The sequence below is a fragment of the Krasilnikovia sp. MM14-A1259 genome, assembly GCF_047159535.1.
GTDB lineage: Bacteria > Actinomycetota > Actinomycetes > Mycobacteriales > Micromonosporaceae > Actinoplanes.
This window is the reverse complement of the sequence record NZ_BAAGAJ010000002.1, coordinates 2,920,448-3,821,458: the sequence shown is the minus strand read 5'-3', so window position 1 is coordinate 3,821,458 and position 901,011 is coordinate 2,920,448. Positions and strand designations below refer to the sequence as shown.

833 protein-coding genes, 4 tRNA genes and 10 pseudogenes (2 of these 847 only partly in view) are annotated in these 901,011 nt (G+C 71.8%); 525 read left to right on the top strand and 322 right to left on the bottom strand.

All coding sequences use genetic code 11. The features are described 5' to 3' along the window. From ACMCNK_RS17065 to ACMCNK_RS17005, 13 genes are all read left to right on the top strand, one after another. On the top strand, positions 1 to 511 hold the end of the coding sequence (locus tag ACMCNK_RS17065) for a polysaccharide biosynthesis protein (RefSeq protein WP_412737393.1). It extends 536 nt beyond the left edge of the window; the window shows 511 of its 1,047 coding nt (coding positions 537–1,047); its start codon lies off the left edge, out of view; it ends in the stop codon at positions 509 to 511. Then, positions 511 to 1,602, top strand: a complete 1,092-nt coding sequence (locus tag ACMCNK_RS17060; RefSeq protein ID WP_412737392.1) for an NAD-dependent epimerase/dehydratase family protein — start codon at positions 511 to 513, stop codon at positions 1,600 to 1,602. Before ACMCNK_RS17065 ends, ACMCNK_RS17060 begins: the two co-directional genes overlap by 1 nt. Then, positions 1,602 to 2,840: a glycosyltransferase family 4 protein gene (locus ACMCNK_RS17055; RefSeq protein WP_412737391.1), complete on the top strand. Its 1,239-nt coding sequence runs from the start codon at positions 1,602 to 1,604 to the stop codon at positions 2,838 to 2,840. The genes ACMCNK_RS17060 and ACMCNK_RS17055 overlap by 1 nt, the downstream gene beginning before the upstream one ends. Continuing rightward, positions 2,837 to 3,967 carry a non-hydrolyzing UDP-N-acetylglucosamine 2-epimerase gene (wecB, locus tag ACMCNK_RS17050; RefSeq protein WP_412737390.1) on the top strand — a complete coding sequence of 377 codons (1,131 nt, stop codon included), beginning with the start codon at positions 2,837 to 2,839 and terminating at the stop codon, positions 3,965 to 3,967. The genes ACMCNK_RS17055 and wecB (ACMCNK_RS17050) overlap by 4 nt, the downstream gene beginning before the upstream one ends. A 28-nt stretch (positions 3,968 to 3,995) precedes the next feature. Continuing rightward, on the top strand, positions 3,996 to 4,850 hold the full coding sequence (locus ACMCNK_RS17045) for a polysaccharide deacetylase family protein (protein WP_412737389.1): 855 nt from the start codon (positions 3,996 to 3,998) through the stop codon (positions 4,848 to 4,850). Next, positions 4,814 to 6,019 carry a glycosyltransferase family 4 protein gene (locus ACMCNK_RS17040; protein ID WP_412737388.1) on the top strand — a complete coding sequence of 402 codons (1,206 nt, stop codon included), beginning with the start codon at positions 4,814 to 4,816 and terminating at the stop codon, positions 6,017 to 6,019. Before ACMCNK_RS17045 ends, ACMCNK_RS17040 begins: the two co-directional genes overlap by 37 nt. Further along, positions 6,016 to 7,437, top strand: a complete 1,422-nt coding sequence (locus ACMCNK_RS17035; protein WP_412737387.1) for an O-antigen polymerase — start codon at positions 6,016 to 6,018, stop codon at positions 7,435 to 7,437. Before ACMCNK_RS17040 ends, ACMCNK_RS17035 begins: the two co-directional genes overlap by 4 nt. Then, positions 7,415 to 8,929, top strand: a complete 1,515-nt coding sequence (locus ACMCNK_RS17030) for an oligosaccharide flippase family protein (RefSeq protein ID WP_412737386.1) — start codon at positions 7,415 to 7,417, stop codon at positions 8,927 to 8,929. The genes ACMCNK_RS17035 and ACMCNK_RS17030 overlap by 23 nt, the downstream gene beginning before the upstream one ends. A gap of 20 nt (positions 8,930 to 8,949) precedes the next feature. Beyond that, positions 8,950 to 10,224 carry a glycosyltransferase gene (locus tag ACMCNK_RS17025; protein WP_412737385.1) on the top strand — a complete coding sequence of 425 codons (1,275 nt, stop codon included), beginning with the start codon at positions 8,950 to 8,952 and terminating at the stop codon, positions 10,222 to 10,224. A 19-nt stretch (positions 10,225 to 10,243) separates the two neighbouring features. Continuing rightward, positions 10,244 to 11,230, top strand: a complete 987-nt coding sequence (locus tag ACMCNK_RS17020) for a GNAT family N-acetyltransferase (RefSeq protein ID WP_412737384.1) — start codon at positions 10,244 to 10,246, stop codon at positions 11,228 to 11,230. 592 nt (positions 11,231 to 11,822) lie between these two features. Next, positions 11,823 to 16,004: a polymorphic toxin-type HINT domain-containing protein gene (locus ACMCNK_RS17015; protein ID WP_412740890.1), complete on the top strand. Its 4,182-nt coding sequence runs from the start codon at positions 11,823 to 11,825 to the stop codon at positions 16,002 to 16,004. Then, positions 15,998 to 16,381, top strand: a complete 384-nt coding sequence (locus ACMCNK_RS17010; protein WP_412737383.1) for a hypothetical protein — start codon at positions 15,998 to 16,000, stop codon at positions 16,379 to 16,381. The genes ACMCNK_RS17015 and ACMCNK_RS17010 overlap by 7 nt, the downstream gene beginning before the upstream one ends. 207 nt (positions 16,382 to 16,588) lie before the next feature. After that, on the top strand, positions 16,589 to 17,026 hold the full coding sequence (locus ACMCNK_RS17005; protein ID WP_412737382.1) for a DUF6193 family natural product biosynthesis protein: 438 nt from the start codon (positions 16,589 to 16,591) through the stop codon (positions 17,024 to 17,026). A gap of 60 nt (positions 17,027 to 17,086) precedes the next feature. Here ACMCNK_RS17005 and ACMCNK_RS17000 read toward each other — a convergent pair whose 3' ends face one another. Genes ACMCNK_RS17000 through ACMCNK_RS16980 form a run of 5 tightly spaced genes read right to left on the bottom strand, consistent with a single transcriptional unit; the run spans position 17,087 to position 21,712 of the window. After that, positions 17,087 to 18,028 carry an NAD-dependent epimerase/dehydratase family protein gene (locus ACMCNK_RS17000; protein ID WP_412737381.1) on the bottom strand — a complete coding sequence of 314 codons (942 nt, stop codon included), beginning with the start codon at positions 18,026 to 18,028 and terminating at the stop codon, positions 17,087 to 17,089. Between the two features lie 59 nt (positions 18,029 to 18,087). Further along, positions 18,088 to 18,840: a GNAT family N-acetyltransferase gene (locus ACMCNK_RS16995; protein WP_412737380.1), complete on the bottom strand. Its 753-nt coding sequence runs from the start codon at positions 18,838 to 18,840 to the stop codon at positions 18,088 to 18,090. After that, the gene (locus ACMCNK_RS16990) at positions 18,837 to 19,466 is read right to left on the bottom strand and encodes a sugar transferase (protein WP_412737379.1); all 630 of its coding nucleotides are present in this window, start codon (positions 19,464 to 19,466) and stop codon (positions 18,837 to 18,839) included. The genes ACMCNK_RS16995 and ACMCNK_RS16990 overlap by 4 nt, the downstream gene beginning before the upstream one ends. Beyond that, complete coding sequence (locus ACMCNK_RS16985; protein ID WP_412737378.1) at positions 19,447 to 20,529, bottom strand: GNAT family N-acetyltransferase; 1,083 nt, start codon at positions 20,527 to 20,529, stop codon at positions 19,447 to 19,449. The genes ACMCNK_RS16990 and ACMCNK_RS16985 overlap by 20 nt, the downstream gene beginning before the upstream one ends. Before the next feature lie 43 nt (positions 20,530 to 20,572). Continuing rightward, positions 20,573 to 21,712, bottom strand: coding sequence for a DegT/DnrJ/EryC1/StrS family aminotransferase (locus ACMCNK_RS16980; protein WP_412737377.1), 1,140 nt, complete (start codon positions 21,710 to 21,712; stop codon positions 20,573 to 20,575). A gap of 105 nt (positions 21,713 to 21,817) precedes the next feature. Here ACMCNK_RS16980 and ACMCNK_RS16975 point away from each other — a divergent pair, with 105 nt between their 5' ends. Continuing rightward, a complete protein-coding gene (locus ACMCNK_RS16975; RefSeq protein WP_412737376.1) occupies positions 21,818 to 22,408 on the top strand; it encodes a low molecular weight phosphatase family protein in 591 nt (196 codons plus the stop codon). Positions 22,409 to 22,424: 16 nt separating this feature from the next. On the opposite strand, the gene ACMCNK_RS16970 is transcribed toward ACMCNK_RS16975, so the two are convergent. Continuing rightward, positions 22,425 to 24,032, bottom strand: a complete 1,608-nt coding sequence (locus ACMCNK_RS16970; RefSeq protein WP_412737375.1) for a polysaccharide biosynthesis tyrosine autokinase — start codon at positions 24,030 to 24,032, stop codon at positions 22,425 to 22,427. A 482-nt stretch (positions 24,033 to 24,514) separates the two neighbouring features. Between ACMCNK_RS16970 and ACMCNK_RS16965 the strand changes: the two genes are divergently transcribed. From ACMCNK_RS16965 to ACMCNK_RS16935, 7 genes are all read left to right on the top strand, one after another. Continuing rightward, positions 24,515 to 26,152, top strand: a complete 1,638-nt coding sequence (locus ACMCNK_RS16965) for a polysaccharide biosynthesis protein (protein ID WP_412737374.1) — start codon at positions 24,515 to 24,517, stop codon at positions 26,150 to 26,152. A 164-nt stretch (positions 26,153 to 26,316) separates the two neighbouring features. Further along, a complete protein-coding gene (locus ACMCNK_RS16960) occupies positions 26,317 to 28,941 on the top strand; it encodes an AMP-binding protein (RefSeq protein ID WP_412737373.1) in 2,625 nt (874 codons plus the stop codon). Between the two features lie 140 nt (positions 28,942 to 29,081). Beyond that, the gene (locus ACMCNK_RS16955; protein WP_412737372.1) at positions 29,082 to 29,510 is read left to right on the top strand and encodes an SAM-dependent methyltransferase; all 429 of its coding nucleotides are present in this window, start codon (positions 29,082 to 29,084) and stop codon (positions 29,508 to 29,510) included. 85 nt (positions 29,511 to 29,595) lie between these two features. Beyond that, positions 29,596 to 30,126 (top strand): TIGR03086 family metal-binding protein, encoded by a 531-nt coding sequence (locus ACMCNK_RS16950; protein WP_412737371.1) that lies wholly within the window; start codon positions 29,596 to 29,598, stop codon positions 30,124 to 30,126. Between the two features lie 109 nt (positions 30,127 to 30,235). Then, the gene (locus ACMCNK_RS16945) at positions 30,236 to 30,388 is read left to right on the top strand and encodes a hypothetical protein (protein WP_412737370.1); all 153 of its coding nucleotides are present in this window, start codon (positions 30,236 to 30,238) and stop codon (positions 30,386 to 30,388) included. A 105-nt stretch (positions 30,389 to 30,493) separates the two neighbouring features. Further along, on the top strand, positions 30,494 to 31,054 hold the full coding sequence (locus ACMCNK_RS16940; protein WP_412737369.1) for a G5 domain-containing protein: 561 nt from the start codon (positions 30,494 to 30,496) through the stop codon (positions 31,052 to 31,054). Continuing rightward, the gene (locus ACMCNK_RS16935; RefSeq protein ID WP_412737368.1) at positions 31,051 to 31,788 is read left to right on the top strand and encodes a class I SAM-dependent methyltransferase; all 738 of its coding nucleotides are present in this window, start codon (positions 31,051 to 31,053) and stop codon (positions 31,786 to 31,788) included. The genes ACMCNK_RS16940 and ACMCNK_RS16935 overlap by 4 nt, the downstream gene beginning before the upstream one ends. 7 nt (positions 31,789 to 31,795) lie before the next feature. Here the strand turns inward: ACMCNK_RS16935 and ACMCNK_RS16930 are convergent, their stop codons facing one another. The 5 genes from ACMCNK_RS16930 to ACMCNK_RS16910 form a co-directional block, all read right to left on the bottom strand. Further along, the gene (locus ACMCNK_RS16930; RefSeq protein WP_412737367.1) at positions 31,796 to 32,116 is read right to left on the bottom strand and encodes a hypothetical protein; all 321 of its coding nucleotides are present in this window, start codon (positions 32,114 to 32,116) and stop codon (positions 31,796 to 31,798) included. 191 nt (positions 32,117 to 32,307) lie between these two features. Continuing rightward, positions 32,308 to 32,691, bottom strand: coding sequence for an SRPBCC family protein (locus tag ACMCNK_RS16925; RefSeq protein ID WP_412737366.1), 384 nt, complete (start codon positions 32,689 to 32,691; stop codon positions 32,308 to 32,310). Next, positions 32,688 to 33,002, bottom strand: coding sequence for an ArsR/SmtB family transcription factor (locus ACMCNK_RS16920; protein WP_412737365.1), 315 nt, complete (start codon positions 33,000 to 33,002; stop codon positions 32,688 to 32,690). Before ACMCNK_RS16920 ends, ACMCNK_RS16925 begins: the two co-directional genes overlap by 4 nt. Positions 33,003 to 33,046: 44 nt before the next feature. Beyond that, positions 33,047 to 33,898, bottom strand: coding sequence for an oxidoreductase (locus tag ACMCNK_RS16915; RefSeq protein ID WP_412737364.1), 852 nt, complete (start codon positions 33,896 to 33,898; stop codon positions 33,047 to 33,049). 102 nt (positions 33,899 to 34,000) lie between these two features. Continuing rightward, positions 34,001 to 34,213 carry a hypothetical protein gene (locus ACMCNK_RS16910; protein ID WP_412737363.1) on the bottom strand — a complete coding sequence of 71 codons (213 nt, stop codon included), beginning with the start codon at positions 34,211 to 34,213 and terminating at the stop codon, positions 34,001 to 34,003. Between the two features lie 171 nt (positions 34,214 to 34,384). Here ACMCNK_RS16910 and ACMCNK_RS16905 point away from each other — a divergent pair, with 171 nt between their 5' ends. The 3 genes from ACMCNK_RS16905 to ACMCNK_RS16895 all read left to right on the top strand — a co-directional run bounded on the left by ACMCNK_RS16905 (position 34,385) and on the right by ACMCNK_RS16895 (position 37,483). Further along, the gene (locus ACMCNK_RS16905) at positions 34,385 to 34,627 is read left to right on the top strand and encodes a hypothetical protein (RefSeq protein ID WP_412737362.1); all 243 of its coding nucleotides are present in this window, start codon (positions 34,385 to 34,387) and stop codon (positions 34,625 to 34,627) included. A gap of 35 nt (positions 34,628 to 34,662) precedes the next feature. Further along, the gene (locus ACMCNK_RS16900; protein WP_412737361.1) at positions 34,663 to 35,190 is read left to right on the top strand and encodes an AAA family ATPase; all 528 of its coding nucleotides are present in this window, start codon (positions 34,663 to 34,665) and stop codon (positions 35,188 to 35,190) included. A gap of 82 nt (positions 35,191 to 35,272) precedes the next feature. Beyond that, positions 35,273 to 37,483, top strand: coding sequence for a S8 family serine peptidase (locus ACMCNK_RS16895; RefSeq protein WP_412737360.1), 2,211 nt, complete (start codon positions 35,273 to 35,275; stop codon positions 37,481 to 37,483). A 47-nt stretch (positions 37,484 to 37,530) separates the two neighbouring features. Here the strand turns inward: ACMCNK_RS16895 and ACMCNK_RS16890 are convergent, their stop codons facing one another. Together ACMCNK_RS16890 and ACMCNK_RS16885 are read right to left on the bottom strand one after the other, a co-directional pair. Next, on the bottom strand, positions 37,531 to 40,137 hold the full coding sequence (locus ACMCNK_RS16890) for a hypothetical protein (protein ID WP_412737359.1): 2,607 nt from the start codon (positions 40,135 to 40,137) through the stop codon (positions 37,531 to 37,533). A 223-nt stretch (positions 40,138 to 40,360) separates the two neighbouring features. Beyond that, a complete protein-coding gene (locus tag ACMCNK_RS16885) occupies positions 40,361 to 40,954 on the bottom strand; it encodes a LysE/ArgO family amino acid transporter (RefSeq protein ID WP_412737358.1) in 594 nt (197 codons plus the stop codon). Between the two features lie 69 nt (positions 40,955 to 41,023). Between ACMCNK_RS16885 and ACMCNK_RS16880 the strand changes: the two genes are divergently transcribed. Then, entirely contained in the window at positions 41,024 to 41,875 is an 852-nt protein-coding gene (locus ACMCNK_RS16880) for a LysR family transcriptional regulator ArgP (protein ID WP_412737357.1), read from the top strand. On the opposite strand, the gene dapD is transcribed toward ACMCNK_RS16880, so the two are convergent. Beyond that, entirely contained in the window at positions 41,876 to 42,823 is a 948-nt protein-coding gene (gene dapD, locus ACMCNK_RS16875) for a 2,3,4,5-tetrahydropyridine-2,6-dicarboxylate N-succinyltransferase (protein WP_412737356.1), read from the bottom strand. Positions 42,824 to 42,899: 76 nt separating this feature from the next. Here dapD and dapE point away from each other — a divergent pair, with 76 nt between their 5' ends. Beyond that, positions 42,900 to 43,973: a succinyl-diaminopimelate desuccinylase gene (gene dapE / locus ACMCNK_RS16870; RefSeq protein WP_412737355.1), complete on the top strand. Its 1,074-nt coding sequence runs from the start codon at positions 42,900 to 42,902 to the stop codon at positions 43,971 to 43,973. Between the two features lie 3 nt (positions 43,974 to 43,976). On the opposite strand, the gene ACMCNK_RS16865 is transcribed toward dapE, so the two are convergent. After that, positions 43,977 to 44,144, bottom strand: a complete 168-nt coding sequence (locus ACMCNK_RS16865) for a hypothetical protein (protein ID WP_412737354.1) — start codon at positions 44,142 to 44,144, stop codon at positions 43,977 to 43,979. Positions 44,145 to 44,330: 186 nt separating this feature from the next. Between ACMCNK_RS16865 and ACMCNK_RS16860 the strand changes: the two genes are divergently transcribed. From ACMCNK_RS16860 to ACMCNK_RS16840, 5 genes are all read left to right on the top strand, one after another. After that, positions 44,331 to 45,101, top strand: a complete 771-nt coding sequence (locus ACMCNK_RS16860) for a TIGR00730 family Rossman fold protein (protein ID WP_412737353.1) — start codon at positions 44,331 to 44,333, stop codon at positions 45,099 to 45,101. Position 45,102: 1 nt separating this feature from the next. After that, positions 45,103 to 45,651 carry a TIGR00730 family Rossman fold protein gene (locus ACMCNK_RS16855; RefSeq protein WP_412737352.1) on the top strand — a complete coding sequence of 183 codons (549 nt, stop codon included), beginning with the start codon at positions 45,103 to 45,105 and terminating at the stop codon, positions 45,649 to 45,651. A gap of 154 nt (positions 45,652 to 45,805) precedes the next feature. Further along, the gene (locus ACMCNK_RS16850) at positions 45,806 to 49,450 is read left to right on the top strand and encodes an ATP-dependent helicase (protein ID WP_412737351.1); all 3,645 of its coding nucleotides are present in this window, start codon (positions 45,806 to 45,808) and stop codon (positions 49,448 to 49,450) included. After that, positions 49,447 to 52,758 (top strand): UvrD-helicase domain-containing protein, encoded by a 3,312-nt coding sequence (locus tag ACMCNK_RS16845; protein ID WP_412737350.1) that lies wholly within the window; start codon positions 49,447 to 49,449, stop codon positions 52,756 to 52,758. The genes ACMCNK_RS16850 and ACMCNK_RS16845 overlap by 4 nt, the downstream gene beginning before the upstream one ends. A 286-nt stretch (positions 52,759 to 53,044) precedes the next feature. Next, positions 53,045 to 53,248, top strand: a complete 204-nt coding sequence (locus tag ACMCNK_RS16840; protein ID WP_130509091.1) for a cold-shock protein — start codon at positions 53,045 to 53,047, stop codon at positions 53,246 to 53,248. Positions 53,249 to 53,372: 124 nt separating this feature from the next. Here the strand turns inward: ACMCNK_RS16840 and ACMCNK_RS16835 are convergent, their stop codons facing one another. Continuing rightward, positions 53,373 to 54,083 (bottom strand): lysophospholipid acyltransferase family protein, encoded by a 711-nt coding sequence (locus ACMCNK_RS16835; RefSeq protein WP_412737349.1) that lies wholly within the window; start codon positions 54,081 to 54,083, stop codon positions 53,373 to 53,375. Between the two features lie 103 nt (positions 54,084 to 54,186). On the opposite strand from ACMCNK_RS16835, the gene ACMCNK_RS16830 reads away from it, so the two are divergent. Genes ACMCNK_RS16830 through nudC form a run of 5 tightly spaced genes read left to right on the top strand, consistent with a single transcriptional unit; the run spans position 54,187 to position 58,910 of the window. After that, positions 54,187 to 54,327, top strand: coding sequence for a hypothetical protein (locus tag ACMCNK_RS16830; protein WP_412737348.1), 141 nt, complete (start codon positions 54,187 to 54,189; stop codon positions 54,325 to 54,327). A gap of 60 nt (positions 54,328 to 54,387) precedes the next feature. Further along, complete coding sequence (locus ACMCNK_RS16825; protein ID WP_412737347.1) at positions 54,388 to 55,269, top strand: hypothetical protein; 882 nt, start codon at positions 54,388 to 54,390, stop codon at positions 55,267 to 55,269. Between the two features lie 34 nt (positions 55,270 to 55,303). Next, positions 55,304 to 56,611, top strand: a complete 1,308-nt coding sequence (locus ACMCNK_RS16820; protein ID WP_412737346.1) for a M16 family metallopeptidase — start codon at positions 55,304 to 55,306, stop codon at positions 56,609 to 56,611. Beyond that, complete coding sequence (locus tag ACMCNK_RS16815) at positions 56,608 to 57,927, top strand: M16 family metallopeptidase (RefSeq protein ID WP_412737345.1); 1,320 nt, start codon at positions 56,608 to 56,610, stop codon at positions 57,925 to 57,927. Before ACMCNK_RS16820 ends, ACMCNK_RS16815 begins: the two co-directional genes overlap by 4 nt. Continuing rightward, on the top strand, positions 57,924 to 58,910 hold the full coding sequence (gene nudC, locus ACMCNK_RS16810) for an NAD(+) diphosphatase (protein WP_412737344.1): 987 nt from the start codon (positions 57,924 to 57,926) through the stop codon (positions 58,908 to 58,910). The genes ACMCNK_RS16815 and nudC overlap by 4 nt, the downstream gene beginning before the upstream one ends. A gap of 64 nt (positions 58,911 to 58,974) precedes the next feature. Here the strand turns inward: nudC and ACMCNK_RS16805 are convergent, their stop codons facing one another. Then, entirely contained in the window at positions 58,975 to 59,238 is a 264-nt protein-coding gene (locus ACMCNK_RS16805; RefSeq protein ID WP_412737343.1) for a mycoredoxin, read from the bottom strand. Between the two features lie 83 nt (positions 59,239 to 59,321). Between ACMCNK_RS16805 and ACMCNK_RS16800 the strand changes: the two genes are divergently transcribed. The 3 genes from ACMCNK_RS16800 to ACMCNK_RS16790 all read left to right on the top strand — a co-directional run bounded on the left by ACMCNK_RS16800 (position 59,322) and on the right by ACMCNK_RS16790 (position 62,373). After that, positions 59,322 to 61,460 (top strand): ATP-dependent DNA helicase UvrD2, encoded by a 2,139-nt coding sequence (locus ACMCNK_RS16800; RefSeq protein WP_412737342.1) that lies wholly within the window; start codon positions 59,322 to 59,324, stop codon positions 61,458 to 61,460. A 140-nt stretch (positions 61,461 to 61,600) separates the two neighbouring features. Next, positions 61,601 to 61,876, top strand: a complete 276-nt coding sequence (locus ACMCNK_RS16795) for a hypothetical protein (protein ID WP_412737341.1) — start codon at positions 61,601 to 61,603, stop codon at positions 61,874 to 61,876. A gap of 137 nt (positions 61,877 to 62,013) precedes the next feature. Next, positions 62,014 to 62,373, top strand: a complete 360-nt coding sequence (locus ACMCNK_RS16790; protein WP_412737340.1) for a WhiB family transcriptional regulator — start codon at positions 62,014 to 62,016, stop codon at positions 62,371 to 62,373. 293 nt (positions 62,374 to 62,666) lie between these two features. On the opposite strand, the gene ACMCNK_RS16785 is transcribed toward ACMCNK_RS16790, so the two are convergent. From ACMCNK_RS16785 to ACMCNK_RS16775, 3 genes are all read right to left on the bottom strand, one after another. Continuing rightward, entirely contained in the window at positions 62,667 to 64,013 is a 1,347-nt protein-coding gene (locus ACMCNK_RS16785) for an ABC1 kinase family protein (protein ID WP_412737339.1), read from the bottom strand. Positions 64,014 to 64,017: 4 nt separating this feature from the next. Further along, a complete protein-coding gene (locus tag ACMCNK_RS16780; protein ID WP_412737338.1) occupies positions 64,018 to 65,235 on the bottom strand; it encodes a hypothetical protein in 1,218 nt (405 codons plus the stop codon). 214 nt (positions 65,236 to 65,449) lie between these two features. Beyond that, positions 65,450 to 65,611, bottom strand: coding sequence for a DUF5679 domain-containing protein (locus tag ACMCNK_RS16775; protein WP_015625326.1), 162 nt, complete (start codon positions 65,609 to 65,611; stop codon positions 65,450 to 65,452). Positions 65,612 to 66,082: 471 nt separating this feature from the next. Between ACMCNK_RS16775 and ACMCNK_RS16770 the strand changes: the two genes are divergently transcribed. Both ACMCNK_RS16770 and ACMCNK_RS16765 read left to right on the top strand, forming a co-directional pair. Beyond that, the gene (locus ACMCNK_RS16770) at positions 66,083 to 66,616 is read left to right on the top strand and encodes a M48 family metallopeptidase (RefSeq protein WP_412737337.1); all 534 of its coding nucleotides are present in this window, start codon (positions 66,083 to 66,085) and stop codon (positions 66,614 to 66,616) included. Between the two features lie 41 nt (positions 66,617 to 66,657). Beyond that, on the top strand, positions 66,658 to 67,254 hold the full coding sequence (locus ACMCNK_RS16765) for a hypothetical protein (RefSeq protein ID WP_412737336.1): 597 nt from the start codon (positions 66,658 to 66,660) through the stop codon (positions 67,252 to 67,254). A 7-nt stretch (positions 67,255 to 67,261) separates the two neighbouring features. Here the strand turns inward: ACMCNK_RS16765 and ACMCNK_RS16760 are convergent, their stop codons facing one another. Beyond that, entirely contained in the window at positions 67,262 to 68,524 is a 1,263-nt protein-coding gene (locus ACMCNK_RS16760) for a zinc-dependent metalloprotease (protein WP_412737335.1), read from the bottom strand. Between the two features lie 145 nt (positions 68,525 to 68,669). Between ACMCNK_RS16760 and ACMCNK_RS16755 the strand changes: the two genes are divergently transcribed. The 3 genes from ACMCNK_RS16755 to ACMCNK_RS16745 all read left to right on the top strand — a co-directional run bounded on the left by ACMCNK_RS16755 (position 68,670) and on the right by ACMCNK_RS16745 (position 73,039). Then, positions 68,670 to 69,698, top strand: coding sequence for a PDZ domain-containing protein (locus ACMCNK_RS16755; RefSeq protein WP_412737334.1), 1,029 nt, complete (start codon positions 68,670 to 68,672; stop codon positions 69,696 to 69,698). Between the two features lie 179 nt (positions 69,699 to 69,877). Further along, entirely contained in the window at positions 69,878 to 72,832 is a 2,955-nt protein-coding gene (locus tag ACMCNK_RS16750; protein WP_412740889.1) for a UPF0182 family protein, read from the top strand. A 130-nt stretch (positions 72,833 to 72,962) separates the two neighbouring features. Beyond that, positions 72,963 to 73,039, top strand: a tRNA-Met gene (locus ACMCNK_RS16745). On the opposite strand, the gene ACMCNK_RS16740 is transcribed toward ACMCNK_RS16745, so the two are convergent. Continuing rightward, entirely contained in the window at positions 72,996 to 73,514 is a 519-nt protein-coding gene (locus ACMCNK_RS16740; RefSeq protein WP_412740888.1) for a tyrosine-type recombinase/integrase, read from the bottom strand. The two genes, ACMCNK_RS16745 and ACMCNK_RS16740, sit on opposite strands and share 44 nt — an antisense overlap. Before the next feature lie 160 nt (positions 73,515 to 73,674). Continuing rightward, positions 73,675 to 74,280, bottom strand: a complete 606-nt coding sequence (locus ACMCNK_RS16735; protein WP_412737333.1) for a hypothetical protein — start codon at positions 74,278 to 74,280, stop codon at positions 73,675 to 73,677. Positions 74,281 to 74,332: 52 nt separating this feature from the next. Here ACMCNK_RS16735 and ACMCNK_RS16730 point away from each other — a divergent pair, with 52 nt between their 5' ends. Then, positions 74,333 to 74,713 (top strand): hypothetical protein, encoded by a 381-nt coding sequence (locus ACMCNK_RS16730; RefSeq protein ID WP_412737332.1) that lies wholly within the window; start codon positions 74,333 to 74,335, stop codon positions 74,711 to 74,713. An 883-nt stretch (positions 74,714 to 75,596) separates the two neighbouring features. Here ACMCNK_RS16730 and ACMCNK_RS16725 read toward each other — a convergent pair. Then, the gene (locus ACMCNK_RS16725) at positions 75,597 to 75,944 is read right to left on the bottom strand and encodes a hypothetical protein (RefSeq protein ID WP_412737331.1); all 348 of its coding nucleotides are present in this window, start codon (positions 75,942 to 75,944) and stop codon (positions 75,597 to 75,599) included. Continuing rightward, positions 75,941 to 76,729 carry an amidohydrolase family protein gene (locus ACMCNK_RS16720; RefSeq protein WP_412737330.1) on the bottom strand — a complete coding sequence of 263 codons (789 nt, stop codon included), beginning with the start codon at positions 76,727 to 76,729 and terminating at the stop codon, positions 75,941 to 75,943. The genes ACMCNK_RS16725 and ACMCNK_RS16720 overlap by 4 nt, the downstream gene beginning before the upstream one ends. 90 nt (positions 76,730 to 76,819) lie before the next feature. Between ACMCNK_RS16720 and ACMCNK_RS16715 the strand changes: the two genes are divergently transcribed. Together ACMCNK_RS16715 and ACMCNK_RS16710 are read left to right on the top strand one after the other, a co-directional pair. After that, positions 76,820 to 77,260, top strand: a complete 441-nt coding sequence (locus tag ACMCNK_RS16715; protein ID WP_412737329.1) for a MerR family transcriptional regulator — start codon at positions 76,820 to 76,822, stop codon at positions 77,258 to 77,260. Between the two features lie 83 nt (positions 77,261 to 77,343). After that, entirely contained in the window at positions 77,344 to 77,661 is a 318-nt protein-coding gene (locus ACMCNK_RS16710; RefSeq protein WP_412737328.1) for an SCO4225 family membrane protein, read from the top strand. Between the two features lie 68 nt (positions 77,662 to 77,729). Here ACMCNK_RS16710 and ACMCNK_RS16705 read toward each other — a convergent pair whose 3' ends face one another. The 4 genes from ACMCNK_RS16705 to ACMCNK_RS16690 form a co-directional block, all read right to left on the bottom strand. Continuing rightward, positions 77,730 to 78,503, bottom strand: a complete 774-nt coding sequence (locus ACMCNK_RS16705) for a DUF2786 domain-containing protein (RefSeq protein ID WP_412737327.1) — start codon at positions 78,501 to 78,503, stop codon at positions 77,730 to 77,732. Between the two features lie 291 nt (positions 78,504 to 78,794). Beyond that, positions 78,795 to 79,709, bottom strand: a complete 915-nt coding sequence (locus ACMCNK_RS16700) for a hypothetical protein (RefSeq protein ID WP_412737326.1) — start codon at positions 79,707 to 79,709, stop codon at positions 78,795 to 78,797. 75 nt (positions 79,710 to 79,784) lie between these two features. Then, positions 79,785 to 80,237: a peptidase inhibitor family I36 protein gene (locus tag ACMCNK_RS16695; protein WP_412737325.1), complete on the bottom strand. Its 453-nt coding sequence runs from the start codon at positions 80,235 to 80,237 to the stop codon at positions 79,785 to 79,787. Between the two features lie 83 nt (positions 80,238 to 80,320). Then, positions 80,321 to 81,316: an ArsR/SmtB family transcription factor gene (locus tag ACMCNK_RS16690; RefSeq protein WP_412737324.1), complete on the bottom strand. Its 996-nt coding sequence runs from the start codon at positions 81,314 to 81,316 to the stop codon at positions 80,321 to 80,323. Positions 81,317 to 81,599: 283 nt separating this feature from the next. On the opposite strand from ACMCNK_RS16690, the gene ACMCNK_RS16685 reads away from it, so the two are divergent. Continuing rightward, positions 81,600 to 82,685, top strand: coding sequence for a hypothetical protein (locus tag ACMCNK_RS16685; RefSeq protein ID WP_412737323.1), 1,086 nt, complete (start codon positions 81,600 to 81,602; stop codon positions 82,683 to 82,685). A 33-nt stretch (positions 82,686 to 82,718) separates the two neighbouring features. Here the strand turns inward: ACMCNK_RS16685 and ACMCNK_RS16680 are convergent, their stop codons facing one another. After that, entirely contained in the window at positions 82,719 to 83,702 is a 984-nt protein-coding gene (locus tag ACMCNK_RS16680) for a glycosyltransferase (RefSeq protein WP_412737322.1), read from the bottom strand. Next, positions 83,702 to 84,547 carry a glycosyltransferase family 2 protein gene (locus ACMCNK_RS16675; protein ID WP_412737321.1) on the bottom strand — a complete coding sequence of 282 codons (846 nt, stop codon included), beginning with the start codon at positions 84,545 to 84,547 and terminating at the stop codon, positions 83,702 to 83,704. Before ACMCNK_RS16675 ends, ACMCNK_RS16680 begins: the two co-directional genes overlap by 1 nt. 347 nt (positions 84,548 to 84,894) lie before the next feature. Here ACMCNK_RS16675 and ACMCNK_RS16670 point away from each other — a divergent pair, with 347 nt between their 5' ends. Next, a complete protein-coding gene (locus ACMCNK_RS16670) occupies positions 84,895 to 85,104 on the top strand; it encodes a hypothetical protein (protein ID WP_412737320.1) in 210 nt (69 codons plus the stop codon). Between the two features lie 87 nt (positions 85,105 to 85,191). Here the strand turns inward: ACMCNK_RS16670 and ACMCNK_RS16665 are convergent, their stop codons facing one another. Both ACMCNK_RS16665 and ACMCNK_RS16660 read right to left on the bottom strand, forming a co-directional pair. Further along, entirely contained in the window at positions 85,192 to 85,629 is a 438-nt protein-coding gene (locus ACMCNK_RS16665) for a hypothetical protein (protein WP_412737319.1), read from the bottom strand. Between the two features lie 434 nt (positions 85,630 to 86,063). After that, positions 86,064 to 86,456, bottom strand: coding sequence for a hypothetical protein (locus ACMCNK_RS16660; protein ID WP_412737318.1), 393 nt, complete (start codon positions 86,454 to 86,456; stop codon positions 86,064 to 86,066). A gap of 25 nt (positions 86,457 to 86,481) precedes the next feature. On the opposite strand from ACMCNK_RS16660, the gene ACMCNK_RS16655 reads away from it, so the two are divergent. From ACMCNK_RS16655 to ACMCNK_RS16645, 3 genes are all read left to right on the top strand, one after another. Next, positions 86,482 to 86,856, top strand: coding sequence for a hypothetical protein (locus ACMCNK_RS16655; RefSeq protein WP_412737317.1), 375 nt, complete (start codon positions 86,482 to 86,484; stop codon positions 86,854 to 86,856). A 364-nt stretch (positions 86,857 to 87,220) separates the two neighbouring features. Beyond that, positions 87,221 to 87,619: an ArsR/SmtB family transcription factor gene (locus ACMCNK_RS16650; RefSeq protein WP_412737316.1), complete on the top strand. Its 399-nt coding sequence runs from the start codon at positions 87,221 to 87,223 to the stop codon at positions 87,617 to 87,619. After that, positions 87,612 to 88,244 (top strand): SRPBCC family protein, encoded by a 633-nt coding sequence (locus ACMCNK_RS16645; RefSeq protein WP_412740887.1) that lies wholly within the window; start codon positions 87,612 to 87,614, stop codon positions 88,242 to 88,244. The genes ACMCNK_RS16650 and ACMCNK_RS16645 overlap by 8 nt, the downstream gene beginning before the upstream one ends. Here ACMCNK_RS16645 and ACMCNK_RS16640 read toward each other — a convergent pair. Beyond that, positions 88,229 to 89,773, bottom strand: coding sequence for a diguanylate cyclase domain-containing protein (locus tag ACMCNK_RS16640; RefSeq protein WP_412737315.1), 1,545 nt, complete (start codon positions 89,771 to 89,773; stop codon positions 88,229 to 88,231). The two genes, ACMCNK_RS16645 and ACMCNK_RS16640, sit on opposite strands and share 16 nt — an antisense overlap. A 141-nt stretch (positions 89,774 to 89,914) precedes the next feature. After that, positions 89,915 to 91,189 (bottom strand): lamin tail domain-containing protein, encoded by a 1,275-nt coding sequence (locus ACMCNK_RS16635; RefSeq protein ID WP_412737314.1) that lies wholly within the window; start codon positions 91,187 to 91,189, stop codon positions 89,915 to 89,917. 297 nt (positions 91,190 to 91,486) lie between these two features. Between ACMCNK_RS16635 and ACMCNK_RS16630 the strand changes: the two genes are divergently transcribed. Continuing rightward, positions 91,487 to 92,374, top strand: a complete 888-nt coding sequence (locus ACMCNK_RS16630; RefSeq protein ID WP_412737313.1) for a pentapeptide repeat-containing protein — start codon at positions 91,487 to 91,489, stop codon at positions 92,372 to 92,374. Here the strand turns inward: ACMCNK_RS16630 and ACMCNK_RS16625 are convergent. Both ACMCNK_RS16625 and ACMCNK_RS16620 read right to left on the bottom strand, forming a co-directional pair. Beyond that, positions 92,256 to 93,038, bottom strand: coding sequence for a hypothetical protein (locus ACMCNK_RS16625; protein ID WP_412737312.1), 783 nt, complete (start codon positions 93,036 to 93,038; stop codon positions 92,256 to 92,258). The genes ACMCNK_RS16630 and ACMCNK_RS16625 overlap by 119 nt on opposite strands. Positions 93,039 to 93,183: 145 nt before the next feature. Then, complete coding sequence (locus ACMCNK_RS16620) at positions 93,184 to 94,035, bottom strand: spermidine synthase (RefSeq protein ID WP_412737311.1); 852 nt, start codon at positions 94,033 to 94,035, stop codon at positions 93,184 to 93,186. 226 nt (positions 94,036 to 94,261) lie between these two features. Here ACMCNK_RS16620 and ACMCNK_RS16615 point away from each other — a divergent pair, with 226 nt between their 5' ends. After that, positions 94,262 to 94,615 carry a hypothetical protein gene (locus tag ACMCNK_RS16615; RefSeq protein WP_412737310.1) on the top strand — a complete coding sequence of 118 codons (354 nt, stop codon included), beginning with the start codon at positions 94,262 to 94,264 and terminating at the stop codon, positions 94,613 to 94,615. Positions 94,616 to 94,618: 3 nt separating this feature from the next. On the opposite strand, the gene malQ (ACMCNK_RS16610) is transcribed toward ACMCNK_RS16615, so the two are convergent. Then, positions 94,619 to 96,589, bottom strand: coding sequence for a 4-alpha-glucanotransferase (malQ, locus tag ACMCNK_RS16610; RefSeq protein WP_412737309.1), 1,971 nt, complete (start codon positions 96,587 to 96,589; stop codon positions 94,619 to 94,621). A gap of 94 nt (positions 96,590 to 96,683) precedes the next feature. Between malQ (ACMCNK_RS16610) and ACMCNK_RS16605 the strand changes: the two genes are divergently transcribed. Next, entirely contained in the window at positions 96,684 to 96,938 is a 255-nt protein-coding gene (locus ACMCNK_RS16605) for a hypothetical protein (RefSeq protein WP_412737308.1), read from the top strand. A gap of 38 nt (positions 96,939 to 96,976) precedes the next feature. On the opposite strand, the gene glpK is transcribed toward ACMCNK_RS16605, so the two are convergent. The 3 genes from glpK to ACMCNK_RS16590 form a co-directional block, all read right to left on the bottom strand. Continuing rightward, entirely contained in the window at positions 96,977 to 98,461 is a 1,485-nt protein-coding gene (glpK, locus tag ACMCNK_RS16600) for a glycerol kinase GlpK (protein WP_412737307.1), read from the bottom strand. 57 nt (positions 98,462 to 98,518) lie between these two features. Next, complete coding sequence (locus tag ACMCNK_RS16595; protein WP_412737306.1) at positions 98,519 to 99,748, bottom strand: family 16 glycosylhydrolase; 1,230 nt, start codon at positions 99,746 to 99,748, stop codon at positions 98,519 to 98,521. Positions 99,749 to 99,874: 126 nt separating this feature from the next. Continuing rightward, on the bottom strand, positions 99,875 to 100,558 hold the full coding sequence (locus ACMCNK_RS16590; RefSeq protein ID WP_412737305.1) for a carbohydrate-binding protein: 684 nt from the start codon (positions 100,556 to 100,558) through the stop codon (positions 99,875 to 99,877). A gap of 193 nt (positions 100,559 to 100,751) precedes the next feature. Between ACMCNK_RS16590 and macS the strand changes: the two genes are divergently transcribed. Then, positions 100,752 to 101,894, top strand: a complete 1,143-nt coding sequence (gene macS, locus ACMCNK_RS16585) for a MacS family sensor histidine kinase (RefSeq protein WP_412737304.1) — start codon at positions 100,752 to 100,754, stop codon at positions 101,892 to 101,894. A 34-nt stretch (positions 101,895 to 101,928) separates the two neighbouring features. Next, positions 101,929 to 102,558, top strand: coding sequence for a response regulator (locus ACMCNK_RS16580; protein WP_412740886.1), 630 nt, complete (start codon positions 101,929 to 101,931; stop codon positions 102,556 to 102,558). A 2-nt stretch (positions 102,559 to 102,560) separates the two neighbouring features. Here the strand turns inward: ACMCNK_RS16580 and ACMCNK_RS16575 are convergent, their stop codons facing one another. The 6 genes from ACMCNK_RS16575 to aroA all read right to left on the bottom strand — a co-directional run bounded on the left by ACMCNK_RS16575 (position 102,561) and on the right by aroA (position 108,438). Further along, positions 102,561 to 103,124: a DUF5709 domain-containing protein gene (locus tag ACMCNK_RS16575; protein WP_412737303.1), complete on the bottom strand. Its 564-nt coding sequence runs from the start codon at positions 103,122 to 103,124 to the stop codon at positions 102,561 to 102,563. A gap of 9 nt (positions 103,125 to 103,133) precedes the next feature. Beyond that, positions 103,134 to 103,907 carry an ATP-binding protein gene (locus ACMCNK_RS16570; RefSeq protein ID WP_412737302.1) on the bottom strand — a complete coding sequence of 258 codons (774 nt, stop codon included), beginning with the start codon at positions 103,905 to 103,907 and terminating at the stop codon, positions 103,134 to 103,136. A 271-nt stretch (positions 103,908 to 104,178) separates the two neighbouring features. Further along, positions 104,179 to 105,054 carry a hypothetical protein gene (locus ACMCNK_RS16565; protein WP_412740885.1) on the bottom strand — a complete coding sequence of 292 codons (876 nt, stop codon included), beginning with the start codon at positions 105,052 to 105,054 and terminating at the stop codon, positions 104,179 to 104,181. 61 nt (positions 105,055 to 105,115) lie between these two features. After that, positions 105,116 to 105,919, bottom strand: coding sequence for a histidinol-phosphatase (hisN, locus tag ACMCNK_RS16560; RefSeq protein ID WP_412737301.1), 804 nt, complete (start codon positions 105,917 to 105,919; stop codon positions 105,116 to 105,118). A 123-nt stretch (positions 105,920 to 106,042) separates the two neighbouring features. Next, positions 106,043 to 107,101, bottom strand: coding sequence for a ribosome small subunit-dependent GTPase A (gene rsgA, locus ACMCNK_RS16555; protein WP_412740884.1), 1,059 nt, complete (start codon positions 107,099 to 107,101; stop codon positions 106,043 to 106,045). A gap of 2 nt (positions 107,102 to 107,103) precedes the next feature. Beyond that, complete coding sequence (gene aroA, locus ACMCNK_RS16550; RefSeq protein ID WP_412737300.1) at positions 107,104 to 108,438, bottom strand: 3-phosphoshikimate 1-carboxyvinyltransferase; 1,335 nt, start codon at positions 108,436 to 108,438, stop codon at positions 107,104 to 107,106. Positions 108,439 to 108,523: 85 nt separating this feature from the next. Here aroA and ACMCNK_RS16545 point away from each other — a divergent pair, with 85 nt between their 5' ends. The 5 genes from ACMCNK_RS16545 (at position 108,524) to rsrA (ending at position 111,841) form a co-directional block, all read left to right on the top strand. After that, a complete protein-coding gene (locus ACMCNK_RS16545) occupies positions 108,524 to 109,204 on the top strand; it encodes an SOS response-associated peptidase (RefSeq protein ID WP_412737299.1) in 681 nt (226 codons plus the stop codon). Positions 109,205 to 109,486: 282 nt separating this feature from the next. Beyond that, positions 109,487 to 109,882 (top strand): WhiB family transcriptional regulator, encoded by a 396-nt coding sequence (locus ACMCNK_RS16540; protein ID WP_412737298.1) that lies wholly within the window; start codon positions 109,487 to 109,489, stop codon positions 109,880 to 109,882. Between the two features lie 73 nt (positions 109,883 to 109,955). Next, entirely contained in the window at positions 109,956 to 110,576 is a 621-nt protein-coding gene (locus tag ACMCNK_RS16535) for an alpha/beta family hydrolase (protein ID WP_412737297.1), read from the top strand. Between the two features lie 162 nt (positions 110,577 to 110,738). Further along, a complete protein-coding gene (locus ACMCNK_RS16530) occupies positions 110,739 to 111,557 on the top strand; it encodes a sigma-70 family RNA polymerase sigma factor (RefSeq protein WP_412737296.1) in 819 nt (272 codons plus the stop codon). After that, complete coding sequence (gene rsrA, locus ACMCNK_RS16525; protein ID WP_412737295.1) at positions 111,554 to 111,841, top strand: mycothiol system anti-sigma-R factor; 288 nt, start codon at positions 111,554 to 111,556, stop codon at positions 111,839 to 111,841. Before ACMCNK_RS16530 ends, rsrA begins: the two co-directional genes overlap by 4 nt. A gap of 73 nt (positions 111,842 to 111,914) precedes the next feature. On the opposite strand, the gene ACMCNK_RS16520 is transcribed toward rsrA, so the two are convergent. Then, positions 111,915 to 111,989, bottom strand: a complete 75-nt coding sequence (locus tag ACMCNK_RS16520; protein ID WP_369752275.1) for a 50S ribosomal protein bL37 — start codon at positions 111,987 to 111,989, stop codon at positions 111,915 to 111,917. Between the two features lie 124 nt (positions 111,990 to 112,113). Between ACMCNK_RS16520 and ACMCNK_RS16515 the strand changes: the two genes are divergently transcribed. Next, positions 112,114 to 112,335: a biotin/lipoyl-binding carrier protein gene (locus ACMCNK_RS16515; RefSeq protein ID WP_412740883.1), complete on the top strand. Its 222-nt coding sequence runs from the start codon at positions 112,114 to 112,116 to the stop codon at positions 112,333 to 112,335. Here the strand turns inward: ACMCNK_RS16515 and ACMCNK_RS16510 are convergent. Then, on the bottom strand, positions 112,316 to 114,064 hold the full coding sequence (locus ACMCNK_RS16510) for a tetratricopeptide repeat protein (RefSeq protein ID WP_412737294.1): 1,749 nt from the start codon (positions 114,062 to 114,064) through the stop codon (positions 112,316 to 112,318). The genes ACMCNK_RS16515 and ACMCNK_RS16510 overlap by 20 nt on opposite strands. Before the next feature lie 202 nt (positions 114,065 to 114,266). On the opposite strand from ACMCNK_RS16510, the gene ACMCNK_RS16505 reads away from it, so the two are divergent. Together ACMCNK_RS16505 and ACMCNK_RS16500 are read left to right on the top strand one after the other, a co-directional pair. Further along, positions 114,267 to 115,301, top strand: coding sequence for an SIS domain-containing protein (locus ACMCNK_RS16505; RefSeq protein WP_412740882.1), 1,035 nt, complete (start codon positions 114,267 to 114,269; stop codon positions 115,299 to 115,301). 34 nt (positions 115,302 to 115,335) lie between these two features. Further along, positions 115,336 to 116,868, top strand: coding sequence for a sensor histidine kinase (locus tag ACMCNK_RS16500; protein ID WP_412737293.1), 1,533 nt, complete (start codon positions 115,336 to 115,338; stop codon positions 116,866 to 116,868). Positions 116,869 to 116,880: 12 nt separating this feature from the next. Here the strand turns inward: ACMCNK_RS16500 and ACMCNK_RS16495 are convergent, their stop codons facing one another. After that, entirely contained in the window at positions 116,881 to 118,434 is a 1,554-nt protein-coding gene (locus ACMCNK_RS16495) for a glycosyltransferase family 39 protein (RefSeq protein ID WP_412737292.1), read from the bottom strand. A gap of 568 nt (positions 118,435 to 119,002) precedes the next feature. On the opposite strand from ACMCNK_RS16495, the gene ACMCNK_RS16490 reads away from it, so the two are divergent. Genes ACMCNK_RS16490 through ACMCNK_RS16475 form a run of 4 tightly spaced genes read left to right on the top strand, consistent with a single transcriptional unit; the run spans position 119,003 to position 122,458 of the window. Then, positions 119,003 to 120,700: a nitrite/sulfite reductase gene (locus ACMCNK_RS16490; protein ID WP_412737291.1), complete on the top strand. Its 1,698-nt coding sequence runs from the start codon at positions 119,003 to 119,005 to the stop codon at positions 120,698 to 120,700. Then, positions 120,697 to 120,894, top strand: a complete 198-nt coding sequence (locus ACMCNK_RS16485; RefSeq protein WP_412741089.1) for a hypothetical protein — start codon at positions 120,697 to 120,699, stop codon at positions 120,892 to 120,894. Before ACMCNK_RS16490 ends, ACMCNK_RS16485 begins: the two co-directional genes overlap by 4 nt. Continuing rightward, complete coding sequence (locus ACMCNK_RS16480; RefSeq protein ID WP_412737290.1) at positions 120,891 to 121,652, top strand: phosphoadenylyl-sulfate reductase; 762 nt, start codon at positions 120,891 to 120,893, stop codon at positions 121,650 to 121,652. The genes ACMCNK_RS16485 and ACMCNK_RS16480 overlap by 4 nt, the downstream gene beginning before the upstream one ends. 53 nt (positions 121,653 to 121,705) lie before the next feature. Beyond that, a complete protein-coding gene (locus tag ACMCNK_RS16475; protein ID WP_412737289.1) occupies positions 121,706 to 122,458 on the top strand; it encodes a sirohydrochlorin chelatase in 753 nt (250 codons plus the stop codon). Between the two features lie 281 nt (positions 122,459 to 122,739). Here the strand turns inward: ACMCNK_RS16475 and ACMCNK_RS16470 are convergent, their stop codons facing one another. Both ACMCNK_RS16470 and ACMCNK_RS16465 read right to left on the bottom strand, forming a co-directional pair. Further along, positions 122,740 to 122,994, bottom strand: a complete 255-nt coding sequence (locus ACMCNK_RS16470) for a WhiB family transcriptional regulator (protein ID WP_020513708.1) — start codon at positions 122,992 to 122,994, stop codon at positions 122,740 to 122,742. A gap of 417 nt (positions 122,995 to 123,411) precedes the next feature. After that, positions 123,412 to 124,362 (bottom strand): diacylglycerol/lipid kinase family protein, encoded by a 951-nt coding sequence (locus tag ACMCNK_RS16465; RefSeq protein WP_412737288.1) that lies wholly within the window; start codon positions 124,360 to 124,362, stop codon positions 123,412 to 123,414. A 68-nt stretch (positions 124,363 to 124,430) separates the two neighbouring features. On the opposite strand from ACMCNK_RS16465, the gene ACMCNK_RS16460 reads away from it, so the two are divergent. Beyond that, positions 124,431 to 124,829 carry a hypothetical protein gene (locus tag ACMCNK_RS16460; RefSeq protein WP_412737287.1) on the top strand — a complete coding sequence of 133 codons (399 nt, stop codon included), beginning with the start codon at positions 124,431 to 124,433 and terminating at the stop codon, positions 124,827 to 124,829. A gap of 100 nt (positions 124,830 to 124,929) precedes the next feature. Further along, positions 124,930 to 125,709 carry a FadR/GntR family transcriptional regulator gene (locus tag ACMCNK_RS16455; RefSeq protein ID WP_412737286.1) on the top strand — a complete coding sequence of 260 codons (780 nt, stop codon included), beginning with the start codon at positions 124,930 to 124,932 and terminating at the stop codon, positions 125,707 to 125,709. A 4-nt stretch (positions 125,710 to 125,713) separates the two neighbouring features. Here the strand turns inward: ACMCNK_RS16455 and ACMCNK_RS16450 are convergent, their stop codons facing one another. The 3 genes from ACMCNK_RS16450 to sodN are packed head-to-tail and all read right to left on the bottom strand — an operon-like array spanning position 125,714 to position 127,070. After that, positions 125,714 to 126,127, bottom strand: a complete 414-nt coding sequence (locus ACMCNK_RS16450; RefSeq protein WP_412737285.1) for an anti-sigma regulatory factor — start codon at positions 126,125 to 126,127, stop codon at positions 125,714 to 125,716. A gap of 29 nt (positions 126,128 to 126,156) precedes the next feature. After that, positions 126,157 to 126,609 (bottom strand): N-acetyltransferase family protein, encoded by a 453-nt coding sequence (locus ACMCNK_RS16445; protein WP_412740881.1) that lies wholly within the window; start codon positions 126,607 to 126,609, stop codon positions 126,157 to 126,159. A 56-nt stretch (positions 126,610 to 126,665) separates the two neighbouring features. Further along, positions 126,666 to 127,070: a superoxide dismutase, Ni gene (gene sodN / locus ACMCNK_RS16440; RefSeq protein ID WP_412737284.1), complete on the bottom strand. Its 405-nt coding sequence runs from the start codon at positions 127,068 to 127,070 to the stop codon at positions 126,666 to 126,668. Between the two features lie 85 nt (positions 127,071 to 127,155). Here sodN and ACMCNK_RS16435 point away from each other — a divergent pair, with 85 nt between their 5' ends. The 3 genes from ACMCNK_RS16435 (at position 127,156) to ACMCNK_RS16425 (ending at position 129,914) form a co-directional block, all read left to right on the top strand. Beyond that, complete coding sequence (locus tag ACMCNK_RS16435) at positions 127,156 to 127,464, top strand: S26 family signal peptidase (RefSeq protein WP_412737283.1); 309 nt, start codon at positions 127,156 to 127,158, stop codon at positions 127,462 to 127,464. Between the two features lie 169 nt (positions 127,465 to 127,633). Continuing rightward, the gene (locus ACMCNK_RS16430; RefSeq protein WP_412737282.1) at positions 127,634 to 128,866 is read left to right on the top strand and encodes an NADP-dependent malic enzyme; all 1,233 of its coding nucleotides are present in this window, start codon (positions 127,634 to 127,636) and stop codon (positions 128,864 to 128,866) included. Between the two features lie 97 nt (positions 128,867 to 128,963). Next, positions 128,964 to 129,914: a zinc-binding dehydrogenase gene (locus ACMCNK_RS16425; RefSeq protein WP_412737281.1), complete on the top strand. Its 951-nt coding sequence runs from the start codon at positions 128,964 to 128,966 to the stop codon at positions 129,912 to 129,914. Between the two features lie 81 nt (positions 129,915 to 129,995). Here ACMCNK_RS16425 and ACMCNK_RS16420 read toward each other — a convergent pair whose 3' ends face one another. Then, positions 129,996 to 131,408: a hypothetical protein gene (locus ACMCNK_RS16420; RefSeq protein WP_412737280.1), complete on the bottom strand. Its 1,413-nt coding sequence runs from the start codon at positions 131,406 to 131,408 to the stop codon at positions 129,996 to 129,998. A gap of 172 nt (positions 131,409 to 131,580) precedes the next feature. Here ACMCNK_RS16420 and ACMCNK_RS16415 point away from each other — a divergent pair, with 172 nt between their 5' ends. After that, positions 131,581 to 131,739 (top strand): hypothetical protein, encoded by a 159-nt coding sequence (locus tag ACMCNK_RS16415; RefSeq protein ID WP_412737279.1) that lies wholly within the window; start codon positions 131,581 to 131,583, stop codon positions 131,737 to 131,739. Positions 131,740 to 131,749: 10 nt separating this feature from the next. Here the strand turns inward: ACMCNK_RS16415 and ACMCNK_RS16410 are convergent, their stop codons facing one another. The 7 genes from ACMCNK_RS16410 to ACMCNK_RS16380 all read right to left on the bottom strand — a co-directional run bounded on the left by ACMCNK_RS16410 (position 131,750) and on the right by ACMCNK_RS16380 (position 141,573). Next, a complete protein-coding gene (locus ACMCNK_RS16410; RefSeq protein ID WP_412737278.1) occupies positions 131,750 to 132,877 on the bottom strand; it encodes an acetate/propionate family kinase in 1,128 nt (375 codons plus the stop codon). After that, positions 132,874 to 134,937, bottom strand: coding sequence for a phosphate acetyltransferase (gene pta, locus ACMCNK_RS16405; RefSeq protein WP_412737277.1), 2,064 nt, complete (start codon positions 134,935 to 134,937; stop codon positions 132,874 to 132,876). Before pta ends, ACMCNK_RS16410 begins: the two co-directional genes overlap by 4 nt. Before the next feature lie 60 nt (positions 134,938 to 134,997). Continuing rightward, entirely contained in the window at positions 134,998 to 135,177 is a 180-nt protein-coding gene (locus ACMCNK_RS16400) for a DUF6104 family protein (protein ID WP_130509022.1), read from the bottom strand. A 72-nt stretch (positions 135,178 to 135,249) separates the two neighbouring features. Further along, positions 135,250 to 138,951: a multifunctional oxoglutarate decarboxylase/oxoglutarate dehydrogenase thiamine pyrophosphate-binding subunit/dihydrolipoyllysine-residue succinyltransferase subunit gene (locus tag ACMCNK_RS16395; protein ID WP_412740880.1), complete on the bottom strand. Its 3,702-nt coding sequence runs from the start codon at positions 138,949 to 138,951 to the stop codon at positions 135,250 to 135,252. A 145-nt stretch (positions 138,952 to 139,096) separates the two neighbouring features. Continuing rightward, complete coding sequence (locus tag ACMCNK_RS16390) at positions 139,097 to 139,927, bottom strand: ABC transporter permease (protein WP_412737276.1); 831 nt, start codon at positions 139,925 to 139,927, stop codon at positions 139,097 to 139,099. After that, positions 139,924 to 140,856 (bottom strand): ABC transporter ATP-binding protein, encoded by a 933-nt coding sequence (locus ACMCNK_RS16385; RefSeq protein ID WP_412737275.1) that lies wholly within the window; start codon positions 140,854 to 140,856, stop codon positions 139,924 to 139,926. The genes ACMCNK_RS16390 and ACMCNK_RS16385 overlap by 4 nt, the downstream gene beginning before the upstream one ends. A 51-nt stretch (positions 140,857 to 140,907) precedes the next feature. Continuing rightward, the gene (locus ACMCNK_RS16380) at positions 140,908 to 141,573 is read right to left on the bottom strand and encodes a hypothetical protein (protein WP_412737274.1); all 666 of its coding nucleotides are present in this window, start codon (positions 141,571 to 141,573) and stop codon (positions 140,908 to 140,910) included. A gap of 75 nt (positions 141,574 to 141,648) precedes the next feature. Here ACMCNK_RS16380 and ACMCNK_RS16375 point away from each other — a divergent pair, with 75 nt between their 5' ends. From ACMCNK_RS16375 to ACMCNK_RS16305, 15 genes are all read left to right on the top strand, one after another. After that, complete coding sequence (locus ACMCNK_RS16375; RefSeq protein WP_412737273.1) at positions 141,649 to 141,939, top strand: DUF1778 domain-containing protein; 291 nt, start codon at positions 141,649 to 141,651, stop codon at positions 141,937 to 141,939. Then, positions 141,936 to 142,442, top strand: a complete 507-nt coding sequence (locus tag ACMCNK_RS16370) for an N-acetyltransferase (RefSeq protein ID WP_412737272.1) — start codon at positions 141,936 to 141,938, stop codon at positions 142,440 to 142,442. The genes ACMCNK_RS16375 and ACMCNK_RS16370 overlap by 4 nt, the downstream gene beginning before the upstream one ends. Before the next feature lie 75 nt (positions 142,443 to 142,517). Further along, entirely contained in the window at positions 142,518 to 143,279 is a 762-nt protein-coding gene (locus tag ACMCNK_RS16365; RefSeq protein WP_412737271.1) for a GNAT family N-acetyltransferase, read from the top strand. Next, the gene (locus tag ACMCNK_RS16360) at positions 143,276 to 144,040 is read left to right on the top strand and encodes a lysophospholipid acyltransferase family protein (protein ID WP_412737270.1); all 765 of its coding nucleotides are present in this window, start codon (positions 143,276 to 143,278) and stop codon (positions 144,038 to 144,040) included. The genes ACMCNK_RS16365 and ACMCNK_RS16360 overlap by 4 nt, the downstream gene beginning before the upstream one ends. Before the next feature lie 61 nt (positions 144,041 to 144,101). After that, positions 144,102 to 144,827, top strand: coding sequence for a response regulator transcription factor (locus tag ACMCNK_RS16355; protein WP_412737269.1), 726 nt, complete (start codon positions 144,102 to 144,104; stop codon positions 144,825 to 144,827). Positions 144,828 to 144,882: 55 nt separating this feature from the next. After that, the gene (locus ACMCNK_RS16350; protein ID WP_412737268.1) at positions 144,883 to 146,421 is read left to right on the top strand and encodes a sensor histidine kinase; all 1,539 of its coding nucleotides are present in this window, start codon (positions 144,883 to 144,885) and stop codon (positions 146,419 to 146,421) included. Between the two features lie 70 nt (positions 146,422 to 146,491). Beyond that, positions 146,492 to 148,123: a trypsin-like peptidase domain-containing protein gene (locus tag ACMCNK_RS16345; RefSeq protein ID WP_412737267.1), complete on the top strand. Its 1,632-nt coding sequence runs from the start codon at positions 146,492 to 146,494 to the stop codon at positions 148,121 to 148,123. 238 nt (positions 148,124 to 148,361) lie between these two features. Beyond that, positions 148,362 to 151,517, top strand: a complete 3,156-nt coding sequence (locus ACMCNK_RS16340; protein WP_412737266.1) for a cyclic nucleotide-binding protein — start codon at positions 148,362 to 148,364, stop codon at positions 151,515 to 151,517. A 60-nt stretch (positions 151,518 to 151,577) separates the two neighbouring features. After that, positions 151,578 to 151,793, top strand: a complete 216-nt coding sequence (locus ACMCNK_RS16335) for a hypothetical protein (RefSeq protein WP_412737265.1) — start codon at positions 151,578 to 151,580, stop codon at positions 151,791 to 151,793. Positions 151,794 to 151,839: 46 nt separating this feature from the next. Further along, positions 151,840 to 152,721, top strand: a complete 882-nt coding sequence (locus ACMCNK_RS16330) for a hypothetical protein (protein WP_412737264.1) — start codon at positions 151,840 to 151,842, stop codon at positions 152,719 to 152,721. A gap of 45 nt (positions 152,722 to 152,766) precedes the next feature. After that, the gene (locus tag ACMCNK_RS16325; RefSeq protein ID WP_412737263.1) at positions 152,767 to 153,993 is read left to right on the top strand and encodes an ABC transporter ATP-binding protein; all 1,227 of its coding nucleotides are present in this window, start codon (positions 152,767 to 152,769) and stop codon (positions 153,991 to 153,993) included. A 51-nt stretch (positions 153,994 to 154,044) separates the two neighbouring features. Next, positions 154,045 to 155,577: a chitinase gene (locus ACMCNK_RS16320; RefSeq protein WP_412737262.1), complete on the top strand. Its 1,533-nt coding sequence runs from the start codon at positions 154,045 to 154,047 to the stop codon at positions 155,575 to 155,577. Positions 155,578 to 155,642: 65 nt separating this feature from the next. Then, positions 155,643 to 156,569, top strand: a complete 927-nt coding sequence (locus ACMCNK_RS16315; protein ID WP_412737261.1) for a DMT family transporter — start codon at positions 155,643 to 155,645, stop codon at positions 156,567 to 156,569. Positions 156,570 to 156,582: 13 nt separating this feature from the next. Beyond that, positions 156,583 to 157,440 carry a patatin-like phospholipase family protein gene (locus ACMCNK_RS16310; RefSeq protein ID WP_412737260.1) on the top strand — a complete coding sequence of 286 codons (858 nt, stop codon included), beginning with the start codon at positions 156,583 to 156,585 and terminating at the stop codon, positions 157,438 to 157,440. Further along, positions 157,440 to 158,489 (top strand): 1-acyl-sn-glycerol-3-phosphate acyltransferase, encoded by a 1,050-nt coding sequence (locus ACMCNK_RS16305; protein WP_412737259.1) that lies wholly within the window; start codon positions 157,440 to 157,442, stop codon positions 158,487 to 158,489. Before ACMCNK_RS16310 ends, ACMCNK_RS16305 begins: the two co-directional genes overlap by 1 nt. 54 nt (positions 158,490 to 158,543) lie before the next feature. Here ACMCNK_RS16305 and ACMCNK_RS16300 read toward each other — a convergent pair whose 3' ends face one another. Next, positions 158,544 to 159,329, bottom strand: coding sequence for a hypothetical protein (locus ACMCNK_RS16300; protein ID WP_412737258.1), 786 nt, complete (start codon positions 159,327 to 159,329; stop codon positions 158,544 to 158,546). A 169-nt stretch (positions 159,330 to 159,498) separates the two neighbouring features. Here ACMCNK_RS16300 and ACMCNK_RS16295 point away from each other — a divergent pair, with 169 nt between their 5' ends. Continuing rightward, on the top strand, positions 159,499 to 159,792 hold the full coding sequence (locus ACMCNK_RS16295) for a 4a-hydroxytetrahydrobiopterin dehydratase (RefSeq protein ID WP_412737257.1): 294 nt from the start codon (positions 159,499 to 159,501) through the stop codon (positions 159,790 to 159,792). Between the two features lie 80 nt (positions 159,793 to 159,872). Then, positions 159,873 to 161,015: an FHA domain-containing protein gene (locus tag ACMCNK_RS16290; RefSeq protein WP_412737256.1), complete on the top strand. Its 1,143-nt coding sequence runs from the start codon at positions 159,873 to 159,875 to the stop codon at positions 161,013 to 161,015. A 102-nt stretch (positions 161,016 to 161,117) separates the two neighbouring features. On the opposite strand, the gene rocD is transcribed toward ACMCNK_RS16290, so the two are convergent. The 5 genes from rocD to ACMCNK_RS16265 form a co-directional block, all read right to left on the bottom strand. After that, entirely contained in the window at positions 161,118 to 162,341 is a 1,224-nt protein-coding gene (gene rocD, locus ACMCNK_RS16285) for an ornithine--oxo-acid transaminase (RefSeq protein WP_412737255.1), read from the bottom strand. Continuing rightward, entirely contained in the window at positions 162,338 to 163,144 is an 807-nt protein-coding gene (gene ddaH, locus ACMCNK_RS16280; RefSeq protein WP_412737254.1) for a dimethylargininase, read from the bottom strand. The genes rocD and ddaH overlap by 4 nt, the downstream gene beginning before the upstream one ends. Positions 163,145 to 163,343: 199 nt before the next feature. After that, positions 163,344 to 163,907, bottom strand: a complete 564-nt coding sequence (locus ACMCNK_RS16275) for a hypothetical protein (protein ID WP_412737253.1) — start codon at positions 163,905 to 163,907, stop codon at positions 163,344 to 163,346. A 120-nt stretch (positions 163,908 to 164,027) separates the two neighbouring features. Next, complete coding sequence (locus ACMCNK_RS16270; protein WP_412737252.1) at positions 164,028 to 164,639, bottom strand: ATP-dependent Clp protease proteolytic subunit; 612 nt, start codon at positions 164,637 to 164,639, stop codon at positions 164,028 to 164,030. Between the two features lie 150 nt (positions 164,640 to 164,789). Beyond that, complete coding sequence (locus tag ACMCNK_RS16265; protein WP_412737251.1) at positions 164,790 to 165,032, bottom strand: GntR family transcriptional regulator; 243 nt, start codon at positions 165,030 to 165,032, stop codon at positions 164,790 to 164,792. 362 nt (positions 165,033 to 165,394) lie between these two features. On the opposite strand from ACMCNK_RS16265, the gene ACMCNK_RS16260 reads away from it, so the two are divergent. After that, positions 165,395 to 166,318: an Fpg/Nei family DNA glycosylase gene (locus ACMCNK_RS16260; protein WP_412737250.1), complete on the top strand. Its 924-nt coding sequence runs from the start codon at positions 165,395 to 165,397 to the stop codon at positions 166,316 to 166,318. Here ACMCNK_RS16260 and ACMCNK_RS16255 read toward each other — a convergent pair. Next, the gene (locus ACMCNK_RS16255) at positions 166,203 to 167,954 is read right to left on the bottom strand and encodes a polysaccharide deacetylase family protein (RefSeq protein WP_412737249.1); all 1,752 of its coding nucleotides are present in this window, start codon (positions 167,952 to 167,954) and stop codon (positions 166,203 to 166,205) included. The genes ACMCNK_RS16260 and ACMCNK_RS16255 overlap by 116 nt on opposite strands. Before the next feature lie 286 nt (positions 167,955 to 168,240). Between ACMCNK_RS16255 and ACMCNK_RS16250 the strand changes: the two genes are divergently transcribed. From ACMCNK_RS16250 to ACMCNK_RS16225, 6 genes are all read left to right on the top strand, one after another. Further along, positions 168,241 to 169,671, top strand: a complete 1,431-nt coding sequence (locus tag ACMCNK_RS16250; RefSeq protein WP_412737248.1) for a carbohydrate-binding protein — start codon at positions 168,241 to 168,243, stop codon at positions 169,669 to 169,671. Between the two features lie 173 nt (positions 169,672 to 169,844). After that, positions 169,845 to 171,122: a chitinase gene (locus tag ACMCNK_RS16245; protein WP_412737247.1), complete on the top strand. Its 1,278-nt coding sequence runs from the start codon at positions 169,845 to 169,847 to the stop codon at positions 171,120 to 171,122. 108 nt (positions 171,123 to 171,230) lie between these two features. Then, positions 171,231 to 172,340: a chitinase gene (locus ACMCNK_RS16240; RefSeq protein WP_412740879.1), complete on the top strand. Its 1,110-nt coding sequence runs from the start codon at positions 171,231 to 171,233 to the stop codon at positions 172,338 to 172,340. Between the two features lie 188 nt (positions 172,341 to 172,528). Beyond that, positions 172,529 to 173,296, top strand: coding sequence for a 3-oxoacyl-ACP reductase FabG (fabG, locus tag ACMCNK_RS16235; protein WP_412737246.1), 768 nt, complete (start codon positions 172,529 to 172,531; stop codon positions 173,294 to 173,296). 81 nt (positions 173,297 to 173,377) lie between these two features. Then, positions 173,378 to 173,782, top strand: a complete 405-nt coding sequence (locus tag ACMCNK_RS16230) for a hypothetical protein (protein WP_412737245.1) — start codon at positions 173,378 to 173,380, stop codon at positions 173,780 to 173,782. A gap of 4 nt (positions 173,783 to 173,786) precedes the next feature. Further along, the gene (locus tag ACMCNK_RS16225; protein ID WP_412737244.1) at positions 173,787 to 175,247 is read left to right on the top strand and encodes a glutathionylspermidine synthase family protein; all 1,461 of its coding nucleotides are present in this window, start codon (positions 173,787 to 173,789) and stop codon (positions 175,245 to 175,247) included. Positions 175,248 to 175,271: 24 nt separating this feature from the next. On the opposite strand, the gene ACMCNK_RS16220 is transcribed toward ACMCNK_RS16225, so the two are convergent. Beyond that, positions 175,272 to 175,724, bottom strand: a complete 453-nt coding sequence (locus tag ACMCNK_RS16220; RefSeq protein WP_412740878.1) for a hypothetical protein — start codon at positions 175,722 to 175,724, stop codon at positions 175,272 to 175,274. Between the two features lie 43 nt (positions 175,725 to 175,767). Next, positions 175,768 to 176,133: a hypothetical protein gene (locus ACMCNK_RS16215; protein WP_412737243.1), complete on the bottom strand. Its 366-nt coding sequence runs from the start codon at positions 176,131 to 176,133 to the stop codon at positions 175,768 to 175,770. A gap of 76 nt (positions 176,134 to 176,209) precedes the next feature. Between ACMCNK_RS16215 and ACMCNK_RS16210 the strand changes: the two genes are divergently transcribed. Beyond that, on the top strand, positions 176,210 to 177,115 hold the full coding sequence (locus tag ACMCNK_RS16210; RefSeq protein ID WP_412737242.1) for a Gfo/Idh/MocA family protein: 906 nt from the start codon (positions 176,210 to 176,212) through the stop codon (positions 177,113 to 177,115). A gap of 221 nt (positions 177,116 to 177,336) precedes the next feature. Here ACMCNK_RS16210 and ACMCNK_RS16205 read toward each other — a convergent pair whose 3' ends face one another. Then, positions 177,337 to 177,540 (bottom strand): hypothetical protein, encoded by a 204-nt coding sequence (locus ACMCNK_RS16205; RefSeq protein ID WP_412737241.1) that lies wholly within the window; start codon positions 177,538 to 177,540, stop codon positions 177,337 to 177,339. 319 nt (positions 177,541 to 177,859) lie between these two features. Here ACMCNK_RS16205 and ACMCNK_RS16200 point away from each other — a divergent pair, with 319 nt between their 5' ends. After that, entirely contained in the window at positions 177,860 to 178,198 is a 339-nt protein-coding gene (locus ACMCNK_RS16200; protein ID WP_412737240.1) for a hypothetical protein, read from the top strand. 20 nt (positions 178,199 to 178,218) lie between these two features. Here ACMCNK_RS16200 and ACMCNK_RS16195 read toward each other — a convergent pair whose 3' ends face one another. Next, positions 178,219 to 179,217 carry an AraC family transcriptional regulator gene (locus ACMCNK_RS16195; RefSeq protein WP_412737239.1) on the bottom strand — a complete coding sequence of 333 codons (999 nt, stop codon included), beginning with the start codon at positions 179,215 to 179,217 and terminating at the stop codon, positions 178,219 to 178,221. Between the two features lie 272 nt (positions 179,218 to 179,489). Here ACMCNK_RS16195 and ACMCNK_RS16190 point away from each other — a divergent pair, with 272 nt between their 5' ends. Continuing rightward, positions 179,490 to 179,846 carry an STAS domain-containing protein gene (locus ACMCNK_RS16190; protein WP_412737238.1) on the top strand — a complete coding sequence of 119 codons (357 nt, stop codon included), beginning with the start codon at positions 179,490 to 179,492 and terminating at the stop codon, positions 179,844 to 179,846. Positions 179,847 to 179,921: 75 nt separating this feature from the next. Here ACMCNK_RS16190 and ACMCNK_RS16185 read toward each other — a convergent pair whose 3' ends face one another. From ACMCNK_RS16185 to ACMCNK_RS16175, 3 genes are all read right to left on the bottom strand, one after another. Continuing rightward, entirely contained in the window at positions 179,922 to 180,794 is an 873-nt protein-coding gene (locus ACMCNK_RS16185; RefSeq protein WP_412737237.1) for an alpha/beta hydrolase, read from the bottom strand. A 58-nt stretch (positions 180,795 to 180,852) separates the two neighbouring features. After that, positions 180,853 to 181,335 (bottom strand): VOC family protein, encoded by a 483-nt coding sequence (locus ACMCNK_RS16180; RefSeq protein WP_412737236.1) that lies wholly within the window; start codon positions 181,333 to 181,335, stop codon positions 180,853 to 180,855. Positions 181,336 to 181,465: 130 nt separating this feature from the next. Beyond that, positions 181,466 to 183,208 carry a CocE/NonD family hydrolase gene (locus tag ACMCNK_RS16175; RefSeq protein WP_412737235.1) on the bottom strand — a complete coding sequence of 581 codons (1,743 nt, stop codon included), beginning with the start codon at positions 183,206 to 183,208 and terminating at the stop codon, positions 181,466 to 181,468. Between the two features lie 293 nt (positions 183,209 to 183,501). Here ACMCNK_RS16175 and ACMCNK_RS16170 point away from each other — a divergent pair, with 293 nt between their 5' ends. Further along, a complete protein-coding gene (locus tag ACMCNK_RS16170) occupies positions 183,502 to 185,289 on the top strand; it encodes a serine/threonine-protein kinase (protein WP_412737234.1) in 1,788 nt (595 codons plus the stop codon). A gap of 51 nt (positions 185,290 to 185,340) precedes the next feature. After that, the gene (locus ACMCNK_RS16165) at positions 185,341 to 186,963 is read left to right on the top strand and encodes a protein kinase domain-containing protein (RefSeq protein ID WP_412737233.1); all 1,623 of its coding nucleotides are present in this window, start codon (positions 185,341 to 185,343) and stop codon (positions 186,961 to 186,963) included. Between the two features lie 7 nt (positions 186,964 to 186,970). On the opposite strand, the gene ACMCNK_RS16160 is transcribed toward ACMCNK_RS16165, so the two are convergent. Further along, positions 186,971 to 188,494: a diguanylate cyclase domain-containing protein gene (locus ACMCNK_RS16160; RefSeq protein WP_412737232.1), complete on the bottom strand. Its 1,524-nt coding sequence runs from the start codon at positions 188,492 to 188,494 to the stop codon at positions 186,971 to 186,973. Positions 188,495 to 188,626: 132 nt separating this feature from the next. Here ACMCNK_RS16160 and ACMCNK_RS16155 point away from each other — a divergent pair, with 132 nt between their 5' ends. The 4 genes from ACMCNK_RS16155 to adhE all read left to right on the top strand — a co-directional run bounded on the left by ACMCNK_RS16155 (position 188,627) and on the right by adhE (position 194,344). Then, on the top strand, positions 188,627 to 189,997 hold the full coding sequence (locus ACMCNK_RS16155; protein WP_412737231.1) for a hypothetical protein: 1,371 nt from the start codon (positions 188,627 to 188,629) through the stop codon (positions 189,995 to 189,997). Beyond that, positions 189,994 to 190,851 carry a hypothetical protein gene (locus ACMCNK_RS16150; RefSeq protein ID WP_412737230.1) on the top strand — a complete coding sequence of 286 codons (858 nt, stop codon included), beginning with the start codon at positions 189,994 to 189,996 and terminating at the stop codon, positions 190,849 to 190,851. The genes ACMCNK_RS16155 and ACMCNK_RS16150 overlap by 4 nt, the downstream gene beginning before the upstream one ends. Beyond that, positions 190,848 to 191,546 carry a CPBP family intramembrane glutamic endopeptidase gene (locus tag ACMCNK_RS16145; RefSeq protein WP_412737229.1) on the top strand — a complete coding sequence of 233 codons (699 nt, stop codon included), beginning with the start codon at positions 190,848 to 190,850 and terminating at the stop codon, positions 191,544 to 191,546. Before ACMCNK_RS16150 ends, ACMCNK_RS16145 begins: the two co-directional genes overlap by 4 nt. A gap of 158 nt (positions 191,547 to 191,704) precedes the next feature. Then, positions 191,705 to 194,344, top strand: a complete 2,640-nt coding sequence (adhE, locus tag ACMCNK_RS16140) for a bifunctional acetaldehyde-CoA/alcohol dehydrogenase (RefSeq protein WP_412737228.1) — start codon at positions 191,705 to 191,707, stop codon at positions 194,342 to 194,344. 4 nt (positions 194,345 to 194,348) lie between these two features. Here the strand turns inward: adhE and ACMCNK_RS16135 are convergent, their stop codons facing one another. Both ACMCNK_RS16135 and ACMCNK_RS16130 read right to left on the bottom strand, forming a co-directional pair. Then, positions 194,349 to 195,671: a hypothetical protein gene (locus tag ACMCNK_RS16135; RefSeq protein WP_412737227.1), complete on the bottom strand. Its 1,323-nt coding sequence runs from the start codon at positions 195,669 to 195,671 to the stop codon at positions 194,349 to 194,351. A 29-nt stretch (positions 195,672 to 195,700) separates the two neighbouring features. Beyond that, the gene (locus tag ACMCNK_RS16130; protein ID WP_412737226.1) at positions 195,701 to 196,699 is read right to left on the bottom strand and encodes a hypothetical protein; all 999 of its coding nucleotides are present in this window, start codon (positions 196,697 to 196,699) and stop codon (positions 195,701 to 195,703) included. A gap of 395 nt (positions 196,700 to 197,094) precedes the next feature. Between ACMCNK_RS16130 and ACMCNK_RS16125 the strand changes: the two genes are divergently transcribed. From ACMCNK_RS16125 to ACMCNK_RS16095, 7 genes are read left to right on the top strand one after another with little or no spacing between them, the layout of a single operon-like run. Further along, positions 197,095 to 198,357 (top strand): extracellular solute-binding protein, encoded by a 1,263-nt coding sequence (locus tag ACMCNK_RS16125; RefSeq protein WP_412737225.1) that lies wholly within the window; start codon positions 197,095 to 197,097, stop codon positions 198,355 to 198,357. Positions 198,358 to 198,394: 37 nt separating this feature from the next. After that, positions 198,395 to 199,327, top strand: a complete 933-nt coding sequence (locus ACMCNK_RS16120) for a carbohydrate ABC transporter permease (protein WP_412737224.1) — start codon at positions 198,395 to 198,397, stop codon at positions 199,325 to 199,327. Next, positions 199,327 to 200,160 carry a carbohydrate ABC transporter permease gene (locus ACMCNK_RS16115; protein WP_412737223.1) on the top strand — a complete coding sequence of 278 codons (834 nt, stop codon included), beginning with the start codon at positions 199,327 to 199,329 and terminating at the stop codon, positions 200,158 to 200,160. Before ACMCNK_RS16120 ends, ACMCNK_RS16115 begins: the two co-directional genes overlap by 1 nt. Before the next feature lie 17 nt (positions 200,161 to 200,177). Continuing rightward, positions 200,178 to 201,383 carry an ABC transporter ATP-binding protein gene (locus ACMCNK_RS16110; RefSeq protein WP_412737222.1) on the top strand — a complete coding sequence of 402 codons (1,206 nt, stop codon included), beginning with the start codon at positions 200,178 to 200,180 and terminating at the stop codon, positions 201,381 to 201,383. 44 nt (positions 201,384 to 201,427) lie between these two features. Then, complete coding sequence (locus ACMCNK_RS16105; protein ID WP_412737221.1) at positions 201,428 to 202,174, top strand: hypothetical protein; 747 nt, start codon at positions 201,428 to 201,430, stop codon at positions 202,172 to 202,174. Further along, entirely contained in the window at positions 202,171 to 202,470 is a 300-nt protein-coding gene (locus ACMCNK_RS16100; RefSeq protein WP_412737220.1) for a hypothetical protein, read from the top strand. The genes ACMCNK_RS16105 and ACMCNK_RS16100 overlap by 4 nt, the downstream gene beginning before the upstream one ends. Next, a complete protein-coding gene (locus ACMCNK_RS16095) occupies positions 202,467 to 202,898 on the top strand; it encodes a hypothetical protein (RefSeq protein WP_412737219.1) in 432 nt (143 codons plus the stop codon). The genes ACMCNK_RS16100 and ACMCNK_RS16095 overlap by 4 nt, the downstream gene beginning before the upstream one ends. Before the next feature lie 15 nt (positions 202,899 to 202,913). Here the strand turns inward: ACMCNK_RS16095 and ACMCNK_RS16090 are convergent, their stop codons facing one another. Continuing rightward, positions 202,914 to 203,522: a hypothetical protein gene (locus tag ACMCNK_RS16090; RefSeq protein WP_412737218.1), complete on the bottom strand. Its 609-nt coding sequence runs from the start codon at positions 203,520 to 203,522 to the stop codon at positions 202,914 to 202,916. A gap of 129 nt (positions 203,523 to 203,651) precedes the next feature. Here ACMCNK_RS16090 and ACMCNK_RS16085 point away from each other — a divergent pair, with 129 nt between their 5' ends. Next, entirely contained in the window at positions 203,652 to 204,854 is a 1,203-nt protein-coding gene (locus ACMCNK_RS16085; RefSeq protein ID WP_412737217.1) for a hypothetical protein, read from the top strand. A 46-nt stretch (positions 204,855 to 204,900) separates the two neighbouring features. Here the strand turns inward: ACMCNK_RS16085 and ACMCNK_RS16080 are convergent, their stop codons facing one another. The 4 genes from ACMCNK_RS16080 to ACMCNK_RS16065 all read right to left on the bottom strand — a co-directional run bounded on the left by ACMCNK_RS16080 (position 204,901) and on the right by ACMCNK_RS16065 (position 210,875). After that, positions 204,901 to 208,020: an amidohydrolase family protein gene (locus ACMCNK_RS16080; RefSeq protein WP_412737216.1), complete on the bottom strand. Its 3,120-nt coding sequence runs from the start codon at positions 208,018 to 208,020 to the stop codon at positions 204,901 to 204,903. Positions 208,021 to 208,165: 145 nt separating this feature from the next. Next, a complete protein-coding gene (locus ACMCNK_RS16075; protein WP_412737215.1) occupies positions 208,166 to 209,305 on the bottom strand; it encodes a glycosyltransferase family 4 protein in 1,140 nt (379 codons plus the stop codon). After that, complete coding sequence (locus ACMCNK_RS16070; protein ID WP_412737214.1) at positions 209,302 to 210,174, bottom strand: glycosyltransferase family 2 protein; 873 nt, start codon at positions 210,172 to 210,174, stop codon at positions 209,302 to 209,304. The genes ACMCNK_RS16075 and ACMCNK_RS16070 overlap by 4 nt, the downstream gene beginning before the upstream one ends. 104 nt (positions 210,175 to 210,278) lie before the next feature. Further along, positions 210,279 to 210,875, bottom strand: coding sequence for a helix-turn-helix domain-containing protein (locus ACMCNK_RS16065; protein WP_412737213.1), 597 nt, complete (start codon positions 210,873 to 210,875; stop codon positions 210,279 to 210,281). A 94-nt stretch (positions 210,876 to 210,969) separates the two neighbouring features. Here ACMCNK_RS16065 and ACMCNK_RS16060 point away from each other — a divergent pair, with 94 nt between their 5' ends. Next, positions 210,970 to 211,599, top strand: a complete 630-nt coding sequence (locus ACMCNK_RS16060; protein WP_412737212.1) for a class I SAM-dependent methyltransferase — start codon at positions 210,970 to 210,972, stop codon at positions 211,597 to 211,599. Positions 211,600 to 211,647: 48 nt separating this feature from the next. Here ACMCNK_RS16060 and ACMCNK_RS16055 read toward each other — a convergent pair whose 3' ends face one another. Next, the gene (locus ACMCNK_RS16055) at positions 211,648 to 212,253 is read right to left on the bottom strand and encodes a TetR/AcrR family transcriptional regulator (protein WP_412737211.1); all 606 of its coding nucleotides are present in this window, start codon (positions 212,251 to 212,253) and stop codon (positions 211,648 to 211,650) included. Positions 212,254 to 212,312: 59 nt separating this feature from the next. On the opposite strand from ACMCNK_RS16055, the gene ACMCNK_RS16050 reads away from it, so the two are divergent. Both ACMCNK_RS16050 and ACMCNK_RS16045 read left to right on the top strand, forming a co-directional pair. Continuing rightward, the gene (locus ACMCNK_RS16050; RefSeq protein ID WP_412737210.1) at positions 212,313 to 213,902 is read left to right on the top strand and encodes a carboxylesterase/lipase family protein; all 1,590 of its coding nucleotides are present in this window, start codon (positions 212,313 to 212,315) and stop codon (positions 213,900 to 213,902) included. A 266-nt stretch (positions 213,903 to 214,168) separates the two neighbouring features. Further along, positions 214,169 to 214,672, top strand: a complete 504-nt coding sequence (locus ACMCNK_RS16045; protein ID WP_412736698.1) for a CAP domain-containing protein — start codon at positions 214,169 to 214,171, stop codon at positions 214,670 to 214,672. 91 nt (positions 214,673 to 214,763) lie between these two features. Here ACMCNK_RS16045 and ACMCNK_RS16040 read toward each other — a convergent pair whose 3' ends face one another. Both ACMCNK_RS16040 and ACMCNK_RS16035 read right to left on the bottom strand, forming a co-directional pair. After that, a complete protein-coding gene (locus ACMCNK_RS16040; protein ID WP_412737209.1) occupies positions 214,764 to 215,522 on the bottom strand; it encodes a PilZ domain-containing protein in 759 nt (252 codons plus the stop codon). Between the two features lie 425 nt (positions 215,523 to 215,947). Further along, a tRNA-Arg gene (locus tag ACMCNK_RS16035) sits at positions 215,948 to 216,019 on the bottom strand. 241 nt (positions 216,020 to 216,260) lie between these two features. Between ACMCNK_RS16035 and ACMCNK_RS16030 the strand changes: the two genes are divergently transcribed. Then, positions 216,261 to 216,641: a hypothetical protein gene (locus tag ACMCNK_RS16030; RefSeq protein ID WP_412737208.1), complete on the top strand. Its 381-nt coding sequence runs from the start codon at positions 216,261 to 216,263 to the stop codon at positions 216,639 to 216,641. A gap of 46 nt (positions 216,642 to 216,687) precedes the next feature. Here ACMCNK_RS16030 and ACMCNK_RS16025 read toward each other — a convergent pair whose 3' ends face one another. Together ACMCNK_RS16025 and ACMCNK_RS16020 are read right to left on the bottom strand one after the other, a co-directional pair. Then, complete coding sequence (locus ACMCNK_RS16025; protein ID WP_412740877.1) at positions 216,688 to 217,365, bottom strand: DUF305 domain-containing protein; 678 nt, start codon at positions 217,363 to 217,365, stop codon at positions 216,688 to 216,690. After that, positions 217,365 to 218,195 carry a DUF3105 domain-containing protein gene (locus tag ACMCNK_RS16020; protein WP_412737207.1) on the bottom strand — a complete coding sequence of 277 codons (831 nt, stop codon included), beginning with the start codon at positions 218,193 to 218,195 and terminating at the stop codon, positions 217,365 to 217,367. The genes ACMCNK_RS16025 and ACMCNK_RS16020 overlap by 1 nt, the downstream gene beginning before the upstream one ends. Before the next feature lie 97 nt (positions 218,196 to 218,292). Between ACMCNK_RS16020 and argS the strand changes: the two genes are divergently transcribed. From argS to ACMCNK_RS15990, 6 genes are all read left to right on the top strand, one after another. After that, on the top strand, positions 218,293 to 219,957 hold the full coding sequence (gene argS, locus ACMCNK_RS16015; protein ID WP_412737206.1) for an arginine--tRNA ligase: 1,665 nt from the start codon (positions 218,293 to 218,295) through the stop codon (positions 219,955 to 219,957). Positions 219,958 to 219,960: 3 nt separating this feature from the next. Next, a complete protein-coding gene (lysA, locus tag ACMCNK_RS16010; protein ID WP_412737205.1) occupies positions 219,961 to 221,346 on the top strand; it encodes a diaminopimelate decarboxylase in 1,386 nt (461 codons plus the stop codon). Positions 221,347 to 221,387: 41 nt separating this feature from the next. Next, on the top strand, positions 221,388 to 222,680 hold the full coding sequence (locus ACMCNK_RS16005; protein ID WP_412737204.1) for a homoserine dehydrogenase: 1,293 nt from the start codon (positions 221,388 to 221,390) through the stop codon (positions 222,678 to 222,680). Between the two features lie 84 nt (positions 222,681 to 222,764). Continuing rightward, positions 222,765 to 223,817 (top strand): threonine synthase, encoded by a 1,053-nt coding sequence (thrC, locus tag ACMCNK_RS16000; protein ID WP_412737203.1) that lies wholly within the window; start codon positions 222,765 to 222,767, stop codon positions 223,815 to 223,817. Positions 223,818 to 223,956: 139 nt separating this feature from the next. Further along, positions 223,957 to 227,244 carry an efflux RND transporter permease subunit gene (locus ACMCNK_RS15995; protein WP_412737202.1) on the top strand — a complete coding sequence of 1,096 codons (3,288 nt, stop codon included), beginning with the start codon at positions 223,957 to 223,959 and terminating at the stop codon, positions 227,242 to 227,244. Between the two features lie 79 nt (positions 227,245 to 227,323). Beyond that, complete coding sequence (locus ACMCNK_RS15990) at positions 227,324 to 228,547, top strand: MFS transporter (protein WP_412737201.1); 1,224 nt, start codon at positions 227,324 to 227,326, stop codon at positions 228,545 to 228,547. A gap of 42 nt (positions 228,548 to 228,589) precedes the next feature. On the opposite strand, the gene ACMCNK_RS15985 is transcribed toward ACMCNK_RS15990, so the two are convergent. Further along, positions 228,590 to 229,033, bottom strand: a complete 444-nt coding sequence (locus ACMCNK_RS15985; RefSeq protein WP_412737200.1) for a hypothetical protein — start codon at positions 229,031 to 229,033, stop codon at positions 228,590 to 228,592. A 13-nt stretch (positions 229,034 to 229,046) separates the two neighbouring features. Here ACMCNK_RS15985 and thrB point away from each other — a divergent pair, with 13 nt between their 5' ends. From thrB to ACMCNK_RS15970, 3 genes are all read left to right on the top strand, one after another. Continuing rightward, a complete protein-coding gene (gene thrB, locus ACMCNK_RS15980; RefSeq protein WP_412737199.1) occupies positions 229,047 to 229,991 on the top strand; it encodes a homoserine kinase in 945 nt (314 codons plus the stop codon). A 293-nt stretch (positions 229,992 to 230,284) separates the two neighbouring features. Further along, entirely contained in the window at positions 230,285 to 232,291 is a 2,007-nt protein-coding gene (rho, locus tag ACMCNK_RS15975) for a transcription termination factor Rho (protein WP_412737198.1), read from the top strand. 221 nt (positions 232,292 to 232,512) lie between these two features. After that, the gene (locus ACMCNK_RS15970; protein WP_412737197.1) at positions 232,513 to 233,715 is read left to right on the top strand and encodes a nitric oxide synthase oxygenase; all 1,203 of its coding nucleotides are present in this window, start codon (positions 232,513 to 232,515) and stop codon (positions 233,713 to 233,715) included. A 24-nt stretch (positions 233,716 to 233,739) separates the two neighbouring features. Here ACMCNK_RS15970 and ACMCNK_RS15965 read toward each other — a convergent pair whose 3' ends face one another. From ACMCNK_RS15965 to ACMCNK_RS15955, 3 genes are read right to left on the bottom strand one after another with little or no spacing between them, the layout of a single operon-like run. Beyond that, positions 233,740 to 234,357 carry an RNA ligase family protein gene (locus tag ACMCNK_RS15965; protein ID WP_412737196.1) on the bottom strand — a complete coding sequence of 206 codons (618 nt, stop codon included), beginning with the start codon at positions 234,355 to 234,357 and terminating at the stop codon, positions 233,740 to 233,742. Further along, the gene (locus ACMCNK_RS15960; protein ID WP_412737195.1) at positions 234,358 to 235,254 is read right to left on the bottom strand and encodes an AAA family ATPase; all 897 of its coding nucleotides are present in this window, start codon (positions 235,252 to 235,254) and stop codon (positions 234,358 to 234,360) included. It abuts the gene before it with no gap. After that, positions 235,251 to 236,321 carry an RNA ligase gene (locus tag ACMCNK_RS15955; protein ID WP_412737194.1) on the bottom strand — a complete coding sequence of 357 codons (1,071 nt, stop codon included), beginning with the start codon at positions 236,319 to 236,321 and terminating at the stop codon, positions 235,251 to 235,253. The genes ACMCNK_RS15960 and ACMCNK_RS15955 overlap by 4 nt, the downstream gene beginning before the upstream one ends. A 378-nt stretch (positions 236,322 to 236,699) precedes the next feature. Between ACMCNK_RS15955 and rpmE the strand changes: the two genes are divergently transcribed. Continuing rightward, positions 236,700 to 236,924 carry a 50S ribosomal protein L31 gene (gene rpmE / locus ACMCNK_RS15950; protein WP_412737193.1) on the top strand — a complete coding sequence of 75 codons (225 nt, stop codon included), beginning with the start codon at positions 236,700 to 236,702 and terminating at the stop codon, positions 236,922 to 236,924. Between the two features lie 82 nt (positions 236,925 to 237,006). Further along, positions 237,007 to 238,098 carry a peptide chain release factor 1 gene (gene prfA, locus ACMCNK_RS15945; RefSeq protein ID WP_412737192.1) on the top strand — a complete coding sequence of 364 codons (1,092 nt, stop codon included), beginning with the start codon at positions 237,007 to 237,009 and terminating at the stop codon, positions 238,096 to 238,098. On the opposite strand, the gene ACMCNK_RS15940 is transcribed toward prfA, so the two are convergent. From ACMCNK_RS15940 to ACMCNK_RS15930, 3 genes are all read right to left on the bottom strand, one after another. Then, positions 238,082 to 239,434, bottom strand: a complete 1,353-nt coding sequence (locus ACMCNK_RS15940; protein WP_412737191.1) for a hypothetical protein — start codon at positions 239,432 to 239,434, stop codon at positions 238,082 to 238,084. The genes prfA and ACMCNK_RS15940 overlap by 17 nt on opposite strands. A gap of 164 nt (positions 239,435 to 239,598) precedes the next feature. Beyond that, positions 239,599 to 240,957, bottom strand: a complete 1,359-nt coding sequence (locus ACMCNK_RS15935) for a PQQ-binding-like beta-propeller repeat protein (RefSeq protein ID WP_412737190.1) — start codon at positions 240,955 to 240,957, stop codon at positions 239,599 to 239,601. 7 nt (positions 240,958 to 240,964) lie between these two features. Next, complete coding sequence (locus ACMCNK_RS15930) at positions 240,965 to 242,470, bottom strand: diguanylate cyclase domain-containing protein (RefSeq protein ID WP_412737189.1); 1,506 nt, start codon at positions 242,468 to 242,470, stop codon at positions 240,965 to 240,967. A 79-nt stretch (positions 242,471 to 242,549) separates the two neighbouring features. On the opposite strand from ACMCNK_RS15930, the gene prmC reads away from it, so the two are divergent. The 4 genes from prmC to ACMCNK_RS15910 all read left to right on the top strand — a co-directional run bounded on the left by prmC (position 242,550) and on the right by ACMCNK_RS15910 (position 245,765). Next, positions 242,550 to 243,452, top strand: a complete 903-nt coding sequence (gene prmC, locus ACMCNK_RS15925; RefSeq protein ID WP_412737188.1) for a peptide chain release factor N(5)-glutamine methyltransferase — start codon at positions 242,550 to 242,552, stop codon at positions 243,450 to 243,452. Next, entirely contained in the window at positions 243,452 to 244,108 is a 657-nt protein-coding gene (locus ACMCNK_RS15920) for an L-threonylcarbamoyladenylate synthase (protein ID WP_412740876.1), read from the top strand. Before prmC ends, ACMCNK_RS15920 begins: the two co-directional genes overlap by 1 nt. Then, a complete protein-coding gene (locus ACMCNK_RS15915) occupies positions 244,105 to 245,049 on the top strand; it encodes an L-threonylcarbamoyladenylate synthase (protein WP_412737187.1) in 945 nt (314 codons plus the stop codon). The genes ACMCNK_RS15920 and ACMCNK_RS15915 overlap by 4 nt, the downstream gene beginning before the upstream one ends. A 92-nt stretch (positions 245,050 to 245,141) precedes the next feature. Further along, the gene (locus ACMCNK_RS15910) at positions 245,142 to 245,765 is read left to right on the top strand and encodes a phosphotyrosine protein phosphatase (protein WP_412737186.1); all 624 of its coding nucleotides are present in this window, start codon (positions 245,142 to 245,144) and stop codon (positions 245,763 to 245,765) included. Positions 245,766 to 246,400: 635 nt separating this feature from the next. On the opposite strand, the gene ACMCNK_RS15905 is transcribed toward ACMCNK_RS15910, so the two are convergent. Next, a complete protein-coding gene (locus ACMCNK_RS15905) occupies positions 246,401 to 247,984 on the bottom strand; it encodes an SDR family oxidoreductase (RefSeq protein WP_412737185.1) in 1,584 nt (527 codons plus the stop codon). 128 nt (positions 247,985 to 248,112) lie between these two features. Here ACMCNK_RS15905 and glyA point away from each other — a divergent pair, with 128 nt between their 5' ends. The 14 genes from glyA (at position 248,113) to ACMCNK_RS15835 (ending at position 259,375) form a co-directional block, all read left to right on the top strand. Next, positions 248,113 to 249,426, top strand: a complete 1,314-nt coding sequence (gene glyA, locus ACMCNK_RS15900) for a serine hydroxymethyltransferase (protein WP_412737184.1) — start codon at positions 248,113 to 248,115, stop codon at positions 249,424 to 249,426. After that, the gene (locus ACMCNK_RS15895; protein WP_412737183.1) at positions 249,423 to 249,656 is read left to right on the top strand and encodes a hypothetical protein; all 234 of its coding nucleotides are present in this window, start codon (positions 249,423 to 249,425) and stop codon (positions 249,654 to 249,656) included. Before glyA ends, ACMCNK_RS15895 begins: the two co-directional genes overlap by 4 nt. Before the next feature lie 71 nt (positions 249,657 to 249,727). Next, positions 249,728 to 250,129, top strand: a complete 402-nt coding sequence (locus tag ACMCNK_RS15890; protein ID WP_412740875.1) for a hypothetical protein — start codon at positions 249,728 to 249,730, stop codon at positions 250,127 to 250,129. A gap of 207 nt (positions 250,130 to 250,336) precedes the next feature. Further along, complete coding sequence (locus tag ACMCNK_RS15885) at positions 250,337 to 250,570, top strand: hypothetical protein (RefSeq protein ID WP_412737182.1); 234 nt, start codon at positions 250,337 to 250,339, stop codon at positions 250,568 to 250,570. A 15-nt stretch (positions 250,571 to 250,585) separates the two neighbouring features. Continuing rightward, positions 250,586 to 251,380, top strand: coding sequence for a F0F1 ATP synthase subunit A (atpB, locus tag ACMCNK_RS15880; RefSeq protein WP_412737181.1), 795 nt, complete (start codon positions 250,586 to 250,588; stop codon positions 251,378 to 251,380). A gap of 69 nt (positions 251,381 to 251,449) precedes the next feature. Beyond that, positions 251,450 to 251,686, top strand: a complete 237-nt coding sequence (locus tag ACMCNK_RS15875; protein ID WP_412737180.1) for a F0F1 ATP synthase subunit C — start codon at positions 251,450 to 251,452, stop codon at positions 251,684 to 251,686. A 43-nt stretch (positions 251,687 to 251,729) separates the two neighbouring features. Next, a complete protein-coding gene (locus tag ACMCNK_RS15870) occupies positions 251,730 to 252,263 on the top strand; it encodes a F0F1 ATP synthase subunit B (RefSeq protein WP_412740874.1) in 534 nt (177 codons plus the stop codon). After that, positions 252,260 to 253,081, top strand: coding sequence for a F0F1 ATP synthase subunit delta (locus ACMCNK_RS15865; protein ID WP_412740873.1), 822 nt, complete (start codon positions 252,260 to 252,262; stop codon positions 253,079 to 253,081). The genes ACMCNK_RS15870 and ACMCNK_RS15865 overlap by 4 nt, the downstream gene beginning before the upstream one ends. A gap of 88 nt (positions 253,082 to 253,169) precedes the next feature. Further along, positions 253,170 to 254,819, top strand: a complete 1,650-nt coding sequence (gene atpA, locus ACMCNK_RS15860; protein WP_412737179.1) for a F0F1 ATP synthase subunit alpha — start codon at positions 253,170 to 253,172, stop codon at positions 254,817 to 254,819. Positions 254,820 to 254,821: 2 nt separating this feature from the next. After that, positions 254,822 to 255,751, top strand: coding sequence for a F0F1 ATP synthase subunit gamma (locus ACMCNK_RS15855; protein ID WP_412737178.1), 930 nt, complete (start codon positions 254,822 to 254,824; stop codon positions 255,749 to 255,751). Beyond that, positions 255,751 to 257,193, top strand: a complete 1,443-nt coding sequence (gene atpD, locus ACMCNK_RS15850) for a F0F1 ATP synthase subunit beta (protein ID WP_412737177.1) — start codon at positions 255,751 to 255,753, stop codon at positions 257,191 to 257,193. Before ACMCNK_RS15855 ends, atpD begins: the two co-directional genes overlap by 1 nt. Before the next feature lie 189 nt (positions 257,194 to 257,382). After that, positions 257,383 to 258,531, top strand: a complete 1,149-nt coding sequence (locus ACMCNK_RS15845) for an LCP family protein (RefSeq protein ID WP_412737176.1) — start codon at positions 257,383 to 257,385, stop codon at positions 258,529 to 258,531. 96 nt (positions 258,532 to 258,627) lie between these two features. Continuing rightward, a complete protein-coding gene (locus ACMCNK_RS15840) occupies positions 258,628 to 258,909 on the top strand; it encodes a F0F1 ATP synthase subunit epsilon (RefSeq protein ID WP_412737175.1) in 282 nt (93 codons plus the stop codon). 7 nt (positions 258,910 to 258,916) lie between these two features. After that, complete coding sequence (locus ACMCNK_RS15835) at positions 258,917 to 259,375, top strand: DUF2550 domain-containing protein (RefSeq protein ID WP_412737174.1); 459 nt, start codon at positions 258,917 to 258,919, stop codon at positions 259,373 to 259,375. Between the two features lie 140 nt (positions 259,376 to 259,515). On the opposite strand, the gene ACMCNK_RS15830 is transcribed toward ACMCNK_RS15835, so the two are convergent. Next, entirely contained in the window at positions 259,516 to 260,091 is a 576-nt protein-coding gene (locus ACMCNK_RS15830; protein ID WP_412737173.1) for a cob(I)yrinic acid a,c-diamide adenosyltransferase, read from the bottom strand. 49 nt (positions 260,092 to 260,140) lie between these two features. Between ACMCNK_RS15830 and murA the strand changes: the two genes are divergently transcribed. Beyond that, a complete protein-coding gene (gene murA, locus ACMCNK_RS15825) occupies positions 260,141 to 261,427 on the top strand; it encodes a UDP-N-acetylglucosamine 1-carboxyvinyltransferase (protein WP_412737172.1) in 1,287 nt (428 codons plus the stop codon). Positions 261,428 to 261,443: 16 nt separating this feature from the next. Here the strand turns inward: murA and ACMCNK_RS15820 are convergent, their stop codons facing one another. Continuing rightward, positions 261,444 to 261,803, bottom strand: a complete 360-nt coding sequence (locus tag ACMCNK_RS15820) for a hypothetical protein (RefSeq protein ID WP_412737171.1) — start codon at positions 261,801 to 261,803, stop codon at positions 261,444 to 261,446. 132 nt (positions 261,804 to 261,935) lie between these two features. On the opposite strand from ACMCNK_RS15820, the gene ACMCNK_RS15815 reads away from it, so the two are divergent. Next, positions 261,936 to 262,784: a 3-hydroxyacyl-CoA dehydrogenase family protein gene (locus tag ACMCNK_RS15815; protein WP_412737170.1), complete on the top strand. Its 849-nt coding sequence runs from the start codon at positions 261,936 to 261,938 to the stop codon at positions 262,782 to 262,784. Positions 262,785 to 262,818: 34 nt separating this feature from the next. On the opposite strand, the gene ACMCNK_RS15810 is transcribed toward ACMCNK_RS15815, so the two are convergent. The 6 genes from ACMCNK_RS15810 to ACMCNK_RS15785 are packed head-to-tail and all read right to left on the bottom strand — an operon-like array spanning position 262,819 to position 270,107. Continuing rightward, on the bottom strand, positions 262,819 to 263,610 hold the full coding sequence (locus ACMCNK_RS15810; protein WP_412740872.1) for an ABC transporter permease: 792 nt from the start codon (positions 263,608 to 263,610) through the stop codon (positions 262,819 to 262,821). Further along, positions 263,610 to 264,491: an ABC transporter ATP-binding protein gene (locus ACMCNK_RS15805; protein WP_412737169.1), complete on the bottom strand. Its 882-nt coding sequence runs from the start codon at positions 264,489 to 264,491 to the stop codon at positions 263,610 to 263,612. Before ACMCNK_RS15805 ends, ACMCNK_RS15810 begins: the two co-directional genes overlap by 1 nt. 36 nt (positions 264,492 to 264,527) lie before the next feature. Then, the gene (locus ACMCNK_RS15800) at positions 264,528 to 265,358 is read right to left on the bottom strand and encodes a hypothetical protein (protein ID WP_412737168.1); all 831 of its coding nucleotides are present in this window, start codon (positions 265,356 to 265,358) and stop codon (positions 264,528 to 264,530) included. Then, positions 265,345 to 268,077, bottom strand: coding sequence for an FtsK/SpoIIIE domain-containing protein (locus ACMCNK_RS15795; RefSeq protein WP_412737167.1), 2,733 nt, complete (start codon positions 268,075 to 268,077; stop codon positions 265,345 to 265,347). The genes ACMCNK_RS15800 and ACMCNK_RS15795 overlap by 14 nt, the downstream gene beginning before the upstream one ends. A gap of 57 nt (positions 268,078 to 268,134) precedes the next feature. Further along, positions 268,135 to 269,487, bottom strand: coding sequence for a hypothetical protein (locus ACMCNK_RS15790; protein ID WP_412737166.1), 1,353 nt, complete (start codon positions 269,485 to 269,487; stop codon positions 268,135 to 268,137). Next, on the bottom strand, positions 269,484 to 270,107 hold the full coding sequence (locus tag ACMCNK_RS15785; RefSeq protein ID WP_412737165.1) for a DUF4126 domain-containing protein: 624 nt from the start codon (positions 270,105 to 270,107) through the stop codon (positions 269,484 to 269,486). The genes ACMCNK_RS15790 and ACMCNK_RS15785 overlap by 4 nt, the downstream gene beginning before the upstream one ends. Before the next feature lie 95 nt (positions 270,108 to 270,202). On the opposite strand from ACMCNK_RS15785, the gene nucS reads away from it, so the two are divergent. Next, positions 270,203 to 270,862 (top strand): endonuclease NucS, encoded by a 660-nt coding sequence (gene nucS / locus ACMCNK_RS15780; RefSeq protein ID WP_412737164.1) that lies wholly within the window; start codon positions 270,203 to 270,205, stop codon positions 270,860 to 270,862. 203 nt (positions 270,863 to 271,065) lie between these two features. After that, positions 271,066 to 272,349 carry a methyl-accepting chemotaxis protein gene (locus ACMCNK_RS15775; RefSeq protein WP_412737163.1) on the top strand — a complete coding sequence of 428 codons (1,284 nt, stop codon included), beginning with the start codon at positions 271,066 to 271,068 and terminating at the stop codon, positions 272,347 to 272,349. A gap of 9 nt (positions 272,350 to 272,358) precedes the next feature. Here ACMCNK_RS15775 and ACMCNK_RS15770 read toward each other — a convergent pair whose 3' ends face one another. The 3 genes from ACMCNK_RS15770 to ACMCNK_RS15760 are packed head-to-tail and all read right to left on the bottom strand — an operon-like array spanning position 272,359 to position 276,030. Continuing rightward, the gene (locus ACMCNK_RS15770; protein WP_412737162.1) at positions 272,359 to 273,873 is read right to left on the bottom strand and encodes a DUF6297 family protein; all 1,515 of its coding nucleotides are present in this window, start codon (positions 273,871 to 273,873) and stop codon (positions 272,359 to 272,361) included. After that, positions 273,870 to 274,514, bottom strand: a complete 645-nt coding sequence (locus ACMCNK_RS15765; RefSeq protein WP_412737161.1) for an ATP-binding cassette domain-containing protein — start codon at positions 274,512 to 274,514, stop codon at positions 273,870 to 273,872. The genes ACMCNK_RS15770 and ACMCNK_RS15765 overlap by 4 nt, the downstream gene beginning before the upstream one ends. Positions 274,515 to 274,536: 22 nt before the next feature. Beyond that, positions 274,537 to 276,030 (bottom strand): aldehyde dehydrogenase family protein, encoded by a 1,494-nt coding sequence (locus ACMCNK_RS15760; RefSeq protein ID WP_412737160.1) that lies wholly within the window; start codon positions 276,028 to 276,030, stop codon positions 274,537 to 274,539. 196 nt (positions 276,031 to 276,226) lie between these two features. On the opposite strand from ACMCNK_RS15760, the gene ACMCNK_RS15755 reads away from it, so the two are divergent. After that, a complete protein-coding gene (locus tag ACMCNK_RS15755; protein ID WP_412740871.1) occupies positions 276,227 to 276,508 on the top strand; it encodes a hypothetical protein in 282 nt (93 codons plus the stop codon). 18 nt (positions 276,509 to 276,526) lie between these two features. Beyond that, positions 276,527 to 277,336: an alpha/beta hydrolase gene (locus ACMCNK_RS15750; protein WP_412737159.1), complete on the top strand. Its 810-nt coding sequence runs from the start codon at positions 276,527 to 276,529 to the stop codon at positions 277,334 to 277,336. Between the two features lie 18 nt (positions 277,337 to 277,354). On the opposite strand, the gene ACMCNK_RS15745 is transcribed toward ACMCNK_RS15750, so the two are convergent. The 4 genes from ACMCNK_RS15745 to mce all read right to left on the bottom strand — a co-directional run bounded on the left by ACMCNK_RS15745 (position 277,355) and on the right by mce (position 282,395). Then, positions 277,355 to 278,548, bottom strand: a complete 1,194-nt coding sequence (locus tag ACMCNK_RS15745) for an AI-2E family transporter (RefSeq protein WP_412737158.1) — start codon at positions 278,546 to 278,548, stop codon at positions 277,355 to 277,357. A gap of 151 nt (positions 278,549 to 278,699) precedes the next feature. Continuing rightward, complete coding sequence (locus ACMCNK_RS15740; protein WP_412737157.1) at positions 278,700 to 280,130, bottom strand: Laminin subunit beta-1; 1,431 nt, start codon at positions 280,128 to 280,130, stop codon at positions 278,700 to 278,702. Between the two features lie 244 nt (positions 280,131 to 280,374). Further along, positions 280,375 to 281,667, bottom strand: a complete 1,293-nt coding sequence (locus ACMCNK_RS15735) for a DivIVA domain-containing protein (RefSeq protein WP_412737156.1) — start codon at positions 281,665 to 281,667, stop codon at positions 280,375 to 280,377. A gap of 281 nt (positions 281,668 to 281,948) precedes the next feature. Further along, on the bottom strand, positions 281,949 to 282,395 hold the full coding sequence (gene mce / locus ACMCNK_RS15730; protein ID WP_412737155.1) for a methylmalonyl-CoA epimerase: 447 nt from the start codon (positions 282,393 to 282,395) through the stop codon (positions 281,949 to 281,951). 147 nt (positions 282,396 to 282,542) lie between these two features. On the opposite strand from mce, the gene ACMCNK_RS15725 reads away from it, so the two are divergent. The 3 genes from ACMCNK_RS15725 to ACMCNK_RS15715 all read left to right on the top strand — a co-directional run bounded on the left by ACMCNK_RS15725 (position 282,543) and on the right by ACMCNK_RS15715 (position 286,115). After that, positions 282,543 to 283,727, top strand: a complete 1,185-nt coding sequence (locus ACMCNK_RS15725) for an acetyl-CoA C-acetyltransferase (RefSeq protein WP_412737154.1) — start codon at positions 282,543 to 282,545, stop codon at positions 283,725 to 283,727. A 34-nt stretch (positions 283,728 to 283,761) separates the two neighbouring features. Next, complete coding sequence (gene meaB, locus ACMCNK_RS15720; RefSeq protein WP_412737153.1) at positions 283,762 to 284,727, top strand: methylmalonyl Co-A mutase-associated GTPase MeaB; 966 nt, start codon at positions 283,762 to 283,764, stop codon at positions 284,725 to 284,727. 257 nt (positions 284,728 to 284,984) lie between these two features. Continuing rightward, complete coding sequence (locus ACMCNK_RS15715) at positions 284,985 to 286,115, top strand: sugar ABC transporter substrate-binding protein (RefSeq protein WP_412737152.1); 1,131 nt, start codon at positions 284,985 to 284,987, stop codon at positions 286,113 to 286,115. Positions 286,116 to 286,165: 50 nt separating this feature from the next. Here the strand turns inward: ACMCNK_RS15715 and ACMCNK_RS15710 are convergent, their stop codons facing one another. Further along, a complete protein-coding gene (locus ACMCNK_RS15710; RefSeq protein WP_412737151.1) occupies positions 286,166 to 286,825 on the bottom strand; it encodes a Pr6Pr family membrane protein in 660 nt (219 codons plus the stop codon). A 119-nt stretch (positions 286,826 to 286,944) separates the two neighbouring features. Between ACMCNK_RS15710 and ACMCNK_RS15705 the strand changes: the two genes are divergently transcribed. The 5 genes and pseudogenes from ACMCNK_RS15705 to ACMCNK_RS15685 form a co-directional block, all read left to right on the top strand. Next, the gene (locus tag ACMCNK_RS15705) at positions 286,945 to 288,630 is read left to right on the top strand and encodes a methylmalonyl-CoA mutase (RefSeq protein WP_412737150.1); all 1,686 of its coding nucleotides are present in this window, start codon (positions 286,945 to 286,947) and stop codon (positions 288,628 to 288,630) included. A gap of 286 nt (positions 288,631 to 288,916) precedes the next feature. Beyond that, entirely contained in the window at positions 288,917 to 289,771 is an 855-nt protein-coding gene (locus ACMCNK_RS15700; protein ID WP_412737149.1) for a helix-turn-helix domain-containing protein, read from the top strand. Between the two features lie 23 nt (positions 289,772 to 289,794). Further along, complete coding sequence (locus tag ACMCNK_RS15695; RefSeq protein ID WP_412737148.1) at positions 289,795 to 289,995, top strand: DUF397 domain-containing protein; 201 nt, start codon at positions 289,795 to 289,797, stop codon at positions 289,993 to 289,995. A gap of 152 nt (positions 289,996 to 290,147) precedes the next feature. Continuing rightward, complete coding sequence (locus ACMCNK_RS15690; protein ID WP_412737147.1) at positions 290,148 to 291,074, top strand: tetratricopeptide repeat protein; 927 nt, start codon at positions 290,148 to 290,150, stop codon at positions 291,072 to 291,074. Positions 291,075 to 291,134: 60 nt separating this feature from the next. Further along, positions 291,135 to 292,038, top strand: a pseudogene (locus tag ACMCNK_RS15685) (arginase family protein); the annotation flags it as partial. Positions 292,039 to 292,636: 598 nt separating this feature from the next. Here ACMCNK_RS15685 and ACMCNK_RS15680 read toward each other — a convergent pair. Further along, positions 292,637 to 293,167, bottom strand: a complete 531-nt coding sequence (locus ACMCNK_RS15680; protein WP_412737146.1) for an NUDIX domain-containing protein — start codon at positions 293,165 to 293,167, stop codon at positions 292,637 to 292,639. Then, positions 293,167 to 294,495 carry a hypothetical protein gene (locus ACMCNK_RS15675; RefSeq protein WP_412737145.1) on the bottom strand — a complete coding sequence of 443 codons (1,329 nt, stop codon included), beginning with the start codon at positions 294,493 to 294,495 and terminating at the stop codon, positions 293,167 to 293,169. The genes ACMCNK_RS15680 and ACMCNK_RS15675 overlap by 1 nt, the downstream gene beginning before the upstream one ends. 166 nt (positions 294,496 to 294,661) lie before the next feature. Here ACMCNK_RS15675 and ACMCNK_RS15670 point away from each other — a divergent pair, with 166 nt between their 5' ends. The 3 genes from ACMCNK_RS15670 to ACMCNK_RS15660 are packed head-to-tail and all read left to right on the top strand — an operon-like array spanning position 294,662 to position 297,299. Next, the gene (locus ACMCNK_RS15670; protein ID WP_412737144.1) at positions 294,662 to 295,705 is read left to right on the top strand and encodes a Gfo/Idh/MocA family protein; all 1,044 of its coding nucleotides are present in this window, start codon (positions 294,662 to 294,664) and stop codon (positions 295,703 to 295,705) included. Further along, the gene (locus ACMCNK_RS15665; protein ID WP_412737143.1) at positions 295,702 to 296,802 is read left to right on the top strand and encodes a DegT/DnrJ/EryC1/StrS family aminotransferase; all 1,101 of its coding nucleotides are present in this window, start codon (positions 295,702 to 295,704) and stop codon (positions 296,800 to 296,802) included. Before ACMCNK_RS15670 ends, ACMCNK_RS15665 begins: the two co-directional genes overlap by 4 nt. Next, on the top strand, positions 296,799 to 297,299 hold the full coding sequence (locus ACMCNK_RS15660; RefSeq protein WP_412737142.1) for an NUDIX hydrolase: 501 nt from the start codon (positions 296,799 to 296,801) through the stop codon (positions 297,297 to 297,299). The genes ACMCNK_RS15665 and ACMCNK_RS15660 overlap by 4 nt, the downstream gene beginning before the upstream one ends. 16 nt (positions 297,300 to 297,315) lie before the next feature. On the opposite strand, the gene ACMCNK_RS15655 is transcribed toward ACMCNK_RS15660, so the two are convergent. After that, positions 297,316 to 299,268, bottom strand: a complete 1,953-nt coding sequence (locus ACMCNK_RS15655) for a penicillin-binding transpeptidase domain-containing protein (RefSeq protein WP_412737141.1) — start codon at positions 299,266 to 299,268, stop codon at positions 297,316 to 297,318. Positions 299,269 to 299,480: 212 nt separating this feature from the next. Here ACMCNK_RS15655 and ACMCNK_RS15650 point away from each other — a divergent pair, with 212 nt between their 5' ends. Continuing rightward, positions 299,481 to 304,448, top strand: coding sequence for an NAD-glutamate dehydrogenase (locus tag ACMCNK_RS15650; RefSeq protein ID WP_412737140.1), 4,968 nt, complete (start codon positions 299,481 to 299,483; stop codon positions 304,446 to 304,448). 105 nt (positions 304,449 to 304,553) lie between these two features. Further along, the gene (locus ACMCNK_RS15645) at positions 304,554 to 306,728 is read left to right on the top strand and encodes a heavy metal translocating P-type ATPase (RefSeq protein WP_412737139.1); all 2,175 of its coding nucleotides are present in this window, start codon (positions 304,554 to 304,556) and stop codon (positions 306,726 to 306,728) included. Positions 306,729 to 307,056: 328 nt separating this feature from the next. On the opposite strand, the gene ACMCNK_RS15640 is transcribed toward ACMCNK_RS15645, so the two are convergent. The 3 genes from ACMCNK_RS15640 to ACMCNK_RS15630 are packed head-to-tail and all read right to left on the bottom strand — an operon-like array spanning position 307,057 to position 308,844. Then, complete coding sequence (locus tag ACMCNK_RS15640; RefSeq protein ID WP_412737138.1) at positions 307,057 to 307,863, bottom strand: TetR/AcrR family transcriptional regulator; 807 nt, start codon at positions 307,861 to 307,863, stop codon at positions 307,057 to 307,059. Continuing rightward, positions 307,844 to 308,275, bottom strand: a complete 432-nt coding sequence (locus tag ACMCNK_RS15635; RefSeq protein ID WP_412737137.1) for a thiol-disulfide oxidoreductase DCC family protein — start codon at positions 308,273 to 308,275, stop codon at positions 307,844 to 307,846. The genes ACMCNK_RS15640 and ACMCNK_RS15635 overlap by 20 nt, the downstream gene beginning before the upstream one ends. Next, the gene (locus tag ACMCNK_RS15630) at positions 308,272 to 308,844 is read right to left on the bottom strand and encodes a hypothetical protein (RefSeq protein ID WP_412737136.1); all 573 of its coding nucleotides are present in this window, start codon (positions 308,842 to 308,844) and stop codon (positions 308,272 to 308,274) included. Before ACMCNK_RS15630 ends, ACMCNK_RS15635 begins: the two co-directional genes overlap by 4 nt. A gap of 149 nt (positions 308,845 to 308,993) precedes the next feature. Between ACMCNK_RS15630 and ACMCNK_RS15625 the strand changes: the two genes are divergently transcribed. After that, on the top strand, positions 308,994 to 310,607 hold the full coding sequence (locus tag ACMCNK_RS15625; RefSeq protein ID WP_412737135.1) for an ATP-binding protein: 1,614 nt from the start codon (positions 308,994 to 308,996) through the stop codon (positions 310,605 to 310,607). Here the strand turns inward: ACMCNK_RS15625 and ACMCNK_RS15620 are convergent. Beyond that, the gene (locus ACMCNK_RS15620; RefSeq protein WP_412737134.1) at positions 310,604 to 312,058 is read right to left on the bottom strand and encodes a glycoside hydrolase family 3 N-terminal domain-containing protein; all 1,455 of its coding nucleotides are present in this window, start codon (positions 312,056 to 312,058) and stop codon (positions 310,604 to 310,606) included. The genes ACMCNK_RS15625 and ACMCNK_RS15620 overlap by 4 nt on opposite strands. A 213-nt stretch (positions 312,059 to 312,271) precedes the next feature. On the opposite strand from ACMCNK_RS15620, the gene ACMCNK_RS15615 reads away from it, so the two are divergent. From ACMCNK_RS15615 to ACMCNK_RS15605, 3 genes are read left to right on the top strand one after another with little or no spacing between them, the layout of a single operon-like run. Further along, positions 312,272 to 313,450 carry an ROK family transcriptional regulator gene (locus tag ACMCNK_RS15615; RefSeq protein WP_412737133.1) on the top strand — a complete coding sequence of 393 codons (1,179 nt, stop codon included), beginning with the start codon at positions 312,272 to 312,274 and terminating at the stop codon, positions 313,448 to 313,450. After that, positions 313,447 to 314,325, top strand: a complete 879-nt coding sequence (locus ACMCNK_RS15610) for an ABC transporter ATP-binding protein (RefSeq protein ID WP_412737132.1) — start codon at positions 313,447 to 313,449, stop codon at positions 314,323 to 314,325. Before ACMCNK_RS15615 ends, ACMCNK_RS15610 begins: the two co-directional genes overlap by 4 nt. Before the next feature lie 39 nt (positions 314,326 to 314,364). Then, entirely contained in the window at positions 314,365 to 315,270 is a 906-nt protein-coding gene (locus tag ACMCNK_RS15605; RefSeq protein WP_412737131.1) for a ribokinase, read from the top strand. 2 nt (positions 315,271 to 315,272) lie between these two features. On the opposite strand, the gene ACMCNK_RS15600 is transcribed toward ACMCNK_RS15605, so the two are convergent. The 4 genes from ACMCNK_RS15600 to ACMCNK_RS15585 form a co-directional block, all read right to left on the bottom strand. Beyond that, positions 315,273 to 316,226, bottom strand: coding sequence for a methyl-accepting chemotaxis protein (locus ACMCNK_RS15600; protein WP_412737130.1), 954 nt, complete (start codon positions 316,224 to 316,226; stop codon positions 315,273 to 315,275). Then, positions 316,223 to 316,765: a PAS domain-containing protein gene (locus ACMCNK_RS15595; RefSeq protein WP_412737129.1), complete on the bottom strand. Its 543-nt coding sequence runs from the start codon at positions 316,763 to 316,765 to the stop codon at positions 316,223 to 316,225. The genes ACMCNK_RS15600 and ACMCNK_RS15595 overlap by 4 nt, the downstream gene beginning before the upstream one ends. An 81-nt stretch (positions 316,766 to 316,846) precedes the next feature. After that, entirely contained in the window at positions 316,847 to 317,218 is a 372-nt protein-coding gene (locus ACMCNK_RS15590) for a MauE/DoxX family redox-associated membrane protein (RefSeq protein ID WP_412737128.1), read from the bottom strand. Beyond that, the gene (locus ACMCNK_RS15585; protein WP_412737127.1) at positions 317,215 to 317,679 is read right to left on the bottom strand and encodes a DUF6232 family protein; all 465 of its coding nucleotides are present in this window, start codon (positions 317,677 to 317,679) and stop codon (positions 317,215 to 317,217) included. The genes ACMCNK_RS15590 and ACMCNK_RS15585 overlap by 4 nt, the downstream gene beginning before the upstream one ends. Positions 317,680 to 317,758: 79 nt before the next feature. Between ACMCNK_RS15585 and ACMCNK_RS15580 the strand changes: the two genes are divergently transcribed. From ACMCNK_RS15580 to ACMCNK_RS15570, 3 genes are all read left to right on the top strand, one after another. Continuing rightward, the gene (locus ACMCNK_RS15580) at positions 317,759 to 318,532 is read left to right on the top strand and encodes an enoyl-CoA hydratase/isomerase family protein (RefSeq protein ID WP_412737126.1); all 774 of its coding nucleotides are present in this window, start codon (positions 317,759 to 317,761) and stop codon (positions 318,530 to 318,532) included. A gap of 69 nt (positions 318,533 to 318,601) precedes the next feature. Continuing rightward, positions 318,602 to 320,641 (top strand): Hsp70 family protein, encoded by a 2,040-nt coding sequence (locus ACMCNK_RS15575; protein ID WP_412737125.1) that lies wholly within the window; start codon positions 318,602 to 318,604, stop codon positions 320,639 to 320,641. A gap of 100 nt (positions 320,642 to 320,741) precedes the next feature. Beyond that, a complete protein-coding gene (locus tag ACMCNK_RS15570; protein ID WP_412737124.1) occupies positions 320,742 to 322,364 on the top strand; it encodes an acetolactate synthase in 1,623 nt (540 codons plus the stop codon). A gap of 4 nt (positions 322,365 to 322,368) precedes the next feature. Here ACMCNK_RS15570 and ACMCNK_RS15565 read toward each other — a convergent pair whose 3' ends face one another. The 3 genes from ACMCNK_RS15565 to ACMCNK_RS15555 are packed head-to-tail and all read right to left on the bottom strand — an operon-like array spanning position 322,369 to position 323,508. Further along, complete coding sequence (locus ACMCNK_RS15565; protein WP_412737123.1) at positions 322,369 to 322,710, bottom strand: PLD nuclease N-terminal domain-containing protein; 342 nt, start codon at positions 322,708 to 322,710, stop codon at positions 322,369 to 322,371. A 38-nt stretch (positions 322,711 to 322,748) separates the two neighbouring features. Further along, complete coding sequence (locus ACMCNK_RS15560) at positions 322,749 to 323,066, bottom strand: DUF202 domain-containing protein (protein ID WP_412737122.1); 318 nt, start codon at positions 323,064 to 323,066, stop codon at positions 322,749 to 322,751. Positions 323,067 to 323,121: 55 nt separating this feature from the next. Then, entirely contained in the window at positions 323,122 to 323,508 is a 387-nt protein-coding gene (locus ACMCNK_RS15555) for a YidH family protein (protein WP_412737121.1), read from the bottom strand. 210 nt (positions 323,509 to 323,718) lie between these two features. On the opposite strand from ACMCNK_RS15555, the gene ACMCNK_RS15550 reads away from it, so the two are divergent. From ACMCNK_RS15550 to gatA, 9 genes are all read left to right on the top strand, one after another. After that, on the top strand, positions 323,719 to 324,498 hold the full coding sequence (locus ACMCNK_RS15550) for an electron transfer flavoprotein subunit beta/FixA family protein (protein ID WP_412737120.1): 780 nt from the start codon (positions 323,719 to 323,721) through the stop codon (positions 324,496 to 324,498). 13 nt (positions 324,499 to 324,511) lie between these two features. Next, positions 324,512 to 325,471, top strand: coding sequence for an electron transfer flavoprotein subunit alpha/FixB family protein (locus tag ACMCNK_RS15545; RefSeq protein ID WP_412737119.1), 960 nt, complete (start codon positions 324,512 to 324,514; stop codon positions 325,469 to 325,471). 161 nt (positions 325,472 to 325,632) lie between these two features. Beyond that, positions 325,633 to 326,808 (top strand): cysteine desulfurase family protein, encoded by a 1,176-nt coding sequence (locus tag ACMCNK_RS15540; protein WP_412737118.1) that lies wholly within the window; start codon positions 325,633 to 325,635, stop codon positions 326,806 to 326,808. 63 nt (positions 326,809 to 326,871) lie between these two features. Then, a complete protein-coding gene (gene mnmA, locus ACMCNK_RS15535) occupies positions 326,872 to 327,996 on the top strand; it encodes a tRNA 2-thiouridine(34) synthase MnmA (protein WP_412737117.1) in 1,125 nt (374 codons plus the stop codon). After that, complete coding sequence (locus ACMCNK_RS15530) at positions 327,989 to 328,984, top strand: methionine synthase (RefSeq protein WP_412737116.1); 996 nt, start codon at positions 327,989 to 327,991, stop codon at positions 328,982 to 328,984. The genes mnmA and ACMCNK_RS15530 overlap by 8 nt, the downstream gene beginning before the upstream one ends. A gap of 146 nt (positions 328,985 to 329,130) precedes the next feature. Continuing rightward, on the top strand, positions 329,131 to 331,284 hold the full coding sequence (gene ligA / locus ACMCNK_RS15525) for an NAD-dependent DNA ligase LigA (RefSeq protein ID WP_412740870.1): 2,154 nt from the start codon (positions 329,131 to 329,133) through the stop codon (positions 331,282 to 331,284). Between the two features lie 127 nt (positions 331,285 to 331,411). After that, positions 331,412 to 333,565: a putative bifunctional diguanylate cyclase/phosphodiesterase gene (locus ACMCNK_RS15520; protein WP_412737115.1), complete on the top strand. Its 2,154-nt coding sequence runs from the start codon at positions 331,412 to 331,414 to the stop codon at positions 333,563 to 333,565. 122 nt (positions 333,566 to 333,687) lie between these two features. Beyond that, positions 333,688 to 333,987, top strand: a complete 300-nt coding sequence (gene gatC, locus ACMCNK_RS15515) for an Asp-tRNA(Asn)/Glu-tRNA(Gln) amidotransferase subunit GatC (protein ID WP_412737114.1) — start codon at positions 333,688 to 333,690, stop codon at positions 333,985 to 333,987. Between the two features lie 22 nt (positions 333,988 to 334,009). Beyond that, positions 334,010 to 335,467: an Asp-tRNA(Asn)/Glu-tRNA(Gln) amidotransferase subunit GatA gene (gene gatA, locus ACMCNK_RS15510; RefSeq protein WP_412740869.1), complete on the top strand. Its 1,458-nt coding sequence runs from the start codon at positions 334,010 to 334,012 to the stop codon at positions 335,465 to 335,467. A 36-nt stretch (positions 335,468 to 335,503) separates the two neighbouring features. Here the strand turns inward: gatA and ACMCNK_RS15505 are convergent, their stop codons facing one another. Next, the gene (locus ACMCNK_RS15505; RefSeq protein WP_412737113.1) at positions 335,504 to 336,958 is read right to left on the bottom strand and encodes a M1 family metallopeptidase; all 1,455 of its coding nucleotides are present in this window, start codon (positions 336,956 to 336,958) and stop codon (positions 335,504 to 335,506) included. Positions 336,959 to 337,084: 126 nt separating this feature from the next. Between ACMCNK_RS15505 and gatB the strand changes: the two genes are divergently transcribed. Next, positions 337,085 to 338,587: an Asp-tRNA(Asn)/Glu-tRNA(Gln) amidotransferase subunit GatB gene (gene gatB / locus ACMCNK_RS15500; protein WP_412737112.1), complete on the top strand. Its 1,503-nt coding sequence runs from the start codon at positions 337,085 to 337,087 to the stop codon at positions 338,585 to 338,587. 33 nt (positions 338,588 to 338,620) lie between these two features. Here the strand turns inward: gatB and ACMCNK_RS15495 are convergent, their stop codons facing one another. The 3 genes from ACMCNK_RS15495 to ACMCNK_RS15485 all read right to left on the bottom strand — a co-directional run bounded on the left by ACMCNK_RS15495 (position 338,621) and on the right by ACMCNK_RS15485 (position 341,922). Continuing rightward, the gene (locus ACMCNK_RS15495) at positions 338,621 to 340,231 is read right to left on the bottom strand and encodes a metallophosphoesterase family protein (RefSeq protein WP_412737111.1); all 1,611 of its coding nucleotides are present in this window, start codon (positions 340,229 to 340,231) and stop codon (positions 338,621 to 338,623) included. 49 nt (positions 340,232 to 340,280) lie between these two features. Then, positions 340,281 to 341,396, bottom strand: coding sequence for a PQQ-dependent sugar dehydrogenase (locus ACMCNK_RS15490; protein WP_412740868.1), 1,116 nt, complete (start codon positions 341,394 to 341,396; stop codon positions 340,281 to 340,283). A gap of 142 nt (positions 341,397 to 341,538) precedes the next feature. Then, complete coding sequence (locus tag ACMCNK_RS15485) at positions 341,539 to 341,922, bottom strand: PH domain-containing protein (protein ID WP_412737110.1); 384 nt, start codon at positions 341,920 to 341,922, stop codon at positions 341,539 to 341,541. Between the two features lie 160 nt (positions 341,923 to 342,082). On the opposite strand from ACMCNK_RS15485, the gene ACMCNK_RS15480 reads away from it, so the two are divergent. From ACMCNK_RS15480 to ACMCNK_RS15470, 3 genes are all read left to right on the top strand, one after another. After that, entirely contained in the window at positions 342,083 to 343,165 is a 1,083-nt protein-coding gene (locus ACMCNK_RS15480; protein ID WP_412737109.1) for a WD40/YVTN/BNR-like repeat-containing protein, read from the top strand. Then, positions 343,165 to 343,497, top strand: a complete 333-nt coding sequence (locus ACMCNK_RS15475) for a MoaD/ThiS family protein (protein ID WP_412737108.1) — start codon at positions 343,165 to 343,167, stop codon at positions 343,495 to 343,497. Before ACMCNK_RS15480 ends, ACMCNK_RS15475 begins: the two co-directional genes overlap by 1 nt. Before the next feature lie 226 nt (positions 343,498 to 343,723). Next, positions 343,724 to 346,384, top strand: a complete 2,661-nt coding sequence (locus tag ACMCNK_RS15470) for a putative bifunctional diguanylate cyclase/phosphodiesterase (RefSeq protein WP_412737107.1) — start codon at positions 343,724 to 343,726, stop codon at positions 346,382 to 346,384. A gap of 22 nt (positions 346,385 to 346,406) precedes the next feature. Here ACMCNK_RS15470 and ACMCNK_RS15465 read toward each other — a convergent pair whose 3' ends face one another. Continuing rightward, positions 346,407 to 347,426, bottom strand: coding sequence for a LacI family DNA-binding transcriptional regulator (locus ACMCNK_RS15465; protein ID WP_412737106.1), 1,020 nt, complete (start codon positions 347,424 to 347,426; stop codon positions 346,407 to 346,409). 445 nt (positions 347,427 to 347,871) lie between these two features. Here ACMCNK_RS15465 and ACMCNK_RS15460 point away from each other — a divergent pair, with 445 nt between their 5' ends. The 4 genes from ACMCNK_RS15460 to ACMCNK_RS15445 are packed head-to-tail and all read left to right on the top strand — an operon-like array spanning position 347,872 to position 353,457. Further along, positions 347,872 to 349,155 carry an extracellular solute-binding protein gene (locus ACMCNK_RS15460; RefSeq protein ID WP_412737105.1) on the top strand — a complete coding sequence of 428 codons (1,284 nt, stop codon included), beginning with the start codon at positions 347,872 to 347,874 and terminating at the stop codon, positions 349,153 to 349,155. Next, positions 349,152 to 350,081 carry a carbohydrate ABC transporter permease gene (locus tag ACMCNK_RS15455; RefSeq protein ID WP_412737104.1) on the top strand — a complete coding sequence of 310 codons (930 nt, stop codon included), beginning with the start codon at positions 349,152 to 349,154 and terminating at the stop codon, positions 350,079 to 350,081. Before ACMCNK_RS15460 ends, ACMCNK_RS15455 begins: the two co-directional genes overlap by 4 nt. After that, the gene (locus ACMCNK_RS15450) at positions 350,078 to 350,920 is read left to right on the top strand and encodes a carbohydrate ABC transporter permease (RefSeq protein WP_412737103.1); all 843 of its coding nucleotides are present in this window, start codon (positions 350,078 to 350,080) and stop codon (positions 350,918 to 350,920) included. Before ACMCNK_RS15455 ends, ACMCNK_RS15450 begins: the two co-directional genes overlap by 4 nt. Beyond that, the gene (locus ACMCNK_RS15445) at positions 350,917 to 353,457 is read left to right on the top strand and encodes a glycoside hydrolase family 2 protein (protein WP_412737102.1); all 2,541 of its coding nucleotides are present in this window, start codon (positions 350,917 to 350,919) and stop codon (positions 353,455 to 353,457) included. The genes ACMCNK_RS15450 and ACMCNK_RS15445 overlap by 4 nt, the downstream gene beginning before the upstream one ends. A 286-nt stretch (positions 353,458 to 353,743) precedes the next feature. On the opposite strand, the gene ilvD is transcribed toward ACMCNK_RS15445, so the two are convergent. Then, positions 353,744 to 355,591 carry a dihydroxy-acid dehydratase gene (gene ilvD, locus ACMCNK_RS15440; protein ID WP_412737101.1) on the bottom strand — a complete coding sequence of 616 codons (1,848 nt, stop codon included), beginning with the start codon at positions 355,589 to 355,591 and terminating at the stop codon, positions 353,744 to 353,746. Positions 355,592 to 355,736: 145 nt separating this feature from the next. Here ilvD and ACMCNK_RS15435 point away from each other — a divergent pair, with 145 nt between their 5' ends. The 5 genes from ACMCNK_RS15435 to serA all read left to right on the top strand — a co-directional run bounded on the left by ACMCNK_RS15435 (position 355,737) and on the right by serA (position 363,545). Beyond that, complete coding sequence (locus ACMCNK_RS15435; protein ID WP_412737100.1) at positions 355,737 to 358,121, top strand: putative bifunctional diguanylate cyclase/phosphodiesterase; 2,385 nt, start codon at positions 355,737 to 355,739, stop codon at positions 358,119 to 358,121. Positions 358,122 to 358,320: 199 nt separating this feature from the next. Continuing rightward, entirely contained in the window at positions 358,321 to 360,162 is a 1,842-nt protein-coding gene (locus tag ACMCNK_RS15430; RefSeq protein WP_412737099.1) for an acetolactate synthase large subunit, read from the top strand. An 8-nt stretch (positions 360,163 to 360,170) separates the two neighbouring features. Continuing rightward, a complete protein-coding gene (gene ilvN / locus ACMCNK_RS15425; protein ID WP_412737098.1) occupies positions 360,171 to 360,686 on the top strand; it encodes an acetolactate synthase small subunit in 516 nt (171 codons plus the stop codon). Positions 360,687 to 360,762: 76 nt separating this feature from the next. Next, on the top strand, positions 360,763 to 361,776 hold the full coding sequence (gene ilvC / locus ACMCNK_RS15420) for a ketol-acid reductoisomerase (RefSeq protein ID WP_412737097.1): 1,014 nt from the start codon (positions 360,763 to 360,765) through the stop codon (positions 361,774 to 361,776). A gap of 170 nt (positions 361,777 to 361,946) precedes the next feature. Next, complete coding sequence (gene serA / locus ACMCNK_RS15415; RefSeq protein WP_412737096.1) at positions 361,947 to 363,545, top strand: phosphoglycerate dehydrogenase; 1,599 nt, start codon at positions 361,947 to 361,949, stop codon at positions 363,543 to 363,545. A 59-nt stretch (positions 363,546 to 363,604) separates the two neighbouring features. Here the strand turns inward: serA and ACMCNK_RS15410 are convergent, their stop codons facing one another. After that, positions 363,605 to 363,967 carry a hypothetical protein gene (locus tag ACMCNK_RS15410; RefSeq protein WP_412737095.1) on the bottom strand — a complete coding sequence of 121 codons (363 nt, stop codon included), beginning with the start codon at positions 363,965 to 363,967 and terminating at the stop codon, positions 363,605 to 363,607. Positions 363,968 to 364,323: 356 nt separating this feature from the next. Between ACMCNK_RS15410 and ACMCNK_RS15405 the strand changes: the two genes are divergently transcribed. Continuing rightward, positions 364,324 to 365,355, top strand: a complete 1,032-nt coding sequence (locus tag ACMCNK_RS15405; protein ID WP_412740867.1) for a 3-isopropylmalate dehydrogenase — start codon at positions 364,324 to 364,326, stop codon at positions 365,353 to 365,355. Between the two features lie 167 nt (positions 365,356 to 365,522). Next, a complete protein-coding gene (locus ACMCNK_RS15400; protein WP_412737094.1) occupies positions 365,523 to 366,620 on the top strand; it encodes a branched-chain amino acid aminotransferase in 1,098 nt (365 codons plus the stop codon). 42 nt (positions 366,621 to 366,662) lie between these two features. On the opposite strand, the gene ACMCNK_RS15395 is transcribed toward ACMCNK_RS15400, so the two are convergent. After that, positions 366,663 to 367,412, bottom strand: coding sequence for a tyrosine-protein phosphatase (locus ACMCNK_RS15395; RefSeq protein WP_412737093.1), 750 nt, complete (start codon positions 367,410 to 367,412; stop codon positions 366,663 to 366,665). Between the two features lie 201 nt (positions 367,413 to 367,613). Here ACMCNK_RS15395 and cimA point away from each other — a divergent pair, with 201 nt between their 5' ends. Then, positions 367,614 to 369,200: a citramalate synthase gene (cimA, locus tag ACMCNK_RS15390; protein WP_412737092.1), complete on the top strand. Its 1,587-nt coding sequence runs from the start codon at positions 367,614 to 367,616 to the stop codon at positions 369,198 to 369,200. A gap of 64 nt (positions 369,201 to 369,264) precedes the next feature. Here the strand turns inward: cimA and ACMCNK_RS15385 are convergent, their stop codons facing one another. Together ACMCNK_RS15385 and ACMCNK_RS15380 are read right to left on the bottom strand one after the other, a co-directional pair. Beyond that, a complete protein-coding gene (locus ACMCNK_RS15385) occupies positions 369,265 to 370,272 on the bottom strand; it encodes an endonuclease/exonuclease/phosphatase family protein (RefSeq protein WP_412737091.1) in 1,008 nt (335 codons plus the stop codon). Between the two features lie 141 nt (positions 370,273 to 370,413). Beyond that, on the bottom strand, positions 370,414 to 371,898 hold the full coding sequence (locus tag ACMCNK_RS15380) for a hypothetical protein (RefSeq protein ID WP_412737090.1): 1,485 nt from the start codon (positions 371,896 to 371,898) through the stop codon (positions 370,414 to 370,416). Positions 371,899 to 372,148: 250 nt separating this feature from the next. Between ACMCNK_RS15380 and ACMCNK_RS15375 the strand changes: the two genes are divergently transcribed. Beyond that, complete coding sequence (locus ACMCNK_RS15375; protein WP_412737089.1) at positions 372,149 to 373,132, top strand: phosphotransferase family protein; 984 nt, start codon at positions 372,149 to 372,151, stop codon at positions 373,130 to 373,132. 54 nt (positions 373,133 to 373,186) lie between these two features. Here ACMCNK_RS15375 and ACMCNK_RS15370 read toward each other — a convergent pair whose 3' ends face one another. Both ACMCNK_RS15370 and ACMCNK_RS15365 read right to left on the bottom strand, forming a co-directional pair. Next, entirely contained in the window at positions 373,187 to 374,533 is a 1,347-nt protein-coding gene (locus ACMCNK_RS15370; protein ID WP_412737088.1) for a M16 family metallopeptidase, read from the bottom strand. Beyond that, positions 374,530 to 375,843, bottom strand: a complete 1,314-nt coding sequence (locus ACMCNK_RS15365) for a M16 family metallopeptidase (RefSeq protein WP_412737087.1) — start codon at positions 375,841 to 375,843, stop codon at positions 374,530 to 374,532. The genes ACMCNK_RS15370 and ACMCNK_RS15365 overlap by 4 nt, the downstream gene beginning before the upstream one ends. Positions 375,844 to 375,995: 152 nt before the next feature. On the opposite strand from ACMCNK_RS15365, the gene arfB reads away from it, so the two are divergent. After that, positions 375,996 to 376,421 (top strand): alternative ribosome rescue aminoacyl-tRNA hydrolase ArfB, encoded by a 426-nt coding sequence (gene arfB, locus ACMCNK_RS15360; protein ID WP_412737086.1) that lies wholly within the window; start codon positions 375,996 to 375,998, stop codon positions 376,419 to 376,421. A 63-nt stretch (positions 376,422 to 376,484) separates the two neighbouring features. On the opposite strand, the gene ACMCNK_RS15355 is transcribed toward arfB, so the two are convergent. Beyond that, positions 376,485 to 376,679: a DUF397 domain-containing protein gene (locus ACMCNK_RS15355; RefSeq protein ID WP_412737085.1), complete on the bottom strand. Its 195-nt coding sequence runs from the start codon at positions 376,677 to 376,679 to the stop codon at positions 376,485 to 376,487. Between the two features lie 490 nt (positions 376,680 to 377,169). On the opposite strand from ACMCNK_RS15355, the gene ACMCNK_RS15350 reads away from it, so the two are divergent. From ACMCNK_RS15350 to ACMCNK_RS15340, 3 genes are all read left to right on the top strand, one after another. After that, entirely contained in the window at positions 377,170 to 378,183 is a 1,014-nt protein-coding gene (locus ACMCNK_RS15350) for an aldo/keto reductase (protein WP_412737084.1), read from the top strand. Positions 378,184 to 378,214: 31 nt separating this feature from the next. Further along, positions 378,215 to 379,180, top strand: a complete 966-nt coding sequence (locus ACMCNK_RS15345) for a quinone oxidoreductase family protein (protein ID WP_412737083.1) — start codon at positions 378,215 to 378,217, stop codon at positions 379,178 to 379,180. Between the two features lie 106 nt (positions 379,181 to 379,286). Further along, positions 379,287 to 382,298, top strand: a complete 3,012-nt coding sequence (locus ACMCNK_RS15340; protein WP_412737082.1) for a BTAD domain-containing putative transcriptional regulator — start codon at positions 379,287 to 379,289, stop codon at positions 382,296 to 382,298. 6 nt (positions 382,299 to 382,304) lie between these two features. Here ACMCNK_RS15340 and ACMCNK_RS15335 read toward each other — a convergent pair whose 3' ends face one another. Beyond that, on the bottom strand, positions 382,305 to 383,303 hold the full coding sequence (locus tag ACMCNK_RS15335) for a 3-methyladenine DNA glycosylase (RefSeq protein WP_412737081.1): 999 nt from the start codon (positions 383,301 to 383,303) through the stop codon (positions 382,305 to 382,307). A gap of 121 nt (positions 383,304 to 383,424) precedes the next feature. On the opposite strand from ACMCNK_RS15335, the gene ACMCNK_RS15330 reads away from it, so the two are divergent. The 3 genes from ACMCNK_RS15330 to ACMCNK_RS15320 all read left to right on the top strand — a co-directional run bounded on the left by ACMCNK_RS15330 (position 383,425) and on the right by ACMCNK_RS15320 (position 384,557). Next, positions 383,425 to 384,228 (top strand): fumarylacetoacetate hydrolase family protein, encoded by an 804-nt coding sequence (locus ACMCNK_RS15330; RefSeq protein WP_412737080.1) that lies wholly within the window; start codon positions 383,425 to 383,427, stop codon positions 384,226 to 384,228. 97 nt (positions 384,229 to 384,325) lie between these two features. Further along, positions 384,326 to 384,397 (top strand) — tRNA-Gln (locus tag ACMCNK_RS15325). 87 nt (positions 384,398 to 384,484) lie between these two features. Next, positions 384,485 to 384,557: transfer RNA gene (locus tag ACMCNK_RS15320), tRNA-Glu, on the top strand. A 220-nt stretch (positions 384,558 to 384,777) separates the two neighbouring features. Here ACMCNK_RS15320 and ACMCNK_RS15315 read toward each other — a convergent pair. Then, positions 384,778 to 385,464, bottom strand: coding sequence for an IclR family transcriptional regulator (locus ACMCNK_RS15315; RefSeq protein ID WP_130508838.1), 687 nt, complete (start codon positions 385,462 to 385,464; stop codon positions 384,778 to 384,780). Between the two features lie 49 nt (positions 385,465 to 385,513). Between ACMCNK_RS15315 and leuC the strand changes: the two genes are divergently transcribed. The 4 genes from leuC (at position 385,514) to ACMCNK_RS15295 (ending at position 389,000) form a co-directional block, all read left to right on the top strand. Beyond that, positions 385,514 to 386,956, top strand: a complete 1,443-nt coding sequence (gene leuC, locus ACMCNK_RS15310; RefSeq protein ID WP_412737079.1) for a 3-isopropylmalate dehydratase large subunit — start codon at positions 385,514 to 385,516, stop codon at positions 386,954 to 386,956. Between the two features lie 16 nt (positions 386,957 to 386,972). Further along, the gene (gene leuD, locus ACMCNK_RS15305) at positions 386,973 to 387,560 is read left to right on the top strand and encodes a 3-isopropylmalate dehydratase small subunit (protein WP_412737078.1); all 588 of its coding nucleotides are present in this window, start codon (positions 386,973 to 386,975) and stop codon (positions 387,558 to 387,560) included. 177 nt (positions 387,561 to 387,737) lie between these two features. Next, positions 387,738 to 388,436 carry an HU family DNA-binding protein gene (locus tag ACMCNK_RS15300; protein WP_412737077.1) on the top strand — a complete coding sequence of 233 codons (699 nt, stop codon included), beginning with the start codon at positions 387,738 to 387,740 and terminating at the stop codon, positions 388,434 to 388,436. A 105-nt stretch (positions 388,437 to 388,541) separates the two neighbouring features. After that, complete coding sequence (locus ACMCNK_RS15295; protein ID WP_412737076.1) at positions 388,542 to 389,000, top strand: hypothetical protein; 459 nt, start codon at positions 388,542 to 388,544, stop codon at positions 388,998 to 389,000. Here the strand turns inward: ACMCNK_RS15295 and ACMCNK_RS15290 are convergent. From ACMCNK_RS15290 to cofC, 4 genes are read right to left on the bottom strand one after another with little or no spacing between them, the layout of a single operon-like run. Then, complete coding sequence (locus tag ACMCNK_RS15290; protein WP_412737075.1) at positions 388,957 to 389,838, bottom strand: NUDIX hydrolase; 882 nt, start codon at positions 389,836 to 389,838, stop codon at positions 388,957 to 388,959. The two genes, ACMCNK_RS15295 and ACMCNK_RS15290, sit on opposite strands and share 44 nt — an antisense overlap. Further along, positions 389,839 to 392,220, bottom strand: a complete 2,382-nt coding sequence (locus ACMCNK_RS15285) for an RNA degradosome polyphosphate kinase (RefSeq protein ID WP_412737074.1) — start codon at positions 392,218 to 392,220, stop codon at positions 389,839 to 389,841. Between the two features lie 54 nt (positions 392,221 to 392,274). Beyond that, entirely contained in the window at positions 392,275 to 392,472 is a 198-nt protein-coding gene (locus ACMCNK_RS15280; protein WP_412737073.1) for a cold-shock protein, read from the bottom strand. 9 nt (positions 392,473 to 392,481) lie between these two features. Then, complete coding sequence (cofC, locus tag ACMCNK_RS15275) at positions 392,482 to 393,174, bottom strand: 2-phospho-L-lactate guanylyltransferase (RefSeq protein WP_412737072.1); 693 nt, start codon at positions 393,172 to 393,174, stop codon at positions 392,482 to 392,484. A gap of 182 nt (positions 393,175 to 393,356) precedes the next feature. Between cofC and ACMCNK_RS15270 the strand changes: the two genes are divergently transcribed. The 5 genes from ACMCNK_RS15270 (at position 393,357) to ACMCNK_RS15250 (ending at position 397,859) form a co-directional block, all read left to right on the top strand. Beyond that, positions 393,357 to 394,037 carry a lysophospholipid acyltransferase family protein gene (locus tag ACMCNK_RS15270; RefSeq protein ID WP_412740866.1) on the top strand — a complete coding sequence of 227 codons (681 nt, stop codon included), beginning with the start codon at positions 393,357 to 393,359 and terminating at the stop codon, positions 394,035 to 394,037. After that, positions 394,034 to 395,026 (top strand): NAD(P)H-dependent glycerol-3-phosphate dehydrogenase, encoded by a 993-nt coding sequence (locus ACMCNK_RS15265; protein WP_412737071.1) that lies wholly within the window; start codon positions 394,034 to 394,036, stop codon positions 395,024 to 395,026. Before ACMCNK_RS15270 ends, ACMCNK_RS15265 begins: the two co-directional genes overlap by 4 nt. Continuing rightward, a complete protein-coding gene (locus tag ACMCNK_RS15260; protein WP_412737070.1) occupies positions 395,023 to 396,123 on the top strand; it encodes a cystathionine gamma-lyase in 1,101 nt (366 codons plus the stop codon). The genes ACMCNK_RS15265 and ACMCNK_RS15260 overlap by 4 nt, the downstream gene beginning before the upstream one ends. A gap of 25 nt (positions 396,124 to 396,148) precedes the next feature. Next, positions 396,149 to 396,562, top strand: a complete 414-nt coding sequence (locus ACMCNK_RS15255) for a hypothetical protein (RefSeq protein ID WP_412737069.1) — start codon at positions 396,149 to 396,151, stop codon at positions 396,560 to 396,562. Between the two features lie 199 nt (positions 396,563 to 396,761). Next, positions 396,762 to 397,859: a D-alanine--D-alanine ligase family protein gene (locus ACMCNK_RS15250; protein ID WP_412737068.1), complete on the top strand. Its 1,098-nt coding sequence runs from the start codon at positions 396,762 to 396,764 to the stop codon at positions 397,857 to 397,859. Between the two features lie 57 nt (positions 397,860 to 397,916). Here the strand turns inward: ACMCNK_RS15250 and ACMCNK_RS15245 are convergent, their stop codons facing one another. Beyond that, positions 397,917 to 398,558, bottom strand: a complete 642-nt coding sequence (locus tag ACMCNK_RS15245; RefSeq protein ID WP_412737067.1) for a DUF3515 family protein — start codon at positions 398,556 to 398,558, stop codon at positions 397,917 to 397,919. 2 nt (positions 398,559 to 398,560) lie between these two features. After that, positions 398,561 to 398,794: an Lrp/AsnC family transcriptional regulator gene (locus ACMCNK_RS15240; RefSeq protein ID WP_412737066.1), complete on the bottom strand. Its 234-nt coding sequence runs from the start codon at positions 398,792 to 398,794 to the stop codon at positions 398,561 to 398,563. Between the two features lie 97 nt (positions 398,795 to 398,891). Between ACMCNK_RS15240 and ACMCNK_RS15235 the strand changes: the two genes are divergently transcribed. Together ACMCNK_RS15235 and ACMCNK_RS15230 are read left to right on the top strand one after the other, a co-directional pair. Beyond that, on the top strand, positions 398,892 to 399,830 hold the full coding sequence (locus ACMCNK_RS15235) for a thiamine-phosphate kinase (protein ID WP_412737065.1): 939 nt from the start codon (positions 398,892 to 398,894) through the stop codon (positions 399,828 to 399,830). 18 nt (positions 399,831 to 399,848) lie between these two features. Further along, on the top strand, positions 399,849 to 400,307 hold the full coding sequence (locus tag ACMCNK_RS15230; RefSeq protein ID WP_412737064.1) for a GNAT family N-acetyltransferase: 459 nt from the start codon (positions 399,849 to 399,851) through the stop codon (positions 400,305 to 400,307). Positions 400,308 to 400,383: 76 nt separating this feature from the next. On the opposite strand, the gene rpmB is transcribed toward ACMCNK_RS15230, so the two are convergent. After that, positions 400,384 to 400,575 (bottom strand): 50S ribosomal protein L28, encoded by a 192-nt coding sequence (rpmB, locus tag ACMCNK_RS15225; protein WP_026207002.1) that lies wholly within the window; start codon positions 400,573 to 400,575, stop codon positions 400,384 to 400,386. A 204-nt stretch (positions 400,576 to 400,779) separates the two neighbouring features. Between rpmB and ACMCNK_RS15220 the strand changes: the two genes are divergently transcribed. Genes ACMCNK_RS15220 through ACMCNK_RS15210 form a run of 3 tightly spaced genes read left to right on the top strand, consistent with a single transcriptional unit; the run spans position 400,780 to position 405,076 of the window. Then, positions 400,780 to 402,531, top strand: a complete 1,752-nt coding sequence (locus ACMCNK_RS15220; protein WP_412737063.1) for a DAK2 domain-containing protein — start codon at positions 400,780 to 400,782, stop codon at positions 402,529 to 402,531. Continuing rightward, on the top strand, positions 402,528 to 404,732 hold the full coding sequence (gene recG, locus ACMCNK_RS15215) for an ATP-dependent DNA helicase RecG (protein ID WP_412737062.1): 2,205 nt from the start codon (positions 402,528 to 402,530) through the stop codon (positions 404,730 to 404,732). Before ACMCNK_RS15220 ends, recG begins: the two co-directional genes overlap by 4 nt. A 2-nt stretch (positions 404,733 to 404,734) precedes the next feature. Further along, positions 404,735 to 405,076 carry a DUF952 domain-containing protein gene (locus tag ACMCNK_RS15210; protein WP_412737061.1) on the top strand — a complete coding sequence of 114 codons (342 nt, stop codon included), beginning with the start codon at positions 404,735 to 404,737 and terminating at the stop codon, positions 405,074 to 405,076. An 82-nt stretch (positions 405,077 to 405,158) separates the two neighbouring features. On the opposite strand, the gene ACMCNK_RS15205 is transcribed toward ACMCNK_RS15210, so the two are convergent. The 4 genes and pseudogenes from ACMCNK_RS15205 to ACMCNK_RS15190 all read right to left on the bottom strand — a co-directional run bounded on the left by ACMCNK_RS15205 (position 405,159) and on the right by ACMCNK_RS15190 (position 409,647). After that, positions 405,159 to 406,637: a cell wall anchor protein gene (locus ACMCNK_RS15205; RefSeq protein ID WP_412737060.1), complete on the bottom strand. Its 1,479-nt coding sequence runs from the start codon at positions 406,635 to 406,637 to the stop codon at positions 405,159 to 405,161. Positions 406,638 to 406,960: 323 nt separating this feature from the next. Further along, positions 406,961 to 407,086: pseudogene (locus ACMCNK_RS15200) on the bottom strand (LPXTG cell wall anchor domain-containing protein); the annotation flags it as partial. Positions 407,087 to 408,173: 1,087 nt separating this feature from the next. Beyond that, on the bottom strand, positions 408,174 to 409,208 hold the full coding sequence (locus ACMCNK_RS15195; protein ID WP_412737059.1) for an LPXTG cell wall anchor domain-containing protein: 1,035 nt from the start codon (positions 409,206 to 409,208) through the stop codon (positions 408,174 to 408,176). Positions 409,209 to 409,458: 250 nt separating this feature from the next. Beyond that, positions 409,459 to 409,647 (bottom strand): hypothetical protein, encoded by a 189-nt coding sequence (locus ACMCNK_RS15190; RefSeq protein ID WP_412737058.1) that lies wholly within the window; start codon positions 409,645 to 409,647, stop codon positions 409,459 to 409,461. On the opposite strand from ACMCNK_RS15190, the gene rsmD reads away from it, so the two are divergent. The 9 genes and pseudogenes from rsmD (at position 409,646) to mutM (ending at position 416,435) form a co-directional block, all read left to right on the top strand. Continuing rightward, positions 409,646 to 410,221, top strand: coding sequence for a 16S rRNA (guanine(966)-N(2))-methyltransferase RsmD (gene rsmD, locus ACMCNK_RS15185; RefSeq protein WP_412737057.1), 576 nt, complete (start codon positions 409,646 to 409,648; stop codon positions 410,219 to 410,221). The two genes, ACMCNK_RS15190 and rsmD, sit on opposite strands and share 2 nt — an antisense overlap. Then, entirely contained in the window at positions 410,218 to 410,697 is a 480-nt protein-coding gene (gene coaD, locus ACMCNK_RS15180) for a pantetheine-phosphate adenylyltransferase (RefSeq protein ID WP_412737056.1), read from the top strand. Before rsmD ends, coaD begins: the two co-directional genes overlap by 4 nt. Positions 410,698 to 410,816: 119 nt before the next feature. Beyond that, on the top strand, positions 410,817 to 411,314 hold the full coding sequence (locus ACMCNK_RS15175; protein WP_412737055.1) for a hypothetical protein: 498 nt from the start codon (positions 410,817 to 410,819) through the stop codon (positions 411,312 to 411,314). A 130-nt stretch (positions 411,315 to 411,444) separates the two neighbouring features. Then, the gene (locus ACMCNK_RS15170) at positions 411,445 to 412,008 is read left to right on the top strand and encodes a YceD family protein (RefSeq protein ID WP_412737054.1); all 564 of its coding nucleotides are present in this window, start codon (positions 411,445 to 411,447) and stop codon (positions 412,006 to 412,008) included. A gap of 5 nt (positions 412,009 to 412,013) precedes the next feature. Next, entirely contained in the window at positions 412,014 to 412,187 is a 174-nt protein-coding gene (gene rpmF, locus ACMCNK_RS15165; protein ID WP_412737053.1) for a 50S ribosomal protein L32, read from the top strand. A gap of 133 nt (positions 412,188 to 412,320) precedes the next feature. Then, on the top strand, positions 412,321 to 413,391 hold the full coding sequence (locus ACMCNK_RS15160; RefSeq protein ID WP_412740865.1) for a phosphate acyltransferase PlsX: 1,071 nt from the start codon (positions 412,321 to 412,323) through the stop codon (positions 413,389 to 413,391). Continuing rightward, positions 413,381 to 414,145, top strand: a pseudogene (gene rnc, locus ACMCNK_RS15155) (ribonuclease III); the annotation flags it as partial. The gene ACMCNK_RS15160 and the pseudogene rnc, both read left to right, overlap by 11 nt. A 185-nt stretch (positions 414,146 to 414,330) precedes the next feature. Beyond that, a complete protein-coding gene (locus ACMCNK_RS15150) occupies positions 414,331 to 415,563 on the top strand; it encodes a mannosyltransferase family protein (protein WP_412737052.1) in 1,233 nt (410 codons plus the stop codon). A 17-nt stretch (positions 415,564 to 415,580) separates the two neighbouring features. After that, positions 415,581 to 416,435 (top strand): bifunctional DNA-formamidopyrimidine glycosylase/DNA-(apurinic or apyrimidinic site) lyase, encoded by an 855-nt coding sequence (gene mutM, locus ACMCNK_RS15145; protein ID WP_412737051.1) that lies wholly within the window; start codon positions 415,581 to 415,583, stop codon positions 416,433 to 416,435. Here mutM and ACMCNK_RS15140 read toward each other — a convergent pair. After that, positions 416,371 to 416,958, bottom strand: a complete 588-nt coding sequence (locus tag ACMCNK_RS15140) for a Spherulin-4 (RefSeq protein ID WP_412737050.1) — start codon at positions 416,956 to 416,958, stop codon at positions 416,371 to 416,373. The genes mutM and ACMCNK_RS15140 overlap by 65 nt on opposite strands. A 34-nt stretch (positions 416,959 to 416,992) precedes the next feature. After that, complete coding sequence (locus ACMCNK_RS15135) at positions 416,993 to 418,552, bottom strand: glycosyltransferase (RefSeq protein WP_412737049.1); 1,560 nt, start codon at positions 418,550 to 418,552, stop codon at positions 416,993 to 416,995. 613 nt (positions 418,553 to 419,165) lie between these two features. On the opposite strand from ACMCNK_RS15135, the gene ACMCNK_RS15130 reads away from it, so the two are divergent. The 3 genes from ACMCNK_RS15130 to ACMCNK_RS15120 all read left to right on the top strand — a co-directional run bounded on the left by ACMCNK_RS15130 (position 419,166) and on the right by ACMCNK_RS15120 (position 423,821). Continuing rightward, a complete protein-coding gene (locus ACMCNK_RS15130) occupies positions 419,166 to 419,360 on the top strand; it encodes a hypothetical protein (RefSeq protein ID WP_412737048.1) in 195 nt (64 codons plus the stop codon). Between the two features lie 232 nt (positions 419,361 to 419,592). Further along, the gene (smc, locus tag ACMCNK_RS15125; protein ID WP_412737047.1) at positions 419,593 to 423,174 is read left to right on the top strand and encodes a chromosome segregation protein SMC; all 3,582 of its coding nucleotides are present in this window, start codon (positions 419,593 to 419,595) and stop codon (positions 423,172 to 423,174) included. Between the two features lie 23 nt (positions 423,175 to 423,197). Further along, on the top strand, positions 423,198 to 423,821 hold the full coding sequence (locus tag ACMCNK_RS15120) for an HAD family hydrolase (protein WP_412737046.1): 624 nt from the start codon (positions 423,198 to 423,200) through the stop codon (positions 423,819 to 423,821). Between the two features lie 4 nt (positions 423,822 to 423,825). Here the strand turns inward: ACMCNK_RS15120 and ACMCNK_RS15115 are convergent, their stop codons facing one another. The 5 genes from ACMCNK_RS15115 to ACMCNK_RS15095 form a co-directional block, all read right to left on the bottom strand. Next, entirely contained in the window at positions 423,826 to 424,467 is a 642-nt protein-coding gene (locus tag ACMCNK_RS15115) for a heme oxygenase (biliverdin-producing) (RefSeq protein WP_412737045.1), read from the bottom strand. A gap of 219 nt (positions 424,468 to 424,686) precedes the next feature. Next, entirely contained in the window at positions 424,687 to 425,208 is a 522-nt protein-coding gene (locus ACMCNK_RS15110; RefSeq protein ID WP_412737044.1) for a DinB family protein, read from the bottom strand. Between the two features lie 40 nt (positions 425,209 to 425,248). Beyond that, positions 425,249 to 425,392, bottom strand: coding sequence for a hypothetical protein (locus ACMCNK_RS15105; protein WP_412737043.1), 144 nt, complete (start codon positions 425,390 to 425,392; stop codon positions 425,249 to 425,251). Next, positions 425,392 to 425,664 carry a hypothetical protein gene (locus ACMCNK_RS15100; protein WP_412737042.1) on the bottom strand — a complete coding sequence of 91 codons (273 nt, stop codon included), beginning with the start codon at positions 425,662 to 425,664 and terminating at the stop codon, positions 425,392 to 425,394. The genes ACMCNK_RS15105 and ACMCNK_RS15100 overlap by 1 nt, the downstream gene beginning before the upstream one ends. 116 nt (positions 425,665 to 425,780) lie before the next feature. Then, the gene (locus ACMCNK_RS15095) at positions 425,781 to 427,508 is read right to left on the bottom strand and encodes an alkaline phosphatase D family protein (RefSeq protein ID WP_412737041.1); all 1,728 of its coding nucleotides are present in this window, start codon (positions 427,506 to 427,508) and stop codon (positions 425,781 to 425,783) included. Positions 427,509 to 427,657: 149 nt separating this feature from the next. On the opposite strand from ACMCNK_RS15095, the gene ftsY reads away from it, so the two are divergent. The 7 genes from ftsY (at position 427,658) to ACMCNK_RS15060 (ending at position 437,720) form a co-directional block, all read left to right on the top strand. Next, complete coding sequence (ftsY, locus tag ACMCNK_RS15090; RefSeq protein ID WP_412737040.1) at positions 427,658 to 428,848, top strand: signal recognition particle-docking protein FtsY; 1,191 nt, start codon at positions 427,658 to 427,660, stop codon at positions 428,846 to 428,848. Between the two features lie 50 nt (positions 428,849 to 428,898). After that, positions 428,899 to 429,696: an aminoglycoside phosphotransferase family protein gene (locus ACMCNK_RS15085; RefSeq protein ID WP_130508798.1), complete on the top strand. Its 798-nt coding sequence runs from the start codon at positions 428,899 to 428,901 to the stop codon at positions 429,694 to 429,696. Positions 429,697 to 429,923: 227 nt separating this feature from the next. Then, positions 429,924 to 431,318 (top strand): ammonium transporter, encoded by a 1,395-nt coding sequence (locus ACMCNK_RS15080; RefSeq protein ID WP_412737039.1) that lies wholly within the window; start codon positions 429,924 to 429,926, stop codon positions 431,316 to 431,318. Between the two features lie 36 nt (positions 431,319 to 431,354). Then, positions 431,355 to 431,693, top strand: coding sequence for a P-II family nitrogen regulator (locus ACMCNK_RS15075; protein ID WP_165449693.1), 339 nt, complete (start codon positions 431,355 to 431,357; stop codon positions 431,691 to 431,693). After that, positions 431,693 to 434,002: a [protein-PII] uridylyltransferase gene (locus ACMCNK_RS15070; protein ID WP_412737038.1), complete on the top strand. Its 2,310-nt coding sequence runs from the start codon at positions 431,693 to 431,695 to the stop codon at positions 434,000 to 434,002. The genes ACMCNK_RS15075 and ACMCNK_RS15070 overlap by 1 nt, the downstream gene beginning before the upstream one ends. Before the next feature lie 90 nt (positions 434,003 to 434,092). Then, positions 434,093 to 436,615 carry a glycosyltransferase gene (locus ACMCNK_RS15065; protein WP_412737037.1) on the top strand — a complete coding sequence of 841 codons (2,523 nt, stop codon included), beginning with the start codon at positions 434,093 to 434,095 and terminating at the stop codon, positions 436,613 to 436,615. A 73-nt stretch (positions 436,616 to 436,688) separates the two neighbouring features. Beyond that, entirely contained in the window at positions 436,689 to 437,720 is a 1,032-nt protein-coding gene (locus tag ACMCNK_RS15060) for a class I SAM-dependent methyltransferase (protein ID WP_412737036.1), read from the top strand. A gap of 13 nt (positions 437,721 to 437,733) precedes the next feature. On the opposite strand, the gene wecB (ACMCNK_RS15055) is transcribed toward ACMCNK_RS15060, so the two are convergent. Next, positions 437,734 to 438,813, bottom strand: coding sequence for a non-hydrolyzing UDP-N-acetylglucosamine 2-epimerase (wecB, locus tag ACMCNK_RS15055; protein ID WP_412737035.1), 1,080 nt, complete (start codon positions 438,811 to 438,813; stop codon positions 437,734 to 437,736). Between the two features lie 161 nt (positions 438,814 to 438,974). Here wecB (ACMCNK_RS15055) and ACMCNK_RS15050 point away from each other — a divergent pair, with 161 nt between their 5' ends. From ACMCNK_RS15050 to ACMCNK_RS15035, 4 genes are read left to right on the top strand one after another with little or no spacing between them, the layout of a single operon-like run. After that, entirely contained in the window at positions 438,975 to 440,852 is a 1,878-nt protein-coding gene (locus ACMCNK_RS15050; protein WP_412737034.1) for a glycosyltransferase, read from the top strand. Positions 440,853 to 440,907: 55 nt separating this feature from the next. Further along, the gene (locus tag ACMCNK_RS15045) at positions 440,908 to 442,515 is read left to right on the top strand and encodes a hypothetical protein (protein ID WP_412737033.1); all 1,608 of its coding nucleotides are present in this window, start codon (positions 440,908 to 440,910) and stop codon (positions 442,513 to 442,515) included. A gap of 8 nt (positions 442,516 to 442,523) precedes the next feature. Continuing rightward, positions 442,524 to 443,510, top strand: coding sequence for a glycosyltransferase family 2 protein (locus ACMCNK_RS15040; protein WP_412737032.1), 987 nt, complete (start codon positions 442,524 to 442,526; stop codon positions 443,508 to 443,510). Then, positions 443,497 to 443,931, top strand: coding sequence for a GtrA family protein (locus ACMCNK_RS15035; RefSeq protein WP_412737031.1), 435 nt, complete (start codon positions 443,497 to 443,499; stop codon positions 443,929 to 443,931). The genes ACMCNK_RS15040 and ACMCNK_RS15035 overlap by 14 nt, the downstream gene beginning before the upstream one ends. Here the strand turns inward: ACMCNK_RS15035 and ACMCNK_RS15030 are convergent. From ACMCNK_RS15030 to ACMCNK_RS15020, 3 genes are read right to left on the bottom strand one after another with little or no spacing between them, the layout of a single operon-like run. Further along, positions 443,880 to 446,057 carry an acyltransferase family protein gene (locus tag ACMCNK_RS15030; protein WP_412737030.1) on the bottom strand — a complete coding sequence of 726 codons (2,178 nt, stop codon included), beginning with the start codon at positions 446,055 to 446,057 and terminating at the stop codon, positions 443,880 to 443,882. The genes ACMCNK_RS15035 and ACMCNK_RS15030 overlap by 52 nt on opposite strands. After that, a complete protein-coding gene (locus tag ACMCNK_RS15025; RefSeq protein ID WP_412737029.1) occupies positions 446,054 to 447,316 on the bottom strand; it encodes a nucleotide sugar dehydrogenase in 1,263 nt (420 codons plus the stop codon). The genes ACMCNK_RS15030 and ACMCNK_RS15025 overlap by 4 nt, the downstream gene beginning before the upstream one ends. Positions 447,317 to 447,344: 28 nt before the next feature. Then, the gene (locus ACMCNK_RS15020; RefSeq protein ID WP_412737028.1) at positions 447,345 to 449,225 is read right to left on the bottom strand and encodes a stealth family protein; all 1,881 of its coding nucleotides are present in this window, start codon (positions 449,223 to 449,225) and stop codon (positions 447,345 to 447,347) included. Between the two features lie 321 nt (positions 449,226 to 449,546). Between ACMCNK_RS15020 and ACMCNK_RS15015 the strand changes: the two genes are divergently transcribed. From ACMCNK_RS15015 to ACMCNK_RS14935, 17 genes and pseudogenes are all read left to right on the top strand, one after another. Then, positions 449,547 to 449,786 carry a hypothetical protein gene (locus tag ACMCNK_RS15015; protein WP_412737027.1) on the top strand — a complete coding sequence of 80 codons (240 nt, stop codon included), beginning with the start codon at positions 449,547 to 449,549 and terminating at the stop codon, positions 449,784 to 449,786. Between the two features lie 187 nt (positions 449,787 to 449,973). Then, positions 449,974 to 451,536 carry a signal recognition particle protein gene (gene ffh, locus ACMCNK_RS15010; RefSeq protein WP_412737026.1) on the top strand — a complete coding sequence of 521 codons (1,563 nt, stop codon included), beginning with the start codon at positions 449,974 to 449,976 and terminating at the stop codon, positions 451,534 to 451,536. Between the two features lie 75 nt (positions 451,537 to 451,611). After that, positions 451,612 to 452,076, top strand: a complete 465-nt coding sequence (locus ACMCNK_RS15005) for a Uma2 family endonuclease (protein WP_412740864.1) — start codon at positions 451,612 to 451,614, stop codon at positions 452,074 to 452,076. A 26-nt stretch (positions 452,077 to 452,102) separates the two neighbouring features. After that, positions 452,103 to 453,179, top strand: a complete 1,077-nt coding sequence (locus ACMCNK_RS15000) for an amidohydrolase family protein (RefSeq protein ID WP_412737025.1) — start codon at positions 452,103 to 452,105, stop codon at positions 453,177 to 453,179. Positions 453,180 to 453,237: 58 nt separating this feature from the next. After that, complete coding sequence (gene proS, locus ACMCNK_RS14995; protein WP_412737024.1) at positions 453,238 to 454,644, top strand: proline--tRNA ligase; 1,407 nt, start codon at positions 453,238 to 453,240, stop codon at positions 454,642 to 454,644. Between the two features lie 16 nt (positions 454,645 to 454,660). Beyond that, positions 454,661 to 455,308, top strand: a complete 648-nt coding sequence (locus ACMCNK_RS14990) for a DUF402 domain-containing protein (RefSeq protein ID WP_412740863.1) — start codon at positions 454,661 to 454,663, stop codon at positions 455,306 to 455,308. Between the two features lie 173 nt (positions 455,309 to 455,481). After that, complete coding sequence (gene rpsP / locus ACMCNK_RS14985; RefSeq protein ID WP_412737023.1) at positions 455,482 to 455,988, top strand: 30S ribosomal protein S16; 507 nt, start codon at positions 455,482 to 455,484, stop codon at positions 455,986 to 455,988. Beyond that, complete coding sequence (locus ACMCNK_RS14980; protein ID WP_130508779.1) at positions 455,963 to 456,223, top strand: RNA-binding protein; 261 nt, start codon at positions 455,963 to 455,965, stop codon at positions 456,221 to 456,223. The genes rpsP and ACMCNK_RS14980 overlap by 26 nt, the downstream gene beginning before the upstream one ends. A 14-nt stretch (positions 456,224 to 456,237) precedes the next feature. Next, positions 456,238 to 456,810, top strand: a complete 573-nt coding sequence (gene rimM, locus ACMCNK_RS14975) for a ribosome maturation factor RimM (protein ID WP_412740862.1) — start codon at positions 456,238 to 456,240, stop codon at positions 456,808 to 456,810. 72 nt (positions 456,811 to 456,882) lie between these two features. Next, entirely contained in the window at positions 456,883 to 457,647 is a 765-nt protein-coding gene (gene trmD, locus ACMCNK_RS14970) for a tRNA (guanosine(37)-N1)-methyltransferase TrmD (protein WP_412737022.1), read from the top strand. Between the two features lie 131 nt (positions 457,648 to 457,778). Continuing rightward, positions 457,779 to 458,138 carry a 50S ribosomal protein L19 gene (gene rplS, locus ACMCNK_RS14965; protein WP_412737021.1) on the top strand — a complete coding sequence of 120 codons (360 nt, stop codon included), beginning with the start codon at positions 457,779 to 457,781 and terminating at the stop codon, positions 458,136 to 458,138. Positions 458,139 to 458,366: 228 nt separating this feature from the next. Continuing rightward, positions 458,367 to 459,242 carry a signal peptidase I gene (gene lepB, locus ACMCNK_RS14960; protein ID WP_412737020.1) on the top strand — a complete coding sequence of 292 codons (876 nt, stop codon included), beginning with the start codon at positions 458,367 to 458,369 and terminating at the stop codon, positions 459,240 to 459,242. Beyond that, positions 459,239 to 459,895: a signal peptidase I gene (gene lepB / locus ACMCNK_RS14955; protein ID WP_412737019.1), complete on the top strand. Its 657-nt coding sequence runs from the start codon at positions 459,239 to 459,241 to the stop codon at positions 459,893 to 459,895. Before lepB (ACMCNK_RS14960) ends, lepB (ACMCNK_RS14955) begins: the two co-directional genes overlap by 4 nt. Before the next feature lie 45 nt (positions 459,896 to 459,940). Continuing rightward, positions 459,941 to 460,408, top strand: a complete 468-nt coding sequence (locus ACMCNK_RS14950; RefSeq protein ID WP_412740861.1) for an NUDIX hydrolase — start codon at positions 459,941 to 459,943, stop codon at positions 460,406 to 460,408. Then, on the top strand, positions 460,408 to 461,238 hold the full coding sequence (locus tag ACMCNK_RS14945) for a ribonuclease HII (RefSeq protein WP_412737018.1): 831 nt from the start codon (positions 460,408 to 460,410) through the stop codon (positions 461,236 to 461,238). The genes ACMCNK_RS14950 and ACMCNK_RS14945 overlap by 1 nt, the downstream gene beginning before the upstream one ends. Then, a complete protein-coding gene (locus ACMCNK_RS14940; protein WP_130508772.1) occupies positions 461,235 to 461,558 on the top strand; it encodes a DUF2469 domain-containing protein in 324 nt (107 codons plus the stop codon). The genes ACMCNK_RS14945 and ACMCNK_RS14940 overlap by 4 nt, the downstream gene beginning before the upstream one ends. Positions 461,559 to 461,630: 72 nt before the next feature. Further along, positions 461,631 to 462,170 (top strand): annotated as a pseudogene (locus ACMCNK_RS14935) (M23 family metallopeptidase); the annotation flags it as partial. Here ACMCNK_RS14935 and ACMCNK_RS14930 read toward each other — a convergent pair. Both ACMCNK_RS14930 and ACMCNK_RS14925 read right to left on the bottom strand, forming a co-directional pair. Then, the gene (locus ACMCNK_RS14930; RefSeq protein ID WP_412737017.1) at positions 462,159 to 463,346 is read right to left on the bottom strand and encodes an aminotransferase class V-fold PLP-dependent enzyme; all 1,188 of its coding nucleotides are present in this window, start codon (positions 463,344 to 463,346) and stop codon (positions 462,159 to 462,161) included. The pseudogene ACMCNK_RS14935 and the gene ACMCNK_RS14930 overlap by 12 nt on opposite strands. 53 nt (positions 463,347 to 463,399) lie before the next feature. Continuing rightward, entirely contained in the window at positions 463,400 to 464,350 is a 951-nt protein-coding gene (locus tag ACMCNK_RS14925) for a tyrosine recombinase XerC (protein WP_412737016.1), read from the bottom strand. 202 nt (positions 464,351 to 464,552) lie between these two features. Here ACMCNK_RS14925 and ACMCNK_RS14920 point away from each other — a divergent pair, with 202 nt between their 5' ends. Then, complete coding sequence (locus tag ACMCNK_RS14920) at positions 464,553 to 465,122, top strand: DUF6636 domain-containing protein (protein ID WP_412737015.1); 570 nt, start codon at positions 464,553 to 464,555, stop codon at positions 465,120 to 465,122. A 364-nt stretch (positions 465,123 to 465,486) separates the two neighbouring features. Here the strand turns inward: ACMCNK_RS14920 and ACMCNK_RS14915 are convergent, their stop codons facing one another. Both ACMCNK_RS14915 and ACMCNK_RS14910 read right to left on the bottom strand, forming a co-directional pair. After that, a complete protein-coding gene (locus tag ACMCNK_RS14915) occupies positions 465,487 to 465,891 on the bottom strand; it encodes a GntR family transcriptional regulator (RefSeq protein ID WP_412737014.1) in 405 nt (134 codons plus the stop codon). Positions 465,892 to 466,178: 287 nt separating this feature from the next. Beyond that, positions 466,179 to 466,322 (bottom strand): hypothetical protein, encoded by a 144-nt coding sequence (locus ACMCNK_RS14910; RefSeq protein ID WP_412737013.1) that lies wholly within the window; start codon positions 466,320 to 466,322, stop codon positions 466,179 to 466,181. 783 nt (positions 466,323 to 467,105) lie between these two features. Between ACMCNK_RS14910 and ACMCNK_RS14905 the strand changes: the two genes are divergently transcribed. Beyond that, the gene (locus ACMCNK_RS14905) at positions 467,106 to 467,291 is read left to right on the top strand and encodes a DNA-binding protein (protein WP_412740860.1); all 186 of its coding nucleotides are present in this window, start codon (positions 467,106 to 467,108) and stop codon (positions 467,289 to 467,291) included. A gap of 15 nt (positions 467,292 to 467,306) precedes the next feature. On the opposite strand, the gene dprA is transcribed toward ACMCNK_RS14905, so the two are convergent. After that, positions 467,307 to 468,641: a DNA-processing protein DprA gene (gene dprA / locus ACMCNK_RS14900; protein ID WP_412737012.1), complete on the bottom strand. Its 1,335-nt coding sequence runs from the start codon at positions 468,639 to 468,641 to the stop codon at positions 467,307 to 467,309. Then, positions 468,622 to 469,914, bottom strand: a pseudogene (locus ACMCNK_RS14895) (YifB family Mg chelatase-like AAA ATPase); the annotation flags it as partial. The gene dprA and the pseudogene ACMCNK_RS14895, both read right to left, overlap by 20 nt. A gap of 34 nt (positions 469,915 to 469,948) precedes the next feature. Between ACMCNK_RS14895 and ACMCNK_RS14890 the strand changes: the two are divergent. Beyond that, entirely contained in the window at positions 469,949 to 471,340 is a 1,392-nt protein-coding gene (locus ACMCNK_RS14890; protein WP_412737011.1) for a recombinase family protein, read from the top strand. Between the two features lies 1 nt (position 471,341). Here ACMCNK_RS14890 and ACMCNK_RS14885 read toward each other — a convergent pair whose 3' ends face one another. Then, positions 471,342 to 471,863 (bottom strand): hypothetical protein, encoded by a 522-nt coding sequence (locus ACMCNK_RS14885; protein WP_412737010.1) that lies wholly within the window; start codon positions 471,861 to 471,863, stop codon positions 471,342 to 471,344. Positions 471,864 to 472,004: 141 nt separating this feature from the next. Between ACMCNK_RS14885 and ACMCNK_RS14880 the strand changes: the two genes are divergently transcribed. From ACMCNK_RS14880 to ACMCNK_RS14760, 25 genes are all read left to right on the top strand, one after another. Further along, positions 472,005 to 472,250, top strand: a complete 246-nt coding sequence (locus ACMCNK_RS14880) for a helix-turn-helix domain-containing protein (RefSeq protein ID WP_412737009.1) — start codon at positions 472,005 to 472,007, stop codon at positions 472,248 to 472,250. Continuing rightward, positions 472,247 to 472,402, top strand: a complete 156-nt coding sequence (locus ACMCNK_RS14875) for a hypothetical protein (RefSeq protein ID WP_412737008.1) — start codon at positions 472,247 to 472,249, stop codon at positions 472,400 to 472,402. Before ACMCNK_RS14880 ends, ACMCNK_RS14875 begins: the two co-directional genes overlap by 4 nt. Before the next feature lie 127 nt (positions 472,403 to 472,529). After that, the gene (locus ACMCNK_RS14870; protein ID WP_412737007.1) at positions 472,530 to 473,117 is read left to right on the top strand and encodes a hypothetical protein; all 588 of its coding nucleotides are present in this window, start codon (positions 472,530 to 472,532) and stop codon (positions 473,115 to 473,117) included. Continuing rightward, positions 473,114 to 473,434 (top strand): DUF4031 domain-containing protein, encoded by a 321-nt coding sequence (locus ACMCNK_RS14865; protein WP_412737006.1) that lies wholly within the window; start codon positions 473,114 to 473,116, stop codon positions 473,432 to 473,434. The genes ACMCNK_RS14870 and ACMCNK_RS14865 overlap by 4 nt, the downstream gene beginning before the upstream one ends. Continuing rightward, positions 473,431 to 473,715: a hypothetical protein gene (locus ACMCNK_RS14860; RefSeq protein ID WP_412737005.1), complete on the top strand. Its 285-nt coding sequence runs from the start codon at positions 473,431 to 473,433 to the stop codon at positions 473,713 to 473,715. Before ACMCNK_RS14865 ends, ACMCNK_RS14860 begins: the two co-directional genes overlap by 4 nt. Continuing rightward, positions 473,712 to 473,858, top strand: a complete 147-nt coding sequence (locus tag ACMCNK_RS14855) for a hypothetical protein (RefSeq protein WP_412737004.1) — start codon at positions 473,712 to 473,714, stop codon at positions 473,856 to 473,858. The genes ACMCNK_RS14860 and ACMCNK_RS14855 overlap by 4 nt, the downstream gene beginning before the upstream one ends. Continuing rightward, positions 473,855 to 474,124 (top strand): hypothetical protein, encoded by a 270-nt coding sequence (locus tag ACMCNK_RS14850; protein ID WP_412737003.1) that lies wholly within the window; start codon positions 473,855 to 473,857, stop codon positions 474,122 to 474,124. Before ACMCNK_RS14855 ends, ACMCNK_RS14850 begins: the two co-directional genes overlap by 4 nt. Beyond that, a complete protein-coding gene (locus ACMCNK_RS14845) occupies positions 474,121 to 475,023 on the top strand; it encodes a hypothetical protein (RefSeq protein ID WP_412737002.1) in 903 nt (300 codons plus the stop codon). The genes ACMCNK_RS14850 and ACMCNK_RS14845 overlap by 4 nt, the downstream gene beginning before the upstream one ends. After that, positions 475,020 to 475,334, top strand: coding sequence for a hypothetical protein (locus tag ACMCNK_RS14840; RefSeq protein WP_412737001.1), 315 nt, complete (start codon positions 475,020 to 475,022; stop codon positions 475,332 to 475,334). Before ACMCNK_RS14845 ends, ACMCNK_RS14840 begins: the two co-directional genes overlap by 4 nt. A 308-nt stretch (positions 475,335 to 475,642) precedes the next feature. Further along, positions 475,643 to 476,062 carry a hypothetical protein gene (locus ACMCNK_RS14835; protein WP_412737000.1) on the top strand — a complete coding sequence of 140 codons (420 nt, stop codon included), beginning with the start codon at positions 475,643 to 475,645 and terminating at the stop codon, positions 476,060 to 476,062. Then, complete coding sequence (locus tag ACMCNK_RS14830) at positions 476,059 to 477,108, top strand: hypothetical protein (protein WP_412736999.1); 1,050 nt, start codon at positions 476,059 to 476,061, stop codon at positions 477,106 to 477,108. The genes ACMCNK_RS14835 and ACMCNK_RS14830 overlap by 4 nt, the downstream gene beginning before the upstream one ends. 26 nt (positions 477,109 to 477,134) lie before the next feature. Then, positions 477,135 to 477,812 (top strand): hypothetical protein, encoded by a 678-nt coding sequence (locus ACMCNK_RS14825; protein ID WP_412736998.1) that lies wholly within the window; start codon positions 477,135 to 477,137, stop codon positions 477,810 to 477,812. A gap of 93 nt (positions 477,813 to 477,905) precedes the next feature. After that, the gene (locus ACMCNK_RS14820; protein ID WP_412736997.1) at positions 477,906 to 478,229 is read left to right on the top strand and encodes a hypothetical protein; all 324 of its coding nucleotides are present in this window, start codon (positions 477,906 to 477,908) and stop codon (positions 478,227 to 478,229) included. Next, on the top strand, positions 478,226 to 479,644 hold the full coding sequence (locus tag ACMCNK_RS14815) for a hypothetical protein (protein WP_412736996.1): 1,419 nt from the start codon (positions 478,226 to 478,228) through the stop codon (positions 479,642 to 479,644). The genes ACMCNK_RS14820 and ACMCNK_RS14815 overlap by 4 nt, the downstream gene beginning before the upstream one ends. Continuing rightward, positions 479,644 to 479,871: a helix-turn-helix domain-containing protein gene (locus tag ACMCNK_RS14810; RefSeq protein WP_412736995.1), complete on the top strand. Its 228-nt coding sequence runs from the start codon at positions 479,644 to 479,646 to the stop codon at positions 479,869 to 479,871. Before ACMCNK_RS14815 ends, ACMCNK_RS14810 begins: the two co-directional genes overlap by 1 nt. Then, complete coding sequence (locus ACMCNK_RS14805; RefSeq protein WP_412736994.1) at positions 479,868 to 480,155, top strand: hypothetical protein; 288 nt, start codon at positions 479,868 to 479,870, stop codon at positions 480,153 to 480,155. Before ACMCNK_RS14810 ends, ACMCNK_RS14805 begins: the two co-directional genes overlap by 4 nt. Positions 480,156 to 480,160: 5 nt before the next feature. After that, positions 480,161 to 480,574, top strand: a complete 414-nt coding sequence (locus ACMCNK_RS14800; protein WP_412740859.1) for a hypothetical protein — start codon at positions 480,161 to 480,163, stop codon at positions 480,572 to 480,574. Further along, positions 480,574 to 480,816: a hypothetical protein gene (locus tag ACMCNK_RS14795; RefSeq protein WP_412736993.1), complete on the top strand. Its 243-nt coding sequence runs from the start codon at positions 480,574 to 480,576 to the stop codon at positions 480,814 to 480,816. Before ACMCNK_RS14800 ends, ACMCNK_RS14795 begins: the two co-directional genes overlap by 1 nt. Further along, the gene (locus ACMCNK_RS14790) at positions 480,813 to 481,034 is read left to right on the top strand and encodes a helix-turn-helix domain-containing protein (RefSeq protein ID WP_412736992.1); all 222 of its coding nucleotides are present in this window, start codon (positions 480,813 to 480,815) and stop codon (positions 481,032 to 481,034) included. The genes ACMCNK_RS14795 and ACMCNK_RS14790 overlap by 4 nt, the downstream gene beginning before the upstream one ends. Continuing rightward, positions 481,031 to 481,585 (top strand): hypothetical protein, encoded by a 555-nt coding sequence (locus ACMCNK_RS14785; protein ID WP_412736991.1) that lies wholly within the window; start codon positions 481,031 to 481,033, stop codon positions 481,583 to 481,585. The genes ACMCNK_RS14790 and ACMCNK_RS14785 overlap by 4 nt, the downstream gene beginning before the upstream one ends. Continuing rightward, positions 481,582 to 481,779, top strand: a complete 198-nt coding sequence (locus tag ACMCNK_RS14780; RefSeq protein ID WP_412736990.1) for a hypothetical protein — start codon at positions 481,582 to 481,584, stop codon at positions 481,777 to 481,779. Before ACMCNK_RS14785 ends, ACMCNK_RS14780 begins: the two co-directional genes overlap by 4 nt. Continuing rightward, positions 481,776 to 481,997: a hypothetical protein gene (locus ACMCNK_RS14775; protein ID WP_412736989.1), complete on the top strand. Its 222-nt coding sequence runs from the start codon at positions 481,776 to 481,778 to the stop codon at positions 481,995 to 481,997. Before ACMCNK_RS14780 ends, ACMCNK_RS14775 begins: the two co-directional genes overlap by 4 nt. Next, positions 481,994 to 482,170: a hypothetical protein gene (locus ACMCNK_RS14770; protein ID WP_412736988.1), complete on the top strand. Its 177-nt coding sequence runs from the start codon at positions 481,994 to 481,996 to the stop codon at positions 482,168 to 482,170. The genes ACMCNK_RS14775 and ACMCNK_RS14770 overlap by 4 nt, the downstream gene beginning before the upstream one ends. A 293-nt stretch (positions 482,171 to 482,463) precedes the next feature. Then, positions 482,464 to 483,057, top strand: coding sequence for a hypothetical protein (locus ACMCNK_RS14765; protein WP_412736987.1), 594 nt, complete (start codon positions 482,464 to 482,466; stop codon positions 483,055 to 483,057). Further along, on the top strand, positions 483,054 to 483,272 hold the full coding sequence (locus ACMCNK_RS14760; protein ID WP_412736986.1) for a hypothetical protein: 219 nt from the start codon (positions 483,054 to 483,056) through the stop codon (positions 483,270 to 483,272). The genes ACMCNK_RS14765 and ACMCNK_RS14760 overlap by 4 nt, the downstream gene beginning before the upstream one ends. Positions 483,273 to 483,396: 124 nt before the next feature. Here the strand turns inward: ACMCNK_RS14760 and ACMCNK_RS14755 are convergent, their stop codons facing one another. Further along, a complete protein-coding gene (locus ACMCNK_RS14755) occupies positions 483,397 to 483,549 on the bottom strand; it encodes a hypothetical protein (protein ID WP_412736985.1) in 153 nt (50 codons plus the stop codon). A 62-nt stretch (positions 483,550 to 483,611) separates the two neighbouring features. On the opposite strand from ACMCNK_RS14755, the gene ACMCNK_RS14750 reads away from it, so the two are divergent. The 12 genes from ACMCNK_RS14750 (at position 483,612) to ACMCNK_RS14695 (ending at position 493,403) form a co-directional block, all read left to right on the top strand. Beyond that, positions 483,612 to 483,896, top strand: coding sequence for an endonuclease domain-containing protein (locus tag ACMCNK_RS14750; protein WP_412736984.1), 285 nt, complete (start codon positions 483,612 to 483,614; stop codon positions 483,894 to 483,896). A gap of 115 nt (positions 483,897 to 484,011) precedes the next feature. Next, on the top strand, positions 484,012 to 484,224 hold the full coding sequence (locus tag ACMCNK_RS14745; protein ID WP_412736983.1) for a hypothetical protein: 213 nt from the start codon (positions 484,012 to 484,014) through the stop codon (positions 484,222 to 484,224). Next, positions 484,221 to 485,690, top strand: coding sequence for a terminase large subunit domain-containing protein (locus ACMCNK_RS14740; protein WP_412736982.1), 1,470 nt, complete (start codon positions 484,221 to 484,223; stop codon positions 485,688 to 485,690). Before ACMCNK_RS14745 ends, ACMCNK_RS14740 begins: the two co-directional genes overlap by 4 nt. A 13-nt stretch (positions 485,691 to 485,703) precedes the next feature. Then, a complete protein-coding gene (locus ACMCNK_RS14735) occupies positions 485,704 to 487,143 on the top strand; it encodes a phage portal protein (protein WP_412736981.1) in 1,440 nt (479 codons plus the stop codon). Between the two features lies 1 nt (position 487,144). Continuing rightward, positions 487,145 to 488,002, top strand: a complete 858-nt coding sequence (locus ACMCNK_RS14730) for an HK97 family phage prohead protease (RefSeq protein WP_412736980.1) — start codon at positions 487,145 to 487,147, stop codon at positions 488,000 to 488,002. Positions 488,003 to 488,004: 2 nt separating this feature from the next. Further along, complete coding sequence (locus ACMCNK_RS14725; RefSeq protein WP_412736979.1) at positions 488,005 to 489,477, top strand: phage major capsid protein; 1,473 nt, start codon at positions 488,005 to 488,007, stop codon at positions 489,475 to 489,477. 76 nt (positions 489,478 to 489,553) lie between these two features. Further along, on the top strand, positions 489,554 to 490,219 hold the full coding sequence (locus ACMCNK_RS14720) for an HNH endonuclease signature motif containing protein (protein ID WP_412736978.1): 666 nt from the start codon (positions 489,554 to 489,556) through the stop codon (positions 490,217 to 490,219). 64 nt (positions 490,220 to 490,283) lie between these two features. Continuing rightward, complete coding sequence (locus ACMCNK_RS14715) at positions 490,284 to 491,045, top strand: glycosyltransferase family 2 protein (RefSeq protein WP_412736977.1); 762 nt, start codon at positions 490,284 to 490,286, stop codon at positions 491,043 to 491,045. Continuing rightward, positions 491,042 to 491,233, top strand: a complete 192-nt coding sequence (locus tag ACMCNK_RS14710) for a hypothetical protein (RefSeq protein WP_412736976.1) — start codon at positions 491,042 to 491,044, stop codon at positions 491,231 to 491,233. Before ACMCNK_RS14715 ends, ACMCNK_RS14710 begins: the two co-directional genes overlap by 4 nt. Further along, complete coding sequence (locus tag ACMCNK_RS14705) at positions 491,226 to 491,924, top strand: hypothetical protein (protein ID WP_412736975.1); 699 nt, start codon at positions 491,226 to 491,228, stop codon at positions 491,922 to 491,924. The genes ACMCNK_RS14710 and ACMCNK_RS14705 overlap by 8 nt, the downstream gene beginning before the upstream one ends. Then, entirely contained in the window at positions 491,917 to 492,501 is a 585-nt protein-coding gene (locus tag ACMCNK_RS14700) for a class I SAM-dependent methyltransferase (RefSeq protein WP_412736974.1), read from the top strand. The genes ACMCNK_RS14705 and ACMCNK_RS14700 overlap by 8 nt, the downstream gene beginning before the upstream one ends. Then, entirely contained in the window at positions 492,498 to 493,403 is a 906-nt protein-coding gene (locus ACMCNK_RS14695; RefSeq protein WP_412736973.1) for an NAD-dependent epimerase/dehydratase family protein, read from the top strand. The genes ACMCNK_RS14700 and ACMCNK_RS14695 overlap by 4 nt, the downstream gene beginning before the upstream one ends. 1,051 nt (positions 493,404 to 494,454) lie before the next feature. Here the strand turns inward: ACMCNK_RS14695 and ACMCNK_RS14690 are convergent. Beyond that, positions 494,455 to 494,730 (bottom strand): PEP-CTERM sorting domain-containing protein, encoded by a 276-nt coding sequence (locus tag ACMCNK_RS14690; protein WP_412740858.1) that lies wholly within the window; start codon positions 494,728 to 494,730, stop codon positions 494,455 to 494,457. Between ACMCNK_RS14690 and ACMCNK_RS14685 the strand changes: the two genes are divergently transcribed. The 15 genes from ACMCNK_RS14685 to ACMCNK_RS14615 all read left to right on the top strand — a co-directional run bounded on the left by ACMCNK_RS14685 (position 494,666) and on the right by ACMCNK_RS14615 (position 509,066). After that, positions 494,666 to 497,110 carry a glycine-rich domain-containing protein gene (locus tag ACMCNK_RS14685; protein WP_412740857.1) on the top strand — a complete coding sequence of 815 codons (2,445 nt, stop codon included), beginning with the start codon at positions 494,666 to 494,668 and terminating at the stop codon, positions 497,108 to 497,110. The two genes, ACMCNK_RS14690 and ACMCNK_RS14685, sit on opposite strands and share 65 nt — an antisense overlap. Before the next feature lie 16 nt (positions 497,111 to 497,126). Then, positions 497,127 to 497,750: a phage gp6-like head-tail connector protein gene (locus ACMCNK_RS14680; RefSeq protein WP_412736972.1), complete on the top strand. Its 624-nt coding sequence runs from the start codon at positions 497,127 to 497,129 to the stop codon at positions 497,748 to 497,750. A 14-nt stretch (positions 497,751 to 497,764) separates the two neighbouring features. Beyond that, positions 497,765 to 498,118: a hypothetical protein gene (locus ACMCNK_RS14675; protein WP_412736971.1), complete on the top strand. Its 354-nt coding sequence runs from the start codon at positions 497,765 to 497,767 to the stop codon at positions 498,116 to 498,118. Continuing rightward, complete coding sequence (locus ACMCNK_RS14670) at positions 498,118 to 498,528, top strand: hypothetical protein (RefSeq protein ID WP_412736970.1); 411 nt, start codon at positions 498,118 to 498,120, stop codon at positions 498,526 to 498,528. Before ACMCNK_RS14675 ends, ACMCNK_RS14670 begins: the two co-directional genes overlap by 1 nt. A gap of 3 nt (positions 498,529 to 498,531) precedes the next feature. Beyond that, entirely contained in the window at positions 498,532 to 499,305 is a 774-nt protein-coding gene (locus ACMCNK_RS14665; protein WP_412736969.1) for a hypothetical protein, read from the top strand. A gap of 33 nt (positions 499,306 to 499,338) precedes the next feature. Next, on the top strand, positions 499,339 to 499,749 hold the full coding sequence (locus ACMCNK_RS14660; RefSeq protein ID WP_412736968.1) for a hypothetical protein: 411 nt from the start codon (positions 499,339 to 499,341) through the stop codon (positions 499,747 to 499,749). Position 499,750: 1 nt separating this feature from the next. Continuing rightward, positions 499,751 to 500,233 carry a hypothetical protein gene (locus ACMCNK_RS14655; RefSeq protein ID WP_412736967.1) on the top strand — a complete coding sequence of 161 codons (483 nt, stop codon included), beginning with the start codon at positions 499,751 to 499,753 and terminating at the stop codon, positions 500,231 to 500,233. A gap of 15 nt (positions 500,234 to 500,248) precedes the next feature. Next, positions 500,249 to 500,776, top strand: coding sequence for a hypothetical protein (locus tag ACMCNK_RS14650; RefSeq protein ID WP_412736966.1), 528 nt, complete (start codon positions 500,249 to 500,251; stop codon positions 500,774 to 500,776). A gap of 175 nt (positions 500,777 to 500,951) precedes the next feature. Continuing rightward, positions 500,952 to 503,639 (top strand): hypothetical protein, encoded by a 2,688-nt coding sequence (locus tag ACMCNK_RS14645; RefSeq protein WP_412736965.1) that lies wholly within the window; start codon positions 500,952 to 500,954, stop codon positions 503,637 to 503,639. A gap of 10 nt (positions 503,640 to 503,649) precedes the next feature. After that, the gene (locus tag ACMCNK_RS14640) at positions 503,650 to 506,820 is read left to right on the top strand and encodes a carbohydrate binding domain-containing protein (protein WP_412736964.1); all 3,171 of its coding nucleotides are present in this window, start codon (positions 503,650 to 503,652) and stop codon (positions 506,818 to 506,820) included. A 10-nt stretch (positions 506,821 to 506,830) separates the two neighbouring features. Then, the gene (locus ACMCNK_RS14635; protein ID WP_412736963.1) at positions 506,831 to 507,331 is read left to right on the top strand and encodes a hypothetical protein; all 501 of its coding nucleotides are present in this window, start codon (positions 506,831 to 506,833) and stop codon (positions 507,329 to 507,331) included. 46 nt (positions 507,332 to 507,377) lie between these two features. Next, a complete protein-coding gene (locus ACMCNK_RS14630; RefSeq protein WP_412736962.1) occupies positions 507,378 to 507,545 on the top strand; it encodes a hypothetical protein in 168 nt (55 codons plus the stop codon). Next, positions 507,542 to 508,369, top strand: a complete 828-nt coding sequence (locus ACMCNK_RS14625) for a M15 family metallopeptidase (RefSeq protein ID WP_412736961.1) — start codon at positions 507,542 to 507,544, stop codon at positions 508,367 to 508,369. The genes ACMCNK_RS14630 and ACMCNK_RS14625 overlap by 4 nt, the downstream gene beginning before the upstream one ends. Then, positions 508,366 to 508,800 (top strand): hypothetical protein, encoded by a 435-nt coding sequence (locus ACMCNK_RS14620; RefSeq protein ID WP_412736960.1) that lies wholly within the window; start codon positions 508,366 to 508,368, stop codon positions 508,798 to 508,800. The genes ACMCNK_RS14625 and ACMCNK_RS14620 overlap by 4 nt, the downstream gene beginning before the upstream one ends. Next, on the top strand, positions 508,785 to 509,066 hold the full coding sequence (locus tag ACMCNK_RS14615) for a hypothetical protein (protein ID WP_412736959.1): 282 nt from the start codon (positions 508,785 to 508,787) through the stop codon (positions 509,064 to 509,066). The genes ACMCNK_RS14620 and ACMCNK_RS14615 overlap by 16 nt, the downstream gene beginning before the upstream one ends. A gap of 6 nt (positions 509,067 to 509,072) precedes the next feature. Here the strand turns inward: ACMCNK_RS14615 and ACMCNK_RS14610 are convergent, their stop codons facing one another. Then, entirely contained in the window at positions 509,073 to 509,285 is a 213-nt protein-coding gene (locus tag ACMCNK_RS14610) for a hypothetical protein (protein ID WP_412736958.1), read from the bottom strand. Between the two features lie 30 nt (positions 509,286 to 509,315). On the opposite strand from ACMCNK_RS14610, the gene ACMCNK_RS14605 reads away from it, so the two are divergent. Then, complete coding sequence (locus tag ACMCNK_RS14605; RefSeq protein ID WP_412736957.1) at positions 509,316 to 509,534, top strand: hypothetical protein; 219 nt, start codon at positions 509,316 to 509,318, stop codon at positions 509,532 to 509,534. 3 nt (positions 509,535 to 509,537) lie between these two features. Continuing rightward, complete coding sequence (locus tag ACMCNK_RS14600) at positions 509,538 to 509,723, top strand: hypothetical protein (protein WP_412736956.1); 186 nt, start codon at positions 509,538 to 509,540, stop codon at positions 509,721 to 509,723. A 285-nt stretch (positions 509,724 to 510,008) separates the two neighbouring features. On the opposite strand, the gene ACMCNK_RS14595 is transcribed toward ACMCNK_RS14600, so the two are convergent. From ACMCNK_RS14595 to ACMCNK_RS14555, 9 genes are all read right to left on the bottom strand, one after another. Next, positions 510,009 to 510,413 carry a hypothetical protein gene (locus tag ACMCNK_RS14595; RefSeq protein ID WP_412736955.1) on the bottom strand — a complete coding sequence of 135 codons (405 nt, stop codon included), beginning with the start codon at positions 510,411 to 510,413 and terminating at the stop codon, positions 510,009 to 510,011. A 12-nt stretch (positions 510,414 to 510,425) separates the two neighbouring features. Then, on the bottom strand, positions 510,426 to 510,578 hold the full coding sequence (locus ACMCNK_RS14590; protein WP_412736954.1) for a hypothetical protein: 153 nt from the start codon (positions 510,576 to 510,578) through the stop codon (positions 510,426 to 510,428). Further along, positions 510,575 to 512,320 (bottom strand): helicase HerA domain-containing protein, encoded by a 1,746-nt coding sequence (locus ACMCNK_RS14585; protein WP_412736953.1) that lies wholly within the window; start codon positions 512,318 to 512,320, stop codon positions 510,575 to 510,577. The genes ACMCNK_RS14590 and ACMCNK_RS14585 overlap by 4 nt, the downstream gene beginning before the upstream one ends. Before the next feature lie 63 nt (positions 512,321 to 512,383). Next, on the bottom strand, positions 512,384 to 512,572 hold the full coding sequence (locus ACMCNK_RS14580; RefSeq protein WP_412736952.1) for a hypothetical protein: 189 nt from the start codon (positions 512,570 to 512,572) through the stop codon (positions 512,384 to 512,386). Next, on the bottom strand, positions 512,569 to 512,736 hold the full coding sequence (locus ACMCNK_RS14575; RefSeq protein ID WP_412736951.1) for a hypothetical protein: 168 nt from the start codon (positions 512,734 to 512,736) through the stop codon (positions 512,569 to 512,571). Before ACMCNK_RS14575 ends, ACMCNK_RS14580 begins: the two co-directional genes overlap by 4 nt. Continuing rightward, positions 512,733 to 513,482 carry a DUF2637 domain-containing protein gene (locus ACMCNK_RS14570; RefSeq protein WP_412736950.1) on the bottom strand — a complete coding sequence of 250 codons (750 nt, stop codon included), beginning with the start codon at positions 513,480 to 513,482 and terminating at the stop codon, positions 512,733 to 512,735. The genes ACMCNK_RS14575 and ACMCNK_RS14570 overlap by 4 nt, the downstream gene beginning before the upstream one ends. Beyond that, positions 513,479 to 513,919 (bottom strand): HNH endonuclease signature motif containing protein, encoded by a 441-nt coding sequence (locus tag ACMCNK_RS14565; RefSeq protein ID WP_412736949.1) that lies wholly within the window; start codon positions 513,917 to 513,919, stop codon positions 513,479 to 513,481. The genes ACMCNK_RS14570 and ACMCNK_RS14565 overlap by 4 nt, the downstream gene beginning before the upstream one ends. Further along, positions 513,916 to 514,167, bottom strand: coding sequence for a hypothetical protein (locus ACMCNK_RS14560; RefSeq protein ID WP_412736948.1), 252 nt, complete (start codon positions 514,165 to 514,167; stop codon positions 513,916 to 513,918). The genes ACMCNK_RS14565 and ACMCNK_RS14560 overlap by 4 nt, the downstream gene beginning before the upstream one ends. Then, positions 514,164 to 514,331, bottom strand: coding sequence for a hypothetical protein (locus ACMCNK_RS14555; RefSeq protein WP_412736947.1), 168 nt, complete (start codon positions 514,329 to 514,331; stop codon positions 514,164 to 514,166). Before ACMCNK_RS14555 ends, ACMCNK_RS14560 begins: the two co-directional genes overlap by 4 nt. Positions 514,332 to 514,534: 203 nt before the next feature. Between ACMCNK_RS14555 and ACMCNK_RS14550 the strand changes: the two genes are divergently transcribed. Both ACMCNK_RS14550 and ACMCNK_RS14545 read left to right on the top strand, forming a co-directional pair. Further along, positions 514,535 to 514,762, top strand: coding sequence for a hypothetical protein (locus tag ACMCNK_RS14550; RefSeq protein WP_412736946.1), 228 nt, complete (start codon positions 514,535 to 514,537; stop codon positions 514,760 to 514,762). Positions 514,763 to 514,893: 131 nt separating this feature from the next. After that, positions 514,894 to 515,595, top strand: a complete 702-nt coding sequence (locus ACMCNK_RS14545) for a helix-turn-helix transcriptional regulator (RefSeq protein WP_412736945.1) — start codon at positions 514,894 to 514,896, stop codon at positions 515,593 to 515,595. Here ACMCNK_RS14545 and ACMCNK_RS14540 read toward each other — a convergent pair whose 3' ends face one another. Beyond that, positions 515,596 to 516,846: a hypothetical protein gene (locus ACMCNK_RS14540; protein ID WP_412736944.1), complete on the bottom strand. Its 1,251-nt coding sequence runs from the start codon at positions 516,844 to 516,846 to the stop codon at positions 515,596 to 515,598. It abuts the gene before it with no gap. Positions 516,847 to 517,224: 378 nt separating this feature from the next. Between ACMCNK_RS14540 and ACMCNK_RS14535 the strand changes: the two genes are divergently transcribed. Further along, on the top strand, positions 517,225 to 517,572 hold the full coding sequence (locus ACMCNK_RS14535; protein ID WP_412736943.1) for a hypothetical protein: 348 nt from the start codon (positions 517,225 to 517,227) through the stop codon (positions 517,570 to 517,572). Positions 517,573 to 517,594: 22 nt separating this feature from the next. On the opposite strand, the pseudogene ACMCNK_RS14530 reads toward ACMCNK_RS14535, so the two are convergent. Further along, positions 517,595 to 517,852, bottom strand: a pseudogene (locus ACMCNK_RS14530) (magnesium chelatase domain-containing protein); the annotation flags it as partial. 54 nt (positions 517,853 to 517,906) lie between these two features. Then, on the bottom strand, positions 517,907 to 518,266 hold the full coding sequence (locus ACMCNK_RS14525; RefSeq protein ID WP_412736942.1) for a YraN family protein: 360 nt from the start codon (positions 518,264 to 518,266) through the stop codon (positions 517,907 to 517,909). 146 nt (positions 518,267 to 518,412) lie between these two features. Between ACMCNK_RS14525 and ACMCNK_RS14520 the strand changes: the two genes are divergently transcribed. The 8 genes from ACMCNK_RS14520 to ACMCNK_RS14485 all read left to right on the top strand — a co-directional run bounded on the left by ACMCNK_RS14520 (position 518,413) and on the right by ACMCNK_RS14485 (position 526,253). Beyond that, the gene (locus ACMCNK_RS14520) at positions 518,413 to 519,276 is read left to right on the top strand and encodes a hypothetical protein (protein ID WP_412736941.1); all 864 of its coding nucleotides are present in this window, start codon (positions 518,413 to 518,415) and stop codon (positions 519,274 to 519,276) included. Positions 519,277 to 519,574: 298 nt separating this feature from the next. Next, on the top strand, positions 519,575 to 520,420 hold the full coding sequence (gene rpsB, locus ACMCNK_RS14515) for a 30S ribosomal protein S2 (protein ID WP_412736940.1): 846 nt from the start codon (positions 519,575 to 519,577) through the stop codon (positions 520,418 to 520,420). Positions 520,421 to 520,485: 65 nt separating this feature from the next. Further along, a complete protein-coding gene (tsf, locus tag ACMCNK_RS14510) occupies positions 520,486 to 521,316 on the top strand; it encodes a translation elongation factor Ts (protein ID WP_412736939.1) in 831 nt (276 codons plus the stop codon). A gap of 104 nt (positions 521,317 to 521,420) precedes the next feature. After that, positions 521,421 to 522,185 (top strand): UMP kinase, encoded by a 765-nt coding sequence (pyrH, locus tag ACMCNK_RS14505; RefSeq protein ID WP_412736938.1) that lies wholly within the window; start codon positions 521,421 to 521,423, stop codon positions 522,183 to 522,185. A gap of 61 nt (positions 522,186 to 522,246) precedes the next feature. After that, on the top strand, positions 522,247 to 522,804 hold the full coding sequence (gene frr, locus ACMCNK_RS14500; RefSeq protein WP_412736937.1) for a ribosome recycling factor: 558 nt from the start codon (positions 522,247 to 522,249) through the stop codon (positions 522,802 to 522,804). Beyond that, on the top strand, positions 522,804 to 523,967 hold the full coding sequence (locus tag ACMCNK_RS14495) for a phosphatidate cytidylyltransferase (RefSeq protein WP_412736936.1): 1,164 nt from the start codon (positions 522,804 to 522,806) through the stop codon (positions 523,965 to 523,967). Before frr ends, ACMCNK_RS14495 begins: the two co-directional genes overlap by 1 nt. A 44-nt stretch (positions 523,968 to 524,011) precedes the next feature. Then, the gene (gene rlmN, locus ACMCNK_RS14490; RefSeq protein ID WP_412736935.1) at positions 524,012 to 525,190 is read left to right on the top strand and encodes a 23S rRNA (adenine(2503)-C(2))-methyltransferase RlmN; all 1,179 of its coding nucleotides are present in this window, start codon (positions 524,012 to 524,014) and stop codon (positions 525,188 to 525,190) included. Between the two features lie 37 nt (positions 525,191 to 525,227). After that, positions 525,228 to 526,253: a DivIVA domain-containing protein gene (locus ACMCNK_RS14485; RefSeq protein ID WP_412736934.1), complete on the top strand. Its 1,026-nt coding sequence runs from the start codon at positions 525,228 to 525,230 to the stop codon at positions 526,251 to 526,253. An 83-nt stretch (positions 526,254 to 526,336) separates the two neighbouring features. Here the strand turns inward: ACMCNK_RS14485 and ACMCNK_RS14480 are convergent, their stop codons facing one another. Continuing rightward, complete coding sequence (locus tag ACMCNK_RS14480; RefSeq protein ID WP_412736933.1) at positions 526,337 to 526,585, bottom strand: DUF2631 domain-containing protein; 249 nt, start codon at positions 526,583 to 526,585, stop codon at positions 526,337 to 526,339. Between the two features lie 222 nt (positions 526,586 to 526,807). On the opposite strand from ACMCNK_RS14480, the gene ACMCNK_RS14475 reads away from it, so the two are divergent. After that, the gene (locus tag ACMCNK_RS14475) at positions 526,808 to 528,349 is read left to right on the top strand and encodes a Rieske 2Fe-2S domain-containing protein (RefSeq protein WP_412740856.1); all 1,542 of its coding nucleotides are present in this window, start codon (positions 526,808 to 526,810) and stop codon (positions 528,347 to 528,349) included. A 96-nt stretch (positions 528,350 to 528,445) separates the two neighbouring features. Here ACMCNK_RS14475 and ACMCNK_RS14470 read toward each other — a convergent pair whose 3' ends face one another. Next, positions 528,446 to 530,056 (bottom strand): phytoene desaturase family protein, encoded by a 1,611-nt coding sequence (locus tag ACMCNK_RS14470; RefSeq protein WP_412736932.1) that lies wholly within the window; start codon positions 530,054 to 530,056, stop codon positions 528,446 to 528,448. An 11-nt stretch (positions 530,057 to 530,067) separates the two neighbouring features. Then, entirely contained in the window at positions 530,068 to 530,775 is a 708-nt protein-coding gene (locus ACMCNK_RS14465; protein WP_412736931.1) for a TetR/AcrR family transcriptional regulator, read from the bottom strand. A 107-nt stretch (positions 530,776 to 530,882) separates the two neighbouring features. Here ACMCNK_RS14465 and ACMCNK_RS14460 point away from each other — a divergent pair, with 107 nt between their 5' ends. From ACMCNK_RS14460 to ispG, 4 genes are read left to right on the top strand one after another with little or no spacing between them, the layout of a single operon-like run. Next, a complete protein-coding gene (locus ACMCNK_RS14460) occupies positions 530,883 to 533,114 on the top strand; it encodes an MMPL family transporter (RefSeq protein WP_412736930.1) in 2,232 nt (743 codons plus the stop codon). Between the two features lie 56 nt (positions 533,115 to 533,170). Beyond that, positions 533,171 to 534,373 (top strand): 1-deoxy-D-xylulose-5-phosphate reductoisomerase, encoded by a 1,203-nt coding sequence (dxr, locus tag ACMCNK_RS14455; protein ID WP_412736929.1) that lies wholly within the window; start codon positions 533,171 to 533,173, stop codon positions 534,371 to 534,373. Next, positions 534,373 to 535,632 (top strand): M50 family metallopeptidase, encoded by a 1,260-nt coding sequence (locus ACMCNK_RS14450; RefSeq protein WP_412736928.1) that lies wholly within the window; start codon positions 534,373 to 534,375, stop codon positions 535,630 to 535,632. The genes dxr and ACMCNK_RS14450 overlap by 1 nt, the downstream gene beginning before the upstream one ends. Positions 535,633 to 535,640: 8 nt before the next feature. Beyond that, on the top strand, positions 535,641 to 536,813 hold the full coding sequence (ispG, locus tag ACMCNK_RS14445; RefSeq protein ID WP_412736927.1) for a flavodoxin-dependent (E)-4-hydroxy-3-methylbut-2-enyl-diphosphate synthase: 1,173 nt from the start codon (positions 535,641 to 535,643) through the stop codon (positions 536,811 to 536,813). A gap of 54 nt (positions 536,814 to 536,867) precedes the next feature. Here ispG and ACMCNK_RS14440 read toward each other — a convergent pair whose 3' ends face one another. After that, positions 536,868 to 537,431 (bottom strand): PadR family transcriptional regulator, encoded by a 564-nt coding sequence (locus ACMCNK_RS14440; protein WP_412736926.1) that lies wholly within the window; start codon positions 537,429 to 537,431, stop codon positions 536,868 to 536,870. A gap of 122 nt (positions 537,432 to 537,553) precedes the next feature. Here ACMCNK_RS14440 and ACMCNK_RS14435 point away from each other — a divergent pair, with 122 nt between their 5' ends. Next, a complete protein-coding gene (locus ACMCNK_RS14435; protein WP_412736925.1) occupies positions 537,554 to 538,393 on the top strand; it encodes a GNAT family N-acetyltransferase in 840 nt (279 codons plus the stop codon). 15 nt (positions 538,394 to 538,408) lie between these two features. Here the strand turns inward: ACMCNK_RS14435 and ACMCNK_RS14430 are convergent, their stop codons facing one another. Then, positions 538,409 to 539,368, bottom strand: a complete 960-nt coding sequence (locus ACMCNK_RS14430) for an LLM class F420-dependent oxidoreductase (protein WP_412740855.1) — start codon at positions 539,366 to 539,368, stop codon at positions 538,409 to 538,411. Positions 539,369 to 539,638: 270 nt separating this feature from the next. Between ACMCNK_RS14430 and ACMCNK_RS14425 the strand changes: the two genes are divergently transcribed. Genes ACMCNK_RS14425 through ACMCNK_RS14415 form a run of 3 tightly spaced genes read left to right on the top strand, consistent with a single transcriptional unit; the run spans position 539,639 to position 543,168 of the window. Next, entirely contained in the window at positions 539,639 to 540,418 is a 780-nt protein-coding gene (locus ACMCNK_RS14425; protein WP_412736924.1) for an ATP-binding cassette domain-containing protein, read from the top strand. Continuing rightward, positions 540,415 to 542,559 carry a YhgE/Pip family protein gene (locus ACMCNK_RS14420; RefSeq protein ID WP_412736923.1) on the top strand — a complete coding sequence of 715 codons (2,145 nt, stop codon included), beginning with the start codon at positions 540,415 to 540,417 and terminating at the stop codon, positions 542,557 to 542,559. Before ACMCNK_RS14425 ends, ACMCNK_RS14420 begins: the two co-directional genes overlap by 4 nt. A gap of 6 nt (positions 542,560 to 542,565) precedes the next feature. Next, complete coding sequence (locus ACMCNK_RS14415; RefSeq protein WP_412736922.1) at positions 542,566 to 543,168, top strand: TetR/AcrR family transcriptional regulator; 603 nt, start codon at positions 542,566 to 542,568, stop codon at positions 543,166 to 543,168. A gap of 6 nt (positions 543,169 to 543,174) precedes the next feature. Here ACMCNK_RS14415 and ACMCNK_RS14410 read toward each other — a convergent pair whose 3' ends face one another. After that, complete coding sequence (locus tag ACMCNK_RS14410) at positions 543,175 to 543,555, bottom strand: MerR family transcriptional regulator (protein WP_412736921.1); 381 nt, start codon at positions 543,553 to 543,555, stop codon at positions 543,175 to 543,177. Positions 543,556 to 544,183: 628 nt separating this feature from the next. On the opposite strand from ACMCNK_RS14410, the gene ACMCNK_RS14405 reads away from it, so the two are divergent. From ACMCNK_RS14405 to ACMCNK_RS14370, 8 genes are all read left to right on the top strand, one after another. Then, complete coding sequence (locus tag ACMCNK_RS14405) at positions 544,184 to 545,707, top strand: amino acid permease (protein WP_412736920.1); 1,524 nt, start codon at positions 544,184 to 544,186, stop codon at positions 545,705 to 545,707. Positions 545,708 to 545,781: 74 nt separating this feature from the next. Then, positions 545,782 to 547,128, top strand: a complete 1,347-nt coding sequence (locus ACMCNK_RS14400; protein WP_412736919.1) for a glutamine synthetase family protein — start codon at positions 545,782 to 545,784, stop codon at positions 547,126 to 547,128. 48 nt (positions 547,129 to 547,176) lie between these two features. Then, complete coding sequence (locus tag ACMCNK_RS14395; RefSeq protein ID WP_412736918.1) at positions 547,177 to 548,529, top strand: aldehyde dehydrogenase family protein; 1,353 nt, start codon at positions 547,177 to 547,179, stop codon at positions 548,527 to 548,529. Between the two features lie 15 nt (positions 548,530 to 548,544). Further along, on the top strand, positions 548,545 to 549,330 hold the full coding sequence (locus tag ACMCNK_RS14390; protein WP_412736917.1) for a 3-oxoacyl-ACP reductase: 786 nt from the start codon (positions 548,545 to 548,547) through the stop codon (positions 549,328 to 549,330). Between the two features lie 54 nt (positions 549,331 to 549,384). Further along, positions 549,385 to 550,071: a gamma-glutamyl-gamma-aminobutyrate hydrolase family protein gene (locus tag ACMCNK_RS14385; RefSeq protein ID WP_412736916.1), complete on the top strand. Its 687-nt coding sequence runs from the start codon at positions 549,385 to 549,387 to the stop codon at positions 550,069 to 550,071. 57 nt (positions 550,072 to 550,128) lie between these two features. Continuing rightward, complete coding sequence (locus ACMCNK_RS14380) at positions 550,129 to 550,884, top strand: gamma-glutamyl-gamma-aminobutyrate hydrolase family protein (protein WP_412736915.1); 756 nt, start codon at positions 550,129 to 550,131, stop codon at positions 550,882 to 550,884. Between the two features lie 59 nt (positions 550,885 to 550,943). Further along, complete coding sequence (gene map, locus ACMCNK_RS14375; protein ID WP_412736914.1) at positions 550,944 to 551,801, top strand: type I methionyl aminopeptidase; 858 nt, start codon at positions 550,944 to 550,946, stop codon at positions 551,799 to 551,801. After that, positions 551,798 to 552,502: a VIT1/CCC1 transporter family protein gene (locus ACMCNK_RS14370; protein WP_412736913.1), complete on the top strand. Its 705-nt coding sequence runs from the start codon at positions 551,798 to 551,800 to the stop codon at positions 552,500 to 552,502. Before map ends, ACMCNK_RS14370 begins: the two co-directional genes overlap by 4 nt. Before the next feature lie 141 nt (positions 552,503 to 552,643). Here ACMCNK_RS14370 and ACMCNK_RS14365 read toward each other — a convergent pair whose 3' ends face one another. The 3 genes from ACMCNK_RS14365 to ACMCNK_RS14355 all read right to left on the bottom strand — a co-directional run bounded on the left by ACMCNK_RS14365 (position 552,644) and on the right by ACMCNK_RS14355 (position 554,356). After that, the gene (locus ACMCNK_RS14365) at positions 552,644 to 553,354 is read right to left on the bottom strand and encodes a nucleotidyltransferase domain-containing protein (RefSeq protein WP_412736912.1); all 711 of its coding nucleotides are present in this window, start codon (positions 553,352 to 553,354) and stop codon (positions 552,644 to 552,646) included. An 87-nt stretch (positions 553,355 to 553,441) separates the two neighbouring features. After that, complete coding sequence (locus tag ACMCNK_RS14360) at positions 553,442 to 553,870, bottom strand: ferritin-like domain-containing protein (protein ID WP_412736911.1); 429 nt, start codon at positions 553,868 to 553,870, stop codon at positions 553,442 to 553,444. Positions 553,871 to 553,888: 18 nt separating this feature from the next. Continuing rightward, positions 553,889 to 554,356, bottom strand: a complete 468-nt coding sequence (locus ACMCNK_RS14355; RefSeq protein ID WP_412736910.1) for a hypothetical protein — start codon at positions 554,354 to 554,356, stop codon at positions 553,889 to 553,891. Positions 554,357 to 554,572: 216 nt separating this feature from the next. Between ACMCNK_RS14355 and rimP the strand changes: the two genes are divergently transcribed. The 16 genes from rimP to dapB all read left to right on the top strand — a co-directional run bounded on the left by rimP (position 554,573) and on the right by dapB (position 573,623). Next, positions 554,573 to 555,238 (top strand): ribosome maturation factor RimP, encoded by a 666-nt coding sequence (rimP, locus tag ACMCNK_RS14350; RefSeq protein ID WP_412736909.1) that lies wholly within the window; start codon positions 554,573 to 554,575, stop codon positions 555,236 to 555,238. Then, positions 555,235 to 556,251 (top strand): transcription termination factor NusA, encoded by a 1,017-nt coding sequence (gene nusA / locus ACMCNK_RS14345; RefSeq protein WP_412736908.1) that lies wholly within the window; start codon positions 555,235 to 555,237, stop codon positions 556,249 to 556,251. The genes rimP and nusA overlap by 4 nt, the downstream gene beginning before the upstream one ends. Next, positions 556,229 to 556,669 carry a YlxR family protein gene (locus tag ACMCNK_RS14340; RefSeq protein ID WP_412736907.1) on the top strand — a complete coding sequence of 147 codons (441 nt, stop codon included), beginning with the start codon at positions 556,229 to 556,231 and terminating at the stop codon, positions 556,667 to 556,669. Before nusA ends, ACMCNK_RS14340 begins: the two co-directional genes overlap by 23 nt. Positions 556,670 to 556,753: 84 nt before the next feature. Next, a complete protein-coding gene (gene infB / locus ACMCNK_RS14335) occupies positions 556,754 to 559,801 on the top strand; it encodes a translation initiation factor IF-2 (protein WP_412736906.1) in 3,048 nt (1,015 codons plus the stop codon). A gap of 65 nt (positions 559,802 to 559,866) precedes the next feature. Beyond that, positions 559,867 to 560,892 carry a TRM11 family SAM-dependent methyltransferase gene (locus ACMCNK_RS14330; protein WP_412736905.1) on the top strand — a complete coding sequence of 342 codons (1,026 nt, stop codon included), beginning with the start codon at positions 559,867 to 559,869 and terminating at the stop codon, positions 560,890 to 560,892. Between the two features lie 62 nt (positions 560,893 to 560,954). Next, entirely contained in the window at positions 560,955 to 561,248 is a 294-nt protein-coding gene (locus ACMCNK_RS14325; protein ID WP_412736904.1) for a DUF503 domain-containing protein, read from the top strand. A gap of 189 nt (positions 561,249 to 561,437) precedes the next feature. Then, on the top strand, positions 561,438 to 561,890 hold the full coding sequence (gene rbfA / locus ACMCNK_RS14320; protein WP_412736903.1) for a 30S ribosome-binding factor RbfA: 453 nt from the start codon (positions 561,438 to 561,440) through the stop codon (positions 561,888 to 561,890). Positions 561,891 to 561,919: 29 nt separating this feature from the next. Beyond that, positions 561,920 to 562,936, top strand: coding sequence for a DHH family phosphoesterase (locus tag ACMCNK_RS14315; protein WP_412740854.1), 1,017 nt, complete (start codon positions 561,920 to 561,922; stop codon positions 562,934 to 562,936). A 1,295-nt stretch (positions 562,937 to 564,231) separates the two neighbouring features. Then, on the top strand, positions 564,232 to 565,515 hold the full coding sequence (locus ACMCNK_RS14310; RefSeq protein WP_412740853.1) for an MATE family efflux transporter: 1,284 nt from the start codon (positions 564,232 to 564,234) through the stop codon (positions 565,513 to 565,515). An 86-nt stretch (positions 565,516 to 565,601) separates the two neighbouring features. Further along, a complete protein-coding gene (truB, locus tag ACMCNK_RS14305) occupies positions 565,602 to 566,447 on the top strand; it encodes a tRNA pseudouridine(55) synthase TruB (RefSeq protein WP_412740852.1) in 846 nt (281 codons plus the stop codon). 157 nt (positions 566,448 to 566,604) lie between these two features. Beyond that, positions 566,605 to 567,552, top strand: a complete 948-nt coding sequence (locus ACMCNK_RS14300; protein WP_412736902.1) for a bifunctional riboflavin kinase/FAD synthetase — start codon at positions 566,605 to 566,607, stop codon at positions 567,550 to 567,552. A 146-nt stretch (positions 567,553 to 567,698) separates the two neighbouring features. After that, on the top strand, positions 567,699 to 567,968 hold the full coding sequence (gene rpsO, locus ACMCNK_RS14295) for a 30S ribosomal protein S15 (RefSeq protein ID WP_412736901.1): 270 nt from the start codon (positions 567,699 to 567,701) through the stop codon (positions 567,966 to 567,968). A 212-nt stretch (positions 567,969 to 568,180) separates the two neighbouring features. Then, a complete protein-coding gene (locus ACMCNK_RS14290; RefSeq protein ID WP_412736900.1) occupies positions 568,181 to 570,520 on the top strand; it encodes a polyribonucleotide nucleotidyltransferase in 2,340 nt (779 codons plus the stop codon). 7 nt (positions 570,521 to 570,527) lie between these two features. Further along, entirely contained in the window at positions 570,528 to 571,865 is a 1,338-nt protein-coding gene (locus ACMCNK_RS14285; RefSeq protein ID WP_412736899.1) for a M16 family metallopeptidase, read from the top strand. An 11-nt stretch (positions 571,866 to 571,876) separates the two neighbouring features. Continuing rightward, positions 571,877 to 572,839 carry a phosphatase PAP2 family protein gene (locus tag ACMCNK_RS14280; RefSeq protein ID WP_412736898.1) on the top strand — a complete coding sequence of 321 codons (963 nt, stop codon included), beginning with the start codon at positions 571,877 to 571,879 and terminating at the stop codon, positions 572,837 to 572,839. Positions 572,840 to 572,864: 25 nt separating this feature from the next. Further along, a complete protein-coding gene (gene dapB, locus ACMCNK_RS14275; protein ID WP_412736897.1) occupies positions 572,865 to 573,623 on the top strand; it encodes a 4-hydroxy-tetrahydrodipicolinate reductase in 759 nt (252 codons plus the stop codon). Between the two features lie 13 nt (positions 573,624 to 573,636). Here the strand turns inward: dapB and ACMCNK_RS14270 are convergent, their stop codons facing one another. After that, positions 573,637 to 574,194: an N-acetyltransferase family protein gene (locus tag ACMCNK_RS14270; RefSeq protein ID WP_412736896.1), complete on the bottom strand. Its 558-nt coding sequence runs from the start codon at positions 574,192 to 574,194 to the stop codon at positions 573,637 to 573,639. A 17-nt stretch (positions 574,195 to 574,211) separates the two neighbouring features. Next, the gene (locus tag ACMCNK_RS14265) at positions 574,212 to 574,736 is read right to left on the bottom strand and encodes an N-acetyltransferase family protein (protein ID WP_412736895.1); all 525 of its coding nucleotides are present in this window, start codon (positions 574,734 to 574,736) and stop codon (positions 574,212 to 574,214) included. 72 nt (positions 574,737 to 574,808) lie between these two features. On the opposite strand from ACMCNK_RS14265, the gene ACMCNK_RS14260 reads away from it, so the two are divergent. From ACMCNK_RS14260 to ACMCNK_RS14225, 8 genes are all read left to right on the top strand, one after another. After that, a complete protein-coding gene (locus ACMCNK_RS14260; RefSeq protein ID WP_412736894.1) occupies positions 574,809 to 576,077 on the top strand; it encodes a winged helix-turn-helix domain-containing protein in 1,269 nt (422 codons plus the stop codon). Continuing rightward, complete coding sequence (locus ACMCNK_RS14255; protein WP_412736893.1) at positions 576,074 to 576,613, top strand: DUF2752 domain-containing protein; 540 nt, start codon at positions 576,074 to 576,076, stop codon at positions 576,611 to 576,613. Before ACMCNK_RS14260 ends, ACMCNK_RS14255 begins: the two co-directional genes overlap by 4 nt. A 142-nt stretch (positions 576,614 to 576,755) precedes the next feature. Beyond that, on the top strand, positions 576,756 to 577,499 hold the full coding sequence (gene thyX, locus ACMCNK_RS14250; RefSeq protein WP_412740851.1) for an FAD-dependent thymidylate synthase: 744 nt from the start codon (positions 576,756 to 576,758) through the stop codon (positions 577,497 to 577,499). Positions 577,500 to 577,589: 90 nt separating this feature from the next. Next, positions 577,590 to 578,513 carry a 4-hydroxy-tetrahydrodipicolinate synthase gene (gene dapA, locus ACMCNK_RS14245; protein ID WP_412736892.1) on the top strand — a complete coding sequence of 308 codons (924 nt, stop codon included), beginning with the start codon at positions 577,590 to 577,592 and terminating at the stop codon, positions 578,511 to 578,513. Further along, on the top strand, positions 578,510 to 580,198 hold the full coding sequence (locus tag ACMCNK_RS14240; protein ID WP_412736891.1) for a ribonuclease J: 1,689 nt from the start codon (positions 578,510 to 578,512) through the stop codon (positions 580,196 to 580,198). The genes dapA and ACMCNK_RS14240 overlap by 4 nt, the downstream gene beginning before the upstream one ends. A gap of 113 nt (positions 580,199 to 580,311) precedes the next feature. Continuing rightward, positions 580,312 to 581,736, top strand: a complete 1,425-nt coding sequence (locus ACMCNK_RS14235; RefSeq protein WP_412736890.1) for a S1 family peptidase — start codon at positions 580,312 to 580,314, stop codon at positions 581,734 to 581,736. Between the two features lie 230 nt (positions 581,737 to 581,966). Further along, complete coding sequence (locus ACMCNK_RS14230; protein WP_412736889.1) at positions 581,967 to 582,611, top strand: DUF2784 domain-containing protein; 645 nt, start codon at positions 581,967 to 581,969, stop codon at positions 582,609 to 582,611. A 300-nt stretch (positions 582,612 to 582,911) separates the two neighbouring features. Continuing rightward, positions 582,912 to 585,500, top strand: coding sequence for a DNA translocase FtsK 4TM domain-containing protein (locus tag ACMCNK_RS14225; protein ID WP_412736888.1), 2,589 nt, complete (start codon positions 582,912 to 582,914; stop codon positions 585,498 to 585,500). Here ACMCNK_RS14225 and ACMCNK_RS14220 read toward each other — a convergent pair. Further along, on the bottom strand, positions 585,486 to 586,694 hold the full coding sequence (locus ACMCNK_RS14220; RefSeq protein WP_412736887.1) for a hypothetical protein: 1,209 nt from the start codon (positions 586,692 to 586,694) through the stop codon (positions 585,486 to 585,488). The genes ACMCNK_RS14225 and ACMCNK_RS14220 overlap by 15 nt on opposite strands. Before the next feature lie 136 nt (positions 586,695 to 586,830). On the opposite strand from ACMCNK_RS14220, the gene rimO reads away from it, so the two are divergent. From rimO to pspM, 6 genes are all read left to right on the top strand, one after another. Next, positions 586,831 to 588,300, top strand: coding sequence for a 30S ribosomal protein S12 methylthiotransferase RimO (rimO, locus tag ACMCNK_RS14215; protein ID WP_412736886.1), 1,470 nt, complete (start codon positions 586,831 to 586,833; stop codon positions 588,298 to 588,300). Further along, on the top strand, positions 588,297 to 588,908 hold the full coding sequence (gene pgsA / locus ACMCNK_RS14210; protein ID WP_412736885.1) for a CDP-diacylglycerol--glycerol-3-phosphate 3-phosphatidyltransferase: 612 nt from the start codon (positions 588,297 to 588,299) through the stop codon (positions 588,906 to 588,908). The genes rimO and pgsA overlap by 4 nt, the downstream gene beginning before the upstream one ends. Positions 588,909 to 588,918: 10 nt before the next feature. Beyond that, complete coding sequence (locus ACMCNK_RS14205; RefSeq protein WP_412736884.1) at positions 588,919 to 589,416, top strand: CinA family protein; 498 nt, start codon at positions 588,919 to 588,921, stop codon at positions 589,414 to 589,416. A 146-nt stretch (positions 589,417 to 589,562) separates the two neighbouring features. Then, positions 589,563 to 590,072, top strand: coding sequence for a helix-turn-helix domain-containing protein (locus tag ACMCNK_RS14200; protein WP_412736883.1), 510 nt, complete (start codon positions 589,563 to 589,565; stop codon positions 590,070 to 590,072). Between the two features lie 229 nt (positions 590,073 to 590,301). After that, complete coding sequence (locus ACMCNK_RS14195) at positions 590,302 to 591,159, top strand: PspA/IM30 family protein (RefSeq protein WP_412736882.1); 858 nt, start codon at positions 590,302 to 590,304, stop codon at positions 591,157 to 591,159. 38 nt (positions 591,160 to 591,197) lie between these two features. Next, entirely contained in the window at positions 591,198 to 591,959 is a 762-nt protein-coding gene (gene pspM / locus ACMCNK_RS14190; RefSeq protein ID WP_412736881.1) for a phage shock envelope stress response protein PspM, read from the top strand. Positions 591,960 to 591,965: 6 nt separating this feature from the next. Here pspM and ACMCNK_RS14185 read toward each other — a convergent pair whose 3' ends face one another. Both ACMCNK_RS14185 and ACMCNK_RS14180 read right to left on the bottom strand, forming a co-directional pair. Then, positions 591,966 to 592,778, bottom strand: coding sequence for a DNA-formamidopyrimidine glycosylase family protein (locus ACMCNK_RS14185; protein ID WP_412736880.1), 813 nt, complete (start codon positions 592,776 to 592,778; stop codon positions 591,966 to 591,968). Between the two features lie 143 nt (positions 592,779 to 592,921). Further along, positions 592,922 to 593,707, bottom strand: coding sequence for an S-adenosyl-l-methionine hydroxide adenosyltransferase family protein (locus ACMCNK_RS14180; protein WP_412736879.1), 786 nt, complete (start codon positions 593,705 to 593,707; stop codon positions 592,922 to 592,924). A gap of 198 nt (positions 593,708 to 593,905) precedes the next feature. On the opposite strand from ACMCNK_RS14180, the gene ACMCNK_RS14175 reads away from it, so the two are divergent. After that, positions 593,906 to 594,175, top strand: coding sequence for a hypothetical protein (locus tag ACMCNK_RS14175; protein ID WP_412736878.1), 270 nt, complete (start codon positions 593,906 to 593,908; stop codon positions 594,173 to 594,175). 13 nt (positions 594,176 to 594,188) lie between these two features. On the opposite strand, the gene ACMCNK_RS14170 is transcribed toward ACMCNK_RS14175, so the two are convergent. Then, entirely contained in the window at positions 594,189 to 598,754 is a 4,566-nt protein-coding gene (locus ACMCNK_RS14170; protein WP_412740850.1) for an ATP-dependent helicase, read from the bottom strand. Between the two features lie 174 nt (positions 598,755 to 598,928). On the opposite strand from ACMCNK_RS14170, the gene ACMCNK_RS14165 reads away from it, so the two are divergent. Both ACMCNK_RS14165 and ACMCNK_RS14160 read left to right on the top strand, forming a co-directional pair. Further along, entirely contained in the window at positions 598,929 to 601,145 is a 2,217-nt protein-coding gene (locus ACMCNK_RS14165) for a protein kinase domain-containing protein (RefSeq protein WP_412736877.1), read from the top strand. 175 nt (positions 601,146 to 601,320) lie between these two features. After that, complete coding sequence (locus tag ACMCNK_RS14160; protein WP_412736876.1) at positions 601,321 to 602,865, top strand: M28 family peptidase; 1,545 nt, start codon at positions 601,321 to 601,323, stop codon at positions 602,863 to 602,865. Between the two features lie 56 nt (positions 602,866 to 602,921). Here ACMCNK_RS14160 and ACMCNK_RS14155 read toward each other — a convergent pair whose 3' ends face one another. Beyond that, positions 602,922 to 604,103: a bifunctional pyridoxamine 5'-phosphate oxidase family protein/GNAT family N-acetyltransferase gene (locus ACMCNK_RS14155; RefSeq protein ID WP_412740849.1), complete on the bottom strand. Its 1,182-nt coding sequence runs from the start codon at positions 604,101 to 604,103 to the stop codon at positions 602,922 to 602,924. A 133-nt stretch (positions 604,104 to 604,236) separates the two neighbouring features. On the opposite strand from ACMCNK_RS14155, the gene ACMCNK_RS14150 reads away from it, so the two are divergent. From ACMCNK_RS14150 to rny, 7 genes are all read left to right on the top strand, one after another. Then, a complete protein-coding gene (locus ACMCNK_RS14150) occupies positions 604,237 to 605,583 on the top strand; it encodes an aminotransferase class I/II-fold pyridoxal phosphate-dependent enzyme (protein WP_412736875.1) in 1,347 nt (448 codons plus the stop codon). A 43-nt stretch (positions 605,584 to 605,626) separates the two neighbouring features. Continuing rightward, positions 605,627 to 606,307, top strand: coding sequence for a UdgX family uracil-DNA binding protein (locus ACMCNK_RS14145; RefSeq protein ID WP_412736874.1), 681 nt, complete (start codon positions 605,627 to 605,629; stop codon positions 606,305 to 606,307). Between the two features lie 218 nt (positions 606,308 to 606,525). Then, a complete protein-coding gene (locus ACMCNK_RS14140) occupies positions 606,526 to 606,726 on the top strand; it encodes a DUF3046 domain-containing protein (protein ID WP_412736873.1) in 201 nt (66 codons plus the stop codon). Positions 606,727 to 606,943: 217 nt separating this feature from the next. Beyond that, on the top strand, positions 606,944 to 607,990 hold the full coding sequence (recA, locus tag ACMCNK_RS14135) for a recombinase RecA (protein WP_412736872.1): 1,047 nt from the start codon (positions 606,944 to 606,946) through the stop codon (positions 607,988 to 607,990). A gap of 195 nt (positions 607,991 to 608,185) precedes the next feature. Continuing rightward, positions 608,186 to 608,842 (top strand): regulatory protein RecX, encoded by a 657-nt coding sequence (locus ACMCNK_RS14130; protein WP_412740848.1) that lies wholly within the window; start codon positions 608,186 to 608,188, stop codon positions 608,840 to 608,842. Positions 608,843 to 609,561: 719 nt separating this feature from the next. Then, the gene (locus ACMCNK_RS14125) at positions 609,562 to 610,425 is read left to right on the top strand and encodes a hypothetical protein (protein ID WP_412736871.1); all 864 of its coding nucleotides are present in this window, start codon (positions 609,562 to 609,564) and stop codon (positions 610,423 to 610,425) included. Between the two features lie 579 nt (positions 610,426 to 611,004). Beyond that, entirely contained in the window at positions 611,005 to 612,765 is a 1,761-nt protein-coding gene (rny, locus tag ACMCNK_RS14120) for a ribonuclease Y (protein WP_412736870.1), read from the top strand. Between the two features lie 4 nt (positions 612,766 to 612,769). Here rny and ACMCNK_RS14115 read toward each other — a convergent pair whose 3' ends face one another. The 4 genes from ACMCNK_RS14115 to ACMCNK_RS14100 form a co-directional block, all read right to left on the bottom strand. Further along, positions 612,770 to 613,657, bottom strand: a complete 888-nt coding sequence (locus ACMCNK_RS14115; protein WP_412736869.1) for an amino acid ABC transporter permease — start codon at positions 613,655 to 613,657, stop codon at positions 612,770 to 612,772. Beyond that, positions 613,654 to 614,328, bottom strand: coding sequence for an amino acid ABC transporter permease (locus ACMCNK_RS14110; RefSeq protein ID WP_412736868.1), 675 nt, complete (start codon positions 614,326 to 614,328; stop codon positions 613,654 to 613,656). The genes ACMCNK_RS14115 and ACMCNK_RS14110 overlap by 4 nt, the downstream gene beginning before the upstream one ends. A 69-nt stretch (positions 614,329 to 614,397) precedes the next feature. Then, the gene (locus ACMCNK_RS14105) at positions 614,398 to 615,246 is read right to left on the bottom strand and encodes a glutamate ABC transporter substrate-binding protein (protein ID WP_412736867.1); all 849 of its coding nucleotides are present in this window, start codon (positions 615,244 to 615,246) and stop codon (positions 614,398 to 614,400) included. Between the two features lie 63 nt (positions 615,247 to 615,309). Then, complete coding sequence (locus ACMCNK_RS14100; protein ID WP_412736866.1) at positions 615,310 to 616,053, bottom strand: amino acid ABC transporter ATP-binding protein; 744 nt, start codon at positions 616,051 to 616,053, stop codon at positions 615,310 to 615,312. Positions 616,054 to 616,340: 287 nt separating this feature from the next. Between ACMCNK_RS14100 and ACMCNK_RS14095 the strand changes: the two genes are divergently transcribed. The 3 genes from ACMCNK_RS14095 (at position 616,341) to ACMCNK_RS14085 (ending at position 619,915) form a co-directional block, all read left to right on the top strand. Next, complete coding sequence (locus ACMCNK_RS14095; protein WP_412736865.1) at positions 616,341 to 616,829, top strand: hypothetical protein; 489 nt, start codon at positions 616,341 to 616,343, stop codon at positions 616,827 to 616,829. 95 nt (positions 616,830 to 616,924) lie between these two features. Beyond that, positions 616,925 to 618,418 (top strand): tRNA (N6-isopentenyl adenosine(37)-C2)-methylthiotransferase MiaB, encoded by a 1,494-nt coding sequence (miaB, locus tag ACMCNK_RS14090; protein ID WP_412736864.1) that lies wholly within the window; start codon positions 616,925 to 616,927, stop codon positions 618,416 to 618,418. 51 nt (positions 618,419 to 618,469) lie between these two features. Further along, the gene (locus ACMCNK_RS14085; protein WP_412736863.1) at positions 618,470 to 619,915 is read left to right on the top strand and encodes a diguanylate cyclase domain-containing protein; all 1,446 of its coding nucleotides are present in this window, start codon (positions 618,470 to 618,472) and stop codon (positions 619,913 to 619,915) included. A 14-nt stretch (positions 619,916 to 619,929) separates the two neighbouring features. Here the strand turns inward: ACMCNK_RS14085 and ACMCNK_RS14080 are convergent, their stop codons facing one another. Continuing rightward, positions 619,930 to 621,138: a DUF349 domain-containing protein gene (locus ACMCNK_RS14080; RefSeq protein ID WP_412736862.1), complete on the bottom strand. Its 1,209-nt coding sequence runs from the start codon at positions 621,136 to 621,138 to the stop codon at positions 619,930 to 619,932. A gap of 157 nt (positions 621,139 to 621,295) precedes the next feature. Here ACMCNK_RS14080 and miaA point away from each other — a divergent pair, with 157 nt between their 5' ends. The 3 genes from miaA to ACMCNK_RS14065 are packed head-to-tail and all read left to right on the top strand — an operon-like array spanning position 621,296 to position 623,855. Then, positions 621,296 to 622,240, top strand: coding sequence for a tRNA (adenosine(37)-N6)-dimethylallyltransferase MiaA (gene miaA / locus ACMCNK_RS14075; protein WP_412736861.1), 945 nt, complete (start codon positions 621,296 to 621,298; stop codon positions 622,238 to 622,240). Next, entirely contained in the window at positions 622,240 to 623,112 is an 873-nt protein-coding gene (gene dapF, locus ACMCNK_RS14070; protein WP_412736860.1) for a diaminopimelate epimerase, read from the top strand. Before miaA ends, dapF begins: the two co-directional genes overlap by 1 nt. Next, positions 623,112 to 623,855: a glycerophosphodiester phosphodiesterase gene (locus ACMCNK_RS14065; protein WP_412736859.1), complete on the top strand. Its 744-nt coding sequence runs from the start codon at positions 623,112 to 623,114 to the stop codon at positions 623,853 to 623,855. The genes dapF and ACMCNK_RS14065 overlap by 1 nt, the downstream gene beginning before the upstream one ends. Positions 623,856 to 623,906: 51 nt before the next feature. Here the strand turns inward: ACMCNK_RS14065 and ACMCNK_RS14060 are convergent, their stop codons facing one another. Then, on the bottom strand, positions 623,907 to 625,367 hold the full coding sequence (locus tag ACMCNK_RS14060) for an NAD-dependent malic enzyme (RefSeq protein ID WP_412736858.1): 1,461 nt from the start codon (positions 625,365 to 625,367) through the stop codon (positions 623,907 to 623,909). 173 nt (positions 625,368 to 625,540) lie between these two features. Between ACMCNK_RS14060 and hflX the strand changes: the two genes are divergently transcribed. Together hflX and ACMCNK_RS14050 are read left to right on the top strand one after the other, a co-directional pair. Further along, positions 625,541 to 626,941 carry a GTPase HflX gene (hflX, locus tag ACMCNK_RS14055; RefSeq protein ID WP_412736857.1) on the top strand — a complete coding sequence of 467 codons (1,401 nt, stop codon included), beginning with the start codon at positions 625,541 to 625,543 and terminating at the stop codon, positions 626,939 to 626,941. Positions 626,942 to 627,032: 91 nt separating this feature from the next. Then, a complete protein-coding gene (locus tag ACMCNK_RS14050) occupies positions 627,033 to 628,619 on the top strand; it encodes a hypothetical protein (protein WP_412736856.1) in 1,587 nt (528 codons plus the stop codon). Between the two features lie 245 nt (positions 628,620 to 628,864). Here the strand turns inward: ACMCNK_RS14050 and lexA are convergent, their stop codons facing one another. Beyond that, a complete protein-coding gene (lexA, locus tag ACMCNK_RS14045; RefSeq protein WP_412736855.1) occupies positions 628,865 to 629,659 on the bottom strand; it encodes a transcriptional repressor LexA in 795 nt (264 codons plus the stop codon). 255 nt (positions 629,660 to 629,914) lie between these two features. Between lexA and ACMCNK_RS14040 the strand changes: the two genes are divergently transcribed. The 4 genes from ACMCNK_RS14040 (at position 629,915) to ACMCNK_RS14025 (ending at position 635,323) form a co-directional block, all read left to right on the top strand. Then, on the top strand, positions 629,915 to 630,127 hold the full coding sequence (locus ACMCNK_RS14040) for a hypothetical protein (RefSeq protein ID WP_412736854.1): 213 nt from the start codon (positions 629,915 to 629,917) through the stop codon (positions 630,125 to 630,127). A gap of 309 nt (positions 630,128 to 630,436) precedes the next feature. Continuing rightward, positions 630,437 to 630,976 (top strand): transcriptional regulator NrdR, encoded by a 540-nt coding sequence (gene nrdR, locus ACMCNK_RS14035; RefSeq protein WP_412736853.1) that lies wholly within the window; start codon positions 630,437 to 630,439, stop codon positions 630,974 to 630,976. A 72-nt stretch (positions 630,977 to 631,048) separates the two neighbouring features. Then, positions 631,049 to 633,919 (top strand): vitamin B12-dependent ribonucleotide reductase, encoded by a 2,871-nt coding sequence (locus ACMCNK_RS14030; protein WP_412736852.1) that lies wholly within the window; start codon positions 631,049 to 631,051, stop codon positions 633,917 to 633,919. 204 nt (positions 633,920 to 634,123) lie between these two features. Then, positions 634,124 to 635,323 (top strand): MFS transporter, encoded by a 1,200-nt coding sequence (locus tag ACMCNK_RS14025; protein ID WP_412736851.1) that lies wholly within the window; start codon positions 634,124 to 634,126, stop codon positions 635,321 to 635,323. A gap of 5 nt (positions 635,324 to 635,328) precedes the next feature. Here the strand turns inward: ACMCNK_RS14025 and ACMCNK_RS14020 are convergent, their stop codons facing one another. Both ACMCNK_RS14020 and ACMCNK_RS14015 read right to left on the bottom strand, forming a co-directional pair. After that, positions 635,329 to 636,243, bottom strand: coding sequence for an alpha/beta fold hydrolase (locus ACMCNK_RS14020; protein WP_412736850.1), 915 nt, complete (start codon positions 636,241 to 636,243; stop codon positions 635,329 to 635,331). Next, on the bottom strand, positions 636,233 to 636,718 hold the full coding sequence (locus ACMCNK_RS14015) for a hypothetical protein (protein WP_412736849.1): 486 nt from the start codon (positions 636,716 to 636,718) through the stop codon (positions 636,233 to 636,235). Before ACMCNK_RS14015 ends, ACMCNK_RS14020 begins: the two co-directional genes overlap by 11 nt. A gap of 53 nt (positions 636,719 to 636,771) precedes the next feature. Between ACMCNK_RS14015 and ACMCNK_RS14010 the strand changes: the two genes are divergently transcribed. Together ACMCNK_RS14010 and ACMCNK_RS14005 are read left to right on the top strand one after the other, a co-directional pair. Continuing rightward, positions 636,772 to 637,017, top strand: coding sequence for a DUF5522 domain-containing protein (locus ACMCNK_RS14010; RefSeq protein ID WP_412736848.1), 246 nt, complete (start codon positions 636,772 to 636,774; stop codon positions 637,015 to 637,017). Positions 637,018 to 637,079: 62 nt separating this feature from the next. Then, on the top strand, positions 637,080 to 637,631 hold the full coding sequence (locus ACMCNK_RS14005; protein ID WP_412736847.1) for a hypothetical protein: 552 nt from the start codon (positions 637,080 to 637,082) through the stop codon (positions 637,629 to 637,631). A 21-nt stretch (positions 637,632 to 637,652) separates the two neighbouring features. Here the strand turns inward: ACMCNK_RS14005 and ACMCNK_RS14000 are convergent, their stop codons facing one another. Then, positions 637,653 to 638,318: a metal-dependent transcriptional regulator gene (locus tag ACMCNK_RS14000; protein ID WP_412740847.1), complete on the bottom strand. Its 666-nt coding sequence runs from the start codon at positions 638,316 to 638,318 to the stop codon at positions 637,653 to 637,655. Positions 638,319 to 638,469: 151 nt separating this feature from the next. Here ACMCNK_RS14000 and ACMCNK_RS13995 point away from each other — a divergent pair, with 151 nt between their 5' ends. Both ACMCNK_RS13995 and ACMCNK_RS13990 read left to right on the top strand, forming a co-directional pair. Further along, the gene (locus tag ACMCNK_RS13995; protein ID WP_412740846.1) at positions 638,470 to 639,657 is read left to right on the top strand and encodes an acetoin utilization protein AcuC; all 1,188 of its coding nucleotides are present in this window, start codon (positions 638,470 to 638,472) and stop codon (positions 639,655 to 639,657) included. 6 nt (positions 639,658 to 639,663) lie between these two features. Next, positions 639,664 to 642,207 (top strand): GNAT family N-acetyltransferase, encoded by a 2,544-nt coding sequence (locus ACMCNK_RS13990; protein WP_412736846.1) that lies wholly within the window; start codon positions 639,664 to 639,666, stop codon positions 642,205 to 642,207. Positions 642,208 to 642,259: 52 nt separating this feature from the next. On the opposite strand, the gene sigB is transcribed toward ACMCNK_RS13990, so the two are convergent. Beyond that, a complete protein-coding gene (gene sigB / locus ACMCNK_RS13985) occupies positions 642,260 to 643,243 on the bottom strand; it encodes an RNA polymerase sigma factor SigB (RefSeq protein ID WP_412740845.1) in 984 nt (327 codons plus the stop codon). 284 nt (positions 643,244 to 643,527) lie between these two features. Here sigB and ACMCNK_RS13980 point away from each other — a divergent pair, with 284 nt between their 5' ends. Further along, positions 643,528 to 644,316 carry a sporulation protein gene (locus ACMCNK_RS13980; RefSeq protein ID WP_412736845.1) on the top strand — a complete coding sequence of 263 codons (789 nt, stop codon included), beginning with the start codon at positions 643,528 to 643,530 and terminating at the stop codon, positions 644,314 to 644,316. Positions 644,317 to 644,338: 22 nt separating this feature from the next. Here ACMCNK_RS13980 and dtd read toward each other — a convergent pair whose 3' ends face one another. Next, entirely contained in the window at positions 644,339 to 644,761 is a 423-nt protein-coding gene (gene dtd, locus ACMCNK_RS13975) for a D-aminoacyl-tRNA deacylase (protein ID WP_412736844.1), read from the bottom strand. Between the two features lie 364 nt (positions 644,762 to 645,125). Here dtd and ACMCNK_RS13970 point away from each other — a divergent pair, with 364 nt between their 5' ends. Together ACMCNK_RS13970 and ACMCNK_RS13965 are read left to right on the top strand one after the other, a co-directional pair. After that, on the top strand, positions 645,126 to 645,698 hold the full coding sequence (locus tag ACMCNK_RS13970; protein ID WP_412736843.1) for an HhH-GPD-type base excision DNA repair protein: 573 nt from the start codon (positions 645,126 to 645,128) through the stop codon (positions 645,696 to 645,698). A 69-nt stretch (positions 645,699 to 645,767) separates the two neighbouring features. Next, positions 645,768 to 646,124: a DUF3099 domain-containing protein gene (locus tag ACMCNK_RS13965; RefSeq protein ID WP_412736842.1), complete on the top strand. Its 357-nt coding sequence runs from the start codon at positions 645,768 to 645,770 to the stop codon at positions 646,122 to 646,124. Between the two features lie 36 nt (positions 646,125 to 646,160). On the opposite strand, the gene ACMCNK_RS13960 is transcribed toward ACMCNK_RS13965, so the two are convergent. Together ACMCNK_RS13960 and ACMCNK_RS13955 are read right to left on the bottom strand one after the other, a co-directional pair. After that, the gene (locus ACMCNK_RS13960; protein WP_412736841.1) at positions 646,161 to 647,051 is read right to left on the bottom strand and encodes a carbohydrate kinase family protein; all 891 of its coding nucleotides are present in this window, start codon (positions 647,049 to 647,051) and stop codon (positions 646,161 to 646,163) included. Between the two features lie 167 nt (positions 647,052 to 647,218). Continuing rightward, the gene (locus ACMCNK_RS13955; RefSeq protein WP_412736840.1) at positions 647,219 to 648,166 is read right to left on the bottom strand and encodes a pseudouridine-5'-phosphate glycosidase; all 948 of its coding nucleotides are present in this window, start codon (positions 648,164 to 648,166) and stop codon (positions 647,219 to 647,221) included. A 146-nt stretch (positions 648,167 to 648,312) separates the two neighbouring features. Between ACMCNK_RS13955 and ACMCNK_RS13950 the strand changes: the two genes are divergently transcribed. From ACMCNK_RS13950 to ACMCNK_RS13940, 3 genes are all read left to right on the top strand, one after another. Next, complete coding sequence (locus ACMCNK_RS13950) at positions 648,313 to 648,531, top strand: DUF3039 domain-containing protein (RefSeq protein ID WP_412736839.1); 219 nt, start codon at positions 648,313 to 648,315, stop codon at positions 648,529 to 648,531. A gap of 25 nt (positions 648,532 to 648,556) precedes the next feature. Further along, positions 648,557 to 649,177: a trimeric intracellular cation channel family protein gene (locus ACMCNK_RS13945; RefSeq protein WP_412736838.1), complete on the top strand. Its 621-nt coding sequence runs from the start codon at positions 648,557 to 648,559 to the stop codon at positions 649,175 to 649,177. Between the two features lie 151 nt (positions 649,178 to 649,328). Then, the gene (locus ACMCNK_RS13940) at positions 649,329 to 651,050 is read left to right on the top strand and encodes a DEAD/DEAH box helicase (protein WP_412736837.1); all 1,722 of its coding nucleotides are present in this window, start codon (positions 649,329 to 649,331) and stop codon (positions 651,048 to 651,050) included. Between the two features lie 76 nt (positions 651,051 to 651,126). Here ACMCNK_RS13940 and ACMCNK_RS13935 read toward each other — a convergent pair whose 3' ends face one another. After that, positions 651,127 to 651,366 (bottom strand): hypothetical protein, encoded by a 240-nt coding sequence (locus ACMCNK_RS13935; protein ID WP_412736836.1) that lies wholly within the window; start codon positions 651,364 to 651,366, stop codon positions 651,127 to 651,129. Between the two features lie 240 nt (positions 651,367 to 651,606). Next, on the bottom strand, positions 651,607 to 653,232 hold the full coding sequence (locus ACMCNK_RS13930) for an RNA polymerase sigma factor (RefSeq protein WP_412740844.1): 1,626 nt from the start codon (positions 653,230 to 653,232) through the stop codon (positions 651,607 to 651,609). 264 nt (positions 653,233 to 653,496) lie between these two features. Between ACMCNK_RS13930 and ACMCNK_RS13925 the strand changes: the two genes are divergently transcribed. Further along, the gene (locus ACMCNK_RS13925; protein ID WP_412736835.1) at positions 653,497 to 654,318 is read left to right on the top strand and encodes an inositol monophosphatase family protein; all 822 of its coding nucleotides are present in this window, start codon (positions 653,497 to 653,499) and stop codon (positions 654,316 to 654,318) included. Positions 654,319 to 654,328: 10 nt separating this feature from the next. Here ACMCNK_RS13925 and ACMCNK_RS13920 read toward each other — a convergent pair whose 3' ends face one another. Beyond that, positions 654,329 to 654,868 carry a LytR C-terminal domain-containing protein gene (locus ACMCNK_RS13920; RefSeq protein ID WP_412736834.1) on the bottom strand — a complete coding sequence of 180 codons (540 nt, stop codon included), beginning with the start codon at positions 654,866 to 654,868 and terminating at the stop codon, positions 654,329 to 654,331. 384 nt (positions 654,869 to 655,252) lie between these two features. On the opposite strand from ACMCNK_RS13920, the gene ACMCNK_RS13915 reads away from it, so the two are divergent. Together ACMCNK_RS13915 and ACMCNK_RS13910 are read left to right on the top strand one after the other, a co-directional pair. Then, positions 655,253 to 655,549, top strand: a complete 297-nt coding sequence (locus ACMCNK_RS13915; RefSeq protein WP_412736833.1) for a DUF4193 domain-containing protein — start codon at positions 655,253 to 655,255, stop codon at positions 655,547 to 655,549. 73 nt (positions 655,550 to 655,622) lie between these two features. After that, positions 655,623 to 656,462: a hypothetical protein gene (locus ACMCNK_RS13910; RefSeq protein ID WP_412736832.1), complete on the top strand. Its 840-nt coding sequence runs from the start codon at positions 655,623 to 655,625 to the stop codon at positions 656,460 to 656,462. Here the strand turns inward: ACMCNK_RS13910 and ACMCNK_RS13905 are convergent. After that, positions 656,443 to 656,937 carry a DUF3093 domain-containing protein gene (locus ACMCNK_RS13905; RefSeq protein ID WP_412736831.1) on the bottom strand — a complete coding sequence of 165 codons (495 nt, stop codon included), beginning with the start codon at positions 656,935 to 656,937 and terminating at the stop codon, positions 656,443 to 656,445. The two genes, ACMCNK_RS13910 and ACMCNK_RS13905, sit on opposite strands and share 20 nt — an antisense overlap. Before the next feature lie 124 nt (positions 656,938 to 657,061). Here ACMCNK_RS13905 and dut point away from each other — a divergent pair, with 124 nt between their 5' ends. The 4 genes from dut to ACMCNK_RS13885 all read left to right on the top strand — a co-directional run bounded on the left by dut (position 657,062) and on the right by ACMCNK_RS13885 (position 659,632). Then, complete coding sequence (gene dut / locus ACMCNK_RS13900) at positions 657,062 to 657,535, top strand: dUTP diphosphatase (RefSeq protein ID WP_412736830.1); 474 nt, start codon at positions 657,062 to 657,064, stop codon at positions 657,533 to 657,535. 52 nt (positions 657,536 to 657,587) lie between these two features. Next, on the top strand, positions 657,588 to 658,262 hold the full coding sequence (locus ACMCNK_RS13895; protein WP_412740843.1) for a DUF3710 domain-containing protein: 675 nt from the start codon (positions 657,588 to 657,590) through the stop codon (positions 658,260 to 658,262). Positions 658,263 to 658,394: 132 nt separating this feature from the next. Then, complete coding sequence (locus ACMCNK_RS13890; RefSeq protein ID WP_412736829.1) at positions 658,395 to 658,775, top strand: OB-fold nucleic acid binding domain-containing protein; 381 nt, start codon at positions 658,395 to 658,397, stop codon at positions 658,773 to 658,775. A 122-nt stretch (positions 658,776 to 658,897) separates the two neighbouring features. Continuing rightward, a complete protein-coding gene (locus tag ACMCNK_RS13885; RefSeq protein WP_412740842.1) occupies positions 658,898 to 659,632 on the top strand; it encodes a DUF3159 domain-containing protein in 735 nt (244 codons plus the stop codon). A gap of 4 nt (positions 659,633 to 659,636) precedes the next feature. On the opposite strand, the gene ACMCNK_RS13880 is transcribed toward ACMCNK_RS13885, so the two are convergent. Together ACMCNK_RS13880 and ACMCNK_RS13875 are read right to left on the bottom strand one after the other, a co-directional pair. Further along, complete coding sequence (locus tag ACMCNK_RS13880) at positions 659,637 to 660,317, bottom strand: potassium channel family protein (RefSeq protein ID WP_412736828.1); 681 nt, start codon at positions 660,315 to 660,317, stop codon at positions 659,637 to 659,639. Then, the gene (locus ACMCNK_RS13875) at positions 660,317 to 660,982 is read right to left on the bottom strand and encodes a potassium channel family protein (protein WP_412736827.1); all 666 of its coding nucleotides are present in this window, start codon (positions 660,980 to 660,982) and stop codon (positions 660,317 to 660,319) included. Before ACMCNK_RS13875 ends, ACMCNK_RS13880 begins: the two co-directional genes overlap by 1 nt. Positions 660,983 to 661,094: 112 nt before the next feature. On the opposite strand from ACMCNK_RS13875, the gene ACMCNK_RS13870 reads away from it, so the two are divergent. The 7 genes from ACMCNK_RS13870 (at position 661,095) to ACMCNK_RS13840 (ending at position 671,217) form a co-directional block, all read left to right on the top strand. Beyond that, a complete protein-coding gene (locus ACMCNK_RS13870; protein WP_412736826.1) occupies positions 661,095 to 663,173 on the top strand; it encodes an APC family permease in 2,079 nt (692 codons plus the stop codon). Then, positions 663,166 to 664,410: a class I SAM-dependent RNA methyltransferase gene (locus ACMCNK_RS13865; protein WP_412736825.1), complete on the top strand. Its 1,245-nt coding sequence runs from the start codon at positions 663,166 to 663,168 to the stop codon at positions 664,408 to 664,410. Before ACMCNK_RS13870 ends, ACMCNK_RS13865 begins: the two co-directional genes overlap by 8 nt. Positions 664,411 to 664,475: 65 nt before the next feature. Next, the gene (gene dxs / locus ACMCNK_RS13860; RefSeq protein WP_412736824.1) at positions 664,476 to 666,410 is read left to right on the top strand and encodes a 1-deoxy-D-xylulose-5-phosphate synthase; all 1,935 of its coding nucleotides are present in this window, start codon (positions 664,476 to 664,478) and stop codon (positions 666,408 to 666,410) included. An 80-nt stretch (positions 666,411 to 666,490) separates the two neighbouring features. Continuing rightward, the gene (locus tag ACMCNK_RS13855) at positions 666,491 to 667,816 is read left to right on the top strand and encodes a PQQ-binding-like beta-propeller repeat protein (protein ID WP_412736823.1); all 1,326 of its coding nucleotides are present in this window, start codon (positions 666,491 to 666,493) and stop codon (positions 667,814 to 667,816) included. A gap of 2 nt (positions 667,817 to 667,818) precedes the next feature. After that, on the top strand, positions 667,819 to 669,162 hold the full coding sequence (locus ACMCNK_RS13850; protein ID WP_412736822.1) for a PQQ-binding-like beta-propeller repeat protein: 1,344 nt from the start codon (positions 667,819 to 667,821) through the stop codon (positions 669,160 to 669,162). Between the two features lie 142 nt (positions 669,163 to 669,304). After that, complete coding sequence (locus ACMCNK_RS13845) at positions 669,305 to 669,997, top strand: response regulator transcription factor (RefSeq protein WP_412736821.1); 693 nt, start codon at positions 669,305 to 669,307, stop codon at positions 669,995 to 669,997. Positions 669,998 to 670,026: 29 nt separating this feature from the next. Continuing rightward, positions 670,027 to 671,217 carry a sensor histidine kinase gene (locus tag ACMCNK_RS13840; RefSeq protein ID WP_412736820.1) on the top strand — a complete coding sequence of 397 codons (1,191 nt, stop codon included), beginning with the start codon at positions 670,027 to 670,029 and terminating at the stop codon, positions 671,215 to 671,217. Between the two features lie 6 nt (positions 671,218 to 671,223). Here the strand turns inward: ACMCNK_RS13840 and ACMCNK_RS13835 are convergent, their stop codons facing one another. The 6 genes from ACMCNK_RS13835 to ACMCNK_RS13810 all read right to left on the bottom strand — a co-directional run bounded on the left by ACMCNK_RS13835 (position 671,224) and on the right by ACMCNK_RS13810 (position 679,703). Beyond that, positions 671,224 to 672,492, bottom strand: coding sequence for a DUF2637 domain-containing protein (locus ACMCNK_RS13835; protein WP_412736819.1), 1,269 nt, complete (start codon positions 672,490 to 672,492; stop codon positions 671,224 to 671,226). A 157-nt stretch (positions 672,493 to 672,649) separates the two neighbouring features. Further along, entirely contained in the window at positions 672,650 to 673,660 is a 1,011-nt protein-coding gene (locus tag ACMCNK_RS13830) for a hypothetical protein (RefSeq protein WP_412736818.1), read from the bottom strand. Positions 673,661 to 673,832: 172 nt separating this feature from the next. Beyond that, positions 673,833 to 674,843, bottom strand: a complete 1,011-nt coding sequence (locus ACMCNK_RS13825; protein ID WP_412736817.1) for a hypothetical protein — start codon at positions 674,841 to 674,843, stop codon at positions 673,833 to 673,835. Positions 674,844 to 674,955: 112 nt separating this feature from the next. Next, positions 674,956 to 677,016 carry a 3-hydroxyacyl-CoA dehydrogenase NAD-binding domain-containing protein gene (locus ACMCNK_RS13820; protein ID WP_412740841.1) on the bottom strand — a complete coding sequence of 687 codons (2,061 nt, stop codon included), beginning with the start codon at positions 677,014 to 677,016 and terminating at the stop codon, positions 674,956 to 674,958. Between the two features lie 5 nt (positions 677,017 to 677,021). Then, on the bottom strand, positions 677,022 to 678,215 hold the full coding sequence (locus tag ACMCNK_RS13815) for a thiolase family protein (RefSeq protein ID WP_412736816.1): 1,194 nt from the start codon (positions 678,213 to 678,215) through the stop codon (positions 677,022 to 677,024). A 99-nt stretch (positions 678,216 to 678,314) separates the two neighbouring features. Next, on the bottom strand, positions 678,315 to 679,703 hold the full coding sequence (locus ACMCNK_RS13810) for an HRDC domain-containing protein (RefSeq protein WP_412736815.1): 1,389 nt from the start codon (positions 679,701 to 679,703) through the stop codon (positions 678,315 to 678,317). Between the two features lie 161 nt (positions 679,704 to 679,864). Here ACMCNK_RS13810 and ACMCNK_RS13805 point away from each other — a divergent pair, with 161 nt between their 5' ends. Continuing rightward, positions 679,865 to 680,965: a S1C family serine protease gene (locus ACMCNK_RS13805; protein ID WP_412736814.1), complete on the top strand. Its 1,101-nt coding sequence runs from the start codon at positions 679,865 to 679,867 to the stop codon at positions 680,963 to 680,965. 19 nt (positions 680,966 to 680,984) lie between these two features. Here ACMCNK_RS13805 and ACMCNK_RS13800 read toward each other — a convergent pair whose 3' ends face one another. Beyond that, positions 680,985 to 681,557, bottom strand: a complete 573-nt coding sequence (locus ACMCNK_RS13800; protein WP_412736813.1) for a DUF3000 domain-containing protein — start codon at positions 681,555 to 681,557, stop codon at positions 680,985 to 680,987. Positions 681,558 to 681,685: 128 nt separating this feature from the next. Here ACMCNK_RS13800 and hemE point away from each other — a divergent pair, with 128 nt between their 5' ends. From hemE to hemQ, 3 genes are all read left to right on the top strand, one after another. After that, positions 681,686 to 682,741 (top strand): uroporphyrinogen decarboxylase, encoded by a 1,056-nt coding sequence (hemE, locus tag ACMCNK_RS13795; RefSeq protein WP_412736812.1) that lies wholly within the window; start codon positions 681,686 to 681,688, stop codon positions 682,739 to 682,741. Between the two features lie 64 nt (positions 682,742 to 682,805). Then, entirely contained in the window at positions 682,806 to 684,197 is a 1,392-nt protein-coding gene (hemG, locus tag ACMCNK_RS13790; RefSeq protein ID WP_412736811.1) for a protoporphyrinogen oxidase, read from the top strand. Further along, a complete protein-coding gene (gene hemQ, locus ACMCNK_RS13785) occupies positions 684,194 to 684,895 on the top strand; it encodes a hydrogen peroxide-dependent heme synthase (RefSeq protein ID WP_412736810.1) in 702 nt (233 codons plus the stop codon). The genes hemG and hemQ overlap by 4 nt, the downstream gene beginning before the upstream one ends. 18 nt (positions 684,896 to 684,913) lie before the next feature. Here hemQ and ACMCNK_RS13780 read toward each other — a convergent pair whose 3' ends face one another. Next, a complete protein-coding gene (locus tag ACMCNK_RS13780) occupies positions 684,914 to 685,360 on the bottom strand; it encodes a GNAT family N-acetyltransferase (protein WP_412736809.1) in 447 nt (148 codons plus the stop codon). An 88-nt stretch (positions 685,361 to 685,448) separates the two neighbouring features. Here ACMCNK_RS13780 and ACMCNK_RS13775 point away from each other — a divergent pair, with 88 nt between their 5' ends. From ACMCNK_RS13775 to ACMCNK_RS13760, 4 genes are all read left to right on the top strand, one after another. Beyond that, positions 685,449 to 685,724: an isoamylase early set domain-containing protein gene (locus ACMCNK_RS13775; RefSeq protein ID WP_412740840.1), complete on the top strand. Its 276-nt coding sequence runs from the start codon at positions 685,449 to 685,451 to the stop codon at positions 685,722 to 685,724. 70 nt (positions 685,725 to 685,794) lie between these two features. After that, positions 685,795 to 686,400, top strand: a complete 606-nt coding sequence (wrbA, locus tag ACMCNK_RS13770) for an NAD(P)H:quinone oxidoreductase (RefSeq protein WP_412736808.1) — start codon at positions 685,795 to 685,797, stop codon at positions 686,398 to 686,400. Between the two features lie 74 nt (positions 686,401 to 686,474). Further along, a complete protein-coding gene (locus tag ACMCNK_RS13765) occupies positions 686,475 to 686,738 on the top strand; it encodes a hypothetical protein (protein WP_412736807.1) in 264 nt (87 codons plus the stop codon). A 360-nt stretch (positions 686,739 to 687,098) separates the two neighbouring features. Continuing rightward, entirely contained in the window at positions 687,099 to 688,205 is a 1,107-nt protein-coding gene (locus ACMCNK_RS13760; protein WP_412736806.1) for a hypothetical protein, read from the top strand. 84 nt (positions 688,206 to 688,289) lie between these two features. Here the strand turns inward: ACMCNK_RS13760 and msrB are convergent, their stop codons facing one another. Continuing rightward, positions 688,290 to 688,706 (bottom strand): peptide-methionine (R)-S-oxide reductase MsrB, encoded by a 417-nt coding sequence (msrB, locus tag ACMCNK_RS13755; protein ID WP_412736805.1) that lies wholly within the window; start codon positions 688,704 to 688,706, stop codon positions 688,290 to 688,292. A 77-nt stretch (positions 688,707 to 688,783) separates the two neighbouring features. Between msrB and ACMCNK_RS13750 the strand changes: the two genes are divergently transcribed. The 3 genes from ACMCNK_RS13750 (at position 688,784) to ligD (ACMCNK_RS13740) (ending at position 690,962) form a co-directional block, all read left to right on the top strand. Beyond that, positions 688,784 to 689,290: a hypothetical protein gene (locus ACMCNK_RS13750; RefSeq protein ID WP_412736804.1), complete on the top strand. Its 507-nt coding sequence runs from the start codon at positions 688,784 to 688,786 to the stop codon at positions 689,288 to 689,290. Positions 689,291 to 689,388: 98 nt separating this feature from the next. Then, positions 689,389 to 689,835, top strand: coding sequence for an LPXTG cell wall anchor domain-containing protein (locus ACMCNK_RS13745; protein ID WP_412736803.1), 447 nt, complete (start codon positions 689,389 to 689,391; stop codon positions 689,833 to 689,835). A gap of 95 nt (positions 689,836 to 689,930) precedes the next feature. Continuing rightward, positions 689,931 to 690,962 carry a non-homologous end-joining DNA ligase gene (gene ligD, locus ACMCNK_RS13740; protein ID WP_412736802.1) on the top strand — a complete coding sequence of 344 codons (1,032 nt, stop codon included), beginning with the start codon at positions 689,931 to 689,933 and terminating at the stop codon, positions 690,960 to 690,962. A gap of 6 nt (positions 690,963 to 690,968) precedes the next feature. Here ligD (ACMCNK_RS13740) and ACMCNK_RS13735 read toward each other — a convergent pair whose 3' ends face one another. Continuing rightward, the gene (locus tag ACMCNK_RS13735; protein ID WP_412736801.1) at positions 690,969 to 691,430 is read right to left on the bottom strand and encodes a GNAT family N-acetyltransferase; all 462 of its coding nucleotides are present in this window, start codon (positions 691,428 to 691,430) and stop codon (positions 690,969 to 690,971) included. A gap of 64 nt (positions 691,431 to 691,494) precedes the next feature. On the opposite strand from ACMCNK_RS13735, the gene ACMCNK_RS13730 reads away from it, so the two are divergent. Continuing rightward, positions 691,495 to 691,968, top strand: a complete 474-nt coding sequence (locus ACMCNK_RS13730) for a potassium channel family protein (protein WP_412736800.1) — start codon at positions 691,495 to 691,497, stop codon at positions 691,966 to 691,968. On the opposite strand, the gene ACMCNK_RS13725 is transcribed toward ACMCNK_RS13730, so the two are convergent. After that, positions 691,919 to 693,475 (bottom strand): alpha/beta hydrolase, encoded by a 1,557-nt coding sequence (locus ACMCNK_RS13725; RefSeq protein WP_412736799.1) that lies wholly within the window; start codon positions 693,473 to 693,475, stop codon positions 691,919 to 691,921. The genes ACMCNK_RS13730 and ACMCNK_RS13725 overlap by 50 nt on opposite strands. Positions 693,476 to 693,721: 246 nt before the next feature. Between ACMCNK_RS13725 and ACMCNK_RS13720 the strand changes: the two genes are divergently transcribed. Further along, positions 693,722 to 694,906, top strand: a complete 1,185-nt coding sequence (locus tag ACMCNK_RS13720; protein ID WP_412736798.1) for a hypothetical protein — start codon at positions 693,722 to 693,724, stop codon at positions 694,904 to 694,906. A 17-nt stretch (positions 694,907 to 694,923) separates the two neighbouring features. After that, complete coding sequence (locus ACMCNK_RS13715) at positions 694,924 to 695,991, top strand: ATP-dependent DNA ligase (RefSeq protein ID WP_412736797.1); 1,068 nt, start codon at positions 694,924 to 694,926, stop codon at positions 695,989 to 695,991. An 8-nt stretch (positions 695,992 to 695,999) separates the two neighbouring features. Here the strand turns inward: ACMCNK_RS13715 and ACMCNK_RS13710 are convergent, their stop codons facing one another. From ACMCNK_RS13710 to ACMCNK_RS13695, 4 genes are all read right to left on the bottom strand, one after another. Continuing rightward, on the bottom strand, positions 696,000 to 696,368 hold the full coding sequence (locus ACMCNK_RS13710; RefSeq protein ID WP_412736796.1) for a DUF3037 domain-containing protein: 369 nt from the start codon (positions 696,366 to 696,368) through the stop codon (positions 696,000 to 696,002). Next, positions 696,365 to 697,123, bottom strand: a complete 759-nt coding sequence (locus ACMCNK_RS13705; protein WP_412736795.1) for a HipA family kinase — start codon at positions 697,121 to 697,123, stop codon at positions 696,365 to 696,367. Before ACMCNK_RS13705 ends, ACMCNK_RS13710 begins: the two co-directional genes overlap by 4 nt. 39 nt (positions 697,124 to 697,162) lie before the next feature. Then, on the bottom strand, positions 697,163 to 697,717 hold the full coding sequence (locus ACMCNK_RS13700) for a hypothetical protein (RefSeq protein WP_412736794.1): 555 nt from the start codon (positions 697,715 to 697,717) through the stop codon (positions 697,163 to 697,165). A 95-nt stretch (positions 697,718 to 697,812) separates the two neighbouring features. Next, a complete protein-coding gene (locus tag ACMCNK_RS13695) occupies positions 697,813 to 699,303 on the bottom strand; it encodes a deoxyguanosinetriphosphate triphosphohydrolase family protein (protein ID WP_412736793.1) in 1,491 nt (496 codons plus the stop codon). Positions 699,304 to 699,474: 171 nt separating this feature from the next. On the opposite strand from ACMCNK_RS13695, the gene ACMCNK_RS13690 reads away from it, so the two are divergent. Continuing rightward, the gene (locus ACMCNK_RS13690) at positions 699,475 to 700,593 is read left to right on the top strand and encodes an MBL fold metallo-hydrolase (RefSeq protein ID WP_412736792.1); all 1,119 of its coding nucleotides are present in this window, start codon (positions 699,475 to 699,477) and stop codon (positions 700,591 to 700,593) included. Positions 700,594 to 700,646: 53 nt separating this feature from the next. Here ACMCNK_RS13690 and ACMCNK_RS13685 read toward each other — a convergent pair whose 3' ends face one another. From ACMCNK_RS13685 to ACMCNK_RS13665, 5 genes are all read right to left on the bottom strand, one after another. Further along, positions 700,647 to 700,883 (bottom strand): hypothetical protein, encoded by a 237-nt coding sequence (locus ACMCNK_RS13685; RefSeq protein WP_412736791.1) that lies wholly within the window; start codon positions 700,881 to 700,883, stop codon positions 700,647 to 700,649. Between the two features lie 242 nt (positions 700,884 to 701,125). Next, entirely contained in the window at positions 701,126 to 701,407 is a 282-nt protein-coding gene (locus ACMCNK_RS13680; RefSeq protein ID WP_412736790.1) for a hypothetical protein, read from the bottom strand. Positions 701,408 to 701,877: 470 nt separating this feature from the next. Then, positions 701,878 to 702,444: a GAF domain-containing protein gene (locus ACMCNK_RS13675; RefSeq protein ID WP_412736789.1), complete on the bottom strand. Its 567-nt coding sequence runs from the start codon at positions 702,442 to 702,444 to the stop codon at positions 701,878 to 701,880. Positions 702,445 to 702,538: 94 nt separating this feature from the next. Continuing rightward, entirely contained in the window at positions 702,539 to 703,831 is a 1,293-nt protein-coding gene (locus tag ACMCNK_RS13670) for a hemolysin family protein (protein WP_412736788.1), read from the bottom strand. A 78-nt stretch (positions 703,832 to 703,909) separates the two neighbouring features. Beyond that, positions 703,910 to 704,806 carry a DNA-3-methyladenine glycosylase family protein gene (locus ACMCNK_RS13665; RefSeq protein WP_412740839.1) on the bottom strand — a complete coding sequence of 299 codons (897 nt, stop codon included), beginning with the start codon at positions 704,804 to 704,806 and terminating at the stop codon, positions 703,910 to 703,912. Positions 704,807 to 704,917: 111 nt separating this feature from the next. Here ACMCNK_RS13665 and ACMCNK_RS13660 point away from each other — a divergent pair, with 111 nt between their 5' ends. The 10 genes and pseudogenes from ACMCNK_RS13660 (at position 704,918) to ACMCNK_RS13615 (ending at position 716,903) form a co-directional block, all read left to right on the top strand. Then, complete coding sequence (locus ACMCNK_RS13660) at positions 704,918 to 706,687, top strand: ATP-binding protein (protein WP_412736787.1); 1,770 nt, start codon at positions 704,918 to 704,920, stop codon at positions 706,685 to 706,687. Positions 706,688 to 706,696: 9 nt separating this feature from the next. Continuing rightward, positions 706,697 to 707,848: an exonuclease SbcCD subunit D gene (locus tag ACMCNK_RS13655; protein ID WP_412736786.1), complete on the top strand. Its 1,152-nt coding sequence runs from the start codon at positions 706,697 to 706,699 to the stop codon at positions 707,846 to 707,848. After that, a pseudogene (locus ACMCNK_RS13650) lies at positions 707,845 to 708,474 on the top strand (AAA family ATPase); the annotation flags it as partial. The gene ACMCNK_RS13655 and the pseudogene ACMCNK_RS13650, both read left to right, overlap by 4 nt. A 1,383-nt stretch (positions 708,475 to 709,857) precedes the next feature. Beyond that, positions 709,858 to 710,475 (top strand): annotated as a pseudogene (locus ACMCNK_RS13645) (SbcC/MukB-like Walker B domain-containing protein); the annotation flags it as partial. Next, positions 710,472 to 711,440 (top strand): hypothetical protein, encoded by a 969-nt coding sequence (locus tag ACMCNK_RS13640; RefSeq protein ID WP_412736785.1) that lies wholly within the window; start codon positions 710,472 to 710,474, stop codon positions 711,438 to 711,440. The pseudogene ACMCNK_RS13645 and the gene ACMCNK_RS13640, both read left to right, overlap by 4 nt. A gap of 430 nt (positions 711,441 to 711,870) precedes the next feature. Further along, positions 711,871 to 712,551, top strand: a complete 681-nt coding sequence (locus tag ACMCNK_RS13635) for a sigma-70 family RNA polymerase sigma factor (protein ID WP_412736784.1) — start codon at positions 711,871 to 711,873, stop codon at positions 712,549 to 712,551. Further along, on the top strand, positions 712,548 to 713,324 hold the full coding sequence (locus ACMCNK_RS13630; protein ID WP_412736783.1) for a zf-HC2 domain-containing protein: 777 nt from the start codon (positions 712,548 to 712,550) through the stop codon (positions 713,322 to 713,324). Before ACMCNK_RS13635 ends, ACMCNK_RS13630 begins: the two co-directional genes overlap by 4 nt. 250 nt (positions 713,325 to 713,574) lie before the next feature. Continuing rightward, a complete protein-coding gene (locus ACMCNK_RS13625) occupies positions 713,575 to 714,255 on the top strand; it encodes a hypothetical protein (RefSeq protein ID WP_412736782.1) in 681 nt (226 codons plus the stop codon). A gap of 295 nt (positions 714,256 to 714,550) precedes the next feature. Next, positions 714,551 to 715,288 (top strand): DUF4142 domain-containing protein, encoded by a 738-nt coding sequence (locus ACMCNK_RS13620; protein WP_412736781.1) that lies wholly within the window; start codon positions 714,551 to 714,553, stop codon positions 715,286 to 715,288. A gap of 94 nt (positions 715,289 to 715,382) precedes the next feature. After that, positions 715,383 to 716,903 (top strand): Pecanex-like protein 1, encoded by a 1,521-nt coding sequence (locus tag ACMCNK_RS13615; protein WP_412736780.1) that lies wholly within the window; start codon positions 715,383 to 715,385, stop codon positions 716,901 to 716,903. Positions 716,904 to 717,247: 344 nt separating this feature from the next. Here ACMCNK_RS13615 and ACMCNK_RS13610 read toward each other — a convergent pair whose 3' ends face one another. Beyond that, entirely contained in the window at positions 717,248 to 718,060 is an 813-nt protein-coding gene (locus ACMCNK_RS13610; RefSeq protein ID WP_412736779.1) for a pyrimidine reductase family protein, read from the bottom strand. 297 nt (positions 718,061 to 718,357) lie between these two features. Here ACMCNK_RS13610 and ACMCNK_RS13605 point away from each other — a divergent pair, with 297 nt between their 5' ends. Both ACMCNK_RS13605 and ACMCNK_RS13600 read left to right on the top strand, forming a co-directional pair. Further along, positions 718,358 to 719,071 (top strand): amino acid-binding protein, encoded by a 714-nt coding sequence (locus ACMCNK_RS13605; RefSeq protein WP_412740838.1) that lies wholly within the window; start codon positions 718,358 to 718,360, stop codon positions 719,069 to 719,071. Positions 719,072 to 719,162: 91 nt separating this feature from the next. Beyond that, the gene (locus ACMCNK_RS13600; RefSeq protein WP_412736778.1) at positions 719,163 to 720,212 is read left to right on the top strand and encodes a GNAT family N-acetyltransferase; all 1,050 of its coding nucleotides are present in this window, start codon (positions 719,163 to 719,165) and stop codon (positions 720,210 to 720,212) included. A gap of 7 nt (positions 720,213 to 720,219) precedes the next feature. On the opposite strand, the gene ACMCNK_RS13595 is transcribed toward ACMCNK_RS13600, so the two are convergent. Both ACMCNK_RS13595 and bioB read right to left on the bottom strand, forming a co-directional pair. After that, the gene (locus ACMCNK_RS13595; RefSeq protein WP_412736777.1) at positions 720,220 to 720,417 is read right to left on the bottom strand and encodes a hypothetical protein; all 198 of its coding nucleotides are present in this window, start codon (positions 720,415 to 720,417) and stop codon (positions 720,220 to 720,222) included. Next, positions 720,414 to 721,409: a biotin synthase BioB gene (gene bioB, locus ACMCNK_RS13590; protein ID WP_412736776.1), complete on the bottom strand. Its 996-nt coding sequence runs from the start codon at positions 721,407 to 721,409 to the stop codon at positions 720,414 to 720,416. Before bioB ends, ACMCNK_RS13595 begins: the two co-directional genes overlap by 4 nt. 79 nt (positions 721,410 to 721,488) lie before the next feature. On the opposite strand from bioB, the gene ACMCNK_RS13585 reads away from it, so the two are divergent. The 3 genes from ACMCNK_RS13585 (at position 721,489) to ACMCNK_RS13575 (ending at position 724,336) form a co-directional block, all read left to right on the top strand. Next, positions 721,489 to 722,625, top strand: coding sequence for an 8-amino-7-oxononanoate synthase (locus ACMCNK_RS13585; protein WP_412736775.1), 1,137 nt, complete (start codon positions 721,489 to 721,491; stop codon positions 722,623 to 722,625). Between the two features lie 167 nt (positions 722,626 to 722,792). Then, positions 722,793 to 723,542 (top strand): dethiobiotin synthase, encoded by a 750-nt coding sequence (gene bioD / locus ACMCNK_RS13580; RefSeq protein WP_412740837.1) that lies wholly within the window; start codon positions 722,793 to 722,795, stop codon positions 723,540 to 723,542. Between the two features lie 41 nt (positions 723,543 to 723,583). Next, positions 723,584 to 724,336, top strand: coding sequence for an ROK family protein (locus ACMCNK_RS13575; RefSeq protein WP_412736774.1), 753 nt, complete (start codon positions 723,584 to 723,586; stop codon positions 724,334 to 724,336). A gap of 25 nt (positions 724,337 to 724,361) precedes the next feature. On the opposite strand, the gene ACMCNK_RS13570 is transcribed toward ACMCNK_RS13575, so the two are convergent. Further along, entirely contained in the window at positions 724,362 to 725,006 is a 645-nt protein-coding gene (locus ACMCNK_RS13570; RefSeq protein ID WP_412736773.1) for a class I SAM-dependent methyltransferase, read from the bottom strand. An 84-nt stretch (positions 725,007 to 725,090) separates the two neighbouring features. Here ACMCNK_RS13570 and ACMCNK_RS13565 point away from each other — a divergent pair, with 84 nt between their 5' ends. Beyond that, positions 725,091 to 728,159, top strand: coding sequence for a putative bifunctional diguanylate cyclase/phosphodiesterase (locus tag ACMCNK_RS13565; RefSeq protein ID WP_412736772.1), 3,069 nt, complete (start codon positions 725,091 to 725,093; stop codon positions 728,157 to 728,159). A 7-nt stretch (positions 728,160 to 728,166) separates the two neighbouring features. Here the strand turns inward: ACMCNK_RS13565 and ACMCNK_RS13560 are convergent, their stop codons facing one another. The 6 genes from ACMCNK_RS13560 to ACMCNK_RS13535 form a co-directional block, all read right to left on the bottom strand. Beyond that, positions 728,167 to 728,919: an SDR family NAD(P)-dependent oxidoreductase gene (locus ACMCNK_RS13560; protein ID WP_412736771.1), complete on the bottom strand. Its 753-nt coding sequence runs from the start codon at positions 728,917 to 728,919 to the stop codon at positions 728,167 to 728,169. A 104-nt stretch (positions 728,920 to 729,023) separates the two neighbouring features. Next, on the bottom strand, positions 729,024 to 729,374 hold the full coding sequence (locus ACMCNK_RS13555; protein WP_412736770.1) for a histone-like nucleoid-structuring protein Lsr2: 351 nt from the start codon (positions 729,372 to 729,374) through the stop codon (positions 729,024 to 729,026). A 502-nt stretch (positions 729,375 to 729,876) separates the two neighbouring features. After that, entirely contained in the window at positions 729,877 to 730,773 is an 897-nt protein-coding gene (locus ACMCNK_RS13550) for a hypothetical protein (RefSeq protein WP_412736769.1), read from the bottom strand. Further along, on the bottom strand, positions 730,770 to 731,123 hold the full coding sequence (locus ACMCNK_RS13545; RefSeq protein WP_412736768.1) for a PadR family transcriptional regulator: 354 nt from the start codon (positions 731,121 to 731,123) through the stop codon (positions 730,770 to 730,772). The genes ACMCNK_RS13550 and ACMCNK_RS13545 overlap by 4 nt, the downstream gene beginning before the upstream one ends. A 25-nt stretch (positions 731,124 to 731,148) precedes the next feature. Next, positions 731,149 to 732,828 carry an FAD-dependent oxidoreductase gene (locus ACMCNK_RS13540; protein WP_412736767.1) on the bottom strand — a complete coding sequence of 560 codons (1,680 nt, stop codon included), beginning with the start codon at positions 732,826 to 732,828 and terminating at the stop codon, positions 731,149 to 731,151. Positions 732,829 to 732,944: 116 nt separating this feature from the next. Then, positions 732,945 to 733,862 (bottom strand): CDP-alcohol phosphatidyltransferase family protein, encoded by a 918-nt coding sequence (locus tag ACMCNK_RS13535; RefSeq protein WP_412736766.1) that lies wholly within the window; start codon positions 733,860 to 733,862, stop codon positions 732,945 to 732,947. Positions 733,863 to 734,192: 330 nt separating this feature from the next. Here ACMCNK_RS13535 and ACMCNK_RS13530 point away from each other — a divergent pair, with 330 nt between their 5' ends. From ACMCNK_RS13530 to ACMCNK_RS13510, 5 genes are all read left to right on the top strand, one after another. Then, the gene (locus ACMCNK_RS13530) at positions 734,193 to 734,780 is read left to right on the top strand and encodes an antibiotic biosynthesis monooxygenase (RefSeq protein ID WP_412736765.1); all 588 of its coding nucleotides are present in this window, start codon (positions 734,193 to 734,195) and stop codon (positions 734,778 to 734,780) included. 75 nt (positions 734,781 to 734,855) lie between these two features. Continuing rightward, positions 734,856 to 736,655, top strand: a complete 1,800-nt coding sequence (locus tag ACMCNK_RS13525) for a diguanylate cyclase domain-containing protein (RefSeq protein ID WP_412736764.1) — start codon at positions 734,856 to 734,858, stop codon at positions 736,653 to 736,655. 107 nt (positions 736,656 to 736,762) lie between these two features. Beyond that, positions 736,763 to 738,880: an MMPL family transporter gene (locus ACMCNK_RS13520; protein WP_412736763.1), complete on the top strand. Its 2,118-nt coding sequence runs from the start codon at positions 736,763 to 736,765 to the stop codon at positions 738,878 to 738,880. Between the two features lie 27 nt (positions 738,881 to 738,907). Then, entirely contained in the window at positions 738,908 to 739,876 is a 969-nt protein-coding gene (ligD, locus tag ACMCNK_RS13515) for a non-homologous end-joining DNA ligase (protein ID WP_412736762.1), read from the top strand. A 162-nt stretch (positions 739,877 to 740,038) separates the two neighbouring features. Beyond that, positions 740,039 to 740,743 (top strand): SemiSWEET transporter, encoded by a 705-nt coding sequence (locus ACMCNK_RS13510; RefSeq protein ID WP_412736761.1) that lies wholly within the window; start codon positions 740,039 to 740,041, stop codon positions 740,741 to 740,743. A 4-nt stretch (positions 740,744 to 740,747) separates the two neighbouring features. Here ACMCNK_RS13510 and ACMCNK_RS13505 read toward each other — a convergent pair whose 3' ends face one another. From ACMCNK_RS13505 to ACMCNK_RS13495, 3 genes are all read right to left on the bottom strand, one after another. Then, the gene (locus ACMCNK_RS13505) at positions 740,748 to 740,870 is read right to left on the bottom strand and encodes a hypothetical protein (RefSeq protein ID WP_412736760.1); all 123 of its coding nucleotides are present in this window, start codon (positions 740,868 to 740,870) and stop codon (positions 740,748 to 740,750) included. 232 nt (positions 740,871 to 741,102) lie between these two features. Continuing rightward, positions 741,103 to 742,551, bottom strand: coding sequence for a diguanylate cyclase domain-containing protein (locus ACMCNK_RS13500; protein WP_412736759.1), 1,449 nt, complete (start codon positions 742,549 to 742,551; stop codon positions 741,103 to 741,105). A gap of 60 nt (positions 742,552 to 742,611) precedes the next feature. Then, entirely contained in the window at positions 742,612 to 742,875 is a 264-nt protein-coding gene (locus tag ACMCNK_RS13495; protein WP_412736758.1) for a hypothetical protein, read from the bottom strand. Positions 742,876 to 743,002: 127 nt separating this feature from the next. Here ACMCNK_RS13495 and ACMCNK_RS13490 point away from each other — a divergent pair, with 127 nt between their 5' ends. From ACMCNK_RS13490 to ACMCNK_RS13480, 3 genes are all read left to right on the top strand, one after another. Then, positions 743,003 to 744,235: a hypothetical protein gene (locus tag ACMCNK_RS13490; protein ID WP_412736757.1), complete on the top strand. Its 1,233-nt coding sequence runs from the start codon at positions 743,003 to 743,005 to the stop codon at positions 744,233 to 744,235. Positions 744,236 to 744,606: 371 nt separating this feature from the next. Continuing rightward, positions 744,607 to 746,550 (top strand): hypothetical protein, encoded by a 1,944-nt coding sequence (locus ACMCNK_RS13485; protein WP_412736756.1) that lies wholly within the window; start codon positions 744,607 to 744,609, stop codon positions 746,548 to 746,550. A 271-nt stretch (positions 746,551 to 746,821) separates the two neighbouring features. Continuing rightward, complete coding sequence (locus ACMCNK_RS13480) at positions 746,822 to 747,259, top strand: CBS domain-containing protein (protein WP_412736755.1); 438 nt, start codon at positions 746,822 to 746,824, stop codon at positions 747,257 to 747,259. An 11-nt stretch (positions 747,260 to 747,270) separates the two neighbouring features. Here ACMCNK_RS13480 and ACMCNK_RS13475 read toward each other — a convergent pair whose 3' ends face one another. Then, entirely contained in the window at positions 747,271 to 748,521 is a 1,251-nt protein-coding gene (locus tag ACMCNK_RS13475; RefSeq protein WP_412736754.1) for a saccharopine dehydrogenase family protein, read from the bottom strand. 139 nt (positions 748,522 to 748,660) lie between these two features. Here ACMCNK_RS13475 and ACMCNK_RS13470 point away from each other — a divergent pair, with 139 nt between their 5' ends. After that, positions 748,661 to 750,226, top strand: a complete 1,566-nt coding sequence (locus ACMCNK_RS13470; RefSeq protein WP_412736753.1) for a methyl-accepting chemotaxis protein — start codon at positions 748,661 to 748,663, stop codon at positions 750,224 to 750,226. A 142-nt stretch (positions 750,227 to 750,368) separates the two neighbouring features. Then, complete coding sequence (locus ACMCNK_RS13465) at positions 750,369 to 750,794, top strand: PRC-barrel domain-containing protein (RefSeq protein ID WP_412736752.1); 426 nt, start codon at positions 750,369 to 750,371, stop codon at positions 750,792 to 750,794. 54 nt (positions 750,795 to 750,848) lie between these two features. Here the strand turns inward: ACMCNK_RS13465 and ppk2 (ACMCNK_RS13460) are convergent, their stop codons facing one another. Continuing rightward, positions 750,849 to 751,745 (bottom strand): polyphosphate kinase 2, encoded by an 897-nt coding sequence (gene ppk2, locus ACMCNK_RS13460; RefSeq protein ID WP_412736751.1) that lies wholly within the window; start codon positions 751,743 to 751,745, stop codon positions 750,849 to 750,851. A gap of 115 nt (positions 751,746 to 751,860) precedes the next feature. On the opposite strand from ppk2 (ACMCNK_RS13460), the gene ACMCNK_RS13455 reads away from it, so the two are divergent. Beyond that, on the top strand, positions 751,861 to 753,198 hold the full coding sequence (locus ACMCNK_RS13455; RefSeq protein WP_412736750.1) for a TIGR04013 family B12-binding domain/radical SAM domain-containing protein: 1,338 nt from the start codon (positions 751,861 to 751,863) through the stop codon (positions 753,196 to 753,198). Positions 753,199 to 753,202: 4 nt separating this feature from the next. On the opposite strand, the gene ACMCNK_RS13450 is transcribed toward ACMCNK_RS13455, so the two are convergent. From ACMCNK_RS13450 to ACMCNK_RS13435, 4 genes are all read right to left on the bottom strand, one after another. Further along, entirely contained in the window at positions 753,203 to 753,505 is a 303-nt protein-coding gene (locus ACMCNK_RS13450) for a DUF1905 domain-containing protein (RefSeq protein ID WP_412736749.1), read from the bottom strand. 23 nt (positions 753,506 to 753,528) lie between these two features. After that, the gene (locus ACMCNK_RS13445; protein ID WP_412736748.1) at positions 753,529 to 755,457 is read right to left on the bottom strand and encodes a hypothetical protein; all 1,929 of its coding nucleotides are present in this window, start codon (positions 755,455 to 755,457) and stop codon (positions 753,529 to 753,531) included. A gap of 200 nt (positions 755,458 to 755,657) precedes the next feature. After that, positions 755,658 to 757,580: a M4 family metallopeptidase gene (locus tag ACMCNK_RS13440; RefSeq protein WP_412736747.1), complete on the bottom strand. Its 1,923-nt coding sequence runs from the start codon at positions 757,578 to 757,580 to the stop codon at positions 755,658 to 755,660. 174 nt (positions 757,581 to 757,754) lie between these two features. After that, entirely contained in the window at positions 757,755 to 758,267 is a 513-nt protein-coding gene (locus ACMCNK_RS13435; RefSeq protein ID WP_412736746.1) for a 2'-5' RNA ligase family protein, read from the bottom strand. A gap of 61 nt (positions 758,268 to 758,328) precedes the next feature. Here ACMCNK_RS13435 and ACMCNK_RS13430 point away from each other — a divergent pair, with 61 nt between their 5' ends. After that, positions 758,329 to 758,919, top strand: a complete 591-nt coding sequence (locus ACMCNK_RS13430) for a hypothetical protein (RefSeq protein WP_412736745.1) — start codon at positions 758,329 to 758,331, stop codon at positions 758,917 to 758,919. 3 nt (positions 758,920 to 758,922) lie between these two features. Here the strand turns inward: ACMCNK_RS13430 and ACMCNK_RS13425 are convergent, their stop codons facing one another. The 4 genes from ACMCNK_RS13425 to ACMCNK_RS13410 are packed head-to-tail and all read right to left on the bottom strand — an operon-like array spanning position 758,923 to position 764,578. Continuing rightward, on the bottom strand, positions 758,923 to 760,335 hold the full coding sequence (locus tag ACMCNK_RS13425; RefSeq protein ID WP_412736744.1) for a hypothetical protein: 1,413 nt from the start codon (positions 760,333 to 760,335) through the stop codon (positions 758,923 to 758,925). Continuing rightward, positions 760,332 to 761,744 carry a CHAT domain-containing protein gene (locus tag ACMCNK_RS13420; RefSeq protein WP_412736743.1) on the bottom strand — a complete coding sequence of 471 codons (1,413 nt, stop codon included), beginning with the start codon at positions 761,742 to 761,744 and terminating at the stop codon, positions 760,332 to 760,334. The genes ACMCNK_RS13425 and ACMCNK_RS13420 overlap by 4 nt, the downstream gene beginning before the upstream one ends. After that, complete coding sequence (locus ACMCNK_RS13415; RefSeq protein ID WP_412736742.1) at positions 761,741 to 763,234, bottom strand: hypothetical protein; 1,494 nt, start codon at positions 763,232 to 763,234, stop codon at positions 761,741 to 761,743. Before ACMCNK_RS13415 ends, ACMCNK_RS13420 begins: the two co-directional genes overlap by 4 nt. Before the next feature lie 9 nt (positions 763,235 to 763,243). Beyond that, positions 763,244 to 764,578 carry a hypothetical protein gene (locus ACMCNK_RS13410; RefSeq protein WP_412736741.1) on the bottom strand — a complete coding sequence of 445 codons (1,335 nt, stop codon included), beginning with the start codon at positions 764,576 to 764,578 and terminating at the stop codon, positions 763,244 to 763,246. Between the two features lie 200 nt (positions 764,579 to 764,778). Here ACMCNK_RS13410 and malQ (ACMCNK_RS13405) point away from each other — a divergent pair, with 200 nt between their 5' ends. Next, positions 764,779 to 766,692, top strand: coding sequence for a 4-alpha-glucanotransferase (gene malQ / locus ACMCNK_RS13405; protein ID WP_412736740.1), 1,914 nt, complete (start codon positions 764,779 to 764,781; stop codon positions 766,690 to 766,692). A gap of 49 nt (positions 766,693 to 766,741) precedes the next feature. After that, positions 766,742 to 768,001, top strand: coding sequence for a methyl-accepting chemotaxis protein (locus ACMCNK_RS13400; protein WP_412736739.1), 1,260 nt, complete (start codon positions 766,742 to 766,744; stop codon positions 767,999 to 768,001). Positions 768,002 to 768,091: 90 nt separating this feature from the next. Here ACMCNK_RS13400 and ACMCNK_RS13395 read toward each other — a convergent pair whose 3' ends face one another. Beyond that, a complete protein-coding gene (locus ACMCNK_RS13395) occupies positions 768,092 to 770,335 on the bottom strand; it encodes an MMPL family transporter (protein WP_412736738.1) in 2,244 nt (747 codons plus the stop codon). 270 nt (positions 770,336 to 770,605) lie between these two features. After that, positions 770,606 to 771,397, bottom strand: a complete 792-nt coding sequence (locus ACMCNK_RS13390; protein WP_412736737.1) for a hypothetical protein — start codon at positions 771,395 to 771,397, stop codon at positions 770,606 to 770,608. Between the two features lie 291 nt (positions 771,398 to 771,688). On the opposite strand from ACMCNK_RS13390, the gene ACMCNK_RS13385 reads away from it, so the two are divergent. Together ACMCNK_RS13385 and ACMCNK_RS13380 are read left to right on the top strand one after the other, a co-directional pair. After that, positions 771,689 to 772,549 carry a P1 family peptidase gene (locus ACMCNK_RS13385; protein ID WP_412736736.1) on the top strand — a complete coding sequence of 287 codons (861 nt, stop codon included), beginning with the start codon at positions 771,689 to 771,691 and terminating at the stop codon, positions 772,547 to 772,549. 74 nt (positions 772,550 to 772,623) lie between these two features. Further along, the gene (locus ACMCNK_RS13380) at positions 772,624 to 773,589 is read left to right on the top strand and encodes a hypothetical protein (protein WP_412736735.1); all 966 of its coding nucleotides are present in this window, start codon (positions 772,624 to 772,626) and stop codon (positions 773,587 to 773,589) included. Positions 773,590 to 773,603: 14 nt separating this feature from the next. Here the strand turns inward: ACMCNK_RS13380 and ACMCNK_RS13375 are convergent, their stop codons facing one another. Then, on the bottom strand, positions 773,604 to 774,458 hold the full coding sequence (locus ACMCNK_RS13375) for a helix-turn-helix domain-containing protein (RefSeq protein ID WP_412736734.1): 855 nt from the start codon (positions 774,456 to 774,458) through the stop codon (positions 773,604 to 773,606). Beyond that, on the bottom strand, positions 774,439 to 774,960 hold the full coding sequence (locus ACMCNK_RS13370) for a DUF6879 family protein (protein ID WP_412736733.1): 522 nt from the start codon (positions 774,958 to 774,960) through the stop codon (positions 774,439 to 774,441). The genes ACMCNK_RS13375 and ACMCNK_RS13370 overlap by 20 nt, the downstream gene beginning before the upstream one ends. An 888-nt stretch (positions 774,961 to 775,848) precedes the next feature. Between ACMCNK_RS13370 and ACMCNK_RS13365 the strand changes: the two genes are divergently transcribed. Then, positions 775,849 to 776,802, top strand: a complete 954-nt coding sequence (locus tag ACMCNK_RS13365; RefSeq protein ID WP_412736732.1) for an NAD(P)-dependent alcohol dehydrogenase — start codon at positions 775,849 to 775,851, stop codon at positions 776,800 to 776,802. Between the two features lie 48 nt (positions 776,803 to 776,850). Here ACMCNK_RS13365 and ACMCNK_RS13360 read toward each other — a convergent pair whose 3' ends face one another. From ACMCNK_RS13360 to ACMCNK_RS13350, 3 genes are all read right to left on the bottom strand, one after another. Next, positions 776,851 to 777,630, bottom strand: coding sequence for a hypothetical protein (locus ACMCNK_RS13360; RefSeq protein ID WP_412736731.1), 780 nt, complete (start codon positions 777,628 to 777,630; stop codon positions 776,851 to 776,853). A gap of 64 nt (positions 777,631 to 777,694) precedes the next feature. Beyond that, complete coding sequence (locus tag ACMCNK_RS13355) at positions 777,695 to 778,684, bottom strand: Acg family FMN-binding oxidoreductase (RefSeq protein ID WP_412736730.1); 990 nt, start codon at positions 778,682 to 778,684, stop codon at positions 777,695 to 777,697. After that, positions 778,684 to 780,621 (bottom strand): glycoside hydrolase family 15 protein, encoded by a 1,938-nt coding sequence (locus tag ACMCNK_RS13350; RefSeq protein WP_412736729.1) that lies wholly within the window; start codon positions 780,619 to 780,621, stop codon positions 778,684 to 778,686. Before ACMCNK_RS13350 ends, ACMCNK_RS13355 begins: the two co-directional genes overlap by 1 nt. A gap of 157 nt (positions 780,622 to 780,778) precedes the next feature. Here ACMCNK_RS13350 and ACMCNK_RS13345 point away from each other — a divergent pair, with 157 nt between their 5' ends. From ACMCNK_RS13345 to ACMCNK_RS13295, 11 genes and pseudogenes are all read left to right on the top strand, one after another. Next, on the top strand, positions 780,779 to 781,111 hold the full coding sequence (locus ACMCNK_RS13345) for a PadR family transcriptional regulator (protein ID WP_412736728.1): 333 nt from the start codon (positions 780,779 to 780,781) through the stop codon (positions 781,109 to 781,111). Further along, entirely contained in the window at positions 781,108 to 781,869 is a 762-nt protein-coding gene (lepB, locus tag ACMCNK_RS13340) for a signal peptidase I (RefSeq protein ID WP_412736727.1), read from the top strand. Before ACMCNK_RS13345 ends, lepB (ACMCNK_RS13340) begins: the two co-directional genes overlap by 4 nt. A gap of 134 nt (positions 781,870 to 782,003) precedes the next feature. Continuing rightward, positions 782,004 to 782,780: an ABC transporter ATP-binding protein gene (locus tag ACMCNK_RS13335; protein ID WP_412736726.1), complete on the top strand. Its 777-nt coding sequence runs from the start codon at positions 782,004 to 782,006 to the stop codon at positions 782,778 to 782,780. Then, positions 782,767 to 783,462 carry an ABC transporter ATP-binding protein gene (locus ACMCNK_RS13330; protein WP_412736725.1) on the top strand — a complete coding sequence of 232 codons (696 nt, stop codon included), beginning with the start codon at positions 782,767 to 782,769 and terminating at the stop codon, positions 783,460 to 783,462. The genes ACMCNK_RS13335 and ACMCNK_RS13330 overlap by 14 nt, the downstream gene beginning before the upstream one ends. 23 nt (positions 783,463 to 783,485) lie before the next feature. Continuing rightward, on the top strand, positions 783,486 to 784,739 hold the full coding sequence (locus ACMCNK_RS13325; RefSeq protein WP_412736724.1) for an ABC transporter substrate-binding protein: 1,254 nt from the start codon (positions 783,486 to 783,488) through the stop codon (positions 784,737 to 784,739). Positions 784,740 to 784,750: 11 nt separating this feature from the next. Continuing rightward, positions 784,751 to 785,614: a branched-chain amino acid ABC transporter permease gene (locus ACMCNK_RS13320; protein ID WP_412736723.1), complete on the top strand. Its 864-nt coding sequence runs from the start codon at positions 784,751 to 784,753 to the stop codon at positions 785,612 to 785,614. Continuing rightward, positions 785,611 to 786,549 (top strand): annotated as a pseudogene (locus ACMCNK_RS13315) (branched-chain amino acid ABC transporter permease); the annotation flags it as partial. The gene ACMCNK_RS13320 and the pseudogene ACMCNK_RS13315, both read left to right, overlap by 4 nt. A gap of 145 nt (positions 786,550 to 786,694) precedes the next feature. After that, positions 786,695 to 787,483, top strand: a complete 789-nt coding sequence (locus ACMCNK_RS13310; protein WP_412736722.1) for a 3-hydroxybutyrate dehydrogenase — start codon at positions 786,695 to 786,697, stop codon at positions 787,481 to 787,483. Next, complete coding sequence (locus ACMCNK_RS13305) at positions 787,468 to 789,399, top strand: helix-turn-helix domain-containing protein (RefSeq protein ID WP_412736721.1); 1,932 nt, start codon at positions 787,468 to 787,470, stop codon at positions 789,397 to 789,399. The genes ACMCNK_RS13310 and ACMCNK_RS13305 overlap by 16 nt, the downstream gene beginning before the upstream one ends. 11 nt (positions 789,400 to 789,410) lie before the next feature. Continuing rightward, positions 789,411 to 790,772: a tannase/feruloyl esterase family alpha/beta hydrolase gene (locus tag ACMCNK_RS13300; protein WP_412736720.1), complete on the top strand. Its 1,362-nt coding sequence runs from the start codon at positions 789,411 to 789,413 to the stop codon at positions 790,770 to 790,772. Positions 790,773 to 790,927: 155 nt separating this feature from the next. Then, complete coding sequence (locus ACMCNK_RS13295; protein ID WP_412740836.1) at positions 790,928 to 792,202, top strand: glycosyltransferase family 4 protein; 1,275 nt, start codon at positions 790,928 to 790,930, stop codon at positions 792,200 to 792,202. Positions 792,203 to 792,277: 75 nt separating this feature from the next. On the opposite strand, the gene ACMCNK_RS13290 is transcribed toward ACMCNK_RS13295, so the two are convergent. Together ACMCNK_RS13290 and ACMCNK_RS13285 are read right to left on the bottom strand one after the other, a co-directional pair. Further along, the gene (locus ACMCNK_RS13290) at positions 792,278 to 793,810 is read right to left on the bottom strand and encodes a glycerol-3-phosphate dehydrogenase/oxidase (protein ID WP_412736719.1); all 1,533 of its coding nucleotides are present in this window, start codon (positions 793,808 to 793,810) and stop codon (positions 792,278 to 792,280) included. Then, positions 793,807 to 794,451 (bottom strand): TetR/AcrR family transcriptional regulator, encoded by a 645-nt coding sequence (locus ACMCNK_RS13285; RefSeq protein WP_412736718.1) that lies wholly within the window; start codon positions 794,449 to 794,451, stop codon positions 793,807 to 793,809. The genes ACMCNK_RS13290 and ACMCNK_RS13285 overlap by 4 nt, the downstream gene beginning before the upstream one ends. 17 nt (positions 794,452 to 794,468) lie before the next feature. On the opposite strand from ACMCNK_RS13285, the gene ACMCNK_RS13280 reads away from it, so the two are divergent. The 5 genes from ACMCNK_RS13280 (at position 794,469) to ACMCNK_RS13260 (ending at position 801,650) form a co-directional block, all read left to right on the top strand. Further along, entirely contained in the window at positions 794,469 to 796,037 is a 1,569-nt protein-coding gene (locus tag ACMCNK_RS13280) for an FAD-binding oxidoreductase (protein WP_412736717.1), read from the top strand. Further along, positions 796,034 to 796,930, top strand: coding sequence for a diacylglycerol/lipid kinase family protein (locus ACMCNK_RS13275; protein WP_412736716.1), 897 nt, complete (start codon positions 796,034 to 796,036; stop codon positions 796,928 to 796,930). Before ACMCNK_RS13280 ends, ACMCNK_RS13275 begins: the two co-directional genes overlap by 4 nt. Positions 796,931 to 796,998: 68 nt before the next feature. Beyond that, on the top strand, positions 796,999 to 798,342 hold the full coding sequence (locus ACMCNK_RS13270; RefSeq protein ID WP_412736715.1) for an L-serine ammonia-lyase: 1,344 nt from the start codon (positions 796,999 to 797,001) through the stop codon (positions 798,340 to 798,342). A 181-nt stretch (positions 798,343 to 798,523) separates the two neighbouring features. Beyond that, entirely contained in the window at positions 798,524 to 800,584 is a 2,061-nt protein-coding gene (locus ACMCNK_RS13265) for a GGDEF domain-containing protein (RefSeq protein WP_412736714.1), read from the top strand. A gap of 94 nt (positions 800,585 to 800,678) precedes the next feature. Further along, a complete protein-coding gene (locus ACMCNK_RS13260) occupies positions 800,679 to 801,650 on the top strand; it encodes a PHB depolymerase family esterase (protein WP_412736713.1) in 972 nt (323 codons plus the stop codon). A gap of 28 nt (positions 801,651 to 801,678) precedes the next feature. On the opposite strand, the gene ACMCNK_RS13255 is transcribed toward ACMCNK_RS13260, so the two are convergent. Continuing rightward, positions 801,679 to 802,761: a DUF3616 domain-containing protein gene (locus tag ACMCNK_RS13255; protein ID WP_412736712.1), complete on the bottom strand. Its 1,083-nt coding sequence runs from the start codon at positions 802,759 to 802,761 to the stop codon at positions 801,679 to 801,681. A gap of 171 nt (positions 802,762 to 802,932) precedes the next feature. On the opposite strand from ACMCNK_RS13255, the gene ACMCNK_RS13250 reads away from it, so the two are divergent. After that, on the top strand, positions 802,933 to 803,952 hold the full coding sequence (locus ACMCNK_RS13250) for an acyl-CoA dehydrogenase family protein (RefSeq protein WP_412736711.1): 1,020 nt from the start codon (positions 802,933 to 802,935) through the stop codon (positions 803,950 to 803,952). Positions 803,953 to 803,956: 4 nt separating this feature from the next. Here ACMCNK_RS13250 and ACMCNK_RS13245 read toward each other — a convergent pair whose 3' ends face one another. Then, complete coding sequence (locus ACMCNK_RS13245) at positions 803,957 to 804,385, bottom strand: glycosyltransferase (RefSeq protein WP_412736710.1); 429 nt, start codon at positions 804,383 to 804,385, stop codon at positions 803,957 to 803,959. Positions 804,386 to 804,736: 351 nt separating this feature from the next. Here ACMCNK_RS13245 and ACMCNK_RS13240 point away from each other — a divergent pair, with 351 nt between their 5' ends. Next, the gene (locus tag ACMCNK_RS13240; protein ID WP_412736709.1) at positions 804,737 to 807,514 is read left to right on the top strand and encodes a S8 family serine peptidase; all 2,778 of its coding nucleotides are present in this window, start codon (positions 804,737 to 804,739) and stop codon (positions 807,512 to 807,514) included. 47 nt (positions 807,515 to 807,561) lie between these two features. Here the strand turns inward: ACMCNK_RS13240 and ACMCNK_RS13235 are convergent, their stop codons facing one another. Next, positions 807,562 to 810,459 (bottom strand): glycosyl hydrolase, encoded by a 2,898-nt coding sequence (locus ACMCNK_RS13235; RefSeq protein WP_412736708.1) that lies wholly within the window; start codon positions 810,457 to 810,459, stop codon positions 807,562 to 807,564. A gap of 518 nt (positions 810,460 to 810,977) precedes the next feature. On the opposite strand from ACMCNK_RS13235, the gene ACMCNK_RS13230 reads away from it, so the two are divergent. Beyond that, positions 810,978 to 812,435, top strand: a complete 1,458-nt coding sequence (locus tag ACMCNK_RS13230; protein WP_412736707.1) for a PepSY-associated TM helix domain-containing protein — start codon at positions 810,978 to 810,980, stop codon at positions 812,433 to 812,435. A gap of 319 nt (positions 812,436 to 812,754) precedes the next feature. On the opposite strand, the gene ACMCNK_RS13225 is transcribed toward ACMCNK_RS13230, so the two are convergent. Further along, complete coding sequence (locus ACMCNK_RS13225) at positions 812,755 to 812,976, bottom strand: hypothetical protein (RefSeq protein ID WP_412736706.1); 222 nt, start codon at positions 812,974 to 812,976, stop codon at positions 812,755 to 812,757. A gap of 258 nt (positions 812,977 to 813,234) precedes the next feature. On the opposite strand from ACMCNK_RS13225, the gene ACMCNK_RS13220 reads away from it, so the two are divergent. Both ACMCNK_RS13220 and ACMCNK_RS13215 read left to right on the top strand, forming a co-directional pair. Further along, positions 813,235 to 814,089, top strand: a complete 855-nt coding sequence (locus tag ACMCNK_RS13220; protein ID WP_412736705.1) for a helix-turn-helix domain-containing protein — start codon at positions 813,235 to 813,237, stop codon at positions 814,087 to 814,089. Next, a complete protein-coding gene (locus tag ACMCNK_RS13215) occupies positions 814,086 to 814,295 on the top strand; it encodes a DUF397 domain-containing protein (RefSeq protein ID WP_412736704.1) in 210 nt (69 codons plus the stop codon). The genes ACMCNK_RS13220 and ACMCNK_RS13215 overlap by 4 nt, the downstream gene beginning before the upstream one ends. 90 nt (positions 814,296 to 814,385) lie before the next feature. On the opposite strand, the gene ACMCNK_RS13210 is transcribed toward ACMCNK_RS13215, so the two are convergent. From ACMCNK_RS13210 to ACMCNK_RS13200, 3 genes are all read right to left on the bottom strand, one after another. Then, on the bottom strand, positions 814,386 to 814,931 hold the full coding sequence (locus ACMCNK_RS13210; protein ID WP_412736703.1) for a hypothetical protein: 546 nt from the start codon (positions 814,929 to 814,931) through the stop codon (positions 814,386 to 814,388). Between the two features lie 114 nt (positions 814,932 to 815,045). After that, positions 815,046 to 816,485, bottom strand: coding sequence for an ATP-binding protein (locus tag ACMCNK_RS13205; protein WP_412736702.1), 1,440 nt, complete (start codon positions 816,483 to 816,485; stop codon positions 815,046 to 815,048). Beyond that, positions 816,482 to 817,186, bottom strand: coding sequence for a response regulator transcription factor (locus tag ACMCNK_RS13200; protein WP_412740835.1), 705 nt, complete (start codon positions 817,184 to 817,186; stop codon positions 816,482 to 816,484). The genes ACMCNK_RS13205 and ACMCNK_RS13200 overlap by 4 nt, the downstream gene beginning before the upstream one ends. Before the next feature lie 500 nt (positions 817,187 to 817,686). Here ACMCNK_RS13200 and ACMCNK_RS13195 point away from each other — a divergent pair, with 500 nt between their 5' ends. Then, positions 817,687 to 818,790, top strand: a complete 1,104-nt coding sequence (locus ACMCNK_RS13195; RefSeq protein ID WP_412736701.1) for a HesA/MoeB/ThiF family protein — start codon at positions 817,687 to 817,689, stop codon at positions 818,788 to 818,790. Next, entirely contained in the window at positions 818,787 to 820,028 is a 1,242-nt protein-coding gene (locus ACMCNK_RS13190) for a hypothetical protein (protein ID WP_412736700.1), read from the top strand. The genes ACMCNK_RS13195 and ACMCNK_RS13190 overlap by 4 nt, the downstream gene beginning before the upstream one ends. Positions 820,029 to 820,071: 43 nt before the next feature. On the opposite strand, the gene ACMCNK_RS13185 is transcribed toward ACMCNK_RS13190, so the two are convergent. After that, positions 820,072 to 821,166 carry a HEAT repeat domain-containing protein gene (locus ACMCNK_RS13185; RefSeq protein ID WP_412736699.1) on the bottom strand — a complete coding sequence of 365 codons (1,095 nt, stop codon included), beginning with the start codon at positions 821,164 to 821,166 and terminating at the stop codon, positions 820,072 to 820,074. Between the two features lie 235 nt (positions 821,167 to 821,401). Between ACMCNK_RS13185 and ACMCNK_RS13180 the strand changes: the two genes are divergently transcribed. Further along, positions 821,402 to 821,905 (top strand): CAP domain-containing protein, encoded by a 504-nt coding sequence (locus ACMCNK_RS13180; RefSeq protein ID WP_412736698.1) that lies wholly within the window; start codon positions 821,402 to 821,404, stop codon positions 821,903 to 821,905. Positions 821,906 to 821,978: 73 nt separating this feature from the next. Here ACMCNK_RS13180 and ACMCNK_RS13175 read toward each other — a convergent pair whose 3' ends face one another. The 5 genes from ACMCNK_RS13175 to ACMCNK_RS13155 all read right to left on the bottom strand — a co-directional run bounded on the left by ACMCNK_RS13175 (position 821,979) and on the right by ACMCNK_RS13155 (position 829,401). Continuing rightward, entirely contained in the window at positions 821,979 to 822,320 is a 342-nt protein-coding gene (locus ACMCNK_RS13175) for a hypothetical protein (RefSeq protein WP_412736697.1), read from the bottom strand. Positions 822,321 to 822,373: 53 nt separating this feature from the next. Next, complete coding sequence (locus ACMCNK_RS13170; RefSeq protein WP_412736696.1) at positions 822,374 to 823,402, bottom strand: SMP-30/gluconolactonase/LRE family protein; 1,029 nt, start codon at positions 823,400 to 823,402, stop codon at positions 822,374 to 822,376. A gap of 106 nt (positions 823,403 to 823,508) precedes the next feature. After that, the gene (locus tag ACMCNK_RS13165; protein ID WP_412736695.1) at positions 823,509 to 823,955 is read right to left on the bottom strand and encodes a hypothetical protein; all 447 of its coding nucleotides are present in this window, start codon (positions 823,953 to 823,955) and stop codon (positions 823,509 to 823,511) included. After that, positions 823,952 to 828,298, bottom strand: a complete 4,347-nt coding sequence (locus ACMCNK_RS13160) for a DUF4157 domain-containing protein (RefSeq protein WP_412736694.1) — start codon at positions 828,296 to 828,298, stop codon at positions 823,952 to 823,954. The genes ACMCNK_RS13165 and ACMCNK_RS13160 overlap by 4 nt, the downstream gene beginning before the upstream one ends. Positions 828,299 to 828,474: 176 nt before the next feature. Beyond that, on the bottom strand, positions 828,475 to 829,401 hold the full coding sequence (locus ACMCNK_RS13155) for a hypothetical protein (protein WP_412736693.1): 927 nt from the start codon (positions 829,399 to 829,401) through the stop codon (positions 828,475 to 828,477). A 504-nt stretch (positions 829,402 to 829,905) separates the two neighbouring features. Here ACMCNK_RS13155 and ACMCNK_RS13150 point away from each other — a divergent pair. After that, positions 829,906 to 830,730: a DUF4190 domain-containing protein gene (locus ACMCNK_RS13150; RefSeq protein ID WP_412736692.1), complete on the top strand. Its 825-nt coding sequence runs from the start codon at positions 829,906 to 829,908 to the stop codon at positions 830,728 to 830,730. Positions 830,731 to 830,831: 101 nt separating this feature from the next. Next, positions 830,832 to 831,971, top strand: coding sequence for a M24 family metallopeptidase (locus ACMCNK_RS13145; protein ID WP_412736691.1), 1,140 nt, complete (start codon positions 830,832 to 830,834; stop codon positions 831,969 to 831,971). On the opposite strand, the gene ACMCNK_RS13140 is transcribed toward ACMCNK_RS13145, so the two are convergent. Next, on the bottom strand, positions 831,964 to 833,208 hold the full coding sequence (locus ACMCNK_RS13140; protein WP_412736690.1) for a threonine/serine ThrE exporter family protein: 1,245 nt from the start codon (positions 833,206 to 833,208) through the stop codon (positions 831,964 to 831,966). The two genes, ACMCNK_RS13145 and ACMCNK_RS13140, sit on opposite strands and share 8 nt — an antisense overlap. Before the next feature lie 213 nt (positions 833,209 to 833,421). Here ACMCNK_RS13140 and ACMCNK_RS13135 point away from each other — a divergent pair, with 213 nt between their 5' ends. Beyond that, positions 833,422 to 833,910: a DUF1269 domain-containing protein gene (locus tag ACMCNK_RS13135; RefSeq protein WP_412736689.1), complete on the top strand. Its 489-nt coding sequence runs from the start codon at positions 833,422 to 833,424 to the stop codon at positions 833,908 to 833,910. Between the two features lie 3 nt (positions 833,911 to 833,913). Here the strand turns inward: ACMCNK_RS13135 and ppk2 (ACMCNK_RS13130) are convergent, their stop codons facing one another. The 6 genes from ppk2 (ACMCNK_RS13130) to ACMCNK_RS13105 form a co-directional block, all read right to left on the bottom strand. Further along, a complete protein-coding gene (gene ppk2 / locus ACMCNK_RS13130; protein ID WP_412736688.1) occupies positions 833,914 to 834,795 on the bottom strand; it encodes a polyphosphate kinase 2 in 882 nt (293 codons plus the stop codon). A 14-nt stretch (positions 834,796 to 834,809) separates the two neighbouring features. Beyond that, positions 834,810 to 837,617 carry a cation-translocating P-type ATPase gene (locus ACMCNK_RS13125; protein ID WP_412736687.1) on the bottom strand — a complete coding sequence of 936 codons (2,808 nt, stop codon included), beginning with the start codon at positions 837,615 to 837,617 and terminating at the stop codon, positions 834,810 to 834,812. A gap of 102 nt (positions 837,618 to 837,719) precedes the next feature. Further along, positions 837,720 to 838,292, bottom strand: a complete 573-nt coding sequence (locus ACMCNK_RS13120; protein ID WP_412736686.1) for an HdeD family acid-resistance protein — start codon at positions 838,290 to 838,292, stop codon at positions 837,720 to 837,722. A 175-nt stretch (positions 838,293 to 838,467) separates the two neighbouring features. Next, positions 838,468 to 839,370 (bottom strand): YhjD/YihY/BrkB family envelope integrity protein, encoded by a 903-nt coding sequence (locus tag ACMCNK_RS13115; RefSeq protein WP_412736685.1) that lies wholly within the window; start codon positions 839,368 to 839,370, stop codon positions 838,468 to 838,470. Then, positions 839,367 to 840,548 carry an AI-2E family transporter gene (locus ACMCNK_RS13110; RefSeq protein ID WP_412736684.1) on the bottom strand — a complete coding sequence of 394 codons (1,182 nt, stop codon included), beginning with the start codon at positions 840,546 to 840,548 and terminating at the stop codon, positions 839,367 to 839,369. Before ACMCNK_RS13110 ends, ACMCNK_RS13115 begins: the two co-directional genes overlap by 4 nt. Positions 840,549 to 840,589: 41 nt before the next feature. Then, on the bottom strand, positions 840,590 to 841,039 hold the full coding sequence (locus tag ACMCNK_RS13105) for a hypothetical protein (protein ID WP_412736683.1): 450 nt from the start codon (positions 841,037 to 841,039) through the stop codon (positions 840,590 to 840,592). 242 nt (positions 841,040 to 841,281) lie between these two features. On the opposite strand from ACMCNK_RS13105, the gene ACMCNK_RS13100 reads away from it, so the two are divergent. Together ACMCNK_RS13100 and ACMCNK_RS13095 are read left to right on the top strand one after the other, a co-directional pair. Further along, positions 841,282 to 842,550 carry a cation:proton antiporter gene (locus ACMCNK_RS13100; protein ID WP_412736682.1) on the top strand — a complete coding sequence of 423 codons (1,269 nt, stop codon included), beginning with the start codon at positions 841,282 to 841,284 and terminating at the stop codon, positions 842,548 to 842,550. Between the two features lie 8 nt (positions 842,551 to 842,558). Next, complete coding sequence (locus tag ACMCNK_RS13095; RefSeq protein ID WP_412736681.1) at positions 842,559 to 844,538, top strand: phage holin family protein; 1,980 nt, start codon at positions 842,559 to 842,561, stop codon at positions 844,536 to 844,538. Between the two features lie 7 nt (positions 844,539 to 844,545). Here the strand turns inward: ACMCNK_RS13095 and ACMCNK_RS13090 are convergent, their stop codons facing one another. The 4 genes from ACMCNK_RS13090 to ACMCNK_RS13075 form a co-directional block, all read right to left on the bottom strand. Continuing rightward, positions 844,546 to 845,289, bottom strand: coding sequence for a potassium channel family protein (locus ACMCNK_RS13090; RefSeq protein WP_412736680.1), 744 nt, complete (start codon positions 845,287 to 845,289; stop codon positions 844,546 to 844,548). Positions 845,290 to 845,307: 18 nt separating this feature from the next. Next, complete coding sequence (locus ACMCNK_RS13085) at positions 845,308 to 845,550, bottom strand: hypothetical protein (protein WP_412736679.1); 243 nt, start codon at positions 845,548 to 845,550, stop codon at positions 845,308 to 845,310. Positions 845,551 to 845,582: 32 nt separating this feature from the next. After that, entirely contained in the window at positions 845,583 to 846,464 is an 882-nt protein-coding gene (ppk2, locus tag ACMCNK_RS13080; RefSeq protein ID WP_412736678.1) for a polyphosphate kinase 2, read from the bottom strand. 99 nt (positions 846,465 to 846,563) lie between these two features. After that, positions 846,564 to 849,251 (bottom strand): LuxR C-terminal-related transcriptional regulator, encoded by a 2,688-nt coding sequence (locus tag ACMCNK_RS13075; RefSeq protein WP_412736677.1) that lies wholly within the window; start codon positions 849,249 to 849,251, stop codon positions 846,564 to 846,566. 281 nt (positions 849,252 to 849,532) lie between these two features. On the opposite strand from ACMCNK_RS13075, the gene ACMCNK_RS13070 reads away from it, so the two are divergent. Together ACMCNK_RS13070 and ACMCNK_RS13065 are read left to right on the top strand one after the other, a co-directional pair. Then, a complete protein-coding gene (locus tag ACMCNK_RS13070) occupies positions 849,533 to 851,104 on the top strand; it encodes a DUF2252 domain-containing protein (protein WP_412736676.1) in 1,572 nt (523 codons plus the stop codon). A gap of 23 nt (positions 851,105 to 851,127) precedes the next feature. Beyond that, positions 851,128 to 851,964, top strand: a complete 837-nt coding sequence (locus ACMCNK_RS13065) for a class II glutamine amidotransferase (protein WP_412736675.1) — start codon at positions 851,128 to 851,130, stop codon at positions 851,962 to 851,964. Between the two features lie 72 nt (positions 851,965 to 852,036). Here ACMCNK_RS13065 and ACMCNK_RS13060 read toward each other — a convergent pair whose 3' ends face one another. After that, positions 852,037 to 852,894: a M48 family metallopeptidase gene (locus tag ACMCNK_RS13060; RefSeq protein WP_412736674.1), complete on the bottom strand. Its 858-nt coding sequence runs from the start codon at positions 852,892 to 852,894 to the stop codon at positions 852,037 to 852,039. 170 nt (positions 852,895 to 853,064) lie between these two features. On the opposite strand from ACMCNK_RS13060, the gene ACMCNK_RS13055 reads away from it, so the two are divergent. Together ACMCNK_RS13055 and ACMCNK_RS13050 are read left to right on the top strand one after the other, a co-directional pair. Continuing rightward, positions 853,065 to 854,408: a diacylglycerol/lipid kinase family protein gene (locus ACMCNK_RS13055; protein ID WP_412736673.1), complete on the top strand. Its 1,344-nt coding sequence runs from the start codon at positions 853,065 to 853,067 to the stop codon at positions 854,406 to 854,408. Further along, positions 854,405 to 855,187: a metallophosphoesterase family protein gene (locus ACMCNK_RS13050; RefSeq protein ID WP_412736672.1), complete on the top strand. Its 783-nt coding sequence runs from the start codon at positions 854,405 to 854,407 to the stop codon at positions 855,185 to 855,187. The genes ACMCNK_RS13055 and ACMCNK_RS13050 overlap by 4 nt, the downstream gene beginning before the upstream one ends. Before the next feature lie 4 nt (positions 855,188 to 855,191). On the opposite strand, the gene ACMCNK_RS13045 is transcribed toward ACMCNK_RS13050, so the two are convergent. The 4 genes from ACMCNK_RS13045 to ACMCNK_RS13030 form a co-directional block, all read right to left on the bottom strand. Then, on the bottom strand, positions 855,192 to 855,683 hold the full coding sequence (locus ACMCNK_RS13045) for an RDD family protein (protein ID WP_412736671.1): 492 nt from the start codon (positions 855,681 to 855,683) through the stop codon (positions 855,192 to 855,194). After that, entirely contained in the window at positions 855,680 to 856,378 is a 699-nt protein-coding gene (locus ACMCNK_RS13040) for a hypothetical protein (RefSeq protein WP_412736670.1), read from the bottom strand. Before ACMCNK_RS13040 ends, ACMCNK_RS13045 begins: the two co-directional genes overlap by 4 nt. A gap of 195 nt (positions 856,379 to 856,573) precedes the next feature. Beyond that, positions 856,574 to 857,122, bottom strand: a complete 549-nt coding sequence (locus tag ACMCNK_RS13035) for a hypothetical protein (RefSeq protein ID WP_412736669.1) — start codon at positions 857,120 to 857,122, stop codon at positions 856,574 to 856,576. A gap of 151 nt (positions 857,123 to 857,273) precedes the next feature. Continuing rightward, on the bottom strand, positions 857,274 to 857,546 hold the full coding sequence (locus ACMCNK_RS13030) for a hypothetical protein (RefSeq protein WP_412736668.1): 273 nt from the start codon (positions 857,544 to 857,546) through the stop codon (positions 857,274 to 857,276). 463 nt (positions 857,547 to 858,009) lie between these two features. Here ACMCNK_RS13030 and ACMCNK_RS13025 point away from each other — a divergent pair, with 463 nt between their 5' ends. Beyond that, complete coding sequence (locus tag ACMCNK_RS13025) at positions 858,010 to 860,649, top strand: LuxR C-terminal-related transcriptional regulator (protein WP_412736667.1); 2,640 nt, start codon at positions 858,010 to 858,012, stop codon at positions 860,647 to 860,649. A 24-nt stretch (positions 860,650 to 860,673) separates the two neighbouring features. Here the strand turns inward: ACMCNK_RS13025 and ACMCNK_RS13020 are convergent, their stop codons facing one another. From ACMCNK_RS13020 to ACMCNK_RS13005, 4 genes are read right to left on the bottom strand one after another with little or no spacing between them, the layout of a single operon-like run. Further along, positions 860,674 to 861,204: a hypothetical protein gene (locus ACMCNK_RS13020; RefSeq protein WP_412736666.1), complete on the bottom strand. Its 531-nt coding sequence runs from the start codon at positions 861,202 to 861,204 to the stop codon at positions 860,674 to 860,676. Then, a complete protein-coding gene (locus tag ACMCNK_RS13015) occupies positions 861,201 to 862,664 on the bottom strand; it encodes a hypothetical protein (RefSeq protein ID WP_412736665.1) in 1,464 nt (487 codons plus the stop codon). Before ACMCNK_RS13015 ends, ACMCNK_RS13020 begins: the two co-directional genes overlap by 4 nt. After that, positions 862,661 to 863,110, bottom strand: a complete 450-nt coding sequence (locus ACMCNK_RS13010) for a hypothetical protein (protein ID WP_412736664.1) — start codon at positions 863,108 to 863,110, stop codon at positions 862,661 to 862,663. The genes ACMCNK_RS13015 and ACMCNK_RS13010 overlap by 4 nt, the downstream gene beginning before the upstream one ends. Before the next feature lie 18 nt (positions 863,111 to 863,128). Continuing rightward, positions 863,129 to 863,617 (bottom strand): DUF6069 family protein, encoded by a 489-nt coding sequence (locus tag ACMCNK_RS13005; RefSeq protein ID WP_412736663.1) that lies wholly within the window; start codon positions 863,615 to 863,617, stop codon positions 863,129 to 863,131. A 312-nt stretch (positions 863,618 to 863,929) separates the two neighbouring features. Between ACMCNK_RS13005 and ACMCNK_RS13000 the strand changes: the two genes are divergently transcribed. The 7 genes from ACMCNK_RS13000 to ACMCNK_RS12970 all read left to right on the top strand — a co-directional run bounded on the left by ACMCNK_RS13000 (position 863,930) and on the right by ACMCNK_RS12970 (position 872,476). Beyond that, positions 863,930 to 864,478: a DUF1269 domain-containing protein gene (locus ACMCNK_RS13000; protein WP_412736662.1), complete on the top strand. Its 549-nt coding sequence runs from the start codon at positions 863,930 to 863,932 to the stop codon at positions 864,476 to 864,478. A 160-nt stretch (positions 864,479 to 864,638) separates the two neighbouring features. Then, positions 864,639 to 865,040 (top strand): hypothetical protein, encoded by a 402-nt coding sequence (locus tag ACMCNK_RS12995; RefSeq protein ID WP_412736661.1) that lies wholly within the window; start codon positions 864,639 to 864,641, stop codon positions 865,038 to 865,040. Next, positions 865,040 to 865,522: a hypothetical protein gene (locus ACMCNK_RS12990; protein ID WP_412736660.1), complete on the top strand. Its 483-nt coding sequence runs from the start codon at positions 865,040 to 865,042 to the stop codon at positions 865,520 to 865,522. Before ACMCNK_RS12995 ends, ACMCNK_RS12990 begins: the two co-directional genes overlap by 1 nt. Positions 865,523 to 865,534: 12 nt before the next feature. Then, positions 865,535 to 867,265 (top strand): SulP family inorganic anion transporter, encoded by a 1,731-nt coding sequence (locus ACMCNK_RS12985; RefSeq protein WP_412736659.1) that lies wholly within the window; start codon positions 865,535 to 865,537, stop codon positions 867,263 to 867,265. A 57-nt stretch (positions 867,266 to 867,322) separates the two neighbouring features. Next, positions 867,323 to 870,049 carry an MGH1-like glycoside hydrolase domain-containing protein gene (locus ACMCNK_RS12980; protein WP_412736658.1) on the top strand — a complete coding sequence of 909 codons (2,727 nt, stop codon included), beginning with the start codon at positions 867,323 to 867,325 and terminating at the stop codon, positions 870,047 to 870,049. Next, on the top strand, positions 870,046 to 871,518 hold the full coding sequence (locus ACMCNK_RS12975) for an alpha-amylase family glycosyl hydrolase (RefSeq protein ID WP_412736657.1): 1,473 nt from the start codon (positions 870,046 to 870,048) through the stop codon (positions 871,516 to 871,518). Before ACMCNK_RS12980 ends, ACMCNK_RS12975 begins: the two co-directional genes overlap by 4 nt. Positions 871,519 to 871,522: 4 nt before the next feature. Further along, the gene (locus ACMCNK_RS12970) at positions 871,523 to 872,476 is read left to right on the top strand and encodes a YihY/virulence factor BrkB family protein (protein WP_412736656.1); all 954 of its coding nucleotides are present in this window, start codon (positions 871,523 to 871,525) and stop codon (positions 872,474 to 872,476) included. A 4-nt stretch (positions 872,477 to 872,480) separates the two neighbouring features. Here ACMCNK_RS12970 and ACMCNK_RS12965 read toward each other — a convergent pair whose 3' ends face one another. Then, the gene (locus ACMCNK_RS12965; RefSeq protein WP_412740834.1) at positions 872,481 to 873,491 is read right to left on the bottom strand and encodes an acyltransferase family protein; all 1,011 of its coding nucleotides are present in this window, start codon (positions 873,489 to 873,491) and stop codon (positions 872,481 to 872,483) included. 66 nt (positions 873,492 to 873,557) lie between these two features. Beyond that, a pseudogene (locus ACMCNK_RS12960) lies at positions 873,558 to 873,800 on the bottom strand (PadR family transcriptional regulator); the annotation flags it as partial. 87 nt (positions 873,801 to 873,887) lie between these two features. On the opposite strand from ACMCNK_RS12960, the gene ACMCNK_RS12955 reads away from it, so the two are divergent. From ACMCNK_RS12955 to ACMCNK_RS12940, 4 genes are all read left to right on the top strand, one after another. Next, the gene (locus ACMCNK_RS12955; protein ID WP_412736655.1) at positions 873,888 to 874,238 is read left to right on the top strand and encodes a PadR family transcriptional regulator; all 351 of its coding nucleotides are present in this window, start codon (positions 873,888 to 873,890) and stop codon (positions 874,236 to 874,238) included. Further along, positions 874,235 to 875,356 (top strand): hypothetical protein, encoded by a 1,122-nt coding sequence (locus tag ACMCNK_RS12950; protein WP_412736654.1) that lies wholly within the window; start codon positions 874,235 to 874,237, stop codon positions 875,354 to 875,356. Before ACMCNK_RS12955 ends, ACMCNK_RS12950 begins: the two co-directional genes overlap by 4 nt. Before the next feature lie 311 nt (positions 875,357 to 875,667). Beyond that, complete coding sequence (locus ACMCNK_RS12945) at positions 875,668 to 877,713, top strand: ATP-binding protein (protein ID WP_412736653.1); 2,046 nt, start codon at positions 875,668 to 875,670, stop codon at positions 877,711 to 877,713. 233 nt (positions 877,714 to 877,946) lie between these two features. Next, a complete protein-coding gene (locus ACMCNK_RS12940) occupies positions 877,947 to 879,017 on the top strand; it encodes a glycoside hydrolase family 26 protein (RefSeq protein ID WP_412736652.1) in 1,071 nt (356 codons plus the stop codon). A gap of 103 nt (positions 879,018 to 879,120) precedes the next feature. Here the strand turns inward: ACMCNK_RS12940 and ACMCNK_RS12935 are convergent, their stop codons facing one another. Further along, entirely contained in the window at positions 879,121 to 879,810 is a 690-nt protein-coding gene (locus ACMCNK_RS12935) for a hypothetical protein (RefSeq protein WP_412736651.1), read from the bottom strand. 31 nt (positions 879,811 to 879,841) lie between these two features. Then, a complete protein-coding gene (locus ACMCNK_RS12930) occupies positions 879,842 to 880,564 on the bottom strand; it encodes a hypothetical protein (RefSeq protein ID WP_412736650.1) in 723 nt (240 codons plus the stop codon). A gap of 241 nt (positions 880,565 to 880,805) precedes the next feature. On the opposite strand from ACMCNK_RS12930, the gene cutA reads away from it, so the two are divergent. Then, positions 880,806 to 881,108 (top strand): divalent cation tolerance protein CutA, encoded by a 303-nt coding sequence (gene cutA / locus ACMCNK_RS12925; protein WP_412736649.1) that lies wholly within the window; start codon positions 880,806 to 880,808, stop codon positions 881,106 to 881,108. Here the strand turns inward: cutA and ACMCNK_RS12920 are convergent, their stop codons facing one another. After that, complete coding sequence (locus tag ACMCNK_RS12920; protein WP_412736648.1) at positions 881,109 to 881,432, bottom strand: hypothetical protein; 324 nt, start codon at positions 881,430 to 881,432, stop codon at positions 881,109 to 881,111. It lies immediately after the preceding gene. Positions 881,433 to 882,050: 618 nt separating this feature from the next. Further along, positions 882,051 to 882,236: a helix-turn-helix domain-containing protein gene (locus tag ACMCNK_RS12915; RefSeq protein WP_412736647.1), complete on the bottom strand. Its 186-nt coding sequence runs from the start codon at positions 882,234 to 882,236 to the stop codon at positions 882,051 to 882,053. Positions 882,237 to 882,449: 213 nt separating this feature from the next. Between ACMCNK_RS12915 and ACMCNK_RS12910 the strand changes: the two genes are divergently transcribed. Continuing rightward, complete coding sequence (locus ACMCNK_RS12910; protein WP_412736646.1) at positions 882,450 to 882,725, top strand: hypothetical protein; 276 nt, start codon at positions 882,450 to 882,452, stop codon at positions 882,723 to 882,725. Here ACMCNK_RS12910 and ACMCNK_RS12905 read toward each other — a convergent pair. Then, positions 882,707 to 883,390 (bottom strand): maltokinase N-terminal cap-like domain-containing protein, encoded by a 684-nt coding sequence (locus ACMCNK_RS12905; RefSeq protein WP_412736645.1) that lies wholly within the window; start codon positions 883,388 to 883,390, stop codon positions 882,707 to 882,709. The two genes, ACMCNK_RS12910 and ACMCNK_RS12905, sit on opposite strands and share 19 nt — an antisense overlap. A gap of 29 nt (positions 883,391 to 883,419) precedes the next feature. Next, positions 883,420 to 884,940, bottom strand: a complete 1,521-nt coding sequence (locus tag ACMCNK_RS12900) for an MFS transporter (RefSeq protein ID WP_412736644.1) — start codon at positions 884,938 to 884,940, stop codon at positions 883,420 to 883,422. A gap of 163 nt (positions 884,941 to 885,103) precedes the next feature. Between ACMCNK_RS12900 and ACMCNK_RS12895 the strand changes: the two genes are divergently transcribed. After that, positions 885,104 to 886,975: a glycoside hydrolase family 15 protein gene (locus ACMCNK_RS12895; RefSeq protein ID WP_412736643.1), complete on the top strand. Its 1,872-nt coding sequence runs from the start codon at positions 885,104 to 885,106 to the stop codon at positions 886,973 to 886,975. 53 nt (positions 886,976 to 887,028) lie between these two features. On the opposite strand, the gene ACMCNK_RS12890 is transcribed toward ACMCNK_RS12895, so the two are convergent. The 3 genes from ACMCNK_RS12890 to ACMCNK_RS12880 are packed head-to-tail and all read right to left on the bottom strand — an operon-like array spanning position 887,029 to position 889,866. Further along, positions 887,029 to 889,119: a glycogen debranching N-terminal domain-containing protein gene (locus tag ACMCNK_RS12890; protein ID WP_412736642.1), complete on the bottom strand. Its 2,091-nt coding sequence runs from the start codon at positions 889,117 to 889,119 to the stop codon at positions 887,029 to 887,031. Further along, complete coding sequence (locus tag ACMCNK_RS12885; RefSeq protein ID WP_412736641.1) at positions 889,116 to 889,493, bottom strand: SCP2 sterol-binding domain-containing protein; 378 nt, start codon at positions 889,491 to 889,493, stop codon at positions 889,116 to 889,118. Before ACMCNK_RS12885 ends, ACMCNK_RS12890 begins: the two co-directional genes overlap by 4 nt. Positions 889,494 to 889,533: 40 nt before the next feature. Then, positions 889,534 to 889,866, bottom strand: coding sequence for a carboxymuconolactone decarboxylase family protein (locus ACMCNK_RS12880; protein WP_412736640.1), 333 nt, complete (start codon positions 889,864 to 889,866; stop codon positions 889,534 to 889,536). A 238-nt stretch (positions 889,867 to 890,104) separates the two neighbouring features. On the opposite strand from ACMCNK_RS12880, the gene ACMCNK_RS12875 reads away from it, so the two are divergent. The 3 genes from ACMCNK_RS12875 to ACMCNK_RS12865 all read left to right on the top strand — a co-directional run bounded on the left by ACMCNK_RS12875 (position 890,105) and on the right by ACMCNK_RS12865 (position 893,596). Beyond that, positions 890,105 to 891,700: a CocE/NonD family hydrolase gene (locus ACMCNK_RS12875; protein ID WP_412736639.1), complete on the top strand. Its 1,596-nt coding sequence runs from the start codon at positions 890,105 to 890,107 to the stop codon at positions 891,698 to 891,700. 131 nt (positions 891,701 to 891,831) lie between these two features. Continuing rightward, positions 891,832 to 892,776, top strand: a complete 945-nt coding sequence (locus ACMCNK_RS12870; protein WP_412736638.1) for a DUF5995 family protein — start codon at positions 891,832 to 891,834, stop codon at positions 892,774 to 892,776. A 124-nt stretch (positions 892,777 to 892,900) separates the two neighbouring features. Then, positions 892,901 to 893,596, top strand: a complete 696-nt coding sequence (locus ACMCNK_RS12865; RefSeq protein ID WP_412740833.1) for a peptidylprolyl isomerase — start codon at positions 892,901 to 892,903, stop codon at positions 893,594 to 893,596. Positions 893,597 to 893,605: 9 nt separating this feature from the next. Here ACMCNK_RS12865 and helR read toward each other — a convergent pair whose 3' ends face one another. Further along, positions 893,606 to 895,753 carry an RNA polymerase recycling motor ATPase HelR gene (gene helR / locus ACMCNK_RS12860; protein WP_412740832.1) on the bottom strand — a complete coding sequence of 716 codons (2,148 nt, stop codon included), beginning with the start codon at positions 895,751 to 895,753 and terminating at the stop codon, positions 893,606 to 893,608. 511 nt (positions 895,754 to 896,264) lie between these two features. Between helR and ACMCNK_RS12855 the strand changes: the two genes are divergently transcribed. Next, positions 896,265 to 896,627 carry a YciI family protein gene (locus ACMCNK_RS12855; RefSeq protein ID WP_412736637.1) on the top strand — a complete coding sequence of 121 codons (363 nt, stop codon included), beginning with the start codon at positions 896,265 to 896,267 and terminating at the stop codon, positions 896,625 to 896,627. A gap of 93 nt (positions 896,628 to 896,720) precedes the next feature. On the opposite strand, the gene ACMCNK_RS12850 is transcribed toward ACMCNK_RS12855, so the two are convergent. Further along, positions 896,721 to 897,554 carry a class I SAM-dependent methyltransferase gene (locus ACMCNK_RS12850; RefSeq protein ID WP_412736636.1) on the bottom strand — a complete coding sequence of 278 codons (834 nt, stop codon included), beginning with the start codon at positions 897,552 to 897,554 and terminating at the stop codon, positions 896,721 to 896,723. Positions 897,555 to 897,676: 122 nt separating this feature from the next. Here ACMCNK_RS12850 and ACMCNK_RS12845 point away from each other — a divergent pair, with 122 nt between their 5' ends. Next, complete coding sequence (locus ACMCNK_RS12845; RefSeq protein WP_412736635.1) at positions 897,677 to 898,348, top strand: winged helix-turn-helix transcriptional regulator; 672 nt, start codon at positions 897,677 to 897,679, stop codon at positions 898,346 to 898,348. Between the two features lie 17 nt (positions 898,349 to 898,365). On the opposite strand, the gene ACMCNK_RS12840 is transcribed toward ACMCNK_RS12845, so the two are convergent. Next, entirely contained in the window at positions 898,366 to 900,276 is a 1,911-nt protein-coding gene (locus ACMCNK_RS12840) for a response regulator (RefSeq protein WP_412736634.1), read from the bottom strand. A 279-nt stretch (positions 900,277 to 900,555) separates the two neighbouring features. On the opposite strand from ACMCNK_RS12840, the gene ACMCNK_RS12835 reads away from it, so the two are divergent. Next, positions 900,556 to 901,011, top strand: partial view of a PKD domain-containing protein gene (locus ACMCNK_RS12835; RefSeq protein WP_412736633.1) — the start only. 1,671 nt of this gene lie beyond the right edge of the window; only the first 456 of its 2,127 coding nucleotides appear in the window; it begins with the start codon at positions 900,556 to 900,558; its stop codon lies off the right edge, out of view.

Sequence of the window (901,011 nt, the reverse complement as noted above, 5' to 3'; positions counted from 1 at the left end):
GTTCATCGAGCAGATCCGCGCCGGACAGCCGATCACGGTGACCGAACCCGCGATGACCCGGTTCCTCATGTCGCTCGACGAATCCGTGGAACTGGTCGAGCACGCGTTCACCCATGCGCAGCCGGGCGACGTCTTCATCCGCAAGGCGTCCGCATGCACCGTCGCCGACCTCGGCACGGCCCTGTGCAACCTGTTCGGGGTGTCCGCCAAGATGAACATCCTCGGAATTCGGCACGGTGAAAAGATGGCCGAAACCCTGGCCAGCCGCGAGGAACTCGAACACGCGGAGGACTTCGGCGAGTTCTTCCGGGTCCCGGTCGACAGCCGCGACCTCAACTATTCGCTCTACGTCGAGCAGGGCGAGACCGACCGCGAGACCATCTTCGACTTCAACTCCGCCAACGCCCCCCGGCTCTCCGTACCCGAGGTTGAGCGCGTGCTGCTGACCCTGCCCGAGGTGCGGGTCCAGCTCGCCGCCGCCGGGCGTACCGCCGACCTGGTGGACGCCTGATGCCGGGCACACTCGCCGTCACCGGGGCCGGTGGGTTCCTCGGCTGGCACCTGCGCGTCCTGGCCCGTTCGCTGGGCCTGCCCGAGCCGATCCTCGTCAGTCGCGCCGACCTGGCCAGCGCGCAACGGCTCGCCGGACTGATCAAAGGCGTCGACCGGGTCATCCACGTGGCCGGCGTCAACCGCGGCGAGCCCAGCGAGGTGGCCGAGGGCAACGTGGCACTCGCCCGGCAACTCTGCGCCGGCCTGCGCGCCTGCACCACTCCGCCGAAGCGGGTCGTGTTCGCCAACTCCGTGCAGGCCGGCAACGGCACCCCGTACGGCGACGGCAAGGCGGCCGCCGCGGTACTGCTGGCCGAGACCACCCGCTGGTTCGGTTCGCAGTTCGACGATGTGCTGCTGCCCAACCTGTTCGGCGAACACGGCCGCCCCCGCTACAACTCCGTGGTCGCCACGTTCTGCCGGCTCCTGGCGGACGGCGGCGCACCACAGGTCGACGCGGACCGGGAACTGGACCTGCTGCACGCCACCGACGCCGCGGCCCTGCTGCTCGGCGAACCCGCACCCGGCGGCGAATGCGACACCACGCGGCGTACCGTGCGGCAGCTCGCCGACCAGCTCACCGGGTTCGCCGCAACCTACCGGCGCGGCGAGATCCCGGCGCTGACGGACCGTTTCGACGTGCGGCTGTTCAACACGTACCGGTCGCATCTGGCGCCCGCCGCGGTGCCGCTGTCGCGGCACGCCGATGCGCGCGGCGCCCTGGTCGAAGCGGTCAAGGTGCATGCCGGGGGCGGGCAGACGTTCTGCTCGTCAACGGTTCCCGGGGTCACCCGCGGGCAGCACTACCACCTGGCCAAGGTGGAACGGTTCGTCGTGGTGCGCGGCGAGGCCGAGATCCGGATGCGCCGAGTCCTGCACGACGACGTGGTGTTGTTCCGGGTCAGCGGGGAGCAGCCCGCCCTGGTCGACATGCCCACCATGTGGGCGCACGACATCACCAACGTCGGCGGTGGCGAACTCACCACCCTGTTCTGGGCCAACGACCTGTTCGATCCCGCGCGCCCGGACACGTATCCCGAGGCGGTCTGATGAAGATCGGAATCATCTCGCAGTGGTTCCATCCGGAACCCTCACCCATCCCCAGCAACCTCGCCGAGGACCTCGCGGCCCGCGGGCACGAGATCCGGGTCCTCACCGGCTACCCCAACTACCCGGACGGCAAGCTGTATCCCGGCTTCCGCCAACGCTGGGGGCACGTCTCCCGGACCGCCGGAATCACCACCCGCCGAGTGCCGCTGTACGCCAGCCACGACTCGTCCGGGCTGCGGCGGGCCGCGAACTACCTGTCCTTCGCCACGACTAGTGCGCTGGCCGCGCCGCGCTACCTCAGCGGCGTGGACGTCGTGTACGTCTACCTCACCCCGGCCACGGTCTTCGCCGCCCCCGCGCTGCTGCGCCTGCTGTGCCGGGTGCCCGCGGTCATCCACGTCCAGGACATCTGGCCGGAATCCGTGACCTCGTCCACGATGGCCCCGCAAGGGTTCGCCGGGCGGATGATGGAGCGGACCCTGCACACGGTGATGCGCCGCGTCTACCGGATGTCCGCGGGCATCGCGGTCATCGCGCCGTCCATGCGCGACCTGGTGATCGCCCGGGGCGCTCATCCGGAGCGGGTCCGCACGATCCTCAACTGGGCGGACGAGTCGTTGTTCCACCCCGTACCGGATGCGGCGGCGGCCCGGCGCGAGATCGGCCACCGCGGCAAATGCACCATCATGTACGCGGGCACGATGGGCCCGTTCCAGAACATCGAGGCGTCCGTGCGCGCCGCCGCGGCCACCGCACCCGACGTCGACCTCGTCCTGGTCGGCTCCGGCATCTCCGAGGAGCCCGCACGGCGGCTCGCCGACGAACTCGGCGCGACCAACATCCGGTTCCTCGGCCGCCGCCCGCCGACCGACATGGCCGCGCTCACCGGCGCCGCCGACTACCAGCTCGTGACGCTGCGCGACCTGCCGATCTTCCGCGGCACCATCCCGTCCAAGCTGCAGGCCGCCCTCGCCTGCGGCAGCCCGGTGCTGGTGTCCGTACCCGGCGACTGCGCCGCCCTGGTCGAGGAGAACGGGGTCGGCCTGGCCAGCCCGCCGGACGACTGGCGGCTGCTCGCCGACCGGTTCCGGCAGGCCGCCAAGGTGCCCGCCGAGGAACGCCGGGAGATGGCCCGCCGCGCCCAGCACCTCTACCACGCCCGGATGTCCCGGACCGCAGGCATCGACCGGCTTGAGGACCTGCTCATCGCGGCCACCACCCGAGGAGGAGACCGATGACCAAGGTCATGACGGTCGTGGGCACGCGGCCGGAGATCATCCGGCTGTCCCGCGTCATCAGCCGCCTCGACCGCACCGTCGCGCACGTCCTGGTGCACACCGGCCAGAACTGGGATCCGATGCTCAGCGACGTCTTCTTCGACGAGCTGGAGCTGCGCCGCCCGGACCGCTTCCTCGGCGTGGACACGTCCAGCCTGGGCACGGTGCTGGGCGGGGTCCTCGCGGGAATCGAGCAGGCCATCACCGAGGAACGGCCCGACGCGCTGCTCGTGCTGGGCGACACGAACAGCTGTATCGCCGCGCTGATGGCCCGCCGGATGAAGGTCCCCGTCTACCACATGGAGGCCGGCAACCGGTGCTTCGACCTCAACGTGCCGGAGGAGACCAACCGGCGCATGGTCGACCACGTCAGCGACTTCAACCTGGTCTACACCGAGCACGCCCGCCGTAACCTGCTCGCCGAGGGCCTGCACCCGCGCCGCATCATGCACACCGGCTCACCGATGCGTGAGGTCCTGGAGCACTACCGCCCGAAGATCGACGCCAGTACGGTGCTGCGCCGCCTCGAACTGGAACCCGCCGGCTATTTCCTGGTCAGCGCACACCGCGAGGAGAACGTCGACGACCCGGTACGCCTCGGCAGGCTGCTGTCCTGCCTGCGGGCGGTACGCGACGAGTGGGACCTGCCCGTGCTCGTGTCCACCCATCCGCGCACGCGTAAGCGGCTGGAACAGCGTGCCGACGACCCGTCGACGCTGGAAGGCATCGTCTTCCACGAGCCGTTCGGCTTCATCGACTACGTACACCTGCAGATGCAGGCCCGGTGCACGCTGTCGGACAGCGGCACGATCAGCGAGGAGTCCTCGATCCTCGGATTCCCGGCCGTGACGTTGCGCGACTCGATCGAACGACCCGAAGCGCTGGAGACCGGGACCATGGTCATGACCGGCCTGCACCCCGACGGCCTGCGCGAAGCCGTCACCACGATCCTGTCGCGGCCCGGCTTCCAGCCCGGCGTCTGCCCCGCCGACTATCTCGTCGCCGACACGTCGCGGCGGGTGGCGCATTTCCTCCTCTCGACCGTCCATCGTCATCACGACTGGGCCGGAGTCCGCACCGATCGCTAGGACGCCGGCCAGACCTGGGAATCGCGACATGAGCCTTCAGGGCACCTGCAAGACTGCGCTGCGCACCGCGCTGAAAACTGCGTGGAGCCTGCGTCCCCCGTCGTTTCGCAACCGCATCATCTACTACCACAGCGTGCATCCCACGCTGTCCATCAGCACCCGCCCCGAGGTCTTCGAAGCGCAGATCCTGGCGGCGAAGGCACTCGACTACCGGTTCATCACCCACCGGGAGATCCCGGAGGCCCTGCGCCAGGGTGGCACCTCGCCGTGGATCGCGCTCGGGTTCGACGACGGCTACGAGGACAACCACGACGTCGCCGCACCGATCCTGGAACGGCACGGCGTACCCGCCACGTTCTTCGCGGTCGCGGGCCAGATCCGCGCGGAGAATCAGTGCCCGGACGCGGGATATCAGCTCTACCCGGACCGGCGCATGATGTCGCGGGCCCAGTTGCGCAACCTCGCCGCCGCAGGGCACGAGATCGCCAGCCACGGCCTGCAGCACGAACTGGCGACCGCGGTCCTCACGGCCGGACGCGACCTGGCCGCCGAGTACGCGACCAGCCGGGAACAGCTCTCGGAGTGGGCCGGGCAGGAGGTCGTCTCGTACTCGTACCCGAACGGGCAGCACGGCGCGTACTCCGAGCGGACCCGGGCCGCGACCATCGCCGCCGGGTTCCGGACGGCAGCCGTGACGGTCTGGGGAAGTGTCGGCCCCGAAGCGGACCTGTTCACCCTGCCCCGGTGCGAGGTGGCTGCCGAGGACACCCCCGAGACCCTGGTCCGCAAACTCACGGGCAAGGACGACTACCTGTACGTGGCGCACCGGATCCGCCGGAGCCCGACGTGGCAGCCGTCCGAATCCCCCGTGGCCGCATCGTGACCGCGAACCGTGTGCCGCACCTCGTCTGGGTGACCAACATCCCCACCCCGTACCGCAACCACCGGTACCGCGTCTTCTCCCGGCTGCTGCCCGCGATGGGGCTGACGTTCGAGGTGGCCTTCATGGCGCGCACCGAACCGGAGCGCCACTGGCAGTTCACCGCTGAGGAGATGAACTACCCGCACCGGTTCTTCCGCGGTGCACACCCCCAGATCCGCGAGGTGAGCGTGCACGCCAACCCGGGCCTGGTCAGCTACGTCCGGCGACGCAAGCCGGATCTGCTGGTCCTGGGCGGCTACTCGGCGCCCACCCTGGTCGCATTGGCGCTCGCCCCGCCACGGCAGAGCCGCGTGCTGCTCGCGACCGAGAGCCCGGCGGGGGCGCCGTTCCGGCGTACGGGGGGGCCGGTGGTGGCGGTCAAACGCCGCGTGGTGGGCAGGTGCGCGGGCTACATCGTGCCCGGCCCGCGGTCCCGGTCCTACCTGGAGGAGATCGATCCCGGCGTCACCGGCAAACCGGTGCTTCAGCTGCCCAACATCGTCGACCAGGCGCTGTACCGCGACGGCGTCGACCGGCTGCGCCCGCAGCGCGACCAGTTGCGCGCCGAACTGGGGATCGCCGAGCAGGAAGTGGTGTGGCTGATCCCCGCGCGCCTGCACCCGATCAAGGGTCTCGATCGTTTCCTGCCGCTGTTCGCGGGCATGCGCGACACGCGGGTGATGCTGGCCGGCGATGGCCCGGAACGGCGGCGGCTCGAGGAGATCTGCCGCTCGTCGGACGTACCGGCCACGTTCCTGGGCACCGCCGACGAGCAGCAGTTGGTCCGCCTGTACGCCATCGCGGACGTGTTCGCTCTGCCCAGCCTCCAGGACGCGTCACCGCTGTCCGCGGTCGAAGCGCTGGCCGCCGGGCTGCCCGTGCTGTTGAGCGAACGCGCCGGAAACGTCGACGAGGTCGTGCAGCCGTCCAACGGCTGGCGGTACGACCCGGACCGCCCCGACGACATGGCGCCGCTCGTACGGTCCATCAGCGCGATGCCGCGATCGGAGCTGGCCGCGATGGGCCGCGAGTCGCTGCGGGTACACACGGAGAACTTCGACTCGGAACGGTGGGTCACCAAGCTCGGTACCGGCCTGCTGGCGATGGCGGAGGCCGGGCCGCCCCGATGACGGCCGTCCAGGCACGGGACAACCGGAGCGACACGCCGCGGCGGCACCGGCTGCAACAGTTCGCCTACTGGGTCGTACTGATTCTCTGGATCGCCCCGATCCCACCGGCCGCGCTGGCCACCACCACGGTCGTGGTGACCGCGGTGTCGGTGGTCAACCGCGTCGTGGATCTCGCGACCGGGCGGCGGCTGTACCCGCTCATCGCGTGGGAGGTCGGCTTCCTCACGATCATCGCGCCCGAGATGTTCGACGTGCTGCGGGCGCCGATGGAGGTGCCGACGACCGTACGCGGTGCGACTCTCGCCGCGCAGTTGCTGTGCAGCTGTCACGCGCTCGTGGTTCTCGTCGCCGAGGCGGTGGCCCGCAGCGCGCCGCGCCGCGCCCGGATCCGCACGCGACCGTCGCCGCCGTTCTGGCACGGGCGCAACGTTCTGGTGGTGCTCACCGCGGTCGCGTCCGCGGGCGTGTTCTGGGTGCCGCTCGCGGTCTCCCGCGGCCTGAACGGGCGGGTCGGCACGGAGGGCGTCGACGAAGGTCCGGTACAGGCGCTGGGCCTGGCGGCCGCGCTGCTGCTGCCGGGCGTGGCCACGGTGCGGCTCATCTCGTCCGGTATCTCGCCGCTGCTGCGCGCGTACCTGTGGGCGCTGCCGGTGCTGGCGATCGCGTTCCTGTCCGGGTCACGCAACGTCCTGCTGTTCGCCGGGACCGTGCCGGCCGCGATCGTGCTGATTCTGCGGGGCAGCCACAAGGTGCACGTGGCCCGCCTGGTCGTTCTGGTCGGCCTGCTGATTCCGGCCACGGCCGTGATGAGCGCGGTGCGGACCACCGGATTGAACAATGCGCAACTGAGCGACGTCCTCCATGCCGGGGAGAACGTCAGCCTCGACCAGAACGAGGGCGTCACACACATGACCGCCCGGATGGTCGACCTGTTCGACCACGAGCAGTTCCGGGAAGGGGCGTCCGCGTTCGCGGTCACCTTCTTCTGGATTCCCCGATCGGTCTGGCCGGGCAAGCCGCCCCTGCTCGGCTGGTGGCTGCCCCGCGAGATGGGCGACGGCGGCTTCAGCGCCGGGCACAGCGCCTCCGTCGGCTATCCCGGCGAGGGGTACGCCGACTTCGGCGTCATCGGTGCGTTCGCCTGGTCCGCCCTGGTCGGGTCGGGTGCGGGTGCCCTGTGCCGGCTGGTCGCCAGGGCTCAGGTGACTCCGGACAAGTGGGTCCTGGTGGCCGGCATGGCGTACCCCGCCATGTATTTCGCGGTGCGTTCCCCGGTCACCACCAGCATCACCGTCGCCGGTGTCGCCGCGTGGGTCGCCCTGCTCCGCTCAGGCACGATCTCGCCGCCGGACGCGACAGCGGACACCGTCGGCACGGACGAGAGGAGCCTCACCGATGGGAACGAGCGCAGCCCGTAGCTCGCTGTACCTGGCGATCGGGAATGTCGCCTCGAAGGTCATCGCCGGCGTCGGGCAGGCCATGTTCGGTGTGCTGCTGGGCCCCGACGCCTTCGGCACGTACGCCTTCGTCATCGGCATCGTCACGATCGCCAACATCTTCCGCGACGGCGGCATCTCCGACCACCTGGTCCGGCTCGGCCCGCGCGTCGACACGCGCGTGACCAACGAGGCGCTCGCCGGTGCGATCGCGACCAACTCGCTCGCCGCACTGGCCCTCGCGGGCGTGGCCCAGTTGGTGGGACTGCGGCCGGAACACGCCGAGGTGGGGACGCTGCTCGTGGTCGCCGCGGCGGCGATGCCCCTGGGATCGCACTTCGGGGTCGCGGTCGGGGTCCTGCAGTCGCGCTGCGAGTTCAAGAAGGCCGCGCTGTTGTTCTTCGTCCAGGCGGCGGTCCAGGTGCTGAGCGCGCTGGCGCTGGCCGCGCTGTGGCACTCCGCGATGGCGCTGGTGCTGGGCCTGGTCATCTCGGCGGCGGCCAGTTCCCTCGTAGGGGTACGGCTGGCGCGGATCAACGTGTGGCCCGGCACGAACGGCTGGGCCCGCGGCATGACGATGATCCACCAGTCGAAGTGGCTGATGGCGGGCTCGCTGGGTACCGCGCTGGTCACCGGCGGCGACTATCTCGGTCTCGGTCTGAGCTGGACGAACGCGCTGCTCGGCATCTACTTCTTCGGATACCAGATCCCCGCGCAGCTCGGCGGCGTCGCCTCCAGCGTCGGCCAGGTGCTGCTGGCTTCCCTGCCGCGGGCCACGACCGCGGAGGCGCGGCAACAGCTCCTGATGTCGGGCACCTCGGCCCTCGGGTACATCGTGGCGCCGCTGTGCTTCTGCGTCGTACTCGTCCTGCCGCTCGCGGAACGGCTGATCTGGGGTGACCGGTGGCACGACGCGGTGGTGGTCGGCCAGATCCTGGCCGCGCTGTTCCCGCTGCGCCTGCTGCTTGCCGTGGCCCGCAGCACCCGGATCGCGGCGGGCGAGTACCGGCGCTGGACGGTCCACATCGGCGTGGCCGGCGCGGGCCTTTTTGCGGTGAGCTCCGCGTCCGGACGGTTGACGACCGACCCGGCCGTCGTCGCCGGGATCATCGGCGGGTTCCTCGCCTGCACGGTCGCGGCCATGACCTGTTCCGCGCTGCGGACCCAGGGCATCTCGTACGTCCGGGCGCTGCGCGTCGTGCTGGAGCCGTACGCGCTCTGTGCGCTGCTGGCGATCCCGCCGCTCGCGCTGACCCAACTGGTCACCGGCGACGTCATCGCTCCGTCGATCGTCGCGGCGCTCGCCGGCCTCGCGATCTACGGGGCGCTGGTGGGCGTCACGGTGCGGTCGCTGAACCCTCAGGTGTGGCACCGGATCCGGGCTGTGGCTTCTGCCCCGTTCGCGCAGAAGTCCGCGGCCGCCGACGTGGACGGCGCGGTGACGCCGAGGGTGAACGAGGCGCTCCGCAAATGACGCACACAGGGAGCGAAGACATGCATGTCCTGCTGATCGCGGACGGCCGGAGCCCACACACGCGGGGCTGGATCCGCGGCCTGTGCAGCATCGGCGTCGAGACCACACTGCTGTCCAGCCGGCGCCTGCTCGACGACGACCGGGACGCGCTCGCCGCGCTGCTCCCGGCGCACGCGGTGCACGAACCGGCCGACCTGTGGAACACGATCCGCCCGGCACTGGCCGCCCTGCGGCCACCCGCGCGTGCGGGCGCGGCGCCGGGACTCGGCGGCGGTGAAGCCGGTGCCGGCGGCACAGGTGGTGCCGAAACGCGCTGCGGCCCGCCGCCCCCACCCGGGCTCGGGCAGCGGCTCAAGGAGGCGGCGGACCTGCGGGCCGCGCGCAGCCTGGGCAGGTCGATGACCCGGCTGGTGGCCTCCGCGGCGCCCGACGTCGTACACGCGCTGCGCATCCAGTACGAGGCGATCGCCGCGTCGTCGGCCGGCGCCGGGATCCCGCTGGCGGTCTCCACCTGGGGATCCGACCTGATCACCAACGCGCACGTGAGCCGTACGGTGCACGCCCGCACGCGCCGGGCGCTGGAACGTGCCGACGCCTTCTTCGGCGACTGCGCCCGCGACGCCGCCCTGGCCGACGACTTCGGCCTGCGGCCGGGGACGCCAAAACATGTCGTGCCCGGCAACTTCGGCCTGGACTTCGACACCTTCCCGGCGGCGGATCCCGGGTACCTCACCACGTACGGCCTGACGGCGGGCCGCCTGGTCACGTATCCGCGCGGCGTCCGTTCATGCATCGATCACGAGGCGCTGGTGCAGGCGTTCGGGATGCTGATGGCGCGCGGGGTGGACGCGCGTTTTCTCGCGGCCGGGCTGCACGGCGTGATCGACGACGCCCGCCAGGTGCCCGGCGTGTTCGCGTGCACCCCGGCGCTGGATCACGCGGACATGCTCCGGATCGCCGCGCTGTCGACCGTGACCGTGTCGCCGTCCACATCGGACGGCACGCCGAACTCGATCCTCGAAGGACTCGCGGGCGGGTCCGTTCCGGTCTGCGGGGACCTCGCCTCGCTGCGGGAGATCGAGAGCAGGGGCGCGGTGATGGTCTGGTGCGATCCCGCGGACCCGCGATCGATCGCCGAGGGCGTCGAGGCTGCGCTGCGGCTGGCCGACGACCCCGACGTGCCGGCGTGCAACCGGGCGGTGGCACGCCGCCACTTCGGCTTCACCGCCACCCAGGAGACGGTCCGGCAGGCGTACGCCGCGCTGGTCACGACGGAAACCACCGTCGAGTCGTGACCCCGAGGAAGGAAAGCTCTTGACCATCACAGAAACCGTCGAGATGCGCGGGTTCGGCTCCCGTGACCTCGACCGTGTCGTCGACCTGTTCGACGTGGTCTGGCCGACGGCGGAAGGCCACCGCGAGCGGACCCACTGGGCGTTCGGCGCGAATCCGGTGGGCACGGTTCCACTCGTCGGCGCGTTCGACACGGAGACCGGCGCGATGGTCGGGGTACGCGGAGGGATCCGCTGGCCCCTGGCCGGTGGGGTCCCGGGTGACGCGCTCACCGCGATCCAGTTGCACGGCACGTGCGTGCACCCGGAGTACCGCCGGATGCGGTTGTTCACCCGCATGTGCGAGGAGTTCGTGCGGCAGGCCCGGGATTCCGGGTTCGACGTCATCTTCAACGTGTCCGTGGCCGCCTCCCGGGCCGGGTACGAGCGGCTCGGGTGGCGTTACCTGCCCGGGTTCCGGGCGTACCACCGGATCGAACGTCTCGGAAGCGTGGTGCGGAGACTGGCGCGGCGCGGATCGCCGGGCGCGCAGGCGGGCAGCCGGGTACCGGAGTCGTCGCGCCCGGCGTTCGGCGAGGTGCGCGAGTTCATCGACCGCAGAGACTCCCTGCTGGGCGAGCTGGCACACACCGCGTACCCGGAGGACTTCTTCGGCTGGCGGTTCTCGCACAGCACCCACCGCATCGCCGGGTCGGCGGACGTCGGGTACTGCGCGTACCGGGTGCGTACCGTCGGTGGCCTTCGCGACGTGCTGTTCGGCGACCTGTGGCCGGCGCCGCGCCGGGCCGCCGCGCTGATCGCCGCGGTCGTGGACGCCGAGCGGGCCGACACGTCCACGATCTGGATGAGCGGCACCCATCCGTTGCGGGGCACCCTGCTGCGCCACGGCTTCATCCCGGACCTGCGGCGGAGCCTGCACTTCGGGGTCAAGACGCTGTCGGGACGGGCGGAGGCGCTGGTCGCGCCGTCCCGCTGGGGTTGCGTCTCGGCGGACATCGACACGTTCTAGCCGCGCATACGGCCGAGGTCGTGGGAGGCGACCTCGATCCTCCTGTCGTGCCCGGCTTGCGCGAGGGCCGGGCGCGATGCTGCCTGGTGAGTTCAGCGGCAGCCATGTGATCTATCCCGCGATTTCGCCACAGGCTTCCGAGCAAACCGGGTCAGAAGGCTTCCAAAGCGGTTCCCCGTCTCGGACGGCGGCTATGAGGTAGCTGGTAAGACTATGATCTTCGATCTGTTGCCGGACCGCCCACCGCGGTGCTTCCGGGACCAGTCACATCGCCGGCCGGTGCCGGTACGGGGGATCACGGGGGTATCTGGCAGTGGGTGCATTGTGGCGTGATCGTCCGGCGGCCGCCGTTGGCGCAGCTCAGCCAGGTCGGAGGTGGCGGCCGCGCCTGTTCGCTGGTGTGGCGGCGGGTTTGGCGATGGCGGTTGCCGCGCCGCAGGGTGCGGTCGTAGCCGCGCCACGAACGGCTGTGGTCGCGACGAGGCAGCAGGCGCCGGTGACGGTCGTGCAGGCGTTGGAGCAGCTGCTGGGCGCGGACGCCAAGGACCCGTCCCCGACCAGCACGCCGATCGACGACGCTGGGCTCGATCGGATGTTGTGCCAGGACCTGGCCGACTACGACGAGGATCTGGACGTGCGCGCGGCTGCGAAGGCGGTGCTGGCGACCGACGACCCGGCGAAGATCAAGGACTTCCTGGACAACGGTCTGCCGGTGTATCGCAAGGCCGGCGAGCAGCGCAAGAGGGACCAGGCCGCGCACAACCGGTACCAGGTCGAGCAGTGGGTCGAGACCGGCAGCCCCACGGTGCAGGCACAGGCCAAGGCCGTGCTCGCCGGCAACGACGACGCGAAGATCGCGCAGTTCGTGTCCACCGGTGAACTCATGGCGGAGACCGCGGACAAGCAGGACGCGCAGAACGCGACGGAGAAGGCCAACACGATCCGCGCCCGGGTGGAGCAGATCGTCGCGAGCGGCGGCTACGAGGTGCAATCCCTCGGCCAGGCTGCGTTGGACAGCGACGACCCGGCGGTCATCGAGGAGTTCTACACCACCGGTTACAAGGCTGCCAGCCAGCACGACGCGGACACGCAGAAGGAGATCACCGACGCGCTCGCGGCGCGGACGAAGGCGGTCAACGACCTGACCGACCTTGCCCAGCGTGCCACCCAGGCGGCCGAGGCCCAGAAGAAGATCATCAACGAGAGCGTCACCGCGACGAAGGCGTTGACCGATGCCTCCGGATCGCTGGGCGTGGCGAACAAGGGCGCCAAGCAGGCTGATGCCGTCTACGCCGAGGACCTCGGTATCCGTAAGAACGGCGGCCCGACGCGTACCGGCCAGCTGAGCACGCTGCGTGCCCAGACGTGTCAGGCCGCCGGGTGGACCGCAGACAAGGCCAAGCAGGTGAGCGCGCACACCGGTGTCGCGACCGAGCAGGCGCGGGTCCTGCAGGACACCGGCCTGTCGCACGGTATCGCCTGGGTCGATGTGATGCAGGCACAGGCCGACGCCGGCGCCGCAGCGTCGCAGGCCGCCGAGACCGCCTGCCACGCTGCGGAGGCCACCGAGGCCGCCAGTCGTGCATTGGACGCCGACCGCAACGCGACCGTGGATGCGAACAACGCGGTCAAGTACCGGCAGGCCGCCGAGCGTGAGCAGGCCGCCGCGGAGAAGCTCGCCGACCGGGCGGAGAAGCTGGCCGCAGCCGCGCAGGCCGCCGCCGCGGACGCTCGCACCCAGCGGCAACGCGCGGAGAAGGACGCCGCCGACGCGCAGCAGCACGCCGACAACGCCGCCGCCGACTACGAAGCCGCGCGACGTCAGCGGGGTATCGCCCGGGAAGCCACCGCGAGGGCGATCAGCCAGTCGGTCAACGCTTATCAGGCGGCCGGCCGGGCGATCGACCAACAGAACATCGTGGTCGCCAAGGGCGGCGAGGCGAAGCGGAAGCAGGAAGACGCGCTCGCTGCCGGAGCCCGCTTCGCCGACAAGGCTCAACGGGCCAAGACGCTGGTGGACAAGGCCCGGACGGACGACCAGAACACCAGCTCCAAGGAGTTCGCGGCGCAGGCGGCCGAGGCACGCCAGCTCGCTGCTGAGACCAACTGCAAGCACCCTGACAGCCCGTCGGGCAACGGGTGTCCCGGAACCGCGGACATGCAGAAGCTCCGCGACGATGCGGCCCGGCTGCGGACCCTGGCCGGCGAGGCGAAGACGGCCTCAGACCGGTCGAAGAACGCCGCGAACGCCGCCTCCGCCGATGCCGGCGCCTCGGCAGCCGAAGCCCGCCAGGCGGCGGCTGCGGCGGCCGCGGCCGCCGCGGATGCGCGCGCGGCCGGGGTCCAGGCCGCCAAGGCCCGCCAGGACGCCACCGATGCCCGGACCGCTGCCGCCACGGCGATCAAGGATGCGAGCAAGGCGAACGCCGACGCCCGCGCCTCGGTGCAGGCGGCCCGCGCGTCGATCAACCGGGCGGTCGCGGCGCGCACCGACGCGGACCTGACCGCGAAGTCGGCGCAGGACGCGGTCCGGCAGTCCGCGATCGCTTCGTTCTGGTCGCGGGTGTCCGGCCGGGCCGCGCTGGACGCCCGCACCTCCGCGGCCGGGATCGCCGATCCCGCCGCGAGCGCGATCGATATCGCGTCCGCGTACGCCGACTCGGACAACGACGCCGCGATGGCCATCGACATCGCCAACAACGCGATGCAGATCGGTGACGCCCAAGCTGCCGCCGCGCAGAAGCACGCCGATGACGCCGCCGCCGCGGCTGTGCACGCGCAGGAGATGGCCGACAAGGCCGTCGCCCAGGTCAAGCCCGCCTATGTGGCGGCGCAGAAGGCCGCCGCCGCCGCTACTCGCGCCGTCAAGGCGAGCAACGTCGCGATCCACGCCGCCCAGGACGCGGCCAACGATGCCAACGGCGCCGTCGATGCGGCTGATGATGCCGCTGACGGGGCCATGCAGGCGGGGCAGTGGGCCGACGGTGCGGAGGAGATGGCCGCTCAGGCGGGCAATGACGCCGGTTCGGCGCAGCAGGCGGCGAACAATGCGAGCGGCTACGCCACGAAGGCCCAGAAGGCCGCCACGAACGCCGGGAACCTGTCCGGGAAGATCACCACCGTCAGTAACAACATCACGTCGCTGTCCAACAGCATGTGGGGCATCGCCCAGGGCATGTCCAAGATGGCGAACGACCTCAAGAACGCCGCCTGGGCGAAGTACGGCGCCGAACAGCAGGCCGCCGAGAACAAGGTGAACTCCTGGATCGACGAGCAGGCCAATTGGATCAACGATCACTTCTACTTCGGTTCCAAGATCGGTAAAGGCATCACTGACAGCGCTGCCGGCACGGTCAAGGGTCTTCTCGTCACCAGCAGCTGCGTCGGCGGCTGGTTCCTCGGCACCGACAGCGCAGCCGGCGACGAGTGGAGCGTCCCGGACGTTACCTACCTCCCCAAATCGGACCCGTCCTGCAATGCACTTGTCGACGGCGTCAAGAAGCTCATGCAGGACCCCAAGCAGCTGTTGCACTGGGACGACTGGAAATCGAAGGGGTGGCAGTACACGCTCGGTGAGGTCGTCTTCGACGTCGCCACGATCGGCGGGACCGACGGCATCGGGATCCTCGGCAAACTCGCCAAAGTCGGCGCGGGGCAGGTGACGAAGGATCTTGTCAAGGACATCGCCGCGATGTCCGCGAAGGACATCATGGCCGCCGTCACCAAGTTCGGCACCGAGAAGATGGTCAACGCGATCAAAGAACTCGGCACCGTCAACGCCGCCCGCCTCGTCGAGCTCGCCGACAAACTCGGCTCCAAAGTCACCTTCGCGGCCGACGAACTCACCGCCCTGTCCAAGGCCATCCGCGCCAAAGGCATCGACGCGGTTGAAGACACCCTCCGTGATCTCAAAGACACCCCGGTCGTCAAGGGCCTGACCGACCTCGCCGAGAGATGCTTCACCCCTAACAGCTTCACTGCCGATACCCCTGTCCTGCTGGCTGACGGGAGCACCAGGCGCATTGCGGACGTCGCCATTGGTGACCGCGTCCGTGCCGCTGATCCGATCACTCACACCAGCAAGGCCGAGAGCGTTACGGAACTGCATCGCACCATCGACACGAAGTTCGCGGATGTGGTAATCCGGCGCCAATATGGTGGAATCGCCATCATCCATACCACCCGAGATCATCTTTTTTGGGACCAGGAGAATCGTCGCTGGACTGAAGCCGGGCGGTTGAAGCCGGGCACACTGCTGCTCGGCTCGAGAGAGACCGATCGGGTAAAGGTCATCGCCGTAACAACCTTCGCCGGTTACCGGACGATGTACGATCTCACGGTCGACGAGCTCCACACGTTCTACGTGTCGGCGGGCCGGACAGCCGTTCTCGTCCACAACGAAAAAATAGCGCCCGTACCTCAGGTTGACAGCGAATATCTACAGAAGATCGTGAACGCCCTCTATCATTCCCTGGACCTGCCGCCCGGTGCGAAAATCTACGGTGACGGCTCCGCCATGAATTCGGCCAGCCTCGAGGTCAACGGTCACCCGCCCATCTACGACAGGGACCACATCGGGTCGACTAGACAGTGGAGGAGTGCTCTTAACACCTACCTCACCAAGGAACGAGTCAAGCGGAAGAGCAAATATATCTACTTCACCCGCACAGAAAGGGACATCGAAGTGGCGAAGAGCCTCATCGAGGCGATCGATGATGCCCAGCGGGGCGCGTACAAAGGCTTTGAGGCATACAAAGGTCTGGGCGGATGCTGACGGAAGATTCACGGGAATCGCTGAGGCGGGCCGCGGCAAAGGTGGCCGACGACTTGATATCAGCCGTTCCGGGGTTTCGCGTTCTGCACTCAGACAACGTAGAAAACTACGGCGAGTTCCTCTTCGCACCGTTCTACTGGGATGTCGTCGAGTCAACGGTCCTTTCCTACCTGGGAGACGAGGACGAGCCCGATTGGCGCTCTACACTCGAATTCATGGAGGCGAAGATACGGTCTGACGACGATGCGGAAAAGAGCATAGTCGTCAGCGAGTTTCTCTATAACCTGCCGAACCGCGGCCAGCCGGGCCATGAACTGATTCGGCATCTGGGTCCGGAACTGACGAAGAATTTCGCCAGAATGACGCAAGGTCGCTAGTACTGCAGTCGGGGATTGTGATCAGGGCTCGATGAGGGCTTGCCTGGCGTAGTGGCTGCGTATGGCTCGGGCTGGGTGGCGGCGTCGGCGGATCGACCAGAGCAGGGGGCCGTTGTGGCGGCAGCGCGGAAGGCGTGGGCCACCGGTGAGCGGTGAATCAGGTTCTTCCATGTGCAGATTCATCGTTCGCGGCCGCGGACCCGGTGGGTGAGCGGCGCCTCTCCGGACCTCGATGCCGTTGTCGGCGTCGTCGTCGCTTGGCTGCAGGGAGAGAGTGCGTCGGACGTGAGCACCAAATTCCCCTTCGTCAAGGCCGGGGAATTGGCCGACATCAACGATGATGAGGGTCTCATCAACGCACAGTGGCAGTCGTTGCTGGTTGATGAGTACGCGCTCGATGAGCGAGCTCTGGTCGAGGCCGCGTACGGGAATGAGCACGCCCGCAGCCTCTTCCCGATGCTGAGTCACGGCGCGCTGCGCCTCAGCACCGACCTGGGATGCCCCGGCGGTCGGGTGATGCGAATCGTTCCCCTCCGGCATGGCGGTTGCCGGATCGAGGATGAGGACGGCCCCGTGCTGGCCACCCTCGATTCCCTGGACGGCCTCAGTTCCCTGTCCGTCATCGCGGACTGGTTGAACGACTGACAAGGGGCCATTCGACTCTCCGAGGGCCGGTGGTTGGCCCCTCGGCCCTCGGAGAGTGCGTCAGACCGCGGACAGCGCGGCCCGCTTGAACCAGTCGACCGTCTCGCCGAGGCCGAGCTCCAGCGGGATCGGCGACGCTGCAGGGAACAGCCGCATCAGCTGGGTCGCGTCGGCCTGGGAATGCGGGATGTCGCCTTGCCGGGGCGGCCGGAACTCCAGGTCGAGTTCGCGCCCCACGAGTTTCGAAAGCATGTCGACCAGATCCAGAATGGACACCCGGCTGCCGAACGCCAGATTGACCGGCGTGGGTGACGAGGCGCGCCGGACCGCCGCGTCGGCGAGCACCCGTGCGACGGAACCGACGTACGTGAAGTCCCGCGTCTGCGTGCCGTCACCCTCGATGGTCAGCGGCCGGCCCTTGAGCGCCGCGTCGACGAACGCCGGGATCACCGCAGCGTACGCATGGTCCGGCGCCTGCAGCGGACCGTAGACGTTGAAGAACCGGAACGCCACGGCCGGGATGCCGAACGTGATGGCGTACGACAACGTGAACGCCTCGGCAGCCAGTTTGCTCGCCGCGTACGGGCTGACCGGCCTGGTCGGCAGCGACTCGTGCGTGGGCACCGGGGCGGCCGGGCCGTACACCGACGCGGACGACGCGAAGACGATCGGGACGGAGTTCGTCCGGCACGCCTCCAGAACGGTCATCGTGCCCGTGGTGTTGGCCTCGTAGCTGCGGACCGGATCGGCGATGGACCGCGGAACCGAGGGCAGCGCGGCGAGATGCACCACGGCGTCGGCCCCGGTCACCGCCCGGTTCATCACGTCGGAGTCCGTCACGCTGCCGACGACCAGCTCAACGTCGAGGTCCTCGACGTTGCCGGCGTTGCCGGTGCTGAGGTCGTCGACGACGACGATGCGGGAGACTCCCGGGTACGTGGTGAGCACGCGGCAGAGGTTCGCGCCGATGAATCCGGCTCCGCCGGTGACGACTATCTTCAACCTGGTCCCCTTCCGTGGGGCATCGTTGGAGAACGGTGCACATGTGTGGTGGCGCGCGCTCAGAGCTTGCGGAGCATGCGTACGGACTCACAGAGAAAACTGAAATCGCCGGGCGGCGGAACGGCGGCGGTGCAAGTGATTCGCTCGACGCCGATCAGGCGCGCGCACGCCCGCACGCCCGGAGCGGGCTCGGGTTGTTCGCTGCGCAGTGTGCGTCCGACCAGCCTGACCTTCGACGTGTCGCCGGTGCTCAGACGCAGGGTCAGGTCACCGAAGCCGTACGCGTCGTGGTGCGCGCGGAACGAGGGCCAGTCGGTCGCCCGGGCCGGTCCGCTGTCGCTGCCGGCGCCCGCGGGCAGTTCGTACCAGCCGGTCGTGGTGGTCAGCGTGAAGCCCATGCGCCCGTACAGCGACAGCGCGGCCGAGTTGTCGGCTATCACGTCCAGGCCGAGCTCGGTGAGGCCCAGGGAGTCGGCGATGCGCAGTCCGTCCGCGACCAGTTCGCGTCCGACCCCGGTGCCGCGGTGGCGCTCCGACACGGTCAGCCCGTTGAGGAACAGCCGGTCCGGCAGGATGCGCCAGTCCGCCGCCCCGACCAGGTGCGAGTCGCGCACCGCCATGCGGACCAGCAGCGTACGCATCGGCGCGGGTGGCCGCGTCGCGGCCCGCAGGAAACCGGCGTACTTCGGCGACGAGTACGGGACGAGCCCGACGATGGACTTGTGCACCGAGTCGGCGAGGAACCGTGCGGCTGCCTCCGTGCGCGCAGTGTCGTCCGGGTCGAGGTCGATGATGGTGGTGTGGTTGGTCAACGTCCCTGACGCTCCATGTCGAGATCGGCGAGAACAGCGTTGGTGTCGACGGAGACGCCGGAGCCCAGGAATGCCCGCCAGCCGGTGGAGATGAGAATGGCGAGGTCCATCCGGAACGACCAGTCGCGGACGTACCGGACGTCCATGTTCAGCCGTGCGTCCCATCCGAGGTTGTTGCGGCCGCTGACCTGCGCCAGGCCGGTGATTCCCGGGCGTGCTGCGAACCGGAGCCGTTCCGTGTCCGTGTACCAGGGGTCATAGCGGGGTAGCAGCGGCCGTGGTCCGACGAGGCTCATCTCCCCGCGAATGACGTTGATCATCTGCGGGAGTTCGTCGAGGCTCGTCTTGCGCAGAATGCGCCCGACGGCGGTGAGCCGTTCGGCGTCGGTCAGCGGGATGCCGTGGGCGTCGTGGGATGACCCCATGGTGCGCAGCTTCAGCAATCGGAACTTCCGCTCCGACAGGCCGGTCCGTTCCTGCGTGAACAGGATCGGGCGTCCCATGGTCAGCAGCACGGCGGCCATGGCGAGCAGGACGAGTGGGCTGGTGAGAACGATCAGGATCGAGGCGATGCCGATATCGGTCAGCCGCTTCGCGAGCGACTTGTCAACCTTCCGTGCTAGCAACTGTCAGCTCCGTGGAACGAGTGGGATTGGTGCCGGGCGCACTCTCGACGGGTGCCCGGTAAGCGGGGAAGAAGCCGCCGTTCGGTGCTGAGCCCGAACGCCGGGAGTGTTCGTCGACCAGCGCGTCGTACCGGTCGCGGCGGCCGATCATCCGGGCGGCGCGGAAGCTTCGGACGCCACGCGGATCGAACGAGCGCTTGTACCGGAAGATCCCGTCACCGCGCTGGTAGCCGCCGCCGAGCACGAAACCGGTCCGGCCGGTGCGTTGCCCGTGCAGCGACACCTCGTGCTTCAGCAGGTCGTTCGGCGACATGGGGAACGCGTCCTCGTGCGTGCCGCCGAGGAACGAGTACAGGTAGTCGTCGCTTTCCAGGACGAGTTCGACGCTGACCACGCGCCCGTCGCCGTCGTGCACCCAGAAGACGCTGTAGTTGCCGGTCAGGGACTCGGCCAGCTGCGCGAAGAAGTCCCGGTCGAAGTGGTACCAGGCCGCGGCGTCACGCCGGTGCATCGTCGCGGCGTACACCTCGACGAACGCGTCGACGTCCGGCATCCGGTCGTCGCGCCGTACGGTGCAGCCGGCGCGCAGCGCCTTCTTGACGTTCTTGCGGACCTTGTGTTCGTAGCCGCGCCAGATCTCCTCCTCGTCGCGGCGCAGGTCGACGACCACGTTGTCGGCGACATCCGCCACGGTGGTTCCGGGCGCGCCGGACACCTCCACGTCCAGGGAGAGCCGCAGGAACGCGGAACACAGGCCCTCGCGGGCGAGCCACGCTTCGACGTCGGCGAGAACGGAGTCGGCGCAGACGTCGCCGCGGCGGAACGGGCCGCCGTAGCCGTACGGTGAAACGGCGTCGTAGAGGGAGGTCGCGGCCGGTATCGGCCGGAGGATGACCGGCACCAGGGCGAACCCGTTGTCGCGTTCGGTCACGAGTGCCACCGGGCGTTCGCCGGGCTGGGCGAACAGCTCGCCGTACGCGGGATGCGCGAACGGCTCCCGCCCACACTCCTGCCACAGTCGCAGCCACCGGTGCCGGTCGGCCACGGATTCCAAGACCTGCATGCGCTCACTTCCGGGGGGTCGGGAGGGTCTGCTTGCTCGTCGCTCAGCGGGACGCCGGCCGGGCCAGGAAGCCCGCCACCGCGTCGAAGATCCGGTGCACCTGGACGTCGCGGATCGCGGAGCCGCTGGGCAGGCTCAGCCCGTGCTCGAACAGCCGCTGCGCGACCCCGCTGAGGACGGTGTGCGCGCCGGAGAACACGGGCTGCAGGTGCATGGGCTTGAAGAGCGGCCGCGTCTCGATGTCCGCGGCAGTGAGGTGGGCGGCCAGGTCCGCCGCGGTCCACCCGGTTCGGTACGGGTCGACGACGATGCTGGTGAGCCAGCAGTTCGCGTCGGGGTCGTCCGCCCCGAGCAGCCGCACGCCGTCGGTGGCGGCGAACAGCTTGGCGTACCCGTCGCGCAGGATGCGGCGCCGGGCGATCATGTCGTCGAGCCGGTGCAGCTGCGCACGTCCGAGCGCGGCGAGCAGGTTGCTCAGCCGGTAGTTGTAGCCGACGTCGAGATGCTCGTAGTGGGCGACCGGTTGCCGCGCCTGAGTGGACAGATACCGGCACCGGTCGGCCAGGTCCTGGTCGTCGGACAGCAGCATGCCGCCACCCGACGTAGTCATGATCTTGTTGCCGTTGAACGACAACACCGCAGCGCGCCCGAATGAACCGGCCGGGCGACCACGATAGGTGGAACCGAGCGCTTCGGCAGCGTCCTCGATGACCTGCACCCCGTACCGGTCGCACAATGGCAGCAGCTCGTCGTAGTCGGCGCAGCGGCCGTACAGATCGACGGGAAGGACGGCGGCCGGCCGGCGCCCGGTGCGGGAAAGTTCGGTGCACAGGTTCGCGAACAGCTCCGGGTCCAGGTTGCCGGTGTTCGGGTCGACGTCCACGAACACGGCTTCCGCCCCGGTGTACGAGACGGCGTTGGCGGTGGCGGCGAAGGTCAGGGTGGGCACTGCGACGAGGTCACCGGGGCCGACCCCGAGTGTCATCAGCGCGAGATGCAGTGCCGCCGTACCCGAACTGGTCGCGACCGCGTGGGCCCTCCCGCAGCGTTCGGCGATCTCCCGCTCGAACGCGGTCACCGCCGGGCCGGTCGGGGCCACCCAGCCGGAACGCAACGCCTCGACGAGGTACGTCTCCTCCAGGGCGCCGACATCGGGAGGGGACAGCGAGATCTGATCGGTCAACGTGACGCATCCTTTCGGGGCGCGTTGGCCCGGTGTCCGGGGCCGCGGTGCGGGGCGGCCGACCAAGGGGCGTGCAACAGCACGCCGGAGTAGAGGGAGACCAAGTTGGACGAATCCGAGTTCACGGTTCTGTTCGTCTGCCACGCCAACCTGTGCCGGTCTCCGCTGGCGGAACGCCTGGCCCGGCGTGCGCTGGACGACGCGTTCGGTGCGGCGGGCGGGGAGGTGCGGGTGGCCAGCGCGGGCACCCACGCGTACGCGGGGTCCGCGATGCACCGGGGCAGCGCCACGGTGCTGGCCGAGTGCGGCATCGACGCGGGCGGCTTCGCCAGCCGGCCGTTGCAGTCCTCGATGGTGACCGAGGCGGATCTGGTCCTGACCGCCGCACGGGAGCAGCGCGCGGCGTGTGTGTCGCTGGCCCCGGGCGCGCTGGGCCGCACGTTCACGTTCCGGCAGTTCGCGCGCCTGGTCGCTGCGGTGCCGCCGGCCGACGACCTGATGTCCGGCCCGCTGCCGAAGCGGCTGCGGACGCTGGTGGACCGGGTGCAGGCCACACGGCATCTCGTGCCCGCCGTACCGGCCGCCGACGATGATCTGCCCGACCCGGTCAACCGGCCGGTCGAGGCGTTCCGCGACTGCGCGGCGGAGATCTGGCAGTCGTTCGGCACGATCGTGGCCGCCGTCGCCGAGCCCTGACGTCGAAGGTCCGACGTCACCGTTTGATCCGGAGAGTGGACATCGACATCGGGCCGTCGAAGCGACCCGCCTGCGACGGGTGGTTGTGGGGCAGCCGGATCTCGGTGGTGGGTGCGTCCGCGGCGGATCGGCTGTGCCGGGCCGGGCGGGCCGGTGCCCGTCCTGTCACCGGGATGGCCGCGGGCAGCGCCTGCTGCGGCGGCGCGGGCAGTTTGCCGAGATTGCGCTTGGCCGGGGTGACCGGTCCGAGCTGCGGGACCGCGGCGGCCAGGTCGTCGTCGGACGCGCCGTAGCCGTAGTACGCGTACGCGCCGCCGCCCTTCTTTGGCGCCATGTTGAGGACGCAGCCGAGCAGCCGGGCGCCGACCGCGGTGAGCGCGCCGGCCGCGGATCCCGCCTGCGCCACGGTCGTCTTGGCGTGCCGGGTGACCAGAATGCACCCGTCGGCAAGCGTGGCCATGACCGCGGCGTCGGTCACCGGCAACAGCGGCGGCGTGTCGATGATGACGACGTCGAACGCGCTGCCGAGGCTGGTCAGCAGATCTGCCATGTTGCCGGAGCCGAGCAGCTCGCTCGGGTTCGGCGGGACGTACCCGCTGGGCAGTACCCACAGACCGCTGCCGCCCCACGCCTGGACCACGTCGCGGACGTTCGCCTGACCGGCCAGCACGTTGGTGAGGCCGACCGCCCCTTCGAGGTCGAGGTACTGGGCGAGCCGGGGGCGACGCAGGTCCGCGTCGATCAGCAGGACCCGTTTGCCCGCCTCGGCGAAGGCGATGCCGAGGTTGCATACCGTGCTGGACTTGCCCTCGCCCGGCAGTGCACTGCTGACCACCAGGCTGCGTAGCGGGCGGTCCACGTTGACGAACTGCAGATTCGTCCGGAGCTGCCGCAGCGCCTCGGCCCGCGTGGACTGGGCACTGCCCTCTGTGATGAGCGGGGACTTCTCCGCCTTGCCGTCGAACGGGACGACGCTGAGCATCGGTGCGGATGCCGCCTTGTTCAGTACCTCCGGAGTGCGGATCGTCGTGTCGAGCGACTCCCGCAACGCGGCGATCCCGACGCCGACGAGGACACCGAGCGCGATCGCGAGGAGGACATTGCGCTGGGGCTGCGGGGAGACCGGACTGTCGGCCAGCTTGGGCTCCGCGATGATCCGTACGCCGACCGTTGCGATCTTGGCGCCCGGCGGGGTCTCCAGCCCTTCGATCAGCAGGGGAAACTGCACCGCAAGTGTCTGGGCGAGCTGCAGGGCGCGTACCCGGTCCTCGTCGGTGACCGTCGCCGCGACCAGAACGGTGTCAGGCACGACCTGTGCGCTGATCTCCCCCTGCACGGCTTCCGCGGACAGGTTCGTCGCGCCGGAATCCACGATGGCCTGTGCGAGCCGATTGCTGGTCAGTACGTCGACGTACGATTTGACGCGCTGCTGGGCGAACTGGCCACCTTGGAAGGCCTGGGTCACCTCTTCGCCGCGGGTGCTGACGAAGAACGTGACCGACGCCGCATACTTGGGCGGCGTGAGCATCGTGACCGTGATGGCGACACCGACGGCGACGGCGGTCGTCCCCACCACCAGCCACCAACGCTTGCGGATCGCGCGCAGATAGTCGCGCAGGTCCATTAAGGTCCTCCTCGTTATGTACGTCCCCGCATCCGCCATTCGGTCAGCCCGGACTGACCGAACTGCGCATGTGTGTCGCTTGGCTTTGCGCGTTGTCCCTGTCGAGCCCGTCGCGCAGCAGGGCTCAGCGGGTTCAACGCCCCATAGCGCTTTTAATGATGGTCTGTGGCGCAAAAACTCCGATGGATGTCTGAAAATCACCCAGAAGAGGACGCATGAAATTCCCGGCGATCTTTCAGGGGTACAAAAACCCAGCTCAAAAGCTTCGTACCATTGGTCCTTGCTTGATCGATGCGAGTGCTTGGGGTTTTGGACTGCTGGCCGCAATCCTCGCGCGATACGACCTAGATCCTTCGGCGTCACCCATGTTGGCCATCTCGGTCGCTATCGCCTGCGCCATTACTTTGCAAACCGCAATCGGACACCAGCAGTACCTTTATCGCGGCCGTTATGGCTTCGGCACCTTCGAAGAGGTGCGTGCGGTGTCCACGACCGTTCTCTCGGTGGTCGTGGTCCTTTCCTTGGTCGACCTTCTGGTGCCCGGCCGGCCTTTGCCGCTGAGCGCCCCGTTGCTCGGTGGCCCGGTCGCGCTCGTGATGATGCTCGGCGTGCGCTACCTGCGCCGCCTGCAGAACGAGCGGCGGCTGCGGCCCGACGCCACGCAGGCCGCCCCGGTCCTGTTGTTCGGTGCCGGATCCGCCGGGCAGCGCCTGCTGCGTTCCCTGCTGCAGGACCCCAGTAGCCAGTACGTCCCGGTCGGACTGCTCGACGACGACCCGGCGAAACGCCACCTGCACGTCAGTGGCGTGCCCGTCCTCGGCGCCCGGGAGAACATCCCGGACGCACTGACCAGGACGGGCGCCCGGACACTCATCTTCGCGGTGGCCAACGCCGACGCGTCGCTCATCCGGCACATCCGCGGCCTCACGCTGGGCGCCGGGGCCATGTTCAAGGTCGTACCGTCGGTCAGCGAACTGCTGGACGGGCGGGTCCGCGCGTCCGACGTGCGGGACGTGAAGGTGAGCGACCTGCTGGGCCGCCACCAGATCGACACCGACCTGGAGGCGATCGCGGGCTACCTCAAGGGCAAGCGGGTACTGGTCACCGGCGCGGGCGGCTCGATCGGCTCGGAACTGTGCCGGCAACTCGACCGCTTCGAACCGGCCCAGCTCATGATGCTGGACCGCGACGAGTCCGCGTTGCACGCGGTGCAGTTGTCGCTGCACGGCCGGGCGCTGCTGGACAGCCCCGACCTGATCCTCGCGGATCTACGCGACACCGAACGGATCAAAACCCTGTTCGCCGAGCGCCGCCCCGAGGTCGTCTTCCACGCCGCGGCCCTCAAACACCTGCCGCTGCTGGAATCCCATCCGGGCGAGGCGGTCAAGAGCAACGTCTGGGGCACCCAGACCGTGCTGGAGGCCGCCGCCGCGGCGGGCGTCGACCGGTTCGTCAACATCTCCACCGACAAGGCCGCGAACCCGAGCAGCGTGCTGGGCTATTCGAAACGCATCACGGAACGGCTGACCGCCCACGCCAGCACCACCGCCGACGGCACGTTCCTCAGTGTCCGGTTCGGCAACGTGCTGGGCAGTCGCGGATCCGTGCTGACCGCGTTCGCGGCGCAGATCGCCGCGGGCGGGCCGATCACCGTCACCGACCCGGACGTCACCCGCTACTTCATGACCGTTCAGGAAGCGGTGCAGCTCGTCATCCAGGCTGCCGCCATCGGTCGCGACGGCGAAGCGCTCGTCCTCGAAATGGGCCAGCCGGTCCGCATCGCCCAGGTCGCCAAGCAGATGGCCGAACAGGCCGACGGGCCGGTGGAGATCGTGTTCACCGGTCTGCGGCCGGGCGAGAAGCTGCACGAGGAACTGTTCGGCGAGGGTGAGGCGGACGCCCGCCCGCTGCACCCGCTGATCTCGCACGTCGCGGTGCCACCGCTCGATCCCGCCGACGTACGGGTGCTCACCCCGCACGCGGAGGCCGACCAGATCGTCAAGGAACTTGCGGTGCTGTGTGACGCCGACGAAGCCCTGGCCGAGGCGGCCGCGGGAGCGGGGCAGCACATCGCCCGTCAGACGTCCCGTCCACCGACCGAACTGGCCCGATCGTCATGAGAACCGCACGACCCCCCGCCTAGAGGTTCGACTCCCTGTACCACAGCTCGTTCTCCTCGTCGCCGATCCGGGATCGTCCCGCGGACGCCGAGGACCCCCCGTGCGTCCCGCACTTCGCGACCACGCAGCGCGCCGTGTGGGCTCTCCCCGGATATGGCGGTCCCATGCTTCAGTTCCTGGACGGCGAAGTGCCGTCGCCGGCCGATCCGGTTCCCGCCATCGCGTGCCCGCTGCCGGGCACCAGCCTGGCCGCGTTCGGCGAACGGACCGCCCTGGTCACCGAGGACGGGGAGATCACGTACCGGAAGCTCGCCGAGCGGGTCGAACGGGCCGCCGCCGAACTGGGCGACCGCCGCCGTCTGGTGCTGGTCACGGGCACGAACTCCGTCGACGCGGTGGTGGGCTACCTGGGAGCCCTGGTGGGGGGCCACGCCGTGATGCTGACCGCGGACCACGACGCGGTGATCGGCTCGCTGACCGACGCGTACGACCCCGATGTGGTCTGCCGCCCGCAGCACGGCCGGTGGAGCTGCGTCGAGCGCCGGACCGGCTCGGTCCACGACCTGCACCCGGATCTGGCGCTGCTGCTCACCACGTCCGGCTCCACCGGCTCACCGAAACTGGTCCGGCTGTCCCACGACAATCTGCGCGCCAACGCCCAGTCGATCGCGGACTACCTGGACATCCGGCCGACCGATCGGGCCGCCACCAGCCTGCCGCTGCACTACTGCTACGGCCTGTCCGTGCTGCACAGCCACCTGGTGCGCGGCGCCGGACTCATCCTGACCGGCCGGTCCGTTGCGGACCTCGCCTTCTGGGAGCTGTTCCGCCGGGCGCGGGGGACCAGCCTGGCCGGAGTGCCGTACACGTTCACCCTGCTGGACCGGGTCGGCTTCGACACCATGGACCTGCCGGACCTGCGATATGTCACGCAGGCGGGCGGGCGGATGGCGCCGGACCAGGTCCGGCGCTTCGCCGAGCTCGGCCGCCGTCGTGGCTTCCAGCTCTTCATCATGTACGGGCAGACCGAGGCGACCGCGCGGATGGCGTACCTCCCGCCGGAGCGGGCGCTGACCAGCCCGGGAGCCATCGGCGTACCGGTGCCGGGCGGCGCGCTGCGGCTCGCCCCGGTCGACGACGCCCCCACCGGCGTCGGCGAGCTGGTCTACAACGGTCTCAACGTGATGCTCGGGTACGCCGAAACCCCCGCCGACCTGAGCCTGGGCCGTACCGTCGGCGAGCTGTTCACCGGCGACCTGGCCCGGCAGAACGAGGACGGCCTGTTCGAGATCGTCGGACGCCGCAACCGGTTCGCGAAGGTGTTCGGGCTGCGTATCGGCCTGCAGCGGGTGGAGGCCGGCCTGGAGGCGCACGGCGTGCAGGCGTGCTGCGTGGCCATCGACGACGCGCTGGTCGTCGCGGTCGAGGGCGCCGAGGACCGGGAGGACCTGCCGCGGTTGATCGCGGCCAGGTGCGGCCTGCCGGTCCGGGCCGTGCGCGTGGTGCCGATGCCCGAGCTGCCGCGGCAGGCGCCGGGAAAGGTCGACGTTCAGGCCGTCGCGGCCGCCGCCGCGGTCGCGGTGGAAGCGACAGAGCCCCCCGCTGACACATCCACCATGGACCTGCGTGCCTTATTCGCCGAGGTGCTGGACCGCGCGGACGTCACGGACGACGACTCGTTCGTGAGCCTGGGCGGCGATTCCCTGTCGTACGTCGAGATGTCCGTGCGCCTGGAGCAACTGCTGGGCCCGCTGCCGCAGGACTGGCAGGACAAGCCGATCCGGTGGCTTCGGGCGAGGACGGCGCCCGTACGTCGGCGCCGGGTGCGCACCCTCGACAGCAGCGTCGCCGTACGCGCGGTGGCGATCGTCCTGGTCGTCATTTCGCACATCGGCATCTCGTCGTTCCACGGCAGCGCCCACCTGCTGCTCGTGGTGGCGGGCTTCAACTTCGGCCGGTTCCATGTCACCAACGCCCCGCGGCGGCTCCGGATACGCCACATCGCGGCGTCTGTGGCCCGGATCGCCATTCCCTCGTCGATCTTCCTGGCCTTCGTCGTGCCGAACGACTCGCGCTACAACTGGTACCACGTCGTCCTGCTCGACGAGGCGTTCGGACCGCGCACCGGCCAGGGCGGGGAGTATTGGTTCGTCGAGACCCTGGTCTACACGATGTTGGCGATGCTGGCGCTGCTGTCGGTCCCGCTCGTCGACCGGTGGGAACGGCGGTTGCCGTTCCTGCTGCCGATCGGCCTGCTCGCGGTCGCGCTGACGACCCGGTTCCACCTGGTCGAAATCTCGCTCGTGACCCACTTCTCCACCCCGACACTGCTGTTCTGGTATTTCGCGCTGGGCTGGGTGGTGGCGAAGGCCCGCGCGCCGTGGCAGCGGGTGGTCGTGACCGCGCTCGGCATCGTGCCGATCTGTGGATTCTTCGACCCGTCACGGCACAACATGATCATTCTGGTGGGCTTCCTGCTGCTGATCTGGCTCCCGAACCTGCCGAGCCTGCCGGTGCTGAACCGCCTCGCGGCGACGCTGGCGAGCGCGTCGCTCTACATCTACCTGACCCACTGGGTGGTCTATCCGCACCTGCGGATCTACTCCCCGTGGCTCGCCCTCGTGGTAGCTCTGGTGGCCGGGGTTCTGTATCACCACGGGGTGGACTGGACCACGCGTACGGTCCGGGAGCAGGTGTCTCTGCGTCTGCCATCCGTGCGTGCGCGGTGGCAGGCCTTGGCGACGCGCTTTCCCCGCAGAATGCCGGCCGACCAGGTCGGCATGGGCTGATACAGGCGTCCTGGGCGGATCCGGGCGGTTACCGAGTCCAGCCACTCCGATCAGGCCGGACCCGTCAGGTTGCGGCAACGATTCGCGGAACCTTTTCGCCGCTCCGCGGGCGCCGCATTCGACTCATCGACGACGTCGACGTGAGGGCTGCGAGCTATTGGGGAGGAACGCGCTCGATCATCAGGATCGACGGTGAAGGATTCACGCCGGATTCCACAAAGGGTCTTGACGAATTCTCCCACCTCGAGATCATTTTCCGGTTCCATCTCACCGACCCGAACGACCTCAACCTCGGTGCCCGACGCCCCCGGGACAATCCGGACTGGCCAGAAGTCGGGATCTTCGGTCACCGCAACATGCGCCGCATCAACTGGCTCGGTGTTTCCCGTTGCCGCCTGTTGCGAGTCGACGGCCTGGATCTTCATGTGGAGGAACTGGACGCGGTCGACGGCACGCCTGTGCTGGACATCAAGCCGTGGTTCGCGGAGTTCGGCCCCCGCGGCGACCTTCATCAGCCGGCATGGACGACGGAGATGCTGCCGGAGTACTTCTCCTATCCGGGGCAGTAGCAAGCTGAGGTGTGGCGAGCGTCATCGCCGGCCGAGCCGGAACGCCGACCTATGCTCCGAAGACGTCCATTAGGGAGGTACGAGCATGAGCGGACCCACCGTCGAGCAGCTCGCCGATGTCGCCGAGCGGACCGGCAGGCTGATCGCCGGCATCACGCCGGATCAGTGGCGCGACCCGACCCCGTGCGTCGAGTGGGACGTCCGCGCCCTGGTCGCCCACGTCGTCGGCGGCAACGCGGTCTTCGCCGCTGCTCTGTCCGGCGAGACCGTCCAGCCGGACGGCTACCCCGACAGTGTCGCTCCGCTGCTCGCCGCGTTCGGTGCCGCGGGGGCGCTGGAGCGGGTCGTCGACGTCCCGTTCGGCACCGTGCCGGCCACGGTGGCGCTGCATCTGCGGCTGGCCGACCTGATGGTGCACGGCTGGGATCTGGCTCGCGCCACCGGGCAGCACGCTGAGTATCCCGATGACGTCGTGGAACAGGCGCTGGAGTTCAGCCGTTCCGCGCTGCCCCTGGTGCGCTCGGACCGAAGCCCGTTCGCGCCGTCGCAGGCGGTCGACGACGACGCCCCCGCCCTGGACCGGCTCGCTGCCTTCCTGGGCCGCAAGGTCAGCTGAGTGGCAGTGCCGCGCGGCGAAAGAGGCTTGAATGAATAGCCTCTTTCGCCGCGGCGCGCGCCCGAAGGGCTGACCACCCACCCGGCGATGCCCCGGAAGACTGGGCGGCGTGACGAACCCATCGGGTCCGAACTGGAGCAGGCCGCCCGGGAACAACGGCTGGTCCCAGCTCGCCACCAGTCAGAAGGTCGGCGTGGTGGCGGCCGTCGTGCTGCTGATCCTGTTCTGTGGCCTGCTGGCCGCGGGCACGTTGCGATACTGAGCGGCGTTCCGATGCGAAAGAGGCTTAAGGCAGTCGAATCTTTCGCAGGCGGGCTCCGCCCGATCGGCCGATCTCCGGGCGCAAGCGGGCGCTCAAACTGACTCAGTGACGAACCAGACGCTCCCGCACCCAGGCCGCCAATCGGGCACGGCGCCCAGCCGCTGGGCCGAGCTGACGCCGCGGCAGCGGGCCGGGCTGGTCGTCACCGTGGTGCTGCTGCCCTGCCTCGGCGGTGCCGGGGTCTTCGGCGCGGTGGCCGGTCTCTCCACGGTGAGCAGCGGCGAGCCGGCCCCGTCGGCGCGGCGCTTCGCCGAGGCGCCACCCGCCGACGAGGCGGCCGTACCGGAAGCACGGGCCAGCCGGACACCCGCGCCCGTGCAACGCACCCGGACGGTCACGGTGACCCGACGGATCCCGTACGCCACGCGGGTTGTCCGCGACAAGTCGCTGCCGAAAGGCAAGCGGGTGGTCCGGGCCCGCGGTGTGCCCGGGGTGCGCGCGCTGACGTTCCAAGTGACTGTCGGCCGTCCGGGTAAACGGAAGCTGATCCGCAGTGCCGTGATCCGCCGCCCGGTGACCCGCGTGATCGTCGTCGGCGCCGGGACGCCGTGCGATCTGACAAAGGTGCGGATCACCGGCTTCGTCATGCCTAAGGTGTTCCGATGACAACGGTCTTCGGCGAGGTCGCTGCGCTCTACGACGACATCCGGCCGGGATATCCCGGCGCACTGCTCGACACGATCGTCGCCTGTCACGGCGGCGTTCCCGCCTCCGTCGTGGACCTCGGCGCGGGCACGGGCAAGGCGACCGAGCTGCTGTTGCGCCTGGGCGCGCCGATCACCTGCGTCGAACCGGATCCACGCATGGCCACCGTGCTGGCGGCCAGGTTCCCGCAGGTCCGCGTCGAGACGACCGCATTCGAGTGCTGGACGCCACCGCCCGGAGGGGTCGACCTGCTCGCGTGCGCGACCGCATGGCACTGGATGGATCCGCAGACCCGCGCCCGGTCGGCGCGCGACGCGCTCGCTCCGGGCGGCACGGTGGCGATCTTCCACAACCGTTTCGAGTATGCGGACCCGGCCGCCCGCCAGGCGATCGACGACGTGTACCGGGCCGTGGAGGGTCGATCCGCGCCCGGGCGGCCGGTGCGTTTCGCCCACGACGACCTCGTGAGCAGTGGACTGTTCGACGACGTGCGGGCCGCGGAGTGGCACCGGTATCCGGAGTTCACCACGGCGCAGTATCTGCAGCTCACTCAGACGTTCGCGCCGTTCCGGCAGCATCCGGAGCCGCGGCGCGAGGCGATCCTGAGCGGGCTGAGCGTCGCGCTCGACGGGCTGGGCGGACGGATCACGATGGACATCCGGACCGCGCTGGCGATCGGCCGCCGCCCGCGCTGAATTCCCGTCAGCGCGGGGACTGGGCCCGGACCCGCTGGGCGGGCCCCAGCTTGTACGTCTTGCTGTAGAGCAGCTCGTCGGGCACGAAGTGGCGGCCGGACTGCCCCGGCGACGGCTGGTCCTCGGGGTCCGATACCAGTGCGGGCTGCGCGGAGCGGTACAGGCGCGCGACCGGCGCGGCACGGTGCGGCGGGCGTGCGGGTGAGGCGGCCGGCCGCCGTACTGCCCGGCCGCCGGCGCGCAGGCGCGCGTACGCGGCGGTGGCGATGCAGGTGGCCGAGGCGATGAAACCCAGTCCGATCAGGAGGTCGGAGGTGGAGAGATCCATGACCTCCAACGTAACGGAACACGCTCGGTGAATGACCCTCCGTGCCGACCGGGGTCCGCGGCGGCCGTCCGGGATACCGTGCACCTTCGGGCGACCCGCTTCGGAGGATGCATTCTGCCGGGCAGGCCTGTCCGGCGCCGCGCCGCGCGGGCGTACGCCCACGCCGTGACGGGTAACGCCCGTCCTGTGCGTCACTCCGGGAAGTTGCCGGCGAGATTCGCCAGGATGCCGGGCCAGCCGTTGCCCATGCCCTTGAGCGCGGTGGAGTCGGGGGCGAACCCGGCGTGCTCCAGGAACAGCCGGGTCCCCGCACCCTCCGGCTCCAGCCGCCACGTGATCGTGGTGTCGAGGACGCCCTCGGCGAACGTATACCGCAGCATCCGCTCCGGATCCACCGTGACGATCTCGCACTGCTGCATGCCCCACGCGCCCATGTCGAGCGTGAACCGGTGGCCGACCACGGGCTTGATGTCGCCCTGGGCCCACCAGCGGGCCAGCAGCTCCGGCTCGGTCAGTGCCCGCCACACGGCGGCAGGCGGCCGGGCGATGAACTGGTCACACTCGATGCTGGTCACGGATTCTCCTCTTCGACGACGTCGCGCAGGGCGGCCAGGCGGTCCCGCCAGTACCGCTCGAACGGGTGCAGCCAGTCGCGGACGCCCGCGAGCGGTTCTGCGGCCAGGTGGTAAAACCGGTGCCGCCCGCGGGGCTCCTCGCGGACCAGTCCCGCGTGGCGCAGCACGGCAAGATGCTCCGAGACCGCGGGGCGGCTCAGCGCGAACCGCCCGGCCAGTTCGCCCGCCGGCCGCGGGCCCTCGCGCAGGGCGTCGAGCAACTGCCGGCGTACGGGATTGGCCAGCGCGGCGAACACGTCGGGATCGGGCACGCCCACCATGATGCGTCGGGAATCTCCGACACGTCAAGGGCGGGTCACAGTGGTACGGCGTCCAGCACCTTGCGCGCCTCGTCGTCCAGGCGCACCCCGGTCACCGCCATGTTCTCCTCCAGGTGCGTCTGCGACGACGTACCCGGAATCAGCAGCACGTTGGGCGCCAGGTCGAGCAGCCACGCGAGCGCCACCTGCGACGGCGTCGCGCCCAGCCGCTCCGCGGTGTCCTCCACCCCCGGATGCGTGAGCAGCCGGTTCGCCTCGCCGAACGCCGACCCGAGCGGGAAGAACGGCACGAACGCGATGCCCAGCTGCTCACACTCGCGCAGCACCGGCACCGACCCGCGCTCCAGCAGATTGAGCGGGTTCTGCACACAGACGATCTCGGTGCGCTGCACCGCATGCACCAACTGCTCGACGGAGACGTTGCTGAGCCCGATCCCCGAGATCAGGCCGTCGTCCCGGATCGCGATCATCGCTTCCAGCTGCTCGTCGAACTCCTGCCCGTCGTCCATCAGCCGCAGATTCACCACGTCCAGCCGGTCCACCCGCAGCGTGCGCAGGTTGTCCTGCACCCCGGCCCGGAGCTGATCCGGCGCCAGCGCCGGCAGCCACCGGCCCTCGGTATCGCGGACCGCGCCGACCTTGGACACCAGAGCCAGTCCCTCCGGGTACGGGTACAGCGCCTCCCGGATCAGTTCGTTGACCACCTGCGGGCCGTAGTACTGCGCCGTGTCGATGTGATCGGCGCCCAGCTCGACGGCGCGGCGCAGGACGGCCACCGCCGCATCCCGGTCACGAGGCGGCCCGAACGCGCCCGGACCCGCAAGCTGCATCGCCCCGTACCCGACGCGGTGAACCGACCGGGCACCCAGTGGGAATGAATCCGTCATGCCGGTAACCCTACGGCGATTCCGGGCATCGCGACCCTTCCTCCGACGACCCTGCCGGTGTGATGCCGGGGGGTTCGGGCTCGTGCGAGGAGCCGTTCGGGCTCACCCGGTCCAGCGGAGAAAGCGATCGAACAGTTCCCCGGCCGGCTCGGGCGGGAGGTCCCCGATGGCTACTTCCATGCGGGTCCACATGTTGATCCGCAGAGCAGTCGGGGACAGCTCGGCGGCTAGTCGCTCTCGGGCCGGGTTGCACGGCCACGGATCACCGCAGACGCGGCAATCCCAGGTCGGCCGTTCCTCGATGTGTTCGGCCATCGTTGCCTCCTCCGCCGCCGACCCCACCGGGCGCCCGGGGATCAGTTCCGGCCGAGCGCCCGAGGGATGCCAAATGATTATCAGACTACTTGGCCGAATATCGGTCAATAAGGTTGGCCAAAGTGACGGATGTCAAGGTGGGCCTATCGACTGACCAGGCACGATGGCCAAATGGCGGACCTGGAGGCGGCGGTACGAAAGCTCCGTGTGGCGCAGGCGGGAGTGCCCCGTGCGGAGGAACGGGCCGCCCGGATCGTCGCGGAAGCCCGAGGCCGGGTCGAACAGGCGCGCGCCGATCTGGCCGAGGCCATCCGGGCCGCCGACCGGGACGGGATGCGCCAGGTCGACATCGTGGTGGCGACCGGTTACTCGCGGGAGCGTATTCGTCAGATCGTCCGCGACGACCAGAGCTGATCCATCCATCTCGTCAGGAGTGGCAGTCTCTGGACATGGCACGTGACGTGGTGCTGTTGAACGGTCTGCCCGGCTCCGGCAAGAGCACGCTGGGACCGGAACTGGCGGCCGGGCTGGGCGCGGAGTTCCTCGGCAAGGACCGGATCAAAGAGGCGCTGGCCGACGCGATCACGGTGGTGCCGCCCGCACTCGGCGCGGTGGCGATGGAAACCGTGTGGGCGCTGTCCGCATGCATTCCTGGCCCGGTGGTCGTGGACTCGTGGTGGTTCCGGCCGCGCGACCTGGACCACGCTCGCGCCGGGCTGCTCCGCGCCCAGGCAACGACCGCCGTCGAGGTCTGGTGCGACGTGCCCCCCGACGTCGCCCGCGCCCGGTACGCGGCCCGCCGCCGGGCGGCCGTACACGGCGACGCCGATCGGATCGCGACGGACTGGGCCGACTGGGCCGCGCGGGCCGAGCCGCTCGCGCTCGGTCCGGTGGTCCAGGTGGACACCAGCCGCCCCGTCGACGTGCTCGCGCTGTGCGCGCAGGTCCGGGACGCGATCGGAAGCCGCGGCCGCTGAACCCGCCACGTAGGTCTTCATGGAAGTCGATGCAATGCCGTAGCATGCGGCAGATTCGCGGACCTTGTTCGGGGGATGACTCGTGCGTGCTGCAACCTCCATCCTGGCCACTGTCGTACTCGTCGGGGGCCTGACCACGCCGGCCGTAGCGGCCGATGCGGACCCGGTGCGGCTGGACGTCGGCCTCGCCGCAGGCGCTGATCCGCACGAGGTGGTTGCGACGCTGGGCGGACGCGTGGTTGCCACCCACGCGGTTCCCGGCCTCGATGCCATCACCGTCGATGTTGCCGCGGACCAGGCTGACGCGGCAGTCGACCAGCTCCGCGCCGCCACCGGCGTGCGCTACGCCGAACGCGGCGCCCGCGTCGGGGCGGACACCGTCGACCACGTGGAGTACGGACTGGTGCGGATGGAGATTCCGCAGGCGTGGACGTGGACTTTCGGCGGCGCCGGGGTCACCGTGGCGGTCGTCGACACCGGCGTCAGCCCGAACGCGGACCTCGGCGCCGACCGGCTGGCTCCCGGGTACGACTTCGTCGACATGGACAACGATCCGGTGGACCGCGACGGGCACGGCACGATGGTTGCCAACGTCATCGGCGCCGACCCGACCAACGGCGTCGGATTCGCCGGTGTCTGCGGCCGCTGCCGGGTGATGCCGGTCCGCGCGGTGAGCGGCCGCGAGGGCACGAGCGCCGATGTTGCCGCGGGCATCGCCTGGGCGGCCGATCACGGTGCTCAGGTGATCAACGTCTCGCTGAGCGCCCCGGCGGAGAGCCACCTGCTGAGCGATGCGGTCGAGCACGCGGCGGGCAAGGGCTCGCTCGTCGTGGCCTCGGCGGGCAACGAGGACTCGACCGCGCGGCGGTATCCGGCCGCGTTCGGGCCGGTCCTCGCGGTCGGCGAGGACGGGACGGCGGCGAAGAACACCGCAGCGGATCAGTGGGTCGACGTCACGGCCCCCAGCGGCTACCAGCCGCTGGGCCGCAACGGCGGTCCGTCCCTCATCCGCGGCGCCTCCGGCGCCACCGCCGCCGCGGCCGGGGTCGCGGCCCTGGCTTTCGCGATGAAGCCGACGGCCTCCGCCGACGAGGTACGCCAGGTTATCCAGCGCGACGCGGAGCGGCCCCGCCAGTACGGGTACGACGCACCGATGATCAACGCGGCCCACGTGGTGTACGACCTCGGGGGCACCGACACCGTCGCACCGACCGTCACCAGGACGGGCCTGGCCGAGAACGAGTTCGTCCCGATCCGCGGTGTGGGCGTGATCCCGGCGGCAACCGACGATCACGGGGTCGAACGCCTTGAGGTGCTCGTCGACGGGCATCCCCCGCGGGTGGTGCCCCACCCCGGCACGCAGATCACCATTCCTCCCCCGCCCGGCCGCAGCGGCCCGTTCTCCGTGACCGTCCGGGCGTACGACTATGCGGGGAACGTCGGGGAGCAGACCACGATCGCGCGGGCGGACACGGTCGCGCCCAGCGGCACGATCGTCTCGCCGCCGCTCGGTACGGTGGTGCATGACCCGACGATCGATGTGACCGTCGAATCGCCGGACAACGATCTGCAGTACGTCGGGACCTACTCCGACGGCGGTGCCTTCACGCGGGTCGCCGGCACGAACCGGTGGCAGGCCAGAATCCCGGTCGACCCGCACACCGGCGAAATCCGGCTGTTGCTCGAGGACAATGCCGGGAACCGGACGAACCTCACCCGCCAGGTGGCGTTCGACAACGATCCACCGGCCGGAGGCACTGTCACTCCGGCGGCCGGGGCGACGGTGCACGGAACGTTCACCAGCACGCTGACCGGCGTCACCGACGCGAGTGGGATGGTCAAGGCCGAACTGTGGGCCAACGGCACCTACGTGGGCAACCTGACGAGCGCACCGTACGCGCCGTACGCCCTGGACGTCAGGACCGGCTCGTATTCCGGGAATCTCAACCTGACCTGGCGGGTCACCGACGGTTTCGGTCAGTCGCGGACGCTGGCGGGGCAGACCGTGGTCGCGGACAATACGGGGCCGTCGGTGTCGATCACGAAGGCGCCGAAGAACAAGGCGAAGGTGAAGGGCACGGTCACGGTCACCGCGAAGGCGTCGGACCCCAGTGGTGTCGCCCGGGTCGAGCTCCTGGTCAACGGAAAGGTGGTCGTGAAGGACACCACCTCCGGGTACGTGCTGCGGCTCAACACGGCCAAGGTGGCGAGGACGATGAAGGTGCAGGTCCGGGCGTACGACAAGCTCGGCAACGTGAAGTCGACCGGCACTCTCACCTGGTACCGCAAGTAGCGCCGGGGTGAGGCGGCGGGCAGCATCGCGCCCGCCGCCTCACTCTGCTACGGCGTGACCGTGCCGGTCAGCGCCGCCACCGGGACCGGGTCACCGAGCCCGCGGGGCAGCAGCCCCGCCGTGAACGCGACGTGCTCGTCCGACTCGTGCGCGCCGTCCTTCACGGTCGGCACGGTGAACTCGCTCGTCGTCGTGCCGGGTTCGAGCACCACGTACGGCAGGAGCTGCGTGCCGGACAGCGGTCGTGACGGCGCCGGCTCCTCACCCGAGTTGGCCGTGAACCATTCCGCGGCCACGTCCGTGGTGGACAGTTCCGCCCCGCCCGCCGGGGGCTTCGGCACGAACTGCAGGTACAGGGCGCTGTCGGCCGGGGCGGACGACGTGACCTTCCAGGACAGCGTGCCGCCCTCGGCCACCTTGTCGACCTTCGGCGCCACCGTGATCTTCGGCTGCGGGTCGTCGTCGCGGACCGTCAGGGTGCCCGCGTACCCGCCGACCACCAGCCCGTGCACGGCCTTGGCGTTCAGGGCGTACTCGTGGTCCTCGCCGTACCGGGTGTTGCCGTCGACCTTGACCGGCACCCGGAGGCCGTGGGTGGCGGGGTTGATCTTCGCCACCCACGACGTCGGCTGGAACGTCCGCATGTCGGTGAGGAACAGGCGCACCGAGCCCGGCCCGTGCCCGGATACCCGCACCGGGATCGTGTACGTCCGCGAACCCTTGTCACCCTCCTTCACCGTCAGCGACCCGAGGTCGATGCGCGGCAGCGCCGCCGGACGCGGCGCGGGCGAACCCGGCCGCCACGCCCACGCGTCCACCAGCCACGCCGCGCCGGAACCCCGCGCCGGCGTCAGGTGCAGCGCGGCGACGTCGTGCACTCCCGCCGGGACCGCGACCCGGACCTCCCGGCCCCAGTACGCGGCCGAGTAGTCAGAGCCGGGCAGCCCGTCCACGGTGACCGTGCCCAGTTCCGTACGCTTGCCGGCCCGGTCGGTCACCGCCACCGCGAACGGTGCGCCCGTGGTGTTCGGCGGCACGACCAGCCGCAGCGCGAGTTGCGTGGCGGCGTCGAGCGCGACCGGGCGGGCGGGCCGGACGGTCGCCTCCCGGCCCGGCGCGGGCCAGTCCAGCCGCACCGCGTACCGGCCGGCTTCGGGCACCACGAACGGCACGAAGTGCGGTGACGTGGACGTGACGGTCTGCGGGTCGAGGCAGGCGTCCGCGGCGACGTCGGTCGACTCCGCGCACACGCGGGCGGCGCCGCTGACCTTCGCCGACTCGTCCGGCACCAGCACCGGCGTGCGGGCGCCGCCGAGCGCGTGGCTGAGCACCCGGGCAGGGTCGGCCGAGGGTGCCCGTACGCCGGTGCCGTCGAGCAGCGGCCGGGCCCGGTCGTCGCCGGCCAGGAACAGGCGTGCCGCGGCGGCGAGGTAGGTCGCCCCGACGGTCTGCTCCTGCGCCGAGGTCAGCCGGGTCGGCTTGCCCGCCGAGCACAACGGGTCGTCCTCGTTGGCGTAGTCGTCCCAGGCGGGGGCGACTGCCTGACCCGGGGTCCACTCCGTGTTGAAGAAGTTGTGGTTGGCGCCGACGACGTACAGGGCGCTGTGCAGGGCCTGGCCGTTGCCCACCCCGCGGGTGGCGTCCACGTACATCTGGCCCTGCAGGTCGGAGACGTCGCCGTCGCAGCCGGGCAGGATCGTGGCCGACGGCACGTCCGGTGCCGGGTTGTGGCCGAAGATGGTCGGGCCGATGAGCAGCGTCCCGCGGATCGTCCAGCGCACCTTGCCGTGGTATCCGTCGCGGTCGGCCGGGGGCGGGCTGAGGCTGTCCATCGCGGCCCGGTTCACGCCCTCGCCGCCGCGGGAGTGACCCATCAGCAGCACCTTGGACAGGTCGGCGGGCGGCGCGGACCGCACGATCGCCGGGGCATGACCGCGGCCGCTACCCGCCCAGTCGGCCCAGTGCGCCAGGTGCAGCCGGACCAGGGATGATCGGGCCTGCGCGCCACCGTCGGCGGCCGCGTAGTCCTGGCCGTTGATGCCGTTGGCGGAGATGGACACGGTCACGTACCCCTGCGAGGCGAGCAACTGCTGTGCCTGCAGGTAGCCGCGGTGGCTGGGGATCGGTTCGGTGCCCGGCGGGCACGGCCAGTCGCCGCTGACCAGGTCCGGGTCCGCGCCGTGGAAGCAGGTGGAGTGCCGCCCGTGCAGCAGCAGCGCGAGCGGACGGCGGCCGGGGGCGCTGCGCGGCGCCACCACCACCGCCCGCATCTCCACCTTCTCCTTGAAGTCGGGCAGCTTCACGCCGGGCAGGTCGTACTCGCCGGTGACTGTCGCGTACGGACCCGGGCGGCCCGGGTCCACCGCGGCGGCCGGGTCCAGGGGCACCTGCCGCGGGGGCGGGGCGCCGCGCTCGCGCAACCGGGCCGCGGGCGCGCCCGGATCCAGCCGGCGGCCTCCCGCTCGGGCCTGCAAGCCGTCCAGGCGTGGCACGGCACCGACGTCGAGGGAGAACGTACGGTCGTCCTTCCCCGCCCGGGGCCGCCCCAGCAGCCGGTCACCGGAGTAGAACTCGACGGCGGCGTCGCCCATCGGCACCCGTTGCGGTGCCTGCCAGGTCAGCCTGCCGTCCTCGAAGGACCATCCGGTGGGCATTCGTGTTGCCGCCGCAGGCGGGGCGGCCGGATCCGCCCATGCCTGCGCCCCCGTGCCGAGTACCAGCCCTGCCGCCAAACCGGCAGCTACGATCGATTTCCGCATCATCGCCTCTCTTCTCGACACACGCCCACGTGTGTACCCGAGGCGGGCAAACCGGTCGACGCCGCCCCTCTCGGGGCGCTCCCCCCAGGACGTCAGCGGGGCTGAGCGCCGCGGAAGGTCACCGGAGGAGGGTGATGGACAACCCGAGCATCAGCACGGCCACGGACCCGTCGAGTACGCGCCACGCGGTACGCCGCGACAGGACGGGCGCCAGGCGGTGGGCGCCCGCACCGAGCGCCGTGAACCACACCGCGCTGGCCGCCGCGGCGCCGATGCCGAACGACCAGCGGTGCGGGTGCTGCTGCGCCACGGTGCCCAGCAGCAGCACGGTGTCCAGGTAGACGTGCGGGTTCAGATAGGTCAGCGCGAGACACGTCAGCAGGGTGGCCCGCAGCGTGGCCGGAGCCCGGTCGGCCGGGGTCAGCGCGCCCGGCCGCAGCGCCCGCCGGGCCGCCACCACGGCGTACGCGAGCAGGAACGCCGCACCCACCCACCGGGTCACCGTGACCACCTCGGGCCGGGCCACCACCAGCGCCCCGAGCCCGCCGATCCCCGCGGCGATGAGCAGCAGGTCGGAGGCGGCACACGTGACCACGACCGCGAGAACGTGCTCGCGTCGCAGCCCCTGGCGCAGCACGAACGCGTTCTGCGCGCCGATGGCGACGATGAGCACAGCGGAGGCGACGAAACCGGCGAGCACGGAGGTGAGCACGACTCGACGGTACGGCGAGCGTTGGCACCACTCCAGCTAAAGATTTTGACGTACCGTTAGCATTTCTTCATGGACTCGGTGCAGCTGGCGACGTTCCAGGCGGTGGTGGAGGAAGGCAGCTTCGACGCCGCCGCGGGGGCGCTGCACGTCACTCCGTCCGCGGTCAGCCAGCGGGTCAAGGCGCTGGAGCAGACCGTCGGCCAGGTGCTGGTCCGGCGGGCCAAGCCGTGCGAGCCCACCGAGGCCGGGCGCGCGATCCTACGGCTGGCCGGGCAGGTGGCGTTGCTGGAACGCGAGGCGCTGGACGCGGCCCGCGGCGCCCTGGCCGGCGACCGCGCCCGTACCCGGATCTCGATCGTGGTCAACGCCGACTCGTTGCACTCATGGTTCCTGCCCGCGCTCGCGGCGCTGCCCGGCGACCTGGCGCTCAGCTTCGACCTGCACCAGGACGACCAGGACCACACCGCTGAGCTGCTGCGCGCGGGTACGGCGATGGCCGCGGTCACCGCCCAGCACGAGGCGGTCCAGGGCTGCCGGGTCGAACGCCTCGGCGCGATGCGTTACCTCGCGGTCGGCGCCCGTGACGTGGATCTCGCCACCACGCCGATGATCGTGTTCAACCGCAAGGACCGGCTGCAGCACCGCTTCCTGGCCACGCTCACCCGGCGCCGTCTCGATCCGCCGATCCACTACGTCCCGGCGGCCGTCGCCTTCGTCGAGGCGGTTCGGCTCGGGCTCGGGTGGGGCATGGTGCCGGAGTCCATCGCCCGCGCCGACCTCGCGGCCGGGCGGTACACGGAGCTGGCCCCGGGCAAGTGGCTCGACGTGCCGCTGTACTGGCAGTACTGGCGGCTGGAGTCCGCCGTGCTCGGCGCGCTCACCGCCGCGGTGCGGACCGCGGCGGCGAACGCGCTGCGCTGATCAGTCGTTGGCGTGCAGGGCGGTGTTCAGCTCGATGCCGGTGCCCTTGCGCGGGCGGGCCTCCAGCGCACCGGACTGCGAATTGCGCCAGAACAGCAGGTTGTCCACCCCGGACAGCTCGCGGGCCTTCACGATCCGTCCGTCCGGCAGCAGGATCTTCGACGCCGCGGTGATGTAGCAACCGGCCTCGACCACGCAGTCGTCGCCCAGCGAGATGCCCACCCCGGCGTTCGCGCCGAGCAGGCTCCGCTCACCGATGCGGATCTTGTCCTTGCCGCCTCCGGACAGCGTGCCCATGATCGAGCTGCCGCCGCCGATGTCGGAGCCGTCGCCCACCACCACGCCCTGCACGATGCGACCCTCCACCATCGAGGTGCCCAGCGTGCCCGCGTTGAAGTTCACGAACCCCTCGTGCATCACGGTCGTGCCGGTGGCCAGGTGTGCGCCGAGCCGCACCCGGTCGGCATCGGCGATGCGCACGCCCGACGGCACCACGTAGTCGGTCATCCGCGGGAACTTGTCGACCCCGTACACGGTCAGGTGGCGGCCAGCGGCGCGCTCGATGAGGCGCAGCTCCTCGACCCGGTCCGCCGGGCACGGTCCGGCGGTGGTCCAGGCCACGTTCGCCAGGGCGCCGAAGATGCCGTCCAGGTTCTGCTCGTTGGGCCGCACCAGGCGGTGCGACAGCAGATGCAACCTCAGGTACGCGTCGGAAGCGCCCTTGATCGGGTCGGCCAGCGAGCCGATCGTGACCCGTACCTCGACGGTCGCCAGACCCGGCAGCAGCCGCGGGCCGGTCAGCCCCGCGGGCAGGGTGGGCGGCTCGGCGGGCTCGGCGCCCAGGCCGAGGAATCCGGGCGGGAACCAGGTGTCCAGCACCTGGCCCTCGGCGGTGACGGTGGCGAGGCCGATGCCCCAGGCAGGCGAGGTGGAGATGTCCGTGTGCACGAGGCGCACCCTACTAAAGGTCAGCTCCGACTTGGCGCGGCCCGGCGATTCACCACCGGCCGGTATCGTGCCGCGTATGGCGAATCCGCTCAGCCCTGACGTCCTCGTCGACCCAGTCGAACTCACCCGGGCCCTGGTCGACATCGAGTCGGTCTCCCGCAACGAGAAGGTGATCGCCGACTGTGTCGAGGAGGTGCTGCGGCAGGCGCCGCACCTGCACACCGAGCGGCACGGCCATACCCTGATGGCGCGCACCGACCTCGGTCGCAAGCGGCGGGTCGTGCTCGCCGGGCATCTCGACACGGTCCCGCTGAACAACAACTTCCCGTCGACTGTGGTCGACGATCTCATCTACGGCTGCGGCACGTCGGACATGAAGTCCGGTGTCGCGCTGGCCCTGCATCTGGCCGCCACGCTGCCCGATCCGTGCTACGACGTCACCTACCTCTTCTACGAGGCGGAGGAGATCGAGGCGAAGTACAACGGCCTCAACCTGGTCTCCGAGGCCCACCCGGATTGGCTGACCGCCGATTTCGCGGTGCTGCTGGAACCGACGTACGGGGTGGTGGAGGCCGGGTGTCAGGGCACGCTGCGGGCGGCGATCCGTACCACCGGGCGGCGCGCGCACACCGCACGCTCGTGGCGCGGGGTCAACGCGATCCACGCCGCGGGTGAGGTTCTGCGTCGGCTGGAGGACTACCGGCCGCGGACGGTCACCATCGACGGATGTACGTACCGTGAAGGCTTGAACGCGGTTCGGATCGCGGGCGGGGTAGCCGGGAACGTCGTCCCGGACGAATGCGTCGTCGAGGTGAATCTGCGCTTCGCTCCCGACCGTACGGAAAAGCAGGCCCTGGAGCACGTGCTGGACGTGTTCGACGGCTTCGACGTCGAGCAGACCGACTCCGCCCCGGGCGCGCTGCCCGGCCTGGCCGCCGCCCCGGCCCGCGAGTTCCTCGCCGCGGTCGGCGCCGAACCGGCCGCCAAGCTGGGCTGGACGGACGTGGCGCGCTTCGCCGCGCTCGGCGTGCCCGCGCTCAACTACGGCCCGGGCGACCCGCTGCTCGCGCACGCCCCGGACGAGCACGTGGAGATCGGCAAGATTCGCGACGGGGCCGCGACCCTGCACCGCTGGCTGGCCTCCCGGTAGAGCTCAGGGGCCCTCGACGCGCACCCGCCCGATCGCGCGCTGCGGTATCTCCAACGTGGCGTCCGGATCATCCGGGGGCCGCGTGGCGAACGCCATCCGCCGCTCCTCGACCACCAGCCGGATGCGCCGCTGCATGCGGCGCTGCATCTTCGCGTGCGCGTAACGGATCACGGTGGCTCCTCTGCCCGGATGCCCGACCGCGGTCGGGCGCCTGCCGTGGGGTTCGTGACTGTACAGACGCTGCAGAGCTACCGTCCGTTGCTTCAATCTGGCAAAAAGCCCCCGACGTCGCAATCCTCTTGTCGAAACCCGCCCGGTTATTCACCGGTACTGACCGTCCGAACTACGGTGGGTGCCATGACGGACAGCACAAACGGGCGGCGGGGGTCGCCTCCGGAGCGTCACCGGGGGGCCGTGACCCTGCGGCGCGAGTCGATCCCGCCGAGCACCGCCGACGAGAAACTGCTCGACTCACACCATCGCAGCGAATGGAAGACCAAGGACGCCTGGCGCGCGCTGCGGATCCTGTCCGAGTTCGTCGAGGGCTTCGACACCCTGGCCGACCTGCCGCCCGCGGTCAGCGTGTTCGGCTCCGCCCGCAGCAAACCCGACAGCCCCGAGTGTGAGCTCGCCGCCGACCTGGGCGCGGCACTCGCCGAAGCCGGATACGCGGTGATCACCGGCGGCGGCCCCGGCGTGATGGAGGCCGCCAACCGCGGCGCCACCGAAGCCGGCGGGATGTCCGTGGGCCTCGGCATCGAGCTGCCGTTCGAGCAGGGCCTCAACGACTGGGTCGACATCGGCATCGACTTCCGCTACTTCTTCGTCCGCAAGACCATGTTCGTCAAGTACGCGCAGGCGTTCGTCGTGCTGCCCGGCGGGTTCGGCACCCTGGACGAGGTCTTCGAAGCGATCACGCTCGTGCAGACCGGCAAGATCACCCGGTTCCCGGTGGTCCTTCTCGGCACCGAATACTGGAGTGGCCTGATCGACTGGCTGCGGAACGTGCCGCAGGCAGAGGGCAAGCTGGGCCCCGCCGACCTCGACCTACTCAAGATCACTGACGATGTCGACGAGGCGGTCCAGTTCATCGTGGAGGCCGACGCCGCCCTGACCGGGACGCAGTGACGTGGCCGCGATCTGCGTCTTCTGCGCCTCCTCGACCAGGCTCGACCAGCGCTGGCTCGACCTCGCCCGCGACACCGGGCGGGAGCTGGCCCGCCGCGGGCACACCCTGGTCTCCGGCGGCGGCTGCGTCGGCATGATGGGCGCGGTCGCGGACGGGGCCCGCGACGGCGGCGCGCACACCGTCGGTGTGATCCCGCAGGCCCTGATGGACCTGGAGGTCGCCGACACCGCCGCGGACGAGCTGATCGTCACCGGCGACATGGGCGCCCGCAAGAACCTGATGATCGAGCGGTCGGACGCGTTCGTCACCCTGCCCGGCGGGCTCGGCACCCTCGACGAACTCTTCGAGGTGTGGACCACCGCCACCCTCGGCCTGCACCGCAAGCCGATCGTGCTGCTCGACCCGGACGGCTTCTACGCCGGGCTGATGAGCTGGCTGTCCGGGCTCGCCGACACCGAGTTCGTGCGCCGGACGGCGCTGAACCGGATCACGGTGGTCGACTCGATACCCGCCGCCCTCGACGTCATCGACGCGGCCCACGTCGGCTGAGCGGCGGCCCGGTGCCGCTTGCGGCGTGATCGGCGTCCGGGGCCGGCGTGGGCGTCGTCGTGCCGCCGCGGCGTGCCGGCCTTGACGTGATCGACGCGGGGGCGGCGCGGGCTGAGCGGGGGTGGCGTCGTACCGGCATGGTCTGATTGACGCCGTGAGCACACCGGCGACGTACCCGGCGGCGCGCCTCGCGGCGTACCGCCTGGTCCGGCGTCCCGCCGCGGCCCCGCCGCCGCTGCGCGACGACCCGCTGCAGCGGCACGTCGTCGCGCACACCCGCGGGCCGCTGCTCGTCGTCGGCGGCCCCGGCACCGGCAAGACCACCACGCTCGTCGAGGCGGTCGCCGCCCGCGTCGCCGACGGCGTGGACCCGGAGCGGATCCTCGTGCTGACGTTCGGCCGCCGTGGCTCGGCGGCGCTGCGCGACCGCATCGAGGCGCGCATCGCGCAGGCTCCCGGCCGTATCGTGCACGAGCCGCTGGTGCGCACCTTCCATGCGTACGCGTTCGGCCTGCTGCGCCGCGCCGCCGCCGAGCGGGGCGAGCCGTCCCCCCGCCTGCTCACCGGCCCCGAGCAGGACCTCATCATCCGCGAGCTGCTCGCCGCGGTCGGCGACGAGGAGGCGCCCGACGAGGTCCGCTGGCCCGAGGCGCTGCGCCCGGCGCTGGCCACCCGCGCGTTCGCCCAGCAGCTGCGCGACCTGCTGCAACGCGCCGCCGAGCGAGGCGTCGGCCCGGTCGAACTGGCCCGGCTCGGCGAGCGCCTGGCCCGCGACGACTGGCAGGCGGCCGCCCGCTTCCTGCGGGAGTACGTGGCGGTCCTCGCGTTGCGCGACGTCACCACCCGAGGCTCCACCGCGTACGACCCGGCCGAGCTGGTGCGGGCCGCGTCGGGCCTGCTCGCCGACGACCCGGAGCTTCTGGCAGCGGAGCGGCGCCGCCTCGCGTACGTGTACGTCGACGAGCTGGCCGACACCGACCCGGCGCAGATCGACCTGCTCGCCCAGGTCGCGGGCGGGGGCACACCACTGGTCGCGTTCGGGGACCCCGACTCGTCCGTGTACGGCTTCCGCGGCGCGGACCCCGGAGTGGTCGGTGGGTTCGCGGAGCGCTTCCGTACCGCCGCGGGCGTTCCGGCCGGGACGGTGTCGCTGCATACCAGCTACCGGGCCACGCCTCAGTTGCTGACCGCCACCGGGCGGGTGGCCCGTCGATTGCGCGGCCCGACCCGCCACCGCCCGCTGCATCCACCCGCCGCCGAGCCCGCCCAGTCCGAGCCCGCACAGTCCTCGCCCGGCCCGGTCGCGCCGTCGCCCGGGACCGTCGCGCTGTCGCCCGGGTCGGCCGGTTCGGCCCCACGGGCGGCCGAACCGTTGCCGGGGGGCGGCCCGTCGCCGGCCGATCTTGCCGGCGCGGTGGTGCGTACCTTCCGGTCGCCGACCGGGGAGAGTGCGTACGTCGCCCATGTGCTGCGCGAAGCTCACCTGCTGCACGGCGTCCCGTGGTCGCGCATGGCCGTGATCCTGCGCTCCACCTCGCTGCAGCTGCCGTCGTTGCAGCGCGCCCTCACCACGGCGGGCGTGCCCACGGTCACGTACGCCGAGGATCTGCCCCTGCACCTGCAGCCCGCGGTCGCCCCGTTCCTGCTCCTGTTGCGCTGTGCCCTGGAGCCCGACGCGCTGGACGAGGAGGCCGCGATCGCGTTGCTGCATTCCCCGCTGGGCGGCGCCGACCCGCTCGCCGAGCGCCGCCTGCGCCAGGGGCTACGGGCACTCGCGCTGGCCGCCGGCGATCGGCGACCGTCCGGTGAACTGCTGCTGGACGCGGTGCGTGACCCGGCCGCACTGGACGTGGTCGAGCGGCGCTGGGCCATTCCGGCGCAGAACGTCGCCCGCCTTCTCGCCACCGCCCGGGCGGCCGCCGCCGCGCCCGGTGCCAGTGCGGAACACGTGCTGTGGTCGGTGTGGCAGGCCAGCGGCCTCGCCGAGCGCTGGTCCGCGCTGAGCTCCCGGGCAACTCTCACCGGCGGCACCACCGTCTCCGACGGTGGAAACGTCACCGGCGGCCCAACGGTCTCCGGCGGCCTCGACGTCGCGGGCGACGCCGCCGCCGGCGGCAGCGTCACCTCGGGCGGGGTGGGGCACCACGCTGAGCCGCGCGAAGGCCCGGGGGAGCGGGCGCGGCTGTGGCGGGCTGCGGCAGCCGACCGGGATCTCGACGCGATGGTCGTGCTGTTCGATGCGGCCGCCCGGTTCTCCGACCGGCTGCCGGGTGCGCGTACCGAAATCTTTCTCGATCACGTGCTCGGCCAGGATCTGCCGGCCGACTCGATCGCCCCGAGCGCCGACCGTGGCGAGGCGGTCCGCCTGCTCACCGCGCACGCGGCCAAGGGTCTGGAGTGGGACGTCGTGGTCCTGGCCGGCGTGCAGGAGGGAATCTGGCCGGATTTGCGGCTGCGCGGCAGTCTGCTCGGCTCGGAACGGTTGGTGGACGTCCTCGCGGGCCGGGCCGCGCCGGGTGCCGCAGCAGTGGCGGGACAGACCTCGGCGCTGCTGGACGAGGAACGACGGCTGTTCTACGTGGCCACGACCCGGGCGCGGCACCGGCTCGTGGTGACCGCGGTGGCCTCGGCGGGCGTGGGCGGCTCCGACGGCGAGGAGCAGCCCAGCCGCTTCCTGACCGAGCTGGCGTTGCCCGACGACGGCACCGACCAGCCGTCCCCACCCGACAGGCCCGCAGGTGACGCGGCCCAGCCCCGTGGAGAAGCCACGGGCGCGGGGGACGGGGCGGCGGCGATTCCGGTGGGGCGGGCGCCGCGCGGGCTCACGTTGGCCGCGCTCGTGGCGGAGCTGCGTACCGTGGTCGTGGCGGCCGAGTCGACCCCGGCCCGGCGGCAGGCCGCCGCCGCCGAGCTGGCCCGCCTGGCGGTTGCGGGGGTGCCCGGCGCGCATCCCGACCAGTGGTGGGGGTTGCGCCCGCTCTCGGACGACCGGCCGCTGGCCGCGCCGGGCGAGGCGGTGAAGGTCACGCCGTCCGCGATGGACAGTGCGTTGCGTTGCAGCCTGCGCTGGTTGCTGGAACGCCACGGCGGGGCGGCCCCGCCCGGCCCGGCGCAGGGGGTCGGCAACCTGGTGCACGCGGCGGCGATGCTGGCCGAGGACGCCCACGCGGACCGGGAGAAACTCGTCGAGTACGTGGCCGCCCGCTTCGACACGATCGAGCTGGCCGCGCGCTGGCTGGCCGGGCCGGAGCAGGACCGCGCCCAGGCGATGGTCGACAAGTTGCTGCGCTGGCTGGCCCGCAACCCGCGCCGCCTGCTGGCGATCGAGCACGAGTTCACGGTCCGGCTGGACGATCCGACCCGGCCGATCCAGCTCACCGGGCGGGTCGATCGCCTCGAGGTGGACGAGCAGGGCCGGCTGGTCGTCATCGACCTCAAGACCGGCAAGTCGACCGCGGTCACCACGTCCGACGTGGACGAGCACGCACAGCTCGCCGGGTATCAGGCGGCGGTGGACGCGGGGGCGTTCGCCGACTACGGCACGGAGAGCGGCGGCGCGGCGCTGGTCCAGCTCGGGCCCAGCAAAGAGGCCCGCGAGCAGATGCAGGTGCCGCTGGGCGAGGCCGACGACCCGGGTTGGGCGTACGCGATGGTCCGGCGCACCGCGGACACGATGGCGGCGGCCACGTTCTCGGCCGTGGTCAACGCCAAGTGCCGGGTGTGCCCGGTGCGCACCGCCTGCCCGGTCTCGGGCAAGGGCCGCCAGGTCGTGGAGCCGCCCCCGGAGGCCGGCCCGTGACCCAGCCGAGCCTGTTCGCCGAGGCGCCGCGGCGGCGCCCCCGCCGCCCCGACTCCGGCCCGCGCTACACGCCGGTGGAGCTCGCCAAACTGCTGCGGCTGCATCCGCCGACCCCGGAGCAGGCCGCGATCATCGCGGCTCCGGTCGAGCCGGTGCTGGTGGTCGCGGGCGCCGGGTCCGGCAAGACCGAGACGATGGCGTCGCGGGTGGTCTGGCTCGTCGCCAACGGGTACGCCCACCCCGACGAGATTCTGGGTCTGACGTTCACCCGCAAGGCCGCGGGGGAACTGGCGCACCGGGTCCGCACGCGGCTCGGGCAACTGGTCCGGCGGTTGGGCCGTGACGAGGCGTTCAGCGGCGAGGCGACCGTCGCCACGTACCACTCGTATGCGGCCCGCGTGGTCACGGAGCACGGGCTGCGCGCCGGGTACGAGCCGTCCGCCCGGTTGCTCACCGAGGCCGCCCGCTGGCAGATCGTCGACTCGCTGGTGCGCTCGTACACCGGGGAGATGACCGGCCTCAACCGGGCGCCCGGCACGGTCACCGACGACGTGCTCGCGCTCGCCGGTGAGCTGGCCGAGCACCTGGTCACCCCGGACGAGCTGGCCGAGTGGACGCAGCGGTTCGCCGCCGAGGTGCAGGAACGGCCGGGCCGGGTGTACGCCGACGTCACGGAGATGCTGCGCCGCCAGCAGCAGCGGCTCACCCTGTTGCCGCTGGTCCGGGCGTACGACCGGCGCAAGCTCGACGCCGAGGCGATGGACTTCGGCGACCAGATGGCCCGCGCCGCCCGGGTCGCCCGGGACCATCCGGAGGTCGGGGAGATCGAGCGCGGCCGGTTCCGGATCGTGCTGCTGGACGAGTACCAGGACACCAGCCACGCCCAGGTGGTGATGCTGAACGCCCTGTTCGGCGGCGGCCACCCGGTCACCGCGGTCGGCGACCCGTGCCAGTCCATCTACGGCTGGCGGGGCGCCTCCGCGGGGACGCTGGAGCGCTTCCCGGACGAGTTCACCGCGCCCGGCGGCCGCCCCGCCTGGGTGCTGAACCTGACTCGCAGCTTCCGCAACCGGCCGGAGATCCTGCGCGTGGCCAACACCCTGTCTGCCCCGTTGCGGGCGGCCGGTGCGCAGGTCGCCGAGCTCGTTCCGGCGCCCCGGGTGGCGCAGCGCGTCGGCGCCCGTACGGTGGCGTGCGCGCTGCTGCCCACGTACGCGGACGAGGCCGCCTGGATCGCCGACGGGATGCTGGCCGCGTGGCGGTCCGCGGCCGGGCTGCCGGACGCGCCCCCCGCCGAGATCCCGGTCGAGTCCCGTCCGACCAGCGCGGTGCTCGTGCGGGTGCGCAGCCAGATCCCGGTCGTCGAGGAGGCGCTGCGGGCCCGCGGCCTGCCGGTCGAGGTGGTCGGCCTCGGTGGCCTGCTGGACACCCCCGAGGTCCGGGACGTGGTCTGCACGCTGCGGATTCTCGCGGACCCGACCGACGGTGCCTCCCTGCTGCGGCTGCTCACCGGGGCGCGATGGCGGATCGGGCCGCGCGACCTCGTCGCGCTGCACCGGCGTTCCCGGGCCATCGCCGCCGCCCGCCGGGTGACGTCCGGCGCGGCGGGGAGGGAGCCCGAGGAGGTGATGGCCGACCGGCTCGACGACGCCACCCTGGTCGAGGCGATGGCCGACCTGGGGTCACCGCCGCAGTATTCGCCGGACGGATATGCGCGGCTGCGCGCGTACAGCGGGGAGCTGGGCGAGCTGCGGCACCGGCTCGACCAGCCGCTGCCCGACCTGGTCGCGGACATCGAGCGCACGATCGGCCTGGACGTGGAGGTCGCGGTGCGCGGCTGGGCCGCCGGGGACGCCGGGCTGGCGCGCGGGCACCTGGACGCGCTCGGCGACGTGGCTGCCCGGTACGCCGCCGAGACCGACGGCGGCACGATCGCCGGGTTCCTGGCGTTCCTGGCGGCCGCCGAGGAGGAGGAGCGTGGGCTGACCCCGGGCCAGGTCGACGTGGTCGAGGGGGCGGTGCAGGTGCTCACCGCCCACGCCGCGAAGGGCCTGGAGTGGGATGTCGTCTCCGTCGCCGGGCTGACCCGCGACGTGTGGCCGGGCGCGGCCCGCGGCTCCGACCACTACCTGCGGGGCGTGGGGGTGCTGCCGTTCCCGCTGCGCGGTGACTCCGGCGGCCTGCCGCGGCTGGACCTGGCGGCGGCAGAGGAGCAGAAGGAGGTGATGGCGGCGCTGACCGCGTTCGGGCGGGCGTGGCGGGAGCACGACGAGCGGGAGGAACGCCGGCTGGCGTACGTGGCGATCACCCGCCCGCGCCGCCTGCTGCTGTGTTCCGGCTACTGGTGGGGCGACGGGGTGAAGCGCCCGCGCGGGCCGTCGGTGTTCCTGGAGGAGGTCCGGGATGCCTGCGAGCGGGGTGCCGGCGTCGTGGACGTGTGGGCCCCGCAGCCGGTCGGCGACGCGGAGAATCCCGGCAACCGCCTCGTGGCCACCGCGGAGTGGCCCGCCGACCCGTTGGGCACCCGCCGTCCCGCCATGGCCGCCGCGGCAGACCTGATCCGCCGCATGATCGAGGAGCAGGCGGAGCCCGCCGCGCCCCACGGGGACGCGGACCCGGAGATCGCGCGGTGGCGGCGCGAGGTGAGCCTGCTGCTCGCCGAGCGCGCCGGACGGGACCACCGGGGTGGCCCGCTCGACGTGGCACTACCCGCCCATTTGTCGGTTTCCCAGCTCGTCGTGCTGCGCCGCGACCCGCAGGCGCTGGCCCGTGCTCTGCGCCGCCCGCTGCCCCCGCGCCCCGAGCCGTTCGCGCGGCGGGGCACCGCGTTCCACGCGTGGCTGGAGCAGCGCTTCGGTGCGGTACGCCTGCTCGACCTGGACGAACTGCCGGGCGCGGCCGACGACGACGCGGCGGCCGACGAGGAGCTGGCCGAGTTGCAGGCGGCGTTCCTGGCGTCCGAGTGGGCGCAGCGTACGCCGGTCGAGGTGGAGGTCCCGTTCGCCACGACCGTCGCCGGGGTGGTCGTGCGGGGGCGGATGGACGCGGTGTTCGCCGAGCCGGGCGGCCGGTTCGACGTGATCGACTGGAAGACCGGCCGCCGCCCGTCCGGCCGGGTGGCGTCCGCCGCGGCGGTGCAGCTGGCCGCGTACCGGATCGCCTGGGCCGCGCTGGCCGGCGTGCCGGTGTCCCGGGTCCGCGCGGGTTTCCACTACGTCCGCGACGGGGTGACCGTGCGTCCGGCCGATCTGCCGGACGCCGCCGACCTGGCCGCGCTGATCGCCGAGCTCCCTGAGGCAGTGCGCTGACCTGCTCCGACGGCGTTCCCGGGCGGCCATGTCGAGTTCTTTGGCAAGTCGCACGTCGATCGCCAGACGACCCCGTTTGCCGTGCTAGGCTGCGAACGTTGTCAGTTTTGGTTTGCCAGGTACTCAGGAGCGCCTGTGGGGTCCTGCCCCAGGCGCTTTTTGTCGTAACCCGGGTTTCTCCGGTACGGGCGATCAGCACGACGACACGAGATCCGCGAAACGCGGCTCTTATCACTTCGCTCCTCTCCATCCTGGCGCGGAGCGATCGACCGTCGAGGAGACGAACATGGTTACCGGCGTTGTGAAGTGGTTCAACGCGGACAAGGGCTTCGGGTTCATCACCCCGGACGATGGCGGCGCTGACGTCTTCGCCCACTTCTCCGCTATCCAGACCTCGGGGTACCGCACCCTGGACGAGAACCAGCGGGTCGAGTTCGAGGTGACCCAGGGCCAGAAGGGCCCGCAGGCCGCCAACATCCGGCCGCTCTGATCTCAGCTCTGCTCTGATCTCAGCTATGCGCTGACGCACCGGCGCCGGTCCCGTCCGGGGTCGGCGCCGGTGCCGTCTCATCCGAGGTCAACGCCGATGCGGCGCCCCCGCAGACGGGGGCGCGTCAATGCGTGGGCGCGTGCGGCGGCTGCGGTGCGGTGCCGCCCAGGTGGGCGGGCAGCCACCAGCGGTCGTCCGGGCCGGACGGCTGCTCCGGGTACGCCCGCTGCACCCCGTCCAGCAGCGCGCTGAGGCGTGTCCGCAGCTCCGCCGTGGTCGCGTCGGTGTCCGCCCGGGTGGGGACCGGCTCACCCACCGCGATGAGCACGGGCACGTGCCGCTTCGTCAACTGCCGAGGCCGCCCCTTGGTCCACAGCCGGTGCGGACCCCAGACCGCCATCGGGATCAGCGGCACCCCGGCGTCGTGGGCCAGCCGTGCCGCGCCGGACTTCAGGCCCTTGACCGTGAACGACTCGCTGATGGTCGCTTCGGGGAACACCCCGATCACCTCGCCGTCGGCCAGCGCCTGCGTCGCCGCCTTGAACGCGCCGCCGCCCGCACCCCGATCGACCGGGATGTGGTGCATCCCGCGCATGAGCGGCCCGCTGATCCGATGATCGAAGACGGACTTCTTCGCCATGAACCGCACCAGCCGCCGGGCCGGCTGTGCGGCCAGCCCGCAGAAGATGAAGTCCAGATAGCTGACGTGGGCGCTGGCCAGGACCGCCCCGCCGGCCGCCGGGATGTGGTGCGCGCCGTCGACAACGATCTGCAGGTCCAGCGCGCGGAACATCGTCCTCGCGAGTCCGATGACCGGGGGGTACACGATCTCCATGCCGCCACGGTAGCGGCGACGGGTGAACGTTTGCACCGAACGTGCAACCGGACGGACCGTACTCGCGTCTTATGGACGACAGCCCACGTCCGGGAGGCATCGGATGGACCGCAGGTACACCCGAGCGGCACGCCGCGAAATGGCGCTCGTGTTCGGCTTGGCCGTGGCGGGCATCGCTCTCGTGCTCGCGGTGGTGTTCGTGCCCTGGTACGACCCTGGCATGACCGGCGCGCTGACCCGGTGAGCCGGGCCCGGGCGTGCTGACGCTGGGACCCACCCGTACTCGTGGTGTTCACTGGATTTCATGTCCGACCCCGCGTCGCCGTCCGGCTGGCATCGCCCGGCCGGCTCCTGGGGTTCCGGTACGGTCACCGCGCTCGGCGTGCCCCCGCCGAAGCCGCCGCCCCCGGCCGCGCCGCCCGAATCCCCCGACCCGGACGGCCCCGGCCGTCGGCGGCGTCAACTGGTGTTGTTCGGCGGTGTCGCCGCGGGGATCCTCGCGGTCGGCCTGACGGTCATTCTGGTGCTGGCGCTGTCCTCCGACGGCGACCCGTTCGGGCGGCGGGCCGCCAAGCCGACCGACGTACGCCCGCCGCTGGCCCAGGCGTGCCCCGCGCCGACCGCCCCGCCCAGCGCGGGACCGGCGCCCGCCCCGGCCACGCCGGTGTCGGGTCCCCGCACGGTGGACAAGGACGCGGGCATCTCGTACCGGGCGTACGGCGCGCCGTGGCAGCGGTGGGACGAGGTGTGGCGGGCCGGGACGCTGCAGGTGCCGTACCGGGTGGGGCAGCATTTCGTCACCGAGGACTACCCGGGCGGGCAGTACCACGCGTCGATCCTGTCGGCGGCGGTGCCGGCGGCGGACAACGACGCTGTCACGCTGAACCTGGAGTGCGTCGGCCGGCAGGTTGCGGCGGACGTGCGGGCCGGGTACTACCCGCAGCCCAACACGAAGGATCTGCTGCGCGACGAGCTCACCACACTGGGCGGGCGTCCCGCCTGGGTCAGCGAGTTCCGGCTGCATTTCCACCAGGCGGGGTTGTCGGCCACCGACGAGCTGTCCGCGGTGGCGATCATCGACGTGGGCCGCCCCGCCGCCGCCGTGCTGTACGTGTCCATTCCCGGCACCCACCGGCAGTACGACCACGTGATCGACGAAGTGCTCGCGTCGGTCCGCCCGCTGTGACAGCGGTGTCAGCCCCGCGCGCTACTGTCACTTCGTGGCGCGCACACTGAAGATCCCCGCGACGAAGTACCCGATCGAACGGCTCACTCTCGACAACGGTCTGCGCGTGGTCCTTTCCCCGGACCGCAGCGCGCCGGTGGTCGGGGTTGCGGTCGTCTACGACGTGGGCATCCGCTCGGAGCCACAGGGCAGAACCGGCTTCGCCCACCTTTTCGAGCACCTGATGTTCCAGGGCTCGGAGAATTTGGAGAAGCTCGCCCACTTCCGCCACGTGCAGGGCTCCGGCGGCAGCTTCAACGGCTCCACCCACCTGGATTACACCGACTACTTCGAGGTGCTTCCGGCGGGCGCTCTGGAACGGGCGCTGTTCCTGGAAGCCGATCGCATGCGCGGTCCCCGGCTCACCGAGGAGAACCTGCGCAACCAGGTGGACGTGGTCAAGGAGGAGATCCGGGTCAACGTCCTCAACCGACCGTACGGCGGCTTCCCGTGGCTGAAGTTGCCCCCGGTGATGTTCTCGACGTTCCCGAACGAGCACGACGGCTACGGCTCGTTCGAGGACCTGGAGAGTGCCACGGTCGAGGATGCGCAGGAGTTCTTCCAGCGCTACTACGCCTGCGGCAACGCGGTGCTGTCGGTCGCCGGTGACTTCGACGTCGCGCAGGCGACCACCCTGATCGAGCGGCACTTCGGGGACGTGCCGGGCCGCCCCGCGCCGCCGCGCCCCGACTTCGACGAGCCCGACCTGGACGGCGAGCGCCGCGAGGCGTACACGGACCGGCTGGCGCCGCTGCCCGCCGTGGCCGCCGGCTGGCGGGTGCCCGACCCGATCGGTGACTTCGCCGCCTACCTGCCGTATGTGGTGCTGGCCGAGGTGCTCACGGACGGCGACGCGTCCCGGCTGGTGGAGCGGCTGGTGCAGCGAGACCGGACGGCCACGAACGTGGGCGGCTATCTGGGCTTCATGGGCGACGAGTACCAGGTGCGCAACCCGACCGCGCTGCTGCTGCAGGCGCACCTGCCCCCGGGCGGCGACGCGGAGAAGGTGCTGCGCACGGTCGACGAGGAGCTGGACCGGCTGGCTTCCGCGGGGCTGCAGCCCGGCGAGCTGGCCCGTACCCAGGCCCGGATGGCCACGCACCTGCTGCGCGACACCGACGCGGTGCTCGGCCGGGCGCTGCCGATGGCCGTGCTCGAACAGCAGCGGGACCGACCCGAGCTGCTCAACGAACTGCCCCGCCTGGTCGGGCAGGTCACCGAGGCCCAGGTCGTCGCGGCCGCCGCCACATTGCGGCCGCAGCGCCGCGCCACCGTCGAGGTCGTACCGGGAGCCGCCCAGTGAGCGCGAAGACGTTGCCCGACCTGGTGCCGGACGCCCAGCTCAAGCTGCCCAAGCAGGCCGAGCGGACGCTGCACTCGGGGCTCACGGTGATCGCGATCCGGCGGCCTGCGGTGCCGCTGGTCGAGGTGCGGCTGCGGGTGCCGTTCGGGCGGGCGCCGCTGGCCCGCGCGACGCTGCTGTCGCAGGCGATGTTCACCGGCACCGGCACGATGTCCAGCATCGAGATCGCCGCCGAGTTGCAGGCGGTCGGCGGCGGGCTGGCCGCCGGCCTGGACCCGGACAGGTTGCTGATCACCGGTAACGCGCTGGCCGGGGGCCTGGAACGCACGCTGGAGATCCTGGCGGCGGTGCTCACCGACCCCGCGTACCCGGCGGAGGAGGTGGCAACCGAGCGGGAACGGCTGGTCGACCACATCCAGGTGGCTCAGAGTCAACCCGCCCACCTGGCCCGCACGGCCCTTCTCAAGCGGATGTACGGCCGCCACCCGTACGCGGTGCAGACGCCCGAGCCGGAGCAGGTCCGCGGGGTGCGCCCGGCGCAGCTCCGCGCGCTGCACGCCGACCGGGTCCGCCCGGACGGGGCCACGCTCGTGCTGGTCGGCGACATCAACCCGGAGAAGGCGATCGACGCCGCCGAGAAGGCGCTGGGCGGCTGGATCGGCCCGGGGCGTGACGCCACCATCGCGGCGGTCCCGCCGCTGGAGCCGGGCCCCCTGGTCCTGGTGGACCGGCCGGGGTCGGTGCAGTCGTCGCTGCGAATGGCGCTGCCCGCGGTGTCGCGTACGCATCCGGACTGCGCGCCGCTGCAGCTCGCCAACCTGATCTTCGGCGGTTACTTCTCCTCCCGGTGGGTGGAGAACATCCGCGAGGACAAGGGCTACACGTACGGGCCGCACACCGCGATCGAGCATTTCGTGGCCGGTTCCGCGCTGGTCGTGGCCGCCGACGTGGCCACGGAGGTGACCGGCCCCGCGATGCTGGAAACCCTGTACGAGCTGGGCCGCCTCGCCAGCCTCCCGCCCGGCGAGGAGGAGCTGGAGCAGGCCCGGCGCTACGCCCTGGGCACGCTGCGCCTGGGCATGTCCACCCAGGCCGGGCTCGCGGGCCTGGCCAGCATGTACGCGAGTTTCGGCCTGCGCCTGGACTACCTGCGTGAGCATTCGGCGGCGCTGGCCGCGGCGACCCGAGAGCAGGTGGCGGACGTGGCCACCCGCTACCTGGCCCCGTCGCTCGCGGTGTCCGTGGTGCTCGGCGACGCCGACCAGGTGCAGGCGCCACTGGCCGCGCTGACCGCGGTGGAGCGCAGCGACCGATGAGCATCGCCCCCGACACCGGTGAGCAGCCCGACGTCGGTGAGCAGCCCGGTGCGGGCGGGCCGCCACTGGCCCGTACGGTGCTGGACCGGGCCGCGCACCGGCGCCGCGACGCCGACTGGCTGACGCAGGCGTGGCCGCGCAGCCTGGTGCTCGTCGTGGACATCGCCGACGGCGGCCGGGCCCGGGTGCGCGACACCGGCGACAGCGTCGAACTGGTGCTGGTCGAGGCCGACCAGGCGCCGGAGGGCGAGCGCATGTTCCTCGGCGTGGACCCGGACGGCACCCCGCTGTTCATGATCGATGCGGCGTTGCCGGAGCTGCCCGGGGCGCGTCCGGCGACCCTGCGCGACATCGGGCATCTGCTCGGCGCCCGCGACGCCGGGGTGTTCACCGCGGCCGCCGCGTTGGGCAACTGGCACGCCACGCACCGGTACTCGCCCCGTTCCGGGGAGCCGACCGAGGTGATCGAGGCCGGTTGGTCGCGCGTGGACGCCGCCGGCGGCCAGATGTGGCCGCGGACCGACCCGGCGATGATCGTGCTGGTACACGACGGCGTGCCCGGCCCCGAGGGCCGGTGCCTGCTCGGCCACAACGCGGCCTGGCCGCAGACCGGCGCGACGCGCCGGTTCTCCTGCCTGGCCGGCTTCGTCGAGCCGGGCGAGTCGGCGGAGGCCGCCGTCGTGCGCGAGGTCGTCGAGGAGGTCGGGGTACGGCTGCGCAGCATGCGCTACGAGGGCAGCCAGTCGTGGCCGTACCCGGGGTCGCTGATGCTCGGTTTCACCGCGGTCGCCGACCGCGACCAGCCGTTCGTGCTGGATCCCGCGGAGATCGACGAGGCGCGCTGGTTCACCCGCGCCGAGGTGACGCAGATGATCGCGGGCACGTACGTGGACCAGGCCAGCGGCGCGTCGATGGGCCTGCCGATGCGTTCCTCGATCGCGTTCTTCCTGATCGAGCGCTGGCTGGGCGATTCCCGGCCCTGAGCGGGATCAACGCGAAGACCCCGGCTCCCGGCCGGGGTCTTCGGTGTTTCGGAGTGCTGGCGGGTCAGCTCGCCACGCCGGAACCGGCGAGGGCGTTCTTGACCTGGACGATCGACGGGTTCGTCATGACGATCTCCGCGCCGCCGTCGGCGGGCACGATCCGCACGGTCGGCACGGTCTGGTTGCCGCCGTTGACGCTCATCACGAAGTCGGCCGCCGCCGGGTCCTGCTCGATGTCGACCACGTCGTATGCGATGCCCTCGCGGTCGAGCTGCGTCTTCAGCCGGTGGCAGTAACCGCACCAGGGCGTCGAGTACATGGTCAACATCGGTGGGACTTCCCTTCGGAGAGGATCACATGGCACAGCGCCAACCGTGGAAACGTCGGACGGGGGTGCCATGATTCCCGGTTGTGACAGCGGAGCGCGTACTGGCCGGGCTCGACCCGGAGCAGCGTACGGCGGTGACCGCGCCCGCCGGGCCGGTGTGCATCCTGGCCGGCGCGGGGACGGGCAAGACCCGCGCGGTCACGCACCGGATCGCGTACCGGTCCGCGACCGGTGAGATCAGTCCCCGGCAGGTGCTGGCGGTCACGTTCACCGCGCGGGCGGCCGCCGAGATGCGGGCGCGGCTCGCCGGGCTGGGCGCCGCGGGCGTGCAGGCCCGTACGTTCCATGCGGCGGCGCTGCGCCAGGTGCGCTACTTCGCGGCCCGGCTGCTGGACGGCCGGGCGATGCCGGAGTTGGTGGAGAGCAAGGCCCGGCTGGTCGGCCTCGCCGCCGCGCGCGCCGGGCTCCGGGTGGACCGCACCGGCGCCCGGGATCTCGCGGGCGAGATCGAGTGGGCGAAGTCGTCCCTGGTCGAGCCGGGGGAGTATGCGGTCGCCGCGGCCAAGGCACTGCGCGAGCCGCCCCACGAGCCCGCCAAGGTGGCGGAGGTCTTCGCGGCGTACGAGGCGCTCAAGCGGCGCCAGGGTGTGATCGACTTCGAGGACATGCTGCGCGCCGCGGTGTGGGGCATCGAGGAGCACCCGGATGTCGCCGAGCAGATCCGCGCCCAGTACCGGCATTTCGTGGTCGACGAGTACCAGGACGTCAACCCGTTGCAGCAGCGGCTGCTGGAGGCGTGGCTGGGCGGCCGGGACGACCTGACCGTGGTCGGCGACGCCAGCCAGACGATCTACTCGTTCACCGGCGCCACCGCGGGGTATCTGATCGACTTCCCGCGGCAACGCCGGGGCGCGGTCGTCGTGCGCCTGGTGCGCGACTACCGCTCCACCCCCCAGGTGGTCGGCCTGGCGAACGCGGTGATCCGCCAGGCGCGCGGCAGCGAGGCCCGGCTGCGGCTGGAGCTGGAGGGTCAGCGCCCGCCGGGTCCCGAGCCCGACCTCAAGATCTTCCCGGACGAGCCGGCCGAGGCCGTGGCCGTGGCGCGTCGCTGCCGCGACCTGCTCGCGGCCGGCACCCCGGCCAGCGAGATCGCGGTGCTGTTCCGGACGAACGCCCAGTCGGAGGCGTACGAGGAGGCGCTGGCCGAGGCCGGGGTCCCGTACGTGGTGCGGGGTGCGGAGCGGTTCTTCGAGCGGACCGAGGTGCGCCAGGCGATGGTGGCGCTGCGCGCCGCGGTGCGGTCCACGCCGGGGGAGACACCACTGGTCCAGGCTGTGGTGGAGGCGTTGTCCGCGACCGGCTGGGTCCGGGAACGCCCGCCGTCCGGCGGGGCGCAGCGCGAGCAGTGGGAGGCGCTGGCCGCCCTGGTCACCCTTGCCGAGGAGTACGCGGCCCAGCCGCAGCTCGTACCGGTCGGCGAGGCCGCCGCGGTGCAGCGCGACGTGTCGCTGGCCGCGTTCTGCGACGAGCTTGCCCGGCGCGCCGAGCAGCAGCACGCCCCCACGGTCGAGGGGGTCACGCTGGCCTCCCTGCACTCGGCGAAGGGCCTGGAGTGGGACGCGGTGTTCCTGGTCGGGCTGGCCGACGGCACGCTGCCCACGACGTACGCGAAAACCCCTGACCAGATGGAGGAGGAGCGCCGCCTGCTGTATGTCGGAGTGACCCGGGCCCGTCAGTGGCTCTGGCTGTCGTACGGGCAGTCCCGCGCGGCGGGGGGCCGGGCCCGGCGGCCGTGCCGTTTCCTGCCCCAGCTGGACGGCTCGGGCGGCCCCGAGCGCGCCCGGCCGCCGGGCAGTCGTCAACGCGACCGCCGCCCCGCCCGGGTGGTGTCCTGCCGGGTCTGCGGCACGACACTGCTGGCCGGTGCGGACCGCAAGCTCGGCCGATGCCCCACCTGCCCCTCGGACCTCGACGAGGATCTGTTCGAGCGGCTCAAGCAGTGGCGTGCGACCGCCGCCGCGGAGCAGAAAATTCCTGCGTACGTGGTGTTCACGGACGCCACACTCGTGGCTTTGGCGGAGCGTCGGCCGGGCACCCCGGCGGAGCTGCTGGCGATCGGCGGGATCGGCCCCCGCAAGCTGGGCCAGTACGGCGAGGCCGTGTTCGCTCTCGTGGCCGGCGCGACCCCCGAGGACGTGCCCGGAAAAAACTTTGCGAAGTAGTCCGTTAAATCGTTTGCCCTCCCCGTGGGGGTAGGCATAGCCTCATGGCACACCTCGACGAGCGCGGGTATCAACCCTGCTCATCGGGGGTCTTGTAAGAGACCAGCATCGAGCGCAAGGCATTGGAGGAGGTGGCAACGATGAAGATCTTCACGATTCAGCGACCGTCGCTGCTGCCTGTTGCTGCCTGCGCTCCGTCCGCTTCCTGGCTGCCGTCCACCGCGCGCGTCGCGGTGCTCGCGGCCGAGCGGGCTCCGTTCTCGCAGGCGCACCAGGTCCAGAGCCAGGCCGAGCTGGCTCTGCTCGCGGGCGACGTCGATGGGAACTACGGCACTGGGTTCGTGGGCAGCAATGGCACCAAGAAGCGCATGACGGATGGTGCCAGCGGTGTCCCGCCTCGAGGAAGGCCGGTCTGATCAATCAGACCCAGCCGGCTCACCTCGAGGCCGCGGAACCCGTAACCGGGATCCGCGGCCTAATTTTTTGCCGGTCCACCGGCCGGTGCATGACCGATCCAGAAGATCGAGAGAGAAGAGAGAGGTGACCGGGCTTTATGAGTCTGGCGCTGGCTTCACTCGACGTGAGCGTCGAGCTTGAGGCAAACCTGCCCTGTCGGAAGTTCGACCCGGACCTGTGGTTCTCGGACTCCCCGGCCCAGCTGGAGCTGGCCAAGTCGCTCTGCGGGGACTGCCCGCTGCGCGTCGAGTGCCTCGCCGGTGCGGTCGAGCGGAACGAGCCCTGGGGTGTCTGGGGCGGCGAGATCTTCGAGCGGGGTGCCGTGGTTCCGCGCAAGCGGCCGCGGGGCCGGCCCCGGAAGGTCGACGTCGCGCGCGACGCCGAGCTCAAGGTCGAGGTCGAGGAGCGGCTCGCCGCTAGCGGTCTCGAGCGCAACGCCGTGCGACTGGCGGCCTGACATGACCATCGCGACCCCTTACCGAAAGACGAGCACCGTAACCGTGAACACGACTGGAGCCCCGAAGATGAGACTCATCCAAGAAGCGTTGTCCCGTGCCCGAATGCGTCGGCCTCAGGCGTACCGCACTGAGGCGCACCGTCCCGCTCGTCAGATCGCCACCGAGGCGCGCTACCGCGCTGCTGGCGAGCTGGGCAGCATCCGTTACTGATCGATCGAGCACCTGACCCGCTCACATGACAGGGGCCCGTCCGCGATTCGCGGACGGGCCCCTTCGCGATGTCTGCCGGGCGTCAGCTCACCGGGGTGAACCCGGGCAGCCATTTCTCCACGATCGACCGGTACGGCGCCTGTGCCTCCAGTTGGCACAGCACCCCGATGGAGCCCAGCGTCACCCGGTGGATCAGCAGGTAGGACGGCGGCAGGTTGAGTTTGCGGCTGAGCTGGTACGCGGGCGAGCGTGGGCTGGACAGCCGGGTGGCCTCGGAACGCAGCCACGACCGGGTGAACCGGAACTCCGCACTGGCCAGCGGCTCGATCATCGGGCGCAGGAAGTTGAGCACGGCGACCGCGTCGAGCTCGTCGTCCGGCTTGATGAAGCCCTCGTCGCGCAGCCCGTCGGCGACCGCCTCGGCGTCCCCGTCCAGGGCGAGCCGGACGAGTCGGCCGATCGGCTCCGGATGGCCGCCGGGCAGCCGTGCAACTGCGCCGAAGTCGATGACGCCGAGCCGTCCGTCCGCCAGGACGCGGAAGTTGCCCGGGTGGGGGTCGGCGTGCAGCAGGCCCGCCCGGGATGGGGCGGAGAAGTGCAGGATGGCCATGAGCCGTCCGGCCTCGTCGCGCTGCGCCTGGTCGCCGTCGCTGATCACCCGGGCCAGCGGGGTGCCCTCGACCCATTCGGTGACCAGTACGCGCGGCGCTGCCGTGATCACCTGCGGCACGAAGATCTCGGGGTCGTCCGCGTACGCGGCGGCGAAGGCGCGCTGGGTATCGGCCTCCATGGCGTAGTCGAGTTCCTCGGTGATGCGCTCGCGAAGTTCGGCCAGGAGCGGCTTGATGTCCATCCCGGGGTGGATGATCTTGAACATCCCGGCGAGCCGGGACAGCTGCTTGAGGTCCGCGAGCAGGGCGTCTCCCGCACCTGGGTACTGCACCTTGACCGCGACCGGCAGGGTCTTGGGCTTCGCGTTGCGGCGGGCCGGTGGCACCTTCCACACCGCACGGTGCACCTGGCCGATGGAGGCCGCCGCGGCCGGGCTGTCGTCGAATTCCACGAAGTGCTCGCGCCAGTCTGCGCCCAGTTGCTCGGCGAGTGCCTTGTGCACCGAGGCGACCGGCATCGGCGGCGCCGCCTCCTGCAGTTTGGTCAGCGCTTGCCGGTACGGCCCGGCCATCTCCTCGGGCAGCGCCGCCTCGAACACCGAAAGGGCCTGGCCGAACTTCATCGCGCCGCCCTTGAGCTGGCCGAGCACGCTGAACAGTTGCTCGGCCGTGCGCTGCTGGATGTCGGCGGAGATGACTTCGGATGCCATGCCGACGGCCCGCTTGCCGAGCCCGAGCGCCGTGCGTCCGGCGAAGCCGAGGGGCAGGGCGGCAAGCCGGGCGGTCCGGGAGGCCGCGCGACGCGGGATGTCGCTCACCAGATCATTGTGACTGACGCTGCCGAGGCGCACGGACCGGGATGAATGCGTTTGGGACCGCTTGTGCCCCAAGTCCGGTTGTCCCGCGGCCTCCGGACGGCGTCGGTCCCATCGCTTGCCGTCGGCGGACGCTCCGAACCCGGGTGCAGCCGCAGTCCGGGTGCGGCGGCCAGGTGCGCCGCCGGAACCGGCCCGGTGCGGCGATCTCGACGGCGGCGCCCAGCGTTTCGGGTGCGCCACCGTCGATGAAGGTGAGCGCTTCGGCCGTGGCGTACGCCGTGGCGGCCAGCAGTGTCGCCACGGTGCAGGGTTCGGCCGCCCGCGGGCCGGGTACGCCGCCCGGCCACGTGGTGTCGCGGTCGCGTCGGTGCAGGTCGAGGCAGTTCAGGCAGGGGCCGCCGGCGGGCGGCACGAGAGGCCCCACGACCGGTACGCCGTGGTGCACCGCCACGGCGAGGTGGGCCTGGCGACGCGCCGCGTGCGCTGCGGCGAGCAGCGCGGCAGGCTGGTCCTGCCCGAGCTGGACGACGAGCCCGGCCTGGCCCCGCCGGATGGGCCCGGTCCGGGTCCCGGGTGCCGCGCGATGGATCGCGGCGGCGACCGCATCGCGGCTCGGCACTCCGACGTCGTCGCCGGTCAGCGGCCCGCCGGGGAGATCGGCGCGGCTGACCCGGCCCGGGAGGTCCGGGTCGACGTGGCCGACCCCGGCTGAGGCGAGAGCCACCGCGACCGGCGCGCCGAGCCGCCCACGCCCGGCCACGACGACCTGGGCCGCGGCTCTGCGGCGCAGGGTCCGGGCGGGGACTCCGCCCGGCGTGGGCGACGTCGCGCTCGCACCTGGCGCGCCCGGGTGACGCTGCGGCGGGCCGGTACGTCGTAGGGCCAGTGCGGCGGCCTCGCCGGTGAGCCGGTCTCGGGTTTCGGGTGGCAGGGCCGGGGGCAGCAGGTGGCGCCCGGCCAGCACATACCCGGTGGTGTGCAGGGCGTCCAGCAGGGCCCGCGCCTCGTCCGGCGGGACGCCCATCGTGGCGGCGCGGGCGAGAATCACCCGCTCGGGCCGGGTGCCGTCGAGCAGGTCGAGCAGCCCGGCAGCGCGAGGGTCGGGCAGGTCGACCAGGACGGCCCGGGACGGATCGAGCCCTAGCTGCAGCGTGTGAGACCCTCGCCAGAGTCGGGGTGTCCCGGGCAGCAGTACCGGGCGCAGCAGTGGAGTGCGCGTCATGAGTGACAGAATGTCACCGCCCGGTGCGCCACCGTGACTGTTATCCACAGGCCTCGACGCGCCTGCGCAGGGTTGTCCACAGGCGTACGCCAGTTATCCACAGCCCCTGACGGGCTGCGTGGAACGCCGCCAATCACCTAACGTGGTGCGGCGGCTACAGGTTATGGCCGGACGGGGCGACTTCGCCGCCGCCCCCGTCCGGCCTGAAGAGCGATCAGGCCTTGGCCTTGCCCAGGATGCGGTTCACGGTGGTGCCGCAGACCGGGCACTTGCCTTTGGCCATGTTCATCCCGGTCTTCGAGACCTCCACGGTGCCCTGGAAGTCGCGCTTCTCCTTGCACTTCACGCAGTAGCCGTTGTACGTGTTGTCGGCCACGGTTCCTCCTCGTCTCGTTGTCGGCCGGGTCGGCCCGGCGCCTGGGCGGCGGTGGGCCGCTTCCCTGTTCGGCGCTGGACCGCTCCGCGACCACGTGGATGTGGCCACCCGCTCGGGGCGCTCACTACCCAGGTCGGGCCGTTTCCATGTCAGCGCAGACGTCGACGGTGTCGCCGACGTCGTGAGTGTGCGATGCGAGATGTCCGAATAGGGGCAGATATGCCGGGACACGCCGAGGAATACGCTCAGAAGCTCCCAAACAGTACAGAAAGGCGCTGCCGCTCAGCCGATCCTGGTGGTTATCGTCATCCGGGTTCGACGCGCCGTGTTGCAGCACGGAAAATTCTTCCGGGCGCATCGGTACAAAGCTCAAATTTCTGCCGCGTGTCGCCCGTCATGGTCTTGCGGTGACCAGGGTCTCACGGATTAGCGTCTCAACGTGAACCCGAAACTGGGCCGCGCGAGCCGGTAATGGCCCGCACGCGGAAGCCTGTGGTCGAAGTGCGGCGCAGCCAGCGCCGACGCCGAACGGTGTCCGCATACCGCGACGGTGAGCGCGTTGTCGTGCTCATCCCGGACCGGTTCTCCCGCGCCGAGGAGAGCGAGTGGGTCGCCCGGATGCTCGCGCGCCTCGCCGCCCGCGAGGAACGCATCCAGCGCACCGACGACGAGCTGCAACTCCGCGCCGGGCGCCTGATCAACCGCTACCTCGCCGACCACGCGCTGAACGCCTCGCCCAACAGCGTCCGGTGGGTGACGAATCAGAACGGCCGCTGGGGCTCCTGTACGCCGGATGACGGCACGATCCGCATCTCCCACCGGATCCAGGAGATGCCCGACTGGGTCATCGACTACGTGCTGCTGCACGAGCTCGCCCACCTGGTCGTCCCCAGCCACAGCGCCCGCTTCTGGGACCTGGTCAACCGCTACCCCCGGGCGGAACGCGCCCGCGGCTACCTGGAGGGCATCTCCGCCGCCACCGGTCTCGTCCTGCCCGAGGACTGACCCGCCGTTCCTTGCCGGGCCGTTGTCGCTAGCCTCGGGCCGTGGTGAAGCGGATCGTCGTCGCGATGCTCGTGCCCGTGCCCTGGTGTCCGCCCGGCACGGAGGCCGCCGCGTGGCGGGCGGCGCTCGCCGAGGACGTCGTCGACCTGCTCGCCCGGCTGGCCCAGGCGGAGCCGGCGATCGCCGCGACCGGCCCCGACCGGCCGCTGGCCGAGGAGATCGCCTGGCCCGGCATGCGGATCTACGACATACCCACCGCGACCGTACGGCCGGTGCTCACGGCGGCCACCGCGGACGGCTTCGACGAGGCGGCGATCATCGCGGCCGACGCCCCCGACGTACCCGGCATGATCCTCGGCAAGCTGTTGCGTCCGCTGTCCGGCAAGCCCGTGGCCGTGTCTCCCGCCGCTCCCGGGCCCGGACTTCTGGGCGTGGCGGCGCGGCTGCCCGCCCCGGACTGGCTGCCCGACCACGACCTGGACGACGCGTCACCGATGTCGCTTCGCCGGTGCGCGCCGCAGCCAAGCCTGGTGGAGTCGACGCCCGACTGGCACCGCCTTCGCGGCCCGGCCGAGCTGGCCGCGCTCGACCCGGCCCTCGAAGGGTGGGACGCCACCCGCGCGCTGCTCGGCGGGTGAACGGCCGCTACGGCTGCTTGTCGTCCCCCTGCTGATCGCCGGACTGGTCCTCCTGCCCGAGCTTCTCCAGGTCGGCGATGTCCCAGTCCGTCCGGGCCCGGGCGAACGCCTGTGGGTCGGCGAAATCGTCGTCGGTGGGCAGCAGGTCGGGGTGCTCCCAGAGCGCGTCGCGGCCCTGGATGCCGCGCTGCTCGGCGAGCGCCCCCCACAGCGCACCCGCCTCGCGCAGCCGCCGAGGCCGCAGCTCCAGACCGACCAGCGCCGCGAACGTCTGCTCCGCCGGACCGCCCGCGCCGCGCCGCCGCCGGAACGCCTCGCCGAGCGCGGCCACGGACGGCAGCCGGTCGCCCGCCGCGCTGTCGACGACGGTGCCGACCCAGCCCTCGATGAGCGCCAGCGCGGTCTCCAGCCGGGCCAGGCTCGCCTTCTGCTGCGGGGTGTCCTCGGGCGTGAAGATGCCCTCCAACGCCATCGCCTGCATCGACTCCGGGTCGGACGGGTCGACGCGGCTCATCGCCTCCTCGATCGCGTCCCGGTTGACCGTGATCCCGTTCGCGTACGTCTCCACCGCGCTGAGCACGTGTGCCCGCAGCCACGGGACGTGCTGGAACAGCCGCTGGTGGGCGGCCTCGCGCAGGGCCACGTAGAGCCGGACCTGGTCCTCCGGCAGCTCCAGGCCCTCGCCGTACGCCTTGATGTTGACCGGGATGAGCGCGGCCGTGCCGGCCGGGCCGAGCGGCAGGCCGATGTCGCCGGCCGAGAGCACCTCGGCCGCGAGCTGGCCCAGCGCCTGACCGAGCTGACCGCCGAAGAGCGCGCCGCCCAGGGTCGCCACCATGGACTGCATCGGCCCGAGCTGGGCCCGCGCCTCCTCGGGCACCAGGTCGCTCATCGCGCCGACCATGCGCCCGGCGATCGGGTCGCACAGCTTTTGCCACACGTCGAGCGTGTTGTAGATCCATTCGTTGCGGTTCCACGCGGCGGCCGAGCGGATGCCCGACGGCAGCGCCGACACCGGGTCGAGCCAGAGGTCGGCGAGCCGCAGCGACTCCTCGACCTGGGTGCGCTCGACGATGGTCACCGCGGGGTCACCCGCCGCGGCAAGCTGGCTGGCCGCCACCTGCCGGGCCAGGTCCCAGTTCACCGGGCCGTTGCCGGGGGCGGCGAACATCTGCTGCAGCTGGGCCATGAACTGCTGCATCTGCTGGGGGTCGGACGGGTCGGGCGGCTGGGCGCCGGGCAGCGAGAAGCCGAACGGGATATCAGGCACGAGGTCCACGGTACGCGTGAACCGCCCGCCCGGAACCGACGCAGGCGTCCGCTCAGAGAGAACTCAGCAGGTTGCCAGGAGCGGTACAGGATGACGCAAGTCCCAGCTCAGGGAGAACTCAGGAAGGTTGGATACGCTTCCGCGCATGAGACGTCGCGGTGTCACCGTCATCCTCGGCGCCCTGTTCACCGCGTTGCTGGCAATCGGTGTCATGGCCACGCCCCTGCCGTATGTGGTGCTCAAGCCGGGGCCGACGGTGAACACGCTCGGCTCGGACAATGGCAAAGAAGTCATTCAGGTGACGAAGGCCGCAACCTCGACGTCCACCGGTCAGTTGCGGATGACCACGGTCGGCGTGCAGCCCGACGTCGAGCTGATCTGGGCCATCCGTGGCTGGTTCAGCAAGGAGCAGGCGGTCGTGCCGCGCGAGCTGATCTACCCGCCGGACCGCAGCGAGAAGCAGGTCGAGCAGGACAACAAGGAGGAGTTCCAGTCGTCGCAGTCGTCCGCCGAGACGGTGGCGCTGCGCAAGCTGGGTTACCCCGTCCAGACGTACGTGAAGAACGTCACCGCGGGTGGCCCCTCGGAGGGCAAGCTCCGCGCGGGTGACGTCGTCACGGCGGTCGACGGCACCTCGGTCACCAGCCCGGAGAAGCTGACCGAGCTGATTCGGGCCAAACCGGCCGGCACCGGGCTGAGCGTGACCTACACGCGGGACGGCAAGCCGGGCACGGTCACGATCAGCTCCAAGGCTGACAAGGACGGCAAAACCCCCCGGATCGGGGTGGAGATCGAGAAGCGCCAGCCGCACCCCTTCACGGTCAAGATCGCCCTGGACGAGATCGGCGGGCCCAGCGCGGGCCTCATGTTCACCCTGGGCATCATCGACAAGCTGAGCCCCGAGGACCTCACCGGCGGCAAGATCATCGCCGGTACGGGCACCATCGACGACGACGGCGACGTCGGGCCGATCGGCGGGATTCCCCAGAAACTGGTCGGCGCCAAGAACGCCGGAGCGCAGATCTTCCTCGTGCCCGCGGACAACTGTGCCGAAGCTGTGCGCAACTCCGTCCCCGGCCTGCCGATGGCGAAGGTGGCCACCGTCGACGACGCGCTGACGGCGGTCAAGACGTTCACCAGCGGCGGGACGCCGACCCCCTGCCCGGCCGCCTGAACGGGGTCGTCGTGTGGTCTCGCCGCCCGGCGCCGGCCGCGCAAGAATCGGTCCAGGTGTACGGGGTGCACCGGGACGGCATCGTAGTGTGAGTCACCAGCCGGCCGCCGCGGCCGGCGAACGGCGAGACCGAGTGTGTGGAGCCAACGTTGGTCATGCGTAACAGCCCGCTGCCGAGGATGAGCCGTCGTGGTCGCGTGACCGTGGGCGTCCTCGTCGGGGTATTCCTTCTTTTCACGCTGCTCGGCTGGGGCATCGACGCGTACACCGACTGGCTGTGGTTCAAAGAGGTCGACTTCACGAACGTCTTCAAAGGGGTCTTGGAGACCCGGTTGCTGCTGTTCGTCACGGTCGGCTTCGCGATGGCCCTGATCATCGGGGCGAACCTGTACCTCGCGTACCGGCTGCGGCCGCTGCTGCGCCCGCACTCCGCCGAGCAGGCCACGCTCGAGCGGTACCGAATGATCATCGCCCCGCGGATCGGCACGTGGATCACGGTGGTCTGTGCCGTTATCGGCTTCTTTGCCGGGCTGAGCGCGCAGAGCCGGTGGAAGGACTGGATGTTGTTCCGCAACGCCCAGCCCTTCGGCATCCGTGACCCGCAGTTCAAGGTGGACATCGGGTTCTACGTCTTCGACTACCCGCTGTGGCGCTACCTGCTCGGGGTCGGCTTCACCGCGATCGTGCTGTCCGTGATCGGTGCGCTGACGGTGCACTACATCTTCGGCGGGGTCCGGCTGCAGGGCGTCGGGGACCGGATGACCTCGGCCGCGCGCGCCCATTTGACCACGCTCGTGGCGTTCTTTGTCCTGCTCAAGGCGGTCGCCTACATCCTCGACCGGCGGGCGCTGCTGATGGAGCAGCACGTTTCCCCGGGCCTGTTCGGCGCCGGCTACACCGACGTCAACGCGCTGCTGCCCGCCAAGGAGATCCTCGCGTACATCTCGATCGTGGTGGCAATCGCGATCATCGTGTTCTCCAACGCGGTCATGCGCAACCTGGTCTGGCCCGGCGTCGCCCTCGGCCTGCTGGCCATCTCCGCGGTCGCGATCGGCGGCATCTACCCCCTCGCGGTGCAGAACTTCCAGGTCCAGCCGAGCCTGCAGGACAAGGAATCGCCGTACATCGCGCGCTCCATCGCCGCGACCAGGCAGGCGTTCGGCCTCGACCAGACCGACGTACGCGCCTACAACGCGTCGAACACCACGCCGCCGTCGACGCTGCCCGCCAACACCAGCGCCCAGAATGTCCGGCTGATCGACCCGCAGCTGGTCTCCGAGGCGTTCACCCAGTCCCAGCAGGTGCGCGGCTTCTACGACTTCGGCCAGAAGCTCGACGTCGACCGGTACGACGTCGACGGCACCACCCGCGACTACGTCGTCGGCGTCCGCGAGATCAACGACCGCCAGCTCACCCCGCAGCAGCGGAACTGGCTCAACCGGCACACCGTCTTCACCCACGGGTACGGGCTCGTCGCCGCCCCCGCCAACCAGGTCTGCGGCGGCGGGCTGCCGTACTTCGTCTCCGGCTTCCTCGGCGCGGGCCAGCAGGCCAACTGCTCCTCGCCGACCGAGGAGATCAAGGTCGACCAGCCCCGGATCTACTACGGCGAGCAGGCCAGCGAGTACGCCATCGTCGGGCAGGCCGACAAGAGCAAGAACGTCGAGTTCGACCGGCCCCAGCCCGGCGACAACAACGCCGGGGAGCGGTACACGTACGAGGGCACCGGCGGCGTGCCGATCGGGTCGACGTTCCGCCGGTTCGTCTTCGCCATCAAGAACGCGGAGAGCAACTTCCTGCTCTCCGACGCGGTCAACAAAAACTCCCGCCTCATGTACGTGCGTGACCCCCGCTCCCGCGTCGAGAAGGTGGCGCCGTTCCTGACCATCGACGGCGACCCGTACCCCGCCGTGGTGAACGGGCGGATCAAGTGGATCCTGGATGGCTACACGACCGCGTCGACGTACCCGTACGCCCAGCGGATCAACCTGCAGCAGCAGACCCGCGACGAGCTCACCAACCAGGGCACGTTCGAGCTGGCGCGCGACAACGTCAACTACATGCGCAACTCGGTCAAAGCCACGGTCGATGCGTACGACGGCACGGTGACCCTGTACGAGTTCGACGAGCACGACCCGGTGCTCAAGGCGTGGAACCAGGCGTTCGGCGGCCACCTGATCACCCCGAAGGCAGAGACCCCGAAGGCCCTGTCCGCGCACTTCCGGTACCCGGCCGACCTGTTCAAGGTGCAGCGCAACCTGCTGGCCCGCTTCCACGTCACCAACCCGGCCGAGTACTTCAGCGGGCAGGACTTCTGGCAGGTCCCGAACGCCCCGGACAACCCCGATCGGCAGGTCCAGCAGCCGCCGTACTACCTCAACGTGCAACTGCCCGGCCAGGACGACACCCGCTTCCAGCTCACCTCCGCGGTGACCCCGAACAACCGGGAGAACCTGGCGGCGCTGATCTCCGGCTCGTACGTCGACGACCAGCCCCGCCTGGAAGTGCTGGAGTTGCCGGATCAGACGGTCATCCCCGGTCCCGTGCAGGTGCACCAGAAGATGACCAACAACGCAGCCGTACGTTCCGAGCTCACGCTGCTGTCCAATAGCAACCAGAGCCAGGTCCTGTTCGGCAACCTCATCTCTCTGCCCGTCGGCGACGGCATGTTGTACGTCGAGCCGGTATACGTCAAGAGCGGCCAGGAGAACGCCGTACCCCTGCTTCAGAAGGTCCTCATGTCCTACGGCGACGGTGGCGAGTACGTCGTGCTCGCCGACAGCCTGAAACAGGGCCTCGACGCGCTCGTCACCCAGGCCAAGAACAGAGCAGGGTCCAGCGGCAGTAACGACGGCAAGCCGCCGACGTCCGGTACCCAGCCGCCCGCGCTCACCGGACAGCTCGCCCAGGCCGCGGCGGATCTGGACCAGGCCATCGCCAACGTCAAGGCCGCGCAGCAGTCGGGCGACTTCACCCGCTGGGGCCAGGCGATGCAGGCACTGGATCAGGCGATGACCAACTTCCAGAACGCGCAGAAAGCGGCCGGCGTAAGCGTCCCGAACACGGGTCCGTCCGCTCCCGCCTCGGCAGCCCCAACAACACCACCGTCCGCGAACCCGAAGCCAAGCAGCTGACCTGCAGATATGACAGCGAAGGCCCCGTCGCGTGCGCGGCGGGGCCTTCGCTGTCACGAGGAATGTGGCGGGGGTCTCGGGGGGTGGTTTTGCAGGCAGCCGTGGGGTTGCGCTAGTGTTAACGAGCCGACGCGGGGTGGAGCAGCTCGGTAGCTCGCTGGGCTCATAACCCAGAGGTCGCAGGTTCAAATCCTGTCCCCGCTACCACGGGAAACGGGCCCTCAGAGATTCTCTGAGGGCCCGTTTTCATGTCCCGGTGACCAACTCTGTGACCAGCGGGCCCCCTGTGACTACCCGGGCGGTCACGTCGTGGGGCGGTCCGGGTCTTGCCGAAGATCAGACCGGCGACCGTGACGGCGGTGTGGGCATCCCGCACCTGATCGCCTGAGCGGTGCACGTAGGTCTGCATCGTGAAGGCCGCGCTGCTGTGCCCGATCCGTTCGCTGAGCGCGTTGACGTTGATTCCGGCGTTGATGGACACGGTGGCGTAGCTATGCCGGACTCCGTGCAGGGTGATCCGGGGCAGGCCGGTGCGGTCGACCAGGCGGTTGAATCGCCGGGTGATCGTGTCCGGGTGGATCTGGCGGCCATCCTCGAAGCAGAACAGCTTGCCGTGATCCGGGTAGCTGCCTCCCCACGCCCTCCGTTCCTCGTCCAGTATGGCGAGATGCCCCCGCAGCACGGCGACGGTCTGCGGATCGAGCGAGACGGTCCGGCGGCCGTCCTCCGTCTTGCCGTCCTCGTCAATCGCCTTGCCGTCGACCACCACCCGGGTCGGCGCAGGTTGTTTTGTCTATTGTCAATTGATGTTTGGCGTTCTATCCAAGAAGATGGTGGACGGCCTAGATTTCCAGTGCCAGCGAAAGCAGCTCCGCCAAGGTCTGCCGCACCTGCCGCGCATTGCGGCAGCGAGCGACCCGATGGGTCGCCGGGCGAAGGAAAGCCTCAAGCGTGTGAGCGCCGTTGGCGCTGTCGCGTTCCCGCAACTGCTTGACGGTCGCAGCCGGGCGTGTGCTGTAACTGCGCGTTCCGCGCGCCACCCGAAGCACGGAGCGGATGTCCCAGTCACGGCCGCCACGCCAGCGGTGCGCGACGGCTCGCTTGATCACCCGCCATGTGGTCACCCGCGGAGGCAGGTCGAGCCAAATGATGATGTCAGCCGCATCGCGCAGGGGGGCGGTCCAGCCTGCATACAGACCGTCTGCCACCCAGCGGCCACTGGCGGCGAGGGCAATCGCACGCTCCTGGCGTACCCCGTCCGGGACTCTCGCCCACTGCCAAAAGGGGGCATCCGGCTTACCGTCCGGAGGGTCGTATGCCACCCGGTCGAGCTCGTGATGCGGCATGGGCAGCCGAGACCCCAAGGCGCGAGCAAGCGTCGTCTTGCCACTACCGGGACCGCCCAGGATCAGGACGCGACTCAGACCAGTCGCGTCGTCCTTAGGCATGGTCGGCACCATACCGGGGCTCCTCACGCGGTGGACCTGGGAACCTGTAGGCATGGCGTACCTGTCGCATCATCGGTGGATCCACGACGGTGTGCAGTACGAGGTCAACAACTTCCACCACGCCGAATTCGATGCCTGGTGCTACGAGCTGTATGCCGTGGATAACGACCCTAACCGCAACGACTACATCGAGTTCCGTATCCCGGACCTGACTCCTGACGGCTCCTTCACCCCAGCACCCGCAACGGAGGCCGTCTTCCTCGCCCATGGAGAGCCGAAGATTCCCTGGCCCCTGCTGCGCCGTCTCATCGACCTGATGCACGAGTACGGAGATCTCGTAGGTGACGGGCAGCCAGCGGTGGAAGCCCACGACGGCGAGGCCGAAGTGTCCCAGTTCCCGACCCCCGGCCGTGACGATCGCCAGCCGGGCTGAGCCGCGTCGAGCGCCGGGCGATCGGCTGCCGCGCCAGCAAGCTGGCTTGCCCCTCGGATGCCTCGGGTCGCGCTGCGCACCGTTCGGGCGCTGGTGGCCAAGATCGGGGTCGAACCGCCGACCTTCCGATTTCAGGCAGGTGGGCGCGGGGCGCTCCGCCAACCCTTGGGCTCCGTCAAAACGATGAGAAGCGTCCCGATCGGTCCCCACCAACTGGGCGTGAACCAGGGGCGAGGGTCGATGCCCTTCCGCTCGACGATCAACTGATTGAGGAGAAACCATGCCCACCATCAGGTGAGAGTGGCCAGGAACCCAATAGCTTCGAGCACAGAACCCTCCCAACCGTCCACACGTCCCGTGGCTAATCGCCGGCACGAGCATCGACCTGAGGAAAACTGGGCTTTACCCGGATCGACGAACAGCGCCAGGCCCACTGACGGCAGCAGTTGACGGCACCGATGGCAGCCTCGGGGGCGGTAGTGCGGCAGACGGGAATCGATTCACCGCAGGTTTCCATCCCTGGTGCACCTGCCGGACGGCCGTGCTCCGCGCTGGCAGTATGGTCGTACCCGAGCGGGTTCCGATGGGAACCAGCTTGGGAACGGGACCCGGTGGCAGTAGGCAGGAACCGGTGGGACAACCCGGGGCAACCACGGGGTGAGGCAGACCGATGACCAGGACGTCAGCCATCCCACGAGAACCACGAGACGCCGCTTGATCACCTCATAACCCAGAGGTCGCAGGTTCAAATCCTGTCCGCGCTACCGCGGAAACGGCCCCTCGGAGAATCTCTGGGGGGCCGTTTTCATGCCTCTCGCCGCCGGGTCGGCCGGATCAGGCCGCGGGCTGATGCCGATGGGGCGGCCCGCTGCCACCGACTTCTTCACGTGCTCTCGCTGGTGATAGCGCGGACGTTGAACGCCAGCGCGAGCCCAAGGGCAACGAGCCCGAGCAGGAGGAGCGCGGCCATTGCTTCTTTCATGACTGCTGTCCTCCGGAGGTCGATGCCCATGAACGAGTGCCCGGCCACCTGACTCAAACCCAAGGCCAGATGTCGGCGTACGGGTTCGCAATGCAGAGCCGCGTACGCCACCGAATGCACCGAAGTCATCGCAATCCGCAAGCTCGGGGGTGAGCTGACGGCCGAACCGGCCCAAATCATCGACTGTACGGAGCGACGTTTGCCGAGTCCCCGCGTCAGGATCTCGCCGATGAGTGCGCGGTCGATCAAGTGATTTTCCATAGCTTTGCCGCGTTGTCGTGCAGGACTGCGGCCAGTAGTTGAGCGTCGTCGATGACGCTGTGGAGGGTGGCCAACGAAGCGGCTGGTACTCCGTATGGGGTGTTGGAACCGAACATGCACCTGTGGGGGATCTCCTGCACAGCGGCCTTGAGGACAAATGCTTGCAGGACGCTGGACAGGTCCAGATGAAGGTTGCCAACGTCACGGGCGAGTTCGACGGCGAGCATGGCATTCAGGCCACCGAAGGCGCCGATGATGATCGGCACACGGGGATGCCGGCGCGCGATGTCGGCATAGACACGCAGGTCGGTGTCGGTGTTGGGCGCGAAACCGTGGGTGAGCACGGGAATGCCCCCATGATCATCGGCCAGTCGGACGACGGGAAGAATGCTCTGCGCCGCACCGGGTGCGGGCGTGAGCTCACCGATGCCCACCATGGCGGCGTGGCGCAGCTGTTCGTCGACGAAGCCGACCAAGATCTGTTCGTCGAGGGCCAATGGCGCCGCAGCCATCCCCACAACCCGTCCGGCATGCACGTCGAGCGCTTCGCGTAGTTCGTCTGCGGGGCCGGTGAAGGCAGACGGGTCGACTGCGGTGCCGGCGACCACCCTTTGCAGGGCTGCGAATTCCATCTTCACCTCCTCGAGGGTGCCGGCGCGTTCGGGGTGCACTCTGGTGGAGAGCAGGACAGTCAGGTCGATCCCCAAACGCGCGTCATCGACCAACCGCCGTTCGAGGTCCGCGGTCACGTGGGCGTGAATGTCGATCGTCACAAGCTTGTCTTCCTTGGCTGGTGGGTCATGTCGAAACGGTAGGGTTTGACATTGGTGTCAAGGTCAAGCCTGCGGGGAGCGGGGTCGCACGTGTTGATCGGAGAGCTGGCCGAGCATGCCGGCGTGACGCCGCGCATGGTGCGCCACTATGCGAACGCCGGGCTCGTGTCCAGCACCCGAGACGTCAATGGCTACCGCGATTTCGAGCATCAGCAGGTCGTCCGTGTCCGGCAAGTCCAATCGCTGATCGGACTCGGCCTGACCATCGCGCAGATCGTCGATCTGCTTCCGTGCCTCGGCGAGAAGCCCGAAACACCCACCTGCCCGGCAGCCCGTGACGCGTTGCGGCAACGCCTGAGTGTCATCGATGGGCAGATGAGCGTCCTGACAGGACTTCGCGAGCGTATCGCCGCGACCTTGGACCTGTCGGTTGAGCACTCCCGGACCGATGCCGTCCCACTGCCGGGCGCACCTGCCCAACCGGTGGAACGATCGGTTCCGGCTCAGGCGCCGGGCCCTCACCCATCGTGAATGGTGGACGTGGGTCGACGCGCCGACCGCCGTCGTAGTGTCCCGAGTATTCCTCAGGTCAGCGCAACGGTCAGGATGTGAGCGTGAGGGTCGTCCGGTGGTTCGTCGGTAGCTGGCTCTCGCGGATCTACCTGGGTGCCGTCGCGGTGGCGACCGTGTGGGCGATGCTGTCGATCGGGGCGTGGGATCAGCCGGACGCCAACGTTGCCGCCGTATTTCCGTTGCTCATGACCGCGCCCGTGTCGCTTCCGCTGTTGGCGGCGGTCGAGGACTGGGCCATCAACGACGGGGTGTTCCTGGGTTGCGTGGTGGTGGGTGCACTCGTCAACGCCGCCGCCATCAACGGTGTGGTGGCACTGGTGCGCCGCATTCGGGCCAGAGCCGGCCGGTACGACGCGTGAAGGTGTGTGCCTTCCCGTCCACCCAGCACCACGCCGATGTGCGACGACCGGACCCGGCCGCGGGCGCCTCATCGGACCGCCTTGCGTTCGGAGCGGCCGACCCGGCTGGTGCCCAGGTCGGCGCGCTGCCCTGCCGAGTAGCCGTCGCGGCTGCCCGATCCGGACAACCGGCGGGCACGTCCGCTGCCGAGCTTCGGGTAGGCGGTGGCCCGGGCCGCGTCGACCAGGGCGCCGCGGTCGGCGAGGACCAACGCCACCGAACGGCCCGCCGTGTGCTGGGCGGCCCGCGCGGTCTCGGCGTCGGACGAGGCGCGGGCCTCGGCATCCCGCAAACGGCGGTGGATCGCACTGGCGTAGCCGGCGTACCAGGAACGGCGGTAGGACGCGGGGTGCTCGCCCCACGGCACGTGGGTGGCGGCGAGCGCGTGTGCGGCCTGCACCAACAGCGAGGTGTACAGCAGTTCGACGCGGTCGAGGTCGGCGCCGAACCCGAACAGGTGCATCGAGGTCCGCCGGCTGCCCGGGGTGGGATCGGTGCGGCGTACCGACTTGCAGCGCAGCGCCAGAGCAATCCCGGCGAGTAGTCCGGCCTTGTCGAGGGCGTAGGGGGCGTCCATGTCGATCACCCGGTCGCCGACCGCATCCGCGCCGGGCGTGATGTCGGCGAGTAAGGCCTGGTCGATGCCGTATTTGGCGATCAGGGCGGCGGCCTTGACAGTGAACGCCTCGGCTTCGGCCGGAGTGCAGGCCTCGTCTTCGGCCTTGGCGAGCAGCTTGCGAACCTTGTCGAGCATCCCTGGATCCGGAGCCGCCGGGCCGGGCGTCGCAGGATCGGGGGTCATCGGTACTCCTTCGGGGCGCAGATCAGGCACTCTCCCAGAAGCGCGGGATGCAGTGATGACGGACCCCCGCGTTCCTGCATTGGGAAGGATGCGCGCCACGAGTGGTGGCTCAACCTGGGCTGACCCATGCGGCAAGACCCGGCGCACCGGCGGGCAAATCCCATTCCGGGCCGCGTTTGTGTTCGTCGGGCACGGTGGCTGGCTTCGGTGGACAACCTGTCCCCGCCACCACGGGTAACGGCCCCTCAGAGAATGTCTGAGGGGCCGTTTCATGTCAGCTACCCCCGTCGGTTAGTTGTCATGCCCGGCGGCGGGTTTGGAGAGCGTCCGGCTGCGCTGCTCAGCCGCGTCGAACGACGTGGAAACGCGCGTCATCTCCGCGCGGTCGGCGGGATCGAGGCGCTGCGCGTACTCGCGGCGCAGGTCCAGGGCGGTCGCCGACAATCGGACCTTGAAGTCGCACAGTACGTCCTGGGCCGCCAGCTTGATCTCCGATGCCCGGCGCTGCTGGAGCGGCCGGCGGTCGGTGCGGTACGCGGCCGTGAGCTGTTCGACAAGGGCGTTGGGCGACTCGTACGAGTAGTGCTTCGTGTCCAGGCAGCTGCTCCACTCCCGAAGTTTCGCCGTGTAGCGCGGGTCGGCTCTCGCCTCCGACTGCAACCGCAGGTTGAATTCCTGCGGCAGGTATGCGATTCGCGCCCAGGTGTCGAGATTGCCGTACACCGCGGTGTGGGACCGGGCCGCGCAGCCCTGCCTCGGGAAGGTGTACACGACGCCCTGGGGTGCGTCGAACGTGGCAAGGTCGTTGGGCGGGCCGAGCAAGGCCGTACGCAGTGCGTCGTCGGCCTCCGAGCCGGCCGATTCCGGCCCGGTGGCGGCTGGGCCGTCCGACAGCCCGTACCCGTGCTCCCGGGCGTAGGCGAGTCGCACCGCGCGGTTGCCGCTCGCGTCGGGTTGCGGCCGGTCGGCGACGCCCGCCCAGGTGAAGCCGGCGTTGCTCATGCACTGCCGGGTGAGCGACACGTCGACCTCGTCGACCCGATATCGCCGCTCGGCGTAGTCGCCCGTATTCGTGATCATGTCGATGGTCGCCTCGTCGAGGCGGGCCGGGGCCGGAGCCGCCGCGGGTGCGGGGTGGTGCCCGCATCCGGCGAGAGCCCCGGCCGCCAGCACCGAGATCAGAAGTGCCCGGTACGCAGGACGCATCGTTCCGCCTCGTTCCGAAGTCGCGTTGTCCGTGCGGGTGCCCCCGGCTTTCGAGGGCGCCCGCGTATCGGCTGATCAGCACCAGTTCATCGAGGAGATGACGTCGGCCCAGTTGCCGCCGCCGGGACGGCTGTTCTGGCGCAGGTCCGCGCGCCGGCTGCCGATGCCCTCGTTGAGAGCTACGCCGGTGTAGCCCGGTCCCTCCCAGAAATGCACCGTGCAGTTGACGCCGTGGTTGAAGGAGGACCACGAGTCGTTGTCGATGAAGGAGGGCAAGGTCGAGTTCGCGTTCTGACCCTGCCAGCGCCTACCCGTGAAGTCGTTCAGCACCCAGAGGCACGCGTACCCGCTGGGGCAGTCTCCGAGACCGTCCAACGACGCGCTGCCCGTGGGAGCCGGGGTCTTGCCGTTTGCGGGGGCGGCCTGCGCGGGCGCGGCGAAAGCCCCGACGGCCATGGTGAGTGCAGCGAGGACGGTCGCTGCGCGCCGGGCGTTGTACTTCATGATGTTCCCCTTCTCGCCGATCATTCCGGGTCGTTGCCCAGTTTCCCCAGGAATCGGCAAGGGATCGGAACGTTTCGATGTGGGTCGAATCGTGTACCGACGGCCCCCTACGCGCCGGACAGGCGGCGGCCCAGATCCGTGGTCCGGTGCAGGATCTGCTTGCCCACCCGGTGACTGGTCAGCAGGCCCGCGTTGCGCAGGATGGCGGTGTGATGGCTGGCGGTCGCCGGTGACGTGCCGGTGCACCGGGCCAACTCGGTGGTCGAGGTCCCGAGCGACGCGGCGCGCAGGATCGCGGCGCGGGTGCGGCCGAGCAGCACGTCCACGCTGTCCGGGGACGGCTCGGCGTCGATCGTGGAGGAGTCCTCCCGCGGCGCCGGGTAGACGAGGATCGGCTCGAGCGCCGGGTTGGCGAGGGCGACCGGGCTGCCCTGGCAGAAGTAGGACGGGATCAGGGTGATGCCCCGGCCCCGGAGCACGAGCCGCTGATCGCGCGGATAACCATGTACCTGCAGCACCGGCGGGTGCCACCGCGTCGACGGGGACAGCTCGGTCAGGAGCGAGCTCATCCCGTCCTGCAGCACTCCGGTTTGGCGTACCAGGCGGTGCTCGGCGACGCGCCGCCCGATCGTCGGCCAGTGCGGGCGTACGGCGACGTCGAAGTAGCGCTGCAGCCCCTCGCTCAGGTGCCGCCGGGCGGCCGGTTGGCCGGCGGCGAGATCGGCGGTCCAGGCGGGCAGTGACGTACCTTCGGCGATCATCGTCTCCATTTGCCGTCGTATCTGGACGCGTGGCGTGTCGGAAATGGTGTCGATCATCTCCTCGATCTCCCCGGGACCGGTCGAGGGCGTGAGGAAATCGGGGAAGTAGAACGACAACGGCATCAAGGGCAGCAAGGTCGACCGGAGCAGTGGTGCGAGTCCGGCAGCGCGAATGTCGTGCCGCACCTGCCGGTGCCAGTCGAGATGGTTGAGGTAGCCGACCTTGGTCTGCAGGCGGTGAACGCTGAAGACCAGCTCCCACATGGGATCGGCCGACTCCTGGATCTTGGTCCGGGCCATGTCTTGTGCGTTGAAGACGATACTCAGGACACCTTCCCCCATGACTCTATTGTGGTGCTTTCGGTCAGGGAGGCCAGTGCCAGCCTGGGGCGGGTTGACGACCTGATGCCGCCCTTGATCGCGTCCGCTGTGATGCCGCCCACATCTGTGCCCTTGTTCCGGGACCTTGCCGGTCGGCTCCCCGGCCGAACCGCAGTGATCTCGACATTCGCCGACCGGATGATCTCCGGCCCGATCCGTGGCGGCGGGACCGGGCATTCTGATCGTGCCCCGGCTTCCCCGGGCAGATTCTCATCATCGTGGGCTGGAAGCCGATGAGACTACGGTGAACCGGCTGGGAGAGCAGGAGGTGAACGGCAGCTTGGCTGGCGCCGAGGAACTGTCGGCTGCGCTGCTCGCGCTGGAGGACCGGATCATCGTGGACGCCGCCGCGGGGTACTCGGCCGCGGTGGAACTCGAACGGCAGGCCGAGGCTCTGGGCGACGAGGCCCTGCTCATGCGTGCCCGGCTGTGCTGGATCGACATGCTCAGGCGCACCGGTGACTTCCGGGAAGCCGCCCGGCACATCAAAGGGATCCAGGCTTGGGCCCGTAGGAATGGCGACCGCCGGCTGCAGGCGCGTAGCCACCTGGTGTGGGCGAACATCGAATGGCTGTCCGGCAACCGGGCCAAGACCTTGAGGCACGCGCTGAGCGCGGTCGAGTTGCTCGATGAGACGGCCACCCCGCACATGCAGATCTGGCACCGTCTCAGGCTGGCAAGTGCGCTGGCCGAGACCGGCGACATGGATGCGGCACGGTCGTGTTACCGCCAGGCCGAGCAACTGGCCCGCGAGCTGCACGAGTGGGAACGGCTCACCGTGGGGCTGAACAACTGGGCCTACGCCGAGTACAAGTCCGGGGACTTCCAGCGGGCCGGGGAGGTCGCACGGCGCATGCAGGACCACGCCGTGGTGCGCGGCTACCACCTTGACGCGGGCGCGCTGGACACCATCGGGGCGATCCAGATCGCCAACGGCGAGTACGCCGAGGCGGAGCAGACGATGCAGGTATGCCTCGCCCGGTACAAGAGCGCGGGGGTCAACGACGCCGACGAGATGGCCGAGTACCTGTTGACCTTGGCCCGGGCTCAGCGCGGGCTCGGCGCCACCGGCCGGGCTTTGGTGAGTCTCGACGCGGCCCACCTGCAGTGCACCGAGGGTGACCTGCGCGAAATCTCGGTCCGGGTGTATCAGGAGAAGGCCGAGTTGCACGCCGCCCGCGGTGAGCACGCCGAGGCGCTCGCCGCGCAGGAGGCGTACCTCGCCGCCCGGGAACGCCTGTCCTCCCCGCAGCGAACGCCCATGCGCGCTGTTCTGCACGCGATAGTGCGGACCCACCGAGGCCTGCGAGGAACCCGGGCCGCTGGGTGAGCAGGCACTCCCGCTCACCCACGCGCAGCCGTCTTACGAGGTGCGCAGGTCGGCGATCGCATCCGTCGTGGTCGTACGGCGTTCCCGGGCCGTGCTGAGGGTCTCGACCGCACCCCCGACCGCGGCGGCGGCCACCGCCGCGATCACGGTCCCGGCCCGGGAGGCGTGCCGGGCCCGACCGGCCCCGACGGCGCGCACCACGCCGGATGCCTCGCGCAGTACCGCGTTCGGCAGGGTGCGGGTCAGGTACGACCGTTCGGCGCCGAGGGTGCGCGAGCCGTGGAGCAGCCGTGCCATCTGCACCTTGCCCCGGCCCTCGGCGTAGCAGCGGCGCATCAGGAAACGGAACGTGGACCGCTCGTGGGGCACCTCGTGCTCGACCACGGCGCCCGGCACGTACATCCAACGGCCGCCGCCCTCGCTCATCCGCAGGCAGAGGTCGGTGTCCTCCGGCCGGTTCCGCTTGCCGATCTTGCCGAAGCCGTCGCGGAACCCGCCGACCGAGGTGAACACGTCCCGGCGTACGGCCATGCTGGCCGACCAGACGTTGCGCACGGGCGCGGTGGTGGTGGGCATGCCGGTGTACGACGCGCCGAACGCCCACAGCAGCTCGTCGGGCAGCCAGCTCGGACGCGAGCGGCTCCAGGCGGCCGCGATGGCGCCGCCGGTACCGACCACGTCCGGATCGGTGAACGGGCCGACGAGCTGCGAGAGCCAGTCCGGGCCCGCCGCGATGTCGCCGTCCAGGAACGCGATCAGCGGGGTGGTGGTGTGCCAGGCGCCGGTGTTGCGGTTACCCGAAGCGCCCTGGTCGAAGCGGTTCTCCAGCACGGTGACGCCGGTCAGCTCGCGGCGGGCGCGCGCGAAGAGGGCCGGGTTGTGGTCCACCACCACGACCACCTCGGCCGGCGCGACCGGGTGCTGACCGAGCGCCGCCGAGACGGTACGGACCAGGGTGTCCCAGCTGCGCTCGGTGTGACACGGGATGACGATGCTGACCTCGGCGGTCTCGGCCATCAGGCAGACTCCGCCTTCTCCGCGGTCAGCAGCGCGTCCACCCGCCCGTACCATGTGCCGCCCGGGACGGCGAGCACCGGTACGGTCTTGCTGCGCGTCCGGAGCTTCGACGGCGCGGCGGCCTTCGCGGCGGCCCGGCGCTGCACCGCCCGGCGGTGGAACTCGCTGAGAATGGTGCGCAGCACCCGCGTCCCGTCGCGGAACGTGTTGAGGTTGCTGGTCCCGTGGATGCGCAGGTGCTCGATGCTGGAGACCTCCTTGACCCGCGCGCCGCTGGCGGCCACCCGGATGTTGATCAGGGTCTCGATCTCGAAGCCGTCACCCCACAGCTTCTTGCCGTCGGGTCGGGCCGCCAGCTCGGTCGAGGGCAGGTCCATCACCGGCACGACCCGCCGCCAGAAGGCGTTGTAGCCGTAGCAGAGGTCGCTGAACCTGGTGCGGAACAGCGTGTTGACGATCAGGTTCAGCCCCTCGTTGCCCACCCGGCGCAACGGAGTGATGTCCTTGCTGTGGCCGCCCTTGGAGAACCGCGAACCCTTGGCGAACTCGGCGCCGCCGGTCAGTGCCTCGACGAACTTGGTGATCTCGGCCGGGTCGGTCGACCCGTCCGCGTCGATCATCACGATCGCGTCGCCGGTGCACGCGCCGAACCCGCTGGCCAGCGCGTTTCCCTTTCCCGTACGGGTCTGCTGCACGACCACCACGTCGGGCCGCAGCCGGCGGGCGACCTCGACGGTGTCGTCCGTCGAACCACCGTCGACCAGGACGACCTCGTGCAGCCCTTCCGGCAGCGCGCCGAACACGTGCGGCAGGTTCCGGGCCTCGTTCAGCGTCGGGATGACCACGCTGACTCGCGGAGCGCGGCGGGGCGCACCTCGCGGCGTGCTGCGGCGGTCGCGCGGGCCGTCCTGCGGCGCCGTGCGGCGTTCCCGGCGGGGTGCACCGGGCGGCGTGCTGCGGCGGTCTTCCATCCTCGCTGAGGCCTTTCGTCGAGTCGGGCTGGAATCCTGCTGTCGGCAACTCCGCGGCGAATTCGAGACGAATCGCGTTGTTTCTTCGTTGCATTTGTCAGCACCAGCAAACGGTCATCACAGAGTGACCCGCCGACCTCATCGCTGCCTCAGGTCACGGTCAGGATTTCCGGTGTGACCTCGGGATGTGCAAGCTTGTCAAGCGCTGCCATGATCTGCTCATGGAGCATTACGTCCGCCCGGCAGACGCCGGCAGTCCGGAGCCGTTGGCGTCCGGGAAAAGGGAGCCGCTGCACCAAAGGCTCGCGCGTTGGCTGTCGGCCGTGGTTGCCGATCGGCCGCATTCCGGGCAATCGCCGAACCTGATACGGAACTGGGACGGGACCGGCACGGTCATTTCCGGCAGTCACGGTGGCGGCGGCGGCGCCTGAGACACCTCGGAACGAGAAACCGCCGAGCCGGCCTGGGCGCAGAACCTCTGCGGCCCGGGCCGGCTCGGCGGTTTCCGCCATCCGATGTCAGTTGGCGGCGGGCATGTACGTGTCGCAGGCGGTGCCGCGTTCGGCCTTCTTCACGGTCGTGCCCTTGCACAGCCGCACCGCGGGCTGGAAGCCACCGAACAGCAGGTTCGAGGTGGTGGTGTAGTTGGTCTTTCCCTTGCCGCAGAGCGTGCCGAACGTGCGCCACTCGATGCCGTCCGTGGGCCCGTTGTAGGCGACCTGCACGACGCCGCAGGCCGTGGCGGAGTTGACCGCCAGCGTGCCGCTGATGCGGATCGGCGGAACCGGGTGCTCCGGGATGCTCATCATGCGGTCGTAGGTGCCGTAGGCGGACACGCTTCCGGTGGCAAGCTCGAACGTGTTGTCGAGCGCCGCGGCCGCGGGGGCGGCGGCAACCCCGACGGCGATGCCGGCCATCGCGACGATGCCGAGAGTACGGGCGGCGAGAGACTTCATGTGTCGGTCCTTCGGTGTGATCCCTACCGGTCGGGCAGGGGGTGGACGGTGCTCGTCACCGTCGGCGAAACGTCTCCCCGGCGCGGACTTCGTGGCGGGGCCACGGCGGACAGTCCACTGAGGACGCTTGCGGTGAGTTGTGCTCACTCGACGGTGCGTCATGATGAGATGCCATCGATGCGTGACAGTCAAGTTGACGTGAGGGGGTCGAGGTGTCACACGCGCCATTGACGCTCAGTAAGGCCCAGCTCACGTGCGTGCCGCATCGCCCGTGCTGGGTGCGCCTGTGAAATCATTCACGCGACACGGGACCGGCTACGTTCCGTCCGCCGGCCAGGCCATGATGTCGTGGCCCGGCCCGCAAACGGCCCCTCAGAGCTTCTCTGGGGGCCGTCTGCCAAGCCGAGTGAAAGGCGTCAGGGAGCCGAGGTCACTCACTCCTTCGCTTCCGGATGCCGCTCGTCGATGTACCGCTTGGGGTAGGGGACGAGTGCGTCCTTGGAACTCTTGATCGCCTCGAAGTCCTCCACCACCTGGCGTAGCGCGGTGTCGTCGGCGACGTTGGCCGCACTCCAGACCTGGGCGTCCGTCAGCCGGCCTTTGATCGTGCCGTACTGCGTCGCGAGTTGGCGCGCCTTGCCGGCCGCCTCGGAGTAGTTCTTGACCCTCGGGATGATCGCCGCTGCGGCCGCCGCGAACGCCGCGGCAGAGGCAATGGTCTGCGCCCACCACGAGTTGGCGACGTTCAGGAATCCCCAGAAGGTCAGGCTCGTGACGGTGCTGAGAAATGCGGCCGCGATGGCGTAGCCGTCGGCGCGGCGTTGCATTTCATTCGCGTACCGGGGGAGGCGGATGGCCCAATACTTCGAGCTGTCCAGGCATTCGTCGATCCGGTCCCTGCTGATCGGCGCTGCGGTCACCGGCCGTAGCTGGTACATCGCAGCCGGTTGTGCGCCTGCTGGATTCGCTGCCTGCGCCGGTGGTGCGCCGGCAGGCATCGACGGCATCGGAGGGTTTCCGCCGGTCGGGATTGTCGGCGACGGAGGCGCGGACGCCCCTGGTGTCGGGATCGTCGGTGAGGAATTGTTCGTGGTCCCCGACGCCGGGATCAGTGGCGACGAATTGTTGTTGGTTCCCGACGCCATGGCGGCCGGCGAGGGTCCGGCGCTGCCTCCGGCCGTCATGATCGATGACGGTGGAGGAATGGTTGTTTCTTCTGCTGTTTGAGGACCCTTGGTCATGAAGACTCCCTTCGCCAGAAAATCGCATGCTGCGCGATGTGGGCAGCGATGCCAGATCCAGGGGGAGTGGACACAGGTACTGTAGCCACCGGATGGGGTCTGGGTTTGGGTTTCTGCCTACTTGGTCTGCTCGGACCCGTGTGGCCACCGGTGTCGGCCTCCGCTCATCATCCGATATGGACATTGGTGGCCCGGCGCGTGTAATCGGCGCTTCTGGTCGGCGACTGTCGATGACAGCTATGCCGACCGGAATAGGCTGCTCGGTGCCCATTTGGTGCGCAACGTCCGGTCGGCGGCGCGTCGTTGCTTAAGCCTCGACTTATATATTGCCAGCCTGATACGGTCGGCGGGTGCACGCGTTCGACGTGCTGGGCGACCCGATCCGCCGGCGCATCCTGGAGCTGCTCGCCGAGGGCGAGCAGACGTCCGGCGCCGTCACGGAGGCCATCCGCGCCGAGTTCGGTGTCTCCCAGCCCGCGGTCTCCCAGCATCTCAGAGTGCTGCGCGACAACGGGTTCGCCACCGTCCGCGCGGCCGGTGCCCGCCGGCTGTACGCGGTGGACGACACCGGCCTGCGACAGGTGGACGCCTGGCTGGGGCCGTTCCGCAGATTCTGGACGCCGCACCTCGCCGCGATGGCCACCGAGGTGTCCCGCGGCAAGCGCATGCGCCGCCTCGCCGCCGACGGGGCAACCGGCGCCGTCGGCGAGACCGGACCCGACCTTCCTGGAGCCACACATGATGATTGACGTGAAAGAGCAGATCAACGCGGTACGCCGCACGTTGGGCAGCCGGGTGCTGGAGGCCGGCGAGGCCCGCGTCCTCACGATCAGCCAGGTGTACGACACCGACATCGACGACCTGTGGGACGTGGTCAGCACCGCCGACCGGATCGCGCGCTGGTTCCTGCCGGTATCCGGGGATCTCCGCGAGGGCGGCCACTACCAGTTCGAGGGCAACGCCGGCGGCACCATCACCCGCTGCGACCGGCCGAACTCGTACGCGGCCACGTGGGAGTTCGGCGACACCGTGAGCTGGATCGAGGTCCGGCTCGTGCCGGAGGGCGACGACCGGACCCGGTTCGAGCTGGAACACGTCGCGCATGTCGGGGACGAATTCGCGGAGAAGTTCGGCCCCGGCGCGGTCGGCATCGGCTGGGACGGGGCCCTGTACGGGCTGGCCAATCACCTGGCCGATCGGGCCGCGCCGAAGGACCCGCAGGCCGTGGCGGCCTGGATGGGCTCGTCCGAGGGGCACGAGTTCATGCGGCTCAGCAGCGACTCCTGGGCGGAGGCCGACATCGCCGCGGGCACGGACCCGCAGCGGGCCCGCAGGCAGGCCGACGAGTCGTACGCCGCCTACACGGCCGGCTGATCCTGCGCGGCGGCGGGCAACGGGGGTTGCTGGCGGGGCAGGACATGCGCCGCGTGGCGGCGGACCACTCCCTTACCCGCCGCCTTGGCGGTGTACAGCGCGTGGTCCGCCTCCCGCAGCAGGCGGTCGATGGCATGCCCCGGGCCGCGTGCGGTGGTCAGGCCGACACTCGCGCCGACCTGTACCCAGGTGCCCGCGGTGGGCACGGGCACAGCGAGCTCGGCGAGGACCCGCGCGGCGATCATCTCGGCCTCGGCCGGGTCCGCCAGGCCGGGCAGCAGTACCGCGAACTCGTCGCCGCCGAAGCGGGCCGGGGTGTCGCCGACGCGCAGCGCGCCCGGCAGGCGCCGCCCCACCGCGACCAGTACGGCGTCCCCCGCGGCGTGGCCGAGGCGGTCGTTGACCGGCTTGAACCCGTCCAGATCGAGCAGCAGTACCCCGGTGTGCTGGTCCGGGCCGGCAGCGGCGAGCGCCTCGTCGGCGCGCCCGTGGAACGCGGCACGGTTCGGCAGCCCGGTCAGCGTGTCGTGGTGCGCGGCGTGACGTAGCCGTTCCTGCTGCTCGTCGAGGTCACTCAGCAGCCGCTTGATGGTGACCAGGCTGAGGAACTGGCGCAGCATCGCCAGCCCGGTGGTGCACAGCAGTGCCCAGACCAGTACCGGGCTGAGCGTGCCGGACCGCAGGTACAGGCCGCTGACGGCGCAGATGGCCAGCGCGACGGGCACGTACGGCAGCGCGGTCCAGAAGCCGGCGTGCGCCCGCCGGCCGGAGGCGTCCGCCGGTCCCACGGTGTCTCGGCTCGCGAGCGCGACGAGCAGGCCCCCGGCGAGGTACAGCGCACCGACACCCAGGGCGTACCAGGGCTGGCGCTCGGTGGTGTTGTGGGTGGAGCCCACGGCGGCCAGGGCGAACATGCCCATCCCGGCGGCGAGCAGCTGCAACGCGCGTCCGTCCCGGCTGGCGCGCGTACGCGACATCAGGGTGAGGGCCAGCGCGGCGGCGATGATCTCCGGTAACAGGGTCAGGACGTACGTCAGCTGGCTGCCGCGCGCCAGGGTGGCCGTAGCGGGCGCGATGACGAACTGCCAGACCAGCGCGAACATCGACCCGGCAACCGTGGCGGTGTCGATCGCGTGGGTGGTGCTCGCCATGGCGCCGGGCAACGGCGGTGCGGCCAGGGCGATCCCGATCACGGCCAGCGTGGCCGAGCTCACCGACAGCAGATCGGCCAGGTTGGGCTTGCCGGGCTGGAGATCCAGTACGGCGTACGCGGTGTAGAGGGTGTAGGAGACGCCGAGCATGCCGGACGCGACCACGCCCAGGCTCCACCCGGCCCGCTCCCGGCCCCGCTGCACCCGGGCCTGCCGGAGGAAACCGGCCGGGGCGACGAATCCGGCGACCGCGATCGGGAGGCTGGCGACGACGAGGCCGGACCGGGTCGACAGCAGCGGCAGCACGAGCTGGAGCGCGATCGCCGCCAGCGCGATGGCGACGACCGGGGTCATGATGCGGTGCCGCAGCTCGCGCACGTGGCCCCCTGACGTCACCGGTTGCCGCTGCCCATCGACGCGGGACCGCGGGACTTGAGGGTACGCAGTGTGACGTGAACCGGCACAGATGCACCGGCGGCTCGGTACTCAGGAAGTACCGAGCCGCCAGTGATCAAGGATTCAGCAGGACGTGACCTTCTTGTCACCGGTCCACTTGCACGTGTCGATGGTCTTCGTGCCGAATCGCAGGTAGGCGGTGTCCCCGCCGTTGTTCCAGACGTAGGCCTTCTTGCCCCAGTACCGGTCCCCGGCGTTCGGCTTGCCGTTGGTGCCCTTCCCGGTGTGCACGTAGACGTTCTTGCCCGCACCCAGCGAGTACGAACTGGTGAACGTGTACGTGTTCCCGGACGCGTCCCGGACGCTCCACCCCTTCAGGTTGATCGTCTTCGACGTCTTGTTGGTGAGGCGGACCCACTCGTTGTTCAGCCCCGCCGGGCCGTGGTACTGGATCCTGGTGAACTGAACGTCGCCCGCCTTGGGCCCGGCCGGCGGCTTGGGGGCGGGCGGCTTCGGCGCTGGAGGCTGGGTCGTGGGCGCCGGCTCGGTCGGCGTGGCCGTGACGGCGGGCGGCGCGACCGTGACGGTGGGCGCCGGGGCCGTGGTGGTGGGTGCCGGAGCGGTGGTGGTGGGCACCGGCGTGGTCGGTACCGGAGTGGTGGGTGCCGGCGGCGTGACCGTCACGGTCGGCGCCGGGGGCGTGGGTGTCGCAGCACCGGCGACCGTGATCGTCTGGTTCGGCGAGTAGTTCGCGAGGACCGCATTCTCCGGGTCGGCACCGATGAACGCCCGGTAGGTCTGCGACGTGCCGGGACCCTGGTTGAGCAGATCGGCGCTGAACGTGCCGGTGAGGCCGGTGTAACCGCCGGACAGGGTCGTCCAGGTCGCCCCGGACAGCCGCTGCACCTCGACGGGCAGCCACGGCTGGTTCGGGTTCGCGGCGACGTCTGCCGTGACCGTCCCGCTGGCCGTCGAGGTCAGCGTCAGGGTCGGGACGACCTTCATCTCGACGGTGACGGTCCGCGACCGTACGCCGTCGGCCTCGACCGCGAACAGGAAGCCGCTGTCGACGAACCGGTGGATCGTGTACGCCCCGGCGTCGTTCGCCGTGGCGGTGACCGACGAGCCGGTATCCCAGTCCGTGGCGACCCGCAGGTCGTTCCAGATGTACGCGGACTCGTACAGGGTCACCGCGGCGTGCGGGGCGACCGTGCCGGTGATGGTGATCTCGGAGAAGCCGGTGGCCGTGTCCGGTGCCGAGATGGTCGGCGTGACGGCGGCGAGCGCGGGCGTCGCGAGCGCGGTGGAGGCGGCGAGGCCGAGTGCGGCCGTCAGCACGGTGATGGTGGTACGGCGGGCGCGTCGGCCGAGGACGGCCGACGTGTCGCGATGAAGCATGTGAATTGTCTCCTTCGGCGGTGCGCGGCCGGCACCCGGAGGCGCGCGCCAGCGACCGCCGTCGTCGGCGGTTGATCGCGGCAGCGTATGTCTATGACTCTGTGTAGTCATACATCTCGGTGGTTCTGGTTCTTGGCCGCTTGGCCCCCGAGCCTCGTCCGTACGGTTTCACCTGGGCAAAGGTCACTCCGAAGGGTTCGGGGGCGGCCACGGCGCGTGGGGGCAAATGGTGACAAAAGATGACCCTGGGTAATTGTCATTAGCTGCGCTGAGCGACTTGTTACGGTGGAGCCCGCCATGTCCCACGACCTTGTGCCCGTACCCGAGGACCGGATCCTGCGCGCCGACTGCACGCGCTGCGCCGGCCTCTGCTGTGTCGCACCCGCGTTCGCGAAATCGTCCGACTTCGCCATCGACAAGCCCGCCGGGCGGCCCTGCCCGAACCTGGGCCGCGACTTCCGCTGCGACATCCACCCGCACCTGCGGGAACGCGGCTTCGGCGGCTGCGTGGTCTTCGACTGCTTCGGCGCGGGCCAGCAGGTCACCCAGGTCACGTTCGGCGGGCGGGACTGGCGCAGCGAGCCCGACCTGGCCGGGCCGATGTTCGCCGCCCTGCCCGTGATGCGTCAGCTGCACGAACTGCTCTGGCTGGTGACCGAGGCGAGGCGACTGCCCGCCGTGGCCGAGGCGCGGACCGGCCCGTCGGCGAAGGCCCGGCTGGCCGACCGGCTTCGGACCGCCCATGACGAGACCCGGCGCCTCACCGAGCTGGGCGCGGACGAGCTGCGCGCGCTCGACGTGGACGCCCACCGCCGCCGGGTCAACACGCTGCTGCAGAAGGCCAGCGAGCTGGCCCGGGCCGGGGTACGGCGGCGGCCGGACCATCGGGGCGCCGTCCTCATGGGCCGCCGGCTGGCCGGGGCCGACCTGCGCGGGGCCAACCTGCGCGGAGCGTTGCTGATCGGGGCCGATCTGCGCGGCGCCGACCTGCGGCTCGCCGACCTCACCGGCGCGGACCTGCGCGGCGCCGACCTGCGCGGTGCCGATCTGGCGGGCGCGCTGTTCGTCACCCCGGCACAGCTCGCCGCGGCCCGGACCGACGAGACGACCACGCTCCCGAATTCGCCGCGATCCGCGCCGCCCGCCGAGCCGCCTCGCTCGCCGGACGAGATCCGGCCGGGTTGACCGCGGACCCAGGTCCGTCGTCCCGCTCTCCTGAAGCGTCCGGCCCCGGCCGGGGGACCGGGATCGGCGAGCCGGGGCTGCTCACCGGCAGGGCGCCGTGCAGCGACACGGTCTGTCCCTCGCCACCGTCGTGATTGCGGAACTCCGGGCCGATCAACAGCCGGGACAGCATCCGCGCCTGCGGCGTCGACAATCCCAGCTTCTGCGCGTTGTCGATGCGGAACCGCGCGACGGCCTGCCGGACGACGTTCGCAAGCCGGTCGGCGTCTCGTACGGTCCGCAGGTCACCGCCCGCGAGCACCAGCGCGGGCCAGGTGCCGTCCGGCCCGGCGCAGACGAGCTGGAGCTGGCTGGCGGACCCGGCCCGCCCGGTGCCCGGAGCGCCGGGCTGCACCCGCAAGTGCCGCGGCCACTGCCAGCGCAGCTCGCCCGAGGTGACCTCCAGGTCGTCCGGCGAGTCCGACGACGCGTACGCGTACCGCAGGCGCTGATCGGTCACCAGAACCTCGGTCGGCTCCGGCAGGGCCCAGCGGGGCAGCGACGCCACCTGCTCGAACGCGTACTCGGCGACGGCGGCCCGGCCCCGCCACAGCGGACGCTCGCCGCCGCGCAGTGGGGTGAAGACGTCGGCCGGGTACGCCGTGACGGATACGTCGTCGTGCATGGCGGCCCCCTCGGCGTCGTGCCTCGATTACATCGACGCCCCGGAGCCCCCACAACCCGCGGGCCGTGACTTTTGCCGGATCACGGAACCTCGGCGCGGGAGCGCTCGGAAGGTTGAACTTTCGGACTACCCCGGCCGTACCCTGTCAGGCGCGCGAGCGGAACAGACCGTCGGGCGGAGCCGGGGACGGCACGGCCGCGCTGTCGAGCACGGGTGTGGCGCCCCCGGCGAACCGGTCCAGATCCGTCTCGACCCGGCCCGGGAACCAGTCGCCCGCGACGCGCCGGGCCAGCTCCGCGACCGGCGGTGGCGTACGCCCGGCCAGCAGCACCAGGTTGCCGAAGCGGCGGCCCCGCAGCACCGACGCGTCCGCCGCGAGGCACGCCTGCGGCAGCGCCGCCCGGACCGTGGCGACCTGGGCGCGGGCGTGGCGCAGCGGCGGGCCGTCGGCGATGTTCGCGACCAGGAAACCGGTGGGTGCCAGCACCCGGGCGATCTCGCGGATGAACTCCACCGACGCCAGGTGCGCCGGGGTACGGGCGCCGGCGAACACGTCCAGCACCACCACGTCGTACCCGCCGGGCCGCATCCCGGCCAGTTCCGCGCGGGCGTCGCCGACCCGGACCCGGATGCGGGCCGACGGTGGCCACGGCAGGTGGGCGCGCACCAGGTCCACCAGCGGGCCGTCGATCTCGATCACGCGCTGCGCGGACCCCGGGCGGGTGGCCGCGACGTACCGGGGCACGGTCAGTGCGCCGCCGCCGAGGTGCAGCACCCGCAGCGGCCGGCCCGCCGGGGCCAGCAGATCGAGGGCGGCGCCGATGCGGCGTACGTACTCGAATTCCAGGTATGTGGGGTCGGCCAGGTCGACGTGCGACTGCGGGGAGCCGTCCAGCAACAGGGTCCAGCCGGTCCGGCGGTCCGGGTCAGGTACGAGCTCGGCCGTGCCCGACCCGACGGCCGCGGCCTGCCGCTCCGACCGCCTGCGCTGTGCCACGCGATGCAGTATGCCGGGTGGGCCCGGCCGGGCTTCGCGAGCATGCGGGTCTGCGACGCGGCCGTCGGGCGTTCCGTGGTGGCGGTGCTGCCCGATGACGCACGCGGCACCGCTGCGGGTGAAATGCGAACCGGCTTTGCGCGAAACGGTCATCGGACGCGGATGCCGCGTTCCACACTTGCGGCAGCGGACCCGTCCGGGGTGGACGGGCGGGCAGGAGTGAGCGATGTCGGGCAACGCACCGGCCGAGGTCATCGGCGACTGGCCGGAACTGTCCCTGGCCACGGACCTGCCCATCGGCCCCGGACGGGGCCTGCCGCCGCTGCGGATCCGCCGGTACGAGTCGGACGAGGGGCCCGCCTACTGGCGCTGGGACTGCGCCGACTGCGGCGAGTACGGCGGCGGACGGCACCACGACGACGCCGTCACGCGGGCGATGCGCCACTGCGAGGAGCACCCGGACCACCGGTCGTCGTTGCTGCCGCCGACCCGCTGCCGCCGGGCGGAACCGGACCCGGCGGTGCACCCGATGCTGTTCGCCGTCGACGACGAGATGCCGCCCCCGCCGTTGAACACCTGACCCCTACGACGTCGCCAGGTCGTCGGCGGGCCGCGGTGCACCGAGCACGTCGGCGACGCGCCGGATGCGGGGGTCGGCGCCGATCTGCTCCAGGCCGGCGGCGAGCGGCATCCGCCAGTTCGGGTACTCCCGCGTCGTCCCGGGCAGGTTCGGCTGACGCAGTTCGCCGAGCACGTCGTACAGGGAGGCGGTGACCAGCCGGCACGGGGTCCGGGCCAGGAACGCGTGCAACGCGACGACGATCTCGTCGGGATCGCTGTCCGCGGTGATGAGGCCCTCGGCGCGCAACGCGGCGAACAACTGCGCGCGGTCCTGCGCGGCCCGGCGTTCCTCCTGCGCGACAGGCCCGGTGAGCAGGCCCAGCTCGGCGCGGACCTGGACCTGTGCGCCGCGCAGGAACCCGGCCGCGGTCGGCAGGTCGTGAGTGGACACGCTGGCCAGCGCGTTGCGTGGATACCCGGCGGGCATCCGGTAACCACCGGCCGGGTCATCGGGATTGCGGGTGAACCACAGGACGGCCGAGCCCAGCATGTTCATCCGGGCCAGGCCGGCGGTGACCTCCGGCAGCACCGTACCCAGGTCCTCGCCGATCACGACGGCACCCGCCCGGTACGCCTCCAGCGCCAGGATGCCGAGCATGGCGTCCGGGTCATACCGGACGTACGTGCCCTCGGCGGGTCCCATGCCCGGCGGCACCCACCACAACCGCCACAGACCCGCGACGTGGTCCACCCGCAGGCCCCCGGCGTGCCGGAACGTCCGGCGCAGCAGGTCCCGGTACGCCGCGTACCCGGTCTCGACGAGCCGGTCCGGGCGCCACGCGGCCAGCCCCCAGTCCTGCCCGAGCTGGTTGAACGCGTCCGGCGGGGCGCCCGCGTGCACCCCGTCCGCCAGCACGTCGTGCAGCAGCCAGGCGTCCGCGCCGCGCGGGTCGATCCCGACCGCGAGGTCGTGCACGATCCCGACCGGCATCCCGGCCGCCCGTGCCGCCTCGGTCGCGGCGTCGAGCTGCGCGTCCAGCAGCAGCTGCAACCAGACGTGGAACGCGACCCGGTCGTGCAGCTCGGCGCGGGCCGCGGCGACCGCCGGGGCGTCCGGGCGGCGCAGGCCGGCGGGCCACGCGTGCCAGTCCGGCCCGTGGTGCTCGGCCAGGGCACAGAACGTGGCGAAGTCCGCGAGGCCGGGGTCCGCGTCCACGTCGACCGGGCCGGCGAGCGGCCACAGCAGTTCCAGGGCGGACCGCTTGGCGCGCCACACCGCGCTGTAGTCGATCAGGCCGTCCGCGGGCGGGGCGGGGCGCAGCGCATCAACCCGGGCGCGCAGGGCGGCGTCCGCCTGCCGGTACTGCGGTGTGTCGGCCACCCGCAGGTACAGCGGGTTGGCGAAGCGGCGGCTCGACGGAAAGTACGGCGACTCCGGCACCGGCAGCGTCGGGGTGGGCGCGTGCAACGGGTTGAGCAGCACCAGCCCGGCGTCCGGCGCCACGTCACGGACGAAGCTCACCAGGTCGCCGAGGTCGCCCATGCCCCAGGATTCGGCCGAGTGCAGCGCGTACAGCTGGAGCATCCAGCCCCACGTCCGGGGCGGCTCGGGCAGCGCCGCCGGCACCACGACCAGGGTGACGTCCTGGCCCGCGCTGTGCATCCGGTGCCAGCCCAGCGGAAGGTCGGCGGGGATCGCGCCGGTGACGGTCCGTTGCCCGCCGTCCTCGGTGACGATCGTGGCGGGCGCCGCCAGCGGGTGTGTACGCCCGAGCCGTACCACCACCGTGCCGGGCAGCCGGCGCCGGCGCCGGGCGCGGCGCACCGCGGCCAGCTCACGCGCGACATCCTGCGGGGTACGGGCGTCGACGCCGAGCAGGCCCAGCACGCCGATCACGGTGGCCGAGGAGACGTCGCGTCGCTCGCTGTGCCAGTCCTCGTACCAGGTCGCCACGCCGTGCGCCGCGGCCAGTGCCGCCAGGTCAGCGTCCATTCCGCCCCCTCTGTGGTCGGTCCGCTCCCCCTACCCTGCCGGACCGGCGGCGGTTCCGCGCGCATCGGTTGCGGCCCTGCGCCACCATGGACCCATGTCTGCTGCAGTGACGTGGTGGTCGCGGCTGACCGCGGCGGTGACCGGCGCGGTTCTCACGCTGGTGGTCCCGGTGCACGCCTGGGCCGCGAGCAACGGGGTCGCCGACGTGGCGATCGAGGCGGCCAAGTACCGCCGGCGCCGTTCCGGCTTCGGCTTCTTCGGTTTCTCGATGTTGTGCTGCCTGCTCGTGGTCGGCGCGATCGTCCTGATCGTGGTGCTGATCATGCGCGGCCGCAAGCGTCGCCGCTGATCTGCCACCGCGATCGGTGCCCGCCTGCGCGGCGACGGTCACGTCCAGCCGAGCGTGCGCTCGACCGCCTTGCGCCACTGGGCGAAGTCGTGCTCCACGCCGGCCCGGTCGCGTTCGGGCCGCCAGCTTCCGGCCTGCTGCCAGTTGGCCCGCAACGTGTCCGTGTCCGGCCAGAAGCCGACCGCCAGCCCCGCCGCGTACGCCGCGCCGAGGCACGTCGTCTCCGCCACCACCGGACGGACCACGGGAACGCCGAGCACGTCCGCGAGAAACTGCATCAGCAATTCGTTCCCGGTCATGCCACCGTCCACTTTGAGCGTGGTCAGCGCGGTGCCGCTGTCGGCGTTCATCGCATCGACGACCTCGCGGGTCTGCCAGCCGCTGGCCTCCAGGGCGGCGCGAGCGAGGTGGCCACGGTTGACGAAACCGGTGAGCCCGACCAGCACGCCCCGGGCGTCGGAACGCCAGTGCGGGGCGAACAGGCCGGAGAACGCGGGCACGAGGTAGCAGCCGCCGTTGTCCGGTACGGTGCGGGCCAGTTCCTCCACCTCGGGCGCGGACCGGATGAGGCCGAGGTTGTCGCGCAGCCACTGGATCAGTGAGCCGGTGACGGCGATCGCGCCTTCCAGCGCGTACACCGCGGGCTGCTCGCCGATGCGGTAGCCGACCGTCGTGAGCAGACCGTGCCCGGACCACACCGGGTCGGTGCCGGTGTTGAGCAGCAGGAAGCTGCCCGTGCCGTACGTGCATTTCGCCTCGCCGGGGGCGAAGCAGGTCTGGCCGAACAGGGCGGCCTGCTGGTCGCCGAGCGCGGCGGCGAGCGGCACCCCGGCCAGCGGGCCGGTGGTGATCGGGCCGTACACCTCGCTGGAGGAACGGATCTCGGGCAGCATCGCCGCGGGGATGCCGGTCGCGGCCAGGATCTGCGGGTCCCAGTCCAGGGTGTGCAGGTTCATCAGCAGGGTACGGCCGGCGTTGGTGACGTCGGTCAGGTGGCGGCCGGTCAGTTTCCAGATCAGCCAGCTGTCCATCGTGCCGAACAGGACCTCGCCGGACTCCGCGCGCGCCCGCAGGCCGGGAACGTTCTCCAGCAGCCAGGCGAGCTTCGAACCGGAGAAGTACGGCGCCAGCGGCAGCCCCGTACGCTGCCGGAACTCGTCCTCCCCGAGCGCGTCGGCGAAGCGGCGTAGTTGCTCGTCCGTACGGGTGTCCTGCCAGACGATCGCGTGGTGCACGGGCTTGCCGCTGTCGCGGTCCCACACCAGCGTGGTCTCCCGCTGGTTGGTGATGCCGACCGCGGCGAGCTGGTCGGCGGTGATCGACTCGACGGCGAGGGCCTCGCGGACGACGAACTCGACGCACTCCCAGATCTCGTCGGCGTCGTGCTCGACCCAGCCGGGCTGGGGGAAGATCTGCCGGTGCTCGCGCTGGGCGACGGAGACGACCGTGCCGTCGGCGTCGAAGACGATGCAGCGCGAGGACGTGGTGCCCTGATCGATGGCGGCGACGTATTCCTTGGTCACGCGTAAACCGTATGGGAAAGACCGGCGGCGCGGGGCCGCCGGTCGTTCGCGTTTTCGTCAGGCCCTGCTCCATTTCTGGTTGGCCGTGCCGGCGCAGTCCCACAGTTGGAGCTGGGCGCCGTTGGCGGTGTTGAGATCCTTGATGTCCACACACCGGTTCGCGGAGACGTTCACCAGGTCGCCCGCGGCCGACAGCGTGAAGCGTTGCACCGGGTTGCCGTTGCAGGTGACGAGCTGGATGGGGGTGCCGTTGGCGGTGCCGGCGCCGGCCGGGTCCATGCATTTACCCATGGCGCGCAGGGTGCCGTCGCTGCTGAACGTCCACTGTTGGGCGGCGGTGCCGTTGCAGTCCCACATCTGCAGCCGGGCGCCGTCGGCCGGGTTGGCGCCGGGGATGTCGATGCACCGGTGGTTCACCGCGGACTCCAGGGCGTTGCCGCCGGTGTCGTTCCACGCCGACACCCGGACATAGTCGACGAGCATGGTCTGCGGGAACGCCGTACCGGCGTCGGGGTTGCCCGGCCAGCTGCCGCCGACCGCCACGTTCATGATCATGAAGAACGGGTGGTCGAAGACCCAGGTGTTGCCGTTGATGTTGGCCGGGGTGACCCGGAAGTACTCCTGGCCGTCGAGGAACCACACGACGAGGTTCGGCGACCATTCGATCGCGTACGTGTGGAAGGCGTCGCCCAGCGGCGCGCCGATCGTGCGGTTGCCGCCGATGCCGCTCGCACCGGAGTAACCGGGGCCGTGCACCGTGCCGTACACGGTGTTGGGGGTGCTGCCGACGTTCTCCATGATGTCGATCTCGCCCGAGTTGGGCCAGCCGACGCTGCCGAGGTTGTCGCCGAGCATCCAGAACGCGGGCCAGATGCCCTGTCCCTTGGGGATCTTGATGCTGGCCTCGAACCGGCCGTACTTCTGGGTGAACTTGCCCGAGGTCAGGATCCGGCCGGACGTGTACGTGCAGGTGCCGTACCAGCACTGGTAGCCGGACGGGTTTTCCTTGCGGGCGGTGATGGCGAGATGGCCCTGGCCGTCGCGGGAGACGTTACGGGTGGAGTTGGTGTAGAACTCCAGTTCGTTGTTGCCCCAGCCGCTGCCGCCGGTGTCGAAGTTCCATCGGCTGGAGTCGATCGCGGAGCCGGCCGCGCCGTCGAACTCGTCCTGCCAGGTGATGGCGCCGACGGCAGCGTCGGCCCGGTCGTTGCGGGAGACGGCGCTCAGGGCGCCGGCGAGGGTGGTCGCGACCACGGCGGCCGCGAGCAGGAACCTGGTTGTCCGCATGGGGGGATTCCTCCGGGGAAAGAGGGGACATGCGTTAACAACCCTTTTATAAGTTGTGTTAACAAGTCAACCCGTTGCCGGTTCCGGAACCGGCAACGGGTTGCGAGATCGGGTGGTGTGGGTGCGTCAGCCAACCAGCTCGAAGAGGTTCGGCAGGGCCGTGGGCTCCCACCCGGGCAGCGCGGTGTGCGCCTCCTTCACCCGGTAAACCTTGTCCTTGAACGAGACGAGGTCGCCGGCCTTGTAGGCCGTGTGCACCTTCCACTTCGGCGCATTGACCTTGGTCGGGGTCGGGGTCGGGGTCGCGGATTGCTTGACCGGCTCCAGCGTGGTGGCCGTGGGCTCGGGCGCGGGCGGCGTCCGGGTCGGCTCGGTGGCGAGGGGCGCGGTCTCGGTGGGCGTCGGGTCAGCGGTCGGGGTCTCGGTCACCGACGGCGACGGGGCCGGCGGCTCCGAGGTGGGCGGCGTGGGGTCGGTCGGGGGCGCCGTGGGGTCCGTCGGGGTCGCTGTGGGATCCGTCGGGGTCGCCGTGGGGTACCCGATGGTGCCCTCGGCCGGGCGGGCCTCCCAGGTGCGCCGGCACTCACGGTCGCGGAAGTGACGGTCGGTGCTCCAGCGCCAGGTGTAGCCGCGGCCGTCGCGCCGCTCGCAGACCGTGATCCGGCCGTCGCGGTTCTCGTGGGCCGAGGCGGTGTCGTTGCGGCTGGGCAGGTAAAGGGCGGTCGCCAGGCCCGCGCCGACGACGGCGAGCGCGAGCAGGACGCGGGGGCGACGCAGGAACGTACGACCGGCGGGGGCGGCGCGGTGCATGGGGATGAAACCTCCGTGGGCGGCGGACGTTTGTTCGGCAGGGAAACTTTTGAAGATCAGTGCTCCGTGCGCAAGTGCGGGAGCACGAGACTTAAGGAACGCTTAAACCTTTGGCCAGGAGAGCGTTTTCAGCGTGATCGTTTCGTGATGGGTGCGCTCCCGGTCCCGGCCACCGTGTGGGATCGTCGGCCCCATGACCTACTCCGGGGCGGGCGCGGGCGGGCTGCAGGCGCCGCTGTGGCGGGCCATAGCGGTCTACCGGATCGCCGCGCTCGTGTACGTGGCCATCCTCGTCGTACGCAACGTCTCCGAGTACGACTGGCCCGTACTGGCCTGGCCGGTGCTCGCGGTGACCGCCGGCTGGACCGTCTTCACCACGTACGCGTACGCCGACCCGGCCCGCCGCCGGGCCCCGCTGCTCGTCGCCGACCTGCTGGTCACCATGGCCGTGATGGCCTCCAGCGCCTGGATCGTCGGCTCCGGCCCGCTGAACACCGGCACACCCACCCTCGCGGTGGCCTGGCACGTCGCACCCGTCATCTGCTGGGCCGTGGCCTGGGGCCGGCGCGGCGGCGTGATCGCGGCGCTCGCCATGGGCGCCACCGACCTGCTCGTACGCGCCAAGTTCGACCAGGCCGCGTTCACCGGAACGGTGCTGCTGCTGCTCGCCGCGTTCGCGGTCGGCAGTCTGGTCCGGCTCGCCGAGGTGTCCCAGGTACGCCTGCAACGGGCCATCGAGCTCGAAGCCGCCACCCGCGAACGGGAACGGCTGGCCCGCGACATCCACGACTCCGTGCTGCAGGTGCTGGCGCTGGTGAAACGCCGCGGCGCCGAGCTGGACGGTGAGGCAGGCGAGCTGGCCCGGCTGGCCGGGGAGCAGGAAGCCGCGCTGCGGGCCCTGGTCACCACTCCCACCGCGGCGACCGTCGACGACCACGCCGACATCGACCTGATGACGCTGCTCGGGCCGTACGCGTCGACGACCGTCTCGATCGCCGCCCCCGCCGACGCGGTCCGCCTGCCCGGGCACGCCGCCCGTGAGCTCGCCGCGGCCGTCGCCGCGGCCCTGGACAACGTGACCCGGCACTGCCCGGCCGGCACGAAGGTGTGGATCCTGGTCGAGGACGAGCCCGGCGAGGTGCTCGTCAGCGTCCGTGACGAAGGACCCGGCATCGCCCCGGACCGCCTCGCCGAGGCCGCGGCACAGGGGCGCCTCGGCGTGGCCCAGTCCATCCGGGGCCGGGTCGCCGAGCTCGGCGGCACCGTCACGATCACCGCGGCGCCCGGCCAGGGCACCGAGGTCGAGCTCGCGGTCCCGCACCAGCCGATATCGTGACCCGGTGGAGCAGGAGAGCACCCCGGTCCGGGTCATGGTGGTCGACGACCACCCCATGTGGCGCGAAGGCGTCGGCCGCGACCTCGCCGCGGCCGGATACGCCATCGTCGCCACGTCCGGGGAGGGCCGCCAGGCGGTACGCATCGCCGCCGCCGCCCGCCCCGACGTCGTGGTCCTGGATCTCCAGCTCCCCGACATCTCCGGGGTCGAGGTCATCCGTGGCCTGCTGGAGGCCGTGCCCGGAGTGCGGGTGCTCATGCTGTCGGCCAGCGGGGAACAGCACGACGTGCTGGCGGCGGTCAAGGCCGGGGCCACCGGCTACCTGCTGAAGTCGGCCGGGCCCGCGGAGTTCCTGGACGCGGTCGCGCGGACCGCCGCCGGTGACGCGGTGTTCACCCCGGGGCTGGCCGGGCTCGTGCTCGGTGAGTTCCGCCGGATGGCCGTGGAGCCCGCCCCCGCCGACGGGCCCGCACCCAAGCTCACCGAACGCGAGACCGAGGTGCTGCGGCTGGTGGCCAAAGGGCTGTCGTACCGGCAGATCGCCGAGCGCCTCGTGCTGTCGCACCGCACGGTGCAGAACCACGTCCAGAACACCCTCGGCAAACTCCAGCTCCACAACCGGGTGGAACTCACCCGGTACGCGATCGAGCAGGGCCTGGACTAGGGCTACCCGTACTCGGGAGCGCGGGTCTCGTGCATCGCCAGCTCCTCGGCCGAGGCGCCGCCGCCCGCCGACCCGGCGTCGTACGCGACGCTGTCCGGCTCGTCGTCGAGGCCGGAGCCCTCGTCCGGCTCGACCAGGCGACCGACCGGCCGCGGCGAGTCGCCGTCGAGCTGGCCGTCGTCGTAGAGCGAGATCGCCGAGTTCGGGTCGGAGGTCGGGCCGGGACCCCACACGTCCGCCACGAACGCGGAGTCCGCGGTGTCCACGTCGTCGATCGTGTCGTCGTACCCGTCCCGTTCGCGCGGATCGGGGTCCTCCAGCCGCAGGTCCGGTTCCTCCTGGCGCAGCCGGTACGCGAGCGGCTCCCCCCGACGGGCCTCCTCGGCCGTGTCGCCGTACCGATTCGAGCCGCCCGGACCGACCCCCGCGAGTGCGGCGGGGTTCGGGCCGTCCGCCCACCGGCCGCTGCGCACCTCGTCGTTGGCGCTCGAATCGTCGTCGGCGGTGTCCGGTAACCCGGATGACTCCGGGTCCATCACCTCGGTCGGGTAGTCGTTGTCGCGCATACCCGGGGATTACCCGCGACCGTGGTTCGCCATACCTGCCGGAAGGCCCGATCGGGAGGAGCCGGACGACTCTTCCCCGTTCAGGATCGCCCACACCACCTTGCCGTCGCTCAGCGGCAGACTGCCCCAGTCCCGGGTGACCGCGTCGATGAGCAGCAGCCCGCGGCCCCCGTACGCGGTGGGGGGAACCGGGCCCTCGAAATGGGGCTGCGCCGCCGAGCGGTCCCGGACCGCGACCGCGATCGTGTCCGCGTACCGGGACAGCATGACCGTCATCGACGTACGGGCGTGCGCCACCGCATTGTTGGCCAGCTCCGTGACCACGATGCTGCCCGAACCGGCCAGCTCCGGCAGATCCCAGCGGGCGCACGCCTCGGTGACCAGCTCGCGGGCCCGCCGAGCCGCCCCGACCACCGGCTCCAGGACCAACTCCAGGCGCGCCCCGGGCGTGGGCGCGGACAGCGTCGCGAGCGCCGCCGGGACGCTGGGACACACCGGCAGGCCGGGGCGCTGCCAGGGTGTCGCGTCCGGCGCGGTGAGCAGGAGCTGCGCGGCGGGCCAGACGGTCGTCTCCCGGGCCACCCGGCGGAACACGTCCGCGGCGGCGCCGTCCGCGGGCATCAGCCCGGACACGTCCACGACGAGCGCCTCGGGTGCGTCGGCGAGCGTGTCGAGCAGAGCCTGCCGGACGTCCGCCGTGGTGTCGGCGGCCAGCACCCCCGTGATCCGGAGCACCGGATGGGCCCGCCCGCGGTCCACCACGTGTCCAACCTCGCTCGTCATGATCGCTCCATTGTGCCGACGGCTCCCGACGCCGGACTCGCCCCGGCCGCGGGGCTGCCCGGCGCGTGCCCTCCTCGCGGCTTGGGCTCGGTTTACCCCGTCGTCCGGCGGTCATGCGTGATCCGCCGCTCTGACCGGCTCCTGACGCAAAGTCTGCATCGCGGGGCGACCGCGGTTCGCGCGCGGGCGCTCCTGCCACCCGCACGGGCGGAACCGGGTCCGGGTCCGCGGTGCCGGCGCAGGCGACCGGGCGGCAGCGTTCCGCGTCCGGTCAGAGACCGGCCGCGCGCAACCCGGCACTCTGCGGGGTACGCCCGCCCGGGTGGGCGCCGCCCGGCGCGGTGGCGTGGTGGTGCTGCGGCTCCGCGTACTGGGACAGGCCCAGCACCGCTGCCAACGTGACCACGAAGCCGGTCGCCGCCATCCACTCACGGCCCGGCTGGATCTGGTCGCCCAGAAACAGCAGCCCGACGACCGCCGCGGGCACCGCACCCGCCGCGTCCATCGCGGCCACCGCCGCCGTCGTCGAGCCGCGCTGCATCGCCAGCCCCAGCAGCAACTGCCCCACCAGCGAGTGCCCCACCAGCAGGTACAGCAGCGCGTTGCCGAGGAAGCCGCCGAGCGTGTGCTCCGCCGCCAGCGGCCGGGCCGCGATCGCCGCCGCGGAGAAGCCGATTCCGGCCAGCGAACCCAGCACCACGGAGCCGAGCGCGCCGTGCAGCCGCGCCGCGAAGATGCCCGCCACCCCGAGCCCCACCAGCGTGACCGCCAGTGCGAGCACACCGCCCGCACCCAGCGGACGGGAGTGTGCCGGATGTGCCGCCAGCACGAGGCCCGTGATCCCCAGGAGCAGCAGGGCCAGCAGCGCGATCTCGGCGGGCGGCAGCACCCACTTCAGCACCAGGACCCCGAGCAGGGCGGTCACGCCCAGACCGGCCGCGACGCTCGCCTGCACCAGGAACAGCGGCAGATCACGCCGGGCCACGAAGGCCAGCAGGAAGCCCAGCACCTGACAGGCCAGACCCAGCACGTACGTACGCTGGCTCGCCAGGCGCACCAGCAGGCCCGGATCGAACGTGTGGTGCGCCGTCGTGCGTGCCGCAGCGACCGACTGCAACAGGTTGGCCACGCCGTATGCCACGATCATCGCCGCGAGACAGACCCAGCCTGTGGACACCACAGCGAGGATAGACCAGCCCCGGTCCTGCTCAGGCCGGATCGGGCGCCAGCCGGGCCAGCACCTCGTCGTGCAGTGGCCCGTTCGTGGCGATCGCGCTGCCCGAGCCCGGCCCCGGCCGGCCCTGCAGATCCGTGAACGTGCCCCCGGCCTCCCGCACGATCGGGATCAGGGCCGCCACGTCCCACAGCGACAGCTCCGGCTCCACCATCACGTCCAGCGCGCCCTCGGCCAGCAGCATGTAGCCGTAGAAGTCGCCGTACGCCCGGCTGCGCCACGACTGCCGCAGCAGGTCCAGCATCGGCGCCAGGCGTCCGGTCTCCTCCCAGCCGTCCAGGCTGGCGTAGCAGCAGGACGCGTCCGCGAGCCGGTTCACGGCCGACACCCGGATCCGGGTGGCACCGGCCTGGTGTCGGCCCGCGTACGCGCCGTGGCCGGTCGCGCCCCACCAGCGGCGGCCCAGAGCGGGCGCCGACACCAGACCCGCGACCGGGGTGTCGTCCTCCATCAGCGCGATCAGGGTGCCCCAGATCGGCACGCCACGGATGAAGTTCTTCGTACCGTCGATCGGGTCGATCACCCAATGACGGGTGCCGGCACCCGCGGTGGGCATGGACATGCCGTACTCCTCGCCGAGCACGCCGTCGCGCGGGCGGGCCCGTGCCAGGGTCGCGCGGATCGCCTTCTCCACCGCGGTGTCCGCATCGGAGACCGGGGTCAGGTCCGGCTTCGACTCGACGTGCAGGTCGAGCGCGCGGAACCGGGCCATCGAGATCGAATCGGCGGTGTCGGCGAGCAGGTGGGCGAGGGAGAGATCGTCGGAGTACCCGGCCATGCCGGAAACCTAGCCGATGACCGCGGCCCCGCCGGGACGGCCCGCTTCCGCGCGTCGCCCGTCCCCGCCGCGCCGAACGGCTGACCCCGCCTCGCGGTCCGCCCCGCGCAACCGCCCGGGCGGTCAGGCTTCTGGGCGCTCCTCGTGTGGGTCCTCGCCGGCACGGGAGGCGAGCAGGCGGCGGTAGCTGGCCAGCCGGCGCTGGTCGGCGTGCCCGTCGGCCACCCACTGGTCCAGCGCACAGTCCACGTCGGTGGTGGTGTGCCCGCAGTTCGGTGGACAGTCCACCGTGCCGTCGACCAGGTCGGGGAAGCCGTGCAGCAGGCTTTCGGCGCTCACGTGCGCCAAGCCGAAACTGCGGATTCCCGGGGTGTCGATGATCCAGCCCGGGTCCGCGCCGTCCCCGGCGGTCGGCGGCAGCCGCAAAGCGACCGCACTCGTGGAGGTGTGCCGCCCCTTGCCGACCGCGCTGACCACCCCCACCGCGCGCAACGCGTCCGGGACGAGGCGATTGACCAGGGTGGACTTGCCGACGCCGGAATGGCCGACCAGCACGGAGATCCGCCCGGCGAGCCGCTCCCGCAGCGGGCCGAGGTCGCTGTCCGGCCGGACCAGCACGTACGGCAGGTCCAGCTCGGCGTAGTAGTTCAGCACCGCCTCGGGACCCGCGAGATCGGCCTTGGTGAGGCAGAGCAGCGGCTCGACGTCCGCGTCGTACGCCGCGACCAGGCACCGGTCCACGAACCCGGTCCGCGGCGGCGGGTCCGCCAGCGCGCTGACGATCACGAGCTGGTCGGCGTTGGCCACGACGACCCGTTCGAGCCGCCCCTCGGGAGTGGTGTCGTCGTCGTCCGCGGTGCGGCGCAGCACCGAGGTGCGCTGCGCGATCCGTACGATCCGGGCGAGGGCCCCGGGTGCACCGGACGTGTCGCCGACCAGGGCCACCCGGTCGCCCACGACCACCGACTTGCGGCCCAGTTCGCGGGCGCGCATCGCGGTGATGATGTCGTCCTCGGTGGCGGCGTCGGGGCGCACGCAGCCGTACCGGCCGCGGTCCACGCTGATGACCAGGCCGTCGATCGCGTCCGAATGCTGCGGCCGGGTCCGGGTACGCGGTCGGGAGGACCGGCCCGGTCGGATCCGGACGTCGTCCTCGTCGTACTCCCGCTTGCGCCCCGGCAGGTTCAGCTCCTCGCCACGAGTCCCGCCCAGAGTTCGGGGAACTCGGGCAGCGTCTTCGACGTACACGCTACGTCGCTGAGGTGAACGCCCTCGACCGCCAGGCCGACAACCGCCGCGGCGTGCGCCATCCGATGGTCCGCGTACGTCTCGAAGACGGCCGCGCGCAGTGGCCCGGGCGTGATCTCCAGCCCGTCGGGGTACTCGACGATCCCGGCGCCGACCTTGGCGAGCTCCCGGGCGAGCGCCGCGATCCGGTCGGTCTCGTGACCGCGGATGTGTGCGACGCCGCGCAGCTCGGAGCGCCCGTCCGCGAGCGCCGCCAGCGCGGCGATCACCGGTGTCAGCTCGCTCACCTCGGACAGGTCGGCCGTGATGCCGCGCAGCGTGCCCGTGCCGCGCACGGTGAGCCCGTCGGCATCGTGCCCGACCTCCGCACCCAGCGCGGTCAGCAGTTCGGTGAGCCGGCCGACCGGCTGCCAGCTCTCCCGCGGCCAGCCGGCCAGGGTGACCGCGCCCCCGGTCACCATGGCGGCCGCGAAGAACGGCGCCGCGCCGGACAGGTCGGGCTCGATGACCCAGTCCCGGCCGTGCAGCGGGCCCGGCTCGACCACCCAGACGTCCGGCACGGTGTCGTCCACGGCCGCGCCGGCGGCCCGCAGCATGTGGGTGGTCATCCGCAGGTGGGGCGCGGAGGGCACCGGCGGGCCCGCGTGGCGCAGCACCAGCCCCTTGCCGAAACGGGGTGCGGACAGCAGCAGGCCGGAGACGAACTGGCTGGAGGCGGAGGCGTCGATGACCGCCTCGCCGCCGTCGACCAGTCCACGGCCGCGGATGGCCAGCGGCAGCCCGCCGGTGGGCGACGCGTCGAGGTCGACGCCCAGCGCGCGCAGCGCCGCCACGATGGGGCGCAGCGGGCGGTTGCGCGCGTGCGGGTCGCCGTCGAACGTGACCGTGCCGTCGGCCAGCGCGGCGACCGGGGGAGCGAACCGCATCACCGTGCCGGCCAGCCCCACGTCGATCCGGGCCGGTCCGCGCAGCGGGCCCGGCTCGACCACCCAGGACTCGTCGGCCCCGGTGTCCACGGTGGTGCCGAGTGCGCGCAGCGCCGCCGCCATCAGCGTGGTGTCGCGGGCACGCAGCGGCCGCTCGATCCGCGACGGCCCGGCCGCCAGGGCGCTGAGCACCAGGGCGCGGGCGGTCATCGACTTGGAACCGGGCAGCTGCACGGTCGCGTGCACCGCGCCGGCGGCGGTCGGGGCGACCCACGGGCGCGGTGTGCCCCCGGGGCCTGCGGATGGCGGGTGGGTGGCGGCCGACGGGCCGGGGTCATCAGTCACGGCCCCATTCTGCCGGGGGCGCCCGACAATCTCCCGGCGCGTTCCCGCCCCCCGGGACGGCGCACGGCGGCGTACTGTCTGCCGCATGTGCGGCAGGTACGCGACGACACGCAGCGAAGCGGATCTCACCGTGCTGTTCGACGCCGCGAGCGTGGCCGAGGAGCTCGGCCCGAGTTGGAACGTCGCGCCCACCGACCCCGTGCCCGTGGTGCGGATGTCGCGGCGCCACGGCGGCCGGGTGCTCGACACCGCCCGGTGGGGCCTCGTGCCCCCGTGGGCGCAGGATCTGCGCGGCGGCGCCCGCATGATCAACGCGCGTGCGGAGACGGTGGCGTCCTCGCCCGCGTTCGCCCCGTCCTTCGCCCGGCGGCGCTGCCTGGTCCCCGCCGACGGCTGGTACGAGTGGGTCCGCTCCGGCCGCCAGCGGCAGGCGTACTACATGACCCCCGCCGACGGCGCCCCGCTCGCGTTCGCCGGGCTGTGGTCGGCGTGGGGTCCCGACTCGGTCCTGACCTGCAGCGTGCTGACCACCACGGCGCTCGGTGACCTGGCGCGGGTGCACGACCGGATGCCGCTGATCCTGCCGCCCGACCGCTGGGCCGACTGGCTCGCGGGCGGGGACGGGGCCGCGCTGTTGCCGCCGGATCCGGCGTTGCCGGCCGGGATCGAGGTCCGTGCGGTCCGGCCGGATGTCGGAAACGTCCGCAACAACGGGCCCGAACTGATCACCCCGCCGTCCACCCCGGCCGAGGCGACTCTGTTCTGACCGCGCCGGCGCGTCCGGGCGAACATGAAGCCTGCTCAGGTGCCTACCCGAACGTTCTCGACGGCCTGCCCGATCGGGCCGACGTGGGGTGACAGGGCCCGTCGAATTGTGAAGATCACCCAGATTTGACGCCGGTTGCGTCGGCCAACTTAGTAGCACGGCGCACAAGCCTCTTGTTCTGATCTTCATTCCTGCGATACAAACCACCGCCGGTGTGGTTGCCGGCTCGCAGGGTGCGGGCGGCGCGACCACGGTCACCGGTCCCACGGGGGAGGTGGGCAGATGACTCGGGCACGAATGCCGCGTCCGCATGAGGTCGCCATCGCACGGCGCGACCAGAGACTGCTTCGGGCAATCGACCAACGACGGTCGGACGAGGCCTGGCGTGTTCGCGGCGCGTGCCGCAGCGTCGACCCGGAGACGTTTTTCCCGGCTCCGAACGAGCCGTCGGACCGCGCGGTCACGCTCTGCGGCGCTTGCGACGTGCAGGGGCCGTGCCTGGCCCGGGCGCTGCAGGTGGGGGACTGCCACGGCGTCTGGGGCGGTACGACGCCGCGCGAGCGCCGCGCCATGCTGATCGCCTGGCGTGAGCGGGTCGGTCCCGACGGGGAGGCCGTCGACGACGGACCCGACGCCGAGGACCGCCGCCTTCTCAGTCTCGTACCGGTCAGCCGCTGATCCCGCCTGTGCAGTCCAGCGGGTCGGTCGGCGCGCTGGCTGGCGGCCGGAGGGGCCGCGCGACAATGAGGTCGTGACCAGCGACATCACCGCAAGCGACTACACCGTCGATACCCCGCGTGGGCCGGCCGGGATCCGGGTGACCGATCCCGCGGGCCCGCCGCGCGCCCTGCTCGTGCTGGGCCACGGCGCGGGCGGCGGGGTGGAGGCGCCGGACCTGACGCGCGTGCACGACGCCGCGGTCGGGGCCGGGGTCCGGGTCGCACTGGTGACCCAGCCGTACCGGATGGCGGGCCGGCGCGCGCCCGCGCCCGCCGGGCATCTCGACGAGGCGTGGATCGCGGCGGTCGGGCCGCTTGCCGCGCCCGGGGTGCCGTTGATCTGTGGCGGCCGGTCCAGCGGTGCGCGGGTCGCCTGCCGTACGGCGGCCGAGCTCGGCGCGGTGGGCGTACTGGCGCTGGCCTTCCCGTTGCACCCACCGGGGCGGCCGGAGCGCAGCCGGGCCGAGGAGCTGCCCGCCGACATCCCCACGCTGGTCGTGAACGGCGACCGCGACCCGTTCGGGGTGCCCGAGCCAGGTGGTGCGGTGCAGGTGGTCGTGCGCCCGGGGGCCACCCACGACCTGCGCAAGGACCTGGCCGGTACGGCCGATGCCGTGCTCGCCTGGTTGCGCCGCCACCACTGGGCCGACTGAGCCCGAACCCCGACAAATCTCCAGGGTTTCCGCGTACTTTTGTCCCATCCTGTACGGATCAGCGTCATGATCGGGCACGTCGGGCCGTCGCGCGACGGGAATGCTTGCAAGATGCAGGCCGTTGCATTTCCCGGATGGTCGTACGTCGGAAGGGGTCCAGCGGTGCGTGCCGAATCCGGATGCGTCGAGCGCGACGGGGCGAAGCAGCGGCAGGTGCGGGGGCTGTTGACCGCCCCGGACTGGCCCGCGGTTCAGCCGCCGCTGCAGACATCGTCATCGGTGAGTGTCAGCACACCCGCGGTTTTGGGAACGGCAGAGCGGGCACTACCCGTATCCTCGGCGGGGCGGCCGAGGGGAGACGTACGGGTGACGCCAGCAGAGCGGACGGAACGGACGGAGCAGCGCCGCGCGCGATTCGAGCGCGACGCGCTGCCCTTCGTCGATCAGTTGTATGCGGCGGCGCTGCGGATGACCCGCAATCCGGCCGACGCCGAGGACCTGGTGCAGGAGACCTACCTCAAGGCGTTCTCCGCCTTCCACCAGTTCGAGGAAGGCACGAACCTCAAGGCGTGGCTGTACCGCATCCTCACCAACACCTACATCAACTCGTACCGGCGCAAGCAGCGGCAGCCCGTGCAGGCGCCGACGGACGAGATCACCGACTGGCAGCTGGCCGCGAGTGAGTCGCACACCTCCGCGGGCCTGCGTTCCGCCGAGACCGAGGCGCTGGACAGGCTGCCGGACAGCGACATCAAGGACGCTCTGCAGGCGCTGCCGGAGGACTTCCGTCTCGCTGTCTACCTGGCCGATGTCGAGGGCTTCTCGTACAAGGAGATCGCCGACATCATGGGCACGCCGATCGGGACCGTGATGTCCCGCCTGCATCGCGGCCGTCGCAACCTGCGCAAGCTGCTGGAGCGGTACGCCGCGGACCGGGGCATCACGCGCGGCACCGATGCGCCGGCCCGGCAGGAGGCGTGAGCGACGTGAACAGCGAGGAACACAAGCCCGACTGCGGTGCCGTCATCAGCGAGGTCTACCTCTACCTCGACCTGGAGTGCAGCGAGGAACGCCGGATCCTGATCAAGAAGCACCTCGACGACTGCACCCACTGCCTGCACGAGTACGGCATCGAGCACGAGGTGAAGGCGCTGGTCGCCCGGTGCTGCGGCGACGAGGTGGCGCCGCGGGAGCTGCGGGAGCGGCTCCGGGTGAAGCTCAACGAACTGGTCGTCGAGGTGGAGACCCGCGAGTACCTGCCCTGACGTACGACCCCCGGTGCGAACGCGGGAGGGCCGGCAGCGGTGCGCTGCCGGCCCTCCCGTCGTATGTGCTGGCTCAGGAGTTGGGCCGCTTGCCGTGGTTGGCGGAGCTCTTCTTCCGGGCCTTCTTCTTGCGGGCCTTCTTGGCCATCTCGGCCTCCTATCCGTGGCAGGTCGTCGCGCCCGATCGTAGTCGTCAGGCGCGGCGGCCCCGGATTCCCCCATCAAGTGCCCATGATTGGATAACCTCCACCCGAAAGCGCCGACTAGGAGGAATCACCATGGCCGACGAGATCCGAGCCGAGATGGTGGCCAATGTCTGGAAGGTCGTGGCCGCCGCCGGCGATGAGGTCGCCGAGGGTGACACCCTGGTGATTCTCGAATCGATGAAGATGGAGATCCCGGTGCTCGCCGAGTCCGACGGCACCGTGGCTCAGATGGCGGTCAACGAGGGCGACGTCGTTCAGGAAGGTGACCTCATCGCCGTGATCGAGTGACCCGCCCGGTCAGCCAGCCCCACAGCCGGCCACCCAGCAGCGGGTGGGGCAGCAGCCGCCGTCCCGGACGGCGGCTGCGCTGGCGCGGGATCGTGGCCGTCGTGCTGCCCTCCTCGTCGGCCCGGATGACCGCCGCGGCCAGTTCGCGGGCCTGCGGGGCGAGCCCCGGGGTCGCCAGCGCGAGCTGAGCCACCGACCAGGCGATGTCTGCCGATTGGGCCGAGGCGGTCGTCACCACGTCGGCCAGCGCCCGGGCCACCACATCGGCCACGTCCGCCCGCGCGGCCGGCTCCACCCATGCGTACGTGACGAGCGCGAACAGCGCGGCCTCGGTGATTGCGTCCGTGCCGCCCGCGGCCAACTCGACGAGCAGCCGGCGGCGCCGGGAGCCGGACCACGGCTCGTCCGCACCGTGATGCAGCAAGCCCAGGCAGGCCCACACGTACACGCAGCGCGTCCACCGCGCGGGATCGTGCGCGGCCAGGGCCCGGCCGACCTCGGTGTCCGGTGTGGCCGGCGGATGCGCGAGCAGGCCGAGCAATTCCTGCGGCTCGACCAGCAGCAGCCCGACCGCGGCGTCGTACGCGGCGGGCGGGTGCGGCCACACCGGGTGCGCCACGCGCTGCAGCCGCTGCACCGCCGCGGCCGAGGGCCGGGCGACGGCGGCGCGGGCGACCGTGGGGTACGCGACCGACGGGCGGGGGGCCGGAGGGCGCGACGCCACGGGGAACCGGCGCCGCGGATCGGGCGATGCGTCCGGCGCGGACGGCACCCGGCCCAGCCACGGCACGTCCTGGCAGCACTCGGCGAGGTCGGTGTGCTCGTGGGTGTCGTCCGGGTGGTAGCGCTGGAAGTCGGCCAGCCGGACGAGGTGCTCCACGTCGCCGTCGGAGCGGAACCGCAGCCGGTGCCCGGTGTGCACCGCGCAGTCGAAATCGGGATCGCGGGCCAGTGCCCGGTCGATCCACTCCAGCGCCTCGTCCAGGAGGCCCTGGGCGGCGAGGGTGCCGGCGATGTCGGCGTACACGGACAGGTCGTCGGGGTCGTGCGTGACCGCGCGCCGCAGCGCGTCGAGCGCCTCGGGCAGCCGGCCGGCGCTGCGGTACGCGTACCCGAGCCAGATCTCGCCCAGCTTGGAGGGCCGGACCCGGACCCCGCGGGTGGCCCAGTCCACGGCGATCGCCGCGTCGCCGACGCGGCGCGCGAGCGCCGACCCGGCGCCGAGCAGCAGGTGATGAGCGGGATGCGCGGCCACCGCGTGCCGGACCACGGTCAGATACGGCTGCAGGGCCTCGCGGCCCGCCTCGGGGGCCGGGTCACCGATCGCGGTGCACAGCCGCATGACCATGCGGGCCAGCATGTCCGGATCCATCCGGGCGCCGAGGGAGGGCTCGCTCACCCAGGGCACGCCCGCCCAGTCCATGCCGGGCGTGTGCCCGCTGGCCGCGGCGAGCAGGGGCAGGCCGTCCTCGGGGCGCCCGGCGGCGGCGAGCAGGTGGGCGCGGGCCACGACGGTGCCGACGAACGCGTGCTGGCCCACCGGGAACAACTCCAGGCCGCCATCCGCCCGGGCCGCCAGGCGGCTGAGCAGCTCGTGGGTTTCCGGCAGGGTGGGTGCGTGCGCGATGGCTCCGGCCAGATGGTCGGCGGCGTGGTGCATCTCGCCCCGGTCGAGGGCCGCGCGGGCCTGCTCCAGGTCGTGGTCGGCGGAGAGTCGGGGGTCTTCCATGGGGCTGCGCCAACCTTTCGACGTCGCGCGGGATGCGCCACGACGCGAGCCTAGGCGACGGCGATCGATATGTCAGGCCGGGTCCTGCGCATTGTTGCGTGAAACATTGTGTTTCCTCGCTCTTTCGTGCAAGACTGCGCACGAAACGCGCGGGTACCGTGCATAGAGGAGGGGTTTTCCAGTGACGCAGCGAGGCCAGGGCATGGCGGCCGACATCGCGGAGCAGCCGGCGGGCATGGCGCGCCTGCTCGACCGCGAGCACACCGCCGCGATCGCGGCCGTGGCGGCCCACGTGGCGCAACGCCGCCCCCGCCACGTCATCTTCGTGGGCCGCGGCACGTCCGACCACGCCGCCCTGTACGGCGCGTATCTCACCGAGATCCGGCTCGGCCTGCCGGTCGGCCTGGCCTCGCCGAGCGCCATCACCCTCTACGGCGCCCGGCCGGACCTCTCCGACGCGCTGGTCGTCGGCGTCAGCCAGAGCGGCGGCTCACCCGACCTCGCCGGCGTGCTCACCGTGGCCCGTCAGAGCGGCGCACTGACGCTCGCGGTCACCAACAACCCCGGCTCGCCGCTGGTCGCAGCCGCCGAGCTCGCCATCGACATCGCCGCCGGGCACGAACGCGCGGTGGCCGCCACCAAGACGTACACCGCCGAACTGCTCGCGCTGCTCCTGCTGATCGAGGGCATCCGCGCGGGCGACGGCGTTCTGCCGGCCGACGAGCGCGCGGCGCTGGACAAGCTGCCCCAGCTCGCCGAGGAGGTGCTCGCGGACGCGGACGCCGAGGCGCTGGCCCAGCGCTACCGCTTCGCCTCCCGCATGGTCACCACCGGCCGGGGGTACGCGTACCCGACCGCGCGGGAGGCCGCGCTGAAGCTGATGGAGACCTCGTACCTGCCCGCGCTGGCGTTCTCCGGGGCCGACCTGCTGCACGGCCCGCTCGCCATGGCCGACCCGGACGTGCCCGTGCTCGCGGTCGTCGGTGGCGGCCCGGGAGGTCAGTCGATGAAGGACGTGGTCAACCGGCTCGGCGAGCGCCGCGCCGACGTGGTCACGGTCGGCCCCGCCGATGTGCCCGGCGCCGCCGGGCGGCTCGCGGTCCCCGGCGTCGACGAGCGGTACGCCCCGCTGCTCGACATCCTGCCCCTGCAGCAGCTGGCCCTGGCCCTGGCCCTGGCCCGCGGCGAGGACCCGGACGCCCCCCGCGGGCTGAAGAAGGTCACCACGACGCTGTAGGAGACGCCGCCGGTGGGCATGGCAGGCTTGAGCCGTGTCCACCCTGCGCGACCTGGCCGAGGAACACACCGACCTCGGCCCCGCCGACATCGACCACCTGCACCGCCTGGCCGGCGACTGGCAGCTGCTGTCCGACCTGTCCTTCGCGGACCTGCTGCTCTGGGTGCCCGTCCGGCCCGCGGACGTCCGGCCGCGCGAGTTCCTGTGCGTCGCCCAGGTCCGGCCGACCACCGCGCCCACGGCGTACCAGGACGACCAGGTCGGCAAGATCTTCGGCGGGCCGGAGGTGGCGCACCTGGACATCGCGTACGCCCAGGCGCGGATCTGGCGCGAGGGCGACCCGGTCTGGTACGGCGACACCCCCGCCCGCCACGAGGCCATCCCGGTCCGTATCCGCGGCGTCGAGGAGCACGGCGAGGTCGTCGCGGTCATCGGGCGCGACACCAACCTGTCCACCGCGCGCACCCCGAGTCAGCTGGAGCTGAACTACCTGACCACGGCGGACGACCTGGCGCAGATGGTCGCCGACGGGACGTTCCCGCCGCCCCGGCGCACCGGGGAGACCACGTCCGCGCCGCGGGTCGGTGACGGGCTGATCCGGCTCGACGCGTCCGGCAAGGTCACGTACGCCAGCCCGAACGCGCAGTCCGCGTACCGGCGGCTCGGATTCAACGCGCACCTGGTCGGCGAGGAACTGGCGGTGCTGACCGGCCGGCTCGCCGCCGACCCGCTGGAGGGCACGGACACCGGCGAACGGATGCTCGCGGCACTGCGTGGCGAGTCACCACCACGCAAGGAGGTCGAGGCGCGCGGCGCCACGGTGCTCATGCGGGCCCTGCCGCTGATGCCCGCCGGGGTGCCGATCGGCGCACTCGTGCTGGTCCGCGACGTCACCGAGGTACGCCGCCGCGACCGCGCCCTGATGACCAAGGACGCCACCATCCGGGAGATCCATCACCGGGTCAAGAACAACCTGCAGACCGTCGCCGCGCTGCTGCGCCTGCAGGCCCGCCGGGTCGACAACTCCGAGGCACGGATGGCGTTGCAGGAGTCCGTGCGCCGGGTCGCCTCGATCGCGCTGGTGCACGAGACGCTGTCGATGTCGAGCGACGAGGCGGTCGAGTTCGACGGGATCGTGGACCGGGTGGCCAGCGCCGCGACCGAGGTGGCGGCCATGGTGAGCGCGGTGAAGATGCGCCGCGAGGGCACGTTCGGCGTGCTGCCCGCAGAGATCGCCACGTCCCTGGTGATGGTGCTCAACGAGCTGCTCATCAACGCGGTCGAACACGGTTTCCCGGGCGGGGATGAGGCCGGGGCCCCGGTGCTGGCCGAGGGGCCCGGCGAGGTGATCGTGTCGGCGCACCGGTTCCGCAAGCAGCTGCACGTCACCGTGGCCGACAACGGCCGTGGCCTGCCCGAGGGCTTCCAGGCGGACGCGGGGGGGCGGCTGGGCCTGCAGATCGTCCGGGCGCTGGCCACCGGGGAGCTTCGCGGCACCATCGAGCTGCGCAACCGGGCCGGGGGCGGCACCGAGGCCGTACTGGTGGTGCCGCTCGGCAAACGCTGAGCGGCCCGCGGCTCAGCGCCTCGCGAGGAACAGCGCCACCGTGAAGCCGTCGAAGCGCCAGCGCTCGGCCTGCCGGTACCTGGCCCGCAGTGCGTCGCGCACCGACTCGGAGAGCTGGTCCGTGGTGCCCGCGCGGCGGCCCGTGGCGAGATCGTCCCCGCTGACCACCCACACCCGGGGCGTGCCCACCAGGCAGGCGGCCGGGTCGTCGCACTCGGTGGGCCACAGCGATGCGTTGTGCACAGCGTCGGACTGCAGCAGCACGTCGCGCGGCCCGGCGCCGTGCAGGTAGTAGCGCATCGCCACGTCGGTGAAATGCCAGCCCTGCCGGGGCGCGTACACGACCCCGTCGCCCGGCACCGACCAGTTCCGCAACAGGTCCGCGACGGCCAGGTAGTCCAGCCCCGAGTGCCGCTGCCGCAGCTCGTTCTGGGCGGGCAGCCCGACCAGCGCGAGCACCAGCACGACCGCCAGCGCCGTGTGCAGCCGCAGCCCCGCCAGCGCCCGGCCGGCCAGCACGCACAGCAGCGGCACCACGAAGACCAGGTACCGGCCGACGAACATCGGCGCGACCAGCTGATCGGCGGCGAACAGCAACCCGTACGGCAGCAGCACGGACAGCCAGAGCAACCGGCTCCAGACGTCGGCGGGCGCCGACGCTCCCCGCCGCGGCAACGCGAACACCGCGATGGCGCACAACGCGCCGCCCACCAGGCTGGAGATGAAGATCGTGGTGGGCAGTTCGGCGAGGGCGTCCGGCGTAGCCCGGGACAACCAGTTCAGCTGGGAGCCGCGCTGCGGCGCCCCCAGCAGCGCGAGGGGCAGCACGCCTGCGCACCCGGCCGCCGCGGCCCCGGCCCACCACAGCACCGACGTGCGGCGGGCCGCCGCCACCGCAGCCCCCAGCCGCGGGCCGGACGGGTCGCCGCGGGCGGTCAGCACCGGCACGGCGACCGCGTGCCCCGCCAGCAGCAGCAGCCCCACCTGGTGCGACCAGCCCAACAGCAGCACACACCCCGCGTACGCCACCCAGCGCCACCATCGGGGCCGGGCCAGCGCCGCGACCAGGGCGAGCGTGGCGAGCGTGGCGAACAGCGCGGCGAGCGCGTACCCGCGGGCCTCCTGGCCGTACCGGGAGACCACGGGCAGCGTGGCCACGAGCAGGCCCGCGAGCAGGGCGGCCCGGTTGCCGTACAGGCGGCGGGCCAGCAGCGCGGTGGCCGCGGCCGTGGCGGTCATGGCGAGCATCGAGGGCATCCGCAGCGCGGTCACCGAGTCGCCGAACCAGCCGACCCAGACGTGCAGGAACAGGTAGTACGGCAGCATCACCGCGTCGATCGTGTGCCCCAGCGCGACGATCTGCGGCGCGGTACGCATCGCGGCGTCCCAGCTCGCGAATTCGTCGCGCCACGGCGGCGCCGCTGCGGCCCGGAACCACACCACGAGCCCGGTGACCACGGTCGGCACGACCCAGCTCAACGTACGGGCCAACGGGCCCGGCGCAGTGGCGCCGCGGACGCGGGTGATCGCACCCGCGACCGTCTGCGGCACCGGGTGGCCGAGCATCCCGCTCTTCGTGGCCCTGGCTGTGCCCCCGGCCGTTGGACGGGCTGCCTCCCCGGGTGCGGCTGCCTCCCCGGGCGCGGCTGCGTCCGAGTCCGCGGCTGGGTCCCCGGGTGCCGTCCCGGCCGCGGGGCCGGCCGACGGGTCGCGCCCGGATGCGCGCGCGGGGTTTCGCGTCGGCGGCGTCCGGGCCTCGGCGGGCCGGCCGCCGGACGTGGTCGTCATCACGTCAGGATTCCAAACTGCTGACTCCCCGTGGGGCTGCGCTCGACATTCGGTACCCGTGGTGTGCCAAACCACCCTCCCGGATTCTGGACCGGACTGGCCGACAAAGGGCATGCGTGAGAGGCTGTCGGCATGACCGCTGCAGTCGACCGCCGCTTCGTGGCCCGCCGCCACGTTGACTACGGGCGCGTCCGCAGCGCGATGTGTCCGGCTTCCTGACGCCGCCCGATCGCTGATTTTTCGGGCGCGACCGACGCGCCGGCCTTCTCCAGACACCGATGTCGCGAGCCCTTCGGGGTGGCCGTCCGCCATCGGCGCGCCCTCGATGACCCGGAGGACCGCCGACATGGCGATCGACAGCATCACGGCCGCCAAGCCCGCCGCGGCCCGTCCCCGTAAGGCGCGCGGCGAGGGCCAGTGGGCGCTCGGACACCGTGAGCCGCTGAACCCGAACGAGCGGATGAAGAAGGACGACAATCCGCTCCACGTGCGTGCGCGTATCGAGAACATCTATGCGCACCAGGGCTTCGCCTCGATCGACCCGCAGGATCTGCGCGGCCGGTTCCGCTGGTGGGGCCTCTACACCCAGCGCAAGGCCGGCATCGACGGCGGGCGCACCGCCGTGCTGGAGCCGCACGAGCTGGAGGACGAGTACTTCATGCTGCGGGTGCGCATCGACGGCGGCCAGCTCAACCTGGCCCAGCTGCGCACGATCGCCGGGATCGCGACGGAGTTCGCCCGCGACTCGGCCGACATCACCGACCGGCAGAATATCCAGCTCCACTGGATCCGGGTCGAGGACGTGCCGGAGATCTGGCGCCGCCTCGAAGCCGTCGGGCTGCAGACCACCGAGGCGTGCGGCGACTGCCCCCGCGTCGTGCTGGGCAGCCCCGTCGCGGGTGTCTCCACCGGAGAGGTCATCGACCCCACTCCGGCGATCGACACGATCGTCGAGCGTTACCTGGGCGACCCGAAGTACTCGAACCTGCCGCGCAAGTTCAAGACGTCGATCTCCTGGCTGGTGGACACGCCGTACGAGACGAACGACATCGCGTTCATCGGCGTGCAGCACCCGGTGTACGGGCCCGGCTTCGACCTGTGGGTCGGTGGGGGACTGTCCACCAACCCGCGGCTGGCCGAGCGACTGGGCGCCTGGGTGCCGTTGGAGGAGGTTCCGGACGTCTGGGAGGGCGTGGTCGGCATCTTCCGCGACTACGGCTACCGGCGGCTGCGCAACCGCGCCCGGCTGAAGTTCCTGCTCGCCGACTGGGGTGTGGCGAAGTTCCGCGAGGTACTGGAGAAGGAGTACCTGGGCCGGGCCCTTGTGGACGGACCGGAGCCGGACCTGCCCGCCAAGCCGGTCGACCACATCGGGGTGCACAAGCAGGTCGACGGCCGCAACTACGTGGGTGCGGCCCCGGTCGTCGGGCGCTCTTCGGGGACGCAGCTCGCCGCGCTGGCCGATGTCGCGCAGGCACACGGGTCCGGCCGGGTGCGGCTCACCCCGTACCAGAAGCTGTTGGTCCTGGATGTTGCGGACGACCAGGTCGAGTCGCTGGTCGCGGGCCTGCGTGGGATCGGTTTGGAAGCCCGGCCGTCGGCCTGGCGGCGCGGCACGATGGCCTGCACCGGCATCGAGTACTGCAAACTCGCCATCGTCGAGACCAAGGCCCGCGGCGAGGAGCTGGTGGCCCGGCTGGAGGAGCGGCTGCGCGAGTTCGACGCGGACATCTCCATCCACATCAACGGTTGCCCCAACGCCTGCGCCCGCACCCAGGTCGCCGACATCGGCCTCAAGGGGCAGCTCGTCATGAACGAGCGCGGCGAGCAGGTCGAGGGCTTCCAGATCCACCTCGGCGGCGGCCTCGGCATGGCCCAGGGCCAGACCGCGGGCTTCGGCCGCAAGCTGCGCGGCCTCAAGGCCACGGCCGAGGAACTTCCCGGGTACGTGGAACGCGTCGCCCGCCACTACCTGGCCGGGCGAGCCGAGGGCGAGACGTTCGCGAACTGGGTCGTGCGCGCGGACGAGGAGCTGCTCAAATGAGCGACGCCCGGTCGACGCCGCTCTACTGCCCTTACTGCGGGGACGAGGACCTGTACCCGCACGAGGCATCGCACGGCGCGTGGGAGTGCCACTCCTGCGCGCGAGTTTTCACGGTCAAGTTCAACGGGCTGCTGGCCGCGCGTCTGAAGGGCGTGGCCGGCGATGACGGCGCTGTCGAGGGAGCTAACCGATGACTGTCGTGACCGCTACCGGCCTGGGCCTGGTGTCCCTCGGGGGATCCGCCCCGGCCGATCCGACCCGCCGCACCGCCGCCGAGCTGGAGGCGCTGGCCCGCGACGCGGCGTCCGCGCTGGAAGGCAAGCCGGCCGAGGAGATCGCCCGGTGGGCGACCGACACGTTCGGCGCGCGGTTCTGTGTGACCAGCTCGATGGCGGACGCGGTCGTGGCGCACCTGTTCTCCCGGGTCACGCCCGGGGTGGACGTGGTGTTCCTGGACACCGGCCTGCACTTCCCGGAGACGCTGAAGGTGCGCGACACGGTCGCCCGCACGATGAACGTCAACGTGCGCTCGATCCGGCCACGGATGACCGTCGGGCAGCAGGACGGCGAGCGCGGACCCCGGCTGTTCGCCCGCGACCCGGACGAGTGCTGCTTCCTGCGCAAGGTCGAGCCGCTGGAGCGGGCCCTGGTGGACTACGACGCGTGGGCCACCGGCCTGCGCCGCGACGAGTCCCCGACGCGGGCCAACACGCCGGTCGTGACGTTCGACGCCCGCAAGGGCAAGGTCAAGGTCAACCCGATCGCGGCGTGGCGCCAGGCCGACGTGGACCGGTACATCGCCCGTTGGAACGTGCCGGTCAACGAACTCTTCAAGAAGGGGTACGGCTCGATCGGCTGCTGGCCGTGCACCCGCCGGACGAAGGCCGGGGAGGACCCGCGCGCGGGCCGCTGGGCGATGTTCGAGAAGACCGAATGCGGCCTGCACCAGTAACCCGGCGCCCGGCGGTGCCGCGGCCGGCCGGGCGCGGTGCGGCGAACCCCCGCGTGGGTGTCGTGCTCGCCGCGCATGGCAGTGGTGACCCGCGGGCGGCCGCCGCGACGCAGGCGCTCGCCCGCGCGGTGGCCCGGGTGCGTCCCGACTGGGAGGTGCGTGCGGCGTACCTCGACCACAGCCTGCCCCGGCCCGCCGCGGCGCTCGGCGCGCTGGAGGCGGCCGGGCACGGGCGGGCGGTGCTGGTGCCGCTGCTGCTCACGGCGGCGTACCACGGGCGGGTCGACGTGCCTGCCGAGCTGACCGCTGCCCGGGCAGACGGACTGAGCCTGGAGGTGGCCGTCGCCGACGTGCTGGGGCCGGTCGCCGGGAAGATCCCACCGTTGCTGCTGGACGGCTTGGTGCGACGCCTGCCGATGGCCGGTGGTCGGGCGGCCGGGCTGGACGCGGTGGTGCTCGCTGCGGCGGGTACCCGCGACGCCGCGGCGCGCGGAACCGTGGAGCACGTTGCGGCGGCGCTGGGGGAGCGGCTGGGCCTGCCGTGCGGGGTGGCGTACGCGTCGGCCGCCCCGCCGACCGCGGCCGAGGCCGTGGCGCGCCTGCGGGCGGCCGGGGCGCGCCGGGTCGGGGTGGCGTCGTACTTCCTGGCGCCCGGGCGGCTCTACGACGCCGCGATGCGGTCGGCACGGTCGGCCGGGGCGGTGGCGGTCGCGGAGCCGCTTTCGGATGCTTCGGAGCTGGCGGAACTCGTGGTCGGTCGAGTCGTCCAGGCCGGGGCCGGGCTCGCGGTGGCGGACGCCGCGTAGGTGCCGCCGCCGATTCGTGGCGGCGCGCTGTCCGATCGCGGCTGCCCGTGGTCTTGGTCTCGGTGGAGCTCCGGCAGCCTCGGAGAGATCGAAGACACACAGTGGGTGGGCGTGCTAATCGTCTCAGTAACGATTGCCGGTAATTTCGAGATCATTTCGCGAACCGCGTGTGACCCGATTTCCCGGCGGCCCCGTCATTGCGTGCGGTAATCGGCTCGAAACAGCACGACGCCCCGGGCCGAACGGCTCGGGGCGTGAAATGCGGTGGTGCGGGGGATGGCTCAGGCGGTGGGAGCGCCGACCCGGAGGCCGCCGCGACGCTTGACGGCGCGCCGCTCGTCTTCGCTCATACCGCCCCATACGCCGGCGTCCTGACCGGACTCGAGTGCCCAGGAGAGGCATTCCGAGGTCACGGGGCACCGCCGGCACACGGCCTTGGCCTGCTCGACCTGCAGGAGCGCCGGGCCGGAAGTCCCGATCGGGAAGAACAGCTCCGGGTCCTCGTCGCGGCAGATCGCATCGTGGCGCCAGTCCATGGCGGCAACACTCCTTGTTTCCGGATGGGGTAGTAAACGCAGTGCTGACTTACCTATTTGCATACGCGTGGCGAACCGACGGGCTGCATCCGTTCGATCACCACTGCGTGAGCAAGCTATTTCGTTACGCAGAGCCGTTCCGGGCTTCTCGATTAGGAACGTGCACGGGCGGCATCCGGTTACTTCTTATCGCTTGTGAATGCTTTCACGAACTAGCGCGATGTCAAGGGTAGCGCTCAGAAAATCTCCGAGCGGGTGAGCTAGCTCACGACCCCTTTGTCCGGTTCTGGGGGTTGATCCAGTCCCGGCTGACGACCGCTCCCATCAATGTAGTACGGTGCTGCCCCGCCCGCGGACGTTTTGCATGTGTTTCTGAATACGGATCGTGAGGCTTCCTCTTTGGCGCCTACCCGGTCCTCAGCAGATCACACGCAGCGCTTCGGGGACGGACACGAAGTGCACCTTCTGGCGCTCGCCCAGGTAGTCGCCGTCCAGATGGAACGGCTGGGGGCGGTTGGCCACGACCGTCATCTCCGCCTGGTCGTGCAGGCGCAGCACCTGACGCCCGTGCGGGCTGCCCGTACGGCGGGCCAGTTGCGTCACTGTCCGTGTTGTGCTGGAGACGTGTAGCTGCCGTAGGGCAAGTACGTCAAGTCCCAGATCGAAGGATGCGTCCGGATTGGGGTCCACTGGGCGGTCGCCGACGTATGTCCACGGCGCGGTGTTCTGCACGATGACAGTGGCCAGTCCCGATTCCGTCTCTTCCCCAGGACGCTCCACGGACAGGGGCGGATTCTTTCGATCCTCACCGAGGAAGAACTGCCCGATCGTCGCGCGCACGTACAACGCCGGCGTCGAAGTGCGGCCGCGCAACCGCGCCTGTTCCACCGAGCGCACCACCGCCGCATCCAGTCCCATTCCGGCGCAGAACGTGAAGTAGCGGTCGTCGGCGCGGCCCAGCCCGACCACCCGGTGCCGGCCGTCGCGCAGGCCGTCCAGGATGACGCTGGTCGCATCGACCCAGTCGCGTGGCAGCCCGAGCGCGCGGGCGAAGACGTTCGTCGAACCGCCGGGCACGACCGCCAGCGCCGGCAGCCGGTACGCCGGGGGCCCGGCCGGCGCCGCGTCGTCGGCATCCGCGCCGAGCAGGCCGTTGACCACCTCGTTCACGGTGCCGTCGCCGCCCAGGGTGACCACCACGTCGACGCCGCTGCCGACCGCGCCGCGGGCGAGATCCATCGCGTGACCACGGCGCGTCGTGTACTCGACGGTCAGGTCAACCTCGCTGCGCAGCGCGTGGACGAGCACGTCCCGGCTGCGCTCACTGGTCGTGGTGGCCTTGGGGTTAACCACCAGTAGGGCACGCATGCGCGGCACTGTACCTGCCGATCGGCGCGCAGTCAGTCGTCGATCAGCGCGGCCGGTAGGGTGCAGCCGTGACCGCGCCGCCGCCCCTGCGTACCCCCCTGCCCGCCACACTCGCCGGGGCCGTCGGGCTGCTCGGCCTGGAAGCGGCCGGGCTGGCCGCGCTCACGGCGTACCTCATCGTGCTGGACTTCACCGCGGACAAGCACAGCGTGACGGTCGCGCTCGCCCTGACCGGGTGTGCCGCGCTCGGCGCGGCCGTGCTCGGGCTGCTCGCCCGTGCCCTGGCCCGGCGCTCGGCCCGGGCCCGCGGGCCGGTCGTCGTCGTGCAACTGCTGGTGCTCGCGACCGGCGGATTCCTGATCCAGACCGGACCGTCCTGGCTGGGTGTCGTCCTGCTGGTGCTCGCCGCGGCCACCGTGATCCTCGTCGTGTCGCCCCCGAGCACCCGGGCGCTCGGACTGGATTGATAGTCGTCCCGGCGGATCCAGGGGTCCCCGCCGGGCGGAAAGGCCTACGCTGGGACGGGCTGAGGCAATCGAAGCGGCAGCGCTTCGGGGGTGAGGATCAGTGACCGGATCGACGGTACGCCCACCGGCGTACCAGATGCTGGCCGATGAGCTCCGGACCGAGATCACCTCGGGCCGCCTGCGACCGGGTCAGCGGCTGCCACCTGAGCCGGAACTGTGCATCCGTTCCGGGGTCAGCCGCAGCACGGTGCGCGAAGCGCTGCGGCTGCTGGCCAGCCAGCATCTCATCGTCACCACCCGTGGCGTGACCGGCGGCAGTTTCGTGGCGCACCCGGACGCCGCGCAGATCTGCGAGGGCCTCACCACCGGGCTCACCCTGCTCACCAACTCCGCGGCCGTGGGCGTCGCGGACGTGCTGGAGTTGCGCATCGCGCTGGAGGTGCCCGCCGCCTCGATGGCGGCACACCGCCGGACCGACACCGACGTGGCGCTCCTGCACGCCGCGATGTTCGACGCGACCGGCGACGACGACGCCAGCATGTGCGCCGCGGCCGCCGCGTTCCATGCCGCGGTCTGCAAGGCCACCCGGAACCCGCTGTTCGAGCTGGTCACCCGGCCGGTGTACGACGCCTCCTGCGGCGACGAGGTGATCCACCACCTGCCCGAGGGCTACTGGGCGGAGGTCGACCGGGACCACCGGGAGCTGCTGGCCCGGATCCTGGCGCGCGACGCGGAGGGTGCGGCCACGGCCGCCCGTACTCATCTGGATCACGTGATCGAGGCGAACCGCCTCTCGCTCGAGCTGAACGGAGACCATCAACGACCGGCGGCCGCCGGCGTGCCCGGTTCCGAGCATCCGAGCCGTCAGCTCGCCGGATAGATCCTCAGCCCTCCGACCGGCGGGTGACCAGGCGAATCATGGCGCGCCGCCCGTCCGCCTCGGCCGCGGCCGCGGTGGTGAGCGCGGTCAGCACCTTCCACGCGAAGGAGGACTCGGCCGGCAGCCGGGCACCCCGCACGGTCGACACCGACACCTCCACGGTCAATGCATCCTCGGTCACCGCGAAACGGCAGGCCAGCTCGGCGCCGCGGGTCGCGATGGCCAGCAGCATCGCGCACGCCTCGTCCACCGCGATGCGTAGGTCCTCGATCTCGTCCAGCGCGAAATGCAGCCGCGCCGCGAGCCCTGCGGTGGCCGTCCGGAGCACGCTCAGATACCCGCCGTCGGCGGGCACCGTGAGCAGCACGACGTCGTCCTCCGTCGCCGGTTCGGGCTGTGTCGTCGTCGCGTGAGTCACCGCACCCCATCCTCCCAATGGAGGAGACTCTAGCCGCTGCCGGTGGAGGCCCGGGAGGCCCGTTCAGCGAGCCGGTGCAGCGGCTCGCCCGCGAGGCGGTACGGCAACCAGTCGGTCCTGACCGTGGCGCCGACCGCGGCGTAGAACCCGGCGGCCGGGTTCCAGTCGAGCATCATCCATTCCAGGCGGCGCCAGCCGCGATCCACGCAGGTCGCGGCAAGTGCGGCCAGCAGCGCGGTGCCGGCCCCGGTGCCGCGGGCGCCCGGGCGGACGTACAGGTCCTCCAGGTGGATCCCGTGGGTGCCTTCCCACGTGGAGTACGTGAGGAACCACAGTGCGAAGCCGACCGGGAGGTCGTCCGCGTCGACCGCCACGTGGCCGAACAGGGCGGGGGCCGGGGCGAACAGGGCGGCGCTCAACTGCTCCACGGTCAGGTGGCACTGGTCGGCGGCACGCTCGAAATCGGCCAGCTCGTGCACCATCGCGACAACGGCCGGCACGTCATCGGGACGCGCCGGCCGTACGGTGACGTCGTGGGTCACGCCTGCTTGGTCTCCCAGAAGATCTTGGAGATCTCCTCGATCTTGCCCAGCAGCTGCTCGGCGACGGCCGGGTCCATCGAACCCTTGGTCCCGGAGGCGCCGGCGAGCTTGGTCGCTTCGTTGAACAGCTGGTGCAGGTGCGGGTATTTCTCGAAATGCGGGGCCTTGAAGTAGTCGGTCCACAGCACCCACAGGTGGTGCTTGACCAGCTCGGAACGCTGCTCCTTGATGCCGATGGCACGGGTGCGGAACTCCGGGTCGGTGTTGGCCTGGTACTTCTCGGCGATCGCCTTGATCGACTCGGCCTCGATGCGGGCCTGTGCCGGGTCGTAGACGCCACACGGCAGGTCGCAGTGCGCGCTGACCAGGGTGCGCGGCGTGAGAATGCGCGGAAGTCGCATCAGGACCCCTCCATACGTTTGCGATGATCCGTGTCTGACCCTACCCCTTACACCTTCGGCCACACGCGACGCGGGACTTGATGCCATGAGCTTGCAACTGCCGCTGTTCGCCGTACTTGTCCGGGGTCCGTCCATGGCGCCCACCCTGCGCGACGGCGACGCCCTGCTGGTGCGGCGCGGCGGCCGCGTGCGCCCCGGCGACGTCGTGGTCGCGTCCTTCCGGGCGCGGCCCGGCCTGCTGGTCGTCAAGCGCGCGGTCGAGGCCCGCGAGCAGGGCTGGTGGATACACGGGGACAACGAGTTCGGTACGGACGACTCGCGGACCTACGGAGTGGCGGATGTCATCGGACGAGTCGTGTTTCGTTACTGGCCGCGGCCGGTGTGGCTAAGTTAATCTTCGGTAACCGCAGCACACCGTAGTCTTGCGGCCCTTGAGAGCATTACCGCTCAGTGTTGTCTAGCGACCTCGTTCCGGGTGACCCCCGCATCGCAGGTCGGCCGGGCGCCCACTCGCGCTCCGGCCGGCTGGCAATCGACCTTCCGATGCGCCCTGTGGAGTCCCCGTGTCTTTTTTCAGCTTTGAAACCGACCCTGCCCTCGCCGCCGACCCGGTCTTCGACCTGCACCGGCACGGCAAGATGGCGATCTCCTGCACCGTCCCGCTGAACAGCCGCGACGACCTGTCGAAGGCCTACACGCCCGGCGTCGCCCGGGTGTGCGAGGCGATCGCCGAGACGCCCGAGCTCGCCGCGGACTACACCTGGTCCGGCAACGTCGTCGCCGTGGTCACCGACGGCTCCGCCGTCCTGGGCCTGGGCAACATCGGCCCGAAGGCCGCGATGCCGGTCATGGAGGGCAAGGCGGTGCTGTTCAAGCAGTTCGGCGGCGTCGACGCGGTCCCGATCTGCCTGGACACCCAGGACACCGAGGCCATCATCGCCACAGTCAAGGCGCTCGGGCCGTCGTTCGGCGGCATCAACCTGGAGGACATCAGCGCCCCCCGGTGCTTCGAGATCGAGCGACGGCTCGACGAGGCGTTGGACATCCCGGTCTTCCACGACGACCAGCACGGCACCGCGGTCGTCGTGCTCGCCGCGTTGCGCAACGCGGTCACGGTGCTCGGGCGCCGCTTCGCGGATCTGCGTGTCGTCATCAGCGGCGCGGGCGCGGCCGGAGTCGCGATCACCAACACGCTCATCGCGGCCGGGGTGCCCGGGGCCAACATGATCATCTGCGATTCGCGGGGCATCATCCACGCCGACCGCCCAGGCCTCACCGCCGAGAAGGCCGAGCTGGCCGCGAACACCAACGTCTCCATGCGTACGGGCGGGATCCGCGAGGCGCTCATCGGCGCGGACGTGCTGATCGGGGTGTCCGGCGGGGCGATCGAGGAGGCCGCGCTGGCCGGCATGGCGCCGGGCGGCATCATCTTCGCCCTCGCCAACCCCACGCCCGAGGTGCACCCGTCGATCGCCGCCAAGTACGCGGCCATCGTCGCGACCGGGCGCAGCGACTTCCCCAACCAGATCAACAACGTGCTCGCGTTCCCGGGGATCTTCCGCGGTGCCTTGGACGCCCGCGCCAGCAAGATCACGGACAGGATGAAGGTGGCCGCCGCCGAGGCGATCGCCGACGTGGTCGGGGCGGACCTGCGCGCCGACACGATCGTGCCGTCCCCGCTCGACCCGCGGGTCGCCCCGGCCGTGGCGGCCGCCGTGGCCCGCGCCGCCGAGCTGGAGGGCGTGGCCCGGCGCATCGCGGGCCCGGTCAACCCCGCCGCGCCGGTCCCCGCCTGACGTGCTGTGTTCTTGATTCGCCGCGCTCCCGCCCGGGGCGCGGCGAATCGGCCACTGGGGACACCGTGGGCGGCGCCGGGGACAGTAGGCTCGCGTCATGCGTGCCGCCTACGCCCCCGTGACCAAGCCCGACGACCCGCTGGCCGCTCTCGCGGTCGGCGACCGCCCCGAGCCGTCGCCGCCCGACGGCTGGGCGATCGTGGAGGTGCGGGCCAGTTCGCTCAACCATCACGACCTGTGGTCACTGCGCGGCGTCGGCCTGCCGGCCGACCGGCTGCCGATGATCCTGGGCTGCGACGCGTCCGGGGTCGACCCGGACGGCAACGAGGTCGTGGTCTACCCCGTGGTGCCGGACCCGGCGGACCCGCGCGGGTTCTCGCTGCTGTCCGAGCGTCACCCCGGCACGCTGGCCGAGCGGGTCGCCGTACCGGTGGAGAATCTGGTGCCCAAACCGGCCGGGCTGTCGTTCCTGGACGCGGCGTGCCTGCCGACCGCGTGGCTCACGGCGTACCACATGCTGGTGACGCGGGGCCGGGTGGCGGACACCGAGGCGGTGCTGGTGCAGGGCGCGGGCGGAGGCGTCGCCACGGCCGCGGTGATGCTGGCCGCGGCGCTCGGCAAACGGGTGTACGCGACCAGCCGCGACTCCGCGAAACGGGAGCGGATCGCCGCGCTCGGCGCCACCGCGGTCGAACCGGGTGCCCGCCTGCCCGAGCGGGTCGGTGTGGTCATCGAGTCCGTGGGCGCACCGACGTTCGAGCACTCGCTCAAGTGCGCCGCGCCGCAGGCACGGATCGTGGTCTGCGGTGCGACCGGCGGGCATCTCGCCACGGTGGACCTGCGCCGGGTCTTCGCGATGCAGTTGGAGATCCTCGGCAGCACGATGGGCACCCGCGACGAGCTGGCCGCGCTGCTCGACCTGGCGGTGCAGCACAACGTCCGTCCCGTGATCGACTCGACGTACGGCTTCAGCGCGGTGGCGGACGCCTTCGCCCGCCTGCACTCCGGTGACGTGTTCGGCAAGGTCGCCGTCGACCACCTGCACTGACGACCCCCGGCCTGCACCGAACCCGGCCTGCACCGAACCCGGCCTGCACTGGCCCCCGGCGGCCTGCACTGGCCCCCGGCGTCACGGCCGGTCGGTGAAGGGCCTTCGGAACGTGCCGGAGCCGCCGCCCGGTGTCCCCGTGCCGCTGCCCCGTGTCCCCGTTCCGGGTCGCGGTGTCCCCGTGGCGGGTCGCTCGGCCTCGGACGTGGGGGGAGCCGGCCCGTCCGGGATCAGGTCCGCGGCGGGGAAGCCCCCGGCGGGCGGTCGCCACCGGGCGCCCTGGTCGCCGCCCAGCGTCCGGTGCAGGAAGTCCGTGACGATCGCGTTCATCTGCGCCCAGCCGTAGCGGCCCGGCAGCATGTACCCGGCGTGGTGGGCGCGGGGAAGCAGGACGTACGACTTGGGCCACGGCACCGCGTCGAACGCCGCACGCCCGAGCGCGAGCGGGACCACGTGGTCGGACTCGCCCTGCAGGAACAACATCGTGGCCGCGGGCCCGGCGAACGAACCGGGCGCCTGCCACCCCGCGATGACCACTCCGGACCGTAACCACCGGGGATGTCCCGCGGTGAACAGGCCGGTCGTGGTGTACCCGCCGGCCGAGTGCCCCACCGCGGCCACCCGATCGCGGTCGATCCGGCCGTACAGCGGGTCGTCGCGCCGGCGTTCGAGGCGGCGGATCTGCTGGATGACGTACTCCGCGTCGGCGGGCTGGTGGACGATGTCGGATCGGCGGAAGCGTGGCGCGCCCGCGCAGGTGTGCGGGTACGCGGGCACCGCGACCACGAATCCGGTCGCGGCCCAGGTCGCGGCGAGGGGCGCGTACCGCTCGGGGGTTCCGGACAGCCCGTGACTGAACAGTACGAGCGGGAAGCGTCCGGCCGCCGGGGCGGCACCGGGCCGGGCGGGGGTGACCGTTCCGTAGTCGAGTGGTGTTTCCGGGCACGGCGTCCGCCTCGATGCGTCGCGGCTGGTCGAGCCGGCACCGTTGGCCGATCCGGACCGGCTGGAAACGGTCGGATCGATCGCAGCCACGTCGACCGGCGTTGCCGGGCGCGTCGGGTCGGCCGGGCCTGCGGACCCACCGGGACGGGTCGGACCCGGCCACATCCTGGAGCCGGTCGTGGATGCCGGGCTGAGCTGGTCGATCGGTGTGTGCGGGGTGGGTGGGCCTGCGGGGACGATGTCGGGCGGGGGCGGCGGGATCGGGCTGGGCATTCCCACGGTGGTGGAGCCGGGCCGGTCCGGCGCGCTGGCCGGGACGAGGCTCTGTACGGCCGACGCGGGGTAGAACAGCAGCGTACGCAGTGGCCGGTCGTCGCCTCGGGACAACATCAACGTCCGCATGCCGACCGGGTAGCGGGGTTCGGCCGCACTCGACGCGCCCGGCGTCCCGGCGTGGGGCGCGGGGTCGCGGACAGCGGCGGGAGGCCGGAGCGGACGGGACAATGACCACTCGGCGGCCCAGGCGGCGGCCGGCACGGTGAGCACCATCGCGATCACTGTCCGGAAAATCCGTTTTGTTCCCACGTCCCGACCGTAGGCGTGACTCCTCCCACGCAGGAGTGATTTCCGGCGATGTGGGGCGTTCGAGCTGGTCGGTGGCGCGGCGATGACCAGGCGGCGGGGTGTCCGCCGGGTGCGGCGTTTCGCTATTGTCCTGCGCATGCCTGACAACTCCGTCGACCCCAGCGGCAACACCGAGGCCTTCCGGGCCTTCACCCACAACGCTCCGGAGGAGCCCGCGCCCTCGAAGCTCCCGCTCATCGTCGGCGCCGCCGTCGTGGCGGCCGTCCTGATCGCGCTGGTCGTCTGGCTGGTCTGACCGCTTTCGCTCAGCCCCGTCCCGCGCCGGACGCGGCCAGCGTCGCGCGGGTCTGCTCGGCGATCTCCAGCTCCTCGTCGGTCGGCACCACGCAGACCGCGACCGGTGCGCCGTCCGGCGAGATCACCGGCGCATTGCGCTCATTGCGCTCCGTGTCGACCTCGATACCCAGGGCCGACAGCCCGGCCAGCGTGCGGCCCCGGACGATCGGCGAGTGCTCGCCGACCCCCGCGGTGAACGAGATGGCGTCGACCCGCCCCAGCACCGCCAGGTACGCCCCGACATACTCGCGAATCCGCCGGCAGTAGACGTCGATCGCCAGCGTGGCGACCGGGTCACCGTCCTCCATGCGCTGCTCCACCACGCGCATGTCGTTCTCGCCGGTCAGGCCGCGCATCCCGGCATCGCGGGTCAGCATGTTCTCGACCTCGTCGAACGACAATCCGGCCACCCGATGCAGGTGGAACACGATCGCCGGATCGATGTCGCCGCTGCGCGTACCCATGACCAGGCCGCCCTGGGGTGACATCCCCATCGAGGTGGCAACGCTGCGGCCGCCCTGCACCGCGCAGGCACTCGCGCCGTTGCCGAGGTGCACGGTGATCACGTTGGCCTGCTGCACGGGTACGCCGAGCAGCTCCGCAGTGCGCCGGGCCACGTACGCATGGGATGTCCCGTGGAAGCCGTAGCGCCGCACCCCCCAGCGCTGGGCCAGGGCCGCGTCGATCGCGTACGTGACCCCCTCGGGCGGGATCGTGGCGTGGAACGCCGTGTCGAACACCGCGACCTGCGGCACGTCCGGCAGCAGCTTGCGGGCCACGTCGATGCCGCTGAGCGCGGGCGGATTGTGCAGCGGCGCCAGCGGCACCAGCCGCGCGACAGCGGCCACCACCGTGTCGTCGATGATCGTGGCACGGGTGAACTCGCTGCCGCCGTGCACCACCCGGTGCCCCACCGCGGCCAGCCCGGTCAGGTCGATCTGGTCCATGATCCGCTGCAGGGCGGTCTCGTGATCCCGTGCTTCGCCGCCGGGCTCGCCGATGCGCTCCACCAGCCCCTTGGCCACGGTCTCGGTGCCGTCGAACAGCCGGTACTTCACCGAGGACGAGCCGGTGTTGAGGACGAGGATTCGGGTCATGTCGCCGCCTGGATCGCCGTGATCGCCACCGTGTTGACGATGTCCTTGACCGTTGCGCCGCGGGACAGGTCGTTGACCGGCCGCCGCAGCCCCTGCATCACCGGGCCGACCGCGACCGCGTTCGCCGAACGCTGCACCGCCTTGTACGTGTTGTTGCCGGTGTTCAGGTCCGGGAACACGAAGACCGTGGCCTTGCCCGCAACCGCGCTGTCGGGCAGCTTCGCGGCGGCCACGGCCGGGTCGATCGCGGCGTCGTACTGGATCGGGCCCTCCACGGGCAGGTCCGGGCGGCGCTCGCGGACCAGCGCGGTCGCCGCGGCCACCTTCTCCACGTCGGCGCCCGCGCCGGAACTGCCGGTCGAGTACGACAGCATCGCCACCCGCGGCTCGATGCCGAACGCCGCCGCGGTCTGCGCGGACGACACCGCGATGTCGGCCAGCGCCACCGCGTCCGGGTCGGGGTTGACCGCGCAGTCGCCGTACACCAGGACGCGGTCGGCGAGCAGCATGAAGAACACGCTGGACGCCACGGTCACCTCGGGCACGGTCTTGATGATCTCGAACGCGGGGCGGATCGTGGCGGCGGTCGTGTGCGTCGCCCCGGAGATCATGCCGTCGGCGAGCCCGGCGTCGACCATCAGCGTGCCGAAGTAGTTGACGTCGCGGACCACGTCGTGCGCCAGATCCAGGGAAACACCGCGATGCGTACGCAGCTCCGCGTACCGGCGGGCGAAGCGGTCGCGCCACTCGCTGGTGGCCGGGTCGACCAGCCGGGCGCCGCCGATCTCGACGCCCAGCTCCCGCGCCCGGCGAGCGATCTCGGCCGGGTCGCCGAGCAGGGTCAGGTCGGCGACACCCCGGCGCAACAGCGTCTCGGTGGCACGCAGGATCCGCTCGTCCGTGCCCTCCGGCAGCACCAGGTGGCGCCGGTCGGCGCGGGCGCGGTCGATGAGGTCGTACTCGAACATCAGCGGCGTCACCCGGCTCGACCGGGTGACGTCGAGCAGCCCGACAAGCTCCGCGGTGTCCACATTGGCCTCGAACGCCCCGAGTGCGGCGTCCACCTTGCGCGGGGTGGCCGGGCTCAGCCTGGCCTCGATCCGGTCGGCCGCCGCGATCGTGTCGTAGCTGTCCGTCTTCACCAGCAGCATCGCGAGGCCGGTGTTCAGCCGTTCGATCACCGTCACGGCCCGCGGGTCCGGTGCCTCGCCGATCGTCAGCATCAGCCCGGCCAACGTCACGATGCCCGCCGCGTGCGTGGCGCTCGCGGCGACCAGCAGGTCCGCGCGGTCCCCGGGGGTGATCAGCAGGGCCCCGTCGGTGAGGTGATCCAGCACGGCGGGCACGTGCGCGGCACCGACCAGGTAGGCGAGGACGTCGCGGTCCAGCGCCGCCGCGCCGCCGCTGACCACCGTGGCGCCCAGCGCGGTCGCCACCTCGGCCACCGTGGGGGCGGACAGCGCTGCCAGCTCCGGGATGACGTACACCGGGTAGGGCAGGCCGACCGGGGCGCTCGCGCCGGGCTGCGCGCGGTTCGCGACCACGGCGACCACGGTCGCGTGCAGATCCACCAGCGAGTGGTACGCCGAGCGCACCACCGCGTCCAGGTCGCTCCGCCCCTGCCCGCTCACCACCGGGATGACGACGCTGCCGAACTCCGTCGCCAGCCGGGCGTTCAGGGCCAGCTCGCGCGGCATCTCGTCACGCCCGTCCTGGTGACTCTCGGTGAAGTCGGTACCGACCACGACCACCGAGGCGCACCGCCGCTCCATGTCGCGGTACCGCTCGATGATCCGGGAGATCAGCTCCTCCCGCCGGCCGTCGGCCAGCATCGCCGCCGCCTCGGCCGCGGTCATCCCGAACGACTCCGCGTACGGCGCGAGCGCCGGATACCGGTCGATCAGCAGTGTCAGGATCGGGTCCGGGCCGTGGTCGCCGATCAGCGGCCGGAACACGCCGATGCGAGCCACCTGCCGGGACAGCAGCTCGACCACGCCGAGCGCCACGATCCCCTTGCCGACGCCGGGGCCGAGCCCCGCGATGTACACGCTGCGCGCCACACCCTCAACGTACCGGGCGGGCGATCGGCGTGGACACGCTCCCCGCGGACTTCCGGCCCGCTACTCGTCGTCGTCCTCGTCCGCGCGGGCCAGCCACGTCGCGAAACGCTCGATCGCGGTCTCGAACTCGGGGTGCACATCGACGAACGTGCGTAGCTGATCGCCCAGCCACTCCAGCGTGACGGTCTCCTCGCCGCGCCGGTCGACCAGTTCCTCGATGCCACGGTCGGTGAAGTACACAGGCTCTCCCAGGTGGACAGGGGCGCCCCGCCGACCGGCAGGGCGCCCCAGGTTGTTCAGCTCAGTACGTGGTCACGGCCGCGGCAGGGCCGCCTCGACCAGCGCCGACTGCTCCGCGTCGTGCATCTTGGCCGAACCCACCGCGGGCGCGGCGGCCGCGGGCCGGGAGATCCGGCGCAGCCGGACACCCTCGAGGTGCTCCAGCAGGTTGAGCGCCACGAACGACCAGGCGCCCTGGTTGGCCGGTTCCTCCTGCACCCACGCGAAGTCCTCCGCGTTCGGGTACTGGCCGAGCACCGCCTTCAGCTCCTCGACCGGCAGCGGGTAGATCTGCTCCATCCGGATCAGCGCGGTGTCGGTGATGCCGCGCTCGGCACGCGCCGCGTACAGGTCGTAGTAGACCTTGCCGGAGCAGAGCAGCACCCGCTTGACCGCCTCGGGCTGCAGCGGGGTGCCGTTGACTCCGGTGTCACCGAGCACCGGCTGGAACCGGCCGCTGGTGAACTCGGCGACCGAGGAGATCGCCAGCTTGTGCCGCAGCAACGACTTCGGCGAGAACACCACGAGCGGCTTGCGCTTGGACGACAGGGCCTGGCGGCGCAACAGGTGGAAGTAGTTCGCGGGGGTGGTCGGGTTCGCCACCCGCATGTTGTCCTGCGCGCAGAGCTGCAGGAAGCGCTCCGGGCGGCCGGACGAGTGGTCCGGGCCCTGACCCTCCTGGCCGTGCGGGAGGAGCAGCACCACCGAGGAGCGCTGACCCCACTTGACCTCGCCGGACGAGATGAACTCGTCGACGATCGACTGGGCGCCGTTGACGAAGTCGCCGAACTGGGCCTCCCACAGCACCAGCGCGTCCGTGTTCTCCACGGAGTAGCCGTACTCGAAGCCCATGGCCGCGTACTCGCTGAGCAGCGAGTCGTGCACGAAGAACCGGGCCGTGCCGGTGGCCAGCGTGGACAGCGGCAGAAAGTCCTTGCCGGTGCGGTGATCGACGATCGCCGCGTGCCGCGAGACGAACGTTCCGCGCCGCGAGTCCTGGCCCGCCAGCCGCACGGTCACGCCCTCGGACAGCAGGGAGCCGAACGCGATCAGCTCGCCGAAGCCCCAGTCGATGCCGCCGTCCGCGGCCATCTTGGCCCGCCGGTCGAGAAGCTGCTGGACCCGCTTGTGCGGGGTGAAGCCCTCGGGAAGCTCCACATGGGACTGACCGATCGCCCGCACCACGGCCGCGTCGATCGCGGTGTCCACCTGGGGCTCCGGCTCCTGCACGACGCTGCGCGGCCGCGGCGGGGAACCGGCCGCGTCCCGGGTCGCCTTGAACACCTGCTCAAGCTGCTGCTGGTAGTCGCGCAGCTGCTCCTGGGCGTCGTCCACGGTGATGTCACCGCGGCCGATCAGCTCCTCGGTGTACAGCTTGCGGACGCTGCGCTTGGTGTCGATGATCTCGTACATCCGCGGGTTGGTCATCGACGGGTCGTCGCCCTCGTTGTGGCCGCGGCGGCGGTAGCAGACCAGGTCGATGACGACGTCCTTGTTGAACGCCTGCCGGTACTCGAACGCCAGCCGCGCCACCCGCACGACCGCTTCGGGGTCGTCGCCGTTGACGTGGAAGATCGGCGCCTGGATCATCCGGGCCACGTCCGTCGAGTAGAGCGACGAGCGGCTGTACTCCGGGGCGGTGGTGAAGCCGACCTGGTTGTTGACCACCACGTGCAACGTGCCGCCGGTGCGGTAGCCGCGCAGCTGCGACAGGTTCAGCGTTTCGGCGACCACACCCTGCCCGGCGAACGCGGCGTCACCGTGCACCAGCACGGGCAGCACGGTGAACCCGTGCAGGCCCAGGTCGAGGCGGTCCTGCTTGGCGCGGACGATGCCCTCCAGCACCGGGTCGACCGCTTCGAGGTGCGACGGGTTGGCGACCACGCTGACCGTGGTGGAGTGCTCGCCGTCCGGGGTGGTGAACTTGCCGGTCTGGCCCAGGTGGTACTTCACGTCGCCCGAGCCGTGCGCCGACTTCGGGTCCATCTGACCCTCGAACTCGTTGAAGATCTTCTCGTACGGCTTGCCGACGATGTTGGCCAGCACGTTGAGCCGGCCCCGGTGGGCCATGCCGATGACCATCTCGTCGAGCCCGCTCTCGGCGGAGGCCTGCAGCACCTCGTCGAGCAGCGGGATCAGCGACTCGCCGCCCTCCAGCGAGAAGCGCTTCTGGCCGACGTACTTGGTCTGCAGGAACGTCTCGAACGCCTCGGCCGCGTTGAGCCGGTTGAGGATGTGCTTCTGCTCATCCGTGTCCGGCTTGGTGTACTTGATCTCGATGCGTTCCTGGATCCAGCGGCGCTCCTCCGGGCCCTGGATGTGCATGTACTCCACGCCGACCCGGCGGCAGTACGTGTCGCGCAGCACGCCGAGCACGTCGCGCAGCTTCATCATCTGCTTGCCGCCGAAGCCGCCCACCGGGAACGTACGGTCCAGGTCCCACAGCGTCAGTCCGTGCTGGAGCACGTCGAGGTCGGGGTGGCGGCGGATCTTGAACTCCAGCGGGTCCGTGTCCGCCATCAGGTGCCCGCGCACCCGGTACGCGTGGATCAGCTCGGGGACCCGGGCCGCCTTGCCGATCTGGCCCTCGGACGTGTGCGCCACGTCGCGCACCCAGCGCACCGGCTCGTACGGGATGCGCAGCGAGGTGAAGATGTCGTCGTAGAAGGCGTGCTCGCCGAGCAGCAGCTCATGCATCGACTTGAGGAACTCGCCGGACTGCGCGCCCTGAATGACCCGGTGGTCGTACGTGCTGGTCAGGCTCGTGACCTTGCTCACCGCGTTGGCGGTGAGGGTCTCGTCGGACATCCCCTGGTACGGCGCCGGATACTCCATGGCGCCGACGCCGATGATCGCGCTCTGGCCCGCCATGAGGCGCGGGATCGAGTGCACCGTGCCGATGCCGCCCGGGTTGGTCAGCGAGATCGTGGTGCCCGAGTAGTCGTCCATGGTCAGCTCGTTGCGCCGCGCTCGCCGGACCACGTCCTCGTACGCCTGCCAGAACTTGCGGAAGTCCATCTGCTCGCAGTTCTTGATCGACGGGACGACCAGGGTGCGGGAGCCGTCCTTCTTCGCGAGGTCGATGGCGATGCCGAGGTTGATGTGCTCGGGCTGCACGAGGGACGGCTTGCCGTCGACCTCGGCGTACGAGTTGTTCATCTCGGGGTGCGCGATGATCGAGCGGACCATCGCCCAGCCGATCAGGTGGGTGAAGCTGACCTTGCCGCCGCGGCCCCGGGCGAGGTGGTTGTTGATCACGATGCGGTTGTCGACCAGCAGCTTGGCCGGGACGGCGCGCACGCTCGTCGCGGTGGGCACCTCCAGCGAGGTTTCCATGTTCTGCACGATCTTGCCCGCCACGCCACGCAACGTGGTGACCTTGGCGCCCGCGGGGACCGCGGTGGTCTCCTTCGGCGGGGTGGCGGGCTTCGCGGCGGGCGCGGCAGGCTTCGGCGTGGCCGGGACGGTCGGCTTGACCGGGGCGACCGTCGCGGCGGCCGGGGCGTCCGTGCCCGCGCGTGCCGCGGTGGCGGTCGCGTTCGCGGCGGTCGCCTCGTCGGGCGTCGCGATGGACCCGGCCGCCATGGCCGGCTTGTAGTCGGCGAAGAAATCGTGCCAGGCGGGGTCGACACTGGCCGGGTCAGCCAGGTAGCGCTGGTACATTTCGTCGACGATCCACTCATTGGGACCGAAATCGGCGAGTGGATTGTCCTGCGAGGTCTGCTGGGTCGACACTTCCGTGTTCGCCTCTTTCACCATTGTCAACACGCGACGCGATCGTCACAGGGGACGGAACGGATTCCCGTCAAGGCTACGCCGTGCGCTGCGCGCGCCCGCCCGGACGTCCGGCCTGTGACGAACGCCTATGCCTGCCTCTCGATCACGACACGTCGCGGCGCTTGATGATGGCCGTCCCGATGAGGCCCATCAACACTGTGTAGCCGATCAGCACCGCCGCCCCGACCCAGCGCGGCGGGCTGCCGGGCAGATCCGTGCCCGAGATCATCAGTTGCGACGCCGTGGTCGGCATGATCACCTGCAGGTACGTGAACCAGTCGGCCACATACGTGCTGAGCAGGAAGAACACGGCGGCGAACGCCTGTGAGCCGACCACGTAGACCGCGGTCAGCGTGACCGTGGCCCCGATCTGACTGCGGATCAGCACCCCGGCGCCCACACCGAGGATCGCCCAGAGCCCGAACGCGAGCCCGTTCAGCCCGATGGCGCGCCAGACGGCCGGGTCACCGAGGTGTGGCCCGATCTTCACCGAGTGCAGGATGAACGGCACCACGATCAGGTTCAGCACGGTCAGAACCAGCCAGAACACGAGCGCGAGCAGCGCCGACGCGGCGAACTTGGCCAGCACGACCCGCTCCCGGCGGGGGGTACCGAGGAACGTGGTGGTCGCGGTCTGGTGGAAGAACTCGTTGGTCACCAGGATCGCGCCCAGCAACAGCACCATGAGCACGCCCATGAACTGGCCGCTGGTGTAGAGGTTGGTCGCCACGTTCACGGACTCGCCGGCCACCCGGATCTGCTCCGCCTGCTGCGCGGTCACATCACCGCCGCCCTGCTCGGTCGACGTGACGGCCGCGGCGCTGACCCAGTTGATCAGAACGCTGATCACGTACAGCGGGAGCAGGATGAGACCGAAGATCCACCAGGTCGGCGTGGTGCGGATCTTGAGGAGTTCGGCGTTGACCAGCTTCATCGGATCCCCGCCTTTCCCGCGGTCAGCTCCAGGAACACGCGCTCCAGGTCGGCGCGCTCACCGGCCAGCTCGTGCAACTCCACCCCCGCGACGAACGCCGCGTGCCCCACGGCCGCCGCGTCCAGGCCGGTGACCAGCAACGCGCCGTCCTGCTGGGCGGTCACGGTCGCGCCCTGGGTCTGCAGCGCAGCCGTCAGCTCTGCCGCCTGCGGGCTGCGGACCCGGGTCTGCGCGGCGCCCGCCATCGAGCCCAGCACGTCGTCGACCGGGCCCTGCCGGACCAGCCGCCCCGCCGCGATGATCACCACGTCGTCGGCGAGCTGCTGCATCTCCCCCAGCAGGTGGCTGGAGACCAGCACCGTGCGGCCCTCGGACGCGAGCGCCTTGAGCAGGTCGCGCATCCAGCGGATGCCCTCCGGGTCGAGCCCGTTCGCCGGCTCGTCCAGGATCAGTACCCGGGGGTCGCCGAGCATCGCCGCCGCGATCCCGAGGCGCTGCTTCATGCCCAGCGAATAGCCCTTGAACTTGCGTTTGGCCGCGGGCGTCAGCCCCACCAGCTCCAGCACCTGATCGGCGCGCTCGCGAGGCAGCCCCGCGGCGGCGCAGATGACCCGGAGATGGTTGAGTCCCGTCCGGCTCTTGTGCGCGCTGGACGCCTCCAGCACCGCACCCACGTGCCGCAGCGGGTCGGCCAGCTCCGTGTACCGGTGGCCGTTGATCGTGGCCGTGCCCGCGGTGGGACGCACCAGGCCGACGAGCATGCGCAGCGTCGTGGTCTTGCCCGCGCCGTTCGGGCCGAGGAAGCCGGTGACCCGGCCGGAACGGACCGAGAACGACAGGTCGTCCACGGCCCGCAGTTTCTTGTACTGCTTGGTGAGACTCCGGACCACGATCGCCTCGGAGCCCGGACCCTGCTGCCCGCCGCTCAACCGCCGCTCCTTTTCCGTAGACGCAGGGGGATCACGGTAACGGACACGCGCTCATTGATCGGGCAGGGCGATCCAGGTGGCGTGCGCCGTGGCGAGACGGGCGCCGTCCGGGCCGTACACGGTCGAATCGACCATCGCCTTGCGGCCCTGCAGCGCGCTCGCCCGGCCGACCACGACGCACGTCGCGCCCGGCTCCGGCAGCGTCTCGACCGCGACCGCGATGCGGCCCAGCACATACGTCCGGCCGATGTGCAGCGCCGACCAGCCGCCGGGGCAGTCCAGCGCGGCCCACATCGTCTCGACCCCCACCTCGGAAGGCACGACCCAGGGCGCGGCGGTCCGCTCGTCGGCGAGCAGGCCGGGGAAGATGCGCAGGCCGTCGCTGCGCTGCGGCCCGCACACGTAGCAGGTGGGGAACGGGTGGGCGGTGAAGCCCGGATACGCCTTGGCCGCGACCTCCGCCTCGGCGAGCGAGGCCGCCGGGACGCCGGGGCCCGCGTCCGTGGTCGCGGCGACCTCCGCGACCAGGGTGCCGTCGGGGGCGGTCACCGCGCCGTGCCCCACCGCGAGATCCGTTTCGAGCGGGGGCGGGATCCGCAGGGTCACCTGGAACGCCCGCCCGTCCGCCGCGGCACCGCACGCCGTCGCGAACGCACCCGCCGACCAGCCGCCGTTGCCCGAGGCCGGGGGACCGTTGAACTTCGCCGGAATCCGCATGCCCGACACCGTCTCATACGCCTACGACAGACACCGGCGATTGTCGGCGGCGTACATTGTGCGTACGATCGGCTCATGAGCGCGAAAGCGGAACGTCTGCATCTGCGCCTCGACGCCGAGCAGCGCGCACTGCTCGAGGCAGCCAGCGAGGCCGCTGGGTCGAGCATGTCCGCCTTCGTTCTGCGGGCGGCGACCGACGCGGCGGCGGGCGTACTCGCCGATCGTCGCGCGTTTCTCCTGGACGAAGAGGCGTGGCGGGCGTTCGACGAGGCGCTCGAGCGGCCCGCCCAGGACGTCGCCGGTCTGCGTGAGCTGCTCAGCCGGCCGACGGTTCTTGACGACGGCCGCGGCGGCGACCAGGCATGACGCCGCGCTTCTCGGCCGTGGAGGCGCTCGCCCCCGGGCACGTGCTGACCGGCTTCGACTGTGGTTCGCCCGCACAGTCGGCCTGGCTGGCGGAACACGCGATGCAGGCGCACCGGGCCGGACTATCCCGGGTCTACGTGGCCACCGGCCCCGAACGGGTGGTCGCCTACTACGCCCTGTCGGCGGGCAGTGTGGCGCCCGCCGATGCCTCACCCCGCCTGATGCAGGGAGCCGGGCGCTACCACCAACCCGTCGTGATCCTTACCCGGCTCGGCGTCGACGTCTGCGCTCAAGGAGCCGGGCTGGGACGCGCGCTCGTCGTGGACGCGCTGCGCCGCATCGCCGGTGCATCCGAAGTCATCGGGGTCCGCGCCGTCCTCATCCACTGCGAGTCGGACGCCGCGCGTGAGTTCTACCTACGACTGGCCAAGTTCGAGGCGAGTCCGACCGACCCGATGCACCTTCTGCTCCTCATGAAGGACCTGCGCCGCGCCCTCGCGTAAGGCGTTCATGTGCTGGTCATCCGGCACCACCACGGTGGATACGCCAGCGGTGGATGTGGACCTTACACAGATCTCATGGCCGTACTCATGACCGCCGCCGCACCCACCGGGACCAGCGGCTACTCGCTCCTCATCGCCGACGACGCCGACCAGGTGGCCGCGGCGCAGCGACTGCGCCACGACGTCTTCGCCACCGAGCTCGGTGCCCGGCTCCCGCACGCCGTCGACGGGCGCGACATCGACGACTTCGACGAGCATTGCGACCACCTCATCGTCCGCGACGACGCCACCGGCACCGCCGTCGGCACGTACCGGATGCTGCGCCCGGCCGCCGCCGAACGGGCCGGGCGGCGCTACGGCGACGGCGAATTCGACCTCAGCCGCCTCGCGCCGCTGCGTGACCAGCTCGTCGAGACCGGACGCTCCTGTGTGCACCCTGACCACCGCTCCGGAGCCGTGGTCAACCTCATGTGGGCCGGCATCGCCCGCTACCTGCACCTGAACAACCTGCGCTGGCTCGGCGGCTGCGCCTCGGTCGGGCTCGACGACGGCGGCCACACCGCCGCCGGGGTGTGGGCGCGGGCGCAGGCCAAGCATCTGTCGCCGCCCACCCTGCGGGTCCGGCCCCGCCGCCCCTGGCTCTCCGAGACCGCCCCCGCCGGCGACCCGAAAGCCGCGGTGCCCCCGCTGCTGCGCGGCTACCTGCGGCTGGGCAGCTGGGTGTGCGGCGAACCCGCGTACGACCCGGACTTCCGCACCGCCGACTTCTACGTGCTGCTGTCCATGGACCGGATGGACCCGCGCTACCGGCGGCACTTCCTCGGGGCGACGCGATGATGTGGCTGCCCGAATCCGGCTGCGGGCCGGGGTGCCGCACCGGCGGCGACGACCCGGCGCGCCACGGGACGGCGACGCTGCGGATGGCGGGGGTGTGCACCGTACTGTTGCTGAGCCTGGTGGTCCTGCCGCTGCTGCGCCGCGCGGCCGTGCGGGCCGGTGCGCGCGCCCTGCTCGCGCTGCTCGGAGTGCGGCTGGTCTGGCGCGGCCCACTGCCCCGCCCCGGCAGCCTGCTGGTCGCCAATCACGTCTCGTGGCTCGACATCGTCGCGCTGGTCGCGGTGGTGCCGGTCCGGCTCGTCGCCAAGAGTGAGGTCCGCACCTGGCCGGCGGTGGGCGCGCTCGCGGCCGCGACCGGCGCGATCTTCCTGGACCGGACCCGGCCGCGGACGCTGCCGCGGACCGTGGCCGAGGTCGCCGCGGCGCTGCGGGCCGGGCGGACGGTCGCGGTCTTCCCGGAAGGTACGACGTTCTGCGGCGCCCGTCAGGGCCGGTTCCGGCCGGCGGTGTTCCAGGCCGCGGTCGACGCGGGCGCGCCCGTGGTGCCGGTCTCGATCAGGTACGACTCGACCGCCGCCGCGTTCGTCGGCGACGACACGCTGTGGTCGTCGGTCCGCCGCGTCGCCGGGCTGCGCGGCATGACTGCGACCCTCGTGGCGGCCCCGGCGTTACGGCCCACCGAGGGTACGGACCGGCGGGCGCTGGCCCGCGCCGCGCAGGCGTGCGTCGGCGTGACCTCGGGCTTCGGCCTCGCCGCGTAGGCGCCGCTCACAGAGACCTTTCAGCCGCTGCGCAGGCGCGACGCAGGTGCCGCGGAGAATAATGGCAGCTATGGCCGCCACCCAGACCGCGCAGAAGCAGACCGAGGCGAAGCTGCTCGTCGTCGAGGACGACGCGAACATCCTTGAGCTGCTCTCCGCGAGCCTCCGGTTCGCCGGGTTCGACGTCAGCACGGCCACCAGCGGCAGCGCGGCGGTGACCGCGGCCAAGAACGCGAGCCCGGATCTGGTCGTCCTCGACGTCATGCTGCCGGACCTGGACGGGTTCGAGGTCATCCGGCTGATGCGGGAGGGCGGGGCGCGTACCCCGGTCGTCTTCCTCACCGCCCGGGACAACACGGACGACAAGATCCGCGGGCTGACCCTGGGCGGCGACGACTACGTCACCAAGCCGTTCAGCCTGGAGGAGCTGACCGCCCGGATCCGGGCCGTGCTGCGGCGCACCTCGTCGACCGACGAGCAGCCGTCCCGGCTGGTCTTCGCGGACCTGGAGCTCGACGAGGAGACCCACGAGGTGTATCGGGCGGGCCAGCGGGTGCAGCTGTCGCCGACCGAGTTCAAGCTGCTGCGCTACCTCATGCTCAACGCGAACCGGGTGCTGTCCAAGGCGCAGATCCTCGACCACGTGTGGAAGTACGACTTCCGCGGCGACGACAACATCGTGGAGTCGTACATCTCGTACCTGCGGCGCAAGGTCGACAACGTCGAGCCGCGGCTGATCCACACTCTGCGCGGCGTCGGGTACGTCCTGCGCAAGCCCGCCGTCTGAGCCCGCGGTGGCTCTCCGCGGACCGGCTCGCTTCGGCGCTCACGCGGCGGCGAAGATGCGGGCCACGCCCCTGCGCGTCAAGTTGCTGGCCGCGGTCCTCGCGCTCGTCTTCGCGGCCCTGACCCTGATCAGCGTGGCCAGCACGCTCGCGTTGCGCAGCTATCTGCTCAGCCGGATGGACGACGAGTTGAAGGCGACGACCGCGAATCTCGCCACCAACCTGCGCGGCATCGCGGTGCGGCAGCTCGACCCCACGGTGTACATCCCGAGCGAGTACATGTTCGCGATCTGCGACACCCACGGGGTGGGTGATCCGTACAAGAGCGATCGCCGGTTGCGGGCCGACGACCTGCCGACCTGCATAAACGGACTGTCCGAGATCGAGGAGCGGCAGGCCGACCAGCCGTTCACGGTGGTGTCGCGGAGCAAGCAGTACCACTGGCGCATGGTGATCGCCGACCTGCCCAACGGCGACTATCTCTACGTCGGCCGGAACATGACCGAGATCGAGTACGCGATGTCCCGGCTGGTCTGGATCGACTTCCTGCTGGGCACCGGTGTCCTCCTGGCGCTCGCCGTGGTCGGCGCCGCGATCGTACGGACGAGCCTGCGCCCGCTGACCGACATCGAGCAGACCGCGGGGGCGATCGCCGCGGGCGACCTGACCCGGCGGGTGCCCGACCCCGAGCCGGACAGCGAGGAACCGCAGACCGAGCTCGGCCGGCTGTCCCGCGCGCTGAACGCCATGCTGGCCCAGATCGAGACCGCGTTCACCGCGCGCGCACAGTCCGAGACGGCCGCCCGGGCGGCGGAGTCGGTGGCCCGGGACGCGGCCGACGCCGCGCAGCTCTCCGAGGCCCGTGCGGTGCGCTCCGAGGAGAAGATGCGGCAGTTCGTGGCGGACGCCTCGCACGAGCTGCGGACGCCGCTGACCACGATCCGCGGCTTCGCCGAGCTGTACCGCCAGGGCGCGGTCGCCGACCCGGCGGACGTCGCCCGGCTGGTGCGCCGCATCGAGGACGAGGCCGCCCGGATGGGCCTGCTCGTCGAGGACCTGCTGCTGCTGGCCCGGCTGGACCGGGAACGGCCGCTCACCCTGGCCCCGGTCGAACTGCCGGTGCTCGCGGTGGACGCGGTCCACGCCGCCCAGGCCACCGCCCCGGAACGCAGCATCGAACTGGACGTCCGTGACGACGCGGACAAACTGGTGGCGTACGGCGACGACGCCCGGCTGCGGCAGGTCATCGGCAACCTGATGACCAACGCCCTGACCCACACGCCGCCGGACGCCGCGGTGACGCTGCGCGTGTTCCGCGAGGACGGCAACAGGGTCGCGGTGGAGGTCAGTGACACCGGGCCGGGCCTGTCGGCGGAGCAGCGCGACCGGGTCTTCGAGCGGTTCTACCGCGCCGACCAGGCGCGTACCCGCAACACCGACCGGGAGGCCACCGGCACCGGCCTGGGGCTGGCCATCGTGGCGGCCATCGTGCGGGCCCACCACGGGTCCGTGGAGGTGGTCAGCGAGGACGGGAAGGGCGCCACGTTCCGGGTGACGCTGCCCGCGCTGGATGCTGACGTACCGGCTGAACGCTGACGAAACCCTTCACAGAAAACATTCAGGGCAAACACAGGCCCACCCGAGTGCGGACCGGCACTGTAGAGACATGACCGAGTTCGAGACCGACCCGCAGCGGCGCGAGACCTCCCCCTCTGGGGAGCCGTCGCACCGGCCCGCGGACGCCTCCCACGAGAGCAGCAACGCGCAGCGGGGAGAGTCCGACCCTACCGTCGTCCAGCCCACGGTCGCCCCGGCGGCTGACACCCAGCCCGAGGGCAGCCTGCCCGAGGTTGCCGAGCCGGCCACCCCGGCCGCCGGCACCCCGGTGGTCGGTCCCGCGGTCCCGGCGTCGGCACCCCAGTCGGGTGCCCCCGCCGGTCACCCCGCACAGGCGGGCGGCTGGGCTTCGCCGTGGCAGCCGCACCAGCAGCACCCGGCGTTCGCGGGCCAGCCGTACGGCGGTCCGCACCCGGGCCAGCCGTACCCGGGGTACGCGGCGCAGCCGCAGTTCCACGCGCCCGGCACGCCGGGCGCCCCGGGCCTGCACGGCAGCGCCCCGCACGGTGCCCCTGGCGCCCCGGGCGGGTGGAACGGCGCGCAGACCGAGTCCGTGCCCGCCTGGGCCGCCCCGGTCGGCGCGGGCGGCCCCCGTGACCCGGGCAGTCCCGGCCGCGGCCGCAAGATCCTCATCGCCGGGGCGGCCGCCGCGGTCATCGCGATCGGCGCCGGCGGCGTCGGCGCGGCCGCGGCGCTCGCGCTCAGTGACAGCCACAGCTCGGCCACGGTGCAGACCAGCAACTCGTCCGTGACCCGGGTGGTGGACCGTTCGTCGCTGGCCCAGATCGCCGCGGCGGTCCAGGACAGCGTCGTCTCGATCACCACGGGGTCCGGCGAGGGCTCCGGCGTGATCACCAGTGACGACGGGTTCATCGTCACGAACAACCACGTGGTCGCGACCGCGCGGGGCGACACGGTGCAGGTGATCTTCGCGAACGGCAAGAAGGCGGACGCGAAGATCGTGGGCACGGACCCGCGTACGGACCTGGCCGTGGTCAAGGCGTCCGGGGTCTCCGACCTCAAGGCCGCGAAGTTCGGTGACAGTTCCAAGATGCAGGTCGGCGACACCGTACTGGCCATCGGCAGCCCGCTCGGGCTGGAGGGTTCGGTGACCGCGGGCATCATCAGCGCGAAGGACCGCACGATCCGGTCCGGCGGGGAGGCCCCGCAGAGCCCGTTCGACAGCAACCAGCAGCAGTCGACCACCACGACGATGTCGGGTCTGCTGCAGACCGACGCCCCGATCAATCCGGGCAACTCGGGCGGTGCGCTGGTCAACACGAACGGCGAGGTCATCGGCATCAACTCCGCGATCGCCACGTCGGGTCAGAACTCGGGCAACATCGGCCTGGGCTTCGCGATCCCGAGCAACAAGGTCACCCAGGTCGCCAATGCACTGATGTCGGGCAAGAAGGTCAGCCACCCGGCACTGGGCGTGAGCGTCACCGAGGCGCAGGGTGGCGGCGCGCTGGTCAGCACCGTGACGCCGAACAGCGCGGCGGCCAAGGCGGGCCTGCAGCAGGGTGACGTCATCACCTCGGTGAACGGCAAGGCGGTCAACGATTCCGACGACCTCGTCGGGATCATCCAGAGTGCCAACGTCGGGGACAAGGTGACCATCGTGTACACCCGCGACGGTGCCCAGAAGACCGTGACGGCCGAGCTGCAGGAGTCTTCCTGACGGCGGGACGCAGGCAGGTCCATCCGGGCCATTCCCCCTCCCCGTAGCGGTGGGCGGATGCGATCACCAAGGTTGATCGCATCCGCCCACCGCTCTTTTTCTGTCTGTCGCACGGGATGATTTGCCCGCTTCGGTCGGAAAAATGGCGCAGGAAACCGGAGTGGAGGGCTCGCCTTCGAGCGGCCCCACCGCCTAGTCTCCATTCGCCATTGGCGCGGCGAGTGGAAGGCCGACCCGAGTGACCTACGTCGAGACCCGGATGAACGTCTGGGAGGCGCTGGCCGGGCGTGCGCCGGGAGAGCCCGTCGGACCAGCGGACCCCGGCCTGTGGGGCGCGGTCGTCGACCGGCTCAACCCGGCCCGCGCGGTGCCGGTCCTGCGGGCGGGCATCGAGGCCGTGGAACTGACCAGCGCGCGCGGCTCCGCGTACGTGATGCTGCGCTCGCCCGACGACGGCGGCCGCGCCTGCTACCTGCGGCTGACCCCGCAGGAGTACCAGCTCGCGCTCATCATGGACGGCACACACACCGTCGCGCGGCTGGTCGCCGAGTTCGCCCGCATCGCCGGCCGGCTCGCCCCCGACCAGGTCCGCCGCGTCGTCGCCGACCTCGCCGGCAACCGGATGCTGGAGGAGCTGCCGGTCGACGCGTTCGCGCCGCTGGCGCAGATCCAGCGCAAGCCGCTGCCCGAACGCCTCGGCAGCACCCTGCTCGCCGCGATGCGCGGGCGGCGGATGCTGGCGGTCGACATCGACGGATTCGTCTCGGCGATGTACCGCAACGGCGGCAAGATGCTGTTCACCCGCGGGGCCGCCATCGCGATGACGATCATCGCGGTGCTCGGGCTCGCGCTGTTCACCGGTACGTGGTTCCGCGGCAGCCAGACCGTCTTCCTGACCGGCGGGTCGTACCTGCTCGGGGCGATCGTGCTGCTGGTGCTCAACGTGTTCGCGCTGGCCTGTCACGAACTGGGGCATGCGCTGGCCACCAAGCACGCCGGACGGGAGGTGCCCGCGGCCGGTCTGCTGGTCTACTTCGGTATCCCGTCGGTGTTCGTGGACACCACGGACGTGTGGATGGCCGGGCGGCGGGCCCGCATCCTCACCACGGCCGCCGGGCCCGCCTCCGGGCTGGTGCTGGCCGGGGGCATGCAACTTGTCGGGTTCGCGATCCCGGCGCTCGGGCCGCTGGCGTTCAAGCTCGCGTTCGCCTGGTACCTGAACGTGCTGTTCAACCTGAACCCGTTCATCGCGCTCGACGGCTACTACCTGCTGATGGACTGGCTGGAGATCCCGAACCTGCGGGCCCGCGGGCTCGCCTGGGTCGGCGGCCGGCTGCGTGGGCGCCCGACGAAGTGGTCCGGACTGGACCAGGAGGGCCGGCTGGTCGCCCTGTACGGGGTGCTGGCCGTGCTCTGGCTTGCGGTCGCGGCGAACCTGGCGTACCGGGTGTGGTCCGACCGCGTCTCCGGGGTGATCACCGGGTTGTGGCACGGCGGCATCGCCAGTCAGCTGCTGCTCCTGCTCATCATCGGCGGCCTGAGCGCCCCGCTGATCTACCTGGCTGCCGGGCGGCTGGCCCGCTGGTGGCGTACCGCCCGCGAGCGTTCCGCCGAGCGGGAACGCGAGGCCGACGCGCCCCGGCGTCTCGCCGCGTTGCTCGGTTCCGAGCTGGCCGGTCTGCCCGACCCGGTGCTGGCCAACCTGGCCGCCCGGTCTCGCTGGGAGCGCCCGGGCTCGGGCCGCCAGCTCGTTGCGGCGGGCAGCGCCCCGCAGGCCGTGTACGTGGTGGTCGACGGCGCGCTGCAGGCCCGCAAGCCGGGCGACCCGGGCGGCACGATCCGCCAGCACGTCGGACCGGGCGGTGTCGTCGGCCTGGTCAGCGCGCTGACCGGGCGGGCCACCGCGCTGGACTGGCACACGTCGGACACCACGCTGCTCGCCGTACCGACCGCCACGGTGGCCACCGCGGTCGGGCCGTTGCCCGGCCCGCCGCCGAAGGACCGGGCGGAGGCGGAGGCGCTGTTCGCCGACACGCCGGCGTTGGCCGGGCTCGCGGTCGACGAGCGGCTGGCCCTGATCGCGTCCGCGCACCCGGTGGATCTGGGGCCGGGCGCGCCGGTGATGCTGGCCGGGCCCACCCATGCGGTCGTGGTCGAATCCGGCGTCATCGCCATGCCCGACGGCGTCGAGCTGCGCCGCGGCACACTGGTCGGGCCGGTCGGTGACGGCAATCCGGGGGCGGTCGCGCAGACGCGTACGCCGGTGCGGTTGTGGGTCATCCCGGACGCCTCGCACCTGCCGCCGCTGGTCGGCTCCGCCCGCCGTGCCGCGCCGCCACCGGCGCTGCGGGAGGGCACCACCGCGCCCACCGCCGGGGTGCACCCGTCGGTGTACCCGCCGCTGGCAGTGCCGCCGGGCCCGCCGTCGGAGTCCGACGACCCCGACGTGGACCGGCATTTCGAGCGGCGGATGTGGTGGCTCGTGCTGCTCGTCCTGCTGCTGGCCCTGCTGCTGACCGGCGCGAACCTCGCGCCCGGGCCGGCGTGGGCCGAGATGCCCCGCGACCGGGTGCTGCTGACCGCCGAACGCGGCCGGGTCACCGCCCTGGTCGACGGGACCACGGTGATCCTGGACGAGGGCGACCGCCGCTACGTCGGCAACGGCACCCGCATCGAGGTGCCGGACCAGGCCACCGGACGCCTGACGTTCGTGGGCGGTGCGGCGGCCATGCTCTGCCCCGGCTCCCGTGCCGTGGTGGGCAACCTCTGGACGGACACCGCGCGCCACCGGGAGCCGCACGGCGAGCTCGCGCTCGACAACGGCCGCCTGCTCGCCGACACGACCAGCACGAGCGGGGCGTTCCGGCCGCTCGCGCTCGTCGTGCAGCGCCCGCTCGGCAACGTGACCAACAGCGGCCCGTCGTGGTTCGCGGTCGACCCGGGTGCGGTGACCGTCTCGACCGGCGTCGCGACCGTCAACGGCGCCGCGAACCCGGCCACGGGCAAGGATCTGACCTGCGGGGACGGGGTGCCGGTGGCCCCGCCCGCGGCGGGCCCGAGCGAGACACCGAGCGAGGTGCCGCCGTCGGACCTGCCGAGCTTGCCGCTGCCGACGACCGAGACCACGGTCCCGCCCACGACGACGGTGGCACCGGCGCCCACGGCGACGCCGACCACACGTACGCCGACCACCCGGCCCCCGGTGACGCCGCCCCCGGCGACGACGACGGTCCCGCCGACGACCACGCGCCCGCCGACGACCCGGCCGACCACGGTTCCGCCGACGACCCGGCCGACCACGACGCCGCCGTCGACGACGCCGACTACCACGCCGCCGTCGACGACCCCCACCACGGTGCCGACCAGCGACCCAACCCTGCCGCCGATCAGTTGACGGCGCCGGTGGAGATACGGTGTGCCGTCGGCGGAGATGAACGAAAAAGGAGAAAAGTCGGTGTTGTGCTGGTTCTGTGCCAAGGCGGCGCGCGGATCGTGCCGCTTCTGCGGCCGTGGAGTGTGCGAGGACCACGCGCGGTTCGGGCCGTACCTGTTGCAGGTGAACCGGTCGGAGAGCCGGCGCCGCGCGGAGGCGCTGGTGGTGGAGGACGCGGTGCAGTGCGGTACGTGCCGGCCCCGCCCCCAGCCGGTCCCGATGCCGGAACTGGACTGAGCCGGGCGATACCCCGGCTGGACCGGGTGGACTAGCTTTGTTGGGTATGAGCGACTTCGACGTCGTGCTGGAACGCCTGCTCAACGAGCCGTCGTTCGCCGCCGAGCTGGCCCGGGACGCGGACGCCGCGCTGTCCGGCTACGTGCTGGACGACGGCGAGGCCGAGCTGTTGCGCCGCCAGGTGGCGGCCGACGCCGGTGCCGCCCACGCGGTCGTCGAGACCCGGACGAGCAAGTCGAGCACGTTCGGGCTGCTGTCCGCGTTCTCGGAGCTGGGCGGAGGGGACGCGCACTCCGGGCTGGGATCCGCGGCGCCCGCCCGGTCCGGTCTCGGGTCCGCGCCCGCCGAGCTCGGCCCGTGGTCGGAGTTCGGCACGGCCGCGGGAGTGGCCGCCCAGCACGCCGCGGACGTGTCCGGCGGCCACGGCGTCACCCAGGGCCTCGGCTCGGCCCCCGCGTGGGGCACCGGCGGCGGCACCGGGGAGATGATGCCGCAGGCGCACGCCGGGTTCGGTCCGGCCCCCGCCATGGACGGCGCCCCCGACGCCGACTCGGCCCCCGACCTGGACGGCCTGCCCCCGGTGTCCCGCATCGGCGACGCCCCGCACAGCGGCCTGGGGGAGCCGTCGCGGTTCGCCGGCGAGGCGGAGCACCTGGCGGCGCCCAAGGGCTACCACCCCCGGGTCGATGTGGACGGCGACGGCCGGTGGGACCATGCCACCTACCGCGGTCGCGCCGACGGTGGGGCGGACATCCTGGTGGACCTCAACCACGACGGGAAGGCCGACTTCATCGGCCACGACGTGGACGCGGACGGCAAGGTCGACTACGCCGACTACGACAAGAACCACGACGGAGTGTTCGAGAAGCGGATGTACGACGACAACGGCGACGGCTGGCTCGACCGTACGGTCTGGCAGGAGCACTGAGCCCAGGCTCTGGCCCCCGGCGTCGTCGCCGTACAGGATGGACGGATGGTGGCGATCGCCGTCCGGGCGGTCTCGAAGGTCTTCGGCGACGGCGCGGTGGCGGTCGATGACGTCGACCTCGACGTGGCGCCCGGCGAGTTCCTCGTGCTGCTCGGCCCCAGCGGCTGCGGGAAATCCACGCTGCTGCGCCTGATCGGCGGCCTGGAGGCGCCGACCCGCGGCGAGGTCCTGCTGGACGGCGTACCGGCGGTCGCGATGGCGCCGCACGAGCGCAACATCGCCCTGGTGGTGCAGACGTTCGCGCTGTACCCGCATCTCACGGTCGCGCAGAACATCGGCTTCCCGCTGCGCGCCGCGGGCGGCTCGGCCACGGACGTGGCCGCCCGGATCGCCGAGATGGCCCGCCACCTCGGCATCGCGGACCTGCTCGGGCGCCGCCCCGAGCACCTGTCGGGCGGCCAGCGGCAGCGGGTGGCACTGGCCCGCGCGCTGGTGCGCCGCCCGGCGTTGCTGCTGCTCGACGAGCCGCTGTCGCAGGTGGACGCGGGCGTCCGGGCGGATCTGCGCGGCGAGATCACCGCGCTGGCCCGCCGCGTCGGGGTGACGACCGTGTACGTGACGCACGACCAGCACGAGGCGCTGAGCATGGCGGACCGGGTGGCGGTGCTGCGCCGCGGCACGTTGCAGCAGGTGGGCCCGCCCGCCCAGGTGTACGCCGACCCGCGCACGCTGTTCGTGGCCGCTTTCCTCGGCACGCCGCCGACCAGTTTGCTGGAGGCCGCCGTGTACGCCGTGGACGGCCGGGTGGTGCTGGACCTGGGCTCGCAGGAGATCGAGCTGCCGCCCGGCGACCCGCGTACGGCGGTCCTCGCGCGGCGGCACACCGAGCGGGTGACCGTGGCCCTGCGCGCCCTGCGCCTCGCCGCGGGCGAGCCGCTGCAGATCACCGGCACGGTACGGGCGGTGCAGCACCTGGGGCACGAGGTGCTCGCGTACCTGGACGCGGGGGCGGTACCGACACCGCCGCAGGTGGTCGACGCGCCGGATCCGGGTGGCCTGTCCGCTGCCCGGCGACCGGACCGCACGGCGTACGGGTTCTATCCGTCGTACGACCTTCCCGGCGATCCGGCGCCCGGGGGTGAGGTCGTGGTCCGGGTCCCGGCGCCGGGTGCGGTGGCCGTGGGCGCGCGCCTGACGGCGGGACTGGACCTGGGGGAGTTGCTGTTGTTCGACCGGTCGGGGCGCAGGATCGGGCTGGACAGAATCAGTTAACAGTCTTAATAATTGGCCAACTGTCGATGTCCCGACGTGGAGGCCACCCCCATGCGCCCATCCCGTTCCGTCATCCTCGCCGTCGTGACCGCGCTCGCGGCCGGCGGCGTAGCCCTCCGGACCGCCCCGTCCGCCGAGGCCGCCGGCATCCCCACGGCGACCGTCACGAAGACCTCCGACTGGGGCTCCGGCTGGCAGGCCCAGGCCACGGTCACCAACGGCGGTGCGGCCGGACTCACCACGTGGAAGGTCGAGTTCGACCTGCCCGCGGGCACGTCGGTCGGGTCCTACTGGGACGCGTTGCTGACCACCAGCGGCCAGCACTTCACGTTCACCAACCGGGAGTACAACGGCACGGTCGCGCCCGGCGCCTCAGTGTCGTTCGGCTTCCTCGGCAACGGCCCGGGCTCCCCGGCCAACTGCCTGCTCAACGGCGCCCCGTGCGGCGGCGGCACCCCGCCGACGACGAGCCCGACCACGACGCCGCCCACCACGACGCCGCCGCCCACCACCCCGCCCACCACGACGCCGCCCGTCACGGAACCGCCGATCACCGGGCTGCCGAAGCACGCCCTCATCGGCTACCTGCACGCCAGCTTCGCCAACGGCTCCGGGTACCTGCGGATGGCCGACGTCCCCGCCGACTGGGACATCATCGACCTCGCGTTCGGCGAGCCCACCTCGCCGACCTCCGGCGACATCCGGTTCACGCTCTGCCCCGCCACGGAATGCCCGGGGGTCGAGGCCGAAGCCGACTTCATCGCGGCCATCCGCGCCAAACGGGCCGCGGGCAAGAAGGTGCTGCTCTCCATCGGCGGCGAGAAGGGCCAGGTGCAACTGACCACCACCGCCGCCCGCGACGCGTTCGTCCGCTCCGTGGGCGCCATCATCGACAAGTACGGTCTCGACGGCGTCGACATCGACTTCGAGGGCCACTCTCTGTCGCTGAACAGCGGCGACACCGACTTCAAGAACCCGACCACCCCGGTCGTGGTCAACCTGATCGCGGCCCTCAGGTCCCTCAAGGCCCGGTACGGCAACGGCTTCGTGCTCACCATGGCCCCGGAGACGTTCTTCGTGCAGCTCGGCTACCAGTACTACGGCTCCGGCCCGTGGGGCGGGCAGGACCCGCGCTCCGGGGCGTACCTGCCGGTCATCTACGCCATGCGGGACGACCTGACCGTGCTGCACGTCCAGGACTACAACTCCGGGCCGATCATGGGGTTGGACAACCAGTACCACACCATGGGCGGGGCGGACTTCCACATCGCCATGACCGACATGCTGCTGGCCGGCTTCCCGGTCGCGGGCAACACCGCCAACGCGTTCCCGGCGCTGCGCGCGGACCAGGTCGCGTTCGGCGCGCCCGCCGCGGTCAGCGCCGGCAACGGGTACGTGGCCCCCGCCGGCGTCCAGTCCGCGGTGACCTGCCTCGTGAAGGGCACCGGTTGCGGCGGATACACCCCGCGCAGCGGCACCAGCCCGGCGTTGCGCGGCCTCATGACCTGGTCGATCAACTGGGACCGGTACTACGGCTGGGAGTTCCGCAACGCCCACGAGCCGTTCCTCGACGCCCTCGGTTAACTCGAGAGCCGCCCGTCCCTCCACCTTCTACGCTCTCGGCATGAGCGGTGGTGGGCGTGGCGGGTGTGAGCCGGACAGTGGGTGAGCAGCGGCGCGCCCGCGTCGGGCTGCTGCAGGTGTGCGCTGCCGGCGTTCTCTGGGGTACCGGTGGGCTGGTGGTCACGGTGCTGCACGAGCGGGACGGGCTCGGGGCGATGACGGTCAGCGCGTGGCGGATGGTGCTCGCGGCCGTCGCGTTGCTCGTGTTCGCGGTGGCGGCGCGCCGGTGGGGGGCCGTACGGGCGACCATGCGCGCCCACCCCGTACCGGCGGTCGTGGTCGGCTGCGGCACCGCCGTCTATCAAGGGCTGTACTTCGTGTCGGTGCTGCTGGTCGGGGTGAGCGTGGCCACCGTGGTGTCGCTGGGAATCGCGCCGATCCTGGCGGCCGTCTGGGAGCATCTGCGGGCCCGTACCCGGCCGTCATTACGCGAAGCCGGTGTCCTGGTGGCCGCGCTGGCCGGCCTGGTGCTGATCAGCGCGACCGCCGGGGACGCATCGGTGGCACCCGGTGATGCGCCGGGCCTCGGTCTGACTCTGGCCGTCGCGGCCGGCGTCACGTACGCGGCGACGACCGTGCTGGGCCACACCGTCGCCCGGCGGGTCGATCCGGTGGCGCTGACCACCTGCGCCACCGCGGCGGGAGCCGTTCTTCTTGCCCCCTTCCTCTTCGTGGCCGCGGCACGGCGCGAGCCCGTGATCAGTACCAGCCCGGAGTCGATCGCCCTGCTGGCGTACCTCGGGATCGCGACGATGGCATTGGCCTACGGGCTGCTCTACGCCGGTCTGCGGACCACGTCCGGGTCCGCGGCGACCGTGGCGACGTTGCTGGAACCGGTGTCCGCGGCGCTGCTCGCGGTTCTGCTGCTGGATGAGCATCTGCCGTGGCAAGCCTGGCTCGGGGCGGTGCTCATCCTCGCGGCCGTGGCCGCCCTGCGCCCGACCGGGCCGTGACACGATGAGGGGCATGGTCGACACTCCGGTCGCGTTCGTGCTCGGCGGCGGCGGTGTGCTCGGCGCCGTCGAGGTGGGCATGCTGCGCGCGCTGTTCCGGGCCGGGTTCACGCCCGACACCGTGGTCGGCACGTCGATCGGCGCGGTCAACGGGGCCCTGCTCGCCACGGACCCCAACGAGGCGGTCACCGACCGGCTGGTCCAGCTCTGGTCGTCACCCGAGGCGGCCGACGTGTACGGCGACTCCATCGCCCGGCAGCTGCGGCGCTTCGCCGCCCGTACCCATCTGCACTCGCCGCTGCCGCTGCGCCGGCTGCTGGAGAGCGAGCTGGGGGAGCACGCCACGTTCGCCGACCTGAAGGTGCCGTTCCGGTGCTGCGCGGCCAGCATCGAGCGGGCCGCGGAGCACTGGTTCGACAGCGGGCCGCTGGTCGACGCGGTGCTCGCCTCGTCGTCCGTGCCGGGGCTGCTGCCGCCGATGCAGATCGAGGGGGAGCATTTCGTCGACGGCGGGATCGTCAACTCGATCCCGGTCGGGGAGGCGGTCCGGGTCGGGGCGAAGCTGATCTTCGTCCTGCAGGTGGGCCGGATCGAACGGCCCCTGGCCGTGCCGCGGCGGCCGTGGGAGGTGGCTCAGGTGGCGTTCGAGATCGCCCGGCGGCACCGGTTCGCGCACGACCTCGCGTCGCTGCCCGACGACGTACGGGTGCACGTCCTGCCGACCGGGGGCGGGGAGAGCCGCGACGACTCGCCGTGGGCGTACCGGGACATGGCCGCGATCGGGCGGCGCATCAGCCGGGCGTACACGGCGTCGCGCCGCTACCTGGACGCGAACGTGGAGCCGCCCCCGGGCCGGGGCGGCCACGGCTGATGCCGATGCCGCCCGCGTGGGTCCGCCGGTGTGTGTTCGTGCCGCTGGTGGTGCTGCTGGCGGGTGTCCTGGTGACCACGCTGCCGCTGTGGCTGATCGCGGCGGTTGCGGCGTCGCCGCTGCTGCCGGGCCATCTGCGGGTGCCCCGCGTGGTCTGGCTGGCCATCGTGTACGTCGTCTGGGACGCCGCGGCCCTCGTCGCGCTGGCCGCACTCTGGGTGGTGTCCGGCTTCGGATGGCGGATCCGCTCGCCCGGCTTCCAGCGCGCCCACTATGTCCTCACCGGCCGGTTCCTCGCCGCGCTGTTCTGGGTCGCGCGCTGGTCGTTGCACCTCGACGTGGACGTGGTCGGCACCGACCCGGACACGGCGGTGCCGGGCCGGCCGGAGATCGTGGTGAGCCGGCACGCCGGGCCGGGCGACTCGTTCATCCTCATCCATGCGCTGGTGAACTGGTTCGCCCGGGAGCCGCGGATCGTGCTCAAGGCCGCCCTGCAGTGGGATCCGGCCGTGGACGTCCTGCTCAACCGGCTGCCCAACCGCTTCATCTCGCCGGGCCGCACCGGCACGCACACACTGGAACAGCAGATCGGTGAGCTGGCGACCGGGCTGGACGACAACGACGCGTTCGTGATCTTCCCCGAGGGTGGGAACTTCACCCCGCGGCGCCGGCTGACCGCCATCGCCCGGTTGCGCGACCGGGGCCTGCACGACATGGCGGTCCGCGCGCAGTCATTGCGCAACGTGCTGCCGCCCAAACCGGGCGGGCTGCTGGCGGCGCTGGACGCGGCCCCGGACGCCGGGGTCATCTTCGTGGCGCACACCGGACTGGACCGGATGCTCACGGTCGGCGACGTCTGGCGGGAGCTGCCGATGGACAAGCGGCTCGTGATGAAGTTCTGGAGCGTCGCGCCGGAGGACGTGCCGCGCGGCGAGAAGGACCGGGTCGCCTGGCTGTACGACTGGTGGGCCCGCATCGATGAGTGGATCGAACAGAACCGGCCGGAGCCGCGCCCGCTGCGCCCGGTCTGGCCTTCGCGCAGCCGGTGAACCGCGCCGCCGCACCCGCCCGTGAACCGGGCCGATGCGGCGGCGAGCGCCGGATCAGGACTTGAAGATGCCCTTGAGCTGGCTGGGCAGCTCGGTGACCTCCGACTTCGGCGGGCGGCTCACCGAGACCGCGGTGCCGAAGTCCGAGTACGTCGACTTCAGCTGCCCGGCTCCGGCCGCGACGCGTTCCATGTCGACGGTCAGCTCGGTCAGCCGGCCCTGGTCGTCCACCCGCGCGGTGAACGGCACCGTGGTGGCCTTGCCGCCCAGCGCCTTGAGCTTGTCCGAGTTGTACTGCGGCGACTTGGACAGGTCCAGCGTCCCGGTGTAGGTGTCGCCCGATCGCTTGACCTCGGTCACCGCCTTCATCAGCGTCTTCGCGCCGGCCGGGTCGTCACCGGACATCATGCCGACGCTGCTGCCCGCGGGCAGCTTCGTGGCGTCGAGGTGCATCCACTTGTCGCCACTGCCCGTGACCTTGCCGAGCTCCCCGCCGATCTTCAGGTAGATGTCCGTGCCGACCTTGCGCAGCTGCATCTTGGTGCCCTGCCCGATGTCGCCCATGTCCATGGTCAGCTCGGCGGTCTGCGCCTTCGGGTCCGCCACGCCGCCGCCGTGCACCGACCCGGCCATCGTCATCGACACCCGCATGGTGTCCTGGTTCAGCTTGGCGACCGCCGCGGCCAGCTCGGTGGTGGGGTCGGCCTGCGTGGCGGCCTGCTTCGTGGCAGTGCCGGCGGGTGCGCCCGCGGACGTGGCGTTGTCCTTGGGCCCGCAGCCGGTCAGCGTGATCGCCGTGGCGAGCGCGAGACCCGCGAACGCCAGCCGTCGATTCCTCATCATTTCCCTCCCCGTGGCGGCCGTGCCCCGGAGCGGGCGACGGCTCGTTGTTCCGCGGCAACGGTAGCGAAGCCGGGCGACACGTTCCGGCGCGGACGGTAGCGAAGCCGGGCGACATCCGCGTCCGGCGGCCATGGCCGGACCGCCTCCGGGCACTATGGTGATGGGCATGGAAGAGCTGCTCGACGCCGAGTCCGTGCGCAGTGCCGTGGCCGTCCTCGACGGCTGGGAGGGCGGGCCGGATGCGATCGTGCGGACCGTCGGCCTGCGCAGTTTTCCCGCCGCGATCGCGGTCGTCGACCGGGTCGCGGTGGTCGCCGAGGAGATGGACCACCACCCGGACATCGACATCCGCTGGCGGACGCTGACGTTCCGTTGTTCGACGCATGCCGCGGGTGGCGTCACCACGCGTGACATCGCCCTCGCGAACCGTATCGATCGGATTCTCGCCGACGCCTCCTGACCGCCCGGGTGTCCCGCGCTGACCGCTCAGGCGGCATGATGACCGTCAGGTAGCGGCCCGCGCACGTAGAGGGAGTGCCCGTGAGATTCGAGGTCAGCAAGGTCCTCGACGCCATCGAGGCTCGGCTCACCACCGACCCCGCCCTGGCCCGGGCGGTGGTGGACCTGTCCGAGGTCGTCCGCTACGCCGACCTCGACGGCGGCCGCCCGGCCAGCATGCTGCGGCTCGGTCTGGTCATCGACGCGCTGGGCCGGCACGTCTCCGAGGAGAACGTGCCCGTGTACGCGGTCGTGCCCCGTGGCCTGCTTTCCGACGCCGACCTCACCTCCAACGAGCGGATGGTCGTGCGGCGCTGGGCGGACGACGGCGTCGTCGAGGTGGTGCCGCAGCTCGACGACCGCGTGCTGGAGGTGGCGGAGCTGCTGGGCCTGCCCGTGCTGACCCGCTCGCACCCGGAGCAGCTCCGCAGCCGGCGCGCATGGGTGGACGAGCCCGGCCGGCTGCTCGCCGCGGTGCCCGGCGCGGGTGGCCCGGTGCTGGTCGCCCGGGTGGGGCGCGGCGAGGTGCCGCCGGTGGGCGTGCCGTCCCCGATGGGCGCCAAGCTGCTCGCCCGGGTCTGGCGCTGCCCCGAGTCGAACTGCAGCAGCTTCGGCGCGGCGGTCGACTCCGACAGCCCGTTCGCGGACATGCGGAACTTCACCAGCCCGGTCGCCCAGCCGCCGCCCACGATGCGAGCGGGCGCCCCGACCTGTCCCCGGCACGGGACCCGGCTCACGGACGCGGGCCCGCGCCCGGCGGTCGAGCTGCTGTCCGTACGCATCGACGGGGTTGTCCGGCAGCGCTTCGTCGTCGCCGAGGATCAGCCGGTCGTGGTGGGCCGGGCCCCGGAGAACGGCATCATGCTCGGTCAGTGGCTCAGCGAGGACGCCCGCAAATGGATCAGCCGCGGGCACGTACGGCTGGCGTTGACCGGCGGCGAGCTGACCGTGCGTGACATCAGCACGAACGGTACGGGCATCCGCCCCGGCGGCTCCGCCGACGACGACGAGCGGATCACCCTGGCCCGCGACGAGACCCGTCCGCTGGCCCCCAGCGACATCGTCGAGCTGTACGCGGGCGTGCACGTGGGACGGGCCCGCATGTGGTCGACCGGCGGGGTGAGCCAGCCCGCCTCCGTGATGGCCGAGGCGCCGACGATGGCGATCCGCAAGTTCGAGCGCTGACCGGCCCCGGGCCGCGCGCCGCCTGAGCGTGCGGACCGGGCCCGAAACGCAGCCGGCGGGCCACCGGATCACTCCGGTGGCCCGCCGCGCGTGTGCGAGACGTCAGGCGGTCTCGGTGAGCACCGCCTCGAGCTGGGCCAGCACGTGGTCCAGGTCCGCCTCCGTGACCACCAGCGGCGGGGCCAGCCGGATCGTCGAGCCGTGGGTGTCCTTGGCCAGCACACCGCGGGCCATGAGGCGCTCGGACACCTGGCGCCCGCTCATCAGCGCCGGGTCGATGTCGACCCCGGCCCACAGGCCGCGCCCGCGGACCGCCACGACGCCGTGCCCGATCAGCTTGTTCAGCCCGGCGTGCAGCCGCTCGCCCAGCTCGGCGGAACGCTGCTGGAACTCACCGGTGCGCAGCAGTTTGACGACCTCGGCGCCGACCGCGCAGGCCAGCGGGTTGCCCCCGAACGTCGAGCCGTGCTCGCCCGGGCGCAGCACACCGAGCACGTCGCGGTTGGCGGCGACCGCGGAGACGGGCACGATGCCGCCGCCGAGCGCCTTGCCGAGCAGGTACATGTCCGGCACGACACCCTCGTGCTCGATCGCGAACGTGCGGCCGGTACGGCCCAGCCCGGACTGGATCTCGTCCGCGGCGAACAGCACGTTGTTCTGGTCGCACAGGGCCCGCACCCCGGCCAGGTAACCCGCCGGGGGCACGAGCACGCCGGCCTCGCCCTGGATCGGCTCGAGCAGCACCATGACGGTGTTCTCGTCGATCGCGGACGCGATCGCGTCCAGGTCGCCGTACGGAACGATTGTGAAGCCCGGGGTGTACGGCCCGAAGTCGTTACGGGCGTCCGGGTCGGTGGAGAAACTGATGATGGTGGTGGTGCGGCCGTGGAAGTTGTTCTCCGCGACCACGATGTTGGCCTGCTCGGGAGCGACCCCCTTGACCCGGTAACCCCAGGCCCGGCTCACCTTGATCGCGGTCTCCACGGCCTCGGCGCCGGTGTTCATCGGCAGGACCATGTCCTTGCCGCACAGCTCGGCCAGCGACTGGCAGAACTCGGCGAACTGGTCGTGCACGAACGCGCGGCTGGTCAGCGTGAGCTTGTCCAACTGGGCGTGCGCGGCGGCGATCAGGGCGGCGTTCTTGTGGCCGAAGTTCAGCGCCGAGTAGCCGGAGAGGAAGTCCAGGTACCGGCGCCCGTCGACGTCGGTCACCCAGGCACCCTCGGCCTCGGCGATCACCACGGGCAGCGGGTGGTAGTTGTGCGCGGTCCAACGCTCGGCCGCTTCCAGCGCGGCGGGCGTACGGTCGGTCACGGCACTCGTCATCCTCGGACCTCCAGGGTGCAGCACTTCGGGCCGCCGCCCGCCTTGCGGAGCTCGGACACATCGACGCCCACGGTCTCGTAGCCGCGCTCACGCAGGGCGGCGTTCAGGGCGGTGGCCTGCACGGGCAACACCACGGTACGACCGTCGCTGACCGCGTTGAGGCCCAACACGGCAGCATCTTCCGGGGTCGCGATGACCGCGTTCGGGAACAGCTGGCGCAGCACCGCCTGGGAGCCGGGGGAGAAGGCCGACGGCAGGTACGCGACGTTGGTCTTGTCGAGCACGCACAGCGCCGTGTCGAGGTGGTAGTACGCCGGGTCGACGAGCTGCAGAGTGATCACCGGGCGGCCGAAGACCTCCTGGGTCTGGGCGTGCGCGGCGTGCGAGGTCCGGAAGCCGGTCCCGGCCAGGAGCACGTCCCCGGCGAGCAGGATGTCGCCTTCGCCCTCGTTGGTGTACTTCGACTCGTGTACGTCGAAGCCGTTGGCCGCAAACCACGCCGCGTACGCCGGGCCCTCGTCGGCCCGCTCCGCGTCCCGGAACTGCACCGCGAGCACCTTGCCGTCGACCACGGTGGCGCCGTTGGCCGCGAACACCATGTCGGGCAGTCCGGGCAGCGGGTCGATCAGATCGACCGTGTGGCCCAGGTCCAGGAACGTCTGCCGCAGCGTCTCCCACTGGCTGACCGCGAGAGCGTTGTCGTACGGCGCGCTCGGGTCCATCCAGGGATTGATGCGGTAGGTCACAGCAAAGTGCGTAGGCCGGCACATCAGGTACCGACGCGGGGTGGCAGTGGGGGTCATGTGGGCAACGGTATGCGTGAAGTGCCTGCGTATGCCCTTGTGCAACCATGCGTGCGGTGGCGGATCGTTGCGTCATCCGGGCGGGATGCGGTGATTCGTTGCGCGGGCTGACCCACCGTCTCCGGGGCGGCGCCCTGACGCTGCCCCGGAGCGGTGCACCGGCCGCGAACCGCGGCCGGCGTACCGGTTACCTACCCGGTCAGAAGTGGATCGCAAACCTCGCGTCGAGCCATTCGCGAAGACTCGACGCGGGCTGCATGTCGGTGCCGAGCCAGGACAGCGAGCCGGACAGCGCGAGCACCCCGACGACGATCGCGCCCAGCGCAACCGCCATCGCGATCAGGGCGTCGGTCCGCCCGGCGACGTGCCGCTTGCCGGTGGCGGAGAATCCGGCGAGCGCCAGCACCAGCCCGAGGACGGCCACCGCGATGCCGTAGCCGATCAGCGGGCCGGACAGCACGAGCAGCGCGGACGCCACCCCGGCGATGAGCGCCAGCGTCGCCAGCAGGCTGGCGCGCGGCTTCGGGCCGAGGGCGGCGCGGTCGCGGGGAGCCAGGTTCTCGGTGTCCCGGGTCGCGATGCCGCGGTCCGGGATCGTGTCGTCGATGGCAGCGCGCTCAGCAACCGGTCGCGTGTGGCGCCCGGTGGGCACCGGGCCGGCGGCGGGCTTGCGGTCCTCCCGGGGCGGGGCGGCCACGGCGCCGCGGGGCTCGCCGTCGGTGGGGGGATCAGCCTGTCGGTGGGAGAAGGTCGGGATCTTCACGGGGCACCTCCCTGTCTGTGGGGATGCCTGCGCTACTACCCCGATGCCGCGTGGCGCACACGCGACGGGCGCGCGGGCAGGTGCCCCGCGCGCCCGTCGACGCAGCTCAGACCGGTCTGCTCAGACCAGGGACGGCAAGGACGAGGGAACGTCCGAAGCCTTGGTGATCACGTGGTCGATGATCCCGTACGCCTTCGCCTCCGGCGCGGTGAACCAGCGGTCACGGTCGGAGTCGCGCTCGATCTCCTCCGGGGTGTGCCCGGTGTGGAAGGCGATCCGCTCATTCATGACCTGCTTGATGTGCAGCATGCTCTCGGCCTGGATGGCGATGTCGGCCGCGGTGCCCCCGATGCCGCCGGACAACTGGTGCATCATGATCCGCGAGTGCGGCAGCGAGTACCGCTTGCCGGCCGTGCCCGCGCAGAGCAGGAACTGGCCCATCGAGGCCGCCATGCCCATGGAGATCGTGGCGACGTCGTTCTTGATGTACTGCATCGTGTCGTAGACGGCCATGCCCGCGCTGATCGACCCGCCGGGCGAGTTGATGTACAGGGCGATGTCCTTCTCGCTGTCGTCCGACGCGAGCAGCAGCAACTGGGCGCAGATGCGGTTGGTCACCTCATCGTTGACCTCGCTGCCGAGGAAGATGATCCGCTCACGGAGCAGTCGCTCGAAGACCTGGTCGTCGAAGGATGCGCCACCCGCCCGCATCGCGATCTCGTCAACACTCATGGGGCAACCCTCTCACTTCGCGTACGGATGTGTCCCAGCGTCCCCCGTACCGGCGCGGCGGCCCAGCGATTCCCCTGACGGCGAATCCGCTGTGGGCATAATCGCGAGCTCGATGTACGGGGGACACCGTCCACTGCCGAGACGCCTCGCTCAGCGGGTTGCGACGTACGTTCCTTTGCCGCGCACCGTGACAACCAGGCCGGCCTCGCGGAGCAATTGGAACGAGTGACGGACGGTCACCCGGCTCACGCCATGCTCCTGCTGGAGTGTTAATTCTGACGGCAAAGGCCGGTCTGGCTGAATTCGCCCCGATTCGATGTCGGCGCGCAACAGATCGGCGAGCTGTTGATACAGCGGCACCGCGCTTTCCGGGTCGAGCGTCTGACCTGCCACAACACGACGCTAAACGATCTATCTCAGGCCCACGCGTGCGACGTCAGGATGACCTGTCCTAGAACAAGACAATACAAGTGACGTAAGCCGCCCTCGCCCGCTGCGGGGCTCGGAGACATCCGGGTCCCGGGCCTCGCGGCGGCCGACACGCGCAGCGCTGGCTTCCGAAACCGGCGGCGGCACAACCCTTGCAATGCTGATGTGGGTCTATTTGGAGCAGTTCGCGCTTGATGCCCCGCCCGGGCCGCTCAACGGAGCCTTTCCACGCTTCATCGGCTGGACGCGGCCGCGCGCCGACGAGTGAGCAGTGCGACCAATCTCCAATGGCGAAGATCTTCGGCGTCTGAGTACCGTTGCTCCTCGTGCCAGAGGGACACACTATCCACCGCCTTGCCGCCCGCCACCGTGAGCTGTTCGCGGGCCGTGCCGTCACCGTCGAGAGCCCGCAGGGCCGGTTCGCCGCCGGGGCCGCCCTGCTGACCGGCCACACCCTGGTCGACACCGAGGCGCACGGAAAGCACCTGCTGCACCACTACGAGCACGACCGCAGCCTGCACGTCCACCTGGGACTTTACGGCCGGTTCAGCGACGGCGAACCGCCCCTGCCCCCGCCCGTCGGGCAGGTGCGGATGCGGATGGCCACGGCCACGCACTGGTTGGATCTGCGTGGCCCGGCCGCGTGCGAGGTGCTGGACCCGGAGCGGGTGGCGGCTCTGCGCGCGCGGCTGGGCCAGGACCCGCTGCGGGCCGACGCCGACCCGGACATTGCGTACGGGCGGATCCGCACCAGCACCAAGCCGATCTTCGCGTTGCTGCTCGACCAGGGGATCGTGGCGGGCTGCGGCCTGATCTACGCCAACGAGGTGCTGTTCCGGGCGGGCCTGTCGCCCACCACGCCGGGCATCGCCGTCGACGCCGCGACCTGGGCAGCCCTCTGGGCGGACCTACGGGACCTGATGACCGAAGGTGTTGCCAAGGGCCGGATCGACACCGTGCACACCGTGCACACCCCGGAGGCGATGCGGCGACCGCCGCGGATCGATCGGCACGGCGGCGAGGTGTACGTCTACCGCCGCCCCGGCCAGCCCTGCCTGGTCTGCGGCACCGAGGTGGCCCGCGGGCCGCTGGCCGGGCGCAATCTCTACTGGTGCCCGACCTGCCAGCCGGAGGCTACGGCTGGACCGGCTGCCCGTCCGTCGCGGCGTCCGGCGCGGCAACCGCGGGCGGCGCGGACGGCGTCGGCTCGGACGGGGTGGACTGCGTCGGAGTCGGCTCCGGCGGGGTAGTTTCGGCCGGTTCGGGCTGCGGACCGGTCGGCAGGCCCAGCCGGAAGTTCTTGGTCAGCCACGGCAGCAGCCGCGCATAGGCCTCGATCGTGTCGGGCTGGTTGAAGTCGTGCGAGAGCACGATGGACCCCGGCTGCACGGCCTTCTGGACGCCGTCGACGACCCGGTCGATGTGCGCCGCGTCGTCCTCGCCCGCCGGGTGATCCCAGTCGGTCGGGTCGACCTCCCAGTACAGCGACGTCATGTCCGCGCCCGCTGCGACGCGGACCAGCCGTTCCGTGAAGTTGCCGCCGGGGGCCCGGAAGTACGGGATCTGCGCACCGGGCACCGCGGCGCGAATGGCCTCGTTGGTGCGTTCCAGGTCGGCCTGGATCTGCGCGGGCTTGGCCTTGCCGATGGTCAGGCTGTGCTCCCAGGTGTGGTTGCACAGCGTGTGCCCGGCGGCCGCGATCTGGCGCACGATGTCCGGGTGCTTCTGCACCTGCGTGCCGACGAGGCAGAACGTGGCCTTGACGTGGTACTTGGCCAGCAGATCGAGCAGTTTCGGGGTCTGCACCGGGTCCGGCCCGTCGTCGAACGTGAGCGCGACCGCGGTGCTGCCGGTGGTGCGCAGCGAATGCGCCGGGCCGTTGCCGTGCGGCAGGGCGGCGGGCACGTCGGTCCCCGCGTCTTCTGCGGGCTGGGCCGGTGCGGAGGTGGTGGGCGCCGGTGTGCCCTGCCCGCTCGCGGTCTGCGAGGTCGCCGGGGTGCCGGATCCGGAGGTGGTGCCGTTCTGGCCGCCGGACTTGCCGGAGTGCCGTGCGGGCTTGCTCGCGGGCTTAGCGGAACGGTGCTGCGTGGTGGCCACCGCGTGCTCGGCCGCGTTGATCGCGTCGACCCGGTTCTGGTGCTGCTGGACCGGGATGGCGACGAGCATCAGCCCGGCCGCCACGAGCGAGGCCAGCAGCACCTGCTGACGGTGCCGCCCGACCAGCAGCCACGACTCGATCGGCAGCGTGCCCGGTGCCCGGTGGCTGCCCATAACCGGCGGCTTGTCGCCGGAGTCCAATGCCCAGTCCCGGACTGCCCCGGCCGCCCGCAGCGCGGCAGGCAGCCGCTCCGTGACGGCGTCCCGGACGCTGGGCAGCGGCCGTACGGTGATGGCGAGTGGCCGCGCCTCGACGGGCGCCGCATGCCGTCCCCCGGCCTGTGCGGCGGGGGTGCGCCGTGCACGGCGCTGGGCGCGCGGCTGCCTCTCGGCGCGATGCCCGGCCCGCGGGGTGTCGGCCCGGCGGCGCCCACTGCCGTCCGTGGACATCCAGGGGCGCTCGGCCGGCAGCGCCGGGTCCCCGGTCCAGTGGCGCTCGGCCCGGTCGGTGGCCTCGTCGGCCCAGGAGCGGTCGGCCGGTGCCGCGCCGCTGCGACGGCGTCCGGCCTGGTCGACGGCGTCGTCGGTCCAGTGGCGTTCGGCCAGGTCAAGTGGTGTGGCAAAGGCGGCGAACCCGTCGGCCGCCGGGGGCGCGGACGTGGGTCGCAAGTGTGCCGGATCGGCCAGCGACTCCGGGCGGCGGTGCCGTCCACGACCCGCGGACGACAAGGCTCCGCGCACGCCCGGCCCATCGACCGGCGTCTGCTCGTCAGGGGTCTGCCACGACACCCGTAATGCCTACCGCGTGATGATCGCGAGCGCGATACCAAGTGAGTGATCGATTGCTCACCGACAGTTGATCTCTGCAGGTCACGCGGTTGCGTGGCTGCTGCGGCGTTCCCCTGGAAGGTCGGCGTGCCGCGTTCGTGTCGTGCATTGGGGGCCGAAAGGGACGGTGGCCCCGCGATCAATCGGCCCTGATGCATATTGACAACTTCCTGTAACAGGCCCTTAACTTCTGCAGAGAGCGCTCTCACGGCGCCTCGTCCCTGCCGTTCCCCGAAAGGTCATCCCCATGAACCGATCAGCGCACCGCAGATCCCGGCCACGCGGCCGACGGCTGTTCGCCGTGGCCGCCACGGTGGTGGCGGTCGCCGCCTCCACCACGTTCGTGCTGGACGCCGAGGCGGCGGTGCCCGGGGCGCCGTCCGGCATGAGCCTGGTGTTCAGCGACGACTTCACCGGCGCGGCCGGCACCGGCCTCAACCGCTCGGACTGGCTCTACGACGTCGGTACGTCGTATCCCGGTGGCGCCGCGAACTGGGGCACCGGCGAGATCGAGACGATGACCGACTCCACGCAGAACGTCTACCACGACGGCAACGGCAACCTGGCCATCAAGCCGATCCGCGACAGTGGTGGCAAGTGGACCTCCGGGCGGGTGGAGACCCAGCGAACGGACTTCGCGGCCCCGGCCGGGGGCAAGGTCCGCATCGAGGCGCGCATCCAGCAGCCGAACGTCAGTGGCGCCGCGGCCGCGGGCTACTGGCCTGCGTTCTGGACGATGGGGGAGGGTGCGCGGCCGGTGGGCGCGACGAACTGGCCCAGCATCGGCGAGTGGGACGTCATGGAGGACATCAACGGGCGTTCCAGCGTCTTCGGCGCCCTCCACTGTGGTGTCAACCCGGGCGGCCCGTGCAACGAGACCGTCGGCCTGAGCAGCGGCGAGCACGCCTGCGCCGGCTGCCAGACCGGCTTCCACACGTACGCGGTCGAGTACGACCGCAGCACCTCCCCCGAGACGCTGAGCTGGTATCTCGACGGGCAGCAGTACTTCACCGTCAACTCCGGCCAGATGGACGCGACGAGCTGGAACAACGCCACGCACCACGGCGTGTTCGTGATTCTCAACGTGGCGGTCGGCGGCGGTTTCCCGGACGCGTTCGGCGGCGGTCCGACCGCGTCGACCCAGTCCGGCGCCGCGATGCTGGTCGACTACGTCGCGGTGTGGCAGTCCGGTGGCTCGACGACACCGCCGACGACCACGCCCACCACGTCGCCGACCACGACCCCGCCGACCACGACTCCGCCCGGTGACACCCGGGACGCGTACGCGGTGACCGAGGCGGAGTCGTCCAACGCCTCGTCCGGCGTGCAGGCGGAGGCGTGCGCCGAGGGTGGCCAGGACGTCGCGGCCCTCGGCAACGGCGACTGGCTCCAGTTCGACAACGTCGACTTCGGCACCGGCGGGGTACGCGACTTCGTCGCGCGGGTCGCCTCGGGTGCCCCGGCCGGCGTCAGCGGCCTCGTGGAGGTCCGGCTGGACAGCCGCAGCAACGCACCGATCGGCAGCTTCGCGGTCGCCAACACCGGCGGCTGGCAGAGTTGGCGGTCGGTCCCCGGCAACGTTGCGAACGTGACCGGCAAGCACACCGTGTTCCTGACGTTCGCCAGCGGTCAGCCGGCCGACTTCGTGAACGTCAATTGGTTCCAATTCCGCAGGTAGTGACTTCGTTCAATGCTTGAAACGGAGGGCCGGGAGCGCTACCAGCGCTTCCGGCCCTCCGATTTGTTCACATCGGTCTTAAGTCAAAGTTAAGTAACGACCTATGGACGGGGACTGTTAACAGTCCTAATAATTTGGCCGTCCCCCCACGACATCCCCATGGAGAGTCGGCCATGCAGCGCTCCAGGTCCGTCATCCTCGCCACGATCGCCGCGGTGGCCGCGGCGGCCACCACATATCTCGCCGGGACCGCCTCCGCCGCGGCCGCCTGCGCCCCGCAATGGAACCCGGCCACGGTCTACGTCAACGGCGACAGCGCCTCGGCGGCCGGGCACAACTACACCGCCAAATGGTGGACGCTCAACGAGAGCCCGCAGACCCACAGCGGACAGTGGGACGTCTGGGCCGACAAAGGCGCCTGCGACGGCGGCCCGGCCACGCCGCCCACCAGCACGCCGCCCACCACCGTGCCGACCACCGGCCCGGCCACCACGCCGCCGACGACGCCGCCGACCACGGGCCCGACCACCACGCCGCCCACCGGCACCGGCGCGCTCCCGGCCCACCTGCTCACCGGGTACTGGCAGAACTTCGACAACCCGGCCAACGAGATCAAGCTCGCCGCAGTGCCGTCCACGTACGACCTCGTCGCGGTGGCCTTCGCGGACGCGACCGGCACTCCCGGCGCGGTGTCGTTCAGCATCGACCCGGGCCTGTCCGCCAGCGTCGGCGGCTACACCAACGAGCAGTTCAAGGCGGACGTCGCGACGCTGCACGCGCGCGGCAAGAAGGTCGTCATCTCGGTCGGCGGCGAGAAGGGCTCCGTCAGCGTCGGCGACGCGGCGGCCGCCACCAACTTCGCCAACTCCGTGTACGGGCTCATCCAGACGTACGGCTTCGACGGCGTCGACATCGACCTGGAGAACGGGCTCAACCCGACGTACATGGCCAGCGCGCTGCGCAGCCTGCACGCCAAGGTCGGCGCCGGCCTGATCATCACGATGGCACCGCAGACCATCGACATGCAGAGCCCGCAGAGCTCGTACTTCAAGCTGGCGCTGGACATCAAGGACATCCTCACGGTCGTCCACACCCAGTACTACAACTCCGGCGCGATGCTCGGGTGCGACCAGAACGCGGCGTACTCGCAGGGCACGGTGAACTTCCTCGTCGCCCTCGCCTGCATCCAGCTCCAGAACGGCCTGCGCCCCGATCAGGTGGCGCTCGGGCTGCCCGCGACCACCAGCGCGGCCGGCGGCGGCTACGTCTCGCCGTCGGTGGTCAACCAGGCCCTCGACTGCCTGGCCCGCGGCACGAACTGCGGAACGTTCCGGCCCCCGGCCACGTATCCCGGCATCCGGGGCGCGATGACCTGGTCGGTCAACTGGGACGTCACCGCGGGCGGCGGCTTCGCCAATGCCGTCAAGCCGCACCTGTCCACCCTCCCCTGATCCACCCGCCCCCACCCCAACCCCACAGGAGAACCCGTGAAACCCACCAAGAGGTTCGTGGCCATCGGCGGCGTGCTGCTCGCCGGCCTGGCCGCCGCCATCCTGCCGATGGCAGCGTCGAACGCGGCCGTGGCGTGCACCCCGGCATGGTCCTCGACCGCGGTCTACGTGAAGGACAACCAGGCTTCGCAGAACAACCACAACTACACCGCGAAGTGGTGGACCCAGAACGAGAGCCCGGCCACCCACAGCGGCCAGTGGGACGTGTGGATCGACAACGGCGCCTGCGGCGGCGGCACCCCCGATCCGACCGACCCGACGCCCAGCGACCCGCCGCCCGGCGGCACCAAGATGGCGGCCGCGCCGTACATCTTCCCCGGCTGGGGTGACCCGCCGGCGCCGTCCACGGTCGTGAACGCGACCGGCATCAAGTCGTTCACCATGGCCTTCGTCCTGGCCAACGGCTGCAACCCGGCGTGGGACGGTGAGAGCGGTCTCACCGGCGGCGTGCACGAGAGCTTCATCAACTCGATCAAGGCGGCGGGCGCGACGGTCGTCCCGTCGATCGGCGGCTGGCAGGGCAACAAGCTGGGCCCGAACTGCCCCACCGCGGACGCTCTGGCGGGCGCGTACCAGAAGGTGATCAACACGTTCGGGCTCAAGGCGATCGACATCGACATCGAGAACACCGACGAGTTCGAGAACACGATCGTCCAGGACCGCATCCTCGACGCACTGAAGATCATCAAGGCGAACAACCCGTCCGTGAAGACGATCCTCACGTTCGGCACCTCGCCGACCGGGCCGAACTACTACGGCACGCGGCTGGTCCAGCAGGCCAAGGCGAAGAACGCAGGCATCGACATCTTCACCCAGATGCCGTTCGACTTCGGCGGCGGCGCGGACATGTACGGCGCCACCGTCGGCGCCTCCGAGGGCCTGAAGAACCTGCTCAAGACGACGTTCGGCTACAGCGATGCCCAGGCGTACGCGCACCTGGGGATCTCCGGCATGAACGGCCTGTCCGACCAGCAGGAGGTCACCTCGCCCGACACCTGGACCAGGATCCGCGACTACGCCAAGAGCAAGGGGCTCGCCCGGTTCAGCTTCTGGGGCGTCAACCGCGACCGCGGCTGCCCCGGCGGCGGCGTGGTCTCCAACTGCAGCGGCATCTCGCAGGCCGACTGGGCGTTCACCAAGATCAGCGCCGGGTTCTGACCCACGACCGCGCGCGTCCACGGTCCGCCCTCCCGGCGGGCCGTGGACGCGCGCCGAGTCTGCCCAGCGCCGGTGGGTCAGGGCCGGGTGACCGCACCGGCCCGCCACGGGCGGACAGGGCCGGAACGGGGCGCCGGTGGCCCGGGTTAGGCTCGGCCGTCGACCTGAGACCACCGCCGGAGGCCGCAATGACGCAGTCCGACACGCCCACCCGCGTAGCCATCGTCACGGGCGCCGCCCGCGGCATCGGCGAGGCCACCGCTCGCCGGCTCGCTGCGGACGGTATGGCCGTCGCGGTCGTCGACCTCGACGAAGCCGCCTGCTCGACCACGGTCACCGCCATCCACGACGCGGGCGGCACCGCGCTCGCTGTCGGCGCCGACGTCTCCGACCCGACCGCGGTCGCGGCGGCCGTCAACCGGGTGGTCGCCGAGCTGGGGGCACCGACCGTCCTGGTCAACAACGCCGGGGTGCTGCGCGACAACCTGCTGTTCAAGATGTCCGAGGACGACTGGGAGACCGTCATGGCGGTCCACCTGCGCGGCGCGTTCCTGTTCAGCCGGGCCGTCCAGAAGCACATGGTCGACGCCGGGTGGGGCCGCATCATCAGCCTCTCCAGCACCTCCGCCCTCGGCAACCGCGGCCAGGCCAACTACTCCGCCGCCAAGGCCGGCATCCAGGGCCTGATGAAGACGCTCGCGATCGAGCTGGGCCGCTTCGGGATCACCGCGAACGCGGTCGCGCCCGGCTTCATCGTCACCGACATGACCGCGGCCACGGCCGCCCGGGTCGGGATGAGCTTCGGCGACTTCGAGCAGGCGGCGATCAGTCAGATTCCCGTCGGCCGGGCGGGCCGCCCCGAGGACGTCGCGCACACCGTATCCTTCCTGGCCAGTGAGGGCGCGGGCTTCGTGTCCGGGCAGGTCGTGTACGTCGCAGGCGGGCCGCGCTGCTAAACAACCGGTTGCTCACGACCGTTACAAAGAACTGAAGCCGGCCGTGGACCCAGGGTGGAGCAGCAGACGGTGAATCGACGGATGACCTCCCGTAGCGTGTCGCTGACCAGCACGTTCCTGATGCTGGCGGCGGGGGGCGTGGCCGCGTGCGACAGCGGCGACGACTACCACGACGAGGGCTTCTACTGCGCCGACGCCAACGGGGTCGTCGTCGACGAGGACTACTGCGACGACGACAACCACTACCACCCGGGCGCGGGCTTCTTCATCTGGCACTCGGCCGGGTACCGGTCCGGCTACCCGGTCGGATACCGGCTGCCCGCGGGCGGCACCAAGTTCGCGTACAACGATGCGTCGGCCCGGCGGGCGTACGGCCTGCCGTCCACCGGCCGCATCGGCAACGGGACGATCAAGACCAGCGTGGTCGGCAAGGGCGGCAGCGCCAGCGGGAGCGGCAGCCACTCGTCCAGCAAGTCGGGCGGCTGAGCGGGTGCGGCGGATTCCGTACGGGCCGGTCCGCGACGGCTGGCGGCTCACCAACTACAGCCTGGGGCTGACGTACAACGACACCGAGCTGCCCGACGGCACGATGCAGTCGTACTGGCAGGAGGGGCCGTACTACGACTTCACCGAGGCCGAGATCGAGGAGCTGGAGACCGCCACCACGGTCCTGCACCAGATGTGCATGGACGCGGGGGACTGGATGGTCAAGCAGTGCCCCCGGCACACCCGTCAGGGCCGCCGGGACGGCTTCCTCGCACCGGTCTGCACGCCGCAGACGTGCTTCCTCGCCAAGATCGGCATCCCGGAGTTCGCGCACGAGCAGATCATCCGGACGTGGTTCGACGGTGACGCCGAGACCTGGACCCACGAGGACAAGGATCTCGACGGGCGGTTCCCGCCGCAGACGCCGGACTTCTCGCCGAGCGTCTACGGCCGCCTCGACCTGTGGTACCACGGGGCCGGGTCGATCCCGAGGCTGCTGGAGTTCAACGCGCAGACCCCGACCTCGCTGGTCGAGGGCGCGGTCATCCAGTGGCACTGGGCCGACCAGACCAACCTGACCCGGCACCCGTGGCGGCAGTGGAACTCGATCCACGACCGCCTGATCGGCTGGGAGGCCGCCGACGGCGAGCCCGCCAACCCGGGCGCGTGGCGGCGCAACATCGGCAAGCTGCGCGAGGCGCGGCCCTGGCTTCCGGAAAAACCCAAGATCTTCTTTGCGTACGAGACGTCCGAGACCTCCGGCGAGGACCGGATGAACGTGGCGTATCTGATGGCCACCGCCGAGGAGGCGGGATACCCGGTCGAGCTGATCGCGATGAGCCAGATCGGCTGGGACGTCGCGGGCGACCGGGTGCTGTTCGTGCCCGCCCCCGGCCAGGAGCACAAGGCCGAGCCCATCGACGTGATCTTCATGCTGTACCCGTGGGAGTGGTTCTGGAACGAGGAGGGCGGCAAGGCCTTCTTCCGGAACATGGCCGACCCGGGCAAACGGGGCACGGTGTGGATCGAGCCGCCGTACAAGGCCGCGCTGCTGGGCAACAAGGCGCTGCTGCCGGTGCTGTGGAAGCTGTTCGGTGACGACCCGGAGCGCGGGAAGTACCTGCTGCCCGCGTACTTCGCCGAGTCGTCGTCGGCGGCCAAGCTCACCTCGTACGCGAAAAAGCCGGTCTGGGGCCGCGAGGGCGGCTCGGTGACCCTGGTCAAGAACGGCGCGGTCCTCACCGACAACCCGTCCGAGTACGGCGCGGACGGCCGCTATGTGGTGCAGGAGCTGTGTGAGCTGCCGTCGTTCGACGGCCTGGAGGGCACGGTGCACCCGGTGATCGGCTCGTGGCTGATCGACGGCGAACCGGCCGGCATGGGCATCCGCGAAGGGCTCGGCGTGGAGGGCCTGGTCACGCGCGACCAGTGCAACTTCGTGCCGCACACCGTCGGCGCGCCCTGACCGGGCACCTCAGGGCCGGGCCGCTCAGGGCCGGGCCGGCTCCTTGCTGGGCCGGTTGTGCCACAGCCAGTAGAGGCCGGCGACCGGGAGCACCAGCGGGACGAAACCGTAGCCGCTGCCGAACCCGGACCAGACGGTCGCGTCGGGGAACGCAGCCTGGTCCGCCAGGCTCAGCGCGCCTACCACGAGCACCCCGACCATCTCGACGGAGCAACTGCACCACGCGATGATCCGGCCCCGGTGCCCGCCGATGGCCAGCCCGACCGTGGCCGCGATGTACACCGCTGCGGCGAGCGCGGACAGCAGGTACGCGAGCGGCGCCTCGGAGAACTTCGTGGCGATCTGCACCCCGGCGCGGGCGCTCGCGGACACCGCGAAGATCCCGTAGATCGTCAGCAGGACGCGGCCGGGCCCGCTGCCCAGCGCCGCGTCCCGGGGGCGGGTCCGTTCCGCCGGTCGTTGCGTGTCCTGTTCCACCGGATGACCCTCCTGTGCGGGCTTCTGCTCGGGCTGCGTCGGCTCAGCCACCGGTCACCGCCGAGAGCTGTTCCAGCCGCAGCACCAGGACCGGAAGCACCAGCGCGATCACCGCGAGGATCCCGCTCCCGGCCCGGGTCGGCTCCATGCGGGCCAGTACCACCCCGGTCGGTGCGAACGCGATCGTGGTGATCAGATACCCGATGAAGGTCGCGGTCTCCTTCGGCCGGCTCCCGTCGAACAGGCCCACCACGGCAACCACGACCAGGGCCGCCACCAGTACGCCGAGCGCCGCCATCGCGTACAGATCGAGGCGGCTGGGCGCCCGGTTGAGCGCGACGCGGGCCAGATACCAGAGCGCCAGTACGAGTGAGACGACGATCGTCGCCACCGACAGAGGACCGTTCACGCGGCACAGCGTACTGATCAGCCTGGGCGTGTTAGCTTCGGCCAGGGCGAGCATTCCCGGCGAAAGGGGCGCTGCGGTGAGGTTCGGACTCTGTGGTACGGGCCCGTGGGCGCATCTCGCGCACGCACCGGCGCTCGCGACGCACGACAATGTCGAATTCGTCGGCGTGTGGGGTCGCAACGAGACCAAGGCCACCGCGCTGGCCGAGGCGTACGGGGCACTGGCGTACGGCACCGTCGACGAACTGATCGCCGACGTGGATGCGATCGCGGTGGCCCTGCCGCCCGACGTGCAGGCGCCGATCGCGCTCACCGCCGCCCAGGCGGGCCGGCATCTGCTGCTGGACAAGCCGGTGGCGTTCAGCCCCGCGGTGGCCGACGAGATCGCGGCCGTGGTGACCGAGCGAAAGCTCGCCTCCGCGGTCTTCTTCACCCGGCGGTTCATGCCGCAGCTTGCCGAGTTCGTCGAGCGGGCGGTCGCCACGGGTGGCTGGCTCGCGGCCCGGGTCGACCACCTCGGGTCCATCTACGGCGAGGGCAACCCGTTCGGTGACTCGCCGTGGCGCCGGGAGAGCGGCGGGCTGTGGGACGTCGGCCCGCACGCGGTCGCGCTGGTGCTGCCGGTGCTCGGCCCGGTCACCGAGGTCACCGCGATGGTCGGCGCCCGCGACATGAGCCATGTACTGCTCCGGCACTCCGGCGGCGGGATCAGCACCCTCGCGCTGTCCGTCGATGCGCCGCCCGCGGCGGCCCGGGAGGAAGCGGTGTTCACCGGGGAAGCGGGCGTCGCCAGCGTGCCCGAGCTGCCGTGGGAGCCGGTCACCGCGTTGAAGATCGCCCTGGACGGGCTGCTCGGGGCGGCGGTCGGCGGACCTCCGCTCGGCCTGGACGTCCGGTTCGGGGCCGCCGTGACTGCGATCCTTGCCGCGGCCGAGGAGTCAGCCCGGACCGGCCGGACGGTTGCCCTGCCCCCGGCCATCTGAGCCGCGTGGCGGCACGACCTACCCGACCCTCACGCCGGGCGCACGATCAACCCATCCGCGGTGCCGGGCGCGCCGAATCGCTCGGTCAGCCGTTGATCGGACGTGAGGACGAAGGGGGCGCACCCCATGACCGACCGCGCAGCGGCCTGCCGGGCCGACCAACCGTCACCCGTGTCGGCGCGGGCGGGCGCACCGGCGCGCGGCGGCCCGCCCGTACCCGATCAGGGGACCGTGCGCTCGATGGCGGCCGCGCCGTCGCGCTCCAGCTCGCGGCGGGCCCGCTCGATGTTCTCCGGCGTCGGGTCGCGGCCCTGCGCCGTGGCCAGGTCCACCGGATCCCAAGGCTGGTCCGCGCCGGTGCGGATGCGCGGCTCCGGGGAGACCTGCTCCGATTCCTCCAGGGGTGGCCGATTCGATTCGGTCATGGCTCCTCCATGCGGATCTCTCGTGCTTCGTTCTCCGCCGCGTTACCCACCGCCCGGGTGGACACTACGACACCAGGGGCCCGGCCGGTGCGGAAACGGACGATCGATCAGCAGCGAAGCGAAGTGAGCGCGATTCGGACAACGCTTACGCGTGCATCGGATGGACGGTTAGTAGCCGGGCGAATACATTTTCCGCTTGTCACGTGTGACGTGCTCCGGCGGGGATCGCTCGGATGCCGTCGGCCGGGCGCCGGCGGCGACGGGGCCGGCACGTGCGGCGAGGGGAACGACACATGAGCGCATGCAGGGATGTGCCGCAGTGAGCAGCCTGCCCGATGCGGAACGCGACGCCAGCGAGGTCGTGCGGGCGCTGGCCGGTCTCGCCGCCCTGATCAGGCGGTATGGGGGCGATCCCGGCGACGAGGCCGGGGTGCTCATGACGCTGGCCGAGGACGGCGGGGCGGCCGCCGAACGCGTCCTGGCGTACCTGCGTGCGCTGCGCGGGCCGGGCGACGGGGTGGCCGCCGCGGTGCCCCCGCGGATCGGCCCGTGGCGTGAGTGGGTGCCCCCGCGCGGTCACCTGTTCGGCGAGCGGGACGGGATGACCCGGCCGGACGGGGTGCCGAATCAGCCCCGCCGCAGCGACCCCGGCGAGTAGCCCGTCCGGGTGAAATCCGGTCAGCCCGCCGCCCGCAAGGTCACCGACGGCGGCTCGCCGAAACGCGCCCGGTAGGCGGACGCGAACCGCCCCAGATGCGCGAACCCCCACCGATGCGCCACCGCGGCCACGGTCACCCGGGAGTAGTCGGCCACGCGCAACGCGTCGCGGGCCCGGTCCAGCCGGACCCGCTGCAGGTAGGCCATGGGCGCGCACCCGACGTGCCGCCGAAACCCCTCCTGCAGCGACCGGACGCTCACCTGCGCCACGGCCGCGAGATCGCCGACGCTGAACGGCTGCTGCGGATCGTTGTGGATGGCGTCCAGCGCTCGCCGGATGGCGCGGGGCGGCCCGGCCGGGGCGGGCGCGGTCAGCTCCGCGAGGTAACGGTGCGGGGCCGACAGGAGCAGGCCGCTGAGCAGGCTGTGCCGCAACTGCTCGGCGATCAGCGGCTGCAACAGCAGGCTCCCGGGGTGCGCCAGCTCGTCGCGCAGCAGGTGGACGATCCGGCGCCAGGTCAGGCGCGGTCCGTCGGACAGGTCCAGGGTCGGCGGCAGGTCGACCGGTCCCTCGATCGACCGGCCGAGCAGGGTGGACAGTTCGTCCTCCAGTGCGGCCCGCTCGATCTTGATGTTCAGCTCCTCCATCGGGGGGCCGTCGCGCAGCACGACCGCCCGGCCGGTCGGCCCGAACACCGCGGCGGTGGACGGCCCGGCGAGGTACTCGCGGCCCGCGTGGCGGATCAGTACGCGGCCCCGGGCCGGCAGGGTGACGTGGTACGCGTCCACGTCGGCCGCGGCCACCAGCGGTGCCGCGAGCCGGAACTGCCCGACCGTGATCGGTCCGAGTTGGATCATCTCGGCCGACGCCTGGAACCGTTTCGCTCCGCCGGGCACCTCCATCGCGGCCGAGTAGAAGAACCGGCGCAGTACCGAGCGGAAGTCGTCGAGGTCGTGGCTGCTGAAGCGGACGACGTCGAGGGTTGCGGGGGAACTCGGCCTAGGCCGCGCATCAGTCATCGTGTCGAGTGCCTAGCCGCATACTGTGAGTATTCGGCGCTGATGTGTCCAACGTCAACGTCCGCGCCACGCCCTGCTCGTTCCCGCACATTCAGGCCATATGAACTACTCTGGCGTTCCGCGCCTACGAGGCGTAACTTGCAGTCCAGCGGATTGTTGTTGGTACGCGGTCTGGACTCGGCGCCCGGTGCGGCGCCGTATTGCGCAGCTGGTCAGCGCAGCACCCGCGGTAAGGTCGGCGTCGGCCGCACGACGCCAGGAAGAGGGCAGCCGTGTATCTGCCGATCACCACTCGTCAGCTGGCCGACGGGACCGTCGAAATTGCCCCGAGCGGTGAGATCGACCTCGACAACGCGCACATGATGCGCGACGCCGTCAACGACGTGCTCACCGCCACGGCGCCCGGCAAGATCTGTCTCGACCTCCAGCGGGTCATGCTGATCGACAGCATCGGCATCGGCATCCTGGTCGCCTGCTTCCACGCGGCCGCGGCCAGCGGGGTCAAACTGGTGGTCACCCACCCCAGCCCGACGGTGTACCGGCAGTTGTGGGTCTCCGGGCTGGTGGGCCTGCTCGGCTGTGCCGAGCCGCCCTCCCCGCGGACCTCGGTCGGGCTGCGCCCGGCCTGACCCCGGCCCGCCGGATATCCCACTCCCGAGGGACACCCGGCAGGGTTCTGCGCACCATCGTGGACGGTGACCGGGTCACAGCGTCCGATGCAGGAACTCCGACGTCATCGCCGCCGCCCGGCTCACGTGCGGCTCCACGTCGTACAGGTCGACGTGCTGGTGGCAGTCGAGCCACACGATCTCGGTGTCGCCCGGGGTCTCCGCGTGCAGGGCCTTCGCAAGTTCGGGGGAGCAGTACGCGTCCTCACTCCCGTGCACGACCAGCAGCGGCACGGACGCCAGCAGCGGGGCCGCGCCCAGCGCGTCGAACGTCATCAGCGAGTGCAGCGAGCCGCGGGTGACCCGATTCTCCCAGCCGGGCGCGCGGGAGCGGTCCGTGCCGTAGTAGGACCACGGCTCGTCGCCACCCATCGCGGCCTCCCCGCCGTCGGGCGCCACGGCCGGCACGAACTCGTCGTACCGGTCCAGGAAGCCGCGCAGCGCCCCGCGGTACGCCTCGTCGCCGAGCTGGCGGGCGAACCAGGCCGGGCTGTTGTACCCGCCCGCGATCCCGGCCACCGCCCGGATGCGCGGATCGGTCGCGGCGGCGCGGACCGCGTACCCGCCGCCCAGGCACACCCCGACCACGCCGATCCGGTCCGCGTCCACCTCGGGGTGTCCGGCCAGGGTGGACACCGCGGAACGCAGGTCGGCCAGTTTGCCCTGACTGTCCTCATGCGCACGGCGGCCCTCACTGGCGCCGAAACCGCGGTGGTCGAACGCCAGCGTGATGATCCCGGCGGCGGCCAGGCGCTCGGCGTAGCCGCCGGTGACCTGCTCCTTGACGCCGGTGAACGGCCCGGTCAGCGCGACCGCCCGGCCGGTCGCGTCCGGCGGGACGCGCAGCACCCCCGCGAGGCGCAGCCCGTCGGCGGTGAACATGATGTCCTCGGTACGGATCTGAGTCACTCCCCGACGGTAAGCGGTGCGCACCCCGATGCCCAGCGGGCCAGGTGTCCGTGCGGGCTCAGATGAGGCGGTCGGGCTCGCGCTGGGTGATCCGTACCAGCAGGCCGTCCGGGCTCTGCACCTGGAGCTGCGGTCCGAAGTCGCGGTGATGCACGACGCCCGAGACGGTCACCCGCCGCTCGCGCAGCAACCGTTCGAGGTCGTCGAGCGGCAGGGTCGCGGCGAAGTTCAACTCGACCGCGCCGTCGCCCCGCGACCAGATCGGAGTCCGGGCCACCAGCGCGATCTGGACGTTGCCGAGCTGCATCAACACCCAGTCGGTGTCCCGGCCGCCGTGGATCACCTCGGCGCCGAGATGCTGGAAGAACTCGATCGACGCCGCCATCTCGGCGACGTGGACCAGCGGCTGCAGGTACAGGCCCGGTGTGGGCGCCGACCGGGGCGCGGGCGCCACGCCCTTCGCAACCTTGCCCTTCGGCGTCCGGTCGGCGGTCACCGCGGCCCTCGCGGCGTTCCGGCTCCCGTGTTTGTCCTTGGCCATGGCGGCTCCTGTCGGGCTGACGTCCGTACCGGCGGTAGCACCGGCACTGTCGGATTCAACGAGTCAGTTCCCGTCCGCGACGCAGCTCAGCGTCGGCGACCTCGCCCGGAGCAGGCGAAACGCGGCCGGGTCACGACACGACCGGCAGGATCAGCCGGGACTCGCCGCAGGAGACCGTGTGCCGTGCCGGGGTCAGCGCGGAGCCGCCGCCGATGGTGCCCGGGGTGCCGAGATTGCGGGCGTACCGGGGGTGGGCGCCACCGCACACCAGCAACCGGAGCCGGTGCCCGGCCACGAACCGGTGGAAACACGCGTCCAGCGTGAGACGCAACCGGCGCTTCTCGCCCGCCGGGACAGCCGGGTCGAGGCGCCGGAACACATCCGCGACGTTGCGGGAACGGCCGCGGGCGTCCACGTCGCACACCCGGGCGAACACGTCCGCGTACGGGTTGTCCACGGCGACCGTCAGCTCCAGCACCGGGGTGCCCGCCACGTCGAGGTCCACGTCGAGCGGCGCGGTCGTGAACGTCACCACGTCCGCCCGTGACTCCAGCGGCCGGTTGTCGCGGACCCCGGCCGTACCGGCCAGCACTGCGCCGCCGACCGACGGCGTCGGATCGGCCGGGTCGTACCGGAAGGTCACGGTGGCGTCCGCCGGCCCGGCGGCTTCGAGCCGCCCATCCGGGTACGGGTGGAAGCCGGCCGCAACGGTCGCCGGGGGCCAGAACGGCAGGTCGTGCCACGCCCGCTCGCCGGTACGGAACATCCGGACCGGCGGCCGGACCCGGCCCGTGCTGCCCGTGCTGGCCGTGCCGGCGGGGCGGGCCGCGCTGTTCGGGCCACCCGCGTCGCCCGCGCCGTTCGTGCCGGCCGTGCCGCCCGCCACGTGCTCGTCCAGCCATGCCAGCGTGTCGCGCCCGACCATCCCCGCGCCGCGCGTGGCCGCGCCGACGTGGGTCCACGGGCCGACGGTCAGCGCCACGTCGACCCCCCGGCCGCGCAGCACCCGGTACTGCTCCAGCGTCTGGTCGAGGAACATGTCCTGCCAGCCACCGACCAGCAGCACCGGAACGTCGACCCGGCCCAGCGCGGCCGTCGCCCGGTACGGCGCCCAGAACTCCTCGCCCCGCTCCGCATTGCCGAGCCATTCGCCGTACCACGGGGCGTGGCCGGCGAGGACGCTCCGGGCGGCGTCCGCGAGCGGCAGCCCGTGCAGGCCCGGCGCGAGCCGTCGGCGGGCGGCCGGCCCGCCGGCGAATCGGCGCAGCAGACCGGGCTCCTGCGGGCGGGCGACCTGGGCGCTCCAGGTGAAGAAATCCGCGAGGGTGAACGAGCCGGTGCCGAACACCGCCCGGTGGAAGTCGTGCGGCGCGACGTAGACCAGGGCAGCCCGCATCTCGGGCGGCGGGTCCTGCAGCAGCGTCCACTGCGCCCAGCCCAGGTACGAGCCGCCGAGCGTGGCCAGCCGCCCGTCGAACCAGACCCGGGTACGCAGCCAGCGGACCGTGTCCTGCCCGTCGTCGGTCTCCTGCGCCATCGCCCGGAACGTCCCGCCCGATCCGGCGGTGCCGCGCACGCTGACGACCACGACGTGGTAGCCGCGGGCCGCGTACGTGCGCGCGTGCACCCAGCCGTCCGGGAAGTCCCGCCCGTACGGGGTGCGGATCAGCACCGTGCCGCGGGGCGCGGCCCCGACCGGCGCGTAGTGGTCGGCGAGCAGGGTGACGCCGTCGCGCATCGGGACTCCGACGGCACGGTCCACCCGGTACGTGTTGCGGGCCGGGACGTGGCCGAGCGCCCGCCCCAGCGCCGCGTCGGCGAGCCGCTGCAGCCGGCCCGGCTCCCGGCCGGCGCCCGTTCCGGTGACGCTCATCGATCACCCTTCCACCGGCGATCCCGCGAGGCCATGCCACTGGTCGGCGAGATGCTGTCCGATCGTCCCGATCGCATCGTAGGGCGGCCCGGGGCGATTACGCTGCGTACGCGCGACGGGTCGCCGTCCGTTCTGTGCCCCGGGCGTGGTGACCGCGGCTGATGCCCGCCGGGCACCGAAGTTACGGGTTCGGGCGTCTTTGTGGATGATCTTCCGGGGCGGGCATGTCACGCTGCTCACCCTTGGCGCATCGTGGTGTGCGAATCCGTCGGTCCCGCGGCAGACTCGCACGCGTGGTGGGCGAGCAGCAGGTTCTCGGTGGCAGGTACACCCTGCTCGACGAGCTGGGCCGCGGTGGTACGGCGGTGGTGTGGCGGGCGCGTGACGAGGTGCTGGGGCGTCCGGTCGCCGTGAAGGTGCTCGCCGGGGGTCATGCCGCGGACCCGCACTCCCGGGCCCGGATCCGTACGGAGGCGAGGGCGGCAGCAGCCTTGTCGCATCCGAACATCGCGCAGATCCACGACTACGGTGAGTCGACACGCGACGGGCAGTGTGTGCCGTACGTGGTGATGGAGCTGGTCGAGGGCGAGACGCTGCAGCAGCGGGTCAGCGTGCGGATGCTGGCGCCGCGCGAGGTGTTCCGGGTCTGCGGTCAGGTGGCTGCGGCGCTGGCCGCCGCGCACGCGGAGGGCCTGGTGCACCGCGACATCAAGCCGGCGAACGTGATGGTGGCCGGTGGCTCCGCGAAGGTGGTCGACTTCGGGATCGCCGCCACGGCCGGGCCGGAGGAGCCGGAGTCGGAGCTGCTGGGTACCCCGGCGTACCTGGCCCCGGAACGGCTCACCGGTGACACCGTCGAGCCCGCCTCGGACGTGTACGCGCTCGGGGTGCTGCTGTACCGGCTGCTCGCCGGGGACTCGCCGTGGGCCGTGGAGAGCACGACGCAGCTGCTGACCGCGCACGTCCACGTCGCACCGAGCCCGTTGCCGGACATTCCCGGTGTGCCGGCCGCGGTGTCCGCGCTGGTCGACCGGTGTCTGCGCAAGGATCCGTCCGAACGGCCGACCGCCGCGGAGGCGGCCGCCGTCCTGGTCCGCGCGGAAATCCCGGTGCTGCGTGCCGCCGTTCAGGCGGCCCCCACCGGCCGTGCCGCGGTCGCCGCGCCGCAGCCGCCGGCGCCGCCGGTGCCATCCCACGCTGCGGTTTCGCAGGTGACGCCGGCTCCGGCCGCAGCCGCGTCGGCGCCTCGGCCGAAGTCGGCCGGGCCGGACCGGTCTTCGCGGGTACGCCGGCGCCGGCTGCGCCACGTGCTCGGCGGAGTGCTCGCCGGTGCCGCGCTCATGGGATTGCTCTCGGTGTGGCAGACCAGCCAGGCCAGTACGGGCGACGCCGGGAACCGGGCGGCCGCACCGCCGGTGATGCCGGGTGCCTCCGGGTCGCACCGCCCGAGCTCCGTGACCACCCGCGAGAACCCGCACAAGACCGATCCGGCCCCGGGTCGCGGCGGCGCCCAGCAGGTCACGGCGGTCGCCGGAGTCCCGGTCGGCGAGGTCGGCGACAGGGGGAACGGCGACGCCGGTGTGGTCCGCGACGCCGGGCCTCCCCCCGTACCGTCGAGCCCGCCTGCGCCGCGACACACCACGAGCACGTCGTGGCAGCCGACGACGCCGGATCACCCGCCGACCACCACACCGGTGACGGACCCGACCACCGAGCCGACGACCGAACCGACCACGCAGCCACCCCAGCCCCCGCGCACCTTCGAGTCGGAGGGCGGCACCGTGGAGGTGCTCTGCACCGCGCCGCGGAAGGCCCGGCTGCTGTCCTGGAACGCCGTCGCGCCGTACCGGGTGCTCAAGGTGGAACCCGGCCCGGCAGGCATCGCCCGCGTCGTGTTCCGGAACGGCCCCCGCCGGATCCGGATGACCGCGACGTGCACCGCTGGCAGCCCCGCGGTGGACGTCACGGTGCTCACCGCGCCGGTCGCCCCGGCGACCTCTCCGGTGCTCGCGCGCGACCCGCGCCCACAGACCCGCCCGCTGACGTCGGTCGTACCGGACGGACCGACGACACGCGGGTGACGCACCCATCGGGATGTGCGAATCGGTCTCGGTCAGGGCAGACTGCGACGGGTGGAGGCTGAGCAGATCCTGGGCGGTCGGTACACCCTGCTCGACGAGCTGGGCCGCGGCGGCATGGCGGTCGTGTGGCGCGCGCACGACCAGGTGCTGGGGCGGGCCGTGGCGGTCAAGGTGCTCGCCGGGCGCCACGCGCCGGATCCGCAGTCACGCGCCCGAATCCGTACGGAGGCGCGGGCCGCCGCGACACTGTCGCATCCCAACATCGCCCAGATCCACGACTACGGCGAGTCCGTGCGCGACGGCCAGTGTGTGCCGTACGTGGTGATGGAACTGATCGAGGGTGAGACGCTGCAGCAGCGGGTGACCGCCGGGATGCTGTCGCCCCGGGAGGTGTTCCGGATCTGCGGCCAGGTGGCCGCGGGCCTGGCCGCCGCACACGCCGACGGCCTGGTGCACCGCGACATCAAACCGGCCAACGTGATCGTGACCGCGTCCGGGGCGAAGGTGGTCGACTTCGGCATCGCCGCCACGGCCGGGCCCGCCGGGGAACCGGAGGGCGAACTGCTGGGCACCCCGGCGTACCTGGCCCCGGAACGGCTCACCGGTGACACCGTCGAGCCCGCCTCGGACGTGTACGCGCTCGGGGTGCTGCTGTACCGGCTGCTCGCCGGGGCGTCACCGTGGAGCGTGGAGAGCACGACGCAGCTGCTGAGCGCACACATCTACGTGGAGCCGAGTCCGCTGCCGGAGCTTCCGCGCGTACCCGAGTTCGTGGTCGACCTGGTCAATCGCTGCCTGCGCAAGGACCCGACCGAGCGGCCCACCGCCGCGGATGCTGCGGCGATCCTGGCCCGCGCCGAACGCCTGACCGCACCGGCGGGGCTGCCGGACCGTGCGGCCTCCCTTGCGGCCATCCCCGTCGTACGGACCCCCGCGGTACCACCACGGTCGTCCTCGGCACCCGTCACGGGGCCGCCTGTGGAAACGCCCGGGGCGGACGCCGCACCGCCCCCGACGCCCGGGGCAGGAGTCGCGCCCGGCCGGGACCGTACGCGCGACCGGCGGGGACGCTCGTGGTACCTGCTCGCCGGCGCCGGGGCGGGTGCCACGGCCGTCGCGGCCCTCGCCTTGTGGCAGTCCGGTCGCCTCGGCGCGGAGCGCACCGTGGAACGGGCCGCCCCGCCGTGGGTGTCGCCCGGCGGTTCCGTCGCCCCCGGGCAGCGCCCCGGCACGGTCCCGCCCGGGACGGCCCGGCCGACGCCGGGAGGTTCACGGGCCACCGTGATCGGTGCGGTGCCGGTCGGCGAGCTGGGGCGGATGACCGCCGTTCCGCCCGGCGCGCCCGGGACGCACGCCACCACGACCACGCCGGGCCACCCGCGGACTGCGCCGCCCGGCACGACCCCACCGCAGGTCCCGCCGACCACCCCGGTGACCGAGCCGACCACCGGCCCACCGGTGCGTACGCTGTCGTCGGACGGCGGCTCCGTCGAGGCGTCGTGCGCCGACGGCCAGGCCCGGTTGGTGTCCTGGAGCCCGGTCAAGCCGTACAAGGTGGACGGGGTCGACGCGGGGCCGGCCGATGCCGCCACGATCGTGTTCAAGCACGGCAATCAGCGGATCACGATGACGGTCACCTGCCGCAACGGGAGTCCGTCGGCCGCGGTGTCCTGACCCGTACTCAGGTCTTGGCCGCTTGGCGGCTCTCGGTGCGCGGTTCCTGAGGGGGCAGGGGCCGGGGCGCCTCGGCCCGTTCCACGCGGTCGCGGCCGGTGGCCTTGGCGTGGTAGAGCGCACGGTCCGCCCGGCTCAGCAGGGCCTCGCCGTTCTCCCGGCCGTCCCAGGTGGCCAGCCCGGCGGAGAAAGTGCAGCCCATCGGGGTCCGGCCGCGGAGCCGGTCCAGCACGTCGCCCGCCTCCACCTCGTCGGTGTCGGGCAGCAGCGCCACGAACTCCTCGCCGCCGTAGCGGGCCAGCAGGTCGCCGGCGCGCAGGCCGTCCGCCCACGCGGCGGCGGCTTCCTTGAGCAGGCGGTCGCCCATCTGGTGGCCGTGGAGGTCGTTGAACGCCTTGAAGTGGTCCAGGTCGACGATCGCGACGCTGACCGGGGCGCCGTCACGGGTCGCCCGCGCCAGTGCGGCGGGCAGCGCCACGTCCCAGATACGCCGGTTGGGCAGCCCGGTCAGCGGGTCCTGCTCGGCCAGTTCACGCAGCCGTTCGGCCTGCTGCTGCATCACCCGTGCCTGCTGGTGCAACCGGCGGATCAGCATGGTCATCCGGGTCAGGCCGAGCAGGAACATGGCCGCGCTGGCCACGGCGATGGGCAGGGCGTCGCGTACGGTGCCGTTGCCGGTCAGGGCCTGCCAGGCGAGCAGGACCGGCGCGATGAGGACCGCACAGGCCATGAGGCCCACCCGCGCCCAGGGCATCGCGCGGGTGGCCGGGGTCGGCGTGGGCTGCCCCACCTCCACCATGCCGGGGTGGGTGATCGCCATCGCCTGCAGCAGGAAGGCCAGCAGGAAGGACGCGCTGACGAACCGCCCCACCGACAGCGCGGGGTCGTACGACGTCATGTCGATGAACGCCCACAGGTAGTCGGCGATCAGGGCCGCGACCATGGCGGCGACCAGCAGCTGGAAGGCGGCCCGGCGGGCGCCGTCCGTGGTGAGCAGCCAGGTCACCAGGGCGAGCACGACCAGGTCGAGACTGGGGTACGCCAGTGTGACCGCGTGCCCGAGGGTGCCCATCGTCTCGCCCGCGGCGATGTACCGGATGAGGAACACCCAGCTCAGCAACGAGCAGGCGACCCCGATGAGCAGCGAGTCGACCAGACCCGCGTACCCGCTTCCGCGGTTGCGCCGCAGCAGCAGCACGCACAGCCCGGACGCGGTGAAGAGGTAGCCGAGCAGGTAGGCCACGTCCCACGGCCCCGGCCACGAGTCGTCGTGCAGGGCGAGGGCGTACACGTCGAACATCGCGTCGGCGACCGCGCTGGCGAACGAGCCCGCGATCAGCAGCGACCAGCCGACGATCGCGGCGGGCCGGTTGCGGAGCACGCCGACCACCATCGCGCCGACCAGCGCGAACTCCACGACGTCGTAGTAGATGGCGGAGGCGTTGCCGTCCGGCAGGATCAGGAACCCGACGATGGCGAGCAGCCCGACCCAGGCCCATGCCCGGCCGGCGTGAACCGCCCTGTTCCGCACATCGATTCCCATCGGCGGCGCGGTCCGGGCGTTGAGGACTTCGGTCGCACGAGCGAACACCGAATGCGGGCCTTTAGTCTGACTTATACTTTTTGAACCGTACGGCCGAGCGCGCTGGAGGGGGATGGCCGCGTGTACCTGGCGCACGCGTTCGGCGAGCGGTACGAGCTGCCACTGCCGCTGTCGGTCTTCCTGCTCGGCGGCACGCTCGTCGTCGTCTTCTCGTTCCTGCTGGTGGCGCGGCGTGGCGGTGAGCCGGACGCGGTTCCCGTACCAGGGTCGGCCGACGGCCAGGCCCCGCCCGCGCCGGTCCGGTGGCCCGGCTGGGTGAGCATCGCGGTGTTCGCGGCACTGGCCGCCTGCGGCCTGTGGGGCGCCCAGGAGCCCGCGGAGAACGTGCTGCCGACCGTGTTCTGGCTGATCGGGTGGATCGCGGTGCCGCTGTCGTGCGGACTGGCCGGCGACTGGACCCGCCCCGTGAACCCGTTCGCGGTGCTGGCCCGGCTCACCGACCGTCCCGGCCTGCGGCGGCGCCTGCTCGGGACCGCGGACCCGGTGCCCTGGCCGGGGTGGCTGGGGTGGTGGCCCGCGGCGGTCGGGTTCTTCGTGGTCGCGTGGGCCGAACTCGTCGTCAACCAGACCGCGGTCGTGCCCGCCAACACGGCGTTCGGACTGCTCGCGTACGCGCTGATGTGTGCGGCCGGCGGGCTGGTGTTCGGCGCGGAGTTCGGGCGCCGCGGCGAGCTGTTCACGGTCCTGTTCGCCACATGGGGCCGGCTCGGGTACGCGCGCTTCGGGGCGCCCGGGCGCCCCGGCCTCGGCGGCGGGCTGCCGGTGCCGTTCGACCGCCACCCGTCCCGGATCGCGTTCGTGCTCCTGCTGCTCGTCAGCGTCACGTTCGACGGGCTGCTGGCCACCCCTGGCTGGGCCCGGTGGGAGCGGCAGATACCGGGCAACCTCGTCCTGCACCCGGGCTGGCTCGCGGCCTGGCGTACGGTCGCGTTCCTGCTCGTGGCGGCGCTGCTGGCGCTGGTGTTCGGGGTGTTCGCCGGGCTCGCCCGGCGGCTGGCCACGGGCGGCGGCGCCCGCGGCGGGCTCGCCGACCTGCTGCCCTCGCTGCTGCCGATCGCCTACGGCTACCTGCTCGCCCACAACCTGCAGTACCTGCTGGTCAACGGCCAGTTGCTGATGCCGCTCCTGGGCAACCCGCCCGGCCTGCCCGGGTGGCCGGTACGGCTGCCGTACCCGTTCGACGACGACTTCCAGCCGCGGGTGCAGCTGCTGCCCAGCGCCGTGTACTGGTACGTCAGCATGGCGGCGGTCGTGGTCGTGCACGTGATCGCGGTCGTGGTGGCCAGCGCCCAGCTGCGCCGCGTGGCACCGTCGGCGAGCCGGGCCCGCCTCGGCGAGTACCCGTGGCTGGCGGTGATGGTGGGGTACACCGCGATGTCGCTGTGGCTGCTGGCTCAGCCGCTGGTCACCGAGGCAGCTCACACGTCATGAGCGGGAGCCGCCGGGTGCGCGCCCTGCTGTCCGTTCTGCTCCTGGGTGGGGCGTGGGTGTTCGCCCCGGCCAGGATCCCGCTCTACGACGGCCTGGGTTTCCCGGACGAGCCGTACCGGTACGTCCAGCCGCCCCCGGGGTCGGCGGCCACGGCCGCACCGACCACCGCCACCGGCAGCGCCCCCGCCTCCGGCGGCGCCAACCGGGAACCGATGCGCATCGCCAGCGCCGAGGTGGGCCCGCAGGTGGTGGTTTCCGTGCCCGCCGGTGACCTGCTCGGGCCGCCCGCCACCACCCGGCTCACGCTGACCGCCCGGCCCGTCGCCCCGGACCGCGCCCCGCCGGCCGGGGTCATCGACGGCAACGTCTACCGGGTGGGCGCCACCGCGGACGCGTCCGGGCCGGTGCGGCTGCGCGTCACCGACCCGAACTACCTGCCCGGCATCGACCTGCGCGCCACGGTCGCCACCCCGGCGAAGGTCACGGCGGTCTACCGCGATCGCCCCGCCGCGCCGTGGAGCGTGCTGATCCCCGTCCAGGTCGGCAACGACATCTACGAGATGGTCATGCCGGGGCTCGGCGACTTCGCCCTGGTCCTGCCGTCCGCTGCGCCCCCGGCGACCGTCGCGCCGCGCCCGGGTTCGGGTCCTGCGAGCGTCGGTCCGGCAGCGTCCGGCCCGGGCGGGATCGGGCCCGGAAGTGCCCCGCCGCCGTCGGTGTTCGTCCCGCCGGCCGCCCCTGCCGCTGGCGGGCATCCGCTACGCCAGTTGATCGGCCTGGCGGTCGTGCTGCTGGTGCTCGGTGCCTGCATCGTCGGCATCCGCGTGATCCGATCCCGGGATCGGGACCGGTGACCGGCCAGCCCCACGCGGCCACCGCGGCCACCGCGGCGACTGCGGCAACCAGGGAGCCGGTCCGGTACCGGCCGGGTCTGCTGCCGCTGTTGCTGGCCGGGCTCGGCGCCGCGGTTGGCCTGCGGGCCCTGATCGCCGGTACGGCCACCGCCGCCTCGGCCCCCGCCGGTCTGGCGTTCGCCCTCGCACTCGGTACGCTCGCGGCCGCCTCCGGAACGCGCCCGACGTTCCGGGACGTCGGGTGCAGGCACTCCCGGTCGGCGTATGCGGCAATCAGTATCCGATCGCTGCCCGGCACGACCCGCCGCGTCCTGCTTCCGGGGCTCGCGCTGGCCGCGGTGCTGTGCCTGCCCGCCGCGCTGAACCGCCTGACCGCGGACACCGGCGGGCACCGGCCCGGCGGCAGCTACCTGACCTGGGCCGCGGTCGTGGCCGCGGTCGCCGTGGCCGAGGAGGCATTCCTGCGCGGCGCCCTGTACGACGCGTCCCTCGCCCGGTACGGCCCGGCGACGGCAACGGTGATCAGCGCGCTGGCGTTCGCCGGATTGCACGTGCCGTTCTACGGCTGGCACACCGCGGTGCTGAACACGGCGGTCGGCGTGTGCCTGGGCGTCCTGCGGGAGATCACCGGCCGTTGGGAAGCCCCGGCGGTCGCGCACACCGCCGCGGACCTGGCCGCGTGGTGGCTGCGCTGAGGTGGCGGCTGGGCTGACGTGGCGGCTGGGCTGACGTGGCGGCCGCGCTGAATCGTCGCGATCCGCGGACACGCGGGGTGACGCACGGCGAGAATCGGGAGGTCAGCCACCACCGGACGCGCTGGGCGCCCGAACCGTACCTGCCGAGGTGTTGTGCGATGACCACCGATACCCGTCCCGCTGCCGCGCCGGATCTGCACGGCGCCATCGACACCCTGGTGGGTCACGGTCTCAAGGCCCTGACCGCCTACGAGGACTTCGACCAGGAGCAGATCAACCACATCGTCGGCAAGTCGTCCGTGGCGGCGCTCGACCGGCATGCCGAACTGGCCCAGCTCGCGATCGACGAGACCGGCCGAGGCGTCTTCGAGGACAAGGCCGTCAAGAACATCTTCGCCTGCGAGCACGTCACGCACAGCATGGCGGAGCTGCGTACCGTGGGTGTGATCAGCCGCGACGAGATCAACGGCATCATCGAGATCGCCGACCCGGTCGGGGTGGTCGCGGGCATCACCCCGGTCACCAACCCCACGTCCACCGCGATCTTCAAGTCGCTGCTGGCGTTGAAGACCCGCAACCCGATCGTCTTCGCGTTCCACCCGGCCGCGCAGCAGTGCAGCGTCGCCGCGGCCCGTACGGTGCGCGACGCGGCGATCGCCGCCGGGGCGCCGGAGCACTGCATCCAGTGGATCGAGACGCCGTCGGTGGAGGCGACGAACGCGTTGATGCGCCACCCCGGGATCTCCACGATCCTCGCCACGGGCGGCAACAACATGGTGCAGGCGGCGTATTCGGCGGGCAAACCGGCGCTCGGGGTGGGTGCGGGCAACGTACCGGCGTACATCGAGGCGGGGGCGAAGCTGGCCCGTGCGGTCAACGACATCGTGCTGTCCAAGTCGTTCGACAACGGCATGATCTGCGCATCCGAGCAGGCGGCCATCATCGACGACGAGATCTACGAGGCCGCTCTCGACCAGTTCCGGACGCTGCACGCGCATCTGGTGTCCGGTGACGACAAACGCAAGCTGGAGGAGTTCATCTTCGGCGCCACCGCGTACGGCACGAACTGCGGCGGCGCGAAACTCAACGCCCAGGTGGTCGGCAAGTCCGCGGCGTGGATCGCCGAGAAGGCGGGCTTCAGCGTGCCTCCGGAGACGTCCATCCTGCTGGTGGAGGTGACCGAGGTCGGCCCGAACGAGCCGCTGACCCGGGAGAAGCTGTGCCCGGTGCTGGCCGTGCTGCGGTCGCGTTCGCGGGCCGACGGGCTGCGCTACGCCACCGAGATGGTCGAGTTCGACGGGCTCGGGCACAGCGCGGTGATCCACACCGAGGACCAGGCGCTGGTGGAGGAGTTCGGCCAGCGGGTCAAGGCGGTCCGGGTGATCTGGAACTCCCCGGCCTCGCAGGGCGGCATCGGCGACATGTACAACGCGTTCCTGCCGTCGCTGACGCTCGGGTGCGGCAGCTACGGCCGCAACTCGGTGTCCAACAACGTGTCCGCGGTCAACCTGATCAACATCAAGCGGATCGGCCGGCGCACCAACAACCTGCAGTGGTTCAAGGTCCCTTCGAAGATCTACTTCGAGCCGAACGCGATCCGCTACCTCGCCGACATGCCGGACCTGCACCGGGTCACCGTGGTCACGGACGAGACGATGACCCGTCTCGGCTTCGTCGACCGGGTCAACCGGGTGCTGCAGCGCCGCCCCGAGGCGGTGTCGTTGCAGATCATCGACGACGTGGAGCCCGAGCCGCGGATGACCACCGTGGACCGCGGCGCCGACCTGATGCGCTCGTTCCGCCCGGACACGATCATCGCGCTGGGCGGTGGCTCGGCGATGGACGCCGCCAAGGTGATGTGGCTCAAGTACGAGCACCCCGAGGTCGTCTTCGACGACATGCGGGAGAAGTTCTTCGACATCCGCAAGCGGGCGTTCGCGTTCCCCACGCTGGGGGAGAAGGCCCGGCTCGTCTGCATCCCGACCACGTCGGGTACGGGCGCCGAGGTCACTCCGTTCGCGGTGATCACGGACCACCGCACCGGCAAGAAGTACCCGCTCGCCGACTACGCGCTCACCCCGACCGTGGCGATCGTCGACCCGGTGCTGACCGCGAGCCTGCCCAAGGCGATCGCGGCGGACAGCGGCTTCGACGCGCTGACCCACGCCATCGAGGCGTACGTGTCGGTGTACGCCAACGACTTCACCGACGGGCTGGCGCTGCACGCGATCCGGCTCATCTTCGGCAACCTGACCAAGTCGGTGGTCGACGGCGACACCGAGTCGCGGGAGCGGATGCACAACGCGGGAACCATCGCGGGCATGGCGTTCGGCAGCGCGTTCCTGGGCATCGTGCACGCCATGTCGCACACGCTGGGTGCCACGTTCCACGTCGCGCACGGGCGTACCAACGCGGTGCTGCTGCCGCACGTGATCCGCTACAACGGCACCGTGCCGTCGAAGCTGACCGGCTGGCCCAAGTACGAGAACTACCGGGCGCCGCAACGCTTCGCCGAGATCGCGGCCATGCTCGGACTTCCCGCCGGTTCACCGGAGGAGGGGGTCGCCGCGCTGGCCGACGCGGTGGAGAAGCTGCGGGACGCGGTCGGCATCGAGGCGTCGTTCGCGGCGCTGGGCGTCGAGGAGCACACGTTCATGGCGTCGCTGCCGCAGCAGGCGGTCAACGCGTACGAGGACCAGTGCGCCCCGGCTAACCCGCGCATGCCGATGCTGCAGGACATGCAGCAGCTCATGCGCGCCGCGTACCACGGCGTCCGGGAGCCGGTCGCCGTCGGCTGAGGAGTCAGGGGAGCGCGGGTTGCGGCGCGGGGTCGCCCTCGCTCCACTCGCGTGGTGCGCCGCCGCGACCGGACGGCAGGGCCGCGGCGGCCGGGTCGACGGGCAGCACGGCCGCGTCGGGGGTCAGGCTCCACGCGGCCGGGAACCCGTACGGCTGGGTCGTCCCGGTGGGCAGCACCAGTTGCAGGTGGCGCAGCTCGTTCGCGGGCAGCCCGTCGAGCAGCCACCGCACCGCGGGCCACACCGCCGCGGCGGGCGGGGCGGACGGCCCGCCGACCAGCAGCAGGAGCCGGTCCGGGTGCGCAGGCATCCGGCGTACCCGGTCGTCGTCCTCGTTCTCGGGGCGTACCCACAGGCCGCACCGGACGACCTCGACCAGCCAGCCTTCGCCGAGCCGCTGGGTGCCCACGTCCACGGCGGGCTCCTCCGGCATGGGTGCGCGCCACTCCAACAGCCGGGGTGCGCCGCCACCGTGGTAGCGCAGCCGCTGCGCCGGGGGGCGCCAGGCCGGCTGTCCCGCGTCGTCGACCACGGTACGTACGGTCACGCCGTCCGGCTGGACGCCGGGCAGGCCCGCGTCGACGCGGACGGCAGCGACCGCGTCACCCGGCAGCCGCGAGGCCAGTTCGTCGACGAACCGGCCCCCCGGCCCGTACGGGACGAGGACCAGCTCGTCGCCGACGGCGGGCGCCAGGCCGCGTACGTACTCGATCAAAGCTTGGGGGTCGGGGTCTGCGCTGCCGGGCCGCCCGACCACCAGCGTGACCCGCGCCGGGTCGGGCGGTACCGCGAAAGCGGGATCGTCCGCGGCGATGGGTTCGTCCCCGGCGTGCAGCCAGAGCCCGGCCGGGATGGGTGTCACCCGCAGCGGTGAGCCCGCGGGCAGCGGCCGGGTCACCGCCTGCTGCCATGCGGGTGCCGGCTGCCGGGGGCCTTCGGCCAGCGCGCCCGCCCCGGGGCGGAACGTCCACCAGCCGCCGTCGACCACGAACAGCGTTCCCGGCAGGGCGATCACCGGCCCGTCCGGGGCGATCACGGGCAGGCCGAGCGAGTCGGCAAGCTGCCGGGCCGGGCACCACCCGTCCGGATCGGTGGCGCCGGCGCCCGCCAGCACCAGCCGGACCGCCGCGCACCCGGGCGCCAGGGCGGCGTTGAGCAGCGCCCGCAGCACGAGGGTCTGCGGCGTTTGCGAGGTGGCCACCACGACCGTGGTCACCTGCGGGTCGCTGGGCACGTCGGGCAGGTTCGTCCCGGCGCTGTCGTCGTCGACGACCAGCAGCACCGAGCCGCGCTGGCGGATCGTCGGGGCGGGGGTGTGCTCGTACACCGGGTCTGTTCCTTTCTGTGCGAGCCGGCTCAGGCGGCGCGGCAGTCCACTCGTAGCGCGGAGGCGCCGAGGTGGTCGCCGTCGCGGCCGCTGCCGAAGTCGACGCCGCGGGTGACCATCTGGACGGAGATCTCGCCGGTGGTCACGCCGTACTGCCCGGCGTCGACCCACCGCCCCCGGTTCCCGGCCTGGTCCACGTCGAACTGGCCGATCACGGTGCCGCCGGTGTCGTCACTGCCGTGCACGAGGTAGTGCGCCGGCTTGCCCGCGGAGTCCTTCGCGTTGCCGGTGTCGGGGACGTGGACCAGCACCGAGCAACGGCCGTTGCGCACGGCTCCGGTGTGGAACCACCACAGGACGATGTTGTCCGGGTCGTCGCGGGTGGCCGACCCGCTCATCGGTACGGCCAGCATGCGCCCGCCGCAGCCGTCGCCGTCCCACCCGCCGGAGGACCGCGAGTACCAGTCGCTGGCCCGGCCGGAGACGTAGTAGCCGCGGTCGGCGGACTGGGGGCAGCTCTCGCCGCTCAGCGCCAGGAACGTCGCGACCGGCAGGGCTGTGCTCGTGGGCCGGGTCGCGCTCGGCGTGGCCGGGTGGCTCAGCGCGGCCGGGACGGTGGACACGCTGGGGGAGGGTCCGTGCCCGCTGGGCGCGGCGTCGGCACTGGGCTGGGCCGAGGAGCCGGTCGGGGCGGGCGCCACGGGCACGCCCGGGTATCCGGCCAGCGCCGGATCGGCGGGGGGACCGGCGGGGCCGGCGGTGGCGGCGGCGTCGTTGGTGGTCGTGTCTCCCGCGGTGGTGAGGGCGCCCAGGCCCGCCCCGCTGACCACGGCCGCCACGACCGCGGCAGCGGCGGCCAGGGCCACCCGGCGCCGGCGGATCCGGTCCGCGGCGGGACCTCGGCGCGTCCGCGTGGCTGTTGCGGAGGCGTCGCCGGGCGCGTGCCACCGGCCATCGGCGGCGTACGGCCCGGCCGCGTGCGCCCCCGACCGGCCGGTGCCGCGGGGCGCGGCCTGGGGCGTCGACACGACTACGGGGCGTGCCAGCCTCACTTCGATGAGTGGCTGCGAGCCTGGTCCACCCCCATCGTTACGGTCCGTCACGCCGGCCATCCACCACTCGACCCGTCGATCACGAGAGCGCATGTTACGGGCCGATGACTGATCTGGGCACCCACCTGTCATGGCTTTCGTGGCGCCCGGACCGGAGATTTCCTCCCGCGCAACCGAACGACTACGTAGCGTAATGCCGATTCGAGTCCGGTAATCGGAGTGCCTGCGAGGTTCGGCCCAAGATTTCCGCAACGCGCATGGTGTGGCCCGCCGACGGGTATGAGAATTAACAGTGCGCAAAGCCGAGGAAGGCAGGTGTGAACGAAATGTTTACAGCGGGCCCCCGGCGCGGTCGCGTCATCGGCGCGACTGTGGCACTGGCACTGTGCGCCACCACGGTGGTCGCCGGTTGCGGCGGCGAGAGCGGCCCCCCGGTGCTCACCTGGTACGTCAACCCCGACAACGGCGGCCAGAAACGCTTGGCCCAGCGGTGCGCCGACGCGTCGAACGGCGCGTACTCGGTCGACGTGCAGACCCTGCCCAACGACGCGTCGCAGCAGCGCGAGCAGCTCGTACGCCGCCTCGCGGCGCAGGACAGCTCCATCGACCTGATGAGTCTCGACCCCCCGTTCGTGGCGGAGTTCGCCAACGCCGGGTTCCTGCGGCCGTTCGACGCGGCCGACGCCACCGCCTTCACCGACGGCGTGCTGGACGGTCCACGCAAGACCGCGTACTGGAAGGACCGCCTCGTGGCGGCGCCGTTCTGGGCGAACACCCAGCTGCTGTGGTTCCGCAAGTCCGTGGTGCAGGCGGCCGGGGTCGATCCGACCGCGCCCGGCTTCACCTGGGACGAGATGATCAAGGCGGCCGAGGGTCAGCACAAGGTCATCGGCGTCCAGGCCAACCGGTACGAGGGCTACATGGTCTGGATCAATGCTTTAGTGGTCTCCGCGGGCGGCCAGATCATCGGCAACGTCGAGGCGGGCAAGAACGCCACCCCGGAGATCGCCTCCCCCGCCGGTGACGCGGCGGCCCGCATCGTCGGCGGGCTGGCCCGCTCCCCGGCGGCCCCGCCCGCGATGTCCACCGCGGGCGAGGAGGAGTCGCGCTCGGCGTTCCAGGGCAAGTCCGGCAGCTTCATGGTCAACTGGCCGTACGTCTACAGTGCCGCGAAGGGCGACGTCGCAAGCGGCGCGACCGCGCAGTCGGTGGTCGACGACATCGGCTGGGCCCGCTACCCACGGGTGACGCCCGACCAGCCGAGCAAGCCGCCGCTGGGCGGCATCGACCTGGCCGTCGGCGCGTACACGAAGCACCCGCAGCAGGCCGTGGACCTGGTCCGGTGCGCCACCTCGCTGCGCAGCAACATCGACTACATGCTCGACTCGGGCAACCCGGCCGCCAAGGGTGCCGCGTACGACGACCCCAAGGTGCGCGCGGCGTTCCCGATGGCGGACCTGATCCGGCAGTCGATCAACGACGCGGGGCCGCGCCCGATCACGCCGTATTACAACGACGTCTCCACGTCGGTGCAGCTCACCTGGCACCCCGCGGACGAGGTCCGGGCGCCCGAGACCCCCAAGGAGACCGCCACGTTCATGAGCGAGGTCCTCCAGGGCAAGCGGCTGCTGTGAGAAGGCCGCCGGGCGGCCGGCCGGAAAGGAGCATCGCGTGACGCTGACCGAGACGCCGGTGAAGACGCCGGCGAAGGCACCGGCCGAGGTGTCCGAGCGGACCCGGCACGAGCGGCGGCTCGGGCTGATGCTGTCCGCTCCGGCGTTCCTCGTCATGGTGTTCGTGACCGCGTATCCGCTGGTCTACGCGGTGGTGCTGTCGCTGTACAACTACCGGCTCACCGACCCGGCGGGCAAGGAGTTCGTGGGGCTGGGCAACTACGTCACCGTGCTCACCGACCCGGTGTGGTGGACCGACTTCTCCACCACCCTGATCATCACGGTGGCCAGCGTCGTGGTCGAGCTGGTGCTCGGCTTCGCGTTCGCGTTCGTCATGTACCGGATCCTGGCGGGCCGCTCGCTGGTCCGCACCGGCATCCTCATCCCGTACGGGATCATCACCGTGGTCTCGGCCTACATCTGGCGGTACGCGTTCCAGCTCGACTCGGGGTTCGTCAACCAGTGGCTGGGCCTGGGCGACTTCAACTGGTTCGGCGACCGCTGGTCCTCGCTGGTCGTCATCATCGGGTCCGAGATCTGGAAGACCACCCCGTTCATCTCGCTGCTGCTGCTGGCCGGGCTCGTGCAGGTGCCCGAGGAACTGCAGGAGGCGGCCCGGGTCGACGGCGCCACCGCCTGGCAGCGGCTGACCCGGGTGACACTGCCGAACATGAAGGCCGCGATCATGGTGGCGTTGCTGTTCCGGACGCTCGACGCGTGGCGCATCTTCGACAACCCGTTCATCATGACCGCGGGTGCGAACAAGACCGAGACGCTGTCGTTCCTCGCGTACCGGCAGAACGTGACGCTGGTGAATCTCGGCGCCGGTTCGGCCATCTCGGTGCTGCTGTTCCTCACGGTCGTGGTGATCGCGTTCATCTTCGTCAAGGGATTCCGTACGGATCTGTCGCAGGTGCGGGGTGATCGGTGATGGGTGACCGGCGGGTGAGCCACTGGTGGACCGCGGGCGGGCTGCTGATCCTGGTGTGGGCGCTGTTCCCGCTGCTGTGGATGGTGTCGCTGTCCTTCAAGGACCCGAACACGTTCCGCAGCGAGTCGCCAACGTTCTTCCCGAAGCAGTGGGTGTGGACCAACTACAAGACCGTCTTCAGCGACTCGCTGTTCACCAGCGCGCTGCGCAACTCGATCATCGTCGCGCTGGTCGCCACGCTGCTGTCGGTCATCATCGCGATGTTCGCGGCGTACGCGATCGCCCGGATGGACTTCCCGGGCAAGAAGTTCCTGCTGTCGATGGCGCTGGCGATCGCCATGTTTCCGCAGGCTGCGCTGGTCGGGCCGCTGTTCAACATGTGGCGCAACCTGGGCATCTACGACACGTTGCTGGGCCTGATCATCCCGTACCTGACGTTCGCGCTGCCGCTGTCGATCTGGACGATGTCGGCGTTCTTCCGGCAGATCCCCTGGGAGATGGAACAGGCCGCCCAGGTCGACGGCGCGACCGCGTGGCAGGCGTTCCGGAAGGTGATCGTCCCGCTCGCCGCGCCCGGTTTGTTCACCACGGCGATCCTGACGTTCTTCTTCTGCTGGAACGAGTTCCTGCTGGCCATCTCGCTGACCTCGACCGACCGGGCCCGTACGGTGCCCGCGGCGCTGTCGTTCTTCACCGGCGCCTCGCAGTTCCAGTCGCCGATCACCGCCATCATGGCCGCCTCGGTGGTCGTCACCATTCCCGTGGTGATCCTGGTGCTGATCTTCCAGCGCCGGATCATGGCCGGTCTCACCGCCGGCGCCGTCAAGGGCTGAGCAGAGGAGAAACGGCCGTGGCCACGATCAGCATGCGCAACATCGTCAAGCGGTACGCGGACGGATTCCAGGCGGTCGACGACGTCAGCCTGGACATCGCGGACGGCGAGTTCATGATCCTCGTGGGCCCGTCCGGCTGCGGGAAATCCACGCTGCTCCGCATGATCGTCGGCCTGGAGGACATCACCTCCGGCGACATGCTCATCGGCGGTACCCGGGTGAACCAGAAGGCGCCCCGCGACCGCAACCTCGCGATGGTGTTCCAGAACTACGCCCTGTACCCGCACCTGACCGTCTTCGAGAACATCGCGTTCCCGCTGCGCCTGAAGAAGATCCCCGACGACCAGGTGCGCGCGCAGGTCACCGAGGTGGCGGACACGCTTCAGCTCACCGAGCACCTGGAACGCAAACCCGCCCACCTGTCCGGCGGCCAGCGCCAGCGCGTCGCCATGGGCCGCGCCATCATCCGCAAGGCCGACGCGTTCCTGTTCGACGAACCGCTGTCCAACCTCGACGCCAAGCTGCGCGGCCAGATGCGCACCGAGATCGCCCGCATGCAACGCCGCCTCGGTACCACCACGGTCTACGTCACACACGACCAGACCGAGGCGATGACGCTCGGGGACCGCATCGCGGTGCTGCGCAAAGGAGTGCTGCAGCAGGTCGGCACCGCGCCGGAACTGTACGAGGAGCCGGTCAACCTGTTCGTGGCCGGATTCATCGGCTCCCCGCCGATGAACTTCGTGCCCGGCCGGATCGCGGGCGGCAGCATCGAGACACCGTTCGGCGCGGTGCACCCGTCGGGCGAACGGATCACCCGGGTCGGCGACCGCGACCTGGTGATCCTGGGCTTGCGGCCCGAGCTTTTCCAGGACGCCACGCTCGTGCCGCAGGACAAGCGGGCCCGCGGGCAGACGTTCACCGCGGAGGTCGACGTCACCGAGTGGCTCGGCAACGAGCTCTACGCGTACGTGCCGTACGAGGCACCGGAGGAGATCACCCGGGCGTTGCAGGAGCTGGAGCGCGACCTCGACAGCGAGCAGATGCGTACGCAGCTCGTGGTCACGCTGGACCCGGCCAGCGGGATCCGCTCGGGCGCGAAGGCCGAGCTGTGGTTCGACCCGGAGCGGATGCACATCTTCGACGCGCGTACCGGCGAGAACCTGACCCGGACCCCACGCGCCGAGTCGGCCGCCGTAGCGGCGGTCGACGCAGAAGGCTGATCGCTCTGTAACACAATCCTAGAAGTTCTGATAGGGTTCTGTTCGTGAGGCAGATCAGCGTCGCCGAGGCCGCCGACCGACTGGGCGTCGGGGTGGCTCGCGTTCATCAGCGAATCGCTGATGGTTCGCTGCCCGCCGAGCGGATCGGCTCGCAATGGGTCATCGGCGAAGCGGCTTTGGTGCCGGTTGCCGAGTCGCGCCCTGGGCGGCCGTTGTCGCGGCGTTCCGCATGGGCGGTCGTGGCCCTCAGCGAAGACAATCGGGGCATCCTCGAATCCCTGGCCGCCGCGGAACGGGCACGCGCTCGAGCGCGGCTGCACCGTCTGCTGGCATCCTTCTCGTCACCGGCGGCCGGATCATCCGAGGCTCAGGTCCAGGAGTGCGCCGAATTGCTGCGCGCCCTGCTGCGTAACCGTGCGGAGCGGCGCCTGTATCGCGCCTCACCCCGGGATCTCCCCGACCTTCGCGAGGACGGCCGGGTGAGGCTGTCCGGACTCAGTCATTCCCGTAGCGGCATCGCCTCCGGCGATCTTGTCGAGGGCTACCTCGATGCGGATGACGTGGACGCCCTTGCTGATGATCATCTGCTCTCTCCGGTCGCTGCCGGCCAGCAGGCCAACGTGGTGCTGCACGTGGTGTCCGGAAACTCTTTGGGCGTCATGGGGGGCATTGCCCCGTTGCTGCTGGCCGCGGATCTTGCCGAACACCGCGGGCCTCGCGAGGAGTTCCGCGCGGCCGAGATCCTTCGCGAAATCGTCGACCGCCAGTCATTTCGGGGCGTGTCCGCATGATCATCCTGCCCGCGATGTCGGGAGCCCAGGCTGCCTCCTGGCACGGCGTCATGGACCTCCACGACCGGCTTGCCCACGGCTGGACCATGATCGGCGGTCAGATGGTCCACCTGCATTGCGCTGAGCACGAATACGCGCCACCGCGTCCGACCAATGACGTCGACGCCGTCATCGACGTTCGCGCCGACCGCGACATACTCCAGCTCTTCACCGGAGCACTCGTGGAACTGGGTTCGCGTCCGGCGGCATTTCCGCTGAAGGCATCCAGCACAGGTGGGTCCGCGGCGACGCGGTGATCGACGTTCTGCTGCCCGACGGCGTCGGGGAACGGGCAGCATCTCGCAGAGGCGCCACCGGCAGCCCGACGATTCCCACACCTGGCGGCACCCAGGCGCTGCAACGTACGGAACGTGTGGCCGTCAGCGTCGAGGGGCGAACCGGATTTGTCCGACGGCCGGACATCGTCGGGGCGCTCATCATGAAGGCCGCCGCGCACACGGCGGCCGGGGATGCCGCCGAGGGTCGGCATCGCCATGACTTCACCACGCTGGCGGCGTTGGTGGCGGCCCGTGATTTCCGTGGCGCGGTACTGAACCGGAAGGATCGCAAACGCCTGCGCGACATGTTGGCGGCAACTCGTGCTGATCCCACCGTGATGAATCAACTGGATGACGCGGAGGAATCGTTGAACCGCGTGGAGCGCGCCGCAGGACTCGCCGAGTGACACGCCATCCCGGGGTCAGGGGGTGTAGTGGCCGTCGATGCAGAGGTCCGGGTCGACGTTGACCATGGAGCCGTCCGGCGCCTCGCACGCGACGACGATGTCGGGTCCTGAGTCTTCGCCCGAGTCGTCTCCGGGGCCGGCGCTGAATGACGTGGCCGGGGCGCTGTCGCCGCCCTCGCCGAAGGCGTTCGACATGACGGCACCGACGCTGGCCATCATGAACGTCACGTATGCGGCGGGCAGGACCAGCAGCACGATCAGGCCGGTGGCGAACAGGGAGTAGCCCATGTCGCGGCGGCGGTTGACCGACACCGCGGCCAGGTGCAAGCAGACCGCTGCCAGGACCCCCACGGCCGAGAACACGATCACGAGGATGCGTCCGGTGTCGCCCTTGAGGTGCGGGAACACCATCGCCGAGACCGCGAGCGTGAGGATGCACAGCCAGGCCAGCCCGTACGCAACGCGGCCCGGTGCGGACGGCACGAATACCGCGCGCAGGTACCGGCGCGCCCGCTGGGTCTGCGGGGCCGGCGGCGGCGCCGAGAGGTCGATCAGCGCGGGCTCGGGCGTCGACGTGAACACGCTGGGCGGACCGGGCTCGGGCAGGGGGGCGTCGGAGGACATGTCCGGTCTGTTCGGCAGCCACGCCGCCAGGTTGAGTGTTGCGGCCGGTCAGACGTATGAACTAGCCCATTAGGGGGTATATCACACGTTCGATACTTATGGAGATTTAATTAACTTACGTTCACATTCATGCGTTTTGCTGCGATTGCGCGCCGCGTTCACCCGCGGCGACGCCACCTGGGACTGTTGCTCGCCGCCGTACTGGCCGGGACCGGGATGCCCGCCCCGGCCGCCGCGGCCGTGCCACTGGTCTCCCTCACTCCGGCCCCCGCGGTCACGTTCGACGGGCTCGTCTACACCAGCGCGTACGTCGGCACGACGATCTTCGTGGGCGGCAGCTTCCGGAATGCGATCGTCAACGGCCGCCTCGTCGTCCGCAAGCGCCTCGCCGCGCTGGACGCCCGTACCGGCGACCTGCTGCCCTGGGCGCCGGTGGCCGACGGCACCGTCTTCGGGCTGACCGGCGCGGGGACGTCCGTGTACGTCACCGGGAAGTTCAAGACCATCGGTGGGCAGGCCCGCCCCGGCCTGGCCGCCATCAACGCCAAGACCGGCGCCGTCGGCACACTCAAGCACACCGTGACCGGGACCGGGAACGTCCTGACCGCCGGGGGCGGACGGCTGTTCCTCGGCGGCGCGTTCAGCGCGATCGACGGTCGCGCGGAGAAGAACCTCGCGGCGTTCCGGCTGACCGACGGCGCCCTGGACACCACGTTCCGCGGTGACGCGGACGGGCAGGTGAAGGCGCTGAACGTGGCCGGCTCCCGGCTGTACGTCGGCGGCGGGTTCAAACGACTCAACGGCGTGAGCCTGGCCCGCTTCGGCGCGCTGGCGCTGGCCGACGGTCAGGTGGATGCGGGGTTCCGGCCCGGCACGCCGTACCCGGTCGGCGCGATCAGCGTCACGCCGGACCGGGTGTTCGCGGGCCAGGGCGGCCCCGGTGGCCGGGTGGCCGCGTACAAGCCGGACGGCGGCTTCCTGTGGAGCAGCGTCACGGACGGCGACGTGCAGGCGATGACGTACCTGCGCGGCGTCGTGTACGCCGGCGGGCACTGGGACGTCGCCTGCCCGAAACCGTCGGCCACCGCGACCTCGTGGTGCCCGGCAACGCTGCGCAGCCAGCCGAAACTGATCGCGCTGGACGCCGCCACCGGCGTCCTGCAGGACTGGAACCCGCGCAGCAACGGCAAGTGGGGCGTACTGACGATGGACGCCAACGCCCTGCTCGGCAGCATCGCGGTCGGCGGCGAGTTCACCGCGTTCGCCGGGAAGAGCACCCCGCACTTCGCCCAGTTCTGCTTCTACGCCTGCAGCGGCCTGTCCGGCCGGTAGCCGACCGGGGTGGTGCCGTCACCGACGGCACCACCCCGCCACGCGGTCAGGCGCCGCAGCAGGCGTGCACCGCCCACTCCGGTTCGTGCCACCAGTGATCAGCGCTGCCCGCTGCGGCGGCATGCCTGAGCTGAGGGGCCGCGGCGGTTTCGGGGAACGCCGCCATCAGGTCGTCGACCCGGTGCAACACCCCACCGGCCAGCACACCTCGCACCGCTGCCGCGGCGGCGATGTCGGTCAGCGGGTCACCGTCCACGATGGCGAGATCCGCGAAGCCGCCGGGCGCTACCACGCCCAGCTTTCCGGCCAGGCCCAGCCACCGGGCCGGATTGGCGGTCGCCGTGGTCAGCGCCTCCTGCGGGGTGAACCCGAAGCGCACCATCGCCCGCAGGTTCATGTGCAAGGAGATCGCGACGTGGTCGATCGGCGCGTCCGTCCCGGCGATGATGAACCCACCCGCCCGGTGGATCCGCAGCAGCATATCCACATTGGAGCGGAGCATGTCGCGTGCCACCTGGCCCGCGGGCGACCCGGCGTCCGCGATCCGCTGAAGCAGCCGGGTGTACTCCCAGGACGGGAACAACCGGCGGGTACGGACGTCGTCGACCAGCGACCGGTCCTCGGCGTACAGGCCCGCCGAATTGAACAGGGTCGGCGTCACGGACATGCCCGACGCGGCGAAGAGCTGCACCACGTCTGCGTACGCCCGCGCCGTCCGGCTGACCGTGTGCGAGTAGCCGAGCCGGTTCGTGGCGCCGACGTGCTCCATCCCGTCCAGCCCGAACGCCGCCGCCGGGTACAGGTAGTGCGACGTCACCTTCCGGCCGGTCCGGTGCGCCCGCTCGGCGACCCGGCGCTGCGCGGCGAGCGGCAGCCGCACGTACGTCTTGATCAGGTCGTATCCGAGATCCTCGGCACGCTGCATCTCCCGATCGACCTGCGCCGGATCGCGGGTCGGGCGCATGAAGTTGTAGTACACGCGGGTGCCGTCGATCGCCTCGCCGGTGGCGAAGTAGCGGGGGCCGGTCCGTGCGCCGGAGTCCAGCGCCTCCCGGGTCTCCAGCATCTGGTAGACCGGGTCGCCCGGCGAACGGGTGCTGGTCACCCCGTAGCTGAGCCACACCCGGCCCTGCCGGTCGCCCCACTGCCGGCCGCGCAGATGCCAATGGTTGTGCGCGTCGATCAGGCCCGGCATCACCGTGGACGAACGGGCGTCGATCACCCGGGTGCCGGGGCGGGAACGGGCCGGCTCGACCGCCACGATGCGATCACCGGCCAATACCACGTCGACGTCGTGGCGCAGCCTGGTGTCCACGCCGTCCCACAGCGCCCCGGCCTGGACCACCACGTGCTCGGTGGCCCGGGCCCGCCGCCACGACAACTGCAGCGGGATCGTCCGCGGTGCGCCGCCGTCCGTAGGGACCTCCCGCAGGCGGCCGGCGTGCAGATACATCAGGTGGTCGCCGCGCCACGACAGCGAGTCGGCGTACTCCTCGGTGACCTGCCGCGGCGGCCCGGTGATCCGTCCGGTGCCGTCCACCGGCGCCACCCAAGCCACCGAGTCCACCACGAACGCCAGCCACCGACCGTCGGGCGACCACACCGGCCCGTCGTCGCCGCGGGTGGACAGCGACGCGCCCGGCATCGGCTCGGCGTAGCTGACCGCGTTCGTCGCCACGTCCACCGTGAGGATCTGGCTGGTGCCCTCCCGGAATCGCTTGCTGTACGGCTTGACCGCGGCGAGTGCCAGCGTGCGCCCGTCCGGTGACCAGCTGGCCCGGCCCGGCTGGAACAACGCCGTCACGACCTTTCGGGTCTGCCCGGAGGCCAGGTCGAGGACCCAGGTGGCGCCGTCGTCGTCCGCGAACGCGATCTGGTCACCGCGCGGCGACCAGCGCGGCGCGATCTGGCTGCCGGGCAGCGTGGTGAGCTGCTGCTCGGCGCCGGTGGTCAGGTCGCGGCGCCACAGGTCAGCGCTGCCGGCCCGGTCCGAGCTGTAGACCAGGTACCGGCCGTCGGGGGAGAAGTCCGGATCGGAGGCGAAATACCCGTCGGCCACGATGCGTTCGGGGCGCGGTGTCCCGACCGTCAGCAGCCACAGCGCGTTGAGCGCACGGAACGCGACGCGGGTGCCGTCCGGGGACGCCACCGGGCTGGCGATCCCCCGTACGGGCTGGGCGCCGGTGCCGGTCAGGTCGCGGACCATCCGTGGCGGCCGGACGCGCGCCGGCACCGCCACGGTCGCGGTGAACGGGATCTCCGTGCGTGGCCCGTCGAGCCCGCGCTGCCACACCCGCCCGTCCGCGGTGTAGACCAGCCGGTCGCCGCCGAGCCACGTCAGCGGCAGGGCGAAGACGTCCTCATCGGTGCTCACCCGGGTCTGGCCGACCATCAGGTCGGACGTGGTGCCGGCCAGGCGTACGTACGCCAGTGAGCGGCCGTCCGGCGTGAACGCCGGGGCGAACACCGAGGTGCCCGACACCGGCTCGACCGCCCGGGTCACCGCGCCGGTCGCCACATCGATCACGTCGATCGCGGTGCCGTCCACGGTGTACGCCACCCGCCGCCCGTCCGGGGACCAGGTCGGGGCGCCCTGTTCGGCGTCGGTGTCCGAGATCGTGCTGATCGCACCCGAGGCCAGATCGCACACGAAGATGCCGTAGCTGGAGCCCCCACGATCCGAGGCGAACACCACGGAACGGCCGTCCGGCGCGAACCGGGGCTCCCGGTGGTCGAAGCCGCCCGAGGTGAGCCGCCGGTGGCTGCCGTCCAGATTGATCTGCCAGAGGTGGTAGTTGCCGTCCGCGTAGGCCTGCACCACGACCGACGTCGAGTCGGGTGACCAGTGCGGCAGCGTCGCGTCGAGCAGCTCGTCGGTCAGCCGCCGGGCCGCGCCGCCGGATGCGGGCAGGACCCACACCATGGTCAGCAGGTCCAGGGCAACCCACCGGCCGTCCGGCGAGGCCGCGGCGGCGACGTTGGTGCCCTCGCTCAACGTCACGCTGGTGGCGTCCCGGGCGATGGCGCCGCCGCGTGCGGCAATGATCGGCCGCGCTGCCGCGGCCGGGTCGGCGGAGACACCGGCCACGGTGGCGGCGCCGGCTGCCGCGGCCGCCTGCCCGCCGAGCTGGAGCAGGCGACGACGGCTGATTCGGGAATCAGACAAGGCGTTCCCCCATGAACTGTCTGCGATGGACACATCGCGATGAATGCCCACCATATCGACATGTCCTGATGAGGGGGGCAGGCATTCAGGTACGGCCGCCGGCCGCGTCTGCGCCGACCGGTGGCCTCGTATCGCCGGGATTTCCTTACGGGCGCAGCACCGCGGCGTACGCCTCCGCGGTCGTCTCCGCGACCCGCTGCCAGCCCATCCGCTGGGTCGCCGACTCCAGACCGGCCTTCGCGTACCGCTGCCACGCCTGTTCGTCGCTCAGCAGGGTGATCAGTGCGTTGGCCAGCGCCCCGGTGTCGGCCGGCGGCACCGACAGGCCGTTCACGCGGTGGTCCAGGACCGCGCGCACACAGGCGACGTCCGTACCGACGACCGGGAGGCCGACGGCCATCGCCTCGACCAGCGCCATCGCCGGTGGCGAGGTGGTGTAGTCGAACTTGAACGGCCACGTGCCCACCTGCGCCGCGGCCAGCTCGGCCAGCAGGTCCGGGACGGGCTCGGTGACCACGTCGATGGCCTCGCCGGCCGCACCGGCCCGGGCCAGGATCTGCGGCAGCTCCGGCCGCGGGATGAGCAGCAGCCGCAGCCGTACGCCGGGTACCGCCGCCCGGACCCGCGGGAACGCGTCCAGCAGCGTGTCCAGGCCGCGGACGGACTCGGCCCGGCCGGCGAACACGATGGTCGGATGGTCGGCGTCGAACCGGGCCCGGCGCGGGTCGACCGGTGCCCCGGAACTGAACCGGACGACGTTGAGCCCGCGATGCCGGCCGAGCCGGTCGGCGACCCGGGGGTCGGGGGTGAGCACGGTGGTCATCCCGGCGCGGCGCAGCGCCGCGGCGGCGAGCGGGACCGGCAGGACCGTGGTCACCAGGACGCGGGCGCGCAACACGTTGGAGGTACGCATCTCCGCCACGGTGGCCCGCCGCCAGGCGCTCGGGCCGGGCAGGGTCGGCCACGCGTACGCGGTGAGCAGCTTGCGGTGCGGTCGCAGCGTCGGCAGCAGCGCCAGGAACGGGCCGAGCGCGCCCGCGTGCAGGTGCACGAGGTCCGGCTGGATCTTGTCGAGCGCGTCCCGCAGCGCATCCGAGCGGCCCAGCGGGAACGTCTCCAGCGCGCCGCCGATCTCGTGGACGCCGGCGAACGCGTCCTGCCCGTCGAGCGCATGCGTGGTGATGAGGTGGTGTTCGCTGGGGACCCGTTGGGCCATCTCGGTGACCGTGCGGCCCATCGCCTCCTTGGCGGAGAACTCGGAGATCACGTGCGCGACTTTGGTCATGTGGTCCCCCCGCGGACGCCGCTGTGCGGTTTGCGGACTGCCATCCGGTGCCGCACCTGGCCGACCGCGCCGTAGCCGAATTCGCCGGCCTTCATCACCCACAGGCCTCCGTAGAGCAGCGGGTGGGAGAACGCGTACGGGAAGTTTTTCAGGTACAGGCCGAAGCGGTGGAAGATGTTGGTCTGCCACCGGTACGCCTCGGGATGCTCGCTGGCGAACAGGTCGGCGGTGCCGGAGTAGCCCAGCTTTTTACGCATGGTCTTCTGCAACCGCAGGTCGCCCTCGTTGTGGTAGAGGAAGTTGCGGGTCCGGCCGATCCGGTAGCCGGCCTTGCGTACGCGCAGGTCGAAGTCCTTGTCCTCGGAGAAGACCATCCGCTCGTCGTGGCCGCCGAGCTTGTCGTAGATGTCGCGCCGTACGCAGCGAAGCGACTCGATCTGCTCCACCCCGTCGTAGATCTTCTTCTCCAGCCATTTGCACCGCGCCCAGAACGTGGTGCCGAACGACTCCTCCGGGATGACCAGCGCGTCGTACGGGCCGTTGATCAGGTCGGCGCACTCGCCGATCAGGCCGGGGGTGACCGTCATGTCGGAGTCGAGGTGCATCAGGACCGATCCGCGCGCCTCGGCCGCGCCGCGCTTGCGGCCCTGGGCCATCGAGCGGTTCTCCTGCAGGTACCGCACGTCCAGCCCGTCGGCCCGGGACTGTTCGACCAGTGTGCGGGTGCCGTCCGTGGAGCGCAGGTCGTCGTTGATGATCACCTCGAAGTCCCGGTACTCCGAGGCCCGGCACGCGCCCAGGAAGTCCCGAAGCAGCGGCGCGCTGTTGTAGGCCGGAACGATCACCGACACCACGGGGTGGCTTGTCATCGGGCAGTCTCCAACGCCGGGGCGGTCATTTATTCATACTATGAGATGCTTTCACCATTTCAGGCCCGATATTACCCAGCCCACACCCTCCGCCAATCCGGCGTTCACTCGGAGTGACCTGGCCGGGGGCCCACCCGGACGTGCGCGCGCTCACCCTGCCGGCCGATGAGGCTCAGGTACTCGACCGGACCGGCGCTGGTGGCGCCGAACCAATGCGGGGTGCGGGTGTCGAACTCGGCGGCCTCGCCGGGCTGCAGGAGCAGATCGTGCTCGCCCAGGACCAGGCGCAGCGTGCCGTTGAGCACGTAGACCCAGTCGTAGCCCTCGTGGGTGCGCAGGTCGGGTTCACGGTTGTCGTCGCCGGCCGGGAGCACGAACTTGTACGCCTGAATGCCCCCGGGCCTGCGGGTCAGCGGCAGGATGATCGCCCCGTGGCCGCCCGCGATGGGCCGCAGGTTGATGCGGGGATCGCCGGTCGGTGGCGCGTCCACCAGCTCGTCCAGCGTGACGCCGTACGCGCGGGCGAGCGGGAGCAGCTGTTCGAGCGTGGGGCGGCGCAGGCCGGCTTCCAGCCGGGACAGTGTGCTGGCAGAGATGCCGGTCTCCTCCGCCAGGGCGGTGAGCGTGATGTCGCGGCGCGACCTGAGCTGCTTCAGCCTCGGGCCGACGGCGTCGAGCGTGCGGTCCAGTTCCCGTTCCATGCACCCACTTTGCCATTCGGCAACGTGCTTTGCCGCAGGGCGGGTGCCGGGTCAGGATCGTGGTGACCGGCAAGACGGATGTGGCGGGGGTCCGATGACGCACGGATTCGACAAGGACTACTGGGAGCAGCACTGGCACGGCAGGCATGGCGACGGGCCCGCCGCGATGGCCGGCAGCCCGCCGAACCCGTACCTTGCGCGGGAGGTCGGCGGCCTGGTGCCCGGGACGGCACTGGACGCCGGGTGCGGCGCCGGCGCCGAGGCGATCTGGCTCGCCGCGCACGGGTGGGACGTCGTCGCCGCCGACATCTCCGTCGAAGCCCTCGCCCGCGCGGCCGAGCGCGCCACCGGGTCGGACGTGCGTGTGCACTGGGTCGAGGCGGATCTGACCGCCTGGGCCCCGCAGGCGCAGTTCGACCTGGTCACCACGCACTACGCGCACCCGGCCATGCCGCAGCCGGCGTTCTACGGGCGAATCTCCGAGTGGGTGGCGCCCGGCGGGACCCTGCTGATCGTCGGGCACCTGCACACCTCCGCCGCCGCGGGCCACGACCATCACCCGCCCGCCGAGGCCTCGGTCACCCTCGCGGACATCGCCGCTGTCCTGGACCGTACGCGGTGGGACATCGCCACCGCCGACCAGCATCACCGCACGGTCACCGGCCCGGGCGGCCGGGCGCATGACCTGCACGACGTCGTCGTACGCGCCACGCGGCACCCCTGATCCGCAACGGCGAGGTCAGCCCGCGGAGGGGCCGGTTCGCCTGCGGGCTCAGCCGCCGGGGAACAGCCGGTCCACGTGGTAGTTGACCAGCGCGATGGCGTCCTGCGCGGAACGGCCGCCGACCAGCATGGTCGAGGACAGCCCGGCCGCGAGCGCGGCCAGCCCGCGCGCCTCCAGCGTCGGGTCGATCCCGCTCGGCACGTCGCCGGTCGCCTGTCCGGCCTGCAACTGGGTGGCGATCACCGACTCCAGCTGGTGTTGCGGGTTCTCTGCGTCGGCGTTCGCCAGTGACTCGTCGGTGAGGGCGGCCGCGTAGTACGCGGCGTGCACCCGAGCCAGTCGCAGACTGTCCTCATCGGTCGGCAGCAGCTCCAGCAGGCAGATCCGTACGACGTCGACCGGGCCGGGTGGCCGTCCGAGCGCGGCGAACCGGGCCCGCATGCGTTCCCCGGCCGCCAGTGCCCCGTGCTCGAAGGCGTAGATGAGCATGCGCTCCTTGGTCGTGAAGTAGTACTGCACGAGTCGCATCGACACCCCGGCCTCCGCGGCGACCTCGCGGAGGGTTGCCGCGGGCAGGCCACGGGTGGCGGCGATGCGCCACACGGCTTCCGCGATCTGGCGCCGCCGCTCCTCATGATCAACTCTTTTCGGCATCCACAAGAGACTTCCGTCCGGTTATGATGCAGTCGCACCATAAAAAACGAGGGGGTGTCATGAAGGTTCTACTCCTGGCCGCCATGCTTCTGCCCGCGCCACCGGTCGCCGGGCCACCGGCCGCACCCGCGAGTGCGGTCGTGCACACCGACCACGGCCTGGTCCGCGGGACGGTGACCGGTCGGCACCGCACGTTCCAGGGCATTCCGTACGCGGCGCCGCCGGTGCGGTCCCTGCGCTGGAGGGCACCGCAGCCGGTGGTGCCGTGGAGCGGCGTACGCGACGCGACCAAGCCGGGTGCGCCGTGCGCGCAGCAGCCGAGCGCCGACCCGACGGTCGTCGACCCGCGCGAGGACTGCCTGTATCTGAACGTGACCACGCCCGTCGCGCGCGGCGTCCGCCGGCCGGTGATCGTGTGGCTGCACGGCGGCGCATTCCAGACCGGCACCGGCAGCGCCTACGACGCCCATCGGCTCGCCGAGCAGGGCGGCGCGGTGGTGGTCACGATCAACTACCGGCTCGGTGTCTTCGGCTATTTCGGGCTGCCCGGCCTGCCCGGCACCGGCACGTTCGGACTGCAGGACCAGCAGGCGGCCCTGCGCTGGGTGCGAGCCAACGCCGCGGCGTTCGGCGGCGATCCGCACAACGTCACGCTCGCCGGACAGTCCGCGGGCGGACTCAGCGTCTGCGCCCAGCTCACCTCCCCGGGCGCGGCCGGGCTGTTCGACAAGGCGATCATCCAGTCCGGATCGTGCCTGACGAGCTGGCCCGCCGGCCTGTTCTTCGGCATGCCCGCCGGGTCGCAGTGGTCGAACCGGCCCGCCGTGGAGGACGCCGGCACCCGCCTGGCCGGCAAACTGGGCTGCGGGGTCACCTCGTATGCCGCGACGTCGGACGGCGGCGTCGGCGCGTCCGCCGACCCACTCGGCTGCCTGCGGGCCACGCCCGCGGCGGACCTGACCGCGGCCACCGCCGGAGCCGGACAGGCGGCGTTCACGCTGCCCGCGTACGGCACGCCGGTGCTGCCGCGGAACCCGGCCGACGCGTTGCGGGCCGGTGTCTTTCACCGGCTGCCGGTGCTGTCCGGCAGCACCCGTGACGAGTTCCGCGGCTTCCTCGGCGCCGTCGACGAATGGGCACCGTACTCGGCGCAGCAGTACACCGACGCGCTCACCGCGGCGTTCGGGGACCAGGCCGGGCGGGTCGCGGCGCGGTACCCGGTCAGCGCGTACGGCAACCGGCCCGGTCTGGCCTGGGCCGCGGTGGCCACGGACCGGATGTGGGCCTGCCCGACGCTCGCCGGTGATCGCCTCCTCGCGCGGCACACCGCGGTGTACGGCTACGAGTTCGCGGAGCAGCACGGTCCGGCCCTCGACGCCACCTACCCGTGGGGTGCCAGCCACGGCTACGAGCTCCCGTACCTGTTCGACGGCATCCGCTGGCTGACCGGAACCGCGCAGCCGGGTCTCGCGGACGAGATGGTCCGCGTGTGGGCCGGATTTGCCGCGACCGGCACGCCGAGCTGGCCCCGGATGAGCGCGCGCGCCCGCACGCCGTACGTGCGTGGCCTCGCCTCGGGCGCGACCGGCAGCGTCGACCTCGCTGCCGAACACCGCTGCGACTTCTGGGCCACCGTGCCCGACGCATGAGTGGATCAAGGCCCCGGGTGGTGGTCTCGCCGAGCCCTGCAGCGGGGGCGCAGGGCGGCGCGTTCCCGGGGCCTTGATTCTCGCGGCGAACTCGGGTGCCGGCCGGTCGGACAGGTCCGGCTGGCCATATCGCCCGTGGCGATCACCGAAAGTATGAGTCGCAACCGGTAGGCAACCGTCGCGGACCCGGGCCCGCTCCGGACGACCCCGAATCTTCTTCATGTGACCGGCTGACAGGGGCCGGGCCGGAGCGGGGGAGATTCGGAATGGGTCGCAAGACGCTGCGCAAGATGGTCACGACGGTCGGTGTGCTGCTGGCCGGTGCCGGGGCCTCGGTTGCTGCTCTGTCGGTGTCCGCGGCTCCCGCGTCGGCGGCGGCGGTGTCGACCTCGACGTTGCAGACGCAGTTGGTGACCTACACGAACAACACCCGGGTCCGGGCGGGTTGCAAGGCCATCCGGGTGGACAGCCGGTTGTTGCTGGCGGCGCGGGGGCACAGTGCATACCAGGCGCAGACCAACCGGATGAGTCACATCGGGTCGCATGGTTCGTCGTTCGTGGACCGGGCGCACGCGGCGGGGTACCGGTACCCGCAGAGTGAGAACGTGGCGTACGGGTACCGGACCGCGTCGGAGACGATGAAGGCGTGGATGGCCAGCCCGGGGCACCGGGCGAACATTCTCAACTGCCAGGCGAAGTCGTTCGCGGTCGGTGTGATCTACGCGAGCAACGGCACCCCGTACTACACCCAGATGTTCGGCTGGACCTGATCCCCAGCCCCCTCACCATCTGACGGCCCGGCCGGCACGCACAAAGCGTGCCGGCCGGGCCGCTTTGGTGCGCTACGCACGCCGGGTCGGGTCATTCCAGCCAGGCGAGCCGGACCACCCCGCCGGCGACCGTGACCACCCGCGCCCGGAGCAGCGCGTCGTTGATCTTCAGGACCACGTGTTCCTTGCGGGCTGGGCAGTGCTCGGCGCCGGACACCACGCAGGCTATCCGGGTCGGCTTGGCGGTGACCGGCTGGGCGCCGACGCTGGACCACAGAACCGCGTCGGTGCTGGTGCCGTCCCAGGTGCGGGCGGGGCGAGTGAGAACCAGGTGCCGGGCCATTTCCGACTCTTGCGCGCCGATGTCGGTGTAGGCGAAGTGGGCCTGCCGGTCATGCACGGCGATACACCGGGCGACAGCCAGCAGCGGCTGGTAGGAGCCGTCTATCCGCACCACCACGTCAACACCCTCCGGTGGCGGATGGTCGAGCGCAGCGGCGAAGCCGCCGACCGACACGTCAAGGGTGCGACCGACGGTCTCCACCGAGGTGCCGGGCCACCACACCGTCACCGGAAGTTCCAGCTCCCGTCGCGGGTACTGGCGCCGGTCGGTCTCATCATGCGTGGGGCGGCCCAGTTGGACCCATCCGTCCCCGACCGTCCGCACCGCCGCCCACGATCGGCTTATCGGCGGCGAGTGGATCAGCTGTACCACATCAAACGGACCCACCCCGAGATCATCTTCGACCTCGACGTCCAGGGTGCCGGTTGTCGGATCCGTCGCGATCAGCAGGGCGGAAACGCCGTTGACGGTGACCGTCGCACCGATCCGCTCCACCCAGCTGTCCACCCGATCAGCGTAGGACCGGGCAGAATCTCTCGCGAGCGCCATGTGATCTCCTCCAACCGCCGGAGGGATCGGGGGGCCAACCGTAATCGTTCTCCGTACCCTGCGATTCACCTGTTCAACCCGCGATCTTGACGACCGTCACCGGCCTCGGGCACGACGACCTCGGGTGTGCACGACGACCTCGGGTGTGAAGGTGCGGCCCTGGGAGACGGGAGCGGGCCGCGAAACGTCTCGCCGCCCTGATCCGCGACAACCCCGTCCCGCTGCGCGACTCACCGCGTCGACGCCTGCTCCCGTGGCGTACAGGAATCCGAGTGTCCGTGTGGCAGCGGGATCTGTGCCGGCCGGACATGGCCGGTCGAACGAGTAAGGCCACCGACCGCGTTTGCGCTGGCCGGTGGCCTGAAAGTCTTGGTGAGCGGTTGTGCCCCCGGCAGGATTCGAACCTGCGCTTTCGCCTCCGGAGGGCGACGCTCTATCCCCTGAGCTACGGGGGCTCAGTGCTGACAGCCTAGCAGGGTGGATGACCAAGGTGCGACGAGGGGGTTGCGTGCCTGTTTGAGTCGTCCAAGCGGTTTGACACCCACCGGCCTCAAAGCCATAGTCTTCGATATGTTCGGCGATCTATGAGGTTGTCGAACGTTGACACGGGGGTTATGGCGGTCTGCGCAGGCATGTCTCGTATGTGCGATGAGCGGTGCCGTGCCCCTCTTCGCTGATCCGCGAGGGGAGAGAATCATGAAGGTTGGACTGAGGACCCGCGTCGGCGCGGGCGTCGCTGCGCTGCTCGGCATCGGGTCCGTCCTGGTCGGGGCGTCGCCGGCGATGGCGCACGGGAGCTGCCAGTACGTACCGAACTACGACCACCGGATCGGGTGGGGTTGCGTCCTGGACGGGCACGTTCAGGCGTACGTGCACGATGCCAACGCGGACGGGAAGGGCCTGCGGATCCACCTGTGGACCTCGACGCCCGGCACCAAGTACGTGGTGGGCGACGGCAACGGCAGCGCGCAGGGTGACGGCTGGAAGACCGTCTCGGGTGAGCACTTCACGTACTACAAGGTCTGCGCCGGCGCGGGCGGCGTGGACGAGATCTGCAGCCCCCAGGTCGCTGCCTGACGACTGATCGAGTGGGGCGGGCGGCTGTTGACCGTCCGCCCCACTCTCATGCCTGCTGAAGTTGGGCCAGCATCTGGTTGATCAGCGCCAGCTCTGACTGCTGGCCGCTGACCATCGTCTTGGCGAGCCAGACGACGTCGTCGTTGTCCGACGAGTCGATGACGGTCTGGGCCATGTGGAGGCCGCCCAGGTGATGGGCGCGCATGAGCGTCAGGTACTGGATGTCCAGGTCCTTGCCCGTGGCCTTGCGCAGCGCGGCGATCTGGTCCGGGGTGGCCATGCCCGGCATGAGGCCGTTGACCAGCGAGCCGGCGGAGTCCGGCATCCAGGCCATCGGCGGCTGGGAACTGGTCGGACTCAGACCCCAGTCGCGCAGCCACGCCTGCATGTAGCCGATCTGCTGATGCTGGGTGAGCGCGATGTCGTTGGACAGCGTGACGATGTCCGGGTTGGTCGAGTTCGCGTGGGCGATCATCGACATCTCGACGGCCTGGGCGTGGTGCGTGCTCATGTCGCGCAGGAAACCGGCTTCGACCGAGTCGTCGCCAGGCGTACGCAGGACCGGGACGAGCAGACCCACCGCAACACCCACCAGCAGGCCGACCGTGAGCGCCGCGGCGACCCACCCGGCCCCCCAGCGGCGCCGGGCGGGCTGCTGGGGGAGGTCGTCGCCGGATGCGGCGGCCGCGGGGGCCGCTGCATCCGGGTCGGTGGGCGCGTCCATCACTTGTTCATGCTGGTGCCGTTGGAGGCGGCGGTGACCGGGCCGGTCGTGGTGTTGCCGCCCGAGCAGGGCGCGCCGGGCTCCTTGGACGCGTTGAGCCGCAGGGCCTTGATGAAGTCGTCGATCCGCGGGTCGCTCGCGCTGTCGACCTTGAGCTGGTAACCCCACGCCTGCAGCGACACGTTCTTGTCGAGGTTCGCGACCGGGCTCAGGAGCATGTAGTCCTTGCCCTTGACCTTGTTGCTCAGCTCGGCGACCTGGTCGGCGGCCAGACCCTGCTTGTACGTGACCCAGACCGCGCCGTGCTCCAGGCTGTGCACCGCGTGCTCGTTGGCGATCGGCTCGGTGTAGATGTCACCCATGCAGTTCTGCCACACCGAGTTGTGCGCGCCACCGACGGGCGGGTTCGTGACGTACGTCAGCGGTCCCGACTTGTGTTCCTGGGAGTCGATCTGCGGGTTGTGCTGCGCCCGGTAGTTCACGATGCCCTTGATGTCGGCGGCCTTGTCCTCCCACGACTTGCCGCCCTGGACGGCCGCGTACACGCCGTACCCGATGATGCCGGCGGCGATCACCACGACGGCGCCGATGATCGCAATCGGGCCCCAGCTGCGGCCGCCCGAGACCTTGACCGGCGCGACCGGCTTGCGGGCCTTGGCGCCGGCCTTGCCGCCCGGCTTCGCGCCGGGTTTGGCGCCGCCGGGTTTGGCGCCTGCCGCCTTCGCGGTGGCCGGCTTGGCGCCGCCGGCGGGCGGCTTGCCCTGGCCCGACGTCTTGTCGACCTTGACACTGGACGGGTTCCGCTCGGGACCCGGGGTGCTCATGCTCATCGTGCCTCGTCAATATGTTCGAAAATGAGAGCCGGGCCGGTGAGCAGGGCACCGGGACGCCGCCGAACGCCAAAGTCTACCCGGATAGCATGACTCGGTGACTCCCGCCGACCTCGCCAACATCGTTCTCGACGCCGCCCGGGCCGTGTTCGCCGCCCGCGGCCTCGACGCGACCATGCTGCCCGCAACGACGACCGTCGAGCGGCCCCGCAACCCTGAGCACGGCGACTACGCCTCGACGCTGGCCATGCAGCTCGGCAAGCGGGCCGGGGTCGTGCCCCGCGAGCTGGCCACGGCACTCGCCGAGGAGCTCGGCCGCCGCGCCGGGATCAAGAGCGTGGAGATCGCCGGGCCCGGCTTCCTGAACATCCGCCTGGACGCCGCCGCGGCGGGCCAGCTCGCCCGCGACATCGTGCTCGCGGGCGCGGAGTACGGGCACACCGCCCGCCTGACCGGCCAGCGGATCAACCTGGAGTTCGTCTCCGCCAACCCCACCGGCCCCGTGCACATCGGTGGCGTCCGGTGGGCGGCGGTCGGCGACGCGCTGGCGCGGCTGCTGAGTGCGTCCGGCGCCGCCGTCGGGACGGAGTACTACTTCAACGACGCCGGGTCCCAGATCGACCGGTTCGCCAAGTCCCTGTACGCCAGCGCCAAGGGCGACCCGGTGCCCGAGGACGGGTACGGCGGGGCGTACATCGCCGAGATCGCGGCGTCGGTGCTGGCCGCGGTGCCGGATGCGCTGCAGCGGCCGGAGGCCGACGCGCTGGAGGCGTTCCGGGTCGAGGGTGTGCAGCTCATGTTCGCCGAGATCAAGGCGTCGCTGGGCCAGTTCGGGGTGCACTTCGACACGTACTTCAACGAGAAGGACCTGCACGACCGGGGTGAGCTGGACGAAGCCCTGGAGCGTCTGCGCGAGCAGGGGCACCTCTTCGAGTCGGACGGGGCGACCTGGCTGCGCACCACGGACTTCGGCGACGACAAGGACCGGGTGCTGCGCAAGTCGGACGGCGACTGGACGTACTTCGCCGCGGACTGCGCCTACTACCTGGACAAGCGCAAGCGCGGCTTCGACCGGGTCGTGATCATGCTGGGGGCGGACCACCACGGCTACATCGGCCGGATGAAGGCCATGGCCGCGTGCTTCGGCGACGACCCGGCGACCAACCTGGAGATCTTGATCGGCCAGATGGTCAACCTGGTGCGCAACGGCGAGCCGGTGCGGATGAGCAAGCGGGCCGGCACGGTGGTCACGCTGGAGGACTTCGTCGACGCGCTCGGCGTCGACGCGGCCCGGTACGCGCTGGCCCGGTACTCCTCCGACTCGTCGATCGACATCGACATCGACCTGTGGACCCGGGCCACCCGCGACAACCCGGTCTACTACGTCCAGTACGTGGCCGCGCGTACCGCCGCGGTGGGCCGCAACGCGGCGGAGGTCGGGCTGACCCGCGGCGAGCCGGACGCCTTCCAGCCCGGGCTGCTCAGCCACGAGAAGGAGAACGACCTGCTCAAGGCGCTGGGGGAGTACTCGGCCGTGGTCGCCAGCGCGGCCGAGCTGCGCGAGCCGCACCGGGTCGCCCGCTATCTGGAGGAGGTCGCGGGCGCGTACCACCGGTTCTACGACAAGTGCCGGGTGCTGCCGCTGGGCGACGAACCGATCACGGACCTTCAGCGCGCCCGCCTGTGGCTCAACGACGCCACCCGTACGGTGATCGCGAACGGGTTGGGACTGCTCGGCGTCTCCGCCCCCGAAAGGATGTGACCCGTGAGGGCTCATGAGGCCGGTGCACTGCACGGTGACCTGGGCAGCCGGGGGCCGGCGTGGCTGCGTACCCCGGAGGACGTCAACGCGCTCGTGCCGCAGCTCTGGCCGCGGACGGTGACCCGCGCGGACGACGGGGCCCTGACGATCGGCGGCCGCAGCGTGCGCGACCTGGCAGCGGAGTACGGCACCCCGGCCTACCTGCTGGACGAGGCGGACCTGCGGGCCCGCTGCCGGGACTTCGCGGCGGCGTTCGCCGGGGCGGACGTCTACTACGCGGGCAAGTCGTTCCTGTGCAAGGCGGTCGTGCGGATCGTCGCGGAGGAGGGCCTGTTCCTCGACGTGTGCAGCGGTGGTGAGCTGGCCGTGGCGCTGGCCGCGGGCTTCCCGCCGGAGCGGATGGGCTTCCACGGCAACAACAAGTCCGTCGCCGAGCTGACCCGCGCGCTGGACGCGGGCGTGGGGCGGATCGTCCTCGACTCGTTCCACGAGATCGAGCGGCTGACCGCGCTGGCCCGGGAACGCGGGGTGTCGCCCGCGGTGCTGATCCGGGTCACGGTCGGCGTGGAGGCGCACACCCACGAGTTCATCGCGACCGCGCACGAGGACCAGAAGTTCGGGTTCTCGCTGGCGGGCGGGGCTGCGTTCGAGGCGGCCGTGCGGGTGCTGGACGCGGGCGTGCTGGACCTGCGCGGGCTGCACTCGCACATCGGCTCGCAGATCTTCGACACGTCCGGGTTCGAGGTGGCCGCGCGGCGGGTGCTGGAACTGCAGGCGCAGATCCGTGACGCGCGCGGGGTCGAGCTGGTGGAGCTGGACCTGGGCGGCGGCTTCGGCATCGCGTACACCACGCAGGACGACCCGTCGACCCCGCCCGACCTGGCGAAGCGGATCAACAAGATCGTCGAGTCGGAGTGCGAACTGGCCGGGCTGCGCGTGCCGCGACTGTCCATCGAGCCCGGCCGGGCCATCGTGGGCCCGGCCGTCTTCACCCTGTACGAGGTGGGCACGGTCAAGGACGTCGACGGCATCCGCACGTACGTGAGCGTGGACGGCGGGATGAGCGACAACATCCGCACCGCGCTGTACGACGCGTCGTACTCCGCGACCGTGGCCGGGCGCGCCTCGGTGGCCGAGCCGTTGCTGGCCCGCGTCGTGGGAAAGCATTGTGAAAGCGGGGACATCCTCGTGAAGGATGAATTCCTGCCCGCCGACGTGCAGCCCGGAGATCTTCTTGCGGTGCCCGGCACCGGCGCGTACTGCCGGAGCATGGCCAGCAACTACAACCACGTGCCCCGGCCCCCGGTGGTCGCGGTTTGCGACGGGGAGTCGCGGGTGATCGTCCGGCGGGAGACCGAAGCCGACCTGCTGAGTCTGGATGTGGGATGAGTTCTGAGCCGATCCGAGGCGGAAAATCCGAGGGCAAACCGGTGCGTCTGGCGTTGCTCGGCTGCGGCACGGTCGGCGCCGAGGTGGTCCGGCTGCTGACCGACCAGGCCGCGGACCTGACGGCCCGGATCGGGGCCCCGCTGGAGCTGGTCGGGATCGCGGTCCGCCGCCCCGGGCGCCGGCGGGGCGACGTACCGATCGACCCGGCCCTGTTCACCACGGACGCGCTCGGCCTGATCAAGCGCGACGACGTGGACGTGGTGATCGAGGTCGTCGGCGGCATCGAGCCCGCCCGCGGCTGGATCGTCGAGGCGCTGCGCGCGGGCAAGAGCGTGGTGACCGCCAACAAGGCGCTGCTCGCCGAGGACGGTGGCACGCTGCACGACGCGGCCGCCGAGGGCGGCGCCGACCTCTACTACGAGGCGTCCGTGGCGGGCGCGATCCCGCTGCTGCGCCCGCTGCGCGAATCGCTGCACGGCGACCGGATCACCCGGGTCACCGGCATCGTCAACGGCACGACCAACTTCATCCTGTCCTCCATGGACGCCACCGGCGCCGGCTTCACCGAGGCGTTGGAGGAGGCCACCGAGCTGGGGTACGCCGAGGCCGACCCGACCGCCGACGTGGAGGGTTTCGACGCCGCCGCCAAGGCCGCCATCCTCGCCTCCCTGGCGTTCCACACCCGGGTCACTGCGGCTGACGTGTTCCGTGAGGGCATGACCGGGGTGACCGCCGGTGACGTGGCCAGCGCCAACGCGATGGGCTGCACCATCAAGCTGCTGTGCCTGGCCGAGCGCGGCCCCGACTCGCACGGCACCGAGTCGGTCAGCGTGCGCGTGCACCCCGCGATGATCCCGCGCAGCCACCCCCTGGCGAGCGTCGGTGACGCGTTCAACGCGGTGTTCGTCGAGGCCGAGGCCGCGGGGCAGCTCATGTTCTACGGCCGCGGAGCCGGGGGTACGCCGACCGCCAGCGCGGTGCTGGGCGACGTGGTGGCCGCGGCCCGCAACCGGCTCGCGGGCACCCGTGCCCCGAGCGAGAGCGTGTACGCCCACCTGCCGATCCGGCCCATCGGCGAGGCGGTCACCCGCTACCACATCAGCCTCGACGTGGCGGACCGTCAGGGTGTGCTCGCCACCGTGGCCGGGGTGTTCGCCAAGCACGAGGTGTCCATCGCCACGGTGCGCCAGTCCGGCCGCGAGGCCGATGCCACGCTGGTGATCGTCACGCACGGTGCCCCTGACTCGCACCTGGCCGCCACGGTCGCGGAACTGGAGCAGCTCGACATCGTTAGGTCGATCGCGAGCGTGCTGCGGGTCGAGGGTGGCGCGTAGTCCCGCCAGGTGGTCATCGGCCGTCGGGGAAATCGCCGGTACGGCATCATCGGACGGTCGGCATGCGCAGGTGAAGGGAACGAGATGAGCTGGCGGGGACTGATCGAGGCGTACCGCGGCCGGTTGCCGGTCACCGATGCCACGCCGGTCGTCACGCTGCACGAGGGGAACACGCCGCTCGTGCCCGCCCCGGTGCTGTCGCGGCGGATCGGCGCCGACGTGTACCTCAAGGTGGAGGGCGCCAACCCGACCGGGTCCTTCAAGGACCGTGGCATGACGATGGCGGTGTCCAAGGCGGTCGAGGACGGCTCCAAGGCGATCATCTGCGCCTCCACGGGCAACACCAGCGCGTCCGCCGCCGCGTACGCCGCCCGGGCGGGCCTGACCTGCGCGGTGCTCGTGCCGCAGGGCAAGATCGCGCTGGGCAAGCTGGCCCAGGCGCTCGTGCACGGCGCGAAACTGCTGCAGGTCGACGGCAACTTCGACGACTGCCTCGCGCTGGCCTCCAAGCTGTCCCAGGACTACCCGGTCTCCCTGGTCAACTCGGTGAACATCTTCCGCCTGCACGGGCAGAAGACGGCCGCGTTCGAGATCGTCGAGGCGTTGGGCGACGCCCCTGACATCCACTGCCTTCCGGTGGGCAATGCGGGCAACATCTCCGCGTACTGGATGGGCTATCAGGAGGACCACGAGGCGGGCAACGCGAAGCGGCTGCCGAAGATGTACGGCTTCCAGGCCTCCGGTGCCGCCCCGATCGTGAACGGCCAGGTGGTGCCGGAGCCGTCGACGATCGCCACCGCGATCCGCATCGGCAACCCGGCCAGCTGGACGAAGGCGCTGGACGCCCGGGACCACTCCGGCGGTCTGATCGCGGCGGTCACCGACCGGGAGATCCTCAACGCGTACCGGCTGCTGGCCCGCGAGGTGGGGGTGTTCGTGGAGCTGGCCAGCGCGGCCAGTGTCGCCGGCCTGCTGCAGCAGGCCGAGGCGGGGCAGGTGCCCGCGGGCGCCACGGTCGTCTGTACGGTCACCGGTCACGGCCTCAAGGACCCGGAGTGGGCGATCAGCACCGCCCCCAAGCCCACCACCATCGGCAACGACGTGATCGCCGCGGCCCGAGCCCTCGACCTGGCCTGATCCCGCCTCCCCCGGGTTGCCGGTGAGGCGCCTGAGCCCGGTGGGTTCCCGGTCGCGGCGCGCGGGCCCGGGGCAGCCTCAGGGCCTCTGATCGGGTCGGGCACACTATGGGCTCTGGCCGAATCGATTCGGGGGAATCATGTCGTTGCTGACCCGGCTCAGCCTTGCCAACAGAGTGCTCGTCGCCTTGATCGCCCTCGTGGTGACCGGCTTCGGCATCTACGCCATCCCGTCGCTCAAGCAGCAGCTGCTGCCCTCGCTGGAGTTCCCGGGTGCGTTCATCGGCGCCACCCTGCCGGGCGCGAGCCCGGAGATCATCGAGGAGCAGATCACCCGGCCGATCGAGGACGCGGTCAAGGGCGCCGACGGGCTGGAGAGCATTCAGTCCACGACCCGGCAGGGTTCGGCCACCATCCAGGTGATGTTCGCGTTCGGCACCGACCTGGACAGCGCGGTCAACCAGCTCACCACGTCCGTCAACCGGATCCAGCCGACGCTGCCGGCCGGTGTCCAGCCGACGATCTTCGCGGGCAGCACGGACGACATCCCCGCGATCGTGCTCGCCGCCTCCGGCGGCACGAACCAGGCCGACCTGGCCGACCGTCTCCAGAAGAACGTCGTCCCGCAGCTCAGCGCGATCGACGGCGTCCGTTCGGTGAATGTCACCGGTGGGCGCAAGCAGCAGGTCGTCATCACGCCGGACCAGGCGAAGATGGCCGCCGCCGGGGTCGACCCGAGCTCACTGGTCACGATCCTGCAGGCCAACGGCGTCTCGGTGCCGGCGGGGGCGGTCACCGACGGCAGCCGCTCGTTGAGTGTGCAGGTCGGCACGCCGATCACGTCGGTCGACCAGGTCCGTGACCTCTACCTGACCGGCAGCCGCGGCCCGGTGAAGCTGGGCGATGTCGCCACGGTCGAGAGCACGCTGGCCACGGCCACGTCGTACACCCGGACGGACGGGGTGGACAGCCTCGGCATCGAGGTCACGGCGGCGCCCGACGGCAACCCCGTACTGATCTCCGACGAGGTCCGGGCCCAGCTCGACGACCTGCAGAAGGCCTCCGGCGCGAAGCTCACCGTCATCAGTGACCAGGCGCCGTTCGTCGAGCGTTCCATCAAGAGCCTCACCACCGAGGGCCTGCTCGGCCTGCTCATGGCGGTCATCGTCATCCTGGTGTTCCTCATGTCCGTGCGCTCCACGCTGGTCACCGCGGTCTCCATCCCGCTGTCCGTGCTGGTCGCGCTGATCGCGTTGTGGGTGGGCGACTACTCGCTGAACCTGTTGACGCTCGGGGCGCTGACGATCGCGGTCGGCCGGGTTGTCGACGACTCGATCGTCGTGCTGGAGAACATCAAACGGCATCTCGGGTACGGCGAGCAGAAGGTGCACGCCATCACCGCCGCGGTGAAGGAGGTCGCCGGTGCGGTGACCGCCTCGACGCTCACCACGGTCGCCGTGTTTGCCCCGATCGCGCTGGTGGGCGGGTTCGTGGGCCAGCTGTTCGCGCCGTTCGCCATTACGGTCACGGTGGCGCTGCTGGCATCGCTGCTGGTGTCCCTGACCGTGATCCCGGTGCTGGCGTACTGGTTCCTGCGCCCCGCCGGCGGCGGCAACGAGTCCCCCGAGGTGCGCCGGGCCGCCGAGGAGAAGGAACGGCGCAGCCCGCTGCAGCGCACGTACCTGCCGGTGATCCGGTTCGCCACCAAGCGCCGGTGGACCACCGTGGCCATCGGTGTCGTGATCCTCGTGGGCACGCTGGGCCTGAGCACGAAGCTGCAGACGAACTTCCTCGACCAGTCCGGCCAGAACACCATTCAGATCAGCCAGCAGTTGCCCGCAGGCACCAGCCTCGCGGCCACCGACGCGGCGGCCCGGCAGGTCGAGGGCGTGCTGAAGCAGCGTTCGGACGTGGACACCTACCAGGTGACCGTCGGCAACGGCACGTTCAACCCGTTCGCGGGTGCGTCCGACGCCAGCGGCGCCAACTTCATCGTGCAGCTCGACACGGATGCCGACGCCGAAGTGGTCTCCAAGCAGCTGCGGACCACGTTCGACGGCATGAGCGGTCTCGGCGAGGTGACCGTCGGCGGCGACAGCGGTTCCGGCTTCAACGCCGACCAGCTGTCGGTCACCGTCAAGGCCGCCGACCCGGCCGTACTCGCCACCGCCACCGAGCAGGTACGTCAGGCGATGGCCGCCACCAAGGGTGTCACGGACGTCGGCACCAACCTCGCCGCCAGCGTGCCGCGCCTCGACGTGAAGGTCGACCGTGCGGCCGCCGCCCGCGCCGGGCTGACCGAGGCGTCGATCGCCCGTACGGTGGCCGGTGCGTTCCGCCCGGCGCCCGCCGGGCAGATCACGGTCGACAGCGAGTCCCAGGACGTCGTCATCTCCCTGGGCACGCCGCCCGCGAACGCCGACGCGCTGCGCAAGCTGCCGCTGCCCACCGCCAAGGGGCCGGTCCTGCTGGACAGCGTCGCCGACGTCACGGAGACCTCCGGTCCGGAGGAGGTCACCCGCATCGACGGCAACCGCAGCGCCACGGTCACCGGCACGGCCACGGGCTCCGACGTCGGCGCCACCACCAAGGAACTGACCAAGAAACTGGACGCGCTGACCCTGCCGGCCGGTGCGTCCAAGGAGATCGGCGGCGTCAGCCAGCAGCAGAAGGACGCGTTCGGCGACCTCGGCCTCGCCGTGCTCGCGGCCATCGCGATCGTCTTCGTCATCATGGTCGCGACGCTGCGCAGCCTGGTACAGCCGCTCGTGCTGCTGGTGTCGATCCCGTTCGCGGCGACCGGTGCCATCGCCCTGCTGCTGATCACGGGTACCCCGCTGGGTGTGCCCGCGCTGATCGGCGTACTGATGCTCGTGGGCATCGTGGTCACCAACGCCATCGTGCTGATGGATCTCATCAACCACTACCGGCGTGCGGGCATGGGCGTGCAGGAGGCGGTCGTCGAGGGCGGCCGGCACCGGCTGCGGCCGATCCTGATGACCGCGATCGCGACGATCTTCGCGCTGCTGCCGATGGCGCTGGGTCTCACCGGCGAGGGCGGGTTCATCTCCCAGCCACTGGCCATTGTGGTCATCGGCGGCCTGGTCAGCTCCACCCTGCTGACGCTGGTGCTGGTGCCGACGCTGTACACGATGGTCGAGAACCGCAAGGAGCGTACGCGGGCCAAGCGGGAGCAGCGCCGGCTGCGCAAGGCCGCCAAGGAGGCCCCCCGGCACGCCGCCGCCGAGTCCGCGACCACGTCCGGTGGTCAGGCCGACGCGCCGGACTCCAGCGGCGGTGCGCACGAGGCGCCCGAGCCGGTGCATTCCGAGGCGGTGCAGCCGCCGAACCGCAGTGCGCTGCGCGGCTACACCGACCAGTTCGAGGTGCTGAAGATGCCGCGTCGTCCCGAGGCGCCGCCGGCCTGATCGACCCGATCCGCCCGCGTCCCGGTCGGGGCATGCCCAGCACGCCCTGACCGGGGGCGGCACCGGTAGGTTGCCGTACGTGGCCACTCCAGTGTCGGTCCTTACCCGCAATCAGGACTTCCGCCGCCTGTTCGGGGCCGAACTCGTCGTGTTCGGCTCCGACTGGTTCGTCATGGTTCCCCTGCTCGTGCTGCTGCCCAAACTCACCGGCAGCGGCGTGTGGGGCGCGTTGGTGCTGGCCGCCGACACCGGAATCAACGCGCTGCTGCTGCCGTACACCGGCACGGTGGCGGACCGGGTCGACCGGCGGGTCATCCTCGTGGCGGCGAACCTGGCCGCACTGGTCGCGACGCTGCTGCTGTTCGCGGTGCGCTCCGCGGCCACCGCTCCGCTGGCACTGGTCGCCGTGGGGGCGGTCGCGGTCGCCAAGGCGTTCTACTCGCCCGCCGCGTCCGCGGCGCTGCCCAACGTCGTCGACCCGGAGGACCTGGCCGCCGCCAACGCGGTCGCCGGGTCGGCGTGGGGCACGATGACCATCGTCGGTGCCTCGCTGGGGGGCGTGTTCAGCAGCCTGTTCGGCCCGTACGTGAGTTTCGCCGTGGCCGCCGCCAGCCTGCTGCTGGCGGCGCTGCTCACCGCGCTGATCCGCCGCCCGTTGCAGGCGCCGCGTGCGGCCGGGCCGCCGCCGCGGGCCTGGCCGGCGCTGGCGGAGGCGTTGCGCTACATCGGCGCCCGGCCGCGGATCCGGGCCCTGGTCACGGTGAAATCCGCGGTGGGCCTCGGAAACGGTGTCCTGACCGTGTTTCCGCTGCTCGCCGGGCTGTACGGGGCCGGCCCGCTGGGCACCGGCTTGCTGTTCGCGGTACGTGGCGCGGGCGCGCTGGTCGGACCGCTGCTGATGCGCCGGGTACTCGGGCACCGCAGTTGGCTGCTGCCCGGCCTGGCCCTGTCGATGAGCCTGTACGGCCTCGGCTATCTGGGCGTCGCCGCGGCCCCGTGGTTCTGGCTGGTCCTGGTGCTGGTCTTCGTCGCGCATTTCGCCGGCGGGACGAACTGGGTGCTGTCCAACTACGCCCTGCAAGGCGAGGTGCCCGACCGGTTGCGTGGCCGGGTCTTCGCCACCGACATGATGCTGGCGACCCTGGCGATCGCGGTGAGCCAGCTCGGCGCGGCGCTGGTGGTCGACCGGGTGAGCGAGCGGGCGATTCTCGCGGGCTGCGGCCTGATCACGCTCACCTACGCGGTCGGCTGGCGCTTCGCAACGCGCCGCCTGTCGCTGAGCCCCGCCCCCGCGGCCGGCTGAGCCGCCGCTCCCGCAGCCGGCCCCCCAGCCCGCCGAGGCCGGTCAGCCGACCGGGGCGTACGGGTCTTGCTGCGGTGCCACCGGCTCCTGGCGGCCGGCGCGGGCGAGCACGGCGCCCAGCAGCAGGCCGACTCCGCCCGCCACCAGCACGCTCGTCGCCATCCCGACGATGAATAACACCGGGCCACTGCCCCGCACGTCGAGGACGCCGCGTTGGATCAGAAAGGGCAGCGCGGCGGACCATGCGCTCTGCAGCGCGATCGCCAGTGCCAGCGCGGCCAGGCCGGCCTGGGCCAATGAGGTGACGCGCTTGCCCAGTCGGGCACGTCGCACCCCCAGAAGGACAAATCCGCCCACCACAACGGCCAGCATCGGCAGATGTCCGGCGAGGATGTTGACGAGGTAGAGGAGGTTCATGGCGAACGACCGTAGCGGGAGGCGGCGACATTCCGGCGCGTGCGGGTCATCAGCTTCGATGATCACCACCTAGGCTGGGGCGATGCTACCGACCTTCGTGTCCGAGCCGGTGCGCGTCCAGACGCCGGCCACCAGCGCCAATCTCGGGCCGGGCTTCGACGCGCTCGGTCTTGCGCTCGGCCTGCACGACGATCTGACCGCCGCAGTGACCGGCGACACGTTCACGGTGGCGGTCACCGGCGAGGGCGCGGGCGAGCTGCCCACGGACGAGCGGCACCTGGTGGTCCGCGCGATGCTGGCGGCCTTCGACGAGATGGGCGGGCGCCCGGCCGGGGTGGCGGTGCGCTGCGTCAACCGCATCCCGCAGGCGCGCGGAATGGGCTCCTCGTCCGCGGCGATCGTGGGCGGGGTGCTGCTGGCCAGGGCCCTGGTGACGGACGGGGCAGCCCGGATGGACGACGCGGCGGCGCTGCGCGTGGCCGCGCGCCTGGAGGGCCACCCGGACAATGTGGCGCCCTGCCTGCTCGGCGGGTTCACGATCGCCTGGACGGAGGCGGGCGGTGCGCAGGCGGTGCGGCTGGCGACCGCGGAGGGCGTACGTCCGACTGTTTTCGTCCCGCAGGAGCGTGGGCTGACCGCGACGGCGCGGGCCGCGCTGCCGCCGCAGGTCCCGCACGCCGACGCGGCGTTCAACGCGGCACGCGCGGCACTGCTGGTGCACGCGCTGACCGCGGCGCCGGAGCTGCTGTTCGCGGCCACCGAGGACCGGCTCCACCAGGCGTTTCGTGCCCCCGCGATGCCGGGTACAGCGTCGCTGGTGGCGGGTCTGCGGGCGGCCGGGGTGGCGGCGGTGGTCAGCGGGGCCGGGCCGAGCGTGCTGGCGTTGACGCCCGTCCCGGACGACTTCCGTCCCGGTTCGGCGTGGCGCGCCGAGACGCTGAGCGTGGATGGCGGCGGGGCACTTGCCAGAGGGAGTATGGTGGAACACGCCGAGCGGGGTCCTGTTGCCGCAGGTCGCACGAGTTGATTACGCTCAAGACCTAGCACAGCCGCGAAGCAAGCGATCTCTGCGGTTCGGCGCGCACCCCCGAGACTGTCGGCGATCTTGCCGGTCTCACTTCTCATCAAGGCACACGCCGAACAGTCTCCAGATCGGTGCACTCGCCGAGACCTACCCGTCACCGTCCGACGGGTCGGGAAACCGTCGAGCTGCCGTGCTGTAAAACTCCCGCGCCGCTCTTGCGAAGCGGGTTCCGAGGGCACCCGGCCACCAGGCTGCAGACCCGGGTGGTCTTGGCTTTTTTCGACGGAAGGAATCCATTGAGCGACACCACCGACGTGACGTCGGGTGTTTCTGACGTCGCTGACGACGCCACCAGCACCACGGTCACCGCCCGTCGCCGCCGCGGCGGCACGGGGTTGTCCGCGATGCTGCTGCCCGAGCTGCAGAGCCTCGCCGCCTCCCTCGGCATCTCCGGCACCGCCCGGATGCGTAAGGGCGAGCTGATCGCCGCTATCACGGAGCGCCAGAGCGGCGGGGCCGCCTCGGGTGGCGCCGCGGCCGCGGGTGCTCAGGGCGGCGCTACGCCGCGCCAGCGGGCCACGAACGCGACGAAGGCTGCGGCGGCCGAGGCCCCGGCGGAGCGCGCCGAGGAGCGCCCGGCCGAGTCCGCGGCGGCTCAGTCTCCGGCGGCTCAGTCTCCGGCGGCCCAGTCCGGGCCGGCCCAGCCGGCGGCGGCTCAGGCCGCGGCCACCGAGCCGGCGCAGACGCGCCCGGCCGCCGCGGCACAGCCCGCGACCGCCGAGCCCGCCGCCGAGGGAGAGGGTGGCCGTCGGCGCCGGGAGTCCGGCGGCGACCAGGCCGCCCGCGAGCCCGCGCAGACCGACGGTCGCGGCGAGGGCGAGCGGACCGACCGGGGCGAGCGTCCCGAGCGGGAGCCGCGTAACCGCGACCGCCAGCGCAACCAGCGGGGCGAAGGCAACCAGCGGGGCGAGGGCAACGAGCGTGAGCAGCGGGGCGATCGCGGCCCGCGCAACGACACCCACGACTCCGACGACGACAACGAAGGCGGCGAGGGCGGGCGTCGCAGCCGCCGCAGCCGTTTCCGCGACCGGCGGCGGGGTCGCGGCGACCGGGACTCCGGCGAGGGCCAGCGCGACGGCGGCCGCGAGCCGCACGTCACCGAGGACGACGTGCTCGTTCCCGTGGCCGGCATCCTCGACGTCCTGGACAACTACGCGTTCGTCCGCACCACCGGCTACCTGTCCGGGCCCAACGACGTGTACGTCTCGATGTCGCAGGTCAAGAAGCACGGGCTGCGCCGCGGTGACGCGGTGACCGGTGCGGTGCGCGCCACCGCCCGCGAGGGCGACGCGCAGCGGCGGGACAAGTACAACCCGCTCGTGCGGCTCGACACGATCAACGGCATGGAGCCGGAGGAGGCTCGGCGGCGGCCGGAGTTCTACAAGCTCACGCCGCTGTACCCGCAGGAGCGCCTGCGTCTGGAGAGCGAGCCGCACATCCTCACCACCCGGGTCATCGACCTGGTCATGCCGATCGGCAAGGGCCAGCGGGCGCTGATCGTCTCGCCGCCGAAGGCGGGTAAGACGATGGTGCTGCAGGCGATCGCGAACGCGATCACCCGCAACAACCCCGAGTGCCACCTGATGGTCGTGCTGGTCGACGAGCGGCCCGAAGAGGTCACCGACATGCAGCGCTCGGTCAAGGGCGAGGTCGTGGCGGCGACGTTCGACCGGCCGCCGTCGGACCACACCACGGTTGCCGAGCTGGCCATCGAGCGGGCCAAGCGCCTGGTCGAGCTGGGCCATGACGTGGTCGTGCTGCTCGACTCGGTGACCCGGCTCGGGCGCTCGTACAACCTGGCGGCGCCGGCCAGCGGCCGGATCATGTCGGGTGGTATCGACTCGACGGCGCTGTACCCGCCGAAGCGGTTCCTCGGCGCGGCCCGCAACATCGAGAACGGCGGCTCGCTCACGATCCTCGCGACCGCCCTGGTCGAGACCGGCTCGATGATGGACACGGTGATCTTCGAGGAGTTCAAGGGCACCGGCAACGCCGAGCTCAAGCTTGACCGCAAGATCGCGGACAAGCGGACGTTCCCGGCGGTCGACGTGTCGGCCTCGGGCACCCGCAAGGAGGAGATCCTGCTGGGCAAGGAGGAGCTGGCCATCGTGCACAAGCTCCGCAAGGTCCTCGCCTCGCTGGAGTCCTCGGCGGCTCTGGATCTCCTGCTCGACCGGCTCAAGCAGACCCGGACGAACATCGAGTTCCTCATGCAGATCGCGAAGTCGACCCCGGGCGAGTAGCCCGGGCAGGACACAAAGGAGCGGTCACCCGTCGGGTGGCCGCTCCTTTCCCGTAACAGGCTTGTCGATTGCGTGACACATCGGTGTCGCACACGGTGTCTGACGCCGCGGCCCACTATGCAATTTGCACGTCCGTTTCGCGGCTTAACGGCGGAAAGCTGTCCTGTTCAGCGGTCCGTCCTCGTGCGAACCTCCCGGAATCAACTCGTGGGAGGCGCCCGATGACTGTGCCCGGGTACCGGGAGCAACCGACCGAGCCGTGGGACCCGATCGCGCCCGTGGATCCTGGCGAAGCCGAGGACTTCCTGCGCCGCTGTTACGTCGAGAATCCCCGGCTCGGGCCGGTCGAAGCCCGCCTGGCCGTCGTACGCGCCCAGATCGCGGCGACCGGCAGCTACGTGCACACCACCGACGAGCTCACGTACGGCGCGAAGATGGCCTGGCGCAACGCGAGCCGATGCATCGGCCGGCTGTACTGGCGCAGCCTCGCCGTGCTGGACCGTCGCCGTGCCCGTACCGCCGACGAGATCTTCTCGCTGCTCGTGGCGCACCTGCAGCTCGCCGGGGGCACCGGGCGCGCCACGGACGCCGCGAAGGCACCCGGGGCCATCCGGCCGGTGATCAGCGTCTTCGCCGCCGCCCAGCCGGGCCAGCCGTACGCGCGGGTGTGGAACGAACAGCTCATCCGGTACGCCGGGTACCGGCAGCCCGACGGTGGCTGCATCGGCGACCCGCGACAGGTCGGCTTCACCGCCGCGATGCACGGCTTCGGCTGGCGGGGCAAGGGCGAGGCGTTCGACGTGCTGCCCGTGGCGGTCGAGACCCCCGCCGAGGGGGTCCGCCTGTACGAGCTGCCGGACCGCGCGGTCCTGGAGGTACCGCTGGCCCACCCGGAACACGGCTGGTTCGCCGAGCTGGGGCTGCGCTGGCACGCCGTACCGGCGATCTCCAACATGCGGCTGACGATCGGCGGCGTGCACTACCCGCTGGCCCCGTTCAACGGGTGGTACATGAGCACCGAGATCGGCGCCCGAAACCTCGCCGACACCGACCGGTACGACCTGCTGCCCACGGTGGCGGACCGCCTCGGCCTGGACGTCAGCCGGGAGTCGACGCTGTGGCGCGACCGCGCACTGGTCGAGGTGAACCGGGCAGTGCTGTTCTCGTTCGAGCGGGCCGGGGTCAAGATGAGCGACCACCACACGGAGTCGGCCCGGTTCGTGGCCCACCTGCGCAACGAGGAGAAGGCCGGGCGCGCGGTACCCGCGGACTGGACGTGGATCGTGCCGCCTATGTCGGGCGCGCTCACGCCGGTCTTTCACCGCTACTACGCCGAGATGGACCTGCGGCCGGCGTTCTATCTCGACGACGAGGCAGCGGCGCTGGCCCGCGACGGCACGCGCGGCTGCCCGCACGCGGGCTGAGCAGGCACAGCGGGCGTAAGGGGCTCAGGCGAAGCCGTTGACCGCGAAGTCGTCGCGGTGCCGCCACGACGCCTCGGTGCGCACGTGGTCCGCCCGTACCCATTTGAGGACCCGCAGGCCGAACTCGGCGGCCGGGATGCGGCCCGCGCTGCGCACCACGAAGCCCTCCGAGGTGTCCGGGTGGCGCTGGGCGGCCCACGCGGCGCGGGCCTCGCGCAGGCTGCCCCCGCGGTAGAGCACCGGCACCATGGGCAGTTCCAGGCGTTGGGCCCAGTCCACAGTGTCGTCCCAGCCGAGCAGCGTGTCCGTCTCGTCCCAGATGCCGAAGACCATGAACACCCCGGGCAGATCCGTGTACGCGATGCTGCGCCGCGCCCACATCGACTCGCCGCACACCCGCCAGTGGTCCGGGATGCGGTGCGCGGTCATCGCCCACAGCGCCTTGGCGGGGCGGTCCCACGGCTGGGTGCCGGAGTCCAGCGAGCGGGCGTACATGGCGTCGCGGGTGAAGGTGAGGTTCCCGCCGTCCATCTTCTCGGTCACCACCAGCTCACCGTCCATCCAGGACAGATCGTCCTGGATGCGGTCGTCGCTGGTGGCACCGGGGGAGCCGGGCAGATGGAACGTACGCGGGTACTTCACTCAGAAGTCTCCCTCCGCCACCTGGAACACCGTCAGGCCCAACTCCCGCCACATGCGTACCACCTGCCGGCGATCGTCGAAGACCCCGACCACCCGCCACCGGTCCCGGATCTCGGAGTCGAAGATCTCCCGCTTGACGATCGAGTCCTTGCGGGAGTCACCCTCCGGGCGCATGAACAACGCCTCGTACGGCACCCCGACGTACAGCTCCAGCCACGCTTCGGTCTCCGCGCGGCACACCGCGTCGCGGCCGGAGCAGAACACGATCGCGTTGCCCGCGGCGTGCATCGCCCGTACCGCCGCGATGACCGCCGCGTGGGGCACGTCCTCGCCGACCCGGCTCCAGTCGTACGGGCTGCGCCCGTCCATCAGCGCGACCGTGCCGTCGATGTCCACCAGCACCACGGGCGGCAGGGTGTCGTCCGGCTCGTACACGACGCCCGGGCCGCCGCGCGGCACGAACGGCATCGCCAGCGGCAGGTTGCGCCCGGCCAGGTAGCGCTGGTGCATCCGCCGGATCGCGTCCTCGCCGACCCGGTCCTGCTCGTCGCGCTCGGCGTCGCGGCGGATGCACTCGTCCAGCGGCACGTCCGTGAAGTCGTGCACCTCGAACGTGGCGTCGAAGCGGGCGGCCAGTTCCGCCCACTCCCGGACGGTCTTGGCGCGCAGGTTCGTGTCGTCCACGACCACGTCGGCGCGGGCGCGCAGCAGCGCCTCCACGGCCGCCCGCTGGGCGTGGGTGACCTGCGCCTCCGCGGTCTGGGTGAAAAGCCGGGCGCCGTGCAGCATCCGCCGCAGGTCGTCCCGGTTCACCCGGACGACCCGCGGCTGCAGCTTGCGCGCGAACGTGGTCTTCCCGGAGGCGGGCAGCCCCCGGGTGATCAGCAGCCTCGTCATTCCTCATCCACTCGATTCGTCCGGTCGCCGGCCGGGCGGACCGCCTGCCACAGGCCCGGACGGTAGTCCTTGTCGTCGAGGCGCAGGAACAGGGAGGCCCGGCGCGGGCTGCGTACCGCCCGCGCCGCGAACTCGCGCCGGGTCCAGCCGGGCGCCAGGTCCGCGACGATCCGGTCGTACTCGGTCTCGATCTCGGCCGTGAGCGCGTCCACCGCGGCGATCAGCTCGGCGGCCACGTTGCGTACCCACGCGTGGAACTCGTCCGGCAGCGGCTCGGTCAGCGCCTCGAGGTCGCCGCCGGCCGCGAGCACCTCCCAGACCGTACGCGGGGTCAGGCCGGTGACCAGGCGGTGCAGCCGGACGTACTCGGCGTACTTGATCTTCACTCGCTCGTCGGTGTCCGTGAGGTGCACGACCAGGCCCTCGCGGCCCGCCCGCGGCGGCGCCGCGAGCGCTTCCGCCAGGGTGGCGTAGCCGAACGCGTCCACCACCGGGCCGGGCCAGCCCGGCACCGCGGCCGGACCGTGCGAGCGGCCGGTCGCGATGTCCACCGCCCCGAGCAGGATCAGGTCGTTGAGGCCGCCGTAGTCCACGACGATGCGGTTCTCCGGGTAGACGATCTCCACCAGTACGGTCAGGCCGTCCGGCGGCGCGAAGCCGGGGTACCGGCGGCGCAGCAGCGCGGTGGCGTGCTTCGCCTGGTCCGACGCGAACGAGCCGCGGGTGGCGACCGCCAGCGCATCGCCGTCGCGGAAGATGACGCCCAGCGACCCGTCGGCCTTGTCCGTCACGGCCACCGGGGCATCGGGGCGCAGTGCCGGGGCATGCGACTCGCTGTGGTTGAAGAACTTCGGGAACGGCCGGGCCAGCACCCGCCCGGTCGCCTCGTCCACCACGAGGCCGCGGCAGGCCAGCGTCACCGGGGTCCATGCGCCGGAGTACTGGCAGGCCTCGGTGTAGTTGTAGATCACGTACGGCCGCGCGGGGTGGCGCTGCTTGCGTACGTGTCCGTGGTCGACCGCGGTGGCCAGCTCGGCCAGGTCGAGGACGTCGGCGAGCAGCGTCATGGGAGGGGTCCTTTCCGGGAGTCCTGGGGGGTGAGGGCCGCTCACGTTATCGGCGCCACCCGCGCGCACGCCTCTGGTTTTCGATCAAGAATTGGGCCGCCCAGCCGGCCCTGGCGAGCTGGATGTGCCGCAGGTGGCAACGGCTCTCCGGGAAGCGGGCATACCGGACACCTGATCCTGGGGAATGTCGTCGGGAGCCCGGGCGTTGGGCAGGGCGGACCGGCTAATGCCTCCTGATTTCTGATCAACCCGGGCGGCATGGCAGACTGGTCCATCGGCCAGCAAGAGGTTCCGGTTCACGCCCGAGCCGCGCCGCCCACCGGGGCGGGCGGTGCCGACGGCGACCCGGCGACCTCACCATCGAGAGGGACCGAAGACATGAAGAGCGGCATCCACCCGGAGTACACGGCGACCGAGGTCGTCTGCTCCTGCGGTAACACTTTCACGACCCGCAGCACCGTCAAGGGCGACGAGATCCGCGTCGAGACCTGCAGCGCCTGCCACCCGTTCTACACGGGCAAGCAGCGCGTGCTGGACACCGCGGGCCGGGTCGCGAAGTTCCAGGCCAAGTACGCCAAGGTCAACGCGGGCAAGAAGAAGTAGCTGCGCCGACGGCGCCCGCCCCGGGGGATCCCGGGGGCGGGCGCCGTTCGCATGTGTGCGGACCTGCGTGGGGAGAGAACGCGTGAGCAACGACCGGCTGACCACCCTGCTTGAGGAGTACGCCGAGCTGGAGAAGCGGATGGAGGACCCGTCCATCCACGCCGACCAGGCCCTGGTGCGCCGGGTCGGGCGCCGCTTCGCCGAGCTGGCCCCGCTGCACGCCGCCCACGCCGAGCTGGAGGCGGCCCGCGCCGACCTCGCCGCCGCCCGGGAACTGGCCGCCGAGGACCCCAGCTTCGCCGGGGAGGCCGACGCGGTCGCCGCGACGCTGCCCGCGCTGGAGGAACGGCTCGGCGAGATGCTGATCCCGCGCGACCCCCACGACGCCAAGGACGTGATCCTGGAGATCAAGGCGGGCGAGGGCGGCCAGGAGTCCGCCCTGTTCGCCGGCGACCTGCTGCGCATGTACACCCGGTACGCGGAGCGCCGCGGCTGGGTCGTCGAGGTCCTCGACGCCCAGGAGTCCGACCTGGGCGGCGTCAAGGACGTCTCCGTCGCGGTCAAGACCAAGGGGATGCCCGAGGGCGGCCACGGCGTCTGGGCCCGCCTGAAATGGGAGGGCGGGGTACACCGGGTCCAGCGGGTGCCGGTCACCGAGTCGCAGGGCCGCATCCACACGTCCGCCGCCGGTGTGCTCGTACTGCCCGAGGCCGAGGACGTCGACGTGCAGATCGACGCGGGCGACATCCGGGTCGACGTGTTCCGGTCGTCGGGGCCCGGCGGGCAGTCGGTCAACACCACCGACTCGGCCGTCCGCATCACGCACCTGCCCACCGGCATCGTGGTGAGCTGCCAGAACGAGAAGAGTCAGCTCCAGAACCGCGAGCAGGCCATGCGTATCCTGCGGGCCCGGCTGCTGGCGGTCGCCCAGGAGGAGGCCGACGCGGCCGCCTCCGACGCCCGCAAGGCGCAGGTGCGCACCGTGGACCGCTCCGAGCGCATCCGCACGTACAACTTCCCGCAGAACCGGATCACGGACCACCGGATCGGCTACACCGCGTACAACCTCGATCTGGCGCTCGGCGGTGAGCTGGACGGGGTGCTGGACGCGCTGGCCGAGGCCGACCGGGCCGCCCGCCTGGCCGGGGAGTCGGAGCTCAGCCGACGGCAGTGACCGTCAGCTTGTTGCCCCCCGCCGTGCAGAACAGCAGGCCCCGGACGAGGCCGCAGTCGCGTTCGCTGACCCCGTCGATCGCGCCGAGCGTGAACGACTCACCGGTGCCCGGGTCGACCCGGCTCACCACGGTCCGGCCGTCCGCCGATTTCGTCGGGGTCAACGTCAGGTGCACCCCGCTCGTGACGTCGTCGACGGGCCGGCCGCCCAAGGTCGTGACGGCGTGGCCCGTGCGCGCATCGACGATTCTCGTCTGTCCCTGCAGGGTGTCGTCGAGCGCCAGCAGGCCACCACCGAGCGCGCGGGTCAACGTGCCACGGCGGGGTGCCCGCCAGAGTTCGGCGCCGGTTGCCCAGTCACGGCCGATCGTTTCGTCTTCGGTGTGGAGGCACCACACCGGGCCGCAGCCCTCCGCGTTGGCCGACGGTGTGTCGATCCGCCAGCGTTGCCGCAACGGCTGCCCGCTGTAGGCGGCGACGGTCGATCCGGCGTCGGTCGTGTGCAGCACGTCCAGCTCGTCGCCGTGCCATTCCAGGCTGGTCGCCAGGTAGCCCGAGCCGGGCGGCCAGACGACCGTCCCACCCCCGGCTTCGGCGCCGTCCGCCAGCCGCAGCATGCGCACCCGGCCGGTCTTCGTGAGCGTGACGACCCGGTCCGGCCGGAGCGGATCCGGGCCGACCGTGGCGACCATCTCGGCACCGGGAGTGGCCCGGCTCCACACGGGGCGGCCGTCGCGGAGGCCGACCATGCGTACCCGGGTCGCGGCCGCGCTCGTGCCGGTGGCGGGATGGTCCAGGAGCAGGACGCCGTCGCCGCCGTACCCGACGCTGGCCCAGGTGGGGTCGCCCGGGCCGTGCCACAGCTCGGCGCCGGTCCGGGCGTCGACCGCGGTCGTCTCGGTGAACAGGTCCGGTCCCGCCACCACGCTCGGCCGGGGCGGCCCGCCACGAGGTGCGGACGGCAGCAGTACCACTCCGGAATCCAGCGCCGCGATCAGGTACGGGGCCGGGGTGGCCAGCTCACGCGACCAGCGCGCCACGCCGTCGGCCCGGCCGTACCCGGTGAGGTGCCCGATGGTGCCGGTGCTCTGTACGACGACCATGTCCCCGGACAGTGCGAAGGTGTCGCCGTCGCCGAACTGGAGGGCCCACAGCGGCCGGATGCCACGCGGCGCCGGTACGCGACCGGAGCCGGCGGCCGTGACCAGGCACAGGACGGCGAGCAGTGCGGCCGTCACGCGGTGCCGGTAGCGCCGGCCCCAGTCGGACGGGCGGGGCGACGGCGCGGGCGGGTCCGGTTCACCGGTGCCGACGTGGCCGAGTTCGATGACTGCCATCGACGCCTCAGGCCGTCCCGTGGCGCGCCGACGTAGCGTGTGCCTGGCCGTCTGACCAGCGCAATCGTGTCCCAAGATCTCCCCGACGCATCACGCGGGAGAGGATACCCGCGGCCTGCCACCGCGCGGCCACGCCATGGCAGGCCGCCCGGCGGGGCCGGAGCTCAGCCGATCGCGGTGACCGTCAGGCGTCGGTGAATCGACGGGCAGAACAGCAGCCGCTGCTCGATCGTGCAGCCGTAGCTGGTGGCCCCGTCGATCGCGCCGAGCAGGAACGACTCGCCGGTGCGCAGGTCGACCCGGCCCACCGCGGTAAGCCCCAGCGGCCGGATCGTCGGGGTCAGCGTCAGCACGACCGTGCCGAAGTCGTCGCTCAACGGCTCCCCGCCGAGCGCGGCGACCGTCCGGCCGGTGGCCGCGTCGACGATCCGGTACCGCGAGCCGGGGCCACCGTGGATCGCCAGCATCGTGTCGCCGATCGACCGCGTGAAATCGCCGTACGGCGCACGCCAGCGCTCGGCGCCGGTGTCCCAGTCCCGCCCGGCGAGCATCGTGCCGGAACTCAGGCACCACACCGGTCCGCAGCCGTACCCGGCGTCGGCGGTGGGATCGTCGACCCGCCAGAGTCGGCGCAGCGGCTGCCCGCCGTACGCGGTGGTGGTGACCCGGGTGTCGGACATCCGCAGCACGTACACCTGGGTGCCGTGCCACTCCAGGACGGGGTAGCCGTGGTCGGTCGCGGTGGACCGCTGCCACTCGACCGTGCCGCCGCCGATCGGCGCGCCGTCGGACATGCGCAGCACCCGGACGCGCCCGGAACGGTCCACGGTGGCGATCCGGTCCGGGCGTCGCGGGTCGGGCCCCGGAGCGACCCACTGGACGCCCGGCGTGGCCCGGCTCCACAGCGTCCTGCCGTCGCGGAGGCCGACCAGGCGGACCTGGGCCGCGTCCGCGCTCGCGGCGTGATGATCCACCAACAGCACGCCGCCGCCCATGAACCGGGCGTCGAAGCCGGCTGCGGTGAGGTCGCCGGGCACGCGCCACAGCTCCGCCCCGGTGGTCGCGTCCACCGCGACGGCCTGCGTGAAGTAGTCCTCGGTCGCGGTGGGGTCCGTGGTGGACGGCGCGGTGCGCTCGCCGGCCGGCAACAGCACCACGCCGGGGTCGGCCGCGGTGAACACGTACGCCGCCCGGTAGTCCAGCGTCCGGGACCAGCGCACCACCCCGTCGCCGCGGCGGTACCCGGTGAGCCGCTGGGCGGTCGCGTCGTCGTTGAGCACCACGACCGTGTCCCCGGCCGCCGCGAACGTGTCACCCGTCCCGAATGCGGCGTCCCACAGTGTCCGCAGCCCGCGCGGCGCGGGCGCATGGTCGGACGCGGTGACCGAGGCCAGGCACAACGCGGCGAGCACGGCGGCCGCGACCCGGCGTACCTGGCGCCGCCGCCACGGGGACGAACGGGACGGCGGGTCCGGCAGTTCGTCCCCGCCGGAGCCCACGAAACCGAGCTCGATCACCGCCACCGGCGTCTCAGGCGGGTTTGCGGTGCCCGGCCGCGGCGGCCAGGGCGGCGGTGAGCGTACGGCCGTTCGTGCCGACCTCGGACCAGCCCGCGGCCACCCCAATCGGGGTGCCCGGCACCAGCGCCTGCCAGTTCTCGGCGGCGGCCGCGGTGGCGATCCGCCGGGACACCTCGGCCGCCTGGGTGTGCCCCGCGCCCGGCAGCACGATCACGAACTCGTCGCCCGCGAACCGGGCCACGAAGTCGCCACGGCGCATCACCCGGCTCAGAATCCCCGCGATGCGCTGCAGCACCAGGTCGCCGCAGTGCCGGCCGTGCCGCGCGTTGACCTCGGTGAAGCCCACCAGGTCGCACACGCCGACCGCGGCGCGCTCGCCGCGGGCCAGCATCGCGGCGACGTAGCGCTCCAGCTGGCGGCGGTTCGGCAGGCCGGTGAGCGGGTCGGTGAGGCTCTCGTCGCCGTACCGGCCGACGTCGCGCTGGGACTCCTGGGCGTCCAAGCGGGCGGCGACCCCGTCCAGGAAGCCGTCGCGCAGCCGGTCGATGCGCTGCGCGGCGAGGCGGAACGCGTACCGGTCGGCGTGGTGGGCGGCGGCGTGGTCGCCCGCGGAGGCGTAACAGATGCTGCGCAGCCTGGCCGGCTCCGCGGGCCCGAGGATCTCCGGCGACACCGGCACGGCGTCGAGCCGGCGTAGCGCCTCGGTGGGCCGCTGCGCGGCGATCTGCAGGCAGACGCCGCCCAGGTGCTGCAGATCCCGGGAACGGACGCTGTCGCCGCCGTCCGCGAGCAGGGCACGCACGTCCGCCTCCGTGGACTCGCCGAGCGCGGCGCGGCGGGCCAGCGCGTACCCGTAGACGGCCTTGCTGCTGGGCCGCAGCCGGGCGTCCGCGCCGGTGGCCTCGTAGCGGGCCAGCTCGGCATCGATGTCGCGCAGCACCCGCAGGCAGCCGTCGGTGTCGCCCTGATGGTCGAGGGAGACCGCGTTGCGCAACCGGATGCCGGGCGCCGCGAACAGTTCGCTAGGCATGCCCGCGGCCGCACCGACCTGCCGGGCCTGCTCGATCGCGGTCAGCGCATGGCCGTGAAAACCCAGATACGAGTACGCCATGGCCAGGTCGTGCCATCCCCACGCGGTCTCCGCGTCCCCCTCCGGCACCGCCGCGAACGACCGCGACGCCTGCACGAGATGCGTGACCCCGCGGTCCAGGCTGCCCTGCAGGTACGCGCCGAGCGCGGCGTACGCGTGCATGAGGCCCCGCAGGTACGGGTCGGGAGCCTCGCGCACCGCGCCGGAGGCGGCGGTCATCGCCGGGCCCAGCTCGGCGACCCGGCCCAGGTTGATGAGCGCGCCGAAGCGCTGCACCAGCGCGTACGCCCGCGTCGTGGGGTCGGCCGTCGCGTCGAGCACCCGGTCGAGCAGCGGCAGGGCCTCGGCCGACCGGCCCCCCTGCTGCAACTGCCCCGCCTTGCGGAGCTCCTCGACATTGTCCGCGAGCCGGTCCAACCAACTCACCGGCGGCCCTCCCCGGCATGTATGGCCGAATCGGCGACCCGGCGGGTCACCGTCACATTCGACGTTTCATGATTATGCCGTGACGCCCGCCCGCGAACACCCCTCGGTGGGGATGGAACGGGTGCGCCTCGTTCCGGCCCTGTCCGCCGCCACCGCCGAACTGGCGGCCGCGGGGGTGGCCTCACCCCGGGTGGACGCGGAACTGCTCGCCGCGCACGTGCTCGGCATCGGCCGGGGCCGCCTCGTCCTGACCGACACGATCCGCGCCGGCGAGCTCGACCGGTTCCGGGTCCTGGTGGCCCGGCGGGCGCGCCGGGAGCCGCTGCAGCACCTGCTGGGCACGGCCGCGTTCCGGCATCGGGAACTCGCGGTCGGGCCGGGCGTGTTCGTGCCGCGGCCGGAGACGGAACTGCTCGCCGGGTGGGGGATCGCCCGGACCGCGCCGGGGGCGACCGTGGTGGACCTGTGCAGCGGCACCGGGGCGATCGCGCTGTCCGTGGCGGACGAGGCGCGCCCGGGGCGGGTGGTGGCGGTGGAACGCTCCGCCGAGGCGCAGACCTACCTGCGGCGTAACGCGGCGGGCAGCCCGGTGGTCGAGGTGGTCGACGGGGACGTCACCGATCCCGGGCTGCTGCCGGAGCTGACCGGCGCGGTCGACGTGCTGCTGTGCAACCCGCCGTACGTGCCGCTGGGTACGGCCGTGCCGCCCGAGGTGGCCGAGCACGACCCGGCGGAGGCGGTGTTCGGCGGCGCCGACGGGCTGAGCGTGATCCGGCCGGTGGTGGCGCTGGCCGCCCGGCTGCTGCGACCCGGCGGGGCGCTCGGCATCGAACACGACGACGTGCACGGCGACGCGGTGCCCGCGCTGCTGCGCGCCGACGGCCGGTTCACCGAGGTGACGGCTCACCGGGACCTGGCGGGGCGGCCCCGTTTCACCACGGCGGAGCGCGGTCCCGGCGACGTGGCAGACTGCACCCCGTGATGCTCTACGACTGCCGTACGGTCGCCGAACGCGACCGGGGTGTCGCCGCCGCGATCGAGGCGGCCCGCAGCGGCGAGCTGGTGGTGATGCCCACCGACACGGTGTACGGCATCGGCGCGGACGCGTTCACCGCGCACGCCGTCTCGGCGCTGCACACCGCCCGGCACGCCGAGCGCCGGGTGCCGCCGCCGGTGCTGGTCGGCTCCCGGCACACCCTCGACGGCCTGGTCTACTCGGTGCCCAAGGTGGCACGTGACCTGGCCGACGCGTTCTGGCCGGGGGCGCTGACCATCCTGGTCGAGCACTCGCCCAGCCTGCAGTGGGACCTGGGCGACACCGGCGGGGTGATCGGTGTCCGGATGCCGCTGCACCCCGTGGCGCTGGAGGTGCTGCGCGAGGTGGGCCCGATGGCGGTGACCACCGCGAACCGGGTCGGTGGCCCGGCCCCGGGCACCGCCGAGGAGGCCCGCGAGCAGCTGGAGTACGCCGTACGGATCTATCTGGAGGCCGGCCCGGCGCACGACCCGGCGCCGAGCACGATCGTCGACGTCACCGGCGACGTGCCGCGGGTGCTGCGCGACGGGGCCGTGCCGTTCGGCAAGTTGCGTGACGTCGTGCCGGACATCCTGCCGGCGGAGGCCCCGGGGCCCGCATGATCGTCGCACCGGACGACGCCGGGATCCGGCGCGCCGTGGAGTTGCTGCGTGCCGGTTCGGTGGTCGCCTTTCCCACCGAAACCGTGTACGGGCTGGGCGCCGACGCGACCTCGGCCGCCGCGATCGCCGAGATCTACCGGCTCAAGCAGCGGCCCTCGTGGAACCCGCTGATCGTGCACGTCGCCGACCTTCCGCAGGCACGCGCGCTGGCGCGGCACTGGCCCGCCGTGGCCGACGAACTGGCGGCCCGGTTCTGGCCGGGCCCGCTGACCGTGGTCGTCGAGCGGGCCGACGGACTCGCCGGAGACCTGGACACGGTCGCGATCCGGATCCCGGCCCACCCGGTGGCGCTGCGGCTGCTGCGGGCGTCCGGGCTGGCCCTTGCCGCGCCCAGCGCGAACCGCTCCGAAAGCATCTCCCCGACCACCGCCCAGCACGTGCAGCGCAGCCTGCCCGAGGTGCCGCTGGTCCTGGACGGCGGCCCGTCCTCTCGGGGCATCGAGTCGACGGTCGTGGACCTGACCGTGTCCCCGCCACGGCTGCTGCGCCCCGGCGCGCTGGGCCTGCGGGCGCTGCGCGAGGTGACCGGCGAGCTGGTCCTTCCCGATGGCGCCGTTTCCGAGGCCGCCGACGGCGTCGCGCGGCCCTCGCCCGGGATGAGCCGGCGCCACTACGCGCCGCGCGCCCGGCTGATCCTGGCGGAAGACCCGGATGCGGTGCCGCGCGGCGGACTCGCCGGGCCGGTCGCGGTCCTCACGTACGAGGGTCGTGGCCCCGGCGACGAGGTGCTGTCGGCCGACCCCGGGGAGTACGCCGCCGACCTGTACGCCGCGCTGCACCGTCTCGACGACGCGCAGGCCGGCACGATCCTGGTGCAGGCCCCGCCGGACACCGAGGACTGGCTGGCGATCCGGGACCGGCTGCAGCGGGCCTCCGCCTGAGGCGTCCGGTGTGGCAGGACGGCCCATGGCAGACTGCTGGGCGTGATGCACACCGAGTGCCGGATCGGCGTTGAGCCCTGCGGGGCGGCGTGATGCCACCGTTCACCGTTCTGCACGTCTGCATGGGCAACATCTGCCGGTCGCCGATGGCGGAGCGGCTGCTGGCCCGCAGTGTCCGCGACCGGATCGCGGTTCCCGCCGCGGCGCGGTCCGCCGCCGACGACCCGGCCGGCGCGCTGGTGCGCAGCGTCAGCGCGGGCACGGGCGGCTGGCACGAGGGCGAGGAGATGAACCCGCCCGCCGGTCGCCAGGTGCGCGCCCGCGGCGGCAGCGAGACCGGCTTCGCCGCCCGCAAGCTGCTCGGCGAGCACATAGACCAGGCCGACCTGGTGCTGACCGCGACCGCCGACCAGGTGGACTACGTGGTGGCGCTGCGGCCCGACGCGGCCGACCGCACGTTCGTGCTGGGGGAGTTCGGCCGGCTGCTGTCAGGGCTGGACCCGGCGCCGCTGCCGCCCGCGCAGACCGAGCCCGACGCGGTGTACGCCCGCGGCGTCGCCATCGTCGAGGCCGCCAACGTGCACCGCGGGGGGCAGGCGCCGCAGCCCTCCGACGACCTGGACGACCCGTGGGGGCGCGGCGACCAGACGTTCGCCCGGATCGCCGACGAGATCGAGGATGCGGTCGTCCCGTTCGCCGCCCTGCTGCTGCCCTGACACCTGCTGCGTTGCGCGGGCATCCCCGGTTTCAGGCCGGACCATTCTCGGCTCGCATGTACGCAAGTTGTCCACAACTTGTGGCGCACATTGTCGCCCTTATCTCGAATTCCGCCCGTGTGCAAGCGATTTAATGTGCTGCGCATTCTTTCATCGTGCTGGTTTTCAGGCAAGTCCACGATGGAGTCGAGCTCGTCTCACAAATTCTTGTTCTCGTAACAGGAGTGTCCGGATAGGCTGAGCTCATCAGATCCTCTGCATAGGAGTGTTGATGACGAAGAACGCTGGACGGGTGGCAGTTGTTCTCACCTTTGCGGGAGCGACACTGGCCGGAATTGGTGCTCCTGCGTATGCTGGGCCCAAGCCCGGGTGCGTGTCGGTAGATGTCCGAAGCTTCAATCACGTGATCATGCACAACAACTGCTCGACGAGTCAGAAGCTGCGGGTTGTCTGGAGTTACGCTCGCGACTCCGGATGCTTTACGGTTGCTTCCGGTGGTTCGAAGGACGTAAACGCATACAATCAGCCGCTCGCCCAGTACGACAAAGTTGTGACCTGCTGATCATCTGCGCTACTAAAAGCGCCCACCCGTCGAAGGGTGGGCGCTTTTGGTATTTAGAAACTTCACCGGGTAATCACCGGCGCCGGAAATTCTCGGAGTCTTGGACGGTTCCAGTGGTCTGCTCGGCGCTGTGGGCGATGTTGCGGGCCATGCCGCTGAAGACGATGCCGTGGAACGGCAGCACCGCCGCCCAGTACGCATGCCCCGCGAGTCCTCGCGGCAGGAACACCGCCCGCTGCCGGTACACGCTGCGATGAGGATCGGCCGGGTCCGGTGCCGCGGTCATCTCCAGCCACGCCCGGCCGGGCACCTTCAACTCGGCGCGCAGCCGCAGCAGGCGCCCCGGCACGATCTCCTCGACCCGCCACCAGTCCAGTGCCTCGCCGACGCGAAGCCGGTGCCGGTCGCGCCGTCCCCGGTGCAGCCCGACCCCGCCGATCACCCGGTCCAGCCAGCCGCGGACGGACCAGGCCAGCGGGAACGAGTACCAGCCGTGCTCGCCCCCCACGCTCTCGATGACCCGCCACAGTGCGTCCGCGGGAGCGTGCACGACACGGCTGCGCCGGTCGACGTAGTGGTCGCCGCCGGACCATTCAGGGTCGCTGGGCAACGGCTCGGCCGCGGCGTCCCGGCCGGAGGCGCTCGACCAGCGGGTCTCCACATTCGCGTCGCGGATCTTGCCGAGGGCCAGCCGGACGGACTCGTCGAAGCCCAGCACCGCACCGGGCACGTACGTCGTGATGTCGTCGTCGCGGGCGACCGCCTCGTGGATCAGGCTGGCCACCAGCGGGCGGGCGAGGGCGTTCGGCACCGGCGTGACCAGCCCGACCCAGTACGCGGACAGCGCGGGGGTGAGCGGGCGCAGCGGCACGATGACCCGGCGGCGCAGGCCCGCCACTCGCGCGTAGCCCTGCATCATCTCGGCGTACGTGAGCACGTCGGCGCCGCCGATGTCGAAGCCGCGGTTCAGCTCGCCGGGCAACTCCGCGGCGGCGATCAGGTAGCGCAGGACGTCGCGTACCGCGATGGGCTGGACCCGGCTGCGCACCCAGCGCGGGGTGACCATGACCGGCAGCCGTTCCGTCAGGTACCGCAGCATCTCGAACGACGCGGACCCGGAGCCGATGATGACCGCGGCGCGCAGCACCACGGTCGGCACCCCGCTGTCGAGCAGCACGCGGGCCACCTCAGCGCGCGACCGCAGATGCGCGGACGCCCGCCCACGCATCGTGTCAGCGGAATCGGCAGGCACGGAATCGGCGGACCCGGAATCGGCGGACCCGGAATCGGCGGACCCGGCACCGGCAGGTGTGGCACCGGGTGGCTCGGGGCCGCCGAGGTAGACGATCCGCCGGACCCCGGCCGCCAGCGCCGCCTGCGCGAAGTTCCGCGCCGCTGCCCGGTCGCGGCGTTCGAAGTCGCGCTGCCCCAGGGAGTGCACCAGGAAGTAGGCGACGTCCACGTCCGTGAACGCGGCGGCCAGCGTCCCGGGTCGCTCCAGATCACCCTCGACTATCTCCACCGCGCCCGCCCACGGCACATCCCGTAACCGTCCCGCGCTGCGCGTCAGGCACCGGACGGTGTGCCCGGCCTCGTCCAGTCGCGGCGCCAGCCGTCCCCCGATGTATCCGGTGGCCCCGGTGACCAGACAGCGCATGTCCTCACTGTGGCGCATGTGCGTCTACAGCGAGGGCTGCGCGGACATGCCCGTTTGGCTCAGCATGCGGGGTCAACAGGCCATATGCTCGGTTTGCGGGGGCAGCGTCGCCGACGTGGGGGAGCGCCATGACAGCGGTTCTTGGTCGGGGCCGGGTCACCTTCTGGGGCCCGGATTTCGACGCGCTCGAACGCGAGGATCCCGAGATCGCCGAGGTGGTGCTCGGGGAACTGGCGCGGCTGCGGGGCGGCCTGCAGCTCATCGCGAGCGAGAATCTGACGTCCCCCGCGGTGCTGGCGGTGCTCGGCTCGACGCTGACCAACAAGTACGCGGAGGGCTACCCGGGGCGCCGGTACTACGGCGGGTGCGCCGAGGTGGACCGGGCCGAACAGATCGGCATCGAGCGGGCGCGGGACCTGTTCGGTGCCGAGCACGCGAACCTGCAGCCGCACTCCGGCGCCTCGGCGAACCTGGCGGCGTTCGCGGCGCTGGTCCAGCCCGGTGACACCGTGCTGGCGATGGGTCTGCCGCACGGCGGGCACCTCACGCACGGCAGCAAGGCGAATTTCAGCGGCAAGTGGTTCCAGACGGTCGGTTATTCGGTACGCCGCGACACGGAGCTGATCGACTACGACGAGGTGCGCGACCTGGCCCGGGCACACCAGCCGAAGATGATCATCTGCGGGGCCACCGCGTACCCGCGGACGATCGACTTCGCCGCGTTCCGGGAGATCGCCGACGAGGTCGGGGCGTACCTGCTGGTGGACGCCGCGCACTTCATCGGGCTGGTGGCCGGGCGTGCCGTGCCGTCGCCCGTGGCGTTTGCCGACGTGGTGACGTGCACGACCCACAAGGTGCTGCGCGGTCCGAGGGGCGGCATGATTCTCTGCCGTGACGAGCTCGCCCAGCGCATCGACAAGGCGGTCTTCCCGTTCACTCAGGGCGGGCCGATGATGCATGCCGTCGCCGCGAAGGCGGTCGCCCTGCGCGAGGCGGCACTGCCCGACTTCCAGACGTACGCCCGCCAGGTCGTCACGAACAGCCAGGCGCTCGCGGCCGGGCTGGCCGCCGAGGGCATGCGCCCGGTCTCCGGGGGTACGGACACCCACCTGGCCCTGGTCGACCTGCGCGAGACCGGGGTGACCGGGCGTGACGCCGAGGCGCGCTGCGAGCTGGCCCGGATCACGCTGAACAAGAACGCGGTGCCGTACGATCCGGAGCCTCCCGCGGTGGCGTCCGGGATCCGGGTCGGCGCCCCGTGCGTGACCACCCAGGGCATGCGGGAGGGGCAGATGCGCCGGATCGCGGGGCTGATCGCGTCCGCGGTGACCGCCGACCCGGCGACGGCCGCCGGCGCGGACCGGCTGCGCGACCTGGGTGATGAGGCGGCGGAGCTGGCGGCGGAGTTCCCGGCGTACCCGGAACCGGAGGACGGTGCATGACCGACTGCACCGCCGCGCAGCAAGGGCCGGGAGGGCATGCAATGGAGAGCAGAGCCATGACCGACTGCACCGCCGCGCAGCAAGGGCCGGGAGGGCATGCAATGGAGAGCAGAGCCATGACCGACTGCACCGCCGCGCAGCAAGGGCCGGGAGGGCATGCAATGGAGAGCAGAGCCATGACCGACTGCACCGCCGCGCAGAAGAAGCGGAAGAAGGAGAGCACGGCGTGACCGAGGAGCAGACTCAGGTGGCCGGGGTTCCCCGGCAGGGTGGGGATCCGGACGACACCCCGTTGCCGGATCTGCCGCCGCTGCCCGCGGATCCGCGGTGGAAAGTGGAGCACCTGCCGCTGCTGAGCGCGATCTCGGTCGCGTTGCTGATGTGCGCGGCGTCGGTCGGCTTCCTCACCGGCGGCCCGGTGGCTGCACTGGGCGCGGCGGCCGGGGTGGCGATCGTGACGGTCAGCTACACGCTCACGACGCTGGCTCTGGCCTGGGCGGACACGGTGCGCCCGGCGCTGGTCATGCCGGTCGGCCTCGGCGCGTACGTGGTGAAGTACTCCCTGCTCGGCGTGATCCTCGCGGCTCTCGTCGGCTCAGGCTGGCGCGGCGGTGTCGCGCTGGGTTGGGGGGTGGTGGCCGGGGTCGTGGTGTGGACGGCCGCGCAGGTGTGGTGGGTGCACCGCATTGCACAGCGGAAGTGATCTTCTGCACCGCGAGGCCCCTTGACGGAGCGTCGATCCGGGGCAGGTTCCCCGAATCGGTGATCCGGGCCGCGCGGAGTTGTCCACTTCTGGCGCTGGGGGAGTACCGTGTCCATCCAGTTGCGAGACCCCCAACGCCTGGACAACTGCGGTTGTGCGGGGGGTCCCGCTTAGCTTGGCCTGAGCGGCTGATAAGGTTCGGCCGTCATGACCGGTCAAGGCCCCAAACACGATCCCCGCGGTGACGACGGTCAACCCCCGCCCGACTCGGGCATGGGGATGACGGCGCTCAGTTACCTCCTTGCGGGCATGTTGGTTTGGGGCGGGATCGGTTGGCTGGTCGACCACTGGGTCGGGACCAGGGGCATCTTCGCCGGCATCGGCTGTGTCGTTGGGATCGGCGGCGGTGTCTACCTCATCGTGCGCCGCCTGGGCGCCTGACAGGAAAGGGCTACGGTGACCGGTCAGTCGATGGTCCTCGCAGGGGAAGTTCCGTTCCCACCCAGCGTGGGCGACTTCTATCCGCCGAGCATCCTGCCGTGGGCTGGGAGCGACTCGTACTGGTTCACGAAGATCACGTTCCTGGTGTGGCTCACCACCGCGGCGATCATCGTGTTCTTCCTGGTCTCGTACCGGAAGCCGAAGCTGGTTCCGACCAAGAAGCAGTGGCTTGCCGAGAGCATCTACGGCTTCGTGCGCAACAACATCTCGGTGGAGATGATCGGCCCGCGCGGCGTGAGCTTCGCGCCGTACCTGACGTGCCTGTTCGCCTTCATCCTGCTGAACAACTTCTGGGGCATCGTTCCGTTCGTCCAGATCTCCCCGAACTCGCACATCGCCTTCCCGGCAGTGCTCGCGGTGATCAGCTACGTGATGTTCATTTACGTCGGCATCCGCCACCACGGCTTCGTGAAGTACTTCAAGACGGCCCTGATGCCGCCCGCGCCGTGGTTCATCCTGCCGCTGCTGATCCCGATCGAGTTCTTCTCGACGTTCCTGGTGCGTCCGTTCTCGCTGGCGGTCCGGCTCTTCGCGAACATGTTCGCGGGCCACATGCTGTTGCTGGTCTTCACGCTCGGCGGCTTCGCGATGATCAACGCGAACGTCTGGTTCGCGCCGTTCTCGGTCGTGTCCTGGCTGATGGCGATCGCCCTGACCTTCCTGGAGTTCCTGGTCATCGTGCTCCAGGCGTACGTGTTCACGGTGCTGACCGCGAGCTACGTGCAGGGCGCGCTCGCCGACGAGCACTGAGCTGTATCCCGCAACATCCCATTGTCGTCCCGCGTGAGAGTCACGCGAGATCTCAGGAGGAACTGGAAAATGGTTCTCGCCGAAGTTGTTGGTAGCACCGCGGCCATCGGTTACGGCCTCGCGGCCATCGGCCCCGGCATCGGTGTCGGCCTGGTGTTCTCGGCCTACATCCAGTCGACCGCCCGCCAGCCGGAGTCGTCGCGCCTGACCCTGCCGTACGTCTGGATCGGCTTCGCCGTCGTCGAGGCGCTGGCGCTGCTGGGTATTGCGTTCGGCTTCATCTGGGCCGGCAACCCCGTCGGCTGACCGCCGTCCTGACGGGAGGTGTCCTTTGATCACTTCGTTGAAGGTGTTGGCTGAAGAGCCTGCGCACAACCCGATCATTCCGTTCTGGCAGGAGATCGTCATCGGGACGATCGCCTTCGCGCTGCTCTGCTTCGTGCTGATGAAGTTCGTCTTCCCGCAGATGGAGAAGACCTTCGCGGCGCGGGTGGACGCGATCGAGGGCGGGATCAAGCGTGCCGAGGCCGCCCAGGCGGAGGCGAACGAGCTCCTCGAGCAGTACCGGGCGCAGCTCGGTGAGGCGCGTACGGAGGCCGCTCGCATCCGCGACGAGGCCCGGGCCGACGCCGAGTCGATCCGCCAGGACGTTCTCGCCAAGGCACGCGAGGAGTCCGACCGGATCATCGCGGTGGGTCACGAGCAGCTCGCGGCGCAGCGCGAGTCCATCGTGCGGGACCTGCGTGCCGAGGTCGGCACGCTGGCGGTCGACCTGGCCGGCCGGATCGTGGGCGAGTCCCTCGCCGACGAGGCCCGGGCGCGCGGCACGGTGGACCGGTTCATCGCCGAGCTCGACGCGGCCGGTTCTGCGGGCGGGCGCTGATGTCGACCGTGACCCGTGCGTCGTACGCGGACGCGTCCGACAAGCTCGCCACGACCACGGGCAAGGCCACGGCCGCGCAGCTCGCCACGGTTGCCGACGAGATCCTGTCGGTGGCCCGGCTGCTGCGGGCCGAGCCCCGGCTGCGGCGGGCCCTGACGGACCCGTCGCGCGCCGCGGACGAGCGGGGCGAACTGCTGCGCTCGCTGCTCACCGGCAAGGTCGACGCCACCACGGTGGAGGTCCTGGTCACGCTGGTCCGGGGCCGCTGGTCGGCGGCGAACGAGCTGTGGGACGCCACCGAGCGGCTCGGCGTCGACGCGGTGCTCGTGTCCGCGCAGCGCGCCGACGAGCTGGCCGAGGTGGAGGACGAGCTGTTCCGCTTCGGGCAGGTCGTGGCGGCCAACCCGGCCCTGGCGGTCACTCTCGGTGACCCCGGTGCCCCGGTCGAACGGCGGGTTAAGCTGGTCCAGGACCTGCTCAAGGGCAAGGTTCGCGCGGCCACGGCCAGGCTGGTCGAGGTGGCCCTCGAAGGATTCGGGGGGCGCAACTTCGAAGCGTCACTGAGCCGGCTGGTCGAGCTGACCGCGGACAAGCGGGACCACGCGGTCGCGTACGTGACGGTCGCGAAGGTCCTCAGCGACGCCGAGGAGCAGCGACTGGCCAGCACCCTGTCCGGCATGTACGGGCGGCAGGTCTCAGTGAAGGTCGATGTGGATCCGTCCGTCATCGGCGGCGTCAGCGTCCGGGTCGGCTCCGACCTCTACGACGGCACGATCCTGCGGCGGCTCAACGCGGCCCGGCAGGCGTTCGCTAAATAGTTCTTCCCGCATCGCGCGCCGGGGACGGCCGCGAGCACAGGCCCCTCGGCGGCGGTGACGTCCCGAGCACGAACAGAGAAGGCAGAGGATGGCCGAGCTGACCATCTCCTCGGACGAGATCCGGGGGGCGCTAGAGCGCTACGTCTCGTCCTACACGCCCGAGGTCTCCCGTGAGGAGGTCGGCATCGTTGCGGATGCGGGCGACGGCATCGCGCACGTCGAGGGCCTGCCCTCGACGATGGCGAACGAACTGCTCGAATTCGAGGACGGCACCCTGGGTGTCGCCCTGAACCTCGACGTCCGCGAGATCGGCGCCGTGGTCCTGGGTGACTTCGCGGGCATCGAGGAGGGGCAGCAGGTCAAGCGGACCGGCCGTGTCCTCTCCGTGCCGGTCGGTGACGCGTTCCTGGGCCGCGTCGTGGACGCGCTGGGCAACCCGATCGACGACCGTGGCGAGATCGCCAACGAGAGCTTCCGCGAGCTGGAGCTGCAGGCGCCGAACGTCATGGCCCGCCAGCCCGTGAAGGAGCCGATGCAGACCGGCATCAAGGCGATCGACGCCATGACGCCGATCGGCCGCGGCCAGCGCCAGCTGATCATCGGTGACCGCAAGACCGGTAAGACCACGGTCGCGCTGGACACGATCATCAACCAGCGCGCCAACTGGGAGTCCGGCGACCCGAAGAAGCAGGTCCGCTGCATCTACGTGGCGATCGGCCAGAAGGCCACCACCATCGCGTCCGTGAAGGGCACGCTGGAGGAGCAGGGCGCGATGGAGTACACCACCATCGTCGCCGCCCCGGCCTCCGACCCGGCCGGCTTCAAGTACATCGCCCCGTACACCGGCTCGGCCATCGGCCAGCACTGGATGTACAACGGCAAGCACGTCCTCATCGTCTTCGACGACCTGACCAAGCAGGCCGAGGCGTACCGCGCGGTGTCGCTGCTGCTGCGTCGCCCGCCGGGCCGCGAGGCGTACCCGGGTGACGTCTTCTACCTGCACTCCCGGCTGCTGGAGCGCTGCGCGAAGCTCTCCGACGAGCTGGGCGCGGGCTCGATGACCGGTCTGCCGATCATCGAGACGAAGGCCAACGACATCTCGGCCTACATCCCGACGAACGTCATCTCCATCACCGACGGCCAGATCTTCCTCGAGTCCGACCTGTTCGCCTCGGGTGTGCGCCCGGCCATCAACGTCGGCACCTCGGTGTCCCGGGTCGGCGGTTCGGCGCAGGTCAAGGGCATGAAGCGGGTCTCCGGCCGGCTCCGTCTCGACCTGGCGCAGTTCCGTGAGCTGGAGGCGTTCTCCGCGTTCGCGTCCGACCTGGACCGGGCGTCGCGGGCCCAGCTGGAGAAGGGCGTCCGCCTGGTCGAGCTGCTCAAGCAGCCGCAGTACTCGCCGTACTCGGTCACGGACCAGACGATCGTCATCTGGGCCGGCACCACGGGCCAGCTCGACGACATCCCGGTCGGCGACGTGCGGCGCTTCGAGGGCGAGCTGCTGCAGTGGCTCAAGCGGCACCGCAAGGAGACGTACACGGCGATCGAGTCCACGAACAACCTCACCGACGAGCAGGTCGAGAGCCTGCAGTCGGGTGTGGACGAGTTCAAGCCGCTGTTCAAGCAGGGTGACACGGGTCTGAAGCTGCACGAGGCTCCGGCCGAGGCGCTGGCCGAGGGCTCCGAGTCGCACGAGACCGTGACCCGCGAGGTCCGCGGCGGCAAGGACGCGAGCTAGCCATGGCCGGTCAGGTACAGGCCCTGAGGCGGCGCATCCGCACCGTCCGGTCCACCAAGAAGATCGCCAAGGCGCAGGAGCTGGTGGCGACCAGCCGCATCGCTCGGGCGCAGGAGCGGGTGGCGGCGGCCCGGCCGTACGCGGAGGCCATCACCGGCGTGCTCACGGCGCTGGCGTCGCACGCGAGCGTGGACAACCCGCTGCTCGTCCCGCGCGAGCGGGTGCGCCGGGCCGGTGTCCTGCTCGTCACGAGCGACCGCGGCCTGGCCGGCGCGTACAACGCCAACGCGATCCGTACGTGTGAGCAGCTGATCTCGCGGCTGCGCGCGGACGGCAAGGACGTCGCGCTGTACGTGATCGGCCGCAAGGGTGTCGGCTACTACCGGTTCCGCAACCGGCCGATCGCGGCGAGCTGGACCGGCTTCTCGGAGCGGCCCACGTTCGAGGACGCGCGGCGTGTCGGTGAGTCCCTGCTGGAGGCGTTCGTCGCCGGCGCGGACGACGGCGACGAGCACCACGGGCCGGACGGCATCCAGGGCGTCGACGAGCTGCACATCGTCAGCACCCGGTTCCAGTCGCTCATGACCCAGGTCGCGGAGCCGCATTTCCTCGCGCCGATGCACGTGGAGGACCGGGAGCGCGAGCCGGGGCACCGGGCGGCGTACGAGTTCGAGCCCGAGGCCGAGGAACTGCTCGACGCGCTGCTGCCGAAGTACCTCAACACGCGGATCTACGCGGCGTTGCTGGACTCGGCGGCCAGCGAGTCGGCCTCGCGGCGGCGGGCGATGAAAAGCGCGTCCGACAACGCGGACGACCTGCTCAAGCGGTACACGCGCGAGATGAACTCCGCGCGGCAGGCTGCGATCACCCAGGAAATCAGTGAGATCGTCGGCGGCGCCAACGCGCTGGCCGCGGCGGGAAGTGATGTGTGATGACTGCTGTAGCTGAGCCCACCAAGGCGGAGACCGGTGTCGGCCGCGTCGTCCGGGTCATCGGCCCGGTCGTCGACGCCGAGTTCCCGCGCGACGCCATGCCGGACATCTTCAACGCGCTGCACGTCGAGGTGACCCTCTCCGAGGGCACCAAGAAGCTGACCCTGGAGGTCGCCCAGCACCTGGGTGACAACGTGATCCGGGCGATCTCGATGCAGCCGACCGACGGCCTGATCCGTGGCGCCGAGGTGTCCGACACCGGCGCCCCGATCTCGGTGCCGGTCGGTGACGTGACCAAGGGCCACGTCTTCAACGCCCTCGGCGAGGTGCTCAACGCCGACCCGAAGACGCTGCAGGTCACGGAGCGCTGGCCGATCCACCGCAAGCCTCCGCCGTTCGCCCAGCTGGAGCCGAAGACCGAGATGCTGGAGACCGGCATCAAGGTGCTCGACCTGCTCGCGCCGTACGTGCGCGGTGGCAAGATCGGCCTGTTCGGCGGCGCGGGCGTGGGCAAGACGGTGCTCATCCAAGAGATGATCATCCGAGTGGCCCGCAACTTCGGCGGTACCTCGGTGTTCGCGGGTGTGGGTGAGCGCACCCGTGAGGGCAACGACCTCATCCTGGAGATGGGCGAGAGCAACGTTCTCGACAAGACCTCGCTGGTCTTCGGCCAGATGGACGAGCCGCCGGGTACCCGCCTGCGGGTCGCCCTGTCCGCCCTGACCATGGCGGAATACTTCCGGGACGTCCAGAACCAGGAGGTGCTGCTCTTCATCGACAACATCTTCCGGTTCACCCAGGCCGGTTCCGAGGTGTCCACGCTGCTCGGCCGTATGCCGTCCGCGGTGGGCTACCAGCCGACCCTGGCCGACGAGATGGGCGAGCTGCAGGAGCGCATCACCTCGGTCCGCGGCAAGGCCATCACGTCGCTGCAGGCGATCTACGTGCCCGCGGACGACTACACCGACCCGGCGCCCGCCACCACGTTCGCCCACCTGGACGCGACCACCAACCTGGAGCGGTCCATCTCCGACAAGGGCATCTACCCGGCCGTGGACCCGCTGGCCTCCAGCTCGCGGATCCTGGCGCCGGAGTTCGTGGGTGCCGAGCACTACGCGGTCGCCCGCGAGGTGCAGCGGATCCTGCAGAAGTACAAGGACCTGCAGGACATCATCGCCATCCTCGGTATGGACGAGCTCAGCGAAGAGGACAAGGTCACGGTGCAGCGGGCCCGCCGCATCGAGCGCTTCCTGTCGCAGAACACGTACGCCGCCGAGCAGTTCACCGGTGTCGCCGGCTCGACGGTCCCGCTGAAGGAGACCATCGAGGCGTTCAAGAAGATCAGCGAGGGCGAGTACGACACCTTCCCCGAGCAGGCGTTCTTCATGTGCGGTGGCCTCGAGGACCTGGAGCGCAACGCGCACGAACTGATGAAGGGCTGACAAGTCCGGTATCATCCGTGAGCCGCGCCGATTTCGGCGCGGCTCACGCGTTTCTCCTGCTCCCCGTGGTGCGTTTGACCAGGGGCTGGGCGGGGAATCCGGACGCTGCGGTGGTCCGGTGATCAGTACCTTGGCGTCAGTCTTGCGCGGTCCTGCGACCCTGTCGCCAGGGCCGGACGATCGGTCGGCATGGTTGGGGATCGAGTGGCGAAGAGCGGCAAGCCGAACGGACGACGCGCCCCCTTGTGGGCGCGTTTGTGCTCGATCTTCGGCTGCGTGCTGATGGTGGTCAGTGGCGGTCTGCTCATCGGTGGTCAGGCGCTCATCGCGCGGTATGCCGGCGCGGTGCAGCAGAAGTCGCTGTTCGGTGACGAGCCCGCCGGCGCGGCGCCGCGGAAGGTCAGCGACATCAAGGGCCCGCTCAACATCCTGCTGGTCGGCATCGACCCGCGGGACGCGGCCACCGCCCCGCTCTCCGACTCGATCATCGTGGTCCACATCCCGGAGGGGCTGAAGGAGGCGTACCTCTTCTCCATCCCGCGTGACCTGCTGGTGGAGATCCCGCCGTTCGCGAAGACCGGCTTCGCCGGCGGCACCAGCAAGATCAACGCCGCGATGTCGTACGGCAGCTCGGTGGGCAACGGCAAGCACGACGTCGCGCAGGGATTCGACCTGCTCGCCAAGACGGTCAGCAAGCTGACCGGCATCCAGCACTTCGACGCCGGGGCGATCATCAACTTCGGTGGCTTCAAGAAGATCGTGGACGCCATGGGTGGCGTCACCATGACGATCGATCAGGACGTCAAGTCCGAGCATCTGCAGCCCGACGGCAAGCCGCGTCCGCGGTACCCGAGTTGCGCCGACAACCACTGCGCCCACCCGTACTACGGGCCGCAGGCGCAGTACAAGAAGGGCACGTTCCACCTGGAGGGCTGGCAGGCCCTCGACTACGTCCGCCAGCGGTACGGCCTGAAGAACAGCGACTACGACCGCCAGCGCCACCAGCAGCAGTTCATCAAGGCGATGGCGGACCAGGCGCTGAGTGCGGACGTGGTGACCAACCCGATCAAGCTGGACCGGGTGCTGCGCGCCGCCGGCCAGTCGCTGATCTTCGACGGCAACGGGCACAACGTCGTCGACTGGGGCCTCGCGCTGCACGGCATCCGCAGCGACAGCATGACGCTGATCAAGCTGCCCGGCCACTCCGTCTTCTCCGGCGGGTCGTACCGGGGTGAGGGGCTGGACCCGAGTGCGCAGGAGTTCTTCACCTCGGTCTCCGACGGCTCGATCGCGACGTTCATGGTCAACCATCCGGAGTTCATCAACCGGACATCCTGACCCGGGACGTGGCCCTCGCCACCCGGCGCCCTCAGGCGCCGGCCCGGTGTCTAGAATTCACCCCATCGGTTCCAGTGGGCCCAGCGAGGAGACAGCGTGGCCAAGCAGCTGCACGTCCAGGTCGTCGCCGTCGAGGAGAAGATCTGGTCCGGCGAGGCGGAAATGCTCGTCGCCCGCACCACGGAGGGCGAGCTCGGGGTTCTGCCCGGTCACACCCCGCTGCTGGGCCAGCTGAAGGAGCCTTCCCAGGTCCGCGTCAAGCTTGCGGGCGGTGAGCAGCTTACGTACGACGTGGCCGGCGGGTTCCTGTCGGTCCGCGAGGACGGCGTAACCGTCCTCGCCGAGAGCGCCACCGCCGCCCTCCCCGACGCGCGCTGAGCCCGGGATGCGGATTCTGGAATTCCTCGGAATCTGCATCAGCACGCTGCTCGTGCTGCTCTTCGCACTGTTCGTCCGCCGCCGCCTCCTGATGCGCGGCGGCGGCACCATCGGGCTCCAGGTCCGCGTCCACACGCTCGTGCCAGGCCGTGGCTGGTCCGCGGGGATCGGCCAGTTCGCCGGTGACGAGCTGCGCTTCCACCGCATGTTCAGCTTCGCGATCCGGCCGAAGCGTGTGCTCAACCGCCGTGAGCTGAGCGTGGACCGCCCGCGGCTCCCCGAGGGCGCGGAACGCCGCCCGATCCCCGAGCACTGGGTCGTCCTGCGCTGCACGACGCCCGGCTCCTGCGTCGACATCGCCATGGCCGAATCCACCGTGACGGGCTTCCTGTCGTGGCTCGAAGCCGGCCCGCCCGGCAGCACCGCCCGGCGCCCTGCGGTGGCCCCGCGCCCGGTCGACCACTGACCCGGCGGGTGGCCCGCCGAACCCCCGCGGGCGGCTGCTGACCCGGCGGGTGGCCCGCCGAACCTCCGCGGGCGGCCACTGACCCGCGGGGCGAGGGCGCCGCCCGCGAGGCCGTGCACACGGGCGGGGACTGGCCGCGCTCAGGCGGTGGCGCCGCCGGGGACCCACTTCACGTCGCCGTCCGGGTTGGCGGTGCGGGCGAGGATGAACAACAGGTCCGACAGGCGGTTCAGGTACTTGGCGGGCAGCTCACCCGTCCGGTCGCCGTCCGTGGCGATCAGGGCCCACGCCGAGCGCTCCGCGCGACGGGCCACCGTACGGGCCACGTGCAGCAGGGCGGCCCCGGGGGTGCCGCCGGGCAGGACGAACGAGTTGAGCGCGGGCAGCTTCTCGTTGTACTCGTCGCACCAGCCCTCGAGGCGGGTCACGTACGCCTCGGTGATGCGCAGCGGCGGGTAAGGCGGGTCCTCGGCGATCGGGTTGCACAGGTCCGCGCCCACGTCGAACAGGTCGTTCTGCACCGCGGTCAGCACCCGCCGGACGTCCTCGGCGAGCCCGCCGAGCGCGAGGGCGACCCCGACGGCGGCGTTGCACTCGTCGGTGTCGGCGTACGCGGCGATCCGCGGGTCGGTCTTGGCGGCGACCTCGTTGTTGCCCAGGCGGGTCTGCCCGGCGTCGCCGGTACGGGTGTAGATGCGGGTCAGGTGGACGGCCATGGGCCCCACCCTACGGGTCCCGGGAATCGGCGAGTCTGCACGCCATACCATGGCCCGCGTGGATGTGATCAGGGTCAAGGGCGGGGCGCGCCTCGCCGGGGACGTCACGGTCGACGGCGCGAAGAACTCCGCGCTCAAGCTGATGGCGGTCACCCTGCTGGCCGAGGGGCGCAGCGTGGTCGAGAATGTGCCGCGCATCACCGACATCGCGATCATGGGTGAGGTGCTGCGCCGGCTCGGCTGCCAGGTCGAGCTCGACGGTGGGGTCGCCACGATCGACGTACCGGCCGTGCCGGGCTGCGAGGCGGATTACGACCTGGTGCGCCGGCTGCGCGCCTCGATCTGCGTCCTGGGCCCGCTGCTGGCCCGCCGCGGCGACGTCCGGGTCGCACTGCCCGGCGGCGACATGATCGGCTCCCGGGGCCTGGACATGCACTTCTCGGGGCTCGCCCGGATGGGCGCGGAGATCACCGGCGAGCACGGTTTCGTCATCGCCTCCGCCCCGGGCGGCCTGCGCGGGGCGAAGATCTGGCTCGACTTCCCGAGCGTGGGGGCCACGGAGAACCTGCTCATGGCCGCGGTGCTGGCCAAGGGTGGCACCGAGATCGACAACGCGGCCCGCGAGCCGGAGATCGTCGACATCTGCGAGATGCTCACCGCGATGGGCGCGCACATCTCCGGGGCGGGCACCTCAACTCTGCAGATCGAGGGCGTCGACGCGCTGCGCCCGGTGCGGCACACCACGATCGGTGACCGGATCGTCGGCGGCACGTGGGCGTTCGGCGCGGCCATGACCCGCGGGGACGTGACCGTGCACGGGGTGCGCCCGGAGTTCCTGGACATCGCGCTCGACAAGCTGGTCTCCGCCGGGGCGGTGGTCGATCCGGGTGACAACAGTTTCCGGGTCCGGATGGCGGACCGGCCGACGGCCGTGGACGTGGTGACGCTGCCGTTCCCCGGGTTCGCGACGGACCTGCTGCCCATGGCGATCGGGCTGGGTGCGGTCAGTCAGGGGTCGTCGCTGATCACGGAAAACATCTTCGACGGGCGCTTCATGTTCGTGAACGAGATGGTGCGGCTCGGTGCGGACATCCGTACGGATGGGCATCATGCCGTGGTGCGCGGCCGGGAACGGCTGTCCGGGGCGCCGGTACGGGCCACCGACATCCGGGCCGGGGCCGGGCTGGTCATCGCGGGCCTGTGCGCGGACGGCATGACCGAGGTGGGTGAGGTGTACCACATCGACCGGGGATACCCGGACTTCGTGGCGGACCTCGCCGCACTGGGGGTCGACGTGGAGCGCGCCCAGGTGGCGGATCCCACGTTCGGCTTCTGAGCGCGGCCCGGCAGGCTCACACCGCAGGGCTGCCGCCGACCAGGCGGCGGGCCTCCTCCAGTTCCTCTCCGAACACGAGGATCAGTACGCGACCGTCGCGGCGGAGTGCGGAGGTGGCGCGGATGCCCGCGCCGGCGAGCAGCAGCCGGATCTCGTCGGCCAGTTCCGAGTCCTCCGCGACCGCGGCCGGGCAGAGCAGGCCGTAGTCGTCGCCGTCGAACAGTGTCAGCCGGCCCGAGCGGCGTTTGCGGGGCCGCTCGGGTTTGTCGTCGCCGGTCCACTGCAGGCCCATGCGCCAGAACACGGCGCCGAGAAAGCCGACCATGACTACGGCCACCAGCGGTCCGATGAGGTACCAGCCGTCGCTCGTGGCCATGAGCACAGTCTCGCACCGGCGATCGCCATTTTCCGGGGAAATGCCCCGATAGGGACAAAGACCCGGGCTGAGCCGCCGTTAAGGCTCACCCGCTAGGGTGGGGCTCAGAATCGCACTCAGGGAGGGTCACACATGGCGGGTCGACTCGCGGTCATCGGTTCGGGCCTGATGGGCTCGGGCATCGCCCAGGTGGCGGCGCAGGCCGGATGGACGGTCACCATGCGGGACATCGACGACGCGTCGCTGGCCCGCGGGATGAACGCGATCCGGGAGTCGCTCGGGCGCTTCGCCGCGAAGGGGAAGATCTCCGAGGGGGACGCCGAGGCGACCGCCGGCCGGATCACCACCACGACCGATCTGGACGCGGCGGCCGAGGCGGACGTCGTGGTCGAGGCCATCTTCGAGCGCATCGAGGCCAAGCACGACGTGTTCCGTACCCTCGACAAGATCTGCAAGCCCGGTGCCGTGCTGGGCACGAACACCTCCGCCATCCCGATCACGCAGATCGCGGCGGTCACCGAGCGGCCCGAGTCCGTTGTGGGCATCCACTTCTTCTCGCCCGTACCGATGATGAAGCTGGTCGAGCTCGTGCGCGGCTACCAGACCTCCGACGAGACGCTCGCCAACGCCCGCAACTTCGCCGAGGAGGTCGGCAAGACCTGCGTCGAGGTCAAGCGGGACGTGGCCGGCTTCGTCTCCAACCGGCTCTTCTCGGCCATCCTCGTCGAGGCGATCAAGCTGGTCGAGAGTGGCGTGGTCTCCGCCGCCGACCTGGACACCGTCATGAAGCTGGGCTTCGGGCACGCGATGGGCCCGCTGGCCACCGTCGACCTGACCGGCCTCGACGTGATGCTGAACGCGGCGAACAACATCTACCGCGACACCGCCGACGAGAAGTTCTTCCCGCCGGAGCTGCTGCAGCGCATGGTCACCGCGGGCGACCTGGGCCGCAAGACCGGCAAGGGCTTCTACTCGTACTGAAGCTGAGCGGGACCATCGGCGGAGCGCGGCGGGTTCACCCGTCGCGCTTCGTCGTCCAGCGGAACGTCGTGAGGCACAGCACCAGCGCCACCACGCACCACAACCCCAGCACCAGCGCCACCCGGCCCAGCTCGAACGAGCCGGCGGGCTCCCGGGCGCCGAACGCCGCCGGCAGGAACACCGAGCGCAGCCCCTGGCACATCCACTTGAGCGGGAACACCGCGGCGGTCTCCTGCATCCACACCGGCAGTTGCGTGTAGACGAAGAACACGCCGGAGGTGAACTGCAGGATCAGCGCGACCGGCGTGACCACCGCCGGAGCGCTGCGCCCGGTGCGCGCCAGCGACGAGAACGCCACCCCGGACAGCGTGCACGCGGTGATGCCGAGCAGCGCCACCCAGCCGAACGTCAGCCACCGCCCGGCCGTGTCCGGCAGCCGCAGGCCGAACAGCAGGGTCGCCACGGTGAGCAGGATGACCGTCTCCAGCACCGCGATGAAGGCGACCATCACCACCTTGCCCGCGAAGTAGACCCACTTCGGCATGGGCGTGCCGAGCAGGCGTTTGAGGACTCCGCGGTCGCGTTCCATCGGGATCTGGATGGCCAGCGCCTGGAAACCCACCGTCATCAGCCCGGACGCGATCATCCCGGTCACGAAGTACTGGGTGAACTTCACCCCGTCCCCGATCGTGCCCTTGAAGATCGAGCCGAAGATGATCACGAGGATGGCCGGGAAGGCCAGCGTGAACATGACCTGCTCCCGGCTGCGCAGGAACTGCTTGATCTCCAGGACACCCTGGCTGAGGCCGAGCCGCGCCGCGCCCATCATGCTCCGATCATCTGCAGGTAGATGTCCTCCAGGGAGGGTCGCGTGACCGTCAGGCCGGGCACCTCGCCCCCGTAGCGCGCGGCCAGATCGGCCACCACGGCCGTCGGCGTCGCGCTCTGCGTGCGTTCCCACACCCCTTCCGGGGTACGCCACGAGACGGTCGCCATGGCCGACTCCCGGTCCCCGAGCCGACGCGGGCTGTCCACCGCGATCAGGCTGCCCCGGGCGATCACCGCCACCCGGTCGGCGAGCGCTTCCGCCTCTTCCAGGTAGTGCGTGGTCAGCACGATGGTCGTGCCGCCGGCCTGCAGGTCGCGGACCAGCGCCCAGAACTCGCGGCGCGCCTCGGGGTCGAAACCGGTCGTCGGCTCGTCCAGGAACAGCAGCTCAGGCCGGCCGATGATGCCCAGCGCGACGTCGAGGCGCCGCTTCTGCCCGCCGGACAGCGTGTGGGTACGTGCCCCCGCCTTGTCGGTGAGCCCGACCCGGGCGATGACCTGCGCGGGATCGTCCGGCTCCGGGTAGAACCTGGCGAAGTGGCCGACCACCTCGGCGACCGTCAGATCGTCGAACTCGCCCGTGCCCTGCAGCACGATGCCGACCCGCTCCCGCCAGCGCCGCGCCTGGGCGCCGACCGCGGTGCCGCGACCGCCGTTCGCGACGGCCGGGTCGATGCCGAGCACGGTGACCTCACCGGAGTCGCGCCGCCGGTAGCCCTCCAGGATCTCCACGGTCGTCGTCTTGCCCGCCCCGTTCGGGCCGAGCAGCGCGAAGACCTCGCCACGCGCCACGGTCAGGTCGATGCCGTCGACCGCGGCGGTCCCGGCGTACGTCTTGCGCAGCCCGCGGACCTCGATCGCGGGTTCACCGTCTCCCATGGACGCCCACCCTAGGCGGTGCGGCCCGGTGACGGATCAGTGGGAGGAGGCGAACGTCAACGAGAGCAGGGTGGCGGCGATCATGCCGCCGAGCAGGGTGAGCCCGACGCCGCCGATGTCCAGGCGGCGGCCGCGCCGGTGCGCGTACGTGGCCGCCACCGGCACGCCTGCGGACGGGGCCAGCAGGAACGCCAGCCAGCCCAGCGCACGGACCACCCCGCCCGCCGGTACGGCCGTACCCCCGAACGTCACGAGGCCCGCGGCGAGCAGGCCGGTGGCGCCCGCGGCCAGCGCGCCCACCACCGGCAGCAGCGTCAACGCCCCCCGCGACAGCGGGTCCCGCGCGGACGGGTGCACGGTGTCGTCGATCCGTTCGGCCGCCCGTGCCAGCAGCGTGCGGGCGGACTGCCGGGGCGGCTGCGGCCCGGAGCCGTCGCCAGGCGCGGGGCCGTCGCCGAGCGCGGGGCCGTCGCCATGCGCAGCGTCGTCGTCAGGCGTGGAGCCGTTGCCGGGCACGGGGCCGTCGCCCGGCTCGGGGGCCCGCTGCAGCGCGACGCGGGGCAGCGCTTCGACCGCTGCCGGGTCGGGCAGTTCACCCAGCGTGCGCATCCGCATCCCGCGCGCCCGGCGCAACTGGTCCCAGAGGCGGGCGGCCTCGCGGTCCACGTCCAGCACCTGGGCCGCGGCGGCGCCCGCCCAGCGATCGGCGGCCGCGGCCTCGCCTTCGGCCCGGGCCAGTTCGCCCGCGGCCTGCGCGGTGCTGTCCTGGTACGCCTGCTCGGCGCGGTCCAGCTCGGTGTCGCGGCGCCGGGCTGCCTCGGCCAGGGCGCTCATCATGAGCTGGTAGTCGCGCTCACGTGGGGTCACTGTGCACCTCGTAGGGGATGATCAATTCGGGGATCCGGTGAACCGAGCGGTCGAAGAACAACGCTCGCCGTGGCCGCGGAGCCCACTGCGGCCCGGACGGCTGCGGGAACAGCGGGCTGAGCTGCGGGCCGCTCACGTCCAGCGCGACCCACGCCCCGACCGGGTCGAACCCGGCCCCGCCCAGGGTGTGGCGCAGCCGCGGCACCGACCGCCACCAGCCGAGCACGTGCACCCGGCCCTCGGGGCCCTCGGTGAGCAGGGCACGCAGCCGGTCCCGGCATCCCGGGACGGCGTCCAGGCCGTACCCGAGCACGTAGTGCGGGATGGCCTGCGCGACGGCGGCGTCGAGGAGGCGCGGCATGTCTCCGGCGTGGTACCAGCCGGCGCCGGGCAGTTCGGCGGCCAGCCGGGCGGCCGCCCGTTCGGCGGCCGGGTCGAGGCAGGCCAGGCTGAACCGGGCCGGTCCCTGCGCGGCGAGCGACAGTGCCGCCGCGGCCAGCACGTCGCACGCCTCCTGGGTACGGGTACCGAGCACGGCGAGGTTGCGTCCCGGCATCCGGCCCAGCCGCAACCGGGCCGGGCCGGGTCGCACGTCGATCCGTTCACCGAGGACGGCGCCGGGGGAGCAGCCGACCCGCGCGGTCACGTCCGGTGCGCGCCCCGCGGGCCGGTACGCGTCCGGCAGCCGGGGCACCGCGTGGCCGTCGAACACGCGCGGTGCGACGGCGTCGTCGGGGCGTTCCCGCCACAGCCGGTGCTGCAACGTCCGCCACGCGGTCGGCGCGGGCCTGGCGAGATTGCGGGGACCGCGCCCCGGCTCGCCCGGGTGCGTCCCGGCGCCGGCCGGGCCGAACGCGTCCGGCACGCGGACGACGCGATTGGCGCCCGCGCTGCCGGAGTCGGTGTTGACGACCGCGTGGTATCGCGGGATGACCGCGGCGGCCAGGTTGGCGTCGGCGAGCACACCCTGCGCTTTGGGCAGTGCGATGCGCAGCGGGCACAGTTCGGCGAGGCTGCCCGGGACGGCGCCGGCGGCCGGGTCGGCCCCGGTGTCGGCGGCCGCGTCCCGGTCGGCTGCGGCGTCCGGGGTCGGGTCCGGGGCGGAGAGAATCAGGTGAATGCCCTGGGCGGGGCCGCGCCGGGCCAGATCGGCGAGCATGGCGCGGGCATCCTCGGCCGCCGGGAGTTCGTCGAGGACCGCAACGACCCGCGGCCAGCGCCCGCCCGGATCCTCTGCGCGCAGTTCGGCGAGGCTTGCCACGCCGAGGCGCTTGCCCGCCTGCGCCCGGTGCCGCAGTTCCTCACCGAGGTGGCGCAGTACGGCCAGGCCGAACTCGGGGTCGCCGGTGAGGTTCACCCCGGCCAGGTGGAGCTGGGGCAGCCAATCCGGCTCCCGCGGGCCGGGCAGGCACTGGGCGAACGAGCCGTGGTCGGTGCCGTCGAGCAGGTAGACGGCCAGTTCGTCGGGGCCGTACCGGGCGGCCAGCGCGCCGAGCCATGCGTGCACCAGGTTGGTCCGGCCGGAACCGGGCGGGCCGCCGATGAGCGCGTGCGGGCGTGCGTCGTCCAGCGGCACGTCGACGAGGGTGCCGTCGGGGCCGGTGCCGATCGGGGCGAGCAGCCCGTACGCGGACGACTCGGTCCACAGCTTCTCCGGCTCCAGGTCGGCCAGGCGGGCGGCCGACGGGGCGGCGCGCAGATGCTCGGCGGTGGCCCGGCAGAACTCCGAGATCCGGTCGTTCGGGGGCGGGGCGTCGAGCTGGATCGCCAGGTCGCCGGTGCTGCTGCTGACGGCCGTACCGTCGCCGACCGTCACTCGTACGACGGTCTGGGCGGCGGGCAGGTCGAGGCCGCGGACGACCAGGTGGACGCCGCATCCGACGCCGGTGCGCACGATCCGGTCGAGCTGGGCGCGTTGGGCGCCGGTCAGTTCGGCGGCGGTCGCCGGGTCGGCGAGCAGGACCACCAGCCGCCACGGCTCCGGGCGCGGGCCCGGGGTGTCGGCGGTCAGTGCGGCCAGGGAGGCGTACTCGCCCGCCAGCACGCCCTCGTTGACCTGGCAGATGTGTTCCACGAGGGCGTCGAGCAGCGCGGTAAGGCCGCCGGGGCTGACCAGGGACAGCAGGCCGGCGCCGGCGAGGGGGCCGAACGCGGCGAGCGTGCCGCCGAGGTGCTCCGGGTCGTACACGGTGAGATGCGCGTCGCCCGGGCGGGTGGTGCCCAGTGCCCGCAGCAGGACGGTCGTGATGACCCCGTCCACCGCGGTCTGGTCGCCGCTGAGCTGCAGGTGCGCGCCGCCGAGCAGGGGCAGCAGGGCGGGCAGCGCGATCCGGGTGCGATCCGTGCCGTCCGGGTCGTACGAGATCGTGCCGATCCGCAGCAGGCCCGGTCCACCGCCGCGGTCCGGGCTGGTCGGGGTCCAGGTGCGCCAGGGCGCGCCGGCGGCGCCCGCGGCGCAGAGCGAGGTGACGGCTTCGACGCTGCCGGCCAGCCGGAGCGCCTCGGCGCGGAACCGGCCGAGGATGTCGCGGCGGGTGGCGTCGCGTGCCTCGGCGAGCTGGTTGAGGCAGGTTGCGTACGCCTCACGGACGAGCTGGCGGCGGCGCTGCGCCTCGCTGCGCGCCGATTCCGCCGCGGCCAGTACGGCCCGGGCGGTGCCGCGCGCCTCGGCCAGCTCCTGCCGGACCGCCGCGACCAGCGCGTTGCGGTGGTTACCCACAGAACCCCCCGGGATCCACGTTGGGGGATTTTAACCGTTTAGTCCGGTATCACGCTGTTATGTGCTGCGTGTCGCGTTCGCTGTTGCCCGGGTCAGCCACCTCGGATCGGTGCCCACCAGGTCCTTCCACAGCTGCTCGGCCACGAGCTGCGCGCCCTCGGACTGCCACTCCCGCAGCGTGCGCCGTGGCACGTAGCGGCGGATCCACTCCAGCACCTGCCGCGCGTCCCGATCGAGCCCCTCGGTCCGCAGCCGCCGCTCGTACGGCCGCAGCCCCTGCACGCAGCAGTAGTGCAGCGCGTTGTAGTGCCGCCACCGCTCGCCGGTGCCCGGCAGTCCGGTGGGCTTGAGCCGGGCCACCCCGTCCTGCAGCACCGCGCGCAGCTCGACCGCTCGGGCCAGCGGCTGGTCGCTCGCCCGGCCGGTCAGGCGGCGGTCCACCGTGGGCAGATCGATCAGCGGGCTGCGCAGCAACCGGGCCAGGTCGCCGTAGTCGTCCAGGGCGCGCCGGGTGAGCCGGACGAACTCCGCCTCGCTCAGCGCGATCAGGGCGTGCCGTTCCCGCCGGCGCGGCAGCGCGTCCGCCAGCATGAGCAGCGCGGCCCGGTCCAGCCGCAGCCGCTCGTCGTGCAGGAACGCGACCCGGTCCAGCCCGCGGCGCACCGGCCCGCTCAGCGCGAACGCGCTCATCACGACCGCCAGCAGCACGAACTGCAGGACCGCCACGACCGGCCGGTCCGGCACGGCCAGGATGGTGAGCGCGGACGGGCCGGCCACCACCAGGGTGGCGGCGAGGGCGCCCACGACCGACCGGCGCAGATCCGGGAACAGCCGTTCCCCGGTGTCCACCGCATCCGCCACGGCGGCCAGGAAGCCGAGCAGCATCAGGTCCAGACCCACGGCCGCCAGGACCAGCTCGTGCGAGCCCAGGTCGATCGGGAGCAGCAGGGCCAGCAGGCCCAGCCCGTACAGCGCGGCGGCAGCGGCGACCGCGGCCGGCAGGGCGCGCGGGCGGACGTCGTCGCGGGAGCGCCACACCAGCACCAGCCCACCGGCCAGGGGCGCGAGCGCCACCAGCCGGCCCGCCCCGGGCAGCGCGACGATCATCGCGAGGAACACCACGGAGAGCAGCAGCCAGCCGCGATCGACCTGGCGCCGTTCCGGCCGGTCGTCCGGGAGCAGGCCGAGCGCCGCGCCGGCCCACGCCAGCGCCGGCACGCACAGCAGGACGGTCGCCGCGGCCCCCTCCGGCGTCACGGTCCAAGCCGCCACGGCCAGCGCGTACGCCATCAGCGCCGCGGCGGAGCGCCACAGCACCGGCCGGGACGGATCACGCCCCAGCAGATAGCACGCCAGCCACCACGTCAGTGCGAATGCGGGTACGGCGACGGCGGGCACGGGAGCAGTCAACCAAACAAGCGCACCGTCTCGACACCCTCTGCGGCCTGCCTTTGCCGGCGGCGTCGGCGGCGGCGCCGTACGACCCACACCCCGGTGCCCACGAACGCCACGATCGCGGCCAGTACCAGGATCGGCACGAGGATTGCGAGCACCGACAGTACGGCGCTGCCGATGTCCTCGATCGTGCTCACCACAGGCGCGCCGAATCCGGCCGTGGTGGCGTTCACCACGGGCCGCGACGCGGCCTTCACCCCGTGTACGCACAGGGCGATGAGGACGCCCGCGACGATCGCGGTCCACTGGTGCGTACTCAGAGCGCCCGGATCCGGCACGGTCGCGGTCTGCGCCGCGGAGCCCGCGCCGAACGCGAGGCCGCCCGCGGCCGGGCGTACCACGGTCTGCACCACATCGTTGACGTGGTCCACCACGGGCACCTTGTCCGCCACGACCTCGACCGCCAGCAGCACCGTCAGGACGGCCAGCGCCCAGCCGCCGGACAGCCACTGCCACCCGGCGGGCAGCTCCACGAGATCGGTGAACCGGGCCAGCAGGCCCATGATGAGCAGGGGGATGTAGGCATTCAGCCCGGCGGAGGTGGCCAGGCCCGTGCCGGTCAGTACTTCGAGCACGGCCCCAGGATGACACCACCACGCTCGTGCCTGACTGGGCCGCGTAGCGCGACGGCGCCGACGCGACCGCGAGCGGTGGCGGCTACCCTCGTCGGGTGCGCCTGGTCATCGCGAAATGCTCCGTGGACTACGTTGGACGCTTGTCGGCCCACCTGCCCCCGGCGGTGCGGCTGCTCATGGTCAAGGCGGACGGCTCGGTGTCGATTCACGCCGACGACCGGGCGTACAAGCCGCTGAACTGGATGAGCCCGCCCTGCCGGCTCCAGGAGGCGCCCGGGGTGTGGAAGGTCGTCAACAAAGCGGGCGAGGAGCTGCGGATCACCCTGGAGGAGATCTTCCAGGACACATCGTACGAGCTGGGCGTGGACCCCGGCCTGGTCAAGGACGGTGTGGAGGCTCATCTGCAGGAGTTGCTGGCGGCCAACCCGCAGACGTTCGGCGAGGGCTGGACGCTGGTGCGCCGGGAGTACATGACCGCCATCGGCCCGGTGGATCTGCTGTGCCGTGACGCCGAGGGCGGGGCGGTGGCGGTCGAGATCAAGCGGCGTGGCGAGATCGACGGAGTGGAACAGCTCACCCGCTATCTGGAGCTGATGAACCGGGACCCGCTGCTCGCCCCGGTACAGGGGGTGTTCGCGGCGCAGGAAATCAAGCCGCAGGCCCGGGTGCTGGCCACGGACCGCGGCATCCGGTGTGTCGTGGTCGACTACGACAAGCTGCGCGGCATCGAACGCGACGAGCTCACCCTGTTCTGATCGCCCGTCACGGGACCGTGCCGTTCGTCGTTCGCTGGAACACCCGGTGAGTGCGCGCGACGCCGCCCGCGCAAGCGGGCAGTGTCGCTGGCGTTCCTGGTTCCGGAAAACCTCAGACGATTTCAGGCCAAATCCACAGCCCACCCTTTGGGACGCCGTGGCGTAGGGCTCAACCCGGATTGGCGCGCGGCCGACGGAAGGGCATGACTCACGGCCAGGCCACCGCCCCAGGACGACGCAGTCCGCTTGAGGACCGGTCCATCTCCGGCAAGTTGCTGCCCCGACTCTTCCTGCCGGCCGGTCTGGCCGGACTGATCATCGCGCTGTCCAATGTCGAGGGGCACCGCGGGCTCCTGCTGGTCCGCGCGCTGGCGTCCTGCGCGGTCGCGGCGGCGCTCTGGCGGGTGAACTGGGACCGCGTGCCGCCCCTGGCCCTGCGGGCCGCGGCCTACCTCGGCGTAGTGATGATCGGTATCGGAGCCGTCACCGTTCCCGCCACCTACTACCTGGGCCTGCTGTCCTCGGCCGTCGGCCTGGTCTGGGCCGGATTCGCCCTCGAGCGGCGTGACCTGGTGGCGCTGTCCGCCATCATGGCCGTTCTGACCGTGGCGGCGCAGTGGCAGCTGGCCCCGCCGGTGGTCGCGGTCTGGCGGTCGGTGGCGATCTGGCTGATGCTGACCACGATGTGTATCGCGATGCACTGGCTGCGTGGACTGCTCGACGACAAATCCGCCCAGGTCGCCCGGGCGCAGGCGGAGATCAGCGAGCTGCAGGTGCGTACGCTGACCGAGCAGCAGCAGGCCGAGACGCGCCGGGCCGAGCTGGCCGCCGCGCAGATGGCCGAGCAGGCCCACCTTCAGCAGCAGGTCGCCGAGCAGGCGGCGGTGCTGGCCCAGTCGGCCGACGAGGTCAGCCAGAACACCGCGGTGGCGGCCGCGGCGACCGAGGAGATGTCGTCAGCGCTGCAGGATCTGTCGCGCACCGCGCAGTCCACCGAGGAGGTCACGGTGCGCGTGGTACGGCAGGCCGACGACGCCGCCACGGTGATCAAGGCGTTGGCCGAGTCCAGCGAGCAGATCATGGCCGCCAGCGACATCATTCAGTCCATTGCCGAGCAGACGAACCTGCTGGCGCTCAACGCCACGATCGAGTCGGCCCGTGCCGGTGAGAGCGGCAAGGGATTCGCGGTCGTGGCGAACGAGGTCAAGGAACTGGCCCGGCAGTCCGGGGAGAACGCCGACTCGATCAACCGGGTCTTGACCGAGGTCCGCACCCAGGTCGACGCCGCGGTGACCCAGGTCACGCAGATCGCCGTCAGCATGACCACCCTGTCGGCGCACCACGGCACGCTCGCCGCCGCGATCGAGGAGCAGACCGCCGCGGTCGCGGAGGTGACCCGTACGGTCATCCAGACCGCCGGTGAAACCCGGACGATGGCCACGGGCATCCAGACCCTGGAGCAGATCTCCCGAACCGCCGGGCGGTGACGCCCGGGGTCACCGGCCGGTGAGTTCGACCCGGTCGTGGGCGGTCGTGCCGGACAGGTAGGCGCGGGCCGCGATCGCTCCCACCGCCGCCTGGACCAGCACGGTCGACCAGGTCGGCGGATGCCCCTGCACGATCTGCACGAGCACCGGCAGGCCGAGCAGCAGCGCATCCGGGCCGATCACCGAGTTCACGAGTGGGCCGGGGGAGACCGTACCCATCGGGGTGTCCAGCGGCAGCAGTTCGTTGCGGACCAGGCCCACCCGGGCGCGGCGTACCGCGGCCACGGCCCCCACCGGCGCGAGCGTGAGGCCGAGCGCCCACCACGGCCCGGACGGCAGGTCGCCCAGGCCGTCGAGCAGCGCGAGCGATGCCGTGCACCACGCCCCGGCGAGCACGCCGGGCACGACCATCCGCTGGCCGACGGCCTGCCGCGAGTCCAGTCCGAGCATCCGCAGCAGCGTCGGGTTGGCCGAGTCCGTGCGCACCGTGGCGGTGCTGACGCTGCCCGCCGCCATGCCGCCAGCCAGGACGGCGGCGGCCAGCAGCCAGCGCGGCCCGGCCGCCAGCAGGGCCGGCAGCGCGACCGCGCCGGCGAGCCAGGCCAGGCGGGCGGGCCGGCGCCGGGCCAGCAGCAGGTCCTGAGCCACAAGTACGGGCACCCGCGCCCACAACCGCATTGACCGCAGCCGCTGCCGCGCCCAGTACCGTCGTTCCACCATGTCGGCCACGAACGACGGCTCCACCCCGAACGCCGAGTCCAGCAGCGTGCCGGCGGTCTTGGCGGCGGTGAGGATCCGCTCGTTCGGGGTGCCCGCCAGCCGCCCGACCGCGACCGCCAGCAGCACGGCGTCGAGTACGGCCAGACCGGCCACGACCGCCACGACCGGTGCCATGGGCAGCACCGCGGTGGCCTGTGGTGCGTCGACCACGGAGTCGACCACGAGCCCGGCCAGCCCGGCGGCCAGCAGCAGCCCGGCGGCGGTGTCCGCGTACCCGCCCCAGTCGCCGCCCTGCGCGGCCAGCGCGGCCAGCAGCAACAGCACGCCGGCCAGGGCGCCCACGGCCGCCAGCAGGCCACCCACCGCGCCGGGCATCGGCCGCGCCCCCACGTGCCCGAGGACCGCGACGGCGTACAGGCCGCCGGCGACGGCGGCCAGGCCGACCGCCAGCCGCAGGCTGGGCGCGAGCAGCCGGCGGCGGCTGACCGGCGCGGGCAGCAGCCACGACGCGGCGGGGCGGGTCAGGCCGAGCGGGCCGAGCCGGCGCATCGCCAGGAACAGCGCGGCCACCCCGGCGGCGGCCAGGGCGGCGCCCGCGAGCAGGGAAAGATTCGGCCGCTGCGGCCAGAACACGACCGCCAGCTGGCGGTGCAGCATCCCGCCGACCACCGCGACGAACAGCACCGCGAAGTAGATGTTGCCCGCGGTGGCGCCGCGCCCGCGGTGCGCGGACTGGTGCCGGCGCACCCAGCGGCGCAGCGCGGCGACGTCGGTGACCTGGACGTCCGGGGCGGAGAGCGTCACGGCGTGGAGGCCCCGAGCGCGGCCATCGTGGTCGGCTGTGCGCCCGCCGCCGCGGCGAACGCCTCATCGTGGCTGGCCATCAGCAGGGTGCCGCCGTCCGCGAGGTAGTCGGCCAGCAGCCCGGCCACCATCAGGCGGGCGTCCGGGTCGAGCCGTTGCTCGGGCTCGTCCAGGATCATCAGCGTGCTGGGCCGCAGCAGGGCCAGGGCCAGCGTCAGCCGCTGTTGCTGGCCGGACGACATGGACGGCGGGATCGCGTCGGCGTGCCCGGCCAGCCCGAAGCGCTCCAGCGCCTCGGCCGCACCGGCGTCCTCCGGATCCCGGCCGTGGGCGCGGCAGACCAGCTCGGCGTGCTCGTGGACCGTGAGCCCCGGATACCAGGTCGGCGGCTCCACGGTGGTCACCACGGCCCGCCAGAACTCCGGTGTGGACCCGGGCGCCGAGCCCAGCACCCGGATCGTGCCCGCGTCGGGGCGCTGCAGGCTGGACACGCAGCGCAGCAGCGTCGACTTGCCCACGCCGTTCTCGCCGGTGACACAGACTGCGCCGCCGATCGGCAGGGTCAGCGCCACGTCGACGAGGACGGGGGTGGAGCCGTAGCTCACGTGCAGGCCGGTGACCTCCACCGCGGGATGATCCACCCCGCGACGGTAGCAGCCGGGCTCAGTTGCCGCGGCCGTAGAGCAGCCGCAGCACCTTGACCAGCCGGGAGATCTGCGCGGGCGTGCGCTCGAACGTCATCACCGGCACCGGCGACGGGCCCCGCCGTACGCTGATCGCCTTGGCCCGGGCGAACTCGCGCAGCCCGTCGTCGCCGTGGATACGGCCGAACCCGGAGTCGCCGACCCCGCCGAACGGCAGGCTGCCCATCCCGACGAACGACAGTGTCGAGTTGACCGCGACCATGCCGGCGTGCAGCCGCCGGGCGATCCGCAGCGCGTTGGCCTTGCCGAAGACCGCCCCGCCCAGCCCGTACGGGACCGCGTTGGCCTTGGCCACGGCCTCGTCCGCGTCGGCGACCTTGGTGATGGTCAGCGTGGGGCCGAACGTCTCCTCGCGCACCGCCGCGGAGTCCTCCGGTACGTCGACCAGCACGGTCGGGGCGACCCCGGGCGGCTGGACCGCGTCCGCGCCGCCGACCAGCGCCTTGCCGCCGTGGGCCAGCGCGTCGTCGATGTGCCGCCGGATGATGTCGAGCTGCCCGGGCATGGTGATCGGGCCGAGGTCCTCGCCGAGCTTGAGCTTGCTCGCCTTCTCCACCACGGCCGCGACGAACCGGTCGTAGACCGGCTCCACCGCGTACACCCGCTCGATGCCGATGCAGGTCTGGCCGGAGTTCGTCATGGAACCCCACACGGCCGCCTCGGCCGCCGCGTCCACGTCGGCGTCCGCGTCCACGATCAGCGCGTCTTTGCCGCCGGCCTCCAGCACCACCGGGGTCAGCGACTCGGCGCAGGCACCCATGACCTTCTTCGCGGTGGCGGTCGAGCCGGTGAACGCCACCTTGTCCACACCGGAGCGGCACAGCGCCGCGCCGACGTCGCCGAGACCGTGCACCGCCTGCAGCACCGGATGCTCCGGCACGACCTCGGCGAACGTGTCGACCAGCCACTGGCCCACCGCGGGCGTGTACTCGCTGGGCTTGAACACCACCGTGTTGCCCGCCATGAGCGCCCCCGAGGTGGGGCCGAGCGGGGTGAGGATCGGATAGTTCCACGGGCCGATCACCCCGACCACCCCGTACGGCAGGTACTCCACGTGGCCCGCATGCTCGGCGAGCAGCAGCCGCGTGCGGGTACGGCGGTGCCCGAGCACCCGCTTCGCGTTGCGGGCGGCCCAGTCGGTGTGCTCGATCGCGGCGCTGGCCTCCACGATCGCGTCCGCGACCGGCTTGCCGGTCTCCAGGTGGGTGAGTTCGGCCAGCTCCTCGATGCGCTGCACGAGAAGGGCGCGCCAGCGCAGCAGCCGGGCCTTGCGGCCGTCGAAGCCGAGGGACTGCCACCAGGCGGCGGCGTCACGGGCGCGCCGCACCGCGGCGGCCACCGCGGCGGCGTCGGCCACGGGCAGGCGCCCGGCCTCGGCGCCGGTGGCGGGGCTGGTCGACACGAGGACGCCGTCCTCGACGAAGGGCATTCCGGGGGTACGGGTCGCCGTCATGAACGCGAGTTTAGGTCGCGTTCACCCGGCCGCGCCTCCGCCTGCCGGTGGAGTCCACTCCATGGATTCCACTCGATGGGCCTCGCCCCGGCGGGGACCACCCCGGCGGATCTTCTCCGCAGCCGCCGTACGCTGGACTGTCGTGAGCCCCCGTCGCAACCGCCCGCGCCGCCCGGCGGCCGACCAGCCCGGTGAGCTGCCCGACGAGCGGGTCCGGCGCGGGGTCGAGGGCGTGCAGCAATGGCAGGACGGCGAGTGGGTGGTGCGGTCGGTCTTCGGGGGCGCGGCCGTCAAGACGTACCGTTGCCCGGGCTGCGTGCAGGAGATCCGGCCGGGCGTGGCGCACGTGGTGGCGTGGCCGTCCGACGGCCGCGGCGACGAGACCGACCGGCGGCACTGGCACACCGGCTGCTGGCGGGCCCGCGACCGGCGCGGGCCGGGAGTGGAACGCTCCCGCAACGCGCCCCGATACGGCTGAACAGGTAAGGAAGAACCCGTGAGCAACCAGATCCGCGCGAATTCCGTGCTGCCCGCCCGGCGTACGGACATCGAGCTGCACACCGCCGACGGCCTGACGCTGGTCGGCGAGCTGGCGCTGCCGCCGCAGGGCGATCCGGTGGCGACGCTGGTCTGCCTGCACCCGCTGCCCACGCACGGCGGGATGATGGACAGCCACGTCTTCCGCAAGGCGGCGTGGCGGCTGCCCGCGCTGGCCGGTCTCGCGGTGTTGCGCTACAACAGCCGCGGCACGAGCAGCGTGCGCGGCACCAGCGAGGGCGAGTTCTCCGCGGGCGAGGGCGAGCGTTTCGACGTGGCCGCCGCGATCGAGTACGCCGAGTTCGCCGACCTGCCGAACATCTGGCTGCTGGGCTGGTCGTTCGGCACCGACCTGACGCTGATGCACGGGCTGGACCCGGCGGTCGTGGGGGCGATCCTGCTCTCGCCGCCGCTGCGGTTCGCCGGTCCCGAGCATCTCGCCGCCTGGGCGGAGTCCGGCAAGCCGCTGACCGCGCTGATCCCCGAGTTCGACGACTACCTGCGCCCCGACGAGGCGGCGGAACGCTTCGCTGCCGTACCGCAGGCCGACGTGGTGCCGGTGGCCGGCGCCAAGCACCTGTGGGTCGGCGACGCCGAGACTGTGCTCGACGAGATCGTGCGCCGGGTGGCGCCGGCGGTGCCCGTGCCGCTGCCGCGGACCTGGGACGGCCCGATGACCGACGGCGACATGAGCGCGTACGCGGATCGCACCGTGGCCGCGTTCGCGGACGTGCCGGTCGCGGGCCCGGAGCAGCGCCGGGCGGACTGACTCAGCGCCGCTGGAGATTCAGCGCTGCTCCATGCTGGGGTTCACGACCTCCCGGACGATCAGCTGGACTGCCGCGACCAGCGGGATCGCGATGAGCGCCCCGATGACCCCGAACAGCGCCACCCCGAGCAGGGCCGCGGTGACCGCGGCGACGTCGCTGACCTCCACGGAGCGCCGCATCACGTTCGGGTAGATCAGGTAGTTCTCCACCTGCTGGTAGACGATGAAGAACACGATGCAGACGATCCCGCTGGTCAGCGAGTCGGCCAGGCCGACAAGGCTGACGATGACGGCGCCCAGGGTCGCCCCGATCTGCGGGATCAGGTCGAGGACCGCGACCGCCACGGCCAGCGCGAACGGGTACCTGAGATCGATCGTGATGGCGAGCGCGAACGTGCTCAGCCCGGCGAGCACCGCGATGGCCAGCGCGCCGACCATGTACGCACCCACCTTGGTGAGGATCTCGTCGGTGAGCAGCCGGACCCGGTCCCGGCGCGACGCGGGGACCAGCGCGTACCCGGCATCCTTGATCCGGTCGAACGCCGCCATGAAGTAGATCGTCAGGACGAGTACGGTCAGCCCGCTGAAGATCGTGCCGAACAGCAGCTTGGCGCCCCCGACCACACCGCCGACCGCGTTGCCCACCGTGCCCGCGTCCAGGGAGTTGCGCAGCTTGTCCACGAGGTCGTACCGCTCGACCAGGTCGTTGATGGTCCGGTTGCGTTGCAGGCTCTCGATGTAGTCGGGCAGGTTGTGGATGAGCGCGCCGGTCTGGGTCACCAGCGGCGGGATCAGCGCCAGCACGCCGCCGCAGAGCAGCAGCACCACAGTGAGCGCCACGACCGCCACGGCGAGCCCCCGGGGCAGCCCGAAACTGCGCAGCCGCATGACGGCGGGGTTGAGGCCGATCGCGAGGAACAGTGCGATGAAGATCAGCACCAGGATCGAGCTGGCGTTGCGCAGGCCCACGAAGCATGCGTACGCGAGAACCAGCCCGAGGCCGCCGAGGAATCCGGTGAGGAACGGATTGCGCCAGTTCAGTGACTTGCCCGGCGCACCGAACCGGGGGGTGCGGGGTGGCGCCTCCACTTCGGCCGCCGGCGCCGTGTCGGGCGGTGGCGGCACCGCGTCGGCGGCGGCCTCCGCGGACGGCAGGGGCTGGGCCGTCTCGGGCTGTTCATCCCCCTGGCTCGGGTGGTCGTCGGCCGTCACCGAAACCTCCACATCGGAGACGGAACGTCCGGGCAGCGGTCGGCGGCCGGTGCGGAAACCGGAGGTCCCGGCGGGGACGTTAGCGGGTACGACCGCGCAAAGGCCACCCGCCGGGCCGAACTCGCGGCCCGGCGGGTGGACGTACGTTCGGTCAGTCCGCGTCGGCGCCGACGCGGCTGGCGGACGGCGGCGGGACGGCCACCTTCGCGGACGCGGTCACCTTGCCGGAACCACCCGCGGACGCGTGCGGGCTCGGCTTGTCGGACGCCCGCTGACCCGTCTGCGCTGCCGACTCGCCGTCGGGTGTGCTGTCGTCGGCCTCGTCGAAGTCGTCGTCGCCCGGGGCGGCCGCGGCCGCGAGCACCGCCGCGGCGGCCAGCTCGGCCACCCGCTTGGCCTCCCGCTGCACCTGGCGCCGGACGTCCGCGGCGTGCCGTTCCGCGGCCTCGCCCGCCTTCTTGGCCTCCGCCACCCGGGTGCGCTCGGTCTCCAGTTCGCGCTGCGTCTCGGTCAGGCGCTTCTGCACCTGCTGGGTTTCCCGCTCGGCCGCCGCCGCCCGCTCGGCCGCCTCGGTGATCCGCTGCTCGGCCGCGGTGACTTCGGCCTGCGCGGTGTCGAGCTGCCCGGCCGCCGCCGCGATCTTCTCCTGCTGCGCCTCGACCTCCTTGCGGGTGGCGGTCGCCTGCTCGTCGGAGCGGCGCAGCACCTCCTCGGCGTACGTGTCGGCCTCGCTGCGCAGGTCCGCGCACTGCTTCTCGACGCTCGTCCGCAGCTGTTCCAGCTCCTGCGTCACGGTCTTGCGGCGCTGCTGCAGCTCCTGCTCGGTGGACGTGGCGAGCTCCTTGCGCTGGCGCTCGGCCTGGGCCCGCTGCTCGGCGATCTCCTGCTTGGCCGCCTCCCGCATGGCCTTGCTCTCGTGCTCCGCCTTGGACCTGGTGGCTTTCGCGTACCCGTCGGCGGCCGTGCGGGCCTGCTGGGCCTCCTTGGTGGACGTCTCGGTGAGCTGCTTCGCCTCGGCCTTGGCCTTGGTGAGTGCGGTGTCGGCCTCGGTGCGCATCTGCTCGGCGGCCTGCCGGATGCTCAGCGCCGCCTGCTCGGCGGCCTCCCGGCGGGCGACGTCGGCCTTCTCCTCGTCGGCGCGCCGGGCGGCGAGCGCGATCTCGAAGTCACGCGTCACGTCGTGGGCGTGGGTCTCGGCCTCCGCGCGAACCCGCTCCGCCTCGGCGAGCCGGCCCGCGATGTCGTCCGTGGCGGACGACTTGATCGCCTCAGCCTGCTCCTCGGCGAGCGCGAGGATCTGTTCCACCCGGGGGCCGAGATGACGGAACGAGACCTCCGCGCCCAGGCCGGGCTGCCGTCGGGCCTGGGTCAGCTCCTGCTGCAGGCGTTCGACCTGCTGGGCCATCGACTGGATCTGGGTGTACGCCTGCTCCCGCTCGGCGGCAAGTGCGGCGATCTCGTTCTCGGCTCGAGCCACATAGCGCTCGACCTGCTTCTTTTCGTAGCCGCGCAGGGCCGTTTCGAAGTTGGGCTCGGCGGCCGCGCCCCCGCCGAGGCCGAAGATTTCCGCGCCGTGCGACATGCTTTCCATCCTCACACACGCCTCGTCCCATCACATGCCGGTACACACCCGTGTGGGGGACTTACGCGTCTGGTAGCAATTTGACTCTGCTTGGGCCGTCGTGCGGCCAGGGTGGCGCCCGAAAATGCACGCGGGCCGCACCGGAGGTCCGGATGCGGCCCGCAACGTCGGCGTGCCGTCCAGTCGAATCAACCGTTGCGGGCCTCGAAGGGCCACGCAACTTCACGACCGGGTGGCGTACGACTCAGGAGTTCGTCTTCGCCGTGGTGACCTTGTCGTCGGCCGGCGGAGTGCCGTTCTCGCCCGTCCGCTGAGCGGGGGTGTCCACCTTGGCGGCCGGTGCCTCGGCGGCCGGGGCGCCGGCGGGCGTGGGCACGAGGCCGGACAGGCCGGACAGCATCTGGCCGAGCTGGCTGGTGACGGCGTTCTTCTGCCGGGTGAGGTCCTCGACCTCGCGCTTGGCGGCCTGGGTGGTCAGCTCCGCCTCGGTACGCGCTTCGCTGAGCAGCCGCTGCGACTCCGCGCGGGCCTCGGTGACGGTCTTCTCCGCGAGGGCGCGGGCCTTCTCGACCGCCTCGACCGCACCGCGCTCGCTCTCGACGCGGCGGCTCTCGGCGCGCTGCTCGATCTCCTTGGCGCGGTCCTCGGCGGCGCGGGCGCGCTCCTCGGCCTCGGCCACCATCTTCTGCGTGGCGCTGACCTGGGCGGCGTGCCGCTCGGCCTCCTCGCGCTCGGACTTCTCCCGCCGCTCGGCGACCTCCAGCGCGAGGGCCTGCAGGTCCTTGTCGCGCTTGTCGCGGGCGTCGGTCAGCATCTTGGTGGCCTCGGCGCGCTTCTCCTCGGCCTCGCGGGCCGCCTTGGCGCGCAGCTGGGTGATCTCCCGCTCGGCGGTGGCGCGCAGCGACGCCACCTCACGCTCCACGGTGGACTTCAGCTCGGCGACCTCGTGCGCGGTGACCGTACGCAATTGCTTGGTCTCGCGGTCCGCGTCGCTGCGCAGCGTGTCGGCTTCCCGGCGGGCCTGCACCCGGGTCTCGGCGGCCTCCCGCTCGGCGTGCGTCCGCAACTGCCCCGACTCGCGCTCGGCGGTCGCCTTCATGGCGGCGGCCTCGGCGCGGGCCTTGTCCGTGATCTCGCGTGCCTCGAGGCGCGCCGCGGAGAGGATGCCCTCGGACTCCCGCTTCGCCTCGTTGCGGTGGTCGTTCGCCTGCTCCTCGGCCAACCGCAGGATCTGCTCGACCCGGGTGCCCAGCCCGGAGAGCGTCGGCCGATTGTTCTCTTCAAGCAGCTTGTTGCTGTCGGCGAGCTTCTGCTCGACCGTGTTCAGGCGTTGTTCCGCCTGGCGCAGCCGGCGTTGCGCATCGTTCATGCGCTGCTCGGCCTCGCCGCGCGCCTGCTCCGACTGGTTCAGGGCGGCGACGAGCCGGCCGAGGTGGGCGTCCACCTGTCCGCGGTCGTATCCGCGCAGGACCACGGTGAAGTCCTGGGAGTTTGCGCTCTCGAAGAACGCGAGATTGGCATCCTGCTGCTGGGGCATTGGGACATACTGGCAGACCCCCCAGGGGGCCACGCAAGACCGTACGGCCTGGGTTCTGCGGCTGGAGATCACCGGTTCGCGGCTCGTCGGAGGGCTGGTCGAGCCGTTCGGAGGGGGTCGTCCGAGGGGTGTCTCCGACCCGTGCCGACGTCGCTACCTGCTGTCCTGCGGTCGCGCGAGTGATCGTCGCAGATGGGTACACGTCGGCGCTCGACGATGCCCACCATCCTGCCAGGCGGGACTGGCGGTTGCCAGGATCTTTCACTCGCAAGGCGTACGAATCAGACGCCTTCGGCGGGTGGTTCCACAAGCTCCACAAGCACCCCGCCGGCGTCCTTGGGGTGGACGAAGTTGATCCGCGACCCGCCCGTGCCCCGGCGCGGGGTGTCGTACAGCAGCCGCAGGCCGCGGGCCCGCAACGCGTCGCTGGTCGCCTCGACATCGGCCACGGTGTATGCGAGTTGCTGCAGCCCGGGGCCGCTGCGATCGAGGAACTTCGCGATCGTCGACTGCGGTCCGGCCGGGGCCAGCAACTGCAGCCGCGGCCCGGTGCCGTCGGGCCCGACCGCGAGCATCGCCTCCCGGACCCCCTGTTCCTCGTTGGTCTCCTCGTGCACGCAGTGCATGCCGAAGTTCTCGGCGTAGAAGGCGAGGGCGGCGTCCAGGTCGGGAACGGCGATCCCGACATGATCGATCCGGAGCAGTCCGACGGCGGGCAGAGTGGGCATGAACGGAAGTGTGACATCTTCGCGGTGCGAAGGGTCTGGGTGTCCCCTCGGGCGTCCGGCTAGGCTGACCCTAACCATCGTTCAGTTGGCGAGGCGGGTGCCCCACACCGACCGCTTTGCCGGCGACCACTCGGAAAGCGAAGACCCGTGACCAGCTCGGTGATCGTCAGCGGCGCCCGGACCCCGATGGGGCGGCTGCTCGGCAACCTCAAGGACCTTCCGGCCACCGCGCTGGGTGGCCACGCCATCGCCGCTGCGCTGGAGCGCGGCGGCGTGCGCCCCGACCAGGTCGAGTACGTGATCATGGGCCAGGTGCTGCAGGCCGGCGCCGGCCAGATCCCCGCCCGGCAGGCCGCGGTCGCCGCCGGCATCCCGATGAACGTGCCCGCGGTGACCATCAACAAGGTCTGCCTCTCCGGGCTGGACGCGATCGCCCTGGCCGACCAGCTCATTCGCGCGGGCGAGTTCGACATCGTGGTCGCGGGCGGCATGGAGTCGATGACCAACGCCCCGCACCTGCTCATGGGCCAGCGCCAGGGTAAGAAGTACGGCGACATCGTGGTCCGCGACCACACCGCGTACGACGGGCTGACCGATCCGTGGGACGGCATCCCCATGGGTGAGTCGACCGAGCGCAGCGGCGCCGACCTCGGGATCACCCGCGCCGAGCAGGACGCGTTCAGCGCGCTCAGCCACCAGCGCGCCGCCGCCGCCCAGACCGCGGGCCGCTTCGCGGAGGAGATCGTGCCGATCCGCGGCGGCCTGCGCGACGCGGACCGGATGATCGACACGGACGAAGGTGTGCGCCCGGAGTCCACCACCGAGACGCTGGGCCGGCTGCGGCCGGCGTTCGCGCCCGACGGCACGATCACCGCGGGCAGCTCGTCGCCGATCTCCGACGGCGCCGCCGCGGTCGTGGTGATGAGCAAGGCGAAGGCCGAGGAGCTGGGGCTGACCTGGCTGGCCGAGATCGTCGCGCACGGCAACGTGGCAGGCCCGGACAACTCGCTGCAGGTTCAGCCCGCCAACGCGATCAAGCACGCGCTCGGCAAGGCCGGCCTCACGGTGGACGACCTCGACCTGATCGAGATGAACGAGGCGTTCGCCCAGGTCGTCATCCACTCGATGCGCGAGCTGAAGGTCAACGAGGACATCGTCAACGTCAACGGCGGCGCGATCGCGCTGGGCCACCCGATCGGCATGTCCGGCGCCCGCCTGGTGCTGACGCTCGCTCTGGAGCTGCGCCGCCGCGGCGGCGGCACCGGCGCGGCCGGCCTGTGCGGTGGCGGCGGGCAAGGCGACGCGTTGGTCATCCGCGTCCCCGCTGCCTGAGCCGGGGCTGGGCGCGATGGTGCAGGATGCACGCGTGACCTTCACCCCGCGCCGCTCCCGAGATGTCCCCGAGCTGGTCGCCCGCGCCCGCGCGGGCGACCCCCGCGCGGTGGCACGCCTGATCAGCCTGGTCGAGAACGCCGATCCGGCGTTGCCCGCCGTGGCCGCCGCCCTCGCGCCGTACGCGGGACACGCGCAGATCATCGGGCTGACCGGCTCGCCCGGTGTGGGCAAGTCGACCACGACGAACGAGCTGGTCCGGGCGCTGCGCCGGGACGGGCGGCGGGTCGGGGTGCTCGCGGTGGACCCGTCCAGCCCGTTCACCGGTGGCGCCATCCTCGGCGACCGGGTGCGGATGCAGGAGCACAGCACCGACCCGGGCGTCTACATCCGGTCCATGTCGAGCCGCGGGCATCTGGGCGGCCTGGCCGCCACGACCCCGCAGGCGGTGCGGGTGCTGGAGGGCGCGGGCTGCGACGTGGTGCTCGTCGAGACGGTCGGGGTCGGGCAGGCCGAGGTGGAGATCGCGTCGCTGGCGGACACCACGCTGGTGCTGCTCGCGCCCGGTATGGGCGACGCGATCCAGGCAGTCAAGGCCGGGATCCTGGAGATCGCGGACATCTTCGTGGTGAACAAGGCGGACCGGCCCGGCGCAGACGCTACGTACCGTGACATTCAGGGCATGCTCGCGCTCGGCGAGCGGGCCCCGGGGGAGTGGCGGCCGCAGGTCGTCCGGGCCACCGCGGTGCGCGGCGAGGGCGTCGACGACGTGCTGGCCGCGATCGGTAAGCACCGGGACTGGCTGGCCGACACAGGCGAGCTCGGCCGCCGCCGTCAGGAGCGGGCCGCTGCCGAGGTCGAGGCGATCGCGCTGGCCACGCTGCGTGCCCGGCTTGGCTCCCTGCGGGAGGGTACGGCGCTGGGCGCGCTGGCCGGTCGCGTCGCGGACGGTGAACTCGACCCGTACGCGGCCGCGGACGAACTACTCAAAGGTCTCTGATTTCCCGACCCGAACGGCCGGAATCCGGTGATGCCGACAGGGTGCCCGATCGGGCAGATTCGACGATCTACGTCACAAGCGGAGCGAATCCGGGCGTCCGTCGACCGGAAATGAGAACTCCTCGTGATCATGGCATTCCGCTCCGTGACGAAGCGTTCCGGGATGCCTGTGGAAGGTGAAAGGTCGTACGGATCCCGGGCTTTACCTGTGCTCCAGCGCTGGTAGCCTTTGCCGCCTCTGGCCGGGAGGAACGCGGGATGCGTAGGAAGATGTTCGCTTTTGCCATGGTCGGCCTGATGGCCATGGCGGGCGTGACGGGCTGCGACGACAACAGCGGCAACAACGCCGCAGGCGGCGGCGACGCCGGTGGCGGGCCCAAAATCTATGGGAACGGCAAGGGCAAGATCGGTGTAATCCTGCCCGACACCGCCAGCTCGCAGCGCTGGGGTACGGACGACCCCAAGTTCCTCAAGGAGGCGTTCGAGGCGGCCGGGGTGACCGCGATCATCCAGAACGCGCAGGGCGACAAGGCGAAGTTCGCCTCGATCGCGGACAGCATGATCGCCGGTGGCGTCACGGTCCTCATGATCGTCAACCTGGACTCGGGCAGCGGCAAGACCGTGCTGGACAAGGCCAAGAAGGCCGGCATCGCGACGATCGACTACGACCGCCTCACGCTCAACGGCGGCGCGGACTACTACGTCAGCTTCAACAACAACACGGTCGGCCAGATGCAGGGCCAGGGCCTGGTCAAGTGCCTCAAGGACAAGGGAGCCAAGTCCCCGCTGGTCGTCGACCTCAACGGCTCGCCGACGGACAACAACGCCACCCAGTTCAAGCAGGGCTACGACGCGGTGCTTCAGCCCATGTTCGACTCGGGGGCCTACATCAAGGGCCCCGACCAGTCCGTGCCGGAGTGGAGCAACGACGAGGCCGTGGCCATCTTCGACCAGATGTGGACCCAGACCAAGGGTCAGATCCGCGGGGTGGCGGCGGCCAACGACGGCCTGGCGAACGCGGCCATCACGGTGCTGAAGAAGAACAAACTGAACGGCCAGGTCCCGGTCACCGGCCAGGACGCCACCGTGCAGGGCCTGCAGAACATCCTCGCCGGCGACCAGTGCATGACGGTGTACAAGCCGATCAAGCAGGAGGCCGAGGCTGCGGCCAGCCTCGCCGTCGACCTGTTCAAGGGCAACAAGATCGCTGTTCAGCTCGGCCGGACGAAGGACCTCGAGTCCGGCGCCTACGTACCGTCGTACCTGCTGAGGCCGCAGCTCATCTTCACGGAGAACGTCAAGGACGTGGTGAAGGACGGCTTCGTCGAGCGCAAGGAAGTCTGCAAGGACGCGTTCGAGAAGCTCTGCACCCAGAACGGCATCAACTGATCCGCTGCGTACGCGAACGGCCCCCGGTGATCCGGGGGCCATTCCGCGTTTCACGCCTCGATCTGCTCCGGTGCCCGGCGGCGGCGCAGCGCCACGGGCGCCCGGTCGATCACCACGAACAGCAGGGCCAGCAGGTAGAAGGTGGTCGCGAAGAAGACCGCGCTCTTGGCCACCCCGCCGTATCCCAGGTCGTTGACGTCCAGGAACGGGTACGGGTACTTGTGCACGATCAGCCCGCGGACCAGCGCGAACGCCAGATAGAACAGCGGGAACGCGAGCCAGTACGCCGCGTACCGCCACTTGAAGCGGCCGCGGTCGTCGAAGATCAGCCAGTCCAGCACTGCCAGCAGCGGGACGACCGTGTGCAGGAGCTGGTTGGCGACGGCCTCCAGCGGGGTGCGGTGCACGCCGAGCTGGGCGAACCCGCTCGCCGGGTTGTCCAGCACGAGGTGGAACACCAGGCCGGTGATCGTCACGTACAGGGTGACCGCGCCCTTGAGCGGTGCCGGGGTGCTCAGGTCACCGCGCCACGACCGGCTCGCCGCCCAGGCCGCGAACACGCCGTAGGCGATGCTGCTCTGGATGGTGAAGTACGGCAGCAGCGACGGCACGGTCGAGTGGCCGGAGGCATCAAGGATCACGCCGACGAGCACGGCGGTGGCCGTGATCAGGCGAACGGCGGTGACGAGCCGGGGGTCGCGCAGGTTCATGCCGCGAGACGGTAGCCGCACCGGTGCCCGCGCCGCACCCCCCGGAACGGGGCTGACACGGGATTGATGGCGGACGTCACCTTAGCCATCGTTCAGTCGAGTCGCATACCATGTGCCGCATGGACGCAGCCGACATCGCCGCCGGACGTGAGCGCTGGCAGCAGCGCTACGACTCCTCCCGCACCCGGGACGCCGACTTCACGACTCTCTCCGGGCTGGAGGTGGCGCCGGTCTACGGGCCGCCGGGCGACACCGCGTACCCCGGCTTCGAGCGGATCGGGTGGCCGGGCGAGTACCCGTACACCCGTGGCCTCTACCCGACCGGGTACCGCGGCCGGACGTGGACGATCCGGCAGTTCGCCGGCTTCGGCAACGCCCGGCAGACCAACGAGCGGTACAAGATGATCCTGGGTGCCGGGGGCGGCGGCCTGTCCGTGGCGTTCGACATGCCGACCCTGATGGGCCGCGACTCCGACGACCCGCAGTCGCTCGGCGAGGTGGGGCACTGCGGCGTCGCGATCGACACGGCCGCCGACATGGACGTGCTGTTCGACGGCATCAAGCTGCAGGACGTCACGACCAGCATGACCATCTCCGGCCCGGCCGTGCCGGTCTTCTGCATGTACCTGGTCGCCGCGGAGCGCCAGGGCGCCGACCTCGGCAAGCTCGACGGCACGCTGCAGACCGACATCTTCAAGGAGTACATCGCGCAGAAGGAGTGGCTGTTCGCCCCCGAGCCACATCTGCGCCTCATCGGCGACCTGATGGCGTACTGCCACGCCGAGATCCCGAAGTACAAGCCGCTGTCGGTCTCCGGTTACCACATCCGCGAGGCGGGCTCGACGGCCGCGCAGGAGCTGGCGTACACGCTTGCGGACGGCTTCGCGTACGTGGAGCTCGGCCTCTCCCGCGGCCTGGACGTCAACACGTTCGCGCCGGGCCTGAGCTTCTTCTTCGACGCGCACATCGACTTCTTCGAGGAGATCGCCAAGTTCCGGGCGGCCCGCCGGATCTGGGCCCGCCGCCTGCGCGAGGTGTACGGCGCCACCAGCGAGAAGGCCCTGTGGCTGAAGTTCCACACGCAGACCGCCGGCGTGTCGCTGACCGCCCAGCAGCCGGTCAACAACGTCGTGCGTACGGCGGTGGAGGCACTGGCCGCGGTGCTCGGCGGGACGAACTCGCTGCACACCAACGCGCTCGACGAGACGCTCGCACTGCCCACGGACGAGTCCGCCGAGATCGCGCTGCGTACGCAGCAGGTGCTCATGGAGGAAACCGGGGTCACCAACGTCGCCGACCCGCTCGGCGGCTCGTGGTACCTGGAGGCGCTCACCGACCGGATCGAGGCCGAGGCCGAGGAGATCTTCGACCGGATCCTCGCGCTGGCCCCGGAGGACCACCCGATCGGCCCGATGACCGCGGGCATCCTGCGCGGCATCGAGGACGGCTGGTTCACCGCGAACATCGCCGAGGCGGCGTTCGTCTACCAGCAGGCCCTGGAGAAGGGCGACAAGAAGATCGTCGGCGTCAACTGCCACACCGGAACGGTCGCCAAGGACCTGGAGATCCTGCGGGTCTCGCACGAGGTCGAGGCCGCGCAGAAGCGCGACCTGGCCGCCCGCCGCGACGAGCGGGACGGCGTACGGGTCAAGGAGGCCCTGGCCCGGATGGTCGCGGTGGCCCGGACCGACGAGAACATGATCCCGGCGATGCTCGACGCGGTCCGCGCGGAGGCCTCGCTCGGCGAGATCTGCGACGCGCTGCGCGCCGAGTGGGGCGGCTACCAGGAGCCGGCCCGCTTCTAGAAGCCCGTGACCGCCCGTCCGGGCGGGGAGCGACGCGGTCGCGACCCGTCCGGCACGGGCGTGCCCGTCGGCCAGGCGACCGAGTCGGGGCACGGCCACCGCAGCCCGCAGGTGCATCGCGGCGGAACGAACGGGAGGAGCCGGCGGCGGCGCGTATGCGACATCACGTGGCCTTCCATGGGCAGGTGAGCGCAAGATTTGCACGCGCGAATTGCATATGCAATGTGCGTCACCGGTTCGAGTGTCCGGATTCCGCCCTGGAGGCGTAAACGGGAGACTGTCGCCTATGTCGACCCAGGTGAGCCCGACCGTCCGGCGCCGCCGACTCGGACTGGAACTCAAGCGCCTCCGCGAGGAGCGGCGGCTCAGCCGCGAGGAGGTGGCCGGCCACCTCGAGGTGTCCGTCTCGACCGTCAGCCGGATCGAGACCGGCCGCGGCGGCCTGCGGCCCAAGGATCTCCGTCAGCTCCTCGACCTGTACGGCGTGGCCGAGGAGGCGACCCGCACCGACCTGGAGGCGCTGGCCCGCGCCGGAAAGGTGCAGGGCTGGTGGACCCGGCACGCTGCCGACCTGCGCTCGGCGTACTCCACGTTCATCGGGCTGGAGTCCGAGGCGACGTGGCTGCTCGACTTCGAGGCCATCACCGTGCCCGGCCTGCTGCAGACCGAAAGCTACGCGCGGGCGCTGCTCGCCTCCGCGCTGCCCGCGATGACCGACGACGCGATCGAAGCCCGGGTCCGGGTCCGGATGCAGCGGCAGCGGGCACGGCTCGACGGACCCACCCCCGTCGACCTGTGGGCCATCATCGACGAATCGGTGATCCGGCGGCGGGTCGGCGGCCCCCTCGTCATGCGCGAGCAACTCAAGCATCTGGTCGAGATCGCCGGCCGGCCCAACGTCACCATCCAGGTCCTGCCGTACGCGGCCGGGGCGCATCCCGGGGTCATCGGGTCCTTCGTGGTGCTGCGCTTCGCGCAGGACCCGGACGTCGCGTACATCGAGGGCGTGGCCGGGGACGTATATGCCGAAGGTGCCGATGTGCAACGGTTTACGCTTGCGTTCGACGGGCTACGTGCGGCGGCGGCCTCACCCGGCGCCTCTCGGGACATGCTCGAAGCGGCGCTGGACGACCTCCGTTGACCCGAGGGAAAGGAAGGGTGGCCATGCGGCGCCTTGACCAGAACTGGCGGACCTCGACCCGCAGCGGGACCGAGGGCAACTGTGTGGAGGTACGCCTCGACGGCGACGCCATCGTCGTACGCGATTCCAAGGACCGGGGCGGGCCACTGCTCCGCTTCACCGACGCCGAATGGCGCGCCTTTCTCGCGGGCGCCAAGGACGGAGAATTCGATCTCCCGGGCTGATGCCCGCAACCGGACTCGACAGGGCCCTCGGCGCATCCGGCCGGGGGCCCTGATCCGTTCCCGGAAGGGATCGACGGACTTGGCTCGACGTCCGATATCGCCCGCCTGGCGGCACGGTCAGGCCGCTGGGCAGCGTGCGAGACTAGGTAACCATGAGCGACCCACGCACCACCCCGTCGATCTTCACCCGCGGCGCGGTCGACCTCAGCGCGCTGCGCGGGCCGAGCCAGGCCCCGGCCCGTCCCGCAGCCACCGCTGCGGCCGGTCCGCAAGCCTCGGGGGCGCCCACCGGTGCCCCCCTGGGCGGGCCCGAGGCGATCATCGACGTCACTGAGGCAGATTTCCAGTCGACCGTGCTCGAACGCTCGATGACGACCCCGGTCGTCCTCGACTTCTGGGCCGAGTGGTGCGAGCCGTGCAAGCAGCTCTCGCCGGTACTGGAAAAGCTCGCCGAGGAGGGTGCCGGGAGCTGGGTGCTGGGCCGGGTCGACGTCGACGCGAACCCGCGGCTGGCGCAGGCGCTGCGCGTGCAGGGCATCCCGATGGTCGTCGCGGTCGTCGGCGGCCAGCTCGTCGAGGGCTTCACCGGCGTGCTGCCCGAGGCGCAGATCCGGCAGTACCTGGACGCTGTCCTCAAGGCCGGCGGGGTGTCCGTGACCCCGCCCGAGGATCCGCGCCTGGACGCCGCGGACGACGCGCTCATGATGGGCGACCTGGACACGGCCGAGGCGGCGTACAAGAAGATCCTCGCCGAATCGCCGCAGGACCACGCCGCGGAGTCCGGCCTCGCCCAGGTCGAGCTCTACCGCCGGGTGTCCGGCGTGGACGCCGCCGCCGCGCTCGCCAAAGCCGCCGCCGACCCCGACGACATCGCGGCGCAGCGGCTGGCCGCCGACGTCGAGGTGCTCAGCGGGCAGGCCGCCGAGGCGTACGCGCGGCTGGTCGCCCTCGTCCGCCGCACCGGCGGCGACGAGCGCGACGAGGTCCGTCGCCACCTGCTGTCACTGTTCACCGTGGCCGGTCCGGAGGACCCCGCGGTGGCGAGCGCGCGACGCGCCCTCGCCAGCGCTCTGTTCTGATCGGCCCTCTTCTGATCGAATCTGGCTAACGACACCGCCTGACCCGACCCCGGGGGCCCCATGCGCCGCATCGCCGTCCTCGACGCACCGTCCAATCTCGGTCTGCGCCCGCCGACCGAGACGTCGGTGCCGGGGTGTGCCAAGGCGCCCGGGGCCCTGCGCGACACGGGCCTGCTCACCCGGCTCGGTGCCCGCGACGCGGGTTGCCTCACCGCGCCGCGGTACGACCCGGGCGAGTGGCGCCCCGGCGACGGCGTCTGCCATGCGGACGCCATCGCGGCGTACTCGCGGGCGCTCGCCGACCGGATCGGGGCGATCATCGACGCGGGGGAGTTCCCGGTCGTGCTCGGCGGGGACTGCTCCATCGTGCTCGGTTCCGGGCTGGCCATGCACCGCCTCGGCGAGGCTGTCGGGGGCCGGATCGGGCTCGTCTTCGTCGACGGGCACTCCGACTTCCGGCACCCCGGCAACGCCTCGTACGTGGGTGCGGCGGCCGGGGAGGACCTCGCCCTGGTCACCGGGCGCGGACAGAGCGACCTCGCGGCGATCGAGGGGCGGCGGCCGTACTTCCGTGACATCGATGTCGTGGTGCTCGGGATCCGCGCCCAGGACGAGTACCGGCTCGACCTGCAGGCGGCCGGCATCGTCACCCGGCCCGTCCCGACGCTGCGGGTGGAGGGCGCCGCGCGTACCGCCCAGTGGGCCCGCGACCAGCTCGTCGACTGCGCCGGGTTCTGGGTGCACGTGGACGTCGACGTGCTCGACCCGGCCGTCATGCCGGCCGTGGACGCGCCGTCGCCGGGCGGTATCGCGTTCCCCGAGCTGGAGCTGCTGCTGGCCGGGCTCGTGGACACCCCGCACTGCCTCGGCGTGGAGATCACGGTCTTCGACCCGGACTACGACCCCGACGGGGCGTACGCGCAAGAGATCACGTCGGCGCTGGTCGCCGGGCTGTCACCGGTGCGGACCGCCGAGCCCCGGCCGGACCTGGTCGCGGCCCGCAGGGACCTTCTGGCCCCGGCCGAGCGTCCGGACGCGGCCCGCGCGAACGGGCAGCCGGATGCCGAGGGTCCGGGCGGCGCAGATCCTTCGCCGCGGCAGCCGAGCTTGGACGGTGAGGACGACGGCGTTGCCGGGGAATCGGTGACGGCGGTCGCGGATTCGGCCCTGCCGCCGGCCGACGCCACATCTGCGCTGACGGACACCGGCATCGGCGAGGAGACGCTGGCCGTCGGCGTCCAGGAGGGTCTGGCTGCCGTCGACATCCAGGAGGTTCCGGCCGCCAACGTCCCAGAGGCGCTGGCCGGCCCTGCCCGGGGGGCGTCGCACGCCGACATCGAGCAGAGGCGGAATGCGGTCGCCGGGGAGGGGAGCGAGGCGGTCCGGCCTGTCAGCCGCCCGTTGGGGGCCGCCCCGCTGCTCGACTCGGAGCCGCTGCCGGCCACCCGCCCCGGCATGCTGCGGCCACGGACGAACGACGGGTTCGCACTGCCGGCGCAACGCCCCGCGTACGACGTCGGGCCCGGCGAACCGGCGGACATCGCCTGAGCGAGGGCGAGACGTCAGCCGCCCTCGCTGAGCAGATAGAGCAGTGCGACGAGGGTCGTGCCGGCAACAATATGGCGCTTGTCGATGAGGTTGCGGATCTCGTCAATCGGAACCCACTCGACCCTGTCGCTCTCGAACGCGTCCCGCGGCGTGCAGATATAACGGGCGGAGTCGGCGCGGAAAATGTGGTGCTCCGAGGTCATCAGTCCCGGGGAGGGCTGGCTGTACACAAGCGGGCGTATCGGGCCCTCGGGGCGCCAGCCGGTCTCCTCCTCGGCTTCCCGGGCCGCCGCGGCGGCCGGATCCTCGCCCGGCCTGATGCTGCCGTGCGGAATCTCCCAGGCGTACGAGTCGGTGATGAAGCGATGCCGCCACAGGAGCAACACGCGACGATCGCTGACAACCACGATTCCGGCACCTGGAGCCGCGGTCCGCACGATGCGGTGATCGAGACGGCGGCCGTCGGGTAGTTCCACGTCGGCCGCTGCGACATGGACCCATTGGTCACGGTAAAGGTCGCGTTCGCTGTGGACGGTCCAACGCATCAGACTTCCTTCAGGTCCAGGTACACATCAGCACGCTCGAGAAATGCCGCGACGGTCGGCTCCGCGGCGTGCGGTCGTAGAACGCGGGTGACATGGGCGACACGGTCGTGGATGCGGCCGGACTCGATGCCGTTCGCCAGGTCGAGCATCTCCTCGGCCACATGAACACCCCGATCCAGCTCACCCCCGGCCGTCAGGATAAGCGCCAGACCCGCGTTTCGATGGACCTGGCCGCGGACGTGGGTCAACCCGGCGGTGCGGACGGACTCTTCGGCGTACGCCCGGGCAGCGTTCAGGTCACCGAGGCGACGGAAAGCTTCCGCGAACTGGGTTTCGATCAGACCGGGCTGGACGTAGGAGACCTCTTCCTGCCGTTGGTGATGGGCGATGTTGGAGGCGATGATCTCCGACGCGCGAAGGTGCCGATGGCATGCCCGATCGTCACCCATCCTGGCGTATGCCTTACCCGCGAGCGCGCGCAGATCTGTGACGAGCGCAGGGCTCAAGTCCGGGCCACCAGAGCGAAGCGCTGCCTCGGTGTACTGGACGACGAGACGTCGTTCATCCAGATAGAGGGCCTGGTTGGCGAGCAGAGCCACAACGTACGCCCCGAACTGGCGGTCGCCACACGCTTTGGCCATGCGAAGCGCGAGTAGCAGGTGCCTTTGGGCCAGTGGCTGCTGGTTGGCGTCGTACGCGCAGACACCAGCAAGCGCAGCGAGGCCGCCGACCGCCCGATACAGCCGTCGGCCGAGGTCATTGTCGTAAGAGCCACGCAGTAATGGGGCAGCGCGTTCCGTCAACATTCTGGCGATCCTTGAGCGGACGGGTATGCCGCCCACACGGCGGTACATCTCTTGGAAATGGGCACGAGCGTGCCGCAACATCGCGATGTCCGCCGGGTCGACGCGGCGTTCGCCGCAGCGCCCGACATGTTCCTCCTCCGGCGGATGTTCCCAGTCGAAGATCTGGGCGGCGGCGCTGACCAGGGTCCTCGGTGAGCGGCCACGCGCGTCGCCGTGCCAGAGCGCTGCGGCCTGATCCACGGTGGCGGTGAGCGACGGCCGTCGTTCAGTCGTCTCACCACGGATCATTCCGATATCGGAGAGTGACACGCCGACACCGAGTCGGTCTTCGAAGATTTGGCAGATCATCTCAGGGACGGGATCGCGAGGTATCGCGTGATCGCGAATCCACCGGGTTACGGAAGCGTGGTCGTAACAGAGGTGTAGGTGCGCACCGCGCAAATTCACCTGTCTGGCCAGGCCGGCGCGGGAGACGCCAACGCGGGCCAGCATCGCTTCTAGTCGCAGGTTGGCCTCTACCACCCCGCAAGCGTACGAAGTGGACCGTCGGCTGCGAAGCGGCCGCTTCATTCACACCCGGTGTGAATGAAGCGAAAAGATCAGTGTGATTCACACGCTGTTACGTCGCGCGCTCAACCGGTGGAATCGCTGTATCTGATCGATGTCCCAACGTTCCGGAGGAGTTGCAATGAACGCTGATTATTCTGCCATTTCGAACATATCGTCCCGATGCGCCGCCGGTCGCCCGACGCGCACGGTGCGCGTTGCTGTTCTGGGTGCGGGTCAACAGGCGGCCGCCCACCTTGTCCCTGCCCTGCTGCACGTGCGGCAGGCCAAGATCGCTGTCATTGTCGACCCTGTTCCGGGCCGCCGCGATTTCCTCGCCGATCGCCATGGCGTGCCGGCTCGCTTCAGCACCGTCACAGAGGCGTTGGTGAGTGGCCTCGTTGACTGTCTGGTGGCTGCCTGCCCTCCACAGGCGCACGAGCGGATCATCGCAGAGTCGATCGCCGCGGGCATTCTCCTCTTCGTCGAGAAGCCACCGGCCGCCTCTACTGCGGCGCTCGCTGATCTGGTCACTGCCGCGCAGCGCCGCGATGTGACCACGGGAGTCGGCATGAACTTCCGATGGGCGGCGCCCGTCCACCGGCTGCGCGAACTGATCGCCGACGATGAGGCTGGTGGTCCATCGATGCTCACGATCCGTCACATGGCCGGCAAGCCCAGCGAGCCCATGTGGGGCCTTCCGCTGTGGAGGTCCTTCCTTTTGGCTCAGGCCATTCACCCAATTGACCTGGTTGCTTTCCTGGTCGGAGCTCCGGTCGTCGAAGTCGCCCCGGCATGCCGCGAAGCCGATAGCAGCGTCTGGCTCAGTCTTCAGATGCACCATTCAGACGGATCCATCAGCAGCGTGCACTGCGGCAATCTCGCACCCCGTTTCGAGCACCGTGTCGAGGTCAGCACGACAGCCGGTACGACCGCCAGTTTGAACGGACTGACGGAGCTCACTGTCGCCGGACGAGGCCACATCGGCGGGAGCGATGCCCGGAAATGGAGCAAGCAGTGGCGGCCCAGCCCGCTCGACGTTGGCTATGACCGCACCGGCTTCGTGGGGGAGTTGGCCGCGTTCTGCGCCGCCGTCGCCGATGCCGGGCAGTTCAGCCCGTCCCTCGCTGATCTGTTGCCCAGCTACGCGATCATGGACCAGCTCCTGCCAACCCGGATTGCATGATGATCATCCTGGATAACGAGCACGTGCTCGTCAACGAGTCGGATCATGCCGCCGTGCGCGAGGTCCTCGACAGCCTAGATCTTTCTGGAACTGGCTCAGCGGTGGCCGAGTACGAGGACGACCTTGCGTTCTGGTTCGGCGTCGACCACGCGATAGCGTGTTCGTCGGGCACTGCCGCTCTGCATCTGGCGTTGCTGGCACTCGATGTTGCCGTCGCCGACGAGGTAATCATCCCGGCAACTGCGCCCGTCATGACGGCGATGCCTGTTCTCGCTGTCGGCGCAACCCCGGTTTTCGTTGACGTTGCAACGTCCACCAGCTTTGCCCTCGACCATGGCGACCTTGCCACCAAGATCACACCACAAACCAGAGCGATCATTGCGGTGCCGATGTGGGGCTACCCCGCCGACGGACCGGATCTGGTCGACGTTTGTAAAGGCTGGGGAATACCGATCATTGAAGATGCCGCTCAAGCGCACGGAACCATGGTCGCCGAGCACTACGTGGGAACGCGTGCCACGGTTGGCTGCTTTAGCACCCACAACCGCAAGCTGCTCAGCACCGGGGAGGGCGGGTTCTGTCTCACGGCCGACCCCGCGATCGCCCAACGGCTGCGTGAACTACGTAATGTCGGCAAACGCCCGGGGGAGGGATTTGGTGCTGTCTTCGGCCTCAACTACAAACTCCCCTCTCTGTCGGCCGCCCTTGGCCGCAGTCAACTCGCCCGGCTCGGCACCAGAGTGGCGGACCGGAGAGCCACGCTGCGATCCGTCACCGAGCATGTGGCAGGGATGGCGGGTCTTGAACCCTTTCCCATCCGAAGCGACGGTCTCCCGAACGGGTATTCAACTCTCTTCAGGAGTAGTACCGGCACGGCGCGACCAATCGCGGAGCGCCTTGGTGCTGCTGGAGTGGCATCCGACCCGCTCCGATACGGCTACAAGGCTCTTTACCAGGTGCCCGCCCTGGCGCGCCACGCACCGGCTACTCGATGCGCCAACGCGGAGCGCTTGATCGAAACCGTGGTGACCATTCCGTGCCACGAGGGTGTCGGTCCTCAACACCTCGGCCGGATCGCGGCAGCATTGCGCGGGTGAACCCGTTGCTCAAACACGCCACCGCGAGCGTGTTCCTCGTGACTCACATCGATGCAGCCTGGCGGATCGGTCTCATCCAGCATCCCCGGCTGCAGCGCTGGATGCTTCCCGGTGGCCACGTCGAACCCGACGAGAATCCGGCCGAAGCGGCGATGCGTGAGGTGCGAGAGGAAACCGGGATCTTGGCGGAGCTGCTGGACACCCACGCAGACGGGCTGAGTGCCGCGATGGCAGACGTGCTGTTGCCGATCTGGATCGCCGAACAGCGGGTGCCCCCCGAGTCCCGCCATGCGCACCCACACGTCCACGTCGACCACCAATATCTAGCCGTTGCCGTGCAGCGGGAGCCCGTACAGGCAGCGGAACTGCAGTTCGGCTGGTTCGCCGGCCATGAGCTGGGCGAACTCGGCATGTTTCCGGAGAGCTTCCGGGGCGCTCGCCTGCTGCTGGGCAGCATGGATGTCCTGGGCGCCCGGCCACCCGCTGAGATCGCCTAGCAGATCGGGGCGGCGGCTACTTGTTGACGGCGGTGAGGAAGCGGTTCACGATCGGCACCGCTGCTTCGGCGCCGGCGCCGCCCTTCTCCACCATCACCGCGAACGCGATGTCGCCCTGCCAGCCCACGAACCACGCGTGGGTGTCCTTCGTCTCGTCCGCGAACTCGGCGGTTCCGGTCTTGCCGTACACCGGTTTGCCGGGGACGTTGCGCAGGCCCGTACCGGTGCCCTGCGTGACGACTTCGCGCATCATGTCCCGCACCGCGGTTGCCGCAGCGGGGTCCAGGGCGGGGCCGTCCGGGGCCGGGTGGGCGGGCGCCGGGTCCGCGACGAGTCGCGGCTGGTGGAACGAGCCGCGGGCCACCGCGGCGGTCGCGCCGGCCATGGCGAGCGGGCTGACCACGGTGGTGCCCTGACCGAACGCGGCGGCGGCCAGCTCGGTGGGGGTGGCGCCGGTGGAGACCTTGCCGCTGAACGACTCGATGCCCATGTCCCACTGGGCGCCCAGGCCGAGCTGGGCGGCACTGCTCGCCAGGCCGTCGGCGCCCAGCTTCGGCGCGAGCCCGACGAACGCGGTGTTGCACGATTTGGCGAAGTCGGTGTGGAACGGCACCTTGCCCAGCACCTCGCCGTGCGCGTTGCGGAACTCGCGGCCGTCCACGGTTGCGGTCTTCGGGCAATCGACCGCGTCGTCCGCCGTGACCGCCTTCTTGGTGAGCAGGCCGAGCGCGGAAGCCATCTTCCAGGTGGAGCCGGGCGGGACCTGCGCGGTGAACGCGGTGTTGACCCCGCCGCCGTCGGGGCCGTTGGCCACCGCGAGCACGGAGCCGTCGCTGATCCGTACGGCGACCATCGCGCTGGGCTTCGGCTCGGCGGCCACGGCGGCGTCGGCGGCCTGCTGGGTGTCGACGTTCAGCGTGGTCTTGATCGGGGTGCCCGCCTGCGGCGGGCTGCTGAACAGCTGCGCGTCCTCGACCGTGTTGTCGTCCGGCGACTTGCGGGAGATCACCACGGAGGTGCCGGGTACGCCGCGCAACTGGGCGTCGTACCGCTGCTGCAGGCCGCCGTGGCCGACCAGGTCGCCGGCCGCGACCCTGTCCGGGTTCGCGACGAGGTCGTCCTTGGTGGCGGCGTCGACCGTGCCCAGCAGCGCACGGGCGAACTGGCGGGTCGGCGCGAGCAGGCGCTCCTCCTCGCGGAACACGGTGCCTTCCAGTGGCCGTACGTCGTTGCGGATCTTGTTGTAGTCGGGTCGGCGCAGCGTGACCAGATCGAGGAACGCCCCCGGGTCGGCCTTGCCGACCCGGTCCTTGAGGTCCTTGAGGTCGACCTGCACGTCGATGGAGTCGAACGCCTTCTGCAGCGCGGCGGTCAGCTCCGTAAGGTCCTTGATCTTCTGCGGGGTGACTCCGATCGTCACGACCTGCTGCGGGGTGATGATCGGCTTGCCCGCGCCGTCGAGGATGGCGGCCCGCTTGGCGCCGACCCGGCGCAGGGCGAGCTTGTCGCCGGTGGTCAGCTCGCTCTGCACGATCGCCGGTTCCCACACGACGCGCCAGCCGTCGCTGTTCTGCTTGGTCATCCGCACCGTGCTCTGGTACGACCACGGGGTGCCGCCGGGCAGCGTCCAGGCGAGCTTGATCGCGCCGGTGGCGATGTCGCCGGTGACCTTGGGGTCGCCCTGGGCGCTGAGCACCAGCGGCGAGCGGGCCAGGTCGCCGGCGAGCGCGTGGAGCTGGTCCACGACCTCCGACGACTTGATCGCGCCACCGTCGGCGCGGACGAAGCCGACCTTGTCGAGGGTGCCGGAGCGCCAGCCGGTGAGGAAGGCGGCGAGGGTGTCCGACGGCCCGTCGGAGGAGGAGCAGCCCGTGGCGCCGCCGCCCACCAGCAGCAGCGCGGCCAGTGCCGCGGCCGTACGGCGTGGCCGCAGCTCACGGCCGCGGGCGGAGTGCCGGAAGCGGCGCATGGGATTCTCCCCTCCGAAAGTACGTGTCAGAAACTTAGGGAACGGTAGTCGTAGTCGGGCGGTTCCGTGGACCCGTGGCGGGTGATGTGTATCAAATCCGCTGCCGGAACGTCCGGTTCCCACCGGCGCCTTTTCGGCCCTTGCCACGCACGTTCTAGGCTGGGGTCGACACGTCGAACCCACAGTGTCGTGGGTGAGGGGAGCGCCAGACCATGGCTGTCGCCGACGAGGCAGCGACCGAATCCGATTCCGAGCTCGACTTCGCGTCCGGCCCCGGCTTGGCCATGACGGGCCGACTGGGCTCGTCCGGCGAAGACGCCGTACTGGACGAGCCCCTGCCGAACGGTGAGCGACTCGTCGCTCAGGCCGTGGCCCTGGCAGGTGAAGATCACACGACGGCCGCGCTGGTCAACCGCTTCTGGCGGTTCGCGCCCGACGAGGAGCTGGTCGGTTACACCCCCAGGGAGATGTTCGCCGCGGCGCTCGCGCACCGCGACCTGGCGGCCGCCCGGCTGCCGGGCGAACTGAAGCTCGCGATCCACGCACCTGACAACGCCCAGTGTCACACGGTGTTGCAGATTGTCACGGACGACATGCCGTTCCTGGTCGACTCCGTGATTGCCCTGCTCAACGCCCACCAGCTGCAGGTCCACCTGCTGGTGCACCCGCTGATCGTGGTGCGCCGCCAGCCGCTCGGCGCGCTGGCCCAGGTGGAGGCGGACGTCGAGCCGGACGACGCGATCGACGGCGATCTGGTGGAGAGCTGGATCCGGATCGAGCTGGACCCGGTCCGCGACGTGGCCGCTCGCGACCAGCTGCAGAACGAGGTCCGCCGGATCCTGACGGACGTCCGCGACGCGGTGGACGACTGGGCCCGGATGCGCCAGCGGGCGCTGGTGATCTCCGACGAGCTGGCCTCGGCGCGCGGCTCCGAGACGAAGCTGCCGGTGCCGGACAAGGACGTCACGGACGCGATCGAGCTGCTCAAGTGGCTCGCCAGTGATCACTTCACGTTCCTGGGCTACCGCGAGTACCGGCTGGACGGGGACCTGCTGGTGGCGGTGCCGGGCAGCGGGCTGGGCATCCTGCGCGGCGACCAGAACACCCCGCGCAAGCTGTCCTCGATGACGCCGGAGGCGTACCAGCGGGCACTGGAGAAGCGCCTGCTGATCATCACGAAGGCGAACTCGCGGGCGACCGTGCACCGCTCCGCGTACCTGGACTATGTCGGGATCAAGGTGTTCGACGCGTCCGGTGAGGTGGTCGGCGAGCGCCGGTTCCTGGGGTTGTTCTCCTCGGCGGCGTACCGGACCAGCGTGCGCGAGCTGCCGGTGGTCCGGCGCAAGGTGATGGAGGTGCTGGACCGTTCCGGCCTGTCGCCGCGCGGGCACTCCGGCAAGGACCTGATGCAGATCCTGGAGACGTACCCGCGCGACGAGCTGTTCCAGATCAAGACCGATGATCTGTACGAGGCGGTCATCGGTGTGCTGCGCATGGCGGGGCGTCGCCAGCTGCGGCTGTTCCTGCGCCGCGACGGGTACGGCCGGTTCATCTCGTGCCTGATCTACCTTCCCCGGGACCGGTTCACCACCCACAACCGGCTGCGCATGCAGGAGATCCTGCTGCGCGAGCTGAACGGCATCGGGGTGGACTACACGACCCGGGTGACCGAGCGGATGCTGGCCCGGATCCACTTCATCGTGCGGACCGACCCGGCCGACCCGCCGGGCAAGGTCGACCCGAACGCGCTGGCCGAGGTGCTGGCCGACGCGACCCGGATGTGGGACGACGACTTCTCCCTGGTGCTGGACCGCAAGCTGGGTGAGGAGCCGTCCCGCGAGCTGTTCGGGCGGTACGCGCCCGCGTTCCCCGACGCGTACAAGGACGACCACACGCCGTACGAGGCGGTGCAGGACATCGCGAAGCTGGAGCTGCTGGAGGAGCCCGGCCAGCTGGAGATGCATCTGTACCGCAAGCCGCGCCCCGGTGCCGAGGGGGGCGAGGGGGTCATCCGGTTCAAGGTCTACCGGTACGGCGAGCCGATGATGCTCAGTGCGGTGCTGCCGGTGCTGCACTCGCTCGGCGTGCGGGTGGTCGACGAGCGCCCGTACGAGGTGCGCCGCGCCGACAGCACCATCTACGTGTACGACTTCGGCCTGCGTCCACCGGCCGGGCACCGCGAGCTCAACGAGGTGCGCCCGCAGGTGGAGAACGCGTTCGCGGCGGCGTGGCGCGGCGAGGTCGAGGTGGACGGCTTCAACGAGCTGGTGCTGCGGGCCGGGCTGACCTGGCGTCAGCTCGTCGTGCTCCGGGCGTACGCCAAGTACCAGCGGCAGGCGGGCGCGCATTTCTCGCAGCGCTACGTCGAGTCGACGTTCATCGCGTACCCGGAGATCGCGCGGCTGCTGGTGCAGTTGTTCGAGACGCGGTTCTCGCCGCAGCTGGAGATCGGTGAGCAGGAGCGGGGCCGCCGGGCCGGCGAGCTGGTCGAGCAGATCACCGAGCTGCTGGACGGGGTGGACAGCCTCGACCAGGACCGGATCCTGCGCTCGTACCTGACGTTGATCTCGGCGACGCTGCGGACGAGCTTCTTCCAGCGCCGCGCGGACGGCCGCCCCAAGTCGTACGTGGCGTTCAAGCTGGACCCGCAGGCGATCCCCGACCTGCCGCAGCCCCGGCCCAAGTACGAGATCTTCGTGTACTCGCCGCGTTTCGAGGGCGTGCACCTGCGCTTCGGCGCGGTCGCCCGGGGCGGGCTGCGCTGGTCGGACCGGCGCGAGGACTTCCGTACCGAGGTGCTGGGCCTGGTCAAGGCGCAGATGGTGAAGAACGCCGTGATCGTGCCGGTGGGCGCGAAGGGCGGCTTCGTGCTCAAGCAGAAGCCGGGTGACCGCGACGAGGCCGTGGCCTGCTACAAGATGTTCATCACCGCGCTGCTGGACGTCACGGACAACATCCTCAGCGGCAAGATCGTGCCGCCGCGGGACGTGGTGCGCCACGACGGCGACGACCCGTACCTGGTGGTGGCGGCGGACAAGGGGACCGCGACGTTCTCCGACATCGCCAACGAGATCTCGGTGAGCAAGGACTTCTGGCTGGGCGACGCGTTCGCGTCCGGTGGCTCGGCCGGCTACGACCACAAGAAGATGGGCATCACCGCCCGCGGGGCGTGGGAGTCGGTCAAGCGGCACTTCCGGGACATGGGCGTCGACTGCCAGTCGCAGGACTTCACCGTGGTCGGGGTCGGCGACATGTCCGGCGACGTGTTCGGCAACGGGATGCTGCTGTCGGAGCACATCCGGCTGGTGGCCGCGTTCGACCACCGGCACATCTTCCTGGACCCGGACCCGGTCGCCGCGTCCTCGTACGCGGAGCGCCGCCGCCTGTTCGATCTGCCCCGCTCGTCGTGGGCGGACTACGACACGTCCCTGATCAGCGAGGGCGGCGGGGTGTACCCGCGGTCCGCCAAGTCGATCCCGATCTCCGCGCAGGTGCGGGCCGCGCTCGGGCTGGGCAGCGGGGTCACCGCGCTGAGCCCGATCGAGCTGATGCGGACCATCCTGGGCGCGCCGGTGGATCTGCTGTGGAACGGCGGCATCGGCACGTACGTGAAGGCGTCGACGGAGTCGCACGCCGAGGTCGGTGACAAGGCCAACGACGCGATCCGGCTCAACGGCAAGGACCTGCGGGTCAAGGTCGTGGGCGAGGGCGGCAACCTGGGCCTGACCCAGCGCGGCCGGATCGAGTTCGCCCGCTCCGGAGGGCCCGTCGACGGGGACGGTGAGCACGGCAGCGGCGGGCTCATCTTCACCGACTTCATCGACAACTCGGCCGGGGTAGACTGCTCCGACCACGAGGTCAACATCAAGATCCTGCTGGGCGGCGCGGTCACCGACGGCGAGTTGTCCGTGCAGGAACGCGACGAACTGCTCGCGGCGATGACCGACGAGGTCGCGGCGCTGGTGCTGCGGACCAACTACGAACAGGCGACCGCGTTGGGCAACGCCAGCTCGCAGGCGTTCTCGCTGCTGCCGGTGCACCGCCGGATGCTGGCCGAGCTGGAGCAGTCGGGCCAGCTCAACCGGGAGCTGGAGGCGTTGCCCACGGACAAGGAGCTGGCCGTCCGGTACGAGAACGGGCAGGGCCTGAGCGCTCCGGAGTTCGCGGTGCTGCTGGCGTACGTGAAGATCTCGATGGAACGCGAGGTCCTCGCGGACGTGGTGGTCGACGAGGCCTGGACCACCGACGTGCTGGCTCACTATTTCCCGACGCCGCTGCGTGAGCGGTGCTCCGGCCGGATGGCCGGGCACCGGCTGCGCCGGGAGATCATCACGACCTCCCTGGTCAACGAGGTGGTCAACCGGGGCGGCACGTCGTTCGTCTTCCGTGCCATGGAGGAGAGCGGCGCGTCCGCTGCCGACGTCATCCGGGCGTACGTGGTGGTGCGCGACGTCTTCGGGCTGCAGGAGCTGTGGCAGGGGGCCGAGCAGCTGGACAACCAGGTGCCGACCGGCGCGCAGATCCGGGTGTTCCTGGAGACGCGGCGCTTGCTCGACCGCGCGGTGCGCTGGCTGGTGAGCACCCGGCGGTCCCCGATCGACGTGGCCGGCGAGACTGCCCGGTTGCGGCCCGGGGTCGGTGAGCTGCTGCCGCAGTTGCCGAGCCTGGTGGTGGGTGCGGAGCGCAATGCGATGGCCGAGCACGTCGAGGAACTGGTCGCCGCCGGGGTGCCTGAGCCGCTGGCCGCGGCCACCACTCGGGTGGTGTACGCGTTCGGCCTGCTCGACGTGCTGGAGACCGCGTCGGCGACGGGGCGGCCGGCGGACGAGGTGGCCTCGGTCTACTTCGAGATGTCCGAGCGGTTCCAGATCGACGTGCTGCTCTCGCGCATCTCCGGGCTGCCGCGCAACGACCGGTGGCAGACCCTGGCCCGGATGGCGCTGCGCTACGACCTGTACGCAGCGCTGGCCGCGCTGACCGCCGAGGTGCTGCAGTCGACCGAGGTGGAGTTGCCGCCCGCAGACCGCATCTCGGAATGGGCGCAGGTCAACGCGGCCTCGATCGCCCGGGCGGGCAACGCCATCGGCAACGTCGACGACACCCCGCAGGATCTGGCGGCCCTGTCGGTGCTGCTGCGCCAGATCCGCACCCTGGTCCGGACGTCCGCCGCGTCCGGCTGACCCGTCCGCGCCCCACGACGACGCCCCGCCGCGGTTTCGCGGCGGGGCGTCGTCATGCCCGGAGATGACTGGGCGAGGTACCCCCGAGGGGTATAGAGTGGTGGGGTGACGCGGCAGATCGAGCTTGAGATCGGCGGGATGACCTGCGCCGCCTGCGCCAACCGGATCGAGAAGAAACTCAACCGGCTCGCCGGCGTGACCGCCACGGTCAACTACGCGACCGAGAAGGCGCGCGCCACCGTCCCGCCCGAGATCACCGCGGACGACCTCATCGCGGTCGTCGAGAAGACCGGCTACACCGCCGCGCTGCCCGCGGCGTCGGAGCAGGCGTCCGCCCCGGCCGCCGACCCGTTGCGGACCCGGCTGATCGTCTCCGCCGTGCTGAGTGTGCCGGTCGTCGTGCTCGCGATGGTGCCCGCGTGGCAGTTCACGTACTGGCAGTGGCTGTCACTGACGCTGGCCGCGCCCGTGGTCGCGTACGGCGGGTGGCCGTTCCACCGGTCCGCGTTCGTCAACCTGCGACACGCCACCGCCAGCATGGACACGCTGGTCAGCCTCGGCACGCTGGCGGCGTTCGGGTGGTCGGTGTGGGCGTTGTTCCTCGGCGGGGCCGGGGTGCCCGGCATGACCCACGCGTTCGAGCTGCGCGCGGGTGGCGGCGAGGACGCGATCTATCTGGAGGCTGCGGCCGGGGTCACCACGTTCCTGCTCGCCGGGCGTTACCTGGAGGCCCGGGCCAAGCACCGGGCAGGCGACGCGTTGCGGGCGCTGCTGGAGCTGGGCGCCAAGCGGGTCACCCTGCTGCGCGACGGCGTCGAACGCGAGATCCCCGCCGACCAGCTCGCGGCCGGTGACGAGTTCGTGGTCCGGCCGGGGGAGAAGGTCGCCACGGACGGCGTGGTGGTCGACGGGGCGTCCGCGGTCGACCTGAGCATGCTCACGGGCGAGTCCGTCCCGGTCGAGGTGCGCCCCGGAGACCCGGTCACCGGGGCCACGATGAACGCGGGCGGCCGTCTCGTCGTCCGGGCCACCCGGGTCGGGGCGGACACCCAGCTCGCCCAGATGGCCCGCCTCGTCGAGCAGGCGCAGGACGGCAAGGCCGCGGTGCAGCGCCTCGCCGACCGCATCTCCGGGGTGTTCGTGCCGGTGGTGATCGCGCTGGCGGTGGGCACGCTCGGCTTCTGGCTGGGCGCCGGGGCGCCGACCACGGCCGCGTTCACCGCGGCGGTGGCCGTACTGATCATCGCCTGCCCGTGCGCGCTCGGCCTGGCCACCCCGACCGCGTTGCTGGTCGGCACGGGCCGGGGCGCCCAGCTCGGCATTCTGGTCCGCGGGGTGGAGGCGCTGGAGTCCGCGCGGCGCATCGACACGATCGTGCTCGACAAGACCGGCACCGTGACCACGGGCCGGATGGAGGTCGCGGACGTGGAGCCCGCGCCCGGCGCCGAGCGTACGGAACTGCTGCGGCTGGCCGGGGCGGTGGAGGCGGCCTCGGAGCATCCGCTGGGCCGGGCGATCGCCCGCGCGGCCGCCGCCGAGTGCGGGCCGCTGCCCGCGATCTCCGAGTTCCGCGCCTCGGCCGGGGTCGGGGTGCGGGCCCGGGTCGGTGACGTCGAGGTCCAGGTCGGACGTGAGGACGGGCCCGACCGCGGCCCGGCCGGGGAGACGGCCCGTACCTGGGTCACGGTCCGGGCGGACGGCGCGGTGCTGGGGCGGCTGGGCCTCGCCGATCGGGTACGCCCGAGCAGCGCGGCCGCGGTCGACCGGCTGCGAGGGCTGGGCCTGACCCCGATCCTGCTCACCGGCGACGCGCCCGCGGTGGCGCAGGCGGTGGCCGCGGAGGTCGGCATCGACGAGGTGGTGGCCGGTGTGCTGCCCGCGGGCAAGCTCGACGCGGTGCGGCGGCTACAGCACGAGGGCCGGACGGTGGCGATGGTCGGCGACGGGGTGAACGACGCTGCCGCGCTGGCCGGGGCGGATCTGGGGATCGCGATGGGTGCCGGTGCGGACGTGGCGATCGAGGCGTCCGACCTGACTCTGGTGCGCGACGATCTGTCCGCGGCGGTGGACGCCGTGCGGCTGTCGCGGCGCACGCTCGGGGTGATCCACGGCAACCTGTTCTGGGCGTTCGCGTACAACGTGGCGGCGCTGCCACTGGCCGCGGCCGGACTGCTCAATCCGATGATCGCTGGGGCGGCGATGGCGCTGAGCTCGATCTTCGTCGTGCTGAACAGCCTGCGGCTGCGCCGCTTCCGGCCGGACGTCGTCCCGGTGCGCTGAGGGGAGAAAGCAGGGTGGGCCGGGTGCTCGCGGCGGCTGCTCCCGAAGCCGCCGGTTGCACCCGGCCCACTGTCTGTGCCGCGGGGGCCAGGATGGTCCCGTATCCCAGCTTCCCGCGGCGTCCCCAGATCCACCTACCAGATGTAACGGTAGGTGGTGATTGCCCTTTATCGGAAGCGCTCCGTAAAGGATCTGGCCGTTCGGTTGGCCTCCACCGGGCCGACGGATGCGGATGTTCCGCCGACAAAGGCCCGAAACGACGCGGGGACGCGTCGGCGAGTGAGGCTCAGCATCACATTCTGTGACCATACGTCATTGCGGAAAGTGACTACGAGTCGCTACGGAGCGTCTCGATGAGGCCGGTGATCTGGCGCAGCGCGGGCCGCAGCACCCGTAGCCGCGACAGCGCCACGAGCCGGTCGACCAGCGGAACCACGCCGTCGATCAGCCGCCGGGTCCGGCGCTGGTCCGGGGACCGGTCGTACACCCAGAACAGCACGACCCCCATCCACCCCAGCCAGAGCAGCTCGGGCAGCTCTTTGCGCAGCTCCGGGTCCAGCTTGGCCGACGAACCGTCGACCACCTCGCGAAAGATCCCGATCGCCGCCTCCCGCGCCGGCGACGACTCCGCCGAGAACGGGCTGAGCGGTGACGAGGGCTCGGCCGCCGTCTTGAAGAACGTCGCCGCGAACGCGTGGTACGGCGCGGTCACGTCGATCCCGGCGTGCAGCGTCGCGCGCAGCCGGGCGGCGAACTCCCGCTCGGTGGCCAGCACCGGCGCCGCGGCCGCCCGGTGTGCCGCCTGGTTCTGGTCGTAGAACCCCTGGACCAGATGTTCCTTCGAGTCGAAGTAGTAGTACGCGTTGCCGACCGCGACCCCGGCCTCCTTGGCGATCGCGCGCATCGTGGTCTCCGCGTACCCCCGCTCGCGGAACAGCCGCAGCGCGGTCTGCAGGATCAGCTCCCGGGTCTGCTCGCCGCGGGCCCGGCGCGGTTTGGCTGCTTCGGCCTGGGCTGCTTCGGCCTGGGCTGCTTCGGCCTGGGCCGCTTCGGCCTGGGCTGCTCCAGTCCGGGCTTCGCCGGCCCGGGCTGCTCCGGCCTGGGTCGGGGACTGGTCAGGGGCAGCGGTCGTCACAGACGTCACCGTAGTCGGGCGTCCGGGTCCGCTCCCGGACGGCGGACGCCGCGGCGATGAAGCGACGCGCCGCGGGCAGCAGCCGGGGCGAGCTGAGCCGCTCGGCCAGGGCCCGGTGATCGGCCAGCGCCCACAGGCAGGCCAGCCATGCGCCGTCGGAGACGTACACGTCCCCGGTGTCCGCGATCACGGTCAGATCGCGCAGCGTGGTCGCGTGGTCCAGATCCGGGAAGCGCCGCCGGGCCTCGGCGGACCCGGCGGCGACGAACTCCAGCGGTACGAGCTGGGCCCGGCCCGCCAGCCACCGCCGCGCGGTCCGGCACACCGGGCATCCGGCGTCGAACAGGACGGTGAGAGCGCCGATCCGGCCGGCCACGGGGCCGGCCGGATCGGCGGTGCGCGCCCCTGTCACGCCAGGCCCGGCTGCGGGGCGGCGGGCGGCTGCTGCGGGTGTTGCGGGTGCTGCGGGTGCTGGGTGTGTTGCGGGTGGCCCGGCTGCGGGTGCTGCGGCTGCTGGGGGTGGATCGGCAGGCGTCCCGCGGGTGGCAGCGGCGGCTGGCCCTGCTGGCGGCGGAGCCGGCCGCGACGGTAGCGGCCGAGGAAGAAGACATTGCAGAAGTGCAGGACGCCCAGCACCAGCAGGACCAGGCCGATCTTGGTGGACAGCACCTCCAGCGCCCGCCCGGTGTCGGGAACGTCCGCGCTGGAGCGCATGGCCGCCGACACGTAGCCGAGGTTGAGGAGGTAGAAGCCCATCACGAGCAGGTGGTTGATCGCTCGGGCCAGCCGGCTGTCGTCGAACACGTCCTCCAGGAAGACCAATCCGTTGCGCGACAGGGTGGTGGCCACCCACACCGTCAACCCGACGCTGAGGGCCAGGTAGGCGAGGTACATCCAGACCTTGGGGTCCATGGCGATGCCTTTCTCGAACGTGTTCAACTTCGCGGACTCAGCGTAGACCTCGTTCTTGAACGCGTTCAAGTGGTGTGCCGACGATCACGACGGGCGGTTGAATGGCCGGATGATCCGGGTGCCGACGGTTTGTCGACGGATGACCGGGGTACGTCGAAGTGGGCCACGGCGTGGCTGCCCCCGATGGCAGCCGGTCGAGGCCAATCGGGGGGAATGTCATGAATATCGGCTGCGGCAACGCTGCACTGCATGACTCGCAGGCGGTGCTCACGGTCGCGCCCGACGCGTACGTGGCGATCGATGCATCCGGGCAGGTGATCGGCTGGAACCCCGCCGCGGAGGCCACGTTCGGCTACTCGCGCGAATACGCGTGCGAACGGTCCGTCGAAGAAATGATCATTCCGGAGCGCTACCGCGCGGCACACCGGGCGGGGTTGACCCGGCTGGCGGCGGGTGGAGCCGGCCGGGTTCTCGGGCAGCGGATGCAACTGTCCGCGGTGCACCGCGACGGGCATGAATTCCCGATCGAGATGACCTTGACGGCCACCGACGGGGCGGGCGGGCGTGTCTTCCACTGCCTGGCGCACGACGTGACCGCCGCGCGCCGCGCCGACCTGTTCCTCGCGGCGGACTCCGCGGTCCACCGCGGCCTGGCCCAGGCGAATTCCAGCACCGACGCGGCGGCCCGAGTGGTCGAGGCACTCGGTCTGGTCATGGAGTGGCCGGTCGTCGAGCTGTGGCTGATCGACGAACGTCGGCAACTGCTGTGCTGCGAAGCCCGGCATGTCGACCACGCCTACTCCGTGGGCCAGTTCGGCATCGATGAGCTGGAGCTCGGTGAGGGCCTGCCCGGGCGGGTGCTGATGCACAACCGGGTGCACTGGATCCCGGACCTGGCAACGGAGGGATCGCTGCGCAGCATCGCCGCCGCCCGTGCCGGACTGCACCTGGCCGCGGGCGTCCCGGTCTGCGCCTATGACCAGACGCTCGGGGCGCTGTGCGTCTTCGGCAACCGCGTCGAAGAGACCGACGAGGCCGTCCTCGCGCTGCTGGCCGGGATGGCCGCCCAGCTCGGGCAATACCTGGACCGGCGGCACGCCGAGGAACTGGAGGTCGAGCTGGCCCGCACCAAGGACGAGTTCCTCGCCCTGGTCACCCACGAGCTACGTAACCCGCTGTCGGTGATCACCGCCACCGCGTCGGTCGCCGAGACGGAGCTTCGCGCCTCGGTGGAGGACGAGCAGCGAGGCTACCTGCGCACCATTCTGCGCAGCGCCCAGCGGCTGTCCGTGCTGGCCGACGACCTGCTGGACCTTGCGCGTCTGGAGTCCGGGCATCTGGGGATGCATCCGGTCGCCACCGACCTGACCGAGATCATCGGCGGTTCGGTGGAGGCGCATGCCGCCCCCGTCGCGGACAAGGACCTGACGGTCACCGTGCGGGTGCCGCGTGAACTCCCGCTGCACGCCGACCCGCACCGGCTGCGCCAGGTCGCCGACAACCTGCTCTCGAACGCGATCAAGTACACCCCGGCGGGCGGCGCGGTCATCGTGACCGCGGACACCGACAGCAGCGGCGAGCAGATCGTCTGGACCGTCAGCGACACCGGTATCGGCATCCCACCGGCCGATCGCCCGCGGCTGTTCCGCCGCTTCTACCGCGCCTCGACCGCGCTGGAGAGACGCATCCCGGGCACCGGGCTCGGCCTGGCCATCACGCGCACCATCGTCGAACGCCACCACGGCACCATCGACCTGGCCGACGGGCACGCCACCGGTACCACGTTCGTCGTACGGCTGCCCACCAAGCCGCCGCAGCCGGCCTCCACCTAGTCGACGGCCAGGCCCAGGGTTTCCGCGGCGGCCCGGCCGTTCGCGTGGCTGGCGCCGTACGTGGTGACGAAGGCGCGCACGCCGGCCGGGCGCCAGGTCGAGGGCCAGCCCATCTCGACCACCGCCACGGTGTGGGCGGCGGCCAGTCGCTCGATCAGGTCCCGGGCGGCCGGGGCCCGGTGGGTGTGCCGTCCGACCACGACGATCGGGCGGGAACCGGCCCGGGTGGCGAGTGCTTCCGGTGATGCCTCGGCGGCCACGATCGTGACCTGCTCCGTGCCGTTGAGGTGGGGCTGCAGGCCCCACGGCACCCGGCCCTCGGCGATGGAGTGGCCGGATTCCAGTTGCACCACGAGCGGACCGGCCAGCCCGGCGAGCGAGCCCTCGACCTGGACCGCGCGGCGGGCGGCGGCGTACCCGAGCGTGGCGTCGAGCGGCGTTCTCGGGTCCGTGGGGCGGGTCCAGGCAGCCAGTGCGGCGGTGTGCGCCGCGGCCTCCTCCAGCCGGGCAAGTGCGAGGCGGCCGTCGCTCGCCCCGGCGACGATCTCGGCGGCGATCGCCTCGACGAGGGCGTGGTCCACCTCGGCGCCGATGCAGAGCAGGTCGGCCCCGGCGGCGAGGGCGCGTACCGCGGCGTTGCCGATGCCGCCGGCGGTCTCGGCGGCGCCGCGCATCTCCAGGGCGTCCGTGACGACCACGCCGCGGAAGCCGTACTCGTGGCGGAGCAGGCCCGTGATGGCGGCGCTGCTGAACGTGGCCGGGTCGTCGCCGGTCAGTTCCGGCACCCGGATGTGCGCGGTCATCACCGCCTGGGCGCCGGCCGCGACGACGGCGGCGAACGGTGGCAGGTCCCGCCGGCGCAGGACGGAGAGCGGGGCGTCGACTGTGGGCAGTTCCAGGTGCGAGTCGGCCACCGTGGCGCCGTGCCCGGGGAAGTGCTTGGCGCAGGCCGCCACGCCGACCCCTTGCAGGCCGTCGATCGCGGCGGCGGCATGCCGGGCCACCCGGGCGGGGTCGGCGCCGAACGAGCGGGTGCCGATGATCGGGTTGTCGTCCGCCGTGTTCACGTCGACGGTCGGGGCCAGGTCGAGGTTGATCCCGGTGGCGGCCAGGTCGGCGCCGATGGCCGCGTACACCGATCGGGTGAGGTCGACGTCGTCGACCCGGCCCAGCGCGGCGTTTCCCGGGTACGGGCTGCCGGTCAGGTGGGCCAGCCGGGTCACGTCGCCGCCCTCCTCGTCGATGGCGACGAGGACGTCCGGCCGCGCGCGGCGCAGTTCGGCGGTCAGCGCGGCGACCTGCTGCGGGTCGGCGACGTTGCCGCCGAACAGCGTGTGACCGGCGAGTCCGTCGTCGAGCAGGCGTACCGCCCACTCCGGAGCGGTGGTGCCGGGGAAGGCCGCGAGCAGGGTCCGCAGGGCGAGGCGGCGCAGTCCGGGATCGATCGCCATGGGTGTCCTTCCGTACGCGGATCCGGCCGTTCGTCGTCGGCAGGTCCGGCCGTTCGCGGTCTGGTCCTTGCGGGCCGTGCACTGCATGATCGTTGGGTGTCGATAGGCAACGTGCTGCACTCGGGTAGCGTGCCGACCGTTACGCTGCGGCTACCTGATGTGCGCCGCAACTGTAATAGGAAACAATCCTAAATACTAGGGGACGAAGGAGCTATGGCCGCCACCCGCCTCCCGGGCACCCCCCGGCTGTTGCGCGCGCTCAACGACCGCGCGGCTCTGGAACTGCTGCTCGCCCGCGGCCCGCTGACCAGGGCCCAGCTCGGCGCGATGACCGGCCTCAGCAAGGTCACCGCCTCGCAGCTCGTCGAGCGCCTGGAGGAGCGCGGCCTGGTGCGCCGCGTCGGTGAGCAGGCCGGCGGCCGCGGGCCGAACGCCCAGCTGTATGCGGTCACGCCCGGTAGCGCCCACGTCATCGGCGTCGACGTCGGCCCGGACCGGGTGGCCGCGGCGTGCGCCGACATCACCGGGGAGATCATCGGCCGGGTCGAGCTGTCGACGAAGGACACCGACGACCCCGTCGGGGTCGTGCACAGCGCGGTCGTGCAGGCCGCGGCCGGTGCGGGTGCCGACATGAGTTCCGTACGCCGGGTGGTGCTGGGCACCCCGGGCCTGGTGGACCCGAAGAGCGGGGAGATCTCGTTCGCGTGGGATCTGCCCCGCTGGCACCGCGGCCTCCTGGACGAACTGCGCAAGGACCTGAGCACGCCGGTGGTCTTCGGCAACGACGTCAACCTCGCCGCGATCGCCGAGGCGCATCTCGGCGCGGCCGTCGGCATCGAGGATTTCGTGCTGTTCTGGGTCGGGCGCGGCGTCGGCCTCGCCAGCGTCATCAACGGGCGGCTGCACCACGGCGCGTCCGGGGCGGCCGGGGAGATCGGCTACCTGCCGGTGGCCGGGGCGGAGATCCCGCGCAATGCGTCCCGGCACGGCGTCAAGGGTGCCTTCCAGACGATCGCCGGGGCCGACGCGGTCAAGGCGATCGGCAAGGAACACGGCTTCAAGGGCGCCGGTGCGGCCGACGTGGTCCGGGCCGCGGTCGCCGCCGGGAAGGCCGGCGAACCCGTCCTCGACGAGCTGGCCCGGCGTCTCGCGCTCGGCGTCGCGGCCACCTGCGCGGTGCTCGACCCGCCGCTGATCGTCCTGGGCGGCGAGGTCAACCAGGCCGGCGGCACGGCCCTCGCCGAGCGGGTGGAGCGCGAAGTCGCCACGATCACGCTGGTCTCGCCGCGCGTCGTGCTCAGCGAGGTGGCGGCCGAGCCGGTGCTCACCGGCGCGCTGCGCACCGCGCTCGACGCCGTACGCGACGAGGTGTTCGGCTCGACCACCGGATGAGCGCAACCGGCCCCGGCACGCCGTCGGGAGCCGGAGGCCGTGCGTGGTTGGATGGAGCCGTGCTCGACGCTGCCGTACCCACTCCCCCCGACGCCGACACCGTCCTCAAGTTCGACCGCGTGAGCGTGATCCGCGGCGGCAACTTCCTGGTGCGTGGCCTGTCCTGGCAGGTCGAACTGGACGAGCGCTGGGTGGTGCTCGGCCCCAACGGCGCGGGCAAGACCACCCTGCTCAACCTCGCCTCCGCCCGGCTGCACCCGTCCCGCGGCACGGCCTGGGTGCTGGGGGAGCGGCTGGGCCGGACGGACGTCAACGAGCTGCGCACCCGGGTGGGTTTCAGCACCGGCGCATTCGCCGACCGGGTCCCGCCGGACGAGCGGGTGCTCGACGTCGTCGTCACCGCCGCGTGGTCTGTGGTGGGCCGCTGGCGCGAGCAGTACGACCCGCAGGACGAGGCCCGCGCCCGCGCCCTGCTCGACCAGCTCGGCATGGGGAAGTTGGCCGACCGTGAGTTCGGCACGCTGTCGGAGGGCGAGCGCAAACGCACCCAGATCGCCCGGGCGCTGATGACCGACCCGGAGCTGATGCTGCTCGACGAGCCGTCGGCCGGGCTGGACCTGGGCGGCCGGGAGGACCTCGTCGCCCGCCTCACCGACCTCGCGCTCGACCCGGACGCTCCCGCGATGGTGCTGGTCACCCACCACGTGGAGGAGATCCCGCCCGGTTTCACGCACGCCATGCTGCTGCGCGAGGGCACGGTCGTGGCCGCCGGGCTGCTCGGCGAGACGCTGACCGCGGAGAACCTGTCCAAGACGTTCGGCCTGCCGCTTGTGGTGCAGCGCACCGGCGACCGGTTCACCGCCCGGGGCGCGTGACCGAGTGCACCGAGCGGAGCGAGGGCCACGAGGGACCGGGTGAGCGAGACCCACGCGCCCGGCATCGTCGTCGTGGGCAGCGCCAACATGGACCTGGTCGGAATCACCGAACGGCTCCCGCGGCCCGGCGAGACCCTGCTCGGCGACGACTTCCTCATGGTGCCGGGCGGCAAGGGCGCCAACCAGGCCATCGCGGCGGCCCGCGCCGGTGGCCGGTGTGCCTTCCTCGGCGCGATCGGTTCCGACGCGTTCGGGGTGAGCCTGAAGGCGCGGCTCGACGCGTCCGGGGTGGACACCACACACGTGCGGACCAGCTACGGCGCCTCCGGCGTCGCGGTCATCATGGTGGACCGCAACGGCGAGAACTCGATCATCGTGAGTCCCGGCGCGAACAGCACGTTCACCGACCTCAACGAGACCGAACGGGCCACGATCGCCCACGCGGACGTGCTGCTGTGCCAGCAGGAGATCCCCGCGGCCACGGTCGCCGAGGCGGCCCGGGTGGCGCACGAGGCGGGTACCCGGGTCGTGCTCAACGCCGCCCCGGCCCGCCCGCTGACATCCGAGCTGCTGGCGGACGTGGACCTGCTCGTGGTCAACCAGAACGAGGCGCGGGCGCTCACCGGCACCCCGGAACCGGACACGGGCGCGCTGCTCGCGCTGGCGCCCCGCGTGGTGCTCACGCTCGGCGCCGACGGCGCCCGGTACGCCGACCGCGACGGCCGGGACGCGCGGATCCCCGCGTACCGCGTGAAGGTGACCGACTCGACCGCCGCGGGTGACGCGTTCACCGGGGCGCTCGCGGTCGCCTGGGCCGAGGGCCGCGACCTGATCGACGCGGTCCGCTGGGCCACCGCGGCGGGGGCCGTCTGCGTCCGTACGGTCGGTGCCTCGGTCTCGCTGCCCCGCCGCGCCGAGATCGACGAGCTGTACGGCAGCGCCTGACCTCAGCCCTGCCGGGCCGTCGTGACGAACCGGTTGACCTCGCTGCGCAGCACCTCGGCGAGCTGCGACAGCCCGGTGCTGCCGGCGCCGCGCCCGCCGTCCACGGCCAGCGCGATCCCGTCCACCAGGCTGCTCATCTCCCGGATGTTCGCCGTCACGGCCTCCAGCACGCCGATCGCGTCCGCGGCGGCCTGCTGCACCGTGCTGACCTGGGTCATGATCTCTTCGCTGGAGCTGCTCGTCTCGTTCGCCAGCGTCTTGACCTCGCCGGCCACCACGCTGAAGCCGCGCCCGGCCTCCCCGGCTCGGGCCGCTTCGATCGTGGCGTTCAGTGCCAGCAGCCGGGTCTGCGACGCCACCTGGTTGATCAGGTCGACGGCGTGCCGGATCTGCTCGGACGACGTACGCAAAGAACCCACGGTCTCCAGGCCCCGCTCGGCGTCGGCCACCGCGTCGCGGGCGAAATCCGCCAGACCCTTCGCGGACGCGCCCATCTCCGTCGCCGCGGTCGCCACCTGTTCGGACACCGTGAGCACCGCCGACTCCAACTCGTCGGCCAGGGACACCCGTGACTGCCGCGCCTCGACGAGGTAATCCGCCGAGTTGCTCATCGCGTGGGTCGACCTTCCGATCAGCTCCGCGCCGGCCCGGAACGCGCCACCCAGACCGCGGGTCAGGAACCGGCGGTGGAACCGGGCGTCGGCCGCGGCGGCCAGCGTGGCACTCGACTCCCGGACGTACGCGTCCGTGATGTCGAGCAGCCCGTTGATCGCCGTACGCGCCGCCACGGCCACCTCGGAGTCGCCCAGCGGGGCCAGCCGCACCTCCAGGTCGCCCGCCCGGGCCCGGTCGCACACGTCCGCGATGTGCCGCAACGCGGCGGTGGCGTCCACCGGGGCGGTGGCCGGCGTCTCGGCCCGGTGCCGTACCGCCGTGCCCTTGGCACGATGCTTCACGGGTTGGCCGTGTTCGTGAGCTCCCACACGAACTCCTCATAGGTCTGTCCGCGCTCGACCAGCTTCCGCTCCAGCAGCGCGACCGAGGCCGCCACCGCCTGCCGCGCCCCGGCGTGCCGCTGCTCCTCGGCCCGCAGTTCCGCGTACAGCCCGGTGACCGCGGCCACCGGGGAGGCGTCCGGGGTGCGCCGGTTGGAGTGGTAGCCGACCACCTGCCCGGTGACGTCCACGGTCGGCGTGACGTGCGCGAAGACCCAGTAATGCGCGCCGTCGAGTGCCAGGTTCTGGACGTACGCGAACATCTCCTGGCGCTGCTCCAGCGTGTCCCAGAGCAGCTTGAAGATCGCACGTGGCATGTCCGGGTGCCGGATCACGCTGTGCGGGCTGCCCAGCGCCTCGTCCTCGGTGAGCGCGGAGACGCGCAGGAAGACGTCGTTCGCGTACGTGATGATGCCGCGCGGGTCCGTCTTCGTGACGATGATCTCGTCCTGGCCGAAGGTGCGCTCGACGCCCGTGGGCCGTACCTGGGTGGTGGTCATGGTGACCTGATCGTCACCCGTGCGGTGCCCGGTGTGGGCCGGTTTCGCGAACTCAGCCTGCGCAGCGGGCCATCCCCCGGCTCAGTCCGTGGAGCGGCGGGCCACCCGCAGCGCCCACCACACCAGCGGCACCTGCAGCGGCAGCCGGGCGTACGCGGCGGCCCGGTACACCGGCGGCGCATGCCGCCAGTCGACGGCCATCTTGACGTTGGCGGGGAACACCGCGACGAACAACCCGGCCGCGGCCAGCGCACCCAGCCGCCGGGTCCGCGGCCGGGTCAGCGCCGCGGCCACGGCCAGCTCCGCGGCCCCGCTCAGGTACGTCCAGGTGCGCGCGCTGCCCGGCAGGGTGCGCGGCACGATGCGGTCGAACGGCTCCGGCCGCGCGAAGTGCCCCACGCCGGACGTCGTGAGCAGGGCGGCCAGGGCGGCCGCGCCGGTCGGCCGCCTCACCGGGGCACCGGGCGCGATTCGAGGGCCCGCTGCAAAGCCCGGTAGATCTGGCCGAACCGGCGGCGGTCCGCGGTGTGCAGCAGCAGCACGTCCGAACCGTGCACGTGGCCCCAGATCTCCAGCGGGCGGCTGCCTCGGTCGTACGACCGGTCCACCCGGTTCAGCACCACGTCGGCCGTGGGCACCGAGGCCAACCCGAGCAGCAGGCCGCCCCCGCCCAGGATGACCGTGGTGGACGCCGGGGACTCCATGATCAGGGCCAGCGCGACCCCCAGCGCGCCCAGGAAGATCGGGAACAGGATGAGCAGGCCCGACGCGCCGCGCTCGATGACCGTGGCCCAGGACCGCGGGCCGTGCCGGTGCCACACGCGGGCGAGCTCGTCCGGCTGGTAGTCCCGGCCGCCCATGTGGATCGCGGCCGATGTGACGACGACCTCCGGGTCCCGGTAGTACGTGATCAATCCCGCCTCCTCCGCCGCTCGCCACCCTATCGGGTACCCGTCGTAGGCTGACCTGAACCGAGACTCAGGAGGCGGCAGCGTGGGCGACTTCGTCCGTTTGGAGACCACCGACGGCATCGGCACGATCAGGCTCGAACGGCCCCCGATGAATGCGCTCAACACCCAGGTCCAGGAGGAACTGCGGGTGGCGGCGCAGGCGGCGGAGCAGGACACGGACGTCCGGGCGGTGATCGTGTACGGCGGGGAGAAGGTGTTCGCGGCCGGCGCGGACATCACGGAGTTCACCACCACCACGTACCAGGAGATGACCGTGCGGGCGGCCGCGCTGTCGTCGGCGTTCGACGCGGTCGCACGGATCCCCAAGCCGGTCGTCGCCGCGATCACCGGGTACGCGCTGGGCGGCGGCTGTGAGCTGGCGCTGGCCTGTGACTGGCGGGTGGTGGCCGACGACGCGAAGCTGGGCCAGCCGGAGATCCGGCTCGGGCTCATCCCGGGTGCCGGCGGCACTCAGCGCCTGGCCCGCCTGGTCGGCCCGGCCCGCGCCAAGGACCTGATCTTCTCGGGCCGGATGGTCGACGCCGACGAGGCGCTGCGGATCGGCCTCGCCGACCGGGTGGCGCCCGCCGGTGAGGTGTACGCGACGGCGGTCGAGCTGGTCCGCCCGTACCTGAATGGTCCTGCCCTGGCGCTGCGCGCCGCGAAGCTGGCGGTCGACGGCGGCCTGAGCATGGACCTGGCCGCGGGTCTGGCCTGGGAGAGCCAGTTGTTCGCGGGCCTGTTCGCCACGGACGACCGGGTGGAGGGCACGACCGCGTTCGTGCAGAAGCGCAAGCCGAAGTTCACCGGGCGCTGAATCCGGTCCGGCGCCGGGCGGTGCCCGCGGGAGATCTTCCGGCGGCGGGCACCGCCTAGACTGGCGCGCATGTCCACCGACCAGGGCCGGGCCCAGCGGCACGCGCTCGGCGTCGACTTCGGCACCTCCAACACCGTCGCGGTGGCCCGCTGGCCGGACGGGCGGGCCCGGCCGATCCTCGTCGACGGCTCGCCGCTGCTGCCCTCCGCCGTGTACGCCGAGCCCGACGCCCAGCTGATCGTGGGCCGGGACGCGGTGCACAGTGCCCGGCTGGAGCCGTCCCGCTTCGAGCCCAACCCGAAGCGCCGCATCGACGACGGCACCGTGCTGCTGGGCGACCACGAGCTGCCGGTGGTGGACCTGATCGCGGCCGTGCTGGCCCGCGTCGCCGAGGAGTGGCACCGGGCGGTCGGCCCGGTCCGCCCGGATGTGACCCTCACCTGCCCCGCGACCTGGGGCGCCGCCCGGCGCGGGCTGCTCGCCGAGGCCGCCGCCCGGGCAGGGCTGACCGGTGCCCGGCTGGTCGCCGAGCCGGTCGCGGCGGCCACCTATTTCGCCGAGGTGCTGGGCCGTGACGTGCCGATCGGCTCGGTCGTGGTGGTGCACGACTTCGGGGCGGGCACGTTCGACGCGAGCGTGGTCGCCCGTACGGCCGAGGGGTTCGAGGTCATGGCGGTCGACGGCCGCGACGACATCGGCGGGCTGGACGTGGATGCGGCGATCGTGGAGCATCTCGGCGCGTTCTGCACGGAGCGCGACGCCGCCGGGTGGAAGCGGCTGGTGGAGCCCGAGACCGTCGAGGAGCGGCGCGCTCAGCGTCAGCTCTGGGACGACGTCCGGGTGGCCAAGGAGCGGCTGTCGCGTACCCAGTCCGCGGATCTCGTGGTGCCGTTGCTGGGGCTGGAGGTGCACCTCACCCGCGACGAGCTGGAGACGCTGGCCCGGCCGGTGCTGGAGCAGACCGTACGGGTGACCGCCGACCTGCTGCGCTGGGCGGATCTGCCGGAGGGCCGCCTGGCCGGGGTGTTCCTGGTCGGCGGCGCGAGCCGGATCCCGCTGGTGGCGACGCTGCTGCACCGGGCGGTCGGCGAGGCGCCCGTGGTGATCGAGCAGCCGGAACTGGTGGTGGCCGAGGGCAGCATCCTCGCCGGTGCCGCCCTGCTGGCGTCCGAGCCGGCCGCGCCGGGCCCGACCGCGGAGCTGCGGTTGCCCTCGTTGATCGGCGTCGACGACGCCGAGACCGTGCTTGCGGCACGCCGCCCCTCCGCCGGTGTCGACGATGCCGAGACGGTCCTCGCCGCCCGGCGCCCGGCCGGTGCCGACGATGCCCGGCCTCCCGCGGCCGGTGTCGACGATGCCGAGACGGTGCTGGCCGCGCGGCCCGCGGCGGGTGTCGACGATGCCGAGACGGTGCGTTCCGCGCCGCGGCGGCCGACCGGGGCCGACGACCAGGAGACCGTGCGCGCCATGACGCGTCCGGCCGATCTGCCGCCGCCGGCCGTGGACCCGTGGCCGGACGCCGCGCCCGAGCCGTGGCTGCCCGACCCGAACGCCACCGTGGCCGCCGATCCGTCGTGGGATGCCGAGGGTGGAGTGTGGGCGCCCGGTCCCGCGCGGCCCGGTGGCGCGGGGCGCTCCCCGGCGCCCGTGCGTGCCGGGTCCGGCCTGACGCCCACCCGGCAGATGCCGAACGCGACGCGTCCGATGTCCCCGGCCGGGCGGCCCGCCTCCCCGGCCGCCGGTGCCTCGGCGGCGGTGGCGCCGCCCGCCTCGGCGCCGACCCGGAAGTCGACCGGGCGTGCGGCACCGGCCGCCCCCAAGCCCGCCCGTCCGGCGAAGGACAAGTCCGCGAAGGCCCGGCGCGCCGAGCCGGCGGCAGTGGCCCGGCGTCCGCAGGCGCCGGCCGCGCCGTCGAAGCGCCCCCGGCGTCGTCGTGGCCGCTTCGTGCGGTTCCTGCAGATCATGCTGAGCATGGCGGTGCTGATCGCGGCGCCGTTGGCGGCGCTCGTCGTGGCGTACGCGGCCAAGACGAATCAACCGGTGCGTGACGCGGCGTACGACCTGCTGCGCGACGTGTATCACCTGATCCGGCCGGCACTCGGCTCCTGATTCGGTGCCGCCCGAATCAACCGCCACTTAGGTGAGTCGGATTCATCTTTTCCTCGGAGACCGGTAGCGTGCACCCGGAGACCCAAGGACGGGAGCGGACATGGCGGACATGATCGAGGGCCACGGCGGCGACCTGGCGCTGGCCACCCTGCGGGCGTACGGCGTCACGGAGATGTTCACGCTCTCCGGCGGCCACGTCTTCCCCCTGTACGACGCCGCCCACAAGGCCGGCTTCCCGATCTACGACGTCCGGCACGAGCAGTCCGCGGTGTTCGCCGCCGAGGCGGTCGCCAAGCTGCAACGCCGTCCCGGCCTCGCCGTGCTCACCGCCGGCCCCGGCGTCACCAACGGCATCTCCGGCCTGACCAGCGCGTTCTTCAACGCGTCCCCGGTGCTCGTGATGGGCGGCCGGGCACCCGCGTTCCGCTGGGGCTCGGGCAGCCTGCAGGAGATCGACCACATCCCGCTGGTCGCCCCGGTCACCAAGTACGCGGCCACGGTCACCGACACCGACGCCATCCCGGCAGAAGTGGCCCGCGCGCTGGACGCCACGCTCGCCGCTCACCGCGGCCCCGCGTTCCTCGACCTGCCGCTGGAGGTGTTCTTCTCGACCGGCGAGGTGGCCGTTCCCGCCGCCCCGGCCGTGCCCGTGATCGAGCCGGACTCCGATGAGGTCGCCCGGGCTGCTGCACTGCTCGCCGGCGCCCAGCGCCCGGTGCTCATCGCGGGTTCCGACGTGTGGACCGGCGACGCGATCGACGCGCTGCGCGCGGCGGCCGAGGCGCTGCACGTACCGGTGTTCACCAACGGCATGGGCCGTGGTGCGCTGCCGCCCGGCCACCCGCTCACGTTCGCCCGGGCCCGGCGTCCCGCGCTCGGCGAGGCCGACGTCGTCGCGGTGGTCGGCACCCCGCTGGACTTCCGGCTCGGCTTCGGCGAGTTCGGCGACGCGCAGGTGGTGCACATCGTGGACGCGCCCAGCCAGCGCGCCACGCACGTGACCCCGGCCGCCTCCCCGGCTGGCGACCTGCGGGCGATCCTCACCGCGTTCGCGAACTTCGCCGGGGCGCGCGCCGACCACACCGAGTGGGTGGCGGGCCTGCGGACCGCCGAGGACGCGGCGAAGGCGCGCGACGCCGAGGCGATGGCCGCCGAGACCGACCCGATCCGCCCCGCCCGCATCTACGGAGAGCTGCGCCGGGTCCTTGCGGCGGACGCCGTCACCATCGGCGACGGCGGCGACTTCGTCTCGTACGCGGGCCGTTTCCTGGAGCCCGCGCAGCCCGGCACGTGGCTCGACCCCGGCCCGTACGGCTGCCTGGGCACCGGCATGGGATACGCCATGGGGGCCCGGGTGACCTACCCCGACCGGCAGATCTGTGTGCTGATGGGCGACGGCGCGGCCGGCTTCTCCCTGATGGACGTCGAGTCCCTGGTGCGCCAGCAGTTGCCGGTCGTCATCGTCGTGGGCAACAACGGCATCTGGGGCCTGGAGAAGCACCCCATGAACGCGATGTACGGCTACGACGTCGCCGCGGACCTGCAGCCGGGCCTGCGCTACGACGACGTGGTGCGGGCGCTGGGCGGGGCGGGGGAGACCGTGGAGAAGTCGGCGGACCTGGGTCCGGCGTTGCAGCGGGCGTTCGACGCGGGTGTGCCGTATCTGGTCAACGTGCTCACCGACCCGGCGGACGCGTACCCGCGGTCGTCCAACCTGGCCTGAGCCGCTACTCGTCCTCCGGCTTCTGCAGCTCGCGTTCCCACTGCGCGAGCAGTTCGCGGTCGCGGCGGGCCTGTTCGGTGTTCATCGTGCGCAGGAAGTCCGGGTCGTCGTCGGGTGAGGCGGGCCGGGCCGTGTGCCCGCGGGCCGGGCCGCCCTCGTGCGGCGCGGGCAGCGGGCGTCCCCAGAGGTAGTACGCGATCGGTCCGAACAGTGGGACCAGCAGGACGATCAGGACCCACAGGGCGCGTGGCAGGTTGCGGACCCGGTCGGCGGACAGCGCGCCGATCAGGCCGAGGACCAGAAGTACGAGCTGCATCGCAGCCAGGAGGATGAACGACCGGACCATGAGGCAATGATGACGCGGCGCGACCGGTACGTCATCGATCACGCCACGACAACCACCGCGCCGCACACCGCGAAGCTCGCACACAGCAGGGCGTACGCGATGACCGTGTGCCGTCCGGGCCGGGGCGGACGCGCGATCAGCCCGTGCACCCGGCGGTAGCCGAGCGCGACCAGGACGGCCCAGATCGCCATCGCGGCCGCGACGGCCAGCACGGTCGTGGCGCCCGGATGCGGTACGAACGCCGGGCGCAGCATGAGCAGGCCGACCGCGGTCGCGGACAGGCCGGTGCGCCGCCACGCCAGCCGGGTGCGCTCGGCGGAGGCACCGTGGTCGTCGCCGCTGTCCGGGGTGTTCACTGCCGGCCCCCCGCCGTGAGACCGGCGCCGGACCCGGCCCGACCGGCCCGGCCGCTCATCGCAGGGCCCGCATCAGCACGGCGACGACCAGTAGCAGCGCCCCGGCCGCGACCACGATGGCCAGCACCGCGGGGAACCGGGACCGGGGCAGGTCCGTGCCGAGCCGCATGGCGCGTTCGGTACGGGCCCAGTGGTCCACGGCGCGTAGTGCGACGAGCGCGCCGAGTACGAGCAGCGACACCGCGATGATCTCGCGCAGGTGGGTGATGGGCAGCGGGGGCAGGAACTGCGCGCACGCCAGCCCGCCCGCGATGAGCGCCAGCCCGGTACGGATCCAGGCCAGGAACGTGCGCTCGTTGGCCAGGGAGAACCGGTAGTCGGGGGTCTTGCCGACCCGCGCGGTCCGCCCGGGGTCGAACCACTGTCGCAGGTCGTTCAACACGCGACGATTATCGAACGTTCAGTTCCGGGGCTGCCCGGGGACGGCGGCATCCGGGCGTGAGGGAGGATGGGGCGGCAGCCGCGAAACGGCGGTCCGGGGCCGTGAGGTGAGTCACGCTCGGTGGCGGGGACCGGTTAGCTACTGACGGGTAACCTTTCCGGGGTGACACGTGGCCGTGGGCGTTCGTAAACAGGAGGTCGTCGAAGCGCGATGAACATCGTCGTACTGGTCAAGCAGGTACCCGACTCCGGTGCCGAGCGCACCCTGAGCCCGGGCGACAACACCGTCGAGCGAGCCTCGGCTAGCAACGTCATCAACGAGATGGACGAGTACGCCATCGAAGAGGCGCTCAAGCTCAAGGAGGCGCACGGCGGCGAGGTGACCATCCTGACGATGGGTCCCGCGGGCGCCACCGAGTCCATCCGCAAGGCCCTGTCCATGGGTCCGGACAAGGCCGTTCACGTGCAGGACGACGCGCTGCACGGCTCCTGCGCGGTGGCCACCAGCAAGGTGCTCGCCGCCGCTCTCGGCACGCTCAACGCCGACCTGGTGCTCTGCGGCGCCGAGTCGACCGACGGCCGCGTCCAGGTCATGCCGCACATGCTGGCCGAGCGCCTCGGCATCGCCGCACTGACCGGCGCCCGCAAGCTCACCGTGGACGGTGCCAACCTCACCATCGAGCGGCAGACCGACGAGGGCTACGAGGTCGTCACCGCGGCCACCCCGGCCGTGGTCAGCGTGTGGGACACCATCAACGAGCCGCGCTACCCGTCCTTCAAGGGCATCATGGCCGCCAAGAAGAAGCCGGTGCAGGCCCTCGCGCTCGGCGACCTGGGCGTCAGCGCCGGCGAGGTCGGCTCCGCCGGGGCGACCAGCGCCGTGGTCGAGTTCTCGAAGCGCCCGGCGCGGTCCGCCGGCACCAAGATCACCGACGAGGGTACGGGCGGCACGCAGTTCGTCGAGTTCCTCGCCACCGAGAAGTTCGTCTGAGGGGGAGGCCCACATGGCTGAAGTACTGGTCGTCGTCGAGGCCTCGCAGGCAGCCGGCGTCAAGAAGGTCACGCTCGAGATGCTGACCATCGCCCGCGACCTGGGCGAGGTGTCCGCGGTCGTGCTCGGCGGTGCCGGCGCGGCCGCCCAGTTCGCCGACAAGCTCGGCGAGTTCGGCGCCGCGAAGATCTACGCGGCCGAGGGCGAGGAGGTCGACGGTTACCTCGTCGCTCCGAAGGCCACGGTCGTGGCCGAGCTGGTCAAGCGGGTGCAGCCCGCGGCCGTTCTGCTCGCCTCCACCCAGGAGGGCAAGGAGATCGCCGGCCGGCTCGCGGTCAAGCTCGACAACGGGCTGCTCACCGACGCGGTCGCGGTCGACGCCGACGGCACCGCCACCCAGGTGGTCTTCGCCGGTTCCGCGATCGTCAAGTCCAAGGTCACCAAGGGTCTGCCGATCGTCACGGTCCGGCCGAACTCGGTGACCCCGTCGCCCGCCGCCGCCACCCCGGCGGTCGAGCAGCTCACGGTCACCTCGACGGACGCGGACAAGCTGGCCAAGGTCGTGCAGCGGGTCGCCGAGCAGAAGGGCTCGCGCCCCGAGCTGACCGAGGCGTCCGTGGTCGTCTCGGGTGGCCGCGGCGTCGGCAACGCGGAGAACTTCGCCCTGGTCGAGGAGCTCGCCGACCTGCTCGGCGGCGCGGTCGGCGCGTCCCGTGCCGCGGTCGACTCCGGCTTCTACCCGCACCAGTTCCAGGTCGGGCAGACCGGCAAGACCGTGTCGCCGCAGCTCTACGTCGCGCTCGGCATCTCCGGTGCCATTCAGCACCGGGCCGGCATGCAGACCAGCAAGACGATCGTCGCGATCAACAAGGACCCCGAGGCGCCGATCTTCGAGCTGGCCGACTTCGGTGTCGTGGGCGACCTGTTCAAGGTCGTGCCGCAGGCTGCCGAGGAGATCCGCAAGCGCAAGTGACACCGGCACTGTCACGACCCGGCCCCGGCGGAGCGATCTCCGCCGGGGCCGGGCGCTTATGTGGCCTGAGCAGGCCCGACAGCCTGCACGAACGCGCGTGGTGGCGGGGCGGCGACCGCCGTCCGGGGCGTATCGACCGCGGGGGCATAAGCTTTCCGGTGATGGCCTACCTGGATCACGCGGCGACCACGCCGATGCTTCCCGAGGCGCTCGACGCGTACGTCGCGGCGGCCGGGCAGCTCGGCAACCCGTCGTCCCTGCACGCTGCCGGGCGTACCGCGCGCCGGCTGGTCGAGGAGTCCCGCGAGCGCATCGCCGCGGTGCTCGGCGCCCGCCCGTCCGAGGTGATCTTCACCAGCGGCGGGACCGAGAGCGACAACCTCGGCACCAAAGGGATCTACTGGGCGCGCCGGGCCGCGGACCCGGGCCGGACCCGGGTCGCCGCGTCGGCGGTCGAGCACCACGCGGTCCTGGACTCGGTCGACTGGCTGGGCACGCACGAGGGGGCCGACGTCGACTGGCTGCCGGTCGACTCGTCCGGCCGGGTCGCCCCCGCCGCCCTCGCCGAGCTGCTCGACGAGCGCGGCGACGACGTCGCGGTGGTCAGTGTCCAGTGGGCCAACAACGAGGTCGGCACGATCCAACCCATCCACGAGCTGGCCGCGCTGGCCGCCGAGACCGGCGTGCCGCTGCACACCGACGCGGTGCAGGCGGTCGGCCAGGTGCCGGTCGACTTCGCCGCCAGCGGGGTGGCCGCGCTCACGGTGACCGGCCACAAACTGGGCGGCCCGGTGGGGGTCGGCGCGCTGCTGCTGGGCCGCGACGTCGCCTGCACCCCGCTGCTGCACGGCGGCGGCCAGGAGCGCGACGTGCGCTCCGGCACGCTGGACACCCCCGGCGTGGTGGCGTTCGCGGTGGCGGTCGAGGCCGCGGTCAAGCGCCAGCCCGAGTACGCGGCCTCGGTCGCGGCGCTGCGCGACGACCTGGTCTCCCGGGTACGCGCCGCGGTTCCGGACGCGGTCTACAACGGGGCGCCCGGCGACCGGCTGGCCGGCAACGCCCACTTCTCGTTCCCCGGCTGCGAGGGCGACGCCCTGTTGCTGTTGCTCGACGCGCAGGGCATCGCCTGCTCCACCGGTTCGGCCTGCTCCGCCGGGGTCGCCCAGCCCTCGCACGTGCTGCTGGCCATGGGCGCGAACGACGACCGGGCCCGCTCCTCATTGCGTTTCACCCTGGGCCACTCCAGCACCCCGGACGACGTCGACGCCCTGCTGGCGGCGCTGCCGGGTGCGGTGGAGCGGGCCCGCCGCGCCGCCGCCTGGAAAACCCCCCGCTGACCGCCCGCCCCTACCGCCCCGGTGCCTTCGATCGCTGCACCCGTGGGCGGATAGGCTGGAGGAATGCGAGTGCTGGCGGCGATGTCGGGCGGGGTGGACTCCGCCGTGGCCGCGGCGCGCGCCAAGGACGCCGGGTACGACGTGACCGGGGTGCACCTGGCCCTGGCCCGCAACCCGCAGACGTACCGCACCGGGGCGCGCGGCTGCTGCACGCTGGAGGACTCGCGGGACGCCCGCCGGGCCGCCGACGTGATCGGCATCCCGTTCTACGTGTGGGACATGGCCGAGCAGTTCCACACCGAGGTGGTGGACGACTTCGTCGCCGAGTACGCGGCCGGCCGTACCCCGAATCCGTGCCTGCGCTGCAACGAGAAGATCAAGTTCGCTGCGGTGCTGGACCGGGCCGTGGCCCTGGGGTTCGACGCCGTGGTCACGGGACACCACGCGCGGCTCGGCGCGGACGGGCTGCTGCGCCGCAGCGTCGACCTCGCCAAGGACCAGTCGTACGTGCTGGCCGTGCTGACCCGCGCCCAGCTGGACCGCGCAATCTTCCCGCTGGGCGACTCGACCAAGTCGCAGGTCCGCGTGGAGGCGGCCGAGCGCGGACTGGCCGTGGCCGACAAGCCGGACTCGAACGACATCTGCTTCATCGCCGACGGTGACACCCGCGGCTTCCTGGCCCGCCAGCTCGGCGAGGAGCCGGGCGACATCGTCGACGCCCACACCGGCGCGGTCCTGGGCCGCCATCGCGGCGCCTACGCCTACACGGTCGGCCAGCGCAAGGGCCTGGACCTGCGGGTGCCCGCCCCGGACGGCCGCCCCCGGTACGTGCTGTCGATCACCCCGAAGACCAACACCGTGACCGTGGGGCCGCGCGAGGATCTGGCCGTCGACACGGTCACCGCCGCCCGGCCGATCTGGCACGGCGCGGCCACCCCGGTGGCGTGCGAGGTGCAGCTCCGCGCGCACGGGGAGGTCGTCGCGGCGGAGGTAACCGTCGCGGGGGACACGGTGACCGCCCGGCTGCGCGAGCCCGCCCGTGGTGTCGCGGCCGGGCAGGCGATCGTCGCGTACCGGCCCGATCCGGGGGGTGACGTCGTGCTCGGCTCGGCCACGATCACGGCGGGTCTGCCGTCCGCCGCCGCATCGGTGGCGTCGACCGGCTCTGAGGCTCCCGCCGGTGCCTGATTTCCCCTGGCCCGCCGGTGCCGCCACCGGGCTCGGCTCGCTGCCCGGCACGGACATCGCCGAGGCGCAGCGGTTGGTCCTCGGCGAACTGCCGGACCTGCCGCACCTGGCGGAGCTGCCGGAACGCGGGCCCGGCGCGGACATCATCGGCCGCGGCGCCGGCCTGCTCGTCGACCTGCCCGTGCAGCTCTACGCCGGGCAGTGGCAGGTCGCCCGGCGGCCCGGTGCGGACCTGCGCCGCGCCGCCGACTTCTGGGAACGTGACCTGGACCAGGTCACCGAGCAGTGCGACGGGTACGCCGGGGTGCTGAAACTGCAGGCGGCCGGGCCGTGGACGCTGGCCGGGAGCATCGACCTGCCGATCGGCGGGCGAGTGCTGCGTGACCGCGGAGCCGTCCGTGACCTCACCGACTCGCTCGCCGAAGGGCTGCGGCGCCACGTCGCCGAGGTCCGCAAACGGGTGCCGCGCGCGTCGGTGCTGCTCCAGCTCGACGAGCCGATGCTGCCCGCGGTCGTGGCCGGGCGGGTGCGGACCGAGAGCGGGCTGAGCGCGTACCCCGCGGTGGAGCACGCCGACGCGGCGGCTGCCGTGCGGGCCGTGGTGGAGGCGGCCGGCGCGCCCGTGGTGGTGCACTGCTGCGCGGCCGACGTGCCGCTGGACGTCGTCCGCGACGCCAACGCCGCTGGTGTCGCGCTCGACCTGTCCCTGCTGTCCGATCTCGACCCGCTCGGCGAGGCCCTCGACGCGGGCTTGGGCCTGTTCGCGGGCGCGGTCGCCACCCGGCCCTCGGGCGGGCGGGCGCCCACGTCCGTCCAGGTGGCCGACCGGGTCCGTACGTTGTGGACCCGCCTCGGGTTCCCGGTCGGACGCCTCGCCGCGCAGGTCGTGGTCACCCCGGCGTGCGGCCTGGCGGGCGCGCCGGACCGGTACGTCCGGGCGGTGCTCGCGGCCTGCCGGGACGCGGGTCGCCGGCTGGCCGAGGTCTGAGGATCCGCGGTGACGGCGGGCCGCAAACTGTCGTAGGGGCCGACTAACGTGCTGGTGGAAGCACGGAAGACGGAGGGTTTGCGGTGGCCAGGAGTTCGAAGGGCTCGTCGAAGGAGTCGACGGCGGAGGCCGCGGTCGCCGCGGAGATCGCGGCGGGCCACCCGACCGCGGCGCAGGTGGCGGCGGCCGGTGCCGAGCCGCCGCCGCAGGCCAGCGCCCGGCATGCCGAGCTGAGCGACGAGCTCCGCGGCCATCAGTACCGCTACTACGTGCTCGACTCCCCGACGATCTCCGACGCCGAGTTCGACACGTTGCTGCGCGAGCTGGAGGCGCTGGAGGGGCAGTATCCGGCGCTGCGCACCCCCGACTCCCCGACGCAGAACGTCGGCGGCACGTTCTCCACCCAGTTCACCCCGGTCGAGCACGCCGAGCGGATGATGTCGCTGGACAACGTGTTCGACTCCGCCGAGCTGGCCGCGTGGGCTGAGCGCACGGTGCGCGACGCGGGCGGCCCGGTCGACTTCCTCTGCGAGCTGAAGGTGGACGGCCTGGCCATCAACCTGACGTACGAGAAGGGGCGGCTGGTGCGCGGGGCGACCCGGGGCGACGGCCGCACCGGCGAGGACGTGACGTCGAACGTGCGCACGATCCGCGAGATCCCGGAGCGGCTGGCCGGGGAGAACCCGCCGGAGCTGCTGGAGGTGCGCGGCGAGATCTACTTCCCCGCCTCGGCGTTCGCCGATCTCAACGCGTCGCTGGTGGAGCAGGGCAAAGCGCCGTTCGCCAACCCGCGCAACGCGGCGGCCGGCAGCCTGCGGCAGAAGGACCCGCGGATCACCGCATCGCGTGGCCTGCGCATGGTGGTGCACGGCATCGGCGCCCGCACCGGTTTCCGGCCGACCTCCCAGTCCCACGCGTACGAGCAGCTCAAGGCGTGGGGGCTGCCGACCAGTGACCGGTGGAAACTCGTCGGCGACATGGCCGGAGTGGGCGAGTTCATCGACTACTACGCCGAGCACCGGCACGACGTCGAGCACGAGATCGACGGGGTGGTCGTCAAGGTCGACTCGGTGGCCATCCAGGGCAGGCTCGGTTCGACCAGTCGCGCGCCTCGCTGGGCGATCGCGTTCAAGTACCCGCCGGAGGAGGTCACCACCAAGCTGCTCGACGTTGACGTGAATGTCGGGCGTACCGGGCGGGTCACGCCGTTCGCGGTGCTGGAGCCGGTGCGGGTCGCGGGTTCCACGGTCGCGCTGGCCACTCTGCACAACGCCCGGGAGGTCGAGCGCAAGGGCGTGTGGATCGGCGACACGGTCGTGCTGCGCAAGGCGGGGGACGTGATTCCCGAGGTGCTCGGCCCGGTGATGGATCTGCGTCCCGCGGATGCCCGCCGGTTCGTCATGCCGACGCAGTGCCCGGCGTGCGGCACCGGGCTGGCGCCGGCCAAGGAGAGCGACGTCGACATCCGCTGCCCGAACACCCGGTCCTGTCCCGCGCAGTTGCGCGAGCGGGTCTTCCACCTCGCCGGGCGCGGCGCGTTCGACATCGAGGTGCTGGGTTACAAGGCCGGTCAGGCGCTGCTGGACTCGGGCATCATCACGGACGAGGGCGACCTGTTCGCGATCACGTCCGATCAGTTGGCGGGCGCGCCGTTCTTCGTCAACAAGGACGGCACGCTGGGCAGCAACGCGGTGAAGCTGCTGGACAATCTGGCCGAGGCGAAGAGCCGGCCGCTGTGGCGGGTGCTGGTCGCCCTGTCGATCCGGCACGTCGGCCCGACCGCGGCGCAGGCTCTGGCCCGGCAGTTCGGCTCGATGGAGGCGATCGAGGCCGCCGTGGGCGAGGAGCGGGTCGAGGAACTGTCCTCGGTGGACGGGGTCGGCCCGACGATCGCCGAGAGCCTGCGCGAGTGGTTCACGGTCGACTGGCACCGCGACATCGTGCGCAAGTGGCACGAGGCCGGGGTGCAGATGGCCGACGAGCGTGGCGAGGAGGGCCCGCGCCCGCTGGAGGGCCTGACCGTGGTGGTCACGGGCACCCTGGCCGGTCACTCGCGGGATCAGGCGACCGAGGCGGTCACGTCGCGCGGCGGCAAGGTCAGCGGCTCGGTGTCGAAGAAGACCGCGTTCGTCGTGGTCGGCGACAACCCGGGCAGCAAGTACGACAAGGCGCTCACGCTCAAGGTGCCGGTGCTGGACGAGGCCGGTTTTGCGGTGCTGCTGGCCGACGGGCCGGACGCGGCGCGCCAGGTCGCCGAGATGGCCCCTCCGGATGACAAGGAAGCAGACCCTATCGGGTGAAATATGCGGGCTTCCGCCGAAGCTCACGCATGCGGGTTTGGTAGCGACGAGTCTGTTTCGCGTCGTTTTGTCCATGCGGATCTATGGTGAGGGGGATCGGTCGGTCCGACACCATCGGGGAGGTCGCATGGGTGCCGCACAGCCGCGTCGCGCCACGGCGGGCAGCCTGCTCCCCGAGGCGTTCTTCCCCGAAACGGGCGTGGAACCGGGCTGGCCCGCGGCGCCCGCCTGGCGCGGCATCCTTCTGACGGCCACCGGCGCGGCCGTGGTCGACGTGGCCGTGTGGGCTGCCGCCGAGGACACGTTCGCCGCGCTGCCGCCCGCGTACTGGGCGATGGCCGTACTCGCCGTCGCGGTCGACGCGCGTCCGTACGTCCTGGCGAACCGGCGCGCCAGCTCCGTCGTCCTGCCGTCCATCTGCTTCACGTTCGCGATCGCCCTGGCTTGGGGGTTCGTGCCCGCGCTGGCGGCCCAGATCGCGGCCGTGACGGTCGCCGGGGCCCGGATGCGCCGTCCCGCCCGGCGTGTCCCGCACCTGGCCGTGCAGCACGCCGGGGCGCTCGCCGCGGCGTCGCTGGTGGCCGCCGTGACCGGACTGCGCCTCGGGCCCGCACCGCACTGGGACGACGCGGCGCTGACGGTCGCCGCGGCGGCCGCGTGGATCGGCGCCCGGTACGGCCTGGCCGCGCTCACCGCCCGCTGGCGCTCCGACGGCCGCCGCCCACCGCACCTGCCGCGCCGCAACGTCGAACTGTTCGCGACCGCCGCGTTGCTGCTGCTCGGACCGGTGGTGCTCGCCGCCGCCCAGGTCGGGCTGGTCCTCGTGCCACTGGTCCTGCTCGCCCTGCACGCGGTGCACCGGATGGTCCGCTCCGCGGGCGAGTACGAGCGCGCCGCCCGCGTCGACCCGCTCACCGGCCTGCCCAACCGCCGGGTGCTGCAGGCCGCGGTCGCCGACCACCAGGGCGGCGCCCGGCAACCGGCGCCGCCGCTCGCCCTGCTGCTGCTGGACCTGGACCGGTTCCGCAACGTCAACGACGCGCTGGGCCACCCGCTGGGGGATCGGCTGCTCGCCGCGGTGGCGCACCGGCTCGCCGCCGCCGTCCCCGCACACGACCTGCTGGTCCGGCTCGGCGGCGACGAGTTCGCGGTGCTCGCCACGCGCGTCGACGGGCCCGCCGCGGCGCGGGCCGTCGCGGGACACCTCGCCGAGGTCCTGCATCGGCCGTTCCATCTGGACGGCCTGGCGGTCGACGTCAGCGCCACGATCGGCATCGCCATGCAGGCCCTCGCGCCGCCCGGCTCCGCCCGCGGCGGGTCCGGCGACGCCGCGACGCTGCTGCGCCAGGCCGAGGCTGCGATGTACGACGCCAAGCAGCGCGGCGACCAGATGGTGGTGTACGGCCCCGACGCGGCCCACCACTCACCGGAGCGGCTCACCCTCCTGGCCGACCTGCGGTGCGCGCTGCACGGGCACCCCAGCGTGCTCGACGTGCTCCCGTCGTCGCGCGGGGAGGAGCCCGGCCCCCGCGACGACGGCATCCAGCTCTTCTACCAGCCGCAGATCGCGATCGCGTCCGGCGAGGTCGTCGGCGTCGAGGCCCTGCTGCGCTGGCAGCATCCGCAGCGCGGGCTGGTCGGCGCCGAGGAACTGATCCGGGTCGCCGAGCAGACCCCGGTGATGCGGCTGCTCACCGCGCGGGTGCTGCACGAGGTGATCGCGCAGCTCGCGGCGTGGCAGGTGGCGGGCCGCCCGGTCCGGGCCGCGGTCAACGTCAGCGTGCGCGACCTGCACAGCACCGAGATCGCCGAGCGGGTCGACACCCTGCTGCGCCGGTACGGCGTACCGGCGCGGCTGCTGCAGCTGGAGATCACGGAGAGCGCGCTGATGGCGGACCCGCACCGGGTCCTCACCACCATCACACGGCTGGACCGGATGGGCGTGGCCATCTCCCTGGACGACTTCGGCACGGGGTACTCGTCGCTGCAGCATCTGCGCCGGTTGCCGCTGTCCGAGGTGAAGATTGACCGGTCGTTCGTGCTGGGCATGGTGGCCGACCGGGGCGACGCCGCCATCGTCCGCTCGGTGATCGACCTGGCGGAGGCGTTGCGTCTGCGGGTGGTCGCCGAGGGTGTCGAGGACGAGGGCACCTGGCGGGCGTTGGCGCAGGTGGGCTGCCACGCCGCGCAGGGCTGGTTCCATGCCCGCCCGATGCCCGCGGAGGACCTGCTCGGCTGGCTCGCCCGGTACCGGCCGCTGCGCCCGGTCCCGACCACGTGATCCGCCGCCGGTGACTCGCGAATCGGGAGTCGGCGGTTGGCCCGGCACCCGGGCGAAATAGACTCGCTCGGGTCAGCGGCGACGCCGATGATCGCCGTACCGACGGATCAGCAGGGGGCCCGATGACCGCCATCTCCCGCGAAGAGGTCGCGCATCTCGCGCGCCTGTCGCGGCTCGCCGTGACCGAGCAGGAACTGGACCAGTTCGCGGGCCAGCTCGACGTGATCCTGCAGTCGGTCGCCCGGGTCGGTGAGGTCGCCGCCGAGGACATCCCGCCGACCTCGCACTCCGTGCCGCTGACCAACGTGTACCGCGACGACGTCGAGCAGCCGTGCCTGACGCAGGCCGACGCGCTCTCCGGCGCGCCGGACTCCGCCGAGGGCCGGTTCCGCGTGCCCCGCATCCTGGACGAGGAGGACTGAAGCCGTGAGTGACGTCACGCGGATGACCGCGACCGAGGTCGCGGCGCTCATCTCCGGCGGCGAGGCCTCCGCGGTGGAGGTCGCCACCGCCCACCTGGACCGCATCGACGCGGTCGACCCGCGGGTGCACGCGTTCCTGCACGTCGACCGCGAGGGCGCGCTGGCGGCCGCGCGGGCGGTGGACGAGCGGCGCGCCGCCGGGCAGGAGCTGGGGCCGCTGGCCGGGGTGCCGGTCGCGGTCAAGGACATCGTGGCGACCCGCGGGGTCCCCACCACCGCCGCGTCGAAGATCCTCGAGGGCTGGCGGCCACCCTACGACGCGACCATCGTCGAGCGGCTCCGTGCCGCCGGCACGGTCATGCTCGGCAAGACCAACATGGACGAGTTCGCGATGGGCTCGTCCACCGAGTACTCCGCCTACGGGCCGACGAACAACCCGTGGGACCTCGGGCGCATCCCCGGTGGCTCCGGCGGCGGCAGCGCTGCGGCCCTGGCCGCGTACGAGGCGCCGCTGGCCATCGGCACGGACACCGGCGGTTCCATCCGCCAGCCCGGCGCGGTGACCGGCACGGTCGGCGCCAAACCGACGTACGGGGGCACCTCCCGTCACGGCCTCATCGCGTTCTCGTCCTCGCTGGACACCCCCGGCCCGTGCGCGCGGACCGTGGAGGACGCCGCGCTGCTGCACGCCGTGATCGCCGGGCACGACCCGCGCGACTCCACGTCCATCCCGCAGCCCGTCCCGGACGTGGTGGCCGCCGCCCGGCATGGCGCCACGGGCGACCTCAGCGGGGTCCGGCTGGGTCTGGTCACGGAGTTCTCCGGGGAGGGCGCGGAGCCCGGCGTGGCGGCCGCGTTCCGCGACGCGGTGGAGAAGCTGGTCAAGCTCGGCGCCGAGGTCGTCGAGGTGTCCTGCCCGCACTTCCAGTACGCACTGCCCGCGTACTACCTGATCGCGCCGAGCGAGTGCTCGTCCAACCTGGCCCGCTTCGACGGCGTCCGGTACGGCCTGCGGGTCGGCGACGACGGCAACCGCTCGCTGGAGGAGGTCATGTCGCTGACCCGGGAGGCCGGGTTCGGCCCCGAGGTCAAGCGCCGCATCATCCTCGGCACGTACGCGCTGTCCAGCGGCTACTACGACGCGTACTACGGGCAGGCGCAGAAGGTCCGTACGCTGATCACGCGCGACTTCACGTCCGCGTTCGAGCGGGTCGACGCGCTGATCTCGCCGACCACGCCGTTCGTGGCGTTCCCGTTCGGCTCGCGTACCTCGGACCCGTACCAGATGTATCTGGCGGACCTGTTCACCATCCCCACCAACCTGTACGGCGGCCCGGCCATCTCCGTGCCGTGCGGCCTGTCCGAGGGCCTGCCGGTCGGTTTCCAGGTGATGGCCCCGACGATGGCCGACGACCGGATGTACCGGGTGGCCGCGGCGCTGGAGTCCGCGGTCGGCACGCTCACCCCGCCCGCGCTGTGATGCCCGGTGGCCCGGGGTTCCGGGCCACCGGCCGGCTCACTTCGGGGTGGACCTCGAGTCCAGCCAGGCGTCGATCAGCTTGGTGAAGTCCCGCCCGGTCTGCTTGTTGACGAACGCGGTGAAGGACGCGCGCGTCTGCTGCGTGTTCTTCTGCGTCTGCACCCATGCGGTCGCCAGCGCGAAGAACTTCCGGTCGCCGAGCGCGTCGTGCAGTTGCTTGAGCATCGCCGCGGGGCAGACGTAGACGTTGCTCTCGGCGAAGTTCGCCGCCTTCGGGTGCGCGGGCGGCCCCAGCTTCGCGCGCAGCTCGGCGTCGCGTTCGCGCAGGAAACTCTCCAGCTCGTCGTCGGAGAACTTGTGCACCGACTGCGAGTACAGGAACTGCGCGTACATCGCCCAGCCCTCGTTGAGCCACAGATCGTTCCAGTTGGTCGGGGTGACCGAGTCGCCGAACCACTGGTGCGCGTACTCGTGCAGCAGGTCCTCCTCGAACGCCGCCGCGTCCAGCTTCTTGATCTTTCCGCCCATGGTGATCATCTGCTGGGTCTCCATGCCGGAGGCCGAGTCGACCACCACGATGCCGCCGGTGGGGAACGGGTACGGCCCGAACCGCTTCTCCAGGAACGACAGGAAGCCCGGCGACTTCTTCAGCGACGGCACCAGCTTGTCGTCGGTGCCGGGGCGGTACCAGTACGTCAGCGGGATGCCGTGCGGCCCGTTCGCGGTGACCGTCCGGTACCGGCTCACCGCGAGCGTCTGCAGGTACGTCGCGACCGGATCGGTGCTGCGGTACCGGAACGTGGTGCCGGTGTGCCCGGCCGGGGTCCCGGCGGCGACCGCCGACCAGCCGACCGGCACGGTCACCGCGATGTCGTACAGCGCCTCGTCCGACGGCTGGTCGTTGGCCGGATACCAGGTGTACGCCCCGTACGGCTCCTGCATGGTCCACAGCGAGTGGTCCTTGGTGACGGTCAGCCCGAGCGGCTCGGTGTCCGTACGGTGCGACGGCATCGGGGTGGTGCTGGGCGCACCGTGATACGCCACCACCAGCGTGACCGGCTTGTCCTTGGTCACCGCGATCGGGACGGTCAGCTTCTCCGCGGCGACCGCCGCCCCCGTGACCGCCACGCCGTCCACGGTCACCCGGTCCAGCCGGTACGGCTTGAAGTCGAGTTTGATCTCCCGCGCGTCCGAGACCGGCCGGATGCGCAGCGTGGCGGTGCCGGTGAGCGTCCCGGTGACCGGCTGCCAGGCCAGGTCGAGGCCGTAGTGCAGCACGTCCAGCGCGGGATTGCCGAGCCTGGGGTAGAGCGGGTCGGCGACCGGCGCCGACGTGCCTGCCCGCCACTGTGCGTAGTCGATCGCGGGTGCGGCGGCCGCGGCCGCGGGCCCTCCCGCCGCGGGCTGGGCCACGGCGGGCTTCATCTTCTCGGTGCATCCGGCGATCAGTACGGTCGCGGCCAGTGCGGCCACCAGACGGGTACGGCACATGGCCCGGAACCGTACCGGACCGATCGCTGCCCGCGGGGCAACGCAGGGTCAGCGGAAAATCCGTCGGTACGGCCCACTAGGCTGGAGGCCGTCAGTCGCCGGGTCCAAGTCCTGGGAGCTCACCGCATGACCACCATCGCGCTGCCCTCGTTCTCCGATGCCCTCGGCCGGTACGAGCCGGTCATCGGCCTGGAGACCCACGTCGAGCTGGGCACCCGGACGAAGATGTTCTGCGGCTGCCCCACGACCTTCGGCGCGGAGCCCAACACCCAGGTCTGCCCGGTCTGCCTGGCCCTGCCCGGCGCCCTGCCGGTCGCCAACCGGCTCGGCATCGAGGCCACGATCCGCATCGGCCTCGCGCTGAACTGCTCGATCGCCACCTGGTGCCGGATGGCCCGGAAGAACTACTTCTACCCCGACATGCCGAAGAACTTCCAGACCAGCCAGTACGACGAGCCCCTGTGCACGGACGGCTGGGTCGACGTGGAGATCGACGGCGAGACGGTGCGCATCGGCATCGAGCGGGTCCACCTGGAGGAGGACACCGGCAAGACGCTGCACGTCGGCGGCGCCACCGGGCGCATCCACGGGGCCACCGAGTCGCTGGTCGACTACAACCGGGCCGGCATCCCGCTGGTGGAGATCGTCACCAAGCCGGTGCCGGGGATCGGCGCCAGGGCGCCCGAGGTGGCCCGGGCGTACGTGACGGAGCTGCGCGACATCATCCGTTCGCTGGGCGTCTCGGATGTGCGCATGGAGCAGGGCTCGCTGCGCTGCGACGTGAACACCTCGCTGAACCGCCCCGGCGAGGAGTGGGGCACGCGTACCGAGACCAAGAACGTCAACTCGCTGCGCTCGGTGGAGCGGGCCGTCCGGTCGGAGATCATCCGTCAGGCCGGGGTGCTCGACAGCGGCGGCACGATCACCCAGGAGACGCGGCACTTCCACGAGGACACCGGCGACACCACGTCCGGCCGCTCCAAGGAGACCGCGACCGACTACCGGTACTTCCCCGAGCCCGACCTGGTGCCGATCGCGCCCGACCCGGCCTGGGTCGCAGAGCTGAAGGCCGCCCTGCCGGAGAAGCCCAGCGTCCGGCGCGCCCGGCTGCGCGAGGACTGGGGCATCGCCGAGCTGGAGATGCAGGCCGTGGTCAACGCGGGAGCGGTGGACCTGATCGCGGAGACCATCGCGGCCGGGGCCACCCCCGCGGGCGCCCGCAAGTGGTGGATGGGTGAGCTGGCCCGCCGGGCGAACGAGACCGGTGTCGAGCTGTCCGCGGTCGGGGCCACCCCGGCGCAGGTGGCGCAGCTGCAGGCGCTGGTGGACGACGGCAAGCTCAACGACAAGCTGGCTCGTACGGTGCTGGAAGGGGTCGTGGCGGGCGAGGGTGACCCCGCCGCGGTCATGACCGCCCGCGGCCTCGAGGTGGTGTCCGACACCGGCGCGCTGACCGCCGCGGTGGACGAGGCCATCGCCGCGAACCCGGACGTCGCCGCCAAGATCCGCGACGGCAAGGTGGCCGCGGCGGGCGCGCTGGTCGGCGCGGTCATGAAGACGACCCGCGGCCAGGCCGACGCCAAGACCGTGCGGGAGCTGATCCTGGCCCGCCTCGGCGTCGAGGGCTGAGCCGCCGCCCCTCCGCCGTGAGGCCCGCCGCGATCAGCGCGGGGACGTGCTGACCGCCGGGCTGGTCGCGCGGCCGATCGTCGAGCTCGTGGTGGGCTGCGGGCCGCCGATGACGTTGCGCTGCACGGTCACGTTGGACTGGCCGGTGCCGCCGAGCTGGATGTCGTCGTACGCCTTCAGGTCGTGGTGCTCGTCGAAGTAGAGCACCGACAGGGTCAGCGGGGTCGGCTGCTCGTGCTCCAGCCCGCGCAGCCCGGCGCCACCGGTGGAGCCCTGCACCATCAGCCGCGTCGGCACCGGCGCCTGTGTCGCGGCGGCTGAGGCGCTCGGTGGTGCCGACGCGCCGATCGTCGCCGCGGCGGTCGGCGCAGGGGTCGGCGCGGGCAGCATGCTCACCTGGCGCTGGTGCTTGTGCCCGGCCAGGACCAGCGGCACGACGCCGGACAGCGGCGGCGCCATCGCCGGGTCGTGTACGAGTGCGACGTTCACCTTCGTCTCGGAGCCCCGGATCGTGGTGGCCAGCCGGTCACCGCTGACCAGCAACGGCGACTGGGTGGAGCCGTCGGCTGCGGGCGGGGTCTCGGACTTGTCCGGGGTGAACTCGGGGTCGCCGATGCCGGCGATGGTCACGCCGTCCACCGTGATGATCGAGTTGTCCAGCACCTTCGCGTTGTGCTGCCGGGCCACCGCCGCCTGGATCGCGGTCGAGTCGTGGTTGCCCCGCACGTAGATGTACGGCACGCCGATCTGCCCGATCGCCGACACGTACGACGTCTCCGGGCTGCTGCCCCAGTCGACGATGTCGCCGGTGTCGATCACCGCGTCGATGTTCCACTGCTTGACCACGGTGCGGATCAGGCCCCACGACGACGGGTTCAGGTGCAGGTCGGAGACGTGCAGGATGCGCGTCGTGTTCGCCTCCGGGGCGTACACCGGCAGGCTGGAGACCGTGGTGTAGATGCGGCTGACGTTGCTGACGAGTTGCTGGAGCTGGTCGGCGTACCGGCCGTAGTTGTCCGCGATGCGCCGCGCGTCACCCACCACCGCCGGCGCGTTGACCAGCAGTCCCTCGTAGCGGGGTTCGGCGATCGAGTCCCGGCGGACCGTGCCGATCGCCAGGCCGAGACTGCCACCGGTCACCGCGAGGGCGGTGACCCCCGCCCACGCGATCCGGCGGAAGTCGCGGAAGATCACGGCGGCGAGCAGCATCGCCCCGGCCAGGGCGGCGCCCAGCGCCCGCAACCCCAGGCGCAGGACACCCGCGGTCACCTCGTCCACCGCGCGCTTGCCGGTCACGGTGAGGGCGGTCGGGTCGTCGATGAGGGCCTCGGTGCGGTTCTGATCCAGCGAGCCGAGGTTGACCTTGAGATGGATGGGGCCGTCGTGGCTGTCGAGATGCAGCGACCCCAGAGGCGGGATGTCGATCTCCGTGCCGCCCGTGAACGAGGGACTGATCGACATCTCCGCCCGGAACGGGCCCACGTCGATGTGCGTCTGCGCGAGCAGCATCGTGCCGACGGTGGCGCCGACCAGGGCGACCAGGACCACCCCGGCACCGATCCGGACACGCCGGCCCCACACGGTGCCCAGCACGCGCGAGGTGGCGGACCGGACAGACCGCGAGAGGTCTCGGAGGGAGGTCATTTACGGCTCACCGTGTCCCGGGGGGTCGCGTACCAAACAGTCGTCACGGTTAACTTCGACCAGCGCCGCCGTCGGCAAAGACAAGCCGGATGATGCGGTCGTCGTCCGGGCCCGGGTCGCCGCCGTCCTCCTGGTTCGAGGTGGCGACCCACAGCGACCCGTCCGGGGCGGCGGTCAGGGCGCGCAGGCGGCCGTACGCACCCGTGAGCAGGGCCTGCGGCTGCCCGAGCAGGGTGCCGTTGCCGGTCGTGTCGACCAGCCAGAGGCGCTTACCGAGCAGGCACGCCGAGGCGATCATGTGCTCCAGGACCGCCACGCCCGCGCAGTTCGACTCCGCGACCGGCCAGCTCACCAGCGGGTCGGCGTACGCCGGGTCGGAGGCACTGCCCTCGACCTTGCCCCACCCGTAGTTCTTGCCCTTCTGGATCAGGTTGAGCTCGCCGTACGTCTTCTGGCCGGACTCGCTGGCGTACAGCCGCTTGCCGGAATCCCAGGCCAGGCCCCGCACGTTGCGGTGACCGGACGACCAGACCAGGGAGTCCTTCGCCGGGTTGCCCGGGGCGGGCCTGCCGTCCGTCGTGATCCGCAGGATCTTGCCGCCGAGACTCTTCGGATCCTGCGCCTGGCGGCCGGGGGTGGCGTCGCCGGTGCCCACATACAGGAAGCCGTCGGGGCCGAACGCGATCTGGCCGCCGTTGTCGTCCGGCGAGCGGGGGATGCCGGTGAGGATCGGCTGCGGCTTGCCGCCGAGGGTCAGCTTCGCGACCCGGTTGTCCGTGGCCGTCGTGTAGTACACGAACACCGTCTTGTCCGCCTTGTACTGCGGGGAGACCGCGATGCCGAGCAGGCCGGCGTCGCCGCCCGGCTCGACCTCGGACAGCCGTTGCACCTCGGTCACCTTGAGCCCGTCGGCATCCGTGTCCGGGCCGACGCGCAGGATGCGGGCGGTGTCCCGCTCCGTCACCAGGGCCGCGCCGTCGGGCAGGAACGCCATGCCCCACGGGACCTCCAGGTTCTTGGCCAGCACGGTGACCGCGACCTCCTGGCCGCCCCCCGGGTCACTGCTGGCCGGGGCTGACGGTGGCGGCAGGTTGGGCGGCCGGCCGGCCTCGTCGGGGTCCGGCGGCCCGAAGCTGCACGCGGCTGCGAGGACCAGCACGGCCATCAGGGCCGTCGGCGCGGCACCGGCCCGCCGGGCGGCTGAACGTCGGTGGTGCGGGATCACGCAAGCTCCTCGTCCACCAGACCAGGGTAGCGGCGGACCCTGACACCTCCGTCGCCCCGATCCGGCCGCGGACCGCCGCCGGTCACTCGGATTTCGGCGGGGCGCTGATCTCGTGCCCGGCGGCGGCCACGACCGCGGGCAGGTCGGTCCGGTTGACACCGGTCAGGCGAATCGCCGTGCCGTCGGCGAGCCGGGCGGAGACCCGGCCGCGCGCGTCCGGGACGAGCTCGGTGACCTGGTCCCACGGCACGGTGACCGCGCCGAGCAAAGCGCGCACGCGCAGCCGGTCGGGGTAGACGTCCGTTCCGGCCCGCCAGGCCCACACCACCACCGCGAGCGGGACCAGCAGCAGGGGTGCCAGCAGCCACCGGGCGCCCGCCAGCGGGACGGTGCCCACGAACGCGATCACCGCGGCGACCACCAGCGCACCGGGTTTACGCACACGCAGCACGGGCTTGGAGCTCACGGAGTCATCCTCGCATCCTCGTGAAGTGCGGAATTGTCGGAGGGCCCGCGCATACTGTCGCAGTTCGGGTAAGTGTGAAGCAGCTCACCCCGGTGCCGGCGCCCGAGCCGCTGCCGGATTCGGCAACGTCAGGACAGCACAGACAAAGAGGTGTGTGCAGATGACCACAATGCTCGCCATCGGGACGCTCAAGGGCCTGTTCCTCGCCACCAGCGACGACCGCCGGCGCTGGCGGGTCGGCCCGGCGCACTTCTTCGGCCAGGCCATCTATGCGGTCAGCATCGACCGCCGACCCGCCACCGCGCGCCTGCTCGTCGGGGTCGACAACTCACACTTCGGCCCGAGCGTCGTGATCAGCGACGACCTCGGCGAGACGTGGCAGGAGCCGGACACCGCCCCGCTGGCCTTCCCGGCCGACACGGAGGTCGCCGTCGAGCGGATCTGGCAGATCGCCCCGGCCGGCCCGGCCGAGCCCGGGGTCGTGTATGCGGGCACCCAGCCGTCCGCGCTGTTCCGTTCCACCGACGGCGGCCAAACGTACGAGCTGGTGCGCCCGTTGTGGGACCACCCGCACCGGCCGCAGTGGGGCGCGGGCTTCGGGGGGCAGGCGATCCACACGATCCTGCCGCACCCGACCGACCCGCAGCGGGTGCTGATCGCGATGAGCACCGGCGGGGTGTACCGCTCCGCCGACGGGGGCGCCTCCTGGTCGGCGTCCAACTCGGGTATCAAGGCGTACTTCTTCCCCGACCCGTGGCCCGAGTTCGGCCAGTGCGTGCACAAGGTGGCGCGCGACGCTGCCGACCCCGACCGTCTGTACGCGCAGAACCATCACGGCGTGTACCGCTCCACCGACGACGGGGCGAGCTGGCAGTCCATCGCGGACACTCTGCCGTCCGACTTCGGCTTCCCCATCGTGGCGCACCCCAGTCGCCCCGAGGTGGCGTGGAACTTCCCGCTCACCAGCGACCGGGAGCGGCATCCGGTCGACCTGCGCTGCCGGGTCTTCCGTACGACCGACGCGGGCGACACGTGGCAGCCGTTCGAGCGGGGCCTGCCGGAGGGCCCGTTCTACCCGGTCGTGCTGCGCGACGCGATGAGCGTCGACGACGGCGACCCCGCGGGCGTCTACTTCGGCACCCGGTCCGGCGAGGTCTTCGCGAGCCCGGATGAGGGCGAGAGCTGGTCGTCGGTCGCCTCCCACCTGCCGGACGTGCTCTGCGTGCGGGCGGTGACGATCTGATGCCGACCGTGCGGGTGCCCGGGGTCCTGCGGGCGGACGCCGGCGGTGCCGCCCATCTCGACGTGGCCGCCGACGGCTCGCTGCGCGCGGTCCTGGACGAGCTCGACGCGCGCTGGCCCCGGCTGGCGCGCCGCGTCCGCGACGAGAGCGGCGCCCTGCGCCGCTACGTCAACGTCTACGTGGACGGCGAGGACTGCCGCCGTTCCGGCGGCCTGGACACCCCGGTGCCGCCCGGTGCGGAGATCCAGATCCTCCCCTCCGTGGCCGGTGGTGCGGGCGTTGCGGCACGGATCGTCCGCACGGACGAGGTAACACGCCGGTCGGTGCATTGACCACGGTTGGTCCATAGTCGACTATCCGAACATGCGCAGGATTTCTACCGGCCCGTAACCCGAACGGCGGGCCGCTCGTTGCCGAGTGTGAGGCGCAGTGGCTGCGCCGGAGCGACCCGCCGACCCCCTCCGATCCGACCGCAGAGGATCCGCCGTCGTGGCAGTGCCGCCCCCCGCACGCGCCCGTCCCGGGAGCCTTTCCTGGGCCAGGCCCGCCGTTGTGCCCGTGGCGGGTGCGCTGGTCGTACTGTCCAGTGTGGTCGGTGCCCTGTCGCCGCCGGTGGCGCTGGCGCTCGGCGCGGGCGGTGTCGCCCTGTGGGCCACGGCGATGCTGGTGCGCGCTGCGCTGGCCATCCACCATGACACGGGCACGTACGCGGCCTGCCGGGGCGCGGGTTTCATCGGCATGGGTGCGCTCGCGACCGGTGTGACCGTGATACTGCTCGCGTTCGGCCCGCCCGCCCCCGGCGTGACGAGCGCGTCCGCCCTGGCCCTGCCCGGCCTCGACATCACGGGCGTGAGCGCGGCGGGCGTGGATGCGACGGGATGGAGTTCGCCCGGCTGGGCCGCGACCGGGCTCGGTACGACCGGCCTGGGCCTGGCCGCCCTGTTCTTCGTGCTGGGCGTGATGCTGCTGCCCGGCGGGGCCACCACCTGGTCGGTCCGGTTGCGCAGGGCCTTCGAGGGGCTGGGCCTGGGCATCAGTCTCGGCTTCGCCGCCTGGCTGATTCCGCCCACCAGCGGGGCGCCCGCGGCCACGGTGCCGGCCACCCTGATCACCACGGCCGGCGTCGCCATGATCGTGGTGGTGGTGTTGCGGGCCGGGGCGCACCGCCGCGCGGCCCTGCGCTGCGGGGCCGGCGCGATCCTCGTGCTCACGGCGCTGTGCGGCGTGGTCAACCTCCGTTCCTTCGGGCTGACCGCAGCGGCCCTGCCGCTGCTCGGCCTGTTCCTCATCGCCGGCCTGGGCCTGGTGGCCGATGGCGGTGCCCGGCGCAGCGAGGCCGCCCCGCCGGCCGAACCGCGCGAGCCCGAGCAGTATCTCTCCGGGTACCCGCTGCTCGCCGTGCCCGCCGGGGTGGGGGTGGTGGCCGCGCTGTACCACCTGCTCACGGTCGGCCACTTCGACACGATCGCGGTCCTGCTGGGTATTGCCATGGTGGCGGTGCTGACCGCCCGCGAGGTGCTGGTGGTCAGCGACATCCGGCGGTATGCGGGCCAGCTCAGGACTAAGGAGGCTCATTTCCGTTCCCTGGTCGCGGGCGCCACCGATCTCACGCTGGTGCTCGACGAGCGCCTGCTGATCCGGTGGCAGTCGCCCGCGGCGGCGCGGCTGTTCGGGCTTTCCGACGCCGAGGTGGTGGGCCGCCGGTTCAGCGATCTGATCCACGCCGACGACGTCGCCGATGCGCACTCGGTCATCGGTTCCGTGCTGGCCGGCGAGCATGCGGATGCGCCGCCGGCGCTGGTGAACGCGCGGCTGCGCGACGGCCACGGGATGTGGCGCGACACCGAGTCCACGGTCGCGGATCAGCGCGGCGTGCCGGAGGTGGCGGCGCTGGTGGTGCACGTCCGCGACGTCGGTGAACGCCGCCACCTGGAGCGCACGCTGCACCGGCTGTCCTACACCGATCAACTCACCGGGCTGGCGAACCGGCGGGCGCTGATGCGCGACCTGCTCGAGTTCCGGCGCCGTCCCGGCCGGCACGGCACACTGGTCGTCATCGACCTGCACGGGCTCGCCGAAATCAACGATGCGCGGGGCCGGGAGACCGGCGACGCCGTGCTCATCGAGGTCGGGCGGCGGATCCGCGGACTGCTCGGCGATGCGGATGTCCCGGCTCGGCTCGGCGGCGACGAGTTCGCGGTGCTCACCCCGGATGGCGCGGTCCTGGCGTACGCGCTGGCGTCGCGGCTCGTCACGCTGCTCATGGAGCCGTTTCAGCTGCCCGGGTCGATCGTGGAGCTGCACACAAGTGTGGGGCTGGCCGAGCTGGCCGGAGGCGCCGACTCGGAGGAGGTGCTGCGCCACGCCGATCTCGCCCGTAAGCGTTCCCGCCAGCTCGGCCAGGACCGGGTCGAGTGGTACGACACCGACGTCGAGATCCAGATGCACCGCCGCATGGAGCTGGAACGTGAACTGCTCGGCGCGGCCGACCGGGGCGAGCTGGACGTGGTGTACCAGCCCGCGGTGAGCCTGCGCGACGGGCAGCCGGCCGGGGTCGAGGCGCTGCTGCGCTGGCGGCACCCCAGGCTGGGCACGATCCTGCCGGCCGAGCTGTTGCCGATCGCCCGTGCGGTGGGGATCGCGGCCGAGCTCGACGAGTGGGTGCTGGACGCGGCGTGCGGTCACCTGGCGACGTGGGCCGCGGCCGGCGACGACTGCTGGCTGTCGGTGAACGTGGCGCCACGCGAGCTGCTCACCGCCCGGTTCCCGGAGCGTGTCGAGTCCACTCTGGAACGGTACGACCTCCCTCCGGAACGGCTGGTCGTCGAGGTGGCGGAGACCTGGATCGCGGAGGACGTGCCGGCCATCGTGGCGTCCCTGACCGGGCTGCGGCGTCTCGGCGTACGGGCCGCGCTGGACGACTTCGGCGGGGGCCAGGCGTCGCTCGCCCACTTGCGCCGGCTGCCGGTCGACATGCTGAAGCTGGACCGCGCGCTGCTGAGCCCGACGGACGGGCCCCCCACGGGCCCCGCGGTTCTGGACGTGGTGGTCAGTCTCGGGCGCCGGCTCGGCCTGGAGATCGTGGCCAAGGGCCTGGAGACCCGGGAGCACGTCGAGCGGGCCCGCCACGCGGGCTGCCACTACGGGCAGGGGTTCGCGGTGGCCCGTCCGGCCCCGGCGGAACGCATGGAGGCGTACCTGGAGACGCACCGCACCTGAGCGCGTGCGGTCCGCACCGCGCTCAGCGTTCGCGCGGTGGTGCGGTGCTTCCGCGTGGGGTCAGGTGGGCGGTGCCTTCTTCGACGTTGGCGACCGGTTCGCCGGCGATGGCCGCGAGCAGGAGCCGGGCGGCGTGTGCGCCGTAGGCGGCGATGTCGCGGCTGAGCGCGGTCAGCGGGGGGTGCACCAGCGAGCACAGTGGTGAGTCGTCCCAGGCCACGATGGACATATCGGCGGGTACGGACAATCCCATCTCCTGCGCCACAGCCAGGCCTGCCACCGCCATCACGTCGTTGTCGTAGATGATCGCCGTGGGTCGTTCCGCGGTGATGAGCAGGCGCCGGGTGGCCCGGCCGCCTTCCTCGCCGGTGTAGTCCGAGGAGACCGTGACGGCCTCGTCGAGACCGAGCGACGCGCAGATCTCCGTGAACGCGCGGGTTCGGCTCTGCGTGTGCAGCAGGCCGGGCAGCCCGCCGACCCGGGCGATGCGGCGGTGCCCGAGCGCCATCAGGTACCGGACCGCCTCGGTGACCGCGCCGGCGTCGTCCGACCACAGCTGGGGGAGTGCGCCGGTGTCGCCGGGGCCGCCGATGACCACGGCCGGGAGTTGCAGTTGTTGCAGGACCGGGATGCGGACGTCCTGTTCCCGCAGGTCGGTGACGAACACGCCGTCGACGCGGCGTTCGCCCCACCACCGGCGGTACACCTCGGTCTCCTGTTCGGGTGTGGCGACGACCTGCAGCGTCAGCGCGTACGAGCGGGCCGCCAGCTCCGCCTCGAAGCCGCTGATCAGGCCCATGAAGAACGGTTCGATGCCGAGGATGCGCGCGGGCCGGCACAGGGTGAGCCCGACCGCCTTGGCGCTGGCGCCGGACAGGGCCCGGGCGGCGCTGTGCGGGCTGAATCCCATCTCCTGGGCGATGGCGACGATGCGTTGCCGGGTCGCCTCGGACACGCCGGGCTGGCCGTTGAGCGCGTACGACACGGCTCCTTTGGACACCCCTGCACGTTTCGCGATGTCCGCGATGGTCGGCCGCTTCACTGGGCGCTGCCTCTCTTCGAGCCGCTGGGATGCGGGGTGCGGCGCCGGCTGCGCCCCCGGCGGCCCGGACGTCCCGACGCCCACCGGTCCGGTGCCGACGTCGGCGATTGACGCGTGCCGCGGGCACCGACTGAACGCTAACCCAGCCTGTCCGCCCGACGAGCTGAACCGGGGAGGCCGACGGCACGGACCGTGGCCCGGCAGCGGGCACGGCGGTGGCGGCGGCGCTTGCTGTCCAACACCACCGGACTTGATCGGTTAAGTGTTGCAGACCACGGCCTTCCTGTCACTTGCGGAGATTTCGGGAGCGCTCCCACAGCCTGAATTCCCTGACGGACACGAAGCCGTAACACCGTATTGACAGGGGTGAGAGGCGGGCATACGTTCACCGCAACTTATCCGGTTCAGTGATGTTCTCGCGACACTTCCCTGGGTGGAGGAGCAAATGAAACGGTTCGGAAGCCGAGGGCGGGGGCTGCTCGCCGCCGGTCTGGCCGGCACCTTGGCAATCGCCGGTTGCAGCGGGCAGAGCCTGGAGGGCGGCGGCGACAAGAGCGGCTCGGGCACCGTCACCCTCAAGGTCAACTTCTGGGGCGACATGGGCCTCGACAAACTCAAGGCGCAGTACGAGGCCGCCCATCCCAACATCAAGATCGTCCTCAACTCGGGCGAGTACAACGCCCAGCACGAGGACCTGCAGAAGAAGCTCGTCGCCGGCGACGGCGCCCCGGACATCTCCGCGATCGACGAGGGCTTCATCGTCCAGTTCCGCAGCCAGGCCGACCAGTTCGTCAACCTGCTCGACAAGGGCGCGGGCGCCTACGAGTCCAAGTACCTGCCGTGGAAGTGGCAGCAGTCGCTGTCCGCGGACGGCAAGCAGATCGGCCTCGGTACGGACGTCGGCGGCCTGGCCATGTGCTACCGCTCGGACCTGTTCGCCAAGGCGGGCCTGCCCACCGACCGCGACGCGGTCTCCAAGCTGTGGCCCACATGGGCCGACTTCATCACGGTCGGCAAGAAGTACGTCGCCGCCACCGGCAAGAAGTTCGTCGACTCCGGCACCAACATGTTCAACCCCGTGCTCGCCCAGCAACCGCAAGGCTTCTACGACACGAGCGAGGCGTTGCGGATGGACGGCGGCCCCAAGGTCGCGTTCGACGTCAGCATGCAGGCGATCCAAGCCGGGCTCTCCGCCAACCTCGCCAGCTTCCAGCCGAACTGGGACACCGGTTTCAAGAAGGACCAGTTCGCGGTGCTCGCCTGTCCCGCGTGGATGATCGGCCACATCCAGGACACCGCGCCCGACCAGAAGGGCAAGTGGGACATCGCCGCGATCCCCGGCGGCGGCGGGAACTGGGGCGGCTCCTGGTGGACCATCCCGAAACAGGGCAAGCACACCGACGAGGCGTACAAGTTCGTCGAGTGGATGATCCAGCCGCAGCAGCAGATCGAGGTCTTCAAGACCGTCGGGAACCTGCCCTCGCAGCCCGCGCTGTACGCCGACCCCGCGGTGCTGAACTACCACAAGGAGTTCATGAGCAACGCCCCCACCGGCCAGATCTTCGCCGCTACCGCGGCGAACCTGAAACCGCAGTATCTGGGCAAGAAGAACGGGCCCACCCGGGTCGCGGTCGAGAACGTCATCACCCGGGTCCAGCAGGGCTCCCTCGCCCCGGACAAGGCGTGGGCGGAGGCGGTCAAGGAGGCTCAGAAGGTGGCGAATTCTTGACCGGCTGGCGCAACCGGCTGTACCGGTTCGACACCACGCGCACGCCGTACCTGCTGATCGCTCCGTTCTTTGTGCTGTTCGCGGTGTTCGGGCTGTTCCCGATCGTGTTCAACGGGGTCGTCGCGCTGCGCCACTGGCGGCTCGACGACCCCGGCCTCACCGGCTGGGCCGGTTGGGCGAACTTCGCCAAGCTGCTGCACGACGAGGACTTCTGGAACGCGCTGGGCAACACGTTCGGCATCTTCGTGCTGGCCACCGTGCCGCAACTGCTGCTGGCCCTGACGATCGCGAACCTGCTGAACCGCCGCCTGCGCGCCAACACGTGGTGGCGAGTCGGGGTGCTGCTGCCGTACGTGACCCCGGTCGCCGCGTCCACGCTGGTGTTCGCGGTCGTCTTCGCCCGCGACAACGGCCTGGCGAACTGGCTGCTCTCGGTGACCGGCTTCGGCCAGGATCAGCCGCTCGACTGGCGGGCCGCGAAATGGAGTTCCTGGATCGCCATCGCCACGATGGTCAACTGGAAATGGATCGGCTACAACGCGCTGCTCTACCTGTCCGCGATGCAGTCCATCCCCAAGGACGTCTACGAGGCAGCCGCGGTCGACGGCGCGAGCTCGTGGCGGCAGCTGTGGCGGATCACCGTACCGATGATCCAACCGGTCGTGATCTTCACCGTGGTGCTTTCCACGATCGGGGGTCTGCAGCTGTTCAACGAGCCCATGCTGTTCGACGACAACCCGGCCGCGGCGTCCGGCGGCTCCGACGGCCAGTGGCAGACCATCGCGCAACTGATCTACAAGGTCGGCTGGAAGGACCTCAACCTCGGGTACGCGGCGGCGATGTCGTGGGCCCTGTTCCTCATCATCCTCGTCGTGGCCGGGCTCAACGCCCTGCTCACCAACCGGATCGGAGGTGGACGCCGGTGACCAGGGCACCCCAGGACACCGCCGGCACCTGGCGTACGTATCTCGCGCTGGTCGCGGTCATCGCGATCTCGGCGTTCCCGCTGTACTGGATGTTCGTCATCGCCAGCAGCTCGGACGACGCGGTGGCCCGGGTGCCGCCGGCCGTGCTCCCCGGTAATGAGCTCATGACCAACCTGCGGGAGGTCTTCACGCTGCAGGACGTCTACTTCACCGCCTCGCTCGTCAACAGCGTCCTGGTGTCGTCCGTGGTCACCGCGTCGGTGCTGTTCTTCTGCTCGCTGGCCGGGTTCGCGTTCGCCAAGCTGCGTTTCCGCGGACGCGACGCCATGATGGTCGTGGTGATCCTGACCCTGACAGTCCCCAACCAGCTCGGCGTGGTCGCCCTCTACATCCTCATGGGCAAGCTGGGCTGGAACGGCACCCTGCTCGCGGTCATCGCCCCGGGCCTGGTCACCGCGTTCGGGGTGTTCTACATGCGGCAGTTCATCGTGCACGCGGTGCCGGACGAACTCGTCGAGTCCGCCCGCATCGACGGCGCGCTCACGCTGCGGGTCTACTGGAGCATCGTGCTGCCCGCGATCCGCCCGGCCCTGGCGGTCCTCGGGCTGCTGACGTTCGTGGCCACCTGGAACGACTTCCAATGGCCGCTGATCACGCTCAACGGCACCGACTACCCCACCTCGATGGTGGCGCTGTCCGATCTGGCCAGCGGGAACTACGTCATCTACCGCCGGGTGCTCGCGGGTGCGTTCGTGGCCACCGTCCCGCTGCTGGTGCTGTTGCTGATCGGGGGGCGCCAGATCGTGCGGGGAATCATGGAAGGCGCGGTCAAGTCGTGACGAACTGGACGACGCTGCACGACGGGTGGACCGTCAGCGGCGCTCACGTGCGCGCGGTCCCGGCCACCGTGCCGGGCTGCGTGCACACCGACCTGCTGGCCGCCGGTGTGATCGCCGACCCGTTCCGGGACGCCAACGAGCGCGACCTGGCCTGGATCGGCCACACGGACTGGACGTACGAGACGGTGTTCGCCGCCGGGCCCTCGCCGGGCCGCGTCGACCTGGTCTGTGCCGGGTTGGACACGATCGCCACGGTCACCGTCAACGACGTCGAGGTCGGGCGTACCGCGAACATGCACCGCGGCTACCGCTTCGACGTCCGGGCGGCGTTGCGCGCGGGGCAGAACCGGCTGCGGATCCGGTTCGGTTCCCCGTACACCTACGCCCGGGCGCAGCAGCAGCGGATCGGCAACCGGCCGTGCGCGTACCCGGAGCCGTTCGCCTTCATCCGAAAGATGGCCTGCAACTTCGGTTGGGACTGGGGGCCGACCCTGGTCACCGCCGGGATCTGGCAGGACATCGGGCTGCACCGCTGGCGCACGGCCCGGCTCGCCCAGGTTCGCCCGCAGGTCACCGTCGCCGACGGCGTCGGCCGGGTGGAGGTCCACGTCCGGCTGGAGCGCGACGGGGACACCCCGGTCACGGTCCGCGCGGCCGCGGCCAGCCGCGAGACCAGCGCTCGGATCGCCGGGCGCGAGGCCGTCCTGACCCTCACGGTCCCCGACCCCGGCCTCTGGTGGCCCATCGGGTACGGCGACCAGCCACTGTACGAGCTCGACGTGACCCTGTCCGACGGCTCCGGAACGCTGGACACGTGGTCGCGCCGCATCGGATTCCGTACGGTGCGGCTCGACACCGACGGCGGCGCGCACACCCTGGTCGTCAACGGGGTGCCGGTGTTCGCCCGGGGCGTCAACTGGATCCCCGACGACGCGCTTGTCACCCGGATCACCCGCGACCGGCTCGCCACCCGGCTGCGGCAGGCGGCCGACGCCGGGGTCAACTACGTACGGGTCTGGGGCGGCGGGCGGTACGAGTCCGAGGACTTCTACGAGCTCGCCGACGCGCTCGGGCTGCTGATCGGGCAGGACTTCCTGTTCGCCTGCGCGGCGTACCCGGAGGAGGAGCCGTTCGCCACCGAGGTGGAGGCGGAGGCCGGCGAGCACGTCGTGCGGCTCGCCGCCCATCCCAGCCTGGCGCTGTGGACCGGCAACAACGAGAACCTGTGGGGACATGCGGACTGGGGGTGGCCGGAGGAGCTGGGCGAGCGCACGTGGGGTGCCCGCTACTACTTCGACGTGCTGCCCCGCATCGCCGCGGAACTCGACCCGACCCGGCCGTACTGGCCGGGCAGCCCGTACTCGGGGCGGCGCGATCTGCACCCCAACGATCCCGGCCACGGCACGATGCACATCTGGGACGTGTGGAACACCGACGACTACACGAAGTTCCGGCAGTACCGGCCGAGGTTCGTCGCCGAGTTCGGGTTCCAGGCACCGCCGACGTACGCCACGCTGCGCCGGGCGATCTCGGACGACCCGCTCGCGCCGGACTCGCCCGGCATGGCCCACCACCAGAAGGCCGCAGACGGGGACGCCAAACTGCGTACGGCGCTCGCCGCGCACCTGCCCGCGCCGCGCGGCTTCGACGACTGGCACTACCTCACGCAGCTGAACCAGGCCCGCGCGATCACCTGCGGCATCGAGCATTTCCGGTCGCTGCGCCCGTGGTGCATGGGCGCGGTCGTGTGGCAGCTCAACGACTGCTGGCCGGTGACCTCGTGGGCCGCGATCGACGGCGACGGCCGCCGCAAACCCCTCTGGTACGCGCTGCGCCGCGCGTTCGCGGACCGGCTGCTGACCATTCAGCCGCGCGACGGCGGGCTCGCGCTGATCGCGGTCAACGACGGCCGCGAACCGTGGCCGCTGTCCGCGACCGTGAGCCGTCGCGCCCTGACGGGCGAGTCACGTGCCCGGACCGCCCTCAATGCAACGGTTGCCCCCGGCACTGCGGTGTCCATCGCCCTGCCGACCGAGCTGGCGACCCCCGACGACCCGACCCAGGAACTACTCGTGGCGGAGGCGGCCCACGTGGCACTCGTTGCCGACAGTTCCCGCGTGCCGCACGTCGGCGACGATGCCCGCACGCCGCCCGGCGCGGACGCCGCCCGCGGGCCAGCGGCAGCTGTCGCGAGCCAGGAATTCTCGTCCGTCGGTGTCGCGCGGAACCGCCTGCCCGTAGCCTCCCGCGCCGTGTGGTTCTTCGCCGAGGACAAGGACATCGCGTGGCCCGCCGCCCGCTATGACACCGAGGTGTCCACTGCAGACGGCGTCACCACAGTGGCCGTGACGGCACGGACGATCCTGCGTGACCTGATGCTCTTCCCGGACCGGCTGGACCCGGCCGCCGAGGTCGACGATCTGGGTCTCACCCTGCTGCCCGGTGAGTCGGTCGCCTTCACCGTGTCCGGTGCATCCGGGCTGGGTCGGGACGCGCTTACCACCCGACCCGTGCTGCGCTGCGTCAACGACCTCTGATCGACGTGCCCGATGCCGCGCGAGGCAATGCCACGCGCCTGCCACCTCGGTCGCAAGATCAATGCCGGATGTTCCGCTCCCGAAATCCATCAGGGGTTTCCAAGATCCCAGGCGTGGGTACCTGGTGTGGGTCGAGGTAGCGGTACCCCCGTGACGGTGCCTCGGCATGTCACACCGGGCGGGTGGCCGAATCGGTTCGATCGGTCACCCGCCCGGTTGTCGGCGCTGCGGGCGGTGGCGTTTGCGGTTGTCGCGGGGTGCGCCGTACCTCAATGAAGCTTTTGATCTACTCAGGGACGAGGCGGTAGGCGCCGTCGCTGGCCGAGGTGGCCATCGAGGCGTAGGCGCGCAGCGCCGCCGAGACCGGCCGCTCCCGGTCGACCGGCGTGTACGGCTTCGCCCGGCCCTGCTGCTCCGCGCGGCGGCGGTCCAGTTCCTCGTCGGTGACGTTGAGCGTGATGGACCGGCCGGGGATGTCGATGGTGATCTCGTCGCCGGTCCGCACCAGCGCGATCAGGCCACCGGCCGCGGCCTCCGGGGAGACATGCCCGATGGACAGTCCCGAGGTGCCGCCGGAGAACCGCCCGTCCGTGATGAGCGCGCACGCCTTGCCCAGGCCGCGGCCCTTGAGGAACGACGTCGGGTACAGCATCTCCTGCATGCCGGGACCGCCCCGTGGGCCCTCGTAGCGGATCACCACGACGTCGCCCTCGACGACCTGCTTGCCGAGGATGCCGTCGACGGCCGCGTCCTGCGACTCGTAGACGCGTGCCGGGCCGGTGAACTTCCACAGCTCCTCGGCGACCCCGGCGGTCTTCACGACGCACCCGTCCGGGGCGAGGTTGCCGAACAGGATCGCCAGCCCGCCGTCGGCGGTGTACGCGTGCTCCACCGACCGGATGCAGCCCTCGGCCGCGTCCGTGTCCAGCGTCGCCCACCGGTTGGTGGTGGAGAACGGCTGCGTGGTGCGGACCCCGCCCGGGGCGGCGTGGAACAGCTCGATCGCCTCGGCGGACGGGCCGGCGCCGCGGATGTCCCACGCGTCCAGCCAGGTCTGCAGGTCGGGGGAGTGCACCGCGCGCACGTCGGTACGCAGTGCGCCGCCGCGGTGCAGCTCGCCCAGCAGTGCGGGGATGCCGCCCGCCCGGTGTACGTCCTCCATGTGGTACTTCGGGCTGTTCGGGGCGACCTTGGACAGGCAGGGCACCCGGCGCGAGATCGCGTCGATGTCGGCTACACCGAAGTCGAGCTGGGCCTCGCGGGCCGCGGCCAGCAGGTGCAGCACCGTGTTGGTGGAGCCGCCCATCGCCACGTCCAGGGCGACCGCGTTCTCGAACGCCGCCCGGCTGGCGATGGCGCGGGGCAGCACGGAGGCGTCGTCGCCCTCGTAGTACTGCTTTGCCAGGTCGACGATCAGCGCGCCCGCCCGCTCGAACAGCGCCTTGCGGGCCGCGTGGGTGGCCAGCGTCGAGCCGTTGCCCGGCAGCGCCAGGCCGATCGCCTCGGTAAGGCAGTTCATCGAGTTCGCGGTGAACATGCCCGAGCAGGAGCCGCAGGTCGGGCACGCGGAACGCTCGATCGTGTCCAGCTGCTCGTCGGTGACCTTGTCGTTGGCGCTGGCAGCCATCGCGTCGATCAGATCCAGCTTCTCGTGCACGATGCCCTCGATGGCGATCGTCTTGCCGGCCTCCATCGGGCCGCCCGAGACGAACACCGTCGGGATGTTGAGCCGCAGCGCGGCCAGCAGCATGCCCGGGGTGATCTTGTCGCAGTTCGAGATGCAGACCAGAGCGTCCGCGCAGTGCGCGTTGACCATGTACTCGACCGCGTCGGCGATCAGCTCCCGGCTCGGCAGCGAGTAGAGCATCCCGCCGTGGCCCATGGCGATGCCGTCGTCCACGGCGATCGTGTTGAACTCCCGCCCGACGCCGCCCGCCTGCGCGACCGCCCCGGCGACCAGGCCGCCGAGGTCCTTGAGGTGCACGTGGCCGGGTACGAACTGGGTGAAGCTGTTGGCGATCGCGACGATCGGCTTGCCGAAGTCGTCGTCGGTCATGCCGGTGGCGCGCCACAGGGCGCGCGCGCCGGCCATCGTCCGACCGTGGGTCGAGGTCCGGGAGCGCAGCTCAGGCATGACCTCAGTCTGCCACCGCCGGTGACACCCGGGCAGCGGCCGGGAGCTGCCGGTCCACAGCGCGGGACGACAAAACTCCGTTCCGGTGCGAAACCAACCGGCACGCGAGCCCCCGCGGCGGCCGATTTTCCGGCAGAGTAGTCCCGTGCACTCACCGTCCGGCGTGGAGCTGGCCGGGCTGGCGAGCCTACTGGTCGCGGTCCCGGCCGTGGCGTTGCTGGGCGAGTCCGGCCGCCGGCACACCGGGGCGCCGCGCCGCGCCCACCTGCTGCTGGCGCTCGGGGGCGCGGTGGTGACGGCCGCCGCGCTGGCCGGGATGCTCAGTGCGCTGCTGCTGCCGCACGCGGTGGCGCAACACCACCGGCAGACGCTCGGCCAGGCCGTCGCGGTGGGCATGGCGCTGGGCACGCTGATCCTGCTGACCGGCACGCTGGTGCTGCCGGGCGCCGCGGAGAGCCCGGGGGCGGCGCTGCGCCACCTGCTCGACGGGCTGGTCATCTCCGCGGCGGGCTGCTTCGTCGGCTGGGTGCTGGTCATGCGGCCCACCCGGATCCTCGGCGACCACACGCCGTACGGGTGCCTGGCGCTGGTGCTGCCCGCGAGTGTCGCGATGGTGGCGTTCGGGTTGACCGTCGTGCTGGGCATGCACGCGTACCGGCCGCGGACGGTCACGGTGTGGGCGGCGGCCGGGGTGACCGTGGTGGCCGTGGCGGCGACCGGGATCTCGTTCGGCATCTGCCGGGCCTCCAGCCCGGTGATGTTGCTGGCCGCGCTGACGTTGCCGGTCGGCCTGCTCGTGGTCGCCCGCGCGGTGAAGGTGGCGGACCGTCCGGTGCTGGTCACGGGCGACGTGACCCAGCGGGGTACGGCGTATGCGTTCGTGCCGATGCTGGGCATGGTCGGGTCCGCGGCCTGGCACTACGGCAACGGCGGCAAGGTCAGCGCGTACGGGCTGGCCGCCGCGAGCGTCGAGGGGTTCGCGCTGGTCGCCCGGCAGTATCTGGCGCTGGTCGACGTGAAGCGGTACACGCTGCAGCTGCGCCAGCGGGAGGCGCATTTCCGGGAGCTGGCGCACACCGACCCGCTGACCGGGCTGGCGAACCGGCGCGGACTGCTGCGGGCGCTGCGCGAGCAGGAGGTGAGCGGGCGCCCCCGGGTGCTGATCGGCATCGATCTGGACGGTTTCAAGAACGTCAACGACATGCGCGGCCACGACGTCGGCGACGACGTGCTGGCCCAGGTGGGCGTGCGACTACGGGCGAACCTGCTGCCCGGCGACGTGGCCGCCCGGCTCGGCGGCGACGAGTTCGCGGTGCTGATGACCGCCACGCCGGACGAGGCGATGCTCGCGGCGAAACGGCTGCTGGCCGTGCTGGGGGAGCCGTACGAGGTGGGTGACGCCTCGGTGTTCCTGTCGGCGAGCGTGGGGGTGGCCGGGCGTCCCGGGCCGGGTGACACCGGGGCCCTGATGCGCGATGCCGACCTGGCGCTGCGCTACGCCAAACAGCGCGGCAAGAACCGCGTCGAGCGCTACCAGAAGCGCTACGACGAGCTGCTTCGGCGGCACAGCCTGCTGGAGAGCGAGCTGCGCCACGCGATCGCCCGGGACCAGCTGCGGCTGGTGTTCCAGCCGGTGGTGGCGCTGCCGTCGATGCGCATCGTGGGCGCCGAGGCGCTGCTGCGCTGGTACCACCCGGAGCTGGGGTCGGTGCGGCCGGACGAGTTCATCCCGGTGGCCGAGGAGTCCGGCCTGATCAACCGGCTGGGCGCCTGGGTGCTGCAGCAGTCGTGCCGGCAGCTGGCCCAATGGCTGACCGGGGGCCACGACGTGTGGGTCTCGGTGAACATGTCGCCCAAGGAGCTGCACGCCGCGGATTACCCGGGCCAGGTGGCCGACGCCTTGGAGGAGTTCGGCGTACCGGCCCAGCGGCTGGTGCTGGAGGTCACCGAGCACGCGGTGGCGACGGACATGGACGAGCTGATCGCCCGCCTCGGGGAGCTGCGGGCGACCGGGGTGCGGATCGCGCTGGACGACTTCGGTGCGGGGTATTCGTCGCTGGGGCAGCTCCGCAATCTCCCGGTCGACATCCTCAAGATCGACCACGCGCTGGTGGCGGAGCCGGAGTCCCGGACGGGCACCGCGGCCCCGCTCGTCGACGTGGTGGTCCGGCTCGGTCATCGGCTGGGCCTCGAAGTACTGGCCGAGGGCATCGGCACCCCGGCGCAGCGCGCGGTGGTGGAGGAGGCGGGCTGCCGGCTGGGGCAGGGTTCGCTGTTCGGGTGGGGGGTGCCCGCGGAGCATCTGGAGGCTCAGCTGCGTACGTTGCGCTCCGGCGCGGTCCGCCCGGCTCCCGCCCCGCGGACGGCGGCCGCGGCTCCGGGCGGTCCGGCGCGCAGTCAGGTGATCATGCTCGGGCCCGGGGTTCGGCAGGTCAGAGCGCTGCTGCCGACGGATCCGGCGTTCGCCGCCCCGCCGGGTGACCAGGATGTGGGATCAGTTGACTCAGCGCATGAGATCGGGCAGGCTTGACGGCATGTCGAAGTGCTGGTCTTCCCGAGTACTTACGTGAGCGCGCTGTCTCTCACGCCTAACCGGCGGGGATAGCGCGCAGAGGTCCCGTGCACGCGGTGCACGAGGGCCTTTTTTGTTGGGCGAAACACGCAACTTCCGGACCGGCGCAGCAGTCTGCGCAGCCACCGACGCATCACCGAACGAAGGTCTGATCACCATGACGAGACCCACGCCAGAGACGCTCGCCAACCGTTCGCACGCCGCCACCCCGGCCACGGTCGCCGCGGCCGTCGGGACCCCGGCGGTAGCCGCGGTGCCGCCGACCCCGACGACGGGGGCCGGTTCGCTCGTGCGGTCGCTCGAGGCGCTCGGGGTCGAAGTGGCGTTCGGCATCCCGGGCGGGGCGATCCTGCCGGCGTACGACCCGCTGTTCGACTCGAAGGTGCGGCACATCCTGGTCCGCCACGAGCAGGGAGCGGGTCACGCCGCCACCGGGTACGCGCAGGCCACCGGCAAGGTCGGCGTCTGCGTCGCGACCAGCGGGCCCGGCGCCACGAACCTGGTGACCCCGATCGCGGACGCGTACATGGACTCGGTGCCGGTCGTCGCGATCACCGGTCAGGTGCCGCGCCCCGCGATCGGCACGGACGCCTTCCAGGAGGCGGACATCCAGGGCATCACCCTGCCGATCACGAAGCACAACTTCCTGGTGCAGGCCGCCGAGGAGATCCCGCGCGTGCTGGCCGAGGCGTTCCACCTGGCCGCCACCGGCCGCCCGGGCCCGGTGCTGGTCGACATTCCGAAGGACGTGCTGCAGGCGCACACCACGTTCTCCTGGCCGCCCACCCTGGACCTGCCCGGCTACCGGCCCACGTTGCACCCGCACGGCAAGCAGATCCGGGAGGCGGCCCGCCTGATCGCGGCCGCCAAGCGCCCGGTGCTGTACGTGGGCGGCGGCGTCCTCAAGGCCAACGCCACGGACGGGCTGCGCAAACTGGCGGAGCTCACCGGCATTCCGGTGGTGACCACGCTAATGGGGATCGGCGCGTTCCCGGACTCGCACCCCCAGCACCTGGGCATGCCCGGCATGCACGGCACGGTCCCCGCGGTGTACGCGTTGCAGAAGGCGGACCTGCTGGTCACGCTCGGCGCCCGCTTCGACGACCGGGTCACCGGCAAGCTGGACTCGTTCGCGCCGGACGCCAAAGTGGTCCACGCGGACATCGACCCCGCCGAGATCGGCAAGAACCGGCACGCGGACGTCCCGATCGTGGGCGACGCCCGGCACGTCATCGACGAGCTGATCGCGGCGGTCTCCGGCTCCTCGGGCGGCACCGCGTCGTACGAGGCGTGGTGGGGGCAGCTCGACGACCTGCGCAAGCGCTACCCGCTGGGCTACGACGAGCCGACCGACGGCACGCTCGCCCCGCAGTACGTCATCGAGCGGATCGGCGCGCTGGTCGGCCCGGAGGCGATCTACGTGGCCGGGGTCGGCCAGCACCAGATGTGGGCGTCGCAGTTCATCTCGTACGAGAAGCCGGGCACCTGGCTCAACTCGGGCGGCGCCGGGACCATGGGGTACGCGGTGCCCGCCGCGATGGGCGCGAAGGTCGGCAAGCCGCAGACCGCGGTGTGGGCGATCGACGGCGACGGCTGCTTCCAGATGACCAATCAGGAGCTGGCCACGTGCGCGCTGGAGGGCATCCCGATCAAGGTGGCGGTCATCAACAACGGCAACCTGGGCATGGTCCGCCAGTGGCAGACCCTGTTCTACGAGGGCCGGTACTCCAACACCGAGCTGGGCACGCACAAGCACCGCATCCCGGACTTCGTGAAGCTGGCCGAGGCGCTGGGCTGCATCGGCCTGCGCTGCGAGACCAAGGACGATGTGGACAAGGTCATCAAGGCCGCGATGGAGATCGACGACGCTCCGGTGGTCATCGACTTCACGGTCGGCAAGGACGCCATGGTGTGGCCCATGGTGGCTGCCGGCACCAGCAACGACGAGATCATGTTCGCCCGGGACGTGCGCCCGAACTTCGACGACGACGACCTGTAGGGATAGCCATGACCATGCACACGCTCTCCGTGCTCGTGGAGAACAAGCCCGGCGTGCTGGCCCGGGTGTCGGGCCTGTTCTCGCGGCGCAGCTTCAACATTCACTCGCTCGCGGTGGGGGAGACCGAGAATCCGGACGTCTCCCGGATCACGATCGTGGTCAACGCCGACTCCTCACCCCTGGAGCAGGTGACCAAGCAGCTCAACAAGCTGGTCAACGTACTGAAGATCGTCGAGCTGGACCCGAACCAGTCGGTGCAGCGTGAGCTGCTGCTGGTCAAGGTGCGTGCGGACCGTTCGGTGCGCGGGCAGGTCATGGAGACGGTCGACCTGTTCCGGGCGCGGGTGATCGACGTCGCGCAGGACACCCTCACGATCGAGGCGACCGGCACGGCCGACAAGCTGGAAGCTCTCCTGCGTGATCTGGAGCCGTTCGGCATCAAGGAGATGGTGCAGTCAGGCATGGTCGCCATCGGGCGTGGTTCCCGGTCCATCACCACCGGCCCGGCGTTACGCGCCGCATGAGAAGTCCGTGCGGCACCGGCGCCGCAGTTTCACCGTGCCGTTGCGGCACGTCGACACATGTCATTGAGAGGAAGTCATGACCGCTGAGGTGTTCTACGACGGCGACGCCGACCTGTCCATCATCACCGGACGCAAGGTGGCCGTCATCGGGTACGGCAGCCAGGGCCACGCGCACTCGCTGTCGCTGCGCGACTCCGGCGTCGACGTGGTGGTCGGCCTGCAGGAGGGCTCCAAGAGCCGGGCGAAGGCCGAGGAGCAGGGGCTGAAGGTGCTCACCCCGGCCGAGGCCTCCGCCTGGGCCGACGTGATCATGCTGCTGGCCCCCGACACCGCCCAGCGCAAGATCTACACCGAGTCGATCGCGCCGAACCTGACCGCCGGCAAGGCCCTGTTCTTCGGCCACGGCCTCAACATCCGCTTCGGCCTGATCCAGCCGCCGGCCGACGTGGACGTGGCGATGGTCGCCCCCAAGGGCCCGGGCCACCTGGTGCGCCGCCAGTACTCCGACGGCAAGGGCGTGCCCGCCCTGGTCGCGGTGGAGCAGGACGCCACGGGCGGCGCGCTGGCGCTCGCGCTGTCGTACGCGAAGGCGATCGGCGGCACCCGGGCCGGGGTCATCAAGACCACGTTCAAGGAGGAGACCGAGACCGACCTGTTCGGCGAGCAGGCGGTGCTGTGCGGCGGTACGGCCGCGTTGGTCCAGACCGGGTTCGAGGTGCTCACCGAGGCGGGTTACGCCCCGGAGATCGCGTACTTCGAGTGCCTGCACGAGCTCAAGCTGATCGTTGACCTCATGTACGAGGGCGGCATCTCCCGGATGCGGTACAGCGTCTCGGACACCGCCGAGTTCGGTGACTACGTCTCCGGCCCGCGCGTGATCAACGCGGAGACCAAGCAGGAGATGAAGCGGATCCTCGCCGACATTCAGTCGGGCGAGTTCACCCGCCGCCTCATCGCCGACGACGAGGCCGGCGCTCCGGAGCTGAAGAAGTACCGCGAGCAGGGCGCGGAGCACCCGATCGAGGTGACCGGCAAGAAGCTGCGCGGCATGATGAGCTGGGTGGACCGGCCGATCACCGAGACCGCCTGAGAATCCGTTCCGCGAAACGCCCGGCCGCCGCGTGCGGCCGGGCGTTTCGCGTTCATCGTTACGAACCTGTGACGACGGTCACTTTGGGATGACACCGTGTCCACGCCGGACGTCTGCATACGATCGCGAAAAGGCCGGTTGCCGACGGCCCGCGAGCCCGATGGAGACGCATGACTCCCGTCGTTCTGATCGCCGAGGAACTCGCCCCAGCCGCCATCGACGTGCTGGCCACCGACTTCGATGTCCGCCACGTCGACGGGACGGACCGGGCGGCACTGCTCGCGGGCCTGGCCGACGCGGATGCGGTGATCGTGCGCAGCGCGACCCGCCTCGACGCCGCGGCGATCGCCGCCGCGCCCCGGCTCACCGTCGTGGCCCGGGCCGGCGTCGGACTGGACAACGTGGACGTGCCCGCCGCGACCGCCCGCGGGGTGATGGTGGTCAACGCACCCACCTCGAACATCGTCTCGGCCGCGGAGCAGGCCATCGCGCTGCTGCTGGCGGTGGCGCGACACACCGCCAGCGCCAGCGCGTCGCTCAAGCACGGCGAGTGGAAGCGCGCCCGGTTCACCGGGGTCGAGGTCCAGGGCAAGACCGTCGGGGTGGTCGGGATGGGCCGCATCGGCGTGCTGTTCGCGCAGCGGATGGCCGCGTTCGGGACCCGGCTGATCGCGTACGACCCGTACATCCAGCCGGCCCGGGCGGCACAGCTCGGGGTGCGCCTGGTGGGGCTCGACGAGCTGCTGCGGGAGAGCGATTTCATTTCCATCCACCTGCCGCGTACGCCGGAGACCGTAGGCCTGATCGGCGAGAAGGAACTGGCCGTGGTCAAGCCCGGAGTACGCATCGTCAACGCGGCCCGCGGCGGCCTCGTCGACGAGCACGCGCTGGCGGCCGCGCTGGCCGAGGGCCGGGTGGCCGGTGCGGGGCTGGACGTGTTCACGACCGAGCCGCTCACCGCGTCGCCCCTGTTCGCGTTCGAGAACGTGGTGGTCACCCCGCACCTGGGCGCGTCCACGGTGGAGGCGCAGGACAAGGCCGGGCTGGCCGTCGCGCGCAGCGTGAAACTTGCCCTGCAGGGCGAGTTCGTGCCCGACGCGGTCAACGTGCAGGCGGGCGGCGTGGTGGACGAGGACGTCCGGCCGTTGCTGGCGCTCGCCGAGAAGCTGGGCAAGGTCTTCACCGCCGTGGCGGGCGGTGTGGCGGCCAACGTGACCGTCGAGGTGTGCGGCGAGATCGTGTCCCACGACCTGTCGGTGCTCAAACTCGCGGCCACCAAGGGGCTGTTCTTCGCGGTGGTGGAGGAGCAGGTCACCTACGTCAACGCGCCCAAGCTGGCCGCGGACCGCGGGGTTGACGTCCAGTTGATCGCCGACGAAACGGACTGCGACCACCACAACCTGGTGACCGTACGCGGGGCCATGCCGGACGGGCGCACCGTGAGCGTCACGGGCACGGTGACGGTGACCGGCACCCGCGAATACCGCCGGCTCACCGCCGTGGACGGTTTCGACCTGGAGCTGAGCCCCGAGGGGGTGCTCCTGTTCTTCCGGTACGCGGACCGCCCCGGCGTGGTCGGCGCGATCGGCTCGACCCTGGGCGCGGCCGGGGTCAACATCGCGGCCATGCAGGTCGCCCGCCGGGAGGCCGGCGGGGAGGCGCTGATGGCACTGACCGTCGACTCCTCGGTGGACGCCGAGCTGCTGTCCGCGGTCGAGGCCGCGATCGGTTCGTCCCGCGGCAGCCTCGTCGACCTGCGCGAGGACTGACCTGCGCGAGGACTGACCTGCGCGCGGACTGACCTACGCGAGGACTGAGCCGCGCCGGTTCAGTGCACGCGGGCCGGTGGCGGGTAGACCGTGCCGTCCTGCAGGTCGAGCAGGTCCAGGTTCAGTTCGCCGGCCAGCCGTTCGATGGTCTCCAGCACGACGTCCGGGCAGTCCTCGGCGAGCCGCATCTGGATGTGGTCCGCCGCGGCGTGCAGCGGGGCGGCGGCCCAGGGGGAACCGGGGGCCTTGGCGCGCGCTCCGCGGTCGGGGTAGTCGCGGGTCAGCGCGTCGTAGAACGCCACGACGCGGGGGTCGGCGGGGCGCTGCGGGTGCTCGCCGCGGGCGCACCGCGCGTTGGCCGCGCGCACCGCGTCCGGCATGTCCGTGTTGTCCATGGCCCACACCACGAGGTCGAAACTCACCGGCGGATGATGCCACACGGTCCGGCGCGGTTGCGGATCCTTGCGGCGACACGCGGGGGCATGCGTCTTGCGTGACATAAGTCCGCATCGCTAGCGTTAGTCCTGCCGCACGGCCGGGCCGGGCTCGTCTTCGGGTGACGCGTCCGCGTGCTGTCCGCGCGGCGTACACCCCGGCGGGCGCGAGCCAATGCGTACTCGTCGTGACTGCCCCCGCGATCTTGCCGTGATTCGCGGGGGCTTTCGCGTGTGCGGCTCCTGAACGATTACTCGGCCGTATGGTGGGACCGCCGTACCGGAGAACGGGACACGCCGTTAGGCTTCAGCGGAGTCGGCTGAACGAGGGAGTGGACGTGACGGTGGCGCGGATCGCGGTGGTGGCCGGCGACGGCATCGGGACCGAGGTGACCGCGCAGGCCCGTAAGGTCCTCGACGCCGTGCTGCCCGGCCTGGCGTACTCGGAGTACGACCTCGGCGCCCGCCTCTACCACCGCACCGGCGAGATCCTGCCGTCCGCGGTCCAGCAGGAGCTGGCGGGCCACGACGCGATCCTGCTCGGCGCGATCGGCGACCCCAGCGTCCCGCCCGGCGTGCTGGAGCGCGGCCTGCTGCTCAGGCTGCGCTTCGACTTCGACCAGTACGTGAACCTGCGCCCCTCCCGCCTGTGGCCCGGCACCACCAGCCCGCTGGCCGGCGTGAAGGCCGGCGAGATCGACATGGTCGTGGTCCGCGAGGGCACCGAGGGCCTGTACGTCGGCGCCGGCGGCGTCCTGCACCGCGACACCCCGGCCGAGATCGCCACCGAGGAGAGCCTGAACACCCGCCACGGCGTCGAGCGGGTCATCCGCGACGCGTTCGCCCGGGCCGCCCGCCGCGAACGCCGCCACCTGACCCTGGTGCACAAGACGAACGTGCTGACCCACGCGGGCGGCCTGTGGGCGCGCACCTTCGCCGCGGTCGCCGCCGAATTCCCGAACGTCTCCACCGAGTACCAGCACATCGACGCGGCCAGCATGTTCATGGTCAGCAACCCGCAGCGCTACGACGTCATCGTGACGGACAACCTGTTCGGGGACATCCTGACCGACATCGCCGCGGCCGTCACCGGTGGCATCGGCATGGCCGCCAGCGGCTCGGTCAACCCCGAGCGGCGGTACCCGTCGACGTTCGAGCCGGTGCACGGCTCCGCGCCGGACATCGCGGGTCAGGGCATCGCCGACCCGGCCGCCGCCATCCTCTCCGCCTCCCTGCTGGTGGAGCATCTCGGCCGCCCCGACGAGGCCCGCCGAGTATCCGAGGCGGTCGCAGCCGAGGTCGCGTCCCGCACGCCGGGCGCGCCGCTGCGTACCGCCGAGGTCGGGGACCGGGTCGCCGCTGCCGCGGCCGCCTGAGCGGTCCCACCCGAGCCACCGCTGCGCCCTGCCGTCCGCTCCCGTGCGGCCGGCCGATGGCGCCCACCCCGCCGATGGTCGGCATGAACGACCGTTCGGGGTAAGTTCATGGGCACCACGGGTGCCCCCGACGCTCGCTCATTCATGAAGAAAGCAGGTCACGTGCCATGAGTGGTGGTGACAACCTCGATTTCGAGATCCGTCCGCATGCGGCGCCGGTCGCTGACGCCGAGCGGACCGCGCTGCTCGCCAACCCCGGTTTCGGGCAGGTCTTCACGGACCACATGGTCACCATCCGCTACGCCGACGGCAAGGGGTGGTACGAACCGCGCGTCGAGGCCCGCGCCCCGATCCCGATGGACCCGGCCAGTGCGGTGCTGCACTACGCCCAGGAGATCTTCGAGGGCCTGAAGGCGTACACCACCCCGGACGGCGGGGTCGCCATGTTCCGGCCGGACGCCAACGCGGCCCGGTTCGCCGCCTCGGCGCAGCGGATGGCCATGCCGGCGCTGCCGACCGGCATGTTCCTGGAGTCGCTGCGCCAGATCATTCGCATCGACCGGCAGTGGCTGCCCCAGATCGAGGACGGCAGCCTCTACCTGCGCCCGTTCGCGTTCGCCTCCGAGGTGTTCCTCGGCGTGCGTCCGGCCCGTGAGTACCTTTTCCTGGTCATCGCGTCGCCCGCGGGGGCGTATTTCAGCGGCGGGCTCAAGCCGGTCACGCTGTGGGTCTCCCCGGACTACACCCGGGCGGCCCCGGGCGGCACCGGCGCGGCCAAGTGCGGCGGCAACTACGCGGCCGGTCTCGCCGCCCAGGCCGAGGCCATCGAGCACGGCTGCGACCAGGTGGTGTATCTGGACGCGGTGGAGCGGACGTACATCGACGAGCTGGGCGGCATGAACGTCTTCTTCGTGATGGACGACGGCAGTCTGGCCACCCCGCCGCTGACCGGCACGATCCTGCCGGGCATCACCCGCGAATCGGTCATCAAGCTGGCCGAGAAGGCCGGCCGGAAGGTCGAGGAGCGCAAGGTCAGCTTCGAGGAGTGGCGGACCGGCGCCGCATCCGGGCGGATCCGCGAGGCATTCGCCTGCGGCACCGCCGCGGTCATCACGCCGATCGGCACGGTCCGGTTCCCGGACGGCGAGTTCACGGTCGCCGACGGGGGCACCGGCCCGGTCACCGCCGCGCTGCGCCAGGAACTGGTCGACATCCAGCGCTGCCGCGCCGCGGACCCGTTCGGCTGGGTGCACCGGGTGCTCTGATGCCGATCGCCGCGCGCCCGCGACCCGGGCGCGCGGCGGCGCTCAGGCGGTGCCCTCCAGCAGGTGGCCGCGGAGCGTGGCGATGTCGTCGTCGGTGACGCCGATGTCGCGGGCGTACGCCTCGACCGAGCCGTGCCGGTCCCGCAGATCCGCCAGGAACAGCCGCATCGCCGCCGCGGGGGAGTCGAACATGTGCTCGTTGCCCCGCACCACCTCGGGGTTGGTCCGCAACAGGTGCGCGGTCAGCGACGCCATCGCCGGCTCCGTCAGCGCGTAGTCGGCGGCGATGTCCGCGTCGGACACCCCCAGCAGTGCCAGCGCCAGCGCGCACACCGTGCCCGTACGGTCCTTGCCGGCCATGCAGTGCACCACGACCGGGGCCGCCGCCGGGTCGGCGAGGATGCGCAGCGACTCGGCGAGCGCCTTGTGGCCGTCCTCGGTGAAATTCAGGTAGCGGTCGGCCAGCCACCGCTCGTGCACCGTGCCCTCCGGGTACGCGACCTGCTCCCAGTCGACGTGCTCCAGCACGATGTTGCGGTAGTCCAGCGTGTCGCTGTGCGGCACCCGGCCGTGCCGCTCCACCTCGAACGGCCGGCGCAGGTCGATGACCGTACGCACTCCCAGCGCGGTGAACGCCTCCGTGTCCGCGGCGCCGAGACGGTGCAGCGAGTCGGCGCGGAACAGCCGCCGCCAGCGCACCGTGCGGCCACCGAGACCGCGGTAGCCACCCACGTCTCGGAAGTTGTAGGTGGTCGAGAAGTCCAGGTTCCGGGAGTACGGTTCCGCAGCCACCCTGACAACCTAGCCTTCCCGGATTCTGGACTACGGCCCCATCTACGGGCTGTTGGTGGCATGCTTCCTTGCGTGACCCACTCCGTGCTGATTATTCGCACCTAGCGCGCCGGCCGACTGTTTTCGCCGACGCGCAGACCTCCCGCATCCGCGGGGGGTCTTTTTGTTGTGGGCCACCCGCCTGCAGAGAGGACATCCGCCATGACCTACCAGGTGTTCGACACGACGCTGCGCGACGGCGGGCAGCGCGAGGGCATCAGCTACTCGGTCGCCGACAAGCTCGCCGTGGCCCGGCTGCTGGACGAGTTCGGGGTGGGTTTCATCGAGGGCGGCTGGCCGGGCGCGATGCCCAAGGACACCGAGTTCTTCCGGCGTGCCCGTACCGAGCTGGAGCTGCGGCACGCGGTGCTGGTGGCGTTCGGCGCGACCCGCAAGGCGGGGGTCGACGTGGCCGACGATCCGCAGGTGCAGGCGCTGCTGGACGCCGAGACCCCGGTGGTGTGCGTGGTGGCGAAGTCCGACATCCGGCACGTCGAGCGGGCGCTGCGCACCACCGGCGAGGAGAACCTCGCCATGGTCCGCGACACCGTGGCCCACCTGGTGGCCAACGGCCGCCGCGCGTTCGTCGACTGCGAGCACTTCTTCGACGGTTTCCGGTACGACCCCGACTACACCGCCTCGGTGGTGCGGGCCGCGTTCGAGGCGGGCGCGGAGCGGGTCGTCATGTGCGACACCAACGGCGGCATGCTGCCGTCCCTGGTCACCGCCGCGATCAACGACGTGGTGCAGCGGGCCGGGGTGAGCGCGGACCGGCTCGGCATCCACTGCCAGAACGACACGTCGTGCGCGGTCGCCAACACCATCGCCGCGGTCGAGGCGGGGGTCTGCCATTTCCAGTGCACCGCCAACGGGTACGGCGAACGTCCCGGCAACGCCGACCTGTTCGCGGTCGTCGCGAACCTGCAACTCAAGCTCGGGCTGAAGGTCCTACCGGACGGATGCCTGGAACAGGCGACGCGCGTGTCCAACGCGCTCGCCGAGATCGCCAACATCGCCCCCGACACCCACCAGGCATACGTCGGGGCCGCCGCCTTCGCCCACAAGGCCGGGCTGCACGCGAGCGCGATCAAGGTGGATCCGCTGCTCTACAACCACGTCGACCCGTCGGTGGTGGGCAACGACATGCGGATCCTGGTGACGGAGATGGCCGGCCGGGCCAGCATCGAGCTCAAGAGCCGCGAGCTCGGGCTGGACCTGGCCGGCCACCCGGAGACGCTGACCACGGTCACGCAGAAGGTGAAGGACCTGGAGGCGGGCGGTTGGTCGTTCGAGGCCGCGGACGCGTCGTTCGAACTGCTGGTGCGCGGGGAACTGCCCGGCGAGGCACTGGTGCGGCCGTTCACGCTGGAGTCGTACCGGGTGCTGGTCGAGCACCGCGAGGACGGCGCGGTGGTCTCGGAGGCCACGGTCAAGGTCCGGGTACGCGGCGAGCGCGTGATCGCCACCGCGGAGGGCAACGGCCCGGTCAACGCGCTCGACGAGGCGCTGCGGGTGGCACTGTCGAAGCACTACCCGCAGTTGCGCACGTTCGAGCTGGCCGACTACAAGGTGCGCATCCTGGAGGGCTCGCACGGCACCGGGGCGATCACCCGGGTGCTGCTGGAGACGTCCGACGGCCCCCGCGAATGGACCACGGTCGGCGTGCACGAGAACGTGGTCGAGGCGAGCTGGCACGCGCTCACCGACGCACTCACGTACGGCCTGTCCCGCTCCAACAGCCCGGCCTGACCCGCGTCCCGGCCCGGGCGCCGCGGTTTCGGGCGCCCGGGCCGGGGCGGGGCCGGCCTCGGTGTCACGGGTTCGGGAGGCGCAGGTCGGCGAGGACCGCGCGGTGGTCGCTGTGGGGCAGGCCGTGGACCGAGACGTCGGCCACCCCGATGCGCTCGTCCACCAGGACATGGTCGATGGTCACCGGAGGCAGCCGGGGGTCCGCGTACGGGCCCCAGGTGCCGATCAGGCCCTTGCCCGTGGCGTCGGCTGCATCCCGGTAGCCGTGCGAGACGACCGTGCGCAGCGCCCTGTGATCCAGCGTCGAGTTGAAGTCGCCCATCAGGACGCGCAGCGGGCCGCTCGCCTCGGCGTGCGGCTGGGCCTGCAGGTCCGAACGCCACTTGGGCAGGACGTCCACGGCGAACGGCGCGAGCGGGTGCGCCGACTCGAACGTGACGGGCCGGGCGCCGGGCGGCTGAATCGTCCCGTACGCCTGCTGGAAGCCGCCGCCGTTGTGACGCACGCCCGGCGCGACGATCGGGTATCGCGAGTACAGCGCCGAGCCGGTGGCGCCGTTCTCGTCGCCGCCGATGGGCAGTGCCAGCGACGAGTACGGCAGCAGCTGGTCCAGCCCCGCCGTGGCGAGCGCCGTCCGGGCCGCCCCGGTGTACTCCTGCAGCGCCAGCACCGCCACGTCGTTCTCGCGGACCAGCCGGACGATCGTCGCCGGGTCGGCGTGCCCGACGTACATGTTGCCGGTCAGCACGTGCAGCGTGACGCCGGTCTGCGGGCCGCGGTCGTGATCGGCCATGGATCGCGGCAGCACGCACACGATCAGGAGTGCGGCGCTGACCGTGGCGACCGCGGCGGTCAGCCAGCGGCGGGCGGCGAACGCCAGCAGGGCGGGCACCACCGCCCAGGCAGCCACGTACGGGGTGAAGGCGAACAACTGCACCAGCGAGTCGCGTTCCCATCCGCCGAACCGCACCACCGCCCAGGCGGCGCCGGGCAGCAGCAGCACCCACAACAGCACGGTGCGCAGGACCCTGCGGGCCGGGCGGGTGGTGGGGGGCGAACCGGTGATTGTCACGGCACGACGTTATCCGGTGCCCGCCAGACGTGCCGAACCGCAATATCCGCCGCAGACCGGTCACCAGCGCGGTCGCGGCGCGGCACGGCCCCCCGTCAGCCGTGCCGCGGACCGCCCCCGTCCGCCCGGGCGGGCAGACACTCACCGGTACGGGTTGAAGCCCTGCCCGGCCATCAGGAACCATGCGGTCGCACCCACGTGCTGACGTGGGAAGTAGCCGAACCGGAACCCGGTGTCGAACGCGCTGGTGGCCGCGACGATGCCGGATTGCGCGGGCAGCGAGGTGCCGGTCCACGTGCCGCCCTCGCCGGGGTTGGACAGCCGTCCGTCCTGCGGGTCGGCGGTGAGCCCGACGGTCTGCCCGCCGCCGAGCTGTTCCTGCGCGACGACGGTCTCGTGCAGCAGCCGCCGGGCCAGGACTGCGTCGCCGGGCCGGCCGCGCTTGAGCAGCGCCAGCGCGGCGTGCCCGTTGCCTTCCAGCCACACCGCGCGCGGGTCGTTGGGCAGGTCGCTGTTGGGTACGGTCCCGGTCGCGGTCTTCGCCGCGGTGCTGTACGTCAGCCCGGAGATCTTGATGCCCGGCGGGAGCTGGGAGCCGACGCCGCCGTCGGTGTTCCACAGGTGCTCGATCGCCCAGTCGACGGCGGTGTCGTGGCCGCGGTCGCAGAACCCGAGCAGCGCCCAGGTCTGCACGTCCTCGGGGACGTTGCCGGTATTGATCTGGTTGGGGTCCTCGCCCTCGTTGCCGCCGAGGGTGCCGGTCCAGAAGTGCCCGCCGGCCGGGTTCCACATGGCCTGGATGAAGTCCGCCGCGACTGTGGCCCGGCGGGTCCACTGCCGGTCCCGGGTCAGCTTCGCGAGCAGCGCGAACAGGGCGTACACATCGATGTTGTGTTCCGTGGCGGTCCAGCGCTGCGCGGTGACGCCGTCGGCCTGCCGGCCGCCGTGGTAGCCCCCGTACCGGTACTGGGAGGTCTGGTCGGCGACCCATCGGCCGAGCGCGACCGCGCCGTCGAGGTACTTGGTGATCCGGGTGTCGACGTAGAGCTGGGCGAGGGCGAGCGCGGTCCAGGCCAGGTCGCCGGTGGACGAGCCGCCGAAGCCGAACGGGTGCAGGATCGCCGCCTTGCCGTCCGCGCGCTTGAGGCCGGGGAAGTAAGGGCCGCCGCCGTAGAAGAGCATCGGGCCGGACGCGTACGCCTGGCGTACCCGGCCGTCGCTGAACGCGTCGTCGTTGGCCTGGACCCAGAGCAGCGCGTCGCCGATCAGCCGGGCGCGGCGCACGTTGGCGATGGTGGGGTTGGCCAGGTAGGCAAGGACGGCGAGCGCGTTGTCGTACACGAAAGCGCTGGTCATCAGGCCGCTCTCGTTGTTGTACGACTGCAGCAGCCGCGGCTCGCCGCCCTTGACGTAGGCGTCCTGCACGACGTCGAGATACCGGTACGCCCGGCTGACCGGCGCGGCCAGGGAACGGTCGACCAGGTGGCGGGCGGCGTAGCCGCCGGCGATCGCGGCGTCCGGGGAGAACAGCGGTGCCGCCATGGTGGCGGCGGCCGCGGCGGCGGGCAGCGCCAGCAGGCGGCGGCGGGACAGGGGAGCGGTGGGGGTGGGCCGGGCGGCGGGCATGGACGCTCCTGTCGGGGGAGTGTGAGAGCGCTCTCACGAGCGTGCAGCAGGTATTGAAACTCGTACGTCACGTTCTGGCAACCCGCGACAACGTTGTCAGTTCCACCGATCGGCGGGTTCCGGATGGATCGCCTGCTCGCTGCCGACCGTACGTATTCGTTTGTGGCGTGATGTCCGATCGGGCAGCATGGCCCGGGCTCGCGGGCGGGTGCCTCCCGCCGCCACCGCGGCTTCCTCCCACGAAAGGATCATGATGCGGACGTTCCTCACGACGGACGACGTCCGGGACCTCGCCGCCGAGGTCTGCGGCACCGACCGGCGCATCGAGGCCCTGGACCGGCTCGCCGGTGGCACCAAGAAGGGCGTCTACCGGTTGACGCTGGACGACCGGACCACCGTGGTGCTGTACGTGTGGGCGCCCGGCGAGAACTATTGGCCGCCATCCGAGACGGTGCCCGATGATCCGTTCACCGACGCCTCCGGCGCGGAGCTGTTCGCCGTCAGCCACGCCGCCCTCGCCGAGGCCGGGGTGCGCGTTCCGCGGCTGCTGATGCTCGACCGCGACGGGCGGCACCTCGACGCCGACGTCGCGGTCGTCGAGGACGCCGGTGGGCGCAAGCTCGAGGAGCTGCTGGACAGCGATCCCGCTGCGGCCGCCGCGCCGCTGGCCGCGCTCGGTGACGCGCTACGCCGCATGCACACCACGCGCGGCGAGCGCTACGGCAAGCTTGCCGCCATCGCCTGCGACACCGCGCCGCAGACCCGGCCGACGGAGGACATCATCGTCGACCGGGCAATGGCGCACCTCGCCGCGTCGGCGGCCCGCGACACCCGCCTGGCCGAGGCGCACGAGCGGATCGCCGCGCACGTGCGGCACCTCCGGAGCACGGTGACGCCCCGCCAGTCGTACGTCCTGGTGCACGGCGAACTCGGCCCGGACCACGTTCTCGTCACGCCGTCCGGCGAACCCGTGATGATCGACTTCGAGGGACTGACCTACTTCGACGCCGAGTGGGAGCATGCCTGGCTGCAGCTGCGGTTCGGCACGGCGTACCCGGCATTGCACCCGGTGGAACTCGACCCGGACCGCCTGGAGCTCTACCGGTACGCGCAGGTCCTGTCGCTCGTCGAGGGGCCGCTGCGCATCGCGGACACCGACTTCCCCGATCGGCAGTGGATGCTCGACCTCGCCGAGTGGAACATCGTCAAGGCACTCGCTGCCGTCACCCCATGACGGCCACGGCGTGGTGCTCCGGGCTCCGCGAGGCCCGGAGCACCCACCGGCGGATCACACGGTCGCGTCGACGATGTCGCCGATCTTCGCGGCGGTCAGATCGTCGCGGATCTGCGCGGCGTCGCCCTCGACGACCAGCGTCATCCCCTCGGGATTGAGGTGCTCCGCAGCCGCAGCCGACACCTCGTCGACCGTCGCCTCCAGCAACTGGCGGCGCAGCGTCGCGTGGTAGTCGTCCGGCAGACCGTGGATCACCAGCGTCGCCAGCGCGGATGCGATCGCCCCGGGGGTCTGCATCTCCACGGTCAACTGGCCCGCCCGCCACGTGCGCGCCACCGCCAACTCGTCCTCCGTCACGCCGCCCTGGCGCATCAGCGAGATCTCGCCGACCGTGTCCGTCAGCGCCGGGACGGTCACCGCGGTCTGCACGGCGGAACTGACCCCGAACCTGCCGAACCGCTTGGTCAGTGCGAACTCGCCACGGATCCCGTACGTGTAGCCGCGCACCTCGCGGATCAGATGGTTGAGCCGCGAGGTGAACGCGCCCCCCAGCACGGTCGCGGCCAGCGTCATCGGCACATAGTCCGGGTGCGCCCGGTGCGGCGCCCGGTGCCCCAGCCGCAGCGTCGACTGCACGCTGCCGGGCCGGTCCACCAGCACCACCCGGCGGCTCGCACGCACCGGCACCCCCAGCACACCGCCCTCGGGTTCCGGACCGGCCGCGGTGCCCGCGAACGCGGCAGCGGCGAGCGCGTCCAGGTCCAGCACCTCCAGATCACCGGCGACCAGCAGTACCCCCGGACGGCGCAGCCACTGCGCGTGGAAACCGGTCACGTCCTCGACCGTCACCGCCGCCACCGACGCCGGGTCGCCGTGCGGCGGGCGGCCGTACCGCTCGGCTGCGCCGAACAGATCGGCGCGCAGCGCGGCGTCCGCGCGCGGGCCCGGCTGCGCCCACTCCATCCGCAGCGCGCTCACCTCGTCGTCGCGCACCCTGATCACGTCGGCCTCGTCCAACCTCGGCGTACGGGTCGCCTCGGCCAGCAGTTCCACCGCCGGGACCAGCACCCCGGCCGGCACGGAAACGCTCGCCTGGAACGTGTCCCAGTCGACCGAAGTGGACAGCTCGGCGCCCAGCCCCTCCAGCGCCAGCGCGTACGCTGCGGAGTCCCGTGCCGTCGTACCCTCCTCCAGGCACTTGGCGAGCACGGTCGCGGTGCCCTCCCGCCCGGCGGACTCCCGGGCCGCGCCCGCGTCCAGCAACAGCGCCGCCGTCGCCAGCGACTGACCGGGCAGATGCGCGGCCACCACCTGGCCACCCGCGATCTCCCGGCGGGTGATCGCCGGGAACGTGTACGGGCGCACGCGCCCCGGCCCGGGCCGATCGGCGACGAGGCTCATGAGGTCTCCTTCGGCAGGTAGGTCAGGGTGACGCGGGACTCGGGACGCAGCACCTGCGCGGCCACGTCGGCGATGTCCCCGGCGGTGACGGCCCGCCAGGCCGGCAGCCGGTACGCGGCCGCCCCCGGATCGCCGAACTGGGTGGCGTACCGGCCGAGCGTGTCGGCCCGGCCGCCCACCGTGGACACCTGCCGCCACCACGCGGTGGTCAGCAGCGCCTTGGCCCGGTCCAGTTCCGCGTCCGTCACCGGCTCGGTGGCCAGGCTGTCCACCACCTCCGCCAGGCCCTCCTCCAGCGTCTGCGCGCTCACCCCGTCTTTGGCGGTGGCCGTGACGATCAGCGGGGCGGGCGCGTGCGCCAGGTCCACGCCGTACGCGCCCACATAGTCCGGCTGGGCGATCCGGGCGCCGTCGGCGAGCCGCTGGTACAGCCGGCTGCCGCGACCGCTGCCCAGGACCGCCGCGAGCACGGTCACCGTGTCGTACCCGGCCGTGCCGAACGCGTGGGTGCGGTGCGCCAGATAGATCCGCGGGGCCGGGACGGTACCGGTGACCGTGTCCCGGGCCGGCTCGGCGGGCGGTCCGCTCAGATGCCCGCTCGGCGCGGCCGGGATGTCCGGCACCGGGGGCAACGCCCCGAAATACCGCTCCGCAAGCGCGAACACGTCATCCGGCGCGGCGTCGCCGACCACGGTGAGCACCGCGTTGTTCGGGGCGTAGTAGCGCTGGTGGAACGCCTGGAACACCTCCAGCGCGGCCGCGTTCAGGTCCTCCATCGACCCGATCGTCGCGTGATGGTACGGGTGCCCCACCGGGTACAGCAGCGGCAGCAGGCGCAGCCACGCATCGCCGTACGGAACGTTCTCGTAGCGCTGGCGCCGCTCGTTCTTGACCACCTCGCGCTGGTTGTCCAGAGTCTCCTGGGTCAGCGCGGGGACCAGGCCGCCCATCCGGTCCGCCTCCAGCCACAGCGCCAGTTCCAGGTGCTCCGCCGGTACGGTCTCGAAGTAGTTGGTGCGGTCCGGGTTCGTGGTGGCGTTCAGCGAGCCGCCGGAGCCCTGCACCAGGCGCATGTGCTCGGTCTTCGCCACGTTGAGCGAACCCTCGAACATCAGGTGCTCGAAGAGGTGCGCGAAACCGGTCTGGCCGGGCGGCTCGTGGCGCGAGCCGACGTCGTACCACAGATTGACGCAGACCACCGGGGCGCTGCGATCCTCACTGACGACGACGCGCAGCCCGTTGGCCAGGCGCGTGGTTTCGATGGGCCACGGATAGCCGGTCGCCGTGACCGGGGTGGGCTGTGCAGACACGCAACCTCCTTGGGTGCGGGAAACCCCGCCGGCGTCCAGTATCTCCATCCCCGGGCAACCTCGTCGTGCCTAGCCCGATTCGACCGTCTTGCGGCGACGCGATGATCCACAACTGCGTAGCGGGGCAGCGGCCCGGATGGAATGCTGATCGCGTGCCGGACGACGTACAGGTGAACGAGCGACTGACGATCCCGGCCGCCGAGCTGTCCTGGCGCTTCTCGCGGTCGAGCGGCCCCGGCGGCCAGGGCGTCAACACGACCGACTCGCGCGTCGAGCTGTCGTGGGACCTGGCCGGTTCCGAGCTGCTGCCCGCCGCGCTGCGCGAGCGCGCCGTGGTGCGGCTCGGCGGCCGGCTGGTCAACGGCGTGCTCACGGTCACCGCGTCCGAGCACCGTTCCCAGTTGCGCAACCGGGAGGCCGCCGCGGCCCGGCTCGCCGGTCTGGTGGCCGGGGCCATCGTGCCGCCGCCACGGGTGCGGCGGGCCACCAAGCCGTCACGCGGCGCTGTGGAACGGCGGATCGCCGACAAGAAACGCCGCAGCCAGGTCAAGCGCGGCCGCCGCGGCGAGATGGACTGACTACCGCAAACGCGGGTCTACGGGTTCCAATGACGGTGGATTGTTGGACGGCGGTGGCAGATCTCAGAGATCGAATTCGCCGTCCTTCACGGCGCCGATGAACGCGGCCCACTCGCCTGACGTGAAGACGAGTGCGCTGCCGTCTCGGTCCTTGGTGTCCCGCACGGCGACCATGCCGGGCAGGTTGTCGGCCACCTCCACACAGTTGTCACTGCCGCTGCGGGTGCTCTTGCGCCAGCGCGCACCGGTGAGATCCATCGGACGCTCCTTCCCTATGCGGACTCAGCCGCCTCACTGATCATTCTCAACGTGTCGTCCGGGCTCAACGCCTGTGCGGTGAGCCGTTGGAAGCTTGACAGCAACAACGAATGGAAGGCATACCGGCGGACCGGCCCGGCCGCACCTGGGCGGCTTCTCGGGACGTACCCGAAGACCTCGGCGATTCGCCGAATCCTCGATGCCGAGCCGACGTAGCCGCTGGTGGGCGCACCGTCGCTGACAGGGCGATGTAAGCGATCTGAAAGCGCTCCTGATTAGCGTCGATCTCGAACGCGGCGGACTCGGGCAGAGCAACCTCCCGGTACGTCACGACGGCAGCTCGTGCCCGCAGGCCGTGGGCGTACGCAGCTCAACGGGGGCAGGTGCCGCGCGATGGTGCGGCGCCTGGCCGTCGACGTCGCGTTCGCATGTGCCCACCCGATGCAGACGCATCCGGCGCGGGCGGCCGATCGAAGGACGGGGACGGTCGATGGTGACGCGGCAACTGGGCAGCACGGGATACGAGGTCGGCGCGATCGGTCTCGGCTGCATGGGTATGAGCTGGGCGTATCAGGAGTCCAGCCGGGACGACGACCGTTCGGTCGAGGTGATCAGGGCGGCCGTCGACCTCGGCGTCACGTTCCTCGACACCGCCGACATCTACGGTGACGGGCACAACGAACGCCTGCTCGGTCGCGCCCTCACGGGCCGCCGTTCCCGCGTGGTGCTCGCCACGAAGGTCGGCCTCGTCGTGGACGACCTCGCCAGCAAGACGATGCACCGGGACGGCTCACCCGCGTACCTCGCGGCTGCCGTCGAGGCGAGCCTGCAGCGGCTCGGCACGGATGTCATCGACCTCTGCTATCTGCACCGGGTGGATCCGGCCGTGCCGCTCGCCGAGAGCTGGGGCGCGCTGGCGGAACTGGTCCGCGCCGGAAAGGTCCGGCACCTCGGGCTGTCCGAGGTGAGTGTCGCCGAGGCCGCCGAGGCACACGCCGTGCACCCGGTGGCTGCGGTCCAGTCGGAACTGTCGCTGTGGACCCGCATCGCGCTGGGCGAGACGGACGCCGTACCCGAATCCGAGCCCGTGGGCGGCGCCGGCCACGCCCGGCCGGGCGACGTCGTCGGCTGGTGCGCGGCGAACGGGGCCGCGTTCGTGCCGTTCGCGCCGCTCGGTCGCGGATTCCTGACCGGTGTGCTGCACAGCGCGACGTTCGAGGCGTCGGACCTCCGGGCCCGGGCGCCGCGGTTCCAAAGGGATGCGCTGGCCGTGAATCTGCGCATCGTGGACGTCATCCGTACGGTCGCCGACCGCCGGGATGCCACCCCCGCCCAGGTCGCCATCGCGTGGGTGCTGGCGCAGGGCGACCACGTCGTGCCGATCCCGGGCACCAAGAACCTGCGGTACCTGCGGGAGAACGTCGCCGCCGCCGAGGTGGAGCTCGGCGCGCAGGACCTGGCCGCGCTGGCCGCGGCCCCGGCTGCCGTCGGCAGCCGGTACTGAATCGAAACCACAACCAGCGAGGAGTACGACCATGCTTGCCGCCCGCTTCGACGAGTACGGACCGGCCGAGGTGCTCGCCGTCCGCGAGGTGCCGACGCCGGTCGCGGCGCCCGGTCAGGTGCTGATCGACGTGACCCATGCCGGGGTGAACTTCGCGGAGGTGATGTTCCGCCGCGGCCAGTTCCCGGTCGGGGTGCCGCATGTGCCCGGCCTGGAGGTGGCCGGCACGGTACGGGCGCTCGGCGACGGCGTCTCGGCCCTGCGCGTCGGTCAGCCCGTTGCGGCGCTCACTCTGGACGGTGGCGGCAACGCCGAGATCGCCGCGGCCCGCGCGGACCTCGTGATCCCTCTTGACGGCGAGCTGGCCGGGCTGGATCCGGCGCTGGCCGCGGCGGCGCCGTGCAGCGTCACCACGGCGTACGGGATCCTCGCCGAGGCCGCCCGCCTGCGTGCCGGGGAGACCGTGGCCGTCTACGCCGCCGCCGGTGGCGTCGGCACCGCGGCCGCCCAGTTCGCCCGGTCCATGGGGGCGGCGCGGGTGGTGGGGGCGGTCGGCAGCGCCGACAAGATCGCCCCGGCCCGGCGGTACGGCTACGACGACGTGACGACGTACGACGAGTTCCCGGAGCTGCTGGCGGACGGCAGCGTCGACGTGCTGCTCGATTCCGTGGGCGGCGCGCCCCGGCAGGCCGTTGCGGGGCTGCTGGCACCGTTCGGGCGGCATGTCGTCTTCGGTGACGCCGCGGCCACGGACTCGACGTATCAGGGCAACGACGTCTGGTTCTCCAGCACCGCGCGGGTCGGGTACAACCTCGGCGGGCTGGCGGGCAGCCGTCCGGACATCCTGCGCCGCCATCTGCGTAAGGCGCTGCGGGCGGTCGCCGACGGGGTGGTCCGGATCGACGTCACCGAGCTGCCGCTGTCCGAGGTGGCCGAGGCGCACCGGCGGCTGGAGTCGCGGTCGTCCGTGGGGAAGTTCGTGCTGCGTACGCGGTGACAGCCGCTGCGTCGTCGATCACACCGGACGGGCTCGGGGGAGGGGCGTTGTTAGGTTCTTGGCTTCCACTGTCATCGGACCCGCGGCGGGAGACGCGCGACCAGCCATGGACGTCACCGCCTCGATTCGTCTGCTCGGCCCGTTGCAGGTGTGCGTGCACGGCACGCCCGTGCAGATCACCGCGGGCAAGCTCCGGGTTCTGCTCGCGGCACTGGCGATGCATCCGGACCGGGCCGTGTCGGTCGGGGAGTTGACCGACTGGCTGTGGGACGGCGCCGACGTCGCCCATCCCCGCGGCGCGGTGCAGACGTACGTGCGCCGCCTGCGCGAAGCGCTGCGCGTCCCGGGCCTCGTGGAGACGACACCGGGCGGGTATCTGTTGCGGCTGAGCGGGGTGCAGCTCGACCTCGTACAGTTCCGGCGCCTGGCCGCGGAGGCCGGCCGCACCGACGACCTGCGGGAGCGGGCCGGGCTGCTGCGCCAGGCGCTGGGCTGGTGGCGCGGCCCGGCCCTGGCGGACATCCCGTCCGGGACGCTGCTGCGGGACGTGGGCCCGGGCCTCGCCGAGGAACGGCTGCGGGTGCTGCAGGCCCGCTTCGACGTCGAGCTGCGGCTCGGACACCACCACGATCTGGTACGCGAGATCCGCACGGCCGCGGTCGACAATCCGCTGCACGAACCGCTGTGGGCACAACTCATGCTGGCGTTGTACCGCTGCGGGCGGCAGGCCGAAGCGCTCGACGTCTACCAGCAGGTTCGCGGGCTGCTCGTCGATCGGCTGGGCACCGAGCCGGGCGAACCGCTGCGCCACCTGCACCAGCGCATCCTCACCGGCGACGCCCGGCTGGCCGAGCCGGTCGCGCACGACTCGGGCCCGGCTGCCGTCCCCGCACAGATCCCGGCGGCCGCGGTCGGGTTCGTCGGGCGCGAGCACGAGCTGCGTACGGCGCTGGCCGTGCTCGCCCCGGATCGGGAACGGACCGTGGTGCCGATCGTGCTGCTGTCCGGCCCGCCGGGTGCGGGCAAGACCTCGCTGGCGGTGCAGGTGGCACACCGGGCCCGGCAGGCGTTCCCGGACGGGCAGTTGTTCGTCGACCTGCGCGGGTTCGACCACGGTCCGGCGCAGGCGCCGACCTCGGTGCTGGCGCAGTTCCTGCGCGCGCTCGGCCTGCCGCACTCCGCCATCCCTCTCGGTCTCGACGAGCAGGTCAACCTCTACCGTTCGCAGCTGGCGGGCAAGCGGATGCTCGTCGTCCTCGACAATGCGGCGGATCAGGACCAGGTCACCCCGTTGCTGCCGGGGGCGCCCGGCTGTGCCGTACTGATCACCAGCCGTCGGCGGCTCGGCGGCCTCGTGGTGTCCAACGGCGCCCGGGTGCTGCAGGTCGGCATGCTGGCACCCGGCGAGTCCCGGCGGCTGGTCGTCGACCTGCTCGCGGCGGCGGATGTCGCCGTGTCGGCGGAGGTTGCCGACGAACTCGCCGAGTTGTGCGCCCATCTGCCGCTGGCGATCAGCATCGCGCTCGCCAAGCTGGTGACCGTGGCCGGTACGGATCCGGTCCGGTATCTGGCCGATCTGCGCGAGGGCAACCGTCTCGCGGCGTTCGCGGTCGACGACGGCGACCCCGGTGCGGTCTCCGCGACGTTCGCGCTGTCCTACGACGCGCTGGAACCGGCCGAACGGCGGGCCTTCCGGCTGCTGAGCCTGGTGCCGGGGCCGGACTTCACCGCCGAGGCGCTGGCGGCGTTGGCCGAGGTGACCGTGGCGCAGGCGCGGCGCCTGCTGGACCGGATCGCCGCCGCCAACCTGGTGCAGCAGCACCGCCCGGGCCGGTTCCAGTTCCACGACCTGCTGCGCCGGTACGCCCGGGAACGGCTCGCCGCCCACGACGACGCGGCGCCCGCCCTGGAACGGCTCGGCCGGTGGTACGCGGCGATGGTCGACGGCGCCGCCGACCAGTTGCACCCGGAGTTCATCCGGCTGACGCTGCCGCCCTCCGGCAGCCCCGAACCGTCCCGTCCGGGCGACCCGCATCAGGCGATGGCATGGCTGCTCGCCGACCGGGCGAACCTGGTCGCCGCGATCGGCCACTTCGCACACTCCGGACCGCGCCGGTTCGCGTGGCTGCTCGCCGACGGGCTGCGCGGCTTCTTCTGGACCGGCAGCTACCGGACCGACTGGCTGGAAACCACGCGGGCGGCGCTGGCCGCCGCGCTGGCGGAGGGCGACGACGACGGTACGGCGGCGATGTACCGAAGCCTCGCGAACCTGCACAACACGCTCGGCGACTACGCCCAGGCGATCGCACACCATCACCAGGCGCTGGCGATCCATCGGCGGCACGGGCGTCTGGAGGAGAGCGCGGCCACGCTCAACAACATCGGTCTCGCGTACCTGAGCCTGGGCCGTATCGCGGAGCTCGAAGCGGTGTGCCGGGAGGCTCTGACGATCGAGGAGCAGCTGGCCTCGCCGCGGTGCCGGGCGACCACGCTGGGCCTGCTCGGCTCGGTGCACTGGTACCGCGGGGAGACATCCGCGGCCCTGGAGGAGTTCGGACGGTCGCTGCGGATCTCCCGTGACCTCGGCATTCACCACATCGAGTCGTACGGCCTGCGCAGCCTCGGGCTCGCCCATCACGCGCTCGGCGAGCTGGACCGGGCGCAGGGCTACTTCCTCGACGCGATCGAGGTGGCCGACCGCATCGAGTCGCCGTACGACCGGAGCATCGCGCTGTACGGGCTCGCCCTCACCCACCGCGACCGTGGCGACCGGGCGGCCGCCCGGGACTGTGCCGAGCGGGCGCTGCGCGACTTCCAGGAGTGCGGCGACCGCACGTACGAGGCGGAGACCATGTGCGTGCTCGCGATGCTGGACGGCGACGAGGGCGACTGGGCGGGCAGCGTCCGGCGGGCGCGGCAGGCGCTGGGGGCGGGTCGCCGGGTCGCGCACGCCGACGGGATCGCCACCGCGCACGCGTGGCTCGCCGTGACGTACCACCGGACCGGGCGGTCCGGCCCGGCGGAGCGGCACGCCGAACGAGCGCGTCAGGTGCTGCGCGACGGCGTCAACCGGGTCACCGAGGGGCGCGTGCGACGGCTGCTCGCCGAGGTTTCCTGAGCGCGGTCAGAGGTTGTGGGGCGCCACGGCCGCGCGGTTCTCCGCGGCCAGATCCGGGCCGAGCAGTTCCTCGCAGACCCGGATCAGCCGGGCGCGTAGCGCGGCGGCCCGGCGGGCGAACTCCCGCTGGCGGGAAACGTACTCGGCCTTGCCCTCCGGCGTCTCGATCTTCACCGGCGGCTGCCCGTACGAACTCAGGTCGTACGGCGAAGCCTGCATGTCGAGCAGCCGGATGTCGGCGGCCAGCGCGAAGCAGTCCAGGGCCAGCGCGCCGGGCACCGCGGGCCCCAGCTTGCCCGCCCACTTGTGGACGTCCATCGCGGCGTGCAGACAGCCGGGCTGGTCCAGGTCGACCTGGGTGGCCCGGGTGGGCTGCAGCCGGTTGAGCCCGACCGCCTCCGGGGTGAAGAACCGGAACGCGTCGAAGTGGGTGCAGCGGATCGGATGCTGCTCGACCACCGCGTCCGTGCCGGCCTGGCCGAGCCGCAGCGGCAGCGGGTGCCGGTGCTCGGGCTGGCGGTAGACCATCGCCCACTCGTGCAGGCCGAAGCAGCCGGTGAAGACCGGCCGGCTCGCCGTCGCCGCGAGCAGCCCGTGGATGTAGCGCACGCTCTCGCCGCGACCGTGCAGGTACGCCGATACGTCCAGCGTGACCACGCCGTCGGGATACGCCCGGTACCACTTCCAGGCGGCGTGCTCGGCGAGCCCGTCCGGCGCGGGCGACAGGCCGGTGCCCACGCCCGGATGCCAGCGGCGCAGCGTCATGGGGCGGGTGCCGTAGTAGTCGTACAGGAAGTCCTCGATGGCGTGTTTCTCGCCGCGGGACCGGCGGGCGCGGTGGCCCGCGGTCATCGCGTCGGCCCGTTCGGCATGGGCCCGGGCCAGCGGGATCCAGGTGGCAGAGGGCAAGGTGGTGGTCAATGCACGCTCGGTCGGCGCCGCGTCACTCGGCGCTGTCTCGCGCAGGGTCCCCTCGTGGAGGGTCCCGCCCTCCTGCGTCCCCATCGCACCAGCGTATCCAGCCTGTCGAGACCACACGATCACCGTCCGGTGCGAACCCGGCCACGCACCGGCCGCGGCGTAGATTCACTTCAGCCGTACCCGCTGATCAGATTGGGGTTCCTCTGTGCGCTTCGCTCGTTTTGTTCATGCCGGTGGGGTGTCGTTCGGCGTCGTGGAGGGCGAGGCGGGTGCGGGGCCCGCGGGCCTGACCGTCGCCGAGATCGACAGCCTTCCGTTCGAGGCGGTGCGCTTCACGGGTCAGCGATGGGCGCTCGCGGACGTCCGGCTGCTCGCGCCGATCTTCTCCAGCAAGGTCGTCGGGGTGGGCCGCAACTACGCCGAGCACGCCGCGGAACACGGCGCGGAGGTGCCCAAGGAGCCGTTGATCTTCATCAAGCCGTCCACCTCGGTGATCGGCCCGAACGACGCGATCCGGCTGCCCCCGCAGTCGCAGCGGGTGGACCACGAGGCCGAGCTGGCGGTGGTGATCGGTGCGACCGGCGCCCGTCGCGTGGACCGGGCCGGCGCCGAGAAGGCGATCTTCGGCTACACGTGCGGCAACGACGTCACCGCACGCGACCTGCAGCGCACCGACCCGCAGTGGACGCGGGCCAAGGGCTTCGACTCGTTCTGCCCGCTGGGCCCGTGGATCGTCACCGACCTGGACGTCAGCGACCTGGAGATCCGCTGCGAGGTGGGTCGCAACCCCGACGAGATGGAGGTACGCCAGATCGGCCGTACCAGCGACATGGTCTTCGACGTGCCGACCCTGGTGTCGTACGTGTCGCACGTCATGACGCTGCTGCCGGGCGACGTGATCCTCACCGGCACCCCGGCCGGGGTGAGCGAGATCGTGTCGGGCGACACCGTCGCGGTGCGGGTGCAGGGCATCGGGGAGCTGTCCAACCCGGTTGTCGCCCTGAGCTGACCGCTGCGGCCTGCGGTAATTCGCGGGACGGGAACCGGATTTGGCGGGCATCATGGCCTCAGGTAGAGTTCTGACCCGGTACGGCAAGCCGTACCAATGGGGTATGGGGTAATTGGCAGCCCGACTGATTCTGGTTCAGTTAGTCTAGGTTCGAGTCCTGGTACCCCAGCGCGACCGCTTCCCGCGAGGGTCGGTGGTGCTGGACTTCTGATAGAGTTCGGCCCGCCGCTCCGAGCAGGAGCGGAAGCAAAGTCCTGGCCCCGTCGTCTAGCGGCCTAGGACGCCGCCCTCTCAAGGCGGTAGCGAGGGTTCGAATCCCTTCGGGGCTACATGCGCTAAAGCCCGCGCCACTTCGGTGGCGCGGGCTTTGCTCTTTTCCGTGTCGGCGCGGGGGCAGACTGGCGGGGTGACCGAGGCCGCGGTGACGCGAGCCCCGGGCCGCTCCCGCAGTCCGGCCCGGGGAAACGCGTCGGCCCGATCGGGGTCGGCAAACGCTCAGGGATTCGGAGAGGCCCGGAGGCCTTCGGACCCTGGGGGCGCCTCGGACGCTCAGAGGCCGGAGAGGCGCTGCCCGGCGCGGACCACGGCCATGGCGTGCCGCTCGCCGGGGCGCCGGCCCAGCCGCTCGATCGGGCCGCTGATCGAGATGCCCGCGATGACCCGGCCGGTCCGGTCCCGGATCGGGGCCGAGACGCTCGCCACGCCGGGCTCGCGCTCGGCGACGCTCTGGGCCCAGCCGCGCCGCCGCACCTCGGCGAGCGTGCGGCCGGTGAACTTGCACCGGGGCAGCAGCGGCATGACCGCCTCGGGCGGTTCCCACGCCAGCAGGATCTGGGCGGCCGACCCGGCGGTCATGGGCAGCACCGAGCCGACCGGCACGGTGTCGCGCAGGCCGCTGGCGCGCTCCGCCGCGGCCACGCAGATGCGCTCGTCGGCGCGGCGCAGATACAGCTGGGCGCTTTCGCCGGTGGCGTCGCGCAGCGCCGCGAGCAGCGGCTCGGCCGCGGTCAGCAGCACGTCGGGGGCGGCGTTGGCCAGCTCGCCCAGCCGGGGCCCGGGACGCCACCTGCCCTGGGTGTCCCGCACCAGCATCCGGTGGATCTCCAACGCCTGTGCCAGCCGGTGCGCGGTGGCCCGGGGCAGCTTGGTCCGGTCGACGAGTTCGGCCAGGCTGGCGCCGTCCACGCAGGCGGCAAGGATGACGACCGCCTTGTCGAGAACGCCGACACCGCTCATACTGTGTCCCACAAGCCGAAACTTACCTCCCAGAATTTAGGATGTCCAGATGGTGGGAGTCACTCAGCCGAGGACCCTGGCCGAAAAGGTCTGGGACGACCACGTCGTGCGCGCAGCCGAGGGTGAGCCCGATCTGCTCTACATCGACCTGCACCTGCTGCACGAGGTGACCAGCCCGCAGGCCTTCGACGGCCTGCGTATGGCCGGGCGCACCGTCCGGCGCACCGATCTCACGCTCGCAACCGAGGACCACAACACCCCGACGGGATACGCGGACCCGTCGTTCAACACCCGCCGCGGCGAACTGTTCACGATCGCGGACACCACCTCGCGTACGCAGATCGAGACGTTGCGCCGCAACTGCGCGGAGTTCGGTGTCGAGATCCGCCCGCTGGGCAACGCCGAGCAGGGCATCGTGCACGTCATCGGCCCGCAGCTCGGTCTCACCCAGCCCGGCATGACGATCGTCTGCGGCGACTCGCACACCGCCACGCACGGCGCGTTCGGCGCGCTGGCGTTCGGCATCGGCACCAGCGAGGTCGAGCACGTGCTCGCCACCCAGACCCTGCCGCAGTCCACACCGAAGACCATGGCCGTCACGGTCGTCGGCGACCTGCATCCCGGCGTCACCGCGAAGGACCTGATCCTGGCGCTGATCGCGCAGGTCGGCACCGGCGGCGGCAACGGCCACATCGTGGAATACCGCGGCGAGGCCATCCGCAAGCTCTCCATGGAGGGCCGGATGACCATCTGCAACATGTCCATCGAGTGGGGCGCCAAGGCCGGGATGATCGCTCCGGACGAGACGACCTTCGCGTACCTCAAAGGCCGCGCCCACGCGCCGCAGGGCGCCGACTGGGACGCAGCGGTCGAGTACTGGCGATCCCTGCCGTCCGACGAGGGCGCCGAGTACGACACCGAGGTGATCCTCGACGCGTCCGCGATCCACCCGTTCGTCACGTGGGGCACCAACCCCGGGCAGGGCACCGCGCTCGACGGCGTCGTCCCGGACCCCGAGGAGTTCGTCGACGAGGTGGAGCGCGGCGCCGCCCGCCGCGCCCTGGAGTACATGGGATTGCAGGCCGGCACCCCGCTCAAGGACGTTCCGGTCGACGTCGTCTTCGTCGGCTCCTGCACCAACGGCCGCATCGAGGACCTGCGGGCCGCGGCCGACGTGCTGCGCGGCCACCAGGTGCACGACGGCGTCCGGATGATGATCGTGCCCGGCTCGTACGCCGTCCGCGAGGCCGCCGAACAGGAGGGGCTGGACAAGGTCTTCCTCGACGCCGGGGCCGAATGGCGCTTCGCCGGCTGCTCGATGTGCCTGGGCATGAACCCGGACACGCTCGACCCCGGCCAGCGCGCCGCCTCCACGTCCAACCGCAACTTCGAGGGCCGGCAGGGCAAGGGTGGCCGCACCCACCTGGTCTCGCCGCAGGTCGCTGCCGCCACCGCCGTGGTCGGCAAGCTGGCCGCCCCGTCCGACCTGTGAGCCGAGGGACCCGATCATGGACAAGTTCACCACCCACACCGGTACGGTCATGCCGCTGCGCCGTTCCGATGTGGACACGGATCAGATCATTCCAGCCGTCTACCTGAAGCGGGTAACCCGGACCGGCTTCGAGGACGGGCTGTTCCGGGCCTGGCGCGACGACCCGGCCTTCGTGCTCAACAACCCGGCCCACACCGGGGCGACGATCCTGGTCGCCGGCCCCAACTTCGGCACCGGCTCCTCCCGCCAGCACGCTGTCTGGGCGCTGCGGGACTGGGGCTTCAAGGTGGTCATCGCCCCCCGCTTCGGCGACATCTTCCGCGGCAACGCCCTCAAGGAGGGCCTGCTGCCGGTCCAGCTGGAGCTGAAGGCGGTCGAGGCGCTGTGGGCGATGGCCGACAGCGAGCCCGCCAAGGAGATCACTGTCGACCTCGGCGCCCGCCAGGTGCGCGTGGACGACGCAGTCTGGTCGTTCCCGATCGACGATTTCAGCCGCTGGCGGCTCCTGGAGGGCCTCGACGACATCGGACTGACCCTTCGCCACTCCGACACGATTACCGCGTACGAGAAGGGGCGGCCGGCTTTCAAGCCGGTCGTGGCGTGAGCCCCATTCTCTAGGCGCAGACACCGTTTTCGCCCCCACCGGCTCCCCGGTGGGGGCGAATTCGTTGCGACACAAGGCGTTTTTTCATGCAGATGTTTGTGTCTGCTGGTCATAGGGCATACCGTGCGCGCAGAATGGCTCGCATCGGGCCAGTTCTCATGTTCGGGAGGGGAAGTCGTGAACAAGGCCGAGCTCATCGAGGCGCTCGCCGCCCGACTGGGGGACCGGAAGTCGGCGACGGCGGCGCTGGATGCGGTCATCTCTGAGGTGCAGAACGCAGTTACCAAGGGCGACCGAGTAGCCATTACGGGGTTCGGCGTCTTCGAAAAACGGGTCCGGAATGCCCGTACCGCGCGTAATCCGCGCACCGGTGAACCGGTGAAGGTGAAGAAGACGTCCGTGCCCGCCTTCAAGCCGGGCACCGGCTTCAAGGACATGGTCGCGAGCGGCAAGGTGGCCAAGGCCGCCGCGGCCGCGAAGAAGACCGCCGCCAAGGCCGCCCCGGCCAAGGCAACCGCCACGCGGTCGACCGCCAAGTCGGCGGCGGCCAAGAAGACCACCGCCAAGGCCACCACGGCCCGCAAGACCGCGGCCGCCAAGACGGCACCGGCCAAGACGGCCAGGACCGCGGCGGCCAAGAAGACCACCACGGCCCGCAAGACCGCCGCTGCCAAGACGGCACCGGCCAAGACGGCCAGGACCGCGGCGGCCAAGAAGACCACCACGGCCCGCAAGACCGCCGCTGCCAAGTCGGCACCGGCCCGGACCACGAAGACCGCCGCGGCGAAGAAGACCACCGCCAAGAAGACCGCGTCGGCGACGGCCCGCACCACCGCGGCCGCCAAGGCCACCACGGCCCGCGCCCGCAAGAGCTGAGCGGGGGCGGCTCCGCCCGCACACCGCAGAAAGGCGTCCACCCGTACGGTGGACGCCTTTTGCGTGTCCGCCCGCCGCCGCAGCCCCGGCACCTACGGTCCGGGCATGAAGCGCAGATCGTCGCGGCCACGAGGGCTGGTCAGCCGCTCAGCGCTCGCCGCGGGCATCTTCGCCGCCGCCGTCATACCCGGCTGGACGCTCGGCAGCCTGGTCGAGGGCTGGACCGGCTGGGGAGTGCTCGACTGGCTGATCACGTGCGGCTGGTCGGGCGTCGCGGTGTACGCCATGGCCCCGCACACCTCGTACCGGCGGCGCGACGCGGTGTTCGGCACCGTGCCGCTGCTCGGGTGGTATCTCGCCAGCGTGCTGTCGTGGCGGGCCGCGCTGCTGCCGTTCCGCGACTGGGAACCCCGCGCGGACGAACTGTGGCGGGCCCGCTGGCTCACCGGCGACCTCGTCGGCTACTGGCGCGCCGATCCGCTGCGCGCGGCACCGCGGCGGGCGGGCGGGCGTACCGGAATCAAAGCCGGGTCAGGCCGATCAGATCCTCGCCCGACCAGGTGAGCACCCAGCCGTCGCCCTTCGGCGTCTTGTAGGGCGCCGGGTCGTCTGCCCCGGCCAGATGGGCCAGCAGCGGCGCGATCAGCTTGCCCTGGGTGCACGCCACGGCCGCCGGCCCGGTCCGCAGCTCCGCCAGGTGGGCGGCCGCGGTCCGTACCCGCTGCGGTGCCTGGGCCTGGTCCGGCGGTTCGGCCAGCGCCGCGTCCAACTCGACGGGCAGGCCCAGCAGATCCGCCAGCGGGCGCAACGTCTGCACGCACCGCTGCGGCGGCGCCGAGACCAACCGGCGCGGCGCGAACGGCGTCACCACCGCCGCCAACGCCTCGGCCTGCCGCAATCCCGCAGGGTCCAGCGGGCGCTGGACGTCCGGGCCCGCCCACGCGCTGCGGTGCCCGGCCCGGGCATGGCGGACCAGCGGCAGCACCGCGGTCACCGGCGGCAGCGCCGCCGCGTGCTCGACCAGGCGCACGTCGGCGGCGTACGTCAACCTCTTCGCCGCCGCCCGCACCGGCAGCCACTCGACCGCGTCCACCTCGGCCGGATCCACGGGCCGCCCCGCGGGCCCGTCGTCCGCGCGCATCAGCCAGAAGTCCACCGTCTTCGGTACGCCGTCCGGCAGCACGTACGAGACGTCGGGCAGGCGCAGCTGGGGGCGGGCATGCACCCCGGTCTCCTCGGCCACCTCCCGTACCGCGGCGACCAGCGGGTGCTCGCCGCCGTGCAACTTGCCCTTGGGCAGGCTCCAATCGTCGAGCCCCGGCCGGTGGACCACGCAGATCTGCATGCCGTCGGGCGACGGCCGCCAGACGATCCCGCCCGCCGCCCGGATCGGTGCGGTCACTCAGCCGGCCTTCCCGGTGACCTGGCGCAGCAGCGCCTCCTGCAGGTGGATCCGGGGCGCACTGGGGGTCGAGGCCCGCCGGTGCCAGACGCCGTCACCGGTCAGCTCCCAGCACTCGGTGTCCTCGCTCATCGCCATCTCCAGGACCGTACGCAGGTCCTGCTGCGCGGACGGCAGCGTGACCCGGACCAGCGCCTCGACCCGGCGGTCCAGGTTGCGGTGCATCAGATCCGCCGAGCCGATCCAGTACTCGGCGTCGTCGCCCGCGCCGAACCGGAACACCCGCGAGTGCTCCAGGAACCGTCCGACGATCGAGCGCACCCGGATACCGTCCGACAGACCCGCGATCCCCGGCCGCAGCGCGCACATGCCGCGGATCACCAGATCGATGCGTACGCCCGCCTGCGACGCGCGGTACAACGCGTCGACGGTCTCCTCGTCCACCAGCGAGTTCACCTTGAACTGCACCAGGGCGTCGCCGCCCGCGCGGGCGATCCGGGCCTGCTCCTCGATCCGCTCGATCAGGCCCGCACGGACGTTGTTCGGGGCGACCAGCAGCCTCCGGTACGTGGTCTGCCGGCTGTATCCGGTGAGCACGTTGAACAGATCCGTGACGTCCGCGCCGACCTCGGGATCGGCCGTGAGCATGCCGAAGTCCTCGTACAGCCGGGCGGTCTTCGGGTGGTAATTGCCGGTGCCGATGTGGCAGTAGCGGCGCAACTGGTTGCCTTCCTGGCGTACCACCAGCGACGTCTTGCAGTGCGTCTTGAGCCCGACCAGGCCGTACACGACGTGGCAGCCGGCCTTCTCCAGCGTGCGCGCCCAGCCGATGTTGGCGACCTCGTCGAACCGGGCCTTCACCTCGACCAGCACGACCACCTGCTTGCCCGCCTCGGCCGCGGCGACCAGTGCGTCGACGATCGGGGAGTCGCCGCTCGTGCGGTACAGCGTCTGCTTGATGGCGAGCACGTGCGGGTCCGCGGCGGCCTGCTCGATGAAGCGCTGCACGCTGGTCGAGAACGAGTGGTACGGGTGGTGCACCAGGATGTCGCACTCGCGCAGCCGGTTGAAGACGCTGCGCGGCACCTCGCCGTCGGCGAGCTGTGGGTGGGTGGCCGGGACGAACGAGCGGTCCTTCAGGTCGTCGCGGTCGCACTCGCCGAACACCTGCCACAGCGCGGACAGATCCAGCAGTCCGGGCACCCGCAGCACGTCCTCGCTCTCCATCTCCAGCTCGCGGGTGAGCAGGTCCAGCACGTGGTCGCTGATGGAGGCGGCCACCTCCAGGCGCACCGGCGGGCCGAAACGGCGTTGCGCCAGCTCGCGTTCCAGCGCCTGCAGCAGGTCCTCGTCGCGGTCCTCGTCGACCTCGACCTCGGCGTTGCGGGTCACCCGGAACAGGTGCCACTCCAGGATCTGCATGCCGGGGAAGAGCTGGTCGAGGTGGACCGCGATGAGCCCCTCGACCGGCAGGAACCGCACGCCCCGGCTGTCGTTCTGGACCGTGACGAAGCGCGGGACGTTGTTGGGCACCTTGACCCGGGCGAACAGCTCCGAGCTGGCGTCCGCCGGGTCGCGCAGGGCCACGGCCAGATTCAGCGAGCGGCTCGAAATGTACGGGAACGGGTGCGCCGGATCGACCGCCAGCGGCGTCAGCACCGGGAACACCTGCTCCCGGAAGTACGTGTGCAGCCGTTCCCGTTCCGGTGCGTCCAGTTCCTCCCAGCCGACCAGCTCGATGCCCTCGGCGGACAGCTTGGGACGGACCTCCTCGCCGAAGCATGCCGCGTGCCGGGTCACCAGGTCGGCGGCCCGCTCATTGATCATCTCCAGTTGGAAGCGGAGCGAGACCCGATCGCCGCCGCGCTTCGGCAGGCCCGCCTTGAGGCGGCGCTTCAGACCCGCCACCCGCACCATGTAGAACTCGTCCAGATTGCTCGCGAAGATGGCCAGGAACTTGGCGCGCTCCAGCAGCGGGGTGCCCGGGTCCTCGGCCAGCGCCAGCACGCGGGCGTTGAAGTCGAGCCAGGACAGCTCCCGGTTGAGGAACCGATCCTCCGGCAGCTCGTCGTCGATGAGCTCGTCCGGTTCGGTCGGCGGGACGGCGATCATGGTGGGCTCCGTCGGTCGCGTGGCGGGAGCGGCCGGCGGCGCTGCCGGTCCGGAGGCGGGGGCGGCCGGCGCTGCCGGTGGGGTGGCGGCTTGCTCCGTCCGTGGTGCGGGTGCGGGGGCATCCTTCCGGCCGGTGGTGACGGGCGCGCCGTCACCGTTCGTCCCCGCGGGTAAGAACCGCCCGTCGGGGCCGCGGTGCCGGGATCCGGAAGCGGTCGCCCGGGCCGATTCGGGCACGATCGTCTGAGGGCCGGCGGGCGGGGTGCTCATTGCTCCATCATTGCCCGATCGTGGTTAATGGGGAATGAACACCGGCGAGTCTGCTCAATCGATTCCCGGCAGTTGGACGCCCGTCACGACGCCCGATGCATCACGCTGCACGGTCAGCCGCTGGCCGAGGCGCAGCAGGCGCAAACCGGAGCGCGCGAACGCCTCCGGCGCAAACGCCAGCTCCGTACCGTCGTCGAGCAGCAACGTGCCCGTGTGAGTCTGTGGATCGAACGTCGCAACCGTGCCCTGCATGCCCGTACGCTACCGGGCCGGGACGCACGGCCCGGCGCAATCCGCCACCTGGCCCAGATCGCGCCACAGCGCGCAGGTGTAGGCGCCGGCGCCCATCGCCAGCACCGCGCGCAGATCGGCGGGGGTGTCCACATCCTGGCGCAGCCCCGGCCAGGCGCCCGCGAGCAGACGTGCCCCCGACGCCGCGTGGGCGTGCGCGGAACCCGGGCCGAACCGCGGCGCCAGCGGCACCCCGGGCGGCGCGGCCAGCAGCACCGTGCCGGTGCCCGCTACGTCCGGCACGAAAGCCCGCCCGTCCCGCCCCGCCGCGTCGTCCGCGGGCGCCCCGGCCGCCGCGTGCAGCGCCGCCGCCAGCTCGTCCGGGCGCAGCGCGGGAAGGTCGCCGGCCAGCACCACCCGCGGCCGCGACAGGCCCACGACGACGTCCGCGCCGTGGCGCATCGCCGGGTTCAGGCCCGCGGCGGGGCCGTCCGGAACCACGCGGGCACCCAGCGCGGCCACCGCGTCGGCCGCGGCCGGGTCGTCCGTCACCACCACCAGCTCCGCCACCGCGGGGGTGTCGCACACCGCGGCCACGGTGTCGCTCAGCATCGCCAGGGCGAGCTCCGCGTGGCGTGCGGGGGCGACCGCGCCGCGCAGCCGGCTCTTGGCCATGCCCAGCCGCTTCACGGGGATCACCGCCGCCCAGCCCGTTCCTGCCACGCTCACATCCTGCCAGCGACGCGGCGGCGTACCCCTGCCTGGCTCCGGCGCCCGGGAACAGGCATGATTTCGTCCCAGGGGTGTGGGACGGCGGCGGGGGTGCGCCGCGGAGGCAGGGAGGCGCCGTGGCGCGCAGGCTCGGATTCTGGAAAAGGGTCGCCGTGGGGCTGGCCCTGCCGCCGATGAAGGTCTGGACGAAGCGGACCTGGACCGGCATGGAGAATCTGCCCGCGACCGGTGGCGCCATCATCGTGTGCAACCACCTGTCGCACTTCGACCCGCTGGTGCTCGCCCACTTCATCTTCGGCGCCGGGCGCTGGCCGCAGTTCCTCGGCAAGGCCAGCATCTGGAAGGTGCCCGGGGTCGGTTTCCTGCTCGACAAGGTCGAGCAGATCCCGGTCGAGCGCGGCAGCGTGGAGGCGGTCAAGTCGCTCGACTCGCTCGTCAACGCATTGCGTGCGGGCGGCATCGTCGTCATCTACCCCGAAGGCACCACCACCCGCGAGCCGGACCTGTGGCCGATGCGCGGCAAGACCGGAGCGGCCCGGCTGGCGCTGCTCACCGGCGCGCCGGTCATCCCGATGGCGCTCGACGGCGCGCAACGGGTGTTCGACCCGCGGACCAAGAAGTTCTCCGTGCGCCCGCGCATCCCGGTGCGGGTCACCGCGGGGAAGCCGGTGGACCTCAGCCGCTGGCAGGGCGAGGCGCCGAGCCGTACGGTGCTGGAACAGATGACCGAGGCAATCATGCTGACCGTCCGTGACCTGCTGGGCGAGCTGCGCGGCGCCCCACCACCGCCGCTGTTCCAGCCGGGTGCCCGGCGCAGCGCTGTCACGGACACTCCGGACGGAGGTACGGAATGAAGGCCACGGTCCTGGGCGCCGGCGCCTGGGGTACGGCGTTCGCGAAGGTGCTCGCGGAGGCGGGCGCGGACGTGACGATCTGGGCCCGGCGCGAGGCGGTGGCCCAGGCGATCCGTGAACGGGGCGTCAACGAGGGTTCCCTGCCCGGCATCAAACTGCCCGAGCGGGTCACCGCCACCCACGACCTCCCCGCAGCGCTGGCCGGGGCGGGCGTGGTGTCCATCGCCGTGCCGTCGCAGACGTTGCGCGCCAACCTGGCCGACTGGGCACCGCACATCCCCGCCGACGCCACGCTGGTGTCCCTGATGAAGGGCATCGAGCTGGGCACCACCAAGCGGATGAGCCAGGTCATCGTCGAGACCGCGGGCGTCGACCCGGGCCGCGTCGCGGTCGTCTCCGGGCCCAACCTGGCCCCCGAGATCGCCGCGGAGCAGCCGGCCGCCACGGTCGTCGCGTGCACCGACGAGGAACGGGCCAAGCAGGTGCAGCAGGCCCTCGCGCTGCCGTACCTGCGGCCGTACACCAGCGACGACGTGATCGGGTGCGAGCTGGGTGGCGCGGTGAAGAACGTCATCGCGCTGGCGTACGGCATCGCCACCGCGATGGGGCTGGGCGACAACACGAAAGCGTCGCTGATCACCCGGGGGCTGGCCGAGACCGCGCGGCTGGGCGTCGCGCTGGGCGCCGACCCGCTGACGTTCGCCGGGCTGGCCGGGCTCGGCGATCTCGTCGCCACCTGCTCGTCGCCGCTGTCCCGCAACCGGACGTTCGGCGAGCACCTGGGCCGCGGCGAGTCGCTGGAGGCGGCGCAGGCGTCCACCAAGCAGACCGCGGAAGGCGTCAAGAGCTGCCTGGCGATCCGGGACCTGGCCCGCGCACACGGCGTCGAAATGCCCATCACCGAGCAGGTGGAACGGGTCTGCCACGAGGGCGTGGACCCGCGGGTCGCGGTGAAGCTGCTGATGGGCCGGGAGATGAAACCCGAATGACGTACGGCGACGGCACCCGCGTCGTGCACGCCGGGTTGCCGGCGCCGGAGCCGGACCAGCCGTTCCTGCCGGGGCCGGTGTTCGCGGCGCCGTACCACCTGGATCCGCAGGCCGGGCCGGGCCGCAACGGGTACGGCCGTCCGGACAACCCGACCCGGCGCGCCCTGGAGGACGCCATCGGGGAGCTGGAGGGCGGTGAGGCGCTCGCGTTCGCCAGCGGACAGGCCGCCATCACGGGGCTGCTGCTGGCCACGCTGCGCGCGGGCGACACGGTCGCGTTGCCGTCGGACGGGTACTTCACGGTGCGCGCGTTCGCCGAGGGCACGCTGCGCGACCTGGGGGTCCGTGCCGTGCTGGTGCCCACGGCCGGGCCGTACCCGGCGTTCGAGGGCGTACGGCTCGTGCTGCTGGAGACGCCCGCCAACCCGGGCCTCGACGTGTGCGACATCCGGGCCGTGGCCGCCGCGGCGCACGCTGCGGGTGCACTGGTCGCCGTGGACAACACCACCGCCACCCCGCTCGGGCAGCGTCCGCTGGAGCTCGGCGCCGACGTGGTCGTCGCATCCGGGACGAAGGCGCTCACGGGCCATTCCGATGTCCTGCTCGGGTACGTCGCCACCGCGGATCCGGATCTGCTCGCCCGGATGACCACGTGGCGGGCTCAGACCGGTGGCATCCCCGGTGCGTTCGATGCGTGGCTGGCCCACCGGTCCCTGGCCACGCTGGATCTGCGGCTGTCGCGGCAGAGCACGAACGCGCGGGCGGTGGCGGAACTGCTCGCCGGCCGCCCGGACGTGACCGGCGTGCGCTGGCCCGGACTGCCGGGGGACCCGTCGTACGCCCTGGCCCGCGCGCAGATGGGCCGGATCCCCGGCGTGGTCTCGTTCGATCTCGGCAGTGCCGAGCGGGTGGGCGCGTTCCTCACCGCGTCCCGGCTGGTGTTCGCGGCGACGTCGTTCGGTGGCGTGCACACCTCGGCCGACCGGCGCGCCCAATGGGGTGACGACACCGCCCCCGGCTTCGTGCGGCTGTCCTGCGGCATCGAGGACACCGACGATCTGGTCGCCGACCTGACCGCGGCCCTCGACGCCACGTGACGCGGCGTCCCGCTACGGTGACCGGGTGACAGCTCAGGAGGACCGGCCGGTCGCGGCGACGCCGGACGGCACGGCGCAGTGGGGCAGTTTCACCGGGGATCAGGTCGCGGCGCTGACCCAGGGGACCAGCTTCCTGGCGGAGCCCGGCGAGCGCGACTGCCCGGCCTGCGGCGAGCGCGCGGTGCGGGCGTACCTGAGTGTCCCCGCCCAGGCCCGGCGGCCCACGCTGGTGAGCTACGTATGGTGCTCGGCCTGCCACCGGTTCGTCGGCACCCGGGCTGCGCACCCGGCCGGGGTGATCATCTCCGACCCGCTGGCCGTGCTGTCCGCCGCGCAGCGGCGGGATCTGGAGGGCACCCTGGTCGGCTTTCTCGCCCACCTCGACCGGCTCTGGGACTCGGGCGTGCTGCCCCAATCGTGCACCATCGCGCCATCCTGACCGGGCGGGCCGTTACCAGTAGTGTTGGAAGGATTGACGGTGCGTCCCTTTCATGGTGTTCCTGGCTGCGGGATCGGAGAAACGGCCTACGCAGAGTAGGGTCTCCTCCGGCATGCCGCCCGTGGGTACCTCACGCGCGCGAGCAGGCATCCCGCAGGCGAGAGCCGTGCCCGATCAGCCCCGGATGAGGAGCCCCCCAGTGTCGACCCCTCGCAAGACCCGTGTGGCGCTCGTGTTCGGCGGGCGCAGCACCGAGCACGGCATCTCCTGCGTCAGCGCGGGCAGCATCCTGTCCGCCCTCTCCCCGGACGAGTACGAGGTCGTGCCGGTCGGCATCACCCGGGCGGGCCGCTGGGTCCTGGCCGGTGCCGACCCGGCCCCGCTGGCCATCGCGGACCGCCGCCTGCCCGAGATCACCGCGGCCGCCGGTGCCGCGGTCGTGCTGCCCACCGACCCCACCGCGAACGGGCTGCTGGTGCTCGACCCCGCCGAGGGGGCCACCGCGCTCGCGGACGTCGACGTCGTCTTCCCGGTGCTGCACGGCGCGTACGGCGAGGACGGCACCATCCAGGGGCTGCTGGAGATGGCCGGCATCCCGTACGTGGGGGCGAACGTCTTCGCCTCCGCGGCGGCCATGGACAAGGAGTTCACCAAGAAACTCGCCGCGGCCGAGGGCATCCCGGTCGGGCCGTACGCGGTGCTGCGCGCCGGTGCCTCGCTGTCCGAGGCGGACAAGGAACGACTCGGCCTGCCCGTCTTCGTCAAGCCGTCCCGGGCCGGTTCGTCGCACGGCATCACCAAGGTCAGCGACTGGGCCGACCTGGACGCCGCGGTCGCCGCGGCGCGGCAGATCGACCCCAAGGTGCTCGTCGAGGCGGCCGTGGTGGGCCGCGAGATCGAATGCGGCGTTCTGGAGGGCGAAGCCGGTGGCGTCCCGGAGGCGTCGCTGCTCGCCGAGATCCACGTGAGCGACCACGAGTTCTACGACTTCGAGGCGAAGTATCTCGACGGGACCTCGTCGTACGACATCCCCGCGGACCTGCCCGCCGAGGTGAGCCGCAAGGTGCAGGAGTACGCCTGCCGCACGTTCATCGCGCTGGACTGTGCGGGGCTGGGCCGGGTCGACTTCTTCGTCACGGCGGACCACCAGATCTACCTCAACGAGATCAACACGATGCCGGGGTTCACCCCGACCTCGATGTTCCCGTTGATGTGGGCGGCGACCGGCCTGGAGTACCCGAAGCTGGTGGACCGGCTGATCCGCACCGCCCTGCGCCGCGGCACCGGCCTGCACTGAGCCGCGCGGTCCGCCGGGGCCGCGCACCCAAGCGGCCTCGCCCGGCCCGGCCCGCGCTCAGAGACAGCCGGAGGGGACGCCGGTCGTCCGGGACCGGTCCGTGGCGGCCAGCGGGTCGGAGAACTCGTTGGCCCACTGCGCGGCCTGCGCGTACCCCGCCGGCACCGTGACCTGCACCGGCACGTCGCGGTCCATGGTCGTGAAGACCGGCCCGGCCGGGTCCTGCCGTGCGTACCAGCAGAGGCCGTTCATGTTCAGCAGCTCGGTGTCCAGCGGGACGCAGCCGGCGCCGCCGGCCGGCGTCGCGCACATCGTGGGCTGGGCGACCCCGCACGCCAGCGTGATGGGCGGCTCGCCCCACGCGGCGTTCTGCTGCGGACCGGCGCTCACCGCGCGGGCGGGCAGGTTGCGCACCGCGGCGGGCAGCCGCGACGTGACGCCCTCGCACACCTGCGCGGCGTGCGCGGACAGTGCCGGCGCGGCCATCGCGACCGGGGTGCTCGGCACGGTGGCGGGCGTGCTCGCCGCGGTCGGCCCGGCCGCTTTCGGCTCGGCCCCGGCGCCGCCCAGGACCTGCGTGAAGACCAGGAAACCCACGAGTACGGCGATCGGCACCGCCACCACCGTGGCCCACAGTGCCGCGGTGCGTGTCGTCCGGTCCGGCGCCGCCGGTTCCTCGCGGGTGTCCAGGTCGAGCATGCTCAGAGATTTACCACGGAGCAGGTCAGGGTCCGCGTGATGCCCGGAACGAACTGGACCTTGCTCACAATGAGCTGACCCAGCTCATCGACGTTGTGCGCCTCGGCGAGCACCACCACGTCGTACGGGCCGGTGACCGCGTCGACCCGGACGACTCCGGGGATTTTGTCGATCGCTGCGGCCACGTCACGGGCCTTTCCGACCTCCGTCTGGATGAGGATGTATGCCTGGACCACGATCCGACTCCTCTCCGCCGCTGGCGACCCGAACGTGAAACTACAGCACGGAGCGGCCGGAAAGCGGAATGCCACCGTATGGAAGGGGAATGGCGACGTGAGCATCGCGGAGGCGGGGGAGTTCGGGCTCATCGCCCGGATCGTCGCGCGGCTCGATTTCGGTACGTCGAGCCTGCTCGGCCCGGGCGACGACGCCGCGGTGGTGGCCGCGCCGGACGGCCGCATCGTGGCCAGCACGGACGTGCTCGTGGAGGGCCGGCATTTCCGGCGGGACTGGTCGAGCGCCACGGACGTCGGCCACCGCGCCGCCGCCGCGAACCTGGCCGACATCGCGGCCATGGGCGCCACACCGACCGCGCTGCTGGTCGCGTTGTGCGCGCCGGTCGACCTGGACGTGTCGTGGGCCGAGGAACTGGCCACCGGCCTGTCCGCCGAGGCGGCCAAGGTCGGCGCCGGGGTGGTCGGCGGGGACATGTCGGCCAGCCCCACCCTCACGGTCGCGGTCACCGCGCTCGGCGACCTGGGCGGCCGCGCCCCGGTGCAGCGCAACGGGGCGCAGCCCGGCGACGTGGTCGCGCTCGCCGGGCGCACCGGGTACGCCGCGGGCGGGTACACCGTGCTGTCGCGCGGCTTCCGCACCCCGAAGCTGCTGGTCGAGGCGTACCGGCGGCCCGAGGTGCCGTACGCCGCCGGAGCCACCGCGGCCGAGCTGGGTGCCACCTCGATGATCGACGTCTCCGACGGGCTGCTGCAGGACCTGGGACACGTGGCCACCGCCAGCGTCGTCGGCATCGACCTGCACACCGACGCGTTCGAGATCCCGGACCCGATGCGCGACGCGGCGATCGCGCTCGGCGTCGACCCGTACCAGTGGGTGCTGGGCGGCGGCGACGACCACGCGCTGGCCGCGACGTTCCCGCCCGGGGTGACGCTGCCGCCGGGCTGGCGGGTGGTCGGCGCGGTGCACGAGGGCACCGGGGTGACCGTGGACCGCAAACCGTGGCAGGGCGGCACCGGATGGGACCACTTCCGCTGACGGCTAGGGTGGTCCCCCGTGAGTGAGATCGAGATCCGTCGGGCCCATTTCCAGGCGCCGGACGTGCAGGCGCTCGTCGCGGACGCGCTCGGCGACCTGTCCCAGCGGTACGGCGGGACCGGCGACGACACCCCGATCGGCGACGACGACTTCGAGCCGCCGTCCGGGCTGTTCTTCGCCGCGTACCTGGGGGACGTCCTGGTGGGCTGCGCAGGCTGGCGGGGGCACGGGGGCGACGCCGAGCTCAAGCGCATGTACACCTCCCCGGCGGTGCGGGGCCGCGGGGTGGCCCGGCGGCTGCTCGCGGCGGTGGAGGAGTCGGCGCGGGCCGACGGGCGCAAGCGGGTGATCCTGGAGACCGGAGACCGGCAGCCCGAGGCGATCGCGCTCTACACCTCCGCGGGCTACGAGCGGATCGAGGACTTCGGCTACTACAAGGGTCACGCCGGGGTGCTGTCGTACGCCCGTACGTTGTGATCCGGGTACGCAGCTAGCCGCCGGGTCGGTGACCCGGCGGCTGGGGAAAAGACTGCGGTCTGAGTGGTGGCCCGCGTCAGGCGCGGACGACCTTGCCGGCCTTGATGCAGGACGTGCAGACCTTCAGCTTCTTGGTCGTGCCGCCACCGGCCGGGGTGCGCACCGACTGGATGTTGGGGTTCCAGCGGCGGTTGGTCCGCCGGTGCGAGTGGGACACGTTGTGGCCGAAGCCCGGTCCCTTGCCACAGACGTCGCACACGCTAGCCACGGGATACTCCTGGATTGATTCGCTGAGCTGCCTCGGAGGTCGCCCAGCGCTCACCGCGCGGGCAACCTGGCCAGGCTACCCGATGGGTTCACCCGGCAGCCAATCGGGCCTCCCCCGAGCGCCCGGACGGCCCGGGAAGCGCCTCGCACCCGCGCCTGGTGCCCGACTCGGCGATTTGTCGGTGCCGGTGAGTACGATTTTCGCGTGCTGGACACCCTCGACGACGCCGCGGTCCGCCGCTGGTGTGGCGGCGGGTTGGCCGCCCTGCGCGCCCACCAGCACGAGATCGACGAGCTGAACGTCTACCCGGTGCCCGACGGCGACACCGGCACCAATCTGGTGCTCACGCTCGCCTCCGCCCAGCAGGCGCTGGACGAGCCCGTCGCCGCGGCCGATCCCGCCCAGACCGATCCCGCCCAGACCGATCCCGCCCCGGTGGCCGAGACGATGCGCCGGATGGCGCGCGGGGCGCTGCTCGGTGCCCGGGGCAACTCCGGGGTGATCGTGTCCCAGATCCTGCGCGGCATGGCCGACACGTTCGCCACCGCGGTCGCGGTGCGCGGCGCCGAGCTGGCCCGGGCGCTGCGTACGGCGACCGACGCGGCGTATGCGGCCGTGGCCCGCCCCGTGGAGGGCACGGTGCTGTCGGTGGTCGCGGCGGCGGCCGAGGGCGCGGGCCGGATCGCCTCCGACGACCTGGTGACGACCGCCCGGGCGGCGGCCCGGGCGGCGGCCGAGGCCCTGGCGCGTACCCCGCAGCAGTTGCCCGTGCTGGCGCGGGCCGGGGTGGTGGACGCCGGCGGCCGCGGTCTGGTGCTCCTGCTGGAGGCCCTGGTCGACGCGCTCGACGGCATCGCCGTCCCCGCCGCGTCACCCGACGGGTCCGCGGCGGCGGCCGCCGCCGCGGACCCGGTCGCGGTCACCGGCACCGGCGGCGCAGCGGGGCTCGACGGCGCAGCGCGGCCCGACAGCGCGGCGGGGCTCGACGGGGTCGCCGGGCTGAGTGTCCTCGCCGCGCACGAGGCCGAGTCCGCGTTCGAGTACGAGGTGCAGTACCTGCTGGATGCCGAGCCGGCCGCCGTGGCCCGGCTGCGCGCCACGCTGGCCGATCTGGGCGACTCGCTGGTCGTGGTCGGCACCGGCGACGGCGCCCCACCCACGTGGAACGTGCACGTGCACGTCGACGACATCGGCGCGGCGATCGAGGCGGGCGTCGCGGCCGGCCGGCCGCACCGCATCACGGTGACCCGGCTGGAGGAGCGGGTGCCCACGGCCCCGGCACTCCCGCCGGCCGTGCCCGACCCGGACGGGCGCGGCGCGGTCGTGGTGGCCGCGGGCGAGGGCCTGACCGCGCTGTTCGCCGCCGAGGGAGCGGTCGTGGTGGGCCGTAACCCGTCCACCGCGGGGATGCTCGCCGCCATCGGGCAGACCGGGGCGCCGCGGGTGGTGCTGCTGCCCAACGACGCCAACACCCACGCGGTCGCGAATTCGGCCGCCCGGGAGGCCGCCGCGGGCGGGGTCCGGGTCAGCGTGGTGCCGACCCGTTCGCCCGTGCAGGCACTGGCCGCGCTGGCGGTCCGGGACCGCCAGCGGCGCTTCGCGGACGACGTGATCGCGATGGCGGAGGCGGCCGGCGCCTGCCGGTACGGCGAGGTGTGCACCGCCGGCCGGGAGGCGTTCACCGTGGCGGGTCGCTGCCGTCCGGGCGACCTGCTCGGGCTCGTCGACGGCGAGGTGCACATCATCGGCGACGATCTGGAGGCCGTCTCCACGCAGCTCGTCGACCGGATGCTCGGCGGCGGCGGCGAGCTGGTCACGCTGGTGCTGGGCGCGGCCGCCCCGGTGGAGCTGGACCTGACGCTGCGTTCCCACGTCGGCCACCACTGGCCGTTCGTCGAGGTGCAGCTCTACACCGGTGGGCAGCCCCGCTACCACCTGCTCGTGGGGGTGGAATGACCGACACGAGCACCGAGGTCACGACCGCCACCCCGCTGCGTCAGGTGGTGGGGGAGAAGACCGCGAAGGCGCTGGCCGACCACCTCGACCTGCACACCGCCGGCGACCTCGTCTACCACTTCCCGCGCCGCTACGACCAGCGCGGCGAGCACACCGACCTGCGGGCGCTCACGGTGGGCGAGCAGGTCACGCTGCTCGCCCAGGTGCAGAGCGCGACGGTACGGCCGATGCGCGCCCGCAAGGGCACCATGCTGGAGATCAGCATCGGGGACGGTTCCGGTGCGACCCTCACGTGCACGTTCTTCAACCAGGCATGGCGCGAGCGGGATCTGCGCCGCGGCCGGTGGGGCTTGTTCGCGGGAAAGGTGACCGAGTTCCGCGGCAAGCGCCAGCTCAACGGACCCGCGTACCAACTGCTGCGGGCGGACGCCTCGCAGGACGAGGCGGCCGAGGAGATCGAGGAGTTCGCGGGCGCGCTGATCCCGGTCTACCCGGCGACGGCCGCGGTGCCCACCTGGGTCGTCGCCAGATGCGTGCGCACCCTGCTGGACACGTTCCAGCCGCCGGAGGATCCGCTGCCTGCCGCGGTGCGGGCCGGCCGCAACCTGATCGGCCTCGGTGCGGCGCTACGCGAGATCCACCGGCCCAGCTCTCAGGAGGACCTGTACCGGGCACGGCACCGGCTGAAATGGGACGAGGCGTTCGCCGTACAGCTGACTCTCGCGCAGCGGCGGGCCCGGGCGGCCGAGTTCCCGGCGCGGGCCCGGTCACGCACGGACGCCGGGCTGCTCGCGGCGTTCGACGCGGCCCTGCCGTACGAGCTGACCGAGGGTCAGAGCCGGGTCGGCGAGGAGATCGCCGCCGACCTGGGCCGGGCGCACCCGATGCACCGGCTGCTGCAGGGCGAGGTCGGGTCCGGCAAGACGCTGGTCGCGGTGCGGGCCATGCTGCAGGTGGTGGATGCGGGCGGCCAGGCGGCCCTGCTCGCCCCGACCGAGGTGCTGGCGACCCAGCATCACCGCAGCATCGGCGCGCAGCTCGGCGCGCTCGGCCGGGCCGGTGAGCTGGACGGTGACTCGCGCGGCACCCGGCTGACCCTGGTCACCGGTTCGCTCGGGGCCGCGGCCCGCCGCGCCGCACTGGCCGAGGTGTCCGCCGGGACGGCCGGGATCGTGGTCGGCACCCACGCGCTGCTGTACGAGGGGGTCGACTTCCACGACCTCGGCCTGGTCGTGGTGGACGAGCAGCACCGATTCGGCGTGGAGCAGCGCGATGCGTTGCGGGCCAAGGCGGCGCAGCCGCCGCACGTGCTGGTGATGACCGCGACCCCGATCCCCCGGACGGTCGCCATGACGGTGTACGGCGACCTGGAGACCTCGACGCTGTCCCAGCTTCCGCGGGGTCGCTCGCCGATCGCCTCGCACGTGGTTCCGGCCGCGGAGAAACCCGCGTACCGGGATCGGGCGTGGCAGCGGCTGCGCGAGGAGGTGCAGGCCGGCCACCAGGCGTACGTGGTGTGCCCGCGGATCGGGGAGGCCACCGGCGACGAGGACGAGGAGCCGCCCGGCGACACCGAGTCCGCGCGGCGCCCCCCACTCGCGGTGACGGAGGTGGCGCCGCTGCTCGCGGAGGGCCCGCTGTCCGGTCTGCGGATCGGGGTTCTGCACGGTCGCCTGCCCGCGGAGGAGAAGGACGCGGTGATGCGCCGCTTCGCCGCGGCCGAGCTGGATGTGCTGGTCGCCACGACGGTCATCGAGGTGGGCGTGGACGTCCCGAACGCCACCGTGATGATCATCCTGGATGCGGACCGGTTCGGCGTCTCCCAGCTGCATCAGCTGCGCGGCCGGGTGGGCCGGGGCGCTGCGGCAGGGATCTGCTTGCTGGTCACGGAGGCGGTCGAGGGTTCACCGGCGCGGGAGCGGCTGGACGCGGTCGCGTCCACGACGGACGGTTTCAAGCTCGCCGAGCTCGACCTGGAGCAGCGGCGCGAGGGCGATGTGCTGGGGGCGTCCCAGTCCGGGCGGCACTCACACCTGCGGCTGCTGTCGCTGCTGCGCGACGCGAAGCTCATCACGGAGGCCCGGGCCGAGGCGACCGAGCTGGTCGGCGACGACCCGGACCTGTCCCGGCATCCGGCCCTGGCCGCGTCGGTGGCCGCGCTGGTCGACGAGGAGCGCGCCGAGTTCCTGGAGAAAGGCTGACCATGCTGCTGCACTTCTGCGGTCGCGCCGACTGGGCGGCGGCCGTCGCCGCAGGCTCCTACGCCGCGGACACGCTCGCGACCGAGGGGTTCATCCACTGTTCCACGGCCGCGCAGGTCCACATCCCCGCGAACGCGATCGCCCGGGGCCGTACCGACCTGGTGTTGTTGCATGTGGACGAGTCTCGGCTGCCGTCGCCCCCGGTGTGGGAGCCGGGCATCCCGGCCCACCCGGACGGCATGCTGTTCCCGCACGTGTACGGCCCGATCCCGGTGGACGCGGTGGTCGCGGTGACCGACTTCCCACCCGCCCCGGACGGCTCGTTCCCACCGCTGGAGTCCTGACCCGGCCCGACGCGCCCCCATCCCTGGTGATGCGGTGGGCGGTCCCGCCCCGGCGGCGTCAGCGCCGGGGCGGAGTCGCGGATCAGGCGGTGAAGGTCACCCGGCGCCGGCGGGCCAGGAAGAACAGCACCCCGCCGATGGCCAGCAGGGCCGCCGCGCCACCGGCGATCGTGCCCGCCGCGGCGCCGGTCACCGGCAGCCCACCGCCGGCACCCTCGCCGCCGCAGACGACCTTGCCGAGCGTGGCCTTGATGGATTCCACGTCGAGGCCGGGGAAGTCCACGGTGGCGTGCTTGTCCTTGCCCAGGGCGAAGGTGGTCTTCTCCGAGGTGCCGGACGCGACCGTCACGGACTTGACCTCGTCACCGTACGTGATCTTCGCGGTGACCGGGGTGACGCCCTTGGGGTTCTGCACCGTGATCGCGACGGTGTCGCAGTCGTTCTCCTCGACGACCGTGGGCAGGGCGCAGTCGCCCGGGTTCTCCCACGCGTACGTCGTGGTCTTGAATCCGTCCGCGCTCACCGTGACCTGGCCCGCTCCGGCCGGGATCGTGATGTTCTCGGCCTTGCCCGCGCCGACCGTGACCGTCTTGGTGACGTTGCCGGCCTGGACCTTGAAGTCGACCGGGTAGCGGCTGATCACGCCGTTGTTGCTGAGGCTGACCGTGATGGTGCCGTCGCACTGCGGGACGGTCGCGACGGCCGGCTGCTGGCAGGCCTGCTTGCCGCCGTTGAACCAGGCCGGCTTGCCGACCGAGCGGTGGCCCGTACCGGTCGGGCTGCCCAGCTTCTTGTCGCCGTACCGGGGGCCGTCGGCGGTGATCTCGGCGATGATGTCCTTCTCGGAGCCGAAGAACAGGTCGACCTGGGTGTTGCAGTCCGGCACCTTGACCTCGAGGTCGGCGCGGGGATGGTCGGTGGTGATCACCGCGGAGGCGTGGTCGAACTCGAACTGCGGCACGGAGAACTCCGGGCGCGGCGCGACGTAGGAGACCAGCGTGACCGGCTCGCCCTCGCACAGCTTGATGCCCTCGTCGAGGGTCACCGTGGCGGTGGACTTGCCGTTCTCCACACCGAACTCGTGGTGGAACGCGGCCTTGTCGGCGCTGACGCAGGTCGGCGCGGGCGGGGTGCACTTCTCGTCGAAGTGCAGCCGGGCCGAGTTGTTCCGGTCGGTGTAGGTGTCCTCCCACCGGGCCGTGAACGAGATCGAGGCGTCGGTGGTGTCGCCCGGCGCGTTCTGCGTGAACGCAACCTGGCCGTCGACGCCGTACGAGTGCCGCGGGATGACGACGCCGTCCTTGAGCTGGACGTGGTCGGCGGTCTCCGCGATGTCACCGGGGGCCAGAGCGAGGTCGCCGACCGTGGCGTCGCCACCCCAGTCGTTGGTGAGCGTCCAGGTGATGTCGCGCTTGCCGGTGCTCGGGTTGCAGACGGAATCGCCCTTGACGCTGCTGGCGTGGGCGCTGGCCGGCGCGGCGGTGACCGCCAGCCCGGCCAGGCCGAGGAGGGCACCCGCGAGGACGGTCGCGGTGCGGTGGAGCGAGGTCTTGACGTTCAACGCCAACTCCTGACGGGGGAACCGAGGGGGATGCGGCACGAGGGAAGGCGATGGCATGCAGAAAGGGCTGCTGAGCTGCGGCGACGCCTCTCCACGTCGTCGTGTCGTCGGCGTACCGGCGAACGCGCGGCCTGACAGTAACTACTGAGGAGTCCTTATGGAACAGCTCAGCCGGGCCTAAAGATCTTGATGCCGTTCCGAGATTTTCGATTCACCCACGGCCAGATTGCGGCTGCGTTGGGTGGGGACGGACGATGTCTCCGCATAGGACAAAAAGGGGCGTACCGGCGGACCGGTACGCCCCTTTCCTGGAGAAATCAGGATCAGGCGGTGAACTTCACCTTGCGCCGGCGCGCCAGGAAGAACAGCACGCCACCGATCGCGAGCAGCGCCGCCGCGCCCGCGGCGATCGTGCCCGCGGCCGCACCGGTCACCGGCAGGCCGCCGCCGTTGCCGTTGCTCTTGCAGTTCTCCGGCAGCTGGTACGTGACCGTCTCAGCCGGCGTCGTGTAGCCCTTGACGCTGAGGCTGAGCTTGAGCTGGAAACCCGGGGTGGCGCTGAACTTCTCCACCTTGCGGTCGCCCGGCTTGAAGACGGTGTTCCGCTTCTCGCCCTTGCTGGTCGTGATGTGGAGCGTGAACTCCAGGCCGTTCTTGGGGTTGTCGAAGCCGATCGTGATCGTGCTGCAGTCCGCCTCGATGACCGGTGCCGGCTCGGCCGGTTCCGCCGGCTTGGTCGGCGGGGTCGACGGCTTGGTCGGGGGCGTCGACGGGGCGCACTTCTGGGTGGGCTTGGCGACCCTGCCCGTCTTGTCCGCGTTGATGTCGTTGCCGTTGCGGATCCAGTGCGCGCCGACGGTCAGCGAGGCGTACGCGGCATCCTTGGTCAGCGTCTGCGTGCCCGACAGTGCGCCCTCGCCGGACTTGGGCAGGACGTCCTTGATGTTGATCCCGGTGAACGTGCCGTCCGGGCCGGCCGTCACGCTGGTGATGTCGCCCTGAAGGTCGTATTCGCTGTTGGTGACGGTCCAGGCGACAGTCCAGGTGCCGTCGTCCTTGACGCAGGACGGTGTTCCGGAGACTTCGGGGTGGTGGGCGCTGGCGGGGGCGGCGAACGCCATGACCCCGGCAAGCCCGAGAACGGTGCCGGCCAGTGCGGCCGTGCTGCGACGCAGCGGCGACTTGAACAGCTTCACGCGTACTCCTGTGGTGATGAGGAGAGAGGGGTACGGGGTCGCGGAGCTCAGCGATGGTCGCGGGTGGACGGTGCCCGCGACGACGCCTCCCCACGTCGTCGTGTCGCCGGCGTTTCGGCGCCACAGGGGCATGACCATAGCCACTGCCCACCCGCTGGGGAACCGCTCAGCGGACCTTAAGGTTGTTGATGCGTCCCCGAGACCTTTGCTCCACTGAGTGCAGTGCCATCGATGCTCCGCGTATCGATGGTTCCCTCGTTCGGGGTGGCACCGGACAACGAAAGGGGCGCGCCGACCCAAATCAGGTCGACGCGCCCCTTCGCTACGCGTGGGTGCGTTGTCAGGCGGTGAACTTAACCTTGCGACGGCGCGCCAGGAAGAACAGCACACCACCGGCCGCCAGCAGGGCAGCCGCCCCGCCCGCGATCGTGCCGGCCGCGGCACCGGTCAGCGGCAGGCCGCCGCCGGCGCCGCCGCCCTGGGTGTCGCAGTCGGCCGGCTTGGTGTACGGGATCGTCTCGGTGTCCGACTCGTAACCCTTGACGCTGACCTTCAGCGAGAAGCCCGGGGTGGCGCTGAACTTCTCCACCTTGCGCTCACCCGGCTTGATGACGGTGTCGCGCGTCTCGCCCTTGCTGGTCACGAAGTGCAGCGGGATCTCGATGCCGTTGGCCGGGTTGTCCAGGCCGATCGTCAGCGAGGTGCAGTCCATCTCCAGGATCGGGTTCGGCTCGCCCGCCTCCGGCTGCGGCACCGGCGGCACCGTCGGACTGGTCGGCGGGGTGCTGCTGGGCGGCGTGCTGCTCGGGGGGGTGCTGCTGGGCGGCGTGCTGCTCGGGGGGGTGCTGCTCGGGGGGGTGCTGCTGGGCGGCGTGCTGCTCGGCGGGGTGCTGCTGGGCGGCGTGCTGCTCGGCGGGGTGCTGCTCGGCGGGATCACCGGCGGGACACACGTCGCGGGCCGGGCCACCACGGCCTCGGCGGGCTTGTAGTTGACGTAGCCGTCGGCCCACTTCAGGTAGACCTCAATGTGGACCGAGTCGACATTCGCCGCGACCGTGGAGGAACCGGGCACCCGGTACGCCAGCTGGTAGGCCGAGTACTTCGGGATGACCCGGTCCTTGTCGGTGATCTTGCCCTCGAGGGTCACCTGCGGGTCCAGCTTGATCTCGCGCACCCAGGCCTTGAGGCGGAAGTCGTTGCCGAACAGCCAGTCGATCTTCCAGCTACCGTCCTTCAGGCAGGACGCCTTGCCGGTGACCGAAGGTGCGTGGGCGCTGGCGGGCGCGGCGTTGAACGCCACTGCTCCGACGATGCCGATGAACGCACCAGCCAGGGCGGCCGTTGTACGGCGCAGCCGGGAGTCGAACAGGTTCACGCGTACTCCTGTGTTGGGGGCCAGAGGGGTACGACACGAGGAGTCCCGGCGGTCACCCGCGACGGCGCCTCCTCGCGCCGTCGTGTCGGGGTCCACCGCCGACACGGCCGCTTGACCATAGCCATTTCGATCGATTCCGAAAGGTCCTCAGCGTCCGTAGAGGATCTCGATACACATCCGAGATCTTCCAGACCTCGATCGGATCGGCGTCGATACGTTCCGTGTATCGCCGTCAACGTCGCCGGACCGTTCACCCGTGCCCCGGGGGCGGCCCGACGGGCGGGCCGCGCGGCGCCGTGCCGGGCGCCGGAGCCCGGCACGGCAGCGTGTCGCGGACGTTCTTGACGGGGACGCCGGCGCCGATCGCCAGCGCCTGCACGACCGGTCCAGCGGTGCAGTAGCGTCGGACCGGTAGCCGTAGACCCGCGAGAGGGGCCATGACCAGGATCATCGCCGGCGCCCACGGCGGCCGCCGGCTGGCCGCACCGCCCGGAGCGCAGACCCGGCCGACGTCCGACCGAGTCCGGGAGGCGTTCTTCAGCTCGATCGAGACCTTGACGGATCTCGACGGGGCCCGGTTCGCCGACCTGTACGCGGGATCCGGGGCCGTGGGCCTCGAGGCGCTGTCCCGCGGGGCGACGTTCGCGCTGCTGGTCGAGGCGGACGCCCGGGCCGCCCGGATCATCCGCGACAACATCGTGGCGCTGCGTGTCGGTGCCGCGGCGCGGCTGGTCACGGGCAAGGTCGCCCAGGTGCTCGCGACGCCACCCGAGGGTGGGCCGTTCGACGTGGTGTTCGCCGACCCGCCGTACGCGCTGGACGACCGGGAGCTCGCCGAGATGCAGCAGGCGCTGGTGACCAACGGCTGGCTCGCGCCGGACGCGGTGGTCGCGATCGAGCGCTCGACCCGTACGGCGGTGCGTGGCGCACCACTGGCCTGGGTGGACGGGATCGCCGCGGAGCGCAGCCGCCGCTACGGCGAGACCACACTTTGGTACGGTCGCCGATCATGAGACGTGCGGTCTGTCCCGGCTCCTTCGACCCGGTGACCAACGGGCATCTGGACATCTTCGGCCGAGCGAGCCGGCTGTTCGACGAGGTGATCGTCGGAGTCCTGATCAACCAGTCCAAAAGCGGTCTGTTCTCCGTCGAGGAACGGATGGAGATGCTGCGCGAGGCGACCGCGGCGTACGGCAACGTCCGGGTCGAGTCGTTCCAGGGTTTACTGGTCGACTTCTGCCGTGACCAGCACGCGGCGGTGATCGTCAAGGGCCTGCGGGCGGTCAGCGACTTCGACTACGAGCTGAAGATGGCGCAGATGAACATCGGCCTGTCCGGTGTCGAGACGCTGTTCATGCCGACCAATCCGCTCTATTCATTTCTCTCGTCCAGCCTGGTCAAGGACGTCGTCAAGTGGGGCGGCGACGTGTCGGCGTACGTGCCCGACGTGGTGGTCGACCGGCTGCAGTCCCGCTTCGGGCAGGACTGAGGGCGACCCGACGCGCCGAGCGCGGTCGAGCGGACGAGGCACTCCCCGCCTCATCATTAACGGCAGTAACGTGTCCACACCACGCACCGTGGGTGCGAGTCGACAGGAGTGAGGCGCCGGTGGATCCGCTGGACCGCATCGACGAGATCATCGCCATGGTGGAGGCCGCGCGCTCCGTGCCGATGTCGCGGACCAACTTCCTGTTCGACCGTGCCGAGATGATCGCCCTGCTCGACGAGCTGCGGGCTGAGCTGCCGGGCGACATCCGCCGGGCGGTGGCGCTGCTGGAGGAGCGCGACAAGATCATCGATGCGGGCAAGCGCGAGGCCGACCGGATCATCGGCGAGGGGGAGACCGAGCACGCCCGGCTCGTCTCCGTCAACGAGATCACGGTGTCGGCCGAGCACGAGGCGGCCCGGATCATCGCGGATGCCCGCTCCGAGGCGCAGCGGCTGCGCGAGGAGGTCGACGACTACGTCGACACCGCGCTGGCCAACTTCGAGCAGTTCCTCACCCGCGCGCTCGCGTCGATCGAGCGAGGCCGGGACAAGATGCATGCGCTGCGCGAGATCGGCACGTTCCAGGGCGAGGACGCCGAACGCCCGCTGCCGTTCTGACCCGGTTCGACGTCCGGCCGCCAGCTCAGGTAATCTTTCGTGTCGGCCTGCACGGGCCGGAGTTTCAGCACGCCCGAAACAAGTCAGTCCCGAAGTGCCCCAGTTCGGAAGACAAGCTCAGCACCCCACCATGCCCAAGCATTCGCAGAGCCACCTCGATCCCAGGCAGCCGCTGGTCGTCGACACGACGAAGCTCCCGCGCCAGCCTGGGGCGACGCGTACCCTGCAGCGGGTGGTGTCGGCGCCGGTGGATCTCGGGCTGGAGCTGATTCAGGTTCCCCAGGGTTCTGACCTCGAGCTCGATCTGAGCCTGACTTCGGTGTCCGAGGGCGTCTACGTCAGCGGCGCGGTCCGTGGCTCGCTGGCCGGTGAGTGCGGGCGCTGCCTGAACCCGATCACCGAGTCGTTCGACGTGCCCATCGCGGAGCTTTTCGCGTACGCGGACAGCACCACGGAGGAGACCACCGACGACGACGAGGTCGGCCGCATGCAGGGCGACCTGATCGACCTGGAACCGGCGGTCCGGGATGCGGTGGTGCTCACACTGCCGACCAACCCGGTCTGCCGGCCGGACTGCCCAGGGTTGTGCCCCGAGTGCGGGGTGCATCTCGACGACCTCCCGGCCGGCCACGGCCACGAGGACGTGGATCCCCGCTGGGCTGCTTTGCGCAACCTGTCAAAAACTGAGGAGTAGGTACCGTGGCCGTCCCCAAGCGCAAGATGTCGCGCAGCAACACCCGTTCGCGCCGGGCGAACTGGAAGGCGACCGCGGTCTCGACCGTGGCGTGCCCCCAGTGCAAGTCGCCGAAGCTGCCGCACGCGGCCTGCACGGTCTGCGGCACCTACAACGGGCGCCAGGTCCTCGAGGTCTGAGTCGCCAGGAGTGACACGCCCGGACACCGGGCGGGTCGCGCCTGAGCGGCGGCGATCGTCCGGTGCTCCGGCATCCGGGCAGACCGGTGAGGGCTTCCTCGCCGGTGCTGCCCCGGGGCCGGGCACCGCGCGGATCGCCGTCGACCTCCTCGGCGGGGACCATGCTCCCGCCGTCGTGGTTGACGGCGCTCTGCGCGCCTGCCAGGCCGACCCGGCCCTGAAGCTTCTGCTCGTCGGCCCGCTCGATGCGGCCGGCGCGGTGAGCGCTGCCCTGGCACCAGCCGACCGCGCCCGGGTCAGCGTCCTCACCCCGGGCGACCGCCCCGACCTCGCCCGCGGTAGCAACCCCTGGACCCGTCGCTCGACCGCTGCGAGCGGGGCCGGGCCCGACAGGCCCGCGATCGCCCCGCCCGCTGCGGGCCGGGACGCGTCCGATGGGCGCGTCGCGGACCCGCCCGCCGAGAGCTGGGTCGAGTCGGGGGTGCGCGCGGCCGTGCTCGCGGTCGCGCAGGGCCAGGCGGACGCGGTCGTGTCCGCGGGCCACACCGGCGCCACGGTCACCTCTGCGGCGCTCGGCCTCGGACGCTGGCCAGGGGTACGCCGGCCCGCGCTGGCCGCCGTCCTGCCCACCGCCGCGGGGCGGCTCGTGCTGCTGGACGTGGGCGCGTCGATCGACCCCGACGAGCCGACCCTCGGCATGCACGCGCGGCTCGGCGCCGCGTACGCCGCCGTGGTGCACGGCACGGACCGGCCCAGGGTCGGACTGCTCACCATCGGCACCGAGCGAGGCAAGGGCGACCGGCTGCGGCGCGCCGCCCCGGCCGTGCTCGCCGGGCTGGACCTGCCCGCCGGGGCCCGGTACATCGGGCTGGTGGAAGGCAACGACGTGGTCCACGGCGCGGGCACCGACGTCGTGGTGACCGACGGCTTCACCGGAAACATCCTGCTCAAGGGCCTGGAAACCGCGTACGCGCTGTCCGGCCCGCCCACGGCACCCGGCGCCGGGCCGGTGTCGCGTACCGATCTGCCGCCGAGGGCGGCCGTCCTGCTCGGCGTCGCCGGCACGGTCGTGGTGTGCCACGGCGCTGCAGGCCCCGACGACCTGGCCGCGGGCATCGCCCTGGCGGCCACCCTGCATCGCCGCGCCGCCGCGTCGGCCATCGCCGCAATGATCCCGCACAGCGAGGTGACCCATGACCTATGAGAAACGTCGCCGGCCTTCCACCGCACCGCTGGAGGAGGCGTTCGGGGTGACCCTGGACGCCGACCTGCTGGGCCGCGCCCTCACCCACCGCTCGTACGCGTACGAGAACGGGGGTCTGCCCACCAACGAGCGCCTGGAGTTCCTCGGCGACTCGGTGCTCGGCGTGGTGATCACCTCGGCGCTGTTCCACAACCACCCCGACCTGCCGGAAGGGCAGCTCGCCAAGCTGCGCGCCAGCGTGGTGAACATGCACGCGCTCGCGGACGTCGCCCGGTCGCTCGGTGCGCAGGGACTGGGCCCGCACCTGCTGCTGGGCAAGGGCGAGGAGACCACCGGAGGCCGGGACAAGGCGAGCATCCTCGCGGACACGCTGGAGGCGCTGCTCGGCGCGATCTACCTGGAGCACGGGCTGGACGCCGCGTCCGAGGTGATCCACCGGCTGTTCGATCCCCTGATGGCGGAGTCCGCTGGGCGCGGCGCGGCCCTGGATTGGAAGACCAGCCTGCAGGAACTGACGGCCGCGCTGGGGCTGGGCGTGCCGGATTACCTCATCGACGATTCCGGCCCGGACCATGCCAAGACGTTCACGGCCTGGGTCGTGGTGGCCGGGGAGCGGTACGGCGGGTCCGACGGGCGCAGCAAGAAGCAGGCCGAGCAGCGGGCGGCGGCCGCGGCGTGGCGCACGCTGACCGAGCGGGCTGAGGCGCAGACCCCGCCACCCGCGGTCGCCGGGGGCGGCCACGCGAACCCCGCGCAGATCCGCGCCGCTGCGACAGGCGGATCCGGTCCCGACCGGGCCGCCGACCACGCGGAAGGGGACGGTCGCGCGGAGCGGTCGGGCCAGGGTGACGCCGCGAACGCCGCGGAGCGGTCGGGCCGGGATGGCGCCGCCGCGGCAGGCGCGGAGGCGTCGGCTCGGAGCGACGCGAAGCGGTGAACGTGACGGCCGACGACACGACCGGTGGAACCGCCGCGGAGGGTGCCCCCGCCGCGCCGGAGCCCGGCGCGGGCCTGTGGAGCCTGGCCGGCCGGTGGCGCGGCGTCGGCGCCGCGGTCGGCATCCTCGCGCTGACCCGGCTGGTCCAGCTCGCCATGCTGCTGTGGCTCGGTGCGGCCACGCAGGACGGCGTCGGCCTGCGTGGCCGCCTGCTGGTCTGGGACGCGGGCTGGTTCCTGCGGGTCGCGGTCAACGGTTACCCGCACGGCTACACGTACAGCGTGGACGGCAGCATGGAGGGCAACGGGCTGGCCTTCTTCCCGCTGTACCCGATGCTGATCCGCGCGGTGGCGGCGCTCGGCGTCGAGCCGCCCACGGCGGCCATCGCGGTGAGCTGGCTCGCGTCGATCGGCGCGGCGGTCGCCCTGCACCTGCTCGGCACCAGCCTGTACGCGAACCTGCGCGGGTCGTCGCCGACCACCGGCCGCCGCGCGGGCTGGGCGCTCGTCGCGATCTGCTGCGCCGCCCCGGTGTCCGTGGTGCTGTCCATGGCGTACTCGGAAAGCCTGTTCCTGGCGCTGGTCACGGGGATGCTGGTGGCCGCGCACCGCCGGGTGTGGTGGGCGGCCGGGCTGCTGGGGCTGTGCGCCGCGCTGACCCGGCCGACCGGGGTCGCCGCGGCGCTGGCGCTGGCGGTCGCCGCGCTGCTGGAGCTGCGCCGCCCGGATGCCCGGCGGCGGTGGAGGCCGGTCGCGGCGGCGCTGGTCGCGCTGGCCGGAGTGCCGGCGTTCCTGGGCTGGGTGGGGTGGCGGGTGGGCGACGCGACAGCCTGGTTCCGGATCCAGTCCGCGGGGTGGGGCACCTCGTTCGACTACGGCCGGAGCACGGTCGCGTTCGTCGGCCGTACGCTGAGCACCGGCGAGGGCTGGGTCGCGGTGAGCGTGGCGTTGCTGCTGCTGGTGGCGCTGGCCGCGGCCGGGGTCGCGCTGGCCGGCCGCCCCTGGCTGCCCCTGGCGGTGTACGGCGTCGTCGCGATGGCGCTGGTGTACGGCCAGGCGGGTTTCTACCACTCCAAGCCGCGGCTGCTGCTGCCCGTACTCTTGACGCTGCTCCCCGCGGTGATCGCCGCGGCCCGCGCCCGGCCCCGGGTGGCGGTGCTCGCGATCACTGCGTGGGCCGCCTTCGGGCTGTGGTACGGCGCCTACCTGGTCGTCGTCTGGCCCTACACCCTCTAGCCGCGGAAGGGGCGCACGTGCCGGAGCTGCCCGAGGTCGAGACGGTCCGGCAGGGGCTCGCCACCTGGGTGGCGGGTCGCACGATCGACACGGTCGAGGTGCATCACCCGCGCGCGATCCGCCGGCACCTGCCCGGCGACGCCCATTTCGCCGCGGTGTTGACCGGCCGGACCGTGACCGGGGTGTCGCGCCGCGGTAAGTACCTGTGGTTGGCGCTGGACTCCGGCGACGCGATCATCGGTCACCTGGGCATGAGCGGGCAGCTGCTGATGCAGCCCGCGGACGCCCCGGACGAGACGCACCTGCGGGTCCGGTTCACGTTCACCGACGGCGGCCCGCAACTGCGCTTTGTGGACCAGCGCACGTTCGGGGGACTGTCGGTGTCCGAGGGCGGCGCGGTGCTGCCCGACGAGATCGCGCACATCGCCCGCGACCCGCTGGACCCGCGGTTCGACGACGAGGAGTTCGTGGCGGCGCTGCGCCGCAAGCGCACCGAGGTCAAACGCGCACTGCTGGACCAGACGCTGATCTCCGGGGTGGGCAACATCTACGCCGACGAAGCGCTGTGGCGTGCCCGGCTGCACGGCACCCGCGCCACGGACGCGTTGACCCGCCCGGCGGTGCGCCGGCTGCTCGGCCACGTCCGGGACGTGCTGCGCGAGGCGATCGTCGCGGGCGGCACCAGCTTTGACGCCCTGTACGTGAACGTCAACGGCGAGAGCGGCTACTTCGACCGCTCACTCGATGCGTACGGGCGGGAAGGGCTGCCGTGCCACCGGTGTGGCACGGCGATGCGCCGGGAACAGTTCATGAACCGCTCGTCGTACAGCTGTCCGCGCTGTCAGCCTCGTCCTCGGCGGACTCCGCGCTGACCGGCGGGCTGGCGTCGGTGGCCAGCCCGAACCCGGCCCCTCGGCGGCCCATGAGCCGCCGCGCCGCGGTGAGCAACTGCGGCGGTACGCCGTGCACGAGGTGGCCGTCGCCGGGCCGTGCCCCGTCCCCGGTCCACCCCTGGTACGCCGTCCACGACCCGTCGAACGTGCAGATCCGTACGCCCAGGTCGCGGTAGAGCGGGTGGGTGGGCACGCCCGGGTTGAGCACGACCCGGTGCAGCCCGCGCCGGGCGGCCAGCCGGATGGTCAGCGCGACCGGGCCGACGCCGCCGGGACCGGCCGGCGCCCGGTCCAGGAACAGCCCCTCGACGCCGTCGCCGCGCCACGCATCCACCGCGGCCAGCACGTCGGCCAGGGAGCGGCTGCCCCAGTCCAGGTCGATGCGGCCCAGCACCTGATGGGTGGAGCTGCGTTCGCCGGGGCGTTCCTGGACGACCCAGGTGTCGGCGTCGAGCGCGAGCTCGGGCGACGGGAGGGCGTACGGGGGGAAGAGGGTCTTCACGGCATCCTCCGGTTGTGAGCGGGGTTCGTGCTGGTCACCGCTGTTCCTGGGCCAGCCATCGCAGGGTGGCGGGCCGGGCGGCGCGCGGCGCGGGCACGGCGAGGGCCAGCTCGAAGACCGGAGCGGGCGGCGGCGCGGCCAGGTCGGCGTAGAGCGCGTCGTAGGCGCGTACCACCCGGTCCGTGGTGAAGCAGGCCAGTGCGCGTCGGCGGGCCGCGTCGCCGAGGGTGCGGCGGCGGGCCGGCTCGCGCAGCAGCGTGACGCAGGCTTCCGCGAGCGCCGCGGGGTCGTCCGCGGGAACCAGGATCCCGGCGTCGCCGAGCGTCTCGGCGACCGGTCCGACGTCCACGCCGACCACGGCACGGCCGGACATCATGGCCTCGATCAGCCGGTACGGCGGGTCCGCCGGGCCGGGCACGTGCACCACGACGTGCCCGTCCGCGTACCGGTCGCGGGGGTCGGCGGCCAGCGGGTGCAGGCGTACGGCGCGGCCGAGCCCGCTGCGTTCGATCCGTTCGGCGCAGTGGTCCTCGTGCGTGCCGGTCACGCCGACCAGGTGCAGTTTCGTGCCGGGGATCGCGGTCACCACGGCGGCGAAGCCGTCGAGCAGGGGGCCGATCCCGCTGTCCGGGCCGCCGGTGCCCGCCCAGACCAGCGCCGGTTCGGTGTCCGGCTCAGGGGCGGCTGGGAAGTCCGTGGGGTCCACCCCGGCCGGGACGGGCACCAGCCGGGCGGGGGTGGCGCCGTGTCGCAGCGCCCACCCGTGGTGGTACGCGCTGAGCGGCGCGATCAGCCCGGCCTCGGCGTACCCGGTACGGGCGACGGCGTGGCGGAACCGGCGCAGCACGGTGCGCACCGTGGGGGAGAGCCGTTCCTCGGTGGGCCGCAGTCGGCCCATCACGGCGCGGGCCTCGGTGAGCAGCATCGGCGTGCCGGTGCGCCAGCGCGCGGCGAGCGCTGCCAGCAGCGGGGTGGTGCCACCCACGCAGTGCACGAGGTCGACGTCGGGCGCGTGCACGCCGAGCGGGCGGGCGGCGTGCCGCAGCAGCGTCGCGGCGGTCCGGGCGTCGCGGACGCCGAGCCGGGGCAGCGGCAGCCGGTCCGTGCCGGGCGGGCCGGTCCGTTCCGCCCGCCACGCGTCCAGCAGCGCCTCGGCCAGGGGAACACCGCCGAGCGGGTCGTCGGCGGTCCCGTCGGGGTCGGCGTCGACGTGCCGGACCAGCCGGCGCAGCCCGTCGGCGAACAGGTCGTCGGCGTGGCCGGGTTCGCCCATCAGGCCCCGGCAGAGCAGCACGGCGGCGACGCCGTCGCCGTCGCCGCGGCGGGGTTCACCGCGGCCGAGGACGACGGCGCGGGCCTCGGTGACGTTGCCGGGCAGCGGGTACGCGGGTGCGCCGGGTGGCTCCCGGTCGGTGATCGTCAGCAGTTCGAAGGTGCGCCGGCTCAGGCCCTCGACGAGCCCGCGGCACCACCCGCCGAGCGCGTCGCGCCGGTACGGGTAACCGCCCCCGGTGAGCAGACAGATGCGCATGCCCGGCTCAGCACCGGGGACGCGACGGGGCCGGCCGCGCCTGCGCTCGCGGCCCTCGCTCATGCTGGGGCGATATCACGATGGACAGAACGACACAGCGCCGAAAAGTTACGGCACATTGTCGCCAAGACGACCAGATTGCGCACTATTTGTGCGTCTTGGGTGATTTTGTCCTAGGAAAGAAGTGCCTCCGCCGGGTGCCCCGCCACTGGCACCCGGCGCCCGGGCGGCGACGGCCGGAGCGGCCGCATGTGTTGGGGAGCGTCCGCCCGGTGCGGGTCACAAGATCCCCGATCGGTAAGATCGAAGTACTTCGACACCGGTGACGGTATGCAATTGGTTCGGCGGGCTGCAAACCGCCTAAGAAAGGTTTTAAGTCCCGCTAATGGGTGGCCGGGGTGGCGTGATTCACTCTGTTCATGCGAGGCGCCGTGCAGCCCGCGGCTTGACGCAGCGTGGGGATCGGCGGACTATAGACCTGTCGCCAGTCGCGCCCGCTTGTGCCCAGTTGTGTACTGGGCGTGAGGGATCTGCACCTTACAGCAAGTTCTTGGGTGCAGGATACTGCGTCCACGCGTGCCCGTGGGTGCAGGTGTGCACTTGTCGCTGGGCGCGCGTCGGCCGGCTTTTCCGGCAGCGCTTGAATAGAGACGCATCGTCTCACTAGGAGTCCAACATGGCGAAGGCCCTCTACGGCCACGTAGGTGCGGCGCCCGATCGGCGCCTGCTTGACGAGGTCACCCGACTGCGTTCCAGGGTGCAGGCTCTGGAGTTCGAGGTCACCCGCCTCCGGGCGGAGAACGACCGGCTCGCGGCAGCAGCCGCCGAGGCGGACGAGATTCTGCGGCTGACGGAGCCGGCACTGACCTGAGCTTCACCCAGGGCGCTGTGATCCGGCGCTCATATCCCCTCGCACTACAAACGCATATCGCACCGGCGCGCCTCCACCCCGTGGCGGCGCGCATTCTTTTGCCCACGCCCCGCTGACCTCCCGGGGCGCTGAGTCTGTCTCGCGGGGCGCTGAGCGCGGCGAATGCGGTTCCCCTCCACCCAGGCGGGTACCCTGCTGCGGAGCAGCATGAACCGCCGACCCTCGGAGATCCGTGCACCTCAAGAGCCTGACGGTGAAGGGCTTCAAGTCCTTCGCCTCCGCGACGACACTGCGGCTGGAGCCGGGCATCACCTGCGTGGTGGGCCCCAACGGCTCCGGCAAGTCCAACGTCGTCGACGCCATCGCCTGGGTGCTGGGCGAGCAGGGCGCCAAGGCCCTGCGCGGCGGCAAGATGGAGGACGTCATCTTCGCCGGTACGGCCGGGCGTGCCCCGCTGGGCCGGGCCGAGGTCACCCTCACGATCGACAACGGCGACGGCGCCCTGCCCATCGACTACACCGAGGTGTCGATCACCCGCCGGATGTTCCGCTCCGGGGAGAGCGAGTACGAGATCAACGGCAGCTCCTGCCGCCTGCTCGACATCCAGGAACTGCTCAGCGACTCCGGCATCGGCCGGGAGATGCACATCATCGTCGGCCAGGGCCGCCTCGACGCGATGCTGCACGCCAAGCCCGAGGACCGCCGCGCGTTCATCGAGGAGGCCGCCGGGGTCCTCAAGCACCGCAAGCGCAAAGAGAAGGCCCTGCGCAAGCTCGACGCGATGCAGACCAACCTCAACCGGCTCGGCGACCTCACCACCGAGCTGCGCCGCCAGCTCAAGCCGCTGGGCCGGCAGGCCGAGGTGGCCCGGCGCGCCGCCAGCATCCAGGCCGACCTGCGCGACGCCCGCCTGCGGCTGCTCGCCGACGACCTGCACACGCTGCGCACCACGCTGGACAAGGAGATCGCGGACGAGTCCGCGATGCGCGAGCGCCGCGCGCAGATCGAGGACGAGAACCACGAGGTCCAGCGCTGGCTCGCCGACCTGGAGGCCGCGCACGCCGAGGACGCGCCGCTGCTCGCCGCCGCCCAGGACACCTGGTACAAGCTGTCCGCCCTGCAGGAGCGGTTCCGCTCCACCGAGCAGCTCGCCACCGAGCGGATGCGCCACCTGAACGCCACCGGAGACGAGGAACGGCCCGGCCGCGACCCGGAGCAACTCGTCGCCGAGTCGGAGCGGGTCCGCGAGCAGGAGGAAGAGCTGCGCGAAGCACTCACCGAGGACCAGACCCGGCTGGCCGAGGCGATCGAGCACCGTCAGGAGCTGGAACGCCAGCTGCACGCCGCGGAGGGCGCGCTGCGTACCGCGGCCAAGGCCATCGCGGACCGGCGTGAAGGGCTGGCGAAGCTCACCGGCCAGGTCGACGCGGCGCGGGCCCGTACCGAGGGGGCGGCCGACGAGATCGAACGCCTCGCCGCCGCACACGCCGACGCACTGGCCCGGGCGCAGGCCGCGCAGGCCGACGTCGACGCGGTCGCCGCCGAGTCCACCGAGGCCGACCGGGACAACGCCGACCTGGACGCCCGGCACGCCGAGGCGGTCGCCGCGCACGAGCGGGCCGCCGCCGCGGCCAAGGAACTGTCCGACGTCGAGCGTGCCACCGAGAAGGACGCCGCCAGCTGGAAGGCCCGCGAGGAAGCGCTCGCCCTCGGCCTGCAGCGCAAGGACGGCGCCGGGGCGCTGCTCGGTAAGGCCGCCGAGGTGCCCGGCCTGCTCGGCAGCCTGGCGTCGATGCTCACGGTCGCGCCCGGGCACGAGGCCGCGCTGGCCGCCGCGCTGGGCACGCTCGCCGACGCGGTCGCCCTCGCCGGGACGGACGAGGCCGTCGAGGCCATGCGTACGCTCAAGATCGCCGACGCGGGCCGCGCCGCGCTCGTGGTCGCCGGGCCCGCCGCCCCCGGCATGCAGGGCTCGCTGGACGCGCTGCGGCCCGCGCTGCCGGACGGCGCGGTGTGGGCCCCGGACGTGATCGGCTGCCCCGACGCCCTGCGTCCCGCGCTGCACCGGGCACTGCGTGACGTCGTCCTCGTCCCCGACCTCGCCGCCGCCGCGGCCCTGGTCGCCACGAACGGCGAGCTGCGCGCGGTCACCCCCGACGGCGACGTGCTCGGCGCCTACGCCGCGGCCGGTGGCTCCGGCAAGCAGACCAGCTACCTGGAGGTGCAGGCCGCGGTCGACGAGGCCCGGGCCAACCGGGAGACCGCCGAGCAGACCATCGCGGAGCTGCGCGTACGCCTCACCGACGCGCGCGCCGAGGTCGCTGGGCACAAGCAGGCGGTCGACGTCGCCGCCGCGGCCAAGCGCGCCGCCGAGGGGGAACGCAACGCCGCCGCCCGCCGCCTCGCCGAGCTCGGCGCAGCCGCCCGCTCCGCGCACGCCGAGACCGAACGGCTCGGCGCCGCCCGGAGCAAGGCCGAAGCGGCCCGCGACATCGACCTCACCCGCGTCGCCGAACTGGAGGAGCGGCTGCGCCTGGCCGAGGCCACCCCGATCGACGAGGAACCCTCCACCGAGGAACGCGACCAGCTCGCCGTGCTCGTCCCCCAGGCCCGGCAGAACGAGATGGAGGTACGCCTGGCCGTGCGTACCGCCGAGGAGCGGGTCGCCTCGATCGCAGGCCGCGCCGACTCGCTGCTACGCCAGGCCAACGCGGAACGCCAGGCCCGGGAACGGGCCGCCGCCCGCCGCGCCGCCCGCGCCCGCGGCGCCCAGATCGCCCGTGCGGTCGCCCACGGCGCCGCCGTTGCCCTGCAACGCGTCGCGGTGTCGCTGGCCGCCGCGGTCGAGACGCGCGACGAACTGGCCCGCGCCCGTACGGCCCGGGAAGCGGAACTGCAGGAGGTCCGGGCCACCGCGAAGCGTCTGGTCGCCGAGCTGGAACGGCTCACCAACGAGGTGCACCGCGACGAGGTGGCCCGCGCCGAGCAGCGGCTGCGTATCGAGCAGCTGGAAGCCAAGGCCGCCGAGGACTTCTCCCTCGACGTCGACACCCTGATCGGCGAGTACGGCCCGGACCAGTGGGTGCCGCCCACCCAGGCCGAGGCGACCGCCGCGGAGGCGGCCGGGGAGCCGGTGCCCGCCCCGGTGCCGTACCACCGGCCCACCCAGGAGAAGCGCGCCAACAAGGCCGAACGCGACCTGGCCCTGCTCGGCAAGGTGAACCCGCTGGCCTTGGAGGAGTTCGCCGCGCTGGAGGAGCGCTTCAAGTTCCTCTCCGACCAGCTCGAAGACCTCAAGGCCACCCGCAAGGACCTGCTCACGGTCGTCAAGGACGTCGACGACCGGATCCTGGAGGTGTTCACCTCCGCGTTCGAGGACACCGCCCGGGAGTTCCAGACGGTGTTCCAGGTGCTGTTCCCCGGCGGTGAGGGACGGCTCGTGCTCACCGACCCGGAGGACATGCTCACCACCGGTGTCGAGGTCGAGGCCCGCCCGCCCGGCAAGAAGATCAAGCGGCTGTCGCTGCTGTCCGGCGGCGAGCGCTCACTGACCGCGGTGGCCATGCTGTGCGCCATCTTCCGCGCCCGGCCCAGCCCGTTCTACATCATGGACGAGGTCGAAGCCGCCCTGGACGACGTGAACCTGGGCCGCCTGATCACGCTGTTCCACCAGCTGCGGGAGAAGAGCCAGCTGCTCATCATCACCCACCAGAAACGCACCATGGAGGTCGCCGACGCCCTGTACGGCGTCACCATGCGCGCCGGGGTGACCCAGGTGATCAGCCAGCGGCTCAACCCTGTCCCGGAGGACTGACCGGTCCTCGATAGGCTCGGATCATGCGTCGCCAACCCGCCAAGGCCCTGCTCATCGACCTCGACGGCGTGCTGCGCCGCTGGGACCCGGCCGTCCCCGCCGCGGTCGAGGAGAAGTACGGGCTGGCCGCCGGCACGCTCATGGGCACGGCGTTCACCTGGGACCTGCTGCGCCCCGCGGTCGCCGGGGAGCTGACCGACGCCGAGTGGATGGACGCGATCGCCACCCGGCTGCCGCTGCCCGCGGCCGACGCCGCCGCGGCGGTCGCCCAGTGGCAGACGTACCGCGGTGAGGTCGACCCGGACGTGCTCGCGTTCATCCGGGAGGCGCGTGCCGCGGGCCGGCCGGTCGGCATCGCCACGAACGCCACCGACCGGCTCCGCGACGACCTGGCCGCGCTGGGCCTCGCCGACGAGGTCGACGCGGTCGTCAGCTCGTGGGAGCTGCGCATCCACAAGCCCGCCCCGGAGTTCTTCGCCCGCGCGACCGACGCGGTCGGCCTCGAACCGCAGTGGGTCCTGTTCGTGGACGACGACGACCGGGTCGTGCGCGGTGCCCGGGCCGCGAAGCTGCTGGCCTACCGCTGGACCGGGCCGGAGGGCGTCGGGTACCTGCGGGGTGCGCTGGGCATCGCGGCCCCGGCCTGAGCCGTCACGCGTCCTGCGGGTACGCGACGCCGAGCTCCTGGAACAGCGCCGAGTTGAGCTGGAACGCGAGCTGCGCCTCCGCGACCAGGGTCGCCAGATCCTCCGGCGGGTACGGCAGCGCGTCCAGCCGTCCACGGTAGGCGGTCTTGTATCCGCGCACGTCGTCGATCTGGTCGAATGCGTAGAAGTAGACGCCCGCCTGCTCCAGCCCGTACGTCTTGGCGACCGCGCGGCCGACCAACTGGCCACCGCTCAGGTCACCGAGGTAGCGCACGTAGTGGTGGGCCAGGAAGTGGACCGGCGAGGTGAAGCAGTGCTCGCGCAGCCGTGCGGCGTACCGTGCGGTGGCCTCGACCGGGGTCACGGCCGAGGCCCAGTCGGGGCCGTACAGCCGAGCCAGGTCGGCCTCCAGCGCGGGCACCCGCGACAGCGCGGGGTCGGCGAATGCGGCGGCGGTTTCGTCGGCGTGCATCCGGACGGCCGCCTCCTCCAGGGCCCGGTAGATGACCAGGTACTGGGCGGTCAGCGCGGCGAAACCGGCGAACGGGATCCGTCCGTCCATCAGCCGGGTGATGAACGTCCTGGTCTCGGCCTCTCGGTGCTCGGCGATCGTGGCGCGGCGCAGACGGGCGGCGAATCCCGGCATCTCGGTGTCCTTCCAGGCGGGGGGACGGGCAGCACACGAGTGCCAGGTACACCAGGCCGCTTCCGTTCTGCGCGGAGTTGGCGTCTGGCCACGTGGTTAGGCCAGCCTCACCTATCTCATGATCAATTGCAAGATCATGGATGGATCGTGTGCTGTCGCGGCCGGGGTCGTCGTCGACCAGCCGGACTGGCCGCACGGGTGTCGGTCGTGGACCGAGGGTCAGTCGCCCGTCGTGCCGTCGATGCATTCGCGGATCAGGTCGGCGTGACCGTTGTGGCGGGCGTACTCCTCGATCATGTGCAGGTACACCCAGCGCAGGCTGACGGCGGGCTGGCGTGGCGTGGCGAACTCGTGCTCCAGAGGCAGGCCGGCCACGGCCGCCCGGGCCAGCGTGATCTCGTCCAGGAAGGCGGCGTGATCGGCCACCGCATCCGCGTTCGCGACGTCGTCGAAGTCGCCGTCGATGTTGTCCGGGGCGCAGTAGGCAGACTGGACGTCCTGCCCGGCGGCGCGACGGCGGAACCAGATGCGTTCCACTTCGGTCATGTGCCGGATCAAGCCGAGCAGTGTCAGGTTGGAGGGCTCGACGGCGGCGGTCTTGAGCTGGTCGGCGGTGAGCCCGGCGGCCTTGGAGAGCAGGGTCTGCCGATGCCAGTCGAGCCAGCCTTCGAGCATGGGACGCTCGTCGCCGGTGAAGGGCTCGGAGTTGCGCTGGGCTTGCGGTGCGGTCCAGGAAGTCATTCGGACATCCTGGACCGCACCTCTGCGATCTGCAGCCCGATTAGGCGTCGTCGCGCGGAATTGCGACGACCTGGTCGGTGAGGATCCCGGTGGGCATCGCCTCCGGCTCCGCGGTGAAACACAGCGTTTCGTACAGTTGCGCGGCCCAGATCGCATGCGCTCCGTGGTGATCGGGGTGACTCATCAGATCTCCTCCCAGCGCCCGGCCTGGATCAGAGCGCTTCTGCGCCGGACCTCGGCGCGCTGCTCGTCGGTGAGGGGGCGCAACGCGGAACGGGCCCAGGCTCGGCTCTCCGGAGTGGACCGGGAACCGGTGGTCTCCAAAGTCTTCAAGGTCCTGGCGGCCCGCTTGATCCGGGCGCGGACCGCGTCGGTCACGATCTCCGTCGCGTGGGGGTGACTTTCGAGGTATTCAGCTACGTCGTCGGGAAGACTCACAGTGATCCGCCTCGTCATGCTCGAATCGTACCGAGGAAATTGGCACAGGTGTACCAACGTGCGATACACCTACGAGTGGACGATGGGGCCCCTGTCGTTCTGTAGGGGCAATACAACGACTGTGCGCTCGATCGCTAGTCGCTGGTCAAGCTGACGCGCGTCAGGTCGGAGAGGGTCCCGTCGGCCGTGGTGCCCTCGATCACCACGGCCGCCCGCGGCCCGGCGTGCCGCAGTGTCGCGACCGCGTTGCCGAAGTACGGGCCCGCCACCCGGGTCCAGCGCAGCGCCGGGCGCGGCACCCCGGCGGCCTTCGCCAGCCCGCGCGCGACCCGCGCCACCGCCCGCGACCAGCCGAGCCGCATCAGCGGGCGCAGCGGGGCGGGCACGTCGTTGTGGATCGGCGAGCAGGTCAGCTGGTGTACCGGCGTGTGCATCGCGGTGCCCAGCTCGGCGCGGGCGACGTACGAGTGGTGGACGTCGCCGGAGAGCACGCTGATCGAGGCCGGGGCCGCGTACGCGCCGCCCGCGCCGACCCGGTGGCCGGGGGCGCCGGGACCGCCCTCGCCGAGGCGGCGGAACAGCTCGGCGAGCGCGTCGAACGAGCGCCCGAACGCCGCCCAGTGCTCCAGGTCGAACTCCCGGCGTACCCGTTCCGCGAACGCGGCCCGGCGGGGGCCGCGGGAGTCCGCGACCCGCTCGCTCCACGCCTCGGCGTGGTGGATGGCGGGCGGCATCAGCCACGGCAGCGACGACCCGACGACGAGGTGGTCGTAGTCGCCGTGGGCCTGGTCGACGAACCAGCGCCACTCCGCGGCGGGCAGCATCGCCCGCCGGCCCGGCGTCAGCACCCGGCTGCACCGGTTGTCCAGCACGACGAGCCGGGTGCGGCCGAGGTCCAGCGCGAAACTCCACTGGTACGCCCGCGGCACGTCGTCGGAGTCCGGCACGTCACCTCCCGCCCCGGCGGGGCCGGGCGGCGATCCGGCGCCGGGCTGGTCGACCGCGTAGCCGAACTCGCGCAGCAGTTCGGTGGCGTCCACGGCAGCGGTGACGCGCCCGTACACCGGGTCGGCGGCCAACTCGTCCGGGTCCAGGTTTCCCAGGTGCTGATACACCCAGTACGACGCGAGGCCCGCGGTGATCCGCTCACGCCACCACGGCTGCGCGGACATGTCGCGCCGCCAGGAGGCCGAGGTGTTCCAGTCGTCGATGATCTCGTGGTCGTCGAAGATCATGACGCTCGGCACGGTGGCGAGCAGCCAGCGCACCTCCGGGTCGCGCCACGACTCCAGGTACAGCGCGGTGTACTCCTCGTATGCGACCACCTGGTCGGCGGGGCCGGGGTGCCCGGCGTCCCGGCGGCGGCGCAGGGCGCGGCGTACCCCTTCGGAGGTCTCGTCGGCGTAGACCTGGTCACCGAGCAGCACCAGCAGGTCGGGGCGGAGGCCCGGGTCGGCCATCAGCCGGCGCGCGTACGCGTCCAGGGCGTCCGGCGGCAGGGTGCGCCGGGTGGAGTGGGGGGTGGCCTCGCGGCACGAGCCGAAGACCAGCTCCACCGGCTGGGCCCGGTCGTCGGCGGCGCGGGTGCGGATCACCGGCGGCGGGTACGGCGAGCCGTCCGGCGGCCACACCGGCCGCTCGTCCAGCAGCACCCGGTACGCGCGCGCGGTGTCCGGGGCCAGCCCGTCGACGACCACGAGCGCGTAATGGTGCCCGTACGCGGAGAAGGTGGGTGCGGTGCCGGCGGCCCCGCCGTCGACCTCGACCCGCACGAGCGTGGGGGCGGAGGTCTCCACCCACACCGTGGCCCGGTCGCCGACGACGCGGCGCAGCAGCGGCCCGATGAGCAGTCGTGCGGTCACCGGTGGCCCGGGTCGTGCAGCATGGCGCCTCCGTGCGGACGAGGGACTCCATCGTCCACGCCGGGGCGGTCCCGCGCCAGGGGAATGATCAGCGCGCAGCGCAGGTAGGTGGCACAGCGCGCCGCGGACGCATCTGTCAGGATTTCGGCATGGAATACGTGGTCGTCTCGGTCATCCTGCTCATCGCGCTGCTGGCAGGGGCCGCCGTGCTGGTCGTGCCCCGGATGCGCCGCCGCGAGCTGCCGCCGCCGCCCGGCGCAGGGACCGCCACGCTGGAGCGGCCTCCGACGGCGCCGCCCACCGAGGTCGCGCCGGCCGCCGAGCCCGAGGCCGCGGTGGCGCCCCCGGTGGAGGTCGCACCCCCGGCCGAGACGGCTCCGGAGGTGGCGCCGCCCGTCATCGAGCAGCCCGAGCCCACCGCGGGCCGGCTGGTCCGGCTGCGGGCGCGGCTCGCACGTTCGCAGAGCGTGTTCGGTCGCGGGCTGCTCGCGGTGCTCTCCCGCGACCACCTCGACGAGGACGCCTGGGAGGAGATCGAGGACAGCCTGATCACCGCGGACGTCGGGGTCGAGGCGACCCAGGTGATCGTGGAGCGGCTGCGCGAGCGGGTGCGGGTGCTGGGCAGCCGGACCGTGACCGAGGTGCGCGAGCAGCTCTCCGAGGAGCTGATCGCCGCGCTGGAGCCGGACATGGACCGCAGCCTGAAGGCCGCGCCGCACGACGGCGGGCCCGCGGTGGTGCTGGTGGTCGGCGTCAACGGCGCGGGCAAGACCACCACCTGCGGAAAGATCGCCCGGGTGCTGGTGGCCGACGGTCACAGCGTGGTGCTGGGCGCGGCGGACACGTTCCGCGCCGCGGCCAGCGAGCAGCTCGCCACGTGGGGTGAGCGGGTGGGTGCGGAGACGGTCCGCGGGCCCGAGGGCGGCGACCCGGCGAGTGTGGCGTTCGACGCGGTGAAGCGCGGCATCGACACCGGCGTGCACACCGTGCTGATCGACACGGCCGGGCGGCTGCAGAACAAGGTCGGTCTCATGGACGAGCTGGGCAAGGTCAAGCGGGTCGTGGAGAAGCACGGCCCGGTCGACGAGACGCTGCTCATCCTCGACGCCACGACCGGACAGAACGGGCTGGAACAGGCCCGGGTGTTCACCGAAGCGGTGGATGTCACGGGCGTGGTGCTGACGAAGCTGGACGGCACCGCGAAGGGCGGAATCGTCATCGCCGTGCAGCGCAAGCTGGGCATTCCCGTGAAGCTGGTCGGTCTGGGCGAGGGTCCGGACGATCTCGCGCCGTTCGAGCCGAAGGCCTTCGTCGAGGCGTTGCTTGGCAGCGACGGATAGGCTCGGGTCCGCGCAGCCGCTGCGCGGTCCGGTCTGACGGGAGGTCGTGGGTGACGCAGGAACCCGTGCGCGAGATCCCGTTGCACGGGGGCAACGTCAGCACGGTCTCGCGGATCGGTGACACGGTCCGGCGCAACGCCGGGCCCTGGACGCCGTCGGTGCATGCCCTGCTCAACCACCTCCAGCGGGTCGGCTTCACCGGCTCGCCGCACGCCCTGGGCATGGACGAGAAGGGCCGCGAGGTGCTGTCGTACCTCGACGGCGAGTGCGGCGAGTACCCGCTGGCCCCGCACTGGGTGACCGAGGAGGCGCTGGTCACGGTCGCCACGATGCTGCGGATGTTCCACGACGCGCAGTACGGCTTCGTGAACCCGCCCGGCGCGGTGTGGCGCTCGTTCGGGCCGCCGCCGCCGGACACCGAGGTGATCTGCCACCACGACGCCGCCCCGCACAACGTGGTCTGGCGCCCCGACGGCACGCTCGCGTTGATCGACTTCGACCTGGCGTCGCCCGGCGCCCGGATCTACGACGTGGCGTACGCGGCGTGGACGTGGGTGCCGCTGTTCAGCGACCGGGACTCGTACACGCTGGGCTGGAAGCGGCCGAACCGGCCGCGGCGGCTGCGGCTGTTCGCGGACGCGTACGGGCTGATCCCGCGGGACCGGCACCGCCTCGTGCGTACGATCCGCAAGCGGATCGTGGACCACGTCGAGGGGATCCGGCGGATGGCGGCGGCCGGGGATCCGGCGTTCGTCCGGATCGTGCACAAGGGGCATCTGCGGCGCCCGATGCGCGACCTGCGGCTGCTCGACTACGAGCGGCACACGCTGGAGTACGCGCTCCGCTGATCACCCTCGGCGCCGGATGGGCCCATTGCGGCGGTTCGGCTTCGTCGCGCTGCCGCCTGTGAGAGTTTCTTCACACGTACGAAACAACCCGTCACGTGCCAGAAATCGCGCGTAGACCGTGCGTGAAACAGCGGCCGGGGAGGCTTCCGCCACTGAAACCGGCCGACTGGCGACGCTGCTCAAGTGGGTCGTGTGAGAGGACACCTCCAAATCCGAGAGGAGGCAGCGTGGAGATCAACACCGGCAATACCGCCTGGTTGCTCCTGTCGTCTGCGCTCGTTTTGCTCATGACCCCCGGCCTGGCGCTGTTCTACGGTGGCCTCAACCGGTCCAAGGGCGTCCTGAACATGATGATGATGAGCTTTTCGTGCATCGGGCTCGTCAGCATCCTGTGGACCGTCTACGGCTTCACGCTGGCCTTCGGCACCAACGGCAACAAGGGCCTGAACAACATCATCGGCAGCTTCACCCAGTACTTCGGTACGGGTACCGGCACGATCAGCGAGGAATGGCTGTTCCTCGGCGGCAAGACCGGCATTCCGACGTACGTGGTCATGGTCTTCCAGATGATGTTCGCGGTCATCACGGTCGCGCTGATCTCCGGCGCGGTCTCCGACCGGATGAAGTTCGGCGGCTGGGTGATCTTCGCGTTCGCCTGGTTCACCCTGGTCTACATCCCGGTCGCGCACTGGGTCTGGGGCGGCGGCTTCATCGGCGGCAAGATCCACGCACTGGACTTCGCGGGCGGCACCGCGGTGCACATCAACGCCGGCGCGGCCGCACTGGCGCTCTGCCTGATCCTCGGCAAGCGGGTCGGCTGGCCGCGGGACAACATGCGCCCGCACAACGTGCCGTTCGTCGCGCTCGGCGCGGGCCTGCTGTGGTTCGGCTGGTTCGGCTTCAACGCCGGCTCCGAGCTGACCGTCGACGGCACCACGGTCTTCGCGTTCATCAACACCCAGGTCGCCACGGCCGCCGCGCTCGTCGGCTGGATCGTCGTCGAGTGGCTGCGCGACGGCAAGCCGACCATGGTCGGCGCGTCCTCCGGCGCGGTCGCCGGTCTGGTCGCCATCACCCCGGCCTGCGGCTTCATCGCCCCGGTCCCGGCGATCATCCTCGGCCTGGTCGCCGGTGCGGTCTGCGCCCTGGCCGTCGGCCTGAAGTACCGGCTCGGCTTCGACGACTCCCTCGACGTGGTCGGCGTCCACTTCGTCGGCGGCTGGATCGGCTCCCTGTCCATCGGCTTCTTCGCCACCAACCAGGTGAACGCGGCCATCAACAGCGACCCGGGCCTGGGCGCCAGCGAGGGCCTGTTCTACGGCGGCGGCCTCACCCAGCTGGGCCGCCAGTTCGCGGGCAGCCTCTCGGTCACGGTCTACTCGTTCGCCATCGCCGCGGTCATCGCGCTGGCCATCAAGGCCTTCAAGGGCCTGCGGATCAGCACGGACGCCGAGCGCGGCGGCATCGACATCGCCGACCACGGCGAGAGCGCGTACGAGTTCACCCCGGCGGCCGGTTCCGGCGGCGGTGGCGCGTTCGCCATGGCCGGGCTCACCGCGCCCTCCGCCACCACGCCGGACGCTGACAGCGAGGCCGCGGTCAGCGAGAAGGTCGCCGGTTAGTTTTTCCTGATGACTGCACCGATGGAGGGACTGAGCATGAAGCTGGTGACCGCGGTCATCAAGCCGTACCAGCTCGACGGGGTCAAGGAGGCGCTGCACGCACTGGGCGTCGCGGGCCTGACCGTCAGCGAGGTACAGGGCTACGGCCGGCAGAAGGGCCACACCGAGGTGTACCGGGGCGCCGAGTACACCGTGGAGTTCCTGCCGAAGATCAAGGTCGAGGTGCTGACCGACGAGATCGACGTCGAGAAGGTCGTGGACGCGGTGGTCACCGCGGCGCGTACCGGCAAGATCGGCGATGGGAAGGTGTGGGTGACGGCCGTGGAGGACGTCGTCCGGGTCCGTACCGGCGAGCGCGGGCTCGACGCGCTCTGATGTCACACGTGGTCAGCGAGTCGCCGGCGCCGCCCGCCCGCCCGGCCGGCGACTCGCTGCCCGCCCTGCGGGAATACCTCGGCGCCGCCGCCCGCACCGCGCGGGCGGCGGCGCTCGACGCCTGGCTGGCCGCACTCTTCCCGGCCCACGTGCCCGGGGTCAGCCTGCTTGCGGTCGGTGGGCTCGGCCGGCGCGAATGCGCCCCGTACAGCGACCTCGACCTGGTGCTGCTGCACCGCGGCACCGCCGGGATCGACCGGATCGCCTCCGCGCTGTGGTATCCGGTGTGGGACGCCAAACTGGGGCTCGACCACTCCGTACGGACCATTCCCGAGGCGCTGTCGGTCGCGCACGACGACGTCAAGGTGGCGCTCGGCCTGCTCGACGCGCGGCACGTCGCGGGCGACGAACGGCTCTCCGCGGAGCTCATCACGGCCGTCGCCGACCAGTGGCGGCGCACCGCCGTACGGCTGATGCCGCAGCTCAAGGAGATCACCACGGCCCGCTGGGCCACCCACGGCGAACTGGCGTTCCTGCTCGAAGGCGACCTGAAGGAGGCCGCGGGCGGGCTGCGCGACGTCACGTTGCTGCGCGCCATCGGGCGTACCGGGGTCGCCGACACGATGCGTCCCGCGGTACGCGCCGCCCACGTACGCCTGCTCGACACCCGCGACGCCCTGCACCTCGCGGTCGGGCGGCGCGTCGACCGGCTCGTCGCCCAGGAACGCGCAACCGTCGCCGACCTGCTCGACCCGCCGCAGCCCGCCCCGGACGCGGCGCACGGTCCCACCGAGTCCGTCAGCCACGGCGACGCGCTGCTGCGGCGGGTCGCGGGTGACGCCCGTACGGTCGCCCACGCCCTCGACGACGCGTGGCGGGCCGCGGACCGGCTGCGCGCCGGACGCCGCCGCGGCGCCCCCACCGGCGGACCGCTGCGCCGCCCGGTGGCCCGCGACGTCGTCGAGCAGGACGGCGAGCTGGTGCTGGCCCGTACCGCGATCGGGCCCAAGCCCGACCCCACCCTGTCGCTGCGGGTGGCCGCCGCGGCCGCCGCCCACCGGCTGCCCATCGCCCGCGCCACGTGCGAGTGGCTGGCCGCGTTCTGCCCGCCGCTGCCCACCCCGTGGCCCGGCGCCGCCCGGGCCGCCCTGGTCTCGCTGCTCGGCTCCGGCCCCGGCCTGCTGCCCGCCTGGGAGACCTGCGACCGGTACGGCCTGATCGACGCGTGGCTGCCCGAGTGGGCCCGCATGCGCAGCCTGCCGCAGCACCACCCGGTGCACCGGTACACGCTGGACCGGCACCTGGTGCAGGCCGCGTACGAGGCGAGCGCGCTCACCCGCGAGGTGGAACGGCCCGACCTGCTGCTGCTCGGCGCGTTCCTGCACGACGTCGGCAAAGGCCTGCCGGGCGACCACAGCGTCGCGGGTGCGCCGGTGGCCGCGCACATCGCCGCCCGCATCGGACTGCCGCCCGCCGACGTGGCCACGATCGAGAAGGTGGTCCGGCTGCACCTGTTGCTGCCCGACGTCGCCACCCGGCGCGACCTGGCCGACCCGGTCACCATCTCCACGGTCACGCAGGCCGTGGGCGACGCCGCCACCCTGGACCTGCTGTACGCGCTGGCCCGCGCGGACTCGCACGCCACCGGCCCCGCGGCCTGGTCCGACTGGAAGGGCCGCCTGCTCGCCGACCTGGTCCGCCGGGTGCGTACCGCCCTGGACAGCGGGGCGCTGCCCGACCCGCCCGCCGCCGACCCGGAACTGCTGCACGGCGACCTGCCCGCGGTGCACCTCGACGGCGACCGGGTCGCCGTGGCCGCGGCCGACCGGCGTGGCCTGCTCGCCCAAGTCACCGCATGTCTCACGCTGCACCGCCTCGAAGTGCTCTCCGCCGACGCCTCCACCGTGGACGGCCGGGCCATCGTCGAGTTCTGGACCCAGCCCCGGTACGGCTCGCCCGCCGACCCGGTGGCGCTCGCCGCCGACCTGCGTCGCGTGGCCGCGGGCGACGTGTCGGTCACCCAGCGGGTCCGGGCCCGGGCCATGAGCGCCCGCAGCGGCGCCGCCCCCCGGGTCGTCTGGCAGCGCGGGGCGGCCACGGACGCGGTGATCCTGGAGTTGCGCGCGGCCGACTCGCCCGGGCTGCTGTACCGGGTCGCGTCCGCGCTCGACGAGGCCGGCGCCGAGGTGCGCGCGGCCCGGATCTCCACGCTCGGCGGGGACGTCGTCGACGCGTTCTACCTCGTCGGCGGGTGGGCCGATCCGGCGCAGCGGGAACGGGTCGGCGCCGCCGTACTGGCCGCGGTCTGAACCGGCGGCGTCACCTCGGCGCTGCGGGCCCGTTGGCATGGGAGGGCGTCGGCGGCGGCGCCGACGGATCGAAGAGGTGCCCGGGGCAGCATGCCAGAACTTCACACCGTGCCGGCGAGCCATCCCACGACCCTGCTGGACGACCACATCGCGGTCATCGGCACCGCTGTGCGGTCCGCGCTTCCCGTGACCGCGATCCGCAACCGGTCCCAGGACGCCCGGCTGTTGCTGGCCCGCGCGGCACTCGGCGACTCCGGCACGCTCGCGCACCTGCTCACCGCCGCCCGCGCCGGTGACCGGGACTGGCTGACCGGCCTGAAGCACGCGGTCGACCCCGGCGCGGTGGCGGCTCTCGCGCAACTGCTGGCGTTCCAGAACCTTCAGCCCGACGACCGCCGCGACGCGCTGGGACTGCTCGACCTGGTGCACGCGGTGTACGGGCCGACCACCCTGTCCACGGTGCACCAGGGCCTGCACGCCCAGCTCGTGCTGGCCGAGGAGGGGCCCGGCCGGGTGCCCGCGCTGCTGGCCGCGTACGACGACATGAAACGGTCCACCCGGGCCGGGATCCTGCTCGACCTGGCCAATCCGTTCACGGTCGCGGGGCGGCCGGTCCAGCCGTGGCTGGCCCGGTTCCAGGAACTGTTGCCGGCGCCCGCGCCGGTGCTGCTCGACACGGAAGAGCCGACCCCGTTCGACCGGGTCACCACGGCCGCCGCCGAGCCGGTGCAGGCGCCGCAGCAGGTGTCCGTGGTGGTGCCGACGTACCGGCCGGACCGGAGCCTGCACACCGCGGTCCGCTCGATCCTCGCGCAGAGCTGGCGCAACCTGGAAGTGGTCCTGGTCGACGACGGCTCGCCGCCGGAGTTCGACGCCGAACTGGCCGCGGTCGCGGCGCTGGACGCCCGCGTCCGGCTCGTCAAACTGCCGGTCAACGCCGGGACGTACGCGGCCCGCAACGCGGGACTCGCCGAATGCGCGGGCGAGTTCGTGGCGTTCCAGGACGCCGACGACTGGTCCCACCCGCGCCGCCTGGAACTGCAGGTGCAGCCGCTGCTGGCGGCGCCGCGGGTGGTCGCCACCACGTCGGACGGCCTGTCGGTCACCGACGAACTGCTGATCAACCGCCCGGGCGTGCGCAGCGGCCGGTTCAACCCGTCCTCGCTGGTGTTCCGGCGCGACGAGGTGGTGCGGCGCATCGGCTACTTCGACGCGGTACGCAAGGCCGGCGACTCCGAGTACATCGGACGGATCGGTGCCGCGTTCGGCGCCGACACCGTGCACCACCTGGACACCGACCCGCTCGCGCTGATCCGGCTGTCGGAGCACTCGCTGTCGCGCGCCGAGATCCGCGCGTACTGGATGCATCCGGCCCGGGTCGCGTACAGCGCGGCGTACCTGCGGTGGCACGAGCGGATCGCGGCCGGGGAGGCCGACCCGTACCGGCCACGGGATGCGGCGGAGCGGCCGTTCCGGGCCCCGCAGCATCTGACCCGCCGCCCGGGCGAACCGGTCGAGCCGCGCCGCTACGACGTCGTCGTGGTCGCCGACTGGCGGTTCTGGCAGAGCCCGCAGCGGGCCGCGGTCGCCGAGGTGCGCGCGCTGGCCGCGGCGGGGCACCGGGTGGCGGTCGCGCACCTGGAGACGTACCGGTACGTCCGGCAGCGTCGGCTGCCGCCGATCGGGGAGCTCCAGCAGCTCGTGAACGACGCCGTGATCGACCACCTGGAGATCGGCGAACCGGCCGAGGCCGACCTGGTGCTCGTCCGGCATGCGGCGGTCCTGCAGTTCGCGGGCGGGCGGCCCGGCCGGATCCGGGCGCAGCGGGCGGTCGTGGTGGCGGACCGGGCGCCGACCCGCAACGACGGCACGGATCACCGGTACACCACGGCCGCGTGCGCCGCGGCCGTACAGGAACTGTTCGAGGCCGACCCGCAGTGGTGGCCGCAGGATCCGGCGATCCGGCGGGCGCTGCTCGCGGCGCAGCCGGGGCTCGCGGTGCTGGCCGACGATCTGCCGTTCGTCGTCGCCCCCGCCGAGGGGGCGGGCCCGCGCGCCGGGCTCGCCGGGGCCCGGCCGGTGATCGGCGTGGACCTGTGCGACCAGGGCGGCCTGCCCGCGGAGAGCGCCGAGATCCTCGCGGTACTGCGCCGGCTGGGCCCGGGGGCGGACATCCGGGTACGGATGCCCGACCGGTTGCGCCCGGGCGCGGAGATGCCCCCGTCCTGGCTCTGCTTCGAGGCCGCGGACCTGGACCCGCGCACGTTCCTGCACCAGCTCGACTTCTTCCTGCACTACCCGCATCCGCGGGCGGTGGGCCGGTGGTCGCAGCCGGTGCTGGAGGCCGCCGCCGCCGGCTGTGTGGTGGTGCTGCCTCAGCGGCTCGCATTCCAGTACGGCGAAGCCGCCGTGTACGCCGACCCCGCCGACGTGCCCGCAACCCTGGTCCGGTACGCCGCGGACCCGGGCCGGTACGCCGCGCAGAGCCGGCAGGCCCACGAGCTCGCGGGCGCGTACCAGCCGTCGCGGTTCGTGGCGCGGATCGCCGAGCTGCTCGCCCGCCCCGGTGCGATCCTGCCCGTGCCGCGCGGGCCGGCGGTCGCGGCGCGATAGCGCCCGCGTAACGCGGCGCCGACGGCGGGCGTTACCGAGAAGGATCCAGATCGAGCGGCACCGGAGGAGACAGATGAGCAGGCTGGTGCGGTTCGGCCGCAGCCAGGTGGCGCGGCTGCACGGCCTCACGTCGCGGCAGGGGCTGGCGCTGATCACGATCGGTGTGCTGTGCCTCGGGGTGGCCGTGGCGTCCGCGGCCGGGCAGGATGCCGTCGCGATGACGTTGCTCGCCGGGCTCCTCGGCGCGGTCCTGGTCGGACTGCTGTATGTGGCGCTGCGCCTCGGCGGGCTGTACCGCGCACACCGGGTCGGGATGCGGGACCTGCGGGTCCTGGTGGAGGAGACGCAGCGCCGGGTGGTGGCCACCCTGGAGTCCGAGCGGGTCGCCGCGGCGACCCGGCACCGGGACCTGACCGCGCGGCTGGCCCGCGACGACCGGGACGTCCAGGAGGTGACCCGGCTGCTGCTGCGCGAGCAGAGCGCCGAGGCGGAGGCGGCGTACCAGGTGCACCGGCAGGTGACGCCGCGCGCCCCGATGCCGTTCTCGGCCGACACCGGCGGCAGCGCCGCCGACCTGCTCGGCCTGCTGCACCTGGTGCGCACCCGCAGGCCCGCGATGGCGGTCACGCTCGGCGCCGGGTCGGCCGCGGTGTGGCTCGCGTACGCGGTGGAGGCCGCCGGTGGGCACCTCGTCGCGGTGGAACACGACCGCGACACCGCCGAGCAGGTCCGGGCGCTGGCTGCCGCGCACGGCATGGCTCAGGTCGCCGAGGTGATCCACGCGCCGCTGTCGGACTCCCGTCCGGGCAGTGACACCGCAGGCTGGTACGAGTGGACCGCGCTGAGCGAGCTGCGCGACGTCGATCTGCTCGTGGTCGACGGCCCCGCCGAGATGTCCGCACCCCGCCGGGTCGGTGCCGCGCTGCGGGTGTTCGGCCCGCGGCTGACCGGCGACGCGGTGGTGGTGGTCGACGACGGGCCGGGTGCCCGGGAGGCGAACGCCGGGCTCGGCAAGCCGTTGCCCGAGCCGGTGGTGGGGCGGTTCACCGCGCTCGCGTACGTGCCGCCCCCGGCGGCCACGGTGACGGCGGCTGCGCCGTCCTGATCACCGGTCCCGTTCAGCTCAGTTCGCGGACGATGACCTCGGCGATGCGCTGTCCGGCGCGCCCGTCCCACAGCGGGGGGACGGGCCAGCTCTGCGGGCGCCCGAGGCGCAGCCGGGCCTCCACCTCCGCGGCCAGCCCGGCGCGGGTGACCAGGCGGTTCGTGCCGTGGGTGATGGTCGCCGGGCGTTCGGTGTTGGGGCGCAGGGTCAGGCACGGCACGCCGAGGACGGTGGTCTCCTCCTGCACCCCGCCCGAGTCGGTGATGACCGCTTCCGCGCCGCGGACCAGGCCGAGGAACTCCACGTACCCCATCGGGTCGAGGACGCGGACGCGCTCGTGACGGAACAGGCCGGCGGAGTGCAGGCGGGTCCGTCCCCGCGGGTGCAGCGGCAGGACCACGTCGGCCTGGTCGGCGACCGCGTGCACCGCGCGGACGAGTTCGGCGGCGTCCACCGGGTGGTCCACGTTGGCGGGGCGGTGCAGCGTGGCCACCACGTACGGGTCGGCGAGGCCGTGGTCGGCACGGGCGCGGTCCGCGTCGATGTGGTCCAGGTGGGCGAGCAGGGTGTCGATCATCGGGTTGCCCACGAGGTGGATCCGGTGTGCCGCGATCCCCTCGTTGCCGAGGTGGGCGACCGCGTCCGGGCTGGTCGCGAACAGCAGGTCGGCGATGCGGTCGGTGACGACGCGGTTGATCTCCTCGGGCATGGCGCGGTCGAAGCTGCGCAGGCCCGCCTCCACGTGCGCGACCGGAATCTGCAGTTTCGCGGCGGCCAGGGCGGCGGCGACGGTCGAGTTCACGTCGCCGTACACCACGAGCAGGGCGGGGCGCTGCTGGACGAGCAGGTCCTCCACGGCGGTCAGCACGGCGGCGGTCTGGGCAGCGTGGCTGCCCGAGCCGACGCCGAGGTCGACGTCCGGGCGGGGGAGGTCGAGCTGGCGGAAGAACACGTCGAACATCTGCTCGCCGTAGTGCTGTCCGGTGTGTACCAGCCGCTGTGTCACACCCCGTTCGGCGAGGGCCCGGTGGACCGGGGCGGCCTTGGGGAAGTTGGGCCGCGCCCCGGTGATGTGCAGAACGGGACCGGGCATGGGCAACCTCCGTCGGTGCGTCGCGGCGACCGTCTGTTCAACGCCCGGCATACTGCAGAGATTCGGGGCATAAACCGAGATAAAGCGCGACAACCCGGACGTTTCCGTCGTTCCTCGAAGGACGGCCCGCCGGCGTCGGATCGATCCACCGAGGAGTTCCCATGCCCGCCCGCCGCGCCATCCACCTCGCCGGCCGCCTGCCGCGGCGGGTGCGCTACGGGGCGCTCGGCTGCCTCCTGCTCGCCGGCCTGGCCGCCGCCGCGGCGCTGCGTTCCTGGCCTGTACTGATCGCCGAACTGCTCCTGGTGGCGGCGATCCTCGGCGGCGCCCTGTGGGATCTGCGCGACCTGCGCCTGGCCGTGAGCCGGCAGGCGAAACGGCTGCGCCACACCACCGAACGGGTCCGCGAGCAGGACCGGCTGCAGTCCCTGCTCGCGCTGGAGCTGTACGACCAGGCCCGCACGGCCGGGCGGGAGTTCCCGGCCGCACTCGGCCCGCTCGTGCTCGACCCGCTGGCCGAACGCGGCGACGTGCTGCAGGCGCACACCCTGGCCGGGCGCAGCGCGCCGGAGGCGATCGCGGTACCCACCTACCGCCGCCTGCGGCGCGAGCTGCACCGGTCCGGCTACCTCGCGCACGCGCTGGCGATGGCCGGGCCCTGCGCCGACAAGGGCAAGCCGGACGACAAGCGCGCCCTCGCCAACCTGCGCGGCGAAAACGCGGTGCTCTCCGGCACGTTCGAGCCGACGCTGGCCCCCCGCGCCCTGACCCCGGCGGCGCCGAACCGGGTTCTGCACCTGGTCGGCAAGTCCCTGCCCGACGCGCAGGCCGGCTACACGCTACGGACCCACTTCATCGCGACCGCCCAGCGCGCCGCCGGGCTGGACCCGCACGTCGCCACCGAACTCGGCTTCGGCGGCAGCGTGGACGTGCAGGTCGACGACATCACGTACCACCGCGTCCCCGGACCGGCGCTGGGCACGCTGCCGCTGGACCAGTGGCTCGGCCAGAACATCGAACGGACCGCGGCGCTGGTCCGCGAGCTGCGCCCCGCGGTGCTGCACCCCGCCTCGAACTACCTCAACGCGCTCACCGCGCTGGCCATCGGCAAGGCGTACGGCATCCCGGTCGTCTACGAGACCCGCGGCTTCTGGGAGGAGACCTGGCTGTCCCGCCAGATCCAGCGGTCGGGCTGGGACTATCCCGCGGTCGTCCAGACGTACGGGGAACCCGACCTGTACCGGATGCGCCGGGACCTGGAGGACCGCTGCCGCCGCGAAGCCGACCGGGTCGTCACGCTCGCCGACGTCATGGCCGAGCGGATCATCCTCGGCGGGGTGCCCCGCGAACGCATCCGGGTGGTACCCAACGCCGTGGACACCGACAAGTTCCCCGTGCTGACCCGCGACACCGAACTGGCCGCCCAACTGGGCATCGACGCGGACACCACGGTCGTCGGCTACATCTCCACGCTGCGCGAGTTCGAGGGCATCGACACGCTCATCCGGGCGTACGCCCAGCTCGACGGCCCCGTCGCCCTGTTGATCGTCGGCGACGGCGCGGAACGTGAGAACCTGCAGCGGCTCGCCACGGATCTGGGGGTGTCCGGTGTGCACTTCACCGGGCAGGTGCCGCACGAGCAGGTGCTGCGGTACTACAGCCTGATCGACGTGTTCGTGGTGCCCCGCCGCCCCGCCGAGGTCTGCCACCTGGTCACCCCGCTCAAGCCGTTCGAGGCGTTCGCGACCGGCCGCACCGTGGTGCTGTCCGACGTACGCGCGCTGGCCGGTATCGCCCGGCAGAGCGGCGCGGCGGAGCTGTTCTCCGCGGGCGACCCGCTCTCGCTGGCCCAGGTGCTGCGCCGGCTCCTGGCCGACCCGGGCCGCCGCCGCGAGCTCGCCGAGGCAGGCGCGGACTGGGTACGCCGGGAACGCACGTGGTCCGCCAACGCCCGCCTGTACGCCCGCCTGTACGAGGAACTGGTCAACGGCGTGCCGGAGCAGCGCTGTCCCGAGCCCAGTGACGCCAAGGTCGGCTGAGGCCGCGCAACGGAAACCCGCCGAGGTCGTTTTGCCCCGTGTGACCGTCGATGTGGTGAGTAAGGTGCCGCGGCCCGGCACGTCCCCGGAGCCGTCGGCGCCCGGGTCCGGCCCGCCCGCCGCGGCCGCCGTACCGGTCGGCCGGCTGTGGCGGCGGGTGCTGCTGCGCGCCGCGCTCATCCCGCTGATCGTGCTGCTGCCGCTCACCACGCTGGCGCCGTCCGGGGACCACCGGTTCAACATCTACTGGCACGGCGGGATGTACCGCACCCACCCGTTCGGCATCGTCACGGGCACCATCGACGTGCTCCCGACGTACCTGCGGCTGGGCAACTTCCGGCCCCTGGGGCGGATGGTCGAGTCGGCCATCGACCTCGCCGCCTACCTGCTCACCGACCTGCTGCACCTGCCCGCGAACATCGCCCTGCGGCTGGTCACCTGCGCCGCGGCGATGCTGCTGTCGGTCACCGCGGTGCTGTTCACGGAGTGCGTCGTGGCGCGCGGTCCGGTGTTCGCCGGTACGCCGACGCGGGTGGCCGCGGTGCTGCCGTTCGCGGTGGGCGGGTGCTGCGTCGCCGCCGGAGACACCACCGTGTTCGTGCTGTTCGGGGCGCTGTACCTGACCACGAGCGCGCTCGTGCTGGGGCTCGCCGCGGCGTTCGCGCGGCTCGTCCGTACGCAACAGAACCGGCTCGGGTGGCGCCGGGCCGCGGCTGCCACGCTCGCCGGTGCCGCGATCGCCTGTTTCAACGAGCTGGCCGCGCTCGCGATCCCGCTGCTGACCGTGACCGTGCTGGTCTGCGCGCTCGGGGTGCAGCGGCTGGACCGGCGGCGCGCGTTCACCGGCCCGGCGGCCCGCGCGGTCGCCGCGTGCTGGCTGGGCTTCCTGCCCATCTTCCTGGTGGTGCGCGTGATCATCGCCGGGTACTGCCGGACCGGTGACTGCTACCGCGGTTCCGATGTGGCCCTCGGGCCCGGCGCGCTGACCGCGTTCGGAGTCCGGCTGGGCGCCTGGCTGCCGCCTCTGGGCTGGGCCCGCGTCGCGGACGGCGCGGGACTCATCTGGGGGGTGCTGCCGCTGCTCGCGCTGGCCGCGCTGGGCGTGCTGGCGTGGCAGGCGTCCCGTGACCTGCCCCGGCTGGACCGGCCCGACCGCGCGCAACTGCTCGGCGCCGCCGCGGTGGCGGTCACCCTGCTCGCCCTGGGCGCCGGCCTGGCCTGCCTGAACGCCGACGTCCAGCGGTTCGCCGGGCTGGGGCGCTGGGGTCAGGGCTGGCGGGACTCCGGGGTCACCGCGGTCGCGGGCGGGCTGCTGCTGGCGCTCGGCGCGGTGGCACTGACCGCCCGGTGGCGCCGACCGCACCGGGCGCTGACCTGGCTGCTCGTGATGTTCGCGCTGGCCGGCACGGTCACCGTGGCCGCCAACCGCACGTACGCGGACCGGATGGCGACCCGGCCGATGTCGCTGCTGGACAACCGGATCGCGCTGGAGATGGCCGAGTTCGACCGTACGGGGGCGGGCGACGCCCGCCGGTGCGCGCTGTTGGACGAGGCGTTCACGCTGTACGCCGACGCGGAGCCCACCCGCACCCGGTACGCCGAATCGCTCGACGTCGGCGCGCGCGACATCGCCGGGGTCCCGTTCTGCCGGGCCGCCCGGTGAACCCGCCCGTGGCGGGCACGGAGCCGCTGATCTCCGTGGTCGCCCCGGTCTTCGACGAGGGCGAAGGGGTGGACCGGTTCGTCCGCCGCCTCACCGAGGTGTTCGCGATCCTCGGGGTGCGTCACGAACTTGTCCTGGTCGACGACGGCTCCCGCGACGACTCGTGGCGGCGGGTCGTCGACCAGGCCGGACACGATCCGCGGGTGCGCGGCGTACGGCTGTCGCGCAACTTCGGCAAGGAGGCGGCGATGCTGGCGGGCCTGGAACACGCCGCCGGCGACGCCGTGATCATGATCGACGCCGACCTGCAGCACCCGCCCGCCGCGATCCCGGAGATGCTGCGGCGCTGGCGCGCGGGCGCCCACGTGGTCGAGGCGGTCAAACGCAACCGGCCCGGCCAATCCGTACCGGCCCGGCTGGCCGCCCGGCTGTTCAACGCGGGCTTCACCCGGCTGACCACCGTGGAACTGGTCAACGCCACGGACTTCCGGCTGCTCAGCCGCCCGGCCGTGGACGCCCTGCTGCGGCTGCCGGAACACTCCACGTTCTTCCGCGGCACGAGCAGCTGGATCGGTTTCTCCCGGGACACCGTCGAGGTGGAGATCGACCACCGGCAGGGCGGCGCGTCCCGGTGGACGTTCGGCGGGCTGTGCCGGCTCGCGGTCAACGGGCTCACGTCGTTCACCTCGGCGCCACTGCACCTGGTCACGCTCGTGGGGGTGGGCTTCGCCGGGTTCGCGGTGGTGCTCGGCGTGCAGACGCTGGTGCGGTGGCTGCGCGGCGGCTCGGTCGCCGGGTTCCCCACGGTCATCCTGGTGCTGCTCGTCATGGGCACGTTCATCCTGCTCGGCCTCGGGGTGATCGGCGAGTACCTGGCCCGGATCCACGAGGAGGTCCGCGGCCGCCCCCGCTACCTGGTGCAGGAACGCACCGGCGCGGGCGCCGAGCAGGTCAGCCCGGTTCCCGGCCAGCGGGCGGACCGTGCCCCGCACTGACCTCGGCCGCCTCGTCCGGTACGGGTGCAGCGGCGCGGCCAGCGCCGCGACCCACTTCGGCACCGCGATGGCGCTGGCCGACGGGCTCCACGTACCGCCGCTTCCGGCGTCCACGGCGGGTTTCGCGGCGAGCGTCGCCGTCTCGTACGTTTTGCAGCGCAACTGGGTCTTCCGCGCCGCGACCCGCCACACGGTCGGCGGTCCCCGCTTCCTGGCGGTCACCGGCGCGGCGCTGGCCTGCAACACCGCGGTGGTCTGGTCCGGTACGGCGCTGTTGCACGCCCCGTACCGAATGGTGCAGGCGGTGGCGCTGGTGGTGATCCCGGTGGTCAATTACACGATCAACTCGCGGTGGACGTTCCGGGGTGCTCAGGGCGCGGCGAGTTCGGCGGAGAGCAGCGGCGCCAGCAGCCGGCTGTAAACGGTCGTGATGTGGTGCCGGTCCTTGTAGACCAGCACGTTGCCGATGATCACCGGGCAGTCGGTGGCGGTGCAGAACCACGGCAGCGGGTCGATGATCGACACGCCCTGGCTGCGGGCCAGGTCCATCACCCGGACCCGGAGCTGCGGGGAGCGCACCGCGGTCGCGCGGGGGCGGTTGCACGCCGCCGGCCGGTCCATGTGTTGCGACAGGCAGTCCGGGGTGAGGTTGCCCCACGGGGTGTCGTTCACGAAGTACACCTTCGTCCCGGGCGCGGACACCTGGGTGATCGTGTACTGCCACGCCTGCACCCAGGCCGTGTCCATGTCGCCCGTGACGCCGAGCAACGGACCGCCGGGTGACACGGACGCCAGGACGACGACCGCCGGACGCAGCTCGCGGATCTTCTGGAACGCGGCCTGCCGCCACCGGGTGCACTCGGTGAACGGCCGCTTGAGCGACGGCTGGTAGATGACGATGTTCGCGGCGTTGCAGGCGCTCTTGACCAGCGGCACCAGTTTCCAGTGCCGCTGCGTGGCGATGGCGTTCATGGCCGGGAACCAGTGCCCGGCGTGCGAGTCGCCGAACAGCACCACCGTGGTGGGGGAGTTCGGGTCCCCGTACACGCAGTCCTTGATCGCCCATTCGGTGAAGCCCGGCGAGCACATGTCCTTGTACAACTGCGGCTTGTCCTGCGCCGCCTTCGCCAGTTTCGGGGTCAGGTTCACCGGGACCGCGGGCAGGTTCACGCTGGCCGCGATGCGCTGCTGCAATGCGGTCACATCGGACTGCGGGGCCACCGGCGCACCCCGGTAGCCCGAGGCCCCGGCCGCGTCCGTGCCCGCCGCGGTCAGGGCCACGCACACCGCCACCGAGGTGGCGGACATCGCCAGACCCACGCCGAGGCCGCGCCACGCGCGGCGGCGCAGCGCGGGCAGGCGCCGGGCCGGGTTCTCCACCAGCGCGTACGTCAGCGCGGCCAGCACCAGCGCGGCCAGGGCCGCGAGCGCGTTCTGCCAGCGGGCCGCGGGATGACCCAGCACGTACGGCAGGACCGCGAGCAGCGGCCAGTGCCACAGGTACCACGAGTACGACAGGCGGCCGACCGCCTGCAGCGCGGGGTGGCCGAGCGGCGGGGCCGGACTCGCGCACCCGCCCGCGAGGACCGCGGCGGCACCCAGCACCGGCAGCAGGGCCGCGTACCCGGGGAACGGGGTGGCCTCGGTGAACATCACGGCCGCGGCCGCGATCGCGACCAGCCCGGCCGCGGCCAGCGCCAGCGCGGTACGGCGGCCGAGCCGGGCGGCGTGGCCCGCGCCCAGGGCGAGCAGCGCCCCGACCCCCAGTTCCCACGCCCGGGTGTGCGCCCCGAAGTACGCCCACGCCGCGTCGTGCCGGGTCTGCCAGACGCTGACCGCGAACGAGACGGCCGTCAGCGACCCCAGGACCAGCGCGATCCGGGACGTCGTGCCGCGCGTACGGACGGCCAGCAGCAGGAGCAGCAGCGGCCATACCAGGTAGAACTGCTCCTCCACGGCCAGCGACCAGAAATGCTGCAACGGCGAGGGGTCCGTGTCGGCGCTCAGGTAGTCCGTGCCGACCACGGCCAGCCGGTAGTTCATCGCGTACCCGGTGGTGTGCAGTGCGTCGATCAGGATGTCCGGCAGGCGTACCGGCGGCAGCCACCGTACGGACATCGCGACCGTGGCCATCACCACGACGGTCGCGGCGGGCAGCAGCCGCAGGGCCCGGCGCGCGTAGAACGCCGCCACGGAGATCCGTCCGGTGTCGCGCATCTCGCGCAGCAGCAGCCCGGTGATGAGGAAGCCGGAGATGACGAAGAAGACGTCCACGCCGACGTAGCCGCCGCCGACCAGCGGCAGCCCGCAGTGGTACGCCACCACGAGCAGCACCGCGACCGCGCGCAGTCCCTGGATGTCGCGGCGGTGCCGGGGCCGCCCCGCACCCGCCGGGGTCGGGGCGGTGGCGCGGCGCCGGGCGGACCGCGGCGGGTCTGCGACCCCGATCCGATCGCGGCGGCGCGGCGCGGGCGCGGTGACCGGCGCGGTGCCGACCGCCGTACCTCCCGCGCCCGGTTCGGACGTGCCGGCCCCGAGCCCGGTCACAGGCGGTGGGCCTCCGCGGTCGTGGTGACGCCGCGGGTGTCGAAGAAGCGCTTCGCGATGCCCGCCAGGTGGTCCGCGTCGTAGCCGCGGTGGGCCTGCACGAGGATGGTGAGGTCGGCGGCCGCGGCCGCGCCCTCCAGATCCTCGGTGCGTGGCACCACCGCGTCACCCACCCGCCACGAGGGCACGTACGGGTCGTGGTAGGCCAGCTTCGCGCCCAGCGCCATGAGCTGGCGGGCCAGCGGCGTGGCCGGCGACTCCCGCCGGTCCGCGATGTTCGCCTTGTACGTGACCCCCAGCAGCAGCACCGTGGCCCCGTGCACCGCCTGCCCGTCCGCGTTGAGCAGGTTCTGCGCGCGCCGCGCCACGTACGCGGGCATGGTCGCGTTGATCTCCTGCGCCAGCTCGACGAACCGGAACGGGTAGCCCAGTTTGGTGCGCACGTTGTGGCTCAGGTAGTTCGGGTCGATCGGGATGCAGTGCCCGCCGACCCCGGGGCCGGGATAGAACGGCTGGAAGCCGAACGGCTTGGTCGACGCGGCGTGGATGACGTCCCACAGGTCGATGTCCAGCTCGTGGCAGAACCGGGCCATCTCGTTGACCAGCGCGATGTTCACATGCCGGTACGTGTTCTCCAGCAGTTTGGCGGTCTCCGCCTCCCGGGTGCCGCGGGTGCGCACGACCGTCTCCACGAGCCGCGCGTAGAACGCGGCCACGGCGTCCGTGCAGGCCGGGGTGTGCCCGCCGACCACCTTGGGGGTGTTGTGCGCGCCGAACGTCGGGTTGCCCGGGTCGATGCGTTCCGGCGAGAACGCCAGGTGGAAGTCGAGGCCCGCGGTGAGCCCGGACAACCGTTCCAGCAGCGGCCGGACCACGTCGTCCGTGGTGCCCGGGTACGTCGTGGACTCCAGCACCACCAGCATGCCGGGGCGCAGCTGGCGGCCGACCGCCTCCGCGGCCCCGATGACCGCCGTCAGGTCCGGCCCGTCCCCCTCCGCCAGCGGGGTGGGCACGCAGATGACCGCGGTGGCGGCCGTGGCGATCAGCGACTCGTCCGTGGTCGGCTGGAAGCCGTTCGCGACCATCTGTGCCACGTCGGCGTCGCTGAGGTCGTCGATGTGCGAGCGTCCGGCGGACAGTCCGGCCACCACCCGCGCGTCGACGTCGTAGCCGAGCACGCGCATGCCGACGCGGGTGGCCTGGCGGGCGAGCGGCAGGCCCACGTAGCCCAGTCCGAGAATCACGACGTCGTAGCTCACGGATTCACTCCTCAAACAAGCCCGGTGATCACGGGGAAGACGGCAGGGGGAGGTCGTCGGCGGGCAGCGGGTCCGCGGCGGCCGGCGGATCCCCGGCGAGCACCGGGTCGCCGGACGCCGCGCGGGTGGCCTGGCGCGCCACCACGGGCGTCGGCGGGTGCAGGCGGCTGGGGGAGACCGTGCCGGCCCGCGGTTCGGCCAGCTCGTACGGCGAGACGAACGGCAGGTACGCGGGCAGGAAGTCCTCGACCAGCCCGGCCTGTTCGGCCGCGACATCCGCGTCGGCCTCGGTGTCGTTCAGGCAGAACGCGTCGAGGTGCCGGTGCCGCAGCAGCGACGCCAGCTTGAACGGCGTCGTCGGGTCGGCCAGGTCCGCGTACCGGTAGCGGATCTCGCCCGGGACCGCCCGCCCGGTCAGGTACGCGTAGTACTGCTGCAGCGAGGAGAGCAGCGCGATGTCGTCGGGGTGCCGGAACTGGTGGTCCGCGGTCGCCTCGACGTGCTCGGCGAACCGCTGTTCGATCTCGGCGATCACGCTGCGCCGCGACGGGTGCGGGGTGTGCAGCATCTTGCGGGTCAGCACCCGCCCGAACGCCTCCTGGATGAGCCGCCGGTTGTTCTTGCCGGCCGAGTTGACCGGGGGGTCCGCGGGGCTGGGCGGCGCCGAGTCGACCCGGGCGGTCGACGGGAAGAACCGGGTCAGCCCGCCCGAGGTGAAGAACAGGTCCGGGGTGACCGGGTGGCCGAGTAACACGTCGTCGTTGACGTACAGGAAGTGTTCCGCCAGGCCCGGGATGCGGTGCAGGCGCGACTCGATGGCCTGCGAGTTGAACGTGGGCAGCCGCCCGGTGTCGCCGAAGATCTCCCGGTGGCTGACCACGGTGACGCCCGGGTGGTCGGTGTCCAGCCAGGACGGCACCTGGTCGTCCGTGACGAGGTAGATGTGCCGTACCCAGGGGGCGAAGCAGTGCAGGGCGCGCAGCGAGTAGCGCAGCTCGTCGCGGCACGCGTACCGGGAGTGGTTGGCGGTCTGCTCGTTGAGGTCGGTCACCCACGGGTTGCTGCGCAGCGCATCGGCCTTGCGTGCCTGCCAGGCGGGGTCGGCGCCGTCGACCCACGTGTAGACCACGTCGATCGGGAAGTTGATGCGGTCGGGGTCGGCGAGCGTGAACACCGCCCGCGTCCGGTAGGCGGTGCTGTCGGCCGCGGCACTGAACGGGCCGAAAACCGGTTCCGGTGCGGTCGTCACGGGCTCGTCGACCGCGATCACGTCCGCGATCGGGTTGCCGCGGGGGCCGATCAGGTGCCCGTCGCGTTCGGCCCAGAACTCCACCTCGCAGCCGAGGTCCGGGCCCAGGACCAGGCTGCCGGTGGGGTCGGTGACCGGCCAGCACACCCGCAGCACGTGCGCGGCGCGCCGCCGGCGCCGGTCCGCGCGGCGTCGTGGCCGGCCCGCGGTCGCGCCGCCGGGCGCGGCGACCTCCAGCAGGCCGTCGCCGGTCGCGGTGAGGCTTTCCAGCAGCGCGACGACCCGGGCCCGCTCGGCAGCGGGTACGGCCACCGCGGTGCGCGCCACGGCCCGGGTGGGGATGCGGAACCAGTCGACGTCCCCGGCGGTGAGCGCGGCGGTGACGCGGTCGAGATTGTCGCGCCGGACCGCGGCGGGGCTCGCCGCCTGTTCGCGCCGGGCGGTGATCCAGCCCATCGCGGTACGTACCCGCATGGTCGTGGCGTCGGCGGTGACCCGCATTGTGGGCAGCCGCGGCGGCGGCGAGATCGGCACGATGCGGCGGGCCACGTGCAGCCGCCGGTGTGGGGCGACCCGGGGCAGCAGCCGGTCCTGCACCGAGATGAAGATGCGCTTCCGGACCCGCCAGGGGGCCAGGCGCAGGATGCGCCGCAGTGGCACGCCACGTTCCTTCCGCCGGGTGTCCGTCGTACCGATGAGCGAGCGTCTCGCCGCACGGTTCCTGACCCTCAACGGCGGGATTCCGCGGAAGGTTGCGGTCGATATCGGCTTATCGGACATCTGTGTCAAGTCGTCACAGGTGTGGTCCAAGCTACGGATGTGTCGCCCGTTATCACCGGTATATTCGATTTGCTCGTGAGACGTGGGTGAATGCGGGCCCGCAACCCCTACGGGTGCGCTCCGGGGATCCCGCCGATGCGCGGGCTTGCGGGCAGGGCGCATCGTGGAGGTCGGCCGGTCGGCGGCCGAGGGGAGGCGGACATGGGCAAGGCAATCGCGTACCTGGTGGCCACGATCGCCGGTGTGATCGTGGTGGGCTGGATCGCCGTGAGCCTGCTGCACGTGCTGGTGGGCGCTCTGGCGTACCTGATCGTCGGCGCCATCGTCGTCGGCGGCGGCGTCTACCTGTACGGCAAGGCGAAGCGGTCGCTGGCCCCGGGCACCCGGACCCAGCGCCGGATCGAGGCCGCCACCAAGACGTACCGGATGCGCCAGCGGTGAGAACCCGCAGTCGCTCCGGTCGCTGCGCTCCCTCCGCTTGGTGCGGGTTCTCACCGCTGACGCAGGTGCATCCGGTGTCCGCGCGAAGCGCGGACCGGCAGACTCGGGATGCGCCAGCGGTGAGCTCGGGCGGCGGCGGCTAGGCTTGCGGGCGTTCCCTCATCGCTGACCAACGGGAAGTTGCGCCGTGTTTGACACCTTGAGCGACCGCCTCTCCGGGATCTTCACCAAGCTGCGGGGCAAGGGCCGGCTCACCGACGCCGACATCGACGCCACCGCGCGCGAGATCCGCCTCGCCCTGCTCGAGGCGGACGTGGCGCTGCCCGTGGTCAGGGCGTTCATCGCCAGCCTGAAGGAGCGGGCGCGCGACGCCGAGGTGTCGAAGGCCCTCAACCCGGCGCAGCAGATCATCAAGATCGTCCACGAGGAGCTCATCAACGTCCTCGGCGGCGAGGGCCGGCGGCTGCAGTTCGCCAAGCAGCCCCCCACCGTGATCATGCTCGCGGGTCTGCAGGGCTCCGGCAAGACCACGCTCGCGGGCAAGCTGGCCCGCTGGCTCAAGGGCCAGGGCCACCAGCCGCTGCTGGTCGCCTGCGACCTGCAGCGCCCCAACGCGGTCAACCAGCTGCAGGTCCTCGGCGGCCGGGCCGGGGTCGATGTGTACGCCCCGCAGCCCGGAAACGGCGTCGGCAACCCGGTCCAGGTGGCCAGGGACTCCATCGAGCACGCGCAGCGGGCGGCGAAGGACATCGTCATCGTCGACACCGCCGGCCGCCTCGGCATCGACGCCGAGATGATGCAGCAGGCCGCGGACATCCGCGACGCGGTCAACCCGGACGAGGTCATCTTCGTCATCGACGCCATGGTCGGCCAGGACGCGGTGCAGACCGCCGAGGCGTTCCGCGACGGGGTCGGCATCACCGGCGTGGTGCTGTCCAAGCTCGACGGCGACGCCCGCGGCGGTGCCGCTCTGTCGGTGCGGCATGTCACCGGCGAGCCGATCCTCTTCGCGTCCACCGGCGAGAAGCTGGAGGACTTCGACGTCTTCCACCCGGACCGGATGGCCAGCCGGATCCTGGGCATGGGCGACGTGCTGACCCTCATCGAGCAGGCCGAGCAGGCGTTCGACGAGGAGCAGAAGGAGAAGATGACCTCCAAGCTGCTCGGTGGCGAGCAGTTCACCCTGGAGGACTTCCTCGACCAGCTCATCGCGGTGCGCCGGATGGGTCCGATCGCGAACGTGCTGGCCATGATGCCCGGCATGGGGCAGATGAAGGACCAGCTGGCCGAGCTGGACGACAGCCACTTCGATCGGGTCACCGCGATCATCCGTTCGATGACCCCGCAGGAGCGGGCCAACCCGAAGATCCTGAACGGCTCCCGCCGGGTCCGCATCGCCAACGGTTCCGGCGTCACTGTCATGGACGTCAACCAGCTGCTCAACCGCTTCGCCGACGCGCAGAAGATGATGAAGCAGATGGGCGGCATGATGGGCCTGCCCGGCGCCCGTCGCAAGGCCACCAAGAGCCCGAAGAACAAGCGCAAGGGCACCAAGGGCGGCAGCAGCCGGCCCCGCGTCGGCGGCGCCGGGATGCCGGCGGGTTTCCCCGGCGGCATGCCCCAGCTCCCGCCCGGCCTGGACCCGAACGCGCTGGGCGGCGGCGGTCAGGGCCTGCCCCCGGGCTTCAAGCTCCCGAAGCTCGACTTCAACAAGCTGACCAAGCCCCCCAAGGACGACGACAAGCGCTGACCGCGCGGCTGTGGACACGCAGGCGCCACACCTGCGCGGGTTGTCCACAGCCGTCGATTTCGTGCAGCGACCGCCATCCACCAGGACATCGGCGTCGAGATCCTGCTCGCGCTGCGCGTCGGATGCGCACCAGACCTCATGCCCGTCGTCGATTTGTCGCTCGCGGTGAACTACCGCAACGAGCCGCGACCCGACGTCGTCGTCATCCGCCCCGACCACGCCAACATCAGCCCGGTGCCGGTGGACGACGCCGTGCTGGCCGTGGAGGTCATCTCGCCGGGTTCCCACTTCCGGGACATGTACGCCAAGGCGAAGGTCTACGCTGCCGCCCGGGTCGCGCACTACTGGGTCATCGACCCGTTGTTCGACGACGGCATCGTGCTCACCGCGTTCCAGCCCGGCGACACCGGGGAGTACGAGATCGTGGCCAGCACCAACAAGGTGTTCACCACGGAGGTGCCGTTCCCGGTCACCGTCGACCTGCCCGCGCTGACCGAGCGACGCCGCACCCTGCTGGAGCGTGCCCGCCCGCAGGACTGAGCGGCTGATCCGGTAGGACTGTGGGCATGGCCTTGCATGTGCGCGGTGTCCTGCTCCCCGACGACGAGGTACGCGACCTGTGGCTGGTCGGCGACCGCGTCACGTTCGAGCCGGTCGCGGGCGCCGAGACGATCAGCGACTCCGGGTTCGTGCTGCCCGGCCTCGTGGACGCCCATTGCCACCTCGGCATCCAGTACGGCGGACGCCCGATCGAGCACGTGGACCAGGCACGCGAGCTCGCCACGGTCGACCGCGACACCGGTGTGCTCGCCATCCGGGACGCGGGCTCGCCGTACCCGTATCCGGAGCTGGACGACGAGCCCGGCATGCCGCGCCTGGCCCGCGCCGGGCGCCACGTCGCGGCCCCCAAGCGGTATCTGCGCGACATCGGGGTGGAGGTCGACGGCGCCGACGTGGCCGCGACCGTGACCGAGCAGGCCCGCGCCGGGACGGGCTGGGTGAAGCTGGTGGGCGACTGGATCGACCGTTCGGTCGGGGATCTGGCCCCGTCGTGGGATCCGGAGACCATGGCCGCCGCGGTCGCGGCCGCGCACGCGGCGGGCGCCCGGGCGGCCGTGCACACGTTCTCGGAGGAGGGTGTGGCACAGATGGTCCGGGCCGGGGTCGACTCGGTCGAGCACGGGACGGGTCTGTCTTTCGACCTGATCGACGAGATGGCCCGCCGGGGCACCGCACTGGTGCCCACCATGATCAACATCAGGACGTTCGGGAAGATCGCCGACCAGGCCCGGTCCAAGTTCGCCGGGTACGCCGACCACATGGTCGCGCTGCGCGACCGGTTCCCGTCCGTGGTCCGCGCGGCCCACGAGGCCGGGGTGCCGATATACGTGGGCACGGACGCGGGCGGCGGTATCCGGCACGGGCAGGCCGCCGAGGAGATGCTGCTGCTGCACGAGGCGGGCATCCCGGCGCTGGACGTGCTCGCCGCGGCGTCCTGGCGGGCCCGGGCCTGGCTGGGATTCCCCGGCCTGGTCGAGGGCGGGCGCGCCGACCTCGTGGTCTACCCCGAGGACCCCCGGCGCGACCTGACCGTGGTCCGCGCGCCGCGGCGCATCGTCCTGCGGGGACAGGTGATCCGCTGAGCCGCGGCCGCGCCTCCGGCCACCGGTGGTCCGCCGAGCCTCGCTAGGATGCTGCCTCATGGCTCGCGTGCTCACTCCCCGTGCGGAGGACTTCCCCCGCTGGTACCAGGACCTCATCGCCAAGGCGCAGCTCGCCGACAACGGCCCGGTGCGCGGCACGATGGTGATCCGGCCGACCGGGTATGCGCTGTGGGAGCGCATGCAGGGCGAGATGGACGCCCGGATCAAGGCGGCGGGCGCGGAGAACGCGTACTTCCCGCTGTTCATCCCGGAGAGCTACCTGCGCCGGGAGGCCCAGCACGTGGAGGGCTTCTCGCCCGAGCTGGCCGTGGTCACCCACGCGGGTGGCAAGGAGCTGGCCGAGCCGATCGTCGTGCGGCCCACGAGCGAGACGATCTTCGGCGAGTTCATGGCCAAGTGGGTCGACTCGTACCGGGACCTGCCGCTGCTGCTCAACCAGTGGGCCAACGTGGTGCGCTGGGAGCTGCGCCCGCGTACGTTCCTGCGGACCACGGAGTTCCTCTGGCAGGAGGGCCACACCGCGCACGCCACCGAGACGGACGCGGCGACCTACGCGCGGCGCATCCTGCACGACGTGTACGAGGACTTCATGGTCAACCTGCTGGCGATCCCGGTCGTGCCGGGCCGCAAGACCGTCCGTGAGCGGTTCGCGGGTGCCACGAACACGATGACGCTGGAAGCCATGATGGGCGACGGCAAGGCGCTGCAGATGGGCACGTCGCACGAGCTGGGGCAGAACTTCGCCAAGGCGTTCGACATCACGTACTCGTCCGCGGCCGGCGGCATGGAGCACTGCTGGACCACCTCGTGGGGGAGCACCACGCGGATGATCGGCGGGCTGATCATGGTGCACGGCGACGACAGCGGGCTGCGGGTTCCGCCGCGGCTCGCCCCGGTGCAGGCCCAGGTCATGGTGGTCAAGGCGGGCGAGGGGGTGGCCGAGGCCGCCGCGAAGCTGCGCGACGAGCTGGCCGCCGCGGGCGTGCGGGTGACCCTGGACGACCGCGCCGACGTGCCGTTCGGCCGCCGGGCGGTGGACGCCGAGCTCAAGGGCATCCCGGTCCGTGTCGAGGTCGGCCCGCGTGACCTGGCCGCGGGCAACGCGGTGCTGGTCCGGCGGATCACCGGCGCGAAGTCACCCGTGGCGCTCGGCGAGGTCGCCGCCGCGGTCTCCGCCGCGCTCAAGGCCGACCAGCAGCAGCTCTTCGACGACGCGCTGGCGCTGCGCGAGGAACGCACCGTGGACGTGCCGACCCTGGGCGACGCGATCGAGGCGGCCCAGGCCGGCTGGGCCCGCGTGCCGTGGGCGGCGGTCGGGGAGGCGGGCGAGGCGGAGGCCAACGGCAAGGCGGTCACCGTACGCTGCCTGCTGCGCCCCGACGGCACCGTGCCCGACGCGGACGACGAGCCGGATCTGGTCGCGATCCTGGCTCGCGCGTACTGATGCGCGTCCGTCCGTGATGCCGTTCGCGCCGGGGCGGCCGGTGCTGTACCGCCACATCGCCAACGGCCGGGTCGTCGCGGTGCGCCCGTGCCGGGTGGTCCTCGACGACGACCGTGGGCTGCTGCTGTGGCTTGCCGGGGGTTCCGCGGTGGCGACCGAGGTGGCCACGGACGGTCGCGGCGTGCGGGACATGCCGTTCACCGAATGGGTGACGCTGGACCACCGGCTGCACGAGACGACCTGGCGGGGCCCGGCGATCCTGAAGTTCCTGCCGCGCGACGGCCATAACTCGGTGTGGTTCTTCCACAACGCGCAGGACGACTTCGCCGCCTGGTACGTGAACCTGGAGGCGCCCGTGGCGCGCTGGGACGACGGCTCGGCGGCCGGGGTCGACGTGGTGGACCAGGACCTGGACATCGTGGTCGCTCCGGACCGGAGTTGGCGGTGGAAGGACGAGGACGAGTTCGCCGAGCGGCTGGCCCTGCCGGAGCACTACTGGGTGCGCGACGAGGCGGCGGTGTGGGCCGAGGGGCACCGGGTGATCGAGCTGATCGAGGCGGGCACGTTTCCCTTCGACGGCACCTGGACGGACTTCCGGCCCGACCCGTCCTGGCGGGTGCCGCACGCGCTGCCCGCGGGCTGGGATCGCCCGGCCTCCCGCTGACCGGCGGGGGTGCTGGGAGCCCCGCCCGGGGATCTGGCACAATGGGTGACTGGTTCGGCGTGCGTGAGGCTGCCCTCTAACTCCTGACGCGCTGCCAGTCCGCGAGGCAACCGCCCACAACCCCACGTGGTGCCGGCGACTCGATCACGTCGCATTCAGGAGCGAAATACACCGTGGCCGTTAAGATCCGGCTCCTGCGGATGGGCAAGATCCGCAACCCGCAGTACCGCATCGTCGTCGCCGACTCGCGCACCAAGCGTGACGGTCGTGCCATCGAGTACGTGGGCATCTACCACCCCAAGGAAGACCCGTCGGTCATCCAGGTGAAGTCGGAGCGCGTGCAGTACTGGCTCTCTGTCGGCGCGCAGCCGAGCGAGGCCGTGCAGCGCCTGCTGGAGAAGACCGGCGACTGGCAGCAGTTCAAGGGCCTGCCGGCCCCGCCGCCGCTGCTCGTGGCCGCCCCCAAGGCGGACCGCCAGGCGGCGTACGAGGCGGAGGCCAAGGCCAGCGCGGGTGTCGCCGAGACCAAGCCGGTCGCCAAGAAGGCTCCCGCCAAGGCGGACAAGGCCCCCGCCAAGGCCGAGGCCAAGGCGGCCGACGAGGCTCCGGCGGAGACCCGCGAGGAGGCCGCTGCCAAGGCAGAGGACGCCGCCGGTGCCGGCGCCGACTCCGCGAGCTGACGGGGCGCTCCGGCCCGCGCTGGAGCACCTCGTCAAGGGCATCGTCGACAACCCGGACGACGTCCGGGTCCGGCTCGTCGACTCGCGCCGCGGCAAGCGGCTCGAGGTCCGCGTGCACCCCGAGGACCTGGGTACGGTCATCGGGCGCGGCGGGCGTACGGCGAAGGCGCTGCGTCAGGTCATCGGCTCGATCGGTGGGCGTGGCATCCGCGTCGACATCGTCGACGCGTACTGACGCACCGCGCGATGCTGCTCGTCGTCGGCCAAATCGGCAAGCCCCACGGCATCCGTGGGGAGGTGCTGGTGACGGTGCGTACTGACGAGCCAGAGGCGAGATTCGTGGCCGGGCAGGTGTTCACGACCGAGGTCCCCCGGGACCGTCGGGTGAGCACCGGTCCGGCCACACCGCCACCCACCCCCGGCGGTGTGCGCTACCAGGTGCCGGAGGAGCTGACCCTGGGGTCGCTGCGCTGGCATCAGGGCCGGGTGATCGCCCAGTTCGACGGCGTGCCGGACCGCAACGTCGCCGAGGCGCTGCGCGGCGTTCTGCTCTGCGTCGACAGCGCTGACATCGCGCCCTCGGACGACCCGGACGAGTTCCACGACCACCAGCTGGTCGGGCTGACCGTGGCCGCCGCCGACGGCACGGTGTACGGCGAGGTGGAGCGCATCGAGCACGCTCCGGCGTCGGATCTCATCGTGCTGCGCAAGGCGGCGGGCGGGACCGCGTTGATCCCGTTCGTGAGCCGGATCGTCCCGGCGGTGGACCTCGCCGGCGGGCGCGTGATCGTCGATCTGCCCGAGGGCCTGCTCGACCTGTAGCGGCCGTTCCACCGGCCCCTGAGGCCGTTCTGCCGGAGCCCGGCTGCGGCTCGACCCCGTTAGAGGCTGCCCGTGCGCGTCGACATCGTCTCGATCTTCCCCGAGTACTTCGCTCCGCTGGACCTGTCGCTGATCGGCAAGGCGCGCTCGTCCGGCCTGCTCGACCTCGCGGTGCACGACCTTCGGACGTGGACCTCCGACGTGCACCGGACGGTCGACGACACCCCGTACGGCGGCGGGCCGGGCATGGTGATGCGTCCGGAGCCGTGGGCGGGTGCCCTGGATGCCGTGACCCGCCCGGATTCCCTGCTCGTGGTGCCGTCCCCGGTCGGGGTGCCGTTCACCCAGGCCGCCGCGCACGAGCTGGCCGCCGCCCCGCACCTGGTCTTCGCCTGCGGCCGGTACGAGGGCATCGACCAGCGCGTGCTGGACGACGCGGCGACGCGGATGCCGGTCCGGGAGGTCTCCCTGGGCGACTATGTGCTGTTCGGCGGCGAGGTCGCGGTCATCGTGATCATGGAGGCGGTGACCCGGCTGCTGCCCGGGGTGCTGGGCAACGCCGACTCGCTGACCGAGGAGTCGCACGCGGCGGGTCTGCTGGAGGCCCCGGTCTACACCAAGCCTGCCCAGTGGCGCGGGCACGAGGTGCCGGACGTGCTGCGTTCCGGCGACCACGGGCGGATCGCCCGGTGGCGCCGGGAACAGTCCCTGCTGCGTACCGCGACCCGGCGGCCGGACCTGCTGGCCGGGTATCCGCCGGAACAACTGGACAAGCGCGACCGGGCCGCGCTGGACGGGGCCGGATTTCAGATCCCTGACCCGGATGTGGCAAAGTAGGGAGGTTGCCGTTCGCCGTCCACGCCGTGGAGGGCGGGCGAGGGGCCCCGGGGCACCAGTCAGCCGGGGTTCAGAATCATCCACCGCACACCGAACTCCCGGTGTGCTTTGAGTACGACGAGGATGCAGCGATGAACACGCTGGACGCTCTCGACGCCCAGTCGCAGCGCACCGACATTCCCGACTTCCGGGCGGGCGACACGCTCAAGGTCCACGCCCGGGTCGTCGAGGGCAACCGCTCCCGCGTCCAGGTCTTCCAGGGCGTCGTGATCAGCCGCCAGGGCGGTGGCCTGCGCGAGACCTTCAAGATCCGCAAGATCAGCTTCGGCGTCGGCGTGGAGCGTACGTACCCGCTCAACAGCCCGCAGATCGACCGGATCGAGGTCGTCACCCGTGGTGACGTGCGTCGCGCCAAGCTCTACTACCTGCGTGAGCTGCGCGGCAAGAAGGCCAAGATCAAGGAGCTGCGCGAGAAGCAGACCGTCAGCTGAACCCCATCGCGGTCCGGGCCGTACGTCTTCTCGGACTGACGTTTACTGCGCGGGCGAACTACGCTTGCGCGAGTGACGGATGGGCACCAGCGCCACTGCGGTAACCGCCGCTGCGGCGGACCATTCGCACTACCGCCCGACCCGCCCCGTGCCTGGGGTCTCGGGCGGTAGTGCTGTATCCGGAGCAGTCGGCCGGGACGGCGGTAGGAGATGCGTAGCGTGGAACCGATGGAAGGCTATCGAGCCTCCCGGCGGCGCCGGGGTGTCATCCGGCGCAAGGAGATGCCGCTCTGGCAGGAGCTGCCGCTGCTGCTGGTCGTGGCGTTCTGCCTGGCCGTGCTCATCCGTACGTTCCTGGTGCAGGCGTTCTTCATCCCCTCGGGGTCGATGGAGAACACGCTGCTCGTGGGCGACCGTGTGCTGGTCAACAAGGTCGTCTACGACATGCGCGACCCGGTCCGCGGGGAGATCGTGGTCTTCCGCGGTACGGACAACTGGGCGCCGGAGCAGCCGGCCACCCCGGTCAGCAACAGCTTCGGCGCCAAACTGGGCCGGACGATCGGCGACCTGGTCGGGGTCAGCCGCCCCGGCGAGAAGGACTTCATCAAGCGGGTCATCGGACTGCCCGGCGACAAGGTCGCCTGCTGCGACGCCAAGGGCCGGATCACGGTCAACGGCGAGTCGATCGACGAACCGTACGTGCAGGAGAACTCGTCGCTGGACGCTCCGCCCAATCCGAAGCAGTGCACGAGCCGCCGGTTCGCCGAGGTGACTGTGCCGGCCGGTGAGATGTTCGTCATGGGCGACCACCGGCTGGTGTCCCAAGACGCGCGCTGTCAGGGGCCCGTACCGATCAGCAACATCATCGGCCGGGCGTTCGTCGTGGTGTGGCCCAGCAGCCGCTTCACCGGCCTGTCCGTGCCCGACAACTGGAAGAACTTCGCCGCCGCCCACCCGGTCGCGCAGGCGCCACCGGGCGCCGCGCCCCCGTCTGCCCCGGACCCGGCCACCGGAGCCCTTATCGTCCCGTTCCTATTCACGGCCGGACTATCCGCGCGTTCCGGTCTGCTGAGCGTGACGCGGAGACGTAGGCTCCGTTCGTGATTGACGAGCAAAACGATCAAACCGAAAAACGCCGCGGGTCATTCTGGCGTGAGCTCCCGATCCTGCTGGGCGTCGCCATCCTCGTCGCGGTCCTCGTACGGGCGTTCGTCCTGCAGACCTTCTACATCCCGTCCCCCTCGATGGAGCACACGCTCAACGTGCTCGACCGGGTGCTCGTCAACAAGCTCGTCTACGACTTCCGCGACCCGCACCGGGGCGAGATCGTCGTGTTCAAGGCGCCGACCGACTGGCAGAGCGGCAACGAGGGCGAGGACTTCATCAAGCGCATCATCGGCGTCGGCGGTGACCACGTGGTCTGCTGCGACCCGCAGAAGCGACTGATGGTCAACGGCCGTTCCCTCGACGAGCCGTACATCTACCGCGACGCCGACGGCACCCAGGACCCGGCGGCCGACGAGGACTTCGACATCACCGTTCCGGCCGGGCGCCTGTGGGTGATGGGCGATCACCGTTCCGCCTCGGGTGACTCCCTGGAGCACTACCAGCAAACCCAGGACGTCAACGAGGCCACGGTCAAGAAGGACGCGGTGGTGGGCCGGGCATTCGTGATCTTCTGGCCGGTGAGCCGCGCTACCTGGCTCACCGTGCCGAAGGGCTTCGACTCGATCCCCAACCCGGCGCCCACGGGCTGACCGGGGCTGACCCCGCCGACGCGGCGCCCTAGGCTGGGTGACGTGATGACGAACCGCCCGGCGGCGCGGGTGCTCCTGGTCGACGCGGCCGGCCGGATCCTGCTGTTCCACGGTGGCGACCCGGCCGACCCCGGCCCCACCTGGTGGTTCACCCCAGGCGGCGGCCTGGACCAGGGGGAGACCCCCGCTCAGGGCGCCGCCCGGGAGCTGTTCGAGGAGACCGGCCTGCGCGTGGACCCGGCCGAGCTGGGCGAGCCCGTGTGGCACCAGGTGATCGAGTTCAGCTACGACCATCAGTGGTACCGGCAGGATCAGGAGTTCTTCCTGCTGCGGGTCGAGCAGTGGCAGGTCGACACGCGCGGCTTCGAGGAGGCCGAGAAGGCCAGCATCGAAGGACACCACTGGTGGTCACTCGACGAGCTGGACGCCACCGACGAGGACGTGTATCCGGAGGGCCTGGCCGATCTGCTGCGGCGGCTCGTGCCCGACGACGTGGCACAGGGGGGTCGCTGATGCTGGCCCCGCCCCGTACGGTGGTCCGCCGCGAAGGCGGCCTGTACGCACTGGAACGGGCCCTGCAGCGCCGGGGTTTCCGGCTGGTCGCCGGCGCCGACGAGGCCGGCCGCGGCGCCTGCGCCGGGCCGCTGGTCGCCGCCGCCGCGATCCTGCCCGAGGGCCGCCGCGGCGAGATCGACGAGCTGGCCGACTCCAAGCTGCTCACCCCGGCCGCCCGCGAGCGTGTCTACGACGAGGTCGTGGCCCGCGCCCTCACCTGGTCCGTTGTGGTCATCCCCGCCACCGAGGTGGACGCCCGCGGCCTGCATGTCTGCAACCTGGCCGCGATGCGCCGGGCGCTGGCCTCGCTGACCGTCCGCCCGGAGTACGTGCTGACCGACGGGTTCCCGGTGGACGGGCTGGGCGCCCCGGGCCTCGCCGTGTGGAAGGGCGACCGGGTCGCGGCGTGCGTGGCCGCCGCGAGCGTCCTCGCCAAGGTCACCCGGGACCGGCTGATGGTCGAGCTGGACACCCGCTTCCCCGGGTACGGCTTCGCGGTGCACAAGGGGTACATCACCGACGAGCACACCGCGGCGCTCACCCGGATCGGCCCGTGCGCCGAGCACCGGTTCTCGTACGTCAACGTGGCCGCGGCGTCCGGCCGGGGCAACCGGCCCCCGCGGGCCCGCCGCCCGCGCGACGCCGCCCCGCGTTCCGTGCCGGCCGGGGCCGAGCCGATGATGCTCTGGCCGGTGGCGGAGGGTACCGTCGGCGTGGCGTCGGGCGACCAGCCTCGGCCGCCGGTGCCGGTGGGGGAAGATGAGGCCATGGAGGGCGAGAAGCGATGAGCGCAGAGGATCTCGAGAAGTACGAGACCGAGATGGAGCTGCAGCTCTACCGGGAGTACCGCGACATCGTCCGTCAGTTCTCCTACGTGGTGGAGACCGAGCGCCGGTTCTACCTGGCCAACCAGGTCGACCTGCACGTGCGCAACGCGGACGGCGAGGTCTATTTCGAGGTCGAGATGCATGATGCCTGGGTGTGGGACATGTACCGGCCGGCGAGGTTCGTCAAGAACGTGCGGGTGATGACGTTCAAGGACGTGAACGTCGAGGAGCTGGAGAAGCCCGACATCTCCCTGCCGGACGACGCGAATTTCGGCGGCTGACGGCTGTCCACAGCGCGGCCCCGTCCACAGGGCCACCCGCCCCACACGGACGGATCCGGCACAGTGCGGCACATGCCGCTGCTGTTGTGTCTGATGATCGTCTTCCCTGGCGCTCCCTCCCCGCGGGCCCACGTCGTGGCCGCTGCCGTGTTCCGGTCGGCCCTCCCGCCTCCGCCCACCGTCATCGACGCGCCTCGGCCAGGGCCGCGCGGGCGCTTCCGATGGCCGCTGGACGCGCCGCATGTCGTGCGCGGATTCGCCCCACCGCCGAGCCCGTGGTTGCCCGGCCATCGCGGCGTCGATCTCGCCGCACCCGCGGGCAGCCCGGTGCGCGCCGCCGCCGCGGGCACGGTGATCTTCGCCGCGGATCTGGCCGGGCGCGGTGTGGTCAGCGTCGCTCACGCCGACGGCGTGCGGACCACGTATGAGCCGGTGGATCCGCTCGTCCGCACCGGCACCGCCGTTGCGGCCGGAGCGGCGATCGGCACCCTGAGACCCGGGCATCCCGGTTGTCCCACGGTCGCCTGCCTGCACTGGGGCGCGCGTCGCGGCGAGGCGTACCTGGACCCGCTGGCGTTGCTGGGTCTGCGCCGTGTGCGCCTACTGCCGCTGCAACGCGGCGAGCAGCGCCGGGAGGCGTTCGGCCAGCCGGTCGTACTCCTGCGGCCGGTTGTAGACCTGGGCGCACAGTCGCAGCCAGCCCCGGCCGCCCCACGCGTTGACCGCGGTCTCGGTGGACAGTTTCTCCGCGATGTGCTGACGCAGGGCCTGCGCCTCCGCCTGGGTGGTGGCCACGCCGGTCGGCAGCGGCAGGATCCGCATCGACCCTGGCCCGCCGGGGCCCGGCAGGTCGGCCGGGGCCAGCCCGAGCGCCTCCCCGACCACCTTCTGCCCGTACGCGGCGAGCGCCGCGTTGTGCGCCTGCACCGCCTCGACCCCGAGGGTGCGCAGCGCGTACAACCCCGCGGGCGCGGCCAGCCAGCCGGTGTAGTCCACCGTGCCCTGGAACTCGACCGCCAGCGGGAATCCGGCCTCCTGCTCCCAGGAGACCGCCAGCGGTTCGATCCGCCGCCGCCAGCCGGGCGCCACGGACAGCAGCGCGGTGCCGCGCGGCGCGAAGGCCCACTTGTGCAGGTTGCCCACCCAGAAGTCCGCCCCGATCGCGTCGACGTCCGCGGGGAGCATGCCGGGCACGTGCGCCCCGTCGACCAGCACCGGGATGTCGTGCTCGCGGGCGGCCGCGGCGATCTGCCGTACCGGCAGGATCTGCGCCGTGGCCGAGGTGAGGTGGTCGACGATCAGCAGCTTCGTGCGGCCCGGCCGCAACGCGTCCCGTACCCGCGACGCGACCTCGGCCTCCGCGGCACCCAGCGGCAGCGCCACGGTCCGGGCCGTGGCACCGGCCCGCCGGACCTGCCGCCGCGCGGCCAGGGCCACCGCCCCGTACGCGTGGTCCGTCAGGAGCACCTCGTCGCCCGGCGCGAGCCGCACCGACTGCAGCACGACCGACACCCCGGCCGTGGTGTTGGGCACCAGCGCGCTGCCGTCCGGGTCGGCGCCGAGGAACGCCGCCAGATGACGTCGGGTGTGGATGATGCGATCGAGTAGACCCTGCGCGTAGAAGCGCAGCGGGTTGGACTCGACCTCGTCGCGCAGCCGCTGCTGGACACGCTGGACGCTGAGCGGGACCGCGCCGAACGCGCCGTGGTTGAGATAGGACACCGCCGGGTCCAGCGAGAACAGGAGCCGGGCTCCCGGGATGGGCGGGGGCGGATCTCCGGCGGGCACGCCTTGAGCGTACGGTGCGAGCGCGACCCGGGGCAGAGGAATGCGAATCGCCCTCACGCCCGGGGGTGCGCCTGGTTGAACGCCGCCCGCAGCCGTTCCGTGGAGACATGGGTGTAGATCTGCGTACTGGACAGCGAACTGTGCCCGAGCAGGTCCTGCACCGCGCGCAGGTCGGCGCCGCCGTCCAGCAGATGCGTGGCAGCCGAGTGGCGCAGATCGTGCGGGCTGGTGTGGGGCAGGCCGGCTGCGCGGGCGGCACCGGCCACGATCCGGCGTACCACGGTCTGCTGGACGCGGCCACCGCGTACGCCGATGAACAGCGCGTCGCCGCTGCCGGGGGCGGCGAGCCGTGGCCGCCCTTCGTTCAGCCAGCCGTCGAGTGCCCGCTGGGCCGGAATGCCGTACGGCACGGCCCGCTCCTTGGCGCCCTTGCCGAGGACCCGTACGACCCGGCGCCCGGCGTCCACGTCCGCGCGGTCGAGTCCGCACAGCTCGCTGACGCGTACGCCGGTGGCGTAGAGCAGTTCCAGGACGGCGCGGTCGCGTGCGGCGATCGCCTCGGCGGGCACCGCCGTACGCGTCGCCTGGCTCGGGTCGGGTGCCACGACGAGCTGGGCGGCCTGGTCGGCGCGCAGCACGGACGGCAGTGCACGGTGCCCGCGCGGGCTGGCGAGCCGGGCACCGGGGTCGGTCGGGCAGAGCCCGGCCCGGTGCGCCCACGCGGTGAACGTGCGGGCGGCGGCCGCCCGGCGAGCCTGGGAACTGCGGGCGGCGCCCGCCACGAGCAGCGCGGCGAGCCAGCCACGCAGCAGCGCGACGTCGAGCTCGGCGGGCGTCGTGCAGCCGTGCCGCGCCGCATGGCCGAGCAGGGAGACGACGTCGCCGACATAGGCCCGCACGGTGTGGCCGGACCGGTTGTCCACCCGGGCGAGGTGTAAACCGAACTCGTCCACCGCGTCCCGCATCGCTGGGGGCAGTGACTCATGGTGCAGCTGCGTGTTCATCGCTCTCGACCGTGATCCCTGCGGCGGCCGCCGTCAAGTGGGCGCTCGTCCTGTCGCGTTTCCGGCCGCGTAGGCCTGGTGCCACCACCCTGCTTGCCCGCGGATCCTATGCTGCTGCCCCTGACCACCGATGGTTGTCGACATCCGCCCGTCAAGGGACGGGGATTCCCGTGGTCACCAAGGCTGTCACGGAAGGATTCCCATGAGCATCGGACACGGATGGGCCCGCCTCGGCGTGGCCGTGCTGCTGGCGTCCGCATTGGCGGCATGCACGAACTCGCCGGACCGGTCCTCCGGCCGCCCGCCCGCGCCTGGGGCCACCGCGAGCACGGGAATCGGGGTCGCGTCGTCGGCAGCGACGACGCCCGCGCCGGCGACGAGTTCGTCATCCGGTGCCGCGGCCGTACCCTCGGCGAACGTCACCAAGAAGGTCGCCGAGGCCCAGTTCCACCTGCCCTCGCAGAACATCGGCTGCTACGTGTCCGCGGATTCGGCCCGATGCGACGTCGCGAAGCGGTCCTGGACGCTCCCGCCGAAGCCCGCGAACTGCGAACTCGACTGGGGCTTCGGGGCCGTGGTCAGCGGAACCACGAAGGCGACGCTCACCTGCGCCGGGGACACGGTGCTGGGCGGTCCCGACGAGCTCGCGTACGGCAGGTCGCTGCAAGCCGGCGACATGGTCTGCGACAGCCGGAGCACAGGGGTGCGGTGCACGAACCTGGCGACGAAGCACGGGTTCGCGCTGTCCGCGCAGAAGTACGAATTGTTCTGAGGCCGGTTGTTCTGAGGCCGGTTGTTCTGAGGCCGGGCGTTACGAGGCCGGTTTGTCACGAGGCGGGCCCGGGTGCGCACGCCACACTCCGGTGGTGGCCTGATGATCGCGTCCTCCCGAGCGGCCTGTGGTCAGCGGGCCGTTGCCTCGCCGCCGTCGCGCTGCTGCTCGACGCGCCCGGCCCGGGTCAGCGCCGGGCGTCACGGGCCAGGTCGGCGTTCTGCTCGGCCCCAGGCGGACGTCGCCGCGCTGATCGTGCTCGCGCTGGTCGGCCATGCTTGCTAGGGCGGTGGCAGTCGGCCGTGAGGGCGGTGGCACGTCGGCCGGCCCGTGAGGGCGGCGGCATGTCGGCCAGGATCTGTCCTTACGGGCGGGTGAGCTGCACGCGGTCCGCGGGATGGACCGTCTCCGCGCCGTCGGATGCGGTCACGACGAGAACCGGAATGCCTTCGCCGAGGCGGTGACTGCGACGCTCCGCGTCCGTGGGCATGCGGGCGCTGACGCGTTCGCCGCGGGCCAAAGTGAGCGTCTGGGTGGGCTCGGGGACGCGGACGAACGTTCCGCGCGGCCGTTCCACCGTGACCAGTCCCTCGGTGCGTAGCTGCCCGATCGCCTGGCGGACCGTCGTTCGGCTGAGCCCGTACTCCTGGGCGAGGCGCAGCTCGCTCGGCAGTGGCTCACCCGGGCCCAGTTCGCCCGTGACGATCCGGTCGCGCAGCAGGTCCGCCAGCTGGCGGAACACCGCGCGGTCGGCGGAGGGATCGATCATGTCGGCCACGGTACGTGGCCACAATGCTCCGTCAGGCTGTACATACAGTTCCATGTTGGTATAGTACTACCGCGCCGCACTGAGAAGGCCGAGCTTGATCGGGCGGTGTGAGCGGCGATGGTCGGCGGTCCGTCACGGACCGAGCGCGAGGTGGTGCGCCGACTGTCGCCGTTCTTCATTTGGTGCCCGCCAGGCTCCGGGGGTTCTGGCCGAAGTGGTGCTCGGCAGGCGGGATGGGCGAGAGGTTCTCTACATCGGACGGTTCTGGGGTCGCAGGGGCGTCGCGGTCACTCGGGTTGGTCGTCGTTCGCCTCGGCTCGGCGCACCCATTCGAGGAAGCGCTGGTAGAGATCGGGTGGCGGGGTTTCGTCGTACATCGTGAAGTCCTCGATCGCCTCGCACATCTGGGCGGACATGTAGATCGTCAGCACCGAGGTGAATCCGTGAAACTCCTGGAGAAGCTGACGTCGGGCGTCGGGGCACGGCCACGGCTGCCCACACGCCCGGCACAGCCATGTGGGCCGGTCTCCGACGTGACCCCCTCCGCTCGGTGTCGTCATCGGCGCCCGCCACGCAGACCGTCGGGCCCGTGGAAGCTGGCGGGCCCGCGGAAGCTGTCGGGCCCGTGGAAGCTGCCGGGCGCGTGGAAGCCTCCGGCGCCGCGGACGACAGAGACGGGTGCCTGCTGCCTGCTGGCTGATCCGCCGAATCCGACGTGGCCCGAGCGGGTCGGGCGGGTCGGGGTGCGGCGGCCGACGGCCCGTCGGCCTCCACAAGCGCGGTACGCCTGTGCCGGCGTCAGCATCCCCGCACGCCCCGGCTGGGGCGGAAGGGCGATGCGTGCACTCGCTCTCCTGGTGTCGGAGCCCGCACACACGCCGGCCCGGTGGCCGAGGGGTGGCCGAAACCCCGGACCACGCTCGGTGGTGCCGGTCCGGTCTGCCGTGTCCGGGTCCGGGCGGTGCGGAATGGGCTTGGCGGAATCACGGGATCGGTCGATGCAGGGTGTGGGAAGTCCGCAGATGCACCGGCGCCACAAAGTGCGCCAGTCGCGGCGGTGCCGGGGCTGGGAGGGAACCGGGGGATCAACCCGGGATTGTCTCGACATGCGGACAGACTAGTTGCCTAGAGACTAGCTGTCTTGCATCAAGTTGGTAAAGGACTATTAGTCTTGCGCCTACGGTCGGAGTGTGGGAGTGAAGCCGATTCGACTCATGGGCGCGCACGAGATCCGCGTCCGCCTGGGCGGGGTGAGCCGGCAGCGCGCCTACCAGATCACCAGCCGCGCCGACTTCCCGAAGCCGGTGGCCGACCTTGCCCAGGGCAAGGTGTGGCTCACGGAGGACGTGGAAGCCTGGATGAAGGTTCATCGACGCGATCTGGACGACGCGGAGGAGTGAGGACTTCCCCGCCCCTCATCGACGCACCGAGGACCCGGACCGGGGCGGTAGCGCGATGCCGTCGTCGCGCCGCACCACCAGGCCCGCCACCTCCAAAAGCGACAACCGGCGCAGCACGGTCCGAACGCTGAGCCCGGCCGTCGCGGCCAGTTGATCCGGACCGGCCGCCCCGCGCCGGGGCACGGCTTCGAGGACAAGCGCGGACTCCTCGTCCAATGTGTCCCGTGCGTGCTGGGCCCCGCGCGGTGGATCCGCGTAGTACTCCCCGATCGCGCCGATCTCTTCGAGAACCTGCGGGAGATCCGTGACCAGCCGGGTCGCCGGGTCGGCCCGGAGCAGCTTGTGGCAGCCGACCGAGAGCGCGGACGTCACCGGCCCGGGGACCACCATCGCCTTGCGCCGTAGCGACAGGACCCGGCCCATCGTCTGCACCGCCCCGCTGCGGGCCGCGGCCTCGACCACGATGGCGCCGGCCGTGGCGGCCGCGATCACCCGGTTGCGGATCAGGAAGCGGTGGCGCAGGGGATCACTCCCGGGCGGCCACTCGCTGACCAGCAGCCCGGTGTCGGCTATCCGCTCGAACAACGCGGCATTGCCGGCCGGATAGGGCCGGTCGACGCCACACGCCAGCACGGCGACGGTGAGCCCGCCCGCGGTCAGCGCGGCCCGGTGCGCCGCCGAGTCGATGCCGAACGCGCCACCCGACACGACGGTCCACCCGTGCTCGGCAAGCCCGTACGCGAGGTCAGTGGTCACGTGGGTCCCGTAGCCGGTGGCGGCGCGGGCGCCCACGATGGCCACCGATCGGTGGAACGCCTCGTCCAGCGGCCACGCGCCACGCACCCACAGGCACAACGGCGGCCGAACGTCGTGGTTGATGCGGCCGCCGGTGTCGAGTTCCAGGGCGCCCAGCTCCTCCACCCGCTGGGGCCAGTCCGGATCGGCGGGTACCACCACCCGGGCCCCCAGGCGTTCGGCGCGTCGCAGTGCCGCCTCGGCGAGCCGTCGCGGGTCACCGGCGGCGGCACGGGCCAGGACCGCCGCGCGCAGTGCCGGGTCGGGAATGTCGCCGGACAGCAGCCGATCGAGCGCCGCGGGCGCGCCGTCGCTGCGAACCATCGTCCACACCGTCCGGTTTCCCGGTTCGGCCAGCAGGGTGAGCGCGACGCGCGCCGCCCGGTCGTCGCCGACCCGGGCTCCGGCGGGGATCGAAGTGGTGTCGACGAAGCGCGGCGGCTCGGCGGCCGGCCGGCCCACACCCGTGGCCTTGCCCGGTGCCGGCCGGCCCGTCCCTGACGGCCTGCTCGGTGCGGGCCGGTCTCCCGTGCCGTCAGGCGTGCTGCCGTTCATGTGCCTCTCCCATTCTCAGTTGGGCCGCCTCGTCGACGTCGGTGCCGTTCGGTCGGTCACGGCCGTCCAGGTCGGCGATCGTCCAGGCGATTCGCAACACTCGATCGAAGCCGCGCGCGGACAGCGAGCCACGATCCAAACTGGTGCGCAGAGCCCGCGTGTCCCGGGGCGAAAGCCGCCACGGCGGGCGCCGCAGCTGCGGGCCGGGTACCTCCGCGTTGACCCGCCAGCCGTCGCCTGACCAGCGGGCGGTCGCGGCGGCCCGGGCGGAAGCGACGCGGGCGGCAACGGCGCTGGAGCTTTCGGCCGGGGCGGTGGCACTCATGAGTTGCGCCGCGCTCAGGGGCCGCAAGGTGATCTGGATGTCGATGCGGTCGAGCAGTGGGCCGGAGAGCCTACCGAGATAGCGGCGTCGGATCGCCGGGCTGCACTCGCAATGGTTGTCGCCGGCCGGGTTGGCGCAGGGGCACGGATTCGCGGCGAGGACAACCTGGACGCGTGCCGGGTATTCCGTGCTGCCGCGCGCCCGCGCCAGCACCACACGCCCACTTTCCAGTGGCTGGCGCAGCGCCTGCAGCGTGGCGGTGGCCAGCTCGGGTGCCTCGTCCAGGAACAACACCCCGCGGTGGGCCAGGGACAGAGCGCCCGGCCGGGCCAGACCGGTGCCCCCACCGACCAGGGACGCCAGGCTGGAGCTGTGGTGGGGGGCCTGGAACGGCGGGCTGCGCACCAGGCGACCGTCCGGTGGCAGCACCCCGGCGATCGAATGCAGAGCGGTCACCTCCAGGGCCTCCGCGTCGTCCAGCTCGGGCAGGATCGACGGAAGCCGCTCGGCCAGCATGGTCTTGCCCGCGCCGGGCGGGCCGAACAGGGCGAGGTGATGCGCCCCGGCGGCGGCGACCTCGAGGCCGTACCGCCCGAGGTCCTGCCCGGCCACGTCGGCCAGGTCGGGGCCGGACGGTGACGGCGTCGTGGGCACCTCGGGGGGATCGAGCAGCGAGGCGGCGCCGCGCACGTATGCGACGAGGCGGTGCAGCGAATCGACCGCGTGCACGGTCACGCCGGGCACGACGCCGGCCTCGCGGGCGTTCTCCAGCGGCACGATCACCCGGCCGATCCCGGCACGGGCGGCCGCAGCCACCATCGGCAGTACGCCACGGACCGGGCGGACCGCGCCGTCGAGGCCGAGCTCGCCCAGCACCACGACGCCGTCGAGCGCGGCCAGCGGAAGCTCGCCCGCACCGGCCAGCAGCGCGGCGGCGATGGCCAGGTCGATAGTGAGGCTGAGACGTAGTTAGATGTTTGGTGTGAGAGCAGCAATCTACTGCCGGATCAGCCGGGACCGGGTCGGCGCAGGTCTGGGCGTTCAGCGCCAGGAAGAAGACTGCCGGGAGCTGGTCGAGCGCCAGGGCTGGGACGTCGCCGGCATCTACACCGACAACGACCTGTCCGCCTACCGGGGCAAGCCGCGCCCCGGCTACCGCGAGCTCCTCAAGGCGATGACGGCAGGCGCCGTCGACGTCGTCGTGGCGTGGCACACCGACCGGCTGCACCGCTCGCCGGTCGAGCTGGAGAAGTACATCACCACCAGCGAGCAGCGCGGCATCGCCACACACACGGTCAAGGCCGGCCCGCTGGACCTGTCCACACCGTCAGGCCGGCTCGTCGCCCGGCAGCTCGGCGCCGTGGCCCGCTACGAGGTCGAGCACGCGATCGAGCGCCAGCAGCGATCCAAGCGGCAGGCCGCCACCGCAGGCCGATGGAAGGGAGGCCGTCGCCCGTACGGCTACGAGCCGGACGGCGTCACCGTGCGGCCGGCCGAGGCGGAGGTGGTGCGCCGGGCCACCGACGCGGTGCTGGCCGGCGACAGCCTGCGCAGCATCGCCTCCGCGCTGAACGAGCAGGGCCTCACCACCTCCACCGGAGGTCCCTGGCTGCCGACCGAGCTGAAGAAGGTCCTCGTCCGGCCGCGCAATGCCGGGCTGATGGAGCACCAGCGGGAGATCATCGGCAAGGCGAACTGGGAACCGATCGTCGACGAGAACCGCTGGCGCGCCGTGGTCGCCATGCTGGGAGACCCGGGCCGGCGGACCACCACGACCAGCGAACGGCGCTGGCTGCTGTCCGGGCTGGCCCGCTGCGGCGTGTGCGGCGGGCCGGTGCTGTGCACCCAGAACGGGCGGTCGTCCATTCCCTCATACACCTGCAAAATGTCCAAGCACGTCATCCGGATCGCCTCCGAGCTGGACGCCTTCGTTGGCGCCCTGGTCGTGGCCCGGCTCGCCCGGCCCGATGCGATCGAGCTGCTGACGGTCGCCGAGCCGGACGAGACGGCCTCCGCGCTCCGGGATGCCACCGCGCTGCGTGAACGCCTGGACGGGCTGGCGGTGGCCTACGCCGGCGGCGTGATCGACGCCCGCCAGCTCGCCGCCGGATCCGACCGGCTCCGCGCCGAGCTCGAGAGCGTCGAGGCGAAGCTGGCTGTTACGGGCAACGCGAGCGCGTTCGCCGACCTGGGCCTCGGTACGCCCGACGTGGAGGCGCGCTGGAAGGCGCTGACGCTGGCACGCAAACGCGCGGTGACCGAGGCGCTGCTCGACATCACGATCAACCGGGCGCGCCGGGGTCGCCGGCCGGGCTGGCGGCCGGGGGAGAGCTACTTCGACGCGTCGACGATCGGAATCGCCTGGCGAGCATGACTCACTCGGTCGCCCGCGCCGGGAGCTGCGAGGTGGCCGCCTCGGCGGCGCTTGCCGCCTCCTGCTCCAACTGGGCACGCAGGCGCAGCACCTTCCGGATCGCGTCGAGCTTCTGCTCGGCCGTCATCAGCCTGGACGCATAGATCAGGTCGATCTCGTCCTGCGGGTTGTCGTCCGGCCCGAGCCTGAAGAACACGTCGGGCGGCCTCAGGTTCTCGTCCACACCACGGGTGATCGGCTCGCCGCCGGCGACGACCCGGGCAACGCTCCCTGTTTCCCAGCCCAGCGCCTTTTCGAGGGCTGCGATGGTCACCGCGTCGTAGTTGGTGCGTCGACCCTTTTCGATGTCGAACAACACTCGAGCACTGATGCCCACCGCGCTGGCCAGGTCACCACGGGCTCGGTAGCCCATCGCGACCCTGCGGGCCACCACGTGCGCACCCAGGCGCTCCCATTCCGACATCCCCCCATCATCGCGGAAACATTCGGAAACAGAAACCCTCGACACGGTGTCGATCTCCACGGCACTCCCTCATCGACCAGTATGACTGTGGTTCACGGTAGCGCGATCTGATTCCATCTGTAGCTGGGCAAACGCCGACCATTGCCACATGGGCCGTTCAGGTGCTTGACGTGATGCCATCTGTTTCCTACTGTTTCCAACATGCCAGTTCCCAACGGTGCCGCCATCAAGGCCATCAGGACGGCCAAAGGCTGGAAAGGCATCACCTTCGCCGCCACAGTCGGCATCAGCCGCAGCCACCTCTGCAACATCGAGCGCGGCAAGCACGCGTCCGACGAGCTGCTCAGGCGCATCGCCGACACCCTCAGCATTCCGCTGGCCGCCATTACCAGCAGCCACAGCGTCGACCAGATCGCCGGAGCTCAGAAGCCTGAGCGGGCGGCATGAGCACCAACCCGGCGCTCGACGAGGCGGTCCGCCGCCTCGTCGGCCAGGCGCCCCCGCTCTCGCCGGCGAAGCGCATCCAGCTTGCCGTGCTGCTGCGTCCCGACCTGCCCGTCGGCATCCAGCCGCCAACCCGCAAGCGCAAGGCCGCCTGAGACCCCGGGCCCGGCCTACGCCGCTTCGAGACAGCCGTGGGCCGGGCCCGGATCCACCAACAGCAATGCCGCCACCCGGACTTTCCACGGACGCGGGTGGCGGCATCGACCGAAAGGCCAGTATCCCATGTCGACCGAACAGCCAGCACCCGGAACGCCCGACCAGCGCCGCGCCACCGCGCTGCGCACGATCGCCGACCTGGCGATCCAGCACGGCCTGCCCGTGCCGATGCAGATCAGCTTCAGCGGCACCGTCGGCGGCTGCGAGCTGACGCTGGACCCCAACAGCCGCGACGCTGTTTCCGCCTGGGCGCAGGTCCTCGGCCTCGGCGAGCCGACGGACAGCGGTGTTCTCGACAACCCGCGCAGACAGTTCGTCGCCGTCAGGGCCGAGAAGTGGGCCATGGACAGCGACTCGCCACTGTGGCTCGGCTTCGGCCGCGTCGGCGTCTGGTCCGCCGTCGACGTCGAGGACGCCGGCCGATGCGCCCGCTGTCGGGGCTTCTTCGACCCGGCCGACAGCTCCCCGGAGGGCCTGCGCCAGTACAGGGACACGGCTTTCTGTTGGGGCTGCGTCTCCGACTGCCACGAGAACACCGAGCTCGGCCACGAGTGCGCCGTATGCAGGTCGTACGACGAGGCGCCGGTGTCGTACGACCTGTCCCCGGCCGAATCCACGTTCGACATCGACGTCGAGGACGGTGGTCGGGAATGACCGTCTACGTCGACAACTTCCGGACGCCGGCCACCGTCGGCCGACTCCATGGCCGCTGGTCTCACCTGACCGCTGACACCCCTGCGGAGCTGCACGACTTCGCCGCGAAGATCGGCCTGCGCCGTGCGTGGTTCCAGAGTCGCTGCAAGCACGGCGCCTGCCCCGCCATCGACGACGTGTGCGTGCACTTCCACTACGACGTCGTCGACAGCAAGCGGACCGAGGCCATCGCAGCCGGTGCCCAGGCCATCGACATTCGCGAGATGGGCGCGCTCGTCTCCGCGCGCCGCCAGCAGTTCCGGGACGGTGCGCGATGACTATCCACCGCTCCCAGCACAGCACCGACGGCGAGACCCGCAACCTCCGCGACCACGTCACCATCCCCGCAGGCCTGCGCCACCACGGCCTCAACCGGGTCCGCGCCGAACTGGCCGTCCGGGCCACCGCCGAGCCGCCGACGTACCGCGAGGTGGCTGCCGAGATCGGCTGGCCCGCGGCCGCCGACCGGGTCAACGCCTGGGCCGCCGCCGGCTACCAAGGCGACTGGTGGGAGGGCCGCTACGGCCGCCCCGCCCCGCAGAACCGGAGGGCGTCGTGACCCGCCTCCAGCGCCGCCGCAACGACAGCGGCCTGCACTACTCGCGCGAGATCGACAACGGCTGCCGGGCCGTGCCCGTGCCCGAGTACGTCCAGCTCGTCCCGCTGGGACGGCGCCACCAGAACCGGGCGGCGACCGCATGACCGGGATCCTTGCGGTCGCCGCCCTCGGCGAGCTGGTCGTCATCGTCTTCCTCACCGTCCTGGCCGCCCTGTTCTACGTCGGGTTCCGGGACCGCCGCGACGACGCCGAGCAGGCGCGAACCGAACGCGACGCCGCCCGCGTCGACCGCGACGTGGCCCGGGAGAAGGCCGAGCTGGCACGCGAGGAGCTGGCCGCACTCAGCAAGCAGCTCATCCTCGCCGAGCTGGCCACCGTCGTCCTCGAGGCGGGCGGTGAGGACCGGTGAACTCGCGCAGCCTGCGACTCCTGTCCCTCGGGGCCGGTGTTCAGTCCACGGTCCTCGCCCTGATGGCGGCCGATGGCACCCTGCCCGGCCTCGACGGTGCGATCTTCGCGGACACCGGCTGGGAGCCGCGCCGCGTGTATGCCCACCTCAACCGGCTCGCCGAGGTTCTCGCCGCCGCCGACATCCCGCTCTACCGGGTGTCCAGCGGCGACCTGCGCGCCGACGCGCTCGACCCCGGGCATCGGTACGCCAGCGTGCCCTACTTCGTGCGCAACCCGGACGGCTCGGAAGGGATGGGGAGGCGGCAGTGCACCAGCGAATACAAGCTGGCGCCGATCAACCGCAAGGTTCGCGAGCTGCTTGGCGCGGCCGCTCCCGACTTCCGGCGCGTGCCCCGTGGCCGCGTGGCCGAGCAGTGGATCGGCTTCTCCACCGACGAGATCCACCGCGTATCCGATCGGGACCGCGTGTCGTATGTCCGCAAGCGGTACCCGCTGCTTGAGCTGGAGATGTCCCGCAAGGACTGTGAGCGCTGGCTCGCGGCACGCGGCTGGGGCGAGACCGCCAAGAGTGCGTGCATCGGGTGCCCGTTCCACGGCAACGCCCAGTGGCGCGAGCTGCGGGACAACCACCCCGACGAGTGGGCCGACGCGGTCGCGTTCGACCAGGCCATCCGCAAGGGCGGCGCCCGTGGCCTACCGCTAAACGGGGAGGCGTTTCTGCACCGCTCCCGGGTGCCACTGGCCATCGCGCCGATCGACCGCGTGACCCGGGCCGAGTGGCGCGGCCGACAGGGCGACCTGCTCGACACGCTCGCCGAGCTGGGCGACCCGGACGGGTGCTCGCCTTACGGCTGCCGTTCCGGCACTCGCATGGGCGTCGGCGGTGAGGGCTGGTGATCCGCCGCGACATCAAGTCCGGGCACGTCTACCGAGTCGGGGCCGACTGCGGCGTGCCGCACAACTTCCGGCCCATCCACTTCCGCGTCGTCAGCGTCGACCCTGCCTCCACCTGGGACGGCATGGCCTGGCTCGAGGGCTACGAACTCGACCGCACCGGCCAGGCCGTCGCACGCCGCCGCATCTACGTGATCGCCGCCGGGCTGATCGACGTCACCGACACCTTTCCGCGGCCCGCCCGCCTCCGCCCCCGCAACGCCGGGACGGCCACGCGGCGCCTGCCCACCGACTTCATTGGGAGCGACCGATGACCATCGAAACCATCCCGCTCTTCCCTGAGCCCGAACGGCCGGGCGTACGGGCTGCCAAGACGCTCGCCCAGCTCGAGCGCGACCAGCGTCCCGCCTGGACCAGCTACTCGGGCAGGCGGGTCGCCTGCGACGAGTGCGTGACCTACCTGCACGAGAACCACGGCGACGGCCCGCTGCCGCGCAGTGCCCGGCGAGTGCGCACCGTCCGCGCAACGGGGGGGGGTCCTGCGGCTCTGCAAGGAGCACGCCGAGCCCCGGGAGGCCGCGGACAAGGCCGCCGCCGAGCAGCGGAAGCGAGGTAGCGCGGCATGAGGCTCTTTGACGACCGGCACGCCGCCGGCCAAGCCATCCGCTGGGCGCACCAGCGCCACGGCGCGCGTCTCACCTTCGCACTGCACCGCTACGAGGATGGCCGTCGCCTGTATAGCTGGACCCTTGACGGCACCGACACCGTGCTGTCCATCCAGACCGACCCAGGCGATCACGACGCCCACATCTACGCCGGTGACCCCGCCTACCAGGTGCGTATCGACACCAGCGACGGCCGCCGGGTCCTCGATGTCCTCGTCGCCCTCCGCCTGCTGCCCAGCGAGCACTCGACGCTCTTCCACCGCGGCCGTCTCGCCGGGCAGGTCGAGCTCACCGAGGAGCTGATCGAGCTCCGGCGCACGTACGACATCGTCGAGCAGGCCGGCGTCGAGGTCGGACAGGCGGTGATGGGGCAGTGAGCACCGTTCCGTTCATCCAGTCGATGCGGCCCGAGCCGGTCCGCGACCAGTACGGCCGGTACGTGCTACCGGACCCGAAGGACGGCGCACCGCGGTCCTGGACTCGTGCCACCACCATCGCGCACACACTCGAGGACACCCACCACCTGACGCAGTGGAAGCGGCGGATGGTGCTGCAGGGTGCCGCCGCGGAACCGGCGCTGCTCCAGGGCGTCGGCGACCTCGCCGACGAGCTGGCCCAGGCGACCGACTGGCGGGCCGCGAAGAAGATCAAGGAACAGCTCGACCTGCTCTGCGACGCCGCCGCGGAGGTAGCCGGTGCGGGCGACGGGGCGTCCTGGGGCACGCTGCTGCACACCATCACCGAGTACGCCGACGCCGGGCGCCTCAACGAGATCGGCGACCAGATCCCCGACAAGCTGGTCGAGGATCTGGACGCCTACCTCACGGTCATGGATGGGGCAGGAATCGGGCGACCCGCCGACTACATCGAACGGATCCTGGTCAACACCGGCGTCGACGCCGCGGGCACCACCGACCGCATCCTCGTCATGCCCACCCCATGCCCCGGGTGCGGGGGCACCCTGAAGATCGGCGACCTGAAAACCCAAAAGTCCGTCGACATGGGCTGGTTGTCCATCGCGATCCAACTGGCCGAGTACGCCTACGCCGACGCGATGGTCGACACCGCCACCGGCGACCTAGTCCCCATGCCTGAGGAGCTCTGCCGCTGCCTCGGGATCGTCATGCACCTACCCGTGGGCAAGGCCACCTGCACCCTCTACCAGCTCGATCTGGTCGCCGGGTGGGAAGCCGCGCGAGCGGCGCACACCGTCCGTCAGTTCCGCGACCGCAGCAAGGCCATGGGCGCGCCCTACACGCCGCCGCTGGCGGCCACGGGTGACCGGGTGCTCACCCTCATCCGGTCGGCCAACCACCCCTCGGCCCTGGTCGCCCTGTACCGCGACCTGCACCCGAAGGGCAAGTGGACACCGGCGCACACCGCCGCCGCGGCCGCCCGCAAGGCCGAGCTGCTCTCGGCCTGAACCACACCAACACGAAGGAGAATCACATGCCCATCGGCGCCAGCAGCGCTCCGTACGCCAAGTTCACCAACCCTGGTGACCGGCATGGCGGCGAGATCGTCGATTTCCGCGTCGTGCAGAACGCCGACGTCGAATCCCGCCGGCCGCTCTACCTCGAGCAAACTCCCGACGGCAAGTGGGCCAAGTCCTTCGCGCCGTTCGCGCCCGACGGCCGACCCAACGACCCGATCTGCCAGTGGGAAATCACCGTCGAGACCGGCGTCGAGGACGAGAACGGCGACACCGAACGCCGCATCTTCATCGACCCGCGCAAGGGGCGCCGCGGCACTACCACCGAGGGCAAGCGAGGCGGCGACGCCGTCGCCATCGCGCTGAAGAAGGCCAAGGCCCACCGCGTCGGAATCGAGATCGGCGGCAAGATCTTCGTCACCTTCAACGGCAAGATCGCCGACGGCAACAACAAGGTCAACACCTGGTCCGCCGAGTACGAGCCGCCCGCCGGCGGCCCCGGTGCAGGCAAGCCCGTCGACGAGATGCCGTGGCTCGTCGGGGGCGCCCGCTACGACAAGCAGGCCGAGCTGGCCAAGTGGGAAGCCACGAACGGCAGCGGCGGGCAGCCCGTGGCCGCGCCAGGCGTCCGGGACGCCGGCGTTCCCGCAGCGACCGCGCCAGCCACCGCATTCGACGACGACATCCCCTTTTAGTCAGCGCCCCGGGTCGGCCGCCACCGGCCCGGGGCGCACCACCCCTGCAAGGCCACGAACCTCCCACGACCAGCACCGCAGAAAGGCCCGCAGGTGACCATCAACCTCGATCCCGGAACCACGCTCGCCGCCACCGAAGCCCTGCGGAGCAGACGCGGCCGGCCGTGGACCGACGAACAGGTCGCCTACCTGGTCGCCCTCGCCTACGACACCGGCCGCCGCCACACCCTGGCCGCCGACCTCGCCGAGACCGTCGCCTGCTGGCAGGAAAACCACACCCCGGCACAGACCCGGGAGCAGCGGGTCGCCGCCCGCCTGGCCGAGATGGAACGCCGGTCCGGGCCGCCCGCCTATCAGGGCGGCCCCGTCGACTGGGAAACCGGCCGGCCGTTGCGCGCCCTCGAGGCCGTCGCATGAGGCAGCTCTCCACCGACGAGATCAACGAGGAGCTCGACCGGCAGACCGGCATCGAGGCGTGCCACCGCACCTTCCGCCGCTGGCTCGGCGCCGAGTACGACACCGGCAGCCTCGACGCCGTCCTGGCCGTCGCCGCCTGCAACGACCTTGGCGGCGACCCGCCGTGGCTGCTGGTCGTCTCCGGCAGCGGCAACGCCAAGACCGAGACCGTCGGCGCCCTGGCCGGCATCGGCGCCCACATCACCAGCACCGTCACCAGCGAGGGCGCGCTGCTCTCCGCCACCCCGGCCAAGGAGAAGCAGCGCGGCGCCACCGGCGGGCTGCTGCGCAAGATCGGCGACAAGGGCATCCTCGTCGTCAAGGACTTCACGTCCATCTTGTCCATGAACCGGGACCTGCGCGCCTCCGTGCTCGCCGCGCTGCGGGAGGTCTACGACGGCCGGTGGGAACGCAACGTCGGCACCGACGGCGGCAAGACGCTGACCTGGGAAGGCCGCATCGTCATGGTCGGCGCGGTCACCACCGCGTACGACGCCGCCCACGGCGTCATCGCCGCCATGGGGGACCGGTTCGCGCTGGTCCGTGTCGACTCCACCAGCGGACGTCTCGCCGCCGGCCGCCAGGCCCTGCGCAATGTCAACCACGAGACCAAGATGCGCACCGACCTCGCCCAGGCCGTCGTCGAGTTGATGCGGTTCCACCTGCGGCCCGAGCGGGCCGAGCTCGAGGACGCCGACATGGACGTGCTGCTGTCCGTCGCCGACCTGGTCACCTTCGCCCGCACGGCAGTGGAGCGCGACTATCAGGGCAATGTCACCGACGCGCATGCCCCGGAGATGCCGACCCGGTTCGCCAAGATGCTCGGCCAGCTCGTCCGCGGTGGTCTGGCTCTCGGCATGGGCCGCGAGCGCGCCCTGGCCACCGCGGTCCGGGTGGCGGGGGACTCGATGCCGCCGCTGCGGCTGGCCATCCTCGAGGACCTGCTCAATCATCCGCACTCCACGACCACGGAGGTCCGCAAGCGGCTGCAGCGGCCACACAACACGGTGGACCGCGAGCTGCAGGCGCTGCACCTGCTCAGCCTGCTCGAGCAGCACCAGCGGGAAGGGTCGCAGGGGTGGCGGTATGTGCTGTCCGATCTTGTCGACCAGCTCGCGCTCAAGGCCCTGGTTTCCAGAAATGTCACTACACGGAATGTTGGAATACAAGAAGTAGGGCCGTCGACCGAATCCCTTACTGACATTTCTGGAAACGCAGGCGCTTCCAGAAATGTCACCAGCCAGGTCGGCGGGCCCGGGTCGGCGCCGCCGGCCGCCTCCGATGCGCCCTTGTGGCCCGACCGCGACGACGTCTGCCCGGCCTGCCGGTGGCCCTACGACTCCCAGGCCCACCTCAGCGGCTGCGACGGCGCGTGATGACCAACGTCCACACGCCCGTCTGGGAGCACATGCGTACCGAGCTCGTCGTCCGCCGTGCCCTGCTCGGCTTCACCCAGGCCGAGGCGGCCGCGGCAGCCCGGATCTCCCGCGAAGCCCTCAGCACATACGAGCGCGGCGCCCGTAACCCGCCGGTCGACGTCCTGAGCCGCCTGGCGGCCGTCTACGGCCTCCGGCTCGCCCTGCTCCCGGAGGAGGAGCCGTGAGCGACCCCGAGCACTTCGCCCCGATCGTGTACCGCCACTTCGTCCGCCTCAAGGAGATCCCCATGACGCAGATCGCCGACCAGCCCCCGCCCGTCCCGAACGACCGGCCGTCCATCCTGGCGCTCGTCCGCGCCGACCTCGAGGAACGCGAGCGCGTCGGTGTCCAGCGCTACGGCACGCCGCTGCAGGCGCACAACGGCCGTGACGCCCTGGTCGACGCCTACCAGGAGGCCCTCGACCTGGCGGCGTACCTGCGGCAGGCCATCGCGGAGCGGGACGCGTGATCGCCATGAACCACTACGGCACCGGGCGCCGCTTCGAGTGGAAGACCCGCGACGACCTCGCCGCCAACGGGTACGACGTCATCCGGGCCGCCGGCAGCAAGGGCGGCACGAAGATCGACCTCGCCGGTTTCAAGCCGGGCGAGCTGGTCCTCGTCCAGTGCAAGACCGACGGCGCGCTGCCGCCGGCCGAATGGGACCGGCTCGTCGAGGTCGCCAACTGGGTCAAGGCCGTTCCGCTGCTCGCCATGAACGGCCCCCGCGGCCGCGGCGTGGCCTACATCGAGCTGCTAGGGCCGAAGCTGCGCGGCAAGCAACTGCAGAACCAACTCTGCCGCCCGTTCATCCTCGACCGCTTGGCCGCCGCTGCCGTTCAGCCGCCGCCCACCGCGGACGCCTGGAATCAGGTCGGGGGGCTGTGATGGATCCCGTCGACCTGCTCGCCCTCGAGGCCGTCTGGCGGCCCCACGGCGCCAAGCTGGTGCGCCGCATGCTGGCCCTGGCCGACCAGGTGGAGGCCTGCCCCCTGATTCCAGGCGTCACCGCGGCGCTGCTGATTCGGGACGTGCTGGAAACCGACTACGACCCGCTGCAGGCGCCGCAGGGTGTCCCGCCGAATCGCGGCATCGCCAGCCGCGGCATTGCCACGGAGCCAGGATCATGATCCGCATCGACAATGCCGGCCAGGCTGGCCCCAGCCTCGGCGATCTGCGGCGAATGCTCCGCACCGTTCAGTCCGATCTCGCCGCGCGTGCAGGTTTCGATCAGTCGCTCGTCTCGAAGTGGGAGCGCGGGCACAGCGTGCCCACCGTCGACTCGCTCATTCGTACTGCTCACGCGCTCGGCTACGACCTGGCGCTCGTACCCCGGGAGGACGCGTGACCCGCTACTTCTACGACACCGAGTTCCTCGAAGACGGCCGCACCATCGACCTGATCTCGATCGGCATCGTCGCCGACGACGGCCGCGAGCTGTACCTCGTCAACCGCGACGCACCCTGGCGCCGAATCCGCAAGCACCCCTGGCTCATGGCCAACGTCGTACCCGGCCTCCCGAAGCCTCACGGCGACTGGATCCTGCACATGCCGAAGCGCTGGCTCTTCGACTTCAACCACCCGGCGGTACGCAGCCGGGAAGCCATCGCCAACCGGGTCGCCGCGTTCCTGCTCGGCAACGACCTGGAGACCTACACCGACCTGGAGCTGTGGGCCGACTACGGCGCATACGACCACGTGGCGCTCTGCCAGCTCTTCGGGCCGATGATCGCCCTACCGCCCGGCGTGCCGATGTTCACCAACGACCTCCAGCAGGCCATCCGCGCCGCAGGGTCGCCGCCGATGCCGCAGCAGGACGCCGGGCTGCATAACGCCCTCGCTGACGCGCGACACGTCAAGGCGTGCTTCGACGCCCTCGCCGCCCGGGAGGACGCGTGAACCAGCCATTCACGACCACGACCTGCACCGACTGCCAGGCCACCCTGCGCCTCAGCCCCTGCGGCTGCTGGACCGACGACAACGACCGCCGCAACTGCCCCGGCACGCTCGCGGCGCACGAACCAGCCCGCGGCGTTCAGCCCGAGATCTGCCCGAAGGTCCAGGCGGACGAGTGCCCACGGGAGGGCGCGTGACCACGTACGAGGAATGGCGGGTCACCGGCGACCCCGGCGCCGGTTTCCCGAAGTACGACTTCACCTGGTCACCCGAGCGCAACCCGGACCTGGGTGACCCCGAGACCGGCGCGCGCAAGTTCGTGGCACTGATCGCGTCCTGCGGCGGATGGCCGGACGGCCCGCACCTGCAGCGGCGCACCAAGACCGTCACCGAGTGGGAGGCGATCGAGCCGTGAGCGACCAGACGTTCTGCTGGCTCTTCACGTGGGTCGCCATCACCCTCGGATGGTTCGTGCGCATCGTGCACGTCCAGTTCGGCCAGATGTCCGGCTTCCTGCTCGGGTTCATCGGCGGCGCCCTGCTCGTCGCCGCACTGGAGCGCCGGATGTCGCGCAGGGGTGGAGAGTGAGCGCGCCGTGCGTCCGCTGTGGGCGGCCCATCGCCGACGGCGCGTACGCGTGCCGATCGCCATGCGGCTCAGAGCTCGCCAGAGCCCTGCAAGTGGCTGCCGGTCATGCCGAGGACGCGGAAGCCACGATCGCCCGCCAGGCGCGGTTCGGGACCGGTCAACGGGCGTCCTCAGTCGAGCCGCTACCCGTGGATCTCACCGCAGCGGCCAAGCTAAGTCCGATAGAGACGGCAATCTACGGATGGTCCCGGATCGTCACCGAGGAAACCGGACGGCGCCCACGATGGCGGCCCATGGCCGGGCCCATGTGCACCGGACTCGCCGGCTCCTGCGGGCACGACTCCTGCGCCAGCATCCGGCGCCGCTGGCCCGGACCGTCGCTCGCCCTCGAAGCGGCCTGGCTGTCACGGCAGGTCGAATGGCTGCGCAAGCACCAGGCCGCGGCGGAGGCGTTCGAGGACCTGCACCGCGCGTGCGAGGCCCTGGCGCGGCTCGTCGACCGGCCACCCGACAAGGACCTCGTCGGCATGTGCGACTGCGGAAAGGTGCTCTACGCGCCCCAGGGCGCAGACGTAGTGCGCTGCCCCGAGAGCAACTGCCGCCTCAAGTGGAACGTCGCCGAGAGCCGCGGCATCCTCCGCAAGGCCCTCGACGGACGTCTCGTCACCGCCGCTGAAGCGGCACGGCTCGGCCAATACCTCGACACCGACCGCACCCAGGAGCAGATCCGCAAGCTGATCAACGCCTGGGCGTCACGGCACATGATCGCCGCCCACGGCCAGGCCGAAGACGACGACGGCCTGATCGAGGCCACATACCGGTTCGGGGACATCTCCGACCGGCTCGCACGGACACCACGACGCAGCCGCCAAGGAGCCGCAGCATGACCGACACCGGGCCCGCCTGGGCCGCCGCCGTACGACCCGGCGACACCCTGATCGTCGCCCTCGAAGGACCTCGCTCGCGGGAGCAAGTCGAGCGGACCGCCAAGCTCCTGGCCGACGAATTCGAGCCGATCGGCGTCAGGGTGTGCGTCATCGACGGCGTTCGCCAGATGACCGTGGTCCGGACCGGGGATGTGACGCAGCGCGACCACAGTTGACGGTGTTGATCACGCGCTGTACTGTCACCGCCATCACGACAGGCGCACCCTGTCCAGCGCGCATCGCATCAGCTCAGAACCCCTCGTTACCCCCGTGGCGAGGGGTTCGCTGTATCCGGGGCGGTTACCCTCGCGCGATCGCCATGAGCAGCCATCCACCGAACGCACACGCTGCCGCGCCCACCGCGTAGAAGAACAGCAGTTCCACCCGGGCCAGCAGGCCCATGAATCCAGCCGCTCTGCGCAGCTTTCGATTCGCTCGCTCCATTTGGTCCATTCGGCGAAGACTAGGGCCTCAACCAATCGGGCGACTCCCACAGAGGGACAGGCCGGTGAGCCATGAGCAGGCCAGGACTCAGCACCACCCAGCGTGGCTACGGCATAGGCCACAAGCGAGCACGCCTCGCGGCCCTCGAGCACCTACGCCACCACGACGGCCAGCCCTGCCACCACTGCGGCAAGCCCATGTGGCACGCGTACGCAGCACGCCTTGACCTTGACCACACCGACGACCGCACCGGCTACCGCGGCCTCGCGCACGCAAGCTGCAACCGACGCGCTGGCCAGGCCAAAGGGATGCGCGCCCGTACCGTCGTCACGCGACAGCGCTCACGCAACTGGTGACCGCCACCCCGGCAGGGGGTGGGGGGTACCCCTCGCACGTGATCCACAGGGCCAGACGACCCCGCGCCTCAGTCGCCAAATCTCCCTCCGAGCGATCCCAACGGGACGGTGAGTGATGGCCGGGCGCCGCGAGATCCTCGAAAGCCTGCGCGATCAGCTCATCGCCGCGTGCCCGGCGTCGGAGCTCAAGGAGCTGCCCGCGCTGTCGCGTGAGCTGCGCCAGGTCCTCGCCGAGCTCGACGCGATCCCGGACGGCAAGGCGAAGGCGCCGGCGGACGAGATCGCCAAGCGGCGGGCAGATCGCCGGCGCAAGGCCGCCGCCGGATGACGGTCATCGACCTGGCCGCCGCGCAGCCGCGCGTGCTGCACCTGCCCCGGTTCGGCACCAGCGCGGGCGACGAGATCATCGACCTGGCAGCCTCGGCCGGCCTCATCCTCGATCCCTGGCAGCAGTTCGTCATGCGTAACGCGATGGGCGAGCGCGACGACGGCCGCTGGGCGGCCTTCGAAGTGGGGCTGGCTGTTGCCCGCCAGCAGGGCAAGGGATCCGTACTCGAGGCGCGGGAGCTGGCCGGGCTGGTGCTGTTCGGCGAGAAGCAGGTCGTGCACACTGCGCACGAGCTGAAGACGTCGATGAAGCACTTCAAGCGGCTGATCCGGCTGTTCGACGGCTCGGACGACCTGCGCCGCCGCGTCAAGAAGGTGATCAACTCCAACGGCAAAGAGGGCCTGGAGATGGTCAACGGCGCCGTACTCGAATGCCTGGCCCGCACGAAGAACGCGGGCCGCGGCTTCACCGGTGACCTGGTCGTGCTCGACGAGGCGTACGCCCTGACCGACGAGCAGATGGAAGCGTCGATGCCCACCATGCTGGCCGTCGACAACGCCCAGGTCTGGTACACGTCGTCGCCGCCGCTGGACGCGATCTCCGGGCAGATCCTGATGGCGGTACGCGACCGCGGCGAGGCCGGCCAGGCGGAGCGCCTGGCCTGGTTCGACTACGGCCTTGCCGGAAGCCTGGACCAGATCGACGAGATGGACCTCGACGACAGGGCCTCCTGGCTGGCCGCGCTGCCCTCGATGCGCTCGGGCCGAGTCCGCGAGGAAAACGTGCAGGTCATGCGCGACGTGCTGACCAACAAGGGCTTCGCTCGGGAGATCTTGGGCATCTGGCCGCCGAAGCCGTCGCAGCTCGGCTTCCGGGTGATCGCCGAGCGGTACTGGACCGCGATGCTCGACCCCGGCGCCGAGATGACCGGGCGGCCCGCGATCGGCGTGTACGTGCCGCCGGATCGCTCCTACTCGGCGATCGCCGCGGCCGGGGCCCGCGACGGCGGCGGCCGGATGGTTGAGCTGACCGGCAACGACGACCAGGGCGACGACTACCGGCCCGGCACCGCGTGGATCGTGCCCCGGCTCAAGCAGCTCGAGGCGCACAAGCCGTCGGTGATGGTGATCGATGACAAGGCGGTCGCCGACGAGGCGGAGGCGGCCGGCCTGGCGGTGCACCGGGCGAACGTCGCCGACGTGGTGACCGGCTGTCAGTTGCTCTACGACGGGATCGCCGGCGCCGACCCGGAGGGCCGGACCGTGCATCATCTCGGCCAGCAGGCCATGACCGACGCCGTGGCCGGCGCGGTCAAGCGCAAGGTCGGCAACTCGTGGGCGTGGGAGCGGCACGACCTGACCGCCGACATCGGTCCGCTCGCTGCGGCGTCACTGGCGCTGTTCGGCCACTGCACGCCCCGGGCTCACCGCCCGCTACCTACCGCGCCGATGGTGGCGTGGCGATGACGGGAGGAGCACCGTGGGCCTGATCAGCGCCCTCCGTAGCGCCTTCCGACCGCGCGGCGACGTGGCCCGCTACACGCTGTCGGACTACCTGCAGTGGTCCGCCGAGTTCGGCGCCATGCAGGACCCGATGGGCTACCGCACCACCTACGGCAACATGCCGGCGGAGCCGATCGGTGAGAGCTTCGTCCAGTACGTCAACAACGCGTACCGGTCCAACGGCATCGTCTACGCCTGCGAGATGGTCCGCGTCAAGGTCTTCGCGGAGGCCCGCTTCCAGTTCCAGGCGCTGCGCGGCGGCCGCCCGGCCGAACTGTTCGGCAACCCGTCGCTGTCGATCCTCGAGCGCCCGTTCGCAGGCGGCACGACCGGCGACATGCTGTCCCGGATGATCCTCGACGCCGACTTCGCCGGGAACTGGTTCGGCACGATCGTCGACGACGAGCTGGTGCGGCTGCGCCCCGACTGGGTCGACATCGTGCTCGCGCCCCGCTACGGGCCGGGCGGCGGTCAGGTCGGGTTCCGCAAGGTCGGCTTCATCTACTACGAGGGCGGCAAGCAGGGCCAGGGCGCCCTGTACGGGCAGGAGCCCAGCAGTCCGGTGGTGTTCCTGGCCGATGAGGTGGCGCACTTCGCTCCCTCGCCCGACCCGCTCGCCGAGTACCGCGGCATGTCCTGGCTGACGCCGGTGGTCCGCGAGATCCAGTCGGACGGGGCGGCGACCCGGCACAAGCTGAAGTGGTTCGAGAATGCGGCCACACCCAACCTTGCGGTGTCGCTGGCGAAGGAGATCACGCCGGAGCAGTTCGAGCTGTTCGTCGAGAAGATGGACTCGCAGCACAAGGGCCCGGAGACGGCCGGTAAGACCCTGTACACGGCGGGCGGGGCGGACGTGACGGTCATCGGGGCCGACATGAAGCAGATGGACTTCAAGACCGTGCAGGGCGCCGGTGAGTCCCGCATCGCCGCCGCCGCCGGGATCCATCCCGTCGTGGCGGCCCTGTCGGAGGGCATGCAGGGCTCGTCGCTGAACGCCGGGAACTTCCAGGCCGCCAAGCGCGCCGTCGGGCAGATCACCTTCCGGCCGCTGTGGCGCAACGCCGCCGGCAGCCTCGAGGTCCTGGTCCCGTCGCCGGACCCGGCGACGTCGCGGCTCTGGTACGACTCCCGCGACGTCGACTTCCTGCGCGAGGACGAGCGCGACGCCGCCGACATCCGCAACAAGGACGCCCAGACGGCGCGGACCCTGCTCGACGCCGGGTGGGAACCCGACGCCGCGGCCGCGTTCCTGCAGTCCGGCGACGCGCGGGACCTGATCGGCCGGCACACCGGCCTCTACTCCGTGCAGCTTCAGCCGCCCGGCACCGCGGCCCCGGTCGCCGTGCCGGCGGCTCGTGCCCAGCAGTTGCTCGACGCCGGCTGGAGGCTGGCCCTCACCGACAAGGCAGGAGGCTGACGTGGCGCACACGCCCACCCAGGCCGTCAACGACCAGCCCGACCGTGGCGGCGAGACCGACGAGACCGCCGTGCGGCCGCCCAGCCAGATCTCGCTGACCTACCAGCGGGTGTACGACCTGGACGGCATCGAGGTCCTGTCGCGCGCCAAGGGCGGCGACGGCCGCACCGTCGAGGCGTACGCGGCCGTGTTCGATGTCCGCAAGGAGATCCACGACCAGCACGGCGACTACATCGAGGAGAACGACCCGGCGATGTTCAACCGCACCATCAAGAACGGTGCGGCTCGGCGGGCGCTGGTGCTGTACAACCACGGCTTCGACGCCCGCGGCAAGTCCGGCGGCCTGCCGACGGTGCCGATCGGCCGGCCAGTGAAGATCGAAGCGGACCGGCGCGGCCTGCTGACGGTGAGCAGGTACAACAACTCCGAGTTCGCCGACATGGTCCTGGAGTCGATCAAGAACGGTGACATCACCGCCCAGTCCTACGAGGGCCCGATCTACCGGTCCAGCCCCGACCGAGTACCCAAGGTCCGCCGCGGCGGCCCGCTGCCGGTCGTGCGCAGGCTCGAGATGGGCCTGAAGAACTACGGGCCAACCCCGACCCCGTACTACGGGGAGGCCGAGATCACCGCCGTGCGGTCGGTGATCGAACTTGCTGAGGACTTCGCGCGTCTGGACGCAGAGCAGCGCGAGGAACTGATCCGGGCGCTGTCCACCACTCCCGGCTGGGACCCGGAGACAGCTGCCATTCTCGCCACTCCCCACCGGGGACCCGGCGCCGAGGACTCGCGGGACACGCACTCCGTTCGGCAGAAGGCCATCCGCCTCAAGGCGGAACTGCTCGCGAGAGGAATCTGATCATGGCCGTGCGCCGATCGGACACGTTCAAGGCCGAGATGGAGGCGATGCGCGCCGAGATCAAGGTCATCGAGGAGATGGAAGACCCCACCGACGAGGACCTGGCCCGCGCCGAGGCCCTGCTCGCCGAGTGGGACGGCAAGAAGGAGCTGTTCGACCAGGCCGTCGAGCGGGAGCGCAAGACCGACGAGGTGCTGCGCGCCGCCCTGGACAACGGCCACACCGAGGCCGGCGACGGCCCGGTGCGCCGCGGCCCCGAGGTCAAGCGCTCCGTCGACCCGTTCGAGGACAACCCGGAGTTCCGGGAGCTCATGCGGTCGGCGAAGCGGGCCGAGGTGGTCAACTTCGACGCCGAGAAGACCATCGAGCGCGCCAAGTACGCCGTCGACGGCGTGCCCCGCTGGGTGAACGACCAGACCAAGGAGCGGCTGCACGAGCTGCTCGACGGCGACGACGAGACGAACACCCCGCTGATCGCCCGGCACATCGTGCTCACCGGCTCCCCGGAGTACCGGTCGCAGTTCATGGAGTACGTCCGCTCCATGGGCAAGTACGTGCCCGAGCTGCTGCGTACCGCGATGAGCCTCACCGCTGGCAACGGCGGCGTCCTGGTCCCGCACTTCCTGGACCCGACGATCATCATCACGAACTCCGGCGTCTACGGCGGCACCATCCGCTCCATGTCCACGGTCAAGACGATCGCGGTCAAGCAGTGGGAGGGCGTCACCAGCGCGGGCATCACCGCGAACTGGACCGGTGAGGCCACGGCCACCAGCGACGCGTCGCCGACCTTCACCAGCCCGACGATCGTGGCGAAGAAGGCCGACGCCTGGCTCACCGGCTCCTACGAGGTCCTCGAGGACACCGGCTTCTCCAACGAGCTGGGCCGCCTGCTCGGCGACGCGAAGACCCGCCTCGAGGAGGCCGCGTTCGCCACCGGCAACACCGGCGCCACCATCCCGCGCGGTGTGGTCGCCGCCGTCGCCGCGGTCACCGCGTCGATCGTCACCTCGGCCACGACCGGCGCGTTCGTGGTCGGCGACGTGCACAACACGTCGAACGCGGTCAACCCGCGCCAGGAGCAGAACCTGGGCTGGCTGGCCCACAAGGGCATCTACAGCCGGATCAGGCAGTTCGACACCTCCGGCGGTGGCGGCTTCTGGGCCAACCTGAACATCGGCCAGCCGCCGCTGCTGCTCGGCGCGCCGGCGCTGAAGTCCGCGTCGATGACCTCGGTCGTCGGCAACGGCACGAACATCCTGCTGGCGGGCGACTTCAGCCAGTACTACATCGTCGACCGGATCGGCATGAGCGTGATCTACGACCCGCTGGTCAAGACCACCGCGTCCGGTGCGGCTCCGACCGGCCAGGCAGGGTGGTACGCCCACTGGCGCGTGGGGGCCGATGTTGTGAACGCAGACGCTTTTAGATTGTTGCAGCTTAACCAGGTAGCGGCGGCAACTGCGCTGGCCTAAGCCGTTCAATCTCGCATACCATTGAGGGATGGCATGCGAGATTGAAGGCTGCAACGGGGTAGTCCGAGCGCGGGGTATGTGTCGTCGGCACGGCCGGGAGGCCAAGCCGGTCGAGTGCTCCGTGGAGGGCTGCGAAGGTTCGGTGCTGGCGCGCGGCTGGTGCCCGATGCACTACTGGCGGTGGCGTAATCACGGTGATGTCGGCGGGGCCGAACCGACCCGCAAGGGAAAGCGGCCCTGCCGCGTCGCCGACTGCGGAAACGACGCGATCACCCGCGACGACCACTGCCCAACTCACCGCCGCCGCAAGCGGCTGTACGGCAGCGAGCACGGCACGCTGTCGACGCACATGCCCTGTGCGGTCTGCGGAAAGCCGTCGATGCACGGAACGCGCACCATCGACCGCTGCGAGGAGCACGCCTGGGACCGGGTCCTGGACCTGTATCTCGCAGGCCAGTACGCGGGTACGCCGAACACCAAGAACGGCTACGTCTACCTGGCCGTGCGGAAGAAGCTCAAGGCGGCTCACCGCCTGGTGATGGAACGCCACCTCGGCCGGGAGCTGATCCCGGGCGAGGAGGTGCACCACCGCAACGGCCACCGGGCGGACAACCGCCTGGAAAACCTCGAGCTCTGGTCGAAGAGTCAGCCCGCGGGTCAGCGGGTCGAGGACAAAGTCGCGTGGGCGCTGGAGCTTCTGGCGCTGTACGCGCCAGACCGGCTGGCGCCGCCAGCCGAATAAGCGGGGAACTGCCCGGCGCGCCCTCCCGGTCGCCGGGCAGTTCCCTATCCAACCGGGAGGAACCTTGCGAGACCCGCAAGAGAAGGTCGTGGTCGCCTACCTGCGGCCGTCCACGGTCCACGGCTCGTTCATGGAGAGCCTGATGGACCTGCTCATATACGACTTCGCCACGCATCGCCGGATCGCCGAGGGTGGCGGCCGGCTCAGCTACCAGGCCGGAGCCAACCTGTCCGGCCCGCGCAACGAGGTCGTGCGCAAGTTCCTGGCCTACGGCCAGGCGGACTGGCTGTGGATGGTCGACTCCGACATGGTGTTCGAGCCGGACACGGTCGAGCGGCTGCTGGAGCAGGCCGATCCGGAGACCGCGCCGATCGTCGGCGGGCTGTGCTTCGGCCTGGACGACCGCGGCGACATCGTCCCGACCCTGTACGGGCTGATGGGCGACGCGGACGACCCGGCGAACCTGGACGTGGTCCGGTTCGACGAGTGGCCACCGGACTCGATGTTCCAGGTCGTGGCGACCGGCGCGGCGTGCCTGCTGATCCACAAGAGCGTGCTCGAGCGGATGCGCGACTTCGAGCTGCCATCCCGCCCGGGCCGGGTCGGGTTCAACGACGCGTTCCCGTGGTTCCAGGAGCTGGAGCACGACGGGCGGCCGGTGTCCGAGGACATCGCGTTCTGCTGGCGTGCCGGGCTGCTGCAGATCCCGGTGTACGTGAACACCGCGGTCAAGATCGGTCACGTCAAGGACCGGCTCCTGACCATGGAGAGCTACTTCCTCGCGCGGGGCCTGCTCGCGCCATCGCATGTGGGGGTCGGGGTATGAGCCAGGTTCAGGTGTTCCCGCTGATCGACGGCTTCATCGGCTACGGCGACGGCGCCTCGATCAAGGTCGAGACCGGCACCCCGCTCGACGCCGACCACCCCGTCGTGGTCGAGCGGCCGGAGCTGTTCACCAAGCCGCCGACCGAGGAGCCGAAGCGCGGCGGGCGTTCACGGACGTCGAATGGCTGACCTTGTCGTCATCGTCCCGTCCCGCGGGCGACCGGAGGCGGCCGCCGCCCTCGCGGCCACCTTCGCGGACTTCTGCACGGCGGACACGCTGCTGACCTTCGCCGTCGACGAGGACGACCCGGCCGTCCCCGCCTACAGCGACCTGACCCGCTCGTGGCCGCAGGTCCGGGTCGGTGTCGCCGACGCGCCCTCCACGATGGTGAAGACGCTGAACAGCGCGGCCACGCTCGATGCCCGCCTCGACGAGCCGCCGTTCGCCATCGGGTTCATGGGCGACGACCACCGCCCCCGCACCCGCGGCTGGGACGCCACGTACCTCGAGGCGCTCCACGAGCTGGGCACCGGGATCGTCTACGGCAACGACCTGCTCCAGGGCCACCGCCTGCCCACCCAGTGCGCCATGACCTCCGACATCATCCGCGCACTCGGTTTCATGAGTCCGCCCGAACTGCGGCACATGTACGTCGACAACTTCTGGCGCGACCTCGGCAAGGCCGCCGGCTGCCTGCGCTACCTGCCGGACGTCATCGTCGAGCACCGGCACCCGGTGGCCGGCAAGGCGCAGATGGACGAGGGCTACCTGCGGGTCAACGCCCCGGCCGTCTACGAGGCCGACGAGCGCGCGTACGCCGAATACGGCCGGACCCGGCTCGCCGGGCACGTGGCGAAGGTGCAGGCGCTCCGTGGGTGAGTGGCAACTGTTCGAGCCGGGCACCGTCCCGGAGTGCACCCGGCCGGAGTGGTACATCGGCCGCGAGCACGCCCCGCACCTCGAGCAGGCCGGTCACCGCGAACGGCTGATGGTCGCGGCCGCCTACGTCGCGCAGGCGGCGTTCGGCACCAGCCTGCGCACGGTCGTGGACCTGGGCGCCGGCGACGGCGGGCTGCTGTCGCTGCTCGGCCCGGGCCTGCGCGCCTGGGGCTACGACCTGATGCCCGCGAACGTCGACGCGGCCAAGGAGCGCGGCGTCGACGTCCGGCTCGGCGACGCGGTCGACGGCGACATCGACTGGGCCGACATCGCCGTCTGCACGGAGATGCTCGAGCACCTGGTCGACCCGCACGCCTTCGTGCGGCGGATCGCCAAGAACTGCCGGGCGCTGGTGTGCTCGTCGCCCGCCGACGAACGGCCCGGCCAGGCGTACGAGTTCCACACGTGGGCGTGGGACGAGGCCGGCTACCGAGCCCTGGTCGAGCAGGCCGGGTTCCGGGTCGTCGCGGGGCGGCGGTCCACCCGGTTCCAGGTGCTGCTGGCGGTGAAGCCGTGAGGGCCCTGGTGACAGGGTCGGCCGGTCTCGTCGGCCGGCACGTCAGCGCCGAGCTGGAGCGCCGCGGCTGGGTGGTCGACCGGTGCGACATCCTGTCGGGCTGGGACGCGCTGGACGTGTTCCGCCAGGGCGGCAACGACTGCATCCAGCACTACGGCCTGGTGGTGCACGCGGCGGCGTCGTCGCCGCATCGCGCCGCGATCGACGGCGAGCCGCAGCACTTCGCCCGGAACCTGCAGCTCGACAGCGCGATGTTCGACTGGGCGGTCCGTACCGGGCAGGGCCGGGTGCTGTACCTGTCGTCGAGCGCGGCCTACCCGGTCGATCTGCAGAGTGGTCAGCCCCAGCGTCGTCTCAACGAGTACTGCGACCTCGACCTCGACGGCTGGGTGCCGGTCGATGACGGCTGGTATCAGATGACTCCGGACGCGAACTACGGCTGGACGAAGTTCATCGGTGAGCGGCTGGCCGAGCAGGCTCGCGCGGCCGGGCTGCCGGTCACCGTGGTGCGGCCGTTCTCCGGCTACGGCGAGGACCAGGCCGAGGACTTCCCCTTCCGGGCCCTCGTCGAGCGGGCCCGGCGCCGCGAGGACCCGTTCGTGATCTGGGGCGACGGCAATCAGGTCCGCGACTGGATCCACATCGACGACGTGGTGGCCGGGATGCTCGCCGTCGCCGAGTCGGGCACCGAGGAGCCGGTGAACCTCTGCACCGGCGTCGGCTGGTCGATGGCCGAGCTGGCGCACATCGCCTGCGACCTGGTCGGCCACAAGCCGCGCTTCGAGTACCTCGCCGACAAGCCGGCGGGGGTCGCGTACCGGGTGGGCGACCCGGCGCGGTTCCACGAGCACTACAAGCCGACCGTGACCCTCGCCGAGGGCATCGCCCGGTCACTGCGGTAGCACGACGCCGACTCCCGATCGGCGCTCGCACGTCCGGCGGCTGCGCCGATTCGCACCTTGAAAACTGAATCTCTGGGGAGGCGTCCGTGGCGCGTCTGATCGGCCCCGACGAGGCGTGCCGTGTCGTCTACCTGGCGACGGGCACGAACCGTGGCAAGGCGCTGGCGCAGGGAATAGCCGCGCCCATCTACAGCGACCAGGCGCTGACCACGCCGGCGAGCATCCTGACGACCACCGGTGACGCCATCGCCGGGTCGACGTTGACGATCGACGCATACAGCAAGATCCCGCTGTTTCAGTTCCCCGACGGTGTGGACACGGTCTACACCAGCATCAACGGTGGCCCGGCGGTGCCGCTGTACGCGAGGACCGACGACCGGCTCGACGCGCTCGCCACGCGGGTCACCGCCGTGGAGGCGGGAGGCAGCGGCGACACGTTGCTGGTCCACAAGGCCGGCACGGAGACGATCACCGGGGACAAAACTTTCAGCGGCGCCGTCACGGTGCCTACTCCGTCGAGCGCGAGCCACGCGGCCACCAAGAGCTACGCGGACGGCCTGGTCGACGACCTGTCGGGCGTGACCGACGCGGCAGCGTCACGGACGAACCTCGGGTTGGGCAACTCCGCCACCCGCAACGTGGGCACGACGGCCGGCACGGTGGCGGCCGGCGACGCAGCCCCGAACACGCACGCCAGCTCGCACGCGGCCGACGGGAGCGACCCGATCTCCGCCTCCACGCTGCGCGGGGCGGTGACGGCGAAGTCGACGAACTACACGCTGGTCACCACCGATGGGCTGGTCACGGTTGACGCCACCGGCGGCGCCCGCACGATGACCCTGCCGACCGCGGTCGGGATCACCGGCAAGCAGTTCGAGATCAAGAAGGTGTCGAGCGGGCCGAACGCGGTCACCATCGCCACCACTAGCGCCCAGACCATCGACGGCCTGACGAGCCTCGTCCTGGACGCCCCGCAGTACTCGGTGGTGCTGCGCTCCGACGGCTCCAACTGGCAGGTGGTGAGCCGCCGGGTCGGCTCCGCGAAGGTGCTCTACGCCGACGACTTCGCCGCGGTCGCTGACGGGGTGACCGACTGCATCACGCCGATCCGCAACGCGATCTCGGCTCTGCCATCGACCGGCGGCACGATCATGTTCGGGCCGGGTACATACGCGATCAGCAACACGATCCTGCGGTCGAAGGCGGGCATCCGGCTGCAGGGCCTCGGCCCCGACGTCACCACCATCAAGGCGCTCAACAGCATGAGCGCGATGGTGCTCGGCTCGGGCACCACCAGCCAGCGCAAGGCGATGATCGTCGACGGCATCACCTTCGACACCAACGCCGGGCTGCCCGCGGTGATCGACTCGATCGGCTACGCGGACGCGGGCACCGTCTACCAGAACTGCCGTTTCACCGGCGGTGGCCTCTACCTCAGCCTCACCAGCACCCACGATTCGGCCGTCGAGTCGTGCGACTTCTTCGGCGACGGCATCGCCCGCGTCACGTGCGTGTCGATCGGAGGCGGATCGCGGAGGCTGCGGATCCGCAACAACTACTTCCACTACATCGAGAACGGCGTCATCGTCGACACCGGCACGGGGTCCACTCGCGACGAGGAATACATCTTCGCGGACTCCGTAATCGAAAAGAACCGCTTCAACATGGGCTGGTGGCTGACGCCCACCCAGCTCGCCAACTCCGGCGGCACCGTCAGCTACACCAGCACGGTCCTGACCGACTCTGCCGCAAACTTCCCTGCGCTATCCGGCACTGGCGACTACGTGGTCCGGATCATGACCTCGGTGGCCACCGGCTCCGGCGCCGGGGTCACGTATCCGCGCATCGAGCTGGTGGACACGGGCGCCAACTTCGTGGCCGCGGGCATCGTTCGGGGCGACATCGTGCGGGTGGGTACGGCTTTCGCGGTCGTCGCCAACGTCCGCAGCGCCACCAACCTGGCCGTCGAGGAATGGCTGGACGACAGCACCCGGGCCCGCGTCGCCGTCCCGGCAGCGACCACCGCGTACACCGTCTATCACGTGGTGCTCGGCGTCGAGCAGTCCAACACCAGCACCACGATCACGGTCACACGCTGGTTCGACCTGACCGGCGCCGCGGTCACGCCGAGCGCGGGCACGCGGTACGAACTGCTATGGAAGCGGCCGAATTACGCGATTCACAGCGAAGTCGGCACCCGCAACATCCTGGTCGACCAGAACATCCTGAGTCGGCAGTGGTCGGACGGCATCAGCATGTACGGCCCGGGCGTGCGGATCAGCGGCAACACGATCCGCGACGGCGAAGACATGGGCATCACGACGAATGGTCAGTCGATCGTGATCGGCAACATGATCTCCGGGCAGGGCGCGGGCGGGATCTTCACCGCCGGGAACGACTCGGTGATCGAGAGCAATGCCCTCGATGAGAATCAATGGGTAAACCCGGACACCAGGGGTTTGGGCGACATCATTCTGTGGGGCACCACAGTCCGCAACGTGATCCGCGGCAACACCTGCCGGGCCTCCGGGACCAGGGCGCAGACCCGGCACGGGATCGTCCTGTTCGGAGACGGCGTCACCTCGCCCGGGGTCAACGCGAACGTCATTGAGGGCAACGAGGTCACCGGCCACACCACCGCGGATTACAAGGTCGACCAGACCGTCACGGCCGGGGTCAACGACTTCGAGTTCGCACAGGGCACCTATGCCGTCGGCGGCGGTTCGGCGCCCCAGCGCCTGCGGATGGCCGGCACCGGCAGCCCCTCGGGCGTGGTCACCGCCGCGCCCGGTTCGACGTACCGGCGCCTCGACGGCGGCGTCGGCACCACCTTCTACGTCAACGAATCCGGCGGCACGAGCTGGACCGGGCAGGCCGGAATCCCCAGCGACGTTCAGGTCTTCACCAGCTCCGGTACCTGGACGATGCCGACCGGCGCCAAGGCCGTCAAGGTCACCATCATCAGTGGCGGCGGCGGTGGCGGCTCCGGCCGCCGCGGTGCCGCGGGCACCGTCCGCTGCGGCGGCGGCGGTGGCGGCGCGGGCGGCGTCACGTACGCGATCATCCCGGCGTCCGCGATCAGCTCCCCGGTCACGATCACGGTCGGCTCCGGGGGAGCGGGCGGCGCCGCGCAGACCGCGAACGACACGGACGGCAACAACGGCGTGAACGGCGGCCTGTCGGCGTTCGGCAGCAACCTGCGGGCCCAGACCGGGGCGAGCACCCGGGGCTCCGGCGGCACCGCATCGTCCGGCACGGGCGGCTCCGGCGCGGTCGGCAACCTGAGCGGCTCCACGGGCGGCCCGGGCGGTTCGGCGTCGGCCACCGGCGGCGCGGGCACCGCAGGAACGTCCGGACCGTACACCGCGGGTGGCGGGTCGGGCGGTGGCATCACCAGCGGCAACTCGGCTTCGGCGGGCGGCAACGGCGGGCAGAGCTCCACGATCTCCGCCTCGTCGGCGCCTGCGGGCGGGGTGGTGGACAGCACGCCGCCGGGCGCCGGCTTCTCGCAGGCCGCGAACAGTGGCCTGCCCGGCACCGGTGGTGGTGGCGGCGCCGGGAGCATCACGACGACGGCGCAGGACGGCGCGGCGGGTGGCATCTACGGCGCCGGCGGCGGCGGTGGCGGCGCGAGCCTGAACGGCAACAACTCCGGGGCCGGCGGCGCTGGCGGCAACGGGATCATCACCGTGATCACCGAATTCTGATCGGGGGCGGTGACGCATGCCGGTACCCGCAGGCGGACTCGACGACGGGTCGCTGTACACCGACCTCGAGACGGTCAAGGCGACGCTGGGCAAGTCCAGCACCGACGACCGCGATGACCTGATCAACAGCGCCATCAACGCGGCCTGCCGGGCGATCGACCAGCGCTGCGGGCGGTACTTCTACATAGACACGCATGCCAGCCCGCGCACCTTCCGCCCCCGTGGCCACGTGGTCTGCGACGGCGGCGACACGATTCTCAGCGTCGACGACATCGCCTCGGCTGACCTCACCGTCGAGACGGGCAGTGGCATCGGCACGACCTCGTGGACTGCTGTCACCGCGTACGAGCTGGGCCCCGACAATGCCGACGCCCGCGGCCGCCCCTGGACCAGGATCCGCGGCGCGGGTGCCTGGGTTCCCGTCGGCGGCAAGGTCCGCATCACCGCCACCTGGGGATGGCCGGTCGTGCCCGACGAGATCTGCCAGGCGGCGGCGCTGCTCACCGCGCGCCTGTACCGGCGCAAGGACTCCCCGCAGGGCGTCGTGGGCTCATCCGAGTGGGGTGTGGCCCGGGTGTCCCGGTTCGACCCGGACGTCGAGTCGCTAATCAGCCCGTTCGTCATTCCGCTCGTCGCCTGAGGAGCCCCGTCATCATGGCCGAGAAGTCCAAGCCGCAGCCTGCCGCGCGAACGACCGACGACATCATTCGCGACCTGATCGCCGGACGGGACGCCCAGCTCGCCGCCGGGGAGCCGGTCGACGTGCATGCGGTGGAGCAGCGGCTCATCGCGCACCAGCAGATGGCCCGCCTGCGCACCGAGCGCGCCCGGCGTGTGGTGGCGAAGGACTGGGCCCGGGTCGCCGATCTGGACGCGCAGATCGGGTTCTGGCGGCGCATGGTCGCCGAGGACGTCGACGAGCAGGTGGCGGCCGACCCGGCCCTCGACGCGACCACGCTGGTCGACGGCCTGGCCACCGAGCCGGCCGACGGCGCGGTGCAGGGCTGATGGACCTCGTCGACATCCGCGCAGGCCTTGGCGCGGCCGCCGCCGCGGTGACCGGCCTGAACGGCTACCCATCGGCCCCGGCGATGCTCGCCGAGCCGGCGTTCTACCCCGGCGAGACGGACATCGACTACGACCAGACGTACGGCGGCGGCGTCGACCAGGCCCTGGTGACCTGCTACCTGCTGACGTCCTTCGCCGACGACGCGGACGGCCAGGCGCTGCTCGACCGGTTCCTGGGGCGCGGCGCGACCAGCGTGAAAGCGGCGCTGGAGAGGGACCGCACGCTGGGCGGCCGCTGCTCGGACCTGCGGGTGAAGAGTGTCCGCGCGTACCGGACCTATCAGTACGGCGAGGACACCTACTACGGCGCGCAGCTGCAGGTGTTCGTCATCGGCCAGGCCGAGGAGTAACCCATGACCATTCCCGTGCTCAAGAACGTCCGCCTCTTCACCGGTGGCGTCGACCTGACCGGCCGCAGCAACAAGATCTCACTCGAGCCGGAGTACGAGGAGAAGGACATCACCACCTTCGGGTCGGTCGACACGTCGACCGGCGACCTGTGGAAAGAGCTGATGGCCGGCCTGGGTTCCGGCAAGCTCACCGCGTCCGGGTTCAACGAGGCCGGCGACTCGTCGAAGGTCGACGACAGCCGGTGGGCTGCCTTGGGCGGCCTGGACGCGTGGACGGTGGGCCCGACCGACGGGAACGTGGGCTCGATCGCCTACCTGGTCGGCGCACTGCAGGGCAACTACCAGTTCGGCGGCTCCCCGGGTGACGTCGCGCCCTGGTCGGCGTCGATGGCCACGTCGCTGCCAGTGGCCCGGGGCGGGATCCTGCACCCGCCGGGCACCGCCCGCACCGCGACCGGTACGGGAACGATCGTGGACCTTTCCACCGTCGGTATGAGCTCGATCCCGTCCGGCAAGGGCCTGTACGCCAGCCTGCATGTGCTGTCGGTGTCCGGCACTTCCACGCCGTCGCTGACGGTGGCGGTGCAGACCGCGGCGAGCGTCGGGTTCGGCTCTCCGACCACGCAGATCACGTTCCCCGCATACACCGCGATCGGCGGTGAGCGGCGTGTGCTTGCCGGGCCGATCACCGACGGCTACGCACGAGTGTCCTACACGATCTCCGGCACCACGCCGTCGTTCCTGTTCGTCTGCGCGGTCGGCATCGCGAACGCCTGATCCGCTCCATCGTCTCTCACAGGGGAGTCCGTCATGTCGCTCATGGTGCTCACCGCAGCGCTGCTCACCGTCAACTCCAACGACCTGCGCCAGTGGTGCTCCAAGCTGGAGGTCACCGCCGAGGTTGAAGAGAAGGACGTCACTGTCTTTACCTCGGCGGGATGGAAGGAAGTCCTGGGCGGGCTCAAGTCCGGGAACGTCGCCGCCACGCTGAAGAACAGCATGACCGCGGGCGAGCTCGACTCGCTCCTGTTCCCGCTGCTCGGCACAGTCGTGCCGTGGACGGCGAAGGCGTCCAACGCGTCCACCTCTACCAGCAACCCGGTCTATTCGGGCAGCTTGCTGGTGAAGAACTGGACGCCGATCTCCGGCAGCCCCGGCGACGTGAACGAGGCGTCCTACACCTGGCCCACCAGCGGGACCATCACCCGGGCGACGAGCTGACGTGGACTCGGTCGAGATCCGCCCCGACCCGGTCAGCTTCGAGCGGGTGGCGAGGGCGCTCTCGGCCGAGGCCCCCAGCGGGCATTGGCGACGCGACCTGTCCGAAGGCATGAGTGCCGCGCTGGCACCCGGCGTGGCCGCGGTCCGCGCAGCGCTCATGGCCCGCGGCGGCGGCCACGGGCACGGCCACGAGGGCAGCCCGCTGCGCCCGGCCATCGCCGCCGGGGTGCACGTGCTGCCGCTGGGCTCCGGCGCGGTGATCGTGGCCGAGAAGACGCCCCGCGTGCGCGGGTTCGCCAACGCGCCGAAGCGGTTCAACCAGCGAGGGTTCCGCCGCCGCGCGTACGGGCGGGGCGCGTGGGTCGTGCAGGTGGGCGCCCCAGGCTGGTTCGACGACACCCTCAAGCACATGCATCCGCGGCTGCACGCCGCGGCGCTCGCCGCGCTCGAAGGCCGGGCCCGGCGCATCTCCCGAAGGGCGTGAAGTTTCGTGTTCCTGGTGTACAAGCCGGACGGTCAGGCCGAGCGTCGCTGGCACGTCCGGCTCGGCAGGCTCCCGCTGCCCGAGATGAAGATGATCCAGCACGCCGCCGGCGTAAAGTTCGGCCAGTTCCAGCAGGGCTTGATGGCGGGCGGCGTCGACGAGCTGCAGGCCCTGCTGTGGGTGTACCTGCGCCGCGAGCACCCGACGCTGCGGGTCGAGGATGTGAAGTTCGTGCTCGACGAGGTGCAGCTGCAGCAGGACAAGGACGAGATCGCCGAGGAGATCCGCGTCCTCGAGGAAGACCTGCCCGACCTGGACCCGGCCGAACGTGCCGCCGGCCTGGCGATGCTGCGCGTGCAGCTGCGCGACGCCCCGGACGCCCCGGGAAAAGCCCCGGAGGCGGCATCCACACCTGCCGTGCCGGCGCCGCCGGCCGAGACGCCGGTGGTGCTGCCACCGGTGGTGGCCCCGGCGGGGCCGGGGGCGGACCCGATGACGGCGGGTGCCCCGGCGGCTGCCACGACGCCGGCCCCGGGTCTCTAGAGGACCTGCAGGACCGCTACTGGCTCGGGATCTGCCACCTGCTGCGGATCCCGCCATGGGACCTGGACCGGCTGACCGTCGACCAGCTCCACCAGGCCGTGCGGCTGGTCGACCAGACCAACGCTGAGCTCGAGCGGCAGCGGCAGGCCGCCGGCAAGTAGACGAGGGGGAACCGGTGTCCGAGGTCTCCCTCGCGTTCAATGCGGTCGGCCGTGACCGCGGCGTCTCCGCGCTGCTGACCCGCACCGGTAACGCGGTCCGCGCCACGAATGCCCGGTCGGCGGCGTCGACGATCGCGATGGGCGCGGCGATGGCGTTCGCCGGCGCCCGGGCGGTGGCACTGGCGAACGCCGCGTTGTCGGCCGCAGGCGCGGCCGCGGCCATCCCGGCGGCCATGGCCGCGGGCGCGGGCATCGTCGGGGCGCTGCGGGCGAACACCTTCGGGATGGCCGCGGCGTGGCAGGCGACCGGCAAGGCCGCGACCGGCGGTGCCGGTGGTGTCTCGTCGGCAGCGCGGCAGGCGAAGCAGTCCGCGGAGCAGGTCCGGTCCGCGCAGTGGGCCCTCACGGACGCCAAGCGCGCAGAAGTCCAGGCCACCGAAGCGCTCAACAAGGCCCGCGAGCAGGAAGCCCAGCGGCTGCGGGACCTGTCGCTGTCGGTGGCCGGTTCCCGCCTGGACGAGGAGGCCGCGACCAACGCGGTGGCCAAGGCCGCGCAGGATCTGGCGGTGGCCCGAGCCGGGGGCAGCAACTACGACATCGAGCAGGCCGACCTCGCGTACCGGCAATCGCAGCAAACTCTGGCCGAGACCAAGGTCCGGGTCCAGGACCTGACGAAAGAGCAGCAGGACGGCGCCCGCAAGGGCGTCGAGGGCAGCGACGCCGTGCAGGAGGCCCTGCAGCGGCAGAAGGACGCGCACGAGCAGACCGTGCGCGCCGCGCAGGATCTCGCCGACGCGCAGCAGCGTGTCGGCGACACCGCGGCGAAGGCAGCGTCCGGTGGCATCGACCCGGCCGCGGAGGCCCTGGCGAAGCTGTCCCCGAACGGCCGCGCGGTGATCCTCATGCTGCGCCAGCTCGCCACGGCCTGGCAGGGCGCGGGCCGCGCCGGGCAGCAGGCCACGTTCGCGCACGTCGCCGGGGACCTGCAGAAACTCTCGGGCATCTACCTGCCGGTCGCCACCAAGTGGCTGACCAGGATGGGCACCGCGTTCAACCTCGCGATCCGGCAGGCCCTCGGGCTGGCCAGCACGAAGAAGTCCGTCGCCGACGTGCAGACGGTGCTGGACTCCACCGTGCGGGTCACCGACCGGCTGGCCCGGGCGATCCGCCCGGTGGTCCACGGCATCCTGCAGTGGGTCGCGGTCGGCGCCCAGTTCCTGCCTGGCCTCGCCGGTGATGTGCTGACGATCGCGCAGCGGTTCGACCACTGGTCGACGGCGATGCGCCAATCGGGGCAGGCCGCGACGTGGATGCGCACCGGCATCGCGCTGCTGCGCCAGGTGGGAACGATTGCCAACAACGTTGTGCACACCGTGCTGGCGATCGTGCACGCCGGCGGCGACGGCGGTCAAACCCTGAACTTCCTGGTCCGCGCGTCGGCCGCGCTGCGCAAGTTCGCCGAGTCGGCGCAGGGCCAGCAGAAGATCAAGCAACTGTTCGCGGTGCTCCGCGGCGCGCTGGACCAGCTGGGCCCGCTGCTCAGCGGTGTCGCCGCGCACTCCGGCACCCTGTCCGGGTCGGTCAAGGTCCTCGGGTCGACGGCGTCGTTCGCGGTCAACCACCTCGGCCCGCTGGTCAAACTGCTGCCCACCCTGGCCGCCGGCTACCTGCTGCTCAAGCATTCCGGCATCTCCGCCGGTGTCGGCCTGGGCGTCAAGGGCTTCCAGATCGCGTCGCAGTTCGCGATGTCACGGGCCATCAAGGCGCACACCGCGGCGCTGCGCGAGAACACCGTCGCGTCCCGGACCGCGGCGGTGGCCACCGAGACCAACACCGCGGCGGAGAGCGCCGGCATCCTGACCCGGGCCCGGGCGGTGATCGGCATGGTCGCGCAGAAGGTCGCCACGGTCGCCACTACCGTGGTGACCCGCGCGTACACCGCTGTTCAGTGGCTGCTCAACGTGGCGATGGACGCGAACCCGCTGGGTTTGATCGTGCTCGCGCTGGCCGCGGTCGCCGCCGGCCTGTACCTGCTGTGGACGCACTCGGCGACGTTCCGCAAGATCGTGACCGGGGCCTTCAACACCGTGTGGGGTGCGATCAAGACCGGCTGGAACTGGATCAAGAAGAACTGGCCGCTCCTGCTCGGGATCCTGACCGGGCCGATCGGCTGGGCCGTGCTCGCCATCACCAAGAACTGGACGAAGATCAAGAACGGTGCCACCACCGTCAAGGACTGGATCGTCGCCCGGTTCGACGCCCTGACCACCTGGTTCGGGAAACTGCCAGGCCGCATCGGCAAGGCCCTCTCCGGCCTGGGCCGGTTCCTGACCGCGCCCTTCAGGACCGCGTTCAACGGCGTCGCGATCCTGTGGAACCGGACCCTCGGCGGGATGTCGTTCACCCTGCCCAGCTGGATCCCCGGCGTCGGCGGCAATTCGTTCTCCCTGCCGCGGATCCCGTACCTGGCCAAGGGCGGCATCGTGCCCAAGACCCCGGGCGGGCGGGCGGTCATGGCAGGCGACGGCGGCGAGGACGAGGCGATCGTCCCGCTGTCCCGACTCGGCGCAGTCGCCGGCGGCCACCAGGTCGTCGAGGTCCGGGTCCGGTTCGTCGGCAACGTCGAGGGCAGCTTCAAGCGCGCGATCCGCGAGTCGATGCGGATCGACGCGCTGGTGACCAACGCCGCGGCGACCAACTGAGGTGACGGCGATGTTCCCTCAGACGGTGCTGCCGGTCCGGGTGCGGATCGCGCCGGGCGGGCAGCCGGATGCGGACCCGTCCACCTGGGTTTGGGTGGACATCACCCAGTGGGTGCGGGTCGAATCCGCGATCACGATCGAGGAGGGCCGCTCGGACGAGGGCGCCCGGGTCGATGCGTCCAAATGCAGCATGACCTTGGACAACCGCGACGGACGGTTCTCCACCCGCAACATCCTGGGCGACTGGTACGGGCGGCTCGGCAAGGGCACCCCGCTGCGGGTCGGCACCATCGCGATAGCCGACACCTTCACCCGGACCGTGGCCAGCAGCTGGGGCAGCACCGACACCGGGCAGACATGGCAGGTGTCCGGATCGCCGTCGCCCTGGTCGGTCAACGGCAGCAGCGCCCAGCTGTCGTTCACGACGGACAACTTCGCCGAGGCCGCGCAGGTCCTGGGCGCGAGCCTGCTGGACGTCGACGCCCAGTTCACGGCGAGCGTGCCGGCGGTGATGACCGGCGCCGCGTTCGTCGCGGCCCTGCAGCTGCGCTACGTGGACGTCGACAACTTCTACTGGGTGTCCTGCGAGTTCAACGTCGGCGGCACGATCACCGCGAAGATCCGCAAGACCATCGGCGGCAGCACCACCGAGCTGGCGGTCCTCGCGCCGGTGCCGAGCCTGACCTACATCGCCGGGCAGGCGATGCGGGTACGGGCGCAGGCCGACGGTCCGGCCCTGCGGGTCAAGGTCTGGGCTGACGGCGGCACCGAGCCCGACTCGTGGACGCTGACCGCCAGCGACACCACGCTCCCCAGCGCCGGGCTCGTGGGCTTCTACCTCTGGAACGTGATCGGGAACGCCAGCGCGCCGTTCTCGGTCACCGTCGACGACCTCGAGGTTGAGGCGGTCGAGTACACCGGCGCCGTCTACGACTGGCCGCCGCGCTGGGACAAGAGCCGCCGCGACGCGACCACCCCGATCACCGCATCGGGGATCCTGCGCCGCCTGCAGCAGCGCAAGGGCCCGTTGCGGTCGCCGATCACGCGGATGATGCTGCGCAACAACCCGATCGCGTACTGGCCGGGCGAGGACGACAGCAGCGCCACCGTCGTCGCGGCCGCGACCGCCGCCACGGCGGCCGCGAGCGCCCGGGCGGCCGAGTTCGCCCAGGAGACCCCGCAGCTGCTCGGCGCGAAACAGACCATCGGTGTGACCGCGTCGACGGTGCTGACCGGCCGGATCCCGGACCACACCGCCACCGGCACCTGGGGCGTGACGTTCTTCGCGCAGCTGCTGGCACCACCGGCGGCCACCACACGGATCATGACGATCACCACGACCGGCACCTTCCGCACGGTCGCGGTCGAGCTCAACGCGGTCGGAGTCGCCATCCGCGGCTACGACGCGACGGGCGCCCTGGTCCTCGACGAAGGCGGTCTGTACGCCACCGACACGCCGCCGACCTGGGTTGCCTACGACGTGCTGCTGCAGCAGAGCGGTGGCACGATCGACATCACGTTGATCACCTACGGCGTGATCGGTGACACCACCACCCCGACCATGTACTTCGTGAGCGGCACGTACGCAGGCACCATCGGGTCACCGACGGGCTGGCGCGCGGAGGGCAGCCTAGGCTTCAACGGCGGCCGCATCGCCCACATCGGCGTCTTCAACTACGAGCCCCCGTTCGTTACGTACGCCTTCGCGAACGCCGCGAACGGCTACCTCAGCGAGCTGGCCGCCGACCGCATCGCCCGGCTGTGCGCGGAGGAGGCCGTCCAGGTCGTCGTCGAGGCCGGCACCAGCGAGCCGATGGGGCCGCAGCGCACCGACACGTTCCTCGGGCTGCTCTACTCCTGCGAGGACGCCGACCTGGGCATCCTGTACGAGCGCGGCTCGGGCCTGGCGTACCGGCCCCGCGGCGCCCGCTACAACCGGGCGGCCGAGCTGGTCCTGGACTTCGACGCCGGTGACGTCGCCGAGCCGCCGGAGCCCACCGACGACGACCAGCGGCTGAAGAACCAGTGGACCGTTTCGCGAGACGGCGGGTCCAGTGCCGTGGCGCAGGACGACGCGTCGATCGCCGCCGCCGGCCTGATCGACGACTCGGCGACCATCAACGTCGCAGGCGACGACGTGCTGGACGGGCACGCCTCCTGGCGGCTGGCCATGAGCACCGTCGACGAATATCGGTGGCCGGCCATCGCGCTGAACCTGGCCCGCAACACCGCCCAGATCGCCGCATGGCGGGCCTGCTCACCGTTCCCGCGGGTCACCATCGCGAACGAGCCGTCCCAGGTAGCAGGCAACGCCGTCGACCTCACCGTCCTCGGGCACGTCCAGACCCTCGGCGCCTACGACTGGGACATCCAGCTCAACTGCGCCCCCACCGCACCGTGGAACGTCGGCGTGTACGACAGCACGACCCGCTACGACTCGGCCAGCACCACACTGGGCGCCGACGCCGCCGCCGGGACCAGCCCGCTGCAGTTCTCCACCGCCGACCTGGGCGACGTCTGGACCATCACCAGCGCACCGTTCGATGTCCTGTGCGCCGGGGAACGGCCCACGGTGACGTGGATGAGTTCCGTCGGCTCGATCATGGACGTGCCCGGCGGATTCGAGGACAGCCTCACCGGATGGTCGGTCACCGGCGCCACCAGCACCGCCGCCCGGTCGACCTTGTACGCGCACACCGGCGTGGCCAGCGCCCAGCTCACCGTCGCCGGTTCGCCGGCGGTGGCGAACCTGTTCAACACCAACCAGTTCACCGGCGTGGCCGTCGGCGACTCGTACACCGCGCAGATGTGGGTGTATGCGACCGCGCCGGTGAACAACGTCCGGATCGCGATCAGTTGGTACACCAGCGGCGGCGTGTTCATCTCCACCACCGGCGGCACCGCGGCCACCGTCGCCGCCGGGACATGGACCGAGTTCATCCTGACCATGACCGCCCCGGCGACCGCTGCCAAGGCCCGGGTGGTCGCGCAGATCACCACCTCGCCACCCAACGGCACGGTGCTCTACGTCGACGACATGGACCTGATCGCGGACGCCAGCTCGATCGCCGGGTCGCCGCCGTACGTCCAGAACGCATTCGTGACCCGGCCCGCCCTCACCAAGGACCTGGCTGCCGGCGAGCCGATCCACGTCGCTACACCGGCGCGGTACGCACTGTGAGGAGACGACTGTGACGGTCTACGCCGGCGACCCGGTGAACGCCTCCGACATCAACACGATCATCGACGCGACGCTGAGCCGGCCGCTGGTCCGGATGGTCGCCTCCGGAACGATCGTCCTGCCGGACGCCACGGCCACCGCGATCCCGTTCTCCGGCACGGACGACATCGACACCCACGGCTGGCACGACCCGTCGACCAACAACACCCGAGTGACACCGACCAAGGCCGGCTACGTCCTGGTCCGCGGATTCGTGTTCTTCGCCCCGGAGACCACACCGGTCCATGCGGAGTCGTGGATCCGCAAGAACGGGTCGACGAACCTGGCCCCGGCCGGCCGCGGGGCGGGCGCGACGACAGCGTTCTCCGAGGGCACCGGCATGATCACGTTCATGAACGGGTCGACGGACTATGTCGAGCTGGTGGCCGTGCAGGACAGTGCCGGCGCTGACGACACCAACCAGAGCTCGCAATACAGCTCCGTCCTCGAGGTCATCTACCTGCGCCCGTGAGGTCAACCAAGCTCCCGCAGTTCCGCATCCAGAAGTAGGAGGGACCATGCATCGATACGTCGTCGTCGACCCCGCCGAGCACGTGATCGTCGGTGGCCCGTACCTGTGGGACGGCGTGGCCGCGTGGACGCCGCCCGACGAGGGCGAGCTGCTGCTGGAGTCCGACGCGCTGGCGGCCGGCTACGTGTGGGCGCCGGACCCGGCCGCCGAATGAGCACGTCACAGAACGGCTGGCCGGTCGACTCCGACGGCAGTCACGAGGACCGTGCCCCGATCTACGGCGACGTGCGCGTCCCGAACGGCATACGCGCGGGCGACGTGGCCACCGTGCTGCGCTGGGCCGCGCAGCGGTATCACGAGACCGTCGAGCCGCTGGTGCCCGGCACCTGCTGGGGCTGGTTCGTCAAGCCGATCGAGGGCACCCGGATCGTGTCCAATCACGCCTCGGGCACGGCGATCGACCTGAACGCGGACAAGCACCCGATGGGCGTGGCCGCGGCCAGGACGATGACCGCCAAGCAGATCGCCGCCTGCCGGGCGATTGTCCGGGCGTCCGGCGGGGTCGTGCGCTGGGGCGGCGACTACACCGGCCGCCCGGACCCGATGCACTGGGAGATCGTCGGCTCCCCGGCGGCCACGGCCGCGCTCGCGACCAAGCTCCGCACCCCCGCTGTCCAGCCCGTCCAGGAGGACGACATGCCGACCGCCGCCGAGATCGCCGACGCCGTCTGGAATCACCCGCTGAACATCCAGACCGACCCGAAGAAGCCGGCCGACAACCAGCCCGCGGGCGGAATCTTGCGGTACACGTCCAGCGAGCATCACCGGATGATCGACGGGGTCGCCGCGGTGGCGGCCGCGGTGACGAAGGTGGCCGCGCGGCAGCTCACCCCGGAGGCGCTGACCGCCGCGCTGACCGCGGCGGCCCCGGCCATCGCGGGCGCGGTGGTTACGGCGCTGCCGGATGGTGCGGACATCAGCGCGGTGGAGCTGCAGGAGGCGATCGTCGGCGCGCTGCGCGAGCTGGCCGCGGCATGACGGGCGCGGCCGGGCGGCTCGTCGCGCGCATCGGCCGCAGAGGCGCCGCATTGTTGTTCTTCACGCTGCTGGACACGGTGTACTGCGTGGGGCTGCTGACCGCGCCGCGGCCGCTGGCGCCGTTCTACGTCTGGATGGCGGAGATCATGCCGCTCGTGGTGTGGGCGGCCTGCTGGGGCGCGGTCGGCGTCGTGTGCCTGCTCTACGCGTTCCGGGTGTACGACACCCCCGCGTTCATGGTGGCCGTCGCGCTCAAGGTGGGGTGGGGGCTGCTGTCGCTGTTCGGGTGGCTGTCCGGGCAGGTGGACCGCGGCTACGTCAGCGCGGTGATCTGGCTCGGCTTCGCCGCCTTCGTTCATCTCATCGCCGGGGGTATCCCGGCTGCTCCGCCGCGGCCTGCAAGGAGGCGGTGGATATGGATCCGCTCCTGACCCTGCTGGGGCCGACCCTGACCCTGCTGGGCGTTCTCGGCGCAGCATTCATGACGTACCGGGCCTCGAACCGGAAGCTGCACTCGGACTCCGGCCTGCAACTGCTCAACGAACGCCAGGAAGAGGTCGCCTCGCTGCGCAAGGAGTTGTCCGAGTCCCGCCGCAGGGAGCGGATCCAGGGCGACTACATCGGCGTGCTGCGGCGCCACATCGCCGATGGCGATTCGCCGCCGCCCCCGGCCTGGCCGGATGGCCTGATCACCTGACCGGCGCTACTTCCGCGAGTGGTGCACGTGCTCGTCGTCGTACTGCACCGGCGCCGTGCACCCCGGCTCGCGGCACGGCCACTGCCTGATCGGCTCTCCGCACTCCGGGCATCCCGCGGTCGTCGGCACCAGCCGCTTGTGCCCGTCGGGGCAGGTGTCGGGCGCGTCCTCTGCCCAGACGATCTTGCCGCCGCGTTCCACCGGGATCAGCCGCACCATTCCCCGACCGTACCCACGAAGGAGCCCACCATGGTCACCGCGAAGGTGATTTGCCTGGCCAAGACCCCGACGGCCAAGGGGTCGGACAGCCCGGTCGACGTCCGGTTCATGGCGGACATCGACCACGACGACAACGCCGCGTGGTCCGCAGACACGCCGGGCCTGTCGTTCTCGGCGGTGTTCACGCGCGCGACGTCCGAGCTGTTCGAGTCCGGCCACCGGTACACCCTGACGCTCACGGAGGACTGACCCATGTTCGCTCGCGTACGGAAATGCCTCGTCGCCGGTGCTGGTGCCGGTGTGTCCGCGTTCGTCGGCGCGCTCGCCGCGGCCCCGGCCATCGACCGGGACGAGGTGGCGAAGGCGCTCGGCGTGGCCCTGGTCGCCGCGGCCGGTGTCGCGTTCGCGACCTGGGGCGTACCCAACGCCAAGGCGTAGATGTCGCGAACATAGCGACACCCCCTGACAGCAAGCGCCCCACCTCAGCCCTTCGCGGGCCGGGGTGGGGCGCTTCGTCGTGTCCGGGTCAGGCCGGCCCGCGGGCGATTTGGCTCCGGCGCCTCCATTGGAGGAGCGGGCCTTCCCCGCCATCCCCACCATCGAACCGGCGCTGTGCGTCAAGTACATCCGCGGGGATCCTTTCGCGGGGCACCCCCAGAGTCAGTATCAGCAGGTCCAGGCCAGCATCGTCGTGCGGCCCGCTCGGGTCGTCCACGTCGCTCATCACGGCGCGATCCCCTCATCCCACGAGTACGACTCGGGCCCATCCTCGCCGTCGCGGTATGCCACGATCAACTGCTCGTAGCGGTCGCCCGCCAACGTCCGCACGATCTGGTCGATGACCCAGGTCTTGTGGTGCTCGCCGTCGATCTGGCCGTACTGGAATGCCAGCTCCAGGGACAGCTCGATGCGGTCCTGATCCGACTCCGGCACCTGCTCAGACTCGATTCGCCACTGCAAACCCGGCGAGCCGTCGACGTACCGGACGATGCCATCGAGGCTCACGTTCCACGCTTCCAGGTCGGGAACGTTCGTCGCTGCGGCCGCCGCCTCTGGGGTCGGGTGCAGGCCAAGCAGCGTGTAGAACACGCCGTCGGTCCGGCGCATCAGCCGGTGCTCGGTCCTCATGTCGTCATCCTCTCAATTCCTGCGCTCATCCCCGCGCCGCGCCTGCTTCATCGCGCGGGCCTCGGTGGTGCTCGGCGCCGGGGTCGACCGGCGCAGGGCCTTGATGCGTCGGGCCTCGTCCTGGCAGTTCACGTTCGTCATGTCGTCATCGCTGGGCCGCTTCATGTGCTCGCGCCTTCCGCTTCGCTGCTGCAGCTCGCCGCCCACGCGACCAGGTCGGCCTTGTCGTATACGTGGGCCTTGCCCTTCGTCCCGCGCGCCGCCGGGACCTTCCCGACCTGCCGGTGCAGCCGTTGCTTCGCCGCTCCGTACGACCGCCACGGCAACACACCCTCGTCGATGGCCTCCCGCAGGGTCATTCTGTGACCGTTATCGGTGACATTGCTGGTCAGCGCGTTATCAGGGTCCGCCGGCGGATTCGCCAGGGCCCTGGCCTGCACAGTGGTCAGGTAGGCCACCTGCACCTCGGTGGCCACCCCGCCGATGACCATCTGCCACCGGCCAAGCGTCCGGCCTGCCCGCGGCATCGAGGCCTCGGGCACGAGCATCTTCCACGCGTTCGACGTGTACCGGGCCAGCAGCCGGATGCCGAAGTTCTCCCGCGCCTCCGGGCCGCCGATCGCCCGGGCCGTCAGCATCTGCGCGATCGCCAGGACGTTCACCTTCGCCGAGCGGCCCATGAACAGCAGGTCGGCCAGCGCCGCGATCGCAGGCGACTTCTTCGGGTCGCCCTTGGTCCGGACCTCGGCCCAGTAGTTCGCGAGCTGCCCGATCGTCGCGTTCAGCTCCTCGCAGATCACCAGGTGCCGCCGCCCGGGATCCCAGTCGTCGGCCTCGTGCAGCGCGTCGTCGTTGCGCTGGTTCGCCAGCGCGGCCAGCCGCAGCAGCGCATCGTGCATCTGCGCGGGCTTCGTGCAGTAGTCCACCCCGCGCTGCCCGAGCGCCCACCGGTGGGAACCCTTGCGGTCCAGGATGACGACCAGGCCGCCTCGGGCGAGGACCTGCACGGCGACGAGCTGGGCGAGCACCGACTTGCCGGCGCCCGACCCGGCGGAGACCGCGATGTGCGGGGAGTCCTCGTGCAGGCTCAGCGTCACCGCGATGTCGCCGGCGCCCTGGCCGATGTAGAACTCCCACTCCTTCAGCCTCGGCAGGTGCGCGAGGACCTGGGCGTAACCAACCTCGCCCGGCGGCCGCTTGCGGACGACCCATCGAGCGCGGACCCGGGCGCCTACCTGGTGCCAGGATTCCTTCAGGTCGGCGACCGGGATCTTGCTGTTGATGATGGACGACACCAAGTGGCACTGCTCCTTCGTCAGATACGGGGTCTCCACGACCAGCTCGATGCGCGGGCCGAGCTGCTCGCCCGGGCGGCGGAACACCTCCAGCCGGTCCGTGACCGGCCGGGCCGCGCGCTGCACTGCCCACGCGCCGCGCTGCACCCGCTCGGGCAACCACCGCAGCACCGGCTCGACGTGCTCGCCGTACCAGAGCCGCACCGCGTGCTCGGCCGGGCTGAGCGGCTTCGCCAGCCGCGGCGTCAGGTTGCCCAGCGACGGGTCGACGTGCAGGGTGACGCCGGTGTCCAGGCCCAGCGGCGGCATGATCGCGGCCAGGGTCGGCGCGATGTACTCACGATGGAACCGGCGCCTGACCAGCACCTTCCGGCCGCGGGCGGCTGCCGCCAGCGCGGTAACGCCCAGTGCTGCCCCGGTCGGTGCCGGCGCCTCGACGGCCAGCAGCGCGGCGGCCGGCGCACCGAGGCGCCAGGCCTGCCGCTGCCACCCGGCTAGCCGCGCCGGGCCCGCATGCAGATACGGGTGGCCGGTACGCCCGTCGACGGGCCGCCCGGCCAGGTACCGGTACGCCACGCGCGGCACGGTGTGCTGACGTTTCTCGTCTGCCATGCTCGATGTCCCTCCAGCAGGGATAAGGGCCGCGACCAGACGCAACCTGGTCGCGGCCGCTCGCTACTTCTGGCCCGGTCGCCTGCTGGCGCGGTGGGCAAGGTCGCCCTTGCGCGGCGCGGTGTACTCCATCCGCATCGCCTTGGCCGCGCGCTTGCCGCCCGACGTGCCGCTCAAGGTCCAGCCGCCGTCCGAGGCGTTGCCGGTGTTCCCGCTGCTGCCCTTGTCCTTGCGGCTGCCGAAGATGCTCATCGGCCGCCCTTCCTCGCCGCACGCCGCTCGGCCTCGTTCATCGCCTTGCGGACCTCGGGCGGCAGGATCGCCATCGCGTCGGCGAGGAAGCCCTTCTCGCGGCCCTCCTGCACCAGCTTCGCCAGCTTCCGGTAGTTGGGCTTACGCCTGCCGAAGATGCTCATGCGGGAACCTCCAGATCGGGCTTGTGTCCGTTGATGTGCGTCTCTTCCTTTTGCGACTCATCCGCGGGTGCGGTCCGGCGCAGGCTGCGACGCACGGTCGTGTCCGACACCTGCACCAGCCGGGCGACCTGGCGGATCGGCATGTTCGGGTTGGTCGATTTGATGGCGCGGACCAGCAGGTCGATGTTCTGCGACTCCCGATCGTCGGGTCGCACCTCCTGACCAGGCATGTCGTCAACTTCAACTGCGACGCTGAAGTCCGGCGCGACCGGCGCGGGTGGCGCACTCACCGGCGCTACGGCCACCGGAACCGCCTCGACGGGACGGGCAGACTCGTCGATCACCGGCTGCGACTCGCCCGCCGGGCGTTGCACCTCGCGGGTGCGACCCGCCCGCGCCAGCACCTCGACCGTGATGAGAAATGCGACGGCCGGGACCGCGGCCACCAGGCGGGCCGTGAGGTGCGGCTGCGCCGACGCGATGTTCGCCGCGAGGGTGGCCACGACGCCGAACCCGAGCGCCACCCGGGCGGACAGTCGCGGCCGCCGACCGGCCCGCTTGTCCTCGACCATCGCCATCGTCCCGACCAGGATCAGACCGTCGATCGACAGCGGCAGCACGGCCGCGACGGCGTGATGCTCTCCAGCGCGCTGCGCCACCTCGACGATGTGGCGATAGGACGAGAAGCCCGCGACACCGGCGACCACCGCGGTGGTCGCCCGGGACGTGAACGTGACTGGGTTCATCGGGAGCACCCCCCACTTTGGCGACGAACACGCCAGCAAGCCCGGCAACGCCGACCTCCGGTCGGCCGCCAGTAGGTGTTCTCCGACGTGAACTCGTGCCCCCGTGAACAGTGCGTCTTGGCAGCGTTCTGAGCCGCGACGCCCCCGCTGCGCAAGAGGTTCTCGCGGACGGTCACTGGTCGGAGGTGATCGGGATTGCAGCAGGGCGGGTTCTCGCAGACGAAGTGATCGATCTGCATCCCCTCGGGGATTGGCCCAACCAGAAGCTCGTATGCCACGCGGTGCACGTTGCGCAGGCGGCGGCGGTAGTAGAACTTGCCGTAGCCCTTCGGAATGCAAGCGCCCTGCCACACCCAGCACCCGGTCTCGGGTGCAACGACCATGTGCTGCTTGATCCGAATCAGGGCACGCAGGTCATATTCGTCCGCGAGGATCATCGCAGCACCTTTCGGCCACGCTCGGGCTGCGCCTGGTGCCGCGTCCGGGTGTCCACCATGCGCAGCGCTCCGGCGAGGTGCGCGACGCCCAGGCCGCCGAACGCCAGCACGATCGGCACCAGGCCGACCAGTGCCGTCTCGACGGACAGGTCGGCGTACGGGGACATGACGGCCGGGGCGAACCACAGCGCGCTGGCAGTGCCGGACAGGACGGCCGCGGTCGTGGCGCGGCGACGGGCGGGGGTCATCGCGCCGCTCCGATCTTGGCAAGCAGCTTGGCCACGATGACGCGGGTCTGCTCGTCCGCGCCGTACCGGCCGGGGTTTGCGACCAGGTCGGCGGCCCAGGCGGTCAGGTCGTCGGGGTGGCGGGACTGGCGCCGGGCACACCGGCTTGAAATAGTCGATCTCAAGGTCTGACTCCTTGCCGAGTCGATCCCAGAACCCCCGAGCGGCGCTGCAATCGCTGGTCGGGGGTTCGCTTTTGTGTGTCGTATGGGAACGCTAACCCCGACGGTCATTGCGTGTCAAGCGGGAGCATGTTTACGATGTGCGCACTAACGATCAGCAGCTAGGGGTGAGTCATTTGGGAACACCTGTCGGCTATCCTCGGCGCGTGCCGAAGTCGCGATACACGCCGCCAAGTGCCGAGGTCGAAGCATTGATCGCGCGTACTGTCGACCTGGCCAAGCGGCGGCAGGCGATCGAGGACGAGTACAAGGGCTTGCTCGCTAAGCTGGTCGACCCGACGGGGGAGTACCAGGTGCCGGTGGCGTACATGGCTGATCAGCTCGGCGTGGAGCGCAAGACCGTGTACCGGCACACTGGCCGGTCAATGACGTGAGCGGCCGAACGGGCGAATGATCCATGCCTCACACGATGACGTCGATCGATCACCTGCCGCGACGACATGGTGAGCGTCAGACCGGCGAAAGCCTGGCGACATCCTGGCGACATCAGCGGTACCGTTCATCCATGACCCGGAACCTCGCCCTCGTCGCCGCCCGGACCGCGCGCAACCTCACCCAAGAGGAAGCGGCCGCGCAGGTCGAAGTTTCTAAGCGAACCTGGCAGCGGTGGGAGGATGCCGAGCCGGCCCGGCCGCAGCCCGCCCAGGTCCGCAAACTTCAGAGCGCGTTCGGCTTGCCCGTCGAGCAGCTCGGGTTCCCGGCCGACCGGAACGCGATGGTCGTCGAGGACGGACGCGGCGGCCACGACCTGGAGGTGCGGTTCCCGCCGGTCTCCACCGCCCCGGCTCGGCCGCCGGCCAGCGACTACTCGGGTATCTGGCTGAGCAGGTACGAGTACTTCTCGTCCAGCCGGGAGGAGACGTACGCCGGGCAGCACTTCGTCGTGCTGCAGCAAGACGGCAGCACGGTCAGTGTTCGGAGCCTGCCGAACTCAGCCAGCTCCACGATGGGCATGGACCTGGTTGTCGACGGGGTCGTCCTCACTGGCACGTGGGTTGAGGACACGGACAAGACCGGGTACTACCGCGGCAAGCGGTACGTCGGCGGCATCCAGCTCGTCTCCGACCCAAGCGGCGCTCGGCTGGCCGGAAAGTGGGTTGGCCACGGCAAGGACGGCGAGGTCAACACGGGCCCGTGGCGGCTCGACTATCAGGCCGAGGTCAGCCGGGCGACGATCGCGGAGTACGACCGGCTGCCCAACGACTGATCAGGCTGGCTCCGTCCGGCGCGCTGCTGGTGTCAACATCAGCAGTGACAGCAGCGTCCAGACCACCGTCGCGCACCGGTTGGACGTCATCGCTGGGAAGCCGACCGCTGCGCCGTTGGCGACCAGGACCACGCCGATGCTCAGCCGCGACCAGGTCGGCCCGACGTCCTTCCGCCGCAGCCACCAGGCGCCGACCAGCATGGCCGAGGTCAGCGTGTACGCGGTGACGCCGACCAGCCCGCCGACGGCCAGGCTCTCGACCCAGCCGTTGTCCAGCGCGACCTGGATGCTGCGAGCGCCGTACCCCCACCAGGGCGAGTCGTGCATGACAGCGTCGATGACCGGCGCCAGGCTGCTCGTCGCCCCGAACCGCCCGGCGGTCACGGTCTGCGTGTCGCTGGTGAAGTAGGTGCTCAACGAGTTGCCGCGCGCGGCCCCGGCCAGGAACGTCGAGACGCCGAGCTGGGCGAGGCCTGCGGCGCCGATGCCGACGACGATCCGTACCGGCCGGCGCAGCGCCCACCGGCCGAGGTGCCACCCGCCGACGCTCATGCCCACGAACAAGAACACCTTGGACACGCAGATCACGCCGCCCACCGCGATCAGGCTGGCGGCGATCGAGAGGCGCTTGGTCGAGTCGTGGAGCAGGTAGACCGCGGCGATCAGGGCGAGTGAGTACAGCAAGCCAGCCTGCGCGGGCATGTTGATCAGGCCCACGTAGCGGCCGCCGAGCGCTTCGTGAAAGTTGCCCAGGTCCTCGGATTGGTTATCCCACCAGTACCGCAGGATCTCGTTCAGGGGCAGCACCGCGGACGCCGCCGCGATCAGTGCATTCAGGCAGGCCGCGACGACCAGCACGGTGCAGGCGCTCCGCAGCATGACGATCCGGTCGCAGCCCTTCGACGCGAGCGTGACCACGATGCACACCACGGCCAGGGGGAGCGTGATGTTGTCCATCGTGGCGAACACGCTGTTTGGGAGGTATCCGCTGGTATTGACCGGTGGGAGCACGCCGCCGATGGCGACGATCGTGATCTGGAGGAGCCACAGAAGGCCGACCAGCCACGCGGTCTTGGTGAGGCGTACGGAGTGGAGCAGGCAGTACGCGGCGCACAGGGCCGCGGTCGCGTAGACCACCGCCTGCTCCGTGCGTACGCCGGGGATCGGCGTGTACGGGCCCCAGGCGGCGGCCATGACCAGGGCGATGAGAAGTCGGCCGCGCTTGTCCAGCGCGGCCTGTCGGGGGTCCATCGGCGCGGCTCGCGTTCCCCGGACCGAAGCCTCCGGCCTGGCGGCCGACTCGGTCCGGGGTAGCCCGGCCGCCGTCAGCCTCAACGCACTCGATGCATTCTGGTCATGGCCTGACCAGGCGAACCGGATCGAGGGATTGACATCCCCCGGCGCTGGTCGGCCCCTCCACTGAAACTTCCAGGGTGGACTGTTGTCCCTGCAAACGATCCACAAGCGATCCAGTTACCGTGCACTGGGTGAACGTTCGGTCACTGATCAGATCCGGCCGGAGGAATGCCAGCGACAGGCGTTGATGCTCATGATGACCTCCTCCGGGGGAAATGCATCGGACGCCACAAGCGCCCGGGAGTCGGCATCAATGACGATCAGGCGGCACACATGACCACCAGCATCGAGCAGCATCTGCACGACATCGAGCCGGCGCCCGAAGGCTCGCCCTTCCGTCCCAGCCGCAATCGGCTCGTCGCCGCCACGTGGGCCGTCTTCGGCTGCGGGATCACCGGCGGGATCGCACTGATAGCCGTGGACATCACCTCGCGCGACAACATCCGGTACGCGATCTACGGCATCCTGCTGGTCGCCATGGCCTCCCTGGCTGCTGGAGTCCTCGCCGTCGAGCGGATGCTGGCCGAACGGGAGCAGTTCTACCGGCGGGGCCACCTGGTGGGCTGGATGCGGGGCTGGCGCGGCCAGGAGCCGCTCAACGACGACCCGCTGCTTCACTGAACGTCTAATGCTGTCTTAACTCTGCTATCGCCAGATCGAACGAGCTGCCCTGCTTGGGCAGGGTCGCGGGCAGGAGATTGACCGTGATCCGCCGGTTGGGCCAGCTCTGCCCCGAGTTGACCACGGCGGCGCGGACCCGATCGCGCGCCTCATGCAATGCCGTGTCCGGCAGGCCGGTGAGCACCACCGCGGGCAGTCCCGACGAGAGGTCGGCCTCGACCTCGATCAGATGCCCGGTGACACCGGTGAGGCCGACACACAGCACCCGGGCGTAACTCACCGCGCCACCGCCCACGTCGGCGCAGGCCCGGTCATCGGCTGGATGCCGCGCATGTCAGAACGCCGCCCGGATGTGCTCGACGTGGGAGGCCCCGCGTGGCTGGGGCGCGACCGCGACCACGTCGAAGCGCACCCCGCGAGGGCGTAGGGCGCCTTGCGCCAGCCACTGCGCGGCCAGACGACGCAGGCGGCGGACCTTTGTCGGCCCGACCGCCTCGGCGGGTGTGCCGTGGCTCGTGCCGCGGCGCGTCTTGACCTCGCAGAACACCACATCGTCGCCGTCGCGCAGGATCAGATCGACCTCCCCGTCGGCACATCGCCAGTTGCGCGCCAGCACCACCAGGCCCTGCGCGGTCAGATAGCGCTCGGCGAGCCGCTCGCCGTACGCCCCGACCGCCCGTCGCTGTGTCGTCATGGCGGCCACCTTGGCCGAACCCGTGTCGCTGCGTGTGGCAGCCTGTGGACGGAGCGCAACTGTGGACAGTTCCCTGGCGCCACCGGACGAGTGATATACGTCCGCCGGTAGCATCCGGAGCCCTCCGTCACCTACGGTGCACAACCGTGGATGGACAGCGCCGCTATGCCGAGGATCCCGAGCCGACGACCTGGTACCCGGCTTCGCGTTCCACCAGCAGTTCCGCCGGGTTCACGCGGTCCGGCGGTGCGGACGCCCTCGGCGAGTTCGGCGCCCCGGCCGCCTCCGGCTGGTCCGACAGCACGAACGCCCCGGGCGGCTACCGCACGCGTGGCTCGGGCGCGTACGGCCTCGACACCCCCGGCGGGTACGAGCTGTCCCCGTCCCGTACGGACGAATCCGGCGTTCACGACCTGTCCGACGGCGGGTTCCAGCTTCCGGGGCAGCGACCCCCCGACGACCGGTACGGTTCCGCCGCGGCCATGGACCCGGCGACCTCGACCGGGGTCCGCACGAGGTCGGCGGATCCGGCGCGGGAGTCGCCGGGCCTGCCGGCGCGTGGCCCGGGATTCCCCGCGGTACGGCCGACCAGCGGCCGGTCCGCGGCCGACGAGGCGCCGGGCGTTGCGGCGCCCCACGGCCCCGGGCCGGCCGAGCCGACCGGCGTCCTCCCGTCCCTGCGCGGCCCGGTTGGTGAGAAATTGGGCGCCGACCGCGTCTACCGGACCCGACGCCCGCGGTCGGCCCTGGTGGTGGCCCTGCTGACCGTGGTGCTGATGGTGCCGGTGGTGCGCCTGCTGGCCCGGGCGACGTTCGCCGCGCAGCCGACCGCGGGTGCGATCGTGCCCGCGGTGCTGTTGACGCTGGGCCTGCCGCTCACCGGGGTGGGGCTGTTCGCGCTGGCCGGTGGCGACCGCCCGGAGAACCGTGAGGCCTGGTTGCGGCCCCCGGTCGTCTACCTGCCGGTCGGGCTCCTGCTGGTGTTCGCTGCGGCCGTCGCGGTCGCCTGAGCCGCCTCCTGGCCGGTGCTGCAGAAGCGCGCCTGATCGGCTCACCCCCCGGCCGGGCGGCGTGCCGGGGAGGGCCCGGCGTATGCTGGACGACGGCGACCGCCCCGCGCGGTCGACCTCGCGTGCCCTCCGCCAGGCACCGGCTCTGGTGAGCAGCTCTCACTCGACCGGCCGCCGAGCGGCGGCGGCCCTCCCTGGTCCCGATGCTGTCGGGTCCACCCACGGCCGACGACCGGGCGCCAGGACGCCCACCGCCCGGTGGGCGTGACAACCAGGGATGACTAGGGAGCAATTCACCATGGCCGTCGTGACCATGCGTCAGCTGCTGGAGAGCGGTGTCCACTTCGGGCACCAGACCCGGCGCTGGAACCCGAAGATGAAGCGGTTCATCTTCACCGAGCGTAACGGCATTTACATCATCGACCTGCGCCAGACGCTCGATTTCATCGAGAAGGCGTACAGCTTCGTGCGCAGCACGGTCGCCGACGGCGGCACGGTGCTGTTCGTGGGCACCAAGAAGCAGGCGCAGGAGGCGATCGCCGAGCAGGCGACCCGTGTCGGCCAGCCGTACGTGAACCACCGTTGGCTGGGTGGCATGCTGACCAACTTCCAGACCGTGTACAAGCGGCTGCAGCGCATGAAGGAGCTGGAGGCCCTCGGTGACCTGAGCGGCACCGCCGCCGGGTACACCAAGAAGGAGACGCTGCAGCTCTCGCGCGAGAAGATCAAGCTGACCAAGACTCTGGGCGGTCTGCGTGACATGACCCGGGTGCCGTCGGCGATCTGGGTGGTCGACACCAAGAAGGAGCACATCGCGGTCGACGAGGCGCGCAAGCTGGGCATCCCGGTCATCGCCGTGCTCGACACGAACTGCGACCCGGACGAGGTCGACTTCCCGATCCCGGGCAACGACGACGCCATCCGCTCCGCCGAGCTGCTGACCAAGGTCGTCGCCAGTGCCGTCGCCGACGGTCTCATCGCCCGTTCCGGCCGTAACCGCGGTGACGCCGACGCCAAGCCCGAGGCCAACGCGGTCGCCGCCGGCGAGCCGCTGCCCGAGTGGGAGCGCGACCTCTACGAGGGCGCCGAGAAGAAGGCCACGGACGACACCGCCACCGAGCCCGTCGCGACCGCCGCCGAGTAACGCGAGAACGCCGGGTCCCGCCGGGGCCCGGCGTCCCACCACGACCGGACATCGAAGAGAGAGTCATGGCCAACTACACCGCCGCGGACGTCAAGAAGCTCCGCGACCTCACCGGCGCCGGCATGATGGACTGCAAGAAGGCGCTCGAAGAGTCGGACGGTGACTTCGACAAGGCCGTCGAGTTCCTGCGCGTCAAGGGCGCCAAGGACGTCGGCAAGCGGGCCGGCCGCACGGCCGCGAACGGCATCGTCGCCCACTCGGGCGCATCGCTGCTCGAGCTGAACTGCGAGACCGACTTCGTCGCGAAGACCCCCGACTTCGTCGCTCTGGCGCAGCAGCTGGTCGAGTACGGCGACCAGAACAAGGTGGCCGACGCCGCCGCCCTGCAGGCCGCGACGCTGGCCGACGGCAAGGGTGTCGCCGACGCGATCCAGGAGTACTCCGCCAAGATCGGCGAGAAGATCGTCCTGAACCGGTTCGCGACCGTCGCCGGTACGGTCGCGGTTTACCTGCACCGCAAGGCGCAGGACCTGCCGCCGCAGGTCGGCGTGCTCGTCGAGTACAGCGGCAAGACCGACGAGGCCGGGGATGCGGACGCCCGCGGCATCGGCATGCAGATCGCCGCGATGCGCCCGAAGTACCTGACCCGCGACGAGGTGCCCGCCGAGGTCGTCGAGTCGGAGCGGCGGATCGCCGAGCAGACCGCTCGCGAGGAGGGCAAGCCCGAGCAGGCGCTGCCCAAGATCATTGAGGGTCGCGTGAACTCCTTCTTCAAGGACTTCGCGCTGCTCGAGCAGCCTTCGGTCGTCGACAACAAGAAGACGGTCAAGCAGATCGCCACCGAGGCCGGGATCGAGATCACCCGGTTCGTCCGGTTCGAAGTCGGCCAGGAGTAACGCGCGACCGACGCAAGCACAACAGGGGGAGGCCGGGTCCGCGTTCTGCGCCCGGCCTTCCCGTCACATAGGGTCTCTGGCGAAACGAAGGGAAGGCGGGTCGCATGACGATGGTGACCGAGCAGGCTGTTGGCATCGACGACGCGCCGGCCCCGCCGCCACGGCGGACCCGGCGGGTAATCCTCAAGCTGTCCGGCGAGGTCTTCGGCGGCGGTGCCGTCGGCGTCGACCCCGACGTCGTGCAGGGCATCGCGCGGCAGATCGCCACGGTCAGCCGCTCCGGGGTGCAGGTGGCAGTGGTGGTCGGCGGTGGCAACTTCTTCCGCGGCGCCGAGCTGCAGAAGCGCGGGATGGACCGGTCCCGCGCCGACTACATGGGCATGCTGGGCACGGTCATGAACTGCCTGGCCCTCCAGGACTTCCTGGAGAAGGAGGGCATCGAGACGCGGGTGCAGACCGCGATCACGATGGCTCAGGTGGCGGAGCCGTACATTCCCCTGCGCGCGATCCGGCACCTGGAGAAGGGCCGCGTGGTGATCTTCGGGGCGGGCGCCGGGATGCCGTACTTCTCCACGGACACGGTCACCGCGCAGCGCGCGCTGGAGATCCACGCCGACCTCGTGCTGATGAGCAAGAACGGCGTCGACGGCGTCTACACCGCCGACCCGCGTACGGACCCGAGCGCCCGCAAGCTGGACCGCATCACGTTCGAGGGCGTGCTCAAGGAGGGGCTGCGGGTGGCCGACCAGGCCGCGTTCAGCCTGTGCCAGGAAAACGACCTGCCGATGCTCGTCTTCGGCGCCCAGGGCGACGACACGATCGTCCGGGCCGTGAGCGGCGAGAAGATCGGTACGTTGATCACCACGTGATCCCGCGCCACATCCACCACCGGCCAGCTACACCAGGACAAGCAAGGAGGCGACGGAGCAGGTGATCGACGAGATCCTCTTCGAGGCCGAAGAGAAGATGGAAAGCGCGGTCGAGCACGCCAAGGAGGAGTTCGGCGCGATCCGTACGGGCCGCGCGACCCCGGCGATGTTCTCGAAGATCGTCGTTGACTACTACGGCGCGCCCACCCCCGTGCCGCAGATGGCCTCGATCGGCATCCCTGAGCCGCGGATGGTGATCGTCAAGCCCTACGACATGTCCCAGCTCGGCGCGATCGAGCGCGCGATCCGCGACTCCGACCTGGGAGTCAACCCCAACAACGAGGGCACCCAGCTGCGCATCCACCTGCCGCAGATGACCGAGGAGCGCCGCCGCGAAATGATCAAGGTGGCGCGCGGCAAGGCCGAGGAGAGCCGGGTCGCCATCCGCAACGTGCGGCGCAAGGCCAAGGAGCATCTGGACCGGCTCGTCAAGGACGGGGAGGTCGGCGAGGACGACGGCCGTCGCGCCGAGAAGGAGCTCGACGACCTGACCCACCGGTACGTCTCGGTCGTCGACGAGCTGGTCAAGCACAAGGAAACCGAGCTGCTCGAGGTCTGATGTCGTACCTCGAGCCCCGCGGCGGGCATCCCCCAACCGGCGGCCGGCCGTCCGAGCCCGACGTTGCGGCACCGTACGCCTTCGAAGAGCCCGCCGAGGCGCCCGACCCGTACGCGCAGTACCGGCGCCCCGGCGGCTCCGCCGTGCCCGCTGGAACCGGGCCGGAGACACCCGGCCCGGCGGGCGGCAGCGGGCCCGCGTACCTGAATCCCGGGTGGAAGGACGGCGACGAGCCGGAGCCGCCGCGCCGGCGTGGGCCGGGCCGCCGCCGCGCCCGCCGCTCCGGGGCGCCGGTGCGGCCGCGGGACACCGCGGACACCCCGGGGGACCCGGTGGCGTCCGAGGCGAAGCCGAAGAGTCGGGCGGGTCGTAACCTGCCCGCCGCGATCGGCGTGGGTGTCACGCTCGGGGCGATCGTGCTCGCCTCACTGTTCTGGCCGCCGGCCTTCCTGGCCGTGGTCGCGGCGGCCGCTTCCGTCGGGGTCTGGGAAATGGTCCGGGCGGTCCGCGCGGCGGACCTGCATCCGCCGCTGTGGCCGCTGCTCGGCGGCACGTTGCTGATGGCCGGGCTGGCCGAATACGCGGGGACGGACGGGCTGACCCTCGGCCTGCTGGTCACCGTGCTCGCCACGCTGGTGTGGCGCCTCGGTGAGGGCGTGAAGGGTCTGCGGCGCGATCTGACCGCGATCCTGCTGGTCGCGGTGTACGTGCCGTTCCTGCTGAGCTTCGGGGTGCTGCTGGTTCAGCCGGATGACGGGCACTGGCGGGTGCTCGGCGCGCTGATCGCGGTGGTGCTCTCCGACACGGGCGGCTACGCGGCCGGGGTGTTCCTCGGCAAGCACAAGATGGCGCCCAGCATCAGCCCGGGTAAGACCTGGGAGGGCTCCGCCGGTTCCGTGGTGGCCGCCGCGGCCGGCAGTGCCATCTGGTTCGCTCTGCTGATGGATGTGCCGCCGGTCTGGGGGGCGCTGTTCGGGGCGGTGATCTCGGTCGTGGCGATCACCGGTGACCTGGCCGAGTCCATGCTCAAGCGCGACCTCGGGGTCAAGGACATGAGCAACCTGCTGCCCGGTCACGGCGGCCTGATGGACCGGCTGGACTCCATCCTGTTCGCGGTGCCCACGGCATATGTGCTGCTCTCGCTCATCGCGCCGCCGGGGTGAGCGGTGCCCGGACGCGTGCCCCGGCGTGGGAGACTGGACAGGCCATGACGATGCTTCCGGTCATCCCGACCAGCCCTGATACGCCCGATGCGGTGGCCACCCGCCGGCGGCCGAGCATGCCGCCGCGTCACCTCGCCGACCTCGACCTCGCCGGTCGCCGGGAGGCCGTCGCCGCGCTCGGGCAGCCGGCTTTCCGGGCCAAGCAGCTCTCCACCCACTACTTCGGCCGGCTCGTGCGGGATCCCGCCGCGATGACCGACCTGCCCACCGCCGAGCGCGCACGGCTCACCGGCGACCTGCTGCCCACGCTGCTCACCCCGGTCCGCGAGCAGGCGTGTGACGCCGGGGCGACCCGCAAGACGCTGTGGCGCCTGCATGACGGGGCTCTGGTCGAGAGCGTGCTGATGGGCTATCCCGACCGGGTCACCGCCTGCGTGTCGAGCCAGGCCGGGTGCGGCATGGCCTGCCCGTTCTGCGCCACCGGCCAGGCCGGGCTGACCCGTAACCTGTCCGTCGCCGAGATCGTCGACCAGGTTGTCTACCTGGCCGGGGTCGCCGCTTCGGGCGCGGTCACGGGGTCACCGCCGCGGCTGTCCCGGGTGGTGTTCATGGGGATGGGCGAGCCGATGGCCAACTATCCGCGGGTGATCGAGGCGGTCCGCCGGCTGACCGCCCCCGCCCCCGAGGGGCTCGGGCTCTCCCAGCGCCACATCACGGTGTCCACGGTCGGCCTGGTGCCCGCGATGCGCCGGTTGATCGCCGAAGAGCTGTCCGTGACCCTTGCGTTGTCCTTGCACGCCCCCGATGATGATCTGCGCGATGAGCTAGTGCCCGTCAACCAGCGTTGGAAGGTGGCCGAGGTGCTCCGAGCCGCGTTCGATTACGCGGCACAGACTTCTCGCCGGGTCTCCATCGAGTACGCCCTGATCAGGGACGTCAACGATCAGCCCTGGCGCGCCGACCTGCTGGGCAGGCTGCTGCACAGCAAGCTGGCGCATGTGAACCTGATCCCGCTGAACCCGACCCCGGGCAGCAAGTGGGATGCCAGCCCCAAGCCGGTCGAGCGGGAGTTCGTCCGGCGTCTGCGCGCGGCGGGGGTGCCGACCACGGTCCGCGACACCCGGGGCCGGGAGATCGATGGTGCATGCGGCCAGCTGGCCGCGAGCGAGCTGACGGTGGTGGACGCAGGGGGCGCCGCCGCCGAGGCGGAGGTGGCACAGTGACTGGGGCGAGTTCCCAGCAGACGAAGTGGGAGACGTTGTGACGAGTCAGGGACAGCGTTTCCGGCGGCGCGCGCTGCGGCGCGGCTACAAGGTCGACGAGGTCGACAGCTTCCTCGACCGCGTCGAGGCCACCCTGGCGGGCGAGCCCATAGGGTCGCCGGTCGGCGCCCAGGAGGTGCACGACGTCGTCTTCCGTGTGCGCTTCGGCGGGTATGACGAGTGGCAGGTCGACCTGCACCTGGACCGCGTGGAGCGGCAGCTCGCTGAGTTCGAGGAGCGCGGCGGGCGCGGCGCGGACCCGCGGATGGCGCCCGACTCGATGCGGGACCGGATGAGCAACACCGGGTCGATGGCGCCGGTGGACCGGATGGGCTCTCCCATGGGCCGTTCCGCGCCGCCGACCGAGCGGCTGCCCGCCCCGATGCGCGACGACCGCATGCGTGACGACCGGATGCACGACGACCGCATGCACGATGACCGGATGGCGCCGCCGCAGATGCCTCAGCGCCAGCAGATGCCGTCCATGCCAGGGCCCGACCAGTACGGCCGGTACGACGAGCCGGCATACGGTCAGCAGCGGGGTGGCCCGGCGGGCTACGACACCGGCAGCTACGACGCGTACGAGCCGGGGCGGCACGGCAAGGCGGACATGACCTCGGAGATGCGGATGCCGGACCGCGACCGCGGCGGGTACGGCGGCCCGGCGCCGATGAGCGCGCCGCCGATGTCCAGCGCCCCGATGAGCGGGCCGCCCATGAGTGGTCCGCCGATGGGTGGCCCCCCGATGGGCGGCGGCCAGGGCGGCCCGGGCGGCGAGCTGTACCGGGTGGACCAGCTGCGCCGGACGTTCCAGCCGCGCCGCTTCGGCAGCGGGTACGACCCGATGCAGGTGGACCGTCTGTTCGAGAGCATCCTGCAGGCGATGTCGGGTCGCGGGCCCATGCCGGTGCCCGAGAACGAACTGGACACCCTGCAGTTCGGGCTGGTGCCCGGCGGCTATTTCGAGGCCGAGGTCGACGCCGCGCTGCGTGAGGTCAAGGACATCCTGCTGCGTCGCCGCTGAGCGACGACCGGGGTCGACGAGACCCGAGACGATCATGCGAAGGGCCCGCTCGCGACGCGAGCGGGCCCTTCGGCGCGTGCGGGCTACTGGTCGTTGGGCTTGAGGCCGTTGCGGCGCAGCACCGAGTCGACCACCACCGCCCCGACCAGCATCAGCGCGATGACGACGAGCCAGACGTTCTCCGTGTTGCCCTCGTGGTTGCCCCAGAACGACATCACCACCAGCAACACCGCAGTACCCAGGGCGCCGATCCGGGCCAACTTGCGGTTACCCGGCTTGAGCTGGTCGGGCGCGTAAACCGGCTCTTCTGCCACCGTTCGGTCCTCCTGCATTCCAGCGATCACGTCTCGCCGCCAGTTTCGCACGACGCCCGCGGGCCTTCCCGGGCAACCCGGGCTCACGGCTCCGGGCGCGACCCGGCAGCCCGGACCCGGTACCGTCGTTCCGGTCGGATTCACGGACGAGGCCCGACTCGCGGACGAGGCCGGACTCGCAGGCAAGGCCGGACTCACCGGCAAGGTCGGACTTGATGGGCAAGGGAGCAGGACGTGCGGATCACGGGCACCGGACACGCGAGCATGCGGATCGACACGGCCGCGGGCAGCATTCTGTGCGACCCGTGGGTCAATCCCGCCTACTTCGCGTCGTGGTTCCCGTTCCCGGACAACTCGCAGCTCGACTGGGAGGCCCTGGGCCAGGTCGACTACCTGTACGTCTCGCACCTGCACCGCGACCACTTCGACGCCGCACACCTGAAGCGGTTCGTCAGCAAGAAGGCGACCGTGCTGCTGCCGGAGTACCCGACCAGCCAGCTCGAGGACGAGCTGCGTGATCTCGGCTTCACCAGCTTCCTGAAGACCCGGTCGAACGAGGTCCACGAGCTCGACGGCGGCCTCAAGGTGATGATCCAGGCCCTGATCAGCCCCACCGACGGCCCGATCGGCGACTCGTCGCTGTGGGTGGAGCACGACGGCATCCGGGTGCTGAACCAGAACGACGCCCGTCCCACGGACCTGTCCGTCTTCGCCGAGCTGGGCCACGTGCACGCGCACATGCTGCAGTTCTCCGGGGCCATCTGGTACCCGATGGTGTATGAGCTGCCCGAGTCCGCCAAGCGGGCGTTCGGCAAGCAGAAGCGGGACCGCCAGTTCGACCGGACGTGGCGTTACATCGACGACCTCAAGGCTTCGTACGTCTTCCCGATCGCCGGCCCGCCGTGCTTCCTGGACGACGAGCTGTGGCAGTTCAACGACATCTTCGGCGACGAGGGCAACATCTTCCCCGACCAGGGCGTCTTCCTGCGCGAGTACGCGAAGGTCGGCGGCACCAACGGCGTCGTGCTGCTACCGGGCAGCGTCACCGAGCTGACCGCGGACAGCGCGGCGACGACCCACCCCACCGACGTGGACGAGTTCTTCGCGGACAAGCAGACCCATCTGGAGGAGATGCGTACGCGCAAGGCGCCGGTGATCGCCGCGGAGAAGGCGTCCTGGCGGCACCCCGAGATCGACGTGCTGGGCGAGCTGAAGAAGCGGATCGAGCCGCTGCTCGACGAGTCGATCTACCTGGCCAAGGGGGTCGGCGGCCCGGTGCGTTTCGACCTGGTCAGCTACGACGGCGAGTCGGTCGAGTCGATCGTGGTGGACTTCCCGGGCAAGCAGGTCCGGGCGTACGCGGACGAGAAGGTGCGCTACCGGTTCCGTACCCAGCGGGAGCTGATCGAGCACCTGATCTTCATCGACGAGGGCGACTGGGTGAACTCGCTGTTCCTGTCGTGCCGCTTCTCGGCCGCCCGGATCGGCCAGTACAACGAGTTCGTGTACGCGTTCTTCAAGTGCCTGTCCGAGGAGCGCCTGCAGTACGCCGAGGGCTGGTACGACGAGCACGAGAAGACCGTGGAGGCCGAGGACACCGTGCTCGGTGACTGGACGGTGCAGCGCCGCTGCCCGCACCTGAAGGCGGACCTGAGCCGCTTCGGCATCGTGGACGGCAACGTGCTCACCTGCCAGCTGCACGGCTGGAAGTTCGACCTGCCCAGCGGGCGTTGCCTCACCAGCGTGGGCCATGCCATCCGGGCGACTAAGACGACTTCCTGAAGGGCATTTGTCGTAGCTGGGTGGGCGGTACAGACCGTCGCCCGCCGAGACCGGGACGGGCGCTGGGGCGCCCGTCCCTGCCAGTCTGTGCGTGGCTCAGATCCCCAGGTCGGTGAGGATGCGCCGGGCGACGTTGTGGCCGGCGGCGCCGATGACGCTGCCCGCCGGGTGAGTGCCCGCGGAGCCTGCGTACAGGCCGTCGAGGCCGGTTGCGTACGGCATCCGGGCGTCGAAGGCGACCGTGTTGTCGACGTGGTGGATGTGCCCGCCGGTGATGCCGAAGTGCTGCTCGATCCCGGCCGGGGTGAGCGGCATCGTGTCCGCGACCAGCGCGGACGTGCCGGGCGCGTATCGGTCGCAGATCGCCAGCAGCCTCTCGACGAAACCGGGCAGCTCGGCCTCCCAGGTGGTGCCGTCGAGCGCGTACGGCACCGACTGCACGAACAGGGCCGACGAGTGGTGCCCGCCCGCGTCACGCAGCGACTGGTCGACCGTGGTGTGCAGGTACCACTCGATCGTGGGCTCCTCGGGCAGTTTCCCGGCCTGCACGTCGGCCCACATCGCGCGCAGCGCGGCCATCGGGGAGTCCGTCTCGGCCAGGCCCGCCAGCCCCGCGGAGCCGGGCAGCAGGTGGATCGTCGAGCCGAACGGTGACGCCGCCCCGTCGGGCAGGCAGGAGAACCGGGGCAGGTCGGTGAGCGCCAGGTTGACCTTGAGCGTCGTACCCGTCCGCTTGACCGCGTTCATCCGGGTGGTGAGGTCCTTGGGCAGCGCGCCGTCGGGCACCAGCGACATCAGCCGGTACGGGTCGCAAGAGCCCAGCACGACCCGGGCGCCGATCTCCCGGCCGTCGGCCAGGACCACGCCGCTGGCGGCGCCGCCCTCGACGGTCACCGCGGAGACCGGGGTGCCGGTGACGATCCGGGCTCCGGCGGCGCGGGCGGCGTTCGCGAACGCCCCGGACACCGTGCCCATCCCGCCCTGGGCGATCATCCAGGTGCCGTCCGCGCCGGGCAGGCGGCACATGTTGTGTACGAGGAAGTTGTGGCCGGTGCCGGGGTCGTCGGGGCCCGCGTTGAGGCCGGAGAGTCCGTCGGTGACGGCGTACATGCTGACCAGCAGTTCGCTCTTGAAGCCGAACCGGGAAAGGTAGTCGGCGACCGAGCCGCGGACCAGGTCGATGAACGTCGACTGCAGCTGCGGCCGGATGTGCCGGTCGGCGATCTGCTCGACCGACTCGGGCTCCTCCAGCCAGGCCGGGGCCAGGTCGGCGCGCAGCGCGGCGATCTCGACCTGCAGCGCCTCGTCGGCGGCGATGTCACGCGGGGAGAAGAACCGCTGCATCTGCGCGCGGGTGGCCTCGCGGTCCGACCCGAACAGCAGGTACGGCGAGCCGGGCCCGCCCGGGGTGGGCAGGAAGTAGTGCGGGTCGCGGCGCAGCACCGGGATGTCGATGTCGAGTGTGCGCAGCAGCTCGGGCGGCATGAGACCCAGCAGGTACGACCCGGTGGACTGGCCGAGGCCGGGCACCCGGGGGAACGGGTACTCGGTGCGGGTGGCGCCGCCGAGGGTCTGGTCCGCCTCCAGGACGACCACGTCGAGGCCGGCCCGGGCCAGCAGGACGGCCGAGACCAGTCCGTTGTGGCCGGCACCGATGATCACCACGTCGGCCCGGTCGGGCAGCGCGGCGGACGTCTGAGGGGTCATGGGGGCCGAGCCTAGCGCGTGATGCGCTCCAGCGTACGAGCCAATTCCAGCTCGAACAGCGGCTCCACGTCGGTCATCGCCCATTGCAACTGCCCGAATACCTCCATGGCGACGATTCCGTACAGGCGGGTCCAGGCGGCCATGAACTGGTAGACCAGCGGGAGTGGAAAGCGGTCCCCGAACAGCTCCAGGTACGGCTGGAACAGGTCACGCAGCGCGGGTTCGGGCAGCCCGGGCGGCGGCTCGTGGGCGGGCCGGGGCCCCCAGATCTCGGCCAGGACGGTGAAGAAGATCTCGCCGAATCGTGCGCCGGCATCGTTGACCGGGCTGCATGCCTCGCCGATCTGGGTGATGCCGGGGACGGGGCTGCCGAACATGAGGGTGAACTCGGCGGGGTGTGCGAGCGACCAACGGCGGAAGCCGCGGGCCATGTGTCCGAGCCGGGCGACCGGGTCGGCCTCGGCGTGCGCGACGGCGGTCTGTTCGACGGCGGTGCGCAGCTCCTCGAAGAGGTCGGTGACGATGTCCAGGATCAGGGCGTCGAGATTGGCGAAGTAGCGGTAGATCGCGGGTGCGGTCAGGCCCATGTCACGGGCGATGGCCCGCAGGGAGATGCTGGCGGCGCCGCCGGCGACGAGGTGGCGGCGGGCGGTTTCTTTGATCTCGGCGACGGTCTCCGCGCGCAGCCGCTCGCGCCGGCCGGGCGTGGTCGTCGTCATAGTGCTCTCCATTGACGTGAGTGAACGGTGTTTGCCAGAGTAAACAGCGTTCACTGATTGGTCCATGACTGCCGCGACTGTAACCGCGGAGCCGGGGGAGGACGACGATGTTCGGCTGGTGGGGACGCACCGTCGTCCGGGTGCGCTGGTGGGTGATCGCCGCCGCCCTCGCGTTGGTGGTGACCGGTGCGACGTGGGGTGCCGGTGTCTTCGGTGCGCTGACCGGCGGCGGCTACGCCGACCCGCACAGCGAGAGCAACCGTGCGGCCAAGGCTATCGCCGCGCAGATCGGCCGGCACGACCCCGACGTGCTGGTCCTCTGGTCGAGCGACACCGCAACCGTGGACGATCCGGCATTCCGGTCAGCGGTCACCGCCCGGGTGGCGGCGCTGCGGGCCCGGACCGAGGTGGCGGGCGTCACCAGCTATCTGGACGCGAAGGCGCCGGGCCTGGTCAGCAATGACCGGCACGCGACGTACGCGGCCGTGCAGCTCGCCGACGGGTCCGAGGACGCCAAGCTCGCCGAGTACCAGGCCATCGAGCCGGAACTGAACGCTGCGGGGCTGACCACGAAGGCGGGCGGGCTCGCCGCGTTCGGGGCGCAGGCCAACGCGCAGACCAAGGAAGACCTGACCCGCGCCGAGCTGTTCTCCCTGCCCGTACTGCTGGTGTTGCTGATCCTCGTGTTCCGCGGGCTGATCGCGGCGCTGTCGCCGCTGGTGATCGGCGGGATCGCGATCCTCGGGGCGTTCGTGGCGGTGCGGACGCTGACCTACTTCACCGAGATCTCGGTCTTCGCGATCAACGTGATCACCCTGCTGGGCCTGGGCATGGCCGTGGACTACTCGCTGTTCGTCGTGAGCCGGTTCCGTGAGGAGCTGGCGAACGGGCGGGACGTGCCGGCCGCCATCCGGGCCACGGTGGCCACCGCCGGCCGTACGGTCGTGGTCTCCGGGCTCACGATCGTGCTGGCCCTGTCCAGCCTGCTGATCTTCCCGCAACCGTTCCTCGGTGGCATGGCCATCGGTGGCATGGCCGCCGTGCTCATCGCGATGCTGGCCGCGCTGACCGTGCTGCCGGCCGTGCTGTCGCTGCTCGGGCACCGCATCGACATGCTGCGGGTGCCGATGCCGCGGCTGCGCCGCGGCCGCTCCGGTGCCGTCCCCCGGCAGCGTGGCGCCGCGCCCGCGGCGGGCAGCTCCGCGTGGGCCCGGGTGGCACACAGCGTCATGCGCCGTCCCGTGCTGTACGCGGTCGGGGTGCTGGCCGTGCTGGTGGCGTTCGCGCTGCCGTTCACCCGGGTGCAGTTCGGCGGGTTCGACGAGCGGGTACTGCCCGCCGACACCGCGGCCCGGGTGGTCTCCGAGACGATCCGGACCGACTTCCCGGGCGGCGCGCAGAACCCGATCGAGGTGCTGGTCACGGGTGCCCCGGCGGGGTCGTTCGCGACGGCCATCGCGGGGCTGCCCGGCGTCACCGGGGCTCAGGTCACCGCAACCAGGGGCACCGCGTCGCTGATCACCGTGGGGTACTCCGCGATGCCGACGACAGCCCAGGCGCGCGACGTCGCCGCGGCCATCCGCGACCTGCCGCCCCCGCCCGGATCCACCGTGCTGGTCGGTGGGCGTCCCGCGATCGACCTCGACCTGCTGAACAGCCTCAGCCACCGGCTGCCCTGGATGGCGCTGATCATGGCGGTGGCCACGATGGTGCTGCTGTTCTTCGCGTTCGGCTCGGTGCTGCTGCCGGTCAAGGCGGTGCTGATGAACGTGGTGTCCATCGGCGCCTCGTTCGGCGTGGTCGTCTGGATCTTCCAGGAGGGTCATTTCGAGAACCTGCTGCACTTCGAGTCCACCGGCTACATCGAGCCGAGCAACCTCATCCTGGTGCTGGCCGTGCTGTTCGGCCTGGCCACGGACTACGAGGTCTTCCTGCTCTCCCGGGTCCGCGAGAACTGGGACGCCACCGGCGACAACACCACGGCGGTCGCCACCGGCCTGCAGCACACGGGCCGGATCATCACGGCCGCGGCGCTGCTGCTGATCGTGGTGGTCGCGGGCTTCGCCACGGGCGGCGTGACCGTCATCAAGACCATCGGTGTGGGCATGATCGTGGCGATCATCGTGGACGCGACCCTGGTGCGCGCGCTGCTGGTCCCGGCCACGATGCGCCTGCTGGGCCGGTGGAACTGGTGGGCCCCCGGCCCGCTGGGCCGCCTGTACGCCCGGTACGGCATTCACGAGACGCCCCGCACTGCGCAGCCGGAGACCGGCGACGTGGACCCGCCCGAGTCCGGCTCGTCCACGACCCGGTCCGGCGGGGTCGCGGCGGTCCGCTGAGCCTGGCGGGGCCGCCTGAACGGCGCGCCCGTGCGGGCGTCGGCGAAGATGGAGCCATGCGCGACCTCGTCCTGCTCGGCTCCACCGGGTCGATCGGCACCCAGGCCATCGACATCGTGCGACGCAACCCCGACCGGTTCCGTGTGGTCGCGCTCGGCGCGGCCGGAGGCAACGTCGAGCTGCTCGCCACCCAGGCGCTGGAGCTGGGCGTCGAGGTGGTGGGGGTGGCGCGGGCCAGCGCCGTCCAGGACCTGCAGCTCGCGTTCTACGCTCAGGCACAACGGCACGGGTACGCGACCGGCGACTTCCGGATCCCGAAGATCGTGGCGGGGCCGGACGCGATGACCGAGCTCGCCCAATGGCCGTGCGACGTGGTCCTCAACGGGGTGGTGGGCAGCCTCGGGCTCGCGCCGACCCTGGCGGCGCTGCGCTGCGGGCGTACCCTCGCGCTGGCCAACAAGGAGTCGCTGGTGGCCGGCGGCCCCCTGGTCAAGGCCGCGGTGACGCGGCCGGGGCAGATCGTGCCGGTGGATTCCGAGCACTCCGCGCTGGCGCAGTGCCTGCGCGGCGGCGAGCGCCGCGAGGTGCGGCGGCTGGTCCTGACCGCGAGCGGGGGAGCGTTCCGGGACCGGCGGCGCGCCGAGCTGGAGAACGTCACCCCGGAGGAGGCGCTCAAGCACCCGACGTGGGACATGGGCCCGGTCGTCACGATCAACTCCGCCACCATGGTCAACAAGGGCCTGGAGGTGATCGAGGCGCACGAGCTGTTCGACGTGCCATACGACGACATCGAGGTCGTGGTGCACCCCCAGTCGGTGCTGCACTCGCTGGTCGAGTTCACCGACGGCTCGACCCTGGCCCAGGCCAGCCCGCCCGACATGCGTCTGCCGATCGCGCTCGCCCTGGCCTGGCCCGACCGGGTGGCGGACGCGGCGCCCGCGGTGGACTGGACCCTCGCCCACAACTGGGAGCTGCGGCCGCTGGACGACGAGGCGTTCCCGGCGGTACGGCTGGCCAAGCAGGCCGGGCGGGCGGGCCACTGCCGGCCGGCGATCTACAACGCCGCGAACGAGGAGTGTGTGGCCGCATTCGTGGCCGGTCGGCTACCGTTCCTGGGCATCGTCGAGACACTCGAGGCGGTTCTCACGGCGGCGCCCGCTTATGCGCAACCGGGTACCGTCGATGATGTGCTTGAGGCGGAAGCCTGGGCGCGTGCCCAGGCACGGCGGCTGATCGCGACCGGGACAGAAGGAGCCTGATGCTGTACTGGCTGGGGGTGGCGGCGTTCGCGCTGGCCATCCTGATCTCGGTGAGCCTGCACGAGCTCGGGCACATGATCACCGCGAAGCGCTTCGGGATGAAGGTCACGAAGTACTTCGTGGGCTTCGGCCCGACAATCTTCTCCTTCCACCGCGGCGAGACGGAGTACGGCCTCAAGGCCATCCCGCTCGGCGGCTTCTGCAAGATCGTCGGGATGACCCCGCAGGACGACGACGTCGAGCCCGAGGACCAGCCGCGCGCCATGTGGCGGTTCCCGGTGTGGAAGCGCACGATCGTCATGTCCGCCGGGTCGATCACCCACTTCATGCTGGCGCTGGTGGCGCTGTGGTTCGCGGCGGTCTTCGTCGGCCTGCCCAACCCGGATCTGCACCTGCCGGCGAACGCCGCCGAGCAGCGTGCCCAGGCCGCGATGATCCAGGTCGGCTCCTGCATCCAGGTGAACCTGTCCGAGCAGCCGTGCGTCGTCGGCAAGAACGGTGCGCTGGCCGGCCCCGCCTCCGCGGCGGGCCTGAAGACCGGTGACGTGGTCACCAAGGTGGGCGACAAGCCGATCGCCAACTACGGCGAGCTCACCGACGTGATCCGGGCGTCGAAGCCCGGTCCGACCGTGTTCGCGTACACCCGCGACGGGGTGGCGGGCACCGCCACGGTCGCCCTCGTGCAGGCGCAGCGTCCGCCGCTGGACAACCCGCAGGGCGCGGTGTCGCAGGTCGCGGTCGCCGGTATCAGCTGGACCACGGACCAGCCCGCGCTGGTCACGTACGGGCCGATCGACGGTGTGAAGGCCACCGGCCAGTTCGGCTGGCAGATGGTCGAGGGCACGTTCACGGCGTTCAAGAAGATCCCGGAGAAGGTGCCCGCGCTGTGGCACTCGATCACCGGCTCGCAGCGGGACCCGGAGACCCCGATCAGCGTGGTCGGCGCGAGCCGGCTGGGCGGCGAGGCGATCGAGGCCGGTGTGCCGCAGTACTTCCTGATGATCTTCATTTCGCTGAACGTCTTCATCGGCATCTTCAACCTGCTGCCGCTGCTGCCGCTGGACGGCGGCCACATCGCCATCGCCTGGTACGAGCGGGCCCGCTCCTGGCTGTTCGCCAAACTGCGCAAGCCCGACCCGGGCCGGGTCGACTACTACAAGCTCATGCCCGTGACGTACGCGGTCATCCTCATCGGTGGTGCGTTCACGCTGCTGACCGTCACCGCCGACATCATCAACCCGATCTCGATCTTCAGGTGAGCAACCAGATGACCGCAGTAAGTCTCGGCATGCCGGCCGTGCCTCCGCCGCCGCTTGCCCCCCGCCGCCAGAGCCGCCAGATCATGGTGGGCTCGGTCGCCGTGGGCGGGGGTGCGCCGGTCAGCGTGCAGTCGATGACCACCACCCTCACCTCGGACGTCAACGCCACGCTGCAGCAGATCGCGGAGCTGACCGCGTCCGGCTGCCAGATCGTCCGGGTCGCGGTGCCGTCCCAGGACGACGTCGAGGCGCTGCCCGCCATCGCGAAGAAGTCGCAGATCCCGGTGATCGCGGACATCCACTTCCAGCCGAAGTACGTGTTCGCCGCGATCGACGCGGGCTGCGCCGCGGTGCGGGTCAACCCGGGCAACATCCGGCAGTTCGACGACAAGGTCAAGGAGATCGCGAAGGCGGCCTCCGATGCGGGGGTGCCGATCCGGATCGGCGTCAACGCGGGCTCACTGGACAAGCGGTTGCTGGAGAAGTACGGCAAGCCGACCGCCGAGGCGCTGGTCGAGTCGGCGCTGTGGGAGTGCTCGCTGTTCGAGGAGCACGGATTCCGCGACATCAAGATCTCGGTGAAGCACAACGACCCGGTCGTCATGATCCGGGCGTACCGGCAGCTCGCCGAGCAGTGCGACTACCCGCTGCACCTCGGGGTGACCGAGGCGGGCCCGGCGTTCCAGGGCACGGTCAAGTCGGCGGTGGCGTTCGGGGCGCTGCTGGCCGACGGTATCGGCGACACGATCCGGGTGTCGCTGTCCGCCCCGCCGGTCGAGGAGATCAAGGTCGGCAACGCGATCCTGGAGTCGCTGGGGCTGCGCGAGCGCGGTCTGGAGATCGTCTCCTGCCCGTCGTGCGGTCGCGCCCAGGTCGACGTGTACACGCTGGCCGAGCAGGTCACCGCCGCGCTGGAGGGCCTGCCCGTGCCGCTGCGGGTGGCCGTCATGGGCTGCGTCGTCAACGGCCCCGGCGAGGCGCGCGAGGCGGACCTCGGGGTCGCGTCCGGCAACGGCAAGGGACAGATCTTCGTCAAGGGCCAGGTCATCAAGACCGTGCCCGAGTCGGTCATCGTCGAGACGCTGGTCGAGGAGGCGCTGCGGCTGGCCGACGAGATGGGCGCGGAGCTGCCGGACGAGCTGCGTGAGCTGCTGCCCGGACCGTCGGTCACGGTGCACTGATTTCGTTCGTACGGGAAAGGGGCACACCGGCCGGTGTGCCCCTTTCCCGTTTTCTCACTCGCTGTCGGCGAGGATCGCGTACAGCTTGCGCTTGGTCTCGGTGAGCACCTCGAGGGCGCGGTCGCGCTGCTCCGGGGTGCCGTTGAAGCCGACCTGGCGCAGCGCGTCCATGATGCCGAACGCCGCGTCGCGGAAGTCCTGCACCTGGGACATGGTGTCCGCGCCGAACTGCGCCCACGGCGGGTTCTGCGCGGCGGCTTCCGCCTCGGGGCGGCCCGCGTCGGTGAGCGTGTAGCGCTTGCGCCCGCCGGTGGCCTCGGCCTCGATGAGGCCTTCGTCCTCCAGCATCTGCAGGGTGGGGTAGACCGAGCCCGGGCTGGGGCGCCAGATGCCGTTGGTGCGGCTTTCCAGCTCCTGGATCATCTCGTACCCGTGCATGGGCCGTTCCAGGAGCAGCGCGAGGACGGCCGGTCTGACGTTGGGGCGGCTGCCGCGCCTCCCGCCCCGGCCGTGCCCGTGTGGGCCGCCGTGGCCCCCGCCGAACGGGAACCCTGGGGGGAAACCGAAGCCGCCGCGCATCCGGGCCTCATGGAAGTGGTGATGGAACTGCTGTCGCATGACTATCTCCGATCAGTTGGCGATACACAGACGATATATCGGCAACCGATCGGCGGCAAGGTTTTCCTTCGGGGCCCGGGACGGGGCACGTATCCGCAGCGTCATCTGGCAGTCTGATATCCGTGCTGACGGTGCCGATCCGCCAACTCGGTGAGTCCGAGCGCTACACGGTCGAGCGCATCCTCGACCGGGACCCGTACGCCGGTGCCCAGATCGCCGAGCGCGTGGCTGCGCACGGCCTGAGCTGGTGGCGCGCCGACGGCCGGATCTACGGGTACGGCCCCGGCCGCGAGGTCGAGTCGCTGTGCTGGTCAGGTGCGCACCTCGTGCCGGTGTGCCTCACGCCCCAGGCCGTGCCCGCGTTCGCCGACCTGCTCGGCGCCGAGCCGCGCATCTGCTCCTCGATCATCGGCCGGGCCGACGCCGTGCTGGGGCTGTGGGACCGCCTCGGTGGCCAGTGGGGGCAGGCGCGCGACGTCCGGTCGAATCAGCCGCTCCTGGTCGCCGTGTCGACACCGCCGGCGCCACCCGACCCCGAGGTCCGGCTCGTCCGGCCCGACGAGGTCGACCGGCTGTTCCCGGCGGCCGTCGCCATGTACACCGAGGAGGTCGGCGTGTCGCCGCTGCTCGACGACGGTGGCCGCGGCTACCGGCGACGGATCGCGGAGCTGGTCCGGGCCGGGCGCGCCTATGCCCGGTTCGTCGGCGAGCGGGTGATCTTCAAGGCCGAGCTGGCGATCGTGACCCGCCGCACCGCCCAGGTGCAGGGGGTGTGGGTGGACCCGGAGTTCCGGGGGCACGGGCTCGCGGTGCCCGCCGTGGCGGCGGTGGTGCGTGACGCCCTGCGCCGGGTCGCGCCGACGGTCAGCCTGTACGTCAACGACTACAACCGTCCCGCCCGCCGGGTGTACGCCCGCTGCGGTTTCCAGGCCGCCGGCACGTTCGCCACCGTCCTGTTCTGACGGTGCCGGCCGGGCTCAGGGGGCCAGGCGGGGGAGAAGCTTCGCCAGCGTGCGGGGGTCGGCCTCCAGCTCAGGCGTGGGCAGCAGGGCCATCACGGGAACGGTCACCCCGGCCTGGGCGTACGCCGCGACGTGCGCGCGGCACTGTTCCGGCTCGCCGTGCACGATGAGCGCGTCGACGACCGCGTCCGGGATCGCGGCCAGTGCGCCGCGGCGGTCGCCCGCCGCCCAGGCCGTCCACATCGGCGTGAGGTCCGCGGTACGGCCCAGCCAGCGGTGGAACTCCGCGTACGCGGGGACGGTGAGGTAGGCCGCGATCATGCGGCGGGCGACGGCGCGGGCGTACCCGGTGTCGGCCGTGGGGCACACGAAGATGCGGGCGACCACGTCGAAGTCCGGGCGGGCGGGTTGCACCTCGGCCAGGGCCTTCGGCACGTCGGTGGCCGCCAGCCAGTTGAGGATCACGCCGTCGGCCTCGGCGGCGGCCAGGTGCAGCATGCCCGGCCGCAGCGCGGCGAGCAGGATCTGCGGCGGGGTGGCGGGTGGCCGTTCCAGCCGGAACCGGCGCACCGTGAACGTGTCGTACGCCTGGTCCACGAGCTCGCCGGCCAGGGCGGAGCGCAGGAAACGCAGCATGTCGCGGCTGCGGGCGTACGGGCGGGAGAAGTCGGCGGCGTTCCAGTCGCCCGCCACCACCGGCGAGGACGCGCCGATGCCGAGCTGGAACCGGCCCGGTGCCGCCTCCGCCAGGGCCGCGGCGGTCATCGCCAGCAGCCCGGGGCCGCGGGTGAACACCGGCGCGATCGCCGTGCCGAGCCGCGCCCGGGGCTGCCACGCCGCGGCCAGTGTGAGCGGGGTGAACGCGTCGGCACCCGCGACCTCGGACGACCACAGGTCGGTGAACCCGGCATCGGTGAGAGCCGCGTAGACGGCCGCGTGGTCGGCGAGCGGCACCCCCGCCAGCGGAACGGTCATACCCCAGCGAGTCGACATGTCCCGATCTTGCCGGTTGTCCCCGGGCCCGGACAAGCGACCTGGGACACAGAACGCTGCGCGCCCCGTGGCCGACACGGCGGCGACGGGGCGCGGCTGTCGGTAACCGGGATGTGGACGCGGCGTGTCGGCTCCACTGCGGACGGGTAAGGAATCCGTCGATGTCCGGTGAGCTCGCCCACGGTGACTGGCATTCACGGCGGCGGTCGGTATCTTTTTGAACTGACCAGTCAGTGCAAACAGGGAGTTGTCATGCCGTTGCTCGTCGCGACCGGGGTGGGCGTACGCCATCGCCGCCGCTGGATCTTCCGTGACGTGGACCTCACGGCCGGGCCCGGTGACCTCGTCGCCATCGTGGGGCACGCCGGCAGTGGGCGCACGACCGCCCTGCTCGCCCTGACGGAACGGTTCAAGCTCTCCGCGGGCAAGGTGCACATCGTCGGCCGGGCGGCACTGGGCCACGTGCCCACTGTGGAACAGCCGGAAAAGCTGCTGACCGTCGCCGACCACGTGCGCGAGCGGCTGGCGCTGCTCGGACGTTCGACCCGCAGCGCCGAGGCGGTGATCTCCGGCGGCCTGTACGGGCTGGACCCGAAGCTGCAGGGGTGGGAACTCAGCCCGTACCAGGAGCAGGTCCTGGGTGTGGTGCTCGCGCGCCTGGCCGACCCTGCGGTGATCGCGCTCGACGCCATCGACGAAGGGCTGGACCCCGACGAGCAGGAAGACCTCTGGGGGATCCTCACGAGGATCGCCGCCGGCGGTGTCGTGATCCTGGTGACCGCCCGCGACGTGGACCCGGAGCGGGTGACGACAGTCGTGCGGCTGAGCAGCCCGCCGGCACCCGTCGCGCACGCCGCGCCGACTCCGGCCCGGCGGCCCGCCGAGGCCGCGCAGCTCACGCCCGCGGCGCCCGACGAGACGCTGGAAACGGCGGAGTTGCTGGTGGGGGCGGGTGCTGCGGCGCGTGCCCGGCGCGATGAGACAACGGACGACGAGCAGGGCGAGCGGTTCGACGACGGAGGGAAGCGATGAGAGGCGTGTCCGCCCTGAAGCTGGCCGGCTACGAACTGCTGAAACTGCTGCGCGGGAAGCTGACCGCCGTTGCGGTCGTCGTGATGGCCGTGATCCCGCTGCTGTACGGCGCGCTCTACCTGTACGCGTTCTGGGACCCGTACGGCCGGCTGAACCACGTTCCCGCCGCCATGGTGGTGGAGGACCAGACCGCGACCGCGAGTGACGGCACCAAGGTCCACGCGGGACAGGACCTGGCCGACGAGCTGATCAAGCGGGAGGTCTTCGACTGGCACGTCACCGACGAGAAGGGCGCCGAGGACGGCCTGCGCAGCGGCAAGTACCACATGATGCTGCGCATCCCGCGTGACTTCTCGGCGAACCTCGTCGTCAACCCCGAGCCGAAGCAGGCACCACGCGCCGCCGAACTGCGGGTGGTCAGCGACGACGCCACGAACTACCTGTCCGGCGTCTTCTCGCGTACCGCGTTCGAGGAGGTGCGGACCGCGGCGGCGAAGAAGTCCGCCAGCGGCTACTTCGACAAGATGCTGATCGGCTTCACCGACCTCAAGCAGGAGACGCAGAAGGCGGCCGACGGCGCGGCGACCATCGAGGACAAGCTCGGCGACGCCAAGTCCGGCGCGTCCACCATCGCCGGAAAGATCAACACCGCGCAGAACGGGGCGGGGCAGATCGCCGGCAAACTCGGCACCGCGGCGAACGGCGCGGACGCGCTCGCCGACGGACTCGTCGCGCTCCACGCGGGCGCCGCCCAACTGGCCGACGCCACGCAGCAGACCGCCGCCGTAGGACGGCAGCTCTCCGCGGTCGCGAATGCCGCCGTGGACAAGATCGAGCCGGTGCTGCGCGACAACGCCGACCTCATCCAGGAGGCCGCCACCCAGGTCGGCAAGGGCGCCGACGTACTGGCCGCCAACGTGCACCAGCTCGACACGGCCGCCGCGGACGCGGTGAACCGCGCGGAGGAGATCCAGCGGTTCCTGAACGGCCTGCCGGACGAGACCCCGGGCATCGGCGACGCGCGGGCCACGGCCGGCCAGCTCGTGGCGACCGCCAAGCAGGTGCAGCAGCTCGTTAACTCGCTCGATTTGGACGCGCTGGCCAAGCGGTTGCACGTGGTCTCGGCGGACGCCCGCAAGCTGGCCGCCGCCGCGCCGCACCTGGCCGACGACGCCGCCAAGGCCCGGGATCAGGTCAACAAGTTCGCCACCGCCCTCAACGACATCGCGACCGGGAACAAGAAGCTGAGTGACGGCACTGCGGCGGCGGCCTCGGGCGCCAGCGACCTGCGGGGCGGCATCTTCAAGCTCGCCACCGGGGCCCGGGCCCTGGACTCGGGCCTCGGCAAGATCGGCTCGGGGCAGTGGCAGCTCACCACGGGGATCGGCCAGATCCAGGGCGGCGCCGCCAAGCTCGCCAACGGCCTGGCCGACGGGGCCGAGCAGATCCCCGGGTTCGGCAAGAACACCACGGAACGCGCCGACATGCTGGGCGACCCGGTGGCGCTGAACCGCAACGTACGGCACGCCGCCAGCACGTACGGCGTGGGCTTCGCGCCGTACTTCCTGACGCTCGCGCTGTGGGTCGGCGCCATGATCAGCTACATGGTGCTGAAGCCGCTCAACCGGCGGTACGTGATGTCCGGGGCGCCCGCGTACCGGGTGGCGCTGGCCGGACTGCTGCCCGGGGTGGGCGTCGGGCTGGCCCAGGCGACCATCCTGTTCACCGTGGTCACGCTCGGGCTGGGCCTGTCGCCCGAGAACCCCGCGACCACCCTGGGCCTGCTCATGCTCACCGCCGCCGCGTTCGCCGCGGTCATGCAGCTGCTCGGTGCGGCGCTGCGCTCGGCCGGCCGGATCATGGCGCTGGCGCTGCTGATGGTGCAGCTCACCTCGTCGGGTGGCACGTACCCGGTGCAGACCACGCCGGGCTTCTTCCAGGCGGTGCATCCTCTGCTGCCGATGACCTATGTCGTGCAGGCCCTCCGGCACACCATCGACGGTGGCCCCACGGGTACGGTGACGGTGGGCGTGCTCGCGTTGCTCGCCTATGGCATCGGGTCGCTCGCCCTGACCGTGGGCGTGGCCCACCGTTCCCGGCGGCTCACCCCGTCGGTGCTGCATCCGGAGCTGGTGATCTAAGGGAACATGACCGAGGCACATGTCGCGGACGGGCGAACCAGGCGCCGGGAGGACACCAAGCAGCGCCTGTTCGACGCGGCCGTGGAGTTGATCGCCGAGCAGGGTTTCTCCGCCACCACCGTGGACGACATCGCGCTGCGCGCCAAGGTGGCCAAGGGCACGGTGTACTACAACTTCGCCTCGAAGACCGCGCTGTTCGAGGAGCTGCTGCGGCACGGCATCGGCCAGCTGACCGACGAGTTCCGCGCGGCGGTGGCGGGGCTGCCGCCGCGCGAGGCGGTGGGCGCCCTGGTCCGTGCGCAGCTGGAGTTCATCCGCCGGTACCAGTCGTTCGCCCAGTTGCTGCTGTCGGAGATGTGGCGCAGCAACCGGGAGTGGCAGCAGACCTTGTTGCTGCTGCGCGAGCAGGCGATCAGCGTGATAGCCGAGACGATGCAGGCCGGAGTGGACTCCGGTGACCTGCGCGCCGAGCTGGACGTGCGGGTCGCGTCGTCGGCGCTGTTCGGCGTGGGGCTGGTGGTGGCGGTGGACTGGCTGGTGTTCTCCCCGGAGCGGCCCGTCGAGGAGGTCGAGCAGGCGCTGCTCGCGATCGTGCAGCGGGCGACCTGAGCCCGCTCAGGTCGCGCGGTAGTACGTCGGGGTGGCGATGTCCCGGCGGGTCTGGGTGGGCAGGTCGGCGTCGTCGCCGTCGGTCAGCGTGCCGCCCAGCTCGATGATCCGCCGGTGCGCGGCGGCCAGCCGGTCCTCCAGGGTCACGATCCGGCAGGCGGCGGCGAGCAGGATGCCCTCGTCGAGCAGCTGGCGGACCCGCCCGGCGAGCTGCAGCTGGTGCCGGGAGTAGCGGCGGTGACCGCCGATCGAGCGTTCCGGCTCGATCAGCCCGGCCACGCCGAGGCTGCGCAGGAACGCGGGCGTCACCCCGATCATCGCGGCGGCCCGGCCCATCGTGTACGCGGGGACGTCGGCGTCGTCGAACGCGGTGTCGGTGGTCGTCATGCTTCCTCCCCGGCGCCGGAGATCATCCCGCGCACAATCCAGGGCCCCGGCGGGTAACCGGGGCCCTGGCTGTTCAATTCTGTTGCCGACCGTCGTCGGCAGAATCGGTCGTCCGCCTGCGTGCCGCTAGCGGACGGCCTGCGTGATGGGCATCGGCTGCGATCACCTCTTGTCGGGTCGGGGACGGTTCGATTTCGCGTCGCTGCGGTATCTCGTCCTCCTTCTCCAACTGAAGATCTGTGCCAGTTGCGTGCCGGCGGTGCGTCGCCGACTCTCGGATTTTATGACCGGCACAGGGTGATTTCTAGTGTCGCCGCTGTAGATTTTCGGGCGCCGCGCTCGAACGGGCTGGGGGCGGCGGCGCGGGGCGGGCGCAGATGCACAGCATCGACGCTGTGTCGAGAGAGAGGTGACCGCGCCCCGCGCCACCGCGGAGCGGTGGGCCCGTGCCGGCCCACCGGGTTTCGCGAGTCCTGCCGAGGGCTCGCGCGTCGACGTCGAGTGTGCGGGCGGCGCGCAGCCCGCAGCAACGCAATTAACCCTGCTCATTGACGCGCGTGACACGGTGGCGCGATCATCTCCCGCAGGCAGTGACCCGGATCACAGTCACCCCGGCTGAGGGAGTCACATGAGCACTGAACCCGTCCCCGGTACCGACGAAGAACGCCTGGCCCAACTCGGCTACCAGCAGGAACTGCACCGAAGGTTGTCCGGCTTCTCCAACTTCGCCGTCTCGTTCTCGATCATCTCCATCCTGGCCGGTGCGATCACCTCGTACGGCATCGCCATGACCGCCGGCGGGCCGGCGGCCATCACGCTCGGCTGGCTGTTCGTCGGCGGCATGGTCACGTTCGTGGCCCTCGCGATGGCGGAGGTGTGCTCGGCGTACCCGACCGCGGGCGCCCTCTACTGGTGGGCCGCCGCACTGGCCAAGCGCAACAAGGCCGCGTGGGCGTGGTTCATCGGCTGGTTCAACTTCCTCGGCGAGGTGGCGGTCACCGCGGCCATCGACTTCGGTGCCGCGATCACCACGGCGGCGTTCCTGAGCCTGACGCTGGACATGCAGGTCACCGCGGGCCGGACGTTCGGCATCTTCGCGGTGATCATCCTGGCCCACGGGCTGCTCAACACGTTCGGGGTGAGCCTGGTACGGGTGCTCTCCGACGTCAGCGCGTGGTGGCACCTGATCGGCGTCGCCGTCATCGTCGGGACGCTGACCGCGCTGCCGGACAGCCACAAGCCGATCTCGGAGGTGTTCCTCGAGGTCAAGGACGCCACCGGATTCACGTTCGCCGGGGCGAGCGTGTACGCGGTGCTGCTCGGCCTGCTCATGGCCCAGTACACGTACACCGGGTACGACGCCAGCGCGCACGTCGCCGAGGAGACCCACGACGCGGCCCGGGCCGCGCCCCGCGGCATCGTGATGTCGGTCGTCGTCTCCGTGATCGCGGGTTTCGTGCTGCTGTTCGCGATCACCTGGTCGATCCAGGACTACCACGCGGAGCTCCACACGCCACTGATGCTGCCGCCCGCGCAGATCTTCATCGACGCGGTGGGCCACAACGTGGGCACGTTCCTGCTGTTCATCTGCGTGGTGGCGCAGTTCTTCTGCGGCATGGCGTCGGTGACCGCGAACTCCCGGATGGCGTACGCGTTCGCCCGCGACGGCGCACTGCCCGGATCCGGGCTGTGGAAACGGGTCAACCCGCGTACCGGCACCCCGACCAACTCCATCTGGCTGTGCGTGGCCATCTCGGCCCTGCTGGTGCTGCCGTCGCTGTGGAACACCACCGCGTACGCGGCCGCCACGTCGATCGCGGTGATCGGGCTGTACATCGCGTACGTCGGGCCGGTCTTCCTGCGCCGCCGCAACCCGGAGTTCGTGCCGGGGCCGTGGCAGCTCGGCAAGTGGAGTGCGGTCGTAGGCTGGATCGCGATCGTCTGGGTCGCGGTGATCTGCGTGCTGTTCGTGTTGCCGATCGCGGGGCCGATCACCGTGGCGAACTTCAACTACACGATCGTGGCCGTGGCCGTCGTGCTGGGGCTGGCGACCGTGTGGTGGTTCGTGAGTGCCCGCACATGGTTCACCGGACCGCGCCCGAACCTGCGCGAAAACGCGGTGCACGACGAGCAGACCACCCCCGCCGAGTGATCTGATCGGAGGATGGGTGCCGGGCCACCGCCCGGCACCCGGTCCCGGCCCCCGTGTGCGCAAGGAGCGTCTGAATGGACCTGGAGGAACTCCGCGTCGGTGTCGACAACGGCAGCCTCGACACCGTGCTGCTGGCCCTGGTCGACATGCAGGGCCGGTTACAGGGCAAGCGGCTGCACGCCCGGTACTTCCTGGACGAGGTGCTGTCCGGGGGCAGCGAGGGGTGCAACTACCTGCTCGCCGTGGACGTCGACATGAACACGGTCGACGGGTACGCGATGTCGTCCTGGGACACCGGTTACGGCGACTTCGTGCTGCGGCCCGACCTGACCACGCTGCGCCGGATCCCGTGGCACCCGGGCACCGTGCTGGTGCTCGCCGACCTGGAGACCACCGGCGGGGAACCGGTCGCCGCGTCACCACGGCAGATCCTGCGCCGCCAGCTCGACCGGCTGGCCGCGCACGGGCTGAGCGCGTACGCGGGCACCGAGCTGGAGTTCATCCTGTACCGGGACACGTACGAGCAGGCGTTCACTCGTGGGTACCGCGACCTCACCCCCGCCAACCAGTACAACGTGGACTATTCGCTGCTCGGCACGGCCCGGGTCGAGCCGCTGCTGCGCCGCATCCGCAACGAGATGTACGGCGCCGGCCTGACCCCGGAGAGCGCCAAGGGCGAGTGCAACCTGGGCCAGCACGAGATCGCGTTCCGGTACGCCGACGCGCTGTGCTGCGCCGATCACCACGCGGTCTACAAGAACGGGGCCAAGGAGATCGCCGCCCAGGAGGGCATGGCCCTGACGTTCATGGCCAAGCCCAACGCCCGCGAGGGCAACTCGTGCCACATCCATTTCTCGTTGCGCGACGCGGACGGGCGATCGGCGCTGCTGGGTGACGGTCCGGGCCACCTGAGCGTCACCGGGCAGCGGGTGCTGGCCGGGCTGCTCGCCACGATGCGCGAGTTCAGCCTGCTGTTTGCGCCGAACGTCAACTCGTACAAGCGGTATCAGCCCGGCTCGTTCGCACCCACCGCGCTGCGCTGGGGCGTCGACAACCGGACCTGCGCGCTGCGCATGGCCGGACACGGCCAGGGTATGCGGGTGGAGAACCGGGTGCCCGGCGGCGACGTGAACCCGCACCTGGCGGTCGCGGCGCTGATCGCCGGAGCGCTGCACGGGCTCGACAACGAGCTGGAACTGGAGCCGGAGTTCGTGGGCAACGCGTACCACGACGCGACCGCACCGCGGGTGCCGGGCACACTGCGCGAGGCGACGGAACTGTGGACCACCGGCGGGGTGGCGCGGGTCGCGTTCGGCGACGAGGTCGTCGCGCACTACGCGAACATGGCGCGAGTGGAACTGGCGGCGTACGACGCCGCGGTCACCGACTGGGAGCTGCGCCGTGGTTTCGAACGGATGTGACCGCCCGCGTGCCAGGATCGGGATGCCCGGCAACCGTGGAGGAGCCCAGTGACTGACGTGATCAATCCGGCGACCGGGGGCGTGCTGACGTCCGTACCGTCGCTGGATCTTGCCGGGACCGACGCCGCGATCGACCGGGCGCAGCGCGCGTTCGCCGGATGGCGGCAGGTCGCGCCCGGGGACCGGGCGCGGCTGCTGCGTCGCTTCGCCGCGCTGGTCGACGCGCACCTCGACGAACTGGCCGACCTGGAGGTGCGCAACGCGGGGCACACCATCGGCAACGCCCGCTGGGAGGCGGGCAACGTCCGCGACGTGCTGGACTACTACGCGGGCGCCCCGGAGCGGCTGACCGGTCGACAGATCCCGGTTGCGGGCGGTCTCGACGTGACGTTCCACGAGCCGCTCGGCGTGGTCGGGATCATCGTGCCGTGGAACTTCCCCATGCCGATCGCGGGCTGGGGCTTCGCGCCCGCGCTGGCCGCGGGCAACACCGTGGTGCTCAAACCGGCCGAGCTGACCCCGCTGACCGCGATCCGTCTCGGCGAGCTGGGGCTTGAGGCGGGCCTGCCCGAGGGGGTGTTCACCGTGCTGCCCGGCAAGGGCAGCGTGGTGGGGCAGCGGTTCGTCACCCACCCGGCGGTGCGCAAGGTCTGCTTCACCGGCTCCACCGAGGTCGGCAAGTCGATCATGGCGGGCTGCGCCGCCCAGGTGAAACGGGTGACCCTGGAGCTGGGTGGCAAGAGCGCCAACATCGTCTTCGCGGACGCCGACCTGGAGCGCGCCGCGGCCGCCGCGCCCGCCTCGGTCTTCGACAACGCGGGCCAGGACTGCTGCGCGAGGTCGCGGCTGCTCGTCCAGGATTCCGTGTACGACAGATTCCTCGCGCTGCTGGAGCCCGCGGTCAAGGCGTTCCGGGTGCTGGACCCGGCGTCACCGGACGCCGAGATGGGCCCGCTGATCTCCGCCGGGCAGCGCACCGGCGTGGCAGGGTACGTCGAGGGCGCGGACGTGGCGTTCACCGGCACCGCACCCGACGGCGACGGGTGGTGGTTCCCGCCGACCGTGCTGCTGGCCCACTCGACCGCGGAACGGCACTGGCGCGAGGAGGTGTTCGGCCCGGTGCTGTCCGTGCTGCCGTTCCGCGACGAGCAGGAGGCGGTGCGCCTGGCCAACGACACCGCGTACGGGCTGTCCGGCTCGATCTGGACCCGCGACCTGGGGCGGGCGTTACGGATGAGCCGGGCGGTGGAGTCGGGCAACCTCAGCGTCAACAGCCACTCGTCCGTGCGGTACTGGACGCCGTTCGGCGGCATGAAGGAATCCGGCCTGGGCCGTGAGCTCGGCCCCGATGCGCTGCTCTCCTTCACCGACACCAAGAACGTCTTCCTGGCCACCGACTGATCGTCCATTGTGCACATGACTACGGAAGGGAACGGCGTGCAGAGGTTGCAGGACAGGGTCGCGGTGATCACCGGGGCGGGCAGCGGGATCGGGCTGGCCACCGCGCGGCGGTTCGCCGCCGAGGGCGCCCGCGTGGTCTGCGTCGACATTTCGCAGGAGGCGGGCGCGGCCGCGGCCAAGGAGGTCGGGGGCGAGTTCGTCGCGTGCGACGTCAGCGACGAGGACTCGGTGCGGGAGCTGTTCGAGGGCGTCGCGCAGCGGCACGGGCGGGTCGACATCGCGTTCAACAACGCCGGGATCTCCCCGCCCGACGACGACTCGATCCTGGTCACCGGGCTGGACGCGTGGGAGAAGGTGCTCCGGGTCAACACCACGAGCGTGTACCTGTGCTGCAAGTACGCCATTCCGCACATGCAGCGCCAGGGCAAGGGCTCGATCATCAACACCGCGTCGTTCGTGGCGCTGATGGGCGCGGCCACCTCGCAGATCGCGTACACCGCGAGCAAGGGCGGGGTGCTCGCGATGACCCGTGAGCTCGGGGTGCAGTTCGCCCGCGAGGGCATCCGCGTCAACGCGTTGTGCCCCGGACCGGTCGCCACCCCGCTGCTGCTGGAGCTGTTCGCCAAGGACCCGGAACGGGCCGCGCGCCGGCTCGTGCACGTGCCGATGGGCCGGTTCGCCGAGCCGGACGAGATCGCCGCCGCGGTGGCGTTCCTCGCCAGCGACGACGCGTCGTTCATGACGGCCGCGCAGTTCGTCGTCGACGGAGGTATTACCGGCGCGTACGTCACGCCGCTGTGACCGGCCGGGTGACGACCGGTTCCGGTCCGGCGCGGCGATGAATAGGGTGGAACGATGCGCCCGCTGATCGGTGTCACCACCTATGTGGAGCGCGCATCGTGGGGAGTCTGGCGCGATCTGCCGACGGCACTCCTGCCCCACGCGTACGTCGAGGCCGTGACGCTGGCCGGCGGCCGGGCGGTCCTGCTGCCCCCCGACGACCTGGACGCCGACGTCCTGCGGGCCCTGGACGGTCTCGTGCTCAGCGGCGGCGCCGACCTCGGCCCGCAGCTGTACGGCGCCGAGCCGCAGCCGCTGACCGACACCCGCCCGGACCGCGACGGCGCCGAGCTGCTGCTGGCCCGCGCCGCGCTGGCGCGGGACCTGCCCGTCCTCGGCGTGTGCCGCGGCATGCAACTGCTCACGGTCGCCGCGGGCGGCACGCTGCACCAGCACCTGCCGGACGTCCTCGGCCACGAACGGCACCGGCCCGCCCCGGGGGTGTACGGCACGCACTCCGCCACCTTCACCCCCGGCAGCCGGATAGCCGGGCTGCTCGGCGGCGACGCCGAGATCCACTGCTACCACCACCAGGGCGTCGCCGACGCCGGGACGCTGCGGATCACCGGGCGGGCCGCCGACGGGCTGCCCGAGACCGTGGAGGACCCGGCCCGCCGGTTCGTGCTGGGGGTGCAGTGGCACCCCGAGGTGACGCGCGACAAGCGCCTGTTCGGGGCGTTGATCAACGCCGCGGGCGGCTAAGGGTGGGCGACTGGCGGTCGATACGCACACTTGAGGGAAGAGGGAGGAACTCACCGCATGCGCAGGCCACTGATCGGACTGACCGCGTACGCACAGCAGGTCCAGTACGGCGACAACGATCTGCTGGCCGGGATGCTTCCGATGACCTACGTCCGGGCCGTGCACGCGTCGGGTGGCCGAGCGGTGCTGATCACTCCGGACGACCCGGGAGCGGACGTGCTGGAGTCCCTCGACGGCCTCCTCCTGTCCGGTGGCGGCGACGTCGACCCCGCGTTCTGGGGGGCCGAGCGGCACCCCGCCACCGAGATCGACGCGGTCCGCGACCGCAGCGAGGTGGCGCTCGCCAAGGCCGCGCTGGCCCAGGACCTCCCGCTGCTCGGCATCTGCCGGGGCATGCAGGTGATGGCGGTCGCCGGTGGCGGCACCCTGCACCAGCACCTGCCCGACCTGATCGGCGACGACCGCCACCGCGCCGCCACCGGCACCGACCCGCTCAGCGCGGATTCCGCCGCGTTCGGCCGCCACGACGTGATCGTGCAGCCCGGCTCGCGGGCCCACGCCGAGCTGGGTGGGCGGCTCACCGTGAACTCGTTCCACCACCAGGCCGTCGACGACCCGGGATCGTTCACCGCGGTCGGCTGGTGCCCCGACGACCGGGTCATCGAGATCATCGAGGACCCGTCGCGGGCGTACGCGCTCGGCGTGCAGTGGCACCCCGAGCGCACCACCGACCTGCGCGTCTTCGCGGCGCTCGTGGCCGCGGCCGCGGAGCGGTCCGGGCTTGCCGCCCCGCCGCGTCGTCTCGCCGCCTGACCCCCGGTCCCTGCCCCGGCCGCCCGAGGGGGGAGGGGTGCGGCGATAGGCTGGGAGCCATGACTGTGCGGGCTACGCTGCAACCGGGAAAGCTGTCGCCGTGGCGGGCCGTGCCGCCGCAGATCGCGCGCCCCGAGTACGTCGGCAAGAAGCGCCCGACGCCGTGGCGCGGCTCCCACGTGCAGACCGCGGAGACGATCGAGAAGATGCGCGTTGCCGGGCGGCTCGCCGCCCAGGCCACCCAGCTCGCGGGCGAGCACTGCAAGCCGGGCGTCACCACGGACGAGATCGACAAGGTCGTGCACGAGTTCCTGTGCGACCACGGCGCCTACCCGTCGACGCTGGGTTACAAGGGCTTCCCCAAGTCGTGCTGCACCTCCCTGAACGAGGTGATCTGCCACGGCATCCCCGACACGACGGTGCTGGAGGACGGCGACATCATCAACGTCGACGTCACCGCGTTCATCGGCGGGGTGCACGGCGACACCGATGCGACGTTCTGCGTCGGCGACGTCAGCGAGGAGGCCCGGCTACTGGTCGAGCGCACCCACGAGGCCATGATGCGCGGCATCCGGGCGATCGCCCCCGGCCGGCCGATCAACGCCATCGGCCGCGTCATCGAGGCGTACGCCCGCCGCTTCGGCTACGGGGTGGTGCGTGACTTCACCGGCCACGGCATCGGCGAGGCGTTCCACTCGGGGCTGTACGTGCCGCACTACGACAACCCCGGCCTGGACACCGTCATGGAGCCGGGCATGACGTTCACGATCGAGCCGATGATCACGCTCGGCACCCACGACTACGAGATGTGGGACGACGGCTGGACCGTGGTCACCAAGGATCGCAAGTGGACCGCGCAGTTCGAGCACACTCTCGTCGTGACCGAGGACGGTCACGAGATCCTCACGCTCCCGTGACCGCCCCGGCACTGCGGGAGCACCACCACGCGGACGTCTCCGGGGGCTGGCTGCGCGCGGCCACGTTCGGGGCCATGGACGGCCTGGTCACCAACATCGCGCTGATCGCGGGCGTCGGCGGCGGCGGGGTGGACCGGCACACCCTGATCCTCACCGGCGTCGCGGGCCTGGTCGCGGGCGCGATCTCGATGGGGCTCGGCGAGTACACCAGCGTCCGTACCCAGAACGACCAGGTCGCCGCGGAGCTGCGCAAGGAGCTGCACGAACTGCGGGTCAACCCGGAGGGCGAGGCCGAGGAACTGGTCCGTACGTGGACCGCCCGCGGCCTGCCGGAACCGCTCGCCCGCCAGGTCGCCGACGTGCTCAAGACCAACCCGGAGCAGGCACTGCGGGTGCACGCCCAGGAGGAACTGGGTGTCGTCCCGGACGAGCTGCCCAGCCCGTGGACCGCGGCGATCTCGTCGTTCCTGTGCTTCTGCGTGGGCGCGGCGGTTCCGCTGCTGACGTACCTGTTCGGCTCCGACAGCCTCGCCGCGGCGCTGGCCGTCGGCGGGGCCGGCCTGTTCGCCGCGGGCGCGGTGGTGTCCCGGTTCACCACCACCCCGTGGTGGCGCAGCGGCCTGCGGCAGCTCCTGCTGGGCGCCGCGGCGGCCGGGGCGACGTACGTGATCGGCATGCTGATCGGGGTCGGCGTTTCCTGAGCGGCGCCTCGCCCGTGATCGTGCCAACCGCGCAGGCGCGTCCGTGATCGTGCCAACCGCGCAGGCTCGCCCGTGATCATGCCAACCGCGCGGGCTCGCCCGTGATCATGCGAACAGGGCGGCGAGCCGGCCGTCCCCCGATCACTCGAAGAATGCGGCGAGCCGGCCGTCCACCGGGCGGCCGCGTGCCGTGAGCTCTTCGGCCTGCGACTTGAGCACTGCCGCCAGCTCGGTCATGTCCGCACCGGCCAGCCCGGTCCGGCGCACCGCGTCGGCGCGGTTGCGGAAGTACGTGCGGCTCATCAGTCCCGCGACCAGGGCGGCGTGCAGCCGGGCCTCGGCGATCAGGACCAGCGCGGCGTCGGTCTCGTACCACTCGGCGAGGCGGACCGCGCGGGCGTGCGCGGCCGACGCCAGGCACCAGTTGCGCCGCGCCAGGCCGCTGAACTCCGCCGGGCGGGCCTCCGCGAGCCGGCTCAGGTGGGCGTCGCGCTGCGCCGCGAACCACCCGCGCGGGTCGAACAGCGCGCGGGAGGTCACGTACCGGTCGGCGATCAGGGGCCAGTCCGGGGTCAGCTCCCGGGCCTGGCGCAGGCCGTCGTCCGCGGTGACCACGGTCAGGTCGACCAGGATCCCGTCGACGCGGCGCAGGGCGGGCGGCGGACCGCCCCCAGCCCGGTACGTGACGACGACCAGGTTGACGTCGCTGGCGTCGGAGTCGTCGCCGTGGGCGAGCGAGCCGTGCATCCCGATCGCCTGCACGTCCGCGGACCAGCGCCGCGCGATCACGTCCCGCAGACGGGTGGCCAGGTGCCCACGCGGATTGGCGACGTCCAACTCGTCCTGCGGCACCGCGCCATTCTCGCCCGCAGGGGCGGTGCGCGGAAAGGTCCACCGCGCCCGGGGCAACCGGGCCCGGTCAGGGGCGGCCGCGACCGGTCAGGGGCGGCCGGGGAACGGCAGGGTGAGCGGAGTCACGTCCGCGTGCCGGCGCCAGCGGGTGGCCCGGACCGCGGCGTCGGTCAGCGCGTTCAGGGCGGAGGCCCGCTCGTCGGCCGTGGTGACCGCGAGCACGGGACGCCACGCCTGGGCGACGCCGTCCTCCACGTGCACGGCGAGCTTGAGCGCGCTCGCCCGATCGGTCACCGGGAACGGCAGCGCGTACCCGGCGGGCGCCGGGGCGGGACCGGCCGACGCCGATGCCGACGCCAGACGGCTGACCAGTGCGTCCCGGCGGTCGCGGTGCACGGCCTCGGCAGCGCGCGCCTCGGCCTGCTCCCGGGCGTCGGCGAGGTGCACCCCGATCGGCCCGTACGCATAGATCGCCGCCTCCTCGGCGGCCAGCGCGCCGGCCAGCTGTTCGTTCACGAGTCGCACCCTAGACCGTCAGCGCAGTGCCTCGGCGTGGGTGGCCCGGCACGCCGCGATCGACCCGAGCAGCGCGGCCCGGTCGGGGCTCGTCTGCCGGCAGGCCGCCGCTGCGGTGCGTTGCGCCTGTTGCTCCGCGGTACGCAGGGCGGGCAGCGCCGCCGTGCCGTCGGCGGGTGCCGACGCGGAGGGGCCGGCGGACGGGACCGCGGTCCCGATCACGGCGGCGAGTGCGGTCGCGTGTGCGCGGTGGTCCGCCGCCAGCGGGGCGAGTCGTTTCGCGAGGTCGGGCTGGGCGAGCGCGGTCCGGTCGTACGCGGCCGCCAAGCGCAGCGCCTCGTCGAGCACGGGCTGCAGCGGGTCGGGACGGGCCGGGTCCGGGTCTTTGTCGAACAGCCCGCAGCCGGCCGGTGCGCTCACCGCCAGGGCGGCACCGGCGGTGACGCCCAGCAGCCGGCGCCGGGTGTACCCGTCTGAAGTTCGCACCGCGCAAGTGAACACCATCGTGTCCATCGGCCCGGTTGCGGGCCGGGAGCGGGCCGGGGACCTGCGCATCGCGTCGATTCGGTGCGGCGCCGGGTGGCCGACGCCATCGGCGCGTTACGCTCTGCGCAGCCGCCGGGGATCGGCCCGGCGGATAGCGGTGTTTGCGGACAGCGATGTCCCCGGCAATGCGGGGAATCGAGCAGAGAGGTGGGTCCGATGACCCAGCGTGGCCGTGCCGGTGCCCGGCCCGGCAACCGTCGCTCCGGAGCGCACGGTCGCGACGTGGCCGAGCCGCGTACCGCCCCGCGGGTAGATCTGGCCGCCGCCCGGGTCCGGGTCCGTTCGGTGATCGAGCCGGTCGTCACCGCGGCCGGTTACGACCTGGAGGACGTGAGCGTGTCGCGGGCGGGCCGCCGGCATGTGCTGCGGGTCCTGGTCGACGCGGACGGCGGCATCGCCCTGGACGACGTGGCCGTGGTCTCGCGGGCGATCTCCACGGCGCTCGACGCGGCCGACGAGGCCGAGGGCGAGTTGCTGGCCGGTGAGTACCAGCTCGAGGTCAGCTCGCCGGGGGTGGATCGGCCGCTTATCGCGCCCCGCCACTGGCGGCGCAACGTGGGCCGCCTGGTGACCGTCACCGTGGCGGGCCGCCCGGTGACCGGCCGGATCAGCGGGGCGGACGACGACGGCGTCGTGCTCGACGTCGACGGCGCCCCCCGCGAGCTGCCGTACCCGGAGCTCGGGCCGGGCCGGGTGCAGATCGAGTTCAAGCGGATGGCCGAGGCCGAGTTCGAGGACGCGGACGACGATGCCGAGGACGGGGACGACGACGTCCTCGACCAGGATGACGACCACGAGGTTGGGGAGGGCGATCAGAGGTGAACATCGACCTCGCGGCGCTGCGCGCCCTGGAGCGCGAGCGGGAGATCCCGTTCGACACGATCCTCGCGGCGATCGAGACCGCGCTGCTGACGGCGTACCGGCACACGGACGGGGCGGAAAGCCACGCCCGGGTCGAGATCGACCGCCGGACCGGGGTCGCCTCCGTGCTGGCCCAGGAGCTGGACGCCGACGGCAACATCGTGCGCGAGTGGGACGACACCCCGCACGACTTCGGCCGTATCGCGGCCATGACCGCCAAGCAGGTCATCCTGCAGCGGCTGCGGGAGGCGACCGACGAGCAGCACTTCGGTGAGTACGCGGGCCGCGACGGCGACCTGGTCACCGGCGTGGTGCAGGCGGATGCGGCGCGTGCCGAGAAGGGCATCGTCATCGTCGACCTGGGCAAGCTGGAGGCGGTGCTGCCGCAGTCCGAGCAGGTGCCCGGCGAGCGGTACGAGCACGGCGCCCGGATCCGCTGCGTGGTGGTGCACGTGGCGAAGGGTTTCCGCGGTCCGCAGATCACGCTGTCGCGGTCCCACCCGGCGCTGGTGAAGAAGCTGTTCGGGCTGGAGGTGCCGGAGATCGGTGACGGCACCGTGGAGATCGCGGCGATCGCCCGTGAGGCAGGTCACCGTACGAAAATCGCGGTGCGCTCGACCGTAGCCGGGGTGAACGCCAAGGGCGCCTGCATCGGCCCCATGGGCCAGCGGGTCCGGGCCGTGATGAGCGAGTTGCACGGCGAGAAGATCGACATCATCGACTGGTCGGAGGATCCGGCGCAGTTCGTCGGCAACGCTCTGTCGCCCGCCAAGGCACTGCGGGTCGAGGTGGTCGACGCCGCGACGCGCACCGCGCGGGTTACCGTCCCGGATTTCCAGTTGTCGCTGGCAATCGGGCGGGAAGGGCAGAACGCCCGGCTCGCTGCCCGACTGACCGGATGGCGCATCGACATCCGCCCGGACAACGAGGCCGCGGCCGTGCCGGATCGCGATGCTGCCGAGACGGGTGGCTGACCGGATAAGCGCATCGCCGGGACGAGGGGTAGACTTTTCCGTGGCTCGACGTGCCGCCCCCGGTCACGGGGGTGCGTCACCGGTGCGCACCTGCATCGGCTGTCGTAAACGCGCGCCGGCCTCCCAACTACTGCGGTTCGTCGCGGTCGGGACGGGAGCCGAGCTTCGGCTTCTCCCCGATCCGGCGCGCAGACTGCCGGGTCGGGGAGCGCACGTGCATCCTGATCCGGCCTGCTTCGCATTGGCGGAGCGGCGCCGCGCCTTCGGGCGGGCGTTGCGACTGACCGGTGTCCCGGACACCGGTCCGCTCGCGGAGCATGTCCGTGCGGCTTCCGTGCCGCCCGGAACCACCGACGGTGGGGCGTTGGGTCCCACCCGGAATTCGCAAGGTAGGACGACCGACATGAGCACACGATGAAGTCCCTGAAATGACCAGGCTTCTAGTGCACGAGTGAGGTCGCTGCGGGTGCTGCCCGCACGACCTCAAGAGTTGAGGAGTGCAGTGGCAGGTAAGGCCCGCGTACACGAGCTCGCGAAGGAGCTCGGGGTCGACAGCAAGACCGTTCTCGCCAAGCTCAAGGAGATGGGCGAGTTCGTCAAATCCGCATCCAGCACGGTCGAGGCCCCCGTGGCCCGGCGGCTCCGTGGTGCCCTCGTCGCCTCGCAGGGTGGCAACGGCGCACCGGCGGCCCCCGCGGCAGCGGCACCCAGCGCCCCGGCCGAGGCCCGGACCCCGACGACCGCGCGTCCGACGCCGCCGCGCCGGTCCGCCGCTCCGGCGGCACCCGGTGCGCCCACGTCCCCCGCGCCGACCCCCGGCTCCGTCGCGCGGCCCAAGCCGCCCGCCGGCCGTCCGGGACCGACCCCGGGCCCGGCGGCCAAGCCGGCCAGCGCCCACGACATCGAGGTGGCGGCCGCGGAAGCTCGCGCGTCGGCCCTCAAGGCGGAGCAGGAGGCCGCGGTCCGTGCGGCCCAGGCCGCCCGTACCCGGGACGCCGAGCGCCGGGCGCAGCAGCCCCCGGCCGAGGGCGGAACCCGTCCGAGGCCGCCCGGCCCCGGCACGGTGCCGCCGCGCCCCGGCTCGCCGGCCGCCGGTCGCCCGGCTGCTCCGGGCACGCCGACCCCGGGCCGTCCCGGTCCGGGCGGTAGCCCGCGGCCGCCGGCGCGTGGTCCCGGCAACAACCCGTTCGGTGTCTCCGGCGGCGGTTCGCCCCGGCCCACCCCGGCTGCCATGCCCCGGCCGAACCAGCCGGGCATGCCGCCGCGGCCGAGCCCGGCGTCGATGCCCCCGCGGCCCAGTCCCGCGTCCATGCCCGCGCAGCGCCCCGGTCGTCCCGGCGGCGGTGCTCCCGGCCGTCCCGGCGGCCCCGGGGCCGGGCGTGGCGGTCCGGGCGGCGGTGGCGGTGGCTTCCGTGGCGGTCCCGGTGGCGGTGGCGGTGGCGGTGGCTTCCGCGGCGGTCCCGGTGGCGGCGGCGGTGGCGGTGGCTTCCGCGGCGGTCCCGGTGGCGGCGGCGGTGGCGGTGGCTACCGTGGCGGTCCCGGTGGCGGCGGTGGCGGTGCCCCGGCGGGTGCCGGCGCTCCCGGTCGTCCCGGTGGCGGCGGTCGCGGTCGCGGCGGCGGCGCGGCGGGTGCCTTCGGGCGTCCCGGCGGCCGGCCGACCCGCGGTCGCAAGTCGAAGAAGCAGCGGCGTCAAGAGTTCGACAACCTGTCGGCCCCGGCCATGTCCTCGGGCGCGCCCCGGGGCAACGGCCAGGTCGTCCGGCTGTCGCGCGGCGCGTCGCTCTCCGACTTCGCTGACAAGATCAACGCCAACCCGGGCTCGCTCGTCCAGGAGATGTTCAACCTCGGCGAGATGGTCACGGCGACGCAGTCCTGCTCCGACGACACGCTGCTGCTGCTCGGCGAGCACCTCGGCTTCGACGTGCAGATCGTCAGCCCGGAGGACGAGGACCGCGAGCTGCTGGCGCAGTTCAACATCGACCTCGATGCCGAGATCGCCGAGGACCGCCTGGTCACCCGGCCGCCGGTCGTGACCGTCATGGGTCACGTCGACCACGGTAAGACGAAGCTGCTCGACGCGATCCGCAAGACCAACGTGGTCGCGGGCGAGGCGGGTGGCATCACCCAGCAGATCGGCGCGTACCAGGTCGCGGTCGACCACAACGACGAAGAGCGGGCGATCACCTTCATCGACACCCCGGGTCACGAGGCGTTCACCGCCATGCGTGCCCGTGGTGCCCAGGTGACCGACATCGTGATCCTCGTGGTCGCGGCGGACGACGGCGTCATGCCCCAGACGGTGGAGGCGTTGAACCACGCCAAGGCCGCCGAGGTGCCGATCGTGGTCGCGGTGAACAAGGTCGACAAGCCGGACGCCAACCCGGAGAAGGTCCGTCAGCAGCTGGCCGACTACGGCCTGCTGGCCGAGGAGTACGGCGGCGAGACGATGTTCGTCAACGTGGCCGCCAAGCCCGGGATCGGCATCGACGAGCTGCTCGAGGCGGTCCTGCTGACCGCGGACGCGTCGCTGGAGCTGACCGCTCCGGTGGACGGCCCGGCGCAGGGTGTCGTCGTCGAGTCGCACCTCGACAAGGGCCGCGGTGCCGTGGCGACCGTGCTGGTGCAGAAGGGCACGCTGCGGGCCGGCGACTCGATCGTGGCGGGCGGCGCGCACGGCCGCGTCCGCGCCATGCTCGACGAGAACGGCAAGCAGGTCGCCGAGGCGGCCCCGGCGCGGCCGGTGCTGGTGCTCGGTCTGACTTCGGTGCCGGGCGCGGGTGACACGTTCCTGGCGGCGGAGGACGACCGTACGGTGCGGCAGATCGCCGAGCAGCGGCAGGCACGCCGCCGCGCGGCGAGCTTCGCCAACTCGCGCGGCCGGGCCACTCTCGAGAACTTCATGGAGCAGCTCAAGGAGGGCGAGAAGACCTCGCTCACCCTGGTCATCAAGGGCGACAGCTCGGGTTCGGTCGAGGCCCTGGAAGACGCGCTGTTCAAGATCGAGATCCCGGACGAGATCCAGCTCAAGGTCATCCACCGCGGTGTCGGTGCGATCACCGAGAGCGACGTCAACCTGGCGAGTGCCTCGTCGGACCAGACGGCCACGATCATCGGCTTCAACGTCCGGGCCTCGAACAAGGTCAAGGAGATGGCCGACCGCGCCGGCGTGGAGATCCGCTACTACAGCGTGATCTACCAGGCCATCGAGGAGATCGAAGCGGCTCTCAAGGGCCTGCTCAAGCCGGAGTTCGAGGAGGTCGAGCTGGGCACCGCGGAGATCCGCGAGGTCTTCCGCTCGTCCAAGATCGGTCTCATCGCCGGTTGTATGGTCCGGTCCGGTCTCATCCGCCGCAACGCCAAGGCGCGCATCCTGCGCGAGGGTGTCGTGGTGGCGGAGAGCGTCACGATCAGCTCGCTCAAGCGGTTCAAGGACGACGCCACCGAGGTCCGCGAGGGCTTCGAGTGTGGTCTGACGCTGTCCGGCTTCGGCACGCCGCAGATCGGCGACGTGATCGAGACCTTCGAGATGCGCGAGAAGCCGCGGGCCTGACGCCCCGGCAGGACAAGACGGCCCCCGACGCTGCGGCGTCGGGGGCCGCCGTCTTTACTACCTGCATGTCCCGGTACGCCATGCTGCTCGCCCCGTCCGCCAACCGCGTCTATGCCGCCCAGGCCGGACGCCTGTCCCACGCGGAGCTGCGGGCGTTCGCCCCGGTGCTGTCCGGCCCGCTCGACGACGTGGCGCAGACCCGGCTGGGTGGCGTGGAGTACCTCACGTTCGCCGCGGAGCTGTCCGCGCGCGACGTCGCGTACCTGTCGAACCTGTCCGCGGCCTACGCCCTGTTCGAGCGAACGCCCGACGACCTGCTGCGCCCGGTCGAGCTGACCCCCCTCGACCGCTATGACAGCGACCTCATCACGATCCCCAAGTACGCGGGCAAGACCAACGAGCAGTTCACCAAGCTGCTGCTCAACCTGACCCTGCTGGCGTCCGCGTCGGCCCCGCGCATGCTCGACGGCCGGCTCACCGTCGCCGACCCGCTGTGCGGTCGCGGCACCACCCTCAACCAGGCGCTCATGTACGGCTACGACGCGATCGGCGTCGAGCTGGACGGCAAGGACGTGGAGGCGTACAAGGCGTTCCTGCAGACGTGGCTCAAGCACAAGCGGCTCAAGCACACCGCCGAGCTGGTGCCGGTACGGCGACAGGGCCGGCGCGCCGCCCGGCGGCTGGAGGTGACCTTGGCCGCCAGCAAGGATGACCACCGGGCCGGTGCGGTGCAGAAGGTGACCGTGCTGCACGCCGACACCACGGAACTGGGCGGACTGCTCCGCGCCGGATGCGCGGACGTGCTCGTCGCCGACCTGCCGTACGGGGTCGCGCACGGGAGCTGGTCCGAGGAGGGTGGGCTGTCGCGGCGGCCACTGGACCTGCTGGAGCGGGCCGTACCGCAGTGGATGCCGCTGCTGCGCCCCGGTGGCGCGCTCGGGCTGTCCTGGAACACCAAGGTCGCCAAGCGGGAGCTCGCCGAGGACATCCTCGTCGCCAACGGGCTGCAGCTCGTGGCGTACGGCGATCTGGCGCACCGGGTCGACCAGGGCATCGAGCGCGACGTCGTGGTCGCCCGGCGACCGGGCTGAGGCTGCCCCCCGCGAGTAAACCCGGCTGACGACGCCGCGGCCGGGCCGTACGCTCGTCGGTCGTGTACACCGAGACCGCGCTTTTCGACCTGCTGCTGCCCGGCGACTCGCGGTCGCTGAAGCAGAAGCGTTCCTACGTACGCCCGATCATCGCGATGTTGCGCCGGTTCGAGGTCAGCGTCGCCGAGGTCGGCGCGCACGACCTGCACGGCCGCACCCAGATCGGGGTGGCCGTGGTGGCGGCCGATCCGGCCCAGGCCCGCAAGGTCATCGACACCTGCGAGAACCAGGTCGCCGGCCGCCCCGAGATCGAACTCCTTTCCGTGCGCCGGCAGCTCCACGGCGACGACGACTGACGGCCCGGTACAGGGGCGGAGACGATCCACGACTGTCCGGCCGGAGTGCGCCGCAGTGGCCGGTGACATGTCGGACCGGGAGGACGTTCGGCGGTCGCGGGGCGTGGGTAGGCTTCACGCGTTGGAGCGGGAGGCGCACGACGCCTTCGGGGGGCCTCCCGCGGAGCACGGATGTCGGAGGTGGGTGTCATGTCGGACCCGGCCAAGACGCGTCGGCACGCGGAGCGCGTGCGCGAGCTGGTGGCATCGTTGGTGCGCGAGATCAAGGACCCCCGGATCGGCATGGTCACGATCACGGACGCCCGCATCACGGGTGATCTCCGCGACGCCACGGTCTACTACACCGTGCTCGGCGACTCGGCCGCCGAGGCGGGCACCGCCGCCGCCCTGGAGAGCGCGAAGGGCATGCTGCGCAGCCGCGTCGGCCACGCCCTCGGCCTGCGGCACTCGCCCAGCCTCACGTTCGTGCTGGACAACGTGCTGGACCACGCCAAGGAGATCGACGATCTGCTGGCCGCGGCGCGGCATCAGGACGCCGAGGTGCAGCGGCTCGCCGCGGGCAAGAAGTACGCCGGGGACCCGGACCCCTACAAGAGCGAGGCGGACGACGAGGAGCCGGTCGGCGCGCGCGAGGACATGTAGTGACCGACGTCGCCACGTCGCTGCCCCACATGCGTACCCCCCACGGTCCCACCGACGGCGAGTTCACCGCGGCGGTCGCCGCGATCCACCGGTACGCGCCGGCCGGCCGGGTGCTGCTGGTGTGCCACGTCAACCCCGACGGTGATGCCCTGGGCAGCATGCTCGGCTTCGGGCTGGGCCTGCGTCGGCTCGGCGTGCCGCACCTGCAGGCCACGTTCCCGGGCGCATTCGACGTGCCGGAGCCGTTCACCGCCCTGCCCGGGCTGGATCTGCTGGTTCCTGAGGAGCAGGCGTACCCGCAGCCTGACCTGGTGATCGTTTTTGATGTGGCCGCCGAGTCCCGGCTCGGCGGCCTCACCGACCGGTTGTCCCGCGCCGCGGCGACGATCGTGCTGGACCACCACGCCTCGAACTCCGGGTTCGGCGGCGTCGATCTCGTCGACCCTGGCGCCGCCGCCACCTCCGTCGTGGCCGAGCAGCTGCTCGTCCGGCTCGGCGTGCCGCTCGACGCCGAGATCGCCGAATGCCTGTACGTGGCGCTGGCCACGGACACCGGGTCGTTCCGGTTCGATATGACGACCCCGCAGGTGCACGAGATGGCGGCCCGGCTCATCGCCACCGGCATCCGGCCGGGCGAGATCTCCCGGCGCATCTTCGACACGCGCCCGTTCGGGGCAACGAAACTCTTCGCCGACGTGCTCGGGCGCGCCCAGCTCGACCCGGCCGCCGCGGCGGGCCACGGCATGGTGTGGACGTACGCCACGCTGGACGATCTCCAGCGGCACGGCCAGCGTCCGTACGTGATGGACGCCCTCATCGACCCGGTGCGGTGCGTGGCCGAGGCCGATGTCGCCGTCCTGATCAAGCAGGTGGGCGAGAGCGAGTGGGCGGTGTCGCTGCGCAGCAAGGGCGCGGTCGACGTGAGCGCGGTCGCGGTGGCCTTCGGCGGCGGCGGCCACCGGCTCGCCGCCGGTTTCACCGGGTACGGCGCGCCCGGCGATGTGGTCGTGGCGGTGCGCGACCGCCTCGGGCAGCACGTGATCTGACGCTGCCGGTGGTCGTGCCGGCGGCGGCTCGGTGGTCGCGCACTGCGGCAGCGCGGGCGCCGGCGGGTGCGCTGCGGCGGTGGGGCGGGTGCGCTGCGGCGGTGGGGCGGGTGCGCTGCGGCGGTGGGCGCGGGCGCGGGCGCGGAGGCAGGGTGGGCGCGGGCGCGGAGGCAGGGTGGTCGCCGGCGCGGCGTCTCGCCCGGACTGCTGCCGGGGGCGGAAGGTCCGTGACCTGGCCGCATATCGCTCTGATGTTGTGGATGGATCGGTCGGGTGCTGCGGCCGGATCGGTTTGATGTTGCGGATGGACCGCTCTCCTCCCGCGGGCTTGCTCTGGTTTTGCGGGCTCGCTCTGGTCCTGCTCTGGTTTTGCGGGCTCGCTCTGGTCCTGCGTGGTCGGGTTGGTCGTGCCGTATCGGGCTGACTGGGCCGGGCAGACGGGACGGATGGATCGATCCATTTACGTCATCAGAGCGATATGACCGCGGAGGGCATGACCGGACCGGCGGGCCGGGGCGGCCGTTGTCGACGGATCAACGCCCGCGTCCTTGCTCACCCTGCTTGCCCGCGGCCGCACCGGCCCGGCTTGTCCCGTGTGCGCCGCTCTCCGCGCGCCCGGACGATCATTCTCCGCGTGGACGCGTCGAACCAGAGGTCCACCTGCCGGGATCAGGTTCAGCCGACCAGCGCAGCGGTCGACCTCAACGGGTGTGAGTGCCAGCCAATTCTTGTTCCCGAGATGCAGGACGGCACGAGCGAAGAGTGGGATTGAACGATAGTTTGAGTTAACGGTGATTTGGTTTTGCGCCGGCCGGGACCACCGCCCGCCGCACAGCCTCGAGCCTCCTGGGTCCACCGGCCCGGGCCGCGTCACCTCGCCAGACGTCCGGTGACCCCGGACCGGCAGTGTGACGCCCCGCTCGATTTGCCCGTGGGCGCAGCCGCGCCCGACCTGTGGAAGGACCACACCATGGCTGCCAAGCCGAAGTCCGAAGCTGCCGAAGAAGCCCGTGAAGCCGCACGCCGTGCCCTGCAGACGTCGATGGACACGCGGCAGTAGGTAAGCACCACCAAGGGTTGCTCTCCTTACGGTTCGGCGGGCATCATGGGTCCCCATGAGCCCGCCAGCCGAGCCGTTCCCGCACACCGCCACGGCTGAATCCGCCGTCGCCGATCCGGTGCCCTCGCGTGGCGTGGTGCCGTCCGGGCCGGGGGCCGAGCCTGACGTGGCGTCGCCCGGGCCGGGGGCCGCGCCTGCCGCACCGGTGTCCGTGCCGGACGCGAACCGCGCGGGGATGGCACGTATCGCCGCGCTGGCCCTGCCGGCGCTGGTCGTGCTCGCGGCCGAACCGCTGTACGTCCTCGTCGACACGGCGGTCGTCGGTCACCTGGGTCGGGTCCCCCTGGCTGCGGTGGCGGTCGGCGGCACCATCCTGTCCGTCGGGGTCTGGTTCGGGACTCTGATGGCGTACGGCACGACCGGGCGGGCGGCTCGCCGGTTCGGTGCCGGGGACCGGTCGGCCGCGGTGGCCGAGGGAGTCCAGGCGTCCTGGCTCGCGCTCGCGACCGGGGTCCTGCTCGCGCTGCTCACGCAGGCGCTCGCCGTACCGGTGACCCGGTTGCTGGCCGCCGACCCGGCGACCGCGGACGCCGCCGCGGGCTGGCTGCGTATCGCCGCCCTGGGCGCGCCGGGGCTGCTGCTGGCCGCCGCGGGCAACGGCTGGATGCGCGGCGTTCAGGACACCCGCCGCCCGTTGATCTTCGTGTTGGGCGCCAATCTGCTCTCCGCGGTGCTGTGCCCGCTGCTCGCGTACCCGGCAGGGCTCGGGCTGACCGGGTCGGCGATCGCCAACGTGATCGCCCAGAGCCTGTCCGGATTGCTGTTCCTGCAGGCCGTGGTCCGTGAACGCACCCCGCTGCGACCCCGTCCCGCGATCATCGCCGGGCAGCTGGTGGCCGGCCGGGATCTGTTGATCCGCGGCGCCGCGTTCCAGGCGTGCTGGCTGTCGGCGACCGCGGTGGCCGCGCGGTTCGGGGTGGCGGCCGTGGGTGCGCACCAGATCGCGCTGCAACTGTGGTTCTTCGCCGCCCTGGCGCTCGACGCGGTGGCCATCGCGGCCCAGTCGCTGGTGGGGGCCGCGCTGGGCGGCGGCGACGCGGACGCCGCCCGGCACGTGGCGCGCCGGGTCACGCTCACCGGCGGCATCGCGGGGACGGCCTTCGCCCTGCTCGCGACGGTCGGGGCCGGGGCGGTGCCCGGCTGGTTCACGGACGATCCGGCGGTGCACGCGCAGGCGGCGATCGTCTGGCCGTGGTTCGTGGGGCTGCTGCCCTGCGCGGGCATCGTGTACGCCCTCGACGGGGTGCTCATCGGCGCCGGCGACGTGGCGTTCATGCGCACGATGACCCTGATTGCGGCCGCCGCCGGATTCCTGCCTGCGATCTGGCTGGCGTACGCGCTCGATCTGGGCCTGGGTGGGGTCTGGGCGGGCCTGGCGTTGTTCATGCTGTTGCGGCTCGGCCTGATCCTGCACCGCTGGCGCGGCGCCCGATGGGCGGTCCTGGGCGCGACTCGGTGAAACCCCGGCACACTGCCGGGGCCGGGGTCTGGCAGGGTGGGCGCGTGCAGACGGACGGGCTGATCGTGGTGGACAAGCCGGGTGGGATGACCTCGCACGACGTGGTCGCGCGGATCCGGCGCCTGGCGCGGACCCGCCGGGTCGGTCACGGGGGCACGCTGGACCCGATGGCGACCGGCGTGCTGGTGATCGGCGTCAACCGGGCGACCCGCCTGCTCACGTACGTGATCGGCTCGGAGAAGCGGTATGCGGCGACGATCCGTCTGGGTGAGGCCACGGTGACCGATGACGCCGAGGGTGACGTCACCGCGCGGGTCCCGGCGGACGGGGTGCAGGACGCGGCGATCCGGGCCGGGCTGGCCGTGCAGACCGGCGAGATCGACCAGGTGCCCAGCGCGGTCAGCGCCATCAAGATCAACGGTGAGCGGGCCTACAAGCGGGTCCGCGACGGCGAGCAGGTCGAGCTGCCCGCTCGCCGGATCACCGTGCACCGCCTTGAGGTGCTGGACATCCGCCGCCCCGAGGACGCGCCGGTGATCGACGTGGACGTGGACGTCACGTGCTCCTCGGGCACGTACATCCGGGCCATCGCCCGGGATCTCGGCGCGGCCCTCGGCGTCGGCGGGCATCTGACGGCGCTGCGGCGTACCGCGGTGGGCGGGCTGACCCTGGGTGAGGCGGCGACGCTGGAACAGCTGGAGGAGCGCGCCCCGGACGTCGTGGGGCTGCCGATGGCGGACGCAGCGCGCCGGGCGTTCCCCCAGCGGACGGCCACGGTGGAGGAGGCGCGGGTGCTGAGTCACGGCGGGCCGCTGGAGGCGGTCGGCATCAGCGGACCGTACGCGGTCTTCGATCCGGCGGGCGACGTGCTCGCGATCGTGAGTGAGCGCGGCGGCCGGGCGAAACCCGAGATCGTGCTCGCCCCGGCCTGATCCCGGCCGTGGGGGGCTCGCGGTATTCCGGACGTGACAGGCGAAACAGCCCGGCCCGGGGCGCCGCGGTGACCGATACGCTTACCGCCGGACGGTCGGCGCAACGACGGCCGGACGGAACGTGACGCGGCCGTGCGGCCGTGGGGAGGCGGTCGGCATGCGGCGCTGGCGCGGCTACGAGGCGGTGCCCGGCGGGTGGGGGCGTTCGGTCGTGACGATCGGCGTCTTCGACGGTGTGCACCGCGGGCACCAGGCGATCATCGGCCACGCGGTGAAACGCGCCCGCGACCTGGACCTGCAGTCCGTGGTGATGACGTTCGACCCGCACCCGGCCGAGGTGGTGCGCCCGGGTTCGCACCCGGCGGTGCTCACCGAGCCGGTGCGCAAGGCCGAGCTGGTCGAGGAGCTCGGCGTCGACGCGCTCTGCGTGGTGCCGTTCACACCCGCGTTTTCCCAGCTCAGCCCCGAGGCGTTCGTGCACGACGTGCTGGTCGACGCGCTGCACGCGGCGGTCGTGGTGGTGGGGGACAACTTCCGGTTCGGGCACCGCGCGGCGGGTGACGTGCCGCTGCTGGAGCATCTGGGTCGCTCGTTCGGCTTCACCGTGGAGGAGGCGCCGCTGGTCTCGTCGGACGGGGTGGTCTTCTCCTCGACGTACATCCGTAGTTGTGTCGACGCCGGGGACGTGCGGGCCGCGGCCGCCGCGCTGGGCCGGCCGCACCGGCTGGCCGGGGTCGTGGTGCGCGGCGACCAGCGGGGCCGGGAGATCGGCTTCCCCACCGCGAACCTGATGTGTCACCGCTACGCCGCCGTCCCCGCCGACGGGGTGTACGCGGCGTGGTTGATCCGTGGCGGCGACGGCCGTGACCGGCCCGCCCGGCTGCCGGCCGCGGTGTCGATCGGCACCAACCCCACGTTCTCGGGCCGGGAGCGCCGGGTGGAGGCCTACGCCCTGGACTTCTCCGGCGATCTGTACGGCGAGCGGGTGAGTCTCGACTTCGTCGCCCGGCTGCGTGAGCAGCGGGTCTACGACAGCATCGAACCCCTGATCGGGCAGATCACCGAGGACGTCGAGCAGACCCGCGCGGTGCTCGACGTCGGCTGAGCTGAACGGCTGAGCCAACCCCGCCGCGGCCCGGCTGATAAGCTGGCCCGGACGTCGGCTCTTCCGACGACCGGTCTCGCCTGCCTGCCCGACGCCGCGGGCCGCGAGGATTCCGAACCCACCGGCAACACAGAAGTACGGAGAACATGGCGCTCGACGCAGAAACCAAGACCCGGATCATGTCGGAGTACCAGGCCAAGGATGGCGACACCGGCTCGCCCGAGGTCCAGGTCGCGATGCTGACCAAGCGGATCGCCGACCTGACCGAGCACCTGAAGGTGCACAAGCACGACCACCACAGCCGTCGCGGCCTGCTCCTGCTGGTCGGCCGCCGCCGTCGGCTCCTCAACTACGTTCAGAAGAAGGACATCCAGCGCTACCGGACGCTGATCGAGCGTCTCGGCCTGCGCCGATGATGTGACGGGGGAGTGCCCGACCGGGTGCTCCCCCGTGGTTTTTCCACCCACGGACCCGCGCGGCCGCAGGCCGTCAGCGCACCGGTCCTCGGTAGTGGTTCCCAGGCCCCCCGTGAGACGGGCGCTCAACCTGGGCACTTCGATCGAAGACCGGCAGCCTGAACCGCGCTGCAGAAGACCGCCGGGTCCTCGACGAAGGAGTACTGCACCACATGACAGAGCAGAACGCTCTTGGCACCGAATCTCGCACCGCCGTCATCGACAACGGGTCGTTCGGCACCCGCGAGGTCACCTTCTCCACCGGCCGGCTGGCCCGTCAGGCCGCCGGTTCGGTGATCGCCCGGCTCGGCGACACCGTCGTCCTGTCCGCGACCACGGCCAGCAAGCAGCCGAAGGAGCACTTCGACTTCTTCCCGCTGACGGTCGACGTCGAGGAGCGGATGTACGCCGCGGGTCGCATCCCCGGCTCGTTCTTCCGGCGCGAGGGCCGTCCCAGCGAGGACGCGGTCCTCACGTGCCGCCTGATCGACCGGCCGCTGCGCCCGTCGTTCACCAAGGGCCTGCGTAACGAGGTCCAGGTCGTCGAGACCATCCTCGCGCTCGACCCGGCCCACCCGTACGACGTGGTGGCGATGAACGCCGCCTCGATGTCCACGAAGCTGTCCGGCCTGCCGTTCAGCGGCCCGATCGGCTCGACCCGGGTCGCGCACATCGACGGGCAGTGGGTCGCGTTCCCGACCATCGAGGAGCTGGAGCGAGCCACGTTCGACATGGTGGTCGCGGGCCGGACCCTGCCGGACGGCGACGTCGCGATCATGATGGTCGAGGCCGAGGCCACCCCGCGCGCGGTCAAGCTGATTGCGGCCGGCGCCACCGCCCCCACCGAGGAGATCGTCGCCGGTGGCCTGGAGGCCGCCAAGCCCGCGATCCGCGAGCTGTGCCGGGCCCAGCGCGAGCTGGCCGAGGTGGCCGCGAAGCCGGTCGCCGAGTTCCCGGTGTTCCTGGACTACCAGGAGGACGTGTTCGCGGCGGTGTCCGACGCGGTGCGTGGCGAGACCGCGGACGCGCTGAAGATCTCCGGCAAGGCGGAGCGCGAGGAGGCCCTGGACCTCATCAAGGCCAAGGCCCAGGAGCAGCTCGCGGCGCAGTTCGAGGGCCGCGAGAAAGAGATCAGCGCCGCGTTCCGGTCGCTGACCAAGTCCGAGGTCCGCACGCGGGTGCTGCGCGAGCAGATCCGCATCGACGGGCGTGGCCCGCGCGACATCCGGCCGCTGAGCGCCGAGGTCGGCGTGCTGCCCCGGGTGCACGGCTCGGCGCTGTTCGAGCGGGGCGAGACCCAGATCCTCGGCGTGACCACGCTGAACATGCTGCGCATGGAGCAGGCGCTGGACACCCTGTCGCCGGAGAAGTCCAAGCGCTACATGCACAACTACAACTTCCCGCCGTACTCGACCGGTGAGACCGGCCGGGTGGGTTCGCCGAAGCGGCGCGAGATCGGCCACGGCGCGCTCGCCGAGCGGGCGCTGGTGCCGGTGCTGCCGTCGCGTGAGGAGTTCCCGTACGCGATCCGTCAGGTCTCCGAGGCCCTGAGCTCGAACGGCTCGACCTCGATGGGCTCGGTCTGCGCCTCCACCCTGGCGCTGCTGGCGGCCGGTGTGCCGCTGAAGGCGCCGGTCGCGGGCATCGCGATGGGCCTGATCTCCGACGAGGTCGACGGCAAGACGCAGTACGTCGCGCTGACCGACATCCTGGGTGCCGAGGACGCGTTCGGCGACATGGACTTCAAGGTCGCGGGCACCTCGGAGTTCGTCACCGCGCTGCAGCTCGACACCAAGCTGGACGGCATTCCGTCCGATGTGCTGGCGGGTGCGCTGCAGCAGGCCCACGAGGCCCGCGCGACCATCCTCGGCGTGATGGACGCAGCGATCCACGGACCGGCCGCGATGAGCGACCACGCGCCGCGGGTCACCACGGTCAAGATCCCGGTCGACAAGATCGGCATGGTGATCGGGCCCAAGGGCCAGACCATCAACGCCATCCAGGACGAGACCGGCGCCGACATCTCCATCGAGGACGACGGCACCATCTACGTCGGCGCGACCAACGGCCCGGCCGCCGAGGCCGCGGTCGAGCGGATCAACGCGATCGCCAACCCGACGCTGCCGAAGGTGGGCGACAAGTTCCTCGGCACGGTGGTGAAGACGGCCGCGTTCGGTGCGTTCGTCTCGCTGCTGCCCGGCCGCGACGGCCTGCTGCACATCTCCAAGGTGGGCGACGGCAAGCGGGTCGAGAAGGTCGAGGACTTCCTCAACGTCGGCGACAAGGTCGAGGTCTCGATCGCGGACATCGACAACCGCGGCAAGATCTACCTGGACAAGGTCCGCCCCGAGGGCGAGGAGGCCCCGGCCCCCGCTGCGGCCTCCGGCGGCGAGGGCGGCGACCGTCCGCGCGGCGACCGTCCGCGCGGCGAGGGTCGCGGTGAGGGCGGCGGCGAGCCGCGCCGTCGGCGCCAGCGCTCCGGCGGTGGCGACCGCGGTGGCGACCGCGGCTGATTGCAGCATGCCAACGAGTTCCCGCGGGCCGGCCGAGAGGCCGGCCCGCGTCGTGACCAAGACCATCAAGGACGGGGTACGCCGTACCGTCCTGCCCAGCGGCCTGCGGATCCTCACCGAGGTCATCCCCACCAGCCACAGCGTCTCGCTCGGGGTGTGGGTCGGCATCGGTTCCCGCGACGAGTCCCCGGCCATGTCCGGTGCCTCCCACTTCCTTGAGCACCTGCTGTTCAAGGGCACCCACAAGCGCACCGCGCTGGACATCTCCGCGCAGATCGAGGCCGTCGGCGGCGAGACGAACGCCTTCACCACGAAGGAGTACACCTGCTACTACGCGCGGGTGCTCGACGCCGACCTGCCGCTCGCGGTCGACGTGCTGTGCGACGCGGTCGCCGACTCGGTGCTGCAGCCGGCCGACGTGGAGACCGAGCGCGGGGTGATCCTCGAAGAGATCGCCATGCACGACGACGAGCCCGGCGACGAGGTGCACGACGTCTTCACCGAGGCGATCTTCGGCAACCATCCGCTCGGCCGCCCGATCTCCGGCACGACGGACACGATCTCTCCGATGACCCGCACCCAGATCAACGGCTTCTACCGGCGCCGGTACACCCCGCCGCAGATTGTGATCGCCGCGGCCGGCAACCTCGACCACGCCACCGTGGTCCGGCTGGTCCGCAAGGCCCTCGCGGGCACCGCGCTGGACAGCCCGGCCGCGGCTCCCGCGCCGAGCCGGCCCGCCGACCACCGGGTGCGTACCCAGCGGGCCCACACCGTGGTGCGCAACCGCGACACCGAGCAGGCCCACATGGTGCTGGGCTGCCCCGGGATCGGCCGGCGCGACGAGCGCCGGTTCGCCCTGGGAATCCTCAACAACGTGCTCGGTGGCGGCATGTCCAGCCGGCTGTTCCAGGAGATCCGGGAGAAGCGCGGCCTGGCGTACTCGGTGTATTCGTACGGAAGCCAGTACGCGGACGCCGGGGTGTTCGGGATCTACGCGGGGTGTGCTCCCGGCAAGGCCGAGGAGGTGCTGGAGCTGATCCGCACCGAGCTGGCCGAGGTGGCCGCCCACGGCATCACCGCCGAGGAGATGGCCCGCGGCAAGGGCATGGTCAAGGGCTCGTACGTGCTGGGCCTGGAGGATTCCGGCTCGCGGATGAGCCGGATCGCGAAATCGGAACTGCTCTACGGCGAGCTGCTGACGGTCGCCGAGCTGCTGGCCCGGGTCGACGCCGTGACGCTCGGCGAGATCAACGAACTGGCCGCCTGGCTGTTGTCGCGGCCCATGTCGCTGGCCGTGGTCGGGCCGTTCGACGAGTCGGCTTTTCCGGACTCGGGCCGCTAGCCTGGTCGGCGATGACCACCACCCTCGCGCCCGCGCACAGTCCCGCGCCACCGCCGCCCGCACCCGGGCGGCACCGGCGCCGGGTCGTCGGCATGCTGATCTGGGCCGCCGCGTTCGCGGCCGGCACCTGGTTCATCGGGGTGCCCACCAGCGATCCGCTGATCGCGTTCGGCTGGCTGTGGCTGGGCACGATCGCCTGGCGCAACGAGCTGCCCTGGCGGCAGCACCTGCTGTTCCTGCGTGACTGGCTGCCCATCGCGCTGCTGCTGGTCGCGTACAACATCTCCCGCGGGTACGCGGACAAGCTGTTCGCCCCGCACGTCACCGAGATGATCGACGCGGACCGGGCACTGTTCGGGGTCGTCCCGACCGTGTGGCTCCAGCAGCACCTGTATCACCCTGGCTCGGTGCAGTGGTGGGAGGTGCTGGTCTCGCTGGTGTACGTCTCGCACTTCCTGACCGTGCCGACCGTCGCGGTGATCCTGTGGGTGCGCTCGCGCCCGCAGTGGGCCCGCTACATGCGGCGCTGGATCACCTTGAGCCTCGCCGGGCTGCTCACGTACTTCCTGTATCCGGCGGCACCGCCGTGGTGGGCCGCGAAGTCCGGTTTCCTGGCCGAGCCGGTCGCCCGGATCTCCACGAACGGGTGGAACGCGGTCGGGCTGCACAGCGCGGGCAACACACTCAACGCGCTGCAGGTGGAGGCGTCGAACCCGGTCGCGGCGATGCCGTCGCTGCACACCGCGTACGCGATGATGGCGGTCGCGTTCTTCCTGCCGGTGGTGCGCCGCCGGTGGTGGCCGCTGCTGCTGGCGTATCCGCTGGCCATGACGTTCACGCTGGTGTATTCGGGGGAGCACTACGTGATCGACGTGCTGGTCGGCTGGGCGTACGTGGGGGCGACGTTCCTGGCGGTCGGCCTCGCGGAGCGCTGGTGGCGCGCCCGCAGGCGGGTCCCGTCGGCCGACGCCTGAGGCCGGGTGCGTAAGGTATTCGGACGTGACTGACGAGCGTGAACCGATCCGGGTCGGTGTTCTCGGGGCCCGCGGCCGCATGGGGCTCGAGGTGTGCAAGGCCGTCGACGCGGCCGACGACCTGGAACTCGTGGCCATGATCGGCGGCGGCGAGTGGCTGTCCAGCGCCGCCGACGCCGGCGCCGAGGTGCTGGTCGACTTCACCAAGCCCGACGTCGTCATGGACAACGTGCACTGGGCCGTCGACCAGGGCATCAACATGGTCGTCGGCACCACGGGCTTCACCGAGCGGCGGCTGGAGCGGGTGCGCAGCTGGCTGACCCACAAGCCCGGCGTCGGCGTGATCGTCGCCCCGAACTTCGGCATCGGCGCGATCCTGATGATGCAGTTCGCGGCGCGTGCGGCCCGCTACTTCGAGTCCGCCGAGATCGTCGAGCTGCACCACCCGCGGAAGCTGGACGCCCCCAGCGGCACCGCCGGGCACACGGCGCGGCTGATCGCCGCGGCGCGCGCCGCGGCCGGGATGGGGCCGATGCCGGACGCGACCAAGGAGGAGCTGCCGGGCGCGCGGGGCGCGGACATCGACGGCGTGCGGGTGCACGCGGTGCGGTCCGCGGGCCTGATCGCGCACCAGGAGGTGCTTTTCGGTACGCAGGGGGAGACGCTGACCATCCGGCACGACTCCCTGGACCGGTCCTCGTTCATGCCCGGTGTGCTGATGGCGGTCCGCGCGGTGATGAGCCGCCCCGGCCTGACGGTCGGCATCGACGACCTGCTGGACTGACGCCCGGCCGCGCTCAGGCCAGTGCCACGTGCAGCCGTAGCTGCGGCACCAGCATGTCCTCCACGTCCAGGGCGCGGGCGGCGCCGTCGGGCTCCCAGCCCGCCCCGCCGAGGAACTTGCGGGTGGCCTTGTCACCGTCGTACGCCCAGGCGACGGCGGCGCTGAACCGGTCCGTACGCCACGTGTCGACGCTGGCCGCCAGCAGCCGGCTGCCGTGCCCGCGCCGCCCCCACCGCGGCTCCACCAGCAGCTCCGTGACCGCCGCGACGCCGTCGGGCAGCGGCGGTTCCTCGGGCGCGAGCGCCTGCTCGTCGGCCGGCCCGGACGCGGTGAACCCGACCAGCCACGACGAGGACTCGTTCTGTTCCGTCGCCACCAGTACGCGGTGCCGCGGCGACGGTGCCGCGGAGATCGCCTCCCGCCAGCCTTCCGCCAGGTCCGCCTCGGTCAACTCGGCCAGCACGTGCGCCGGCACCATTCGCCGGTACGCCGTCCGCCACGTGGCGAGCTGGATGCGGGCGATCTCGTCGGCGTCCTCGGGACGCGCGGGGCGGACGTAGCCGAGAGCCATGCGGGCGAGCCTACTTCTCAGGCGAGCGGTGCCGCGTACCGGACCTCGGTCAGCCGGGCCGCGTTGCCGGGCAGCGTGAGTACGTCCTGCTCGCCGTCGTGGAGCAGGCCGACCCGCTCGTAGAAGCGACGGGCGCGCTCGTTGTCCGCCAGCACCCACAGGCGCAGCTCGCGGGCCCCGGACTCGGTCAGCGCGGCCCGGGCGGCCGCCATCAGGTGCCGTCCGGCCCCGCTGCGCCACCGGACGGGGTCCACGTAGATGGCGTAGACCTCGCCGAGGGTGTGGTCGTACCCCTGGGTCTCGTGCGACCGGTACGGGCCGAACGAGACGAAACCCACGATCGCGCCGCCGTCGTCGGCGAGCAGGGTGCGGGCGCCGGGCGGCACGGGCCCGGTCCGCCGCCGCTCGGCGAAGTCGGCCGGGTCGAGCGCATCCAGCACGTCGCCGGGCACGATCCCGGCGTAGCCGGCCTGCCACGCGCGCACGTGCATGGCGGCGAGCGGGTCGATGTCGACGTCGGCGAGCTCACGCAGCACGAGCATCCCTACGTTGTAGCCGGTCGGGGATGACCGGGCGACCGAAATTGTCGGAGGGCTCGGCTAGCGTGCCGGTCGATGAGCATTCCCGCATCGCCCGTCGTTCCCGGCCCGGCCGCGCGCCGCGAGTCGGTCTCCGCCGCCCAGGCCCGCCGGATCGCGCTGGCGGCCCAGGGCTTCACCGATCGCGCCCCCGGCGCGGTGCCGGACATGCGACACGTGCGCCGGGTCCTGCGCCGCCTGCACCTGCTCCAGATGGACTCGGTCAACGTCCTGCAGCGTGCGCACTACCTGCCGCTCTACAGCCGGCTCGGCCCCTATCCGACGACGTTGCTGGAGCGCGCAGCGTACCGGCGGCCCCGCGAGCTGTTCGAGTTCTGGGGTCACGAGGCGTCGCTGATCACGGTCGACCTGCAGCCGCTGTTCCGGTGGCGGATGGCCACGGCCGAGGCCTATGCGTGGGGCAGCATGACCCGGGTGGTGCGCGAGCAGCCCGACCTGGTCGCCTGGGTGCTCGACGAGGTCCGCGACCGCGGCCCGCTCACCGCCGCGCAGATCGAGCACGACGCCCCACGTACCAAGAACCACTGGGGCTGGAACTGGTCGGTGGTCAAGCAGGCGCTGGAGTGGCTGTTCTACTCCGGTGCGGTCACCGCCGCCGACCGGACGAGCTCGTTCGCGCGCCGCTACGACCTGCCCGAGCGGGTGCTGCCCCGGGCCGTGCTGGACGCGCCCACCCCGGCCGCCGACGAGTCGTTCCGGGCGCTGGTGGAGCTGTCCGGGCGGGCGCTCGGGATCGCGGCCGAGGCGGAGCTGCGCGACTATTTCCGGCTGCCGGTGGCGGGGTTCCGGCGGGCGCTGGCCGAGCTGGTCGAGGCGGGTGTGCTGCAGCCGGTGACAGTCCAGGGCTGGAAACCGGTGGCCTACCTGCACCGCGACGCCCGGCTGCCCCGGCGCGTGCACGCGGCCACGCTGGTGAGCCCGTTCGACCCGCTGATCTGGGAGCGAGGGCGCACCCAGCGCCTGTTCGACCTGGAGTACCGGATCGAGATCTACGTTCCCGCCGCCCAGCGCCGGCACGGGTATTACGTGCTGCCGTTCCTGCTCGGGGACGCGTTCGCCGCCCGGGTGGACCTCAAGGCCGACCGCAAGGCCGGGGTGCTGCAGATCCCGGCCGCCTGGCTGGAGCCGGGCGCCGACCCCGCCGGGACCGCGTCCGCGCTGGCCGCCGAGCTGCGCCGGCTCGCCACCTGGCTGGGGTTGGAGTCCATCGCCAAGCCGGAGCGGGGCGATCTCGCGGGCACCCTGTCGGCCGCTCTGCTCGGCGGTGCCGCCGGTGTACCGTGACGCCCATGAGCAGCGTGACCGAGCCCGGGGTCGCCTCCGGCGCGCCTCCCGCCTGGGCCCCTCCGCCCGCCGGGCCGCCCCCGCCGCAGCAGGACCGGTTCACCCGGTACCTGCAGCGCAGGTGGCGCGAGTCGCCGGTCTGGGCCGCGCCGGTCGCGGTGCTGGCCTGCATGGGCGCCTCCGTGGGATACACGCTGGCGGTCCACCCCACCGAGGCGGCGGCCGGGGCCGCACCCACCTGCCTGCTCAAATACACGACCGGGTTCCTCTGCCCGGGCTGCGGCGGCACCCGCGCGGCGTGGTATCTGCTGCACGGCGACCTGCCCGCGGCGGCGCGCCATCACGCGGTCTTCGTGTTCGCCGTGCCGTTCCTGCTGTACATGTACGTGGCCTGGGCCGGGCGCCGGCTGTTCGGCTGGCAACTGCCCCAGCTGCAGCTCAGCCCCACTGTGCTCGGCGTCTTCATCGCGGTCTGGGGGGTTTTCAGTGTGCTGCGGAACCTGCCCTGGGCGCCCTTCACCTCGCTGTACGTCTGATCCGCCGACCTCCCCGCGCTCGGTGGCGCAGGTCGCGGGTGAGGCGCAGCTCGCCCTGCCCCCGGGCCGCGTCGTGGCCCGAGCGGCCGCCGTTTAGAGTCTGTCGGAACTCGCCGCTGAAGGGAGCGCCCCCGTGCCGGAAATCGTGCCGCCGCAGGTCAAGCTCATCGCCTGGACCCACTTCGAGGCCCCGGAGGACGTGCCATGGAGCACCGACGCCGACGGCGGGCAGGCGCTGGCCGAGTTCGCCGGGCGGGCCTGCTACCAGTCCTGGCGCAAGCCGAATCCGGCGACCGCCACGAACGCGGGCTACCTGGCGCACATCCTCGAGGTCGGGCACCTGTCGGTGCTTGAGCACGGAACGGTGTCGTTCTACTTCTCCGGGGTCTCCCGCTCGTTCACCCACGAGCTGATCCGGCACCGCCACTTCTCGTACTCGCAGCTGTCCCAGCGGTACGTGCCCGAGCGCGAGGCCGCCATGGTCGAGCCCGCGGTGATCGCGGACGACCCGGAGCTGCACAAGAAGTTCGTGGCCGCCGCGGACGCCACCCTGCAGGCGTACAACGAGCTGCTGGAGGGGCTGGAGCAGCGGTTCGCCGACGAGCCCAACCCCACGCTGCGGCGCAAGCAGGCCCGTCAGGCCGCCCGGGCGATCCTGCCCAACGCGACCGAGACCCGCATCGTGGTCAGCGGCAACTACCGGGCGTGGCGGCACTTCGTCGCGATGCGTGCCACGGAGCACGCGGACGTGGAGATCCGCGAGCTTGCGGTCGAGTGCCTGCGCCAGCTCCAGCAGGTCGCGCCGAACGTCTTCGCCGACTTCACGATCTCCACGCTGCCCGATGGCTCCGAGGTCGCCGCGAGCCCGTACGCCGCCCAGGGCTGACCCCCCGGCGACACCGGGCCTGGACTGCCGAGGGACCTCGCAAGGTCGAGGTCCCGGCGCGCCTGCCGGGCCGTCCGATAGGTTGAGGGTATGACGTACGACCCCGCTCGCCCCTTCGGGCGGCTGCTGACGGCCATGGTGACCCCGTTCGCTGCGGACGGCTCCCTCGACGTGGACGGCGCAGCGAAGCTGGCGGCGTACCTGGTGGATGAGCAGCGCAACGACGCCCTCGTCATCAGCGGCACGACCGGGGAGTCGCCGACCACCACGGACGCCGAGAAGGACACGCTGCTCCGGGCGGTGGTGGAGGCCGTCGGCGACCGGGCCCAGGTGGTCGCCGGGGTCGGCACGAACAACACCGCGCACACGATCGAGCTGGCGCACGCCGCCGAGAAGGCCGGCGCGCACGGCCTGCTCGTCGTGACGCCGTACTACAACAAGCCGCCGCAGGCGGGCATCGTCCGGCATTTCCTGGCGGTGGCCGACGCGGTGGGCCTGCCCGTGATGGCCTACGACATCCCGCACCGCTCGGGGGTCCCCATCGACACCGAGACGATGTGCCGCATCGCGGAGCACGAGCGGATCGTCGCGGTCAAGGACGCCAAGGGCGACCTTGCCGCCACCTCGTGGGTGCTGGCCCGCACCGACCTGGCGTACTACTCCGGCGACGACGCGGCCACACTGCCGTGGCTGGCGGTGGGCGGGGTCGGGCTGGTCGGCACGTCGACGCACTTCACCGGCGCGCTCGCCCAGGAGATGATCCGGGCGTACGAGCGCGGTGACGTCGCCACCGCGCTGGCACTGCACCAGCGGCTGCTGCCGCTGTTCACCGGCATCTTCCGGGCCCCCGGCACCATCCTGGTCAAGGCCGGGCTGGCGGTGCGCGGGCTGCCCGCCGGACCGGTCCGTTCGCCCCTGGTCGACGCGACCCGCGCGGAGACGGATCTGCTGATCTCCGACGCCGCTGCGGCCGGGCTTCCCCTCGCCCCCGACACCACAGAGGAAACTGCGTGAGCTACGGGCACCAGGAACTCGAACCGCCCCCGCCGCTGCCCGAGGGCGCGCTGCGGGTGATCCCGCTCGGTGGCCTCGGTGCCATCGGCCGCAACATGACGGTCTTCGAGTACGACGGGAAGCTGCTCGTCATCGACTGCGGGGTGCTGTTCCCCGACGTGGAGCAGCCCGGCGTCGACCTGATCCTGCCGGACTTCACCCCGATCCGGGACCGGCTCGACGACGTCCAGGCGATCGTGCTCACCCACGGTCACGAGGACCACATCGGGGCGGTGCCGTACCTGCTGGCCCACAAGCCGGACATCCCGCTGGTCGGTTCGGAGTTCACGCTGGCGCTGGTCGAGGCGAAGCTGGCGGAGCGGCGGCTGGACCCGTACACGCTGACCGTCAAGGAGGGGCGGCGGGAGCGGCTGGGGCCGTTCGAGTGTGAGTTCTTCGCGGTCAACCACTCCATCCCGGACGCGCTGGCGGTGGCGGTGCGCACCCCGGCCGGCCTGGTGCTGCACACCGGCGACTTCAAGATGGACCAGGTTCCGCTGGACGGCCGCATCACCGACCTGGCCGGTTTCGCCCGTCTCGGCGCCGAGGGTGTCGACCTGCTGCTGTCCGACTCCACCAACGCGGAGATCCCCGGCTTCGTCTCGCCGGAACGCGACATCGGCCCGGTGCTCGGCGCGATCTTCGGCAAGGCGCGCGGCCGGATCATCGTGGCCAGCTTCGCCTCCCACGTGCACCGGGTTCAGCAGGTGCTGGACGCCGCGTACGAATACGACCGCAAGGTCGCGCTGATCGGCCGGTCCATGGTGCGCAACATGGGCATCGCGCGTGAGCTGGGCCTGCTGCACATCCCGGACGGGCTGATGGTCAGCCTGGACGAGGCCACCACGCTGCCGCCCGACGAGATCGTCTTCATGTCGACCGGTTCGCAGGGCGAGCCGATGAGCGCGCTGGGCCGCATGTCGACCGGCGACCACCGGCACATCACCATCGAGCCCGGCGACACGGTCGTGCTGGCCAGCTCGCTGGTGCCCGGCAACGAGACCTCCGTGTACCGGGTGATCAACCAGCTCGCCCGGGCCGGCGCCACCGTCGTGCACAAGGACACCGCCAAGGTGCACGTCTCCGGCCACGCCCCGGCCGGCGAGCTGATGTACCTGCTCAACGTGGTCCGCCCGAGCAACCTCATGCCGGTGCACGGCGAGTGGCGGCACCTGCGCGCCCACGCCCAGCTCGGCATCGAGTCCGGGGTGGCGCCGGACCGGGTGGTGCTGTGCGAGGACGGCGACGTCGTCGACCTCGTCGAGGGCCACGCGCGCCACGTCGGCCACCTCAAGAACCGCTATGTGTACGTCGACGGCCTCGCCGTGGGCGACGTCAGCGAGTCGCTGCTCACCGAGCGGCGCATCCTCGGCGACGGTGGCTTCATCTCCGCCACGGTCGTGATCGACTCGGTCACCGGCAAGGTGGTCGGCGAGCCGACCGTCGCCGCCAAGGGCTTTTCCGAGGACCCGCAGGCGTTCAACCCGGTGCTGCCGCTGCTCACCGCCGCCCTAGACCGGGCCGCCGAGGACGGGATCACGGACACCCACCAGCTCCAGCAGGTGGTGCGCCGCACGGTCGGACGCTGGGTGAACGACGCGTACCGGCGCCGTCCGATGATCGTGCCCACCGTGGTCGAGGTGTGACTCAGCGGCATTGTTTCTGATGAATATCTGATTTCTTCAACCGTTTCGAGCTCCCTTCCGTACCTCGGGTCACGGCGCCGTTCCAACGGCGCGCGAGGCGAGGGGAGTTACGGATGCAGCGGAGAACGGTCGTCGCGATCGCGGCGACGGTGACGGCAGCGGGGGCGGCGGTGGCGTTCACGCTGCCGTCGAATGCGGGCACGAACACGTCGCCCGGAGCCGCGCCGCGCACGACGAGCCGCGTGGCCCCGCAGCTGCTGGCCGCGATGAAGCGGGACCTCGGCGTCAACGCCGCGCAGGCGAACGCGCTGGTCCAGCGGGCGAAGTGGGCCAGCGGGGTGACCGCCCAGCTGCGTACGGAGGCAGGCTCGACGTGGGCCGGGTCCTGGCTCACCGACGGCGGCATGACCCTCAACGTCGCCGTGACCGACCCGGCGATGGCCGCCCGGGCTCAGGCAGCCGGGGCCAACGCGAAGGTGGTCAGCCGCAGCGCGTCCCAGCTCGACACCGCGAAGCGGGCCCTGGACGCCGCCGCGACCCGCGCCGACCGTGCATTGCCCGGCTGGTACGTGGACGTGGCCACCAACAAGATCGCCGTGCAGGCACTGCCGGGCGACGCCGCGCAGGCCAAGGACCTGGCAGAACAGGCCGGGCTGCCCGCCGACGCGATCAAGGTCGTGACCGCCCGGTCCCGGCCGAAGCCGCTCGCCGACGTCGTCGGCGCCCAGCCGTACTTCATCAGCGTCCAGGGCGGCACAGCCCGCTGCTCGATCGGCTTCGCGGTCGAGGGTGGCTTCATCACCGCCGGCCACTGTGGCAAGCGGGGCGACGTCACCGCCGACCTGAACCAGCAGCAGTCGGGCCAGACCGTCGCATCCGTGTTCCCCGGCAACGCGGACATGGGCGTGGTGCGGGTGGACAACGCCGACAGCTTCCAACCGTTCGTCGACGACTTCAACGGCAACGCGCTGCCCGTGGCCGGCAGCACCGAGGCTCCGGTCGGCGCGGCGGTCTGCCGGTCCGGCTCCACGACCGGCCTGCACTGCGGGACGATCCTGGCCAAGAACCAGACGGTCAACTACCCGGAGGGTACGGTCACCGGCCTCACCCGCACGGACGCGTGCGCCGAGGGTGGCGACTCCGGCGGCCCGTGGCTCACCGGTGACCAGGCGCAGGGCGTCACGTCCGGTGGTTCCGGCGACTGCAAGGTCGGCGGCGAGACGTTCTTCCAGCCGGTGAACGAGATCCTGCAGCGCAACAACGTCACGCTGGTGACGACCGGTGGCTCCGGCGGCGCGGCACCGCCCGCCCAGCAGGGCAACGGTCAGCAGGGCAATGGCCAGCAGGGCGCTGACCAGCAGGGCAACGGTCAGCAGGGCGCTGACCAGCAGGGCGCTGACCAGCAGGGCAACGACCAGCAGGCCGGCCAGCAGGGCGCGGGCCAGCAAGGCGGTCAGCAGGCCGGGATGCAGCAGGCCGGCAACGGCCAGCAGCAGGCCGGCGCCAAGCACCGTCGGCACCACCGCGCCAACGGCTGACGCGCCCTTCCCGGACAGCTGCCCGCGTCGGTCTTCCTCCGTCCGACGCGGGCAGCTCCGTGTCTCACCGCCCGCCTTCCCTGCAGCCTGACCGCCCGGGTAGGCCAGTCGTCCGAGAAGCCGGCCCCCAGCAGGTAGGTCGCCGGGCCCAGTCGCCCGAGAAGCCGGCCCCCCGCGGGTAGGTCGCCGGGCTCAGGTTTGTCCCACCAGCCCGCGGATACCGTGGTGACGTGGGTTACCCGATCCTCGTCGCCGCTGCCGTGGGGGCACATTTCGCCTTCCTCGCGTACGGGGTGTTCGGTGGCTTCCTCGCTTGGCACTGGCCCCGCACGATCTGGCTACACGTCGTCTGCGCGTCGTGGCTGCTGGTCATCGTGGTTTCCCATGCCAAATGCCCGCTGACCTGGCTGGAGGACCGCGGCCGGGAGGGCCTGGGTGAGCCGCCGAGGGTGGGTGGCTTCCTGGACAACCACGTCGCGGGGATCTTCTACCCGCACGGTCACGAGGCCGCCGCCCAACTGGTGGTCGCGCTGATCGTCCTGGTCTCGTGGGTCGGTTTTGCCGTGCGGCTGGTCCGCCGCCGGGCGAGCAGCCCGCCCGCCCCCATCTCCGATTCTGACTCCGGCCCTGGCTCTGGCTCTGGCTCTGGCTCTGCTCCTGATCCTGGTCCTGGTCCTGGCGCTGATTCTGGAGCTGGTCCTGTTCGTGGCTCTGGCGAACCCCGGTCGGGACTATCCCAAAGTCCCTATCGCTCTGATCCACCTGCGCCGTCGCCGTCGCCGTCGCCGTCGCCGTCGCCGTCGTCCGGCGTAAGCCCGCGGGCCCCGCATGACGCGGGGGAGCAAGCCGATCCATCTGCGACATCAGACCGATAGGGTTCACCCACATTCGCGCAACCGGAGGCCGGAAGCCGCAACCGGAAGCCGGACCCCTTTGCCGGATGCCGGAACCGGAGGCCCGAAGCCAGGACGCAGGCGGCGGGGCCAGGGAGCGAGAAGGCTCGGCTGGAAAGCCTGCGCCGTGGGCGGGAAGCCGCGGTAGAGCCATGAGGCACCGGTAGAGCCATGAGGCACCGGTCGAGCCATGAGGCACCGGTGTTGCCAGGTGTCGAAAGTGACCGATGCTCACGGTGTGCCTGCTGGGCACACCTGCGCACCACGGTTACCGTGTCTGGCATGGCGGGCCGTACTCCTCCGGCGAGCCGGGGCCGCGCCGCGTCCACGTCGCGCGGCGCCGGTGCTGCGCGTACGCCGCAACCTGCCCGCAAGACCGCTGCCGGCAAGACCGCTGCGAGCAAGACCGCCGCCCGTAGGACCGCCACACGTCAGCCGGCCGCTCGCAAGAACGCCCGGTCCGCGTCGCGCGCCCGGAGCACCGTTCGCCGTCCGAGTGTCGGCGCCGCCGTCGCCACCGGCATAGGCCGGGGCCTGTCCGCGGTGTGGATGGGAGTGGCGCACGGGGTCGGCTGGGCTGCCCGGGGTGTGGGCCGACAGGCCGCCACCGCCCGCGACATCGACCCGGAGCACCGCCGCGACGGCGCGGGCCTGCTGCTGCTGGGCCTGGCGATTCTGGTCGGCGTCGCGGTCTGGGCGGGCAGCGCCGGGCCGGTGGGGGCCCGCCTCGCCGACGCGGTCCGGTTGTTCTTCGGCGGTCTCGCCGTATTGCTGCCGTTGCTGCTGCTGTACGGCGCGGTCCGGCTGATGCGCAGCCCCGCCGACCCGGAGCACCGTGGCCGGTCGCTGGTGGGGTGGAGCGCGCTGGTCGTGGCCACGGCGAGCCTGCTGCACATCGCCGAGGAGCCTGCCGACGACGTCGGCATCACGAAGGCGGGCGGCCTGCTCGGTTACGGCGTCGGCGCCCTGCTGGAGCGGGCGGTGACCGCTTGGGTGGCCGTACCGTTGCTGATCCTGCTGTTTCTGTTCGGTCTGCTGGTGATCACCGCGACGCCGATCAGCCGGATTCCGGAACGGCTCATGCTGCTCGCCGACATGCTGCTGGGCCGTGCCCCGGCGGCGGAGCAGCAACCCGAGACCAGCGACGAATCCGGCGCGGGGCCGGAGAACGAGGACACGGCGCCGCTCAAGCCGCGCCGGCCGGCACGGCGCCGGCAAGGCTCCCTGGCCGACATCGGCCTCGGCCCGGAGGAGACGGCCGACGGCGACGCCGACCCGATCCTGCACGACACGGTCGCGCTCCCGCGCGCCGGGAAGCTGCCCGCCAGCCGCAAGGCTCCGGAGCCGCCGGAGCACTCGCCGCTGCCGACCCGGGCCGAGCAGTTGGACATCTCCGCTGTGGAGGGCGACTACCGGCTGCCGCCGCCGAACCTGCTCGGCACCGGCGCCGCCCCGAAGACCCGCAGCCGCGCCAACGACGAGATCATGGCCGCGTTGACCGGGGTGTTCGACCAGTTCAACATCGATGCGGCGGTCACCGGGTTCACCCGCGGACCGACGGTCACCCGCTACGAGGTCGAGGTCGGGCCCGGCGTGAAGGTCGAGCGCATCACCCAGCTGTCGCGCAACATCGCGTACGCGGTGAAGTCGCCGGATGTGCGGATCCTCAGCCCGATCCCGGGCAAGAGCGCGGTCGGGGTGGAGATCCCCAACACCGACCCGGAGAACGTGTCGCTCGGCGACGTGCTGCGTTCCCGCGCGGCCACCGCCGACCATCACCCGATGCTGGTCGCGCTGGGCAAGGACATCGAGGGCGGGTTCGTCGTCGCCAATCTGGCGAAGATGCCGCACATTCTCATCGCGGGCGCCACCGGGGCGGGCAAGAGCTCGTGCCTCAACTCGCTGCTGGTGTCGCTGCTGACGCGGGCGACCCCGGACGAGGTGCGGCTGCTGCTGGTCGACCCGAAGCGCGTCGAGATGACCGCGTACGAAGGGATCCCGCACCTGGTCACCCCGATCGTGACCAACCCGAAGAAGGCGGCGGACGCGCTCGAGTGGGTCGTGCGCGAGATGGACATGCGCTACGACGACCTTGCCGCCAACGGGGTCCGGCACATCGACGACTTCAACCGCAAGGTACGCACCGGGGAGATCACCGCCCCGCCGGGCAGCGAGCGGGTCATGAAGCCGTACCCGTATCTGCTGGTGATTGTGGACGAGCTGGCCGACCTCATGATGGTCGCCCCGCGCGACGTGGAGGACTCCGTCGTCCGCATCACCCAGCTCGCCCGGGCCGCCGGCATCCATCTTGTCCTCGCGACCCAGCGCCCGTCGGTGGACGTGGTGACCGGCCTGATCAAGGCGAACGTCCCGTCCCGGCTCGCGTTCGCCACCAGTTCGCTGGCCGACTCCCGGGTCATCCTCGACCAGCCTGGCGCGGAGAAGCTGCTCGGCCGCGGCGACGGCCTGTTCCTGCCGATGGGCGCGTCCAAACCGATCCGCATCCAGGGCGCCTGGGTGGAGGAGAAGGAGATCGCCTCCGTCGTCAAGTTCTGCAAGGACCAGCGGGAGCCGGAGTTCCGCCCGGACGTGACCGCGCCGCCGCCGGACAAGAAGAAGGAGATCGACGAGGAGATCGGTGACGACCTGGAGGTGCTGATCCAGGCGATCGAGCTGGTCGTCACGTCCCAGTTCGGGTCGACGTCGATGTTGCAGCGCAAGCTGCGGGTCGGCTTCGCCAAGGCGGGCCGCCTCATGGACCTCATGGAGACCCGCGGCATCGTCGGGCCCTCCGAGGGGTCGAAGGCCCGTGACGTGCTGGTCAAGCCGGACGAGATGGAGGAGACGCTCGCCGCGCTACGCGTCGATTAGCTCCGTGCTGCGCCGCGGCTCCGGGATGGCCGGCGCGACGGTGCTTCCGGACCGCACGTCGGCCAGCAGGGCGTACCCGGTGGCCAGCAGGGCCGCGAACATCAGCGCGGCCAGGACCTTCAGGTTCACGAACGGACCGTGCGGGGTGTTCCAGAACAGGAACGGCAGGTACGACAGCAGCGACGCCACCTGCACCAGCAGCGGCACGAACCACAGCCGGGGGCGGTAGAACGCCAGCACCACGGTCAGGACGTCCGCCAGGTAGAAGTAGCGTTCGTGCATGCCGGGCAGCAGCCACGGCACCACCAGGGCGAAGAACGCGGCGGCCGTGACGATCCGGGCCGGGTCCGGGCGGGCCCGGGTGGCCACCAGGATCCAGCAGACCCCGGTCACCACGATGGCCGCGAACACGTCCCCGAGCGTCCGGACCGTGTCGAGCCGCGTGGTCACGGGCAGGAACGCGTACGCGGACGCTGCGCTGGAGGTCAGCGCGGACACCCAGGAGGCCTGCCGCGCCGGGCTGTACAGCGTCAGCAGCTCGACCGGGCTGCGGCCCAGCAGCACCGCGGGCAGGTCGAGAACCACGAGCACCGCTGGTACGGCCAGCAGCGTCCGCCACGGCAGCCGCCCGGCCAGGGCGAGCAGCCCCAGTAACGGGAACAGGAAGATCGCCTGCGGTTTGAACGCGAGCGCCACGGCACACAGCGACACCCCCCACCACGGGCGCCCGCGCAGCAGGTAGTAGACCCCGCCGAGGCCGAAGGCGCCCCAGATCGCGTCGCACTGGCCGTAGAACGAGCTGTTGATCACGACCGTGGGCAGGAACGCCATCACGAACGCGGCCAGCAGCGGCACCCGCCAGCCGCGGTTGCGCAGCGCCACGATCCGGTACGTGAAGAAGACCAGCAGCGCGTCGAACACCAGCCACAGCGCCTTGGCCTTGACCACCAGCGGGCCGGGTACGTACAGCAGCAGCGCCAGCAGGTACAGGAACGGGGCGTTGTAGTTGCCGATCGGCTTACCGAGCCCGCGCAGACCCCCGGCCGCATGCAGCTTGGCGTACCAGACGGCGAAGATCCGCATGTCCGGCGTGACCTCGTCGCGCCCGACCACCCGTACGGCCAGCGCCAGCCCCGCGAGCACCGCGATGAGCAGCAGTTCCGCCGGCGGCACGGCCCGGACCCGTCGCAGCATGATCCTCCCTCGTCGGTCGGCGACGGTAACCAGCCCCGCTGAACAACGGTCGTCGCGGGCGTTACCGGGCGGTGTCGGATCGGGCCGCCCCGTACGGCGAACCGGACGGCTACCACCGCCCGGTAGCCTTGGCGGGGTGTCCGCCAATCCCGCCACGCGCCGTGTCGCCCTGCTGACCCTGGGCTGTGCCCGTAACGAGGTCGACTCCGAGGAGCTCGCCGCCCGCCTGGACGCGGGCGGCTGGCAGGTGAGCACGGACGCCGACGCCGCCGACGTGGTGCTGGTCAATACGTGCGGCTTCGTGGAGAAGGCGAAGCAGGATTCGATCGAGACCCTGCTGGCCGCGTCCGACACCGGCGCGAAGGTGGTCGCGGCCGGATGCATGGCGGAGCGGTACGGCCGTGAGCTCGCCGACAGCCTCCCCGAGGCGCAGGCCGTGCTCGGCTTCGACGACTACCCCGACATCGCGGACCGCCTGGACCGCGTGCTGGCGGGGGAGAGTTTCGACGCGCACACCCCGCGGGACCGGCGCGAGTTGCTGCCGTTGACACCGGTCAACCGCAAGGCGGCCGCGGTGGTCGTGCCCGGCCACGCGACCGTGGACGAACACACCCCGGCGCACCTGCGGGGGGTGCTGCGACGCCGGCTCGACTCCGGGCCGGTGGCCAGCCTGAAGCTTGCCAGCGGGTGCGACCGGCGGTGCGCGTTCTGTGCCATTCCGGCGTTCCGGGGCGCGTTCGTCTCGCGCGACCCGCAGGAACTGCTGGCCGAGGCCGAGTGGCTGGCCAAGACCGGGGTGCGTGAGCTGGTGCTGGTCAGCGAGAACAGCACGTCGTACGGCAAGGATCTGGGCGACCCCCGGCTGCTGGAGAAGCTGCTGCCGCAGCTCGCCGCGGTCGACGGCATCGTCCGGGTGCGGGCCAGCTACCTGCAGCCCGCCGAGACCCGGCCCGGCCTGGTCGAGGCGATCGCCACCACGCCGGGGGTCGCGGCGTACTTCGATCTGTCGTTCCAGCACTCCAGCGAGCCGGTGCTGCGCCGGATGCGCCGTTTCGGCTCCACCGCACGGTTCCTGGAGCTCCTGGAAACCGCGCGCGAGCTCGCCCCCGAAGCGGGGGCCCGCAGCAACTTCATCGTGGGTTTCCCCGGCGAGACCCGGCACGACATCGACGAGCTGGTCCGCTTCCTCAGCGCGGCCCGGCTCGACGCGATCGGGGTTTTCGACTACAGCGACGAGGACGGCACCGAGGCGGCGGGGCTGCCCGGCAAGGTCCGCACCGACACGATCAAGCGACGGTACGACCGGATCAGCGCGCTCGCCGACGAGCTGTGTGCCCAGCGGGCCGAGGAGCGGCTGGGTTCGCTGGTCGACGTGCTGGTCGACACGATCGCCGACGGCGAGGTCGAGGGCCGCGCCGCGCACCAGGCGCCGGAGGTGGACGGCTCGACCACGCTGGTGGCCGGTGACGCGGCGGTCGATCTGGCCGCGTTGCGACCCGGCGACCTGGTCCGGGCCCGGGTGACCGGCACCGAGGGCGTCGACCTGGTGGCCGTACCGGTCGAGATGGTCTCCGCCGCCCCGACGGTTTCGACGGCCGCGCGGTGACCGACGAGCCGGTGCCGGTCGCTGCAGCGCCGCGGCGTGTTTCGCTGTACAACCCGGCGAACCTGCTGACCGCGATCCGGCTCGTGCTCGTCCCGGTGTTCGTGGTGTTCGTCGTCGCGTCCGAGATGACCGAACCCGGCTGGCGGATGGCGGCCTGCCTGGTGTTCTGCGTGGCGTCGGCGACGGATTTCGTGGACGGGTGGATCGCGCGCCGGTTCCACCTGGTCACCTCGTTCGGCAAGGTCGCCGACCCGATCGCGGACAAGGCGCTGACCGGCACCGCGCTGGTGCTGCTGTCCGCGTACGACCGGCTGAGCTGGTGGGTCACCGTCCTGATCCTGCTGCGCGAGTGGGGCGTGACGGCGCTGCGCCTGTGGGTCATCCGGTACGGCGTGATCCCCGCCAGCCGGGGCGGCAAGGTGAAGACCGTGCTGCAGATCGCGGCCATCGCCTGGTATCTGTGGCCGATGCCGGAGCCGCTGGAGCGCGTCGGCCCGTGGCTCATGGCCGCGGCCGTGGTGGTCACGCTGGTGACCGGCGTCGACTACGTGGTGCGGGCGCTGCGGCTGCGGCGTGCGGCGGGCGCCGGCACGGTCGCGGGCGGCTAGACTCAGCTCCGTGGATCTGCGGGTGGCTGCGGCTGCGGCCGTGCACGCGCTGGTGGAGCGGCGCGAGACTCTCGCCACGGCGGAGTCGCTGACCGGCGGCTTGGTGGCCGCGACAGTGGTGGAGATCCCCGGAGTCAGCGCGGTGTTCCGCGGCGGTCTCGTGGTGTATGCCACGGATCTCAAGCACAGTCTCGCGGGCGTACCGGAGGATCTGCTGGCCGCGCGCGGCCCGGTCGATCCGGACGTGGCCGAGGCGCTCGCGCAGGGTGCCCGGCAGCGCTGCGGCGCCGACTGGGGCGTGGCCACCACCGGGGTCGCGGGCCCCGAGCCGCAGGACGGCAAGCCGGTCGGGTTGGTCTATGTCGCGGTCGCCGGGCCGCCGGGTTCGGCGGTGCAGGAGTTGCGCCTGAAAGGCTCCCGCGAGCAGGTCCGCATCGAAAGCGTGAGCATGGTGTTAAACCTCCTCGTCGATTCGCTGCCCGCGCTCCCGGCGCGGGCGCGTGTCTGACCTGCGGAATGTCCGCGGGCGTGGAAACGCTGGGGTAGGGGTCCCCCCGGTTTTCGGCGGGGCGGGATGTCGGCGTGGCCGGCAGCGGGTACGGTTGCGGGAAGCCTCCGGCGCGTGCCGGCGGCCCCGCCGCAGGAGGGGGTGTCATGGTCCTGCTACGCCGGGTGATCGGTGACGCACTTCGGGCGCGCCGGCAGGGGCAGCACCGCACGCTGCGTGAGGTGTCGACCGCCGCCAACGTCAGCCTGGGCTATCTGTCGGAGATCGAGCGTGGTCAGAAGGAAGCGTCCAGCGAGCTGCTGGCCGCCATCTGTGATGCCCTGGGCGCCCGCCTCTCCGAGCTGCTCCGTGAGGTGAGCAGCACCCTCGAGCTCGCGGAGGGCATGCAGGGCGTGCTCGTGCCGGTCGAGAGCGGCAAGGCGGCCGCCGTTGCGCCTGTGCAGGCGACGCCGGTGCAGCCCGCCGCGGTGCAGGCCACGCCGATTCAGGCGGCGCCCGTGTCGCCCGCGCCGGTCACGGCGGCGCCCGCCGACGCGGCCATGCGCCAGGTGGCGACCGACGGCACGGTGTCCGTGTCCGTGCACCAGGAGACGCCGCTCAAGGCCACGCTGCGGACCACCCGCAAGCGCGACCGCGACGTGATCTACGCCGCCTGAGGCGCCGGTCTCCGCCGTCCGTGGCACCGACCCGCCCCTTCGCCAGTGGCGTTCGTGGCGCGTAGCCTCGTAGCGGGGAAACGTAGCGCTCAGGGTTGGCCCTGAGATCCCCCGTAGGTCACGTGACGCCGGTGGCGCCGAGCTGACACCATGGAGCTCGCGCCACGCAGCGGATCAGACCGGCGTCGATGGCGTGTCCGACCGTGTGACATTGAGGGGATACCGCGAGATGGCGAACCCGTTCGTCAAGGGCTGGCGTTACATCATGGCGCTGTTCGGCGCGAAGATTGACGAGTACGCCGACCCGAAGGTTCAGATCCAGCAGGCGATCGAGGACGCGCAGCGCCAGCATCAGGCGCTGGTGCAGCAGGCCGCCGCGGTCATCGGCAACCAGCGGCAGCTGGAGATGAAGCTGTCCCGGCAGATGAGCGAGGTGGAGAAGCTGCAGGGCATGGCCCGGCAGGCTCTCGTGCTCGCGGACCGGGCGCGGGCCGGCGGCGACGAAGCCGAGGCCCAGAAGTACGAGGCCACCGCGACGACCCTGGCGACCCAGCTGGTCTCCGGTGAGCAGGCGATGGAGGACCTCAAGACCCTCCACGACCAGGCGCTGTCGGCCGCCGGGCAGGCCCGCAAGGCGGTGGAGAACAACGCGATGGTGCTGCAGCAGCGCATCGCCGAGCGCTCCCGCCTGCTCAGCCAGCTCGAGCAGGCCAAGATGCAGGAGACGGTCGCCCGGTCACTGGAGTCCATGTCCTCGCTCGCCGCGCCGGGCAACACCCCGTCGCTGGACGAGGTGCGCGACAAGATCGAGCAGCGGTACGCCAACGCGATGGGCCGCGCCGAACTGGCCGCGAACTCCGTCGAGGGCCGGATGCTGGAGGTGCAGAAGTCGAGCCTCGACCTGGCGGGCCAGTCCCGGCTGGAGCAGATCCGGGCGAGCATGTCCGGCGACAAGCTCGGCTCGGCCGCGCCTCAGCCGGCCGTCGAGCAGTCCGCCCCGGCAGCGGACCCGGCCAGCGTTGCCCGGCTCGACGAGATCCGCGCCAGCATGAACGCCAAGCGCGGGGACAGCAGCGCCGCCGGCTGACACCGTGCGGAGCACGCCGGATCGAGAGTGAGGGGACGATGGCGGACGAGCGGGCCCGGTACTTCCGTCGGCTACGGCGGCTGCGCAACTCGGCGCGGCGCTGGAGCGTGATCGGCGGTGGGCTCGTTGCCGCCACCGCGGTGCTCACCCCGTACGCGGGGATCGGGCTGCCGGACGCGTTCTGGGCCGCCGCGGCGGGATCCTCCGTCGCTTTGGCGAGCTGGCGCTGGCGCGACCACAAGGCCCTGGCTGCGCTGCCCGCCCCGCCCCCGCCCGATCCGGCGCTCGCCGGGCAGCGGCTCGTGGCCGCGGTCGAGCGCTTCCCCGCCGGCCGCACGGTCGTGCAGGAGGTCCGTCGCCAGCGCAGCCGGTACGCGTTGCGCGGCTCCGCGGTCGCCCAGGCGTGGGATCGTCTCGACCGGGCCGCGGGCACCCTCACCGGGCTCGCCGGCCGGCTCACCGGTCCCGGCGAGACGGCCGTGCTGGAGGCGGCGGTCGCGGAGCGCTGGTTGCGCGACCTCGGCCAGCGCGTGGCGAGCGTGGAGCGGGCCATACCGCTGAGCCCTGCCGATCAGCGACCCGCGCTCGCCGGCTCGCACGAGAGCCTGGCGGAACAGTTCACCGAGGGGGTCACCGCGTACGAGCGGCTGGTCGCCGCCGCGGCCGGGTATGTGGCCGAGGACGGCCAGCCGGTCGTGGACGAGCGGCACCCGACCCTGACCCGGCTGATCGAGGCGACGGACCGCATGCGTGGCGTCGCCGAAGGACTGTCGGAGTTGCGCCGCCGCCCTGCTGTCTGACCACGTTCACCCCGCCGCGGGTGGTGGCGCGTCGTCGGGGGCCGGCTGGCAGCGCGGGCACCAGAACGTGACCCGCTCACCCTGTTCCGCCCGCTGGATCGCGGCGCCGCAGCGCCGGCACGGATGGGCGCGGCGGCCGTACACATAGGTGGTGTCGCCGCGGCGCAGCGAGCCCGTGGTCGTCTGGGTCCATCGCCCGCGGTTCGCGGCCAGCAGTTGCTGCGCCAGCCGGACCGTGGCCGGCAGGTCCGGCACGGCGGAGACCGGCGTCCATGGCCACAGGCCGCGCAGGAACAACGTCTCTGATTTGTACAGATTGCCCACCCCGGCCAGGTTGCGCTGGTCCAGCAGGGCCTCGGCGATGCTGCGCTGCGGGTCTGCCGCGATCCGGCGGGCCGCCTCCTGCGGGTCCCAGTCCTCGCCCAGCAGGTCCGGGCCGAGGTGGCCGAGGCGGCGCGCTTCCTCCGCGGTCGGGAACAGGGCGACCTCGTGCAGGTGGTAGCCGACCGCCACGGACCGATCGGTACGCAGCACCACCCGGATCAGGTGCGCCGGGGGACCGCTCCGCCGCTCGCCCGGCCGGTACGCCCGCCACGAGCCGTCCATCCGCAGGTGCGAGTGCAGCGTACGGTGATCGCCGTCGCGTTCGAGCCGGAGCAGCAGGTGCTTGCCACGGCTCGCGGATGCGGCAACCGTCCAGCCGGTGAGGTCGGTGGCCGCGAGCTGCGGCACGCGGAGCTCGGTGCCGGTCAGCACGGACCCCACCAGTGCTTGCTCCAGCAAGCGGGCGGTGTTCCAGACGGTGTCGCCCTCGGGCATGTCACCATCCTGCCCGGCCGGTCCGACATGCCGCCGGGCTAGGTCGGCGTGGCGCGATACAACCGCGTTGCCGGGCTCGGTCAGCGGCCCGCGATGCCGGGTTTGGTCGGCGTGGCGCGATGCGACCGCGTTGCCGGGCTCGGTCAGCGGCCCGCGATGCGGACCACGTCGCCGGGTCGCACGGACAGCACGACGACCGCACGGCCACCGTTGACGGCCACCGCGACCTGCCCGGCTGAATCCTCGAAGACGACCAGGTCACCCGGCTGCACGTCGGCGAACGTCGCGCCGAGCCGGGCGCGCACCCCGCACACAGTCAGATGGGGGCCGAGGCCGGCAAGCAGGTCACCGCTCGCGGCAAGCTGCACGTTGCCGAACCGGTCGACCGTGACCACCTCGGCCTCCACCCAGCCGTCGCCGATCGCGACCACCGGATCCGGCAGCCGGACCAGGGAAGCCGGGTCGACCGGCGGGCCCGCGTCGGCCAGCTCCGCGCCGTTCGCCAGATGCGCCGCCGCGGGGGTGAAAATGTGCCGGCCGTGAAACGTACGGGAGACGTCGCCGAGGAACCAGTCCGTGTTCGCGAGCTCCACCACCTCGCCGACGCCCCCGAGAGCCTCGGCTGCCCAGACGAGCAGTCCGTTGTCCGGCCCGACCAGTACGCCGTTCGCGGTGGCGACCGCGATGCCGCGCCTGGCGGTTCCGACCCCCGGGTCGACCACGGCCACGTGCACCGACGGGGGAAGGTGCGGGACGGTCTGGGCCAGTACGGCGGCCCCGCGCGTCACGTCGGCGGGCGGCACGTGATGGGTCACGTCGATGACGCGGACCTCCGGGGCGATACGTGCGATCGAGCCGTGGCAGGCAGCCACGAAACCGTCGAACGTCCCATAGTCCGTCGTGAGACTGATCCATCCATAGCCACCCATGGCTCAACGTTAGTCCGGGGGCACGGTGCGTGCGGGGCAGGTGCTCGGCGCGTCGCCGAGGATCTGGGCGATCAAGGTTTGACGCTCGGCCGTCTTGGTAAACTTCTGTGGTCAGGACACCAGTCCCTGGTGCGCCCGAGGGCCACATGATCGCGCCGGTGAGGCCGACGGCCCCGAGCCCGCCGCCAGGGAACGCAGATGGCCTCGGCGAGCAGCGGCGTCGCCGCGGCCGATGGAGGATGCGTCATGACATGGCTCAAGAAGAACCGGCGCGACCCGAGCGAGGGCGGCCCGATCTGGAACGCCTTCTACAAGTTCATGGCCGGCCCGGCCAACGGCGTGGACAACGCCATCGAAGGCGACACCAAGAAGGCACGCGACGCGTGGCACAACGACCTCGAAATGCGCAAGCAATGGAGCCGTGACCAGCGCGAACGCAAGCGCGCCGCGCACGGAGTGGGCTCCTGAGCCTCGTTCTGATTCAACCCCGTAGACGCAGGCCGCGCGGAGTGGGCCGGAAGCCAGCCGCGGTCAATGCGTCGCGTAGCGGTGACGCGTGCACGGATTCGCCGTCGGCGCGCTCGACGCTCAGCATCCCGAGGGCGCCGGAACGCACCGCCGCCCCGAGCGCCTGACCGGCCGCCGTCAGCGCCTCCGGGTCGTCGGCGAAGGACAGCAGGGTACGGCCGCCCCGCTCGACATACAGCACCAACTCGCCCGCAACCAGCACGACCAGGGCGCCCGCCTTGCGGCCCGCGCGGTGACCCGTGGCGGTGGCCGTCTCACCGTCCCCGCTGTCGACCACCCGGCCGGGCCAGGGCAGGGCCGCGCCGTACGGGTTGGCGGGGTCGGTCGCGGCCAGCACCAGAGCCGCCCCGACGGTGCGTTTGGCGAGCTCGGCCGGCTCCGCGAGAGCGCGCAACCGGTCCACCGCCCCGGGCACCGCGAACTGTGCGGCGCCCAGCCCCTCGACGAAGTAGCCGCGGCGGGCTGCGCCGCGCTCCTCCAGAGCGCCCAGAACGGGGTAGACCGCGGCGAACCCGCCCGTGACTCCCTCGGCCACCACCGCGCCACGGGTGACCACGCCGTGGCGCTCCAGGAGCAGATCTGCGAACGCCGTGGCACGCCGGGTCGGGTCGAGGTCGCGGTCCGGAAGACGGGACCACCGGCCGGCCATGGCGGGCGGGCCCGTGCGGCTCGGCAGATTCGGGCGCCCCGGACGCCGGTACCGGGAGCGGGCGGGGACCGGCCGGGCGCGGTGGGCGCCACTGCCGCCGAGCAGCGCGCGCAGCGGAGCGAACGTGTCGTTGGTCAGGTGCCCCGCCCAGACGAGATCCCACACGAGAGCGGCGAGCTCCTGGTCATCGGTCGCGCCGATCCGGTCGGACAGCGCGCGGAAGAACAGCGCCTGCCCGTCGCCCAGGGCATCCAGGACCGCCCGGTGCGGCGGCGACAGCTCCTGCGCATCGTCCGGTGGTGGCAGCAGCAGCGCGGCCGAATCGGCGTACGCCAGGGTGACCCAGCCGTCCCCGCCCGTGATCGACCCGCTGCCCGCCCACAACACCTCCCCGCTGCCGGACAGCTCGTCCAGGAACGCGGGCGAGTAGTCCGGGACGCGAGCGGGCAGCACCAGCCGCTCCCACGCCGACGCCGGAACGGCGACGCCCTGCAATTGCTCGATCGTGGCGGCGACCGCGTCGACGCCACGGGCGTTGCCGCCGATCTGGTGCCAACGGGGCAGGAACGCGGCGAGAACCTGCGGCGGCACCGGCTCGATCTCGCGCCGCAGCGCTGCCAGGGAGCGGCGCCGCAGCAGGCGCAACACGTCGGCGTCGCACCACTCGGTGCCCGCGCCGCCGGGGGAGAACTCGCCCGTGACCACCCGGCCGGTGGCGCTGAGACGCTTCAGCGCCTGCTCGACCACGAAGACGCCGAGGCCGAGCCGGGCGGCGCAGGTGGCGGCGGCGAACGGGCCGTGGGTGCGGGCGTACCGTGCGACGAGGTCGCCCAGCGGGTCGGTCACCGGCTCCAGGTACGCCTCGGCGACCCCCACGGGCAGGGCCGTGCCGAGCGCGTCCCGGTACCGACCCGCGTCCTCGACGCCGATCCACCGATCCTCGCCGGCGATCCGGACCCGCAGCGCCCGCCGGGCACCCTCCAGGGTGGACATCCACTCCGGGTCCACCCCTCGAACACTGAGCTCCGGCTCGGACAGGTCGCCCAGCAGGCGTAGCAGCTCCGCCGTGTCCTCGGCATCGCGGGGGCGGCGCCGATCGGTCAGCCATTGGAGCTGCGCCTCGCTCTCGGCCACCACGGCCGGGTCGAGCAGCTCACGCAGGTCCACCCGGCCCAGCAGCTCGCCGAGCAGCGTGGAATCCAGCGCCAGGGCGGCTGCGCGCCGCTCGGCCAGGGGTGCGTCACCCTCGTACAGGAACGCGCCCACGTACCCGAACAGCAGTGAGCGAGCGAACGGGGACGGCCGCGGCGTCTCCACCTCGACGAGGCGGACCTTGCGGCCCGCGATCTCGCGCATCATCGCCACCAGCCCGGGGACGTCGAAGACGTCCTGCAGGCACTCGCGGGCGGCCTCCAGCGTCACGGGGAAATCCGCGAACTCGCGGGCCACATCGAGCAGCTGCGCGGAGCGCTGCCGCTGCTGCCACAACGGCTGGCGGCGGCGTGGATCGCGGCGCGGCAGCAGCAGGGAACGGGCGGCGCACTCGCGGAACCGGGAAGCGAACAACGCCGAGGTGCCGACCGACTCCTCGACGAGATGGGCGATCTCCTCCGGGTCGAACGCGACCAGGTCGGCGCCGGGCGGCTGGTCGGCGGTGTCCGGCAGGCGCACCACGATGCCGTCGTCAGACGGCATGACCTGGCCGTCCACCCCGTAACGCTCGGTGAGGCGGTGGGCGATGGCCAGAGCCCACGGCGCGTTGACCCGGGCGCCGAGCACGCAGTGCACGGTCATCCGCCAGTCGCCGAGCTCGTCGCGGAAACGCTCCACGACGACCGTGCGGTCGTCGGGCAGATGGCGGGTGGCCTCGCGCTGCTCACGCAGGTAGGTCACCAGGTTTCCGGCAGCCCACTCGTCCAGCCCGGCGGCGCGCAGCGACCCGGTGGCCGCATCGTCGCCGGCCCGGGAGAGGGCTCGCAGCCGGGCACCGATCGCCCGGCCCAGCTCCACCGGGCGGCCGAGCGTGTCGCCCTTCCAGAACGGCATCCGTGCCGGCGCACCGGGGGCGGGGGAGACCAGTACGCGGTCCGGGGTGATGTCCTCGATGCGCCACGAGGTGGAGCCGAGCAGGAAGACGTCGCCGACGCGCGACTCGTACACCATCTCCTCGTCGAGCTCGCCCACCCGGGCGGCACGTGCCGCACCCGCCAGGAACACGCCGAACATGCCGCGGTCCGGGATCGTGCCGCCGCTGGTCACCGCGAGCCGCTGGGCGCCCGGTCGGCCGGTGAGCTGATCCGTCCCGCGGTCCCAGACCAGCCGTGGGCGCAGCTCCGCGAACGCGGTCGACGGGTACCGGCCGGACAGCATGTCGAGCACCGCGTGCAACGCCGAGTCGGGCAGCTCCGCGAACGGCGCGGCGCGGCGCACCAGCGCCGCGAGCTCGTCCACCGCCCACGCGTCGAGCGCCACCATGGCCACGATCTGCTGGGCCAGCACGTCCAGGGGATTGCGCGGGTAGCGCAGCTCCTCGATCGCGCCCGCACCCATGCGCTCCGCGACCACTGCGCAGGACAGCAGGTCACCGCGGTGCTTGGGGAACACCACGCCGCGGGAGACCGCGCCGACCTGATGGCCGGCCCGGCCGATGCGCTGCAGCCCGGCGGAGACCGACGGCGGGGCCTCGATCTGGATCACCAGATCGACCGCCCCCATGTCGATGCCCAGCTCGAGGCTGGAGGTGGCCACCACCGCGGGCAGCCGCCCGGACTTGAGCGCCTCCTCGATCTGCTTGCGCTCCTCACGGGAGACGCTGCCGTGGTGGGCGCGGGCCACCACGGGCGGGGCGCCTCCGGCCTCCCCGGCCTGCGCCATGACCTGCGCGGGCATCCGAGGGGGCGGCGCGCCGACGGGCCCGGGCAGGGCAGCCGCCGCGGAGGCCGCGGGATCGGCCCGCTCGAACGCCAGCTCGTTGATGCGGGCACAGAGCCGCTCGGCCCCCCGCCGCGAGTTGGTGAACACGATCGTGGACCGGTGCGCCTCGATGAGATCGAGCACGCGCTCCTCCACCGCGGGCCAGATCGACGGGGTGTGCCGCTGCCCGCCCGGCGCATCGGCATCCGCGTCGGGCAGTTCGTCCAGCCGGGTCATGTCCTCCACCGGCACCTCGACCACGACCTCGATCGTTTTGGCGGTGCGCGGCTGAACCACCTGCACGTCGCGCGCCCCGCCGAGGAAACCGGCGGTCTCCTCGATCGGCCGGACCGTGGCGGACAACCCGACCCGCTGCGCGGGACGGGGCAGCAGCGCATCCAGCCGCTCGAGGGAGAGCGCCAGATGCGCGCCGCGCTTGGTGGCCGCGACCGCGTGCACTTCGTCGACGATGACCGTCTCGATGCCGCGCAGCGACTCGCGGGCGGCCGAGGTGAGCAGGAGGAACAGCGACTCCGGGGTGGTGATGAGGATGTCCGGCGGGGTGCGCGTGAACTGGCGGCGCTCGTCGGCCGGGGTGTCACCCGTACGCATCCCGACCGTGATCTCCGGCGGCGGGATGCCGAGGCGTCCCGCGGCCTGTCGGATACCCGTCAGGGGGGCACGGAGGTTGCGCTCCACGTCCACTGCCAGGGCCTTGAGCGGGCTCACGTAGAGCACCCGGCAGCGGTGACGGGGCTCGGCGGGGACCGGCTCACGCGCGATCCGGTCGAGCGACCACAGGAAGGCGGCCAAGGTCTTTCCGGACCCGGTCGGGGCCACCACCAGGGCATTGTGGCCCGCGCCGATCGCGCGCCACGCGCCCGCCTGGGCGGCCGTGGGCGCGGCGAAAGCCGCCCGGAACCACTCCGCGGTGGCGGGACCGAACGCTTCCAGCACCTCCTGCACGCCTCCATCCTGCCCCCGGGGTACGACAGGAATCCGCCGGCTGACCGTCGTCGATCGGATCGCCGACCGCGTCCCGCGCCCGTGCTCCGTGCGGCGGCCGGGTGATCGACGTTCCGCCCGCCGGTACCCGCACCTATCCTGAGGGCAACGGGACGGTGGGGGCTCATGGCGGTCAGGCGTACGCTCGTGGCCGGTCGGTATCGTCTACTCGAACCGGTCGGTTCCGGTGGCATGGGGCGCGTGTGGGTGGCCCGCGACGAGATGCTCGATCGCGACGTGGCCGTCAAGGAGTTCGTTCCCCCGGTCTGGATGTCCGACGACGAGAAGGGCCGCCTGCGGACCCGTACGTTGCGGGAGGCCCGCAGCGCCGCCCGCCTCAACCACCCGCACGTCGTCCGGATCTATGACGTCGTGCACGCGGACGGTCTGCCGTGGATCGTCATGGAGTACATCGAGTCCCGATCGCTGTTCCAGGCGGTCCGTGACGACGGCCCGTTCCCCCCGGCCGGTGCCGCACGCATCGGGCTGGCCGTGCTCGACGCGCTGACCGCGGCGCACCGCGCCGGCGTGCTGCACCGCGACGTCAAGCCGCACAACGTGCTGATCGGTCACGACGGGCGGGTGGTGCTCACGGATTTCGGTCTGGCCACGTTCGTCGACGAAGGTTCCGTCACGGGCCCGGGCATGATCGTCGGTTCGCCGCACTACGTGTCCCCGGAGCGGGCGCGCGACGGCGCTTCCACCGTGGAGTCGGATCTGTGGTCGCTGGGCGCCACGCTGTACGCGGCCGTCGAGGCCCGCTCGCCGTACGCGCGGGAAAGCGTGATGGCGACGCTGCTCGCCCTGGCGACCGAGGAACCGGACCCGCCCGTGCTGGCCGGCCCGATGACGCCGGTGCTGCTCGGGCTGCTACGCCGCGAACCGGCTGAGCGGCTCACCGCCGACGAGGTGGCGGAGCGGCTGGCCGCCATCGTCGCCGTGGCCGAAGGGCGCGGGCCCGCCCGGGAGCGGCGGCGGACCATGCTCGGCCTGATGTCGGTGCCCATGCCCCGCCGCCCGGTCCGCGGCATGGTCGCGGAGCCACCGCGCCCCGACATGGCCGGTCGGACGGAGCCGGCCCGTCCCAATCTGGCCGCCCGGACTGAGGTGCCGGCTCGGTCTGACATGGCCGCCCGGTTCGAGGTGGCGGCCCGGCCCGACCCGGGCGCCCGATCCGGTCGGTCCGGACTGATGGGGCGCCGGCGCACGCCGGGTGGTGGACGAGCCGGTGCCGTGCCGACGGCCGGTGTGGAACGCAATGCGTCGCCGGCAGCCTCGGCCGTGCCACCCCGCCAACGGCCGGGCGCGCCGGCCGGAGACACGTGGCGGCGGAACCATCCGCCCCGGGCCGCCGGGATCGTGCGATCCGCCGTACCCCCGGCGGTTTCCGCCCCGTCCCTCCCGGCACCACGCCGCGAGCGGCCGTGGCTCCGACCGGCCGTCGGCCCGCCCGATCCCGTTGCGGTGGTGCGCCGGCCCGCCCCGGCCGTCGCCACGGACCCGGCCCGGCCCTCCGCCGTGCCGGCCAGGCCCATGCCCGATGCATCACCACCCACGCCCGGACCAATGGTCCCGGCGCCCTCGCCTCCCGCGTCGCCGGTCGCCCCGGGTCACGCGGCGTCCCGGCACCCGGGATCCCGGTTCGTTCTTTCCGGCATCGCGGTGCTCGCCCTGCTGGCCGGCGGGGGCAGCCCTGCCCTGAACGCCCGGCTCGGTGAGCAGGACACGGAGGCGCTGCCCTCGGTGACCACCGCGGGCCTGCCCGAACCGTCGAGCGGGCAGGGCGGTGCCGACGGGTTCAGCCCGATGATCTGCGGCAACCCGCCCGGCCCCGACCTGCCGCAGACCCCCCAGCCCGGAGCCGGCCGCGGCACCGACGGCTGGGCGCTGCTGCCCGGCTGGTCGTATTACACGGACGGGTCCGGCTTCCGGCTCGCTGTCCCGGACGGCTGGACGTACGAGCGGGTCGGCACCACGACCTGCTTCCGCGACCCCGCAAGCGCCCGATACCTGAGTGTCGACCCGAATCGCGACGCGGCCACCGACCCCATGCAGGCCTGCCTCGACGAGGCTGACCAGCTGACGGGCGCCGGCCAGCTGCCCGGATACCAGCAGCTCGAGCTCGCGACCGTGCCGATGCTCTCGCGGGCGGCCGACTGGGAGTTCCGGTACGACGGCACGCCGGACGTCACCATGCACGCGATGATCCGCTGGCTGACCGTCGGCGGCCGGGCGTACGCGTTGGGGTGGGCCACGCCGGATCCCGACTGGACCGGTGACTTCGACACGTACGCGGCGATCCGCAGCACGCTCGCGCTCGATCCGGCCGCCGGTCAGCAGTGATCCGCTGACCTTCTCGGAGCCGGCGCCCCGGCTCGGACGTACTGGCTCACCGCGTGTCATCGCTCGTGACGCTATGTCTGAACCGGTATGAGCGGGCGCAGCGTCCATTCTGGAATGCTCGGCGTGCCGCCGCCGCACCCCCCGGCGCGGTCCCCCGACCCTCGCGGAGGATTCTGTGCAAGCATTCCCGCACGTCGGTGCGGCGACGCTGGTGGCCGCGCTCGTCGCGGCGCCGGCCCAGGCCGCCGGCCCCGCCACTGTTGCGCGCGTGATGACCGCGTCCGCCGTCGCCGCCCCGGACATCGCCGTCGGCAACGTCAAGGCGCACCTCGATCAGCTCCAGTCGATCGCCACCGCCAACGGCGGCAACCGGGCGCACGGCCGCCCGGGATTCCTCGCCTCGCTCACCTACGTCAAGAACCAGCTCGACGCCGCCGGGTTCACCACACAGCAGCAGTCGTTCACGTACGGCGGCGCCACCGGCTACAACCTCATCGCGGACTGGCCCGGCGGCGACACGTCGGACACGCTGATGATCGGCTCCCACCTGGACAGTGTCACCGCCGGACCGGGCATCAACGACAACGGTTCCGGGTCGGCCGCCGACCTGGAGGTGGCCCTCACCGTGGCTCGCACCGGCTTCCATCCGACGCGCCACCTGCGGTTCGGCTGGTGGGGCGCCGAGGAGCAGGGCCTGCGCGGGTCGACTGCGTACGTGAACTCGCTCAGCTCCGGGCAGAAGGCAGCGATCACCGGCTACCTCAACTTCGACATGGTCGCCTCGCCGAACCCGGGCTACTTCCTCTATGACGGCGACGACTCGGACCACACCGGGTCCGGCCCAGGGCCGGCCGGCTCCGCCGAGATCGAGCAGACTCTCGGCGCGTACTTCACGTCGATCGGGGTCGCGACCCGCGGTACCGACTTCGACGGCCGCAGCGACTACGGGCCGTTCATCGCCAACGGCATCCCGGCGGGCGGGATCTTCACGGGCGCGGAGGGCCGGAAGACCGCCGCTCAGGTCGAGTTGTGGGGCGGCACGACCGGCGCGTTCGATGCTTGTTACCACCGATCCTGTGACACGACGTCGAACATCAACGACACTGCGCTGGACCGCGACTCCGATGCCATTGCGTCCGCGGTGTGGACCCTTGCCCAGGGCGGTGGCACTGCGCCTGGCGGAACCCCGGTGTGGTCGGACACGTTCGAGTCCGCGAACGGCTGGACCACCGACCCGGCCGCCACCGACACCGCGACCACGGGCCGCTGGGAGCGGGCCGACCCGGTCGCCACCAGCTCCGGCGTGGTCACCCAGCTCGGCGACGCAAAGAGCGGCAGCTACGACCTCGTGACCGGGGCGGCCGCCGGGTCCAGTGCCGGCGCGAACGACGTGGACGGCGGCGCCACCACCATCCGCTCGCCCGCGATCACGCTGCCGTCGGGCGCCCTGACGCTGTCGTTCGCCTGGTACCTGGCGCATCTGAGCAACGCCGGCAGCGCGGACTATCTGCGGGTGGCTGTGGTGACCGGGTCGGGCGCCACCGCGGTCTTCAGTCAGGCCGGTGCTGCCACGGATCGCGCAGCCGCATGGCAGACCGCGACCGTGGATCTGTCGGCCTATGCCGGGCAGAGCATCCGGCTGCAGATCGAGGCCGCCGACATGGACACCGCCAGTTTGGTGGAGGCGGCCGTGGACGACGTCGCGATCACCCAAGGCTGAGTCCGTCCGGGGTACGGCCGGGGCCGTATCCCGGACAATCGGTCCTGACCGGCTGATCAATGCGCCGCGAGCATCGCGCGCAGGCGTGCCGCCGCATCCGGCCACTCGTCGGCGGTCATCGCAAACAGCACCGAGTCGCGCCAGGTGCCGTCCGGGCGTAGCCGGTGCCGGCGCACCACACCGTCCCGGCTGGCGCCGAGCCGTGCGATCGCCCGCTGCGATCGCTCGTTTCGCACATCGGTGTACCAGAACACCCGCTCCGCGCCGAGCACGTCGAACGCGCGCTCCAGCAGCAGGAGCTTCGCTTCGGTGTTGACGCCGGTGCGCCACCACCGCTTGCCGAGGATCGTGTGGCCGATGCCGACGGCGCCCTTCTCGGGATCGATGTCGTGGTAGCTGGTCATCCCCATGACCTCCCCGGTCTCCGGGTTGATCTGAACCCAGGTCACACGCTCGCCGAGCCACTGCTGGCGCGCGGCCGTCGCCACGTGCGCGGCCATGTCGGCGTGATCGCGCGGCGGCAGGCTCGGCAGGAAACGCCACACCTCGTCGTCGTCCAACGCCGCGAACAGGCCGTCCACATGCGAGGGTGCCAGCGGCTCCAGGATCACGTGCTTGCCGCGCATCGTCGCCGCCGTGTGCCAGGGTGAGCGGCCGGCGACGAGGTAGTCCGGCGCCGGGGCGCCGACGCCCGCGTCGGGCTCGGGCGGGCCCATGATGCGCTGCAGCGGCAGGACCCCGGCCCAGTGCGGGAGCGCCAGATCCGCCGGGTCGTCCATCACCCCGCCGGCACGGGCCCGAACCGACACCTCCTGCAGCGGAAGGGCCAGCACGGCCGTCTGCGCCAGCTCCCGTCGCGTGGCTGGACGGCTGTCCGCGACCCGGCCGGGCGCGACCTTCTCCACCAGCGCGGCCATCGCGGCCGCCTGCTCCGTCGCGTCCGTGACGAGGCGGGCGGTGCCCATCGCCACGACGGAACGGTAATTCGCACTGTGGTGGAACTGCGACCGCGCGAGCACCAGGCCGTCCAGCAACGTCACGGACAGGCATACGGGCACGCCGCTGTCGCGGGCGGCCAGCCCGAGCCGGCCGCCTGTGGAGCCGTGCAGATAGACGGTGTCGCCCACGCGCACATGCAGCGTGGGCAGGACCCGGGGCTCACCGTCGACGACGAACGCGACGGCACAGTCATACGCCTCGTCCAGGATGGCGTGGGCGGCTGCGCGGTCATAGCGCATGCGCTCCCGGTATCGGGTCGCGGTGGTGCGGGGCGTGGGCGTGTAGGCGCCGGTCACCGGTCCTCCCTCTCCGTTTCGGCGTGTCGTCGGCTCTGACTTGCCATCAACTCTGTACTAGTACAGAATCTCCTCTGTGTCAGCACGATATCAGGTCACCGGGTCCAGCGCCGCCTCGATTTCCGCGAGCATCGAGGCGGGCGTGCGCACGGGCGACCTGACCTGGGGCGCGGCGCTTCCCGCGGTCCGGGTCCTCGCCGACCAGTTGCACGTCAGCCCGGGCACGGTCGCGAAGGCGTACCAGGATCTGCGCCAGCGTGGAGTCCTCGAGACCGCCGGCCGCCGCGGCACCCGCGTGCGGGCCCGGCCGGCGGTGGCGACCCCGCGTTCTGCCCTGCGCCTGCCCGTTCCGGAGGGGATGGTCGACCTGTCGTCCGGCGAGCCGGATCTGCGGCTGCTCCCGCCGATGGCCTCGCTCGTGCGGGCCATGGCGCGAGATCTGAGCGAGCCGCTCGGCTACGCCGCCGCCGGTGCGGTGCCCGAGCTGGTGGACGTGGCCCGGGCTCGCCTGGGTGCGGACGGCGTGCCGGTCGCCGACGCCGCGGTCACGGTCACCTCGGGGACGCTCGACGCGATCGAGCGGCTGCTCACCACACACCTGCGCCCGGGCGATCCGGTCGCTGTCGAAGACCCTGGCTGGGCAAACCTGCTCGACCTCGTCGCCGCGCTCGACCTCACCCCGATCCCCATAGGGGTCGACGACGAGGGCCCACGACCCGACGGGATGGCGGCGGCCCTGGCCGCCGGTGCCCGCGCCGTCGTGGTCACGACCCGGGCACAGAATCCGACCGGCGCTGCGGTCAGCGCCGCCCGCGCTGCCGCGTTGCGGCCGATCCTCGCGGGTCACCCCGAGGTGCTGCTCATCGAGGACGACCACGCCGCCGAGCTCGCCGGGGTGCCTCTGCACTGCCTCAGCGGCGCCACCGCGACGTGGGCGTTCATCCGCTCGGCCTCCAAGCCCTTCGGCCCGGATCTGCGTATCGCGGTCCTCGCCGGGGACGAGGCCACGATCGCCCGGGTCCTGGGGCGGTTGCGCATCGGCGCGGGCTGGGTCTCCACCCTGCTGCAGCGCCTGCTGCTCCTGCTGTGGCAGGACGCGGGCGTGACCGCGGCCGTCGCGGCCGCGGCCGACAGCTACCACCACCGCCGCCTCGGCCTGCGCGACGCGTTGTCCGCGCGAGGCCTGCCGGCCTGCGGCATGACGGGCCTCAATCTCTGGGTACGGGTGCCTGACGAGACCCGGACGGTCGGGGCGTTGCGGGACGCCGGTTACGCCGCAGCACCCGGATCCCTGTTCCGCCTCCGTACGCCGCCGGGCATCCGCCTCACCGTGAGTCCGCTCGACATGCACGACCTGGACCGGGTCGCCGATGCGGTGGCCGCAGCGGCCCATCCCGTCGGCGCCGGGCCCCCGTCCCGGTGACATCGCGTCGCGCCCGACACGGAGGACGGGTAGAACGGTGGGCATGGTGAGGAGCGAGCCGCCGGTCGGCGCCCAGGAGTTCATCCCGTCCGAAGCCCGCACGCTCGATGCGCTCAAGTCCGCCGCAGCCGGCTGCCGAGGTTGTGAGCTGTATCAGGACGCCACCCAGACAGTCTTCGGTCGTGGCGCCGCGCATGCCCGGGTCGTCTTCGTCGGCGAGCAGCCGGGCGACGTCGAGGATCAGCGAGGCCTGCCGTTCGTGGGGCCGGCGGGACGTCTGCTGCGCGAGGCGGTGGACGATGCCGACATCGATCCGGCGGATGTCTACATCACCAACGCGGTCAAGCACTTCCGGTTCGAGCTGCGTGGCAAGCGGCGTATCCATCAAAATCCCGGCCCGGCTCACATCGCTGCTTGTCGGCCCTGGCTGGTGGCCGAGTTCGCCCTGCTCAAGCCCGAAATCGTGGTCGTTCTCGGAGCCACGGCGGCCAAGGCGCTGCTGGGCCCGCAGTTCCGGGTCACCCGCTCCCGCGGCCAGCTCATGCCATGGCCCGCCTCCGCTCAGCACCCGGAGGACTTCCCGGTGGCACAGTGTCAGGCGCTCGCCACGATCCACCCGTCGGCCGTGCTGCGCGCCGACGACCGCGACGCCGCATACCGGGGTCTGGTCGATGATCTGCGGGTCGCATCGGGGGCGCTCCATTCCCCTGCGACCCGTCGATGATCGCGACGCCGCGGGGCCGGACCCCGGTATGTCGCGGCGGTGGTCGGGCGCGGTGGGGCTGGATCCCTGTCCGTCGCGGCGGTGGTCGGGCGGCGCCGCGGGCCGGATCCCGGTCCGTCCCGGCGGTGACCGGCTCCGGCGGCCCCCGCCCACGGATCTCCCGGAGGTGGTGCTCGGGCGGCGCGGTGGGGCGTTGCCCCCGGCACTACGCTGGGCCGGTGCGGTTGACGGACTTCTGGGCCCGGCTGGAACAGGCATTCGGCGCGGGTTACGCCCGAAGTCTGGCGGCCGATCACGCTTTCGCCGATCTCGGTGGCCGGACCATCGACGAGGCGATCGCACAGGGAATGGAGACGGCTACGGTCTGGCGCGCAGTGGTCGCCGCATACCCCGACCGGGTGCCCATGCGCCTGCACTGAGGGGCGTTGCCCCTGCCCTGACGAACTTTCGTACGCCTGTTCTGGCGTGTCGTTCGATCGTCGTACACGTGTTCGGCTATTGTCCACAGGCGGCGCGGTCATCCACAGGTCACGGCCGACCGGCTGTTTTCTGTCAGACCCAACGCCTACCGTGACGCGCGTGGTGAATAGAAGCTCATCGGCGAAGGCTGGGAAGTCGACTACAGGGGTGGCGGACATGGTGGCAGGACCCGACCGGGAGAAGGCTCTCGATCTGGCGCTGGCGCAGATCGACAAGCAGTTCGGCAAGGGTTCCGTGATGCGGCTGGGGGAGCGGCCGGTCGTGCAGACGGCCATCATCCCGACCGGCTCCATCGCGCTGGACGTGGCGCTCGGCGTCGGAGGTCTGCCGCGCGGCCGCGTCATCGAGATCTACGGCCCGGAGTCGAGCGGTAAGACGACGGTGGCTCTGCACGCGGTCGCCAGCGCCCAGCGTGCGGGCGGGATCGCGGCGTTCATCGACGCCGAGCACGCCCTCGACCCGGAGTACGCGCGAGCCCTCGGCGTCGACACCGACGCCCTCCTGGTGTCCCAGCCGGACACCGGTGAGCAGGCGCTGGAGATCGCAGACATGCTGATCCGCTCCGGGGCCCTCGACATCATCGTCATCGACTCGGTGGCCGCCCTCGTGCCGCGCGCCGAGATCGAGGGTGAGATGGGTGACAGCCACGTCGGCCTCCAGGCTCGCTTGATGAGCCAGGCGCTGCGAAAGATCACCGGTGTGCTCAACAACTCGGGCACCACCGCGATCTTCATCAACCAGCTCCGCGAGAAGATCGGCGTCATGTTCGGCTCGCCCGAGACGACGACCGGTGGCCGGGCGCTGAAGTTCTACGCCTCGGTGCGTCTCGACGTCCGTCGTATCGAGAGCCTCAAGGACGGCACGGACGTCGTCGGCAACCGGACCCGCGTCAAGGTCGTCAAGAACAAGGTTGCCGCGCCGTTCAAGCAGGCCGAGTTCGACATCATGTATGGCAAGGGCATCTCCCGCGAGGGTTCGCTCATCGACGTCGGCGTCGAGCAGAGCATCATCCGCAAGTCCGGCGCCTGGTACACGTACGACGGTGATCAGCTGGGCCAGGGCAAGGAGAAGGCGCGGGAGTTCCTCCGGGAAAATCCCGACGTGGCCGCCGAAATCGAGAAGAAGATCCTGGAGAAGCTCGGTGTGGGCCAGGCGGGCGGCGATGCTGCCAGTGGTCCCGAGCTGCCCCCGGTCGACTTCTGACGTGCGACGCCTCCCGACGTCATCCGGTCACCAGGGCGCTGATCCGCGGTGACCGCGCGACGCGGTGCCCGTTCGGGTCGGGGCTGGGACGCGATCCCGCCCCGACCCCCCCGGCCGCCCCGCGACTCGGCCGATCCGCGGCCGCCCCGCGACCGCGCCGAGCCGAGGCAGGCGCGCGACCGCGCCGAGCCCAGGCTGGGACGCGATCCCGTCGAGCTGAGGCCAGCGCGCGACCACGTCGAGCCGCGGCTGGGACGGGCGGACGGGTCCGACACACCTCGATCAGACCCGCCTCGCCGGGCCGAGCCCCCGCGCGACGAGTCCGAGGTGGCCCGCGAGATCTGCCTGCGTCAGTTGGCGGTGCGCCCCCGCACCCGGGCGGAACTGGCGAAGGCACTCACCCGGCGGCAGATCTCCACCGAGATCATCGTCGAGGTGCTCGACCGGTACGACGAGGTCGGCATCATCGACGACGCGGCATTCGCGCGCGCGTGGGTCTCCAGCCGTCACCACGGGCGCGGGCTGGCGCGGCGCGCCCTCGCGGGCGAGCTGCGCCGCCGTGGAATCGCCGCCGACGTGGCGAGTGAGGCGTTGGACTCGCTCGACGAGGAGTCCGAAGCGGTGGCCGCCCGCGCACTGGTCGACCGCAAACTGCGCACTGCCAAAGGTGCTCCGGAGGCGGTGTTCCGCCGTCTGGTCGGCATGCTCGCGCGCAAGGGGTATCCGGCAGGCGTGGCAATCCGCGCAGTCACGGACGCCATGGCCGCCCGCGACGCCGAGACGGCACAGTTCGCAGCCGACATCGACGTCGACAACCTGGCCGACGCCGACGCCGACGCCGACACGGGCTGAATGACGGTCACCACGTTTGAGCGGCACCCCTGCACACGCCCGCTCGACCACGGCACGCTGATCGACCAATCGCCATGAGTAAGAGAATGGGCCGGATATCGCCCGCCAATGCCCCGGATGCGCAGACGCCTCACACCGGGCTCCCGGCCCGAGTCACTGCCCTCTGGCGCCCCCACCCTCGGCGCCTACGCATCAGCACGGTAACTGCCGTCACGCCGGGGAGTCTCAGGCATACCGTCCCAAAATGGATCTTTGTGGGCGTCATCGATCGCAGCTGACTGGTAGTCTGCTCCGGCGTGACAGACGACTCCCACGGTGTGCCGCGCGGGTCCGGACCCTTCTCTGGGAACGCCGAACACACGGTTCACCCAGCCGCCGTGGGCGACTCTCCATCCGGCATTCCAACCGACATGGCGTCCGATTCGGACGCCAATGCCGGTCTGACAACCGCACCCACATCCACCGCGAATGATCGGGCTCAACCGCAAAGTGGCCCGGCCGCGAGTGAGTCCCACGTGGAGTCCGAATTCCGGACCGCGCCGGATCCTGCGACCGAGCAGCCCTCGGGAGCTGAACACCCGGTGGGGGTGCCCCCGTCGGCGACAAAGCCCCGGAAAGCCGAGTCTCTGGGGTACCCGCCTTACGGACCTTTCCACCATGCGCCCACGCCGGGCCATGCGCCCACGCCGGGCCATGCGCCCACGCCGGGCCATGCGCCCATGCCAAGCCATGCGCCCGCGCCTGGGCTGCCCACCAGCCCACATCGGCAGGGGAACGCGGATCACCCGGCCCCAGCGACCTCGGCTCCTCCGGCCTCGGCGCCGCCCTCCCCATCGCCGAGCCCGGTCTCGGACGGTGGCCCGTCCGCCGGCTACGACGACGCCTTCGGCTTCGACACCTCGGTCCCCCGAGGTCCGCGGATCGAGCCGTCCCCACCGCCGGACCGTCGTCGGCACGTCTTCGGGATCGTCGTCGGACTCGTCGTCGGGCTTCTGGTGTTCGGTACGGCCGGCTGGTTCACCGGCCGTGCGACCGCCCCTACGGCGGGCCGCTCCCGGACGACGCCCGCCCCCGCGGCGACCCTGGGTGCGTACGAGCGCAACCAGGTCGCGATCAACCAACCGAAGCTGACCGGCGCCTTGGCCCCGGTGGCGCAGGACTGGCTTGTGCACCTTTCAGGATGTGCGCGTACCGGCGAGCCGGGCGGCCCGGTCCTGCATCGCGGCGAGAAGGCCCGCGTGCGGTGCGAGTTGGATGCGATGACCATCGTCTTCATCGAGTTCAACTCTGCGGCTGACCGGGACAAAGCGCAGGTCAGGACGCTCGGGCAGAACGTGGACGCGCGTCAGCTGACCCCTGGCGTCGCCGCGCCGACCAGAAAGTCCACTCCGTCCGATCGCCTATCGGGCAACTACATTGAGTATGCGTTTAAGGTGACCGAGGGTGGCCGCGAGCGGGTCGTCAGCGGCATCTGGTGGGACGATGCGAAGGCGCCGGTGGCCGCCTTCATGCTGGGGTACTGGAAGGAGAGTGCGGGGGAGAGCTGGGAGCCGATGCGCGATCTCTGGTCCCGGTACGCCTGAATTGCCCCCCGGATGGGTTGAGCTGGGCGTGAGCGCGTCTGTGCCGTCCGTCCCGTCCGCTGCCGAATCATGAGTCCTTGACCGAACCGGCTCTCGCGACCTAGCCTCGCGTTACACAAGGTTTGCTCGACCACCGCAAGCAAAGCGCACAACATAGATCGCATTACAGTAAGGCATCACTTCGGTGCCCTGTGGCGCCGATGACCACGCCGCCCGCGGAGTTCGCGGGAGGGGATGCGCCATACCGGGCAGCACTCCGGTGCGGCGGTCTGGTCGTGGGCGCGACGCAGCGCACACGGCGTCAGGCACTGGTCGTGTGCCGACACGGGCAGTAGTGATCGGTCGGCACGTGCGTTCTGCGTTACGGGCCACCGTCCGGATCCGTCCCCGTCCGGCTCGCGGTCAGTCCTACGGGGGCGCGATGCGGCGTCACACGCTGTCTGCGGCTCCGTTCGCGTGGTCGAGCATCCCGAGTTCCGCGGCCGGTGCCGCGGCCCCGGCACCCGCCGCGGGGGGTGCCGGACCCGCCGTGACAGGCTGGCGGGAGCGGATGCGCGAGGTGAAGGGAGCAGCGGCGAGATGACCGCCCCGTATTGGGTGTTCGTGGTGGCGATCGCGGTCCTCGCCGCATTGGTGGTCTTCGGGCTCGTGGTCGGCGCCCGGATCGTGCGCCAGCTCCAGAACGGCCGGACCGACGAGCGATTCCTCGAAGCGAAGGACCGGCAGGAGCAGTCCCTGGCCGCATTGCGCACCGCCGCTGACGAGGCGTCCACGGCCGTCGATGACGCGAAGGCCAAGGCCGCCTCCGTGCGTGCCGAGGCGGCTGCCGCGAAGGCCGAGGCGAGCGCGGCCCGCGCCGAGGCGCGCCGCGTGCTGGAGGCCGCACATGGCGAGGCCGACACCATCCTCGAACACGCGCACCGCCAGGCCGAGTCCGACGCCGAGCAGGTCCGGGCCGCGGCCCGGCGCAGCGGCGAGCGTGAGGTGGCGCTTCTCAACGCGACCGCGAAGGAGCAGGCCGCCGAGGTGGAGCGGCGCGCAGCCCGGATCGACGAGCGGGAACGGCTGCACGGCGACGAGGTGGAGCGGCTCACCGAGCGTGAACGTCGGCTCGCCGCGACGGACACGGACCTGACCGCCCGGGAGGCGGCGCTGGCCCGCCGCGAGGGCGAGTTGGCCAGCGCGGAGGAGGAGCATCGCCGGGAGCTGGAGCGCATCGCCGGACTGACCGCCGACACCGCCCGCGCCGAGCTGGTCGACAACATCGAGGCGCAGGCGAAGCGGGAGGCCGCGCTGCTGGTCCGGGACATCGAGAACGACGCCCGCAGCACCGCCGAGACCCGGGCCCGCCACATCGTCGTGGACGCCATCCAGCGGATCGCCAGCGAGCAGACCGCGGAGAGCGTGGTCAGTGTCCTGCACCTGCCGAGCGACGAGATGAAGGGCCGGATCATCGGCCGCGAAGGCCGCAACATCCGAGCTTTCGAGTCGACCACCGGCGTCAACCTGATCATCGACGACACCCCCGAGGCCGTGCTGCTGTCCTGTTTCGACCCGGTACGCCGGGAGGTCGGCCGACTGACCCTGGAGAAGCTGGTCCTGGACGGGCGGATCCACCCGCACCGGATCGAGGAGGTCTTCGAGTCGGCCAAGAGCGAGGTGGAGCGCCTGTGCGACCGCGCCGCCGAGGAGGCCCTGGTCGACGTCGGCATCACGGACATCCACCCGGAACTGGCCACGCTGCTCGGCCGTCTGCGCTATCGCACGAGCTACGGGCAGAACGTACTGAAGCATCTCGCCGAGACCGCGCACATCGCCGGCATCATGGCCGCGGAGCTGCGCCTGGACGTGCCGACGATCAAGCGGTGCGCGTTCCTGCACGACATCGGCAAGGCGCTCACCCACGAGGTGGAGGGCAGTCACGCGCTCATCGGCGCGGACCTGGCCCGCAAGTACGGCGAGAGCGAAGACGTCGTGCACGCCATCGAGGCGCACCACAACGAGGTGGCCCCGCAGACCATCGAGGCCGTGCTGACGCAGGCGTCCGACGCCTGTTCCGGCGGCCGCCCGGGTGCCCGGCGCGAGAGCCTGGAGGCGTACGTGAAGCGGCTGGAGCGGATCGAGGAGATCGCCGCGGGCAAGCTCGGGGTGGACAAGGTCTTCGCGATGCAGGCCGGCCGGGAGATCCGGGTGATGGTGCGCCCGGAGGAGGTCGACGACATCGGCGCGGCCGTGCTGGCGCGTGACGTGGCGAAGCAGATCGAGGAGGAGCTGACCTATCCGGGCCAGATCCGCGTCACGGTCGTTCGCGAGTCCCGTGTCACGGAGCTGGCCCGGTAGGACCTCAGCCCTGTGGCTCACCCACGCCGCTGGCGGCCTCCACACTGGCGGCCAGCGCGTCACCGACGCCGCGCGGCGAGCGGCCCGCGCGCCGTGTGCGGCGCCCGAGCCACCCGGCCACCCAGGTCAGCGCCGCGTTCACCAGGATGTAGATGATCGCGACGACGATGGCGGCCTGGAGCACGTTGCCGTAGTTGGCGGACAGGTTGTTGACGCCCAGCTGCAGCAGCTCCGGGTACGCGATGATGTAGCCCAGCGCGGTGTCCTTGACCAGGACGACGAGCTGGCTGACGATCACCGGCAGCATCGCACGGGCCGCCTGGGGCAGCAGGACGTTCTGCATGACCTGGCTCTTGCGCAGTCCGATCGCGTAACCGGCCTCGCTCTGCCCCGGCGGCACCGCGCGGATGCCGGCCCGGAACGCCTCGGCGAGCACGGAGCCGTTGTAGAGCGTGAGGCCGGCGACGACGGCCCAGAAGACCGGCATCGGCGCCTGCGTCAGGAACGGCACGCCGTAGAAGATGAAGAACATCAACAGCAGCAACGGTACGGCGCGGAAGAACTCGACGACCGCACCGGCCGGGATGCTGACCCAGCGGTGGTCGGAGAGCCGCCCGACCGCGAAGAGCAGCCCGAACACCAGCGACAGCACCATGGCGACCGCCGCCGCCTTCAGCGTGCCCTCCAGCCCGGGGATGATGTAGTCCGTCCACGTGCCGGCGTTCGTGAACGGCTCCCACAGCGCGGCTGCCCACTGCCCCTTGGCGTCGAAACGCCGGTACACCCAGATGACCAACGCCAGCAGGACCACGCCGAAGATGAGCGTCAGGAGCCGGTTGCGGGCCTGCGCCCGGGGCCCCGGGTGGTCGTAGAGGACCGTGTCGGTGCTCATCGCTTCACCGCCAGTCGGTTCGCCAGCCAGCCGAACGCGTAGCCGGATGGGATCAGAACGGCGGCGAACGTGCCCGCGAAGACGAAGAAGATCGGGATGACCGCGTCGCCGTTCGTGTTGATGAGGTCCTTCATCGCGGTCGACGACTCGGCGAGGCCGATCGTGCCGACGATCGTGGAGTTCTTGGCCAGAGCGATGAAGATGCTGCCCAGCGGCGCGACCACGGCGCGACCCGCCTGCGGCAGGATGATCATCGTGAGGGTCTGGCGGAACGACATCCCGATCGCCCGGGCCGCCTCCGCCTGCCCGGCCGGCACGGTGTTGATCCCGGAGCGGATCGCCTCACAGATGAACGCCGCGGTGTACACCGACAGGCCGATCACGCCGAGCCAGTAGTTGTTGCGCTCGATGTCGTCGGAGACCGTGACACCGAGCGTGGAGTACAGGCCGAAGTAGCAGAAGAAGATGATCAACGTCAGCGGCGTGTTGCGGAAGGTGTTCACCCACGCCGTGCCGAAGCCACGCAGCACCGGCACGGGGGAGACCCGCATCGCGGCCAACAGGACTCCCAGCACGAGCGCGCCGACAGTGCCCCCGATCGTGAGCTTCAGGATCCAGAGGAACCCGGTCACGTACACGTCGACGTTGGCAGGATCGGAGAAGACGTCCATCGTCCTCGCTTCCTCGTAACACGGTCGCGGGCGGGACCGGCACGCCGGTCCCGCCCGCGACCAGGCGGATCAGCTGCAGTTGGTCAGCTTCGTGACGTCCAGCTCGGGCGCGGGCTTGCCGAGTGTCGACTCCCACGCCTGCTTGTACGAGCCGTCGGTCGCCGACGCCTTGAGAATCTCATTGATCTTGTTGCAGCCCGTGGTGTCGGTCTTCTTCAGACCGATGCCGTACGGCTCGGTGCTGAACGGCTTGCGGACCAGCTTGAACTTGCCCGCGTTCTGCGTCTGGGCGGCGTACCCGGCGAGGACGATGTCGTCCGTGGTCACCGCGTCCACCTGGCCGCCGGCCAGGGCGGTCACGCACTTGGAGTACGTGTCGAACTGCTGCAGGTGGGCCTTCGGGTAGTCGGACTGGATCCGCTTGGCCGGGGTCGATCCGGTCACGGAGCAGACCTTCTTGCCGTCCAGCGCCTCCGGCCCGGTGATCGTCGAGTTCACGGGCACCAGCAGGTCCTGGCCCGCGACGTAGTACGGACCCCCGAAGTTGACGACCTTCTTGCGGTCGTCGTTGATCGTGTACGTCGCCACGACCAGGTCCACCTGGCCCTGCTGGATGAACGGCTCCCGGTTGCTCGACACGGTCGTCTTCCAGGTGATGCCGGACTCCGGCACGCCGAGGCCCTTCGCCACGATCTTGGCGATCTCGATGTCGAAGCCGGTGTAGGTCGTACCGGTCTGCAGGCCCAGGCCGGGCTGGTCCGCCTTGACACCGATGGTCAGCTTCTTCTGACTCGACGCCTTGTCCACGATCCCGCCGGAACCGCTGGAGCCGCCGTTGTTGTCGCCGCCGCCGCAGGCCGCCGCGGCCAACACCATCGCCAACGTCCCGGCTGCTGCTGCCAATCGGGTGATGCGCATCGTTACGCTCCTCGAATAAGGGGTTTACCAGCAGAGCCGCCCCCGCGGCTCCTCAGTAGACGCTCAGTGCGTCAGAATCTTCGACAGGAAGTCCTTCGCGCGGTCGCTGCGCGGGTGCGCGAAGAATTCGGCGGGCTCGGCCTGCTCGACGATCTGCCCGTCGGCCATGAAGACGACCCGGTTGGCCGCGTGCCGGGCGAAGCCCATCTCGTGGGTGACGACGACCATGGTCATGCCTTCGCGGGCGAGCGAGGTCATGACGTCGAGCACCTCGCCGACCATCTCCGGGTCCAGCGCGCTGGTCGGCTCGTCGAACAGCAGTGCCTTGGGCTGCATGGCCAGCGCGCGGGCGATCGCGACCCGCTGCTGCTGGCCGCCGGAGAGCTGGGCCGGGTACTTGTCGGCCTGGCTCGCGATGCCCACCCGTTCGAGCAGGGCGAGAGCGCGGTCGCGTACCGCGGCGGTGTTCTCTTTACGGACCTTGACCGGTCCGAGCATCACGTTCTGCAGGATGGTCTTGTGGGCGAAGAGGTTGAACGACTGGAACACCATGCCGACCTCGCTGCGCAGCCGGGCGAGGGCGCGGCCCTCGGCGGGCAGCGGCCGGCCGTTGAAGGTGATCCTCCCCGAGTTGATCGGCTCCAAGCGGTTGATCGCGCGGCAGAGCGTCGACTTGCCCGAACCCGACGGTCCGATCACGACCACGACCTCGCCGCGGTGCACAGAAAGATCCACATCCTGCAGCACGTGCAACGGGCCGAACCACTTGTTGACCTTGTCGAGCACGATGAGCGGCTCGTCAGCCACGGTCGAACCACCATCCCGTCGTTGGAACTGTCAACAGGTCCACTGTATTGGCGCGGCGATCTCGGATCGGACCGAGAATAGTCACGGAGCGGTAACTCCAGCGTCGTCCCCATGCGGAAGGTAGGCAGGGCATGACCGAGTGCACCGAGCGCACCGAGCGCACGAAGGCGCGAGGGCTGCGGAAGGTGAGCAGGGCATGACCGAGTGCAGCGAGGGCCGCGGGGGCATGCGGATGGCAGGCGCAGCATGACCGGGCGCAGCGAGGGCTGTGAAGGGTGGGGTGTGGCATGAGTGAGCTGGCCGGACCGGTCGACGGGTTGTGGAGCTGGTGTGTGGCGGGGCTTGTCACCGCGGCGTCGGTCCGGGCTGCCCTCGCCGGGGTGTTGCAGCGGCCGGTCACGACGCTCGACGCGCCCACGGACGGGGCGGTGCTGTGCGATGTCTGGTATGTCGGCGGTGATTTCCCGACCTTGATCGAGTGCTTCTGCGCCCCGGGGGACATCGGCGAGGCCACGACCGCGAGCGCCCTCGCGGTCCGTCTGGGCGCCGACGTGCTGCTGCCGGACGACACCCTCAACCCCACCCGATACGTACGCGCCGAGCCCGACGGCACGCTGACACCGGTGCACGTGGACGAGGTCGAGACCGACGACGGTACGGAGCGCCGGAACGCCCGCCCGTGCACCGGTGCGGACCCGGCCTGCGGCGCCGCCCCGGGTTGCGACAGCTCCCGGTTCGTCCCGCGGCCCAGCCCGGGCCGTCCCGCCGCGGCGTAGCCGCGTCCCCGTCCTGAGGCGCGGCGGAGTCCTGGGCCGGGCGCCCTGCCGGGCCGCAGGGACATCCGGTGCAGGGACTACCCTGGTTGATTGCCATGACTATCGCAGCAGAGACCCCGCAGGCCCGCACGTACGACGTGCGCACGTACGGCTGCCAGATGAACGTCCACGACTCGGAACGCATCTCCGGGCTCCTGGAGGAGGCGGGCTACGTGCGCGCCGCCGACGCCGACGCCGCCGACGTGGTCGTCTTCAACACCTGCGCGGTCCGCGAGAATGCGGACAATCGCCTCTACGGCAACCTGGGTCACCTGCGCCCCACCAAGCTCACCAAACCGGACATGCAGATCGCGGTCGGCGGCTGCCTGGCTCAGAAGGACCGCGGCGACATCGTCAAGCGCGCCCCCTGGGTCGACGTCGTGTTCGGCACCCACAACATCGGTTCCCTCCCGGCCTTGCTGGAACGGGCCCGGCACAACGCGGCCGCCGAGGTGGAGATCCTGGAGTCGCTGGAGGTCTTTCCTTCCACGCTGCCCACCCGCCGCGAGTCCAGCTACGCCGGCTGGGTCTCCATCTCCGTCGGCTGCAACAACACCTGCACGTTCTGCATCGTGCCGTCGCTGCGCGGCAAGGAGAAGGACCGCCGCCCGGGCGACATCCTCGCCGAGGTGCGCGCCCTGGTGGCCGAGGGGGTCCTCGAGGTCACGCTGCTCGGTCAGAACGTCAACTCGTACGGCGTCGAGTTCGGTGACCGGCTGGCGTTCGGCAAGCTGCTGCGCGCGTGTGGCGAGGTCGACGGGCTGGAGCGGGTCCGGTTCACCAGCCCGCATCCGAAGGACTTCACCGACGACGTGATCGCCGCGATGGCGGAGACCCCGAACGTCTGCCACTCCCTGCACATGCCGCTGCAGTCCGGCTCCGACCGGCTGCTCAAGGCGATGCGTCGCAGCTACCGGGCCGAGAAGTACCTGGGCATCATCGACAAGGTGCGGGCGGCGATGCCGGACGCCGCGATCACCACGGACATCATCGTCGGATTCCCCGGCGAGACCGACGCCGACTTCGCGCAGACCCTCGACGTGGTGCGCGCGGCCCGCTTCGCCAGCGCGTTCACGTTCCAGTACAGCAAGCGTCCCGGCACCCCGGCGGCCACGATGCGCGACCAGCTGCCCAAGCAGGTCGTGCAGGAGCGCTACGAGCGGCTCATCGCGACGCTGGAGGACATCACCTGGGCGGAGAACAAGCGGCAGGTCGGCCGCACGGTCGAGGTCCTGGTCGCGGTCGGCGAGGGGCGCAAGGACGAGCGTACGGGCCGGATGTCCGGCCGCGCGCGGGACGGGCGGCTGGTGCATTTCGCCACGGGAGGGCTGACCGGCATCCGGCCGGGCGACGTCGTGCACACCGAGATCACGTACGCGGCACCGCACCACCTCAACGCGGACGGGGCCCCGGTGGCGCACCGGCGCACCCGGGCCGGTGACGCGTTCGAGGCCGGGCGCACCCCGCGTACACCCGGGGTGGTTCTGGGTCTGCCGACCGTCGGCGTGCCCGCGCAGCTGCCGCCGGCGGAGGACGCCTGCGGGCGCTGATCCCGGGCGCGGATCTCTAAGATCATCGCGCGAACGGCCGACCGGGCAGGCATGACGTTCCGGTGGTACGCCCTGGCCTCGTTCGGCCTCACTGCGGCGTACCTCGCGTTCCCTGGCGAGCTGCGGGGCATTGCGTTCCTGTTGATCACGCTGGGTGCGATCCCCGCGGCGGTGATGGGCGCCCGGCGCAGCAAGGGCACCGGCCGGATGCCGTGGTGGCTGCTGCTGACCGCGCTGACGGTGTTCAATGTCGGGAACGTTCTCTATTTCTGGTATGTCTACGTCCAGCATCGGCCGACGGCCGATGGCACTCTCGCTGACCTGCTGTTCAGCACGGCGAACATCTTCGTGTTCGCCGCCGCCCTGACCATCATCGTGCGCCGCGGACGGCGCGACGTCGGAGGTATGGCCGACGCTGCGCTCACCTCGCTGGCGGTCGGTGGTCTGCTCTGGGACGTCGTGCTGCTGCCCCATCTGACCGCCCTGGGCATGACCGAGCCGCGGCAGATGGCGCTGTTCGTGAACATCTTCCTCACCCTGGGCACGTTCGGCGCCCTGCTGCGGGTCAGCAAGGCGGCGCCTGAGCGCCTCGTCACCGTGACGCTGTTCAGCGTCGCGTCCGGCGCCACGCTGATCGGGAACGTCACGAGCGCCCTGGTGTCGGACCCCCACGGGGTGCGCCCCGACTGGACCAACGTGCCGTTCCTCCTCGCGTACTCGGCGCTCACCGCGGCCGCCGTGCACCCGTCGGCGGCGCAGGCGACCCGGCTCACCCCCGCACCGAAGGACGACCTGTCTCCGGGGCGGCTCACGTTCCTCGGGGCGATGATGGCCCTCATCCCGCTGGTCGGCGGCGGCCGGGTCCTGTTCGGCCTGCCCACCGACGGGGTGCTGCTGGCCATCGGCTCCGCGCTGGTCGTTCCGCTCGTCATGGTCCGCATCGCCGCGCTGTCGGCCCAGCGCCGCCAGGCCGAGCAGGCGCTGCGGCGGATGGCCGCCCAGGACAGCCTGACCGGCCTGCCGAACCGCGGCGCCTGCCTCGAACGGATCACCGCGGCGTTGGCCGAGCCGGTACCCTGCCCGGACGCCGCCCCGTGGCTGGCGGTGCTGTTCTGCGACCTCGACGGCTTCAAGCCGGTCAACGACCGGTTCGGCCATGCCGCCGGGGACCAGTTGCTGATCGCGGTCGCCGACCGGCTGCGCAGCTGCGTACGCGACACCGACCTGGTGAGCCGGTTCGGCGGCGACGAGTTCGTGATCGTGTGCCAGGCCACCGATTCGCGTGCCGCGGTCACGGCGGTGTGCGAGCGGATCCGCACGATGGTGCGCCAGCCGATCACCGTGGCGGGGCAGACCGTACAGATCGGCATCAGCGTGGGTGTGGCCTTCGCCGAGCCGGGTAGCACCACCGACGGCCTGGTCGGTCGTGCCGACCAGGCCATGTACAAGGCCAAGCAGTCGAAGGCGCTCGGCAACCTCAGCCTGGCCGCCGCGTAGCCGACCCGGCCGGGTCAGCTCGTCTGCTCGGCCAGCGCCAGGAACTGCCGCTTCGACGCGAGGGCCTGCTCGGCCTCCTTGATGCGCCGGTTGTCGCCGGCTGCCTGGGCCCGGGCCAGCCGCTGCTCCGCCTCCGCGACCTGCTCACGCATCTGCTGCAGCAGCGGGTTGTCCTGGGGCGAGGTCTTGCGCCACGCCGAATCCATGGCCACCCGGATCCGCTCCTCGGCGGCCCGCCACCGGCGATCCAGCCCCGAGGACGACTCCCGCGGCACCCGGCCCGCGTCGTGCCAGGCCGCCTGGGCGTCGCGCAGCCTGTTCTGCGCCGCGCGCGGATCGGCGTCCACGTCGACAGCTTCCAGCTCGGCGAGGATGGCCTGCTTCTTCTCCAGGTTGCCCTTGTACTCCGCGTCGCGGGCCGAGAAGACCTCGCTGCGGCGGGTGAAGAACGCGTCCTGAGCCGCCCGGAATCGCTCCCAGAGGCGCTGCTCGGCCTCCTTCGCGGCGCGCGGCGCGGCCTTCCACTCGGACATCAGCTCCTTGAGTCGGGCGGCGGTGGGCCCCCACTCCGAGGACTCGGCGAGGCTTTCCGCCTCCTTGACCAGCTCTTCCTTCGCGCCCTGCGCCTGCTTGCGCTGACCGTCCAGGGTGGCGAAGTGGGCGCCGCGGCGGCGGGTGAAGCCGTCACGGGCGGCGGCGAAGCGCTTCCACAGCTCCCCGTCGGTCTTCTTGTCGACCCCGCGGATGGTCTTCCACTCGTCGAGGATCTCCTTCAGCCGGTCCCCGGCGGACTTCCAGCCGGTGGACTCGGCCGCGATCGTCTCGGCCTCCTCGACCAGCGCGGTCTTGCGGGCCAGCGCCTCCGTACGGGCGACCTCACGCGCCGCCCGTGCCTCGCCGGCCTTCTCGTCGGCGAGCGTGGCCAGCCGGTCCAGCCGGGTGGCGAGCCCGTCGACGTCGCCGACCACGTGGGCCTCGGCCAGGGTGGCGCGTATGCGCTTGACGCTGCTCAGCGAATGCGCGGCGTCGGCCGCACCCGAGTTGAGCCGGGCCTCGATGAGGTCGACCTCGGTGACCAGGTCGGCGAAGCGCCGGGCGAAGTGGGCCAGACCCTCCTCCGGGGTGCCCGCCTGCCACGAGCCGACCACCCGGTCGCCCTCGGCGGTCTTCACGTACACGGTGCCGTCGGCATCCACGCGTCCGAAGGCCGTCCAGTCGTTCATGAGCTCATCCTCATTCTCCCGGCGCCGCCGGCCCGCGTGCCCGACAACCACCGCCATAGCGCAGTTGAACGCCAAACCTTCCATCGGCATTCTTTCTCGCGCATTGTCACAGGTCCAACCCGGTTCCGGGGAAGCGCCCTCGGATGACCGTGACCATATGGTGTCCTACGGTGGCGGCGTGCCGTTGTTTCCCATTCCGCGGGTCGTCGCCGTTGTCGGACCCACTGCCGCCGGCAAATCGGCGCTCAGCATCGCGCTGGCCCGTGAGCTGGGCGGCGAGGTGGTCAACGCCGACTCGATGCAGCTCTACCGCGGCATGGACATCGGTACGGCCAAACTGACCGACGCCGAACGCTCGGGCGTGCCGCATCACCTGCTCGACATCTGGCCGGTGACCGAGCCGGCCAGCGTCGCCGAGTACCAGCGGCTGGCCCGGGCGGCGGTCGACGACATCCTCGCCCGCGGCCGGGTTCCGTTGCTGGTCGGCGGCTCCGGCCTGTACGTGCGTGCCGTCCTGGAGGAATTCACGTTCCCCGGCACGGATCCGCTGATCCGCGCCCGCCTCGAGGCCGAGTTGGCCGAGGCCGGCCCTGGCGTGCTGCACCGGCGCCTCGCCACGATGGACGCCGAAGCCGCCGGGAAGATCCTGCCCAGCAACGGCCGCCGCATCGTGCGCGCACTGGAGGTGATCGAGCTGACCGGGGCGCCGTTCACCGCGGCGCTGCCCGACCCGGTGCCGTTCTACGACTCCGTCCAGGTCGGCGTCGACCGGGACACCGCCGAGCTGGACGGGCGCATCGCCGAGCGGGTGCGGCTGATGTGGGCGTCCGGGCTGCTCGACGAGGTCCGCGACCTGGCCGGCCAAGGCCTGCGCGAGGGCCGTACGGCCAGCCGGGCGCTCGGCTACCAGCAGGCCCTGGCGCAGCTCGACGGGCAGCTCACCGAGGAGCAGGCCCAGCAGGAGACGATCCAGGCGACCCGGCGCTTCGTACGCCGCCAGCGGTCCTGGTTCCGCCGCGACCCGCGGGTGCACTGGCTCGACGGGGCGTCGGACAGCCTGAGCGAGGCCGCGATGGCCGTGCTCGCGGCGGCTGCGCGATGATGGACCGCGTGTTGTTCACCAAAGGCCACGGCACCGGCAACGACTTCGTCCTCCTGCCCGACCCCGACGGGTCGCTCGACCTGACCCCCGAGCTGGTCGCCGCGCTGTGCGACCGGCATCGCGGGATCGGCGCCGACGGCGTGCTGCGGGTCGTGCGTACCGCCAAGCACCCCGAGGCTGCCGGGATGGCCGCCGACGCCGACTGGTTCATGGACTACTGGAACGCCGACGGCTCGTCCGCCGAGATGTGCGGCAACGGCGTCCGCGTCTTCACCCGGTACCTGGTGGCCAGCGGCCTGGCCGCGACCGGATCCGAGGTCCTGCCGGTGGCCACCCGGGCCGGCGTCGTGCGTGCGCTGGTCGGTCCGTCCGAGATCAGCGTTCACATGACCACCCCCCGGGTGTACGCGGCGAGCACCGCCACCGTGGGCGCGCTGACCGTGCCCGGGGTGGCCGTGAACTGCGGCAACCCGCACCTGGTCTGCGGGCTGCACGACGGCGTGCCGCTGGACGGCCTGGACTTGTCGGTGGCCCCGGCGTTCGACGCGGGCGTGTTCCCGGACGGCACGAACGTCGAGTTCGTCACGGAGGCCGAGCCCGTGGCCGGCACGGACCTGCACGTGCGCATGCGGGTGTACGAGCGCGGCTCCGCCGAGACCCAGTCGTGCGGGTCCGGGGCGCTGGCCGTGGGCGCGGTGGCGCTGCGGGAGGCGGGACGCGACACCGGCGTGGTGGCCGTGGACGTGCTCGGCGGCCGGCTGACCGTCACCGCGGACGCCGACGGGCGCTGGTGGCTGGCCGGCCCTGCGGTGCTGGTCGCCTCCGGCGAGGTGGATCCGGCCGCCCTCGCCGCCGCGGCGGCCCGGCGCTGATGGCGGTTCTGCACCGGGTCGCGCACCGCGGATACTCCGCCGTCGCCCCGGAGAACACCCTGCCCGCGCTGGCAGCCGGGGTGCTGGCCGGCGCCACGTTCATCGAGTTCGACGTGCGAACCAGCGCGGACGGCGTACCCGTGGTCATCCACGACCGCACGCTGGAACGCACCACGAACGGCACCGGCCACGTCTGGGAGCGGACCGCCGCCGAGCTCACCGCGCTGGACGCGGGCTCCTGGTTCTCCCCGGCCTATGCGGGCACCCCGGTGCCGACCCTGGTACAGGCGCTCGACCTGCTGCGCCCGTACGCGGAGATCGAACTGCTGGTGGAGATCAAGCCGCCCGCGTCCCTGGAGCAGGTGCGGGCCATCCTCGGTCTGGTCGCCGAGCGGGACCTGCTGGCCCGTACGGTCGTGCAGAGTTTCGACCCCGAAGTCGTGCAGCGCGCCGGTGAGGCCGTGCCCGACGTCCGCCGCGGGTTGCTGCGCGAGCCGTTCGACGCCGACCAGGTGGCGGTCGCCAAGGAGCTGGGTGTGGCGTTCTGCAACCCGTCCGTGGCCGACGTACTGGCCGAACCCGGCACCGTGGCCGCGCTGGCCGACGTCGGGGTGGCGGTGATGGCGTGGACGGCGAACGACCCTGCCCAGTGGCCCGGCCTGGTCGCAGCCGGGGTGTCCGGCGTGATCACCGACCGCTTGGGCGAGCTGACCGGCTGGGCCACCCGCGCGTTTCCCGGCTGAGGAGCGCCCGCTCACGCGCCGCGGTGCCCCTCAGCCGATGTGGGCCACGCGCTAGAAGGTCTCGGCGGGGGCCCCGTCGAGGTCCTCGGGGAGCATCGCGCCCGGCCCGGTGGGGGCCGGGTGTCCCTTCACCGTGGCCCGGATCGCGGCCGCCACCGCCGGGGTGACCCGGGAGTCGAAGACGCTCGGAATGATCACCGTCGGGTTCAGCTTGTCCTCGCCGACGACGTCCGCGATCGCCATGGCCGCGGCCAGCGCCATCTCCTCGGTGAACTCCTCCGCGCTGACGTCGAGCATCCCCCGGAACACCCCCGGGAAGGCCAGCACGTTGTTGATCTGGTTGGGCTGGTCGGAGCGCCCGGTCGCGACGACCGCGGCATGCCGGCGGGCGGCGCGCGGGTCCACCTCCGGGTCGGGGTTGGCCAGCGCGAACACGATCGACTTGTCGGCCATCTTGGCGATGTCGTCGCCGGTGAGCAGGTTCGGCGCGCTGACCCCGATGAACACGTCCGCGCCCGCGATCGCTCCGGGCAGGTCGCCTTCGTAGCCGTCCCGGTTGGTGTGCTCGGCCAGCCACCGCCAGGTCGGTGTCAGATCCGGCATGCCGCGGTGCAGGGCGCCCAGCCGGTCGTACGCGATGATGTCGCCGACGCCCTGGCGCAGCAGCAGCTTCATGATCGCCGTACCGGCGGCCCCGGCCCCGGAGACGACCACCTTGACGTCGGCGAGCTGCTTGCCCACGACGCGCAGCGCGTTGGTCAGCGCGGCCAGTACGCAGATGGCGGTGCCGTGCTGGTCGTCGTGGAAGACCGGGATGTCCAGCGCCTCGCGCAGCCGCATCTCGATCTCGAAGCACCGCGGCGCCGCGATGTCCTCCAGATTGATCCCCCCGTACGCGGGGGCGATGGCCTTCACGATCTGCACGATCTCGTCGGTGTCCTGGGTGTCCAACACCACCGGCCACGCGTCGACGCCGCCGAACCGCTTGAACAGCGCCGCCTTGCCCTCCATCACCGGCATCGCGGCGGCCGGCCCGATGTTGCCCAGGCCCAGCACCGCGGAACCGTCGCTGACCACCGCGACCGTGTTGCGCTTGATGGTGAGCCGCCGCGCATCGGCGGGGTTCTCCGCGATGGCCATGCACACCCGGGCCACCCCGGGTGTGTACGCCCGGGACAGCTCGTCGCGGTTGCGCAGCGCCACCTTCGACGACACCTCGATCTTGCCGCCGAGGTGCAGCAGGAACGTCCGGTCGGAAACCTTGCGGACGTCCACCCCTTCGAGGCCCTGCAACGTCTTGACCACCTGATCGGCGTGGCCCGAGTCGGCGGTGTCGCAGGTGAGGTCGACGAGTACGCGAGTGGGGTCGGAGTCGACCACGTCCAGCGCGGTCACGATCGCGCCGGCTTCACCGACGCAGGTGGTGAGCCGTCCGATCGAGGACGCGTCGGCGGTCACGGCGATGCGGATCGTGATCGAGAATCCTGCACTGGGCAGGCGGGTGGTCAACACGGTTTGCCCTCCGGCGTTGGCGGGTACGTCATCGCATTCTTGCGCTTGCGGAATAGTGACAACCAATCCGGTGGTTACTGAGGAGTTAGACACCAATCGACAACGCCCGGCCCCGATATGTGGATGCGCCTCGACGTGTGGCGTGCCACCATCGGGCCGAGGAGGTCACCCTTTTGCGAACCGATCTTTACGAACCCGACGTCACCACCGGTGATCTGGAGCTGGAGGAGCGGCACTCGCTGCGGCGGGTGGCCGGGCTCTCCACCGAGCTCACCGACATCACCGAGGTCGAGTACCGGCAGCTGCGTCTGGAGCGGGTCGTCCTGGTCGGTGTGTGGACCGAGGGCAGCGCCGCCGACGCGGAGAACTCGCTGACCGAGCTCGCCGCGCTCGCCGAAACCGCCGGCTCGCAGGTTCTGGAGGGCCTCATCCAGCGGCGCAGCCGTCCCGACGCGGCCACCTTCATCGGCCGCGGCAAGGTCGACGAGTTGCGCGACATCGTCGTGTCGACCGGCGCCGACACCGTGATCTGCGACGGCGAGCTGTCCCCGTCGCAGCTGCGCAACCTGGAGCAGCAGACCAAGGTCAAGGTCGTCGACCGGACCGCACTGATCCTGGACATCTTCGCCCAGCACGCCAAGAGCCGCGAGGGCAAGGCTCAGGTCGAGCTGGCCCAGCTGCAGTACCTGCTGCCCCGCCTGCGCGGCTGGGGCGAGACGCTGTCGCGGCAGTCCGGCGGTTCCGGCCGGGGCGGCGGTGCGGGTGGCGGCGTGGGCCTGCGCGGTCCCGGTGAGACGAAGCTGGAGACCGACCGGCGCCGGATCAACCACCGGATCGCCAAGCTGCGGCGCGAGATCAAAGCGATGCGCACCGTACGGCAGACCAAGCGTTCGCGCCGCTCCCAGGCGGGGGTGCCCGCGGTCGCCATCGCGGGCTACACCAACGCGGGCAAGTCGAGCCTGCTCAACCGGCTGACCCAGGCCGGGGTGCTGGTGGAGAACGCCCTGTTCGCCACGCTGGACCCGACCACCCGCCGAGCCGCGGCCGAAGACGGGCGGGTCTACACGCTGTCCGACACGGTCGGCTTCGTCCGGCATCTGCCGCACCAGATCGTCGAGGCGTTCCGTTCGACGCTGGAGGAGGTGGCGTTCGCCGACCTGGTGGTGCACGTCGTCGACGGCGCCGACCCCGACCCGGAGGGCCAGGTTGTGGCGGTTCGTGAGGTGCTCGGCGAGGTGGGCGCCGACCGGATCCCCGAGTTGCTGGTCGTCAACAAGGTCGATGCCGCGGACGAGGAGACGCTGCTGCGGCTCAAGCGGATCTGGCCGGACGCGGTGTTCGTCTCGGCGCGTACCGGGGTGGGGATCGAGGAGTTGCAGGTGGCGATCGCCGCGCGGCTGCCGCGGCCGGCGCTGGACCTGCGGGTGGTGCTGCCGTACGACCGGGGTGACCTGGTGGCCCGCATCCATCGCAACGGGCAGGTGCTGACCACGGCGCACACCGAGGCGGGCACGGAGCTGCGGGTCCGGGTGGATGAGCAGCTCGCGGCCGAGCTGGCGGCGTACCGGGCCTGAGCATTCGGGCAAAACGGATACGACTGGCGTGTTCACCTGGGCTGATCCACGCATCACACCGTCACGCGACGCCGCGTGCGACACTGGTCCGATGCGGCGTCTCGTGTGCTCGATCATCGTGGCTGGTGGCCTCGTGATGGTCGGTGCGGGCAGCGCCCACGCCGAGCAGGCCGCGGTGGCCGCCGACGTGAAGGCCGAGCCCGGCAAGAAGGTGTGCAAGATCACAGACCCGCGGCTCACCGAGCTGTCCGGCCTCGTGGCCACCAAGGACGGCTACATCACGGTCAACGACAGCTCCGACCGCGAGAACCTGAAGCGCGTCTTCTACCTCGACCAGGATTGCAAGGTCGTCAACGACGTCGGGTACACCGGGAACGGCCCCCGCGACACCGAGGACATGGCGCTCTCGCGGGACCAGAAGACGCTGTGGATCGGCGACATCGGCGACAACGACAAGCAGCGCACCACGATCGTGCTCTGGAAGATGCCCGCGAGCGGGTCGAAGCGACCCGTTCTGTACCGGCTCAGCTATCCGGACGGCGCCAAGGACGCGGAGGGCCTGTTCGTCGATGGCGACGGGATCCCGGTCGTGGTGACCAAGGAGTCCGGCAAGGCGGGCCTCTACAAGCCCGCCGCCGCGCTCAAGCCGGACACCGCCAACGGTGTGCCGATGCGCCGGGTCGGCGACGTGTCGCTGCCGGGGACCGCGACCGCCAACCCGCTCGGGCCGATCGGACGCCTGCTCGCCACCGGAGCCGCGGTCTCGCCCGACGGTTCCAAGGTCGTCATCCGCACGTATGCGGACGCGTTCGAATGGGACGTCAAGGGCGGTGACGTGGTTGCCGCGCTGAAGGGCACCCCCCGCCAGACGCCGCTGCCGAACGAGCCGTGGGGTGAGGCGATCTCCTTCACCCCCGACGGCAAGTCCCTGGTGACCGTCTCCGACATGGGGTCGGTCGGCGCGGAGACGCCCAACTACATCCAGCGGTATGCCCCGGCGGTCGAGGTCGTCACCGCGGCCGCGAAGGCGAAGTCCGCCACGCCGAGCAACGGCCCGGCCTGGTATTCCGACCTCAGCCTGAAGGACCTGACGTACATGGTCGGCGGTGTCGGCCTGTTCGGTGCCCTCCTCGTCGGGCTGGGGGTGACCGGCATCATGCGCTCGCGCAAGCGGGCGGCACTCGGACCGGTCTCCCCGGCGACCGCGTCGGCCGGACCGCTGCCCACCGACGCGGAGACCGAGCTGCTGTCCGTGGGCGGCCCGGCCGCGCCGCTGGGCGCCGGGCCAGGCGGCGCAGGCCCCACGTACGGCACGAACCGCGGTGGACCGCCGCCCGGCGGCATGTACGGCGCACCGCCCGCTGCGTCGACGCCCCCACGCGGTGGCGGCGTCTACCCCGGCGCGGGCGGAGGACCAGCCGGTGGTCGACCGGGCCAGCACCCGGGCCGTCCGGTGCCGCACGGGGGCCCGCCCCCGGCCGGGCGTCCGATGCCACCGGGCGGTGGACGCCCGGCGCCGCCCGCGGGCCGACCCGCACCGCTTCCCGGCCGCCCCGGACCGGGTGGCGGAAATCCTGGGCGCCCCGGCGGCGGCGTTTACGGCGCACCTCCTGCCGCCCCACCCCCGGCCGGCGGTAACCCGGCCCAGAACGGCTGGTTCGGCTCCGAGCCCAGCTGACCCGTTGGTCTGCCGAGCGAGTTCCGCCTGACCCGCATGCTGACTTGGTCTGCGTTTTGTCTGGTCTGCGTTCTGTCTGGTCTGGGTTCTGTCTGGTCTGGGTTCTGACTGGCTCGGGTTCTGACTGGCTCGGGTTCTGACGGCCCGGGCCCACGGCGGACCGGCCTGGTGGCGATCAGCGCGGGCCCCGCACGGTCCGGACCGGGGAAGGGGTCGGAACCACACGGGACCCGCGGAGCGGGCTGTCAGACGCGGCGCAGTACCGCGACGACCCGGCCCATGATGGTCGCGTCGTCACCGGGGATCGGATCGAAGGCCGGGTTCGCCGGCATCAGCCATACGTGCCCGTCGCGCTGGCGGTAGCTCTTCACCGTCGCCTCGCCGTCGATCATGGCGGCGACGATGTCGCCCGCGTTGGCGGTCGGCTGCTGGCGCACGACGACCCAGTCCCCGTTGCAGATCGCGGCGTCGATCATCGAGTCGCCCTTGACCTCCAGCATGAACACGTCACCCTCGCCGACCAGCTCGCGCGGCAGCGGGAAGAAGTCCTCGACCGCCTGCTCGGCGAGGATCGGGCCACCGGCGGCGATGCGCCCGACCAGTGGCACATACGCCGGGGTGGGCCGGGCCGAGCGCAACGCCTCGTCGTCGACCAGCTCGCTGGGGGTGCGCACGTCCACCGCGCGAGGCCGGTTGGGGTCGCGGCGCAGGAAGCCCTTGTTCTCCAGAGCTTTCAGCTGGTAGGCCACGCTGGACGGGGACACCAGCCCCACCGCCTCGCCGATCTCACGCACGCTCGGGGGGTAGCCATACCGGTCCACCCAGTCGCGGATGAACTCGAGGATGCGGCGCTGGCGCGCGGTCAGCTCGGTGGTGATCTGCTCGGGGAGCTGGCTGACCACCGGCGTCACGGCGCGAAGCTGCGGCTCGCCGCCGCGGGACCGGCTCGGCGTCCGGCGGCGCATGGCCGCCCCCGGGTTGGTGGCCTCGGGCTTCCTGCCCGGTTGATGCTGCCGGCTCGTCCGGTCGTCGGTCGACACGTCCGTCCGCCCTCCTGTCGGCCAGTGCCTGTCGGCACGTGGTGCGTCGCGGAGCCGGAATCGCCCGTGGGGATAGGCGTTCGTCCGGCTGACCCCTCTTGTCGCAGAACCGTATCGGCGCGGTACGACATATTCAAACATCTGTACGACGTCGAATGCGGCGTGTCGCCCGTACGTGCGTGACTTCCGTACACATGTTCTGGTAGACCCTCGTACGGACGTTCGATCGAACGTCCGTACGAGAGGGGTGACGCCATGGTGTCGAACGATGTGGTGTCGCGCGGTGTGCACCGGCCGCCGCTGCGGCTGACCCGGCGAGGGCAGATCGTGGTGTTCCTGTTCTTCCTGGCGCTTGCCGCGCTCGCCAGCGCGGTGTTGTTCACCACGGCGTCGCACGGTGCGCCCCGGGCCGTCCCGGGCTATGTCGCGCATCACGGCGAGGCCCGGAAAACGGCCCACCCGGGCTGAAAACGGGACGCCGGTGATGCGGCCCGTAACCGGCACGGCACCGGTCGTGCGGTGCCGCAAACCCCCGTCGCACCGGGCCGGAAATATCGGCGCGCCGACCCGCCGTTGAACTTGCGTCGGCTTCCGCATCGGCCTAACGTCGACCCCAACATCTAGTAGTTACAAGGGTGTAAGTTATCCACAAGTTGGGGTTGAGGCCCCAGCTTCTCCACACGCTCAGACACAGTGCGGGCCGATTTTGATCATGGCCGTGCTGCTGTTCGGCGTGCCTGGGGACAGGTGACCTTACCCGGCGACAGGAGGACTGCGGTGCGGTGCCCGTACTGCCGGCACGCGGACTCGCGCGTGGTCGACTCGCGTGAGGCCGAGGACGGTCAGCTGATCCGTCGTCGTCGATCCTGCCCCGAGTGCGGCAAGCGGTTCACGACGGTCGAGGAGGCGGTGCTGGCGGTGGTCAAGCGCAGCGGCGTCACGGAGCCCTTCAGCCGTACGAAAATCATGGGTGGGGTGCGCAAGGCGTGCCAGGGTCGTCCCGTGGACGAGGACGCCATCGCCGTGCTGGCCCAGAAGGTCGAGGAGACCGTGCGCGCCAAGGGCGCCGCCGAGGTGCCCAGCCACGACGTCGGCCTGGCCATCCTCGGCCCGTTGCGCGAGCTGGACCAGGTCGCCTACCTGAGGTTTGCCAGCGTCTACAAGGCGTTCGACTCGCTCGACGAGTTCGAGGTGGAGATCCACGCCCTGCGCGAGGCCGCCACGGCGCGGGAGGCGGCCGTGCGGCACGCCGTCGCGGCCCGGCCCACCGGCCGGCCGCCCAAGATCAGCGATGCGGCCGTCGCCCGGCCGCACTGAAGCATCAGACAGCGAAAAGACACATCAGCGTCGCGACGGGCAGTCGCGGGGCACGACGAGGGGGAACACCACATGGCCGGTGACGGCATGGCAGCAGGACGGCAGCGCACACGCGCGAGCAGCGGGGGCGCTGCGGTCAGCGGGTTGCGGCTCCGGCGGGTATGGACGACCGAGGGCGTCCACCCGTACGACGAGGTCGAGTGGGAGCGTCGCGACGTCGTCATGACGAACTGGCGCGACGGCTCGGTCAACTTCGAGCAGCGCGGGGTGGAGTACCCCGACTACTGGAGCGTCAACGCCGCGAACATCGTCACCACCAAGTACTTCCGGGGCGCGGTCGGCACCCCGGAGCGCGAGTGGTCCCTCAAGCAGCTCATCGACCGCGTCGTGCGGACCTACCGCAAGGCGGGCGAGGAGCACGGCTATTTCGCCACCCCGGGCGACGCCGAGATCTTCGACCACGAGCTCACCTGGATGCTGCTGCACCAGGTGTTCAGCTTCAACTCGCCGGTCTGGTTCAACGTCGGCACCTCCTCGCCGCAGCAGGTCAGCGCGTGCTTCATCCTGTCGGTCGACGACTCGATGGACTCCATCCTGGACTGGTACAAGGAGGAGGGGCTGATCTTCAAGGGCGGCTCCGGCTCCGGGGTCAACCTGTCGCGGATCCGTTCCAGCCGGGAGCTGCTGACCTCCGGCGGCACCGCGAGCGGCCCGGTCAGCTTCATGCGCGGCGCGGACGCCAGCGCCGGCACGATCAAGTCCGGCGGTGCCACCCGGCGGGCGGCGAAGATGGTCATCCTCGACGTCGACCACCCCGACATCGAGGAGTTCGTCTGGACCAAGGCACGCGAGGAGAACAAGATCCGCGCGCTGCGTGACGCGGGCTTCGACATGGACCTGGGCGGCTCCGACATCGTCAGCGTCCAGTACCAGAACGCCAACAACTCCGTCCGGGTCAGCGACGAGTTCATGCGTGCCGTGGACTCCGGTGGCGAGTTCGAGCTGCGCGGCCGGCTCAACGGCGAGGTCATCGAGAGCATCGACGCGCGCAAGCTGTTCCGCGACATCGCTCATGCCGCGTGGGAGTGCGCCGACCCCGGCCTGCAGTACGACGACACGATCAACGACTGGCACACCAACCCGGAGACCGGGCGGATCACCGCGTCCAACCCGTGTTCGGAGTACATGTCGCTGGACGACTCGTCGTGCAACCTGGCGTCGCTCAACCTCATGAAGTTCCTGACCGCCGACGGCGGCTTCGAGGTGGAGAAGTTCGTCCAGAGTGTCGAGTTCGTCATCACCGCGATGGACATCTCGATCTGCTTCGCCGACTTCCCGACCGTGAAGATCGGCGAGACCACCCGGGCGTACCGCCAGCTCGGCATCGGGTACGCGAACCTCGGCGCGCTGCTGATGGCGTCGGGCCTGCCGTACGACTCGGAGGCGGGCCGGGGCGTGGCCGCCGCGATCACGTCGCTGATGACCGGCACCGCGTACCGGCGTTCCGCCGAGCTGGCCGGCGTGGTCGGCGCGTACGACGGGTACGCCCGCAACGCCGACGCGCACACCCGGGTCATGCGCAAGCACGCCGCCGCCAACGACGCGATCCGCCCGCAGGGCGCCGTGGCCACCGCGATCGTCCGCGAGTCGACCAAGCAGTGGCAGGCCGGCAACAAGCTCGGCGAGAAGAACGGCTGGCGCAACGCCCAGGCGTCCGTGCTGGCGCCCACCGGCACCATCGGCCTGATGATGGACTGCGACACCACCGGCATCGAGCCCGACCTGGCCCTGGTCAAGTTCAAGAAGCTGGTCGGCGGCGGTTCGATGCAGATCGTCAACCAGACCGTCCCGCGCGCGCTGCGCAGCATCGGCTACCCGGAGGAGCAGGTCGAGGCGATCGTCGAGCACATCGGCGACCACGGCAACGTCGTCGACGCCCCCGGTCTCAAGCCGGAGCACTACCCGGTGTTCGACTGCGCCATGGGGGAGCGGTCGATCGCCCCGATGGGCCACGTGCGGATGATGGCGGCGGTGCAGCCGTTCATCTCGGGTGCGATCTCCAAGACGGTCAACATGCCGGAGTCGGCGACGGTCGAGGACATCGAGCACATCCACTTCCAAGGCTGGAAGCTGGGCCTCAAGGCGCTGGCCATCTACCGCGACAACTGCAAGGTCGGGCAGCCGCTGTCGGCCGCCAAGCCGAAGGCCGCGGCCGCCGAGGTGCCCGCCGTGGTGGAGCGGGCGGTCGAGAAGGTCATCGAGTACCGCCCGGTCCGCAAGCGGCTGCCCAAGAAGCGCCCGTCCGAGACGGTGTCGTTCTCCGTGGGCGGGGCGGAGGGCTACCTCACCGCGTCGTCGTACCCCGACGACGGCCTGGGCGAGGTCTTCCTCAAGATGTCGAAGCAGGGCTCGACGCTGGCCGGGGTGATGGACGCGTTCTCCGTGGCCATCTCGATCGGCCTGCAGTACGGCGTCCCGCTGGAGACGTTCGTCAGCAAGTTCACCAACATGCGGTTCGAGCCGGCGGGCATGACCGACGACCCGGACATCCGCATGGCGGCGTCGGTGATGGACTACATCTTCCGGCGGCTGGCGCTCGACTTCCTTCCGTACGACACCCGCGCCGAGCTGGGCATCTTCACCGCCAAGGAGCGGGCGGCCCAGATCCAGGCGGAGGCCGCGGCCGCGGCCGACATGGACCTGGCCGGCATGGCCGCGTCCGCTCCGGTGTCGGCTCCGGTCGGTGCGGCGTCCGCCCCGTCGGCTCCCGCCCCGGCCGCGGAGGTGGCGCCGGCGTCGGTCGGCTCGTCCACCGAGCTGGTGGAGGTCGTGCTCGGCACGTCCGCGGACGCGCCGCTGTGCTTCACGTGCGGCACCAAGATGCGCCCGGCGGGCAGCTGCTACGTGTGCGAGGGCTGCGGCTCCACGTCCGGCTGCAGCTAGCCTGCCCGCCCGGGCCCCGTGATCGGCGGCCCCCCGGGCCGGCGGATTTCAAGTACTGGTGAAAGAGGCAGCCGCAGGTCTTCTGCGGCTGCCTCTTTCGCGTAGTCGGCCCTCGGTGCAGCTTTTCCACCAAGACTGGGTAGCAGTTGTGGTCATGCTGCATAAGCACTGGGCGGCCGCTACTTTAACGAGTAAGTTGGGTAGGTGAGCACAGACGTGCGAGACCGCACCCGACTCGAACGCGCCAAGGTCGCCGTCGCGGTCACCTTCGCCGTCAACGGCCTCGCATTCGCGGGATGGCTGGCGCGGGCGCCCGCCGTCCGCAACGACCTGCACCTGTCCCCGGCCGGATTCGGCCTGCTGCTGCTGTGCCTGTCCGCGGCTGCGATCGCCTCGATCCCGTTGGCCGGCCCCCTCGTGCACCGGACCGGCCCGGCCCGCGCGGTGCTGCTCGGCAGCATGTCGGTCGTGCTCGGCCTGATCCTGCTCGCGGCCGGTGCCGCGCTGGGCTGGGTGCCGCTGGCCGGCCTCGGCCTGGTCTTCGCCGGTGCCGGCAACAGCACGTGGGACGTCGCGATGAACGTCGAGGGGGCCGACGTCGAGCGCCGGCTCGGCCGTACGCTCATGCCCCGGTTCCATGCCGGGTTCAGCCTCGGCACCGTGGCCGGTGCGGGGGCCGGCGCCCTGGCGGCGACCGCCGGGGTGGCGGTGTCCACCCAGCTCTGGGTCACCGCGGCGCTGGCCGCCGCCGTCCAGGTGATCATCGTGCGGCAGTTCCTGCCGCAGGCCGTCGAGCATGCGGAGCAGCGCAGCCCCGCCGGCGTGAAGCAGACCTGGCGGGAGCCGCGCACGCTGCTCATCGGCCTGATCATGCTGGGCTTCGGCTTCACCGAAGGCTCGGCGAACGACTGGCTCGCCATCAGCCTCGTCGACGGGTACGGCACGAGCGAGACCCTCGGCGCGATCGGCTTCGGCATGTTCGTGACCGCGATGACCGTGGGCCGGATGTTCGGCGGTCACGCGTTGCAGCGCTGGGGACGGGTCCCGGTCCTGCGGGTCACCGCGGTGTCCGCGCTGATCGGCCTGCTGCTGGTGGTCTCCGGCCTGGCGGTGCCGGTGGCCCTGGTGGGGGCGTTGTTCTGGGGCGTGGGTGCCTCGCTCGGCTTCCCCGTGGGAATGAGCGCCGCCGCGGACGATCCCGCCCGCGCGGCGATCCGGGTCTCCGTGGCGGGCTCGATCGGGTACGCGGCGTTCCTGTCCGGCCCGCCCCTGATCGGCTTCCTGGCGCAGCACGTCGGCATCCTGAACGCGCTGCTGGTGGTGCTGGTGGCCATCGCGCTCGGCCTGTACGCCTCCCGCGCGGCCCGCCCGCTTGCCGTGGAACAGGACACCACCCGGGTCTGACCGGTCTACCCGGCCTGTGCGAGGAAGTCCCCGATCAGCTGGGCGAGCGGCTCGGGCTGCTCGATGACCATCGCGTGGGACGCGTCGTGCAGGTGCAGGTACTGCACCCGCGGGTTGGCCCGGGCGGCTCCCGCCACCTGCTCGGTGAGGAAGTCGCGGTGCGCCGCGTACAGGTCGGCGAACGGTTCCTCCTCGGGCAGGTTGCGGGTGGGCAGCACCACGAGCAGCGGGCAGGGCATCGCGGCGTACACCGGGGCCAGGTCGAGGCCGGTCATCAGCCCGCGGAGCTCACCGGCGGTCGCAGCGGAGGGGCGTGTCGTGGTCTCACCGTCGACGTGGGCCAGGTTGCGCCGGAACCCCTCGATCCACACCTTCTCGTTGGCGCCCATGTCGCGTGCCGCCATCTGTTCGCGTTCCACCAGGTCGGGCAGCTCGCCCGCGGGGATCGTGCGACCCATGCCGGCGTGCACCGCGTCGAACACGTGCGTCAGCCGGGCCAGCTCGGCGGAGGCCTTCTCCGGGTCGAGGCCGGGAAGCCGATCGGGGCGGGCGGGCGGCGGGCAGCCGTCCAGGCTCACCACGCCGGGCGATTCGGGATGCCGCGCACCCCACTGGGCCGCCAGCATGCCGCCGAGGGAATGGCCGACCACCGCTGGGCGCTCCAGGCCGAGCTGCACGACCACCGCGGCGATGTCGCCCAGCGCCGCCTCCCACGACCACGGGCCGTCGCCCGAGCGGCCGTGCCCGCGCAGGTCCATGGTCACGACCCGGTGCCGCGGCCGCAGGGCCCGGGCCAGCGTGGTCAGCGTCGCGAGGTTGCCGCCCGCGCCGTGCAGCAGCACCAGTGGCGGCGCGTCGCCACCGAAGTCGCGGACGGCGACGGGCAGGTCCCCGGCATCGACGAGACGGTCATTGATCATGTGTTTCCCCTTCGCTGCTCCCGGAATCCCGCGCGCGCAGGCGGTCGCGGACGGCCACGGCGGGCACCCCGCCGTCCGGATGGCGGGGCAGGCGGCCCCGCTTGATCAGGTCGTGCACACCCTGGCGGCTGATGCCCAGCATCGCACCGGCCGTGGCGTACGAGACCCGCTCGGCGGCCGGGTGCCCGGCCTGGCGGGCAACGGTCTGGCCCAACGGGGTCCGCCACCAGTCCAACGGCGGATCGAACGCGCGGTCACCGGGGTAGAGCGTCGCGACGAGGCGCGCGGCGGCGCGCACGGCCGCGTCCTCGTCGGCGCCGCGCATCGTGTCCGCCCACCGGGCGGCCCGGATCCGGACGATGCGGCGCAACGCGGCGACCGCGTCGTCTCCCTCGAGCAGGATGTCGAGGGGGTCGAGCAGCCGCACATCGAGCAACTGCACGATCTGCTCGACCAACTCGCCGCGAGTGAGCACGGGCCCATCGTCGACCTACTTGACAAGGGCTGTCAAGTGATAGCGTGCATCGCGTGGCGTTCGAGAGCAAGCCCCTGGCGCCGCGCCCGCTGACGGAGCCGCACCCGTCCCGGCTCGCCCCTGGTCACCCGCGCCGCGCCGAGATCCTCGCCGCCCACGCCGCGGCCCTGGCCGAGGGCCGGCCCGGCTACCTGGATCCGGAGTCCGGCCTCTTCGTGCTCACCGCGGGATTCCTCGCCGACCGCGGCACCTGTTGCGGCCGCGGCTGCCGTCACTGTCCGTACGTCGATGGTGCCTGACCCGGTATTCCCTCGCCGTTCCCCGCGAAGTACGGTGTGCCCGATTCCATCGGGAGGACCTCGTGCGTTCGCGTCTTGCCGCGCTCGGCGCCGGCATCGTCCTGTGCACCCTCGCCGGGTGTTCGCGCGCCGCCGCGGACCCGGGCCCGCCCCCGGTGCAGGTCGTCGAGCAGCCGGCCGCGTCCGCGGGCGGTGCCTGCATCCTGTGGGACTACGCGTTCATCCGCGACAAGATCGGCGTCACGTTCACCGTGGCCGGCTCCGATCAGGTCGACGACACCTCCACCTGCGTGGTGCAGACCGAGAACGGCGACTACCCCAACCTGGCGTTGTCCGTGGTCGAGAGCACGTCGGCGGACGCGGACGTGTTCCTCAAGGACCTGATGCCCGCCAAGGCGACCAAGGTCAAGGGCCTGGGTCGGGCCGGATACCGGCTGGTGTCCCGGGGGTCGGGCGGGCACGGGCCCAGCATCGAAATCTCGTGGCTCAGCCAGGCCGCCCAGCTGCAGACGCTGAAGTTCACGTTCCCGAAGGACGCGAAGCCGGATCAGGTGGACCAGATGTCGACCCGGCTGGTGTCGCTGGCGAACGCGATGAACACCACGTCCGGCTGAAACCCGCGCCGCCGGCCGGACTCAGTGGGCCGCGACGAAGACCCGGGACGCCACCTCGCGGGGGAGCCGGATCTTGTCACCCGATCGGTCGATCGTGACCGCGTCGCGCTCCTGCGCCACGGTGACGGTTGCGCCCGGGTCGATACCGGCGGCATGCAGCTGCCGCAGCACGCCCGCGTTGGTCTGCACGCTCTCGCAGATGCGCCGCACCACCACGTTGCCGGACAGCCCGGGGAACGCGAGATTGCGCTCCGCGCCCGGGCCCGTGGCGTCCGCCCGCTGGGCCGTCTCGGAGGTGCCGAACGCCTCCAGGCCGGGGATCGGGTTCCCGTACGGCGAGCGGGTCGGCTTGTTGAGCAGCTCGTAGACCTTCTTCTCCACCGCGTCGCTCATCACGTGCTCCCAGCGGCAGGCCTCTTCGTGGGCCTCCTCGTACGGCATGCCGATGACGTTGACGAGCAGCAGCTCGGCCAGGCGGTGTTTACGCATCACCGAGACCGCGTGGCCCCGGCCCAGATCCGTGAGCTGCAGATGACGGTCGCCCTCCACCGTGAGCAGGCCGTCGCGCTCCATCCGGGCGACCGTCTGGCTGACCGTGGGGCCGCTCTGGTGCAGCCGCTCGGCGATCCGGGCGCGCAGCGGAGGAACCCCTTCCTCCTCTAGCTCCAGGATCGTCCGCAGGTACATCTCAGTGGTGTCGACCAGATCATTCACGGTGGAGTCCTCCCAGCGGCGATATTACCCCGCGGCCAGCCGCATCTTCCGAGCCGCCGAGCGGGGGTGGCCGGACCGGCGTGCGCCCGGCATCCTCGCCGCCGCGGCGTGCGACGATGACGCCATGGCGGACGGCGAGCCCACGACGGTGGTCTGGGATCCGGCGCTGCTCGCGTACGACATGGGTGAGCATCCGCTGAATCCGGTGCGGGTCGAGCTGACCATCGCGCTGGCCCGCGAGCTCGGCGTCCTCGACCGTCCCGGCGTGCGGGTGGTGCCCGCGGATCCGGCCGACGAGGCCGCGCTGACGCGCGTGCACCGCCCCGACTACGTGGATGCGGTGCGGCTCGCGCCCGGTGATCCGTTCTTCGCGGGCTGGGGCCTCAACACCCCGGACAATCCCGTCTTCGACGACATGCACGAGTCCAGCGCGCGGATCTGCGGCGCGAGCATCGCCGCGGCCGAGGCGGTCTGGTACGGCACGAGCACCCGCGCGGTCAACGTCGCCGGGGGCCTGCACCACGCCATGCCCGCCCGCGCTGCCGGCTTCTGCGTGTACAACGACCCCGCGGTGGCGATCGCGCGGCTGCTCGACCTCGGCGCGAAACGGATCGCGTACGTCGACGTCGACGTGCATCACGGCGACGGCGTCCAGGCCGCCTTCTACGACGACCCGCGGGTGCTGACGGTCAGCCTGCACGAGACACCGCTGGCGCTGTTCCCCGGCACGGGATTCCCGGACGAGACCGGGGGGCCGGGCGCCGAAGGCACCTCGGTCAACGTCGCGCTGCCGCCGGGCACGGGCGACGGCGGCTGGCTGCGCGCATACCATGCGGTCGTCCCGTCGGTGGTCCGCGCGTTCGGGCCGGAGCTGCTGTTCACCCAGTGCGGTGCGGATGCGCACCGGCTCGACCCGCTGGCCGACCTGCGCCTGTCCGTGGACGGCCAGCGCGCCACGTACCTGGCGTTGCGCGCGCTCGCGGACGAGGTCTGCGGCGGCCGCTGGGTCGCCACCGGCGGGGGCGGGTACGCGCTGGTCGAGGTCGTGCCCCGGGCCTGGACCCATCTGCTCGGCGTGATCACCGGGGAGCCGCTGGCCGCGGACACCCCCACCCCGGCGGCCTGGCGCAAGCTGGCCGCGCAACGTCGCCCCGAAGCCGACATCCCGGCCACGCTGACCGACGGGGCCGAACCGCCGCACGAGCGGTGGAAGCCGGGGACCAGCCAGGATGCGGTGGACCGGGCGATCCTGGCGACCCGTACGGCGGTGTTCCCGCTGCACGGCCTCGATCCGTACGACCCGAGGGATTGACCCGCCATGGTCCTCGACACCGGCGCCGACGTGCTGCTCTCCGACGGCAGTGCGGTCCACCTGCGACCGATCAGCCCGGCCGACGCGGAAGCGATCGTCGAACTGCACTCCCGGATGAGCGAACGCACCCGGTACCTGCGCTATTTCTCGCCGTACCCGCGCATTCCGGAACGGGACCTGGAGCGTTTCGTCACCGTGGACCACCACAACCGCGAGGCGTACGTGGCGGTCAGCGGCCCGCGGATCCTCGCGGTCGGCCGGTATGAGCGGATGGGCCCGGACTCGCCCGACGCCGAGGTGGCGTTCGTGGTGGAGGACGCGTACCAGGGGCGTGGCATCGGCTCGGTGCTGCTGGAGTATCTGGCGCAGGCCGCCCGCGAGCACGGGATCCGCCGTTTCATCGCCGAGGTGCTGCCGCAGAACGGCGGCATGCTGCGGGTCTTCAGCGACTTCGGCTACCAGATCCAGCGCCGGTACGCCGACGGCGTGGTGCACCTGGACTTCCCGATCGCCCCCACGGAGATGTCCCGGCAGGTGCAGGAGAGCCGGGAGCACCGTACCGAGGCCGCCTCGATCACCCGGCTGCTGAGCCCGCGCGGTGTCGCGGTCTACGGCGCGAGCACCAGCGGGCTCGGCGTCGGCGCCGCCCTGCTGGCGGACCTGCGCGACGGCGGGTACACCGGGGCGGTGGTGCCGGTGCACCCGAGCGCCGACCGGGTCGCGGGGCGCCCCGCGTACCGGTCCGCCGTGGACGCGGGCGAGCCGGTGGACGTGGCGCTGGTCGCCGTACCCCCGGATCGGGTGTCGCAGGCCGTGGCGGACGCGGCCGTGGCCGGCGCGGGGGCCGTCGTGGTGGTGTCCGCGGGCTTCGCCGAGACCGGTCCGGCCGGTGCGGACGCGCAGCGGGCGCTGCTGGAACAGGCCCGGGCGGCCGGAATGCGGGTGGTCGGCCCGAACTGCCTGGGCATCGCGAACACCGACCCCGCGGTACGCCTGAACGCCACGCTCGCGCCGACGCTGCCGGCCGCCGGCCGGGTGGGCTTCTTCAGCCAATCCGGCGCGCTCGGGGTGGCCCTGCTCGCCGAGGCGGACCGGCGCGGTCTCGGGCTGTCCAGCTTCGTGTCGGCGGGCAACCGCGCCGACGTGTCCGGCAACGACCTGCTGCAGTACTGGCAGGACGACCCGCGCACTGACGTGGTGCTGCTCTACCTGGAGACGTTTGGCAACCCGCGCAAGTTCGCCCGGCTCGCGCGCCGGATGAGCCGGGTCAAGCCGGTCGTGGCGGTGGCCTCGGCGACCCGGCCCCCGGGCCTGGCCGGTGACCTGCCCGGCCCGGACGCGCACGCGGTCACCGCGCTGTTCGCCCGCTCCGGCGTGATCCGCGTCGACACGGTCCGGGAACTGTTCGACGTGGGGGTGCTGCTCGCGCACCAGCCGCTGCCCGCAGGCCGCCGCGTCGCCGTGGTCGGCAACTCGTCCGCGCTGTCCGGCCTCGCGGTCGCCGCGTGCCGCCCCAACGGCCTCGTGGTCGCCGACGGCTACCCGCGCGACCTGAGCCCGCAATCCGGCGCGCACGAATTCGCCGCGGCGCTCGCCGAAGCCGAGGCCGACGAGCGGGTGGACGCGCTGGCCGTGGTGTTCGCCCCGCCGCTGCCGGGCCAGTTGCCCGACTCCGACGCGGACTTCGCGGTGGCGCTGTCCACGGTCGCGCTGGCGGGGGAGAAGCCGACCGTGGCGACGTTCCTGCACGGACAATTGCCGTCGCGGGTGCCGTCGTACCCGTCGATCGAGGAGGCGGTGCGGGCGCTGGGCCGGGTCGCCACGTACGCGGAGTGGCTGCGCCGCCCGCCTGGTACGTACCCGGAACTGTCCGCAGTGGAGCCCGGCGCCCCCGAAGTGGAGGGGCCGCCCAGCCGGCTGCTCGCGGCGTACGGCGTACGGGTCGTGCCGTCCACGGCGGCCGCAACGCTGGCGGCGGCGCTGGCGGCGGCGGAGCAGTTCGGCTATCCGGTGGCGCTGAAGGCAGCCCGCGGCTCCCTGCGCCACCGCATCGACCTCGGCGCGGTACGCCTCAACCTGGCCGATGCGGGCGCCCTCCGCGCCGCGTACAGCGAGCTGGAGGCGGCGTTCGGCCCGGTCGTGCTGGTGCAGTCGATGGTCGCACCGGGGGTGGCATGCACCGTGGAGGTGGCCGAGGATCCAGCGTTCGGTCCGGTGGTCGGGTTCGGGCTCGGCGGGGTCGCCAGCGAACTGCTCGGGGATCTGGCGTGGCGGGCCGCCCCGCTCACCGATTCGGCGGCGGCAGCCCTGGTCGACGAGCCACGGGCGGCCCCGCTGCTGCACGGCTACCGCGGCTCGGCGCCGGTGGACCGGGATGCACTCATCGACCTGCTGCTGCGGGTCGGGCGGCTCGCCGACGAGCATCCGCGGATCCGCAAGCTCTCGCTGAACCCGGTGCTCGCGCGTCCGGACGGCATCGACGTGCTGCACGCCACGATCGAGGTCGGCGTGGCCTCCGCCCGCCCGGACTCGGGACCTCGCCGCCTCTGAACGCGCAGCGGCCGGGTTGGTCGGCCGCTGCGGTCGTTTCCGTACGCCGCGATCAGCTCGCGTACGCCTCCAGGCGGCCGGCCCGCTCCGGGGCGCGCAGCTTGAGCATCGTCACCTTCTCGATCTGGCGGATGCGCTCGCGGCTCAGCCCGAACTCGCGGCCCACCTCGTCGAGCGTGCGCTGGCGGCCGTCGTCGAGGCCGAAGCGCAGCCGAATCACCGCGGACTCCCGCTCGGACAGCGTGGAGAGCACGACCTCGACCTCGCTGCGCAGCTCGCCCTGGGCAAGGCCGTCGCCCGGCTCGCCGCGCGGGTCGACCGCCGCGACGAAGTCGCCGAGTGCGCTCTCGCCGTCCTCGCCGACCGCCTGGTCCAGGCTGACCGGCTCACGGTCGTACGAGATCAGCTCGATGACCTGGAACTCCGGTACGCCCATGGCCTTGGCGATCTCGGCGATGCTGGGCTCGCGACCCAGCGACGTGGCGAGGTCGCGGCGAGCGCGGACCATGCGGTTGACCTGCTCGACCATGTGCACCGGGATGCGGATGGTGCGGGCCTGGTCGGCCATGGCGCGGGTGATGGCCTGGCGGATCCACCAGGTGGCGTACGTGGAGAACTTGTAACCCTTGGTGTAGTCGAACTTCTCGACCGCGCGGATGAGGCCGAGGTTGCCCTCCTGGATCAGGTCCAGGAACGCCATGCCGCGACCGGTGTAGCGCTTGGCGATGCTGACCACGAGGCGCAGGTTGGCCTCCAGCAGGTGGTTCTTGGCGGCCTTGCCCTCGGTGATGACGATCTTCAGCAGCCCGGCGATCTCCGCGTCGGCGGTGGGGAGCTTCTCCTCGGCGTAGAGGCCCGCCTCGATCCGCTTGGAGAGGGTCACCTCCTCGACCGCGGTGAGCAGGCGGGTCCGGCCGATGCCGTTGAGGTACGCGCGGACGAGGTCGGCGGAGACGCCGCGCTCGTCGGTCGCGTCGAGGTCGGCCAGCGCCTCGACACCGTCTGTCACCATGCCATCAGCGGCTTCTTCCGCCATGGACTCCATCGCCTTCATCTGCAGGACCACCTTTCAGTCCCCTCCCCGCGTGAACTCCGGTGCATTCCCAGCCCGCATTCGTGCCGGTGATCAAAGCTTCGCGCGGCACGCGTTAAGCCGAGGTGAGGCAAGCGTCCAGGTGGCATGAATCGGGGAGAACCCTGAGGTCGGCAACCCGACATGGCGCCCGAATTGAAGGGACATATGGGGAACACGGTTTGTTTCGCTCCGACTGGTAAGAGCCAGATAATGTGTTCCGGAACGAGACGACGAAGGGGTGGTCCGTGGTCTTCAAACGGATGATGCGGGCACTGGGCGTCGGTGGTGCGTCCGTCGAAACCGTGCTTGCCAACCCCAACTGTCGGCCCGGCGGCTTCCTCGACGGTCACGTTCAGGTGATCGGCGGTGACCATGCGGTGGACATCGAGTACGTCGCTCTGGGCCTCGTCACCCGGGTCGAGGTCGAGAGCGGTGACAGCGAGTACAACACCAACCAGGAGTTTCACTCTCAGCGACTGACCGGCCCGTTCAAGCTGGAGCCGGGTCAGCGGCACGACCTGCCGTTCCGCTTCGACGTGCCCTGGGAGACCCCGATCACCGAGGTGTTCGGTCAGCACCTGCACGGCATGACCATGGGCCTGGCCACCGAGCTGGAGGTGGCCCGGGCGGTCGACAAGAGTGATCTCGACGCGGTGGCGGTGCATCCCCTGCCCGCGCAGGAGCGGATCCTCGAAGCCCTGCAGCGGCTGGGATTCCGGTTCTCCAAGGCCGACGTCGAGCGCGGCTCGGTGTACGGCGTGCACCAGACGCTGCCGTTCTACCAGGAGATCGAGTTCTACCCGCCCCCGGCGTACGCCGGGGGCATCAACCAGCTCGAGGTCACGTTCCTGGCCACGCCGCAGGTGCTGCAGATCGTCCTCGAGATCGACAAGCGGGGCGGGCTGTTCACCGAGGGGCATGACGCGTTCGGCCGGTTCGACGTCGACCACCACACCGCCGACCAGGTGGACTGGGCCGGTCAGCTCGACGGCTGGTTGCGCCAGTCCGCGCAGCGCCGCGGCCTGTTCTTCTGACCTCGGCAGCTTCTCCGGGCCGCTACAGCTCGATCAGGACGGTTCGCGGGCCCACGTTCACGCTCTCCACGAGCATGTGAGCCCGGAACCGGCCGGTGGCCACGCTCGCGCCCCGCGCGCGCAGCGCCTCGACGAATTCGGTCACCAACGGTTCCGCCACCTCGGCGGGGGCGGCGGCCGCCCAGGTGGGGCGCCGGCCCTTGCGCGCGTCGCCGTACAGCGTGAACTGGCTGACCACCAGCAGGGGGGCGCCCACTTCCGCGGCGGAGGCCTCGTCGTCGAGCAGGCGCAGCTCGTGCACCTTGCGGGCCATCGTCTGCGCGGTCGCGGCGGTGTCGTCGTGGGTGACGCCGAGCAGCACCAGCAATCCGTCCGCGATCTGGCCGACGACCGCACCGTCCACGGTGACGCTCGCCCGGCTGACGGTCTGCACCAGCGCCCGCATCAGCGACCTCCTTCGTATCCGCACGGCCCTTCGTGCCTGCGCTGTACCACCTTGACTGCGGTGTGCCACCGTCGGCGACACCGGGCACCGGGCACCGGGTACGCCCGGATCACGCCGGAGCGCCCGGTCATTGTCGCCGATCCGCCGACCCCGATTCGCCGGTCGCCGAGCCCGACCCGATTCGCCGGCTTCCGAGCCGGACCCCATCTGCGGCTTCCTGGCCGAACCCCATCGGCCGCTGTGGGGCCGGACCCGGATCGGCGGCTGCCGGGCCGGACCCCATCGGCCGCTGCGGGACCGGACCCGATCGGCCGCTGCCGGGCCCAGGCCTGACGTGGGGCCGGGACCTGCGAGGATGGAGGTCATGACGATCTCGCTCCCGATCGTCCCGGAGGCCAACGAGCTGCTCGGCCGGGACCCGCTCGCCCTGTTGATCGGCATGGTGCTGGATCAGCAGATCCCGTTGGAGAAGGCGTTCAGCTCGCCGTACGTGCTCGCACAGCGACTCGGGCACGCGCCCACCGCGCAGGAGCTCGCGGATTTCGACGGGGACGCCCTGATCGAGATCTTCGCCACGCCGCCCGCGTTGCACCGATTCCCGAAGGCCATGGCGGCGCGCGTGCAGGACGTGTGCCGGGTGCTCGTGACCGAGTTCGACGGCGACGCGGCGAACCTGTGGGCGGACGTCCGCGACGGCGCAGAACTGCTCCGGCGGGTGGGCTCGCTGCCCGGATTCGGCAAGCAGAAGGCGCAGATCTTTACCGCCCTGCTCGGCAAGCAGTACGGCGTCCAGCCCGCAGGCTGGCGGGAGGCGGCCGGGGCATACGGTGAAGAAGGCGCGTTCCGGTCGGTGGCGGACATCGTGGACGACGAGTCGCTGTCCCGGGTCCGCGCCTACAAGAAGGAGATGAAGGCCGCCGCCAAGGCCAAGGGCTGACGTGCCGCGTCCTTGGTGTGCAGCCCGGGGCGCGTGGTGCGAGGATGAGGAGTCGATCGGAGTCACCTCGTGAAGAAGCAGCCGGACCGCCCGGTACTGATCACCGACGCGGCCATCAGCCAAAGCGACCAGCTCCGCAGCCGGCAGATCCGCTATGTGACCATGATGGGCATCCGGGCGGGCTGCCTCATCCTTGGCGCGGTGCTGATCAGCGCCAAGGTGCCGCTGCTGCCGGTCTGGCTCGTGCTGTGCGCGGCCGGGATGGTGTTCCTTCCCTGGGCGGCCGTGCTGATCGCCAACGACCGCCCGCCCAAGACCAAGGCGGAACGGTACGAGGCCCGCACCCGCGCCCAGCGACCGCAGCCGGCCCTCGACCGGCAAACCACCGAGGAAACCGAGCACCGCACGATCGACGGCGACGACTGAGCCGCACCACCTGCCGCAGGAGCCTGTGACGGCCGGTCAGGGGCGCGCGCCCACCCGGCGTACCGCCTCCGCGCCGAGCGCGGCGCCGGCCGCGAGCGCGGCAGCCGGGTCCGCACCCGCGCACCAGGCGGCGATCAGGCCCGCCGCGAACGCGTCACCGGCCCCGGTCGGGTCCACCGCCGGTACGGGGTTCCCCGCGACCGACTCCAGCGTTCCGTCGCGCCCAGCCCAGACGGCCCCGGCGCCGCCGCGCTTCACCACCACCTGCCGGGCGACCCCGGTCAACGCCCGCGCCTGCTGTGGCGCCGGGCCGGGTCCGGCCAGCACGGCGGCCTCGTCCGCGTTGCAGAGCAACAGGTCGGTTCCGCGTACCCGATCGAGGAATGCCGCCGCCCCGACCCGCCGCAACGGCCCGGCGGAGGCCGCGTCGACGCTCGTGGTCAGCCCGCGGGCGCGGGCCGCGGCCAGCGCCGCCAGGCCGCCCGGCCGCGAACCGGGGTCGAGCAGCGGATACCCGGACAGGTGCAGGTGGCGGGCGGTCGGCAGCGCGGCGACCGCGGCGGCGACGTCGCCCGGGTCGAGCAGACACGCCGCGCCCCGGTCGGCGAGCATGGTCCGCTCGTCGGCGGTGGCGAGCACCACCACGCTGCCGGTCGCGGCGCCGTCGTGAGCACGCACCGCGCAGTGCACGCCGCGGGCGGTGAGTTCGGCCACCCGCTCGCGCCCGGCCGGGTCCTGACCGACCGCCGCGACCAGGGTCACCGGGCAACCCGCGTGGGCCAGCCACGCCGCGGTGTTGGCGGCCTGCCCGCCACCGGCGACGGTGATCACGGCGTCGGTGTCCGTCCCGGTCTCGATCGGCCCCTGGTGCACCACGAGCACATCAGTGACAAGGTCCCCGACGACGATCACGGACCATTCGCTCACGCTGGGCTGGCTGGGCGTGCGCTCATGGCCCTCGCTTCGCTCGGTGCATTCGCTCACGCTGGGCTGGTTGGGCGTGCGCTCATGGCCCTCGCTTCGCTCGGTGCATTCGCTCACGCTGGGCTGGCTGGGCGTGCGCTCATGGCCCTCGCTTCGCTCGGTGCATTCGCTCACGCGGGGATGCTGAACCCGAGACTGGCCGGGGCGGGTGCCGCGGCGGCCGCGATCCGGGCCGCCAGCGCCGCGTTGCGCAGAATGATGCGTACGTTGACCGCCAGGCTGCGCCCCTCCGTGCTCTCGTGGAAATGGGCCAGCAGGAACGGGGTGACCGCCTTGCCGGTAATCCCTTCGCGGGCCAGCAGCGTCAGCCCGTCGGCCAGGGTGCGGTCGTGCAACTGCGGGTCGAGCTGCTCGTCGTCCGGCAGGGGGTTGCCCAGCACCAGAGCCGCGGAGCTGACCCCCTGGCCGTCGCGGGCGGCGATCGCGGCGGCGACCTGCTCCGGAGAATCCAGCCGCCAGTCGACGTCGAAACCGCCGTCGGTGACGAAGAAGCCGGGGAAACGGTGCGTGCCGTACCCGGCGACGGCCACCCCGAGCGTCTCCAGCCGTTCCAGTGTCGCGCCCACGTCGAGGATCGACTTCACCCCGGCGCAGACCACCACGATGGGGGTGTGCGACAGCGCGGTCAGGTCGGCCGACTCGTCGTACGTGATGTTCGCCTCGCGGTGCACGCCACCCAGGCCGCCCGTGGCGAACACGCCGATGCCCGCTGCGGCGGCGACCGCGCTGGTGGCGGCGACCGTGGTCGCGCCGTCCGCGCCGGTCGCGGCGGCCAGGGCCAGGTCGCGCACGGACAGCTTGGCGACCCCGTCCGCGCCGGCCAGGTGCTCGATCTGGGCGTCGTCGAGGCCCACGACCAAACGGCCACCGATCATGCCGATGGTGGCGGGTACCGCGCCGTTGTCCCGTACGGTCTGCTCGATCTCCCGGGCGACGCGCAGGTTGTCGGGGCGGGGCAGGCCGTGGGAGACGATCGTGCTTTCCAGGGCCACCACCGGGCGGCCGTCGCGGCGCGCCCTGCTGACGTGGTCCCCGTACTGGATGGAGAAGTCGGTCACGATCGCTACGGTACGGGGCCATGCTGCAGCGTTGTCGTTGGACCGACCACGGGTCGGGGTGTCAGACTTGCGGGTTGGAGCATCTTCCGCGGTGACCGGGGGGCACGCGGTGGCAGGTACACGAGGACTCTGGAAGGGCAGATGCCGTGAGCACGCAGATCTTGGAGCGCCCGGTAACGAAGGATGCCGACACCGGGCCGGAAATGTTCCACTACGTGCGCAAAGAGAAGATCGCCGAGAGCGCGGTCATGGGCACCTTCGTGGTGGCGTTGTGCGGCGAGACCTTCCCGGTGACGAAGTCGCCGAAGCCGGGTTCGCCGGTGTGCCCGCAGTGCAAGGAGATCTACGAGGCGATGAAGAGCTGACCGCCGCCGTTTCGGGCGCTGCTGCGTGACGGGCAGCCAGCTCGCTGCGGACCTCATCGGCGTGGCGGTCTTCGCCGCCTCCGGTGGCTCCGCGGCCGTGGGCAAGCGCCTCGACCTCTTCGGTGTCGCGTTCGTCGGTTTCGCCGCCGCGCTCGGCGGCGGGATCGTGCGGGACGTGGTGATCGGGTCCGTGCCACCCCTGGCGTTCGCGGACTGGCGGTACGCGCTGACCGCCGTGGCGGCCTCGGTGGCCGTCTTCTGGCTGCACCCGCAGCTGTACCGGGTACGACGAACCGTCCTGGTGCTGGACGCGGCCGGGCTCGGGCTCTTCACGGTCACCGGCACCCTCAAGGCCCTCGATGCGCACGTACCGGCGGTCGGTGCGTGCCTGATCGGCATGCTCACCGCCATCGGCGGCGGCCTCGCGCGGGACCTGCTCACCGGCGAGATCCCCGTGGTGCTCCAGCGGGAGATCTACGCCATCGTCGCGCTCGGCGGTGCGGTCACCGTGACGGTGCTGGTCCGCTTCGGCGCCGCGAACCTCCCGACGCTCGCCCTCGCGGCGGTGGTGATGACCGGAGTACGCCTGCTCGCCCTGTACCGCCGCTGGTCGGCACCGGTCGCGGTGCCGCCGCCCGCCCCCTGAGCGGCATCGGAAGCCGCCGCTATGCTGGAGCCGCCTCCGCCGGAACGCCGCCCGGAGGCGTTTTCGTGACCGTGCCGCGTGGCTCATCGGGACTCCGGCGCCGTCGGCCCGGGCGTTGCCGCCGGGCCCGAGTGGAGAGGACCGCCGCAGCTTGAGCCCGCCCCTGCCGGACCTGGAGACGTTCCCGCCGCTTCGGGCATGGCAACGCAAGGCCCTGGTGGTCTATCTGCGGCGCCGCAGCCCGGACTTCACCGCGGTCGCCACCCCGGGCGCGGGCAAGACCACGTTCGCGCTGCGGATCGCCGCGGAACTGCTGAACGACGGCACGATCGAGGCGGTCACCGTGGTCTGCCCGACCGAGCATCTGAAGACCCAGTGGGCGACCGCGGCGGCGCGCGTGGGCATCCAGCTCGACGCATCGTTCCGCAACGCGGACGTCCACTCGGCGCGCGACTTCCACGGCGCGGTCCTCACGTACGCGCAGGTCGGCATGGCGCCCGCGGTGCACCGGCGTCGCACGATGACCCGTCGCACGATGGTCATCCTCGACGAGATCCACCACGCGGGCGACTCCCGCACCTGGGGCGACGGGGTCAAGGACGCGTTCGAGCCGGCCGAGCGGCGGCTCATGCTCACGGGTACGCCATTCCGCTCCGACGACAACCCGATCCCGTTCGTGAGCTACGAGCGCGGCGACGACGGTCTCCAGCGCTCCCGCTCCGATTCGACGTACGGCTACGCCGACGCGCTGCGCGACGGGGTCGTCCGGCCCGTGATCTTCCTCGCGTACTCCGGGGAGACGCGGTGGCGTACCAGCGCCGGTGACGAGCTGGCGGCCCGTCTCGGCGAGCCGATGACCAAGGACCTGGTAGCCCAGGCGTGGCGTACCGCGCTGGATCACCGCGGGGACTGGATGCCGCAGGTGCTGCGGGCCGCGGACGCCCGGCTGTCCCGGCTGCGCGAGCACGGCATGACCGACGCGGGCGGCCTGGTCATCGCGAGCGACCAGCAGACCGCCCGCGCGTACGCGAAGCTGCTGGAGACCATCACCGGCGAGAAGCCCGCGGTGGTGCTCTCCGATGACCAGGGCGCCTCGGCGCGGATCGCCACGTTCGCGGATTCGGGGCAGCGCTGGCTCGTCGCGGTGCGGATGGTGTCGGAGGGCGTCGACATCCCCCGCCTGGCCGTCGGCGTGTACGCGACCAGCGCCTCCACCCCGCTGTACTTCGCCCAGGCGATCGGCCGCTTCGTGCGGGCCCGGCGACAGGGCGAGACCGCCACGGTGTTCCTGCCCAGCGTGCCGCACCTGCTCGGGCTTGCCAGCGAGATGGAGGTCGAACGCGACCACGTGCTCGGCGCCCCCAAGGACCCGGACGGGCTGGACGACGCGCTGCTGGAGCGGGCGCAGCGGGCCGAGGACGCGGCGGGCGAGCTGGAGAAACGGTTCGAGGCGTTGTCCGCAACCGCCGAACTGGACCAGGTGATCTTCGACGGGGCGTCGTTCGGCACCGGCGCCCGGGCCGGGACCCCCGAGGAGGAGGAGTATCTCGGTCTGCCCGGCCTGCTCAGCCCCGATCAGGTGGCGGTGCTGCTGAACCGCCGCCAGTCCGAGCAGATCGCCGAGCAGAAGCGGCGGGCGAAGGAGGCGGGTCCGGTGCCCCAGCCGCGCGAGCCCGTGGTGCTCAGCGCGGGGGAGCGGCGGGTCGGCCTGCGCCGCCAGCTCAACACGCTGGTCGCGGCGCACCACCATCGCACCGGACTACCGCATGGCAAGATCCACGCGGAGCTGCGCCGGCTCTGCGGTGGCCCGCCCAGCGCGCAGGCGACCATCGAGCAGCTCGAGGAGCGGATCGCCACGATCCAGACACTCTGAACCGGAGAACACATCCCGGACAGCGAAAGGGCGCCCCACACCGTGGGCGCCCTTTGTCGCGTATCTGGGGGATCGGTCAGTTGGAGCTGGACATCATGTCGGCACCGCGCCAGTCGAATTCCGGCTCGGCGGAGTACTGCACCGCGATCTTCACCAGTTCCTCGGCGTACCGGTTGGCGTGGTGGCCACAGAAGACCAGCTCCCCGCCACCGGCCAGGGTCAGACGAAGCTTTCCGGCAGCGTTGCACCGGTCGCAGCGTTCATCGGCTGCTGGTCCTGCCATCGTTTCCGACGGAGGCGTGAGAGTCGGGGTCATCGCCTTCCTCCTCTGGTCGTCACCGATGAACATGTTCCTCGGCTACAGGTCACACATCGTGCAACATCCTTGAGCGTTGCGGCCTTCCCGCCGTGCCTTGGGGGGACCCAAGTCACAGGTCGTCGGGACAGTGTGCCGTGCCCCAAGGGTGCCACGTCAACGATCACTTCTGCACAACGGTCTGGTCACTACCCGACGGTGTACCCGTGGTGATCAGTGGGACACACACAGTTGAAGGGTCTAGTCCAGGTAGTCCCGGAGGACCTGCGAACGCGACGGGTGCCGCAACTTCGACATCGTCTTCGACTCGATCTGCCGGATCCGCTCGCGGGTCACGCCGTACACCTGGCCGATCTCATCCAGCGTACGCGGCTGACCGTCCGTGAGTCCGAAACGTAGCCGAACCACTCCCGCCTCGCGCTCGGACAGCGTCTGCAGCACCTGCTGGAGCTGGTCCTGCAGCAGCGAGAACGACACCGCGTCGACCGCCACGACGGCCTCGGAGTCCTCGATGAAGTCGCCGAGCTGGCTGTCGCCCTCGTCGCCGATCGTCTGGTCCAGCGAGATGGGCTCACGCGCGTACTGCTGGATCTCCAGCACCTTCTCCGGCGTGATGTCCATTTCCTTGGCCAGCTCCTCCGGGGTGGGCTCGCGGCCCAGGTCCTGGAGCAGCTCGCGCTGGATCCGGCCGAGCTTGTTGATCACCTCGACCATGTGCACCGGGATGCGGATGGTGCGGGCCTGGTCGGCCATGGCGCGGGTGATGGCCTGGCGGATCCACCAGGTGGCGTACGTGGAGAACTTGTAACCCTTGGTGTAGTCGAACTTCTCGACCGCGCGGATGAGGCCGAGGTTGCCCTCCTGGATCAGGTCCAGGAACGCCATGCCGCGACCGGTGTACCGCTTGGCCAGCGAGACCACGAGTCGCAGGTTCGCCTCGAGCAGGTGGTTCTTGGCGCGCTCGCCGTCGCGGGAGATCCAGCGCAGGTCGCGCTCGAACGTACGGTCGAGCTTCTCCTCGCCCTCCTCGTACGCGCGCAGCCGCTCCGCGGCGTACAGGCCGGCCTCGATCCGCTTGGCGAGCTCGACCTCCTGCTCCGCGTTCAGCAGGGGAACCTTGCCGATCTGCTTCAGGTACGCCCGGACGGAGTCGGCCGACGCGGTCAGCTCGGCGTCGCGGCGGGCCTGCTTGAGCGCCTCGGACTCCTCGTCGTCCCACTCGAAGTCGCCATCGGTCGCGGAGCTCGCGGCGTCGGACGCGGCGGCCTGCACCATCGCGGCCGGCTCCTCGACGACGACGTCCTCGATCTCGGCGGCCAGCTCCTCGGGGTCGATCTCCTCGCCCTCGACCGGCTCCTCCTCGCCGGGGCCCGCCTTGGTGGCCTTCGTGGCCTTGGCGGCCTTGGCGGGGGCAGGGCCGGTCCGCGGAGCGGCGTCGGTGGCCTTGCGGGCGGCGGTCTTGCGCGCCGGCGCGGCGGTGCCCGGCGCGGCGGCCTTGCGGGCGGGGGCCTTCTTCGCCGGGGCGTCGGTAGCGTCCTCGGTCGCCGCCTGCTTCGGCGCGGGCGCGGCGGCCTTCTTCGCCGGGGCCCGGGTCGCCTTGGCGGTGGTCGCCTTCGATGCGGGTGTGGCGGCGCGGGCGGCGGCGACCCGGCGCTTGGTGCTGGCGGAGCCGTCGACCACGACCGTGACGCCGGCGTCCACGAGGGCGCGCAGAATCTTCTTGGCCTGAGCCGGTGTCACCTCGGCGGACTCGACCGTCTGCACGACCTGGGCCGACGTGATCTGCCCGCCCGCGCCCTGCGCGTGGGCGATGAGAGCCTCGGTGAGGGAGCGAACGTCGGCACCGGTCTGGTGGGCTTCTGTCACGAATGACCTTCCGGAGGCGATGAGGTTGAGCGCGGTGTATGCCCGGCGCAGCACGGCAACGGGGCTGGCCAGTGTGGTGTGGGGACCCCCGTGACGCAGACCGGCCGGCGGGCGACTGTCCGTGAAAGCGTGGGCAGGGGTGAATTGTAGCGCCGTCATCCGAGAACTTTCCGCCGCAGCACGCCAGGGACCCTGCGGCGGGGGTTCGTCGGGCGCCGCAGGGTGGGTGCCCGAGAATGGCGGGGGCGGAAAGGGCGGGCAGACGTGGCACAGCAACCTGCGGCATCGACGGCCGGCGACCTCCTCGCGATCGCGGTCCGGATCGCGCGCGACGCGGCGGAGACCGCCCGGCGGATGCGCGCCGAGGCGATCACGGACGTGCAGACCAAGAGCACGGACACGGACGTCGTGACGGCCGCGGACCGGGCGGTGGAGCGGCAGGTCGTCGAGGCGCTGCGGCGCGAGCGGCCGGACGACGGCGTGCTGGGCGAGGAGTACGGCGACTCCGCCGCGCCCGCTCCCGGCGCGGTGCGCTGGATCTTGGACCCGATCGACGGCACGGTCAACTACCTGTACGGCCTCCCGCAGTACGCGGTGTCGCTGGCCGCCGAGGTGGACGGCGTGGTGCTCGCCGGGGTGGTCCGCAACGCGGCCACGGGCGACGAGTGGACCGCGACCCGCGGCGGCGGCGCGTGGCGCGACGGCCGCCGGCTCACCGGCTCCGCGCGCGGCACGCTGGATCAGGCGCTGGTGGCCACGGGCTTCGGGTACGACGCGGCCCGGCGGGCGCATCAGGGCACCGTGCTGGCCGGATTGATCACCCAGGTGCGTGACATCCGGCGTTTCGGCGCCGCCTCGCTCGACCTGTGCCTGGCTGCCGAGGGTGCCGTGGACGCGTACTTCGAGAAGGGCCTCAACCCGTGGGACCACGCGGCCGGGGGACTGGTGGCCACGGAGGCCGGGTTGACCGTCGCCGGCCTGCACGGCGAGCCGGCCGGGGACCGGATGCTCGTCGCGGCGCCGCCCGCGCTGTTCGGCGCGCTGCACGACGTGCTGGCCAAGCTGGACGCGTCGGGCGGCCCCTGAGCGGGCGGGGTCAGTTCTTCTTCTTGACCGGTGCCGGGCAGGAACCGGGCGGCGGGGTGGGCTGACCCACCTCGATCAGCGACTGGTTGACCTCGGTCGACGTGGCGAGCTGACGGAAATCGCTGCCGATGACGATGTCGATCACCGCGCCCTTGCGCTTGGGGTTGTACTCCCGCTTGGCCTGATCGAGGAAGTACGCCCGGACGAGCTGCACCGCGCCGATCGCGTCCGGCCCGTAACGGATGACGGCGACGTCGGTGATCCGCTTCTTGTCCTCGTCCGGCTTCAGAACCTTGAACCGCCGGTTCTTGAAGTCGTTCGTGACGTTGTCGGCTAGGCCCGCCGTTGATGTCCCGTTTAGGATCCTTAAGGTAATTTCGCTAGGATCGTCCGGCAGTGTCACGTTCGCCATTACCGAACCGGGTGGGCACTTGTCTCCTGCCACCGCGCCACCCTGGCTGTCGCGCACCAGCGCGACGATGACGAAGACGATCGCCGCCATGGCGAGCGCGCCGATCACGACGAGCGCTCGGACGCGCGCAAAGCTCATGGGCCAGGCTCCCGGTACGTGGTTCGATCGCCATCCGGCGACGGACGGCTCTGCGGTGAGGTTAGCGTCTGACTTCCAGGTGCGGGGAAACAGGGAATAGTTCCGGCGCGCCGACGATGATCCACGCCCGCATACCCCTACCTTGATGTCGCCTCAGTCACATCGGGAACAATTGTCCGTCCATGCGCGTACAAGCTCCTCGCGAGAGCGGTAACGTACCGCGCTCGCCGGGGCAGTTTCGCGACGGGCCGGGGCACCCCCGGCCGCGGTCGCTCCGCTGTTCGCGAGAGCAGCGCAAATTCGACCACGGGAACCGGGAACCAGAACGACGTCGCGGGCGTTACTAACGCCAAGTGACACATCGATACAGGAGAGTGAAGACCGATGGCCACCGACTACGACGCTCCGCGTCGCGATGAGGTCGACCTCGGCGAGGACAGCCTCGAGGAACTCAAGGCCCGCCGCGCCGACTCTCAGTCGGGCGCAGTGGACGTCGACGAGGTGGAGGTGGCGGAGAGCTTCGAGCTGCCCGGCGCCGACCTTGCCGACGAGGAGCTCACCGTCAAGGTGCTGCCGATGCAGACCGACGAGTTCCGCTGCGCTCGCTGCTTCCTCGTTCATCACCGCAGCCAGCTTGCGGTGGAGCGCAACGGGGATCTGATCTGCCGCGAGTGCGCCTGACGGCCACTCGCACACGCCATCACCCGACCGCCCGGCGGGCGGTCGGGCGTCGTGCCGACCCCTGAGGACGACGATGACGGATCCCGACCACCCCGCGGCCGCCGCCGGTCCCGAACCGCCGGCGCCGCCCGACAGCGTGCAGGACGCGCCGGCCGACGGTGCACGGGATGACGGCCTTCCGGGCGAGGGCGGGCTCGGCGCGACCGTGGCGGCGATCTCGGCAGCCGATCTCGAACCGGCACACCGGCGCCGCCTGATCGGCCAGCTCGTCGACCACGCGCGGCGCCACCGGCCCGCGCGGCTGCTGCTGCACCCCCGGGCCGGGCTGCGCTGGATGACCGACGTGGTGGCCGACCTCGCCCCGCACGTACCGGTCCGGGATCTGGACACCCTGCGCCGCCACCTGCCCGGGCTGGACGACGACGCCCTGGCCGACCGGCTCGTCCGCAACGCCGCCCGGGCCACCGCCGGGGTCGGCGCGGCCGGCGGAGGTTTCGCGTCGATGGAATGGGTGGCCACCCCCACCCTGCTGTCCGCGCCGGTCCTGCTCGCCGCCGAGACCATCGCGGTCGTGGCGGTCGAGCTCAAACTCGTCGGCGAGCTGCACGAGGTGTACGGCCGTCCGATCACCGGCGGCGCCGCCCAGCGCGCGACCGCGCTCCTGCAGGCCTGGGCCCAGCAGCGCGGCCTGAACCCGCTCACCACCGGCGCCGGCGTCGGCACCGTGCTCGGCACGACCGCCCGGCGGGACCTGCAGAACACCCTGTTGCGCCGCTTCGGGCGCAACCTCACCACGTTCGGCCCGATGCTGACCGGCGCGGCCGTCGGCGCGTACCTGAACCGGCGGGCGACCCGCGCCCTGGGCGAGAAGGTGCAGCGGGACCTGCGCGGCGCTACGCCCTCGCTTCCCTGACCGCGGCCAGCAGGGCCGTCGCCAGCTCGACCGGCCGCCGGGTGCTGACCACCCAGAACGGCGTCGGGTCCGCCGGATCGTCCAGCAGCACCTGCACCGCCCCACCGATCCACGGCCGCTGCACCACGAACGCCAGCGGGTGTGCCCCGACCCCCAGCGCCTCCCGCTTGCCGTCGGCGTCCAGCGCGACCACGTCGGAGATCACCCGCAGGGGCAGCCGGGCGTCGTCGACCTGGAACTCCTCCTCGGTCACGGCGACCCGCAGCCGGCCCAGCCAGACCAGCAGCACCGCGGCCAACGGGAACAGCACCACGAACGGCACCCACGCGCGCAGCCCGGAGCCGCCGAGCCAGACCTCGGCCGCCAGGATCGCCGCCACCCCCAGCGCGGGCGGCCAACCCCACCACGGGACGGTGAGGCGTTCGGCGTACCGGGGTCGCGACGTCGCCGTGCTTGTGGAGGGCTCGGGTGTCACGCTGGTGAGGGTACGGCGCGTCGCCCCGGCCCGGCACGGCAGGATGGGGCAGGGTAGTGCCGCCGCGAACCGGCCGCCTGAGCCGCGCCCGAGCCCCGAGGCCGTACGAGACAGGACGACTGACGTGACCGAAGCTGTGGACGTGCCGGTGCTCCGGCTCGACCCCGACCTGCCGCTGCCGGGCTACGCCCACCCGGGCGACGCCGGCGCGGACCTGTGCGCCGCCACCGACGTCACGCTGGCCCCCGGCGAGCGGGCCCTGGTCCGTACCGGGGTGGCGCTGGCGCTGCCCGACGGGCATGTGGGCCTCGTGCACCCGCGGTCGGGGCTGGCCGCCCGCCTCGGCGTGACCGTCCTCAATGCGCCCGGTACGGTCGACGCCGGCTACCGCGGTGAGATCATGGTGAATCTCGTCAACCACGACCGGACCCGTACGGTGCAGATCGCGCGCGGTGACCGGATCGCCCAACTGATCGTCCAGCGGGTGGAACGTGCCGTGTTCCGCGCCGTCGACGAGCTGCCCGAGACCGCGCGTGGCGCGGGCGGGCACGGCTCGACCGGCGGGCACTCGGCCCTGCCCGCGCAGCAGCGTCGGTGAGACCGCGCCGGACCAGCTCCGGCAGGCTTGGAACGGAGAGGTGGCAAGGCAGATGTTCTCCCGCAAGCAGGGGGGCCCGAAGCATGTGCGCCGCGCGGACGCGCCGCGCTCGGCGGCGCTCACCCAGAGCATGACGGCTGAGCCGGAGCCCGGGGCGCCCGAGCACGGCCCGTGGGACGCCGCGTACGCCCCCGAGGGGGTGCAGCGGCTCGATCTCGGCAGCCTGCAGATCCCGGCGATCGACGGCGTCGAGGTCCGGGTCCAGGCGAACCCGGACGGCGGCGTCGAGCAGGTCGTCCTCGTGGTGGGCGAGAGCGCCCTGCAGCTCGGCGTGTTCGCCGCGCCGCGTACCGAGGGCATCTGGGACGAGGTGCGCGAGGAGATCGCCACCGCGATGACCTCCGACGGTGTCGACCCGCAGGAGATCGACGGGCCGTACGGCACGGAGCTGCTCGCCCGGGTCGAGACCCCGCAGGGGCCGGCGGACGTGCGGTTCGTGGGCGTCGACGGGCCGCGCTGGATGGTGCGCGGCCTGTACCAGGGGCCGGTCGCCACCGACCGCAGCCTGGAGGGTGCCCTCGGGCAGTGCCTGGAGGGGCTGGTCGTGGTGCGTGACCCGGAGGCCCGGCCGGTCCGCGAGGCGCTGCCGCTGCGGCTGCCGCCGGAGATGGCCGAGCACGCCCAGCAGCACCTCGCCGAGGGCGGCGAGCCCACCGAGCTGCACTGACGCACAGGGACCCGCTCGTGGTGCCGAGGTGACTCAGGTCACCATGGGCGGTTCCGGCGTACCGTGGACGCGGGCCTCGGGCCCACACTGTGCCGTCCAACGGGCCGTCGAGGAGAGGTGACACGTCGGGCCATGGCGACCAACGAACGCACGACCGGTCTGCGCCGGTTCTTCGAGCGGCTGACCGCGTCCGAGGCGGAGCTCGACGCCCAGCAGTTGCAGCGCGACGCCGCCAAATGCGGGTCCGTCCTGGCGGATCAGTGCCGCCGCGGGCAGCTCGTCTCCGTGTCGGGGCGGTTGCGCACCGTGGCGTACACTCCCCGCACCAACCTCCCGACGCTGGAGGCCGACCTTTACGACGGCAGTGACGTGGTCACGCTGGTCTTCCTGGGCCGGCGTTCCATCGCCGGGATCGAGCCGGGGCGGCAGCTGACCGCGCGCGGCCGGATCGCCATCCGCGACGACCGCAAGGTGATCTACAACCCGTTCTACGAGCTGGAGGCGCCCCGGTGACACCCGGCAGCGAACCCCGTCACGCCGCGCCGCGCGAAGGGGTGGAAGATCGCGTCGCCGAGGAGGTCGTCGAGGCGCTCAACCTGCACCCCGTCACCGAGGACATCGCCGAGGAGCTGAGCCTGCTCCCCGGCGCGGACCGCGCCGAGCCTGCCGGGAACGCCGCGCCGGAGTCGCCCACCGACGGCGAGGAGCCGCTGCCGACGATGTCGGAGCAGATTGCCGACCAGCTCGGCGGCATGCGCGGCCTGATCGAGTCCAGCGTGCCGGTGCTTGCGTTCGTGCTGCTCAACTTCATCGTCGGGCTGGACGCGGTCGGCCTGCCCGAGGATTCCCGCACGGGGTTGTACATCGCGATCGCCGGGGCGGTCGGCACCGCGGTGGCCATCGCGATCTACCGGCTGGCCCGCCGCGAACCGATCCGGCACGCGATCAACGGCCTGGTCGGCATCGCGCTGGGCGCCTACCTGGCGGCGCGCTCCGGGCACGCCAAGGACTTCTACCTGCCCGGCATCCTGATCACGCTGGGCCAGGCCGCGCTGCTGTTGGTCTCGACCGCGTTCCGCCGCCCCCTCATCGGGTACGTGTGGGCCGTGATGGCGAACAAGGGCAAGCACGACTGGCTGGAGAACAAGCGGCTGCTCGGCACGTTCCAGTGGCTCACGGTCGCGTGGGCGGTGTCGCTGGTCGTACGTGGTGGCGTGCAGGCCCTGCTGTACTGGCTGGACCGGCCCGACCTGCTCGGCGTGGCCCGGATCTTCCTGAGCTGGCCCATCTACGCCGGCATGCTGGCGCTGACGGTGTGGGCCGTGCGCCGCGCGACCCGGGCGGAACGCGCGACGCAGGCCACCGCCTGACCCGCTACCGGCCCCGGCCCACGGTGTCGGTGCCCAGCACGACCGCGCGTACCTCGTCCTCCACCTCGGTGGTGCACACGAAGATCAGCTCGTCGCCCGCCTCCAGCGGGTCGTCCGGTGTGGGCACCAGCACCCGCTTGCCGCGCAGCACCGCCACCAGCGCGGAGTCGCGCGGCATCGGCACGGACCGCACCGGCTGCCCCACGTACGGGGCGTGTGCGGGCAGCGTGATCTCGACCAGGTTGGCCTCGCCCTGCCGGAACGTCATGAGCCGGACCAGGTCGCCGACCGTGACCGCCTCCTCGACGAGCGCGGCCATCAGGCGCGGCTTGCTCACGGCCACGTCCACGCCCCACTGCTCGGTGAACAGCCACTCGTTCTCGGCGCGGTTCACCCGGGCCACCACCCGGTTGACCGCGAACTCGGTCTTGGCCAGCAGCGACACGACCAGGTTGGCCTTGTCGTCGCCGGTCGCGGCGACCACGACGTCGCAATTGGCGACCTCGGCCTCCTCCAGGCTGGTCAGCTCGCACGCGTCCGCGAGCACCCACTCCGCCTCGGGCACCCGTTCCGGGCGCAGCTGGCGGGGCTGACGCTCGATCAACATGACCTGATGGCCGTTGCCGATCAGCTCCTGCGCGATGGAGCGGCCCACGTTGCCCGCCCCGGCGATGGCGATGCGCATCAGTGCCCTCCCACTCCGGCGCCGGACGCGATCTTCAGCACGTCGCCGACCGTATCGTCGGTGACCAGGACGAACACCTGGTCCCCGTCCTGCAGCACCACCGAGGGGCTGGCCAGCGACCCGATGCCGAACCGCATCAGGTACGCCACCCGGGCCCCGGTCGCCTCCTCCAGCGCCTTGACCGTCTTGCCGATCCAGTCGCGGTGCAGCGGCGCCTCGACGATCGACACCGCGCTGGTCGGATCACGGAACACCTCGACCGTGCCCTCCGGCACCAGGTGGCGCACCATCCGGTCGGCGGCCCACCGGATCGTCGCCACGGTGGGGATGCCGAGCCGCTCGTAGACCTGGGCGCGGCGGGCGTCGTAGATGCGGGCGACCACCCGGGACACGCCGTACGTCTCGCGGGCCAGCCGGGCGGAGATGATGTTCGAGTTGTCGCCGCTGGAGACGGCCGCGAACGCGTCCGCGCGTTCGATCCCCGCCGCGCGCAGCACGTCACGGTCGAAGCCGATGCCGGTCACCGTGATGCCCTTGAAGTCACCGCTGAGCCGGCGGAACGCGTCGGCGTTCTGATCGATGACGGCCACGGAATGGCCGCGGGCGTCGAGGTTGTGGGCGAGCGTGGACCCGAGCCGGCCACACCCCATGATCACCACGTGCACTGTCGGCACCTTCCCGCTGGGTTCATACAGACCAGAGCGTGCCATGCGGCGTTGCCGCACGGTCGACGGGGCGGCATACGGCGTACGCCTGGCGGCCGTACGCTTGGCGCTTGTGGCAAGACCAACATCTCTCGTCAAGCGGCTGCTGCTGGGCCGGCCGTTCCGCTCCGACCGGCTGCAGCACACGCTGCTGCCCAAGCGGATCGCGCTGCCGGTGTTCGCCTCCGACGCGCTCTCCAGCGTGGCGTACGCGCCCGACGAGATCCTGCTGACGCTGTCCATCGCGGGCGCGAGCGCATACGCGTACTCGCCGTGGGTGACGCTTGCCGTGGCGGTGGTGATGATCACCGTGGTCGCCAGCTACCGGCAGAACGTGCACGCGTACCCCTCCGGCGGCGGCGACTACGAGGTGGCCACGGTCAATCTCGGCCCCCGCTACGGCGTTGGCGTGGCCAGCGCTCTGCTGGTCGACTACATCCTCACCGTGGCGGTGTCCACCGCGGCCGGGGTGAGCAATCTCGGCTCGGTCGTGCCGTTCGTGGCCGAGCACAAAGTCGCCATCGCGCTGGCCGCGATCACCCTGCTCACCGCGATGAACCTGCGCGGCCTGCGGGAGTCGGGCACGGCGTTCGCCATCCCGACGTACGCGTTCATCATCATCATCATCGGCATGATCCTCACCGGGATGGTCCGGATCTTCGTGCTGGGCCAGGAGCTGCGCGCGCCCAGCGCGACGCTGGTCATATCGGCCGAGGAGAGCCACCTGACCAGCTTCGCATTCGTCTTCCTGCTGCTACGTACGTTCTCGTCCGGCTGCGCCGCGCTGACCGGTGTCGAGGCCATCTCCAACGGTGTGCCCGCGTTCAAGCCGCCCAAGAGCCGCAACGCCGCCACCACGCTGCTGCTGCTCGGCTCCATCGCGATCGTCATGCTGCTCGGCATCGTCCTGCTGGCCCAGGCCACCCACCTGCAGTACGTCGAGGACATGTCGCAGATCCTGCACGGCCCTCCGAACTACGTGCAGAAGACCGTCACCACCCAGCTCGGGGAGGCGGTGTTCGGCAACGGCTCGATCCTGCTCTACCTGGTCGGTGCGGTGACCGCGCTGATCCTGTTCCTGGCCGCGAACACGGCGTTCAACGGGTTCCCGGTGCTCGGCTCGATCCTCGCCCAGGACCGGTACCTGCCCCGCCAGCTGCACACCCGCGGCGACCGGCTGGCGTTCTCCAACGGCATCATCTTCCTGGCCATCGCGGCCGGCACGCTGGTCGTGGCGTTCCAGGCCGAGGTGACCCGGCTTATCCAGCTCTACATCGTCGGCGTCTTCGTGTCGTTCACGCTGTCGCAGGCCGGCATGATCCGGCACTGGAACCGCCTGCTGCGCACCCAGCGTGACCCGAACGTGCGCCGCCGCATGCACCGGTCCCGGACCATCAACACCTTCGGCATGCTGATGACCGGCGCGGTGCTGATCATCGTGCTGATCACGAAGTTCCTGCTGGGCGCCTGGATCGCCATCGCCGCGATGCTGGTGATCTACGTGACCATGCTCGGCATCCGCAAGCACTACACCCGGGTCTCGCGGGAGCTGCTGCCGACCGAGGAACGGCCGGTGCTGCCGTCGCGCAACCACGCGGTCGTGCTGGTCAGCAAGGTGCACATGCCCACGCTGCGGGCCCTCGCGTACGCCCAGGCCACCCGGCCGGACACGCTGACCGCCGTGACGGTCAACGTGGACGACAAGGACACCCGGGGGCTGCAGGAGGAGTGGGAGCGCCGGCAGCTGCCGGTGTCGCTGACCGTGGTGGACTCGCCGTACCGGGAGATCACCCGGCCGATCATCGACTTCGTGAAGAGCGTGCGGCGCGGCTCGCCACGCGACGTGGTCACGGTCTTCGTACCCGAGTATGTGGTGGGCCGCTGGTGGGAGCACCTGCTGCACAACCAGAGCGCGCTGCGGATCAAGGGCCGGCTGCTGTTCGAGCCCGGCGTGATGGTCACCAGCGTGCCGTGGCAGCTGCGGTCCAGCCAGGACAAGGACCTGGACCGGCTGGACCGCGACCTGAGCCGGGCCCCGGCCCGCGGCCCGCGCTTCGGCAGCGCCGCCGCGCCGTCGGCGCCCACGATGCCGGTCGCCCGCACGGTCGACGACGCCGCGCCCGAGGAGCGGCTGGACGGCGCCCGTGACTGAGCCCGGCGACGACCTGGTCGAGGGCGACCGGGTGGAGCTGCGGGTGGGCGCGCCCGCACACGGCGGGCACTGCGTGGCCCGGATCGGCGGTCCCGGCGGCCGGGTCGTCTTCGTCCGGCACGCGCTGCCGGGGGAGCGGGTCACCGCCGAGGTGACCGAGCTGCACCGCGGCTACCTGCGGGCCGACGCCGTCGAGGTGCACGAGCCGTCGCCCGACCGGGTCGCGGCGCCATGCCCGTGGGCCCATCCCGGCGGATGCGGCGGCTGTGATCTGCAGCATGTGGCCGAGGACGCGCAGCGGGAGTGGAAGGCCGCCGTCGTCCGCGAGGCCCTCACCCGCGTCGGCGGGCTGCCCGGCGACGTCGTCGACCGGCTCGGCGTGCAGGTGCGGGCGCTGCCGGGCGGGTTGCTCGGCTGGCGTACCCGGGTGCGGTACGCGGTGGACGCCGCCGGACGGCCCGGCCTGCTGCAGCACCGCTCGCACCAGGTGGTGCCGATCGACCGGTGCCGGATCGCGCACCCGGCCATCCAGAGTCTCGACGTGACCGCCCGCTCCTGGCCGGACGCCGATGCGGTCGAGGTGGTGGCCTCCACGGCCGGCGATCTCGTGCAGCAGGAAATGCGCGCCGGCGACCGGGTGCAGCTCACCGGGCCCGCACAGGTGGGGGAGCGGGCAGCCGGCCGCGAGTGGCGGCTGTCCGCGGACGGGTTCTGGCAGGTCCACCCGGCGGCGGCCGACACCCTGGTCGAGGCGGTGCTGGAGCTGCTGCGCCCGGCCCCCGGCGAGACCGCCTGGGACCTGTACGGCGGCGCCGGCCTGTTCGCCGCGGCGCTGGCGGAGCGCACCGGCGCGCGGATGACCGTGGTGGAGTCCGCACCGGCCGCGGTGGCGGCGGCCCGGGAGAACCTGGCCGACCTGCCCCGCGTCGAGGTGGTCGCCGCGAAGGTCGACGCCGCGCTGGCCCGGCGCCGGGTCACCGGCCCGGTGGACCTCGTGGTGCTGGACCCTCCGCGCACCGGGGCGGGTGGCCCGGTGGTCCGGGCGGTGGCCGCCGCGGGGCCTCGGGCGGTCGCGTACGTGGCGTGCGATCCGGTCGCGCTGGCCCGGGACGTGGCCACGTTCACCGAGGCGGGATGGCGGCTGGCCGAGTTCCGGGCGTACGACTGTTTCCCGATGACCCACCACGTCGAGTGCGTGGCGTTGCTGCTGCCCACCGCAGATGCGGAGGTTTCGTGAGGGAGTGGTGTGGGGTCCATGCAACATGCAGGTGCCGATGCCGGCCCTGGATAGACTGACCCATCATGAGCGAGACACTGCCGCCGAATGCCGGCCTGATCGGGGGCATCACCGGCCCCGGAGACCTGAGGCGGCTCAGCATCGAGCAGCTGACCCTGCTCGCGGCCGAGATCCGCGACTTCCTGGTGGCCAAGGTGTCCCGTACGGGCGGGCACCTGGGGCCGAACCTGGGCGTCGTGGAGATGACCCTCGCCATGCACCGCGTGTTCGACTCCCCGCGCGACAAGATCCTGTTCGACACGGGCCACCAGGCGTACGTGCACAAGATCGTCACCGGGCGGCAGGGCGGGTTCGACCTGCTGCGCCAGCGCGGCGGCCTGTCCGGCTACCCCAGCCAGGCCGAGAGTGAGCACGACCTCATCGAGAACTCGCACGCCTCCACGGCCCTGTCGTACGCCGACGGGCTCGCCAAGGCGTTCACGCTGCGCGGCGAGGACCGGCACGTCGTCGCGGTGGTCGGCGACGGGGCACTCACCGGCGGCATGTGCTGGGAGGCGATCAACAACATCGCCGCCAGCGGTAACAGGCTGGTCATCGTCGTCAACGACAACGGCCGCTCGTACGCCCCGACGATCGGCGGGCTCGCCGAGCACCTGTCCACGCTGCGGCTCAACCCCGGCTACGAGAAGGTCCTCGACCTGGTCAAGGACGCCCTCGGCTCCACGCCGATGGTCGGCCGCCCGATGTACGAGGTGCTGCACGCGGTCAAGCGCGGCATCAAGGACGCGGTCAGCCCGCAGCCCATGTTCGAGGACCTCGGCCTCAAGTACGTCGGCCCGGTCGACGGCCACGACATCCACGCCATGGAGTCGGCGCTGCGCAAGGCGAAGGGTTTCAACGCCCCGGTGATCGTGCACGCGGTGACCCGCAAGGGCTACGGCTACCGTCCCGCCGAGGAGGACGAGGCGGACTGCCTGCACGGCCCGGGCGCGTTCGACCCGCAGACCGGTGCGCTCACCGCCGCCCCGTCGGTGAAGTGGACCCACGTCTTCGCCGAGGAACTGGTCGCGATCGCGGACGAGCGCCCCGACGTGGTCGGCATCACCGCCGCCATGGCCGAGCCCACCGGCATCGCCACGCTGGCCAAGAAGTACCCGGAGCGGGTCTACGACGTCGGCATCGCCGAGCAGCACGCCGCGACGTCCGCCGCCGGGCTGGCCATGGGCGGCCTGCACCCGGTCGTGGCGGTCTACGCCACGTTCCTCAACCGGGCGTTCGACCAGGTGCTGCTGGATGTGGCGATGCACCGGCTGCCGGTGACGTTCGTGCTGGACCGGGCCGGCATCACCGGCCCCGACGGCCCCAGCCACTACGGCATCTGGGACATGAGCGTGTTCGGTGTCGTGCCCGGGCTGCGCATCGCCGCCCCCCGCGACGCCGCCACGCTGCGCGAGGAGCTGCGCGAGGCGGTCGCGGTCGACGACGGCCCGACGATCGTGCGGTTCCCGACCGGTTCGGTGGCCCCCGACCTTCCCGCGGTGCGCCGCGTCGGCCAGGTCGACGTGCTGCGTGAGGCCCCGCAGGGTGGGCGCCGAGGCGACGTGCTGCTGGTCGCGGTCGGCGCGTTCGCCCAGCTCGGCATGGAGGTGGCCGAGCGGGTCGCCGGTCAGGGGTACGCGGTCACGGTCGTCGACCCGCGCTGGGTGCGCCCGGTGCCGATCGAGCTGGCCGGGCTGGCCGCGGAGCACCGCCTCGTCGTGACGCTGGAGGACGGCATCCGGGCGGGCGGGGTCGGCGACGCGGTGGCCAGCCTGCTGCGCGACGCGGGCGTGGACGTGCCGCTGCGTGATTTCGGGGTGCCGCCCGGCTTCCACCCGCACGGCACCCGGACCGAGATCCTCACCGCGCTCGGGCTCACCGCTCAGGACATCGCCCGCGACGTGACCGGTCACATCTCGGGCCTGCAGGAGCCGGCCGGCCAGATCCAGCCGACCTCCTGACCGAGCCCGCCCGACACCGGTATGTGCCAGGTCGGGCGGGAATAGGGGGCCACCCGTTATCTCGTCGTTATCTTTGGTCCATGGGGGTGGACTCCTACGGCGGACCGGTCGTCATCGACCTGGGTCTGGCGCGCGGTGAGCCGGAGACGTACGCGTCGCCCACCCGCTCGACCGTGCCGGTGTGGTTCGGGCCGCTCGTCGCGGCGCTGCTCGTGCTGTGGTGCGCCACCGCCTCCGCCGCACCGCCGGCGCCGACCCTGTCGCCGCTGCTGACCCTGTCCGTCGGGCCCGCCGACTCGTACGCGGTCACGGACTCCGGCCAGCTGCTGGCGCAGAGCCTCGGCACGCTCAGCCTGTACGACCTGTCCACGGGCCGGCTGCGGTGGAGCACCGAGCCCGCCGCACCGACGTACCGGCTGCGCATCGCCAGCGGCCTCGTGCTGCTGCGCCCGTGGAGCGCCGGGCTCACCGGCCTCGGCGACCCCGGCACCACCGCCGTCTCCCTCGCGACCGGCGACGCCCGCTGGCGCCGTACCGGCAACGTGGTCACGCTCGCCGGGTCCGGGTCCCTGCTCGCCGTGGCCGGGGTGCGCAGCCTCACCGGGCCCGGGCGGCGCGTCGAAGGGCCCATCGACGCGGTCGACGTCGTGACCGGGGCGACCCGTTGGCGCATCCGGGTGCCGTCCACGGCCGTGCTGCAGGGCATCCCGGCGGCCGCCGGGAACCCGCCGCGGCTGCTGCTCGTGCACGACGACCGCACCGCTGCCGTGCACGACCTGACCACCGGCGCCCGGCTCGCCACCGCCGACCTGCCCCCCGCCGACTACGGGCCGGACAACCCCACGGTGACCGGCGGGCTGGTGCTGCTGCGCCACCCCACGGCCGCGGGCGTCGAGCTGTCCGCGTACGACCCGGTGACGCTGACCCGGCGCTGGAGCCGCCCGGCCGGTGACGTGTACGAGATCCGCGACTGCGGCCCGCTCGCCTGCCTCATGGGACCCGACGGGGTCCGCGCCATCGACCCCGCGGACGGGACAGCGCGGTGGTACCAGCCCGACTGGCGGATCGTGGAGCAACGTGGCGACGCCATGCTCGCGTACTCGGCGCCCGACGGCACGATCGACACCGTGGGCCTGGTCGACCCGGCGACCGGGCGGGTGCTGGTCGACCTGCACGGCTGGCGCCCGCTCGCCGGTGCCGGTGGCCGGGACGACCTCCTCGTCACCCACGCCGAGCAGGCCGGAGCCCGTACCATGGTCGCGGTCGCCGCCCCCGGCGACGCACGACCGCGACTGCTTGCCGCGCTGCCCGCGGGCACCGGCGACTGCCAGTCGGCGCCCGACCGGCTGGTCTGCCGCTCGACGGCGGGCGAACTGGTCGTCTGGGCGTACCGGCAGAAGGGGTGAGCGTGGCGCTGATCGAGCTGAGCACCGATCCGGCCGCTCCGCCCGCTCCGGCCCGCCGCCCCGTCCTCGGTACGCACCGCCGCCTCGGCCTCGCCGTGGCCGCCGTCCTGGTGCTGGCGCTGGCCGGGGCGGTGCCCGCCGCCGCGGTCTTCTGGCGGCGCTCCGGGCTCGTTCCGCTCGCCGACGGCGCGGAGTTTCAGGTGGCGGGAGGCCGGCTGTACACGTTCGACGCGGTCGACGGGCGCCGGGTCACCTCCGCCTGGACCATGCGGCCGCTGCGCCGGCTGTGGCGCGCCGCCACCACGACCGACGACATGCCCGGCGGCATGCTGCAGGGCGGCAGCTCCGTGCAGGCGATCGGCGGCCACGTGCTGCTGCGTGCCGGGCAGGCCACGACGGTCCTGGACGCGCGTACGGGCGCGGTGCAGTGGGCCTCGCCGGTGCCCGTCCTGCCGCTCACCGACGACGTCGCCATGGTGCAGGCCGAGCAGTTCCGTCCCGGCACCGAGTACGACGAGTCCTCCGGCGCACCCGGCGCCCTGTACTTCTCCTCGGACGGACAACCGCACACCGAGCCGCCCGAGGTCACGGAACTGCGCGGCGTCGACCTGACAACCGGGCGGACCCGCTGGTCGGCGCGGTTCCCCGGCTCGATCTACCCGGCCCGGGCGCGGGGCCGGACCCCGGGCGTGGTGGTCATGGCCGCGGGGCGGCTCACGCTGCGTGCCGCCGACACCGGCGCGGTGCTGCGCGAGCAGCCGCTGCCGCCGATCGCTGGAACCCAGTCCTGGGGCGACGTCGTCGGCGACCTGCTGCTCGTGCGGCAGGCCGCGGCCGGGGACGGCACGGTGGTCACCGCGTACGCGCTGGACACGCTCGCGCCGCGGTGGCGGCGTACCGAGCCCTCCGACGCCGGAAACTCCGCCACCTGCACCGGACTGGCCTGCGAGAAGGTGCGATCCGACCTGGTGGTGCTCGACCCCGGCACGGGGCGGCCGCGCTGGCGTACCGGCGGCAACGTCGACCTGCAGACCGGCGCGGGGTACGCGGTGGAGGTCCAGAGTGGCCAGAGCCGCCCGCTGCGGGCGGTCGACCCGGCTTCCGGGGCGCCCCTGGTGGATCTGACCGGCTGGCAGACGTTCGCCGCAGGCCCCGCCGCGGCGGCGCTGGTGCTGTCCCGGCGCGACGACGGCCGCGGCACCAGCTTCGGGGTGCTGCTGCCCGGCCGGCGCGTGGTGCAGCGGCTCGGTACGTCGGGGATCGCGCTCACGGACTGCTCCGCGGACGCCCGGTTCGTCGCCTGCCGGGCACCCGGGGGCGTCGAGGTGTGGGCGTACTCGGCCTGACCCGACCGGTGGTGAGACGGCCCGGCCCGCGGGCAGTGGCCGGAGACCGGCGTGGCCTGCGGCAGTAGCCTTCCCCTTACGGCTGTTTTACGCGCCTGCCAGCAGGCTGGGCGCGGCCGTGGAGGAGTTCGGAGGACCGCGCGTGCGCGTGCTGGTGGTGGAAGACGAGCGGAGCCTCGCCGATGCGATCGTGCGGGGGCTGCGCCGCAGGGGCATGGCGGTGGACGTCGCCTACGACGGGCTGTCCGGCCACGAGATGGCGTACGTGACCCGCTACGACGTGGTCGTGCTCGACCGGGACCTGCCCGGCATGCACGGCGACGAGATCTGTGCCGCGCTGGTCGCCTCGGGCGCCCTGACCAGGGTGCTGATGCTGACCGCCAGCGGCACGGTCGCCGACCGGGTCGAGGGCCTGCAGCTCGGGGCGGACGACTACCTCTCCAAGCCGTTCGCGTTCGACGAGCTCGTGGCGCGCGTGCAGGCGCTCGGGCGCCGCGCCACCCCGGCCGCGCCGCCGGTGCTGACCGTCGGTGACCTGGTGCTGGACCCGGCCCGCCGGGTCGTCACCCGCGGCGGCGCCGCCCTGGACCTGACGAACAAGGAGTTCGGCGTCCTGGAGGAGCTGCTCAAGGCGCGCGGCGGGGTGGTGTCCAGCGAGCAACTGCTCGAACGCGTGTGGGACGCGAACACCGACCCGTTCACGACCACGGTCCGGGTGACCGTGATGACGCTGCGCAAGAAGGTCGGCGACCCGCCGCTGATCGAGACCGTGGTCGGCGCCGGATACCGGGTGCCCGATCCGGTCACCGTGGCCCCCGCCGGCGGCACGCCGTGACGGTCTATCTGGGCCGCAACCGAGACCGGATGCGGTTGCGCCCGACCCTGCGGCTGCGGCTCACCCTGCTCAACGGCATCCTGCTGGTCGGCGCGGGCGCGGTGCTGGTGCTGCTCGCCTGGCTGCTCGTGGGCGACGCACTACACCCCGCGGACGAACTGCGTCAGGGCACCCAGGTGGTGCTCTCCGACGGCCGGATCCTCGACGCCCACGCCTGGCAGAGCTGGCTGGTCGAGCGCGCATCCCGGGAGCTGCTGGTGAAGGGTCTGGTCGCCCTGTTCGCCATCGGCCTGATCGGGATCGCCGGCGCCTACGCAGTCGCCGGCCGGGCGCTGCGTCCGCTGCACAACGTCACCGCCACCGCCCGCCGGCTCGGCGAGGAGACCCTGGACCAGCGCATCGGGTACGCCGGAGCGGACGACGAGGTGGCCGAGCTGGCGCGGACGTTCGACGCGATGCTGGACCGGCTGGCCGGGGCGTTCGAGGCGCAGAAGCGGTTCGTGGCCAACGCCTCCCACGAGTTGCGGACCCCGCTGGCGGTCATGCGTACCGAGATCGACGTGACGCTGAGCGACGACGAGGCCGATGTCGCGGAGTACCGGCGTATGGCCAAGGTCGTCCGCAACGCCTCCGAGCGCGCCAACGGCCTGGTCGACTCGCTGCTCGTGCTGGCCCGCAGCGAGGCGCAGTCGGGGCGGCGGCTGGTCCGGAAAGTGCCCGCCGACCTGGCCACGAGCGTCTGCAACGCCCTGTCCGCCGTACGGGCGGAGGCGGAACGGCTGAAGCTGGACGTCACCACGGACCTCAAGCCCGCGCCCGTGGTCGGCGACCCGAGCCTGCTGGACCGCCTCGCGGGGAACCTCATCGAGAACGCGATCCGCTACAACCATCTGCTCGGCAAGCTGTGGCTGCGTACCGAGAGCGTGGACGGCCAGGCGCGGCTCGTGGTGGGGAACACCGGCTACGAGGTGGAGCCGCCGGACGTGCCGGGGCTGTTCGAGCCGTTCCGCCGGGGCGGCTGGGAGCGGACCGGCTCGCGCGGCTCGGGGCTGGGCCTGTCGATCGTCCGGGCGGTCTGCGACGCGCACGGCGGCACGGTCTCCGCGGTGGCGAACCCGGGCGGGGGGCTGGAGGTCACGGTCAGCCTGCCGGGCGCGGACTCCACACCGGTCGTGGCGGCCTCGGCGGCGGTGCCCCGGATGGGTGCCGCGTCCCCGTAGCCCCGGTCAGGCGGCGAGGCCGAGGCGGCGGGCGTCGTCCTTGGCGGTCTCCACGTCCTTGGCGGTCTCGCGCTGGATCTGGCGCCACCGCCCGACGCTGATGCCCAGTTCGGCGGCGAGTTCGGCGTCGGTGACCCCGGGACGCTCGGCGCGGATGCGGGCGGCGAGCGCGACGCTCTCCTGACGGCTGCGGCGCGGCCGGGTGCCCGGGCGGGTCGATGCGGCTCCGCCCTTGTTCGCCCGCGTGGCGGGCCCCGTGGCGGTGGTGCCGGCGGGGATGCGTGGGCGGCCGGCTCCGCGGGTCGCCGTGGGTGTGAAGCTGGCCTCGGCGGCTCGTGGCAGGGCCTCGGCCGCCTCGGCGAGCGCGTCCGCGGTGCTGCGCCGGGCCGGCTTGGCCGCGGTGGTGTCGGTGGCGGACGCCGATGTCCGGTCCGGGGTGTTTCCGTTCGGGTTTACCGATTCGTCGGCGGGCGTGGCGGGCTCGGCGTCGGGTGTGGACTCGGCCGTCGCGTGCGAGAACTCGACCGCCACTCCGGCCGTGGCTGCAGGCCGGGACGCCTGCTCAGCCTCGTCGGTGGCCACGTCGATGGCGGCGGAAGCGCCAGCGGCCGGTCCGCCAGGGGCCGGTGCGGCGGCGGTGGCCGGTGCCGCGGCGGCGGGTGCGGCCGCGGTGGCCGGTGTGGCGGCTCCCGACCGGGCGGGACCCGGGGTCGTACTGGCCGCAGGGTGCTCCGCGCCCGCCCGGCTCCCGGCGGAGTGGCCCGAGGCGGTATCGATGCCAGGGGTGGCGACGGGCACGTTCGGGGCGCCGGCGAGCCGGGCCATGCCGGTCACCTCTGCCGCCGCCCCGGTACGGGAGTGGGACCGTTCCTGGTCGGCCGTCAGCGCGGCGATGCGGCCACCCAGCTCGACCAGACAGATGCTGGCCACGACGATCAGGCCGTCGACGGACAGGGGCAGCAGGTACGGCGACGCGCCGGTCTCGCCGTACCGGGCGGCCACGCCCGCCATGTGCCAGTACGAGACCCAGGCGGCGATGCCCGCGATGGTGGCTGTCGCGACCAGCCGGGTGAAGGCCAGCGACCGCCGGTGCACCGGAACCCGCGAGATCAGCTCCACCGTCAGCAGCAGTGCGAGTGGTGGCCAGGCGGCAATGGCCTGGCTGATCGGGTTGTCCAGAGCGTGCAGGATGTTGGCGACCACGGAGGCCGCGACGCCCAGGAACAGGGTGGCTCGCACGGCCCAGCGGACACGGCGAAGCTGCGGGAGTGGCACCGGAAGCTCTCCTCTGCCAGTCAGACGGGTGGCTGGACCCTGGCCGGGCCCGGCGACCATCCTGACCGCTCGATGTTTCGACACGAAACCCGCTCCCACGACAGGGTCACGTTCGTGTCGGGAGCGATGCGGTGATGTGATGCCGCGTGGCGGCGTGTCAGTTTGACTTCTTCTCGATCTCCCCCCGCAGCGCGGGGAACTCGGCCTTCGCCTTGCTGACCGACTTGAAGTACCAGATGATCCAGCCGACGCTGCCGTCGTCCGCCCAGCCGCACATGGCCATGGAAATGCCGGACGCCTCGGCCTTGCCGCACTTGGCGGCACCGCCGAGCGGGCCCGCGTCGACGGTGGTGATCCCGGAGACCTTCAGCCCGCCGATGCCGGCGCCGAGGAACGTACCGTCCAGTTCCTTCTGCGGGTCCTCGACCGGGGCCTCGGCGGCCACGACCACGACGATGTCCCGCTTTTCGGGGGTGCCGTACAGCGCGCCGACCGTGCCGGTCGCGCCGGGCACGTCGGCCAGCCCCTGCTTCAGCTCCTTGGTCACCCCGGCGAACTGCGCGTCCGTCAGCTTCGGGCGGCCGCCGAGCCGCTTCGGCTCGGTGACCGAGACGGTGGCCTGCGGCGCCTTGGTCGGCTCGTCGGTGGGCTCCGCGCCGGTGTCGGTGGTGGGCTCGCCGGCGGGCACGCCCGTGCTCGACGTACGGCTGCTGGTCAGCTTGTCCGCATTGTTGCGGGCGGCGAGGAAGACCGCGGTGCCGCCACCGACGCAGAGGACGAGGATGACCGCGAGCGAGACGAGCACGATCGGCAGCGCCCGGGACTTCTTCGGCGGCTGCGGCGCCGGGTACCCCGGCTGGGCGAATTCCAGGCCGGCGAACCCGGGCTGACCCCCGAACGGGGGAGCTGATGACGGGAAGCCCGGCTGCGGCGGCACTGAGGTCGGCACGTCCGGGTTGGGCTGGCCCGGGTAGCCCTGACCCGGATACGGCTGCCCCGAGTACGGCTGGCCCGACATGGGCTGGCTCGGGAACGGCTGGCCCGACATCGGCTGCCCGGGGAACGGCTGAGCCGGGTAGGGCTGGCCGGGGTAGGGCTGCTGGGCCGGGTACGGCTGCTGCTCGGGGTACGGCTGGCCCGAGAAGGGCGGCGTGGGCGGCTGCGACATCAGGGCTCCATCGATCGGGCTACAAGTCGGGGAGCCTATCGGGCCACAGTCCCGAGCGCTGTCCCCTTTCCTGTCCCTTTCGTGGGAGCCGCATCACGCTGGTGTCGATGCGCACCACGACGGAGCCCACGGTGCGGGTGTCCGGTCCGGGCACCCGCACCGTCGCAGACGATCAGGACTTCTTCTGCTCGATCTCGCCGCGCATGGCGACGAATTCCTTCTCCAGGTCGGCCGACTTCTTGAACAGCATGGCGATCATGCCGACGCTGCCCGTGTCCGACCAGACGCAGACCGCCGTGGGTACGCCGGACGCGGAGGTGTCCCCGCACTTGGCGATGCCGCCGAGCGGGCCGGGCGCGGTGTCCTTGAGCCCCTTGACCGAGAAGCCGCCCTGGCTCATGCCCTTGGTGAACTCGTCGTACCGGCTCTGCGCCGAGCCCGTCAGCGTGGACGCCGCGGCGACCATGACGAGGTCCTGCTTGGTGGGGTCGCCGTACATGGCGCCGACCGAGCTGGTGGTGCCGCCGATCTTGCCCATTTCGCTGTGGAGCGCGGAAACGCTGCCGGCCAGCGTCGGGTCGGTGACCTTGTCCCGGCCGCCGAGGGTCTGCGGCTCGACGACGGTGATCTTCGACGCCTCGACGACGTTCGTGACCTTGTCCTTGGCGGCGAAGAACGCGGCGATGCCGCCGCCGACGCACAGCACCAGGATCACCGCGGCCGAGATCAGCACGATCTTGAGTGCGGAGGACTTCTTCTTCGGCGGGGGCCCACCGAACTGGACCACGCCGGGCTGCCCGGGCGGGGCGAAACCCGCCTGCCCGGGAGGCGGGAACCCGGCCTGACCGCCGGGCGCGTACGAACCCTGCCCGGGCTGCGCGTAACCGCCTTGGTCGGGCTGTCCGTAAACGCCCTGGCCGGGAGCCGGGTAGCCGCCGGGCTCGGGCTGCCCGTAGCCGCCCTGGCCGGGGGCCGGGTAGCCGCCGGGCTCCGGTTGCCCGTAGCTGCCCTGGCCGGGGGCCGGGTAGCCGCCTTGGTCGGGCTGTCCGTAGCTGCCCTGGCCGGGCGGCGGGTATCCGCCGGAGGTGGGCTGGGGGTATCCAGGCTGGCCCTGTACGCCCGGAGGCTGGTAGCCGCCGGTCGGGTCGGGAGCCGGCTGGCCGGGATAGGGCGGCTGCGTCATGTGAACTCCAGAGTCGATACGGGCGCCGACGGAGCCTATCGACCGGGGGCACAACGACTTGACGCCCCCGCGACTAAATCACGGGGGCGTCCGTCATCCGACAGCCGGTGGATCAGGCGGGCACGTTGGCCACGCCGTTGGGCAGGAACCGCTTGCCGGTCACTCGCTCCGAGGTGCCGCTGCGGTCCAGGTACGGCGTGACGCCGCCCAGGTGGAACGGCCACCCGGCGCCCAGGATCATGCACAGGTCGATGTCCTGCGCCTCGGCGACGACACCCTCGTCCAGCATGATGCGGATCTCCTGGGCGAGCGCGTCGAGCGCCTTCGTCCGTACCTCCTCGGCGGTGGACGGCGCGGAACCGACCTCGAGGAGCTTGACCACCTCGGGGTTGATCTCGTCGTCGACCATCAGCGGGATGCCCGCCTCGGCGATGCGCCGCAGGTTGGGGCTGTCCGCGAAGCGGTCCGGGAACGCACCGTGCAGCGTCTCGCCCACGTGGTGCGCCACCGCGGGGCCGACGAGCTGCAGCAGCGCGATCGGCCGCATGGGCAGGCCCAGCGGGTCCATCGCGGTGTTGACCACGTCCAGCGGGGTGCCCGCGTCGATCGCGGTGAACACCTCGCTGGTGAAGCGGGTGAGCAGCCGGTTGACCACGAACGCCGGGGCGTCCTTGACCAGCACGCAGCTCTTGCGCAGCTCCTTGCCGACCGCGAACGCGGTGGACAGCGTGGCGTCGTCCGTCCGCTCGCCCTTGATGATCTCCAGCAGCGGCAGCACCGCGACCGGGTTGAAGAAGTGGAAGCCGACGACCCGCTCGGGGTGCTCCAGCTCGGCCGCCATCGCGGACACCGACAGCGAGGAGGTGTTCGTGGCGAGCACCGCCTCCGGCGTCACGATCTTCTCGATCTCGGCCCAGATCTGCTTCTTGAGCTCGAGGTTCTCGAAGACCGCCTCGATCACGAAGTCGGCGTCGGCGAAGACGCTCTTGTCGACCGAGCCGCTGACCAGGCCACGCAGCTTCGCCGCGGTGCCCTCGTCCATCCGGCGCTTGCCGACCAGCTTGTCGATCTGGCCGTGCACGTACGCCACGCCCTTGTCGACCCGGGCCTGGTCGAGGTCGGTCAGCACGACCGGCACCTGCAGGCGGCGGGCGAACAGCAGCGCGAGCTGGGAGGCCATCAGGCCCGCGCCCACGACACCGACCTTGGTGACCTTGCGGGCCAGCTCCTTGTCCGGTACGCCGACCGGGCGCTTGGCCCGGCGCTGGACCAGGTCGAACGCGTACAGGCTGGCGCGGGCCTCGTCGCCCATGATCAGGTCGGCGAGGATCTCGGTCTCGGCCGCGGTGCCGTCGGCGAACGACGCCTCCTTGGCCAGGCCGAGCAGCTCCAGGGCCTTGTTGGCGGACGGGACCGCGCCGTGCAGCTTCTCGTCGAGCTGCTGCTTGGCGAAGAACAGCACGCCGTCCCACATGTCGCGGTCGACCTCGGGGCGGGTCACGGTGACCTCGCCCTTGACCACGCCGGCGGCCCAGGCGAGCGAGCTCTCCAGGAAGTCGGCCGGCTCGAACAGCGCGTCCGCGACGCCCATCTCGGCGGCCTGCTTGGGCTTGAGCACCTTCTGGGTGAGCGGGTTCTGCAGGATCACCTGCGCTGCCCCGGGCACGCCGATCAGGTTCGGGAGCAGCTGGCTGCCGCCCCAGCCGGGGACCAGGCCGATTGCGACCTCGGGCAGGCCGAGCGCCGCCGCGCCGCCGGAGACCGTCCGGTAGTGGCAGTGCAGCGCCACCTCCAGGCCGCCGCCGAGCGCCGCGCCGTTGATGAACGCGAACGTCGGGATCTGCGAGTCCTTCAGCCGGGCGAAGACCCGGTGACCCAGCTCGCCCAGGGCCTTGGCCTGATCGCGCTGCGTGATGAACGGCATCCCGGTGATGTCCGCACCCACGCAGAAGATGTACGGCTTGCCGGCCAGCGCGATGAACGCGGGCTGCGCCTCGGTGGCCTTGGTGATCGCCTCGTCCAGCGACGCGAGCCCGCCCGGGCCGAAGCTGTTCGGCTTCTTGTAGTCGAACCCGTTGTCGAGCGTGATCACGGCGGCGGGCTTGTCCAGCCCCGGCACCCGGACCAGGCGGACGATCGCCTTGGTGACGACCTCGTTGGGGTAGTCCGGCAGCGTGGTCACTTGTCGCCCTCCCAGTTCGGGTTCTCCCAGATCACGGTGCCGCCCATGCCGATGCCGATGCACATCGCGGTGAGGCCGTAGCGGACCTCCGGGTGCTCGGCGAAGTGCCGTGCCAACTGGGTCATCAGGCGCACGCCGGAGGAGGCGAGCGGGTGACCGATGGCGATGGCGCCGCCCCACGGGTTGACCCGGGGGTCGTCGTCGGCGATGCCGTAGTGGTCGAGGAACGCGAGCACCTGCACCGCGAACGCCTCGTTCAGCTCGAACAGGCCGATGTCCTCGATGGTCAGCCCGGCGATGCGCAGGGCCTTCTCGGTCGACGGGATCGGGCCGTACCCCATGATCTCGGGCTCGACGCCGACGAAGCCGTACGAGACGAGCCGCATGGCGACCGGCAGGCCCAGCTCGCGGGCCGTGTCCTCGCTGGCCAGCAGTGCGGCGGTGGCGCCGTCGTTCAGGCCCGCGGCGTTACCGGCGGTGACCCGGCCGTGCGGGCGGAACGGGGTCTTCAGCGTGGCCAGCTTCTCCAGCGAGGTCGCGCGGGGCGCCTCGTCGACCGTGGCCAGGCCCCAGCCCTCCTCGGAGCTGCGCAGCGCGATGGGCACCAGGTCCGGCTGGAGCTTGCCGTTGGCGTACGCCTTGGCCGTCTTCTCCTGCGAGGCCAGGCCGTACGCGTCGACCCGCTCCTTGGTGATGTTCGGCAGGCGGTCGTGCAGGTTCTCCGCGGTCTGGCCCATGACCAGGGCCGACGGGTCGACCAGCTTCTCGGCGAGGATCCGCGGGTTCGGGTCGACGCCCTCACCCATCGGGTGCCGGCCCATGTGCTCGACACCGCCCGCGATGGCGACGTCGTACGCCCCCATCGCGATGCCGCCCGCGACGTTGGTCACGGCGGTCATGGCGCCGGCGCACATCCGGTCGATGGCGTAGCCGGGGACGGTCTTGGGCAGGCCGGACAGCAGCGCGGCGGTCCGGCCGATGGTCAGGCCCTGGTCGCCGGTCTGGGTGGTGGCGGCGATGGCGACCTCGTCGACCCGCTCCGGCGGGAGCTGCGGGTTGCGCTTCATCAGCTCTCGGATGCAGCGGATGACCAGGTCGTCGGCGCGGGTCTCGGCGTACATGCCGCCCGCCTTGCCGAACGGGGTGCGGACGCCGTCGACGAAGACGACCTCGCGTACTTCACGGGGCACAGCAAGCCTCCTTGCGGGCGTGAACCCTGGGGGTGTCGTCGGTGATGCTACTCGCCGGTAACTACACCTGCCTACCGTCCCGCCCCAAGGAGTCGATGATCATGCCGCGGCGGAGTCCGGCAGGACCGCCGCGATGCCGTCCACGATCAGGGCGATCTGCCACGGGCGGGCACCGAAGCCGCGCAACGTCTCCGCGACCGCGGCCGGGGTGATGTCAGTCGGCGGCGCCCAGGCGAGGCGGCGGATGAAGTCCGGGCTGATCAGGTTCTCCGGCGGCAGGGTGTGCGCCTCCGCGGTCCCGATCACCACCTGCCGGCAGCGGGCCAGCCGGGCCGCGGCGATCGGGTCGCGCTCGGCCCAGCGGTGCGGCGGCGGCGGACCCTCCACCGGCTGGTTCACCGGCAGCGCGTCGTCGGGCAGCGCCCGGGCCTCGTCCAGGGCGTCCAGCCATACGCGCGCCAGTCGCCGCACCGAACGGCCGCCGAAGCCCGCCAGGGTCATCAGCGTGCGCTCGTCCTTCGGGTCCAGTTCGGCGGCCGCGATGATCGCGGAGTCGGGCAGCACCCGGCCCGGGGCGGAGTCCTTGCGGGCGGCGACCGCGTCCCGCGCGTACCACAGGGCCCGGACCCGGGACTGGGCGCGAGCACCGCGGACCCGGTGGATGCCGGACGTACGCCGCCACGGGTCCGGGCGTACCCGCGGCGGGCGGTCCGCGCCCGCGACCAGCGCCGCGAACTCCTCCGCGGCCCACGCCGCCTTGCCCTGACTCTCCAGCTCCGCGGCGAGCAGGTCGCGCAGGTCGGTGAGCAGTTCCACATCGAGGGCCGCGTACGTCAGCCAGGACTCCGGCAGCGGCCGGGTCGACCAGTCCGCCGCGGAGTGGTGCTTCTCCAGCGAGTAGCCCAGCAGCGACTCGGTCAGCGCCGCCAGGCCCACCCGCTCGAACCCGGCCAGCCGGGCGGCCAGCTCCGTGTCGAACAGCCGGCGCGGCCTCATGCCGATCTCGGCGAGGCACGCGAGGTCCTGGCTTGCGGCGTGCAGCACCCACTCGGTGTCGGACAGGGCCGCGTCGAGCGTGGTCAGGTCCGCCAGCGGCAGCGGGTCCAGCAGCACCGTGCCCGCACCGGCCCGCCGCAGCTGGACGAGGTAGGCCTTCTGGGTGTACCGGTAGCCCGAGGCCCGCTCGGCGTCGACCGCCACCGGCCCCGTGCCCGCGCGCATGCGTGCGACCACCTCGGCCAGCTCGTCGGCGGACGCCACCGGGAGCGGGGTGCCCTCCCGCGGCGCGATCAGCGGCACCGCGGCGGGGGCGGCCCGGACCGTGCCGGTGCCGTCCTCGACGGGGTCGGTTGCGTCATTCGCAGGGGCGGGTGCCGTGGGGGCGGGCGTCGTCGCTGCGGGACCGCCGTTCGAAGGCTCGGGCGGCACGTCGTGCGGTCCGTCAACTGCTTGGTCCGGCGCGTCCCGACGGAAAGTTTCGTCGGTCACTCCGTAACCGTACGGGTGTGCCCCCCTCGGCATGCGCAGCCGGGTCCCGGCGCGCCGATGCTCGATCGACAATCCGGCCGGAATCCGTTGCTCGTGCGCCCGTCCGCAACCGCCGTTGCGTACGTACTACCGGCCGGACCGTCGACGCCCGGGAGGCCGCCATGACCAGCTACGACCAGTACGGCGTGCCGGGCCGGCAGCAGCGTGGCCCGGTGGATCCCCTGCTCAGCCTGCCCGACCACCCGTCGGGGGAATGGGCGATGCCGCGGTCCGCGCCGTCCGGCGACGAGTGGCCGCCGCCGTCGTTCCACGACTCGTGGCCCGACCGCACCGAGGCGGACGTGCTGATGAGCCTGCCGGACGCCCGGCACGGCGAGGACGCCACGCGCGCCGCACCGCGCATCGGCCATCCGCGGCCGGCCCGCACCGCGTCCGACGAGCCGTTGTTCCCGCCGTCCGGACCGTCGGCGCACCGGAGTGCCACCGAGCCGTCGGCCCAGCCTGCCGGGAAGACCGGCCGCGGCCGGCTGCTCGCGCTGATGCTGGTGCTCGTGCTGGTCGGGGTGTCGGGCTGGCAGGCGTGGCGCCTGGACCGGCTCGACAAGCGGCTCGGCGGCAGCAACGACCAGCTCGCCACGGCCCTGCAGCACCAGACCGAACGCGCCGACCGGCTGGAGAAGCAGATGGCGGGCGTGTTCGACCCCGAGGGCATCTCCGCGAACGTGCTGCCCAGCGTGTTCCGGGTCCGGGCCGGGAACTTCACCGGGACGGCGTTCTCGATCGGTGACAAGGCGGGCACCGGCAAGGCGAACCTGCTGACGAACTTCCACGTGGTGGAGGCCACGTTCAACGGCGGCGGCCGGAAGGTCTTCCTCGAACGCGGGCGTACCGAGGTGGCCGCCACGATCGTCAAGGTCGACAAGGGCAAGGACCTCGCGCTGTTGCGCGCCGACCGCAAGATCACCGGGCTGGCCGCGGCGACCGACCAGGTCCGGCCGGGCCAGCAGATCCTCGTCGCGGGCGCGCCGCTAGGGCTTGAGGACACCGTGACGACCGGGGTGGTCAGCGCGTTCCGGCCGGACGACCCGGACGGGCCGGTGATCCAGTTCGACGCCCCGATCAACCCGGGCAACTCCGGCGGGCCGGTGGTGGACTCCGCCGACCGGGTGGTCGGGCTGGCCACCGCGAAGGCGCGCAACGCCGAGGGCATCGGCCTGGCCATCCCGGTCAAGACGGCCTGCGACACGTTCGACGTCTGCTAGCCGCGACCGGAAAGCCCCGTCAGCCGGCGTTGGCGCGATGCCGCTGCGTCAGGGCGGTCACGCCGGGCGGCGGCAGACCCGCGGTGGACGACAGCATCGCGCACCAGCCGTGCAGGTGCGCGCCCAGATCGCCCGAGGTCGGCGTCCACGAGGCGCGGATCTCCAGGTCGGCCGTGGGCAGGGGCCCGGCCAGCTCGCCGAACCGGGTGGACGCGGTCTGCGTGATCGTCCCGCCGATCGCCGTGTACGCGGCCCCGTGCTGCTCCAACCCGTCCGTCAGCCACGTCCACGCCACCGCGGGCAGCAGCGGATCACCGGCCAGGTCCGCCTCCAGCTCCGCGGTGATCAACGTGACCAGGCGCAGGTTGCCGCGCCACGCGTCGTGCCCGTCCGGGTCGTGCAGCAGGATCAGCCGGCCGCTCGCCACCTCGTCGCCGTCGCGCAGCACGGTCGCGCTGAGCGCGAACCCGTACGGCGCCAGGCGCTGCGGCGGGGTGATCTCTTCGAGCAGGATCTCCGCGCGGGGGGCGGCGGCGCGCAAACCGTCGACGGCGCGGGTGAACGCCTCGGGTGCGGTGGGGGTGGGCGCCATGGGGTGGAGCCTATGCCGATCACCGCCGCGCGGCGCCGTTCGGCGCGCCGCGCAGAACGTTCACTCATTCGTCATCGCCGTGGTGTGACCGCACACGCGGTCCGTCGCCGGACGGCCCGCATGGCACCATGGCGCGGGTGACCACTACACCCCTGACGGGCCCGGCCGGGTCCGCCTTCGTGCGCGCCTGTCGCGGCCTTTCCGTGCCGCACACCCCCGTCTGGTTCATGCGGCAGGCCGGCCGCTCGCTGCCGGAGTACCGCAAGATCCGCGAGGGGATCGGGATGCTGGAGTCCTGCCGCCGCCCGGACCTGGTCACGGAGATCACGCTGCAGCCGGTCCGCCGCCACGGCGTCGACGCGGCGATCCTGTTCAGCGACATCGTCGTCCCGTTGGCCGCGGCCGGGATCGACCTGGACATCGTGGCGGGCACCGGGCCGGTGATCGCCGAGCCGATCCGGTCCCGGGCGGACGTGGACCGGTTGCGGCCCATCACCGTGGGCGAGGTGGGTTTCGTCGACGAGGCGGTGCGGATGCTGGTGGCCGAGTTGGGCGACACCCCGTTGATCGGCTTCGCCGGGGCGCCGTTCACGCTGGCCAGCTACCTCGTCGAGGGCGGGCCGTCGCGCACGTACGCTCGGACCAAGGCCATGATGTACGGCGCGCCGCAGCTCTGGCACGACCTGTGCACCCGCCTGGCGGAGATCACCCTCGCGTTCCTGCGGGTCCAGATCGCCGCCGGGGTCAGCGCGGTCCAGTTGTTCGACTCGTGGGCGGGCGCGCTGTCCGAGGCCGACTACCGCCGCTACGTCCTGCCGCATTCCGCGGCGGTGCTCGGCGGCCTCGCCGAGGCCGGGGTGCCCCGGATCCACTTCGGCGTGGGCACGGCGCTGCTGCTGCCCGCGATGGGGGAGGCCGGGGCGGACGTGGTCGGCGTCGACTGGCGTACCCCACTGGACTCCGCCGCCGCCCGCGTCGGCGGCCGTGCGGTGCAGGGCAACCTGGACCCGGCCGCGTTGTTCGCGCCGTGGCCGGTGGTCGAGGAGCAGGCCCGCCGGGTGCTGGCGGAGGGCCGGGCCGCGCCCGGCCACGTCTTCAACCTGGGCCACGGCGTGCTGCCCGAGACCGACCCGGACGTGCTCACCCGCCTGGTCGATCTCGTGCACACCGCGTCGGCCCGCTGACGGGCCGCTCACATCAGCCGACCCCGCGGGGCGCGGGGCCGCGCGACCTGACAGTGTTGACGCCGTGCGGAAGCGGGTTGCGGTCATCGGTGGCGGCATCGCGGGGCTTGCCGCGGCCGTGCGGCTGCGCGATCGGGCGCCGCAGGACACCCAGATCATCGTGTACGAGGGGTCCGGCGCGCTCGGCGGCAAGCTGCGTACCGGTGAGCTGGCCGGCGGGATGGTGGAGCGCGGCGCCGAGTCGTTCCTGACCGGGGCGCCCGACGGCACCGAGTCCGCCGCGGTGCGGCTGGCCCGTCGTGTCGGCCTGGGCGCCGAACTGGTCCACCCCGGCGGCATACCGGCCGCGCTGGCGCTGCACGGGCGCTTGGAGCCGGTGCCCGCGGGCACGCTGATGGGCGTACCCGGAGATCTGGGCCTGCTGGGTGCGGCGGCCCGACCGGCCGTCGGCGCCGACCCGGACGAGGGCCGCCCGCTGCTCGGACCCGGCGCGGACGTCGCGGTCGGCGCGCTGGTGCGCGCCCGCTACGGCGACGAGGTCGCCGATCACCTGGTCGACCCGATGCTCGGCGGGGTGTACGCGGGCCGCGCCGACGAACTGTCGCTCGCGACCACCATGCCGGCCCTGGCCGACGCCGCCCGCAAGCAGCACACGCTGTCCGGGGCGGTCCGCGCCGCGCAGGCCGCCGCGGTGCGGGTGCCGGGACGGCCGATCTTCAGCACGGTCGCGGGGGGCCTGAGCCGTCTGGTCGCCGCGGCGGCGGACGCGAGCGGTGCCGAGTTCCGCCTGGGCCTGCCGGTGCGCGAGCTGTCCCGGGCCGGGCGCGGCTGGCGGCTGGTGTCGGGCCCGGTGCCCGCGCCGCAGGTCGACGAGGTGGACGCGGTCGTGCTGGCGGTCCCGGCGCGGCCCGCCGCCCGGCTGCTGGCGACGTCGGTCCCGGCCGCGGCGGACCCGGTCGGGGTGCTGGACTACGCGAGCGTGGCCCTGGTCGCGCTGGCGCTCCCGCCGGACACCGTGCTGCCGGAGCTGTCCGGGTTCCTGGTCCCGCCCACCGAGGGCACGCTGGTGAAGGCCGCGACGTTCGTCACCCGCAAGTGGGGCCACCTGCGCCGCGACGGCGGTCCGGTGATCGTGCGGGCCTCCCTGGGCCGCGCGGGCGAACAGGACCGGCTGCAGCGCGACGACGCGGACCTGATCGCGGTCGCGCACACCGAGCTGGGCCGCCTGCTCGGCACCGCGCTGCCGCCGCCGGTCGCTACGTGGCTGCAGCGCTGGGGTGGCGGGCTGCCGCAGTACGCTCCCGGGCATCTCGACCGCGTCGCGGCCGCGCGGGCCGCGCTGCCGCCGGGCCTGGCGCTCGCCGGCGCCGCGTTCGACGGCGTGGGCATACCGGCCTGTGTGGCCGGCGGCGAGACCGCCGCCGAGGACGTCTGGAAATCGCTGGAGGACCGATGACCGAGCAGACGAACGCCGCGCGGGTGCGCGAGCTGAACGACACGATCCGCTACACGATGTGGTCGGTGTTCCGGGCCGCGAGCCCGCTGCCTGCCCTGCGCGCCGACCTGTCCTCCGAGGTGGAGGGGTTGTTCGAGCAGCTGGCGGACAAGGACGTGACCGTGCGCGGCACGTACGACGTGGCGGGGCTGCGCGCCGACGCGGACATCATGGTGTGGTGGCACTCCGGCTCGTCCGACGCGCTGCAGGAGGCGTACGGCCTGCTGCGCCGTACCGCGCTGGGCCGCCACCTGCAGCCGGTGTGGTCGCAGATGGCGTTGCACCGTCCGGCCGAGTTCAACAAGAGTCACCTGCCCGCGTTCCTGGCGGGGGAGCAGGCCCGCGCGTACGTCAGCGTCTACCCGTTCGTCCGCTCGTACGAGTGGTATCTGCTGCCGGACGAGGAGCGCCGCGCGATGCTGGCCGAGCACGGCCGGATGGCACGCGGGTACCCGGACGTGCGGGCGAACACGGTGGCCTCGTTCGCGCTCGGCGACTACGAGTGGATGCTGGCGTTCGAGGCGGACGAGCTGCACCGCATCGTGGATCTCATGCGCGACCTGCGGGCCGCCGGTGCCCGCCGGCACGTGCGCGAGGAGGTGCCGTTCTACACCGGACGGCGGCGCAGCGTGGCCGAGATCGTCGCGGCCCTGCCGTAGGGGAGCACGCGTCGCGCGTCACCGCTCCCGGCGCATCGGAATGTGCGGTATGCCGTCCTCAAGGTATTCCGGGCCGATCTGCTGGAAGCCGAACTTGGCGTAGAAACCGACCAGGTGGGCCTGGGCTTCCAGGACGACCGTACGGTCGCCGATGGCCGTGAGTGCCTGCGTCATGAGCTCGCCGGCGACGCCGGTGCCGCGGGCCGCGGGCGCGACCACCACCCGCCCGATCCGCGCCGCCTCGCCGTCGTCGAGTATCCGCAGGTAGGCGCGGATGTCGTCGCCGTCCGCAAGCCACACGTGGCGGGCCTGCGGCTCGGTGTCGCGGCCGTCCAGGTCGCCGTACGCGCACTTCTGTTCCACCACGAACACGTCCGCGCGCAGCCGCAGGATCGCGTACAGGGTGGCGGCGTCGAGGTCGCGGAAGGCGGCGGCGTGCCACTGAGTCCGGGGCTCGGGGTGCATTCCGCGATCCTAGGCGGCGCGTCGTCACACCATTGGCGCCGTGCACGTTGTACGCATGGGTGAGCGCGGAACGGCGTGGGAGGATCTCATGATCAAGCGGAGCAAGCTGTTCGGGAACAAGACCCGGGTCACGTTCTGCCTGCCGGCGGATGTTCCCGCGGGCACGGTCAGCGTGGTCGGCACGTTCAACGACTGGCGGCCGGGCATGCACGAGCTCAAGATCCGTAGGGACGGCACTCGCACCATCAGCCTGCAGCTCGACCCCGGCCATTACCGGTTCCGGTATCTGGCGACCGACGGCGTGTGGCTGGACGACGACCACGCGGACTGGGTCGGGCCGCACGGCAGCGAACTCAAACTCTGACGTTTGCGCAGGTCCCGCCGGGGAATCCAGCGTTGATTTGTTGACGAGGCAATCAACAACGGAGGCTCCGATGGCGAACGTCAAGCTGGCGGTCATCTACTACTCGGCCACGGGCACGATCCACGGCATGGCGGAACGGCTTGCCCAGGCGGGGGAGAAGGCGGGCGCCGAGGTCCGGCTGCGCCAGGTGGCGGAACTGGCCCCGCCGGAGGCGATCGCCTCCAACCCGGCGTGGAGCCGGCACTTCGACGAGACGAAGGACGAGCCGCGGGCGACCGCGGACGACATCGTCTGGGCCGACGCGGTGCTGCTCGGCAGCCCCACGCGCTACGGCAACGTGGCGAGCCAGCTCAAGCAGTACCTGGACACGCTGGGTCCGCAGTGGGCGCAGGGTCTGCTGGCCAACAAGGCGTACGCGGGGTTCGCCGCGTCGATGACGGCGCACGGCGGCCAGGAGTCGACGCTGCTCGCGCTGTACCACACGATCTACCACTTCGGCGGCATCGTGGTGGCCCCGGGCTACACGGACCCGCTCAAGTTCGCCGACGGCAACCCGTACGGCGTCTCGCACGTGACCGGTGGCGCGAACGACGCCCCGCTGACGGAGACGGACTATGCCGCGCTGGACCACATGGCCCAGCGGATCGTCACGATCGCGGGCAAGCTGAAGGACTGATCGAGATGGGACGTGAGGGGACGGTTTCGGTCAGATCAACCCGAAACGTCCTCGCCTTTCGCTAGCCTGACCGTATGAGCGACTACCAGGGTGCGGAGTTGCACAAGCTGGTCGAGCGATACGAGACGGCGTACGCGGAGCTGCGCGCTGCGCAGGAGGCGGTGCGAGGCATCCTGGCCGACGTGCTCCTGGCGGAGCGCTGGAGGCAGCTCGGTGAGGGCTTCGGCGCGGGCGGGATGCAGAATCCGCTGCTCGGGCAGCCGCCGCCGGTGCTGGGTCCGCCGCCGGTGCTGGGGCAACCGCCGGAGCGCGAGATGAGCGAATCCTGGTCGGGCTGACACCGGCCGGGGTGTGATCGCCCGGCACGAACCGGCGCCGGAAGCGGCGTTGTGAGCAATGCCACCGCCCCCGCCGCCGGTTGCCGTGCCGCCGCCGGTCGGTCGTGCCGTGGCCTGACCGGGCGACCGCCCGTGACTGCAGAAGTCCTCCGGTGCCCGAGTTGCGGGCGTGACCGCCAGCCATCCACCGGTCGGATGCCGGGACCCCGACGGGTCGGTTAGTCCGAAATGCCGGATCGAGGACGGTATTCGCGGCCACGGTGGCCGACAGTGGCTGCGGAGCGGACGCGTCCGGCGCCCGGCGTGGATAGTTTCGCCGTCTGCTCGACAAACCCCCTGCTCAGACCCCCCGGAGTGTAGATGTTCCGTCCGTCCCGGTCCGCTCTCGCGGCGACCGCCCTGTCGATGGCCGCCGGCGCGTTCGCCATGCCGGTGGCCGCGTACGCCGCCGACACCACGACCAGCCTCAGCGCCACCCAGATGGTGGCTGAGCTGAAGACCGTCGCGACCACCTCGACCACGGCCGGCGCGAGCGGCTGGAACGTGAACCTGGCCGCGACCGTGACCCTGGGTGACGCGATCACCGTCTCCGGCGCGTACGTCTACGACCCGCTGCACAAGGCGATCTCCAGCCGTATCCGCGTGGCGAACAGGCTCTTCGAGAGCTACGCCGTGGGCGGCCGGGGCCTCTACCAGAACCTGGCCGACCCGGACATGCGGGCGGCGGTGCGGATGATGGGCCGTCCCGAGGTCAAGTACGCGTTCGCCACGGAGCCCTCGCTGAACGTCGACACGCTGGTGAACGCGGATGGCCCGGCGCCGTCGGTGGTGCTCACCGAGGACGTCTCCTACGCGGGCACGAAGACCGTGCACGACGACGGCACCACGGACTACGCGTACCACACCGCGGACGACGAGGCGTACACGATCCACGTCGGCACCGACGGGAGTCTCGCGACCATCGCCGTCGCCGACAGCTTCATGACCGAGACGCTCACCTACTCGTACGGCCCGCAGGTGGTGACCGTGCCGGCGGCGAGCACGACGATCAGCATGACCGTGCTGGAGCGGGGCATCCGCTACCTGCACATGTCGCAGGTCGTGAAGGGCGTCGGCCAGGAGGGCGCGTCGCGGGTGCTGCGCAAGGCCGACGGTCACATCGTGAAGGTGGCGTCGCTGCGCAAGATCGTTCGCGCGGAGGTGAAGGCGGACAACAAGATCATGGGCATGAAGATGATCAAGGTGAAGAACGTCAGCCACGGCGTCCGGCTGTCCGCCACGAACCCGTGGACCCACAAGTCCATCTCGTACACGGTCAAGGCCTCGGGCCGCAAGGTCGTCGTGGGTGGCCGCGCCACGACGGCGGCGCTCGGATCCGGCTTCCCGGCGGCAGTGCCGGATCAGGCTCCGCTGACCGTGCCGTCCTCGTGGCTGGACGCCCGGCTCCTGGCCGCGTCCGTCAAGTAGCTCGGCCGCTCCGGTCCCCCGATGCGGGGGACCGGGCACTCCCTCAGGGCGACGTCGGTGACCACAGTGGTCACCGGCGTCGCCCTAGCCGTTCTCGTCCTTCGGGTCGAGACGGATCGACAGGCTGTTGACACAATGCCGGGTGTTCTTCGGGGTGAAACCCTCCCCCCGGAACACGTGACCGAGATGTGAGTCGCACCGGGCGCACCGGATCTCGGTACGGACCATGCCGTGGCTGCGGTCGTCGATCTCCTTGATCGCGCCCGGGATGGCGTCGTCGAACGACGGCCAGCCGCAGTGGGACTCGAACTTGGTGTCGCTCGGGTAGAGCTCGGCCCCGCACGCCCGGCAGCGGTACATGCCCGCCGTCTTGGTGTCGACGTACTCGCCGGAGAACGCCGGTTCGGTGCCGGCCTCACGCAACACCCGGAACTCGGCCGGGCTCAGGCGGACCCGCCACTCGTCCTCGGTGGTGGGCAGGGTGGTCTCGTCGGTTGCCATGCCCCCCACCGTACGTCGATGCGCGCGTGACGCACCGGCGGTGCGGCTTCGCTGGTCAGCGCGTCGTTGGATGGGCCATGGACGCTGCGTTCGCCGGTGCGCCGGCCCGATTCCGTCCCACCTGGCAGCAGGCGCTGGGCCACGGCCTGTACGTCGGCGGGCTGATCTCCGTCGTCGGTGTCGGGGGCGCGCTGATCGCCGCCGTCGTCGCCGTGCACTGGGCGGTCGTCCCGGCGCCGCCGGACTGGGTGTGGCTGCTGCTCGCGGCGGGCCCGCCGATGTTCGCCGGCCCGATCGGGCTGCTGCTGGGACGCCGGCAGTCGGTGGTGGTGGACGCCGCCGGGATCCGGACGGTCGCGCCGTTCACACATGCGGTGGAACCGTGGAACACGGTCGTGGACCTGCGCGCGGAGCGTCGCGGCGGCCGCACGGTCGTCTCGGTCTACCTCGACACGGGCGCGAGTGTGCAGCTCCGCGCGCCGTACAGCGGGGGGATGTTCGCTGCGGACCCCCAGTTCGAACTGAAGGTGGGCGCGTTGTCCCACCTGTGGCGGAGTCACCGGTTCGGTGGGGTCCCGTGCTGACGACTTTCCGGGGCGAATTACACAAAATTCGCCACGTCTGGCTAAACTCCCCCCGGAGCCAAGAAATGGACCATCCAGCCACAGAACGGATACTCCTCATGAGTGTGACCCGCCGGTTGGCCGCCGGAATTCCCGCGGCCGGCGTGACCGTCCTCGCCGCCTTCGCCTTCGCAGCGCCCGCCACCGCAGCCCCGGACGTCGCGGTCCGGGCGCCCGCCACCTCGGCGGCGCCGTGCGTCGACGATCCGCGCACGGACTGCTCCTACGGGTACGGCGCGAGCGCCAGCCCGAGCGCGAGCGGCGGCGGTCGCGGCAACGGCGGCTACGGCAGCCCGAGCCCCACCAGCGCGTCGCCCTCGCCGTCCGAGACCACCCCGCCCGGCGGGGTCAGCCCCACCCACGCGCCGTCTCCCGGCGCCGGGGTGAGCGCCGGACACCTCCCGGTGACCGGCGCGCCCATGGGTGTGACCGCGGGAATCGGCGGCATGCTCCTCGTCGGAGGCGGGGCCGCGCTCTGGCTCACCCGCCGTCGACGCAGCGCCTGACGAGCCGCTTCACGGCGACGGCCGCCCCGCCACTGCGGGGCGGCCGTCGCCGTTTCGGTCCCGGGCCGAGGGATCGTGGGGCATAAGGTCGCCTCATGGCCCCGAAAGCGAAGGCGCCGGCGACCGAGATCGAGGTCGCCGGTCAGCAGGTGCGGCTGACCAGCCCGGACAAGGTGTGCTTCCCGCAGCGCGGCTACACCAAGCGGGACGTCTTCGAGTACTACCTGGCGGTGGGCGACGGCATCATGCGTGCCCTGCGCGAACGCCCCACCACGCTGCAGCGCTTCCCGGACGGCATCGACGGGGAGATGTTCTTCCAGAAGCGCATCCCCACCCGTGGCGTGCCGCCCTGGGTGCAGACCGCGAAAATCTCCTTCCCGAGCGGGCGTACCGCCGACGAGCTGTGCCCGGCCGACCTCGCCCACGTGGCCTGGGCCGCGCAGATGGGCACGATCGTGTTCCACCCGTGGCCGGTCCGGTCCGCCGCCGTGGAGCACCCCGACGAGCTGCGCATCGACCTCGACCCGCAGCCGGGCACCGACTTCGGCGACGTGGTCCGTACGGCCGGGGAGGTCCGCGCGGTGCTCGCGGACCTGGGCTGGACCGGCTACCCGAAGACCTCCGGCGGGCGCGGGGTGCACGTCTATGTGCGCATCGCCCCGCAATGGTCCTTCGTGGAGGTTCGCCGGGCGGCGATCGCGCTGGCCCGCGAGGTCGAGCGGCGGGCACCGCAGCACATCACCACCGCGTGGTGGAAGGAGGAGCGCGGCACCCGGGTCTTCATCGACTTCAACCAGATGGCCCGCGACCGCACGATCGCCTGCGCGTACTCGTTGCGGGCCAACGCCCGCGCCACGGTGTCCACACCGGTCACCTGGGCGGAACTGACCGAGGTGGAGCCGGACGACTTCGACCTGCGTACCGTGCCGCAACGGTTCGCCGAGGTCGGCGACCCGCACGCGGGCATCGACGAGGTCGCGCACGACCTCACCCCGCTGCTGGAGTGGGTGCAACGCGACGAGCGGGCCGGGCAGGGCGACATGCCGTACCCGCCGGACCACCCGAAGATGCCGGGGGAGCCGCCCCGCGTCCAGCCGAGCCGCAAGAACGCCGCCAACTGGGAGTAGCAGGCGCTACAGCGCGAGCTTCATGCCCTCGTGCGAGGCGGTGAAACCCAGCGCGGCGTAGAACCGGTGCGCGTCCGTACGCCGCTTGTCCGTGGTGAGCTGGGCCAGGCCGCAGCCGCGCTCGCGCGCCCGGTCCAGGGCCCACCGCATCATCGCCTGGCCGATGCCGCGACCGCGCAGTTCCGTACGGACGCGGACCGCCTCGATCGTCATGCGCTCGGCGCCGCGGCGGCTCAGCGACGGGATGAACGTCAACTGGCACGTGCCGACCACCGTCCCGCCGTCGTCCGCGACGATCAGCTCGTTGCGCGGGTCGGCGTCGATCGCCTCGAACGCCGCCCAGCATGCCGCGTCGGTGCCCTCCGCCACGACCTCCTGCCGGGACCGGCTGATCTGGTCGTCGTCCAGCAACGCCAGGATCGCCGGGACGTCGGCGCGGGTCGCACTGCGGAAGATCACCTGAGCCACGCGGCCATCCTGACACGCCCGACGGGCTGAGGTCCGGCCGACCCGGGTCCGGCACCATGTCGCCATGCGACTGCTGCTCCTGCCATTGCGGGCGGCCTACCGAGGGCTGGTCTGGCTCGCGAACTCGCCGGGCCAACTCATCCTGGCGTACCTGCTGCTCATCCTCGTCTGCGGCCTCGCCTACAGCCAGGTCGAGCCCCGGACCGTCGACGACGCGCTGTGGTGGGCGATCGTCACGGCCACGACCGTCGGCTACGGCGACATCTCCCCGGCGACGCTGCCGGGCCGGGCGATCGCGGTCCTGCTCATCTCGGTCATGGTGCTGGTGGTCATCCCGCTCATCACGGCCCACTTCGCCAGCCGGCTGATCGTGGACACGGACGCGTTCCGCCACGAGGAGCAGGAGGAACTCAAGTCCAACCTGCGCCGGGTGCGTGTACTGCTGGAGGAACTGGCCGCCCGCGAGGGCATCCAGGTGCCGGACGGGCTCACTTCGCCGGACAGCGCAGACCCTCCCGGGGCACGGTCAGATCGATGAGGTAGGAGTCCACCGCGCCGACGATGCACTTCGTGCTCGGGTACGCGGTGTGCCCCTCGCCCTCCCAGGTCAGCACGTGTCCCGTGCCCAGCATCGAGGCCAGCGCCGCGGTGTTCTCGTACGGCGTCGCCGGGTCGCCGGTCGTGCCGACCACCACGATCGGCGGGGCACCCTTCGCTGCCCCCGCCGGGTACGGGTCGCGCTTGCCCGGCCAGAACGCGCACGGCAGCATCCCGATCGCCAGCGGCGCACCGAACAGCGGGTACTTCTGCCGCCACTGCGACTGCAGCTCGCGGATCTTCTCCACCGGCGGCACCTGCGCCGCGTCGGCGCAGTTCACCGCGAGGTTCGCGTCGAACAGGTTGGAGTAACTGCCGTCCGGCTTGCGGTCGGCGTACTGGTCGGCCAGCTCGAAGATGCCCTTCGCGTCGCCGGCCTGCAGGTTGTCGACCGCCTCGGCGAGCCGCTGCCAGCCCTCCTCGGTGTACAGCGACGAGATCACCGCCACGAAGATCCAGCCTGCGGTGGCCTCCCGGCCCTTGGCGTCCTTGACCGGGGAACGCTCCGCCTTGGCGATCGCGTCGGTCACCGCGCCCCGCGCGTCCGGGCCGATCGGGCACTTGTCCCGGGTCGCCTTGCACCAGTTCGCGAAGTTGGTGAACGCCCGCTCGAACCCCTTGGCCTGCGACTCCGAGCCGGCCACGAAGTCCTGCTCCGGGTCGATCGCCCCGTCCAGCACCAGCGCCCGGACATGTTGCGGGTACAGCTGCGCGTACGTCGCGCCGAGCAGCGTGCCGTACGAGAAGCCGAGGTAACTGAGCTTCTCGTCACCCACCGCGGCGCGGATCGCGTCCATGTCGCGGGCCGCCTGCTTGGTGGAGAACAGCGGCAACTGGTCGCCGAGCTTCGTGCCGCACTGCTGCGTGATCCGCTTGTTGAGCGCCACGACCTCGTCGAACTCGGCCTGGCTCACCGGGTCGGGGTCCGCGCCGAACGAGGCGTCCTGGTCGGCGTTGCTGATGCACTTCACCGGCGCCGACCGACTCACCCCGCGCGGGTCGAAGCCCACGATGTCGAAGCGGTCCGTCACCGCGGACGGCAGACCGCCCAGCTTCTCGCCGAACGACAGGTACACCGCGGTGTCGACTCCCGACCCCCCGGGCCCGCCGGGGTTGACCAGCAGCGAACCGATCCGCTGGTGCTGGCTGCGGGACCGGATCCGGATCATCGCGACGTCGTAGGTCGGGCCGCCCGCGGGCGCGGCCCAGTCCCGCGGCACCGCCACCGAGGCACATTCGTACGTCATACCTTCCGCCCCGCGCCCCACGAGCTTGCGCGGCACGTCGTCGCACGGCCGCCAGCTCGCCGTGCTGCCCGCCGCGGCGGAGCCCGGGCCGACCGCGGAGCCGGAGTCGTTGGGGGCGAACACGGGCACGGTGCACCCGGCGGTCACCGCGATCGTGGCGGCGCTGAGCAGTCCTGTCACCAGGCGAAAACGGCGGGGCACTCCGGTGGCCTTTCGATCGCGGCGGTCGTCCGCGCAGAAGGCTACGCGCTCCGCGCCAGAACCGGCGCCCTGAGCCGCTGGTGAGAACGTCCGCACGTTGGTCGCCGGACCGCAGCATCAGCCGTGGCTCCGAGTTTGGTCGAATCATCCTTTTTCCGGTTAACCGCCTCGGCGATCCGAGAACCCCGGCCCGGCCGACCGATGGGGCGCCACGGCACGGAGGGGCACCATCGTCAGGTGCACGGGATGAGATGGCTGCGGCTTGTATTCCTGGTGGCCGCCGGGTTGCAGGTGGCGACGATCTTTCTCGATGACAAGCTGGTGCCCTACTGCGGGACGATCGCGGTGGCCGCGCTGCTCGCCATGGCCCTGTCGAGCCCGAGTCAGGCGCTCAAGCGCCCGTGGACCCGCCGCTCCGCCCTCGCGGGGCTGACCATGCTGACCGTGGCAGCCGCCCTGTCGGATCACCGCACCGGCGGTTACGGCTGGTCGACGGATGTCGCGGGCGGAAATCGCTATTCGATCCCGTTCGGCACCAAGTCCCATGGCCCCCACGCCGTCGAGGCGGTCCTCCTGGTCGCAGGCGTCGCGGCGCTGGCCGCCTCAGTCCTGGGCCGTGCCGAGCGGCTGCTCCGGTGGTGGCACATCCCCGGGGCGCTGCTGGGGTTGCTCAATATCGCGGGATTCGTCGACACCGCACTGCACCCGCGGGTGTTCGACTACCAGATTCCACCCGATCTCAGGCTGCGCTTTCTCGTTCTCCTGCCGGTGGGACTCGTCTCCGCCGCGCTGTGGCTGGCGGCGAACGTCGCCCTGGCCTCGCGTGGCCCCCTGCGGTTGGCCGGCGCTGGACTCCTCGCCGTCTTCGCGCTGGCAGTGACGGGCTATCAGTGCTTGAGCGTGTTCGAGCCAATCCAGGCGCGGAGCGACCCCGTCGCTGAAGAACGTCGTTGGGAAGAGACCTGGCGCCCACTCGACAGCGAGACCATCAAGGCATTGGCCCTTCGGCGTCGCGCCGACTCCGACCCCGCTTTCCTGCAGGGAGGCGACGACAGCCGCAGGGCCAGTGCGACAACCTTCGGGGCGCCGACGGCCACGAGTTCCGAGGAGTTCGAGGCGGAACGACTCAAGCACCTGGGGCCCAGATCCCCAGAGGAAGCGCGGAGCCAGGCCCTCGCCGAGGACGCGCATCGGGAGTCGGGGATCGTGGCGGTGCCGTATCCGCCGTCGTGGACCGGCGACGGAACCGACTGGGCCCGCTCCCGGCCCGCGATCAACGCCACCTTCATTGCCGCCGGGCTGGTCGCTCTGGTCATGGCACTGTTCCAGAACCAGGAAGGCGCCGGGTCGCGACGGTCCCGGCCCGCCTGGCTGCTGAGAAGGAACAATTCTGGCGAGTCTGCAAGATCGTCCTCGGTCCGTGGGGGCTGACGAGGGACGATGCCCTCATGGACCTACCCGTCATGCCTCCCGTCCTGCCGATGCTCGCCAAGCCCATCGGTGACATCCCGGCTCACCAGTGCTACGAACCGAAATGGGACGGCTTCCGAGCCATCATCTTCCGTGACGGCGACGAGGTGGAGATCGGCAGCCGCAACACGAAGCCGATGACCCGGTACTTCCCCGAGGTCGTCGAAGCGGTCCTGGCCAACTTCCCGCAGCGCGCCGTCATCGACGGCGAGATCATCGTGGTGGACGCCGCCCGCAACACCCTCGATTTCGAGGCCCTGCAGCAGCGCATCCACCCCGCCACGAGCCGGGTGAAGCTGCTGGCCGAGCAGACCCCGGCCAGCTTTGTCGCGTTCGACCTGCTGGCGCTCGGCGACGAGGATCTGACCGAGCGGCCCTTCATCGAACGCCGGGAGATGCTCGACCGGGCCCTGGCGGGCGCACAGGCGCCGATCCACACCACCCCGATCACCCGAGACGAGCAGACGGCCCAGCGGTGGTTCGCCGAGTTCGAGGGCGCCGGGCTCGACGGGCTCATCGCCAAGGACCCGGAACTGACGTACCAGCCCGACAAGCGGGTCATGAGCAAGATCAAGCACAAGCGCACCGCCGACTGCGTCGTGGCCGGCTACCGGCTGCACAAATCAGGCGACGACCGGATCGGATCGCTGCTGCTCGGGCTGTACGACGACGACGGCACGCTGGCCTCCGTCGGCGTCATCGGCGCCTTCCCGATGGCCGTACGCCACGAGCTGTTCGTCGAGCTGCAGCACCTCGTCACGACGTTCGACGGTCACCCGTGGAACTGGGCCGTCCACGAACAGGGCGAGCGCACCCCCCGACGCAACGAGCAGAGCCGCTGGAATGCCGGCAAGGACCTCTCCTTCGTCCCGCTGCGCCCGGAACGGGTGGTCGAGGTCCGATACGACTACATGGAAGGCGTACGGTTCCGCCACACCGCCCAGTTCGAGCGCTGGCGGCCAGACCGGGAGCCGCACTCCTGCACGTACGCCCAGCTCGAACGCCCGGTCCGGTTCCAGCTCGCCGACGTGCTCGCCAGCAACTGAACCGGCGGCTACCGCACGAGCAGGTCGAGCAGGCGGTCCAGTTCCCCGGCGGGGTCCTCCGCCAGGCCCATGTGCACCGGTCCGGCCTGCAGGATCGTGCTGCGCGGCGCGACCAGCCAGCGGAACCGCTCGCCCGGCGACATCGCCGCCGCCGCCCCGCCGCCCGCGCACGTCGCCTCCCACCCCTGCAGCGCGGCCCGGACCCCGGCGGCGTCGGCGGCCGGATCGAGCGCGAGCAGCCGCGCGTCGTGCAGATGCGTACGCGCGGCCAGGAAGTCGCGCCGCTGACAGTAGAGGAGCACCCCGACGTTGATCAGCTCACCGCGCTCGACCCGGGGGACCGCGCGGATGATCGCGTACTCGTACGGAACCTTCACCGAGCCGTTCCCGCGGGCAGCCAGGCGGCCGGCTCGGCGGCCCGGGCGCTCAGGTGTTCCAGGTACGCGGCGCGCGCGTCGGCCGGTTCGGCGAAGTCGAACTCCGCCAGCCACTCGTCGGGCACCAGTGCCAGCACGTCCGCGAACACCGCGGGGGTCAGGCGTTCGGCCAGCTCGGCACCGGCCGCGTCCAGCGCGTTCGCGTACGGGCGCAGCACATGGTCCTCCCACGGGTAGGCCCGGTGCACCACGGTCGCGGCTCGCGCCCAGTTGTGGTGGAAGTAGAGGGTCGCGCCGTGGTCGATGAGCCACAGCCGGCCGTGCCACTGCAGCAGGTTCGGGTTGCGCCAGCTGCGGTCCACATTCTCCACGAACGCGTCGAAGCACAGCACCCGCGACGCGAGCTGTGCGTCGACCGGGTGCGCCATCGGGTCGTAGCCGAGCGCGCCGGGCAGGTAGTCCATCCCGAGGTTGTCGCCGGCGCTGGCCTTGAGCAGTTCCTGCACCTCCTCGTCGGGCTCGGCGCGGGCGACCACCGGGTCGAGGCCGGCGACGACGAGCTCGGGCACGGGCAGGTCCAGCCGGCGGGCCAGCTCCCCGGCGATCACCTCGGCGACCAGCGCTTTGGGGCCCTGCCCGGCGCCGCGGAACTTCAGCACGTACGTGCCGAGGTCGTCGGCCTCCACGATGCCGGGCAGGGACCCGCCTTCGCGTAGCGGGGTCACGTATCGGACGGCATTCACGTGGCGCAGCACACCGTCACTCTAGGGATCCGGGCCCCGCGGGCCACGGAATTATCCGACCGCCGGACCCTGGCGGCGCAGTTCGTCCACGCGGGTCATCGCGTCGCGCAGCCCCGCGAGCCATTCCGTGGTGTGCTCGCCGGTCAGCCGGACGCACCAGGCCAGCGCCTCGGAGCGGGACCGGGCGACGCCCGCGTCCACGAGCGTGTCCAGCACCTGCCGTTCGGGCTGGCGCAGACGGGTCATCACCGGCGCGGCCAGGTGGGTGAACAGGTGCTCGGTGTCGCCGCACCGGGCACCCCAGGCCACCTTGCGCTGGTAGCGGTGCTCGACCTGCTCGGCGACGCGGATGCGGGCCTCGCGGGTGTCCGCGCGGAACTGATGGACGCGGCCGGTCTGGGCGGCGGCCCGGTCGGCGTCGGTGGCGTCGGCGGCCAGTTCGGGTACGGGCAGCCGGCCCCACACGATGATCTCGTCACGGTCGATGACGACCTCGGGTGGCTCGGTGAACCACCCGTCGGGAATCGCGCCGGTGATCCAGCCGGCGGCGTCGTCGGCGGGCGGCGGCTCGGTACGGGCCCCGGGCGGGGCGGGTCGGAAGCGCATCTCGACCTCCTGAACGGTGATTGATTACATGATTACACCGTTGCAGCCGTTGCAGAACAGCGTTCACCCACGGCGAACGCGGGCCCGCCGAGATTTCAGAGAACGAACGCGTCGGTCCAGAGCTGCCGGGTACGGCCGGACAGGGCCTCCATCAGCCCCACCGCCTGCCCATCCGTGAGCGCCGCCACGAAGTCGATCACCGCCCGACCTCGGGCCCGGTCGATCCGGTCCGGTACGCCCTCCGGCAGCTCCGCCTCGGCCAGCTCGACCAGATCGCGGATCCGGCGGGGCAGCCGTTGCGCCTCGTCCGGGTCGGTGAGCCAGGCGAGCAGCGCCTCGACCAGCGACGCCAGCAGCCGGGCCTGGCCGCGCTGGTGCAGCGCCAGATCCGGGCGGGCCAGCACGAACCGGTTCTGCACGAACTTGAGGATCTGCACCTCGTGCCACTGGGCGGGGGCCAGCGCGACGTGCCCGGAGCGCACCGCGGGCTGGGCTGCCACCTCGATCGACTCGACCAGGCGCCGGGTCCACGTCGCGGAGAACGCGGCCACCTGTGCCTCCGCCTCCAGCGACCCGTCGAACGGCGCCGCCAGCAGCCCGTCCACCAGCTCCGCCCGGACGTGCTCGACCGCCGCCGCGAACGCGTCGTCGTCCGCCATCCAGCCGTCCTTGCGGTGCAGCTGGCGCCGCAGCGACTCGATCGCGCTGCCGGGGCGGCGCTCGTCGGGCGCGTCGTCGTCCAGCGCCCACCGCGGTGCGCGTTGCCAGGCCATCAGCTCCGCCGCCACCGCACCCTGCTGCAGGACCCCGACCCGGTGCACATCCTCCAGGTCATGGATGGCGTACGCGATGTCGTCCGCGGTGTCCATCACGGACGCCTCCGCGGTCTGCTGCCAGTCGGCCACCCGCCCCACGAACGGCAGCCGCGCCTGCACCACGTCCGTGATCTCGGTCGAGTACGCCCCGAACTTCAGCGACCCGCCCTCCGGGTCGTCGGGCGGGGCCGCGGCCCCGCGCGGGGCCGGATCCATGAAGCGCGGGTGCGGCTCCGGATGGGAACGCCGGGTCCACGGGTACTTCAGGATCGCGGCGCGCACCGCGGCCGTGAGGTTCAGCCCGATGGTGGCCTGGCCGCGGATCTCGGTGCTGGTCACGATCCGGTACGACTGCGCGTTGCCCTCGAACCCGTCGCGCAGCCGCAGCCGCTGCCGGGCGAGCTGGTCCAGCACCCGTTCGCCCAGGTGGCCGAACGGCGGATGGCCCAGGTCGTGCGCCAGCGCCGCCGCCTCGACCACGTCCGGGTCGCAGCCGCCCAGCTTCTCCAGCAGGTCGGCGTAGCGGGGGTCCGCGGCGAGGCGCTCGGCGACCGCGCGGCCGACCTGGGCGACCTTGAGGCTGTGGGTGAGCCGGTTGTGCACCAGCAGCCCTGCCCCGCCCGGGCTGATCACCTGGGTGACCCCGGCGAGGCGGGCGAAGAACGGGGAACTGACGATCCGGTCACGGTCCACCCGGAAAGGGCTCGCCGCCAGGTCACCCGGGGCGACGAGACTTTCGCCGAAGAGGCGCCGGGTGCGTGGATCGTCCATGGCCGCGAGGGTACGCCGACGCCGCAGCGTCGCGGCCGCAACCACCTGCGGTGACGGAGATCCCAGTACGGCGGTGGCGCACAGTGCCCGCGGACCGTCAAACTTGTTCGGGTCCGGGGGGTGGCCGACGCGTCGGCCGGTGCACCGGGCCGGAGAAGGGGGACCGTACGGATGGCGAAGCAGGCAGGCGGGCGCCGAGGGCGTACCGGAATGTGGGTGGCCCTGGCCTTGGGCGCCGCGGCGGTGTGGGCTGCCCGGGACGTTCCCGCCCAGATGGGGGCGCGGGCCAGCGGAGCGCGCCGCGACCGGGTCGCGCGTTCCCCCCAGTTCGCCGGCGGGAAGTTCCGCAACACGGTGCCGGCCACCGAGATCGCCGCCGCGTCGATGTCCCGGGTCGCCACCGCGGCCCTGACTGACCGCGACCGGCGCCGCCCGGCGGCCCCGGTGCCGGTGGTGCGCCCGGCCCCCGGCGGCACCGCCGACGGCCTGTTCGTCACCTGGTACGGCCACTCCTCCGCGCTCATCGAGATCGAGGGACGCCGGGTGCTGCTCGACCCGGTCTGGAGCGACCGGTGTTCGCCGTCGCGGCTGCTCGGCCCGAAACGGCTGCACGAGCCGCCGATCCCGCTGCGCGACCTGCCCCCGATCGACGCGGTGCTGATCTCGCACGACCACTACGACCACCTGGACATGGTGACGATCCGCAACCTGGTCGACCTGCAGGCCGCGCCGTTCCTGGTGCCGCTGGGCGTCGGTGCGCACCTGGAGCGGTGGGGTGTCCCCGCCACCCGGATCATCGAGCTCGACTGGGACGAACGGGCCACCGTCGCCGGTGTCGAGTTCATCGCCACCCCGGCCCGGCACTTCTCCGGGCGCGGCTTCTCCCGCGACGAGACCCTGTGGGCCTCGTGGGTGATCGCGGGCCCGACGCGCAAGGCCTTCTACAGCGGCGACACGGGATACTTCCCCGGGTTCGCCGCGATCGGCGAGCAGCACGGACCGTTCGACGTGACGCTGGTGCAGGTCGGCGCGTACGGCGACGCCTGGCCCGACATCCACATGGTCCCCGAGGACGGGGTGGCGACCCATGTGGACGTGCGCGGCGGGCTGATGATCCCGGTGCACTGGGCGACGTTCAATCTGGCTCTGCACGACTGGTCGGAGCCCGTCGACCGGACCTGGGCCGAGGCCAAGGCGCGCGATGTCCGGCTGGCCGTGCCGCGTCCCGGCGAGCGGGTCGACGTGGACGACCCGCCGGCGGTGGACGGCTGGTGGCAGCAGCTCGGCTGACCGGGTCCCGCCCCTGTCGTGCTCGCGGTTGCGCCACGGCGCACGGGCCCGCGTCAGTGCACGGCGTCGTAGGCGCTGGCGAGCAGGACGGCGACGATCACCCCGGCCGCCAGGAGCAGCCCGCGGGTGTGTCCCCAGGCGACTTGGCGCTTGGCGGGGACGTCCCGCTTGGCGGAGCGAACGTCGCGCCAGGCGGCGTGAGTGCGGCCGAGGCGGTATCCGATGGCGATGACGGTTGCGGCCGTCACGATGGACGCGACACTCACGGCGGAACTCGGGTCGTTCGTCATGCGAACCCCCAAGGAGAGGCGGAGCGGTGCCGGACGCACTCAGTGTGGGTGCGGAGATCGCCCGCGGCTAGGGGATTTAGGGGCATGAAAGCCCATAAAACCGGGTTCGAGGTACGGACGCCGGCAAAGTTTTCTGTCGGCTATCCGACGTTGATGTATTTTTTCGCGCAGTCCAGTTCGTACTGCGCGGGCCCTGCGCCGGAGCTGTCCTCGATGACCTGCTCCGACGTGGACGACCGTGGTCAGCTGCGGTGGAACAGCTCGATCAGGGTCCGGGCGATGGTCACCAAGGAAGCGCCCACGCCGAGGACGACCTGCAGGTAAGTGAGCCACCGCGGCGCTGCCGCACGCGATGCGATCGCCACACGGACGATCCGGCGAACCGGCCGGGTCCGGGACTGCGCGTGCCGCCGACGCCGACGGGCCGGGGACACGTCCCGGGTCGCCGCGACCCGCGAGCTGCCCGCGGGGTCGACGAGCCGGACCTGGGTCCGAATCATGTGGCGCTGGTTGGTGGTGACCATGGCGCCCTCCTTGGGGATGAAGCGGAGCGGGACGTGGGTTGGGGTTTCGTCACCGACTGACCGCTTTGCACTCCATGGTCCACGAAAACCTGCTAGGTAGCAACATGCGAGGTGGATAGTTTGAACGACCGTTCTGCGTCACGCTCGTGAATGGCGGACTTCCCCTGCTTGAAGGCCGGGTCACGTGCGGCCGGCGGGTTGCGGGACCGCGAGGAACGACGCCCGAATGGACGGTGCAGGAGGACGAAAAGGACGTAAATGTCCCACATGGATGCCGTCGCATCTGCGGCAGGAGAGATTGGTGAGCGCAATGGACGGATCTGGCGGCCTATCGCGCACCTGCGCGCACGTTGGTGATCATCCCGGCCAACCCGTCGCGGGCGACACGCCAGCCGAATTGACGGTAATGGATAAATGCGCTGCTGGCGCACGCCTGGTTGCGTGACTAGGAATTCATGTCCTGTGGTCGGTCACAGCACGGTGTCGCGCATCCGCTGCTCGGCGGCGGCGCTGCGGACCACCATGAGCCGCAGCTCCAGCTCGTCGGCGACCAGCGCGGCCAGGTGCTCCAGCGCCGTCAACTGCCGCGGATCGGCCTCGCGCGGGCGGCTGTCGATGACGTTCACCGTCCCCAGCCGATGACCGTCATGCGTACGGATCGGCGCGGCCGCGTAGAAACGCAGCCCCAGATCGCCGCGGACCAGCGGGTGGGCGAGCGTACGCGGATCCACCGCCGCATTGTTGATCACATACACGCCGTCCTGCTGGATGACCGACGCGCACAGGCCCGGCTCCTTGCCGACCTCGCGAACGCCGGACAGCCCCACGCAGGCGGCCAGCCACACCCGGTCCTGCTCCACCAGGGACACCGTCGCGATCGGGGTGTCGAAGACGGCGCCCGCGACGAAGGCGACCCGCGCGTACGCCGGCTCGGTCGGCTGATCCACGATCCGGTACCGGCGCACCGCAGCGAGTCGCTCCCGCTCACCGGGGGCGGTGCCGTCCAGATACTCGTACGCGGGGCTGCTGTTCGTCACGGGGGGTCACCTCACGCAGAGATCGCTCACGGTCACAGCGAGCCTAGTGAGTACGTCCGGCCTGCCCCAATTGATCACCCCTCGTACGGGTGACTCAGTCCTCGTCCTCGTCCGCATCCGGCGTGGGCAGCGGGCGCAACCGCAACCGCGTGATGGCGCGGCCGGTCACCTCGACCACCTCCGCGGTGAACTGTGGCAGCGTCACCACCTCGCCGGGCTCCGTCGGGATGTGCCCCAGCGAGGCCAGCACCATGCCCGCGACCGTGGTGTAGTCGCCCTCGTCCGGGGCGGAGCCGGTGAACCCGATGTCCGGCAGGTCATGGATCGGGAACGAACCGGGCAGCAGCAGCGCGCCGTCCGCCTCGCGGACCACGGCCTGCACATCCCGGTCCGACTCGTCGTAGATCTCGCCGACGATCTCCTCGACCAGGTCCTCCATGGTGATGATGCCGTCGATCGCGCCGCGCTCGTCCACCACCATGGCCAGCTGCTGGCGCTCGACGCGCACCTGGCGCAGTGCGTCCGAGACCCGCAGCGTCTCCGGCAGGAACAGGCCCTGGCGGGCCACCGCGTCCACCGGCCCGTGCGCGTCGATGAGATCGCGCAGGTGCACCACGCCCAGGACGTCGTCCAACCCGGCCGGACCCACCACCGGCGCGCGGGAGTGGCCGCTGTCCATGAGCATCCGCAGCGCCTCGTGGGCCTCGGTGCCCGTCGGCAACGTGAGGACGTCGCGCCGGGGCACCAGGATCTCGCGCAGGATCCGGTCCGCGATCTCGAAGGCGCCACTGATGATCGTGCGCTGCTCCGCCGAGAAGTCCTGCCGGGCGGCGACCATGTCACGGATCTCCTCGGTGGTCACCTCCTCCCGCTGTGCCTTCGGGTCCGCGCCGGCCAGCCGGACGCTGACGTCGGTGGCGATGCTGAGCAGCCACACCGCCGGGCGGCTGATCGTGGACAGCACGTCCAGCGGGCGGGCCACCAGCAGCGCCCAGCCCTCCGCGCGCTGCATGGCGACCCGCTTCGGGGCCAGTTCCCCGAACACCAGGGTCACGAACGTCAGGACGACCGTCACGAGCACGATCGCGGTCGGCCGGGCCGCGGCGCCCAGGAAGCTCAGCGGCTCGATGAGCGGCTCGGCAAGCGACACCGCGGCGACCGCGGACGCCAGGAAGCCCGCCAGCGTGATGCCGATCTGGATGGTCGCCAGGTACCGGTTCGGGTCGCGGGTCAGCCGGGCCAGCACCCGGCCGCGACGCGACGCCCGTTCCATCCGCTGGATCTGACTGTCGCGCAACGACACCAGAGCCATCTCGCTGCCCGAGAAGACCGCATTGACCAGCACCAGTACCAGCACGAGCGCGATCTGCGCGCCTATGTCACCCACGCCCGCTCCACGCCCTCGGCGAATCGATCACTGTCGCACACGGTAGCGACCGCGCGCCCGGCGCGCCGGGCGGTGGCATCAGAATCGGGCAAACGAACGGATCGGCATGCGCGGGCCGAACCGCGGCGCCGCGATCCCGCCGGCGGCCAGTAGCTCGCACACCCGGCCCCGGTGGCCCCGGAACGGCTCCAGCAGCTCCAGCATGCGGGCGTCGGTGCCGCGTGCCTCCCCGGCCAGCGCCCACGCCACCGCGTTCGGGATGTGGAAGTCGCCGACGCTCACCGCGTCCGGATCGCCGTACGCGACGCGGACGACCTCCGCGGCGGTCCACGGGCCGATGCCCGGGATCGCGGTCATCCGCCGGGTCGCCTCGGCGCTGTCCGCGCATCGCTCCAGCCGTGCCGCGGCCCCGGCCGCGCGGAGCAGCGCCTGCGTACGCCGCTGCTCCACCCCGAACGGGTGAAACGTCCAGTACGGGGTGGCCGCCACCGCCGCCGGGTCGGGTGGCAGCAGCAACGGCACCGGCCCGGGCGCGGGCTCGCCGAAATGCCGGCAGATCGCCCGGTACGCCCGGTGCGCCTCCCGCCCGGTCACCTTCTGCTCCAGGACCGCCCGCAGCAGGCGCGGGAAGATCAGCCCGGTGGCGGGAATCCGCAGCCCGTGGAACGTCGCCGCCAGCCGGGCCACCAGCGGGTGCGCCGCCGCCAGCGGAGCGAAGCCGGTCACGTCGTCGCGCAGGCCGGCGACCGAGTCGGCGTGGTCGACCAGCCACTGCGCGCCCGCGCCGTACCCGGTGGCGAGCAGTTCGCCGCCCTCCGGACTCAGCTGGAGCGTGCCCGGTCCCTCCGGGGTCCGCGCCGCGAGCCAGAACTCCGCGCCGACGAAATGCCCGCACGGATCGTGATGGCCGAGGGACAGGGGGCGGACGGATCCGGCGAACCGGTACCCTTCCGGCGTCCGAAGGCGGCGGGCGATGCTCACCCGGGCCACTCTGCCACGCGACGCGCGCAACCTGGCAGTACAGCGCTGCGCGGTGGAGCCCGGAACCGCCGTGCCGTTCCGCTCTTGTCGTACCGGTGGTGCAACATGATCCGCGTGTCAGACGAAACCCCCGCGTCCGCCGCGGCCGGCGAGCCGGTCGGCCGCGTGCTCGGCACGGCCGACGCCACCCCACTGCAGTTCTGGACGGCCGTGACCCCCGGCAGCTACCTGCAGCTCGACGACGTCGTGGTGACCCGCCGCGAGCTGCCCGACCGCGAGCCGGTGACGATCGCGGGCGTGGTGACCCAGGTCCGGGCGCGGCACGAGGGCGCCCAGTTCGACTCGGACGTCTTCGCCATCGCCGAGGGCACCCTGCCCGCCCTCACCCAGGAGGCGGCCGAGATCACCACCACCCGGGTCGACCCCGAGCTGTATGTGCCGCCCGCGCCCGGCGCGCTCGTGCACCGCGCGTCCGGGCAGGCGCGCGACGCGGCGCTGCACTTCGACCGGATGGAGCGGCGGGTGCCGATGGGCACCGGCCGCGACGGGGTGCCGGTGTTCCTCAACGCCGACTTTCTCGACGGCACCCGCGGCGCGCACGTGTCGATCTCCGGGATCTCCGGCGTGGCCACCAAGACCAGTTTCGCCACGTTTTTGCTCTACTCCGTGTTCCGTTCCGGCACGCTGGGCGGCGACGCGGTCAACGCCAAGGCACTGATCTTCAACGTCAAAGGGGAGGACCTGCTCTTCCTGGACCACCCCAACACGAAGCTGGACGAGGCCACCGTCAAGGCGTATGCGCAGCTCGGCCTGCCCGCCACCGCGTTCCCGGACATCCGGGTCTACGCCCCGCCCCGGGCCGGGGACTCCTCCGGCACGGCCGACGTGCAGAGCCGCCTGACCGGGGTGGACAGCTTCTACTGGACGCTGGAGGAGTTCTGCGCCAACCGCCTGCTGCCGTACGTGTTCGCCGACGCGGACGACGAGCGACAGCAGTACACGATGGTGGTGCACTCCGTCGCCGCGCACCTGGCCCGGCACGCGGTGCCCGCCGAGGGCGGGGTGAGCATCGACGGGGTCCGCCTCGGCACGTACGGCGACCTCGTCGACCACGTCGTCGAGCAGCTCACCGACGACGAGACCCGGTCGATCTGGGCGGGCAGTGCCATCAACATGGGTACGGTCAACGCGTTCGCCCGCCGCCTGATCGGCAGCAAGAAGGACCTGGCCCGGCTCATCCGCGGTGACCTGGCGACCCGCCGCCCGCACGCGATCTCCACCGCGGACAGCGCCCAGGTCACGGTCGTCGACCTGCACAACCTGCCGGACCGGGCACAGCGCTTCGTGGTCGGCGTGACGCTCAAGACCGAGTTCGAGCGCAAGGAGAAGGCGGGCACCGCCAAACCCCTGCTGTTCGTGGTGCTCGACGAGCTCAACAAGTACGCCCCGCGGGAGGGCACCTCCCCGATCAAGGAGGTGCTGCTCGACATCGCGGAGCGCGGCCGTTCCCTCGGCGTCATCCTGATCGGCGCCCAGCAGACCGCCAGCGAGGTGGAGCGCCGCATCGTGACGAACTCCGCGATCCGGGTGGTCGGCCGCCTCGACCCGGCCGAGGCGTCCCGCCCCGAGTACGGCTTCCTCCCGCCCGCCCAGCGGCAGCGAGCCCTGCTGGCCCGGCCCGGCACGATGTTCGTCAACCAGCCCGACATCCCGGTGCCGTTGTGCGTCGAGTTCCCGTTCCCGGCGTGGGCCACCCGCGCCTCGGAGGCCGGCCCGCCGCCGTCCGGGACGCTGCGCTCGATCGTGCAGGCGGCCGACCCGTTCGCGGTCGTCGCGAGCCGCAACGGCTCGTCGGACGACGAGATCCCGTTCTAAGGTTTCGCGATGCGCATCCTGCACACTTCCGACTGGCACGTCGGAAAGGTCCTCAAGGGCCGGTCCCGGCACGATGAGCACATCAAGGTGCTCGCCCAGGTGGTGGAGATCGCTCGGGCGGAGCAGCCTGACCTCGTGATCGTCGCGGGGGATCTGTACGACACGGCGGCCCCCGCGCCGAAATCCACCCAGGTGGTGATCCGGGCGCTGAGCGCGCTGCGGCGTACCGGGGCGCAGGTCGTGGTGATCGCCGGCAACCACGACAACGGCGCGGCGCTGGACGCGCTGCGGCCGTGGGCCGAGGCGGCCGACATCCTCGTGCGCGGCACGGTCCGCGACGACCCGGCCGAGCTGGTGGTCACCGGCCGGACCGCGGCGGGCGAGCCGTGGCAGCTCGTCACGCTGCCGTTCCTCTCCCAGCGGTACGCGATCCGCGCCGCCGAGATGTATGAGCTGACCGCGGCCGAGGCCACCCAGACGTACGCCGACCACGTCGCCCGGCTGATCGCCCGCCTCAGCCAGGGCTTCGACCAGCCCGGCGTGATCAACCTGCTGACCGCCCACCTCACGATCGTCGGGGCCGCCGCGGGCGGCGGCGAGCGGGAGGCGCACTGCGTCATGGGGTATGCGGTGCCCGCCACGGTCTTCCCGGCCAACGCGCACTACGTGGCGCTGGGCCACCTGCACCGGGCGCAGCAGGTGACCGGCCCCTGCCCGGTGCACTACTGCGGCAGTCCGCTCGCGATCGACTTCGGCGAGGAGGAGAACGTCAGCTCGGTGGCCGTGGTCGACGTGGCCGCCGACCGCGCCGCCCGGGTCCGGCACGTGCCGGTGACCGCAGGCCGCCCGTTGCGTACGGTCCGCGGCACGCTGGAACAGCTCGCCACGATGAACCATCCGGACGCCTGGCTGCGTGTCTACGTCCGGGAGACGCCCCGGGTGGGGCTGCGTGAGGACGTGCAGGAGTTGCTGCCCGACGCTCTGGAGGTGCGCATCGACCCCGAGATGATGCCCGATCAGGCGGGGCAGCGGATGGCCGAGCGCGCCGGCCGTTCGCCGCGGGAGCTGTTCGGCGACTACCTGGACAGCCGCGGCGGCGCCGAGGACGGCGTGCGCGAGCTGTTCGACGAGCTTTACGACGAGGTGAGTCAGAGCGCATGAGACCTCTGCGGCTGGATCTGGCCGGGTTCACGGTGTTCCGCGACGAGACCACGGTCGACTTCACCGACGCGGACTACTTCGCGCTGGTCGGCCCCACCGGCTCGGGCAAGTCCACCGTGCTCGACGGGATCTGCTTCGCCCTGTACGGCGCGGTCCCCCGGTGGGGCGGTAGCCGGGGGATCGGCAACGCCCTCGCCCCGTCGGCCACCGAGGCCCGGGTGCGGCTGGTCTTCGAGTCCGCCGGCGCCCGATATGTCGCCACCCGGGTGGTGCGCCGCGACGCCCGGGGCAACGCCCGGACCGCGGGCGCGGGCCTGCAGCTCATGCCGCCCGGGTTCGACCCCACGCGGCTCGACACCGGGATGAGTCTGGACGACCTCGGCGAGGTGCTGGCGGGCACCCCGGCGGAGATGGACCGCGCGGTGGTCGAGGCGGTCGGCCTGCCGTACGAGCAGTTCACCAGTTGCGTGGTGCTGCCGCAGGGCCAGTTCGCGGACTTCCTGCACGCCAAGCCCGCTACCCGCCAGCAGATCCTGGTCAACCTGCTCGGCCTGCACGTCTACGAGGACGTCCAGGCCCGCGCCTCGGAACGCGCCACCAAGGCCGAGGCGAAGTTGGCAACCGTCGACCAGGTGCTGTCCGGCCTCGCGGACGCGGACGACGCGGCAGTGGACGCCGCGCAGGCCCGGCGTGACGAGATGCGGGAGCTGACCGCGGCGGTCGAGGCCGCGGTGCCGCGCCTGCGCGCCGCCCGCGACGCCGAAGGCGTGGCCGCCGAGGCCCGCGACACCCTGGACGGCGAGTTGAGCGCCCTCGGCGGGGTCCGGACCCCTCCCGCCAGCGCCGCGGCCGCCGAGGCGAGCGCCACGGCCCGCGCCGCGGCCACCGACAGCGCCGCCGCGGTGCGCGCCGCCGAGGAGCATGAGGAGAAGGTCCGCGGCGAGTTGGCCGCGGCCGGCGATCCGGCCTCGCTGGGGTTGCTGCTGGACCGGCATCTGGAGTTCGACCGGCTCACCGAGCAGGCCGAGTGGTTCGCCGGCGAGGTCGGCGTCGCCGAGGTGGAGTACCGCGACGCGGCGGTGGCCGCCGACCTGGCCCGGGCCGCGGCGACCGGGGCCGAGCAACTGCTGGAGCAGGCCCGCACGGAGTACGCCGAGGCGCAGCGCCTGGACCGCGCGGTCGCGTTGCGGGCACACCTGTCCGCGGGCGACGACTGCCCGGTCTGCCTGCGCGAGGTCGACGACGTTCCGCCGGTCCCGGAGGGCTCGGCGGTGCAGGCGGCCGAGGCCACGGGGCGCGCCGCGCGGGCGGCGGCCGAGGTCGCGTCCACCGCGTTCCGCGAGCGCGACGCGGTGGCACGCAAGCTGGAGAGCGGCCTGGAACGCAAACGCGCCCAGCACGAGCACCATCTCGCCCGGCTCGCGGAGGTCCGGGGCGGGCTCGCGGACTCCCCGGGCGCCGACGCGCTGCGCGCCCGGCTGGCCGAGCTGACCCGGCTGCAGCGGCGGCTGGAGGACGCCGGGGCGGCCGTCCGCGCCGCCCGCGAGCAGCAGCGCCGGACCCAGGCGGCGGCCGACGCGGCCGAGGAGCAGCAGCGCGGTGCGTGGCGGGCGTTCGACGCGGCCCGCGACGCGGTGGCCCGGTTCGGTCCGCCGCCCGCGGACCGCGACGACCTGACCGGCGCCTGGGCTGCGCTGGTCGCCTGGGCGCAGGAGCAGCGGGCGCACCGGGAGCAGGCGCGCGGCGAGGCGGATGCGGCGGTCGCCGCGGCACACCGGGCGACTGAGCAGGCGTACGCGGCGGTCATAGCACTGTTCACCGAGGCCGGTGTGCCGGAACCACGCATGGGCGTGCCCGTGCCCCGAGCCGGTGGCCCCGGCACGGGCGCCCCTGGTTCGGGCGGTGCCGGTTCGGGTGGGCCTGGTTCGGGTGGGCCTGGTTCGGGCAGGTCGGACTCGGCCGGGCCCGGTCGCGGCCTGCCCGGTCCCGCCGCGGACTCGGAACTGATCCGGGCTGCGGCGGTCGCGGCCGAGCGGGCCCAGGCCGCGTGGCAGCGACTGGCGGACCGCCGTGAGCAGGCCCGCGGGCTGGCCGAGCAGCGGGCCGCACTGCTGCGCGACAGCCGGGTGGCCAAGGCGCTCGCCGGTCACCTGCGGGCGAACAACTTCGAGCGCTGGCTGCTGGAGGAGGCGCTGGACCTGCTGGTCGACGGCGCCTCCCGGATCCTGCGCGAGCTCACCGGCGGCCAGTACGACCTCGTCCACGACCGCGGCGAGTTCTTCGTCGTCGACCACCACGACGCCGGGCTGCGCCGCGGGGTGCGCACACTGTCGGGCGGCGAGACGTTCCAGGCGTCGCTGGCCCTCGCGCTGGCCCTGTCGGAGCAGCTCGCGGGCATGTCGACCACCGCGGCAAGCCTCGAATCCATCGTGCTGGACGAGGGCTTCGGTACCCTCGACGCGGCGACGCTCGACGTCGTGGCCGCCACTTTGGAGAATCTGGCCGCCCGGGGCGACCGGATGGTCGGCGTCGTCACTCACGTCCACTCGCTCGCCGAGCGGGTGCCGGTGCGGTTCGAGGTGCACAAGGACGCCCGGACGGCGTACGTGGACAGGGTCGGCCTGTGACCCGGATGTTCGTCGACGCGTGGGACCCGGCGTACGGGTCCTCGTTCGAGGGCGGCGGCGGTGACGGTCCGGCTGCGCCCAGCAGCGCCCAGGTCGACACGGATGTGGAGGTACCGGCCGCGCAGTGGGCGCCGATCGACGTCCCCGCCGGGCTGCGCTGCCCGGATGTGGTGCTGCTGGTCGACGGCGTGCGGCGCAACGACGCGGGCCTGTGGACCGCGGAGGACGACGGCCAGTCGTACGCGGGCCTGGCCGCCTCGTACGCCGCCGGGGTGGTCCGCTGCGACCTGCGTCGCGGGGTCGCTGAGCTGGCCGGGGCCCGGGTGGGCCGGGGTCTGTTCACCGCGAGCCCCACCGCCGGTGACGTGGTGGCCGGCTCGATCCGGTACGAAATCCACCGGGTCTCCGGCACGGGCGAGGCGAGTAAGCTGCCCGCCGCCGTGCAGGGCCCGCTGACCGCGCTGGAGATCGAGGTGTCGGCCGCGGCCCGCGACCATCCGTCCGACGGCGCGGACCTGCTCGTGGTCGATGGGCCCCTGCGCAATCGCCGTCAGCTGCCCCGCACGATCGGCTACGTCAAGACGCAGCAGCGGCAGTATCTGCCCGCCGCGCTCACCCCGGTGGTGACCGGGTTGCGGGCGGGGCAGCGCACCCCGGTGTTCCAGCTCGGGACGGTGTGGGGCGGCTGGTCGTGGTATCTGCGTCTGCCCGGCGCCACCGGGGCCCCGTGGGCCGGGGTGGTCCGCGTCGAGTGCTCGCCCGATCTGGCCCCGGAGCAGGCGATTCAGCTTGCGGAGCTGTCCGGGGTGACGTTGCCGCGGTTTGCTTCGGCGGCGTACAAGGATCCGCGGGCGCCGCAGAACCTCGTCCCGATCGCCGGGCTGGAGCGGCGGCTGCGCGGTCTGCTCGGCGATGCCCGGGTGCTGCACCGGGCCCTGACACTGGCCACGGCCCGCGCCCGCTGACCGGCCGCGCCCGCGATGATCGGCCGCGGTGATCGACCGCGCCGCGCGCCTGGGCGGTCGCGCGCCGGCGGCCGGGCTGGCGCCGGGTCGCGGCTGATGGCGGCCACCGGTTGCGTTCGGTGTGTGAGAGGTGCCACGCAGTCGCGCTTTTCTTGCGGTGAGTGTCCCCGTGAGCACGCTCGGAAGGATTTCTCCACGGCCCGGCCGAGCTGAGTATGATTCGCCTGCCCGACTGCACATATCGGTGCAGATGGATGAAAGGTGATCGCTGACCTGCGCGGCCGCCCTGCCCGGAACTCGGAGGAATCTTGAGCTCATCGTGCCCCCGCGGCCACGCCGGACTCCGGGAAAATTTCCCGCCCGCATTGATCCCGGCAGGTGCCCCCGCTCGTACTAAGGGCGACGGGGTAAGCACCGGCAGGAGGAATCGATGCATGCGCTGGTTGTCGACCGGCCCACGACGGACGGGGTGTGCGCGATGACGCAGCAGCGATCCGGTGGCCGGTGGTCGGCTCTCGAGGGAGCCAACGGGGCGGACAAGGATGGTGGCGTGATTCCACGACAGGCGCCTCGGCACGAGGCGGCGTCGACGACCGCGAACCATGAGGACACCCTGGTCCGGATGCTCTACGAGGAGCACGCGGGCCCGTTGCTGATGTTCGTGCTGCGCCTGACCGGTGGAGACCGCCAGCGCGCCGAGGACATCGTCCAGGAGACGCTGCTGCGCGCCTGGCGCAACGCGCACCGCCTCGGCGCCCAGGGGCAGCAGTCCCTGCGGCCGTGGCTGGTCACGGTTGCGCGGCGGATCGCCATCGACGATCACCGCAGCGTGAGCGCCCGCCCACCGGAGACGTACGATCGTGAGCTGGAGAGCTTCCCGAGTACGGCGGACGACACCGACCGGGTGCTCCAGCTGATGACGGTCACCGACGCACTGCGCACGCTCAGCCAGTCGCATCGGGAGATCCTCGTCGAGACGTACTTCCGCGGCCGGACCGTTCCGGAGGCGGCGGAGGTGCTCGGCCTTCCGCTGGGCACCGCCAAATCGCGCGTGTACTACGCGCTGCGGGCCCTGCGTACGGCTCTGCAGCAGCGGGGGGTGACGGAATGATGCAGGACCAGCACTTCGACGTCGCGGCGTACGCGCTGGGTGTGCTCGACGCGCGCGATGCCGCCCGCTTCGAGGATCACCTCATCGACTGCCCGACATGCGCGATCGAACTGGAGTCGTTCCTGCCGGTCGTGGACATCATGTCCGAGATCGACGCGGACGCCCTGGTCGCCACGGAGCAGTCCCGGCGCGACGGCGTCGTGCTCAAGCAGATGATCGGCGAGGTGCGCCATGAACGGCGCCGCGCCAACAGCCGCCGGCTGTACTCCCTGGCCGCCGCGGTCGTGGTTTTCGCGATGCTGTCGATCGGTGCGCTGTTCGCCGGTGCCAACTGGTTCGCGCCCGGGCAGTCGAGGCAGCCGTCGACCACCGCGCAGCGCGGCTCCAGCCAGCTCGATCCGCTGCCGCTGACCGACGGTACGGGCATCGGTGGCCCGGATCTGACCGGTGAGCGGTTCGGCGGCTCGGACACCCGTACCGGGGTGCGGGCGGATGTGGCGCTGGAGAAGAAGGACTGGGGCACCCAGGTTTCCTTCGCGGTCTCCAACATCAAGGGGCCACGGACCTGCCGCCTGGTGGCGGTGCGGACCGACGGCGGCACCGAGGTGCTCACCACGTGGACCGTGCCGGAGAAGGGCTGGGGCACGGCCGCCAACCCGAACCCCCTGATGCTGCAGGCCGTGACGGCCCTGCCGCGCGACGACATCGCCCACCTTCAGGTGCAGTCCGTAGACACCAAGGGTGTTGCGGAGACCCTCGTCCGGGTCCCCTGACACACGCGTACCACCACGTCGACGCCCGGCCGAGCCATTCGGCCGGGCGTTCGGCATCTGTGCCCATCGAATCCATCACCGTGCGCGCGGCCGTGTGCACACGCTGCTAGGCGCGCCGGAGCAGGCAAAAATCCTCGAATTGATTGACCCGATTCTTCAACCGCGCAGCGACGGTGCTCGTACTACAGCCCGGACACGCAGATAGACGATCCAGCTGGAGGACGACGTGGTACCGGAGAAGCGAAAGTTGATGGTCGTCGGCACCGCGATTGCGGCGGCGTTCGCACTCGCCGGTTGCGCGCCCGCCGGCTACAACCCGTCCGACTACGGCGGCGGTGCGCAGCCCGCCTCGAACGACCTGGACCCATCGGCCAGCCCCGACGCTCCGGCCGACGACCAGGTTGCCGACGGCAATGACACCGCCAACAAGGACGACACGGCTCAGAAGGACGCTCCCGACGTCCCCGAGGACAAGCTCACGACGGAGCTGAACGGCACCGCGGTGCCCCGCATGGGCGAGGTCGTCGAGGACCAGGACGGCTTCGTGCTGTACCGCTTCGACGACGACAAGGTCAAGCCCAAGGTCGTGTCCAACTGCAACGGTGACTGCGCCAAGGTGTGGCCGCCCGCTCTCACCGACGGGAAGCCCAAGCTCAAGGGCGTCGACCCGAAGGAGGTCGGCACGGTGACCCGCGCCGACGGCAGCAAGCAGATCACGATCGGCAACTGGCCGGTCTACCGCTACATCGGCGACAAGAAGGCCGGCACCTGGAAGGGCCAGAACGTCGGCGGCAAGTGGTTCGTCGTGAAGCCGGACGGCACCAAGAACCTCACCTGCCTGCCCAAGATCTCCAAGCCGGTCGCGCCGCCCGCCGACGACGAGCAGCAGAGCGACGACTCCGGCGGCGCAGGCTCCGACTACAGCTACTGAGCGTCTTTCCGCGGTCGCTGAATGGGGCCGCTAAAACAATTCAATTGATTGCTTGAACTCGGGGGATCGCCCTTTTGGACGATCTCCCCGAGGGGTGCTGCGAGAATATCGACTTCGTTAAGCATTCCCTTAATTCTTTTGCAAGGCCCGCCTGCGGCATTGCCATTGCGCAAGCGACGCTCCTACGGTTTCCGCACCGGCCGAAAGGCCCCCCGGAACCCCGCCATCGATCATCGTCGGAGGTACGAGAGACATGATTGCCGCCCGCTCCACACGCCGGCTCCAGCGCTGGCTTGTGGGCACTCTCGCAACGGTGCTGGTGGTCCTGCTGGCGCCGGCAGGGATGGCTCGGGCGGCCGGGGATGTCCCCGTGCCGCCGAACACCGGACTCACCGACCGGGGAGTCGGCGCACTCAGCGCCGCCGACCGGGACTTCGTGGTGAAGGTTCGCCTCGCCGGACTCTGGGAGATCCCCGCCGGGAACATGGCCCAGCAGAAGTCCCAGGACCCGCGCATTCAGAACATCGGCAAGAACATCTCGGCGCAGCACGTGCTGCTCGATCAGCTCGACCGGGACGCAGCCAAGAAGCTGGGCATCGCGCTGCCGAACAAGCCGAACGACGACCAGCAGTTCTGGCTCAACGAGATGAAGAACGCCAACGCCACCACGTTCGACCAGATCTACGTCGACCGGTTGCGTGCCGCGCACGGCAAGATCTTCCCGGCCATCGCGACGATCCGCGCCAGCACCCGCAACGACACCGTCCGCAAGCTGGCGCAGCAGGCGAACCAGTTCGTCATGACGCACATGACGCTGCTGGAGAGCAGCGGCATCGTCGACTACGGCGCGCTGCCCACCGCCCCGGCCCCCGCCGCGCCCGCCGGCAAGGGCCCGGTGCCGGTCGATCAGAACATGATCGCTCAGGCCGGCAGCAGCGCCCCTGGCATCAACACCACCGTCATTCTCCTGGTGCTCGCCGTGGCCTTGGTCGCCGGCGTCGTCACCACCATGCGCATCTTCCGAACGCGGTAAACCGCGAGCGGTTCGACCTGGCCAGCCGACCAGGCCGTACGGCATTACCCCGGCTGGCTCCACCGCCCGCCACTTGTCCCAGAAAGGTGTCAGCATGCGAAGGTCGCAGTACCGGCGCGAATCCCCATGGTCGAAGTGGTTCAGCGGACGACGTCGAATCGTCGCCGCGGCGGCCACGCTCGTGGCCTTCGGCGGCATCGTGACCGTCACGCAGATTTCCAACGCGAGCACTAACCGCTCGACGCAGCGGGCCATGTCCGCCTGCAACAACATTCAGGCTCCGCGGGCCGCGAAGTTGTCCACGGAGACCCGGCGGGGCACGTACACCACGAACAAGGGGCGGGTCACCCAGCACGCCGATGACGGCGCCGGTGACGTCCCGACCGTGGAGACGATGCGGGCCCGCTGTCGCCAGTGGGTGATGCAGAACGCCTCCAACCAGCAGAACAATCAGCAGAACAACCAGCAGCAGGGTCAGAACGGCCAGCAGCAGGGTGGTAACAACAACCAGCAGCAGGGTCAGAACGGCCAGCAGCAGGGTGGCAAGAACAACCAGCAGCAGGGTCAGAACGGCCAGCAGCAGGGTGGTAACAACAACCAGCAGCAGGGTCAGAACGGCCAGCAGCAGGGTGGCAAGAACAACCAGCAGCAGGGTCAGAACGGCCAGCAGCAGGGTGGCAAGAACAACCAGCAGCAGGGTCAGAACGGCCAGCAGCAGGGTGGTAACAACAACCAGCAGCAGGGTCAGAACGGCCAGCAGCAGAACGGCAACAACAACAACCAGCAGCAGAACGGCAACAACAACGGCCAGCAGCAGGGTGGCAACAACAACCAGCAGCAGGGCAACAACGGCGGCAACAACAACGGCGGCAACAACAACAACCAGACTCCGCCTCCGGGTGCGGGTCTGGGTGTGCTGACGAACAGCTGCAAGACGAGCCAGCTGCCGCCGCACGACGGTTTCCAGAAGGGTGACCGGTGCGTGTCGACGGAGTTCGGTGAGGTGGGTTCGGCCGCGAACAACCCGTCGCTGTTGATTGTGGACGCGCCGCAGCAGGTCGCGGCCGGTCAGCCGTTCAGCTTGAAGGTGTCGACGCGGAACCTGATCCGGGACCGGTTCCTGGCGGCTGGTCAGGGTGGGTACTACGTGGAGAGCTCGGTGCTGCAGGGTGGCATCGTTCGTGGCCACTTCCACACCGCCTGCCGCATGCTGGACAACACGAACGCGGCCCCCCAGCCCGACCCGGTGCCGGCGTTCTTCGTGGCGACCGAGGACAAGCAGGGTGGCCGTGGCGCCGATGTGGTGACGATCAATGTGCCTGGCCTGCCGCAGCAGGGTACTGCGCAGTGTGCTTCGTGGGCGGGTGACGGTTCGCACCGGATCCCGATGATGGAGCGCGCCAACCAGACCCCCGCGTTCGACGCGGTCCGCATCCAGGTCGCCGGTGGTGGCAACAACGGTGGCAACAACAACGGCGGCAACAACGGCCAGCAGCAGAACAACAACGGCCAGCAGCAGAACAACAACGGCCAGCAGCAGAATGGCCAGCAGCAGAACAACAACAACGGCGGCCAGCAGCAGAACGGCCAGCAGCAGCAGCGTCGCCGTAACTGAGCAGTACAAGCCGGGAGCCCCTTGGCCGAACGGCCGGAACCCGAACCCCGCGGGTGGCGTCATCTCCTGCCGATGACGCCGCCCTGGGGGACCCCCCATCGGAGACCGGCCGGCCGTTCACCCCCCTGACGAACGGCACTCGGCACCCGGACCGGTAATCGGAAACGGCTGACGAAAGGAGGCGCGGGACCGAACCGGATCGGCGAGCAGCTCCGGCCCTGGGCGAACCGGACCGACATCCGATCGCCCCACCGATGGCCCTGACCGGGAGCGCGGTCAGGGCCATCGGCACGCCCAGCGCACGAGATCGATCAGGGACGGCCGCGGGCAACCCGGAATGTCGATCAGGGACGGCTGCGGGCGTACCGGAGAAAGAGCATGTCGTCGGCGGACAGGATGCCGCGCAGCGACATCGCCCGCGGCGGACCCGGCGGTCCGGTCGCGATGCGGCCGGCGGTGCCGCCCACCAGCAGCGGCGACACGGTCAGGCACAGCTCGTCCACGAGATCCGCCGCGGTCAGCGCCCCGAACAGGAGCGGGCCGCCTTCGCAGAGCAGCTGCGTCGCCCCGCGCCGGTGCAGCGCGGCGACACCGGCCGCGAGATCCACCTCGCGCTCACCGACGGTCACCACCTCCGCCACCTGCTCCAGGACGGCCCGCCGGTCCGCGGGCGCGGCGCCGCAGGTCAGGACGATCGGCCGGATCGGTGCGTCGGAGAAGATCTCCTGGGCCGGGTCGAGGTCGAGCGTGCGGGAGACGACGACCATCAGCGGGAACTCCGGCAGCCCGTGCGCGCGCCGCCAGTCCCGCCGGGGCGCACTGAGGCGTAACGCGTTGTAGTTCTCGATGCGTACCGTGCCGGCGGCCACCACCAGCGCGTCGCACACCATCCGCAGCGTCCCGAAGACCAGCTTGTCCGCGGGGCTGGACAGTCCCGCGGAGAAGCCCTCGACGGCCACCGCGCCGTCCAGGCTGGCGACGAAATTCACCCGCAGTGTCGGCTCGGGGTTGCGCGGGTACCGCTCGGTCAGCGCGGCCACGTCCACGGGCGCCGGCTCGGGGCCCGGCCAGGCCCGCACGGCGGGACCGCTCACGGAGCGGCCGGCCCGGTCACCGGCGGCACGGGCACCACGGGCCGGTGCTGGCAGTCGCACCACGACCCGCCCCGGCAGTGCTCGTGGCGTTGCTCGCGGCAGGCGCGGCAGATCATGCCCACGACTCTATGCGTACGGATCGCAGCCCGTCACCGGTGTGCCGGGTGGGCTTCGCGCGTTCTGCTGGACCGTCATGTGGTCCGTCGTGCGCCCGCCGGAACATGTCTAGGCTCGTCCTGGGGATTTCACCGGTCTTGACGATCGGGCAACGATCGTGCAACCGGCGTGAAACGCCGGATCGGCAGTCTGGTCGCCACGGGACGGCTGTGCCGCGCCGTCGGCCAGACGGGAGGGAGCTTCATGTTGCTGCGGGTACGGGTCACGCTGCCGGACCGCCCCGGCGCCCTCGGTCAGGTGGCGCGGACGCTCGGCGTCGCCGGGGCCGACATCGTGCAGGTCGTGGTGCTCGAACGTCTCGGTGGCCGCGCGGTCGACGACTTCACGGTCGTCTGGCCCGGCGCCTCCCGGGTGGAACGCCTGCTCGCGGGCCTCGCCGCCATCCCCGGGGTGCAGGTTGACGGTGTCTGGCGGGCGATCGGCGCGCCGGTCTCCGGGGGGCACGACGCCGAGCTGCTGGCCCAGGTGGCCGCGAACCCGGCCGACGGCCTGGCCACGCTCGTCGACGCGGTGCCCGGACTGCTCGCCGCCGACTGGGCCGCGGCGGCCGTGGTCCCGACCGACTGGGCCGCCCGTTCAGGCGGGGAGCCGACCGTGGCGTATGCGAGCTGGCGCGCCCCGGCCCCGTTGCATCTGCCCGAGGTGACCCCGCTGCGGGCCCGCCCGCTCACCGGCCCGGACGGCACCCGGTACGCGGTGGCCCCGTTCGGCCGGGCCGGCCTGGTGCTCGTGGTCGCGCGGACGGACGACGAGGAGCTGCCGACCCCCGCATTCCACGTGATCGAGGTCGACCGGGTGGCTCAGCTCGTCCGCGCTGCCGCGGTCATCCTGGGCGATCACCTGGAGCGCACCCCCGAAACGGCTCCGATCGCCCACGCTGTGATTGACCCCTCATAGTTTTCGCAGTTCAGGCAATATCGGGGTAACACCGGCACGAGACGCTTGAGCTTGGGTACAAGGCGACTCGATCCGGAAGGAAGTGCTCCGAATGGCGTTGTGGCGGATCCGGGCAACGGTTGACGACCGCCCTGGCTACCTGTCCGTGCTGACTGCCAGTCTCGCGCTGCGGTCGGTGAACATCCTTGCCGTACATGTGCACACCACCGAAGCCGGCGCCGTCGACGACTTCCTCGTCGACGCCCCGGACACGATGTCGGAATCGGACATGATCGCCGCGGTCGAGCGCGGCCGCGGCCGGGACGTGTTCGTGGCGCGGGCCGAGGCCCAGGGGCTGGCCGACCAGCCCACCCGGGCCCTGGCGCTGGCCGGGCGGCTCGTGCACGACCCGGACCTGCTCGGCGAAGCCCTCGTCACGCTGCTGGACGCGGACGGTGTGCGCTGGCACCCCGAGCCCGTCGCCGGGCCGGGCTTCGACGGCCGCCGGATGACCCTGCTCGACCCGGTCGGCGGGGCGTACGAGCTGCTGCGGCGGGCACCGGAGTTCACCCCCGCGGAGTATGCGCGCGCCCAAGCCCTCGTCGAGGTTTCCGCGGCGGCGCTGCGCCAGCACGCCGAACACGCCACGTTGCTGCTGCCCGACGGGTCGGAGCTGCTGGTACGCCCGGCCGGGCCCGACGACGCGGACGGGGTGCTCGGCCTGCACCGGCGGGCATCCGTGGCCTCCCTGCAGCGGCGCTACCTGGGCAGCGCGCCCGCCGAGCCGCGGCTGCGGCGCCTGCTCGAACCGGCCGGTGGGGTCACGGTGCTCGCCGTCGACCTGCACACCGACAGGGTCGTGGCCATGGCCAGCCTCCTCGCCGAGGGCGAGCTCGGGGAGGTGGCGCTGCTGGTGGAGGACGGCTGGCAGCGGCGCGGCGTCGGCACGGCCCTGTTGCGCCGCCTGCTCGCGTACGCGGAGCGGGTCGGGTTCGCCGCGGTCGTGGCGCATACCAGCGCGGACAACGCGGGGATGCTGCGTACGCTGCGCCGTCTCGGCGCGGGCCGCACCGATCGCGACGGGCCCATGACCAGCGTGACCCTGCCGGTCGCGCGGGCTCTACGCGCCACCGGCCCGGCCGCGCCCGCCACCCGGAGGTAGCCGGGCGTCAGGAGTGCCGGTCGCCGTGTTCCACGCAGGTGGCCGTCCACCCGGCCGGGAGGATCTGCACCTTCATCCGGCGCCGGCACTGCGGGCAGAACCGTGGCGGCTCCAGCTCGCGGGCGCGGTGGCACGCGGCGTGGTCGCCGGTGGCGGCGGCCTCGCCGCACCGGTCGCACCAAGCGGTGGTCACCGCGCCGGTCACAGCGTCGCGGACAGGGCCTTGACCGGCATCTTCAGGTCCTGCAGCAAGGCCAGGTCCTCGGTGGCCGGGCGCCCCAGTGTGGTCAGGTAGTTGCCGACGATCACCGCGTTGATGCCGCCCAGCAGGCCCTCCCGGGTGCCCAGGTCGCCGAGCGTGATCTCGCGGCCGCCCGCGTACCGCAGGATGGTCCGCGGCATCGCGAGCCGGAACGCGGCGATTGCGCGCAGCGCGTCCTTGCCCTCGACCACCGGCCGGTCACCCAGCGGAGTGCCGGGGCGGGGGTTGAGGAAGTTCAGCGGGACCTCGTGCGGGTCCAGCTCGGCCAACTGCCCCGCGAACTCGGCGCGCTGCTCGACCGTCTCGCCCAGCCCGAGAATGCCGCCGCAACACACCTCCATGCCGGAGTCACGCACCATCCGCAGCGTGTCCCAGCGCTCCTCCCACGTGTGCGTGGTGACCACGTTCGGGAAGTACGACTTGCACGTCTCCAGGTTGTGGTTGTACCGGTGCACGCCCATCTCGACCAGGTCGTCGACCTGGTCCTGGGTGAGCATGCCCACACTCGCCGCGACCTGGATGTCCACCTCGGCCTTGATGGCCGCGACACCCTCGCGGAGCTGCGTCATGAGCCGCTGGTCCGGCCCGCGCACCGCGGCCACGATGCAGAACTCCGTGGCACCGGTCGCGGCTGTCTGCTTCGCGGCCTCCACCAGCGCCGGGATGTCCAGCCACACCGCGCGCACCGGGGAGGTGAACAGGCCGGACTGGGAGCAGAAGTGGCAGTCCTCCGGGCAGCCGCCGGTCTTCAGCGAGACGATGCCCTCGACCTCGACCTCGGGCCCGCACCAGCGCATCCGCACCTCGTGCGCGAGCTGGAGCAGAGCGGGAACGTCCTCGTCGGGCAGGTGCAGCACCTCCAGCACATCGGCGGAGTTCAACCCGACACCGTCTGCAAGCACCTGGGCGCGCGCCCGGTCGAGGATCTCTGGCATGCCCGTACCCTACAAGGCCGTCGGCCCCTGATAGTTTCGCCGTCGTCGGTGGTGTGCCCGACGGATTGTGGGGTTTGGGTTGACGGCCTGGTTGACCGAGTTGGAGCGCCTGGCCCACACCAGGGCCAAGGCCGGGCTCACCCGCGAGTTGCGGCCCCGGGCGGCCGACGACGTCGTCGTCGACCTGGCCGGAAACGACTACCTGGGCCTGGCGCGACACCCCGAGGTCGTCGCGGCGGCGATCGCGGCGCTGTCCGCGTACGGGCTGGGCGCCACCGGGTCGAGGCTGGTCCGCGGCTCCACCCGGGCACACGCCGGGCTGGAGGACGACCTGGCCGCCTGGCTGGGAGCGGAGCAGGCCCTCATCTACTCCTCGGGTTACCTGGCCAACCTGGGCGCGGTCCGGTCCGTCGCCGGCAAGGGGACGGTGTTGGTGTCCGACGCGTACAACCATGCGTCGCTGATCGACGGCTGCAAGTCGTCCGGCGCCGAGACCGTGGTGGCGCCGCACGGCGATCCGGCCGCGGTCGCGGCCATTCTCGACGCTGCGCCCGAGCGTCCCGCCGTCGTGGTCACCGAATCGGTGTTCTCTGTGGACGGTGACCTGGCCCCGCTCGCGGCGCTGCACGAGGTGACCTCGGCGCGGGGAGCGCTGCTGCTGGTGGACGACGCGCACGCGCTCGGGGTGCTCGGGCCCCAGGGCGCGGGCGGGGTCGTCGCGGCCGGTCTGGCCGGCGCCCCGGACGTCGTGGTCACCGCCACGCTGTCCAAGTCGCTCGGCAGCGCGGGCGGGCTGATCGCGGGACCGCGGCAGCTCGTGCGCCACCTCGTCGACACCGGCCGCACGTTCATCTACGACACCGCGCTGCCCCCGGCCGTCGCGGCCGGGGCGCACGCCGCCCTGGGGATCGCCCGGAAGGCGGACGACCTGCGGGCTCTGCTGGCGGCCCGCGCCGAGCAGACCGTACGGCGGCTCGGCGCGGCCGGGTTCGCCGTGCGCCGGCCGGCCGGGGCGGTGCTGTCCGTGGTCGCGCCGGGCCCGGAGGCGGCGCTCGGGTGGGCCGAGGACTGCCGGGACCGGGGCGTGGCCGTGGGTTGTTTCCGGCCGCCGTCCACTCCGGACGGTTCCTCCCGGCTGCGGCTGACGCTGAACGCCGGGGTGTCCGAGGTGGACTTCACCCGCGCACTGGACGTGATCGTGGAGTGCGCCCCGTGATCGTCGCGCCGGACGCCCCGGACCTGCCGCCGTCCGATGCTCCCGGGCCACCGCCGTCCGATGCTTCCGTGCCGTCGCCGTCGGACGCTCCAGCGCCGCCGCCGTCCCACGCTTCCGGGCCGCCGTCGGCCGCCGAGGCGGTGCCCGCGGCACGGCCCGCCGAGGCGGTGCCCGCGGCACGGCCCGCCGAGGCGGGGGAGTGGCGCGGCATCGTGCTGGTCACCGGGACGGACACCGACGTCGGCAAGACCGTCGTCACGTCCGCGGTCGCCGCCGCCGCCCAGGCCGCCGGCCTGCGGGTGGCCGTCGTCAAACCCGGCCAGACCGGTACGGTCACCGGCGCGCCCACCGACATCGACGTGGTCAACCGGCTGGCCGCCCCGCACACCGCGCGGACCCTGGCGGAGTATCCGGAGCCGCTGGCACCGCTGGCCGCGGCCCGCGTGGCGTCGGCGGCCCCGCTGGAGCTGTACGAGGTCGTCGACGCGGTCCGGGCTGAGGCGAAGCAGCACGACCTGGTCCTCGTCGAGGGCGCCGGCGGGCTGCTCGTGCCGATGGGGGTACGCCCGTCCGGGGCCCCCTGGACCGTGGCGGACCTGGCCGTCGCGCTCGGGGCCGCCACGATCGTGGTGGCCCGCGCGGGCCTCGGCACGCTGAACCACACCGCGCTGACCCTGGAGGCGCTGGAGCGCCGCGGCATCCCCGCGGCCGTGGTGCTGGGCGCCTGGCCCGCCGAGCCCGAGCTGGTGCACTGGGCGAACCTGGGAGAGCTGATCCCCCACCTGGTGGGCGCGCTGCCCGACGGGGCGGGCGCGATGGACCCCGGGGTGTTCCGCCGTTCCGCGCCGGGCTGGCTCACTCCGGCCCTGTACGGCGTGCTCGACGACTGGCGGGTCTGGGCCGACGACGTCCGGTGACGCACGCGCGGGGCGATGAGCGTTGCGGCACACTCCTAGGGGTGGCCTTCACGTTGACGATCGACTGCGGCGGTGGCGGCATCAAGGGTTCCGTGCTGGACGAGGCGGGCACGATGCGCGCTCACCCGGTGCGGGTGCCCACGCCGTACCCGTTGCCGCCGGACGTGTTCGTCAAGACGCTGGTCGGCCTCGGCGGTGGCCTGCCCACGGCCGACCGGGTGACCGTCGGCATGCCCGGCATGCTGCGCCACGGCGTGGTGGTGGCGACGCCGCACTACGTGACGCGCAGCGGCCCCCGTACGAAGGTCGACCCGGAACTGGCCGACGCGTGGCACGGCTTCGATGCGCGTACCGCGCTGGCCGAGGCGTTCGGGCTGCCGACGCTCGTCCTCAACGACGCGGAGGTGCACGGCGCCGGGGTCGTCGCGGGCACCGGCTGCGAACTGGTCCTGACGTTGGGCACCGGCCTGGGGTGCGCGTTGTTCGACGGCGGGAAGCTGGCCCCGCACCTGGAGATGTCGCAGGCGCCGGTGCGGTGGGGGATGAGCTACGACACGTACATCGGCGAGCACGAGCGGCGCCGGCTCGGGGACGCGCTCTGGTCTCGCCGGGTCCGCAACGTCGTCGAGGGGTTGCGGCCGGTGTTCCGGTGGGACCGCCTCTACCTGGGCGGGGGCAATTCGCGGCTGATCACCGCGACGCAGCTCGCGCGGATGGGCGACGACGTGGTGGTGGTGCCGAACACCGCCGGCATCCTCGGCGGGGTCCGCGCCTGGACCCTCGGCACCCGCTGAGGCCGCCGCTTGAGGCCGCTGAGGCTCAGCGCAGCTGCCAGACCGTGGTGTGACGGACGGTGACGCTCTCCAGGGCCTCCGGCACGGGTACGTCGTACGTGGCGCACCGGGTCAGCGCGTCGGCCGGCAGGTACGCCCGGCCCGGGTCGCCGACGAGCACCAGCGCCCCCCGCGCCGCGGCCCGCCGCAGGAACGGCAGAAAGCGCGCCGACATCTCCCGGCTGTAGAACACGTCCCCGGCCAGGATCACCTGCGCCTGGGCGGGCCCGTCGCGGGTGTCCAGCAGATCGCCCCCGACCGGGTCGACCACGACCCCGTTGGCGGCCGCGTTGATCGCCGCGGCGGACACCGCGAGCGGGTCGATGTCGTTCGCGGTCACCGGCCGTGCCCCGGCGCGGGCCGCTGCGATGGCCACCAGCCCGGAGCCGCAGGCCAGGTCGAGCACGGACCGGCCGTCGACCAGCTCCGGCCGGTCCAGGACGTGCCGGGCCAGCGCCTGACCGCCCGCCCACGCGAACGCCCAGAACGGCGGCGGCTGCTCGGTGCCGCCCTCCTCGGTGTGCTCCCACAGCGCGATCGGCTCGTCGGCCTGGTGCAGCAGCAGCTCGGGCACGAGCGGCACGGGCGCCAGGCGGGTGTGGGTACGGACGAAGTCGGGGGGTGACGGCACGCCACGATTGTCCCCCTTTCCTCAGCTGAACGACCGGGGGGCCGATCATTTGACAGCGTTCCCGTAGCCGACAGGAGGAGGAGCATGCCGACGCGCTTGGCGGCCACCCTCTTCGGCGTATCGATGGCGGTCCTGGGCGTTGCGTTCTGGGTGGAGCCGGCCTGGCACGACCCGATCCGGCTGGCGGCCGGACTGGCCACGGTCGCCGCGGTGACGTTCGGGGTGCGGCGGGGCCGCCCGGCCCGGACCGTTCCGTGGCATCTGCTCAGCGCCGTGGTGCTCCTGTCGGCGGTCGGCAAGACCGTGTTCGACGTGCCCGACGCCGTGCAGACCGTGCCGTATCTGGCGCCGGTCGTCACCTGGTCCCTGCTCGCGGTGTACCCGACGCTGGCGGGTGCGCTGTTGATGTTCGTGCACTACCGCAGCGACGGCAGCCGGGACCGCGGCGGCCTGATCGACGCGCTGACCGTGACCGCGGGCGCCGCACTGCTGTCGTGGACGCTCGTGCTCAGCCCGCTGCTGCGCGACGCCGACCTGACCTCGATGGCCGACCTGCTGGCGATCGGCTTCCCGGTCGGCGACCTGCTGCTGCTGGCTGCGTTGACCCGGCTGTGGACCGTGTCGAACCGCCGGGTCCCGTCCGGGTTCCTGCTGGTTTTCGGCGCTCTGACGATGCTGCTGGTCGACATGGCGCACAGCGTGCCGGGGATGGAGCACCAGCTGGCCGCGCTGACCGCGTTCGGGCGGCTGCCGTTGTACGCGGCGATCGGCCTGGCCGCGCTGCACGGCTCGATGCACGCCCTGACCCAGCCGGCCGCGACACCGCCCGCGGACCTGGACCGGAAGCGGCTCCTGCTGCTCGGCATCGCGGCTCTGGTGGGGCCGGCGGTGCTGTTGGTGCAGGTCGGGCTGAAGGGCCGTCCGCTGGACCTGTCCGTGGTGGCGGTGCTGTGCGGGCTGACGTTCATGCTGGTGCTGGCGCGTACGGCGGGGATCATGGGCAGCCAGCGCCTGGCCACGTCACGGGAACGGGGGCTGCGGGAGGCGTCCGCCGTCCTGGTGTCGGCGAGCGACGCCGACGAGGTCGCCGAGGCGGCCCGCCGGGCGGTCGCGCAGCTGCTGCCGGACGTGCCGCACCGGGTGGTGCTGGCGATGGCGGTGGCCCAGCCGGAGGAGCCGCTGAGCGCCGACGCCGCCGCGCAGGCCGCGCAGGACCGGGCCGCCGGCACGTCGGCGCGGCTGGTGCCGACCCGGGAGGTGGACTGGGCGGTCGCGGTACGCCTCAACCAGTACAACATGGTGCTGCGCTGCCCGCTGGTGCTGCAGGACCGCCCGACCGGCGACCCGCTGGTGGGGGTGCTGCACGTGGGTGCCCCGGTGGGGGCGCTGATCGGGTTGCAGCGTTCCCTGGAGGTCCTGGCCACGCAGGTGGCGCTCGCGATGGAGCGGATCGCGCTGGGCGAGGAGGTCATCCGGCGCAACAGCGAGACGTACTTCCGGACCCTGGTGCAGAACACGTCGGACGTCATCGTGATCGTCGACGAGGAGGACCGGGTCCGCTACGCCAGCCCGTCCGCCCAGCCGGTGCTCGGCGGGGATCCGGTGGGGGTGCGGCTGCCGGACATCATCCACCCGGCGGACCGGGCCCGGCTGCATGACGTGCTGGTCGCGGTGCGCTTCGGGCGCGGCCCCGAGCAGGGGCTGGACTTCCGGGCGCTGGGGCGCAACGACAACGAATTGATGCTGGAGATGCATCTGCGCGATCTGCGCGCGGATCAGACCGTGACCGGCCTGGTGATCACGCTGCGCGATGTCACCGAACGGCGCCGCCTGGAGCGCGACCTCATCCATCAGGCTTTCCACGACTCGCTCACCGGGCTGGCGAACCGGGTCCTGTTCGCCGACCGGCTGCAGCATGCGCTGGCCCGCGGCGCCCGGGACGGCACGCTGGTCGGTGTCCTGTTCATCGACCTGGACGACTTCAAGATCGTCAACGACACGCTCGGCCACGCGGTCGGCGACCAGCTGCTGATCGCGGTGGCGCAGCGGATCAGCGGGGCGTTGCGCGCCGAGGACACCGCGGCCCGCCTCGGCGGTGACGAGTTCGCCGCGCTCATCGAGAACGTCCAGGACCCGGCCGCCGTCGAGGAGGCCGCCGAGCGGATCCTCGCCGCGCTGGCCCGGCCCATCGACGTCGACGGCGAGGCGTTGCAGGCCGTGGCCAGCATCGGCATCACCACGACCCCCGAGGCGGACAACGCCGACGAGCTGCTGCGCCAGGCCGACCTCGCCCTGTACGTGGCGAAGGGCGCCGGGAAGAACCAGTGGCGGCGCTACCAGGCCCACCTGCACGGGGCGATGGTGGAACGCCTGGAGCTGCGCTCTGCGCTGGACCACGCGGTCAACGAGGGATCGTTCCTGCTGCAGTACCAGCCGATCGTGGATCTGGCCTCGGACGAGGCGGTCGGGTTCGAGGCGCTGGTGCGCTGGCACCATCCTTCGCGCGGCATCATCGCCCCGGACCAGTTCATCGAGGTTGCCGAGGAGAGCGGCCTGATCATCCCCATGGGACGGTGGGTGCTCGATCAGGCGCTGCACACGGTCGCCCAGTGGCGGCGGGTGCTGCCGCGGACCCGCCAGCCGTACGTGAGTGTCAACGTCTCGGTGCGGCAGTTCCGCGAGAAGGGTTTCGTGGATCAGGTGCGGGCGTCGCTGCAGTACGCGGGGGTGCCCCCGCAGGCGCTCATGCTGGAGATCACCGAGACGCTGCTGATGCGCGACGACGAGGAGATCTGGGCCGACCTGGCGGTGCTGCAGGACCTCGGCGTCCGCATCGCCATCGACGACTTCGGTACGGGCTACTCGTCGCTGGGCTACCTGCGGCAGCGGCCGATCGACGTACTGAAGATCGACAAGACGTTCATCGACGACATGGTGGGCAGCGAACAGCAGCTCGCGCTGGTCTCGGGCATCGTCAGCCTGGCGCAGTCGCTGAACCTGATCGTGGTCGCCGAGGGCATCGAGGACGCCAACCACCGCGACATCCTGCAGCGGCTGGGCTGCCCGCTGGGCCAGGGCTACTACTACTCCAGCCCGGTCGGCCCCACCGAGGCGCTGACCTGGCTCACCGCCTCCCGCGCCATCGCCGCGTAGCCGGGGCTCAGTCGGGTGCCGGGGCAGATTCCTTCGGAGCCACCCGTCCGGCGAGGGCCCGGTCGGCCACCGCGGGCAGCGCGTTCGCCAGCAGGATGGCCGCGCGGTACTTGGCGGGCACGACGATGCGGCGGCGGGGACGGCGTACGGCCCGGGCGACCGCGTCCGCAACCACCTCGGGGCCGGGAAGGCCCCGGCGGCCGGCGTTGAGCGGCGTGGCGATGTAGCCCGGCTCGACCAGCGTCACGCCGATGCCCGTGCCGGCCACCTCGCGGCGCACGGAGTCGGTCAGGCCGCGTAGCGCGAACTTGGTCGCCGAGTACGTGCCGCTGAGCCCGATCTCACCCGCAACCGAGCCGATGTTGACGATCGCGCCGCCGCCCTGGGCCCGCATGCGCGGCACGACCGCGCGCATCAGCCGCAGCGGGGCGAGAAGGTTGATCTCGACCATGGCGGTGACGGCCGGATCGTCGGTCAGGATCGAGGCCGCGCCGCCCACTCCGGCGTTGTTGACCACGGCGTCGATCCGGCCGGTGATCGCGGCGGCCTGCTCGGCCAGCGCCTCGAGGGCGGCCGGGTCCCGCACGTCGGTGGGCACGATGACCGCGGCGCCGCCCGCGGCCTCCACCAGCGACGCCGTCTCGGACAGCTCGGCCGGCCGGCGGGCGGCGAGCACGACGGTCCAGCCGTCCTTTCCGAATCGGACCGCGGTGGCGCGGCCGATGCCGCTCGACGCGCCCGTGACGATGACGACCGGCATGCCGTTCCCCTTTCACGAATGACGGCGCCGCCGTCCGGTGGATGCGCGCGAGCACATCCGGGAACCGAAGCGGCGGCGCCGTATTCCGCCGTGTGGCACCGAATCTATCGGCGGTTGCGGTACGCCTCCACGACACTGCCCGGGATGCGCCCACGGTCGGAGACCTCGTACCCGTTGTTGGCGGCCCACTCGCGGATCGCCTGATTCTGGTCGCGGCTCGCCCGGCCGGTGGCACCGGGGACACCGCGCCGCGCGGCCGCCCGGCTCTCGTTGCCGCTGCGGCCCACCCGGGTGGCGGCACTCAGGTACGGGTCGAGCGCCTTACGCAGCTTCCCCGCGTTCTTTTCCGACAGGTCGATGGTGTAGTTGACACCGTCCAGCCCGAATTCGACCGTCCGGTCCGCTTCGCCGCCGTCGAGATCGTCCGTGAGAAGGGTGATTACCTGCTTGGCCATGATGTGGTCGCTCCCGAACCGGTGTCATTGGGTAACCGCTATCCGCACCGGAGCAGCGTCGTCGAAACCTGGCACGCCGGGTTAGGAAACCCCGGGTGGCGCCGGGAAATCCTGGATCGTGCCGGGACCGCGAACCGCATGCCCCGAATTCGTGTTCGAGCCATTCTGGCCGCCGGTCGGCGACAATGCAAATTGTCGCTTCCGCATGTCTGGTTCTTTACTCGTCCACCACCGTGGCCGGATCGCAGTCCGGTCCGGTGTCACGCCGTGCGGTGCGGAACATCGCCGCACTCCACGGTGGACGCGCAACGCGGTTGCCGTCGATCGTGGTTCGACACAAGTCGTTCACCACGGCCAAACATCCCGGGTGTATTTCTGAATGACACTCCCGTGCACTCACCCGGCGCGTCTGATGACGTCAGCCAATGCATTTCCCCGTGGTCGCCGACGTGGCCGGGCTTGCGGCCCGGCCACCGGACGGTGGCCGGGCCCGCAGTTCACCTCAGAGCCGGGCGTGGCGGCGGCCGACCGCGGCGGACGAGGCCAGCAGAATGGCCGGTCCGACAGCGGAAACGCTCACGGACGTCACCGCGCTGACCGGGTCACGAACCAGGCCGGACTCGACGACGAACGCCAGCTCGATCAGGAAGCCGTTCACCACCAGCAGGCCCATCGCCATCGCCACCCGTTCGTCCACGGCCAGCCAGAACAGGCTCGCCACGCACACCCCGTAGAACAGCCCCGCCGCCAGCATCCCGTAGTGGTCGGGGGACGCCAGTGGGAACAACTGATCCGCCAGGACCAGCAGCAACGGCACCAGCGGGGCGTACCGCAGCAGTCCCGAGGGCGGGCTCGGGCGGCGCCGGTGCACGACCAGCAGCAGCACGATCGCGAGCGGGTACTGCCAGAAGACGCCGAGGGTCACCCCGTGCAACGACCAGGCCACCGCGGTCGTCGCCAGGAACGCCGCCGTGGCGGCGGCGGCCGCGCTCAGGTTGCGGCCGCGCAGGGCGGCGATCGTGGCGTACAGGCCGAGCACGGCCGCGGCCAGGTTCGGCGCGTCGAACTCCATGATGGACCCGAGCCCGGGGCCGCCGTGAACGACGTTGTCGACGGTGTTCGCCGCGGTGAACGCGCTGGGGTAGACCAGCATCATCAGTGCGGCGGCCCGGGCGGCGGCCGCCCAGCTCTCCCGGACGTCCCGGCGGCGTCCGCGGGCGGCGTGTGCCCGGAGGGCACCCAGGATCAGCGCGCCGACCTCACGGGGCGCGGGGCGTGCCCGGCCGTCCTCGACCGAGGCCATCAGCGTGTCCAGCACCTCGGCGCCGCGGGCGCGCCGGTATTCGGCCGGGTAGAGCCGCAGCAGCGACGCGTACCGGCGCTCGACCGCCGCGCTCATGCCAGGCCCGCCGCGGGCCGGGCTGCCATCCGGGCGGCACGGCCGATGACCGCCTGCGCGGCCTCGGCGAGCAGCCTCGCCTCGGCCTGCAGTGCGGCGCGCCCGTCGGGCGTCAGGGCGTAGTAGCGCCGGGCCCGGCCGTTCACGACCTCCTCCTGGACGACGTGTACGTGGCCCTCGCCGACCAGCCGGTCCAGCGCGGTGTACAGGGTGCCCGTGGCGAGCCTGATCCGGCCCTGGGACAGGGTTTCGGCCTGCTTGATGATGGCGTAGCCGTGCCGCGGTTCGTCCTGGAGCGCGGCCAGGATGAAGTACGTCGGTTCGCGCATGCGCGGGAGTCGATCGCTCATGGGCCCGACGATATATGTAAGTGATCTACGTATGCAAGGTGGGATCCGGCGTGGATTCGGGCCGACGCGGCCACGGCAGCCGCAGCGCGCCGGGGGCGTGGGCGGGCACCACCGGGTGGTGGGGCTCCACCGGAGCCAGCCGCTCGTACGGCTCACCCAGCGCGGGGCGCAGGTCCGCCTCGCCCGCGTTCGGCCACAACGACAGTGCCCGCTCAGCCAGCGCGGTGATGGTCAGCGACGGGTTGACCCCCAGGTTCGCCGGGACCGCGGCGCCGTCCACCACGTGCAGGCCGGGGTACCCGTAGACCCGGTGGTACGGGTCGATCACGCCGGTCTGCGGTGACGCCCCGATCGTCGCCCCGCCGAGGATGTGCGCGGTCATCGGGATGTCGAAGATGTCGCTGACCGTGCCGCCCGGAAAGCCCCCGATCTTCGTGGCCATCCGGCGGACCGCCTCGTGACCCACCGGGATCCAGGTCGGGTTGGCCGGGCCGTGCCCGGGTGCGGTGGTCAGCCGGCCGCGACGGGTACGCCGTACGGTCAGGGAATTGTCCACGGTCTGCATGACCAGGGCGATGATGGTCCGCTCGCTCCAGCGCCGCACCGACAGCGAGCGCAGCAGCAGACCCGGGTGACGCAGCGCCTGGCCCAGGAACCGCACCGGGCGCGGCATCCGGCCCCCGCCGTCCACCAGTAGCGTGCTGAGCAGACCCATCGCGTTGCTGCCGGCGCCGTACCGGACCGGCTCGATGTGGGTGTCCGGGTCGGGATGGAAGCTGGACGTGATCGCGACCCCCCGGGAGAACGGCTCCTCCGGTACGGCCGGGACCATCGCGCCGAGCAGCGCCTCCGAGTTGGTCCGGGTCAGCGCACCTAGCCGCGGCGAGACCTGCGGCAGGACACCGCTGTCCCGCATCGCGTGCAGCAGCCGCTGGGTGCCCAGCGCACCGGCCGCGAGCACCACCTGCCGGCAGTGGAACGTCCGGCCCCCGGCCTGCACCTCCCAGCCGTCGGCGACCGGCCGCAGCGCGGTGACGGTCGTGCTCGGGTGGATCGTGGCACCGGCCCGCTCCGCGAGATGCAGATAGTTGAGGTCCAGGCGGTTCTTCGCGCCGTGCCGGCAGCCGATCATGCACTCGCCGCACTCCGTGCAGCCGGTACGGGCCGGTCCGGCCCCGCCGAAGAACGGGTCCGGAACGGTCTTGCCCGGCTCACCGAAGAACACCCCCACCGGGGTACGCCGGAACGTGTCACCGACTCCCATCTCCTCGGCGACCTGCCGGATCACCACGTCGGACGGGGTGGTCGACGGCTGCTCGGTGACCCCCAGCATTCGCGACGCCTGGTCGTAGTGCGCGTCGAGCTCGGTCGCCCAGTCCGTGATCGCGGCCCACTGCGTGTCGTCGAAGAACGTGCGCGGCGGGCGGTACAGCGTGTTGGCGTACACCAGTGAACCGCCGCCGACCCCGGCGGCCGACAGCACGACGATGTCCTTGAGCAGGGTGATGCGCTGAATGCCGCGCAGGCCCAGGCGCGGCGCCCAGAGGAAGTTGCGCAGGTCCCAGGACGTCTTGGGCAGCGTGGCCGGGGTGAACCGGCGCCCCGCCTCCAGGACACCGACCCGGTAACCCTTCTCGGTCAACCGCAGCGCGGCCACGCTGCCACCGAAACCGCTGCCCACGACAACGACGTCGTAATCCGGCACGGGACGCCTCCTTCCACCACCCGAGGTGAACGCACGTTAGGTCCGTCGAAAGTGCACCCTCCGGAGGTCACTTTCGTCAACCGGCGATTCGTCGGGTCGTGGCGCAGGCGCGCGGTTCAGCTACGGGCAGTGAACTCCAGGTCGTCGTTCTCGTCCGCCGGGGCGGCGATCTCGTCGTCCTCCGCGGTCGCGTCCTCGTCGACCGTGGAACGCGGGACCGGCGTCCCGCCGGGGTTCTCGGCCTGGGCGGCGCGCAGCTGGGCCGGGAAACGCTTGGTGGCCCGCCACAGCTTGACCACCAGCAGCAGCTCGAAGGCCAGCAGGAACGCCCCGGCGACGATCGGCACCCCGATGATCCAGCCCGTCAGGGGGCCGACGATGCAGACTGCCATCTCGAACTCGATGCCGCTGACCAGGTGCGGGCGGATCCGGTGACGGCGCAGCGAGGCGCGCAGCCGGGCACGCCAGTTGTCCGGCCACGGGTCGGGCTCGCCGGTCGCGTTGGCCGCCGGGACTACGCCGCGGGCCTCGTCGATCTGGGTACGCATGTCCCGGCGGACCTTCGCCATCTGCGAACCGTTGAGGTAGCGGAACAGGTCGAGGAACGTGACCGCGACCAGTACCCACAGGTAGGCCTGCTGGCCGGTGTGCACGTACTGGCCGCCGAGCAGCGCGACCGTGCAGGCGAACATGCGCAGGCGGTCGAAGACGAAGTCGTACCAGGCGCCGAACATGGAGCCGGTGCCGTTCAGCCGGGCGATCTTGCCGTCCATGCAGTCGATCACGAAGCTGATGTGGAACAGCAGCGCGCCCGCGACCAGCCACGGGCGGTCCTGCATCGCGAAGCAGGCGGCCGATGCGAGCCCGACCAGGGTGGCGATGCCGGTGAGCACGTTGGGGGTGATCCGCCGGTACGGCGCCACGAGCCGCACCAGGCGGGCGGCCAACGGGTCCACGAGCAGGACGGTCCACCACGCGTCACGCGCCTTGTACGTGCGTTCGCGGATCTCCTGCAGCGGTAACCGTTGCGCCATGCTTCATCCCATCCCTGTCGGCCGGCCCGGCCCCTGCTTCGATTCTGGTGGAACAAGCAGGTGTGCTGCGCTCCGGGGGCACCCCAGTCCCCGGAATGCGTGACCGTATTGTTACTTCGCGTGACTCACCGTGGCCCTGCCGTGCCGCCTGGGTGGTCACTTTGTCCGTGAAGCCGACACAGTAGCCTGCCCCCGCCGGGCGAGGAAGGCGAAGCCGTCCGGCATCGGCCCCCGGTCGGAGGATCCCCTGGTCGGTCGCGGGAAGTGGCGCCGCCGACAGTTTCCGTGGGCCGCGGCGCTCTGCGCGGGGCGCCGGGCAGGATCTTTCCCATGCCTGACAACCTGCCCAGCACGGCCGTCACCGTGGCGATCACCCGCCGGGCCGATCCGGCGCGGGCCGCCGAGATGCAGGCTTGGGTACGGGCGGGCGCCACGCTCGCCGAGGACTTCCCCGGCTTCCTCGGCGTGGGCTGGGTCCGTCCGGAGCTCGGCTCGACCGAATGGCACATGCTCTACCGGTTCGCCGATTCCGACGCGTTGCGCGTGTGGGAGGACTCCCCGCAGCGCCGGTGGTGGCTGTCGTCGGCGCTGGGCATGGTCGAGCACACCCGGGTGGAGCGCCGGACCGGCATCGAAGGCTGGTTCGACCCGCCCCGCGAACGTGAGGTGGAGCCGCTGGGCGTACCGGCCGCGCCGCCGCGATGGAAGCAGGCTGTGATCATCTGGGTGGGTTTCTTCCCGATCAGCCTGATTTCCGCGCTGACCCTGGCGCCGCTGCTCGCCACCCAGCACGTCGTGCTGCGCACGCTGGTGACCACGCTGTGCCTGACGCCGATCATGACCTATCTGGTTCTGCCGCGGATCACCGCCGCGCTGCAGTGGTGGCTGCACGGGCAGCCGCCGCCCTGGCGGCGCTGACCGGCTCAAATCCCGCTCAGTTTGATTGAGTGCGGGCACCGGGCTGCCGATCCTCATCCGCGAGGAGGGGGGCCCATGCGCCTGCGCAACTGGATCGCCGTGGTGGTCAGCGTCGTACTGCTGATCGCCGCAGGCGCCATCGGTGTGCTCGTGAACCGTTCGGCGCTGCGCGCGGCCGACACGGTGCACCGCGCCGACTCCCAGGCGCTGGCCGTCAACAACACCACCCTGTCCGGGCAGATGCAGCTGCTCACGGCCGCAGAGCTCAACGAACTCGCCGGCGCCACCACGTTCCGCCTGACCAAGGGCAACGCGTCCGACCGTAAGGCCCTGAACCGGTTCGTGGCCAAGACCAACGTCCTCAAGTACGGCGCCGCCATCACCGACCTGCGCGGCCAGGTGCTCAACGCGACCCGCAGCACCGGCCTGCCCGCGGTGGGCGACCCCGGGTTCACGCGGATGCGCGAGGACCTGGCCCGGGCCCGGCCCGGCTTCTCCTCCCTGATGAAGGTCGACGGGGTGTCGATCGAGGCCGTGGCCATCCCGATCCTGAGGAACGGCGCCCCGGTGGCGGTGCTCGTCGGGTTCATGGAGTTCGCGAAGACGCCGCTGCAGGGCTACGTCGCAACGCTCAGCGACAACACCCACTTCACCGAGATCATCGACAGCGGCGGCCGGATCGGGTTCTCCAGCGACGGCAGCAAGATCGGCACCAACGTCAACCCGGCGGTCAGCACGGCCGCACGCCACGCCACCGGACCCACGTTCGTGCAGTTCACGTCCGGCAAGACCCGGATGATCTCGATCGTGGTGCCGGGCATGCCGGGCGGCTGGTCGTACGTGCGCGGCCAGTCCGTGGCGTCGTTCGAGGGCGCGGTGCACAGCAAGAGCCAGACGCTGAACCTGACGCTGCTGGCGATGCTGCTCATCGGCGTCATCGGCATCACCCTGCTGGGCTACCGCACGCAGATCCAGCGCCGCCGCGCCGACGAGCGGTTCCAGGCGCTGTTCCAGCACGCCCCGGACCTGGTGTCCGTGCTCGACCCGACCGGGCGGATCGCGTTCGCCAGTCCCAGCGCCGCCTCGCTGCTCAACGTGCCGCTGGGTTCCATGCAGGGCACCAGCGTGTTCGACATCATCCACCCGGAGGACCGGGAGCGGATCCAGGCCGCGTTCGCCGCGCTGCTCGGCGAGCGGGACGGGGTCCGGCGGATGCAGGCGCGCGTCTTCAACGGCGACGGCAGCTACCGCTGGTACGAGATCACCGCGTCGAACAAGCTGCACAACCGGGCGCTCGCCGGCGTCGTCATCAACGCCCGCGACGTCAGCGAGAACAGGGCCTTCCAGGAACGGCTCACCCACGAGGCGCTGCACGACGCGCTCACCGGCCTGCCGAACCGCCGCCGCATGCAGGACGCCCTCGATTCGACGTTGAGCCGGGACGCGGTCGCGGTGCTCTTCGTCGACCTGGACGGCTTCAAGCCGGTCAACGACATGCACGGCCACGAGGCCGGAGACGACCTGCTGCGCCAGGTGGCGGAACGGCTCAGCGCGTGCGTACGCCAGGAGGACGTGCTCTCCCGCGTCGGCGGGGACGAGTTCGTCGTCCTGATGCCCGGAGTCTACGACCAGGCCGACGCGGACGCGATGAGCGCCCGGGTCGCCGCGGCGATCGAGATGCCGTTCCTGGTGCACGGCAACCAGGTGGGCATCGGCGCTAGCGTCGGCATTCACCTCGCCGGTCCGCAGGAGGACTCGGACCTGGTGCTGCGCGCCGCCGACCACGCCATGTACGCGGTCAAGAAGGCCGGCGGCGGGCGGCGGGCCCGCGAGGCCGAGCCGGTTCGGACCGGACGGCACCGCGCCGCGGACTAGCCTTACCCCTGAGAAGACCCTGAGCTCTGCGTTTTCCGCTTCTGTGCGGTCGGGCCGGGCGAATACGCTCCGGTCGGTCGTACCGCGAGCGGTCTGGGGGGATTCGGATGGCGAGCACGGGCGGCGTCGCGCGGCTGGTCTGCGGGCGCTGGACGAAGTGGCTGGTCCTGGCGCTGTGGATCGTGGTGCTCGCGGTGGCCGGCCCGCTGGCCGGCAAACTCACCGGCGTCGAGAAGAACGACAACTCCGCCTGGCTGCCCGGCAAAGCCGAGTCGACACAGGCCGCTGACCTGCAGAAACGCTTCCAGCCGGACGACATCGCGCCCGCGGTGATCGTGTACGAGCGCCCGAACGGCATCACCCCCACCGACCAGGCGAAGGCCGCGCGCGACGCGCAGGCGCTGGCGAAGGTCGCCGGAGTCTCCGGCCAGGTGATCGGGCCGGTGCCCGCCCAGGACGGCAAGGCGTTGCAGATCATCGTGCCGATCAAGGTCGACGCGGCGGGCTGGCAGAAGATCGTCGACGTGGTGGCCGACGTCAAAGCGATCACCGAGGCGAACCCGAACGGGGTCGCGGTCTACCTCACCGGTCCCGCGGGCAACGCGGCCGACTCGGCCAAGGCGTTCGAGGGCATCGACAGCACGCTGCTCTACACGACGCTGGCGATCGTGGCGATCATCCTGCTCGTCACGTACCGGAGTCCCGTGCTGTGGATGCTGCCGATCGTCACCGCGGGCGTCGCCCTGACCACCGCGCAGGGGGTCATCTACCTACTCGCCAAGCATTCCGGGCTGGTGGTCAACGCGCAGAGCGCGGGCATTCTGACCGTGCTCGTGTTCGGCGCCGGCACGGACTACGCGCTGCTGCTGGTTGCCCGCTACCGCGAGGAACTGCGCCGGCACGCCGACCGGCACGAGGCGATGGCGCTCGCCCTGCACCGGGCCGGCCCCGCCATCATCGCCAGCGCGGCCACCGTGGCGATCGGCATGTCCTGCCTGACCCTGGCGGAGATGAACGCGACCAGCGGCCTCGGCCCGGTCGCCGCGCTCGGCATCACGGTCGGACTGCTCGCCATGATCACGTTGCTGCCCGCGCTGCTGGTCATCTGTGGGCGGTGGCTGTTCTGGCCGGCCCGCCCCACGTACGGATCGGCGGAACCGACCGCGACCGGCCTGTGGGCCCGCCTGGGCACCCGCATCGCGCTGCGCCCGCGCCTGGTCTGGATCGTCACGGCCGTCGCGCTCGGCGCGATGGCGCTCGGACTGTTCCAGCTCGACGCGAAGGGCCTGGCCACCGCGGACACCTTCGTCAGCAAGCAGCCGTCGGTCACCGGTGAGGAGGCGCTCGCGCGGCACTACCCGGCCGGGCAGGGCCAGCCGGTCGTGGTGATCGGCAAGGCCCCGGCCGCCGGACCGCTGCGCCAGGCCGTCGCCGGCACCGACGGGGTCAGCGAGGTCACCGAGCCGGTGATCAAGGGCGACCTGGTCGTGATCGAGGGGACGCTGCGCGACGCCCCGGACAGCGGCCGGGCCCGCACCACGATCGACCGGCTCCGCGCCGCCGTGCACGCCGTGCCCGGGGCGGACGCGAAGGTCGGCGGCATCACCGCGATGACCCTGGACATGAACCGCGCCAACGACCACGACAACCGGGTGATCATCCCGCTGGTGCTGCTGGTCGTCCTGGTCATCCTCGGCATCCTGCTGCGCTCCGTGGTCGCCCCGGTGATCCTCATCGCCACGGTCGTGCTGTCGTTCGCGGCGGCGCTGGGCGTCAGCGCGCTGGTGTTCCGGCACGTGTTCGGCTTCGCCGGGGAGGACACGTCGTTCCCGCTGTACGTCTTCGTGTTCCTCGTCGCGCTCGGCATCGACTACAACATCTTCCTGATGACCCGGGTCCGCGAGGAGACGCACGAGGCCGGGACGCGGCGCGGCGCGCTGATCGGCCTCGCCGCGACCGGCGGCGTGATCACCAGCGCGGGCGTCGTGCTCGCGGGTACGTTCGCGGCGCTGGCCAGCCTGCCGCTCGTCGCGTTCGCCGAGATCGGTTTCGCGGTCGCGTTCGGCGTGCTGCTGGACACGCTCATCGTCCGTTCCATCCTGGTCACCTCGCTGACGCTGGACATCGGCCGGTGGATGTGGTGGCCGAGCAAACTCGCCGCGGTCCACGACCGGCCCGCCGATCAGGAGCCGGAGGCGGAGCGCGACCTGGAACCGGTCTCCTGACGGGACATCACCGCTAGGTTGAGATCCATGGCGGCCGGCGCGAGCAAGTCACCGGCGGTGGAGCTCGAGGTCGGGCCGCACACCGTACGGGTATCGAATCCCGACCGGGTGTACTTCCCGCTGTCGGGACGCACCAAGCTGGACCTGGTCCGGTACTACCTCAGCGTGGGCGACGGAATCGTCCGCGCGCTGCGCGAGCGCCCGTGCATGCTGCACCGCTTCCCGGACGGCCTGGCGGGGGAGAAGGTGCACCAGAAGCGCGTCCCGAACGGTGCGCCGCCGTGGCTGCAGACCGTCCGGGTGCACTTCCCCCGGTACGGCCGGCACGCCGACGAGCTGTGCGTGACGCAGCTCGCGGACATCGCATGGGCCGTGCAGATGTCGACCGTCGAGTTCCATCCGTGGAACTCGCGGCGCGCCGACACCGAACGGCCCGACGAGTGGCGCATCGACCTGGACCCGATGCCGGAATGCCCGTTCGGCACGGTCCGGCGGGTCGCGCACGTGGCCCACGAGGTGCTCGACGAGCTCGGCATCACCGGCTACCCGAAGACCTCCGGCGGCAAGGGCCTGCACGTGTACGTGCGGATCCGGCCCGACTGGGGCTTCGCCGACGTACGCCGGGCCGCGCTCGCGTTCGCCCGCGAGGTCGAGCGGCGCGCCCCGGACGACGTCACGACGACGTGGTGGCGGCGCGACCGCGACCCGCAGTCGTTGTTCATCGACTACAACCAGAACGCCCGCGACCACACGATCGCCTGCGCGTACTCGGTGCGCGGGGTGCCCGAGGCCACCGTGTCCACGCCGATCGGCTGGGACGAGATCGACGCGGTCGAGCCGCGCGACTGCACCATGGAGACCGTGCCGCCGCGGTTCGCCCGGCTCGGCGATCTGCACGCGGGCATCGACGACGTCGCGCACGACCTCGGCCCGCTGCTGGAGTGGGCCGACCGCGACGAGCACGCGGGCCTGGAGGCCCCCGCCGATCCGGACTGATGTCGGTCTGACGTATCACCCGTCCCGGGTAGAAGGCAGCGGTTCTCACATACCGGACAGGTGGGCCCCGTCACCTGTGGATCTTGTTGATCGTCGTCGTGGGCCGCCGATGGGACCACGTGGCCGGATCACCGGCCCTTGCCCCGCGACCCGGAATGGATCATGCACCCCTCTGTCCTCGGCTGGCTCGGCGCCGCCCTGTCGATCTGTCTCCCTTGGCCCCAGGTCTGGCGCTCGTGCGTCCAGCGCCAGACGAACGGCCTGTCCGCCACCGCCTCCTGGCTGACCTTCGCACTTCCGGTCGGCTGGATCACGTACGGGCTGCTCAGCGGCGAGCGGATCCAGGTCATCACGAACACGGTCACGGGTGTGGCGGGTCTGGCGGTGCTGGCCGCGCTGTTGGTGTCGCGGCGCGAGCTGCGTAGCGGGCGGACGCTGGCCGCCAGTGCGGGCGGGGCGGTGGCCGTGATCGCCACCGCGCTGGGCTGCGGTGTCGCCGCGAGCCTGCTGCCGGTACCGGGGAAGACCACCGCCGAGTTGCTCGGCACGGTCCTCGTGGCGATCTCCGTCGTGTCGGCGGTGCCGCAGCCCCTGTCGCTGCTGCGCGACCGCACCCAGGACCTGGCCGGGCTGTCCCCGCTGCGCTGGCGCCTGGCCGCCGGCGCCAACGCGTCGTGGCTCGCGTACGGCGCGCTCACCGGCCAGCCGCCCGTGTGGCTGTCCGCGTCAGCCGGCCTGAGCGGCGCGCTCGTCGTATGCATCGTCCTGGCCGCCCGCCGGGCCCCGGTGTCCGCGATGCCCGATGGCGAGCCGGTGCGGTGGCGCGAGACCGTCACCACCCGCAACCTCGCGATGGCGGGCGTCTGAGCGCCTAACGCAGCCGGGAGCGCTGGAGCGTGGGGCGGCGGGCGCCGAGGAAGAAGACCCCGGGCAGCCCGGGCGTCTCGAAACCGCGGCTCGCGTTGTCGCGCAGCGTCGAATCCTCGATCCGCATCGTGCCGGTCCGGTCGTTGCTGACGAAGAACTCCGCCGCCCTCCTGCGCCCGGTTACCGGCGACGACCGTGCCTGCCGGCCAGCCGTACGGTGAACGCGTTGCCGTCGGTGCAGATCGCGCCGCCGCTGCCGCCGCCCGGGGTGCCCGCCCGTGCCGGATTCGCCCCGTGCCCGACCGCGGCATTGCCGGGCCGGGCACCCCGGACGAAGATCGCACCCCGCCGAACGGGGCCTATCCGGCCAGCGTGACCGTCTCCGCGGCGGCCACGGTGCGGTCGCGGCCCTCGGCCTTCGCCCGGTACAGGGCGGTGTCGGCGCGGGCGACGAGCTGCGCCGCGGTCTCCGTGCCGGTCCAGTGGGCCACCCCCGCGGAGAACGTCTGCCCCCCCGGCATGGCCTCGCGCATCCGGGCCACCACCTCGGCCGCGTGCGTGGCAGTGGAATCCGTGAGGATCAGGCCGAATCCCGGCCCGGAGTGCCGGTACAGCGTGTCGCTGCGGCGCAGCGCACCGAGCCAGCCCGCCGCCGCCGACTTGAGGAGCTGGTCGCCCGCCTGCGCGCCGTGGGTGTCGGTGAACCGCGGGAAATGGTCGATCTCCAGCACCGCCACGGACAGCGGACGGCCGGTGCGCGCGGCCTGGTCGACCGCCGCCGGCAGCGCCGCCTCCCACGAGCGCCAGTCGCCGGCCCCGGTCAGCTCGTCGCTCGTGCCCAGGCGCGACAGCGAACGCGCCTGCTCCTCGACCCGGTGGACCAGGCCGGCCATCCGTACCACGACGAGCAGGAACACGCCGATGCAGGCCACCCCGATCGCGACGGCGTCCAGCCCGTCGACGCCGGACGGAGCCTCGGCGAGCAGCACCACGGGCGGCAGCAGCGCCGCCGCGGCCAGCACCGCCAGCCGGCGTACGGTCAGCTTGGCGATCGCCTCCGCGCCCTTCGCCGGCATCGCGCCCTCGTCCCCGTCCTCGCCCGCCTCCCGCGGCGTGCGCATGGAGGGGTGCAACGCCGCCGCCCCGACCAGCGCGAAACCGACACAGATCAGGGCGCCGCCCCGACTGTCCGGCCCTGCGGTGCCGCTGAGCAGCGCGGTGCCGTCGAACCAGCTGCCGCCCGCGAACCAGCACAGAACGCCGACCGCCAGCAGATAGCGCATGGGGCCGCGGCCGTCCTCGCCGGTCAGCAGCCGGCCGATCAGCACCAGCGCGGCCAGCCCGGCGAGCGGGGTGGCCACGCCGAACGCGAACAGCACCACGGACCCGTAGTCGCGAGCCAGCGCGGGCACCACCACGAGCGTCCAGCCCAGCAGCGCCAGGCTGCCGCCCACGATCGCGGCGTCGATGCCCGTGCCGTTGCCCCGGCGGGCGCCCTTGCACAGTGCGGACAGCCCGGCCACCAGCAACACGTACGGGAGCCCCGCGGTCACGAACCGGCCGGTCTCCGGAACCGTCGCGCCGGGGACGAACTGCGTGCCGGCGCCGGCCAGTACCGCGGCGCCGAGCAGCGGCCACGCCCGCCTCGGACGCGTGCGGTTACGCACCCACCCGAGCAGGATCGCGACGGCGGCCGCGGCACCCGCGAACGCGTACGTGACGGCCGCGACGACGTCGTTGCCGAGCGCATGGGCCGTGGCGACGGCGACACCGCCCGCCAGGAAGACCCGGTACACCTGTGGTTTCACGTCCGCGCGATCGGCAGCACGGCGGACGACTTGAGCAAAGACGCGCCGCGGCCGACGGTTTCACTGCACCGGACGGCGCATCGAGTACGTGACCCCGTGCAGCCGGTGCGGCTCGTTGATCACCGAGACGGCGGCCCGGTCGTACACCTGCCAGCCGGCCGATCCCGCCCGGTTGAGGTGGCGAAGGTCGTCGAAGCGTTCGTCGGTCCCCCAACGGAGCACGCCGCCCGGATGGTGGAAGGTGGCGGTCCAGTCCATGAACCGGTCGGTGCCGAACGTGCCCGCAGCCCGGTACTCGAGGCGCGCATACTCCCACTTGGTCACGGAGCCGATTATGCCCAGCCGGTGCGTGACCGCGCAGGATGGTGGAAAAGCCGCGTCGAAGCAGATCGACGGATATTGCCATCAATCATCGGCGGTCGCCGTCACCTGACGGTGGTGGACTTCGGTCATGACTCGATCGTGGACGACGGTGTCCGGTTGCCTCGCCGCCGTACTGATGCTGCTGGCCGCCACGGCGGCCCCGACGCCGGCCGCGGCGGCCGAGCTGCGGTGCGCCTGGCCGCAAGAGGTGGGCGCGGACGCCCTCAACATCGCGCTGCCTGACACGAACGCGCATTACTGGGTGACCCCGTTCCGCGTGCATCCGGACCGGGAGATCACCGTGACCGGCGTGTTCCCCGACGCCCGGTACGCGTCGCTCACCGTCTACAACGGCCTGCGCGGCACGTTCACCCGCGACGGCGTCTTCTCCTCCCGTACGGACTACCAGATCGCCCCCGACCCGGGCAGTGTCAACCCGTGGCAGCAGCGGGCACGGCCGGGCGGCTCGTACACGCTGCATCTGCGCCACGCGGTGGCCCCCGGCGAGGTCAACACGATCCCGATCGCCCCCGGCCGTGCCCGGGACGGCGCCCTCGGATTCCTCGTCTACCGGATCTACCTGCCGGCCGTGCCCTCCGCCCCGGTACGCCTGCCCACCCTGACGGAGATCGACGGCGGCGTGCCGCACACGTTGCCGACGTGCCGCCCGACCGCCCTGCCTCCCGCACCACGCGGCACGGTCCTCGGCCCACCACGGGACGCCGCGGATCTGGCGTTCGCCCGTGGCAACGGCAGCGACGAACTGTTCCCCAATCCGGACAGCGGCTACCTGAGCGCGTGGATCCGCCCGCCGCGCGGCAACGACGTGGTGGTGATCCGGGGCCGGGCGGCGTCGAGCCCGGACGCGGCGCATCCCGTCCCGTGGCCGGCACCCACCGACGACATGCGGTACTGGTCGCTCTGCACCAACCTGCGGCGGCCGTACTACCCCGTGGTGGCCAACGATCTGCCCGACGGCACGGTCGACCCGGGATGCCGGCACGACGACGTCACCGCGCTCGACGCGGACGGCTACTACACGTACGTGCTCGGCACCGAAGCGCAGCGGGCCGCGATCCAGGCCGTACCGGGGGTGACGTTTGTGCCGTTCTCTCTCAAGGAGCCGCGCGCGCGGCATCTCGTGGTGCTGCGCAACATGTTGCCGGTCGACAGCTTCCCGTACTCGGTGCTGGATGCCCCGCCCAACGGCCGGGCCCGTCCGGCCGCGGCGGCGATGGGCGACTACTACCCCCGCGGGGCGGTGTGTGCGCTCGCAGTCCTGACGGCGAGCGGTCCCGCCGGCTGCGACCTGCCGGACTGAGTCCCGTGCGGTTGCCGCGAAAAAGTAGTGTGATCCACGCCGAACCATCGACATCATCCGAACGGATGATGCCCGGGGTTTGCCGCCACGTTCCTATGTTTTCTTTAATTCCCGCATAAGACTTCCTCAATTATCTGGCGCCAATTGCCATTCGTCGCGGGGCCTCTTACCGTCTGGATGCCGGTCCGCACGGCGACCCGAAAGGGCCGCCGGGACCGGTGACGAGAGCGCGGAAACGACTACGGAATGTCGTCAGGGGACAGGTCGCCGCTTCCACCGACTCCTCGTCGCCCCCCCACCTGACAGCCACCGGTCGGCGACCTTCCGGTCTCGTCGTCACAACGGCGTGCAGCGACAGAAGAGGTTCACCCATGCGAAGGCACTACAGGCGCGAATCGCCGTGGACGAGATGGTTCACCGGCCGGCGCCGCATCGTCGCCGCGGCGGCCACGCTGGTGGCCTTCGGCGGCATCGTCACGGTCACCCAGATCTCGAACGCGAGCACCAACCGCACGACGCAGCGTGCGTTGTCCGCGTGCGACAACATCCAGGCCCCGAAGTCCGGCAAGCTCTCGACGAACACCCGGCGCGGCACCTGGACCTCGAACAACGGCCGGGTGACCCAGCACGCCGACGACGGCGCCGGGGACGTGCCGTCCGCCGACGAGATGCGGGCCCGCTGCCGCGACTGGGTCATGCGCAACGTCGCCAACAACGGTGGTGACCAGAACAACCAGCAGCAGGGTGGCAACAACAACGGCCAGCAGGGTCAGAACGGCCAGCAGGGTGGCAACAACAACGGCCAGCAGGGTCAGAACGGCCAGCAGGGTCAGAACGGCCAGCAGCAGAACGGCAACAACAACAACCAGCAGCAGAACGGCAACAACAACGGCCAGCAGCAGGGTGGCAACAACAACCAGCAGCAGGGCAACAACGGCGGCAACAACAACAACCAGACTCCGCCTCCGGGTGCGGGTCTGGGTGTGCTGACGAACAGCTGCAAGACGAGCCAGCTGCCGCCGCACGACGGTTTCCAGAAGGGTGACCGGTGCGTGTCGACGGAGTTCGGTGAGGTGGGTTCGGCCGCGAACAACCCGTCGCTGTTGATTGTGGACGCGCCGCAGCAGGTTGCGGCGGGTCAGCCGTTCAGCTTGAAGGTGTCGACGCGGAACCTGATCCGGGACCGGTTCCTGGCGGCTGGTCAGGGTGGGTACTACGTGGAGAGCTCGGTGCTGCAGGGTGGCATCGTTCGTGGCCACTTCCACACCGCCTGCCGGATGCTGGGCAGCACCGATGTCGCCCCGGCGCCGGACCCGGTGCCGGCGTTCTTCGTGGCGACCGAGGACAAGCAGGGTGGCCGTGGCGCCGATGTGGTGACGATCAATGTGCCCGGGCTGCCGCAGCAGGGTATTGCGCAGTGTGCTTCGTGGGCGGGTGACGGTTCGCACCGGATCCCGATGATGGAGCGCGCCAACCAGACCCCCGCACTGGACGCGGTCCGCATCCAGGTCTCCGGCGGCAACGACAACGGCGGCCAGCAGGGCGGCAACAACAACGGCGGCCAGCAAGGTGGCCAGAACAACGGCGGCCAGCAGGGCGGCCAGAACAACGGCGGGCAGCAGGGCGGCCAGAACAACGGCGGGCAGCAGGGCGGCCAGAACAACGGCGGCCAGAACAACGGTGGTCAGCAGCAGGGCGGCAACAACACCGGTGGTCAGCAGGGCGGCAACAACAACGGCGGCAACAACGGCGGCCAGAACAACGGCGGGCAGCAGGGCGGCCAGAACAACGGTGGCCAGCAGCAGGGTGGCAACACCGGTGGCCAGCAGACCGGGACCACCAACGGCGGTGGCAACACGACCAAGAGCGTCATCGTTGGTACGAACCCGTCGACCACCGCGCCGACCCGCAAGCCCACCGTGACCGGCGGCACCGGCTCGGACGAGGCCACGAAGGCCGACTCCGGCAGCACGCAGAAGGAGACGGTCGCGACTCCGGAGCCGACCGCCACGAAGAAGCGGACCACGACCACGTACTCGGGCACCGAGGAGACGGCCACGCCGCGGACGGAGAAGACCACGCCGCCGGCCGACGTCGAGGTCGACCCCGCCCTGGACCAGAACGCCGCGGCCGACCAGCAGCCGGTCGCCCAGTCCGACCAGCAGGTGGCCGCGCCGACCGCGGGCAACAAGCTCGCGCTGACCGGCTCGAACACGATGGCCGTGGTGGGCGCCGGGGTGGTGTTGCTGCTCGCCGGATTCGCGGTCGCGGGCTCGGTGCGCCGCCGCCGCGCGGCGGAGTCCAGCTGGGAGTAGGACGTACGCATCAGAACAGCCGGCCCGGGATTCCGGGCCGGCTGTTCCTATTATCCTGAATAGGTTAGAAAACTCATTCTGCTACTTATTTGCGCCTCTGTACGTTATGACCGACCCTAGGTGGCGGGACGGGCTTCGGGCACGGGGAGGCCGGGTAAGACGGCGGACACGTTCCAGAGCGTGGACGGAAACTGTGACCATGGGCGCCCCGGAGCCCTAGGCTGGTGAGCGTCCACTTCGGCGGGTCCAGCGCGGGATCTTTGGAGGGAACATGCGCATCAGCGACGTACTTCGGGCCAAGGGCGACAAGGTTGTCACCGTCCCCCCGGAAACTCACGTGGCACGGCTGCTCGCGGTGCTCGCCGAGAACAGGATCGGCGCCGTCGTCGTGTCCCGGGAGGGGTCCACGGTCGAGGGCATCGTCAGCGAGCGCGACATCGTCCGGGCCCTCGCCGCCCGTGGCTCCGCGGTGCTGGCCGAGCCGGTCACGGCCATCCTGACCGCCGAGGTGCACACGATCGCCCCCGACGCCCAGCTCGACGAGGTGGAGCGCATGATGACCGAGCGCCGGTTCCGGCATGTGCCGGTCGTGGTCGACGGCTCACTGCGTGGCATCGTCAGCATCGGCGACGTGGTGAAGAAGCGGATCGACGAGCTGGAGACCGAGCGCAGCGAGCTCACCGGCTATATCACCGGCGACCGGCGCTGACCCGTACGGGTTCAGGCGGCGGGCTGGGCAGAGAGCTCCATGCCCGCCGCCCGCAGCCGTCGCACCAGGGCGTCGCCGATGCCGGTGGCCGGGGTGAGCACCCCTCCCGGGGAGGCGGGCAGGTCCTTGCGGTCCACCGCCAGCGCCAGCGCCGACTCCGCGATCATGAGCGCGGTGGCGGCGTATCCGGGGTCGCCCTTGGCCTTGACCCGGGCCGTGTAGCGGGCGCCGCTGGTCGTCGTGGTGAACAGGTCGATCGTGAAGTGGCCCGTGCGGCGCGCCTGCTCGTCCGGCCCTTCGCCGGGCTTGGGCAGCACCCGGTCCAGGACGAACCGGGTCGGCGGCACGGACAGCCCGACCACGAGCGCGGCCAGGCCCACCTTCGTGCCCGCCGCCAGCACGGGCGCCAGCCGTGACGTGCCGACGCTCATGACCTCCCGGTAGCGCAGGCGTCGGCCGTACGCCCAGCCGCGCAGGGCGTTGCTGCGCCGCACCACCCGGGTGTTGTAGGGCGCCATGACGAACGGAGCCAGGCTGCCCTTCAGGCCCGGCGCCACCTCGGCACCGCGCAGGCTGACCATGTCGCTCTGACGGCCCAGGTCGGGCTCGCGCTCCCGGTCCGGGCTCAGCGCGTACGGGCTGGCGGCCAGCCGCCGCAGCCGCTTGTCCCGGCGCACCTGGTCTAGCTGGTGCCGCAGCGAGTCGATGGTGCCGCCGCTGACCCCGCCGCGCAGGCGGGTGACCACGAGCGTGGTGTCGGTCAGGTCCCCGGCGTCGTCGGCGCGGACCCGCTCGTGCAGCACGTGCACGCCGAGGTCGGACGGGATGGAGTCGAAGCCGCACGAGTGCACGATGCGGGCGCCCGTGGAGCTGGCCAGCTCGTGGTTCTCGTCGATGCTGTCCCGGACGAACAGCACCTCGCCGGTGAGGTCCACGTAGTCCGTCCCGGCGGCGGCGCACGCGCGGGCGAGCTTGCGGCCGTACTTCGCGTACGGGCCGGCTGTGGTGAGGATCACATGAGCGGACGCGGCGAGGCGTTCCAGGGCGGCGGTGTCGTCGCCGTCGGCGACCAGCACGGGCCAGTCCACACCGAGCCGGTCCCGGACCGCGGTGAGGCGCTGCTCCGAACGGCCGGCCAGGGCGATCCGGGTGCCCGCCGGGGCGTACCCGGCAAGGTGCTCGGCCGTCAGCACACCGACGAAGCCGGTGGCGCCGTAGACGATGATGTCGAGATCCCGAACGCGGGGGGTGTCGTCGCTCACGGACGTCGATTCTCCCTCATGTCTTAGGTATTGCAGAAGCCCGGCCGATGAGGGTGGTGTTCCAATCCGTCAGTTGGGAGGCGCCGCCGTGCGGTTCGGTCGATCGAGTGTAGGTAAGCGGCTCGGGGGTGCATTCTCCGTGCTCGCGGTGCTGATGATCGTCGCCGCCGGGGCCGGGTGGTGGGGCATGTCCCGCCAGCAGAACGCCCAGCAACAGATCAGCTGTCTTGAACTGGAGCGCCGGGACGTGACGTTCGCCCAGTACCAGATGGCGGACATCTCCGGCTGGCAGGGCCTGGTTGTCGCCGACGTCGCCGCCTACGGCGCGAAGAAGGCCCTGAGCAAGGACAGCTTCAACCGCACGGAGGAGCTCTACGCCAAGGACGAGCTGTACAAGAGCTTCAAGGAGGTGCACACCTCCTGCATGACTCCCCAGGAGAAGGCGCTGTTCGCGAAGCTCGCGCCGGCCTGGGACGACTTCTTCGCCTGGGACGACAAGATCATGAACTGGCTCAGCGACGACAGCGTCGAGGGCAAGGTCAAGGCGATGGACGCCATCAACGACGGCCCCGCGGCCGACTCGCTGGGTCAGATCGATGACGTCGTGACCGCACTGAAGAAGTCCGTCGACAAGCGCCAGGAAGCGGCCCGTAAGGACAGCCAGAAGGCGCAGCGCCTGGGCCAGTGGACGCTCGGCGGCGCCCTGTTCATCGCGCTCGCCCTGGCCGCCCTGCTGAGCGTCGCGGTCACCCGGTCGGTCGTCCGGCCGCTGTCGGTCGTCGTCGGCGCGCTCGGCAAGCTCGCCAAGGGCGACCTCACCGCCACGGTCAACATGAAGCGCAAGGACCAGCTCGGGCAGCTCGGCGACGCGCTGAACGAGACGGTCGAATCGCTGCGCGGCACGGTCGGTGCCCTGTCCGGGCACGCCGACTCGCTCGCCGTCGCGTCCGACGACCTGTCCCAGGTCTCCGAGCAGATCGCCTCGTCCGCCGACGAGACCAGCGCCCAGGCCCGCGAGGTGACCCGGGCGGCCGCGCAGGTGTCGGCGAACGTCGACACCGTGGCGATCGGCAGTGACGAGATGGGCGCCTCGATCCGGGAGATCGCGCAGAACGCCGGTGAGGCCGCCGCGGTCGCCGCCGAGGCCGTCAGCGTCGCCCAGGCCACCAACGAGACCGTCGGCAAGCTCGGCACGTCCTCGGCCGAGGTCGGCAACGTCGTCAAGCTGATCACCGCGATCGCGGAGCAGACCAACCTGCTCGCGCTCAACGCCACCATCGAGGCCGCCCGCGCGGGCGAGGCCGGCAAGGGCTTCGCGGTCGTCGCCAGCGAGGTCAAGGACCTCGCCCAGGAGACCGCGAAGGCGACCGAGGACATCTCGCAGCGGGTGGAGGCCATCCAGGCCGACACGGCCAGCGCGGTCCGGGCCATCGAGCAGATCGCCGGGATCATCGACCGGATCAGCGAGTACCAGACGCTGATCGCCGCGGCGGTCGAGGAGCAGACCGCGACCACGGGCGAGATGGGCCGCAACGTCACCGAGGCCGCCGAGAGCAGCCGCGAGATCGCCAACACGATCGCCTCGGTGGCGCAGGCCGCGGAGATCACCACCACGGGCGTGAGCCACTCGCAGCAGTCCGCGGCGGACCTCGCCCGGATGGGCGGGGAACTGCGGGCCATCGTCTCCCGCTTCCAGCTCACCTGAGCAGGCAGAGTCGAAAGGGGCCGGACCTTCGGGTCCGGCCCCTTCGTGTGCGTCACACCGTCCGGCATGCATCGAACGGTTCGGATCCTGCCGGGCGGGTAGGTGAGGGGTGGCATACATTCATCGAGGTGAGGAGGCTGTGATGCAACCCTCCACGTTCAACCCCTGGAACTGGCGTGACCCCGCGCTGCCCGGCCGATACCCCGAAACCTTCGACGCGGATCAGGACGATCTGCGCGCCGACCGGGAGGCCAGCCTGGATCTGTCCGGCTACCACGTCGAGGCCGTCGACGGCCGGATCGGCTCGATCGACGAGGCCACCTACGAGGTCGGCAGCGCCCTGCTGGTCGTGGACACCGGACCGTGGATCTTCGGTCGCAAGGTCCTGCTGCCGGCCGGAACCGTGCAGCGGATCGACCACAAGGACCGCAAGGTCTACGTGGACCGCAGCAAGGACCAGATCAAGAACTCGCCGGAGTACGACAAGGACACGTTCAGTACGGCGGAATACCGCCAGCAGGTCGGTGACTACTACACCGGCAGCTACCGCGACACGCCGCCGATGTAGCCACGCGAAGGGCCGGCCGCCGTCACCCCCGTCCGGGTGGCGGCGGGTCGCCTCTCAGTCCTTGATGGAGTCCCGGCCCCGCTGCACGATCAGCGGATCCGGCGGATACACCACGGACGGGCTCTTGCCGTCGTACTCGAACTGGCTCAGGAAGAACCGCATCGCGTTGATCCGGGCGCGTTTCTTGTCGTTGCTCTTGATGGAGGTCCACCGGGCATGGTCGGTGTCCGTGTGCTCGATCATCGCCTCCTTCGCCGTGGTGTAGTCGTCCCACCGGTCCAGGGACTCGATGTCCATGGGCGAGAGCTTCCACCGGCGTACCGGGTCGATCTGCCGGATCGCGAACCGGGTCCGCTGCTCGGAGTAGGTGACCGAGAACCACAACTTGGTCAGCGTGAAGCCGCTCTCCACGAGCATTTCCTCGAACAGCGGTGCCTGTCGCAGGAAGATCTCGTACTCGCGGTCGGTGCAGAAGCCCATGACCCGCTCGACCCCGGCGCGGTTGTACCAGGACCGGTCGAACAGCACGATCTCCCCGGCGGTCGGCAGCTGGGCGACGTACCGGTGGAAGTACCACTGACCGAGCTCGGTCTCCGACGGTTTCGTCAGCGCGACGACCCGGGCGGCGCGCGGGTTGAGGTGTTCCATGAACCGCTTGATGGTGCCGCCCTTGCCGGCGGCATCGCGGCCCTCGAACAAAACGACGTGCCGGGTGGCTGTGTCCAGCGCCCAGTACTGGAACTTCAGCAGCTCGATCTGCAGCTGGTACTTCTGTTCCTCGTAGACGTCGCGGTCGAGCCGTTCGTCGTACGGGTAGTCCTCCCGCCAGGTCTCGACCGGATTTCCGCCGGGGTCGATCAGATCCGGGTCGGCCAGGTGCTCGTCGTGCCGCACGCTGTAGCCCTCGTGCAGCAGGTGATCCAGATACTCGCGGAAGTTCTCACGTATCACCCCTGAAGTATCGATCCCCGCGAGCCACTCCGGGTGGCATCGAGATGAACTGCGGGCGCGGTCAGTTCTGTCCGGGTCTCGCTGCGGTCGCCCGGATGGCTGGCAGAATCGTTCCATGGGCGGACGCGATCTGGTCGTCGTGCTGCGCTACCGCAAGGCGGTGACGTACGGCTTCCACGTGCTGCTGGGTGCGCTGGAGGAACACGAGACCACCACCCGGTACGACGTCCGGTTCGGGGAAAGCGCGGAGTCGGCCGCCCGCCACATCGAGGCGGGGCTGGCCGAGGGTGCCAGGGTGCTGGTGCTGTGGTCGTTCTACTCGCCGGATGCCGCCGCGCTCGCCGCCGAACTCGCCGAGATCCGGGCCATCGCGGACGGCCCGGGCGTGCTGCACGTCGCGGGCGGCGTGCACGCCACCGCGGAGCCGGTGCAGACGCTGGACGCGGGCTGGGACGTCGCCGCGGTGGGGGAGGGCGAGACCACACTGCTCGACCTCGTCGACGCGGCCGGTGACCCGGCCGGGATCACGGGCCTGGTGTACCGCGACGCCGCCGGCGCGATCGTGCGGACCGGCCGCCCGCAACGGCGCCCGCTCGACGACTTCCGCGGTTTCTCGTTGCGGTGGGACCGCTTCAACGCGCTGGAGATCACCCGCGGTTGCGTCTTCTCATGCCGCTTCTGCCAGACCCCGTTCATGTTCTCGGCGAAGTTCCGGCATCGCAGCGCCGGCAACGTGCGCTGGCATGTGGACCGGATGCGGGAGCGGGGCCTGCGCGACGTACGGTTCATCACGCCGACCGCGCTGTCGTACGGAAGCCGGACCGACGAGCCGAACCTGGCCGCGGTGGAGGAGCTGCTTGCGTGCTGCCGGGAGGGGATCGGCCCGAACGGCCGGGTGTTCTTCGGGTCGTTCCCGAGCGAGATCCGCCCCGAGCACGTGTCCCGGGAGGCGCTGCGGCTGGTCCGGAAGTACTGCGCGAACACCAACATCATCGTGGGCGCGCAGTCCGGCTCCGACCGGGTGCTGGACGCCGCCAAGCGCGGGCACGGGGTGGAGGAGGTCCGGCGCGCGGTGCGCCTCGGCGTCGCGGAGGGCTTCCGGATCAACGTGGACATGATCTTCGGGATGCCGGGGGAGGACCGGGGTGACGTCGACGCCTCCCTGACGCTGGCCCGTGAGCTGGCCGAGCTGGGTGCGCGCATCCACGCGCACACGTTCATGCCGCTGCCCGGTACGCCGTGGCGCGACGCGCCGCCCGGCGACGTCGACCCGGAGACGATCCGGGAGGTCGACCGGCTGTCCCGGCGCGGCGCGCTGTACGGGCACTGGCAGAAGCAGCGTGACCACGCCGCCCGGCTGGCGGCGGCGGCTCAGGCGTACCCGCGGCCCGGCCGTAGCCGGACGATCCTGCCGACCGTGCCGGCGGCCGACGGGTGCGCCCCGCCCGGGTGACGGATCACCGGTCGACGAGTTCGAGCGTCACCGTGGCGACGTCGCCCACGTCGAGCGCTTCAGCGTTGCGGACCGCACGCTTGATCGGCAGCACGTAGCATCCTCGCGTGCTGTCCGGAAAGATCGAGGTCCGCCACGTGCTGCCGCCGATCGTCACCCGCACCCGCACGGACCCGAAGCCGCGGCGCGGCCCGGCGGTCAGCTCGCGGATCTCCTCGGACTGCTCGGCGGGGAGACTGACGAACGTCCACGTCTCGCCGCGCCGAGCGTCCCAGACCCACAACTCACCGTCGAAGACCACGACCATGGGCCCACCCTACGGTGCGGTGCTCACGGCTTGATCAGGCTGATCCGGGTACCCCAGTTGGCCAAGGCGGTGCGGGTGCCGCCGCAGCTCCCGAACGGGGTGGCGACGTACTGCAGCAACGTGCACTGCTGGCCGATGTACTCGCTGGCGATCCAGATCCGCTGCCCGTCGACCGCGGTGGCGCCGTAGTCGCCCCAGCGCGGCCGGGGCGGGTCGTTGAACGCCCGGTATCCGCTGAACCCGTCCTGCGGTCCCACCCCGGCCGCGGCGAGGTAGATCGCACCGGCGCCGGCCCGGCCGTCGAACGCCGCGTACGCCGCGGACGGGTGGTAGCCGGCGCCGGTCAGCGTGAACGCCATGACGCCGTGGCCCTGCGCGGTCACCCCGATCGCCGGGTAGATGAGGTTGTTGCCCGCCAGACCGAGCTGGCCCTGCTGGAGCAGCGTGGCCCGGACCGAGGACGGCAGCGACCGGGGCTGCACGATGTACCAGCCGATGCCCGCCTTGGTGGCCCCACCGACATGCACGGCGGTGTCGAGTGCCCCGTACAGCCGGCCGCCGGTGTAGGTGACCTGCTGCATCCGGGTGTCGTTGCTGTCCAGCTCGGACATGGTTTCCGGGGCGGCCGGGTCGGGCGCGCCCAGCAGTTCCGTGGCGCAGGACGGGGCGTTGAGACACTCCGCCAGCGGCGTGAACCCGGCCTTCTGGTCAGCGAGTGGCGGCAGCGAGTACGTCTGCACGCCGACCCGGGTGTGCTGCAGCCGCACCGCAGGGCGGCCCGAGTCGAGCGACCGGGTGTTGGTCAGGCTCCACGTGACGATGCTGTCGGACACGTAGGCCTTGGTGCCGGTGGCCTCCTCGGCCGCGTTCGAGGACAGGAAGTACGCGGTGCCGTGCTGGCTGCGGTCGTAGTCGCCGGTGCTCGGCGACTGGGCGGGCCACAGCGTGAATCCGTTGCGTCCCGCGTCGGCGGCGGTCGTGTCGAACTGGGTCACCAGGACGTCCGCGTCGCCGCGGGCGAGTGCCCGCTTGGAGAACGCGTACACCTGTGCGCTGTTGAACTCGGGGCCGAAGAACGCGTACTCGTTCGTGGTGAGGTAGAAGCCGTTGGCGTCCACGCCGATGTGCGGGTAGTCGCCGATGCAGGGGCAGTTCGGGTGCACCGGGGTGCCGTTGCGCCCGTCGTCGGTCGCGTCCACGGAGTACGTCTTCCACACCTCGGTGGGGTCGGCCGTGACCGCGATGTCCAGCTGGTTCTGCCCGGTGAAGTCCCCGGCGGGCGTGGTGCCCAGCGTCAGCACGACCAGGAAGAAGCGGCGCGTGGTGGGGTCGTACAGGCAGGTCGGGTCCGTGATCTCCGGGCCGAACACGCCGGTGGTCCGGTTTATCGACGGCGGGTAGCCGAAGAACGTGTTGAGGTCCATCACGCCGGTGTGGCCGCGGCCGTCCGGGCCGAACACGCGGAACGCGTCGTTGACCGCCTCGACGATGTGCCCGTTGCCGACGCACAGCGCCTGGTCGGGGGGTTCGAGGCTGAACTGGTTGCCGTTGTTGGCGGTCCGCTGGTCGCGGTGGTTGAGGCCGTCGAAGCTGGTGAGCAGCCGGGGGGTGCGGGTCACCCCGGACGGCGGCGGCGGGGTGGGCGCGGTCGCGGAGCGCGCCAGCCCGGCCCTTGCCGCGCTCACCGGGGCGAGGCTGCGGTCGGAACCGCCCGTTCCCGCGATGCGCGCTTCGTCGTCCCCGTGCCGGCGGGGGATCTCGGTGGACATCGGCCCGGGAGCGCCCGACCCCGTGCCGGTCGGGTGGTACGCGGCGGTGCCACGCTGATGGATGTGCCGGACCTGCCCGCCGGGTGCCGTGGGCGCGGCGGACGCGCCGGCGCCCGGAACGAGCGATCCGAGTGCGATGAGAAGGACCGCGGCGGCGGATCCGGCACGGGGCCTGCTGAGCATCGTTCCCTCCGAGGCGTGCAGCGTCCTGGCGGACGGGTGTCCCTGGCGCTCAGTCTGGCGCGCGGTTGCCGGAACGGAGGAAGGCGCGCCGACAAATGGCGCAATCTGCACAGTACGGGCATCGTACCCGAATGGTCGTACGCACGGAACGGGGGCCGGCGCGCTGCGCCGGCCCCCGTCGTTGGGGAAGGTGGTTCGGTTCAGATGTTCAGCGTCCAGCTGTTGATGTTGCCGGTGTCCTGCGAGTAGACATCCTGGACCTTCAGCCGCCAGGTGCCGTTGGAGGCCTCGCCGGACAGGTCCTTGGTGTACGTGGCGTTCACGTTGTCCGCGCTGTCCGAACCGCTGGTCGCCTTCAGGTTGTAGACCGTGCCGTCCGGGGCCACCAGGTCGACCCGCAGGTCACCCCGGTAGGTGTGCGCGATGTTCACCGCGATCGTCGAGGACGACGAGGCGTTGCGGGCGCAGCCGCTGACCGTGATGTCGCTGTACACCGCGGCACCGGCGTCCGGGATGTTCACGTGGGTGCTGTTGGTGCCGCCGCAGCCGGACGGCGGAGTGGTCGGCGGCGTGGTGCCGCCGTCACAGGTCGGGTCGGCCGACTGGGCGGGCACGTTGACCGCGTCCCAGGCCGCCTTGACCGTGTTGAACTGGGTGCAGCTGCCGGGGAAGAGGTTCTTCGCCGCGGTCAGCGTCCACGTGCGGTACTTCAGGTACGACGAGCTGGACGTCTTCATCAGCATCGCGTTGTACATGATCTTGATGGCGTTCTGGATGCCCAGGCCCGTGATGGCGCCCGAGCCGCTGCACCGCGTGCTGGTCGGCTGGCCGTCGCTCGGGTTGGTGCCCTCGGCGATCAGGTAGAACCAGTGGTTGCCCGGGCCGGCCGCCGCGTGCACCTCCTGGCTCGGGGTGCTGCTGGAGTAGCAGTTGTCGTCGCCGGCCAGTGACGGGTTGTACATGTACCGGATCGGGCCGCTGCCGACCAGGTTGACCTCTTCGCCGACCTGGTAGTCCGGCGGGTCGTTCGGGTTGTTGGCGAACCATTCGGTCGCCGCGCCGAACGTGTCCGCCACGAACTCCTGGGTGTTGCCCTTGGAGATGGCGCCCGGCGTGTTGTCGTCGATGCCGTGGCCCAGCTCGTGGCCGACCACGTCAGCGGAGGCGATCCACTGGTTCGCGGTGTTCTTGCCGATCTGCACCTGGGTGCCGTCGTAATACGCGTTCTGGTCGTTCAGGCCGACCCGCAGCGGCCACGCGCCGCCGCTGCCGTTCTGGCCGTTGCGGCCCAGCCACGACGACAGCATCGCGGTCTGCTTCTGCGCGACGTAGAACGCGTCGACGCAGCCGGTCTCCTTGCTGGTGCCGACGCCGTTGCCCCAGTCGTTGTCCGAGCCGCTGAACGTCGTGTTGTTCGCGGCGTCCTGGCACGTCAGGGTCGTCTGGGTCGGGTCCTTCAGGCTGTACGTGCTGCCCGACTGGGTCGTGTTCAGGCTGACCGAGCCGTTGATCCAGCCGGTACCGGTGCCGCTGACGTCCGTGACGTGCTCCCGCGTGCTCAGCACCTTGCCGGTGGCGGCATCGACGTCGACCGTGAGCCGGCTCGGGCCGTGGGCGCTCGTGCCTTGCAGCGTGCTCTCCCACGCCAGGGCCGGGGCCCCTTCGGTGGTCAGCACGACCAGCTTGGTGCCTTCGACCGTGCTGACCGTCTTCAGCTCCCGCTTGGCGGCCGCCAGCGCGGCGGCTTCGGTCAGCTTCGGGGCCGTGGACAGGTCGCCGATCGGCCGGTTCTGGGCGACCGAGGTGTACTTCGTCTGCCCGGCGTTGTCCGTGACCACGACGAAGTCACCGCCGATCACCGGCAGTCCCTTGTACGTGCGGTCGAACGGGACGAACTGCAGGCCGCCCGACGAGATCACCGGGCGCTGCACGAACGCGTCGTCCGTGCTGGCGTGCAGTAGCTGGGGACGGCCGGCGACCAGCGCCGACGCGGCCTTCGCCGCCGCCGGGGCGCCCGACGGGCCGACGGGTTGGGCATTTGCCTGACCGGCTATCGCCACCATGCTGGCGGCGGCTGCAGTGCCGGCTGCCAGGGCGACGACGAGGGGGGTTCGAGTTTTCACGCGGGTACTCCTTTCCCACCCGGGGGTTGGCGGGTGGGCTCGACGTCCGGTGACCTGTACGGCTCACCTGGATGACTTGAGGTGAGACGCTAGGCATCGATGAGGTTCACCGAATCGGGGAAAACCCTTGCGTGCGTCGAGGGAGCGCGTTCCGGGGGCCGCCGGGGCCCGTGATCAGCCCGCCAGCGGGCGGGCGATGTCGTTTGCGTGATCGGTCACTGACGCCCCGGTCACGGTCGCCCGCACCGGCAGGATCTCCAGGCAGCGGCGCAGCGCCGGGGACAGCAACGGATTGGGTACGCGCAGCGACACCGTGCAGTGCGGCACCCACCGGCCCGGCCGGTAGTGGTCCCACACCTCGATCCCGGCCGCCGCCAGGCGCTCGTGCACGGCCCGGTGCGCCGCCAGCAGTTCGGCCGTCGGGGTGACGCCCAGCCACAGCACCCGGCCCACGAACTGGCCGACGAAATCCAGGTCCAGTGTCAGCCCCACGCCGAGGTCGAGACCGGCCAGCGCGTCCGCGATCGGCTCCAGCCGGGCCGCCGCGGCCAGCGACACGTGCGGGCGGTGCTTCTCGGTCTGCAGCGACGCCAGCGTCGGGATGCCCTCGGACTCCAGCGCATGCCACAGCGTGCGCAGCCGCCGCGTCGCGGTGACGTCCAGATACAGCTCGAGAGCGGCGACCACGAGGACACCGTAATGGCATGGCGCCGCCACTGCGCGTGCGCCCGGTCGGTATAACCGGCGCATGCGCAGTGAGGAACTCGCCCGGCTCCTGAGCGAGGTGCCGGGCACGGTCGTGTCGGCCGAGGACGATCTGGTCGCGGCGTCCGTGCCCGCGATCGGCGACACCGTACGGCTGGTCCCCGCGGACGTGCTCGGCGCCGGCACGATCGTCGCGCCGAACGGTGCCCCCGCGGTCGAGCTGGGGGTGCGGCGCGGCCACCACGAGCTGCCGCTGATCGTCACGGTCGACGACGTGGCGTTCCTGCCCGCGTACGCGGCGGACCTGCTGGAACCGGACGCGAAGGTGCGGGTGCCCGCCACCCCGCACCTGGTCGCGTACTCCGAGATGCACCGCGACGTGCGGGCGCTCGGCAAGGCGATCGACAAGCCGGGGGTGCGGCTGGACGCGGACATGCTCGCGGCCACCGTCCTGGTGCACCGGTGCTTCGTGGCCGGGGCGGTCCGGGTCGGGCTGTGGCCGGTACGCGTCGCGGCCTGGTGGGAGTACACCTGGGCGCGAGTGGGCGCGGACCTGCCGCTGGCGGCGTTCCGGCCCGACCCGGTGTGGGACAAGCTGATGGCGGATGTCACCGAGGCCCGCCGCGCCACCTGACTCTCAGGCCCCGAGGGCGGTCGCGCAGACCGTCGGGTCGCCGAAGATCACCATGCTCTGCCGGTCGTACGCGGTCAGCAGCGCCACCGACGCCGCACGCCGCTGCGCCGAATCCGGGCGGCTGTTGCGGTTCGTCTGCGCGGCCTCGCCGAACAACTGCGCCGCCTGCGTGAACTGCTGCCGGAACGCCAGCCCGATCGGCTCCGGACGGGGCTGGAAGCAGCCCGTCCACAACGCCCGCAGCGTGGCCGCGGTGATCAGCTGCCCGGTCTCCGGGCGCTCCAGGGTCCAGTCGAATGTGGGTTCCACGTGGCCGATGAACGCCCGCGCGGGCCGCTGCGCGGACAGCAGCGCCGTGGGCAGCGGCGCCACCTGGTGTCCCAGCGCGGCGACCGCGTTCAGCACGGCCGCCACCTGCGAACCGTCCGGCACCAGCACGGTGAACCGGCTGGTCGCGTCGCTGCCCGCCGAGCAGCAGGCGTGCGCGTACCAGATGGCACCGTCCGGCTGCCATGCCGACAGCAGGGCGGCCGGGTCCAGCAGTTGCCGGTCGGCGTCCACCGGCAGGCCCAGGTCGCGGGCCATCGCGTCGGCGTCGGACAGCGGACCGGTACGGCCGTGGCTGGTGGTGACGACCACGGACGGGCGGTTCGCGGCGAGCGCGTCGAGCAGGCCCGCGGTCGTGGCCTGCGCGCCCCGCAGGTAGCGGACGCCGTCGCGGGTGTCCGGGTCGGCGGCGAACTTCGCCGCGAGCTGTTCCGCGACGGCCACCCGCATCAGCTCGGTGATGTCGTCGGAGTCGGTGGCCCACACGACCGGCGCGCGGGCGCACGCCGCGGCGTCCGCCCAGTCGGAGAGCAGGCACGTGACGTACCGGTCCAGGGCCTCGTCGGGCAGGTCCAGGCGGCCGACCGCACAGGACAGGTTCAACCGGCACTGCAGGTCCCACGGCAGGTCGGCCGGGCCGCCCGCGAGCAGCAGGTACGCCGGGAGCTGCCCGCGACCCGTACCGGTCTGCCCGCCCGTGATGGCCACCCGCTGGTGGTCCCCGGCCGGGTACACCCGGCGCAGCAGGCCCAGGCCGTCCTCGGCGGCGTACCGGAAGACCACCGGACCGTCCGGGTCCGCCCGGGCCCGCGCGAGACGCCGGATCGGTTCCGGTGCGTCCGCGAGTGCGGCCTGGTCGGCGACCGGCCCGCCGGTCCACGGCAGCACCACCCCCCAGCCCACGTCCGCGCGGCGCCAGTCGCGGGGATCGGGCGGCTCGTCCGCGGCCAGGACCAGGCCCGCCTCCCGGGCCCGGTCGTCGACGCCCTGGCCGAGGATCCACGCGCGGGCGGCGGGCCCCAGCTCGCCGGCGGCGGGCTCGTCCGGCCACGCGTTGATGGCCAGCGACCGCGGCCACTCGTCTGTCATGTGGCACCACCCGGTTCGTCAGCGGGGCCACCCGGCTCGTCGGCAGGGGCGCCCGGTGGCGGCGCTCCGGCGAGGCGGCGCAGCTCGGCCACGGCGTCCGGCGGGGTGTCCGCGGGCAGCCTGTTGAGCAGCGCCGCCACGATGGCCATCGTGACGCCGTCCGAGGTGAGGCCCGGCGGGCCGGCCGCCGCGGGCGGTACCGGCTCGTCCCACACCTGCGCCGCGAGCCGAACCTGGAACGGGTCGAGCCGCGTGTACAGCACCGGCAGCGTCCACTCCCCGAACGTGCTGGCGTCGTCGCTGTAGCTCTCCACCAGCGCCGCCCGCGGGGCGTTCAGGATGTGCGGCCAGTCGATGTCGCGGTCCTCCACCCCGTCCGCGGGCCGGGCCAGCCGGGTGCCCAGCTCGGTCAGCAGCTCGCGGTAGAACACCCGGGAGAACTCGTACGCGGCCAGCGCCTGCACGGTCTCGCGCATGCCCAGCGCCGCCGGCACCCCGGCCGCGGCGAGCGAATGCGCCAGCGAGTGCACCTCCTGCGCGGCCATCCCGCCCTGGCAGCAGTTCAACACCACCAGCCACACCCCCAGCGGCGCCAGCAGGCTGCGCATCTGCTCGATGTGCAGCCGTACGCTCGGGGTCGCCGGACCGACGGCCTGCCGCTCGATGTCCTGCCCGGTGGCCAGCAGCAGCCGGGGCTGGCCCTGGTCCGCCGCGCCGTGGCAGAAGAAGTGCAGCAGGTGCGGCCGGCTGTCGGTGATCGCGCGCAGCAGGTCCGTGGCCCGGTCCGGCACGGCGGCGGCGCTCAGGTCGGGGTCGTGCGCGGCCACGTCCCCGATCTTGTCGAGCAGGTCCTCCTCGCCGACCAGCACGGTCACGCTGACCCGTAGTCCGGCCGCGCGGGCGGTCTGCACCGCCGCGTACAGGCCGGACCACTCCTGCTCGGCGGGCACCCCCAGAGCCGACAGGACCGCGGTGACCCGCAGTTGCCCGGTGAACGTGGGGACCGCCCCGGCCAGGTCGATGCCCTGCTCGGCGATGCGACCGATCGGGGCCCGGTCCAGCGCGAGGAAATGGTCGCCCTCGTCGCAGAGCATCTCCCAGTTGTACAGCTCGGCCCGCTGGTCCAGCAGGTTGAACATGATGGACTGGGTCTGCCCGGCCGGGGCGGCGGCGGCGTTGCTCAACGCCCGCTGGACGTCCGGGTGCTGGGACAGCTCCTGCCACAGGCGGCGGCCGTACTCGCGGACCCAGCCGTTCGGGGGTGGGGGCGGTTTGCCGGTGGGCATCTGCGCGGCCGAGCACAGCAGCTTGCGGGGCTTCGGGTCCTCCGGCGGGATCGGTGCCCGCTCCAGCCGGAAGCACAGCGTGTCGTCCCGGTCCGGACCCACCTGGATGATCACCCGGCTCATCGCGGCACCTCCGGGTCCGGCGGGGCGTCGCTGATGTCGGTCACCGCGGCCGGCGGATGCTCCGGTGCCGTCGAAGGGGAGTCGGCGTACCGGTCGACGACCCCCTGGATCAGCTCCAGGGCCTTCGCCACCCCGTCTTCCAGCTGCGGCGGGACCGGCTGGGCGTCGCGCCACTGGTGCAGGCGCCACTCGTACTGCTCCACGAAACGCTGCGACGCGGACACCCACGTCGGTGTGGCCGGAGCATCGGTGAGCAGTCCGCGTACCTTGTCGGACGGGGCCGTCCCGGGGGCGGCCGGCGCGCCGAACAGCTCCTCGCGGCCCGGTTCCGTCGACACCTGGAACGGCTGGCAGTACACGAACACCGCGCCGTCGGTCGGTGGCAGCGCCGGTTCCGGGCTGGCCATCAGCCGGTACGCGTCCGCCAGCGCCCGCAGCTGCGGGTCCAGCCGCGCCTCGTGATGCAGCAGCGCGGTGGGCCGCAGGTCCGCGATCGTCGTGGCGACCAGCCGCAGGCCCATCTCCGACGGGTTCCCGGGCGGTGACGTGAAGCCGCACCCCCACGCCCCCACCTGCAAGAGGAACCGGGTCAGCGCCGCCGTGGACACCACCGCGAGGCCGGTGTCCTCCGGGTCGGCCGGGTTCTCCGACAGCGCCAGCGCCCCCTGGTCCAGCCGCAGCACCGCACCGGCCAGGAAATGCACCACGTCGACGCCCCGGCCGCACAGGGTGTCGCGCATCCAGGTCAGCCACACGTTGCGGTGCTGGCCGACCGCCGAGTCGGTGGACGACGCGTACACCGGTGCGCGGTCGGCGGTTCCGTACCCGGTGTCCGTGCCGCCGACCGCACGGGCGGCCGCGGCGGCCCCCGCGGGGTCGTGCAGCAGCACCCGGTCCTCGTGATCCACCGGCGACCTGACCTGCCGCAGCAGCGGAAACAGCTGGGCGGTGGGGAAGATGTGCAGGGTGGTCGGCAGCGGGACCGCGCCGACGATCGCAGCGGCCAGCCGCTGCACCAGCTCCGCCTGCTCGCGCAGATCGCCGGGGCCGTCGTCGGCGCACAACGCGACCGTCACCGCCCGGCGCGACCGGACCGGCTCGACCACGAAGTCGGGCAGCCGCAGCACCGGCACCGGCAGCACCGGCACCAGCAACTGCTCCCACGGCACCAGCCCCAGATGCCCGTACGGGCGGACCAGGTGCAGCCACAGTGGACGCTGCGGCACGGCCGCCTCCCGTACCGCGTCGGCCAGCTCGGCGAGCATCGCCTCCGGCAGCCGGAACTCGTACCCGGTGCCGTGGCTGCCCTCGAAGTCCAGTACGGGCGGCAGCCCCAGCTCAGTGGCCGGCACCTGCCAGCTCGCCACCGGCTCCGGTACGTGCTCCCGGGTCAGCTCCAGTTCGCAGCGCACGGACGGCGGGTCGGCGTCGGCCAGCAGCCGGACCTTGAGCGCGCTCAGGTCGTACCGTCGTTTGAGCATCTCGGCCATCGCGTCACCTCACCGCGTCATGAGGTCGTACAACATCCACCACGTGCTCGGACTGCTCACATCGCCGTGCGACGGGATGGTCCGGGTGCCGTCCACGCCGACCACCTGCAGCCCCGGCGCGTCCAGCGCGTACCGGGTGGTGGGGTCGAGGATCGTGGTCAGCGCGGCCTCGGCACCCAGCGGGCGCGGGCCGTACCCGCCCAGCGCCGCGTACCGGCTCGGCGGCTCGTCCGCGGCGATGTCCGCCTCGCCCAGGTCGCCGTCGCGGCGCAGCGCGAGGTGGAAGAACTTCGTCAGCGGATCGTCGTGGGCGCTGAACGTGGACAGGATCGGCTGGCCGATCCGGTCCAGCGCGGGCCGGTATCCGCCCGGGCGGCCGTGGCCGTCGGCGTTCGCGGCGAAACACAGGTGGGAGATCGCGGGTTCCAGCAGCAGCGCGGAATGCACCGTCGCGGGAAGCGCCGCCGGGGTGGTGATCGCGGACAGCAGCACCTTGGCGCCGAACGAGTGGCCGACGACGTGGACCCGGGCGCCCGTACCGAGCAACTGCACCAGCAGGGGGCCGACGCCGCGGGCACCCACCCGGCCGGCCCGGTCCTTCATCAGCCACACCGACGCGCCGCGCAGGATCTCGCGTGGCCGCAGGAAGTCCAGGAACCCGGCCGCCTGGGGACCGGCGGTGTCCACCGTGGCCGTGTCGAAGTCGGCGGGGTCGGCCGAGCGGGGCCGGCGCCGCGGCACCTGCCAGGACGCGGCGATCTGCGCCGGGGTGGGCGCGGTCTGCTCCCCGGTCTCCTCGCGGTCCGTGGCATACAGCGGGGCGAGGATCGTGGCCAGCTCCGCGGCGTCGTCCTCGGTGAGGCTTTGCTGCTGGGCCAACTCGAACATCCGCGGGCGGCGGTCCGGGTCCACGACCGCGGCCAGCTCGGCGAGGTCGTCGCGCTCGTCGGCGACCAGCGTGTCGTCCGGTTCGCCGTCGTCGCCGGCGAAGTCCGGGGGCTGGTCGGCCGAGTCCACCATCAGCTTGCTGGGCCAGAAGATCCCCACCAGCAGCGGCGCGAACCCTTGCGGTGCGGGCAGGGCGCGCTCGGTGCGCATCCGTACGTACCCGTTGAAGAAGTCGTCGTAGCGGCCGGTGGCCTGGCGCCAGTCGTTGTTCCACCCGTGGCAGAACACCACGATGTCGGTGAACGCCCCGCCGCGCGCCCGCCCCACGAGATCGTCGCGGGTACGCGGCCCGGTGCAGGCACCGTCGGCATCGAACGGGATCACGTACCACGGCACGTCCGCGCCCTCCGCGGTGCGCACCATCCGGTACGGCCCAACCGGCAACTGATCGGCCACGACGGCACCTCCCGTATTCCAGGCCCCCGTCTGTGATGTGGGTCTCTCCATGGTGATCCCGGCACCCGGCGCTCGCCAACCTCGGTCACACATCCGACTGCGGCCGTACAGGCAGGACTGCAGGTCACGGGTACCGTCGCAACTGCGCGGGACCCGAACCGTCCGGGGGTCGGCAACCGGCGGGGCGGAGCCTTCGGGGCATGACCACATGGCGGGATGAGGTGATCGGCGAGCTGGCCCCGCTCGGCCTGCAGCCCACGTTCATCGACGCGTTCGGTGCGGAGCGTTCCGTGTCCGACGCGACCCTGGCCCGGCTGCGCGAGCAGCTCGCGGACGCGCCGCGGCCCGCCCCGGCCACCGTGCCGCTGGTCGGCCACCCCGACTGGGGGCACCCGGAACTCGTCGGCGAACTGGTCTGCGAGAACGGCGAGCGGTGGCGGCTCGACGGCTGGCTACCCCCCGAGGTGCCGTACGGCTATCACCGGCTCACCGGGCCGCTGGCCGAGAACCGGCTGATCGTGGTCGCGCCGCGCACGTTCCCCGAACCGGAGCGCGGCTTCGGGATCGCGGTGCAGTTGTACGCGGCCCGCTCGCACACGTCCTGGGGCATCGGCGACTTCGCCGACCTGACGTGGCTGGCCCGGCGCACCGCGGCGGCCGGTGGGCGCGCCGTACTGGTGTCGCCGATGCACGCCGCCCGGCCGTCGGAGCACCAGAACCCGTCGCCGTACGCGCCGGCGTCGCGGCTGTTCCTCAATGTGCTGCACATCGCGGTGGCCGACATCCCGGACGCCGCCCTGGCGGACCTGTCGGACCTGGCCGATGCGGGCGAGCCGCTCAACCACTGTGACCGCATCGACCGCGACGCCGCGTTCGCGCTCAAGATCGCGGCGCTGGAACGGATCTGGACGGCCGTGGGCGGTGATCCCGGGCCGGAATTCGAGGCGTACCTGGCCGAGCAGGGGCAGGCGTTGCAGCGGTTCGCGACCTGGTCCGCGCTGTCCGAACACCACGACGGCGCCTGGTGGGACTGGCCCGAGGGCTACCGGCGGCCGGACACCGCCGAGGTGGCCCGGTTCGCCGCGGAGCACGCCGACCGCGTCCGGTTCTGGAGCTGGTGCCAGTGGGTCGCCGACCGGCAACTCGCCCGGGCCTGCGCGCAGGGCGCCGACGTGGTGCTGGATCTTGCGGTCGGCTTCGACGCGGGCGGAGCGGACGGCTGGGCGTACCAGGATCTGATGGCGTTCGGGTTCGAGATCGGCTGCCCGTCCGACCACGGCAACCCGGGCGGGCAGCGGTGGGGCGTCGCCCCGTTCGACCCGGCCCGGCTGGCCGCGGCCGAGTACGCCCCGTTCGTGGCGATGATCCGCGCCGGGCTGCGGCATGCGGGCGCGCTGCGCATCGACCACGTGATGGGTCTGTGGCGGCTGTTCTGGGTCCCGCTGGGCGGCAGCGCGGACGACGGCGTGTACGTGCGCTATCACGGCGACGCGCTGCTCGGCATCATGCGGCTGGAGGCGCACCGGGCCGGCGCCTGGGTGGTCGGCGAGGACATGGGGACGCTGGAGGAGCGCGCCCTGCACGTGATGGCCGAGGCCGGGACGCTGTCGTACCGGGTGTCCACCCGTACCCATCCCGACGAGTTCCCGGAGCGGGCCATGGTGGCCTGCGAGACCCACGACCAGCCCACCATCGGCGGGCTGCTGGACGGCTCCGACCTGGAAACCTGCCGGCGCATCGGCAAGCGGGTCGACGTGGACGCGCAGGCCGCGCTGCGGCGGCGGATCGCCGCGGTCGCCGGGCTGGACCCGGACACGCTTGACGCGGCGGGCCGGCTGGAGATCGAGCAGGCAGTCACCGCGATGTACGCCGAGCTGTCCGCGTCCCGCTCCCGGCTGGCCATGGCCACGCTCGACGACCTGGCCGGCGTCCGGGTGCGCCCGAACATCCCGGGCACGATCGACGAGCACCCGAACTGGCGGATCCCGCTGCCCGTACCGATCCACGACCTGTTCGAGCGGGTGCTGGCCCGGCGCGTCCTGGCGACGCTGGCGGCCGACCGCGGTGCCCGGCCGGTCCCGGACACCGGCGAGGACGAGCAAATGGCGGCCTGAGCAGGCCGGACCACTCAAGACGGCTGTTCCGCAGCCGACAAGGAAGCTCGTGGACAAAACCTCTGACCTTCCCGTCGACGACCCGGCCGCCCCCGCCGCGGAGCGCGCCGTCGGTGGCCTGTCCCGCGTGTGGCGGCTGTTCCCGAGCATGCGGGCCCTGCTCGTCTTCCTCGCCGCGACCCTGGCCGGCGGCAACTCCCTGCTGCACGACTGGGTCGCCGTCTCGTACCTGAAGGGAAAGGTGCCCGACGAGGTCCGCGACGGGATGGTCCGGACCATGCTGACGCTGAGCGTGATCGCCACCGTGGTGATCGTGCTGATCGTCTGGTGGGTCGCGGCCAGCATCACCCAGCCGCTGCGGGCCACCCTGGCGTTCCTCCAGCGGATCGTGGCCCGCGACCTCACCGGCCGCATCCGGGTCGACGGCCGCGACGAGGTCGGTCAGATCGCCGCCGGGCTCAACGAGGTCGTGACGGAGATGTCCGCGGCCCTGAGCGGTATGGGCGACAGCGCCGAGGAACTCGGCCGCTCCGCCGCCCACCTGGCGGACGTGAGCACCCGGCTCGACGGCAGCGCCACGCACGCCTCCGGGCAGGCCGAGTCGCTGTCCCGCGCCTCGGTCGGGGTCAGCGGCAGCGTACGACGCGCCGCGGAAGGCATGGCCGACATGTCCCGTTCCATGTCTGAGATCGCCCAGAACGCGGGCCAGGCCGCCGAGGTGGCCGACGCGGGTGCCCAGGCCGCCGCCGAGACCAACCGGGTCGTCGCGGGCCTGGCCGCCAGCACCGCCGCGATCGAGGACGTGGTGAAGACGATCACCGCGATCGCGGAGCAGACCAACCTGCTCGCGCTCAACGCCACGATCGAGGCCGCCCGGGCGGGCGAGTCCGGCAAGGGGTTCGCGGTCGTGGCCGGGGAGGTCAAGGACCTGGCCCAGCAGACCGCCACCGCCACCGAGGACATCCGCCGCCGGATCGCCGCGATCCAGGAGGAGAGCGCCGACGCGGTGACCGCGATCGGCCGCATCGCCGAGGTGATCACGCAGGTCAGTGGCCTGCAGCAGACGATCGCCGCGTCCGTCGACGAGCAGACCGGCTCGGCCTCCGAGGTCAGCATGGCCGTGCACGACGCGGCCGCCAGCACGGACGACATCGCGGGCGGCATCGACACGGTCGCCGACGCCGCGCGCGGCACGGCCGCCGGGGCGGTGGAGACCCAGCAGCTCACCACCGCGCTGCACGACACCGCCACCCAGCTGCGCACGATCGTGGGCCGCTTCCAGCTCACCCGTACGGCCGACCGCCCCTGAAGACGCCGCCGCCTCCCGACCCCGTGCCGGGAGGTGGCGGGTCAGGAGGCGGCGGTCGGGTGAGCTACGGACCGCGCGGCAGGGGGACCGTCAGGCCGCGCCCACCAGTTCGCGGGTCGGCTCCTCGCCCTCCGGCTCCGAGTCCGGCCCGGCCGGGGCCGCGTGCCGGCCGGGGCCGCGCAGGAACCGCGGCGCCCACCAGTTCGCGTTGCCCAGCAGCGTCATCGCGGACGGCAGCACCACCGCCCGGATGATCGTCGCGTCGAGCAGGATGGCCGCGGCCAGCCCGATACCGAGCTGCTTCATGTCGATCGTGCTCAGCGTCGCGAAGATCGAGAACACGGCGACCATGACGATCGCGGCGCTGCTCACCACGCCCGCCGACCCGGCGATGCCCTCGGCGACTGCCTCCCGGTTGGGTACGCCGCGCTGCACCGCCTCACGGATCCGGCTCACCACGAACACGTGGTAGTCCATCGACAGCCCGAACAGCACCACGAACAGGAACAGCGGCAGCCAGGTGACGATCGCACCCATCGAGGTGAACCCGAGGATGCCCTCCGCCCACGTGTGCTGGAAGACGAGCACCAGCAGCCCGTACGCGGCGGCCGCGGACAGCAGGTTGAGCAGGATCGACGTGAGTGCGACCACCACCGACCGGAACGTCCATGCCATCACCAGGAACGTCAGCGCCAGCACGAAGCCCACCACGATCGGCAGTTTGTGCCAGATGTGGCTGGCGTAGTCGTCGCTCTCGGCGACACCGCCGCCCACCGCGTACTCCGCGCCCGGCACGCCGTTCAGCGCGGCCGGAACGAGATCGTCGCGCAGTTTGTGCAGCGATTGCTCCGCCTCGGCGCTGCGCGTCGAGTACGGCGTGGCCACGTTCAGCACGGTCACGGTGTGGTCCGGGGACACCTTGATGTCCGGGCCGGTCTCCTCCAGCTTCGCGAACAGCGGGTCGGCCTGGGCGTTTCCGGCCAGCCGGGTCAGGGCCGCCTTGACCGCGTCCGCCTGGGCGGCCGGGGCCTGCACCACGACGGTGTGGCTGGTGCCGTTGCTCGGGTACGCGGCGGTCAGCCGGTCGTACGCCTGCATGGCGGCCGTCGTACGCGGCAGGTCCTCGGTGCCAGGGAACTTGAGCTTCATCCCCAGGGCGGGCGCGGCCAGGGCCAGCAGCGCGAGCACGCTGACGACCAGGGTGGCCAGCGGCCGGCGCAGCGCCGGGCGCAGCACCATCGGCCAGAACCGGCCCGGCAGCGGCTGCCCGTCCGGGCCGATGCGCCGCGCGGTGAGGCGCCACAGCACCGGCACCCGCGGCCGGTCCACCCAGCGGCCCAGCTTGGCCAGCAGCGCGGGCAGCACGGTCAGGGAGCCCAGCACCGCGACCGCCACGACGAGGATCGAGCCGACCGCCAGCGACGAGAAGATCGCATCGTTGGCGAGGAACAACCCGGCCATCGCGATGATCACGGCCGTACCCGAAACCACCACCGCGTGGCCGGAGGTCTCCGCGGCGATCTCCACCGCGTCGACGTGGCCACGGCCGCGGGCCCGTTCCTCACGTTCCCGGCGTACGTAGAACAGCGAGTAGTCCACGCCGACCGCCATGCCGATGAGCAGGATGACGCTGCTGGTGGAGTCGGTCGACGGCACGAGGTGCGACGCCAGGGTGGACAACCCCATCGCGGCGGCCACCGACGACAGGGCCAGCAGCACGGGTACGCCCGCAGCGATCAGCGCGCCGAACGCGATGATCAGGATGGCCAGCGTCACCGGCAGGCTGAGCAACTCGGCCCGGTGGAAGTCCTTGCCGAGCGTGTCGTCGAGCGCCTTGCTGATGGACGGACCACCCACCTCCTCGATGCGCAGCGCGGGATGCGACTGCTGCACCTTGTCGGTGGCCGCACGCAGCGGTTCGACCCGGTCCGAGGCGGTCTCCGGATCACCGGACATGGTGATCGGGACGAGCAGCGCGGACCCGTCGCGCGCCGGGACCGGCTCGCCGACCCCGGCCACGCCCGGCACCGTACGCAGTGCCGCCGCGGCGTCCTTGGCCGCCGCGCCCGCGGCCGCCTTGTCGAGCGCACCGGAACGGGCGGTGATCAGAACGTTCTCCACGGCCGGTTCGGTGTCGAACTTGCCCTTCTCCATCATCACGGAGGCCCGGCCGGACTCTCCGATCGACATGTCCTTCGCGGTGGTCTCCGTGAGCCCTGCCGCGTTGCCGCCGACGAAGCACACCGCCACGAAAACCACCCACAGCGCCAGAGCCCGCCACGGATGTTCGGCGCTCCAACGCGCCATGCGTACCGTCACCGGTCGCCTGCCCATCTCCGGTTCCCCCTGCCGATCGACGTCGTGTCGCCAATGAACCTAGGCAGGGCGCAGGTTCGGAACATCCGGGTCCGACCCGCGTTGATCCCCGACCGCCCGACGGTGTCGTGACGGTCGGGGACCCGACAGGGAAGGCCCGGATTCTCCGCGTACGGGGGTGGAAATGGGCCGCCGCTCCGCCCGGAGGAGGAGAACGCCGGTGGGGAACCCTGAGGCGGCCTCAGGGTTCCCCCGCTTCACCCCCCGAGGGCGTTCCCCGGCGTGCGCTCAGAGAGACGCGATCGCCGCCTGGGCGACGACGTAGCTCGTGTTGCGGGCCGCCTGCTGGATCTCGGAACTGAAGTCGATCCCGGCCGTGGGAACCGTCTGGCCGCGGCGCAACGACATCATCGTCCAGCCGGTGCCCGTGTCCCCGTTGTACGCGGTGCACCGCAGGTCGACGTCGGTCATGTGCGCGCGCCCGTCTGCGGGGACATCACCCCACAACCCGGTCGCCGTGCAGTACGGCTTCAGTTTCGTCATCACGGTCTGGTCGAGGCTGATCAGCGTGCTGCGCAGCGCGGGGATGCCGCTGGAGAGACCGGACTGAGCGCGGGCCACCAGGGCGATCGGGCCGACGATGTTGGCCGCGAACCCGACCTGATCGATCGCCGCCTTGTCGGAGAGCGTGGTGATCACGGCCTGGGCGCTGGTGACGCACGCCGTGGCGTCGCGGGCGAACGCCTGCTTGGTGTCGGGGCTCATGCCGGGCAGGTCCGCCATGTCGATGACGGCGGCGTTGGCGCAGCCCCGGACCTGGGCCGCGGCGATCCCGTCGATCTCGGTGAGGATCTGCTGCTTGGCGCCGTTGACCGCCGAGATGATCTGCGCGGTTGCCTGCTCCAGCGACATGGTGTGGGTCGTGTACTGCTTGTACGCGTCGTACGCGCTCTTCACAGCCTTGATGACCGCGACGACCGTGCCGGGGTCCACCGCCTGCGCGGGTGCGGCGTTCATGACCAGCATCGACATCGAGGTCACGACCCCGACCGCGATCGTGGCCAACCTTCTACGTGGCATTTCGTGTGCCCTCCTGGGCGATGGTGGCGCGGGCCGACCGACCGGCAGCCCGGACGCCCATCCCCGCGTGCATTCGAGAGCCGCCCGGTTCGGGCGGCCCACCCCACCGGATCACGGCACGTTCCGGGCCAGCAACCCCACAATTGAGGGTGCGGAGCCGGCGGCATCCACGACCTGCCCGACCGTCCTATGTGACCGTTGACACCCGGTGCGCGGGGGCCCGGAACCTCGGGGGTGGCGTTCGTACTTTCACCGCCACCGGGACCGTCCCCTGTGCCAAGCTCGACGGTTATGACACCACCACCACCGCAGTTGTTGTCGGCGTTCGCGGGGCACTGGACCGGGTCGGGGACCGGGGTCACGGTGGTCCTCCCGCCGCCGGGCACCGTCGGATCCGGCGAGGTGCGCGGCGGCGCCCCGGCGACCCGCGAGTTCGCCCTGCTCGACCCGACCCGCCTGGTCGACCGGGTGGACGCGGTGGTGCTTTCCGGGGGCTCGGCGTTCGGGCTGTCCGCGGCGGACGGGGTGATGGAACTGCTGCGCGAGCGCGGCCAGGGCTTCCCGACGCCCGCGGGCCCCGTCCCGATCGTCGTGGGCATGTCCGTCTTCGACCACTCCGTCAGAACCGGGCCGCCCGGGGCCGACGCGGGCCGGTCGGCCGTGCGCGCGGCGTGGGCGGGCGAGCCACTGACGGCGGGCCGGGTCGGCGCCGGCACCGGCGCCTCGACCGGCGGCTGGCGAGGGCGGCGCGACCCGGGCGGGGTGGGCTGGGCGACCTGCAGCGCCGGGGCGGCCGACGTGGCTGCCGTGGTGGTTGTCAACGCGTGGGGCGACGTCCTCGACGCCGAAGGCCGCCCGTCGGGTGACGGAGCGGTCCCGGTTTCCGCGCCCCCGTCCGGCTTCCTGCAGAACACGACCATCGGTGTGGTGCTGACGAATGCGACGTTGGCCAAGAACGATTGCTTTCTGCTGGCGCAGAGCGGGCACACCGGTTTCGCGCGAGCGATTCACCCGGCCCATTCCCGCTTCGACGGAGACGCCGTCGTCGCGCTGGCCACCGGGGAAATCGCCGCCGAGGTCAGCCTGGAGCTGATCAGGGCGGTCGCGGTGGACGCGGTGATAGCCGCGGTCCGTACGGCCGTCGCGGCGTAGCAGCGCGGTCGGTACATTGGCATCCGTCAATGTACCGACCGATGGTGGGAGCTGCACGCATGTACGTTCCGGGCATGAGCCGGTTGTTCGTCCCGCACCGCGCCATATTCACCCAGGTCTTCCAGCCCATCACGCACAACCTCGGCGGCTATTCGTCCGGGCTGACCCACCTGCACGCCCGGATCACACCGCTGACCACGCAGTCACATCTCAGAGGCACGGAGTGGACCGGGTTCCGGCACGACTCGCTCCGTGTGTTCTCCGAAAGCCGGGCCGAGCATCACCAGCTCCACGCCGCGACGATGGAGCCGGTGCTGGGCGCCTTGCACGGCAACGAGTTCCGGACGACGGTCGAACGGTTCACCGACGAGCACCGCAACTACATCCTGGGCCTGTCCGCCACCATCCAGGAGGGCCAGCAGGACGTCAACGAGGTCGACGCGGCGCTGGAAGAAGCCGAGAACGGCAACAACTACCCCGAGAACGGCGACCCCGAAAGCTGTTCGGGCCACCTGGCCGAGGCCGCGTTCCGGGTCGTCCGCGGTCTCGCCGCCCTCTGCGAGCGGATCACGAGGGCGCAGCACGAGCTCAGCCACTGGGGCGATTCGCTGCCCACGGAAGCTGCGGCCGATCAGCCCGATCCGGCGGCCATGGAGGGCTCCCGCCAGCACGCCGTGCGGGTCCTGGAGGAAGTCTCGGCCGAGCACCGGTTCTCGGTCGCGGTCATCGCGCTGCGCGCGGTCGCGCCGTTCTATCAGGTGGCCGGTGAATTCGGCTCAGGCGACATCGGGGCACACTACGAAAGCGTCCGGCAGTCGCTGGCGCAGCTTCCCACGCTGCACAATCTGATGGCGTTCGCCCGCACCGAGACCGAGGACTTCTGGCAGCACCAGCCGGGCTTCGCCGGGACCGCCGGAAGTGCACTCTCCGCCAACGACCGCTACACCATCCTGTACAACCGCCGGCTCGAATGGGAAGGCGAACTCAACGAGGAGGACCGGGGCTGGTGGAACGCGCGCAAGACGGAAGCCGGCGAATAGCCTGACCGCCGAATTCACCTCTGTGGTCTGTCGCGGATGCGGCTGATGACGTCGTGAGCCTCCCGGCCGTAACGGGCTTCCCTGCGGAGTTCGTCGAAGAGCCTGGCATAGCGCGCGATCTCCTGTGGCCGGGTGACTTTGATGGCCGCCGTCGGAGTCTCCAGCGCGACAGCATTGTCGTCGAAAATCCAGAAGCCGACGGAAGCGATGGCGCGACGCTGGGCGTCGGCCGGGATGACACCGACGGAAACGAACGGCAGTCGCATCAGCGTCTGCAGATGGGTCAGCTGGTCGGCGTGCTCCAGCGGGCTGCCGCGTCGGGTGCGCAGCGCCTGCTCGCCGAGGATCACGGCGATGCGCTTGGCCGGCATGAGGGCGGAGGCCGTACGCTCCGCCCTCATCGCAATCGTGGCCTCGGTGTCATCCGGGGCGTCCAGGAACGCATACCAGAAGGAAAGCATCCGCCGGAGGTAGGACTCGGTCTGGAAGATCCCGGGCAGAATGGTCGGCTCGTGGATGCGGAAAGTGGTCGTGCGCCGATAGGTCGCAATCGAATGCAGATCACCGAGGCGGCGCATCCCGGCACGCGCCTGGCGCGCCCATTCCAGGTAGGCAGACTCGACCGACCGGGCCGTGGCGATCAGTTCGGTGATCTCGTCGGCTGCGCCGCAGGCGGTGCACCAGTCACGGATATTCGCCTCGGTGGGCGCTTGTATGCCGTGCTCGATGCGGCTGATCCGCGTGAAGTGCTGGCCCGTGGCGGCGGCCAGGGCCTTGCCCGTCAGCCCGGCAGCACGGCGTAATTGGCGCAGGCGGTTGCCGAGTTCCGTTCGGGCCTGGGCAACGGAGCTACTGGGGTCGGTAGTCACGTACGGGTGTGGACAGGTCCCATACCGTCTCAAAGGCTTGACTGCAAGCTCTCACCAGCGCCCTATCGGTGCTTGTCTGGAATGAAGCGTTCGTGCCCGCACCGGTGTAGTGGAGGAAAAGCGCGATCTTGTCGTCGAAGACGTAGAAGTCCCCGCTGCCAGGCAGCGCAACGGTGGCAAGCCGGGGGCGCGGCAGATACCGGATGTCCTCGCCGGCCTCCGTGAACAGGCCGGCGTGGCTCATCGTCCAGCGTTGGTAGTCACTCAGCGGTTCGGACACGATGCGGGCCCGCCGACACGTACGTCCCGCCGCGCGGTGCCCTCGCAGCATTTCCAGCCACCAACCGAGCCAGGAGAAGTCGTCCGGCTCACCGCGCCGCCACTTGGCCATGTGCGGCAGTTCCGCCTCGGTCCCGTAGGAATCGCGAGTCTCAAGGTGCACGAACGACTTGTCGATGCCGCGACACAGCGAATTGAGGTCGTCGTGGGTGGCCGGCACCATCATTGCCTGCCCGCGGCGAAGAAAGGCACGAGTCGATCAGGGATCTCCACACACGACTCGCCGGCCGGGATGTCCATCGCCGCCAGTGCGGACGGGTCAGTGACGATCCAGCCTTGAACCACCCAGGATCCGCGGTCCGTGCGGTACAGCGTTGGTGAGCCGCTCGGCTCGGAACCAGGGTCCTTGGCTACGAATGTCAGCTCCACAATGGCCTCCGATGGGGACTTTGGGGCACCCTGCCGCCATGGTTCCGGCCGGTCCGGCACGCGTCAAGCTGCAAATCTCTGCAAACTGCTCGAGCGTCGCAACGACGCAGCCATAACGTCGATTCGCGGATACATCCGGTCGCTCGTCCCAGTCCGACCGGCCGGATGGGCAGATGTCGACGGAAGGACCGAGGAGTGGATGACCATGCGTTTCCGATGGTGGAGGCGGAAGGCGAGCAGTCGGCCGACGGAGGACATATGCGGGCCGGCCACCGCGTACGCGAGCCGAAGCGGTGCCCATCCACCACCGGACCGGAGCCGGTCGACCGTACCCATGCCGACCGTTGTGCCCCTGCGGATCCCGGCCCAGAAAGCGCGCGCGAATCCATCATTCGTGTCCACCAGCCGCACCGGCCCGATTGGCTGTGCAATGCCTGCCGAGCACCGTGGCCCTGTGGGCCGTACCGGCAGCACATCGTTCCCGACTCCCCGACAAGTCAACTCGCAATCCTGATGGCCTCTTGGATGACGGAGGCCGTCGGCGATCTGCCCGAGTCGACGCCGGGTGCGCTCTGGGATCGGTTCCTAGCCTGGACACACCGACCGCCGCTTGAGGTGTGAATGCGTGACGGTGTGCGTGTCCGTGACCGCCCTGCTTGCCTGAAGGGCTGAGGATGGGTGGATGAGAGCGGTCGTGTACGACCGGTACGGGCCCCCGGATGTGTTGCGCATCGAGGACGTCCCCAAGCCGTCCCCGGCCCCCGGTCAGGTGCTGATCAAGGTCGCGGCGACCTCGGTCAATCTGAGCGACTGGGAGTCCCTGCGAGGCTCGCCGTTGTATTCGCGCATCGGCGGGCTGCGCGTCCCGGCCCGCCGGATACTCGGGTCGGACATCGCCGGGTGGGTCGATGCGGTCGGCCCGCAGGTCGCCCGGTTCCGGCCCGGTGATGAGGTGTACGGCGACAACCTCAGGCTCAAGGGCGGCTTTGCCGAGTACGCGGCGGCCCCCGAGTCGGCGTTGGCCGCCAAACCCTCCGCGCTGACGTTCGCGGAGGCGTCGACGATTCCGCAGGCGGGGGTGATCGCGTGGCAGGGGACCGCGGGCGTCGCGACCGGGCACCGAGTCCTGGTCAACGGTGCTGGCGGCGGGTCGGGATCGTTTGCGATCCAGCTCGCCAAGCGACTCGGCGCCGAGGTCACCGGCGTCGACAACGCGGACAAGCTCGACTTCATGCGGTCGGTCGGCGCGGACCACGTCATCGATTACCGGCGCGGGGACTTCACCCGCAACGGCCCGTACGATCTCATCCTCGATCTTGTCGCTCACCGGTCCGTGTTCGCCTACCGCCGGGCCCTGGCCCCCGGCGGCCGTTACCGGTGCGTCGGCGGGTCGGTGTCGGCGCTGCTGAGGATCCTGACGGTCGGCTCGCTGGCCGGCGTCCTCACCCGGCGCCGTCTCGGCGTGCTCGCGGTCAAGGAGGGGCCTGCGTACTTCGGGCCGGTCGCCGATCTGTGCGTGGCCGGTGGCCTCGCCATCCACATCGACCATACGGTCGGCCTCGACGAGGTGCCCGCGGCGCTGGCCCACGTGGGCGAGGGGCGTGCCCTCGGCAAGGTGGTCGTGACGGTGAACTGACCCGGAGGCACCGCAGGCTGCCTGGTGGCGAATGCCGCCGGGGCTCGATCAGCCGGTCGGCATCGGGGAGGCGGAGCCTTCGTGCAGCGCGGCGAGTTCCTCGGCGGTGCCCACGCGGTCCCGACACTCTGGATGGTCGAGGTAGCGGCGCAGGGTGTGGGCGAGGAACGCCGGGTCCACGTGCAGCGGGTATGCCGGGAGACGCCAGGGCAGGAACCACAGGGGCGCATCGGCGGGCGGTTGCCGGTACAGCGTGATCTCCCTGGGGTTTGGTGTGGCCGGGAGCGCAGGTCCGCCCGGAACCAGCTCGTCCCAGCGGAACCCACGCGACCTCACCAGCCCCTGCAGGACGACGCCGCGCGGGTCCAGCATCAGCCGTGGCCGATTCGCCAGCGCCATCGCGATGCCCGCGGCCAGCGCCACTACCGCGAGGGCGATCCCGACGTCGGTGACCGCTCCCAGGTCGGCGATCCGCATCCGGTCCGTGTCCGGAACGCGCTCGCGGGGCACCAGGGCGGCGCTCGCCCAGCCGATGACCACGGCCTGCGGGCCGCCCAAGCGCGGGGACAGGTCGGCGACGAAGTGGCGCCGGTCGGCGTCCACGCGCCACGTCGGCGGGCGCCGCCACACGCGGCGGGTGCACCACCAGTAACCGCCGAGCGGGATCACCACGGCGACGACCTGTGCGCCCATCAGGGCGCCGAGACTGAGCGACGCCGGGTCCAGCCGCAGCGCCAGCGGAAAAGCCCAGAAATCGGCCAGGAGGCGCAGACCGAACGCCATCAGCACGAACGGCACGGCGATGCGATGGGCGGCGCGGACGGTCACCACGGCAGCGTACGGGCGGGACAGCACTGCCAGATCCGCCGTTGGTGCGGCCCAGGCAATACGGTCAGCCGCCGAATCCGAACACCGTGCCGGGCCGGCGGCGCGGGGTGGGCGGCGGTGCGTCCGGTTCTACGGCCATGCCGATGCGCAGCACCAGGTACGGCACGTCTGCGTCCGGGAGCAGGTCCCGCACGATCCGGCGCGCGTCGGTCACCTCCAGGATGTCGCTCATCGGCGCGGTGGCCAGCCCCTCCACCACCGCGGTCAGCAACACCGCGGACAGCGCTTCCCCCGCGCGCAGCCGGTCGCCCGGGGCGTCGCCGGGGCCGTGCAGGATCGCGTACGTGGTGCCCCGGTCGTCGCCCGCACCCGCGGTGAGGCCCGCGGTGTCGACCGAGGGCAGGTAGTCGCGGACCGGGACCCGGTGCGGGCCGGGCCGAACGGCAGTGCCCGCCGGGACGCCGTCCTCGCTGCCCGGCGGCGCCCCGGTCCACCGCGCGGCCATGGCCCGGTACGCCGGGTCCGCCTGTTCCGTGGTCGCGGCCGTCACGGCGGCCCGCGCCAGCGTCGGCACGTCGTCGTCCGGGATCGTGTGCAGCCCGGTGCGTTCGGCGCTGGCCGCCGCGCCCAGCCGGGCCAGCGCGGCGGCGCTCACGGGATTCGGGCCGTACGGGCGCCGGTCGGTGTGCCGCGCCGGGATCGCCCCACGCAGCCGGCGTACCTGAGGGGTCGGGTCGGCCCGGCCGCGGACGTCGAGCCGTGCCAGCAGGTCCGGCTCGGCCGGGTCGGGGAACCGGGACACGTCCGCGAGGCGCCCGGCGGCGGCCAGGGCGAGCCGCGCGTGATGCAGTGCGGCGCCGCAACTGAGCAGCATCTGGTGCCCGGCCGGGTCGGCGGGGGTCAGTTGCAGTTGCGGGTCGCGCCGCAGTTCGAGGGTGTGCGGGCCGACCCGCCACCGCCACGGCTGGGTGTTGAACACCGACGGCGCGCGCTGCGCCACCCGGGCCGCGTCGGCGAGCGTGCGTTCCAGATCGGTGTGCGGGGCGGCCGACATCAGGCACCGGCCACGTTGGCCGGGCTGAACTGGCCCGGCGTCACGCTCTGCTCGGCGCGGATGACGTGCATGACCGCGTTGATCAGGGCCAGGTGCGTGAACGCCTGCGGGAAGTTGCCCAGGTGCCGGCCGCTGTACGTGTCGATCTCCTCGGCGTACAGCTCCAGGGGGCTGGCGTAGGCGAGCAGGCGTTCGCACAGTTTGCGGGCCTGATCCACCTCGCCGATCTCGACCAGCGCCGACACCAGCCAGAACGAGCAGATCGTGAACGTGCCCTCCTCGCCGGACAGTCCGTCGTCGGTCTCCTCGACCCGGTAGCGCAGCACCAGCCCGTCGACGGTCAGCTCGTCCGCGATGGCTTGCACGGTGGCCCGGATCCGGGTGTCGTCGGCGGGCAGGAAACGCATCAGCGGCAACAGCAGCAGCGAGGCGTCCAGGGCGGTCGAACCGTACCGCTGCACGAAGACACCGCGGGCGTCGACGCCTTTGGCGCACACCTCGTCGTGGATCTGGTCGGCGAGGGTCTGCCACTTCTCGGCGTACTCGGGCTCGTCGTAGAGGCGGGCCAGGCGGGCGCCGCGGTCGAGCGCCACCCAGCACATCACCTTGCTGGAGACGAAATGCTGGGGCTCACCGCGGACCTCCCAGATGCCGCGGTCGGGTTCCTCCCAGTGCTCGGCCGCCTGTTCCACCTGGCGTTTGAGTACGGGCCACAGCGACTCGGGCAGTTGCTCGCGGGACCGGGCGTGCAGGTAGACCGAGTCCAGCACGGCACCCCACACGTCGTGCTGTTTCTGTTTGTACGCCGCGTTGCCGAGCCGTACCGGGAACGCACCCTCGTATCCGGACAGGTGTGGCAGCGACTCCTCCTCGATCTCCCGTTCACCGCCGACCCGGTACATGACCTGCAGTTCGTGCCCGTCCTTGCAGGCGTCGTGGATGAAGTAGAAGAAGTCGTTGGCCTCGCGGTCGAATCCGAGCGTGTACAGGCCCCACAGGGCGAACGTGGAGTCGCGCACCCACGCGTATCGGTAGTCCCAGTTGCGTTCGCCTTTCGGGCTCTCCGGCAACGCCATGGTGGCCGCGGCCAGCAGCGCGCCGGACGGGGCGTACGTGAGGCCTTTGAGGGTGAGTGCGCTGCGCTGCAGGTAGCTGCGCCACGGGTGGTCGGGGAACTCGCCCAGGGTGATCCACTGCCGCCAGTACTCGGAGGTGCGGCCCATCCGGCACATGGCGTCGTCCAGCGTGAGCGGGGGCGGCAGCGCCGACCAGCTCAGCGCCACGAAGTGGCTGTCGCCCTCGACCATCCGGGTCCGGGCGTTCAGGCCGCGCCCTTCGATGCCGGGGCGCAGGTCCGTGGTGAGGCGCAGCGTGATGTCACCGTCGGGGTACTCCGCGACGACCTCGCCGTAGCCGGGGCCTTCGTAGCGCCACGACGGTTCGCGGCGGCCGTAGTCGAACACCGGCTCGCACGTCATGGACAGGTCGACGGACCCGCTGACACAGCGCACCGTACGCAGCAGGCAGTGCTCGGCGTCGTAGTCGGTGGGGGAGCGGCGGTGGGTACGGGAGCGTTCCTCGACGTTGTGCCACGGGCCCATGCACAGCGCATCCCGGACGATCAGCCACCCCGTACGGGTCTGCCAGGTCGTCTCCAGCATCAGGCTGCCCGGCAGGTAGCGGCGCGCGGCGGGCACCATCTCGTCGTACGGGCCGAGCCGGAACGCGCCCGCGCTGCGGTCCAGCATCGTCGTGAACACGCTCGGTGCGTCCGGCCGCGGCAGGCACATCCACTCGACCGCCCCGTTCGGGGCGACCAGGCAGTTGACCTCGCAGTCCGAGAGGAACGCGTAGTCGGCGATCGGCGGGAACGAGCTGCGCCCCGTCTGCGGGGGCGGCAACAGCGTGGCTTCGGAGTCCGGCGGTGCCTTCTCCATACCGCCGATCGTCGCCCGGCCGGACCGGCCCGCGCTACCCGTTGCCCCACGATCGGTGGTGCCGAGGCGGAAACGACGAGTGAATTCTCGTGGCCGACGTCGGAGACGTCAGAAAAAAGCCCTGGTCAAGGGTGGTCTAGTTATGTAGAGTTTCGCCGTGCCTCGAACCCCTCATACCTCACCGCAGACCCTCGCGGTCTTCCGCGCGCTGATGGCCGCCCCCGACCGGTGGCGCTACGGCTACGACCTGAGCCGGGAGACCGGCCTCGCCTCCGGGACCCTGTATCCGATCCTCATGCGGCTCGCCCAACAGCGCCTGCTCGACACCGGATGGGAACCGTCCGACGAGCCCGGCCGCCCACCCCGTCACACGTACCGGCTGACCGCCGACGGGGCGGTTCTCGCCGCCGAACGCCTCGACCGGTCGGCCGCCCCGGTCGCGCCCGTCCGGCGCGGCGGCCCCCGCCTCGCGTTCGGGGTGTTCCGGTGAGCGCCGTGACCGGTCCGCTGCTGGACCGCCCGACACAGACCGACGGCGTGATCCGCCGGTGGGCGTACCAGGCGCTGGCCGTCGCGGTGCGCGGGCGCGGCAGCGAGGGCGGCCCGTGGGGCGAGGCCGCACTGCGCGAGTTCTCCCACACCCGGGGGACGTGGGAGGCGCTGAGCTGGTCGTTCGGCGGCATCCGGACCGCCGTACGGGAGCGGCGCGCCCGGAGCGCCGAACTGCCCGCGAAGGTACGGCTGCGCCGCCGCATCGTGGTCACCGCGATCGCCGTGCTGGCGCTGGCCGCCGGGGTGCACCAGTGGGTGCTCACCCCCATGTATGTGCCGTCGGGGGCGATGGAGCCGGGTCTGCAGGTCAGCGACCGCTGGCTGATGGACCGGGTCGGGTTCCGGATGACCGGGCTGCACCACGGCGACGTGGTCGCGTTCCGGACGGAGGACGACGACACCGTGCTGGTGCGACGCGTGATCGGGCTGCCCGGCGACACGATCACCTGCCGGGACGGCCGGGTCCTGCGCAACGGCACCGCGGTCGACGAACCGTACCTGGCTGCCGGGACGCGTACCGAGTGTCCGACCACGACCGTCACCACGGGCAGCGTGTACCTGCTCGCAGACAATCGGGGGGTGGCGGTCGAGGTCCCACCGGTATCGGGGGACCGGGTGGAGGGCCGGATGCTGAGTCACTTGCCGCGATTCTGGCCGGTGTTCTCGGTGCCGCAGGCGGCGACCGCGTCCTCCTGATCGGGTGGCGCCCCGGATGGGGCGCCACCCCATGACATCGTTCGAGCCTGTGTGATCCGCACACATGGCTGTGCAGGTCAACCGCCCATAGTGTCTCGCGTCACAGGCGCCTCCGCTCCGGTGGCGCCCGCGACATGTGGGAGGCGACCACCGTGGAGCGGCCGATCCTGCAGGCGCGCGGCCTCGGCAAGAGGTTCCGCGGGTTCCCGGCCGTGGGCCGCGTGGACCTCGACGTGGCACCGGGCAGCGTGCACGCGCTCGTCGGGCCCAACGGCGCCGGCAAGACCACCCTGTTCAACCTGCTGACCGGTTTCCTGCGCCCGTCCGCGGGGCGCATCACGTTCGACGGCCGCGACGTCACCGGCCTTGCCCCTGACCGGGTCGCCCGGCTCGGGGTGGCCCGCTCGTTCCAGATCACCACGCTGTTCCCACAGGTCACGGCGCGTGAGCACGTCGAACTTGCGGCGCAGGCGCGGACCGGGCTGGGCTGGCGGTTCTGGCGTTCCGAGCGGCGGCTCGGCCGGTTCCGGGACCGCGCCGAGCACCTGCTCGACGAGGTGGGGCTGGCCGACGCCGCACATGTCCCGGCCGCCGAACTCGCGTACGGGCGCAAGCGCGCCCTCGAACTCGCCGTGGCGCTGGCCCTGGACCCGCGGGTGCTGCTGCTCGACGAACCCACCGCGGGCATGGGCGCCGAGGACGTGGACCGCACCATCGCCCTGATCTCCCGGATCCGCACCGGCCGCACCGTCGTGATGGTCGAGCACAACATGACCGTCGTACGGAGCCTGGCCGACCGGGTCACGGTGCTGCAGCACGGCGACGTCCTGGTCGAGGGCGGCTACGCCGACGTCCGCGCCGACCCGCGCGTGATCACCGCGTACCTGGGAGAGGCGCATGCTGACCGTTGACCGTCTGCGCGCCGGGTACGGAGAGGCGCAGGTGCTGCGCGACGTCAGCCTGACCGTGGCCCCGGGCGAGATCGTCACGCTGGTCGGCCGCAACGGCGCCGGCAAGACCACGCTGCTGCGTTGCCTCATGGGGCTGCACACCCCGTCCGGCGGGCGCCTGGAGTTCCTCGGTGACGCCCGCTTCCACACCCGGCCCGCGTACCGGCGCGCCCGGGCCGGGCTCGGGTACGTGCCCGACGACCGCGGCATCTACGCCACCCTCAGCGTCGAGGAGAACCTGCTGCTGCCGCCGGTCGTCGGGCCGGATCCGTGGCCCCTGGACCGGATCTACGCCACGTTCCCGGTTCTGAAACAGCGCCGCCGCGCGGCGGGCACCCACCTGTCCGGCGGGGAGCAGCAGATGCTGGCGCTGGCCCGCGTGCTGCGCAGCGGAGCCCGGCTGCTGCTGTGCGACGAACCCACCGAAGGGCTCTCACCGCTGCTGGTGCACCAGATCGGCGACATCCTGCGGCAGATCAAGGCCGCCGGGGTCACGGTGCTGCTCATCGAACAGAACCTGCATTTCGCCACGACCGTCGCCGACCGGCATCACCTGCTCGCCGAGGGCCGGGTGGTCGAGGCGCTCGACAACGACCAGGTGCGCGAACGCGAACACGAACTGCTCGCGTACCTCGGCGTCTGAGAACACACCCTCGAGGAGATCCCATGCGCAAGACCATGCGGGCGCTGTGCGCCGCGTCGGCCGCCGCAGTCCTGCTGGCCGCCGGGTGCGGCCGGGGCGGGCCCGGCGGCGGCGACGAGAAGATCAGCAGCGGAAAGATCGTGCTGGCCGTGCTCAACGACCAGTCCGGTGTGTACGCCGACCTGTCCGGAAAGAACAGCGTCGAGGCGGTGCGGCTGGCCGTCGCCGATTTCCAGGCGAAGTACGGCGACCGCGCGGTCACCAAGGACATCGAGGTGATCTCCGCCGACCACCAGAACAAGCCCGACATCGCCAACTCCAAGGCCCAGGAACTGTACGACCGGCAGCAGGCCGACGTCATCCTCGACGTGCCCACCTCGTCGGCGGCCCTGGCCGTGGCGACCGTGGCGAAGGCGAAACGCAAGCTGTACTTCAACATCGGCGCCGCCACCACGGAACTCACCGGCAAACAGTGCAACCGCTACACGTTCGGCTATGCGTACGACACGTCGATGCTGGCCGGGGGCACGGGCACGCAGGTGACCAAGGACGGCGGCAAGAACTGGTATCTGGTGTATCCGGACTACGCGTTCGGGCAGGACATGCAGAAGTCGTTCCGGGCCGCGATCGGGGCGGCCGGGGGCACCGTGCTCGCCGCCGACCCCACCCCGTTCCCGAACGACAACTTCTCCACGTACCTGTTGAAGGCGCCCACACTCACACCCAAGCCGGACGTGCTCGGCGCCATGCAGGCCGGTGGGGACCTGGTCAACCTGGTGAAGCAGTACAACGAGTTCAAGCTGCGCGAGCAGGGCATCAAACTGTCCGTCGGGCTGATGTTCATCACCGACATCCATTCGCTGGGCCCGGACGCGTTCGCGGGCACCACGTTCACCGACGCGTGGTACTGGAACTTCGACGAACGCAACCGCCAGTGGGCGGACCGGTTCACCGCCCGGACCGGCACCCGGCCCTCGTTCGCGCACGCCGCCAACTACTCCGCGGCGCTGCAATACCTGGAGGCGGTGCAGCGGGCCGGCACGGACGCCGCCGACGACGTCGTGGACAAGCTGGAGGGCTATCAGTACGACGACGTGTTCGCCCGCCACGCGACCATCCGCGCGCAGGACCACCGGGTGATCCACGACGTGTATCTGGCCGAGGTGAAGCCCAAGAGCCAGGTCACCACGGACTGGGACTACGAGAAGATCCTGCGGACCATCCCGGCGGCGCAGGCGTTCCGCCCCGCCGACGCCGGTGGCTGCACGATGTCCTGACGGAGGCGCACGTGCTGCAACAGTGCTTCAACGGCCTGGTCGGCGGCAGCTTCTACGCGCTGCTCGCGCTCGGCCTGGCCGTCATCTTCGGAATGCTGGGCGTGGTCAACTTCGCCCATGGCGCCTGCTACATGCTGGGTGCGTTCGGCGCGTACGTCGCGCTGGCGAGGTTCGGGGTGCCGTTCTGGGCGGCGCTGGTGCTCGTGCCCGCGGTGCTGTTCGTCGTGGGCGCGCTGCTGGAACGCACGCTGATCCGCCGCCTGGCCCCGCTCGACCCGCTGTACAACTTCCTGCTCACGTTCGGCCTCACCCTGGTGCTGCAGGATCTCGTCAAACGCGAGTACGGGGTGCAGTCCCAGCCGTACCCGCGGCCCGCCGAACTGGGCGGCTCGGTGCACCTGGGGGTGTTCGACTATCCCGCGTACCAGGTGTTCGTGTTCGCCGCCTCGGTGGTGCTGTGCGCCGCGGTGTGGCTGGTGCTGACCCGCACCCGGGTGGGGCTGGTGGTACGGGCGGCCACCGAGCGGCCCGAGCTGACCCGGGCGTTCGGCATCGACGTGGGCCGGTGGGTGACGCCGGTGTTCGGGTTCGGGGTGGCGCTGGCCGGGCTGGCCGGGGTGCTGGCCGCGCCGATGCGAGCGGTGAACCCGCTGATGGGCGCGGATCTGGTCATCGCAGTGTTCGCGGTCGTCGTGATCGGCGGGCTCGGCTCGGTGTTCGGGTCGGTGCTGGCCGGGTTCGCGATCGGCCTGCTGCAGGCGCTGGGCAACCTGTACGTCCCCGCGCTGTCCCAGACCCTGATTTTCATCGTCATGGCCGCGGTGCTGTTGTGGCGCCCGGCCGGTCTGTTCGGCCGTGAGGAGGCCCGCGCGTGATCCACTTGCTGCTGTCCCGGCCCGGCACCCGCCGCCGCCTGCTGCTGGTGGCCGGCCTGTTCGCCGCGCTGGCGCTGCCGTGGCTGGTGTATCCGCCGGTGGCCATGGACATCGCCACGTGGGCGCTGTTCGCGGCGGCTGTCGATCTGCTGCTCGGCTACACCGGGCTGCTGTCGTTCGGCCACGCCGCGTTCTGGGGCGGTGCCGCGTACGTGTCCGGGCTGATCGCCTTGCACACCGGGCTGCCGTTTCCGGTCGCCGTGCTGGGCGGGGCGGTGGCCGCGGCGGTGCTGGCGGTGCCGATCGGGGCGCTGAGCGTCCGCAGCCGGGGCATCTACTTCGCCATGGTGACGCTGGCGTTCGCGCAGATGGTGTACTTCGTGGCGAACCAGTGGCGGTCCGTGACCGGCGGCGAGAACGGGCTGCAGGGCATCCCGCGGGAGTTGTTCGGGCTCGATCTCGCCGACCCGTTCGTCTTCTACTACGCGGGCCTGCCGATCGTCGTGTGTGGACTGTGGTGTCTGTGGCGCATCGTGCATTCGCCGTTCGGGCACGTGCTGGTGGCGATCCGCGACAATCCGGCCCGGGCACGGGCCCTCGGGTACCCGGTCGAGCGGTACAAGCTGCTGGCGTTCGTGCTGTCGGCGGCGCTGTCCGGGCTGGCCGGTGGTCTGTTCGCGATCAGCCACGGTTTCGTGTCGCTGCAGGAGGTGTACTGGACCACCTCCGGCAAGGCCGTGATGATGGTGGTCCTCGGCGGCATCGGCACCCTGTGGGGCAGCACGCTGGGCGCGGCCCTGGTGGTGCAGCTGGAGGACTACCTGTCCACCGCCGGGTTCGACGGGGTCGGCATCGTCACCGGCACGGTCTTCATGGTGGTGGTCCTGCTGTTCCGGCAGGGCCTGTGGGGGGTCGGACGCCGCCTGGCCGCCCGCCGCCCGCCGGCACCCGACGTCGCATCGGTGCCCGATGAGGACCCGGGATCGCTCGCCGAGCCGGTGTCCGCACACCCGTCCCTGCCGCGCTGAGATTCCCGGCATCGGGTCCTGCCGCACCCGTTCCGTCGCACGGAGGAGAAGCATGGAAACACTCGTCCCCCGACCCGATCTCGTGTCCCTCACAGCTGAGTCGCTTGCCGGGCGTACCGCGGTGGTGACCGGTGGGGCGGGTGGCATCGGCCGCGCGTGCGCGGAACGCCTGGCCCGGGCCGGGGCCCGCGTCGTGGTGCTGGACCGCGACGGCGCCGCCGCGGCCCGGGTGGCGGCGGCGATCGGCGGCACCGCGCACACGGTCGACCTGTCCGACCTCGACGCGATCGACGCGCTCGACCCGGCCGCCGACATCGTCGTGAACAACGCCGGGCTGCAGCACGTCGCCCCGCTGCACGAGTTCGACCCGCAGGTGTTCTCGCTGATCCTGCGGCTGATGCTGGAGGCGCCGTTCCGGCTCGTCCGGCGCTGCCTGCCGCACATGTACGCGCGCGGCTGGGGCCGCGTCGTGAACCTGTCGTCCGTGCACGGGTTGCGCGCGTCGCCGTTCAAGTCCGCGTACGTGGCCGCCAAGCACGGGCTGGAAGGGCTGTCCAAGGTGATCGCGCTGGAGGGCGCCCCGCACGGGGTCACGTCCAACTGCATCAACCCGGCGTACGTGCGGACCCCGCTCGTGCAGGCGCAGATCGCCGCGCAGGCGGCCAGCCACGGTCTGGCCGAGGACGACGTCGTCGAGCAGGTGATGCTGGCCCCGGCGGCGATCAAGCGGCTCGTCGAACCGGCCGAGGTGGCCGAGCTGGTGGCGTACCTGTGTTCGCCGCACGCCTCGTTCATGACAGGGACGTCTCTGGTGATGGACGGCGGATGGACGGCACACTGACCGGCACCGCCGAGGCGAGGAGGCCGACCGTGGCTGAACCGGGTGCCGCCGCCACGTACTTCGACCTGCTGCTGCGCGAGGCCGCCGCGGTGGAGTTCGAGCGCCCCCTGCTCCAGGCCCGGGCGGACGGCCGCCCGGCCGGTGAGCTGGCCGAGCTGGACCGGCTCAAGGGGCGCGCGTTGCAGGTCCGGGCGCTGCTGGAGCGGCGACGCCGGCGCGAGGCGGAACTGAGCGCGCTGGTCGACACGGTCGGGGACCTGGCCACACTGCGCGACCTGGACGCGGTGCTGGCCGCGCTGGTCCGCCGGGCCCGCGAACTGCTCGACACGGACGTCGCGTACATGACGCTGAACGACGTCGAGCGCGGCGACACGTACATGCGGATCACGTACGGGTCGGTGTCGGCGCGTTTCCGGCAGGTGCGGCTGCCGCTCGGGGCGGGGCTGGGCGGGCTGGTGGCGCAAAGCGCCGCGCCGTACGTCACCGCGAACTACGCCGACGACGACCGGTTCCAGCACTTCCGGGAGATCGACGACGCGGTGGCGGAGGAGGGGCTGGTGGCGATCCTCGGCGTACCGATGCTGCTGGGCACGCGGGTGCTCGGGGTGCTGTTCGCGGCGAACCGCAGCGCGCGCCCGTTCACCCGCGAGGAGGTGACGCTGCTCGGCTCGCTGGCCGCGCACGCCGCGGTGGCCCTGGACAACACCCGGCTGCTCGGCGAGACCCGGGCCGCGTTGGAGGAACTCGGCGCGGTCAACACCGTGGTGCGCCGGCACAGCGAGTCGCTGGAACGGGCCGCCGAGGCGCACGACCGGATGGCGGAGCTGATTCTTCGCGGCGGCGGCCTGGACGACCTCGCGGCCGTGGTCGCGGAGGTGCTGGGTGGCGGCCTGGCGATCCTGGACGCGGACGGGCACTGCCTCGCCGCGGTCGGCGACGTGGGCGACGCCGGGCCGCCCGCGGCGGCCGTGGCGGCCGGGCGGGGCCTGGGCCGGGCCACGCGACACGGCGAGCACTGGGTGCTGGCCGCAGGCGCGGGCAGCGAGGCGCTGTGCACGCTGGTGCTGCGGGCACCGGGCGAGCTGAGCGAGACCGACACCCGCATCCTGGAACGCGCCGGGGTGGTCACCGCGCTGCTGCTGCTGTTCCGGCGCAGCCTCGCCGCGGCCGAGGGTCGGGTCCGCGGCGAGCTGTTGGAGGACCTGCTCACCCGGCGGGTCGACGACCCGGTCACGGTCCGGCAGCGGGCCCGGCGCCTCGGCGTCGACCTCGACGATGCGCACGTGCTGGTGGTGCTGGCCTGCCCGCCCCGGCTGCGGGAGCGTGCGGCACAGTGGAGCGCCGCGCAGGCCGCCGCGCACGGCGGGCTCGCCGCGCAGCGCGACGGCAACGTGATCCTGCTGGTCGGCGGGGACCGGCCGGGCGAGGCGGCCCGGCGGATGGCCCGCGAACTGGGCGGATATCTGGGGACGGCGGTCACCGCGGGCGGCGCGGGTCCGCTGTCCGGCCCGCAGCCCGTGCCGGATGCGTACGCCGAGGCGCAGCGGTGCGCCGCGGCACTGCACGCGCTCGGCCGGGCCGGGGACGGGGCGAGCGCCGCCGAACTGGGCTTCGTCGGGCTGCTCGTGGGGGCGGAGCGGGACGTGGGCGGGTTCGTCACGGACACGCTCGGCCCGCTGCTGGACTACGACCGGCGCCGCGGCACCGCTCTGGTGCAGACGCTGGAGGCGTACTTCGCGGCCGGGGGCAATGCCGCCCGCGCGGCCGAGGCGCTGCACGTGCACGTGAACACGGTGGCGCAGCGGATGGCCCGGATCGGCCACCTGTTCGGTACGGGCTGGCAGCGCCCCGAACGCGCCCTGGAACTCCAGCTCGCCGTACGGCTGCACCGCCTGCGCGAGGACCACCCACAGTGAAGGGATCCGCCATGCCACTTGCCCCCCGTGCCGCCCATGCACTGCTGTGCCTGGTCCTGCTCCCGCTGTGCGGCGCCGCGGCCCGGCCGGACCAGTCCCCGTGCGTCCCGGCGGCCCCGGTCGTGCCGGGTGCCGAGCGGCAGGTGGCCGCGTGCCTGGCCGACCTCACCACCGCCGGGACCGTGGCCACCGGCCACACCGATCCGGCCGACTGGGCGGGCCTGACCGCCGCGGGCACCCGCAACCCGTCCGGGGTGCCCGGCATGCAGATCGACGGGTACTTCCCGGACACCTCGACCGGCAACACCACGCACGGGTGGAACCACGACGCCCAGTTCGTGATCCGGCTGCCGCGGCGGTGGACCGGCGGGCTGGTGGTCTCCGGGTCGCCGGGGGTGCGCGAGCAGTACGCCAACGACGTCGCGATCAGCGACTGGGTCCTCGCCCAGGGGTACGCGTTCGCCGCCACGGACAAGGGCAACGTCGGCGCCACGTTCTACCGCGACGGAGCCGCCCCCGGCGACGCGATCGTGGAGTGGAACGACCGGGTCACCCAGCTCACCCGGGCCGCCCGTACGGTGCTGCGCGAGCGGTACGGCACCGCCCCGCGCCGCACGTACGCGGCCGGGCTGTCCAACGGCGGCTACCTGGTGCGCTGGCAGCTCGAACACCACCCCGAGCTGTACGACGGCGGGGTGGACTGGGAGGGCACGCTGTGGCGCGCCGACGGGCCGAACCTGCTCACGTTCCTGCCCACGACGTTGCGTGACTACCCGCGGTACGCCGCCACGGGCGACCCGGCCGCGCACGCCGACCTGCTGGCCGCGGGTTTCCCGCCGGGCTCGGAGTTCCTGTGGGACTACCACTACCGGGTGTACTGGGATCTCACCCAGCGGATCTACCGCGAGGAACTCGACCCGGACTTCGACGGGCCGGTGGAGGCGGGCACCCCGTTCTGCGCGCCGGGCACTGCGGCGTGCGACGCGGACTACGCGTACGTGCAGCGTCCGGCGGCGGTGCGGGCGGCGGTGGCGCGCATCGCGCTGACCGGGCGCATCCGGCGGCCCCTGATCACGCTGCACGGCACGCTGGACGCGCTGCTGCCGATCTCCCAGGACTCCGATGTGTACGCCCGGATGGTCCGGGCCGGGCATCGCGAGCGGATCTTCCGCTACTACCGGATCGACGGCGGCAACCACGTCGACGGTCTGTACGATGCGTATCCGGATCGGCTGCGGCCGATCCTGCCGTGCTTCCGCAGCGCGTTCACCGCACTCGCCGGGTGGGTGGACCGGGGCGTCCGTCCTCCGGCGAGCGGCACCCTCGCCCGGCCGTCGTCCGGTGACCTGGCGAACGTCTGCGCGCTCAACTAAACGAACCCATCAATGTTACCGGAATGTGACGTTCCGTGCCCCGTCTTCCGGGGAAAACCCTCCCGCATGATCGACGGCGTGTTAGCACTCGTATGCGGACGGTGCTAGTCGCAGATCTGACGCCGCCCGCGGCTGGAGGAGCTGTGAACGTTCTGATGGAGGGTCCCAAACGCGCCGACCGCGACGTGCCGTCGGCACCGGAAGCCATGGCCGAGGAGGGCGACCCTGACGCGCGCCCCCTGCGGATCGCGATGGTGGTTCCGCCGTACTACGAAGTGCCGCCCCAGGCGTACGGGGGTGTCGAGTCGGTGGTCGCCGACCTGACCGACGCCCTGATCCACCGGGGGCATCACGTGACACTCATCGGCGCGGGGCGCACCGGCACCCTGGCCGACTTCGTGTCGGTGTGGCCGGAACCGATCCCGGAACGGCTCGGTGAGCCGTTCCCCGAACTGGTCCACGCCGGCATCGTCCGGCCGGCGGTGCAGAAGCTGGTCGCCGAACGCGGCGTGGATCTCGTCCACGACCACACCCTGGCCGGACCGCTGAACGCGCTGTCCTTCGCCCTGCTGGGGCTGCCCACCGTGGTGACGATGCACGGCCCGGTGCGCTCCGACCTGCACGACCTGTACACGGCGGTCAACGACGACATCGAACTGGTGGCGATCAGCGACCGGCAGCGGGCGCTGGCACCGGAGCTGCGCTGGGCGGGCCGGGTGCACAACGCCATCCGGGTCGACTCGTTCCCGTACCAGCGGGACAAGGGCGACTACGCGCTGTTCCTCGGCCGTTTCCATCCGCAGAAGGCGCCACACCTGGCGTTGGAGGCCGCGCACGCCGCGGGCATCCCGCTGATCCTGGCCGGCAAGTGTTCCGAGCCGTTGGAGAAGGAGTACTTCGCCCGCGAAGTGGAGCCGCGGCTCGGCGCCGAGGACCGGGTCTTCGGGGTCGCCGACGCGGTCGCCAAGCGGCGGCTGCTCGCCGACGCCCGGTGCCTGCTGTTTCCGATCCAGTGGGAGGAGCCGTTCGGCGTCGTGATGATCGAGGCGATGGCCTGTGGCACGCCGGTGGTGGCGTTGCGCGGCGGAGCCGTGAACGAGGTGGTCGTCGACGGGGTCACCGGGTTCATCCGGGACCACCCCGAGGAGCTGCCCGCGGCGTTGCGCCGGCTGGACGAGCTCGACCCCGCCCCGTGCCGGCAGCGGGTCGCCGAACTGTTCGACATCGACGGGCTCGGCGCGGGCTACGAGGCGGTCTACCGCGACGTCCTGGCCCGCCATTCGGCCGCGGTGTCGCATGTGCGGCCCAGCTCGCTGGGGCTGCTGCAGCGCCGGTTCGAGCGGGCCCAGCACCGCAACCGGCGAGCGGTCCGGGCGGCACACCCGCGCGACGCGAAGGCCGGGCCGTCGAAGCCCGCCGGCGCCGCGTAATCCCGGAATTGCGTGGCGGTCCGGGCCTGCCACCGGCCTGGGCCGCCACGCCGCGGTCGGCTCGGGCCAGTGCGGTCAGGCACCGGCCCGGGCTAGCGCGGCCCGCGCCGCGGGCAGGGCCCGCTCACGGTCCGCCGGAACAAGCCCGATCCGGGTACGCCGGTCGAGCACGTCCCCGGCGTCCAGGGCGCCTTCGCGCTGCACCGCCCACACCAGTTCCGCGCCGGTCACCGCGATGCCGTCGGCGACCGGCCGGGCCAGCGCCGGGTCATCGGCCGCCAACGCCAGCACCGCCGCGGCTTCGGTGCCGTACCGGGCCACGAGCCGGGCCGGGGCGGCCACCCGGGCCAACGCCTCCGGTGGGGCCGCACCGACCAGGGGCAGCCGCGCCGTCAGGCAGCGCCCGGTGGGCCGTCCGGCCGCGCGCAGCGCCGCATCCACCGCGTCGCGCGCCATCCGCCGGTACGTGGTGAGCTTGCCACCCACCACAGTGGTGACCCCGCCGGGCGAGGTGCGCACCGCGTGCCGGCGGGACAGATCGGCGGTACGGTCGGCGCCACCGGCCAGCAGCGGGCGCAGCCCGGCGAACGCGCCCACGACGTCGTCCTCGGTCGGCGCCGGGTCCACCGCGGTGGCGAGCACGTCGAGCAGGAAGCCGCGCTCGGCGGGGCTGGGCTCGGGGACATCGGGCACCGGGCCGTCCACCGGCTCGTCGGTCAGCCCGAGGTAGATGTGGCCGTCCGGCTGGGGCAGGGCGAACACGAACCGGTTCGTCTCGCCCGGCACCCCGATCGTGAGCCCGGCGACCTGGGCGCCGAGCGCGCCGGGGCGCAGCACCAGATGCGTGCCGCGGGACGGGCGCAGCCGTACGCCGGGGTCGAGCTGGTCCGCCCACACGCCGGTGGCGTTCACGACCATCCGCGCCCGGACCTGGTGTTCCGTGCCGGTCAGGGTGTCGACGACCGTGGCGCCGCCGCCGTGCAGCTCGCTCACCCGGCAACGGGTGAGGATGCGCGCGCCGTGGCCGGCGGCCGTCCGGGCCAGCGCCACGACCAGGCGGGCGTCGTCCACGAGCTGGCCGTCCCAGCCGAGCACCCCGCCGCGCAGCCCGGCCCGGCGCACCGCGGGCACCAGCCGGGTCACCTCGGCGGGGCTGATCCGGCGGGAACGCGGCAGCCGGGCGGCCGGGGTGTGCGCCGCGGCGCGCAGCGCGTCGCCGGCCGCGAAGCCCGCGCGGGCCAGGGCGGCCCGGCCGCCCGAGACCAGCGGGGTCTGCGGCAGCACGGACGGCAGCGCGGTGATCAGGTGCGGCGCGACCGTACGCAGCAGGATGCCGCGCTCGACCGCACTCTCGTACGCCAGCCCCAGATGCCCGCCCGCCAGGTAGCGCAGCCCGCCGTGCACGAGCTTGGAGCTCCACCGCGACGTGCCGAACGCGAGATCGTGGGCGTCGAGCGCAGCGACCGTGAGCCCGCGCGACGCCGCGTCCAGTGCGACCCCGGCCCCGGTGACGCCGAGACCGACCACGAGCAGGTCGACCGTAGTGCCGGCGGAGAGCTCGGCCAGCTCGCGGCCGCGGCGCTCGGCGGTCAGTGCGGTGCCGGTCACGGCGCCAGGAACCGATCGAGCAGGAGCCGTGCCTCGGCGTCGAGGTCGGTCTCGGTGACCTCGCCGCCGGGTGGCGGGTCGGTCATGGTGCCGGCCGAGATGACGAAGCCGTGCAGGGCGAGCAGGACGGCTCGGCCGAGCACGGCGGGCGGCCCGGCGCGTACCGAGCCGTCTGCGTGCCCTTCGGAGATGCTGTCCTGCAGCGCGGCGAGGATCAGGTCCTGGCTGGTGCCGCGCCGGTCCACCAGGTAAGGGACGAGGATCTCCGGGTCCAGCTCGACGATGCGGCGGAACACCGGGTGGTGGCGCAGCTGCCGGGCGCCCGTGGCGAGGCTGTCGACGATGCGGGCGCGGGCGGTCTCGCCGCCGGCCCCGGCGCGCGCCCGCAACGCCAGCTCGCCCCACTCGCGGGTCATCAGGTCGGCGACCAGGGAGGCCATGTCGGGCCAGCGCCGGTACATGGTCATCCGGGAGACCCCGGCGCGGCGGGCCACGTCGGTGAGGGTGGTGCGGCGCAGGCCGACGGCCAGCACGCAGTCGCGGGCGGCGTCCAGGAGCGCGTCGTCGGCGGTCCGCCGGTCGGCGATGCCCCGCTCGGACGTGCTCGGGTCCGCCTCGGGGGTGTTACAACTGGACGTCATGTGTCACAGTGTAACCCATGAATGAGCTGCGCCATGCGGCCCGCTGGGGCGACCCCGCCGACGCCGTGACCCTGCCCTCCGGTGTCCGGGATCTGCTCGGCTCCGCTCTCGGGGTGCGTGCCCCGCGCCCCGCGGCCGACAAAGCCGATCTGCCGCCGTCGTCCCTGCCCGCCGCCGCGCTGGCCGACCTGGTGACCGCCTGCTCCCGGGTCTTCACCGACGACGCCACCCGGCTGGCCCACGCCGCCGGGAAGTCCACCGAGGACCTGCTGCGCCTGCGCGCCGGCCGCGTCGAGGACGCCCCCGACGCGGTGGCCCGGCCCGGCTCCCACGACGAGGTGGCCGCGCTGCTCGCCGCGTGCGCCCGCCAGCACGTCGCGGTCATCCCGTTCGGCGGCGGCACCTCCGTGGTGGGCGGGCTGGCCGCGCGCCGCGACGGCTTCGCGGGCGTCCTCGCGCTGGATCTCGCCGGGCTGGACCGGCTGATCCGGGTGGACCCGGTGTCGCGCACCGCGACGGCCCAGGCCGGGCTGCGCGCCCCGGACGCCGAGCGGCTGCTCGCCGCGCAGGGGTACACGCTCGGCCACTTCCCCCAGTCATTCGAGTACGCCAGCCTCGGCGGCTTCGCCGCCACCCGCTCCAGCGGCCAGGCCTCCGCCGGGTACGGGCGCTTCGACCGGATGGTCGTCGGGCTGAAGGCCGCCACCCCGGTGGGCACCGTGGAGCTCGGCCGTGCCCCGGAGTCCGCGGCCGGCCCGGACCTGCGGCAGCTCCTGCTCGGCTCCGAAGGCGTCTTCGGAGTCATCACCGAGCTGACCCTGCGCGTGCGGCCCGTCCCGGCCGCGCGCCACTACTCCGGGTGGGTGTTCCCGGACTTCGCCGCGGGCGGCGACGCGCTGCGCTCCTTGGCCCAGGACGGGCCGCTGCCGACCGTGCTGCGCCTGTCCGACGAGACGGAGACCGCGATCAACGCGGCCACCGGCGCGGGCCCGGCTGCCGACGGCGGCTGCCTGGCCGTGGTCGGCGTCGAGGGCGCACAGGACGAGGTGGCCGCGCGTACCGAGGCGGTGCACCGGCGGCTCACCGCGCTCGGGGGCGTCCCGCTCGGCGAGGAGCCCGGCGAGCACTGGCGTACGGGCCGGTACCGGGCGCCGTACCTGCGGGATGCGCTGCTCGACGCGGGGGCGCTGGCCGAGACGCTGGAGACCGCGACGTTCTGGGACCGGCTGCCCCAGACGTACGCCGCGGTGCGCGACGCGCTGGTCACCACCCTCGCCGCCAACGGCACCCCGCCGCTGGTGCTCTGCCACATCTCGCACGTCTACGACACCGGCGCGTCGCTCTACTTCACGGTCGTGGCCGCGCAGGACGACGACCCGGTGGCGCAGTGGCGCGCCGCCAAGGTCGCGGCCGGCGACGCGATCGCCGCCACCGGCGCCACGATCACCCACCACCACGGCGTCGGCCGCGACCACCGCCCCTGGTACGGGCGGGAGATCGGCCCGGTCGGGGCGGCGGCGTTGCGTGGCGTCAAGGAGGCGCTGGACCCGTACGGAATCCTCAACCCGGGGATCCTGCTGCCGTGAGCCGCGAGGTCTTCACCGCGGTGGTCAACCCCGCCGCGGGCGCGGGCAGCGCCCCGCAGCGGATCATCCGCCTGGCCCGGGCGCTGCGCGAGGGCGGCGCGAGCGTGACCGTGAGTTTCACGCGCGGGCTCGGGCACGCCACGGAGCTCGCCGCCGCGGCGGCCGCCCGTGGCCACGCGGTGCTGGCCGTGGGCGGCGACGGTCTGGCCGGGGCGGTCGCCGCGGGGCTGGTCGGCACCGGGGCCGAGCTGGCGGTCGTCCCGGCCGGACGGGGCAACGACCTGGCCCGCGCGGTGCCGCTGCCCGCCGACCCGGGTTGGGCCGCGGAGGCGCTGCGCACCCTGCCGAGCCGGGCCGTCGACGTGGCCGAGGCCGCGGGCCGGGTGGTGGTCGGCGGTGTCTACACCGGCATCGACGCCGCCGCGAACGATCTGGCCAACCGCCGCCGGCTGCCGCGCCGCCCGATCGCCTACCAGATCGCGGCGCTGGCGGTGATGGCCCGCTGGCGCCCGGTCGGCTACACGCTCACCGTGGACGGCGAGCCCGTTCCGCTGACCGGGCACACCGTGGTGGTCGCCAACGCTCCCTGGTACGGCGGCGGCCTGCGCGTCGCCCCGGAGGCGAGCCTCCACGACGGCCTGCTGGACCTGGTCACGGTCGGTGCGCTGCCGCGCCGGCGGATGCTGCCCGTGCTCACCGCGCTGCGCCACGGCACCCACCTCGGGCTGACCGGCATCGAGGCGAGCCGTGCGCGGGAGGTCACCATCGCGGCCGACCGCGCCCTGCCCGTGTACGCCGACGGCGAGCCGCTCGGCCGCTGCCCGGTCACCATCCGGGTACGCCCGGGCGCCCTGCGGCTGATCGGTGCCCCGGAACCTCCCGGCGGCGGCTGACCGGCCGATCCGCGGGTAGTCTCGGCCCCGCCGGAGCCGACGACGTCTCGCGGTGACAGGAGTGCGCGATGATCAGTGTGTTCGAGCTGTTCAAGGTGGGTATCGGGCCGTCGAGCTCGCACACGGTCGGGCCGATGCGCGCGGCCCGGATCTTCGCGGAGGCGCTGGTCGCCGATGGGGAACTGGCGCGTACCGCGCGGGTCACCGCGGAGCTGTTCGGGTCGCTGGGCGCCACCGGGCACGGGCACGGCAGCGACAAGGCGGTGCTGCTGGGGCTGGCCGGGGAGGCCCCGGAGACCGTGGACACGGACACGGCCGACGAGCGGGCCGCCGCGATGCAGGAACGGGTACCGCTGCTCGGCAAGCACGACGTCGACATCACGGTCGTGCTGCACCGCCGCCGGGCCCTGCCGCTGCACCCCAACGGGATGACATTCACCGCGTACGATGCGGCGGGGGAGCCGGTGCGCGCCCGCACGTACTACTCCGTGGGCGGCGGCTTCGTCGTGGACGGGGAGGCCGGAACGGTGGTCGCCGAGCAGGTCGCCGTGACGCACCCGTTCCGGACCGGGGCGGACCTGCTGGGGCTGACCCGGGCAACCGGGCAGCGGATCAGCGATGTGGTGCTGGCCAACGAGCGGGCGTGGCGTACCGACGCCGACACCCATGCGGGCCTGCTGCACATCTGGCAGGTCATGCAGGAGTGCGTCACCCGCGGCTGCTCCCGGGAGGGCACCCTGCCGGGCTCGCTGCGGGTGCGCCGCCGGGCCGCCGAGTTGCACCGCAGCCTGCGCGAGGAGGCGTACAGCGTCGACCCGCTGCGGGTGATGGACTGGGTGACCCTGTTCGCACTGGCGGTCAACGAGGAGAACGCCGCGGGCGGGCGGGTCGTCACCGCCCCCACCAACGGGGCCGCCGGGATCGTGCCCGCGGTGCTGCACTACTACGCCCGCTTCGTGCCCGGCGCCACCGACGACGGGGTGGTGCGTTTCCTGCTCACCGCGGGCGCGATCGGCATGCTGTTCAAGGAGAACGCCAGCATCTCCGGCGCCGAGGTGGGCTGCCAGGGCGAGGTCGGCTCGGCGTGTTCGATGGCCGCGGCCGGGCTTGCCGAGGTGCTCGGCGGCACTCCCGAGCAGGTGGAGAACGCCGCCGAGATCGCCATGGAACACAACCTGGGGCTGACCTGCGACCCGGTCGGCGGGCTCGTGCAGATTCCGTGCATCGAGCGCAACGCGGTGGCCAGCATCAAGGCGATCACCGCGGCGCGGCTGGCGTTGCGCGGCGACGGGGTGCACAGCGTCTCGCTGGACAAGGTCATCAAGACCATGCGGGAGACCGGCGCCGACATGAAGATCAAGTACAAGGAGACCGCGCGGGGCGGCCTGGCGGTCAATGTCATCGAGTGTTGAACCACGCCGCGCGCTGAGCCGTTTCACCCGCTGATCCGGGGCGCGGGCGCGGCCCGTGACTGAACCGATTCACCTGGCTCGCCGCTGCTCCCGCTCTGCTCCTGGAGGGCCATCCAGTCGCACCCCGCTCTGCCGACCTTGGTCTAGACAGATCAGGTCCACGCGGTGAGGGGAGGCGGGGATGACGAAAGCGTCCTCGCCCGGCGGCAGGCCACGGCGCCGCCTGCGCACCGTACGGGCCGGTGCCGCGCTCACCATGCTGACGCCGCTGGCCTGCCTGCCGTACTTCGCGACCACCTGGCCGGACGGGAACCGCCCGGCCATGACCGCGATCTGCGTGACCATGCTGCTGCTCGCCGGGGCCGGGGTGGTCGGTGCGGGAGCCGTCGAGCGGGCCGGGCGCCGCACCACGGCGCTGATGGCCGGGCTCCTCGTCAACGTCGCCGGGTTCACCGGCCTCACCTGGCTCGACGGCGGCCTGAACAGCCCGCTCGGCGGGTTCCTGCCGTTCCTGGTGATCCTGCTCGCGGTGGGCATGCGGGTGCGGCCGTTCCTCGTGGTCGCGGCTCTGGCCGCGGCGGGGTACTGGGCAGTGGCCCTCGCGGGCGGACCCGGGCAGGTGCCGTACGCCCTGCTGTACACGCTGTACGTCGGTCTCATCGCCACGATGTGCCTGCGGTACTCCGCGGCCATGGTGTCGCTGCAACGCCGCCTCAGCGACCTGTCGCGGATCGACCCGCTGACCGGCTGCCTGAACCGGCGCGGCTTCGAGGAACGCCTGGCCACCGAGCTGGCCGAGGCCGAACGCACCGGCGACCACGCGGTGCTGCTGCTGGTCGACCTGGACGGCTTCAAGGAGATCAACGACAGGTTCGGCCACCAGGCCGGTGACGATCTGCTGGTGTGGACCGGCCGGACGCTCGACGAGCAGCTGCGTACCCATGACGCCGTGGGCCGCGTCGGTGGCGACGAGTTCGCCGCGGTGCTCAGCGGTATCGACGCCGACGGGGTGCCCGCCGTGCTGGAGCGGCTGCACGCCGCCCTGGACGGAGTGGCCTCGGCAGGCATCGGCTACGCCTGCTATCCGGCCGAGGCGACCACTCCCGAGGCTCTGAAGGCGCTGGCCGACCGGCGGGTCTACCGCGACAAGGCGGACCACGACCGGCAGATGCCGGCGGAGGCCGCGGTCGCCGGGGCCCGCAACGACGGCGCCCGCCGGCAGTCCGCCACGGTGTCGCGGCACGAGCGGCGCCGCCGGGCGATCACCGAGACCGGCCGGCTCGGTATGGCCACCCCGGGCTCGGCACTGTTCTACATGCTGCTGTTCGCCGCCGGTCATCCGCACCGATGGCTGATGGTGGCGCTGCTCGCGGTCGCCTTCGCGCTGGGGGTGGGCACCGTCGCGGCGGCGGGCAGGCTGAGCCGCAGCTCCGCCGCCATTGTCGTGCTGCCGGTCATCGGCGGGCTGCAGTTCATCTTCTGCGCGGTCGTGGTCTGCCTCGACGGCGGGGCGAGCTCCACGCTCGCGCTCGGGATGGTCTGCACGATGCCGTTGATCGCGCTGATCAGTCCCCGGGCCGGCCTGCTACCGCTGGCAGCGGCCGGATACGTGGCCATGGCCGTGTTCGTCGGCGTCTCCAGCGCCTGGTACGTGGTCGCCCACCTCGGCGGCGCGTTGGTCGTGTCCGTCGTCTGCGCCGGGCGGGGCCGGGTCGCCGCCGCCCAGCGCCGCAAGCTGCGTGAATTGTCCCGAGTGGACGCACTGACTCAGGTTCTCAACCGGCGCGGCTTCGCGGAACGCTGGGCGGCCGAGATGTCCCACGCCCGGCGCCACCACCGCGACCTTTCGCTGCTCGTCCTCGACCTCGACAAGTTCAAGGAGGTCAACGACTCCGCGGGCCACGCCGCGGGCGACGAGCTGCTGTGCTGGGTGGGCGCCACCCTCAAGGGACGGGTGCACCCGCACGACGTGGTGGGCCGCCTCGGCGGCGACGAGTTCGTCGTCCTGCTGTCCTCGCACAGTGCCGGCGCGGCCGACGACATGGCTCGCGACCTGGTCGCCGCATTGTCCGAACGCATCGGTGTCAGCGTCGGCGCCGCGGTCCTCGGCCGGCACGGCACCGATCTCGACGAGCTGTACTCGTACGCCGACGCGGAGCTGTACCAGCAGAAACTGGCCCGCGGCCGGGGCCGCAGCCGCCGCCCGGTGGCTCCGAACGCGGGCAGTGCGCTCGCCGCATAGCATCCGCCCGCCGGTTGTGGGGCGGCAGCCCATGTCGCAAACCGGCCGCGGCACGTAGCGTCGGCTCATCCCCGAATCCCCCGCGGAGGCCGCCATGGCCCTTTCCCCCGTCCGCATTGCCCGTCACCTCGCCGTCGCCGTCCTCTCCGTCGGCCTGGCCGCCGTGGCCACCCCCACGCCCGCGCGGGCCGCCGGGCTGGAACAGGTGAGCAGCTTCGGCAGCAACCCGGGCAACCTCTCCATGTACGCCTACCGCCCCGCCGGCCTGCCGCCGGGTGCCCCCGCCGTCGTGCTGCTGCACGGCTGCACACAGGACGCCGCGACCTACTTCGCCGACTCCGGGTGGCGCACGTTCGCCGACCGGTGGCACTTCGCGCTGGTGCTGGCGCAGCAGAAGTCCGCGAACAACTCCGCCGCCTGCTTCAACTGGTTCCTGCCCGGCGACACCAGCCGCGGGCAGGGCGAGGCGCTGTCGATCCGGCAGATGGCCGGGTACGCCGTGGCCACGTACGGCACCGATCCGGCCCGGGTGTTCGTGTCCGGCCTGTCCGCGGGCGCGGCGATGAGCGCGGTCATGCTGGCCACCTACCCGGACGTGTTCGCGGCCGGGTCGGTGGTGGCCGGGCTGCCGTACCGCTGCGCCACCTCGCTGGTCGAGGCGCTGACCTGCCAGTACGCGCCACCCGACCGTACCCCCTCGCAGTGGGGTGAGCTGGTGCGCGCGGCGTACCCGGGCTACCGCGGGCCGTGGCCTCGGGTGGCGATCTGGCACGGCCAGGCCGACCGGACCGTCGTCCCCGCGAACGGCGACGAACTGCGCGACCAGTCCACCGACGTGCTGGGCGTCGCGGCGCGGCCGACCTCCACCGTGTCACTGCCGGCCGGCACCACAGTGGAGGTGTACGGCGCCGACCAGGTCCGGCTGTACCGGATCGCCGGGATGGGCCACGGCCAGCCGGTCGACCCGGGCCCGGGCACGGACCAGTGCGGCGTGAGCGCCGCGTACTTCCTGGATGCGATCTGCGCGGCGTACCGGGATGCGCTGTTCTTCGGTCTCGACCGCTGATCAGGCGCGGCGGTCCCCCGACCGCTGATCAGGCGCGGCGCGGTGGCAGGCGGACCACGTCCGCCACCACCGCGCCGTCGTCGGTGAGGCGAGCCGCGGCGGGGCTGTCGTACACCACCATCAGGCGGCCCTGCTCGCGCGGGGCCAGCAGGCCGATGCCCTCGGCGTGGTCGTCGCCCTCGCCGTACGGCAGGTCCAGCTCGCGGGTCAGCACCGGGCCCCGCACCACCGCGGGCATCTCGACCTGGGCCGCGTCGCGCCAGCGGTAGATCCGCACCGGCCCGTCCAGGTCCATGGTCGGGCCGGCCAGCACGAGCAGGTCGTCGCCGTCCGGGCACAGGTCGCGGACGCCCAGGCCGTCGAGGTCCAGCACGTGCTTGCGGTACGGCCGCCCGTCGTCGAACGGTCGCAGCAGCAGCCGGCCCGGGTCGTCCGGGTCCGGGTACGGCCGCAGTTCCAGCACGAACGCCCAGCCGCGCAGCACCGGGCCCCGCAGGCCGAGGTAGACCCGTTCGCCGCGGACGGCGATGCCCTCGATGTCCAGCCCGTTGTCCTTGCCGGGGATGGCCAGGAACGGGGCGAGGTGCTCGTCGTCGGCGAGCAGGGCGCGCAGGTTGCCACGCCCGGCGAGGACCGCGGCCCGGTGCCGTTCCCCGTCCACGACGATCTCGCGGACGGGGGTCGGCAGGCCGTCCACGTCGGCGATCGGCAGTCGTACCAGGATCTGCCGGTTGTCCTGCCCTTCCACCCGGGCGAGCCGTTTGAGGGCCTTCGCGTCGGCGTGGCGCGCCTTGATCTGCTTGCGGCGCAGGCTGTGTGAGCCGACCGCCCACAGGAAGTGCCCGGTCCGGGCGAGGCCCTCGATGTCGGCCTCCTCCTCACCGTCGGCGCCGGGCAGCTCGATCAGGTCGCGGAGCCGGAACGTGGTCTCCTCGCCGTACCGGGTGGGCCGGTGCGGATCGTCGGCGATCAGGCGTTCCACCGTCGCGGTCTCGTCGCCCGCGACCCACAGCACGGCACCGTCGGCACGGACCGCGGACAGGTTGGTGTGCGTGGTGGCGGCCCGGGACCGATCCCCGAAGTGCAGCCGGACGGTGTGTTCCAGAGTCATGGCGGCATGGTGGCATCCCCGCGCACGTCTGCCGGTGGCCGGTCCCGGTCGTCGGCAAGGCCGAAGGTCCTGGAGGCGAGGGCCGGTCGAGGCTGCCCTCGATCGGGGGCTTTCCATATTCTCGGCCGCGGGGCACGCCTTCGGGCAGTGTCCGGAGAGGAGGGCGCGGTCATGGATCCGGGTGCGCTCGACGCGGTGCGGTCCGCGATGGACGATGGCGGCGCCCTTGCGGCGTACCGGGTCTTCGAGCGGCTGGCCTGGGCGGATGACGCCGCTCAGGTGTCCGCCGCCGGGCCGGATGACTGGCTGGTGACCGGGGCGTGCGCCCTCGGCACCGGGTGGGCGGCGTTGGACCGGGCGCTCGCGTACTCGCGCAGCCGGGTGCGTCGCGGCGCCGTCCCGGCCGACCATCGCGAGTACGGGCTGATCGTGCCGCACGTGGTGCGGTTGGAGGCGGCCCGCGCCGTGCTGGAGGAGACCGCGTCCCGGGCCGACGCCGCGACCACCCGCGATGCCGGCACCGAGGGGGCCATCGCCCGGTACCTGGCGGTCGCGGCGTGCGCCACCGCGTTGGCGGACGGCAGCGTGTACGGCGGGCCGGACCCGGCGGCCGGTACGGACCGGCCGGGTCCCGGCGAACCCTCGACCCTCGACATCGCCCGTGACCGTGTGCGGGCGCATGCCAGGACCGGGGGCCGGTTCCACCGGGATCTGGCCGCCGCCCTCGGGGCGTTGCCGGCGGGCTGCGGGGCGCCGACCGCCGCGCTGGCCCTGGAGTGCCTCGGCGCGGTGCTGGACGCCGGTGATCGCCCCGGTGCCGCGGTGGGGGAGCTGATCGCGTACGCGGAAGGGGCTGCCGCGCTGGCCCGACGCGCCGCCGCGGCCGCCGCCGGCACCCTGCCCGCGGACGCGGACCGCCGGTTCGTGCCGGCCGTGTGTGCCGCGCTCAGCCGGATCCATGCCCGCCAGGTCGCACTGACCGTCGCCGAGGTGGGCCTGGATCCGATCGCCGTCACCGGGGGTCGGCGGGTCTCCGCCGCGAGGGCGGTGCGCCTGGTGCGAGACCCTGCCGGGCGGGCCGGGCTGCGGGACCGGGTCCGTGCCGCGCAGGCCGGTCTGTTCGCCGACCTGGACGCGGTCGCTGCAGCCCTGCGTGCCCGCGAGGCGGAGATGGCGTCGCCGGCGCGGTGACCGATCAGGCGTCGGCGGAGTGTTCCTCGCGGGCGCGGTGCAGGGTCTCCACGACCTCGTACGGGTCGATCTCGGTGTCGCCGTCGACGTCGATGATGCCGATCCAGGCGCCGGCCGCGGCGGCGAAGCCCGCCTCCAGGGCGGCACCCTTGTCCTGGACGTCGCGGCTCGCGATGACCCGGGTGTCGGCCAGGTCGGCCAGGGTGGCGCCGGAGCCGTCGATGCAGCCCGCGGAGACCGCGAGGATCTCGAAGCGGATGTTCTGTGCGTGCAGCACCTCGGAGAGCCGCTGCGCGGTCTGGAGCAGCTTGGCGCCGGGCTTGTGGAACGGGATGACGACGGTGAAGTCGACGGCGGCGGAGTCGGCGGGACGCGATCCGGGGCGGGCCGGAACGACGACGGGCGGGGCGGCGATCAGGTTTGCAACGGTCATGCAACCAACGGTCGGGCGGCAACCTCAATCCCACCTCAGTCGGAAATCAAGGCGTCCGCAAATGTTGTCGCGGTCACAGATGGGAGCCCTCCCAAGGCTGTCCATTGTGGCGCTCCGCACGTTTCGGCCGGCGATTTGTGCGCCATCTGCGCCCCGTCCGAGGCGAGCGGCAACATCTGTTGTCCCGCCCGGGCGGGCTGGCCTGCGGCGCGCGTGGCCGGGAAATCACCGCGTCACGACGCCGAAAGCACGCTGCAACATCTGCAAGAAGTTGCAGCCCATTCGCGTACGTCGATAGCGTCGCCACCGGCTCCCGTCCCGCGGAGCCGTCTTCGGGGAAGGACGACCCAGGTGACGAACGACAGGCCGATCCGGCGCCGGTGGATCGCCGCCCTGGCCGTGGTGGCCACCCTGACCGCACTGGCACCACCCGCCACGGCCGCCCGCGCCGCCACCCCGGGCGAGGCCCCGGCCGCGATCTCCGCACGGGTACGCGCCGCAGCGGCGCACGGCGACACTACGTTCTGGATCATGCTGCGCGCGACCCCCGACCTCAGCGCCGCCCGCCGGGCCACCGGCCGCGCGAAGGCCGGGGCGGCGTACCGGGCCGCCACCGCGGCCACCGCCCGCCATCAGGCCGGACTACGCGCGCTGCTGACCCGCCACGGCGCCCGGTTCACCACCTACTGGATCTCGGACACGATCCGGGTCACCGGCGGCGCCGCACTGCTGCGTGCCGTGGCGGCCCGGCCCGAGGTCAAGGCCGTGCTCCCGGACGACCCGGTCCGCCTGCCCGCGCTGACCAAGGGCAGCGCCCACGCCACGGTGCAGGGCACGGAGTGGAACATCGACCGGATCGGTGCGCCCCGGGTCTGGAACGACAGCCACGACCACGGCGAGGGCATCGTCGTCGCCAACGTCGACACCGGCGTCCAGTACGACCACCCGGCGCTGGCCGCCGCGTACCGGGGCCGCCGCGCCGACGGCACGTACGACCACGACTACAGCTGGTACGACCCGGCGCACATCTGCCCCGGCCAGACCCCGTGCGACAACGTCGGGCACGGCACACACACCATGGGCACGATGGTGGGCCGCGACGGCGACACCGCGATCGGCGTCGCTCCCGGCGCCACCTGGATCGCCGCCAAGGGCTGCGAAAGCAGCTCCTGCTCGGTGGCCTCGCTGCTCGCCGCCGGGCAATGGATCGTGGCGCCCACCGACCGGGCGGGCAACAACCCCCGCCCCGACCTCGCCCCGGACGTGGTGAACAACTCGTGGGGCGGCGCCTCCGGCTTCGACCCCTGGTACTCCGACGTCGTGCGTGCCTGGACCGCCGCGGGGATCTTCCCCGCGTTCTCCGCGGGCAACAGCGGCCCGGGATGCGGCACCGCCAACACCCCCGGCTCCTACACCGACACGTACGCGTCCGGAGCGCTCGACGCCGGCGACGCGATCGCGTCGTTCTCGAGCCGCGGCACCGGCCAGGACGGGCTGGTGAAGCCGAACATCGCCGCGCCCGGGGTCGACGTGCGCTCCAGCGTCCCCGGCGGGTACGCGGTCTACAGCGGCACCTCGATGGCCTCCCCGCACACCGCGGCGACCGTGGCGCTGCTCTGGTCGGCGGCCCCGGCCCTGCGCCGCGACATCGCCGCCACCCGTGAGGTGCTGGACACCGCGGCGATCGACACCGACGACCGGTCGTGCGGTGGCCTCCCCGGCGACAACAACGTCTTCGGGCAGGGCCGCCTGGACGCGGCCGCCGCGGTGACGCTGGCGCTCAGCCCGTCCGGCAGTCTCACCGGGACGGTCACCGCGGGCGGTGCCCCGCTGGGCGGCGCCACGGTGCAGGTCAGCGGCCCGGCCGCGCGCAGCGCCACGACCGGCGCGGACGGCGGCTACCGGTTCGCCCGGCTGGTCGCGGGGGCGTACCACGTGCGGATCACCGCGTTCGGGTACGACCCGTCCGAGGCGGACCTGCGCGTCGAGAACGACGCCGCCGGCCGGCTCGACGCGGCGCTGACCACGAGCGCGTCCGCGGTGCTCACCGGTACGGTGACCGCGGCCGGTACGCCGGTGCCCGGGGCGACCGTAGCTCTGGCCGGTACGCCGGTGTCCGTGACCACCGGCGCCGACGGGCACTACCGGATCGCCGCGCCGCTGGGCACCTACCGGCTCACCGTGCGCCCGATCGGCGGATGCACCGCCCCCGCGACCCGGGCCCTGACCCTCACCGGCGACGCGACCCTGGAGGTCCCGCTCGACGCGACCACCGACGCGTACGGCCACACGTGCGGCCCGGCCACCGAGCCGTACCGGGCCGGGGACACCCGGCTCGACCTCACCGGCGACGACGTCACCGCGCAGGTCACGTTCCCGTTCCCGTTCCCGCTGTACGGCGTGGAGCACACGTCCGCGTTCGTCAGCACCAACGGGGTGATCGCCTTCGACGGGCCCGCGCCCGCATTCGCCAACACCGCGCTGCCCAGCGCGGCCGACCCCAACGACGCGCTGTACCCGTTCTGGGACGACCTGTACGTCGACGGCGACGCGACCGTGTGGACCGCGGCCGACGCGGACACGTTCGTGGTGGAGTGGCGCAACGTGCGCTTCTTCGGCGACCCGCAGCAGCGGCTGTCGATCAGCGCCATCCTGCACCGCACCGGCGAGGTCACCTACCGGTACGCGAACCTGCAGGGCGCCTGGGCCACCGGCACGTACGCGACGATCGGCCTGGAGAACCCCGGCGGCACGGACGCGCTGGCGTACGCGGTGGACACCCCCGGCGTGGTGACCGACGGCGGCGGCGTGACGTTCCACCCGCCCGCCGGACGCGTCCCCACGTCGTTCCGTGTGACCACCCGGACCGTCCCGGGCCAGACCGTGTCCGTCGTCGGCAACCTGCCGGAACTCGGAGGCTGGGACCCGGCGCGCGGCGTGCCGCTGGCGGCGGGCGGCTACCCGGTCTGGTCCGGCGGCGCGGGCCTGCCCGCCGGCACCCCGGTCGAGTACAAGTACGTGATCCGCGACCCGGACGGCGCAGTCACCTGGGAACCGGGCGAGAACCGCGCCATGCTCATCCCGGCGTCCGGACGCTACGAGACACACGACACGTTCCGCGGCCAGTGACCCGGTGGGGGTGCGGCCCGCCTCCTGCCGCACCCCCACCCCACGGCTCACGCGTACGGCAGTGTGATCCGGGACTGGTCGCCCAGCCCGAGCGTGGTCGGCTGACTGCCGATCGCGCTCCACACCTCGACGGTCACCGTGCCGTGGTGCAGGTCCCCGGCGGCCCCGGTCGACGCGAGCAGCCCCGCGGCCGGCGTGTAGTGCTCGTAGCCGGGCAGCGGGTCGGTGGCGAAGTACCGGTACGTCTCGGTGCGGTCCACGGTCCCGTCCCCGGTCAGGTCGTAGGAGATCCGGGCCTGCACCCCGTTGCCCACGGCCTGGCCCGCGTCGAGGAACAGGTCGAACGTGGCGCTCCCGCCCTGGTACGCCAGGTCGACGCCGGTGGCCCGGTAGACCTGGGCGCCCGCCGGGGCGCCGTCGTGGTTGCCGGACGCCGCGGCCACGGTCGCGGTGCCCCGCTCCCCGGCCGCGGCGGACAGGCCGCCCGTGACCAGGTACAGCGCCGGTGAAGCGGGGACGGACGGCGTGGGATCGGGCGAGCCGGTGCCGGTCGGGGTGGGCGTCGGGTCGGTGGGCGTCGGCGAGCCGGAGTCGGACGGCGTCGGATCCGTGGGCTGGGCCGCGCCGCTGCCGCCGCTCCACGCGTGGGCGCCTGCGGCGACCGTCCGCCCCGCCGGGACGGCCACGCTCTTGCCGTCCGAGAACGTCACCGTGATCGCCCGGTCGCCGGTGTTCGCCGCCACGTACGTGCGGGCGCCGTCCGCGGTGAACACGGCCGCGAGCGGGTGGTCCGCGTGCACGGAGTTGTCCACGGCGCCCAGCGCGGCCAGGTTGCGGATCCAGTGGAACGTGTGCCCGCGGCTCTCGCCCTCCTCCGTGGTGTACCCGGGGTGGGCGCGCAGGTTCGCCAGGGCCGCCGCCGGGTCACCGAGCGCCTGGTAGGACCAGAGCACGTCCTGCCACGCCGTCGGGTCGCCGCCGTTGTTGCGCACCATCTCGGCGTACGCCGACCGTACGTATGCGGGGTTGTCGCCGAGGTAGAGGTGTCCCGCGGTGATCGGCAGCCGGTTGATGCCGTTGATCATCTCCGGCTCCGCACTGAACCACGTCGAGTACGCCCCGCCGTCGCCCCACACCATGCCGACCCCGCTGTGCCCGAACGCGGCCGGGAAGTTGTCACCGTCCACATCGAACCAGTACTCGTCGACCGCCGCGGCCTGGGTGGTGTAGAGGAAAACGCCCGCATCGCGGATGGCCGTGCTGCCGGTGGCCTGACCCCACAGGATCATCGCGGCGGCGAAGTTCATCCCCTCCGACGACGACTCCTCGTCGTTGCCCGCACCGAACGACCCGTGCCCCGACGCCCAGTCGTGCCCCTCGTAGATGTCGAAGTCGCGCAGGAACGGGAAGCGGGTGTCCGTGCGGTCGTAGTTGTTCGCGTCCCGGATCAGCATGTCGACCATGTCCGCGTACGGCGCGGTGTGCGCCCAGGCCGGGTCGAAGCGGGCCAGCGTCGCCGCCGCGGTCACGTAGTAGCCGTAGTGGAAACTGTGGTCGTTGAGCTCGGAATCCGAACCGTACGACGCCGGGTAGCCGATGAGTGCACCCCAGTCCCCGTTGTACGCGAAGACCCGGGCCGCCTTGCCGGGGGTAGCGGTGAACCAGTCCGTCAGCGTCGCCTTGATCGCCGCGAGCGCCCGGTCGCGCGTCTCGGTGTCGGCGACCAGGTCGGCGATCTCGGCGATCCGGGCCGCCCGGCCCAGGCCCTTGCCGGTCCAGTACGTATCGTCGCCCTGCTGGGCCTTCGGGTCGGCCCGGTCGGCCGCCAGATAGCCGGACAGCGTCGCGAGGTCCGCGCCCGCGCCGTCGCCGATCGCGGGCAGCTCGGGCAGCACACCGTGGAACGTCATCGTGGTGCGGAACGAGCTCACCCCGGCCAGCAGCTTCATCGTGCCCCGCGCGGTCTGGTACGTCGGGGCCAGGGGCGTGGCCCCGGTCAGGTACTTCCACTGGTGCGGATACAGCCCGACCACGGTGCCCGTGGCGGTGCCCTCGCGGGCCTGCGTGGTGAACGAGTACGTGGTGGTGACCGTGCCGGTGGCCGGGGCGTACCGGTAGTCGACGCGCGTGCCGGTCACGTGCGCGTGGGCGTACTGGCCGAACTGCTGCGCCAGCGCGGTGCGCCCGGCCGCGTCCGTCCTCGGCAGCAGCGCCACCGAGAAGTAGCCGCGACCGGCCAGCGACGACGTCAGCGTCGCGCCGCTGACGGTCCACGACGCGCCCGTGGGGGCGTACGCAACATAGTCGTGCCCGTTGGCGGTGAAGCCGATCGTGGCCCCGTCGCGCAACCAGACCGTCGGGGTGCCGGTCGCGGTCACGACCGCATCGCCGCCGCCGGCCTGGAAGTACGCGAACGGCAGGCCCTTGCCGATGGTCGCGCGCAGGGTGTGGGTGCCGTCGCTCCAGTACGGCGTGACCGTCCAATCACTCCAGTCGTCGACCGTGACCACGGGCGCGGCGAGCCCGGCCACGCCGACGCGGATGTCCTGCACGTACGGGTAGTGGAACTCGCCGACCCCGGTGGCCGTGCCGGAGATGGCGGCGGTGTCGTTGCCGGAGAAGCCCAGCCCGTCGCGGTAGGTGTCGAAGGAGATCGGATGCGCGTGCAGCGGCTCGCTGTATGCGCATTCGGTGCGTTTGAAGACGAGCGAGGACCACCAGTCGTTGGTCGGCAGCGCCCCGGCCGGGGCATGCGCGGTGAGGAACTGGCGGGGCCTGGTGGACAGGTCGCCGCAGCCGGTGGGCAGCGGGCCGACCTTGTCGGTGGTGTACCCGGCGGTCGGTGCGGCGAGGGCGGGGGGAGCGGCGGCGATGAGTGCGGCACCGGTCAGGACGAGCACGGTGGTCACCCCCGCCAGCCCAGCGCGGATTCCCTGAGCTGTCATCGGGTTCTCCAGGTAACGAAAGGACCACCGGCCACGCGGGCGGCGGTCCTGAGTCGGGGGATGGTTCGCGGCGGTGTCAGGCGACGGACCAGTGGCTCTGACCCGCTGGAGATGGGGGAGGGGGAGGAAAGGGTGGGGATCGGGATGCTGTGAGAGCGCTCTCTCACGAAGCTAACTGATCGTCATAAGTGACGTCAATGTTTCAGCAATGTTGCATCGTCCGTAGTGGACGCACGGTGCGTCCTCGATCCATGAACCAAATCCACGATGGACGTCTGCCCAGCAGCCGTAACACCGATGCCGGGAGAATCGGAACCGGTTCCGGGCGTCACTGGTTCCGGAACTGCGCCTTTGCGAAAGGTCTGACCGCCATCGGGGGTAGTCGCCGCCCGGCAGCGCAAGGTTCCCTCAGGTAATTCCCGAAACTCGCAGGAACTGCCGGGGCCCCGCCGAACGACTACCGACGCGATCACCCCCTACGGCGCCACAGGGCGCGCTGCCGACATGAGGACCTGCTGATGACACTCGCCCCCGATGTCACCGAGCCCGACCCCACGCCGACCCGCACCCGGCCGAGCGCCGCGCGGACCTCGCCGTTCGGGGCGCTGCTGCTGCGGCTGCACTTCTACGCCGGGATCCTGGTCGCGCCGTTCCTGCTGGTCGCGGCGCTAACCGGACTGGCCTACACGTTCACGCCGCAGTTGGAGAAGCTCGTCTACGCCGACGAGCTGACCGTCGCCGACCCGGGCGGGCACGTGGTGCCACTGGCCCAGCAGGTCGCCGCGGCCCGCGCCGCATACCCGGCGGGCACGGTCACCGCGGTCCGGCCGGGCGCGGGGGACGCCACCACCCAGGTCGATTTCACCTCGCCGGAACTCGACGAGGAACACCAGCGGACCGTGTACCTCAACCCGTACACCGGTGCCGTGACCGGGCAGATGACCACCTGGTGGGCCACCACCCCGCTGAAGACCTGGTTCGACGACCTGCACCGCAACCTGCACCTCGGTGCGGCGGGCCGGCACTACTCGGAGTTCGCCGCGAGCTGGTTGTGGGTCATCACGCTCGGCGGGGTGGTCCTGTGGTGGCGCCGCCACCGCGGTGCCCGCACCGCCCGGCGGCTGCTGGCCCCGGAGCTTTCCGCGAGCAAGGGCGTGCGGCGCACCCGCAGCTGGCACGCCGCGACCGGGCTCTGGCTCACCCTGGGCCTGCTCATCCTGTCCGCCACCGGCATGACCTGGTCCCGATACGCGGGCGCGAACTTCGCCGCCGCACTCGACTCGCTGCGGTCCGGCACCCCCTCGGTGTCCACCGCCCTGACCGGCGCCCCCGCCGCGGCGGCCGGTGGGCACCACGGCGGTGGCGCGACCGCCGCGCCCGAAACCACCGTCGACCCGGCGGTCATCGACACCGTGATGGCCACCGCACGCCAGAACGGTGTGAGCGGTCCCGTGGAAATCGGCGTGCCCGCGGACGCCGCCACCGCGTGGACGGTCACCCAGACCCGCAACCTGTGGCCGGTCGGCCGGGACAGCGTCGCCGTCGACGCCGCCGCCGGCAAGGTCGTCGACCGCGTGGACTTCGCCGACTGGCCGCTGCTGGCCAAGCTGACCCGGTGGGGCATCAACGCCCACATGGGAACCCTGTTCGGCATCGTCAACCAGCTCCTGCTCGCCGCGCTGGCCATCGGCCTGATCTGCGTCATCGTCTGGGGCTACCGCATGTGGTGGCAGCGCCGCCCCACCCGGGCCGACCGCCGCGCCGTGGTGGGCGCCCCGCCGGCGCGCGGCGCCTGGATCGGCCTGCCCGCCTGGGGCATCGTCGTGGGCGTCCCGGCCGTGTTCGCGCTCGGCTGGGTGCTGCCGCTGTTCGGCATTCCCCTGGCCGCGTTCCTGCTCACCGACGTGGTCATCGGCGCATTTCGCCGCCGACCGGGATCCGCAACGCCGACCTCACCGGCACCCGCCGGAGGTTGATCCGCGAGAAGGCCCCTGCCTTCGTCCCGGTGGACGCAACCACGAGCGGGGCAGGGGGCCTTCGGGGTGCACCGGCCGCTGTTCGCGATCGGTTCTCACCACGGTGCTCGTTTGCGAAGGCTCTCTGCCCGGATGTACAGCCGTCGCGCTCCCGCTGGGCTGACAGAGTGTGGTGGACGGGCGGTGACCTCGACGTCCCACCACGATTCGTTGTCGTAGGCAACCTCACCGATGACCATGGTGATCCGGACGATCAGTGGTCCCAAACCGTATCGGTAGTCCTTCTCGGTGAGTTCGTACGAGGCTCCGATCTCCGGGGTCACCGGCCCATCACCCGCCACCGACGGAGCCCATTGAGCAGAATCCGGAGCTGCTGATCGTCCAGATACCACCGGTCGTCGACCACGTTCTTGATCGGAACGCGCGAAGCCTCGGCCGGCAGGTTGCCCCGGGGTACGCGTTTCGGCAGGTCCTGGCCGTCGCCGGTCACGGGTGACGCTCCGGAACGCTGCCGGTCGTCAGTGAGCCGCAACGCGGACACCACCTCTGCTTGATTTTGAAGCTGAGCAGGCCCGCGAGGAACCCGATCAGCAGGGCCGTCGACATTGCCACGATCACCAAGGCACTCCGCTCCCTCGGAAACGCAAGTTGCAAGATCGAAGTAGACTCCTATTTTAGGAGCGCCGCCAACGCTACATCCGGACTTCCACTTTGGAAAGACGACACGGCGGCCCGGCGTGCTGCGGCGATCACGGTGCGCTCCATACTTGTCAGCACGTTTCGAGCGGAGGTTTGATCGGTGGCCAACCCGACCGTGCAGCGACGCAGGCTCGGCAACGCTCTCAAGCGGGCACGTGAAGCGGCCGGTAAGACGCAGGACGAGGCGGCCGCGATCATCGACGCCGCCGCATCGAAGATCAGCCGTTTCGAGCTGGGCCAGAGCGGCGTACGGCTCACCGACCTTGCCCACTTGCTGGACTTCTACGGAGTGACCGGCGAGGAAGCCGAGTCCATGCGCGACCTTGCGAGAGCCGGTCGTCAGCGCGGCCGGTGGAGCACCTATCGAGACGCGTTGCCAGGCTGGTTCCGCCAGTACGTGGACCTGGAGTCAGACGCTTCGGAAATCCGGTGGTACCAGTCCGAGGTCGTGCCCGGCATCCTTCAGACCGGCCCCTATATTCGGGCCATCCTGGATGGTGGACCCTCCGAGGAGATCGACCGGCAGGTGCAGGTCCGGCTGCAGCGGCAGAGCGCCCTGGATGAGTCGGACAGCACGGAGCTGTCCTTTGTCCTCAGCGAATCCGCGATCCGACGCACGGTCGGCAACGCGGCTACCATGCGTGAGCAATTGGCGTTCTTGGCGGAGCTCAGCAGGCGACCCGGCGTCACGATCCAGGTCCTTCCGTTCTCCGCGCGTTCCTACGTCAGCTCGGTCTCGTTCCCCTTCGTCATGCTGCGCTTCGACCACGACGCGGCGTCCGACGTGATCTACGTCGAGGACTACACCGACGCTTCCTACCTAGACAGGCCCTCAGATGTCCGGGTTTACACTCGGTTGTGGGACGAGCTGAAGGCAGCAGCCCTCGGGCCGGTCGAGTCTCGGCACCTGATTACGACGGTGGCCGATCAGTTCAGAGAAGAGAGTGGGTCATGAATACCCCAGACCTGACCCGCGCGGTGTGGCGGAAATCGAGCCGCTCCGACGGCAACGGCGGTGCTTGCGTGGAGATCACGGACCTGCCCGATGGCGGGACGGCTGTGCGTGACTCCAAGGACCGGAGTGGGCCGGTCCTGTTCTTCACGGCGATCGAGTGGCGCTCGTTCGTGGAAGGCGTCAAGCACGGCGAGTTCGACAAGTAGCGATTCACCGAACAAGCGAAGGGTGGCTGCCGTAACGGCAGCCACCCTTCGCTGTTCGCAACCGGTGTCGGCTACCGGGACCGGGCCGCGTCAGGACGACGCAGAGGGTGCCGGGGCCGATGGGGCGGTCGGAGCAGGCGCGCCCGGAACCGGTGCGTTAGGGACGGGTGCGTTCGGTGCGTTCGGGGCGGGCTGCTGCTGGTTGAAGCGGGGACGGTTCTGCCAGCCGTTCTGCCCGCCCATACCGGGGCCGCCCATGCCAGGGCCGTCCTGCCTGTCCCAGTTCGGCCCGACGGGCCGCGGGCCGTCCTGCCGGTCGTACCGCTCCATGTGCATCCGGTGGCCGTGGTGGTGGTCCGCGACCAGGGCGCCGACCGCAGTCACGCCGGCCCCGAGGACGCAGCCGACCAGCATCAGGCCACCGGCGACGAGCAGCGGCACGCGGGTCCGCCGGATGCGCCGCCAGCTTCCTTCGCGCGGGGGCGGGGCGGCGTAGGCGGCCTGCGGCGGTGGCGCGTACGCGGCCTGCGGTTCCGCGGGCGGGGCCTCGGCCGCGGCGGGCGCGGCCTCCGCGTTGGTGCGCTCGTCCTGCGGCGGGGGAGGCGTCGCCCCCGCCGGGGTGGTCTCGTCGCTCATTGTTTCTCCTGGTCGCTCGCCTGCGTGGTGCCGCCGTTCCTGGTGCGCAGGGGCGGTGATGGCAATCCTGCGCGGGCCGGATAAGTACGGCGAGGGGCTGTCTCTAAGAACTCCCTAAGGAGCCGCATCCGGCAGGCGTGGCAGCCGGATGACGACGGTGGTGCCGTGCGGTTCGTGTGCTTGCGTGGCGACCGTCCCGCCGTGCTGGGTGGCGGTCTGGGCGACGATCGCCAGGCCCAGCCCGGAGCCGGGCATGGCGCGGGCGGCGGTGGCCCGGTAGAAGCGGTCGAAGACGTGGGGCCGGTCGTCCTCGTCGATGCCGGGGCCGCTGTCGGTGACGGTCAGCCGGCACCAGTCCTCGCCGTCGGCGCGCAGCTCGGTGTGTACGGGCGCGCCGGGCGGGCTCCACTTCGCGGCGTTGTCGAGCACGTTGAGCACCATGCGTTCCAGCTCACCGGCCCGGCCCCGCACGGTGACCGGTACGAGGTCCGTGCTGAACGTCAGGCCCGGCGCGCGGGTGCGGACCCGCCCGACCGCGGCGGTCACCACGTCGGCCAGCTCGACCTCTTCGGTGGCTTCCCGGGTGGTTTCCTCGCGGGACAACTCGACCAGCTCGGTGGTGAGCGTGGCCAGCTCGCGGACCTGGGCGTCGAGGTCGGTCAGCAGTTTGGCGCGTTCCTCGGGCGGCAGACGGTGGGCGAGGTCGGGTTGCCGTTCGACCGCCAGCAGCAACTCGATGTTGGTGCGGATGCTCGTCAGCGGCGTACGCAGCTCGTGGCCCGCGTCCTCGACCAGGGTGCGCTGCGCCTGCCGGGCCGTGTCGATCGCGGCCAGCATGGTGTTGACGGAGCGGCCCAGCCGGGCGATCTCGTCGGCGCCGCTGACCGCGACGGGTTTGGTCAGGTCCATGGTGACCGCGACGTCCTCGACCGCCTCGGTGAGCCGTTGCACCGGCAGCAGCCCGGCGCGGGCGACGGAGCGGCCCAGCGCCGCGGCGCCCGCGATGACCGTGACGCATCCGGCGGCCAGCAGCAGGCCGAAGACGGCCCGGGTGCGGTCCTGGGGGCCCTGGTCGATCGCGACCTGCACGGCGCCGCCCCCGGCGGCCGGCACGGTGACCATGAGGTAGGTGTCATCGCCGACGGTGACCCGTTCCTGCGCCGGCTGGTGGCCGCCCGCGGCGACCCGGCGGGCCGCGGGGGTGACCGGCAGCGGGACGCCGGACACGCTGATCACGGTGGCGTCGGCGCTGATCCTCTGCCAGCGCGGGCCCGCCTCGCGCAGCCGGTGCCGCGGCCCGTCCGGGCGCGGCCCGGGCGGGCCCGGGACCGGAACCCACTGATCCGGGCGGGCGGCGATGTCGCGGGCGTCGGCGCTCAGGTCGGCCCGCAGCCGGTGCTCCTGGATCTGCGTGACCGCGGTCCAGGCCAGCGCCGCCATGGCCAGCACGGCGACCGCCACCGCGCCGGTGACCAGCAGCGACAGCCGGGCATGCAGGGTGCGCCGGCGCCACCACGCGGCGAGCGGGCGGCGGAACCGGCCCCGCGCGGTCACAGCGGCTCCTCGCGCAGGACGAAACCCACTCCGCGTACGGTGTGCAGCAGCCGGGCCTCGCCGTCGGCCTCCAGCTTGCGGCGCAGGTAGCCGAGGTACACGTGGATGCTGTTGGACGCCTCGCCGAAGTCGTAGCCCCAGACGTGCTCGAACAGCACGGTCCGGGTGAGCACCTGGCGGGGGTGGCGCAGGAACACCTCCAGGATGGAGAACTCGGTACGGGTCAGCCGCAGCGCTCGTGCGCCGCGGGTGACCTCCCGGGTCTGCGGGTTCAGTCGCAGGTCGGCGTGGGTGAGCCAGCCGTCCGGGGAGGGTTCCGGCGCCGGTTCGGGTGCCGCGAGCAGGGAGCGGCGCAGCAGCGCGCGTAGCCGGGCCAGCAGTTCCTGCAGGGCGAACGGCTTGACGAGGTAGTCGTCCGCGCCCGCGTCGAGCCCGGCCACGCGGTCTCCGACGCTGTCGCGTGCGGTGAGCATGAGGACCGGCAGCAGCACACCGGAGGCCCGGAGCTGCCGGCAGGCCTGCAGGCCGTCGAGGGTGGGCATGCTGACGTCGAGGATCATCGCGTCGGGTTCGGCCGCGCGGACCGCGTCGATCGCTTCCTGGCCGTCGCACGCGGTGTCGGCCTGATATCCCTCGAACCGCAGCGTACGGGCCAGCGAGTCGCGTACGGCCGCGTCGTCGTCCACCACCAGGATCCGCATCCGCTCCTCCGCCACGCGCCTCGCCCCGACCTCCATGATCGGTCGGTGGGGCCGGGTCACCCGCTGTTCCTTCACTAAGCATTCGATAAGAGCCGGTCCTGCAAACCGTACGGAACGGCCTGGTAAGTGGCTATATACCCATGAAATGGGTATAAGTCATAGATCAGATACATCCGTCTTGTCCAATCCCTGACCGCGATGTGTCGGATCGGCGAATGCCCGGGCCCTGGCGGGTGCATACCTTCGTTGAGTCGGTCGGGCACGCCGCCCGCCGGATCCGGAAGACACGAGGGGAATCGCGTGAAGATCAAGGTCAAGAAGGTTGAGCGCATCGAGGCCACCCGTCCGCACCTGGACCCGGACCCGCCGCAGGGTGCCGCGTAAGCGTTGATGTTTTGGCCGGTCCGGCAATCGCCGGGCCGGCCCCTTTATGCCGACCAGTCCTTTTCATGTCCGACCTTCCCCCGGTGACGTTTCCCGATCCGAACAGGAGAATGGCGATGCCGGTCCGGCCCCAGCTCAAGCCGATCTCGGTGGTGCGGCGGCCCTCCGAGGTGATCCTCGTCGGGCGTGCCCTGGAGGCGACCTACCTCGACGACCCCGACGGCAGCGTCACCGCGCTGCTGCAGGTGCTGTCCCGCGGCGAGCACACCGTCGCCGAACTGCCCGAGGCCATGCGCGGGCACGGCTACGACGTCACCGAGGCGGAGATGGCCGGTGCGGTCGAAGCCCTCGACGAGGTCGGCGTGCTGCTGCGCGCCGACGCGGACGCCGGGCTGGACGAGGCCACCCGCCGTCGCCACGAGAGCAACCTGCGCTTCTACGACCTGTTCGCCGGCCTCGACCGGTCCGCGGTCGACCACCACCGTGCCATGGCCGCCGCGGACGTGCTGCTGCTCGGCGCGGGCGGCATGGGCAGCGGCGTTCTGCAGTCGCTGGTCGGCCTCGGCGTGGGCCGGGTCCGCCTGGTCGACTTCGACGTCGTCGAGGAGAAGAACCTGGCCCGCCAGTTCGCGTACGGGCGCGACGACATCGGGCGCCGCAAAGTGGACGCCGCCCGGGACTGGGCCGCCCGGTACTCCCCGGGCAGCACGGTCGTCGAGGCGATCGACGAGCGCATCACCGGTCCGGACGACCTGCGCCGCCTCGGTGCCGGGGCGTCACTGGTCATCTGCGCCATCGACTCCCCGAACGACGTGCACCTGCTCGTCAACGAGGCGTGCTTCGACCTCGGCGTGCCGTACGTGGCGGCGGGCCTGCAGTACTCGACGATGTTCTACTGGTCGGTCGAGCCCGGGGTCAGCGCGTGCCGGCTGTGCCTGGACCTCGACCGCGAGGATGAGGGCGAGACCATGCCCGAACTCGTCGACCGTTCCGTGGTGCTGCCCGCCGGGCGGGTCAACCGGGCCACCGGGCCGATCGCGCAGCTGCTCGCCGGGTTCGTCACGCTGGAGGCCGGGCGCTATCTGACCCGTACCGATCCGCCGGTCGCCGCCGCGGTCTACCACACCGTCGAGCTGGCCGACGGGATGCGGACCGTCCGGTCGGAATGGAAGCGCAACCCGCGGTGCCCGCTGTGCGCCCGCGCCGGGGAGGCCCGATGACCGTCGACACGCTCCAAGCGCCGCCGCTGCCGACCGCGGCGCAGATCGCGACGCTCACCCTCGTGCCCGACGGCGACGGCTTCGTCGTGGGCAGCCCACACACCGCCGAGTACGTCGAGGTGCCCGAACTGGGCGCCGAGATCATCCGGTGGCTGCAGGACGGCGTCGACCTGACCGAGTGTGAACGCCGCGCCGCCGACCTCGCGGGCGAACCCGTGGACGTCGTGGACTTCCTCAACGTCCTGGCCGAGGAGGGCCTGTTCGCCGGGGATGCGGACCACGACCGGCTCGCCGGGCCGACGGCACGGCGCATCGGCGGGCTGCTGTTCGGCCGGGCCGCCTGGATCGGGTACGCCGTCCTCGCGCTCGCCGGCCCGGTACTGCTGATCGCGGTGCCGGAGTTGCGACCGTCCTATCGCGACGGGTTCCCGTTCCACACGCAGCTGCTCAACATCCTCGCGGTCAGCGTGCTCGGCATGGCCGCCGTGGCCGCCCACGAGGGGGCGCACGTGCTGGCCACCGCCGCGTACGGGCTGCGCAGCAGACTGTCCGTGAGCCGGCGCCTCTACTTCCTGACGTTCCAGGCCGACCTGACCCGGCTGTGGAGCCTGCCGCGGCGCGCCCGGTACGGCCCGCTCGCCGCCGGAATGGTGTGGGACGCGGTCATCATGGCGGTCGCCCTGGTGCTGGAAGCCACGCTGGCGGACCAGCTCGGCCCGGTCGCCGTACGTCTGCTGCGCGCGCTCGTGCTGTTGCAGTTCACCGCGGTCATCGCGCAGATCATGGTGTTCATGCGCACCGACGTGTACGCGCTGCTGGTCAACGCGACCGGCGCGAAGACGCTGTGGGCGACCAAGGGCGCACTGCTGCGCCGCGGTCTGCGCCGCGCCACCGCGGCCGACGAGCGCCAGCTCGCCGACGCCGACCCGGGCGAGGTCCGGTGGGCGCGCCGCTACCTGTGGCTGTACGTGCCCGGCATCGCGGTGGCCCTGGGATATCTGGTCTGGTTCGTGCTGCCCAGCCTGCCCCACCTGGTCGAGCTGTGCGTGGCACCGATCCGGGCGGACGGCCTGACCACGCTCGCCGCATGGCAGGGCCTCGCCGCCCTGGCGATCTCCGTCGTGCCGATGCTGTGGGCCCTGGCGGGAGCGATCCGCAGCGGCGTCCGGGTGGTCGTCGCCGCGGTCGCCCGACGGCGACCCGGCAGCACGCTCGCCGAGGCCGCCGGACGGCCGTGACGCCCCTGCCCGTGCTCGCGGTGGCGGCGCTGCTGCCCCCCGGTCACGCCAGTTGTCTGGCGATCGACTGGGCGGCCTTGCGGGGCGCCGCGGACCGCACCGCGGCGAGGACTGCGCCGCGCCGGTCCGCGCTCGTGCCGCCGAAGGTGACCAGTGTTTCGCTGAACACCTTGTCGGCCACCGGGCCGTACCGGCCGATCGCCGCGGTGATCAGGGGCACCGACGCGCTGATGTCGGCACCGGCCTGTGCCAGCCGCCGGACCAGGAACCCGAGGTCGAGTTTGATGGCCTGATCGTCGCTGCCGAACCACTGCGGAAGGTACGGGAGATAGAGCGCGGCGCGATGCGCGGAGGACGCGATCGCGGCCATCGCCTGTTGCCGGACCTTGCTGTTCGGGTGCTCCAGCAGCGCGATGACGAGTGCGGCGAGGTCGTTGTGCTGCCCGTCGTTCGGCAGCCGCCCGAAGACCTCCGCGGCGTCCTTGACCACCTCGGTGTTCCTGTCCCGCAGCAGGTTGCCGAGTTCCGGCGCGAACGGCGTCGGGTCCACCCGCAGCCAGTACGCCAGATCCCGCAGCGCACTGGCCGCGGACTTCCGTACGTCGACCTTGCTGTCGCGCAGTCCGGTCGTCAGCGGCGCGATCACCGGTCCCACGTCGAAGCTGGGCGGTGTCACCGTCCGGGTCCTGCGACTGTGCTGGTGATACGTCTGACTGATCCCGCTGTGCAGGGCGTCCTGCGCGCCCAAACGGACATTCGGGGACGGGTCGGCACACCGGGCGTCGATGGCCGCCCATTCGCCGCGCCGGAAGTTTTCGCAGGTCAGCACGTACGACGCCCATCGGCTCTGGAGGGCGTCCGTGCCGCGTTCGGCGTGCCCGAGGGCCTCGGCGAGGTCGTCCAGCCACGGCCCGGAGCAGCGGCGCAGGCAGAACAGGAGCGTCTCCGCCGCCCAGCGCCCCGGCTGGGTGCGTTTCAGGCCCGTACCGATCGGCTTGAACGAGAACGCCTGAATCAGGTGCGGTACCTGTGCCGAGAGATCCTCGTCGACCGGCCGGAGGTCTCGCAGGTCCGACGGATCGTGGGTACGCGCCAGCGTCTGCAGGTGTCCGTGACCCTCCGGGTCATCGCTGATCAAGGAACCTCCCCGTCGAGTACGGGCCGTGCGGCACCGAGATTCTGCTGCGCATCGACCCGGCCGGGCTCGGACGTCCGTACCGGTGGCGGCACCCCCATGGCCAATGGCGGTGAACCGAAAGTATGAGTCGCAACCGGTAGGCAACCGTCGCGGACCCGGGCCCGCTCCGGACGACCCCGAATCTTCTTCATGTGACCGGCTGACAGGGGCCGGGCCGGAGCGGGGGAGATTCGGAATGGGTCGCAAGACGCTGCGCAAGATGGTCACGACGGTCGGTGTGCTGCTGGCCGGTGCCGGGGCCTCGGTTGCTGCTCTGTCGGTGTCCGCGGCTCCCGCGTCGGCGGCGGCGGTGTCGACCTCGACGTTGCAGACGCAGCTGGTGACCTACACGAACAACACCCGGGTCCGGGCGGGTTGCAAGGCCATCCGGGTGGACAGCCGGTTGTTGCTGGCGGCGCGGGGGCACAGTGCGTACCAGGCGCAGACCAACCGGATGAGTCACATCGGGTCGCATGGTTCGTCGTTCGTGGACCGGGCGCACGCGGCGGGGTACCGGTACCCGCAGAGTGAGAACGTGGCGTACGGGTACCGGACCGCGTCGGAGACGATGAAGGCGTGGATGGCCAGCCCGGGGCACCGGGCGAACATTCTCAACTGCCAGGCGAAGTCGTTCGCGGTCGGTGTGATCTACGCGAGCAACGGCACCCCGTACTACACCCAGATGTTCGGCTGGACCTGATCCCCAGCCCCCTCACCATCTGACGGCCCGGCCGGCACGCACAAAGCGTGCCGGCCGTTCCGTTGTCCGACCTTCACGGCTGGTCTGGCCGGTTCCGCGGATGCGGGCACCTCGGTGGCGCCGCCGTTGTGGCCGACTCGTCCGCCGCCGCGCCGCGGGCCATGCTGCGGGCGCGGATCGCCGCCCGCTGTGCCACCTGCGCCTGCGCGGTCGCCTCCTCGGCGGTTCTGCGGTAGCCGCCGTCGCCATGCTTTGCGGCCAGCTCGTCGTGGGTGCCGGCCACCTGCCGCTCGACGTCCGCCACGTGCTGCGCGGTCTCCGCGAGCCGGCTGAAGCACCGTCGGGCACGGCGGATCTGCTGACCGATGTCGTGTCGTATCCGCTCTGCCTCGGTGTGCGCACGCTCGCTGTTCATGACCGGATAGGTACCCGCGACACCGCGAGGAACACGCGGGTGGCTCGTGCCGCTCAGATCGCTGCGGCGGGGGTACGGATCACCGCCACGGCGTCCTCGGACAGGCTGCCGATCACCAGCGTGCCGTCGCGCTCGGCCACCGATGTGACGAAGCCGTACCCGCAGTCCTCGCCGCGCAGGTCGTGCACCACCTGGCCGGTGAAGTCGAACGCCATCACCCAGGCGACCGGGGTGGCCTCCGGGCGGACCGCCTCGGGCAGGTTCCACACCAGCGTGCGCAGGAACCCCGGCAGCGGCAGCAGCCGGTCGAGCAGCGGGTTGCGGGGGGCCGCGACGGCCACCCAGAGCAGGCCGTCGCTGCCCAGGCTCATGTTGTCCGGGAAACCGGGCAGATTCTCCACGAGGGTGTCCGTAGTGCCCGCATCCGGCCCGGTCAGCCAGTGCCGCCGGATCCGGTAGCCGGACGTCTCCGCGAACACCAGATGCGAGCCGTCCGGCGCGACCACCACCCCGTTGGCGAACTTCAGCCCGCTCTCCACCGTGCGCACCGCGCCGTCCGGCGTACGGCACAGCAGGCGTCCGGTGCCGGAATGCTCCAACATGTCCCCGAGGTAGTGGTCGACGTGCCACTCGCTGGTCGACGTGGTGAACCAGATCGAGCCGTCCGGTGCCTCGGCGACGTTGCTGGCGAACGTGATCCGCTGCCCGTCCACCGTGTCGGCGAGCGTGTCGACCCGGCCGTCCGGGTACAGCCGCAGCAGTCCCCGGTCGTGGTCGCAGACCAGCACACTGCCGTCGGGACGGGGTTCGAGGCCGAGCGGGCGCCCGCCGGTGTTGCCGATGACCGTACGTTCGCCCGTCACCGGGTCGATGCGCTCGATGCTGCCGTCGGCCGTGCCGGTGAGGACCCCGCCGGTGGCGTCGAACGCCACGTCCTCGGGGCCGGGCGCGCCCGTGGGCAGCCGCCGCTCCACGACCAGCGTCGCGGTCCGATCGCTGCGGCCCGCGTTCGGCGTGGCGGCCGGGGGCGTCCAGCGGCGCGGCCGGATCAGCCGGCGCGGCTTGATCGAGGCATCGGTCACGGTGTGCTCCTCACATCGGCCCGCGGCGGAGACCCCGGGGACGACCAGTGGACCACACCTGGTCGCCCCCGGCACGGTGCGCGGCCCGGACCGTGATCAGGAACGCTCACCGCCCGGCGGGCCACCACCAGCGGTGCGTGTGCGGGATGCCATCCGGCACCTCGGGTGGATCGGCGGCCACCGCGTCGGCCAGTTCCTCGTCCGCCTCGCCGAGGTGGAAGTCGTCCAGCGGGGGCTGCGGCCACGTTCCGAGATCGAGCAGCACCTGGTATCCGCTGCGGGCCAGCAGCGCGTCGACCAGGCCGTCGTCGCCGCGCCTCATCGCCACGTCGACATTGGCTGCCGCCCGCGCGATCAGCGGGCCGTGCCCTGCCGCCGCCGCTCGGAGCACGTCCGCGGCCTTCGGCACCTCGGCCAGCGACCGTGGCCCCAGCGCGGCCTCGGCCAGGCCGATCCGGGTCAGCGCGTTGATCGCGCTCTCGGCGTCGTCGTGCGCCGCCGCGTACGCCAGCTCCCGCAGCGCGGCCTGGACCTGCTCGTCGACGTCGCTCACCGGATCGTCTTGCCGGTCAGGCTGGCGATCAGCGCGTACTGGTCGCGGGTGATGACCATCGCCGTCATCTCGACCCCCTCGGTGGTGCGTTTGAACACCATTCTGGTGGCGCCCTCGCTGGTTTCCGCGGAAGCCAGGGCGCCCTCGGCCACGGTGCGGCGGGCGCTGGCCAGGTACGCCGCCGCCTGCGCATCGAAGCCGCCGGTCGGCGCGGCCCGTTCGGACAGCGGCAGCTCCGCCCGGTGCTTCACCGGGTGGTACGCCGCGTTGGCCTCGCTGCCGAACGTGAGTTTCGTGGCGTTGCCCTTCACCAGGTCGGCACCGGCCGGTGCGCCCAGGTCGGCCCAGCCGATCCCGCCCAGCTCCCGCATCGTCTGGGCACGCGTGGTGAACACCTTGTCGAGCAGGCTGACGTCGTCGGTGAGCTGGCGGGCGGCCACCACCTTCAGGTTCTGGTTGCGGTACAGCGCCGGGTCCAGCGTCAGCGACACCTCGTCGACACGGGTCTTGAAGTACTCCCAGCGGTCCACGAAGTTGCCCGGGCCGGTGGCGCCGTCGGCCGCCCACTGGGCCGCCTTCTGCCGGACCTCCGCTGGCACCTTCTTGGACAGGCCCCCACCGTCGGCCAGGGTCCGGATCCGGCCCAGCTCGTGCGGCTGGATCGTCTGCAGCATCGGGTGACCGTCGAGGCCGTACTCGCGCAGGATCGCCTTGGACGCGTCCGGCATCGGGATGGTGTTGGCGGGGAACGTCGGCTGCGCACCGAGCGCCGGGGTGCCCACACCCATCTCCACCTCGGACGGACGGATTCCGCGGTCGAGCAGGGCGCGCAGCTCGCCCGGCGGATGTTTGGCCAGCAGACCGGCGACCTGTTCGGCGCCCTTGTCCATCCTCTTGACCAGCGCGGCCAGCTCGGCGGCACTGTCGCATCGGGGCAGCAGGGCCGCCGCGGTCTCCGGGGACAGCCCGGACGTGCTCAACGTGAGCAGGCCGCCCTGCTCGCCGCCCGCGAGGCCGATCAGCTTGTCGGCCATCCGCGGGTTCGTCCACCTCAGCAGCGCCTCGGCGATGCCCGCGTTGTCGGCGCTGCGCAGCAGCAGGGCCAGCCCGTCCGCGTCGTCGGTAAGGCGCAGCAACCGTTCGGCGGTCACCGCGTCCGGTACGTGGTCGAGCACCTTGCCCAGCTTGCCCGCGTCCCCGGCCAGCTCCAGCAGGTCGGCAATCTTGCGGGGATCGCCGAACATCAGCGCGTACTCCAGGTGCCGCACGTCGCCGGTCTTGGCCAGCATCTTCTCCAGCAGCAGCGAGTCGCCCGTGGTGGCGAGCAGATCCTCCAGCTTCACCAGGTCCTTGACCTGGGCCATCATCTTCTCCGCCGCGACCGGGTTGACCTTCGCGAGCGCGGACAGGCGTTCCAGCTCCATCGGGATCTTGCCGGCGCCGCGGCCCGCCAGCTTCATCGCCGCCCACACCGCGCCCAGCCCGCCCACCAGCACGATGTTGATGCCCAGCCCGATCCACGCGGTGTGCAGCGCCGCCCGGGCCTGCTCGATCGTGACGCCGCCGATCGCGCCGGTCGGGTCCAGCTCGGCCAGGTCGACCAGCGCGTACGCGTCGGAAACGCCCTTGACCCCCTGCGCGATGCCGGCCGCGACGTCGATCGCGGTCAGCACCACCCCGGCCGCGCCCGGCACCACCAACGACGCCAGCGTCAGCAGGCCCAGCCCGATGAACACCAGGAACTCGTGGTCGAGCTGCTTGACGTGCTCCTCCCACTGCCAGCGGGCGATCGCGTACGCCAGGAACGGGTTCTGCGGCACGACCGCCCACCGGTCCAGCGCCTGGCCCATGGTGACCCAGTCGTCGTATCCGACGAGGCCGAGCCGGGCGCGGGCCTCGTCGTACACCGCCTTGGAGTAGTCGACCGGTTTGTAGTCGCCGCTGAGGATGCGCTTGCGAACCTTCTCGAAGCCGGCGACGGCCTCCGTCATGTCGTCCTTCTTGGACTCCGCCTCGTCGTCGCTTTCCAGCTTCGCGGCCTCGCCCTTCATGAAGTCGCGGGCCTGGATCAGCGCGGGCAGCTCGGCCGGGGTGATCACCTGCGTGCCCATCGTGGCCGACTCGACGTCGCCGGACTGCAGCCGGGTGATCAGGTCGTCCAGGAAGTGCCCGCAGATCTTGAACTTCGCCACCGCCTCCGCCCGGTACTTCGGCCAGTTGGCGATGTGTTCCTTCATCTCGTCGCGGTTGCGGGTGATCTGCTCCAGCGCGACCACCTTGAGCATCGGTATCCACTTGGTCTGGATGAACTCGTCCGCGGCCCGCGCCTCGTTGCGGATGACCGCCGCGATCGCCTCGTAGCTGGTGTCCAGCTGAAGAGCGAGATGGGTACGGCTGGCCGTCTGCTGCGCCTCGATCGCGGACTTCAGCCCGCCCAGGCCCTGGAACACCGCGAGCAGCCCCGCGGCCCCGCGGGCGTCCTCCCCGCCCACCGACCAGGTCGCCGCGATCGCCTGATACCAGCCGAGCAGACCGTGTTCCAGCAGCTCGCCGGGTTTGAGCTGCTGGGTCAGGGCGGCGGTGACGGTCCCGATCGCGGCGATCTTCTGGCTGTACCCGTACGGGTCCTGCGCGATCGCGAACTCCTCCTGGCTCAGCTGGTCCGCGCCGACCGTGGCGAACCGGTCCGCCAGGCCCGCGTGGAACGACTGCAACGCCCGCCCCGCCAGCACGAGCGTCTTCAGCGCGGTGAACGCCGCCCGTTGACCCACGTCCGACCAGAACGCGCCCCGGAAGCCGGGCTGGGTCATCGCCCACCGCGGGAAGTCCTTGGCCAGATGGTCGATCAGGTCGTGCCGCAGCGCGTTGATGTCCGCGGTGCGGATGAACTGTTCCGGGCTGCGCTGGTCACCGGCCCAGCGGTCCAGCAGGTACTTCTCCATCGTGCGGGGTGCGGCCTCGCGGATGTACTGGTTGATCAGTTCACGCCGGAGCTGGTCCATCTCGCCGGTCGGCTCGAACGCCGACAGGTCGAAGCCGTCCGGGATCAGCCGGACGTCGCGGATCGTCGGCAGCCACTGCGCCAGGAACGCCTCGCTGTGCGTGTGCATCATGTCCGCGGTCTGCAGCTCCGACGGGGCCGGGTCGGTGGCCGCGTACTTCGCGAAGATGATCGGGCCGAGCAGGTCCGGGTGCGGGCTCAACCCGGGTGCGGGCTGCGGACCGGTCCGGGCCTCCGCGTCCAGCACGGACAGCGCGAGCGCGAAACGGTCGTTGCGGGCGGCGTCGAGCACCGTACGGTCCGGGCCGGGGGAGTGCCCGCGCAGCGCGACGACCTCCTGCGCCCAGTCGATGTCGCCCGGCCGCAGCGTGCCGGACGCCTCCAGACCCTGTTCCAGCGGGTAGCGCAGCCGCGTCGCGCGCACCGCCGCGGCCCGCGCCGCGATCCGCCCCGTGAACAGCGGCAACACCCGGCTGGCGGGCCAGCCCGCCAGGTCCCGGCGCAGGTCGTCGGCGACCGGCGGGCTCTGCAGGAACGTCTGGCTCTCGTGCACCGGACCGGCGTCGTCGTGCAGCGCCGCCACGATCTGCGCCTCGATCGCCGGGATCCGCGCCGGGTCCGCGCGCAGGTTCGCGACCAGCGCCGAATCCAGGTCGGCGACCGGGAAGTCCCAGCTCACCGAGTTCCCGCCGAACATGACGTTGAGCAGCAGGTCACGTTCGCTGAGGTCGCCGGGGGTGCGGCGGACCAGCGTCCGGCCGACCCCGGGGGCGCCCGCGCCGGGCAGCTCGGCCCGGCCACCCGCCAGCACCGTACGGGCGGCCTGCTCGGCCTCCCGCTCGGCCGCGTCGCCGGGGTCGCTCACCTGCAGTTCCGACCCGGCGGGGAACGCCCGGCTACCGGTGCCGTCCTGCAGCGTGTGCGCGAGTTCGTGGGCGAGCACGTGGGAGCCGGACGGCGTGTCCGGGTCGTAGCCGTCCGCGCCGAAGAAGACGTCGCGGCCGGTCGTGAACGCGCGGGCGTGCAGCGCGTCGGCCAGCGCGGTGGACTCGGTGTCGTCGTGGACCCGCACGTCACCGAGGTCGGCGCCGTACCCGGCCTCGAAGCGGGAACGGACGTCGTCGGCCAACGGGCTTCCCTGGCCGCGTCGTGCCGCGATCCGCGATGCCAGCCCGGCGGGGCCGGGGCTGTCGGCGCCCTGCTGCATCAGGCGGGCCACGGCGCGGTTGCCACCGGCGCCGAGGACACCGAGCGCGTCACCGGCCGGTCGGCGCGGCGTGGATTTGCGGTCCTGGCTCGCGGGTTCCGCGTCCGCCTGCTGATCGCGGTCGAACACGCCCATGCCGCCCCCTGCCGCCGCGCCCGGACTGTCCGCCGAACACGCCCACTTCCGCCGTCGATCAAGGTCGCGCCTGCCGACAGCCGGTTGCATCGTGGCCTGCGCAGCGGAGGGGTCGCCAGGGCCAGCGGGGCAGCGATCCGGGCAACCATGACCGCCCGGACCCGGGCGTGCACCCGTCAGGGCAGGGGACGCACCTCGTGCCGGTTGTCCGCGGGGACCTGGTGCGCCAGGTCGGAGACGCCGGACGCGGCCGGTGAGGCGGGCTCGGCGGTGGGATCGGAGTCGTACAGGCATCCGCCGGCATTGCCGACGCCGCGCAGCCCGTGGAGATCTCCCGCGCCCCAGACCGCCTTCTTCCGGCTCAGGGTCGGCGACATGATCTCGTACGTGTCATGGATCTTCGGGTGGTCGAGGCCGACCGCGTGACCGATCTCGTGCATGAGCTCCTGGCCGCGGGTGCCCTGCCAGCCGATCTTGTCGCCCAGGCCGAATCCGGCCGGCAGGTGCATCGACGCATTCAGCACGACGAACCCACTGGTGATCCGGCTGGCAGCCCGCCCGGTGCGGAGGTACGCCCCCTGCCACCACGCGCCCCCCATGCCGGCCAGGCCACCGGCGTCGACGGGGATCTGGGTGCTCTGCTTGCCGGGGGTGGCCCACGCGATGATCAGGTTCGTGTCAGCCGGGTAGGTGCCCGAGTAGCCCCGCATGGCGAACGGGACGGCGTGGGTCGTGCCGCGGTACACGAACCGCAGGCCGGTGGCCTGGTGGACGCGCTGCACGGCGGCCCTGACGTCGGTCAGGGCTCCCTTGTCCGACCGGTCGAGGTTGACCCGGTAGCCGATTGGCTTGCACGGGTTCCAGCGGGCGATCAGATCCGCCGGCGCCGACCGGCTCAGGAACTTGTACGCCCGCGGGTTGCCGCGCGGCTTCTCCGCCCGGGCCGGGCCGGTCGAGGCAAGGTCGGAGGCCGGGTCGCTGTCCGCGCCTGCGGTCACCGACGGCGGCCGGGTGGACGCCGCGGCGGCGGCACCGGGCACGGCGACGAGCGCAAGCGACAGCGCGCAAAGAGCCAGCCGCCGGGCCGTGTCGGTGTGTGCCACAGCGCACTCATCGCCCGTACCGGCGGTGGTCGTGAGCTCGGTTCGGGTGCGGCTCGGGTGCAGGGGGTCAGGGCGGCCGCGGCCTGGCGATCGGTGGCCTCGTCGCGTCGGGCTGCTGGGCCCTGGTCTTCGCGGTCGCCATCGGGCTGGGCGTGCTCTCCGGCCTGAAAGACGCCGGCTCCTCCACGGTGGTGGCCGGGGACAGCACGGCCTCGGTCACGCGGCTGAAGCCGGGTACTGGTCAAGTACCTCAAGAAGCCGGACGACAAGCTGGAGATCTATTACCTGCAGCCGTCGCGCGCGTCGTGGAGCTACGACCGCGGAGCCACCTGCGTCGCCGCCGACCCGGCCATGCGGACCGGTTCGCTGCGCGACTGAGCCTCACGAGCCGGTGCCGCAGTCGCCGATCGGGCGCAGCAGTCCGGGGCTGCTGGGATGCTGGTCGATGCCGGATCGAGATCGTCCGGGGCGACGAAAGATCATCTGGATTGTTAGCGTCCTCGGGTGACTGAGCAGTTCCCGCATGAGATGCCGCCCGCCCCGACCTCCGCCACTGCGCCGCAGCCGCCCCACCCGGCGGCCGGTTTCCCTCCGCCCGGGCCGCCCGCCGCGCCGTACGGCCTGCCGCCCGGCGTGACTTTCCCGGGCATCCCTACGCCGCAACCGGCCGGGACCAACGGTTTCGCGATCGCGTCGCTGATCTCGGGCATTCTCGGTGCCGTGCCGGTGAGCATGGTGTTCGGCTTCGTCGCCCTGGGCCAGATCCGCCGGCGCCGGCAGGGCGGCCGTGGCCTGGCGATCGGCGGTCTCGTCGCGTCGGGCTGCTGGGTCCTGCTGGTCGTCGCGGTGGTGGCCCTGGTCATCGTGGTCGGCGACACCGAGAACGGTGTCGCCGACACCAGGAGCGGCCGGACGAGGGCCGCCGCCGGCGCGGACCCGTCGGTCCGTCCCTCGGTCCGCCCCTCCGTTCGTCCCTCGGTCCGCCCGGAGGACGTCGCGGTCAACGGCCTGCACAAGGGCGACTGCATCGACAAGGTCCTGGAATCCGGCAGCGTCGCGGACGTGCCGGTCGTGCCGTGCTCCGTTCCCCACCAGGGTGAGGTGGCCGCGGTCTTCGAGCTGCCGGCCGGCCCGTGGCCGGGGGATGCGAAGGTGACCAAGCTGGCCGAGGACCGGTGCGATGCCGAGATCCGCAAGTACCTCAAGAAGCCCGACGACGATGTGCAGACATACGACCTGCAGCCGAGGCAGGACTCGTGGGCGGACGACCGCACCGTCAAGTGCATCGCCGTGGACAAGGACCGGCGTACCGGGTCGCTGCGCGACTGAGCCGCGGTGAAGCGGTCGCGAGGGTACGGGCGGACACGTAGATTCGGGTGCGACATCGACGACCGGTGTCGCGCCTCGCTGCGCTGATCATCGGAGGCGACATGAGTGCGCCCGTGGCACCGACGCTCCTTCCGTTCACCGTGGACGACTACGCCGCCCGGATCGCCCGCGCCGGGGCCGCGGCCGCCGATGCCGGGCTGGCCGGGCTGCTGGTGGCCCCGGGCCCGGACCTGACCTGGCTGACCGGGTACCGGCCGATCGCGGTCCTGGAACGGCTCACGCTGCTGGTGCTGACCCCGGACGGCCCGCCCACGCTGATCGTGCCCACGTTGGAACGCCCCGACGCGCAGGCCGCGCCCGGGGCGGGCGCGGTGACGTTCCGCGACTGGACCGACGGCACCGACCCGTACGAGGTGGCCGGGTCGCTGCTGCACCCCGACGGGCGGTACGGCATCTCCGACTCCACGTGGGCCATGCACCTGCTCGGGTTGCAGCGGGTGCGCCCCGGAACGGCGTACGTGTCGCTGACGGACGGCCTGCCCATGTTGCGGGGGGTCAAGGACGGCGCCGAGCTGGACCGGCTGGCGGCGGCAGGTGCGGCGGCCGACGCCGCGTACGCGGAGATCCTGAAGGTCCGCTTCGCCGGGCGCCGCGAGACCGACGTGGCGGCGGACCTGGCCGGGCTGCTGCGCCGTTTCGGGCACGAGCAGGTGGACTTCACCGTGGTCGGTTCCGGACCCAACGGCGCGAACCCGCACCACGAGGCGGGGGAGCGGGTGATCGAGCCGGGCGACGCGGTCGTGCTGGACTTCGGTGGCCTGCTCGCCGGGTACGGCTCGGACACCACCCGCACCGTGACCGTGGGGGAGCCGGGCGACCCCGAGGTGCGCACGGTGCACGGCATCGTGCGCGAGGCGCAGCAGGCCGCGTTCGAGGCGGTCCGGCCGGGGGTGCCGGCTCAGCAGGTCGACCGGGTGGCCCGGCGGGTGATCACCGAGGCCGGGTACGGCGAGTTCTTCATCCACCGCACCGGCCACGGCATCGGCGTCACCACCCACGAGCCGCCGTACGTGGTGGAGGGCGAGGTGAGCCCGCTCGTGCCGGGCATGTGTTTCTCCATCGAACCGGGGATCTACCTGCCCGGCCGCTTCGGGGTGCGCATCGAGGACATCGTCACGGTGACCGCGGACGGCGGGCGCCGGTTCAACAACACCAGCCACGACCTGGGTCTGGTCAGCTAGCCCCGAGCCGCCGGTACATGGGGTAGCCGCACAGCACTCCGAGGGCGATCGCCATGATCGTGCCGGTGGCGCCGATGAGGTCCGCCGTGGCCGACGCGGTGCCGGTGCTCAGGACCTCGGTGACTCCGATGAGGCTCACCCCGCCGGGGACCAGCAGCCAGAAGGCCGGCAGGAAGGAAACCAGCGCGGGTGGGCCCGACGGCCGTCGCTCCACCACGTACGCCACCATCGTCATCAGCAGGGCGCCGGTGAAGCCGCTCAGGTAGCCGGAGAAGATCTGTTCGCCCAGGTAGCGGCCGACCCAGGCGGCGTACAGGACCAGGCAGAGCCAGCCGAGGGACCGGGGTGGCGCGGACCGGAACAGGTAGTTGCCGACGCCGACCAGGAACACCCCGGCCCAGGGCGCCCACGCGCCGAGCCGGTACTCGCTGGTGACGACCACGACGTCCGGCCGGGGCAGGCCCACGATCTGGACCGCGCCGAGCAGGCCGAACGCCAGCAGCACCAGTTGCAGGGTTCCGGCCACCAGCCGGCTGGCCCCCGTGACGAGCTGGGCCGCGGACATCTCGACGACCCCCATGGTGAGTACCGCGCCGGGCAGGAACGTCACCAACGGGGCGATCATCGCGCGGGCCTCCGCGTCGGCCCAGCCCGAGCCGGCCGCCACCAGGGTGAGCGCGGCGACGACGAAGGACGCGACCACCGGCATGAGGATCTGCGCGCTCGCCCAGCGCCCCGCGAATATCTTGAGGACGCCGATCAGGGCGCCGAACGCCGCGGCCAGCAACAGATCACTCACGGTCGGGCGCAGCAGCATGCAGATGCCCGCGGTCAGGGTCAGGTGCCCGAGGATGGTCACCGGACGGCCGAAGCGTGGCGTCATGGCCAGGATCTCCCCGACCCGCCGGGCCCCCTCGGCCGGAACCACCTCGCCGTGCTCGGCGGACTTGAGCAGGTCGTACAGCGCCGCAGTCTGGTTCAGGCGCAGCGTCTGGGGGGTCAGCTCCAGGGTGGCGGGCTGTCCCGGTCCGAGCGCGATCATGAGGTACGTCGGCAGCACGCTGACCCGCAGACGATCTGCCCCGTACGCGGTGGCGACCCGGCGCAGCCGGTCCTCGATCCGGTTGACGGCCTCACCGGCGGCGGTGAGCCCGCTGCCCAGGTAGAGCAGGAACTCCAGCAGCTCGGGTGCGTCCGGGCCGCTGCCGGTACGGGACGCGTCGTCCGGGGGGATCACGAGACGGGGCACCTCCTGGGGTTCCGTCCGTGCTCTCGGACTGTCTCACCGCCGTACCGTCAGAATCGGCCGGGATCCGGCGCCAGTGGATCATCCTGGCCGGACGAGATTGCCGCTGGGCTGCGAAATAGCCCGGCAGGGATGAGGGGGGCCGGGTCGCGGTCCGGACACGATGGCCGGTACCACCCGTTCCCCTCACACCGGGAGTAGACGATGACGGCCTTCACCGTGTGGAAGTTCGACGATCCGGACGGCGCCGACCGGGCGGTCCGGTTGCTGCGCAACGCCGAGGCGGACGGGCTGGTCAAGATCGATGATCATGCCGTCATCCGGTGGCCTGCCGGGCAGTCGCAGCCGGACACCAAACACGGCCACGAGGAGACCTGGAAGGGGGTGGGCTGGGGCGGTCTGCTGGGGCTGCTGATCGGCACGCTGTTCTTCATCCCGGTGCTGGGCGGGCTGGCGGGCGCCGCACTCGGCGCGCTCGCCAAGGCCACCGAGGACGCCGGAATCACCAAGGAGCAGCTGGAACGGATCCGCAACGAGGTGACCGAGGGCACGTCGGCGCTGTTCCTGGTCACCGAGCAGGGCGACCTCGACCGCCTCGGGGAACGCATGCGCGGCTGGCACAGCACACTGATCGCCACGAACCTCACCGACGCGGAACGCGACATCCTGCTGCAGGTGTTCGGCGGCGCCTGAGCGTCAGTACGGCGTCGGGACGTGCCGCACCCGCAGGTCGGGTTCGACGTAGCCGTCCGGCTTCTGCCGCTTCGGGAGGGTCACCTCGCGGTGCGGCAGCGGCCGGTACGGCAGGCTGGCCAGCAGGTGCGTGATGATGTTGAGCCGCCCCCGCTTCTTGTCGTCGGTGTACGCCACGAACCACGGCGCCCACGCGGTGTCGGTCGCCCGGAACATGTCGTCGCGGGCCCGCGAGTAGTCGTACCACCGGCTGTACGACATCAGGTCCAGGTCGGAGAGCTTCCAGACCTTGCGCGGGTCGTTGATCCGGCTCTGCAGGCGCCGGGTCTGCTCGTCCGGGCTCACCTCGAGCCAGTACTTGAGCAGGATGACGCCCGAGTCCACGATGGCCCGTTCCACCTCCGGCGTGGCCTGCAGGAACTGCTGGGCCTGCCGTTCGGTGCAGAAGCCCATGACCCGTTCGACCCCGGCACGGTTGTACCAACTGCGGTCGAAGATGACGACGTCGCCCGCGCCCGGCAGGTGCGGCACGTAGCGTTGCAGGAACATCTGCGAGCGTTCCCGCTCGGTGGGCGCGGGCAGCGCGACGACCCGGAAGACGCGCGGGCTCACCCGTTCCGTGATCGCCTTGATCACGCCACCCTTGCCGGCCGTGTCGCGGCCCTCGAACAGGATGCACACCTTCGCGCCGGTGTCCTTCACCCACTCCTGCAGCGCGACCAGCTCACCGTGCAGGCCGCGCAGCTCCCGCTGGTACTCCTTCTCCTTCATCCGGGGCGGCGCCTCCGCGGGTTCCTCCGCCCTGGGCCGCCGCTCGGCGACGAGCACCCGGCCGTTCGCGTGGTCGTCGTCCCGATGGGCCTTCGCGTGCTTGTGCTTCGCCATGGCGTTCTCCCTGGTCAAGCGTCGGCTGGTGCCGCGCCGGTGCGGCCCCGCAGCGGCGTGACCGCACGCACCGGGTCGATCGCGGGGCGCGGCGCCCGGCTGCGGCGGATCCATTTACCGATCTCGGCCACCACCGGCAGCACCAGGGCCAGACCGATGCAGGCCAGCCATTGCGGGCCGGTCAGCGGCTGGGTCATCAGGCTGGTACGCAGGAAGCCGACAGTGGTGGCCAGCACGATCAGTGTCACCGTGATCAGTCCGACGCCGGTCGCCTTGAGGATCGGCGGCAGCAGGCCGCTGGCCGGGTCGCGGCGGTTGACCAGCGCGTTGCCCACGGTGCCCAGTCCCATCACCACGAACGTCATGGTGAGTGCGGCGCTCGGGGCGTCCGCGCGGGGTTCGTCCGGGCCCGCGATCAGCGGTATGAGCGCGGCCGCGAACAACACGCCCGCGTACAGCAGCCAGAACGACACCGCGGCACGGTTGATGATCGGGACGTTGGGGTCGCGCGGAGGCCGGCGCATCACCTCGGGATCGCCGGGGTCGGTGGCGATGACGATGACCCCGACCGCGGTGGCGAAGAAGAACAGATAGAGGATCATCGACGGGGTCATCGCGACCCCCTCGTTGATGTTGAACGCGGTGGCCGCCACGAACAGCATCACCAGCGACAGCAGCTGGGTCATCTGGTACCGGATGTACGCGACGATCTTCTCGTACACCCGGCGGCCGATCTCGACCGCGTGCACCAGCGTGCCGAAGTTGTCGTCCGTGAGGATCATCCGGGCGGCCTGCTTCGTGACCTCGCTGCCGCTGCCCATCGCCACACCGATGTCGGCCTGCTTGAGCGCCGCGGCGTCGTTGACCGCGTCGCCGGTCATCGCCACGATCATCCCCTGCTGCTGCATGATCCGCGCCAGCCGCAGCTTGTCCTCCGGCGACACCCGGCCGAAGACGTGCAGTTCCGGCAGGCGGCGGGCCAGCTCCTCATCGGACAGCGCCTGCAGCTCCTTGCCGCTGATCGCGCCGGGGCCCAGCCCGAGCGTCTCGCCGATGGCCTGCGCCGTGACCGCGTGATCGCCGGTGATCATCCGTACGTCGATGCCGGCGCGCAGCGCGGTGTGCACCGCGTCGGTGGCCTCCGCGCGCAGCGGGTCGATGATGCCCACCATCCCGACGAAGCCGAGGTCGTGGGTGAGCGACATCGGGTCGCTCGCCATCGTCGCCTCGTCGCCGGGCTCCACGATCCGGGCCGCGAACGCGAGCACCCGCAGGCCCTTCTCGCCCATCCGCCGGTTCGCGGCGGTGATGTCCGCGCGGACCTGGTCGATCGGCACCTGGTCGTCGCGCAGCGGCCGCCCCGCGGCCGAACACCGGGCCAGCACCACGTCCGGTGCGCCCTTGACCAGCTCGATGATGCGGTCGCCCTCGGGAGTGGCGTACCGGTGGAAGGTGGCCATGAACTTGTACTCGGAGTCGAACGGCACCTCGGCCAGCCGCGGGTACAGCCGGCGCGTCTCCTCGGCGTCCACCTCCAGCTTCGCGGCCAGCACCACGAGCGCGGCCTCGGTGGGGTCACCGATCACGGTGCCGTCGTCGCCGACGGTCGCGTCGCTGGCCAGCACCAGGCCCAGGGCCAGCCGGGTGAAGTCGGGCACCGGGGCGCCCGCCGCCGACCGCAGCGCACCGACCTTGCGATAGCCCTCGCCCTCGACGGTGAACCAGGCGCCGTCCGCGAACAGCACCTTGACCATCATCTCGTTCATCGTCAGGGTGCCGGTCTTGTCGGAGTTGATCGCGCTGGTGGCGCCGAGCGTCTCGACGTCGGTGAGGTTCTTGACCACCGCCTTGGCCGCGGCGAGGCTCTTGGCCCCGTACGCGAGCAGCGCGGACACGAACGCGGGCAGGCCGGTGGGGATGGCCGAGATGGCCATCGCGGTGCCCAGCAGTAGCACGTCCTGGAACGCCGTGCCGCGCAGCAGCCCGACCACCACGATGAACGCGACCGCGGTCCAGGCGATGATGCCCAGCACCTTGGTCAGCGAGTCCAGCTCCCGCTGCAACGGCGAACGGGTCCGCTTGACCTGGGTCAGCATCGTCGCGATCTGGCCCATCTCGGTGAGCATGGCGGTCGCGGTGACCACCATCGTCGCCGTGCCGCGGGTCACGGACGTGTTCTGGAACAGCATGTCGGAGCGGTCCCCGAGCGCGACGTCACCCGCGGGCAGCGCCCCGGCGTGCTTCGCGACCGGTGCGCTCTCCCCGGTCAGCGCGGCCTCCTGGACCTCCAGGGTCGCCGAGCGCAGGATGCGCCCGTCGGCCGGGACCAGGTCGCCCGCTTCCAGGCGCACGATGTCGCCCGGGACCAGCTCCGCGGCGGGCCGGGAGAGCAGTTCGTCGTCGCGGACCACCCGCGCCTCGGGCACCTGCATCTTCGCCAGCGCGTCCACACTGGCCCGGGCCTTGAGCTCCTGCCGGGAGCCGAGCACGACGTTGAGCACGATGAGCAGCGCCACGATGATCGACGTGGAGACCTCGCCGATCGCGACGCTGACCAGCACGACCGCCACCAGCATGAGGTTCATCGGGTCGCGGAACTGCTGCAGCGCCACCATCCACGCCGACGGGGGCTTCTCCTGGGCGATCCGGTTCGGGCCGTACCGGACCAGCCGCGCGGCGGCCTCGGCGCGGGTCAGGCCGCGGTCCGCGTCGCTGTCGAACGCGGCCACCACGTCCTCCGCGGTGCGCGCGTACCAGGGTGGTGGTGACGTGCCGACGGCGCCGGACGGCGCTTGCTCGATGGTGTCTGTTCCGTCGCTCATCGCACGCCCCCTGAATGCGGGCAGGCGGATCCCACCCGGTCTTCCGGTACACGCTCGCCGGTCCCGCTCCCGGCCCCCTCACCCGTCGGGGATGGTTTTCCGTTATGCCCGGGCCGCGCGCATTCCGGCGATCGCGATGACCACCTGGGCGATGCCGACGAAGACCAGGATGGTCGCGCCCACGAAGACGAACGTGGCCAGGCCGATGTGCGGCCACACGAGCACCGCGACCGCACCCAGCACCATGATCACCCCGGAGGTGATGCGCCATCCCCGGGCGCCCTCCGCGGACCGGCCGATCGCCATGAAGATCTGCACCAGGCCGTCCAGCAGCCAGCCGATCGCGACGATCACCAGCAGCAGCGCCAGCGACGCGGTGATGTTGCGCAGGCACAGGATGCCGACCAGCGCGGTGAGTACGCCGAACGTGATGCCCAGTACCCGGAACAGCATCGGATAGCCCGGCACGAACAGCAGCAGCACGGCGTGGATGGAACCGGTCAGCACGAGGTTGAGCCCGAACAGGAAGCCGATCACGCGGACCGTGGCGTCCGGCCAGGCGAACGCGGCCACGCCGACCATGAGGGCGAACACCCCGACGGTCAGGCGCAGCCAGTCCCGATGCTCCGGAATCGCCGGGTAGCCCAGCACGGCCGAGTCCTGGTGGACGGTCATCGTCGTCTCCCCTCGTCTGCGTGGCCGTCGCGGTTCACCGCGACCAGAGCATCGTCCGGGGCCGGCGGCCGGTCGGGACGGATGCCCTGGCGGGGATGCTGCCCCGCCAGGGCGGCGCGGTCATCACCCGCACCGCATGAAAGCACGCCCCGGGGCGGAGCACGCGCCGTCGGGGTCAGCGCGGCGTAACGGCGGCCTCACCGCGGACCAGGCGGCCCAGCGCGCCCTCGTCCTCGGCCACCACCTGACCGAGGATCGCGGTCAGCAGCAGGCAGAATGCCACGACGTACAGCCAGCCGATGTACGTGAACGCGACCCCGATGGTGCCGTAGCGGTCGGCGCTGGTGTGCAGTGCTCGGGGCAGGAACACCTCCCCGGCCGGGCGCAGGACCAGCATCGCCAGCCCGAAGATCAGCGCGCCCGTGGCGAGCAGCCGGGTCCGTACCGCGCTGCCCAGCACCAGCGACGGCACCAGCACGGCCACCCCGCAGTCCGCCGCGAACAGCAGCAGCGAGTTCGACAGGCGCGGCATCGGCAGCTGGTGGGTCACCCAGCCCATCAGCCGGCTCCCCACCATGAACACGGCCAGCGTCAGCACGGTCGCGAACCAGCGCCATGTCGCGCGCGGTCCCGACGGTGCCTGGCGTACCTCCCACACCGCGCAGTACGCACGCCCCAGCGCCCGGGCCAGCCCGGTCGAACTGACCAGCACGAGCAGGCTGCCCACCACGCCGAACGCGCCGAGACCCCCCTGCCGGATCGCGTCGACGAACAGGCTCCCCGCCGCGGCGGGAAGCCCCGCCAGATCCACGAGCCGGCTGCTCTCGCCCGGCCCCACCAGCGCGCCCATCAGGATCAGCACCGGGATGATCGACGTGAACGCCTGGGCGGCCAGCGTCATCGACCGGTCGAAGATCTGCACCCGGACCAGCCCGGCCGTGGTTCGTGCCACCATCCGCCCGACCCACTGCCGGGCCAGCCAGGCCAGCGGAGGGCGCAACCGTCGCGGCACCGCCAGCAGCGCCCGCTCGACGCGGCCCTCCCAGTCGCCCGGCTCCGGCCCCGCCACGGCGCTCATCCCGGCCGTGCGACGGCTGCGGGCCGGACCCGGCCGTCCGGTACGGCCGGCGAGCCGTCATTGGAGATCAGCACGTTCATCCAGCGGGTCGACGGGTCGACGTCCACGAGCAGCCCCTTGGCCAGCAGGCTCAGCGGGATCGCCAGCAGCGCACCGAGCGGCCCGAGCACCCAGCTCCAGAACACCAGCGACAGGAACGACACCGTGGCGGACAGGCCGACCGCGTCACCGACGATCTTTGGTTGGATCACCGACTGGATCACGAAGTTGACCAGGCAATACAGGACGATGACCATGGTCATCAGGCGGGGTCCGCCCTCCAGCAGCCCCAGCAGCGCCGGGGGCACCAGCCCGATCACGAAGCCGATGTTGGGGATGTAGTTGGTGATGAACGACAGCAGCCCCCACAGCACCGGCAGGGGAATGCCCAGCGCCCACAGCACCCCGGTGTCGATCACCGCCACGATCAACCCGAAGATCGTGGAAACGAGCAGGTAACGGCGAGTGCCCTGGGCGAACGAGCCCAAGGCACCGACCACTTCGGGGCGTTCCCGCCCCGCCGCGCCGAGCCGGGCCGGGAAATGCACCGCGTCCAGGCAGAGGAACAGCAGGACGGCGAGGACGAAGATGCCGTTGGACAGCACGCCGACGATCCCGCCCAGCACCGCCTGGAGCACGTCCGTGACGCTGCTCGGCTGGATCAGCCCGGCGACGTCCTGCACGTGCTGGGTGTCGACGCCCAGGTCACTGAGCGCCTGCGCGGTGTCGGCGCGCAGCTGGTCGAACTTGTCCTGATAGTGCGGCAGCAGGTCGACGAGCCGGGCCACGGACAGGACGAGCGCCCCGCCCAGACCGAGCAGCACCGCGTACACGGTCGCCACCAGCGCCAGCCCGGCCGACCAGGCGGGCGCGCCGCGGCGGCGCAGCCAGGTGCTCAGCGGGCTCGCGGTCACGGTCAGCATCAGCGCCAGGAAGACCGGGCCGATGATGTCCGAGACCTCCCGCATCCCGGCGACCGCGACGACCGTACCGGCCAGCCCGAGCAGCACGATGACCCCGCGAGGCAGGGCGTATCCGCCGTTTCCCACGTCGCCGGGCAGTCGCCCACCGACGGTGCCGTCAAGACGTCCGCGCAGACGGACGACGGCGGGGCGGTACCGCCCTGGCCTCCGGGTCACCGGTGCACCCCCTCATCGAGCCCGGCCGGTCCGGGGTGCCGTCAGCTGGACTTCACCTCACGCCCGTGCACCGCCAGCGCGTAGATCACCAGCACGTCCACCGCGATGACGATCGAGGCCCAGACCGGGTACGCGGGCAGGAACGCGAGATTCGCCAGCGCGCTGATCACCGCAATGGCGATACCGGTCACGCGGGCCCACATCTGGCCCATCAGCACGCCGAGACCGGCCGCGATGGCGACCAGGCCGATGACCAGGTGCGTCCAGCCCCAGGCGGTGTAGTCCATCGTCAGGACCAGGCCGTTGCGCGTCACGAGGTAGTACTCGTCCCGGAAGATCGCGACCAGGCCCTCCATGACCTGGAAGCCGCCCAGCATCAGCATCATGATGCCGGCGAACAGGACGAAGCCCACCCACGCGGTGGGTTCGCGACCCGGCGCGATGTACGGCTGGTTGGCCGTGTAAGTCGGTCTCTGCTGGGTCTCCGACATGGTGTCACCTTTCCTCGGTTGCTTCTCCGCGACCCGGCGCACGGGCCGGACGTCCGACGACGGACGCCGGGGAGCGGTTCCATGCTGGCCACCCACCCACGTTCCGCGCCCCATCCGCGGCGAGTGAGAACACCACCGGTCCACACCGCCCGCCCCGCCGGTCACGGCGCCGGACGCGCGGCGGCAGGTGCTCATTCGCGGCGGACGATCCGCCGGCCGCCCGTACCCGGTGGCATGGGTGGGTGACCTCGGGCGCTCTCGTGTTGATCCTGGCCGCCATGTTCGCCTGGGGTGCGTTCTCGGCGCGGCTGGAACGGGCCGACCTGACCGCGCCGATGGCGTTCGTGGGCATCGGCGTCGTGCTCGCCGAACTGATCGGCCTCGGCGGCCGGGCGGAAACCGCGACGATCACCGCACTGACCGAGGCGACGCTGGTGTGGGTGCTGTTCTCCGACGCCGCCCGGGTCGGCCTGCGCGAACTGCGCATGGACGCCGGGATCTACGGGCGCCTGCTCGGCCTCGCGCTGCCGCTGACCGTCGCGGCCGGTGCCCTGTGCGCGTGGCTGCTGCTCGGCACCCCCGGATTCTGGGTGGCGCTGTTCGTCGGCGCGGCGCTGGCACCGACCGACGCTGCGCTCGGCGCGGTGGTCATCAGCCATCCGGCGGTACCGGCCCGGATCCGCCGGATCCTCAATGTGGAGAGCGGGCTCAACGACGGCTTCGTCACCCCGATCGTGGTGGTCGCGCTCGCCGGTGCCGCCGCCTCCGAGCACGGCACCGGTGGCCCCGGCACGGTGCTCGCCGCGGCGCTGCAGCTCGCCGGCGGGGCGCTCGTCGGCGCGGCGCTGGGCGGTGGCGGCGGATGGCTGCTGCGGATGACCGCCCGGCGGGGCTGGTCCGGGGAGAACTTCGCGGGCCCGGCCGTGCTGGCGCTGGCGCTGCTGGCGTACGCGGGGTCGGTGGCCGTGCACGCCAACGGGTTCGTCGCCGCGTTCGTGGGTGGCCTGGCGTTCGGGCGGGTCGCCGGGCGCGGCGGCCCGCGCGAGGTCTTCTACGTCGAGCAGACCGCGGGTCTTGCCTCCCTGCTGGTGTGGATGCTGTTCGGCGCGGTCGGCCTGCCGCTGCTGGCCGGCCGGATCGACTGGCACGTCGTGCTGTACGCCGTGCTGAGCCTCACCGCGATCCGGATGGTTCCCGTGGCGCTGAGCCTGATCGGCGCCCACCTCGGCGCCCGGACCGTGGCGTTCGTCGGCTGGTTCGGGCCGCGCGGGCTCGCGTCGGTGGTCTTCGCGTTGCTCGCGGTGGAGGAGCTGGGTGAGGCCGCCACCCCGGCGGTCGCGGTCGTCGTGGCGACCGTGCTGCTGAGTGTGCTCGCGCACGGGGCGTCGGCCGGGCCGCTGGCCGTCCGGTACGGCAGCCGCGAACCGGCGCACGACGCCCCGGAACAGCAGGTCATCGCGCCCGCCGCGCGCCTGGCCCCCGCCTCGGCCGAGGGGCACGAGCGGTCATGACGCCGCGCGTGTCGACTGTGGTCGCGATCGTGCTTCTGGACTGGGCGGCGCTGGGTCTGACCATCGGGCTGCTGCCGGGCATCTCGGCCGGTTCCGGCTGGGCGGTCCTGCTGGCCGCGGTCGTCCTGGGGCTGCTCGGCGCCGCGCTGCGTCCCGTCGCGGCGGCGCTGCTCACGCGGGTCGGGTGGGCGGGCCTGTTCCTCGGCTGGCTGCTGAGCCAGGCCGTGCTGGTGTATCTCGCCCTGTCGGTGACCCCGAGCCTGCACGTCGCCGGGTTCTGGCCCGCGTTCTGGGCGTCGTGGGTGTACGGCGCGTTGGTCAGCGGCGGCCTGTGGGTGGTGACCGCGGGCCAGCCGGGCATCGTGACCCGGCACCTGCTGCGGGTCAACCGGCGGCACCGGCGGGCCGCGGCCGTCAGCGACGTACCCGGTGTCGTGATGATTCAGATCGACGGGCTGTCCGCGCCGCTGGCCCGGATGGCGATGTCCACGGGCGCCCTGCCGACGCTGAGCCGGTGGCTGCGCAGCGGCAGCCACAGCTTCGCCGAGTGGCACGCTGAACTGCCCGCCACCACGCCCGCGAGCCAGGCCGGGCTGCTGCACGGCGCCAGCGCCCAGGTCCCTGCGTTCCGCTGGTACGAGAAGGAAACCGGCCGCCTCGTCGTCACCAACCACCCGCACGACAGTGCGCTGGTCGAGTCGCGCTGCACCGACGGCCGCGGGCTGCTCGCCGACGGCGGGGTCAGCGTCAGCAACGTCTTCTCGGGCGACGCAGCGACGAGCATTCTCACCATGAGTACGGTGGGCACCCCGCGGGCGCCGGGCAGGCCGGGGCGGTTCCTCGGCGCGTACCTGGTCGACCCGTTCGGGCTGACCCGCTCGTTGTTCCTCACGTTCGGGGAGATCGTCAAGGAACTGCACCAGGCCCGGCGGCAGCGGCTCCGGCGGGTGGAGCCGCGCATCCCGCGCACCGCCGCGTACGTGCTGCTGCGCGGCCTCACCAACGTGCTGCTGCGCCACCTCAACCTGTCACTGATCGCGGAACACATGATGCGCGGCGCCCCGTCGATCTTCTGCGACTTCGTCGACTACGACGAGATCGCCCACCACGCCGGGCCTGCCCGGCCGGAGGCGCTGGCCTCCCTGGAAGGCATCGACAGCGTACTGGCCACGCTGGAGGAACTGGCCGGGTCGGCGCCGCGCCCGTACCACCTGGTGGTGCTGTCCGATCACGGGCAGAGCCAGGGTGCGACGTTCCGGCAGCGCTACGGGATCGCGTTGGAAGACCTGGTCCGGGAGCTCGCCGCGGCACCCGGCCGAAGCGTCGTGGTGGCCCCCGAGGACGAGCAGGCCGGGCGGGCCCGTACGTTGCGTGCGGGTCTGCTGCCCAAGCTGGACGGCCCGGGCCCGGACCCGGCGGAGTCCGCGCCCGGACCCGGGCGGCCGGAGCTGGTCGTCGCCGCCTCCGGCAACCTCGCGCTGGTGTATCTCGCCCGGCATCCCGGCCGGGTGACCTTGGAGGAGATCGAGCAGCACCATCCCACCCTGCTGCCGGGCCTGGTCGCGCATCCGGGCATCGGCTGGGTGATGGTCCGCTCCGCCCGGCTCGGCGCGGTGGTGCTGGGCCGCGCGGGGCGGCGCCTGCTCGCCGACGACCGGGTGGAGGGTGCGGACCCGCTGGCCGGGTTCGGCCCGCGGGCCGCCCACGACCTGCGGCGCCACGACACTCTCGCGCACGCCGGGGACCTTCTGGTGAACAGCATGGTGGATCCGCAGACCCTGGAAGTCGCGGCGTTCGAGGAGCTGATCGGGTGTCACGGCGGCCTCGGCGGCTGGCAGAACCGGCCGGTGCTGATCCACCCGGCTCCGTGGCCCGTGGACATCGAGCTGACCAGCGCCGACGCGGTGCACCGGCAGCTGGTGCGGTGGCTGGAAACGCTCGGGCAGCGCGCGTCCGCGGTACCGGCCGCCGACCTCGGCGCGGCCTGACGGGTCCTCAGCCGGCGGGCTCAGCAGGTGCATCGGCGTCCGGCTCGCCCGCCGCGTCCGGCTCGGCGCGGCCGTCGCGGTGCCACCCGCGCGGACGCCAGTTCTCCACGACCTTCGCGACCGCGGTCACCAGGAAAAGCTGACCGAGCAACGCCTCCAGCACCGCGATGCTCTGCGCCGGATTGCCCGCGGGCACCAGATCGCCGTAGCCCACCGTGGTCATCGTGACGAAGCTGAAGAACAACGCCTGCGGCAGCGTCGGGTCACCGTTGTCGCCGAACAACGGGCCGGGCTGCAGCGCGCCCAGACACGCGTACAGGAAGCCGAACGCCATGCCGATCAACAGGTACGCGGCCAGCGCGCCGAACATCGTCTGCTGGTCGACGCCGCGGTGGAAACCGATGTCGCGCACGATCGAGAACGGCGCGACCAGGTAGAGGACGCTCGCCGCCAGGAACGTCACGCCGGACAGCGCCTCGTTGTCGGCGAACACGCCGGCCACGCCGGCGATCAGGGCGAACGCGAACACCGCCCCGGACGCGATCCGCAGGCCCGGCCGCGCCTGGGACACCCGTAGCGTCTGCCAGACCGTGCCGGTCTGCACGAACAGCACCACGGCCACCAGCCACGCCCGGTCGGCCAGCAACGCCAGCACGTACGTGGTCACGATCAGCATCAGCACGACGCCGTACCCGCGGCGCGGCGGGTGCCACATCCGCGGTCCGGCGGCCCGGCCCGCCACGGTCACCATGCCGGCTCCGAGGCGGGATCAGCGGGCGGGGTCGCGCGGCGGGTCCGAGCCCTCGTCGGGCGGCAGCCGGCGCACCTCGATCAGGCGTAGACCCAGGCCGTGGATGCGCGAGATGAGCCCGACGACGGCGGACTGGTCCGGCAGCGACCCGTGGAGCACGGTCTCCGGCGGCTCCACGCTCACGGTCAGGTCCTGCAGCTCCCGGAGCAGCTCGGCCGGGATGACCCCGGAAACCCTGACCTGATATGACGCCTCGGGCATCGCTTTCCCCTCCGTCGCCGTACGCACATTCGTCATCCCGTGAATCTGCCGCTGCGTCTGCGCTCCGCCCGCATCAACGCGATCTCCTCGGCGCCGGGCACGACGATGTCCGGGTCGGTCGCGAAGTTCAGGTCCGGGTCGCGTTCCTTGTAGTCGACCGCGTTGAGCAGGACCTTGATGCTGTTCAGCCGGGCCTGCTGCTTGTCGTTGGCGCGCACGATGACCCACGGGGCCGTCCGGGTGTCGGTGCGCACCAGCATCTCGTACTTGCGTTTGGTGAAGTCGTCCCAGCGGTCCTGCGCCTGCAGGTCGATCTCGCTGAGCTTCCACCGGCGCAGCGGGTCGGTGCGGCGCCGCTCGAAGCGGCGCGCCTGTTCCTCGCGGGTCACACTGAAATACAACTTCACCAGTACGGTGCCCTGACGCACCAGGTCCTTCTCGAAGCCGGTCACCCCGCGCAGGAAGTCCGAATACTCCTTCGGGGTGCAGAAGCCGAAGACCCGTTCGACCATCGCGCGGTTGTACCAGCTGCGGTCGAACAGGACCATCTCCCCGCCCGCCGGGAACTGGGCCACGTACCGCTGGAAATACCACTGGGAACGCTGTTCCTCGGTCGGCCTGCCGAGCGCGACGACCCGGTAGTGCTTCTCGTTCATGTACCGGGTGACCCGCCGGATCGCCCCGCCCTTGCCCGCCGCGTCGCGCCCCTCGAACAGCACGATCATCCGCAGGCTCTCGTCCTCCAGGTGACGTTGCAGCTTGAGCAGTTCGATCTGCCAGGGCCGCAGGTTGCGCTCGGACTTCAGCTTGCGGGCCAGGACGCTGCGTTCGTGCCGCAGCACCTCCAGCTCGCGCACCGCACCCTGGTACGCCGCGCCGAGGTCCGCCGGCACCGGCGGTTGCGTCGCGGCCATCGTCGTCCCCCTCCGAGCTGTCCCGACCTCAGCCTGCGCGACCCGCACGGCGGACACGTCATCCCCGGCGGGTGACGGGTGAGTGGGTACGGCGGGGGTTCAGATGAGGCCGAGCGCGCGGGCGCGGCGGACCGCCTCGTTGCGCCGAGACGCGGACAGCTTGCGCAGGATGCTGCGCACGTGTGTCTTGACCGTGTTGACCGAGACGTACAGGGTGGCGGCGATCTCCTCGGTCGGGAGCATGCCCGCCATGCCCTGCAGCACCTCCATCTCGCGCCGGCTCAGCGGCTCGACGATGACCAGGGTGTCCGGGTCGGGCTCGGCCTGCCGCTGCGGTCCGGGCTGGGCCGCGCCCAGCAGCGCCCGGTACTGGTCGGCAAGCTCGTCGTCGTCGCGCAGCACCCGGCGCAGCTGCGCCCAGACCTGCTGGACGGCGCGGCGCTGCGACTCGGGGGCGGCCAGGCGCAGCGCGTGCCGCAGCGCGTTGCGGGCGCCGTCGCCGTCGCCGGCCTGCGCGGCCAGGGACGCCACGACGAGCCAGGCCTCCACGCCGACCGGCGGGGCGAGCCCGGCCGTGCCGACGACCGGCAGGACCGCCTCGCGGGCCCGGTCCGGCTCACCGGCGGCGGCCAGCGCGGCGGCGTGCAGCACCACGACGTCCGGCGGGCGCGGGGACGTGAACCCGTCGACCGCGGCCAGGGCCTGCTCGGCGTGGCCCGTGGCGATCATCAACCGGGCTCGGGACAGGGTGATCTCACGGGCCAGCCACTCCGGCGGCCGGGCGGCGTCAACCGCGGCGTCGGCGTCGTCGAGCAGGCTCATGGCGCCGCGCAGCTCCCCGCGCGCCTGCAGGCGCCGCGACTTGACCAGCGCGTAGGCGCCCGCGGTCAGGCCGCCGTGCCGGGGCCGGCGCTTCGGGTCGGCGATGCGCAGGTGCCTGCCGGCCGCGTCCACGTCGTACCGTTCCATCGCCACCCAGGCCAGCGCCAGGTGACCGTCCGCGGGCCGCCGGGACGGTTCGAGCCCGCACCGGTCGGCCAGGTCGATCGCCTCGTTCGCCAGCTTCTCGGCGTGCCCGAGCCGCCCCCGGTACGCCTCGATGAGCGCCAGATGCTGAAGGCACTCCACCCGCGGGTACTCGCACCCGGCCACCGACCCGGCGACCGCCTCGGTCAGCGTGACCCCGGCCGCGTCGATGGCGCCGCGCCCGCTCTGGGCGAGGCCCTTCGCGGCCAGCAGCAGCACCCGCAGCTCGGGGTGCCGGGCCAGCTCCTCGCGGGGGGCCTGCGCCAGCGCGTGCTCGGCGGCCGCGCTGAGCTGCAGCACCTGCGCGTGGTCGCCGCACGCGGCGGCCAGCAGCACCCCGAGCAGCAGGTCGGCCAGCGCCAGTGCCTGGCTGTACTCCCAGCCGCGGCGCATCACGAGCTCCTGCGCGCGGCTGAGCTGGTGCGCGCACCGCTCGGCGGACCCGTCGGCCAGCGCCAGGGCCGCCGCCACGATCGCCACCTCGGCGTTGTCGGCGTCCTCGGGCAGGTGCCGCAACAGCGTGCCCAGCCGGCCCGTACGGCCGTCGAGCAGCACCCGGCCGATCGCGTGGTGGTCGACGACCACGGTGGTGGCGGCCGCCCAGTCCCCGGCGCGGACGGAATGGCTGACCGCTTCCGCGGTCTGGCCCTGGGCCGCGAACCACGCGGCGGCGCGGCGGTGCAGCTGCGGGGTCCGTTCGGGGGCCTCGTACATGAGCTGGGCGCGCAGCAGCTCGGCGAACAGCCGGTGGAACCGGTACGCCGCCGAGTACTCGGCCGCCGGCTGCACGAACGCGTTGCGCCGGGCCAGCTCGACGAGTAGCCGCCTGGCGTCGGTACGCCCGGTGACCGCCTCGGCCAGCTCCGGCGTGAACGTGTCCAGGATGCTGGTCTCCAGCAGGAACGCGCGCACGTGAGGGGGCTGCACGCGCAGCACCTCGTCGACGAAGTACTCGGCGATGGTCGCCTCGTTGCCGGTGATCGTGTCGACCAGCCGGTCCGCGTCGCGCCGGTCCTGCAGCGCGATGGCGAACAGCCGTAGCCCCGCCGCCCACCCTTCGGTGTGCTCCAGCAGCGACGACAGCCCGGCCGGGCTCAGGTCGACGCCGTGCAGGGTCAGCAGCTCGCCGGCCTCCTCGGCGGTGAACGCCAGATCCTCGCTGCGCACCTCGGTCAAGCGGCCGTCGAGCCGGTACCGGTGCAGCGGCAGCGGCGGGTCCCAGCGGCCGACCAGCACGAGGCGCAGCAGCGGGCTGGTGTGCCGCAGCACGAATTCCAGGTCGGTGGCCCACTGCTCACCGGCCAGCGCCGAGACGCCGTCGAGGACGAGCAGCACCGGCATCTTCTGCTCGCACAGCTCCGCCGACAGTCGCACCAGGAACGAGCGGTCCACGGACACGCTGGAGGGCACCGGGCTGAGCGTGGGGGAGATCGGCACCCCGGCCCGGCGCAGCGCCTCCACGATGTACGTCCAGAACCCGCACGTCTGGTCGTCGTCGTCCTCCAGCGTGACCCAGGCGACCGCGGTGCCCGCGGCACCGTCGTTCACCCACGCGGCCACGAGCTGGGTCTTGCCGCTTCCCGCCGGGCCGACGACGAGCCGCACCGGCACGTCCGCCCGGTTCGACAGCAGGTCGAGCAGGCGTGGACGGGCCACCATGAAACGGGGCCGTTCGGGGATCTCGAACTTGGATCGGAGCAGTGGATCTTCCGAGGTGGCTGGATCGGTCACCGGCATGGAAACGGCGAGATCAGCGCGCACGGGCCCTCCCTCCGCTGTCGAAGACGACCGGACTCCATGCTATCTTTGCCCGTTGATCGCGGAGCCACATCGTTCGGATCGGGTAATCCCGCGCTTACTCCGAGTCGCCCCCCGCGTTCCCGGCAGCCGCTTCGCTCGCCGGTCTGAGCCCTCTCCCGCCCGGTCGTCCTGATCCGGCCGCGCCGCGTTCCTCCCCGGCGGATGGTGCGCTCCGGCGCGCACGGGTGTTGTGTCACGTCGAGGGATTCCAGTGGCCGATCGACACCCGCGGGAGGTGCGCGATGCCCGGTGGACAGGCCATCGCCGGCGTCAAGAGGCCAGAAACCAAGCGGCCGGACGCCAAAGGGCGGGACACAAGGCGGCCGGACGCCAAAGGGCCGGACACCGGGGGGCCGGACACCAAGCCGGCCGACCGGCCCGCCAAGGCCACCGCATCACCAGCCGAGACAGCCGCACGGTACGGCGACCCGGCCGCACGTTTCGCCGCCGGTCGCGCCGCCCGGCGTACGGTGCCGTTCGACGCGCACGCCGAGGTGCCCGTCCCCGCCGACCGGCCCGACCCGGTCGGCATCCTGGCCGCCCAGGCGGACACCCGCGTACCCGAACTGGTACCGATCCGGCACGGCCGGATGCTGGTCTCGCCGTTCACGTTCTTCCGCGGCGCCGCCGCCGTCATGGCCGCCGACCTGGCCCGCACTCCCGCCACCGGGCTGAACTGCCAGCTGTGCGGTGACGCGCACCTGAGCAACTTCGGGCTGTTCGCGTCGCCGGAGCGGCGGCTGGTCTTCGACATCAACGACTTCGACGAGACGTACCCGGGACCGTGGGAATGGGACCTCAAGCGGCTGGTGGCCAGCCTGGCGATAGCCGCACGCGGCAACGGCTTCCGCCGCAAGGTCCGCGCGGCCGTCGTGGCCAGCGCGGTGAGCCGGTACCGGCAGGCGATGGCCGTCTTCGCGGAACAACGCGAGATGGAAGTCTGGTACGCCCGCGCCGACGTCGACGAACTCAACGTGCTGCTGCGCGACATGATCAGTAAGGACAAACGCAAACGTTTCGCGCAGGCGCAGGCGAAGGCGCGTACCCGGGACAGCATGCAGGCGTTCCGCAAGCTGACCGCGGTGGTGGACGGGCAGCGGCGCATCGTCGCCGACCCGCCGCTGATCGTGCCGATCGACGACCTGCTGGCGGACGCGGACCGCGCCGAGTTCGCGGCGTGGATCCGCGGCGTGCTCGACGGGTACGCGGACACGCTGTCCCCGGACCGGCGGCACCTGCTCGGCGCGTTCCGGTACGTCGACCTGGCGCGCAAGGTGGTCGGGGTCGGCAGTGTCGGCACCCGGTGCTGGATCGTCCTGCTCAGCGGCCGCGACCCGGACGACCCGCTGCTGCTGCAGGTCAAGGAGGCGCCGGCGTCGGTGCTCGCGGCCCATGTGCCCGGCGGCACGGACCCCGGTTATCCCAGCGAGGGGGAGCGCGTGGTGACCGGCCAACGGATGATGCAGGCGGTCAGCGACATCTTCCTCGGCTGGCAGACGGTCGAAGGACAGGACGGCCGGGTGCGCGACTTCTACGTACGGCAACTGCGCGACTGGAAAGGCTCGGCGCTGGTCGAGGCCATGGATCCGGAGGCGTTGCAGGCGTACGCGGGGCTGTGCGGGTGGACGCTGGCCCGGGCGCACGCCCGTACCGGGGACCGGATCGCGATCGCCGGATACCTCAGCGAGGGCGCCGGTTTCGACCAGGCGCTGGTGGAGTTCGCGGAACGCTACGCCGACCTCAACGACAGCGACTTCCAGGCCCTCGCGGCGGCGGGCCGCGACGGCCGGATCCCGGTGCACAGCGGGGTCTGACCCCATGCGGAAGGAGCACGACCATGTGCCGGTGGCTTGCCTACTCGGGTACCCCGATCCTGCTGGAGGAGTTGCTGTACAAACCGCGGTACTCGCTGATCGATCAGAGCCTGCACGCCCGCATGGGGGTGGAGACCACCAACGGCGACGGTTTCGGCGTCGGCTGGTACGGCACCGACGGCCGCCCCGGCCCGACCCTGTTCCGGGGCATCGGCCCGGCGTGGGGTGACATCAACCTGCGGGAGCTGTCGTCGTCGGTGTCGTCCTATCTGTTCCTCGCCCACATCCGGGCGAGCACCGGAACCCCGGTGCAGCAGACCAACTGCCACCCCTTCCGGTACGGCTCGTGGCTGTGGATCCACAACGGTTCGATCCGCGACTTCGCGGCGGTCAAACGGGACCTGGTGTTCGCGGTGGACCCGGAGCTGTACCGCACGATGGTCGGCTCGACCGATTCCGAGGTGATGTTCCACCTTGCGCTGACGTTCGGGCTGCGGGACGAGCCGGTCGCCGCGGTGGAGCGGATGGTCGGCTTCGTGGAGTCCGTCGGCCGGGCGCACGGCGTGCACGACCCGATCCAGATGACCGTGGCCACCACGGACGGGGAACGGCTGTGGGCGTTCCGGTACTCCAGCGAGAGCAAGAGCCGCACGTTGTACTTCAGCACCGCGGTGACCGCGCTGCGCGAGCTGTACCCGGAGAACGAGCAGTTCCAGAAGTTGTCCGACGAGACCCGGATCATCGTGTCCGAGCCGCTGGGGGAGCTGGTCGGTGCGTGGCAGCCGGTTCCGGAGTCGAGCTACGGCGTGGTCCAGGAAGGCCCGGACGTCCTCGGCGACTTCCATCCCCGGCTGCCCTGAGCGCCGGTCAGACCGCGCGTTCCGAGCTGGCCGGCGCGCGCTCGCGGCCCTCGCTTCGCTCGGTGCGCTCGCTCACGCGGACTCCGCCTGGCGCAGCCTGGCGTGGAACAGGCCGAGCCGGTACAGCCGCTCCAGGCGGCGCACCGTGAATGGGTGCGAGCGCGGCAGCTGCGACAGCTCCACCCAGAAGCCCTTGAGCGCCTGACCCTGCCGGACCAGTTCGTCCACGTCGACCACGTCCTCGGTGTGCCGTCCGGACGCGAGCAGCACCAGCCCGGTCGCGCCCAACGGCGACAGGTGGGCGCCGTGCCGGTCGCACGAGTACTCCCGCAGCCGCGACAGCAGCGGCCCGAGCAGCGGAATCATCTGCGAGTACGCGACCGCGATCTGATACCACAGCGAGACGTGGTGCAGCCGGACGTGGCCCAGCTCGTGGCCCAGGATGAACCGCAGCCCGTCCCGGTTGCTCCGGTGCAGGTTCACGAACAGCTCGTTGGCCAGCACCACGTAGTCGTGGCCGGTCGCCTGTGCCGCGAACGCGTTCAGCGTGCCGTTGCCGTTGGCGAGGTAGATCTGCGGGCGACGGCGCAGCCCGAGCTTGTGCGCGAAGTCGTCCGCGGTCTGGTACAGGTCGGCGTACTGGCGGGGGGACAGCAGCACCGCGGTGCCGCGTACCGACGCCCGCTGGGTCTCGCGGATCACGATCAGGCCGGGGATCAGCAGCAGCAGGCCGATCAGTGCGGAGCGCACCGCGATCGCCCAGCCGGTGTCGTGGAACCGTTCCGGCAGGTACGGCAGGACCACGGCGGCGCGCACGATGAAGACGACGATGAGCACGTTCAGAATGACCATGAAGATGAAGAAGGGCACCTCGGCGGGGTGCCGCAGCCGGCTGCTGGGGGTGGCCTTCGGCCGCTTTTTCGTCGCCACGGCGGTCCTCCTGTCTCGTACCGGGGAAATGCAGTCTGCCGCCGCAACGGGTCCACCGGTTCACCCCGCCGGAATGAGGCTCCGCGCGGCGTGCGGGCCGACACTGGGCGGCAGGGCGGCGGGTCCGCTCTCGCGCGTACTCATGGGCCGCGTACCGATGGGAGTCAGCGATGGTCGAGGTCACCGCCACCGACGCGCCGACCATGCCGGTGGCTTCGCGGCCGGCCCAGCGGTGGATGGCCCGTCTCGCGTTCCTCACCGCGGCCGCGGCCGTGCTGCTCGTGGTGGCGGTCGCGGGCGTACGCGGCAGCATCAACCTGCTCGTGATCGGCGCGGCGGGGATGGCGCTGGCGCTGGCCGGGGCGTGGTGGTTCCTCAGCCACCGCGGGACGATGCGCTGGCTCGCCGGGGCGCTGGTGATCGTCGCGCCGGTGGTCGTCGCCATCCTGTACGGGCGGGCCAACCTGATCTGGGTCGTGGTGGCGTTCGCGGTCCTGTGGGCCGCGGCGCTGGCCGCCGGGCGGCGCGCGCTGACCCGGCCCGAGTCCGCCTACGCACCCGCGGAGCGGGACACCCCGCCACCGCGACACCCGTTCCTGATCATGAATCCGCGCTCCGGCGGCGGCAAGGTGGAACGGTTCCAGCTCGTCGAACGTGCCCGGGACCTGGGCGCCGAAGTGGTCCTGCTGGAAGGCGACGTGGACGTCGTCGAGCTGGCCCGCCAGGCCGTCCGCGACGGCGCGGACCTGCTCGGCGTCGCGGGAGGCGACGGCACCCAGGCCCTGGTCGCCGGCATCGCCGCGGAGCACGGGCTGCCGTTCATGGTGATCTCCGCGGGCACCCGCAACCATTTCGCGCTGGACCTCGGACTGGACCGGCAGAACCCCGCCACCTGTTTGGACGCACTGCGCGACGGGGTGGAACTGAGCGTCGACCTCGGCCTGATCGGCGACCGCACGTTCGTCAACAACGCGTCGTTCGGGGCGTACGCGGCGGTCGTGCAGAGCCCCGCGTACCGCGACGACAAGACCCGCACCACGCTGGAACTGCTGCCCGACCTGCTGGTCGGACAGCAGGGCCCCCAGCTTCGGGTACGGGCGGGCGACGTGGAACTGTCCGGGCCGCAGGCGGTGCTGGTCAGCAACAATCCGTACGGCTCGGACGACCTGGCGGGCCTGGGCCGCCGGCCCCGCATCGACGGCGGGGTGCTCGGCGTCCTCGCGGTCACGGTCCACGGCGCGGCCGAGGCGGCCGGGCTGGCGCAGGGACTGCGGCGGGCCAAGGCCCTGACCGTCCTCACCGCCGCCGAAACGGTCGTCGACGCGGACGAACCCACCGTGCCGGTCGGCATCGACGGGGAGGCGATCACGCTGCCCACCCCGGTGCGGTGCACGATCCGGCCCGGCGCGCTGCGCGTACGCGTGCCGCGGCACCGGCCGGGAGTCCCGCCGCCGCGCCCCGAGATGGACTGGGCCCGGCTGCGGCGGCTCGCCCTGTCCGCGGGCGGCGGATGACCGCGGCGGGCCGCCCGGTCGTCATCGCGCACGTCTCCGACCTGCACCTGGGCGCCCACGATCCGCTCGCCGCGCAGACCCTGGCCGCCGACGTCGCGGCGGTCGACCCCACGGTCACGGTGGTCACCGGCGACTGCACGATGCGCGCCCGCACCGGCCAGTTCCGGCAGGCCCGGGAACTGCTCGACGGGCTGCCGCGCCCGCTGCTCGTGGTGACCGGCAACCACGACGTGCCGCTGGACAGCCCTGCCCGGCTCGTCTCGCCGTACTCCCGGTTCCGGCACTGGCTGGAGGACGACCTGGACCCGGTGCTGCGGCTCGACGGCGTGACCGTGCTGGGCCTGGAGAGCACCCCGCGGTGGCGGTGGAAGAGTGGCCGCGTGTCACGGCGGCAGGTCGACGCGGTGCGTACCGTGCTGGGGGCCGCATCGCCGGGCGCGGTCCGGGTCCTCGCCCTGCACCACCCGCCACGGGCCACCGGCCTGGCCCGGGTGGTCGGGCGCGAACGGCTGCTGCGGGCGCTGGCCGCGGCCCGCGTCGACCTGGTCCTCGCCGGGCACACCCACCTGCCCGCGGCGAGCCGCGTCGACCTGGCCGGCTCGGCGCACCGGGTGGTCGAGGTGGTGGCCGGGACCGCGACCAGCGTACGCACCCGCGGGGTGGGGCGGTCCTGGTCGGTGATCCGGGTGGACACCGACGAGATCGTGGTCGAGGAACGGCACCAGGCCGGGCCCGGCTGGCACACCACCGCCACCACCCGGTATCCGCGCCACGGCTGACGGCTCAGCCGGCCGCCACGGGCGGTTGTGGCGGCCGGGGAGCGACCGCGGCGTCCGTCGCGGGTGCGCGCATCCGGACCACTGCCGTGCGCGCCAGCTTGTCGTGGATGCCCTGGTGGCGGCTGTCCACGAGGATCCACGCCGCACCGATCGGAAAGTACGCCAGCACGGCCCCGCGGATCAGCGCGGCGAACCAGGAGACGCGGCGCCCGCTGATCGCGACCACCCGTACCCCCAGCAGTGCCATCCCCGGCGTGCGGCCCGCCAGGGCCCAGAACACGGTGTTGTACAACGCCAGCGTGGCGGGCAGGAACAGCAGGTACACCGACACCGCGACCTTGGGCAGGTTGCCGTGGGTGGGGAACACCACCGCGCCGATCAGCGCCGCGATCAGCACTCCGGCGGTGAACACGGTTGCGACCAGCAGGATGTCGATCACGTACGCGATCGTCCGGCTCACCGGCCCGGCGTACGACGTACCCTCGGGTTCGGTCATCGCCCGTCAGCGGAGGCCGGCCGTGGACCGCGGTGGAAGACCCGGTAGGTGATCCGGTCGACCGCGGTGTCGCCGGCGGCGGCGCCGGTCCGGACGCGGGTGATCAGCTCGTCCACCATGCTCTCGCGCTGCCCGCGGATCAGCGAGTGGATCCGCTCCGGTTCGCGTTCCAGCAGCACCAGCACGTCGTCCAGGACGGCCAGCACCACGGGGCGCAGCACCCGTTCCAGCTGCGCGTCCACGACCCGGTCCACCACCACGGACGTGGCGAACGCCGTGACTGCGGCCTGCACCGCGTCGTTCGCCCGCTGGCGGCCCCGGGTTCGTTCGCGGGCGCCTCGCGCGGCCAGTTCCGCGACGATGTCCCCGCGGCGGGCCGCGGCGCGGCGCAGGCCCGCGAACATTCCGGCGGCGGCTTCCTCGGCCTCGAACACCGCACCCAGGGCGGCGTCGCGCCACCAGCGGACCCCGGTGACCGGGCCCAGCCGGTCCCACACGGTGCCCGCCTGAGCCGGGCCGGCGGCCACGGCCACCGGACTGCCGTCGGTAACGGGGACGCCGTCATCGGCAACGGGGGCACCATCGTCGGCCGCGAGTGCGGCGGCGTAGCCGTTGCCGGCCGCGGCGTCGTCGGGGAGGGTCGGCGGCAGTGCCGTTGTCGTCTCCATCGGCTGCTCCGGGTCGCTGGTCGTCATCTCCCGACGGTCCTCCGCGGCGGCGGTCCGGGGACCACCCGCCACGGATGAGGGATGCGGCCGGGAAAGTCCCGGCCGCATCGTGATCCGCATTCAGCGGCGTCGGCGCGTCACCCGCCGCGCCGTGCGCCGCGAGGTACGCCGGGCCACCCGGCGAGTTCCGAACATCGCTGCACCTCCCCTGCGTACGTGGATTCAGCGGGACGTCCCCGCGGTTTCCAGATCGTGGAGTTCCTTGGCCTCCTCGGCCGTCAGCAGCCCGATCCCCACCAGGTCGAACGGGTTGATGAAGCCGTCGGCGAGGCGGAAGCCGCCGGCCCGCGCGATCGCGTCGCGCAGCGGAACCGCCCAGTGGTGCTCGATCAGCAGCAGCGCGGCCGCGCTGTCGTCGGGGATCTCGTCGATGACGTCCCAGGCGTCGGCGTCGCTGAAGACGCGGACCCCGCCCTGTTCGGCCACCGCCTCGGCACCGGCCAGCGCGCCGGCCTCGAAGCCCGCCTCGCCCTCGACGCCGAGGCCCACCAGGGCGCCGATCTTGCTGCCCAGTTCGACGGCTTCTTCGGTGGACAGGTTGCTCAGGTGCTCGATCTCGATGTCGCCCGCCGCGTCCTTGTAGACCGCAAGGGCGTCGATCACGCGGACGGTGTCGCTCTTACGCAGCTTCTCCAGCTCGGCGACGACCTCGCCGTGGAAGTTGGGATGTTCGAAGCCCAGCACGATCAGCTGGACCGGACCGATGGACATCTGCTGCCGCTCCTTCGTGCGATCCGACGTTCGATGCGAACGGGCGATCTCACGAAGCGCGGCCGGCAGCGGAACCGGGGGTAGGTGCGGGTGTCCGCCGCGTCCGTGGATCGCCCGATATCGATCCTTACGGCACCCGCGTCCCGTCACCTCATCCGGCGGGGGTGACCACCGGCTCGGCCCACTCCGGCTCGGCCGCCACCTCCCGGGCGGGCTCGTCCGGGCGGTCGTGCTGATAGTGCACGCCGACCAGCTCCACCCCGCACCGGTCGAGCCGGACCAGCAGGGCACCCAGCTGATCGGCGGACAGCCGGCCGCGGATCGTCCACTGCCGGGCCACGGACTCGCAGCGCAGGTCGGCGAAGGCGGCGCGCAGCACCGGCCCGACGAATCCCTGCACGCGGATCTCGTATCTCTCCTCCATGGCGCACACAGCCTCCGGCGTGGTGACGTCTCATCGGTCGTATTTCACGGTGTACCCATTCCGCGGCAACATGTTCCTCCACAAGGGGTGATAGGGGACCGGGCGGCAGCTCCCGACCACCTCGCAAATCGGATGATCGGGCCCGCAAAGCGGATGTTGCCACGTTGGTGATCGACATGTTTGGCTGAGGACGGCAGTGGCCCCCCGTCCCGTCCGGCAATCGCCGTCGGCAGTGGCGGCGGAGCGCTGCGCTGGTGCCGAGGATGTCACCCGGCGCGGCCGGCCGGTGCCGACAACCCCATCCCGCCCGTCACGCGAAGCGGGCGCCTTGGGCGAGCGGAGGCCGCGGATGGCTGCCGAAGGGGGCGGCGTGGAGGGTGACAACGTTGTTGACCACGTGATTAAACGACAATCCCGGACCGCGGGTGGGAAACGTCCGAACGAGGGGCGGCGGGCCCCGCCCATGCTGACTCCGTTCATCGCGGCGAAGACCGCCCGCCCGCAGATGCTGCGGGCCCGGATCCGCCGCCAGCGCCTGTACGACGCGCTGGAGGCCGCGGTGCGGTGCCCGCTGACGGTCGTCTGCGCCGGCGCGGGCTGGGGCAAGACCGTGCTGGTCTCCGCGTGGGCGGACACCCGGCGCACCCCGGTCGCCTGGCTCACACTGGACGCTCACGACAACGACGTGCAGCTGTTCTGGGCGAGCGTGGCGGCCGCGTTGCGGGCGGCCGGGGCGGTGCCCCCGGACAGCGCGCTCGCCGAGCTGGGCGCGGTACCGTCCGACCACGTCGAGCGCCTGCGGCACCTGGCCCGTGGCCTGGGCCAGCTCAGCGCGCCGACCGTGCTGGTACTGGACGACTTCCACGAGATCACCGACGAAGACGTGCTGGCGGAGCTGTCCGGGCTGCTGCGCCATCCACCGCCGGGGCTGCGTCTCGTACTGCTCACCCGCAGCCAGGTGGCACTGCCGTTGCACCGCATGCGGGCCACCGGTGAGGTGGCCGAGATCCGGTCGGGGGAGCTGGCGTTCACCGCGGCGGAGGCCGCGGACCTGCTCGCCCGGCACGGTCTGGCGCTGCCCGCTGACGAGGTGGCGGCACTGGTCGAGCACACCGAAGGGTGGGCGGCCGGGCTCCAGCTCGGCGCGACGTTCCTGGCCGGGCCGGACGGCCCGCGTACGGTGGCCGACTTCGCCGGTGACGTCCGGGCCGTGGACGAGTACCTGGCCGACGAGGTGCTGTCCGGGCAGTCCCCGCACCTGTACCGGTTCCTGCTGCACACCAGCATCTGCGAGCACGTCTGCGGTGACCTGGCCGACGCGATCACCCTGGGCTCGGACGGCCAGCGCACCCTGGAGGAGCTGGAACGGGTCAACGACTTCGTGATCCGGCTCGGCGCCAAGCCGCAGTGGTTCCGATACCACCATCTGCTGCGCGACATGCTGCGGCACCGGCTGCTGCTGGAATGCCCCACCATGCTGCCCGAGCTGCACCGGCGCGCCGCGGGCTGGCACGCCGCCCACAACTCGATCTTCGAGGCGATCGAGCACGCGGTGGCCGCGGGGGACTGGGCGTACGTGGGCCGGCTCGTGGTGACCCAGGCGGCCCCGCTGATCGCCTCCGCACACCGGGCGGCGCTGTCCCGGCTGCTGCGGCAGATCCCGCCGACGGAGTTCGCCGCGACACCGGAGCTGCGCGTCTGCGTAGCGCTGCTGCTGTTCGACGCGGGCGACTACGACGCGATCCCGGCGCAACTGGCCGGGGCGGCCGAGCTGCTGCGCGACCGGACCGAGGCGCAACGGCTCCCGGCGGAGCTCACGCTGGGCTCGCTGCGGGTGGCGGTGCACCGGGCGGGCGGCGACATGCCCGAGGTGGTCGCGGAGACCACCCGGCTGCTGGCGATGCTCGCCAAGGTCCGCTTCGCCGAGGTGCCCTCGGCCGTGCAGTACCGCGCGATCGCCCTGAACAACAAGGGCTTCGGCCTGCTGTGGACCGGGCGCCCCGACCGGGCCCAGCGGTACCTGTGGGCCGCCTCGACCGCGGCCCGGGCGGCCGGGGTCGAGCTGGTGGAGATCAGCGCGCTCGGCCACCTGGCCCTGCTGGAGGTGATGTCCGGTTCCGTGCAGGAGGCTGCCCGGCTGGCCACCGGCGCCCGCGACCTGGCCGAACGCCGTGGCCTGATGTCCGCGCTGCAGACCGGGTCGGTGCACCTCGCGCTGGCCCTGGTGCATCTCGAACGCGACGACCTCGCCGCTGCCCAGCGCGCCCTGCAGCAGGCGATGCGCGCCCACCGCGGGGAACCGGCGGTGGCGCAATGGCTGGTCCGGTTGGGCGTGCAGGCCCGGCTCGCGCTGGCACACGGTGATCCGCGGGCGGCGCGCGCGTTCCTGCACGAGGCCCGCCGCGACGCCGACGCGGGCCTGTCCGCCCCGGCCCTGGACCGGTGGCTGCTGCTCACCGAGTCGGAAGTGGATCTCGCCACGGGCGCCGCCGAGACGGTCGCCCACCGGTACGCCGTCCTGGCCCGCCGCCATCGCCTGACCAGCCCGGAGCGGGTCTGCGCGGCGCGGGCCGGGTACGCGGTGCACGACCTGCGCCGCGCCGAAGAACTGCTGGCCGGGCTGCGCGCGCCGCTGTCCGAGACCGCCGCGACCGTGGCGGCCCGCATCGTCGGGGCCCAGGTCGCCGACGCCGCCGGGTACGGCCTGCAGGCCGCCGACCGGCTCGCGGACGCGTTCGCGCTGGCCGATCAGGAGGGCATCCACCGCCCGTTCCTGGCATTGCGGGACGCCCGCCTGGACGCGCTGGTCGCGCGGCAGAACCTGCTGCCGCACCGCAACGCGGAGTTCGTCGCGGAGATCCTGGCCGGGATGCGTGCCGGTACCCCGCTGCACCGCCCGGCGCTGCCCGCGGGCCAGCTCAGCGAACGGGAGACGGAGGTGCTGCGTTTCCTGCCGACCATGCTGACCGCGGGGGAGATCGCGGGAGAGCTGGGCGTGTCGGTCAACACGATCAAGGCGCACATGCGATCGATCTACCGCAAGCTGGAGGCCCCCCGCAGACGGGCCGTCGTGGCCCGGGCCCGCGAGTACGGGCTGCTCTGAATCGCGGCCAGGACCGGACCGTGGTCAGTGCAGGAAGGACTTCAGCGCGATCATCGTGAGTCCGAAGACCCCGGCGATCGCCGAGGAGACCATCTGTTCTCCCCGGGTCAGCCGCCCGTGGCGGCCGACCCGCCATCCCGCTACGCACAGCAGCAGGGTGCTGCAGCTCAGGCCCCACAGGATCGACGTCCGCTGGTCGGCCCCGAACCAGTAGGCGATCAGGAGTACGAGCAACGGGAACAGCGACGCCGTGACCATCTCCCAGCCGCTGGTGAGCTGCTCCCGGAGGCTGTCCCAGCGCGGGCGGTGGCCGGCGTGGATGCGTTCGGCCACGATTCGCGCGTACCGCTCGGCGGCCCAGTAGATGATCAGCGTGCCGAGCACCGCCACCACCGTGGCGGGGACGGTCGGCTGGTGCGCGGCCGCCATGACGGCGGCGCTGATGATGATGCCGTAGATGCCCGCGGTGGTGGCTTCCTGCGCCTCGGTCATCACCACCAGGTGCTGGGACTCTTCCGATTCGGGCTCGGAATCGCCCAGGGTCCACCCGCTCATGCCGGACCCGGGGTCGTCGCCTCATCCACCGGCGTCTCCGGTTCCGCCGTGGCCACCGACCGGGCCACCAGGGTGACCCCCACCTCGTAGGCGGCGAGCGCCACGACGATCACCAGCAGCGCGGTCCACGAGGACAGGATCAGCGCGAGCGCCACTGCCACCACGAGGCCGCCGACGCGCAGCGCGTCCAGATGCCGGGCGGTGAATCCGGGTCCGTGGGTGACGACGGCGCGCCCGCCGGTGCGGGTCCACCGGCCGACGGCGCGGGCGCCGCGCGCACCCTGGTGGCGCAGCCAGGTCGGGCCGCGTCCCGGCCCGATCAGGTACATCACCGCGGCCAGGATCGCGCCGATCCAGATGATCTGGTCACCGCGGACCCGGAGCTGGCTGAACACCGTCGTGATGGCCGCGGCGGCGCCGTCGCGGTACAGGCCCGCCGGGATCTCGCCGAGGATCTGGTCCTTGACGGCGCGGATCACCGCGCCCACCGCCACGGCCGCCACGACCAGCCACAAGCCGAGCTGCAGCAGCGTACGGCGCCGTCCCGGCGAGATCAGCAGGGCCAGGCCGAACAGGGCGACCGTGGCGACCACGAACAGCACCAGGTCGCGTTTGGCGGTCGACACTGCCCGTTGCACGGCCTTGAGCTGGCCGGAGTCGTACACGGTGAACTGGGCGAAGTTGGCCGGCAGGGTCACCCCGAGGGAGTCCTGCACGCGGGTGCGCAGGTTGTCCGGGATCGCACCGCTGCTCAGGTCCGGCAGGTTGATCTGCTTGCCGAACATCGTGGGAAGCTGCGCGCTGAGCGCCCGCAGCACCTGGTTGATCAGCGGCAGCAGGTCGATCTCGACGCGGTCGTCGCGTGCCACCACCACGTTGCTCTCGCCGTTGAGGATGGCCACGGCCCGGTCGTGGGCCCGCCGGTTCAGCTCCACCCAGATGCGCTGGAACTGTGCGCTCTGCAGCACGTTGTAGACGGTCTTCTCGACCGCGTCGTGCAGTTGCCCGGCGATCGGCCCGGCGACGAACGCGGCCTGCGCGGGCAGCACGTTCGCGACCCGCTGCTGCACGTCGATCGCACTGAATACCTGGTTCGTGGCGTAGTCCGCGACCGCCGCGGCCACCTGCGGGTCCTGCGGCAGCGGGGCGATGGTCGCCACCCAGCGGTCGGTGTTCAGGGCGGTCCGCGCGGACCACACCCCGACGACGCCGGCCACCAGCGCGAACGCGGTGATCGCGATCAGCACGGCGGCGGTGACCCGGCGCAGCGTGTGGATCGTGGAGGCACGCCGGTGCCGCGTGTCCAGGCGCGCGTTCAGGTCGGCGACCTCGGCGCGCAGGCGGGCAAGTTCCTCGACGTCACCGGCCCACACGGGCTCCCCGGTACGGACCGGTGGCCCGATTTCCTGCGTGGTGTCGGTTTCGGGCTGCGCGTCGGCCGCGGCCGGCTGGGTGCTCATCGCCGTTCCTTCCGCATCGCCCGCATCTCACCGCCGTGCACGACCAGCGCGTAGATGGCGATGAAGTCGAACGTGACCGCGAAGATGGTCCACGCCGGGTACGCGGTGACGAACCCCAGGTTCACGAACGCGTTGACCCCGGCCGCGACCACACCGAGCCACCGGGCCCATGTCAGGCCGCGCAGCACGCCGACGCCGGAGATCAGCAGCGCGGTGCCCATCAACAGCAGCGTCCATCCCCACACCGCGTAGCTGAGGTCGATCACCAGCTTGGACGCCGGGGACAGATAGAAGTTCTCGTCGAACAGCGCGATCAGGCCCTGCATGACGTTGATCAGGCCCGCGCCGAACATGACGATGCCGATGAACAGCACCCAGCCGAGCCCGGCGGTCATCGGGTCCGCGTAGTTGCGCAGATGCGCGGGGGTCTGCTGTACGTGTGCCATGGCGTTTCCGTTCTCCGGTCACCGGTACGGCCGCGGCGCGGGCCGGGCCGACATGGTGGGTTGGACGGCGGTGTGCGCCGTACCGGTCAGCAGCGAGCCGATCGCGACGCCGAGGATGAAGTTCAGGCCCGCGGTGAACAGCCGGGACCCGAGTCCCGTTTCCGTGACGAACGGCGCCAGCATCGCGGCCACAGTCGCCAGTGTCATCACCCAGCCGAAGAACCGCAGCGGTTTCGGCGTGTAGAGCAGCAGCAGATGCAGCACCGCGGTGGCCGCGAACGCGCACATCGCCGCGCCGATGGCGTACCAGCCGGTGTCCGCGTCGCCCCACACCCCGGCACCCTTGGGCGCGAGGATCTCCACCCCGAACAGGCCGCGCCCGACCAGGATCCCCACGATCGCGATCAGCGCGGCCACCACCGCGGTGGCCGTACCACCGGCCCAGAGCCGGGAAGCGTTCACCACGGGGTGCGACGATGCGCCGGCCGATGGGTACATCGGGGTCATGGCGTCCTCCTCGGGCGGTTTCGGCACGCGTGGCCGTGTCCCGCCGAGCCTCATCGACGGCCGGGGCGGGCTGCCTCATCCGGCGGGGATGAACGGGTCAGGGCCGCCGGGAGGCCCTGGAAGGAGTGGCCGGGGCCCGGGCTCGCCACCGGGCAGCTTCATTCGCGCGGAATGAGGTCCCGGGCCGTGCGCCATGGCTGACTGACCTTGACGCCGGCGACCGCAACCCAGCGGCGCAGAACCGCCGGGCGGGCGGGGCCCGCCGTCGCGCGGCGGCGGACCGGTTCAGTACAGAAGGGATGTGTACGGATCATGGCAACACTCGTCGCCATCGGCTACCCCGACGAGACCACCGCGACGGCCGCGTCGCTGGAGGCCCAGCGCCTCAGCAAGGACCTGATCATCCAGCCCGACGCGATCGCGGTGATCATCCGGGACCGCGAGGGCAAGTTCCACGTCACGACGAACCACCACGCGGTGGGTGGCGGCGCCACCTGGGGCATGTTCTGGGGTCTGCTGTTCGGTCTGCTGTTCTTCATCCCGTTCCTGGGCATGGCGGTCGGCGCCGGGCTCGGCGCGCTGATGGGCAAGATGACCAAGGGCGCGATCAACAAGGAATTCCAGGACCAGGTCCGTGACCTGGTGCAGCCGGGCACGTCGGCGCTGTTCCTGGTCGTCGAGAAGGTCACCCCGGACAAGGCGGTCGAGGCGCTGGCGAAGTTCGGCGGCACCGTCCTCAAGTCGTCGCTGCCCAAGGACACCGAGGCCAAACTGCAGGAGGCCCTGCACAGCGGCACGGACACCGAGGAGATCATCAAGTCCTCCGAGGCCGAGGAGACCCCGGCGGCGTCCACCCCGTGACCTGAGCTCCGGCGGGCACGGTCCGGGCGGCGAGCGCCACCGGGCCCAACGGAATCCGGATGCCGGCCTGCACAGCGGGCCGGCATCCGCGCGTCCGGTGGTCATCGTTCATCCCGCCGAGATGACGTGCGGACCCCGCCGCGGTGGCCATTCTTCCGCCATGAGACGGATGACATGGATCTCGATCGGCGCGGTCATCGTGATGCTCGGCGCCGGCGCATGCGGCACGGAGTCGTCGTCCGCGGTCTGCGACAGCCTGGCCCAGGTACAGCAGACGGCTGACCAGATCAAGAACGCGAACGTGTCCGAGAACGGGCTGTCACAGCTCAAGACGGACCTGCAGGCCCTGCAGACGAGTCTGCAGCGGCTCAAGACCGACGCCAAGACGCAGTTCTCGACCCAGCTGTCCACGGTGCAGACCGCCGCGGACCAGTTCAAGGCCAGCATCGCTTCGGCGAAGACCACGCCGAGCGCCGCGACGTTCGGCAACGTGCGTACGGCCACCGCCGGGCTGGCGGCCAGCCTGCAGCAGCTCGGCGCGTCCATGTCGGGGACCTGCTGATGGGCATGGTGACGCCCGCGTCCGCGGGCCCGAGCCGGCCCTTCCCGGGCCTGGCACCGCCGTACCGCGAGGTGCAGTACAGCGAGGCGACCGACTGGGTCGCGTGGGTGCTGTTCGGCGGGATCCTGCTGGTGTTGCTCGGTGCGATCCACCTGGGCACCGGGCTGGTCGCGCTGTGGCGCCCGGAGATCCTGCACGGGACCCGGGCGGACCTGCTGCTGCCGATCGGCCTGACCGCGCTGGCGTGGACACACCTGGTGCTGGGCACGGTGGCGGTGGTGACCGGGGTGGGGCTGATGCGCGGCACCGGCTGGGCCCGGGTCGTCGCGGTCGTACTGGGCAGCCTGGCGATCCTGGTGGACTTCGCGTTCATGCGAACGTATCCGGTGTGGTCGGTCACGACGATGATCCTGACCGCCCTGGTGATCTATGCGGTCGTGGTGCACGGGGGTGAGGTGGCCGCCGCGTACGGCGACCGGTGACGGGAGGACGGCATGGCGGCGATCGGCCAATGGGTTCCCGGGCTGCGGCTGGTTTCGGCGTACCGCCGGGACTGGCTGGTCAAGGATCTGGTGGCCGGGCTGGTCCTGTCGACGCTGCTGGTGCCGCAGGGCATGGCGTACGCGGAACTGGCGGGCCTGCCCCCGATCACCGGCCTGTACACGTCGATCCTGTGCCTGCTGGGCTATGCGCTGTTCGGCCCGTCACGGATCCTGGTGCTCGGGCCGGACTCCTCACTGGGCCCGATGATCGCCGCGGTGATCGTGCCGATCGTCGGGTCGGGCGGCGACCCGGCCAAGGCGGTGGCGCTGGCGTCGATGCTCGCCCTGATGGTGGGCGTGACCATGGCCGTGGCCGGGGCGGCGAAGCTGGGGTTCATCGCGGACCTGCTGTCCAAGCCGACACAGATCGGCTACATGAACGGGCTCGCGGTGACCATCCTGGTCAGCCAGCTCCCGAAGCTGTGCGGGTTCTCCGTGGACGCCGAGGGTCTGATCGGGGAGGCGACCGCGTTCGTGCGTGGCCTGGCCGACGGAGAGGCCGTGGCGGCGGCGGTCGGCGTGGGCCTGTTCACCCTGGCGGTGATCCTGGGGCTGCAACGCTTCCTGCCCAAGGTGCCGGCCGTACTCGCCGGTGTGCTGGTCGCGATCTGCGCGACGTGGGTGCTGGACCTGGGGGAGCGCGGGGTGAAGCTGGTGGGGGACCTGCCGCGGGGTTTCCCACCGCTCACCCTGCCGCACGCCTCGTGGTCGGAGATGGCGCTGCTGGTGGCCGGCGCGCTGGGCATCACGCTGGTGTCGCTGACGGACACGATCTCGACCTCGTCGGCGTTCGCCGCGCGCACCGGGCAGGAGGTCCGCGGCAACCAGGAGATGATCGGCATCGGCGCGGCCAACATCGCGGCGTCGCTGTTCCAGGGTTTCCCGGTCAGCACGAGCGGTTCCCGCACGGCGGTGGCGGAGCAGTCCGGGGCCCGGTCGCAGGTGACCGGCGTGGTCGGCGCCGCGCTGATCCTGCTCATGCTGGTGTTCGTCCCCGGCCTGCTGAAGGACCTTCCGCAGCCCGCGCTGGGCGCGGTTGTGATCGCGGCGTCGCTGTCGCTGGCCGACATCCCGGGTACGGCCCGGCTGTGGCGTCACCGGCGCACCGAATTCGCCGTGGCGATGACCGCGTTCCTCGGGGTGGCGCTGCTCGGGGTGCTGCCCGGCATCGGGGTGGCGGTGGCGCTGTCCGTGGTGAACGTGTTCCGCCGGCTGTGGTGGCCGTACCAGGCGGTGCTCGGGCGGGCGGCCGGCGTGCAGGGCTACCACGACGTCACGTCGTACCCGCATGCGGAGCGGCTGCCCGGGATGGTGTTGTTCCGCTTCGACGCACCGTTGATCTTCGCGAACGCGCGGGTGTTCCGGGACCAGATCCGCGAGCTGGCCGCCGCGGACCCGCCACCGCGGTGGATCGTGATCGCGGCCGAGCCGATCACGGACGTCGACACCACCGCCTCCGACGTGCTGGAGGACCTCGACGAGGAGCTGAACGCCCGCGGGATTTTCCTGGTGTTCGCGGAACTCAAGGACCCGGTGCGCCGTAAGATCGACCGGTACCACCTGACCCGCGCGATCGAGCCGGAGCACTTCTTTCCGACGCTGGAGGACGCGGTGACCGCGTACCAGGCGTTGACCGGTGCGCAGTGGAGGGCGCCCGCCGCCGACCCGCAACCCCGTTCGTGAGCCCGTCATTCGTCCCGGATGACGCGGCCGGTGCGGGCTGCGCCGAGCATGGCGGGCATGAGCAGCGCAGCTTCCCCCGGATCCTACGGCGCTGAGCAGCAGCGCCTTCACGAAGCCGACATGTCCGGCGCCTCATGGCGCCGATGGGGCCCTTATCTGAGCGAGCGGCAGTGGGGCACGGTCCGCGAGGACTACAGCGCGGGCGGCGACGCCTGGGCCTACTTCACTCACGACCAGGCGCGCTCGCGCGCGTACCGATGGGGGGAGGACGGCATCGCCGGGTTCAGCGACGACCAGCAGTTCCTCTGCCTGTCCGTGGCGATGTGGAACGGCCGTGACCCCATCCTCAAGGAACGCATGTTCGGCCTGACCAACGCCGAGGGCAACCACGGTGAGGACGTCAAGGAGTACTACTTCTACACCGAATGCACCCCCACCCACTCGTATCAGCGGATGCTGTACAAGTACCCGCAGGCGGAGTTCCCGTACACGGATCTGGTGGCCACCAACGGCTCCCGCGGCCGGACCGAGTTCGAGTACGAACTGCTCGACACCGGAATCTTCGACGACGGCCGCTATTTCGACGTCGTCGTCGAGTACGCCAAGGACGGCCCGGAGGACGTGCTGCTGCGGATCACCGTGCACAACCGTGGCCCGGAGCAGGCGGATCTGCGGCTGCTGCCGACCGTGTGGTTCCGCGACATCTGGTCGGCCGGGCCGGACGCGCCGCGGCCGCAACTGCGCGCGGTGCCGGGCACGCCGGCGATCGCGATCACCCACCCGCACCTCGGCGACCGCTGGCTGCTGTCCCTGGACGGCGACACACTGTTGTTCACCGAGAACGCCACCAACACGCAGCGGCTGTTCGGCACCCCGAACGCCACCCCGTACGTCAAGGACGCGTTCGACCGGTACGTCGTGCACGGCGACGAGGCCGCGGTGAACCCGGATCTGACCGGCACGAAGGCCGCCGTGGACGTGCCGTTGACGCTGCCGCCCGGCGGCAGTGCCGTGGTCCGGTTGCGGCTCACCGACACGCCGCCCGCCCCGGACGATCCCCGCTTCTCCGCGCCCGGCTTCGACGAGCTCGTCGCGCGGCGCCGCACCGAGGCGGACGAGTTCTACGACGACATCCTCGACCCCGAACTGGCCGAGGCGGAACGGCCCGTGGTTCGCCAGGCGCTGGCCGGGATGCTGTGGAGCAAGCAGTACTTCGGCTACGACGTGGAGCAGTGGCTCTCCGAACACGGCCTGGACCCGCTGGACGCGGAGGGCGTCCGCAACGGCGACTGGTTCCACCTGGTCGCCCACGACATCATCTCGATGCCGGACACGTGGGAGTACCCATGGTTCGCCGCGTGGGACCTCGCGTTCCAGGCCATCACGCTCGGCCTGGTCGACGTCACGTTCGCCAAGCACCAGCTCGACCTGCTGCTGACCCGTCGCTACCAGCACCCCAACGGCCAGCTCCCCGCGTACGAGTGGAACTTCTCCGACGTCAACCCGCCGGTGCACGCCTGGGCCACGTACCTGTTGTACGAGCTCGAGAAGGCGAACACCGGCCAGGGCGACCGCGCCTGGCTGAAGAACGCGTTCCTCAAACTGTCCAAGAACTTCACCTGGTGGATCAACCGCAAGGACGTGGACGGCCGCAACGTGTTCCAGGGCGGATTCCTCGGCCTGGACAACATCGGCGTCTTCGACCGCAGTGCCCCGCTGCCCACGGGCGGGCACCTGGACCAGGCCGACGGCACCGCATGGATGGCCCTGTACTGCCAGAACATGCTGCAGATCGCGCTGGAACTGGCCGACGACGAGCCGGTGTACCTGGAGCAGGCGCAGACGTTCCTGCAGCACTTCATGCTGATCGCGGTCGCGGTCAACCGTTCGGGCGGCAAGGCCGAGAGCATGTGGGACGAGCAGGACGGCTTCTTCTACGACCTGCTGCGCCTGCCGGACGGCAGCGCCACGAGGATGCGGGTGCGTTCCATGGTGGGTCTGCTGCCGCTGGCCGCGGCCACCGTGCTGAGTCCCGAGGTGGCCGAGCGGCATCCCGAACTGCTGAAGGGGGCGCAGGAGTTCGTGACCCGCCACCCCAGCATCGCCTCGGTGATCACCCCCGGGCGCTTCCGCGGCGAGCGCGGGCACTACCTGCTCGCGCTGTTCGACCAGCAGCGGCTGCGCCGGGTACTGGCCCGGCTGCTGGACGAGGACGAATTCCTCAGCGAGTACGGCATCCGCTCGCTGTCGCGCTACCACGCCGAGCATCCGTACGGCCTGGACGTGGACGGGCATCGGCACGAGGTGTCGTACCTGCCTGCCGAATCCGACACCGGCATGTTCGGCGGCAACTCCAACTGGCGCGGCCCGATCTGGTTCCCGATGAACGCCCTGATGATCCGTGCCCTGCTGAACCTGCACGTCGGCTACGGCGACGAATTCACCGTGGAATGCCCGACCGGCACGGGCCGGCAGATGACGCTGTTCGAGGTGGCACGGGAGATCTCCGACCGGCTGACCCGGATCTTCCTGCCCGACGAGCAGGGCCGCCGCCCCTGCTACGGCGGTCACACGATCTTCGCGACCGACGAGCACTGGCGGGAACTGCTGACGTTCTCCGAGTACTTCCACGGCGACAACGGTGCCGGGGTCGGCGCCAGTCACCAGACCGGTTGGACCGGGATGGTCGCGGTGTTCCCGAACCTGTTCGCGGGACTGGAGAGCCACGATCTGCTCGCCCATGGGATGATCGGCGTCCGGCGCACGCGACAGGAGAGGCGATGAGCGGCTGGCCGTCCCACCCGGTCGTGTACGAGGTCGACACCTGGCCGTGGCTGGCCGAGGTGGGCCGCCGCGCCGGTGCCCCGCTGACACTCGCCCAGGTCCCCGCGAAAGTCTGGGACGAGCTGGCCCCGCCCGGCACGGACGCGGTGTGGCTGATGGGTGTGTGGCAGCGCAGCCCGGCCGGTCTCGCGGTGGCCCGGCACAACGCGGGACTGCAGGACGCGTTCCGCGCCGCCCTGCCCGACCTGACCGACGAGGACGTGGTCGGCTCGCCGTACTGTGTCCGCCGGTACGTGGTGGACGACCGCCTGGGCGGCCCCGCCGGGCTGGCCGCGGCCCGCGCCGAGCTGGCCCGCCGCGGTCTGCGCCTGATCCTGGACTTCGTGCCCAACCACGTCGCCCCGGATCACCCGGCCCTGCTGGAGCATCCGGACTGGTTCGTGCGCGGTACGGCCCGGGACAAGGCCGCGGCCCCGGACGACTGGCTCGACATCCGCGGGCTGATCGTGGCGCGCGGCCGTGACCCGTTCTTTCCGGCTTGGCCGGACGTGGTGCAGCTCAACGCGTTCCGCCCGGAGCTGCGCCAGGCCACCACGGACGTGCTCGACCGCATCCTGGAGCAGTGCGACGGCGTGCGCTGCGACATGGCGATGCTGGTGACCAACGACGTGTTCGGCAAGACCTGGGGTGCGCACGTCGGGGCGGCCCCGGCGGAGGAGTTCTGGCCGACCGTCCTCGGTGAGCTGCGGCTGCGGCACCCGAACGCGGTGCTGATCGCCGAGGCGTACTGGGACATGGAGTGGGCACTGCAGCAGCAGGGCTTCGACTTCTGTTACGACAAGCGCCTCTACGACCGGCTCGCGCACGGCGACGCCGCCGCGGTGCGCGGTCACCTGTCCGCCGGGTACGACTACCAGCGGCGGCTGATCCGTTTCATCGAGAACCACGACGAGCCCCGCGCCGCCGCGGAGTTGCCCGCCGGCCGGGACCGGGCCGCCGCGGTGGCCGTGGCCACGCTGCCCGGGGCGACGCTGTGGCACGACGGACAGTTCGAGGGGCGGCGGGTGCGGCTGCCGGTGTTCCTCGGGCGGCGCCCGGACGAGCCCGCCGACGACGATCTGCAGCGTTTCTACCACCGGCTGCTCGCGGCGGCCGCAGAACTGCGCCGCGGCGACTGGACGCTGCTGCAGGTGCACGGCTGGCCGGACAATCCGACCCACCACGACCTGGCGGCGTGGGCGTGGCACGACGGGCCGCTGCACCACGTGGTGGTGGTGAACCTGTCCGGGCACGCCGCGCAGGGCCGTGCGGCGCTGCCGTGGCAGGAGTTGCGCGGGCGTGCGTGGCGGCTCACGGATCGGCTCGACGGGCGCGTCTTCGACCGTACGGGCGACGAACTGGCCGCCGACGGCCTCTTCGTGGACCTGCCCGCCTGGGGGTGTCACGTGCTCGCGGTGGAGCCTCGCTGACGCCGTGGCCGGGGTGATCGGCCGGCTGGACCGCCTGCAACAGCAGCACCGGGTGCTGGGGTTCGGGTACGCCGTGGTGCGCAAGTACCTCGACGACGGCGGCGGCCGCGAAGCCGCGCTGATCACCTACTACGGCTTCCTGAGCGTCTTCCCGGTGCTGCTGCTCGGCGTCACGGTCGTGACCCGGGTCCTGGCGGCACGGCCGGATCTGCGGCACCGGCTGGTGACCGCGATCGTGCCGCACTCGCTGCAGCCCAGTGTGGAGAGTGCGGCGGCGGCCATGCCGACCTCCGCGGTGCCGCTGGCCATCGGCATCATCGGCCTGTTGTACTCCGGCGCCGGAGTGGTCTTCTCGGCGTACCACACGCTCAACCATCTCGCCGCGGTCCCGTTCCGGCTGCGTCACGGCATCATCTCGTGGCTGCTGCGCGTAATGGTCGTTCTGGTGCTGCTGCTGTCGGGGGTGGTGGCGGTGGGCGGGCTCACCGTGGCGGTCACGGTCGTGCCCGGCGTCAGTGCGATGCCGCAGGTCGCGGCCGCGCTCGGCTCCTGGCTCATCGGGTACGGCGTACTGCTGCTGGCCGCCCGCCTGCTGCTGTCGCGTCCGGCGCCGGTGCGGGCACTGTGGCCCGGCGCCGCGCTCGGGGCGACCGCGTTGACCGTGGTGCTGACGGTCGGCGCCGCGGTCCTGCCGGGGCTGGTCCGCCGGGCGGGCGCGGTGTACGGCAGCTTCGCCGCCGTGGCGGGCATGTTCTCCCTGCTGTACGTGCTGAGCTTGGGGCTGGTGTTCGCGGCCGAGGTGGCGGCGGTGCGTCAGGGCCGGTTGTGGCCGCGGGCGCTGGACCGTGACCGGCCGACCGCGGCGGACGCCCGGGCCCTGGCGCTGCTGGCCCGCGAGCAGGAACGCGACCCCGCCGACCGGATCCAGGTCGTGGACGGCGCCGGCCCCGACCGGTGACGGGCTACGTCCGCGCAGCCGGTGCCAACGCCTTACGCATCCTGGGGCCGAGGGGGCGCTCGACGTACCGGTGCACCAGCCAGGCGGGGACGAGCATGAGGACGACCGTCGCGCCGATCAGGACCGGCACCGGCAGGCTGGTCAGCTCGTACCCGTAGCGGATGACGGTGTATCCGATCCGCTGGTGCAGCAGATAGAACGGATAGGTCAACGCGCCGGCGATCGTCAGCCACCGCCAGCCGGGGCGGCCCTTCGCGTCGAGCGCGATCAGCACCAGCATCACGTAGCCGAGGCTCACGATGAGGACAGCGGGCCACAGCGGAATGCGGAACCCGTGCGGTCCGACCCGTTCCGCGAGCCGGTGCATGTTCACCCACCAGGTCATGCCGAGGATCGCCCACAGCAGCGGGGTCGGCCCGAAGCGGTGCATCAGGTACATGGCGACACCGGCGATGAAGTACCCCGCGAACTCACCGACGGTGATCGTCTTGAGCAGCGGCACGTCGAGCGACGTCGCCGCGCAGGCGGCCAGCATCCAGCTCAGCAGGAAGATGACCGTCCGCTGGTACGTGACGCCCCGCGCGACGACGATCGCGAACAGCAGGTAGAACCGCAGCTCCGCCCACAGTGTCCAGTACACGTTGTCCACGGCGGGGACCCCGAGCGGCTCCTGCAGTATGGTGAAGTTGACGCCGATGCCGGCCCAGGACAGTGGCACCCGCTGCGGTATGTGACCGCTGATGGGCAGCAGGAAGGTGACCGCGGTGGTGAGGACGACGCCGGTCCAGTACGCCGGGTAGAGCCGGCTCGCGCGGGAGGCGAAGAAATATCGCAGCGTCCGCCCCCAACTGCTCATGCAGATCGCAAACCCGCTGATCATGAAGAACAACTCGACGCCGAGGAAGCCGTAGATCGTGACCCGGCTGGCGTGGGGCAGGAAGTATGCGGGCGTGTGGACACCGTCGAGCGCCCAGTACGCGGTGTAGTGATGGACCGCGACCGCGAGCGCGGCGATCAGCCGCAGTCCGTCCAGGGCGGCGAGCCGGGGCGCCTTGACGGCCGACGGGTGGGGCGGCGCCGCCGCGCGGCCGGTGGCGGTGAGCCGGTAGTAGCGCCGCGCCCGTCCGTCGGCGATGTACTCCCGGTCGACCTCCACGAGCCGGCGCTCGGCCAGCCGGTCGAGGGCGCCGTACAGCGTGCCGGGCCTGAGCTTGACCTCACCGGCGGACAGCGTGGTGACCTCGCGGATCACCGCGGGGCCGGACCGGGGGCCGTCGGCCAGGGCGGTGAGGATCAGGGGAGCGGGTGACAGGACGGCTGGCATGCTCGGGGAAGCTACAACCGCCGGTATATAACGTCAACCGTACTATCCGTTTGACGTTATATAGCGGCGGCTGTAGTGTGTCCGCCCATGCAAGAACCCACGTTCTTGATCCTCACCGCGCTCGCGGCCGAGCCGACGCACGGCTACGGCGTGATCCGCGCCGTCGACACGCTGTCCGGCGGCGACGTCATCCTGCGTCCCGGCACGCTGTACGGCGCCCTGGACCGTCTCGCCGAGCAGGGCCTCGTCGAAGTCGACCGGGAGGAAGCCATCGACGGGCGGCTGCGCCGGTACTACCGGCTCACCGACAGCGGTGCCGCCGCCCTCGCCGCGCAGGTGGCCCGGTTGCGCCGCAACGCCGACGCGGCCGAGGCCCGGCTGCGACGACCCGCCGGACGGCCCGCCCTGGGCGGCGCGCAGTTCGGGATGACCGGATGACGGCATCGCTGACGCGGCACGAGCGCCGCTACCGCCGGCTGCTCTGGGCCTACCCGGGCCCCTACCGCCGTCAGCACGGCGCCGAGATCATCACGACGCTGCTGGACATGGCCGAGGGCGGGTACGGCGGGCCGACCGTGGCCGAGACGCTGCATCTGGTGGCCTGCGGCATTCGGCAACGCTTCCGGCTGCCCCTGCGGCGGCCCTTTGCCGTACTCGCCGCCGTGCTGGCCGCGATCGCCCTGGGCGGCCTCGCCGCCCCCGGCGGTACGTGGCTGGGCTGGCAGACGGGCGCCCGGTTTCCCTCCAACGACCAGGTCGGTGCCGTGACCGCGGCCATGCTGGGCAGCGACCCGAAGCAGGTCCCGGTCCAGTTCGAGCGGACAGAGATGGACGGACCGGCCACCGTCGCCAGGGTGTTGACGGTGATGTCGCCCTACTCGCCCGACCGTGTCCGAGCCGCCATCGCCGCCGACGGCTGGCAGCTCACCTCGTTCACCGCAGCACCGCAGCGGATAGGCGTCGGCGCGGAGGACTTCCAGTCGTTCACGGACTTGTTCGACGACGACGACGCCGAAATCGTCACGGCGGGGCAGCAATGGCTCAGCTTCACCGCCACGAAGGACGGGCTGCTGCTGGAAGGCTTCATCAACACCACCGTCGACGGAAACCAGTACATGCCCAACGACACCACGGACGCCCGCGTCGACGTGTGGGCCCTCGCGCCCCCCGCCGTGCGTCCCTTGACGGTCGCCGGGCTGCTGCTGGGTGCGCTCGCCGGATGGCTGTTCGTGGCCGCGCTCACCGCCCGGGTCCGGCAGACCGGCCGAGCCCACCGCGCGGCAGTGGCCGTGCTCGGCGTGACCGCCGCCGTGGCCGCGGCCGCCCCCACCCTCGATCTCTACACCCACCTGTACAAGGTCTGGGTGTACGACAGCGCAACTCTGCCGTACGTGATGTACACGATCAGCGACCAGCTTCCGGAGTATCTCGTCCCGGACGGCACCGTCGTCGCGGTGGTCGCCCTTTCCGCCGCGGTCCTCATCGCGGTGTGGGGATCGCGTAAGCGATCCCGCCGACCGCATCAAGCCCCGGACGGCCCGCCGACCATGGCCTGACCTCGACCGTCACCGGGCCGATCACGTTTCTGGGGTAGACCGAAACAATCAGCCGTCCCGCCCCGACCAGGGTGTTATAACGAGAATTGACGGTCTCGGAAAACAGACATCGATGGGCGTTCAGCCGTGCCGATGCAAGATATGGATGGACCGTTCAGCCGCGCTGCAGGATCCGACAGCGGGTGGGCGGACCCGTGGATCCCGCGTACGCCGGCCATTGCCGGAAGCAAGCGGCGACGACCACTGTCGAGGTGCGGCATCGTCCTGATCCGGGCGTCCGACGGCGCGGATCTCGTGAGCGGGGCGCGGACATGAGGTCGCGCAGGCGGCTGTGGGGCCGCACCGGACCGGTCACCGTCGGCGGGCTGATGAACCGGGCGTTCACCGTGCTGATCGTCATCGTTCTTGTCACCGGTCTGGCCGGGTTGCTCTCGTCCGCGCCGGCGTTCCTGGTGATCAGTGGCCCCCTGACCCGTGTGATCGAGGCGAGCGGCGCCCAAGCCGCGGTGCGTGCGGTCCTGACGCAGGCGCAAACGGGTCTCGACGGCTACCTGCTGACCGGCGCAGACACCTACCGGGCATTGTATGAGCAGGCCAAACGGCAATATCCCGGCGCGATGGAGGACTTGCGGTCCGCGGCTGCCGACGTCGTTGCACGCCAGGTCGACGAACTGGACGCACAGGCGACCCGCTGGTGGGCGATGGCCGACCCGCACATCCCCGGGACCCCGGGCTCGCCGCCGTCCGACCAGGAGATCATCGCGATTCACGAGCAGTTCGCCCGGGAAACCGCCGCGAGCCGGGCGATCAACGCCGCCCTTGCCGCCCGGGTGGCGCAGATCAACCGCACCAACGATGTCATGAACGCGGTTTCCTTGGTCATGCTGATCACCACCATTGCGGTGGGCCTGATCCTGGGGGTGCGGATCGGCAGATCGACGACCCGGCGCATCACCGCCCCGCTGGCGCAGGTTCTTGACGTCCTCGACCGGTTGGGCCGCGGCGACCATGACACGCGTGTGCGGCTCGACGCGGCCCCGGTAGAGGTCGGCACCGTCGCCGCAGCATTGAACGCGAACGCCGACGCAGCAGCCACGGAGCGCGCGATGCTCAGGTCCTTTCAGCTGCACAGCGCGGCGGTGCGGCAGCACCTCTCCCGCGCGCACGCGGTCGTCGCGGCGGTGCAGGCGGCCGGTGAACTGGTTGATGCGGACCACGCGGTGATCCGGATGGTCCCGGACGAGGGCGGGCCGTCGGGGCCGCACGTGTGGAGTGCACCGAACGCCGTCGGAGACCCGGCCCCGCTGGCCGCGACACCGGCGGAGTGGCTCGCCGCCGGCCCGGCTACGGCCTTCGTCGCCGAACCCGACGGAGGTCCGCGGCCCCCCGAGGCGGAGGTCGCCGCGCTGCGGATGGCCGAAGCCGGGCCGGTGATCTCGGTGGCGTTCGGCGAGGGCAGCGAACCGGTCGGCCACCTGACCGTCATCAGGCGGCAGGGGCGGGCAGCCTGGCACCCGTACGAGGTGCACTTGGTCTGCATGCTCGCCGCCGATCTGGGGCGGATCCTCACCCAGGCCCGGCTGTTCGAGCACGCGAACGAGCTGGTGACCCGCCTGCAGGAGGTGGACGCCGCCAAGACGGAGTTCCTGTCCACCGTCTCCCACGAGCTGCGTACGCCGTTGACCAGCGTGTCCGGCTACCTGGAGGTCATCATCGACCAGGAGGCCGGGCCGCTCACCTCCATCCAGGACCGCATGCTCGAGGTGATCGACCGCAACGTCGGACGCCTCCGGCGGCTCATCGAAGACCTCCTGATCATGTCCCGGATCGAGGCGGGTCGTCTCGTGCTCAACCGCGAGCCGATTGACCTCGGCGCCGTGATCGAGTCGGTGTCCCAGGTGGTCGAACCGACCGCGCACAAGACCGGCGTCACGGTGACCCACGAGATCTCCGAGCCGATCATGATCAACGGCGACATGTCCCACCTGGAACGCGCGATCATCAACCTCGTCTCCAACGCGGTGAAGTTCACCGGTGACGGCGGGACCGTCACCGTAACCGCGCGCACGGAGGGGCCGGAGGCGGTCATCGTCGTCCGCGACACCGGCATCGGCATCCCGGCCGCGGATCTGCCGTACCTGTTCACCCGGTTCTTCCGGGCCAGCAACGCCACCCGTCAGGCCATCCCCGGCACCGGCCTCGGCCTGGCCATCGTGTCGACCATCGTCGAGGGACACGGTGGGACGATCACGGTCGACTCGCGCGAGGGTGTGGGCACCACGATGACGATTCGCATCCCGCTCAGCGAGGCACCCGCGGCAACCGCCGCCACGGCCAACACCGTCGGAGCAAGCTGACCGCGTCCCACCCTCATCTGCCCCCATCCGGACTTAAGGAGCCGAACCAGGCGTCCAGACGCCGGTTCGCCGTTCGGTGGGGGCTCTATCGGCCGCCCAGGGCATCGGTCGGGACGAAAGTATGAGCTGCAACCGTTAGGAAACCTTCCAGGACCCGGGGGTGCTCCCCCTGACCCCGAATCTTCTTCATGTGACCGGCCGACGTGGGCCGGAACAAACGGGGGAGATTCGTTTTGGGTCGCAAGGTTCGCAAGGTCGTCACGCTGCTGGGTGCGATGCTGGCCGGGACCACCGCGGTGGTCGGCGCGGCCGGGGCGGCGCACGCCGCTCCCGCGTCCTCGGCCAAGCCGAAGGCCAAGCAGCAGTGCGTCACCGGCGACAAGCTCGTCCCCACCTGCGGAGTCCTGTGGGGCGCCGCCGCGGGCGGCTTCACCTCCGCCCCCCGCGACGCCGAACTGAAGAAGTGGGAGGCCCTGTCCGGCCGGACCGCGTCGATCTTCCACACCTACCACAAGGGCGACGAAGTCTTCCCCACCCAGAGCGAGATCGCGATGACCACCGACCCCGCCCACCCCCGGGCGCTGCTGGTCAACTGGAAGATCGCCTACGGCTCCACCTGGGCCAAGGTCGCCAAGGGTGAGCAGGACAAGCGCATCGACGCGTTCGCGAAGCGGATCAAAACCAGCTACCCGCAGAAGTTTTTCCTGGTGCTCAACCACGAACCGGAGAACGACGTCATCGCCCGCAAGGGCTCCGGCATGGAAGCCAAGGACTTCGCCGCCATGTACCGCCACACCATCACCCGGCTCAAAGCGCAGGGTGTGACCAACGCGGTCAACGTGCTCGCCTACATGGGTAACGAGAAGTGGATGGCCCAGTCCTGGTGGAAGGACCTGTACCCCGGCGACGACGTCGTCGACTGGATCGGCCTGGACTCCTACGTGTCCGCGGAGAAGGGCTACTACCACTACGGCCAGTTCGCCGACCTGCTCGACCGCAAAGCGTCGACCGGTAAGGGACTGGGCTGGTACGACTGGGCCGTCACCAACCACCCCAGCAAGCCGATCATGATCGCCGAGTGGGGTGTGTACCACCGCATCGGCCACCCGGTCGACAAGACCGCCGGCTACAACAGCGTCCTGCCGGAGCTGGCCAAGCGCCCCGGGATCAAGGCCATCGTCTACTTCGACACCAAGCACGACGACCAAGGCGACCGCGACATCAGCATCGACAGCACACCGGGCAACCTCGCCGCGTTCAAGAAGCTCGCCGCCAACCCGCTCTTCAACGTCAAAATCGCCTGACAAACAACAGCGCGTTCCACGAGCCGCCCGGCGACACACCGGGCGGCTCGTGCCGTTCGCCGCTCCCGCCGGGTAAGCCAGATTGGCCGCGACGGACGGCCACTCAGGTCATCGCGTCGACCTTGAACTGGGAACCATTCCCGTCCGGCCCGGACGTGCCGTCCGCGCCGAGGTCGCCGTTGGCCGCGGACGCCCCGTTGTTGCCGCTGGCGTTGCAGCCCCAGAAGTTGCAGCCGCCCTTCCCGCCTTCGCCGCCCTTCCCGCCGATGCCAGGCACTCCCCGCACTCCCGGATCGCCGCCGCGGCCGCCGGGGATCGGGCGCGGGCCGTCGGACAGGTTGTAGTTCTTGTACCAGAGGTGCACGGTGCCCGCGGCGCCGCCGGCACCGCCGTGGCCGCCGTTGCCGGCGTTGCCGCCGCGGCCGCCGTCGCCGCCGTTGGACCCGTCCTCGCAGCCGTGGCCCAAGCCGCCGTCACCGCCGTCACCGCCATGGCCGCCGTCACCGCCGTTCCCGCCGCGGCCGCCGTCGCCGCCCCAGGCCTTGAACACGATGCCGCCCTCGAAGGTGCTCACGGTCACCATGAGAATCCTGCCGGGCAGGCCCGGTCCGCCCCAATCACCGTTGCCGCCGTTGCCCCCCTGCTGGCCGGCCTGGCCCGGGGTCGATTTGGAGTCGCCGAAGAAGCTGCAGATCGCGGTCTTGCCGTCGAGCGCCTTGCCGACGTCCGACCCGGCCGGGGCCGCCGTCTTGTCGGCGCCCTTCTCCCCGAACATGTCCCAATCCGTTGACATGGTGGTCCTCCTGGTCTCGTCTCTCGTACCGTCAGGGCAGCTCGACGGGATGGGCGTCGATCACGTCGTCGAGGAGTTCGAGGGCGTGGTCGGAAATCACGTGCGACAGGTTGAGCAACCCGCCGCGCAGACGGCCCATGACGTCGATGGTGAGGAAGCTGGAACGCTGCACGATCCGTGCGCCGTTGTAGGCGACGAAGTTGCCGGCCCAGAGGTGGTTCAGGTCCTTCTCCAGAACGAGGGTCGCGCCACTTTCCACGACGATGTCCCGGAACAGCAATGTGGTGAAGTGCGACGACAGGTCGGCAACGAACTTCGGCAGCGGAATCCTGAGCTTCATCGACGAGAACTCCGCGGACACGTGCCGGGACGGCGGCGAACCGGCCGCCATGTCGCTGAGCTGGTCGGCGACCGGCGGCCAACTGATGTGTGTGGGCAGGTGGGCGTCGGGGTCGATCACGCTGAGCATGTTGTGCAGCGCGGCCATGGTGAAGCCGCCGATCCGGCCGTCGTCGTCCGGGTGGGACAGATCGACGAGACCGCCGACGTCCTCGACCCGCTCGAAGGCTCTCTCGTCGGACAGCCGTGGCGGCGAGTCTCGCATCGTGCCGAATGCTCGGTGCAGGGCGGCGGCCGTCAGCGGGCGGAGCCGCAGCGCGGTGAGCCCGTCCTCCTCGGCCCGGTCGGTGCTGAGCGTGACGGTCTCGCCATCCTTGACCAGCAAGGACGGCCCGTTGTCGCTGGGGAAGAGCATGGTGAACCCTCCTGGATCTGTCCACTCTCGGCGGACCTCAGGGCGGCTTGGGACACCAACTAGGAGGGCACCACCCGGCGCGCTGATACGCGCCGCACCCACCGTCTACGCAGCTCGTCGGCGGGTAGCCGGATCCTGGCGGTCTGCTTCGGGGGTGAGCACCCCGCCGTCGAATGGCCGCTGGCTGTCAGATGTGAGGGTGGGGATCGCTAGGCTTCGGCGCGTGACAGGGATTCTTCAGGTGACCACTGCCATCGACAATGAGGAAGCTGCATCTGCGCTCGCCGAGTTGGCGGTCCGTGCACGGCTGGCGGCCTCCGCACAGGTGTTCGGGCCCGTCAGGTCCGCATTCTGGCATCTCGGGGAGTTCGGTACGAGCGTTGAGTGGACCGCGGTGTTGACGACGACTCAGGAGCGGTACCCACAGGTCGAGGAGTTTCTGCTGGCGAATCACCCTTGGCAGAACCCGCAGATTACCGCGGTCGCGGTGGTCGCAGCATCGGCGCAGTGTGTGGCGTGGGCGCAGCGAGAGCTGGCCGGGTAGTCATCGGCCGACGTCGAGTTCGGCCTGAAGCTCACGCATCGGCCGCGCTGCGACGACCCCTGAGGCCATGGCCAGCGTCCGCCGCAGCTGCAGTGCCGGGCGGGCTGAGGCGACGCCCGACGTGAGCCGATGCGCTTGGCTGATGGAGGCAGCGGCGAGGTCCAGTTCGCGCCCGTGCAGGTAGGCCTCTGCAAGCGCGAGAAGGTAGATGGCCTTGTCGCGGGCGTAGGCATCCGGGAAGGCGCGGAGTGCTCGATCGAGCGGAGGAACGGCCCGCAAGGGTCGCTGGAGTGCGGACCAGCACCGGCCCGTCATGATGTCCAACTCCTGCCCGCAGCGGCCCACCGGTCAGCGCGAAGGACCAGGCCGCGCGGTCGTGGACGAGTGCCCGGACTTGGGGCGGAACGCGATCGTCCATGGCCTCGACGGAGGCCTCGGCAAGGCCGACGTCCGGGTCTCCGGCGAACGCCTTCTGGTAAGCGTCGAGCGCGAGGGCGTTCGCGAGGAGCGCGGGGTCATCCGCCTCGGCGGCGGCCTTGTGGCTTGTCCGGTACAGCGCCGTTGACTTGTCGGTCCAACCGGCGTCGAAGGCAGCCCATCCGGCGAGCTGCGTCTGCTCCGACAGCACGGCAAGGAGTGCATGCTGCGTTCCAGAACTGCACGCGGACGTTGCGAGGAGACGTTCCGTGGTCTCGACCTCGGCAAGGTACAGATGAAACGTATCCGCACCGCCGAGTGAGTCATCGAGGCGGCGGAGCTCAGCGGTCCGCTGAACGAGCATCGCGACCTCGGCTGAGCCGATGCGTCGGCCGCTGCACCCCGCCGCGATGGCGGGAGCGCCGAGCGAAGAAACGCCGCCGGCGACGATAGCCTTCAGCAGTCCGCGCCGGTCCATGTCGTTCACAGTACGGCGCTTCTCGCGGCCTGCCGTGGCCAATGCGATCAAGAGACCGTTGGCAGAAAGTTCGCGGTCGAGTGCCGCGGCCAGGTCCGGCGAGGGCATCCGGCTCCGGTCTCGGCGTGGCCGACAGCAGCCTTACTCCAATGGATCTTCTGGGAGAGTGCGTGCAAACTCATCCCGGCCTGGTTTCGTAGGGCTCGAAGGGTGTCGCCGAACTCGCTATCCACGTGGGCGCCTCCTGTAGACGGCCGTAGACGCAATGACCGTGCCGCTCTGCCGTCGATTGCGGGACGCTGTCATCAGGCGAGCGCGGGGGCGACTCGAATCCTTCCCGCTCACGCCGCCACCAGCGGAGAGGGGTGGAGACATTGGCGACTACCACCGGGAATGAACACTTGCGAGTTGTCCGTCCTGAGGAGACAAGAGCGGAAATTGCGATCATGATTGGCGATCACGCCTCGATTCTGCTCGATGTTGGCGACCGGAACGACGAACCGCCGTGCTTGTGCATCCAGGGCAACGGCGTTCAGTTGCTGCTCTTCCCACACGGGTGGTACGAGCTCGGCGAAGTCCGTCCTTGTGATCTTGAGCGTCCCGCCGACCTCGTCACCGATGCCATGCGTTGGCGTGACGCCATCCAGGGAAAGCGGGAGGCCCAGCAGGAAGCATCGGCCGAGTCGACCGAGGTGGGGCTGGGCTACCGTGGCGACTCCTGAGAGGCGCGAGGGCCGGGCTGGAGGACGGCCAGCAGCCCTTGCGTGTGGGTGTCGTCCGGCATGTGCCACGAACCGGCGACATGGCCGGTCGCTTCCGCGGGACGGGCGGGGGTGCCGCCCTGGGTGGGACGCAGGACCCTGTGCAGGCGCAGGGTAGTTCCGTGCGGCCCGGCCAGCTCCGTACCGGTCCGGTCGTCGACGGGAGGGGCCGTGAAGTCCGCGGCGGCGAGCTCGCCGCGGACACAGGAGCGGGTGACCTCGCGGTCCGGGGTGTCGCTGACATTCTGGTTCTGGGCCGGGGCCCGGCCGTCGATCAGGGCCAGCAACTGGGCGACCAGCACCGGGTCATGGCACCCGTCGTACGCCCAGCGCCGCCCCAGCACGCCGTGCTCCATCGTGCCGACGAGGGCGTGGTCGGCCCCGGCGAGCGGGGCGCCGCGGTAGGTCATCGGCACGAGGTACGCGGTCGGCTCGGTGCGGGCGCTGTCGGTGACCACGAGGAACTCGATCCCCACCACACCCTCGGGGTCGTCCAGCCGGAAGCCACCGGCCTTCGCCAGGTCCGGCGCGCCCGTGCCCGCGGAGTACCAGGGCCTGCCGGGCAGCCAGGCGGTGAGCAGTTCCAGCTTGTTCGGCGTGAGGTTGGTGTTGTGGATGACGGCCATGCCGAGCATTCTGTCGCCCCGCGGTGAAATCAATCCGCCCTGGGGTCTGGCGACGCTGTGCGCTTGTCTGCGGGCGGCGCGGTGAATCCCGGTATACCGCTTTCATTGCGTTTCGCGCTCGGATGGGGAGTGGTCGGTAGTGAGTCCGCTGCCGGGGCGGCGGGGCGGGTGTTCGGCAGGAACGCGGATGCCACGAGCCCGGCGAGCCCGATCGCGGCCAGTACGGTGAGCGCCAGCGCGTACGACCGTTCCGGGGTCTTGGTGATGCCGGCGACCAGAATGGTGCCCGCGATCGCGGTGCCCAGCGACGATCCGAGGTTCGAGACGCTGCGGGACAACCCGGAGATCTCGCCCTGCAGTTCGTCCGGGAACGCGGACTGCACCACGTTCACCGACGGCGTGAGCATGGCGCCGACGCCGAACCCGATCAGGAACAGCCCGGGCAGGTACACCCAGACGCCGGAACCGACCGCGTTCAGCACGAGGAACAGCACGATGCCGGTGACCGTGATGATGAAGCCCCCCATGACCAGGGTGCGCTGGGCGCGCCGTTTCGCGAAGCGTTCGGCGGCCGCCGACGACAGCAGCAGGCCGACCGTGGCGGCGGTCAGGATGAGGCCGGTCTGGATCGGGTTGTAGCCGTGCACCACCTGCAGGTAGGCCGACACGGTGAACGAGATGCCCATCAGTACGAGCCACTGGATGTTCTGGGTGACCAGGCCGAGGTTCGAGGTGCGGTTCTTGAACAGCTCGGTGGTCAGCAGCGCCTCGCGGCCCGAGCGCTCCTTGGCCCGTACGCCGGCGAAGAACCAGGCGAGCACGAGCACACCGGCGACGATCAGTCCCAGCATGAGCCAGCCGTTGTTGTCGGCGGCCAGGATGCCCATGACGATGAGGACGAGCCCGATCGCGGACAGCACCGCGCCGGTGATGTCGAACGGGCGGGCCGGGTCCGCGGGCACCGGGTCGCGTACGTCGCGCCGGCTCAGCAGCACGATGACCACGATGATCGCCGCCTGGAAGATGAACGCCGCACGCCAGCTGATCGCGGTGGCGATGATGCCGCCGATCAGCGGGCCGGTGGCCGCGCCGATGCCGCCCATGCCGTTGATCGCGCCGAACGCCCGCGCCCGCGACGTGATGTCGCTGAACAGCATCGTGGTGAGGATGTAGACCGGCGGGATCAGCAGTGCCGTCCCCACGCCTTCCAGCACCGAGTACCCGATGATGAGGATCGGCAGGCCCTGGGCGAACGAGCTGATCAAGGCGCCGAGGCCGAACACGGCGAGGCCCAGGTTGAGGCACCGTTTGCGGCCGTAGCGGTCGGTCAGCTTGCCCCCGGGGATCATCAGCGCGGCCATGACCAGCAGGAACAGCGTGATCGCGAGCTGTACGCCCTGGACCGTGGTGCCGAGGTCCTTGGCGATCTCGTTGATCATCACGTTCATGTTGGAGCCGGCGAAGCTGCAGATGAACTGCGCGAGCGCGAGCGGGATGAGCACCCGGCGCAGGGCGCTCGACGGGCGTCCCGACGTGACCTGCTCAGTCATGCTGTACCTGCTTCCGTGCGAGTCGGCCCGCGCTGTCGAGACCGGCGGACGTCAACGCGCAGCCTGCCCCTTGTCAGGCGCGCGGGCATCATCCTCCGCGCATGATGCCTGCGCCTGCCCCGCGGCCGAATGATCAGGAGACGGCCCGAGAAAGGTGGGTGCCATGCCCGACTATCCGCTCATCGCCGACCACGGACTCATCGGGGACCTGCAGACCGCCGCGCTGGTCGCCACGGACGGATGCATCGACTGGTTCTGCGCCCCCCGCTTCGACTCGCCCAGCATCTTCGGTGCCCTGCTCGACGCCGAGCGCGGCGGCCACTTCCGGATCACCCCGGTGTCCGGCACGTTTACCACCAAGCAGCTCTACTTCCCGGACAGCGCGGTGCTGGTCACCCGGTTCCTCACCGAGGCGGGGGTGGGGGAGGTCGTCGACTTCATGCCGATCGCGGGCCCGGTGGTCACGGCCGAGCACCGCCTGGTGCGGATGGTGCGATGCGTACGCGGGGAGATGACGTTCGCCATCGACCTGGCCCCGCGCTTCGACTACGGTCGCGAGTCGTTCGGGACGTATCTGGGTCAGGACGGCGCGGTGTTCGAGGGTCCGCGGACCGCGATGACGGTGCATCTGATCCGGGAGCCGGACGACGAGCGGATCGCGCGTACCTGGGTGGAGGACGGCGACGTGCGGGCCGAGGTCCGGCTCACCGCGGGGCAACTGCGCGGCCTCGTGCTGCAGACCGGTACGGCCGGCCCGGTGCGCCAGCTCCGGGTCGCCCAGGCGTGGCAACTGTTCGAGGAGACGGTCGACTTCTGGGCGGGCTGGCTGCGTGGGTCCACGTATGCGGGGCGGTGGCGGGAGACGCTGCACCGCTCGGCGATCACGCTGAAGCTGATGACGTACGCGCCGACCGGGGCGCTGATCGCGGCGCCGACCGCCGCGCTGCCGGAGCAGATCGGCGGGGAACGCAACTGGGACTACCGTTACACGTGGGTCCGCGACGCCTCGTTCTCGGTGTACTCGCTGCTCGGCATGGGTTTCACCGATGAAGCCGCGGCGCTGGGCCGGTGGCTGCGGGACCGGGTCGACGAGCAGGCCGACAAGGACGGCAGCGGCCCGCTGAAGATCATGTACCGGGTGGACGGCTCCAGCGACCTGAGCGAGGAGATCCTGGAGCACTGGGAGGGCTATCGCGGGTCCGCCCCGGTGCGCGTGGGCAACGGCGCCGCGGATCAACTGCAGCTCGACATCTACGGCGAGGCGTTGGACAGCCTGTACTTCGCCGACCGGCACGGGCTGGCCCCCGGCCATCAGGGCTGGCTGCGGATCTGCGAACTGCTCGACTGGGTCGCCGGGAACTGGGACCAGCCCGAGGAGGGCATCTGGGAGACGCGTGGCGGCCGGCAGGACTTCACGTACGGTCGGCTGATGTGCTGGGTGGCGCTGGACCGCGGCATCCGGCTGGCGGGCGAGCACGGCCGGCCCGGCCCGGTGGGCCGCTGGCAGACCGAACGCGACGCCCTGTATCACCAGATCATGGACCGGGGGTGGAGTCCGGCCCGCCGGGCGTTCCGCCAGCACTACGACACGGACGTCCTGGATTCCGCGCTGCTGCGCATGCCGACGGTCGGATTCGTCACCCCGGCCGACCCGATGTGGCTGTCCACTCTGGACGCGATGGAGACCGAACTGGTCACGGACAGCCTGGTGTACCGGTACGATCCGGCCGCCTCACCGGACGGGCTGCGCGGCGCCGAGGGCACGTTCTCGCTGTGTACGTTCTCGTACGTGACCGCGCTGGCCGGTGCGGGCCGGCTGGGCAAGGCGCGGGTGACGTTCGAGAAGATGCTGACGTACGCGAACCATCTCGGCCTGTACTCGGAGGAGATCGCGCTGACCGGCGAGCAGATCGGCAATTTCCCGCAGGCGTTCACCCACCTGGCTCTCATCGACGCGGCGATCGCCCTGGACCGCGAGCTGGACCGGCACCCGTCGGCGGCGACCCGCCGCGGCACCGTCCCGGCCGGTCTCTGAACCAGGGCCGGGCCTGACGGGCAATCACCCGTCAGGCCCGGCATCGGCATGCGTCAGGGTGCGACCGTACCCGAGTGGTCGGCCTCCATCGGATCCCTGCCCATCGACATCGGAGCCATGGCCACCCGGCCCCGGCCGAACGCGTCCAGGCGCCCCCAACGGCCGGGGATGTCGAGCAACTCCACCCGGCCCACTCCCTCGGGCAGCGCCGGGTCCACGACCAGGTGCTCACCGAGCGGTTCGAGGCCCAGCATCGTACGCAGCAGCAGCAGCGGCGCGCCTGACGACCACGCCTGCGGGCTGCACGCGGTCGGGTACTGCACCGGGTACTTCGTCAGCGCGCGCTCGTAGCCGCCGAACGCCTCGGGAAGCCGCCCGTTGAAGAACTCGGCCGCCTCCAGGATGCCGTCGGCGATCCGGGCGGCCTCCTCCTTGAAGCCGTAGCGGCGCAGGCCCCACGCGACGATGGAGCTGTCGAACGGCCACACCGTGCCGACGTGGTAACCGATCGGGTTGTACCGGTGCTCGCCCTCGGCCATGGTGCGTACGCCCCAGCCGGAGAACAGCTTCGGCCCGAGCAGGTGCTTGGCGATCGCCTGGGCCTTCTCCTGTTCGACGATCCCGCTCCACAGCAGGTGGCCGATGTTGGAGGCGAGCGCGTCGACCTGTGCGCCGTCCTGATCGAGGGCCAGCGCGTAGTAGTCCCCGTCGGCGACCCAGAAGTCCCGGTTGAAGCGGCGTTTCAGGTCGGCGGCCTCCCGTTCCAGCCGTTCGGCGTACGCGTTGTCGTGCCACACCAGCCGGGCCAGCCGCGCCCCGCGCACCTTCGCGTCGTACGCGTACCCCTGCAGCTCCGCGGTGGCCCGCGGGAAGCCCGGGATCCGGCCGTCGCGGTACGCGATGGAGTCCCACGAGTCCTTCCAGCACTGGTTCTCCAGGCCGGTCTCCTTGTTGCGCCGCTCGTACGAGATGTAGCCGTTGTCCATCAGGTCGGCGTACTCGTCGATCCAGTTCAGGGCGGCGCGGGCCTCGTACTCCAGGTCCCGGACCAGGTTGGTGTCGCCGGACCACCGCTCGTACTCGTCGAGCAGGACAACGTACAGCGGGGTGGCGTCGGCGGTGCCGTAGTACGGCGTGTGCGGCCGTTCCTCGAACGCGCTCAGCTCGCCGTAGCGCATCTCGTGCAGGATCCGGCCCGGGTCCTCGTCACGGAAATCGTCGACCCGGGTGCCCTGCCAGCGGCCCAGCACCCGCAGCGTGGTCTCGGCCAGTTCCGGCACGAACGGCAGCGCCTGCAGGCTGGTGAAGATGCTGTCGCGCCCGAACATGGTCATGAACCACGGCAGGCCCGCGGCGGGCAGGCTGTGCCGTCCCGCGATCGCCGGGGCGAACCGCAGCGCGGCCAGGTCGACGATGCTGCGCCGGTACGTGACCTTCATGGGCTCCCAGTCGCATTCCAGCTTGGGTGCCCGGGCGATCCACTCCTGGAGGTCCATGTGCAGGTCGCGGGGTTCGCGGTGTTTGCCGTTCGCGACGATCGGCTGCCCGTCCTTGCGGTGCATCAGCGGGGTGGCCCTCAGCTCCGTGGTCCACTCGTCGTGCGGCTGCACCTCGATCACGTACGTGAGTCCGTCCTCGCTGATCTGCGCGGGCTCACTCGTGGAGATCGCGGTGCCCCGGTGGAACGGGCCGCGCTCGTAGCGCAGCACGAGGCGATCGGATTCCACCTCGGTGTGGTATGAGCCCTTCTTCTTCTGGGCGTCCTTCACCTCGAACAGGTCCGCGAAGTCGCTGCCCGCGGCGATCTTGAGGGTCAGCTTGGCGGGCTCGTCGGCGTGGTTGAGCACGCTCACCCGCTCCTGGAAGCCGTCGCTGATGGTGCGGTGCCGGATCACCGAGATCTTGGCGTCGACGTACACCGTGCCCGTGCCGACGACCAGGAAGAACCGCGTCTCGAAGTACTGCAGGTCGTCGACGGACAGCGGGGAGAGCCGGTGGCCGTCGACCGTGAGCACCCAGGTGGACAGGTACCGCGTGTCGTTGGCGAAGAAGCCGTCCGGGTCGGTCGGTGATGCCTCGATGTCGCCGCGGCCGTCGCTGACCACGAAGTGGTTGCCGTCCAGGATTCGCACGTCGTCGGTCATGAGGAGGCTCCCACCTTCGCGGGGATCGTCTGCGGCGCGCGCCCGCCGGGTGGCCCGGGGAAGAGCCGCTGGAACGAGACGATGAGGTTCGCGTTGCCTTCCAGCCCGAGTTCGCCGCGCAGCAGGGCCGCCATCGCGTTGACCGTGCCGCCGACGAGGCCCTCGAAGACGGCGCGTTCGGCGGTGAGGATGCTGTCGGCGGGGCCGTCGCCGGGAGACACGTCGAGCTGCCCGTCCCGTACGACGAGCCGCCAGGAGTCGGTCTGCCGACCGTCGACGATGTCGAAACGGACCGTCGCCGTGACGTGGCTCAGTCTGGGTTCGTGCTTGCGTTGGCTCAGGTCCTCGAAGAAGTCGCTGATCGGATCAGCCATGGTGTGTTTCCCCTCGCTGTGCGCGCCGCCCCCGCGGCGCTCACCCGGACGCGAGCTGGATCGCTCGCTCGATGTTGGCGGCCGCGGAGACGATCCGGGCGCTGCCCACGACGGGCGCCAGTTCGACCAGTACGGCCCGGATGTCCTCCGCGGCGATCCCGATCTGGTCGGCCATCCCGAGATGGACCAAGTAGGAGCCCGGCGACGCGTCCAGCGCGACGAGCGCGCTGATGCGGGCCATCAGCGCGGTCCGTTCGTCGAGGCCGCTGTGCTGGAGCGCGTCGGCGTTCATCCGGCCCAGCGTCTCGAGTACGGGGCCGCCGCCGTCGGTCAGGTCATTGAGGAGTTCCTGTAGCTGTACCTGGGCCGTCATCCGGTCCTCCGATCGTCCCACGGATGTGGTGTGACGTCGCGAGAATCGCAGCAGTGGGCCGGGGTCCGCGTCATCCGTCCGGGACGAATCCCGAGGCACAGAAATTTAAGATTGTCAATGTCTTGTGTCACGCGAAACATCTCGGTTACCGTACGGTAACATCCGCCCGGTAGGCGCCGCCGGACACCCACAGCCTCATCCCCGATCGGGGTGCGGCTCCGTTCTTGTGAGGCCCGGCATGACGCTGCGCAGAATCCTGACCTCGCTCGCTGCGGCGACGCTGCTCCTGACCGCCGGCCCGGCACCGGCGGCCCTCGCCACCACGCCGACCACCACCGTCACGTCCACCCGCCCAGCCCTGCGGTTCGCCGACATCACCGCTCCCGATGGCGTCGTCCTCAAGGCCAATGTGATGAGCCCCGTGGTGGGCAACAACCACCCCGCGATCGTCTTCGTCGCGAGCTGGGGGCTCAACGACGTCGAGTACCTCGCCCAGGCGACCAAACTCGTCGACGACGGGTACGTGGTCCTGTCGTACACGACCCGCGGTTTCTACTTCTCCGGCGGCGCCATCGACGTGGCCGGACCGAAGGATGTCGCCGACGCGCACAGCGTCGTCGACTGGCTCATCGCCAACACCCCCACCGACCCGGCCCGCATCGGGGTCGGCGGGGTCTCCTACGGCGGCGGCATCAGCCTGCTCGCCGCGGCACACGACCCGCGCATCAAGGCCGTGGCCATGATGTCCGGCTGGACCGACCTGGTGCAGTCGCTGTACGCCGACCAGACCCGGCACCCGCAGGCCACCTGGCTGCTGCTGACCGTCGGCAAGATCGTCGGCCGCCTCAGCCCCGACTTCAAGGCGATCGCGGACGACTACTTCGCCGGGCGCAACGTGCCCGGCCTCATCGAGTACGGCACCCAGCGCTCCGCGATGACCTACCTGGACCAGCTCAAGAAGAACCACCCGGCGGTCATGATGGCCCAGGCGTACGGCGACAGCGTTTTCGGCCCCAACCAGCACGTCGACTTCTTCAACGCGTACAACGGACCCAAGCGCCTGGAATACGCCCCCGGCGACCACGCCATCCCGGAGCTGCTCGGGCTCACCGGACTGCCGAACCACGTGTGGACCAGCACCCGCCGCTGGTTCGACCAGTACCTGCGTGGCGTCGACACCGGCATCGGTACCGAGGACCCGCTGGTTCTTCAGGTGCGCAACACCGACGGCGTGGTCGAGCAGTACCCCGACTGGGCCCACGTCACCGGCTCCACCACCCGCTACTACCTCGGCGGTGCGAACTGGACCGGCACCGGCCCGATGAGCACCAGCGAGGTCAACGCGAACTGGTCCGACAAGATGTCCACCTCGGGCGACACGGTCGCGGACTCCGGCGTCGTCGTGCTGTCCAACACGGTCGAGGCGTTCACCGGCCACACCCCGCACGCCTGGCTGCCCGCGGTCAACCGCAACAAGGGTGCGGTGTGGGGCACCGGGCGTCTGCCCGCCACCCGCGTCCGCGGCATACCCAAAATGCACCTGACCATCCGGCCCAGCGCGGCTGAGGGCACCGTCGTGGCGTACCTGTACGACGTCAACTTCGCCGGCCGGGGAGCACTCGTCACCCAGGCGCCCATCAGCTGGGTGGACGCGAAGCCGGGCGAGCCGCTCACGCTCGACCTGAGACTGCCCGTGACCGCCTGGGACGTGCCCTCCGGGCACTACCTCAACCTGGTGGTCGACACCAAGGACCCGCTCTACCAGGGCACCAACCCGAAGGGGGCGACCGTGACGGTCACCGGCCCGAGCTGGTTCGAGGTGCCGCTGCACTGAGCACAAACGGTCTGACATTGCGGCGGCCGGCCCCACCCGGGGTCCGGCCGCCGCGCCGGATCCGAGGTTGTCTCGACTTTTTTCCGACATGACGGTGGTGCAGCGCCCCGGGAATGGTCAGGCTGGCAGTCGTGACATCCTTCGATCGCGACATGGCCCGCGGCAGCGCCGAAACGCTGCGGGAGCGACGGCGTACGCTGTCCGATCTGCCCATCCCCGCGGGGCGCGGCTGGGAGCCGTTACGGCTGCGCATGGCCGACGCCCTGCACGATCCGCCGACCGGCATCGGTGACGTGATCATGAAGCTGGAGACGGTGCAGGGCATCCTCGACGACCTGCCGCCCAGCCCCACCAGCAATCGGGTCTCCGCCTTCAACGACCTCTACCTCACCATCACCCGGCGGGTCGACGGCGCGCTGCGTACCGACGCCACCTCTCCGGAGTTCCTGGAACTGCTCGACGTCGAGTTCGCCAAGCGCTACTTCACGGCCCTGGATCTGTGGAACCGTGACGACGAGGACACCCCGGATGTCTGGGAGGTGCTGTTCAAACGCGCCCACGACCTGGAGGTGAGCCAGCTCGTGGCCGCGATCCTCGGGGTCAACGCGCACATCAACCACGACCTGGCGCTGGCCCTGATCTCCACCTGGGACCAGCTCGGCGCTCCCGGGGACAACCGGATCAACCCCGACTACCTGCTGGTCAACTACATCTTCTATGACGAGGTCCAGCCGTTGCGGCGCGGCTTCTCCGACGCCTGGCAACTGGAACTCGACAAGCTCGTCGGGCCGCTGGACGACTGGAGCCAGCGCGTGCTGGTCAACGTCACCCGGGCGCACGCCTGGGAGCAGGCCCGGCGGATGTGGGAGCTGCGTGCCGACCCGGACGACTTCGAACAGGCCCGGCGCACGATGGACCGCGCCGCGTCGCTGCTCGGCGAGTGGATGATCGCGGCAGACCGGGTCGTCACGGACGCCGGTGACGTGGTCGAGGGCGGCTGGCATTTCGTACGCCGCCTGTTCGGCTGGGACGACGCGGACCGCCCCGCGGACGTCGCCGCGGCCCGCGCGCGGTGACCCACCTTGACCAATCCATGGGCTTCGATTAGACCGGCTGGTGTCAGTCGAGTCCAAGGAGGACAAAGTGGTCCACGAACGTCCGCGTATCCGCGTCAGAGCGCTCGGCCCGGTGCTGGCCACGATGGTCATTGCCGGAACCGTCCTCGCCGGGGCCTCGCCGGCGGCGGCGAGCAGCACCGACCCGACCGAACCCACCGGCGGCCCCTGCGCGTTCACGCCCACGCCGGACGAACCGGCCGCCCGGCCGGTGCCGTTGCCACCGGACCCCCGCACGACGCCGAGCCGGGGCACCGTACGGGTTGTCCTGCGGACCAGTCTCGGACCGATCCCGTTGGTGCTCGACCGGGCCGAGGCGCCCTGCACCGTGCTGAGCTTCCTGCACCTGGCCCGGCACGGGTTCTACGACCGCACCCCCTGCCACCGACTCACCGCGTACTCGACGCTCAAGGTGCTGCAGTGCGGCGACCCGACCGGTACGGGCGAGGGCGGCCCGGGTTACCGCTACAAGGACGAGCTGCCCACGGACCTGCCCCCGGCCCCGACCGATCCGACGGGTGCCCGCCGCGTGTACGCCCGCGGTGTCCTGGCGATGGCCAACGCCGGGCCGGACACCAACGGCAGCCAGTTCTTCCTGGTCTACGCGGATTCCGCACTGCGGCCGAACTACACCATCTTCGGCACGGTGGAACCGGCCGGGCTGGACACGCTCGACCGGGTGGCGTCCGGCGGCGTGGCTCCCACCCCGGACGACCCGGCGCCGGTCGACGGTGCCCCGGCACTGTCCACGGTGATCACTCGGGCACAGATCCGCCGGTAACCACCCGACTCAGGAGCTCGTGAGGATGACGAGCTCCTGAGTCGCCCGGGTCATCGCGACGTACCGGTCGACCGCGCCTTCGATCCCGTCGCCGAAGCTCTCCGGGTCGACCAGGACGACCAGGTCGAATTCGAGCCCCTTCGACAGTTCCGGGGCCAGCGACCGCACGCGGGCCGTGTCCGCGACCGTGGGATCGCCGATGACGCAGGCGATCCCGTCGTCATGCGCGGCCAGCCAGTCGTCCAGGATCGACCGCAGCCGCGGCACCGGCCCGTACCCGACCGGGCGGCCACCGCTGCGGATCGACGTCGGCACGTTGGCGTCCGGCAGAGCGGCCCGGATGACCGGCTCGGCCTCCACCATGACCTCCTGCGGCGTCCGGTAGTTGATGCTCAGCCCGGCCAGTTCGATCCCGCTGAGCCCGATGCGTTCCAGCCGTTCCCGCCACGATTCGGTGAAGCCGTGCCGGGCCTGGGCGCGGTCCCCGACGATCGTGAAGCTGCGCGACGGACAGCGGAGCAGCAGCATCTGCCACTCGGCGTCGGTCAGCTCCTGCGCCTCGTCCACGACGATGTGAGCGAACGGCCCGGCCAGCCGGTCCACCTCGGCCGCGGGCAGCACCGCCTCGTCGACCAGGGAGTTGCGCATGTCCGCGCCGCGCAGCATGGACCACACGCCTTCGCCGTCGTCGTAGGCGTTCGCGTCGAGCAGGTCGTCGACGACCCGGGTCATGTGGACGCGTTGGGCCGCCAGTGTGGCCCGTTCGCGGCGCTTGCGGGTGGACGCCTGCGGGTCGCCGAGCCGCAGCCGGGCCGCGTCCAGCAACGGCAGATCGGCGACCGTCCAGGCGTGCGGGTCGTCCCGCTGCAACGCGCGGACGTCGTCGGGGCCGAGCCAGGGCGCGCACTTGCGCAGGTACGCGGGCACCGACCACAGGTCGGCGACGAGGTCGGCCGCCTCCAGCACCGGCCACGCCCGGTGGAACGCGGTCCGCAGCGCCCGGTTATCCACCAGCGAGCGCCGCAGCAGGTCCTCCGGCTCGTCGCCGTCGTACCGGTTCATCAGGATCGTGAGCAGTTCCTCCCAGACCTCGTCGCGGGCCTCGTTGTGCGGTGTGCCCGGCCCCGGCGCCTGGAACGCCTCGGCCCAGTCGTCGGCGCTGAGCCACATGTCAGAGTCGCCGGTCGTGACCGTCATGCCCGTGGGGGGCGGCTCCTCGTAGAACCGGACGGCCGTCTCGATCGCCCGTACCAGGTCGGCGGACGCCTTGAGGCGCGCCACCCGCGGGTCGGTCTCCGGCCTGGCGGTGGCTCCCTCGGCGACCAGGTCCCGCAGCGTGCAGGACTGCACGCCCTCCTCGCCGAGGCTCGGCAGCACGTCCGCCACATACGCCAGGTACGGCTCGTGCGGGCCGACAAACAGCACACCACCGCGGCGGTGTTCGAGCCGAGGGTCGGAGTAGAGCAAGTAGGCGGTCCGGTGCAGGGCCACCACTGTCTTGCCGGTGCCCGGACCGCCGTCGACCACCAGCGCGCCGTGCGAACCGGCCCGGATGATGGCGTCCTGGTCGGCCTGGATCGTGCCGAGCACGTCGCGCATCCGGGCCGACCGGTTCGTGCCCAGGCTGGCGATGAACGCGGACTGGTCGTCGAGCGCGGCGGCGTGGCCCGCGAACTCGTCCGCGGTGAACACCTCGTCCCAGTAGTCGGTGACGCGGCCGCCGGTCCAGCGGTACCGGCGCCGGTGCGCCAGACCCATCGGGTTGGCGTGGGTCGCGCCGAAGAACGGCTCCGCCGCGGGGGAACGCCAGTCGAGCAGCAGCCGGCGGCCGTGGCCGTCGGTGAGGCCGAGCCGGCCGACGTACACGGGTTCGGTGTGGTCCGCGCCGACCATGCGGCCCAGGCACAGGTCCAGGCCGAAGCGGCGCAGGGCACGCAGGCGGGCGGTGAGGCGGCGGACCTCCTCGTCGCGGTCCACCGCCCGACGGCCGATGCCGCCGGGCGCTCTGCGTACGGCGTCGAGGCGGTCGGACAGTTCGGCGATCGATTGTTCGAGGCTGTCCGCGATCGCCGCGAAATGCCGCTCGTCGTCGGCGATCAACGCCGGTCCGGCCTTGGCGGCCAGCCGTTCGGGAAGGTCGAAGGCGCTGGTGGTCAGCGGGCTCACGGCATCAGCTCCGATGTTATTTGCGCAGGTTGAGCGATTCTGCGCCATCACCCGGGCCTTGCCGCAAGCCCCCCGGTCTGCTATAGGTTAGAAGTGGAAAGCGGTGAGTGATCCCGTTTCCCATTCCCCATCGAAAGCGCCGGCCAAGAAATCAGCCGGCGCTTTCGCTTGCGAGAACGCTCAGAAACGGAAACGCCCGATCATGGCGTCGAGCTCCTTGGTGAGGTCGGCGAGCTGGGCCGCGGCGTTCGCGTTCATCCAAGGTCGGGGTCCAGCGCGCGCTGGACGACACCGCCAAGCAGTATCACGAGATCCTCACCGACTACGCCGCCGGCTGACCGCCGCCGACACGCCGTCCCCACCCCGGACTTTTCCGGCCCGCGCCGGAAAATGTTCGGGGCGACCTGTCGAATCGGCACGGGCCCGTTCGACGGGTTGGTGACGGCTGGTCGTTGCGCCCGGGAGGCCCCGGGCCCCAGCCGGAGACGACAGGGAGACGGCGATGCGGTTTCTGATGATGCACCGGCTCGACGAACGCGCCCCTGAGGCGTGGAACCCCAGCCCGGAGTTCATCGAGAAGATGGGCGCGTTCATCCAGGACTCGATCGACAAGGGCATCCTGATCACGGCCGAGGGCGTCCACCCGTCCGAGAAGGGTGCCCTGGTGCGCAAGGCCCGCGGTGGCGCGACCACCGCGACCGACGGGCCGTTCACCGAGGCCAAGGAGGTCATCGGCGGCTTCGCGCTGGTCAACTTCGCGGACCGGGCCGGGGCCGTCGAGTACGCCCGGAGCTACGCCGCGCTGTTCGACGAGGTGGAGGTCGAGGTGCGCCAGGTGGTCGAGTTCGACGAGCTGCCGAGCTGAACCGCCGCGGTGCGGGTGGCCGCCACGAGAACTCCCGTGTCGGCCACCACGAAAACCGCGTCGGTCACCCCGCCGCTGAGGACCGGCGGGCCGTCAGTGGCGGCGGCCGGTCACCAGCAGGTACTCCCAGTTCATCACCCCATCGTGGAAGTACCGGTAGGCCAACTCGGTCAGGGCCCGGTCGAGGGCGGCGACGGAGTCCGGCTCCCCGGCGATCGACCGGTACACCGCGATCGTCGGCCCGTAGTGGGCCTTGAAGTAGCCGACGAACGCGGCCGGATCGGCGAACCTGTCCACTCGCAACATCCGCCGGCGCGCGGTGAGATCCGTGAAATGCTCGCCGAGCAGGTCGCGGACATGCTCTTCGTCGCCCCACAGCGGCGGCTGGGCACCCGGCGGCGGGGGCGGCGCGTACGGCTTCATCGCCGCGAACATCTCACCGATGAACCCCTGGGGGGTCCAGCTCAGCACGCCCACGGTGCCGCCCGGCCGGCACACCCGGGCCAGTTCGCCCGCGGCGGCGCGATGATGCGGGGCGAACATCACCCCCAGGCACGACAGCACCGTGTCGAAGCCTGCGTCGGCGTACGGAAGATGCTCCGCGTCGGCCTGCTCCCAGGCCAGCGTCGCCCCGTGCTCGGCGGCCCATGCCTGGCCCGGTGCGAACAGCTCCGGGGTCAGGTCGCTGGCGATCACCCGCCCCCCGGCCAGCGCGGCGCGGATCGCGGCGCTGCCGGACCCGGCGGCCACGTCCAGCACCCGGTCGCCGGGCCGGACCCCGCACGCGTCCACCAGGACCGCGCCCAGGTCGCCGACCAACTCGGCGGCCACCCGGTGATAGTCGCCCAGCGCCCACATCGCCCGGTGCCGGGCCTTCAGCGTACGGTCGGCCCGCGCGGCCGCAGGCTCGATCGTCTGCGTGTCCATCGGTTGTTCCCCCTCGTCGTTCCAGTACGACCGGAACCGACACTAGGAACCCCGGTGTCCCCGAACCAGTACGAAATCTGTACCGCGTAGCGTCTCCGGCGGCTGAGCCCTAGCCTGCAGGCATGGGCTCTTCCTACCGGCAGTTCTGCCCGGTCGCCAAGGCCATGGAACTGCTCGACGAGCGGTGGACGCTGCTCGTCGTGCGGGAGCTGGTGGCCGGCTCGGAGCGGTTCAACGAACTGCGCCGCGGGCTGCCGCGCATGTCGCCCACGCTGCTGTCGCGGCGACTGCAACAGCTGATCAAGGCCGGTGTCGTGGAGCGCCGGACGGACGGCGGCGACGTGCGGTACGTGCTGACCCCGGCCGGGCAGGAACTGCGTCCGGTGGTGGAGGCGCTCGGCGCGTGGGGGGCCCGCTGGATCGGCGAGCTGGGCGATGAGGACCTCGATCCCAAGCTGCTGCTGTGGGACATGCATCGCCACGTCGACCCCGACGCCGTACCGGCCGGGCGCACGGTGGTCCAGTTCCGGTTCCCGCAGGCCCGGCCCCGCGACTGGTGGCTGGTGATCACACCGGACGATGTGGACGTGTGCGACGGCGACCCGGGCCACCCGGTGGCGGTCACGGTGATCGCTGACCTGCGCGGCCTGGTTCAGGTGTGGCGGGGCGACCTGAGCTGGCCCGCCGCCCTGCGTACGGGCGTGGTGGAGATTCAGGGCCCGGCCGCGTTGCGCCGCTCGCTGCCCGGCTGGTTCACGCTCTCGCCGTTCGCCGCGGTGGCCCGTCCGGTCTGAGCGTCGCGGCGGCCGGCTCAATGATGCGCCGGGGTGGCGTCGCTGCTGGACGTGCTCTCGTGCACGGCCCGCAGCAGCTCGTCCGCGGTGAACGGCTTGTAGATCATGGGGACCCGCCCGGCGCGCAGGCGCTGGCTGGTCGGAGTGTCCTCGGTGGACCCGGAGATCAGCATGATCAGGGTCGTCGGGTGGTCGCGGAGGGCGGTTTCGGCGAGTTGGTAGCCGGACATGCCGGGCATGACGATGTCGGTGATGAGGAGGTCGTAGGGGTGTTGGTGGAGATGTTGGAGGGCGGTGTGGCCGTCGGGTGCGGCGGTGACGTGGTAGCCGTGGCGTTGGAGGATGCGGGTGGTGGCTTGGCGGACGTCGGGGTCGTCGTCGACGACGAGGATGTGCTGGCCGTGGCCGGGTGGGGCTTTGGTGGTGGTGGTTGTGGTGGTGGGGGTGTGGGTGGTGCTGAGGGGTAGGAGGATGCGGAAGGTGGTGCCGACGCCGGGTTGGGTGGTGAGCGTGATGGTGCCCTGGGCTTCGGTGATGATGCCGTAGACGGTGGCGAGGCCGAGGCCGGTGCCGTGGTGTTTGGTTTTGGTGGTGAAGAAGGGTTCGAAGACGTGGGTGGCGATGTCTTCGGGCATGCCGGTGCCGGTGTCGGTGATGTTGAGGTGGGCGTAGTGGCCGGAGGGTAGGGGTGGTGGGGGGTTGGTGTCGGGGGTGAGGGTGGTGGGTCCGTCTTCGATGATGATCATGCCGCCGTCGGGCATGGCGTCGCGGGCGTTGATGACGAGGTTGAGCAGTACTTGTTCGATGCGGCTGCGGTCGGCGCGGATGGGGAGTGGGTGGGGGTGGAGGTGGGTGATGAGTTCGATGTGGGTGCCGATGGTGCGGTCGAGGAGGGTGCGGGTGTCGGTGATGATGGTGTTGAGGTCGATGGTTTGGGCGGTGGTGGGTTGTTTGCGGGCGAAGACGAGGAGTTGGCGGGTGAGGTCGCGGGCGCGTTCGGCGCTGGCTTTGGCGCGGGTGAGGTCGTTGTGGGTGTCGGGGTCGGTGGTTTGTTCGAGGGCGAATTCGAGGTAGTTGAGGTTGATGGCGAGCAGGTTGTTGAAGTCGTGGGCGATGCCGCCGGCGAGTTGGCCGAGGCTTTCGAGGCGTTCGGCGCGGGCGGAGCGTTCGAGGATCTGCTGGCGTTGGCGGTCGGCGCGTAGCTGATCGGTGATGTCGCGTTCGATGCCTGCGGCCCCGATGACGGTGCCGTGCCGGTCGCGTACCGGGGAGATGCTGGTCGACAGGTCGATGACGGTGCCGTCCTTGCGAACTCCCTGAGTCTCGACCGCGGCCATGCTCTCGCCGCGGACCAGCGCGTCCAGAGTGGACTGCAGGGTGTGCATCCGTTCCGGAGTGATCACGTTGGCGACGCTCTGCCCGATCGCCTCGTCGGCGCTCCAGCCGTACGTGCGGGCGGCGCCCTCGTTCCAGGTGGTGACCGTGCCGTGCAGATCCACCGTCATGATCGCGTCCTGGGACGACTGCACGATCGCGGCCAGCATCGACTCGTCCTCGGCCGCGCGTTTGGCGTGGCGTTCCAGCAGACGCTGGCGGTAGGCCACCGCGATGCTGATCAGGATCATGCCGGCGATCACCCACAGGCGCAGCTCCTGGTTCAGCGTGCCCGCCCCGCCCGTCCAGGACGAGGTGGCCCAGCCCACCAGCAGGGCGAGCGCCCCGACCCCGGCCACCGCCCACGGGCGGGCCGTCGCCGCGGCCAGTACCGGCCCGACCACGACCAGCCCGAACAGCATCAGATCCGGAGGCGCCAGCAGCTCCGCGAGGCCGGCCAGCAGGACGAGGAGTACCGCGAGCGCCAGCGTCCCGACCCGCCACCACCGGTCGGCGAGCGAGCCGCGGTCGCCTCGCCGTACCGCAAGCTTCATGCGCAGCCCCCAACGGCAGCTGCCGATTGATCCCGGTTCCCCGTCACAGTCCACCCTAGGGGGTACAAAACAGGAAAACCGATGCTTCTGAGGTTTACGTGGTATTGGCGATATGCGAACTGTCAGGGGAAAACCGATGGTCTGGGACGACCTCCCGGTTCTCCGCGGCCGAACCTCAGGGGGACCTCAGCGGAACCTCAGCCAGACCTCAGCGCGACGAGACTGCCGCCACGGGTGAACCCGTCATGGTGTGCAACCCCGGAAACCCTGAGGAGTTCCATGAAGATCACACTGGCTCGCCTGCCGGTCACGCTCGGCGTGATCGCGGCGGTGCTGGCGCCGATGGCCGGTACCGCGGTCGCGGTCGCCGTGACACCTGCCGCACCCCGGACGGGCAAGCTCACGCAGGTCGGCCCGATCGCCGACCACGGCTTCCCGGCCTGGTACCGCGACAGCAACAACGTGCGGCTGGAGCTGTGCACCACCGCGGACGACCCGATGTGCCCGGCGCCCGCCGGTTCGATTCCGAACCCGGACGCGCCGGTGTCGTTCCCGGACAACTTCCCGGACGAGTCGTTCTACCAGCTCGCCACGGCCACCGTGACGCTGGACAGCGGCGCGAAGGCGGTCGTCAGCACGAACCTCGAAGCCGCGTTCATGAACGGGGCGCCCGCGCCCGGCGACCAGATGGTGTTCGGCCGGATCCGGATCCGGTTCGACGCTGCTGCCGGTGAG

What these genes read in the sequence shown, in the direction of transcription:
- ACMCNK_RS17060 (WP_412737392.1), top strand. Translation starts at nt 511, where the DNA reads ATGCCGGGCACACTCGCCGTCACCGGGGCCGGTGGGTTCCTCGGCTGG.
- ACMCNK_RS17055 (WP_412737391.1), top strand. Translation starts at nt 1,602, where the DNA reads ATGAAGATCGGAATCATCTCGCAGTGGTTCCATCCGGAACCCTCACCC.
- wecB (WP_412737390.1), top strand. Translation starts at nt 2,837, where the DNA reads ATGACCAAGGTCATGACGGTCGTGGGCACGCGGCCGGAGATCATCCGG.
- ACMCNK_RS17045 (WP_412737389.1), top strand. Translation starts at nt 3,996, where the DNA reads ATGAGCCTTCAGGGCACCTGCAAGACTGCGCTGCGCACCGCGCTGAAA.
- ACMCNK_RS17035 (WP_412737387.1), top strand. Translation starts at nt 6,016, where the DNA reads ATGACGGCCGTCCAGGCACGGGACAACCGGAGCGACACGCCGCGGCGG.
- ACMCNK_RS17030 (WP_412737386.1), top strand. Translation starts at nt 7,415, where the DNA reads ATGGGAACGAGCGCAGCCCGTAGCTCGCTGTACCTGGCGATCGGGAAT.
- ACMCNK_RS17025 (WP_412737385.1), top strand. Translation starts at nt 8,950, where the DNA reads ATGCATGTCCTGCTGATCGCGGACGGCCGGAGCCCACACACGCGGGGC.
- ACMCNK_RS17015 (WP_412740890.1), top strand. Translation starts at nt 11,823, where the DNA reads ATGTTGTGCCAGGACCTGGCCGACTACGACGAGGATCTGGACGTGCGC.
- ACMCNK_RS17010 (WP_412737383.1), top strand. Translation starts at nt 15,998, where the DNA reads ATGCTGACGGAAGATTCACGGGAATCGCTGAGGCGGGCCGCGGCAAAG.
- ACMCNK_RS16985 (WP_412737378.1), bottom strand. Translation starts at nt 20,529, where the DNA reads ATGCAGGTCTTGGAATCCGTGGCCGACCGGCACCGGTGGCTGCGACTG.
- ACMCNK_RS16970 (WP_412737375.1), bottom strand. Translation starts at nt 24,032, where the DNA reads ATGGACCTGCGCGACTATCTGCGCGCGATCCGCAAGCGTTGGTGGCTG.
- ACMCNK_RS16960 (WP_412737373.1), top strand. Translation starts at nt 26,317, where the DNA reads ATGCTTCAGTTCCTGGACGGCGAAGTGCCGTCGCCGGCCGATCCGGTT.
- ACMCNK_RS16950 (WP_412737371.1), top strand. Translation starts at nt 29,596, where the DNA reads ATGAGCGGACCCACCGTCGAGCAGCTCGCCGATGTCGCCGAGCGGACC.
- ACMCNK_RS16935 (WP_412737368.1), top strand. Translation starts at nt 31,051, where the DNA reads ATGACAACGGTCTTCGGCGAGGTCGCTGCGCTCTACGACGACATCCGG.
- ACMCNK_RS16930 (WP_412737367.1), bottom strand. Translation starts at nt 32,116, where the DNA reads ATGGATCTCTCCACCTCCGACCTCCTGATCGGACTGGGTTTCATCGCC.
- ACMCNK_RS16915 (WP_412737364.1), bottom strand. Translation starts at nt 33,898, where the DNA reads ATGACGGATTCATTCCCACTGGGTGCCCGGTCGGTTCACCGCGTCGGG.
- ACMCNK_RS16910 (WP_412737363.1), bottom strand. Translation starts at nt 34,213, where the DNA reads ATGGCCGAACACATCGAGGAACGGCCGACCTGGGATTGCCGCGTCTGC.
- ACMCNK_RS16905 (WP_412737362.1), top strand. Translation starts at nt 34,385, where the DNA reads ATGGCGGACCTGGAGGCGGCGGTACGAAAGCTCCGTGTGGCGCAGGCG.
- ACMCNK_RS16900 (WP_412737361.1), top strand. Translation starts at nt 34,663, where the DNA reads ATGGCACGTGACGTGGTGCTGTTGAACGGTCTGCCCGGCTCCGGCAAG.
- ACMCNK_RS16890 (WP_412737359.1), bottom strand. Translation starts at nt 40,137, where the DNA reads ATGCCCACCGGATGGTCCTTCGAGGACGGCAGGCTGACCTGGCAGGCA.
- ACMCNK_RS16880 (WP_412737357.1), top strand. Translation starts at nt 41,024, where the DNA reads ATGGACTCGGTGCAGCTGGCGACGTTCCAGGCGGTGGTGGAGGAAGGC.
- dapE (WP_412737355.1), top strand. Translation starts at nt 42,900, where the DNA reads ATGGCGAATCCGCTCAGCCCTGACGTCCTCGTCGACCCAGTCGAACTC.
- ACMCNK_RS16860 (WP_412737353.1), top strand. Translation starts at nt 44,331, where the DNA reads ATGACGGACAGCACAAACGGGCGGCGGGGGTCGCCTCCGGAGCGTCAC.
- ACMCNK_RS16840 (WP_130509091.1), top strand. Translation starts at nt 53,045, where the DNA reads ATGGTTACCGGCGTTGTGAAGTGGTTCAACGCGGACAAGGGCTTCGGG.
- ACMCNK_RS16835 (WP_412737349.1), bottom strand. Translation starts at nt 54,083, where the DNA reads ATGGAGATCGTGTACCCCCCGGTCATCGGACTCGCGAGGACGATGTTC.
- ACMCNK_RS16830 (WP_412737348.1), top strand. Translation starts at nt 54,187, where the DNA reads ATGGACCGCAGGTACACCCGAGCGGCACGCCGCGAAATGGCGCTCGTG.
- ACMCNK_RS16825 (WP_412737347.1), top strand. Translation starts at nt 54,388, where the DNA reads ATGTCCGACCCCGCGTCGCCGTCCGGCTGGCATCGCCCGGCCGGCTCC.
- nudC (WP_412737344.1), top strand. Translation starts at nt 57,924, where the DNA reads ATGAGCATCGCCCCCGACACCGGTGAGCAGCCCGACGTCGGTGAGCAG.
- ACMCNK_RS16805 (WP_412737343.1), bottom strand. Translation starts at nt 59,238, where the DNA reads ATGTTGACCATGTACTCGACGCCCTGGTGCGGTTACTGCCACCGGCTG.
- ACMCNK_RS16795 (WP_412737341.1), top strand. Translation starts at nt 61,601, where the DNA reads ATGAAGATCTTCACGATTCAGCGACCGTCGCTGCTGCCTGTTGCTGCC.
- ACMCNK_RS16790 (WP_412737340.1), top strand. Translation starts at nt 62,014, where the DNA reads ATGAGTCTGGCGCTGGCTTCACTCGACGTGAGCGTCGAGCTTGAGGCA.
- ACMCNK_RS16780 (WP_412737338.1), bottom strand. Translation starts at nt 65,235, where the DNA reads ATGACGCGCACTCCACTGCTGCGCCCGGTACTGCTGCCCGGGACACCC.
- ACMCNK_RS16770 (WP_412737337.1), top strand. Translation starts at nt 66,083, where the DNA reads ATGGCCCGCACGCGGAAGCCTGTGGTCGAAGTGCGGCGCAGCCAGCGC.
- ACMCNK_RS16755 (WP_412737334.1), top strand. Translation starts at nt 68,670, where the DNA reads ATGAGACGTCGCGGTGTCACCGTCATCCTCGGCGCCCTGTTCACCGCG.
- ACMCNK_RS16750 (WP_412740889.1), top strand. Translation starts at nt 69,878, where the DNA reads ATGAGCCGTCGTGGTCGCGTGACCGTGGGCGTCCTCGTCGGGGTATTC.
- ACMCNK_RS16735 (WP_412737333.1), bottom strand. Translation starts at nt 74,280, where the DNA reads ATGCCTAAGGACGACGCGACTGGTCTGAGTCGCGTCCTGATCCTGGGC.
- ACMCNK_RS16730 (WP_412737332.1), top strand. Translation starts at nt 74,333, where the DNA reads ATGGCGTACCTGTCGCATCATCGGTGGATCCACGACGGTGTGCAGTAC.
- ACMCNK_RS16705 (WP_412737327.1), bottom strand. Translation starts at nt 78,503, where the DNA reads ATGACCCCCGATCCTGCGACGCCCGGCCCGGCGGCTCCGGATCCAGGG.
- ACMCNK_RS16700 (WP_412737326.1), bottom strand. Translation starts at nt 79,709, where the DNA reads ATGCGTCCTGCGTACCGGGCACTTCTGATCTCGGTGCTGGCGGCCGGG.
- ACMCNK_RS16695 (WP_412737325.1), bottom strand. Translation starts at nt 80,237, where the DNA reads ATGATCGGCGAGAAGGGGAACATCATGAAGTACAACGCCCGGCGCGCA.
- ACMCNK_RS16690 (WP_412737324.1), bottom strand. Translation starts at nt 81,316, where the DNA reads ATGGGGGAAGGTGTCCTGAGTATCGTCTTCAACGCACAAGACATGGCC.
- ACMCNK_RS16680 (WP_412737322.1), bottom strand. Translation starts at nt 83,702, where the DNA reads ATGGCCGAGACCGCCGAGGTCAGCATCGTCATCCCGTGTCACACCGAG.
- ACMCNK_RS16670 (WP_412737320.1), top strand. Translation starts at nt 84,895, where the DNA reads ATGGAGCATTACGTCCGCCCGGCAGACGCCGGCAGTCCGGAGCCGTTG.
- ACMCNK_RS16665 (WP_412737319.1), bottom strand. Translation starts at nt 85,629, where the DNA reads ATGAAGTCTCTCGCCGCCCGTACTCTCGGCATCGTCGCGATGGCCGGC.
- ACMCNK_RS16660 (WP_412737318.1), bottom strand. Translation starts at nt 86,456, where the DNA reads ATGCAACGCCGCGCCGACGGCTACGCCATCGCGGCCGCATTTCTCAGC.
- ACMCNK_RS16655 (WP_412737317.1), top strand. Translation starts at nt 86,482, where the DNA reads ATGGCCCAATACTTCGAGCTGTCCAGGCATTCGTCGATCCGGTCCCTG.
- ACMCNK_RS16645 (WP_412740887.1), top strand. Translation starts at nt 87,612, where the DNA reads ATGATTGACGTGAAAGAGCAGATCAACGCGGTACGCCGCACGTTGGGC.
- ACMCNK_RS16635 (WP_412737314.1), bottom strand. Translation starts at nt 91,189, where the DNA reads ATGCTTCATCGCGACACGTCGGCCGTCCTCGGCCGACGCGCCCGCCGT.
- ACMCNK_RS16630 (WP_412737313.1), top strand. Translation starts at nt 91,487, where the DNA reads ATGTCCCACGACCTTGTGCCCGTACCCGAGGACCGGATCCTGCGCGCC.
- ACMCNK_RS16625 (WP_412737312.1), bottom strand. Translation starts at nt 93,038, where the DNA reads ATGCACGACGACGTATCCGTCACGGCGTACCCGGCCGACGTCTTCACC.
- ACMCNK_RS16615 (WP_412737310.1), top strand. Translation starts at nt 94,262, where the DNA reads ATGTCGGGCAACGCACCGGCCGAGGTCATCGGCGACTGGCCGGAACTG.
- malQ (WP_412737309.1), bottom strand. Translation starts at nt 96,589, where the DNA reads ATGGACGCTGACCTGGCGGCACTGGCCGCGGCGCACGGCGTGGCGACC.
- ACMCNK_RS16605 (WP_412737308.1), top strand. Translation starts at nt 96,684, where the DNA reads ATGTCTGCTGCAGTGACGTGGTGGTCGCGGCTGACCGCGGCGGTGACC.
- ACMCNK_RS16595 (WP_412737306.1), bottom strand. Translation starts at nt 99,748, where the DNA reads ATGCGGACAACCAGGTTCCTGCTCGCGGCCGCCGTGGTCGCGACCACC.
- ACMCNK_RS16590 (WP_412737305.1), bottom strand. Translation starts at nt 100,558, where the DNA reads ATGCACCGCGCCGCCCCCGCCGGTCGTACGTTCCTGCGTCGCCCCCGC.
- macS (WP_412737304.1), top strand. Translation starts at nt 100,752, where the DNA reads ATGACCTACTCCGGGGCGGGCGCGGGCGGGCTGCAGGCGCCGCTGTGG.
- ACMCNK_RS16580 (WP_412740886.1), top strand. Translation starts at nt 101,929, where the DNA reads ATGGTGGTCGACGACCACCCCATGTGGCGCGAAGGCGTCGGCCGCGAC.
- ACMCNK_RS16575 (WP_412737303.1), bottom strand. Translation starts at nt 103,124, where the DNA reads ATGCGCGACAACGACTACCCGACCGAGGTGATGGACCCGGAGTCATCC.
- ACMCNK_RS16570 (WP_412737302.1), bottom strand. Translation starts at nt 103,907, where the DNA reads ATGACGAGCGAGGTTGGACACGTGGTGGACCGCGGGCGGGCCCATCCG.
- ACMCNK_RS16565 (WP_412740885.1), bottom strand. Translation starts at nt 105,054, where the DNA reads ATGATCGTGGCATACGGCGTGGCCAACCTGTTGCAGTCGGTCGCTGCG.
- hisN (WP_412737301.1), bottom strand. Translation starts at nt 105,919, where the DNA reads ATGGCCGGGTACTCCGACGATCTCTCCCTCGCCCACCTGCTCGCCGAC.
- ACMCNK_RS16545 (WP_412737299.1), top strand. Translation starts at nt 108,524, where the DNA reads ATGTGCGGCAGGTACGCGACGACACGCAGCGAAGCGGATCTCACCGTG.
- ACMCNK_RS16540 (WP_412737298.1), top strand. Translation starts at nt 109,487, where the DNA reads ATGACTCGGGCACGAATGCCGCGTCCGCATGAGGTCGCCATCGCACGG.
- ACMCNK_RS16510 (WP_412737294.1), bottom strand. Translation starts at nt 114,064, where the DNA reads ATGGAAGACCCCCGACTCTCCGCCGACCACGACCTGGAGCAGGCCCGC.
- ACMCNK_RS16505 (WP_412740882.1), top strand. Translation starts at nt 114,267, where the DNA reads ATGGCGGCCGACATCGCGGAGCAGCCGGCGGGCATGGCGCGCCTGCTC.
- ACMCNK_RS16495 (WP_412737292.1), bottom strand. Translation starts at nt 118,434, where the DNA reads ATGCTCGGCCACCCGGTGCCGCAGACGGTCGCGGGTGCGATCACCCGC.
- ACMCNK_RS16490 (WP_412737291.1), top strand. Translation starts at nt 119,003, where the DNA reads ATGGCGATCGACAGCATCACGGCCGCCAAGCCCGCCGCGGCCCGTCCC.
- ACMCNK_RS16485 (WP_412741089.1), top strand. Translation starts at nt 120,697, where the DNA reads ATGAGCGACGCCCGGTCGACGCCGCTCTACTGCCCTTACTGCGGGGAC.
- ACMCNK_RS16480 (WP_412737290.1), top strand. Translation starts at nt 120,891, where the DNA reads ATGACTGTCGTGACCGCTACCGGCCTGGGCCTGGTGTCCCTCGGGGGA.
- ACMCNK_RS16470 (WP_020513708.1), bottom strand. Translation starts at nt 122,994, where the DNA reads ATGGACTGGCGCCACGATGCGATCTGCCGCGACGAGGACCCGGAGCTG.
- ACMCNK_RS16465 (WP_412737288.1), bottom strand. Translation starts at nt 124,362, where the DNA reads ATGCGTGCCCTACTGGTGGTTAACCCCAAGGCCACCACGACCAGTGAG.
- ACMCNK_RS16445 (WP_412740881.1), bottom strand. Translation starts at nt 126,609, where the DNA reads ATGGTGCACGAGCTGGCCGATTTCGAGCGTGCCGCCGACCAGTGCCAC.
- sodN (WP_412737284.1), bottom strand. Translation starts at nt 127,070, where the DNA reads ATGCGACTTCCGCGCATTCTCACGCCGCGCACCCTGGTCAGCGCGCAC.
- ACMCNK_RS16435 (WP_412737283.1), top strand. Translation starts at nt 127,156, where the DNA reads ATGAGCTTGCAACTGCCGCTGTTCGCCGTACTTGTCCGGGGTCCGTCC.
- ACMCNK_RS16425 (WP_412737281.1), top strand. Translation starts at nt 128,964, where the DNA reads ATGCGTGCCGCCTACGCCCCCGTGACCAAGCCCGACGACCCGCTGGCC.
- ACMCNK_RS16420 (WP_412737280.1), bottom strand. Translation starts at nt 131,408, where the DNA reads ATGGTGCTCACCGTGCCGGCCGCCGCCTGGGCCGCCGAGTGGTCATTG.
- ACMCNK_RS16415 (WP_412737279.1), top strand. Translation starts at nt 131,581, where the DNA reads ATGCCTGACAACTCCGTCGACCCCAGCGGCAACACCGAGGCCTTCCGG.
- ACMCNK_RS16410 (WP_412737278.1), bottom strand. Translation starts at nt 132,877, where the DNA reads ATGACCCGAATCCTCGTCCTCAACACCGGCTCGTCCTCGGTGAAGTAC.
- ACMCNK_RS16390 (WP_412737276.1), bottom strand. Translation starts at nt 139,927, where the DNA reads ATGAAGCTGGTCAACGCCGAACTCCTCAAGATCCGCACCACGCCGACC.
- ACMCNK_RS16380 (WP_412737274.1), bottom strand. Translation starts at nt 141,573, where the DNA reads ATGCGGATTCCGGCGAAGTTCAACGGTCCCCCGGCCTCGGGCAACGGC.
- ACMCNK_RS16375 (WP_412737273.1), top strand. Translation starts at nt 141,649, where the DNA reads ATGAGCGCGAAAGCGGAACGTCTGCATCTGCGCCTCGACGCCGAGCAG.
- ACMCNK_RS16370 (WP_412737272.1), top strand. Translation starts at nt 141,936, where the DNA reads ATGACGCCGCGCTTCTCGGCCGTGGAGGCGCTCGCCCCCGGGCACGTG.
- ACMCNK_RS16365 (WP_412737271.1), top strand. Translation starts at nt 142,518, where the DNA reads ATGGCCGTACTCATGACCGCCGCCGCACCCACCGGGACCAGCGGCTAC.
- ACMCNK_RS16360 (WP_412737270.1), top strand. Translation starts at nt 143,276, where the DNA reads ATGATGTGGCTGCCCGAATCCGGCTGCGGGCCGGGGTGCCGCACCGGC.
- ACMCNK_RS16355 (WP_412737269.1), top strand. Translation starts at nt 144,102, where the DNA reads ATGGCAGCTATGGCCGCCACCCAGACCGCGCAGAAGCAGACCGAGGCG.
- ACMCNK_RS16350 (WP_412737268.1), top strand. Translation starts at nt 144,883, where the DNA reads ATGCGGGCCACGCCCCTGCGCGTCAAGTTGCTGGCCGCGGTCCTCGCG.
- ACMCNK_RS16345 (WP_412737267.1), top strand. Translation starts at nt 146,492, where the DNA reads ATGACCGAGTTCGAGACCGACCCGCAGCGGCGCGAGACCTCCCCCTCT.
- ACMCNK_RS16330 (WP_412737264.1), top strand. Translation starts at nt 151,840, where the DNA reads ATGAGCGACTTCGACGTCGTGCTGGAACGCCTGCTCAACGAGCCGTCG.
- ACMCNK_RS16325 (WP_412737263.1), top strand. Translation starts at nt 152,767, where the DNA reads ATGGTGGCGATCGCCGTCCGGGCGGTCTCGAAGGTCTTCGGCGACGGC.
- ACMCNK_RS16320 (WP_412737262.1), top strand. Translation starts at nt 154,045, where the DNA reads ATGCGCCCATCCCGTTCCGTCATCCTCGCCGTCGTGACCGCGCTCGCG.
- ACMCNK_RS16310 (WP_412737260.1), top strand. Translation starts at nt 156,583, where the DNA reads ATGGTCGACACTCCGGTCGCGTTCGTGCTCGGCGGCGGCGGTGTGCTC.
- ACMCNK_RS16305 (WP_412737259.1), top strand. Translation starts at nt 157,440, where the DNA reads ATGCCGATGCCGCCCGCGTGGGTCCGCCGGTGTGTGTTCGTGCCGCTG.
- ACMCNK_RS16300 (WP_412737258.1), bottom strand. Translation starts at nt 159,329, where the DNA reads ATGAGGAATCGACGGCTGGCGTTCGCGGGTCTCGCGCTCGCCACGGCG.
- ACMCNK_RS16295 (WP_412737257.1), top strand. Translation starts at nt 159,499, where the DNA reads ATGGAAGAGCTGCTCGACGCCGAGTCCGTGCGCAGTGCCGTGGCCGTC.
- rocD (WP_412737255.1), bottom strand. Translation starts at nt 162,341, where the DNA reads ATGACGAGTGCCGTGACCGACCGTACGCCCGCCGCGCTGGAAGCGGCC.
- ddaH (WP_412737254.1), bottom strand. Translation starts at nt 163,144, where the DNA reads ATGACCCCCACTGCCACCCCGCGTCGGTACCTGATGTGCCGGCCTACG.
- ACMCNK_RS16270 (WP_412737252.1), bottom strand. Translation starts at nt 164,639, where the DNA reads ATGAGTGTTGACGAGATCGCGATGCGGGCGGGTGGCGCATCCTTCGAC.
- ACMCNK_RS16250 (WP_412737248.1), top strand. Translation starts at nt 168,241, where the DNA reads ATGAACCGATCAGCGCACCGCAGATCCCGGCCACGCGGCCGACGGCTG.
- ACMCNK_RS16245 (WP_412737247.1), top strand. Translation starts at nt 169,845, where the DNA reads ATGCAGCGCTCCAGGTCCGTCATCCTCGCCACGATCGCCGCGGTGGCC.
- ACMCNK_RS16240 (WP_412740879.1), top strand. Translation starts at nt 171,231, where the DNA reads ATGGCAGCGTCGAACGCGGCCGTGGCGTGCACCCCGGCATGGTCCTCG.
- fabG (WP_412737246.1), top strand. Translation starts at nt 172,529, where the DNA reads ATGACGCAGTCCGACACGCCCACCCGCGTAGCCATCGTCACGGGCGCC.
- ACMCNK_RS16230 (WP_412737245.1), top strand. Translation starts at nt 173,378, where the DNA reads ATGACCTCCCGTAGCGTGTCGCTGACCAGCACGTTCCTGATGCTGGCG.
- ACMCNK_RS16205 (WP_412737241.1), bottom strand. Translation starts at nt 177,540, where the DNA reads ATGACCGAATCGAATCGGCCACCCCTGGAGGAATCGGAGCAGGTCTCC.
- ACMCNK_RS16195 (WP_412737239.1), bottom strand. Translation starts at nt 179,217, where the DNA reads ATGACTGATGCGCGGCCTAGGCCGAGTTCCCCCGCAACCCTCGACGTC.
- ACMCNK_RS16180 (WP_412737236.1), bottom strand. Translation starts at nt 181,335, where the DNA reads ATGGCCAAGGACAAACACGGGAGCCGGAACGCCGCGAGGGCCGCGGTG.
- ACMCNK_RS16175 (WP_412737235.1), bottom strand. Translation starts at nt 183,208, where the DNA reads ATGAGCGTCACCGGAACGGGCGCCGGCCGGGAGCCGGGCCGGCTGCAG.
- ACMCNK_RS16150 (WP_412737230.1), top strand. Translation starts at nt 189,994, where the DNA reads ATGAGCGGGAGCCGCCGGGTGCGCGCCCTGCTGTCCGTTCTGCTCCTG.
- adhE (WP_412737228.1), top strand. Translation starts at nt 191,705, where the DNA reads ATGACCACCGATACCCGTCCCGCTGCCGCGCCGGATCTGCACGGCGCC.
- ACMCNK_RS16115 (WP_412737223.1), top strand. Translation starts at nt 199,327, where the DNA reads ATGGGTGACCGGCGGGTGAGCCACTGGTGGACCGCGGGCGGGCTGCTG.
- ACMCNK_RS16100 (WP_412737220.1), top strand. Translation starts at nt 202,171, where the DNA reads ATGATCATCCTGCCCGCGATGTCGGGAGCCCAGGCTGCCTCCTGGCAC.
- ACMCNK_RS16090 (WP_412737218.1), bottom strand. Translation starts at nt 203,522, where the DNA reads ATGTCCTCCGACGCCCCCCTGCCCGAGCCCGGTCCGCCCAGCGTGTTC.
- ACMCNK_RS16085 (WP_412737217.1), top strand. Translation starts at nt 203,652, where the DNA reads ATGCGTTTTGCTGCGATTGCGCGCCGCGTTCACCCGCGGCGACGCCAC.
- ACMCNK_RS16075 (WP_412737215.1), bottom strand. Translation starts at nt 209,305, where the DNA reads ATGACCAAAGTCGCGCACGTGATCTCCGAGTTCTCCGCCAAGGAGGCG.
- ACMCNK_RS16070 (WP_412737214.1), bottom strand. Translation starts at nt 210,174, where the DNA reads ATGACAAGCCACCCCGTGGTGTCGGTGATCGTTCCGGCCTACAACAGC.
- ACMCNK_RS16065 (WP_412737213.1), bottom strand. Translation starts at nt 210,875, where the DNA reads ATGGAACGGGAACTGGACCGCACGCTCGACGCCGTCGGCCCGAGGCTG.
- ACMCNK_RS16060 (WP_412737212.1), top strand. Translation starts at nt 210,970, where the DNA reads ATGACGCACGGATTCGACAAGGACTACTGGGAGCAGCACTGGCACGGC.
- ACMCNK_RS16055 (WP_412737211.1), bottom strand. Translation starts at nt 212,253, where the DNA reads ATGCCGAAAAGAGTTGATCATGAGGAGCGGCGGCGCCAGATCGCGGAA.
- ACMCNK_RS16050 (WP_412737210.1), top strand. Translation starts at nt 212,313, where the DNA reads ATGAAGGTTCTACTCCTGGCCGCCATGCTTCTGCCCGCGCCACCGGTC.
- ACMCNK_RS16045 (WP_412736698.1), top strand. Translation starts at nt 214,169, where the DNA reads ATGGGTCGCAAGACGCTGCGCAAGATGGTCACGACGGTCGGTGTGCTG.
- ACMCNK_RS16030 (WP_412737208.1), top strand. Translation starts at nt 216,261, where the DNA reads ATGAAGGTTGGACTGAGGACCCGCGTCGGCGCGGGCGTCGCTGCGCTG.
- ACMCNK_RS16025 (WP_412740877.1), bottom strand. Translation starts at nt 217,365, where the DNA reads ATGGACGCGCCCACCGACCCGGATGCAGCGGCCCCCGCGGCCGCCGCA.
- ACMCNK_RS16020 (WP_412737207.1), bottom strand. Translation starts at nt 218,195, where the DNA reads ATGAGCATGAGCACCCCGGGTCCCGAGCGGAACCCGTCCAGTGTCAAG.
- thrC (WP_412737203.1), top strand. Translation starts at nt 222,765, where the DNA reads ATGAGCTGGCGGGGACTGATCGAGGCGTACCGCGGCCGGTTGCCGGTC.
- ACMCNK_RS15995 (WP_412737202.1), top strand. Translation starts at nt 223,957, where the DNA reads ATGTCGTTGCTGACCCGGCTCAGCCTTGCCAACAGAGTGCTCGTCGCC.
- thrB (WP_412737199.1), top strand. Translation starts at nt 229,047, where the DNA reads ATGCTACCGACCTTCGTGTCCGAGCCGGTGCGCGTCCAGACGCCGGCC.
- ACMCNK_RS15970 (WP_412737197.1), top strand. Translation starts at nt 232,513, where the DNA reads ATGACTGTGCCCGGGTACCGGGAGCAACCGACCGAGCCGTGGGACCCG.
- ACMCNK_RS15960 (WP_412737195.1), bottom strand. Translation starts at nt 235,254, where the DNA reads ATGACGAGGCTGCTGATCACCCGGGGGCTGCCCGCCTCCGGGAAGACC.
- ACMCNK_RS15955 (WP_412737194.1), bottom strand. Translation starts at nt 236,321, where the DNA reads ATGACGCTGCTCGCCGACGTCCTCGACCTGGCCGAGCTGGCCACCGCG.
- rpmE (WP_412737193.1), top strand. Translation starts at nt 236,700, where the DNA reads ATGAAGAGCGGCATCCACCCGGAGTACACGGCGACCGAGGTCGTCTGC.
- ACMCNK_RS15940 (WP_412737191.1), bottom strand. Translation starts at nt 239,434, where the DNA reads ATGGCAGTCATCGAACTCGGCCACGTCGGCACCGGTGAACCGGACCCG.
- ACMCNK_RS15920 (WP_412740876.1), top strand. Translation starts at nt 243,452, where the DNA reads ATGCTCTACGACTGCCGTACGGTCGCCGAACGCGACCGGGGTGTCGCC.
- ACMCNK_RS15915 (WP_412737187.1), top strand. Translation starts at nt 244,105, where the DNA reads ATGATCGTCGCACCGGACGACGCCGGGATCCGGCGCGCCGTGGAGTTG.
- ACMCNK_RS15910 (WP_412737186.1), top strand. Translation starts at nt 245,142, where the DNA reads ATGCCACCGTTCACCGTTCTGCACGTCTGCATGGGCAACATCTGCCGG.
- ACMCNK_RS15905 (WP_412737185.1), bottom strand. Translation starts at nt 247,984, where the DNA reads ATGCGCTGTCTGGTCACCGGGGCCACCGGATACATCGGGGGACGGCTG.
- glyA (WP_412737184.1), top strand. Translation starts at nt 248,113, where the DNA reads ATGACAGCGGTTCTTGGTCGGGGCCGGGTCACCTTCTGGGGCCCGGAT.
- ACMCNK_RS15895 (WP_412737183.1), top strand. Translation starts at nt 249,423, where the DNA reads ATGACCGACTGCACCGCCGCGCAGCAAGGGCCGGGAGGGCATGCAATG.
- ACMCNK_RS15885 (WP_412737182.1), top strand. Translation starts at nt 250,337, where the DNA reads ATGACCGGTCAAGGCCCCAAACACGATCCCCGCGGTGACGACGGTCAA.
- ACMCNK_RS15875 (WP_412737180.1), top strand. Translation starts at nt 251,450, where the DNA reads ATGGTTCTCGCCGAAGTTGTTGGTAGCACCGCGGCCATCGGTTACGGC.
- atpA (WP_412737179.1), top strand. Translation starts at nt 253,170, where the DNA reads ATGGCCGAGCTGACCATCTCCTCGGACGAGATCCGGGGGGCGCTAGAG.
- ACMCNK_RS15855 (WP_412737178.1), top strand. Translation starts at nt 254,822, where the DNA reads ATGGCCGGTCAGGTACAGGCCCTGAGGCGGCGCATCCGCACCGTCCGG.
- atpD (WP_412737177.1), top strand. Translation starts at nt 255,751, where the DNA reads ATGACTGCTGTAGCTGAGCCCACCAAGGCGGAGACCGGTGTCGGCCGC.
- ACMCNK_RS15845 (WP_412737176.1), top strand. Translation starts at nt 257,383, where the DNA reads ATGGTTGGGGATCGAGTGGCGAAGAGCGGCAAGCCGAACGGACGACGC.
- ACMCNK_RS15835 (WP_412737174.1), top strand. Translation starts at nt 258,917, where the DNA reads ATGCGGATTCTGGAATTCCTCGGAATCTGCATCAGCACGCTGCTCGTG.
- ACMCNK_RS15830 (WP_412737173.1), bottom strand. Translation starts at nt 260,091, where the DNA reads ATGGCCGTCCACCTGACCCGCATCTACACCCGTACCGGCGACGCCGGG.
- murA (WP_412737172.1), top strand. Translation starts at nt 260,141, where the DNA reads ATGGCCCGCGTGGATGTGATCAGGGTCAAGGGCGGGGCGCGCCTCGCC.
- ACMCNK_RS15820 (WP_412737171.1), bottom strand. Translation starts at nt 261,803, where the DNA reads ATGGCCACGAGCGACGGCTGGTACCTCATCGGACCGCTGGTGGCCGTA.
- ACMCNK_RS15815 (WP_412737170.1), top strand. Translation starts at nt 261,936, where the DNA reads ATGGCGGGTCGACTCGCGGTCATCGGTTCGGGCCTGATGGGCTCGGGC.
- ACMCNK_RS15810 (WP_412740872.1), bottom strand. Translation starts at nt 263,610, where the DNA reads ATGGGCGCGGCGCGGCTCGGCCTCAGCCAGGGTGTCCTGGAGATCAAG.
- ACMCNK_RS15805 (WP_412737169.1), bottom strand. Translation starts at nt 264,491, where the DNA reads ATGGGAGACGGTGAACCCGCGATCGAGGTCCGCGGGCTGCGCAAGACG.
- ACMCNK_RS15775 (WP_412737163.1), top strand. Translation starts at nt 271,066, where the DNA reads ATGACTCACGGCCAGGCCACCGCCCCAGGACGACGCAGTCCGCTTGAG.
- ACMCNK_RS15760 (WP_412737160.1), bottom strand. Translation starts at nt 276,030, where the DNA reads ATGACGGCGACCCGTACCCCCGGAATGCCCTTCGTCGAGGACGGCGTC.
- ACMCNK_RS15740 (WP_412737157.1), bottom strand. Translation starts at nt 280,130, where the DNA reads ATGTCGCACGGCGCGGAAATCTTCGGCCTCGGCGGGGGCGCGGCCGCC.
- ACMCNK_RS15735 (WP_412737156.1), bottom strand. Translation starts at nt 281,667, where the DNA reads ATGCCCCAGCAGCAGGATGCCAATCTCGCGTTCTTCGAGAGCGCAAAC.
- mce (WP_412737155.1), bottom strand. Translation starts at nt 282,395, where the DNA reads ATGCCCACTCTGCCCGCCGTCGGACTGCTCCGGATCGATCATGTCGGG.
- ACMCNK_RS15715 (WP_412737152.1), top strand. Translation starts at nt 284,985, where the DNA reads ATGCGTAGGAAGATGTTCGCTTTTGCCATGGTCGGCCTGATGGCCATG.
- ACMCNK_RS15710 (WP_412737151.1), bottom strand. Translation starts at nt 286,825, where the DNA reads ATGAACCTGCGCGACCCCCGGCTCGTCACCGCCGTTCGCCTGATCACG.
- ACMCNK_RS15705 (WP_412737150.1), top strand. Translation starts at nt 286,945, where the DNA reads ATGGACGCAGCCGACATCGCCGCCGGACGTGAGCGCTGGCAGCAGCGC.
- ACMCNK_RS15700 (WP_412737149.1), top strand. Translation starts at nt 288,917, where the DNA reads ATGTCGACCCAGGTGAGCCCGACCGTCCGGCGCCGCCGACTCGGACTG.
- ACMCNK_RS15695 (WP_412737148.1), top strand. Translation starts at nt 289,795, where the DNA reads ATGCGGCGCCTTGACCAGAACTGGCGGACCTCGACCCGCAGCGGGACC.
- ACMCNK_RS15690 (WP_412737147.1), top strand. Translation starts at nt 290,148, where the DNA reads ATGAGCGACCCACGCACCACCCCGTCGATCTTCACCCGCGGCGCGGTC.
- ACMCNK_RS15680 (WP_412737146.1), bottom strand. Translation starts at nt 293,167, where the DNA reads ATGCGTTGGACCGTCCACAGCGAACGCGACCTTTACCGTGACCAATGG.
- ACMCNK_RS15670 (WP_412737144.1), top strand. Translation starts at nt 294,662, where the DNA reads ATGAACGCTGATTATTCTGCCATTTCGAACATATCGTCCCGATGCGCC.
- ACMCNK_RS15665 (WP_412737143.1), top strand. Translation starts at nt 295,702, where the DNA reads ATGATGATCATCCTGGATAACGAGCACGTGCTCGTCAACGAGTCGGAT.
- ACMCNK_RS15655 (WP_412737141.1), bottom strand. Translation starts at nt 299,268, where the DNA reads ATGCGCCGCTTCCGGCACTCCGCCCGCGGCCGTGAGCTGCGGCCACGC.
- ACMCNK_RS15650 (WP_412737140.1), top strand. Translation starts at nt 299,481, where the DNA reads ATGGCTGTCGCCGACGAGGCAGCGACCGAATCCGATTCCGAGCTCGAC.
- ACMCNK_RS15625 (WP_412737135.1), top strand. Translation starts at nt 308,994, where the DNA reads ATGAATATCGGCTGCGGCAACGCTGCACTGCATGACTCGCAGGCGGTG.
- ACMCNK_RS15620 (WP_412737134.1), bottom strand. Translation starts at nt 312,058, where the DNA reads ATGGCGATCGATCCCGGACTGCGCCGCCTCGCCCTGCGGACCCTGCTC.
- ACMCNK_RS15615 (WP_412737133.1), top strand. Translation starts at nt 312,272, where the DNA reads ATGGCCGCCACCCGCCTCCCGGGCACCCCCCGGCTGTTGCGCGCGCTC.
- ACMCNK_RS15610 (WP_412737132.1), top strand. Translation starts at nt 313,447, where the DNA reads ATGAGCGCAACCGGCCCCGGCACGCCGTCGGGAGCCGGAGGCCGTGCG.
- ACMCNK_RS15595 (WP_412737129.1), bottom strand. Translation starts at nt 316,765, where the DNA reads ATGACCACCACCCAGGTACGGCCCACGGGCGTCGAGCGCACCTTCGGC.
- ACMCNK_RS15575 (WP_412737125.1), top strand. Translation starts at nt 318,602, where the DNA reads ATGTCCACCGACCAGGGCCGGGCCCAGCGGCACGCGCTCGGCGTCGAC.
- ACMCNK_RS15570 (WP_412737124.1), top strand. Translation starts at nt 320,742, where the DNA reads ATGGCGGACATGATCGAGGGCCACGGCGGCGACCTGGCGCTGGCCACC.
- ACMCNK_RS15565 (WP_412737123.1), bottom strand. Translation starts at nt 322,710, where the DNA reads ATGGTCCGGTCGTTCATCCTCCTGGCTGCGATGCAGCTCGTACTTCTG.
- ACMCNK_RS15550 (WP_412737120.1), top strand. Translation starts at nt 323,719, where the DNA reads ATGAACATCGTCGTACTGGTCAAGCAGGTACCCGACTCCGGTGCCGAG.
- ACMCNK_RS15545 (WP_412737119.1), top strand. Translation starts at nt 324,512, where the DNA reads ATGGCTGAAGTACTGGTCGTCGTCGAGGCCTCGCAGGCAGCCGGCGTC.
- ACMCNK_RS15540 (WP_412737118.1), top strand. Translation starts at nt 325,633, where the DNA reads ATGGCCTACCTGGATCACGCGGCGACCACGCCGATGCTTCCCGAGGCG.
- mnmA (WP_412737117.1), top strand. Translation starts at nt 326,872, where the DNA reads ATGCGAGTGCTGGCGGCGATGTCGGGCGGGGTGGACTCCGCCGTGGCC.
- ACMCNK_RS15520 (WP_412737115.1), top strand. Translation starts at nt 331,412, where the DNA reads ATGGGTGCCGCACAGCCGCGTCGCGCCACGGCGGGCAGCCTGCTCCCC.
- gatC (WP_412737114.1), top strand. Translation starts at nt 333,688, where the DNA reads ATGACCGCCATCTCCCGCGAAGAGGTCGCGCATCTCGCGCGCCTGTCG.
- gatA (WP_412740869.1), top strand. Translation starts at nt 334,010, where the DNA reads ATGACCGCGACCGAGGTCGCGGCGCTCATCTCCGGCGGCGAGGCCTCC.
- ACMCNK_RS15505 (WP_412737113.1), bottom strand. Translation starts at nt 336,958, where the DNA reads ATGTGCCGTACCCGTCTGGTGGCCGCACTGGCCGCGACCGTACTGATC.
- gatB (WP_412737112.1), top strand. Translation starts at nt 337,085, where the DNA reads ATGACCACCATCGCGCTGCCCTCGTTCTCCGATGCCCTCGGCCGGTAC.
- ACMCNK_RS15495 (WP_412737111.1), bottom strand. Translation starts at nt 340,231, where the DNA reads ATGACCTCCCTCCGAGACCTCTCGCGGTCTGTCCGGTCCGCCACCTCG.
- ACMCNK_RS15490 (WP_412740868.1), bottom strand. Translation starts at nt 341,396, where the DNA reads ATGGCCGTGCTGGTCCTCGCAGCCGCGTGCAGCTTCGGGCCGCCGGAC.
- ACMCNK_RS15480 (WP_412737109.1), top strand. Translation starts at nt 342,083, where the DNA reads ATGACCACAATGCTCGCCATCGGGACGCTCAAGGGCCTGTTCCTCGCC.
- ACMCNK_RS15475 (WP_412737108.1), top strand. Translation starts at nt 343,165, where the DNA reads ATGCCGACCGTGCGGGTGCCCGGGGTCCTGCGGGCGGACGCCGGCGGT.
- ACMCNK_RS15460 (WP_412737105.1), top strand. Translation starts at nt 347,872, where the DNA reads ATGAAACGGTTCGGAAGCCGAGGGCGGGGGCTGCTCGCCGCCGGTCTG.
- ilvD (WP_412737101.1), bottom strand. Translation starts at nt 355,591, where the DNA reads ATGCCTGAGCTGCGCTCCCGGACCTCGACCCACGGTCGGACGATGGCC.
- ACMCNK_RS15430 (WP_412737099.1), top strand. Translation starts at nt 358,321, where the DNA reads ATGACGAGACCCACGCCAGAGACGCTCGCCAACCGTTCGCACGCCGCC.
- ilvN (WP_412737098.1), top strand. Translation starts at nt 360,171, where the DNA reads ATGACCATGCACACGCTCTCCGTGCTCGTGGAGAACAAGCCCGGCGTG.
- ilvC (WP_412737097.1), top strand. Translation starts at nt 360,763, where the DNA reads ATGACCGCTGAGGTGTTCTACGACGGCGACGCCGACCTGTCCATCATC.
- serA (WP_412737096.1), top strand. Translation starts at nt 361,947, where the DNA reads ATGACTCCCGTCGTTCTGATCGCCGAGGAACTCGCCCCAGCCGCCATC.
- ACMCNK_RS15400 (WP_412737094.1), top strand. Translation starts at nt 365,523, where the DNA reads ATGAGTGGTGGTGACAACCTCGATTTCGAGATCCGTCCGCATGCGGCG.
- cimA (WP_412737092.1), top strand. Translation starts at nt 367,614, where the DNA reads ATGACCTACCAGGTGTTCGACACGACGCTGCGCGACGGCGGGCAGCGC.
- ACMCNK_RS15380 (WP_412737090.1), bottom strand. Translation starts at nt 371,898, where the DNA reads ATGCCCGCCGCCCGGCCCACCCCCACCGCTCCCCTGTCCCGCCGCCGC.
- ACMCNK_RS15375 (WP_412737089.1), top strand. Translation starts at nt 372,149, where the DNA reads ATGATGCGGACGTTCCTCACGACGGACGACGTCCGGGACCTCGCCGCC.
- ACMCNK_RS15370 (WP_412737088.1), bottom strand. Translation starts at nt 374,533, where the DNA reads ATGAGCCTCGTCGCCGATCGGCCCGGGCCGGGGCGCGTGCGCCCGTAC.
- ACMCNK_RS15355 (WP_412737085.1), bottom strand. Translation starts at nt 376,679, where the DNA reads ATGGATCTCACCGGTGCGCGCTGGCGCAAGAGCACCCGCAGCGGCAGT.
- ACMCNK_RS15350 (WP_412737084.1), top strand. Translation starts at nt 377,170, where the DNA reads ATGGTGACGCGGCAACTGGGCAGCACGGGATACGAGGTCGGCGCGATC.
- ACMCNK_RS15345 (WP_412737083.1), top strand. Translation starts at nt 378,215, where the DNA reads ATGCTTGCCGCCCGCTTCGACGAGTACGGACCGGCCGAGGTGCTCGCC.
- ACMCNK_RS15340 (WP_412737082.1), top strand. Translation starts at nt 379,287, where the DNA reads ATGGACGTCACCGCCTCGATTCGTCTGCTCGGCCCGTTGCAGGTGTGC.
- ACMCNK_RS15335 (WP_412737081.1), bottom strand. Translation starts at nt 383,303, where the DNA reads ATGGGGACGCAGGAGGGCGGGACCCTCCACGAGGGGACCCTGCGCGAG.
- ACMCNK_RS15315 (WP_130508838.1), bottom strand. Translation starts at nt 385,464, where the DNA reads ATGAGCGGTGTCGGCGTTCTCGACAAGGCGGTCGTCATCCTTGCCGCC.
- leuC (WP_412737079.1), top strand. Translation starts at nt 385,514, where the DNA reads ATGGTGGGAGTCACTCAGCCGAGGACCCTGGCCGAAAAGGTCTGGGAC.
- leuD (WP_412737078.1), top strand. Translation starts at nt 386,973, where the DNA reads ATGGACAAGTTCACCACCCACACCGGTACGGTCATGCCGCTGCGCCGT.
- ACMCNK_RS15295 (WP_412737076.1), top strand. Translation starts at nt 388,542, where the DNA reads ATGAAGCGCAGATCGTCGCGGCCACGAGGGCTGGTCAGCCGCTCAGCG.
- ACMCNK_RS15285 (WP_412737074.1), bottom strand. Translation starts at nt 392,220, where the DNA reads ATGAGCACCCCGCCCGCCGGCCCTCAGACGATCGTGCCCGAATCGGCC.
- ACMCNK_RS15280 (WP_412737073.1), bottom strand. Translation starts at nt 392,472, where the DNA reads ATGCAGGGCACGGTTGCGACGTTCGATCCACAGACTCACACGGGCACG.
- ACMCNK_RS15270 (WP_412740866.1), top strand. Translation starts at nt 393,357, where the DNA reads ATGAAGGTCTGGACGAAGCGGACCTGGACCGGCATGGAGAATCTGCCC.
- ACMCNK_RS15265 (WP_412737071.1), top strand. Translation starts at nt 394,034, where the DNA reads ATGAAGGCCACGGTCCTGGGCGCCGGCGCCTGGGGTACGGCGTTCGCG.
- ACMCNK_RS15260 (WP_412737070.1), top strand. Translation starts at nt 395,023, where the DNA reads ATGACGTACGGCGACGGCACCCGCGTCGTGCACGCCGGGTTGCCGGCG.
- ACMCNK_RS15245 (WP_412737067.1), bottom strand. Translation starts at nt 398,558, where the DNA reads ATGCTCGACCTGGACACCCGCGAGGAACCGGCGGCGCCGGACCGGACG.
- recG (WP_412737062.1), top strand. Translation starts at nt 402,528, where the DNA reads ATGACCGACACGAGCACCGAGGTCACGACCGCCACCCCGCTGCGTCAG.
- ACMCNK_RS15210 (WP_412737061.1), top strand. Translation starts at nt 404,735, where the DNA reads ATGCTGCTGCACTTCTGCGGTCGCGCCGACTGGGCGGCGGCCGTCGCC.
- rsmD (WP_412737057.1), top strand. Translation starts at nt 409,646, where the DNA reads ATGACCAGGATCATCGCCGGCGCCCACGGCGGCCGCCGGCTGGCCGCA.
- ACMCNK_RS15190 (WP_412737058.1), bottom strand. Translation starts at nt 409,647, where the DNA reads ATGGCCCCTCTCGCGGGTCTACGGCTACCGGTCCGACGCTACTGCACC.
- coaD (WP_412737056.1), top strand. Translation starts at nt 410,218, where the DNA reads ATGAGACGTGCGGTCTGTCCCGGCTCCTTCGACCCGGTGACCAACGGG.
- ACMCNK_RS15170 (WP_412737054.1), top strand. Translation starts at nt 411,445, where the DNA reads ATGCCCAAGCATTCGCAGAGCCACCTCGATCCCAGGCAGCCGCTGGTC.
- ACMCNK_RS15135 (WP_412737049.1), bottom strand. Translation starts at nt 418,552, where the DNA reads ATGAGCGAGGGCCGCGAGCGCAGGCGCGGCCGGCCCCGTCGCGTCCCC.
- ACMCNK_RS15130 (WP_412737048.1), top strand. Translation starts at nt 419,166, where the DNA reads ATGGCGAAGGCCCTCTACGGCCACGTAGGTGCGGCGCCCGATCGGCGC.
- ACMCNK_RS15120 (WP_412737046.1), top strand. Translation starts at nt 423,198, where the DNA reads ATGCGTCGCCAACCCGCCAAGGCCCTGCTCATCGACCTCGACGGCGTG.
- ACMCNK_RS15115 (WP_412737045.1), bottom strand. Translation starts at nt 424,467, where the DNA reads ATGCCGGGATTCGCCGCCCGTCTGCGCCGCGCCACGATCGCCGAGCAC.
- ACMCNK_RS15110 (WP_412737044.1), bottom strand. Translation starts at nt 425,208, where the DNA reads ATGACTTCCTGGACCGCACCGCAAGCCCAGCGCAACTCCGAGCCCTTC.
- ACMCNK_RS15105 (WP_412737043.1), bottom strand. Translation starts at nt 425,392, where the DNA reads ATGAGTCACCCCGATCACCACGGAGCGCATGCGATCTGGGCCGCGCAA.
- ACMCNK_RS15100 (WP_412737042.1), bottom strand. Translation starts at nt 425,664, where the DNA reads ATGACGAGGCGGATCACTGTGAGTCTTCCCGACGACGTAGCTGAATAC.
- ftsY (WP_412737040.1), top strand. Translation starts at nt 427,658, where the DNA reads ATGGAATACGTGGTCGTCTCGGTCATCCTGCTCATCGCGCTGCTGGCA.
- ACMCNK_RS15075 (WP_165449693.1), top strand. Translation starts at nt 431,355, where the DNA reads ATGAAGCTGGTGACCGCGGTCATCAAGCCGTACCAGCTCGACGGGGTC.
- ACMCNK_RS15070 (WP_412737038.1), top strand. Translation starts at nt 431,693, where the DNA reads ATGTCACACGTGGTCAGCGAGTCGCCGGCGCCGCCCGCCCGCCCGGCC.
- ACMCNK_RS15065 (WP_412737037.1), top strand. Translation starts at nt 434,093, where the DNA reads ATGCCAGAACTTCACACCGTGCCGGCGAGCCATCCCACGACCCTGCTG.
- ACMCNK_RS15060 (WP_412737036.1), top strand. Translation starts at nt 436,689, where the DNA reads ATGAGCAGGCTGGTGCGGTTCGGCCGCAGCCAGGTGGCGCGGCTGCAC.
- wecB (WP_412737035.1), bottom strand. Translation starts at nt 438,813, where the DNA reads ATGCCCGGTCCCGTTCTGCACATCACCGGGGCGCGGCCCAACTTCCCC.
- ACMCNK_RS15050 (WP_412737034.1), top strand. Translation starts at nt 438,975, where the DNA reads ATGCCCGCCCGCCGCGCCATCCACCTCGCCGGCCGCCTGCCGCGGCGG.
- ACMCNK_RS15015 (WP_412737027.1), top strand. Translation starts at nt 449,547, where the DNA reads ATGGGCAAGGCAATCGCGTACCTGGTGGCCACGATCGCCGGTGTGATC.
- ACMCNK_RS15000 (WP_412737025.1), top strand. Translation starts at nt 452,103, where the DNA reads ATGGCCTTGCATGTGCGCGGTGTCCTGCTCCCCGACGACGAGGTACGC.
- proS (WP_412737024.1), top strand. Translation starts at nt 453,238, where the DNA reads ATGGCTCGCGTGCTCACTCCCCGTGCGGAGGACTTCCCCCGCTGGTAC.
- ACMCNK_RS14990 (WP_412740863.1), top strand. Translation starts at nt 454,661, where the DNA reads ATGCCGTTCGCGCCGGGGCGGCCGGTGCTGTACCGCCACATCGCCAAC.
- rplS (WP_412737021.1), top strand. Translation starts at nt 457,779, where the DNA reads ATGAACACGCTGGACGCTCTCGACGCCCAGTCGCAGCGCACCGACATT.
- lepB (WP_412737020.1), top strand. Translation starts at nt 458,367, where the DNA reads ATGGAAGGCTATCGAGCCTCCCGGCGGCGCCGGGGTGTCATCCGGCGC.
- ACMCNK_RS14950 (WP_412740861.1), top strand. Translation starts at nt 459,941, where the DNA reads ATGACGAACCGCCCGGCGGCGCGGGTGCTCCTGGTCGACGCGGCCGGC.
- ACMCNK_RS14945 (WP_412737018.1), top strand. Translation starts at nt 460,408, where the DNA reads ATGCTGGCCCCGCCCCGTACGGTGGTCCGCCGCGAAGGCGGCCTGTAC.
- ACMCNK_RS14940 (WP_130508772.1), top strand. Translation starts at nt 461,235, where the DNA reads ATGAGCGCAGAGGATCTCGAGAAGTACGAGACCGAGATGGAGCTGCAG.
- ACMCNK_RS14925 (WP_412737016.1), bottom strand. Translation starts at nt 464,350, where the DNA reads ATGAACACGCAGCTGCACCATGAGTCACTGCCCCCAGCGATGCGGGAC.
- ACMCNK_RS14920 (WP_412737015.1), top strand. Translation starts at nt 464,553, where the DNA reads ATGAGCATCGGACACGGATGGGCCCGCCTCGGCGTGGCCGTGCTGCTG.
- ACMCNK_RS14915 (WP_412737014.1), bottom strand. Translation starts at nt 465,891, where the DNA reads ATGATCGATCCCTCCGCCGACCGCGCGGTGTTCCGCCAGCTGGCGGAC.
- ACMCNK_RS14905 (WP_412740860.1), top strand. Translation starts at nt 467,106, where the DNA reads ATGGGCGCGCACGAGATCCGCGTCCGCCTGGGCGGGGTGAGCCGGCAG.
- dprA (WP_412737012.1), bottom strand. Translation starts at nt 468,641, where the DNA reads ATGAACGGCAGCACGCCTGACGGCACGGGAGACCGGCCCGCACCGAGC.
- ACMCNK_RS14880 (WP_412737009.1), top strand. Translation starts at nt 472,005, where the DNA reads ATGCCAGTTCCCAACGGTGCCGCCATCAAGGCCATCAGGACGGCCAAA.
- ACMCNK_RS14875 (WP_412737008.1), top strand. Translation starts at nt 472,247, where the DNA reads ATGAGCACCAACCCGGCGCTCGACGAGGCGGTCCGCCGCCTCGTCGGC.
- ACMCNK_RS14870 (WP_412737007.1), top strand. Translation starts at nt 472,530, where the DNA reads ATGTCGACCGAACAGCCAGCACCCGGAACGCCCGACCAGCGCCGCGCC.
- ACMCNK_RS14865 (WP_412737006.1), top strand. Translation starts at nt 473,114, where the DNA reads ATGACCGTCTACGTCGACAACTTCCGGACGCCGGCCACCGTCGGCCGA.
- ACMCNK_RS14860 (WP_412737005.1), top strand. Translation starts at nt 473,431, where the DNA reads ATGACTATCCACCGCTCCCAGCACAGCACCGACGGCGAGACCCGCAAC.
- ACMCNK_RS14850 (WP_412737003.1), top strand. Translation starts at nt 473,855, where the DNA reads ATGACCGGGATCCTTGCGGTCGCCGCCCTCGGCGAGCTGGTCGTCATC.
- ACMCNK_RS14835 (WP_412737000.1), top strand. Translation starts at nt 475,643, where the DNA reads ATGAGGCTCTTTGACGACCGGCACGCCGCCGGCCAAGCCATCCGCTGG.
- ACMCNK_RS14825 (WP_412736998.1), top strand. Translation starts at nt 477,135, where the DNA reads ATGCCCATCGGCGCCAGCAGCGCTCCGTACGCCAAGTTCACCAACCCT.
- ACMCNK_RS14815 (WP_412736996.1), top strand. Translation starts at nt 478,226, where the DNA reads ATGAGGCAGCTCTCCACCGACGAGATCAACGAGGAGCTCGACCGGCAG.
- ACMCNK_RS14810 (WP_412736995.1), top strand. Translation starts at nt 479,644, where the DNA reads ATGACCAACGTCCACACGCCCGTCTGGGAGCACATGCGTACCGAGCTC.
- ACMCNK_RS14800 (WP_412740859.1), top strand. Translation starts at nt 480,161, where the DNA reads ATGAACCACTACGGCACCGGGCGCCGCTTCGAGTGGAAGACCCGCGAC.
- ACMCNK_RS14795 (WP_412736993.1), top strand. Translation starts at nt 480,574, where the DNA reads ATGGATCCCGTCGACCTGCTCGCCCTCGAGGCCGTCTGGCGGCCCCAC.
- ACMCNK_RS14790 (WP_412736992.1), top strand. Translation starts at nt 480,813, where the DNA reads ATGATCCGCATCGACAATGCCGGCCAGGCTGGCCCCAGCCTCGGCGAT.
- ACMCNK_RS14765 (WP_412736987.1), top strand. Translation starts at nt 482,464, where the DNA reads ATGGCCGGGCCCATGTGCACCGGACTCGCCGGCTCCTGCGGGCACGAC.
- ACMCNK_RS14760 (WP_412736986.1), top strand. Translation starts at nt 483,054, where the DNA reads ATGACCGACACCGGGCCCGCCTGGGCCGCCGCCGTACGACCCGGCGAC.
- ACMCNK_RS14755 (WP_412736985.1), bottom strand. Translation starts at nt 483,549, where the DNA reads ATGGACCAAATGGAGCGAGCGAATCGAAAGCTGCGCAGAGCGGCTGGA.
- ACMCNK_RS14750 (WP_412736984.1), top strand. Translation starts at nt 483,612, where the DNA reads ATGAGCAGGCCAGGACTCAGCACCACCCAGCGTGGCTACGGCATAGGC.
- ACMCNK_RS14745 (WP_412736983.1), top strand. Translation starts at nt 484,012, where the DNA reads ATGGCCGGGCGCCGCGAGATCCTCGAAAGCCTGCGCGATCAGCTCATC.
- ACMCNK_RS14740 (WP_412736982.1), top strand. Translation starts at nt 484,221, where the DNA reads ATGACGGTCATCGACCTGGCCGCCGCGCAGCCGCGCGTGCTGCACCTG.
- ACMCNK_RS14725 (WP_412736979.1), top strand. Translation starts at nt 488,005, where the DNA reads ATGGCCGTGCGCCGATCGGACACGTTCAAGGCCGAGATGGAGGCGATG.
- ACMCNK_RS14720 (WP_412736978.1), top strand. Translation starts at nt 489,554, where the DNA reads ATGTGTCGTCGGCACGGCCGGGAGGCCAAGCCGGTCGAGTGCTCCGTG.
- ACMCNK_RS14710 (WP_412736976.1), top strand. Translation starts at nt 491,042, where the DNA reads ATGAGCCAGGTTCAGGTGTTCCCGCTGATCGACGGCTTCATCGGCTAC.
- ACMCNK_RS14705 (WP_412736975.1), top strand. Translation starts at nt 491,226, where the DNA reads ATGGCTGACCTTGTCGTCATCGTCCCGTCCCGCGGGCGACCGGAGGCG.
- ACMCNK_RS14685 (WP_412740857.1), top strand. Translation starts at nt 494,666, where the DNA reads ATGAGCGCGATGGTGCTCGGCTCGGGCACCACCAGCCAGCGCAAGGCG.
- ACMCNK_RS14690 (WP_412740858.1), bottom strand. Translation starts at nt 494,730, where the DNA reads ATGCCGTCGACGATCATCGCCTTGCGCTGGCTGGTGGTGCCCGAGCCG.
- ACMCNK_RS14680 (WP_412736972.1), top strand. Translation starts at nt 497,127, where the DNA reads ATGCCGGTACCCGCAGGCGGACTCGACGACGGGTCGCTGTACACCGAC.
- ACMCNK_RS14675 (WP_412736971.1), top strand. Translation starts at nt 497,765, where the DNA reads ATGGCCGAGAAGTCCAAGCCGCAGCCTGCCGCGCGAACGACCGACGAC.
- ACMCNK_RS14670 (WP_412736970.1), top strand. Translation starts at nt 498,118, where the DNA reads ATGGACCTCGTCGACATCCGCGCAGGCCTTGGCGCGGCCGCCGCCGCG.
- ACMCNK_RS14665 (WP_412736969.1), top strand. Translation starts at nt 498,532, where the DNA reads ATGACCATTCCCGTGCTCAAGAACGTCCGCCTCTTCACCGGTGGCGTC.
- ACMCNK_RS14660 (WP_412736968.1), top strand. Translation starts at nt 499,339, where the DNA reads ATGTCGCTCATGGTGCTCACCGCAGCGCTGCTCACCGTCAACTCCAAC.
- ACMCNK_RS14640 (WP_412736964.1), top strand. Translation starts at nt 503,650, where the DNA reads ATGTTCCCTCAGACGGTGCTGCCGGTCCGGGTGCGGATCGCGCCGGGC.
- ACMCNK_RS14630 (WP_412736962.1), top strand. Translation starts at nt 507,378, where the DNA reads ATGCATCGATACGTCGTCGTCGACCCCGCCGAGCACGTGATCGTCGGT.
- ACMCNK_RS14625 (WP_412736961.1), top strand. Translation starts at nt 507,542, where the DNA reads ATGAGCACGTCACAGAACGGCTGGCCGGTCGACTCCGACGGCAGTCAC.
- ACMCNK_RS14620 (WP_412736960.1), top strand. Translation starts at nt 508,366, where the DNA reads ATGACGGGCGCGGCCGGGCGGCTCGTCGCGCGCATCGGCCGCAGAGGC.
- ACMCNK_RS14615 (WP_412736959.1), top strand. Translation starts at nt 508,785, where the DNA reads ATGGATCCGCTCCTGACCCTGCTGGGGCCGACCCTGACCCTGCTGGGC.
- ACMCNK_RS14610 (WP_412736958.1), bottom strand. Translation starts at nt 509,285, where the DNA reads ATGGTGCGGCTGATCCCGGTGGAACGCGGCGGCAAGATCGTCTGGGCA.
- ACMCNK_RS14605 (WP_412736957.1), top strand. Translation starts at nt 509,316, where the DNA reads ATGGTCACCGCGAAGGTGATTTGCCTGGCCAAGACCCCGACGGCCAAG.
- ACMCNK_RS14600 (WP_412736956.1), top strand. Translation starts at nt 509,538, where the DNA reads ATGTTCGCTCGCGTACGGAAATGCCTCGTCGCCGGTGCTGGTGCCGGT.
- ACMCNK_RS14595 (WP_412736955.1), bottom strand. Translation starts at nt 510,413, where the DNA reads ATGAGGACCGAGCACCGGCTGATGCGCCGGACCGACGGCGTGTTCTAC.
- ACMCNK_RS14590 (WP_412736954.1), bottom strand. Translation starts at nt 510,578, where the DNA reads ATGAAGCGGCCCAGCGATGACGACATGACGAACGTGAACTGCCAGGAC.
- ACMCNK_RS14585 (WP_412736953.1), bottom strand. Translation starts at nt 512,320, where the DNA reads ATGGCAGACGAGAAACGTCAGCACACCGTGCCGCGCGTGGCGTACCGG.
- ACMCNK_RS14580 (WP_412736952.1), bottom strand. Translation starts at nt 512,572, where the DNA reads ATGAGCATCTTCGGCAGCCGCAAGGACAAGGGCAGCAGCGGGAACACC.
- ACMCNK_RS14575 (WP_412736951.1), bottom strand. Translation starts at nt 512,736, where the DNA reads ATGAGCATCTTCGGCAGGCGTAAGCCCAACTACCGGAAGCTGGCGAAG.
- ACMCNK_RS14570 (WP_412736950.1), bottom strand. Translation starts at nt 513,482, where the DNA reads ATGAACCCAGTCACGTTCACGTCCCGGGCGACCACCGCGGTGGTCGCC.
- ACMCNK_RS14565 (WP_412736949.1), bottom strand. Translation starts at nt 513,919, where the DNA reads ATGATCCTCGCGGACGAATATGACCTGCGTGCCCTGATTCGGATCAAG.
- ACMCNK_RS14560 (WP_412736948.1), bottom strand. Translation starts at nt 514,167, where the DNA reads ATGACCCCCGCCCGTCGCCGCGCCACGACCGCGGCCGTCCTGTCCGGC.
- ACMCNK_RS14545 (WP_412736945.1), top strand. Translation starts at nt 514,894, where the DNA reads ATGACCCGGAACCTCGCCCTCGTCGCCGCCCGGACCGCGCGCAACCTC.
- ACMCNK_RS14540 (WP_412736944.1), bottom strand. Translation starts at nt 516,846, where the DNA reads ATGGACCCCCGACAGGCCGCGCTGGACAAGCGCGGCCGACTTCTCATC.
- ACMCNK_RS14535 (WP_412736943.1), top strand. Translation starts at nt 517,225, where the DNA reads ATGACCACCAGCATCGAGCAGCATCTGCACGACATCGAGCCGGCGCCC.
- ACMCNK_RS14525 (WP_412736942.1), bottom strand. Translation starts at nt 518,266, where the DNA reads ATGACGACACAGCGACGGGCGGTCGGGGCGTACGGCGAGCGGCTCGCC.
- rpsB (WP_412736940.1), top strand. Translation starts at nt 519,575, where the DNA reads ATGGCCGTCGTGACCATGCGTCAGCTGCTGGAGAGCGGTGTCCACTTC.
- tsf (WP_412736939.1), top strand. Translation starts at nt 520,486, where the DNA reads ATGGCCAACTACACCGCCGCGGACGTCAAGAAGCTCCGCGACCTCACC.
- pyrH (WP_412736938.1), top strand. Translation starts at nt 521,421, where the DNA reads ATGACGATGGTGACCGAGCAGGCTGTTGGCATCGACGACGCGCCGGCC.
- ACMCNK_RS14495 (WP_412736936.1), top strand. Translation starts at nt 522,804, where the DNA reads ATGTCGTACCTCGAGCCCCGCGGCGGGCATCCCCCAACCGGCGGCCGG.
- rlmN (WP_412736935.1), top strand. Translation starts at nt 524,012, where the DNA reads ATGACGATGCTTCCGGTCATCCCGACCAGCCCTGATACGCCCGATGCG.
- ACMCNK_RS14480 (WP_412736933.1), bottom strand. Translation starts at nt 526,585, where the DNA reads ATGCAGGAGGACCGAACGGTGGCAGAAGAGCCGGTTTACGCGCCCGAC.
- ACMCNK_RS14470 (WP_412736932.1), bottom strand. Translation starts at nt 530,056, where the DNA reads ATGACCCCTCAGACGTCCGCCGCGCTGCCCGACCGGGCCGACGTGGTG.
- ACMCNK_RS14465 (WP_412736931.1), bottom strand. Translation starts at nt 530,775, where the DNA reads ATGACGACGACCACGCCCGGCCGGCGCGAGCGGCTGCGCGCGGAGACC.
- ACMCNK_RS14460 (WP_412736930.1), top strand. Translation starts at nt 530,883, where the DNA reads ATGTTCGGCTGGTGGGGACGCACCGTCGTCCGGGTGCGCTGGTGGGTG.
- dxr (WP_412736929.1), top strand. Translation starts at nt 533,171, where the DNA reads ATGCGCGACCTCGTCCTGCTCGGCTCCACCGGGTCGATCGGCACCCAG.
- ACMCNK_RS14450 (WP_412736928.1), top strand. Translation starts at nt 534,373, where the DNA reads ATGCTGTACTGGCTGGGGGTGGCGGCGTTCGCGCTGGCCATCCTGATC.
- ispG (WP_412736927.1), top strand. Translation starts at nt 535,641, where the DNA reads ATGACCGCAGTAAGTCTCGGCATGCCGGCCGTGCCTCCGCCGCCGCTT.
- ACMCNK_RS14440 (WP_412736926.1), bottom strand. Translation starts at nt 537,431, where the DNA reads ATGCGACAGCAGTTCCATCACCACTTCCATGAGGCCCGGATGCGCGGC.
- ACMCNK_RS14430 (WP_412740855.1), bottom strand. Translation starts at nt 539,368, where the DNA reads ATGACCGTTCCGCTGGCGGGGGTGCCGCTCGCCGACCACGCGGCCGTC.
- ACMCNK_RS14425 (WP_412736924.1), top strand. Translation starts at nt 539,639, where the DNA reads ATGCCGTTGCTCGTCGCGACCGGGGTGGGCGTACGCCATCGCCGCCGC.
- ACMCNK_RS14420 (WP_412736923.1), top strand. Translation starts at nt 540,415, where the DNA reads ATGAGAGGCGTGTCCGCCCTGAAGCTGGCCGGCTACGAACTGCTGAAA.
- ACMCNK_RS14415 (WP_412736922.1), top strand. Translation starts at nt 542,566, where the DNA reads ATGACCGAGGCACATGTCGCGGACGGGCGAACCAGGCGCCGGGAGGAC.
- ACMCNK_RS14410 (WP_412736921.1), bottom strand. Translation starts at nt 543,555, where the DNA reads ATGACGACCACCGACACCGCGTTCGACGACGCCGACGTCCCCGCGTAC.
- ACMCNK_RS14405 (WP_412736920.1), top strand. Translation starts at nt 544,184, where the DNA reads ATGAGCACTGAACCCGTCCCCGGTACCGACGAAGAACGCCTGGCCCAA.
- ACMCNK_RS14400 (WP_412736919.1), top strand. Translation starts at nt 545,782, where the DNA reads ATGGACCTGGAGGAACTCCGCGTCGGTGTCGACAACGGCAGCCTCGAC.
- ACMCNK_RS14390 (WP_412736917.1), top strand. Translation starts at nt 548,545, where the DNA reads ATGACTACGGAAGGGAACGGCGTGCAGAGGTTGCAGGACAGGGTCGCG.
- ACMCNK_RS14385 (WP_412736916.1), top strand. Translation starts at nt 549,385, where the DNA reads ATGCGCCCGCTGATCGGTGTCACCACCTATGTGGAGCGCGCATCGTGG.
- ACMCNK_RS14380 (WP_412736915.1), top strand. Translation starts at nt 550,129, where the DNA reads ATGCGCAGGCCACTGATCGGACTGACCGCGTACGCACAGCAGGTCCAG.
- map (WP_412736914.1), top strand. Translation starts at nt 550,944, where the DNA reads ATGACTGTGCGGGCTACGCTGCAACCGGGAAAGCTGTCGCCGTGGCGG.
- rimP (WP_412736909.1), top strand. Translation starts at nt 554,573, where the DNA reads ATGACCCAGCGTGGCCGTGCCGGTGCCCGGCCCGGCAACCGTCGCTCC.
- ACMCNK_RS14340 (WP_412736907.1), top strand. Translation starts at nt 556,229, where the DNA reads ATGCTGCCGAGACGGGTGGCTGACCGGATAAGCGCATCGCCGGGACGA.
- ACMCNK_RS14330 (WP_412736905.1), top strand. Translation starts at nt 559,867, where the DNA reads ATGTCCCGGTACGCCATGCTGCTCGCCCCGTCCGCCAACCGCGTCTAT.
- rbfA (WP_412736903.1), top strand. Translation starts at nt 561,438, where the DNA reads ATGTCGGACCCGGCCAAGACGCGTCGGCACGCGGAGCGCGTGCGCGAG.
- ACMCNK_RS14315 (WP_412740854.1), top strand. Translation starts at nt 561,920, where the DNA reads ATGCGTACCCCCCACGGTCCCACCGACGGCGAGTTCACCGCGGCGGTC.
- ACMCNK_RS14310 (WP_412740853.1), top strand. Translation starts at nt 564,232, where the DNA reads ATGGCACGTATCGCCGCGCTGGCCCTGCCGGCGCTGGTCGTGCTCGCG.
- truB (WP_412740852.1), top strand. Translation starts at nt 565,602, where the DNA reads ATGACCTCGCACGACGTGGTCGCGCGGATCCGGCGCCTGGCGCGGACC.
- ACMCNK_RS14300 (WP_412736902.1), top strand. Translation starts at nt 566,605, where the DNA reads ATGCGGCGCTGGCGCGGCTACGAGGCGGTGCCCGGCGGGTGGGGGCGT.
- rpsO (WP_412736901.1), top strand. Translation starts at nt 567,699, where the DNA reads ATGGCGCTCGACGCAGAAACCAAGACCCGGATCATGTCGGAGTACCAG.
- ACMCNK_RS14290 (WP_412736900.1), top strand. Translation starts at nt 568,181, where the DNA reads ATGACAGAGCAGAACGCTCTTGGCACCGAATCTCGCACCGCCGTCATC.
- ACMCNK_RS14285 (WP_412736899.1), top strand. Translation starts at nt 570,528, where the DNA reads ATGCCAACGAGTTCCCGCGGGCCGGCCGAGAGGCCGGCCCGCGTCGTG.
- ACMCNK_RS14280 (WP_412736898.1), top strand. Translation starts at nt 571,877, where the DNA reads ATGACCACCACCCTCGCGCCCGCGCACAGTCCCGCGCCACCGCCGCCC.
- ACMCNK_RS14270 (WP_412736896.1), bottom strand. Translation starts at nt 574,194, where the DNA reads ATGGCTCTCGGCTACGTCCGCCCCGCGCGTCCCGAGGACGCCGACGAG.
- ACMCNK_RS14265 (WP_412736895.1), bottom strand. Translation starts at nt 574,736, where the DNA reads ATGCTCGTGCTGCGTGAGCTCGCCGACGTCGACATCGACCCGCTCGCC.
- ACMCNK_RS14260 (WP_412736894.1), top strand. Translation starts at nt 574,809, where the DNA reads ATGAGCATTCCCGCATCGCCCGTCGTTCCCGGCCCGGCCGCGCGCCGC.
- dapA (WP_412736892.1), top strand. Translation starts at nt 577,590, where the DNA reads ATGACGTACGACCCCGCTCGCCCCTTCGGGCGGCTGCTGACGGCCATG.
- ACMCNK_RS14235 (WP_412736890.1), top strand. Translation starts at nt 580,312, where the DNA reads ATGCAGCGGAGAACGGTCGTCGCGATCGCGGCGACGGTGACGGCAGCG.
- ACMCNK_RS14225 (WP_412736888.1), top strand. Translation starts at nt 582,912, where the DNA reads ATGGCGGGCCGTACTCCTCCGGCGAGCCGGGGCCGCGCCGCGTCCACG.
- ACMCNK_RS14220 (WP_412736887.1), bottom strand. Translation starts at nt 586,694, where the DNA reads ATGCTGCGACGGGTCCGGGCCGTGCCGCCGGCGGAACTGCTGCTCATC.
- ACMCNK_RS14200 (WP_412736883.1), top strand. Translation starts at nt 589,563, where the DNA reads ATGGTCCTGCTACGCCGGGTGATCGGTGACGCACTTCGGGCGCGCCGG.
- ACMCNK_RS14195 (WP_412736882.1), top strand. Translation starts at nt 590,302, where the DNA reads ATGGCGAACCCGTTCGTCAAGGGCTGGCGTTACATCATGGCGCTGTTC.
- pspM (WP_412736881.1), top strand. Translation starts at nt 591,198, where the DNA reads ATGGCGGACGAGCGGGCCCGGTACTTCCGTCGGCTACGGCGGCTGCGC.
- ACMCNK_RS14185 (WP_412736880.1), bottom strand. Translation starts at nt 592,778, where the DNA reads ATGCCCGAGGGCGACACCGTCTGGAACACCGCCCGCTTGCTGGAGCAA.
- ACMCNK_RS14180 (WP_412736879.1), bottom strand. Translation starts at nt 593,707, where the DNA reads ATGGGTGGCTATGGATGGATCAGTCTCACGACGGACTATGGGACGTTC.
- ACMCNK_RS14175 (WP_412736878.1), top strand. Translation starts at nt 593,906, where the DNA reads ATGGCCTCGGCGAGCAGCGGCGTCGCCGCGGCCGATGGAGGATGCGTC.
- ACMCNK_RS14165 (WP_412736877.1), top strand. Translation starts at nt 598,929, where the DNA reads ATGGCGGTCAGGCGTACGCTCGTGGCCGGTCGGTATCGTCTACTCGAA.
- ACMCNK_RS14155 (WP_412740849.1), bottom strand. Translation starts at nt 604,103, where the DNA reads ATGCGCTATGACCGCGCAGCCGCCCACGCCATCCTGGACGAGGCGTAT.
- ACMCNK_RS14145 (WP_412736874.1), top strand. Translation starts at nt 605,627, where the DNA reads ATGGTGAGGAGCGAGCCGCCGGTCGGCGCCCAGGAGTTCATCCCGTCC.
- recA (WP_412736872.1), top strand. Translation starts at nt 606,944, where the DNA reads ATGGTGGCAGGACCCGACCGGGAGAAGGCTCTCGATCTGGCGCTGGCG.
- ACMCNK_RS14125 (WP_412736871.1), top strand. Translation starts at nt 609,562, where the DNA reads ATGCCAAGCCATGCGCCCGCGCCTGGGCTGCCCACCAGCCCACATCGG.
- rny (WP_412736870.1), top strand. Translation starts at nt 611,005, where the DNA reads ATGACCGCCCCGTATTGGGTGTTCGTGGTGGCGATCGCGGTCCTCGCC.
- ACMCNK_RS14115 (WP_412736869.1), bottom strand. Translation starts at nt 613,657, where the DNA reads ATGAGCACCGACACGGTCCTCTACGACCACCCGGGGCCCCGGGCGCAG.
- ACMCNK_RS14110 (WP_412736868.1), bottom strand. Translation starts at nt 614,328, where the DNA reads ATGGACGTCTTCTCCGATCCTGCCAACGTCGACGTGTACGTGACCGGG.
- ACMCNK_RS14105 (WP_412736867.1), bottom strand. Translation starts at nt 615,246, where the DNA reads ATGCGCATCACCCGATTGGCAGCAGCAGCCGGGACGTTGGCGATGGTG.
- ACMCNK_RS14095 (WP_412736865.1), top strand. Translation starts at nt 616,341, where the DNA reads ATGAGTGAGCTGGCCGGACCGGTCGACGGGTTGTGGAGCTGGTGTGTG.
- miaB (WP_412736864.1), top strand. Translation starts at nt 616,925, where the DNA reads ATGACTATCGCAGCAGAGACCCCGCAGGCCCGCACGTACGACGTGCGC.
- ACMCNK_RS14085 (WP_412736863.1), top strand. Translation starts at nt 618,470, where the DNA reads ATGACGTTCCGGTGGTACGCCCTGGCCTCGTTCGGCCTCACTGCGGCG.
- ACMCNK_RS14080 (WP_412736862.1), bottom strand. Translation starts at nt 621,138, where the DNA reads ATGAACGACTGGACGGCCTTCGGACGCGTGGATGCCGACGGCACCGTG.
- miaA (WP_412736861.1), top strand. Translation starts at nt 621,296, where the DNA reads ATGGTGTCCTACGGTGGCGGCGTGCCGTTGTTTCCCATTCCGCGGGTC.
- dapF (WP_412736860.1), top strand. Translation starts at nt 622,240, where the DNA reads ATGGACCGCGTGTTGTTCACCAAAGGCCACGGCACCGGCAACGACTTC.
- ACMCNK_RS14065 (WP_412736859.1), top strand. Translation starts at nt 623,112, where the DNA reads ATGGCGGTTCTGCACCGGGTCGCGCACCGCGGATACTCCGCCGTCGCC.
- ACMCNK_RS14050 (WP_412736856.1), top strand. Translation starts at nt 627,033, where the DNA reads ATGCGGCGTCTCGTGTGCTCGATCATCGTGGCTGGTGGCCTCGTGATG.
- ACMCNK_RS14040 (WP_412736854.1), top strand. Translation starts at nt 629,915, where the DNA reads ATGGTGTCGAACGATGTGGTGTCGCGCGGTGTGCACCGGCCGCCGCTG.
- ACMCNK_RS14030 (WP_412736852.1), top strand. Translation starts at nt 631,049, where the DNA reads ATGGCCGGTGACGGCATGGCAGCAGGACGGCAGCGCACACGCGCGAGC.
- ACMCNK_RS14020 (WP_412736850.1), bottom strand. Translation starts at nt 636,243, where the DNA reads ATGATCAATGACCGTCTCGTCGATGCCGGGGACCTGCCCGTCGCCGTC.
- ACMCNK_RS14000 (WP_412740847.1), bottom strand. Translation starts at nt 638,318, where the DNA reads ATGTACCTGCGGACGATCCTGGAGCTAGAGGAGGAAGGGGTTCCTCCG.
- ACMCNK_RS13995 (WP_412740846.1), top strand. Translation starts at nt 638,470, where the DNA reads ATGGCGGACGGCGAGCCCACGACGGTGGTCTGGGATCCGGCGCTGCTC.
- ACMCNK_RS13990 (WP_412736846.1), top strand. Translation starts at nt 639,664, where the DNA reads ATGGTCCTCGACACCGGCGCCGACGTGCTGCTCTCCGACGGCAGTGCG.
- sigB (WP_412740845.1), bottom strand. Translation starts at nt 643,243, where the DNA reads ATGGCGGAAGAAGCCGCTGATGGCATGGTGACAGACGGTGTCGAGGCG.
- dtd (WP_412736844.1), bottom strand. Translation starts at nt 644,761, where the DNA reads ATGCGGGCGCTGGTGCAGACCGTCAGCCGGGCGAGCGTCACCGTGGAC.
- ACMCNK_RS13970 (WP_412736843.1), top strand. Translation starts at nt 645,126, where the DNA reads ATGACGATCTCGCTCCCGATCGTCCCGGAGGCCAACGAGCTGCTCGGC.
- ACMCNK_RS13935 (WP_412736836.1), bottom strand. Translation starts at nt 651,366, where the DNA reads ATGACCCCGACTCTCACGCCTCCGTCGGAAACGATGGCAGGACCAGCA.
- ACMCNK_RS13920 (WP_412736834.1), bottom strand. Translation starts at nt 654,868, where the DNA reads ATGAGCTTTGCGCGCGTCCGAGCGCTCGTCGTGATCGGCGCGCTCGCC.
- ACMCNK_RS13915 (WP_412736833.1), top strand. Translation starts at nt 655,253, where the DNA reads ATGGCCACCGACTACGACGCTCCGCGTCGCGATGAGGTCGACCTCGGC.
- ACMCNK_RS13910 (WP_412736832.1), top strand. Translation starts at nt 655,623, where the DNA reads ATGACGGATCCCGACCACCCCGCGGCCGCCGCCGGTCCCGAACCGCCG.
- ACMCNK_RS13895 (WP_412740843.1), top strand. Translation starts at nt 657,588, where the DNA reads ATGTTCTCCCGCAAGCAGGGGGGCCCGAAGCATGTGCGCCGCGCGGAC.
- ACMCNK_RS13890 (WP_412736829.1), top strand. Translation starts at nt 658,395, where the DNA reads ATGGCGACCAACGAACGCACGACCGGTCTGCGCCGGTTCTTCGAGCGG.
- ACMCNK_RS13880 (WP_412736828.1), bottom strand. Translation starts at nt 660,317, where the DNA reads ATGCGCATCGCCATCGCCGGGGCGGGCAACGTGGGCCGCTCCATCGCG.
- dxs (WP_412736824.1), top strand. Translation starts at nt 664,476, where the DNA reads ATGAGCGAGACACTGCCGCCGAATGCCGGCCTGATCGGGGGCATCACC.
- ACMCNK_RS13855 (WP_412736823.1), top strand. Translation starts at nt 666,491, where the DNA reads ATGGGGGTGGACTCCTACGGCGGACCGGTCGTCATCGACCTGGGTCTG.
- ACMCNK_RS13840 (WP_412736820.1), top strand. Translation starts at nt 670,027, where the DNA reads ATGCGGTTGCGCCCGACCCTGCGGCTGCGGCTCACCCTGCTCAACGGC.
- ACMCNK_RS13830 (WP_412736818.1), bottom strand. Translation starts at nt 673,660, where the DNA reads ATGTCGCAGCCGCCCACGCCGCCCTTCTCGGGCCAGCCGTACCCCGAG.
- ACMCNK_RS13825 (WP_412736817.1), bottom strand. Translation starts at nt 674,843, where the DNA reads ATGACGCAGCCGCCCTATCCCGGCCAGCCGGCTCCCGACCCGACCGGC.
- ACMCNK_RS13805 (WP_412736814.1), top strand. Translation starts at nt 679,865, where the DNA reads ATGACCAGCTACGACCAGTACGGCGTGCCGGGCCGGCAGCAGCGTGGC.
- ACMCNK_RS13800 (WP_412736813.1), bottom strand. Translation starts at nt 681,557, where the DNA reads ATGGCGCCCACCCCCACCGCACCCGAGGCGTTCACCCGCGCCGTCGAC.
- hemE (WP_412736812.1), top strand. Translation starts at nt 681,686, where the DNA reads ATGGCGCGGGTGACCACTACACCCCTGACGGGCCCGGCCGGGTCCGCC.
- hemQ (WP_412736810.1), top strand. Translation starts at nt 684,194, where the DNA reads ATGACCGAGCAGACGAACGCCGCGCGGGTGCGCGAGCTGAACGACACG.
- ACMCNK_RS13780 (WP_412736809.1), bottom strand. Translation starts at nt 685,360, where the DNA reads ATGCACCCCGAGCCCCGGACTCAGTGGCACGCCGCCGCCTTCCGCGAC.
- ACMCNK_RS13775 (WP_412740840.1), top strand. Translation starts at nt 685,449, where the DNA reads ATGATCAAGCGGAGCAAGCTGTTCGGGAACAAGACCCGGGTCACGTTC.
- wrbA (WP_412736808.1), top strand. Translation starts at nt 685,795, where the DNA reads ATGGCGAACGTCAAGCTGGCGGTCATCTACTACTCGGCCACGGGCACG.
- ACMCNK_RS13765 (WP_412736807.1), top strand. Translation starts at nt 686,475, where the DNA reads ATGAGCGACTACCAGGGTGCGGAGTTGCACAAGCTGGTCGAGCGATAC.
- ACMCNK_RS13760 (WP_412736806.1), top strand. Translation starts at nt 687,099, where the DNA reads ATGTTCCGTCCGTCCCGGTCCGCTCTCGCGGCGACCGCCCTGTCGATG.
- msrB (WP_412736805.1), bottom strand. Translation starts at nt 688,706, where the DNA reads ATGGCAACCGACGAGACCACCCTGCCCACCACCGAGGACGAGTGGCGG.
- ACMCNK_RS13750 (WP_412736804.1), top strand. Translation starts at nt 688,784, where the DNA reads ATGGACGCTGCGTTCGCCGGTGCGCCGGCCCGATTCCGTCCCACCTGG.
- ACMCNK_RS13745 (WP_412736803.1), top strand. Translation starts at nt 689,389, where the DNA reads ATGAGTGTGACCCGCCGGTTGGCCGCCGGAATTCCCGCGGCCGGCGTG.
- ligD (WP_412736802.1), top strand. Translation starts at nt 689,931, where the DNA reads ATGGCCCCGAAAGCGAAGGCGCCGGCGACCGAGATCGAGGTCGCCGGT.
- ACMCNK_RS13730 (WP_412736800.1), top strand. Translation starts at nt 691,495, where the DNA reads ATGCGACTGCTGCTCCTGCCATTGCGGGCGGCCTACCGAGGGCTGGTC.
- ACMCNK_RS13720 (WP_412736798.1), top strand. Translation starts at nt 693,722, where the DNA reads ATGAGATGGCTGCGGCTTGTATTCCTGGTGGCCGCCGGGTTGCAGGTG.
- ACMCNK_RS13715 (WP_412736797.1), top strand. Translation starts at nt 694,924, where the DNA reads ATGGACCTACCCGTCATGCCTCCCGTCCTGCCGATGCTCGCCAAGCCC.
- ACMCNK_RS13700 (WP_412736794.1), bottom strand. Translation starts at nt 697,717, where the DNA reads ATGCGCTTCCGACCCGCCCCGCCCGGGGCCCGTACCGAGCCGCCGCCC.
- ACMCNK_RS13695 (WP_412736793.1), bottom strand. Translation starts at nt 699,303, where the DNA reads ATGGACGATCCACGCACCCGGCGCCTCTTCGGCGAAAGTCTCGTCGCC.
- ACMCNK_RS13690 (WP_412736792.1), top strand. Translation starts at nt 699,475, where the DNA reads ATGGCGAAGCAGGCAGGCGGGCGCCGAGGGCGTACCGGAATGTGGGTG.
- ACMCNK_RS13685 (WP_412736791.1), bottom strand. Translation starts at nt 700,883, where the DNA reads ATGACGAACGACCCGAGTTCCGCCGTGAGTGTCGCGTCCATCGTGACG.
- ACMCNK_RS13680 (WP_412736790.1), bottom strand. Translation starts at nt 701,407, where the DNA reads ATGGTCACCACCAACCAGCGCCACATGATTCGGACCCAGGTCCGGCTC.
- ACMCNK_RS13660 (WP_412736787.1), top strand. Translation starts at nt 704,918, where the DNA reads ATGATCCGCGTGTCAGACGAAACCCCCGCGTCCGCCGCGGCCGGCGAG.
- ACMCNK_RS13655 (WP_412736786.1), top strand. Translation starts at nt 706,697, where the DNA reads ATGCGCATCCTGCACACTTCCGACTGGCACGTCGGAAAGGTCCTCAAG.
- ACMCNK_RS13635 (WP_412736784.1), top strand. Translation starts at nt 711,871, where the DNA reads ATGCATGCGCTGGTTGTCGACCGGCCCACGACGGACGGGGTGTGCGCG.
- ACMCNK_RS13630 (WP_412736783.1), top strand. Translation starts at nt 712,548, where the DNA reads ATGATGCAGGACCAGCACTTCGACGTCGCGGCGTACGCGCTGGGTGTG.
- ACMCNK_RS13625 (WP_412736782.1), top strand. Translation starts at nt 713,575, where the DNA reads ATGGTCGTCGGCACCGCGATTGCGGCGGCGTTCGCACTCGCCGGTTGC.
- ACMCNK_RS13615 (WP_412736780.1), top strand. Translation starts at nt 715,383, where the DNA reads ATGCGAAGGTCGCAGTACCGGCGCGAATCCCCATGGTCGAAGTGGTTC.
- ACMCNK_RS13605 (WP_412740838.1), top strand. Translation starts at nt 718,358, where the DNA reads ATGTTGCTGCGGGTACGGGTCACGCTGCCGGACCGCCCCGGCGCCCTC.
- ACMCNK_RS13600 (WP_412736778.1), top strand. Translation starts at nt 719,163, where the DNA reads ATGGCGTTGTGGCGGATCCGGGCAACGGTTGACGACCGCCCTGGCTAC.
- bioB (WP_412736776.1), bottom strand. Translation starts at nt 721,409, where the DNA reads ATGCCAGAGATCCTCGACCGGGCGCGCGCCCAGGTGCTTGCAGACGGT.
- ACMCNK_RS13565 (WP_412736772.1), top strand. Translation starts at nt 725,091, where the DNA reads ATGCCGACGCGCTTGGCGGCCACCCTCTTCGGCGTATCGATGGCGGTC.
- ACMCNK_RS13560 (WP_412736771.1), bottom strand. Translation starts at nt 728,919, where the DNA reads ATGCCGGTCGTCATCGTCACGGGCGCGTCGAGCGGCATCGGCCGCGCC.
- ACMCNK_RS13555 (WP_412736770.1), bottom strand. Translation starts at nt 729,374, where the DNA reads ATGGCCAAGCAGGTAATCACCCTTCTCACGGACGATCTCGACGGCGGC.
- ACMCNK_RS13550 (WP_412736769.1), bottom strand. Translation starts at nt 730,773, where the DNA reads ATGAGCGCGGCGGTCGAGCGCCGGTACGCGTCGCTGCTGCGGCTCTAC.
- ACMCNK_RS13545 (WP_412736768.1), bottom strand. Translation starts at nt 731,123, where the DNA reads ATGAGCGATCGACTCCCGCGCATGCGCGAACCGACGTACTTCATCCTG.
- ACMCNK_RS13535 (WP_412736766.1), bottom strand. Translation starts at nt 733,862, where the DNA reads ATGGCGCAACGGTTACCGCTGCAGGAGATCCGCGAACGCACGTACAAG.
- ACMCNK_RS13530 (WP_412736765.1), top strand. Translation starts at nt 734,193, where the DNA reads ATGCCTGACAACCTGCCCAGCACGGCCGTCACCGTGGCGATCACCCGC.
- ACMCNK_RS13525 (WP_412736764.1), top strand. Translation starts at nt 734,856, where the DNA reads ATGCGCCTGCGCAACTGGATCGCCGTGGTGGTCAGCGTCGTACTGCTG.
- ACMCNK_RS13520 (WP_412736763.1), top strand. Translation starts at nt 736,763, where the DNA reads ATGGCGAGCACGGGCGGCGTCGCGCGGCTGGTCTGCGGGCGCTGGACG.
- ligD (WP_412736762.1), top strand. Translation starts at nt 738,908, where the DNA reads ATGGCGGCCGGCGCGAGCAAGTCACCGGCGGTGGAGCTCGAGGTCGGG.
- ACMCNK_RS13510 (WP_412736761.1), top strand. Translation starts at nt 740,039, where the DNA reads ATGCACCCCTCTGTCCTCGGCTGGCTCGGCGCCGCCCTGTCGATCTGT.
- ACMCNK_RS13505 (WP_412736760.1), bottom strand. Translation starts at nt 740,870, where the DNA reads ATGCGGATCGAGGATTCGACGCTGCGCGACAACGCGAGCCGCGGTTTC.
- ACMCNK_RS13490 (WP_412736757.1), top strand. Translation starts at nt 743,003, where the DNA reads ATGACTCGATCGTGGACGACGGTGTCCGGTTGCCTCGCCGCCGTACTG.
- ACMCNK_RS13485 (WP_412736756.1), top strand. Translation starts at nt 744,607, where the DNA reads ATGCGAAGGCACTACAGGCGCGAATCGCCGTGGACGAGATGGTTCACC.
- ACMCNK_RS13480 (WP_412736755.1), top strand. Translation starts at nt 746,822, where the DNA reads ATGCGCATCAGCGACGTACTTCGGGCCAAGGGCGACAAGGTTGTCACC.
- ACMCNK_RS13465 (WP_412736752.1), top strand. Translation starts at nt 750,369, where the DNA reads ATGCAACCCTCCACGTTCAACCCCTGGAACTGGCGTGACCCCGCGCTG.
- ACMCNK_RS13455 (WP_412736750.1), top strand. Translation starts at nt 751,861, where the DNA reads ATGGGCGGACGCGATCTGGTCGTCGTGCTGCGCTACCGCAAGGCGGTG.
- ACMCNK_RS13450 (WP_412736749.1), bottom strand. Translation starts at nt 753,505, where the DNA reads ATGGTCGTGGTCTTCGACGGTGAGTTGTGGGTCTGGGACGCTCGGCGC.
- ACMCNK_RS13445 (WP_412736748.1), bottom strand. Translation starts at nt 755,457, where the DNA reads ATGCTCAGCAGGCCCCGTGCCGGATCCGCCGCCGCGGTCCTTCTCATC.
- ACMCNK_RS13430 (WP_412736745.1), top strand. Translation starts at nt 758,329, where the DNA reads ATGCGCAGTGAGGAACTCGCCCGGCTCCTGAGCGAGGTGCCGGGCACG.
- ACMCNK_RS13425 (WP_412736744.1), bottom strand. Translation starts at nt 760,335, where the DNA reads ATGACAGACGAGTGGCCGCGGTCGCTGGCCATCAACGCGTGGCCGGAC.
- ACMCNK_RS13420 (WP_412736743.1), bottom strand. Translation starts at nt 761,744, where the DNA reads ATGAGCCGGGTGATCATCCAGGTGGGTCCGGACCGGGACGACACGCTG.
- ACMCNK_RS13415 (WP_412736742.1), bottom strand. Translation starts at nt 763,234, where the DNA reads ATGGCCGAGATGCTCAAACGACGGTACGACCTGAGCGCGCTCAAGGTC.
- malQ (WP_412736740.1), top strand. Translation starts at nt 764,779, where the DNA reads ATGACCACATGGCGGGATGAGGTGATCGGCGAGCTGGCCCCGCTCGGC.
- ACMCNK_RS13395 (WP_412736738.1), bottom strand. Translation starts at nt 770,335, where the DNA reads ATGGGCAGGCGACCGGTGACGGTACGCATGGCGCGTTGGAGCGCCGAA.
- ACMCNK_RS13390 (WP_412736737.1), bottom strand. Translation starts at nt 771,397, where the DNA reads ATGCCACGTAGAAGGTTGGCCACGATCGCGGTCGGGGTCGTGACCTCG.
- ACMCNK_RS13385 (WP_412736736.1), top strand. Translation starts at nt 771,689, where the DNA reads ATGACACCACCACCACCGCAGTTGTTGTCGGCGTTCGCGGGGCACTGG.
- ACMCNK_RS13380 (WP_412736735.1), top strand. Translation starts at nt 772,624, where the DNA reads ATGAGCCGGTTGTTCGTCCCGCACCGCGCCATATTCACCCAGGTCTTC.
- ACMCNK_RS13370 (WP_412736733.1), bottom strand. Translation starts at nt 774,960, where the DNA reads ATGGTGCCGGCCACCCACGACGACCTCAATTCGCTGTGTCGCGGCATC.
- ACMCNK_RS13365 (WP_412736732.1), top strand. Translation starts at nt 775,849, where the DNA reads ATGAGAGCGGTCGTGTACGACCGGTACGGGCCCCCGGATGTGTTGCGC.
- ACMCNK_RS13355 (WP_412736730.1), bottom strand. Translation starts at nt 778,684, where the DNA reads ATGTCGGCCGCCCCGCACACCGATCTGGAACGCACGCTCGCCGACGCG.
- ACMCNK_RS13350 (WP_412736729.1), bottom strand. Translation starts at nt 780,621, where the DNA reads ATGGAGAAGGCACCGCCGGACTCCGAAGCCACGCTGTTGCCGCCCCCG.
- ACMCNK_RS13335 (WP_412736726.1), top strand. Translation starts at nt 782,004, where the DNA reads ATGTGGGAGGCGACCACCGTGGAGCGGCCGATCCTGCAGGCGCGCGGC.
- ACMCNK_RS13330 (WP_412736725.1), top strand. Translation starts at nt 782,767, where the DNA reads ATGCTGACCGTTGACCGTCTGCGCGCCGGGTACGGAGAGGCGCAGGTG.
- ACMCNK_RS13325 (WP_412736724.1), top strand. Translation starts at nt 783,486, where the DNA reads ATGCGCAAGACCATGCGGGCGCTGTGCGCCGCGTCGGCCGCCGCAGTC.
- ACMCNK_RS13310 (WP_412736722.1), top strand. Translation starts at nt 786,695, where the DNA reads ATGGAAACACTCGTCCCCCGACCCGATCTCGTGTCCCTCACAGCTGAG.
- ACMCNK_RS13305 (WP_412736721.1), top strand. Translation starts at nt 787,468, where the DNA reads ATGGACGGCACACTGACCGGCACCGCCGAGGCGAGGAGGCCGACCGTG.
- ACMCNK_RS13300 (WP_412736720.1), top strand. Translation starts at nt 789,411, where the DNA reads ATGCCACTTGCCCCCCGTGCCGCCCATGCACTGCTGTGCCTGGTCCTG.
- ACMCNK_RS13295 (WP_412740836.1), top strand. Translation starts at nt 790,928, where the DNA reads ATGGAGGGTCCCAAACGCGCCGACCGCGACGTGCCGTCGGCACCGGAA.
- ACMCNK_RS13285 (WP_412736718.1), bottom strand. Translation starts at nt 794,451, where the DNA reads ATGACGTCCAGTTGTAACACCCCCGAGGCGGACCCGAGCACGTCCGAG.
- ACMCNK_RS13280 (WP_412736717.1), top strand. Translation starts at nt 794,469, where the DNA reads ATGAATGAGCTGCGCCATGCGGCCCGCTGGGGCGACCCCGCCGACGCC.
- ACMCNK_RS13270 (WP_412736715.1), top strand. Translation starts at nt 796,999, where the DNA reads ATGATCAGTGTGTTCGAGCTGTTCAAGGTGGGTATCGGGCCGTCGAGC.
- ACMCNK_RS13265 (WP_412736714.1), top strand. Translation starts at nt 798,524, where the DNA reads ATGACGAAAGCGTCCTCGCCCGGCGGCAGGCCACGGCGCCGCCTGCGC.
- ACMCNK_RS13260 (WP_412736713.1), top strand. Translation starts at nt 800,679, where the DNA reads ATGGCCCTTTCCCCCGTCCGCATTGCCCGTCACCTCGCCGTCGCCGTC.
- ACMCNK_RS13255 (WP_412736712.1), bottom strand. Translation starts at nt 802,761, where the DNA reads ATGACTCTGGAACACACCGTCCGGCTGCACTTCGGGGATCGGTCCCGG.
- ACMCNK_RS13250 (WP_412736711.1), top strand. Translation starts at nt 802,933, where the DNA reads ATGGATCCGGGTGCGCTCGACGCGGTGCGGTCCGCGATGGACGATGGC.
- ACMCNK_RS13245 (WP_412736710.1), bottom strand. Translation starts at nt 804,385, where the DNA reads ATGACCGTTGCAAACCTGATCGCCGCCCCGCCCGTCGTCGTTCCGGCC.
- ACMCNK_RS13235 (WP_412736708.1), bottom strand. Translation starts at nt 810,459, where the DNA reads ATGACAGCTCAGGGAATCCGCGCTGGGCTGGCGGGGGTGACCACCGTG.
- ACMCNK_RS13230 (WP_412736707.1), top strand. Translation starts at nt 810,978, where the DNA reads ATGACACTCGCCCCCGATGTCACCGAGCCCGACCCCACGCCGACCCGC.
- ACMCNK_RS13215 (WP_412736704.1), top strand. Translation starts at nt 814,086, where the DNA reads ATGAATACCCCAGACCTGACCCGCGCGGTGTGGCGGAAATCGAGCCGC.
- ACMCNK_RS13210 (WP_412736703.1), bottom strand. Translation starts at nt 814,931, where the DNA reads ATGAGCGACGAGACCACCCCGGCGGGGGCGACGCCTCCCCCGCCGCAG.
- ACMCNK_RS13200 (WP_412740835.1), bottom strand. Translation starts at nt 817,186, where the DNA reads ATGCGGATCCTGGTGGTGGACGACGACGCGGCCGTACGCGACTCGCTG.
- ACMCNK_RS13195 (WP_412736701.1), top strand. Translation starts at nt 817,687, where the DNA reads ATGCCGGTCCGGCCCCAGCTCAAGCCGATCTCGGTGGTGCGGCGGCCC.
- ACMCNK_RS13190 (WP_412736700.1), top strand. Translation starts at nt 818,787, where the DNA reads ATGACCGTCGACACGCTCCAAGCGCCGCCGCTGCCGACCGCGGCGCAG.
- ACMCNK_RS13180 (WP_412736698.1), top strand. Translation starts at nt 821,402, where the DNA reads ATGGGTCGCAAGACGCTGCGCAAGATGGTCACGACGGTCGGTGTGCTG.
- ACMCNK_RS13175 (WP_412736697.1), bottom strand. Translation starts at nt 822,320, where the DNA reads ATGAACAGCGAGCGTGCGCACACCGAGGCAGAGCGGATACGACACGAC.
- ACMCNK_RS13160 (WP_412736694.1), bottom strand. Translation starts at nt 828,298, where the DNA reads ATGGGCGTGTTCGACCGCGATCAGCAGGCGGACGCGGAACCCGCGAGC.
- ACMCNK_RS13145 (WP_412736691.1), top strand. Translation starts at nt 830,832, where the DNA reads ATGAGTGCGCCCGTGGCACCGACGCTCCTTCCGTTCACCGTGGACGAC.
- ACMCNK_RS13135 (WP_412736689.1), top strand. Translation starts at nt 833,422, where the DNA reads ATGACGGCCTTCACCGTGTGGAAGTTCGACGATCCGGACGGCGCCGAC.
- ppk2 (WP_412736688.1), bottom strand. Translation starts at nt 834,795, where the DNA reads ATGGCGAAGCACAAGCACGCGAAGGCCCATCGGGACGACGACCACGCG.
- ACMCNK_RS13125 (WP_412736687.1), bottom strand. Translation starts at nt 837,617, where the DNA reads ATGAGCGACGGAACAGACACCATCGAGCAAGCGCCGTCCGGCGCCGTC.
- ACMCNK_RS13120 (WP_412736686.1), bottom strand. Translation starts at nt 838,292, where the DNA reads ATGACCGTCCACCAGGACTCGGCCGTGCTGGGCTACCCGGCGATTCCG.
- ACMCNK_RS13115 (WP_412736685.1), bottom strand. Translation starts at nt 839,370, where the DNA reads ATGAGCGCCGTGGCGGGGCCGGAGCCGGGCGACTGGGAGGGCCGCGTC.
- ACMCNK_RS13105 (WP_412736683.1), bottom strand. Translation starts at nt 841,039, where the DNA reads ATGTCGGAGACCCAGCAGAGACCGACTTACACGGCCAACCAGCCGTAC.
- ACMCNK_RS13090 (WP_412736680.1), bottom strand. Translation starts at nt 845,289, where the DNA reads ATGGTGACCGTGGCGGGCCGGGCCGCCGGACCGCGGATGTGGCACCCG.
- ACMCNK_RS13085 (WP_412736679.1), bottom strand. Translation starts at nt 845,550, where the DNA reads ATGCCCGAGGCGTCATATCAGGTCAGGGTTTCCGGGGTCATCCCGGCC.
- ppk2 (WP_412736678.1), bottom strand. Translation starts at nt 846,464, where the DNA reads ATGGCCGCGACGCAACCGCCGGTGCCGGCGGACCTCGGCGCGGCGTAC.
- ACMCNK_RS13070 (WP_412736676.1), top strand. Translation starts at nt 849,533, where the DNA reads ATGCCCGGTGGACAGGCCATCGCCGGCGTCAAGAGGCCAGAAACCAAG.
- ACMCNK_RS13065 (WP_412736675.1), top strand. Translation starts at nt 851,128, where the DNA reads ATGTGCCGGTGGCTTGCCTACTCGGGTACCCCGATCCTGCTGGAGGAG.
- ACMCNK_RS13055 (WP_412736673.1), top strand. Translation starts at nt 853,065, where the DNA reads ATGGTCGAGGTCACCGCCACCGACGCGCCGACCATGCCGGTGGCTTCG.
- ACMCNK_RS13050 (WP_412736672.1), top strand. Translation starts at nt 854,405, where the DNA reads ATGACCGCGGCGGGCCGCCCGGTCGTCATCGCGCACGTCTCCGACCTG.
- ACMCNK_RS13045 (WP_412736671.1), bottom strand. Translation starts at nt 855,683, where the DNA reads ATGACCGAACCCGAGGGTACGTCGTACGCCGGGCCGGTGAGCCGGACG.
- ACMCNK_RS13040 (WP_412736670.1), bottom strand. Translation starts at nt 856,378, where the DNA reads ATGACGACCAGCGACCCGGAGCAGCCGATGGAGACGACAACGGCACTG.
- ACMCNK_RS13035 (WP_412736669.1), bottom strand. Translation starts at nt 857,122, where the DNA reads ATGTCCATCGGTCCGGTCCAGCTGATCGTGCTGGGCTTCGAACATCCC.
- ACMCNK_RS13030 (WP_412736668.1), bottom strand. Translation starts at nt 857,546, where the DNA reads ATGGAGGAGAGATACGAGATCCGCGTGCAGGGATTCGTCGGGCCGGTG.
- ACMCNK_RS13025 (WP_412736667.1), top strand. Translation starts at nt 858,010, where the DNA reads ATGCTGACTCCGTTCATCGCGGCGAAGACCGCCCGCCCGCAGATGCTG.
- ACMCNK_RS13020 (WP_412736666.1), bottom strand. Translation starts at nt 861,204, where the DNA reads ATGAGCGGGTGGACCCTGGGCGATTCCGAGCCCGAATCGGAAGAGTCC.
- ACMCNK_RS13015 (WP_412736665.1), bottom strand. Translation starts at nt 862,664, where the DNA reads ATGAGCACCCAGCCGGCCGCGGCCGACGCGCAGCCCGAAACCGACACC.
- ACMCNK_RS13010 (WP_412736664.1), bottom strand. Translation starts at nt 863,110, where the DNA reads ATGGCACACGTACAGCAGACCCCCGCGCATCTGCGCAACTACGCGGAC.
- ACMCNK_RS13005 (WP_412736663.1), bottom strand. Translation starts at nt 863,617, where the DNA reads ATGACCCCGATGTACCCATCGGCCGGCGCATCGTCGCACCCCGTGGTG.
- ACMCNK_RS13000 (WP_412736662.1), top strand. Translation starts at nt 863,930, where the DNA reads ATGGCAACACTCGTCGCCATCGGCTACCCCGACGAGACCACCGCGACG.
- ACMCNK_RS12995 (WP_412736661.1), top strand. Translation starts at nt 864,639, where the DNA reads ATGAGACGGATGACATGGATCTCGATCGGCGCGGTCATCGTGATGCTC.
- ACMCNK_RS12990 (WP_412736660.1), top strand. Translation starts at nt 865,040, where the DNA reads ATGGGCATGGTGACGCCCGCGTCCGCGGGCCCGAGCCGGCCCTTCCCG.
- ACMCNK_RS12985 (WP_412736659.1), top strand. Translation starts at nt 865,535, where the DNA reads ATGGCGGCGATCGGCCAATGGGTTCCCGGGCTGCGGCTGGTTTCGGCG.
- ACMCNK_RS12980 (WP_412736658.1), top strand. Translation starts at nt 867,323, where the DNA reads ATGAGCAGCGCAGCTTCCCCCGGATCCTACGGCGCTGAGCAGCAGCGC.
- ACMCNK_RS12975 (WP_412736657.1), top strand. Translation starts at nt 870,046, where the DNA reads ATGAGCGGCTGGCCGTCCCACCCGGTCGTGTACGAGGTCGACACCTGG.
- ACMCNK_RS12955 (WP_412736655.1), top strand. Translation starts at nt 873,888, where the DNA reads ATGCAAGAACCCACGTTCTTGATCCTCACCGCGCTCGCGGCCGAGCCG.
- ACMCNK_RS12950 (WP_412736654.1), top strand. Translation starts at nt 874,235, where the DNA reads ATGACGGCATCGCTGACGCGGCACGAGCGCCGCTACCGCCGGCTGCTC.
- ACMCNK_RS12945 (WP_412736653.1), top strand. Translation starts at nt 875,668, where the DNA reads ATGAGGTCGCGCAGGCGGCTGTGGGGCCGCACCGGACCGGTCACCGTC.
- ACMCNK_RS12935 (WP_412736651.1), bottom strand. Translation starts at nt 879,810, where the DNA reads ATGTCAACGGATTGGGACATGTTCGGGGAGAAGGGCGCCGACAAGACG.
- ACMCNK_RS12930 (WP_412736650.1), bottom strand. Translation starts at nt 880,564, where the DNA reads ATGCTCTTCCCCAGCGACAACGGGCCGTCCTTGCTGGTCAAGGATGGC.
- ACMCNK_RS12910 (WP_412736646.1), top strand. Translation starts at nt 882,450, where the DNA reads ATGATTGGCGATCACGCCTCGATTCTGCTCGATGTTGGCGACCGGAAC.
- ACMCNK_RS12905 (WP_412736645.1), bottom strand. Translation starts at nt 883,390, where the DNA reads ATGGCCGTCATCCACAACACCAACCTCACGCCGAACAAGCTGGAACTG.
- ACMCNK_RS12900 (WP_412736644.1), bottom strand. Translation starts at nt 884,940, where the DNA reads ATGACTGAGCAGGTCACGTCGGGACGCCCGTCGAGCGCCCTGCGCCGG.
- ACMCNK_RS12895 (WP_412736643.1), top strand. Translation starts at nt 885,104, where the DNA reads ATGCCCGACTATCCGCTCATCGCCGACCACGGACTCATCGGGGACCTG.
- ACMCNK_RS12890 (WP_412736642.1), bottom strand. Translation starts at nt 889,119, where the DNA reads ATGACCGACGACGTGCGAATCCTGGACGGCAACCACTTCGTGGTCAGC.
- ACMCNK_RS12885 (WP_412736641.1), bottom strand. Translation starts at nt 889,493, where the DNA reads ATGGCTGATCCGATCAGCGACTTCTTCGAGGACCTGAGCCAACGCAAG.
- ACMCNK_RS12880 (WP_412736640.1), bottom strand. Translation starts at nt 889,866, where the DNA reads ATGACGGCCCAGGTACAGCTACAGGAACTCCTCAATGACCTGACCGAC.
- ACMCNK_RS12875 (WP_412736639.1), top strand. Translation starts at nt 890,105, where the DNA reads ATGACGCTGCGCAGAATCCTGACCTCGCTCGCTGCGGCGACGCTGCTC.
- ACMCNK_RS12865 (WP_412740833.1), top strand. Translation starts at nt 892,901, where the DNA reads ATGGTCATTGCCGGAACCGTCCTCGCCGGGGCCTCGCCGGCGGCGGCG.
- ACMCNK_RS12855 (WP_412736637.1), top strand. Translation starts at nt 896,265, where the DNA reads ATGCGGTTTCTGATGATGCACCGGCTCGACGAACGCGCCCCTGAGGCG.
- ACMCNK_RS12850 (WP_412736636.1), bottom strand. Translation starts at nt 897,554, where the DNA reads ATGGACACGCAGACGATCGAGCCTGCGGCCGCGCGGGCCGACCGTACG.
- ACMCNK_RS12845 (WP_412736635.1), top strand. Translation starts at nt 897,677, where the DNA reads ATGGGCTCTTCCTACCGGCAGTTCTGCCCGGTCGCCAAGGCCATGGAA.
- ACMCNK_RS12840 (WP_412736634.1), bottom strand. Translation starts at nt 900,276, where the DNA reads ATGAAGCTTGCGGTACGGCGAGGCGACCGCGGCTCGCTCGCCGACCGG.